The 914,422-nt window shown below is 63.7% G+C and carries 806 protein-coding genes, 5 tRNA genes, 1 other RNA gene and 29 pseudogenes (2 of these 841 only partly in view); 403 read left to right on the top strand and 438 right to left on the bottom strand.

From position 1 onward, the window contains the following. Positions 1-388, top strand: the final stretch of a protein-coding gene (locus tag AAFG50_RS05795; protein WP_028173886.1) for an ATP-binding protein. The gene continues 1,199 nt to the left of window position 1, outside the view; 388 of the gene's 1,587 nt are visible here — the last part of the coding sequence; the start codon falls outside the window, past its left edge; its stop codon occupies positions 386-388. On the opposite strand, the gene AAFG50_RS05790 is transcribed toward AAFG50_RS05795, so the two are convergent. Next, positions 385-525 carry a hypothetical protein gene (locus AAFG50_RS05790; RefSeq protein ID WP_007597071.1) on the bottom strand — a complete coding sequence of 47 codons (141 nt, stop codon included), beginning with the start codon at positions 523-525 and terminating at the stop codon, positions 385-387. The genes AAFG50_RS05795 and AAFG50_RS05790 overlap by 4 nt on opposite strands. A gap of 270 nt (positions 526-795) precedes the next feature. Here AAFG50_RS05790 and AAFG50_RS05785 point away from each other — a divergent pair, with 270 nt between their 5' ends. The 4 genes from AAFG50_RS05785 (at position 796) to AAFG50_RS05770 (ending at position 4,377) form a co-directional block, all read left to right on the top strand. Further along, positions 796-1,200 carry a DUF3606 domain-containing protein gene (locus tag AAFG50_RS05785; RefSeq protein ID WP_028173885.1) on the top strand — a complete coding sequence of 135 codons (405 nt, stop codon included), beginning with the start codon at positions 796-798 and terminating at the stop codon, positions 1,198-1,200. Positions 1,201-1,224: 24 nt separating this feature from the next. Further along, entirely contained in the window at positions 1,225-1,719 is a 495-nt protein-coding gene (locus AAFG50_RS05780) for a hypothetical protein (RefSeq protein WP_028173884.1), read from the top strand. 109 nt (positions 1,720-1,828) lie between these two features. Then, the gene (locus tag AAFG50_RS05775) at positions 1,829-2,758 is read left to right on the top strand and encodes a carboxylesterase family protein (protein WP_028173883.1); all 930 of its coding nucleotides are present in this window, start codon (positions 1,829-1,831) and stop codon (positions 2,756-2,758) included. Positions 2,759-3,153: 395 nt separating this feature from the next. Further along, positions 3,154-4,377, top strand: a complete 1,224-nt coding sequence (locus AAFG50_RS05770) for an ABC transporter substrate-binding protein (protein WP_028173882.1) — start codon at positions 3,154-3,156, stop codon at positions 4,375-4,377. 250 nt (positions 4,378-4,627) lie between these two features. On the opposite strand, the gene AAFG50_RS05765 is transcribed toward AAFG50_RS05770, so the two are convergent. Next, a complete protein-coding gene (locus AAFG50_RS05765) occupies positions 4,628-6,190 on the bottom strand; it encodes an adenylate/guanylate cyclase domain-containing protein (RefSeq protein WP_028173881.1) in 1,563 nt (520 codons plus the stop codon). Between the two features lie 192 nt (positions 6,191-6,382). Between AAFG50_RS05765 and AAFG50_RS05760 the strand changes: the two genes are divergently transcribed. Further along, a complete protein-coding gene (locus tag AAFG50_RS05760) occupies positions 6,383-7,474 on the top strand; it encodes an enolase C-terminal domain-like protein (protein ID WP_028173880.1) in 1,092 nt (363 codons plus the stop codon). 5 nt (positions 7,475-7,479) lie between these two features. On the opposite strand, the gene AAFG50_RS05755 is transcribed toward AAFG50_RS05760, so the two are convergent. From AAFG50_RS05755 to AAFG50_RS05745, 3 genes are all read right to left on the bottom strand, one after another. After that, the gene (locus AAFG50_RS05755) at positions 7,480-8,370 is read right to left on the bottom strand and encodes a U32 family peptidase (protein WP_028173879.1); all 891 of its coding nucleotides are present in this window, start codon (positions 8,368-8,370) and stop codon (positions 7,480-7,482) included. 61 nt (positions 8,371-8,431) lie between these two features. Continuing rightward, positions 8,432-9,409 (bottom strand): peptidase U32 family protein, encoded by a 978-nt coding sequence (locus AAFG50_RS05750; protein WP_028173878.1) that lies wholly within the window; start codon positions 9,407-9,409, stop codon positions 8,432-8,434. Further along, complete coding sequence (locus tag AAFG50_RS05745; RefSeq protein WP_231166624.1) at positions 9,409-9,990, bottom strand: SCP2 sterol-binding domain-containing protein; 582 nt, start codon at positions 9,988-9,990, stop codon at positions 9,409-9,411. The genes AAFG50_RS05750 and AAFG50_RS05745 overlap by 1 nt, the downstream gene beginning before the upstream one ends. On the opposite strand from AAFG50_RS05745, the gene AAFG50_RS05740 reads away from it, so the two are divergent. From AAFG50_RS05740 to AAFG50_RS05730, 3 genes are all read left to right on the top strand, one after another. Next, complete coding sequence (locus tag AAFG50_RS05740; RefSeq protein ID WP_028173876.1) at positions 9,990-11,576, top strand: UbiD family decarboxylase; 1,587 nt, start codon at positions 9,990-9,992, stop codon at positions 11,574-11,576. The genes AAFG50_RS05745 and AAFG50_RS05740 overlap by 1 nt on opposite strands. Then, positions 11,573-12,157, top strand: a complete 585-nt coding sequence (locus tag AAFG50_RS05735) for a UbiX family flavin prenyltransferase (RefSeq protein WP_028173875.1) — start codon at positions 11,573-11,575, stop codon at positions 12,155-12,157. Before AAFG50_RS05740 ends, AAFG50_RS05735 begins: the two co-directional genes overlap by 4 nt. Positions 12,158-12,269: 112 nt before the next feature. Then, entirely contained in the window at positions 12,270-12,734 is a 465-nt protein-coding gene (locus tag AAFG50_RS05730) for an NUDIX hydrolase (RefSeq protein ID WP_028173874.1), read from the top strand. A gap of 15 nt (positions 12,735-12,749) precedes the next feature. Here AAFG50_RS05730 and AAFG50_RS05725 read toward each other — a convergent pair whose 3' ends face one another. Further along, positions 12,750-13,220: an L-2-amino-thiazoline-4-carboxylic acid hydrolase gene (locus AAFG50_RS05725; protein ID WP_028173873.1), complete on the bottom strand. Its 471-nt coding sequence runs from the start codon at positions 13,218-13,220 to the stop codon at positions 12,750-12,752. A 289-nt stretch (positions 13,221-13,509) separates the two neighbouring features. On the opposite strand from AAFG50_RS05725, the gene AAFG50_RS05720 reads away from it, so the two are divergent. Beyond that, on the top strand, positions 13,510-13,962 hold the full coding sequence (locus AAFG50_RS05720; RefSeq protein WP_231166623.1) for a DUF4440 domain-containing protein: 453 nt from the start codon (positions 13,510-13,512) through the stop codon (positions 13,960-13,962). 100 nt (positions 13,963-14,062) lie between these two features. Here the strand turns inward: AAFG50_RS05720 and AAFG50_RS05715 are convergent. Both AAFG50_RS05715 and AAFG50_RS05710 read right to left on the bottom strand, forming a co-directional pair. Beyond that, positions 14,063-14,137, bottom strand: a tRNA-Val gene (locus AAFG50_RS05715). A 72-nt stretch (positions 14,138-14,209) separates the two neighbouring features. Continuing rightward, positions 14,210-14,569: a response regulator gene (locus AAFG50_RS05710; RefSeq protein WP_007597092.1), complete on the bottom strand. Its 360-nt coding sequence runs from the start codon at positions 14,567-14,569 to the stop codon at positions 14,210-14,212. 377 nt (positions 14,570-14,946) lie between these two features. Here AAFG50_RS05710 and AAFG50_RS05705 point away from each other — a divergent pair, with 377 nt between their 5' ends. The 3 genes from AAFG50_RS05705 (at position 14,947) to AAFG50_RS05695 (ending at position 18,154) form a co-directional block, all read left to right on the top strand. Next, the gene (locus tag AAFG50_RS05705; protein WP_011090455.1) at positions 14,947-15,837 is read left to right on the top strand and encodes an N-formylglutamate amidohydrolase; all 891 of its coding nucleotides are present in this window, start codon (positions 14,947-14,949) and stop codon (positions 15,835-15,837) included. Between the two features lie 550 nt (positions 15,838-16,387). Beyond that, a complete protein-coding gene (gene hisN, locus AAFG50_RS05700) occupies positions 16,388-17,170 on the top strand; it encodes a histidinol-phosphatase (RefSeq protein WP_011090456.1) in 783 nt (260 codons plus the stop codon). Between the two features lie 18 nt (positions 17,171-17,188). Beyond that, entirely contained in the window at positions 17,189-18,154 is a 966-nt protein-coding gene (locus tag AAFG50_RS05695) for a tripartite tricarboxylate transporter substrate binding protein (RefSeq protein WP_028173871.1), read from the top strand. A 20-nt stretch (positions 18,155-18,174) separates the two neighbouring features. Here AAFG50_RS05695 and AAFG50_RS05690 read toward each other — a convergent pair whose 3' ends face one another. Further along, positions 18,175-19,065, bottom strand: a complete 891-nt coding sequence (locus AAFG50_RS05690; protein ID WP_028173870.1) for a LysR substrate-binding domain-containing protein — start codon at positions 19,063-19,065, stop codon at positions 18,175-18,177. Positions 19,066-19,159: 94 nt separating this feature from the next. On the opposite strand from AAFG50_RS05690, the gene AAFG50_RS05685 reads away from it, so the two are divergent. Continuing rightward, positions 19,160-19,912, top strand: a complete 753-nt coding sequence (locus AAFG50_RS05685) for a sulfite exporter TauE/SafE family protein (protein WP_028173869.1) — start codon at positions 19,160-19,162, stop codon at positions 19,910-19,912. 8 nt (positions 19,913-19,920) lie between these two features. Here AAFG50_RS05685 and AAFG50_RS05680 read toward each other — a convergent pair whose 3' ends face one another. Next, positions 19,921-20,331 (bottom strand): GFA family protein, encoded by a 411-nt coding sequence (locus tag AAFG50_RS05680; RefSeq protein WP_028173868.1) that lies wholly within the window; start codon positions 20,329-20,331, stop codon positions 19,921-19,923. Between the two features lie 63 nt (positions 20,332-20,394). Then, entirely contained in the window at positions 20,395-21,027 is a 633-nt protein-coding gene (locus AAFG50_RS05675) for a LysE family translocator (protein WP_028173867.1), read from the bottom strand. Positions 21,028-21,249: 222 nt separating this feature from the next. On the opposite strand from AAFG50_RS05675, the gene AAFG50_RS05670 reads away from it, so the two are divergent. Beyond that, on the top strand, positions 21,250-23,046 hold the full coding sequence (locus AAFG50_RS05670) for a tetratricopeptide repeat protein (RefSeq protein ID WP_028173866.1): 1,797 nt from the start codon (positions 21,250-21,252) through the stop codon (positions 23,044-23,046). Positions 23,047-23,232: 186 nt separating this feature from the next. Continuing rightward, complete coding sequence (locus AAFG50_RS05665; protein WP_028173865.1) at positions 23,233-26,031, top strand: di-heme-cytochrome C peroxidase; 2,799 nt, start codon at positions 23,233-23,235, stop codon at positions 26,029-26,031. Between the two features lie 87 nt (positions 26,032-26,118). Here the strand turns inward: AAFG50_RS05665 and AAFG50_RS05660 are convergent, their stop codons facing one another. Continuing rightward, on the bottom strand, positions 26,119-27,066 hold the full coding sequence (locus AAFG50_RS05660) for an alpha/beta hydrolase (protein ID WP_028173864.1): 948 nt from the start codon (positions 27,064-27,066) through the stop codon (positions 26,119-26,121). Between the two features lie 207 nt (positions 27,067-27,273). On the opposite strand from AAFG50_RS05660, the gene AAFG50_RS05655 reads away from it, so the two are divergent. Both AAFG50_RS05655 and AAFG50_RS05650 read left to right on the top strand, forming a co-directional pair. Continuing rightward, positions 27,274-27,744, top strand: coding sequence for an Hsp20 family protein (locus AAFG50_RS05655; protein ID WP_028173863.1), 471 nt, complete (start codon positions 27,274-27,276; stop codon positions 27,742-27,744). A 155-nt stretch (positions 27,745-27,899) separates the two neighbouring features. After that, on the top strand, positions 27,900-28,670 hold the full coding sequence (locus tag AAFG50_RS05650) for an alpha/beta hydrolase (RefSeq protein WP_028173862.1): 771 nt from the start codon (positions 27,900-27,902) through the stop codon (positions 28,668-28,670). A gap of 133 nt (positions 28,671-28,803) precedes the next feature. Here AAFG50_RS05650 and AAFG50_RS05645 read toward each other — a convergent pair whose 3' ends face one another. After that, positions 28,804-29,586 (bottom strand): hypothetical protein, encoded by a 783-nt coding sequence (locus AAFG50_RS05645; protein WP_028173861.1) that lies wholly within the window; start codon positions 29,584-29,586, stop codon positions 28,804-28,806. 490 nt (positions 29,587-30,076) lie between these two features. On the opposite strand from AAFG50_RS05645, the gene gltB reads away from it, so the two are divergent. Both gltB and AAFG50_RS05635 read left to right on the top strand, forming a co-directional pair. Then, positions 30,077-34,810 carry a glutamate synthase large subunit gene (gltB, locus tag AAFG50_RS05640; protein WP_028173860.1) on the top strand — a complete coding sequence of 1,578 codons (4,734 nt, stop codon included), beginning with the start codon at positions 30,077-30,079 and terminating at the stop codon, positions 34,808-34,810. A gap of 141 nt (positions 34,811-34,951) precedes the next feature. Next, positions 34,952-36,403, top strand: coding sequence for a glutamate synthase subunit beta (locus tag AAFG50_RS05635; protein WP_028173859.1), 1,452 nt, complete (start codon positions 34,952-34,954; stop codon positions 36,401-36,403). 177 nt (positions 36,404-36,580) lie between these two features. Here the strand turns inward: AAFG50_RS05635 and AAFG50_RS05630 are convergent, their stop codons facing one another. Then, on the bottom strand, positions 36,581-38,323 hold the full coding sequence (locus AAFG50_RS05630) for an outer membrane beta-barrel protein (RefSeq protein WP_028173858.1): 1,743 nt from the start codon (positions 38,321-38,323) through the stop codon (positions 36,581-36,583). Between the two features lie 191 nt (positions 38,324-38,514). Here AAFG50_RS05630 and AAFG50_RS05625 point away from each other — a divergent pair, with 191 nt between their 5' ends. After that, the gene (locus tag AAFG50_RS05625) at positions 38,515-39,522 is read left to right on the top strand and encodes a KpsF/GutQ family sugar-phosphate isomerase (RefSeq protein WP_028173857.1); all 1,008 of its coding nucleotides are present in this window, start codon (positions 38,515-38,517) and stop codon (positions 39,520-39,522) included. A gap of 97 nt (positions 39,523-39,619) precedes the next feature. Here AAFG50_RS05625 and AAFG50_RS05620 read toward each other — a convergent pair whose 3' ends face one another. Further along, entirely contained in the window at positions 39,620-40,171 is a 552-nt protein-coding gene (locus AAFG50_RS05620; protein ID WP_028173856.1) for a carboxymuconolactone decarboxylase family protein, read from the bottom strand. Positions 40,172-40,243: 72 nt separating this feature from the next. Between AAFG50_RS05620 and AAFG50_RS05615 the strand changes: the two genes are divergently transcribed. After that, positions 40,244-40,570, top strand: coding sequence for a winged helix-turn-helix transcriptional regulator (locus tag AAFG50_RS05615; protein WP_028173855.1), 327 nt, complete (start codon positions 40,244-40,246; stop codon positions 40,568-40,570). Between the two features lie 183 nt (positions 40,571-40,753). Here AAFG50_RS05615 and AAFG50_RS05610 read toward each other — a convergent pair whose 3' ends face one another. From AAFG50_RS05610 to hemH, 4 genes are all read right to left on the bottom strand, one after another. Next, positions 40,754-41,197, bottom strand: coding sequence for an NfeD family protein (locus tag AAFG50_RS05610; RefSeq protein ID WP_011090474.1), 444 nt, complete (start codon positions 41,195-41,197; stop codon positions 40,754-40,756). Positions 41,198-41,257: 60 nt separating this feature from the next. Then, positions 41,258-42,262: an SPFH domain-containing protein gene (locus AAFG50_RS05605; protein ID WP_028173854.1), complete on the bottom strand. Its 1,005-nt coding sequence runs from the start codon at positions 42,260-42,262 to the stop codon at positions 41,258-41,260. Positions 42,263-42,492: 230 nt separating this feature from the next. Next, on the bottom strand, positions 42,493-43,470 hold the full coding sequence (locus tag AAFG50_RS05600) for an ABC transporter substrate-binding protein (protein WP_028173853.1): 978 nt from the start codon (positions 43,468-43,470) through the stop codon (positions 42,493-42,495). Between the two features lie 26 nt (positions 43,471-43,496). Then, a complete protein-coding gene (gene hemH, locus AAFG50_RS05595; protein ID WP_028173852.1) occupies positions 43,497-44,534 on the bottom strand; it encodes a ferrochelatase in 1,038 nt (345 codons plus the stop codon). A gap of 82 nt (positions 44,535-44,616) precedes the next feature. Between hemH and AAFG50_RS05590 the strand changes: the two genes are divergently transcribed. After that, on the top strand, positions 44,617-45,015 hold the full coding sequence (locus tag AAFG50_RS05590; RefSeq protein ID WP_011090478.1) for an MAPEG family protein: 399 nt from the start codon (positions 44,617-44,619) through the stop codon (positions 45,013-45,015). Positions 45,016-45,140: 125 nt separating this feature from the next. On the opposite strand, the gene AAFG50_RS05585 is transcribed toward AAFG50_RS05590, so the two are convergent. From AAFG50_RS05585 to AAFG50_RS05575, 3 genes are read right to left on the bottom strand one after another with little or no spacing between them, the layout of a single operon-like run. Then, positions 45,141-46,259: a nickel/cobalt transporter gene (locus AAFG50_RS05585; RefSeq protein ID WP_028173851.1), complete on the bottom strand. Its 1,119-nt coding sequence runs from the start codon at positions 46,257-46,259 to the stop codon at positions 45,141-45,143. Then, positions 46,250-46,888: a DUF1007 family protein gene (locus AAFG50_RS05580; protein ID WP_011090480.1), complete on the bottom strand. Its 639-nt coding sequence runs from the start codon at positions 46,886-46,888 to the stop codon at positions 46,250-46,252. Before AAFG50_RS05580 ends, AAFG50_RS05585 begins: the two co-directional genes overlap by 10 nt. Next, positions 46,888-48,969 (bottom strand): M3 family metallopeptidase, encoded by a 2,082-nt coding sequence (locus AAFG50_RS05575; protein ID WP_028173850.1) that lies wholly within the window; start codon positions 48,967-48,969, stop codon positions 46,888-46,890. Before AAFG50_RS05575 ends, AAFG50_RS05580 begins: the two co-directional genes overlap by 1 nt. 138 nt (positions 48,970-49,107) lie before the next feature. Here AAFG50_RS05575 and AAFG50_RS05570 point away from each other — a divergent pair, with 138 nt between their 5' ends. The 5 genes from AAFG50_RS05570 (at position 49,108) to AAFG50_RS05550 (ending at position 53,937) form a co-directional block, all read left to right on the top strand. Continuing rightward, on the top strand, positions 49,108-49,359 hold the full coding sequence (locus tag AAFG50_RS05570) for a hypothetical protein (RefSeq protein WP_011090482.1): 252 nt from the start codon (positions 49,108-49,110) through the stop codon (positions 49,357-49,359). Between the two features lie 675 nt (positions 49,360-50,034). Continuing rightward, complete coding sequence (locus AAFG50_RS05565) at positions 50,035-51,177, top strand: type III PLP-dependent enzyme (protein ID WP_011090484.1); 1,143 nt, start codon at positions 50,035-50,037, stop codon at positions 51,175-51,177. A 145-nt stretch (positions 51,178-51,322) separates the two neighbouring features. Then, the gene (locus AAFG50_RS05560; protein WP_011090485.1) at positions 51,323-51,910 is read left to right on the top strand and encodes an N-acetyltransferase; all 588 of its coding nucleotides are present in this window, start codon (positions 51,323-51,325) and stop codon (positions 51,908-51,910) included. Positions 51,911-52,057: 147 nt separating this feature from the next. After that, a complete protein-coding gene (locus AAFG50_RS05555) occupies positions 52,058-52,447 on the top strand; it encodes a RidA family protein (RefSeq protein WP_028173849.1) in 390 nt (129 codons plus the stop codon). 47 nt (positions 52,448-52,494) lie between these two features. Continuing rightward, complete coding sequence (locus AAFG50_RS05550) at positions 52,495-53,937, top strand: homospermidine synthase (protein ID WP_011090487.1); 1,443 nt, start codon at positions 52,495-52,497, stop codon at positions 53,935-53,937. Between the two features lie 133 nt (positions 53,938-54,070). On the opposite strand, the gene AAFG50_RS05545 is transcribed toward AAFG50_RS05550, so the two are convergent. The 13 genes from AAFG50_RS05545 to AAFG50_RS05485 form a co-directional block, all read right to left on the bottom strand. After that, positions 54,071-54,811 (bottom strand): acetoacetate decarboxylase, encoded by a 741-nt coding sequence (locus AAFG50_RS05545; RefSeq protein ID WP_028173848.1) that lies wholly within the window; start codon positions 54,809-54,811, stop codon positions 54,071-54,073. A 115-nt stretch (positions 54,812-54,926) separates the two neighbouring features. Continuing rightward, positions 54,927-55,259 carry a hypothetical protein gene (locus AAFG50_RS05540; protein ID WP_028173847.1) on the bottom strand — a complete coding sequence of 111 codons (333 nt, stop codon included), beginning with the start codon at positions 55,257-55,259 and terminating at the stop codon, positions 54,927-54,929. A gap of 60 nt (positions 55,260-55,319) precedes the next feature. Beyond that, positions 55,320-55,931: a hypothetical protein gene (locus AAFG50_RS05535; protein ID WP_053815142.1), complete on the bottom strand. Its 612-nt coding sequence runs from the start codon at positions 55,929-55,931 to the stop codon at positions 55,320-55,322. A gap of 4 nt (positions 55,932-55,935) precedes the next feature. Continuing rightward, positions 55,936-56,652 carry an MgtC/SapB family protein gene (locus AAFG50_RS05530; protein ID WP_011090491.1) on the bottom strand — a complete coding sequence of 239 codons (717 nt, stop codon included), beginning with the start codon at positions 56,650-56,652 and terminating at the stop codon, positions 55,936-55,938. A 30-nt stretch (positions 56,653-56,682) separates the two neighbouring features. Beyond that, positions 56,683-57,702, bottom strand: coding sequence for a WD40 repeat domain-containing protein (locus AAFG50_RS05525; protein WP_028173845.1), 1,020 nt, complete (start codon positions 57,700-57,702; stop codon positions 56,683-56,685). Then, positions 57,702-58,748: a GTP-binding protein gene (locus tag AAFG50_RS05520; RefSeq protein ID WP_011090493.1), complete on the bottom strand. Its 1,047-nt coding sequence runs from the start codon at positions 58,746-58,748 to the stop codon at positions 57,702-57,704. Before AAFG50_RS05520 ends, AAFG50_RS05525 begins: the two co-directional genes overlap by 1 nt. A 54-nt stretch (positions 58,749-58,802) precedes the next feature. Continuing rightward, a complete protein-coding gene (locus tag AAFG50_RS05515; protein WP_342714152.1) occupies positions 58,803-59,666 on the bottom strand; it encodes a zinc ABC transporter substrate-binding protein in 864 nt (287 codons plus the stop codon). A 5-nt stretch (positions 59,667-59,671) separates the two neighbouring features. Continuing rightward, positions 59,672-60,541, bottom strand: coding sequence for a metal ABC transporter permease (locus tag AAFG50_RS05510; protein ID WP_011090495.1), 870 nt, complete (start codon positions 60,539-60,541; stop codon positions 59,672-59,674). Between the two features lie 6 nt (positions 60,542-60,547). Further along, the gene (locus AAFG50_RS05505; RefSeq protein ID WP_028173843.1) at positions 60,548-61,303 is read right to left on the bottom strand and encodes an ABC transporter ATP-binding protein; all 756 of its coding nucleotides are present in this window, start codon (positions 61,301-61,303) and stop codon (positions 60,548-60,550) included. 2 nt (positions 61,304-61,305) lie between these two features. After that, positions 61,306-61,542 (bottom strand): hypothetical protein, encoded by a 237-nt coding sequence (locus AAFG50_RS05500; RefSeq protein ID WP_028173842.1) that lies wholly within the window; start codon positions 61,540-61,542, stop codon positions 61,306-61,308. Positions 61,543-61,585: 43 nt separating this feature from the next. Next, on the bottom strand, positions 61,586-62,086 hold the full coding sequence (locus AAFG50_RS05495) for a hypothetical protein (RefSeq protein WP_008138982.1): 501 nt from the start codon (positions 62,084-62,086) through the stop codon (positions 61,586-61,588). Then, positions 62,083-62,694, bottom strand: a complete 612-nt coding sequence (locus tag AAFG50_RS05490) for a permease (protein WP_028173841.1) — start codon at positions 62,692-62,694, stop codon at positions 62,083-62,085. The genes AAFG50_RS05495 and AAFG50_RS05490 overlap by 4 nt, the downstream gene beginning before the upstream one ends. Positions 62,695-62,939: 245 nt before the next feature. Next, positions 62,940-63,536: a superoxide dismutase gene (locus tag AAFG50_RS05485; RefSeq protein WP_014491764.1), complete on the bottom strand. Its 597-nt coding sequence runs from the start codon at positions 63,534-63,536 to the stop codon at positions 62,940-62,942. Between the two features lie 245 nt (positions 63,537-63,781). Between AAFG50_RS05485 and AAFG50_RS05480 the strand changes: the two genes are divergently transcribed. The 3 genes from AAFG50_RS05480 (at position 63,782) to AAFG50_RS05470 (ending at position 66,304) form a co-directional block, all read left to right on the top strand. After that, positions 63,782-64,309 carry a GNAT family N-acetyltransferase gene (locus AAFG50_RS05480; protein WP_028173840.1) on the top strand — a complete coding sequence of 176 codons (528 nt, stop codon included), beginning with the start codon at positions 63,782-63,784 and terminating at the stop codon, positions 64,307-64,309. Between the two features lie 82 nt (positions 64,310-64,391). Next, on the top strand, positions 64,392-65,777 hold the full coding sequence (locus AAFG50_RS05475) for an MATE family efflux transporter (protein WP_028173839.1): 1,386 nt from the start codon (positions 64,392-64,394) through the stop codon (positions 65,775-65,777). Between the two features lie 92 nt (positions 65,778-65,869). Continuing rightward, a complete protein-coding gene (locus AAFG50_RS05470) occupies positions 65,870-66,304 on the top strand; it encodes a DUF2147 domain-containing protein (protein ID WP_028173838.1) in 435 nt (144 codons plus the stop codon). A 4-nt stretch (positions 66,305-66,308) separates the two neighbouring features. On the opposite strand, the gene AAFG50_RS05465 is transcribed toward AAFG50_RS05470, so the two are convergent. Continuing rightward, positions 66,309-67,454, bottom strand: coding sequence for a DUF3095 domain-containing protein (locus AAFG50_RS05465; protein ID WP_028173837.1), 1,146 nt, complete (start codon positions 67,452-67,454; stop codon positions 66,309-66,311). A 220-nt stretch (positions 67,455-67,674) separates the two neighbouring features. Between AAFG50_RS05465 and AAFG50_RS05460 the strand changes: the two genes are divergently transcribed. Next, complete coding sequence (locus AAFG50_RS05460; protein ID WP_028173836.1) at positions 67,675-68,061, top strand: hypothetical protein; 387 nt, start codon at positions 67,675-67,677, stop codon at positions 68,059-68,061. Positions 68,062-68,065: 4 nt separating this feature from the next. Here AAFG50_RS05460 and AAFG50_RS05455 read toward each other — a convergent pair whose 3' ends face one another. The 5 genes from AAFG50_RS05455 to AAFG50_RS05435 all read right to left on the bottom strand — a co-directional run bounded on the left by AAFG50_RS05455 (position 68,066) and on the right by AAFG50_RS05435 (position 72,911). Continuing rightward, positions 68,066-68,275 (bottom strand): hypothetical protein, encoded by a 210-nt coding sequence (locus AAFG50_RS05455; protein ID WP_028173835.1) that lies wholly within the window; start codon positions 68,273-68,275, stop codon positions 68,066-68,068. Positions 68,276-68,403: 128 nt separating this feature from the next. Next, positions 68,404-69,126, bottom strand: a complete 723-nt coding sequence (locus tag AAFG50_RS05450; RefSeq protein WP_028173834.1) for an SDR family NAD(P)-dependent oxidoreductase — start codon at positions 69,124-69,126, stop codon at positions 68,404-68,406. Continuing rightward, a complete protein-coding gene (locus AAFG50_RS05445; protein WP_028173833.1) occupies positions 69,119-70,501 on the bottom strand; it encodes a fatty acid--CoA ligase family protein in 1,383 nt (460 codons plus the stop codon). The genes AAFG50_RS05450 and AAFG50_RS05445 overlap by 8 nt, the downstream gene beginning before the upstream one ends. Beyond that, complete coding sequence (locus AAFG50_RS05440) at positions 70,488-70,733, bottom strand: acyl carrier protein (protein WP_007597226.1); 246 nt, start codon at positions 70,731-70,733, stop codon at positions 70,488-70,490. The genes AAFG50_RS05445 and AAFG50_RS05440 overlap by 14 nt, the downstream gene beginning before the upstream one ends. Positions 70,734-71,096: 363 nt before the next feature. Next, positions 71,097-72,911, bottom strand: a complete 1,815-nt coding sequence (locus AAFG50_RS05435; protein ID WP_028173832.1) for a long-chain-acyl-CoA synthetase — start codon at positions 72,909-72,911, stop codon at positions 71,097-71,099. Positions 72,912-73,141: 230 nt separating this feature from the next. Here AAFG50_RS05435 and AAFG50_RS05430 point away from each other — a divergent pair, with 230 nt between their 5' ends. Then, on the top strand, positions 73,142-74,122 hold the full coding sequence (locus tag AAFG50_RS05430) for a tripartite tricarboxylate transporter substrate binding protein (protein ID WP_028173831.1): 981 nt from the start codon (positions 73,142-73,144) through the stop codon (positions 74,120-74,122). 37 nt (positions 74,123-74,159) lie between these two features. On the opposite strand, the gene AAFG50_RS05425 is transcribed toward AAFG50_RS05430, so the two are convergent. The 5 genes from AAFG50_RS05425 to AAFG50_RS05405 form a co-directional block, all read right to left on the bottom strand. After that, positions 74,160-74,651 carry a hypothetical protein gene (locus tag AAFG50_RS05425; RefSeq protein ID WP_028173830.1) on the bottom strand — a complete coding sequence of 164 codons (492 nt, stop codon included), beginning with the start codon at positions 74,649-74,651 and terminating at the stop codon, positions 74,160-74,162. 176 nt (positions 74,652-74,827) lie between these two features. Then, positions 74,828-75,097 carry a DUF3551 domain-containing protein gene (locus AAFG50_RS05420; protein WP_028173829.1) on the bottom strand — a complete coding sequence of 90 codons (270 nt, stop codon included), beginning with the start codon at positions 75,095-75,097 and terminating at the stop codon, positions 74,828-74,830. Positions 75,098-75,130: 33 nt separating this feature from the next. Then, positions 75,131-75,412 carry a DUF3551 domain-containing protein gene (locus AAFG50_RS05415; RefSeq protein ID WP_028173828.1) on the bottom strand — a complete coding sequence of 94 codons (282 nt, stop codon included), beginning with the start codon at positions 75,410-75,412 and terminating at the stop codon, positions 75,131-75,133. 126 nt (positions 75,413-75,538) lie between these two features. Further along, positions 75,539-77,416, bottom strand: coding sequence for a molecular chaperone HtpG (gene htpG / locus AAFG50_RS05410; RefSeq protein WP_028173827.1), 1,878 nt, complete (start codon positions 77,414-77,416; stop codon positions 75,539-75,541). 135 nt (positions 77,417-77,551) lie between these two features. After that, complete coding sequence (locus AAFG50_RS05405; RefSeq protein ID WP_028173826.1) at positions 77,552-77,962, bottom strand: hypothetical protein; 411 nt, start codon at positions 77,960-77,962, stop codon at positions 77,552-77,554. 681 nt (positions 77,963-78,643) lie between these two features. Here AAFG50_RS05405 and AAFG50_RS05400 point away from each other — a divergent pair. After that, a complete protein-coding gene (locus AAFG50_RS05400) occupies positions 78,644-80,425 on the top strand; it encodes an adenylate/guanylate cyclase domain-containing protein (protein ID WP_028173825.1) in 1,782 nt (593 codons plus the stop codon). Between the two features lie 111 nt (positions 80,426-80,536). Here the strand turns inward: AAFG50_RS05400 and AAFG50_RS05395 are convergent, their stop codons facing one another. After that, a complete protein-coding gene (locus AAFG50_RS05395) occupies positions 80,537-84,166 on the bottom strand; it encodes a hypothetical protein (RefSeq protein ID WP_028173824.1) in 3,630 nt (1,209 codons plus the stop codon). Between the two features lie 525 nt (positions 84,167-84,691). Next, on the bottom strand, positions 84,692-85,291 hold the full coding sequence (locus AAFG50_RS05390; protein ID WP_028173823.1) for a nuclear transport factor 2 family protein: 600 nt from the start codon (positions 85,289-85,291) through the stop codon (positions 84,692-84,694). A gap of 183 nt (positions 85,292-85,474) precedes the next feature. Here AAFG50_RS05390 and AAFG50_RS05385 point away from each other — a divergent pair, with 183 nt between their 5' ends. After that, complete coding sequence (locus tag AAFG50_RS05385; RefSeq protein WP_028173822.1) at positions 85,475-86,266, top strand: energy transducer TonB; 792 nt, start codon at positions 85,475-85,477, stop codon at positions 86,264-86,266. A 69-nt stretch (positions 86,267-86,335) separates the two neighbouring features. Here AAFG50_RS05385 and AAFG50_RS05380 read toward each other — a convergent pair whose 3' ends face one another. Further along, a complete protein-coding gene (locus AAFG50_RS05380; RefSeq protein WP_028173821.1) occupies positions 86,336-87,142 on the bottom strand; it encodes a response regulator in 807 nt (268 codons plus the stop codon). A 228-nt stretch (positions 87,143-87,370) separates the two neighbouring features. Here AAFG50_RS05380 and AAFG50_RS05375 point away from each other — a divergent pair, with 228 nt between their 5' ends. Next, positions 87,371-87,604: a NepR family anti-sigma factor gene (locus tag AAFG50_RS05375; RefSeq protein WP_028173820.1), complete on the top strand. Its 234-nt coding sequence runs from the start codon at positions 87,371-87,373 to the stop codon at positions 87,602-87,604. Continuing rightward, positions 87,604-88,152: a sigma-70 family RNA polymerase sigma factor gene (locus AAFG50_RS05370; RefSeq protein WP_011090521.1), complete on the top strand. Its 549-nt coding sequence runs from the start codon at positions 87,604-87,606 to the stop codon at positions 88,150-88,152. Before AAFG50_RS05375 ends, AAFG50_RS05370 begins: the two co-directional genes overlap by 1 nt. A 94-nt stretch (positions 88,153-88,246) precedes the next feature. On the opposite strand, the gene AAFG50_RS05365 is transcribed toward AAFG50_RS05370, so the two are convergent. The 8 genes from AAFG50_RS05365 to AAFG50_RS05330 form a co-directional block, all read right to left on the bottom strand. Then, the gene (locus AAFG50_RS05365) at positions 88,247-88,945 is read right to left on the bottom strand and encodes a nitroreductase (protein WP_011090522.1); all 699 of its coding nucleotides are present in this window, start codon (positions 88,943-88,945) and stop codon (positions 88,247-88,249) included. Positions 88,946-89,069: 124 nt separating this feature from the next. Beyond that, positions 89,070-90,314, bottom strand: coding sequence for an acyl-CoA dehydrogenase (locus AAFG50_RS05360; RefSeq protein ID WP_028173819.1), 1,245 nt, complete (start codon positions 90,312-90,314; stop codon positions 89,070-89,072). A gap of 9 nt (positions 90,315-90,323) precedes the next feature. After that, positions 90,324-91,571: an acyl-CoA dehydrogenase gene (locus AAFG50_RS05355; RefSeq protein WP_028173818.1), complete on the bottom strand. Its 1,248-nt coding sequence runs from the start codon at positions 91,569-91,571 to the stop codon at positions 90,324-90,326. A 119-nt stretch (positions 91,572-91,690) separates the two neighbouring features. Beyond that, complete coding sequence (locus tag AAFG50_RS05350; RefSeq protein WP_028173817.1) at positions 91,691-92,818, bottom strand: acyl-CoA dehydrogenase family protein; 1,128 nt, start codon at positions 92,816-92,818, stop codon at positions 91,691-91,693. A 155-nt stretch (positions 92,819-92,973) separates the two neighbouring features. After that, positions 92,974-94,845, bottom strand: coding sequence for an AMP-binding protein (locus AAFG50_RS05345; RefSeq protein ID WP_028173816.1), 1,872 nt, complete (start codon positions 94,843-94,845; stop codon positions 92,974-92,976). A 43-nt stretch (positions 94,846-94,888) separates the two neighbouring features. Beyond that, positions 94,889-95,695 carry an enoyl-CoA hydratase/isomerase family protein gene (locus tag AAFG50_RS05340; RefSeq protein WP_028173815.1) on the bottom strand — a complete coding sequence of 269 codons (807 nt, stop codon included), beginning with the start codon at positions 95,693-95,695 and terminating at the stop codon, positions 94,889-94,891. Positions 95,696-95,891: 196 nt separating this feature from the next. Beyond that, on the bottom strand, positions 95,892-96,650 hold the full coding sequence (locus AAFG50_RS05335) for an SDR family NAD(P)-dependent oxidoreductase (RefSeq protein WP_011090528.1): 759 nt from the start codon (positions 96,648-96,650) through the stop codon (positions 95,892-95,894). Between the two features lie 67 nt (positions 96,651-96,717). Then, on the bottom strand, positions 96,718-97,377 hold the full coding sequence (locus AAFG50_RS05330) for a TetR family transcriptional regulator (RefSeq protein ID WP_186363037.1): 660 nt from the start codon (positions 97,375-97,377) through the stop codon (positions 96,718-96,720). A gap of 157 nt (positions 97,378-97,534) precedes the next feature. On the opposite strand from AAFG50_RS05330, the gene AAFG50_RS05325 reads away from it, so the two are divergent. Continuing rightward, a complete protein-coding gene (locus tag AAFG50_RS05325; RefSeq protein ID WP_028173813.1) occupies positions 97,535-98,707 on the top strand; it encodes an acetyl-CoA C-acetyltransferase in 1,173 nt (390 codons plus the stop codon). 190 nt (positions 98,708-98,897) lie between these two features. Then, entirely contained in the window at positions 98,898-100,442 is a 1,545-nt protein-coding gene (locus AAFG50_RS05320) for an acyl-CoA synthetase (protein WP_028173812.1), read from the top strand. Positions 100,443-100,485: 43 nt separating this feature from the next. Here the strand turns inward: AAFG50_RS05320 and AAFG50_RS05315 are convergent, their stop codons facing one another. After that, positions 100,486-101,028 (bottom strand): methylated-DNA--[protein]-cysteine S-methyltransferase, encoded by a 543-nt coding sequence (locus tag AAFG50_RS05315; protein ID WP_011090532.1) that lies wholly within the window; start codon positions 101,026-101,028, stop codon positions 100,486-100,488. A 134-nt stretch (positions 101,029-101,162) separates the two neighbouring features. Here AAFG50_RS05315 and AAFG50_RS05310 point away from each other — a divergent pair, with 134 nt between their 5' ends. Continuing rightward, positions 101,163-101,981: an alpha/beta hydrolase gene (locus tag AAFG50_RS05310; RefSeq protein WP_028173811.1), complete on the top strand. Its 819-nt coding sequence runs from the start codon at positions 101,163-101,165 to the stop codon at positions 101,979-101,981. 2 nt (positions 101,982-101,983) lie between these two features. After that, complete coding sequence (locus tag AAFG50_RS05305; RefSeq protein ID WP_028173810.1) at positions 101,984-102,796, top strand: alpha/beta hydrolase; 813 nt, start codon at positions 101,984-101,986, stop codon at positions 102,794-102,796. Positions 102,797-102,863: 67 nt separating this feature from the next. Here AAFG50_RS05305 and AAFG50_RS05300 read toward each other — a convergent pair whose 3' ends face one another. Then, entirely contained in the window at positions 102,864-103,322 is a 459-nt protein-coding gene (locus AAFG50_RS05300; RefSeq protein WP_011090535.1) for a carboxymuconolactone decarboxylase family protein, read from the bottom strand. A gap of 99 nt (positions 103,323-103,421) precedes the next feature. Between AAFG50_RS05300 and AAFG50_RS05295 the strand changes: the two genes are divergently transcribed. The 5 genes from AAFG50_RS05295 (at position 103,422) to AAFG50_RS05275 (ending at position 109,034) form a co-directional block, all read left to right on the top strand. After that, positions 103,422-104,291 (top strand): sigma-70 family RNA polymerase sigma factor, encoded by an 870-nt coding sequence (locus tag AAFG50_RS05295; protein WP_028173809.1) that lies wholly within the window; start codon positions 103,422-103,424, stop codon positions 104,289-104,291. Positions 104,292-104,526: 235 nt separating this feature from the next. Further along, positions 104,527-105,204, top strand: a complete 678-nt coding sequence (locus AAFG50_RS05290) for a GntR family transcriptional regulator (RefSeq protein WP_028173808.1) — start codon at positions 104,527-104,529, stop codon at positions 105,202-105,204. A gap of 139 nt (positions 105,205-105,343) precedes the next feature. Then, the gene (locus AAFG50_RS05285; RefSeq protein WP_028173807.1) at positions 105,344-106,144 is read left to right on the top strand and encodes a phytanoyl-CoA dioxygenase family protein; all 801 of its coding nucleotides are present in this window, start codon (positions 105,344-105,346) and stop codon (positions 106,142-106,144) included. Between the two features lie 187 nt (positions 106,145-106,331). Beyond that, positions 106,332-107,645: a Gfo/Idh/MocA family oxidoreductase gene (locus AAFG50_RS05280; protein ID WP_028173806.1), complete on the top strand. Its 1,314-nt coding sequence runs from the start codon at positions 106,332-106,334 to the stop codon at positions 107,643-107,645. 297 nt (positions 107,646-107,942) lie between these two features. Continuing rightward, positions 107,943-109,034: an ABC transporter substrate-binding protein gene (locus AAFG50_RS05275; RefSeq protein ID WP_028173805.1), complete on the top strand. Its 1,092-nt coding sequence runs from the start codon at positions 107,943-107,945 to the stop codon at positions 109,032-109,034. Between the two features lie 320 nt (positions 109,035-109,354). On the opposite strand, the gene pimD is transcribed toward AAFG50_RS05275, so the two are convergent. The 5 genes from pimD to AAFG50_RS05250 all read right to left on the bottom strand — a co-directional run bounded on the left by pimD (position 109,355) and on the right by AAFG50_RS05250 (position 117,070). Next, positions 109,355-110,497: a pimeloyl-CoA dehydrogenase small subunit gene (gene pimD / locus AAFG50_RS05270; protein WP_028173804.1), complete on the bottom strand. Its 1,143-nt coding sequence runs from the start codon at positions 110,495-110,497 to the stop codon at positions 109,355-109,357. A gap of 131 nt (positions 110,498-110,628) precedes the next feature. Further along, positions 110,629-111,819, bottom strand: a complete 1,191-nt coding sequence (pimC, locus tag AAFG50_RS05265) for a pimeloyl-CoA dehydrogenase large subunit (RefSeq protein ID WP_028173803.1) — start codon at positions 111,817-111,819, stop codon at positions 110,629-110,631. 142 nt (positions 111,820-111,961) lie between these two features. After that, on the bottom strand, positions 111,962-113,149 hold the full coding sequence (locus AAFG50_RS05260) for an acetyl-CoA C-acyltransferase (RefSeq protein ID WP_028173802.1): 1,188 nt from the start codon (positions 113,147-113,149) through the stop codon (positions 111,962-111,964). Then, positions 113,146-114,828, bottom strand: a complete 1,683-nt coding sequence (pimA, locus tag AAFG50_RS05255) for a dicarboxylate--CoA ligase PimA (RefSeq protein WP_028173801.1) — start codon at positions 114,826-114,828, stop codon at positions 113,146-113,148. The genes AAFG50_RS05260 and pimA overlap by 4 nt, the downstream gene beginning before the upstream one ends. 145 nt (positions 114,829-114,973) lie before the next feature. Continuing rightward, the gene (locus AAFG50_RS05250; RefSeq protein ID WP_028173800.1) at positions 114,974-117,070 is read right to left on the bottom strand and encodes a 3-hydroxyacyl-CoA dehydrogenase NAD-binding domain-containing protein; all 2,097 of its coding nucleotides are present in this window, start codon (positions 117,068-117,070) and stop codon (positions 114,974-114,976) included. Positions 117,071-117,200: 130 nt separating this feature from the next. Between AAFG50_RS05250 and AAFG50_RS05245 the strand changes: the two genes are divergently transcribed. The 9 genes from AAFG50_RS05245 to AAFG50_RS05205 all read left to right on the top strand — a co-directional run bounded on the left by AAFG50_RS05245 (position 117,201) and on the right by AAFG50_RS05205 (position 127,108). Then, positions 117,201-118,067, top strand: a complete 867-nt coding sequence (locus AAFG50_RS05245) for an IclR family transcriptional regulator (protein ID WP_028173799.1) — start codon at positions 117,201-117,203, stop codon at positions 118,065-118,067. Positions 118,068-118,133: 66 nt separating this feature from the next. Beyond that, positions 118,134-118,931: an ABC transporter ATP-binding protein gene (locus AAFG50_RS05240; protein ID WP_028173798.1), complete on the top strand. Its 798-nt coding sequence runs from the start codon at positions 118,134-118,136 to the stop codon at positions 118,929-118,931. Continuing rightward, positions 118,928-119,641 (top strand): ABC transporter ATP-binding protein, encoded by a 714-nt coding sequence (locus AAFG50_RS05235; protein WP_011090548.1) that lies wholly within the window; start codon positions 118,928-118,930, stop codon positions 119,639-119,641. The genes AAFG50_RS05240 and AAFG50_RS05235 overlap by 4 nt, the downstream gene beginning before the upstream one ends. Before the next feature lie 12 nt (positions 119,642-119,653). Next, on the top strand, positions 119,654-120,532 hold the full coding sequence (locus AAFG50_RS05230) for a branched-chain amino acid ABC transporter permease (protein WP_011090549.1): 879 nt from the start codon (positions 119,654-119,656) through the stop codon (positions 120,530-120,532). A gap of 2 nt (positions 120,533-120,534) precedes the next feature. Beyond that, complete coding sequence (locus AAFG50_RS05225; RefSeq protein WP_011090550.1) at positions 120,535-121,554, top strand: branched-chain amino acid ABC transporter permease; 1,020 nt, start codon at positions 120,535-120,537, stop codon at positions 121,552-121,554. Between the two features lie 25 nt (positions 121,555-121,579). After that, on the top strand, positions 121,580-122,809 hold the full coding sequence (locus tag AAFG50_RS05220; RefSeq protein ID WP_028173797.1) for an ABC transporter substrate-binding protein: 1,230 nt from the start codon (positions 121,580-121,582) through the stop codon (positions 122,807-122,809). Positions 122,810-122,930: 121 nt separating this feature from the next. Continuing rightward, the gene (locus AAFG50_RS05215; RefSeq protein WP_028173796.1) at positions 122,931-124,157 is read left to right on the top strand and encodes an ABC transporter substrate-binding protein; all 1,227 of its coding nucleotides are present in this window, start codon (positions 122,931-122,933) and stop codon (positions 124,155-124,157) included. A 240-nt stretch (positions 124,158-124,397) separates the two neighbouring features. Further along, the gene (locus AAFG50_RS05210; protein WP_011090553.1) at positions 124,398-125,627 is read left to right on the top strand and encodes an ABC transporter substrate-binding protein; all 1,230 of its coding nucleotides are present in this window, start codon (positions 124,398-124,400) and stop codon (positions 125,625-125,627) included. Between the two features lie 197 nt (positions 125,628-125,824). Continuing rightward, complete coding sequence (locus AAFG50_RS05205; protein ID WP_028173795.1) at positions 125,825-127,108, top strand: glycerate kinase; 1,284 nt, start codon at positions 125,825-125,827, stop codon at positions 127,106-127,108. Between the two features lie 288 nt (positions 127,109-127,396). Here the strand turns inward: AAFG50_RS05205 and AAFG50_RS05200 are convergent, their stop codons facing one another. Continuing rightward, positions 127,397-127,930 (bottom strand): MarR family transcriptional regulator, encoded by a 534-nt coding sequence (locus tag AAFG50_RS05200; protein WP_011090555.1) that lies wholly within the window; start codon positions 127,928-127,930, stop codon positions 127,397-127,399. A gap of 177 nt (positions 127,931-128,107) precedes the next feature. On the opposite strand from AAFG50_RS05200, the gene AAFG50_RS05195 reads away from it, so the two are divergent. The 3 genes from AAFG50_RS05195 to AAFG50_RS05185 are packed head-to-tail and all read left to right on the top strand — an operon-like array spanning position 128,108 to position 131,653. Further along, positions 128,108-129,148, top strand: a complete 1,041-nt coding sequence (locus AAFG50_RS05195) for a branched-chain amino acid ABC transporter permease (protein ID WP_028173794.1) — start codon at positions 128,108-128,110, stop codon at positions 129,146-129,148. Positions 129,149-129,155: 7 nt separating this feature from the next. Further along, the gene (locus tag AAFG50_RS05190; protein ID WP_011090557.1) at positions 129,156-130,925 is read left to right on the top strand and encodes a branched-chain amino acid ABC transporter ATP-binding protein/permease; all 1,770 of its coding nucleotides are present in this window, start codon (positions 129,156-129,158) and stop codon (positions 130,923-130,925) included. Next, positions 130,922-131,653, top strand: coding sequence for an ABC transporter ATP-binding protein (locus tag AAFG50_RS05185; protein ID WP_011090558.1), 732 nt, complete (start codon positions 130,922-130,924; stop codon positions 131,651-131,653). The genes AAFG50_RS05190 and AAFG50_RS05185 overlap by 4 nt, the downstream gene beginning before the upstream one ends. 153 nt (positions 131,654-131,806) lie before the next feature. Here the strand turns inward: AAFG50_RS05185 and AAFG50_RS05180 are convergent, their stop codons facing one another. Then, positions 131,807-132,430 carry a pyridoxamine 5'-phosphate oxidase family protein gene (locus AAFG50_RS05180; RefSeq protein ID WP_011090559.1) on the bottom strand — a complete coding sequence of 208 codons (624 nt, stop codon included), beginning with the start codon at positions 132,428-132,430 and terminating at the stop codon, positions 131,807-131,809. A 121-nt stretch (positions 132,431-132,551) separates the two neighbouring features. Here AAFG50_RS05180 and AAFG50_RS05175 point away from each other — a divergent pair, with 121 nt between their 5' ends. Next, positions 132,552-133,436 (top strand): LysR family transcriptional regulator, encoded by an 885-nt coding sequence (locus AAFG50_RS05175; protein WP_028173793.1) that lies wholly within the window; start codon positions 132,552-132,554, stop codon positions 133,434-133,436. Positions 133,437-133,522: 86 nt separating this feature from the next. On the opposite strand, the gene AAFG50_RS05170 is transcribed toward AAFG50_RS05175, so the two are convergent. Then, positions 133,523-133,942, bottom strand: a complete 420-nt coding sequence (locus tag AAFG50_RS05170) for a PaaI family thioesterase (RefSeq protein ID WP_028173792.1) — start codon at positions 133,940-133,942, stop codon at positions 133,523-133,525. Positions 133,943-134,169: 227 nt separating this feature from the next. Then, positions 134,170-135,339 (bottom strand): 4-hydroxybenzoate 3-monooxygenase, encoded by a 1,170-nt coding sequence (gene pobA / locus AAFG50_RS05165; RefSeq protein ID WP_028173791.1) that lies wholly within the window; start codon positions 135,337-135,339, stop codon positions 134,170-134,172. Between the two features lie 265 nt (positions 135,340-135,604). Here pobA and AAFG50_RS05160 point away from each other — a divergent pair, with 265 nt between their 5' ends. The 10 genes from AAFG50_RS05160 to AAFG50_RS05115 all read left to right on the top strand — a co-directional run bounded on the left by AAFG50_RS05160 (position 135,605) and on the right by AAFG50_RS05115 (position 145,640). Beyond that, complete coding sequence (locus AAFG50_RS05160; protein WP_011090563.1) at positions 135,605-136,621, top strand: TRAP transporter substrate-binding protein; 1,017 nt, start codon at positions 135,605-135,607, stop codon at positions 136,619-136,621. 284 nt (positions 136,622-136,905) lie between these two features. After that, positions 136,906-137,415, top strand: coding sequence for a TRAP transporter small permease (locus AAFG50_RS05155; RefSeq protein WP_011090564.1), 510 nt, complete (start codon positions 136,906-136,908; stop codon positions 137,413-137,415). Between the two features lie 2 nt (positions 137,416-137,417). Further along, entirely contained in the window at positions 137,418-138,737 is a 1,320-nt protein-coding gene (locus AAFG50_RS05150; protein ID WP_028173789.1) for a TRAP transporter permease, read from the top strand. Positions 138,738-138,966: 229 nt separating this feature from the next. Further along, positions 138,967-139,425, top strand: a complete 459-nt coding sequence (locus AAFG50_RS05145; RefSeq protein ID WP_028173788.1) for a DUF3237 domain-containing protein — start codon at positions 138,967-138,969, stop codon at positions 139,423-139,425. Positions 139,426-139,504: 79 nt separating this feature from the next. Further along, the gene (locus tag AAFG50_RS05140) at positions 139,505-140,185 is read left to right on the top strand and encodes a DUF2270 domain-containing protein (RefSeq protein ID WP_011090567.1); all 681 of its coding nucleotides are present in this window, start codon (positions 139,505-139,507) and stop codon (positions 140,183-140,185) included. Between the two features lie 129 nt (positions 140,186-140,314). After that, complete coding sequence (locus AAFG50_RS05135) at positions 140,315-141,124, top strand: crotonase/enoyl-CoA hydratase family protein (RefSeq protein ID WP_011090568.1); 810 nt, start codon at positions 140,315-140,317, stop codon at positions 141,122-141,124. Next, positions 141,121-143,004, top strand: a complete 1,884-nt coding sequence (locus tag AAFG50_RS05130; protein ID WP_028173787.1) for a feruloyl-CoA synthase — start codon at positions 141,121-141,123, stop codon at positions 143,002-143,004. Before AAFG50_RS05135 ends, AAFG50_RS05130 begins: the two co-directional genes overlap by 4 nt. Positions 143,005-143,029: 25 nt before the next feature. Further along, positions 143,030-143,791, top strand: a complete 762-nt coding sequence (locus tag AAFG50_RS05125; RefSeq protein WP_011090570.1) for an SDR family NAD(P)-dependent oxidoreductase — start codon at positions 143,030-143,032, stop codon at positions 143,789-143,791. Positions 143,792-143,974: 183 nt separating this feature from the next. Then, positions 143,975-144,394: an acyl-CoA thioesterase gene (locus AAFG50_RS05120; RefSeq protein ID WP_011090571.1), complete on the top strand. Its 420-nt coding sequence runs from the start codon at positions 143,975-143,977 to the stop codon at positions 144,392-144,394. A gap of 94 nt (positions 144,395-144,488) precedes the next feature. Further along, positions 144,489-145,640 carry an ABC transporter substrate-binding protein gene (locus AAFG50_RS05115; protein WP_011090572.1) on the top strand — a complete coding sequence of 384 codons (1,152 nt, stop codon included), beginning with the start codon at positions 144,489-144,491 and terminating at the stop codon, positions 145,638-145,640. Between the two features lie 76 nt (positions 145,641-145,716). Here the strand turns inward: AAFG50_RS05115 and AAFG50_RS05110 are convergent, their stop codons facing one another. After that, positions 145,717-146,445 (bottom strand): glutathione S-transferase family protein, encoded by a 729-nt coding sequence (locus tag AAFG50_RS05110; RefSeq protein ID WP_011090573.1) that lies wholly within the window; start codon positions 146,443-146,445, stop codon positions 145,717-145,719. A 36-nt stretch (positions 146,446-146,481) separates the two neighbouring features. Continuing rightward, positions 146,482-146,745, bottom strand: a complete 264-nt coding sequence (locus tag AAFG50_RS05105; RefSeq protein ID WP_011090574.1) for a hypothetical protein — start codon at positions 146,743-146,745, stop codon at positions 146,482-146,484. A gap of 124 nt (positions 146,746-146,869) precedes the next feature. Between AAFG50_RS05105 and AAFG50_RS05100 the strand changes: the two genes are divergently transcribed. Beyond that, positions 146,870-147,568, top strand: coding sequence for a YafY family protein (locus AAFG50_RS05100; protein WP_011090575.1), 699 nt, complete (start codon positions 146,870-146,872; stop codon positions 147,566-147,568). Positions 147,569-147,573: 5 nt separating this feature from the next. Continuing rightward, on the top strand, positions 147,574-147,897 hold the full coding sequence (locus AAFG50_RS05095; protein WP_028173786.1) for a YkgJ family cysteine cluster protein: 324 nt from the start codon (positions 147,574-147,576) through the stop codon (positions 147,895-147,897). Here the strand turns inward: AAFG50_RS05095 and AAFG50_RS05090 are convergent. Both AAFG50_RS05090 and AAFG50_RS05085 read right to left on the bottom strand, forming a co-directional pair. Then, entirely contained in the window at positions 147,894-148,292 is a 399-nt protein-coding gene (locus tag AAFG50_RS05090) for a hypothetical protein (RefSeq protein ID WP_028173785.1), read from the bottom strand. The two genes, AAFG50_RS05095 and AAFG50_RS05090, sit on opposite strands and share 4 nt — an antisense overlap. A gap of 221 nt (positions 148,293-148,513) precedes the next feature. Next, a complete protein-coding gene (locus AAFG50_RS05085) occupies positions 148,514-148,861 on the bottom strand; it encodes a DUF3307 domain-containing protein (RefSeq protein ID WP_049832502.1) in 348 nt (115 codons plus the stop codon). 405 nt (positions 148,862-149,266) lie between these two features. On the opposite strand from AAFG50_RS05085, the gene AAFG50_RS05080 reads away from it, so the two are divergent. From AAFG50_RS05080 to AAFG50_RS05065, 4 genes are all read left to right on the top strand, one after another. Beyond that, positions 149,267-150,712, top strand: a complete 1,446-nt coding sequence (locus tag AAFG50_RS05080; RefSeq protein ID WP_028173783.1) for a TAXI family TRAP transporter solute-binding subunit — start codon at positions 149,267-149,269, stop codon at positions 150,710-150,712. 123 nt (positions 150,713-150,835) lie between these two features. Next, a complete protein-coding gene (locus AAFG50_RS05075) occupies positions 150,836-151,054 on the top strand; it encodes a hypothetical protein (protein ID WP_028173782.1) in 219 nt (72 codons plus the stop codon). A 190-nt stretch (positions 151,055-151,244) separates the two neighbouring features. Further along, the gene (locus tag AAFG50_RS05070; protein WP_011090580.1) at positions 151,245-152,354 is read left to right on the top strand and encodes a cyclic nucleotide-gated ion channel; all 1,110 of its coding nucleotides are present in this window, start codon (positions 151,245-151,247) and stop codon (positions 152,352-152,354) included. 12 nt (positions 152,355-152,366) lie between these two features. After that, positions 152,367-153,152 (top strand): enoyl-CoA hydratase/isomerase family protein, encoded by a 786-nt coding sequence (locus AAFG50_RS05065; protein WP_028173781.1) that lies wholly within the window; start codon positions 152,367-152,369, stop codon positions 153,150-153,152. On the opposite strand, the gene AAFG50_RS05060 is transcribed toward AAFG50_RS05065, so the two are convergent. Together AAFG50_RS05060 and AAFG50_RS05055 are read right to left on the bottom strand one after the other, a co-directional pair. Further along, positions 153,153-153,581, bottom strand: coding sequence for a DUF6157 family protein (locus AAFG50_RS05060; RefSeq protein ID WP_028173780.1), 429 nt, complete (start codon positions 153,579-153,581; stop codon positions 153,153-153,155). It abuts the gene before it with no gap. Positions 153,582-153,598: 17 nt separating this feature from the next. Further along, positions 153,599-154,243 carry a glutathione S-transferase family protein gene (locus tag AAFG50_RS05055; protein ID WP_028173779.1) on the bottom strand — a complete coding sequence of 215 codons (645 nt, stop codon included), beginning with the start codon at positions 154,241-154,243 and terminating at the stop codon, positions 153,599-153,601. Between the two features lie 87 nt (positions 154,244-154,330). On the opposite strand from AAFG50_RS05055, the gene AAFG50_RS05050 reads away from it, so the two are divergent. Both AAFG50_RS05050 and AAFG50_RS05045 read left to right on the top strand, forming a co-directional pair. Then, positions 154,331-155,311 (top strand): YafY family protein, encoded by a 981-nt coding sequence (locus AAFG50_RS05050; RefSeq protein ID WP_028173778.1) that lies wholly within the window; start codon positions 154,331-154,333, stop codon positions 155,309-155,311. A gap of 137 nt (positions 155,312-155,448) precedes the next feature. Next, a complete protein-coding gene (locus AAFG50_RS05045) occupies positions 155,449-155,682 on the top strand; it encodes a hypothetical protein (RefSeq protein ID WP_028173777.1) in 234 nt (77 codons plus the stop codon). A 56-nt stretch (positions 155,683-155,738) separates the two neighbouring features. Here the strand turns inward: AAFG50_RS05045 and AAFG50_RS05040 are convergent, their stop codons facing one another. From AAFG50_RS05040 to AAFG50_RS05025, 4 genes are all read right to left on the bottom strand, one after another. Next, positions 155,739-156,686, bottom strand: a complete 948-nt coding sequence (locus AAFG50_RS05040) for a fatty acid desaturase (RefSeq protein WP_028173776.1) — start codon at positions 156,684-156,686, stop codon at positions 155,739-155,741. A 15-nt stretch (positions 156,687-156,701) separates the two neighbouring features. Further along, positions 156,702-157,718 carry an alpha/beta fold hydrolase gene (locus AAFG50_RS05035; RefSeq protein WP_028173775.1) on the bottom strand — a complete coding sequence of 339 codons (1,017 nt, stop codon included), beginning with the start codon at positions 157,716-157,718 and terminating at the stop codon, positions 156,702-156,704. A 157-nt stretch (positions 157,719-157,875) separates the two neighbouring features. Continuing rightward, entirely contained in the window at positions 157,876-158,679 is an 804-nt protein-coding gene (locus AAFG50_RS05030; protein ID WP_028173774.1) for an MBL fold metallo-hydrolase, read from the bottom strand. A gap of 87 nt (positions 158,680-158,766) precedes the next feature. Then, positions 158,767-160,380, bottom strand: a complete 1,614-nt coding sequence (locus AAFG50_RS05025; RefSeq protein ID WP_028173773.1) for an acyl-CoA synthetase — start codon at positions 160,378-160,380, stop codon at positions 158,767-158,769. 153 nt (positions 160,381-160,533) lie between these two features. On the opposite strand from AAFG50_RS05025, the gene AAFG50_RS05020 reads away from it, so the two are divergent. The 10 genes from AAFG50_RS05020 (at position 160,534) to AAFG50_RS04975 (ending at position 174,713) form a co-directional block, all read left to right on the top strand. Continuing rightward, complete coding sequence (locus AAFG50_RS05020) at positions 160,534-161,739, top strand: ABC transporter substrate-binding protein (RefSeq protein ID WP_028173772.1); 1,206 nt, start codon at positions 160,534-160,536, stop codon at positions 161,737-161,739. 216 nt (positions 161,740-161,955) lie between these two features. Further along, positions 161,956-162,708: a TetR/AcrR family transcriptional regulator gene (locus tag AAFG50_RS05015; RefSeq protein ID WP_028173771.1), complete on the top strand. Its 753-nt coding sequence runs from the start codon at positions 161,956-161,958 to the stop codon at positions 162,706-162,708. 20 nt (positions 162,709-162,728) lie between these two features. Beyond that, positions 162,729-163,700: an ABC transporter permease gene (locus tag AAFG50_RS05010; RefSeq protein WP_011090591.1), complete on the top strand. Its 972-nt coding sequence runs from the start codon at positions 162,729-162,731 to the stop codon at positions 163,698-163,700. Positions 163,701-163,743: 43 nt separating this feature from the next. After that, on the top strand, positions 163,744-164,760 hold the full coding sequence (locus AAFG50_RS05005; RefSeq protein ID WP_028173770.1) for a sugar ABC transporter substrate-binding protein: 1,017 nt from the start codon (positions 163,744-163,746) through the stop codon (positions 164,758-164,760). Between the two features lie 80 nt (positions 164,761-164,840). Next, positions 164,841-166,964, top strand: a complete 2,124-nt coding sequence (locus AAFG50_RS05000) for an SMP-30/gluconolactonase/LRE family protein (protein ID WP_028173769.1) — start codon at positions 164,841-164,843, stop codon at positions 166,962-166,964. After that, positions 166,961-168,058 carry a hypothetical protein gene (locus AAFG50_RS04995; RefSeq protein WP_028173768.1) on the top strand — a complete coding sequence of 366 codons (1,098 nt, stop codon included), beginning with the start codon at positions 166,961-166,963 and terminating at the stop codon, positions 168,056-168,058. The genes AAFG50_RS05000 and AAFG50_RS04995 overlap by 4 nt, the downstream gene beginning before the upstream one ends. Next, complete coding sequence (locus tag AAFG50_RS04990; RefSeq protein WP_028173767.1) at positions 168,055-169,551, top strand: sugar ABC transporter ATP-binding protein; 1,497 nt, start codon at positions 168,055-168,057, stop codon at positions 169,549-169,551. The genes AAFG50_RS04995 and AAFG50_RS04990 overlap by 4 nt, the downstream gene beginning before the upstream one ends. 208 nt (positions 169,552-169,759) lie before the next feature. Then, a complete protein-coding gene (locus AAFG50_RS04985; protein ID WP_028173766.1) occupies positions 169,760-170,827 on the top strand; it encodes a biotin/lipoyl-binding protein in 1,068 nt (355 codons plus the stop codon). Beyond that, on the top strand, positions 170,824-173,598 hold the full coding sequence (gene rbbA, locus AAFG50_RS04980; protein ID WP_028173765.1) for a ribosome-associated ATPase/putative transporter RbbA: 2,775 nt from the start codon (positions 170,824-170,826) through the stop codon (positions 173,596-173,598). Before AAFG50_RS04985 ends, rbbA begins: the two co-directional genes overlap by 4 nt. A gap of 2 nt (positions 173,599-173,600) precedes the next feature. Beyond that, positions 173,601-174,713, top strand: a complete 1,113-nt coding sequence (locus AAFG50_RS04975; protein WP_011090598.1) for an ABC transporter permease — start codon at positions 173,601-173,603, stop codon at positions 174,711-174,713. A 33-nt stretch (positions 174,714-174,746) separates the two neighbouring features. On the opposite strand, the gene AAFG50_RS04970 is transcribed toward AAFG50_RS04975, so the two are convergent. From AAFG50_RS04970 to AAFG50_RS04960, 3 genes are all read right to left on the bottom strand, one after another. Then, positions 174,747-175,235 carry a DUF2059 domain-containing protein gene (locus AAFG50_RS04970; RefSeq protein ID WP_028173764.1) on the bottom strand — a complete coding sequence of 163 codons (489 nt, stop codon included), beginning with the start codon at positions 175,233-175,235 and terminating at the stop codon, positions 174,747-174,749. Positions 175,236-175,275: 40 nt separating this feature from the next. After that, positions 175,276-176,481 (bottom strand): OpgC domain-containing protein, encoded by a 1,206-nt coding sequence (locus AAFG50_RS04965; protein WP_028173763.1) that lies wholly within the window; start codon positions 176,479-176,481, stop codon positions 175,276-175,278. A 340-nt stretch (positions 176,482-176,821) separates the two neighbouring features. Then, complete coding sequence (locus tag AAFG50_RS04960; RefSeq protein WP_028173762.1) at positions 176,822-179,878, bottom strand: adenylate/guanylate cyclase domain-containing protein; 3,057 nt, start codon at positions 179,876-179,878, stop codon at positions 176,822-176,824. Positions 179,879-180,162: 284 nt separating this feature from the next. Between AAFG50_RS04960 and AAFG50_RS04955 the strand changes: the two genes are divergently transcribed. Both AAFG50_RS04955 and AAFG50_RS04950 read left to right on the top strand, forming a co-directional pair. Further along, positions 180,163-180,657: a hypothetical protein gene (locus tag AAFG50_RS04955; protein WP_028173761.1), complete on the top strand. Its 495-nt coding sequence runs from the start codon at positions 180,163-180,165 to the stop codon at positions 180,655-180,657. A gap of 235 nt (positions 180,658-180,892) precedes the next feature. Continuing rightward, positions 180,893-181,930: a thermonuclease family protein gene (locus AAFG50_RS04950; protein WP_028173760.1), complete on the top strand. Its 1,038-nt coding sequence runs from the start codon at positions 180,893-180,895 to the stop codon at positions 181,928-181,930. A gap of 115 nt (positions 181,931-182,045) precedes the next feature. Here AAFG50_RS04950 and AAFG50_RS04945 read toward each other — a convergent pair whose 3' ends face one another. Further along, positions 182,046-182,798: a glucose 1-dehydrogenase gene (locus tag AAFG50_RS04945; protein ID WP_028173759.1), complete on the bottom strand. Its 753-nt coding sequence runs from the start codon at positions 182,796-182,798 to the stop codon at positions 182,046-182,048. 95 nt (positions 182,799-182,893) lie between these two features. Here AAFG50_RS04945 and AAFG50_RS04940 point away from each other — a divergent pair, with 95 nt between their 5' ends. Next, positions 182,894-183,205 (top strand): metalloregulator ArsR/SmtB family transcription factor, encoded by a 312-nt coding sequence (locus AAFG50_RS04940; protein WP_028173758.1) that lies wholly within the window; start codon positions 182,894-182,896, stop codon positions 183,203-183,205. A gap of 9 nt (positions 183,206-183,214) precedes the next feature. Here AAFG50_RS04940 and AAFG50_RS04935 read toward each other — a convergent pair whose 3' ends face one another. Next, a complete protein-coding gene (locus AAFG50_RS04935) occupies positions 183,215-186,049 on the bottom strand; it encodes an autotransporter domain-containing protein (RefSeq protein ID WP_261340769.1) in 2,835 nt (944 codons plus the stop codon). 302 nt (positions 186,050-186,351) lie between these two features. On the opposite strand from AAFG50_RS04935, the gene AAFG50_RS04930 reads away from it, so the two are divergent. Continuing rightward, entirely contained in the window at positions 186,352-186,684 is a 333-nt protein-coding gene (locus AAFG50_RS04930; RefSeq protein ID WP_162185895.1) for a hypothetical protein, read from the top strand. A 142-nt stretch (positions 186,685-186,826) separates the two neighbouring features. On the opposite strand, the gene AAFG50_RS04925 is transcribed toward AAFG50_RS04930, so the two are convergent. Continuing rightward, positions 186,827-186,903, bottom strand: a tRNA-Met gene (locus AAFG50_RS04925). 311 nt (positions 186,904-187,214) lie between these two features. Between AAFG50_RS04925 and AAFG50_RS04920 the strand changes: the two genes are divergently transcribed. Together AAFG50_RS04920 and AAFG50_RS04915 are read left to right on the top strand one after the other, a co-directional pair. Continuing rightward, a complete protein-coding gene (locus AAFG50_RS04920; RefSeq protein ID WP_028173755.1) occupies positions 187,215-188,684 on the top strand; it encodes a coniferyl aldehyde dehydrogenase in 1,470 nt (489 codons plus the stop codon). Positions 188,685-188,780: 96 nt separating this feature from the next. After that, the gene (locus AAFG50_RS04915) at positions 188,781-190,379 is read left to right on the top strand and encodes a choline dehydrogenase (RefSeq protein ID WP_028173754.1); all 1,599 of its coding nucleotides are present in this window, start codon (positions 188,781-188,783) and stop codon (positions 190,377-190,379) included. Positions 190,380-190,457: 78 nt separating this feature from the next. On the opposite strand, the gene AAFG50_RS04910 is transcribed toward AAFG50_RS04915, so the two are convergent. After that, the gene (locus AAFG50_RS04910; RefSeq protein WP_028173753.1) at positions 190,458-191,219 is read right to left on the bottom strand and encodes an SDR family oxidoreductase; all 762 of its coding nucleotides are present in this window, start codon (positions 191,217-191,219) and stop codon (positions 190,458-190,460) included. A gap of 121 nt (positions 191,220-191,340) precedes the next feature. On the opposite strand from AAFG50_RS04910, the gene AAFG50_RS04905 reads away from it, so the two are divergent. Together AAFG50_RS04905 and AAFG50_RS04900 are read left to right on the top strand one after the other, a co-directional pair. Then, positions 191,341-191,853 (top strand): CvpA family protein, encoded by a 513-nt coding sequence (locus tag AAFG50_RS04905; protein ID WP_011090611.1) that lies wholly within the window; start codon positions 191,341-191,343, stop codon positions 191,851-191,853. A gap of 128 nt (positions 191,854-191,981) precedes the next feature. Beyond that, positions 191,982-192,764 carry an SDR family oxidoreductase gene (locus AAFG50_RS04900; RefSeq protein ID WP_028173752.1) on the top strand — a complete coding sequence of 261 codons (783 nt, stop codon included), beginning with the start codon at positions 191,982-191,984 and terminating at the stop codon, positions 192,762-192,764. Positions 192,765-192,883: 119 nt separating this feature from the next. On the opposite strand, the gene AAFG50_RS04895 is transcribed toward AAFG50_RS04900, so the two are convergent. Then, the gene (locus AAFG50_RS04895; protein ID WP_028173751.1) at positions 192,884-193,360 is read right to left on the bottom strand and encodes a DUF3775 domain-containing protein; all 477 of its coding nucleotides are present in this window, start codon (positions 193,358-193,360) and stop codon (positions 192,884-192,886) included. Between the two features lie 254 nt (positions 193,361-193,614). Between AAFG50_RS04895 and AAFG50_RS04890 the strand changes: the two genes are divergently transcribed. The 8 genes from AAFG50_RS04890 to AAFG50_RS04855 all read left to right on the top strand — a co-directional run bounded on the left by AAFG50_RS04890 (position 193,615) and on the right by AAFG50_RS04855 (position 201,457). Then, the gene (locus AAFG50_RS04890) at positions 193,615-194,463 is read left to right on the top strand and encodes an MBL fold metallo-hydrolase (RefSeq protein ID WP_028173750.1); all 849 of its coding nucleotides are present in this window, start codon (positions 193,615-193,617) and stop codon (positions 194,461-194,463) included. Positions 194,464-194,664: 201 nt separating this feature from the next. After that, positions 194,665-195,507 carry a fumarylacetoacetate hydrolase family protein gene (locus AAFG50_RS04885; RefSeq protein ID WP_011090615.1) on the top strand — a complete coding sequence of 281 codons (843 nt, stop codon included), beginning with the start codon at positions 194,665-194,667 and terminating at the stop codon, positions 195,505-195,507. 113 nt (positions 195,508-195,620) lie between these two features. Then, positions 195,621-196,232 carry a glutathione S-transferase family protein gene (locus AAFG50_RS04880; RefSeq protein ID WP_028173749.1) on the top strand — a complete coding sequence of 204 codons (612 nt, stop codon included), beginning with the start codon at positions 195,621-195,623 and terminating at the stop codon, positions 196,230-196,232. Positions 196,233-196,248: 16 nt separating this feature from the next. Then, positions 196,249-197,118: an MBL fold metallo-hydrolase gene (locus AAFG50_RS04875; RefSeq protein WP_028173748.1), complete on the top strand. Its 870-nt coding sequence runs from the start codon at positions 196,249-196,251 to the stop codon at positions 197,116-197,118. 114 nt (positions 197,119-197,232) lie between these two features. Beyond that, the gene (locus tag AAFG50_RS04870; RefSeq protein WP_028173747.1) at positions 197,233-198,375 is read left to right on the top strand and encodes an alpha/beta hydrolase; all 1,143 of its coding nucleotides are present in this window, start codon (positions 197,233-197,235) and stop codon (positions 198,373-198,375) included. An 87-nt stretch (positions 198,376-198,462) separates the two neighbouring features. Beyond that, on the top strand, positions 198,463-199,434 hold the full coding sequence (gene mbfA / locus AAFG50_RS04865) for an iron exporter MbfA (RefSeq protein WP_011090619.1): 972 nt from the start codon (positions 198,463-198,465) through the stop codon (positions 199,432-199,434). A 162-nt stretch (positions 199,435-199,596) separates the two neighbouring features. Then, positions 199,597-201,069: an amidase gene (locus tag AAFG50_RS04860; RefSeq protein ID WP_028173746.1), complete on the top strand. Its 1,473-nt coding sequence runs from the start codon at positions 199,597-199,599 to the stop codon at positions 201,067-201,069. Positions 201,070-201,103: 34 nt separating this feature from the next. Beyond that, on the top strand, positions 201,104-201,457 hold the full coding sequence (locus tag AAFG50_RS04855; RefSeq protein ID WP_028173745.1) for a nuclear transport factor 2 family protein: 354 nt from the start codon (positions 201,104-201,106) through the stop codon (positions 201,455-201,457). 146 nt (positions 201,458-201,603) lie between these two features. Here the strand turns inward: AAFG50_RS04855 and AAFG50_RS04850 are convergent, their stop codons facing one another. Together AAFG50_RS04850 and AAFG50_RS04845 are read right to left on the bottom strand one after the other, a co-directional pair. Continuing rightward, on the bottom strand, positions 201,604-202,692 hold the full coding sequence (locus AAFG50_RS04850; protein WP_028173744.1) for a Zn-dependent alcohol dehydrogenase: 1,089 nt from the start codon (positions 202,690-202,692) through the stop codon (positions 201,604-201,606). Between the two features lie 44 nt (positions 202,693-202,736). Further along, positions 202,737-204,521, bottom strand: coding sequence for an acyl-CoA dehydrogenase family protein (locus AAFG50_RS04845; protein WP_342714150.1), 1,785 nt, complete (start codon positions 204,519-204,521; stop codon positions 202,737-202,739). A 233-nt stretch (positions 204,522-204,754) separates the two neighbouring features. Here AAFG50_RS04845 and AAFG50_RS04840 point away from each other — a divergent pair, with 233 nt between their 5' ends. Both AAFG50_RS04840 and AAFG50_RS04835 read left to right on the top strand, forming a co-directional pair. Continuing rightward, on the top strand, positions 204,755-205,456 hold the full coding sequence (locus AAFG50_RS04840) for an SDR family oxidoreductase (RefSeq protein WP_028173742.1): 702 nt from the start codon (positions 204,755-204,757) through the stop codon (positions 205,454-205,456). 130 nt (positions 205,457-205,586) lie between these two features. After that, positions 205,587-206,417, top strand: a complete 831-nt coding sequence (locus AAFG50_RS04835; protein ID WP_028173741.1) for an enoyl-CoA hydratase — start codon at positions 205,587-205,589, stop codon at positions 206,415-206,417. A 231-nt stretch (positions 206,418-206,648) separates the two neighbouring features. Here AAFG50_RS04835 and AAFG50_RS04830 read toward each other — a convergent pair whose 3' ends face one another. Together AAFG50_RS04830 and AAFG50_RS04825 are read right to left on the bottom strand one after the other, a co-directional pair. Beyond that, positions 206,649-207,272 carry a GNAT family N-acetyltransferase gene (locus AAFG50_RS04830; RefSeq protein WP_028173740.1) on the bottom strand — a complete coding sequence of 208 codons (624 nt, stop codon included), beginning with the start codon at positions 207,270-207,272 and terminating at the stop codon, positions 206,649-206,651. Positions 207,273-207,340: 68 nt separating this feature from the next. Further along, a complete protein-coding gene (locus tag AAFG50_RS04825) occupies positions 207,341-207,544 on the bottom strand; it encodes a DUF1127 domain-containing protein (RefSeq protein ID WP_027543408.1) in 204 nt (67 codons plus the stop codon). A 110-nt stretch (positions 207,545-207,654) separates the two neighbouring features. Between AAFG50_RS04825 and AAFG50_RS04820 the strand changes: the two genes are divergently transcribed. Then, entirely contained in the window at positions 207,655-208,554 is a 900-nt protein-coding gene (locus tag AAFG50_RS04820; RefSeq protein ID WP_011090628.1) for a transcriptional regulator GcvA, read from the top strand. Between the two features lie 143 nt (positions 208,555-208,697). Next, entirely contained in the window at positions 208,698-210,023 is a 1,326-nt protein-coding gene (locus tag AAFG50_RS04815) for an MFS transporter (RefSeq protein WP_028173739.1), read from the top strand. Positions 210,024-210,138: 115 nt separating this feature from the next. Here the strand turns inward: AAFG50_RS04815 and AAFG50_RS04810 are convergent, their stop codons facing one another. Genes AAFG50_RS04810 through AAFG50_RS04800 form a run of 3 tightly spaced genes read right to left on the bottom strand, consistent with a single transcriptional unit; the run spans position 210,139 to position 212,743 of the window. After that, positions 210,139-210,552: a Rieske (2Fe-2S) protein gene (locus tag AAFG50_RS04810; RefSeq protein WP_011090630.1), complete on the bottom strand. Its 414-nt coding sequence runs from the start codon at positions 210,550-210,552 to the stop codon at positions 210,139-210,141. Continuing rightward, complete coding sequence (locus AAFG50_RS04805) at positions 210,552-211,661, bottom strand: amidohydrolase family protein (RefSeq protein ID WP_028173738.1); 1,110 nt, start codon at positions 211,659-211,661, stop codon at positions 210,552-210,554. The genes AAFG50_RS04810 and AAFG50_RS04805 overlap by 1 nt, the downstream gene beginning before the upstream one ends. Positions 211,662-211,684: 23 nt before the next feature. Beyond that, entirely contained in the window at positions 211,685-212,743 is a 1,059-nt protein-coding gene (locus AAFG50_RS04800; RefSeq protein WP_028173737.1) for an amidohydrolase family protein, read from the bottom strand. Positions 212,744-212,910: 167 nt separating this feature from the next. On the opposite strand from AAFG50_RS04800, the gene AAFG50_RS04795 reads away from it, so the two are divergent. After that, positions 212,911-213,393, top strand: coding sequence for a CinA family protein (locus AAFG50_RS04795; RefSeq protein ID WP_028173736.1), 483 nt, complete (start codon positions 212,911-212,913; stop codon positions 213,391-213,393). Positions 213,394-213,579: 186 nt separating this feature from the next. On the opposite strand, the gene AAFG50_RS04790 is transcribed toward AAFG50_RS04795, so the two are convergent. The 13 genes from AAFG50_RS04790 to AAFG50_RS04730 form a co-directional block, all read right to left on the bottom strand. Beyond that, complete coding sequence (locus AAFG50_RS04790) at positions 213,580-213,855, bottom strand: DUF1488 family protein (RefSeq protein ID WP_028173735.1); 276 nt, start codon at positions 213,853-213,855, stop codon at positions 213,580-213,582. A gap of 135 nt (positions 213,856-213,990) precedes the next feature. Beyond that, complete coding sequence (locus AAFG50_RS04785; protein WP_028173734.1) at positions 213,991-214,605, bottom strand: tetratricopeptide repeat protein; 615 nt, start codon at positions 214,603-214,605, stop codon at positions 213,991-213,993. 120 nt (positions 214,606-214,725) lie between these two features. Beyond that, on the bottom strand, positions 214,726-216,195 hold the full coding sequence (locus tag AAFG50_RS04780) for an AMP nucleosidase (protein ID WP_028173733.1): 1,470 nt from the start codon (positions 216,193-216,195) through the stop codon (positions 214,726-214,728). Positions 216,196-216,300: 105 nt separating this feature from the next. Next, positions 216,301-217,635 (bottom strand): HlyD family type I secretion periplasmic adaptor subunit, encoded by a 1,335-nt coding sequence (locus AAFG50_RS04775; protein ID WP_028173732.1) that lies wholly within the window; start codon positions 217,633-217,635, stop codon positions 216,301-216,303. A gap of 10 nt (positions 217,636-217,645) precedes the next feature. After that, positions 217,646-219,394 carry a type I secretion system permease/ATPase gene (locus tag AAFG50_RS04770; RefSeq protein ID WP_028173731.1) on the bottom strand — a complete coding sequence of 583 codons (1,749 nt, stop codon included), beginning with the start codon at positions 219,392-219,394 and terminating at the stop codon, positions 217,646-217,648. A 253-nt stretch (positions 219,395-219,647) separates the two neighbouring features. Then, positions 219,648-219,917, bottom strand: a complete 270-nt coding sequence (locus AAFG50_RS04765; RefSeq protein WP_011090639.1) for a GlsB/YeaQ/YmgE family stress response membrane protein — start codon at positions 219,915-219,917, stop codon at positions 219,648-219,650. Between the two features lie 449 nt (positions 219,918-220,366). Further along, on the bottom strand, positions 220,367-221,341 hold the full coding sequence (locus AAFG50_RS04760; RefSeq protein WP_028173730.1) for an ABC transporter ATP-binding protein: 975 nt from the start codon (positions 221,339-221,341) through the stop codon (positions 220,367-220,369). Beyond that, a complete protein-coding gene (locus tag AAFG50_RS04755) occupies positions 221,338-222,753 on the bottom strand; it encodes an Asp-tRNA(Asn)/Glu-tRNA(Gln) amidotransferase GatCAB subunit A (RefSeq protein WP_028173729.1) in 1,416 nt (471 codons plus the stop codon). The genes AAFG50_RS04760 and AAFG50_RS04755 overlap by 4 nt, the downstream gene beginning before the upstream one ends. Next, complete coding sequence (locus tag AAFG50_RS04750) at positions 222,750-222,947, bottom strand: hypothetical protein (RefSeq protein WP_028173728.1); 198 nt, start codon at positions 222,945-222,947, stop codon at positions 222,750-222,752. The genes AAFG50_RS04755 and AAFG50_RS04750 overlap by 4 nt, the downstream gene beginning before the upstream one ends. Further along, complete coding sequence (locus AAFG50_RS04745) at positions 222,944-224,005, bottom strand: oligopeptide/dipeptide ABC transporter ATP-binding protein (RefSeq protein WP_028173727.1); 1,062 nt, start codon at positions 224,003-224,005, stop codon at positions 222,944-222,946. Before AAFG50_RS04745 ends, AAFG50_RS04750 begins: the two co-directional genes overlap by 4 nt. 3 nt (positions 224,006-224,008) lie before the next feature. Further along, entirely contained in the window at positions 224,009-224,911 is a 903-nt protein-coding gene (locus AAFG50_RS04740; protein ID WP_011090643.1) for an ABC transporter permease, read from the bottom strand. A 3-nt stretch (positions 224,912-224,914) separates the two neighbouring features. After that, positions 224,915-225,868 carry an ABC transporter permease gene (locus tag AAFG50_RS04735; RefSeq protein WP_011090644.1) on the bottom strand — a complete coding sequence of 318 codons (954 nt, stop codon included), beginning with the start codon at positions 225,866-225,868 and terminating at the stop codon, positions 224,915-224,917. 196 nt (positions 225,869-226,064) lie between these two features. Beyond that, positions 226,065-227,723, bottom strand: coding sequence for an ABC transporter substrate-binding protein (locus tag AAFG50_RS04730; RefSeq protein ID WP_028173726.1), 1,659 nt, complete (start codon positions 227,721-227,723; stop codon positions 226,065-226,067). Between the two features lie 200 nt (positions 227,724-227,923). On the opposite strand from AAFG50_RS04730, the gene AAFG50_RS04725 reads away from it, so the two are divergent. Continuing rightward, positions 227,924-229,519 (top strand): ABC transporter substrate-binding protein, encoded by a 1,596-nt coding sequence (locus AAFG50_RS04725; RefSeq protein WP_028173725.1) that lies wholly within the window; start codon positions 227,924-227,926, stop codon positions 229,517-229,519. A 198-nt stretch (positions 229,520-229,717) separates the two neighbouring features. On the opposite strand, the gene AAFG50_RS04720 is transcribed toward AAFG50_RS04725, so the two are convergent. Both AAFG50_RS04720 and AAFG50_RS04715 read right to left on the bottom strand, forming a co-directional pair. Beyond that, on the bottom strand, positions 229,718-231,949 hold the full coding sequence (locus tag AAFG50_RS04720; RefSeq protein ID WP_011090647.1) for an adenylate/guanylate cyclase domain-containing protein: 2,232 nt from the start codon (positions 231,947-231,949) through the stop codon (positions 229,718-229,720). Between the two features lie 123 nt (positions 231,950-232,072). Next, positions 232,073-240,400, bottom strand: coding sequence for a FecR domain-containing protein (locus AAFG50_RS04715; protein WP_028173724.1), 8,328 nt, complete (start codon positions 240,398-240,400; stop codon positions 232,073-232,075). Positions 240,401-241,019: 619 nt separating this feature from the next. On the opposite strand from AAFG50_RS04715, the gene AAFG50_RS04710 reads away from it, so the two are divergent. After that, positions 241,020-241,751 (top strand): transglutaminase-like cysteine peptidase, encoded by a 732-nt coding sequence (locus AAFG50_RS04710; RefSeq protein WP_028173723.1) that lies wholly within the window; start codon positions 241,020-241,022, stop codon positions 241,749-241,751. Positions 241,752-241,867: 116 nt separating this feature from the next. Further along, positions 241,868-242,992, top strand: coding sequence for a lysozyme inhibitor LprI family protein (locus AAFG50_RS04705; protein ID WP_028173722.1), 1,125 nt, complete (start codon positions 241,868-241,870; stop codon positions 242,990-242,992). A 186-nt stretch (positions 242,993-243,178) separates the two neighbouring features. Here AAFG50_RS04705 and AAFG50_RS04700 read toward each other — a convergent pair whose 3' ends face one another. The 6 genes from AAFG50_RS04700 to AAFG50_RS04675 all read right to left on the bottom strand — a co-directional run bounded on the left by AAFG50_RS04700 (position 243,179) and on the right by AAFG50_RS04675 (position 249,992). Continuing rightward, positions 243,179-244,378, bottom strand: coding sequence for an ABC transporter substrate-binding protein (locus AAFG50_RS04700; RefSeq protein WP_028173721.1), 1,200 nt, complete (start codon positions 244,376-244,378; stop codon positions 243,179-243,181). Positions 244,379-244,478: 100 nt separating this feature from the next. After that, complete coding sequence (locus tag AAFG50_RS04695) at positions 244,479-246,317, bottom strand: AMP-dependent synthetase/ligase (RefSeq protein WP_028173720.1); 1,839 nt, start codon at positions 246,315-246,317, stop codon at positions 244,479-244,481. Positions 246,318-246,411: 94 nt separating this feature from the next. Continuing rightward, a complete protein-coding gene (locus AAFG50_RS04690) occupies positions 246,412-247,200 on the bottom strand; it encodes an ABC transporter ATP-binding protein (RefSeq protein WP_028173719.1) in 789 nt (262 codons plus the stop codon). A 4-nt stretch (positions 247,201-247,204) separates the two neighbouring features. Further along, positions 247,205-247,963: an ABC transporter ATP-binding protein gene (locus tag AAFG50_RS04685; protein ID WP_011090654.1), complete on the bottom strand. Its 759-nt coding sequence runs from the start codon at positions 247,961-247,963 to the stop codon at positions 247,205-247,207. Then, positions 247,960-249,111, bottom strand: a complete 1,152-nt coding sequence (locus AAFG50_RS04680) for a branched-chain amino acid ABC transporter permease (RefSeq protein ID WP_028173718.1) — start codon at positions 249,109-249,111, stop codon at positions 247,960-247,962. The genes AAFG50_RS04685 and AAFG50_RS04680 overlap by 4 nt, the downstream gene beginning before the upstream one ends. 5 nt (positions 249,112-249,116) lie before the next feature. Continuing rightward, the gene (locus tag AAFG50_RS04675) at positions 249,117-249,992 is read right to left on the bottom strand and encodes a branched-chain amino acid ABC transporter permease (protein WP_028173717.1); all 876 of its coding nucleotides are present in this window, start codon (positions 249,990-249,992) and stop codon (positions 249,117-249,119) included. A gap of 261 nt (positions 249,993-250,253) precedes the next feature. On the opposite strand from AAFG50_RS04675, the gene AAFG50_RS04670 reads away from it, so the two are divergent. The 4 genes from AAFG50_RS04670 (at position 250,254) to AAFG50_RS04655 (ending at position 254,034) form a co-directional block, all read left to right on the top strand. Beyond that, positions 250,254-251,003 carry an ABC transporter ATP-binding protein gene (locus AAFG50_RS04670; protein WP_028173716.1) on the top strand — a complete coding sequence of 250 codons (750 nt, stop codon included), beginning with the start codon at positions 250,254-250,256 and terminating at the stop codon, positions 251,001-251,003. Next, positions 251,000-252,526: a hypothetical protein gene (locus tag AAFG50_RS04665; RefSeq protein ID WP_028173715.1), complete on the top strand. Its 1,527-nt coding sequence runs from the start codon at positions 251,000-251,002 to the stop codon at positions 252,524-252,526. Before AAFG50_RS04670 ends, AAFG50_RS04665 begins: the two co-directional genes overlap by 4 nt. A gap of 105 nt (positions 252,527-252,631) precedes the next feature. Further along, complete coding sequence (locus AAFG50_RS04660) at positions 252,632-253,447, top strand: MBL fold metallo-hydrolase (protein WP_028173714.1); 816 nt, start codon at positions 252,632-252,634, stop codon at positions 253,445-253,447. A gap of 65 nt (positions 253,448-253,512) precedes the next feature. After that, a complete protein-coding gene (locus tag AAFG50_RS04655; protein ID WP_028173713.1) occupies positions 253,513-254,034 on the top strand; it encodes a hypothetical protein in 522 nt (173 codons plus the stop codon). A gap of 86 nt (positions 254,035-254,120) precedes the next feature. Here AAFG50_RS04655 and AAFG50_RS04650 read toward each other — a convergent pair whose 3' ends face one another. After that, positions 254,121-255,185 (bottom strand): IS630-like element ISRj1 family transposase, encoded by a 1,065-nt coding sequence (locus tag AAFG50_RS04650; RefSeq protein ID WP_011084514.1) that lies wholly within the window; start codon positions 255,183-255,185, stop codon positions 254,121-254,123. Between the two features lie 82 nt (positions 255,186-255,267). On the opposite strand from AAFG50_RS04650, the gene AAFG50_RS04645 reads away from it, so the two are divergent. After that, on the top strand, positions 255,268-256,320 hold the full coding sequence (locus tag AAFG50_RS04645) for an amidohydrolase family protein (protein WP_028175532.1): 1,053 nt from the start codon (positions 255,268-255,270) through the stop codon (positions 256,318-256,320). Between the two features lie 88 nt (positions 256,321-256,408). Here the strand turns inward: AAFG50_RS04645 and AAFG50_RS04640 are convergent, their stop codons facing one another. After that, positions 256,409-256,864, bottom strand: coding sequence for a cupin domain-containing protein (locus AAFG50_RS04640; RefSeq protein WP_028175531.1), 456 nt, complete (start codon positions 256,862-256,864; stop codon positions 256,409-256,411). A 131-nt stretch (positions 256,865-256,995) separates the two neighbouring features. Between AAFG50_RS04640 and AAFG50_RS04635 the strand changes: the two genes are divergently transcribed. Then, a complete protein-coding gene (locus AAFG50_RS04635; RefSeq protein WP_074077600.1) occupies positions 256,996-257,658 on the top strand; it encodes a hypothetical protein in 663 nt (220 codons plus the stop codon). A gap of 183 nt (positions 257,659-257,841) precedes the next feature. On the opposite strand, the gene AAFG50_RS04630 is transcribed toward AAFG50_RS04635, so the two are convergent. Together AAFG50_RS04630 and pcaB are read right to left on the bottom strand one after the other, a co-directional pair. Further along, a complete protein-coding gene (locus AAFG50_RS04630; protein WP_028175529.1) occupies positions 257,842-259,098 on the bottom strand; it encodes an aminopeptidase in 1,257 nt (418 codons plus the stop codon). 113 nt (positions 259,099-259,211) lie between these two features. Further along, entirely contained in the window at positions 259,212-260,573 is a 1,362-nt protein-coding gene (pcaB, locus tag AAFG50_RS04625) for a 3-carboxy-cis,cis-muconate cycloisomerase (protein WP_028175528.1), read from the bottom strand. Positions 260,574-261,081: 508 nt separating this feature from the next. On the opposite strand from pcaB, the gene AAFG50_RS04620 reads away from it, so the two are divergent. Next, the gene (locus tag AAFG50_RS04620) at positions 261,082-262,641 is read left to right on the top strand and encodes a winged helix-turn-helix domain-containing protein (protein WP_028175527.1); all 1,560 of its coding nucleotides are present in this window, start codon (positions 261,082-261,084) and stop codon (positions 262,639-262,641) included. A 62-nt stretch (positions 262,642-262,703) separates the two neighbouring features. On the opposite strand, the gene phnE (AAFG50_RS04615) is transcribed toward AAFG50_RS04620, so the two are convergent. From phnE (AAFG50_RS04615) to phnC, 4 genes are all read right to left on the bottom strand, one after another. Next, positions 262,704-263,552, bottom strand: coding sequence for a phosphonate ABC transporter, permease protein PhnE (gene phnE / locus AAFG50_RS04615; protein ID WP_011090667.1), 849 nt, complete (start codon positions 263,550-263,552; stop codon positions 262,704-262,706). After that, a complete protein-coding gene (phnE, locus tag AAFG50_RS04610) occupies positions 263,549-264,433 on the bottom strand; it encodes a phosphonate ABC transporter, permease protein PhnE (protein ID WP_028175526.1) in 885 nt (294 codons plus the stop codon). The genes phnE (AAFG50_RS04615) and phnE (AAFG50_RS04610) overlap by 4 nt, the downstream gene beginning before the upstream one ends. 75 nt (positions 264,434-264,508) lie before the next feature. Then, the gene (gene phnD, locus AAFG50_RS04605) at positions 264,509-265,444 is read right to left on the bottom strand and encodes a phosphonate ABC transporter substrate-binding protein (RefSeq protein ID WP_028175525.1); all 936 of its coding nucleotides are present in this window, start codon (positions 265,442-265,444) and stop codon (positions 264,509-264,511) included. A gap of 64 nt (positions 265,445-265,508) precedes the next feature. After that, positions 265,509-266,318 carry a phosphonate ABC transporter ATP-binding protein gene (gene phnC, locus AAFG50_RS04600; RefSeq protein ID WP_011090670.1) on the bottom strand — a complete coding sequence of 270 codons (810 nt, stop codon included), beginning with the start codon at positions 266,316-266,318 and terminating at the stop codon, positions 265,509-265,511. 173 nt (positions 266,319-266,491) lie between these two features. On the opposite strand from phnC, the gene AAFG50_RS04595 reads away from it, so the two are divergent. The 3 genes from AAFG50_RS04595 to AAFG50_RS04585 are packed head-to-tail and all read left to right on the top strand — an operon-like array spanning position 266,492 to position 269,058. Further along, a complete protein-coding gene (locus AAFG50_RS04595) occupies positions 266,492-267,151 on the top strand; it encodes a chloramphenicol acetyltransferase (protein WP_028175524.1) in 660 nt (219 codons plus the stop codon). After that, the gene (locus AAFG50_RS04590) at positions 267,148-268,341 is read left to right on the top strand and encodes an alpha-D-ribose 1-methylphosphonate 5-triphosphate diphosphatase (RefSeq protein ID WP_028175523.1); all 1,194 of its coding nucleotides are present in this window, start codon (positions 267,148-267,150) and stop codon (positions 268,339-268,341) included. Before AAFG50_RS04595 ends, AAFG50_RS04590 begins: the two co-directional genes overlap by 4 nt. 18 nt (positions 268,342-268,359) lie before the next feature. After that, the gene (locus AAFG50_RS04585; protein WP_028175522.1) at positions 268,360-269,058 is read left to right on the top strand and encodes a DUF1045 domain-containing protein; all 699 of its coding nucleotides are present in this window, start codon (positions 268,360-268,362) and stop codon (positions 269,056-269,058) included. Positions 269,059-269,061: 3 nt separating this feature from the next. Here AAFG50_RS04585 and AAFG50_RS04580 read toward each other — a convergent pair whose 3' ends face one another. From AAFG50_RS04580 to AAFG50_RS04550, 7 genes are all read right to left on the bottom strand, one after another. Beyond that, the gene (locus AAFG50_RS04580) at positions 269,062-269,655 is read right to left on the bottom strand and encodes a hypothetical protein (protein WP_074077602.1); all 594 of its coding nucleotides are present in this window, start codon (positions 269,653-269,655) and stop codon (positions 269,062-269,064) included. An 83-nt stretch (positions 269,656-269,738) separates the two neighbouring features. After that, positions 269,739-271,139, bottom strand: a complete 1,401-nt coding sequence (locus tag AAFG50_RS04575; protein ID WP_028175520.1) for a selenium-binding protein SBP56-related protein — start codon at positions 271,137-271,139, stop codon at positions 269,739-269,741. Between the two features lie 375 nt (positions 271,140-271,514). Beyond that, positions 271,515-272,456 (bottom strand): dihydrodipicolinate synthase family protein, encoded by a 942-nt coding sequence (locus AAFG50_RS04570; protein WP_028175519.1) that lies wholly within the window; start codon positions 272,454-272,456, stop codon positions 271,515-271,517. Positions 272,457-272,580: 124 nt separating this feature from the next. Next, positions 272,581-274,662, bottom strand: a complete 2,082-nt coding sequence (locus tag AAFG50_RS04565; RefSeq protein ID WP_028175518.1) for a methyl-accepting chemotaxis protein — start codon at positions 274,660-274,662, stop codon at positions 272,581-272,583. Between the two features lie 123 nt (positions 274,663-274,785). Then, positions 274,786-275,556, bottom strand: a complete 771-nt coding sequence (locus AAFG50_RS04560; RefSeq protein ID WP_028175517.1) for an enoyl-CoA hydratase — start codon at positions 275,554-275,556, stop codon at positions 274,786-274,788. Between the two features lie 12 nt (positions 275,557-275,568). Beyond that, a complete protein-coding gene (locus AAFG50_RS04555; protein ID WP_028175516.1) occupies positions 275,569-276,030 on the bottom strand; it encodes a MarR family winged helix-turn-helix transcriptional regulator in 462 nt (153 codons plus the stop codon). Positions 276,031-276,082: 52 nt separating this feature from the next. Continuing rightward, positions 276,083-276,736, bottom strand: coding sequence for a TetR/AcrR family transcriptional regulator (locus AAFG50_RS04550; protein ID WP_028175515.1), 654 nt, complete (start codon positions 276,734-276,736; stop codon positions 276,083-276,085). Between the two features lie 91 nt (positions 276,737-276,827). Between AAFG50_RS04550 and AAFG50_RS04545 the strand changes: the two genes are divergently transcribed. After that, a complete protein-coding gene (locus tag AAFG50_RS04545) occupies positions 276,828-278,075 on the top strand; it encodes an HlyD family secretion protein (protein WP_039187204.1) in 1,248 nt (415 codons plus the stop codon). A 61-nt stretch (positions 278,076-278,136) separates the two neighbouring features. After that, on the top strand, positions 278,137-279,636 hold the full coding sequence (locus tag AAFG50_RS04540) for an MDR family MFS transporter (protein WP_231166707.1): 1,500 nt from the start codon (positions 278,137-278,139) through the stop codon (positions 279,634-279,636). Between the two features lie 18 nt (positions 279,637-279,654). On the opposite strand, the gene AAFG50_RS04535 is transcribed toward AAFG50_RS04540, so the two are convergent. Continuing rightward, positions 279,655-280,134 carry a host attachment family protein gene (locus tag AAFG50_RS04535; RefSeq protein ID WP_074077605.1) on the bottom strand — a complete coding sequence of 160 codons (480 nt, stop codon included), beginning with the start codon at positions 280,132-280,134 and terminating at the stop codon, positions 279,655-279,657. Positions 280,135-280,346: 212 nt separating this feature from the next. On the opposite strand from AAFG50_RS04535, the gene AAFG50_RS04530 reads away from it, so the two are divergent. Continuing rightward, a complete protein-coding gene (locus tag AAFG50_RS04530; RefSeq protein WP_028175511.1) occupies positions 280,347-280,874 on the top strand; it encodes an Hsp20/alpha crystallin family protein in 528 nt (175 codons plus the stop codon). A 60-nt stretch (positions 280,875-280,934) separates the two neighbouring features. Here the strand turns inward: AAFG50_RS04530 and AAFG50_RS04525 are convergent, their stop codons facing one another. From AAFG50_RS04525 to AAFG50_RS04490, 8 genes are all read right to left on the bottom strand, one after another. Beyond that, positions 280,935-282,596, bottom strand: a complete 1,662-nt coding sequence (locus AAFG50_RS04525) for a tannase/feruloyl esterase family alpha/beta hydrolase (protein WP_028175510.1) — start codon at positions 282,594-282,596, stop codon at positions 280,935-280,937. 98 nt (positions 282,597-282,694) lie between these two features. Then, on the bottom strand, positions 282,695-284,149 hold the full coding sequence (locus AAFG50_RS04520; RefSeq protein ID WP_028175509.1) for an SLC13 family permease: 1,455 nt from the start codon (positions 284,147-284,149) through the stop codon (positions 282,695-282,697). Positions 284,150-284,152: 3 nt separating this feature from the next. Then, positions 284,153-285,172: a patatin-like phospholipase family protein gene (locus tag AAFG50_RS04515; RefSeq protein ID WP_028175508.1), complete on the bottom strand. Its 1,020-nt coding sequence runs from the start codon at positions 285,170-285,172 to the stop codon at positions 284,153-284,155. A 111-nt stretch (positions 285,173-285,283) separates the two neighbouring features. Then, entirely contained in the window at positions 285,284-286,528 is a 1,245-nt protein-coding gene (gene serA / locus AAFG50_RS04510; protein ID WP_028175507.1) for a phosphoglycerate dehydrogenase, read from the bottom strand. 318 nt (positions 286,529-286,846) lie between these two features. After that, positions 286,847-288,079, bottom strand: coding sequence for a rhodanese-like domain-containing protein (locus tag AAFG50_RS04505; protein ID WP_028175506.1), 1,233 nt, complete (start codon positions 288,077-288,079; stop codon positions 286,847-286,849). Positions 288,080-288,154: 75 nt separating this feature from the next. Continuing rightward, a complete protein-coding gene (locus AAFG50_RS04500) occupies positions 288,155-289,351 on the bottom strand; it encodes a PepSY-associated TM helix domain-containing protein (RefSeq protein ID WP_028175505.1) in 1,197 nt (398 codons plus the stop codon). Between the two features lie 2 nt (positions 289,352-289,353). Beyond that, entirely contained in the window at positions 289,354-291,675 is a 2,322-nt protein-coding gene (locus tag AAFG50_RS04495) for a TonB-dependent siderophore receptor (RefSeq protein ID WP_028175504.1), read from the bottom strand. A gap of 213 nt (positions 291,676-291,888) precedes the next feature. Beyond that, positions 291,889-292,773 carry a dihydrodipicolinate synthase family protein gene (locus AAFG50_RS04490; protein WP_028175503.1) on the bottom strand — a complete coding sequence of 295 codons (885 nt, stop codon included), beginning with the start codon at positions 292,771-292,773 and terminating at the stop codon, positions 291,889-291,891. Positions 292,774-292,951: 178 nt separating this feature from the next. Between AAFG50_RS04490 and AAFG50_RS04485 the strand changes: the two genes are divergently transcribed. Both AAFG50_RS04485 and AAFG50_RS04480 read left to right on the top strand, forming a co-directional pair. Beyond that, positions 292,952-294,364 (top strand): FAD-binding oxidoreductase, encoded by a 1,413-nt coding sequence (locus tag AAFG50_RS04485; protein ID WP_028175502.1) that lies wholly within the window; start codon positions 292,952-292,954, stop codon positions 294,362-294,364. Between the two features lie 26 nt (positions 294,365-294,390). Continuing rightward, positions 294,391-295,071, top strand: coding sequence for a GntR family transcriptional regulator (locus tag AAFG50_RS04480; protein WP_028175501.1), 681 nt, complete (start codon positions 294,391-294,393; stop codon positions 295,069-295,071). Positions 295,072-295,077: 6 nt separating this feature from the next. Here AAFG50_RS04480 and AAFG50_RS04475 read toward each other — a convergent pair whose 3' ends face one another. After that, the gene (locus AAFG50_RS04475) at positions 295,078-295,242 is read right to left on the bottom strand and encodes a hypothetical protein (protein WP_165448180.1); all 165 of its coding nucleotides are present in this window, start codon (positions 295,240-295,242) and stop codon (positions 295,078-295,080) included. A 401-nt stretch (positions 295,243-295,643) separates the two neighbouring features. Here AAFG50_RS04475 and AAFG50_RS04470 point away from each other — a divergent pair, with 401 nt between their 5' ends. From AAFG50_RS04470 to AAFG50_RS04460, 3 genes are all read left to right on the top strand, one after another. Continuing rightward, positions 295,644-297,665 carry a YgiQ family radical SAM protein gene (locus AAFG50_RS04470; RefSeq protein WP_028175500.1) on the top strand — a complete coding sequence of 674 codons (2,022 nt, stop codon included), beginning with the start codon at positions 295,644-295,646 and terminating at the stop codon, positions 297,663-297,665. Positions 297,666-298,075: 410 nt separating this feature from the next. After that, positions 298,076-298,534, top strand: coding sequence for an Rrf2 family transcriptional regulator (locus AAFG50_RS04465; protein WP_011090697.1), 459 nt, complete (start codon positions 298,076-298,078; stop codon positions 298,532-298,534). Then, positions 298,531-299,244, top strand: a complete 714-nt coding sequence (locus AAFG50_RS04460; protein ID WP_039187209.1) for a class I SAM-dependent methyltransferase — start codon at positions 298,531-298,533, stop codon at positions 299,242-299,244. Before AAFG50_RS04465 ends, AAFG50_RS04460 begins: the two co-directional genes overlap by 4 nt. 223 nt (positions 299,245-299,467) lie before the next feature. Here AAFG50_RS04460 and AAFG50_RS04455 read toward each other — a convergent pair whose 3' ends face one another. Then, positions 299,468-300,100, bottom strand: coding sequence for a DUF2865 domain-containing protein (locus AAFG50_RS04455; protein WP_028175498.1), 633 nt, complete (start codon positions 300,098-300,100; stop codon positions 299,468-299,470). 496 nt (positions 300,101-300,596) lie between these two features. On the opposite strand from AAFG50_RS04455, the gene AAFG50_RS04450 reads away from it, so the two are divergent. The 4 genes from AAFG50_RS04450 to AAFG50_RS04435 all read left to right on the top strand — a co-directional run bounded on the left by AAFG50_RS04450 (position 300,597) and on the right by AAFG50_RS04435 (position 303,788). Further along, positions 300,597-301,058, top strand: a complete 462-nt coding sequence (locus AAFG50_RS04450; protein WP_028175497.1) for a hypothetical protein — start codon at positions 300,597-300,599, stop codon at positions 301,056-301,058. Between the two features lie 183 nt (positions 301,059-301,241). Further along, positions 301,242-302,264 carry an LLM class flavin-dependent oxidoreductase gene (locus AAFG50_RS04445; protein WP_028175496.1) on the top strand — a complete coding sequence of 341 codons (1,023 nt, stop codon included), beginning with the start codon at positions 301,242-301,244 and terminating at the stop codon, positions 302,262-302,264. Positions 302,265-302,531: 267 nt separating this feature from the next. Beyond that, positions 302,532-303,560, top strand: a complete 1,029-nt coding sequence (locus AAFG50_RS04440) for an alpha/beta fold hydrolase (protein ID WP_028175495.1) — start codon at positions 302,532-302,534, stop codon at positions 303,558-303,560. 99 nt (positions 303,561-303,659) lie between these two features. After that, positions 303,660-303,788 (top strand): hypothetical protein, encoded by a 129-nt coding sequence (locus tag AAFG50_RS04435; RefSeq protein ID WP_257787567.1) that lies wholly within the window; start codon positions 303,660-303,662, stop codon positions 303,786-303,788. 37 nt (positions 303,789-303,825) lie between these two features. On the opposite strand, the gene AAFG50_RS04430 is transcribed toward AAFG50_RS04435, so the two are convergent. The 3 genes from AAFG50_RS04430 to AAFG50_RS04420 all read right to left on the bottom strand — a co-directional run bounded on the left by AAFG50_RS04430 (position 303,826) and on the right by AAFG50_RS04420 (position 306,482). Then, entirely contained in the window at positions 303,826-304,869 is a 1,044-nt protein-coding gene (locus tag AAFG50_RS04430) for a zinc-binding dehydrogenase (protein ID WP_028175494.1), read from the bottom strand. A gap of 13 nt (positions 304,870-304,882) precedes the next feature. Continuing rightward, on the bottom strand, positions 304,883-305,548 hold the full coding sequence (locus AAFG50_RS04425) for a class I SAM-dependent methyltransferase (protein WP_028175493.1): 666 nt from the start codon (positions 305,546-305,548) through the stop codon (positions 304,883-304,885). Positions 305,549-305,825: 277 nt separating this feature from the next. Continuing rightward, positions 305,826-306,482 (bottom strand): glutathione S-transferase, encoded by a 657-nt coding sequence (locus AAFG50_RS04420; protein ID WP_028175492.1) that lies wholly within the window; start codon positions 306,480-306,482, stop codon positions 305,826-305,828. 114 nt (positions 306,483-306,596) lie between these two features. Between AAFG50_RS04420 and AAFG50_RS04415 the strand changes: the two genes are divergently transcribed. Together AAFG50_RS04415 and AAFG50_RS04410 are read left to right on the top strand one after the other, a co-directional pair. Continuing rightward, positions 306,597-307,160, top strand: a complete 564-nt coding sequence (locus AAFG50_RS04415; RefSeq protein ID WP_028175491.1) for a TetR/AcrR family transcriptional regulator — start codon at positions 306,597-306,599, stop codon at positions 307,158-307,160. Positions 307,161-307,349: 189 nt separating this feature from the next. Beyond that, entirely contained in the window at positions 307,350-309,644 is a 2,295-nt protein-coding gene (locus AAFG50_RS04410; RefSeq protein WP_028175490.1) for an MHYT domain-containing protein, read from the top strand. 176 nt (positions 309,645-309,820) lie between these two features. On the opposite strand, the gene AAFG50_RS04405 is transcribed toward AAFG50_RS04410, so the two are convergent. From AAFG50_RS04405 to AAFG50_RS04395, 3 genes are read right to left on the bottom strand one after another with little or no spacing between them, the layout of a single operon-like run. Beyond that, on the bottom strand, positions 309,821-311,059 hold the full coding sequence (locus AAFG50_RS04405; RefSeq protein ID WP_028175489.1) for an HlyD family efflux transporter periplasmic adaptor subunit: 1,239 nt from the start codon (positions 311,057-311,059) through the stop codon (positions 309,821-309,823). 2 nt (positions 311,060-311,061) lie between these two features. Then, positions 311,062-313,425: an ABC transporter permease gene (locus AAFG50_RS04400; protein WP_028175488.1), complete on the bottom strand. Its 2,364-nt coding sequence runs from the start codon at positions 313,423-313,425 to the stop codon at positions 311,062-311,064. 4 nt (positions 313,426-313,429) lie between these two features. After that, entirely contained in the window at positions 313,430-314,137 is a 708-nt protein-coding gene (locus tag AAFG50_RS04395) for an ABC transporter ATP-binding protein (protein ID WP_028175487.1), read from the bottom strand. A gap of 125 nt (positions 314,138-314,262) precedes the next feature. Between AAFG50_RS04395 and AAFG50_RS04390 the strand changes: the two genes are divergently transcribed. Beyond that, positions 314,263-314,442, top strand: a complete 180-nt coding sequence (locus AAFG50_RS04390; protein WP_156149874.1) for a hypothetical protein — start codon at positions 314,263-314,265, stop codon at positions 314,440-314,442. Positions 314,443-314,490: 48 nt separating this feature from the next. On the opposite strand, the gene AAFG50_RS04385 is transcribed toward AAFG50_RS04390, so the two are convergent. The 3 genes from AAFG50_RS04385 to AAFG50_RS04375 form a co-directional block, all read right to left on the bottom strand. Next, complete coding sequence (locus tag AAFG50_RS04385) at positions 314,491-315,168, bottom strand: isoprenylcysteine carboxylmethyltransferase family protein (protein WP_028175485.1); 678 nt, start codon at positions 315,166-315,168, stop codon at positions 314,491-314,493. After that, entirely contained in the window at positions 315,168-315,422 is a 255-nt protein-coding gene (locus tag AAFG50_RS04380) for a DUF2933 domain-containing protein (protein WP_039187214.1), read from the bottom strand. The genes AAFG50_RS04385 and AAFG50_RS04380 overlap by 1 nt, the downstream gene beginning before the upstream one ends. An 86-nt stretch (positions 315,423-315,508) precedes the next feature. After that, positions 315,509-316,174: a Spy/CpxP family protein refolding chaperone gene (locus tag AAFG50_RS04375; protein WP_028175483.1), complete on the bottom strand. Its 666-nt coding sequence runs from the start codon at positions 316,172-316,174 to the stop codon at positions 315,509-315,511. A gap of 185 nt (positions 316,175-316,359) precedes the next feature. On the opposite strand from AAFG50_RS04375, the gene AAFG50_RS04370 reads away from it, so the two are divergent. The 3 genes from AAFG50_RS04370 (at position 316,360) to AAFG50_RS04360 (ending at position 322,235) form a co-directional block, all read left to right on the top strand. After that, positions 316,360-316,602, top strand: a complete 243-nt coding sequence (locus tag AAFG50_RS04370; protein ID WP_028175482.1) for a hypothetical protein — start codon at positions 316,360-316,362, stop codon at positions 316,600-316,602. 475 nt (positions 316,603-317,077) lie between these two features. After that, on the top strand, positions 317,078-321,901 hold the full coding sequence (locus AAFG50_RS04365) for an NAD-glutamate dehydrogenase (RefSeq protein WP_028175481.1): 4,824 nt from the start codon (positions 317,078-317,080) through the stop codon (positions 321,899-321,901). A gap of 13 nt (positions 321,902-321,914) precedes the next feature. Continuing rightward, positions 321,915-322,235 (top strand): hypothetical protein, encoded by a 321-nt coding sequence (locus tag AAFG50_RS04360; protein ID WP_028175480.1) that lies wholly within the window; start codon positions 321,915-321,917, stop codon positions 322,233-322,235. Between the two features lie 182 nt (positions 322,236-322,417). On the opposite strand, the gene AAFG50_RS04355 is transcribed toward AAFG50_RS04360, so the two are convergent. Beyond that, positions 322,418-323,320 (bottom strand): hypothetical protein, encoded by a 903-nt coding sequence (locus AAFG50_RS04355; protein WP_028175479.1) that lies wholly within the window; start codon positions 323,318-323,320, stop codon positions 322,418-322,420. Positions 323,321-323,496: 176 nt separating this feature from the next. Between AAFG50_RS04355 and AAFG50_RS04350 the strand changes: the two are divergent. The 3 genes and pseudogenes from AAFG50_RS04350 to AAFG50_RS04340 all read left to right on the top strand — a co-directional run. Beyond that, a pseudogene (locus tag AAFG50_RS04350) lies at positions 323,497-323,589 on the top strand (transposase); the annotation flags it as partial. A gap of 225 nt (positions 323,590-323,814) precedes the next feature. After that, the gene (locus tag AAFG50_RS04345; RefSeq protein WP_028175478.1) at positions 323,815-325,557 is read left to right on the top strand and encodes an ethylbenzene dehydrogenase-related protein; all 1,743 of its coding nucleotides are present in this window, start codon (positions 323,815-323,817) and stop codon (positions 325,555-325,557) included. Positions 325,558-325,704: 147 nt separating this feature from the next. After that, positions 325,705-326,715: a 2Fe-2S iron-sulfur cluster-binding protein gene (locus AAFG50_RS04340; protein ID WP_028175477.1), complete on the top strand. Its 1,011-nt coding sequence runs from the start codon at positions 325,705-325,707 to the stop codon at positions 326,713-326,715. A gap of 30 nt (positions 326,716-326,745) precedes the next feature. Here AAFG50_RS04340 and AAFG50_RS04335 read toward each other — a convergent pair whose 3' ends face one another. Further along, positions 326,746-327,549 (bottom strand): substrate-binding domain-containing protein, encoded by an 804-nt coding sequence (locus tag AAFG50_RS04335; protein ID WP_028175476.1) that lies wholly within the window; start codon positions 327,547-327,549, stop codon positions 326,746-326,748. Between the two features lie 238 nt (positions 327,550-327,787). Between AAFG50_RS04335 and AAFG50_RS04330 the strand changes: the two genes are divergently transcribed. Next, entirely contained in the window at positions 327,788-330,409 is a 2,622-nt protein-coding gene (locus tag AAFG50_RS04330) for an EAL domain-containing protein (RefSeq protein ID WP_231166620.1), read from the top strand. 258 nt (positions 330,410-330,667) lie between these two features. Here AAFG50_RS04330 and AAFG50_RS04325 read toward each other — a convergent pair whose 3' ends face one another. After that, a complete protein-coding gene (locus tag AAFG50_RS04325) occupies positions 330,668-332,206 on the bottom strand; it encodes a hypothetical protein (protein ID WP_049832578.1) in 1,539 nt (512 codons plus the stop codon). Between the two features lie 646 nt (positions 332,207-332,852). Here AAFG50_RS04325 and AAFG50_RS04320 point away from each other — a divergent pair. After that, entirely contained in the window at positions 332,853-333,089 is a 237-nt protein-coding gene (locus AAFG50_RS04320) for a hypothetical protein (protein WP_074077612.1), read from the top strand. 44 nt (positions 333,090-333,133) lie between these two features. Next, on the top strand, positions 333,134-334,753 hold the full coding sequence (locus AAFG50_RS04315; RefSeq protein WP_342714211.1) for a recombinase family protein: 1,620 nt from the start codon (positions 333,134-333,136) through the stop codon (positions 334,751-334,753). On the opposite strand, the gene AAFG50_RS04310 is transcribed toward AAFG50_RS04315, so the two are convergent. Both AAFG50_RS04310 and AAFG50_RS04305 read right to left on the bottom strand, forming a co-directional pair. Further along, a tRNA-Arg gene (locus AAFG50_RS04310) sits at positions 334,709-334,785 on the bottom strand. The genes AAFG50_RS04315 and AAFG50_RS04310 overlap by 45 nt on opposite strands. Before the next feature lie 264 nt (positions 334,786-335,049). Then, a complete protein-coding gene (locus AAFG50_RS04305; RefSeq protein ID WP_049832616.1) occupies positions 335,050-336,492 on the bottom strand; it encodes a HAMP domain-containing sensor histidine kinase in 1,443 nt (480 codons plus the stop codon). A gap of 436 nt (positions 336,493-336,928) precedes the next feature. Here AAFG50_RS04305 and rpmH point away from each other — a divergent pair, with 436 nt between their 5' ends. From rpmH to dapE, 11 genes are all read left to right on the top strand, one after another. Next, positions 336,929-337,063, top strand: a complete 135-nt coding sequence (gene rpmH, locus AAFG50_RS04300; RefSeq protein WP_008542748.1) for a 50S ribosomal protein L34 — start codon at positions 336,929-336,931, stop codon at positions 337,061-337,063. Positions 337,064-337,090: 27 nt separating this feature from the next. Continuing rightward, positions 337,091-337,489 carry a ribonuclease P protein component gene (gene rnpA / locus AAFG50_RS04295; RefSeq protein ID WP_011090819.1) on the top strand — a complete coding sequence of 133 codons (399 nt, stop codon included), beginning with the start codon at positions 337,091-337,093 and terminating at the stop codon, positions 337,487-337,489. A gap of 17 nt (positions 337,490-337,506) precedes the next feature. Continuing rightward, positions 337,507-339,354, top strand: coding sequence for a membrane protein insertase YidC (gene yidC, locus AAFG50_RS04290; protein WP_028175986.1), 1,848 nt, complete (start codon positions 337,507-337,509; stop codon positions 339,352-339,354). Positions 339,355-339,466: 112 nt separating this feature from the next. Then, on the top strand, positions 339,467-340,120 hold the full coding sequence (gene yihA, locus AAFG50_RS04285) for a ribosome biogenesis GTP-binding protein YihA/YsxC (RefSeq protein ID WP_028175985.1): 654 nt from the start codon (positions 339,467-339,469) through the stop codon (positions 340,118-340,120). Next, positions 340,120-340,485, top strand: a complete 366-nt coding sequence (locus AAFG50_RS04280) for a DUF423 domain-containing protein (RefSeq protein ID WP_028175984.1) — start codon at positions 340,120-340,122, stop codon at positions 340,483-340,485. Before yihA ends, AAFG50_RS04280 begins: the two co-directional genes overlap by 1 nt. Positions 340,486-340,593: 108 nt before the next feature. Beyond that, positions 340,594-341,481, top strand: coding sequence for an acetylglutamate kinase (argB, locus tag AAFG50_RS04275; RefSeq protein WP_011090823.1), 888 nt, complete (start codon positions 340,594-340,596; stop codon positions 341,479-341,481). 182 nt (positions 341,482-341,663) lie between these two features. Beyond that, on the top strand, positions 341,664-342,650 hold the full coding sequence (locus AAFG50_RS04270) for a DUF1036 domain-containing protein (protein WP_028175983.1): 987 nt from the start codon (positions 341,664-341,666) through the stop codon (positions 342,648-342,650). Positions 342,651-342,845: 195 nt separating this feature from the next. Next, positions 342,846-343,538 carry a pyrimidine 5'-nucleotidase gene (locus tag AAFG50_RS04265; protein ID WP_028175982.1) on the top strand — a complete coding sequence of 231 codons (693 nt, stop codon included), beginning with the start codon at positions 342,846-342,848 and terminating at the stop codon, positions 343,536-343,538. 254 nt (positions 343,539-343,792) lie between these two features. Beyond that, entirely contained in the window at positions 343,793-344,638 is an 846-nt protein-coding gene (dapD, locus tag AAFG50_RS04260) for a 2,3,4,5-tetrahydropyridine-2,6-dicarboxylate N-succinyltransferase (RefSeq protein WP_028175981.1), read from the top strand. Positions 344,639-344,893: 255 nt separating this feature from the next. Further along, positions 344,894-345,547: a DUF805 domain-containing protein gene (locus tag AAFG50_RS04255; RefSeq protein WP_028175980.1), complete on the top strand. Its 654-nt coding sequence runs from the start codon at positions 344,894-344,896 to the stop codon at positions 345,545-345,547. Then, the gene (gene dapE, locus AAFG50_RS04250; protein ID WP_028175979.1) at positions 345,544-346,710 is read left to right on the top strand and encodes a succinyl-diaminopimelate desuccinylase; all 1,167 of its coding nucleotides are present in this window, start codon (positions 345,544-345,546) and stop codon (positions 346,708-346,710) included. The genes AAFG50_RS04255 and dapE overlap by 4 nt, the downstream gene beginning before the upstream one ends. A gap of 170 nt (positions 346,711-346,880) precedes the next feature. On the opposite strand, the gene truA is transcribed toward dapE, so the two are convergent. The 3 genes from truA to def form a co-directional block, all read right to left on the bottom strand. Beyond that, positions 346,881-347,618 carry a tRNA pseudouridine(38-40) synthase TruA gene (gene truA / locus AAFG50_RS04245; RefSeq protein ID WP_028175978.1) on the bottom strand — a complete coding sequence of 246 codons (738 nt, stop codon included), beginning with the start codon at positions 347,616-347,618 and terminating at the stop codon, positions 346,881-346,883. A 120-nt stretch (positions 347,619-347,738) separates the two neighbouring features. After that, positions 347,739-348,674 carry a methionyl-tRNA formyltransferase gene (gene fmt, locus AAFG50_RS04240; protein WP_028175977.1) on the bottom strand — a complete coding sequence of 312 codons (936 nt, stop codon included), beginning with the start codon at positions 348,672-348,674 and terminating at the stop codon, positions 347,739-347,741. 143 nt (positions 348,675-348,817) lie between these two features. Next, positions 348,818-349,342, bottom strand: coding sequence for a peptide deformylase (gene def / locus AAFG50_RS04235; protein WP_011090831.1), 525 nt, complete (start codon positions 349,340-349,342; stop codon positions 348,818-348,820). A gap of 171 nt (positions 349,343-349,513) precedes the next feature. Here def and rmuC point away from each other — a divergent pair, with 171 nt between their 5' ends. The 3 genes from rmuC (at position 349,514) to AAFG50_RS04220 (ending at position 352,723) form a co-directional block, all read left to right on the top strand. Further along, on the top strand, positions 349,514-350,716 hold the full coding sequence (rmuC, locus tag AAFG50_RS04230) for a DNA recombination protein RmuC (RefSeq protein ID WP_028175976.1): 1,203 nt from the start codon (positions 349,514-349,516) through the stop codon (positions 350,714-350,716). Positions 350,717-350,849: 133 nt separating this feature from the next. Continuing rightward, positions 350,850-351,152: a GIY-YIG nuclease family protein gene (locus AAFG50_RS04225; protein ID WP_028175975.1), complete on the top strand. Its 303-nt coding sequence runs from the start codon at positions 350,850-350,852 to the stop codon at positions 351,150-351,152. Between the two features lie 197 nt (positions 351,153-351,349). After that, positions 351,350-352,723 carry an MFS transporter gene (locus AAFG50_RS04220; RefSeq protein WP_028175974.1) on the top strand — a complete coding sequence of 458 codons (1,374 nt, stop codon included), beginning with the start codon at positions 351,350-351,352 and terminating at the stop codon, positions 352,721-352,723. Between the two features lie 146 nt (positions 352,724-352,869). Here AAFG50_RS04220 and AAFG50_RS04215 read toward each other — a convergent pair whose 3' ends face one another. From AAFG50_RS04215 to ffs, 5 genes are all read right to left on the bottom strand, one after another. Continuing rightward, on the bottom strand, positions 352,870-353,307 hold the full coding sequence (locus AAFG50_RS04215; RefSeq protein WP_028175973.1) for a hypothetical protein: 438 nt from the start codon (positions 353,305-353,307) through the stop codon (positions 352,870-352,872). 30 nt (positions 353,308-353,337) lie between these two features. Beyond that, complete coding sequence (gene recR / locus AAFG50_RS04210; RefSeq protein WP_011090836.1) at positions 353,338-353,940, bottom strand: recombination mediator RecR; 603 nt, start codon at positions 353,938-353,940, stop codon at positions 353,338-353,340. Between the two features lies 1 nt (position 353,941). Further along, the gene (locus AAFG50_RS04205; protein WP_011090837.1) at positions 353,942-354,262 is read right to left on the bottom strand and encodes a YbaB/EbfC family nucleoid-associated protein; all 321 of its coding nucleotides are present in this window, start codon (positions 354,260-354,262) and stop codon (positions 353,942-353,944) included. 26 nt (positions 354,263-354,288) lie between these two features. Continuing rightward, positions 354,289-356,130 (bottom strand): DNA polymerase III subunit gamma/tau, encoded by a 1,842-nt coding sequence (locus AAFG50_RS04200; protein ID WP_028175972.1) that lies wholly within the window; start codon positions 356,128-356,130, stop codon positions 354,289-354,291. Between the two features lie 94 nt (positions 356,131-356,224). Next, an RNA gene (gene ffs / locus AAFG50_RS04195) (signal recognition particle sRNA small type) lies at positions 356,225-356,321 on the bottom strand. A gap of 182 nt (positions 356,322-356,503) precedes the next feature. On the opposite strand from ffs, the gene AAFG50_RS04190 reads away from it, so the two are divergent. The 9 genes from AAFG50_RS04190 (at position 356,504) to AAFG50_RS04150 (ending at position 364,009) form a co-directional block, all read left to right on the top strand. Next, the gene (locus AAFG50_RS04190; protein ID WP_028175971.1) at positions 356,504-357,358 is read left to right on the top strand and encodes a transporter substrate-binding domain-containing protein; all 855 of its coding nucleotides are present in this window, start codon (positions 356,504-356,506) and stop codon (positions 357,356-357,358) included. Positions 357,359-357,495: 137 nt separating this feature from the next. Next, positions 357,496-358,158, top strand: coding sequence for an amino acid ABC transporter permease (locus AAFG50_RS04185; RefSeq protein ID WP_027547482.1), 663 nt, complete (start codon positions 357,496-357,498; stop codon positions 358,156-358,158). Next, positions 358,155-358,949: an amino acid ABC transporter ATP-binding protein gene (locus tag AAFG50_RS04180; protein ID WP_011090841.1), complete on the top strand. Its 795-nt coding sequence runs from the start codon at positions 358,155-358,157 to the stop codon at positions 358,947-358,949. Before AAFG50_RS04185 ends, AAFG50_RS04180 begins: the two co-directional genes overlap by 4 nt. Beyond that, on the top strand, positions 358,949-359,704 hold the full coding sequence (locus AAFG50_RS04175; protein ID WP_028175970.1) for an SDR family oxidoreductase: 756 nt from the start codon (positions 358,949-358,951) through the stop codon (positions 359,702-359,704). Before AAFG50_RS04180 ends, AAFG50_RS04175 begins: the two co-directional genes overlap by 1 nt. Next, the gene (locus AAFG50_RS04170) at positions 359,701-360,828 is read left to right on the top strand and encodes a muconate cycloisomerase family protein (protein ID WP_028175969.1); all 1,128 of its coding nucleotides are present in this window, start codon (positions 359,701-359,703) and stop codon (positions 360,826-360,828) included. Before AAFG50_RS04175 ends, AAFG50_RS04170 begins: the two co-directional genes overlap by 4 nt. A 267-nt stretch (positions 360,829-361,095) precedes the next feature. Continuing rightward, entirely contained in the window at positions 361,096-361,515 is a 420-nt protein-coding gene (locus tag AAFG50_RS04165; RefSeq protein ID WP_028175968.1) for an HIT family protein, read from the top strand. A gap of 11 nt (positions 361,516-361,526) precedes the next feature. Then, the gene (nudC, locus tag AAFG50_RS04160; protein ID WP_028175967.1) at positions 361,527-362,471 is read left to right on the top strand and encodes an NAD(+) diphosphatase; all 945 of its coding nucleotides are present in this window, start codon (positions 361,527-361,529) and stop codon (positions 362,469-362,471) included. 13 nt (positions 362,472-362,484) lie between these two features. Continuing rightward, entirely contained in the window at positions 362,485-363,432 is a 948-nt protein-coding gene (locus AAFG50_RS04155) for a sugar kinase (RefSeq protein ID WP_039187231.1), read from the top strand. Positions 363,433-363,499: 67 nt separating this feature from the next. Then, positions 363,500-364,009 (top strand): Lrp/AsnC family transcriptional regulator, encoded by a 510-nt coding sequence (locus tag AAFG50_RS04150; RefSeq protein ID WP_011090847.1) that lies wholly within the window; start codon positions 363,500-363,502, stop codon positions 364,007-364,009. A 148-nt stretch (positions 364,010-364,157) separates the two neighbouring features. Here AAFG50_RS04150 and AAFG50_RS04145 read toward each other — a convergent pair whose 3' ends face one another. The 4 genes from AAFG50_RS04145 to AAFG50_RS04130 form a co-directional block, all read right to left on the bottom strand. Next, entirely contained in the window at positions 364,158-365,657 is a 1,500-nt protein-coding gene (locus AAFG50_RS04145) for a phosphomannomutase/phosphoglucomutase (RefSeq protein WP_028175965.1), read from the bottom strand. Positions 365,658-365,851: 194 nt separating this feature from the next. Further along, positions 365,852-366,364 (bottom strand): TIGR02281 family clan AA aspartic protease, encoded by a 513-nt coding sequence (locus AAFG50_RS04140; RefSeq protein WP_028175964.1) that lies wholly within the window; start codon positions 366,362-366,364, stop codon positions 365,852-365,854. A 129-nt stretch (positions 366,365-366,493) separates the two neighbouring features. Then, the gene (gene hrpB, locus AAFG50_RS04135; protein WP_028175963.1) at positions 366,494-368,968 is read right to left on the bottom strand and encodes an ATP-dependent helicase HrpB; all 2,475 of its coding nucleotides are present in this window, start codon (positions 368,966-368,968) and stop codon (positions 366,494-366,496) included. Positions 368,969-369,090: 122 nt separating this feature from the next. Next, positions 369,091-370,407, bottom strand: a complete 1,317-nt coding sequence (locus AAFG50_RS04130) for a UDP-glucose/GDP-mannose dehydrogenase family protein (RefSeq protein WP_039187234.1) — start codon at positions 370,405-370,407, stop codon at positions 369,091-369,093. 193 nt (positions 370,408-370,600) lie between these two features. Here AAFG50_RS04130 and AAFG50_RS04125 point away from each other — a divergent pair, with 193 nt between their 5' ends. The 3 genes from AAFG50_RS04125 to AAFG50_RS04115 all read left to right on the top strand — a co-directional run bounded on the left by AAFG50_RS04125 (position 370,601) and on the right by AAFG50_RS04115 (position 375,870). Beyond that, complete coding sequence (locus tag AAFG50_RS04125) at positions 370,601-371,668, top strand: acyltransferase family protein (RefSeq protein WP_028176042.1); 1,068 nt, start codon at positions 370,601-370,603, stop codon at positions 371,666-371,668. 216 nt (positions 371,669-371,884) lie between these two features. After that, entirely contained in the window at positions 371,885-374,959 is a 3,075-nt protein-coding gene (gene polA, locus AAFG50_RS04120; protein WP_028176043.1) for a DNA polymerase I, read from the top strand. Positions 374,960-375,234: 275 nt separating this feature from the next. Next, positions 375,235-375,870 carry a LysE family translocator gene (locus AAFG50_RS04115; protein WP_028176044.1) on the top strand — a complete coding sequence of 212 codons (636 nt, stop codon included), beginning with the start codon at positions 375,235-375,237 and terminating at the stop codon, positions 375,868-375,870. Positions 375,871-376,046: 176 nt separating this feature from the next. On the opposite strand, the gene AAFG50_RS04110 is transcribed toward AAFG50_RS04115, so the two are convergent. Beyond that, positions 376,047-376,673 carry a glutathione S-transferase family protein gene (locus tag AAFG50_RS04110; RefSeq protein WP_028176045.1) on the bottom strand — a complete coding sequence of 209 codons (627 nt, stop codon included), beginning with the start codon at positions 376,671-376,673 and terminating at the stop codon, positions 376,047-376,049. A gap of 184 nt (positions 376,674-376,857) precedes the next feature. On the opposite strand from AAFG50_RS04110, the gene pyrE reads away from it, so the two are divergent. After that, positions 376,858-377,421, top strand: a complete 564-nt coding sequence (gene pyrE, locus AAFG50_RS04105; protein ID WP_027547500.1) for an orotate phosphoribosyltransferase — start codon at positions 376,858-376,860, stop codon at positions 377,419-377,421. 304 nt (positions 377,422-377,725) lie between these two features. Next, the gene (locus AAFG50_RS04100) at positions 377,726-378,502 is read left to right on the top strand and encodes a DUF2865 domain-containing protein (protein ID WP_162185897.1); all 777 of its coding nucleotides are present in this window, start codon (positions 377,726-377,728) and stop codon (positions 378,500-378,502) included. Between the two features lie 118 nt (positions 378,503-378,620). Here the strand turns inward: AAFG50_RS04100 and AAFG50_RS04095 are convergent, their stop codons facing one another. Continuing rightward, the gene (locus AAFG50_RS04095) at positions 378,621-379,052 is read right to left on the bottom strand and encodes a hypothetical protein (RefSeq protein ID WP_011090858.1); all 432 of its coding nucleotides are present in this window, start codon (positions 379,050-379,052) and stop codon (positions 378,621-378,623) included. 189 nt (positions 379,053-379,241) lie between these two features. Between AAFG50_RS04095 and AAFG50_RS04090 the strand changes: the two genes are divergently transcribed. Further along, positions 379,242-379,532 (top strand): GIY-YIG nuclease family protein, encoded by a 291-nt coding sequence (locus AAFG50_RS04090; protein WP_028176047.1) that lies wholly within the window; start codon positions 379,242-379,244, stop codon positions 379,530-379,532. Between the two features lie 126 nt (positions 379,533-379,658). On the opposite strand, the gene AAFG50_RS04085 is transcribed toward AAFG50_RS04090, so the two are convergent. Next, entirely contained in the window at positions 379,659-379,889 is a 231-nt protein-coding gene (locus tag AAFG50_RS04085) for a hypothetical protein (protein WP_028176048.1), read from the bottom strand. A 206-nt stretch (positions 379,890-380,095) separates the two neighbouring features. Between AAFG50_RS04085 and AAFG50_RS04080 the strand changes: the two genes are divergently transcribed. Both AAFG50_RS04080 and AAFG50_RS04075 read left to right on the top strand, forming a co-directional pair. Then, on the top strand, positions 380,096-382,612 hold the full coding sequence (locus AAFG50_RS04080) for a glycogen/starch/alpha-glucan phosphorylase (protein ID WP_028176049.1): 2,517 nt from the start codon (positions 380,096-380,098) through the stop codon (positions 382,610-382,612). Between the two features lie 167 nt (positions 382,613-382,779). Further along, the gene (locus tag AAFG50_RS04075) at positions 382,780-383,595 is read left to right on the top strand and encodes a thioesterase family protein (RefSeq protein ID WP_011090862.1); all 816 of its coding nucleotides are present in this window, start codon (positions 382,780-382,782) and stop codon (positions 383,593-383,595) included. Positions 383,596-383,791: 196 nt separating this feature from the next. On the opposite strand, the gene ltrA (AAFG50_RS04070) is transcribed toward AAFG50_RS04075, so the two are convergent. From ltrA (AAFG50_RS04070) to AAFG50_RS04055, 4 genes are all read right to left on the bottom strand, one after another. Continuing rightward, on the bottom strand, positions 383,792-385,168 hold the full coding sequence (gene ltrA, locus AAFG50_RS04070) for a group II intron reverse transcriptase/maturase (protein ID WP_028144467.1): 1,377 nt from the start codon (positions 385,166-385,168) through the stop codon (positions 383,792-383,794). A 472-nt stretch (positions 385,169-385,640) separates the two neighbouring features. Then, positions 385,641-387,257, bottom strand: coding sequence for a phosphoenolpyruvate carboxykinase (locus AAFG50_RS04065; protein ID WP_011090863.1), 1,617 nt, complete (start codon positions 387,255-387,257; stop codon positions 385,641-385,643). Positions 387,258-387,541: 284 nt separating this feature from the next. Then, complete coding sequence (locus tag AAFG50_RS04060) at positions 387,542-390,136, bottom strand: tetratricopeptide repeat protein (protein ID WP_028175916.1); 2,595 nt, start codon at positions 390,134-390,136, stop codon at positions 387,542-387,544. A 64-nt stretch (positions 390,137-390,200) separates the two neighbouring features. Next, positions 390,201-390,950 (bottom strand): DUF2470 domain-containing protein, encoded by a 750-nt coding sequence (locus AAFG50_RS04055; RefSeq protein ID WP_028175917.1) that lies wholly within the window; start codon positions 390,948-390,950, stop codon positions 390,201-390,203. Between the two features lie 241 nt (positions 390,951-391,191). On the opposite strand from AAFG50_RS04055, the gene AAFG50_RS04050 reads away from it, so the two are divergent. The 5 genes from AAFG50_RS04050 to AAFG50_RS04030 all read left to right on the top strand — a co-directional run bounded on the left by AAFG50_RS04050 (position 391,192) and on the right by AAFG50_RS04030 (position 395,186). Then, entirely contained in the window at positions 391,192-391,893 is a 702-nt protein-coding gene (locus AAFG50_RS04050) for a response regulator transcription factor (protein WP_008542552.1), read from the top strand. 117 nt (positions 391,894-392,010) lie between these two features. After that, entirely contained in the window at positions 392,011-393,816 is a 1,806-nt protein-coding gene (locus AAFG50_RS04045; protein WP_028175918.1) for a sensor histidine kinase, read from the top strand. Next, positions 393,813-394,337: an HPr kinase/phosphatase C-terminal domain-containing protein gene (locus tag AAFG50_RS04040; protein WP_011090867.1), complete on the top strand. Its 525-nt coding sequence runs from the start codon at positions 393,813-393,815 to the stop codon at positions 394,335-394,337. The genes AAFG50_RS04045 and AAFG50_RS04040 overlap by 4 nt, the downstream gene beginning before the upstream one ends. Before the next feature lie 133 nt (positions 394,338-394,470). Next, a complete protein-coding gene (locus AAFG50_RS04035) occupies positions 394,471-394,872 on the top strand; it encodes a PTS sugar transporter subunit IIA (protein ID WP_011090868.1) in 402 nt (133 codons plus the stop codon). After that, on the top strand, positions 394,869-395,186 hold the full coding sequence (locus tag AAFG50_RS04030; protein WP_011090869.1) for an HPr family phosphocarrier protein: 318 nt from the start codon (positions 394,869-394,871) through the stop codon (positions 395,184-395,186). The genes AAFG50_RS04035 and AAFG50_RS04030 overlap by 4 nt, the downstream gene beginning before the upstream one ends. A 128-nt stretch (positions 395,187-395,314) precedes the next feature. Here AAFG50_RS04030 and AAFG50_RS04025 read toward each other — a convergent pair whose 3' ends face one another. Beyond that, positions 395,315-396,940 (bottom strand): glycosyltransferase family 39 protein, encoded by a 1,626-nt coding sequence (locus AAFG50_RS04025; protein ID WP_028175919.1) that lies wholly within the window; start codon positions 396,938-396,940, stop codon positions 395,315-395,317. 114 nt (positions 396,941-397,054) lie between these two features. Here AAFG50_RS04025 and lepA point away from each other — a divergent pair, with 114 nt between their 5' ends. Continuing rightward, complete coding sequence (gene lepA / locus AAFG50_RS04020) at positions 397,055-398,866, top strand: translation elongation factor 4 (RefSeq protein ID WP_028175920.1); 1,812 nt, start codon at positions 397,055-397,057, stop codon at positions 398,864-398,866. A gap of 330 nt (positions 398,867-399,196) precedes the next feature. Continuing rightward, on the top strand, positions 399,197-401,059 hold the full coding sequence (locus AAFG50_RS04015; RefSeq protein ID WP_028175921.1) for a caspase family protein: 1,863 nt from the start codon (positions 399,197-399,199) through the stop codon (positions 401,057-401,059). Between the two features lie 337 nt (positions 401,060-401,396). On the opposite strand, the gene AAFG50_RS04010 is transcribed toward AAFG50_RS04015, so the two are convergent. The 3 genes from AAFG50_RS04010 to AAFG50_RS04000 form a co-directional block, all read right to left on the bottom strand. Next, entirely contained in the window at positions 401,397-401,813 is a 417-nt protein-coding gene (locus AAFG50_RS04010; protein ID WP_028175922.1) for an SRPBCC family protein, read from the bottom strand. A 187-nt stretch (positions 401,814-402,000) separates the two neighbouring features. Continuing rightward, positions 402,001-403,254, bottom strand: a complete 1,254-nt coding sequence (locus tag AAFG50_RS04005; protein WP_028175923.1) for a serine hydrolase — start codon at positions 403,252-403,254, stop codon at positions 402,001-402,003. 221 nt (positions 403,255-403,475) lie between these two features. Next, the gene (locus AAFG50_RS04000; protein ID WP_028175924.1) at positions 403,476-404,165 is read right to left on the bottom strand and encodes an aspartate/glutamate racemase family protein; all 690 of its coding nucleotides are present in this window, start codon (positions 404,163-404,165) and stop codon (positions 403,476-403,478) included. A gap of 169 nt (positions 404,166-404,334) precedes the next feature. Between AAFG50_RS04000 and AAFG50_RS03995 the strand changes: the two genes are divergently transcribed. Both AAFG50_RS03995 and AAFG50_RS03990 read left to right on the top strand, forming a co-directional pair. Continuing rightward, complete coding sequence (locus AAFG50_RS03995) at positions 404,335-404,604, top strand: hypothetical protein (RefSeq protein WP_131234246.1); 270 nt, start codon at positions 404,335-404,337, stop codon at positions 404,602-404,604. Between the two features lie 140 nt (positions 404,605-404,744). Next, positions 404,745-405,896 carry an acyl-CoA dehydrogenase family protein gene (locus tag AAFG50_RS03990; RefSeq protein ID WP_028175926.1) on the top strand — a complete coding sequence of 384 codons (1,152 nt, stop codon included), beginning with the start codon at positions 404,745-404,747 and terminating at the stop codon, positions 405,894-405,896. Between the two features lie 250 nt (positions 405,897-406,146). Here AAFG50_RS03990 and AAFG50_RS03985 read toward each other — a convergent pair whose 3' ends face one another. Continuing rightward, the gene (locus AAFG50_RS03985) at positions 406,147-408,318 is read right to left on the bottom strand and encodes an EAL domain-containing protein (protein ID WP_028175927.1); all 2,172 of its coding nucleotides are present in this window, start codon (positions 408,316-408,318) and stop codon (positions 406,147-406,149) included. 389 nt (positions 408,319-408,707) lie between these two features. Further along, entirely contained in the window at positions 408,708-409,151 is a 444-nt protein-coding gene (locus tag AAFG50_RS03980) for a L,D-transpeptidase (RefSeq protein ID WP_074077627.1), read from the bottom strand. Positions 409,152-409,289: 138 nt separating this feature from the next. Here AAFG50_RS03980 and mepA point away from each other — a divergent pair, with 138 nt between their 5' ends. The 5 genes from mepA (at position 409,290) to modC (ending at position 413,623) form a co-directional block, all read left to right on the top strand. Continuing rightward, the gene (gene mepA, locus AAFG50_RS03975) at positions 409,290-410,234 is read left to right on the top strand and encodes a penicillin-insensitive murein endopeptidase (RefSeq protein ID WP_028175929.1); all 945 of its coding nucleotides are present in this window, start codon (positions 409,290-409,292) and stop codon (positions 410,232-410,234) included. A gap of 520 nt (positions 410,235-410,754) precedes the next feature. Continuing rightward, positions 410,755-411,258: a hypothetical protein gene (locus AAFG50_RS03970; RefSeq protein WP_028175930.1), complete on the top strand. Its 504-nt coding sequence runs from the start codon at positions 410,755-410,757 to the stop codon at positions 411,256-411,258. A 208-nt stretch (positions 411,259-411,466) separates the two neighbouring features. Next, positions 411,467-412,249 carry a molybdate ABC transporter substrate-binding protein gene (gene modA / locus AAFG50_RS03965; RefSeq protein ID WP_028175931.1) on the top strand — a complete coding sequence of 261 codons (783 nt, stop codon included), beginning with the start codon at positions 411,467-411,469 and terminating at the stop codon, positions 412,247-412,249. A 13-nt stretch (positions 412,250-412,262) separates the two neighbouring features. Then, positions 412,263-412,958, top strand: coding sequence for a molybdate ABC transporter permease subunit (gene modB / locus AAFG50_RS03960; RefSeq protein ID WP_011090882.1), 696 nt, complete (start codon positions 412,263-412,265; stop codon positions 412,956-412,958). A 2-nt stretch (positions 412,959-412,960) separates the two neighbouring features. Then, on the top strand, positions 412,961-413,623 hold the full coding sequence (modC, locus tag AAFG50_RS03955; RefSeq protein ID WP_028175932.1) for a molybdenum ABC transporter ATP-binding protein: 663 nt from the start codon (positions 412,961-412,963) through the stop codon (positions 413,621-413,623). 37 nt (positions 413,624-413,660) lie between these two features. On the opposite strand, the gene AAFG50_RS03950 is transcribed toward modC, so the two are convergent. The 5 genes from AAFG50_RS03950 to AAFG50_RS03930 form a co-directional block, all read right to left on the bottom strand. Next, positions 413,661-414,698: a glycosyltransferase family 1 protein gene (locus tag AAFG50_RS03950; RefSeq protein WP_028175933.1), complete on the bottom strand. Its 1,038-nt coding sequence runs from the start codon at positions 414,696-414,698 to the stop codon at positions 413,661-413,663. Next, complete coding sequence (locus tag AAFG50_RS03945) at positions 414,698-415,567, bottom strand: UDP-2,3-diacylglucosamine diphosphatase (protein ID WP_028175934.1); 870 nt, start codon at positions 415,565-415,567, stop codon at positions 414,698-414,700. Before AAFG50_RS03945 ends, AAFG50_RS03950 begins: the two co-directional genes overlap by 1 nt. 239 nt (positions 415,568-415,806) lie before the next feature. Beyond that, positions 415,807-416,466: a DedA family protein gene (locus AAFG50_RS03940; protein ID WP_011090886.1), complete on the bottom strand. Its 660-nt coding sequence runs from the start codon at positions 416,464-416,466 to the stop codon at positions 415,807-415,809. A gap of 10 nt (positions 416,467-416,476) precedes the next feature. Next, the gene (locus AAFG50_RS03935; protein ID WP_028175935.1) at positions 416,477-417,055 is read right to left on the bottom strand and encodes a methyltransferase domain-containing protein; all 579 of its coding nucleotides are present in this window, start codon (positions 417,053-417,055) and stop codon (positions 416,477-416,479) included. Positions 417,056-417,571: 516 nt separating this feature from the next. After that, positions 417,572-419,365 (bottom strand): potassium/proton antiporter, encoded by a 1,794-nt coding sequence (locus tag AAFG50_RS03930; RefSeq protein WP_028175936.1) that lies wholly within the window; start codon positions 419,363-419,365, stop codon positions 417,572-417,574. A gap of 208 nt (positions 419,366-419,573) precedes the next feature. On the opposite strand from AAFG50_RS03930, the gene AAFG50_RS03925 reads away from it, so the two are divergent. Further along, entirely contained in the window at positions 419,574-420,890 is a 1,317-nt protein-coding gene (locus AAFG50_RS03925) for a mechanosensitive ion channel domain-containing protein (protein ID WP_028175937.1), read from the top strand. Between the two features lie 116 nt (positions 420,891-421,006). Next, positions 421,007-421,825 carry a type I methionyl aminopeptidase gene (map, locus tag AAFG50_RS03920; RefSeq protein WP_011090891.1) on the top strand — a complete coding sequence of 273 codons (819 nt, stop codon included), beginning with the start codon at positions 421,007-421,009 and terminating at the stop codon, positions 421,823-421,825. A 130-nt stretch (positions 421,826-421,955) separates the two neighbouring features. On the opposite strand, the gene AAFG50_RS03915 is transcribed toward map, so the two are convergent. Beyond that, positions 421,956-422,552 carry an Ada metal-binding domain-containing protein gene (locus AAFG50_RS03915; protein ID WP_028175938.1) on the bottom strand — a complete coding sequence of 199 codons (597 nt, stop codon included), beginning with the start codon at positions 422,550-422,552 and terminating at the stop codon, positions 421,956-421,958. 130 nt (positions 422,553-422,682) lie between these two features. On the opposite strand from AAFG50_RS03915, the gene AAFG50_RS03910 reads away from it, so the two are divergent. The 5 genes from AAFG50_RS03910 (at position 422,683) to AAFG50_RS03890 (ending at position 428,285) form a co-directional block, all read left to right on the top strand. Continuing rightward, complete coding sequence (locus tag AAFG50_RS03910) at positions 422,683-423,639, top strand: EamA family transporter (protein ID WP_028175939.1); 957 nt, start codon at positions 422,683-422,685, stop codon at positions 423,637-423,639. 40 nt (positions 423,640-423,679) lie between these two features. Continuing rightward, entirely contained in the window at positions 423,680-424,291 is a 612-nt protein-coding gene (gene radC / locus AAFG50_RS03905) for a DNA repair protein RadC (protein ID WP_028175940.1), read from the top strand. A gap of 157 nt (positions 424,292-424,448) precedes the next feature. Next, on the top strand, positions 424,449-425,690 hold the full coding sequence (locus AAFG50_RS03900) for a site-specific integrase (RefSeq protein ID WP_011090895.1): 1,242 nt from the start codon (positions 424,449-424,451) through the stop codon (positions 425,688-425,690). Beyond that, on the top strand, positions 425,687-427,030 hold the full coding sequence (locus AAFG50_RS03895) for a PDDEXK nuclease domain-containing protein (protein WP_014498593.1): 1,344 nt from the start codon (positions 425,687-425,689) through the stop codon (positions 427,028-427,030). Before AAFG50_RS03900 ends, AAFG50_RS03895 begins: the two co-directional genes overlap by 4 nt. A 58-nt stretch (positions 427,031-427,088) precedes the next feature. Next, positions 427,089-428,285: a hypothetical protein gene (locus AAFG50_RS03890; RefSeq protein WP_225163673.1), complete on the top strand. Its 1,197-nt coding sequence runs from the start codon at positions 427,089-427,091 to the stop codon at positions 428,283-428,285. Between the two features lie 90 nt (positions 428,286-428,375). Here the strand turns inward: AAFG50_RS03890 and AAFG50_RS03885 are convergent, their stop codons facing one another. The 3 genes from AAFG50_RS03885 to AAFG50_RS03875 all read right to left on the bottom strand — a co-directional run bounded on the left by AAFG50_RS03885 (position 428,376) and on the right by AAFG50_RS03875 (position 431,952). Continuing rightward, positions 428,376-430,865 carry an AAA family ATPase gene (locus tag AAFG50_RS03885; RefSeq protein WP_011090898.1) on the bottom strand — a complete coding sequence of 830 codons (2,490 nt, stop codon included), beginning with the start codon at positions 430,863-430,865 and terminating at the stop codon, positions 428,376-428,378. Beyond that, on the bottom strand, positions 430,862-431,086 hold the full coding sequence (locus AAFG50_RS03880; RefSeq protein WP_014498594.1) for a hypothetical protein: 225 nt from the start codon (positions 431,084-431,086) through the stop codon (positions 430,862-430,864). Before AAFG50_RS03880 ends, AAFG50_RS03885 begins: the two co-directional genes overlap by 4 nt. Positions 431,087-431,175: 89 nt before the next feature. Then, entirely contained in the window at positions 431,176-431,952 is a 777-nt protein-coding gene (locus AAFG50_RS03875) for a helix-turn-helix transcriptional regulator (protein ID WP_014498595.1), read from the bottom strand. Positions 431,953-432,138: 186 nt separating this feature from the next. Between AAFG50_RS03875 and AAFG50_RS03870 the strand changes: the two genes are divergently transcribed. The 3 genes from AAFG50_RS03870 to AAFG50_RS03860 all read left to right on the top strand — a co-directional run bounded on the left by AAFG50_RS03870 (position 432,139) and on the right by AAFG50_RS03860 (position 435,749). Further along, the gene (locus AAFG50_RS03870) at positions 432,139-432,693 is read left to right on the top strand and encodes a hypothetical protein (RefSeq protein ID WP_014498596.1); all 555 of its coding nucleotides are present in this window, start codon (positions 432,139-432,141) and stop codon (positions 432,691-432,693) included. Positions 432,694-432,811: 118 nt separating this feature from the next. Continuing rightward, positions 432,812-434,599 (top strand): ATP-binding protein, encoded by a 1,788-nt coding sequence (locus AAFG50_RS03865; protein ID WP_014498597.1) that lies wholly within the window; start codon positions 432,812-432,814, stop codon positions 434,597-434,599. Between the two features lie 40 nt (positions 434,600-434,639). Beyond that, the gene (locus AAFG50_RS03860; RefSeq protein ID WP_011085265.1) at positions 434,640-435,749 is read left to right on the top strand and encodes an IS630-like element ISBj5 family transposase; all 1,110 of its coding nucleotides are present in this window, start codon (positions 434,640-434,642) and stop codon (positions 435,747-435,749) included. Positions 435,750-435,798: 49 nt separating this feature from the next. Here the strand turns inward: AAFG50_RS03860 and istB (AAFG50_RS03855) are convergent, their stop codons facing one another. The 6 genes from istB (AAFG50_RS03855) to AAFG50_RS03830 form a co-directional block, all read right to left on the bottom strand. After that, positions 435,799-436,662 carry an IS21-like element helper ATPase IstB gene (gene istB, locus AAFG50_RS03855; protein ID WP_011090918.1) on the bottom strand — a complete coding sequence of 288 codons (864 nt, stop codon included), beginning with the start codon at positions 436,660-436,662 and terminating at the stop codon, positions 435,799-435,801. After that, positions 436,662-438,161, bottom strand: a complete 1,500-nt coding sequence (gene istA / locus AAFG50_RS03850) for an IS21 family transposase (protein ID WP_011090919.1) — start codon at positions 438,159-438,161, stop codon at positions 436,662-436,664. Before istA (AAFG50_RS03850) ends, istB (AAFG50_RS03855) begins: the two co-directional genes overlap by 1 nt. A 299-nt stretch (positions 438,162-438,460) precedes the next feature. After that, positions 438,461-439,000, bottom strand: coding sequence for a GNAT family N-acetyltransferase (locus tag AAFG50_RS03845; RefSeq protein ID WP_014498653.1), 540 nt, complete (start codon positions 438,998-439,000; stop codon positions 438,461-438,463). A gap of 600 nt (positions 439,001-439,600) precedes the next feature. Beyond that, positions 439,601-439,840: a hypothetical protein gene (locus AAFG50_RS03840; protein WP_018269532.1), complete on the bottom strand. Its 240-nt coding sequence runs from the start codon at positions 439,838-439,840 to the stop codon at positions 439,601-439,603. A 132-nt stretch (positions 439,841-439,972) separates the two neighbouring features. Further along, positions 439,973-440,239 carry a hypothetical protein gene (locus AAFG50_RS03835; protein ID WP_014498652.1) on the bottom strand — a complete coding sequence of 89 codons (267 nt, stop codon included), beginning with the start codon at positions 440,237-440,239 and terminating at the stop codon, positions 439,973-439,975. Positions 440,240-440,474: 235 nt separating this feature from the next. Then, positions 440,475-440,879, bottom strand: a complete 405-nt coding sequence (locus tag AAFG50_RS03830; RefSeq protein WP_011090921.1) for a hypothetical protein — start codon at positions 440,877-440,879, stop codon at positions 440,475-440,477. Positions 440,880-441,051: 172 nt separating this feature from the next. Between AAFG50_RS03830 and AAFG50_RS03825 the strand changes: the two are divergent. Then, positions 441,052-441,261 (top strand): annotated as a pseudogene (locus tag AAFG50_RS03825) (transposase); the annotation flags it as partial. Next, positions 441,259-441,507 (top strand): annotated as a pseudogene (locus AAFG50_RS03820) (IS701 family transposase); the annotation flags it as partial. The pseudogenes AAFG50_RS03825 and AAFG50_RS03820, both read left to right, overlap by 3 nt. Positions 441,508-441,605: 98 nt before the next feature. Here AAFG50_RS03820 and AAFG50_RS03815 read toward each other — a convergent pair. From AAFG50_RS03815 to AAFG50_RS03790, 6 genes and pseudogenes are all read right to left on the bottom strand, one after another. Next, a complete protein-coding gene (locus tag AAFG50_RS03815; protein WP_342714149.1) occupies positions 441,606-442,292 on the bottom strand; it encodes a reverse transcriptase domain-containing protein in 687 nt (228 codons plus the stop codon). 32 nt (positions 442,293-442,324) lie between these two features. Continuing rightward, entirely contained in the window at positions 442,325-442,483 is a 159-nt protein-coding gene (locus tag AAFG50_RS03810) for a hypothetical protein (protein ID WP_342714148.1), read from the bottom strand. A 937-nt stretch (positions 442,484-443,420) separates the two neighbouring features. After that, positions 443,421-443,576: an NAD(P)-binding domain-containing protein gene (locus tag AAFG50_RS03805; protein ID WP_018269530.1), complete on the bottom strand. Its 156-nt coding sequence runs from the start codon at positions 443,574-443,576 to the stop codon at positions 443,421-443,423. Between the two features lie 15 nt (positions 443,577-443,591). Then, positions 443,592-444,330: pseudogene (locus AAFG50_RS03800) on the bottom strand (IS6 family transposase). A gap of 227 nt (positions 444,331-444,557) precedes the next feature. After that, complete coding sequence (locus AAFG50_RS03795) at positions 444,558-445,691, bottom strand: FAD-dependent oxidoreductase (protein ID WP_011090930.1); 1,134 nt, start codon at positions 445,689-445,691, stop codon at positions 444,558-444,560. Between the two features lie 246 nt (positions 445,692-445,937). After that, positions 445,938-446,150: an aldehyde dehydrogenase family protein gene (locus AAFG50_RS03790; RefSeq protein ID WP_014498644.1), complete on the bottom strand. Its 213-nt coding sequence runs from the start codon at positions 446,148-446,150 to the stop codon at positions 445,938-445,940. Positions 446,151-446,258: 108 nt separating this feature from the next. Between AAFG50_RS03790 and AAFG50_RS03785 the strand changes: the two are divergent. The 6 genes and pseudogenes from AAFG50_RS03785 to AAFG50_RS03760 all read left to right on the top strand — a co-directional run. Then, positions 446,259-447,004 (top strand): annotated as a pseudogene (locus tag AAFG50_RS03785) (helix-turn-helix domain-containing protein); the annotation flags it as partial. Between the two features lie 84 nt (positions 447,005-447,088). Then, a pseudogene (locus tag AAFG50_RS03780) lies at positions 447,089-447,983 on the top strand (IS3 family transposase); the annotation flags it as partial. Positions 447,984-448,145: 162 nt separating this feature from the next. Further along, positions 448,146-449,687: an IS21-like element ISFK1 family transposase gene (istA, locus tag AAFG50_RS03775; protein ID WP_011090936.1), complete on the top strand. Its 1,542-nt coding sequence runs from the start codon at positions 448,146-448,148 to the stop codon at positions 449,685-449,687. Positions 449,688-449,705: 18 nt separating this feature from the next. Further along, positions 449,706-450,467, top strand: a complete 762-nt coding sequence (istB, locus tag AAFG50_RS03770; RefSeq protein ID WP_011090937.1) for an IS21-like element ISFK1 family helper ATPase IstB — start codon at positions 449,706-449,708, stop codon at positions 450,465-450,467. A 109-nt stretch (positions 450,468-450,576) separates the two neighbouring features. Beyond that, positions 450,577-450,816 (top strand): annotated as a pseudogene (locus tag AAFG50_RS03765) (integrase core domain-containing protein); the annotation flags it as partial. A 147-nt stretch (positions 450,817-450,963) separates the two neighbouring features. Next, positions 450,964-451,598 (top strand): annotated as a pseudogene (locus AAFG50_RS03760) (DDE-type integrase/transposase/recombinase); the annotation flags it as partial. Here the strand turns inward: AAFG50_RS03760 and AAFG50_RS03755 are convergent. Further along, complete coding sequence (locus AAFG50_RS03755; RefSeq protein ID WP_162130962.1) at positions 451,507-451,833, bottom strand: hypothetical protein; 327 nt, start codon at positions 451,831-451,833, stop codon at positions 451,507-451,509. The pseudogene AAFG50_RS03760 and the gene AAFG50_RS03755 overlap by 92 nt on opposite strands. A 332-nt stretch (positions 451,834-452,165) precedes the next feature. Between AAFG50_RS03755 and AAFG50_RS03750 the strand changes: the two genes are divergently transcribed. Next, the gene (locus AAFG50_RS03750) at positions 452,166-452,495 is read left to right on the top strand and encodes a hypothetical protein (RefSeq protein ID WP_016848551.1); all 330 of its coding nucleotides are present in this window, start codon (positions 452,166-452,168) and stop codon (positions 452,493-452,495) included. 94 nt (positions 452,496-452,589) lie between these two features. Further along, positions 452,590-453,187, top strand: a pseudogene (locus tag AAFG50_RS03745) (transposase); the annotation flags it as partial. Here AAFG50_RS03745 and AAFG50_RS03740 read toward each other — a convergent pair. The 5 genes and pseudogenes from AAFG50_RS03740 to AAFG50_RS03720 all read right to left on the bottom strand — a co-directional run. Further along, positions 453,175-453,426, bottom strand: a pseudogene (locus AAFG50_RS03740) (IS5/IS1182 family transposase); the annotation flags it as partial. The pseudogenes AAFG50_RS03745 and AAFG50_RS03740 overlap by 13 nt on opposite strands. 552 nt (positions 453,427-453,978) lie before the next feature. Beyond that, positions 453,979-455,025, bottom strand: coding sequence for an ATP-grasp domain-containing protein (locus AAFG50_RS03735; protein WP_011090946.1), 1,047 nt, complete (start codon positions 455,023-455,025; stop codon positions 453,979-453,981). Next, the gene (locus AAFG50_RS03730; protein WP_014498636.1) at positions 455,016-455,879 is read right to left on the bottom strand and encodes a 7TM domain-containing protein; all 864 of its coding nucleotides are present in this window, start codon (positions 455,877-455,879) and stop codon (positions 455,016-455,018) included. Before AAFG50_RS03730 ends, AAFG50_RS03735 begins: the two co-directional genes overlap by 10 nt. Further along, on the bottom strand, positions 455,876-457,498 hold the full coding sequence (locus AAFG50_RS03725; RefSeq protein WP_014498635.1) for a gamma-glutamyltransferase: 1,623 nt from the start codon (positions 457,496-457,498) through the stop codon (positions 455,876-455,878). Before AAFG50_RS03725 ends, AAFG50_RS03730 begins: the two co-directional genes overlap by 4 nt. A gap of 7 nt (positions 457,499-457,505) precedes the next feature. Next, positions 457,506-458,744, bottom strand: a complete 1,239-nt coding sequence (locus tag AAFG50_RS03720; RefSeq protein WP_223153794.1) for a lysine 2,3-aminomutase — start codon at positions 458,742-458,744, stop codon at positions 457,506-457,508. Between the two features lie 234 nt (positions 458,745-458,978). Here AAFG50_RS03720 and AAFG50_RS03715 point away from each other — a divergent pair. Both AAFG50_RS03715 and AAFG50_RS03710 read left to right on the top strand, forming a co-directional pair. Continuing rightward, positions 458,979-460,041: pseudogene (locus AAFG50_RS03715) on the top strand (IS630-like element ISRj1 family transposase). A gap of 6 nt (positions 460,042-460,047) precedes the next feature. After that, a pseudogene (locus AAFG50_RS03710) lies at positions 460,048-460,885 on the top strand (helix-turn-helix domain-containing protein); the annotation flags it as partial. A gap of 156 nt (positions 460,886-461,041) precedes the next feature. On the opposite strand, the pseudogene AAFG50_RS03705 reads toward AAFG50_RS03710, so the two are convergent. Next, a pseudogene (locus AAFG50_RS03705) lies at positions 461,042-461,254 on the bottom strand (transposase); the annotation flags it as partial. 88 nt (positions 461,255-461,342) lie between these two features. Here AAFG50_RS03705 and AAFG50_RS03700 point away from each other — a divergent pair. After that, positions 461,343-462,472, top strand: a protein-coding gene (locus AAFG50_RS03700) for an IS3-like element ISRj2 family transposase (RefSeq protein WP_085967575.1) whose coding sequence is annotated in 2 segments (ribosomal slippage) — positions 461,343-461,595 and positions 461,595-462,472 — 1,131 coding nt in all. Because the reading frame shifts where the segments join, the coding sequence is not laid out codon by codon here. Between the two features lie 403 nt (positions 462,473-462,875). Here the strand turns inward: AAFG50_RS03700 and tnpB (AAFG50_RS03695) are convergent. Together tnpB (AAFG50_RS03695) and AAFG50_RS03690 are read right to left on the bottom strand one after the other, a co-directional pair. After that, a complete protein-coding gene (gene tnpB / locus AAFG50_RS03695; protein ID WP_011090953.1) occupies positions 462,876-463,232 on the bottom strand; it encodes an IS66 family insertion sequence element accessory protein TnpB in 357 nt (118 codons plus the stop codon). Then, complete coding sequence (locus AAFG50_RS03690; RefSeq protein ID WP_011090954.1) at positions 463,229-463,627, bottom strand: transposase; 399 nt, start codon at positions 463,625-463,627, stop codon at positions 463,229-463,231. Before AAFG50_RS03690 ends, tnpB (AAFG50_RS03695) begins: the two co-directional genes overlap by 4 nt. Before the next feature lie 156 nt (positions 463,628-463,783). Between AAFG50_RS03690 and AAFG50_RS03685 the strand changes: the two genes are divergently transcribed. Further along, positions 463,784-464,128: a hypothetical protein gene (locus tag AAFG50_RS03685; protein WP_011084509.1), complete on the top strand. Its 345-nt coding sequence runs from the start codon at positions 463,784-463,786 to the stop codon at positions 464,126-464,128. A 524-nt stretch (positions 464,129-464,652) separates the two neighbouring features. On the opposite strand, the gene AAFG50_RS03680 is transcribed toward AAFG50_RS03685, so the two are convergent. Then, on the bottom strand, positions 464,653-464,874 hold the full coding sequence (locus AAFG50_RS03680; RefSeq protein ID WP_014497999.1) for a hypothetical protein: 222 nt from the start codon (positions 464,872-464,874) through the stop codon (positions 464,653-464,655). 569 nt (positions 464,875-465,443) lie between these two features. On the opposite strand from AAFG50_RS03680, the gene AAFG50_RS03675 reads away from it, so the two are divergent. Beyond that, positions 465,444-465,701 (top strand): WGR domain-containing protein, encoded by a 258-nt coding sequence (locus AAFG50_RS03675; RefSeq protein ID WP_011084508.1) that lies wholly within the window; start codon positions 465,444-465,446, stop codon positions 465,699-465,701. A 50-nt stretch (positions 465,702-465,751) separates the two neighbouring features. On the opposite strand, the pseudogene AAFG50_RS03670 reads toward AAFG50_RS03675, so the two are convergent. Continuing rightward, positions 465,752-466,073 (bottom strand): annotated as a pseudogene (locus tag AAFG50_RS03670) (DDE-type integrase/transposase/recombinase); the annotation flags it as partial. Positions 466,074-466,435: 362 nt separating this feature from the next. Continuing rightward, complete coding sequence (locus tag AAFG50_RS03665) at positions 466,436-470,761, bottom strand: Ulp1 family isopeptidase (protein WP_011090955.1); 4,326 nt, start codon at positions 470,759-470,761, stop codon at positions 466,436-466,438. Between the two features lie 1,025 nt (positions 470,762-471,786). Here AAFG50_RS03665 and AAFG50_RS03660 point away from each other — a divergent pair. From AAFG50_RS03660 to AAFG50_RS03650, 3 genes are all read left to right on the top strand, one after another. Further along, entirely contained in the window at positions 471,787-472,071 is a 285-nt protein-coding gene (locus tag AAFG50_RS03660; RefSeq protein ID WP_011090958.1) for a DUF3892 domain-containing protein, read from the top strand. 871 nt (positions 472,072-472,942) lie between these two features. Further along, a complete protein-coding gene (locus AAFG50_RS03655; RefSeq protein ID WP_154694125.1) occupies positions 472,943-473,167 on the top strand; it encodes a hypothetical protein in 225 nt (74 codons plus the stop codon). Positions 473,168-473,721: 554 nt separating this feature from the next. Then, the gene (locus AAFG50_RS03650; protein ID WP_223153796.1) at positions 473,722-473,949 is read left to right on the top strand and encodes a hypothetical protein; all 228 of its coding nucleotides are present in this window, start codon (positions 473,722-473,724) and stop codon (positions 473,947-473,949) included. 385 nt (positions 473,950-474,334) lie between these two features. Here AAFG50_RS03650 and AAFG50_RS03645 read toward each other — a convergent pair whose 3' ends face one another. Next, on the bottom strand, positions 474,335-474,538 hold the full coding sequence (locus AAFG50_RS03645; RefSeq protein ID WP_011090960.1) for a cold-shock protein: 204 nt from the start codon (positions 474,536-474,538) through the stop codon (positions 474,335-474,337). A gap of 16 nt (positions 474,539-474,554) precedes the next feature. Beyond that, a complete protein-coding gene (locus tag AAFG50_RS03640; RefSeq protein ID WP_011090961.1) occupies positions 474,555-475,961 on the bottom strand; it encodes a hypothetical protein in 1,407 nt (468 codons plus the stop codon). On the opposite strand from AAFG50_RS03640, the gene AAFG50_RS03635 reads away from it, so the two are divergent. Then, positions 475,873-476,118: a DUF3892 domain-containing protein gene (locus tag AAFG50_RS03635; protein ID WP_309248086.1), complete on the top strand. Its 246-nt coding sequence runs from the start codon at positions 475,873-475,875 to the stop codon at positions 476,116-476,118. The two genes, AAFG50_RS03640 and AAFG50_RS03635, sit on opposite strands and share 89 nt — an antisense overlap. Before the next feature lie 3 nt (positions 476,119-476,121). Here AAFG50_RS03635 and AAFG50_RS03630 read toward each other — a convergent pair whose 3' ends face one another. The 10 genes and pseudogenes from AAFG50_RS03630 to AAFG50_RS03585 form a co-directional block, all read right to left on the bottom strand. Further along, a complete protein-coding gene (locus AAFG50_RS03630) occupies positions 476,122-476,487 on the bottom strand; it encodes a hypothetical protein (RefSeq protein WP_014498622.1) in 366 nt (121 codons plus the stop codon). A 101-nt stretch (positions 476,488-476,588) separates the two neighbouring features. Beyond that, a pseudogene (locus AAFG50_RS03625) lies at positions 476,589-477,079 on the bottom strand (HK97 family phage prohead protease). A 196-nt stretch (positions 477,080-477,275) separates the two neighbouring features. Continuing rightward, on the bottom strand, positions 477,276-477,824 hold the full coding sequence (locus tag AAFG50_RS03620; RefSeq protein ID WP_223153797.1) for a hypothetical protein: 549 nt from the start codon (positions 477,822-477,824) through the stop codon (positions 477,276-477,278). Positions 477,825-477,832: 8 nt separating this feature from the next. Further along, positions 477,833-478,366, bottom strand: a complete 534-nt coding sequence (locus AAFG50_RS03615; RefSeq protein ID WP_011090966.1) for a hypothetical protein — start codon at positions 478,364-478,366, stop codon at positions 477,833-477,835. 197 nt (positions 478,367-478,563) lie between these two features. Then, positions 478,564-479,115, bottom strand: coding sequence for a hypothetical protein (locus AAFG50_RS03610; protein WP_014498619.1), 552 nt, complete (start codon positions 479,113-479,115; stop codon positions 478,564-478,566). 401 nt (positions 479,116-479,516) lie between these two features. After that, a complete protein-coding gene (locus AAFG50_RS03605) occupies positions 479,517-480,944 on the bottom strand; it encodes a phage/plasmid primase, P4 family (RefSeq protein ID WP_011090968.1) in 1,428 nt (475 codons plus the stop codon). Between the two features lie 14 nt (positions 480,945-480,958). Next, positions 480,959-481,294, bottom strand: a complete 336-nt coding sequence (locus AAFG50_RS03600; protein ID WP_161536874.1) for a hypothetical protein — start codon at positions 481,292-481,294, stop codon at positions 480,959-480,961. Between the two features lie 13 nt (positions 481,295-481,307). Next, complete coding sequence (locus AAFG50_RS03595) at positions 481,308-481,886, bottom strand: bifunctional DNA primase/polymerase (RefSeq protein ID WP_231088587.1); 579 nt, start codon at positions 481,884-481,886, stop codon at positions 481,308-481,310. 76 nt (positions 481,887-481,962) lie between these two features. After that, complete coding sequence (locus AAFG50_RS03590; protein WP_129964954.1) at positions 481,963-482,181, bottom strand: hypothetical protein; 219 nt, start codon at positions 482,179-482,181, stop codon at positions 481,963-481,965. 234 nt (positions 482,182-482,415) lie between these two features. Further along, positions 482,416-482,574 (bottom strand): hypothetical protein, encoded by a 159-nt coding sequence (locus AAFG50_RS03585; protein WP_016846393.1) that lies wholly within the window; start codon positions 482,572-482,574, stop codon positions 482,416-482,418. Between the two features lie 103 nt (positions 482,575-482,677). On the opposite strand from AAFG50_RS03585, the gene AAFG50_RS03580 reads away from it, so the two are divergent. Continuing rightward, positions 482,678-483,807 (top strand): IS3-like element ISRj2 family transposase gene (locus AAFG50_RS03580; protein ID WP_085967575.1). Its coding sequence is split into 2 segments (ribosomal slippage): positions 482,678-482,930 and positions 482,930-483,807, totalling 1,131 coding nucleotides; the frame shifts between segments, so codons are not numbered across the junction. Positions 483,808-485,612: 1,805 nt separating this feature from the next. After that, the gene (locus AAFG50_RS03575; RefSeq protein WP_028144135.1) at positions 485,613-485,810 is read left to right on the top strand and encodes a hypothetical protein; all 198 of its coding nucleotides are present in this window, start codon (positions 485,613-485,615) and stop codon (positions 485,808-485,810) included. Positions 485,811-487,009: 1,199 nt separating this feature from the next. Here the strand turns inward: AAFG50_RS03575 and AAFG50_RS03570 are convergent. From AAFG50_RS03570 to AAFG50_RS03545, 6 genes and pseudogenes are all read right to left on the bottom strand, one after another. Continuing rightward, complete coding sequence (locus AAFG50_RS03570; RefSeq protein ID WP_011090973.1) at positions 487,010-487,204, bottom strand: hypothetical protein; 195 nt, start codon at positions 487,202-487,204, stop codon at positions 487,010-487,012. Further along, positions 487,201-487,390: pseudogene (locus tag AAFG50_RS03565) on the bottom strand (hypothetical protein). The gene AAFG50_RS03570 and the pseudogene AAFG50_RS03565 overlap by 4 nt, the downstream one beginning before the upstream one ends. Positions 487,391-487,571: 181 nt before the next feature. Continuing rightward, the gene (locus AAFG50_RS03560; RefSeq protein ID WP_011090974.1) at positions 487,572-487,853 is read right to left on the bottom strand and encodes a hypothetical protein; all 282 of its coding nucleotides are present in this window, start codon (positions 487,851-487,853) and stop codon (positions 487,572-487,574) included. Between the two features lie 762 nt (positions 487,854-488,615). Continuing rightward, complete coding sequence (locus AAFG50_RS03555) at positions 488,616-488,846, bottom strand: hypothetical protein (RefSeq protein WP_016847165.1); 231 nt, start codon at positions 488,844-488,846, stop codon at positions 488,616-488,618. Positions 488,847-489,137: 291 nt separating this feature from the next. Next, entirely contained in the window at positions 489,138-489,272 is a 135-nt protein-coding gene (locus AAFG50_RS03550; RefSeq protein WP_016847164.1) for a hypothetical protein, read from the bottom strand. Between the two features lie 21 nt (positions 489,273-489,293). Beyond that, positions 489,294-489,644, bottom strand: coding sequence for a hypothetical protein (locus AAFG50_RS03545; RefSeq protein WP_161170744.1), 351 nt, complete (start codon positions 489,642-489,644; stop codon positions 489,294-489,296). Positions 489,645-490,127: 483 nt separating this feature from the next. On the opposite strand from AAFG50_RS03545, the gene AAFG50_RS03540 reads away from it, so the two are divergent. The 5 genes from AAFG50_RS03540 to AAFG50_RS03520 all read left to right on the top strand — a co-directional run bounded on the left by AAFG50_RS03540 (position 490,128) and on the right by AAFG50_RS03520 (position 495,297). After that, positions 490,128-490,553 carry a hypothetical protein gene (locus AAFG50_RS03540; RefSeq protein WP_223153798.1) on the top strand — a complete coding sequence of 142 codons (426 nt, stop codon included), beginning with the start codon at positions 490,128-490,130 and terminating at the stop codon, positions 490,551-490,553. A gap of 359 nt (positions 490,554-490,912) precedes the next feature. After that, complete coding sequence (locus AAFG50_RS03535; RefSeq protein WP_016848068.1) at positions 490,913-491,482, top strand: helix-turn-helix transcriptional regulator; 570 nt, start codon at positions 490,913-490,915, stop codon at positions 491,480-491,482. A gap of 196 nt (positions 491,483-491,678) precedes the next feature. Then, positions 491,679-493,232 carry a phosphomannomutase/phosphoglucomutase gene (locus AAFG50_RS03530; protein WP_049801880.1) on the top strand — a complete coding sequence of 518 codons (1,554 nt, stop codon included), beginning with the start codon at positions 491,679-491,681 and terminating at the stop codon, positions 493,230-493,232. A gap of 41 nt (positions 493,233-493,273) precedes the next feature. Further along, positions 493,274-493,492 (top strand): hypothetical protein, encoded by a 219-nt coding sequence (locus AAFG50_RS03525; RefSeq protein WP_125459388.1) that lies wholly within the window; start codon positions 493,274-493,276, stop codon positions 493,490-493,492. 683 nt (positions 493,493-494,175) lie between these two features. Then, positions 494,176-495,297: a LysR substrate-binding domain-containing protein gene (locus tag AAFG50_RS03520; RefSeq protein WP_011090981.1), complete on the top strand. Its 1,122-nt coding sequence runs from the start codon at positions 494,176-494,178 to the stop codon at positions 495,295-495,297. Here the strand turns inward: AAFG50_RS03520 and AAFG50_RS03515 are convergent. From AAFG50_RS03515 to AAFG50_RS03485, 7 genes and pseudogenes are all read right to left on the bottom strand, one after another. Continuing rightward, the gene (locus tag AAFG50_RS03515; protein ID WP_301309069.1) at positions 495,261-495,356 is read right to left on the bottom strand and encodes a hypothetical protein; all 96 of its coding nucleotides are present in this window, start codon (positions 495,354-495,356) and stop codon (positions 495,261-495,263) included. The genes AAFG50_RS03520 and AAFG50_RS03515 overlap by 37 nt on opposite strands. A 246-nt stretch (positions 495,357-495,602) precedes the next feature. Next, entirely contained in the window at positions 495,603-496,304 is a 702-nt protein-coding gene (locus tag AAFG50_RS03510) for an MFS transporter (protein ID WP_011090982.1), read from the bottom strand. Between the two features lie 61 nt (positions 496,305-496,365). Beyond that, a pseudogene (locus AAFG50_RS03505) lies at positions 496,366-496,830 on the bottom strand (MFS transporter); the annotation flags it as partial. Positions 496,831-496,930: 100 nt separating this feature from the next. Beyond that, a complete protein-coding gene (locus tag AAFG50_RS03500; RefSeq protein WP_161170741.1) occupies positions 496,931-497,527 on the bottom strand; it encodes a ribbon-helix-helix domain-containing protein in 597 nt (198 codons plus the stop codon). A gap of 8 nt (positions 497,528-497,535) precedes the next feature. Continuing rightward, positions 497,536-498,477, bottom strand: a complete 942-nt coding sequence (locus AAFG50_RS03495) for an alpha/beta hydrolase (protein WP_011090985.1) — start codon at positions 498,475-498,477, stop codon at positions 497,536-497,538. A 122-nt stretch (positions 498,478-498,599) separates the two neighbouring features. Further along, positions 498,600-498,824 carry a DUF2274 domain-containing protein gene (locus tag AAFG50_RS03490; RefSeq protein WP_011090986.1) on the bottom strand — a complete coding sequence of 75 codons (225 nt, stop codon included), beginning with the start codon at positions 498,822-498,824 and terminating at the stop codon, positions 498,600-498,602. Next, a pseudogene (locus AAFG50_RS03485) lies at positions 498,821-499,084 on the bottom strand (TrbI/VirB10 family protein); the annotation flags it as partial. The gene AAFG50_RS03490 and the pseudogene AAFG50_RS03485, both read right to left, overlap by 4 nt. Positions 499,085-499,198: 114 nt before the next feature. Between AAFG50_RS03485 and istA (AAFG50_RS03480) the strand changes: the two are divergent. Together istA (AAFG50_RS03480) and istB (AAFG50_RS03475) are read left to right on the top strand one after the other, a co-directional pair. After that, positions 499,199-500,689, top strand: a pseudogene (gene istA / locus AAFG50_RS03480) (IS21 family transposase); the annotation flags it as partial. 8 nt (positions 500,690-500,697) lie between these two features. Next, positions 500,698-501,561: an IS21-like element helper ATPase IstB gene (gene istB / locus AAFG50_RS03475; RefSeq protein ID WP_039183785.1), complete on the top strand. Its 864-nt coding sequence runs from the start codon at positions 500,698-500,700 to the stop codon at positions 501,559-501,561. Positions 501,562-501,563: 2 nt separating this feature from the next. On the opposite strand, the pseudogene AAFG50_RS03470 reads toward istB (AAFG50_RS03475), so the two are convergent. Together AAFG50_RS03470 and AAFG50_RS03465 are read right to left on the bottom strand one after the other, a co-directional pair. Continuing rightward, a pseudogene (locus AAFG50_RS03470) lies at positions 501,564-502,058 on the bottom strand (reverse transcriptase domain-containing protein); the annotation flags it as partial. Positions 502,059-503,485: 1,427 nt separating this feature from the next. Beyond that, positions 503,486-504,997 (bottom strand): ISNCY-like element ISBj12 family transposase, encoded by a 1,512-nt coding sequence (locus AAFG50_RS03465; RefSeq protein ID WP_011084703.1) that lies wholly within the window; start codon positions 504,995-504,997, stop codon positions 503,486-503,488. Positions 504,998-505,098: 101 nt separating this feature from the next. Between AAFG50_RS03465 and AAFG50_RS03460 the strand changes: the two are divergent. After that, positions 505,099-505,546, top strand: a pseudogene (locus AAFG50_RS03460) (IS21 family transposase); the annotation flags it as partial. Positions 505,547-507,300: 1,754 nt separating this feature from the next. On the opposite strand, the gene AAFG50_RS03455 reads toward AAFG50_RS03460, so the two are convergent. Next, on the bottom strand, positions 507,301-507,597 hold the full coding sequence (locus AAFG50_RS03455) for a DUF3892 domain-containing protein (protein WP_011091022.1): 297 nt from the start codon (positions 507,595-507,597) through the stop codon (positions 507,301-507,303). A 752-nt stretch (positions 507,598-508,349) separates the two neighbouring features. Here AAFG50_RS03455 and AAFG50_RS03450 point away from each other — a divergent pair. The 3 genes and pseudogenes from AAFG50_RS03450 to AAFG50_RS03440 all read left to right on the top strand — a co-directional run. Continuing rightward, positions 508,350-508,646, top strand: a pseudogene (locus AAFG50_RS03450) (integrase core domain-containing protein); the annotation flags it as partial. A 3,239-nt stretch (positions 508,647-511,885) separates the two neighbouring features. Continuing rightward, the gene (locus AAFG50_RS03445) at positions 511,886-512,137 is read left to right on the top strand and encodes a hypothetical protein (protein ID WP_014490241.1); all 252 of its coding nucleotides are present in this window, start codon (positions 511,886-511,888) and stop codon (positions 512,135-512,137) included. A 1,293-nt stretch (positions 512,138-513,430) separates the two neighbouring features. Next, positions 513,431-514,024, top strand: coding sequence for an outer membrane beta-barrel protein (locus tag AAFG50_RS03440; protein WP_011082835.1), 594 nt, complete (start codon positions 513,431-513,433; stop codon positions 514,022-514,024). 744 nt (positions 514,025-514,768) lie between these two features. On the opposite strand, the gene AAFG50_RS03435 is transcribed toward AAFG50_RS03440, so the two are convergent. The 6 genes and pseudogenes from AAFG50_RS03435 to AAFG50_RS03410 all read right to left on the bottom strand — a co-directional run. Beyond that, positions 514,769-515,026 (bottom strand): hypothetical protein, encoded by a 258-nt coding sequence (locus AAFG50_RS03435; RefSeq protein WP_014490244.1) that lies wholly within the window; start codon positions 515,024-515,026, stop codon positions 514,769-514,771. Positions 515,027-515,313: 287 nt separating this feature from the next. After that, the gene (locus AAFG50_RS03430; protein WP_014490245.1) at positions 515,314-516,387 is read right to left on the bottom strand and encodes a ribonucleotide-diphosphate reductase subunit beta; all 1,074 of its coding nucleotides are present in this window, start codon (positions 516,385-516,387) and stop codon (positions 515,314-515,316) included. Then, complete coding sequence (locus AAFG50_RS03425) at positions 516,378-518,102, bottom strand: ribonucleoside-diphosphate reductase subunit alpha (RefSeq protein ID WP_231088717.1); 1,725 nt, start codon at positions 518,100-518,102, stop codon at positions 516,378-516,380. The genes AAFG50_RS03430 and AAFG50_RS03425 overlap by 10 nt, the downstream gene beginning before the upstream one ends. A 619-nt stretch (positions 518,103-518,721) precedes the next feature. Then, positions 518,722-518,868 (bottom strand): annotated as a pseudogene (locus AAFG50_RS03420) (transposase); the annotation flags it as partial. Positions 518,869-519,303: 435 nt separating this feature from the next. Further along, positions 519,304-519,945: a GNAT family N-acetyltransferase gene (locus tag AAFG50_RS03415; protein WP_043900134.1), complete on the bottom strand. Its 642-nt coding sequence runs from the start codon at positions 519,943-519,945 to the stop codon at positions 519,304-519,306. 1,268 nt (positions 519,946-521,213) lie between these two features. Next, positions 521,214-521,417: pseudogene (locus AAFG50_RS03410) on the bottom strand (ATP-binding protein); the annotation flags it as partial. Between the two features lie 159 nt (positions 521,418-521,576). Between AAFG50_RS03410 and AAFG50_RS03405 the strand changes: the two are divergent. The 3 genes and pseudogenes from AAFG50_RS03405 (at position 521,577) to AAFG50_RS03395 (ending at position 523,157) form a co-directional block, all read left to right on the top strand. Continuing rightward, positions 521,577-521,765, top strand: a complete 189-nt coding sequence (locus tag AAFG50_RS03405) for a recombinase family protein (RefSeq protein WP_231088716.1) — start codon at positions 521,577-521,579, stop codon at positions 521,763-521,765. Positions 521,766-521,905: 140 nt separating this feature from the next. Beyond that, a pseudogene (locus tag AAFG50_RS03400) lies at positions 521,906-522,289 on the top strand (recombinase family protein); the annotation flags it as partial. Between the two features lie 334 nt (positions 522,290-522,623). Further along, positions 522,624-523,157: a transposase gene (locus AAFG50_RS03395; protein ID WP_011082845.1), complete on the top strand. Its 534-nt coding sequence runs from the start codon at positions 522,624-522,626 to the stop codon at positions 523,155-523,157. 282 nt (positions 523,158-523,439) lie between these two features. Here the strand turns inward: AAFG50_RS03395 and AAFG50_RS03390 are convergent, their stop codons facing one another. Next, entirely contained in the window at positions 523,440-523,763 is a 324-nt protein-coding gene (locus AAFG50_RS03390) for a hypothetical protein (protein ID WP_014490252.1), read from the bottom strand. A gap of 98 nt (positions 523,764-523,861) precedes the next feature. Between AAFG50_RS03390 and AAFG50_RS03385 the strand changes: the two genes are divergently transcribed. Continuing rightward, complete coding sequence (locus AAFG50_RS03385) at positions 523,862-524,161, top strand: hypothetical protein (RefSeq protein WP_028144341.1); 300 nt, start codon at positions 523,862-523,864, stop codon at positions 524,159-524,161. Between the two features lie 246 nt (positions 524,162-524,407). On the opposite strand, the gene AAFG50_RS03380 is transcribed toward AAFG50_RS03385, so the two are convergent. Beyond that, positions 524,408-524,704, bottom strand: coding sequence for a hypothetical protein (locus AAFG50_RS03380; RefSeq protein ID WP_125459292.1), 297 nt, complete (start codon positions 524,702-524,704; stop codon positions 524,408-524,410). Positions 524,705-525,080: 376 nt separating this feature from the next. Between AAFG50_RS03380 and AAFG50_RS03375 the strand changes: the two genes are divergently transcribed. Next, positions 525,081-526,210 (top strand): IS3-like element ISRj2 family transposase gene (locus AAFG50_RS03375; RefSeq protein WP_109866565.1). Its coding sequence is split into 2 segments (ribosomal slippage): positions 525,081-525,333 and positions 525,333-526,210, totalling 1,131 coding nucleotides; the frame shifts between segments, so codons are not numbered across the junction. A gap of 1,270 nt (positions 526,211-527,480) precedes the next feature. On the opposite strand, the gene AAFG50_RS03370 is transcribed toward AAFG50_RS03375, so the two are convergent. Both AAFG50_RS03370 and AAFG50_RS03365 read right to left on the bottom strand, forming a co-directional pair. Beyond that, positions 527,481-528,713 carry a cytochrome P450 gene (locus tag AAFG50_RS03370; RefSeq protein ID WP_011082852.1) on the bottom strand — a complete coding sequence of 411 codons (1,233 nt, stop codon included), beginning with the start codon at positions 528,711-528,713 and terminating at the stop codon, positions 527,481-527,483. 125 nt (positions 528,714-528,838) lie between these two features. After that, a complete protein-coding gene (locus tag AAFG50_RS03365; RefSeq protein ID WP_011082853.1) occupies positions 528,839-530,839 on the bottom strand; it encodes a cytochrome c in 2,001 nt (666 codons plus the stop codon). A gap of 1,027 nt (positions 530,840-531,866) precedes the next feature. On the opposite strand from AAFG50_RS03365, the gene AAFG50_RS03360 reads away from it, so the two are divergent. Together AAFG50_RS03360 and AAFG50_RS03355 are read left to right on the top strand one after the other, a co-directional pair. After that, on the top strand, positions 531,867-532,157 hold the full coding sequence (locus AAFG50_RS03360; protein ID WP_011082854.1) for a hypothetical protein: 291 nt from the start codon (positions 531,867-531,869) through the stop codon (positions 532,155-532,157). 156 nt (positions 532,158-532,313) lie between these two features. Beyond that, entirely contained in the window at positions 532,314-533,423 is a 1,110-nt protein-coding gene (locus tag AAFG50_RS03355; RefSeq protein ID WP_011082855.1) for an IS630-like element ISBj5 family transposase, read from the top strand. A gap of 675 nt (positions 533,424-534,098) precedes the next feature. Here the strand turns inward: AAFG50_RS03355 and AAFG50_RS03350 are convergent. Next, positions 534,099-534,332 (bottom strand): annotated as a pseudogene (locus AAFG50_RS03350) (ATP-binding protein); the annotation flags it as partial. Positions 534,333-534,641: 309 nt separating this feature from the next. Here AAFG50_RS03350 and AAFG50_RS03345 point away from each other — a divergent pair. Beyond that, entirely contained in the window at positions 534,642-535,067 is a 426-nt protein-coding gene (locus AAFG50_RS03345) for a hypothetical protein (protein ID WP_223153801.1), read from the top strand. Here AAFG50_RS03345 and AAFG50_RS03340 read toward each other — a convergent pair whose 3' ends face one another. Continuing rightward, positions 535,068-536,828 (bottom strand): oleate hydratase, encoded by a 1,761-nt coding sequence (locus AAFG50_RS03340; RefSeq protein ID WP_011082857.1) that lies wholly within the window; start codon positions 536,826-536,828, stop codon positions 535,068-535,070. Between the two features lie 45 nt (positions 536,829-536,873). Next, positions 536,874-537,632: a glucose 1-dehydrogenase gene (locus tag AAFG50_RS03335; protein ID WP_011082858.1), complete on the bottom strand. Its 759-nt coding sequence runs from the start codon at positions 537,630-537,632 to the stop codon at positions 536,874-536,876. 1,182 nt (positions 537,633-538,814) lie between these two features. On the opposite strand from AAFG50_RS03335, the gene AAFG50_RS03330 reads away from it, so the two are divergent. The 4 genes from AAFG50_RS03330 (at position 538,815) to AAFG50_RS03315 (ending at position 542,018) form a co-directional block, all read left to right on the top strand. Continuing rightward, positions 538,815-539,657: an acetoacetate decarboxylase family protein gene (locus AAFG50_RS03330; protein WP_011082860.1), complete on the top strand. Its 843-nt coding sequence runs from the start codon at positions 538,815-538,817 to the stop codon at positions 539,655-539,657. Between the two features lie 96 nt (positions 539,658-539,753). Beyond that, entirely contained in the window at positions 539,754-540,041 is a 288-nt protein-coding gene (locus tag AAFG50_RS03325; protein WP_011082861.1) for a hypothetical protein, read from the top strand. Between the two features lie 92 nt (positions 540,042-540,133). Continuing rightward, positions 540,134-541,714 carry a recombinase family protein gene (locus AAFG50_RS03320; protein ID WP_011082862.1) on the top strand — a complete coding sequence of 527 codons (1,581 nt, stop codon included), beginning with the start codon at positions 540,134-540,136 and terminating at the stop codon, positions 541,712-541,714. 64 nt (positions 541,715-541,778) lie between these two features. Then, positions 541,779-542,018: a recombinase family protein gene (locus tag AAFG50_RS03315; protein WP_014490262.1), complete on the top strand. Its 240-nt coding sequence runs from the start codon at positions 541,779-541,781 to the stop codon at positions 542,016-542,018. An 82-nt stretch (positions 542,019-542,100) separates the two neighbouring features. On the opposite strand, the gene AAFG50_RS03310 is transcribed toward AAFG50_RS03315, so the two are convergent. Next, positions 542,101-542,286: a hypothetical protein gene (locus AAFG50_RS03310; RefSeq protein ID WP_011082864.1), complete on the bottom strand. Its 186-nt coding sequence runs from the start codon at positions 542,284-542,286 to the stop codon at positions 542,101-542,103. 294 nt (positions 542,287-542,580) lie between these two features. Between AAFG50_RS03310 and AAFG50_RS03305 the strand changes: the two genes are divergently transcribed. After that, the gene (locus AAFG50_RS03305) at positions 542,581-542,814 is read left to right on the top strand and encodes a polysaccharide deacetylase family protein (RefSeq protein WP_011082865.1); all 234 of its coding nucleotides are present in this window, start codon (positions 542,581-542,583) and stop codon (positions 542,812-542,814) included. A gap of 179 nt (positions 542,815-542,993) precedes the next feature. On the opposite strand, the pseudogene AAFG50_RS03300 reads toward AAFG50_RS03305, so the two are convergent. Further along, positions 542,994-543,139 (bottom strand): annotated as a pseudogene (locus AAFG50_RS03300) (TrbI/VirB10 family protein); the annotation flags it as partial. Between the two features lie 87 nt (positions 543,140-543,226). Here AAFG50_RS03300 and AAFG50_RS03295 point away from each other — a divergent pair. From AAFG50_RS03295 to AAFG50_RS03275, 5 genes are all read left to right on the top strand, one after another. After that, a complete protein-coding gene (locus AAFG50_RS03295) occupies positions 543,227-543,652 on the top strand; it encodes a transposase (protein WP_011082866.1) in 426 nt (141 codons plus the stop codon). Further along, entirely contained in the window at positions 543,649-544,005 is a 357-nt protein-coding gene (gene tnpB / locus AAFG50_RS03290) for an IS66 family insertion sequence element accessory protein TnpB (RefSeq protein WP_011082867.1), read from the top strand. Before AAFG50_RS03295 ends, tnpB (AAFG50_RS03290) begins: the two co-directional genes overlap by 4 nt. Continuing rightward, the gene (locus tag AAFG50_RS03285; protein WP_014490263.1) at positions 543,992-544,294 is read left to right on the top strand and encodes a transporter substrate-binding domain-containing protein; all 303 of its coding nucleotides are present in this window, start codon (positions 543,992-543,994) and stop codon (positions 544,292-544,294) included. Before tnpB (AAFG50_RS03290) ends, AAFG50_RS03285 begins: the two co-directional genes overlap by 14 nt. 12 nt (positions 544,295-544,306) lie before the next feature. Further along, positions 544,307-544,663 carry an ABC transporter permease subunit gene (locus tag AAFG50_RS03280; RefSeq protein WP_011082869.1) on the top strand — a complete coding sequence of 119 codons (357 nt, stop codon included), beginning with the start codon at positions 544,307-544,309 and terminating at the stop codon, positions 544,661-544,663. Positions 544,664-544,920: 257 nt separating this feature from the next. Continuing rightward, positions 544,921-545,202, top strand: a complete 282-nt coding sequence (locus tag AAFG50_RS03275; RefSeq protein WP_011082870.1) for a helix-turn-helix transcriptional regulator — start codon at positions 544,921-544,923, stop codon at positions 545,200-545,202. A 109-nt stretch (positions 545,203-545,311) separates the two neighbouring features. Here the strand turns inward: AAFG50_RS03275 and AAFG50_RS03270 are convergent, their stop codons facing one another. Continuing rightward, complete coding sequence (locus AAFG50_RS03270) at positions 545,312-545,434, bottom strand: hypothetical protein (RefSeq protein ID WP_256379488.1); 123 nt, start codon at positions 545,432-545,434, stop codon at positions 545,312-545,314. A 166-nt stretch (positions 545,435-545,600) separates the two neighbouring features. Between AAFG50_RS03270 and AAFG50_RS03265 the strand changes: the two genes are divergently transcribed. Next, positions 545,601-545,840 (top strand): AAA family ATPase, encoded by a 240-nt coding sequence (locus AAFG50_RS03265; protein ID WP_011082871.1) that lies wholly within the window; start codon positions 545,601-545,603, stop codon positions 545,838-545,840. A 328-nt stretch (positions 545,841-546,168) separates the two neighbouring features. Here AAFG50_RS03265 and AAFG50_RS03260 read toward each other — a convergent pair whose 3' ends face one another. The 16 genes and pseudogenes from AAFG50_RS03260 to AAFG50_RS03185 all read right to left on the bottom strand — a co-directional run bounded on the left by AAFG50_RS03260 (position 546,169) and on the right by AAFG50_RS03185 (position 557,860). Next, positions 546,169-546,564, bottom strand: a complete 396-nt coding sequence (locus AAFG50_RS03260) for a GFA family protein (RefSeq protein ID WP_014490264.1) — start codon at positions 546,562-546,564, stop codon at positions 546,169-546,171. Between the two features lie 536 nt (positions 546,565-547,100). Then, positions 547,101-547,202: pseudogene (locus AAFG50_RS03255) on the bottom strand (P-type conjugative transfer ATPase TrbB); the annotation flags it as partial. Continuing rightward, on the bottom strand, positions 547,199-547,639 hold the full coding sequence (locus tag AAFG50_RS03250) for a ribbon-helix-helix protein, CopG family (RefSeq protein ID WP_011082874.1): 441 nt from the start codon (positions 547,637-547,639) through the stop codon (positions 547,199-547,201). The gene AAFG50_RS03250 and the pseudogene AAFG50_RS03255, both read right to left, overlap by 4 nt. A gap of 7 nt (positions 547,640-547,646) precedes the next feature. Continuing rightward, positions 547,647-549,629 (bottom strand): conjugal transfer protein TraG, encoded by a 1,983-nt coding sequence (locus tag AAFG50_RS03245; protein WP_018269525.1) that lies wholly within the window; start codon positions 549,627-549,629, stop codon positions 547,647-547,649. 41 nt (positions 549,630-549,670) lie between these two features. Next, complete coding sequence (locus AAFG50_RS03240) at positions 549,671-551,410, bottom strand: VirD2 family relaxase/mobilization nuclease (protein ID WP_028175097.1); 1,740 nt, start codon at positions 551,408-551,410, stop codon at positions 549,671-549,673. Positions 551,411-551,878: 468 nt separating this feature from the next. Then, positions 551,879-552,787: a lytic transglycosylase domain-containing protein gene (locus AAFG50_RS03235; protein WP_011082877.1), complete on the bottom strand. Its 909-nt coding sequence runs from the start codon at positions 552,785-552,787 to the stop codon at positions 551,879-551,881. Positions 552,788-552,791: 4 nt separating this feature from the next. After that, entirely contained in the window at positions 552,792-553,127 is a 336-nt protein-coding gene (locus AAFG50_RS03230) for a DUF736 domain-containing protein (protein ID WP_011082878.1), read from the bottom strand. A gap of 34 nt (positions 553,128-553,161) precedes the next feature. After that, a complete protein-coding gene (locus AAFG50_RS03225) occupies positions 553,162-553,707 on the bottom strand; it encodes a S26 family signal peptidase (RefSeq protein WP_011082879.1) in 546 nt (181 codons plus the stop codon). Then, positions 553,704-554,222, bottom strand: coding sequence for a DUF2840 domain-containing protein (locus AAFG50_RS03220; RefSeq protein ID WP_011082880.1), 519 nt, complete (start codon positions 554,220-554,222; stop codon positions 553,704-553,706). The genes AAFG50_RS03225 and AAFG50_RS03220 overlap by 4 nt, the downstream gene beginning before the upstream one ends. Further along, positions 554,209-554,475 carry a hypothetical protein gene (locus tag AAFG50_RS03215; protein WP_011082881.1) on the bottom strand — a complete coding sequence of 89 codons (267 nt, stop codon included), beginning with the start codon at positions 554,473-554,475 and terminating at the stop codon, positions 554,209-554,211. Before AAFG50_RS03215 ends, AAFG50_RS03220 begins: the two co-directional genes overlap by 14 nt. Further along, positions 554,472-555,110, bottom strand: a complete 639-nt coding sequence (parA, locus tag AAFG50_RS03210; RefSeq protein WP_011082882.1) for a ParA family partition ATPase — start codon at positions 555,108-555,110, stop codon at positions 554,472-554,474. Before parA ends, AAFG50_RS03215 begins: the two co-directional genes overlap by 4 nt. After that, a complete protein-coding gene (locus AAFG50_RS03205; protein WP_014490269.1) occupies positions 555,107-556,222 on the bottom strand; it encodes a replication initiator protein A in 1,116 nt (371 codons plus the stop codon). The genes parA and AAFG50_RS03205 overlap by 4 nt, the downstream gene beginning before the upstream one ends. A 13-nt stretch (positions 556,223-556,235) precedes the next feature. Then, positions 556,236-556,487 carry a helix-turn-helix domain-containing protein gene (locus tag AAFG50_RS03200; RefSeq protein ID WP_014490270.1) on the bottom strand — a complete coding sequence of 84 codons (252 nt, stop codon included), beginning with the start codon at positions 556,485-556,487 and terminating at the stop codon, positions 556,236-556,238. A gap of 203 nt (positions 556,488-556,690) precedes the next feature. After that, on the bottom strand, positions 556,691-557,206 hold the full coding sequence (locus tag AAFG50_RS03195) for a DUF2285 domain-containing protein (RefSeq protein WP_014490271.1): 516 nt from the start codon (positions 557,204-557,206) through the stop codon (positions 556,691-556,693). A 61-nt stretch (positions 557,207-557,267) separates the two neighbouring features. After that, positions 557,268-557,477, bottom strand: a complete 210-nt coding sequence (locus tag AAFG50_RS03190) for a DUF6499 domain-containing protein (protein ID WP_014490272.1) — start codon at positions 557,475-557,477, stop codon at positions 557,268-557,270. A 119-nt stretch (positions 557,478-557,596) separates the two neighbouring features. Continuing rightward, on the bottom strand, positions 557,597-557,860 hold the full coding sequence (locus AAFG50_RS03185) for a hypothetical protein (protein ID WP_011082886.1): 264 nt from the start codon (positions 557,858-557,860) through the stop codon (positions 557,597-557,599). A 231-nt stretch (positions 557,861-558,091) separates the two neighbouring features. On the opposite strand from AAFG50_RS03185, the gene AAFG50_RS03180 reads away from it, so the two are divergent. Both AAFG50_RS03180 and AAFG50_RS03175 read left to right on the top strand, forming a co-directional pair. Beyond that, complete coding sequence (locus AAFG50_RS03180) at positions 558,092-558,325, top strand: helix-turn-helix transcriptional regulator (protein ID WP_016841283.1); 234 nt, start codon at positions 558,092-558,094, stop codon at positions 558,323-558,325. A gap of 163 nt (positions 558,326-558,488) precedes the next feature. Beyond that, a complete protein-coding gene (locus AAFG50_RS03175) occupies positions 558,489-558,899 on the top strand; it encodes a hypothetical protein (RefSeq protein WP_011082888.1) in 411 nt (136 codons plus the stop codon). Positions 558,900-559,015: 116 nt separating this feature from the next. On the opposite strand, the gene AAFG50_RS03170 is transcribed toward AAFG50_RS03175, so the two are convergent. Then, a complete protein-coding gene (locus AAFG50_RS03170; RefSeq protein WP_011084751.1) occupies positions 559,016-559,342 on the bottom strand; it encodes a DUF736 domain-containing protein in 327 nt (108 codons plus the stop codon). 707 nt (positions 559,343-560,049) lie between these two features. On the opposite strand from AAFG50_RS03170, the gene AAFG50_RS03165 reads away from it, so the two are divergent. Next, positions 560,050-560,391: a hypothetical protein gene (locus tag AAFG50_RS03165; protein ID WP_011082890.1), complete on the top strand. Its 342-nt coding sequence runs from the start codon at positions 560,050-560,052 to the stop codon at positions 560,389-560,391. Positions 560,392-560,422: 31 nt separating this feature from the next. On the opposite strand, the gene AAFG50_RS03160 is transcribed toward AAFG50_RS03165, so the two are convergent. Continuing rightward, positions 560,423-560,656, bottom strand: a complete 234-nt coding sequence (locus AAFG50_RS03160; protein WP_011082891.1) for a cold-shock protein — start codon at positions 560,654-560,656, stop codon at positions 560,423-560,425. 407 nt (positions 560,657-561,063) lie between these two features. Here AAFG50_RS03160 and AAFG50_RS03155 point away from each other — a divergent pair, with 407 nt between their 5' ends. Beyond that, positions 561,064-561,837, top strand: a complete 774-nt coding sequence (locus AAFG50_RS03155) for a class I SAM-dependent methyltransferase (protein WP_011082892.1) — start codon at positions 561,064-561,066, stop codon at positions 561,835-561,837. Between the two features lie 48 nt (positions 561,838-561,885). Here AAFG50_RS03155 and AAFG50_RS03150 read toward each other — a convergent pair whose 3' ends face one another. After that, complete coding sequence (locus AAFG50_RS03150; protein WP_014490276.1) at positions 561,886-562,308, bottom strand: hypothetical protein; 423 nt, start codon at positions 562,306-562,308, stop codon at positions 561,886-561,888. Between the two features lie 295 nt (positions 562,309-562,603). On the opposite strand from AAFG50_RS03150, the gene AAFG50_RS03145 reads away from it, so the two are divergent. Continuing rightward, complete coding sequence (locus AAFG50_RS03145; protein WP_011082894.1) at positions 562,604-563,272, top strand: hypothetical protein; 669 nt, start codon at positions 562,604-562,606, stop codon at positions 563,270-563,272. 75 nt (positions 563,273-563,347) lie between these two features. On the opposite strand, the gene AAFG50_RS03140 is transcribed toward AAFG50_RS03145, so the two are convergent. The 4 genes from AAFG50_RS03140 to AAFG50_RS03125 all read right to left on the bottom strand — a co-directional run bounded on the left by AAFG50_RS03140 (position 563,348) and on the right by AAFG50_RS03125 (position 569,181). Then, entirely contained in the window at positions 563,348-564,277 is a 930-nt protein-coding gene (locus tag AAFG50_RS03140; RefSeq protein WP_011082895.1) for a DUF2493 domain-containing protein, read from the bottom strand. 326 nt (positions 564,278-564,603) lie between these two features. Continuing rightward, on the bottom strand, positions 564,604-565,662 hold the full coding sequence (locus AAFG50_RS03135; RefSeq protein ID WP_011082896.1) for a toprim domain-containing protein: 1,059 nt from the start codon (positions 565,660-565,662) through the stop codon (positions 564,604-564,606). 56 nt (positions 565,663-565,718) lie between these two features. Continuing rightward, entirely contained in the window at positions 565,719-567,812 is a 2,094-nt protein-coding gene (locus tag AAFG50_RS03130; protein ID WP_014490278.1) for a ParB/RepB/Spo0J family partition protein, read from the bottom strand. A gap of 172 nt (positions 567,813-567,984) precedes the next feature. Further along, complete coding sequence (locus tag AAFG50_RS03125) at positions 567,985-569,181, bottom strand: hypothetical protein (protein ID WP_026192137.1); 1,197 nt, start codon at positions 569,179-569,181, stop codon at positions 567,985-567,987. Positions 569,182-569,563: 382 nt separating this feature from the next. On the opposite strand from AAFG50_RS03125, the gene AAFG50_RS03120 reads away from it, so the two are divergent. Together AAFG50_RS03120 and AAFG50_RS03115 are read left to right on the top strand one after the other, a co-directional pair. Continuing rightward, on the top strand, positions 569,564-569,722 hold the full coding sequence (locus tag AAFG50_RS03120) for a hypothetical protein (RefSeq protein WP_016839828.1): 159 nt from the start codon (positions 569,564-569,566) through the stop codon (positions 569,720-569,722). A 361-nt stretch (positions 569,723-570,083) separates the two neighbouring features. Further along, positions 570,084-570,299 carry a helix-turn-helix domain-containing protein gene (locus AAFG50_RS03115; RefSeq protein ID WP_011082899.1) on the top strand — a complete coding sequence of 72 codons (216 nt, stop codon included), beginning with the start codon at positions 570,084-570,086 and terminating at the stop codon, positions 570,297-570,299. A gap of 267 nt (positions 570,300-570,566) precedes the next feature. Here the strand turns inward: AAFG50_RS03115 and AAFG50_RS03110 are convergent, their stop codons facing one another. From AAFG50_RS03110 to AAFG50_RS03100, 3 genes are read right to left on the bottom strand one after another with little or no spacing between them, the layout of a single operon-like run. Continuing rightward, positions 570,567-571,973 carry an exodeoxyribonuclease I gene (locus AAFG50_RS03110; protein WP_011082900.1) on the bottom strand — a complete coding sequence of 469 codons (1,407 nt, stop codon included), beginning with the start codon at positions 571,971-571,973 and terminating at the stop codon, positions 570,567-570,569. 7 nt (positions 571,974-571,980) lie between these two features. After that, positions 571,981-572,502, bottom strand: coding sequence for an ImmA/IrrE family metallo-endopeptidase (locus AAFG50_RS03105; RefSeq protein ID WP_011082901.1), 522 nt, complete (start codon positions 572,500-572,502; stop codon positions 571,981-571,983). Then, positions 572,499-572,894 (bottom strand): helix-turn-helix transcriptional regulator, encoded by a 396-nt coding sequence (locus AAFG50_RS03100; protein WP_011082902.1) that lies wholly within the window; start codon positions 572,892-572,894, stop codon positions 572,499-572,501. The genes AAFG50_RS03105 and AAFG50_RS03100 overlap by 4 nt, the downstream gene beginning before the upstream one ends. 134 nt (positions 572,895-573,028) lie before the next feature. On the opposite strand from AAFG50_RS03100, the gene AAFG50_RS03095 reads away from it, so the two are divergent. The 4 genes from AAFG50_RS03095 (at position 573,029) to AAFG50_RS03080 (ending at position 576,152) form a co-directional block, all read left to right on the top strand. After that, complete coding sequence (locus AAFG50_RS03095) at positions 573,029-573,250, top strand: DUF2188 domain-containing protein (protein WP_011082903.1); 222 nt, start codon at positions 573,029-573,031, stop codon at positions 573,248-573,250. A gap of 75 nt (positions 573,251-573,325) precedes the next feature. Continuing rightward, positions 573,326-574,576, top strand: coding sequence for a nucleotidyltransferase (locus tag AAFG50_RS03090; protein WP_011082904.1), 1,251 nt, complete (start codon positions 573,326-573,328; stop codon positions 574,574-574,576). Positions 574,577-574,582: 6 nt separating this feature from the next. Further along, on the top strand, positions 574,583-575,032 hold the full coding sequence (locus AAFG50_RS03085; protein WP_202557271.1) for a hypothetical protein: 450 nt from the start codon (positions 574,583-574,585) through the stop codon (positions 575,030-575,032). Continuing rightward, positions 575,025-576,152: an SAVED domain-containing protein gene (locus AAFG50_RS03080; RefSeq protein ID WP_014490283.1), complete on the top strand. Its 1,128-nt coding sequence runs from the start codon at positions 575,025-575,027 to the stop codon at positions 576,150-576,152. The genes AAFG50_RS03085 and AAFG50_RS03080 overlap by 8 nt, the downstream gene beginning before the upstream one ends. Before the next feature lie 362 nt (positions 576,153-576,514). Here AAFG50_RS03080 and AAFG50_RS03075 read toward each other — a convergent pair whose 3' ends face one another. Together AAFG50_RS03075 and AAFG50_RS03070 are read right to left on the bottom strand one after the other, a co-directional pair. After that, positions 576,515-577,069, bottom strand: coding sequence for a restriction endonuclease (locus AAFG50_RS03075; RefSeq protein WP_011082907.1), 555 nt, complete (start codon positions 577,067-577,069; stop codon positions 576,515-576,517). Between the two features lie 115 nt (positions 577,070-577,184). Continuing rightward, complete coding sequence (locus AAFG50_RS03070; RefSeq protein WP_011082908.1) at positions 577,185-578,996, bottom strand: hypothetical protein; 1,812 nt, start codon at positions 578,994-578,996, stop codon at positions 577,185-577,187. Positions 578,997-579,567: 571 nt separating this feature from the next. Between AAFG50_RS03070 and AAFG50_RS03065 the strand changes: the two genes are divergently transcribed. Together AAFG50_RS03065 and AAFG50_RS03060 are read left to right on the top strand one after the other, a co-directional pair. Then, positions 579,568-580,707, top strand: a complete 1,140-nt coding sequence (locus tag AAFG50_RS03065; protein ID WP_223153803.1) for a 5'-methylthioadenosine/S-adenosylhomocysteine nucleosidase — start codon at positions 579,568-579,570, stop codon at positions 580,705-580,707. A 246-nt stretch (positions 580,708-580,953) separates the two neighbouring features. Further along, a pseudogene (locus AAFG50_RS03060) lies at positions 580,954-581,118 on the top strand (JAB domain-containing protein); the annotation flags it as partial. A gap of 120 nt (positions 581,119-581,238) precedes the next feature. Here AAFG50_RS03060 and AAFG50_RS03055 read toward each other — a convergent pair. Further along, complete coding sequence (locus AAFG50_RS03055; protein ID WP_028175098.1) at positions 581,239-582,267, bottom strand: hypothetical protein; 1,029 nt, start codon at positions 582,265-582,267, stop codon at positions 581,239-581,241. A 559-nt stretch (positions 582,268-582,826) separates the two neighbouring features. Here AAFG50_RS03055 and AAFG50_RS03050 point away from each other — a divergent pair. Next, positions 582,827-585,076 carry an ABC transporter substrate-binding protein gene (locus AAFG50_RS03050; RefSeq protein ID WP_028175099.1) on the top strand — a complete coding sequence of 750 codons (2,250 nt, stop codon included), beginning with the start codon at positions 582,827-582,829 and terminating at the stop codon, positions 585,074-585,076. 213 nt (positions 585,077-585,289) lie between these two features. On the opposite strand, the gene AAFG50_RS03045 is transcribed toward AAFG50_RS03050, so the two are convergent. From AAFG50_RS03045 to AAFG50_RS03035, 3 genes are all read right to left on the bottom strand, one after another. Further along, a complete protein-coding gene (locus tag AAFG50_RS03045) occupies positions 585,290-586,153 on the bottom strand; it encodes a hypothetical protein (protein WP_231166616.1) in 864 nt (287 codons plus the stop codon). 103 nt (positions 586,154-586,256) lie between these two features. Then, the gene (locus AAFG50_RS03040; RefSeq protein WP_011082914.1) at positions 586,257-586,577 is read right to left on the bottom strand and encodes a YMGG-like glycine zipper-containing protein; all 321 of its coding nucleotides are present in this window, start codon (positions 586,575-586,577) and stop codon (positions 586,257-586,259) included. A 165-nt stretch (positions 586,578-586,742) separates the two neighbouring features. Next, a complete protein-coding gene (locus AAFG50_RS03035; RefSeq protein WP_028175101.1) occupies positions 586,743-587,117 on the bottom strand; it encodes a hypothetical protein in 375 nt (124 codons plus the stop codon). A 289-nt stretch (positions 587,118-587,406) separates the two neighbouring features. Between AAFG50_RS03035 and AAFG50_RS03030 the strand changes: the two genes are divergently transcribed. After that, the gene (locus AAFG50_RS03030) at positions 587,407-588,795 is read left to right on the top strand and encodes a peptidoglycan-binding protein (protein WP_028175102.1); all 1,389 of its coding nucleotides are present in this window, start codon (positions 587,407-587,409) and stop codon (positions 588,793-588,795) included. A 57-nt stretch (positions 588,796-588,852) separates the two neighbouring features. Here AAFG50_RS03030 and AAFG50_RS03025 read toward each other — a convergent pair whose 3' ends face one another. The 7 genes from AAFG50_RS03025 to AAFG50_RS02995 form a co-directional block, all read right to left on the bottom strand. Beyond that, complete coding sequence (locus AAFG50_RS03025; RefSeq protein ID WP_028175103.1) at positions 588,853-590,139, bottom strand: RNA polymerase sigma factor; 1,287 nt, start codon at positions 590,137-590,139, stop codon at positions 588,853-588,855. A gap of 133 nt (positions 590,140-590,272) precedes the next feature. Continuing rightward, on the bottom strand, positions 590,273-590,680 hold the full coding sequence (locus AAFG50_RS03020; RefSeq protein WP_011082918.1) for a YciI family protein: 408 nt from the start codon (positions 590,678-590,680) through the stop codon (positions 590,273-590,275). Positions 590,681-590,798: 118 nt separating this feature from the next. Further along, the gene (locus AAFG50_RS03015) at positions 590,799-591,491 is read right to left on the bottom strand and encodes an AprI/Inh family metalloprotease inhibitor (protein WP_028175104.1); all 693 of its coding nucleotides are present in this window, start codon (positions 591,489-591,491) and stop codon (positions 590,799-590,801) included. Beyond that, positions 591,491-592,480 carry a 2-hydroxyacid dehydrogenase gene (locus AAFG50_RS03010; protein WP_011082920.1) on the bottom strand — a complete coding sequence of 330 codons (990 nt, stop codon included), beginning with the start codon at positions 592,478-592,480 and terminating at the stop codon, positions 591,491-591,493. The genes AAFG50_RS03015 and AAFG50_RS03010 overlap by 1 nt, the downstream gene beginning before the upstream one ends. Further along, positions 592,480-593,298 carry an ABC transporter permease gene (locus tag AAFG50_RS03005; RefSeq protein ID WP_011082921.1) on the bottom strand — a complete coding sequence of 273 codons (819 nt, stop codon included), beginning with the start codon at positions 593,296-593,298 and terminating at the stop codon, positions 592,480-592,482. Before AAFG50_RS03005 ends, AAFG50_RS03010 begins: the two co-directional genes overlap by 1 nt. Further along, positions 593,295-594,110: an ABC transporter ATP-binding protein gene (locus tag AAFG50_RS03000; RefSeq protein WP_028175105.1), complete on the bottom strand. Its 816-nt coding sequence runs from the start codon at positions 594,108-594,110 to the stop codon at positions 593,295-593,297. The genes AAFG50_RS03005 and AAFG50_RS03000 overlap by 4 nt, the downstream gene beginning before the upstream one ends. Before the next feature lie 10 nt (positions 594,111-594,120). Further along, positions 594,121-595,143 (bottom strand): ABC transporter substrate-binding protein, encoded by a 1,023-nt coding sequence (locus AAFG50_RS02995; protein ID WP_011082923.1) that lies wholly within the window; start codon positions 595,141-595,143, stop codon positions 594,121-594,123. Positions 595,144-595,296: 153 nt separating this feature from the next. Between AAFG50_RS02995 and AAFG50_RS02990 the strand changes: the two genes are divergently transcribed. From AAFG50_RS02990 to AAFG50_RS02980, 3 genes are all read left to right on the top strand, one after another. Beyond that, positions 595,297-596,103, top strand: coding sequence for a creatininase family protein (locus tag AAFG50_RS02990; RefSeq protein WP_028175106.1), 807 nt, complete (start codon positions 595,297-595,299; stop codon positions 596,101-596,103). Between the two features lie 139 nt (positions 596,104-596,242). Then, positions 596,243-596,506 (top strand): hypothetical protein, encoded by a 264-nt coding sequence (locus AAFG50_RS02985; protein WP_028175107.1) that lies wholly within the window; start codon positions 596,243-596,245, stop codon positions 596,504-596,506. 435 nt (positions 596,507-596,941) lie between these two features. Next, positions 596,942-598,873, top strand: coding sequence for a carbohydrate porin (locus AAFG50_RS02980; RefSeq protein ID WP_231166758.1), 1,932 nt, complete (start codon positions 596,942-596,944; stop codon positions 598,871-598,873). A 201-nt stretch (positions 598,874-599,074) separates the two neighbouring features. Here the strand turns inward: AAFG50_RS02980 and AAFG50_RS02975 are convergent, their stop codons facing one another. Next, positions 599,075-601,150, bottom strand: coding sequence for a HAMP domain-containing methyl-accepting chemotaxis protein (locus AAFG50_RS02975; RefSeq protein WP_011082928.1), 2,076 nt, complete (start codon positions 601,148-601,150; stop codon positions 599,075-599,077). Positions 601,151-601,393: 243 nt separating this feature from the next. Here AAFG50_RS02975 and AAFG50_RS02970 point away from each other — a divergent pair, with 243 nt between their 5' ends. Next, positions 601,394-602,692 carry a hemolysin family protein gene (locus tag AAFG50_RS02970; RefSeq protein ID WP_028175109.1) on the top strand — a complete coding sequence of 433 codons (1,299 nt, stop codon included), beginning with the start codon at positions 601,394-601,396 and terminating at the stop codon, positions 602,690-602,692. 248 nt (positions 602,693-602,940) lie between these two features. Here AAFG50_RS02970 and AAFG50_RS02965 read toward each other — a convergent pair whose 3' ends face one another. The 3 genes from AAFG50_RS02965 to AAFG50_RS02955 form a co-directional block, all read right to left on the bottom strand. Next, positions 602,941-603,180, bottom strand: coding sequence for a PilZ domain-containing protein (locus tag AAFG50_RS02965; RefSeq protein ID WP_011082930.1), 240 nt, complete (start codon positions 603,178-603,180; stop codon positions 602,941-602,943). 102 nt (positions 603,181-603,282) lie between these two features. Next, on the bottom strand, positions 603,283-604,908 hold the full coding sequence (locus AAFG50_RS02960; protein ID WP_011082931.1) for an FMN-binding glutamate synthase family protein: 1,626 nt from the start codon (positions 604,906-604,908) through the stop codon (positions 603,283-603,285). Between the two features lie 401 nt (positions 604,909-605,309). Further along, entirely contained in the window at positions 605,310-606,083 is a 774-nt protein-coding gene (locus AAFG50_RS02955; RefSeq protein ID WP_028175111.1) for a ferredoxin--NADP reductase, read from the bottom strand. Positions 606,084-606,457: 374 nt separating this feature from the next. Here AAFG50_RS02955 and AAFG50_RS02950 point away from each other — a divergent pair, with 374 nt between their 5' ends. Further along, a complete protein-coding gene (locus AAFG50_RS02950; protein WP_028175112.1) occupies positions 606,458-607,384 on the top strand; it encodes a RimK-like protein in 927 nt (308 codons plus the stop codon). 201 nt (positions 607,385-607,585) lie between these two features. Here the strand turns inward: AAFG50_RS02950 and AAFG50_RS02945 are convergent, their stop codons facing one another. Together AAFG50_RS02945 and AAFG50_RS02940 are read right to left on the bottom strand one after the other, a co-directional pair. Beyond that, positions 607,586-608,512, bottom strand: a complete 927-nt coding sequence (locus tag AAFG50_RS02945; protein WP_028175113.1) for an amino acid ABC transporter substrate-binding protein — start codon at positions 608,510-608,512, stop codon at positions 607,586-607,588. Between the two features lie 9 nt (positions 608,513-608,521). After that, the gene (locus tag AAFG50_RS02940) at positions 608,522-609,820 is read right to left on the bottom strand and encodes a dicarboxylate/amino acid:cation symporter (RefSeq protein WP_011082935.1); all 1,299 of its coding nucleotides are present in this window, start codon (positions 609,818-609,820) and stop codon (positions 608,522-608,524) included. 210 nt (positions 609,821-610,030) lie between these two features. Between AAFG50_RS02940 and AAFG50_RS02935 the strand changes: the two genes are divergently transcribed. From AAFG50_RS02935 to AAFG50_RS02915, 5 genes are all read left to right on the top strand, one after another. Continuing rightward, positions 610,031-611,032: an NADP-dependent oxidoreductase gene (locus tag AAFG50_RS02935; protein ID WP_011082936.1), complete on the top strand. Its 1,002-nt coding sequence runs from the start codon at positions 610,031-610,033 to the stop codon at positions 611,030-611,032. A 260-nt stretch (positions 611,033-611,292) separates the two neighbouring features. Further along, positions 611,293-612,144: a cysteine rich repeat-containing protein gene (locus tag AAFG50_RS02930; RefSeq protein ID WP_028175114.1), complete on the top strand. Its 852-nt coding sequence runs from the start codon at positions 611,293-611,295 to the stop codon at positions 612,142-612,144. A 129-nt stretch (positions 612,145-612,273) separates the two neighbouring features. Further along, positions 612,274-612,489 (top strand): hypothetical protein, encoded by a 216-nt coding sequence (locus AAFG50_RS02925; RefSeq protein ID WP_028175115.1) that lies wholly within the window; start codon positions 612,274-612,276, stop codon positions 612,487-612,489. 190 nt (positions 612,490-612,679) lie between these two features. Continuing rightward, entirely contained in the window at positions 612,680-613,834 is a 1,155-nt protein-coding gene (locus AAFG50_RS02920) for an FAD-dependent monooxygenase (protein ID WP_028175116.1), read from the top strand. Continuing rightward, a complete protein-coding gene (locus AAFG50_RS02915; RefSeq protein ID WP_028175117.1) occupies positions 613,831-615,444 on the top strand; it encodes a benzoate-CoA ligase family protein in 1,614 nt (537 codons plus the stop codon). Before AAFG50_RS02920 ends, AAFG50_RS02915 begins: the two co-directional genes overlap by 4 nt. Positions 615,445-615,629: 185 nt before the next feature. Here AAFG50_RS02915 and AAFG50_RS02910 read toward each other — a convergent pair whose 3' ends face one another. Continuing rightward, entirely contained in the window at positions 615,630-616,142 is a 513-nt protein-coding gene (locus tag AAFG50_RS02910) for a MarR family transcriptional regulator (RefSeq protein ID WP_028175118.1), read from the bottom strand. Beyond that, positions 616,132-616,764, bottom strand: a complete 633-nt coding sequence (gene maiA / locus AAFG50_RS02905) for a maleylacetoacetate isomerase (RefSeq protein ID WP_028175119.1) — start codon at positions 616,762-616,764, stop codon at positions 616,132-616,134. Before maiA ends, AAFG50_RS02910 begins: the two co-directional genes overlap by 11 nt. Positions 616,765-616,967: 203 nt before the next feature. Here maiA and gtdA point away from each other — a divergent pair, with 203 nt between their 5' ends. Further along, entirely contained in the window at positions 616,968-618,008 is a 1,041-nt protein-coding gene (gene gtdA, locus AAFG50_RS02900) for a gentisate 1,2-dioxygenase (protein WP_011082942.1), read from the top strand. A 228-nt stretch (positions 618,009-618,236) separates the two neighbouring features. Here the strand turns inward: gtdA and AAFG50_RS02895 are convergent, their stop codons facing one another. From AAFG50_RS02895 to AAFG50_RS02880, 4 genes are all read right to left on the bottom strand, one after another. Beyond that, positions 618,237-619,064, bottom strand: coding sequence for an ABC transporter permease (locus AAFG50_RS02895; RefSeq protein WP_028175120.1), 828 nt, complete (start codon positions 619,062-619,064; stop codon positions 618,237-618,239). Beyond that, positions 619,057-619,830: an ABC transporter ATP-binding protein gene (locus AAFG50_RS02890; RefSeq protein WP_028175121.1), complete on the bottom strand. Its 774-nt coding sequence runs from the start codon at positions 619,828-619,830 to the stop codon at positions 619,057-619,059. The genes AAFG50_RS02895 and AAFG50_RS02890 overlap by 8 nt, the downstream gene beginning before the upstream one ends. Positions 619,831-619,941: 111 nt before the next feature. Beyond that, positions 619,942-620,946, bottom strand: a complete 1,005-nt coding sequence (locus AAFG50_RS02885) for an ABC transporter substrate-binding protein (protein WP_011082945.1) — start codon at positions 620,944-620,946, stop codon at positions 619,942-619,944. Positions 620,947-620,989: 43 nt separating this feature from the next. Next, positions 620,990-622,354, bottom strand: a complete 1,365-nt coding sequence (locus AAFG50_RS02880; RefSeq protein ID WP_028175122.1) for an FAD-dependent oxidoreductase — start codon at positions 622,352-622,354, stop codon at positions 620,990-620,992. A gap of 113 nt (positions 622,355-622,467) precedes the next feature. On the opposite strand from AAFG50_RS02880, the gene AAFG50_RS02875 reads away from it, so the two are divergent. After that, positions 622,468-623,352, top strand: coding sequence for a LysR family transcriptional regulator (locus AAFG50_RS02875; protein WP_028175123.1), 885 nt, complete (start codon positions 622,468-622,470; stop codon positions 623,350-623,352). A 67-nt stretch (positions 623,353-623,419) separates the two neighbouring features. Continuing rightward, a complete protein-coding gene (locus tag AAFG50_RS02870) occupies positions 623,420-623,692 on the top strand; it encodes a hypothetical protein (RefSeq protein WP_049832555.1) in 273 nt (90 codons plus the stop codon). 11 nt (positions 623,693-623,703) lie between these two features. On the opposite strand, the gene AAFG50_RS02865 is transcribed toward AAFG50_RS02870, so the two are convergent. Beyond that, on the bottom strand, positions 623,704-624,507 hold the full coding sequence (locus AAFG50_RS02865) for an enoyl-CoA hydratase-related protein (RefSeq protein WP_028175125.1): 804 nt from the start codon (positions 624,505-624,507) through the stop codon (positions 623,704-623,706). Positions 624,508-624,659: 152 nt separating this feature from the next. Between AAFG50_RS02865 and AAFG50_RS02860 the strand changes: the two genes are divergently transcribed. Then, a complete protein-coding gene (locus tag AAFG50_RS02860) occupies positions 624,660-625,634 on the top strand; it encodes a ketopantoate reductase family protein (RefSeq protein ID WP_011082949.1) in 975 nt (324 codons plus the stop codon). Positions 625,635-625,636: 2 nt separating this feature from the next. Here AAFG50_RS02860 and AAFG50_RS02855 read toward each other — a convergent pair whose 3' ends face one another. Next, positions 625,637-626,314, bottom strand: coding sequence for an alpha/beta family hydrolase (locus AAFG50_RS02855; RefSeq protein ID WP_028175126.1), 678 nt, complete (start codon positions 626,312-626,314; stop codon positions 625,637-625,639). A gap of 126 nt (positions 626,315-626,440) precedes the next feature. Between AAFG50_RS02855 and AAFG50_RS02850 the strand changes: the two genes are divergently transcribed. Then, complete coding sequence (locus AAFG50_RS02850) at positions 626,441-627,586, top strand: acyl-CoA dehydrogenase family protein (RefSeq protein ID WP_028175127.1); 1,146 nt, start codon at positions 626,441-626,443, stop codon at positions 627,584-627,586. Between the two features lie 9 nt (positions 627,587-627,595). On the opposite strand, the gene AAFG50_RS02845 is transcribed toward AAFG50_RS02850, so the two are convergent. Continuing rightward, positions 627,596-628,480 (bottom strand): LysR family transcriptional regulator, encoded by an 885-nt coding sequence (locus AAFG50_RS02845; RefSeq protein ID WP_028175128.1) that lies wholly within the window; start codon positions 628,478-628,480, stop codon positions 627,596-627,598. 103 nt (positions 628,481-628,583) lie between these two features. Between AAFG50_RS02845 and AAFG50_RS02840 the strand changes: the two genes are divergently transcribed. Genes AAFG50_RS02840 through AAFG50_RS02830 form a run of 3 tightly spaced genes read left to right on the top strand, consistent with a single transcriptional unit; the run spans position 628,584 to position 630,089 of the window. Continuing rightward, entirely contained in the window at positions 628,584-629,012 is a 429-nt protein-coding gene (locus AAFG50_RS02840) for a DoxX family protein (protein ID WP_028175129.1), read from the top strand. A 20-nt stretch (positions 629,013-629,032) separates the two neighbouring features. Continuing rightward, positions 629,033-629,491: a DsrE family protein gene (locus AAFG50_RS02835; RefSeq protein ID WP_028175130.1), complete on the top strand. Its 459-nt coding sequence runs from the start codon at positions 629,033-629,035 to the stop codon at positions 629,489-629,491. Further along, the gene (locus AAFG50_RS02830) at positions 629,484-630,089 is read left to right on the top strand and encodes a TlpA disulfide reductase family protein (protein ID WP_011082956.1); all 606 of its coding nucleotides are present in this window, start codon (positions 629,484-629,486) and stop codon (positions 630,087-630,089) included. Before AAFG50_RS02835 ends, AAFG50_RS02830 begins: the two co-directional genes overlap by 8 nt. A gap of 5 nt (positions 630,090-630,094) precedes the next feature. On the opposite strand, the gene AAFG50_RS02825 is transcribed toward AAFG50_RS02830, so the two are convergent. Both AAFG50_RS02825 and AAFG50_RS02820 read right to left on the bottom strand, forming a co-directional pair. Then, entirely contained in the window at positions 630,095-631,234 is a 1,140-nt protein-coding gene (locus AAFG50_RS02825) for an amidohydrolase/deacetylase family metallohydrolase (RefSeq protein WP_011082957.1), read from the bottom strand. Between the two features lie 129 nt (positions 631,235-631,363). Next, positions 631,364-631,440: transfer RNA gene (locus AAFG50_RS02820), tRNA-Arg, on the bottom strand. 160 nt (positions 631,441-631,600) lie between these two features. Here AAFG50_RS02820 and AAFG50_RS02815 point away from each other — a divergent pair. Together AAFG50_RS02815 and AAFG50_RS02810 are read left to right on the top strand one after the other, a co-directional pair. Continuing rightward, positions 631,601-631,954 carry a VOC family protein gene (locus AAFG50_RS02815; protein WP_028175131.1) on the top strand — a complete coding sequence of 118 codons (354 nt, stop codon included), beginning with the start codon at positions 631,601-631,603 and terminating at the stop codon, positions 631,952-631,954. A 124-nt stretch (positions 631,955-632,078) separates the two neighbouring features. Continuing rightward, positions 632,079-632,372 carry a GYD domain-containing protein gene (locus tag AAFG50_RS02810; RefSeq protein WP_011082959.1) on the top strand — a complete coding sequence of 98 codons (294 nt, stop codon included), beginning with the start codon at positions 632,079-632,081 and terminating at the stop codon, positions 632,370-632,372. Positions 632,373-632,429: 57 nt separating this feature from the next. Here AAFG50_RS02810 and AAFG50_RS02805 read toward each other — a convergent pair whose 3' ends face one another. From AAFG50_RS02805 to AAFG50_RS02785, 5 genes are all read right to left on the bottom strand, one after another. After that, on the bottom strand, positions 632,430-633,386 hold the full coding sequence (locus tag AAFG50_RS02805) for a tripartite tricarboxylate transporter substrate-binding protein (RefSeq protein WP_028175132.1): 957 nt from the start codon (positions 633,384-633,386) through the stop codon (positions 632,430-632,432). A 46-nt stretch (positions 633,387-633,432) separates the two neighbouring features. Then, positions 633,433-633,804 carry a cupin domain-containing protein gene (locus AAFG50_RS02800; protein WP_028175133.1) on the bottom strand — a complete coding sequence of 124 codons (372 nt, stop codon included), beginning with the start codon at positions 633,802-633,804 and terminating at the stop codon, positions 633,433-633,435. A 26-nt stretch (positions 633,805-633,830) separates the two neighbouring features. After that, positions 633,831-634,469 (bottom strand): RraA family protein, encoded by a 639-nt coding sequence (locus AAFG50_RS02795; RefSeq protein ID WP_028175134.1) that lies wholly within the window; start codon positions 634,467-634,469, stop codon positions 633,831-633,833. 25 nt (positions 634,470-634,494) lie between these two features. Beyond that, on the bottom strand, positions 634,495-636,012 hold the full coding sequence (locus tag AAFG50_RS02790) for an AMP-binding protein (RefSeq protein ID WP_028175135.1): 1,518 nt from the start codon (positions 636,010-636,012) through the stop codon (positions 634,495-634,497). A 96-nt stretch (positions 636,013-636,108) separates the two neighbouring features. Further along, entirely contained in the window at positions 636,109-637,137 is a 1,029-nt protein-coding gene (locus AAFG50_RS02785; protein WP_028175136.1) for an alpha/beta hydrolase, read from the bottom strand. A gap of 208 nt (positions 637,138-637,345) precedes the next feature. Between AAFG50_RS02785 and AAFG50_RS02780 the strand changes: the two genes are divergently transcribed. Continuing rightward, positions 637,346-637,966, top strand: a complete 621-nt coding sequence (locus AAFG50_RS02780; protein WP_342714146.1) for a hypothetical protein — start codon at positions 637,346-637,348, stop codon at positions 637,964-637,966. Positions 637,967-638,078: 112 nt separating this feature from the next. Here AAFG50_RS02780 and AAFG50_RS02775 read toward each other — a convergent pair whose 3' ends face one another. After that, complete coding sequence (locus AAFG50_RS02775; RefSeq protein ID WP_028175138.1) at positions 638,079-638,291, bottom strand: hypothetical protein; 213 nt, start codon at positions 638,289-638,291, stop codon at positions 638,079-638,081. A gap of 36 nt (positions 638,292-638,327) precedes the next feature. Then, complete coding sequence (locus AAFG50_RS02770; RefSeq protein ID WP_011082966.1) at positions 638,328-639,329, bottom strand: 2-dehydropantoate 2-reductase; 1,002 nt, start codon at positions 639,327-639,329, stop codon at positions 638,328-638,330. A 186-nt stretch (positions 639,330-639,515) separates the two neighbouring features. On the opposite strand from AAFG50_RS02770, the gene AAFG50_RS02765 reads away from it, so the two are divergent. Together AAFG50_RS02765 and AAFG50_RS02760 are read left to right on the top strand one after the other, a co-directional pair. After that, positions 639,516-640,109 (top strand): YidB family protein, encoded by a 594-nt coding sequence (locus AAFG50_RS02765; RefSeq protein WP_028175139.1) that lies wholly within the window; start codon positions 639,516-639,518, stop codon positions 640,107-640,109. 41 nt (positions 640,110-640,150) lie between these two features. Continuing rightward, positions 640,151-640,423 (top strand): GlsB/YeaQ/YmgE family stress response membrane protein, encoded by a 273-nt coding sequence (locus AAFG50_RS02760; RefSeq protein WP_161532573.1) that lies wholly within the window; start codon positions 640,151-640,153, stop codon positions 640,421-640,423. A 95-nt stretch (positions 640,424-640,518) separates the two neighbouring features. On the opposite strand, the gene AAFG50_RS02755 is transcribed toward AAFG50_RS02760, so the two are convergent. Then, on the bottom strand, positions 640,519-641,304 hold the full coding sequence (locus tag AAFG50_RS02755; RefSeq protein WP_028175140.1) for an SDR family oxidoreductase: 786 nt from the start codon (positions 641,302-641,304) through the stop codon (positions 640,519-640,521). Positions 641,305-641,564: 260 nt separating this feature from the next. Between AAFG50_RS02755 and AAFG50_RS02750 the strand changes: the two genes are divergently transcribed. From AAFG50_RS02750 to AAFG50_RS02740, 3 genes are read left to right on the top strand one after another with little or no spacing between them, the layout of a single operon-like run. Beyond that, positions 641,565-642,629 carry an acyl-CoA dehydrogenase family protein gene (locus AAFG50_RS02750; RefSeq protein ID WP_028175141.1) on the top strand — a complete coding sequence of 355 codons (1,065 nt, stop codon included), beginning with the start codon at positions 641,565-641,567 and terminating at the stop codon, positions 642,627-642,629. 16 nt (positions 642,630-642,645) lie between these two features. Then, on the top strand, positions 642,646-643,806 hold the full coding sequence (locus AAFG50_RS02745) for an acyl-CoA dehydrogenase family protein (RefSeq protein ID WP_011082971.1): 1,161 nt from the start codon (positions 642,646-642,648) through the stop codon (positions 643,804-643,806). Between the two features lie 41 nt (positions 643,807-643,847). Beyond that, positions 643,848-644,660: an enoyl-CoA hydratase/isomerase family protein gene (locus tag AAFG50_RS02740; protein WP_028175142.1), complete on the top strand. Its 813-nt coding sequence runs from the start codon at positions 643,848-643,850 to the stop codon at positions 644,658-644,660. 160 nt (positions 644,661-644,820) lie between these two features. Here the strand turns inward: AAFG50_RS02740 and AAFG50_RS02735 are convergent, their stop codons facing one another. The 4 genes from AAFG50_RS02735 to AAFG50_RS02720 all read right to left on the bottom strand — a co-directional run bounded on the left by AAFG50_RS02735 (position 644,821) and on the right by AAFG50_RS02720 (position 650,079). Then, positions 644,821-646,935: an acetate--CoA ligase family protein gene (locus AAFG50_RS02735; protein WP_028175143.1), complete on the bottom strand. Its 2,115-nt coding sequence runs from the start codon at positions 646,933-646,935 to the stop codon at positions 644,821-644,823. 240 nt (positions 646,936-647,175) lie between these two features. Further along, positions 647,176-647,925: a hypothetical protein gene (locus tag AAFG50_RS02730; protein WP_028175144.1), complete on the bottom strand. Its 750-nt coding sequence runs from the start codon at positions 647,923-647,925 to the stop codon at positions 647,176-647,178. 2 nt (positions 647,926-647,927) lie between these two features. Continuing rightward, the gene (locus AAFG50_RS02725) at positions 647,928-648,719 is read right to left on the bottom strand and encodes an enoyl-CoA hydratase (protein ID WP_028175145.1); all 792 of its coding nucleotides are present in this window, start codon (positions 648,717-648,719) and stop codon (positions 647,928-647,930) included. Between the two features lie 154 nt (positions 648,720-648,873). Next, positions 648,874-650,079, bottom strand: a complete 1,206-nt coding sequence (locus AAFG50_RS02720; protein ID WP_011082976.1) for an ABC transporter substrate-binding protein — start codon at positions 650,077-650,079, stop codon at positions 648,874-648,876. A gap of 346 nt (positions 650,080-650,425) precedes the next feature. Between AAFG50_RS02720 and AAFG50_RS02715 the strand changes: the two genes are divergently transcribed. Together AAFG50_RS02715 and AAFG50_RS02710 are read left to right on the top strand one after the other, a co-directional pair. Then, positions 650,426-651,226 carry a thermonuclease family protein gene (locus tag AAFG50_RS02715; protein ID WP_162185883.1) on the top strand — a complete coding sequence of 267 codons (801 nt, stop codon included), beginning with the start codon at positions 650,426-650,428 and terminating at the stop codon, positions 651,224-651,226. A gap of 133 nt (positions 651,227-651,359) precedes the next feature. After that, entirely contained in the window at positions 651,360-652,751 is a 1,392-nt protein-coding gene (locus AAFG50_RS02710; RefSeq protein WP_028175147.1) for a M48 family metalloprotease, read from the top strand. Positions 652,752-652,929: 178 nt separating this feature from the next. On the opposite strand, the gene AAFG50_RS02705 is transcribed toward AAFG50_RS02710, so the two are convergent. After that, positions 652,930-654,258, bottom strand: coding sequence for an MFS transporter (locus AAFG50_RS02705; RefSeq protein ID WP_028175148.1), 1,329 nt, complete (start codon positions 654,256-654,258; stop codon positions 652,930-652,932). 181 nt (positions 654,259-654,439) lie between these two features. Here AAFG50_RS02705 and cyoA point away from each other — a divergent pair, with 181 nt between their 5' ends. From cyoA to AAFG50_RS02670, 7 genes are read left to right on the top strand one after another with little or no spacing between them, the layout of a single operon-like run. Then, entirely contained in the window at positions 654,440-655,600 is a 1,161-nt protein-coding gene (gene cyoA / locus AAFG50_RS02700; RefSeq protein WP_028175149.1) for a ubiquinol oxidase subunit II, read from the top strand. An 11-nt stretch (positions 655,601-655,611) separates the two neighbouring features. Continuing rightward, a complete protein-coding gene (gene cyoB / locus AAFG50_RS02695; RefSeq protein WP_028175150.1) occupies positions 655,612-657,609 on the top strand; it encodes a cytochrome o ubiquinol oxidase subunit I in 1,998 nt (665 codons plus the stop codon). Further along, complete coding sequence (cyoC, locus tag AAFG50_RS02690) at positions 657,610-658,239, top strand: cytochrome o ubiquinol oxidase subunit III (protein ID WP_011082983.1); 630 nt, start codon at positions 657,610-657,612, stop codon at positions 658,237-658,239. It begins immediately after the preceding gene. Continuing rightward, on the top strand, positions 658,236-658,616 hold the full coding sequence (gene cyoD, locus AAFG50_RS02685) for a cytochrome o ubiquinol oxidase subunit IV (protein WP_011082984.1): 381 nt from the start codon (positions 658,236-658,238) through the stop codon (positions 658,614-658,616). The genes cyoC and cyoD overlap by 4 nt, the downstream gene beginning before the upstream one ends. Further along, complete coding sequence (locus AAFG50_RS02680) at positions 658,613-659,473, top strand: SURF1 family protein (protein WP_028175151.1); 861 nt, start codon at positions 658,613-658,615, stop codon at positions 659,471-659,473. The genes cyoD and AAFG50_RS02680 overlap by 4 nt, the downstream gene beginning before the upstream one ends. Beyond that, positions 659,445-660,842, top strand: a complete 1,398-nt coding sequence (locus AAFG50_RS02675; protein ID WP_028175152.1) for an ATP-binding protein — start codon at positions 659,445-659,447, stop codon at positions 660,840-660,842. Before AAFG50_RS02680 ends, AAFG50_RS02675 begins: the two co-directional genes overlap by 29 nt. Further along, complete coding sequence (locus AAFG50_RS02670; protein ID WP_011082987.1) at positions 660,832-661,365, top strand: response regulator transcription factor; 534 nt, start codon at positions 660,832-660,834, stop codon at positions 661,363-661,365. Before AAFG50_RS02675 ends, AAFG50_RS02670 begins: the two co-directional genes overlap by 11 nt. Positions 661,366-661,626: 261 nt before the next feature. Here AAFG50_RS02670 and ltrA (AAFG50_RS02665) read toward each other — a convergent pair whose 3' ends face one another. From ltrA (AAFG50_RS02665) to AAFG50_RS02640, 6 genes are all read right to left on the bottom strand, one after another. Next, entirely contained in the window at positions 661,627-663,003 is a 1,377-nt protein-coding gene (ltrA, locus tag AAFG50_RS02665; RefSeq protein WP_028144467.1) for a group II intron reverse transcriptase/maturase, read from the bottom strand. A gap of 480 nt (positions 663,004-663,483) precedes the next feature. Beyond that, positions 663,484-664,272 carry a CarD family transcriptional regulator gene (locus AAFG50_RS02660; protein WP_161532582.1) on the bottom strand — a complete coding sequence of 263 codons (789 nt, stop codon included), beginning with the start codon at positions 664,270-664,272 and terminating at the stop codon, positions 663,484-663,486. A gap of 344 nt (positions 664,273-664,616) precedes the next feature. Further along, on the bottom strand, positions 664,617-664,955 hold the full coding sequence (gene fdxA, locus AAFG50_RS02655) for a ferredoxin FdxA (protein WP_011082989.1): 339 nt from the start codon (positions 664,953-664,955) through the stop codon (positions 664,617-664,619). A gap of 132 nt (positions 664,956-665,087) precedes the next feature. Beyond that, the gene (locus AAFG50_RS02650) at positions 665,088-665,318 is read right to left on the bottom strand and encodes a S4 domain-containing protein (RefSeq protein ID WP_011082990.1); all 231 of its coding nucleotides are present in this window, start codon (positions 665,316-665,318) and stop codon (positions 665,088-665,090) included. Between the two features lie 48 nt (positions 665,319-665,366). Continuing rightward, on the bottom strand, positions 665,367-668,738 hold the full coding sequence (locus AAFG50_RS02645; protein WP_028175831.1) for a helicase-related protein: 3,372 nt from the start codon (positions 668,736-668,738) through the stop codon (positions 665,367-665,369). A gap of 792 nt (positions 668,739-669,530) precedes the next feature. Further along, positions 669,531-670,340 (bottom strand): DUF3108 domain-containing protein, encoded by an 810-nt coding sequence (locus AAFG50_RS02640; protein WP_039186700.1) that lies wholly within the window; start codon positions 670,338-670,340, stop codon positions 669,531-669,533. Between the two features lie 531 nt (positions 670,341-670,871). Here AAFG50_RS02640 and rpmB point away from each other — a divergent pair. Then, on the top strand, positions 670,872-671,180 hold the full coding sequence (gene rpmB, locus AAFG50_RS02635; RefSeq protein WP_011082994.1) for a 50S ribosomal protein L28: 309 nt from the start codon (positions 670,872-670,874) through the stop codon (positions 671,178-671,180). A 242-nt stretch (positions 671,181-671,422) separates the two neighbouring features. Here the strand turns inward: rpmB and AAFG50_RS02630 are convergent, their stop codons facing one another. Next, positions 671,423-672,145, bottom strand: coding sequence for a DUF3644 domain-containing protein (locus tag AAFG50_RS02630; protein ID WP_080668286.1), 723 nt, complete (start codon positions 672,143-672,145; stop codon positions 671,423-671,425). A gap of 102 nt (positions 672,146-672,247) precedes the next feature. Next, positions 672,248-672,538 (bottom strand): hypothetical protein, encoded by a 291-nt coding sequence (locus tag AAFG50_RS02625; RefSeq protein ID WP_074076388.1) that lies wholly within the window; start codon positions 672,536-672,538, stop codon positions 672,248-672,250. A 131-nt stretch (positions 672,539-672,669) separates the two neighbouring features. Here AAFG50_RS02625 and AAFG50_RS02620 point away from each other — a divergent pair, with 131 nt between their 5' ends. Together AAFG50_RS02620 and ftsZ are read left to right on the top strand one after the other, a co-directional pair. Further along, a complete protein-coding gene (locus tag AAFG50_RS02620; protein WP_028175827.1) occupies positions 672,670-673,287 on the top strand; it encodes a hypothetical protein in 618 nt (205 codons plus the stop codon). An 89-nt stretch (positions 673,288-673,376) separates the two neighbouring features. Next, positions 673,377-674,636 (top strand): cell division protein FtsZ, encoded by a 1,260-nt coding sequence (gene ftsZ, locus AAFG50_RS02615; protein ID WP_011082998.1) that lies wholly within the window; start codon positions 673,377-673,379, stop codon positions 674,634-674,636. 213 nt (positions 674,637-674,849) lie between these two features. Here the strand turns inward: ftsZ and AAFG50_RS02610 are convergent, their stop codons facing one another. The 4 genes from AAFG50_RS02610 to AAFG50_RS02595 all read right to left on the bottom strand — a co-directional run bounded on the left by AAFG50_RS02610 (position 674,850) and on the right by AAFG50_RS02595 (position 676,863). Further along, entirely contained in the window at positions 674,850-675,530 is a 681-nt protein-coding gene (locus AAFG50_RS02610; protein WP_011082999.1) for a hypothetical protein, read from the bottom strand. Positions 675,531-675,713: 183 nt separating this feature from the next. Then, positions 675,714-675,992: a DUF1488 domain-containing protein gene (locus AAFG50_RS02605; protein ID WP_011083000.1), complete on the bottom strand. Its 279-nt coding sequence runs from the start codon at positions 675,990-675,992 to the stop codon at positions 675,714-675,716. A gap of 285 nt (positions 675,993-676,277) precedes the next feature. After that, positions 676,278-676,574, bottom strand: coding sequence for a hypothetical protein (locus AAFG50_RS02600; RefSeq protein ID WP_027545228.1), 297 nt, complete (start codon positions 676,572-676,574; stop codon positions 676,278-676,280). After that, positions 676,567-676,863, bottom strand: coding sequence for a hypothetical protein (locus AAFG50_RS02595; RefSeq protein ID WP_028175826.1), 297 nt, complete (start codon positions 676,861-676,863; stop codon positions 676,567-676,569). The genes AAFG50_RS02600 and AAFG50_RS02595 overlap by 8 nt, the downstream gene beginning before the upstream one ends. A gap of 375 nt (positions 676,864-677,238) precedes the next feature. On the opposite strand from AAFG50_RS02595, the gene AAFG50_RS02590 reads away from it, so the two are divergent. The 3 genes from AAFG50_RS02590 (at position 677,239) to AAFG50_RS02580 (ending at position 679,652) form a co-directional block, all read left to right on the top strand. Continuing rightward, positions 677,239-677,586: a hypothetical protein gene (locus AAFG50_RS02590; RefSeq protein WP_178372631.1), complete on the top strand. Its 348-nt coding sequence runs from the start codon at positions 677,239-677,241 to the stop codon at positions 677,584-677,586. 297 nt (positions 677,587-677,883) lie between these two features. Further along, positions 677,884-679,221: a DUF2235 domain-containing protein gene (locus AAFG50_RS02585; RefSeq protein ID WP_028175825.1), complete on the top strand. Its 1,338-nt coding sequence runs from the start codon at positions 677,884-677,886 to the stop codon at positions 679,219-679,221. Between the two features lie 185 nt (positions 679,222-679,406). Next, positions 679,407-679,652 (top strand): PilZ domain-containing protein, encoded by a 246-nt coding sequence (locus AAFG50_RS02580; protein ID WP_028175824.1) that lies wholly within the window; start codon positions 679,407-679,409, stop codon positions 679,650-679,652. A gap of 198 nt (positions 679,653-679,850) precedes the next feature. On the opposite strand, the gene AAFG50_RS02575 is transcribed toward AAFG50_RS02580, so the two are convergent. The 8 genes from AAFG50_RS02575 to cobS all read right to left on the bottom strand — a co-directional run bounded on the left by AAFG50_RS02575 (position 679,851) and on the right by cobS (position 686,819). Continuing rightward, positions 679,851-680,258 (bottom strand): hypothetical protein, encoded by a 408-nt coding sequence (locus AAFG50_RS02575; RefSeq protein ID WP_028175823.1) that lies wholly within the window; start codon positions 680,256-680,258, stop codon positions 679,851-679,853. Between the two features lie 169 nt (positions 680,259-680,427). Beyond that, positions 680,428-681,540: an NADH:flavin oxidoreductase/NADH oxidase gene (locus tag AAFG50_RS02570; RefSeq protein ID WP_028175822.1), complete on the bottom strand. Its 1,113-nt coding sequence runs from the start codon at positions 681,538-681,540 to the stop codon at positions 680,428-680,430. A 150-nt stretch (positions 681,541-681,690) separates the two neighbouring features. Further along, complete coding sequence (locus AAFG50_RS02565; protein WP_232675215.1) at positions 681,691-682,194, bottom strand: hypothetical protein; 504 nt, start codon at positions 682,192-682,194, stop codon at positions 681,691-681,693. 63 nt (positions 682,195-682,257) lie between these two features. Beyond that, positions 682,258-682,392: a hypothetical protein gene (locus AAFG50_RS02560; protein WP_257787569.1), complete on the bottom strand. Its 135-nt coding sequence runs from the start codon at positions 682,390-682,392 to the stop codon at positions 682,258-682,260. Positions 682,393-682,435: 43 nt separating this feature from the next. Further along, entirely contained in the window at positions 682,436-683,506 is a 1,071-nt protein-coding gene (locus AAFG50_RS02555; protein ID WP_028175821.1) for an esterase-like activity of phytase family protein, read from the bottom strand. Continuing rightward, positions 683,503-685,410 carry a cobaltochelatase subunit CobT gene (gene cobT, locus AAFG50_RS02550; RefSeq protein ID WP_011083010.1) on the bottom strand — a complete coding sequence of 636 codons (1,908 nt, stop codon included), beginning with the start codon at positions 685,408-685,410 and terminating at the stop codon, positions 683,503-683,505. Before cobT ends, AAFG50_RS02555 begins: the two co-directional genes overlap by 4 nt. Further along, on the bottom strand, positions 685,407-685,817 hold the full coding sequence (locus AAFG50_RS02545) for a GNAT family N-acetyltransferase (RefSeq protein WP_011083011.1): 411 nt from the start codon (positions 685,815-685,817) through the stop codon (positions 685,407-685,409). The genes cobT and AAFG50_RS02545 overlap by 4 nt, the downstream gene beginning before the upstream one ends. 3 nt (positions 685,818-685,820) lie before the next feature. Next, a complete protein-coding gene (cobS, locus tag AAFG50_RS02540) occupies positions 685,821-686,819 on the bottom strand; it encodes a cobaltochelatase subunit CobS (RefSeq protein ID WP_028175820.1) in 999 nt (332 codons plus the stop codon). A gap of 296 nt (positions 686,820-687,115) precedes the next feature. Here cobS and AAFG50_RS02535 point away from each other — a divergent pair, with 296 nt between their 5' ends. Beyond that, positions 687,116-687,775, top strand: coding sequence for a DedA family protein (locus AAFG50_RS02535; RefSeq protein WP_028175819.1), 660 nt, complete (start codon positions 687,116-687,118; stop codon positions 687,773-687,775). A 154-nt stretch (positions 687,776-687,929) separates the two neighbouring features. Here AAFG50_RS02535 and AAFG50_RS02530 read toward each other — a convergent pair whose 3' ends face one another. Next, the gene (locus AAFG50_RS02530) at positions 687,930-689,147 is read right to left on the bottom strand and encodes a citrate synthase family protein (protein WP_011083014.1); all 1,218 of its coding nucleotides are present in this window, start codon (positions 689,145-689,147) and stop codon (positions 687,930-687,932) included. Positions 689,148-689,225: 78 nt separating this feature from the next. Between AAFG50_RS02530 and AAFG50_RS02525 the strand changes: the two genes are divergently transcribed. After that, a complete protein-coding gene (locus tag AAFG50_RS02525) occupies positions 689,226-690,320 on the top strand; it encodes a citrate synthase/methylcitrate synthase (protein WP_028175818.1) in 1,095 nt (364 codons plus the stop codon). Positions 690,321-690,566: 246 nt separating this feature from the next. Here AAFG50_RS02525 and AAFG50_RS02520 read toward each other — a convergent pair whose 3' ends face one another. Next, the gene (locus AAFG50_RS02520) at positions 690,567-691,199 is read right to left on the bottom strand and encodes a DnaJ domain-containing protein (RefSeq protein WP_011083016.1); all 633 of its coding nucleotides are present in this window, start codon (positions 691,197-691,199) and stop codon (positions 690,567-690,569) included. A gap of 107 nt (positions 691,200-691,306) precedes the next feature. On the opposite strand from AAFG50_RS02520, the gene AAFG50_RS02515 reads away from it, so the two are divergent. Further along, positions 691,307-691,576: a BolA family protein gene (locus AAFG50_RS02515; RefSeq protein ID WP_028175817.1), complete on the top strand. Its 270-nt coding sequence runs from the start codon at positions 691,307-691,309 to the stop codon at positions 691,574-691,576. Positions 691,577-691,667: 91 nt separating this feature from the next. Here the strand turns inward: AAFG50_RS02515 and AAFG50_RS02510 are convergent, their stop codons facing one another. The 3 genes from AAFG50_RS02510 to AAFG50_RS02500 all read right to left on the bottom strand — a co-directional run bounded on the left by AAFG50_RS02510 (position 691,668) and on the right by AAFG50_RS02500 (position 694,832). After that, complete coding sequence (locus AAFG50_RS02510) at positions 691,668-692,972, bottom strand: HlyC/CorC family transporter (RefSeq protein WP_011083018.1); 1,305 nt, start codon at positions 692,970-692,972, stop codon at positions 691,668-691,670. Between the two features lie 91 nt (positions 692,973-693,063). Continuing rightward, positions 693,064-694,212, bottom strand: a complete 1,149-nt coding sequence (aroB, locus tag AAFG50_RS02505) for a 3-dehydroquinate synthase (protein ID WP_028175816.1) — start codon at positions 694,210-694,212, stop codon at positions 693,064-693,066. Continuing rightward, positions 694,209-694,832, bottom strand: a complete 624-nt coding sequence (locus AAFG50_RS02500; protein ID WP_028175815.1) for a shikimate kinase — start codon at positions 694,830-694,832, stop codon at positions 694,209-694,211. The genes aroB and AAFG50_RS02500 overlap by 4 nt, the downstream gene beginning before the upstream one ends. 171 nt (positions 694,833-695,003) lie before the next feature. On the opposite strand from AAFG50_RS02500, the gene AAFG50_RS02495 reads away from it, so the two are divergent. The 4 genes from AAFG50_RS02495 to AAFG50_RS02480 all read left to right on the top strand — a co-directional run bounded on the left by AAFG50_RS02495 (position 695,004) and on the right by AAFG50_RS02480 (position 699,261). Further along, complete coding sequence (locus AAFG50_RS02495) at positions 695,004-695,150, top strand: hypothetical protein (protein ID WP_011083021.1); 147 nt, start codon at positions 695,004-695,006, stop codon at positions 695,148-695,150. A 17-nt stretch (positions 695,151-695,167) separates the two neighbouring features. Further along, positions 695,168-696,124 (top strand): site-specific tyrosine recombinase XerD, encoded by a 957-nt coding sequence (gene xerD, locus AAFG50_RS02490; RefSeq protein ID WP_028175814.1) that lies wholly within the window; start codon positions 695,168-695,170, stop codon positions 696,122-696,124. A gap of 181 nt (positions 696,125-696,305) precedes the next feature. Continuing rightward, positions 696,306-697,268, top strand: coding sequence for an acetyl-CoA carboxylase carboxyltransferase subunit alpha (locus AAFG50_RS02485; protein WP_028175813.1), 963 nt, complete (start codon positions 696,306-696,308; stop codon positions 697,266-697,268). 421 nt (positions 697,269-697,689) lie between these two features. After that, complete coding sequence (locus AAFG50_RS02480) at positions 697,690-699,261, top strand: murein L,D-transpeptidase family protein (RefSeq protein ID WP_162185884.1); 1,572 nt, start codon at positions 697,690-697,692, stop codon at positions 699,259-699,261. A gap of 202 nt (positions 699,262-699,463) precedes the next feature. On the opposite strand, the gene AAFG50_RS02475 is transcribed toward AAFG50_RS02480, so the two are convergent. The 7 genes from AAFG50_RS02475 to AAFG50_RS02445 form a co-directional block, all read right to left on the bottom strand. Beyond that, positions 699,464-700,159: an ABC transporter ATP-binding protein gene (locus AAFG50_RS02475; RefSeq protein WP_028175811.1), complete on the bottom strand. Its 696-nt coding sequence runs from the start codon at positions 700,157-700,159 to the stop codon at positions 699,464-699,466. Continuing rightward, positions 700,152-700,886: an ABC transporter ATP-binding protein gene (locus AAFG50_RS02470; protein ID WP_028175810.1), complete on the bottom strand. Its 735-nt coding sequence runs from the start codon at positions 700,884-700,886 to the stop codon at positions 700,152-700,154. Before AAFG50_RS02470 ends, AAFG50_RS02475 begins: the two co-directional genes overlap by 8 nt. After that, positions 700,873-701,958 (bottom strand): branched-chain amino acid ABC transporter permease, encoded by a 1,086-nt coding sequence (locus AAFG50_RS02465; protein ID WP_028175809.1) that lies wholly within the window; start codon positions 701,956-701,958, stop codon positions 700,873-700,875. The genes AAFG50_RS02470 and AAFG50_RS02465 overlap by 14 nt, the downstream gene beginning before the upstream one ends. 6 nt (positions 701,959-701,964) lie before the next feature. Further along, positions 701,965-703,182: a substrate-binding protein gene (locus AAFG50_RS02460; protein WP_011083028.1), complete on the bottom strand. Its 1,218-nt coding sequence runs from the start codon at positions 703,180-703,182 to the stop codon at positions 701,965-701,967. Between the two features lie 4 nt (positions 703,183-703,186). After that, on the bottom strand, positions 703,187-704,044 hold the full coding sequence (locus AAFG50_RS02455) for a branched-chain amino acid ABC transporter permease (RefSeq protein WP_011083029.1): 858 nt from the start codon (positions 704,042-704,044) through the stop codon (positions 703,187-703,189). 36 nt (positions 704,045-704,080) lie between these two features. Then, on the bottom strand, positions 704,081-705,595 hold the full coding sequence (locus AAFG50_RS02450) for an amidase (protein WP_028175808.1): 1,515 nt from the start codon (positions 705,593-705,595) through the stop codon (positions 704,081-704,083). Positions 705,596-705,759: 164 nt separating this feature from the next. Continuing rightward, the gene (locus tag AAFG50_RS02445) at positions 705,760-706,944 is read right to left on the bottom strand and encodes a substrate-binding domain-containing protein (protein ID WP_028175807.1); all 1,185 of its coding nucleotides are present in this window, start codon (positions 706,942-706,944) and stop codon (positions 705,760-705,762) included. 179 nt (positions 706,945-707,123) lie between these two features. Between AAFG50_RS02445 and AAFG50_RS02440 the strand changes: the two genes are divergently transcribed. Beyond that, positions 707,124-707,567: a MarR family transcriptional regulator gene (locus AAFG50_RS02440; protein ID WP_018643508.1), complete on the top strand. Its 444-nt coding sequence runs from the start codon at positions 707,124-707,126 to the stop codon at positions 707,565-707,567. Between the two features lie 311 nt (positions 707,568-707,878). Here the strand turns inward: AAFG50_RS02440 and secA are convergent, their stop codons facing one another. Beyond that, positions 707,879-710,719, bottom strand: a complete 2,841-nt coding sequence (secA, locus tag AAFG50_RS02435; RefSeq protein WP_028175806.1) for a preprotein translocase subunit SecA — start codon at positions 710,717-710,719, stop codon at positions 707,879-707,881. A 353-nt stretch (positions 710,720-711,072) separates the two neighbouring features. Here secA and AAFG50_RS02430 point away from each other — a divergent pair, with 353 nt between their 5' ends. The 3 genes from AAFG50_RS02430 to AAFG50_RS02420 all read left to right on the top strand — a co-directional run bounded on the left by AAFG50_RS02430 (position 711,073) and on the right by AAFG50_RS02420 (position 713,756). After that, a complete protein-coding gene (locus AAFG50_RS02430) occupies positions 711,073-711,996 on the top strand; it encodes a peptidylprolyl isomerase (protein ID WP_028175805.1) in 924 nt (307 codons plus the stop codon). Between the two features lie 102 nt (positions 711,997-712,098). After that, positions 712,099-713,340: a bifunctional glutamate N-acetyltransferase/amino-acid acetyltransferase ArgJ gene (argJ, locus tag AAFG50_RS02425; RefSeq protein ID WP_028175804.1), complete on the top strand. Its 1,242-nt coding sequence runs from the start codon at positions 712,099-712,101 to the stop codon at positions 713,338-713,340. 5 nt (positions 713,341-713,345) lie between these two features. Further along, positions 713,346-713,756: a (deoxy)nucleoside triphosphate pyrophosphohydrolase gene (locus tag AAFG50_RS02420; RefSeq protein WP_028175803.1), complete on the top strand. Its 411-nt coding sequence runs from the start codon at positions 713,346-713,348 to the stop codon at positions 713,754-713,756. 115 nt (positions 713,757-713,871) lie between these two features. Here the strand turns inward: AAFG50_RS02420 and AAFG50_RS02415 are convergent, their stop codons facing one another. Further along, entirely contained in the window at positions 713,872-714,720 is an 849-nt protein-coding gene (locus AAFG50_RS02415; protein WP_028175802.1) for a methyltransferase domain-containing protein, read from the bottom strand. A 139-nt stretch (positions 714,721-714,859) separates the two neighbouring features. Between AAFG50_RS02415 and AAFG50_RS02410 the strand changes: the two genes are divergently transcribed. Genes AAFG50_RS02410 through AAFG50_RS02395 form a run of 4 tightly spaced genes read left to right on the top strand, consistent with a single transcriptional unit; the run spans position 714,860 to position 717,334 of the window. Next, positions 714,860-715,657 (top strand): ComF family protein, encoded by a 798-nt coding sequence (locus tag AAFG50_RS02410; RefSeq protein ID WP_028175801.1) that lies wholly within the window; start codon positions 714,860-714,862, stop codon positions 715,655-715,657. A 47-nt stretch (positions 715,658-715,704) separates the two neighbouring features. Further along, positions 715,705-715,980: a glutaredoxin 3 gene (gene grxC, locus AAFG50_RS02405; protein WP_028175800.1), complete on the top strand. Its 276-nt coding sequence runs from the start codon at positions 715,705-715,707 to the stop codon at positions 715,978-715,980. Beyond that, complete coding sequence (locus tag AAFG50_RS02400) at positions 715,977-716,855, top strand: carbon-nitrogen hydrolase family protein (protein WP_028175799.1); 879 nt, start codon at positions 715,977-715,979, stop codon at positions 716,853-716,855. The genes grxC and AAFG50_RS02400 overlap by 4 nt, the downstream gene beginning before the upstream one ends. Continuing rightward, entirely contained in the window at positions 716,852-717,334 is a 483-nt protein-coding gene (locus AAFG50_RS02395) for a DUF1178 family protein (RefSeq protein WP_028175798.1), read from the top strand. Before AAFG50_RS02400 ends, AAFG50_RS02395 begins: the two co-directional genes overlap by 4 nt. Positions 717,335-717,473: 139 nt before the next feature. Here the strand turns inward: AAFG50_RS02395 and AAFG50_RS02390 are convergent, their stop codons facing one another. The 3 genes from AAFG50_RS02390 to AAFG50_RS02380 form a co-directional block, all read right to left on the bottom strand. After that, positions 717,474-718,373 carry an EamA family transporter gene (locus tag AAFG50_RS02390; protein WP_028175797.1) on the bottom strand — a complete coding sequence of 300 codons (900 nt, stop codon included), beginning with the start codon at positions 718,371-718,373 and terminating at the stop codon, positions 717,474-717,476. Positions 718,374-718,651: 278 nt separating this feature from the next. Beyond that, a complete protein-coding gene (ubiG, locus tag AAFG50_RS02385; protein WP_028175796.1) occupies positions 718,652-719,419 on the bottom strand; it encodes a bifunctional 2-polyprenyl-6-hydroxyphenol methylase/3-demethylubiquinol 3-O-methyltransferase UbiG in 768 nt (255 codons plus the stop codon). A gap of 14 nt (positions 719,420-719,433) precedes the next feature. Continuing rightward, entirely contained in the window at positions 719,434-719,901 is a 468-nt protein-coding gene (locus AAFG50_RS02380; RefSeq protein ID WP_011083047.1) for a PH domain-containing protein, read from the bottom strand. A 163-nt stretch (positions 719,902-720,064) separates the two neighbouring features. On the opposite strand from AAFG50_RS02380, the gene AAFG50_RS02375 reads away from it, so the two are divergent. The 5 genes from AAFG50_RS02375 to AAFG50_RS02355 all read left to right on the top strand — a co-directional run bounded on the left by AAFG50_RS02375 (position 720,065) and on the right by AAFG50_RS02355 (position 727,163). Further along, the gene (locus AAFG50_RS02375; protein ID WP_028175795.1) at positions 720,065-721,321 is read left to right on the top strand and encodes an aspartate kinase; all 1,257 of its coding nucleotides are present in this window, start codon (positions 720,065-720,067) and stop codon (positions 721,319-721,321) included. Between the two features lie 288 nt (positions 721,322-721,609). After that, positions 721,610-723,877 carry a phosphoenolpyruvate--protein phosphotransferase gene (gene ptsP / locus AAFG50_RS02370; protein WP_028175794.1) on the top strand — a complete coding sequence of 756 codons (2,268 nt, stop codon included), beginning with the start codon at positions 721,610-721,612 and terminating at the stop codon, positions 723,875-723,877. 58 nt (positions 723,878-723,935) lie between these two features. Beyond that, positions 723,936-725,021, top strand: a complete 1,086-nt coding sequence (gene prfA / locus AAFG50_RS02365; protein ID WP_028175793.1) for a peptide chain release factor 1 — start codon at positions 723,936-723,938, stop codon at positions 725,019-725,021. After that, positions 725,018-725,911, top strand: a complete 894-nt coding sequence (gene prmC, locus AAFG50_RS02360; RefSeq protein ID WP_028175792.1) for a peptide chain release factor N(5)-glutamine methyltransferase — start codon at positions 725,018-725,020, stop codon at positions 725,909-725,911. The genes prfA and prmC overlap by 4 nt, the downstream gene beginning before the upstream one ends. A 463-nt stretch (positions 725,912-726,374) precedes the next feature. After that, complete coding sequence (locus AAFG50_RS02355; RefSeq protein ID WP_011083052.1) at positions 726,375-727,163, top strand: DUF4167 domain-containing protein; 789 nt, start codon at positions 726,375-726,377, stop codon at positions 727,161-727,163. A 55-nt stretch (positions 727,164-727,218) separates the two neighbouring features. On the opposite strand, the gene AAFG50_RS02350 is transcribed toward AAFG50_RS02355, so the two are convergent. Further along, positions 727,219-727,959: a methyltransferase domain-containing protein gene (locus AAFG50_RS02350; protein ID WP_011083053.1), complete on the bottom strand. Its 741-nt coding sequence runs from the start codon at positions 727,957-727,959 to the stop codon at positions 727,219-727,221. 108 nt (positions 727,960-728,067) lie between these two features. Here AAFG50_RS02350 and gloB point away from each other — a divergent pair, with 108 nt between their 5' ends. Both gloB and AAFG50_RS02340 read left to right on the top strand, forming a co-directional pair. Then, positions 728,068-728,835 carry a hydroxyacylglutathione hydrolase gene (gene gloB / locus AAFG50_RS02345; RefSeq protein ID WP_028175791.1) on the top strand — a complete coding sequence of 256 codons (768 nt, stop codon included), beginning with the start codon at positions 728,068-728,070 and terminating at the stop codon, positions 728,833-728,835. A gap of 23 nt (positions 728,836-728,858) precedes the next feature. Beyond that, positions 728,859-729,281 (top strand): cupin domain-containing protein, encoded by a 423-nt coding sequence (locus tag AAFG50_RS02340; RefSeq protein WP_011083055.1) that lies wholly within the window; start codon positions 728,859-728,861, stop codon positions 729,279-729,281. A gap of 115 nt (positions 729,282-729,396) precedes the next feature. Here AAFG50_RS02340 and AAFG50_RS02335 read toward each other — a convergent pair whose 3' ends face one another. The 3 genes from AAFG50_RS02335 to AAFG50_RS02325 form a co-directional block, all read right to left on the bottom strand. Further along, entirely contained in the window at positions 729,397-730,266 is an 870-nt protein-coding gene (locus tag AAFG50_RS02335; RefSeq protein ID WP_028175790.1) for an EamA family transporter, read from the bottom strand. A 168-nt stretch (positions 730,267-730,434) separates the two neighbouring features. Further along, positions 730,435-731,160: an acetoacetyl-CoA reductase gene (phbB, locus tag AAFG50_RS02330; protein ID WP_028175789.1), complete on the bottom strand. Its 726-nt coding sequence runs from the start codon at positions 731,158-731,160 to the stop codon at positions 730,435-730,437. Positions 731,161-731,410: 250 nt separating this feature from the next. Next, complete coding sequence (locus tag AAFG50_RS02325; protein ID WP_028175239.1) at positions 731,411-732,589, bottom strand: acetyl-CoA C-acetyltransferase; 1,179 nt, start codon at positions 732,587-732,589, stop codon at positions 731,411-731,413. A 305-nt stretch (positions 732,590-732,894) separates the two neighbouring features. On the opposite strand from AAFG50_RS02325, the gene phaR reads away from it, so the two are divergent. Further along, positions 732,895-733,488, top strand: coding sequence for a polyhydroxyalkanoate synthesis repressor PhaR (phaR, locus tag AAFG50_RS02320; RefSeq protein ID WP_011083059.1), 594 nt, complete (start codon positions 732,895-732,897; stop codon positions 733,486-733,488). Positions 733,489-733,705: 217 nt separating this feature from the next. Then, a complete protein-coding gene (locus tag AAFG50_RS02315) occupies positions 733,706-734,326 on the top strand; it encodes a class I SAM-dependent methyltransferase (protein ID WP_028175240.1) in 621 nt (206 codons plus the stop codon). Positions 734,327-734,388: 62 nt separating this feature from the next. Here the strand turns inward: AAFG50_RS02315 and AAFG50_RS02310 are convergent, their stop codons facing one another. Next, positions 734,389-735,276, bottom strand: a complete 888-nt coding sequence (locus AAFG50_RS02310; RefSeq protein WP_028175241.1) for a branched-chain amino acid aminotransferase — start codon at positions 735,274-735,276, stop codon at positions 734,389-734,391. Between the two features lie 172 nt (positions 735,277-735,448). Here AAFG50_RS02310 and AAFG50_RS02305 point away from each other — a divergent pair, with 172 nt between their 5' ends. After that, a complete protein-coding gene (locus tag AAFG50_RS02305; protein WP_028175242.1) occupies positions 735,449-736,384 on the top strand; it encodes an alpha/beta hydrolase in 936 nt (311 codons plus the stop codon). Positions 736,385-736,393: 9 nt separating this feature from the next. On the opposite strand, the gene AAFG50_RS02300 is transcribed toward AAFG50_RS02305, so the two are convergent. The 5 genes from AAFG50_RS02300 to AAFG50_RS02280 form a co-directional block, all read right to left on the bottom strand. Beyond that, the gene (locus tag AAFG50_RS02300) at positions 736,394-736,642 is read right to left on the bottom strand and encodes a hypothetical protein (protein WP_011083063.1); all 249 of its coding nucleotides are present in this window, start codon (positions 736,640-736,642) and stop codon (positions 736,394-736,396) included. A 537-nt stretch (positions 736,643-737,179) separates the two neighbouring features. Then, positions 737,180-737,740, bottom strand: coding sequence for a carboxymuconolactone decarboxylase family protein (locus tag AAFG50_RS02295; protein WP_028175243.1), 561 nt, complete (start codon positions 737,738-737,740; stop codon positions 737,180-737,182). 109 nt (positions 737,741-737,849) lie between these two features. Further along, positions 737,850-738,437 (bottom strand): peroxidase-related enzyme, encoded by a 588-nt coding sequence (locus tag AAFG50_RS02290; RefSeq protein ID WP_028175244.1) that lies wholly within the window; start codon positions 738,435-738,437, stop codon positions 737,850-737,852. Beyond that, positions 738,434-738,925, bottom strand: coding sequence for a hypothetical protein (locus AAFG50_RS02285; protein WP_028175245.1), 492 nt, complete (start codon positions 738,923-738,925; stop codon positions 738,434-738,436). Before AAFG50_RS02285 ends, AAFG50_RS02290 begins: the two co-directional genes overlap by 4 nt. Next, the gene (locus tag AAFG50_RS02280; protein WP_039186708.1) at positions 738,922-740,079 is read right to left on the bottom strand and encodes a PLP-dependent cysteine synthase family protein; all 1,158 of its coding nucleotides are present in this window, start codon (positions 740,077-740,079) and stop codon (positions 738,922-738,924) included. Before AAFG50_RS02280 ends, AAFG50_RS02285 begins: the two co-directional genes overlap by 4 nt. Positions 740,080-740,165: 86 nt before the next feature. Between AAFG50_RS02280 and AAFG50_RS02275 the strand changes: the two genes are divergently transcribed. From AAFG50_RS02275 to AAFG50_RS02265, 3 genes are read left to right on the top strand one after another with little or no spacing between them, the layout of a single operon-like run. Continuing rightward, on the top strand, positions 740,166-741,146 hold the full coding sequence (locus AAFG50_RS02275) for a LysR family transcriptional regulator (protein ID WP_028175247.1): 981 nt from the start codon (positions 740,166-740,168) through the stop codon (positions 741,144-741,146). Then, the gene (locus AAFG50_RS02270) at positions 741,143-742,603 is read left to right on the top strand and encodes an NAD(P)/FAD-dependent oxidoreductase (protein WP_028175248.1); all 1,461 of its coding nucleotides are present in this window, start codon (positions 741,143-741,145) and stop codon (positions 742,601-742,603) included. Before AAFG50_RS02275 ends, AAFG50_RS02270 begins: the two co-directional genes overlap by 4 nt. Before the next feature lie 25 nt (positions 742,604-742,628). Beyond that, positions 742,629-743,933, top strand: coding sequence for a citrate-proton symporter (locus tag AAFG50_RS02265; RefSeq protein WP_028175249.1), 1,305 nt, complete (start codon positions 742,629-742,631; stop codon positions 743,931-743,933). 6 nt (positions 743,934-743,939) lie between these two features. Here AAFG50_RS02265 and AAFG50_RS02260 read toward each other — a convergent pair whose 3' ends face one another. Further along, positions 743,940-744,404, bottom strand: coding sequence for an Lrp/AsnC family transcriptional regulator (locus AAFG50_RS02260; protein WP_028175250.1), 465 nt, complete (start codon positions 744,402-744,404; stop codon positions 743,940-743,942). A gap of 163 nt (positions 744,405-744,567) precedes the next feature. Between AAFG50_RS02260 and AAFG50_RS02255 the strand changes: the two genes are divergently transcribed. Further along, positions 744,568-745,581 (top strand): 1-aminocyclopropane-1-carboxylate deaminase, encoded by a 1,014-nt coding sequence (locus tag AAFG50_RS02255; RefSeq protein ID WP_011083073.1) that lies wholly within the window; start codon positions 744,568-744,570, stop codon positions 745,579-745,581. Between the two features lie 203 nt (positions 745,582-745,784). Here AAFG50_RS02255 and recQ read toward each other — a convergent pair whose 3' ends face one another. From recQ to AAFG50_RS02230, 5 genes are all read right to left on the bottom strand, one after another. Continuing rightward, positions 745,785-747,650: a DNA helicase RecQ gene (recQ, locus tag AAFG50_RS02250; RefSeq protein WP_028175251.1), complete on the bottom strand. Its 1,866-nt coding sequence runs from the start codon at positions 747,648-747,650 to the stop codon at positions 745,785-745,787. A 235-nt stretch (positions 747,651-747,885) separates the two neighbouring features. Continuing rightward, complete coding sequence (locus AAFG50_RS02245) at positions 747,886-748,629, bottom strand: polysaccharide deacetylase family protein (RefSeq protein WP_028175252.1); 744 nt, start codon at positions 748,627-748,629, stop codon at positions 747,886-747,888. Positions 748,630-748,729: 100 nt separating this feature from the next. After that, entirely contained in the window at positions 748,730-749,731 is a 1,002-nt protein-coding gene (locus AAFG50_RS02240) for a homoserine O-succinyltransferase (RefSeq protein ID WP_028175253.1), read from the bottom strand. Between the two features lie 12 nt (positions 749,732-749,743). Further along, positions 749,744-751,045 carry an O-acetylhomoserine aminocarboxypropyltransferase/cysteine synthase family protein gene (locus tag AAFG50_RS02235; protein WP_011083077.1) on the bottom strand — a complete coding sequence of 434 codons (1,302 nt, stop codon included), beginning with the start codon at positions 751,043-751,045 and terminating at the stop codon, positions 749,744-749,746. A gap of 326 nt (positions 751,046-751,371) precedes the next feature. Then, the gene (locus AAFG50_RS02230; protein ID WP_028175254.1) at positions 751,372-752,946 is read right to left on the bottom strand and encodes an amidase family protein; all 1,575 of its coding nucleotides are present in this window, start codon (positions 752,944-752,946) and stop codon (positions 751,372-751,374) included. Positions 752,947-753,198: 252 nt separating this feature from the next. Between AAFG50_RS02230 and AAFG50_RS02225 the strand changes: the two genes are divergently transcribed. Beyond that, entirely contained in the window at positions 753,199-754,017 is an 819-nt protein-coding gene (locus AAFG50_RS02225; RefSeq protein WP_028175255.1) for a uracil-DNA glycosylase, read from the top strand. Beyond that, positions 754,014-755,624 (top strand): amidohydrolase family protein, encoded by a 1,611-nt coding sequence (locus tag AAFG50_RS02220; protein WP_028175256.1) that lies wholly within the window; start codon positions 754,014-754,016, stop codon positions 755,622-755,624. The genes AAFG50_RS02225 and AAFG50_RS02220 overlap by 4 nt, the downstream gene beginning before the upstream one ends. A gap of 7 nt (positions 755,625-755,631) precedes the next feature. Here the strand turns inward: AAFG50_RS02220 and AAFG50_RS02215 are convergent, their stop codons facing one another. Next, positions 755,632-756,666, bottom strand: a complete 1,035-nt coding sequence (locus AAFG50_RS02215; protein WP_028175257.1) for an aldo/keto reductase — start codon at positions 756,664-756,666, stop codon at positions 755,632-755,634. 10 nt (positions 756,667-756,676) lie between these two features. After that, the gene (locus AAFG50_RS02210) at positions 756,677-757,858 is read right to left on the bottom strand and encodes an MFS transporter (RefSeq protein ID WP_028175258.1); all 1,182 of its coding nucleotides are present in this window, start codon (positions 757,856-757,858) and stop codon (positions 756,677-756,679) included. 98 nt (positions 757,859-757,956) lie between these two features. On the opposite strand from AAFG50_RS02210, the gene AAFG50_RS02205 reads away from it, so the two are divergent. Together AAFG50_RS02205 and allE are read left to right on the top strand one after the other, a co-directional pair. Further along, positions 757,957-758,934: a LysR family transcriptional regulator gene (locus AAFG50_RS02205; RefSeq protein WP_028175259.1), complete on the top strand. Its 978-nt coding sequence runs from the start codon at positions 757,957-757,959 to the stop codon at positions 758,932-758,934. Positions 758,935-759,192: 258 nt separating this feature from the next. Continuing rightward, positions 759,193-759,990 (top strand): (S)-ureidoglycine aminohydrolase, encoded by a 798-nt coding sequence (gene allE, locus AAFG50_RS02200; RefSeq protein WP_342714145.1) that lies wholly within the window; start codon positions 759,193-759,195, stop codon positions 759,988-759,990. A 55-nt stretch (positions 759,991-760,045) separates the two neighbouring features. Here the strand turns inward: allE and AAFG50_RS02195 are convergent, their stop codons facing one another. The 3 genes from AAFG50_RS02195 to AAFG50_RS02185 all read right to left on the bottom strand — a co-directional run bounded on the left by AAFG50_RS02195 (position 760,046) and on the right by AAFG50_RS02185 (position 761,739). Next, entirely contained in the window at positions 760,046-760,453 is a 408-nt protein-coding gene (locus tag AAFG50_RS02195; RefSeq protein WP_039186318.1) for a RidA family protein, read from the bottom strand. A 180-nt stretch (positions 760,454-760,633) separates the two neighbouring features. Continuing rightward, positions 760,634-760,888, bottom strand: a complete 255-nt coding sequence (locus AAFG50_RS02190; protein WP_011083087.1) for a hypothetical protein — start codon at positions 760,886-760,888, stop codon at positions 760,634-760,636. Beyond that, positions 760,885-761,739: an AraC family transcriptional regulator gene (locus tag AAFG50_RS02185; RefSeq protein WP_028175262.1), complete on the bottom strand. Its 855-nt coding sequence runs from the start codon at positions 761,737-761,739 to the stop codon at positions 760,885-760,887. The genes AAFG50_RS02190 and AAFG50_RS02185 overlap by 4 nt, the downstream gene beginning before the upstream one ends. A gap of 525 nt (positions 761,740-762,264) precedes the next feature. On the opposite strand from AAFG50_RS02185, the gene AAFG50_RS02180 reads away from it, so the two are divergent. From AAFG50_RS02180 to AAFG50_RS02150, 7 genes are all read left to right on the top strand, one after another. Next, entirely contained in the window at positions 762,265-764,088 is a 1,824-nt protein-coding gene (locus AAFG50_RS02180; RefSeq protein ID WP_231166757.1) for a PAS domain-containing sensor histidine kinase, read from the top strand. Then, positions 764,085-764,756, top strand: coding sequence for a response regulator transcription factor (locus AAFG50_RS02175; protein WP_028175264.1), 672 nt, complete (start codon positions 764,085-764,087; stop codon positions 764,754-764,756). Before AAFG50_RS02180 ends, AAFG50_RS02175 begins: the two co-directional genes overlap by 4 nt. A gap of 100 nt (positions 764,757-764,856) precedes the next feature. After that, the gene (locus tag AAFG50_RS02170) at positions 764,857-765,234 is read left to right on the top strand and encodes a response regulator (protein ID WP_028175265.1); all 378 of its coding nucleotides are present in this window, start codon (positions 764,857-764,859) and stop codon (positions 765,232-765,234) included. Positions 765,235-765,387: 153 nt separating this feature from the next. After that, entirely contained in the window at positions 765,388-767,271 is a 1,884-nt protein-coding gene (locus AAFG50_RS02165) for an FUSC family protein (protein ID WP_028175266.1), read from the top strand. Continuing rightward, positions 767,268-767,471 (top strand): DUF1656 domain-containing protein, encoded by a 204-nt coding sequence (locus AAFG50_RS02160; RefSeq protein ID WP_028175267.1) that lies wholly within the window; start codon positions 767,268-767,270, stop codon positions 767,469-767,471. Before AAFG50_RS02165 ends, AAFG50_RS02160 begins: the two co-directional genes overlap by 4 nt. Before the next feature lie 11 nt (positions 767,472-767,482). Continuing rightward, a complete protein-coding gene (locus tag AAFG50_RS02155) occupies positions 767,483-768,778 on the top strand; it encodes an HlyD family secretion protein (protein WP_028175268.1) in 1,296 nt (431 codons plus the stop codon). Between the two features lie 299 nt (positions 768,779-769,077). Further along, positions 769,078-770,082: an AraC family transcriptional regulator gene (locus AAFG50_RS02150; RefSeq protein WP_039186323.1), complete on the top strand. Its 1,005-nt coding sequence runs from the start codon at positions 769,078-769,080 to the stop codon at positions 770,080-770,082. A gap of 218 nt (positions 770,083-770,300) precedes the next feature. On the opposite strand, the gene AAFG50_RS02145 is transcribed toward AAFG50_RS02150, so the two are convergent. The 10 genes from AAFG50_RS02145 to AAFG50_RS02100 form a co-directional block, all read right to left on the bottom strand. Then, positions 770,301-771,239, bottom strand: coding sequence for an acyltransferase domain-containing protein (locus AAFG50_RS02145; protein WP_028175270.1), 939 nt, complete (start codon positions 771,237-771,239; stop codon positions 770,301-770,303). 9 nt (positions 771,240-771,248) lie between these two features. Beyond that, positions 771,249-772,199, bottom strand: a complete 951-nt coding sequence (locus tag AAFG50_RS02140) for an AEC family transporter (RefSeq protein ID WP_028175271.1) — start codon at positions 772,197-772,199, stop codon at positions 771,249-771,251. Next, positions 772,196-773,074 carry a triphosphoribosyl-dephospho-CoA synthase MdcB gene (gene mdcB / locus AAFG50_RS02135; protein WP_342714144.1) on the bottom strand — a complete coding sequence of 293 codons (879 nt, stop codon included), beginning with the start codon at positions 773,072-773,074 and terminating at the stop codon, positions 772,196-772,198. Before mdcB ends, AAFG50_RS02140 begins: the two co-directional genes overlap by 4 nt. Beyond that, positions 773,071-773,751, bottom strand: coding sequence for a malonate decarboxylase holo-[acyl-carrier-protein] synthase (gene mdcG / locus AAFG50_RS02130; protein WP_028175273.1), 681 nt, complete (start codon positions 773,749-773,751; stop codon positions 773,071-773,073). The genes mdcB and mdcG overlap by 4 nt, the downstream gene beginning before the upstream one ends. Further along, the gene (mdcE, locus tag AAFG50_RS02125) at positions 773,726-774,448 is read right to left on the bottom strand and encodes a biotin-independent malonate decarboxylase subunit gamma (protein WP_028175274.1); all 723 of its coding nucleotides are present in this window, start codon (positions 774,446-774,448) and stop codon (positions 773,726-773,728) included. Before mdcE ends, mdcG begins: the two co-directional genes overlap by 26 nt. Then, complete coding sequence (locus AAFG50_RS02120) at positions 774,435-775,373, bottom strand: biotin-independent malonate decarboxylase subunit beta (protein ID WP_028175275.1); 939 nt, start codon at positions 775,371-775,373, stop codon at positions 774,435-774,437. The genes mdcE and AAFG50_RS02120 overlap by 14 nt, the downstream gene beginning before the upstream one ends. Beyond that, the gene (gene mdcC / locus AAFG50_RS02115) at positions 775,370-775,687 is read right to left on the bottom strand and encodes a malonate decarboxylase acyl carrier protein (RefSeq protein ID WP_028175276.1); all 318 of its coding nucleotides are present in this window, start codon (positions 775,685-775,687) and stop codon (positions 775,370-775,372) included. The genes AAFG50_RS02120 and mdcC overlap by 4 nt, the downstream gene beginning before the upstream one ends. 10 nt (positions 775,688-775,697) lie before the next feature. Then, on the bottom strand, positions 775,698-777,344 hold the full coding sequence (gene mdcA / locus AAFG50_RS02110; RefSeq protein WP_028175277.1) for a malonate decarboxylase subunit alpha: 1,647 nt from the start codon (positions 777,342-777,344) through the stop codon (positions 775,698-775,700). Continuing rightward, entirely contained in the window at positions 777,341-778,207 is an 867-nt protein-coding gene (locus tag AAFG50_RS02105) for an MBL fold metallo-hydrolase (RefSeq protein WP_011083103.1), read from the bottom strand. The genes mdcA and AAFG50_RS02105 overlap by 4 nt, the downstream gene beginning before the upstream one ends. Positions 778,208-778,304: 97 nt before the next feature. Beyond that, a complete protein-coding gene (locus AAFG50_RS02100) occupies positions 778,305-779,090 on the bottom strand; it encodes an alpha/beta hydrolase (protein WP_011083104.1) in 786 nt (261 codons plus the stop codon). A gap of 79 nt (positions 779,091-779,169) precedes the next feature. On the opposite strand from AAFG50_RS02100, the gene AAFG50_RS02095 reads away from it, so the two are divergent. From AAFG50_RS02095 to AAFG50_RS02065, 7 genes are all read left to right on the top strand, one after another. Continuing rightward, the gene (locus AAFG50_RS02095; protein WP_011084514.1) at positions 779,170-780,234 is read left to right on the top strand and encodes an IS630-like element ISRj1 family transposase; all 1,065 of its coding nucleotides are present in this window, start codon (positions 779,170-779,172) and stop codon (positions 780,232-780,234) included. Positions 780,235-780,530: 296 nt separating this feature from the next. After that, positions 780,531-780,872, top strand: coding sequence for a hypothetical protein (locus AAFG50_RS02090; protein ID WP_028175278.1), 342 nt, complete (start codon positions 780,531-780,533; stop codon positions 780,870-780,872). Between the two features lie 135 nt (positions 780,873-781,007). Then, the gene (locus AAFG50_RS02085) at positions 781,008-781,547 is read left to right on the top strand and encodes a hypothetical protein (protein ID WP_168772760.1); all 540 of its coding nucleotides are present in this window, start codon (positions 781,008-781,010) and stop codon (positions 781,545-781,547) included. 19 nt (positions 781,548-781,566) lie between these two features. Further along, complete coding sequence (locus AAFG50_RS02080; RefSeq protein ID WP_028175280.1) at positions 781,567-782,739, top strand: efflux RND transporter periplasmic adaptor subunit; 1,173 nt, start codon at positions 781,567-781,569, stop codon at positions 782,737-782,739. Then, a complete protein-coding gene (locus AAFG50_RS02075; protein WP_028175281.1) occupies positions 782,736-785,879 on the top strand; it encodes an efflux RND transporter permease subunit in 3,144 nt (1,047 codons plus the stop codon). Before AAFG50_RS02080 ends, AAFG50_RS02075 begins: the two co-directional genes overlap by 4 nt. Further along, positions 785,866-786,282 carry a thioesterase family protein gene (locus AAFG50_RS02070; RefSeq protein ID WP_028175282.1) on the top strand — a complete coding sequence of 139 codons (417 nt, stop codon included), beginning with the start codon at positions 785,866-785,868 and terminating at the stop codon, positions 786,280-786,282. The genes AAFG50_RS02075 and AAFG50_RS02070 overlap by 14 nt, the downstream gene beginning before the upstream one ends. A gap of 102 nt (positions 786,283-786,384) precedes the next feature. After that, positions 786,385-788,235, top strand: a complete 1,851-nt coding sequence (locus AAFG50_RS02065; RefSeq protein ID WP_028175283.1) for an ATP-binding protein — start codon at positions 786,385-786,387, stop codon at positions 788,233-788,235. 23 nt (positions 788,236-788,258) lie between these two features. Here the strand turns inward: AAFG50_RS02065 and AAFG50_RS02060 are convergent, their stop codons facing one another. Beyond that, positions 788,259-790,550 carry an FdhF/YdeP family oxidoreductase gene (locus AAFG50_RS02060; RefSeq protein WP_342714143.1) on the bottom strand — a complete coding sequence of 764 codons (2,292 nt, stop codon included), beginning with the start codon at positions 790,548-790,550 and terminating at the stop codon, positions 788,259-788,261. A gap of 248 nt (positions 790,551-790,798) precedes the next feature. Here AAFG50_RS02060 and AAFG50_RS02055 point away from each other — a divergent pair, with 248 nt between their 5' ends. Next, positions 790,799-792,046, top strand: coding sequence for an oxalate decarboxylase family bicupin (locus tag AAFG50_RS02055; RefSeq protein WP_011083113.1), 1,248 nt, complete (start codon positions 790,799-790,801; stop codon positions 792,044-792,046). Between the two features lie 81 nt (positions 792,047-792,127). Here the strand turns inward: AAFG50_RS02055 and cydB are convergent, their stop codons facing one another. From cydB to AAFG50_RS01995, 12 genes are all read right to left on the bottom strand, one after another. Further along, on the bottom strand, positions 792,128-793,114 hold the full coding sequence (gene cydB / locus AAFG50_RS02050; protein ID WP_028175285.1) for a cytochrome d ubiquinol oxidase subunit II: 987 nt from the start codon (positions 793,112-793,114) through the stop codon (positions 792,128-792,130). Position 793,115: 1 nt separating this feature from the next. Beyond that, the gene (locus AAFG50_RS02045; RefSeq protein ID WP_028175286.1) at positions 793,116-794,525 is read right to left on the bottom strand and encodes a cytochrome ubiquinol oxidase subunit I; all 1,410 of its coding nucleotides are present in this window, start codon (positions 794,523-794,525) and stop codon (positions 793,116-793,118) included. A 19-nt stretch (positions 794,526-794,544) separates the two neighbouring features. Beyond that, complete coding sequence (mqo, locus tag AAFG50_RS02040) at positions 794,545-796,083, bottom strand: malate dehydrogenase (quinone) (RefSeq protein ID WP_028175287.1); 1,539 nt, start codon at positions 796,081-796,083, stop codon at positions 794,545-794,547. Between the two features lie 42 nt (positions 796,084-796,125). After that, the gene (locus tag AAFG50_RS02035) at positions 796,126-796,530 is read right to left on the bottom strand and encodes a hypothetical protein (RefSeq protein ID WP_028175288.1); all 405 of its coding nucleotides are present in this window, start codon (positions 796,528-796,530) and stop codon (positions 796,126-796,128) included. A 32-nt stretch (positions 796,531-796,562) separates the two neighbouring features. After that, on the bottom strand, positions 796,563-796,952 hold the full coding sequence (locus AAFG50_RS02030) for a hypothetical protein (RefSeq protein WP_028175289.1): 390 nt from the start codon (positions 796,950-796,952) through the stop codon (positions 796,563-796,565). Between the two features lie 14 nt (positions 796,953-796,966). Further along, a complete protein-coding gene (gene fumC / locus AAFG50_RS02025; RefSeq protein WP_028175290.1) occupies positions 796,967-798,403 on the bottom strand; it encodes a class II fumarate hydratase in 1,437 nt (478 codons plus the stop codon). 182 nt (positions 798,404-798,585) lie between these two features. Further along, complete coding sequence (locus AAFG50_RS02020; protein WP_028175291.1) at positions 798,586-799,254, bottom strand: YoaK family protein; 669 nt, start codon at positions 799,252-799,254, stop codon at positions 798,586-798,588. Between the two features lie 18 nt (positions 799,255-799,272). Continuing rightward, entirely contained in the window at positions 799,273-800,109 is an 837-nt protein-coding gene (gene fdhD / locus AAFG50_RS02015; protein WP_028175292.1) for a formate dehydrogenase accessory sulfurtransferase FdhD, read from the bottom strand. Between the two features lie 3 nt (positions 800,110-800,112). Beyond that, positions 800,113-800,712: an HdeD family acid-resistance protein gene (locus AAFG50_RS02010; RefSeq protein WP_028175293.1), complete on the bottom strand. Its 600-nt coding sequence runs from the start codon at positions 800,710-800,712 to the stop codon at positions 800,113-800,115. 343 nt (positions 800,713-801,055) lie between these two features. Further along, the gene (locus tag AAFG50_RS02005; RefSeq protein WP_028175294.1) at positions 801,056-801,556 is read right to left on the bottom strand and encodes a DNA starvation/stationary phase protection protein; all 501 of its coding nucleotides are present in this window, start codon (positions 801,554-801,556) and stop codon (positions 801,056-801,058) included. Between the two features lie 63 nt (positions 801,557-801,619). Beyond that, a complete protein-coding gene (locus AAFG50_RS02000; RefSeq protein WP_028175295.1) occupies positions 801,620-802,183 on the bottom strand; it encodes a cytochrome b in 564 nt (187 codons plus the stop codon). Beyond that, positions 802,180-803,235 carry a catalase family peroxidase gene (locus AAFG50_RS01995; RefSeq protein WP_028175296.1) on the bottom strand — a complete coding sequence of 352 codons (1,056 nt, stop codon included), beginning with the start codon at positions 803,233-803,235 and terminating at the stop codon, positions 802,180-802,182. Before AAFG50_RS01995 ends, AAFG50_RS02000 begins: the two co-directional genes overlap by 4 nt. 360 nt (positions 803,236-803,595) lie before the next feature. On the opposite strand from AAFG50_RS01995, the gene AAFG50_RS01990 reads away from it, so the two are divergent. Together AAFG50_RS01990 and AAFG50_RS01985 are read left to right on the top strand one after the other, a co-directional pair. Further along, positions 803,596-804,477 (top strand): SDR family NAD(P)-dependent oxidoreductase, encoded by an 882-nt coding sequence (locus AAFG50_RS01990; RefSeq protein WP_028175297.1) that lies wholly within the window; start codon positions 803,596-803,598, stop codon positions 804,475-804,477. A 283-nt stretch (positions 804,478-804,760) separates the two neighbouring features. Then, on the top strand, positions 804,761-807,676 hold the full coding sequence (locus tag AAFG50_RS01985; protein ID WP_049832559.1) for a winged helix-turn-helix domain-containing protein: 2,916 nt from the start codon (positions 804,761-804,763) through the stop codon (positions 807,674-807,676). A 263-nt stretch (positions 807,677-807,939) separates the two neighbouring features. Here AAFG50_RS01985 and AAFG50_RS01980 read toward each other — a convergent pair whose 3' ends face one another. Continuing rightward, positions 807,940-810,837 carry a winged helix-turn-helix domain-containing protein gene (locus AAFG50_RS01980; RefSeq protein WP_049832560.1) on the bottom strand — a complete coding sequence of 966 codons (2,898 nt, stop codon included), beginning with the start codon at positions 810,835-810,837 and terminating at the stop codon, positions 807,940-807,942. A 69-nt stretch (positions 810,838-810,906) separates the two neighbouring features. Next, positions 810,907-811,104 (bottom strand): hypothetical protein, encoded by a 198-nt coding sequence (locus AAFG50_RS01975; RefSeq protein ID WP_231166614.1) that lies wholly within the window; start codon positions 811,102-811,104, stop codon positions 810,907-810,909. 336 nt (positions 811,105-811,440) lie between these two features. On the opposite strand from AAFG50_RS01975, the gene AAFG50_RS01970 reads away from it, so the two are divergent. From AAFG50_RS01970 to AAFG50_RS01955, 4 genes are all read left to right on the top strand, one after another. Further along, positions 811,441-811,683 (top strand): hypothetical protein, encoded by a 243-nt coding sequence (locus AAFG50_RS01970; protein ID WP_028175300.1) that lies wholly within the window; start codon positions 811,441-811,443, stop codon positions 811,681-811,683. A gap of 368 nt (positions 811,684-812,051) precedes the next feature. After that, positions 812,052-813,269 (top strand): ABC transporter substrate-binding protein, encoded by a 1,218-nt coding sequence (locus tag AAFG50_RS01965; protein WP_231166756.1) that lies wholly within the window; start codon positions 812,052-812,054, stop codon positions 813,267-813,269. 173 nt (positions 813,270-813,442) lie between these two features. Beyond that, positions 813,443-813,670 carry a hypothetical protein gene (locus tag AAFG50_RS01960; protein ID WP_074076402.1) on the top strand — a complete coding sequence of 76 codons (228 nt, stop codon included), beginning with the start codon at positions 813,443-813,445 and terminating at the stop codon, positions 813,668-813,670. A 613-nt stretch (positions 813,671-814,283) separates the two neighbouring features. Next, entirely contained in the window at positions 814,284-817,052 is a 2,769-nt protein-coding gene (locus tag AAFG50_RS01955) for a winged helix-turn-helix domain-containing protein (RefSeq protein ID WP_231166613.1), read from the top strand. Positions 817,053-817,085: 33 nt separating this feature from the next. Here AAFG50_RS01955 and AAFG50_RS01950 read toward each other — a convergent pair whose 3' ends face one another. The 6 genes from AAFG50_RS01950 to AAFG50_RS01925 form a co-directional block, all read right to left on the bottom strand. After that, positions 817,086-817,760, bottom strand: coding sequence for a hypothetical protein (locus AAFG50_RS01950; RefSeq protein ID WP_028175303.1), 675 nt, complete (start codon positions 817,758-817,760; stop codon positions 817,086-817,088). 37 nt (positions 817,761-817,797) lie between these two features. After that, positions 817,798-819,069: an efflux RND transporter periplasmic adaptor subunit gene (locus AAFG50_RS01945; RefSeq protein ID WP_028175304.1), complete on the bottom strand. Its 1,272-nt coding sequence runs from the start codon at positions 819,067-819,069 to the stop codon at positions 817,798-817,800. Continuing rightward, the gene (locus tag AAFG50_RS01940; RefSeq protein ID WP_028175305.1) at positions 819,066-822,248 is read right to left on the bottom strand and encodes an efflux RND transporter permease subunit; all 3,183 of its coding nucleotides are present in this window, start codon (positions 822,246-822,248) and stop codon (positions 819,066-819,068) included. The genes AAFG50_RS01945 and AAFG50_RS01940 overlap by 4 nt, the downstream gene beginning before the upstream one ends. Before the next feature lie 79 nt (positions 822,249-822,327). Further along, on the bottom strand, positions 822,328-823,251 hold the full coding sequence (gene rpoH / locus AAFG50_RS01935; protein ID WP_011083134.1) for an RNA polymerase sigma factor RpoH: 924 nt from the start codon (positions 823,249-823,251) through the stop codon (positions 822,328-822,330). A 60-nt stretch (positions 823,252-823,311) separates the two neighbouring features. Continuing rightward, on the bottom strand, positions 823,312-824,736 hold the full coding sequence (locus tag AAFG50_RS01930; protein WP_028175306.1) for a HAMP domain-containing histidine kinase: 1,425 nt from the start codon (positions 824,734-824,736) through the stop codon (positions 823,312-823,314). A gap of 9 nt (positions 824,737-824,745) precedes the next feature. After that, the gene (locus tag AAFG50_RS01925; protein WP_028175307.1) at positions 824,746-825,426 is read right to left on the bottom strand and encodes a response regulator transcription factor; all 681 of its coding nucleotides are present in this window, start codon (positions 825,424-825,426) and stop codon (positions 824,746-824,748) included. Between the two features lie 491 nt (positions 825,427-825,917). On the opposite strand from AAFG50_RS01925, the gene AAFG50_RS01920 reads away from it, so the two are divergent. Together AAFG50_RS01920 and AAFG50_RS01915 are read left to right on the top strand one after the other, a co-directional pair. Then, the gene (locus tag AAFG50_RS01920; RefSeq protein ID WP_028175308.1) at positions 825,918-826,163 is read left to right on the top strand and encodes a hypothetical protein; all 246 of its coding nucleotides are present in this window, start codon (positions 825,918-825,920) and stop codon (positions 826,161-826,163) included. Between the two features lie 288 nt (positions 826,164-826,451). Further along, positions 826,452-826,829 (top strand): hypothetical protein, encoded by a 378-nt coding sequence (locus tag AAFG50_RS01915; protein ID WP_028175309.1) that lies wholly within the window; start codon positions 826,452-826,454, stop codon positions 826,827-826,829. Between the two features lie 358 nt (positions 826,830-827,187). On the opposite strand, the gene AAFG50_RS01910 is transcribed toward AAFG50_RS01915, so the two are convergent. Beyond that, on the bottom strand, positions 827,188-828,144 hold the full coding sequence (locus AAFG50_RS01910) for a MurR/RpiR family transcriptional regulator (protein ID WP_028175310.1): 957 nt from the start codon (positions 828,142-828,144) through the stop codon (positions 827,188-827,190). 242 nt (positions 828,145-828,386) lie between these two features. Between AAFG50_RS01910 and AAFG50_RS01905 the strand changes: the two genes are divergently transcribed. The 5 genes from AAFG50_RS01905 to AAFG50_RS01885 all read left to right on the top strand — a co-directional run bounded on the left by AAFG50_RS01905 (position 828,387) and on the right by AAFG50_RS01885 (position 833,694). Next, positions 828,387-829,928, top strand: a complete 1,542-nt coding sequence (locus tag AAFG50_RS01905) for an ABC transporter substrate-binding protein (protein WP_028175311.1) — start codon at positions 828,387-828,389, stop codon at positions 829,926-829,928. An 81-nt stretch (positions 829,929-830,009) separates the two neighbouring features. Beyond that, positions 830,010-830,906 carry an ABC transporter permease gene (locus AAFG50_RS01900; RefSeq protein WP_049832561.1) on the top strand — a complete coding sequence of 299 codons (897 nt, stop codon included), beginning with the start codon at positions 830,010-830,012 and terminating at the stop codon, positions 830,904-830,906. A gap of 23 nt (positions 830,907-830,929) precedes the next feature. Beyond that, positions 830,930-831,763 (top strand): ABC transporter permease, encoded by an 834-nt coding sequence (locus tag AAFG50_RS01895; protein WP_231166612.1) that lies wholly within the window; start codon positions 830,930-830,932, stop codon positions 831,761-831,763. 3 nt (positions 831,764-831,766) lie between these two features. Then, a complete protein-coding gene (locus AAFG50_RS01890) occupies positions 831,767-832,741 on the top strand; it encodes an ABC transporter ATP-binding protein (protein ID WP_028175312.1) in 975 nt (324 codons plus the stop codon). Beyond that, positions 832,738-833,694: an ABC transporter ATP-binding protein gene (locus AAFG50_RS01885; protein WP_028175313.1), complete on the top strand. Its 957-nt coding sequence runs from the start codon at positions 832,738-832,740 to the stop codon at positions 833,692-833,694. The genes AAFG50_RS01890 and AAFG50_RS01885 overlap by 4 nt, the downstream gene beginning before the upstream one ends. A 99-nt stretch (positions 833,695-833,793) precedes the next feature. Here the strand turns inward: AAFG50_RS01885 and AAFG50_RS01880 are convergent, their stop codons facing one another. Then, entirely contained in the window at positions 833,794-834,672 is an 879-nt protein-coding gene (locus AAFG50_RS01880) for a ferritin family protein (RefSeq protein ID WP_028175314.1), read from the bottom strand. A gap of 161 nt (positions 834,673-834,833) precedes the next feature. Here AAFG50_RS01880 and AAFG50_RS01875 point away from each other — a divergent pair, with 161 nt between their 5' ends. From AAFG50_RS01875 to AAFG50_RS01845, 7 genes are read left to right on the top strand one after another with little or no spacing between them, the layout of a single operon-like run. Next, the gene (locus AAFG50_RS01875; RefSeq protein ID WP_074076405.1) at positions 834,834-837,137 is read left to right on the top strand and encodes a NosR/NirI family protein; all 2,304 of its coding nucleotides are present in this window, start codon (positions 834,834-834,836) and stop codon (positions 837,135-837,137) included. Positions 837,138-837,159: 22 nt separating this feature from the next. After that, a complete protein-coding gene (gene nosZ, locus AAFG50_RS01870; protein WP_028175316.1) occupies positions 837,160-839,112 on the top strand; it encodes a TAT-dependent nitrous-oxide reductase in 1,953 nt (650 codons plus the stop codon). Positions 839,113-839,144: 32 nt separating this feature from the next. Beyond that, on the top strand, positions 839,145-840,488 hold the full coding sequence (locus AAFG50_RS01865; protein ID WP_039186341.1) for a nitrous oxide reductase family maturation protein NosD: 1,344 nt from the start codon (positions 839,145-839,147) through the stop codon (positions 840,486-840,488). Further along, entirely contained in the window at positions 840,485-841,393 is a 909-nt protein-coding gene (locus AAFG50_RS01860) for an ABC transporter ATP-binding protein (RefSeq protein WP_028175318.1), read from the top strand. The genes AAFG50_RS01865 and AAFG50_RS01860 overlap by 4 nt, the downstream gene beginning before the upstream one ends. Further along, on the top strand, positions 841,390-842,217 hold the full coding sequence (locus tag AAFG50_RS01855; protein ID WP_011083150.1) for an ABC transporter permease subunit: 828 nt from the start codon (positions 841,390-841,392) through the stop codon (positions 842,215-842,217). Before AAFG50_RS01860 ends, AAFG50_RS01855 begins: the two co-directional genes overlap by 4 nt. Further along, on the top strand, positions 842,214-842,762 hold the full coding sequence (locus tag AAFG50_RS01850) for a nitrous oxide reductase accessory protein NosL (protein ID WP_011083151.1): 549 nt from the start codon (positions 842,214-842,216) through the stop codon (positions 842,760-842,762). The genes AAFG50_RS01855 and AAFG50_RS01850 overlap by 4 nt, the downstream gene beginning before the upstream one ends. Positions 842,763-842,773: 11 nt before the next feature. After that, on the top strand, positions 842,774-843,772 hold the full coding sequence (locus AAFG50_RS01845; RefSeq protein WP_011083152.1) for an FAD:protein FMN transferase: 999 nt from the start codon (positions 842,774-842,776) through the stop codon (positions 843,770-843,772). Positions 843,773-843,979: 207 nt separating this feature from the next. On the opposite strand, the gene AAFG50_RS01840 is transcribed toward AAFG50_RS01845, so the two are convergent. Genes AAFG50_RS01840 through AAFG50_RS01830 form a run of 3 tightly spaced genes read right to left on the bottom strand, consistent with a single transcriptional unit; the run spans position 843,980 to position 847,488 of the window. Further along, on the bottom strand, positions 843,980-844,951 hold the full coding sequence (locus AAFG50_RS01840; RefSeq protein WP_028175319.1) for an alpha/beta fold hydrolase: 972 nt from the start codon (positions 844,949-844,951) through the stop codon (positions 843,980-843,982). A 17-nt stretch (positions 844,952-844,968) separates the two neighbouring features. Then, on the bottom strand, positions 844,969-845,841 hold the full coding sequence (locus AAFG50_RS01835) for an MBL fold metallo-hydrolase (protein ID WP_186363038.1): 873 nt from the start codon (positions 845,839-845,841) through the stop codon (positions 844,969-844,971). A 42-nt stretch (positions 845,842-845,883) separates the two neighbouring features. Further along, positions 845,884-847,488 (bottom strand): MFS transporter, encoded by a 1,605-nt coding sequence (locus tag AAFG50_RS01830; RefSeq protein ID WP_080668240.1) that lies wholly within the window; start codon positions 847,486-847,488, stop codon positions 845,884-845,886. On the opposite strand from AAFG50_RS01830, the gene AAFG50_RS01825 reads away from it, so the two are divergent. From AAFG50_RS01825 to AAFG50_RS01805, 5 genes are all read left to right on the top strand, one after another. Then, positions 847,439-848,575: a LysR family transcriptional regulator gene (locus AAFG50_RS01825; protein WP_231166611.1), complete on the top strand. Its 1,137-nt coding sequence runs from the start codon at positions 847,439-847,441 to the stop codon at positions 848,573-848,575. The two genes, AAFG50_RS01830 and AAFG50_RS01825, sit on opposite strands and share 50 nt — an antisense overlap. A 659-nt stretch (positions 848,576-849,234) precedes the next feature. Continuing rightward, positions 849,235-849,549: a co-chaperone GroES gene (locus tag AAFG50_RS01820; protein ID WP_342714142.1), complete on the top strand. Its 315-nt coding sequence runs from the start codon at positions 849,235-849,237 to the stop codon at positions 849,547-849,549. 71 nt (positions 849,550-849,620) lie between these two features. Next, on the top strand, positions 849,621-851,270 hold the full coding sequence (groL, locus tag AAFG50_RS01815; RefSeq protein WP_342714141.1) for a chaperonin GroEL: 1,650 nt from the start codon (positions 849,621-849,623) through the stop codon (positions 851,268-851,270). A 1,305-nt stretch (positions 851,271-852,575) separates the two neighbouring features. Further along, entirely contained in the window at positions 852,576-852,842 is a 267-nt protein-coding gene (locus AAFG50_RS01810) for a hypothetical protein (RefSeq protein WP_342714140.1), read from the top strand. A gap of 444 nt (positions 852,843-853,286) precedes the next feature. Further along, positions 853,287-853,667, top strand: coding sequence for a hypothetical protein (locus AAFG50_RS01805; protein ID WP_342714139.1), 381 nt, complete (start codon positions 853,287-853,289; stop codon positions 853,665-853,667). Positions 853,668-854,230: 563 nt separating this feature from the next. Here the strand turns inward: AAFG50_RS01805 and AAFG50_RS01800 are convergent. After that, entirely contained in the window at positions 854,231-854,431 is a 201-nt protein-coding gene (locus tag AAFG50_RS01800) for a cold shock domain-containing protein (RefSeq protein ID WP_342714138.1), read from the bottom strand. Between the two features lie 34 nt (positions 854,432-854,465). Beyond that, positions 854,466-854,801, bottom strand: coding sequence for a hypothetical protein (locus AAFG50_RS01795; RefSeq protein WP_342714137.1), 336 nt, complete (start codon positions 854,799-854,801; stop codon positions 854,466-854,468). 207 nt (positions 854,802-855,008) lie between these two features. On the opposite strand from AAFG50_RS01795, the gene AAFG50_RS01790 reads away from it, so the two are divergent. The 5 genes from AAFG50_RS01790 to AAFG50_RS01770 all read left to right on the top strand — a co-directional run bounded on the left by AAFG50_RS01790 (position 855,009) and on the right by AAFG50_RS01770 (position 864,823). Continuing rightward, the gene (locus tag AAFG50_RS01790; protein WP_304548093.1) at positions 855,009-856,073 is read left to right on the top strand and encodes an IS110-like element ISBj4 family transposase; all 1,065 of its coding nucleotides are present in this window, start codon (positions 855,009-855,011) and stop codon (positions 856,071-856,073) included. 1,214 nt (positions 856,074-857,287) lie between these two features. Further along, positions 857,288-858,841, top strand: coding sequence for a recombinase family protein (locus AAFG50_RS01785; protein WP_342714214.1), 1,554 nt, complete (start codon positions 857,288-857,290; stop codon positions 858,839-858,841). Next, positions 858,838-859,767, top strand: coding sequence for a plasmid partitioning protein RepB C-terminal domain-containing protein (locus tag AAFG50_RS01780; RefSeq protein ID WP_342714136.1), 930 nt, complete (start codon positions 858,838-858,840; stop codon positions 859,765-859,767). The genes AAFG50_RS01785 and AAFG50_RS01780 overlap by 4 nt, the downstream gene beginning before the upstream one ends. Beyond that, a complete protein-coding gene (locus AAFG50_RS01775; protein ID WP_342714135.1) occupies positions 859,751-860,665 on the top strand; it encodes a plasmid partitioning protein RepB C-terminal domain-containing protein in 915 nt (304 codons plus the stop codon). Before AAFG50_RS01780 ends, AAFG50_RS01775 begins: the two co-directional genes overlap by 17 nt. Before the next feature lie 777 nt (positions 860,666-861,442). Beyond that, on the top strand, positions 861,443-864,823 hold the full coding sequence (locus tag AAFG50_RS01770; RefSeq protein ID WP_342714134.1) for an AAA family ATPase: 3,381 nt from the start codon (positions 861,443-861,445) through the stop codon (positions 864,821-864,823). Between the two features lie 41 nt (positions 864,824-864,864). Here the strand turns inward: AAFG50_RS01770 and AAFG50_RS01765 are convergent, their stop codons facing one another. The 3 genes from AAFG50_RS01765 to AAFG50_RS01755 form a co-directional block, all read right to left on the bottom strand. Beyond that, positions 864,865-865,056: a hypothetical protein gene (locus AAFG50_RS01765; protein WP_342714133.1), complete on the bottom strand. Its 192-nt coding sequence runs from the start codon at positions 865,054-865,056 to the stop codon at positions 864,865-864,867. A gap of 187 nt (positions 865,057-865,243) precedes the next feature. Next, positions 865,244-866,857: an NAD(P)/FAD-dependent oxidoreductase gene (locus tag AAFG50_RS01760; RefSeq protein WP_342714132.1), complete on the bottom strand. Its 1,614-nt coding sequence runs from the start codon at positions 866,855-866,857 to the stop codon at positions 865,244-865,246. Positions 866,858-867,362: 505 nt separating this feature from the next. Further along, a complete protein-coding gene (locus AAFG50_RS01755) occupies positions 867,363-870,761 on the bottom strand; it encodes a TM0106 family RecB-like putative nuclease (protein ID WP_342714131.1) in 3,399 nt (1,132 codons plus the stop codon). A 354-nt stretch (positions 870,762-871,115) separates the two neighbouring features. Between AAFG50_RS01755 and AAFG50_RS01750 the strand changes: the two genes are divergently transcribed. The 3 genes from AAFG50_RS01750 (at position 871,116) to AAFG50_RS01740 (ending at position 874,078) form a co-directional block, all read left to right on the top strand. After that, positions 871,116-872,762: a TIGR04141 family sporadically distributed protein gene (locus AAFG50_RS01750; RefSeq protein ID WP_342714130.1), complete on the top strand. Its 1,647-nt coding sequence runs from the start codon at positions 871,116-871,118 to the stop codon at positions 872,760-872,762. Positions 872,763-872,835: 73 nt separating this feature from the next. After that, positions 872,836-873,414 carry a hypothetical protein gene (locus tag AAFG50_RS01745; protein WP_342714129.1) on the top strand — a complete coding sequence of 193 codons (579 nt, stop codon included), beginning with the start codon at positions 872,836-872,838 and terminating at the stop codon, positions 873,412-873,414. Next, positions 873,398-874,078 (top strand): hypothetical protein, encoded by a 681-nt coding sequence (locus AAFG50_RS01740; protein ID WP_342714128.1) that lies wholly within the window; start codon positions 873,398-873,400, stop codon positions 874,076-874,078. Before AAFG50_RS01745 ends, AAFG50_RS01740 begins: the two co-directional genes overlap by 17 nt. Before the next feature lie 241 nt (positions 874,079-874,319). Here the strand turns inward: AAFG50_RS01740 and AAFG50_RS01735 are convergent, their stop codons facing one another. Both AAFG50_RS01735 and AAFG50_RS01730 read right to left on the bottom strand, forming a co-directional pair. Then, positions 874,320-876,527, bottom strand: coding sequence for a UvrD-helicase domain-containing protein (locus AAFG50_RS01735; RefSeq protein ID WP_342714127.1), 2,208 nt, complete (start codon positions 876,525-876,527; stop codon positions 874,320-874,322). 3 nt (positions 876,528-876,530) lie between these two features. Beyond that, positions 876,531-877,400: a hypothetical protein gene (locus AAFG50_RS01730; RefSeq protein ID WP_342714126.1), complete on the bottom strand. Its 870-nt coding sequence runs from the start codon at positions 877,398-877,400 to the stop codon at positions 876,531-876,533. A gap of 391 nt (positions 877,401-877,791) precedes the next feature. Between AAFG50_RS01730 and AAFG50_RS01725 the strand changes: the two genes are divergently transcribed. Both AAFG50_RS01725 and AAFG50_RS01720 read left to right on the top strand, forming a co-directional pair. Further along, positions 877,792-878,919, top strand: a complete 1,128-nt coding sequence (locus AAFG50_RS01725) for a DUF3578 domain-containing protein (RefSeq protein ID WP_342714125.1) — start codon at positions 877,792-877,794, stop codon at positions 878,917-878,919. A gap of 196 nt (positions 878,920-879,115) precedes the next feature. After that, the gene (locus tag AAFG50_RS01720) at positions 879,116-880,012 is read left to right on the top strand and encodes a 3'-5' exonuclease (protein WP_342714124.1); all 897 of its coding nucleotides are present in this window, start codon (positions 879,116-879,118) and stop codon (positions 880,010-880,012) included. Between the two features lie 1,024 nt (positions 880,013-881,036). On the opposite strand, the gene AAFG50_RS01715 is transcribed toward AAFG50_RS01720, so the two are convergent. Next, entirely contained in the window at positions 881,037-881,987 is a 951-nt protein-coding gene (locus AAFG50_RS01715; RefSeq protein WP_342714123.1) for a hypothetical protein, read from the bottom strand. 278 nt (positions 881,988-882,265) lie between these two features. Between AAFG50_RS01715 and AAFG50_RS01710 the strand changes: the two genes are divergently transcribed. The 7 genes from AAFG50_RS01710 (at position 882,266) to AAFG50_RS01680 (ending at position 892,406) form a co-directional block, all read left to right on the top strand. Then, positions 882,266-882,709: a DUF2924 domain-containing protein gene (locus AAFG50_RS01710; RefSeq protein ID WP_342714122.1), complete on the top strand. Its 444-nt coding sequence runs from the start codon at positions 882,266-882,268 to the stop codon at positions 882,707-882,709. A gap of 134 nt (positions 882,710-882,843) precedes the next feature. Further along, entirely contained in the window at positions 882,844-884,085 is a 1,242-nt protein-coding gene (locus AAFG50_RS01705) for a recombinase family protein (RefSeq protein ID WP_342714121.1), read from the top strand. Beyond that, positions 884,082-884,543 carry a hypothetical protein gene (locus AAFG50_RS01700; protein WP_342714120.1) on the top strand — a complete coding sequence of 154 codons (462 nt, stop codon included), beginning with the start codon at positions 884,082-884,084 and terminating at the stop codon, positions 884,541-884,543. Before AAFG50_RS01705 ends, AAFG50_RS01700 begins: the two co-directional genes overlap by 4 nt. 600 nt (positions 884,544-885,143) lie before the next feature. Further along, positions 885,144-886,736 (top strand): class I SAM-dependent DNA methyltransferase, encoded by a 1,593-nt coding sequence (locus AAFG50_RS01695; RefSeq protein WP_342714119.1) that lies wholly within the window; start codon positions 885,144-885,146, stop codon positions 886,734-886,736. Further along, positions 886,733-888,007, top strand: coding sequence for a restriction endonuclease subunit S (locus AAFG50_RS01690; RefSeq protein WP_342714118.1), 1,275 nt, complete (start codon positions 886,733-886,735; stop codon positions 888,005-888,007). Before AAFG50_RS01695 ends, AAFG50_RS01690 begins: the two co-directional genes overlap by 4 nt. Then, the gene (locus tag AAFG50_RS01685; protein WP_342714117.1) at positions 888,007-889,272 is read left to right on the top strand and encodes an FRG domain-containing protein; all 1,266 of its coding nucleotides are present in this window, start codon (positions 888,007-888,009) and stop codon (positions 889,270-889,272) included. Before AAFG50_RS01690 ends, AAFG50_RS01685 begins: the two co-directional genes overlap by 1 nt. Then, positions 889,269-892,406 (top strand): type I restriction endonuclease subunit R, encoded by a 3,138-nt coding sequence (locus tag AAFG50_RS01680; protein ID WP_342714116.1) that lies wholly within the window; start codon positions 889,269-889,271, stop codon positions 892,404-892,406. The genes AAFG50_RS01685 and AAFG50_RS01680 overlap by 4 nt, the downstream gene beginning before the upstream one ends. Before the next feature lie 679 nt (positions 892,407-893,085). On the opposite strand, the gene AAFG50_RS01675 is transcribed toward AAFG50_RS01680, so the two are convergent. Beyond that, positions 893,086-893,175, bottom strand: a tRNA-Ser gene (locus AAFG50_RS01675). A 196-nt stretch (positions 893,176-893,371) separates the two neighbouring features. On the opposite strand from AAFG50_RS01675, the gene AAFG50_RS01670 reads away from it, so the two are divergent. Further along, on the top strand, positions 893,372-893,713 hold the full coding sequence (locus AAFG50_RS01670; protein ID WP_028175322.1) for a hypothetical protein: 342 nt from the start codon (positions 893,372-893,374) through the stop codon (positions 893,711-893,713). A 58-nt stretch (positions 893,714-893,771) separates the two neighbouring features. Here the strand turns inward: AAFG50_RS01670 and AAFG50_RS01665 are convergent, their stop codons facing one another. The 3 genes from AAFG50_RS01665 to AAFG50_RS01655 all read right to left on the bottom strand — a co-directional run bounded on the left by AAFG50_RS01665 (position 893,772) and on the right by AAFG50_RS01655 (position 897,777). Further along, entirely contained in the window at positions 893,772-895,235 is a 1,464-nt protein-coding gene (locus tag AAFG50_RS01665; protein WP_028175323.1) for a trehalose-6-phosphate synthase, read from the bottom strand. Between the two features lie 232 nt (positions 895,236-895,467). Next, positions 895,468-896,289: a trehalose-phosphatase gene (gene otsB, locus AAFG50_RS01660; protein WP_028175324.1), complete on the bottom strand. Its 822-nt coding sequence runs from the start codon at positions 896,287-896,289 to the stop codon at positions 895,468-895,470. A gap of 3 nt (positions 896,290-896,292) precedes the next feature. Continuing rightward, a complete protein-coding gene (locus AAFG50_RS01655; protein ID WP_028175325.1) occupies positions 896,293-897,777 on the bottom strand; it encodes an MFS transporter in 1,485 nt (494 codons plus the stop codon). 182 nt (positions 897,778-897,959) lie between these two features. Between AAFG50_RS01655 and AAFG50_RS01650 the strand changes: the two genes are divergently transcribed. Next, positions 897,960-898,319 carry a DUF3175 domain-containing protein gene (locus tag AAFG50_RS01650; RefSeq protein WP_074076407.1) on the top strand — a complete coding sequence of 120 codons (360 nt, stop codon included), beginning with the start codon at positions 897,960-897,962 and terminating at the stop codon, positions 898,317-898,319. A 196-nt stretch (positions 898,320-898,515) separates the two neighbouring features. Here the strand turns inward: AAFG50_RS01650 and AAFG50_RS01645 are convergent, their stop codons facing one another. Further along, positions 898,516-900,549, bottom strand: coding sequence for a HAMP domain-containing methyl-accepting chemotaxis protein (locus AAFG50_RS01645; RefSeq protein ID WP_039186345.1), 2,034 nt, complete (start codon positions 900,547-900,549; stop codon positions 898,516-898,518). 535 nt (positions 900,550-901,084) lie between these two features. After that, a complete protein-coding gene (locus tag AAFG50_RS01640; RefSeq protein ID WP_271556298.1) occupies positions 901,085-903,124 on the bottom strand; it encodes a HAMP domain-containing methyl-accepting chemotaxis protein in 2,040 nt (679 codons plus the stop codon). Between the two features lie 282 nt (positions 903,125-903,406). On the opposite strand from AAFG50_RS01640, the gene AAFG50_RS01635 reads away from it, so the two are divergent. Then, positions 903,407-904,573 carry an FIST N-terminal domain-containing protein gene (locus AAFG50_RS01635; protein ID WP_028175646.1) on the top strand — a complete coding sequence of 389 codons (1,167 nt, stop codon included), beginning with the start codon at positions 903,407-903,409 and terminating at the stop codon, positions 904,571-904,573. Between the two features lie 5 nt (positions 904,574-904,578). After that, positions 904,579-905,928 (top strand): hybrid sensor histidine kinase/response regulator, encoded by a 1,350-nt coding sequence (locus AAFG50_RS01630; protein WP_039186348.1) that lies wholly within the window; start codon positions 904,579-904,581, stop codon positions 905,926-905,928. A gap of 183 nt (positions 905,929-906,111) precedes the next feature. Here AAFG50_RS01630 and AAFG50_RS01625 read toward each other — a convergent pair whose 3' ends face one another. From AAFG50_RS01625 to AAFG50_RS01605, 5 genes are all read right to left on the bottom strand, one after another. Beyond that, a complete protein-coding gene (locus AAFG50_RS01625) occupies positions 906,112-906,807 on the bottom strand; it encodes a response regulator transcription factor (protein WP_049832585.1) in 696 nt (231 codons plus the stop codon). Positions 906,808-906,931: 124 nt separating this feature from the next. Then, positions 906,932-907,615, bottom strand: coding sequence for a response regulator transcription factor (locus tag AAFG50_RS01620; RefSeq protein WP_011083163.1), 684 nt, complete (start codon positions 907,613-907,615; stop codon positions 906,932-906,934). 138 nt (positions 907,616-907,753) lie between these two features. Then, positions 907,754-908,926 carry a transporter substrate-binding domain-containing protein gene (locus AAFG50_RS01615; RefSeq protein WP_028175648.1) on the bottom strand — a complete coding sequence of 391 codons (1,173 nt, stop codon included), beginning with the start codon at positions 908,924-908,926 and terminating at the stop codon, positions 907,754-907,756. A 131-nt stretch (positions 908,927-909,057) separates the two neighbouring features. Continuing rightward, the gene (locus AAFG50_RS01610) at positions 909,058-910,773 is read right to left on the bottom strand and encodes a PQQ-dependent methanol/ethanol family dehydrogenase (protein WP_039186352.1); all 1,716 of its coding nucleotides are present in this window, start codon (positions 910,771-910,773) and stop codon (positions 909,058-909,060) included. A 407-nt stretch (positions 910,774-911,180) separates the two neighbouring features. Continuing rightward, a complete protein-coding gene (locus tag AAFG50_RS01605) occupies positions 911,181-911,630 on the bottom strand; it encodes a carbon monoxide dehydrogenase subunit G (protein WP_028175650.1) in 450 nt (149 codons plus the stop codon). A 593-nt stretch (positions 911,631-912,223) separates the two neighbouring features. Between AAFG50_RS01605 and AAFG50_RS01600 the strand changes: the two genes are divergently transcribed. Together AAFG50_RS01600 and AAFG50_RS01595 are read left to right on the top strand one after the other, a co-directional pair. Beyond that, entirely contained in the window at positions 912,224-912,709 is a 486-nt protein-coding gene (locus AAFG50_RS01600; protein ID WP_028175651.1) for a (2Fe-2S)-binding protein, read from the top strand. 84 nt (positions 912,710-912,793) lie between these two features. Continuing rightward, positions 912,794-914,422, top strand: partial view of a xanthine dehydrogenase family protein molybdopterin-binding subunit gene (locus AAFG50_RS01595; RefSeq protein ID WP_028175652.1) — the 5' portion only. It continues 714 nt past the right edge of the window; only the first 1,629 of its 2,343 coding nucleotides appear in the window; the start codon lies at positions 912,794-912,796; the stop codon falls past the right edge of the window.

Below are 914,422 nucleotides of genomic sequence, written 5' to 3'. Positions count from 1 at the left end.
CGCCGACCTCAGGAGCAGGTTTCCGGAAAGCTCCATCGAGGCCAGCGGCAGCCTCGACCGGGCGATCGGCATGTCCGGCGAGAAGGCATTGATCGTGCTGTCGCATCTCGCCGACAACGCGGTGCGGCACAAGGCTGGGACAATCAGGCTGGAGGCGGTGGACGAGCGCACGACCCTGCTTCTGACCGTGAGCAATGACGGCGAGCCGATCTCGGCGCCGAACCGTGACAGGATCTTTGACGCGTTCTTCACCACCCGCCGCGACCAGGGCGGCACCGGGATGGGGCTGGCAATCGTGCGCGCGGTGATGGCGAGCCATGGCGGCTCGATCAGGCTGAAGCCGACCGACGAGGGCGCGGCTTTCGAGCTGCAGTTTCCGGTCGCCTAGATCGCGAACACCCAGGCGGCGACGATGGTGCCGATGGTGACGAGACCGGCGATGGTCCAGCCGGCGGCATATTCCAGCTCAGGGTGACCGGTCGCCCGCATGATCTCTGCCGGATCGGCGGTATGCTTCTCTGCCATGACAGCCTCGCACGTTTCTCCGCGTGTCTAAGGATAAGTCGCGCCAGCCGCGATAAGGTTCCATCACGGACGTGCGAGGGACACAAAAACGCGAAAACAACCCCATGCACAGTAGAAGGCCCGCTCCGGCGCGCGGCCCGGTCGCGCCGCACAACCTTCTGACACACCGGTGCAAAACGTCCCCGCCGCGCAATTCCCGCGTGCCCCGCGCCTTGCCTTCCAAATCCGGTTGCATGCTAGACTGGACGCCGTCCACGGCAGGAGGGAAGCATGGCCGACAACAAGGCAAAGCGGGGCGGAGCCGATCGCGCCCTGATTGCGCTCACCGAGAAATACGAAGTCGCCTATTGGTCGAAGAAGTTCAAGGTGACGCCGGCCAAGCTGAAATACGCCGTCAAGAAGGTCGGCCACTCCGCCAAGAAGGTCGAGGCCTACATCAAGCTCCAGAAGCACCGCGCCTCCGACAAGAGCCGGATCGCGCTGAGCGAGGCCTATGAGGTCCGCTACTGGTCGAAGAAATTCAAGATCACCCCGGCCAAGCTGAAGGCCGCCGTGGCCGCAGCCGGCCATTCCGCCAAGAAGGTGGAAGCGTATCTCGCGGCCCAGAAGGCGGCAAAAAAGGCCAGGAAGGCAAAGAAAACCAAGAAAACGGTCAAACGGAAGAAGGCCGCCTGAGATTTCGGGCCCATGGAGGCAGGGATGAAATCCGGCCGATCGATCCTATCCTGCGCCCTCATTCTTGCCGCCACGTCCCACGTCGCCGGCGCCTCCGCAGCCACGCCCGCAAAGGTCTCGGGCTCGGCGGCGCTGGCGCTCGCGGGCGTGATCGCGCCGCTGTCGCCGAACCTCACCGGCGCCGAGAAGAAGGCGGTGGCGATGCTGTTCGCCGCCAATGCCGACATTCCCTACAAGAAGGCCATTGTGGTGACCGCCGACCGGATCGTCTGCCGCACCGGCAATGTCGACATCACCGTTCGCAATTGCGAGGTGACCTTCGGCAAGAAGGTGAAAACCGTGAACGGCTCCACCGCCAACGAGATCTTCGCGACGGAAGCGCTGGCCGGCGTTCCGCCCGACGGCGCGGCGGGATCGAATTTCGAGAGCCTCGCCAAGCTGAGCTGCACGATCGACCCCAACGCCATCAGGCGGAAGGACGGCAGCGGCGCGGATTGCACATTCGAGCCAGGGAATTGAGCGTCGAAGGTGCCGTCAAATCGCCTCAAGACCAGCCAACTAATAAGGCGAATTGAAAAGACAGGCCCCAAGAGCGAGCCAATATGAGCGCGCAAGGCCCGGCACCATCATGAAGAATTATCTCGCATTTTTGCTTGTTCTGACCGTCTCGACAGCTTCCGCGCATGGTCCGGTTCCGACGCGGCTGGCTGCGCCATCCGATCTCGTCCGCGTCGGGCTGACCGACAACGACACCACCGCCGGCGGCACCGCGCGGCTCTGCGAGCAGGTCACCTTCGCGCGCGGCCTGCGCTACGGCGAGAGCGAAGCCAATGTGCTCGATGTCGCCACCAGCGCGACCAAGGCGGATACGCCGCGGCCGGTCCTGCTGTTCGTGGCGGGCGACACTTTCACCGGCGACCATGCGGCGCCGGAGCTGTCGCGCCAGATCCAGGACCAGATCATGTGCTTTGCCGCGCGCAACGACATGATCGGGGTGCGCGTCAACTATCGCCTCGCGCCGGCGGCAGGCTGGCCCGCCGGGGCGACGGACGTGGCGGCGGCACTGTCCTGGGTCCACGGCAATATCGACCTGTTCAATGGCGATGCCCGCGAGATCGTCGCGGTCGGCTATGGCGCCGGCGCCTTTCACGTCGCCACCCTGCTGGCGCATCCCGAGCTCCAGACCGACCGCGCCGACGTCGCGGGCGTCGTGCTGGTGTCAGGGATCTATCGCGTGGGCAAGGACGCCAGCGACAACGAGAAGGCCTATCTCGGCACTGACGCCACCCAGTACGACAAGCGCTCGGTCTTCCCCGGCATTCTCAATGTCGACGTGCCGATCGTGCTGGCCTGGGCCGCGGACGATTCCACCAGGCTGGTGGCACAGGGCGAGACCCTGAAGAAGACGCTCTGCGGCGCCGGCCATTGTCCGCGCGGCACCATCCTGCGCAGCCGCGACGGCATCGCCGCCGCCTTCGGCCTCGACGGCTCCGGCGACAGCCTCGCCGAACCGACGCTGCTGCTGGTGCATCAGCTCGAGGCGCGGGGGCTGCCGTAGCGGGGTGTTGCGGGCGGCACGCGTTATTTACTCCGACCTTTTGCTGGGCCACCCCTCTCCCCCGCCCTCCCCCGCAAGGGGGGAGGGAGCGCAGCGGAGTGCGCCGCTACGCTGTGCCTCACCGCACTGTCGCAATTGATAAGAACGAACGCGTGCCACAACGAAGGTGCGCTCCCTCCCCCCTTGCGGGGGAGGGTTAGGGAGGGGGGTGCCACACGGCACACTCCCTCGTTTGTCAGCGCGTCAGCACGCCTGCCGCTTTCGTTCGCGCTAACAGCTGCGCTGCTTTGAAGTGCGCCACCAAGCCACAGCTTTGACAAACGCTTGACGTAGATCAACTCGCCTTGGTGCGGACTGAGCCGACCTCGTTGGGGGCCAACGACAAGGTGTCGAGCATGCGCGTCACCGGCAGGCTGCTATTCATTGTGATCATCGCCTTCGCTTCGCTCGGGGCGATGTCCCAGCAACGGTCCGAACAACCGGCAAGCGACAACGAGATCCGCATCGGCAATGTGATGCCGTATTCGGGGCCGCTCTCGGAGTTCGGCGCGATCGGCACCGCGGAGGCCGCCTATTTCGACATGATCAACGCGCGCGGCGGCATCAACGGCCGCAAGATCCGCTTCATCACCCGCGACGACAATTCCGATCCGGCGGCCGCGCTGGAGCTGACCCGCAATCTGGTCGAGAAGGACGACGTCCATCTGATGTTCGGCTCGTTCGGCACGCCCGGGAATCTCGCCACGCGCTGGTATCTGAACGAGAAGAAGATCCCGCAGCTTTTCCTCGCCACCGGCGACGAGGAGCTGAGCCAGGCCAAGGCATTTCCCTGGACCATGGGCTGGCAGCCGTCGTTCCGGTCGGAGGGACGCATCTACGCCAACTACATCCAGGCCTACTATCCGCGGAAGAAGATCGTGGTGCTCTGGCAGAACGACCAGTTCGGGCGCATGCTCTACAAGGGTATCCAGGAAGGCCTCGGCGATCTGAACCGTCACGTCCTCGTCGACATCGCCTTCGATATCAACGACGAGCATCTCGAAGGGCACGTCTCGATCCTCAAGCGCGCCGGCGCCGACATCTTCGTCTTTCTCGGCGTGCCGTCGACGGCGTCCAAGGTGATCAAGCTGGCGGCGTCGCTCAAATGGCGTCCGGTCTTCATCGTGAACGACGCCTCCGCCTCGATCGCCAATGCGATGGCGCCCGCGGGCCTGGAGAATTCGGCCGGCGTAGTCTCGGCCGCCTTCCTGAAGGATCCGAGCGATCCCGCATGGAAGAACGATCCCGCCATGAAGGACTGGTTCGCCTTCATGGATAAATACCACCAGGTCGAAAGCACCAACAACAGCGCGGCAGTCTATGGCTACGCCGCGGCCGAGGCGCTGACCAAGGTGCTGAAGCAATGCGGCGACGATTTTTCGCGCGAGAACATCATGCGTCAGGCGGCTTCGCTGAAGAGCTACCAGCCCTCCCTCGCGCTCCCCAACATCAGGATGAACACCTCGCCGGACAGCTATCTGCCGATCAGGCAGATGCGGCTGGTGCAGTTCGACGGCCGGTCGTGGCAGCCGTTTGGGGACGTGATCGAGACGGCGTTCACGGAAGGCGCGGCGCGGTAGCCTGCTCACGCGCACCTTTTGCTGGGCTACCCCTCTCCCCCGCCCTCCCCCGCAAGGGGGGAGGGAGCGCGGTGTGCCGTGCGGTGAGAGCTGGGCTCACAAGCTCGACGAGTTCACTGACCCAATGCCGATTGTCATCACCTTGACGCAGCCACACGCACAACTGTGTTCCCTCCCCCCTTGCGGGGGAGGGTTAGGGAGGGGGGTGCCGCACGGGGACTCTCTCGACCGGTGAAGCGGCTGCGCACCCTCACGCCGGCTTCAGCGACGCCAGCGCGCTTTCCAGCAGCGAGCGCACACGCGCGGCATCGCCTGACTTCACCACCGCGGGGTCGAGATAGAGCTCGAGGCCGGGCGCGCGTTCGGTGATGATGCCGCTCTTCGCAGCCTCAGCATCGTTCAGCGCGTCGACCGAATAGGGAATCACCTCGCGGCTGATGCCCTTCATCGTGATCGCCGGCAGCGCGTGGGCGCGGACGATGTCGCTGACCAGCGCAAAGGTCTCGTAGCTCAGCACGATGCCGCCGGGCTCGGCGATCGATTGCAGGCGCGCGGCGAGGTTCGCCTCGGCACCGATGATGGTGTAGTCCATGCGGTCGCTGCTGCCGAAATTTCCGACATTGCAATAGCCGGAATTGATGCCCATCCGCGAGCGGAACGGCTGCTCGATGCCGGAGGCGCGCCACTTCGCATTGAGCTCGGCTAGCCGCTGCTGCATGCGCCAGGCCATCTGGAGGCAGGCCTGCGCATCGGCGCGGTCGCCCCGGGTCTCGGGGTCGCCGAAGAAGATCAGCATGGCATCGCCGATGAACTTGTCGATCGTGCCGCCATGTTCGTGGGCGATCGCCGACATCTCGGTGAAATATTCATTGAGGAGTTGCGTCAGTTGCTCGGGCTGGAGCCGCTCCGCGGTCGCCGTAAAATTCTGGATGTCGGAGAAGAAGATGGTGAGCTTCTTGCGCTCGGTGTGGATGATGACGTCCTTCTGACCGGAGAAGATGCTCTTGTAGACCTGCGGCGGGATGTAGCGCGAGATCTTCATCGAGAGCGAGGCGAGGAAGTCGTTGGCGGATTCGAGCTCCTTGTTCATGCCCTTGATGCGGCTCGCCTGGCGGCGCTGGAGCGAGAGGAAGGACAGGCCGCTGCCTGCGGCGATCAGGAAATAGGCCAGCAGGAACTTGAACGAGAAAATGTTGGCGGCGATCGGCTGGGCGATGATCACCTCCTGGATGCCCCTGATATCGCCGACCTTCCAGTCCTTCTTCGGGCTTTCGGGGTGGCTGTTGTGACAGCTCACGCAGGCCGGGCCCATCGTGACGGGGGCGACGAGGCGGACCTTGTCGTTGAACAGCGAGGTCTCGGTCTCCAAGATCTTCTGTTCGGGATCCCTGCGCAGCGCGTCGAGCGCGTCCTTCTCGAACTTGTCGAGCTGGTGCGGCGCACGGTTCTGGAACGGGAAGTCCGAGACGAAGCGGTAGGTGATGTTCTCCTGCTGCGCGCCGATCACCCGTCCGAGCTCCAGCGACAGCGTCGCCGGGATCGGGATCGCGCCGGGAACGGATTCGTAATTGTGAACCACCCTGGTCGTACCATCAGGATTGGCGATGATGCGCCCGACCACGTTGGTCGCGTAATAGCTGCGCACACTCGTGATTACCGAATTGAGATCGGCGGCCTGCCGGCGCAGCGCCGTCTTGGAGAGCTCGGTCAGGTCCAGCCACACCGCGAGCGGCAGAGCGAGCAGCAGGAACGCGATCGCGGCACCGGTCAGGACGCCGCTCTTGCGCTGTTCTTCGGCGATCTCTTGTTTCACACTGTGGCTCCGTTGTGTGCGTTTTTGTCGCAAACCTCCCGGGATTTGCGGCAAAGCCTGCGGCGGCACAGAGCCAACAAAAGCGGGCGCGCGCAACCCCATTTTATGGTGGTCGCACCAAGCGTCTTTCCGTTTCATCACGAAGGTCTAAGATCGGGATCAACCTGCGTTGATAATCCGGAGCCACTGCCCATGACCGAGACCGTCCGCATCAAGTGCTTCAATGCGCGCGCCGTGATCGTGCCGATGAACCTGCCGCTCCAGACCTCGACCGGGGCGGTTGCCAGGGCGCCGCTGGTGCTGGTCGACTGCGAGACCGACCAGGGCGCCGTGGGGCACGCCTATCTGTTCTCGATCACGCCGTCAGCCCTGAAACCGCTGACGGCGATGGTCGCGGAGATGTCGGAGCTGCTTGCCGGCGACGAGTTGCTACCGTTCGAGATCGAGCGCAAGTTGACCCAGCGCTTCACGCTGCTGGGCCTCGCCGGCCTACAGCGGCTGGCGCAATCCGGCATCGACATGGCGGCCTGGGACGCGCTGGCCCGCAGCAAAGGCCTGCCGTTGGCAAGGCTCCTCGGCGGCGCGCCGAAGCCGGTCAAGGCTTACAATTCGAAGGGGCTCGGCATCATGCCGGCGGGCGCCGCGGTGGAGGAGGCGCACAAGCTGCTGGCCGAGGGTTTTCACGCCGCCAAGATCCGCGTCGGCCGGCCCGATGCGCGGGAGGATCTCGCCGTGGTGCGCGCAGTGAGAAAAGCCGTCGGCGATCAGGTCACGCTGATGTGCGACTACAACCAGGCCCTGACGGTCACCGAAGCCATCCGCCGCGGCGAGATGCTCGACGACGAGGGCTTGAGCTGGATCGAGGAGCCGATCCGCCATGACGATTATGACGGAAACGCCCGCATCGCGGACGCGCTGCACACGCCGGTCCAGATCGGCGAGAATTTTGACAGCGCCTTCTCGATGCAAGCGGCGCTGTCGGCGGAAGCCTGCGACTACGTGATGCCTGATGTGCAGCGCATCGGCGGCGTCACCGGCTGGCTCCGCGCGGCCGCGCTCGCGCATGCCTCCGGCATCGAGATGTCGACGCACCTGTTCTCGGAAGTCAGCGCGCATCTCTTGTGCGTGACGCCGACCGCGCACTGGCTGGAATATGTCGACTGGGCCGACGCGGTGCTTTCGACGCGATTGAAGATCAAGGACGGCTTTGCTCTGCCGAACGAGGAGCCGGGCAACGGCATTGCGTGGGACGAGGGAGCGGTGAGGAAATATCTGGTCAGCTGATCCGGCTACGCTCGCGCGAGGGAAAAGCCGGACTGGCCGCGAAGGAACCCGTTGGCAAAGGCGACGCCCGGGTAAAGCTCGGACAGGCGGCCATTTGCCTCTTCGGCTGACCTGCGCCCGTCGAGCACGTCGCGAAAGGTTTTTGCGACTTCGACCATGTCGCAATCCTGCGGCGACAGGCGCAGCGAGCCGATCCCGACCTCGCGCAGCGCACCGATGTCACTGACGAGATTGGTGCAGGCATGCGACAGGGTCTGCACGCCGTTGATGGTCAGGAAATCCTGCTGGTCCAGCGTCTTCAGCGCGAGCCCGTCGGGGTCCTTCTCGCAGACGAAGCGGCAATTGTCCTTGGAGAGCTTGTGAAGCCGCGCGTGATAGCAGCGGGCCGCGATCGCCAGCGGCACCCTGCCGAAAGCGAATATCTCGATCACGGCCTCCGGCAGCGCCGCGGCGATCGCCGCCGCTGATGCGACCGGCAGTTCGGGCGGCAAGCAGATGCGCGCGGCGCCTTGCCGGACGTGAAAGGCCGCGCTGGTCTCGTTGTAGATGTTGACGAAGGGCCCGATGGCGTGCGGCCGGCCCTTGATCGACCTGAGGCAAGTGAGGTCGTTGACCTCGACCAGCGCGTCCCCGGCGGCGCAGAGCTCTTCGGTCTGGCGCCGTTCGCGCCGCAGCGACACCAGGATCAGCGAGCCCAGCAGGACCTGCTTGCCGGCCTGCTGGAGGCGTTGGATCACCTCAGGCAGATGCTCGGCGAAGAACGGAGACCGTTTCGAGCACACGATCTCGCCGACGGAGACGACGTCGACCGGCGCCTCGTCGGCGATCCGGAAGTAGAAATCGCGCCAGCGCTCCGGCGCCCAATTGTACAGGACCGGGCCGAGACTAAGCTGCATCGGGGCATCTCTCATTCATGCTGGACCGCCAGCCCTCGCTTCACCAGTCATCGCCGAACGATCATCGCCATGTCTTGCGATAGGCGCCGAGCGTGGAGGCCTGGCCTTCGGTGAACGGCTTCAGGCTCACGATATCGGCTTCGCTTCCATCCTCCAGCGTATCGAGCGCGCGGCGGAAGTGACGGACCACGCTCTCGATATAGGCGCGTCCGCGCTGGCGTCCCTCGATCTTCAGCGCGGCCACGCCGGCGCTCCGCAATCCGCCGAGCAGCGTCGTGGCGTCGAGGCTGACCGGATCCTCGAAAATGTAGCCGTCACCAAGCGCCGTCGAGAAGCGCCCCTTGCAAAGGGTCGGATAGCCCGCGGCTTCCTGCGGAGCGAAGCGGTTGATGGTGAAGCCGCCGAGCCGGGATGTCGTTCCTTTCGCGGTCTCCTCATAGGCCACGTGGCTTGCCGGCGAGCAGACGCCCTGCATGTTCGGCGATTTCCCGGTGGCATAGGACGACAGGGAGCAGCGCCCTTCGGCCATCACGCAGAGGCCGCCGAACACGAACACCTCGGTCTCGCATGTCGTCTCGCGGGTGATCTCGGCGATCTCCGAAACGCTGAGCACGCGCGGCAGCACGACGCGGCGCGCTCCGAACGTCTCGACATAGAAGGCGATGGCGTCGGGGTTCGCGGCCGCCGCCTGCACCGAGACATGCAGGCGCTGGTTCGGATGGCGCCTTGCGACATAATCCATCAAGCCGATGTCGGCGACGATCAGCGCGTCCGCACCGGCATCGACGGCATCGTCCACCGCCCGTTGCCAGAGCGCCACGGACGACGCCCGCGGAAAGGTGTTGATAGCGACGAGGATGCGCGCGCCGCGTCCATGGGCAAAGGCGATTCCCTTGCGCAGCTCATCGCGGCTGAAGTTCAGCCCCGGAAAATTGCGCGCATTGGTCTCGTCGTTGAAGCCGCAATAGACGGCATCCGCGCCGGCCTCGATGGCGCTCCGCAGCGCGGCCGGCGTGCCGGCGGGACAGATCAGCTCCATCACCCCTGCTCCCGGGGCGCGCCGGTCAACCTGTCCCGCGCGAGCTCGAACGAACGCCTGGCCGGCTCGCCCAATGGACCGAACAGGGACGCCAGCTCTGCGGCCAGATCGAGCCGCGCATCGTCGATCGCGTTACGCAAGGCCAGCACCGCCTCCATGTCGCCCTCGATTCCGAGCTGGCGCGAGAACATCAGCGCATCGCCGTCGACCCTGCCCTCGACCAGGGCCAGCAGGTTCGCGAGCGAGGCGGAGACGCAGGCGTCCAAGCCGGATGGCAATTCGCGCACCACCGACAATCGCGCCGGCGCGGCCTCGACGATGAACGCGAACGGCAAGTCGGTCGGCTTGATTCCGAACCGTGCACGGCGATGTTCGCCGAGCCTGTCGAGCAGGCCGGGATTGCGCCTCAGGATCCGCTCCAGGAACCCACCGAGAACGAGTTGCAGCGGCAGCAGGGGCAAGGGACGCAGCGCGAGCGCGAGAAGCGGCGGGATTGTCGGCAACGGGCCGGACGCGAGGGACGAATGACTCATGGGACATATCTGAGCCGATTGCGCGCGAATGTATTTGAGCGGGAACAATGAGGAGCGAAATCGCTCCGGCTAGCTTCTGCTCCTTTCAGGAGATTGTCCGCTTGCAACGTGACGTTCCGCGCTTCCGCGAATTATCCGACTTCCTGCGCTTCATCGAAGGCAAGGGACAATTGCGACGCATTCGCGAACCGGTCTCCGTGGTCCATGAGATCACGGAGATTCACCGGCGCGTCATCGGCGAGCACGGACCGGCACTATTGTTCGAGCGGCCGATCAGGGCCGACGGCCTACCATCCGGCATGCCGCTCCTGACCAATCTGTTCGGCACGGTGGAGCGGACCGCGTGGGGCATGGGCATCACGCCTGACCGGCTCGAAGAGCTCGGCGCGATGATGGCCGAGTTGCGCGCACCGCGCCCCCCGCACGGCGTTCGGGATGCCTGGCGCAAGCTGCCGCTGGCCCGCGCCGCGCTTGCGACCCGGCCGCGCTCGCGCGCAGCCGCGCCGGTCCAGGATCGCGCCGCCATGGGCGAGGACATCGATCTGACGAAACTGCCGGCGCAGATCTGCTGGCCGGGCGAGCCTGCCCCATTGATCACCTGGCCACTGGTCATCACCGCGCCGCCGGCATCGCCGACCGCCGACCAGGAGGAGAATGTCGGCGTCTATCGCATTCAGATCCTCGGCCGCGACCGCGCCATCGTCCGCTGGCTCGCCCATCGCGGCGGCGCCCGGCATCATCAGCAATGGAAGGCCGTGGGGCGCGACATGCCGGTCGCAATCGTCATCGGCGCCGACCCCGCGACCATCCTTGCCGCGGTAATGCCGCTGCCCGAGACGATCTCCGAGCTGCGCTTCGCGGGCATCCTGCGCGGTGAGCGGCCCGAGCTGACGCCCTGCCTCACCGTACCGCTCGAGGTCCCTGCCACGGCCGAGATCGTCATCGAGGGCTTTGTCTCGGCGACCGAGACGGCGGCCGAAGGTCCCTATGGCGATCACACCGGTTACTACAATTCGGTCGAGCAGTTTCCGGTGCTGCGCGTCACCGCCATCACGTCGCGGCAACAGCCGATCTATCTGTCGACCTTCACGGGCCGCGCGCCGGACGAACCGTCCCGGATCGGCGAGGCCCTGAACCGGCTGTTCGTGCCGCTGATCCGGCAGCAATTCCCCGAGGTGACCGACTGCTGGCTGCCGCCCGAGACCTGCTCCTACCGGGTCGCGATCGCATCGATCAAAAAGCGCTATCCCGGCCAGGCACGGCGGCTGATGCTGGGCCTGTGGTCGATGCTGCCGCAGTTCAGCTACACCAAACTACTGATCGTGGTCGACGACGACATCGACATTCGCGACTGGCGCGAGGTGATGTGGGCGGTGGCGACGCGGAGCGACAGCTCGCGTGATCTCGTGGCGCTGTCCGACACGCCGATCGACTATCTCGACTTCGCCTCGCCGAAATCCGGCCTCGGCGGCAAGCTCGGGATCGACGCCACCACGAAGATGCCGCCGGAGACGGAGCGGGAATGGGGCGAGCCGCTGGCGATGGATTCCGCCGTGATCGCCAAGGTCGATGCGATGTGGCCGGCGCTCGGCCTCGGCGGGATCGGCGGGCTGCAGCTACGCGAGCCCGCATGAGCGAGCGGCATGGCGTGATCGTCGGCATCAGCGGTGCCTCGGGCGCGGCCATCGGCGTGCGCATCGTCGAGCGGCTGGCGGAGAATCCACACTGCGCGGTGCATCTGGTGATCTCACCGGCAGCGGAGCGTACGCTCGCCGAGGAGGTCGGCCCCGAGGCGCTGCCGCGGCTGCGCGCCCTCGCCTTCCGCGACCATGCGGCTTCGGACATTGGCGCCAGCATTGCCAGCGGCTCGTTTCCGGTCGGCGGCATGATCGTGGCGCCGTGCTCGATCCGGACGCTGTCGGCGGTTGCCTTCGGACAGCTCGACAATCTTCTCGTGCGCGCCGCTGACGTGCAGCTCAAGGAGCGACGACGCCTGGTGCTGCTGGTGCGCGAGAGCCCGCTGCATCTCGGCCATCTCCGCGCGATGGTCCAGGCCACCGAGATCGGCGCGATCATCGCGCCGCCGCTGCCGGCCTTCTATCTGAAGCCGCAGTCGCTGGCCGAGATCGTCGATCAGATCGCCTGCCGCGCGATCAATCTCCTGGACCTGCCGGACATTGCGGCGCCCGCGCAGAAATGGCACGGCGATAGATAAGCGCCAGCGCGCAGCGGCGTTCCGGTCCGTCGTCTCGGGCAGGTCGTTCTGTCGCCGATCGATGAGGGCGTTCATCGTTGCACGCAAGTGCGACAAGCATTATCGATGCTCCATGACCACCTGGCGCCCTCATCCTCACATCCGCGTCGTCGCGATCGGCCTGCACTGGCGGGACGGGCGCCTGCTCGCGGCCGAGGTGCGCGACGATGCGGGCCGGATCAAGGGCGTCCGTCCGCTCGGCGGCGAGATCGAGTTCGGCGAGAGCTGGCGGGCGGCGCTCGTGCGGGAATTTTGCGAGGAGCTCGGCATCGACATTGCCATCACGGGCGAGCCGCTGGTGATGGAGAACATTTTTGCGCATGAGGGAGAGACCGGGCACGAGGTGATGTTCATCGCCGAGGTCGCGCTTCCCGACGGCGCATTCAGCGGACAGGACCGCATCGATTTCCGCGAGGATAACGGCGAGCAGATCGTCGCGCGCTGGTTCGACCTCGCCGATCTCGACGTGGAGGGCGGACCCAGCCTCTATCCGACCGGATTGAAGGATCTGCTGGAGGCAAGAGACGGAACTGCGTGAGAGGCGCCGCTCTCGTCAGGTTCCGCCCGTATCGCGCCGATAGCGGAAGTCGCAATGCGGCGCGCCTTGCATGATCGTCTGCGTGCGCGTGAGCCTGACGTCGGGGCCGAACCCTTCCGCGGTCGCGAAGTCGGCGGTGCAGACCAGGAGAAAACCGAGCTCCGGCTCACCCAGCGCCTTGTAGAACTCGGCATAGGCGCATCGCTTGACGTCGAACGCGAAGGCGTCGTGGCTCTGCTCGATCACGTCATAGGCGAGCGCATCGTCGCGGGCATAGGTCCCGAACGCCGACGAGACGGCCTTGCCGAGATCGCTCTCGTTCCTGGCTTTCCAGAATTCCTCGCCGAAGCCGCGATAGAGATCGCCGAGCGTCTTGCGCACCAGCGCATTGGCGCGCGCCTCGCCGAGCTCGGCCTGGAGCGCCTTGACCAAGGGCACCAGCACCTGCGCCTGGATCTTTGCCTGTTCGATGACGGAAACGCTCATGGGCAACCTTCATCCGGGTTACTTCACGCCACAGCACGATAACTCAACTTGCTGTTGGCGGCGAGAGCTTGCCTGTTTCGTCCTATGACATCCCAAAGCCTACGTTTCCGTGATGTCAGGGTTATCGCCGATCGTGCAATTCTGAAAACGTCGACGCAGCCATCAATGGTATGATGAGTACCATTCAAATGCCGCCGGCAGATGACCAGAGGTGAACATGATCCGACCCGAGATGTCTCCAAGCAACGTCAGGCCACGACGTTCTTCACGACGCCGTCATGTTGCGGCGGTGGCCGCGGCACTGTTTCTCGCCACCACGTACTGGTCAGTCGGAGGCGCGCAGGCTGCCGCGAATGACGCCGAGGCACGAGCCATCTTCGAGAAATTCATCGCGGCACAGAATGCGCATGATGCCGATGCGGTGAAGGCGATGCTCTTGAATTCGCCCGGCACGCTGCTGTTTGCCAGAGGCATCGAGACGCGCGGCCGCGACGAAGTCGCCGCCCGGTTCAAGACGTATTACGAGGGCACCTGGCACCTCGAGCCCGACATGTCGAAATTCCACGTCGCCGTGATTTCGAACGAGGTCATGCAGATCCTCGTGCCGATCGTCTTCACGCGCGCACTTCCGGGCAAGCCGGCGCAGCAGAATACGTTTCTGATCAGCCAGACCTACGTGCAGGATGCGGCCGGCTGGCACGTCGCCTCGATCATGCCGGTGGCGAATACGGAACTGAAGTAGAGGGGGATTGGGCCTGCCTGGCCGAAGCTCGCGGCGGCAGCCCGCCTTCGCCCTTTGGGCTCCGGCGCGGCATCCTTCTCTCGCTATCGCGAGCGAAGGATGGTGGGCACGACAGGGATCGAACCTGTGACCCCTACCATGTCAAGGTAGTGCTCTCCCGCTGAGCTACGTGCCCTAGAGGTCATTTCATCGGTGGGGTCCCTATAACGGCTCAGGGGACCCGGCGCAAGGACGGAAGGAGGCCGATTTAGGCCGCCAGCATCTTGTTCACTTCGCTGACCAATTCGCGCAGATGCACGGGCTTGGACAGCACCTTGGCGTTCTTGGGGGCGTCCGAATCCGAGTTCAGGGCGACCGCGGCGAAGCCGGTGATGAACATGATCTTGATGTCGGGGTCGAGTTCCGAGGCCCGGCGGGCGAGCTCGATCCCGTCCATCTCCGGCATCACGATGTCGGTCAGCAGCATCTCGAACGGCTCTTCGCGGAGCCGCTGGTAGGCGGCCATGCCGTTGTCATGGGACGAGACCTGAAAACCGGCGTTTTCCAGCGCCTTGACCAGGAAACGGCGCATGTCGTTGTCGTCTTCGGCGAGCAGGATCTTTGGCATGGCAGGAAACGTCGAATCCCCAGAGGATATCAGCAGAGGTCACTAAGCCCGACAGAGGGTAAATTTGGGGTGAAAATCTTTACCCTGGACGGATCGCGCTGCCGGCTCCTTGTGAACCGGAATGCGGATCGAATCAATCGAAGCCGACCGGATGATCCCCGCCTCGCTGCCTGCACGGTTAAGACATGTTCCAGCGCAGATCACATCTTTTCGCTTGGCAGAATGGTTGCGATTCCGGACAATGACGACACATAAGAGCCGCTCGACCGGCCGAATCAATCCGTTCAAGCCTTTGCCGGGCCTTACAGGATCCTGCGGGGCCGGATCTTGTGGCGTGAAGGGACGAAGCCTGGGAATAAGGGACGAAGCCTGAGAAGATGACCCGGTTTGACGGCGAGATGTCGCCAGCATTCGAGATCGTCGAGCCCGCCGAATGGCGCGCGCCGGTTATCTTCAACTCGCCCCACTCCGGCTCGACCTATCCGGACGAATTCCTCAGCGCCTCCAGGATCGACCTGCCGACACTGCGGCGGTCGGAAGATTCCTTCATGGACGAGCTGATCGGCCATCTCAGCGCCCGCGGCTTTCCGACCGTGCGGGTTAACTTTCCCCGCTCCTATGTCGACGTCAACCGCGAGCCCTACGAGCTCGACCCCCGCATGTTCACCGGCCGGCTGCCGAGCTTTGCCAATACCCGCTCGATGCGGGTCGCCGGCGGCCTCGGCACCATCCCGCGCGTGGTCGGCGATGGCCAGGAGATCTATCGCGACCGTATCCTGGTCGACGATGCGTTGGCGCGGATCGAGACGCTCTACAAGCCCTATCACCGCGCGCTGCGCCGGCTGATCAACAAGGTGCACCAGATGTTCGGCACGGTGGTGCTGGTCGACTGCCACTCGATGCCCTCGGTCGGCGTCAGCAGGGACGAGCCGCGCCGGCCCGACATCGTGATCGGCGACCGTTACGGTACGAGCTGCACGCCGCTCTTGCCCGACCGGGTCGAGGAGACCATGGGCGGGCTCGGCTATTCGATCGGCCGCAACAAGCCCTATGCCGGCGGCTTCATCACCGAGCATTACGGCAACCCGGCGAGCGGGCTTCACGCGGTGCAGCTCGAGCTCAACCGCGCGATCTACATGGACGAGCGTCGGCGCGAGCGCAGTCCGCGCTTTGCGCAAGTGGCAACCGACTTCGGCGTGCTCGCCGACGTGCTGGCGGCCACGATCCCGTTCGGCGATCTCGGACCGTTCCAGGCCGCGGCGGAATAGGCGGCAAGCCTGCGACGCGCGACCACGTCGCGGATCAGGGACCAGACACAGCTGCGAGCGTATCGGACGCCGGATCTTCACTTCGCATTTTCGCACAGCCGAAGTGAAACAGGCGACCCAAAGAAAAAAGGGCCGCTCGCGAATGACGCAAGCGGCCCAAGTCTAGGGAGGAAACGCCCAAGGAGGGCAGCGGTAACGCAGAGCGCTACCGCACCGCAACAATATGCGGCCGCGCCGCACAAAGTGCAAGGGCTTTTGAGCCATTTCCCATGCAAAACACACATGGCTCTGTTGCTTCCAGAGAAACCCAGATTGGGTTCCTTTGATAAGGAAATTCAATGGGTTGATAGTCATTTGCATACGAACAAGGCATGTTCGGAACTAAGTTTTCAACTCAATGATCGATATTTGGCCAGCAGATGGCTCGGATGAGGCAACCGGCATCGGCATCCAAAATACCAGGGTGCAAATCAAGACAGCGCTGCACGCGAGAGGCGAATTGAGATAGGCAGATGCGAGCTTCACCCGACTTTCGTTTTGAGGATGCGCCGTGACGGTGATCGACTTCTCAGCCTTCATCGGAGGGCTCGCCACCGCCTCCGGCGAAACCATCCTGCCGTTCTTCCGCACCTCGCTGTCGATCGACGACAAGAGCAAGACCAAGGATTTCGATCCGGTGACCGAAGCCGACCGCGCCGCGGAGGCGGTGATGCGGCGGCTGATCAAGGCCAATTTCCCCCAGCACGGCATCGTCGGCGAGGAATTCGGCAATGAGCGCGAGGACGCCGACTATGTCTGGGTGCTCGATCCCATCGACGGCACGAAGTCCTTCATCGGCGGGTTCCCGATCTGGGGCACGCTGATCGCGCTGCTGCACAAGGGCGCGCCGGTGTTCGGCATGATGCACCAGCCCTTCATCGGCGAGCGTTTTTCCGGCGACAACGGCTCGGCCAACTATAAAGGCCCCTCCGGCGAGCGTCGGCTCCAGGTCCGCCGCTGCGCTTCGCTGTCGGAGGCGACGACCTACACCACGAGCCCGCTGCTCATGAACGAGCGCGACCGCGCCATTTTCGGCCGTATCGAGAAGGGCGCGCGGCTGTCGCGCTATGGCGGCGACTGCTACTCCTATTGCATGCTGGCGGCCGGCCACGTCGATCTCGTGGTCGAGACCGAGCTGAAGCCCTACGACATCGCGGCCCTGATCCCGATCGTGACCGGCGCCGGCGGCGTCGTCACCACCTGGGAAGGCAAGCCGGCCCAGGGCGGCGGCCGCATCATCGCGGCGGGCGATGCCAGGGTCCACGAAGAAGCTATGAAACTGCTCAACGGATAGCCGCCCCAAGAGGCTTGTATGAAAAACTGGCGTAAGCTCTTCCTCGCAAGCCTGCTTCTGTTTCCCGCCCTCGCCTCCGCCCAGAATTTTCCGGCCAAGCCGATCAAGCTGATCGTGCCGTTCCCGGCCGGCGGCCCCAACGACATCATCGCGCGCGTGATCGGCCAGCGCATGTCCGAGCTCTCGGGCCAGCCGGTGCTGATCGACAATCGCGGCGGCCAAGGCGGCGTGCTCGGCACCGACGCGGTCTCGAAGGCCGCGCCCGACGGCTACACCATCGCGATCTCCTCAGCCGGCGCGCTCGCGATCAGCCCGAGCATGGAGCGGGTCGCCTACGACACATTGTCCGACCTCACGCCGGTGACGCTGGTTGCGACCGTGCCGGAAATGCTTGTCGTCGCCACCAACGTGCCTGCCAAGGACATCGGCGAACTGATCGCGCTCGCCAAGGCCCAGCCCGGAAAGCTCAACTTCGCCTCCTCCGGCCCCGGCAGCCTGCCGCACCTCGCCGGCGAATTGTTCAAGCTGACCGCGAAGATCGACATCGTGCACGTGCCCTATCGCGGCGCCGCACCCGCGGTGAACGACCTGCTGGGCCAGCAGGTGCAGATGACGTTCCTCGATCTTCCGGTGCTACTGCCGCAGGTCAAGGCCGGCGCCTTACGGCCGATCGCGGTCGGTTCAGTCGAGCGCGCACCGACCGCGCCTGAGGTACCGACCACGGCGGAAGCGGGCTTTCCTGATCTGCGCATCGAGAACTGGTACGGCATGGTCGCGCCCAAGGGCACGCCGAAGGAGATCGTCGCAGCGCTGCATGGCCTGGCGACCAAGGCGATGGCGGATCCGGCCGTAAAGGAAAAGCTCGCCGCGCAAGGCGCGACGCTTGTTGGTGATGAGCCGGAGCATTTCCGCCAATTCATCGCGGACGAGACGAAGAAGTGGACGAAGGTGATCAAGGACGCCGGGGTGGAGACGGCGAAGTAGCGCTCGGTAAGCGAACGGCCTCACACCGCCTCGGCCCGCAAATGCTCCACCAGCATCTTCGCCGGGCGCGGCAGCGTCTTGAAGCTTCGCGCGCAGATCACGAGTTTGCGGTTGGCGAAGGCATCGCGCAGGCGGACCATGGCGAGCGGCATCAGCTTGGCGCAGCGGCGGGCAGCGGCTTCGGGCACTAGGGCGACGCCGACATCGGCGGCGACCATCTGGCAGATCGCATCGAAGTCGCGCAGGCGCGCGCGGTAATGCGGCCGCATGCCGAGCCGGGCGGCGTGCTTCGAAATATGCACCTGGAGCGCGGTGGCGCTGGTGAGCCCGACGAACTCGCACGCGCCCGCCTCCTGAAAATCGATCTGGCGGCGGCCGGCGAACGGGCCGCGCCGTGACGTCACCAACGTCAGGTGATCCTCGCTGAAGACGAAGCGCTCGATATGGTCGGGCAGCGCGTGCTCCGCGGCGAAGCCGAGGTCGGCGGCGCCGGCGGTGATCGCCGCCGCGATGTCGGTGCTCTCGCGCTCCTCGATGTCGATGGCGACGTCGCGATGCTCGCGCAGGAAGCCGGCCAGCGCCTTCGGCAGATGCTCCGACAGGCCGGAGGTGTTGGCGAGAAAATGCACGCTGGCGCGCACGCCGCTGGCAAAGCCGGCGAGATCGCCGCGCATGGCGTCGATCTGGTGGATGACGAGACGAGCATGATCGAGCAGGCTCTCGCCGGCCGCGGTCAGTTCAACGCCGCGGCGGCCGCGCTTGAGCAGCGCGACGCCGAGCGCATCCTCCAGCCCCTTGATGCGCGCGCTGGCCGAGGCCAGCGCCAGATGCGACCGCTCCGCGCCGCGGGTGATGCTGCGCTGGTCGGCGACTGCGATGAACAGCTGGAGATCGACGAGATCGAAACGCATTTGGTCTCCTCCAACCAAGCCTTCGTCCATAGCGAAGGCTGTCTCCGTAACCTCCAGATTGTGCCCGGGCGCGGCTTCGGTCAATGTGCAGGTCATGATCGACCCTTTCCTCATTGTCATCGCCGCCGTCTTCCTGGTCGCCGGATTCGTCAAGGGCGTGGTCGGGCTCGGCCTGCCGACCGTCTCCATGGGCCTGCTCGCGGTGAGCATGGCCCCGAGCCGCGCGATCGCCATCGTCATCGTGCCCGCCATCATCACCAACATTTGGCAGACTTTCGTCGGACCGTACTTGCGCGACATCCTCAGGCGGCTGTGGCCGCTGATGATCGGCACCGTGATCGGCTGCTGGCTCAATGCCGGCGCGCTGACCGGCCCGCATGCGCGCTACGGCACGATCGTGCTCGGCGCCCTGCTCGTGATCTACGCGGTGATAGGCCTGAACAAATTCCAGTTCCGCGTCGCGCCGCAGAACGAGAAATGGGTTGGTGGCGTGGTCGGCGTGGTCACCGGCGTGATCTCCGCCTCGACCGGCGTGCAGGTGATCCCCTCGATGCCGTTCATGCAGGCGATCGGCATGGAGAAGGACGAACTGGTGCAGGCACTCGGCGTGTTCTTCACGACCGCGACGCTGGCGCTCGCCTTCAACCTCACCGCCGGCGGATTGCTGACGCCGGCCAATGCGGTGCCGGGCGCCGTGGGCCTCGCCATGGCCTTTGCCGGCATGCTCATCGGCCAGTCGGTGCGGGCGCGGATGCCGGCGGAGGCGTTTCGCCGCTGGTTCCTGATCGCGATGATCCTGCTCGGCCTTTATCTGGCTGGCAGCGCGCTTCTGAAGGAATTCGCCTGAGAAGAGGCTCACGCCTTCGGCGCGTAGCCCGGCACCCATTTATCGTATTGAGGCAGATCGTCCTGGATCGTCCACCACGGCGCGCGCGACGAGGTGAAGACGTGGAGGCGGGGCCTGACGTCAGGATCGTCATCGAGCAGGCCGGCGGGAATGCTGACGGTCGGCAAATAACTCGCCTTGCCCGGCGTCAGGCAGCCGCAGGTCTTGCAGCGATGGCGAAAACTGCCCGGCGCGGACTCGTAAGCCACCGTCATGTCCTCGCCCGCGACAAAGCGAAACTTGTCGGCTTCAACATGGGCATAGGTGGCGAATGCCGCGCCGGTCAGCTTGCGGCAATTGACGCAATGACAATGCGTCAGCGTGCGAACCTCGTCGATCTCGAAACGCACGGCGCCGCACAGACAGCTTCCACGAATCATCGAAACCTCCCGCGCGCGGCCTCTATCGGGCCGATTGCATGCCCAGTCATTCGTTCGAACGAGTTACCGCGTCTCCAGCATGGCGACGCGGATGCCGAGATAAATGAACAGGCCGCCGAGCGCGCGGTTGACCCAGGCGATCGCGCCCTCGGAGGCCCGCAAGCGGTGCGCGGCCTTTGCCGCGAACGCCGCCAGCACCAGGCACCACAGCGTTCCCGTGCAGATGAAAATCAGCCCGAGTGTCAGGAAGGCGAGCGGCTTGTGCGGTGAATCGGCTGCGACGAATTGCGGCAGGAAGGCCAGGAAGAACAGCGCGACCTTGGGATTGAGCGCGTTGGTGAAGACGCCCTGGAGGAACACCCGCCGCAACGAGCTCCGCGCCGGCTCGTCGATCGCCGATGCCAGCGTCGGGCGCGACCACAGCATCTGAAGTCCCGTGACGACCAGATAGGCCGCGCCAACCAGCTTCAGGATCGAAAAAGCGGTAGATGAGGCCATCAGCAGGGCCGAAAGGCCGATTGCCGCGCCTGCGACGTGGAAAAAACAGCCGCAACTGATGCCCAAGGCGGCGGCAGCCCCGCCCCGCCAGCCCATCTGCATGCTGCGGCCGATGACGTAGACGGAGTCCGGTCCCGGCGTGATGTTGAGCAGCACGCCCGACAGGATGAAGAGCCAGATTTCGTGAATGCCCAGCATGTGAGGTGCCCCGCCGCCCCGTCCGTCTCAAGGGATCGGGCTTAGTCGGTTCGGCGGCCGTCGTCCACCGCCGGGACTGCGTAGGATTTACCTTGAATTTGCAATGCGGATCATACTTTCCCGCGGCCTCATCTGCTCTATAAAGGCAGGGTTCTTGAAATGCGGGATTCGAGGCGACTGCCACGCCGTGGCCAGTCCTCCATCCTTTGGAGCTCCGAGAATATGGAAAGACGTCTGGCTGCCATTGTTTGCGCCGATGTCGCCGGCTATTCGCGCATGATGGGCAGCGACGAGGCTGGCACCCATGCCGCCTTCAAGGCGCATCGCAGCGCGATTCACCCCATCATCCTCAATCACGGCGGCCGCGTCGTGAAGAACACCGGCGACGGCTTCCTGCTGGAGTTCCCCTCGATCGTCGGCGCCACCGAAGCCGCGATCGCGATGCAGACGCTGATGGCGGAGCGCAACCACCATCTGCCGGCCGACCGCGCCATGCAGTTCAGGCTCGGCATCCACATGGGCGACGTCATCGCCGACGAGGACGAGGTGTTCGGTGACGATGTCAACATTGCCGTCCGCCTGGAATCGGTGGCGAGCCCCGGCGGCTTCGCCATCTCGGCCAAGGCCTACAGCGAGGCGAACAAGCATCTCACCGTGCCGCTAGTCGATGGCGGCAACCATCGCTTCAAGAACATCAAGGATGCGGTCGGGGTCTGGACCTGGAAGCCCGAGGGCGCACGGGCGATCGCCCCCGAGCTGAGGGAGGCGTCCGCGCTCTCGCAGCAGTACCGCACCGCGATCGTCGGCGTGCTGCCCTTCGCCAATCTCAGCGACGCCCAGGACGAATACTTCTCCGACGGCCTGACCGAGGATCTGATCCACGCGCTGTCGCTGCAATCGTTCTATCGGGTGCTGAGCCGCAACTCGACCTTCGCCTTCAAGGGCAAGAACACGAGCACCCGGCTGATCGCGCGCGAGATCGACGCCACCTATCTGATCCAGGGCTCGGTGCGGCGCGCCGGAGCCAAGATCCGCGTCACCGCGGAGCTGATCGCGCCGGAGACCGGCGAGCAGCTCTGGACCGGGCGCTACGACCGCGACATCGGCGACTTCTTCGCGATGCAGGACGAGATCACCACCAACCTGTCCGCCGCCATCGCCACCGAGATCGTCCGCGCGGAGGCCTCGGCGCCCGCGCGGCTCTCGACCGACGTGACCGCGTGGGACCGTTTCCTCAAGGGGCTGTCGCATTACTACCGGCAGACCAAGGAGGACCTGGCCGCCGCCGTCGACCTGTTCCGGGAGGCCATCGCGGTCGATCCCAAGCTGTCGATCGCGCACGCCTACCTCGCCACGATCCAGATCCAGAGCATCCAGTTCGGCTGGGTCAAGGGCACGCGGGAGATGTGGGCCGAGGCGATGAACCTCGCCGAAACCAGCGTCCGGCTCGACCCGCGCTCCTCCTTCGCGTTCTCGATCCTGTCCTGGGCCCATGCGATGGAAGGGCATTACGAGGCCGCGATGGACGCCGCCAAGCGCGCGGTCGCACTCAACCCCTACGACAACGGCGCGCGCGGCGTGCTCGGCATCTGCCATTTCGTGATCGGCGAGCACCGCGAGGCGATCGAGCTGTTTTCGATGGCCGCGCAGCGCGACAACAGCGACCCGCGCTACCAATGGGCCGCACTGAACGCGTTCAGCCATTATCTGTTGGGGCAGTATGACGCGACCCTGTCGTGGGCCCGCGAGCAGCTCTACATCAACCCGAACCACATGCAGGCGCTGGCGATCCGAGCCGCAGCGCTGGCGCAATTGGGGCGGACCGGCGAGGCCGTCGAGGCGACCCGCGTGCTCATGGGCAACTACCCGACCCTGAATGTCGACCGCCATTTGCGCAATTTCCACTGGAAGCGGCCCGAGGACCTCGCTCATTACCGCGAGGGGCTTCTGAAGGCGGGCGTGCCGCTCGGCAAGCTGACGCTGGTCCAGAGCGACGTCAAACGCGCCGCCGAGTCCTGACAGGCGGACTGCGGCCGCGCGACGATCTCACGTCCGCTCTTGTTGACAGCACAGTGAATTCAGCCACACTTTGTCACACGCTGAAGTAGTATAGTCGGCGGCGGCCGCGCTGGCTGTTTGTTAGGACTTTCCGCGCTTGATCGGCGCGTCTGATTTTCACGATTCGCTGTTTTCAGGAATTGGGCCATGCATCACCCCGCCTCGAAGCCCCCCTTCGACCCCTCGATCGGGGTCTCGCCGAACAATCCCTGTCCATTCCTGCGCGGCCTCGTCGGCGAAGGCTTCGTCGACGGCGGGACCGTCCCGCTCAACACGCTGTCGCAGACCATCGCGAATGCGAGCGGCGAGACGGGGCTGATGAAGAGCTGGGCCCGGATCCAGGTCCGCGGCGTTGCGCTCATCGCCAACGGATTTAGCCACATCCTGAAAAGCATCCGGTCGGGCCCGCAGCTCGACGAACTGCGCGGTGGCCCTCTGGACAAGCGCGGCGCCGGCTCGCGCGTCCTCGGCGTCGACGGCAAGGTCAACGAGGACGAGATCGCGCGGCTCCAGAGCTTCGGCCGGACCTACACCGATCCGGACACCGGCAGCAGCGAGCCCGGCCTCAACGCTGCGGAAATCAAGACCTTCATGCACGAGAACCTCAAGCGCGCAGGCAGCGCCGTGCGCTGGTACTACCCCGTGCTGATGCAGTTCGAATGGCCCGTCCTGCTGAAGATCATGGGCAAGGGCACGGGTAAGGAGGATCGCTATCTCAGCGTCGCCGACGTGCGCACGCTGCTGAACACGCGCCAATTCCCCGACCGCATCAACCAGCGGATTTTATCGCAGTCGCTGCTGTCATCCTGCGCGCTCAGGTTTCGCTGGGCTCTCGGGATCATAGCGTTCCTGTTCGCGGCCGCTCTTGTCGCTCTCGTGGCGGTCAGCGAATTCCCCGACCAGGTCCGCGCCATGCTGCCGCAGAAGGGAGTCCTCGCACAGCTGCTGCCGCCGCCCTTGCCAAAGCTCCCGGAGACGACGGCGGCCTTCTGGCTCGAGCAGAACTGGTCGCTGGAGGACCGGCACTGGTTCCACCACACCAGCCAGGGCACCGCGACCTTTCCGGTTCCCTACACCTGGTTCATGGCGCTGGAGCAGCCGCGTCTTCGCCTGATCTCACGCCCCGGCATGGTGAAGGACAGCGCCTATCTCGAGCGCTTCGGCTTCATCCAGAGCCCGCAATCCATCAAGACCGACGCAACCACGCTGCGGAGCTTCGGCTACGCCAACGTCTACGACACGACGCAGCCGAAGAGCCTGTCGACCGATTGGTCGCAGGTCGAGAATGTCGACGGCCTGCCGGTCGGCTTCGCGCGGATGACGGGCGTCGTCGATCCCGCGACCGGCCGCCGCGAGGAAGACAAGATCGGGCTGACCTGCGCCGCCTGCCACACCGGGCACGTGCGCTACAAGGGCGTGGACGTGCGCTTCGACGGCGGCCCGGCCATGACCGACCTGAAGAAACTCGAGAGCGTGACCGGGCTCTCGATCGCCTACACGCTCTACGTGCCGTTCCGCTTCAAGCGGTTCGCCGACCGCGTACTCGGCCCCGATGCGAGCGACGCCGACCGCAATGCGCTCAAGCAGAGCCTCAAGGCGACCCTCACATTCCTGCTCGACTGGCAAAAGGGTTACGACAAGACGATCGCCGGCAAGAAGACCTGGGACGGCAAGCAGCAAAAGGACACGGAAGAAGGCTTCGGCCGTCTCGATGCGCTCAATCGCATCGGCAACCAGGTGTTCTCCCAGGATTTCGCGCTGAGCGGGGTCAAGGGATTCGAGAAGAACCTGCATGCCCAGGACGCGCCGGTCAGCTTCCCTCCGATCTGGACCGTGCCGTGGCTCAAATTCGCGCAGTACGATGCCTCGATCGAGCAGCCGCTGATCCGCAATGCCGGCGAGGCGCTCGGCGTGACGGCGCTGCTCAACCTGTCCGACGCCTATCCCAAGGACAGGCTTTACCGGTCCTCGGCCGATGTCACCAACCTGCACTGGATCGAGAGTCTGCTGGCGGGCCCCGATCCCTACGCGCAGAAGAAGCTCGGCGGACTGACCTCGCCGAGATGGCCTTCGCAGATTCTCGGCGACGACTGGAAGATCAATCCGGACCGCGTCAAGAGCGGCCGCAAGCTCTACGCAAAGATCTGCGTGGAGTGCCACCTCGGTCCCGTCAACGATCCCGAGTTCGACAAGGAGTTTCCGCAGGAGAGTGTGTGGTCGTCGTCGCGCTGGGAGCGCATCGGCGACGAGATGGTGCTCAACCCGATCCAGAAGAGCGTCACGGGCATGGGGACGGATTCCGCCCAGGCCAGAGTCCTGGAGAAGCGGACGGTCTCGGTGCCGGGCTTCCTCGATCTGAATCCGACACGCATCCTCGGCGACCAATGGAAATGCACCAACCTGCCGGAGACGACCTCGACCGAAATGCCCTATTCGGTTGGGCTGATGGCGATCGTCGACATCGTCAGCCGAAAGGCGATGAATGACGCTCAAATCCCGCCCGACGCGCAGAAGCGCTGGTGGGGCGCCCGCGCCAATTGTCCCAATCCCGGGCCGCAGCCGCCGGATCCCAAGGAGCCCGGTCCCTGGTATCGCGCGCGCCCGCTGAACGGGGTGTGGGCCACCGCGCCTTATCTCCACAACGGCTCAGTGCCCTCGCTGGACTGGATGCTGCGGCCTGCTGCCGAGCGACCCAAGAAATTCTGCATGGGTCAGCGCGACTACGATCCGAAGCTGGTCGGCTTCGCCGTCGTCGAGGGCGAGCGCTGCAAGACCGGAGAAACGCAGTTCTCGACCACCTGGCCCGACGGCACCGAGATCAACGGCAACAGCAATCTCGGCCATTCGTTCGAGGGCAAGGGGCCGCCGCACAAGGACGGCGTCGTCGGCCGCCTGCTGGAAGAAGAAGAGCGCAAGGACCTGATCGAGTATCTGAAGACGCTGTAGCGCGGTCCTTTCACCTCTCCCCGCATCCGCCTTCGCTGAAGCTTCAGCGGACAAGAGCGGGGCGAGGGAGCGCACCGTCACTGCCGCTCACTTGAACAGCGGCGTGCCCGGCACGAAGGCGTCGAAGGCGGCCCAGAACTGGGAGCGGTAGCGGTCCTGCTCCTGGAGGATCTCGTGCTTCGAGCCGGCGATCACGAGATGGGAGCCGGCGCGCAAATGGTAGGCGAACTCCTCGATCGCGGCGGTCGAAACCACGGTGTCGCTGGAGGCCGCCAGCATCAGGATCGGCTGGCGGATCTCGGAGGGGTAGTTCATGCCCTTGAAGGTGTGCATGGCGCGGAAGGCGCTATCGGCCCAGGCGATCGTCGGTGACGCCAGCCCGAGCGTCGGATCCTCCTCCAGGATCGCGGCGTTGCGCGCATAACGCACGGGATCGCTGGTCAGGGGATTGTTGATGAAGGGATCGAGCCCAGTGATGCGATCGCTGCCGCCGGGAACATAGCGGCCGCCCATCCCCATCAGGCGCATCGTCTTCAGCAGCGCCCGCGACGGAAACGAGGTGGTGCGGCCTGGCAGGTCGATCATCGGCGCCGACAGCACCATGCGGTCGAACCAGCGCTTGCCCGCATGCGCAACGCGCAGCAACACCGTACCGCCCATGGAGTGGGCGAGCGCGAAGAAGGGCGGCGGGCAATCCGGCAGCACCACCTGCTGCACGAAGGTCTCGACGTCGATTTCGAAATCGGCGAAGTCGCGCACATAGCCCTTGCGCGGATCGCGCAGGCGGCGCGAGGAGTGGCCCTGCCCGCGCCAGTCGATCATCGCCACCGCAAAGCCGCGGTCGCGCAGGTCGCGCACGGTCTCGAAATATTTCTCGATCTGCTCGCTGCGTCCGGTGAAGACGCAGACCGTGCCCTTGCGGTTCGCCGGCGGCGCCCAGCGCGCAAAGCGCAGCTCGGCGCCATCGGGTGTCTTGATGGTGCCGCTGACGACGTCTTCGGGAACGGGATTGGACGGAATCGAGATCAGCGTCATTGGGCGAGAAATGCTGAAAATCAAGGGCGGGAGCGCCGAAAAGGCGCAAGTTGCCGCCCTCTTGAACGCCGTTCCCTTGAACCCATATCACCATGGTGCAGGCCGCTACCAGTGTTTCGGAACCGGAACATCAGGCTGCACACAGACTAAAGCCCGGCCCGATTGGCGGGCGGGTTACCAAACAGTCGCTCAATGGAGGACTTGACCATGCGTACCTACGATCTCACCCCCTTCTATCGTTCCACCGTCGGCTTCGACCGTCTCTTCAACCTGCTCGACCAGGCCGGTTCGGATGGCAGCCCCGGTTATCCCCCCTACAACATCGAGCGCACCGGCGAGAACGCCTACCGCATCACCGTTGCGGTCTCGGGCTTTGCCAAGGATGAGCTCTCCATCGTCGCGAAGGAAAACACGCTGACGATCAAGGGCGAGAAAGTCGCAAACGAGAACTCGAAGTCCGAAGTGATTTACCGCGGCATCGCCGCGCGTGCCTTCGAGCGCGCCTTCCAGCTTGCCGATTTCGTGCAGGTGAAGGACGCCTCGCTCGAGAACGGGCTGCTTCACGTCGATCTCGTCCGCGAGATTCCCGAAGCCAAGAAGCCGCGCCAGATCGCGATCAACGCCGGCGCGCCCAAGGCGCAGGTGATCGAGAACTCGGCCGCGCAAGTCGCCGCGTAAAACACGCACGCCACTTCCAGGTTGCGAAAACGCCCCGGTGCCCCGGGGCGTTTTTTTTCGTTTGCACCGCATCACAGACTGGTGAGCCGACGTAACGCTGCTGCCTCTCCCTCCGTCCTTTGGGCATCGAACCCAAAACAAGACGGAGAACGATCATGACACTTTGGCGCAGCCTTTTCGTCGCCGCGAGCCTGCTGGCGGCTCCCCTCAGCCTCGCTCACGCACAAACCCCGCAAACCGCGAAGGCGAAGAACGTCGTGCTGGTGCACGGCGCCTGGGCCGACGGATCGAGCTGGTCTGAAGTGATCCCGATCCTCCAGGCCGCCGGCCTTCACGTGACCGCCGTGCAGAATCCGCTGTCGTCGCTTGCGGACTCGGTCGAGGCGACCAAGCGCGCGCTGGCCGAGCAGGACGGGCCGACCGTGCTGGTCGCGCATTCCTGGGGCGGCACCGTGATCAGCCAGGTCGGCACCGACCCGAAGGTCACCAGCCTCGTCTATGTCGCCGCACGCGCGCCCGATGCCAACGAGGATTTCGTCGCGCTGTCGAAGCAATTCCCGACCGGCCCGGTGCGCGCCGGCATCATCGAGCGCGACGGCTACACCAAGCTCTCGGAAGACGCCTTCCTGAAATATTTCGCCAATGGCGTGAAGCCGGAACGGGCCAAGGAGCTCTATGCCGTGCAATGGCCGACCGCGGCCTCGATCTTCGCCGGCCGCACCACGGAAGCTGCATGGCACGCCAAGCCGAGCTGGTACGCGGTGTCGAAGAACGACGACACCATCAATCCGGACTTCGAGCGCTTCCTTGCCAAGCGCATGAACGCAACGACGATCGAGCTCGATGCCGGCCACCTCTCGCTGGTGTCGCATCCGAAGGACGTGGCGAACCTGATCCTGGAAGCTGCGGGGTATCCGCGGAGCTGAGAGGCGATTCTCACGATGCAAAAAGGCGCCTGAAATCTCAGGCGCCTTTTATCTTTGCTCCAACATCGTCCTGGCGAAAGCCAGGACGACACCGAAAATGTCGTGAGCGCCGTCGCGCCAAACGAACTGCGCGCTAATCCAGTCCCTGCGCGGCCGGCATGTCCTGTGTCGGCAGAATCGTCGCGGCGGGCTTCGCCTGACCCACTGTCGGCGCAGCGGCCTGCGGCGCGGCCTCGGCGGGCTTGGCCTGCACGGCGGCGGTCTGCTGCACGGGCTGTGCCTGCGGTGCTTGAGCTTGCGGCGTCTGGGCCTGCTGTTCCGCAGGCTCGGCCGGCTTCGCTGCCGCGACCGGCGTCTCGCCGCGCTGCGGAGCCGCCTTGGGCAGCGGCACCGTGCGCCTTGCGACATGCGGGATCGAGGCCGGCGGGCGCGGCGGGCCGCTGCGGACCACGGTCGGCGGCGGCAGCGCGCTTTGCGGGCCGTAGGGCGCGACCGTGGGCTGCTCATAGGCCGGTGCCATGCCGTAGGCATCGGCGGCGGGCATGAAGCGGATGATCCGGCCGTCGCGGGCGTCGATCACGAGCCGGCCGTCGTCGCCGCGGCGGTCGATCACCGAGATGGTGTAGACGCTGCCGCGCAGCCGCGGGATGCCGAGCGGCGAGAAGCCGTTGTCGCGCAGCACCGCATAGACCTCGGTGGCCGGCAGCAGCGCCGGGCCGCGTTCCTCGTAGCCATAGCCATAGCCATATCGCGGCGGCGGAGGCGGCGCGGCGTCCGGTGGCGCATAGGGCCGGTCGAAATCCGACACGGCGATCGTGGCCCCTCCCGCAATACCGTTCGCCGGAACTTGCGCCTCTGCCGCGGTCACAGCCAGCGCCAGCGCGGCGGCGGCCACACATCCTGTGAAAAACTTCATGGTCGACACGCTCCTGTCAGCCCCCGGATGGATCGCGCTCTTTCGCTTCTTGCGGCGTGGCGCGCCTTCCGAAGGGTCGATCCGAAGCTTCATTTGCGATTTCGGCGTCCACAGGGCCGGATCAGGGCGCGTTTGCTTCAAAACCGGGGCTGCGCAACTTTCGGAAAGCGATTGATTGACAGATCGGGAATCGGGACTTTCGCGCGCTTGTGTGATAGACAAAAATTTGGCAAGGTGATGGTTAGGACAGGAAAGCTGTCTCAATTTTGCTTGCGGTTCCGGCATAGGGATTGCAACGAAAGTCGGTGCTTCCGAGCACCAAGAAGGCAACAGGCAAAGCCGTTCACGGGGACGTAGAACGCCTTGGCCTGAATTTAAGAAAATGCGGCTCGCAGCGGACGAGCGGTGACCCAGAGGCGGGTGCCGCGGAACGCCCAAGGTGCGCCGAAGATGGCGGTGAGACAGCTTGCCGCATGGAGAGGACGAGGACATGAACGGGTCGCAATTCGAGCGCGCAAACATCGTGGCAGAAGAACTGTCGGCGACGGTCGCCTCGAAAACGACTGATCCGATTCAGGAACACAATTCGCGCCCGCCCGCCGAAGGCCTCTACGATCCGAGTCTGGAAAAGGATTCCTGCGGCGTCGGCTTCATCGCCAACATCAAGGGCAAGAAGTCGCACAAGATCGTCTCGGACGCGCTGAGCATCCTCTGCAACCTCGAGCATCGCGGCGCTGTCGGCGCCGATCCGCGCGCCGGTGACGGCGCCGGCATCCTGGTGCAGATCCCGCACGCCTTCTTCAGCCGCAAGGCCAAGGAGCTCGGCTTCACGCTGCCGCAGCCCGGCGAATACGCCATCGGCGCGCTGTTCATGCCGCGCGACACCGCCTGGCGCAACGTCATCAAGAGCATCATCGCCGACCAGATCAAGGAAGAGGGCCTGACCCTGCTCGGCTGGCGCGACGTGCCGACCGACAACTCCTCGCTCGGCGTCACCGTGAAGCCGACCGAGCCCGCCTGCATGCAGGTGTTCATCGGCCGCAACGGCACCGCCAAGACCGAGGACGATTTCGAGCGCCGGCTCTACATCCTGCGCAAGTCGATCTCGCAGGCGATCTACCAGCGCCGCGACCGCGGCCTTGCGGGCTACTACCCCTGCTCGATGTCCTGCCGCACGGTGATCTACAAGGGCATGTTCCTCGCCGACCAGCTCGGCAAGTACTATCCCGACCTGCACGAGGCGGACTTCGAGAGCGCGCTGGCGCTGGTGCATCAGCGCTTCTCGACCAACACCTTCCCGGCCTGGTCGCTGGCGCATCCCTACCGCATGATCGCGCATAACGGCGAGATCAACACGCTGCGCGGCAACACCAACTGGATGGCGGCGCGCCAGGCCTCGGTGAGCTCCGAGCTCTACGGCAAGGACATCAACCGGCTCTGGCCGATCTCCTATGAAGGCCAGTCCGACACCGCCTGCTTCGACAACGCGCTCGAATTCCTGGTGCAGGGCGGCTACTCGCTGCCGCACGCCGTCATGATGATGATCCCGGAGGCGTGGGCCGGCAATCCGCTGATGGATGAGAAGCGCCGCGCCTTCTACGAATATCACGCCGCGCTGATGGAGCCGTGGGACGGCCCCGCCGCGATCGCCTTCACCGACGGCCGCCAGATCGGCGCCACGCTGGACCGCAACGGGTTGCGGCCGGCGCGCTATCTCGTGACCAAGGACGACCGCATCGTGATGGCGTCCGAGATGGGCGTGCTGACGATCCCCGAGGACCAGATCATCACCAAGTGGCGGCTCCAGCCCGGCAAGATGCTGCTGGTCGACCTCGAGCAGGGCCGCCTGATCCCCGACGACGAGATCAAGGCCGAGCTCGCCAAGAGCCATCCCTACAAGGAGTGGCTGGAGCGGACCCAGATCGTGCTGGAAGAGCTGCCGAAGGTTCCGACCACCGGCGTGCGCTCCAACCTGTCGCTGCTCGATCGCCAGCAGGCGTTCGGCTACAGCCAGGAAGACATCACCATCCTGATGACGCCGATGGCGGCGACGGGCGAGGAAGCCGCGGGCTCGATGGGCAACGACACGCCGATCTCGGCGCTGTCGGACAAGGCCAAGCCGCTGTTCACCTACTTCAAGCAGAACTTCGCGCAGGTCACCAACCCGCCGATCGACCCGATCCGCGAAGAGCTGGTGATGAGCCTCGTCTCGATCATCGGACCGCGGCCGAACCTGTTCGACCTGCAGGGCATGGCCACCACCAAGCGCCTCGAAGTGCGCCAGCCGATCCTGACCGACGCGGATCTCGAGAAGATCCGCTCGATCACCGACGTGGCCGACACCCACTTCAAGTCGCGCACGCTGGACACCACCTTCCACGCCGGGCTCGGCGCAGCCGGCATGGACCAGGTGCTGGACGAGCTCTGCGCGCGCGCCGAAAGCGCGGTGCGCGAGGGCGTCAACATCATCATCCTGTCCGACCGCATGGTCGGCACCGACCGGGTCCCGATCCCGGCACTGCTGGCCTGCGCTGCCGTGCATCATCATCTGATCCGCGTCGGACTGCGCACCTCGGTCGGCCTTGTCGTCGAATCCGGTGAGCCGCGCGAAGTGCATCACTTCGCCTGCCTTGCCGGCTACGGCGCCGAAGCGATCAATCCTTACCTCGCGTTCGAGACCATCATCGCGATGAAGGACCGCCTGCCCGGCTCGCTCGACGACTACGAGATCGTCAAGCGCTACATCAAGTCGATCGGCAAGGGTCTTTTGAAGGTGATGTCCAAGATGGGCATCTCGACCTACCAGTCCTATTGCGGCGCGCAGATCTTCGACGCGGTCGGCCTCAAGGCGGACTTCGTCGGAAAGTTCTTCGCCGGCACGCATACCCGCGTCGAAGGCGTGGGTCTGGCCGAGATCGCGGAAGAAGCCGTGCGCCGCCATGCCGACGCGTTCGGCGAGGCGCTGGTCTACAAGACCTCGCTCGACGTCGGCGGCGAATATGCCTATCGCAGCCGCGGCGAGGACCATGCCTGGACCGCCGAGTCGGTCGGGCTGCTTCAGCACGCTGCGCGCGGCAATTCGCTGGAGCGCTATCGCGCCTTCGCCAAGATCCTGAACGAGCAGTCGGAGCGCCTGCTGACGCTGCGCGGCCTGTTCCGGATCAAGAGCGCCGAGGAAGAGAAGCGCAAGCCGGTGCCGCTCGACCAGGTCGAGCCGGCCAAGGACATCGTCAAGCGTTTCGCCACGGGTGCGATGAGCTTCGGCTCGATCTCGCGCGAGGCGCACACCACGCTCGCGATCGCCATGAACCGGATCGGCGGCAAGTCGAACACCGGTGAAGGCGGCGAGGAAGCCGACCGCTTCAAGCCGCTGCCGAACGGCGATTCCATGCGCTCGGCGATCAAGCAGGTCGCCTCGGGCCGCTTCGGCGTCACCACGGAGTATCTCGTCAACTCCGACATGATGCAGATCAAGATGGCGCAGGGTGCCAAGCCCGGCGAAGGCGGCCAGCTGCCCGGCCACAAGGTCGACGCGACCATCGCCAAGGTCCGGCACTCGACGCCGGGCGTCGGCCTGATCTCGCCGCCGCCGCATCACGACATCTACTCGATCGAGGACCTGGCGCAGCTCATCTACGACCTCAAGAACGTCAACCCGACGGGCGACGTCTCGGTCAAGCTCGTCTCCGAGATCGGCGTCGGCACGGTCGCCGCGGGCGTCGCCAAGGCGCGCGCCGACCATGTCACCATCGCCGGCTTCGAGGGCGGCACCGGCGCTTCGCCCCTGACCTCGATCAAGCACGCCGGCTCGCCGTGGGAGATCGGCCTTGCCGAAACCCACCAGACGCTGGTGCGCGAGCGGCTACGCAGCCGCATCGTGGTCCAGGTCGACGGCGGCTTCCGCACCGGCCGTGACGTCGTGATCGGGGCGCTGCTCGGCGCCGACGAGTTCGGTTTCGCCACCGCGCCGCTGATCGCGGCCGGCTGCATCATGATGCGCAAGTGCCATCTCAATACCTGCCCGGTCGGCGTCGCGACCCAGGACCCGGTCCTGCGCAAGCGCTTCACCGGCCAGCCCGAGCACGTGATCAACTACTTCTTCTTCGTTGCGGAAGAGGTCCGCGAGATCATGGCGTCGCTCGGCTTCCGCACCTTCAACGAGATGATCGGCCAGGTTCAGCTGCTCGACCAGACCAAGCTTGTCGCGCACTGGAAGGCCAAGGGGCTCGACTTCTCCAAGCTGTTCGTCAAGCAGAAGGAAGAGAAGGGCCAGAAGATCTATCACTCCGAGCGCCAGAACCATCATCTGGAAGCCGTGCTCGACCGCACGCTGATCGAGCAGGCGACGCCCGCGCTCGACCGCGGCGCGCCGGTGAAGATCGACGCTACGATCAACAGCACCAACCGTTCCGCCGGCGCCATGCTGTCGGGCGCGGTCGCCAAGATCTACGGCCATGCCGGCCTGCCGCATGACACCATCCATGTCAGCCTCAAGGGCACCGCCGGCCAGGCCTTCGGCGCGTGGCTCGCCCATGGCGTCACCTTCGAGCTCGAGGGTGAAGGCAACGACTATGTCGGCAAGGGCCTCTCGGGCGGCAAGATCATCGTCAAGCCGCCGAAGAACTCCGCGATCGTGCCGGAAGAAAGCATCATCGTCGGCAACACCGTGATGTACGGCGCGATCCAGGGCGAGTGCTACTTCCGCGGCATCGCCGGCGAACGCTTCGCCGTGCGCAACTCGGGCGCGATCGCCGTGGTCGAGGGCGCGGGCGATCATTGCTGCGAATACATGACCGGCGGCATCGTGGTCGTGCTCGGCAAGACCGGGCGCAACTTCGCGGCCGGCATGTCGGGCGGCATCGCCTACGTGCTCGACGAGACCGGCGACTTCGACAAGCTGTGCAACCTCAGCATGGTCGAACTCGAACCGGTCCTGTCGGAGGAGCTGATCAACGCCGGCACCTACAATCACACCGGTGACCTCGAGGCGCATGGCCGGGTCGACGTGTTCAAGGGCCTGCTCGACTCCGACGTCGAGCGGCTGCACGTCCTGATCACGCGCCATGCGAAAGCGACCGGCTCCAAGCGCGCCGCCGACATCCTTGCCAATTGGAAGGACTGGCTGCCAAAATTCCGCAAGGTGATGCCGGTCGAGTACCGGCGTGCGCTGCGCGAAATGGCGGCCAACGCGGACGCCGAGCCGAAGATCGCGATCGGGGCGTAATTCTCAACTCGCGTCATTCCGGGGCGCGCAAAGCGCGAACCCGGAATCTCGCAAACCAACCTCCAGGTTCCGGGTCTGCGCGCGGCGCGCGCATCCCGGAACGACGGCAAACAAACCTAAGCGGCAGGGACTTCGGGTTTAATGGGCAAGATCACGGGTTTTCTGGAAATCGAACGGCACGACCGCAAGTACACCCCGGTCGCCGAGCGCGTGAAGCATTTTCACGAGTTCGTCGTTCCCTTGACCGAGAGGGAAACGCGCGACCAGGCCGCGCGCTGTATGAACTGCGGCATTCCCTATTGCCACGGCACAGGCTCGGTCGCGCCCGGCACGCCGGGCTGCCCGGTCAACAACCAGATCCCCGATTTCAACGACCTCGTCTATCAGGGCAACTGGGAAGAGGCCTCGCGCAACCTGCACTCGACCAACAATTTCCCGGAGTTCACCGGGCGCATCTGCCCCGCGCCGTGCGAAGCGTCCTGCACGCTCAACATCGACGACAACCCGGTCACCATCAAGACGATCGAATGCGCGATCGTCGACCGCGCCTGGGACAATGGCTGGCTGAAGCCGGAAGTCGCCTCCGTCAAGACCGGCAAGAAGGTCGCAGTGATCGGCTCTGGACCCGCCGGCATGGCCTGCGCGCAGCAGCTCGCGCGCGCCGGCCACGACGTGCACCTGTTCGAGAAGTTCGCCAAGGCCGGCGGCTTGCTCCGTTACGGCATCCCCGACTTCAAGATGGAGAAGGGCATCATCGACCGCCGCGTCAAGCAGATGGAAGGCGAAGGCGTCACCTTCCACTACAACAGCCATGTCGGCGCTGACGGCAATGTCGATCCGCGCGAGATGCTCAACGAGTATGACGCCGTGGCGCTGACCGGCGGCGCGGAAGCCCCGCGCGACCTGCCGATCCCCGGCCGCGATCTCCAAGGCATCCACTACGCCATGGACTTCCTGCCGCAGCAGAATCGCCGCGTCTCCGAGGAGCCGCTGAACGGCGTCACCGAGATTTTGGCCAGCGGCAAGCATGTCGTCGTCATCGGCGGCGGCGACACCGGAAGCGACTGCATCGGCACCTCGCTGCGCCAGGGCGCGCTGTCCGTGACCCAGCTCGAGATCATGCCCGCCCCGCCCGAGCGCGAGAACAAGGGCCTGACCTGGCCGAACTGGCCGCTGAAGATGCGCACCTCCTCTAGCCAGGCCGAAGGCGCGATCCGCGAATTCGCCGTGCTGACCCAGAAGTTTTCCGGCGAGAACGGCCAGGTCAAGAAGCTGCACTGCGTCCGCGTCGACGACAAGTTCAAGCCGATTGCCGGCACCGAGTTCGAGCTGGATGCCGAGCTCGTCCTGCTCGCCATGGGCTTCGTCCACCCCGTGCATGAGGGCCTGCTCAAGCTGCTCTCGGTCGAGTTCGACCCGCGCGGCAACGTCAAGGCCAACACGCTCGACTACCAGACCTCGCGCCCGAACGTGTTCACCGCCGGCGACATGCGGCGTGGGCAATCGCTGGTGGTCTGGGCCATCCGCGAGGGCCGGCTGTGCGCCCGGTCGATTGATACGTTCCTGATGGGGAAGACGGATCTGCCGCGGTAGGTTCGCCGCTCGCCGGTCATTCCGGGGCGCGCGAAGCGCGAGCCCGGAATCCATTTATCCACGCCCCCTGACGCCCGATGGATTCCGGGTTCGCGCCAAATGGCGCGCCCCGGAATGACGAGCGGAGAGAGCCGCGCTCTCGCGCCTCATCTCACTCCAGACTCGTGCCGACAGGCGTCAATTCTGCAGCCTCACCCCCAGCATCACCACCGTGCCCTGCGAGCTCGAGGTCGGCTGGTTCGAGTCCAGGATGTCGTGGCGCAGGGTGCCCTTGATCCAGATGTTGCGGTTGAGCTTGTAGATCAGGTTGCCTTCGAGCGAGTAGGTTTTGTCGTTACGACCCTGGTTCTGGTAGTCGTAGGTGCCGTAGGTGAACTTGCCGACGGCCGTGAGCCAGCGGCGGAAGTCGTGATCGACTTCGACCCCGTAGGTGTGCACCAGCACGCCGGAGGAGCCGGGGACCGTGGTCTCCGCGATCTGCGTGTCGGTGGCGAATTTCACCGTGGTCAGGCCGCTCGCGTTCCAGATCAGCGAGCCCGAGGTGAGGAAGCCCGAGAGCTGACTGAGGCGCGGGTCGACATAGTTGCGCGCAGAATAGCCGACCGAGACCTCGCCCGTGAGGATGCGCGAGAACTCAAAGGACGAGCCGACCTTGGCATAACCGCCGTTTGAATCGCGGAAATAGCCGTTGCGGTCGGCGGCCTGGTCGTGGACGCGGGTGTCACCCTGGATCTCGACGAACGGTTTTAGCCCAGGCTTCAGCTCGTAGGAGAAGCGGCCGACCCCGCCGTACTGATTAAAGTCGCGATCGTTGTTGCTGAAGGTCGAGCCGTCGGTGAGTTTTGAATCCGTGTAGGCGGTGCGATCCACGGTGGCGCCGGCGGCGACCTGGAAGCGGTTGAAGGTCTGGTCGAAACCGATGGTCGTGCCATAGGTCGCATAGACAGGATATTTCTGAAGGCCGGCCTGCACGTTCGGGCTGCCGGGATTGTCGGTGGCGAGCCGCAGGCGCAGCTGCGAGGTCAGCTTGAGATCGCGGTCGACGTCGATGCGGCCGTCGACATGACCGGTGAAATCGGGCCGGTCGATCTCGACCGGCGAGGGCGAGGCGAAGCCGTCGATCGTCGCCGGCATGTTGTTGGTGTAGCCCGAGAACGAGCCGCGCAAATCGGCGACCAGCGCGTGGCGCTCCCAGTCGGACGCCACGAGGAGGTCGGGCGCGACGACGTAGACCGGCGAGCCGACCGGCTTGTTCAGACGCGCCGGGTTGGTGTCATAGCCGGCGGAGAGCTCGAGCCCGCCCTTGATCAGGAAGCTGCCGGCATAATCGCCGACCGCGCCGAACGCGTCGTCATCGGCCTTGAGGCGACGGCGCAGCGGCTGGCCGGGCACGTTGCCGGCCATCGCCGGCGGCACCGGCACCTTGTGCGCGGTCTCCGACGGCGGCGGCGCGATGCGCGGCGGGCCGAGCGTCCTGTCCGGCGTTGCCGGCGGCACCGGCGAGCCGGGTCCGACCGGGCGCTTCGGCTTCGGCTGCCCGGGATAGAGCTTGGGCTGCTGCCGCTTGCGGTTGAGCGAGTCGTAACCCGAGCCGCTGGCGCCGTTGGCGGCCGGCAGGCCGTAGGTCGGCACCTGGCCGACGCGCGAGGTCGCCGGCGTCTGCTGGCGCTTGCGCGGGTCGGCATTGGGATCGGGCAGCGCCGGCAGCGCGTCCGAGGGCGCCTGCGGCACGCCTGCCGTGCGGCGCGTCGGCAATGTCTCAGGCGCGGCGAAGCCGCCGCGGTTGGGATTGAACAGGTCGGGCGTGAGGCTCTGGGCGGCGACTGGACCGCTTTGCAGGGCCGTCAGCGCAAGACACGGCAAAGCCGCGCGCAGGAAATGCGCGCGTTTGCTCCGGCCCATGCCTGGAGACGACCCCACGATGGAATTACCCCAACGAAATCAAATACTTTCGCGATGGTTCCCGCCGGCTGGCAGAAACCATCGTTAATGGAGTTAAAACAATTATGGTTAATGACCCGTTGAGGGTCGGGGCGGCCGCGTCGCCTCATACGCCGAGGCGTGCTAAGCAGGCACCAACGGGCCATCGCCCCTCCTCCCTGGACCTGAACATGCCGAGTTCGAAACCGCTGATGACCCAATCATCCGGCCCCATTCCCACAAGCGTCGAATCCGCACTCCGCACCCTGGAGACGGAGAGCGGCGGCATCAACGCGCTCGCCGCCGCCCTGCGCGGCCCGCTGGGTGCGACCTTCGCCAAGGCGGTCGACATGATCCGGCAGGCCAAGGGCCGCGTCATCGTCACCGGGCTCGGCAAGTCAGGCCATATGGGGCGCAAGATCGCAGCGACGCTGGCCTCGACCGGCACGCCCGCCTTCTTCGTTCACACCGCTGAAGCCGCCCATGGCGACCTCGGCATGATCACCGCGGACGACGTCATCATGGCGCTGTCCTGGTCCGGCGAGCAGCCGGAGATGAAGACCCTCGTGAACTATTCGGCGCGCTTTGCGATCCCCATGATCGCGGTGACGTCGAACGCGGCGTCCTCGTTGGGGCAAGCCGCCGACCTCGTGATCGAGCTGCCGAAGGCGCGCGAGGCCTGCCCGCACAATCTGGCGCCGACCACCTCGACCCTGATGCAGGCCGCGATCGGCGATGCGCTCGCGATCGCGCTGCTCGAAGGCCGCGGCTTCACCGCGCTCGAGTTCGCGCATTTCCACCCCGGCGGCAAGCTCGGCGCGATGCTGAAATTCGTCCGCGACTACATGCGCACCGGCGCGGAGATCCCGGTCAAGCCTGAAGGCACCAAGATGTCGGAGGCCGTGGTCGAGATGTCGGCCAAGGGACTGGGCTGCGTCTGCATCGTCAACGACGCGAATGAGGCCGTCGGCATCATCACCGACGGCGATCTGCGCCGTCACATGCGTCCCGACCTGCTGACAGTGTCGGTCGACGACATCATGACCAGGCAGCCCAAGTCCGTGCCGCCCTCGATGCTCGCCACCGAGATGATCGAGGTGCTGAACACCCGCAAGATCACGACGCTGCTGGTGACCGAGGCGGGCAAGGTCGTGGGCATCGTGCATTTGCACGATTTGCTGCGCGCGGGCGTGGCGTAGCTTCAAGCACAGTCATTCCGGGGCGATGCGAAGCATCGAACCCGGAATCTCGAGATTCCGGGTTCACGCTTCGCGTCCCCCGGAATGACAGCGAGGGCTACGCCGGAAACTGCGCCGCCTTCTCCTCCAGCGGCAGCCGCAAGCCGTTCGCCAGATACGACACCGTGCGATAGAAGCCGCACAGCAGCATGATCTCCAGAATCTGCGCCTCGTCGTAATGCGCCGCGAGCGCGGCGAATTCCGCGTCGGTGAACGTCGCGCGGTGATGCAGCGCATCGACGGCGGCAATCAGCGCCTGCTCGTCCAGTGACCAGCAGGCTGATGTCGCATCGCCCTCTACGGTCGCGCGGACCTCCTCCTCCGTGAGGCGCGCCGGCCCGGCAAAGACCGCGACATGCACACCCCATTCGTATTCGCATTTGCTCAGCGCGCAGGTGCGGTCGATCACGATCTCGCGCTGGCGCAGGGACAGCGGCCCGGGATCGAGCAGCCCGCCGGCGCGAAACTTGTCCCAGGCGCGGCCGTGGCCCGCCATCACCCGGAACAGCACCAGCGGCGGCGCGCCGCGCATGATGCGGTCGAACTGCGCCTGGATCTCCGGGGGATAAGGCGGCGCGAGCGGCGCAATGCGCGGTGTGGCCCGGGACATCGGCCGTCTCCGTTGCTACAATTATCGTAGCGATACGCTACACTATCTGTAGCGCGACGCAAGAGGACGACGATGGCGAAACAGGCCGGTTCGACAACACGCAACGTCCGCGGCTCGCGCACCGGACGGCCGATCATGGCGCTGCTCGACCTGCTCGGCCGGCGCTGGACCTTGCGTATCCTGTGGGAGTTGCGCGAGGAGCCCCTCACCTCCCGCGCATTGCGCACGGCGTGCGACGAGGCTTCGCCCACGGTGCTGCAAGCGCGGCTGGACGATTTGCGCGAGGCGGGGTTCGTGGAGCTCGGCGAAGGCGGAGGCTATGGGCTGACGCCGCTCGGGCGGGACTTGTGCGAGACGTTCATGCCGCTGCACAGGTTCGCGGAGAGGTGGAAGAGGTAGGGCTCAAAAGGCCGCCGCGCACTCCGAAATTCCTTCTCCCCTTGTGGGAGAAGGTGGCGCGAAGCGCCGGATGAGGGGTTTTCTCCGCAAACTCAGCGCTGCGTTGGAGGAGGGAGACCCCTCACCCGTCTCGCCGCTACGCGGCGAGCCCCCTCTCCCACAAGGGGAGAGGGGAAGAGAAAACTACGCCACCGCTACCGTCAGATTCACGCCGTCCACCTGCACCACCTTCACGCGCGTCCCGGCTGGCGTATCGGGACCTGCGACGCGCCAGACCGTGTCGCCGATGCGCATGGTGCCGTTGCCGTCGACGATCGGCTTCTCCAGCGTGAACTCACGGCCGAGCAGCGCCTCGGTGCGCTTGTTGAGGAAGGGGCTTGCGCTTGCATCGGGCCTCGGCCGGGCGAGCCGGCGCCACACGGGAACGGCGGCGGCAGCGAAGATCGCGAACATCACGAGCTGAGTCTGCCAGGACAGATGAACGGCGAACGAGATCAGGCCCACCAGCAAAGCGGCGAGCCCGAGCCAGAACAGGAATACGCCCGGTGCGATCGTCTCCAACGCCATCAGGATGAAGGCAAAGATCAGCCAGTTCCAGGTGCCGAGCGATACGAACGTGTCGGTCATGATACGCCTCTGAATATTGACGCATGCCGTTTTCAAAAGAACCGCGTCATACGCCGGTGACTATCCCTGCCGCGGCGGCACCGCCGGCGGCGGACTGCCGGTCGGAGGCACTGAGCCCGGGCGGCGAGCGGCGGCAGCCGCGGACGCCGCGCTCTCGCCGAACGTGGCCTTCGCGATCTCGCCGATGCCGGCGAGCGAGCCGAGCATGCTGGTGGCTTCGATCGGCAGCATGATGATCTTCTGGTTCGGCGAGTCCGCGAACTGGCCGAACGCCTTGATATATTTGTCGGCGATAAAATAGTTCAACGCCGCGACGTCGCCCTTGGCGATGGCTTCACTGACCATCTGCGTCGCCTTGGCCTCGGCCTCCGCGGACCGCTCGCGGGCCTCGGCGTCGCGGAACGCGGCTTCCTTGCGGCCCTCGGCCTGGAGGATCTGGCCCTGCTTGGCGCCTTCCGCGCGCAGGATCTCCGACTGCCGCTGGCCTTCGGCGGCCAGAATGTCGGCGCGCTTGACGCGCTCCGCCTTCATCTGGCGGCCCATCGCCTCAACGAGATCGGCGGGCGGCACGATGTCCTTGATCTCGATGCGGTTGACCTTCAGGCCCCAGGGCGAGACCGCCGCATCGACGACGCGCAACAGGCGCTCGTTGATCTCGTCGCGATGCGACAGCACCTGGTCGAGATCCATCGCGCCCATCACCGAGCGGATGTTGGTCATGGTCAGGACCGTGATGGCCTGGGTCAGGTTGGAGACCTCGTAGCTCGCCTTGGCGGCGTCGAATACCTGGTAGAAGGCGACGCCGTCCACCGTCACGGTGGCGTTGTCCTTGGTGATCACCTCCTGCTCGGGAATGTCGATCACCTGCTCCATCATGTTGATCTTGCGCCCGACGCGGTCGAAATAGGGCACGATCAGGTTGAGCCCGGGGCTCAGCGTCTGGGTGTACTTGCCGAACCGCTCGATGGTCCAGTCATAGCCCTGCGGGACCGTCTTCACGCCGGCAATCAGCGTGACGATGACGAGCAAAACCAGAACAATCGCGAAAATGTCGAAACCGCTCATATTTCCTCCAAGGCGGGAAAAAGCCCTTTCCCGCGCTGTCATTGGTCGGGAACGCGACCTTACTGGTTCAGCGGTTACGATTCACGTCGGCATTCGGACGATTCTGCACAAGACGAACTCGGGGGGAAACGGTCGCGATATGTATTTCCGAAAGGCTCTTGAAAGCGTCCGGGCGCAGACCTAACGGCGAAAGTTAACGAATCCGGACATGTCGTCCGTCACGGACGACTTTATTCGATGACGTCGTTCGCGGTTGCGAGCAAGCCTGGGGGAATGGTGACGCCAAGCGCCTTGGCGGCCTTGAGGTTGACCGCGAGCTCGAACTTGGTGGGGTTCTGCACCGGCAGGTCGGCTGCCTGCGCACCCTTCAGGATGCGATCGATGTAGCCCGCGGCACGGCGGAGCTGCTCGGCGCTGTCGGTGCTGTAGGACATCAGCCCGCCCTCGTCGACGAAGGTGCGGCTCCAGAACACCGCAGGCACGCGCGCCTCGGCGATCGCCGCGAGCAGATGCGCGCGGTTGGCCATGGTGAAGAAATCAGGCAGGATCAGCAGGCCGCCGTCTTTGCGGAAGGCCAGCGCCGCGATCGAGGCTGCGTCATGGACCGGCGCGGGCTCGACCGTCACGTGAAGCGTCCGTGCGGCGTCCTCGATCGTGCGCAGCATGAGGGCAGCGAACGGCGCGGTGGCGGGATTGTAGACGACGAAGACGCGGGACACTTTCGGCGTCACTTGCGTCAGCATCTCCAGCCATTTGCCGGCCAGCGGGCCGTCGTAATCGGTGAAGCCGGTGATGTTGCCGCCGGGATGGGCGAGGTTCTGGACGAAGCCCTGGCTGACGGGATCGGTGACCACGGCGAACACGATCGGGATCATCGCGGTGCGCCGGCGCAGCTCTTCGACCGAGGGCGTGCCGACCGCGAGCAGGATGTCGGGCTTGAGCGCGATCAGCTCGTCGGCGAGCCCGGCGATCCGCGCCCTGTCGCCGGCGCCGCTGCGCCAGTCGATCCTGAGATTGCCGTGCTCCTTCCAGCCGTGGGCGGCGAGCGCCTCGACCAGGATGGCGCTGCGCGTCTGCCCGATCGCATCGTCGGCGGCCGTGACCGAGAGCACGCCGAGCCGCCGCGTCGCATTCGCCTGCTGCGCCTGTGCCGAAGCCGGCAGCACGACGATCGTCCCAAGAAGCGCCAGACACGCGCGGCGGTTCAAGGGGCGAACCATCAGATCCAGGCTCACTATATCCAGCCCTGGAGCTCGCGCAGCACCAGGGTGCGGATCACGTCCATGCCGGGTTCGCTGTCGTTGAGGCAGGGGATCGCGGAAAACTGCTCGCCGCCATTGTGCTTGAAGATCTCGGCATTCTCCTGCGCGATCTCCTCCAGCGTCTCCAGGCAGTCGGCGGCAAAACCCGGCGTCACCACCGCGATGCGGCGCACGCCCTCTTTCGCGAGCCGCTCCATCGTCTTGTCGGTGTAGGGCTGGAGCCACTCGTCATTGCCGAAGCGCGACTGGAAGGTCAGCAGCAATTTTGATGCGTCCACGCCGAGCCGGCGGCGCAGCGCCTCGGTCGTGGCGATGCAATGCTCCTGATAGGGATCGCCCTTGTCGACATAGGATTTCGGCATGCCGTGGAAGGAGGCGACGATCAGCTCCGGCTTGAACGGCAGGGTTGCCAGATGCGTCTCGATCGAGACGGCGAGCGCCTCGATATAGGCCTCGTCCTCGTAGTACGGCGGCGTCACCCGCAGCGTCGGCTGCGCACGCAGGCGGGCGAGCACGCGGAACACCTCGTCGCAGACGGTCGCCGAGGTCGAGGCGGAATATTGCGGATAAAGCGGGACCGCGAGGATGCGGTCGCATCCCTCCGCGATCAGCGCGTCGATGCCCGACTTGATCGAGGGATTGCCGTAGCGCATCGCCCAGTCCACCACGACATGATCGCGATCCGACAGCGCGGCGGCGAGCTTGTCGCTTTGCGACCGCGTGATGGTCTTCAGCGGCGACTCGTTCTTCTCGTTGTTCCAGATCTTCTGGTAGTCGAGCGCCTTGCTGCGGGGACGGCTGCGCAGGATGATCCCGTTCAGCACCACCTTCCAGACCAGGCCCTGGTCCTCGATGACCCGGGCGTCCGAGAGGAATTCCTTGAGATAGACCCGCACCCCGGGCGCATCGGCCGTATCGGGCGTGCCGAGATTGACCAGGAGCACGCCGACCCGCTTCTGGCCGGACCGGACGGTTGGCTGTGTGGTCTCGTTGGGAGCGGCGGTCGACATGATCAGTTGCGTCGCGCGTTGCACCGAACTTGTCAAGATGAGCCCGGTTTCGCTAGGGTCGCACCCAAGCGGGGGAGGGAAGATGACACTCGCGGAATGGTGCGTATTCGGAGCGCTGCTGCTCTACCTTGCGACGATCGCCTCGATCAAATGGATCCGGTTTCGCGGGTTCGACAATTCCCGGCCGCGCGATCCCGCCTTCTATGAGGACGCCATCGCGCAGCGCGCGCTCGGCGCCCACCAGAACGGCATCGAGACCTTTCCGTTCTTCGCCTTCGCGGTGCTGCTCGCCGAATTCAGGGACTCGCCGCAGCGGCTGATCGACGAGCTCGCGGTGCTGTTCCTGATCGTGCGGATCGCCTACGTGCTGACCTATCTCGGCAACCGCCCGACGCTGCGCTCGATCCTCTGGAGCATCGGCTTTGCGATCAATCTCGTGATCTTCTTCATGCCGATGCTGAAGCGGTTCTTGCCGGTGTGAGGGGGCGCGCGCCCTTCAACCCGTCATCCTGAGGTGCGAGCCCCGCGGTGCGAAGCACCGTGGGGTGAGCCTCGAAGGACGACGGTGATAGTTGATCGTAGCCCGGATGGAGCGAAGTGCTCCGGTCAAAAACACGTCGTCCGTTCGGCGGCGATGTAGCCGAACAACAGGCCGACGCCGAACAGCAGCACGAGACCTGCGGCGCCGAATTCGATGCCGCGCATGAATAGTGCGCCGCCGCCGTCGCGCCCTGCGCTCAGGCGGGCGGCGATGTCCTTGGCGGAGACGGCGACGACGGCAATGGCCGCGACCGTGATCGCGGTGCCGAGCCCCATCAGGAAGGTCGCGGCGATGCCGGCCCAGAACAGGCCCTGGGCCAGCGCGAACACCAGCACCAGGATCGCACCCGAGCAAGGGCGGATGCCGACGGTCAGGATCGCGGCGAACCCGCGCCGCCAGCCGCCGGGGCCGGCCAGCTCGCTCGGCGCCGGGCCGTGGGAATGGCCGCAATGCTCGTCGTGGACGTGGTCGTGCCCGTGATCGTGATGGGCGTGACCATGATCATGGTGATCGTGATCATGATGATCATGCGCCTCACGATGGTGGTGATGGCCGTGATCATGGTGCTGCGGCACGCCTGCGATCGCCGGCACCGGCTGGGTCGCCTGAAGCGCGCGGATGAAGGCGCCGCCCTTGACCCAGACCAGCCGCAGGCCGAACAGCGCGATCAGGCCATAGCTCGCGATCTCGATCACGCCTTCGGCCTTGCACATGGTCTTGGCCGTCGCATTCAGGATCCAGGCCGAGATGCCGACGATCAGGATCGCGACCACCGACTGCATCAGGGCCGAAGCAAACGAGAGCGCGATGCCGCGCCGCGCGGTCTCGCGGTTGGCGACGAGATAGGAGGCGATCACCGCCTTGCCGTGGCCGGGGCCGGCGGCATGGAAGATGCCATAGGCAAATGAGATGAAGAGCAGCGTCCACACCGCCGAACCGTCGGACTTGGCGGCGCGGATGGTCGCCGACATCTGGCGATAGAATTCCGACTGTTTTGCCAATAGCCAGCCGATGAGGCCGCTGGCCTCGGGCTCGGCCGCCGGCGCGGGTCTCGGTGCGCCGAACGGATTTTGCGCGAGGAGATCGTGAAGCGCGGCATCAGCCACGCCGAGCACGACGACAACCGCAGCACAGGCGAGCAGCTCGCGGGCAAGCGGCGAATGCAGGCTACCGGTCAAGGGCAATCCACCGTGATCTTGTTGGCGAACATCATGCCGAAATTGCTGTTCTCGCCGTTCAGGAAGGTCTGCTCGTTGAGCTTCTGGGCGGTGGCCGAGCCGTCGTTCGGCCGGTCCAGCTTCATCTGGCAGCCGGCGGGCGCGCCGACCAGCTTGACCGGATTGTCCTTGGCCATCTGGAAGTCGATGAAGAAGGAACGGTCGAACACTTCGAGCACCAGTTGCTTGGGCTTGACCGGGTTCTTCAGCGGCAGCGTGAAGTGCAGGGTCAGCACCGTATCCTTGTAGTCGAGGAAGTAGTCGACCGGCTCCTGGAATCGCTCCTTCTTGCCGTCCGCTCGCGCGAAGGTGAAGTAGGCATATTCCTTCAGCGACTCGACATTGGTCTGCGCCAGCGGCCCGAGCTCCTCGCGCGTATAGGCGCCCTTGGTCTTGCTCTCGAGCCCCTGCACGGCATAGGCCGAGAACATGTCGTCGAAGGTCCAGGCGTGGCGGACGCCGGTGATGCTGCCGTCCGCGGCGTAAAGCAGCTCGCTGGTCGCGGTGATCCAGACATGCGGATGCGCGCGCGCCGCACCCGCCGCGAGCGTGAGGACGGCGGCGAGCAACAGACCGAGCAGGGCGCGCATACCCATCAGGCCGCCCTGGCGTCGTCGAGCAGGCCGCGGCGGCGGAGCAGTGCGTCGGGCTCCGGCGGGCGGCCGCGGAAGGCCTCATAGGCGGCCTCCGGATCGACCGATCCGCCCGAGGAGTAGATGTCGTCATGCAGACGTTTTGCGACGGCCGGATCGAAGATGTCGCCGGCCTCCTCGAACGCGCCGAAGGCGTCGGCGTCCATCACCTCCGACCACATGTAGCTGTAATAGCCGGCGGCATAGTGGTCGCCGGTGAAGATGTGACCGAATTGCGTCGGCCGATGACGCAGCGCGATCTCCTCGGGCATGCCGATCTTCTCCAGCTCCTTCTTCTCGAAGGCCCGTACGTCGCTGGCCGCCGCGGCCGGCTGGGTGTGGAATTCGAGGTCCACCAGCGCCGAGGAGACGAACTCGACCGTGGCAAAGCCCTGGTTGAATTTTCGCGCGGCGAGGAAGCGCTGGAGCAGGTCGTCCGGCAGCGGCTCGCCGGTCTGGTAGTGGCGGGCGAATTGCTGGAGCACCTCGGGCCGTTCCTGCCAGTGCTCGTAGAGCTGCGACGGCAGCTCGACGAAGTCGGTGAACACGGAGGTGCCCGACAGCGATGGATAGGTCACGTTGGACAGCATGCCGTGCAGGCCGTGGCCGAACTCGTGGAACAGGGTGCGGGCGTCGTCAGGCGACAGCAGCGAGGGCTCGCCGCCGGCCCCCTTGGCAAAATTGCAGATATTGAGAACGAGCGGCGCGACGTCGCCGTCGAGCTTCTGCTGGTCGCGCAGCGAGGTCATCCAGGCGCCGGAGCGCTTCGACGGCCGGGCGAAGTAGTCGCCATAGAACAGCGCCTTGTGCTTGCCGTCCCGCCCCTTCACCTCCCAGACCCGGACGTCCGGGTGCCAGACCGGCACGTCCTTGCGCTCCTCGAAGGTGATGCCGAACAGGCGCGTGGCGCAGTCGAAGGCGGCGGCGATCATGTGGTCGAGCGCGAGATACGGCTTGATCGCAGCGTCGTCGAAATTGGCCCGCTGAAGGCGGAGCTTTTCGGCGTAGAAGCGCCAGTCCCACGGTGCGAGCTTGAAATTGCCGCCCTCTTCCGTGATCAGCGTCTGCATCTCGTCGCGATCGGCGAGCGCCCGGGCGCGCGCCGGCTTCCAGACCCGCTCGAGCAGCCCCCGCACCGCTTCCGGCGTCTTGGCCATGGAGTCCTCGAGCCGGTAGGCGGCGTAGGTCGGGTAGCCCAGCAGGTTCGCGCTCTCCTCGCGCAGCTTCAGGATATCGACGATGGTCGTATTGTTGTCGTTGGCGTTGCCGTTGTCGCCGCGCGCAGTGAAGGCCTTGTAGACCTTCTCGCGCAGGTCGCGCCGGGCCGAACTCTTCAGGAACGATTCGACCGAGGAGCGTGACAGCGTGACGATGGCCTTGCCGGCCATGCCGCGCTCTTCCGCCGCAGCCTTGGCACTGGCGACGAAGCTCTCCGGCAGGCCCTGGCGGTCGGCCTCCCCTAGCTCCATGAACCATTCCTGCTCGTCGCCGAGCAGATGATGGCTGAAGCCGGTGCCGAGCTGGGCGAGCCTCTCGTTGATCTCGGCCATCCGCGTCTTGGCCTCCTCGGAGAGGCCGGCGCCGGCGCGGTGGAAGCGGGTATAGGTGCGCTCCAGCAGGCGGAGCTGTTCGGGCGAAAGACCCAGATTGGCGCGGTTCTCGTGCAGCTGGGCGATGCGACCAAACAGCACGGCGTTCATCATGATCGGATTCCAGTGCCGCGCCATCCGCAAGGAAACCTCCTTGTCGATCTCCAGGATGGCCGGGTTGGAATGCGCCGAGACGAGGTCATAGAACACCGCCGCCACCTTGCTCAGCAGCTTGCCCGAGCGCTCCAGCGCCGTGATGGTGTTGGCGAAGTCGGGCGCGGCCGGGTCGTTGGTGATCGCCGCGATCTCGGCGGAATGGTCGGCGAAGGCCTGCTCGAAGGCCGGCAGGAAGTGCTCCGGCGTGATCTCGTCGAAGGGCGGGGTCGCGAACGGCGTCACCCAGGCCTTCAGCAGCGGGTTGGTCTCGGGGTCCGTAGTTTGGCGGGTTTCTGACATCGCAAGTCCCGGTTTTCGAGCTGGTTTGTTGCGGCCAGCTATAGCATGCGATCGGGCTTTTTTGGGCCATTTGGCCTTGCTCCCGCCTGCCTTTTCGGAGAGATTGCGGCCCTCGAAGACTAGGGATCCCTGAGCCCCATGAACGCGCCTTCCTCTTCCCGCCAGATCGTCTGGCCCAGCGTCATCACCGTCATCAGCGCCGCCATCCTGATCGGCGCGGAGGTGTTCGGCGCGGCCTTTGCCGGCGGCTGGGCGCTCGCGATCCTGTTCGGTTTAGGCGATCAGGGCGCGCACATCCTCCAGGCCGTGCTGTTCGCACTCGGCGTGCTGGTGATGACCGCGTTCGTCCGCGCCGCGCAGCGCGTCGAGCCCTTCACGAAGCGCGGCTGACGCTCGCTCGCGCGAGAGAGACACGCGCGCAGGCTTGAAAACTTAACGCGCGTTCATCTTCCGCGTCGCTCGCGCAACACTGCGCAAGCAGATGTTAGGCAAATCTGTTCTCAGCCTAAAAAAATTGTTGCGAAGCAGAGTCAAAACGCTTATGTGCGCTCTTGCCCAATTTCGCACGTGCCTGTGGTCGTGTGTCAGTCGGTAGGTATCCGGACAAGAGGCCGGACAGCCGCCAAGGGGTGAAGAAGCCGAGGGGCTCTTCGGAAGTGCGGAAGTCAAAAGACCGAAAGGTCGGACGACGAAGCAAACCCGGAGCGTCCAGCATCTCTCTCAAGAGATGCCATGTCGAAGGTGACTTCACTCTTTGCAACCGTGACTGGCAGCCGGAGGCGAACCGGCGCACCCCGCTCTCAACGGGGGACGCGACTTAAAGCAACGACGGATCGGGCTTTTTTGGTCTCTACCGGCAGTCCAACGCCGGCGCGGGCTACTGAAAAGGCTTGTCCTTCATTGCCAGGTGTGCGGGCGGGAAATTCCCAACCAATCCACGGCAGCACAGTCTGGTTTGAGTCTTTTGGCTTCGTTGCGCCTCCATCGCGCAATCCGGCCAGAGCGCTCTTATCCGACGTCATTTTTTGAACGGATCCCCGTCGCTGGGCCGTTTGGGAGAGTGCTATGACCGAACGTATTCAGGAATTCCTGCGCAATCGCCGCAGCGAGGGCCGGGACACCGAGCCGTGCCTCGTCGTCGACCTCGAGGTCGTGCGCGACAATTACCAGACCTTTTCCAAGGCGCTGCCCGACAGCCGCGTGTTCTATGCCGTCAAGGCGAACCCGGCGCCGGAAGTGCTGGCCCTGCTCGCCTCCATGGGCTCCTGCTTCGACACCGCGACCGTCGCCGAGATCGAGATGGCGCTGGCCGCCGGCGCTACGCCCGACCGCATCTCCTTCGGCAACACGATCAAGAAGGAGCGCGACATCGCGCGCGCCTTCGCGCTCGGCATTCGGCTGTTCGCGGTCGATTGCGCCGCCGAGGTCGAGAAGATCGCCCGTGCCGCTCCCGGCGCGAAGGTGTTCTGCCGCATCCTCTATGACTGCGCCGGCGCCGAGTGGCCGCTGTCGCGCAAGTTCGGTTGCGACCCGGAGATGGCCGTCGACGTGCTGGACGTCGCCAAGCGCCTGGGCCTGGAGCCGTGCGGCATCTCCTTCCATGTCGGCTCGCAGCAGCGCAAGGTGAAGGCGTGGGACCGTGCGCTGGCGATGGCCTCGCAGGTGTTCCGCGACTGTGCCGAGCGCGGCATCAACCTCTCCATGGTCAACATGGGCGGCGGCTTCCCGACCAAGTACCTGAAGGACGTGCCGCCGGTGGTGACCTACGGCCGCTCGATCTTCCGCGCGCTGCGCAAGCACTTCGGCAACCAGATCCCGGAGACCATCATCGAGCCGGGCCGCGGCATGGTGGGCAACGCCGGCATCATCGAGTCCGAGGTCGTGCTCATCTCGAAGAAGAGCGACGAGGACGAGGTGCGCTGGGTCTATCTCGACATCGGCAAGTTCGGCGGCCTGGCTGAGACCATGGACGAGTCGATCCGCTACGCCATCCGCACCGCCCATGACGGCGCGGACATGACGCCGTGCGTGCTCGCGGGACCCACCTGCGACAGCGCCGACGTGCTGTACGAGAAGAACCCGTATCCGCTCCCGGTGACGCTCGAGATCGGCGACAAGGTGCTGATCGAAGGCACCGGGGCCTATACGTCCACCTACTCGTCGGTGGCGTTCAACGGTATCCCGCCGCTGAAGACCTACCATATCTGATTTGCCACATCTGACCCGCCTCGCTCTCGAGGCCTGACGAACCCGGGAGCCGGCTTGCCGGCTCCTCCCTCACATTTCTGATTTCTGACGACGTCTTGAGCCGGCGTGCTGATCGCATGTCGGTTCAAGCGGGGACTGACGCGCCATGACTGCTTTTCGGAAGCCACAAGTCGCCCTCACTTCGAAAGCCGCTCCGTTCGCGATCCGTGCGGAGCGTGCTGCCGACGTCGCCGCCCGTGAAGCGCTGCTCGATGCCAGCTTTGGCGAGAACCGCCATGGCCGCACCTGCCAGCGCCTGCGCGACGGACGTGCACCTGCCTCAGGCCTTGCCCTGTCGGCTGTGCGCGAGGGGACACTCGTGGGAACCGTGCGGCTGTGGCACGTCAGCGCCGGAGGCAGGCCCGCTCTGGTCCTCGGACCGCTGGCGGTGGACCCTGCCTGCCGCGAGCTCGGGATCGGCGCCGCGCTGATGCAACAAGCGCTGGCCGCCGCCCGGGCGCGCGGGCATGCCGCCGTGATCCTGCTTGGCGATGCCCCCTACTATGCGCGTTTCGGCTTCTCGGCCGAGAGGACCGGCGCACTGATGCTGCCCGGCCCGTTCGAGCGAGACCGCCTGCTGGCGATCGAATTCCAGGCCGGTGCGCTGGATGGCGCCGAGGGGATGATCGTCCCGACCGGCGCGGCCCTGGCCAAACGGAGGGTGGTTCGCCCCCTCCAGGCGCACGCGGCCTAAGGGATTGCCATGATGGCGACGACCGAAGCTGCAGTGAGCAGCAACGCCCGGTCGCGCCCGCGCCAAGCTCATTTCCTTTGGGGTTGCGCAGGCCCCGGAAACACCCTTTAACCCCGCGAAACACCTCTTTCAGTCGAGGCCGAACCCATGTCCCGTCGCCTGATCTCCACCGGCTCCCCGTTCGAGAAGACCGCCGGCTACAGCCGCGCCGTGGTCGACGGCGACTTCGCCTTCGTCGCGGGAACCACCGGCTATGACTACACCACGATGACGATGCCGGCCGATGTCACGAGCCAGTCACGCAACTGCTTCAAGACCATCGAAGCTGCCCTGAAGGAGGGTGGTTTCGAGATGGCCGACATCGTCCGCGTGACCTACTACCTCACCGACATCAAGGATGCAGACGCGCACTTTGCCGTTTGCGGCGAAGTCCTCGGCGACATCCGCCCGGCGGCAACGCTCCTCGTTGTCTCGGCGCTCTACAAGCCTGAGATGAAGGTCGAGATCGAAGTCACCGCCAAGCGCCGCAGCGCCTGATCCACCCTCACCCTTTGTCCGCCAGCACGTTCCGGAGAAACCATCCCATGAGCCCCGCCTCGCAGATCTACGCGAAGATCACTGGTCCCATCGTCATGGTCGGCTTCGGCTCCATCGGCAAAGGCACGCTGCCGCTGATCGAGCGGCATCTCGATTACGACAAGTCGCGCGTCACTGTGATCGATCCCAAGGACGAGGGCCGCAAGGCACATTGCGAGAAGCACAATGTCCGCTTCATCCAGAAGGGCGTGACCAAGGACAATTATCGCGAGTTGCTGACCCCGCTGCTCACCGAAGGCGGCGGCCAGGGCTTTTGCGTCAATCTCTCGGTCGATACCGGCTCGACCGACATCATGGAGCTCTGCAACGAGCTCGGCGCTCTTTATATCGATACCGTCAACGAGCCCTGGCTCGGCTTCTATTTCGATTCGTCGAAGGGCCCGGAAGCGCGCTCCAACTACGCCCTGCGCGAAGTGACGCTGGCCGCCAAGAAGGCGCGCCCGGCGGGCTCGACCACGGCCGTCTCCTGCTGCGGCGCCAATCCCGGCATGGTGTCCTTCTTCGTCAAGCAGGCGCTGCTCAATGTCGCCGCCGACCTGAAGCTCAATGCCCCCAAGCCGAAGACCAAGGCCGAATGGGCGGACCTGATGCGGCAGGCCGGCATCAAGGGCATCCACATCGCCGAACGCGACACCCAGCGCTCCAAGAAGCCGAAAGAGCCTGATGTCTTCGTCAACACCTGGTCGGTGGAAGGTTTCCTGTCGGAAGGCGTGCAGCCGTCCGAGCTCGGCTGGGGCACCCATGAAAAATGGATGCCCGAGAATGCGCGGACCCACGAAGCCGGCTGCGGCGCCGCCATCTATCTGATGCAGCCCGGCGCCAACACGCGCGTGCGCACCTGGTGCCCGACCCGCGGCGCGCAGTACGGCTTCCTCGTCACCCACAACGAGTCGATCTCGATCGCCGATTACTTCACGGTGCGTGACGCCTCGGGCAAGGCGGTCTATCGGCCGACCTGCCACTACGCCTATCATCCGGCTGACGATGCCGTGCTGTCGCTGCATGAGATGTTCGGCCGCGCCGCGAAGATGCAGGAAAAGCACCACATCCTCGATGAGAACGAAATCGTCGACGGCATCGACGAGCTCGGCGTGCTGCTGTTCGGCCATGACAACAATGCCTACTGGTACGGCTCGCAGCTCTCCATCGAGGAGACCCGCAAACTGGCGCCCTATCAGAACGCCACCGGCCTGCAAGTGACCTCCGCCGTGCTCGGCGGCATGGTGTGGGCGCTGGAAAACCCGAACGAGGGCATCGTCGAAGCCGACGAGATGGATTTCGATCGCCTGCTGGAAATCCAGCTGCCCTATCTCGGCCCGGTGAAGGGTTTCTACACCGACTGGACGCCGCTGACGGACCGTCCAGGACTGTTTCCGGAAGATATCGATACCAGCGATCCCTGGCAGTTCCGGAATATTCTGGTGCGTTGACCCCGAAGGGGTCATCCCGGGATGCGCGCCAGGCGCGCAGACCCGGGATCTCGAAGTTCCTAGCAAGAGATTCTCAGGTGCGCGAGTGCGCACCATAGTTCATCGCTGGCGCGATGCCCCGGAATGACGTTCGTTACTTGGCCATGTAATCGAACGCCACGCTGCCGAGCCCAAGCGTCAGGTCCGCTTTGAAATGCAGCGCCGAGATCACCTCGCGCACCGGCAGGCGGGCGACGTCGCAGAGTGCGTGGGGAAACAGGCCGAGTGCGGCAGGGCCAGTCCACGCTTCCTTCAGCACGACGTCATCGAGATGAAAGCGCACCAGCTCGCAGATCCGCGGGCTGCCGTCGACATGCGGGATGATCTTCAGGATGAAGTTCGGCGACGCCATCGACTTCAGCACCGTGTCGTGGTCGACCTTGCGGTGCTTGTAACCCATCGTGGCCGAAGCGCAGAGTACCGAGCCGTAATGCAGCGAGCCGACCAGGACGTCGCTCTCGACCTCGATCTTGGGCCTCGCGAGCTTCTTCGGAAAGCCCCACAACTCGCGGCCGCCGGCGATCGGGGCCTCGTCGTCCAGATACATCGCGTGGGTGTAGCCGCCCTCCTCGCCCTTGAAGCGGACCGGGATCACCTGCCCGGTTTCGGTGTAGTCGCCGAATCCGGTCGAGTCTGGCATGCGAATGAATTCGTATTTCACCAACGGCTCCGCCACCTCAAGCGGCTCGGGCACGATGGTGGCGAGGGCTTCGGGATCGGTCCTGTAGGTGATGATGAAATATTCGCGGTCGAAGAAGCGATATGGCCCCGGCGGAAATGCCGGATTGGTGAGCGGCATCGAATAAGCGGTGCGGCGGACGTCTTCGATCTTCATGGGAGGCCCCATCTGTCGTTGGCGTGACGGATTATGGATCGGGCCGCCTGCCGATGCGAGATCGTATAATTAGCATCGGTCGTCAAATGCGCGTCACAATATGCCGGCCGTCGGGCTACTTCTCCCTGATCGGCGGCGCGATCTTCTCCGCGGGCGCCGCCGGCAGTGCCGGCTTGGTGGCTGCGCCTTGCGTCTGCGGATCGGGGCGCGCGGGCTCGGGCGCCGGTGTGGTCGGCCGGTCTCCGCCGGGCTTTGATTCAGCCGGAGTCTTGCTCTGATCGTCGGACGGCGTGCCCTGGAGCGGCCCTGTCGCCTGCGCCGTCTGCATCCGGCTCTCGGCGCGGATTTGCGCCAGCGACAGGCCTGACACCACGACGCCGGCTGCAAACAGCGAACAGGCGATCATCAGGTCGATTTTCAGTCTGCGCTTGTCATATTGGCCGGGCATGTCGATCACCGCCTTTGTCCGCGGGATCAACGAAATTGGAGCGCACCGGTTCCGCCGCGGCTAGCGAGCCGCCGGGAACTGAAACTGACGGGGAACCCCAAGCGGATCTTCGATTGTGAGCGTGGCGTTAGTCCCGTCGTCAGCGATGGCGATCTTCGGCGCGGGCTCTTTGTACCAGTAAATCCAATTTGACGCGCTCCATCTTACTCCCGGCCAATCCGCGCTGACCATGTCCCGTTCAAGCAAGCGATCGCCCGACTTGGAAAAAACAACGAGTTGGCACGGATTCCAAAGCATGATGTGCGAAAGCCCGACAACGTATTTCAGATTGGGCGAAATCCAGATGTATGTCAGTGCCGGAACGGGGCGGCGAAATAACTCTGTACCGGTCGTGGTGTCGTGCAAGCGCAGATAGGAATAGTCATTGTCCGCGGTGAAGGGGTTTCTTGTCGAAGAGATCATCTTCCAGCGTGATTTTTCGCTACTATAGCCCCAATCGTGATGATGTTCGGCGCGAAGCGTCCCCGCCTCAGCCGAGATATCGACGACGCCCTCATAGCCGATTCTGTCGGCATGCGCCGGAGCGATGAACGGCACAACTGACGAGAGCGCAATCCGCAGGATTGCTAGGCGGCACAATCGCATAAACAGTCCGCGAGCCTGTTCGGCCATGCCCTCAGTCCGTTGTGCTGACTTCCCAGGTGGCGTGGCGCACGCCCGGCAGGTGCTGAAGATCGGTCGCCACCGCGTTCAGCTCGTTCGGATCGACCGCGGTCGCGACCAGCTTTGCGACGATCTCGATCAGATCGTCCCCGGTCTCGACCACGTCGATATCGGCCACCGGATATTTTGCGCCCTCGAGCTTCTCGACCAGCCGGTCGCGCATGTCGGGCAAGGCATCCGCCGCCACCGCGAGCTTGAAATAGTAGGTCGCCTCCGAAGTCTTCTCATTCAGCGGAATGCGGTTGATGGCGTTGACCAGCGGGCGCAGCATGGTGTTGCCGGCGATGACGAACACGGTCAGCGCGGCCGCCTGCGCGACCATGTCGGCGCCGGCGCAGGAGCCGACCGCGGCCGAGGCCCACAGCGTCGCCGCGGTGTTGAGCCCGCGCACGTCCATGCCCTGCTTCATGATAACGCCGGCGCCGAGGAAGCCGATGCCGGAGACGACGTAGGAGATCACGCGCACCGCGCCGTCGGCCCCGGTCAGGTGCATGGCGAGATCGACGAAGGCGGCCGCACCCACCGCGACCAGCACGTTGGTGCGCAGGCCCGCGGTGCGCTGGCGATACTGCCGCTCGGCGCCGATCAGCGTGCCCAGCACGAAGGCCGTGAACAGGCTGACCAGCGTGTCGGCGAAATCAGCAATCTGGAACGTCGTCAGAAACCGCATGGCCCCCTATACGGCCGGAACGATGACAGATCAAAGCTCCAGCAGGCCGCCGTCCCCATTTTCATCCGCAAACGCCAGCAGCGTGCCCTTGACGTTCCAGGCGAGCGCCGCCACCGGCGGTGTGCCATTGCGGCGGACCAGGATCTCGGCGCCGTCCTCCAGCCGCACCATCAGCACGGTGCCGTCGCTGTAACCCGCGGCGAGGATGTCGTTCTTGGGATGGCAGGCGACGACCGAGACGCGCGCCTGAAGCGGCGCGAGCATCGCGGGCTCCTTGCCCATCGGGCCATCCTTGCTGCCGAACGGCCACAGGATGACGGTATCGGCGCCCGAGGTCGCAAGCGCCTTGCCGCCCGCGCTCCAGGACATCGAGCGAACGCGGCCGGGATAGCCGGTCATGCGCATGTGGCGGTTGTCGGCGAGCCGCCAGCCGTGCAGCGCCGGTTCGTGCATCGCGGTGACCAGGAATTTGTTGTCCGGGCTGAAGGTCACCGCGTGATGCGAGCCGGCCCAGGGCAGGAATTCGGCCGATGCCGCCATGTTCGGAAACCACAGCGTCGCGCCGTTGTAATGCGCAATCGCGAGCCGCAGGCCCTTCGGCGCGAACGCAAGGCCGCCGACGGTCGAGGGCACCTCGAGCGACTTTTCCTCGTTCTTGCCGCTCTTGACGGTCGCCGTCTTGCCGGCGGACCAGGCGAAGGCCCCGTCCGCGTGCAGCGCCACCGCGTCGATCCAGCGGCGCTTGGGGTCGGTGGCGAGCAACGTCACCTCGCCCTTGGCATCGAGCGACACGACCTTGCCGTCGTCGCCGCCCATGACGAGGCGCTTGCCGTCGGACGCGGTCGAGAGAATGCCGCCGCCGTGGACGGCGACGGTGGTGATCTCGCCCTGGCTATCGACGAACGCGACGTTCTCCTCGCCGCCGACGAAGGCGGCGCGGTCACCGAGGAAATGCACCGACGTCACGCCCATGCCGAGCGCGACCGGCTTGACGCGGTCGGTGACGGAGACGATCGAAGCGGAATCGGGGGCGGGCGTAAACTCTTTCATCACGAGACGATGCAGCTCTCAAAACCCTTGCGGATGGCCTCTTCCGGCAATTCGCGGCCGATGAAGACGAGGCGGCTCTCGCGCGGCTCGCCGTCCTTCCATTTCCGCTGGTGGTTACCCTCCAGCATCATATGGACGCCCTGGAAGACGTAGCGGTCATCGTCGTCGTGGAAGGCGAGTATGCCCTTGGAGCGCAGGATCTTGCCGCCCTCGACCTGCACCAGGTTCTGGAGCCAGGGCATGAACATGTTCGGATCGAGCGGCTTGTCGGTCTTGAGCGACAGCGATTGCATGTCCTCGTCGTGATAGTGCTTCAGGCCGTGGCCGTGATCGTGGTGATGATGGTCGTGGCCGTGGTGGTGATGATCATGGTCGTGGTCATGATCGTCGGCCTCCAAAAAGTCCGGCTCGATGTCGAGGATGCGGTCGAGGTCGAACGCGCCGCGGTCGAGCACGTCGGCCAGCGCCACCGAGCAGCGCTCGGTGCGGTGGAGTTTCGCATAGGGGTTGATGGCGCGGATGCGGGCCTCGACCTCGGCGAGCTCACCCTTGGTGACGAGGTCGGTCTTGTTCAGCACGATGACGTCGGCAAAGGCGATCTGGTTCTTGGCCTCGGGCGCGTCCTTCAGACGGTCGGACAGCCATTTGGCGTCGGCAACCGTCACCACCGCGTCGAGGCGCGCGTTCTTCTGCACGTCCTCGTCGACAAAGAAGGTCTGGGCCACCGGCGCCGGATCGGCAAGGCCGGTGGTCTCGACGATGATGGCGTCGAACTTGCCCTTGCGCTTCATCAGCCCGTCCATGATGCGCACGAGGTCGCCGCGCACGGTGCAGCAGATGCAGCCATTGTTCATCTCGAACACTTCCTCATCGGCACCGATGATGAGGTCGTTGTCGATGCCTATCTCGCCGAACTCGTTGACGATGACGGCGTATTTCTTGCCGTGGTTTTCCGAAAGGATGCGGTTCAAAAGCGTTGTCTTGCCGGCGCCGAGATAGCCGGTCAGGACGGTCACGGGAATTTTCTGGGAGGTCGCTTCAGACATAACTACTCCGGGGTCGGGCTCTTTCGCGCGACGCGAGGCGGGGTGGCCCCTGCCCTAGTGGTCAAGCGCGCTGGTCAGGGCCTTTATATTGTGCCTGACCATGTCAATGTAAGTGGGTGCGGACCCCTTTTCACCCGTCAAACCGTCCGAAATCAAGGTCCCGCCGACCTTTGCCCCGGTCTCGGCCGCGATCCGCCGGATCAGGCGGTCGTCGCTGATATTCTCCAAGAATACCGCCGGGATCTTCTGGCCTTTGATCTGGCCGATGATGGCGGCGATGTCCCGCGCGCTCGGCTCGGTTTCGGTGGAGACGCCGAGCGGCGCGATGAACTGGATACCGTATTCGGCGGCGAAATAGCCGAAGGCGTCATGGGTGGAGATCACCTTGCGCCGCTCGGGCGGAATTTTCGCAACGGCCTCGCGCACCTCGCGGTCGAGCGTTTCGAGCTTTTCCAGATAGGCCTTGGCCTGGGCGCGGAAGAACTCCGCGTCCTCGGGATCGGCCGCGGCCAGCGCGTCGGCGATATCCGTCACGTAAACCTTGGCGTTGGGGACGGACTGCCAGGCATGCGGATCGGCAGCCGAGCCAAGCTTCAGGGGCGCGATGCCGGCGCTGGCGGTGACGACCGTTGCCTTGCTGCCGGAGGATTGCACGAGGCGCGGCAGCCAGCCCTCGAGGCCGAGCCCATTGACGACAACGAACTTTGCGTCCGCGATCCGCTTCGCATCGCTTGGCGCCGGAGTGTAGACATGGACGTCGCTGTCGGGGCCGACCAGCGTGGTGACGCTGACCCGGTCGCCGCCGACGTTGCGGACGAAGTCGCCGAGGATCGAGAAGCTCGTGACGACGTTGAGCCGTTCCGCGGCATGCAGCGGCGAGGCGGTCAGCAGCAATGCAAGGAGCAGAAGGAAGCGCATCGCCGTCACGCTTCCAGATGCCGGCCGGGAAACAACTGCCGGACGATGCCGCCGACCCGGCCGAACAGCACCGAGACGATGTAGAGCACGGTCGCGACCAGAATGATCGCGGGGCCCGACGGCACGCGGGTCTGGAACGACAGCACGAGGCCGGCATAGCCCGAGACCGCGGCAGCGACGACCGCGATGCAGATCATCGCCGTGAGATCGCGCGACCAGAACCGCGCGATGCCGGCCGGCAGGATCATCAGCCCCACCGCGAGCAGCGTGCCGAGCGCCTGAAAGCCGTTGACGAGGTTGATCACGACGAGCGCGAGGAAAGCGAGATGCGCAGGCCCCCCGGCCCGGCTGACAGTGCGCAGGAACAGCGGATCGACACTCTCGATCACCAGCGGGCGGTAGATCACGGCGAGCACCAGCAGCGTCACCGTGGCGTTGAAGGCGACCACCAGCAGCGTCTGGTCGTCCATCGCGAGGATGTTGCCGAACAGCACGTGCAGCAGGTCGATATTGGTGCCCTTGATCGAGACGATGGTCACCCCCAGCGCCAGCGAGGCCAGGTAGAAGGTCGCGAGCGACGCGTCCTCCTTCAGCCCGGTCGAGCGCGCGACCACACCGGCGAGGATCGCGACCGCAAAGCCCGCGAACAGGCCGCCGGCCGTCATTGCAAACAGATTGAGACCGGAGAGCAGGAAGCCGACCGCCGCGCCCGGCAGGATCGCATGCGCCATGGCATCGCCGACGAGGCTCATCCGCCGCAGCATCAGGAATACGCCGATCGGCGCGCCCGCGAGCGACAGCGCGATCACGGCGGCAAGCGCGCGCCGCATGAACTCGAATTCGGTGAACGGACCGATCAGCGCGTCATGGAGCATTTGCGGTCACGCCGCCCGCGAGCGGGCATCGTCGGCCGCGCAGGCCGCGGCGCTGTCGTCGAACGCCTCGCACATCCGCATCGCGACCATGAGGTTCTCCGGCGTCAGCACCTCCGCCGTCGGGCCCCATGCCACAGGGCCGCGCGCCAGCACCAGGGTCTCGGTGAAATGGCTGCGCACCATCTCCATGTCATGCAGCGCGGCGAGCACCGTGCGGCCCTCGCCGTGCCAGCGCTTCACCAGCGCGAGCAGGTCAGTCGTGGTCTTGCTGTCGATGGCGTTGAAGGGCTCGTCGAGCACGATCAACCGCGCGTCCTGGAGCAACACGCGCGCGAACAGCACGCGCTGCATCTGACCGCCGGAGAGCGTGCCGATCGGGCGGTTCTCGAAGCCATTCAGCCCAACGGCGCCGATCGCGCGGAGGATTTTTTCGCGCGCGGCTTTGCCGATTCCGCCGAACAGGCCGGTGCCGCGCCACAGGCCGGTGCCGACGAAGTCGAACACCGAGATGGGGAAGCTGCGGTCGATCTCCGCGCTCTGCGGCAGATAGGCGATATCGCGGGAGTCGAGCCCGCCGAGATGGATGCTGCCGTCGAGCGGCCTGAGGATGCCGACGATGCCGCGCAGCAGGGTCGACTTGCCGGCGCCGTTCGGGCCGATCACGGCGACCAGCGCACCCGGCGCAACCTCGCCGTTGAGATGGTGCACGGCCGGATGCCGGTCGTAGCCCAGCGTGACGTTGTGGAAATGCAGCGCCGCCATCGTCACCTCATTGCCAGAAAGACGATGCCCCAGAGCACGGCGCAGACGGCAACGGCGGCCGAGAGGCGGCCCGCCATGGTCATGCGCAGGATCGACCAGGGCGCCGCCTGGGCCGGATGCGGCGAGGTCGCGTCATGGACGTGGGCATGGGTGTGGTCGTGCCCGTGCGAATGCGCGTCGCCATGAGAATGGCCGTGGGCATGGTCGTGATGGTGGGCGTGGGACGCGGCGGGAACCATGTCTGGACGTTATATTATAACATTATGCCTGTCCACGCCGGGCTCAGGGCTTGCCGATCACCATCGCGATGGCGGCCGCCACGAACGGGAACGGCACCGAAACGGCGCAGCGGAACCAGACGAAACGGGCCGGCATGAACGGGATTTCCCACAAAATCACCCGCTGGAAGGCAAACAGCGCCCAGGCGACGACATAGGCGACCACTTGCGGCACCCCGCCGCCCGACTTCAGCGCCACGGTCCCGATGGAGAAGCCGATCACGGGGCCGCCGGGCGTGGCGGCGCCGGCGACCACGGCGGTCGCGACCCCAAGCCAGCCGCTGTCGGGGCCAAGCCAGCCGGTGATCACTTCCTGGGGGATGATGGCGGCGATGTAGCCTGAGCCGATCACCCCCAACGCGATCCGCGGCACGATGTTGATGAAGTCCATCGAGCCTTCGCGCAGCGAGGCCTTGAACACCGGCGGGCCGCGACGGAAAGCGATCAGGCCGACGCCGAAGACCGAGCCCCATAGCAGGATGTCGATGAGGAGCGCCGCGCTCAACTCGCCTCCTCATCGCTGTCACGCTTCGGATAGAGCCGGACATAGACGAAGCGGCCGAGGCCGCCTGCGAGCACCGGCAGCGGCAGCGAGATGACGATCCGCCACAGCGTGAAATCGGTGCCCATGATCGGGATTTCCCAGGCGACCGCCCGGCCGTAGCCGATCAGGGTCCAGCTCACGACCATGGCGATGGTGGCGCCGAAATCGGCGCCGACCGCCAGCAGCGCGCTCGCCACGGGATAGGCGGTGAAAGGACCGCCCGGCAGGATCGCGCCAAAGGCGGTGCCGATCAGAAGGCCCTTCAGGCCGGATTGCGGCCCGAGCGAGCGCGAGACTTTTTCGTGCGGCAGGATCTCGGAGATGAAGGCGCCGAGCAGGCAGCCGGCCAGCACGCGCGGCAGGATGCCGCCGAACAGCGAGAGGTCGTGGGTGAGAATGTCGAGAACGCCGTCGGTGCCGTCACGCCGCCACACCAGCGCCGCGCTGACCGCCACCAGGGCCGCGATGATGATCGTCGACCAGCCGATCGGCTTGCGCACACGGCCCGGCCGCGGCTCGGACTCCGCGTCCTCGGCAGGCGCCGGGTCTTTCGGGGAAGGGTCTGACAACGGGTGTGGGGCGGCTCGATGGTGATGCCCGTCCTGATTAAGGGCGCCGTCCATGCGATGCAAACGGTACGATCACAGACCGATGCGCGCATGACGCAGGACTGGTTCAATCAATTCCGCACAGCAAAAAGGCGGCCGCGCATGCGACCGCCTTGTCTGTCATTCCGGGGCGGCGAAGCCGAACCCGGAATCTCGAGATTCCGGGTTCGATGCTACGCATCGCCCCGGAATGACGGAGTAAAGCCTTACGCCTTGTCGAACAGGGACTCGACGTATTCCCAGTTCACGAGGTTCTCGACGAACGCCTTGAGATAGTCCGGACGGCGGTTGCGATAGTCGATGTAGTAGGAGTGCTCCCAGACGTCGCAGCCGAGGATCGGGGTGGCGCCGTGCACCAGCGGATTCTCGCCGTTCGGGGTCTTGGAGATCTCGAGCTTGCCGTTCTTGACCTGGAGCCAGCACCAGCCGGAGCCGAACTGGCCGACGCCGGCCGCCTGGAAGTCGGTCTTGAACTTCTCGAAGCCGCCGAGGTCCTCGTTGATCTTCTTCTCGAGCTTGCCGGGCAGCTTGGTGCCGCCGCCATTGGGCTTCATCCAGCTCCAGAAGTGGATGTGGTTGTAGTGCTGGCCGGCATTGTTGAACACCGCGGGGTTCTTGCCGAACGAGCCCTTGACGATCTCCTCAAGGGACTTGCCTTCCCATTCGGTGCCCTTGAGCGCGTTGTTGCCGTTGGTGACGTAGGCCTGATGATGCTTGTCGTGGTGGAATTCGAGCGTCTCCTTCGACATGAACTGGCCGAGGGCGTCATAGGCGTAAGGGAGAGGGGGCAGCGTAAAGGTCATGGGTTCTTGTCCGCAACTGGGTGGGGAACGTGTTCTAACGGTCATCCCTTATAGAAGGTTCCGCGGCCGTTAAATACCTCAGAATTTGCGAAAACGCGTGATGGGTGCCGCTTGGCTGGATTGCATAAAATCGTCGCAGCACGCGCTGGTCATCAGCCGTGCGGTTCGCCATAAAATATCGTTGCCTTTGAAGCGCTTATGACAGAACGAATGCGCCACGAAGCGGAGCTGCGAAGGACGAAGCCATGACCATCGAGATCGACATCTTGAACGGCGACGCCTCGTGGCCGATCGCCGAGCCGCTGCATCAGGCGGTCTGGGGACCGCATGTGGTCGCGGACAAGCCCTGGGCTCACGTCAAATGGGACAACGCCCATCTTCGCGTGCTGCTCGAGACGCCCGAGGACGGCCTCGTCTGCCACGTCGGCGTCTACTTTCGCACCGTCACCTGGAACGGGCAGAAGGTTCACGCCGGCGGCATCGGCGGCGTCTGCACGCGCGAGGACCGGCGCGGTCGCGGCTACGCCACCATGGCTATCGACGCGGCGGTGCACACCATGCGCGCCAACGAGGCGGTCCGCTTCGCGCTGCTGTTCTGCGAGCCGCACAATTTTGCGTTCTACGAATCCCGCAGCTGGCTGCCCTTCAAGGGCGAGGTCTATTGCGAGCAGCCGGAGGGGCGGATCCGCTTCGACTACATGGCGCCGTACGTCTTCAACATCGTCCGCGCGCCGACGCTGGGCACCATCGACCTATGCGGCTTGCCCTGGTGAGCCCTGCGTGACCGGAGGGCTGGTGCCAGAGAGCCACGCCCTGTAATATGTCGGTCATCATCCAATATTCCGCACCGTGGACATGACGATCGACGCCCCCATAGACGCCGCCCCGCCGCGTGCACCGGTCGCCTCCCCCATCGCCAGCCTGCTGACGGCGCCGATCCTGCCGACGCTGCTGCGGCTCGCGATCCCCAACATGATCGCGATGGTCGGCAGCACGCTGGTCGCGATCGCCGAGACCTCCTATATCGGCCGGCTCGGCACCATCCCGCTCGCGGCGATCGCGCTGGTGTTCCCGTTCGCGATGCTGACGCAGATGATGAGCGCGGGCGCGATGGGCGGCGGCGTCTCATCCGCGATCAGCCGCGCGCTCGGCGCCGGGGATCGCGACCGCGCCGCGACGCTGGCGCTGCATGCCGCCATCATCGGCCTCTGCGGCGGGCTGTTCTTCACGGTAACGATGCTGGTCTTCGGCCGCTCGTTCTTCACGCTGCTCGGCGGCCGCGAGCGCGTGCTCGAGGAAGCCAGCGGTTATTCGCAGGTGCTGTTCTCCGGCGCGGTCGCGATCTGGCTCGTCAACACGCTGGCCTCGGTGATCCGCGGCACCGGCGACATGCGCCTGCCCTCGATGACACTGATCGGGGCAAGCGTGCTCCAGATCGCGCTCGGCGGCACGCTGGGGCTCGGCCTGTTCGGCGTGAAGCAATTCGGCATGCCGGGCGTCGCCGCCGGCCAGTTGATCGCATTCACCTGCGCCGCGGTCTTCTTCCTCTGGTATCTCTTGTCAGGCCGCAGCCGGCTGCCGCTGGATTTCCGCGCGTTTCATTTTGAGCGCGCGATGTCCCTGGACATCCTCAAGGTGGGCGCGGTCGCCTGCCTCTCGCCGCTGCAGACCGTGCTCACCATTCTGATCTTCACCAGGATCCTGGCGACGTTCGGCACCGAGATGCTGGCCGGTTACGGCATCGGCTCGCGGCTGGAATTTCTGCTGATCCCGATCACCTTCGCCTTCGGCATCGCCTCGGTGCCGATGGTCGGCATGGCGATCGGCGCCGGGCATGTGAAGCGCGCACGGCGCGTGGCCTGGACCGCAGCCGCGGCGTCCGCCCTCACCGTCGGCCTGATCGGACTCGTCATTGCGCTCGATCCCGCGTTGTGGGCCTCGCTCTTCACGGCCGACCCCGGCGTCACCGCCGCCGCGCACAGCTATTTCCACTGGGCCGGCCCGGCCTTCGCGTTCTTCGGCATGGGCGTGTCGCTGTACTTCTCCTCGCAGGGCGCCGCGCGCGTCGGCGGACCGGTGCTGGCCTCCACCGCGCGGCTTCTGATCGTCGCGATCGGCGGCGGCGTCCTCATAATGGCGCAAGCGCCGGCCTGGACCTTGTTCGCGCTGGTCGGCGGCGCGATGGTGGTGTTCGGACTGTCTACCGCGGCCTCCGTCGCTTTCGCGCGCTGGGGCAAATGAGCGCAGGCAAATAAGCGCGGGAATGTGATTCCATCCAGCGTTGCACTATCCTGCTGGGCTGCTATGGAGGCGCTCCACTTCGGGGCCCCTCCATGATTTCCAGATTCGCTACTCTCATCGTCCTTCTGGCTGCGCTGCTTGGCGCGACTGCCGCCCAGGCGCAGAGCGCCGACGGGACCTGGCTCACACAGGCCGGTGACGCCCGCGTCAAGATCAGCAAGTGCGGCGGCGGCCTCTGCGGCGTTATCATCTGGCTGCGCGAACCCATGGACACCGCGACCGGCCAGCCCGCCACCGACAGCAAGAATCCCAATCCCGCGCTGGCGAGACGGCCGATGATCGGCCTGCCGTTGTTCAGCGGCATGCAGCCGTCCGGCCCGAACAAATGGTCGGGCCAGATCTACAATGCCGACGACGGCAGCACCTATGCGAGCAGCGTCTCGGTCACGGGTGCAGACTCGCTGCGGGTCGAAGGCTGCGTCGGCGCGCTTTGCGGGGGCGAAACCTGGACGCGCGCGGGACGCTAGCGCTTCAAGCCATCATCGCCTTCAGCGCCGTCGCCGCCGAGGCGTAGCCGCCCCGCGCGCCGTCGATGAAGTGCACGTGGTCGCTGCGCAGCGCCGACGGCGTGAAGCAGGTCATCATCGCGGCGTCCTGCGGGTAGAGGCCGTAGCGCACGACGCCCTCGCGCGCGGCAGCCGCGAGACGATCGCTGAGGGTGCGTTCGAGCTCGGGTGTACAGTCGAGGATCATGCGCAGGCCGTCGTCATATTTCCTGAAGTCCGAGTTCTCGACCACCTGACGTTTGTAGAGGTTGGGCACGAAACCGCCGACCTTGATGTCGAAGCGCATGATCAGATAGGCGAACAGCGTGTAGGCCAGCACGCCGGCGCGGCGCGCGAGCAGCGGGCCGCCGCGCTTGGTGCGGGCTTCGTAGTCCAGCCCCTGCGGCGGCCATTTCAGCGGCGGCCCCTGTGGCGGCACCGGGCGGGCGCCGTCCGGGCTGCGTTCGACGAGGTGGATGATGTCCTCGATCACCTTGCGGAACGCCGGCGGGTCCGCGCCGCGTGCCGGCATCACCAGAACCGACAGGATCAGGCCGCGCGAGGCCGGAATCACCTCGAAGCGGCAGGACAGGCCGGACAGATCCGGCTGCGTGCCGGCCGGCGCCTCAGCGACGGCGAACTCGCCGCGCTTCATCGCGGCGTCGGCCCAGGCGAGCCCGCCGCCGGAGAACATCGCATAGGACAGGTTCGCCGACGGACCGAAGCGCGCGACGCGCACGTCGAGACCTTGCGCCCGGATCGCACTCACCGGCACCAGCGCAACACGCATCGTCAGATCGAGATCCTCCCGTACCCAGGTCGCGGTCGCAGCCAGCGCGTCCCGGGCGCGATCGAGATCGCCGGGCGCGACCGCAAAGCTCGCGCCGTCACCGCCGAACACGAAGGGGAATTCCCGTCCCTCAAGCGCATTGGTCACCGCCGCGATCACGGCAGCGCCGGCCATGTTGACCGCCTTGTAGCGCTGCGCCGCGATCGCCTTGGTGGAATCGACGATGTCGGCGACACCGATGCTCCAGTCATCCGGCAGCGACGCATAGAGCGCGGGGTCCATCAGGCTGGTGAAGCCGCGGAAGACGGGGATGCCGCCATAGAAGGATTCGCCTGATGTCATCGGATGATGCCGAATGGTTGGACGCGTCCAGGAGAAGTACGTGGCAGGACCGATCCGGGTTCGCCGGCTGGCGCCCCCTCGAAGTCCCGATCATTGGCCGAAATGGCGGCGGACAACAAGATCGCACCGCGCCGCAATGCCGCAGCTTGTCATTGATCAGCATCAAACAGCCGGCCGAAAATGACGTTTACGGTTGAGCCATCTGAAATGGTTGCGCGGGATGATCGGGGTGTCTGATTTTGGTAGCAAGGACTCCACCTCGCCGGTACGCCGACGCACGGGGCTGGACGCGATCAGTGCGGTGAAAATGCCGGAGCTGCTGACCGCCACTGTCGATGCCTGGGCGGAGGCCCATCAACTGTCGCGCTCGGATGCGATCTGCAAGCTGGTCGAGTTCGGCCTGAGGATCGCGCCTCCCACACCGGCATCGGGGTCCACGGTCGTCTCGGACGCGACCAGGCTCGAGGAGCTCGCGGTGCATGAGATCGAGGGACTGCTCGATCCCGCATTGCCGGAGGACGAACGCGAGCGTCGCATCCGCCGCCTCACCGAAGGGCCGCCGGAATTCTCACACGAACGGATTGACCTGCCTAAGCCTCGGACGTGAGCGACTAGTGCAGCTTCTCATCCTCACGGTTGCGCAAGGCGTCGTGAGACGCGTCATGGCAGCCGACCAAGCGCACGAATTGCTGCGGGTACATCTCGTGACCGTGATCGCCGGAATTCTGGTGCGTCATCGGCGGACAACGGACGTCGTCCGGCTTCGCGCGCGATTGCTCCGTCCGGCCCTGATTTGAAGCGGTCATGTTTCGCATGGTCATGCACTGCTCCCTGTCGATTGGGGCAGATCGATTGACGTAACCCAATCGATTGCGGGGGCATCTTACGACCAAATCCGGTCGAATGTCATTGCGCCGAATCAATGCAATTGTGGCGGTGAAGTTCCGCCTTACGCCGTGTTCCCGGCGTCGACCGTGAACACGGTGCCCGTGACGTTGCGGCCGCCATCGCCGAGCAGATATTCCACCATCCGTGCGACGTCTTCCGTCTCCGGCAGCCGGCGCAATGCACTTCGGCCCGCGATGCGTTTGCGTCCTTCGTCGGAGAGATTGTGAGTCAGCTCGGTGTCGATGAAACCAGGCGCAATCGCGTTCACGGTGATGCCGAGCTTGCCGACTTCACGTGCGAGCGAGCGGGTAAAGCCGGTGGCGGCCGCCTTGGTCGCGCCATAGACGGACAGGCCGTTATAGCCGGTCGTCGCGATGATCGAGGAGATGTTGATGATGCGGCCGGCACCATCGGCCATCATCTGCCGTGCGACATATTTGGTGAGAATGATCGGCGACAGCACGTTGAGCTGCACCAGCGCCTCGATCTCGGAATTGTGCATGGTCGCGAGCAGGCCTTCGGTGCCGAGGCCGGCATTGTTGACGAGGCCGTAGATCGGGCCGAATTCGTCGCGCACGAGCTTTGCGAAAGCGGGAATCGCGTCGATCACCGCGAGATCGCAGGCTCGGAAATGCAGACGGCCCTCGGACTCGCCAATGGCGGCCCTGAGCTCGTCGCTCTCGCGCCGCGCTGCGGCAATCACGTTGTAGCCGGTGCCAGCCAGACGCTTGCCGATCGCAAGGCCGATACCGCGGCTGCCGCCGGTGACGAGGACATTATGCATCGGTGCGCGCCAGTTTGCCGGCCGGGGTGACGTCGAGCGTCTCGACGAAGCGGATCACCGCCGGCACCTTGTGGGAAGCGAGCTGCGCGCGGCATTGATCCAGGATCTGGTCGCGAATCTCCTTCGCGCGCGCCTGGTCGGTGCCGTCGGCGAGGATCACGTCGGCGACCACGATGCCGCCGGTGATCGGACTCTTCCGCGACTTGGCCCGCGACATCCGGACGTCGGAATGGCGATTGATGACAGCCTCGATCTCCTCGGGGTGGACCTTCAGCCCACCGATATTGATGATGCCGCCGCGGCGGCCGACGAAATAATAGCGGTCGCCGCGCAGCTCGACAATATCGCCGCTGTCGACAAATCCGTCATCATCGGTGAGTGCGGCGGCGTCGCGGCCGATATAGGCATGTGCGGTGCGCATCGAGCGGATGCGCAGCGAGCCGTCCACGACCTTCATCTCGACGCCGTTGCGGTTGCCGAGATAGTCGGCCGGAAAGCCTTCGAGCCCGTCATTCACGGCGAAGCCGACACCGGCCTCGGTCGAGGCGTAGGCATGGCCGACCGAGGAATTCGGGAATGCCGCCTTCAGGCCGTCGAGCACCGCCTGGTCGGCGATCTCGCCGGAGAGACGGACGTAAGCCGGCGCGAATTGCGCGGCCGAGCCGCTCATCAGAAGCTTGCGCCAGTGCGAGGGCGTGCCGGAGATGTGGGAGACCGCGCGCGCGTTCAGCCGCGCGACGTGATCGGCGAGGGCCTCATGCGGATCCGACAGCACCATGGAGCCGCCGGAGAGGATGGCGCGGAGGAAGATCTGGAGGCCGCCATAGCGGCGAATGTCGTAGAACGTCGCCCACACCGGCGCCGGTCCGCGCGCGGGGCCTTCGGCGACGATCGCGCCGGTCAGCGCTTCCAGCGTATGGCCGGCGATCTTCGGCACGCCTGACGTGCCCGAGGTCAGCATCAGCCATTCGGTGACGCGCTCGGTCTGCGCGGGCGCGGTGGCTTGAAGCGGCAATTGTGCGGTGACGACCAGCGGCACGCCGGTCTCAGCCCAGCGATCGGGCTCGTCGGTGACGACGGCATCGATCCCGGCATCCGCGATCAGCGCGTCCAGATACGCCGGATTGAGATCGGGCGGACACAGCAGCATGCGGCGGGCGATGCCGTCGAGCTCGATCATGGCAAGGCCCGACCGGAGCTGGTCGGACAATTTGAGCAGCACCGCGCGGCCGGACAGCTCGCGCAGGCGGCCGCCCAGGACCGTCTGCGACAGGATGTCGGTCAGCGACACGACATCGTGCGCATCCGACAGCGTACGGCCCTTCAGCTCCGCGCCGAGATGATCGCGAAGCGCAAAGATCTCACGCGGGGACATTTTCGTAGGCCCGCACGAAATCGCCGACCGTGGCGGGGAACGCTGCGTCCTCGGAAATGGTGAACGGATCGACACCGGTCTCGTCCTCGAGCCGAGCGACAAGGATCGCGAAGGCGAGCGAGTCGAAACCCGTCTCGTGCAGGGACAGATCATCCGAGAGCGCGGGAAGCGCGACGTGCTGTTCCTTGGCGATCTGCTGGATCGCTTCAATGACCTTGGACCTTACCGACATGGCTGGCTTGCCTCTTGCTTTGTTGATCGATCGTATGTCTTGCGGCGGCTCTTGATGACCGCCTCCCCATGGCCGTCTGCTTACCCGACAGAAGTAAATGGCTTCTTGGACAATTCAGATAAAATTGGACCTATCTGGCGGATTTTGCCGTGAGTTCAAAGTGAGGTGAGCACTACTCTCTCATTCCCTCCCCCCTTGTGGGGGAGGGGCAGGGAGGGGGGCCACACGGGGACTCCCTCCATCGCTTCCAGGCAGCTTGCGAACTCTCAGACACCTTTTGCTGGGCTACCCCCTCCCTAACCCTCCCCCACAAGGGGGGGAGGGAACGCAGGGAGTTCGTGGCGGCGATTCTCGTTTATCCGTTTAGAACCTGATCGCACCGTCGACGATTTGCGCATAAGCCTCGGAAGTCAGTGCGACATAGTCGCCGGATTTCGGCTCCGCCATGAACAGCGGCTCGGAGATCGCGCCGGGGTCGAATCCCTCGCGCGCGAGCTCGCCCTTCTTCTGCTTGAACGTCTCGGTCGCATCGAGCTCGCGCGAGATGCGGATGAAGACCGGGCGGGCGTAGGCCGGCAGGCGCTGTGCGAGATGCGCGGGCAATGCCGCGACGTCAAATCCCTCGTTCACGACGATTGCGCTCATGCCGGCGCGGCCGTCGGTGCCAGGGATGCTGACGCCGTAAGTGGTGGCGTCGATGACGCCGGTAAAATCGCGCACGGCGTCGTTGACCTCCGAGGTCGCGACGTTCTCGCCCTTCCAGCGAAAGGTGTCGCCGATGCGATCGACGAAATGGAAGAAGCCCTTGTCGTCGAGCCGCATCAGATCGCCGGTGCGGAACCAGGCATCGCCCCTGGCGAAGACGTCACGCAGGATCTTCTTCTCGGTCTCCCCGGCGTCCGTGTAGCCCTCGAAGCGGCCGCCGCCCTGGTCCGCCGTGCCGATGCGGCCGATGGCCTCGCCCGCCTCGCCGCGGGCGGAGGCGATGCAAAGACCCTCTTCATTGCGCAACGGCGCGCCGCTGTCAGGGTCGAGCTTGACGAGGCTCGCGGGGAAACGATGCGCGAGCAGCGGCGGGATGCGGCCGATCGCGCCGGGCTGGCCCTCGACGTTGAACAGCGAGAAATTGCCTTCGGTCGCCGCATAGAATTCGAGGATGCGAGGAATGGCGAAGCGGGTCTGAAAGTCCTCCCAGATGTCGCCGCGCAGGCCGTTGCCGCAGACGAGCCGCAGCCGATGGCGGTTCTCGTATTCCGACGGCGGCGCCTTGAGCAGATAGCGGCAGAGCTCGCCGATATACTGGAACAGCGTGCAGTCGTGCCGCACGATGTCGGACCAGAAATTCGACGCCGAGAACTTGTCCGCGATCACCACCGAGCCGCCGGCGGCCAGCATGCTGCACGGCGCGACGATGCCGCCGACCGAGTGGAACAGCGGCAGACAATCGTAGAGCCGGTCCTGTGGGCCGGCGCCGGTGAGGCCGGCGAACCAAAAGCCCCAATTGAGGATGCGGCGATGGCTGATGCTGGCGGCCTTGGGCAGGCCTGTCGTGCCGGACGTGTAGATCAGCAGCGCGCGATCATCGATGGTGACGTCGCCGTGCTCTCCGGGACAAAGCGGGCCGTCGTCGAGCGCGGCAAGCGCGACGTCGATGGCCCGCTCGCTGCGGGCATCGCCATGGGTCCAGACCTCGGCCTCGGTCTTCAGATGTGGCTTCGCACTCTCCAGCGTCTCCACCAGGTCGTGCGCGACGATGATGTGCAGGGGCCTCGCGACATCGAGGCAATGCGCGAGCGATTGCCCGACAAGCTTTGTATTGATCAGTGCGACCACACCGCCGATCCGGCTGATGCCGAGCCAGGCGGCAACGTAGTCGAGGCCGTTCGGCATGATCAGGCCGACAGTTTCGCCCTTGCTCACACCGACCGAGCGCGCCCAGCGCGCATAGCGGTTGATGCGTTTCGACAAACCTTCGTAGTCGAGCGCTGCGTCATCCGTGATCAGCGCGACGCGGTCGGGCTGACGCTGCGCCCAATCGTCGACGACGTCGGCAAACAGCCGGCCCGGCAGCGTCTCGATCCGCGCGGTCAGCTCGATCGCCTTCAGCCAGATCTTTGACGCCGATGGCGCGCGCGCGGCCTTCGGTTGCTCGATGACGCCGGTGGTCATGCCGTTCATACTTTCGGAACGTGTCTGCTGGTTCCCCAAGCTTAGCCCGCGCGCCCTGCCCAGGTGTTAAGAGACAAGGTAAAAGCCGGTTAGTGCGCGATTAACTCTAGTCATCCTTTACCAAGCCGGTGGGATCGGCGTGCGCCGCAGCGCAATTCTTGCGATACCAAGACGAGTCATTTGGGCGCGCTGCGCGTGTCCTCGCCTCGGCTGCGGGGACAGGGGAATTGGAGACGACCATGATCACCAAGCGACATTTCCTCCACACCGCCGCCTGTGCCGTCGCTGCGCTCGTAGCGCCGCGCGCCTTTGCGATCGGCAACCCCTCCTATCCATCGCGCAGCGTGAAATGGGTGGTGCCTTATGCCCCGGGCGGCGCCACCGACGTGCTGTCGCGGCTGCTCTGCCAGCGCCTGTCCGACCGGCTCGGCCAGACCTTCGTCGTCGAGAACAAGCCGGGCGCCGGCAGCAATATCGGGACGCAGGCGGTCATCACGTCCGCCCCTGACGGCTACACGCTGCTGCTGACCTCGACCGCGAACGCGATCAACGCCTCGTTCGATCCTTCGCTGCCGTATGATTTCGCCAAGAGCATCGCGCCGATCGCGGGTGTCGCGCGGATTCCGCTGGTGCTGGTCGTCAACAACGACCTGCCGGTGAAGACCGTCGCCGACTTCATCGCCTACGCCAAGGCCAATCCCGGCCAGATGTCGATCGCTTCCTCCGGCATCGGCACCTCGCTGCATCTGTCCGGCGAGCTGTTCAAGTCGCTGGCCGGCGTGCGGTTCACCCACGTCCCCTATCGCGGCTCGGCGCCGGGCCTGACCGACGTGATGAGCGGCCAGATCCAGGGCATGTTCGACAACGTCACCTCGTCCTTCGAGCTGGTGCGCGCCGGAAAGCTGCGCGCGCTCGGCGTCACCACGCGCGAGCGTTCGGAGATCCTGCCGGACGTGCCGCCGATCGCGGAGACGCTGCCCGGCTACGAGACGAGCTCATTCTACGGCGTCGGCGCCCCGCACGACACGCCGCGCGAGATCGTCGATCTTCTCAATCGCGAGATCGACACCGCGCTCTCCGACGCCGAGATCAAGGTCCGCATCGCCGAACTCGGCGCGATCCCGCTGCACGGCAATGCCGGCGAGTTCGGCGGCATGCTGACGGCGGAGACCGAGCGCTGGCGCAAGGTGGTCGAGCTGTCGGGGATCAAGAAGGAATAGCGTTTCCCGAGGTGCAAGCCACGCCTCCGCAGCGGCGTCAGTCTGCCGCGAATTCGAGGTTGAACCGGATTGGATTGACGGGAGTGGTGACGAACTTAACGCTTTTGCCGCTCAACCCGGCGAACGGACCCGAACCGAATTTGACGATCCCCTTGCCCGAGGACTCGACGCCAATGGGCTTGCCGTCCTTCATGACCGCCTGAGCGGAGCCTTCGATCAGTTGCGTGACGAGACGTCCACCGGGAATCCGGTGCACGCCACCACCGAATACGATGATCGCTTTTGGGCCGTCCCATTCCACCGCATTGGAGGCGGAATAGACCGCGCCTTTCAGCAGGCCATCGACACCGACGCAGACGTAGTCCTGAGTCACCAAATTGTGGTCGGGGCGGTCGCCGATCGGCTCCTGGCTATAGAAACCGGCGGTGCTGCATTCGTAACGCGCGATCATGTCCGCGCGGGCCGGCTGGGAAACGGCGATCAAACCAAAGGCCGCGCCGATGAGCGTGATAACGGTGCGCTTGTTCATGCAGATGTCCTCGCCTCAAGCGCCCGATCTAACAGGCCGGCGTGATGCCGGGCTCCTGATGCCGAGCTTCGAGACAAGGGTGACGAGGATTGCAATTCCGCGCGTTGATCTGGGTCAACCGCAGGAGGCGCTGGCGACTGGTGAAAGCACAGGGATTGGTGGCCGCGTAGTCAGCGCTAGCCGCTTCGCCTGTGACGCTGGCGCGGCGACGGCACGCTGACCGGATAATACGGATTGAGATCGCAGGTCGCGGCGCGGCCCGCCGCCGTGGCGCGACACTGCGGCAGCGAGGTGAAGGAGCAGTCATACCACTCCCCGCCGCCGCCGCTCGAGCCGGAATAGACGTGCATGCAGACGGGATAGCGGGGATCGAAGGTTTGCGCATGCGACGGCGCGGCCGCGACCACCGCACCGATGCTTACGATCAGGCCGAACGAGAAACGCATGAGCAGTGCTCCAGCGTGCCGCATCGCGGATCGCTATTGTTGCACCTTCTTGTGACGCCGGCGCGGCGGCGGCGGAGGCTCGTCAAAAGCGTAATAGGGATTGAGGTCGCAGCTCGCGGAGCGGCCCGACGCCGTGGCGCGGCACTGCGGCAGCGAGGTGAAGGAGCAGTCGTAATAGTCGCCGCCGCCGCCCCAACCGCCGGGCGTGTAGACGTGCATGCACACCGGATAGCGCGGGTCATAGGTCTGGGCGCGCGCATCTGCCGCAGCAAACAGCGTGACAATCGCGGTGAGGGTCAGGATCGGCAAACGCATGGAGACATCCTCGAATCGGTAGCGTCGGCGGATCGGGTGCCGACGGCCTGATATGGCATAACACCACGCCGGAGGCGACTGTTCCGAAGTACAGATGACGGCAAGGTGAGGCGGTGCGCCGCGGCGCTATCCGCCGAGCCCCTGCAACACGAGCCGGTTCAACCTCGCCGCAAACGCCGCCGGGTCCTCCGGCAACTCGCCGTCCAGGATCTGCGCCTGCTCGAGCAGGAGCAGGCTGAGATCGTCGACGGCCTTGGAGCCGGCCTGAGCCTTGGTGATCGCCCCCACCATCGGATGGCGCAGATTGATCTCGAGGACCGGCTTGGCGCGCATGCCGCGGTTCTGCTGCGACAGGATTCGCTCGAGCTCGCGGCTCGGCCCCTGGCTGTCGGCAACGAGGCAGGAGGCCGAGCTGGTGAGGCGCGTGGACGCCTTGACGTCGCTGACGCGCTCGCCGAGGGCGGCCTTGATCACCGCGATGGTGGCGGCCTCGTCCGCCTCCGGCTCGTCCTTCTTCGCCTCGTCCGTCGCGTCGACGCGCGGGATCAGGTCGAGATTGAGATCGCCCTGGCTCAGCGACTTCAGCGGCTTGCCCTCGAACTCCGTCGGCATCGAGGTCCAGAAGGCATCGACCGGATCGGACAGCAGCAGCACCTCGATGCCGCGCGCGGTCGCCGCCTCGAGCCGCGGGTTGGACTTCAGCCGTTCGATGCTGTCACCGACGAGATAATAGATCTCGGTCTGGTTCGGCTTGAAATCGGCGACAACCTGCTTCAGCGACCGCTTCTCGCCCGTCGTGGTGGTGAAGCGCGACAGCGCCAGCAGCTTTTCGCGACGCTCGAAATCCTCGTAGATGCCCTCTTTCAGCACCGCGCCGAAAGCATCCCAGATCTTCGCGAAGTTCTCCGCGTCCTTCTCGGCGAGGCCCTCGAGCTCGGACACGACACGGGTCGCCACGGCCTTGCGGATCTGCACGAGCTGCGGATTGTTCTGGAGCATCTCGCGCGAGATGTTGAGCGGAAGATCCTCGCTGTCGACGACGCCGCGGATGAAGCGCAGATAGCCCGGGAGCAGATCGGCATCATCGGTGATGAAGACGCGGCGGACATAGAGCTTGACGCGCCCCTTGCGCGAGGGCTCGAACAGGTCGAACGGCTTGGTCGACGGCGCAAACAGCAGCACAGCGTAGGAGTAGCGGCCCTCGGCGCGGTAGTGCAGCGTCATCGCAGGGTCGTCGAAGGCGGAGGCGATCTGCTGATAGGCCTTCTTGTAGTCCTCGGCTGAAAGCTCCGATTTCGATCGCTGCCACAGCGCGCTCGCCGAGTTGATCTGGCGCGGCTCGCCCTCTTCCGGCACCAGCTCGATGGGAAACAGGATGTTGTCGGAATAGGCACCGACGATGCGCTCGATCTCGTAGGTCTCGAGATATTTCTTGGCGTCGTCCTTCAGGTGCAGGACGATCTCGGTGCCGCATGTCACGCGCGCCGCGTCTTCCTCGCTGGCCCGCGCGATCTCGAAGCCGGAGCCGCCGGAGGACGTCCAGCTCCAGACGTCGCTCTCGCCGGCGCGGCGGCTGACGACGACGATCTTGTCGGCGACCATGAAGGCGGAATAGAAGCCGACGCCGAACTGGCCGATCAGGCCGAGGCCGTCCTTGGCCTCCTTCAGCTTCGAGACGAACGCCTTGGTGCCGGAGCGGGCGATGGTGCCGAGATGGTCGATCAGCTCCTGCCGCTCCATGCCGATGCCGTTATCGGCGATCGTGAGCGTTCCGGCCGTCTTGTTCGGGATGATGCGGATCTTGAGCGCGTCGCCCTCGCCCAGCAGCGCGGGACTTTCGATCGCCTCGTAGCGGAGCTTGTCACAGGCATCCGAGGCGTTGGAGACGAGCTCGCGCAGGAAGATGTCGGTCTCCGAATAGACGGAGTGCACCATGAGGTGCAGCAGCTCGGAAACCTCGGCCTGGAAGGGCTGCGTATGCACAGCTGTATCTGACGTCGTCATGCGTTTACCCGGTCAATCAAAAGGGGAAAACCGGGATATAACGCGATGGGACGGCGGATCAAGAGGACGTGAGCAGCCGTCCCTGCCCGCGGCAGAGGCAGCCTGTCCCTTGACCTGTCCCTTGGCCTGGGGCGATCAGGTCACGCAGCGGCCCGGCTGGAGCAGCTTGGCGACCTCGGTCAGGGAGCTGACCATCGGCTCGCAGGCGATGGTCGGCTTGTTGCGGCCCTGCTTCTGATTCTGGTTCTGGAGCGTCACCGGCGGCTTTGCATTGCCGGTCTCGATCACCGCGGGGACCCGCAGCAGCACCGAGGTATCGGCAAGGTCGTTCAGCCGCATCGACACGGTGCGGGTGGGAACCGCCGCCGACTTGATCTCGGCGAGCCGGTCGGCCTTGCCGGTCCGATTGACGTCGTGGCCGGGCTTGTCGGCGACCGCCTGCCAGCGGTCGGCCAGATCATGGCCGGAGGCCAGTTGCACCTGCGCCGCGCCGAGCATCGCGGCAATCGCGGCGGCGCCCAAAAATACCTTTTGAATCTGTGACATGGCTGTCGACCCCTCGCCCCATGGCGATCGCGGGAACAACGCAGCCGGAGGAGCGGGGGTTCTCGGCAGTCACGATCACTTAACCGTGTGCGAAAAAGGTCGCGCCGCGAAAAATATTTCGGGAGCCCTGGAACGACTTCCGCGCCTGGGAGTCGTATCAACAGCCGGCTATTCCCCCCTGCCCCATAAGCCGGCGACGTAGGGCGCGACTGTGGTGATGCCAGTCGCGCCTTACTTTTTTTCTTTTCTTATTGGGCGAGAGAATTTTGGCACCCTCTCGGCCGCCTCTGCCCCATGGCAGAAGCTCTTTCCAAGCCGAATTTTCCTCGTCCCTGAAGTCCGCGACGCGCGGTAGAGGTTTCCGGCCCGATCATCGCCTTGAGATTACTGCAGTTCGCGGCGGGCAAGGGGGCCTTCAATAGGCTCGACGTATTTGCCGAATTCGGGATCAACCTTCGCCGCGGCCGGCAGCTCGAGCGGATTGCGAGCGCGAAGGCGCGGAGAAAAGAGCAGGTCGGATTTCGGAAACGCCCGCTAGATCAGCCGTAGCGGCTGAAAAATTGCGACTTGGACCCACTATCATTTTGACCCCCTGCCTCCGCGTGGGCATGATGGAAACGAGAACAGCGCGTTCGGCACTTCTCTGATCCGCCACCAGCGACAGTGGGTTGGAATATTGCCATGGAGCAGGAGCGGCCGGTTCGTCTTGAACGCAGGCTATCAGCGATAATGGCCGCTGACGTGGCGGGCTATTCGCGGCTAATGCACCATGACGAAGAAGCAACCCACTCCAAATTGACAAGTCTCCTTGCCGAAGGGGTCGCGCCTGCCATCTCCGAACACGGAGGCCGGATCGTGAAGAACACCGGCGATGGGTTCTTGGCAGAGTTTCCAAGCGCGGTCGAAGCGGTTCGCGCCGCAGTGCAGTTTCAGACTCGCATCAGGGAGCTTACCGCCGCCGATGCGGAAGAACGACGAATTGCCTTTCGCGTCGGCATCAATGTAGGCGATGTGATTGTCGAACCGCATGATGTTTTTGGTGACGGCGTCAATATCGCGGCACGGCTAGAGAGTATCGCTGACCCCGGCGGAATCTGCATTTCCTCGTCTGCCTACGATCACATCAGGGGCAAGGTCGGCATTGAGTTTGCAAATTGTGGAGAGCAGACTTTCAAGAATATTGATCTTCCGATCCAAACCTATGCCGCCCTCCTAGATGGCCTCTACCCCCAAAGACCCGTTGGCGCGAAGGTGCCCCGCTCACCGCCCCGCCTCTCCATTGTCGTGCTGCCTTTCGCCAATCTTAGCGGCGACCCCTTGCAGGATTATTTCGTCGATGGCGTGACCGAGAGCCTGACCACCGACCTGTCGCGCATCAGTGGATCGCTCGTGATCGGCCGCCACACTGCATATACCTACAAAGGCAAGCCGATCGACCTGAAGCAGATTGGCCGCGACCTTGACGTTCGCTACGTGCTCGAAGGGTCCGTACAGCGCAGCGGAGACCGCTTTCGAGTGAATGTCCAACTGGTCGACACTGAAACAGGAAGCCACCTCTGGGCGGACCGCTTTGACAAACCCCTAGCCGATCTCTTCGAGATGCAGGACGAAATTGTGTCGAGATTGGCCAACGCGCTTAATGCCCAACTTATCGCTGCGGAGGCACGGCGGGCGGAACGCTCATTGCAACCGAGCGCGTTGGACTTTTATTTCCAAGGAATGGCCCTTTGGAACAAGAGTTGGACTTCTCCTCACCTGAGGCAGGCTCGAAGCTTCTTTGAGCGGGCCTTGGGACTTGAGCCGGATAACGTTGAGGCATTGGTAGGGATCGCGCTGGTCGATGCGGCAATGGCTAGCGTTGTTTTCGCTGATGACCCTTGCCGATATTTCGCGGCGTCAGAGGCGGCTTCAATGAAAGCGCTTTCGTTAGACCCGCAACACGCTCTCGCTCACATGGCTTTAGGCGTCGTGCAAGTATGTACGCAGCGCGCGGAGAAAGGAGTTGCCGAATGCGAGCGCGCACTGGCTCTGAACCGAAATTTGGCGGAGGCTCATGCTCTCTTTGGCGTCGCAAAAATGCTTCTCGGTCACCCAGAAGAAATGGAGGGATACGTACGAGATGCATTGCGCCTGTCTCCACGTGACGACGGCGCACATCGGTGGCTGTGCTGCGTTGGCTTAGCCAAATTATGCCTCGGAGCCGAGGGCGAGGCGATTGAGTGGTTACGGCGAAGCATAAAGGCCAACCCAAACTACCCCGTTGCCCATTTTGTATCAGCAGCGGTTCTAGCCCTCATCGGAAAGATGGATGATGCGGTGGCAGCCAAGCGAGACGGACTTGCACTGGATCCCGCTTTCGCCATTCGTCGCCTGAAGAATGTTTGGCTTTCGGACGATCCTACATTCCGCGCAGGAAGCAGGCGCCTCGTAAAGGGCCTGCACATGGCTGGAGTTCCGGAATAGTTGTGATGCCAGTCGCGCCTCTCGAGCAGCCGAGGCCGCCGCGATCAGGGCGGGCCGAAAGGCCATACCAAGCAGATCAAGCTGGCATCAGCGGGTGCGTATCCTGAGCCTCTACACGATCATGAAATTCGATGCGTGCAATTGGCTGATCGCGGTATCAACGAAGTCAATGGACCCTGCGTTAGAACCGCTCCCCAGCGCGAGCAGGGTCCCGCCGTGTCCATCGCTCCTAAGCGCGCTCATGATGTCGGCGACGGAGTGATAATCGCCCACACCGTTCGCAAGAGCGACGATTCCGAGCGTGTCATTGCCAAATCCGGAGATCGTATCGACCTGGCTGCTGGAATTGACGGAGACGGTCAGACCCGTGCCGTGATCGATGATGTCGACATGGGCCGGGCCATTGATGATCGCCTGATTGCCAAACCCGGCAAAGTTAAACTGGTCTGACCCGCCATTGACCGTAATGACGTCCTGGCCAATTTGGTTTGTCACATTTGCCTGGGACCCGTTGAGCACCACGTGATTGGCAGCTCCGCCAAGCATGATTGTATCGTGGCCCGCGCCAGCAACGACGTTGTCCGATCCGCTGCCGGCTATGATCGTGTTCGTTCCCGAGCCGACGGTGATCTGGTTTCCCATCCCGCCGAGATTCACGGTATTGTTGCCGTCACCGAGAGTAACGCTGTTGGCGCCATCTCCACCCGCAACGACATCATTGCCATTCCCCAGCATGACCGTGTTGCCATATCCAGAGAGCGTCACCCGGTCGTTGCCGTTGCCGGCGGTCGTTTGGCTTGCACCGTCACCGGGATGGACAATATCGTTGCCGTTACCCAGCGTGATGACGTTCCCGTATCCGCTGGCGTCGATGGTGTCATTGCCGTTACCGAGCGCAATCGTCGTGGCGCCTGTCGATCCCGTCACCGTAACATTGCCGTTGCCGCCGGTGACGTGGTTGACGATCCCCTGCAGATAGACGGCGCTGTCGCCGCTCGGCACATCAACCGTACCGTATAATCCGGCGTAGATCGTGTCGCTGCCGCCATTGCCGTGGATGGTATTGAACATGCCATAGGCGTGGATGATGTCGTTGCCCGTCGTACCCTGAATGATCGCATAACCGGAGGCCGGGCCGTCGATCGTCGTGGTACCGGCTTGATGCGTGTCCGTGACAGAGGTGTTGGTGTCGCTGACGGTCAAGCCGACGCTGCTTGTGTCGCTCAGAGTGAACGTGGTCGTTACGCTGCCATCTCCGTGCGGCGAGGCTACAAACGTGAGGGCGTGCAACTCGGCGGTCAGGTTGGCAGCGCTGGTTGCCGCCAGCTCGTAGGTTCCGTTTCCAAGCGAGATCAGTCCTGACCCGGACAGGATGCCAGCCGCACCTGCGAGCGTGATGATCAGGCTGTCCGTTGCCGCTGCGTTTGGATCCGTGATCGTTACGGTCGCGAATGGATTGATAGCAGCTTGGTTGCTGGTCGCTTGTCCCGATACGGCTCCAGCGATGGCCGGCAAGGCCGCGGCTGTCAGCAGAATGCCGCCGGAGCTGTCTTTCGCGATGCCGAAGCGCGTGACCGAAGTATCCGCCAGTGTAAAGGTCTCGCTGGCCGCACCGTTGCTGACCGTGAGCTTCGAGCCGGATACAGTCACCGTTGCGCCGCTCGTATAGGACAGCCCGGACAGGTCGATCTGGTCACCGAGCGCGATGCCCTTGATCTGGCTTGCAAAGGCCGATGAGCCCGAAACCAGCTTCTGCTCGATCTTGAGCGTGCCTTGGCCAGAGAAGGTGATCGTGTCATCGGAAATCGCGCCGGCCTTGAGATCAAGCGTGCCGCCGGCGATCGTGGTCGCGCCGGCAATGCCACCGGCTTCGACGAGTTCTGTGGCTCCACGAAGAACCGTCGAAGCGTTCGCGGTGCCCTGATCGAGCACATCAAGCGTGCCGCCGTTCAGGATAGTGGAGGTGACGATGCCGCCGTCCGAGACAGAGACGCTTCCTGAGTTGAGGACTGTCCCGCTCGCCGCGCTGGCGTCGACCGCCGGTGCACTCGGGTCGTTCGTAGGGTCTGCAACGGATCCCGAAACCGTCATCACGCCACCATTGATGGTGGCTTTCTTGGCGATCCCCGCCCCGAACAGGTGCAATTGGCCGCCGCTGCCGACAACGGCAAAATCGACTTCGCTTCTGAAGACGATGCCGTACGGGCCTCCGGGAGGATAATAGATCGTCTCTCCCGAAGCGTTGATGACACCACCCGAGTTGACGACAGTGCCGCTGGCAAAGCCCCCATTGGTGAGATTCTGGACACCCCCGGCATTGACGGTGGTTGACGTCACGATGCCGGTATCGACGTCCTGCTCGGCGCCATTGTTGACAGTGGTGTGATCGGCCCGCCCTGGACCCGGCGCATCGTGCAGGTAAATGCCGGCGACACGTTGGATACCGCCCGTGTTGATCGTGGTGTAGCTCGCGGTGGATGCAAGCCCGACATTCTGCTCGCCGCCATTGATGACCGTGTTGCTGGCGGTGGCCCCTAAGTCGTAGTTGCCCAGGATCTGCTTACCGCCCGCTGATATCGTCGTGTTCGTGGCCGTACCGAACACCTTGAACAAGATGCCGTCCGATACGGTGAAGCCGTTTTCCGTGTAGCCATAGTCGGCAACAAACGTTGCGCCACTCTGGAAGGTCGTGATGGACAGCGTCGCGCCAGCTTCAGCGATGAGCGTTGCGCCCGCGGAAATGACGCTGTTACTGAGCACACCACCGTCCAGGACGGCCAGCGTCACGCTCTTCGGGACAGTGAATCCGTTTTCAATCGTGCCGTTGCCGATCTGCAATGTGCTGCCGGCGTTGAAGACCGTGCCCGAAAAATCGGCGTTACCAAGCACGACAAGCCCGCCGTACTGATTGACGGTCGTGTTGATCGCCGTCGCGCCCGCGGACAGCACCATCGTTCCGTAATTGATCGTCGTGCCCGTTGCCGTGCCACCTGCATCGACATTCAGCGTGCCGAAGTTCTGGAGTATCGTGCCCGACACCAACGCTCCGTCCGACACCGTCAATGTTCCAAAACCTTCAACGATGGTGCCGGTCGCCATGCTGGCGTCGACGGCCGGCTGGCCGGGGACATTGGCGAACGGATCCGGGATCGATCCCGAGACAGTCATGACGCCGCCGTTGACGATGGCGTTCACTGCGGTCCCGCCGCCAGTGACGTCGAGCTCGCCCTGGTAGTTGATGGTTGCAACGGTCGCCACGCTTCGGATCACCGGCTCCGGGTACACGGGCGCCGTTTCCACAGTTTCACCCGAAACCCTGAGAACACCGCCAGAATTGACGATGGTGCCGCTGGCGCTGCCGCCATTCGTCACGTTCTGAACGCCACCGGAATTGACGGTCGTCGTCGTTGCGATGCCCGTGTCGACGTCCTGCTCGCCGCCGCCATTGATCGTGGTGTGATCGACCTCGCCCGGGGTTGGACCTTCATGGATATATTCGCCCGTGACACGCTGGACGCCGCCCGCGTTGATGGTCGTGTAGCTGGCGACGCCGTCAAAGACGACGTCCTGTTCTCCGCCGTTGATGACAGTGTGGGTTGCCGTGCTCGTTGCGAAGGATCCGCCGACCGTCTGCAAGGCGCCGGCCAGGATCGTCGTGCTATCGACGGAGATGCCGCCACTGACATCCATCGTGTCGCCGTCATGGAGCGTCATGCCACTGGCGGGAGGAATAACCGTCATACGAATGCTCCGCGTTCGGTGCTTGGAAAATCAAACGAGCAAAGCAAAATCATGCGACGACCATTCAACCTAAAACTGCGCTAGCTGAGAATGCCTGTCAAGCAGACCCTATTTTTCAATGAAGATTTTGAACGGCGTCTTGCGCGTTCTCTGCTGACAATGCCGTGACGTGCGCGCGCGCGAGTATTGCCGGATGAATTTATCAGCAGCGTAACGAAAATTACGGCGACCACGCGCATTCAAGATTTGCGCGAGGCATCCGCGTGAGAAGCCGATCATAGCGCATCGAAAGTTCCGTTATCGTTCCGCGCTACGCTGGCCACTCTCGGAGCCTCTACGCAGCGGCAACAGGCTATCATCGCGATGCGTGGCGGCATCTGCCGCAATGTTTCCCTCGCACCGGCTCTGCCGCAACGATGATCGGCAACCCAAGCTTCCTGGAGAGCTCATCGGCAACGATGCGCAACAAGATATCGACGGGAGCCGCCCGGCACAAAGCCAGTCGCGCTTACTCTGGTCCGGGGCTTACTTCGCCTTCCCCGCCAGCCACTCCCGCCCCTCGCCGTAGAGCTTCTCGACCTCGGCACCGGTGAGGCCCGGCATGTCGCGCTTCACCTTGTAGCCGATCAGCTCCTGCATGTAGGCGAGATGGCGGTAGCCTTCGGGCAGCGCGGCGAGCGCTTGCTGGTCGAGGCGGAGCGTCGCGGCGGGATCGACCGGGTCGATCCGGTCCTTCTCGTAGATCGGCTGGCGGCGGACGATGCCCCATTTTCCCTGCCGCTTCTCCAGGAAATCGTAGAAGCGCCCGGTGCAGACGACGTCGCAGAGCACGTCGTGCACCAAAGCGCGCTGCGAGATGGTCATCTTGGTCTGCGCAATGGCGTGCTCGCCGGACAGATCGATGCTGGTGCCGCCGAGGAAATGCAGGATGCGCACGCCCTTTGCGAACCCCTCCTGGCTGACGCGGATGAAATCCCGCGCCGGCCCCTGAAACCAGGTGGCGGACATCCAGCCTTCCTCGTGCCAGACGGTCGCAAACCGCTCCCAGTCGCCGGCATCCCGCCAGACCGCCCAGTTTTCGACGAGGTCGCGGATGGCGAGACGATCGAGGAGTTGCGGGTCCATGGTACGTCTCTCCGGGCGGCTTGAGGCTGCGATGGATGTCATCGGCCCGACGTATCAACGGGGCAATTGGGTTGCCGTCAAGCGCCCGATGCTTCACCACCGTTCGAATTGCCCACAGCGAGAGAAACGCGATACGAGCAACGAGCCTTGCAATCAACCTGGCCGCGACTAATATCCGCACCGATGCAGATGAAATTCCCTTTATTGGCCGCGTTTCTCGGATTACTCGCGGTTTCCCCCACACACGCGCAAACAGATTTGCAGACCGAACGCGCGACGGCCTGGAAGGCAAGACTGTCGGCGCACATAGCCGGCTACCGTCAATTTCCGGCTGAAGCACTGGGGCAAACCGGCGAGGCCAGGGTCACATTCGTCATCGACCGGTCCGGCAGGTTGATCTCACAGGCTCTGGCCGTAAGCACCGGCTCTCGGCCACTCGACGTTGCCGCGCTGCAGATCGTCGCTCGTGCCCAACCGTTTCCGGCGCCGCCTTCGGAGCTCAAGGATGAGTCACTCACGTTGACAGTGCCGATTGTCTTCAATGGCCGTCAATTCCAGCTGCAACCTTCCGGGCTAGTGCTGAGCAGGCCCGGTCCTGTGCTCACGGAGGAGGATGCCATGGCCGCCTGGCGGAAGGTGGCCACCGAACATGTCTGGCGTCACAGGGTGTTTCCTTCGGAGGCGATGGGTCAGATAGGCAATGCTGGCGTCACATTCGTGATCGACCGCTCGGGCAAATTGATCTCGCACGCTTTGGTGGAAAGCACAGGCTCCCCGCCCCTGGATGCAGCAGCTCTCAAAATGGTGGAGCGAAGCGAACCATTCCCGAAGCCGCCTCCCGAGGCCAAGGACGACCTCCAGCGGATTACCATCTTCATGACTCTCGACGGCGTGCAACGCTTGGTCGAGCCCGGGCCGTGGGCGGACGAGGCCAAATTGAAGGCCAAGATCAACAGCGTCTGCCGAGGTTGTTGAACAGGGTATCGGCAAACAAAAAACGGCGCGCCTTGCGACGCACCGTCTTCTTGTTCGATACAGGTCTTCTTACGCCGCCGGCGCCTTGGGCGTGCGGTTGCGCGAGTTGCGCTGGAAGAACAGCGCCTGGCTTGCCACCGCCGACACCATCGCCGGCTGGAACGGCTTCGAGATCAGGAACGCGGGCTCCGGGCGCTCGCCGGTGAGGAAGCGCTCCGGGTAGGCGGTGATGAACACCACCGGCACCTCGAAGGTACGCAGCAATTCGTTGACCGCGTCGAGCCCCGACGAGCCGTCAGCGAGCTGGATGTCGGCGAGGATCAGGCCCGGCCGCCTGTTCTTGGCCAGCGCCACGGCATCGGCATGCGTGCGCGCGACGCCGACGACGTTGTGGCCGAGATTCTTCACCAGGCTCTCGAGGTCCATGGCGATGAAGGTCTCGTCCTCGATGATCAGCACGTCGGTGGCGATCTCCGCCGCCATCTCGCGCCCCGCGGCGTCCGCGAGCCGCCGTGTCTCGGCGACATCGGTGCTGAGGATGAAGGCGACCTCCTCTTCCGAAAATCCCTCGAGCGAAAGCAGCAGGAAGGCCTGCCGCGGCAGCGGCGTGATGTTCGACAGCCGCCGCTCCGGCGGCATCGGCAGGGTGGTCACCTCGGCGTCGTCGTTGACGGAGACGGAATTCCAGATCTGGGTGAACAGCCGGAACAGGCCCGCGCGCGGGCCATGGCTTTCGTCGAGCACGGCGGGATCACCGAGCATGGCTTCCAACATGGCTGCGACATAGGCGTCGCCGGAAGCCTGGCTGCCCGTCAGGGCGCGTGCATACCGGCGCAACAACGGCAAGTGTTCAGCGACAAGCTGTGAACGGGACATCCCCACTCCATTCATCTTCGGACCGACCTTAGAGAAGACTTTAGAGACATCACGAGGGGAGGCCCGGGTTCCCCTGCTGGGGCTGACTACGCCTCAGGGTAAGAAAAGTTCCGCAGCCGGCGGAACTTTTTCTCGAACCTGGAATTGTGCCTATCCAGGGAACGGCTCCCGGTTGAGGAAACTTCTCGAATTTACAGTCACTTAACTCGGGGAAACGTGGAACAGGTCATGAAAGATCTCAAGTCTCAAGCCAGCAAAAGCACGACCCCCGGCAAGGGAGGGCTCACTCCGGAGATCCAATCCCGGATCGGGCATCAGCTCCGCGCCATGTACGACGACGTCGTACGGCAGGGGGTTCCAGATCGGTTCGCAGAACTGATCAAGAAGCTTGATGCGCCGGGAGCGACATCCCAAGTGGGAAATGAGGGCGGATCCAACGACAACAACAATGGGAGGGATTAATGCCTCTCACGGACTCCCTGCGTAACGACATCCTCGCGGCCGTGCCAAGTCTGCGCGCGTTCGCGATCTCGCTCAGCGGCAACGCCGACCGCGCCGACGATCTGGTGCAGGAAACGCTGTTGCGCGCGCTTGCCAACATCGACTCGTTCCAGCCCGGCTCCAACCTGCCGGCCTGGCTGTTCACGATCCTGCGCAATCTGTTCCGCTCCGACTATCGCAAGCGGCGGCGCGAGGTCGAGGACGCCGAGGGCAATTATGCGAAGACGCTGAAGACTCAGCCCTCGCAGAACGCGCATCTCGAGTTCGAGGAGTTTCGCACCGCGCTCGAGAAGCTTCCGCAGGACCAGCGCGAAGCGCTGATCCTGGTCGGCGCGTCCGGCTTCTCCTATGAGGACGCGGCCTCGATCTGCGGCTGTGCGGTCGGCACGATCAAGAGCCGGGTCAACCGGGCGCGCTCGAAGCTCGCCGCGCTGCTCTATGTCGACGGCGCCGAGGATTTCGGGCCCGACGAGACCGTGCGCGCCGTGATCGGCGGCAGCGGCGGATAGCGGCACGCGTCAACCGGACTGAGACGACAAGCATGAAGGCGGCCGTTTCCGCGGCCGCCTTGATGCGCGCGTGAGTATCGGGCGTGCCGCTCGATCACTCGTCCACGAATGTCACGGTGTCAGCGACGCTCGCCCGCGAGGTGCGGTAGCTGTTGACCTTGTGGGCGTGGTCCGCATAGCCGAACGAGATGCCGCAGACGACGCGGCGGTCATCGGGCAGATTGAAGTGACGGCGGATCAGGCCGGAGTGGCGCGCCAGCGCCGCCTGCGGAATCGTGCCGAGCCCGAGCGCCTGGGCGGCCAGCATGAAATTGGAGACATAGGCACCGCAATCGATCGCGCCGTAGATGCCGAGCGGCTCGTTGGTGTGGATGACTGCGACATGCGGCGCGCCGAAGAAATTGTAGTTCTCCAGCGCCTGCCTGGCGTAGCCGCTTCTGTCGCCGCGGGGAATCCCGAGCGTGTTGTAGAGCTGAAAGCCGCTCTCACGGCGGCGATCGAGATAGACGCCGACATATTCGCGCGGCGGGGTGAAATCGTAATCGTCGCCGAGTCCGCTGGAGGCTTCCTTGTAGATCAGCCGGCGAAAGCGCTCCTTGGCCTCGCCGCTGGCGATGATGACCTGCCAGGGCTGGCTGTTGCACCAGGACGCGGTGCGCTGCGCGGTGGTCAGCACGTGCTCGATGGTGGCGCGATCGACCTCTTTGGGAAGGAAAGCGCGGACGGAGTAGCGCTCGTTGAGCAGCTCTTCGAGCACGCCGATGCGGTTATTCTGATTCACTTTTGCGTCCATTGATCAGCTCGCATTGTTCTCTTCGTAGGGTGGGCAAAGGCGCCATAGCGCCGCGCCCACCAACAGACCTACCTCGGCGCACCTGCATATGGTGGGCACGCTTCGCTTTGCCCACCCTACGATACTAGCGTCCCTTGGTCGGGATCTTGTTATACGGCACGTCCTTGTCGACGCGGATGTCGCCCGGCAGGCCCAGCACGCGCTCCGCGATGATGTTGCGCAGGATCTCGTCAGTGCCGCCGGCAATGCGCATCGAGGGCGAGGACAGCAGCATCTGCTGGAACTGGCCCTGCACCGTCTCCTCATCGCTGCCCGTGAGAACGGCGGCCGCACCCTGGAGGTCCATGGCGTAGGTCGCGATGTCCTGGAGCATCATGCCCGAGACCAGCTTGCCGATCGAGTTCTCCGGACCCGGCTGCTCGCCTTTCGACAGCGCCGAGATCGCGCGGTAGCTGGTATATTTCAGCCCGCTCGACTTCACCGCCCAGCTCGCAAGCTTCGAGCGCACCGCGGGATCGTCGATGGCAAGCCCGTCCTCCAGCATCAGGTTCGAGCAGAACTCGAACATCTCAGGCACGCCGGTCGCGAGCCGCGAGCCGATCGACATGCGCTCGTTCATCAGCGTGGTCAGCGACACGCTCCAGCCCTCGCCGACGGCGCCGAGCCGCTGGCTGTCTGATATCACCACGTCGGTGAAATAGACCTCGTTGAACTCCTGCATGCCGTTGGCCTGCTTGATCGGCCGCACCTCGACGCCCGGGCTCTTCATGTCCAGGAAGAACATGGTGAGGCCCTTGTGCTTGGGTACGCTCGGATCGGTGCGCGCGATCAGAAGACCGAAGTCGGAATAATGCGCGCCCGAGGTCCAGATCTTCTGGCCGTTGACGACCCAATTGTCGCCCTTCTTCTCCGCACGCGTGCGCAAGCCCGCAACGTCAGAGCCGGCCGAGGGTTCAGAGAACAGCTGGCACCAGATCTCCTCGCCCGAGGCGAGCTTCGGCAGATGGCGACGCTTGGCGTCCTCGCTGCCCCAGGCCATCACGGTCGGCCCGCACATGCCTTCGCCGATCTGGAACGGCTGCGTCAGCTTGCCGTAGACGCCCTCCTCCTGCTGCCAGATCACGCGCTCGATCGGCGTGGCGCCGCGGCCGCCATATTCCTTCGGCCAGTGCAGGCAGGCCCAATTGCCCTCGAACTTCTTCTTCTGCCAGGCCTTGCCGACATCGACGATGTCGTGCTTCGCAAGCCGGATGCGACCAAGCGAGGATTTTGACAGCTCGGCATGCAGCTCCTTCGGCGCGTTGGCCTCGACCCATTGGCGCGCAGTCTCGCGGAATGCGGCTTCCTGCGGGGTATCGTCGAAATTCATGGCGGACCTCTAACCTCTTCCCTTCGTCGGGATCTTGTTGAACGGCACGTCCTTGTCGACCCGGATGTCGCCCGGCAGGCCCAGCACCCGCTCGGCGATGATGTTGCGCATGATCTCGTCGGTGCCGCCTTCGACACGGGTGCCCGGCGCACGCAGCAGCATGGCCTGGAAACGGCCGGCGAGTTCGGCATCCTCGGGGCCGCTGAGGACACCGCTCGCGCCCTGCAAGTCCAGCGCGTAGGCCGCGACGTCCTGGATCATCGAGCCCGCCACCAGCTTGCCGATCGAATTTTCCGGCCCCGGCCGCTCGCCCTTCGACAGCGCCGAGATCGCGCGCATGCTGGTGTAGCGCAGCCCGCTCGCCTTCACCGCCCAGTTCGCCAGCTTCGAGCGCACGGCGCGATCCTCGATCGCCGGACCGTTGTCCAGCATCAGGCTGGAGCAATAGTCGAACAACTCAGGGAAACCGGTCGAGACGCCCGCGCCGATCGACATGCGCTCGTTCATCAGCGTGGTCAGCGAGACGTTCCATCCGTCATTGACCTCGCCGAGGCGCTGATGGTCGGGAATCCGCACGTTGGTGAAATAGACCTCGTTGAAATCGGAGGCGCCGCTCGCCTGCTTGATCGGCCTGACCTCGACGCCCGGGCTCTTCATGTCCAGGAAGAACATGGTGAGACCCTTGTGCTTGGGCACGGTCGGATCGGTGCGGGTGAGCAGGATGCCGTAATCGGAATAATGCGCGCCTGATGTCCAGATCTTCTGGCCGTTGATGACCCATTCATCGCCGTCCTTCTCCGCCCGCGTGCGCAGGCCCGCGACGTCGGAGCCGCCGGCGGGCTCGGAGAACAGCTGGCACCAGACCTTTTCGCCGGAGGCGAGCGGCGGCAGATAGCTGCGCTTGTGCTCCTCGCGTGCGAACGCCATCATGGTCGGCCCGCACATGCCGTGGCCGATGATGAACATATGGGAGAGTTTTCCGAACGGGCCCTCTTCCTGCTGCCAGATCACGCGCTCGATCGGCGAGGCGCCGCGGCCGCCATACTCCTTCGGCCAGTGCAGGCAGGCCCAGCCGGCATCGGCCTTCTTCTTCTGCCAGGCCTTCGCGACCTCGAGAATGTTGGCGTTCTTGAGCTGGGTGCGGCCGAGCGAGGATTTGCGCAGCTCTTCCTCGTACTGCTTCGGCGCATTCGCCGATATCCAGGCACGCGCGGTGGCGCGGAATTCGGCTTCCTGGGGGGTGTCGTCGAAGTTCATGGTGCTGTTCTCTCTGTCATTCCGGGGCGCGCCCAGCGCGAACCCGGAATCTCGATGCTATTCACTCATCTCCGGATTCCGGGTTCGCCGCGTTGCGGCGCCCCGGAATGACGACAACATCAAGCCGCGTTCTTCTTGCGCATGCGGTCGATCAGCTGGTCTTCCCAATAGGACAGGCTGCCGAGGGCCAGCGCCATCGCGTTGGCGCGGCGGTAGTACATGTGGCAGTCGAACTCCCAGGTGAAACCCATGCCGCCGTGCACCTGGATGTTGTTCTTGGCGCAGTGCTGGAACGCCTGCGTGGCGCTGATGCGGGCGGCGGCGGCGGCTTCCGGCAATTCGGATGCATTGGTCGAAAGCGCCCAGGCGCCGTAATAGCTGTTCGAACGCGCCAGCGTCGCCGAGACATACATGTCGGCCAGCATGTGCTTGACCGCCTGGAACGAGCCGATCTGGCGGCCGAAGGCGATGCGGTCGAGCGCGTAGTCGCGGCCCATCTCCAGCGCGCGGTCGGAGCCGCCAACCTGCTCGAAGGCGCACAGCACGGCGGCACGGTCGAGCACCTGGGTGAGGATGCTCCAGCCCTCGCCGGCAGCGCCCAGCGGCTCGGCCTTGCAGTCCTTGAAAGTGATCTCCGCCTGGCCACGAGTCGGATCGAGGTTGGTCAGGCCTTTCACCTCGACGCCGTCGCCCTTGAGATCGACCAGGAATAGCGAGATGTCGCTCTCACGCCCGCTCGAACCCGTGCGAGCTGCAACGACGGCGAAGTCGGCGATCGCGCCATCGGCCACAGGCTTCTTGACGCCGTTAAGCACGCCATTCGCAGCAGCGAGCTTGATGGCCTTCGGCGACGGATTGCCCTTGCCCTCGAACAGCGCCAGCGTCCCGATCGCCTCGCCCGAGGCAATTGCCGGCAGCCATTTTTTCTTCTGCGCGTCGCTGCCGGCGATCAGCAGTGCTTCGGCGGCGAGATAAACGGTCGAGGAGAACGGCACCGGCGCGTTGGCCCGGCCCACCTCTTCCGCGATCACGCAAAGCTCGAGATGGCCGGCGCCGGCGCCGCCGAATTCCTCGGGGATTGCGACGCCGAGAAATCCCATCTCGGCAAGCCCCTTCCACAGCTCCTTGTCGTAGGGCGCCTTGCCGTCGAGCACGACGCGCACCGCCTTGGGCGGGCATTTTTCGGTGAGGAATTTGCGCGCCTGATCGCGAAGCTGCTTCTGGTCGTCGGAGAAGTCGAAGTTCATGGCGGGCTACCTTTGTTTATTCGTTGTCATTTATTGCCGTCATTCCGGGGCGCGCGGAGCGCGAGCCCGGAATCCATATCCACCAGCCGGGGTTATGGATTCCGGGCCTGCGCCTCTCGGCGCATCCCGGAATGACGAATGGAGAGAGGAGTGTTTCATCGCAGCACGACCACATCCTGATCCGGCTTGTCCGCATAGAGCCGCTCCACCAGCGCGGCGCGGCGCTCCAGGCCAGCGCGCTGGTTGATGTAACCCTTGTCGGTCAGCTCATTGCCGTCGATCGAGGGCGGCTCGACCATCAGCATGGCGCGCGCGATGATGCGGCTGCTGGCGCCTTCGCACTCCTTGTTGTGCGTCTCCAGACCGCGCCTGAAGCAGGCGATCACCTCGGGATGCTTCACGGCATCCTCAAAGCTGAGATCGGGATTGCCGACGAGCTGGCGGCAGGCATGCAGGTTCGGCCAGGCGAGCAGGCCGATGAAGGCGCGATCCTGCCCCGCAACCAGCGCGTCATGCACGACAGGCGTCGTGGCTGCGATGGTGTCGGTGCGGAGCGAGCCGACATGGACGAACGTGCCGGTGGTGAGCTTGAAGTCTTCGACGACGCGCCCGGCGAAGATGATGCCCTTCACCGGATCGGCATCGTCGACAAAAATGCCGGCATCGCCGATGCAGTAGAAGCCTTCCTCGTCGAACATCTTCCTGGTCAGCTCCGGCTGGCCGAAATAGCCGGGCGTGACGTTGACGCCGCGCAGACGCAGCTCGTATTTCGAGCCGCACGGCACCATCTTCAATTCGACGCCGGGGAACGGCAGGCCGATCAGGCCGACGCGCTCGGTGTCCCAATAGGTGCCGGTCGAGGTCGGCGCAGTCTCGGTCGAGCCCCAGCCGGTGTAGAACACGATCCGTTCGCCGGTGGTCTTCACCGCGAGGTCCTGCATGCGGTCGTAGAGATCATCAGGCAGCCGCGCGCCGCCATAGGCCATGATCGACAGGTTCTTGAAGAAGGAGCGGCAGAGCGCATCGTCCTTCTCCATGGCAGCGGCAAGCGCGGCGTAGCCGGCCGGCACGTTGGCGTAATAGGTCGGCGAGATCTCGCGCAGATTGCGCAGCGTCTCCTCGAACTGGCCCGGCATCGGCCGGCCGTCGTCGATATAGAGCGTGCCGCCATCGACCAGAATGGGATGGAACGCCGCATTGCCGCCCATCGTGTGGTTCCACGGCATCCAGTCCAGCATGGTCGAGATCGGACCGCCCGGATCGCGCGGCCGCACCTGCATCATCATCGCCGCATTGGCGCACATCATCGCTTGCGTGTTGATGACGGCTTTTGGCATGCCGGTCGAACCTGACGTGAACAGCAGCTTGCCGACGGTGTCGGGCGTGATCCTGGCAATCGACTCCTCGACGGCGGCGGTCACCGGCGTTGCCGCAAGCTCGGCAAAGCTGACGCTCTTGATACCCTCGCAGGGCCGCAAGACGTGAACGACGGTGACGCCGGTGAGGTCGATCGCCCTCAGTGCCTTCTCGAAGGTCGGGCCGTCCTGCACCATCACCACGGCCGGCTTGATCAGGTCGAACAAATATTTCAGCTTGACGTGATCGTGGCTCATCAACGAATAGGCCGGCGACACGGGAGCCGCCGGAACGCGCGTCTGCATCGCGGCCTGCGTCATCAGCGCATGCTCGATCGAGTTGCCGGACAGGATCGTGACCGGGCGGCCATCGAGACCGAGATTGAGCAGGCCTTGCGTCAGTGCATCCACGGTGCGCTTGGCTTCGCCGTAAGAGACCTTCCGCCATTCGCGGTTCGGTCCGCCGCGCTGGGCGAGCCAGATGCGCTCGGGTGCTTGCGTCGCCCATTTCGCCAACGAGGCCGGGATGTGCTTCTCGTAAGGTTGCAGCGGAATGCGCGACTTCAGCACCACCGTGCCGTCGCCGCGGCGCTCGACGTCGATGTCGCGTGCCAGCCACTCGACCTTGCGAAAGGCGGGCTTCGTCATCACCGCCGCCGCGCTGCCACTCATTTTGCGTCTCCCGGAATTACTGTCCTTTGCGGATCTTCGTCGTTCAGCGCCTGATATAGACAGGCTTTCGCTTCTCAAGGAAGGCCCTGATGCCTTCCGAAAATTCCTCGGATCGGCTGCACAGGACCTGATTGCGGTCCTCCATCGCGATCGCGGCTTCCAGCGATCCGGCATCGACGCTCATGTTGAGACATTCTTTCGAGAGGCGAAGCCCCACGGGCGAGGCCGTGATCATCGCATCGATGTAAGGCTCGGCAGCGTCATCGAGCTTGTCTTCGTCTACGACCTCTGAGACGAGACCGACCGCGAGCGCCCGCTCGGCGCCGATGAAGCGTCCCGTGAGGATCAGCTCGGAGGCGACGGAGACACCGACGAGGCGCGGCAGGAAATAGCTGGTGCCGATGTCGCAGCCGCCGAGGCCGAGCTTGATGAAGGCGCAGTTCATCCGCGCCGATTTCGTCGCGACCCGGATGTCGGAGGCGAGCGCCAGCGCAAAGCCGCCGCCCGCCGCCGCGCCCTGCACCAGCGCCAGGATCGGCTGCGGACAGCGCCGCATCAGCATCACGATGTCGGCAATGCGGCGCTGCGAGTCCAGCGACTCGGTGACGCCGGGCGGCTCCTGCTGCCCGGCACGGCGCGCCATCGCGGCCTTGAGATCGAGGCCCGCGCAAAAATTCTTGCCGGCGCCCTTCAGCACCACCACGCGCGTATCGCGGTTGCGCTGCAGCCCCTGGAAGTAGGCGTTGAGCGCATCGATCAGCGCTGGATCGAGCGCGTTGAGGCTGTCAGGACGATTGAGCGTCACCCGGTCGACGCCGTCGTTGTGCTCGATCAGCAGCGGTTGGGACATGCGCGATCTCCTTCATCCGCAACGATGGTGCCGATTGCTGCGCCCTCTCCCCTTGTGGGAGAGGGCATGTACGTCGCTCGACGCGCATTCGCTCGGGTGAGGGGTCTGCCTCCACAGATGAGATCGCGGAGCGAACCCTTCATCCGTCGCGCTACGCGCGCCACCTTCTCCCACAAGGGGAGAAGGGAAGAGAGCTCTACCGCGGCGCCATGCGGATGGCGCCGTCGAGGCGGATGGTCTCGCCGTTGAGCATCGGGTTCTCGACGATGTGCACCGCGAGCATGCCGTATTCATTGGCATCGCCGAGGCGCGCGGGATGCGGCACCTGGGCGCCCAGGCTCTTGCGGGCCTCTTCGTTCAAGCCCATCAACAGCGGCGTCAAGAACAGGCCGGGCGCGATGGTGTTGACGCGGATCTTCTGACTGGCGAGGTCGCGCGCGGCTGGCAGCGTGAGACCGACGACACCGCCCTTGGAGGCCGCATAGGCGATCTGGCCGATCTGACCTTCATAGGCGGCAACAGAAGCGGTGTTGACGATGACGCCGCGCTCTTCGCCGATCGGCTCGGCGGTGACGAGGCGCTCGGCGAACAGCCGCAGGCAGTTGAAGGTGCCGATCAGGTTGACGTTGATGATGCGCGCGAACTTTTCCAAGGGATAGACGCCGTCGCGGCCGACGATGCGCTGCGAGCCGCCGATGCCGGCGCAGTTCATCAGCACGCGGGCGATGCCATGGGCGGCTTCCGCCTTGGCGATCGCCGCCTTGATCTGCTCCTCGCTGGTGACGTCGGCATGCAGCGCGACGCCCTTCACTTCGGCCGCAACCTTCTCGGCGTTTTCCTTGCTCTGGTCGATCACGCCGATCTTGGCGCCCTTGGCGGCCATGGCGCGCGCGGTCGCGGCACCCAGGCCCGAACCACCGCCGGTGATGAGAACGGCTACGTCTTTCAACTGCATCGTGAGCTACCTTTCCTCTACCTTTTCCTTGGGCGTTTCTTCTCTGGACTTGAAGCGTTCGGCCGGATCATCCGGCCGCGGCAGCTTCCCCTACGTTGGTGAGGATGCCGCCGCAGATCAGCGTTTCCATGTGCTTGATGTATTGCCGGCAGACTTCGTCGGTGACCGGGCCGACGCCGGTCGCGCGGGACATCGCGTGCCGGCCGAAGAACAGATGATCGCAGGCGCCGATCAGGCTGGTGTAGAACAGCACCGGATCGGTCTGGCGGAATTCGCCGCTGCTGACGCCTTCGGCGAGCAGGCGGCGATGAAAATCCAGCAGCGGCGCGACGAAGAATTTCGAGACTTCGTCGGCAGAGCCGGCAACGCTCTCGTGCAGGAGATAGTGGATCAGCCGATTCATGTAGGGGAACCGGTGATAGGCGCGGATGATGCCGCCGATATGCAGCTTCAGCTTCGCGGTCGGCGTGATCGGCTGCGCCAGCAGATATTCGAGATTGGACAGCTCCGTCCCCGCATCGCGCTCGAGCAGCGCCAGCAGCAGGCCGTCCTTGTTGCCGAAGTGATATTTGACCAGCGCGGCGTTGGCGCCCGACTTCTGGGCGATGTCGGAGAGCGAAATCTCGATCGAGGAACGTTCGATCATCAGCTCGCTTGCGGCCACGAGCAATTTCTCTGCCGTGGAATTCTTTCCGCTGGGGAGCTTGGTCGGTACGCTGGTAGCCACGGAGTTCCCTGTTCTCGCCGCTTGAGGCGGGGCGCAGATAAGCCCAAGTAGCGCCTCATCACAAGAGTTAATTGATCGATTGACTAAATGATGCCGCACCCTTTTAATCCGCCCCGACAACCCAACCCGATCCAGAAAAATCCAGGGAGAAACCGAAATGGCCGAGGCTTACATCGTCGCCGCTGCGCGTACCGCGGGCGGGCGCAAGGGGGGCCGCCTCGCCGGCTGGCATCCGGCCGATCTCGCCGCAAAAGTGCTGGACGAGTTGGTCGATCGCGCCAAGGTCGACCCGGCCTTGGTCGAGGACGTGATCATGGGCTGCGTGATGCAGGTCGGCGAACAGTCCAACAATGTCGCGCGCAATGCGATCATGGCCTCGAAGCTGCCGGAGAGCGTGCCGGGCACCTCGATCGACCGCCAGTGCGGCTCCTCGCAGCAGGCGTTGCACTTCGCAGCCCAAGCCGTGATGTCCGGCACGATGGACGTCGTGATCGCGGCCGGCGTGGAATCGATGACGCGCGTGCCGATGGGCCTGTCATCGCAGCTCCCGGCCAAGAACGGATTTGGCAATTACAAGAGCCCGGGCATCGAGGCGAGGTATCCGAACATCGTGTTCAGCCAGTTCACCGGCGCCGAGATGATGGCCGAGAAGTACGGCTTGTCGAAGAATGAGCTCGACGAATACTCCTACAACAGCCATCAGCGCGCGATCGCGGCGACGCAAGCCGGTCACTTCAAGAAGGAGATCGTGCCGCTCGAGATCACCCGCGCCGACGGCTCCAAGGATACCCACCACATCGACGAGGGCATCCGCTTCGACGCCACGCTCGAAGGCATCAAGGGCGTCAAGCTGATCGCCGAGAACGGCAAGCTTTCCGCGGCCAGCGCCAGCCAGATCTGCGACGGCGCTTCCGGCGTCATGGTGGTGAACGAGCGCGGCCTGAAGCAGCTCGGCGTCAAGCCGCTCGCGCGCATCCATCACATGACCATGACCGGCGGCGATCCCGTGATCATGCTCGACGCGCCGCTACACGCCACCAAGCGCGCGCTGGAGAAGGCCGGCATGACGATCGGCGACATCGACCTGTTCGAGGTCAACGAGGCCTTCGCCTCGGTGCCGACCGCCTGGCTCAAGACCACCGGCGCCGATCCGGAGCGTCTCAACGTCAATGGCGGGGCCATCGCGCTCGGCCATCCGCTCGGCGGCTCCGGCACCAAGCTGATGACCACGCTGATCCACGCGCTGCACCAGCGCGGCAAGCGCTACGGCCTGCAGACCATGTGCGAAGGCGGCGGCATGGCCAATGTGACGATCGTGGAGCGGCTGTAAGCTGCTTCGACACAGACGGTGTCGTCCCGGACAAGCGCGCCTAAAGCGCGCGCCGATCCGGGATCCATAGCCACAGAAGGCTGTGGTTATGCCGCGCTGGAGCTCCATCTCGTTTCAACAACCGAGGCCTGTGGTTATGGATCCCGGCCTTCGCCGGGATGACACCTTTCTTGTTGAGAGACCTACGCTCATGACCCACCCCTCCATCCACGCCCGCGCCACGCCGAACAAGATCGCTTACCAGATGGCGGGCACCGGCAAGGCGATCACCTATCGCGAACTCGACGAGCTCTCGAACCAGGGCGCACACCTGTTCCGCTCGCTCGGCCTGAAGGCCGGCGATCACATCGCACTGTTGATGGAGAACCGGCTTGCCTTCATGGAGCTCTGCTGGGCCGCGCAGCGCAGCGGGCTCTATTACACCGCGATCAGCCGTTACCTGAAGCAGGACGAGATCGACTACATCATCGCCGATTGCGGCGCCAAGGTCGTGATCACCACGCCGAAATGCGCCGACCAGATCAAGGCCCTGATCAAGGGCACGCCCGGCGAGCCGGTCTTCTACATGATGGACGAACCGCTGCCCGGCTTCCGCTCCTACGACAAGGAAGCCGCCGCGCAGCCGACGACGCCGATCTCCGACGAGGTCGCCGGCTACGACATGCTGTATTCGTCCGGCACCACCGGCCGGCCCAAGGGAATCAAGAAGGCGTTCGAGGGCAACAAGATCGACGTGCCGAACGCCTTCTTGCGCGTGCTCTGCGCCGACATGTGCGGCATGAATGCGGCGAGCACGTACCTCTCGCCGGCGCCGCTCTATCACGCGGCGCCCCTGCGCTTCAACATGATGGCGATCGTGCTCGGCGGCACCTCCATCATCATGGAGCATTTCGACGCCGAAGAATTCTTGAAGCTGGTCGAAAAGTATGAGGTCACGCAGTCGCAGCTTGTGCCGACCATGTTCGTGCGGATGCTCAAGCTGCCGGACGAGGTACGCTACCGGTACAACGTCTCGACGCTCAAGGGCGCAATCCACGCCGCAGCCCCCTGCCCGGTCGACGTCAAAGCCAAAATGATCGAATGGTGGGGACCGATCCTGATCGAGTATTACGCCGGCTCGGAAGGCAACGGCGTCACCGTCTGCAACTCGCAGCAATGGCTGGAGCATCGCGGCAGCGTCGGCCGCGCCGTGGTCGGCAAGATCAAGATTCTCGACGAAAACGACGAGGAGCAACCGACCGGCGAAATCGGCACGGTCTATTTCGCCGACGCGCCTGCTTTCGCCTATCACAACGACCCCGAGAAGACGAAGAAGGCCTACAATGCCAAGGGCTGGTCGACGCTCGGTGACGTCGGCTATCTCGACAAGGACGGCTTCCTGTTTCTCACCGACCGCAAGTCCTACATGATCATTTCCGGCGGGGTGAACATCTACCCGCAGGAGACCGAGGACGTGCTCATCACCCACCCCGATGTCGCCGACGTCGCCGTGTTCGGCGTGCCGAACGAGGAGATGGGCGAGGAGGTGAAGGCGGTGGTGCAGCCGCACGACATGACGCGTGCGGGCAAGGCGCTCGAGGCCGACCTGATCGCGTTCTGCAAGGGTCGCCTCTCCGCGATCAAGTGCCCGCGTTCGATCGATTTCGAGGCGGAGCTGCCGCGCACGCCGACGGGCAAGCTGGTGAAGCGGCATTTGCGCGACAGGTATTGGCCGAAGACAACAGCGAAGATCTAGCGCTCTCTCTTCCCCTCCCCCTCCCGGGAGGGTGGCGGCATCCTCAATCAAACAGGCTCGGCGTGTGGTTCACCAGCGCGCCTTCGATCTCGAGCATCTTCAGTTTGGTGACCACGCCGCCATTGGCCGAGAAGCCGCCGGGCTTGTTGCCGGCCGCCAGCACGCGGTGGCAGGGCACGACGATCGGGCACGGGTTGCGGCCGAGCGCCTGGCCGACGTCGCGCGACAGCTGGACGCCACCGAGCTGCTTGGCAATGTCGCCATAGGTGATGGTCTTGCCGGGCGGGATGGTACGGGCGATCTCGTAGACGCCGCGGTTGAAGTCGGGCACGCCGTCGAGATCGAGCGGGATGTCGGTGAGGTCATCCGGCTCGCCTGCGAGCAGATTTGTGATGCGGTCGATCGCCTGCTGCACCTCGGCGGTCGGCTCGGCTTCGCTGGCATCAGCGTGGCGCTGACTGATGCGGGTGCGGATCTTCTGCTCGCCGCCCATCGGCAGCTGCGTGCCGTTGATGCCGCGCGGGCCCCAGGCGACGGCGCAGAGGCCGATCCTGGTATCGAACAGGGCAAAATGCTGGTCGGTCATGGCTTGGTTCCTGGCTGCGTCCTCAACGCATGCCCCCAATGTGAACTCTGACCAAATCTAGGCTTGGAAATAGTTGCGATCCACCCGGTTTCCGGGAATCTTGCACAGGAGTTCCACTATCTCGCGAGCCCGGAATGCAAAGCCTCCACGTCAATGGTTACGACATGGCCTATATAGACGTGGGTGAAGACCGAGGCCGGCCCCCGCTGGTCTGCGTGCACGGCTCGCTCAATGACTTCCGCGTCTGGGGCTGCGTGCTCGGGCCGCTGACGCAGCGGCATCGGGTGATCGCCGTCAGCTTGCGCCATTTCTTCCCCGACCGCTGGGACGGCGTCGGCGATACCTATTCGATCGCCCAGCATGTCCAGGACGTCATCGCCTTCATCGAGAAGCTCGACGTCGGCCCGGTCGATCTGATGGGCCATTCCCGCGGCGGACACATCTGCTTTCGCGTGGCGCAGGCGCGCCCCGATCTGTTGCGGCGGCTGATCCTGGCCGAGCCCGGCGGAGAGCTCGATGCGAGCCTCGATCCCGATTATGCCGGCGGGCCCTCGCCGCTCTTGGCGCGATTCACGGCCTCGGCGGAGAAGATCGCGGCGGGCGATGTCGACGGCGGCCTCGCCGTGTTCGTCGACACGCTGGAGGGCGCCGGCACCTGGCCGCGGCTGCCGGCGATGGTGAAGCAGAATCTGCGCGACAACGCCATGACGTTGATCGGCCAGGTCCGCGACAACCGCCCGCCCTTCTCGAAGGCGGATGCGGAATCGGTTCTGATGCCGACGCTGTTCATCCTGGGCGCGCGGACCAAGGGCCTGCTGCCGAAGGTGCTGCATGCGCTGGCCGCGCACGTGCCCTACTCCAAGACAGCGATCATCCCGAACGCGACGCATCCGATGTTCGAGCAGGCGCCGCAGAAATACTCCGAAGTCGTTCTGGATTTCCTGGCGAGCTGACCATGCAGAGCTTTCGCGTCAACGGTTACGACATGGCCTATCTCGAAGTCGGGGATGGTCCGCCGCTGGTCTGCGTGCATGGCACGCTCGGCGATTTCCGCACCTGGTATTCGGTGCTCGGCCCGCTGTCGAAGAGCCATCGGGTGATCTCGGTCAGCCTGCGGCATTTCTTTCCCGAGCATTGGGACGCCGGCGGCGACGACTACAGGATGGCGCAGCACGTCGCCGACGTGATCGCCTTCATCGAGCAGGTCAGGCCCGCACCCGTCAACCTGATGGGCCATTCGCGCGGCGGCCACATCGCGTTCCGCGTCGCGCAGGCGCGGCCTGATCTGTTGCGCAAGCTGGTGCTGGCCGAGCCCGGCGGCGATCTGGATGCCAGCCTGCCGGTGCCCGAAGGCACGCCCGCGTACCCGCCGCTCGCGGCGCGCACGGCGCGCTCGGTCGAGATGATCCGCGCCGGCGACATCGAGGGCGCGCTGCAGAATTTCTACGAGGGCATCGAAGGCGACGGCTCCTGGCGCCGCGTGCCGGCGGCGGCCAAGCAGCAATTGCGCGACAATACGCTCACCTTCCTCGGCCAGATCAACGAGCAGCGCCGGCCCTACACGCTCGCGGATGCGCAGGCGATCAGGACGCCGACGCTCCTGATCGGCGGCGGCGCGACGACGGGAAGCCTGTCGGTGATGTGGCGCGTGCTGGCGGAGCACATCGCAGGAGCCAGGACGGCGGTGATCGCGAATGCCGGCCACTGGATGTTCGAGCAGGCGCCGCTGGAGTATGGCGAGGAGGTGAACAGGTTCCTGGCGGAGTAGCTGCTTGTTCGCCTCTCCCCGCAAGCGGGGCGAGGGAGTGCACGGCTGGTGCCTCCCTCACTTGCACTCACGCCACCTTCCACACGCCGACCGGCATCTTGATCGTCGCGTTGAGGCGGTTCCAGACGTTGATGGTCGCGATCGAGAGGATCAGCGTTGCAAGCTCGCGCTCGTCGAAATGCTTGGCGGCCTCATTCCAGATCGTGTCGGACACCGGATCCTCACGGTCGGCGAGACGGGTGACCGCCTCGGTCAGAGCCAGCGCGGCGCGCTCGGCTTCGCTGAAATAAGGCGCGTCGCGCCAGGCCGAGACGGCGAACAGGCGCTCGTCGGTCTCGCCGGCCTTGCGGGCGATCTTCGGGTGCATGTCGACGCAGACGCTGCAACCATTGATCTGGCTGGCGCGCAGGTGCACCAGTTCCAGGAGCTTTTCCGGCAGGCCCTGTTTGGTCAAATTGCCGAGAGATTGCAGAACATTCATGGCCTCGGGCAGGACCATGACGGGGTGATTCATGCGGGCGTGCATCGTTGTCGTCTCCATCTGTCGAATTTCGAAGGTTCCGGTCACATTGGCCGGATTGGCTTCGTCATGGGCATGACGGATCGCGATGAGGGAATGTGACTGATGACCCAAAAAAACTTTGAAGAAGATTTTCTCAGCCAGCAGTTCGAGGCCAACAGGGATCATTTGCGCGCGGTCGCCTACCGGATGCTGGGTTCCCGCGGCGAGATCGACGATGCCGTGCAGGAGGCCTGGCTGCGGCTCAGCCGGAGCGATACGTCCGATGTCGCGAATCTGCGGGGCTGGCTGACCACCGTGGTCGCGCGCATCTGCCTCGACATGCTGCGCGCACGAAAGTCGCGCCGGGAGGACCCGATGGGCCCGCATGTGCCGGAGCCGGTCGACGAGACGCGGGAGCGCGAAGCGGAGATGGCCGATTCCGTCGGCGCGGCACTCCTGATCGTGCTGGAAACATTGCAGCCGGCCGAGCGGCTCGCCTTCGTGCTGCATGACATGTTCGCGGTGCCCTTCGAAGAGATAGCGCCGATCGTCGGGCGCTCCGTCGATGCTTCGCGCCAGCTTGCCAGCCGTGCGCGGCGGCGCGTGCAGGGCGCGCCGGTGCCCGAGACGGACCTGTCGCGTCAACGCAAGATCGTCGATGCCTTCCTCGCGGCTTCGCGCGAAGGCAATTTCGAGGGGCTGCTCGCCGTGCTCGATCCCGACGTCGTCTTTCGCGCCGACCAGGCCGCGGTGCGGCTCGGTACGCTGCCGGAGATCCGCGGCGCGGATGCGGTCGCGAAGCTCTACAAGGGCCGCGCCCAGGCCGCGCGCACGGCACTGGTCGATGGCGAGATCGGTGTTGCGGTCATCCTCGGCGGGCAATTGCGCATCGCGCTGCGCGTGACCTTCAGCGGCGACCGGATCGCGGCGATCGAGGCGGTGGCCGATGCAGAAGCGATCGCGGCGCTCGAGGTGGAGGTGCTCGAACGCTAGGCCGGCCGGATGCTGATCGAGCAGGGCAAGAAGAAGTAGGCGCCCAGCCGGGTAAGGCCGTTATCGCGAAAACAACCCCATGCACAGTAGGTGGCCCTAATGATATCAATCGTTTAGCAGCCCCCCACAACGGCGGCTGACGCCGCGTCGGGACGCGCTTGACGCCTTCCGCCCCCCGACGTACCTTCGAACACGGAATTCCGTATTCCATCTAAGTGCTGTTGGAGCCGCCGGCGTGATCCCTCTCGACCCGCTCCCGAACCTGATCGACCAGGTCTATGCCCGGATCCTGGAGGCGATCTCCGATCGCACGTTGCAGCCCGGCCAGCGCATCCGGCAGAACGAGCTCGCCGACAAGCTCGGCGTGTCGCGCCAGCCGGTGTCGCATGCGCTGCATCTGCTGCATCGGCAGGGCCTCGTCGCCGAAAGCGGCCGGCGCGGCTTTGAGGTCACCCAGCTCGATCCCGCGCGTATCCGCCAGCTCTACGAGGTGCGCGGCGCCATTGATGCGCTGGCCGCGCGGCTCGCCGCGACGCGCGCCGCAAGCGACGCGGCAGGACGCGCGCGGCTCGAGGTGGCGCTCGCCGCCGGGCGCCGCATCGATCGCAAGACGCCGCTTGCCGAGCTCATCACACTCGACGTCGATTTTCATCGCGCGATCTATCAGCTCGCCGGCAATCCCGTGATCGAGGAGACCATCGCGCCGCAATGGCCGCACATGCGCCGCTCGATGGCGACCGTGCTGTCGGAGCTCGACTATCGCGACAGCGCCTGGGCCGAGCATGCCGACATCGCAGCTCACATTCTCGCAGGCGACGCGAAGGCCGCCGAACGCGCCGCGCTGGCGCATGCGCAGACGGCGGGACGGATGACCGAGGAGAGGTTGCGGGCGACGGACGAGGCGGCGGCGTAGCTAAACGCTGTCATTCCGGGGCACGCGAAGCGTGAACCCGGAATCCATTGGGCCACAGAGACTGCGGATCAATGGATTCCGGGTTCGATGCTGCGCATCGCCCCGGAATGACAAGAACAAAACAACGGGAGGACGACCCATGAGACTGTCTCAGGAGCAATTGGAGTTCTTCCACCGCGAGGGCTGGCTGTTCCTGCCCGAATTGTTCAGCCAGGAGGAGGTCGATCTGCTCGCGCGCGAGGCGGTCGGCATTTACGACGCCAACCGGCCGGAGGTCTGGCGCGAGAAGAGCGGCGCGCCGCGCACGGCGTTTGCCGCGCATCTCTACAACGAGGCCTTCCGCATTCTGGGCGCGCATCCGCGCATGATCGACCCGGTCGAGCAATTGTTCGGCGAGCCTGTCTACATGCACCAGTTCAAGATCAACGCGAAATCGGCCTTCACCGGCGACGTCTGGCAATGGCACCAGGATTACGGCACCTGGAAGCGCGACGACGGCATGCCGGAGCCGCGCGCGATGAACATCGCGATCTTCCTCGACGAGGTGATGCCGATCAACGGCCCCCTGATGCTGGTGCCGCGCAGCCAGAATGCCGGCGATCTCGAAGCCTCGCATGACCTTGCCACCACGTCCTACCCGCTGTGGACGCTGGACGAGGACACCGTGACGCGCCTCGTCAAGCAGGGCGGCATCGTGGCGCCCACGGGCAAGCCCGGCGGCATGCTGATGTTCCACGGCAATCTCGTGCACGGCTCGGCCGGCAACATCACGCCCTACCCGCGCAAGATCGTGTACCTGACGCTGAACGCGGTCTCGAATTATATCCGTACCCCCACGCGGCCCGAATACATCGCCCACCGCGATTTCGCGCCGATCAAGACGGTGGACGACGACGCCCTGCTGCGCCTTGCCCGTGCGCCGCGGCAGGCGGCGGAGTAAGCTGTCATTCCGGGGCGCGACGAAGTCGCGAGCCCGGAATCCATTTATCCGCGTCCTTTGCGGCCCGATGGATTCCGGGCTCGACGCTCCCGGGGCGCGCTTCGCGCGGTCCCGTCGCGTCGCCCGGAATGACTGAACCTGATCGTTCGCGTCGTCCCGACCGCGATAGCACTCTTGGATGTCTCCCATGAACCTCTTCCGCCTCCTCCAGGCCCGCGCGTCCGCCGGCAAGCCTGTCCGTGTCGCGCTGATCGGTGCGGGCAAATTCGGCTCGATGTTTCTCGCGCAGGTGCCGCACACGCCGGGGCTGGAGGTGCCCATCATCGTCGACATCGACCGCGACCGCGCGCGCGAGGCCTGCCGCACGGTCGGCTGGGATGCGGCGCGCATCGCCGCGACCGTGTTCACCGATGACGGCGCACGCGCCATCGCCGGCGGCGCAATGGACGTGGTGGTGGAAGCGACCGGCAATCCGGCCGTCGGCATCAGGCACGCGCGCGCGGCGATCGCGGCGGGCAAGCATATCGTGATGGTCAATGTCGAGGCCGACGTGCTGGCGGGCCCGCTGCTCGCCGAGGAGGCGCGCAAGGCGGGCGTGGTCTATTCGCTCGCCTATGGCGACCAGCCGGCATTGACGGCGGAGATGGTCGACTGGGCCCGCGCCACCGGCTTTCGCGTCGTCGCCGCCGGCAAGGGTACGAAATATCTGCCGGCCTATCACGACGTGACGCCGGACGGCGTCTGGCAGCATTACGGCCTGACCGCCGGCGAAGCACAGTCGGCCGGCATGAACCCGCAGATGTTCAACTCCTTCCTCGACGGCACCAAGTCGGCGATCGAGATGGCCGCGATCGCCAATGCCTGCGGCCTCGACGTGCCGGCGGAGGGACTGCTGTTTCCGCCCTGCGGCGTCGACGATCTGCCGCACATCATGCGGCCGCGATCGCGTGGCGGCGTGCTGGAGCGCTCCGGCGTGGTGGAAGTCGTCTCCTCGCTCGAACGCGACGGACGGCCGGTGTTTCGCGACCTGCGCTGGGGCGTCTATGTCGTGCTGGAGGCTCCGAACGACTATGCCGCCGACTGCTTCAAGCAGTACGGCCTCAAGACCGATTCCAGCGGACGCTTTGCTGCGATGTACAAGCCCTATCACCTGATCGGGCTCGAGCTGAACATCTCGGTGCTGTCGGCCGCGTTGCGGGGTGAGCCGACCGGCCAGCCCCACGGCTTCCGCGGCGACGTCGCAGCGGTGGCCAAGCGGGCGTTGCGCGCCGGCGAAATGCTCGACGGCGAAGGCGGCTACACTGTGTGGGGCAAGCTGGTGCCGGCGGCCGCGAGCCTCAAGGCCGGCGCGCTGCCGATCGGGCTCGCCCATCGCGTGAAGCTGAAACATGACGTTGCGCATGGCACGGTGGTGCGCTGGGACGACGTCGAGTTCGACGCCGGCAACGAGACGATCAGGACGCGAAAGGCGATGGAAGCGGCGTTCGCGAAAGAGGGTTAAGGCGTGTTGGATTGAAGGACTTGCGCCGCTAGCTCCCTCATCTCTCCCGCTCGCGGGAGAGGCATAGGCCGCCTGCTTCGCCGGCGTTCGCACTTGCGAGGGCGGCACGAGGCTTGATTCTCGCGAGCCTCCCGGTCATCCTCGCTAGCGGAACCGCAACGCACGGGATCCACAAAGAGCCCTCAAGGGCCAGCGGAAACACCCACATCGTCACAACACCCCGTCGGTTATCGGCGAAGCAAGGACGACAGAAGATCGTTCCCCTTGTCGAGGAATCGGCGCAATGGAGGGCTACGCATGAAACGTCGTGATTTCTTGAAAGTGACAGGCGCTGGGCTAGCGGCAAGCACGGCCGTTGCCGCACCGGCGATCGCTCAGTCGGCGCCGGAGGTGAAATGGCGGCTCGCCGCGAGCTGGCCCAAGGCGCTCGACACGCTCTATGGCGGCTGTGAATATTTCTGCAAGCGCGTCGCCGAAGTCACCGACAACAAATTCCAGATCCAACCGTTCGCAGCCGGCGAGATCGTCCCGGGCCTGCAGGTGCTCGACGCCGTGTCGAACGGCACCGTCGAGATGGGCAACACGGCGTTGTATTACTATTGGGGCAAGAATCCCGCCTTCACCTTCGGCACGTCGCTGCCGTTCGGGCTGAACACGCGCGCGCATATTTCCTGGCTGCTGTTCGGCGGCGGCACCGAGTTGCTCAACGGCCTCCTGAAGGAATACAATACGGTCGGCATTCCAACCGGCTCGACCGGCGCCCAGATGGGCGGATGGTTCCGGAAGGAGATCAAGTCGATGGAGGATTTCAAGGGATTGAAATTCCGCGTCGGCGGCTTCGCCGGCACGATCATCGCCAAGGTCGGCGGCGTGCCGCAACAGATCGCGGGCGGCGACATCTATCCGGCGCTGGAGAAGGGAACGATCGACGCGGCCGAATGGGTCGGGCCCTATGACGACGAGAAGCTCGGCTTCGTCAAGGTCGCGAAATTCTACTACTATCCGGGCTGGTGGGAAGGCACCGGCCAGGGCCACAACATCATGAATCTCGACAAGTGGAACGCGCTGCCCAAGCACTACCAGGCCGCGATCGAGATCGCCTCACGCGATACCTTCACGTGGGTCACCGGGAAATACGACTACGTCAACCCGCCCGCGCTGAAGCGCCTGCTGGTGGCCGGCGCGATCCTGAAGCCGTTCCCGCAGGAGGTGCTGGAGGCCTGCTACAGCGCCGCGAACGAGATCTACGCGGATCTCTCCAAGACCAACCCGCACTTCGCCAAGATGTACACGAGCCTGTCCGCATTCCGGAACGAATCGCTCGCCTGGATGCAGGTCGCCGAGCTCAGCTACGACAGCTTCATGATGCGGATGCGCACGCGGACGTGAGGCGCCGAACGGCGAACGACGTCAGGAACGACGAAAGCCCCGGAGATGTCTCCGGGGCTTTCGCTTTGGTCTTTCCGCTTGCGCGGGGAGGGATGATAGCCGTCGTGCGGCTAGAGCGGAATGGCTTTAGGTTAAATCGATCGCTGCGGCTCGCTTACCTCTCCCGCTTGCGGGAGAGGTCGGCGCGAAGCGCCGGGTGAGGGCTTTCTCCTCTTGGGGATTGTCCCATTGCGGAAACACCCTCTCCCCGCCCCTCTCCCGCAAGCGGGAGAGGGAGTGCACCTCCGTCGTTGCAGCAATCAAGCCTATCTCGTCGCGCGCTAGACCAACCCGCCCGCATCCGCGACGCGGCGCTGGTGATAGTCGGTGTCGCCGAAGGTGTTCTCGATCATCGTCAGGCGCTTGAAGTAGTGGCCGATCTTCGCCTCCATGGTCATGCCGATGCCGCCGTGGAGCTGGATCGACTGCTGGCCGACGAATTTCAGCGACTTGCCGATCTGCACCTTGGCCGCGGCGATCGCGTTGGAGCGCTCTTTGGCGTTCTCGAAGTCGTTCGCCATGGTTGCGAACATCGACATCGAGCGTGCCTGCTCGGCGGCGACGAACATGTCGGACGCGCGGTGCTGGAGCGACTGGAACGAGCCGATCGCGACGCCGAACTGCTTGCGCGTCTTGATGTACTCGACCGTGGTCTTGAGCGACTCGTCCATCAGGCCGACCGCCTCGGCGCAAAGCGCGACGCGAGCTTCGTCAACGACGCGTTCGATCAGCGAGAGCGAATCCTCGGGATTGCCGATCGCGGCATCCGCGCCCACCTCGACACCGGTGAAGGTGATGTCGGCGGCGTGCAGGCCGTCCTGGGTCGGGTACGATTTCTTCGTCACGCCCTTGGCATTCGCCGGGACCAGGAACACGCCGATCCCGGTCTTGTCGCGGCGGTCACCCTTGGTGCGGGCGGTCACGAGAAGCGTGGCGGCGTTCTCGCCGTTGAGCACGACGAACTTTTCGCCGTCGATGATCCAGCCGTCGGCCTTCTTCTTCGCGGTCGTCGAGACGTCGAACAGATCGTAGCGCGAGTTCTTCTCGAGCTGGGCAAACGCAAGCGTCTTGCTGCCGTCGATGATCACGGGCACATGCGCAGCCTTCTGCGCATCCGAGCCGGCGTGACGCAGGAAGCCGCCGCCGATCACGACGGTTGCGAGATAGGGCTCGAGCACCAGCGCCTTGCCGAGCGCTTCCATCACGATCATGGTCTCGACGCCGCCGCCGCCGAAGCCGCCATCGGCCTCCGCGAACGGCAGGCCGAGCAGGCCCTGCTCCGCGAGCTTGCCCCAGACGGCCTGGCTCCAGCCGCCCTTCTCCTTCATGTACTTCTTGCGGCTCTCGAAATCGTAGGAATCGGTCAGCAGGCCGTCGATGCTTTCCTTGAGAAGCCGCTGCTCCTCGGACAGATCAAAATCCATTTCTTTGGTTCCTCGTACCCGGAATTTTTGCTTCGTCATTCCGGGACACGCGCGATAGCGCGGGGACCCGGAATCCAGAGATTGTGGCGCGAGATTCCGGGTTCGCGCTGGCGCGCGCCCCGGAATGACGTTTAGAGCCCCAGCACCGCCTTGGCGATGATGTTGCGCTGGATCTCGTTGGAGCCGCCGTAGATCGAGACCTTGCGGTTGTTGAAGTAGCTCGGCGCGATCTGGGCGGTCCACTCCATGGCTTCGTTGGAGCCGTCGTCGCCGTGCACGTCGTAGGGCGCGGCGAACGGGCCGATCACTTCCATGAGCAGCTCGGTGGTGGTCTGCTGGATCTCGGAGCCCTTGATCTTCAGCACCGAGGAGGCCGGATTGGGCTTGCCCTTGCCGTGCTTGCCCTCGTCGGCGACGACGCGGAGCTGCGTCAGCTCGAGCGCCTTCAGCTCGATCTCGCAGGCCGCCAGCTTCTCGCGGAAGGCGGCGTCCTGGATGATCGGCTTGCCGCCGGATTCGACCTTGGAAGCGAGATCGCGGATGCGGCGCAGCCGCTCCTTGGAGACGCCGACGCGCGCGATGCCGGTGCGCTCATTGCCGAGCAGGAATTTTGCGTAATCCCAGCCCTTGTTCTCCTCGCCGATCAGGTTCTCGTAGGGCACCTCGACGTCGTCGAAGAACACCTCGTTGACCTCGACGCCGCCGTCGATGGTCTGGATCGGGCGCACGGTGACGCCCTTCGACTTCATCGAGAACACGATGAAGGAGATGCCCATCTGCTTCTTGGCGGTCGCGTCGGTGCGGCAGAGACAGAAGATCATGTCGGCGTGCTGGGCCAGCGTCGTCCAGGTCTTCTGGCCGTTGATGATCCACTTGTCGCCCTTGCGCTCGGCCTTCGTCTTCAGCGAGGCGAGATCAGAGCCGGAGCCGGGCTCGGAGAAGCCCTGGCACCACCAATCGTCAACGCTGGCGATGCGCGGCAGGTACTTCTTCTTCTGCTCCTCGTTGCCGAAGGTGTAGATGACGGGGCCGACCATGCTGACGCCGAAGGCGAGCGGCTGCGGCGCCGGATAGGACTGCAGCTCCTCGTTGAAGATGTAGTGCTGCACGGACGTCCACCCCGTGCCGCCATATTGCTTCGGCCAGTGGCTGACGCCCCAGCCCTTCTTGTTGAGGATGCGCCACCACGTCACCATCTCGTCCTTCGAGAGGTGGCGGCCCTCGACCAGCTTGCGCCGCGTATCCGGCGGCACATTGTCGCGGAAGAATGACCGCACTTCCTCGCGAAACGCCTGCTCTTCTTTCGTGAATGCGAGATCCATCGGATCCTCCTGTTTCCCCGTCGTCCTGGCGAAAGCCAGGACCCATTACCACCGACCTTCGTTTTGCGAAGGCAACTGCTGTCTGTCCGCCAAACTCCTGCTGCGGAGTATGGGTCCTGGCTTTCGCCAGGACGACAGAAAATTACTGCAACACCTCGAACAACCCGGCCGCGCCCATGCCGCCGCCGACGCACATGGTGACGACCGCGTACTTGGCCTTGCGGCGGCGGCCTTCGATCAGGGCGTGGCCGGTCAGGCGCGCGCCGGACATGCCGTAGGGATGGCCGACCGCGATCGCACCGCCATTGACGTTGATCTTCTCGGGGTCGATGCCGAGCTTGTCGCGGCAATACAGCACCTGCACCGCGAAGGCTTCGTTGAGCTCCCAGAGGCCGATGTCGTCGACGGTGAGGCCGTGGCGCTTGAGCAGGCGCGGCACGGCGAAGACCGGGCCGATGCCCATCTCGTCCGGCTCGCAGCCGGCGGAGACGAAGCCGCGGAAGATGCCGAGCGGCTTGAGGCCGCGCTTAGCGGCCTCCTTGTCGCTCATGATGACGGTGGCGCTGGCGCCATCCGAGAGCTGGCTGGCGTTGCCGGCGGTGACGGAAAAGCCTTCGCCGCGCACGGGCTTGAGGCCGGCGAGACCTTCAGCCGTGGTCTCGGGGCGCGGGCCTTCGTCCTGCGACAAGGTCACCTCCTTGAACGAGACCGCGCCGGTCGCCTTGTCGGTGACCGCCATCTGCGTGGTGATCGGCGCGAGCTCGTCCTTGAACTTGCCGCCCTGCTGCGCGGCCGCGGTGCGGCGCTGGCTCTCCAGCGAATATTCGTCCTGCTTCTCGCGCGAGATGCCGTAGCGCTTGGCGACGATTTCGGCCGTGTCGATCATGGGCATGTAGACCTCGCCCTTGATCTTGAGCAGCGCCGGGTCCTGGGCGTGGAAGCCGTTCATCTTGTCGTTCTGCACGAGGCTGATCGACTCGCCGCCGCCGCCGACCGCGATCTCGACGCCGTCGAAGATCACCGAGCGCGCGGCGAGCGCGATGGCCTGGAGGCCCGAGGCGCACTGCCGGTCGATGGTGGTGCCGGCGACCGTGACGGGCAGGCCGGCGCGGAGCAGCGCCTTGCGTGCGATGTTGCCACCGGTCGCGCCCTGCTGGAGGGCGGCGCCCATCACCACGTCCTCGACCTCCTTCGGATCGACCTTGGCGCGGGCAACGGCTTCGCCGATGGCGTGGCCGAGCAGCGTGGCGCCCTCGGTGGCGTTGAGCATGCCGCGATAGGCCTTGCCGATCGGCGTGCGGGCGGTGGAAACGATGACGGCGTCGGTCAAGAACGACCTCCTGATGCAAGTTGGGTGGATTGTGACGGTTTCTGCTGCTGGCGCAATTCGTGACGCGACAGTTTTCCGACCGGCGTGCGCGGCAGATCGTCGACGAACTCGACCTCTACAGGCATTTCGTGCTTGCCGACCTTGCCGGCAAGCTGCGCGCGCAGCTCGTCGAGCGAGAACGGTTTTGCGCCGGATTTGAGCTTGATGAAGGCCTTGGCGGCCTCGCCGCGATACTGGTCGGGGATGCCGAGCACGATCACCTCGTGCACGCCGGGAAGGGTGTAGATCGCCTGCTCGATCATCTGCGGATAGACGTTGAAGCCGCCGGAGATGATCATGTCCTTCTTGCGGTCGACCAGGAAGAAATAGCCGTCGGTATCGACATAGCCGATGTCGCCGGTGAGGAAGCGGCCGTCGATGAAAGCCTCCGCGGATCCCTCGGGCTTGTTCCAATAGCCCCTGGTGACGTTCGGGCCCTTGATGCGGATCTCGCCGACCTCGCCCGGCGGCAGCACTTTTGTCGGATCGTCCAGCGACACGACGTCGAGCTCGATGCCGGGCAGCATCAGCCCGATCGAGCCGGGCTTGTCGGGGCCCGTGGGCGGATGGCCGGTGCCGGGCGAGCAGGTCTCGGTCATGCCCCAGCCGCTGCGCAGCTTCTTGCCGACCTTGCGCTCGAAAAAGTTCGCGATCTCCACCGGCAGCGGCGCGCCGCCGGAGCCGATCGTCGCAAGCGAGGAGAAATCGCGCTTGTCCAGATCGGGCAGCGCTGCGATCGCGATCCACATCGTCGGCACGCCCGGGAAATAGGTGGCGCGCTTGACCTCGATGTCGCGCATGACAGCTTCGACGTCGAAGCGCTGGTGGATCGAGATCAGATTGCCGCGGCGGAGCGAGGACAACAGCACGACGGTGAGCGCGTAGATGTGGAACAGCGGCAGCACGCAGATCACGCGCTCGACGACGTCACCGCGGCTCGCGCGCGATGACTTGCCCCAGACGTCGTAGATCGACACCGCCGACGTCAGATTACCGTGCGTGAGCATCGCGCCCTTGGGCAGGCCGGTGGTGCCGCCGGTATATTGCAGCAGGGCAACGTCGCCGGCCGTGACTTTTGGCCACTCTGCCGGCGCGGCGGCGTCTTCGACGAAGGTCTTGAAGGTGACGATGCGGGGATCAGGGGGGATCGCGGCCTGGGGCGTGCCGACCTTGCCCCAATTATCGTCCTCGCAGACGACGAGGCGATCGATCAGGCCCTTCTCCAAAAATTTCAGCGCCGTCGGCAGCAGCGCGGCGAGGTTGGAGGTGACGAGCAGGCGCGAGCCGGAGTCGGACACCTTGTGGGTCAGCGCGATCTCGCCGTCGAGCGGCGACAGATGGGCAACGCGGGCGCCGGCCTTCAGCGCGCCGAAGAAATTGACGGGGTGATCGGGCGTGTTGCCGAGGAACAGCGCGACGGAGGCGTTCTTGCCGCAGCCGGCGCGGAGGAACGCCGCCGCGGCACGCTCGGCCATCGCGGCGAGCTCGGTGTAGGTGATCGGACGTTCGCGAAATTCCAGCGCGGTGCGCGGGCCGTAATCGGCGGCGGCTTTCGACAGCAGGTCGGGGAGCGTGCCCTGGACGATGGTGTCGTCCCAACGCACGCCCTCGGGATAAAACTGTTCGCCGGGATGGGTCATTTACTACATCACACTCAGTGGTCATTCCGGGGCGCGACAAAGTCGCGAACCCGGAATCCATCGAGCAGCATACTCGAAGGCGAAATGGATTCCGGGTCTGGCCCTTCGGGCCATCCCGGAATGACGAGAGGATAGCCAGCGGCCATCACGCCGCCTTCGACGCCGCCGCCAGCGAGGCGAAGGTCTTGCCCTCCGCCGCGAGCTTCTTCAGCAGCGGCGCGGGCTCGAGGCTGGGGTCGTTGGTCTCCTTGGCGTAGAACGACAGGCGATCGGCGATGTGCTTGAGGCCGACGGTGTCGGCCCAGAACATCGGGCCGCCGCGATAGATCGGCCAGCCATAGCCATAGAGCCAGACCACGTCGATGTCGGAGGGGCGCGCCGCGATGCCTTCCTCGAGGATCTTTGCGCCCTCGTTGATCATCGGATACATCATGCGCTCGAGGATCTCCTCGTCGCTGACGGCGCGCTTCTTGCGGCCGAGGCGGGCAAGCGTCTCGTCGATCAGCTTCTCGACCTCAGGGTCGGGCAGCGCCGAGCGGGAGCCGGCTTCGTACTTGTAGTAGCCCTTGCCGGTCTTCTGGCCGAAGCGTCCGGCTTCGCAGAGCGCGTCCGCGATCTCGGACTTGATGCCGCGGTCTTTCCGCGAGCGCCAGCCGATGTCGAGGCCGGCGAGATCGCCCATCGCGAACGGCCCCATCGGCATGCCGAACTTGGTGACGACCGCGTCGACCTGCTGCGGCAAGGCGCCTTCGAACAGCAGCTTCTCGGACTGCTTGCCGCGCTGTGCCAGCATGCGGTTGCCGACGAAGCCGTCGCAGACGCCGACCACGGCCGGCACCTTCGCGATCTTGCGCGCGATGGTGACGGCGGTCACCAGCGCATCCGGCGCGGTCTTGTCGGCGCGGACGATCTCGCACAGCTTCATGACGTTGGCCGGCGAGAAGAAGTGCATGCCGAGCACGTCCTGCGGACGCTTGGTCGACTTCGCGATCTCGTCGATGTTGAGATACGAGGTGTTGGAGGCGAGCACGGCGCCGGGCTTCGCAAACTGGTCGAGCTTGCCGAACACTTCCTTCTTGACCGCCATGGTCTCGAACACGGCCTCGATGACGAGGTCGGCATCGCCGACATTCTCGATGCCGACGACGCCGGTGATCAGCGCCATGCGCTTGGCGGGCGCGTCCGCCGGGATGCCGCCGCGCGCGGCGGTCGCCTCCCAGTTCTTCTGCATGATGCCGAGGCCGCGCTTGAGCTGCTCCTCGCCGGTCTCGATCAGGGTGACGGGAACCCCGGCATTGGCAAACGACATCGCGATGCCGCCGCCCATGGTGCCGGCGCCGAGAATGGCAACACGGTTGACGGGGCGCGACTTGGTACCCTCAGGCACGCCGGCGATCTTGGCGGCCTCACGCTCGGCGAAGAAGGCGTAGCGCTGCGCCTTGGACTGGTCGCTGGCGACCAGCTTGAGGAAGCCCTCGCGCTCCTTCTTCAGGCCCTCGTCGAACGGAAAATCGATGGCGTAGCCGACCGCGTCGGCGGCCGCGAACGGCGCCTCCAGCCCGCGCGACTTCTTGGTCATGGCGGCCACCGCATTGGTGAAGATCGAGCGGTCGACCTTGGCGGCCGCGAGCTTGGAATCGTCGTCGCGCAGGCGGCGCAGCGGACGCTTCTCGGCCAGCAATTTGCGGACGAAGGCTTCGCCGCCGGAGGCTGGACCCTCGACGATCTCCTCGATCAGGCCGTTCTTGAGCGCTTCCGCCGCACCGATCGGATCGCCGCCGACGATCATCTTGACGGCGAGTTCGGGGCCGACCGCGCGCGGCAGGCGCTGGGTGCCGCCGGCGCCCGGCAGCAGGCCGAGCTTCACCTCGGGCAGGCCGAGCTTGGCCTCCTTCACCGCAACGCGGAAATGACAGGCCAGCGCGACCTCGAGGCCGCCGCCGAGCGCGGTGCCGTGAATTGCGGCAACGACCGGCTTCGGCGAGTTCTCGATCTCGGACAGCACGTCGTTGAGGGCGGGCGACTTCGGCGGCTTGCCGAATTCGGTGATATCGGCACCGGCGATGAAGGTGCGGCCGGCGCAGGTCAGCACGATGCCCTTGATCGCCGGATCGGCGACCGCGGCCTTGATGCACTCCAAAATGCCACCGCGGACTGCGGCACTCAGCGCATTGACCGGAGGGCTGTTGACCGTGACGATCCCGACTTCGTCATGACGCTCAAGCTTGACCACTTCGCTCACGGTTTCCCTCCTTGGTGGGGATTTACTTTTGTTCGATTTCGCGGTGCGGAATTTAATTCCGCATCTTGACGGCAGGGTTATTTTGAAGCACGGACGTTGTCAACGACTCCGCGCAAGAAGCAGATCAGGGATGAAGCGTACAGGAAAGAAGACTGCGACCGATCGGAATTTCGTCGTCGCGCTTTCCCGCGGACTTGATGTATTGCGCGCATTCCAACCCAGCGACGGCCTTCTCGGCAACCAGGAGATCGCGGCCCGCACCAATCTGCCCAAGCCGACCGTTTCGCGCCTGACCTACACGTTGACGAAGCTCGGTTATCTGACGCCGGTTCCCCGTTTCGAGAAGTACCAGCTCGCGCCGGCCGCGATGGCGCTCGGCTACGCGGCGTTATCCAATCTCGGCGTTCGGCATTTGTCCGAACCGTTTCGCGAGGAAGTGATGCGCGCGACCGGCGGCGCGGTCGCGATCGGGGGCCGCGACCGTCACAGCATGATCTATTTCGGGCAGAGCCGCGGCAGCGAGACGGTCGGCGTTCAACTTGACGTCGGCTCCCGCGTGCCGATTGCAACCAGCGCCATGGGCCGCGCCTATTTCTGGGCGCTGGCTGACGAAGATCGCGCCGAGCTGTCGCGCGTCCTGCGCGAGCATTACGGCAGCCGCTGGCCGAAGATGCGCGATGGCCTCGAACGTTCCGGCGAGACCGTCGCGAAATACGGCTTTGCGATTTCCGTCGGCGACTGGCACGACGACATCGGCGCCGCCGGCGTCGCGCTCAAGCTCAACGATGGAACCGGACCTTACGCATTCAATTGCGGCGCGCCCGCATTCCGCTTCACGGAAGAGCGTTTGATCAACGACATTGGACCGCGCCTGCTTGCGATGGTAAGGAACATCGAAGCGGCACTCGGGGGTCTGATGCCGCATTCCAAAAAAGAAGTCAGCAAAAAGCTGAAATCAGGAGGAAAAGTTGCGCGTGTGGCCGAGGGGTTCAGATAGCCTTTGTCATGATCGGGAGCGGTTCGCATCGCCCCGTCGCCCACTGAAATTTGTGGGCGAGACGAGATGACGCAGGCACAGCTCGCGCAGGGGACATCGCCCCTGCTCGCGGTTCGCGACGTCAGCGTCGTGTTCGGCGGCATCATCGCGCTCAACGGTGTGTCCTTCGACATGCACAAGGGCCAGATCCTCGGATTGATCGGCCCCAACGGCGCCGGCAAGACGACGCTTTTCAACTGCCTCTCGCGGCTCTACCAGCCGTCGTCCGGCGACATCCTGATGGAGGGCGCGAGCATCCTGTCGCGGCCGCCGCACCGGATCGCCGAGATCGGCATCGGCCGCACCTTCCAGAACGTGGCGCTGTTTCCGAACCTCTCGGTGATGGACAACGTCCGCGTCGGCGCCCATTCGAAGACCTCCAGCGACATCATCAGCGACTCCCTGAGACTGGCCTGGGTCCGGCGCAGCGAGAACGACGTCAACAAGAAGGTTCACGAGATACTCGCCTATCTCGACCTCGAGGAGGTCGCGCACACCGTCGTGTCCGGCCTGCCCTTCGGCACGCAGAAGCGCGTCGAGCTGGCGCGCGCACTGGCGGCCGATCCGAAGATCCTGCTGCTCGACGAGCCGGCCGGCGGCCTCAATCACGAGGAAGTCTACGTGCTTGGCGACCTCATCCGCCGCATCCGCGACGACCGCCACATGACCGTGCTGCTGGTGGAGCACCACATGGGCCTCGTGATGTCGATCGCCGACCACGTCGTCGCGCTCAATTTCGGCAAGAAGCTCGCGGAAGGCACCCCCGCCCAGGTGCAGGCGGACCCCGACGTCATCAAGGCCTATCTCGGGAGCAAGGACCAATGACGACACTGCTCAACGTCAAGGACCTGCGCGCCTATTACGGCCAGGTCCAGGCGCTCCATGGCCTGTCCTTCTCGCTCAACGAGGGCTCGCTGACAACGCTGCTGGGCGCCAACGGCGCCGGCAAGACCACCACGTTGCGCGCGATCTGCAACATGGTGCGCTCGACCGGCGGAATCGAGTTCGACGGCAAGCCGCTCAACAACCGCTCCACCGAGAGCATCGTGCGGTTCGGCATCGCCCATGTGCCGCAGGGCCGCGGCACCTTCACCAACATGACGGTGGAGGAGAACCTCCAGCTGGGAGCGATCACCCGCAAGGACGGCGCCGGCATCGTCTCCGACATCGAGCGCATGTATGCGCATTTCCCGGTGCTCAAGCAGCGCCACACCCAGCAGGCCGGCACCCTCTCGGGCGGCGAGCAGCAGATGCTCGCGGTCGCCCGCGCCCTGATGCTGCGGCCGCGCCTGATGCTGCTGGACGAGCCGTCCTTCGGCCTCGCCCCTCTCGTCGTGCGCGACCTGTTCGGCATCCTCGGCAAGATCAACCGCGAGGACAAGGTGTCGATCCTGGTGGTCGAGCAGAACGCCCAGCTCGCGCTCGAGCTCGCCGACCAGGCCTACGTGATCGAGACCGGCCGCATCGTGATGTCGGGCAACGCCAAGGACATCGCGAACAACGAAGAAATCCGCAAATCCTATCTGGGTTACTGAGGAGCCGGCACGATGGAGCTTTTCACCAATCAAGTGCTGGCCGGCATCGCCACGGGCGCGATCTATGCCTGCATGGCGCTCGCCGTGGTCATGATCTACCAGGCCATCGACCATCTCAACTTCGCGCAGGGCGAGATGGCGATGTTCTCGACCTTCATCTCCTGGCAGCTGATGCAGTGGGGCATCCCCTACTGGGCCGCTTTCGTCATCACGCTGGCGCTCTCCTTCGTCGGCGGCATCGCGATCGAGCGCATCCTGTTCAAGCCGCTGGCGAAGGCGCCCGTGCTGACCAACGTCGCCGGCTTCATCGCGCTGTTCGCGATCATCAACTCCTCGGCCGGCCTGATCTGGGACTTCACCATCAAGCAATATCCGACCCCGTTCGGCTCTTCGCCGTTCCTCGGCAGCCAGCTGATCTCGACCCACCAGGCCGGCATGATCGGCGTCACCGTGCTGCTGCTGCTCGGCCTGTATTTCTTCTTCCAGTACACGCGGATCGGCCTTGCCATGCGCGCGGCCGCCTCGGTGCCTGAATCGGCGCGCCTCGTCGGCATCAACACGAGCTGGATGATCGCGCTCGGCTGGGGCATGGCGTCCGCGATCGGCTCGATCGCCGGCATGCTGATCGCGCCCGTGGTGTTCCTCGAGCCCAACATGATGGGCGGCGTGCTGATCTACGGCTTTGCCGCCGCGGTGCTGGGCGGACTGACCAGCCCGTTCGGCGCCGTGGTCGGCGGCTTCCTGGTCGGCATCTTCGAGAACCTCGCCGGCACCTACATCCCCGGCGTCGGCAACGAGCTGAAACTCCCGATCGCGCTCGCGCTGATCATCTCCGTCCTGGTCGTCAAACCCGCTGGTCTGTTCGGCCGGCACATCGTCAAGCGAGTTTGATCATGAGCGCAGCAGAAGAAGTCGTCGCCGAAGGCCATCAGGCGGTCGAGGCCGTTCCGAAGCGCGCCATGACGCTGGGCACCGGCACCTCGCTGGTGGTGCTGGCTGCGCTGCTGATCGCACCCGTCTTCGTCAAGAACTTCATCATCTTCCAGATGACGATGCTCCTGATCTACGGGCTCGCGGTGCTCGCGCTGAACATCCTGACCGGCGGCTCGGGCCAGTTCTCGCTCGGCCAGAGCGCCTTCTACGCCGTCGGCGCCTATACGACGGCGGTGCTGATGGAGCACTTCAACATCAACTATGCGCTGACGCTGCCGGTCGCCGGCGTGGTCTGCTTCGGCTTCGGCTTCCTGTTCGGACAGCCGGCGCTGCGGCTCTCCGGCGTCTATCTGGCGCTCGCGACCTTCGCGCTCGCCACCGCCATGCCGCAGCTTCTGAAGCTGAACTTCCTCGAGCACTGGACCGGCGGCGTGCAGGGCCTCGTCGTCACCAAGCCCGACGCGCCGTTCGGCCTGCCGATGTCGCAGGACATGTGGCTGTACTACTTCACGCTGGTCGTCGTGATCGCGATCTACATCTTCTCGGTGAACCTGCTGCGCTCCCGTTCGGGCCGCGCCTTCATGGCGATCCGCGACAACGAGATCGCGGCCTCCGCCATGGGCGTGGACGTCGCGCTGTACAAGACCCTGGCCTTCGGCGTCTCCGCGGCCATCACCGGTATCGCCGGCTCGCTCGGCGCCATCGCGGTGCAGTTCGTGGCGCCCGACAGCTACACCATCACGCTCGCGATCTCGCTGTTCCTCGGCATGGTCGTCGGCGGCGTCGGCTGGCTGCCCGGCTCGATCGTCGGCGCCGCCTTCATCATCTTCGTGCCGAACATCGCGGAAGGCATCTCGAAGGGCCTCTCCGGCGCCGTGTTCGGCGTGCTCCTGTTCGCCGTCATCTACCTCGTGCCGCATGGCGCAAGGCAAATCGCAATCCTGGGCCAGCAACTCGCCGGAAGGCTCAGAAAGAACTGAAACCCTCTTAAGGAAGGAGACCAAATTGTTTCTTGGAAGAATATTGCGAACCACCGCGCTCGTAACGGCGGTCGCGACCCTCAGCTCCGGCGCAGCACTTGCTCAGAAGAAATACGACACCGGCGCGTCCGATACCGAGATCAAGATCGGCAACATCATGCCGTACAGCGGTCCGGCGTCGGCCTATGGCATCATCGGCAAGACCGAAGAAGCCTATTTCAAGATGATCAACGACAAGGGCGGCATCAACGGCCGCAAGATCAACTTCGTCACCTATGACGACGGCTATTCGCCGCCGAAGGCCGTGGAGCAGGTCCGCAAGCTGGTCGAGAGCGACGAGGTGCTGGCCGTGTTCAACCCGCTCGGCACGCCCTCGAACAGCGCGATCCAGAAATACCTGAACGCCAAGAAGATCCCGCAGCTGTTCGTCGCCACCGGCGCCACCAAGTGGAACGACCCGAAGAACTTCCCCTGGACCATGGGCTGGCAGCCCTCCTACCAGAGCGAAGCGCAGATCTACGCGAAATGGCTGACGAAGGAAAAGCCCGACGCCAAGGTCGCGATCCTCTACCAGAACGACGATTTCGGCAAAGACTACCTCAAGGGCACCAAGGACGGGCTCGGCGCCAAGGCGGCGTCGACCATCATCATGGAGGAGAGCTACGAGGTATCCGAGCCGTCGATCGACGGTCACATCGTCAAGATCAAGGCCGCCAATCCCGACGTGCTGCTGATCTATGCGACCCCGAAGTTCGCGGCCCAGACCATCAAAAAGACCGCCGAGCTCAACTGGAAGCCGCTCCAGATCCTCACCAACGTGTCGATCTCGGTCGGCAGCGTGATGAAGCCGGCCGGCTTCGAGAACGCGCAGGACGTGCTGTCGGCGGCCTATGCCAAGGACTCGACGGATCCGCAGTGGGCCAACGACCCCGGCATGAAGAAGTGGAACGAGTTCGTCGACAAGTACATGCCGGGTGCCGACAAGTCCGACACCAGCATGGTCTACGGCTATGGCGCCGCGTCGACCCTGGCCAAGGCGCTGGAAATGTGCGGTGACGATCTCACCCGCGCCAACCTCATGAAGCAGGCGGCGAGCATGAAGGATTTTGTACCGGACACGCTGCTGCCCGGCGTCAAGATCAACACCAGCGCCACCGACTTCGCCCCGATCGCGCAGCTCCAGATGCAGCGCTTCAAGGGCGAGAGGTGGGAACTGTTCGGCGAGATCATCAGCGGCGACGTCGCCTCCGAGTGACACGCTGACGCAATAAGCCGACCGTAAAGAAGCCCCCGCGGGCGACCGCGGGGGCTTTTTGTTGACGGCGGGCGTCAATCTTGTTCAATGCGGCGCTGATCCAGCCCGGGGTAGGAGAACAATGACTGCGGTTCGTTTTCAGGTTGCGGCCCTCGCGGCCGCACTCGCGTTGTGCACTGCGATGACTGGCCCGGTGCTGGCGCAAAAGAAATACGACAGCGGCGCTTCCGATACCGAGATCAAGATCGGCAACATCATGCCCTATAGCGGGCCGGCCTCCGCCTATGCCGTGATCGGCAAGACCGAGGAAGCCTATTTCAACAAGATCAATGCCGAGGGCGGCATCAACGGCCGCAAGATCAAGTTCATCTCCTATGACGACGGCTATTCGCCGCCGAAGACGGTGGAGCAGGCGCGCAAGCTGGTCGAGAGCGACGGGGTGCTCCTGATCTTCGGCTCGCTCGGCACCTCGACCAACGGCGCGATCCGCAAATACATGAACGAGAAAAAGGTGCCGCAATTGTTCGTGGCGAGCGGCGCCTCGAAGTGGAACGATCCCAGGCAATATCCCTGGACCATGGGCTGGCAGCCGAGCTACGCGAGCGAGGCGCGCATCTATGCCAAATACGTCATGAAGGAGAAGCCGGACGCGAAGATCGCAGTGCTCTACCAGAACGACGATTTCGGCAAGGACTATCTGAAGGGGCTGAAGGGCGGCCTGGGGGCCAAGGCGTCGATGATCGTGCTGGAGGAGGCTTACGACACCTCGGAGCCGGCCGTCGACGAACACGTCGTGAAGCTGAAGTCCTCGGGTGCCGACGTCTTCATCAGCATCACCACACCGAAATTCGCAGCCCAGGCGATCAAGAAGGCGGCCGAGATCAACTGGCATCCGATGCAGATCATCTCCAACGTCTCGGCCTCGGTCGGCGGCGTGCTGGAGCCGGCGGGAATCGAGATCTCGCAAGGCATTCTCTCGGCCAGCTACACCAAGGACGGTTCGGACCCGCAATGGAACGCCGATGAGGGCATGAAGAAGTTCTATAACTTCCTCGCGCAATTCGATCCCAAGGCGAACAAGCTCGATGCCGGCGTGGTGTTCGGCTATGCCGCCGCCCAGACCATGGTGAAGGTGCTGCACATGTGCGGCGACGACCTCACCCGCGAGAACGTCATGAAGCAGGCCGCTTCCTTGAAGGATTTCGAGCCGGACACGCTGCTGCCCGGCATCAGGATCAACACCGCGCCGGACAATTTCGCCCCGATCGAACAGCTCCAGATGATGCGGTTCAAGGGCAAGAAATGGGAGCTGTTCGGCGACATCATCTCGAGCGATACGGGCCACTGAGCCAGATCAACTCAAAATCGCTTGGTACGCGTTAAGCAACTCAGAGCAGTCGCGCTGTCTCGCACTCGCACACGAAACCGCGCCCGTCCCTGACTACTAAAGAAGCAGCCCCTGCGACGCCGTCGCGGGGGCTTTCTGTTGAAGGCACAGGACAAATCGTATTGAATTGCGGCGGCGCCGCCAAAAACAATCAAGACAAGAAACGGGACGCACACACACCAAGAAAATAGGGAGATAGGAATGCCCGCTGTCACCGGCAAACTTGCGGCCGCGTCACTGGCGCTTGCGCTCGTTGCGGCCTCGGCCTCCACTGCATCGGCCCAGAAGAAATACGATACCGGCGCGACCGACACCGAGATCAAGATCGGCAACATCATGCCCTACAGCGGACCGGCCTCCGCCTACGGCATCATCGGGCGGACCGAAGCCGCCTATTTCAAGAAGATCAACGAAGAGGGCGGGATCAACGGCCGCAAGATCAACTACATCAGCTATGACGACGCCTATTCGCCGCCGAAGACGGTCGAGCAGGCGCGCAAGCTGGTCGAGAGCGACGAGGTGCTGTTCATCTTCAACTCGCTCGGCACGCCGCCCAACTCGGCGATCCAGAAGTACATGAATTCGAAGAAGGTGCCGCAGCTGTTCGTCGCCACCGGCGCCACCAAGTGGAACGATCCGCAGAACTTCCCCTGGACCATGGGCTGGCAGCCCAACTACCAGAGCGAGACGCAGATCTACGCGAAGTGGCTCTTGAAGAACAAGCCGGACGCCAAGATCGCCGTGCTCTACCAGAACGACGATTACGGCAAGGACTACCTCAAGGGCCTGAAGGACGGCCTGGGAGCCAAGGCTGCCTCGATGATCGTGATCGAGGAGAGCTACGAGACCTCCGAGCCGACCATCGACAACCACATCGTCAAGCTGAAATCGACCGGCGCCGACGTGTTCATGAACATCACGACGCCGAAATTCGCGGCGCAGGCGATCAAGAAGAATTCCGAGATCGGCTGGAAGCCGCTGCACTTCCTCAACAACGTCTCCGCCTCCGTCGGCAGCGTGATGAAGCCCGCCGGCTTCGAGAACGGCCAGGACATCATCTCGGCCGACTATCTCAAGGACGTGTCCGATCCGGCATGGAACAATGACGCGGGCATGAAGGAATTTCTCGCCTTCATGACCAAGTACTTCCCGGAAGGCGACAAGCTCGACAAGGGCACTATCGTCGGCTTCGCCGTGGCGCAGACGGTGGTTCAGGTCCTCAAGCAGTGCGGTGATAATCTCACGCGCGAGAACATCATGAAGGAAGCCGCCAACCTGAAGAACTTCCGCACCGAGGCGCTGCTGCCCGGCATCCAGATCAACACCGGGCCGAACGACTTCGCGCCGATCAGCCAGCTCCAGCTCGAAAAGTTCAAGGGCGAACGCTGGGAGCTGTTCGGCGACGTGATCAGCGCCGACGCCGGCGGCTAGCCGTCCAGCAACATCCAGCTGCGCGAAAGGCCCCCCGCGAGACCATCGCGGGGGCCCTCTTTGTCGCGCGGCGATTATGATCACGCGATTGCACAATCGAATGATGGTAAACCCTGCTTACGCTTTCGCGCATGATACGGTAGGCAGGTGAACGGCGAATTCGCCGCCATCGCTTCAGTCTGCTCAAGGCCATCGTCATGACCGACCGACGTCCCCTGCTCCGCGCGCTCTACGACGCCGCCGTTGCCGCCGCGCATCCGAGTACAATTCTGGCGCCGCATCTGCGGCCGGCCCCAAAAGGACGCGTGATCTGCCTCGCCGCCGGCAAGGGCGCCGGCGCGATGGCCGCGGCCGCCGAGCGGCATTATCTCGACACGCTGAAGCTCGCGCCGGAGCGGCTGGTTGGCATCGCCACCACGCGCCACGGCTACGGCGTGCCGACACGCCGCATCCGCGTGGTCGAAGCCGGCCATCCCGTGCCCGATGAAGCCGGCCTCAAGGGCGCGGCCGACACGCTCGCGCTCGCGGGCGAGGCCGGGCCCGACGACCTGCTTCTGGTCCTGCTCACCGGCGGCGGCTCGGCGAACTGGATCGCGCCGGTGGACGGCATCAGTTTCGCGCAGAAGCAGGCGGTCAACAAGGCGCTGCTGCGTTCGGGCGCGCCGATCGGCGAGATGAACGTCGTGCGCAAGCATCTCTCGCGCATCAAGGGCGGGCGGCTGGCGCGCGCCGGCAGGAACGCCGCCGAGATCGTCACGCTCGCGATCTCCGACGTGCCGCATGACGATCCCTCCGCGATCGCCTCCGGCCCCACCGTGCCCGATCCGACCACGCTGGCGGATGCGCGCGCGATCGTGGCCAGGTACAAGCTCGATATCGACGATGCCGTGCGCCGCGCGCTCGACAATCCCGATAACGAAAGCTGCAAGCCGGATGATGCCGCCTTTGCGCGCGCATCATTCGAATTGATCGCGCGGCCCAAGCAGTCGCTCGACGCCGCGGTGAAGCTCGCGAAAGTGGCCGGCTACGAGACGATCGATCTCGGCGCCGATCTCGAAGGCGAGGCGCGCGAGGTCGCGGCCCATCATGCCGGACTCGCGTTGCAGGCGCGTGCGCAGGGCAAGCGCATCGCGATCCTCTCCGGCGGCGAGCTCACGGTCACCGTGCGCGGCCAGGGGCGCGGCGGTCCGAACCAGGAATACGCGCTGGCGCTCGCCGGCCTCTTGAAGGACACGGCCGGCATCTCCGCGCTCGCGGGCGACACCGACGGCGCCGACGGCGGCGCCGGCCACCCTACCGACCCCGCAGGCGCGCTGATCGACGCGGCCACGTTTGCGAAGATGAAGGCGCTGGCACTCCAGCCGCAGGCCTATCTCGACAACAACGACGCGACGACGTTCTTCGAGGCGACCGGTGATCTGCTGATGCCCGGCCCGACGCTGACCAACGTGAACGATATCAGGGTGATTCTGGTGGATTGAGCGAGCGCTTCTCGCTCCGCTGCGTTCCCTCTCCCGCTTGCGGGGGAGGGCTGGGGTGGGGGTGTCTCCGCGTCGGGATTGCCAGGGATTGCGGAGAACGTCCCTGCGTGGCGAGAGCCCTCACCCGCCGCGCTCGGGACGATGCTTCGCATCGCCCGGGGCGCGTCGGCCTCTCCCGCAAGCGGGAGAGGCGGAGCAAACCCCCGGACAATCCTCGTGAAACTCACATGCGGTAGCCCTGCCCCGCAAGGGGGGAGGGAGCGGAGAGAGCGTGCGGTTAAGCCCAGCTCAAAACTCGTTGGCGATCTTCGAGAGCATCTCGATCAGGGCTTCGCGGTTGGCCTGGCCGAGCAGGTCGTTCAGCCGCGCTTCGTGCTTGGTGGCGACGAGCTTTTTCGCCCGCGTCAGCACAGCCTTGCCCTTGTCGGTCAGGACCAGGATATGCGAGCGGCGGTCGTTGGTGGAACGGATCCGCGCACAAAGGTCGCGGCTTTCGAGATTGTCGAGCATGGCCACGAAATTCGGGCGCAGGATGCCGAGGGTGGAGGCGATCTCGGTCTGGTTACGCCCCGGGTTCTTCTCGACCAGCAGCAGCACCGAGAACTGCGCGGGGGTGAGCTGGAGCGAGGCCATGCAGCGCAGGAAGTTCTCGAACACCTTGAGCTGCGCCCGCTTCAGCACATAGCCGAGCTGTTCGGAGAGCTCGCCGAGCTGGAGGGCATCGGTAGAGCCCTGGCCCTGGGCCTCGGCCGCGTCCTTGCGGCCCTTGGCCGAGTCAGCCGGTTTTTCTGAAGACTTTTCAGCGGTTTTGGAAACGGTCATCGCCTCGTGCTCGTAATCCCGCTAAATTCGGGGCGGGTCGCCCACCACCCTTGAAGTTATATTTGATAATTGTTATGCACCATATCAAATATCGTCAGCGTATTTCAATGGCTGTGAGGGACCATCCACCGCGATTGCGGAGACCGGTCCTTAATCTTTGAGGGGGAGCGTCCGGTCTTGAACACCACTATCATGCTGTTCCTGGTGCAGGACGGCATCACCAATGGCGCGATCTATGCGCTGCTCGGCCTCGCGCTGGTGCTGGTGTTCGCCGTTACCCGCGTGATCCTCATTCCCCAGGGCGAGTTCGTTACCTATGGCGCGCTGACCTATGCCTCGCTGGCCGCGGGCCAGATGCCGGGCACGGCAAAGCTCGCGCTCGCCCTCGGCATCGGCGCCTTCGGCTTCGACCTGTTCGTGGCCCGCAAGGCGCTGCATGGCCGGCTGATCCTGCGCAGCGTCCTCACCAATATCGTGCTGCCGGCCATCGTGCTGGCGCTGACAATCTACTTCGCCGCCCAGAAGCCGCCGGTGGCGGTCTGCATCGCGCTGTCGCTGGTGATCGTGGCGATGATCGGCCTGTATCTCTACCGCATCGCGTTCCAGCCGCTGGCGCACACCTCGGTGCTGGTGCTGCTGATCGCCTCCGTGGGCGTCCACCTCGCGCTGCAGGGACTGGGCCTGCTGTTCTTCGGCGCCGAGGGCCAGCGCGGACCTGCCGTGCTGTCCGGCTCTTTCACCGCCGGCGCGCTGCGCTTCACCGGCCAGAGCATCACCGTCTACGCCATCACCATCGCCTTCATCGTCGGGCTCTGGCTGTTCTTCGGCCTGACGCTCTACGGCAAGGCGCTGCGCGCGACCGCCGTGAACCGGCTAGGGGCGCGGCTCGCTGGCATCCGCACCACGCTGTCGGGGCAGATCGCCTTCCTGCTGGCGTCCGTCATCGGCGCGCTGTCGGGCATCATGATCGTGCCGATCACGACGCTCTATTACGACAGCGGCTTCCTGATCGGGCTGAAGGGTTTCGTTGCCGCGATCATCGGCGGCCTCGTCAGCTACCCCCTCACCGCCGTCGCCGCGCTGGTCGTCGGCATCGTCGAGGCGTTCTCGTCCTTCTACGCCTCCAACTACAAGGAAGTGATCGTCTTCATGCTGCTGATCCCCGTGCTGCTGCTGCGCTCGCTCGCCGCGCCCGCGGTCGAGGAAGAGAAGGACTGACGCTAAGATGCAGAGCCGGCTCCCCATCCTCGTCTTCGCGCTTGTCATGGCGGCGATCCCGTTTGTCCCGGGCATGCCGCCGTTCTGGATCGTGCTGCTCGACAATATCGGCCTTGCCGCCCTCGTCGCGATGGGCCTCGTGCTGCTGACGGGCGTCGGCGGCCTGACCTCGTTCGGACAAGCCGCCTTCGTCGGCTTCGGCGCCTACACCACCGCGGTGCTGTCGACGAGCTACGGCCTGTCGCCCTGGCTGACGCTGCCGTTGTCGCTCGTGGTCAGCGGATCGCTGGCGGTGCTGCTTGGCCTCGTCACCGTCCGCCTCTCCGGCCACTATCTGCCGCTCGGCACGCTCGCCTGGGGGCTCGGCCTGTTCTATCTCTTCAGCAAGCTGGAGTTTTTGGGCCGCAACGACGGCATCTCGGCGATCCCGCCGCTGTCGATCGGCGCGTTCAAGATGCTCTCGCCCGGCTCGATCTACTACGCGATCTGGGTCGCCGTGATCCTCTCGGCCCTGCTCACGATGAACCTGCTGGACTCCCGCACCGGCCGCGCCATCCGCGCGCTCAGGCGCGGCCATGTCGCCGCCGAGGCGTTCGGCGTGCACACGCCGCGGGCAAAGCTGCTGGTGTTCATCCACGCCGCGGTGCTAGCCGGTCTCTCCGGCTGGCTCTATGCCCACCTTCAGCGCGCGGTGAACCCGACGCCGTTCGGCGCACAGGCCGGCATCGAATATCTCTTCATCGCGGTGGTCGGCGGCGCCGGCTATGTCTGGGGCGGCGTGCTGGGCGCGGCGATCGTCGTGGTCCTGAAAGAGGTGCTGCAAAGCTATCTGCCGCTGCTCCTGCCGGGTTCCGGCCAGGTCGAGACCATCGTGTTCGGCATCATGCTGGTGGCGCTGTTGCAACTCGCGCCCGGCGGCGTCTGGCCCTGGCTGATGTCGTTCCTGCCCGAGCCTACCCGCGGCAGGAAGCCGGACACCTCGCTGAAGCTGGAGCAGCGCACCCGCGCGCCCGGCGAGGCCAGCGTCCTGCTCCAAGTCGAGAAGGCACGCAAGCAATTCGGCGGCGTGATCGCGGTCAACAACGTTTCCTTCGAGGTCCAGGCCCGCGAGATCGTCGCGCTGATCGGGCCGAACGGCGCCGGCAAGAGCACGACGTTCAACCTGATCACCGGCGTGCTGTCGGCGACCTCAGGCTCGATCTCGGTGCTCGGCAAGAGGCTCGACAACGCGCCGCCGCAGGAGATCGTCAAGCTCGGCATCTCCCGCACCTTCCAGCATGTGAAGCTGGTCCCCGACATGACCGTGCTGGAGAACGTCGCGATCGGCGCGCATCTGCGCGGTCATTCGGGGCCGATCTCCTCCATGCTGCGGCTCGACCGCGCCGACGAGGCAAAGCTGCTCGCGGAGGCCGCCCGCCAGATCGAGCGCGTCGGGCTTGCCGACCAGATGCACCAGCTCGCAGGTTCGCTCTCGCTCGGCCAGCAGCGCATCGTCGAGATCGCGCGCGCGCTGTGCGTCGATCCGATGCTGCTGCTGCTCGACGAGCCAGCCGCCGGCCTGCGCCACATGGAGAAGCAGCAGCTTGCCAGGCTGTTGCGCGAGTTGCGCGACGGCGGCATGAGCGTGCTGCTGGTCGAGCACGACATGGGCTTTGTCATGAACCTCGCCGACCGCATCGTCGTGCTCGATTTCGGCACCAAGATCGCGGAGGGCACGCCCGCCACGATCAAGACCAATCCCGAAGTGATCAAGGCCTATCTCGGAGTGGCGGCATGAGCGCGCTGTTGTCCGTCACCGACGCGCATGTCGCCTACGGCAAGGTCGAGGCCGTGCGTTCGGTCTCGCTCGAGGTCGGGGCGAACCAGATCGTCACCATCGTCGGCGCCAACGGCGCCGGCAAGACCACGCTGCTGTCGGCCATCATGGGCATCCTGCCGCTGAAAGGCCGCGTCGCCTTCGCAGGCCAGGACCTCGCCCGGCTCGACATCGAGGACCGCGTCGCGATGGGCCTCGGCCTCGTCCCGGAGCACCGCGAATTGTTCGTGACCATGAATGTCGAGGACAATCTCGAGCTCGGGGCCTTCCGCATTGAGCGGAGCAAGTCGAAGGCCTCGATGGAGCGGGTCTACACGCTGTTCCCGCGGCTGAAGGAGCGGCGCAAGCAGCTCGCCGGCACGCTCTCCGGCGGCGAGCAGCAGATGCTCGCGATGGGTCGCGCGCTGATGGGCGAGCCGAAGCTCCTGATGCTGGACGAACCGAGCCTCGGTCTCGCCCCGATTATCGTCGCCGACATCTTCCGCATCGTCACCGAGCTCCGCACCGCCGGCGTCTCGGTGCTGCTGGTCGAACAGAACGCGCAGGCCGCGCTCAAGATCGCGGACCAGGCCTATGTGATGGAGCTCGGCGAGTTCGTGCTCAGCGGCAAGGCCAGCGACATCGCCGCGAACGAACGCGTTGCGGCGAGCTATCTCGGCTTCCAGCACGAAGGTGCGAGCGTTCTGTAGTTCTGAGGCGTCGCCACGAACTCAACTGTCATCGTCCGCGAAGGCGGACGATCCAGTACTCCGAGAAGACTGCGGTCGAATCGATAGGTCGCTGCGTACTGGATGCCCCGCCTTCGCGGGGCATGACACCGAAGAATGCGACGAGATTCGCGCCTAGATGCTCGCCGCCTTCTCCTTCAACGCCGCCACCTCCGCTTCCAGCTCGGCGATCCGCTGATCCCTCGCCGCCAGCGCGGCCGCGACATCCGTCGCATCGAACTTCTGCGGAATGTGCTGCGGGCAGTTGGTGTCCCAGGCCGCGATCTTGAACAGGATCACCTGCTCCGGCCGCGCGCGATATCCCTTCGGCATCAGCGACGTCGTCAGCGCATCGTCATCCTCCACCACGCGCGCCTCGCCCCAGATCTTCACCCGGCGGCGATGGGCGTAGTCCATCACGAAGATGTAGGCCTTGGGATTTTCGGACAGGTTTCCCTGCGTGATGTACTGCCGGTTGCCGGCGTAGTCCGTGAAAGCCAACGTCTGCTTATCCAGCACCTTCAAGAACCCCTTCGGCCCGCCACGGTGCTGGATGTAGGGCTGGCCATCGGCAGAGGCGGTGGCGAAATAAAAGCTGTTGGCATCGGCCAGGAACGCCGCGAGGTTCTCATCGACCTCGGTGCGCCAGCCGCGCTGCTCGGCATGGGCATAGCCTTCGCGCGATCCCTTTCGGGTCTGGATCGATTTCACCGCCGGCGTGAACGCCACGTCGCTGGCGTAGGTGAGGGTTGCCGTCATCGGAACATCTCCTGGAATCCCGGCGCATTTCTGCGTCTTTCGGCGACTAAAATGGACCTTTCGGCGTCTAAAACAATCCGCCGGCTTGACACTTCATCATTGCAATATATGAAATAATGCCATGGACCGCCTGGAAGCCATGCACGTGTTCGTCACCGTTGCCGATCTGCGCGGCTTTGCGCCGGCGGCGCGCAAGCTGCACCTGTCGCCCTCGGCGGTGACGCGGCTGATCGCGGCGCTGGAAGAGCATCTCGGCGCCCGGCTGTTGCAGCGGACCACGCGGCAGGTGACGCTGACCGATGTCGGCACACGCTATCTGGAGCGCGCGCGGCGCATTCTCGCCGATGTCGAGGAGGCCGACGGCTCGGCGCGGGAAGAGCGTAACCGGCCGAGCGGACGTCTGGTGGTGTCGGCGCCAGTCGGCTTCGGCCGGCTGCATGTCGGGCCGGTCATGACCGCCTATCTCAAGCGCTATCCCGAGGTTGCCGGCGAATTGCGGCTGTCCGACCATCTCGTCAATCTCGTGGAAGACGCCGTCGATGTGGCGGTGCGGATCGGTCATCTCGCCGATTCGTCCCTCGTCGCGCGCCAGGTCGGCGAGATGCGGCGGATCGTGGTGGCCGCGCCCGGCTATCTGAAGCGCCATGGCGAACCGAAGACGCCGGAAGCGCTCGCCTCGCACCAGACCATCCAGTTCGGACCATCCGCCAGCTGGCGTTTCATGCAGGACGGCCGCGACATCGAGGTGACGACGAACCCGCGCTTCACCAGCAATAGCGCTGACGCCGCCCTGCAATATGCCGAGGCCGGCGGCGGCGTCACGCGGGTGCTGGCCTATCAGGCCGCCGAGGGCTTGAAGCGCGGGCGGCTGAAGGTCGTGCTGGCGAAATACGAGCAGCCGGCGCTGCCCATCCATGTCGTCTACCCGACCTCGCGCCTGCTCTCGGCCAAGGTGCGCGCGTTCGTCGATCTCGTGGTGGAGACGGCGGAGTGGAGGTTTGGGTGAAGGCGGTCATTCCGGGGCTCGCAAAGCGAGAACCCGGAATCTCGAGATTCCGGGTTCGATGCTTTCGCATCGCCCCGGAATGACAGCTAGCCCTTCTTCGGCACCACCCGAAACGTCCCGCTGGCCCGCGCTATCACGACGTCGTCGGCCTTGACCAGGCACTGCGCGAAACAGATCGTGCTGCCGGTCTTGATCGCCTCGCCCTCGACCGCGAGCCATTGGCCGATTTCGGCGGCGCCGACAAAGTCGACCGACAGCGAGATCGTGACGAAGGACGTCGTCCAGCCGGTCGCCTGTGCGCAGCTGTAACCCATGGCGGCATCGGCGAGCGCCGCGATCAGTCCGCCATGGATGAGCCCGCGCGCGTTGGTGTGCGGCTTGGCCAGGCGCAGGCCGATGATCACGGCCTTGTCGGCCTTCTTCGAGTAGAGCGGCTCCCAGGGATCGGTGAGCGGGGCTTTGCGGAAATGCGGCTCGAAGCCGGCGGGAATGTCGGTGGCGGTCATCGCTGTCTCGCGTTGCTGGTTGCCAGCATTGAACGCGATGGGCGTGGCGGACGCATCACCTACAAAGTTTTAAACGGAATTTGCGCGGGTGTTTGAAACGGGCGGCGGCGTTGCGAGGAATGCAACGCCCGTAGGGTGGGCAAAGGCGCAACGCGCCGTGCCCACCATCTCCCCACAAACACAAAGCTGGTGGGCACGCTTCGCTTTGCCTACCCTACGGCACTTCTCTAAAACGGCAGCCCCACATAATTCTCCGACAACGACGACATCGCGGCCTGCGACTGCGTGACGTAGTCGAGTTCGGCGAGCTGGATGCGGGCGCCGATGGTGCCGGTGTCGGGGAATTTGTGCAGCATCGAGGTCATCCACCAGGAGAAGCGCACCGCCTTCCAGACGCGCGCCAGTGCCTTGGCGGAATAGGCGTCGATGCCGGCGCTGGACTTCTCGTCGTAGAATTCGCGCAGCGCGCTCGACAGATAATGCGCGTCGCTGGCCGCAAGGTTCAGTCCCTTGGCGCCGGTCGGCGGCACGATGTGGGCGGCGTCGCCGCACAGGAACATCCTGCCGAAGCGCATCGGCTCGGCGACGAAGCTGCGCAAGGGGGCGATGCTCTTCTCGATCGAGGGACCGGTGACGAGGCTGTCGGCGGCCTCCTGGTCGAGCCGACGCTTCAATTCGTCCCAGAAGCGATCGTCCGGCCACTGGTCGACGTGGTCGTCCAGCGAGCACTGCACATAGTGCCGGCTGCGCCTGGTCGAACGCATGGTGCAGAGCGCAAAGCCGCGGGCGTGGTTGGAGTAGATCAGTTCGTGGCTGACCGGCGGCGTCTCGGAGAGAATGCCGAGCCAGCCGAACGGATAGACCCGCTCGAACTCCTCGATCGCCGAGGCCGGAACGCTGGCGCGGCTGACGCCGTGAAAACCGTCGCAGCCGGCGATGAAATCGCAATCGAGCGTGTGGGTGACGCCGTCCTTGACCCAGGTTACGCGCGGGTGACTGCCGTCGAAATCATGCGGTCGCACGTCCTTGGCCTCGTAGACCGTATCGAGGCCGGCCGCCTTGCGCGCGTTCATCAGGTCGAGCGTGACCTCGGTCTGGCCGTAGATCATGACCGTCTTGCCGGTCGCAGCCTTCATGTCGATGCGATGACGGCGGCCGGAAAAGGCCAGCTCAATGCCCTCATGCACCAGGCCTTCGGCATGCGCCCGCACGCCGGCGCCGACCTGGTCGAGCAGCGCGACGGTTCCCTCCTCGAGGAGACCGGCGCGGATGCGGCCGAGCACGTAGTCCGGGCTCTGCCGCTCCAGGATGAAATTGTCGATGCCGTAATCGTGCAGCAGTTGCCCAAGCAACAATCCAGCCGGCCCGGCCCCGATGATTGCGACTTTTGTCCGCAATACTTGCTCCTCCCGATCCTATAGGCTTTCGTCGCGGCTCGCTTGTCGCGATGATCCGCGCAAGTTAATTATATCATATAACGGTTGGGCAAAAGGGGAGTGCTGGTCGCGCTAGCAGCGACAAATCCATGCAACATGGCTGACGTACAGGACGCGACAACGTGCGCGCCAATTCCGGCTTGAACGCGCCGGCCAATTAGATAACATGTTAAATAACGAGACCGGGCCATCGAAGCCCGCCGTCGAAAACAGGGAGAGACGTGTGATGAGGAAAGCCTGTCTGGCTTTGTTGCTCGCAGCAAGTGTGACGCCGGCGTTGGCGCAGGACAAGACCTTCGACTTGAAGATCTCGCACTGGGTGCCGGCATCGCACCCGCTGCAAAAATCGCTGGAAGACTGGGTGGCCGCGGTGAACAAGGATTCCGGCGGCACCATTACGGGTAAGGTGTTTCCGGCCCAGCAGCTCGGCAAGGCGTTCGATCACTACGACATGGCGCGCGATGGCATCGCCGATGTCACCTATGTCAATCCCGGCTATCAACCCGGCCGCTTCCCGATCGTCGGCGCCGGCGAATTGCCGTTCCTGATCTCGGATGCCAAGGGCGGCTCGATGGGGCTCGACGCCTGGTATCGCAAATATGCCGAGAAGGAGATGAAGGACGTCAAATACTGCCTCGCCTTCGTCCACTCGCCCTCCTCCTTCCACTCCAAGACCAAGAAGATCGTGATGCCGGAGGACGTGAAGGGCCTGAAGATCCGTCCCGCGCACGCCACCATGGCGAACTTCGTCACCTCGCTCGGCGGCACCAATGTGCAGTCCTCCGCGCCCGAAGTGCGCGACATCATCGAGCGCGGCGTCGCCGACGGCGTCACTTTCCCATGGGGTTCCCTCGTGCTGTTCGGCATCGACAAGGTGACCAAGTACGACATGGAGGCGCCGCTCTACACCACGACCTTCGTGTTCGTGATCAACAAGGACAAGTACAATGCGATGTCCGACAAGCAGAAGGCCGCAATCGACAAGAACTGCTCGGTCGAGATGGCCGGCGTGGTCGGCGAGCACTGGGGCAAGTTCGAGGACGCCGGCGTCGACAAGGTGAAGGCGGAAGAGGGGCACGAGGTCTACAAGCTGACACAAGAGCAGACCGCGGCCTGGAAGAAAGCCGCCGAGCCGCTGGTCAAGACCTGGGGCGACGGCGCCAAGAAAGCGGGCGCCGATCCGGACGCCGCGCTGGCCGATTTGAAGGCCTCGCTGAAGAAGTACAACGCGCTGGCGGAGTAGCGCTTCGTTGAAACAGATGCGGCGGCGAAAGACATCTCGCCGCCGTCATTCTGCAAGTGCGCTGTTAGGAGCGCACGACGCTTCCTCCCCCTCTCCCCGCCTGCGGGGAGAGGGTTGGGGTGAGGGGGAGTCTCCGCGGGGACGGTGAAAGTTGGACTCGCGGAGAGCCCCCTCACCCGGAATCCGCGCTTGCGCGCGCATTCCGGCCTCTCCCCGCAAGCGGGGAGAGGCGAACGACCGCCTTCTGAGCCGAGAGCGAGAATGACATCACACAGGACACACCCATGAAGCGCGCCTGGATGGATCGCTTTATCGACACGATCGAATGGATCGCGGCCGGCTTCGTCGGCCTCGTCGCGCTCGACATCTTCGTGTCGGTTCTGCTGCGCAACACGCTGAACTATTCGATCCCCGACAGCTTCGACATCGGCCGCATGCTGCTCGGCATCCTGATCTTCTGGGGCATCGCTGCGACCTCCTATCGCGGCACCCACATCACGGTCGACCTGGTCTGGGGCAATGTCGAGCCGCGCTATCAGCGCTGGATCGACGTGTTCGCCACCCTGGTGCTGCTGTTCGTCGTCACGGTGCAGACCTGGACCCTGTTCGACAAGGTGCGCGGCACCTACAACGACAATGTCCAGACCTTCGACATGCACATGCCTACCTGGCCGTTCTTCGCGATCGCCTGGATCGGCGACGTCTCCGCCGTGCTGCTGATCGCGATCCGCACCTACCGGCTGATCTTCCATCCCGAAGAAATGCACGACCCCAAGCTGAAGGCGACGGAGTAATCATGAGCACCGATGCCGTCGCCGTAATCGGCTTCGTTTCCCTGTTTGCGTTGATGCTGCTGCGCGTGCCCGTCGGCATGGCCATGGGCCTCGTCGGCGTCTCCGGCTTCTCCTATCTGGTCGGCGCCACGCCGGCGCTGAAGCTGGTCGGCCAGACCTCGATGCGCACGGTCACCGACTACACGTTCGGCGTCATCCCGATGTTCCTGCTGATGGGCTCCTTCGTCAGCAATTCCGGCATGAGCCGCGAGCTGTTCCGCGCCGCCAACGGGTTCGTCGGACATTTGCGCGGCGGGCTCGGCATCGCCACCGTCGGCGCCTGTGGCGGCTTTGCCGCGATCTGCGGCTCCTCGGTGGCGACCGCCGCGACCTTCTCCGCCGTCGCCTATCCCGAGATGCGCCGCTTCGGCTATCCGCAGTCGTTCGCGACCGGCGTGATCGCGGCCGGCGGCACGCTCGGCGCGATGCTGCCGCCCTCCACCGTGCTGGCGGTCTACGGCATCATCACCGAGCAGGACATCGGAAAACTCTTCATCGCCGGCATCATTCCGGGCCTGCTGGCGATGACCATGTACATGATCACGATCGCCCTGATCGGATACTTCCGGCCGGACTTCCTGCCCAAGGGCAAGGTGCTGCCGTGGCGCGAGCGCTTTGCCGGCCTGAAGGAGATCTGGGCCCCGGTCCTGCTGTTCGTCTTCGTCATCGGCGGCCTTTACGGCTTGCCCTTCCTGCCGCGCTTCACGCCGACGGAAGCCGGCGGCGTCGGGGCCACCGGCGCCTTCATCATCGGCGTCGTCACCGGCCGGCTCGACCGCGAGAAGATTTTGGCCTCGCTGCTCCAGGCGACGCGCACCGCCGCCGCGGTGTTCACCGTGCTGATCGGCGCGCTGATCTTCGGCTATTTCCTCACGGTGACGCAGACGCCGCAGAAGGTGACGGAATTTTTGACCGGCCTCGGCCTCGGCCCCTACGGCGTGCTGGCGCTGATCATGGTGATGTATCTCGTGCTCGGCTGCCTGATGGACGCCATGGCGATGATCATCCTCACCGTGCCGATCATCTTCCCCGTCATCATGCATCTCGGCTTCGACCCGATCTGGTTCGGCGTCATCATCGTGATGACCGTCGAGCTCGGCCTGATCCACCCGCCGGTCGGCATGAACGTCTTCGTCATAAAAAGCGTGGTGAAGGACGTCTCGTTCTCCACCATCTTCAAGGGCGTGATCCCGTTCGTGGCGACGGATCTGGTGCGGCTGGTGATCCTGATCGCCTTCCCGCTGCTGGCGACGTGGCTGCCGACGCGGATGATGGCGCACTGATGATGGATTGAATGCGGGCTCTCGCCGCAACGGCGGTGATCTCCCTCGCCCCGCTTGCGGGGGGAGGGCTGGGGTGAGGGGGAGTCTCCACGGGGACGGTGACAGTCGGACTCGCGGAGACTCCCCCTCACCCGGAATCCGCGCTACGCGCGCATTCCGGCCTCTCCCCGCAAGCGGGGCGAGGCGAAGACACCGGCGCCTTCTGACCGTGTGACCGTTGGAGTGACCGATGACCCCCACCCTCGACACCAAATACGTCTTCACCATCACCGCCCGCATCGGCGACGTCGTCACCGCCGGCGAGACCGGCATCGGGGTCCGCCGCATCATTCCGATCATCGGCGGCGAGGTGACGGGCGCGGTCACCGGCAAGGTGCTGCCGTTCGGCGCCGACTTCCAGACCATCCGCCCCAACGAGCTGATCGACCTCGAAGCGAAATACGCCTTCGAGACCGCCGACGGCGCCATCGTCTATGTCGAGAACAAGGGCATCCGCTTCGGCCCGGTCGAGCTGCTGCAAAAGCTCAAGCGCGGCGAGCCGGTCGATCCGAAGCTGATCTATTTCCGGACCGTGCCGCGATTCGAGACCGGGCATGAAAAGTATCGCTGGCTGATGGAGCACATTTTTGTAGCTTCAGCCGCACGCCACGCGGACCGCGTCGTGATCGACGTCCATCAGGTGATGTGAGGAATCGGTCTTTGACCCAGGGCGAACCTGGTTCAGAATGTGATCTGCACCAAGTTGTGCAGACCACGGGAGTCCCACCATGTCTCTTATGGCTTCCAGCGAACCAGTCCCCCAACACACCTTCGACTCCGCCGAAATGGGCGCCATCGCTCATCTCTACCGCGGCGAGGTCTATCGATCGACGATCTGGCGAACGCGGCTCGACAACACGACCAATTGGGCGATCGTCACGATGGGCATCGCGCTGTCGACGACATTTTCGAGCCCGGAGGCTTCGCCTCTACCACTCGTGCTCGTCGGACTGCTCCTTGCCGTGTTCCTTGGTATGGAGGCGCGGCGTTATCGCTATTTCAATGTCTGGCGTGCCCGGGCTCGTTGGCTGGAGAGGAATTTCTATGCGCCAATCTTCACCGGTGAAGCGCACGACGATAGCTGGAAGGCCGTTCTCGCGCGCGACTACACTGCGCCCCGCCATCACATTTCATTTGTCCGCGCTACCGGACGGCGGTTGCGTCGCAACTACGTCTGGATATTCGCCATCCAGGCGACAGCCTATTACGGCAAGATTGCAATCCATCCGACGCCTGCAATGACCTTGACGGAACTTATCGATCGGGCCGCCGTCGGACCGATTCCCGGCTGGGTCGTTCTGATCGTAGGCTTTGCCTACAATTTCGGGTGGCTGGCGTTTGCGCTCGGCACGATGTGGCTCGACCGACGCGAGCACGGGACCAAGGGCGACCGGGTGGCGATGGGCTGATGACATCGGCGGCTACCCGTTCCCCGGGGGAGCCGAGACGAGCGTAGCTGCCCCGACGCCAGGGAGGGCCTCCCTTGTTGACTCCTTGTAAATTCGTTATACAACATAACTATTCTGATAAGGACGCAAATGACACAGGGAAACGCCGAGACCGCTGACGCGGGTGCCTCCGGGCTGTTGAGGATCGAGCGGGCGGACAGGGTTCTGACCGTGGGCCTGAACCGGCCGGCCAAGCGCAATGCGCTCAATGACGGCATCATCCTGGAAATCGGCGAGTGCTTTGCGTCCCTGCCCGAGGATATTGGCGCGGTCGTCATCCACGGCATCGGCGACCATTTCTCGTCCGGCCTCGACCTGTCCGAACTGACGGAGCACGACGCGACCGGCGGGCTGCTCCATTCGCAGATGTGGCACCGGGTGTTCGACCGCATCCAGTATAGCCGCGTGCCCGTGATCGCCGCACTCCGGGGTGCCGTGATCGGTGGCGGGCTGGAGCTCGCCTGCGCCGCCCATATTCGCGTCGCCGAGCCCTCGACCTATTTCGCGCTGCCGGAGGGGCAGCGCGGAATCTTCGTCGGCGGCGGCGGCTCGGTGCGGCTGCCGCGGCTGATCGGCGTTGCCAGGATGATGGACATGATGCTGACCGGCCGCGTCTATAGCGCGACCGAAGGCGCTTCCTACGGCTTTGCGCAATATCTGACCGAAGCCGGCAACGGGCTCGGCAAGGCGCTTGAGCTTGCGACCAAGATCGCCTCCAACGCGCCGCTGACGAATTTCGCCGTGCTCCAGGCGCTGCCGATGATCGCGGAAGCCAATCCGCAGACCGGCCTGTTGATGGAATCGCTGATGGCCACCGTCGCCCAGAGCGACAAGGAAGCAAAGCGCAGGATCCGCGAATTCCTCGAGCACAAGACCGCCAAGGTGAAGCCAAAGTCATGAGTGCACAGCCGTCCTCTTCCGGCACGGAGCGCGGCGCAAGCACTTTCCCGCTGCGGCCCATTTCGTTCGGCGATCCCGTCGTCAATATCGAACGACGCGAGGACGGGACGATCTACCTGCGGCCGAAGCAGCCGCTCGGCGACTATCCCGTCCGCATCACCGACCGCCTGCATCATTGGGCGACGACGACGCCGGACCGCGTCTTCATGGCGGAGCGCGAAGGCGGCCGCGGCTGGCGCAAGATCACCTATGCCGAGCTGCTCACCGCGAGCCGGCACATCGCCTCGGCGCTGATCCAGCGCGGCTTGTCGGCGGACCGGCCGGTGGTCATCCTCTCCGGCAATTCGATCGACCATGCGCTTTTGGCTTTCGGCGCGTTCTATGCCGGCGTTCCATTCTGCCCGGTATCGCCGGCCTATTCGCTGGTGTCGAAGGATTACGGCAAGCTCTCCTATCTGATGAAGCTCTTGACGCCCGGCCTCGTCTTCGCCGAGGACGCCGACAAGTTCTCAGATGCGCTCGCTGCCAATGTTTCGCTCGGCACCGAGATCGCCGCCTCCTACGGCCATGTGGCGGGCCGCGACGTCACGCTGCTCGCCGACCTCATGGCGACGCCGATCCGCGGCGATCTCGACGAAGTCCACGGCAAGATCGGCCCCGATACGATCGCGAAATTCCTGCTGACGTCGGGCTCGACCGGCAATCCCAAGGCCGTCATCAACACCCAGCGCATGATCTGCGCCAACCAGGTGATGCTGCGCGAGACCCTCGCCTTCCTCAAGGACGAGCCGCCCGTCATCATCGACTGGCTGCCCTGGAATCACACCTTTGGCGGCAACCACAATATCGGCCTGACGCTCTACAATGGCGGCTCGATGTATCTGGACGCCGGCAAGCCGATGCCCGGCGGCATCGAGGAAACCGTGCGCAATCTCCAGGAGATTTCGCCGACGGTCTATTTCAACGTGCCGAAGGGCTATGAGTCGCTGCTGCCCTATCTGCGCGACGACCAGGGCCTGCGCGCGAAATTCTTCGACCGGCTGCATGCGATGTTCTTCTCGGGGGCGGCGCTGTCGCCATTCGTCTGGGACAGCCTCGACGAGCTCGCGGTGAAGGAAAAAGGCTATCGCGTGCCGATGCTGACCGGCCTTGGCGCGACCGAGACCGCGCCGTTCTTCATGTCGGTCAATCCGCGCACCAGCCGCTCCGGCCATGTCGGCCTCCCCGTCTCCGGCAACGACGCCAAGCTGGTGCCGAACAACGGCAAGCTCGAGGTCCGCGCCAAGGGGCCGAACGTGATGCCCGGCTACTGGCGCCAGGCGGATATCACCGCAAAATCCTTCGACGAAGAAGGATTCTACAAGTTGGGCGACGCGCTCAAGCCTGCAGATCCCGATGATCTCAACGCCGGCTTCGATTTCGACGGCCGCGTCAGCGAGGACTTCAAGCTCGCGAGCGGTACCTGGGTCAGTGTCGGCCCCTTGCGCGCGCGCTTCGTTGCGGCCTGCGCACCGCTGGTGCGCGACGTCGTCATCGCCGGCATCAACCGCGACGAGGTCTCCGCGCTGGTCGTGCTCGACCTCGACGGCTGTAGGCTGGTCAACCCGACGCTGCCAGCCGACGACCTCGTCGTCGCGACGCGCGACCGGCTGGTGCGCGAGGCCTTTCGCGAGCGCCTGACCCGTTTCCTCGGCTCGGCCACCGGCTCCTCGACGCGGATCACGCGGGCGATCCTGATGGATACGCCGCTCTCGATCGACAAGGGCGAGGTCACCGACAAGGGCTCGATCAACCAGCGCGCGGTGCTGGAGCATCGGGGCGCGCTGATCGACGAGCTCTACGCTGCCAATCCATCGGACCGTGTGATATCGGTCGGCTAAGAAACCATCGCTACAGGAGAACGCCATGTTGTTGAAGGATCAGGCAGCCATCGTCACCGGCGGCGCATCGGGGCTGGGCGCTGCCACCGCGCGAAAACTGGCGGCGCAGGGCGCCAAGGTCGCGGTGTGCGACCTCAATGCCAAGCTCGCCGAAACCGTCGCCGCCGAGATCAAGGGCGTGGCGGTGACCTGCGACGTCTCCGACGCCGCTTCCGCTGAAGCTGCGATCGCGCAGGCGACCAAGGCCCACGGCCCCGCGCGCGTGCTGGTCAACTGCGCCGGCATCGGCGTGGCAAAACGCGTCGTCGGCCGCGACGGCCCGATGGCGCTCGCCGATTTCGACAAGGTGATCAAGGTCAACCTGATCGGCACCTTCAACATGCTCCGCCTCGCCGCAACCGAGATGTCCAAGCTCGAGCCGCAGGCGACCGGCGAGCGCGGCGTCATCATCAACACCGCCTCCGTGGCCGCCTATGACGGCCAGATCGGCCAGTCGGCCTATTCGGCCTCGAAGGGCGGCATCGTCGGCATGACGCTGCCGATCGCGCGTGAGCTCGCACAGTTCGGCATCCGCGTGCTGACGATCGCGCCCGGCCTGTTCCTCACCCCGCTGCTCGCGAACCTGCCGCAGGAAGCCCAGGATTCGCTCGCGGCCGCGATCCCCTTCCCGCGCCGGCTCGGCAATGCCGACGAGTTCGCCGCGCTCGCGCTGCACATGGTCGAGAATTCGTACCTCAACGGCGAGGTGGTGCGCCTCGACGGCTCGCTGCGCATGGCGCCGAAGTAAATTCATGAGCGATATTGCAGCAGCGTCCTCGACCTTACCTCTCCCATTGGGAGAGGTCGGCGCGCAGCGCCGGGTGAGGGGCTTTGCACTATCGAGAGACCGAAACCCCTCACCCGAATTGCTGCGCAATTCGACCTCTCCCTACGGGAGAGGTGAGAGCCGGCCCCAACGAGTACCAACCACATGTTCGTGAACCGGCGCGACGTACAGATCCAATGGGGCGATTGCGACCCCGCCAACATCGTCTATTACCCGCGCTATTTCAGCATGTTCGACGATTCGACCTCGGTCCTGTTCGAGAAGGCCGGCTTCTCGAAGCAGGACCTGGTCCACAAATACGGCCTGGTCGGTATCCCCATGGTCGACACGCGGGCCAAGTTCTACATCCCCTCGACCCATGGCGACTGGATCACCATCGAGACGAAGATCGAGAGCATCAAGCGCTCGAGCTTCGAGGTGAAGCACAATGTCTACAAGACCGCCGATCTCGCCATCGAGGCATTCGAGACCCGCGTCCTGGTCGGCCGCGACCCGGCCAATCCGGAGAAGCTGAAATCGGCACCGTTTCCGGCGGAAATGGTGACCAAGTTCACGGGAAGTTAGATCGGGGAGCTAAATCGCCGCATCACCAAAAGAGGGGGCTGAATTACCCCCCGATTTCTGCTTTCAAAGAAACACGTCAAGGGAGGAACAATAGATGAAACGCTTTTACCTGACCGCCGCGATCGCCGCGGCGACGCTTGCCCTGCCGGCCCTGCCCGCGCTGGCGCAGACCAGCGAAATCACCATCGGCATCACCACCACCACGACCGGCCCGGGCGCCGCCCTCGGCATTCCCGAGCGCAATGCGCTGGAATTCGTGCCGAAGGAGATCGGCGGCGTGCCGCTGAAGGTGATCGTGCTCGACGACGGCGGCGATCCCACCACCGCGACCACCAACGCCCGCCGCTTCGTCACCGAATCCAAGGCCGACATCATCATGGGCTCGGCGCTGACGCCGCCGACCATCGCGGTCTCCAACGTCGCCAACGAAGCCGGCATTCCGCATTTCGGCCTCGCGCCGTTCCCGATCACGCCCGAGCGCATGAAGTGGTCGGTGGCGATGCCGCAGCCGATCCCGATCGTGGGCAAGGTGCTGTACGACCACATGAAGTCGAAGGGTGTGAAGACCCTCGGCTATATCGGCTACTCCGATTCCTACGGCGACCTCTGGTTCAACGACCTGAAGGCGCAGGCCGTGCCGATGGGCATGACCATCGTGGACGAGGAGCGCTTCGCCCGTCCCGATACGTCGGTGACCGGACAGGTGCTCAAGCTCGTCGCCGCCAATCCCGACGCGATCCTGGTCGGCGCCTCCGGCACCGCGGCCGCGCTGCCGCAGACCGAGCTGCGCGAGCGTGGCTACCAGGGCCTGATCTACCAGACCCATGGCGCCGCCAGCATGGACTTCATCCGCATCGCCGGCAAAGCGGCCGAAGGCGTGCTGATGGCCTCGGGCCCCGTCATGGACCCCGAGGACCAGCCGGACGAAGCCGCCACCAAGAAGCCGGGCCTCGCGCTCAACTCGGCCTATGAAGGCAAGTACGGCCCGAACAGCCGCAGCCAGTTCGCCGGCCATTCCTATGACGCCTTCGAGATCCTGAAGCGAGTCATCCCGACCGCGCTGAAGACGGCCAAGCCCGGCACGCCGGAATTCCGCGAAGCAATCCGCCAGGCGCTGCTGTCGGAGAAGGAATTGGCGGCGAGCCAGGGCGTCTACAACTTCACCGAAAAGGACCGCTACGGCCTCGACGAGCGCTCGCGCATCCTGCTCACGGTGAAGAACGGCAAGTACACGCTGGTGAAGTAAGCGCTGCGACAGTTTCGAGACGACGAGAGCCGGCCCGATGGGCCGGCTCTCTTCTTTTGGCTTCCTTGAGGCGACGCTAAGCCGCCTGCCGCAGCGGGGTCCAGGCGAACTCCGGATAGTAATTGTCCATCATGCGGTCGACATAGGCGGTGAGGTTCGGGAAGCCCTCGGCCCGCTGCCGCAAACCGGATTCGAAGAACGGCGTCAGGATTCCGGCGAGTGCGCCGAAGGCGGTGGCATCGACACCGCAGGGCTTGTTGCCCATCAGATAAGCCTTGTCGCCGAGCTGCACCGAAAGCGCGAACAGCGAGCGCACCGCGAGATCGACGTCGTCGTCCGGTGCGTGGCGGCCGAGCCCGGAGAGCAGATAGTTCTCGGCGACACGGAATTGCGCATCCTCGCGCAATTTTTCGCGATTGTGTTCCGGCGCGCCGTCGAAGAAATGCGACGGGCCCTTGGCGAAGTTGATCGGATCGACCCAGCGCGCGCCGACCAGCGCCCAATAGACGTGATGCTCGATCATGCGCTCGAATGCCCAGGCCTGTGCGCGCTCCTGCAACGAGAGCCCGGCGTCGAAATCGAAGCCGTAGCGGCGCTCGATATGGGCGCGGATGAAGGTGGAATCGGCCACCGCCTCGCCGCCGTCGTCGATAAACGGCAGCTGCCCCTTGGGGGAGGCGGGCGGCATCGCGCGCTCCTTCCGGTAGGGCAGTCCCGCCATCTTGAGCTGCACCTCCGTCTTGGTGACGAAGGGGCTGATTTCCGGCAGGCCGAAGCCGGTGCCAAAGCCGTAAAGCGTGATCATAAAGCTCTCCTGAACCACCGAAAGAGTTGACGGAACCTAACCGCGGGCTGCTGCCACCATGGTGGCAGCAGCCGTGATATCTTCTGCGAAACGGGCCCCTCGCCAGGCGCGGCCCATGATGTGGCGGACCAGCGCGTCCGCAGCCTGGATCAGCGAGCGTGTCACCATGGTCGCGAGCGCAACGCGGAGGTCGACGACGGTGAGATCGAAAAACATGAGCCGGCTGAAGGCCAAAGCGTGCAGCACGGCCTGCGCCCGCCACAGCGGACCGGCCGGGCTGAAATGGGTTGGGATGATCATGGACAAATCCTCTTCAGTCGATGTGTTGTCCCGGTATAGAACCCCCCTGCTGCCAACATCCTGTCAGCATCCACGCGCCGGATTTTGAGCGGGCTGCGGTCAGGAATTTGGAAAGAGAATTGTCATGAGACGCGCCGACCGGCTGTTTCAGATCATCCAGGTGCTGAGGCGCACGCGTAAGCCGCTGACGGCGGATGCGATTGCGGCCGAGCTCGAGACCTCCAAGCGCACGATCTATCGCGACATCGCGACACTGATCGGCCAGCGCGTGCCGATCCGCGGCGAAGCCGGCATGGGCTACATCCTGGAAAAGGGTTTCGACCTGCCACCCCTGATGCTGACACCCGACGAGATCGAGGCGGCGGTGCTGGGCGCGCAATGGGTCGCGGGCCATGCCGATTCCACACTGGCGCGCGCGGCCGAAGATCTGATGGCGAAGATCGCCGACACCGTGCCTGAGCGCCTGCGCCCCTTCGTGCTGGAGCCCGCGAGCCGCGCGCGGCCGAGCTGGAACAGGGAGCCGGACCGCCTCGACATGGCGCGCACGCGCACCCAGATCCACGAAGGCAAGAAGATCATGCTGCGCTATCGCGACGAGCAGGGCCGCCCCAGCGAGCGCATGATCTGGCCGATCTCGGTCGGCTATCTCGAAGCCGTGCGCCTGCTCGCGGCCTGGTGCGAGCTGCGCAGCGACTTCCGCAGCTTCCGCACCGACCGCGTCGTGGAGGCGACCTATCTCGACGAGAAATATCCGGAGCGGCGCGACGTGCTGCGCGCAAAATGGCGGCAGAGCCTGGTCTGGGGCCCGCCAAAGGACACGTGACGACGATGGAAGAGCCATCCCCCATCGACCTGTCGAGCTGCTGCCAGAGCTGCGGCGCCTGCTGCGGCTATTCGGAGAACTGGCCCCGTTTCTCGATCGAGAGCGACGAGGAGCTTGCGGCGATCCCGGAGGCGCTCGTCAATGCGCGGCAGTCCGGCATGCGCTGCGAAGGCGATCGCTGCTCGGCGTTGCGTGGGGAGATCGGGAAAGAGACCGCCTGCGGCATCTACGCCGTGCGGCCGGAAGTCTGTCGCACCTGCATGCCGGGCGACGCCGAATGCGCAATGGCGCGGCGGAAGTTCGGGCTGCCGATGATCGCGAACCCTTAAGCGGGGACAGCTTCGCTGATCTCGTCGTCGAGCTCGTCATCGAGCGGTGCAAGCACCGAGAGCGGCTTGGTCGACAGCGTGATCGGCTTGCGGCCACCCGACAGCGACGGCGAGGATTTGGCGACGCCTTCGCGCGACAGCGCGTAGAGCGTCGAGCCGACCCGGCCGCCGTTCTCGATCAGGTCGCGCTCGCTGCAGCTGCCCGCGATCGCGACCGCCAGCGAATGCAAATGGCTGCGGCGATAGCAGAACAGCGCCAGCTTCGCGCGTGCGTCAGGGGAAACACTCTCAACCAACCTCGGCAGGCCACTCTCGCTGGCGCGATACATCTCGCCAAGGAGCTCGTCGCGAACCGGGCAGAAATCGCTTTCAAAGGCGTCGCGGCTTGAAAACATTGCAGTTCTCCCTCGTGTGGGGAAGATGCAGCGCAATTCTCTAACGGAAGGTTAACCACCCCTGACGGTAGTCACCCGGGGTTCCTTGTGCCCTCCCCGCGAATCGGAAGGGGCGAGAATTGCCACTTGCCGTCATTCCGGGGCTCGCGAAGCGAGAACCCGGAATCTCGAGATTCCGGGTTCGGTCCTGCGGACCGCCCCGGAATGACCGGTGCAAGCAATCAGTTCGCCGCCATGAAGATGGAGAGGCCGAAGCCGGTCAGGTGATGGAGCGCCTGGTCGACGCCGATCAGGGTCCAGAACCAGGGGTGCGCAAGGTCGACCCCGAAATTGGCGGAGACGAACCCCTTGGCGCGGTCGATCGTGATGTGGATCACGAAATCGATGAAGGCCACGAACCAGAATTTCGGCGCGACGATCAGGATCAGCGGCAGCGCAACCGCAAGGTGAATCAGGCAATGCACCAGGAGCGGCAGGGCCCAGCCGTGCTTCTGGTCCTTGCCATGCGCCATCCAGGCGGTCTGCAGGACGAAATCAGCGATGATGTGCTTGAACGTGAGCAACAACATCCAGCCAATGAGCGCCTCAACCGGAACCGCCGATGACATGGGTGGAAACGACAAAGCTGACGCCCTCATTGAGGTGACAAGAAAAGATTGGAGCGTTCAGCGCAACTTCTTCTTGGACCGGTCAAATCGCCGGGACCTCTGATTTATGACACCTCCCGCACCGGAATGCAGCCGGGGGGAACCGGAAAATCGCCAACTGTGGCTAACTGGTGATAGGATGACCAATCGCCGCGTCGGCGTGGAGTAAGGTTACCTCCGGCTCGAAATTTGCATTCCGGTACCGGCAAGCTATCATTGACGATAGAGAATATCGTTCTTTTTTCAGGCGTTTAAGAATTGCAGGGGCGCACGCAGCGATCGGATCCGCGAGCCGCCCGCGACCCAGAATAAGGCCAGAGTGCTGCCATGAGTACTGAAGGCCCGACCACATCGTCGGTCGAACCGCCGCCCCGGCGCCCCAAGGTGATCAAGACCAATCAGCAGCAGGTCCTGCTGTACGTCGTGCTGACCCTGCTGCTGTCGCTTGCCACCGTCTGGGCCGGCCGCGCGCTGGTGCACAATTCGGAGACGATGACCTTTGCCGTCGGCGCACCCAACAGCGACGAGGCGCTGTTCGCGGCCAAGCTCGCCGCACTCCTGAAGAACAACGCCTCGCGCTTCCGCATCAAGATCGTCAACAACCCTGACAATGCCAAGGCGCTTGCCCAGTTCGACCGCAAGCAGGCCGACCTCGCCGTGCTGCGCACCGACGCCAAGGTCCCGCTGCGGGCGCGCACGCTCGCGATCCTCGAGCACGACCTCGTGCTCCTGCTTGGACCCGGCAACAAGAAGATCAAGTCGCTTGCCGAGCTGAAGAAGAAGAAGGTCGCAGTCCTCGCCGAGAACGAGTCCTCGCTTGCCTTCGTCCGCCGCATCCTCGACATCCCCGACGGTCCGGACGCCGCCAGGATACAGATGGCGCCGCAGGGCGCAACACTCGACAAGCTGCTTGCGCCGGGAAACGGCTTCGGTGCGGTGATCGCCATCGTCCACGCCTCGAAAGCGGTGCGGGACAAGGCCTATGAGCAGGTCGCCAAACGCGGCGGCTTCACGCTCAACGCAATCGACGAGACCAAGGCGCTGGCGCGCAAATTCCCCGGCATTGCAGACGAGACGCTGACGGCGGGGACGCTGTCGGTCTCGCCTGAAATTCCCGACGACGATCTCGAAACGATCGGGCTGGAATGGCTGCTGGTCGCGCAATCCAGGATGTCGGCGGCCACGGCGGGCGAACTCGCGCGCACCGTCTACGAGAACAAGTCGGCCCTCGGGCTCGACAGCGGCTTCGCCAGCAGGATCGAGCCGGCCTCGGTCGAGAAGGACGCCTATGTGATGGCGCATCAGGGCGCGGCCGATTACATCAACGACGACACCAAGTCGTTCATGGATAAATACAGCGACCTGATGTATCTCGGCGCCGCGGCGCTCAGCGTCATCGGCTCGATCTTCGCCGCCATCTACGCCAAGATCACCCGGATCGCACCGGAGAAGGCCAGCGAGCTCTCCACCGCCATCCTCGACATCGGCGAGCGCATCGAGCACGCCCACTCCCTGGATCAGCTCGAATGTCTCCAGGACGAGCTGGAAGGCATCCTGCGCGGCGCGGTCATCGGCCTCCGGGACGGCACGATCAGTACCGACGGGCTCGACACCTTCAAGCTCGGCTACGAATTCGTCCGCGACGAGATCGGCATGCGTCGCGACTACCTGAAGCGCCATGCCGGCGAGATCGACGAGACCGCCCAGGATGCCGGCCCTCCCCAGCACGACGACAGCAACGTTGTGGTGGTCAAGACCGCGCAGAGCGCTTGACCCGCCCACCTGGCACTCTCGGGGCAGGCCGGGCGGACGTCTTCCGGGAGGATCAACCGCCGGAACTCGGGAACCCTCCCCATCCGCAACCATTGGTTTCCGGATACAACCAGAGAACGCGCCATGCGTACACTCCTCATGATCTTCCTCGTGGGAATGCTGGCAGCGGTTGGCTATTTCGCTTATTCCGCGATGGCGGTCGAAGGCGAGCCGATCCCGACGGAAGGCTATGTGGCTCTCGCGCTGGGGGCGGGATTTTCCGTCGTCGTGGGCATCGGCCTGATGGTCCTGCTGTTCTTCAGCAGCCGCCGCGGCTACGACGAGCCGCCGCATTTCAGGTAGCGGCGGGACCGGCTGCCGCCCCCCGCCTTCGTCTTCCCATTTGCCGCGGCCCGCGCCCGTCGTTGACGGCCTCGGCCCGGGCAGGCACTTTGACACCGAGGTCCCAGCCGGGACCGCAAAAGCCAAGACTGCTGAAGCGAAGACCGCTAAAGCCAAGACCGCTAAAGCCAAGACCGAGCCACCTTCCCGCATGTTCAAGCCGCTGATCTCCGCTCTGGCCCAGTTCGTGGCCGCCACGGCCGGCCGCAACATGACCAAGGCGGCCTATGTTGCGGTCGGCGTCGGCCTGCTCAGCATGGTGCTGCTGACGGTTGGCCCGGCCTATGAGACGGCGCCCCGCTGGGTCGATGCCCTGCTCTGGGCCTGCCTCGCCTATTTCGTGTTCGAATGGGTCGTCCGGCTGCGCCACATGAGGCGAACCGAGCGCCTTGCGCTCTACATGTCCTCCTCCGCCGGCATCGTCGATGCGATCGGAGCACTGGCCGTGCCGGTCGCGCTGGTTCTCGGCGTCGAGCTTCGGACGGCCTGGCTGCTCAGCGTGCTCTGGGTGCTGAAGGTGGTGCCGGGCATTCCGGGCCTGCGCCAGCTCCGCCGCGTCCTGGTGCTGGAATCGGGACCGCTGGTCAGCGTGCTCGTGATCTTCCTGATGGTGGTTTTCCTCGCCTCCGTCGCCGAATATTTCCTGGAGCGGGACGTGCAGCCTCAGACCTTCGGCAGCGTGCCGGCGGCGCTGTGGTGGGCGGTGGTCACCTTGACGACGACCGGCTATGGCGACGTCGTGCCGGTGACGCCTCTGGGGCGCATGGTGGCGGCGCTGGTGATGATCTCCGGCCTCGGCGTGTTCGGTCTCTGGACCGGTATCCTGGCAACCGGCTTTGCCGCGGAGACCCGGCGCGACAATTTCCTCAAGACCTGGGAATCCGTCAGCAAGGTGCCGTTCTTTGCGGCGCTTGGACCGGCGGCCATCGCCGACGTCACCCATATGCTGCGGACCATGGAGCTGCCGGCGCGCACCATGATCATCCGCAAGGGCACGCAGGGCGACTGCATGTATTTCATCGCTGCCGGCGCGGTCGAGGTCGACCTGCCCGGCAAGAAGGTTCAGCTCGGCGAAGGCGCCTTCTTCGGCGAGATGGCGCTGCTCGGCAACAACATGCGCGGCGCCAACGTCTCGACCACGAAGGTGTCGCGGCTCCTGGTGCTCGATCTCGTCGATTTCCGCGTGCTGATGGCGCGGCATCCCGACCTCGCCGAGACCATCGACGCCGAGGCGAAACGACGCACGCTCGAAAACAGGTAAAGGGAGACAAGAATGTCGGATATAGCCGACGCAGCCTCTGGCCCCGTGCTCGAACGCGACGGCGCGCGGGCCACCATCCGCCTCAATCGTCCCAAGCATCTCAACCGGCTCCAGGCCGAAGATCTTGGCGAACTCGTCAAACTGTTCGACCGGATCGAAGCTGATCCCGCGATCCGCGTGCTGGTGCTGACCGGGACCGGGCGCGCCTTCTCGGCGGGTTATGATCTGAATTCGGTCGCCGAGCGCGCGGTGAGCGCAAGCGAGCAGCAGAGCGCGGGCTCGGCCTTCGAAGTGGTCGTCAACCGGCTGGAGGATCTCGGCGTGCCGACCATCTGCCGGCTCAATGGCGGCGTCTATGGCGGCTCGACCGACCTCGCGCTCGCCTGCGATTTCCGCATCGGCGTCGACACCGCCGAGATGTTCATGCCGGCGGCGCGGCTCGGGCTGCACTATTACCGGAGCGGCATCAAACGCTACGTGACGCGGCTCGGCGTCGACAATGCGAAAAGGCTGTTTTTGACCGCGCAAAAGATCAGCGCGCCGGAGATGCTGCGGATCGGCTATCTCACCGCCATGGTGGCGGTGGAATTCCTCGACGAGGAGGTCGACAAGCTTGCCGGCGTCCTCGCCGGCAACGCGCCACAGGCGATGCGCGGCATGAAGCGCGCCATCAACGAATTCGCCCGCGGCGAATTGGATGAACAAGCCGCCGACCAGCGCCACCGCGACAGCATGCGCGGCGACGAGATCAAGGAAGGCATCAAGGCGTTCGCGGAAAAGCGGCCGCCAAAATTCTGATCACGCCCGCTTCGACCGCATCGCGCGCACCTGCGTGAGCTTGGGATCGCGGACGAGCGCTTGGTAGCGTTTGCTGTCGACGGCGTAAATCGCGATCCGGCCCTCACTGTCGGCATGAACGCCCCAGCCAAAACGCTTGCCCAGGCTCGATGCCCTCATGCACGCCTGCCCCCGGGAGAAGAACGCTTCACGAGCCGCACGCATCTCTGTCTTCGTCGCCTTCACATCGAGCTCGCGTCCGGGCGCAGACGTCGCGAAGATCACGTCGTCGGACGTGTGTTTGTAGGGTGCCTTGGCGATCATCTCGTATTGCAGGGACGCCACCGTCGGCTTTCCCGCGCGCAGCGGCGGCTCCTCGCCAGTATGCGCCGGACAGTCTTCAGCGACCCGGATGAAGGTGTTGAAGCAGTTGGTCGTGTGAATTGTCATCTGCAACCCTGGATCATTCAACCGCCAGCAGCCGCAGCATGCTGCGCCGCCATCTCGTCATCTGCCGCATTGATCCGCTGGAACGCTGGCCGTGACGTCATCCGCTCGGCATAGCGGACGAAGACGTCCTTTTTCGGCACGATGCCGAACATCATCGTCCAGCTGAACGCGACGCCCCATAGCACGTCTGCTGCTGTCATGCGCTCGCCGAGCAGATACGGCCCCTTCGACAATTGCGCCTCGAGCGCACCCAGCATGGTGTCGTAATCGGCATAGGGCGATTGCGTGATCGGTGCCGGCTCGCGCTGCATGAACTTGTCGATTAAAGCCGGCTCGAACGATGCGCCGTAATAGGCGATCCAGCGCAGATAGGGGCCGCGCAGCGGATCGTCCAGCGCGGGCGTCAATCCCGCCTGCGGAAACAGGTCGCCGAGATAAATGGTGATGGCGACCTGCTCGGTCACCAGCGCATCGCCGTGGCGGATCGCCGGCACCTTGCCGAGCGGGTTGATCGCGAGATAGGCGCCCTGCCGCTGCTCGCCGGCCTTCATGTTGAGGACATGGAGATCGTAGGGCGCCCCCAACTCCTCCAGCAGCACCCGCGTGCCGGTGGCGCGGCTTTGCGGCGAGTAATACAGCGTGATGCGGTTCGGATCGGTCATGGCAGGTCTCCTCGGGCGCCGTCTGGCGATGCGCACCTTGTAGCGGACCATACCTGACATCCTGTGTCAGGTATGGTTTAAGGGGTCATGCGCGCGAGCCGGATGCTGTCGATCCTCACCACCCTCCAGGCCAGGGGGCAAGTCACCGCGCCCGAGCTCGCGCAAGCCTGCGAGGTGTCGGTGCGCACGATCTATCGCGACATCGACGCGCTCGCGGCATCGGGCGTCCCTGTTTATGCCGACCGCGGCGCGGAGGGCGGCTACCGCCTGCTCGACGGCTATCGCGTGCGGCTGAACGGCCTGTCGCAGAACGAGGCGGAAGCGCTGTTCCTGACCGGTTTGCCGGGGCCGGCGGCAGCACTCGGGCTGGATGCGGCAATGATCGCCGCGCAGAACAAGCTGATGGCGGCACTGCCCGCCAACCTGCGCGCGGACGCCGGGCGGATGCAGGAGCGTTTTCACCTGGACGCTCCCGGCTGGTTCGGCGAGGCGGAAGAACCAAAGCACCTGCGCACGATTGCCGGTGCGGCCCTGCGCGGGACGCTGATCAAGATCCGCTACCAGAGCTGGCGCGCCGAAAAGCAGCGCCGCGTGGCGCCGCTCGGGCTCGTGCTGAAGGGCGGCGGCTGGTATCTCGCAGGGCAGGTCGACGGCAGCGTGCGCACCTATCGTGTCGCGCGCGTGCTCGATTGCACGGCGCTCGACGAGCGCTTCGATCGTCCCGCCGATTTCGATCTCGCCGCCTATTGGCAGGCCGCCACGCTGCGCCTCGAGGCCGAGATGCATCCGAATGTCGCGATCGTGCGGCTGTCGCCGTTCGGCGTGAAACTGCTCGACGCGCTGAGCCAGCCTTACGTCCGGGCGCGCACTCAGATCGAGGACGCCGCCGACGCAGACGGCTGGCGCGTTGCCAGGGTGCCGACCGGCAAGACGTCATGGCACGCCGCGGCCGAATTGCTGCGGCTCGGTCCCGAGGCCGAGGTGCTGGAGCCTGCCGATCTCCGCGAGAAGATGGCCGAGCTGACGCAGGCCATGGCCGCGCGCTATCGTGCGGCGCGGAAAGCATGACGGCGGCGCAACTCGCCGCAGCCGACGAAACAATCCTGAAACACGATTCCCGGCCCGCGCCGTGAACGCATTCGCGTTTCGACCCGACGGAGATGCAGGGACACAACAACGGCCTCGCGCCATACTGGAGAATGAAGATGTTTCGTAAGCTTGCACTCGGTCTGATCGCTGCCGGCTCGCTCGGCGTTGCCGCTCTCGCGCCCAGCGCCGCTTCGGCCCACGGCTTTCACCATCACTGGGGTCCCGGCTGGGGCTTTGGCGGAATCTACGTCAACACCGGCGTCAACAACTGCTACCAGGAGCGCGTCGTCCAGACCCGCCACGGCCTGCGTGTCCGCGTCGTGAATGTCTGCGCCTACGGAATCTACTGATATCTCGCGCCGTCGACAAAGCCCCGATCGCTCCGCGATCGGGGTTTTGCATTTGCCTAGCCGGCCTGCCGCTGCCGGCGAAACCAGGCCCAGGTCTCGCGCGTCGTCGCGATATAGCCGCGGCCGCGATAGACGATCTCGCCGTCGACGATCTCGTTCAGCTTCGGCAGCGCGTGGAAGGGTATCGAGGGATAGGCGTGATGCTCGACGTGGTAGGGCATGTTCCACGCGAACCATTTGACGAGCGCGCCGGTGTAGGTGGTGCGCGTGTTCTGGAAGGCGCTGCGGGTGCGGTCGCAGCCGGTGTGCTCGGCATAGAGATAGGGCCGCAGGAAGAACTGCCCGATGACAAGCGGCACGATCCAGACCCAGAGCAGCAGCGCCGAGGAGAACCACAGCGAGAGCGCGAGCAGGAGCGCGTAGAGCGCAGCATAGGCGCGCGCCTCGCGCACGATGATGGCGCGCTTGTTTTCGGGAATCCAGGGCACGGTGACCTTGCCGGTCACGGCGTGGCCGAGCATCAGCCAGAGGCGGCCGGCGACCTGGAGCAGGCCGCTATAAGCGAGCGCCAGCTGCGTATCGGATTTCGGCTTCACGCCGACGATCAGCTCCGGGTCCTTCTCAGGATCCTGGGTGTAGCGGTGATGGTCCCAGTGAAACAGGCAGTAATATTCGTAAGGTTGTCCGATGATGAAGCCCGAAGGATAGCCGACCGCAAGGTTGAGGCCACGGCTCCTGAACGCGGTCTTGTGCGCGGTCTCGTGCAACGCCATGAACAGGAAGGCGACGAAATAGCCCTGCACCGCCATCAGCGGCAGGGCCCATAACACGCCCCAGGCCGAAGAGACCTTCCAGACCAGCGCGCCGACCAGCACGACCAGGCCGTAATGGCTGAGGCTTTTCGCGGTCCCCCTGAGATCGGAGCGCACCGACAATTCACGCAGCATCGCCGGCGTGAGCGGCTTCAGGCGGTGGCCCGGCTCTGAAACGGTTGCGTCAGTCATGATCGGATGCCTGTCTTACTTGCTGAGGAGCTGTGCGATCTCGGCCCTGATGAAGGCCTGGTCGGGTGGATTGTTGACGGGATTTCCGGCGCGATGGCCGTGCAGCGACGGGATCGGATGCAGCACCGCCGATTTTGCGTTGACCAGCCGACCGAGTTCGTCCTCGTTGTCGCGGACGTCGAAATAGCGGTCGGTGGCGCCCGGCATCAGCAGCATGTGCGCCTTGATCGCGGCGAGCGCCCGATCGAGATCGCCGCCGAATGCGGCGCAGCGGCTGATATCGCCGCTCTGCCAGATGCCAATCTGCGCCAGCAGGTCGTTGGCATCGCGCCGCGCGAACGTCGCGTCCCAGCCACGGACGAGATAGTCCTCAAGCGAGCTGAAACCGGCCTCGCGCCAGAGCTCGTCGCGATAGAAGCCGTGCGACATCGCCCAGCCGGCATAGACGCGCCCCATGGCGCGGTAGCCGACGGTGGGCTTCTCGACGAAACGGCCGTTACGGAAGGCGGGATCGCCGGTCAGCGCGGCCTTCACGCTTTCGAGGAAAACATGATTATAGGGCGCGCAGCGCGCACTGCCGCAGACCACCGCGGCGCGCTCGACCATATCGGGATGAGATGCCGCCCAGTGATAGGCCTGCATGCCGCCCATCGACCAGCCATAGACCAGCGCGAGCTTCGAGATGCCGAAGCGCCCGGTGAGAAGGCGATGCTGGACCGCGATGGCGTCGTGGTAGGTCGGCTCGGGGAACGGGCCAGCCGTGTTCGAGGGCGAGGACGACAGGCCGTTGCCGAACAGATTCGGGATGATGATGAAGTAGCGTTCGGGATCGAGCACGCCGCCGGACCCGATCAGCCATTCGGTGTCGTAATGCTGCGCGCTGAACGAGGTCGGGTAGAGGATGACGTTGTCTTTGGCCGGGCTCAGCGTGCCGTACGTCTTGTAGGCGAGCGTCATCGAGGGGAAGATGGCCCCGGACTGGAGCGTGACGTCGCCGGCCTCGAAGGTCTCATAGTCGCGCTGCGCCGTCATGCGTTCAACTCCGCTCACGCGGTCGCAGAACGCGCCGCTGAAATGGCGATGCATCGATCATGCCGGGCCGCTCACGCATCATTGCGTCACGCTTAATAACTGTACGAATAGTACATATATTAGCAGGTGGCAAGATGTATCTGGCCGGTTCGCCGGCTCAAGCGATGGCCGCCAGATAGCGCGCGACCGACGCCGCGAATGCGGCCTTGGCCCCCGCGGCGATGTTGCGCCCCCACCAGGCGCCGTAGATGCGATCGAAGGCGAGCGGCTCGACCGCGGCCGCGATCCGCCGCACCGCAGCGGCATTGAGCGGCATGTAGTTCGGATAGGAATACATGAAGCTGACGAAGCGGCGGTCCATCGTCACCTGCGCGATGTCGCCGGTGAGCAGCGCGCCCCTGCCGTCCGCGCCCTGCCGCCAGTGCAGCATGGTGGCGCCGGCGAAATGGCCGCCGCTGCGCAGCAGCACCACGTCGTCGGAGATGCGATGGCTGTCGCCGGTCCAGTGCACGATCGAGGCATGCGGCCGCGTCACCCATTGGCGGTCATCCGCGTGCAGATAGACCGGGATGCCGCCGAAAGCCTCGCTCCAGTCGGCGAGCGCGCCATAATAATGCGGATGTGAGATCGCGATTGCCTGCAGTCCACCGAGCGAGCGGACCTGCGCGATCGCCTCCGGCGTTGCCAGCGGCACGCAGTCCCACATCACGCAGCCGTCTGCGCGCGGCACGAGCAAGGCGCGCTGGCCGATGGCGAAGCTCGGCTCGAGTGCAAGGCCGGTCAGGCCGAGATCGTCGCGACAGATCAGGCGATGGCTTTCCGCCAACGCCTCGCGGGTGAGGAAGGTCTGCCCTTTCCAGTTCACGAATTGCCGTTCGTCCTCGCAGATCGGACAGGACGCAGGAGGTCTTTCGCTGGCCGGGAATTGCGCGCCGCAGGTTTCGCAGGTCCAGAGGGACATGGCTCGTGATCCAGGATGTCACGCTTCAAATATGGACGGGAGATCGACGACGGCAAGAACCCCGCAAGCGGGAAAGGCGAAGCCCCCTCACGTCCCGAAATTCTTCTGGATCGCCTTGTCGAGGGTCTCGCCGCCGACGAAGCGCTCGCGCAGCTCGCGCTTGAGCAGCTTGCCGCTCGGATTCTTGGGCAGCGCGTCCACGAAGATGACCCGCTTGGGCACCTTGAAATGCGCCATCTGGCCGGCGCAGTGCTTGATGACGGATTCTTCGTCGAGCGTCTCGCCGCTCTTGACCACGACGATCGCGGTGACCGCCTCGATCCAGCGCGGATCGGGCAGCCCGACGACGGCAACCTCCGACACCGCCGGGATACGATACACCATCTCCTCGACCTCGCGGCTCGCGACGTTCTCGCCGCCGGTCTTGATCATGTCCTTGACGCGGTCGACCACGGTGATGTGACCCTCGCCATCGACGGTAGCGAGATCGCCGGAGTGAAACCAGCCGCCGGAGAACGCGGCCGCCGTCTTGGCGGGATCGTTGTAATAGCCGGACAAGAGGTGCGGCGAGCGGTGCACGATCTCGCCGACCTCGCCGACCTTGACGTCCTCCATCGCCGTATTGACCACGCGCGTCTCGACGTTCAGCACCGGCTTGCCGGCCGAGCCGGCCTTGCGCAGCTGGTCCTCGGGCCGCAGCACGGTCGCGAGCGGCGCGATCTCGGTCTGGCCGTAGAAGTTCCAGAATTTAACGGCGGGCAGACGGCGCTGAAGCTCGAGCAAGACTTCCACCGGCATGATCGAGGCGCCGTAATAGCCCTTCTGCAAGGTCGACAGGTCGGTCTTGTCGAAATTGGGCGAGCGCAACATCGCGATCCAGATCGTTGGCGGCGCGAAGAACGACGTGATCCTGTGCGCCTGGATCAGCGCCAGGATGTTGTCGGCAGTCGGCTTTCCCGTAATCACGCCGGAGGCGCCGAGATAGACTTGCGGGCCAAGGAACACGTCGAGCTGGGCGCAATGATAGAGCGGCAGCGCGTGCAAGAATTTATCGTCCACACTCATGCCGCCGTCGATGATGCAGCTGACATACTGCCACATCACGGCTTCATGGGTCAGCATCGCCCCTTTGGGCAGCGACTCCGTACCGCTGGTGTAGACGATCTGCGCGAGGTCGCGGCTGTCGACGGACGCCTCCAGGAACGAGCCGTCGGCATGAAGCAGATCGTCGAAGGTGGTGAGGCCGGCGGGCGCGGTGGCGGGATCCTCGCCCGGGAGCCAGATCATCTTCTCGACCGCACAGTCCTTGGCCGAGGCCGCTCGCGCGGGCTCGACGAAATCAGGCCCGGTCGCAAGCAGCTTTGCGCCGGAGCTCTTCAGGATGAAATTGATCTCATCCGGATTGAGCATGAAGTTGATCGGCACCAGCACCGCGCCGATCCGCGCCACTGCGAAGCGGAGCGCGGCAAAGGCATGGGAGTTGCGCGAGAGCACGGCGAGACGATCGCCCTTTTTGACGCCGAGGCCGAGCAGGCCGCGGCCGAACCGGTTGCAGATCGCGTCCATCTCGGCGAACGTCCAGCTCACGCCGCCGCAGCTTATCGCGAGCTTACCCGGATCGCGGCCCGCCGAACGGCGCAGGAGATCGCCGATGGAATGCTCGCGCGCTTTCGAGATGGTGGCTGCGGTGTCGCTGGACATTTCTATTCCCCAAGATTTGCAATTTGCGCGAAGCGTAGTCGGCGCTGTCGACTGCGTCAAATTGCCTGCGCGCCGGCGTCATGACGCAAGAATTGCCCCTTCGCCGGGGCAATCTAATCTGGCGCGCCAACTACAAAGATCGGGGGAAATGTCATGTATCGGATCGCACGCGCCGCCCTTGCGGCCGGGCTGTTGTCTGCGCTTTTCATCAATCCGTCGCCCGCCCAGCAGACCCCGCTCAAGATCGGCGTGCTCTCCGACTTCTCCTCGGTCTATTCCGACATCGGCGGTATGGGGAACGTCGAGGCCACCAGGATGGCCATCGAGGATTTTGGCGGGCAGATGTTCGGCAAGCCGATCGACATGGTCTCGGCCGACGTGCTCAACAAGCCCGACGTCGCCTCCACCATCGCCCGCAAATGGTGGGAGACCGAGGGCGTCGACATGATCATCGACCTGCCGACCTCGGCCACCGCGCTCGCCGTGATGGAGCTGTCGAAGCAGTACGAGAAGATCATGATCGTGACGGATGCGGCGAGCTCCGACATCACCGGGAAATCCTGCTCGCCCTACACCGCGCACTGGACCTACGACACCTATGCCAACGCCCACACCGTCGGCAGCGCCATCGTCAAGAACGGCGGCGACACCTGGTTCTTCCTCACCGCCGACTACGTGTTCGGCCATTCGGTCGAGCGCGACACCGGCGAGGTGGTGAAGACCGCCGGCGGCAAGGTGCTCGGCAGCGTCAAGCATCCGCTCAACACCGCCGACTTCTCGTCCTTCCTGCTCCAGGCCCAGGCCTCCAAGGCCAAGATCATCGGGCTTGCCAATGGCGGCGGCGACACTATCAACGCGATCAAGCAGGCCGGCGAGTTCGGCATCGTCGCCGGCGGCCAGAACCTGGCGGCGATCGTGATGTTCATCTCCGACGTGCACAGCCTGGGGCTGAAGCTCGCGCAGGGGCTGATCATCACCGAGGCCTATTACTGGGACTTCAACGACAAGACCCGTGCCTTCGGCAAGCGCTTCCTTGAGCGCGTCAAGCGGATGCCGACGATGAACCAGGCCGCGACCTACAGCGCGACGCTGCATTACCTCAAGGCCGTGCAGGCCGCCGGCACCAGGGACACCAAGACCGTGATGGCCAAGATGCGCGAGCTGCCGGTGAGGGATGCCTTCACCGACAACGGCAGCTTGCGCGAGGACGGCCGCATGGTCCACAGCATGTACCTGTTCCAGGTGAAGAAGCCCGAGGAATCCAGGGGTCCGTGGGACTATTACAAGCTGCTCGCCGAAGTCCCGGCCGACCAGGCCTTCCGGCCGCTGAAGGACGGCGGCTGCCCGCTGCTGAAGTAGCGCTTTGCGCGCATCGGGGACCTGCCTTCCGTCGCGGGGCGGGTCCACGACATTGCATTGCACGGAAAAAACGAGCGAGCGCTCTCTCAGAAAATTCTGGTCCGCCCCCTTTCCCGACGGCCACTCTCTGCGCTAGGAATGACGACAAGGGTGTAGAGCCCACGCCTGGATCAACAACAACGCCAAAAAATCCGGGAAGAAATTTGGGGAGGCAGCGTGAATCTCGCGCGCCGACGACCTTGGACGAACGCGTTCTCGACGGAAGCGCTGTGCACGCGCATTCTGGAACGTCACCGCGACTCAATCCGCGTCCAGAAGCCACGTCTTGCCGTCGCAAATCTCGCGCGTATCATCGGCGCAACCCTCACCCTCTCCAACAAGCAGGGCTTTCACGCCACGACGCTGCGCCAGCTCGCGGAGGCCTCCGGCCTCAGCATGGGCGGCCTCTATACGTATATCGACAGCAAGCCCAGGCTCCTGTCGATGATCCTCGGCGAGGTCGCGGCAACGGCGACCGAGGTTCTGACGGCGCCTCCCGACGACGTCAGGAATGACGCCCACAGGCACCTCGACTGGATCATCGCGACCCATATCCGCATGAGCGAGGCGATGCAGCCCTGGTTCGTCTTCGCCTTCATGGAGGCGAAGTCCTTTCCGCCGGCGGAACGTCAGCGCGCGATCGACATGGAAGCCATGACCGAGAAGATCATCGCCGACGTCCTCAGGCAGGGCGTCGCCAGCGGCGCCTTCACGATCGACCATGTCGGGCTCACGGCGTCGTTGATCAAGCCGCTGCTGCAGGACTGGTACGTCAAGCGCGCCAAGTACCGCAAACGCGGCACGTCGATCGACGGATACATCGATGGCGTCGGCAACTTCGTGAGCGCCGCCTTGTCGAGTGGCACCCGCGCCAACGCGCGCACGTCCGCCAGGGCACGCTCGCGGCCAAAGCAGATGGCGCACCCATAGTCCGCAGGAAGGGCCAGGCGATGAAGCGTTTCCGGTTCAATCAGCAAGAGATCGTCTTCGCCGTCTTCGCGCTGCTGTTCCTGGTATTCTCGATCTTCCTGCGCGGCTTTCTCACCCCGGAGAACATGCTGACGCTGCTCCAGAACGTCTCCGTGCTCGGCATCCTCGGCCTTGCCATGGCGATCGTCGTGATCGGGCGCGGCATCGACATCTCGCTGATCGCCGCGCTCGCCGTGCCGCCGGGGCTGGTCTTGCAGATGGTGCAGAACGGCCACTCGCTGCCGGCCTCGCTCCTGACCGCCGTGCTGCTGACGATCGCCTTCGGACTCGTCAATGGCTGGCTGATCGCCTACGCCGAGGTTCCTTCGTTGTTCGCGACGCTCGCGACCGGCCTGCTCCTCGCCGGTCTCGGGCAGGCCGCATTGTTCCAGCTCGACGTCGTGCAGTGGAGCCCCGGCATGGACGGCTTCGAGCGGCTCGGACAGGGCACGATCCTCGGCATCCCGACGTCGATCATCATGTTCGCGATCGCCTGCATCGTGGTGGCTTTCCTGCTGCGCCAGACGCGCTGGGGCGCCTATATCTATGCGATCGGCGACAACCCTTTCGCCGCGCGCGTCACCGGCATTCCCTCCCGCCCGATCATCGTCCTGCAATATGTGATCGCCGCCCTGATCGGCTGCTTCGCCGGCCTCGTGTTGGCGGCATCCGTCAACTCGATGCCGACCCGCATCTTCAACTCCACGCTCATCTACGATGTCATTCTGGTCGTCGTGCTCGGCGGCATCGGGCTATCGGGCGGCCGCGGCGGCGTCCTGAACGTCGTGATCGGCACGCTCCTGATCGGCACGATGCTCAACGGCATGACCATCATGGACATCTCCTACGCCGGGCAGAATCTCATCAAGGGCGTGGTTCTGCTGCTCGCCGTCATCACCGATTCCTTCCTCAATCCGCGCAACGAGGAGACGGCGCAGCAGGGCGACATCTGACCGACCCAACGAGATAACGACAACCACAACCAAGGAGGAAGCAATGAAGCATCTCGGCAGCCCGACAAGGGCCATCGTTGCAGCACTGGGCCTTGCGGCCATGACCGCACCGGCTTTGGCCCAGCAGGGCCTGGACGAGCCGTTCCAGAAGCCGTTCAAGGAAGCGCTGGCCGGCAAGACCGTGGCCTATGTTCCGGTCGCGATGAACTTCGACCTCACCGAGGGCTGGTATGCCGGCCTGAAGAAGGAGCTCGAGCCGCTCGGCGTCAAGTTCGTGATCCGCGACGCCAACTGGAACACCAATGCCGGCGCGCAGGCCGTCACCTCGCTGATCTCGGAGAAGCCGGCGGTGATGGTGGTGCATAATCCGGACGTGCAGACCTATGCCAAACTGCTCCAGCGCGCCGAGAACGAAGGCATCTACGTCATCCAGATCAACATGGGCTCTGCCTATCGGAGCTCCGCCTTCGTCGGTGCCAACTGGGTCGAGATCGGCGAACGCCAGACCGAAGGCGTGGTCAAGGCCTGCGAAGGCAAATCGAACAAGATCGCGATCATCCAGGGCGCGCTGTCGGCGGCCGCCAGCGCCTATACGCTCAAAGGCGTCGAGAACGTGCTCGCCAAGCATCCCGAGATCAAGGTGGTGTCGAGCCAGGCCGCCGATTGGGACGCCGCCAAGGCCAAGGCGATCACGCAAACGGTGCTGAAGCAGAACCCCGATCTCTGCGGCATCGTCGGCTTCTGGGACGGCATGGATATCGGCACCGCGGCGGCCGTGAAGGAAGCCGGGCTCACCGGCAAGGTATTCCTGGCCACCTCGGGCGGCGGCGAACGCAAGGGCGCGTGCGAACTGGTGAAGTCGGGCGCGTTCGATCTCAACATGAGCTACGACGTGCCGACCCAGGCGGCACAGATGGCAGGCACGATCAAATGGCTGCTGTCGTCGGGCGTCAAGCCCGGCTCCGTCAAGGGCTCGGAATACACCACGCTGATTCCGATCACCAAGGAGAACGCCGACAGCCAGACCGCCTGCTGGAATCTCAGCGACCTCAAGAAATAGTTCGACGCTGACGCTCGAGGTCCCCTGGGCCGTTGCGGTCTCGGGGGCCTCGCTCCCAACATCTTCCATGCCCCGCCGGAATGCCGATGCGCGACACCCTGACAAGCCTGCGTTACCGCTACTGGCCCGATCATCTGCTCGGCGAAATCCTGTCCAAGCGATGGACCGAGACGGCCATCCCGGTCATCCTGCTGCTGATCGTCGGCCTCGCGCTCAGCCGGTCCATCGACAATTTCCTGTCGCCGGCGAGCCTTGCCGACACCGCGCGCCAGGCCGGAGAGATCGGCTTCATCGCGCTCGGGCTGGCGCTGGTCGTCATCGTCGGCGGCATCGATCTGTCCGTCGGTTCGATCTTCGCACTGACGGATTTCTGCGCGCTCTATCTGCTCGACGTGCTGGGCTGGCCGGTCCCGGCGGTGGTGGCCGCCACGCTGCTCTGCGGTGCGCTGCTCGGCGCCGTCAACGGCGTCCTGATCGGTTATCTGCGGCTGCGCGCCTTCATCACCACGCTGATCACCCTGATCATCTACCGCTCGGCCTACGACCTCCTGATCCAGCGCTACTCCAACGCCATCGCTTCGGCCTTCCCAGACATCCCGTCCTGGGACTTCATCGGCGGCGGCAGCATCTTCGGCATCCCGACCGTAGCGCTGGTCTATATCGTCATCGCCATCTTCGGCCATATCTTCATGACGCGGCTGCGGCCGGGCTGGCATATCACCGCGATCGGCGGCTCGCGCCGCTCGGCGTACAATTCCGGCATTCCCGTCCGTCGCACGATCGCGCTCTGCTACGTCGCAAGCGGCGTGCTGACCAGCATCGGCGCGCTGTTCTTCGCCTCCCGGCTCGGCACCGTCGGCGGCGACATCGGCGTCGGCCTCGAGGTGATCGTGCTGACCGCGACGGTGCTGGGCGGCATCACGCTCGGCGGCGGCAAGGGCTCGGTCGCCAAATCCGCGGTCGGGGTCCTGATCGTGCTCCTGATCACCAATGGTCTCACGACCATGAACGCGCGCGGCGGCGTCAACCGGATGGCGCTCGCCGGCATCCTGCTCGTCGCCGCGATGGTCGACATCCGCTGGCAGAAGAATCGGACGCGCATCATCAGCAAGGTCTACGTCGCCCCGACCTACCACGCGCTGCCGCCGCCTCCCCCGACCGAGATCGGGCAGGGCGGCCCGTTCGAGCAGAACGACAAGTTGCGCGACGTCGAATTGATCGGCCTTGGCCGCATCGAGGCGCCGGAGGACGTCATCCTCGATCGCCACGACAACCTCTATGCGGGCTCGCGCCACGGCGACATCGTCCGCTTCCTCGCGCCCGACTATCAGAAGATGGAAGTATTCGCCCATATCGGCGGCCAGCCGCTCGGCATGGCCTTCGATCGCGAGGACAATCTCTACATCTGCATCGGCGGCATGGGGCTCTATCGCATCAAGCCCGATGGCACCGTGGAAAAGGCGACCGACGAGACCAACCGCAGCATGCGTTCAGTCAACGACGACAGCCGCCTTCGGCTCGCCGACGACCTCGACATCACCGACGACGGCCTCATCTTCTTCTCCGAGGCGACCGTGCGCTACGAGATGGACGAGTGGCCGATCGATGGCCTCGAGGCGCGGGGCAACGGCCGCATCATCTGTTACGACACCAGGACCGGCGCGACACGGACGGAATTGCGCGGCCTCAAATTTCCCAACGGCATCTGCGTGGCCAGCGACGGCCAGTCGATCCTGTTCGCCGAGACCTTTGGCTGCTCGATCAAGCGCTATTGGTTCGCAGGACCGAAGAAGGGCGCGGTCGAGGTGGTGATGGACAACCTCCCCGGCTACCCCGACAACATCAACCTCGCCTCCGACGGCAATTACTGGCTGGCGCTGGTCGGCATGCGCAGCCCTTCGCTCGACCTCGCCTGGAAGATGCCCGGCTTTCGGCGTCGCATGGCCAAGCGTGTGCCGGTCGACGAGTGGCTGTTCCCCAACATCAACACGGGCTGCGTGGTCAAGTTCAACGAGCAGGGCAAGATCCTCGAATCGTTCTGGGACCTGCGCGGTGAAAACCATCCGATGATCACCTCGATGCGCGAGCATCGCGGCTACCTCTATCTCGGCGGCATCGCCAACAACCGGATCGGCCGCTACAAGCTCGACAACGCCGATCCCGACTTCGTCCAGTATGACAAGCGGTGGGGGAAGCTGTCGTGATCGCAGCCGTCAGGGAATTCGCCAACCGCTTTCTCGGGCGCGGCGAAGCCACCATCACGGTGCCGTCCTTCGACGGTGCCTTGAAGCCCAACCAGAAGCTGGAAGCCGCCGACACCTTGCTGACGTGCCAGGCGCCGGAGGACCTCGCCACCGATGGCCGCAACCTCTTCATTGCGGACGGTCCGCGACTGATGTGCCTGAATGGCGGCTCGCCCTCGGAGATCCGCACCTTCGATCGGCCGATCTCGGCGTTGTGTGTCCTTCCCGAAGGCGGCCTTGCCGTGGCGCTCGGGGGACGCGAGGTGCGTCTCTATGCAAGCCCTTCGGCCGAACAGCCAAGCGTGACGTTCACCGACGCCGCCTTCAATGCCGTCAACGCGCTCGCGCCAGCGGGCGACAACACGCTGATTGCGACGGACGGCTCGGCGACATGCGGCGTCGACGACTGGGCGCGCGACCTGATGGAGCTCAACCGGAGCGGCCGCGTGTTCAGGCTGGATCCCGGCAGCAAATCCGTGACGGCGCTGGCCCAGGGGCTCGGCCATGCCTTCGGCGCCTGCGCGCATGGCAACGGCGTGCTGGTCAGCGAGAGCTGGCGCCACCGCCTCGTTCTGGTGACGCCGGGCGCATCGCCCCGGATCGTGCTCGCCCACCTGCCCGTCTATCCGTCGCGACTGACAAGAGCCGCGGGCGGCGGCTACTGGCTCACCGCCTTCACCGCGCGCACCCAGCTCATCGAGTTCGTGCTGCGTGAGCCGGCCTATCGCCGCCGCATGATGACGGAGATCGATCCGGCGTATTGGGTTGCCCCGCGCCTGCGCTCAGGCCTCTCGTTCAAGGAGCCGATGCAGGGCGCGCACATCAAGACCATGGGCGTCATCAAGCCGTGGGCGCCGCCGCGATCCTACGGACTCGTCATCCGTCTCAACCCCGATGGCCAGCCGCTCTATTCGCTGCACAGCCGGGTTGACGGCGTCAATCACGGAATCGTTGCGGCCATCGAGATGGGCGACGACCTCGTCCTGATCGCCAAGGGACCTGGCCGTGTCCTGCGACTGCCGCTGGCCGGCCTTGCCGAGGAGTTTTGCCAATGAGCGACATCATGCTCTCGCTGCGCAAGGCGACAAAACTCTACGCCGGCGTTCCCGCCATCGACGGGGTCGACTTCGACCTGCGCCGCGGCGAGATCCACGCGCTGGTCGGCGAGAACGGTGCCGGCAAGTCGACGCTCACCAAGGTCATGGCCGGCGTGGTGACGCTGACCTCGGGCGCCATGACGGTCGACGGCGCGGACGTCGCACCGAGGACGCCGCTGGAGGCACGCAATCTCGGCATCGCCATGGTGTTCCAGGAGAACAGCCTGGTGCCGACCATGACGGTGGCGCAGAATTTATTCCTCGGGCAGGAGAAGTTTTATAACCGCTTGCGCGGAATCTACATCGCCGCGCAGCAGTTTCTGCAATCGCTCAATTTCGACGTCACGCCGACCGCCACGGTCAGCGGTCTCGGCGCGGCCAAGAAGCAGATGGTTGAGATCGCGCGCGCGGTTCTGCACCGCGCCAAGGTCATCATCTTCGACGAGCCGACCGCGTCGCTGACGCCGGAGGAGAAGAAATACTTCTTCGACCTCGTCCGCGACCTCAGGAAGCGCGGGGTCTCGATCGTCTTCATCTCACATGCCCTGGAAGAGGCCCTGCTGCTCGCCGACCGCATCACGGTCCTGCGCGACGGCAAGCATGTCGTGACCGACGACGCCGCCAGGTTCGACCGCGCCGCGATCGTACAGGCCATGGTCGGCCGCGACCTGTCGAACACGCTCTACGGCGCACGCAAGCGCGGCGTGCGGCCGGCCGGCGCGCGCGTGCTCACGGTGCAGAATTTGAAGATGGCGCCGATGGTGAAGAACAATTCGCTGTCGGTGTTCGCAGGGCAGATCACCGGCGTATTCGGCCTCGTCGGGGCCGGCCGCACCGAGACGTTCAAGATCGTCTCCGGCGTGCTGAAGCGCGACTTCTTCCACGGCGGCGAGATCCTGCTGCACGACAAGCCGGTGCGCTACCGGGTGCCGGCACCGGCGGTCAAGGCCGGCATCGCCTATGTCACCGAGGATCGCAAGGTCGAGGGCTTCTTCGAGACGTCCTCGATCGCGCGCAACATCTATCTCGGGCTTCTGTCGAAGTTTCCCAAGGGCCGCATGATGCTGTCGCGGCGGGAAACCGCGACCATCGGCAAGACCTGGATCGAGAAGCTCGGGGTTCGCGCCATCGGCGACCACGGCAAGGTGGTCGAGCTGTCCGGCGGCAATCAGCAGAAGGTCGTGATCGCCAAATCGCTGGTGCAGGAGCCCGACCTGATCATCTTCGACGAGCCGACCCGCGGCGTCGACGTCGGCGCCATCGTCGAGATCCACGAGCTGATCAACCAGCTGGCCGACGAGGGCAAGGCCGTCGTGGTCATCTCGTCCTATTTGCCCGAGATCATGGCGCTCTCCGACCGCATCCTGGTCTCACGCCAGGGCAAGGTCGTGGAGGAATTCTCCGCGCTGGACGCGACGGAGGAAAGGATCATGTACGCGGCGATCCACTAGGCGTCGCCAGAGCGCTCGGGGCCAGCCGACTGCCTGAACCTTGGGCAGAGGCAACGGTCGCGCAATCTGATCTGCATCAAGTTGCGCTGCAAAAATCGCGGCAATGTTGGACCAGCTTCGGCTGCGCGGCTTCCACCTCGGAGATATCCGTAGCGGCCGGACCTTTGTGTCTCAACATGTGGGCGCCGCGGCGCGGCGTTATGAACAGATGAACTTCACTCCGGGCCGCGTCATCGCCGCGATCGCCATCCTGCTTGCAGGCGGCGGCTATTACTACTGGCAGCACCGCGATTCCAACACGCTGCCGGCAGGCTTTGCCCGCGGCAACGGCCGCATCGAAGCGGTCGAGATCGACATTGCCACCAAGACGCCGGGCCGGATTCGCGAAATCCTGGTCAACGAAGGTGATTTCGTGAACGCCGGCCAGGTTCTGGCGCGGATGGACACCGAGCAATTGCAGGCGCAGCGCCGTCAGGCCGAAGCGCAGCTCCAGCGCGCATCCATCAATGTCGAGACCGCGAAGAGCCTGGTGAACCAGCGCGAGGCCGAACGCAGGGCTGCGGAGGCCGTGGTCGACCAGCGCATCGCCCAGCTCGACACCGCCAGCCGCAAGCTCGATCGCTCCGAGCAATTGATCAGGACGAATGCGGTGTCGCAGCAGGTGCTGGACGACGACCGCTCGGCCAACGCCACGGCGAAGGCAGCGCTTGCCGCCTCCCAGGCCCAGGTCGCAGCGTCCGAGGCCGCGATCAGCTCCGCCCGCGCCATGGTGATCGATGCCGGCGCCTCGGTCGACGCCGCCAAGGCCGCGATCGAAAGCATCAACGCCGACCTCAACGACAGTGTGCTGAAGGCGCCGCGCGAAGGCCGCGTCCAGTATCGCGTGTCGCAGCCGGGCGAGGTGCTCGCGGCCGGCGGCCGCGTCCTCAACATGGTCGATCTCGGCGACGTCTACATGACATTCTTCCTGCCGACCGCGGATGCCGGCCGCGTCGCGATCGGCTCCGAGGTCCGCCTCGTGCTCGACGCCATCCCGCAATACGTGATCCCGGCCAAGGCCACCTTCGTCGCCGACGTCGCGCAATTCACGCCCAAGACCGTCGAGACCGAGGAGGAACGCCAGAAGCTGATGTTCCGCATCAAGGCGCATATCGCGCCCGAGCTGCTGCGCCAGCACATCGAGCATGTGAAGACCGGCCTGCCCGGCATGGCCTATGTGCAGCTCGATCCGGCCGCGCAATGGCCCGACAATCTCAAGATCAAAGTGACCCGATGAGCGCGACTGCCGCAGCCGACGCACCGGCCGGGCCCGGCAGCGTGGTGCATCTCGAAGGCGTAGGCCTGAGCTACGGCAAGACCCGCGCCCTGGATGGCATTACCCTCGACCTGCCGTCCGGCTGCATGATCGGATTGATCGGCCCCGACGGCGTCGGCAAATCCAGCCTGCTCGCGCTGATCGCCGGCGCGCGCGAGATTCAAGAGGGACGCATCCATGTGCTTGGCGGCGACATGGCGAGCTCGCGCCATCGCCGTGCGGTCTGCCCTGATATCGCCTATATGCCGCAGGGGCTGGGCAAGAATCTGTACCCAACGTTGTCGGTGTTCGAGAACATCGACTTCTTCGGCCGCTTGTTCGGACACGACAAGGCGGAACGAAGCAGACGGATCGCTGGCCTTTTGCGCGACACCGGGCTCACCCCCTTCGCCGACCGCCCGGCCGCAAAGCTCTCCGGCGGCATGAAGCAGAAGGTGGGCCTGTGCTGCGCCCTGATCCACGATCCCGAGTTGCTGATCCTGGACGAGCCGACCACCGGCGTCGATCCCTTGTCGCGGCGCCAGTTCTGGGAGCTGATCGCCTCGATCCGGAGCAGCCGGCCCGGCATGAGCGTGATCGTCTCAACCGCCTATATGGAGGAGGCGGCGCAGTTCGACTTCCTGATCGCGATGAACGCCGGCCGCGTGCTGGCGACGGGAACGCCTGCCGCGCTCAAGCGTCAGACCGGCGCCGACACGCTCGACGACGCCTTCATCCGTCTCTTGCCGGAGGCCGATCGCGGCAATCACACCGGCGTCGTCATCCCGCCGCGCAGCGCGGACCATGACGAGATCGCGATCGAGGCGGACCACCTGACCCGGCGCTTCAATGACTTCGTCGCTGTCGACGATGTCAGCTTCCGCATCAGGAAGGGCGAGATCTTCGGCTTCCTCGGTTCGAACGGATGCGGCAAGACCACGACCATGAAGATGCTCACCGGCCTGTTGCCCGTGAGCGAGGGCAATGCGCGACTGTTCGGCAATGCGATCGATGCCGGCGATATGTCCGTGCGCCGCCGCATCGGCTACATGTCGCAGGGCTTCTCGCTCTATTCGGAGCTGACGGTCGCCCAGAATCTCGATCTGCATGCGCGGCTGTTCGGGCTGCCGGCGGAGACCATCGCCGCGCGCATCCACGAGATGATCACCCGGTTCGATCTTGCGGAGGTGTCCGACGCCCTGCCCGACGCGCTGCCGCTCGGCCTGCGGCAGCGGCTGTCGCTGGCGGTCGCCATGATCCATGCGCCGGACATCCTCATTCTCGACGAGCCGACCTCCGGCGTCGATCCCGTCGCCCGCGACCGCTTCTGGCAGATCCTCGCCGAGCTCTCGCGCAAGGACAACGTCACCATCTTTGTCTCGACCCATTTCATGAACGAGGCCGAGCGCTGCGACCGGATCTCGCTGATGCACGCGGGCAAGGTGCTGACGTCGGACACGCCTGCCGCGATCGTGACTGCGCGCGGCACCGCCACGCTGGAGCAGGCCTTCATCGCCTGCCTCGAGGAGGCGATCGCTGACACGGCGGATGCAGCCGGCCCGCCTGCGGCCCCATCGCCCGCGCCGGCTGCGACCGCTACGCCGCCGCGCAAGCGCAGCAGCGCGACGTTCAATCCGATCCGCATGCTGGCCTATTCCCGGCGCGAGGCGCTCGAGCTGCGCCGCGACCCGATCCGCGCGACGCTCGCGATCCTCGGCAGTGTGCTGCTGCTGTTCGTGCTCGGCTACGGCATCAGCATGGACGTCGAGAACCTGACCTTCGCCGTGCTCGACCGCGACGACAGCGCCATCAGCCGCGACTACAGCCTGCAGATCGCGGGGTCGCGCTACTTCACCGAAAAGCCTCCGATCACGGATTACGCCGATCTCGACCGCCGCATGCGCGCCGGCGAGATTGGCCTCGCCATCGAGCTGCCGCCCGGCTTCGGCCGCGACGTCAGCCGCGGTCGCCATGTCGAGATCGGCGCCTGGGTCGACGGTGCCAACCCCACCCGCGCCGAAACGCTGCGCTCTTACGCCCAGGCGATCCACGCCACCTGGCTCGCGCAGAAGGGCCGCGAGCTCTATGGCGAGGCGGCGATCGCCGGTTCCTACAAGCTCGAGCTCCGCTACCGCTACAATCCCGACGTCAGAAGCGTCGTCGCCATGGCGCCCGGAATCATTCCGCTGCTCCTGATCATGATTCCGGCGGTGCTCGCCGCACTCGCGGTGGTGCGCGAGAAGGAGCTCGGCTCGATCGTCAATTTCTACGTGACGCCGGTGACGCGGCTGGAATTCCTGCTCGGCACGCAACTGCCCTATGTCGTGCTGGCATTCGGCAACTTCCTGCTCCTGGTCGGCTTCGCGCTCGCCGTCTTCGGCGTGCCCTTCACCGGCAGCTTTCCGACCTATGCGCTCGCCGCCCTGCTCTATGTCACCGCCACGACCGGCATGGGGCTGGTGATCTCAGCCTTCATGAACAGCCAGATCGCGGCGCTGTTCGGCACGGTGCTGATCACGCTGATCCCGGCCATCCAGTATTCCGGGCTGATCGATCCGGTCTCATCGCTCCAGGGCCTGGGCGCGCTGGTCGGGCGGCTCTATCCCACCACCTATTTCGTCACGATCTCGCGCGGCACCTTCTCCAAGGGCCTCGGTTTCGAGACTCTCCACAACGATCTCCTGGCGCTCGCCGTCATGATCCCGGTGCTGGTGGCAGCCGGCACAATGCTGCTGAAGAAACAGGCCCGCTGACCATGCGCATCGACAACGTGCTTCAGCTCGGCATCAAGGAATTGCGCGGCCTCGTGCGCGACCCGATGCTGCTCGTGCTCATCGTCTACTCCTTCACGCTGGCGGTCTATGCAGGCGCCAAGGCACTGCCGGAAACGTTGAACCGCGCCGCGATCGCCATCGTCGACGAAGACCATTCGCCGATATCGACCCGCATCGAGATGGCGTTCACGCCACCCTACTTTTCCGAGCCGCGCCTGATCTCGCAATACGAGATGGACCGGCGGATGGACGCGGGTCTCGACACCTTCGCACTCGACATACCGCCGGACTTCCAGCGCGACCTGCTGGCGCGGAGATCGCCCGCGATACAGCTCAACGTCGATGCGACGCGGATCTCGCAGGCCTTCAACGGCGGCGGCTATGTCGAGCAGATCGTCAGCGCGGAGATCGCGGAATTTCTGGCGCACACGCGCAATGCACAGGCCGCACCGATCGAGCTGGCGCTGCGGGCGCGGTTCAACCCGGAACTGAAGAAGTCCTGGTTCGGCGCCATCGACCACGTGATCACCTCGATTACCATGCTCTCGATCATCCTGACCGGCGCAGCGCTGATCCGCGAGCGCGAGCACGGCACGATCGAGCACCTGCTGGTGATGCCGGTCACGCCATTGGAAATCATGGTGAGCAAGATCTGGTCGATGGGAGCGGTGGTGCTGATCGCCTCCGCCTTGTCGATCATCTTCGTGGTCAAGGGGTGGCTGGCGGTTACCATCGATGGCTCGGTGGCGCTGTTCCTCGTCGGCGCGGCGCTTCAGCTCTTCGCCACCACCAGCATGGGCATCTTCCTCGCCACCGTCGCCGGGTCGATGCCGCAGTTCGGGCTGCTGCTGATCATGATCCTGCTGCCGCTGCAGACCCTGTCGGGCAGCATGACGCCGCGGGAGAGCATGCCGCAATTCGTCCAGGACATCATGCTGGCGGCGCCCAACACGCATTTCGTGATGCTCGCGCAGGCGATCCTGTTCCGCGGCGCGGGCCTGGAGGCCGTCTGGCCGCAGCTCGTCGCGCTCACGCTGATCGGCGTCGTCTTCTTCCTGATCGCGCAGCGCCGGTTTCGCGCGTTTCTGGCCTAGGCACGACGCGCGGCCCGAGCGTATTGCCCGGCCTCAAAGCTTGTGCCCCTTCTGCCGCAGCGCCTCGATCAGGCGCTGCTTCAGCTCGTCGGCCGCCTTCTGACCGACGTCCTGGCCGATCTGCATGCTCGCCTGCGCCAGCGCATCCGACTTCTCCAGGAATTTTCGTCCCACGGGCTGGGCGTAGAACGCCTCGATCTGGCGCAGCTCATCGACGGTGAAGCTGGCGGCGTAGAGAGCCGCGATCTGATCGATCATCGAGGCGACGAACGGAGCATAGATCTCGGCGCCGGGCGCCGTCAGCGCATCATAGTCGCGCTCGATCTCCGGCCTGTCCTGGGCGACCACGGGCCTGAGCTTGAGCAGGAGCTGCGGCAGCAGCGCACGATACTGGTCCGCAATCTTCAGCGTGACGACGAGCTTGCGCGCTGCATTCATCGCCTCCGGCGGCGGCGCCTGCGCCGACGCGCCGCAGACCAGGAACAGGAGCGTGCCGGCGATCGTCAACAAACGTCTGGACATGAACCTCTCCGTGAGAAGGCGGGCTGGCGCCACGATGCTTTCAACGGCTCGCGGGCGCCCCGGCCGCGGCCGGAGCGCTTTCGGGCTCGGAATCCTCGACCTCCGTCACCTTCACGAACAGGCTGGGCACGCGTTCGGCACGATCGAGCAGCCAGGCGGCGCCGATCATGATGACGATGCCGACGACGGAGACGGCGAGCTGCTCCCAGACGCCCTTGGTGTATTGCGTCAGGATCCAGTGCGCGGAGAACGACAGGAACACCCCGAGGCAGAAGATCGGCAGCGAATGCTGGCCGCAGAGGATGACCGGGCGCAGCCAGGGTGTGTGCAGCGACCGCCATTTGCGCGAGATGAAATGGGTGACCCAGATCGCCAGCGCCAGGAAATGCGTGAAGCGCAGCATGTCGAGATCGGTCTTGTCGATCGGGTAGATCGCCTTGATCATCCATTTCGGGATCAGGACCTCGAGCGCGGGAACGTGCCAGGTCATCACGATCAGGAGCGCGAAGGCGAGCCAGGCCGCCGCGAGCGTCATCGCCGCCTTCGACCACACCCATTTCGCGATCTTCCCGATCTGGCCGATGCCGCACCAGGCCGCGAACACGAACATCAGCTGCCAGCAGAACGGGTTGAAGTACCATTTCGTGCCGGGCGGATAGGAGGCGACGTTCCAGTCGAACCAGCGCGACAGCACATAGAGCACCACGGAGGCGGCGAGGGTCAGGTTCGGCCGCCGCACCAGGCACCAGACGATGAAGGGCGAGGCGAACACCAGCGCGATGTAGAGCGGCAGCACGTCGAGATTGACCGGCTTGTATTTCAGGACGATCGCCTGCCCGATCAGCTCGTCCGGATGCGACAGGAAGTTGAACACGTTGAACTCGTGCTCGTACATCGGATTGTCGAAGCGGCGCGCGGTGCGCGCGATCTGCGCCGTGAACAGCAGGAACAACATGATGTGGGCGACGTACATCTCGGCCGCGCGACGCCACAGCCGCTTGAGCGCGGCGAGAAACCAGCCGCCCGCGATGATCGGCCCGTAGATCCAGCCGACCAGATAGCCGGAGATGAAGACGAAGAACTCGGCGGCGTCGCTGAAGCCGTAATTGCGCAGCGTCAGCCAGGCCACGACGTCGTGCGGGATGTGGTCGAGGAAGATCATCCACAGGCCGATGCCGCGGAAGAGATCGAGCCGCAGGTCGCGCTCGACCGGCGCCAACAGTGCTGACTGGTCCCGTGTGATCATGGCCCCGCCTCTTCCGGTGGGCGTCGCGCCGTGGCGGCGCCGACAAAATGGAATGCTAAAAAATGCGAATCAAAAGATCACCTGGCCCTGCGGCTAGCTTCCCGCCAACGGTAGCCGACCCAGGTGCCCGCGCAAGGGACTTCGTCATCACGGGCGGCGGGGACCACCGCCGGGCCGCGCCGAACCGGCGGCCATCCCACTAAAACATCGAAAACAACCCCATGCACAGTAGAAGTGGCACGATAAGCCATTGTGATTACTACGAAATAAAAACGATATGTCGGGCAAGAAGGTCGCCCCGGCGGTACGATCGCACGGCAGGCGGATTGAGAGTCAGGGGTCAGGCGATCTCGTCGCCCCGGGCGAGCATCCCGGTCAGCATCGCCTCGGCCTTCTGCTTCAGCGGCAGCGCGCCGCTGTCGGAGGCGATCGCGATCGCCGCGCGCAGGGCGGCAAGGATCGCGGCCTTGTTCTCCTCGCTGGAGGGCGGCGTCACCACGGCTTCGCCGAACAGGGCTTCGGCCTCGAGGCCAGCAAACCCCTGCTGCCGCGCGGTGTTGCGCGCCTCGCGCAGCATGTTCTGCGCGGCCTGGACGTCGCCGAGCCGGCGGGTTGCCAGCGCCAGGTAGATCGAGCTGCGCAGCACCGCCGAGGTATAGCCGACCGCCTTCGCCTCCTCGCGCGCCTCGCCGAGCATGCCGCGCGCCCGATCGAACAGACCCTGCTCGAGATAGGCGATGCCGAGGTGGCAGGCGAGCACCGGCACGAACAGCCGAATGCCATGCTTCTGCGCGAGGACGAAACCCTCTTCGAGGATGGCGGCGGCCGCCGCCGGATCGTTGCGGCCGAGCTTCAGCCACCCGCCGCTATAGGCCGCCGCGACGCGGTCATAGGGACGGCCCGTCTCCTCCGCGATCGCCGCGGCCTGCTGCTGGAGCTGCTCGGCGGCATCGAGCTCGCCCATCACGGTGTGGGTGAAGCTTTTCATCATGCAGCAGAGGAGGAGCGTGTATTTTGGGGGCGTGCCGAAGGGCGCGCTTGCCTCCGGTCCCATGAGATTAGCGCGGCCTCGCGCCAACGTCTGCTCCGCTTCGCGATATCGACCGGCGAGAAAATAGGCCTGTCCCAGATTGTATTGTGCAAGGTTGCGCCAACCCGGGTTGCCTGACTTCTCGGCGAGGCCAACGACCTCCCGGCCGAGCGCAACCGCTTCAGTTGGCGTTCCGTAGAAATTCTGTCCACCCGCCATGACGGTCATGGCGGCGACCTTTCTTCCGATGTCGTCAATTCCACTGGCCCGGCGTTCGGCCTCTTTTCCGAGATCGATCCACTCGGCAACCTGACCGGACCAGATGAACGCCATTCGCGCCTCCATCCGGAGGTCAATTGCATCTGCCTCCCGCGAAGGAGTCATCGGTGTTTTGTCGAGCGAACTCATCGCGATCCCGAAATAGTCGACCGCATCGGCATATGCCGAGCGCACAAGACATTTCCGCGCGGCCCCCCTCCCGTACCCGAACGCTTTCAGCCAATCCTTCGCGCGCATTGCGTGGTAGCAAAGCGTGTCAGGACCGTCGCTCCATGTCTCGTCGCTTTCGAAGGCCGCAAGAATTCGCGCATGTATACTTTCGCGCACCTTTTCGACCATCGACTCGTAGGTCACTTGGCGGACCATCTCGTGCTGGAACTCGATCGAGTCCTCAAGTTCACTATCGATCCTGACGAGGAGCTCGGCTCGGTCGAGCGCTCCAAGGCAATCCTGGAAAACGTCTTCGGGCAGCGCCGCGACGTTCCGCAGCATCATCACGCTTGAGCGCGGCCCCAGCGCCGCCGCTATTTGGAGAACCGAGCGCTCCTGCCTTGAAATGCGATCGAGCCGCGCCGCAATCACGCCCTGAATGCTGGTGGGGATGCCGAGCTCATCAATGGGTCGAACGAGCGCAAGGTCACCCCACTGACCGCGAAGCGTGCCACTATCTTTCAGTCCGCGGCAGACTTCCTCGAGAAACAGGGGAACGTTGGCCGTATGAGAGATGATACGGTTCTTCAAATCGGTGTTCGTCGCCGACGGTCCGAGCATATCGGCCAACATGGCCAATCCCGAATCGTCATCCAGGGGGCGCATTGCAATCACTTCCGCGTGGCAGCGCGCGATCCACTCAGGCATGCCGTTCGGCCTGCTCGTGAGAAAAACCATCAGGTTGGGGCTCTGCAACGACGCGATTGCAGCAACAACCGCATCGCTGGCTCGGTCGATCCAGTGCAGGTCCTCGATGAGAAGAACGGTACGCTGCTGGAAGGCCAAGCCTTGAACGATGGCGCAACTTGCATCGGAAATGGCACGCGCGCGCGCGTAAGGCTCCAACTCGCTCCAGCGAGGATCCTCGACCGGAATATCCAATATGGAATCGATCGCGAGTTGATGGATTGCCTGCAACTCCTGTCGGATGTCGACCAGACCATCCGAATCTCTGGCGGTAACTTCGGAGATCGAAAGTATAATGCGCTTGAGCGCGCTGAACGGCACGCCCTGAAGGTTCGGGCTGCACTCGGCGTCGATCAACCGCCAGCCATCGGCCTTGAGCTCCTGGGCGAACTCATGTGCGAGCCGCGATTTTCCGATGCCTGCATCGCCGATCAGAAGGACCGTCTGCCGGCTTGCACTGGACCTCTCCGCGGCACGTCCCAACAGGGCCCGCTCGGTCGTTCGATCGACAAACCGCGAAACGCTCCGCGCACGTCGCACCCGCCAGCTTGAAAGGTCGCTCGCTCCGACGACACGGTAGACCGGCAGCGGCTCGTTGAAGCCGCGCAGCACCTTGAGGCCCAGGGATTCGAATCGGACATGTCCATCCGCGAGTTTCTGGCAGGCTTCCGACACGTAGATCTGATTGGCCTCGGCCGCTGCCTCCAGCCGCGCGGCAAGATGCTGAGCGGCGCCTCCGATCTCGTAGACCTTGGAAAACTCGCTGGCGACCATATAGGCGACGACGTGCCCCGAATGGAGGCCGACCCGAACCTGAAGTCCGGGATCCCCAAGACGGCCAACGCGCCGGACAAGCTCGATGGCCGCATGGCAGGCCAGCGGCGCATGGTTGTCGTCGGCGATCGGGGCACCAAAGACCGCGGCCAAGCCGTCCCCCAACTCCTTGCTGACGATGCCGCCAAACTGGCGTACCGCGCCCCTCATGGCCGCCAGCGCAGGCTCCAGGCGTGAGACGGCCTCCTCCGGCTCCAGTTCGGCAACAAGCCCTGTGGAGTCGATGACGTCGGCTCGGAGAATTGTCACAAACCGCCGCTCGCTGTCGGGATCAGCACGCCGACGTACCGCCGCCCCACACTTGGAGCACCAGCTATCGTCTGGATCAATCGCCGACTGACACGCGAAGCAATGCATTCCTGCGCCTTCAAGGATCGCGGCGTCGCTGTCGTCCAGCGCCCGCGAGCAACTCGTGGTAAGAATACCTATCAAGAACCGCTTAGCAATCGGACTTGCCCATCGCCGTTTAGCGGGGCACGGTGCGGTTGGCGATCTGGACGAAACACAGTCCTGAGTGGTAGCGTACGCAAATCCCAGCAAAGATGGGGCATATATCGGCGAGGCCGGGTTGGCAAAACGAACCGGCGTCGTGGAGCTGTATGTATTTTCGCAAAGCCAAGGACATATTGAGGGAAAAGACGATGGGGTCGAGAACTTACACCGGGGCTTCATTCAAAGATTTGATGAACGACAATTATTTCCCTCTGGAAAACATGCAGAGGAGCGTGGACATCCTCAAGGCGTCGCCGGACATCCATCTGCCGACCCTGGAGTACGGCCAGTACCACCTGATCCTGACGCCGGCGGACAAATGGCCGGACGGGAGTGCGGCGTACTGGCACAAGGAGAAGGGCCGGGCTCGCGTCGACCTCACCACGCAGCTGAATACGGTCCCGCTGTCCAAGGACGAGCCCGGCGTGATCCCGCTGACGCGATGCGCGCTGCTCGATGCCTGCGTGCGGAAATGCTTCAATTCCGAGCCGCCGATCCCGATGAAGACGAATATCATCACCCACGCGGCGAGCGACGCCTATGCCGACCGGCACGAAATCCGGCTGGAGTGGGAGTACGACAATGGTGAGGACCAGGCGCCGACGTTGCTCCACCTGACGATGGTCTGTCCGTACCGACCCTGATTCCGAGCGGGAGCAGCGCGGAGGCTTCCGCACCAATCGAAGGTGGTCCGTCGTCGCCACAGCATACGTTGCACGACGGACCAATCATGCCCCGCCCGCTCGGCCCGAAGGCCGCGGCGCACTGTCTCGCTGCCGCCCCGTCATGGGCCTGTCGCACGAAAATGATCCGCTCCAGCTGTGCGCGTGTGAGTCGCCTGCTTGAGGCAACCGTCGCGTCCGTTGACAGGAGCGGCCGATGCCGGTGGGACTGCTGGAGGTCGAAGGCACGATCGAGGTCAGCCAGTTCTGGCCGGAGGGGAGGTCTGACGCCGACACCACCAAGGTCGTGGTGAACGTCGCGCCCGATGCGATCCGCTTCCGCAAGAACGACACCTCGCCGTTCCAGCCGACCCATGTCTTCGACAACGCCAAGGTCAAGGGCCGGACCAACACGGCACCGATCAAGAACGGCAAGCTGACCGTGCGCCTTCAGGGCATCGACGCGCCGGAGCTGCATTACCAGCCGTCGCCGCTGTCGCCCGCCGAGAAGAAGGGCCTGACGGATGCCAAGCGGCAGGCCTATCACGAGGTCACGCACCCCTACCGGCAATTCCTCGGCGCGACGTCGAGCAAGGCGCTGCATGACTTCCTCAGCCGTGCCGGCGGGGCGACGCTGGCCTGCCGGGTGTTCACCCGTGTCGATGCGCCGAACGAGGTGTTCGACACCTATGGACGGCTCGTCGGCGACATCGAGGTGACGGTCGCGAAGCAGACGGTCGACATCAACCACTGGCTGGTCGAGCAGGGCTTTGCCTATCCGACGTTCTACTCCTCGATGAACGACGACGAGATCAAGGCCTTCCTCGTGCTCGCCAAGGCCGCGCGGACGAAGAAGCTGCCGGTCTGGAAGCATCTCGCCAAAACCGTTCCGGCCTTCGACTTCGACCTGCGCGAGCCCAAGAAGAACGAGACCGACGTGCTCGCGACCGACAAGGGCCCGGTGATCCTGCCAAAACTCTACCGCCGCCAGACCAACTGGTCGGCGCGCAAGAAGGCGAAGGTGACCAGCCAGACCTTCCAGAAATTCCTGGGTGAAGGATCAGGCGGCAAGCCGGACACCTGCTACGAGATCGACGACTTCCTGACCAACGGCGTTCACTCGGCGACGCCGCGCAATTTTGCGGAGTTCGTCGAGGGCGGGAAGGTGATCAAGTTTCAGCCGGAAGGGCTGGTGTTCGGCGAGGCGCCGTCGAGCCTGGTCGGGGCGGACAACAAGCCCATCCTCCATTTCTGACGCTTGTCTGTCGCCAAACAAAAATGGCCCGCGTCGCGCGGGCCATTTTCTCATCCAAAGCTGCGAAGTCCGAACTTGGCCTTCAGCGACGTCGGACCGCCAGAGCACCTGCTCGTTAGCGAAGGCCGCCGGTGACGTGAAGTGTCTCGCCGGTGACGTAGGACGCGTCGTCCGATGCGAAGAAGGCCACCGCGGCAGCGATCTCCTCGACCTTGCCGATGCGGCCAAGCGGGGTGGTGGATTCGATCCAGTTGCGCATGTCGCCCTCGTGCAGGCCGGCCGACACGACGCCTTCGGTGGCGATCATGCCTGGATTGACGGCGTTGACGCGAATCTTGCGCGGCGCGAGCTCCTTCGACAGCACGGAGGAGATCGCATCCACCGAGGCTTTGGTCGCAGTGTAAACGGCGGTGTTCGCCGGCGCGATGGTCGATACGCCGGAGCTGATGTTGATGATGCTTCCGCCCTTGGCGTTGAAGTGCTTCGCTGCTTCACCCGAGACCAGCAGCAGGCCAAGCACATTGAGGTCGAAATGCCTGTGGAAATGCTCGGGCGTGATGGCTTCGAGCGGGGCGAACTCGTAGATGCCCGCGTTGTTGACGAGGATGTCGATCGCACCGAACGCCTTCACGGTCTCCGCGACGACGCTCTTCACGTCCTTGGCATCGGCCAAGTTGCCATGGACCGCGACGGCTTTGCCCCCCTTGGCGATGATGGCGGCGACCACGCGGTCGGCGGCCTGCTTGCTGGAGCTGTAATTGACGGCAACCGCCGCACCCTCAGCTGCAAGCCGGGCGGAGATTTCGGCACCAATGCCTTTGGATGCGCCGGTCACGAGCGCAACTTTGCCTTCGAGTCTCTTGGTCATCGCATGTCTTCCGTTGTTCGGCGGGATGCCGATATTCAATAGTTCAATACTAGTGAACTATTGAATGAGTTCAAGGGGCATGCTATATTTTGGGCATGGTGCAGTTCGTTCACCCATCGCGGGACGAGATTACGCTGGCCGGAGTGCTCGGAGCCCTCGCGGATCCCATGCGGCTGCGGATCGTCAAAAGCCTGGTCGCGCAGAACGCTTGCATGTCGTGCACCGAGGCGGCGCCTTGCCCTGACATGGCGAAATCGACCCTGTCGAACCATTTTCGCATTCTGCGGGAGGCCGGCCTGATCCGGACGTCAAAGCAAGGTGTCCAGCACCGCAATGTCGTGCGCGAGGAGGACATCAATGCGCGATTTCCAAAACTGTTGAAAATGATCCTGAGCTTTCCTGACTGAGTGTCGCCACTACCAGGCATAGCGGATGATACCCTTGCCGGCGTAGCTGCTTGTGACGTTCGAAAACTCGCCCTCGAAGGAAGCGCCGAACGAGACGCCGCCGCGCCATTTCACCTCGGCCGAGGCCGCGACGAGCGCGGAGTCGCGCGCCTGCGCCGCGCCGTTGACCACGAATGATGCGCCCGGGAGCGCCTGGAAGGTGGCCGCGATAGCGCGATCGGGATCGAAGTCGTGCGCCCAGGCGGCGCGGCCGCGCAAGACCAGGACGGCATCGCTCAGCGCAAACGACCTGTCCGCGCGCAGACCGAGCTCGCTGCGCGTGTCGGTGACGCTCCGCGAACCGTAACTCAGGGCGAAGGCATTGCTGCCCGCGAGCACCTGTTCGGCATTGGCCGGCAGATCAAAGATGGTCGACTGGCCGGCGGCGTAAGGCGTGAGCCCCATCCACGGCGTCACGAAGCGATAGCCGGCCTCGACGCGGCCGGAATAGGCGTTGGCGTTGAAGCGGGCCCGCAACTGATCGCTGCCGGCGATGGTGACGGTGCGGGTGGTGGTGATGTCCTGCCAGCCATACGCCAGCGCGGCGGAGACGTAGGCCGCGCCGACGCCGTGGCGAAGGAAGGCGCCGGCCTGAAACAAATCCGACCGGCCGCTGCCGCCGTTGGCGACGCCAAAGCTCGTGCCGCCGCCGGCCAGCGCGAAGCCGGCGACGGTGTCGGGTGAAAAGCGATAATCGGCGCCGACCGCCGTGCCGGCGATGCGACTGGTCGCCGTGTTCGATCCCGTCGTGGCATTGCCGTCGGTGGTCTGCGAACCGCCATAGCCCGCGGCCCATACGCCCCAGCGTTGCATTACGATGTCGGACGCCGCCGGGGCCTTGCGGGAGAGCGCGGCATAGGCGTCGCGCTCCGCGGCGGAACGTCCGCGACCGGTGGAGGCGTAGGCACGGGAGCCATCCTCGTCGGCGAATTGCGACGCACCGGCCGGCGACGATCCGACATCGCCCCGGCCGGCCAGGAACGGATCGGTGAGGACGCCGATGAACTGCGTCATCGCGTCGAACGTGGTCTGCTGCGACCCGGTGGCGGTTTCGCCGGAGGCCTGCGTCAGGCCCGCTTGCGACAGCGTGCCGTACACGGCGGGAATGCCGCCGGTGAGGTTGAAGAAAGTCGACAACGCATTTCCGACATTCTGCTGATTGACGTTGAGCCCGCCGGGAATGGAAAAGTTCAGCGCCAGATCGAGATAGGCATTGTTGGCATCATAGCTCAGGCTGGTGTGAAAGGTGGCCGGCAGGTTGGTATCGACCAGCGCGCCGAACGTGCCGGTCACCCCGCCGCCGGCATTGACGATCGTGTATTGCTTCGCCACGTAGCTGCCGGCCGCGAACACGGCACTGACGGTGGCCCCGCCCAGGGTCGCGGTGCCGGTCACGTTGACGCGATCGGCATTGGCGGGCGAAACCTCGACCACGTAAGTCGACGGCGCCGTGAAGACGAGATTGCCGTTCACGGTCAGGAGGCCGATCGAATTGCCCGGCGCCAGCACGCCGCCATTGATCGTAGTGTTGCCGACCGTGCCGTTGCCGCCGAGCGTGCCGCCGCTGTTGACGGTGGTCAGCGACGCCGAGGCGAGCGAGCCGTTGACGGAGAGAATGCCGGCATCGACACTGACCGCGCCTGTGAATGAACTCGATCCCGTCAGCGTCCAGTTGCTGCTGCCGGTCTTCACGAAGCTGCCGAAGCCGCGGTACTGGGCGGAGTCGCCGAGCGTCGACAGGTCGAACGAGCTGTTGGCGGCTCCGCCCAGCCGGAGCGTGTCAGCGGAGCTGAAGGCCATGACGTTGCCGGTGACGGTCGACCCGGCCTGAAGCTCCAGACTGTTGACGCCGCCGGTGAATGTGATGGCGTTGGCACGGGCCCCCGTGCCGGCATTTCCGAGCCCGCCGCTGATGATCCCCGCATTCTGCACGACGAGGCCGGCGCCGCTGATTCCCGCGCCGCCGGCGACGGGCGGAAAAAAGGTCGGATACCTGGGATCACCTTGGGGGCCACCGGTGCCTCCCGAAATCATGCCGGTATTGATGACGATGCCCCCGGCCGCGAGAACAAGACCATCGCCGCCGCCGCCGCCGCTCCCAGAACCGATTGCGCTTCCGCCGCCAGAACCGCCGCTTCCTCCCGTGATCGAACCGGCATTGGTCACGGTTGCAGTGGTGCCGACGACGACACCCTTTCCACCTCCACCGGCGCCGCCATTGCCATCGGCGGAAGTTGTGCCTGCATCGCCGCCCGAACCACCCCTGATGAAGACGCCGGCATTGACCTGCAAATCGCCGCCGGACAGGTACAAGCCATCGCCGCCGCCACCGCCCCCGCCGGCCGACCCGTTGTAGGGGCCAGGACCGCCTGCTCCGCCATTTCCGCCGGTCAGGTTGACCACCGCGGTGTAGTTGCCGCTGACGGTGGCGGCCCGGCCACCACCCCCGCCGCCGCCCCCGGCGTTGACGCCCGCCTGGTGTCCACCCCCGCCTCCGCTGCCGCTGCCGCCGCCACCGCCGCCTGAATAACCCGCGCCCCCGGTTCCTCCGCCTGGCGCAACGCTGTTTCCGGCTGCGCCCCCGTACGGACCGCTTCCCGCAGTGTTCGGGCCACCGCCGCTTGCGCCATTCCCCGCTGCATTCCCGTCGCCCGCCAGACCACCGGCGCCGCCGGCTCCGGGGACACTGTCGGAGTAGGCGCCGCCAGTGCCGCCGTTGCCGCCGACCAGTTGCGCATGCGCCGGCATCATTTGCGCCGCAAGGCCGACAAGAACACCGACGCTCGCAAGCAGAGCCCTGCGCAACAGCCATCCAAGGCCGGCGCATCGCGAAGGCGCCGTCGTGCGCGGACCGGAGCGATGCCGGTCGCGCGACGGGTCGATCTCATCGGGAGAAAGCGGCAAAGACCTGTTGTTCATCATCATCTGCGACATCAAGGAGGAGGCCGCCCGCGATCAGTGCAGGCCGGCGGCGCGAAGATCCGTAACAGGTCGCCCGCCGCCGTGATGTGCCGTGTGTCTCACGCGCGGATTCCGACGGACGGTGATGCAGAGACGGCACAGTCGCGCGAACCGTCGATGCTCGCCTCAACGGGAAGCGGAAAGAATTGCCGACAGTCGGCAGAAATGGTCCGGCGGTTGATCGGGCCTGCGGCCTCGCGAGCGACGAAGCGTCGGACTTGTCTCGATCCATCAATCAACAATCGCAGCGCGCAGGATTGGTACGGATCGTGCAATTCCTCGTCGTGCAGACGAACGAGGATCGGACAATGAATATCTCGGGCGCGAATGCCTACGCGTATTTGCAAGACGCTTCATCGGCAAAGCGAGCGAATGCCGGCACGACGTCATCCGCCGGCAGTGCGCCGGTCTCATCGAGCGGCTCCGGTCAGGCCAGCGACGGAAGCGTCCAGACCACCGAACGACGGGCGTCGATCTGACGGTCTGATCATCCGCCGATCCGGATCAGCCGTCGTGGCCTTTCGGACGATTGAAGCGCCCATGGCAAAACAAAAATGGCAAAACAAAAATGGCCCGCGCGATGCGGGCCATTTTCGTATCGGAACCGGTGAAGTCCGAATTTGGTTGCGGGGATAGGATTTGAACCTATGACCTTCAGGTTATGAGCCTGACGAGCTACCGGGCTGCTCCACCCCGCGTTAAACCGTTGCGCGCCTTCGTCAAAATGCCGGGGACGGGGGATGAGGGCCGGCGCTGTTCGCGTGGCTTGCTTCTTCCGTCCCAAAGGCTTCCTTGGAAGGCAACCCCGGGGCAAAGCCCGTCGGGTGCGGGGGGTATGTACCAACCCGGGCTGCCTTTGGAAAGGGCTGCGAGGACGTTTTTTTCGACTTTATGACAGGTGGATGGACCGGATTCCGGCCCGCCAGCCGCGCCCTTGCCAGAAGTTCCGCAAAGGGCCAGCTTGCCGCAACAAAACCAGGGGCGAAACGCCAGTTTAGGGAGCAACGCCATGGACCATATCCGGGACCAGATCTTGGGCCGATCTTTGGACCGATCCCCGGCGAGCGCCCCGCTGCGGGCCCTCGACGACGCCTTCCACGCCATGGTCGCGCGGTCGCGGGCGGAGCCGGCCGCTGACCTGGCCGAGCGGCTCGACCGGCTGGCGCGGCTGCGCGCCGTCGTCGCCGACAATGAAGAGCGCTTCCGCCAGGCGATCTCGGCCGATTTCGGCCACCGCTCGGCGGTCGAGACCACCATTGCCGAGACCATGATGGTCTACAGCGAGATACGCCATGCGACAAAACACCTGAAGAGCTGGATGGCGCCGCAGCGAATCGCCACTGCGCTGCAATTCCTGCCCGCGCGCAACCGGCTGATCCCGCAGCCGCTCGGCGTCGTCGGCATCATCGCCCCCTGGAATTATCCGCTCCAGCTGACGCTGGCGCCCGCGATCGGCGCGATTGCCGCCGGCAACCTGGTCATCATCAAGCCGAGCGAGCTCGTCCCGCATTTCGCAGGCCTGCTGAAAGAGACGGTTGCCGCAAGGTTCGACGCGACCGAGCTGCTCGTCACCGGCGTCGAGGACGAGATCGCCAAGGCCTTTGCGTCGCTCCCCTTCGATCATCTGGTGTTCACCGGCTCGACCCGGGTCGGACGGCTGGTCGCGGAGGCCGCGGGGCGCAATCTGACGCCTGTGACGCTCGAACTCGGCGGCAAGTCGCCTGCTATCATCGACGCCTCCGCCGATCTCGATGAGGCGGCCGAGCGCATCGCCTACGGCAAGCTGCTCAATGCCGGGCAGACCTGCATCGCGCCGGATTACGTGCTGGTGCCGGAGCGCTCGCTGCAGGCCTTCGCCGAGAAGCTGCGCGCGCAGATGCGGCGCATGTTCGGCACCGATCCCGCGAACAAGGACTACACCTCCGTCATCTCCGACCGGCACTACGCGCGGCTCGAAGGTCTCGTCGCGGATGCCGTAGAGCGCGGCGCAAAAATCCTGCAACCGACAAGGGCCGACGATCCCAACTGGAAGGCGCACCGCAAATTCCCGCCGACGCTGATCCTTGGCGCCACCGAAGACATGGCGGTGATGCAGGAGGAGATATTTGGGCCGGTGCTGCCGGTGCTGGGCTATCGCGAGCCGGCCGATGCCATCGCCTTCGTCAACCGCCGCGACCGGCCGCTTGCGCTCTACTGGTTCGGCAAGGACCGCGACGCGCGCGACGCGGTGCTGTCGCGCACCGTCTCCGGCGGCGTCACCGTCAACGACTGCCTGTTCCACTTCGCGCAGGTGAACCAGCCGATGGGCGGCGTCGGCGCATCCGGCACCGGCGCCTATCACGGCGAATGGGGTTTTCGCACGTTCAGCAAGCTGAAGCCGGTGTTCTACCGCTCGAAATTCAACCGCCTCGCCGATCTCTACCCGCCCTATGGCGGCAAGATCGCGCGGCTGGAGAAGATGATGCGGTTCATGTCGTAGGGGCAGTCGTTCCGGGGCGCGAAGCGAACCCGGAACCTCGAGATTCCGGGTTCGCGCTACGCGCGCCCCGGAATGACGATAAGGGGAGAAACAACATTGACTGACACATTCGATTTTGTCGTCGTGGGCGCGGGCTCCGGCGGCTGCACCGTTGCGGGGCGGCTGTCGGAGGATGCGGCGACATCCGTGGCGCTGCTCGATGCGGGCGGGCGGAACGACAGTTGGCGGATCACCACGCCATTCGGGCTCGCTTTGCCATACCGCGCGGCCAACTGGGCGTTCGACACTGTGCCGCAGAAGGGATTGAACGGCCGCATCGGCTATCAACCGCGCGGCAAGGGCCTCGGCGGTTCCTCGGCGATCAACGCGATGGTCTACATCCGCGGCAACAAATGGGACTACGACCACTGGGCCGCGCTCGGCAATGCCGGCTGGTCGTATGCGGATGTGCTGCCCTACTTCAAGCGCTCGGAGAACAACGCCGATTTCGACGGCGAATATCATGGCAAGAGCGGCCCGCTGCATGTCAACAAGCTGCGCTCGGACAATCCGATCCATGACGTCTTCCATCAGGCTGCGCGCGAGGCGCAGTTCCGCATTCGCGAGGACTTCAATGAAGAGGACCATGAAGGGCTCGGCAGCTACCAGGTGACGCAGCACGGTGGCGAGCGCTGGAGCGCGGCGCGCGCCTATGTGGATCCCCACATGGGCAAGCGGGCGAATCTGCGCGTCGAGACGCAAGCGCATGCCACGCGCATCCTGTTCGAAGGTAGGCGCGCAGTGGGCGTCGAGTACCGGCAGGGCAAGGAGCTGAAGCAGCTGCGCGCCCGCCGCGAGGTGATCCTCGCCTCCGGCGCCTTCCAGTCGCCGCAGTTGCTGATGCTGTCGGGCGTCGGCGACGGCGATGCGCTTGCCGCGCACGGCATCGGCGTCGTACATCATTTGCCGGGCGTCGGGCGCAATCTGCAGGACCATCCGGATTTCGTGTTCGTCTACGCCTCCGACTATCCGCACTTCGTTCACGCGTCACTCGGCCGGCTGCCATCCCTGCTGCGCGCGATCCAGCGGTACCGCCGCGAGCGACGCGGCCTGATGACCACCAATTTCGCCGAGTGTGGCGGCTTCCTGAAGACGCAGGCTCACCTCGACGTGCCGGACATTCAACTGCACTTCATCATCGCGATGCTCGACGACCACGGCCGCAAGAAGCACAAGGAAGCGGGCTTCTCGTGCCATGTCTGCCTGCTCAGACCGAAGAGCCGCGGCAGCGTCTGGCTGAAGAGCGCCGATCCGCTCGCAGCCCCCATGATCGATCCGAACTTTTTGGGCGAGGCGGAGGATCTCGAGACGATGGTCGCGGGCTTCAAGACCACGCGACGGCTGATGGAGACGCCGGCGATGCGCGCGTTGCAGAAGAAGGATATGTTCACGTCCGATGTGAAGACGGACGACGACATCCGCGCCATCCTGCGCAATCGCGTCGACACCGTCTATCACCCCGTCGGCACCTGCAAGATGGGCACGGACGCGATGGCAGTTGTCGATCCGCAATTGAAGGTGCACGGCGTCGAGTCCTTGCGCGTCGTCGATGCCTCGATCATGCCGACGCTGATCGGCGGTAACACCAATGCGCCGACGATCATGATCGGCGAGAAGGCGGCGGATATGATCCGGGGGGAGATGCGGGCGAATTAGCGACGCTGTCGCGTCACTCTCCACTGTCGTCCCGGCCTAATGCGCAATTGCGCATGGGGGCCGGGACGACGGAAGCAATCAATTCAACAAGAACCCGCCGTCCACCGTCACCACGCTCCCCGTCATGTAACGCGACGCCTGTGATGCCAGCAGCAGGATCGCGCCGTCGAGATCGGACTCGGCGCCGACGCGGCGCTGGGGGATGCGTTTTGCCAGGCGCTCGCCTGCCGGCGTCGACCAGAAGGCGTGGTTCATCTCGGTGTCGATATAGCCGGGCGCCAGCGCGTTGATGCGGATGTTCTGCCCCGCAAGCTCCAGCGCCATCGCCTTCGTCGCCTGGATGATGCCGGCCTTGGAGATCGCGTAGGGCGACACCGCTTTCAAGACGCCGGTGCCGAGCACCGAGGCGATGTTGACGATGTTGCCTTCCTGCTTGCGCGCGATCATGCGCCGCGCGACTTCCGTCGCGAGGAAATAGGCGCCCTTGAGATTGGCGCCGATCACCGCGTCCCAATCGGCCTCGGTCTGCTCGGTCGCCAGCTTCTCGATGGCGATGCCGGCATTGTTGATCAGCACCGTGACGGGACCGAGCGCGGCTTCCGTGGCATCGACGGCCTTCGCGATCGAGGCGATGTCGGTGACGTCGAGCGCGACGGCGGCGGCGCGGCCGCCGTTGCCGCGGATCTCCTGTTCCAGATTCTTCAACTTGTCCGTTTGCCGTGCCGCGAGCGCGACGGCCGCGCCATGCGCCGCCAGCAGCCGGGCAAACTGCCGCCCCAGCCCCTGGCTCGCGCCGGTGACGAGGATGGTTTCTTTACTGACGTCGAATAGGCCTGACATGACGATTTCCTTGGGCGTAACCCTTGAGCTTCCGGAGCCAAAAATACAGACGATTTTAGCGGTCTGAAACCAGAATGATCGGTTCGGCGTTCATTCGTTCCACCGAGGCAGGGCTCTGCTCATGAACAGTTTCGATCTCGCGGTCTATGCGGCGCTCGCCATCGCCATCGGCTTCGGATTCAGGACCGGCCTGCTGCGCAGCGCCATGACCATCCTCGCCTATCTGCTCGCCGCGCCCATCGCGGTCGCGCTGATGCCGCTGATCGTGCCGCAGGTCGCAAGCAATCCGAACGCGCCGCTGCTCCAGAACTGGATCTGGTTCTTCGGCATCTTTCTCGTCGTCGGCATGTTGTTCGGACATATCGGCCGCCTCGCGGTGAACGACACGGTCCGTGAGGCCGGGATCGGCGACCGCCTTGGCGGCGCCGCGCTCGGCGCCATCAGGGTCGGCCTCGTCGCCACCACGCTGGTGCTGGTGTTCGACCAGATCGTGCCGGCCAACCGCCAGCCGCCCTTCCTGGCCGGCTCGCATCTGCGGCCGCTGTTCTCGGCGGCCGGGCAGATGGGCTTCAAGTCGCTGCCGCCGGAAGCCGCTGCCGCGATCGACCGCCTCAAGCAGGAGCGGCACATCTGATCAGGCGCATTTGCATCGCCGCGCGGAGGCTCATGCATTTTGGTGCGAGCCCGTCCCTTATCAGCGGCACCACGATTGGCTAGAGTGCCGCCCGTCCAAAACCTGCCTGACATTACGGGAGTGAAACAGTGGATCTTGGGATCAAAGGTCGCCGCGCCATCGTCTGCGCATCCAGCAAGGGCCTCGGCCGCGCCTGCGCCATCTCGCTGGCCGAAGCCGGCGTTGACGTCACGCTGACCGCGCGCGGCGCCGAGGCCCTGAAGAAAACCGCCGACGACATCCGCAAACTCTATCCGGCCGTCACGGTCACCGAGATCGTCGGCGACATCACGACGCCGGCGGGCCGCGAGGCCGTGCTGAAGGCCTGCCCCGAGCCGGACATCCTGATCAACAATGCCGGCGGCCCGCCGCCCGGCGATTTCCGCAACTGGACCCGCGATGACTGGATCAAGGCGATCGACGCCAACATGCTGACCCCGATCGAGCTGATCAAGGCGACCGTGGACGGCATGATGGCGCGCAAGTTCGGCCGCATCGTCAACATCACCTCGGCCGCGGTGAAGGCGCCGATCGACATCCTCGGCCTCTCCAACGGCGCGCGCGCCGGCCTCACCGGCTTCATCGCCGGCCTGTCGCGCAAGACCGTGATCAACAACGTCACCATCAACGGCCTCCTGCCGGGCCCGTTCGAGACCGACCGCCTGACCGGCACCGCCAAGGCCGAGGCCGACAAGCGCGGCACAACGCCGGAGCAGATCCTGACCGAGCGCGCCAAGCTCAACCCGGCGGGCCGCTTCGGCCAGCCGGACGAGTTCGGCTATGCCTGCGCTTTTCTCTGCGGCGCCAAGGCCGGCTTCATCACCGGGCAGAACATCCTGCTCGACGGTGGTGCGTTCCCGGGCACGCTGTGAGCCATCGCGCCTGAGACGGCGCAATCCACGAAAGACCATCATGCCCGGGCTTGCCCCGGGCATGATGATGTGGAGGCGTCAGAGCCCAATCATTTCCGGCTCACTGCGAGCCCGGCTACTCATCGCCGTTTCGTCGGCTCATCCTCGTCCCGTTCGCTGGGACCGGAGGAATCGGCAGTGAGGCGCTCATCGGTCCAGTCGATGCCGAGTTCGTCGAGACCGTCGGCCAACAGATCGCCCAGCATCGGCTCGCCCAGCAGATATTGCACAGCTTCACGCCGGGGCGCCTTGTATTCGGCGCGGGCCTCGGCGGCGCGGGCGCGCAGATCGTCCCACTCGTCGACGGAGCCGTCGCCGCGGCCAATCCACATCAGCGTCACGAGGTCGAGCTGCTCGTCCTCGTTCAGCGCCCCGATGAAGCCGGTCAACTCGCTTGCGACCGGATCGGACGCCGTGTCCTCCAGAACGTCGATCCCGTCATCGTCGGAGGGGTTCGAGCCCGAGTCCGGATCGGATGCTGCTTCCTTGACGTCGAATTCGCGGGCCTTCTCGATGATGAAAGCGACCTTCTCGGCGGAAATTGCAAGCTCTGGCATCGTCTTCCCCTCTCGCTCTTCTCTGGTTTTCCTGGGTTCCGGCGATAACGCGGCGCGCCACCAGATGATCCATTGCGCTTCATGGCGGAAACCCGCATGTTTCGGCGCCAAAGCGTTCTCTCTCGTCATTCCGGGGCGCGACGTCGTCGCGAACCCGGAATCTCACGCAACGATCTCGAGATTGCGGGTTCGATGCTTGCGCATCGCCCCGGAATGACAGCGAGGCGCAAAGCAAGAACATGGGGATGCGCCGGATGTCGTGGAAGGTGGGCAAGGTCAAGATCACGAAACTCGTCGAGATGGAGACAGTCGGCTCGACCCGCTTCATCCTGCCGGCCGCGACCAACGATGAAATCCAGAAGCTGCCCTGGCTGATCCCGCATTTCGCCACCGAAGAGGGCCGACTGAAAATGTCGATCCACTCGCTGGTGGTCGAGACGCCGACGCGCCGCATCGTGGTCGACACCGGTCTCGGCAACGACAAGCAGGGCCGCGGCGTCCCCGCCTGGAACAACCGCAGCACGCCGTTTCTGGAGACCATGGCGGCGGCGGGCTTTCCCCCTGACAGCATCGACACCGTGCTGTGCACACATCTTCATGTCGACCATGTCGGCTGGAATACGAAACTGGTCGACGGCAAATGGGTGCCGACCTTCCCGAAGGCGCGCTACCTGTTCGGCGAGACCGAATACGAGTATTGGCGCGATTATACGGCCGAGCCGGACAAGGTCGCGGTGTTCAACGATTCCGTGAAGCCGGTCGTCGATGCCGGCCAGGTCGAGCTGATCCCAGGCGATCACCGGCTCTGCGAGGAGATCAGCGTGATCCCGACCCCCGGCCACAGCCCCGGTCACATGAGTGTCCTGATCGAGTCCGGCGGTGAGCAGGGGCTGCTCACCGGCGACGTTGCCCATCATCCCTGCCAGATGTCGCATCTCGACTGGTGCTCGGTCATCGATACCGATCCCGCCCAATCGGCGGCAACGCGGCACAAGGTGTTCTCGCGCTTTGCCGACACCCCGACGCTGGTGATCGGCGGGCATTACTCGGCCGGACACATCAGGCGGGATGGGGACGCGTTCAGGTTCGTGGCGCTGGGATGAGACGCAATCGTAGGGTGGGCACAGCGCGGCGTGTCCACCCTCCCGGGCAAGGAAAAGATTTGGTGGGCACGGCGCTCCGCACCTTTGCCCACCCTACAAAGGAGGGGCTGCAATGCGCCCCGTTTTGAGCGGTTGAATTTCCCGCCGCCCTGTTCCATGAAGCTATTTAACCGATCGGTCCATCTCCAGGGAGAAACGAGAATGAAGCTTGTTCGTTACGGCGAAAAGGGTGCGGAAAAGCCCGGCCTGATCGACAAATCCGGCCAGTTGCGCGACCTGTCGGCGCATGTGAAGGACCTGACCGGCGAGGCCTATTCGCCGGAAAGCCTGAAGAAGCTCGCCGCGCTCGACCCCGCCTCGCTGCCCGCCGTTTCCGGCAAGCCGCGGTTCGGCGCACCCGTCACCGGCATCTCGAAATTCGTCGCCATCGGCCTCAACTACAGCGACCACGCCAAGGAAACGGGAGCCGCGATCCCGACCGAGCCGATCATCTTCATGAAGGCGAACACCTCGCTGTCCGGCCCGAACGACGCGGTCGAGAAGCCGCGCGGCTCGACCAAGCTCGACTGGGAGGTCGAGATCGCCGCCATCATCGGCACCCGCGCCAAGTACGTCTCCGAAGCCGATGCGCTGAACTACGTCGCCGGCTATTGCGTCTGCAACGACGTCTCCGAGCGCAACTTCCAGACCGAGCGCCTCGGCCAGTGGACCAAGGGCAAGTCGCACGACACGTTCGGCCCGGTCGGCCCGTGGCTCGCCACCAAGGACGAGATCAAGGACGTGCAGAACCTGTCGATGTGGCTCGACGTCAACGGCCAGCGCCGCCAGACCGGCTCGACCAAGACCATGATCTTCTCCATGGCCAAGTGCATCTCCTATGTCTCGCAGTTCATGACGCTGCTGCCGGGCGACATCATCACCACGGGCACCCCGCCCGGCGTCGGCCTCGGCATGAAGCCGCCGACCTTCCTCAATGTCGGCGACGTCGTGACGCTGGGCATCGAGGGTCTCGGCGAGCAGCGGCAGGAGATCGTGGCGGCGTAAGCGGCAATCACCTCCTTCGTCATTCCGGGATGGCGCGAGAGCGCCAGACCCGGAATCTCGAGATTCCGGGTTCGATGCTTCGCATCGCCCCGGAATGACAACAAGGATCCAAAATGAAGCTCACCTTCTCCGCCGCCTCGCCCTTCGCCCGCAAGGTGCGCATCGCCGCGATCGAGCTTGGGCTGATCGACAAGATCGAGTTCACGCCGGCAACCGTCGCCCCGGGGCAGGCCAATGAGGACTATTCGCGCATCACGCCGCTGAAGAAGCTGCCGGTGCTGATCACCAATGACGGCGACGTCATCCTCGATTCCTACGTCATCGTCGAATATCTCAACGAGATGGCCGGCGGCAGCCTGATCCCGGATTACGGTCCGCGGCGATGGAAGGCCAAGACCAATCACTCCCTGATCAACGGCATGCTCGATTCCATGCTGCTGTGCCGCTACGAGAGAATGGTGCGGCCGCAAGGCCTGCAATGGCAGGCGTGGTCGGACGACCACTGGAACCGGGCCTGGACCGGCATGGCGCGCTTCGAGAACATGCCCGATGTCCTGAACGGCCCGTTCGACATTTCGCAGATCGGCCTCGTCTGCGTGCTCGGCTATGCCGACTTCCGCTTCGCCGATTGCGGCTGGCGCAAGGCCTATCCGAAGCTCGACGCGTTCCATCAGAAGATGCTGGAGCGGCCCTCGGTCAAGATCTCGGTGCCGCCGGCGGCGTAACCCGCTAGGAGTGTCCATGAGCCTGAAATACTCGGTCGGCGATCTCACCATCCATCGCGTCATCGAGCAGGAAACCTCGTTCGTCCCGGCGCTGGAGATGCTGCCGGGACTGACACCCGAGGTGCTGGCCGAGAACCGGGCATGGATGCGGCAGGCCAAGGCACTCGACGACAACGATGTGCTGCTCTTGTGCTTCCAGTCCTATGTGGTGAAGACGCCGCACCACACCATTTTGATCGACAGCTGCATCGGCAATGACAAGCCGCGCCCCAATCGGCCGAAATGGAACATGAAGACCGACGACACGTACTTGGGTGCACTTGGCGCCGCCGGATTCTCGCCTGGCGACATCGACTTCGTGATGTGCACGCATCTGCATGTCGACCACGTCGGCTGGAACACACGGCTCGAAAACGGCCGCTGGGTGCCGACCTTCCCCAAGGCGCGCTACGTCTTCGCCAGGCAGGAGTTCGACCATTGGTCGGCTCAGAACGCGAAGACGGAGATCCCGCCTTTCGTGGACAGCGTGCTGCCGGTGGTCGAGGCCCAGCGCCACGAGCTCGTCGGCAACGACCACCAGATCGGCGATCACGTCCGGATCCTGCCGACACCCGGCCACACGCCGGGCCATATCGCAATCACGGTGGGCCGCGGCAAGGACGACGCGGTTTTCTCCGGCGATCTCATGCATTCGCCGCTGCAGACGCTCTATCCGGAGCTGTCGATCAAGTTCGACGTCGACCCGGCGAAGGCGGCTACGACGCGCCGCAGCTTCCTGGAGCGCTATTGCGACACCGAGACGCTGTGCTGCACGGCGCACTTCCCTTCGCCGTCGGTGGGCAAGATCCGGCGCAAGGGCAACGCGTTCGTGTGTGCGGCGGTTTAGCGAGATGCCGTAGGGTGGGCAAAGGCGAGCGCTTCGCGCGCCGTGCCCACCACTCCTTATGGTGGGCACGCTCCGCTTTTCCCACCCTACGATTCCACCCGTGTGGAGAAAGCAATGACAGCACTCCCCGACATCCCCCTGCCCGCCGGAATCCGCTCGCGTTATGTCGACGGCATCAACGGCTTGCGCATGCATGTGCTGGAGGCCGGCTTCGAGTCAAAGGGCCGCTCCTGCATCCTGTTGCTGCACGGCTTTCCCGAGCTGGCCTTCTCCTGGCGCAAGGTGATGCCGGCGCTCGCCGCCGCCGGTTATCACGTGATCGCCCCCGACCAGCGCGGCTGCGGGCGCACCACGGGATGGACTGCCGACTACGATGGCGATCTCGCGCCGTTCTCGCTCCTCAACCTTGTGCGCGATGCGCTCTCCCTGGTGTCGGCCTTCGGCTACAAGCAGGTCGATCTCGCCGGGCATGATTTCGGCAGCCCAGTCGCGGCATGGTGTGCGCTGATCCGGCCCGACGTGTTTCGTTCGGTGACGCTGATGAGCGCGCCATTCGGCGGAGCGCCGCCGCTGCCATTCAACACAGTTGACCGTCCCGCAAAGCCTGCGGTCGAAGACCCCGTTCATCGCGAGCTTGCCGCGCTGCCGCGTCCGCGCAAGCACTATCAATGGTACTACGCGACACGCGAAGCCAACGCGGACATGCAGCACGCGCCGCAGGGCGTGCACGATTTCCTGCGCGCCTATTATCATCACAAGAGCGCGGACTGGACCGACAACAAACCCTATCCGCTCAAGGCGTGGTCGGCAGACGAACTGGCAAAGCTGCCAACCTATTACGTGATGGACGCCGGCGAGACCATGGCCGAGACGGTCGCGAAGGAGATGCCCTCGCCCGCCGCGATCGCCGCGAACCAATGGCTGCCGGACAGCGACCTCGCCTACTACAGCGCCGAATACGGCCGCACCGGATTTCAGGGCGGGCTGCAATGGTATCGCTACGGTACGTCGGGCATGCTCAACGACGAGATGCAGCTGTTCTCCGGCCGCAGCATCGACGTGCCCTCCTGCTTCATCTCCGGCAGGCAGGATTGGGGCACCTATCAGCGCCCAGGCGTGTTCGAGGCGATGCAGAAAAGCGCGTGCACCATGATGCTCGGCTGCCATCTCGTCGACGGCGCCGGCCATTGGGTGCAGCAGGAGCAGCCGGCCGAGGTGAGCCGGTTGCTGCTCGACTTCCTGGCCAAGACTTCCTGACTAAGTCCCGCGCCGGCTGATTTGACCCAGGAACCACGGCGGCCTATATAATTTAGAATCGTTCTAAACTAGTGGGACAGGGCCGTCGTGAAGAATTTTGCCGATCTGACCGAGCGCGAGGTGCTTGCGGTCGCGATCTCCTCCGAGGAGGAGGACAGCCGCATCTACATGACCTTCGCCGAAGATCTGAGAGAGCGTTACCCGGACTCAGCCAAGATCTTCGAACAGATGGCCGAGGAAGAGCGCGGACATCGCCACATGCTGCTGGAGACGTACGAGCAGCGGTTCGGTCCGCACCTGCCTCCCATCCGCCGCGAGGACGTCAAGGGCTTCCTGCGTCGCCGCCCGGTCTGGCTCACCAAGAACCTGTCGCTCGACACCATCCGCAGGGAAGTCGAGACCATGGAACTGCAGGCCGAGCGCTTTTACGTGAAGGCCGCCGAACAGGCGCAGGATGTCGGCGTGCGCCGTTTGCTCGGCGATCTCGCCGAAGCCGAGAAAGGCCACGAAGAGATGGCCGCAAAGCTCTCGGACCAGATCCTGAGCCCGGATGTGCGCGCGGAGGAAGATCGCACCAACCGCCGCATGTTCGTGCTGCAATATGTGCAGCCGGGCCTTGCCGGCCTGATGGACGGATCGGTCTCGACGCTGGCACCGCTGTTTGCCGCCGCGTTCGCCACCCACCAGAACTGGCAGACGTTTCTTGTCGGCCTCGCCGCCTCGATCGGCGCCGGCATCAGCATGGGATTTGCGGAAGCGCTGTCCGACGACGGATCGCTCACGGGGCGCGGCTCGCCATGGCTGCGCGGTCTCACCTGCGGCTTGATGACGACGCTCGGCGGGCTCGGCCACACCGCGCCCTATCTGGTGCCCGACAGCTGGGCCAACGCGTTCTGGATCGCGACGGCGATCGCCGGAGTCGTCGTGTTCTTCGAGCTATGGGCAATCGCCTTCATCCGCTCGCGCTACATGGACACGCCGTTCCTCCAGGCCGTTTTCCAGATCGTGCTCGGCGGCGCCATCGTGCTGGCGGTGGGGATATTGATCGGAGCGGCGTAGTAGCCACAATCTCGGTGTCATCGCCCGCGAAGCGGGCGATGACACCGACTTCTTGGCACTGCCCGACGAGCCTCATCTACATATCAATCGCGATCAAACAGCGGTTGCAGCGTTCGGCTAAACTGCTCATCATCCGCAGACAACCAGAGCGGGAGAAGCGCCGTGGCCAAATCGGAATGGAGTTTCAAGAGCGCAGTCGAGCTGTCGGCCGCATTGAGCGCGAAGAAGGTCTCGGCGGTCGAGCTCACGCAGGACGCGATTGGCCGTATCGAGCGTCACGACGGCAAGATCAACGCGATCTGCGTGCGGGATTTCGATCGGGCGCTCGGCGCCGCGCGCGAGGCGGACGCTGCATTGGTCCGCGGCGAGCGCAAGCCGCTGCTCGGCCTGCCCCTGACGATCAAGGAATCCTTTAACATCGCCGGCCTGCCGACGACCTGGGGCTTCGTCCCGCAGAAGGATTTCAAGCCTGTCGAAGACGCGCTGCCGGTCGCACGCATCAAGCAGGCCGGCGGTGTGATCCTCGGCAAGACCAACGTGCCGGTCGGTCTCAGCGACTGGCAGAGCTACAACGACATCTACGGCACCACGAACAACCCCTATGATCTCGGCCGCACGCCGGGTGGATCATCCGGGGGATCTTCGGCAGCCCTCGCCGCAGGCTATTGCGCGCTCGCCACCGGCTCCGACATCGGCGGCTCCCTGCGTGTGCCGGCATTTCATTGCGGCATCTTCGCTCACAAGCCGACCATCAATCTCTGCGCAGCGCGCGGCGAGACTCCGCCGCCATTTCCGGCCATTCCGCGCGAAGGCGACCTCGCCGTCATCGGTCCGATGGCGCGCACCGCCGCGGATCTCTCCTTGCTGCTCGACGTCATGGCCGGACCGGATCCGCTCGATGCCGGCGTCGCCTACAAACTCGATTTGCCTGTTGCGCGGCATCAGTCGCTGCGCGATTTTCGTGTCCTGGTGATCGAGAGCCATCCGCTGCTGCCGACTGACCGGGACGTGCGCGGCGCGATCGACAAGCTCGCCACCGACCTTGCGAAGGCCGGCGTGACGGTCGCGCGCGAGAGCCCGCTGCTTCCGGACTTCGCGGAGACGTCGCGGCTTTACATGCGCATGCTGCTGGGCTTCCTCGGCGCGTTCTTCCTGCCCGACGAGCTGGCGGATTCGCAGGCTCGGGCGAGCCAGTTGTCGCCGGAGGACCGAAGCCTCGAAGCGGAGCGGCTGCGCGGCACGATTGCAAGCCACCGCGCCTGGGTGCTCGACGCAGGTAGCCGCGCCGGCCTGCGGGCGCAATGGCGCGCGCTGTTCAAGAGCTTCGACGCGGTGATCTGCCCGATCATGCCGACGCCGGCCTTTCCGCACGATCATTCGCCCGAGCAGAGCCTGCGACGCATCAGCATCGACGGCAAGGATTATCCTTATTCCGACCAGCTCGCCTGGCCCGGCATCGCGACGCTTCCGGGCCTGCCGGCGACGGCCGTTCCGCTCGGCCTGTCGAAAGACGGCTTGCCCGTCGGCGTCCAGATCGTCGGCCCCTTCCTGGAGGACCGCACGCCGCTCAAGCTCGCCGAACTGATCGAGCGCGAGTTCGGCGGCTTCACACCGCCGCCATTGTTCGATGATTAGTCCTGTCGTCAACGACCACCGGGGAGAGAACGTCATGAGCCAGGACATGGAAGAGCTCACCGCGCTCAACCGCGACTACGTCGCCTCCGTGCAGAACTGCGACGTCAAGCGGTTCGACCAGATCCTGGCGCCGGAGTTTTACTGCTCCAATCCCGACAAGACGCTGGTCGACCGCGCCGCCTTCCTGGAACAGACGGCGCGGCCGATCGCGATCCGGAATCTCAGGGAGCACGACGTCATCATCCGCATCATGGGCGACTTCGCCATTATCCACGCGGGGACAAGCTACACCACGGGAGACGGCCAGCAGGCGACGGGCCGCTACACCGATTGCTGGGCGAAGAAGAACGGCAGATGGCTCGCGGTGTCGGCGCACGTGTCGCGGTGAGGCGGGCAAACCATCCTCACACTCCGCTGTCATGCCCCGGCTTGACCGGGGCATCCAGTACTCCGCGGCGACAGTTGGCTCACACAACTCCCGCTGCGGAGTACTGGATCGCCCGCCTTCGCGGGCGATGACACCATCAATGTGGATCAACTATCGAATACGATCACGCTCCGCAGCGTCTTGCCGGCCTTCATGTTGGCAAAGCCCTCGTTGATCTCCGACAGCTTCAGCTTGGCCGAGATCCAGTCCTCCAGGTGCAGCCGCCCTCGCAGATAGAAGTCGACCAGGCGCGGCATGTCGACGCGGAAATGGTTGGAGCCCATGGACGAGCCCTGGATCTTGCGTTCGCGCAGGAAGTCGAAACCGTGCAGCTCGATCTTCTGGCCGAACGGGATCATGCCGACGATGGTGGCGGTGCCGCCGGAGGCGAGCATGGCGAAGGCCTGCTCGGCGGTCTCCTTGCGACCGAGCACCTCGAAGGAGTGCTGCACGCCGCCATTGGTGAGATCGCGGACCTGCTTCACCACGTCGCCGTCGGCGGGGTTGATGATGTCGGTGGCGCCCAGCTTGGTCGCGAGCTGGAGTTTTGCGGGATTGGTGTCGATGGCAATGATGCGGCCGGCGCCGGCGATCTGCGCGCCGTTGATCGCGGCCATGCCGACGCCGCCGCAGCCGATCACCGCGACGGTTTCGCCCGCCGTCACCTTCGCCGTGTTCACCACCGCGCCGTAGCCGGTGATGACGCCGCAACCGATCAACGCGGCGAGATCGAGCGGCATCTCCTTCCGGATTTTGACGATCGCGTTCTCGTGCACCAGCATCTGCTCGGCAAAGGACGAGAGGTTGAGGAACTGGTGCAGCTTTTCGGAGCGAGACCATTGCATGCGGTCGGAGACGCCCGGCAGCAGCTTCACCGTGGTGTCGGTGCAGAGCACCGTGCGGCCCGTGGTGCAATTGTCGCAGGTGCCGCAGAACACGGACAGGCAGGTGACGACGTGATCGCCCGGCTTCACATAGGTGACGTCGGAGCCGACCTGCTCGACCACGCCGGCGGATTCATGCCCGAGCACCGCGGGCAGCGGATGCGGATACAGCCCTTCCATGAAGTGCAGGTCGGAGTGGCAGAGGCCGGCGACCGATGTGCGGATCAGGACCTCGCGCGGGCCGGGCTTCGGCAGGCTGACATCCTCGATGACCAGAGGCTTGTTGACTTCATAGAGGACGGCGGCCTTCATCGAGCACTCCCTGTCGTTTTTTTTGCTTTGAACGCGGGCGCAGCCTACGCTGCCAGAACCAGTTCGCCAACCTCGCTCATGCCGGCATCGCGCTCGCCGAGCAGCAGCGCGGCGATCTTCGCTTGCGTGGCATTTTCCGTCAGCCGGAACGGATCGCTTGGCGAGACCCGGTGATCGATCACGAGCCGCGACAGCAGCAACCGGCGCGCATCGCCGCGCATGGCGTGGATGCGATGCGCCTCCCAGGCGAGCGCGACGGCGCTGGCGACATGATAGAGCAGGCTCGTCGCGCGGCGCGCGTCGGCCTCGTTCTCGGCCTTGCCCGCAACCTCGCGCGCGAAGCCGACCGCGCGATCGGTGAGCGTGTGCAAACGGTCGCGCCAGGCCTGCGGCACCGAGGCGCTGTCATCGAGCCGGGCGTGCAGATCCGCGGCCAGCGCGGATTCCGCGCCATGGCGACCGACCGCGCGCCTCAGCGCATCGATCGCGACGATATTGCCGGTGCCTTCCCAGACCGAGCCGAGATGGGCGTCGCGCAGCAGCCGTGCGGTGGCGAATTCCTCGATATAGCCGATGCCGCCGCGCATCTCGAGCGCATCGCCGCAGACTTTTCGTGCATCGCGCGTGGCGCGGAATTTCAATGTCGGGGTGAGGATGCGCAGCAGCGCCGCCGCGTCCTGGCTGCCGGCCTCGGCGCGGTCGAGCGCGTCCGCCGTGAGGAAGCTCATCGACAGCGCCTGCTCGACCGGCAGCATGATCTTCAGCATCTGCCGCCGGCCGAGCGGCAGGTCGATGATGCGGCTGCCGAACACCACGCGGTTCTTCGCGACCGTCATGGCGTCATGGTAGGCGCGGCGCATCAGCGCGGTGGATTTCACGCCGTTGGAGAGCCGCGACGAGTTCACCATCTCGGCCATCTGCACGAAGCCGCGGTCGAGCTTGCCGACCGCGTAGGCGATCGCGCCTTCGAGCTTGATCTCGCCCGAGGCCATCGAGCGCGTGCCGAGCTTGTCCTTCAGACGCACGATCCGGTAGTGGTTCTGCGAGCCGTCGTCGAGGAAGCGCGGCATCAGGAACAGGCCGACGCCGCGGGTGCCGGGGCCGGCGCCTTCGGGGCGCGCCAGCAGCATCACGACTTTCGCATCGGCGTTCGAGCAGAACCATTTTTCGCCGTACAGGCGCCAATGATCGCCCTCCTGCACGGCGCGCGTCGTGAGCGTGCCGACGTCGGAGCCGCCCTCCTTCTCGGTCATGAACTGGCCGCCCTGGGTCAGCTTGGTCATGTCGGTCTGGGTGAGACCATCGAGATATTTTGCCTTCAGCGCCTCGCTGCCGAAATTCGCCAGGAGTTTGGCGCAGCCGTCCGTGACGTTGATCGGGCAGCCCATGCCGAATTCGGTCTGGTTGAACAGGAAGGTGAAGGCGTGCTTGGCCACCACAGGATATTTGTCCGGCCAGCCCATGATGCCCTTGCGGATCGACAGCGCGTGGATGCCGAACTCGCCGAACGCCGCCTTCTCCAGTTCCCGGTAGGCCGGATGGTATTCGATCCACTGCACGTCGCGGCCGAACTTGTCGCGCTGGTGTAGCACCGGCGTGTGGCGGTCGGCCAGCCGCGCACATTCGTCGAGGGTGCCGCCGGCGAGCTCGCCGAGGCGATCGAGATGCGGCTCGATGTGACGGAACAGCGTCTCCGGCAGATGGATGCACAAGAGATCCGTCAGCGCCTGATCGGCGCGGTAGAAATTCATGCCTGACGTATCGGGCGCCAGCAGGCCGGATGGTGCGGCCGCGGCATTTTTCGGCTGCGCTGTGACCGGCTTGTGCATGATCGTCCTCTTCGTTTCCGCCCGACGGCAATTCTTAGCGCTTGCCGCTTTGGATGATGTCGATCATGCTCCAGCCGCGGATGCGGATAAAGCCGCAAATTGTCAGGGAGGCATGATCGCCGTGAAGGAGCAATTCGCTCTGCGGAATTATGACCGACCGGGCCTGCACCCGGGCTGGTTGTCCGGGTGGCGGATGCATAGATCAGCGGCTTCCCGTCCTAAGAGATCACGCCATGGAACATCCGGAATACAAGATCGCGCTCATCGTCGGCGCCGGCGAAGGCTTGAGCGCCTCGCTGGCGCGGCTGCTGTCCACGCAAGGCATTCGCGTGGCGCTTGCCGCGCGGAAGATCGAGAAGCTGGGCGCGCTCTGCACCGAGACCGGTGCCAAAGCCTATGCCTGCAACGCCACCGAGCCGGATGAGGTCGAGCGCCTGTTCGGCCTCGTCGAGCGCGAGATCGGCACGCCCGACCTCGTCGTCTACAATGCCAGCGGCCGCACGCGCGGGCCGTTCGTCGATCTCGTTCCGGCCGATGTCGCGCAGGCCATCGCGGTCAGCGCCTATGGCGGCTTCCTGGTGGCGCAGCAGGCGGCCAAGCGCATGCTGCCGAACAAGCACGGCGCGATCCTGTTCACCGGCGCCTCGGCCAGCGTCAAGGGCTATGCGCAGTCGGCCTCGTTCGCGATGGGCAAGTTCGCGCTGCGCGGGCTCGCCCAGAGCCTGGCACGGGAGCTGTCGCCGCAGGGCATCCATGTCGCGCATTTCGTGATCGATGGCGGCATCAGGAGCGCGGCGCGGACGGAAACAGCCGACAATCCGGATTCCATGCTCGATCCCGACGCGATCGCGGAGAGCTACTGGAACGTGTTGCAGCAGCCGCGCAGCGCCTGGAGCTGGGAGCTGGAGCTGCGGCCGTGGGTGGAGAAGTTTTGAGTTGAGTTTGTCTTTCCGGGGCGGCTCGAAGAGCCGAACTATGGTGCGCATTTGCGCACCTGAGAATCTCGAGATTCCGGGTTCGATGCTTCGCATCGCCCCGGAATGACAACAATGAACGGGAAGCGACATGACCACGGACACCACCGTCGATACCGGCACCAGCGAACTCCTCTGCGTCATCCGCGACCGCGTCGCAGTGATCACGCTGAACCGGCCGGAGGCGCGCAATTCGCTGTCGGACAGCCTGACGCCGGCGCTGCGGACGATGATCCGCACCTGCGGCGAGAGCCCCGATGTCGGCGCGCTGCTGATCACCGGCGCGGGCGAAGCGTTCTGCGCCGGCGGCAACGTCAAGGGCATGGGCGCGCATCGCGATCCGAAGAAGCTGGAGATGTCGCTGGAAGATCGGGTCGCCGATCTCCAGGAGCGGCAGCGGCTGCTCACCGGCGCGCTGGTGTCGGTGCGCAAGCCGACGATCGCCGCGCTCCCCGGTCCCGCGGTCGGCGCGGGGCTTGCGATCGCCATGGCCTGCGACATCCGCATCGCCGCGCAATCGGCCTTCGTCGCCACCGGCTATGCCCGCATCGCGCTGAGCGGCGATTACGGCATCGCCTGGCTGCTCACCCGCCTCGTCGGCACCGCCCGGGCGCGCGAGCTGATGTTCACCGGCGACAGGGTCGATGCCGCGCGTTGTGAGGCCATCGGCCTCGTCAATCGCGTCGTGCCTGACGACAAGCTACAAGCCGAAGCCTTCGTGCTGGCAAAGTCGCTCGCCGAAGGCCCGCGCCTCGCGCTGCGCTACATGAAGGACAATCTCGACGAAGCCATCCAGTTCGATTTCGAGACCGCCCGCGACCACGAGGCCGAACGACTGATCCGCCTCACCACGACCGCCGATCACAAGGAAGCGGTGCAGGCCTTCATCGAGAAGCGCAAGGCGGTGTTCACGGGGAAGTAACAGGCCCTTCACAGTCAGGAATCGAACCTGGATGGTGCAACGAGCCCTCATTCCGGGCGATCCGCAGCATCGAGCCCGGAATCCATTGGGCCGCAAGACACGCAGTGAAATGGATTTCGGGTTCGCGCTACGCGCCCCGGAATGACGGCTTGGGAATATCTACGCGACGACGACTGCTTAAGGCAAAAAAATGCCCGGCTCAGGTTGACCCGGGCCGGGCTTGCAGTGGTGTCAGGCCGAGGCTGAGGGGCTGTCGGCCTGACGGGAAAGGGCGGCGAGACGCCAGCTCGCGCAGGGAATGTCCTTCGGTGCGACCGCGATCTCCTTGTCGAAGCGCACCAGCTTCCAGTCATCAGGGTGATTGACGAAGGCAAATCCGGATTTGCGGGCGAGCGAGATCATGGTCTCGTTGGAGCGCAGCGTATCGCCGAACATGTGCTCGGCGCCGAGCGCGGCGGCGCGGCACTCAAGATTTTTCATGAGCGCAGTGGCGATGCCGTGGCCCTGCCAGCGATCGTCGACCGACAGGCCGAACTCGAGCGTCGCGGTTTCCGGATGCAGCGCGTAGCGCGCCTCGGCGACGATGGTCTCGAAGCCGTCGACCATCTTGGTCGCGACCACGGTGAAGCGCTCGCGCTCGCCGACCTGGAGGAAGTCGTGCAGCAGGCCCTTCGGCAATTCGCTGATCGCGCCGAAGAAACGGTTGTAGCGGGAGCGGGTCGAGAGCGAGCGGAAATAGTGCTGAAGCTCCTCGGTGTCGCGCGGCTCGACGAAGCGAACGTTGATCGCCTCGCCCTGCCGGGTGCGCAGGGCGTCCGAATATTGCTTCAGATCTTCCAGGCGAAGAGTGCTCATGACACATGCCCTGAGAAAGAGGGACCGCCGGCGCCCCTGTAATCAGGCGGCGCCGGCCTGGCGGCCAATCAGGCCCGCCAGAAGGGTTTGTCGGCCTCATAGGCGATGTCGGACCAGGACAGGCCGACGTCGTGGAGGTCGCGGGCCGTCCAATTGGTCAGCTCGCGGCGAGTCCGGTAGCGCTCGTGCCAGACATGAAGCGTCTCGCCGATCTGCTGGATCAGGCCGGGCGCATGATGATTTGTCATCGAATTCTGGGTCAAGGTAGACATTTTCAGCTCCTGGAGCTAAGTTGAGCGCTAATATCTGCGCTCGATCGCACTGCGACAAACGACAATTTGTACCTTTTCGCATGAAATAAAGTCATGTATCCTGCTGCCAGATGACTGCCAGATTGCCCTCCCTGAACGGATTGCGGGCGTTCGAGGCCGCCGCGCGCCATCTCAGCTTCACGCTGGCGGCGAGCGAGCTGAACGTGACGCAGACCGCGATCAGCCATCAGATCCGGCGATTGGAGGAGGAGCTCGGCATCCGCCTGTTCATCCGGCAGAACCGCGCGCTGGCGCTGACGCCGGAAGCGCGCGACTACCTGCCGGGCGTCCGCGCCGCCTTCAACGACCTCCGCCTCGCCACCGACCGCCTGCTGCGCAGGGACGACGACAAGGTGCTGACGCTCTCGACGCTGGCCTCGCTTGCCGCAAAATGGCTGCTGCCGCGGCTGACGGATTTCCAGGAGCAGCATCCCGGCATCGACGTCCGCATCACCACGTCGACCAGCCTCGTCGACTTCCAGCGCGACGACGTCGATGCCGCAATCCGCTACGGCCGCGGCCAGTGGCCGGGCCTGCGTGCCGACTGGCTGATGGCGGACGAACTGTTTCCGGTGTGCAGTCCGTCACTGCTGCGCGGTGACAAGCCGCTGCAGCGTCCGGAGGATCTGCGAAATCATCCGCTGCTGCACACCTCCAACGCCAACAGCGACGACTGGCGGCTGTGGCTGACGGCGGCAGGCCTGCCGGCCGATATCGCCAAGCAGCCCGGCATCACCTTCGACATGATCTTCATGACCATCCAGGCCGCGATCGACGGCATCGGCGTGGCGATGGGGCGGACGTCCTACGTTCAGGACGACATCGCCAAGGGCCGGCTCGTCGTCCCCTTCAAGATCGCGCTGCCGGCCGATGCGGGCTTCTACCTGGTCGCGCCGGAGGGTCGCCGCGAGGCGCCAAAGCTCGCCGCGTTCCGTCAATGGATCGTCGCTGCAACGCAAAATAAAGCCTGAAAAATCATCAGCTTCCTCGGGAAAACCGATTGACTCGCCGCGCCCTGCGCGGGAAGGGGTAGGACAGATTGTCGCAGCAGCACAACCTGTCGCCTGCCGAGAAGTGAGTTCCGGTCCGGCCACACTTGAAGGGGAGTAACGTCATGGCTGGACCAGCAACCAATCCGCCCGAGATCAAGTCGCGCATCGGCGCGATCCTGCGCGCCACATCCGGCAATTTCCTCGAGCAGTTCGACTTCTTCCTGTTCGGCTTCTATGCCGCCGCCATCGGCAAGGCGTTCTTCCCCTCCACCAACGAGACGGCCTCGCTGCTCAACACCTTCGGCGTGTTCTGGCTCGGCGCCCTGATGCGGCCCGTCGGCGCGATCGTGCTCGGGGCCTACATCGACCGCATCGGCCGCCGCCAGGGCCTGATCGTCACGCTCGGCATCATGGCCATCGGCACGGTCGTGATCGCGTTCTGCCCGAGCTACGCGACCATCGGCATCGCAGCGCCCGTCATCGTGCTGATCGGCCGCCTGCTGCAGGGCTTCTCCGCCGGCGTCGAGCTCGGCGGCGTGTCGGTCTATCTCGCCGAGATCTCGACACCCGGCAACCGCGGCTTCTACACCTCGTTCCAGTCGTCGAGCCAGCAGGTCGCGATCTTCGTGGCCTCGATCCTCGGCTATCTTCTCTCCGAGGTGATGCCGGCCGACACGGTGGCCGCCTGGGGTTGGCGCATTCCCTTCTTCGTCGGCTGCCTGATCATTCCCCTGATCTTCTTCCTGCGGCGCACGCTCGAGGAAACGCCGGCCTTCCTCGCCATGAAGAAGCATCCCACGGCGAGCGAGGTGTTCGCCTCCGCGCTCGCCAACTGGCGCATTGTCATCCTCGGCATGATGATCGCGATCCTGACCACGACGACGTTCTACTTCGTCACCGTGTACACGCCGACGTTCGGCAAGACCGTGCTGAAGCTGTCGACGCAGGACGCGCTGCTCGTGACGCTGCTGGTCGCCGTAACCAACTTCTTCTGGAATCCGGTCGGTGGCGCGCTGTCCGACCGCATCGGCCGCAAGCCGGTGCTGATCACCATCGCCTGCCTGTCGCTCGTCACCGCCTACCCCGCGCTGCACTGGCTGGTGGCGGCGCCGACCTTCGGCAAGCTGCTCGCGGTCGAGATGATGTTCTCGTTCTATTTCGGCGTCTACAGCGGCACCATGCTCGGCGCCCTCGTCGAGATCGTGCCGGCGCATGTCCGCACCACCTGCTTCTCGCTCGCCTTCGCGCTCGCAGCCGCGCTGTTCGGCACCTTCACGCCGTTCGCCTCGACCTGGCTGATCGAGCGGACCGGCGACAAGGCCTCGCCCGGCTTCTGGCTGATGTTCGCCGCCCTGCTCGGCATCATCGCGGCCTCGACCGTGTATCGTGGCGGCGGCAAGGCGGTGCCGACCTATGATGCGGTGGCGGAGCCGGTTGCGGGGCGTTGACGGTCATTCCGGGGCGCCTCGAAGAGGCGAGCCCGGAATCCATTTCTCCCAGCATTCCAGACGCACGATGGATTCCGGGTTCAGCCCTGCGGGCTGTCCCGGAATGACAGTGGGGCTACAGCTCCACCACCACGTAGTCGCTCTCGACCTTCACCGGGATCGTCTCGGCGACGTACGGCCCCTTCACGACGCTCGCGCCAGGCGCGACATGGGCCGGATAGGCTTTCACGCGGAAGCGGCGGGGGTCGCAATAGGACTGGCCGGTGCGGATGTCGAACTCCCAGCCGTGCCAGGGACAGCGGATGATCTCGCCAAGCCTGGTGTATTCGATCTCGCCGGGGTCGCTCGATTGCGCGAGCCCGATCAGCGGCCCCTCGCACAGCGCCGCGCCCTGATGCGGGCAGCGGTTCATCAGGCCGAAATATTCGCCCTTGATGTTGAAGACCGCGATCGGCCGTCCCTCGATCTCCAGGAATTTTCGCGTGCCGGGTGGCAACTCATCGACCGGCGCAATCACGTGACGCGCCATCAATTGATTCCGTACAGCTTGCGCGCATTGCCGAGATAAAACGCCTCGCGGTTGGTATCGCTGACGCCCGCCGGCAAGACGCGCGACGGCTCGTCGTAGTCCCAGTGCGGATAGTCGGTCGCGAACAGCAGGCGGTCCCAGCCGATCCACTTGATGACGTCGAACAGATCCTCGCGCCGCTCCGGATCCTCCATCGGCTGCGTGGTCCACCACACCTGCTCGCGGATATATTCCGACGGCGGACGCTTCACATGCGGCACTTCGCTCCTGAGCCGCTGCCAGGCCTTGTCCAATCGCCACGCAAGCGACGGCGCCCAGCCGAAGCCGGCCTCGATCATCACCATCTTCAGCTTCGGGAAGCGTTCGAACACGCCTTCAAGCACGAGGCTGGCCAGCGCCGATTGCTGGCACTGCGAATGTCCCACCATCTCCTCGATGTAATAGGAAGGCCAGCCCGACGGCGTGATCGGGTTGCCGCCGAAGCCGAAGGCGTGGACGCCGACGGGAAGGCCAGCCTCTTCCGCGGCCTGATAGATCGGCCAGTAGCGGCGCTGGCCGAGCGGCTCGACGTTGCGGCTGAGCAGCAACACCTGAACGAAATTCTTGTCGCCGGCGCGCTCGCGGATTTCGGCGGCCGCCGACAGGCCGTCCTCATTGCCGACGACGATGGACGCTTTCAGCCGTTTGTCCTTGCTGGTCCATTTGTCGATCTGCCAGTCGTTGATCGCCGAGCACAAAGCGGCCGAGAGCTCGTGATTGCGGATGCCCTGCCCGGCATTGAGCGGATTGAGCACGCCCAGCTGCACGTTGTTGGGGTCGAGCAGCTGCTTCTGCATGAAGGAGAGCGAGGAGCCCTGCGGCCCGCCTTCCGGCGGATAGGCGTCGCGGCGCGAGGCGTTGGGCTGGGCCTTCGGATAGGGCGGGCCTTCCATCATGCCCTGATAGGCGTGCACGCCGTAGACTTCGAGATGATGCTGCCAGCGTTTGGCGAGATAGGGATAGAGCTCGGTGCGGGTCGCGCGGGCCGGATGGATGTCACAATCCGCGATCGCGGTCTTGGTCGTCAGGGGGGAAGCGGCTTCGGTGCTCTCGCGGAATTGAATATTCATCGCCTTGCCTCCTTTTGCAGCGGCTAAGTCAGGCGGGGATAGGTCGCATGCGGATTGTCGATCATGATCTTGCGCACGAGATCGGGGGTGAGGCCCTGGGGGAGCGCGTCCTGGCCGTCGAATTGCCAGTGTGGATAGTCCGTGGAGAATAGGACCAATTCATCCGACTGCATATGATCAAACAGGCGAATTAATGTCTCGGGTTCCGGCGGCGCATCAAATGGCTGTAACGAGAAGCGGATGTTGCTGCGCACAAGTTCCAGCGGCGCGCGATCGACCCAGGGCGTCTCCATCCGCACCCCTCGCCAGAATTTGTGAAGCCGCCAGAGAAAGGGGGAGATCCAGGACACGCCGGACTCCAGCATCACCATTTTCAGCCGCGGATATTTGGCGAACACGCCCTCGACGATCACGCTGGTGAGCTGGGTCTGGAACGCCTGGGCCTGACCGACATAATCCTCGATGTGATAGGAACCCCAGCCCACGGCGGTCGGCGGATTGTGATAGGCGGAACCGGCATGAATGCCGACCGCGAGGTCCAGCCGCTCCGCGGCCTCGTAGATCGGCCACAGCGCGCGCTTGCCGAGCGGCACGTCGCCCATGACGAGCATCAACACCTGTACGAATCGGCGGTCGTGCGCGCAGCGTTCGATCTCGGCGACGGCCTTCTCGACGCTTTGCGTGGGGATCACGATCGAGCCGCGCAGCCGCTTGTCACGATCGAGCCATTCCTTCACCAGCCAGTCGTTCAGCGCACGGCAGAAGGCGGCCTGCATGTCCTCGGAAAACGCCATCTGCACGGCGTAGAGCGGATTGCAGATGGCATGGCTGACCTGAAAAGGATCGAGCACATGGCGCTGCATGTCTTCCAGGCTCGCGCCCGGCTTGCCGCTCTCGGGACGCCAATCGGGGCGCGCCACGATCGGCGAGTTCTGCGGGTAGGATTGCGAGACGAGGTCCATCATGCCGCGCGTCGTCACCTGATCGCGCCAATAGTCGTTCAGGTACGGCAGCAGGCTGGTCAGATGCGGCACGGCCGGATGCACGTCGCAATCCACCCCACAGGCGATCAGGGACGCCATCACGTCTCCTTCACGTTTCCTCGTCACGTCTTCTCGCGGTCGGCTTGGCCGCTCCGCCTTGTGTGCGCCATTCAAGCAGGCCTGACCGTCGCCCGCAACTCGGCCAAGGCAGCCAGCTTATGCTAGGAAGGCTGAGCTCGGTTGCGAGGGAATGAGAGGTCAAAGGGATGAAAGAGCTCGTCGGCATTGCTGAACAGGTTGCGGCGAAACTGATCGCGCGCAAACAGACCATTGCGGTCGCGGAATCCTCGACCGGCGGCCTGATTTCGGCCGGCCTGCTCGCGGTGCCCGGTGCATCCGCCTATTTCCTCGGTGGCGCGGTGGTCTACACCCGCGATGCCAGGCGCGTGCTGATGGATATTTCGGACGAAGGAATGAAGGGCTTCCGCTCCTCGTCGGAGCCATACGCAAAGCTGTTGGCCGAGCAGATGCGCAGCCGCTTCAATTGCGACTGGGGCCTGTCCGAGACCGGCGCCGCCGGCCCCACCGGCAACCGCTACGGCGACGCCGCCGGCCATAGCTGCATGGCGGTCGCAGGGCCGGCGGCGGAAGTGATCACGCTGGAGACGGGCGGCAATGACCGGCTTGCGAATATGCAGGTGTTTGCTGCGACAGCGCTGAAGCTGCTGCTGCGGAAGCTATCGGAATAGCAGCATCATTGTCTGCGAACGACAGAGCGGCGCCGCCTTACGTTCGGTGTCGTCCTGGCGAAAGCCAGGACCCATAACCCCGAATGGCAATGTTGCGGTCGGCGGGGCCACAGCTTCTTCCAACAACATTCGATGGTGGTAATGGGTCCTGGCTTTCGCCAGGACGACGTTGGGGAGGCACGGTGCCTACCGCCCCAAATGCCGCATGAAGATCCGCACCACATACCCCTTGAACCGCGGCGCTTCGTCGTAAAGGTCCGATGCGATGCGTTCGATGGTCTCGCGCAGGGACAGGAATTGCGCCTGCCGCGCGCTGCTCTCGGTGCCCTGCATGCCTGCAAGTTCGTCCATCGCGGCGTCGGAGATCTGGCAGTGCACGACCTCGCCATCGTTCAGCATGGTGAAGCGAAAGGCCAGACGTTCGAGGTCGTGGCCGATAATCCTGTCGCGCGTCAGCGGCATCCAACTGTCCCGTTCGCGCCCCCGAACCGGACAATGCTGAAAATCTGACGCGTTGTCACCACCCGCGCCGGGGTGCATGGCCGTCATACGACGCTCTTCAACAGCGCGCTCCCGTCAGTCGGCCACGCTCCGGCGTCAGTAGACGAGCGCCGTACCGGACGGCTTGTTCAGTGCCGCGGCCAGCGATCTGTACTCATCGCAATCCGTCCCGCAGATGGATGCGATCCGGCCGAGGTGATAGAGCGCCTGCTCGCGGTTGCCCCGCTCGAGCTGCCACAGTCCGTAATATTGCCACGTCAGCACGTGGTTCGGATCTGCCCGCAAGGCGCGCTCGTACCAGACCTGCGACTGCTCGTAGTCGCCGAGCTTGCGGTAGGAGTAGCCGATGAGGTTGGCGACGTTCGGATGGTCGTCATGGCCGAGCGACTTCAACTGCGCGATCGCGGTCGCATAGTCGTTACGCTCGTAGATGGTGTCATAGGCCACGCGGTAACCGGCAGCGAAAGCGGGATCGCCTATGCTGGACTGGTTGCCTTGCTTCTTGCCCTTCTGGGTCGCCCTGGTGCCCGGCCGCTTCGGATAGGTTGGCTGCGGCTTCTGATCCGAATAGGCGCCGGCGTAGGGATCGGTAGAACTGATGCTGCCGCCGCCTCCACCACCGCCGCCCCCGCCCGCGGCGAGCGCCGGCGAACTCAACAGGGCTGCAGCAAATGTGCCGAGTGTGACGAGCCTGATCATCCCAGTGAACATCTCCGTCTCCTGTCCTGCTTCAAGCGGCCCCGGACGAATTGATAACCCTGCCTCGGCAGCGATATTCCAGGTGCTGTGTTCACGGAGACGTCAGCGTTCGTACGACAGTTCTGTTGTCCTTTACTGGAATGCCACTTCGGCAAAGCTTCTCAGCTTTCGCGAATGCAGGCGCTCCGACTCCTGCTGCTTGAGCCGCTCCAGCGCCTTCAGGCCGATCTCGAGATGCTGGCCGACGCGGTGGCGGTAGAATTCGCTGGCCATGCCCGCGAGCTTGATCTCGCCGTGCAGCGGCTTGTCGGAGACGCAGAGCAGCGTGCCGTAGGGGACGCGGAAGCGATAGCCGTTGGCGGCGATCGCGGCCGATTCCATGTCGAGTGCGACCGCGCGCGATTGCGACAGGCGGCGGATCATCTCAGGGCCTGAGATCTCCCAGTTGCGGTTGTCGACGCTCGCGACCGTGCCGGTGCGCATCAGGCGCTTGAGCTCGAAGCCTTCGAGGCCCGTGACGTCCTCGACCGCCTCCTCGAGCGCGACCTGCATCTCGGCGAGCGCCGGGATCGGCACCCAGAGCGGCAACTCGCGGTCGAGCACATGGTCCTCGCGCACGTAACCATGGGCGAGGACATAGTCGCCGAGCCGCTGCGTGTTGCGCAGGCCCGCGCAATGGCCGAGCATCAGCCAGGCGTGCGGGCGCAGCACCGCGACGTGGTCGGTGACGTTGCGCGCATTGGACGGGCCGGTGCCGATGTTGATCAGGCTGATGCCGCGATAGCCGGGCTCGACCAGATGGAAGGCCGGCATCTGCGGCATGCGTGTCGGCGCGTCCCCGCTCGTCGCGCCCCCGCTCCGCGTGATCACGTTGCCGGGCGCGACGAAGGCGTCGAGGCCGGCCTCGCCGGACTGAAGCCGCTGCTGGCAGAGCTGCGCGAAGGCATCGACATAGAACTGGTAGTTGGTGAAGATCACGAAGTTCTGGAAGTGCTCGGGATCGGTGCCGGTGTAGTGATAGAGCCGGCGCAGCGAGTAATCGACCCGGGCGGCCCGAAACAGGGACAGCGGCTCCGGCGCGCCGGGCTGGAGCTCGAAGGTGCCGTCCGCAATCGAATCGTCCATGGTGGCGAGATCGGGCACATCGAACGCGTCGCGCAGCGATCGCGTCACAAGGGAATTCTCGCCGGTGGTGATGGCGGCTTCGATGTTGATGTCGCGGCGATAGGCGAAGTGGATCGGGATCGGCTCCGCCGACTCGCCGATCTCGACGGGTACGCCGTGGTTCTGGATCAACAGGCCGATCTGCTCGGTGAGATAGCTGCGGAACAGATCCGGTCGCGTTACGCTGGTCTCGTGCACGCCGGGGCCGGCGACGAAGCCGTAGGAGAGACGCGAATCCAGCCGCGCATATGTCGCGGTGGTGAGGCGGACGAAGGGGTAGTAGGCCCGCGCCCGTGTCGTGATCGCTTCGCCGCCGACATAGGCCTCGAACCGGTCGCGCAGGAATTTCGTATTGCGTTCGTATATCTCTTCGAGCCGTGCGACGGCCGCGGACGCGTCGGAGAAGGATTCGGTGGCGATGGAGGGCGGGGATTGCATGGTTCGAACGCCGGGTTCGTGGGGCTTGAGTCGAACTATAGCAAGACGCAGCCAAGCCGTCATTGCGAGCGCAATGACGAGTTGGGGGTGACGCGCCGTCGCGCGTCACTTCTCCCGGAAGGCCCGCATCAACTGGTCGTGCAGCGGCTTCATCAGATAGGACAGCATGGTGCGGTCGCCGGTCTGGACGAAGGCTTCCACGGGCATGCCGGGGATCAGCTTGGAATCGCCGAGCCGGACGACCTCTTCGGCCGGCAGCGAGACGCGGATGGTGTAGTAGCTCTGGCCGGTACGCTGGTCGGTGGTGACGTCGGGCGAGACGCGGCTGACGACGCCGTTGAGCTCGGGCGTGGTGCGCTGGTTGAAGGCGGACAGGCGCAGCAGCGTCTTCTGGCCGATCTGGAGCTTGTCGATATCGACCGGATTGACCTTGGCCTCGACCTGGAGATCGTCGGCCTGCGGCACGATCAGCATCAGCGCATCACCGGCGGTGACGACGCCGCCGACGGTGTGCACGGTCGATTGCAGCACCATGCCGTCCTGCGGCGCGCGGATGTCGACGCGGCGGAGCTGGTCCTCGGCGGCGACCTTGCGCTCGATCAGCTCGCCGATCTTGTCGTTGGTCTCGCGCAAATCCTTGGAGACCTCGCTCACCATGTCCTTGTCGACCTGGATGATCTGAAGCTCGGTCTCGGTGATCTTGCCCTTGGCCTGCGCCCGCGAGGCGATGTACTGCGCCCGCTCGCCGTTGAGGCGAGCGCTGTCGCGCTCGAGCGTTGTCAGGCGCGAGATCTGCACGAGATGCTTCTCGTAGAGATCGCGCACGCCGGTGAGCTCCTGCTGCACCAGCGAGATTTCCTTGTCCTTGGCCCGCTCCTGCGCGGAGAGACCCTCGATCTCCTCGTTGAGCTGCTGGATGCGCTCGCGGAGCTGCGCCTTCTGGCCGGCACGGCCGTTGACGCGGACGTCGAACAGCTTGGTTTCGGCGGAGAGCAGCGTCTTGACGTCGTAATCGTTGCCGCGATCGAGCAGCGATTGCGGGAAGTCGATCCTGTCGATACCGCGCTGCTCGGCCTGGAGCCGTGCCGCGCGCGCCAGCGCGGCGTCGAGATTCTTGGTGACGATGGCGAGGTTCGCCTTGGTGACGGTGTCGTCGAGCCGCACCACCACGTCGCCGGCCTTGACCACGTCGCCGTCGCGGGCGCGCAGCTCGCCGACCACGCCGCCGGTCGGGTGCTGCACCTTCTTGACGTTGGATTCGACCACGACCTGGCCCGGCGCGATCAGCGCCCCCGAGATCTGCACCGTGGCCGCCCAGCCGCCGAGGCCGACGACCAGGACCAGCACGATCCCGAGCCCGAGCATCAAGTGAAACTTGATGGAATCCCGCACGGTCTTCTTGGCGGCGGGCTTGCCGCCACCGATCGCCATCGTACTCATGACTTTGTACTCATGACTTGGCCACTCCGCCCTCACTGACGACCTTGATCGGTGCCGGCGGCGTCACGCGCGGCTGGAGCACCTGGGCGAGCACCTGCTCCTTCGGGCCGAAGGCCTGCATGCGGCCGTCGCGCAGCACCAGGATCTGGTCGACCGCCTCGACGCCGATCGGCCGATGCGCCACCACGACGACGATGGCGCCGCGCTCGCGGGCGGCGCGGATGGCGCGGGTCAACGCCTCGTCGCCTTCGGTGTCGAGATTGGAATTGGGCTCATCGAGCACGATCAGGAACGGATTGCCGTAGAGCGCGCGCGCCAGCGCCACGCGCTGCGCCTGGCCCGCGGACAGCGCGCCACCCTGCTCGCCGACCTGCGTGTTGTAGCCCTCGCGCATCTTGATGATCATCTCGTGCACGCCGGCCTCCTTGGCCGCGGCGATGATGCCGTCGGAGGTGGCCTCGGGGTCGAAGCGGCTGATGTTCTGCGCGATAGTGCCGCCGAACAGTTCCACGTCCTGCGGCAGATAGCCGATGTGCCGGCCGAGCATGTCCGATGACCATTGGTCGAGCGCCGCGCCGTCGAGCCGCACCTTGCCGCGCACCGGCTGCCAGACGCCGACCAGCGCGCGGATCAGCGAGGATTTGCCGGAGCCGCTCGGCCCGATCACGCCGAGACCGTTGCCGGCGGCGAGCGCGAAGGTGATGTCCTGCACGATGAGGCGCTGATCGCCCGGCGGAACCATGGCGACGCCCTCGACCGAGAGCCGGCTGGTGGGCGCCTGCAACTGGGTCGGCATCGTCTGCGCCGGCATCTGCTCCAGCAGGCGGGTCAAGCGCTGCCAGCTCTGGCGGGCCGCGACGAAGGATTTCCAGTGCGCGATGGCGAGATCGACCGGCGCCAGCGCGCGGGCCGACAGGATCGAGCCCGCGATGATGATGCCGGCGGTCGCCTCCTGGTGGATGACGAGATAGGCGCCGACCGCGAGCACGGCGGATTGCAGCATCATGCGCAGCACCTTGGCGACCGCGCCGAGGCCGCCGGCGACGTCGCTCGCACGCTGATTGCCGACGAGATATTTTTCGTTGGCCTCGCTCCAGCGCTGGTTCATCCGGCTGGTCATGCCCATCGACACCATCACTTCGGCATTGCGACGGCTGGAGGCGGCGAGATCGTTGCGCTGGGCCGCAAGCCCCATCGCCTCCTTCGCCGGCTGGCGGGACATGAATTCGGTGACCACCGTCAGGCCGACCAGGATGATGGCGCCGACCAGCGCGGTCACGCCGATCATGACGTGGAAGGCGAAGCAGATGGCGAGATAGAGCGGCAGCCAGGGCAGATCGAAGAACGCGCTCGGTCCCATGCCGCCGAGGAAGGAGCGGACATTGTCGAGGTCGCGCAGCGGCTGGAGGCCCTCGTTGCGGCTGCCGATCAGCAGCGGCAGGCGCACGACGGTGTCGAACACGCGCTTGTTCAGGGCCTCGTCGAGCGCGGTGCCGATCCGCCCCAGGATCCGGTTGCGGATCATGTCGAGCACGCCCTGCGCCGCGTAGAGGAAGCTGGCGATGATGATCAGGCCGACCAGCGTCGGAATGCTGCGGCTCGGCAGCACCCGGTCGTAGACTTCCAGCATGAAGATCGACCCGGTCAGATAGAGCAGGTTGATCATGCAGCTCATCAGGCCAACGCCGACGAATGCCGTGCGACAAGCGCGCAGCGCGTCAGCGAGCTCTGAACGGCGAACGCCAGGCATGGCTGCCATCAGTCTGGTCTCTTTCGGGTAAGGGGCAAAGCCCCTGATTTCAAAGGCAATTTCAGGAGTATTTGATCCGGATTAACATCGCGTTTTCGCCCCTCGTCCAACGCGGCTGAATCAACCCGATCCCCTGTGGGGGCACATCACCCCCTGATGGCCTGGCGCGCAAGTCCGGAATCTCACAGTCTTGCGGCTTTTTCTTGCAGACATCTCACCTCTCCCCGGGCGGGGAGAGGTCGAAAGTTAGGTCAAGGCGCCGCTAGAACCGGCCGCCGCCGCGTACCAGCCGCACCACGAGCAGCAGGATAACCGCGCCGATGGCGGAATAGACGATTTCCGACACGAGCCCGGTGCCGATACGAATGCCGAGCTTCGGGAACAGGAAGCTGGCCACAAACGCGCCGGCGATGCCGATCACGATGTCGCCGATGATGCCGAAACCGGCGCCCCGCACCACCTTGCCGGCCAGCCAGCCGGCGACCAGGCCGACGAACAGGATGACGAGCAGGCCTTCATTGGAAATGTACATAAGTGAGGTCCCTCTCCGTGAACGGGGCCATGGAACCGGAACCGGGATGAATGGGGTCTGAATGCTGGTCGGCTCGCCCTCGGTGGGGCGTCTAAACAAAAAAACTCGAAAACAACCCCATGCACAGTAGAACGGACCTTGGCCGAGCGCGCTCGGTGAATTGTGACAAGCCGGTGTTGCCGCAGAGGAATTCCGAAGTGGCGCGCGTTTGGAAAGTGAGGGACGCAAACTCTCTCATTCCCTCCCCCCTTGCGGGCGAGGGGCAGGGAGAGGGGTAGCCGCGGGCCCGGGCGGCCTTTCACCTCTGCCCGCTTGCGGGGAGAGGTCGGATCGCATCGCAAGATGCGATCCGGGTGAGGGGGTACAGGTCTCTCGACATGGTCATGCGCGGAGAGAGGCCCCTCACCCCAACCCTCTCCCCGCAAGCGCGGGGCGAGGGAGCGCACCGGCTATGTCGCGACCACCGGCTCCGCCAGCACGCACCTTGCCGCCCGGCCCGGTCCCACCTCCACATTCGCAGGCAGTTGCTCCAGGCAGCGCGGCTGGGCGGCGGCGCAGCGGGGGGCGAAGGAGCAATTATGGGGCTTTTCGGCCAGCGACGGCGGGGTGCCGGGGATGGTTTCGAGGCGCTGCCCCCGCTTGGCGCCGTGGATTGTGGAGGCGAGCAGGCCCTTGGCATAGGGGTGCACCGGCGTGCGAACGATGTCGCGCAAGGTTCCCTGCTCCACGATCTGGCCGGCATACATCACCGCGACGCGGTCGCAGATCTCTATGGCGACGCCGATGTCGTGGGTGACGAAGATGACGGACATGCCGAACTCGCGCTGCAGCTCGCGCAGCAGCAGCAGGATCTGGATCTGCACGGTGGCATCGAGCGCGGTGGTCGGCTCGTCCGCGAGCAGGATTTTTGGCCGGCAGGCGAGCGCCAGCGCGATCATCGCGCGCTGACGCATGCCGCCGGACATTTCGTGCGGATAGGCATCGAGCCGCCGTTTTGCAGAAGGAATGCGCACGACCTCGAGCATTTCGAGCGCGCGTGCCCTGCCCTCCGCATAAGACTTGCCTTCGTGGCGCACCACGCTTTCGGCGATCTGCGCGCCAATGGTGTAGACCGGATCGAGCGCGAGCGCCGGCTCCTGAAAGATCATCGAGACGGTCTGGCCGCGGAACGACGAGAGCTCCTCGTCGTTCATCGCGAGCACGTCGCGGCCCATCACGTTGACCTTGCCCGTGATCTGCGTGCGCTTCTTCGGCAGCAGCCGCATCAGCGCACGCAGGGTCACGCTCTTGCCGGAACCGGATTCGCCGAGCAGGCCCAGCACCTCGCCGTCTCCCAGCGAGAGGCTGAGATCGTTCACGGCATAGACCGTGCGCTCCCCGGTGAAGCGGATGTTGAGGCCTGAGATCTCGACGAGCTTTGTCATGACGGCAGTTTGGGTACCCGGTCGTGATAGTCGGTGACGCGCTGGAACGCCGCGCCGATGGTGAGCAGGGTCGCTTCATCGAAGGAGCGGCCGATCAACTGTATGCCAACAGGCAGCCCGCTTTTGGTGAAGCCGGACGGTACGGTCAGCGACGGCAGGCCGAGAAAATTCACCGGGCGGGTGAACAGCGTCAGCCGCTGCACCATGGCCGGCGCATTCGGGCCGCCGCCGACATCGCTCTCCTCGATGGTCGGCGCCGGCACCGGCGAGGCCGGCGCGATGATCGCGTCGACACCAGCGGTCGCGGCGTTGTGGGCGGCAAGCGCGGGACCGCGCCAGCGCATCGCTTCGAGATAGGTGATGGCGGGAACGGCGAGACCGTTCTGCAGCCGCATCAAGACCTGCGGTCCATAATCCTGCGGACGCTCGATCATCCAGCGCTTGTGGAAGGCGGCGGCTTCCGCCGCGAGCACGAGCTGGCTCGCCGAAGACAATTGCCGCTGGTCCGGCAGCTCGACCTTGACGATGTCGGCGCCCTCGCGCTTGAGCACCGCGATGGTCTCGTCCAGCACGCGCGCGACCTCGCTGTCGAGATCGTCGACGTAGAACGACGCGGGCACGCCGATCTTGAGGCCTTTCAGCGAACCCTTGGTCGCGCCGACATAGTCGGACAGCGGCTCATGGCTCGCGGTCGAATCCTCGGGATCGGGACCGGCCATTAGCGCCAGCAGCAGCGCGCAGTCCTCGGCGGTGCGGGCGAGCGGCCCGACCGTGTCGAGCGATTGCGACAGCGGCATCGCGCCGGCGCGGCTGACGCGGCTCCAGGTGGTCTTGAGGCCGGTGACGCCGCAGAAATGTGCGGGCATGCGGATTGAACCGCCGGTATCGGAGCCCAGCGCCGCAAAGGTCAGCCGCGCGGCGACCGCCGAGCCGGAGCCCGACGACGAGCCGCCGGTGATATGCGCGACGTTCCAGGGATTGCGCACCGGACCGTAATGGGCGTTGTGGCCGGTCGGTCCATAGGCGAATTCGGCGAGATGCAGCGTGCCGAGCCGGACCTGGCCCGCATCCTTCAGCCGCTGCAAGGCGGTGGAGGTCGTCGTCGCAACGAAATCGCGGCGGATCAGCGAGCCGCAGGTCGAGACCTTGCCGGCATCGTAATACATGTCCTTGTGCGCGAGCGGCACGCCATGCAGCGGACCGCGCACTTCGCCCTTGGCCAGCTCGGCATCGGCGGCCTCGGCTGCTTTCAGCGCCGCCTCCGCCTCGATCGACATGAAGGCGTTGAGATGCGGCTGCCACTGCGCGATGCGGTGCAGCAGCGCGCGCGTCACCTCACGCGAGGACACCTGCTTCATCGCGATCGCACGCGCGACCTCGGTGAGCGTCATCAATGCCGGTTCGGTGCTCATTTCGACACCTTCGCCGTCTGCGCCAGCACGTAAGAAGCCGGCTCGAGGTCGAATGGCAGCGTGCCGGCGATGGCGGCAAAGCCTTCGAAGGCCGGCCCGATGGAATTGGAGATGCGTGTTGCGATCTCGTCATCCACGGCAACGCCGGCAACTAGCGCGATCGGCTTGATCTCTTTTGGTGTCGGTCTCGTCATGCGATTTCCCCTGCCGGCGCGCGGCTATGGCCTGACCCCGGAATGGCCATGTAGCACGCGGCCTCGTGGCCCATTGTATCGACCGCCGTGAGCTTTGGTGCTGCATTTGCGCAGAGCGGCTCCGCAAATGCGCAGCGCGTGTGGAAGCGGCAGCCCGACGGCGGATCGATCGGATTGGGCGGATCGCCGGTGATCGGCGGCTTTTCGGTACGCCTGTCAGGATCGGAGGACGGCATCGCCGCCAGCAGCGCGCGCGTATAGGGATGCGCCGGCTGGTCCCAGACCTGGTCGACCGGGCCGAGCTCGACGACCTCGCCGAGATACATCACCAGCACACGATCGCTGATGTAGCGCACGACGTTGAGATCGTGGCTGATGAAAAGATAGGTCAGGCCGAACTCGCGCTTGAGGTCGGCGAGCAGGTTGAGCACCTGCGCCTCGACGGATTTGTCGAGCGCGGAGACGGCTTCGTCCAAAATCACCAACCGCGGCGACAGCGCCAGCGCCCGCGCGATATTGACGCGCTGGCGCTGGCCGCCGGAAATCTCGTGCGGATAGCGGTTGGCGAAGTTTTCCGGGCGCAGGCCGACCTTGCCGAGCAGCTCGCGCGCCAGCGCCCGTGCCGTGCCATCGGCCATGCCGTGGACTTTCGGGCCGAAGGCGATGGATTCCTCGATGGTGAGGCGCGGATTGAGCGAGGCATAGGAGTCCTGGAATACCATCTGCATGCCGCGACGCAGCTCACGCAGCGACAGCGCCTGACCGACGGTCATGCCGTCATAGATGATGTCGCCGGTATCGCGCGGCATCAGATGCATCAGGAGGCGCGCGGTGGTCGACTTGCCGCAGCCGGATTCGCCGACGATGCCGACGGTCTCGCCCTTGGCGACGGAGAAGGAGACGTTGTCCACCGCGCGCACGGTGCGTTTCGCGGCGAACAATCCGCCGCGGACGGGGAAATGCTTGGTCAGGCCGTTGACCTGGAGCAGCGGCTGCGCGACGCCGCCAAGATCTTCGATCGGCTCAAGCATGGCGACGGAATCGTTGGTTTCGCTCATGGCCTAATTCCTGATGTCCATGGCGCTGCGCAGGCCGTCCGAGAGAAGGTTGAAGCAGATCGAGACCGCGAAGATCATCGCGCCGGGAAGCGCCGCAACCCAGGGATTGACGTAGATCGCGGTGCGCAGCGTGTTCAGCATCAGCCCCCATTCCGGCTCCGGCGGCTTGGTGCCGAGGCCAAGGAAGGAGAGGCCGGCGGCCAGGATCATCGAGACCGAGATCAGGCTGGTGGCATAGACAAAGATCGCGCCCAGCACGTTGCCGAGGATGTGCACGCGCATGATGGTGAAGGCTCCGGCACCGGAGGCGCGCGCGGCCTCGACGAAATCCATGTTGCGCACGCCGGTGGTGACGCTCTCGGCGACGCGGGTGATCTGCGGCACGAACACGATGGTCAATGCCACGATGGAGTTGAGGATGCCGGCGCCGAGCGCGCCGGAGATCGCGATCGCGAGCAGCACCGACGGGAAAGCGTAGAACACGTCCACGGTGCGCATGATCGCGGTGTTGAGCTTGCCGCCGACATAGCCGGCAATGATGCCAAGCGAGGTGCCGATGCAGAAGGCAAGGATCACGGGCAGGATGCCGATGACCAGCGACAGCCGCCCGCCATAGATCAGCCGCGCCAGCATGTCGCGGCCGAGTTCGTCGGTGCCGAGCGGATAGCCGACCGTGCCGATATGCCGAAGGCGACGGATCATCGAGCCCTTGTAGGGGTCTTCCAGACCGAGCCACGGCGCCAGGATCGCGGACAGGAAGATCAGCAGCAGCACCAGCGCGCAGGCCATGCTGACCTTGTCGCGCACGATGCGGCGGCCGACGGTGGCCCAATAGCCGCGCGCCTTGGTGGCGGGCGCGGCCTGCAGCGCGGCATCGGCAGTGGCGGACAACGGAAGCTCGCTCATCGGCTAGCCCCGCTTGATGCGCGGGTCGATCGCGGCTTGCGCGATATCGACCAGCAGATTGAGGAAGACGAAGAACAGCGCGAGGATCAGGATCGTGCCCTGGAGCAGCGGCAGGTCGCGCTGGAAGATCGCCGAGTTGAGCAGGAAGCCCGAGCCCGGCCAGGAGAACACGGTCTCGATCAGGATCGAGCCGCCGAGCATGTAGCCGAGCTGAAGCCCCATCACCGCAAGCGCGGTGGGCGCGGCGTTCTTGATGACGTGACGGAACACGCCGGTTTCGTGCAGGCCTTTTGCGCGCAGGGCCTCGACGAAGTCCTGGCTGAGGATGTCGCCGGTCAGCGCGCGCACGGTGCGGGTGACGATGCCCATCGGAATCACCGACGTGGTGATCGCCGGCAGCACGAGATATTTCAGGTGCGCCCAGTCCCACGCCCAGGAGTTGGAGCCGTTCGGTCCGGCGCCGACCGCGGGCAGCCAGTTCAGCTGCACCGAGAAGATGATGACCAGCACCATGCCGAGCCAGTAATGCGGCACCGAGACGCCGGCGATGGCAAAGGAGGTCGCGACCTTGTCGATCCAGGTCTCGCGGAAATAGCCCGCGATCAGGCCGAGCAGGATGCCCATGGTGAAGCCGATGATGGCGGCGGCAATCGCGAGCGTGACGGTGTTGCCGACCGCGCGCATGACCTCGGCCAGCACGGGGCGCCCCGTCGCGATGGAATTGCCGAGATCGCCATGAAGGGCACGGAGCAGCCAAAGTCCGAACTGCACCGGCAGCGGCCGGTCGAAGCCGTAGGCGGCGCGCAGCTGCGCCGCGAGCTCCTGCGAAGCGTCGGCCGGCAGCACGGCGACGAGCGGATCGCCCGGCGTGATGTGCACGAGCAGAAAGCACACCAGCGCGACGCTGATGACGATCGGGACGACATAGACGATGCGTCTGGCGGTATAGGCGAGCACGTCGGATTCTTTCTTCCCTTCTCCCCTTGTGGGAGAAGGTGGCGCGAAGCGCCGGATGAGGGGTTCTATCCGCGGTTACAGCATTATCGAGTGAGAGAGAGGGTCACTCGCGGAGAGAGACCCCTCACCCGGCTTCGCTATCGCGAAGCCACCCTCTCCCACAAGGGGAGAGGGTACAGCGTGCGTGTGGCGCGAACTACTGCATCGACACCAGCGAGAAGTCGATGAACCAGCTCTTCGGCTGCACGACGCCTGTGACCTTCGGGCTGATGGCGCGGGGGCCGACGTCGTGGGCGACGTAGAGGAAGGCGGCGTCGTCGACGGAAGCCGCGTGCAGCTCGGCGAGCGCGGCGTCACGCGCGGCGGGATCGAAGGTCTGGCGCGCCTTCTTGACCAGCTCGTCGAACTTGGGATTGTTGATGAAACCCCAATTGTTCGAGACCGGCGGCGCCATGCCCGATTGCAGGAAGCGCACCAGTGCGAAGAACGGGTCCATCGCTGCATAGGTGACGTTGGTCGCGTTGGAGCCGTTGGCCGAGGGATCCTTGGCGCCGCGGCGCCAGTTGGTGAACAGCGTGTTCCACTCGATGACGTCGAGCTTCACGTCGAAATAGCATTCGGCGAGCGCCTGCTGGAGATATTCGTTCATCGGCAGCGGCTGCATCTGGCCCGAGCCGGAGGCCGAGGTCTGGATCTTCACCTCGAGCTTCTTGTTCGGGCCGAAGCCGGCCTCCTGCATCAGCTTCTGCGCGGCCGCCTTGTCGTACTTGATCTCGAAAGCCGGCTTGCCGCGCCAGGGATGGCCGGGCTCGAAGGTGCCGGTCGCAGGCACCATCAGGCCGGCGAGCAGGCCGTCCTTGAGGCCTTCGCGATCGACGCAGAGGTTGGCCGCCTTGCGCACGCGGATATCGTTCCAGGGCGAGCCTTCGATGCGCGAGAACTGCCACGGCCAGACATGCGGCTGCTCGTTCGCATAGAGCTTGAAGCCGCGCTGCTTGAGCTCAGGCAGCGCATCCGGCGCCGGCGCCTCGACCCAATCGACCTGTCCGGAGAGCAGCGCCGCGGTGCGGGCGTTCGCCTCCGGCATCGGCAACAGCACCATCTTGTCGACCTTGGGCACGCGCGCCTTGTCCCAATAGCTCGCGTTCTTGACCAGCTCGAGCCGCTCGCGCGGGGTGAAGCTCGCCATCTTCCAGGGGCCGGTGCCCGCGGCATCCTTCGCAAAGGCAGTCCACGCAGCCTGCGACTTGGCCTTGGCGTCGGCGCCTTCCGCCTTGTCATAGAAATGCTGCCACTTCGCCGGGCTCGCCATGAAGAGGTTGGTGAGATTGATCGGCAGGAAGCTGTCGGGCTCCTTGGTGGTGAGCTCGACCGTCATGTCGTCGATCTTCTTCGCCGAGGCGAGCGTCGGCATGCGCGAGGCGGTGACGCCGACCTGGCTGGCGTCGAACTGCGGCGCATCCTGCTTCAGCACCTTCTCGACGTTCCACACCACGGCGTCCGCATTGAACGGCGAGCCGTCATGGAAGGTGACGCCGGGGCGCAGCTTGAAGGTCCATTTGGTCTTGTCGGCATCGTCGACCTTCCACTCGGTGGCAAGGCCGGGGATCACCACGCTCGGCTTATCGGCGGAGGACAGGTCCCAGCCGGTCAGCGCGTCATACATGGTGAGGCCGGTGAAGCGGTTGCCTTCAAAGCCCTGATCGGGCTGGCCCAGCGTGCGCGGAATATCGGCAGCGGTCATGCCGATGCGCAGCACCGTTTCCGCGCTGGCCACACGCGGCCATGCGGCGGCACTGCCGAGCGCCAGCAACGCGATCAGCGCCGCGCGGGTCTTGTTGTTCTTGATCAGCATCGTCTCAGTCCTCTTCCGGCTTTCAGTGACTAATTTTGATGCAATCGTATGCAATGGCTGTGCCAATGGGGAAACTTTTTCTGCAAATTGCCCCTGCGACGACAAGTCTTTGTGATCGCACGTCTGCGGAGGCACGTCGCTGCCTATTCTGGCATCAAGATTGCAAGTTTGGCCCCGAAATCTCCTGGGAGCTTTGGGCCATGCGTATCCGACTGACGACCTGTTTCGCCGTGCTTGCGCTGGCGATTTCCGCGATCTCGGCGCGCGCCGAAACGGTGGTGCGCTACGGCATCTCGATGGCGGACATTCCGCTGACGACCGGCCAGCCCGATCGCGGCGCCGGCGCCTATCAGTTCACGGCCTACACGATCTACGATCCGCTCGTCGCCTGGGAGATGGACGTCGCCGATCGTCCCGGCAAGCTGGTGCCGGGCCTCGCGACCGAATGGAAGGTGGACGATGCCGACAAGACCAAATGGCGCTTCACGCTTCGCAAGGGTGTGAAGTTTCACGACGGCAGCGAGTTCAACGCCGACGCCGTGATCTGGAATCTCGACAAGGTGCTCAACGACAAGGCGCCGCAATTCGACAAGCGGCAGAGCGCGCAGGTGAAGACCCGCCTGCCGTCCGTCGCGAGCTACGCCAAGATCGACGATTCCACGGTGGAGATCACCACCAAGACGGTTGATTCCTTCTTTCCCTATCAGATGCTGTGGTTCCTGGTCTCGAGCCCGGCGCAGTACGAGAAGCTCGGCAAGGACTGGGACAAGTTCGCCAGCGAGCCCTCCGGCACCGGCCCGTTCAAATTGACCAAGCTGGTGCCGCGCGAGCTTGCGGAGCTGACCAAGAATCCGGACTACTGGAACAAGAAGCGCATCCCCAAGGTCGACAAGCTGGTGCTGGTGCCGATGCCCGAAGCGCTGACGCGCACCAACGCGCTGCTCGCCGGGCAAGTTGACCTGATCGAGACGCCGGCGCCGGACGCCGTGCCGCAGCTGAAGGCGGCCGGCATGAAGCTCGTCGACAACGTCACACCGCATGTCTGGAATTATCATCTCAGCGTGCTGCCGGGCTCGCCCTGGACCGATATCCGGCTGCGCAAGGCGCTGAACCTTGCGATCGATCGTGAGGCGGTCGTGGGCCTGATGAACGGCCTGGCAAAACCCGCCAAGGGCCAGGTCGATCCGTCGAGCCCGTGGTTCGGCAAGCCGACCTTCGAGCTGAAATACGACCTTGCGGCAGCGAAGAAGCTGGTCGAGGAAGCCGGCTACTCCAAGGCCAAGCCGCTGAAGACCACCTTCATCATCGCGCAGGGCGGCACCGGCCAGATGCTGTCGCTGCCGATGAACGAGTTCTTGCAGCAGAGCTTCAAGGAGATCGGCATCGACATCGACTTCAAGGTCGTCGAGCTCGAGACGCTCTACACGCATTGGCGCAAGGGCGCGGCCGACGAGATGAACGCCGGCATCACCGCCAACAACATCGCCTATGTCACCTCCGACCCGCTCTACGCCATCGTCCGCTTCTTCCATTCCGGCCAGATCGCGCCGGTCGGCGTCAACTGGGGCGGCTACAAGAACCCGAAGGTCGACGCGCTGATCGACGAGGCCAAGCAGACCTTCGACAGCGCCAAGCAGGATGAGTTGCTCGCCCAGGCGCACGCGCTGATCGTCGATGACGCCGCGCTGGTCTGGGTCGTCCACGACACCAACCCGCATGCGCTGTCGCCTAAGATCAAGCAGTTCGTGCAGGCGCAGCACTGGTTCCAGGACCTGACGACGATCGGGGTGGAGTGAGGGCAATCTACCGCGTCAAACACCCCTGTCGTCCCGGGCAAGCGTCAGCGCAGACCCGGGCCCCATAGCCACAGGGAGATGTTTGGCGAAGACTCGCGGTTGCCGATCTCGCGCCGCAACTCCTCCCTGGGATTATGGGTCCCGGATCGGCGCGCGCTTGAGGCGCGCTTGTCCGGGACGACAGCGAATGTGTGCCCCCTACTTCGTCAGCAGCGCGTATGCCCCGTTCCAGCCTTCCGCCGGCGGATTGAGCTGGAATTCCTTGATGCGGATTTCATAAAGCTTGAACAGCTTTTCCAGCGTGTCGGCGTCCTCGCTGCGACGGCCGCGCTCGATGGCGTCCAGCGCGCCCTGCCAGTCGCGGTTGCGGTAGCAGCCGAGCATCTCGATGGTGACGTTGCGCAGGCGCTGGAAGGAGCCTGAATGCATCACGTCCTCGCGGCCGGCGACGGCGTAGATCACCTCCGGCTCGGTCTTGCCCTTGACCATGATGAAGTCGAGCTCGAGGATCGCGAACTTGTCCTTGGCGGCGAGCGCGGTCCTGGAGCCGACGATGATCGGGAAACCGTATTCCTTCGACTGTCCCTCCAGGCGCGAGGCCAGGTTCACGCTGTCGCCGAGCACCGAATAGTTCTTCTTCAGGTCGGAGCCCATGTTGCCGACCACGCCGATGCCGGTGTTGAGGCCGATGCCGACATTGAGCGGGATGTAGACGTGGCCGCCGTCGGCGGCTTCCTCCTCGCGCTCCTTGTTGACCGCGTCGATCCGCTCCAGCATCTGGATCGCGGCCTCGCAGGCGTTGACCTCGTGCTCGGCATCGTCGAGCGGCGCGTTCCAGAACGCCATGATGGCGTCGCCCATGTACTTGTCGATATAACCCTTCTGATCGATGATCACGTCAGTCAGCGGCGTCAGGAAGCGGTTCATCAGCGTGATGAGGCCTTGCGGATCGTGCTTGTAGCTCTCCGAGATCGTGGTGAAGCCGCGCACGTCGGAGAACATGATCGTCATCTCGCGCTCCTCGCCGCCGAGCACGAGCTTTTCCGGCGATTGCGCCAGCTGTTCGACCAGAACCGGCGACATGTACTGCGCGAACATGCCCCGGATCTGCACGCGCTGACGCTGCTCGCGCACGAAGCTGGCGAAGATCAGCGTCAGGTAGATCGCGGTGGTCGACAGCAGCGGGTAGGTGAAGTCGATGAGGTAGCGGTACTGCGCGTAGAAGAACCAGGACACGCCGACCAGGATGGCGGCGAACATCGCGCCCGCAAGCACGAGGCGTACCGGGCCGAGATTCGGCGTGAAGATGATGACGAGCAGGCCGATGACGAGCGCGGCGATCAATTCGACGCCGAGCGCGTAGTTCGGCTGGGAGATCACCGCGCCGCTCAGCACGCTCTCCAGCACCTGGGCATGGATCTCGACGCCCGGCATGGTCGAGGACACCGGCGTGGTCTTGATGTCGTTGAGCCCGACCGCGGAGGTGCCGACCAGCACCAGCTTGCCGGCGATCTTGGCGGGCGGCACGGTGTTGTCGAGCACGTCGGCCGCCGAGACGTAGATCGAGGGATCCTGGCGAGCGTAATGCACCCAGAGCTGGCCGTTTCTGTCGGTCGGGATCTCGACGCCCTTGAGGCGCACGCCCCGCACGCCGGTCTTGTCGGTCCGGACCAGCAGCGTCGGCGTTCCCGTGATGACGCGCAGGATCTCGAGGCTGAGCGAGGGCATGACCATGCCCTGCGCGCGCATGATCATCGGCACGCGGCGGATCAATCCGTCGCGCTCGGTCTTGATCGAAAACAGGCCACGGCCCGCCGCAACCTTCTCGATGACGGGCACGTTGCGCAGCAGGCCCGGGAATTCGAACAGAAAGCGTTCGGCACCGTCCTCGCCGACCGTCGCGACGCCGGTGAAGGGGAGCTCCTTGTCGATCTCCGACGAGATCGCCCGCTGCCCGGTCTCGCCCAGCACCACGCGCGAGCGCTTGATAGCATCGGCAAGGATCTGGTCATTGGTCGGCAGCTCGCGCAGCTTGGCGCGGGTGGCATCGTCCAGATAGCGCATCTGGCTCGCGACCAGATCCGGGTTGAGCCGGTCGGCTTCCGAGAACACCACGTCGAAACCGATCGCGACCGCGCCGTTGCTGGTGAGGTTCTGGATCAAATCGGCGATCCGCGTCCGCGGCCACGGCCACTGCCCGAGCCTGGCGAGGCTCTTGTCGTCGATGTCGACGATGGTGACCGGCCGCGCCGTCTTGTGGCGCGGATCGATCAGCTGAAACATGTCGAAGGTGCGCAGCCGCAATTCCTGGATCGGCGGCGGATCCCAGAGCCGGGCGCCGGCGAAGACGACCAGCAGCGCCAGGCACATCAGCCGCGCAAGGCCAAGCTTCCGCGCAAACCACCGCCGGAGGATCTTGAGACGTTTCATATCGCCTGAATTTCCCGCAGCTCTTCTTCGTCCGATGTTCGGGCGACAATACGCAATCAGCTACATCTTTGATACCGGAATCCGCCGCGAACGAGGCGCCGTAGCCGAACCGGGGAATGACCGTCAGGCATGGTTCGCGACGATGAAATCACCGGCATGCAGGCTGCTCGCCACGAGATTCTTCAGGCGGATCGACTGGTGATCGTCGAGCGTGACCAGCGTGTCGGCTCCCTGTTGCGTGATGCCGAGATCGCTGAAGGAGTGGATGTTGGCAAACTTCTGCAGGTCGATCTTGTCCTGGCCCAGCTCGAAATCGACGATCGTGCTCTGAACCGGAAGCGTCGAATTCGTAAAGGAGAACTGGTCCTGCCCGTCGGTTCCGACCAGGGTGGGTCCCGTGGGCGGATCGACGACCAGCGTGCCGCCGTTGCCGTCGTTTGCGAAATGGAAGCTGTCGATGCTGTAGCTCCCGGCAAACCTGATGGTCGCGGTGTCGGTCCCGTCGGACAGCGTCAGCACGCCGCCCAGATGGTCGGCGTTTTCGGTGTAGGTCACCCCGGTCAGGCTCGAGAAGCCGATGTCCTTGAGGTCGAGGAGATCCGAATTGGCGGCCGTGCCGTCACCCGCAAAGCCGTTGATGACGCCGGTGAAATCGGCGGCGTGTTCGATCGCGAAGGTGCCGGTGGTACCGGTCCCGTTGGCAAAGGTCACGCTCTGTGCGGAAGCCTCTCTGAGGTTCAGCACCGCGCCGGTCTCGATCGTCATGGGCGTGTCGGCGGGCGGATCATAAACGGTGGTGCCGCCATGACCGTCGCTCTGAAGGGTCCAATTCAGGTCCCTGCCGAGAAACTGCAGGGTGACGGTGGTCGCGCCGTTGTAGAAGTCGACGGTCGTGACGTTCGTGTCCGAATTGTACTGGGCCTGCGCCGACATCGAGGATGTCCAGGCGAGATCCTTCATGTCGATCAGATTGCCGGACGAGAGCGGAGCTCCGGCCGGAGAGCCCGAGATGAGCCCGTGGAAATCCTTGGCATGGTCCAGGACAAGGGTGCCCAGGCCGTTGTCGTAGTAGACGACGATCCCCGAAACCGAGCCCTCGATCTCCACGACGGCCTTGTTGGAAATCTCGATCGCTCCGGTGCCGCTGACATTGCCCTTGATGTCGATCGTCGAAATGTCATTCCCGGAGAACGGGCCGGCCTCGATCAGGCCATTGTCGACGACGTCGCCCTTCACCGTGAACACGGTGCCGGGCTCGGTCAGCAGCGTCACGCCGGAGGCGACGGTGAGGTCGTGGATCGTGACGTTGGCCGCGCTGTCGACGGTGCAGGGTTCGCCTCCGGCGAGCAGCTTCACGTCGTAGCTGGCCCCCGGCACGCCCAGGCTCCAGTTCGACGCCGTGTTCCAGTCGCCGCCGGCAGGATTGGTCCATTCATCGACCGGGGCGATCTCGACGATGGTGCCGCCGTTTCCGTCGCTGCTCGTGATGAAATGCGTGTCGCTGTAGCTGCCGATGAGCTTGAGCGTGATGCTGTGGTTATGCGTATCGCTCACGACGAGATTGCCGGAGAGGGCGTCATAGGTCGCCGTGGTCCCGCCGTCCCAGGTGATGGTCGACAGGTCGATCTTCTCGTTGGCGGCGAAGCCGGCGATCGAACCGCCGAAGGTCGTCGTGTCGATCTCGAGCTCGCCGCCGGCGCCGGCGAAGGTGACGGTCTGCGACACCAGGTTCTTGATCTCGAGCGTCGCATTGGCGTCGATCGTGACCGAGCCTGCGCCGGTCAGCGAGCCGAACAGCGTCAGCGTTCCGGTGTGGACCTCGATGAGATGGCTGTTGACGATGGTGCCCGTGATCGACGCCGCGCCCCAGCTGTCGATGTCGCCGGAATTGCTGATGCCGGTTCCGTTCACCGAAATCGAGGCGCCATTGAGCAGATCGATTTCGCCGGCGTTGACGATCGAGGACACGTTGCCGAAGACGCTGCTGCCGCCGACGGTCCAGATGCCGCCTGCATTGTTGTTGAAGGTCGCGCTCGCGACCGAGATGTTGCCGTTGATGTGGCCGGTGTTGTTGATGATGACGGCGCCGCCGGTCTCGACGATCGCATAAGTCGCGGAGGTCACGGTGGAGGCGACGGCCGGCCCGATCGTGCCGGAATTGTCGATCGTCGCGAGGCCGTTCGCGTTCTCCTGGATGAAGATCGCCGCATGGCCGGTCGCGCCCACGACCGAGCCGGTGTTGGTGATGTGCATCGAGCCGGTCGCGGCCGGATCGCCCGGAGCGACGGCGTTCTGATTGACACTGATGCCGACGCTGCTGGTGCCGATGATATGGCCGTTATTGACAATGGTGACAGCGCCTGCGCCCGCGGCAAAAGCGGACAGGCCGACCGCGCCGGTGGCGGAGCCGTTGTTGGTGACGCTGACGTCACCGCCCCCATGATCGAAGACACCGATCGCGGTGCCCGCCGCGGTGATCGACGAGCCCGCGCCGGTCGTGACCGTGACCTTGCCGACGCCCCAGGTGAACGCCTCGATGCCGTAGCCGGCATCCGCAATGATGGTCGCATCGCTGGTGACGGTGACGTCGCCGCTGACGGCGTTCGAGAAGACGCCGCTGCCACCCGGCTTGTAGCCCGCGATGATCGCGCCCGGCGTGGTGGTATCGCCGTTCGGCGCCGAGCCGGAATGGATGGCGCCGTGCGCCACGACTGAGATCGTGCTGTGTACGCCGCTCGCGATCGCCGCTGCGTAGTTGACCGCCACGATGCCGGAGCTGCCCGAGATGACGCTATCGCCGCTCGCCAGGGTGACGCTGATGTCGCCCTGGTCGATGCTATAGGCGAGAATGCCGTAGCTGGTCGTGCCCTTCACCGAGGCATTGGCAGCGAGCGTGACGGTCACGTTGCCGCTACCGCCGTTCAGCGCCTGGGCGCGGATACCTATCTCGGCACCGATGACGGTGGTGCCGGCGCCGTCGTTCACCGTGACGTCGCCATTGCCGTAATTGTAGGCGTGGATGCCGTAGCCGCCCGCGGCGGTGACATTGCCGTAGTTGTTGACGACGACGTTGCCATAGACGTTGGCGTTGGCGCCAAAGCCAATCGTCGCGCCGAGGTAGCCGGCCTCGAGGCCGGCCGGCGCGTTGCCGCTCAGATTGAGGCTCGCACCAGAGTTGACGGTGCCGTAGTTGGTGACGGTGATCGAGCTGTGATCCGAGGCCAGGAGCGTGCTCGCGCGATTGACTGCGACGACGCCGGAGCTTCCCGACGTGACGACGCTGCCGGCCTCCGTCCTGACGGTCGTGCTGCCTGAGCCATAGCTGCGCGAACGGACGCCGTAGATCGAGCTCCCCGTGATGGTGCCGCCGGCGTCGATGGTAATGTCGCCGCCACCCTCAGTGTGCGCATCGATGCCGTAAGCGCCGCCCGCGGCGCCGCCAAGCTGGGTAATCGAAATGTCGCCGCCGTTGGCGGTGTTCAGGTTCTCGACCAGCACACCGACCGAATTCGCGCCGGAGCCGGTCGCCTTGCCGGTGAGATTGTTGACCGTGATGGCACCGGAGCCCGTTTGGCTCTCGCGCAACGTGATGCCGTTGCCGGCACTGCCGGTAATGTTGCCGGTCGCCGTCAGCGAGACGTCGCCTGTGCCATTCTGCGTGACGACGACGCCATTGGCCGCACCGGTCAGTGCACCGGAGGGCGTGAGAATGATGTCACCATGGCTACCGGGCGACCCACCCGAGGCGGTGAAGTCGACCGCATCACCACTTAATGCCTCAATGTTGGCATCACCGGTGATGGTGAAGGTGCCTCCCGTTGACGCCTGACCGCTGATGGTACCGCTGAAGGCGTGGCTTGTATCGTCGAGCTTGAGCGTGTTGGAGCCGCCCGCGAAGAGGACCGTCTGCGCGTCCGCACCGCCGAGCTCGAGCATCGCGCCGTTGTCGATGATCACCGCGCCGACGCCGCTGAGGCAGCCGGAGAGGTTCAACGTTCCGGCCTGGACCTCGATGGTGCCGGTGTTGGTAACCGCCGCCGAGATCGTATTGAGACCGGTGACCCCGTAGAGATTGCCAGAATTGCTCAGGCTGCCGCCATTGATCGAAACGTCGGACAGATAGAGTTTTGACGCGGCGTCGATCGAGATCGTTCCGCCGGCGTTGGCCACCGTGGCGGTTATCAGCTTCAGCGTGGCGCCGTTCACCACCTCGATCAGATCGTGATTGGTGATCGCGTGAAGGACGCCGGGATCGATCGTCAGCGTGCCGCCGGTGACGGCGATCGTGCCGGTATTGGTGATATCGGCGTTGTGGATCGCGCTCGTGCCGGTCGATTCCAGCGTCCCCGCGATCGTCAACGTGCCGCCATCGATCACTGCACCGACGAGATCGAGCGTCGAGCCTGATGTGACCGAAACCGCGCCGGTGCCGTTGGTCACCGTCATCGCGATCAGCTTCAGCGTGCCGCCATTGATCGCGGCCAGCGTGCCGGTGTTGGTGACGGCCTCGTGGTCGATGTCGAGCTCGGCGCCATTGGCCTGAAGCGTGCCGGCGTTGGCGATGGCGGCCGAGGTCATCGTGGCAAGCGTCAGCAGGCCGCCAACCGCCTCGATCAGGCCGTTGCTGGTGATGGCAGCATCGGTGATCGTGGTCGCCCCGGACGAATCCAGCGTGCCCGAAACGGAGAGTGCGCCGCCGGTCAGGCTCGCACCCGCCAGGGTCAGCTTCTTGCCGGGATCGACCTTGACGGTGCCGCCATTGCCGATCGTGGCTCCCGCAATGGTGGCATCGTCGAGCGTCAGTGTGACGCCGTTTTCGACCGTGACCGTGCCCTTGTTCAGGGTTGCGTTGCCGTCGATCTTGCTGTTGCCGGTGACGTCGATCGCGCCGCCCTGCGCACCGCTATAATTGTCGATGGTGCCGCCGGTGATCTCGGTACCGGACAGCGTCAGCGTCTGGCCATCGTCGATCTTGATGACATGGCTGGTGTTGGTCAGGATATCGTTGAGCAGCGTCGCGGCGCCGGCGATCTCGAGCGTGCCGGTGTTGGCGACCGCTCCGCCCTGGATCCTGGCGCCGTCCTTGAGCTTGACGGTGTTGTCGAGCTCGATGCTGGAATTGTCGGTGATATCAGTCCCGGACACGGTGACGCCATCCAGCGTCAGCGCGGCACCCGCGGTGACCGCAGTGACGCTGAGTATGGCACCGCCGTCGATCTTGCTGGCACCGGTGACGTCGATGGTGCCGCCGCCCTTGATGGCGCCGCCGCTGAGCGTGGCGTGGTCCAGGGTCAACGCGGCATTGGCATCGACGATAACGTTGCCGCTCGAATTGTCGACGGTCGAGCCCTGGTCGATGGCCAGGGCGCCGTTCGTCAGCACCTCGATCGTGCCGGCATTGTCGACGCCCTCATTGCTCAGCGCATTGCCGCTGCCGCTGACGTTGAGGACAGCATTGTTGTTCAGGATGCCGTCGCTCAGGACGGCGTTGCCGGTCAGGTCGATTTCACCGTTGCCGGTGATCACGCCTGTGCCGCGGATGCCGGCGTTGAGGACGGGGCCATCCTCATCGTCACCGCCGCCGATAACCGGCCCCGCTCCGCTGATCGTCGCGCCGTTGACGGTCAGCTTGCCGCTGGCATCGACGGTAATGTGGCCGGCGTTGGCGACGCTGGTGCCCTGGTCGACGGTCAGCCAGCCATTCGCCAGCACCTTGATCGTCCCGGTGGAGGTGTTGGAGACGCTCTCGTGGGCGAACTCGGCCGTACCCTTGACGTTGACCGTGCCGGAATTGTTCAGCGCGCCGTGCTCGATCAGGCTGGTGCCGTCGAGCTCCAGCGTGCCCAGAATGGTGACGGTGCCGCCGTCGACCGTCGCGGTATCGACGATCAGCATCGTGCCGGCATCGGCCTTCAGCGTGCCGCCGGCATTGTGGATCGTGGCCAGTATGTTCAACGTGCCGCCCGACAGCTCGATCGTGCCCGAATTGCTGATCGTGGTGCCGCTGGCGAAATCACCGCCGCCCTGGAGCGTCAGATAGCCGGCATTGGTAAGCACGCTCGTGTCGAGGATCTTGGCCTTGCCGCCGACCGACATCGTGCCGGTCACGGTGTTGGTGAGGATCGAGTCCGCGCCCATGTTGAGCGCGCCCGATATCGTCAGCGAGCTCTGGTTGATCAGTTTCGGCGGCGGGCCGCCGAAATCGTTCATCGTCACCGACCTGGCATAGGCGGCGACGTCGATCGTCACCGGATAGGACGGCGTCAGGCCGTGCAGCTGATCGGTGATGACGATGACGTCGTCATTGATGGTCGGGACGGTGCCGGTTTCCCAGTTCGCCGCGTCCTTCCAGAAACCGCCGGAAGGCGCGCCCGCGTGGTCGGTCGCGATCCACACCACCGCGGGCGCATCGGTGCCCTTGATCGTGACGGTGATGGTCTGCTGCGAGGTGGCGCCCTGCGAATCCTTGAGCGTCACGGTGTAGGTCAGCGTCAGCACCTCGCCCTTCGGAATGAAGTCGGCGAGGTAGACGGGAAGGTCGGCCAGCGACCAGTTGATGGTGCCGGTGCCGTCCCCGGTGCTGTCGGCACCCGCCGCGATCGCGACCGACATCGCGCTCTGGAACGCGGCGAGCGGACCCGGCGGAACGGTGCTGCCATCAGGCAGGGTCGCGCTGGTCAGCGCCACCGACACCGTATGCTTGTCGGTGAGATCGACGTCGTCGAAGCTCAGCGTACCCGACGTCGGCACATCGCTGGTGAGCGGACCGCCCGGCTTGCTGGTGCCGCCTTCGAAGGTGATGGTCGGAACGCTGGTGGTGATCACCGGCTTGTCGTTGGTGCCGGTGATCGTGATGGTGATGTCGATGAACGACGCTTCGGGGTTGACCGAAAAATTGTTGTCGACGCGGACCCTGTAGGTGAGCGTCAGCGTTTCGCCCGCCGCCAGGAAGTCGAAGACGTGGTCGGGAATCGTATAGGTCCAGACCGCCGAGCCGTTATTGTTGTTGCCGGCGGCGGCGACGACCTGGATATCGATCTGCGTCGCCGCGATGTCCTGCTTCTGGAGCGCAGAGAGCGTGCCGGTGACATCCTGCTGGCCGGCGGTCTTGTAGACGTAGTTCGGCGCGTCGCTGAGGCTAATGCTCACCGTCGGCTGATCGCCCAGGTTCTGGTCGACGAAGGTGATCCGGCCGGAGATCGTATCGGGCGTCGTATCGCCGGTCGCGTTCGCGTGCTCGGTCAGCGCGAACGCTGTCTTCACGTTGCCGTCGAGATCGAGGCTTTGACGCAGGGGCGGCCCGGGGATGCGGGTGCTGGTCGCCGGATTATGGCCCGCCCCCTCCGAACCCGGCTGATTGAGATTCGTGAAGGTCGCGGTCGCGGTGGCACCGGTGTCCGTCTTGATCACGACAATATTGCCGGTCTGCGTGATCGTGTCGGTGAAGTTCGTGGTCAGCTTGGTGTTGGTGTTGTTGTCGGTGAACTTCAGCGTGAACACGTCCGTGATCAGCTTCTGGATGTCCGGCGACATCAGCGCGTTGGTGATCGAGACGTTGCCGCCGCTGATCTGGATCATCTGGCCGGCCTGATTGACCGTCGCGATCGGCAGCAGCGTGACCTTGTCGAACAGGATGTAGGAGCCCGTCGTGCCGTTCGGCTCGACCAGCACCTGGAAGCTCGCCTGCGGCTGCGGATCGCCGCCGCCGGCGGGAACGACGAAGTTGATCTGGGTCAGCACCGCGGTGCCGCGGATGCCCATGGTGGCGACCGGCGTGTCGATCTTCATGTCGCCGTGCTTGGCGGTCTCGCCGGCGACGAAGGTGATCGTGCCGGCGACCAGGCTGAGCAGCGAGGAGTTGTTCGACCCGTTGGGGTCGTAGACCATCTCGTTCAGCACCATCCGCGCATTGGAGGACAGGCCGAACACGGTGCCGTCGATGAAGGTGATACCGAGCGTCGAATCCGCGCCGGTCGAGACCACGTCGCCCTTCTCGACATTGTCGCCGTTGTTCAGGATGACCGAAACGCCGTTGCGGACCGCGGTCGCGCTGCCGGAGAGTTTGGTGACGTGGCCGATGACCTGGGCTGCGGCAGTACCGGGCGCGGCCTGCGCATATTGCACATGGCCCGTGAGCGCGTTGACGACGTCGCCGGTGAGGTGGGCGCCATCGGGCGAGGCGATCGCGGCGCGCTTGTCGCCCCTGAAATAATCGTGAACGACGAACTCGTGTCCGTCATGGGACAGCACGAGGTCGAGACCGGCGCGCTTGAACTCGCCATTGAAGATCAGGTTCGGGTCGGGAACCACGAACGCGCCGTCGGGCACGTGACCGTGCGCCTTCGCGATGAAGGGCTTGGCGGTAAAGGAATCGACATGGAGATCGGCGGGCGAGTGGGAACCCTGGCCGTCCAAGAAGATCGCGGCGTCAAATTTGCCAGCGTAATTCAACCGGGCACCGTAAAAAGGGTTAAAATTTAAGTAAGTATCAACCGCCTAAGCTTGCATAGCATTACTAAATCCTTAGCGAAACCATCTATTGCTTGTGTGATTTCGCGTCACTTGACGATCGGAGCCCTCGAAGAGCAGTGCCCTCATGGTGAGGACAAAGTATTCCTTGCAGTATTCTGAAGTTGAAGTCGGCCTGTTTTCGCACATTCTCAGTCATCCAAAGTAAACTGCCGTATAGATCAAGCGGCAGATACTCATGTCATCTTTTCTTCGTGGAACCCCGGGGCATCCTGCGGGAAATACGGAACTAAATCTGTGACCCAACTAACAGAACCCGTGAAATAGCGGGTCGTTAGCCATAGGCGACAGAATCAGCCTACCTGCAACTTCTGCCTGCAATTGTTTCCATTTCGCGGCGACCGGACACCTCCTAGCCCCCGATTCGTAAAATTTTACGCAATTTGGGCAGAGCCGTTTCAGCCTGTCCCACGGTTTTGGGGCCCCTGCCGGGCGCATTAAGCAGAACAAAACGGCCCGTCTCGCACTATCTCCGCGAAAGCAACAAAGCCCGGCACGTACAGGTCGAGGGGGACCTGGCGAAGCCGGAAGGGGATGTCAGATGGAGACCGCTGCTCGCTCGCGCGCCTGGCGCGCAATCCTTGGCCTGTGCGGATTGGTCCTGCTCGGATCGGCCGCAGAGCTCCGCGCCGGCACGCTGCTGTCGCCGGGCGCCGGCGTCCTCGTGCGCAAATCCGCCGAACCGTTCGGCGTGTTCGCCTTTGCCATCTCGTCCGGCAGCCTCCAGCAGAAATGGTCCGCGCTGAAATCCAGGCTCGACGACGACATGGTGCAGCTCGCGCTGTGCGACGGCGACCGCGACAATTGCGCATCGCCTGCGGCACTCAAGTTGCTCGCCATCGTCGACCAGGCCCGCGCCCGCGACGGCCGCGCCCGGCTGGGCGAGACCAATCGCGCCATCAACCTCGCCATCCGCGCCGCCAATGACGGCGCCGACGACGTCTGGAGCTCGCCGCTTGCGACCTTCGAGCGCGGCGCCGGCGACTGCGAAGACTATGCCATCGCCAAGCTGGCCGCGCTGCGGCTCGCCGGCGTTGCCACCGAGGACCTCCGCGTCGTCGTGGTGCGCGACATCCGCGCCGGCGAGGAGCATGCGGTTGCCGCGGCAAAGCTCGACGGACACTGGCTGATGCTGGACAACCGCCGCATGGCGATGGTCGAGGACGACGACTCGCGGGGCTACCAACCGCTGTTCGTGCTGTACCAGTCGGCCGTGCTGAAATATGTCGACGAGCCGGTGCGGTTGTCGATGGCCACGGCCGAGGCGCACTGAGCTAGCTTGCAACCCGGATGGAGCCAGCGGGTCGGCGCAAAGCGCCGCCCCACAAATTCATTCCACCGCGCGATCCGGGGCGCTAGCATGCCTCCGGCAAGGCGGGGGCGACTGGAATGCGGTTCATCGGGCTGATTGTGCTTGCGCTGCTCGCGCCCGCGGCACCCGTGTTCGCGCAATCCGGCCCATCCGATCGCTCCATCGCCGACAAGCTGCCGCTGTTCGCCAGGAACAACTGCCAGCAGATTCGCGATCCCGGCAATCAATTGATCTGCGGTGACGCCGAGCTTGCCGCCGCCGCCGAGAAGCTGGGCACGGCGATCGAAGCGCGGCTCGCCCGCCTGCCCGACCGCCTGCCGGCCATCGAGGAGAACGCGATCTGGGGCCGCCAGCGCAATCTCGGCTGCGGCATCGTCGGCGAGACCCGGATCCGCACCGACGATTTCGACCGGGTGAAGGCGTGTCTCCTCAAGGTGACCGAGGAGCGCACCACGATCCTGCGTGATCCCGATTTCGACTGTCTCGCCGCCAATACGGCCGCGGGCGCACTGATCTGCGCGGACCCCTCGCTGGCGCTCGCCGAAACGGAGCTCAATGGCCAGGTGCTCGGGCTGATCGGCAAGCTGGACCCGACTGCGGCCCGCTTTGCCTTCGCCGAATACGGCCGGTGGACGCGAGAGCGCGACCGCAGATGCAATCTGGTCGGCAAGGAGAACGTGCCGCTGCAAGAGCTCGAATCGGCGGAGAGCTGCCTCGCCGATTACCTCGCACACAAGACCGACGAGATCCGCGCCGCCAAGAGCGATCCCAAAAAGGTGTTCGGCCGGCAGGTCGCGGCCCGCTCGCCCGACACCGACGCCGTCGACTTCTGCGCCGCGCGGATTCACGCGGCCAATTCCTGCGGAAATTTCCTGCGCATCAACCGCGTCTACGCCGTCGACAGCCAGGTGAGCGACCAGGAGGCGCAGGTCACGGGCGAGATCGAAATGGTCGTGTTGGCGCCCTTCGCCACATGCAGCAAAGTGGCCTCCACCTGCACCGGCACCTGCTGGGACGCCAGGACGGGTCGTCCGCAGCCGGGAGCTGCCGGCAACAAGGAGCGCTCCGCGGATGCCTTCAACGTCACGCGCCGCCTCAGGATCCAGCGCACCTTCGCCTTCGTCAAAGCCGGCGACGGCTGGCGCTGCCGTGAAGACGAGCTGGCACCGGTGAATTCGGGGACCGCGAGCGGGGGATCGTAGGTCTTTCTTCTCCCTCTCCCCGCTCTTCGCGGGGCCGCGACGAGCTCCGCTCGCGCTGAGAGGGTTGGGGTGAGGGCAGCTTCCGCAAGGACGGTGAAAGATGGACTCGCGGAGACTCCCCCTCACCCGGAATTTGCTCCCGCAAATTCCGGCCTCTCCCCGCACGCGGGGAGAGGCGAAGACGCATCAAAACATCAGATTGTCCTTCACCAGCACCCAGCGGCCGCCCTTGACCTGCTGCACCTGGGTGATGGTGTTGGCGAGGTGGTCGGTCTTGGAGAACTTCGTCGGGGGCGAGTTGAAGATGTCGAGGAACTTCTCGCCCGACTCGAGCGAGTCCAGCATCTTCTGTCCCGTGAGGTCCTTGCCCGCCTTCTGCGCATAGAAGGCGAAGGTCATCACCGCGTTGTAGCCGATGATCGCCTGCGTGTTGGCGTCGGTGTTGAACATCTTCTTGTAGTTGACGAGCCAGTCGTGGACCCTGCCCTTGGCGGTGTCCTCATACGGGATCTCGAAGCCCGACGCGGCATAGAGGCCTTCCACTGCTTCCTTGCCGAGCATGGGCACTTCCATCACGTTCACGGGCGTCGCACCGAGGAAGGTGACGTCCCAGCCGAGCTTCCTGGCCTCGGTCATGGCGCCGATGGGCTCGCGCAGCACCGCGCCGAGCACGACGAGGTCGCAGCCGTCGGACTTCATCTTCGCGACCTGGGCGCTGAAGTCGGAGGCGCCGCGCTTGTAGCTCGTGATCGAGGCCGGCTGCACCTTCATCACAGCCAGTTGCTGGTTGAATCCGTCGAGCACGTTCTTTCCGTACTCGTCGTCCTGGTGCATGATGCAGGGCTTCTGGAAGCTCTTCCACTCCATCATGTATTTGAGCGCGGCGCGCGTGCTCTCCACATAGGGCAGGAGGTTGTTGAACTTCAGCCGCTCCTGCGGCTTGGCTGGATCGAACTTGAAGGTGAACTCCGCCGCCGTCAGCGGGAAGAGCTGAAGCACCCCGGCGTCGAGCAGGATGTCCTGCGCCGCGAGCACGGTCGGCGATCCCATTGGTCCCACCATCGCGAAGATCTTGTCGCGCTCGATCAATTTTTGCGACGCCAGCACGGCCTTCTTCGGATCGTAGCCGCTGTCCTCGACCACCAGCCGGATCTTGCGGCCGTTGACGCCGCCGGCGGCGTTGACCTCCTCGACCGCCATCTTCATGCCGTTGGAGACCGGCACGCCCCAGCCCTTGATCGGCCCCGACAGATCCTGGTGGGTGCCAATCACGATCTCGGTCGCCGAGATGCCTTCATTGGTGACCTTGGTCTGTGCTGCGGCCGGCAGATGCGTGAGCACCACCGCGCTCACCGCAAGGCCGAACGCCCTGAACGATTTCGACATTGACGTCTCCTCTCCCTGGCCCGTGTTGCGCGAAGGGTTGGCCATCGCTCCTTCGCTGATTTCAGCGTCTTTCTTGCGCACGGCCTTCCGGCCGCGCGCCTCACGCCACCGCACGTTCGCGATACATGGCGTCGATCTCGGCGGCGTAGCGCTTGTTCACGAAGCTGCGCTTCAGCTTCATGGTCGGCGTCAGCTCCTCGTCCTCCGGGGTGAGCTGGCGTTCGATCAGGAAAAACCTCTTGATGGTCTCGACGCGGGCGAAATTGACGTTGACCTGCTCGATCTCGCGCCAGATCAGGTCCTGGATCTCCGTCGCCCGGCACAGGCTCGCATAATTGGTGAAGGGGATGTCGTGGTCCTGGGCGAACTTCTCGACGTTCTCCTGATCGATCATGACGAGGCAGGTGAGGTACGGCCGCTTGTCGCCGATCACCACCGCATCCGAGATGTAGGGCGAGAATTTGAGCTGATTCTCGATCTCGGACGGCGTGACGTTCTTGCCGCCGGAGGTAATGATGATGTCCTTCATCCGGTCGGTGATGCGAACGAAGCCCTCGTTGTCGATGGTGCCGACGTCGCCGGTGTGCAGCCAGCCGCGCGGATCGATGGCCTCCGCCGTCTTCTCCGGCTGGTTCAGATAGCCCATGAACAGGAAGTCGCCCTTGATCAGGATCTCGCCGTCGGGCGACAGCGCGACCTCGCCCCAGGACACGGCGGTGCCGACCGAGCCGAGCTTGATCCGCGTCGCCGGCATCATGGTGGCGACACCGCAATTCTCGGTCTGGCCGTAGACCTCGTGCATGTCGATGCCGAGCGCGAGATACCAGCGGATCAGCTCCGGCGCGATCGGCGCAGCGCCCGTGAAGGCGATGCGGCAGCGATCGAGCCCGATCATGCGGCGGATGTTGCGGAAGGCGAGCCGGTAGGCGAGCTGGTTGGCGAGGCGCAGCGACAGCGGCGGCGTCCTGCCCTCGATCCGGCAATCGACCATGCGGTAGCCAATCCCGATGGCGCGGCGGTAGACCCATTGCTGGAGCGGCGTCGCATCCTTCAGCGCGATGGTGATGGCGGAATAGAATTTTTCCCAGATGCGCGGCACCGCGAGGAAGATGGTCGGCTGCACCTCGCGCAGATTGTCCGGCACCGTCTCCGTGCTTTCGGCAAAATTCATCACCGAGCCGAGCGCGACCGAGATGTAGTAGCCGCCGATGCGCTCGGCGACATGGCAGAGCGGCAGGAAGATCAGCCGGTCTTCGTTCTCCCGCGCCGGGATGAAGTCATTGGCATGCCGCATCTGGTGCGTGACGCTGCGGTTGGCGTGCATCGCGCCCTTGGGCGGGCCGGTCGTGCCTGAGGTATAGACGAGCACCGCGAGATCTTCAGGGCCGCGGCTGTCGATCATCTCCTGCCACAGTGCTTCGCGCCCGACCATATGGTTGCGCCCGAGCGCGCGAAACTCGTCGAGCGACATCACCATGTCGTCGGAGAAGCCGCTGAGGCCCTCCATGTCGAACACGACGATCCTTTGCAGGGACGGGCAGCGTGTGCGGCAGGTGAGGATCTTGTCGAGCTGCTCCTCGTCCTCGGCGAAGATCACCTTCGTGCCGGAATCGTTGACGAGATACTGGACCTGGGACGAGGCATCGGTCGGATAGATTCCGGACGAGACGCCGCCGGCGCACAGGATGCCCATGTCGGCATGGACCCATTCCGGCACGGCATTGGCGATGATGGAGGCGACGTCGCCGGGCATGAAGCCGATCGCGCGAAGCGCGTAGGCGATCTCCTTCGAGATCTCCAGCCACTCGCGCCAGCTCGTCGGCTGCCAGATGCCGAACTTCTTCTCGCGGATCGCCGGCCTGTCGCCCCGCGTTTCTGCGGCGCGCAAGAAGCTTTTCGCGATCGTATCAGCGACCGTCAGCACCGCCGGTCGGGCCATGCGCGTCTCCTCCTTGTCGCTTCCCCTCCGCTGCCTGCCTTGCCGGCGGTCTATGTCTTGCAGACGGGCACCCCATCTAACGCCAAGTCTTGCCTTAACGCCACGTCTTCTTCTTTTTCCAGCGCCGTTCGCCCCGAGCGCCCGCTTCCTTGGCGCCAAGGTAGAATTCCTGGATGTCCTGGGAATGCATCAAGCGGTCGCAGGCGTCGTTCATCACGATACGGCCGATCTCCAGCACATAGCCGTAATGTGCCGTTTCCAGCGCCACCTTGGCGTTCTGCTCGACCAGCAGGATCGACATGCCCTGCTCCTCGTTGACGCGGCGGATGATGGTGAAGATCTCCTTCACCAGCAGCGGCGACAGGCCGAGCGAGGGCTCGTCGAGCAGCAGCAGGGTCGGCCGGTTCATCAGCGCGCGGCCGATCGCGAGCATCTGCTGCTCGCCGCCGGAGAGCTGGCCGGCCGGCTGGTCGATGCGCTCCTTCAGCCGCGGGAAATAGCCGTAGACGCGCTCCAGATCCTCCGCGACGCCGCTGCGGTCCTTGCGCGGATAGGCGCCCATCATCAGGTTCTCGCGCACGGACAGGAACGGGAACACCTCCCGCCCCTCCGGCACGTGGCTGAGGCCGAGCCGCACGATCCGGTCGGCCTCCATGCGCTGGATCGGCTTGCCCATGAACTCGATCGCGCCCTTCTGCGGATCGAGAATGCCGGAGATCGTCTTCAGCACGGTGGTCTTGCCGGCGCCGTTGGCGCCGAGCAGCGTGACGATGCGGCCGCGCGGCACCTCCAGCGAGATGCCGCGGATCGCCATGATCGGCCCGTAATAGCTCTCGATGTTGGAAAGCTTCAGGATGATGTCCGGTGTCGCCGCGGCATCCATCGCGTCAGGCTCCCAGATACGCGGCGACGACATCAGGGTGCTGCTGCACCTCGGCCGGCGAGCCCATCGCCAGCACCCGGCCATAGTTCAGCGCGATGACGCGGTCGGAGACGCGGTTGACCAGCGACATGTCGTGCTCGACCATCAGCACGGTGACGCCAAGCTCGTTCTTCATGTCACGGATCCAGAACGACATGTCGTCGGTCTCCTCGACATTGAGGCCGGAGGACGGCTCGTCGAGCAGGATCAGCTTCGGCTCAGAGCACAGCGCCCGCGCCAGCTCGATCACCTTGCGCACGCCGTAGGGCAGGCCCGAGATCAGCTTGTCGCGATAGGGCTCGAGATCGAGGAACTCGATCACCTGCTCGACCCGGCGGCGATGCAGCTTCTCGTTGGCGCGCACGCTCGGCAGGAACAGCAGCTCCTGCCAGAGCTGCGTGGTGGAATGGCGGTGGCGCCCGACCAGGAGGTTGGACAGCACCGTCGCGTTCTCGAACAGTTCGATGTTCTGGAAGGTGCGGGCGATGCCTAGTCTTGCGATATCGTAAGGCGGCTGCTCGGTGATGTCCTGGTCCTCGAAGAAGATGCGGCCCGAGGTCGGCCGGTAGATGCGCGAGATCAGGTTGAAGATCGAGCTCTTGCCGGCGCCGTTGGGCCCGATGATCGAGAGGATCTCGCCCTTCTCCACCGCGAACGACACCGCATCGACGGCCTTGAGGCCTCCGAAATGCAGCGACAGGTTCTCGGCGCGAAAATAGCTCATCGGTTGCGCTCCGACTTCACGTAGATCTTCTGCCGCTTGAAGGTGGCGCGCTTGTAGAGCGGGAAGAGCTGGAAGAAGAGCTTGATCTTGAGCCAGCGGCCGTAGAGCCCGAGCGGCTCGAACAGCACGAACAGCACGATGATGATGCCGTAGATCGCGCCCTTCAGACCGTTGAGCGAGGCGAAGGCCGCGACCTTGGACTGGACGTCGGCCGCTCCCTGGGTGCCGGCGCCGAAAGCGGCGGCAATGCCGGCGATGATGCCGGGCATGTCGTCCTTCAAATAGGTCAGGAACGGGTCGATCATCACGATGAAGATCGCGCCCAGCACGGCGCCGTGCAGGCTGAAGCTGCCGCCGATCAGGATCACGATGATGAACTCGATCGAGAGCTGGAGCGTGAACATCTCCGGCGAGATGAACGAGAGCTTGTGCGCGAACAGCACGCCGGCAAAGCCGGTGATCGCCGCCGAGATCGCAAAGGACTTCACCTTGTAGAGCGCGACGTTGACGCCCATGCTGCGCGCCGCGGTCTCGCTGTCGCGGATCGCGACGAAGGCGCGGCCCGTCGGCGAGCGCAGCAGATTGAGCGTGCCGACGATGGTCAGCACCAGCACGGCGAGACACAGGAAATAGAAGGTCGGGCTGTCGCGCGGCACCGCGACGCCGAGCAGCGACAGCGTCTTGACCCGCATGCCCTCGTTGCCGTTGGTGACGCTCTCCCAGCGCGCCAGGATCTCCTCGACGATCAGGGCAAAGGAGATGGTGGCGATGACGAGATAGATGCCCTGGAGCCGCAGCGCGGGAAAGCCGACCATCGCGCCGATGATGCCGGTCAGAACGCCTGCGGCGAGGAAGTAGACCGGGAACGGCACGTTGTATTTCTGCAAATAGGCCGCCGTGTAGGCGCCGATCGCGAGGAACGCGGCATGCCCGAGCGAGGCCTGCCCCGTAAAGCCGGTCAGGATCAGCAGCGCCACGCCGACGGTTGCATAGATGCAGACGAAGACGAGCTGGCTCATCAGATAGCTGGAGAGCACGTAGGGCGCGATCAGCAGCAGCGCGAGCAGGATGCCGTAGGAGACGAAATAGCCCGAATGCGGGAACAGCTTGATGTCGTCTTCGTAGTCGGTCTTGAACAGGAAGCGCATGGCGTTCAGACCTTCTTGCGGACGTGAAGGCCGAACAGACCTTCGGGCTTGAGCAGCAGCACGGCGAGCAGCACGACGTAGGGCGCGACGTCCTTCCAGCCCTCGGCCAGATAGAAGCCGGCCATGCTCTCGATCACGCCGATCAGGACGCCGCCGACCACCGCGCCGGGGATCGAGCCGAAGCCGCCGAGGACCGCGGCGGGGAATGCCTTGAGGCCGAGCACGAGGCCGACATTGGAGTGAATGAAGGTGATCGGCGCCAGCAGCACGCCGGCGCAGGTCGCGACCGCCGCGCTGATCGCCCAGACGATCGACACCACGCGCTTGACCGGGATGCCCATGTAATAGGCCGCCAGCATGTTCTCGGAACTGGCGCGCATCGCGGTGCCGAGCGTGGTCTTGTTGAAGAAGAGCCAGAGCAGCGTGCACAGGATCATCGTCGCCGCGATCACCGAGAGCTTGTCGTAGGCGAGCACCAGCGAGCCGATCCGCAGCACGCCCTGGCTGAACGGCGTCTCGATCTTCAGATCATCGGTGCCCCAGATCATGCCGGCGATCGAGCGCAGGAAGTAGCCGAGCCCGATGGTCGCCATGATGATGGAGAATTGCGGATAGCCGAGGATCGGCCGCACCACCACGCGTTCGGCCAGCATGCCGAACAGCGCCATCGCGGCCACCGCACCGGCAAAGCCGATCCAGTAGTTCAGGCCCATCATGCCGATGAAGGTGAAGGCGAAGAAGCCGCCCAGCATCATCAGGTCGCCCTGGGCGAAGTTGACGACCTCGGTCGCCTTGTAGACCAGCACGAAGCCGAGCGCGATCAGGCCGTAGACGCAGCCGAGCGCAACACCGCTGACCAGCTGCTGAACGAAATCCAGCATCGCCGCGCTTCCTCCTGACGCAACCGGCGGTTCTTCGATCGCCTCGTCGCATCTTGTGTCCAGTCGCTACGCAGTCGTTTCGCTGCGTCAGCGCCATTTGTCCCGGTGCCAATTCAGCCTGAACCGCCAAGCGCTGTCAACAAACGGTGACTTGCCTTTAGTCCAAGACGGATGACGGAATTTGCGGCAGTGCGATTCACCGCGCCGAAACATCTTCGGGTCATGGTCGCGGGCGATGCAAAACCGGATGGTGTGGCCGTCATGAAGCCGGACAGCTCGGCGCTCGAAGTCCGAGGGTTAACGAAGCGTTTTGACCGTCCGGCGGTCGACGGCCTCGACCTCACAGTTCACGCCGGTGAATTCTACGCCCTGGTCGGCCCCAACGGCGCTGGCAAGACCACCACTTTGCGCATGGTTGCGGGCCTCTTGCGGCCCGACGCCGGCGCGGTCTCGATCTTCGGCATCGATGCGCTCCAAAATCCGGTCGCCGCCAAGCAGGTGATGGCGTGGGTCTCCGACGAGCCCATGATCTACGACAAGCTGACGCCGCTGGAGTACCTCGAATTCGTCGCCGGGCTCTGGGGCATCGCGCCATCCGCCTCGGAACCGGTCGCCGAAGGGCTGCTCAGCTCGCTCGGGCTCGAGCCGCACCGGCACGAGCGCTGCGAGGGCTTTTCCAAGGGCATGCGCCAGAAGGTGGCGCTGGCCGGCGCGCTGGTGCACGATCCCCGCCTCATCATCCTCGACGAGCCGCTGACGGGGCTGGACGCCGTGTCCGCCCGCCATGTGAAGGGGCTGTTGAGCGAGCGCGTCCGCACCGGCTGCACCGTGATCATGACCACGCACATCCTCGAGGTTGCCGAGCGCATGGCCGACCGCATCGGCGTGATCGCCTCGGGCCGCCTGGTCGCCGAAGGCACGCTCACCGAGCTGCGCCAGCAGAACGGCCATGCCGACACCAGCCTGGAAGATCTCTTCATCGCGCTGGTGACGCTCCAGGAAGCCGCATGAGCTCGGCGACCGCGCTGACCTGGTTTGCCCGCCACGAGCTCCGGCTCGCCTGGCGCGAATGGCTCGCCATGATGACCGGCGGCCGGCGCAAGCGGACGCGCGTCGCCGTCATCGGCCTGCTTCTGTTCGCAGCGCTCCTCCACGTGCCGGCCTGGGCCGTGATCGGCCGCGTCGCCGACCTGCAACTGCCGCTCGACAAATCCTCGCTGATCGTGATCACGGCGACGATCTTTCTGGCCTGGATCTTGATGCTGTCGCAGGCGATCGAATCGGTGACGCGGGTATTTTATGCCCGCGCCGATCTCGATCTGATCATGTCCTCGCCGGCGACGCTGGCCAATCTGTTCTCGGTGCGCATTGCCGCGATCGCGCTCGCCGTCACGGTGCTGGCGCTGTTGTTCTCGACACCCTTCATCGACGTGCTGGTGATCGGCGGCGGACCGCGCTGGCTTGCGGCGTTCGGCGTCGTGGTCGCGATGGGCCTGTCAGCCGCGGCGATCGCGATTGCCGTCACCATCCTGCTGTTCCGCTTGATCGGTCCGGCGCGGACGCGCTTCGTGGCCCAGATCCTCGCCGCCATCATCGGCGCCGGCTTCGTGATCGCGCTCCAGGTCGCCGCGATCATGTCCTACGGCACGCTGTCGCGCTTCACCATCCTGACCTCCGGCACCTTTGCCGAACACGCCCCCGACGCCGACAGCATCTGGTGGTGGCCGGCGCGGGCGGCCCTGGGCGACAGCGAGGCGCTGTTGCTGCTTCTCGCGCTCGGGCTGGTGATGCTCGGCGGCGTCATGGCGATCTTTTCGGGCCGCTTTGCCGACACCGCGATCGATGCCGCGGCGTACGGCACATCCGGCCGCCGAGGCGCGAAGCAGCGCCCGTTCCGCGGCGGATCGCGGCAGCAGGCGCTGCGCCGCAAGGAATTCTCGCTGCTCTGGCGCGATCCCTGGCTGATCTCGCAGACCCTGATGCAGCTGCTCTATCTGGTGCCGCCGGCGCTGCTGCTCTGGCGCAGCTTCGCCGACAGTTCCGCCGCACTGACGCTGATCACACCCGTGATCGTGATGGCGGCGGGACAGCTTGCCGGCGGGCTGGCCTGGCTGACGATCTCGGGCGAGGACGCTCCCGACCTCGTCGCGACCGCGCCGCTGACGCCGTCCAGCGTCATCCGCGCCAAGATCGAGGTGGTGCTGATCGCGATCGCGGTCATCTTCTGCCCGCTGGTCGCGGCGCTGGCGTTTGCCTCGCCGATCCAGGCCGCGGTCAGTGCCGGTGCGATCATCATCAGTGCGGCCTCCGCGACCGCAATCCAGCTCTGGTTCCGGGTGCAGGCCCGGCGCAGCCAATTCCGCCGTCGCCAGACCTCTTCCCGGCTTGCGACCTTTGCCGAGGCCTTCTCATCGATCGGCTGGGCCGCCACCGCTGCGCTGCTGCTCGCTCTCCCCCTCGCCGGCCTCGTCAGCGGCCTGATCACCGCGAGCCTCGTCGCCATCACCTGGAAATTCAGCCCAAGACGCGAATAAGCGGCGCGGATGACAGCTGCGATACTGACGCGCTGTTGATCGAAGCCCATTGGCCCCGCGCTGCATTGCGCGTTAGACTTTCCCCTGAAGTCATCGGGGACGGATATGTGGCGACTTGTTTCGGCCGCTCTGGCGCTGTTCGGCGCGCTCCTCTCGCCTGCCCTCGCTCAGCAGCAGCCCCAGCGCAGCGAATGCCTGGCGATGGCCAACACCGCGCCCCGCGCCATGCCGGTCGCCTTCCGGCAGGCAACAGCCGCGGCCGAGGTCGAGATCACCTATGCCGGCCACTCCACCTATTTCATCGACACGCCCGGCGGCTTGCGCATCGCCACAGACTATAGCGGCGCCTATCAGGTCGGACGGTTGCCCGACGTCGTCACCATGAACCGGGCGCACAGCACGCATTACTCCTTATTCCCGGACAAGCGCATTCCCCATGTGCTGCACGGCTGGGGCGAGGACGGCAAGCCGGCCGTCATCTCCGAACGCATCGGCGACACCTTCATCCGCAACGTCACGACCGACATCCGCCGCTATTTTGGCGACGATGCCGGCACCGACATGATCCGCGACGGCAACTCGATCTTCATCTTCGAGGTCGCCGGCCTCTGCATCGGCCATCTCGGCCACCTCCACCACAAGCTCGACGACAGCCATTTCGCCCAGATCGGGCGGCTCGACATCGTGATGGTGCCGATCGACGGCACCTACACCATGTCGCTGGACGGCATCTCCGAGATCACCAGGCGGCTGCGTGCCTCCGTGGTGCTGCCGATGCACCGTTTCGCCACCCCGCTCGACGACTTCATGCGCCGGATCGGCCAGCAGTTCGAGATCGACCGGCGCCTCGAGCGCTCCTTCCGCATGTCGCGCGATGCGCTGCCGTCGAAGCCGACGGTGATCATCCTCGACGGCGTCTGAGGCGCAATTTTCTCCAAGCCGGCTGCCGCCCATTGGTGCTGATCTCCCCGCAACAGGAGATCGACATGACGGATTTTGCAAGATTGTTGCACGCGGATGGACCGAACTTGGAGCACGCCGCGGCGCTCCGGCTTTACGGCCGCTTCGTCGGCGACTGGGATGCCGAGATCTCCGCCCGCGGCCCTGATGGAACGAAACACACCGCGCCCGGCGAAATCCATTTCGGCTGGGTGCTGGAGGGACGCGCCGTCCAGGACGTCTGGATCATTCCCCGTCCCAGCGGCAGCCCCGCCTTTCCGATCGCCGGCAACTGGTACGGCACGACGCTGCGGGTCTACGATCCGACCATCGATGCGTGGCGGATCTCCTGGTTCGATCCCGGCCGCAGCGTGTTCCGTCAGCAGATCGGCCGTCCGCGCGGCGATGACATCGTGCAGGAAGGCAAGACCGACGCGGGCGACCTGACCCGCTGGAGCTTTACGGAGATCGCGGACGACTCCTTCCATTGGCTCGGCGAGGTCAAGCCGGCTCCCGCAGCCGATTGGCGACTTGTGGTCGATGTGAGGGCGAGGCGACGCAAGGGGTGACGACGGCGCCCGATGTGCTCGCGGTGAAGGGCGAGGTTGCGCGGCGCGCGCTGCCGGGCGCCAGGACGAGATGCTAGTACCCGGAATCAGAGCTGAGTGATACGGCGGCCTTTGAAACGGCGTTGACGGACCTTTTTCTTGGTCCAGACGAAGGGCTCGGCTCTGTCGTTGTATGCGTTGACGTAGGCATCGATGTGTTCCTGAAGCTGCTTGAGGCTCGTGAAGGAGGTGCCGCTGAGCGACTGCCCCTGCAAGATGGAAAACCATACTTCGACCTGATTGAGCCATGACGCACTTGTCGGCGTGAAATGAAATTGCACGTTGGGGTGGGCCTTGAGCCAGTCCTCGTTCTTTTTATGGGTGTTGAGGTTGTCGAGGATGACGTGAAGCTTGCGGTTCGGAAAAGTCGCGGTGACGCTGTTCATGAAATCGAGAAACTCGACGCGGCGCCGGCGTTTTGAATGGGTCGCGATGATCTTTCCGGTGGCGACTTCGAGCGCCGCAAACAATGTTGTGGTGCCATGCCGCTTGTAATCGTGGCTTTGGCCGGTTAAGGCGCGGCCATTGGGCAACTTCAGATAACCCTGCGCTCGCTCCAAAGCCTGGATCGAGGGCTTCTCGTCCACGCACAGCACAATGGCCTTCGCCGGCGGCGCGACATAGAGGCCGACAACATCGGCGGCTTTGGCCGTAAAGTTCGGGTCGTTGCTCTCGCACCAGGACTTGCGAGCCACCAGGTCAATCTTGTGGCTGCGCAGGAACCGCCAGACATATTGGACATCGACATCGCCCAGCGCCTCGGCCAGCAGGGGGCCGGTCCAGCGCGCAAACCCTTGCGGTGGCGGCTTATCCAGCAGCTTCAGAATCCGCTTGTCGGTCGTCTTCGTATAGATCGGCTGCTTGCCAGGCCGCGGCTTGTCTTGCAGCCCTTCAAGGCCATGGTCGGCATAGCGATGCCGCCAAAGGCTGACAATCCGCGGCTGGACCCCAACTTCCTTGGCGATCGACCGGGTGCTGCGCCCATCCGCCGCCAACAGAACTATCCGCGCCCGCTTCAAATCGCGCTGCAACGTCACCGGTGAGCGACAGCACGCCTCAAGCACCTTGCGATCTTTCCTCGAAAGGTGGACTTCTCTTGCTTCGGGTATCATCCCGACCTTGAATCACGACTCACGTTCCAAGAAAAGTGGGTACTAGGCTCCCGCCACAAAAACATAGAGGGAGCGAACGCCGATGGCTGCAAGCGGTCTACCCGCCAACACGAGCGGGCTATTCGTCGAGCCGCGCGAGGACTGGCTCGCGCTGCATCAGGAGGAGATCATCGATCGCTCGCGGCCGATCGTCGATCCCCATCATCATCTGTGGAATCGCGGGCACCGCTACCTGATCGAGGAGATGGCTGATGACATCGGCTCCGGCCACAACATCGTCGCCACCGTCTATGTCGACTGCCGCTCGATGTATCGCGCGCACGGGCCCGAAGCGTTCCGGCCCGTCGGCGAAGTCGAGTTCGCCAACGGCGTCGCCGCGATGAGCGCAAGCGGTGCTTACGGCACGGCCGCGATCTGCGCCGGCATCGTCAGCCACGTGAATCTGCTGCTGGGCGACGCCGCCAAGCCGGTGCTGGAAGCCGAGATCGCGGCTGGCAACGGCCGTTTCCGCGGCATCCGGCATTCCTCGGCCTGGGACCAAGATCCTGTCGTCGCGGGCATGTACGCCAACCGGCCGAAGGGACTGCTGCAGGATCCGACCTTCCGCAAAGGCTTTGCCTGCCTGGCGCCGCTGAACCTCAGCTTCGATGCCTGGCTGTTCCATCCGCAGATCGGCGAGCTGACCGAACTCGCGCGCGCCTTCCCCGACACCAGGATCGTGCTCGACCATTGCGGCGGTCCGGCCGGCGTCGGCCGCTTTGCCGGGCGGCGCGAGGAGGTGTTTCCGCAATGGCGCGCCTCGATCCGCGAGATCGCCAAATGCGAGAACGTGGTGGTGAAGCTCGGCGGCCTCGCGATGTGCCTGCTGGGCTACGATTTCCATCTGCGCGAGAGCCCACCGTCCTCCGAGGAGCTTGCCGCGGCCTGGCGGCCCTATATCGAGACCTGCATCGAGGCGTTCGGCGCAAGGCGCGCGATGTTCGAGAGCAATTTCCCGCCGGACAAGGGCCAGTGCAGCTATCAGGTGATCTTCAACGCCTTCAAGCGTATCGCGGCGCCTCTGGGCGAGGCCGAGAAGACGGCGCTGTTCTCGCAGACCGCGACCGATATCTACCGGCTCGACTTGCCGTCATGACGAGAGAGGGGCCGGGATGTTGGTCCCGACCCCTCTTCCGTCGTAGCCGCTGGGAAGCGTCCTCGAAAAGTCTTCGTCCGGGCGTGCGCTAGCCGGCGCCCATCAACGAGGCGGAACGGCGCTCGCCGGTGGAGACGAACATCCGCTTGAGCTTGTTGACGACGCGGATCAGGAAACCGATCATCACCGGATTGGTCTTGCGGCAGAAAGCGATCTTCTTGACGTGGCCTTCGACATGCCATTTGGCATGCGCGCCGTCGCGGAAGAAGATGACGTCGCCGGGACCGTAGCGCTTCGGCGGCATGCCGTCGCTTTCGAGCACGATCGATCCTTCCATGATCATGATCGTCTCGTCGATGTCGTAGTACCAGTTGAAGCGCCCTTCGGTGCAGGACCAGATGATGGTCGAGGCGGTACCGTCCGCACTGGTGGACAGGATGTGCGAGCGCGACACCGGATTGCCTTCGATGATCCAGGACGGCTCGATCGGCCGCAGCTCGAGATCCACATTGCAACTACTAATTTCAATCAATGCGCGCGACATCTGTTTCCCCAGGGGATAGAATAGGTTTTTGGCCGGGTCGGGGCCCGGATTGCTTCCAATGATGTACGCAACGCTAGTGATCGGCTTTTAATTCTTTCTTACGCAGGCCTCGACAATCAGCCGCAAGTTGCATGTGCGAAGCAGCTAACGCCGCGATTTCCCTGCAAATTCGCGCACATGAACCCATCTCTTCCGGGGTGCGACAAAATGCGCGAAGTGACCTGAAAGAAGCCGTGCTGATGCCCCTCACGCCCGAGGTTCTGACAGCCAACAACCGGGTCGTCGCCCGGCTCGGGAGCCTTGATATCTCCTTCACGCCGGATGATGAGTCCTGGTTTACCATCGACGGCATCGAAAGCCCCCGGCAGGTCGGCAGCGACGGCTCCGGCGGCGCGTTCGTGCTGCTGCCGTCGCAGAATGTGCTCTACGTCTCATCGGAGGGCCGCGCAGGAATTATCGCTGGTACGTTCGAGGCCTTTATCCAGCTCGTCGTCGTCCGGCCCTACTGGCTCGACATTCTCAAATTCTCCGCGGGCGGCGACCTCGCGGAAATGCGGCGCGCGGCGGATGCACTGGAGGCGACCCTCGACGACGAGGATGAGATCAACGAGGCCCGCGAGCAGATCCGCAAAGGCCTCGACCTGCCCAAGCCGGACGATCCGGTCGGTGCGCTCTACGAGGCGGTGGCTGCTTCCGACGCCATCGTGCGGGCCACCGACGGCAGCCCGTTCACGACGCTGTTCAACCGCTTCAGCATCGACAACAACCCGATGCTGCGCAACGCGGCGGCATGAAAAAGGCTTTGAGGGTACGTGCTTGGCCTCCATGGTTCTCGCGGCGATGCGGAGGATCGTCCGCTAGCGCGCCGCAAGGCGGCGCTCCTCACCATGAGGGTCTCGTGTCTTACCGTGAAGCAAGACCTCATCCTGAGCAGCCCGCCAGCGGCGGGCGTCTCGAAGGATGGACCGTAAAGGCGCTTACTTCACCCATTCGCCCTTGCGGAACACCGGCACCTTGCTGCCGTCGGCGAGGATGCCGTCGATGTCGGTCTCGGCCGAACCGATCATCCAGTCGATATGGATCAGGCTCTGGTTGCCGCCCTGTGCGGCGATCTGCTGCGGCGTAAGCTGGGCGCCGTTGACGAAGCATTTCGAATAGCACTGGCCGAGCGCGATGTGCGAGGCCGCGTTCTCGTCGAACAGCGTGTTGTAGAACAATAGCCCGCTCTGCGAGATCGGCGAGGAATGCGGCACCAGCGCCACCTCGCCGAGACGGCGCGCGCCCTCGTCGGTGTCGAGCACCTTGTTCAGCACCTCGGCGCCGCGCGAGGCCTTCGCGTCGACGATCCTGCCGTCCTCGAAGCGCACCGCGATGTTGTCGATCAGCGTGCCCTGGTAGGACAGCGGCTTCGAGCTCACGACATGACCATAGACGCGGCGGCAATGCGGCGTGGTGAAGACCTCTTCGGTCGGGATGTTGGCGTTGCAGCTGATACCGTTCTTGGACAGGGAGGCGCCGCCTTCCCATTCATGGCCGTCGGCAAGGCCGATGGTGAGATCGGTGCCCGGGCCTGAGTACTGCAACGCGCGGAAACGCTGGCCGTTGAGCCAGTTGGTGCGCTCACGCAGCACCGCATTGTGGCTCGCCCAATTGGCCATCGCGTCCTCGCGATCGACGCGGGAGGCCGCGAAGATCGCATCCGCGAGCTTGCCGATCGCGACGTCCTCGGGATCGTTGGGGAACACCTGCTTGGCCCATGATGGGCTCGGATAGGCGATGATGTTCCAGTTGGTGTCGAAATTGACGATCTTTTCCAGTGCCGGCTGATAGGCCATCGAGTTGGCCTTGCTGGCGCGCGCCACCTTGGAGGGATCTTCGCCCGACAGCAGCATCGGATTGTCGCCGACGATGGCGAGCCGCGCGGTGTTGTCGGAGAATGCCTTGGCCATGCCCTCATAGAGCCAGCCGGCGGCGCGATCGAAACTGTTGTCGTGACCGTGGCGGTAACGCGCCAGCGTCATCTCCTCGTCCGACAGGATCGGCGTCACGATACCGGCGCCGGCCTTGTAGGCATGAACGGCGATCCGGCGCACCAGCGGCAGCGCGATCGCCGGCGCCGTCAGGAGCAGATCCTGTCCCGGCCGCAAGCCCAGGCCCACCTTCACCGCCACCTCGGCCAGCCGGTCGAGTTTCGCAGGATCGATAGGAGTGGAGGTGATGCGTTGATCGGTCATGCCGGGTCCTCTGCCGAAAGTCTCTCGCTCAATCTAAGTCTAGCATCGCGAGACACAAGTATACGAGCGTATTGGGGGCGACGAAAGATACGCAGTTTCACGCATCTTGGTTTTCAACGCGTTGCCGATTTCAGCACCCGGTCGACCATGGCGGGAGCAAGGCCGAGGTAATTTTTCGGTGAAGTGAGCGCATCGATCGTGGCGCGGTCGATCCTGGCAGAGACGCGCGAGTCGGACGAGAGCGCGTCCGCCAGCGTCAAACCTTTCTCGTTGGCGAGCCGGCAGGCGTCATAGACCACGTCATGCGCCTCCTGCCGCCCGATCTGGGGCGCGAGCCCCATCATGACCGCTTCGGCCACAATCAGGCCCCGGCTGATGGCGAGATTGTCGTTCATCTTCGCCTCGTCGACGATGAGGCCCGCGAGCGCGAACCTCGCCTGGTGCAGCGCCCCCGCGGCCAGCACGAAGCTTTCGGGGATTGCCATCCACTCGGCGTGCCAGGGGCCGGTGGCGCGCTCGAAATCCTGCACCATCGCATCCAGCATCAGGCCCGCGTGCTGGCGCACCGCCTTGGACGCCGCCAGCATCAGTTCCGAGGAGATCGGGTTGCGCTTCTGCGGCATGGTCGAGGAGGCGCCGCGGCCCTTGACGAAGGGCTCGTAGACCTCGGCGAACTCGGTCGAGGCCATGATCATGATGTCGAGCGCGATCTTGCCGAGCGAGCCGGTGACGAGCGCGAGGAAGTTCACGGCCTCGGCAAAGCCGTCGCGCGCGACGTGCCAGGTCGAGGCGGGAACGCCGAGCTTCAGCTCGTCGCACAGCGCCTCCTGCACTTCAAAGCCCTTGTCGCCGAGCGAGGCCAGCGTGCCGGCAGCGCCGGCGAACTGGCCCACCAGGACCCGCGGCTTCAATTGCGCCAGACGCTCGGCGTGGCGATCGAACATCGCTAGCCAGATCGCGGTCTTGTAGCCGAAGGTCACCGGCAGCGCCTGCTGGAGATGAGTGCGCCCCGCCATCGGCGTATCGCGATGGCGCCTGGAGAGGTCGGCGAGAATCTTTCGCAGCTCCGCAATGTCGCGCTCGACGATCTCGAGCGCGGCACGCAATTGCAGCACTACGGCGGTATCCATGATGTCCTGCGTGGTCGCGCCCCAATGCACGTAACGGCCGGCATCGCCGCATTGCTTCACCATCTGGTGCACCAAGGGCAGGATCGGATAGCCGACGATGTCGGTCTCCTGCCTGAGCAGGTCGAAATCGAGCGCGGCAACGTCGGTCCGCGCCGCGATCTGGTCGGCGGCATCCTGCGGGATCACGCCGCATTTGGCCTCCGCCTTCGCCAGCGCCACCTCGACCTCGGCATAGCGCGCAACCAGCGCGACATCGGAAAACACCTCGCGCATCTCAGGCGTGCCGAAGGCGTCGCGGAACAGCATGGAGTCGAGCACGGTGGTCGAGGCGTGGAGAGCGGGCATGGGCGTTTCTTTATGGTTGGTGTTTTGTGTGGAAGCAGCTTACGCAGGCCGCGCCGTTCGGCAATGGACAATGCCGGGTCATCACACATTCGGAGTCTTGCATTGGTCTCGCCGCCGCGCGTCAAACCATCGGCTCCGTCATCCCCGCGCAACCGCGAAGCGGTTGTCGCTGGAGGTGCGAACCATGCGACGCGACGCGTCGCGTGGAGAGCCTCGAAGGATGGCAGGCCGGGATGCGGGCCGTCGCCCTTCGAGGGCCGCTGAAGAAGCGGCTACCTCAGGGTGACGGGATGCGCGGTCGGCGATATCAGATTGAGTACGTGGCCTGCGACAGCCGACCCCAGCCGCCACATTCCAGTCGAGGCCGCATTCCTCCCCGCAAATGGCATGGCAGCCATCTTGCGATCGCGATGAACCAAGCGGCCTCCCGGTGGACTCACAGACTTAGGCCGGAATCCGTTTTGCTTTGTCATTGCCCCGATGTCGTCGTGAGGTCTGAGTTTTCGACGTGCAGTTTCTGTTCCGGGATCACCTTCTGGACACCGACCGGCGCGAGCTGAGCCGCGAGCAGGTTCCCGTTTCCGTGGAACCGCAGGTTTTCGACCTCGTCGTCCATCTCATGGAAAATCGCGACCGGGTGGTCAGCAAGGACGAGCTGATCGACAAGATCTGGCACGGGCGCAGCGTCTCCGAATCCACCCTGACCAGCCGGATCAATGCGGCACGCAAGGCGGTCGGCGACAACGGCGCGAGCCAGGCGCTGATCCGAACCATCGCGCGCAAGGGTTTTCGTTTCGTCGGCGACGTCGAGACCAAGCTCGCCGCGGCCGCGCCGGAACCCGGCCGGTGGATACCAGCGCCGCAGGCGGCGCTCGCACTGCCCGACCGGCCCGCCATCGCCGTGCTGCCCTTCACCAATATGAGCGGTGACCGCGAGCAGGACTATTTCTCCGACGGCATCAGCGAGGACATCATCACCGCGCTGTCGAAGCTGCGCTGGTTCTTCGTCGTCGCGCGCAACTCCTCCTTCGTCTACAAGGGCCGCGCCGTGCACATGCACGAGGTCGCGCGCGAGCTCGGCGTGCGCTACGTGGTCGAAGGCAGCGTGCGGCGCAGCGGCGAGCGCGTGCGCATCTCGGCCCAGCTCAACGACGTCTCGACCGGCAGCCATCTCTGGGCCGAACGCTACGACCGCGAGCTTGCCGACATCTTCGCCGTGCAGGACGACATCACCGAGGCGATCGTCGCCGCGATCGAGCCGCAGCTCTATACGGCCGAGAGCTTTCGCGCCGGGCAGAAGCCGCCGGGCAGCCTGGATGCCTGGGACCTCGTCATGCGCGCATTGTCGCATTACTGGCGCATCACCCGCGAGGACAATGCGGCCGCGCAAGGGCTGCTCGAGAAGGCCGTCGCGATCGATCCCGCCTATGGCAAGGCGCTGGGCCTGCTCGCGACCAGCCATATCTTCGGCGCGCATATGGGCTGGGCCGACATGGCCGCGACCGTGCCGGTCGCCGAACGCGCGGCGCTTGCGGCGGTGGAGGCCGATCGCGAGGACGCCTGGGCCCATCACGGCCTCGCCTATACCTACCTGTTCCGCCGCCGCTTCGACGACGCGCTGGCGGAGTTCGAGCTGACCTTGAGGCTCAATCCGAATTTCGCGATGGCGCACGCCTTCTACGGCGTGACGCTGTGCTACGCGGGACGATGGCAGGACGGCGATGCCGCCGCGCGCCGCGCGCTGCGGCTGAGCCCGCGCGATCCGCTCGCGGCGATCTATTGCGGGGTCGCCGCCTATGCCCAGTTCATCGGCCGCAATTACGAGGCAAGCTTGCAGATGGCGCGGGAATCGATGCGGCAGCGCGCCGATTTCGTCGGCGCACATCGCGTGCTGACGGCGGCCGCCGGCATGTTGGGTGATCCGGCCCTTGCCGCGTCCGCGCTGGAAGGCTTGCGCCGCGCCCAGCCCGGCATCTCGCTCGCCTGGATCACAAGCGAGCTGCCGATGCTGCTGGAGCAGGACCGCGAGCATTATCTGGAAGGATTGCGTCGCGCAGGGATGGAGTAGACATCTCGCGCAGCATCGAGAGTGCGCCCTCCCCCCACAAGGGGCGAAGGGAGGCGAACAGCCTAAGCCACCGCGCGCCGGCCGATGATCGCGAAACGGAGCTTGCCCGAGATGAAATCGATCGCGGCGACCGCGACCAAGATCATCAGGATCAGGAACGACACCTTCTGCCATTCCAGCACACGGATCTGCTCGGCGAGCTGGAGGCCGATGCCGCCGGCGCCGACGATGCCGATGATGGTGGCCGAGCGGGTGTTGGACTCGATGAAATAGAGCACCTGGCCGGCGATCACGGGCAGGACCTGCGGCAACAGGCCGAAGCGGATCTCGTGCAGTGCGCTGCCGCCGGAGGCGCGGATGCCCTCGACCTGCTTCTGGTCGGCGCCCTCGATCGCCTCCGAGAACAACTTGCCGAAGGCGCCGAAATCGGACACGGCGATGGCGAGCACGCCGGCGAAGGGGCCCAGGCCGACGACATTGATCCAAACAAGCGCCCAGATCAGCGTATCGACGCCGCGGATCGAGTCGAGGAAACGGCGGATCGGGAAGCGCAGGATGTTTGACGGCACCACGTTGCGGGCGGCGAGCAGGCTGACTGGCAGCGCGAACAATGCGGCGAGCGTCGTGCCGAGTAGGGCGATCGACAGCGTCTCGCCGAGCGCCTTCAGATAGATCGGCAGCGAGGAGCCGGGATCGGGGGGGATCATCATCAGGCTGATCCAGCCGAGCTGGCTGAGGCCTGCGACGAAGCGCGACGGCGAGAAGTCGAGATCGACGAGGCCGTACACCAGGACCGCGAACGCCGCGACGATCATCGCCGGCATTGCGAGCCGCGCCGAGGCAGGCCGGTCGAACACGTCAGGGTAGCGCGCGCGAAGCTCTCGCGTGTCAACCTCTTGCGGTCGCGTCACGTCCGCGCCTCCTTGCCGAACAGGCGGCCGCGCAGCCAGCCGGTGGTGATGTCTATGATGAAGACCGTAATGATGATGGTGAGCAGGATGGCGCTGACGTCCGAATAATAGAATTTGCGGATGGCGACGACGAGCTCCTGGCCGATGCCGCCGGCACCGACAAAGCCCATCACCGAGGCTTCGCGGACGTTGATCTCGAAGCGCAACAGCGCGTAGCTGGCATAGCCCGCGGTTACCTGCGGCACGACGGCAAAGCGCATGCAGGAGAGCCAGCTCGCGCCGGTGGAGCGGATGCCCTCGACCGGCTTCATGTCGGCATTCTCGACGATCTCCGAGAACAATTTTCCGAGCGCGCCGGTGGAATGGATCGCGATCGCGAGCACGCCAGCCATCGGCCCGAGCCCGAAGGCGATGACAAAGATCAGCGCGAAGACGATGCCCGGGACGGTGCGCGCGAATTCGAGCAGGCGCCGCACCGTAAAGCGCAGCCAGGGCGCGGGCGAGGTGTTTTCCGCCGCGAAGAAGTTCAGGACAAAGGCGAGGGTCGCACCGGTCAGCGTGCCGACATAGCTGATCAGCAGCGTCTCACCGAGCATCTTCAACCATTTGCGCCAGCCCCAAAGCCACTCGCCGACATCGGTCCAGACCCGCTGGCCGTTGTCGAGCGTGAGGATGCGATCGAAATAGCTGACGAAGTTGCCGAAATAGGTGAAGAAGGTGCGCAGGTTCACTTCGGCGCCGATCGCGGCGAGAAGCAGCGCGGCGGCGAACACCACAACCCCGAGCAAGAGACGGAGCCGCCTGCGCGCGACCGCCTGATTGTAAGCGGTGTTCAGCGCAGCCAGTTGCTGCTCGGGCAGGATCGAAACCGCGAGGGTCATCTGTTCAGGAAAGGTGGCCGATCAAAGAGAAAGAGCCGGGTCCATCGACCCGGCTCGAGTAGCTCGTCCCGAAACTCAGGACGCCTTCTTCTTACGCAGTGCATCGACGAACTTGATCAGCTCGATCGTGCCATCCCAATCCTTGGTGGTGGCGGGATGAAAACCCTTCTTCTGGCCGTCCTGGAGGCGATCGAAGGCCGCCTTGTCCTTGGCCGGAGCGTCGAAGAACGCCTTCGCGATCGCCGCCTTCGCCTCTTCCGGCAGGTCGGAGTTGTAGGCATAGGGGCCGTTGATGATCGGCGCCGACTTGTGGATGATGCGGAAATCGTCCTTCTTCATCGGCGAGCCGTCGGCATTCTTCAGCATGCTCTTGGTCAGCATCTGCGCCAGCGTCGAATCGTCGTCGCTGGTCCACTGGTTGGCCGCGACATCGACCGTGCCCTGCGCCAGCGCCAGAATCGCATTCTCATGGCTGCCGGTGAAGACGACCTTGCTGAAATAGGTGTCGGCGTCCGCGATGCCCATCTTGTCGAGCTCGAAGCGTGGCACGTTGTTGCCGGACGTCGAGTTCGGGTCGACGAGGCCGAGATTCTTGCCCTTGAGCTGGTCGATGCTCTTGTAGGGGCTGCTCGCCTTGACGAAGAACACCGAATAGTAGCCGGTCGAGCCGTCGGCGTTGATATCGTTGGCAAAGGCGTCGGTCTTGACGCCGGTCAGGCGGGCGCGGGCGAACGAGGCCGAGCCGTAGCTGGCGATATGGATGTTGCCGGCGCGCTGGCCTTCGATGACGGCGGCGTAGTCATTGGCGATGCGCAGCGTGACCTTCACGCCCAATTCCTTGGAGAGATAGCTCATGAACGGCGCCCAGCGCTCGGTCACGCCCGAGGCGTTTTCCGCGGGAATGACCGCGAAGGTCAGCTCGGGATATTTGGCTTTCCAGTCGTCGGCGGAGGCCGAAGTCGTGAATGCGAGCGCGGCGGCGCCGGCAAGAACTAATCTGCGAGTGATCATGATACCCTCTTCATCGGTTGGGGTCGGTTGACGCAAAAACTGGCAACGACAGAAGCGATGCGGCTCAGGCGGCGGCCGCCGTTCCAAGCGCCGGAATGCCCTCGGGCGCCGGCACGGGCGAGCCGCCCATGACGTCGGTGGCTTCGAGATCGTAGAGCTCGCGCGCGACGTGATCGGTCAGCGCAGACGGTGCGCCGTCGAACACCACACGGCCCTGCGCCATGCCGATCAGGCGGTCGCAATAGCTGCGCGCCAAGTCGAGCGAATGCAGGTTGCAGAGCACGGTGATGCCGAAATGCTTGTTGATGCGCAGCAGCGCATCCATCACGATCTTGGTGTTGCGCGGGTCGAGCGAAGCGATCGGCTCGTCGGCGAGAATGATGTCGGGCTGCTGCACCAGCGCGCGGGCGATCGCGACGCGCTGCTGCTGGCCGCCGGAGAGCTGGTCGGCGCGCTGCGCGGCGAGCGCGGCGATATCGAACTGTTCGAGCGCGGACATTGCCAGCGCCTTGTCGTGTTCGGGCCAGGTCTGCGACAGCGAGCGCCAGGCCGGCATCGTCGCGAGGCGCCCCATCAGGACGTTGGTGAGAACATCGAGCCGGCCGACGAGGTTGAACTGCTGGAAGATCATCGCCGAGCGCGCCCGCCACTGCCGCAGCTCCTTGCCGCGCAGCGCTGTGACGTCGGTGCCGTCGAACAGGATGCGGCCCTGCGTCGGCGTCACCAGGCGGTTGATGGTCCGCAGCAGCGTGGACTTGCCGGCGCCGGATCGTCCGATCACGCCGACGAATCCGCCGGGGGAAATTTGAAACGAAGCGTCGTCCACCGCGGCTTTTGCGCCAAAGCGGCACGTCAGACCTTCAACCACCAGCATGCAGGGCTCCAGAGTAGCTGGGACCCACCGCTAACGCCGACGCTTGACACTTGTGTGACATGCACGTTGCGGTGCGGCGATCCAACACACCTCATCCCCTGTCATCGCTGCGTCATGACATTGTCATCGAGCCGCTCGAAGAGGAACGCCCGCCCTCACGCTTCGGATACGACATGGCCGGCAAAGCCCTTTCAGTCCAACCGACCATCGATCCCTCGGCCAAGCTGCACGAGACCCGGCTCGGCGCCTATACCGAGGTCGGCGCGCGCACGATCCTGCATGAAGTGACGATGGGCGATTACTCCTATGTCGTGAACGATTCGCAGATCACCTACACCACGATCGGGAAATTCTGCTCGATCGCGGCGATGACGCGTATCAACCCCGGCAATCATCCGATGCATCGCGCGACGCAGGCGCACTTCACCTATCGTTCCAGCGCCTACTTCCCCGGCGAGAGCGACGACACGGAGTTCTTCGACTGGCGGCGCCAGCATCACGTCCATATCGGCCACGACGCCTGGATCGGCCATGGCGCGATCGTGCTGCCCGGCCGCAACATCGGCACCGGCGCGGTGATCGCGGCCGGCGCCATCGTCACCAAGGACGTGCCCGCCTACACCATCGTCGCCGGCAATCCCGCGCGGATCGTAAGGCGGCGCTTCTCGGAAGAGATCGCCGGACGGCTTGCGCGGCTCGCCTGGTGGGACTGGGATCACGACAAATTGCGTGAAGCCCTGCCCGATTTCCGCAGGCTCGGGATTGAAGATTTTCTCTCCACGTATGAAGCACGGGCACACTCCCCTGCCAGCAAACGAAGCGCGGTCGCGTGACAGACATTTTCCTTGAGGGCGGCCGGGCCCTGATCGGCACCGAGTTGGTCGAGACGTCACTCAGCGTGGCCGGAACGGACATCGCACGGGTCGATGCCGCCCGTGGCCGGGCTCGGCTCGCGATCGATGCGCGCAATCTGCTGGTGTTGCCGGGAATCGTCGATCTGCATGGCGATGCCTTCGAGCGGCAGATGATGCCGCGCGCCGGCGTGGACTTCCCGATCGACGTCGCGCTCGCGGACAGCGACCGCCAGGCGATCAGCAACGGTATCACCACGGTGTTTCACGCCACGACCTGCTCGTGGGAACCGGGCCTGCGCAGCGCCGACAATGCGCGCGGCCTGATGGAGGCGATCGAGCGGCAGCGTCCGCAATTCGCTGCCGACACCCGCTTCCATCTGCGGCACGAGACCTACAATCTCGATGCCGAGGCCGAGATCAGCCAGTGGCTCGCCGAGGGCCGCGTCGACCTGTTCGCCTTCAACGACCACATGGATGGCACCGTCGCCGACATGGCCAAGCCGCGCAAGCGCGACCGCATGGTGGAGCGCACTGGCTTGTCCAGCGAGGATTTTGACGGGCTGGTCGACCGCGTGATCGCGCGCGCCGCCGACGTGCCGGCCTCCGTGTCGCGGCTCGCTGCTTCTGCCCGCGCGGCAGACGTGCGGATGCTCTCGCATGACGATGCGACACCCGCGATGCGCCGGGAATTTCGTGAGCTCGGCGCTGACATCGCCGAGTTTCCGATCAACGAGGAGACGGCGCGGGCGGCGGCGAGCCACGGAGATGCCATCGTGTACGGCGCGCCGAACGTCGTGCGCGGCGGCAGCCACACCGGCTGGACCCGGGCATCCGACATGATCGCAAAGGGGCTCTGCTCGGTGCTGGCGTCGGACTATTACTATCCCGCGCAACTGCTCGCCGCGTTCCGCCTCGCCGCCGATGGCGTGTTGCCGCTGACGGAGGCCTGGAGCCTGGTCTCCGCGGAGCCTGCGCGCGCGACCGGCCTTGCCGACCGCGGCATCCTCGCCGAAGGACGCCGCGCCGACATCCTCCTCGTCGACGACACCGTGCCGCTGCGGCCGCGGCTCGTCGCGGTGATATCGGGCGGAAAGCTCGTGCATCTCACCGATGCGACGCGACTGCTCAGCGCGGCGGCGGCGCCGCGCGAGGCTGTCGTCGCGGCATAAATTGGCTATGCTGAGGCGATGACAGGTTTTCCCCGCTACGCGATCTATTTTGCCGCCGGCGCCGACAGCGCGCTGACCCGCTTCGGCGCCAAGCTGCTCGGCTACGATGCCTACACCGGCGACGAGGTGCCGTTTCCGCCCGAGGCGCTGCACGTTGCACCGGACTGGCGTGACGTCTCTGCCGATCCCCGCAAATACGGCTTCCACGCCACGCTGAAGGCGCCGATGGCGCTGACGCCCGGCAGCACCGAGGCGGAGCTTATGGCAGCCTGCGCGACATTCGCCGAAACGGCGCGGCCGATCCCGGCCATCCGCCCGATCGTCGACACCATCAGCGGCTTCATCGCCGTCATCCCGGCCGAGCCGGTCGATGCGCTCCAGCAGCTCGCCGCCGATTGCGCGCGCGAGTTCGATTCCTTCCGCGCCGCTCTCACCGCGGAAGACCGCGCACGCCGGAAGCCCGACAAACTCACCGAGCGGCAGCGCGATTATCTCGACCGCTGGGGTTACCCCTACGTCATGGAAGAATTTCGCTTCCACATGACCCTGACTGGGCGGCTGGATGCAGAGCGCCGCGGACCGATCCTGGAGATGTTGCGGACGCGGTTCGCGTCGCTTCGTCTCGACACGCTGGCGATCGACCGCCTCGCCCTGTTCAGGCAGGCCGAGACCAAGGCGCGCTTCCGCATCATCGGCGAGTGGGCTTTGGCGCGATAGACCTCAGCGCCAGCTCGCAAGATTGAAGGCGAGCGCCACCGCGCCAACCAGAACGAGGCTGGTCGCCCAGACTGCATCCAGATTGAACCAGCTGCGCGAGACGAACTTCAATCCCAGATAGCGGTAGACCAGCCACGCCAGAGATCCGCCGGCGCTGACCATGGCGGCAACGTGCACCAGGGACACCAACACCGCCATCCCGAGACTTGCCTTCATCAGCGCGCCCGCCGCCTCATGGCCGGCATCGAGCTCGAGGGCCTGGCAGAGCCCGAGATAGATCGGCACGAGCATCAAGGCCGCGCCGTGGGCAATGGCAACGGCGAATGACCAGAGCGCCAATTGCGTTGGCGGAATTCGTGCCAGCGCGCGGGGATGGCGCCGCTCGATCAGCCGATAGACACCGAAGCCGATGACGAGAAGGCTCGCACTGATCTGGATCGAACGCTGCCACTCGGCCAGCACGAGCAGGAACGCGAATGGCAGCAGCACGAAAAGTGTTGCCAGGAGATGTCCGGCCGCCAGGGCCCACAACGCACGGAACAGCGCGCGTGGGTTCTTGTCCATGAGCCCGGCCGAAACAGCGAGCGGCCATCCCATTCCCGGGTTGACCCCGTGGTAGAGACCGCTCGCAACAAGAGCGAGCCAAAGCCAGCCAAGCGCCGGGCTCGCGTGCGCCCCATCTAGACCGACGGGTAGCAAAAGGAATCCGTCGAACAATCGCCGCCCTCGAGCCTGATCTGGTGCGCACGATATCCGTCGGGGAAGCTCACGAAATAGTCCTTGTCGAGCTCGAGGCCGCCGTTGCCGCCGACATTGGCCATGACTTCCACGCCCGGAACCCCGTCGGGATAGAACTGATCGTCCCAGGTGGAATAGAGCGAATTGGTCCAGTACACGCGCCTGCCGTCGCGGCTGATCTCGACCATCTGCGGACCGGCCGCAAATGCCTTGCCGTTCGGATGGGGGGTGCGGCGCGCGATGCCGCCGATGTGGACCGAGCCCGCAAGCTTCGGCTTTCGCGGATCACTCACATCGTACTGGCGCATTTCACCCGTGCCCCAGCACGAGACATAGAGGAACCGGTCATCCATCGACAGGTCGATGTCGGTCACCAGCGGCGGCACGGCGCCAAATCCCTGCAGCAGCGGCGGGAGCTTCTCCTTTGGCGCGGGTTCGGGAGGGATCGTCGCCGTCTTCTCGGCATGGAATTTTCCGCCTTCGCGCCACCAGGTCCAGATCGATGCTTCGAGGTTGGTGGTGTCGACCACAACGCCAACGAAGCCGTATTCGCGAACCGGATCGTGCGCGGGCCGCACCTCCAGCGCCATCTGATGATTGGCGCCGAGGTCGATGGTTTGCACATTGCGCCGGGCGCGAAGGTCCCAGAAGTGGAGACGATGGCCATATTTGTTCGACAGCAGATCTTCCGGAACGATCCCGTTCTCGAACTGCGGCGGCAACGCCCATTCGCTCGTCACCATGTAGTCGCGCGGCAGATTCCACCAGAAATCATAATGCAGCGTTTGCGGGCCGCGGTCGATCTCCCATCGTCCAAGGACCTCGAACGTCTCGCAATCCATGATGAAGACGCCCGGAGGTCCGTTGGTGCCGTCCTTGCCGCCGCCGCCCAGCGTGCTGACATAGATGCCGTCCGGCCCGCAATGGATGGTGTGCGGGCGCGAGTAGCCGGTCTTCTTGAAGACTTCCTCTGGTTCGATGATCTTGTGGATCTTGGCTTTGGTCGGATCGGGCTTGGTATCGATGATGTAGATCCGCGACGAGCGCAGCCCGGGGATGATGAGATAGCGCCGCTCGATGAAGGCGTGTCCGGCGAGCGGCGACAAGGCGGAAGAGCAGGCATTCCAGCCGAAGTGATGAAACTCGTCGCCTTTGTTGGGCATCGTCACGGTGTGGACGATCTGGCCATAGGTCGGCGATCCCGGGTTGACGTCGATGACCGCAAGAGCATCCGGCTTTGAGAAATCCGGACTGAGCAGCAACGTATAGGCAAAGTTCTCCGCAGGTGCTTCCATCGCAAGCTTGGGCGATGCGTGAAAGGTGGGATCCGGCCTCATCGTCATGGCACTGCCTCCCTGTTCTGTCGGTTCGCGCCAACCTGGCTCGGGACAGCGGCATATTGAAGAACTGGTGCGCGATGTCTTGAGCTGCTCCGCGGGCTTCGTTGGCGAGCCTACAATATGTCATCGCCGGGCTGCGGGAAACGGCCCGAGCCGCGCCAATTCGACGCCTTCCGCCAAATGGAAGCCGGCGGGATCAGGCCAGGGCCCCTCACACTCGGTGTCGTCCCGGCGAAGGCCGGGACCCATACCCCCAGGGAGGGGTTTGGCGAAGGCTAGTAGTAAAAGTCTTCCCGCGGTACCAACACCTGCGTTCACCGATAGATCACGCGGTATGGGTCCCGGCCTTCGCCGGGACGACGACTGGGGAATTGGCCGCTACTTCCCCCACCGCAGCGCCAGGGCATCCCGCTCCTTCGCCAGCTCCAGCAGCCCCGCGCGCGTCGCGGGATGCAGCGGCTGGAGCGGATGGCGCACGGCGTCCGATTTGATCACGCCGCCGGCCTGCATCATGGCCTTGCAGGCGATCAGGCCGCATTGGCGGTTCTCGTAGTTGATCAGCGGCAGCCAGCGCTCATAGGCGGCTTTCGCTTCCTCGCGCTTGCCGGCGAAATAGGGATCGATGATCTGGCGGATGCCGTCGGGATAGCCGCCGCCGGTCATGGCGCCGGTGGCGCCGGCGTCAAGATCGGCGAGCAGCGTGATCGCCTCCTCGCCGTCCCACGGGCCTTCGATATCCTTGCCGCCCGCCTCGATCAGGCTGCGGAGCTTTGCGGCGGCGCCCGGCACCTCGATCTTGAAATAGCGGATGTTGGCGAAGTCGCGCGACAGCCGGGCGAGCAGCTCGACCGACAGCGGCGTGCCGGCCACCGGCGCGTCCTGGATCATGATGGGAATATTGATCGCGCCGGAGAGCACCTTGAAGAATTCGACGATGCCCTTCTCCGGCACGCGAAACGTCGCGCCGTGATAGGGCGGCATGACCATCACCATGGCGGCACCGGCCGCTTCGGCCTGCTTGCTGCGCGCCGCACAGACGGCCGAGCTGAAATGGGTCGTGGTGACGATGACGGGAACCCGGCCCGCGACATGCTCCAGCACCGCATGCATCACGGTTTCGCGCTCGGCGTCGGTGAGCACGAACTGCTCGGAGAAATTGGCGAGGATGCAGAGGCCATTCGAGCCTGCATCGATCATGAAATCGATGCAGCGGCGCTGGCCCTCGAGGTCGAGCTCGCCGCGCTCGTCGAAGATGGTGGGCGCGACCGGGAACACGCCGCGATAGGGGCGCTGGGCCTTGTGGTGGGGCGTAACCGGCATCGAACTCTCCATCCCTGATATTCCTGCACATCTAACGCCGCACTCGCGCGGCACGACAGATGTACTCGGGGCGCGGATCGGCGGCAATGCCGATCCGCGTTCCGTTGGAACAGGGATGTGAAAGTTAAGCGGTCTTCACCGCGCCGAGGAAACCTTCGACCGCGACGCGGAGGCGATCGGCGTCTGCCGACATCTTCTTCACGGATTCCGACAGCACCGTGCCGGCGTTGCCGGTTTCCTGATTGAGCTTGGCGACGCTGCCGATGGTGTCGGTCACCTCACGGGTGCCTTGCGCGGCCTGCTGGAAGTTGCGCGAGATCTCGGTCGTGGCCGCCCGCTGCTGTTCGACGGCGGCCGCAATCGCGGTCATCTTCTCGTCGATGCCGCTGATGGCGCCGCCGATGGAACGGATGGCGGTTACCGCCTGACCGGTCGCGCCCTGGATCTCCTCGACCTGGCGGGAGATCTCTTCGGTGGCCGTCGCGGTCTGCGCGGCGAGACTCTTGACCTCGCCGGCGACCACGGCAAAGCCGCGGCCGGCCTCGCCCGCGCGTGCGGCCTCGATGGTGGCGTTCAGCGCAAGCAAATTGGTCTGGCCGGCAATGGCGTTGATCATCTTCACGACCTCGCCGATGCGGCTTGCGGTCTGGTCGAGGATTTCGACCGTGGCGTTGGTCCGCTCGGCCTGCGACACGGCCTCGCGGGCCTCGCGCGCGCTCGACTGCACCTGCGCCGAAATCTCGCCGACGGAGGCCGAGAGCTCCTCGGTCGCGGCGGCGATGGTCTCGAGGTTGTTGGTGGCCTGCTCGGCAGAGGAGGCGACCGCCGCGGTCTGGCTGCTGGATTCCGAGACCAGCGTACGCACATCGGTCGCCGTCGCATCGAGCTCCCGCGCCGACGCGGCAACGCCGTGGATGACGGCCTGCACGGTGTCGTCGAAGCTGCGGCAGGCGGCATCGACGGTGCCGGAGCGGGCAAGCTGGAGCGCCTGCTGCGATTCGCGTTCCTGACCGAGACGCTCCGCGGTCGCGGCGCTCTCGCGCAGGCTCTCGAGCGCAGCCGCCATGGTGCCGAACTCGTCGGGATACCGGGATTGCGGAACCGGTGTCGCATAATCTCGCGCGCCGATGCGGGCGATGGCATCCAGAATGGCGCGCACTGGACGCATGAGGCGCGTACGCACCACATAGACGCCGGCCAAGGTCACCGCGAGCGCCACAAGGAAGGCGAGCGACTGCACGACGAGATTGGTGAGGGCCTTGGCCTGAACGGCCTCGGCGCGCGCGATCGACTGGTCCAGCGCCTTGTTCGCGACTGCGACGATCGACGCGAACGGCGACTGGCACAGCGCATTCCATTCCGAGGCGGGCATCGCGGGCTTGCCGCTGCCGTCAAAATTCCTGGTGAGCTCTCCGATCTGCTTCAGGACGCCATCGGTCTTGGCCTTCGCGTCCGACGCTGCCGTAACCAGCTCCGCCGTCACCTCGGGCGCAGCCAGCAACTCGGCCATCCCCGCCCAGCCAGAGGCGATCGTGCCATCCCATTGCGCCACCGACCGCTTCTGAACGTCGTCGAGCGGCTTGCTGCTGTTGACGTTCGAGCGAAGCGACGAACAATGGACCCCATAACGGTCGCGCACCTGCCAGGCAAAGCGGCGAACCTGAATCATGCGGGCGATGTAGGGATCGTTCATCCAGGCGCGGTTTGACACCGCGGTGGAGGCGAGGTTCGCGGTGTCGATGACCTTGGTGACGGCATCGTACCAGACATTGGTACGCTCCATCTTGCGCTCGGCCCGCGGACGCTTGGCTTCGTCGTAGAACAACTCGAACTGCGGCGCGGCTTCGTTCCAGCGCTGCTTCAGCGTATTCGCGAGCTCGTCGCGCCGGTCGAATTCGATCGTGGAGAGCGCCGAAGCGATGGATTCATAGCCGGCCTGCTCGGCCTTCTCGGCGGCTCCCAACTTGGCGCGCGGCTCGTCCTCGCCGAGCAGTGCGCTCTGGGCGTCGCCGCGATTGTTGCGCAGCGACAGCACGCCGTGGAAGATGGTCTTGTCGGCGGCGGCAAGCCGCGCGGTTTCGAGACTGTCGCTGTAACGGCCGAAGGCCCCGACCATCTGGATCGCCGTGCTGGCCAGCGCGCCGGCCGCAAGCAGGGCCATCAAGGTCAGAAGAAGCGAGCTTACCGATTTCTTAAACATTGCCATGAGGTCAAGGGGCCTACTCTTCAACGAGTGGCCACCTTGCATCGCAACCTGCCAATGTTTCGTTAAGGTTTTAGTCGATTTGAGCCGGCTCCGCCTGCACCCGTTCGGGCGGCCCGCCGCTCCTTACGCGACTTTCGTAAAATCGGGCGCCCGGCGCTCGGCAAACGCCGTGAACGCCTCACGCGCCTCCGCGGTGCGCAGGCGCTGCGCGAACTGCTCGCCCTCCGCCTGCATCTGCGCGACCAGCGCCTCGCCGTTACGCATCAGCTTCTTGGTGGCGGTGAGCGCGCCGGCCGGCTGGCGGGCGAGACGCTGCGCCAGCGCGAGGGTCTCGGCGTCGAGCTTGTCGAGCGGCACAACGCGGTTGGCGAGTCCCCATTCGAGCGCAGCCTTCGCCGGCACCGTCTCACCCAGCGCAAACATCTCGTAGGCGCGGGCATAGCCGATGCGTGCCGGCATCAGCAGGCTGGAGGCGGCTTCCGGCACCAGCGCGAGGCTGACGAAGGGCGTGGACAATTGGGCGTTGTCGGCGAGCACGACGAGATCGCAATGCAGCAGCATCGTGGTGCCGACGCCGACGGCGCGGCCCTGCACGGCCGCAACCAGCGGCCGCGTGCAGCGCGCCAGCGACTGGATGAAGCGTATGACGTTGCGGCTGCCTTCCGACTTTCCGCTCGCAACGGCCGCGAACTCGCCGACGTCGTTGCCGGCGGTGAACATGTCGCCCTCGCCGCGGATCAGGATCACGCGAGCGGACGGATCGAATTCGGCGGACTCGATTGCATCGGCGAGCTTGCCGTACATCGCATCGGTCAGCGCGTTCTTCTTGTCGGGGCGCGCCAGCGTGAGCGTGAGAATTCCACCGTTGTTCTCGATCCGGACGTGCTCGGTCATTGGGCTCTCCTCTTATTCCTCTGGATCTCTTGCAGGGTCTCTTGGAAACTTGTCCTGAATGCTCGACAGCCAGCGCGCGACGATGTCGATCTCGGCGCTGGTAAATCCGTCCGTCAGCGCCGCGTTGATCTCCGCCGCCGAGGTTTTTGCATGCGCCAGCACGGTACGCCCCTTCGGCGTCAGCCACACGCGCCAGGCGCGTCCGTCCTCGCGATCGGGCCGCCGCTCGATCAGCCTTGCGGCTGCGGTGCGGTCGACGAGGCCGGAAATCCCGGCCGGCCCCATATCCAGCGCCGCGCCTGCCTCTCCCATCAGGACGCCGTCCTGCCTGCCGAGGATGAACAACAGCCCCGCCTGCGCCGGCGTCACCTCGCTCTCGGGCTGCGCGGCCATCCAGCGCTGCAACCGGCGTTGTGCGACGTTGAGCAGGTAGATCAGCCGGTGATGCCTCGCTGCGGCGTCTTTATTTCGCATGCGAAATAGATAGCCGAGGCCGACCGGATTGTCAAAGGGGCGGCTGCCGGGACTAGGCAGCGCGACAGCCGTCCAGAAACAGCGCCGCGCAGGTCTGGACGCGCCGCTCGATGTCCTTGCGTGACGGCAGCGCCAACCCGCCATAGATCGCCGCACGCTGCGGCGCCGACGCGACCATGCCGATCAGCATCCCGGCGGCCTCCTCGACGTCATCGAGCGCGATGCGCTTCTTCTTCACCTGGGCACGCAGCCAGCCGGCAAGCGCCGTGACGGTGCGGGAGATGCCGTTCTTGTAGAAATGGGCTGCAAGCTCCGGGAATGCGGCCGATTCCTGCAGCACCATGCGCTGCAACGCCACGACTTCCGGATCGAGCGCAAGATCCGCGCAGGCCAGCAGCGCGGCGCGCAGGCCCTTTTCGATGTCGACCTCGTCGCTCGCCTGGAGATCGACCGCGGAGAGCAGCCGCTCGAGCCTGTCGGCGCACATCGCCTCGAACAAAGCAGCCTTGCCGGGAAACAGACGATAGAGCGTCTTGGTGGAGATGCCGGCGCGGCGCGCCAGCTCCTCGGTGCTGGTCGCCGCATAGCCGTCACCGGCAAAGGCCTGCCGCGCGGCGTCGAGAACGATTCCCTTCGTCTCCGCGTCGCTGCGCAGTTGCGGCCGCCCGCGGGGGCGGCATTCGTTTTCCGATTTTGCCTGAGCCATGTCTTTAAATGATGCCTGTCATTCCATTGACAATTCCAAAGCTAGTCGCATTTTGGAAATTATCAAGTTTCCTAATTCAGGGGAGCCGGCCATGACCGTCCACACCACCCCGACTGCTGCCGCCCAGACCGCCCTTCCAACGACCGCCCTGGAGGGGGTCCTGCCCGCCGCGCCGGTCCAGGCAAGCCGGAAAAAGCTCAATTTTCGCAAGCTGTTGCTGATGGGAGCCGCAGCCGTCGCGCTGGCCGGCGCCAGCTGGTACGGCTACGACTACTGGACCGTCGGCCAGTACCTCGTCTCCACCGATGACGCCTATGTGAAGGCCGACAACACCACGATCGCGCCGAAGGTCAGCGGCTATCTCAACCGGGTCCTGGTCGCCGATAACGAGCATGTGAAGGCCGGTCAGGTGCTGGCCCGGATCGACGACCGCGACTTCCGCGTCGCGCTTGACCAGGCCAGGGCCGATGTGCAGGCGGCGAACGCGACGATCGCCAGCAAGGAAGCGCAGCTCGAGGTTCAGCAGGCGGTGATCAAGGCCGCGCGCGCCACGCTCGACGTCGACCAGGCCGCCCTCACCTTCGCCGCTCAGGACAACAAGCGCTACACCGATCTCGCCGCGACCGGCTCCGGCAGCGTGCAGAATGCGCAGCAGGCGCAATCGCGCATCGCCTCGGCGCAGGCGACGCTCGAACGCGACACCGCCAACCTCGCCTCCGCTCTCAAGCAGGTCGACCTGCTCAAGGCCGAGATCGTGCAGGCCAAGGCGGCGGCCGCGCGCGCGGAAGCCGTGCAGCACCAGGCCGAGCTGAACCTCGGCTACACCACCGTGATCTCGCCGATCGACGGCGTCGTCGGCAACCGCTCCTTGCGCGTCGGCCAGTTCGTGCAGGCGGGAACGCAGCTGATGTCGATCGTGCCGACTGATGGCGCCTATGTCGTCGCCAATTTCAAGGAGACGCAGCTCACCCACGTGCAGGCGGGACAGGCCGTCGACATCGAGGTCGACATGTTCCCGGGCCAGATCGTGCACGGCCGCGTCGATTCCATCGCACCCGCCAGCGGCCAGGAATTCGCGCTGCTGCCGCCCGACAACGCCACCGGCAATTTCACCAAGGTGGTGCAGCGCATCCCGGTCAGGATCGCGCTCGACGCCGCGCATGGACCTGCGATTGCGCTCCGGCCCGGCATGTCCGTGATCCCGACCATTGCAACACGTTCGACCGCGCCGGCCGCGAATGCGGCCGCCGCGCCCAAAGCGAAGCTCGTCTCCGGAGGGTCGTGCCATGTCAAACAGCCTTTCAATTTCGACGCAAGCAGCACCGGCCGCGACGCCTGATCGCGCCGTCGCCGATCCCGCCCGCGCGAGCGCCGCGACCTGGATCGCCGTGCTCGCCGCCATGATCGGCTCGTTCATGGCGATCCTGAACATCCAGATCACCAACGCCTCGCTGCTCAACATCGAGGGTGGCATCGGCACCGGCGCGGACAACGGCTCCTGGATCTCGACGTCGTATCTGATCGGCGAGATCATCGTGATCCCGCTGACCGACTATTTGAGCCGCGTGTTCTCGTTCCGCCGCTACATGCTGGCGAGCGCGTCGCTGTTCGCCGCCTTCTCCGTCGCCTGCGCCTTCACGCACGATCTGCCGTCGATGATCGCGATGCGCGGACTGCAAGGCTTTGCCGGCGGCGTGCTGATCCCGATGGCGTTCACGCTGGTGCTGACCAAGCTGCCGAAGCCGCAGCAGCCGGTGGGGCTCGCGATCTTTGCGCTGTCCGTGACCTTCGCCCCGGCGATCGGCCCGACCATCGGCGGCTATCTCACCGAAACCTACGGCTGGCGCACCATCTTCTTCGTCAACGTGATCCCGACCGCGGTGATGGTGGCGGCGCTCTATCTGACGCTGGAGAAGCAGAAGATGCAGCTCGGCCTCCTGAAGGAGGGCGACTGGGCCGGCATCGTCACCATGGCGATCGGACTGTCGGCGCTGCAAGCGGTGCTGGAGGAAGGCAACAAGGACGACTGGTTCTCCTCGCCCTTCATCGTCAAGCTCGCGGTGATCGCGACCGTCAGCCTGACGCTGTTCGTCACGATCGAGCTCACGATCGAGAAGCCGCTGATCCGGCTGCGCCTCCTCGCTCAGCGCAATTTCGGCTTCGGCACGCTCGCGATGACCATGGTCGGCTTCGCGCTGTTCGGCTCGGTCTACATTCTGCCCGCCTATCTCGGCCAGGCGCAGGGCTATAACGCCGAGCAGATCGGCAACGTGCTGGCCTGGACCGGCCTGCCGCAGCTCGTGCTGATCCCGCTGATCCCGAAACTGATGCAGCGCTTCGACACGCGCTACATCGCGATCACCGGCCTTCTGATCTTCGCCTACAGCTGCTTCATGAACACGGCGATGTCGCCGGACTATGCCGGCGACCAGCTCTGGATCCCGAACATCGTGCGCGCCGTGGGGCAGGCGATGGTACTGACGCCGCTGACCTCGGTGCTGACGGGCGGCATCGCACGGCAGGATGCGGCCGCAGCCTCCGGCATCAGCAACATGTTCCGCAACCTTGGCGGCGCTATCGGCACGGCGACGCTTGCCACCATCATCACCAAGCGCGAGCAATTCCACTCCAACATCATCGGCCAGTCGGTCACGCTCGGCCGCGAGGAGGTCCGCAGCCGCATCGCGCAGATGACGGACTACTTCATCGCGCACGGCGTGCCCGACCCCCATGCCGCGCGCGAGCAGGCCATCATCGCGCTCGGCAAGACCGTGAAGCGCCAGGCGCTGGTGATGGGCTATTCCGACACCTTTGCGGTGATCGGCGTCGTGCTGGTGCTCGCCGCGATCGCGGTCCTGCTGACGCGGCGGGTGAAGGCGGCGGGTGGGCCGGCGCATTGAGCCGTTCCGTTGACGTCCTCAGTGCTCTGCCGTCAGATGCTGCGCGATCTCGTCGATCGGATGCCTGGTGAGATCCTTGTGGACCTCGGCGATGATGCGCGCCTTGACGTCGGCATGAAGGGCTTCGCGCAGATCGGCCAGCGTTCGCGGGGGGGCCACGACAACAAGCGCCTTCACGTCGCGCTCGCGAACGAGCTGTTCCATTGCGCCTGCCACGCGCCGCGCGAAGCGATGCTGCTCGAGATGGTGCCAGTCGGCGGCCTCGACCGCGGTTCTCTGTCCCATTGGGCTATTCAAGCGGCCCGGACGATCGGTGCCCTGCTCACGCGTGGGCGGATTCTCATCCTCGTGCACTTGCTCCATCTTCAGGCTTGGATGCAACGGATTGCCGTCGTTGCGCAGGAACAGGGCCTTGCGGCCGTCGCCAACAAACACGAGCGCGTTGTGAGGGATGTTCAGCAGCCTCATATCGATGCTCCGGCGTTGCCAGCCGAACATTCAAACTCTCGTTTGCCGACGAGGTTAACTCAAATCAATGCGAGTCAGTCGCCGAAAAACGGTCCGCAATACTTACCGATGTCTGCATGCCCGAGCTCGCATCCTGGCCACTGCGGCCGCGCTTCCGAATTTGAGACAAATCAAGGACAGGCTCTAAGCACCGATGGAGGTTTGGCGCATTGAACGAGCTCTATCTCTGAAGGAGAGAGATCATGGCAAACGAAACCAAGCTCCCCGTCACCAAGAAAACCAACGAACCCGCATTTGGCGGCGAAACGTGGCGACCGTTCGAGGCGCTCCGCAAGGAAGTCGATCGGCTGTTCGAGGATTTCGGCACTGACGATTTCTGGCGCCGCCCGTTCCGTTCGCTCGCCGGCTTCGAGCGCAATTTGGCACAGAAGCTCGTGAGCACACCGGCCGTCGATGTCACCGAAAGCGACAAGGCCTATGAGATCACGGCCGAATTGCCCGGAATGGACGAGAAGGACATCGAGGTGAACGTCGCCAATGACGGGCTCATCATCAAGGGCGAGAAGAAATTCGAGAGGGAGGAGAAGCAGAAGGACTATTACGTCTCCGAGCGACGCTATGGTTCCTTTGAACGCCACTTCGGCCTCCCCAAGGATGTCGAAGCCGACAAGATCGAAGCGTCGTTCAGAAACGGCGTGCTTAAAGTGACGCTGCCGAAGACGGCGGAAGCGCAGAAGCCCGCCAAGAAGATCGAGGTCAAGGCGGCCTGACCCCCAGGCATCGGCGCGAGGCCGCCAAGGCGCAGCGGCCTCGCGGGATTTGCGCTGATCTCACTGCGCGCAGAAATAGCTCGACGCCTCCGTCACCGCACCCGCCTTGTAATGCGGCCAGGCCGGCCAGCGGCACAGCGGCAGCGCCCGCGTCACCGCGAACAACGGCCCTTCGACCTTTTGCTCGGTGACCTCCAGGTCGCCGGGCGCCTTGCCGTTCTCGACCCAGTCGACCAGCACGCTCAGCATGTCGACATTGGCCGGCGCGCCGGAACCGACATGGTCGACGCCAGGCGCGGTGTAGAGCCTTGCGAACAACTCCGTCGTCGCCGAGCCCATCAGGCGCTCGACGCTTTCGAAATAGCGGATGCCGGCATAGGGATTCTGCGCATAATCGGCCATGTGCTCGAGCATGATCAGCCGGCCGCCGCGGGCGCGGAAGCGGCTGAGATCGGGGTCGGTCGAGTCCATCAGGCTGGAGACCTCGAGCAACCGCGCCTTGTGCGCCTCCGGCTTGTAGGTCGTGACGTCGAGATTGGGATCTCGCGCGAACACATACCGGATGCCGCCGGCGCCGTAGATCCAGGCGATGCCGTTGTTGGGCGCGGGCGGCTGCGCCGGCGGCGCGGTGCCGAGCCACCACGCGACCCAGCCGCCGGTCGGACCGGCCGCCGGCGTGTCCTCACCCGACACGCCCCAGCCCGGATAGTCGTCGAGACCGTTGGCGAGCGCGAACGGGAACTTGTAGGTCGCATGCAGCGTGTTGACCGCCTTGATCTGCGCCTCGGTGAGACACTGATCGCCGCTCTTGCCGGCCTCACAACGCAGCGTCTCGACCTTGAATGCCGCCTTGCAGGATACGGGATCCTGCACCAGCGCATCGACGGAACCGTCGGCCTTGTCGCACGCCGCGCGCACGGCATCGCCGACGAGCTTGACTTGCGCCGGATTGATCCAGCCCTCGCCCATGGTCACGAGGCCCGAACGCGTGCCGGCATGCTGGAGGCCGACCCAGTTGATGACAGGCACGCGGGCAAAGATCCCGTCGAAATCATCGGGGTAGCGCTGCGCCATGGTGAGGCCTTCGCGACCGCCCTCGGACGAGCCCATGAAGTACATCTTCTCGGGCGTCCTGCCGTAGGCGCGCTGCATCAGCGCGACGGCAACGTCGCGAACCTTTTTGTAGGCACGATGGGCGAAGTTCTCGAAGGCTTCGTCGTTGAGCGCGAACACCTGCGGCGGCTCGCCCGGCCTGGACTCATGGCCGGAATCGGTACCGTAGGTGACGAAGCCGCGCGCGAGCGGCGAGGGCTTGTCGAACGGATAGGCCGGCGGCAGCGAAAGGCCGGTGATCAGCACGCCGTTGAAGCCGCCGCCGCCATATTGCACCGAGCGGCCGTTCCATTCGACCGGCAGGTTGACCTGAAACTTGATCGGCGGCGCCTTGGGATCGACGGGATCGATATGGCCGAGCACCTTGCAGAAGCCGGGATTGGCCGGCGTGATGCGCCCCGATGGTGTCGGGCCGCGCTCCGCAACAGCGAGTTGCGACGGCGCCTGCAACGTCGCAGAATCGATCTTCACGGCATCGACGCCGCCGACGAGCCCCTTGCAGACCGTGTCGGCATCCTCCACCAACGTCACCGCCGACGCGCCGCTCGCGCCCATTGCCGCCGCCGCGCCGACGAGCCATGCGCACAGCTTCGCTCTCTTTCGCGTCATCGTTTCCACCCGGCGTTCGCTGTTTGTCGGATTTGGCCAGTTGGCCGCATTGAATGCAACCTTCAACGTTCCGTCAATCGCTCACGTTCGCATTTTGATCAGAACGATCCGAACGCGCTGCCCAGCGCGATCACGGCGACCAGCGCCAGCAGCGACGTCACGATGCCGACCATGACGATGTCGAAATAGCTGTCACGGTGCGTCAGGCCGCAGATCGCGAGCAGGCTGACCACCGCGCCATTGTGCGGCAGGATGTCCAGCGTCCCCGAGCCGATCACCGCGACTCGATGCATCAGCGAGAGCTCGATCCCGGTGCGTGCGGCGAGTTCGACATAGGTCGGGCCGAGCGCTTCGAGCGCGATGGTCAGCCCGCCCGATGCCGACCCGGTCAGCGCGGCCAGGATGTTGGTCGCGACGGCGAGCGAGACCAGCGGACCACCTTCGATCGCGAGCACCCAGTCGCGCACGATCGTGAACGCCGGCAGCGAGGCGACGACGGCACCGAATCCGACGAGGCTGGCGACACTGAACGCAGGCAGCACCGACGCATTGGCCCCGGCGTCCATGGTCCGGCGAAGCGCCGGCAGGCGGGCACGGTTCAGTGCGATGGTGGTGACGATGGCCGTCGCCAGCGCCACCGCGACCGACCACACGCCCGCGACGGCCGCGAGCGACGTTTCGCCAAAACGCTGCTCGGCGAGATAGCTGACATCGAGCCGCGGCAGCACCACCAGCGACATCACCAGATTCACGGTGACGACGACGACCAGCGGCGCGATGGCGTTCAGCACGGGCGAAGGCCGGTCGCTGCGATGACCGTGTTGTAGTTCAGCCGGATCGAACTCGCGCGCGGTCGTTGCGCGCTCGCGCACGAGTTCGTCGGCGGCGGCCTGCTCGATCAAGCCGTCGGCATCGTCGCCATAGCCTTCTCCGGCGCGGCGGGCTGCTGCCTCGGCGCGATGCAGCCACCACAATCCCGCGCCGAGCATGATGAGGGAGGCGGTGATGCCGAGGCCCGGTGCGGCGAACGGCGTCGTCCCGAAGAACGGCATCGGGATCGCATTCTGGATCGACGGCGTGCCTGGCAGGGCCGACATCGTGAAGGTCGACGTTCCCAGCACGATCGCGGCCGGGATCAGGCGACGCGGAATCGAAGCCGCGCGAAACAGCGAGCGGGCCATGGGAACGATGACGAAGAACGCGACGAACAGGCTGACGCCGCCATAGGTGACCAGCGCGCCGGCGAGAACGACCGCCAGGATCACGCGCCGCTCGCCAAGGCGCTCCGCCATGAAGCCGGCGACCGACGTCACCGCGCCGCTGTCATCCATCAACTTGCCGAAGACGGCACCAAGCAGAAAGATCGGGAAGAACTGCGCCAGAAATCCCGCAGCATTCACCATGAAGACTTGCGTCAGGTTCGCAAGCAACGGTTCGCCGCCGAACAGGGCAGCAACGAGTGCCGCGAACGGCGCGAGCAGAAGCACGCTCCAGCCGCGAAAGGCAAACAGGACAAGCAGGCCGAGCCCGACGAGGAGGCCGAGAAGACCCATGCCTCAGCACTCCGCCAGGAGGACGTCGAGATCGGCGGTCGATTGCCGGCCGATGTCGGCCCCATGCTCGGCGAGAAACGCGTCCGCGGCCATGCGCCCTTCGGCGCGCAGCATCGAGACGAATTCCCATTCCGCGTTGAGTTTCGACGACGCGCCGAACTTCGTCAGCATGTCGCTCTTGATCCGGTGCGTCCGCATCTTCGCCCAGCGCGCGCCTTCGCCGCTGCCGGGGTCGGCCGCCTGGCGCAGCAGCGCGATCATCCGCAGTTCCTTCATCAGCGGCGAGTTGAACGAGATTTCGTTCAGCCTGTTGAGGATTTCAGCCGCTGTCCGCGGTTCCTCCGGCCGCTCGGTCGGATTGATCTGGACGAGGATGGTGTCGTGCGCGTCGCTCTCGCGAACCAGCGGCGTGATTGTCGGATTGCCGGCGAAGCCGCCGTCCCAATAGGGCTCGCCGTCGATCTCGATGGCACGGAACATGGTCGGCAGGCAGGCCGATGCCAGCAGCACATCCGCCGTGATCTCCGCGTTGCGGAAGATGCGGCCGCGTCCGGTGCGCACCCGCGTCGCGGTGATGAACAGCTGGATCGGCGAACGCACGAGGCGTTCGAAATCGATGCTCTCGGCCAGCACCGCGCGCAGCGGATTGTAGCCGGTTGGATTGAGGTCGTAGGGCGACAGCACGCGCGACATCAGATCGGTGAGGATGTAGAAGGGCGACGTATCGAGGGTCCAGCGTCCCATCAGCCGGTCGAGCGGCGAGCGTTGCAGCGGACTGAAGGCAGCGGCCCTGGAGACGCGGCGCCAGTATTGTTCGAGCGCCTCGCGCGCGCCCTCGGCGCCGCCGGCCGTCCAGCCATCCGCCAGCACCGCCGCATTCATCGCGCCTGCGGAGGTTCCGGAGATCGCGGCGATCGTGAGCCATCTCTCTTCCAGCAGGCGGTCGAGCACGCCCCAAGCGAAGGCGCCGTGCGAACCGCCGCCCTGAAGCGCGAGATCAATCAGTACGGCGTCCCGTTCCATGGCGGACACTCACGCAACTGAAGCTCAAATTCGACGCGATTTTTGACCACGTCGAATTCGAGCGCAGTGTGAGAGCAGTTGCCAAAAGATGCAACCGGAACGTGGGGCCGTTTAGTGCTCGAATACCAGCCTTGCGCCGACCGTGCCGTCGAGAGCGCGGATCTGCTGGAGCAATTCGCCCGAATCCTGGCCGCCGAGATCGGCATCGAGCACGACGTAGCCGAGGTCGCCGGCGGTCTCCAGATATTGCGCCGCGATGTTGATGTCGCGCTGGAGGAAGACCTCGTTGAGCCGCCGCAGCATGCCCGGCACGTTGCGATGGACATGGCTGAAGCGCGCGCCGGAGGGACGCAGATGCAACTGCACCTCCGGGAAGTTCACCGCACCCATGGTCGAGCCGGTGATGAAATAGTCGACCAGCTTGCGCGCGACCTCGCCGCCGATGCGCTCCTGCGCCTCCTCGGTCGAGCCGCCGATATGCGGGGTAAGGATGACGTTGCCGAGGCCCTGCACCGGGCTCTTGAAACGATCGGAATTCGACGACGGCTCGACCGGAAACACGTCGATGGCGGCACCGGCGATGTGACCGTCGCGCAAGGCGCGCGCCAGCGCATCGAGATCGACCACGGTGCCGCGGCTGTTGTTGATCAGGAAGGAGCCCGGCTTCATCGCCCGCAGCTCCTTCTCGCCGATCATGCCTGATGTCTCCGGCGTCTCCGGCACGTGCAGGCTGACGACGTCGCTCTGCGCCAGCAGCTCCTCGAGCTTCTCGACCGGCTCGGTGTTGCCGTGGCGGAGCTTGTCGGTGCGGTCATAATAGATCACCCGCATGCCCATGGCCTCGGCCAGGGTCGAGAGCTGCGAGCCGATATTGCCGTAGCCGATGATGCCGAGGGTGCGGCCGCGCACCTCGCGGCTGCCGGTCGCGGACTTGTCCCAGCCGCCGTCATGGGCCGAGACCGAGCGCGGGAAAATCTGCCGCAGCAGCATCACGATCTCGCCGATCACGAGTTCGGCGACGCTGCGCGTGTTGGAGAACGGGGCGTTGAAGACGGGAATACCGCGCTTGCGCGCCGCCAGCAGATCGACCTGGTTGGTGCCGACGCTGAAGCAGCCGACCGCAAGGAGCTGATCGGCGGCCGCCAGCACGTCGTCGGTAATCTGGGTGCGCGAGCGGATGCCGAGCAACGACACGCCCTTGAGCGCCTGACGCAGCGCCTCGCCGTCCAGCGCCTTGGTCAGCCGCTCGACATTGGCAAAGCCCGCGCTCCGGAACAGGTCCACGGCACTGTCATTGACGCCTTCGAGCAGCAGCGCCTTCGCGCTCCGCTCAGGGCTTTGGCCTGGGGCTGGCATAGAATCTCCTAAAATGGCGGCTTTGCCGCAGCTCATAAACCGCGGACGGTGCGCAGCACAATAGGGGTTAGATACGGGGAGAGGATGGCGGGGCGCGGGTGTGCCTGGCATCCCACCAGCTCCGTCATCCCCGCACGCACAATAGCCGCCCCGTCATCCCGAGGTGCGAGGCATGGGACGCTATGCGTCCCATGGGGAGCCTTGAAGGATGAACGGCCCCGATACAGCCGGGCCGTCGCCCTTCGAGGGCCGATGAAGAAGCGGCCACCTCCAGCGACAACGGCTTCGCCGTTGCGCGGGGGTGACGGATAGCGCCAATCAAATCACATAGAACCCGTGCGTCCCGTCAAGCCGCAGCTGCTCGACCAATCCATACTCCCAATTGAGATAGGCCTGCATCGCACCTTCCGCGACATCGGTCCCCTCATAGGGACGGCGATAGCGGTGCGCCGGATCCGGCTTCGGCAGCACGAGCGGCGGACCGACCTCCAGCGCGCCGTCATAGCCGCCTTCGAGCACGTACACCTCCCAGCCCATCTGCGCGAGCCAGGATGCCGTCATGTCAGCGCGGACGCCCTTGTCGTCGGTCAGGAGGATGCGTGCGCCACGCACCGGTGCGGCCATGTCGGTCTCCTGGACAAGCTGGCCGCCGGGATAATGGCGGAAGCCCGGAAGGTGGCCGGCCGCGTATTCCTCCGCATCGCGCACGTCGAAGCGGTAGAGCGTGCGATCGGTCTGCGCCGCGAGCGTCGCCGCCTCGCCTGCGCCGATGTGGCGGACGCCGGCGCGATAGGCGACGTCGCGGGCATTGGCCGGGCCGCCCTCGAACGGCCCGATCGCGCCGCGCCGGTCGGCGCCGTGGTTGAGCGCATGCCGCGCCAGCGTCCAACCGATGGTGCCGTTGCGCAACGCCCGCACCTTGTTGGGCACGCCCGCATTGATCAGCGACTGGGTGCCGATGATCGAACGGGTGCGGCCGGCACAATTGACGATGATGGTGGTGTCGGGATCGGGCGCGGCCTGGCCTGCCCGCAGCACAAGTTCCGCGCCGGGCACGCTGACCGAGCCCGGAATGTTCATGGTCGCATATTCGTCGAAGCGGCGGACGTCGAGGATCGCGATGTTGGCCTTGTCCGCGATCAGTTTTGCCACTTCGTCGGCACTGAACGACGGCGTGTGACGTCGCGCCTCGACCAGCTCGCCGAACGCTTTCGAATAGGAATTGACGTCCTCGAACACCTGATAGCCCGCATCGCGCCAGGCCCTCAGCCCGCCATCGAGCGCACGGACATTGCTGTAGCCGAGCGCCGCAAGGCGCTCTGCGCCCGCCGCGACCAAACCCTCACCGTCATCATAGAGCACAACCGCAACGTCCTTGCGCGGCAGTCTCACCTCGGCCTCAATCGCGATCCGGTCCGCGGCCATGTTGGCCGCGAACAGCGGATGGCCGGTGGCGAAGGCGGCCTCGTATCTGAGATCGAGCAGCGCGATCTCCTCGCGCAGCAGCAGCGCGCGGCGGATGTCGGCGGGGGTGACGGTCGAAAGCTTCATGGCGTGAACCTTGAGAGGACAGGCCATGGGCTTTTGAACGATCGCAGGCGAGTTGGCTAGTCTTTCCGGCGCAGCTCACTCGCCGGGAACGAGGAGCCCGAGCGGCGGCTGCGCAGGACGCCGCAACCTGCGGCGCGACAGGTAGAGCAGGAGACCGGTGATCGCGAATAGCGGCATCAAGGCCGCGGCAATCATGAACGCGAGCTTGCCCGGCCACCCCAGGATCGCACCACGATGGATGTCGTACACGGCCGCGATGATCTTCTCGCCGAAGGTCTTGTCGGCGTAGCGATCCGCGGCGACCAATTGACCGGTAGCGGCATCAACGCGGAATTCGTCGCGCGTGGCCTCGAGCGTCGAATCCTTGCCCCACGACCGGATCCGTATCGCCGTGCCGGGGCCGGCGGGCAGCGTCAGCAGGGCCCTGGAGAAGCGGTCGCCCTCCTCGCGCTTGAACGTAGTCCATGCCTGGTCGAATCCGATCGGCCGGGCCGGCTCGGAAACGGCCGCCACGCGCGGCGCCTTTGCAGGCATCTTGGGCTGCATCTTCGCGGCTGCCACATGCGGGCGCGACAGAAGCCAGGCGACGCCGTCCTTGTACCAATCGAACGAGTACCAGAGCCCGGTGAGCGTCATCACCAGATAGATCGGAAGAACCCAGGTGCCGATCACCGCATGCAGCGTTCGGTGCAGACCGCGTCCGCTGAGTCCGAGATTGGGCTTCAGCCACATCTTCACGCTGCCGGCACGGCGCGGCCAGCGCAGCACGAGACCCGAAACCAGCATGACGATCAGGCCGAGCGCGGCCACGCCGGTGACCTGGCGCCCCCAGCCTTTGGCATCGCCGGGGATGAGCAACCAGCGATGCAGCCTGCGCACGGTCGCGAAAAATTCCTCGCCCCGCGGCGAACCCAGCACGCGCGCGTCGTAGGGGTCGAGATAGAGCGAAGCCGGCCGCCCGCCCTGCTCATCGCGGCCAAAGCGGACATGCACCGCCGCGGCCGGATCGCTCGACAGAGTGACGGCCGAGACCTTGCCGAAAGCCTGCGCCGCCTTCAGCCGCGCGACCAGTTCGTCCGGCATCAGCGCCGGCGTGGACCGCGGCAAGACCTGCATGATGCTGGCGTTCAGATGGTCGACGATCTCGTCCTCAAAGCTCATGATCGCGCCGGTCAGCGCGATCAGGGACAGCAGCAGCGCGAGCGCGAGGCCCGCGATGGAGTGGACCTGACGCAGGACGGCCTTGATGGTGTGCCCCAGCCGCGCTGCCATCGTTAGAACTTCACCGTCGCCGACAGAGAGACACGGCGAGCATCGCCAATGGCGACGTTCAGATTGTTGACGGCAGAAGGATAATAGACGGTGTCGAATAGGTTCTTGACGTTGAACTGATAGACGACCGGGAACTGCACGTACTTGGTCTCGTAAGTCGCGAAAATGTCCGCGACGACATAGGACGGCAGGAAGAAGGTGTTGGTCGAATCGCCGGGACGGTCGCCGACATAGCGCGCGCCGCCACCGAGCCGGAGCTGACCCGGCAAGGCTGTGCCAAAATCATAGACCAGATAGAGCGAGGCCGTGTTCAGCGCGACGTTCTGCAGCTTCTTGCCGTAGAGCGTCGGATCTTCGGACGCCGTCACCCGCGCATCGGTGTAGCCATAGCTGCCGATCAAGGCCCAGCTGTCGGTGAGCCTGCCGGTGACGTCCAACTCGATGCCGCGCGAGTGGGCACGGCCGACGGTGTGGAGCTCCACCACGCCCGCGCTGTTCGTCTTCGTCGTCTGCACGTTCTTCTTGTCGAGATCGTAGAGCGCAAGCGTACCGGAGATGCGCTTGTTCAGATCGAACTTCACGCCAGTCTCGTATGACACGCCTTCTTCTGGCGCGACGTTGGAGTCGATCGTGACGCCGATCGGGGCAATGGTCGAGTTCGGCTTCAATGACTCGGTATAGCCCGCATAAAGCGAGACCTGGTCGGTCAGCTTGAAAATGGCGCCGCCGAGCGGAAGCACCTTGTCCTGGGACACGTTGGTGTTGGTGACGAACGGCTTTCCACGGCCGGCGATCTGGTCGTAGTCCATGTAGCGCACGCCGCCGACCAGCGCGAACCGTTCGGTCAGATGCAGCGTGTCCTGGAAGAATAACGACCATTGGCCGAGCTTGTCAGTCTGGGCGCTGTCGCTGTTCGAGGCCGTCGTCCCCGGCCCGATCAGCCCGTAGACGGGATTGTAGACATTGAAGGCGGGAGTTGCCTGCCGGATCAGAACGTCGCGGTAGATAGTGCGATACTGGCCGTCGCCGCCGAACACCACGTCATTGCGCATGTTGCCGAGCCAGAAGCCACCGGAGATGTAGGACGTTCCGTAGCTGACATTGCTGAGCGAGCTCCCTGTGCCGTCATTGCTGCGCGTCTCGGCACCCGTCGTGAAGTTGATGCCGGTGATGCGGAGCTGGTTGGCGCTGAAGGTTTCGGTGTTGTAGCTATAGCCTGCGTAGAGCTTCCAATCCTGGTTGAAGCGGTGCTCGACCGACGCCTGCATCAGGTCGGAGGTGCCCCATGTGTTGTTGAAGGGCTCGTCGAGCCGGCGGTCGGCTGGAACTGCCAGCGGCGCTTTCGTCACCGGATTGAATGCGGTGCCGCGATCGAACGGATAGATGAACTCGCGATGCTCGTAGTTGAGCTGGACCGTGGTGTCCTGGCCGTACCAGGCCAGCGACGGCGCGACCAGCATCTCGCGGTGACGGCCGAAATTGCGCCAGTAATCCTCGCTGACGCCGTAGCCAATGAAGCGATAGGCAAGGCCCTGGTCGCCGATCGGACCGGTGACGTCGAGCAGGCCGTCGGCGCCGGTCTTGAAGGCACTGAAGGCCGAGCCGAGCAGCGTCACCGAGCCGTGCTGGTAGAGCTCGGGGCGCTTGCTGATGGTGTTGACGATGCCGCCGGGGTCCATGATGCCGTAGAGCAGCGAGGCCGGTCCTTTCAGCACCTCGACGCTTTCGACCGCGGCGTTCAGGCTGCGGCCCTGCACCAGCGGCATGCCATTGCGCATGATCGAGCCGTCGCGGTTGTCTCCGAAGCCGCGGCGGATCACCGCGTCCTGGCTGCCGGCGAGCGTGTTAGTCTGGGTGATGCCGCTGATATTGATCAGCGCGTCGTCGATGTTGCGCGGGAGCTGGTCCTTCAACACCTGCTCGGGAACGATGTTGACAGCCTGCGAGGTATCGAGCGGCGAGGCGCCGCTGCGCAGCGTGGTCGCACTCGGCATCGCACGGTAGCCGAGCTTGGCGGCTTGCTGCGCGGCGGCCTCCGCGGCCGCGCGCTCGGATATTGCCGGCGCTGCCGGCGCGGCATTGCGATTGCGTTGGCGCGCGGCGGTCTGGGTGCGGCGTGAAGTCTCCTCCGATGCACGCGCCGGCTTCGGCCGCTGTGCCGGCGCCTCCACCGTCACCGGCGGCAGGGCCGATTGCGCCTGCGCGCTCGTCGTGTTGGAGGGATATTCGGCGAGCAGCACGGCTGCTCCGATGAGAAGACCTGCACGGCTCCCGCCGGCACGAATTCGATGACCGCTGACGCGGCCACCCAGATGAGCACGCACTTTCGATTCACTTCCAAGTCAGACACAGCATTGAAGCTGGCGCGTCTAACAGCCGTTGCGAATGAAGAGAACCGTAGGCGGGCTTGAATCCCTCTAGTGTTGAATGGTTCTAAGCGCGGATGGACGCGGAACAGCAATCAAGGATTGCTCTCGCGCCGATCGCGACACGCTGCGCGCGAAATCCGCGGCGGCTTGTCGCAACGTTGCGGGATTTCACACGACGGCAGGAGCCATCAGTTCGTCGAGCTTCCGCTTGGACGCAGTGCCGTCCGACAAGGCCAGGAGCGGCGGGCGCACGCGCAGCCACGCTGCATCGCCCGTCTGCGCCGCAAGGATCGCCTTCAGCGTTGCGAGGAAGGATGGCGTCTTCACCACGACGTCGATCGCGGCCTGCATGCGTGCTTCGACATCCTTGCCGTCGATCATCGCCTTGACCAGCTCCGGCGCAACATTCGCCATGCCGCAGATGGTGCCGGCGCCGCCGGCGGCGATGGCGCGGGCGATGTCGGCTTCGTTGCCGACGGTGATGGCGAGCTCGGGCGCGGCGGCGCGGAACGCCTGAAACTGCTTGAAGTCGCCGCTGGAGTCTTTCAAGCCTGCAACCAGCTTGCCGTAACGCTTGCGCAAGCTTGCGGCGACCGTGGTCGGAATCGCAACGCCGGAGATCTGCGGGATGTGATAGAGCGAGGCACGCAGGCGATCGTCGGCAACGCCATCGATGATCGCAGCGAAGGCATCCTCGATACCCTCGGGCGTGACGCTGCGGTCGAAGTAAGGCGGCAACAGCAGCACGTGCCGCAGGCCGAGGCCGAGCACGGCGCGCGTCAGCGCGATGCTGTCGCTGATGGCGGGAAATCCACCGCCGATTCCGATGCGCGCCGGCGCGACGCCGGCCTTGAGCATGGCTTCGATGGTCGCGACGCGTTCGGCGACGTTGAAGGAGGTACCCTCGCCGGTGGTGCCGAACAGCACGACACCGTCGACGCCTTTGCTGAAGAGTTGCTTGGCGTGGGCGGCGAGCCGGGCGTGATCCACGCCACCGTCGGTCGCCAGCGGCGTCGCCGACGCCACCCAGAACCCGCGAATTGCCTCCATCATCACACCACCCTTTGCTGCGGTCTCGGACTAAGCCTCTGATCCATAACGATCTTCCGGGCTCAGCGGAGACTTGTTTTTGCTTTACTTTTCACCTTGTACCTTACATACAAGACAGACGCAAATCCCCGTCGCGCAGCAGGCGCGCGACAGACGCGGCCAGATTTTGAGGAGGTCTTGCATGGACATGGTGACCCCTGTGGAGCGTCCCGACCAATTGCTCGCGGCCTTGCGCGACAAGCTCGGCGCGGCCGCCGTGCTGACCGGCACCGATGTGCCTGCGCGCAATTGCAACGACTGGAGCGCGAGCCTGCCGCAAGCGCCGCGGGCGGTGATCCGTCCGCTCGATGCGCAGGGCGTTGCCGATGCGATTCTGACCTGCCGCAAGGCGCATCTGCCGTTCGTACCGCAGGGCGGATTGACCGGGCTGTGCCGCGGTGCCTCGCCTGAAGCGGGCTGGGTCGCGATTTCGCTGGAGCGCATGACCGGCATCGAGGAGATCGATCGCGCGTCGATGACGATGACGGTGAAGGCGGGCACGCCGCTGGAGACGATCCAGAAGGCCGCGGACGAGGCCGGCTTCTTCTTTCCGCTCGACCTCGGCTCGCGCGGCTCGTGCGCGATCGGCGGCAACCTCTCCACCAATGCCGGCGGCAACCGCGTGATCCGCTACGGCATGACGCGCGAGCTGGTGCTCGGCCTGGAGGTGGTGCTGCCTGATGGCACCATCATCACCAATCTCAACAAGCTGATGAAGAACAATGCGGGCTACGACCTGAAGCATCTGTTCATCGGCTCGGAAGGCACGCTCGGCATCATCACCCGCGCGGTGCTGAAACTGTTCCCGAAGCCGCGCTCGACCATGGCGGCGCTCTGCGCGCTGAAGGATTATGCGGCGGTGATCGCACTGCTGGACGCCGCGCGCAGCGGGCTCGGCCCGCTGCTGTCGGCGTTCGAGGTGATGTGGCCGGATTATTGGGACGTGATCACGACGCGCGCCGGCGTGAAGCCGCCGGTCGCCGCAGGCCACGGACTCTACGTGCTGGTGGAAGCGCAAGGCACCGACGAAAGCCTGGATGCGCCGCGCTTCCAGAGCTGGCTCGAGGAATTGATGAAGCGCGGGCTCTTGGCCGATGCCGCCGTCGCGCAATCGCTGGCGCAGACGCAAGCCTTCTGGCGGGTGCGCGACATCTGCGCCGAGTTCGGCCAGGTGCTGGGCCCGCACATCTCCTACGACATCGGCCTTGCGGTGGCGCAGATGGACGAGTTCGTCACGCGCTGCAAGGCCGCGCTCGCCAATGGCATCAAGGGCTGCGAGAGCGTCTATTACGGCCATATCGGCGACGGCAATCTGCACCTGGTGTCCTGGGTCACCGGGCTTTCCGTCGAGCAGCAGCCGAAAGAGGAGATGGACGCGATCATCTACGGTCTCGTGCGCGAGATGGGCGGCAGCGTCTCCGCCGAGCACGGCATCGGCACGCTGAAGAAGAAATGGCTGGGCCATGCCAGGAGCGAGGCGGAGATCGCGCTGATGCGGACGCTGAAGGCCGCGCTCGATCCCGATCATCTGCTCAATCCCGGCAAGGTGATCTGACCGACTGCACAGTGATGGGAGCGCCGATGAGATCATTGAAGCTCGATACGCCGAAATCGCTGTCGCAGCGGGTGATGCAGCGGCTGCGGCAGGCGATCATCGACGGCGAGTTCGCGCTCGGCGCTGCGATCTCCGAGGAGATGGTGGCGAATTCCTTCGGCGTCAGCCGGACGCCGGTGCGCGAGGCGATGGGCCAGTTGCAGGCGCAGGGACTCGTGGTGATCCGCCCGCAGGTCGGCAGTTTTGTCTTCACCCCGAGCGCGGACGACATCGCCGCGCTCTGCACTTTCAGGATCGCGCTGGAGCCCAAGGCCGCAGAACTCGCCTTCCGCCACGATCGCGACGGTGCGGTCGCGACGATGAGCGAGGCGATCGCGGCGATGGAGCCGGCGGTCTCGGCCCGCGACAACATCGCCTATGGCCGCGCCGATGCCGCGTTCCACGAGGCGCTGTTCACCCATTGCGGCAACCGCTACCTCGTCGAATCCTACCAGCTCGTCTCCGGCCGCGTCGCGGCGCTGCGCACCAATCTGACCTCGCCGATCGACGTGCGCACCCGCACGTCCTTCGACGAGCACCGCAAGTTGCTGGACCTGTTCGCGCGCGGCGCGTTTGCGGCTTTCGAAGCGCTGATGACCACGCACATCACCAATTCGGGCGTGGTCTACGCCAAGGCTCTGAAGGTGGAGGCGCTGAAAGTGGATTGAGCGGTTCTACCGCCCGTCCTTCGGACCAGGCCTGTCCAGGAAATCCAGCGCGGTGTTGATCTGCTCGAGCTGATGCTCGATCCTGTCGCGGTCCTCGATGGTTTGCGCCGTCTCGAGCTCCTCTACGAGCTTCTGCTTCCGCGCCAGCAAGTTCTCTATGACCGTACTCACAAGTCCCCCATCGCCCCGAATCGAGCATCAAGGCAAAAATCCGGTTGCGGGCACTGGCGCCGGGATCGTCGCGGCGCGCGCGAGCAGAGCTCGCGCCGGTGCCTTCATCAGAATGTTCGCGGGGGCGGTTGGTTCCTGCAAATGAACCGCAACGCGGGGCCGACGGAACAGTCGGCGCCAGCTGACCGCCGTCAGAAGCTTCCTTGCCCATCATATGAGCGATCCGTCGTCCGGGTTCTCACCGCGGCCGGCATCGGATCTGCGATTGCTCCATCACAGTCCGCTGACGCTGCCCGCGCGACTGGCGTTGCCGAATTGCGCGCCACGCGGGAACCGGAATCGTCGAAGACAGCCCAGCGATCGGTTGTATTCGCGCCTCCGGAGTCCTATGCGTATGCGCCATGGACACCCAGATCATCGCCGCCGAAAAGCCTCTGATGGCCCAGGCCCGCCCGCGCAAGCCGGCGCCGTTTCTCCCGATGAGCCGCGCCGAGATGGACGCGCTCGGCTGGGATGCCTGCGACATCGTGCTGGTGACGGGCGATGCCTATGTCGACCATCCGAGTTTCGGCATGGCGATCATCGGCCGGCTGCTGGAGGCGCAAGGCTTCCGGGTCGGCATCATCGCGCAGCCGGACTGGCATTCGGCCGAGCCGTTCAAGGCGCTCGGCAAGCCGAAAGTCTTTTTCGGCGTGACCGGCGGCAACATGGACTCCATGGTGAACCGCTACACCGCGGACCGCCGCCTGCGCCATGACGATGCCTACACGGCAGGCGGCGAAGGCGGCAAGCGGCCGGACCGCTGCACCATCGTCTACGCCCAGCGCTGCCGCGAGGCGTTCAAGGACGTCCCGGTCGTGCTCGGCGGCATCGAGGCATCGCTGCGCCGGATCGCGCACTACGACTACTGGTCCGACAAGGTGCGCCGCTCGGTGCTGGCCGACGCCAAGGCAGATCTGCTGCTCTACGGCAATGCCGAGCGCGCCGTCGTCGAAGTGGCGAACCGTCTTGCCGCCGGCGAGGCACCGCGCGAGCTCGACGATATCAGGGGCGTCGCACTGTTCCGCCGCGTGCCCGAAGACTATTCCGAGCTGCACGCCGACGATCTCGACTCCGCCGACGAAGGCGCAACCCGCCAGAAGGGCGCGACCGTCATTCGCCTGCCGGCGCTGGAGCAGGTCGAGCAGGACAAGGAAGCCTATGCGCGTGCGTCACGCGTGCTGCACCGGGAGAGCAATCCCGGCAATGCGCGGCCGCTGGTGCAGCGTCATGGCGACCGCGATCTCTGGCTCAATCCGCCGCCGATCCCGCTGACCAGCGACGAGATGGACGCGGTCTACGATCTTCCTTACGCGCGCGCGCCGCATCCGTCCTACGGCGATGCCAAGATCCCGGCGTGGGACATGATCAAGTTCTCCGTGACGATCATGCGCGGCTGTTTCGGCGGCTGCACCTTCTGTTCGATCACCGAGCATGAGGGCCGCATCATCCAGAATCGCTCCGAGGGTTCTATTCTGCGCGAGATCGAGAAGATCCGCGACAAGACGCCGGGCTTCACCGGCGTGATCTCCGACATCGGCGGCCCCACCGCCAACATGTACCGGATGGCATGCAAGGACCCGAAGGTCGAGGCGGCGTGCCGGCGGCCGTCCTGCGTCTTCCCGGAGATCTGCCCGAACCTCAACACGTCGCATGACGATTTGATCCGGCTCTATCGCAAGGTGCGCGAGACCAAGGGCATCAAGAAGGTGATGGTCGCCTCCGGCGTGCGCTACGACCTCGCGGTGGAGAGCCCGGAATACATCAAGGAGCTCGTCACCCATCACGTCGGCGGCTACCTGAAGATCGCGCCGGAGCATACCGAGCGCGGCCCGCTCGACAAGATGATGAAGCCGGGCATCGGCGCCTACAACCAGTTCAAGCGGATGTTCGATGCCGCGGCCGAGCAGGCCGGCAAGAAATATTACCTGATCCCGTATTTCATCGCGGCGCATCCGGGCACGACCGACGAGGACATGATGAACCTCGCGCTCTGGCTCAAGAAGAACCGCTATCGCGCCGACCAGGTGCAGACCTTCCTGCCCTCACCGATGGCGACCGCGACCGCGATGTATCACACCGGCGTCAATCCGCTGCGCGGCGTGCGTCATGGCGGCAGCGGCAAGGTCGAGGCCATCAAGGGCCTGCGCCAGCGCCGCCTGCACAAGGCGTTCCTGCGCTATCACGACCCCGACAACTGGCCCGTGCTGCGCGAGGCGCTGAAGGCGATGGGCCGCGCCGACCTGATCGGCTCCCGCCCCGACCAGCTCGTGCCAGCACACCAGCCGCCCGGCACCGGCAAGGCCGCCGGCACAAGGCGGCCCGTGCGCCCCGGCGGCAAGACGCAGCGGTTCACGACCAAGGGTCTGCGGGTGATGAAGTAGGCAAGAGCCGGATGAGATCCGGTTCGGCCTGGCGCTTTCGTACTCCCAAAACAAAAATGTAGAAAACAACCCCATGCACAGTAGCCTGCATGAGCGGGATCAATGGCTTACGCGCTTTGCGCCGACGTTGACCCGTCGGGCAAGACAGGAGCAGGATGGCATCGTCGGGCGCCTGGGATGAGCAAGCCTCCGGCGCCACTCCGTATCGATATCGTCAAGCTTCACACAGCGTCCCGCGCGCGAGCTTTTTCGCGCCTGTTCGACGCGCTGTGCGGATCATGCTCCAAACGATAGTCGAACCAGTCCATCGATTGGAATCCAATCTACACGCCGGGCGATGAGCGCTCGCTCCGTACCGCACACACCGAGACCCCTTGACCTCGGCGCCATCATGCAACATATGAAGTTACATGAAACGAGACAGCCGTCTATCCGGCGTGCTCCATGTCCTTCTCCACATGGCGCAGCAGCCTGGCCCCTTCACGTCCGAGACCCTGGCGAAGGCGATGGACACCAACCCGGTGGTGATCCGGCGCATCATGGCGGGCCTCAGGGACCTCGGCTACGTCCGCTCCGAGAAGGGGCATGGCGGCGGCTGGACGCTGGCCTGCGACCTGTCGAAGGTGACGCTGCGCGACGTCTACACCGCGCTCGGCAATCCCCCGCTTCTGGCAATGGGCAACCGGACCGAGGCGCCGGGCTGTCTCGTCGAGCAGGCCGTCAATGCCGCCCTGGATCGGACCTTTCAAGATGCCGAGGCGCTGCTGCTGTCGCGCCTCGGTGCAGTGACGCTGGCGATGCTGGGCGATGATCTGCGCAAGCGGCTCGGGGCCCGCAAGGTCCGCGACATCAGCGCGCATCACGCGTGATCGGCTCCGTTCAGCAAGGCAACCTCATGACCGACATTCAAGCCATGTTCTCCGATCCGCAAGCAGTGGCGAAATACACGGAAGGGCCGCCGCGGTTCGTTCCCGGCTACAATTCCATGCTGTCCATGGCGGCGATCCTGCTGGCCGAGCGCGCGCGTGAAGACGCGCGAATCCTCGCCCTCGGCGCTGGTGGCGGCCTGGAGTTGAGAGCCTTTGCGCAGGCGCAGCCGCGCTGGACCTTCGACGGTGTGGACCCCTCGGCGGCGATGCTCGATCTCGCGCGGCAAACGTTGGGCCCGCTCGCTTCGCGCGCGCATCTCCACCGGGGCTATGTCGACGCTGCCCCGGAGGGGCCGTTCGACGGCGCCACGTGCCTGTTGACCCTGCACTTCGTCGATGCCGCGGAACGGCGTCGCATTGCCGCCGAAATCCGCCGCCGCCTCAAGCCGGGCGCGCCCTTCGTGATCGCTCATTTCAGCATCCCTGATCGCGACGATGAGCGGCCGCTGTGGCTATCGCGATATTCGGCGTTCCTGGCCGCATCCGGCGTCGAGCCGGACAAGGCGGCTGCCGCGCGCGACGCCGTCACCAACCATCTGGAGATCCTCACGCCCGCGCAGGATGAGGCAATTCTGCGGAACGCTGGCTTCTCCGAGCCGACCCTGTTCTACGCCGGATTCACCTTCCGCGGCTGGGTGGCATACGCCTGAGACGTCACGCTTCGTCGACACGGCGCGCATTCATGGAAAGCCGGGACCCGCCGGGACGTGCAGACATGATCCCTTAGCCCGCGAATGAGGCGGTGTCCGTTCTGCCTTCAAAACCAGACATGGCCAGTACGCTCCTGCGAGTCGGCAAAGGGCCAACAACGGAAGAAGCTCTGCAAGAGGTGATCGTCGGACATTGATTGCAACATCAATCCGCATCTACGCGCTAGTCGCGCGCGGGCACCGGCTTCCGCGTGATGGTCGCCGCCGGAAGCGGCGTGAAATCCGGGTTCTGGTCGTTACCGACCCGTATGCCGGAATAAGCGACGAGCCCGTCAGCGGTGGCGACCGCGTCGCCCGAGCGTAACGAGCCGTCCATCGCGAGATCGACTGATGCAAGACCGGCGGGGCTTTGGCCGTTGCAAGTGCAATCGGCGCGCAGCGCCTTCCGATAGGCAAAGGCGTTTTCGCTATCGGCGTAGCGTTCGCCGGTTGCGGCATAGGCTCTGTCAATGCTGGAGCCGAAGAAAACTTTGGTCGGGCTTGCCGGACAGAAGGCCTTACACATCTGCGCCGGCGAGGCCGCGCCGCGCATCAGCGGAAAATATTTGCCGTCGCAACTGCGCACGCAGAAGGCAGGTCCCGCGCTTACGACGACCGGCCGCGGCGGTGGTGATTGCGGATCAAAAGACGAGGTCTGCTGCTGTTGCTTCTGGCCGCCACCGAAAAAGAAATCAAGCAAGCCTTCGGCCGCACTCATTTCGGGCGTCAGCGCCACGGGGCCAACGATGGCGACAGCAACAAGCATGCGGCGCAGCTTGCGCTGAAAGCACGATTCGGTACGCATCGCTTGCTCCACCGGACGCAACGAACTCTCTTCAGCACAAAGAGCGCTTGCGGCAATCGTGGATACGAAACGCGCTCTAAGCTGGGCGCAGAAGGGGAAAGAAATAGGCGAGTGGGCACGGCAAGCGCCACATTTCGGCCGTTATGGGACGCCGTGGGAGCCGTGATCCCCCGGAGTTCGCGCCGCGTTGAAACCGACCGAAGTCCGGTTCGGGTCAAAAGCAGCGGTCGTCCAATCTGTCAGGCGGTGTCCGGCCTCCCTCAAACCGCAGACATGACGATCGCTCATGTGGCGCTCGGCTCGGGGCCACTGACAGACCATCTTCGCGTGACCAAGTACGGACTGCTCGCGGAAGCCGACGTGAGCGGCGGCATTACCGGCACATGCGGGAGCATCACCGACGTTAACCCTGTCGGCAAATGATTTGTCGCGAGTCGGCAGCCGTCGACAAGTTGCCTCATTGGCGCGGAGAATTTTCAGCGGCACGAATCTGGGTCAGAGGCGCATTATGCTGAGAATGGCGTTGTTGGGCCTCCTCATCCTGTTGAGTGTAGGAATGCTGTCGGCAATGGAGCTGAGAGCGCCACCGCGTCGCGCGGCCGCGATCGTGCAGCCGCTTGCCGAGCAGGACGCGGGCACTTCTGCTTCACACGACGCCCTTGCGAAGGCTGACCGCCTCGACGTTGCCGCTGTGAGCAGCGCGACGCCGACACAGACTGCTTCGGTGGAAGACCGCGTTGCTCCGCCAGAAGACGCCCATATTGGCTCGTCCGAGCCGGAGCCGATCGTCCGTCATCGGCACAATCCGAAAAAGATCGCGACCGCTGAACGTCCCAAGCCGAAGGCAACCGCTGTCAAGCGAACTGCCAACTTCCAGCGCTCAAAGGCCGCAAGCAATGCGGAGCCCTGTCGGCTCAAGGCGTTTGGTGGCTTGCGCAAGGCATTGAATTTGACCGGTTGCGACATCTGAGGACGCTTCTCGGGTGGCCGATTGAAGTTGAGCGATCCGAGTTCGTGGCCCGCTATCGGGCAGCAGTCCAGACCGCGCCTAATCAGTTTCCCCAAAGGGGGCTTACGGGTGCACACCCCGTATTGCCATCTTTCCTCCGATCGACGTCTCGCAAACTCTTCCGATCATCCATATGTTGCCCCCATGAAAAAGATCGGATTTCTGTCCTTCGGACACTGGACGCCCTCGCCGCAGTCGCAGACGCGCTCGGCGGCGGACACGCTGCTGCAATCGATCGAGCTTGCGGTTGCGGCCGAGCAGCTCGGCGCGGACGGTGCCTATTTCCGTGTGCATCACTTCGCGCGCCAGCTGGCCTCGCCCTTTCCGCTGCTTGCCGCGGTCGGCGCCAGGACCAGCACAATCGAGATCGGCACCGCCGTGATCGACATGCGCTACGAGAACCCGCTCTACATGGTGGAGGACGCGAGCTCCGCCGATCTCATCGCCGGCGGCCGGCTGCAGCTCGGCATCAGCCGCGGCTCGCCCGAGCAGGTGATCGACGGCTGGCGCTATTTCGGATACCGGCCGGCCGACGGCCAGAGCGATGCCGACATGGGCCGCCGCCATGCCGAGGTCTTTCTCGACCTGCTCCGCGGCGAAGGCTTTGCCGAGCCCAATCCGCAGCCGATGTTTCCGAACCCGCCGGGGCTGCTGCGCCTCGAGCCGCATGCCGCCGGCCTGCGCGAACGGATCTGGTGGGGCGCCGGCTCCAACGCGACCGCCGTGTGGGCGGCGAAGCTCGGCATGAATTTGCAAAGCTCGACGCTGAAGAACGACGAGACCGGCGAGGCCTTCCATGTGCAGCAGGCCGCGCAAATCCGCGCCTATCGTGCCGCGTGGAAGGAAGCCGGCCACGCCCGCGAGCCGCGCGTGTCCGTCAGCCGCAGCATCTTCGCGCTGATGAACGATCGCGACCGCGCCTATTTCGGCGGGGAGCGCGGAGGCGAAGACCAGATCGGCTTCATCGACCCGCAGACGCGGGCGATCTTCGGCCGCTCCTATGCGGCGGAGCCGGATGTGCTGATCGAGCAGCTGCGGCAGGATGAGGCGATCGCGGAGGCTGACACCTTGCTGCTGACGATCCCGAACCAGCTGGGCGTGGCCTACTGCGCGCATGCGATCGAGGCGATCCTGACACACGTTGCGCCTGCGCTCGGCTGGCGCTGAGAGATCTGGCGAAAGCCGTGCATCACATGTCGGCCAATTCGCCACCGTTGATCTGTTGACCCAATGCGTCAAGGGCGTGTCGGCTCATCATTGATGGGCATCCGCCACCCGGGCGTTGGAACTTCGTCGCATCGCTCGCAGACCGGCGAACGGACGCCATGACACGCGACCTGCCAGGACGCTGCTCCGCCGTCTTCTCGCCCCCATTGTCGTTCAGGGAGCTAGGCGGGGCGGCGCTATGGTGGGCATAGTTCCCAAAGGTTCCGCGTGATCGTCCGACATCTTCTACAACGCGACTCTCATCATTCCCTTTCGCGCCGCGCGCTCCTGCGCGGGCTTGTCTCGGCAGGCAGCACTCTCGCGCTGGGCGGATGCGCAGGCTTGGGCGCGACCGGCGCGCGCTACGACGCGTCGTCCCTTTCCGTTGATCCCACACTGCTCGTCGCCACCACACGAAAGCCCGTGAAGGGCGGCCGCACGAAACCCTGGTTCGGGCCGGAGCGGGCGACCGCAATGACGGTCGCTCGGGCAAGGCTGGTGGCGCCGGACGAGAGCCGACTTTCGCTCGCCTCGGTCGGACTGGGCGATTGGCGCCTAGATCAGGTCGAACCGGTGCAAGCCGAAATTGGCGATCTCCTTGCGCAGGGCGGCGCGGGAGGAGACGTGCTGATCTATGTGCACGGCTTCAAGCAGACATTCGAGACGGCCGCGCTCGACGCCGCCCATCTCTCCGATGGGATCAAGTTCCGCGGCCGGACCATGGTGTTCTCCTGGCCCTCCAAGGCAGGATTGTTCGACTATGCCTATGACCGGGACAGTGCGATGTGGTCCCGCGACGATTTCGAACGCGTGCTCTCTTCCCTCGTGTCGACGTCAGGCGGCGGCCGCGTGCACATCGTTGCGCACAGCATGGGGACCATGCTGACGCTCGAGAGCCTGCGTCAGCTCTATGCGCGATACGGCGACACCGTCACGAGCAGGATCGGGACGGTCGTGTTTGCCGCACCCGATATCGACATGGACGTGTTCACGTCGGCGATCCACCGCATCGGTCCGCTTGCCGGCAAGATCACCGTGATCGCCGCGACGAACGATCGCGCTCTGGCTCTGTCGGGACAAATCGCGGGTGGAATGACCAGGGTCGGCGCCGCTGAGAAGGCTGTCATCCAGCGGCTCGGCGTGCGCGTGGTCGATGCTTCCCAGGAAGGCTGGAGCATCATCAATCACGATCTGTTTCTATCGAGCGCGGAAGTGCAGCGGGAGATCCGCCGTTCGATCGACAATACGGCCGCGTAAGAGCGTGCACTTGCGGCGCATCGTGGACTTCCCGATGGACGCGCCGACTTCTTCGCCGGCTTCACGCGCTCGGCGCAGGGAGACTATCTGCAGGCCTTCATGATCGCGGGCGCAACGGGGATCGTCGCGGCCGTGCTGTCGCTGATGATCGGCCGGCGGCCGGTGCAACCCGCGCTCGCCACGGCCTTGTCAACGCCATCCGCGCCTCGCCACCAGATGACCGGATAGGACCAGTCGTTGGTGTGATCGGCATCGGCCGCGGCGTTCAGCTGATGTTTAGCAAGATCCGCCCTGACGTGCCGCTGCGCATCAAATCCAGCGCGTCGTTGATGTCATCGAGCGCGAACTCGTGGGTCACGATCCCGCGGTAACTGACCTTGCCGGCTTCGTCGAGCCGGACGAGACGCGGGATGTCGCGCGCCGGCTGGCACTGCCCGCCTTCCGAACCCTTCAGCACCTTCTCGAAGTGCAGCGGCAGCGTGTAGATCTCGACCTTGTCGCGGGGAACACCGACAAGGATACAGCGGCCCTTCTTCGCGGTGACCTCGTAGGCGAGCTCAATCAAACGGCTGACGCCGGTGGTCTCGACGACCTTGTCGGGCCCGTCAGCCCCCGTGATGGACCGAACCTCGGCGGCGACATCCTTCACCGTCTCGGAGTTGATGGTGTGGGTGGCGCCGAACTGCCTCGCCATCTCCAGCTTGTTGTCGAGGCGGTCGATCGCAACGACCGGATGGGCGCCGACCATCGCGGCGAATTGCACGATGTTCAGCCCGACGCCGCCGACGCCGAACACGACGACGGCTTCGCCGATCGCGACCTGCGCGTCGTTGTTGACGACGCCGAGCGCGGTCGTCACCGCGCAGCCGAGCAGCGGCGCGCTCGTGCGATCGATCGAGGAGGGAACAGGCGTGACGCGATTTTCCGACACCACGGCATATTCGTTGAAGGTGGTGACCCAGCCCGCGTTGAGGCGCTTGCCGCGCCAGGAATAGACCGGCGTATTGGACTGCACGCCTTTGCCCGGGCGCCAATGCATGACGACGGTGTCGCCCTGCTTGCACGAGACGACGCCGGGTCCGGTTTCGACGATGGTCGCCAGCGCTTCGTGCCCCAAAAGATGCGGCAGGAACTTGTCGACGCCCTTGACGGCGTCGATCTCGTTGATCTGTGCGCCGCAGATGCTCGAGGTGTGCACGTGCGCGAGCACCTGGCCGTGTTCGAGCGTATCGGGCAAGGTAAACTCGTCGACGATCAGCGGCTTGCCGGACTCGACGAGAATCGCTGCCTTGGCAGTCTTGATGTCCATGAGCTGAGCCCGGTCACTCGAAATAGATGAATTCGTAGTCGCCGGTGTAACCGAGTTTCCCGTAGAGCCAGATCCATTCGGAGGTGTGCAGGATGGACTCCGCCGTCAGCGCCCAGCATTCGAGGTTGTGCAGCTCGGCAACGGTCCGGTAGCCCTCGACCATGACGTATTTGTTCTTGCCGACCCGCTCGATCTCCTTGAGCGCCGCATCGAGCTCGTAGAGCCTGAGATTGTGCAGAGTGCCGAGCGAGATGACGAGGTCGAAACTGTCGTCGCCATAGGGATAGACGTCCTGGGCGCGATAGTTGAACAAATACGGCCTCACCTGCTCATGCGAATTTGCAAGACCGTGCTTGGAGATATCGAAGCCGACGACCTTCAAGCCCGGCAGGATCTTTTGCATCTCGTACAGCAGGAAGCCCTTGCCGCAGCCGACGTCGAGCACGCTGGACCCATCCTTCAGGCCATAGGTCTCGATCAGCGCCTTGGCGACCGGAGCCCAGCGCCCGTCGATGAAGCGGTAGCCGCCATAGCCGAAACGGCGGTCGCCATCCCAATAATCGGCCTCGTATTCCCGCGCCTTCAGCGAGCAGCCGATCTTGTCGTCGTTCATGCGCCCCATGTAGTCGCGCTTGGTCGCAGTATGCAGTGGCGTCACGATATTCAGTAGTCGTCCCATCAAGTCCTCGGATTCCATCACGCGCTGAGATTGTCTTGACCGGCCTGGGGAGCCTTGCGACGTGACCTGCGAATCACCCTAGCATTTGTGCTGCAGGTGATCGTTGTTTCAGATCAATGATGGTGCGGCAGCCCCATCCGCAACGTGCAGATGCGCACGGCCGGCGTCAGCCGGTCAAGGATCGAGGGATTCCTCCGCTTCACTGAGAGCTTCATCGATGGGACAAATTCGGCCTCGCCTGCTTCTGCAGGCATTCGCGGGTAGCGCGGACCCGATGTCAGGCGGACGCTTCGGCCGGCTCCGACATCGTCACCCGGTTCTTGACGCTGGGGCGCTCCTGCATCCGGGCGTACCAGGCGCGAAGAGCGTCGCACTCCGCAGGCACCGGCAGCTTCAGGAGCTCCGCAAAGATCAAGCCGCCGATGACCGTGATGTCGGCCATCGAGAAGGCCTCGCCGGCGACGAATGGCTGCTGCTTCAGAATGCCGTCGAAGTAATGCATGCCTCTGACGGCCTTGTCGCGCTGACGCAGGCCCCACTCGGCGTTCTGATAGATCTCGACCTCGGGCCCAAGCCCCGGCGTTGCGTGATGAAAGTACACGCTGATCGCGTCGAGCAGCTCCAGCTCGGCGCGCTTGCTCATCATGTGGATCACGCCCTTTTCGCGCGGCGTCCTGCCGGTGAGCACGGGAGCGCCGTCGAGCGCGTCGAGATATTCGGTGATGGCGGTGCATTCGCCGATGAAGGTGCCGTCCTCGAGCTCGAGCACCGGCAGCGTGCCCGAGTAGTTCTTGGCGAGGAACTCGGGTTTCTTGTGCTCGCCCTTCCACAGGTTGACCGACACGAACGTGACGCGCGGCCGCAGATTCTTCTCGGCGATGGCGATGCGGACGCGGGCCGGGTAAGGGCCGGTGGCCCAATCATGAATCTTCATCGATAAACCTCTTTGCTTCTCTACCTGCCACTTGGTAGGCATTTATAGCCTTCAAAACCCGGCGGTCAAAGCCTATCTGTCACTTGGTAGATAACGAAGCGGTGAGGCGGCGACATGAGTTCCAGCGCGCGGGAAGCCATCCTGGCGGCCGCCAGACGCACCGCACAGGCGCACGGCTATGGCGGCCTGAACTTCCGAGATCTCGCCGCTGAGGTCGGCATCAAGGCCGCCAGCATCCACTATCATTTCCCGAGCAAGGCCGATCTCGGCGCAGCGGTCGCCAGGCGCTACTGGGAGGACACCGCGGCGGCGCTCGAAGCCATGCTGGCCGAAACCCCGGATCCCCTGCGCTGCCTGCACCGCTATCCCGACGTCTTTCGCAAGGCGCTCGAGAACGGCAACCGCATGTGCCTGTGCAGCTTCATGGCTGCCGAGCATGACGACCTGCCGGACGCGGTGAAGCGGGAGGTGCAGGTCTTTGCCGATGTGAATGTCGCCTGGCTGAGCAAGGTCCTGGCCGCTGCGGCTCCGAGCAGTTCCGGGGAGAGCGAACGGCGCGCCCGGGCGATCTTCGCCGCGATCGGCGGCGCCCAGCTCCTGGCGCGGAGCCGCTCGGATCTGTCGCTCTACGACACCTTGATCGACAGCTACCGCGCGGCCGGTCTGCTGCCGGCCTGACGGATGGTTCCCGCGGGCCGGGGCGATGACACCATGAGAGTGGCGGCACCGCAGGATTGCGTGCACCATGGCGGCCGATTCGAACGTCGTGGACGCCTGCGGCGCCCATCTTGGTGCCGCTGACGATTTCGGCGTCGGGGAGGACCTCATGCGTAAGCCCGAACGCAACTTCGGCTAGCGTTGGCCGAAATGCATCATCATGCGGCTTCTCACGATCCCGTTCTGGTCGCGCTATCGATTCTGATCGCGGCCCTCGCCTCCTATACGGCGCTGGACCTGGCGACCCGAATGCGAGCTGCTTCGGGAAGGGCCCGCCGATCCTGGCTGGTCGCCGCGGCGATCGCCATGGGCGGCGGGATCTGGTCGATGCACTTCGTCGGCATGCTGGCCTTCAGCCTGCCTGGAATCGAGATCTCCTACGATCCATTCCTGACTCTGCTCTCGCTCATCATTCCGATCGTCGTCGCCGCTGCCGCCTTTGCCGTTGTCGGACGACGCCCGCAGGCGCTGCTCGCATCCGGCTTCGCGATGGGACTTGGCATCTCCGGCATGCACTATACCGGCATGGCCGCGATGCGGATGGCGGCCCTCATCCAATACGATCCCCGATGGGTCGTGCTCTCGATCCTGATCGCGATCAGCGCCTCGATCGTGGCGCTCTGGCTCGCCTTTCGCAACACCAACGCGGTGCAGCGGCTGTTCGCGGGCCTGGTGATGGGCCTTGCGATCTCCGGCATGCACTATGCCGCGATGGAAGGCGCCATGTTCCTGCCGACCAGCGCCATGGCCCGGCCGGCAGGCCATCTCGGCGTCGGTCAGGCGCCGCTCGCGTTCCTGCTCGCCGGCATCACCATCATGATCCTGAGCATCGGCATCGCGGCGGCCGTCTATGACAGGGCATCGGCGGAGCGCGCCCAACGCGAGGCCGCCGCACTGAGGCGCAGCGAAGAACGCTTTCGGCTGCTTGTCGAAGGTATCGCAGACCACGCGATCTTCATGCTCGATCCGGACGGGCGCGTGGGCAACTGGAATCTCGGCGCGCGCCGGCTGATGGGCTATGGCGACGACATCGTCGGGACGAGCTACACCATTTTTCACACCGAGGAAGATTGCGCGGCCGGGGCGCCCGCGCGCGCGCTCGTTGAAGCCGAGCGGGAGGGGAAGTCCGCCATCGAAGGCTGGCGGGTGCGCAAGGACCGCAGCCGCTTCTGGGCGGAGGCAACGATCGTCGCGGTCCGGAACGACAGCGGCGCAATCGCCGGCTTTGCGAAGATCGTGCGCGACGTCAGCGAACGGAGACGGGCGCAGGAAGCGCTGGACCGCGCGCGCGAAGCACTGATGATGTCGCAGAAGATGGAGACCATCGGCCAGCTCACCGGCGGCGTGGCCCACGACTTCAACAACCTGCTCGCGGCCGTTCTCGGCAGCCTCGAACTGCTGAAGAAGCGCCTGCCGACGGACGATCCGAAGATCCTGCGCCTGGTGGAGAACGCGATGCAGGGCGCGGTGCGCGGCGCCTCCCTGACCCAGCGCATGCTCGCTTTCGCGCGCAAGCAGGATCTCAGGCCGGCGGTCGTCGATGTCCGCGAGTTGGTGCGCGGCATGACGTCATTGCTGAAATTCGAGGCCGGGATTGGTGTCGAGACGCGGTTCCCGATGCATCTGCCGAAGGTGAAGGTCGACGCGAACCAGCTCGAACTGGCGATCCTCAACCTGGCGGTCAACGCGCGCGATGCGATGCCGGACGGCGGCCAGATCACCATCGCCGCACGCGAGGAGCAGGGCGAAGGCGGCCTTTCGAGCAGCGGCTATGTCGCGCTCTCGGTGAGCGACACGGGCTGCGGCATGAGCGACGAGATCCTCAAGCACGCCCAGGAGCCGTTCTTCACGACCAAGGGCGTCGGCAAGGGCACCGGGCTCGGCCTGTCGATGGTCCACGGACTTGCCGAGCAGTCCGGCGGCAGGCTCGTCTTGAAGAGCCGTCCCGGAGAGGGCACGACGGCCGACATCTGGCTGCCGATCGCCGAGGAGACCGCGGTGCCGGACCTGCGCATAGCGGCTCCGGCAGCCGTAGCCCGGCCCAGCCGGCAGCTTTCCGTGCTCGTCGTCGACGACGACCTCCTGGTGCTCGAGAACACGGCAGCGATGCTGGAGGATCTCGGGCACGTCGTGGTCGAGGCGCGCTCGGGCGATGAGGCGCTGGCCTTGCTCCGCCGCACGCGCACCATCGACCTGGTCGTGACCGACTATGCCATGCCCGGCATGACCGGCCTGCAGCTTGCCAACGCCATCGCTGCGGAGCGCCCGGAGACGGTCATCCTCCTCAGCACGGGATACGCGGACCTCCCGAGCGACACGCGATCCAGCCTGCCGCGCCTGGCAAAGCCGTTCGACCAGGCCGCACTTGCGAAGGCGATCGAGGCGGCGATGGGCGAGGAAGAGCCGGCCGGATCCGTCGTCGCGTTTCGGCCGAAGAGCGCATGATTGCCTGATGATGAACGGCGCGCCATCCAGAATAAAACTGCGAACTCGTATGTTATTGAAGTGACCATACAACTTATGGCGCACCCAAACACGACCCGCTGCAGATGGCGCCAGCCTTCTGCAGCACGGAGACTGCTCGGCTGCGGCCACACGAGGTATCAAGGCACGAACTCAGACTAGGGCACCTCCCGCTGTCCGATTCTCCCGCCATTCACAATCCGATCGCTCGGATGCACTACGACCCGATCGCCGACAGCCAGTCCCGAGATCACCTCAGCCACGTGTTTATTGTGGTGACCGATCTGGACCGGCTCGAGCCGGGCATGTCCATTCTCCTCGGCAAAAACGGCCCACTGGTCACCTTTTCGGAACAAGGCGCTCACCGGGATGGTCAATGCATCGGTGGCGCTCCAGGTGGTCACATGGACGACCACCCGGTAGTCGTGGCCAAGCTGGGACCACACTTCGGGCGGATCCACGAAATCGATCGTCACCCGTACCCGCTGCTCCTCAATGCCTAGCGCCGACACCTTCAGGAAGCCTGCGGGGTCCACGCGCACGACCTTGCCCTTGATCGAGGGCCCGCCCCAGCCGTCGATCCGGACGGGCGCGCCAACCTTGATCTGCACGGCGTCGGTCGAGAGCAGGTCGGCCACGACCTCCAGATCGAGCGGGTTGCCGATATCGACCAGCGGCGTCCCTGGCAGGACCGTCGCCTCGCTGTCCTGGACGATCTTCAGCACCCGTCCGCTCGCCGGCGCGAGTACCCGGACGCAACAGGTCGGCTCCGCCGACGGGGCAGCGTTGGCTGGATCCATCAACCGGGCAGTCAGGCTGGTGCGTACCGCACGCCGCATGTCGACCTGAGCCTTGGCGCTCGCCAAGGCGGCCTCGTTCGTGGCCACGTCGAACTTCGCCTTATCGAAGGCCTGGGCCGAGGTGGACTGCGTCCGCAACAGCGTCTGCGCCCGCTGGAACTCGGTCCTGGAAAAGTCCAGCGCCGCTCCGATCCGCTGTACCTCGGCTTCCTGTTGCTGGATGGCTGCGTCCGCGGCCGCAACTTCCGCCTGAAGCTGGTCGCGGGAGCGCACATCGATGAAGCCCGGCAGTGTCGGCTGCATCAAGGCGATGACGGTCTGGTTGGCGACGACCTCGTCGCCGACGTGAAGCGACGGCCCCTGCTCGCCGAACGGATGCGAAATCCTCAGGACCTTGCCTGCGATGGGCGCCGAGACGGTGTAGACGTGGCGGACGCGCGTCTTGCCGTCGTCGTCCGCCGTGACTTCGATCGGGCCTTTCGCGACGGTTGCGAGATCGACCAGAACCGGCCGGGGCCATGCGAACCACGCCAGTCCGCCCGCGATCCCGGCCAGGGCCGCAGCACCGATGATACGTTTGGTCCAGTTTGCCGACATGGCTAGTCTCGCGTCTTGAGGACCGCCACGAGGTCCAGTTTATCGATGCGTTCGCGGATGACCACCGCGGAGGCGACAGCGGCCAGCACCACCACGGACGTGGCGAAGACGTAGGTCGAATGCTCGACGACAAGGCGGACGCGCATCAGTTCTCCGGCCAGGTTCGTCTTCATGACCCACGCGAGCCCGTAGCCCATCGCCCACCCGGGCGGCTGGGCGACCAGCGTCAGGATGGCGAGCTCAAGCAGGAGGATGCGCAGAACCTCGCCGCGCGTGAAGCCGAGGACGCGCAGGCTCGCCAATTCCCGCGCCCGCTCCGACAGCGAGATCCGGGCGTTGTTGTAGACGACGCCGAACGCGATCACGGCGGCGAGCCCGGTGTAGATGCTCGCCATCGTGGTGATGAGTAGCGCGACGGTCTTGCGGAAGTTCGCGAGCGAGACGCGCTGCAGCGCCACACCGGCGACCGTCGGCATGGACTTCACGGCCGCGTAGAAGTCCTCCTTCCGGTTCTCGTCGAGGCTGAGGTTGACGCTGGTGACGACCGGGGCCTCGCGCATGACCTGCCGAAGTGCGTCGATATCCATCATGCCCCTGATGCCGAAATAGTCCTCGACGGTGGCCACGACCGGCATCGTGACGGTACGTCGGGCGCCCTCGAGCAGATCGAGCTCGACGGTATCGCCGGCCGCGACCCCAAGGATGTGGCCGAGCATGCCGGAGATCGCGAGGCCGGTCTCCGGAAGCGCGACCGGCCGGAGGTCGACGTCGATGATGCGCCTCAGGTCGGCACCGGCGGGCCGGCCGCTGATCGTGATCCGGCGCTCGACGTTGCCATGGCGGATCCGGACGGGCACCTCGCGGAACGGCTCGGCGGCGAGAACGCCGGGCAGCCGGTTCACCTGCTCCACGACATTCTCGACCCGCTTCTCGACGAAGCCGATGGTCGCGTCCTGCCGGTCGGCGAGGAAGTAGGTCACGTCGATCAGTTGCTCCATCGTGTCCCGGGTAAACAGCGAGACGACCAGGATCGCGGTGGCCAGCGCCATCCCAAGCGCCGTGAACGCGGCCCGGACCGGGTGTCGCGCGATGTTGCGGATCATCATCAGCGTCGGCTGCGACACGACTTCGTCGAGCTGAATGCTCGCCGGGAGCAGCCGCCGGTACACCGGAGGGGCCGGCGGTTGCATCGCGACGGCGGGCGCCAGCCTCACGACTTCGCGCAGCGCCCGCAACGCGCCGATCGCCGCGGCGGCCGCGCTGAGCGCGCCGGCGATCACATACAGATCCGGCGCCTTCGCGAACACCAGGAACGGGAAGTGGAAGAAGTCGCCGAACAGCCCCGTGACGCGCAGTCCCAGTAAGGTCCCGACGATGCTGCCCAGGACGATTCCCGCCGCCACGATCATGGCGACGAACTTGAAATAGTGCAGAACGATGCTGCCGTCCGTGTAGCCCAATGCCTTCAGGAGGCCGATCTGCTCGCGCTCCAGAGCGACCAGCCGGCTGAGGGTGAGATTGACCAGGAACGCGGAGACCAGAAGGAAGATCGGCGGCAGCGTGCGGCTCATGTTGTTGAGCATGTCGAGTTCATGATCGAGCCAGGCGTGCGAGGTCTGGTCCTTCCGCCCGTGGGCCGCCTGGCCGCCGTAGGGATCGAGCAAGGCATCCAGCTGCAAGATTACCTCGCGCTCGGCGGCGCCGGGCTGCAGCTTGACCGAAACTGCCGAAAAGGCGCCGTCGAGATCGTAGACGCCTGCGAGCGCCTTCTCCGACATCCAGACGATGGCGAAGCGGCGGTCGTCCGGCATCAGGTCGCCCGGGCCGACCGTGTAGACGAACTCGGGGGACAGGGCCGTGCCGACGATGATGAGCTCACGCTTCTTGCCGTTCAGAATGGCCGAGAACCGCGCCCCTTCGGAGAACCCATGCGCCCGCGCGAACGGCTCGTTGACGACGACCTCCTCTGTCCGCCCCGGCTCCGGAAGCCGTCCGGAACGGATGTACAGCCGATTGAGGTGCGGCTCGGCGTTGTCGGGTAGGGATACGAACTGCCCGCTGGCTGGTTCGGAAAAGCCGGGGATGTCGAGCAGCGCGAGCTTCGCGATGCGCGTGTCGACGGCGGCGACACCGGGAATGTCCGCGATTGTGTCGGCGAGCGCCCTGGGTGCGCGCTTCGCCTGGGCGAACACGTCGCCGAAGCCGTAGCGTTCGTAGTACGCGATCCGCGTCTCTTCGAGCGACCGATGCGAGCCGACCGCGAGTACCAGTGTGGCGACGCCGCCTCCGACGACCAGCGCGATGGCGAGGACCTGCGCCCACATCCGCCTGACGTCCCGGAACAGCTTGATGTCGAGTGCCTTCATGCGGTCACCAGATGAGTTCGGCCGCTTCGCGACGGGTCTCGTTCCTCTGGATCCTGGAGATGCGGCCGTCGGCGAAGAACAGCACCCTGTCGGCGACTTGCTGGATGCTGGCGTTGTGCGTGATGATAATTGTCGTGGTGCCGAGCTGTCGGTTGACGCCGAGCAGCGCTTCGATCACGCGAATGCCGGTCTTCGAATCCAGCGCCCCGGTCGGCTCGTCGCAGAGCAGCACCGCCGGTCGTTTGGCGATCGCACGGGCGATAGCCACGCGCTGCTGCTCGCCGCCGGATAGCTGCGCCGGAAAGTGATGCATCCGCTCCTCGAGCCCGACCAGAGCGAGGGCGTCGGCCGGCCGCATCGGATCCTTGGCCACCTCGGTGACCAACGCCACGTTTTCGTAGGCGGTGAGGCTCGGCACCAGATTGTAGAACTGGAAGACGAAGCCGACGTGGTCGCGGCGATACTTTGTGAGCTCGCGGTCTTCGAGATCGGTCAGGTCGAGATCGCGGAAGAACAGCCTGCCGCTGGTCGGCCGGTCGAGACCGCCCATGATGTTAAGCAGCGTGGTCTTGCCGCTGCCGGAGGGGCCGAGCAGCACGACCACCTCCTTTTCGGCGATTTCGAGGTCGACGTCGTTGAGGGCATGCACCATCACCTCGCCCGAGACGTAGGTCTTGGTCAGTCCCTCCGCTGTGAACACGGCTTCACGCATGGCTGCCCTTTCGGGACGTGATTGTCGACCGGATCCGCCCTTTCGGTATTGACGTAAGTCAGGGTCTCGCGAGTGGCCCGACCACCGCCCTCGGAGAAGTCGCGGATTCACGGACGAACATTGCGATGCTCGCCGCCCAGACGAGCGCCATGCCGAGCAGGACCCACTTGAAATCGGAATGGATCAAGAAGTTGACGGCGGCCATTAGCCCGATCGAGAGCGCGCCGGCGCCCCCCGGCGCCGAGCCCAGCCACGGCGTGACGGTCGCGGAACGACGTTCCGGCCAGGGTGAGCGGCAGCATTGAGGATAGACGCCAGCGATGCCGTGTGTCGCGCATCGTCAGCGCCCCGTATCAACCGTGACGATAGGTGCTGCCGGTCGAGCCCTGCCCGAGAAGTCGGCTCAGGCGCGGTATGAATCCCGGAACTTCCGCAGCGTACTTCGCATAGGCATCACCGAATTCCGACCTGGCGTCCCGCTCCTCGTCGTGCGCGAGCTTCACGTACATGATCGTCAGCACCGGAAACATCGCCAGCGTGAGGATCGTCGGCCACTGCAGCAGGAAGCCGAACATCACCAGCACGAAACCGACGTACTGCGGGTGCCGGACGTAGCTGTAGGGCCCGGTGGTCGCGAGGCTCCGGGTCTGCTGCGCATCGTACAGCACCCTCCACGCCGCGGAGATCAGGACGAAGCCCGCGCCGATGAAGATGAAGCTCAGGATGTGGAACGGTCCGGCGTGCGGATTGGTCTTCCAGCCGAACATCATCTCGAGCAAGTGCCCGGCGTCATGGGAGAACCAATCGACGTTCGGATAGTGCGACTGTAGCCATCCTGAAAGGAAGTAAATGGTGAGCGGGAAGCCGTACATCTCCACGAACAACGCCACCAGAAATGCGCTGAAGGCGCCGAACGAGCGCCAGTCGCGGGCGGTCTGCGGCTTGAAGAAGCTGTAGGCGAACAGGATGAAGACCGCCGAATTGACGATGACGAGACTCCAGAGACCGTAGGCGGGCGCGGTATCGTGCATCACGCGTTCCTTGGATCGTTGGGGCGGCCGCCGCCATGGTGGTGACCGTGTCCGCCATGCATGAAGAGGTGCATCAGCGGACAGGCGAGAAGCGGAAGCCAGATCAACAATCCGAGCACGTGGGCCCTGTGCTCGGTGAACAGGAGCGCGCCCGCGATGACCAGAAATCCCACCAGGACCAGGCCGGCCTTGGCCTTGGCCGACAAGCCCTCTCGAGGGCGCTCTCGATACCCGGAATGATCCTGCACCGACATCTGCACGCTCCTATGGCTTTTGGTAGCCTAGAGGCGCGGCTGCCATCATTGTTGACGCAGATCAACGGCGCCAGTCCCGCAGGGCCTCACTGCATCGGCTTGCCGGGCTGCATTCCCATGCCCATCATGCCTCCGCCCCGCATCGCCGACATCATCGGCATCATGCCCATCTGCGGCGCGAGCAGCTCGTCGGCGGTCTTCTTCTGCTCGTCGGAAAAGCTGCCGACGAGATTGGTCAACGCGGATTTCATCGCGCGGGTAGCTTCGAGCCGCGCGGACAGCCATTTCTCCTGCCAGGTCAGCCGGTCTACCAAAGGCTCGGAGCCGGCCTGTGACATCATCGAGGTTCGCAGCTCGCCGAGGGCCTTGGCATTCGCGCGTAGCGCGTCTGCAAACGCGTTCCAGGCCGGCGCCTGGGCGTCCGTGATCTTGAGCTCGGTCCGGAGGAAAGCGATCCGCCCCTCCACGCGATCGATCGTCTCCATGCCGTCGCCGGACTGTCGCATCATGCCCATCATCCGCATCATGTCCGACATCGGTATGTTGCCGCCCATCATGTTCATCATGCCGCCGCTGGTCATGCCCTGGGACGGTCCGGTGCCGCGCGGCGGCTCCGGAGCCGCGGGCGCCTTGGCTGCCGGCGCCTCCTTCTGGTCAGGATGATGACCCTGGTGCTCGGCAGGCGATTGCGCGAACGAGGGATTGCCGAGGATCGTGAGCAGCAAAGCTGCCGCAAGCGTGGGGCTTCGCATCGTTAATCCTCCTGAGATCTGGCATTTGGATGGATTGTGACGATCGCCGCCTGATGCGAGTTGATTCACGTCAACCAAAGCCGCGGTCGCGACAGGATTACCAAGTGTTCATTGCTTGCGATCCCTCAAAGGGGAAAGCCCGGCTACGCCTCATGATGGCGGGTCCACAATCCGGGAGAACGGACATGATCACGAAGAAGCTCTTGGCTGCGATCGGCATCGTTTCCCTGTTGGCGGTGCCGGCGATGGCGCAGACCACCGACAAGGAAAAGAACGGCCATCATTACAGCGGTGGTCCGAAGACCGAGGTCCCCCACCACATGGGCAAGAAGGAGACGGTCGGCGTTTCGAAGGACGGCGCGTCCGGTGGCCATCACTACACGGGCGGCCCCGCTTCGTCGCCGCACCACATGGGCGACAAAAAGTAATAGGGATCGCGCCCGTTCTCGCGGCGGCAGCACCGCCGCGGCGGGCTTCTCGGTTTCGGCAGGTCGGCTCCGCCGGCCTGCCGTCAGCCGACCACCCGATCTCCGACGAATCGACGACACCTCGATCGGGATCACGGGCAGTAGAGATGTGCTCGAAAAGGCGGTGTTGGCCAGCCGAAACGAGGCCGGGTTCGCAGATGGGTACTGGGCGACCGCGCCATCCAGAACCAAGCCACGAACTCCTACACAATTGAAACTCCTTGTGATTTTGCAAGCGCTCGCAGCGCAGCGATGCTCGCCGCCGACTTCGGCCTTGAGCACGCCTCATAACTCTGCGCGCCATGGCGGCTTCGGGATGCTAGTATCGCGAAGGCCGCAAGACCGACGCGATTGAAATACGGTCGAGACGATGGCGCGCGAAGAGACGCACTCCAAAAACAACGCCTGACCGCACTTGCGGTTCGTCGGCCGGGATATGGAGGACGCTATGGCATGGCGCGACGACAAGGCCCGGGCAACTCTGATCCACGACGCGGCGCAAAGCGTGCAGCCGGGCAAGGCGCCCCGGACCTTTGCCGAGCTTCTGTTCGGCTACACCAATAGCGAGGATCTCGCCAACTACGATGCCTCCTCGCTTGCCCTCCTGGCGGAGCAAGCCTGGGAGCACGTGCAGCGGCGCACGGCCGGTCGTGCCGATATCCGCATCGTCAATCCGATGATGCCGGATGGGCGCGAGATTTCCGTGCTCGAAATTCTCAACGACAACATGCCCTTCCTGTTCGATTCCACCATGGCGGAAATCGCCGAGCAGGGCATCGAAGTCACCCTCGTCGCTCACCCCGTCATCGCGGTGGAGCGCGATGACCAGGGCAAGCTGCTGCACTTCTACGGTGAAGCCCTCCCGGAGGGAGCAAAGGGCGCGCGCGAGAGCCTGATCCACCTCCACATCACCCGCCTGGACGCCGACGCCGACCGCGACAGGCTGATTGACGGCCTCACCAGGACGTTGAGCGACGTGCGCGCCTGCGTCGTCGACTGGCGCGCCATGCGCGACCGGGTCGAGGACGCGATCAAGACTTTCTCGTCCAATCCGCCGCCGCTGCCGATCGACGAGGTCGCCGAGGCCAACCAGTTCCTGCAATGGCTGTGCGCCGACAATTTCACCTTTCTCGGCGTGCGCGAATATCGCTTCTCGCCCGACAGCGATGGGTCGGACGACATCACGACCGCCGAGGGTCTCGGCATCCTGCGCGATCCCGATGCGAAGGTCCTGCGCCGCGGCAACGAAATGGTGGTGATGACATCGGAAATTCGCGAGTTCATGCGCGAGCCGACCCTGCTGATCGTCATCAAGGCCAATGTGAACAGCCGGGTTCATCGCCGCATCCGGATGGATTATGTCGGCATCAAGCTCTATGCGCCCGACGGCCGGCTCGAGGGCGAATTGCGTGTCGTCGGCCTGTTCACCTCGGGCGCGTATACGCGCTCGGCACGACAGATCCCCTATATCCGCCACAAGGTGACACGGGTGCTCCAGCGCGCCGGCTTCGACCCGAACAGCCATTCGGGCAAGGCCTTGATGCATATGCTCGAGGAATATCCGCGCGACGAGCTCTTCCAGGTCGACGTCGACACCCTCTTCAATTTCGTCATGGAGATTTTGATCCTCTATGAGCGCCCCCGCGTCCGGGCGCTGGCCCGGGTCGACAAGTTCGATCGCTTCGTCTCCATCCTCGTCTTCATTCCGCGCGACAAATACGACACCGACGTGCGCACGCGCGTCGCCAACTTCCTGGCGCAGGCCTACCGGGGGACGCTGTCGGCCTCCTACGTATCCTTCCCCGAAGGAGCATTGGCGCGCGTCCACTACATCATCGGACGTTATGAAGGTAAGACTCCCGCCGTCGAGCGCGCCGCGCTGGAAGCCGGGATCAGCGCCATTGCCGCGACCTGGGCCGACAAGCTGAAGGCCGCGCTAGCTGCGTCGACCGATGGCATGCGGGCGCGCATGCTCGCCAATCGCTATGCCCAGGCCTTTACCGGCGGCTATACCGAGGTGTCCACGGCGGAACAGGCGATCGCCGATATCGCCACCATCGAGAAGCTCACCCCGGCCCGCCCGGTGACGATTTCGGTTCACCGCTTCGAGGAGGACGATCCCAGGCGCTTCGGCCTGAAGGTGTTCTCGGATGCCGCGCCGCTGTCGCTGTCCTATCGCGTGCCGGTGATCGAAAATCACGGCCTGCGCGTGGTCGACGAACGCACCTATCAGATCGTGCCCGGCAACAGGCCCGAGCCGGTATGGCTGCACGACATGACGATCGAGACCAGCGACGGCCAGCCGATCGAGATCAGCCGAGAATTCAGCCATCGCCTGGAAGCCTCAATCATGGCGGTGGTCACCGATCGCGCCGAATCCGACGGATACAACGCCCTGATCCTGCGCACGGCCCTGGGCTGGCGGGAAGTCTCGACCATCCGGGCGCTGTCGCGCTATTTGCACCAGATCCGCGCTCCGTTCACCCAGGACTATATGTGGGAGACCTTGCGCAAGAACGCCGCGATCACAGCCAACCTCGTCGCGCTGTTCCAGGCCCGCCGCGATCCGCGCCTCGTCCTGACCGATCGCGAGCGTTCGGCGCGCGAGACAACTCTGCTTGCCGAAATCGAGGAGCAGCTCAAATCCGTCGCCTCGCTCGATGAAGACCGCATCCTGCGCCGCTTCACCAATCTGGTGCAGTCGACCATCCGCACCAATTTATGGCAGGTCGGCCGGGACGGACATCCGCGTCCGGTGATCTCCTTCAAGTTCGACGCGCGCAAGATCGAGGACCTGCCCCCTCCCCGACCACTCTATGAGATTTTCGTCTATTCAACCCGCGTCGAAGGCATTCACCTGCGCTTCGGCAAGGTTGCGCGCGGTGGCTTGCGCTGGTCCGATCGGCCGCAGGATTTCCGCACCGAGATCCTCGGCCTGGTGAAAGCACAGCAGGTCAAGAACGCCGTGATCGTGCCGGTCGGCGCCAAGGGCGGCTTCGTACCCAAGCGGCTGCCGCCGCCCTCCGATCGCGAGGCGTGGCTCGCGGAGGGCACCGAAGCCTATCGCATCTTCGTTCGCTCGCTGCTCGAACTCACCGACAATCTCGACGGCGACGTCGTCGTGCCGCCCGACTTGACCGTGCGGCATGACGGCGACGACCCCTACCTCGTCGTCGCCGCCGACAAGGGCACCGCCACCTTCTCCGACATCGCCAATGCGATTTCGGCCGAGAAGAACCATTGGCTCGGCGATGCCTTCGCCTCCGGCGGCAGCCAGGGCTACGACCACAAGAAGATGGGGATCACGGCGCGCGGCGCCTGGGAAGCGGTCAAGCGCCACTTCCGCGAGCTCGGCACCGACATTCAGACCATGCCTTTCACCGTGGTCGGCGTCGGCGACATGTCCGGCGACGTTTTCGGCAATGGCATGCTGCTCTCGCCGGCGACAAAGCTCGTGGCGGCATTCGATCACCGCGACATCTTCATCGATCCCTCGCCTGATCCCTCGATCAGCTTCGCCGAACGCAAGCGCCTGTTCGACCTGCCGCGATCGAGCTGGCAGGACTACAACAAGACGCTGATCTCGCAGGGCGGCGGCGTGTTCTCGCGCACGCTCAAGGCGATCCCGCTGGCACCGGAAGTGCGCACCCTGCTCGATCTCGACAGGGAGCAGGCCACACCGTTCGAGGTGATGACGGCGATCCTGAAGGCGCGCGCGGACTTGCTGTGGTTCGGCGGCATCGGCACCTACATCCGGGCGTCGGCGGAGAGCGACGATCAGGCCGGCGACCGCGCCAATGATCCGATCCGCATCACCGGGACCGAGGTTCGCGCCAGGGTGATCGGCGAAGGCGCCAATCTTGGCGTCACCCAGCGCGGCCGCATCGAAGCGGCGCAGACGGGCGTCAAGCTCAACACCGACGCGATCGACAATTCCGCCGGCGTGAATACCTCCGACGTCGAGGTCAACATCAAGATTGCATTGGCGCGCCCCGAGCGCGAGGGACGCCTCAGCCCGGCTGACCGCAACACCCTGCTCGCCGCGATGACCGATGAAGTCGGCACGCTGGTGCTGCGCAACAACTACCTCCAGACGCTGGCGCTCTCGCTTGCCGAACGCAAGGGCGTGGCCGAGACCGGCTTCCTCACCCGCCTGATGCAGTCGCTCGAGCAGCGTCACCTGCTCAGCCGTGCCGTGGAATTCCTGCCCGACGATGCAGCGATCGCCGAGCGCACGAGGCGCGGCCAGGCCCTGACACGGCCGGAGCTCGCCGTATTGCTCGCCTACGCCAAGCTGACGCTCTACGAAGACCTGCTCCTCACCGGCGTGCCGGATGATCCTTATCTCGCCCGCAGACTGTCGCTGTATTTTCCGCGCGAGGTTCTCGACAAATTCCCGACCGCGGTCGAGCACCATCGCCTCCGACGCGAGATCATTGCGACCAGTCTCGTCAATGCCGTGATCAACCGCGGGGGCCCGGCCTGCATCGTGCGCCTGACCGACGAGACCGACGCCGATATCTCGACCATCGTCATGGCGCAGGTGGCGGTGGACGCGATCTACGAGCTCAGGCGACTCAACGACGCGATCGACGCGCTCGACACACGTATTGACGGGCAGTTGCAGCTCAGCCTCTACGCGACGATCCAGGATCTCCTGCTCTCCCGCATGGTCTGGTACGTGCGCAATGTCGATTTCAAGGATGGGCTGAGCGCGATCAACGCCCGGTTTGGCCCTGCCGTCCGCGAGATCGCAGCCTCCCTCGACGACGCCCTGCCGCCGGACCTGCAAGCCGCGCGCGGCAAGCGCCGGCAGGAGCTGACCGATGCCGGCGTCCCGACCGGCCTCGCCGGCGAATTGGCGGACCTCGACGCCCTGGTCTCTGCGCCCGACATCGTGACGGTCGCCGAGCGCACCAGCCGCAGCATCCGCGATGCCACTGCGACGTTCTTTGCCACTGAGGCCAATTTCCGTCTCGACCGCATCATCGCCGCCGCGCGCAGCGTGCCGGTCAGCGATCATTTCGAACGCCTGGCCATCGACCGCGCCGTCGAACTGATCGCGGCAGCCGAAAGACGCCTGACCGCGGATATGCTGGCAACCGGCCAATCCGGCCAGCAGGCCGTGGAGACCTGGCTTGCGGCTCATCCCGAGGCGACGCGCATCCGCCGCGCGGTCGAGGAGATTGCCGCCGGCGGCCTGACGCTCGCCAAGCTCATGGTGGCCGCGAACTTGCTGGGGGACCTTGTCAAAGCCTAGAGGGAGGAATCCAATGATTCACGCCACGTGCCATACCGCCGACAATGTCCGCTGTATCGAGTTCGATGCCACACCGTGGTTCAACGAGGCTGATGCTCCGAGCATCATCGATTTGGCCCAACGAGGATGGACCAGCACGGCGATTGCAGAATCCCTCGAGCACCGACGTGGATACGAAGGCTTGCACGACCTCGTTGAGTATGCGGCGAAGCGACTGCAATCGGAATCCCTGGAGGACCCGACTTGGGAAACCTTCGAGTGCGTCGTCGATGGACCCGAGGCCGTCGCCTGGCTCGAGAAAAACCGGCCCAACGTTGTCGCAAGGATCCCGTAGGCCAAGGCAAGCGCAGCAAAGGCCACAATTGATTGGCGGCATCGCGAACGAAGCGGAAATGGCGCGCCACGGCCGATGAAGATGGGCACTATTGTTTCGCTGTGCCACTGTGCGCAGTTTGACGCTCTATCCAGCCGAGCCACGGGCGCGGGCGCGTGCGCCTGCGCTGTCACGCGGCGCCGTTACAGTTTTCCATAGACTCGCCCGGCGACCGCCTTCAGGTGCTCGACCGAGCCGGACTCAGGATGCGGCTTGACCGGCGCGAACAGGATCGAAGCCTGCCTGCCGTTCTTCCAGACATAGATGTTGACGGCGTTGCCGTTGCCCTTGGCGCAGGAATGCTCGCCGAACGCTTCACTGCCGAGCTCGGGTATCGCCACGTGTTGGCACGGGCCCGTGCGCTTCATCATGCTGATGACGGTGTCGCGCGAGATTGCGATCACCGCGACGGTCATGGTGTTGGCCTCGCGATCGAACATCATGCAGCTGCCCGCGCCGGTCCGCCGGACCGTCAGCGTGCCCTTGTCGAGAAAGCCGTCGGCATCCGCGGCCGTGAGCCACTCGCAATTGCCGAACCGCTCGCTGCTCTTGCTTACATTCCCGATGGCAACGCGCGCGGCTTCGGTGATCGGTCCGAGCAGCGCATCGTCGGCACGCCGGCCGATCGGATAGACGCTGATCTGCAGGATGTAGTCGCCGGACAAGGCGACGACCGAGGCCTCCTGGCGCTGCGCACCGGCGGCGCTCGTTCCGCCCTGGCCTTCGTCGCCGATCCCGGCGACTGCGTTAAGCGGCATGCGCTCGCCAAGCGTCTTGACGAAGGTCGCGTACAATTCCCTGGCGCGGTCCTTGTCGGGATTGCGGAACACGGTCAACATCATCGTGTCGCCGCGCCCGGCCTGGTAGATGCAGCCGCGACCGTCCTGATTTGAAATCAGCGACCATTTGAGCGCCGGCATCGCACGGGCGAGCTCCTGGGCGCTGATGAACGGGCAGGTCTCGGCCGCGCGCACGGGAAGGACCGGGACGGCTGCGATTGCAAGGAACAGGGCGAGGCAGGAGAACAGACGATCGATAGGACGCATGGGACAACTTACCACCGCAAATGGCGCGCCATTCAGAACAAAACCGCGAGCTCGTATATAATTGAAATTGTTATACAAATTCAAGCTTCTGGGAGGATCGACTCACCGAAGGCTACCTACGTCCCCAACGGTTTCCGCCGAGTTTATGATGGACGTAGTTTAGCGATCCGCCGGCGCCCGAGGCCATGCTCGCCGATCTGTCGCGCTACACCCACCGCGTTGCCATCGCCAACAGCCGCCTGATCGCCTTCGACCAGCAGGGTGTCACCGAGGGGGAGCAAAACTGCCCACCAGCAGAAACCTCGTGATGCTCACGCCTTCTCGAATGTCCAAGGGACGGCCGACCGGGGACGAATTGTCGCGAAACGAGCAATCTCGCCAGACTTGATAACTTGCTTATGATATCGCGGAGATAGCTTGTTCGCAGCTGTCCGCTTTTCTGGGAGAAAGCGGGCGCTGTAGCTCTGCCGGTTTACCGTGGGTAGGCTTTATCAATGGACAATGTCACCGCTCGAACGAACGCCGACGCCTTGACCAAGAGAAGCCTCGCTCAAACAAAGACTGGCGAAAGCCCGCCACGCACGGATGTCGGCACGATAACGCTCCATTGGGCGACCGCGCTCGCGTTCGTCGTAAGCCTCGTTACCGGCATACGCATCGCAGCGGACGCGTTGCGCGCCCCCTTCTCGAAATGGCTCGCTCCGGTCCTGCCGCAGGGCGAGATCTTTTCCTGGCACTTCCTCGCGGGACTCGCCGTCTTCTTCTGCGGGTCGGCCTACGTCGCCTACCTCGCGCGCAGCGGCCTCGTCGAGCGCAACAGCCCCAAGAAGACGCGGATCCTCGCGATGCGCGCTCCGGCTCGCCTCAAATGGGGAGCCGTCAACATCATCCTGCACTGGTTCGTCTATGCGCTCGTGATCTTCCTCACGGGGACGGGCGTGATGATGTATCTCGGCTATGGCGGCTGGTGGGCTTATCTCCACTCGACCGCCGCCTTCGTCGCGCTCGTCTATATCTTCGCGCATGTCGTCGCGCATTTTCTCTATGGCGGCTGGCAGCAGATTTTCCGCGTGTTTCGGCCGGCGCCGCTCGCGATCACGAAGGCCGTGCGGCCGAGGCCTCTTCTCGTCGCCGCTGCGATCGGGGTGGCAGTCGCGTGCGGCGTCGCCGGGCTCGACTGGGCGACGCGCGATACGCTCGTCGTCGCGCGGGTGAGCGACGCGCCCAAGCTGGACGGCGCCATGGGCGATCCCGCCTGGTCGCGCGCGCGCCCCGTCTTCATCCGCACGCAGCAGGGTGCCAATCTCGGCGGATCGGGCGAATCGCTCGTGGAGGTGCGCGCCCTGCACGACGGGCAGAAGATCTATTTCGCCTTCCGCTGGGAGGATCCCACGCGCTCCCTGCGCCGCATTCCGATCATCAAGAAAGAGGACGGCTGGTACGTCCTCGACGAGCGTGCGGGCCTGCAAGACGCCGTCGACTTCTACGAGGATAAACTGGCGGTCATTCTCTCGGATAATCCATCGCTCGGCGGCGCAGGCGCGACGGATCTCGGCGCCAACCCGCTGCCCGGCAAGCCGATGCCGATCAACGGCCGGGGCTTCCACTACACGACGGATGCCAGCTACATTGACATGTGGCAGTGGAAGGCGTCGCGCGGGGGCATGCTCGGGCGTGTCGACAGCCAATATATCGGCCCGCCCTACGCCCCGACCTTGGACGAGCAAAATTACGATGCCCGCTACCAGGGCGGCTATTGGAACAAGCCTGGTCGCGCTCTTTATTCGTATAACTTCAAGTTCATCCACAGGAACGACAAGGGACCCGTCACGGTTCTGCGGCTTCCCAAGGACTGGAAGGCGCAGGTCGCAGCCCTCAGCAAATTCGATCTTAATCCCGACAGCAGCGACGACGAGAACGGCCGCTGGTACATGTTCGACGGGGAGAGCGAACCCTACACTCCAGAGGCCGACGCGAGGATTCCCGTTGGCACGATCCTGCCCGGCGTGATTATTGCCGGCGACAACGAAGGAGAGCGGGCCAATGTCACCGGGGTTTCAAAATGGAGCAACGGACATTGGACGCTCGAGCTGACGCGCAACATGAAAAGCGATGGCCGATATGACAAAGCCTTCGTGCCAGCCCACGATCTCTACATGTGGGTCGCTGTCTTCGACCATGCACAGACGCGGCATGCGAGCCATAACCGCCCGGTGCGTGTCGTCACGCAGAACTAGGCGTCTCATGGGGAGCGACGTGCTCGACCGGAGGCCACTACGGCGCGGCTGCGCTGAAGCATCGCTTCGCCCTCAACCGCGCATCGCATTCCGGCGCGGCGAGCAGCGGCCTGCTCGCAGAAATTCGCGGCGCCCAGAGGCCTCGCGATGAAGACGCATTGTCGGCTCGTCCTCAACGGCAAGCTCGTCGAAGCCCGCGCCGGCGAAAGCCTGATCGACGCGGCGCTCGGCGGCTCGATCCTCATTCCACACGACTGCAGATCGGGACAATGTCAGAGCTGCCGGGTGACGGTCGTTTCGGGCTCGGTCGATGACGGCGGCTCGGGCCATGGCCGCACTGTGCTCGCCTGCCAGGCCGCGGTCGCAGGCGATGCGGAGATCGAATTCGAAGAATTGCCGCTACCGATGAAGCGGGCGTGCGCCGTTACCGAGATCAACGAGCTCTCGCCAGAGATCGCCGAAGTCGTGCTGACGACCTCAGCGCCGCTCGAGTTTCGGCCGGGCCAATATGTGCGCGTCAAGTTTTCCGGCTATCCTGCGCGCGAGTTCAGCCCGACCTTCAGACTCGATGGCTCCTTCAAGCAAGTCGAACTCGTCTTCCACATCCGGCGCCTGCCTGACGGCACGGTGTCGGGGCAGATCGGCAAGGCCATCAGGCCCGGCCATGCGGCACATGTGCAAGGCCCCTTCGGACAGGCCTATCTACGACAGGGCCAGGGGCCGCTGGTGCTGGTCGCCGGCGGAGCAGGCTGGGCCCCGATCTGGGCGCTGGCCCGCTCGGCGCGCTCGACCCAGCGCAACCGCGAGATGGCGGTCGTCGCCGGCAGCCGGGATGCCGATAACCTCTATATGCTTCCCTCGTTGCAGTGGCTGATCGACGACGGTGTCCGCGACGTCATTGCGACGACGGAGGTCGGATCTACCCTACCGATCAGGCCTGGGCGCCCATCGCACTACCTGCCCCTGCTCGGGCTGGAGGATACGGTCTACGTCGCCGGCCCCGTTGGTCTCGTCGATATCGTGAAGAACAAGGCACGCTCGGCCAATGCGCAATGCTACGCCGATCCTTTCCTGCCGAGCTCTCAAACCCCATCGCTGATGGACAAGATCACCCGTCTATGGCGAAGCCGGGAGCAGCCTCATCGCCCCGGTCTGTGAGCCGATGCCGAGCTTAGCAGCGCCGGCGGCTCACGGCTTGACGGGCAGACTACCGAGGCTGGTGATGACGTCGGCCGCCTTCTGGGTATCGGCAAAGCGTAGAAAGGCCAAGGCGTCCGGATCCTGCAACGTGCTTAAATAGATCAGCGCCAGCACCGCGCTCGAGGGATAATCCGCGTCGGTCGGGTAGTGGCCGTCCACGCGAAGCACTGTGAGCCCCTGTTCCAACGGCCGCGAGAAGGGGCCGAAGCCGATCGCGCCTTGAACATCGCGAACCGTCTCGATCGCTTCCTGTGTGGTCGTCGCCGTCTTCGATTTCTCGGTGATCTCGAGATCATGCCAGCCGGGCATGCTGGCCCGTAGCACGGTGAGAGTGCTGTCCTGGTCCTCGCGCCGCACGACGCGGATGCGCATATCGGCGCCGCCAAGCTCCTTCCAATTCGCGAGGCGGCCCGAATAGATCGCAACGAGCTGATCGCTTGTGACGGCACTCACTCCACAGCCGGGATGGACGATGAAAGCCGAGGGCAGGCGGGCGATCTCCTTGTAGACGATGCCGGAAGCCGCTTCGGCGTCGGTCAGGCGGCGTGCGACGCGCCCTAAGATCGCCTTGCCGGACCCCACGGCCGCGATGCCTCCGCCAGAACCGATGCTCGGCGGGACCTCGATCTGTGGCGATCCTTCCTGCTGCATGAAGCTCGCGGCGATGACGCGCAGGACATCGATGCCGTCTCCGGTCCCGACGATGTCGAGCCTGCGTGTTTCGGCGCTAGCGGCATTCACCCCCGCAAGGCAGAGGCCCAAAATTGCCGCCGTTATCCTCGAAAATGCCATGGCAAACCCCTTCGAAGCACGAGGTGCGCAATCTGGCAAAGAAACCTAAACCATCTGTTGTCGCAACGCCGTGCCTTTTGGAATCATCCGTGGCGGACAGAAAGTGAAAAGCACAAAATCTGACGGTTTAAAAAAACCATTTGCTAATTAACCGGCCACAAATAGACGATCAAATTGACGATTTTGGGTATTCCACTCGCCTAAGGTTGGTGCCTGGAAGGGGCCTCAATGAGCGACATTGACCGGCCCCCATAAGTTCAGGGTGCTGGCGGTGGTGGCGACTGACCCGGATATGGCAGAGGCATCGAGGGCGCCGCCCCGCTGGCGTCGTTGGGCCGTTCCGTCCGGGATTCCGAGTTTCCCCTCGTCTATCGCCATGCGCCTTGTTGCCGTCGTGCTCGCGACCGGCGTCCTCGGGCTCGGCCTCATCGGCGGCTTGACGGCGCTACGCCTGCAGCAGCAACTGAGGCATCAGGCTGGGGCACTGGGTGAACTCTCAGAAGACCAGCTCGCTCATCGCCTCGACGGCGAGGCGCAGTTGGCGCGAGCGCGAATCGAGGTCCTGGGCGCAGAAACCGCATCTCGCCTGCGTCAGATCGCTCAGCGCGCCGATGTCGCCAAGGCGGTCGCCTCGAACAACGATGTGACTATCCGCGAGCTGCTCAGCATCGTTGCTTCGACCTCCGGCTTCGAAAGGCTGATCGCCTTCGACGAAACCGGTCGCGTGATCGGCGCCAACACGCCCCTCGACCTCCTCGCGCTCAACCGGGCGCTCGAGAGTACCGCTCTCTCTGTCAATCTCAACGCGATCCTCAAGGACAATAGCCGCTCGCACCCGCGGGGTGAGGAAGGCATCAATGAGTTCAAATTGCGTGAATTGTCAGCGCTCGGCCTGCCGCAGCGCCACACCATAGCGCACACCGCGATCGAGCCCGTGTTCGACGACTTCGGCGACCTCATCGGCGCGCTTGCCGCCATCCGACCGCTCGGCCGCACGGAACGGACTCTCGAGAACTTCACTTCGCTAGCCAATGCCGGCGTGGTCATCATCACGGGTGACAACGAGATCGTGTCTTCCGCGGGGCCTGAAGGGGTGAGATTCAGCGGCGCCAGGACGCGTTTGACCGGGCTGCAGCGCTCGGATGACGGCAACTACGTCGCGCGCTGTGTCGATTACGAGGCGACGCTCAAGGTGTGTACGTTCGCGAGCGCATCGCTGGTGACGACGACACGCGATCAGATGTTCCAGATCGGCGCATCCCATACGCGTTCGCTGATGTGGCAGTTCCTGGCATCCGCGGCGCTGGCGCTCGGTGCCTTGGTCGTCGCGCTATTGGCCGCCGTGAGGCACCTCACGAAAGGACTTTCAGCGCTCGCCAAGACCGCCCAGGAAATCGCGGGTGGCAATCTCGACGTTCAATTCCGCGCAACGGGCATCGGCGAGGTCCGCGGCCTCGGCCTCGCATTCGAGCGAATGCTGACGCATTTGCGGGCCAGCACTCAAAGAATTCGCCAGCTCGCTTTCTACGACACGGTGAGCCGCCTTCCCAATCGGGAGAAGATGCGCGTCGATGCGCCAGCGCTCATCGGCGCGGAAGAGGGCGCAGCGCTGTTCTTCCTCGACCTGGATGGCTTCAAATCCATCAACGACACTTTCGGGCACAAGGCTGGCGACGAGCTGCTCAGGATGGTGGCCGAGCGCTTGAGCAATTTGCTGACGTCCAAGGGCGCTGCCGGCAAATGTCTGCTCGCCCGGGTCGGGGGCGACGAGTTCGTCGCCATCATCGCTGGGGTGCAGACGGTCGAGGCCGCGAGCCTCAGTGCCCGCGAGATGATCGAGACGCTGCAGGTTTCCTTCAAGCTCCAGAGCAACCATGCAACGATCGGCGTCAGCATCGGCATCGCGATCTGTCCCACCCATGGCACAACCTATGACGATCTCCTGATCCGCGCCGACCTTGCGATGTACGTCGCGAAGAGCTCGGGACGCAATACCTACGCGTTCTTCACTCCGGATCTCGCAGAGGTCGCGCGTGCCCGCCATGCGCTCGAAACCGATCTCGCCCTGGCGATCCGCAATGAAGAGCTCGTCGTCCACTACCAGCCCAAGGTGTCCTGCGCGAATGGCCGCATCCTAGGGGTGGAGGCGCTGGCGCGCTGGCATCACCCGAAGGAGGGCGACATTCCTCCTCAGCGCTTCATCAAGATCGCGGAAGAGATCGGCCTCATCATGGAGATCGACCGCTTCGTGCTCAGGCGCGCGCTCGCCGAAATCGGGGGCTTGATCCGGGCCGGCTCGAACCTCGTGCTCGCCGTAAATGTCGCGGCGACGGAAATCGAAGACCCGCTGTTCATCAGGGATATCATCACGACCGTTCGCGAGGCCGACTTCCCGCCGCCAAACCTCGAGATCGAGATCACAGAGTCGGTCGCGATGCGCAATCCTGATGTCGTGCGCGAGAGAATAAGCCTGCTCAGGCAATTGGGCATACGCTTCGCAATGGACGATTTCGGAGCCGGCTATTCGAATCTTTCGACGATGGCGAGGCTCCCCTTCGACGCCGTGAAGCTCGATCGCACGCTCGTGGCGGGTGTCGCGGGAGACCGCGAAAAGCAGACGATTCTTCGCCTGGCGCTCGGACTTGCGGACGAATTGGGGTTCGAAACGGTCGTTGAAGGCGTCGAAACGGCCGAAGACCTTCGGTTCGCGGCCGAAAACGGCGCCACCATGGCGCAAGGTTATATTTTTTCTCCGCCGCTACCGCTCGAAGAGTTCGCCGTCCTGCTCCAGCCAACCCTTTTGGCGGTCGAACTGGTGCCCAGGCGAGACGGAGCGGAGCGGAAGACTATGATCCGCTGAGGCGTCGGCGCCAACCTCAGATGCCGATCGGGTATCAAATAGGCACCGATCCATACGAGAGCTCTGCAAGAGTTCGCGGTTCTGTACTGAATGGTGGGAAAATGGCGCGCCACGGTCGATGAAGATGGGCACTACTGCTTCGCCGTGGCGCTATGATGCCGTGGCCCGGACGGCGCTCCAATCGGCAAAACTGCGACGGCTTGCGATCTCGCGCTACGCCTCATGGGCGGCATCTCTCACCTGCGAAGGTCGAGACTATCACGTCCGGCCCGGTGGTAGTTTATCAAGCAGTTCTCGCTGGAGGAAATTAGCGACGCTCTTGCATGATTTCTCGGAGGTAGTCGAGTTCTCGCCGCGATACCAACCGTAAGTCGTCAACATCGGCGGAAAGGTCGGCGGCGGATTTAGGGCCGTATAGCTCGCCGCGACGAGTTGCGTGCCAGCGCTACCGACCGCGTATATTTCAACCGGCGGCGAAGAAATGTCCACGGAGACGCGATCCAGAAAGATAGGCGGTCGGTCCGGGAATCGAACGAGCACGTATTCGGCCGGCGCGCCGTCCGCGACTACACCCTTGTTCACTGGCGAATTGGCTGTTGCCCGCGTGAACCGGAGATAAGGGCCCCAGCTTTGCCTGCGTCGCCCGTGAGTCAGTACATCGCCGACGCCATAGTCGGCGGAGAGGATGCTCCTCCGCGCGCAATTGATAAGCGACCCCTCTTCGCCTTCAATGACTACGACGTCGATTTTTGCGGGCAGGGCAACCTTGGGAATTGCCGCGGTCGCCTCCCTTTCGTGCGCCTTCGCCAAGAGGACCGACGAGAGCGACGCCGCCCAGAAGCCGAATGGAATCAGCGCGACAAATAGTGCGGTGGCCGCGATGGCGTCCCGTCTGGCCGTGAACCGCAGCACCGCTGCGACCAATGCCGTATAGATCACGAATGTTGGCACGTAGATCAGCAACAGATTGGCCGCAAGTGCCATCAGCACCATTGGAACGGGCATGAGGCTGGTCGACAGGAGCGTCCATAGCAGAACCGCGAAGGCGACGATCGGGCCGACAAGCGCCGCGCGCCCGGGCCGCCAAAGGTTCGGCGTCTCCGATACGACAACGGGAGATGGCGACGGCGTCGCGAGAGCAACCGGATCTGTCCGCCAGAGACGATAGGCCGCCAAGGCAAGAAACAGCGGCATTGCGTATGTCGCGTAGGACTCGAACATAACGACAGCAAGCGCGACCAGCGGCAAGGCCGTGAAGACGAAGAGCGGAAGGCCACCCGCGCGCACCACGGCAGCAATTGACAACAATGCTGCCAGCGCCAGTAACGCTCGGTCCAGAAGGCTGCTTCCATGGCCGCGAAGGGCATCACGCGAGGGGACCCCGAGCAGACCGATCAGGGCCGTCCCGAACAGCGCATAGACGGGTAGATTGATCGACAGGACGCCGGCCGAGAAGGGATATGCCCAGCCCGCTCCGGCATACTGCAGGAGAGCCTGATCGCCGACGAACATGAGCGGCGGAAACGCGCCCAGCCATGGCTGCAATCCGGCATGGCGTGCCCTGCGGACGCATGCGCTCAGAGCCATTGCCATGGCGGCAATAAAGAGGATCGGCCGAAGGATTGTGGGCGCAACGAGAGCGACGGCGCCGCACGTATCCGCCGCGCAATGCGACGCCATCACGATCGCCTGTGAAAGATATGGGAAAAGCAGGATCGTTCCGATCAGAAACGCGATCGTGACTCCGGATCTCCAGGCGTAAGCGGCTCGATCGAGAACGCCCCTCCAAGTGAACATAGAGTACACCTTTCCTTCATATGCAGCAGAGCTACCTAAGGCTGCCCCAACTCCGTCTCCCTTGCCTAGGAAGGCCGAAGCACAAGTTCGTCCGAAGGTGATCAAGTCCTTATCGATCTTGATCAGTATCGGGCATGCAACTTAAGCGCGATTTAATGCGGGGGCACCGACGTAGCGACCACGGGACGAGGACGGCGAGATAAAAGCGACGGTGTCGCTCCGTGCCGTCGGGGGTCGTAAGTGTTTGTCTGCACATTGTTTTGGATGGCACTGCAGCGGCACCGGATGAAGTGGCCTGGTGCCGCTCGAACCGAGAAAGCATTCAAAATCAACGTTCCGAGCGCCATCGTTCGCAGCGTAGCGTCTTGTTGCGCGTGCTCGGCGGGATGTCCGGCCATGACCGCATGGGAGGCCGCTGCCGGACCAACGATGCGCCGTCAAGGCTCGCGCTGCGCGCGACCGGCTCCGCCGGCTTGCGGCCTTGACCGCGCACCGCTGGCCCGGCTCTTTGCCGCCATGCGATCATGGCTTGCTGTGCGCGGTTGCGCTCAAGCTGCAGAGAAAGTGCGAGATCGCAGCGCTGCAGCGGGACGTGGCGTAGACATCGGTCGTTCTGCGGATCGGCCAAGCTTGCCACAGTGGTGCCATGGCTTCCCCTCACAAATCGCAGCCACGGCGTCCGCCGAACCGCGCCCCACTTGACGATCTCTACGACTACGCGCGTGCGCCCGCGCGTCCTGACCGACGACGAGCGAAGCGCAATTCGGTGACATTGGCGGTGTCGGACGACTGGCCGATGGACGTGCCGGTGACCGAAACGGAGATCGATGTCTTCGAAGCCTGGTTCGGTGATCTGTTCGACGAGTTGTTTGGAAAGGACTGAGGGGGACATCACCATGGCTGCAACGGGTTCGGGCGGCGCTGTACTTGCGAGTCTCGACGGGACGGCAAGCCGACAGCGATCTCTCCATCCCGGATCAGCGCCGGCAGGCGAAGGGCTATTGCGCATCGCGCGGCTGGGAGATTGTCTCCGATTATGTCGAGCCGGGCGCGTCTGCGACCGACGATCGGCGGCCGGAGTTCCAACGAATGATCGACGCGGCGACGGTCAAGCCGACGGCATTCGACGTGATCGTGGTGCACAGCTTCAGCCGCTTCTTCCGCGACCAGTTCCAGCTTGAGTTTTATGTCCGCCGGCTTGCCAAGAACGGCGTGCGGCTGGTGTCGATCACGCAAGAGCTCGGCGACGATCCGATGAGCAACATGATCCGCCAGATCATGGCGCTGTTCGACGAATACCAGTCCAAGGAGAACGCCAAGCACACGCTGCGGGCGATGAAGGAGAACGCGCGCCAAGGCTTCTGGAATGGCGCGCTGCCGCCGATCGGCTACCGCGTCGTGGAAGCCGCCGAGCAGCGCGGCCACCGCACCAAGAAGACGCTGGAGGTTGATCCCATCCAGGCCGAAACCGTGCGGCTGATTTATCGCTTGGCGCGCGAAGGAAACGGCTCCTCGGGGCCAATGGGTGTCAAATCGATCGCCAAACATCTCAATGAAGCCGGCATCCGAACGCGTGATGGCGGACGCTGGGGCGTCGATGCCGTGCACAAGGTGCTGACGCGAACGACGTATATCGGCCGCCACCGCTTCAATACCAAGTATTGGAAGACCCGCGAGCGCAAACCCGAGGCCGAGGTGGTCGAGATGGCCGTCCCGCCGATCATTGAGGCCGCGGAGTTCGAGGCCGTGCAGATGCTGCTCAAGAGCCGGAGTCCGGCGCTCACCGCGCCGCGCGTTGTCAGCGGACCAACGCTGCTCACCGGCATCTGCTTTTGCGCCGCTTGCGGCGGAGCCATGACACTGAGGACGGGAAAGAGCGGCAGGTACAGGTATTACACCTGCTGCACCAAGGCTCGGCAGGGCGAGACCGGCTGCAAGGGACGAACCGTTCCGATGGAAAAGCTCGACAGCGTGGTCGCCGAGCACATCGAGCACCGCCTTTTGCAACCCAAACGTCTCGAGGAAGTCCTGTCGGCCGTCCTGCATCGCCGAAAAGAGCGCGCCGAGCGCCGAACGACGCATATCGCCGAATTGCGCAAGCGTGCGGCCGAAGCGGAAGCCAAGCTTAAGCGGCTGTACGACGCCATCGAAAACGGAATCGCTGACGTATCGGACCCGATGCTCAAGGAGCGCGTGACCGAACTGAAGTCCATCCGCGACCAGGCCCGCACCGACGCAGAGCGGGCCGACGGTGCGCTGGATCGGGCTGGGCCGAGCATCACACCCCAAGCGCTCAAAACCTTCGCCAGCCAGGCGCGCAGGCGCATGCGAACCGAGTCGGGCGGCTATCGGCGCGACCACCTCCGTGCGCTGGCCCAGCGCGTCGAAGTGGACGCGAAGGAGGTTCGCATCATCGGATCGAAAGCCGTTCTCCTGCGCACCCTCGTCGCGGCGTCCAGCGCAAAAACGGCAGGTTTTGGAGTGCCCAGTTTTGTACCGAAGTGGCGCGCCCGGAACGATTCGAACGTCCGACCCTCAGATTCGTAGTCTGATGCTCTATCCAGCTGAGCTACGGGCGCGTTTTTCGCGGACAGTGCGGGCTGGGCCCGCAGGCAGCCTCCGGACAGCGCCGGAGGGGTGCGAAAGAGCGCTCTGACTAACCGCTCTTGTCCCGATTGGCAAGGTCCGGGATGGGGAGATTTTGTAGAGAAATGACGACTTCGCCCGGGTCATTCCGGGCTCGCGAAGCGAGAAGTGCGGAATCTCGACCCCAAACCTCTGGATTCCGGGTTCGGCGCTTCGCGCCGCCCCGGAATGACACCATTGCTCGGCCGCTGACCGACTTACGCCCGCGCCCGCTCGTTGCGGATGGAGAGCAGTTCCACGGGGCGGTCGGGGATGACGATCCGGAAGGTGGCGCCGATAGTGCCTTCGACCAGGTGGATGTCGCCGCCATGGGCGCGGACGAGCTCGGCGGCGATGGCCAAACCAAGCCCGCTGCCGCCGGGACGGCCCGATGTCTGGAACGCCTCGAACAGATGGTCGCGGGTCTTCTGGGGGACGCCGGGACCGGTGTCGGAGACCTCCAGGATGGCGACGGCGCCCTCGCGCTTGCCCGTGATCCGGATCTGCTGCGCGCCGCCGTCGCCGGAGGAATGACTTTCCAGCGCCTGGGCGGCGTTGCGGACGAGGTTGAGCAGCACGCGGAACAGCTGGTCGGGGTCGGCATCGACCGCGAGCCCGCGCTCGATCGCGGCGACCCAGGCGATCGAGGCATCGCTGGCAAGGCCGGCGGTCTCGCGCACCTCGAGCACGACAGGCTCGATCAGGATCATGCGGCGGTCGGGCGAGGCCTCCTGGGCGCGGCCGTAGGACAGCGTCGACTGGCAGAAGGCGATGGCGCGCTCGAGCGAACGCACGAGCTTGGGCGCAAAGCGCTGCACCCGCGGATCCGGCACGCTGGCAAGCTGGTCCGACAAAAGCTGCGCCGACGCCAGCAGATTGCGCAGATCGTGGTTGATCTTGGAGACGGCGAGGCCGAGGGCGGCAAGCCGGCTCTTCTGATGCAGCATCGACATCAAATCGCGCTGCATGTCCGACAATTCGCGTTCGGCCACCCCGATCTCGTCGCTGCGCTGGCTCGGCACGATGATCCGCGCCGAGCTCTCGGGGTTTTCGTGGAAGCCGACCAGGCTCGCGGTGAGCCGCCGCATCGGCCGCACGAAGAGATAGTGGAGCGCGAGATAGACGAGGCCCGCGGTCAAGACCCCGATGATCAGCGCGACCACGACGACATTGCGGGAGAAGCGGTACATCGACTGCCGCAGCGGCAATTCGTCGGTCACGATCTCGACGAACTGGGCGTTGCCGACGCCGGGGCCGACGATGCGGATGGCCTGGTTGCCGGTCTCCAGCATCATCTGGATCGAGCCGGTGATCGCCTCCCATACGGTCATGTCGCGGAGGTCAACGTCGTGCTCGATCGCGGCGGGCAGATTGTCGCTGGCGAGCAGCCGGCGCTGCTGGCCCATCTTGATGGCGACGGCGCGGGCATTGATGCTTTTCAGGATCTCGCGCGACAGCGAATCGGGAACCATGCCGAGCGGGGCGGCGTCGAGCACCAGCGCCGCCGTGTTGGCGGCGGCCACGCGGTCGTTCAGCCGGTTGACCCAGAAGTTGGCGATGGCGGGCACGTAGAGCAGGATGGCCGCGATCATCACCAGGGGGACCGTGAGCAGCAGCAGCTTGCCTGACAGCCCCAAGCCGGCAGGCCCACGCGGCCGCATCGCCGGCGGGTCCCGCTGATCCGTATCCTGGATCGGCTGGAGGTCTGTCGCTGCCACGAAATTCGTCCTCACTGACTTGGCCCGACTGAGTTGGCCGGTGAACGATCTGGCGGAGGAAGGATGCGGCCCGCCCCCGGTCCGGTCAAATTACGGATCGCTAATCTCCCAAGGTGGGATGTAGGCGCTGATAAGGCGAGTCGCCACCTCAACGATTAAAAACCCCGCACAATCAGCGATATTCAGCGCAATCCTGCGCTCTCGCGGCGTTGACGAAAAGGGAGCGCTCGCATATAAGCCGCCCGAATTGTCCGCGATGACCCGGTGTGACGCCGGGAGCGGCTCTCTTGGGGCCGAAAAAGGGCCCGTTTTGGGCCGCATCGTTGGGACTTTACCATCAATTCTACAGGCAAATTGCCCGGTCAGCGGAGAAAAACCCGTGAAGCGGACTTATCAACCCAGCAAACTGGTGCGCAAGCGCCGTCACGGTTTCCGTGCCCGTCTCGCCACTGCCGGCGGCCGCAAGGTTCTCGCCGCCCGCCGCGCCCGCGGCCGCAAGCGTCTGAGCGCCTGAGCCAGACCCCCTTTTTGGGATTTCATCATGGATCGGCTGAGGCAGCGGGCGGATTTCCTCGCCGTTGCCAATGGCGCGCGGGTGAATAGTCCCGCGTTCGTCCTGCAAAGCCGCCCCCGCGACGACAGCGGCCCGATCAGAATCGGCTTCACCGTCACCAAAAAGAACGGCAACGCCCCCGAGCGCAATCGCATCCGGCGCCGGCTTCGCGAACTGGTGAAGCGGCTCGAGCCGGTGTTAATGCAGCCCCATCATGATTATGTGCTGGTCGGCCGAAGGGACGCGTTGTCGCGCCCCTTCGCCACCATGCTCGACGATCTGCGCATAGCGTTCTCGAAGCCCGCGCGGCATACGGCCAAGGAACAGTCAAAGGGACGCGGCCAGAGGCCCGGCACCGCTCCTGCTGCCAGCCGCAAAACGGATTGATGACGAGACATTAGATGATGACCGACAATCGCAATACCATCCTCGCCGTCATTCTATCGGGCCTCGTGCTGATCGCCTGGCAGTATTTCTACAACGTGCCGGCGATGGAGAAGCAGCGCGCCCAGCAGCAGGCGCAGGCCGAGCTCCAGAAGACCTCGCCGCAGCCGACGGCCTCCGCGACGCCGGGGGCCACGCCGCAATCCGGCGGTGCCGCGCAGCCGTCAACGCCGGCAGCAGGCCAGCAGGCTCAGCCGGTCGTCGCCCGCGACGCCGCGATTGCGGCCAGCCCGCGCGTGAAGATCGACACGCCGCGGATCGCCGGCAGCATCTCGCTGAAGGGCGGCCGCATCGACGATGTCGCGCTGGTGCAGTATCGCGAAACGGTCGATCCGAAGTCGCCGCCGATCGTCCTGTATTCGCCCTCGGGCACCGCTGAGCCCTATTACGCCGAGTTCGGCTGGGTGCCGGCCACGGGCGTGACGGCGAAACTGCCGGACGCGCAGACCCTCTGGCAGCAGGACGGCAGCGGCAGCCTGACGCCGACGACGCCGGCGGTGCTGAAGTGGGACAATGGCGAGGGCCTCACCTTCCGCCGCACCATCTCGGTCGACGACCACTATCTCTTCACCATCAAGGACGAGGTGAGCAATGTCGGCAACGCGCCGGTCACGCTCTATCCGTTCGCGCTGATCTCGCGTCACGGCACGCCGCAGGTTTCCGGCTACTACATCCTGCACGAAGGCCTGATCGGCTATCTCGATGGCTTGCAGGAATACGCCTACAAGAAGATCGACGAAGCCAAGTCGGTGAACTTCAAGGCCACCAATGGCTGGCTCGGCATGACCGACAAGTACTGGGCCTCGGCGCTGCTGCCGGACACCAGTGCCCAGCTCCAGGCGCGCTTCTCGTCGAACCCGGTCGGCAACGTCCACACCTACCAGACCGACTATCTGCTCGATCCCGTCACCGTCGCGATCGGCGGCAGTGCGACGGCGAACGCGCGGCTGTTTGCCGGCGCCAAGGAAGCCGGCGTGGTCGGCATCAACTTCCCGCTCGCCGGCCACGGCGGCTACAACAAGGAACTCAACCTCAACCATTTCGACCTGTTGATCGACTGGGGCTGGTTCTACTTCATCACCAAGCCGATGTTCCTCGGCCTCGACTTCTTCTACCGCTTCTTCGGCAATTTCGGCATCTCGATCCTGCTCGTGACCGTGATCGTGAAGCTCTTGTTCTTCCCGCTGGCGAACAAGTCCTACGCCTCGATGGCGAAGATGAAGTCGATCCAGCCGCAGCTTCAGGCGCTGAAGGAGCGCTACCCCGACGACAAGGTGAAGCAGCAGCAGGAGATGATGGAGATCTACCGCAAGGAGAAGATCAATCCGGTCGCCGGCTGTCTTCCCGTCGTGATCCAGATCCCGGTGTTCTTCTCGCTCTACAAGGTGCTGTTCGTCACCATCGAGATGCGGCAGGCGCCGTTCTACGGCTGGATCAAGGACCTCTCCGCGCCGGATCCGACCAATCTGTTCAACCTGTTCGGGCTGATCCCGCTCGATCCGACCACGATTCCGGTGTTCGGCCACTACCTCGCGCTCGGCATCTGGCCGATCATCATGGGCATCACGATGTGGTTCCAGATGAAGCTGAACCCGACGCCGCCGGATCCGACCCAGCAGATGATCTTCAACTGGATGCCGCTGATCTTCACCTTCATGCTGGCGGGTTTCCCGGCGGGCCTCGTGATCTACTGGGCCTGGAACAACACGCTCTCGGTGCTCCAGCAGAGCTTCATCATGCGCCGCAACGGCGTGAAGGTGGAGCTGTTCGACAATCTCAAGGCGACGTTCGCGAGGAAGGCGACGTAAGTCACCCACTCCGTCATTCCGGGATGGTGCGAAGCACCAGGCCCGGAATCTCGAGATTCCGGATTCGATGCTTCGCATCGCTCCGGAATGACCGCGAAACAAAGAGCTTCGCATGACCGACGACAAAGATGCGAAGCTGATCGAGGCCGGGCGAAAGCTGTTCGCGCGCGACTGGCAGTTCATCTGGGCCTCGCCCTCGATCCAGACGCTGCCGCCGATGGACGGGCTGGAGATCGCCTTTGCCGGCCGCTCCAATGTCGGCAAGTCGAGCCTGATCAACGCGCTCACCGGCCGTAACGCGCTGGCGCGCACCTCGCATACGCCGGGCCGCACCCAGGAGCTGATCTTCTTCGAGGTCCCCGGAAAGAAAGACCTGCGCCTCGTCGACATGCCCGGCTATGGCTACGCCAAGGCACCGAAGAGCCAGGTCGCGTCCTGGACCGAGCTGATTCATAAATTCCTGCTGGGCCGCGCCAGCCTCGCGCGCGTCTATGTGCTGATCGACGCGCGGCACGGCCTGAAGGACGTCGATCTCGATATCCTCGGGACGCTCGACCGCTCCGCCGTCAGCTACCAGATCGTGCTGACCAAGGCCGACCAGGTGAAGCCCTCTGAGCTTGCCTCGCGCATTGCCGAGACCGAGGCCGCGCTGGCCAAGCATCCGGCCGCGTTCCCGAACGTGCTCGCGACCTCGTCGCGGAGCGCGACGGGCATGGCCGAGCTGCGCGCCGCGATGGCGAAGCTGCTGGAAGAGCGGAGCTCGTGATGGCCGCGCATCGCCTGTTGATTGGGCTTGCCGGCTTGATGGGCGCCGCCGGCGTCGCGCTGGCCGCCGCCTCCGCCCATGGCGGCGACGCGAGCCGGCTTGCCTCCGCCAGCGCCATGCTGCTGTTTCATGCAACTGCCATACTTGCGACGGTCGCGTTGCTCGCGCGCGGCCTTCTGCACGGCGGAATTGGCCTCATTGCCGCGTCCGGCTTCGTAGGCGGCGCCGCGCTGTTCGCGGGCGATCTCACCTTGCGGCAATTTGCCGGGCACTCGCTGTTTCCCTACGCGGCGCCGACCGGTGGGACGGTGATGATCTTGAGCTGGCTGGCGGTGACGCTGGCGGCCGTGGTGGCGCAGAAATAGCGCTCGATCTTCCCCTCCCCTGGAGGGTAAGAACCAACACCCACTTTGCGCTGCCCCCGCCAATCGGATAGAACGCGGCCCGACAGTCCCGCCAGCGAGATCCGCCTCATGACCGACATCTCCCCGCTCGACCAGGCCCGCATCCTGTCCGAAGCGCTGCCGCACATGCAGCAGTATGACGAGGAAACCATCGTCATCAAATATGGCGGCCATGCCATGGGCGACGAGGAGACCGCGAAGAACTTTGCCCGCGACATCGTGCTGCTGGAGCAGACCGCGATCAACCCGGTGGTCGTGCATGGCGGCGGGCCGCAGATCGCGACCATGCTCAAGCGCCTCGGCATCCAGTCGGAATTCGCCGCCGGCCTGCGCATCACCGATGCCGCGACCATCGAGATCGTGGAGATGGTGCTGGCCGGCTCCGTCAACAAGCAGATCGTCGGCTATATCAACGAGGCCGGCGGCAAGGCCGTGGGACTATCCGGCAAGGACGCCAACATGGTGAAGGCGTCGAAGACGACGCGCACCATCGTCGATCCGGGCTCGAACATCGAGAAGGCGATCGATCTCGGCTTCGTCGGCGACCCCGAGAAGGTCGACCTCACGCTGCTCAACCAGCTGATCGGCTACGAGCTGATTCCGGTGCTGGCGCCGCTCGCAACCTCCAAGGAAGGCCAGACGCTGAACGTCAACGCCGACACCTTTGCCGGTGCCGTCGCGGGCGCGCTGAAGGCCAAGCGCCTGTTGCTGCTCACCGACGTGCCGGGTGTGCTCGACAAGTCGAAGAAGCTGATCCCGCAATTGTCCGTGAAAGACGCGCGAAAACTGATCGCCGACGGCACCATTTCCGGCGGCATGATCCCCAAGGTCGAGACCTGCATCTACGCGCTCGAACAGGGCGTCGAGGGCGTCGTCATCATCGACGGCAAGATGCAGCACGCGGTGCTGCTGGAGCTGTTCACCAACCAGGGCACGGGAACGCTGATACATAAGTGAGGCGCGAGCAAACAAAGAGCGGCGTCATGGCCGGGCAACAGCGCGAAGCGCGTCTTCGCGAAAATGTCCCGGCCATCCACGATCTTTCGCCCCGCGCCAAGAACGTGGATGCCCGGGACAAGCCCGGGCATGACGAGCCGAGAGAGCGACGGCATCGTCGCTCGGTCGTGACCCGTTTCCTGATGACGCTGCCGGCTGCGGCCGTGTCATTCGTCTTCTCCTCCGCCCCCGCCTTCGCCGACCTCAAGATCTGCAACCGCATGTCCTATGTCGTCGAGGCCGCGATCGGCATCGACGACAAGGCGGCGACCGCGACGCGCGGCTGGTTCAGGATTGATCCCGCCACCTGCCGCGTGGTGGTGCAGGGCACGCTGACCGCCGACCGCATCCTGCTCAATGCCCGCGCGCTCGGCGTCTATGGCGCCTCGCCGATCCCGCAGAACGGCAACGACATGCTGTGCGTCGCCCAGGACAATTTCGTCATTGCGGCCGCGCGGCAATGCCGCAGCGGCCAGACGCAAGTCCCCTTCACGCAGGTGACGCCGACGCAAGGCGACGACGGCAACCTGGTGACGTATCTCGCCGAGGATTCCGAATATGACGACGAGCAGGCGCGCCTCGCCGGCATCCAGCGGCTGCTGGTGATCATCGGTTATGACGTCGGGGCGATCGACGGTGTCGACGGACCGAAGACGCAAGCAGCGCTGGCTGCGTTCCTGAAGAGCCGCGGGCTGCCGTCCGACGCCGTGTCGTCGCCAAATTTCTTCAAGACCATGGTCGACGCGACGCAGACGCCGTCGCCGAGCGGCCTGACCTGGTGCAACGACACCCCGCACAAGGTGATGGCGGCGATCGCCACCGACGACGGCAAGTCGGTGACGAGCCGCGGCTGGTACCGCATCGACCCCGGCAAGTGCCTGCACCCCGACGTGAGCGGCCAGCCGAAGCAGATCTTCAGCTTCGCGGAAGCCGTCGACGCCGACAACCGCGCCGTCAAGCTGAAGGACAAGCCACTGAACTGGGGCGGCGAGAAGCAGCTCTGCACGCGCGAGACCAAGTTCGAGACCGTTGAGCAGACCGATTGCGGCGCGCGCGGGTTTGCGGCGACGGGTTTTGGCGCGGTCGACATGTCGAGCGGCGGCAGGACGCTGCGGTTTGCGATGCCGTGATGTGATGTGATGATGGCGCTACACATTGCGCCGTCGTCCTGGCGAAACCCAGGACCCATTGCCCCAGGATCGGGTTTGGCGAAGAACGACGACCAGATTGCCCCAATGATCGGTCACGGAGTATGGGTCCTGGCTTTCGCCAGGACGACGATTGAAGGCGGGGCCACGGCCTCGGTCAACGGATAGAGAGTTGCAATGAACCCACCCCGCGCCTTCACCCATGTCGACACCTGGGTGTTCGACCTCGACAACACGCTGTATCCGCATCATGTCAATCTGTGGCAGCAGGTCGATGCGCGGATCGGCGAGTTCGTGTGCAACTGGCTGAACGTCAGCCCTGAGGAAGCGCGCCATATCCAGAAGGACTACTACCGACGCTTCGGCACCACCATGCGCGGCATGATGACCCTGCACGGCGTGCGCGCCGACGACTATCTCGCCTACGTGCACAAGATCGACCATTCGCCGCTGGAGCCGAATCCGGCGCTCGGCGCGGCCATCGCAAAGCTGCCGGGACGCAAGCTGATCCTGACCAACGGCTCGGTCGACCATGTCGATGCGGTGCTGGCACGGCTCGGCCTCGCCACCCATTTCGACGGCGTGTTCGACATCATCGCGGCCGAGTTCGAGCCCAAGCCGGCCCCGCAGACCTACCGGAAATTCCTCGGCGACCATGCCGTCGATCCCGCCCGCGCCGCGATGTTCGAGGACCTCGCCCGCAACCTCACCGTCCCGCACGAACTCGGCATGACCACCGTGCTGGTGGTGCCCGACGGCACCAAGGAAGTGGTGCGCGAGGACTGGGAACTGGAGGGCCGCGACGCCGCCCATGTCGACCACGTCACGGACGATCTGGCGGGGTTTTTGGCGGGGTTGTCGCCTCACTGACCGCCGTCGTCCCGGCGAAAGCCAGGACCCATGACCCCAGGGAGAGGCTGCGGCGCGAGACTGACAACCACGAGTCGTCGTTAAACTCCTCGCTGGGGTCATGGGTCCTGGATCGCCGCTCCGCTTCGCTGCGCTGGTCCAGGACGACGGTGGGGGATGGAGGACGACAGCGGAGTATGCCTTGACTCTCCCCTGCCAAATCCCGAAAAAGCGCCCCAATCCGTCAAAATTCCCGTTCCGAAGAGGAAATCCCGATGTCCCTGTCCGCCCTCGAATCCACCATCAACAGCGCCTTCGACGCGCGTGACGGCATCTCGACCTCGACCAAGGGCGAGGTGCGCGAGGCCGTGGACCATGTGCTGGAGACTCTGGACAAGGGCGAGGCACGCGTTGCCGAGCGCGGGGCCGACGGCAAGTGGAAGGTCAATCAGTGGCTGAAGAAGGCCGTGCTGCTGTCCTTCCGCCTCAACGACATGGGCGTCATTCCCGGTGGTCCGGGCCAGGCGACCTGGTGGGACAAGGTGCCCTCGAAGTTCGAAGGCTGGGGCGAGAACCGTTTTCGCGATGCCGGCTTTCGCGCGGTGCCGGGCGCGGTGGTGCGCCGCTCGGCCTTCATCGCCAAGAACGTCGTGCTGATGCCGTCCTTCGTCAATCTCGGCGCCTACGTCGATGAGAGCACGATGGTCGACACCTGGGCCACCGTCGGCTCCTGCGCGCAGATCGGCAAGCGCGTGCACATCTCCGGCGGCGCCGGCATCGGCGGCGTGCTCGAGCCGCTCCAGGCCGAGCCCGTGATCATCGAGGACGATTGCTTCATCGGCGCGCGCTCCGAGGTCGCCGAAGGCGTGATCGTGCGCAAGGGCGCGGTGCTGGCCATGGGCGTGTTCCTGGGCGCCTCGACCAAGATCGTCGACCGCGACACCGGCGAGGTCTTCATCGGCGAAGTGCCTGAATATTCGGTCGTGGTGCCCGGCGCGCTGCCCGGCAAGCCGATGAAGAACGGCCATATCGGCCCGAGCACCGCCTGCGCCGTGATCGTCAAGCGCGTCGACGAGCGCACGCGGTCGAAGACCAGCATCAACGAGCTGCTGCGGGATTAAGACTCTCTCCTCCCCCTCTCCCCGTTCTTACGGGGAGAGGGTTGGGGTGAGGGGCCTCTCTCCACGGATGAGATTGCCGTGAGACCTGTACCCCCTCACCCGGATCGCTCCGGACGATGCTTCGCATCGCCGAGGCGATCCGACCTCTCCCCGCAGGCGGGGAGAGGTGAAGAGCCCCTTGCGGCACCTATCGAACCCTCCCTCCCTCCATCGCGACCAATTCCCGGACGGCCTCCGCCGCCCGGAACCTTCGCCATGGACTGGACCTGGTACCTCTTCCGCTTCGACGGCCGCATCAACCGCGCCCTGCTATGGCAGGCGCTGCTGATCGTTGCGCTGCTGGCGGGCTTGCTGGAGATCGTCGGTCAGGTCATCGGGATCCTCGGAGGGACCAGATCCACCTTGAAGCTCGCCATCGACCTCGATTTCGACTTCGGTCTCGACGACCTGTTCAAGCTGGTCGATCCCCGAGCCTCCCGCTCGCTGGCATCCGCCGATCGCGCGACCTCGATCCTCAAGGCGTCCGGCATGGCGCTGTTCTTCTGGATTTATCTCGCGACTACGATCAAGCGACTGCACGATCGCGACAGGAGCGGCTGGTGGATCGTTCCGTTCTTCGTCGTGCCCGGCCTGTTCAGCCAGTTCGCGGACCTGCTGCCCAACACAAACTGGATGCTTCCGTTCAGCCTGGCGGTTTCGATCCTGTGGCTGTGGGGCCTCGTCGAAATGTTCTGCCGGCCCGGCACCTCGGGCCACAACCGGTTCGGCCCCGATCCGCTCATCGAGATCGAGGACAGTTCGGCATCGGCCGCGTCGCCTGCGCAAGGCTGGGACCAGAGCCGCGAGATCGAAATTGTCCCGCCCAGTGCTAGCCCACCCGGCGGCATGCATGTTAAGCGGGGCGCATGACCGATGCTCTCTCGATTGCCCGCGATCTCATCCGCTGCCCCTCGGTAACCCCGGCCGATGCCGGCGCACTCGGGGTGCTTGAAAACGCCCTCAACGCCGCCGGCTTCACCTGCCAGCGCGTGACGTTCAGCGAGCCCGGCACCGCCGACGTCGACAATCTCTATGCGCGGATCGGCAGCGAAGGGCCGCACATCACCTTCGCCGGCCACACCGACGTGGTGCCGGCTGGCGACGAGAGCGCCTGGAGCGTCGGCGCATTCTCCGGCGAGGTGAAGGACGGTTTTCTGCACGGCCGCGGCGCGGTCGACATGAAGGGCGGCATCGCCTGCTCGGTCGCAGCCGTGCTGGAGCATCTCGCCGCCAACGGCGGCAAGCCGCGCGGCGACGGCACGGGTTCGATCTCGTTCCTGATCACCGGCGACGAGGAAGACGTCTCCATCAACGGCACCATCAAACTTCTGAAGTGGGCCGCCGAGCGCGGCGAAACATTCGATCATTGCGTGCTGGGCGAGCCCTCCAATGTCGAGACGCTCGGCGACACCATCAAGGTCGGCCGACGCGGCTCGCAATCCGGCACGCTGTATGTCGACGGCGTGCAGGGCCATGTCGCCTATCCGCACCGCGCCTCCAATCCGGTGCCGGACATTTCGCGATTGATCGTGGCGATCTCCGACGAGCCGCTCGACCATGGCAGCGCGCAATTCCAGGCCTCCAATCTCGAATTCACCTCGGTCGACGTCGGCAACAAGGCCAACAACGTCATCCCCGGCGAGGCCCGCGCAAAATTCAACATCCGCTACAACGACAACCATACGCAAGCGAGCCTGCGCGAGCTGGTCGAGACGCGGCTGGCAAAGGCTTGCGGCAACCGCATCAAGGCTCGCATCGTCTGGGAGCCGTCGAACTCCAACGTGTTCGTGACCAAGCCGGGTCCGTTCACCGATCTCGCCGTGTCCGCGATCGAGGAGATCACGGGGCGGAAGCCGGAGCTGTCGACGAGCGGCGGCACCTCGGACGCGCGCTTCATCTCGAGCTACTGCCCGGTGATCGAGTTCGGTCTGGTGGGACAGACCATGCACCAGGTCGACGAGCGCGTGCCGGTGAAGGATCTGGAAAAGCTGACGAAGGTGTATCGGGGGATACTGACGCGGTATTTTGGGTGAGGCGATAGCGCCTCCTGGAATTCCGCTGTCATCGCCCGCGAAAGCGGGCGATCCAGTATTCCAGAGACAGCCGTGATTGAACCGAGAGGCCGCGGCGTACTGGATTCCCCGCCTTCGCGGGGAATGACAGTGGCGGGTGTCGCGAGAGTTTCCCGCCTCCCGTCTCTCTTCTAATAATCTACCTTCACCAGATACAACCCGTCCGGCGGCGCGACGATGCCGCAGGCGGCGCGGTTGCGGGCGGCCAGCGCTGCGGAAAGATCGTCCGCGGTCCAGCGGCCTTCGCCGACCCAGACCAGCGACCCCACCATCGAGCGCACCTGGCTGTGCAGGAACGAGCGCGCCGAGGTGATGATGGTGATCTCGCGCCCGTCGCGCAGCACGTCGAGTTGGTCGAGCGTCTTCTCCGGCGATTTGGCCTGGCACTCGGTGTCGCGAAAGGTCGTGAAATCGTGCTTGCCGAGCAGGCGCTGCGCGGCCGCATGCATCGCCTCGGCATCGAGCCGGCGCGGCACGCGCCAGGCGTGGCCGACGTCGAGGGCGAGATTGGCGCGGGTGTTGACGATGCGGTAGCGATAGTGGCGCTTCACGGCCGAGAAGCGCGCTTCAAAAGTATCGGGTACGATCTCGGCCTCGAGCACAGCGATCGGATGCGGCCGCAGATGCGCATTGAGCCCGTCGCGAAAGCGGCCCGGCGGAAACTGCTTCTCGATATCGACATGCGCGACCTGACCGCGCGCATGCACGCCGGCATCGGTGCGACCCGCGCCATGCACCCGCAGATCCGCACCGGTCATCGCCTTCACCGCCGCTTCCAGTGCGCCCTGCACCGACGGCAGCGTGTCCTGCACCTGCCAGCCGAAGAACGGCGCGCCGTCATATTCGATGGTGAGCTTGTAGCGGGGCATCGTTTCCAATTCTGCCGTCATCGCCCGGCTTGACCGGGCGATCCAGTACGCCGCGGCCTATCCGTTCGACCGAGAAGCCTCGGCGTACTGGATACCCCGCCTTCGCGGGGTATGACAGTGTCAGGTGAATTTGGCGCCCGCCTTCAGCGGCACACCACGCAAGAAGTCCGTGGCCTGCATCCGCGCCTTGCCTTCGCGCTGCAGCTCGATGATGCGGATCGCGCCCTCGCCGCAGGCGATGGTGAGCCGGTCGTCGAGCACCTCGCCCGGCGCGCCCGAGCCCTTGGCGAGCTCGCAGCGCAGGATTTTGACGCGCGCGTTCTCGCTGACGCCTGCGAGCTCGGCCCAGGCGCCGGGGAACGGCGACAGGCCGTGGATGTGGCGCAGCACCGCCCGTGCGGGCTTGGTCCAGTCGATCCGCGCCTCAGCCTTGTCGATCTTGGCCGCATAGGTGACGCCGTCCTCGCTCTGCTTCTTGAGCTGGAGCCCCCCGCGGTCGAGCGCGGCCATGGCGCGGACCATCAGGTCGGCGCCGAGGCGCGAGAGACGATCGTGCAGGTCGGCCGCGGTCATGGTGTCCGTGATCGCCAGCCGCTCGGCCATGGCGACATCGCCGGTGTCGAGGCCGACATCCATCTTCATCACCATCACGCCGCTTTCGGCATCATCAGCCATAATCGCGCGGTTGATCGGCGCGGCGCCGCGCCAGCGCGGCAAGAGCGAGGCGTGCAGATTGTAGCAGCCGAGCTTCGGCGCATCGAGGATGGCCTGCGGCAGGATCATGCCGTAGGCGACGACGACGGCGGCATCGGCGTCAAAGGCGCGAAATTCTTCCAGCGCCTCCTCTGTCTTCAGCGTCTTCGGCGTCAGCACGGGAACGCCGAGTCTTCGCGCGGCTTCCTCGACCGGGGTCGGCTGCAACTGCAGGCCGCGCCGCCCGCCCGGCTTCGGCGCGCGGGTATAGACGGCCACGATCTCATGGCCATGCGCGACGAGCTCGAGCAGCGTCGGCACGGAGAAATCGGGCGTGCCCATGAAGATCAGGCGAAGGGGCATCGGAAAAACCTGCGAGGAACGTGATCCAATTACGGTCATTCCGGGGCGGCTCGAAGAGCCGAACCCGGAATCTCGAGATTCTCAGGTGCGCAATTGCGCACCATAGTTCGATGCTGCGCATCGCCCCGGAATGACGGAGAACCTCACTCCGCGCGCTTGGCGGCTTTCTCGAACTTCTTCAGCACGCGGTCGCGCTTCAGCTTCGACAGATAGTCGACGAACAACACGCCGTTGAGGTGGTCGATCTCGTGCTGGATGCAGGTGGCGTAGAGGCCTTCGGCGTCCTCCTCGTGCACCTTGCCGTCGAGATCGGTGAAGCGCACGCGCACCTTCGCAGGCCGCTCGACCTCCTCGTAATATTCGGGGATCGACAGGCAGCCTTCCTCGTAGACCGACAATTCCTCGGACGAGGCGATGACTTCCGGATTGATGAAGACGCGCGGCTCCGGCTTGGTCTCGCCGTTCTCGTCGCGCTTGGCGAGGTCCATGGTGATCAGCCGCAGCGGCTGGGCGATCTGGATCGCCGCCAACCCGATGCCGGGCGCGTCGTACATGGTCTCGAACATGTCGTCGGCAAGCTTGCGGATCTCCGTCGTGACCTTCTCGATCGGCTTGGAGACCAGACGCAGCTGCTTGTCGGGCAGGATGATGATTTCTCTGAGGGCCATGGCGGGCGATTTAAGCCGGGCGCGACAAGCGGTCAATGAGGCCCGGAACGCGTTAACGATCCGCTAACCATAAAACTTCAGCTTTTGTTAACCATAAAAATTAACGGGGCATTTACCATAAATGTTCGCTATTCGTTCGTGCCAGCAGCCGAATCGGCTAGAAGGACAGGCATGAACGAGATCATTTTCGTGGCTGGCGACTGGCCGGTGCGCACGATCGACGCGCTGATCGGCTTCGGCGTCCTGGTCCTCATCCTGCTGGTTGTGATCGCCGTGGTCATTGCACGCTCGGGGCGGCGCGGGGCGGAACTCGCGATGGCCAATGCGATCCGCGCCGACGAGCTCGAGGAGCGCATCAGCCAGATGCTGCACGCCCAGAGCGAGGCTTCGGGCCGGGTCGATGCCATGACCCAGGCGCTGGCCGGCCGCCAGGCCGAGATGGCACGGGCGGTCAACGAGCGGCTGGATTCGGTCACCCATCGCGTCGGCCAGTCCATGGAGCACTCGACCCGCAACACCATGGAGAGCCTGCACGCCCTGCACGAGCGGCTCGGCATCATCGACAACGCGCACAAGAACCTCACCGACCTCACCACGCAGGTGACGACCTTGCGCGACGTGCTCGCCAACAAGCAGTCGCGCGGCGCCTTCGGCCAGGCCCGGATGGAGGCGATCGTCCAGGACGGCTTGCCGAAGGGCGCCTACGAGTTCCAGTTCACGCTCTCGACCGGCAAGCGGCCGGACTGCGTCGTGTTCCTGCCCGACCAGCGCCCGCTCTGCATCGATGCGAAGTTTCCGCTCGAGGCGATGACCGCGCTGCACGACGCCCGCACCGACGAGGAGAAGCGCATCGCCACGCAGCGGCTGCGCGGCGACGTGATGAAGCATGTCAGCGACATCGCGGAAAAATATCTCGTCACCGGCGAGACCCAGGAGATGGCACTGATGTTCGTGCCGTCGGAATCGGTCTACGCCGAGATCCATGACGGCTTCGACGACGTGATCCAGAAGGCCTATCGCGCCCGCGTCGTGCTGGTGTCGCCCTCGCTGCTGATGCTGGCGATCCAGGTGATGCAGCAGATCATGAAGGACGCGCGCATGCGCGATGCCGCCGACCAGATCCGCACCGAGGTCATCAAGCTCGGCGACGATCTCGGCCGCTTGCGCGACCGCGTGCTGAAGCTCCAGAAGCATTTTGCCGACGTGAACGAGGACGTCCGCCAGGTGCTGATCTCCGCCGACAAGATCGAGAAGCGCGCGGGGCGGATCGAGGAGCTGGATTTCAGCAAGGCGGACGCGCCCGCGGAGGGCCCGCACCTGGTGGCGACGGGCGCGGCCGAGTTGTTCCCGAGGAAGCTCCAGGCGGGGGAGTAGATTTTTTAGCACACTGTCATGCCCCGCGAAGGCGGGGCATCCAGTACGCCGTGACAGTCGTTGTTGAGCCGAAACGCCGCGGAGTACTGGATCGTCCGCCTTCGCGGACGATGACACCGGTGAGATGGTCTGTATGGGCGCACACCATTACTATGTGTATATCCTCGCCAGCAAGATCGGCGGCACGCTCTATATCGGCGTGACGAATGATCTCATCCGCCGCGTGGCGGAGCACAAGTCAAAGCTGATCGAGAGTTTCACAGAGAAATATGACGTCGCGAGGCTTGTCTATTTCGAGCAATTCGACGACCCCGAGAATGCGATCAAACGAGAGAAGCGGCTCAAGAAGTGGAACAGGGCCTGGAAGATCCGCTTGATCGAGCAGCACAACCCGAATTGGGATGATCTCTATCCTGAGATAGCCGGACCACCATGACACCGTCATGCCCCGTAACTGTCATGCCCCGCGAAGGCGGGGCATCCAGTATTCCGCGGCGGTCGTGAATGAACCGGGACGCCCGTGAGTACTGGATCGTCCGCCTTCGCGGACGATGACGCCGAGGATGTTGGAGGCTCTCCCGCCTCACGGCTACCGCGAGAGTCTTTTCCCCCAGAATCTGCTAACACCCCCCCATGACCGCACCCGACGCGACCTCCGGAACCGTCCAAACCAGCGCTGATGCCCCCGCCGCCTCCTGGCGCGACAGCCTTGCCGTGTACCTGCAACCGCGGGTGCTGATCGTGCTGTTCCTCGGCTTCTCGTCCGGCCTGCCGCTGGCGCTGTCGGGCTCGACGCTGCTGGTGTGGATGCGCGAGGCCGGGGTCGATCTCGGGACCATCGGGCTGTTTGCGCTGGTCGGCACGCCCTACACGCTGAAATTTTTGTGGGCGCCGCTGGTGGACGCGCTGCATGTGCCGCTGTTCACGCGCGCGTTCGGACGGCGCCGCGGCTGGCTGCTGTTCTCGCAGCTGCTGCTGATCATCGCCATCCTGCTGCTGGCGCTGACCGATCCCGCGCGCTCGCCGTTCTACGTCGCGCTCGGCGCGTTGCTGGTGGCGACGACGTCCTCGACGCAGGACATCGTGGTCGACGCCTTCCGCGTCGAGAGCCTGCCGGAGAGCGAGCAGGCCGCCGGCATGGCATCCTATGTCGCGGCCTATCGCATCGGCATGCTGGTCTCGACCGCGGGCGCGCTGTTCATCGTCTCCGGTTTCGAGAGCACCGGCATTTCGCGCACATCAGCCTGGATGTGGGGCTATGTGGTGATGGCGGCGATGGTGCTGATCGGCACGATCACCGCGCTGGCCGCGACCGAGCCCGAGCAGTCGGTGCGGGCGGAAGCCGCAACGCAGGCCGATACGGCGTTCGCGCGCGTGCTGCACGCGGCGATCGGCGCGTTCTCGGAATTCCTGGCGCGCAAGGACGCGCTCGCCGCGCTTGCCTTCGTCGTGCTGTTCAAGTTCACCGACGCCTTCTCCGGCACCATGACGGCGCCGTTCGTGATCGACCTCGGCTTCTCCCGCAACGATTATGCGGCGATCGTGAAGGGCGTCGGCCTTGCGGCGACGCTGATCGGCGGCTTTGCAGGCGGCTTCCTTGCCCGACGCTACCCGCTGGCGACGTGCTTGTGGATCGGCGGCGTGGTGCAGGCGCTCGCCAACCTTTCCTTCTCCTGGCTGGCCTTCGTCGGCACCAGCCAATGGGCGCTCGCCTTCGCCATCACAGCTGAGAATTTCACCAGCGCCATCGGCACCGTGATCTTCGTCGCCTACCTCTCCGCGCTGTGCCAGAACCCGCTGCACACGGCGACGCAATACGCACTGCTCACCGCGCTCGCCGCGGTAGGACGCACCTATCTGTCGTCGGTGGCCGGCTATGTCGCCAAGGCGACCGGCTGGCCGCTGTTCTTCGTGATCTGCGTGCTGGTGGCGATCCCGAGCCTGGTCCTGCTGACATGGCTGCAGAAGCGCGGGCATTTCGAAGAGCTGGGGCCGGTAAGGGTGTGACCACCACTGCTGTCATGCCCCGCGAAGGCGGGGCATCCAGTATTCCAGAGACAGTTGTGATTGACCGAGAAGCCGCGGGGTACTGGATCGCCCGCCTTCGCGGGCGATGACACCGGAGTTGTGGAGAAGGCGTCGCGAATCACCCCCTACTGCTTCTTGATGATGCTCCACTTCGTGACCACGGCTTCGCTCATCTGGCCGGGGTCGCTGGCGCAGGCGACTTCGTCGACCTTGATCGAGATTTCCTTGCCGACGAAGGTCTTCAGCTGCGTGGCCTGCGCGTCGCCGCTCGGAACGAGCTGGAAGGTCTCTGGGCCGGTTTCGAGATTGCAGAGCCCGTTCGGCGCCGGCAGGCGGCGCGGCTCGGAGGTGATTTGATACATCGCGATCCGCTTGCCGGCGTTCTTGACGTCGCGCACCTTCATTGCGTTCAGCTCGCCCGAGAGCACGTCACCGGTGTTGATCGGCTTGCCGGGCTTGGGCGCCGGCGGCGCCGCGTCGTCCTGCTGCGCGGAGATGGCCGGCGTCACCAGCAGCATCATCGTCGCGGCCAAAGCCAATCGAGTGGCGAAAAGTTTCGTCATGTCGTCCGTTCCGTGGGGTCTGTAGGATAGCTAGAACAGGGTCCGCTGCCGCATCGCGGCCGATAGCGTACCTTCATCGAGATAATCAAGCTCGCCGCCGACCGGCACACCATGGGCGAGCCGGGTTACTTTTACGTTGGCGTCCTGAAGCAGGTCGGTGATGTAGTGCGCCGTGGTCTGGCCGTCGACCGTCGCGTTCAGCGCCAGGATGACTTCGTGGACCTCGGCAGCATGTGCGCGCGCGACCAGCGCGTCGATGGTGAGATCCTGCGGGCCGACGCCGTCGAGCGGCGACAATGTCGCACCCAGCACATGATAGCGCCCTTGAGTGGCATTGGCCCGCTCCAGCGCCCAGAGGTCGGCGACATCGGCGACGACCACGATGATCGCGGGATCGCGCTTCGGATCGGTGCAGACGGTGCAGGGGTTTTGCGTGTCGATGTTGCCGCAGGTCTTGCAGACCTGGACCTTGTCGAGCGCGACCTGGAGGGCCGAGGACAGCGGCATCATCAGCGCCTCGCGCTTCTTGATCAGATGCAGCGCGGCGCGCCGCGCGGAGCGCGGACCGAGGCCCGGCAGCCGTGCGAGAAGCTGCACCAGCCGCTCGATTTCGGGACCTGCAACCGCGCCCATGTTACTGGCCGAACAGCCCCGGCGGCAGGCCGAGCCCGCCGGTGAGCGACTGCATCTTCTCCTGCACGGCGGCCTCCGCCTTGCGGCGGGCATCGCCGAGCGCGGTCACGAGCAGGTCCTCGAGCACCTCGCGCTCTTCCGCCTTCATCAGCGAGGGATCGATCTTCACGCCCTTGACGTCCATCTTCGCGGTCATACGCACCACGACGAGGCCGCCGCCGGAGATGCCTTCGACCTCCACATTGCCGAGCGCGTCCTGCATCTCCTGCATCTTGGATTGCAGCTGCGCCGCCTGCTTCATCATGCCGAGAAAGTCAGCCATAGTCCCGTGTCCTTGGAAAGATAGGCTCAGAGATCGTCGTCGGTATCGGAACCGTCGGGCGGATCGTCACTGCCATAGTCGGCGTTAATATTGGATTCCGGCGTCTCGGGGGCAAGCCTGCGGACCTCGACGACCTTCGATCCGGGGAAGCGCGACAGTACCTCCTGCACGCGCGGATCGGCCTCCGCGGTACGCGCATGCTCCTGCTTGGCGGCCTGGTTCACCGAACGCAGCGTCGGCTGGCCCTGCTCGTTGGAGACGATCACGGTCCAGCGCCGGCCGGTCCAGAGTTCGAACTTGCGCGCGAGCTCGGTGATCATGGTCCTGGAGGCATTGGGCTCGAGCGCGACTTCCAGCCGGCCCTCCTCGAAACGGACGAGGCGCATGTCGGCTTCGAGCGCGGCCTTGGTCATGATGTCGCGCTTCTGGCCGGCAAGCGCGACGAGCTGGGTGAAGCTCGTGATGCGCAGCTGGGGTGCCGCGGCCTGCGGATCCGGCGCGGGCGCCGCCATCTGCGGCCGGGCAGCACCGCCGCCGAACGATGACGGCGATGAGGTCGGCGCGCGCATGGGCGCGGCCGAGGCGACAGGCGCAGCAGACGCAACCGGCGCGGCCGGCGCGCTACGCGCCGCACTGCCGCCGCTCACGACCGGCGAGCCGCCGCCGTTCTGCTCCAGCATCCGGATCGCCTCGTCCGGCGTCGGCAGGTCGGCGACATAGGCGATGCGCACCAGCACCATCTCGGCGGCGGCGGCGGGGCGCGTCGCGGCCTGCACCTCGGTGATGCCCTTGAGCAGCATCTGCCACATCCGCGACAGCACGCGCATCGAGATTTTCGAGGCGAAATCCCGCGCGCGCACCCGCTCGGTCTCGCCATAGGCGACGTTGTCGGCGGTCGCCGGCACGATTTTCACGCGGGTGACGAAATTGACGAACTCGGCGAGGTCCGAGAGCACGACGATCGGATCGGCGCCGACGTCGTACTGGTCGCGGAACTCCTTGAAGGCGGCGGCGATATCGCCACGCGCCAGCGAATCGAACAGGTCGATCACACGCGTACGGTCGGCGAGGCCCAGCATCTGCCTGACCGCATCGGCTTTCACCGTGCCTGCCGCATGCGCGATCGCCTGGTCGAGCAGCGACAGCGAATCGCGCACGGAGCCTTCCGCGGCGCGCGCGATGATGCCCAGCGCCTCGGGCTCGATCTCGACGCTTTCCTTCGCCGCGATGTTGGCAAGGTGTTTCATCAGCACGTCGGCCTCGACCCGGCGCAGGTCGAAACGCTGGCAGCGCGACAGCACGGTGACCGGAACCTTGCGGATCTCCGTGGTCGCGAACACGAACTTGGCGTGCTCCGGCGGTTCCTCCAGCGTCTTCAGGAAGGCGTTGAACGCCGCCGTCGACAGCATGTGGACTTCGTCGATGATGTAGACCTTGTAGCGGGCGCTGGCCGGCGCGTAGCGCACGCTGTCATTGATCTGGCGAACGTCGTCGACGCCGGTATGCGAGGCCGCGTCCATCTCCAGCACGTCCATGTGCCGGCTTTCCATGATCGCCTGGCAATGCACGCCCAAGGTCGGCATGTGGATGGTCGGGCCCTTCACTGAGCCGTCCGGCATCTCGTAGTTGAGCGCACGGGCAAGAATTCGCGCGGTGGTGGTCTTGCCGACGCCGCGGACGCCGGTGAGGATCCAGGCCTGCGGGATACGCCCGGTCTCGAATGCATTGGAGACGGTGCGGACCACGGCCTCCTGGCCGATCAGGTCGTCGAACGAGGAGGGGCGGTATTTGCGCGCCAGCACCCGGTAAGGCGCGTTGCCAGCCTGGCTGGCGCTATCGGGGTTAGGAGGGGCGCCAGCGTCGGTCATCGGTCGATCCGCAATGAAATCTCTCTCGGCCGGCTCTTGCGGAAAGGAGCGCGCTGGCGGCAGGGCCGCCGGCGCAATTCGCTCGGAAAAACATGTAGGAGACTGACGAGCGACCCGATCCGGACCTCGTTAGGGCTGCTTCCTTCCGGACCTGACCCGGTTGGCGAGTGGCTCGTCCACCGCCAATCTCCCGGTCCCTATTTGGGGCCAAAAGGTCGGGAAAGCAAGCGGGTATCAGCTTGAACCGGTTGAGTTTGCCCAGCATCCGGGCAATTCCCGGTCTGCCCAGCCGACAGGCTGTGCTTTCGCTGATGAGACCACCTTGCTAGAACCTTGCCGGAACCCCATCCAACCAGAAAAGCGATTGATCCCAATGGTTACACGTCGTGATGTTGCATCGATTGTCGGACTTGGCGCCGTTGGCGCGATGGCCGCGGGCGCACTGGCGTCCCCGGCCGTGGCCCAGGCCGCCGATCCGAACGAATCGACCTTCGCCCGCATCCGCCGCACCAAGAAGATGCGGATCGGCGCGGTCGGCGGCGGCGCGCCCTATTACATGAAGGACCTCGCCAGCGGCCAGTGGAAGGGCTTTTACATCGACATCGCCAAGGCGCTCGCCGACGACATGGAAGCCGAGCTCGAGATCACCGAGACCACCTGGGGCAATTCGGTGCTGGACCTGCAGTCCAACAAGATCGACATCTTCTTCGGTCTCAATCCGACCCCGAAGCGCGCGCTGGTGGTCGATTTCTCCGTGCCGGTCTTCAACAACGCCTTTGGCATCCTCTGCAAGAAGGACTTCAAGCCGAAGACCTGGGCCGAGCTGAACTCGCCCGACGTCAAGATCGCGGTCGACCAGGGCTCCTCGCACGACCAGGTCGTCAGCCGCCTGATACCGAAGGCGCAGATCTCGCGCCTCAAGACCGCCGATGACGCCACCGCCGCGCTCCAGACCGGCCGCGTCGACGCGCAATGCCTGATCACCATGCTGTCGCTGACCGTGCTGAAAAAGAATCCCTCGCTCGGCCAGTTCGTGCTGCCGACGCCGATCTTCGCCACCACGTCGAACGCCGGCTTCCGCCGCGAGACCGACAAGACCTGGCGCGACTACGTCAACACCTGGATCGACTTCAACAAGGGCCTCGGCTTCATCCGCAACGCGATCATCACCAACATGGAGCTGGTGGGCGTGACCGAGGCGGACATTCCGCCGGGCGTTTCGTTGTAAGCTCCCACTGTCATTCCGGGGCGATGCGAAGCATCGAACCCGGAATCTCGCACTGCAATCTCTGGATTCCGGGTTCGCGACTTCGTCGCGCCCCGGAATGACGGTGCAAACGGCACCCGCGACGAGTAAACGCACGCATGTATCACTGGGACTTCGGCATTCTCTGGAGCTATCGCTGGCTCTTTCTCAACGGGCTCGGCGTCACCGTCGGCTTCACCGTGGTCATCGTGGTGCTCGGACTGGTGTTCGGCCTGTTCGGCGCGTTCGGCAGCCTGTCGCGCTTCAAGGCGGTGCGCCTCGTCGCCCTCACCTTCATCGAGGCGTTCCGCTGCACGCCGATCCTGGTGCAGCTGATCTGGTTCTATTACGCGCTGCCGATCCTCGCCGGCGTCGAGATGACGCCGATCACGGCCTCCGCGCTGGCGCTATCGCTCTATGGCGGCTCGTTCTATTCGGAGATCATCCGCGGCGGCATCGTCTCGATCGACAAGGGCCAGTCCGAAGCGGGTGCCGCGCTCGGCATGACCCCTGGCCAGGCGATGCGGCGCATCGTGCTGCCGCAGGCGATCAAGCGCATGATCCCGGCGCTGATGAACCAGTCGATCATCCAGTTCAAGAACACCTCGCTGGTCTCAGTGCTGGCGGTGCCTGACCTCGTCTATCAGAGCCAGGTCGCGGCCCATGACAGCTACCGGCCGCTGGAAACCTACACGGCGGTCGCGGTCGCCTATGCCGCGATCCTGATTCCGCTCACCATCATCGTCCGGCGCGGCGAGAAGCGACTGGCGGTCGGCGAATGAGCGACACTTCGAAGATCGAGATCCGCGCCTTACGCAAGAGCTTCGGCAGCAACGAGGTCCTGAAGAACATCAGCCTCGACGTCGCCAAGGGCGGCGTCGTGGCGCTGATCGGCCCGTCGGGCTCGGGCAAGTCGACGCTGCTCCGCTGCGTCAATCTTCTGGTGACGCCTGATGGCGGCAGCGTTCGCGTCGGCGATACACGCTTCCAGTTCGGCGAGGGCGCAAAGCTGCCCGACGTGAAGACACTTGCAAGATTCCGCGCCACCACCGGCATGGTGTTCCAGCACTTCAACCTGTTCCCGCACATGACCACGCTCCAGAACGTGATGGAGGGACCGGTCACGGTGCGCCGCATGGCCAGGGCCGACGCTGAGAAGCTCGCGCGTGCGCAGCTCGCAAAGGTCGGCCTTGCCGAGAAGGCGGACCAGTATCCGGCGACGCTCTCGGGCGGACAGAAGCAGCGCGTCGCGATCGCGCGGGCGCTGGCGATGGAGCCGGACGTGATGCTGTTCGACGAGGCCACCTCGGCGCTCGATCCCGAGCTCGTCGGCGAGGTGCTCGCCGTCATGCAGCGGCTGGCCTCGGAGGGCATGACCATGGTGATCGTGACCCATGAGATCGCCTTTGCCCGCGAGGTCGCCGACCGCCTCATCTTCATGCGCGACGGTGTCGTCGTCGAGGAAGGCCCAGCGCGGCAGGTGATCGACAATCCCCAGGAAGCCGCGACGCGTGCCTTCCTCAGCCATTTCCACCGCACCGGCGCGCTGCCGCCGGCCAACGCAACATCCTGATGTCCGATATCAATCGCGTCTATCTCGTCACCGGTGCCGCCAGCGGCATCGGCCGCGCCACCGCAAGACTGCTCGCGGCGCCGGGCACCGCGCTGCTGCTGCACACGCGCTCCAATGCGGCCGGCCTCGATGCCGCTGCGGCGGAAGCCGAAGCGCAAGGCGCTGTGGTCGCAAAATGCCTCGGCGACCTCGCCGGGGAGGCCGCCGCCACCGACGCCGTCGCCGCTGCGCAAACCGCCTTCGGCCGACTCGATGGGTTGATCCTCGTGGGCGGCCATGCCCGCCGCGGCAGCGCGATCGGCACGCCGGCGGATCAATTCCGCGCGGCGATGGACGAATCCGCGCTGGCCTTCACGCGCCTGGTCGACGCCGCGCTGCCGCTGCTGCGCGCCGGCCGCGACGCACGGATCGTCGCGGTGTCGTCCTTCGTGGCCCACGCGATCCGCCCCGAGTTTGCGCCGTTCGCGGCAACGGCTGCGAGCCGCTCCGCGCTTGAAGCGCTGGTGCGGCTCGCTGCGGTCGAGCTCGCAAAAGACGGCATCACCGTCAACGCCGTCTCACCGGGCCTCATCGTCAAGGACAAGCCGAGCGAGAGCCGGCTGTCGCCCGAGCAGATCGCTGCGACCGAAGCGCTGATTCCGATGCGCCGCCGCGGGCGGCCGGAGGAAGTGGCCGAAATCATCGCCTTCCTGGCGTCCCCCAAAGCATCCTACGTCACCGGCCAGGTCTGGCACGTCAATGGAGGCCTGACATGACCGAAGCGACCGTCGAACGCATCAGGCTGTTCCTGATCGAAAGCCCGATCAAGATGGCGCGCCTGCAGGGCGTCGGCAACGTCAAGGGCACGGTGAAGCGCGTGCTGATCGAGCTCACCTCGAGCGACGGCGTGATCGGCTGGGGCGAGGCGGCACCGTGGGAGGTCTTCACGGGCACGCCGGAAGCCGCGTTCTCCGCGCTCGACATCTATCTGCGCCCGATCGTGCTCGGCAAGCCGGTGCGCCGCATCCGGGCGCTAATGGCCGAGCTCGACCGCGCGCTGGTCGGACATGGCGAAGCCAAGGTCGGAATCGAGATGGCGCTGCTCGACATCGTCGGCAAGTCGTCGGGGCTGTCGGTCGCCGACCTGCTCGGAGGCCGCGTGCGCGACACGATCCCGCTGTCGTTCTCGATTGCCGATCCGGACTTTCCCGCCGATCTCGAACGCATGCGAAAAATGGTTCCGGACGGCAATGTCATCTACAAGGTCAAGACCGGCGTGAAGCCGCACCGCGAGGATCTCGATCATCTTGAGGCAATCCGGAAGGAATTCGGCGACAAGGTCGACCTCCGTGTCGACTACAACCAGGCGCTGGCGCCGTTCGGCGCCATCAAGATTTTGCGCGATGTCGAGGAGTTTGCGCCGACCTTCATCGAGCAGCCGGTGCCGCGCAAATATCTCGACGTGATGGCGCAGCTCACCGCGGCGCTGGAAACGCCCGTGCTCGCCGACGAAAGCTGCTTCGACCGCCGCGACATGATGGAGGTGGTGCGACGCGAGGCGGCCGACGCCGTCTCGATCAAGCTGATGAAGGCCGGCGGCCTGTTCGAGGCGCAGGCGATCATGGCGATCGCCGACATCGCCGGCCTGCCCGGCTATGGCGGCACGCTGTGGGAGGGCGGCATCGGCTTAGCCGCCGGAACGCAATTGATCGCAGCGACGCCGGGCATCTCGCTCGGCTGCGAATTCTACATGCCGCATCATGTGCTCACCGACGACGTGCTGGAAGAACGCGTCGCCAACCGCGCGGGTCACGTGGTGGTGCCCGACGGCCCCGGTCTCGGCATCCGCGTCAGCGAAGCCTCGGTCCGCGCCAATGCGCGGGTGCTCGCGGAGGCGTAGTTTCTGTCATTCCGGGGCGCGCAAAGCGCGAGCCCGGAATCCATAACCACAGGAAGAGGTGGTGGCGGGGGCTGGCAACTGCGTGTCCTCGCCAAACTACTCCCTGTGGTTATGGGCCCCGGACCAGCGCTCCGCTTCGCTGCGCTTGTCCGGGGCGACGACCGTGTATGCAGTACCGGCGGAGCCCCGATCCTTCCCCTATCGGAATCGGTATCGTATGGTCGGGCCCAACAAGCCCGACCCCACCGGGTCATCCGGAAAACCTTCATGTCCGAACCCGCCTGGTCGCTGCACTCCCGCCTGAAAGAGGACACCATCGACATCGGCGACCTGCCGTTGTCGAAGGTGCTGGTCATCAAGGACGCCAATTATCCCTGGCTGCTGCTGGTGCCGCGGCGCGTCGATGCGGTCGAGATCATCGATCTCGACGAGGTGCAGCAGGCGCAGCTGATGACCGAGATCTCCCGCGTCTCGCGCGCGCTGAAGGAGATCACCAAATGCGACAAGCTCAATATCGCGGCGCTCGGCAACCTCGTGCCGCAGCTTCACGTCCACATCATCGCCCGCCGCACCGGTGACGCCGCCTGGCCGCGGCCGGTCTGGGGCGTGATGCAGCCCTTGGCGCATGACGCCACAGAGGTGCAGAATTTCATCAGCGCGCTTCGCCGAAAGATCTGGTTGGGTTGAAAGAACAAGAAATGTCAGCATTCGACGCATTTCCGCTGGGACAGCCGGCCTTCGTCACCAACATCCTCGACCGCGCCGCGCATCTGCGCCGCGACGACGAAAAGCTGTTCGCGCTGGAGCAGAAGCCGTCCTCGCGCGCCTATGTCGTCCACCGCGACTCGCTGCTGGTGAAGCGCGAAGGCGAAAAAGTGCGCGCGCTGCTGGGAATCGACGAGGCGCTGAAATGCGGTGCCAATCCCGGCACGATCTTCTTAGGCTTACGCGACGGCGCCGCTGTGTTCGGCATGGGCCTGTCGCAAGCCGCTGCCGAGAAGCTGGTCGGCCGCGAGGACTACAGCCTCACCGAGCTGCGCGGCATGGCCATGCAGGGCGCGATTCCCCCCGACGAGCTTTCGGCGATCGCGATGGCGAAGTCGATGGTGAGCTGGCACCAGCGCCACGGCTATTGCGCCAATTGCGGCACGCGCAGCGCGATGAAGGAAGGCGGCTGGAAGCGCGATTGCCCTGCCTGCAAGGCCGAGCATTTTCCGCGCACCGATCCGGTCGTGATCATGCTGGTCGCCTCCGGAGAAAAATGCCTGCTCGGCCGCCAGAAGCAGTTTCCGCCGGGCATGTTTTCCTGCCTCGCCGGCTTCGTCGAGGCCGCCGAGACCATCGAGGACGCGGTGCGCCGGGAGATCCTCGAAGAATCCGGGATCCGCTGCACCGACGTGCAGTATTACATGACGCAGCCGTGGCCCTACCCGTCGTCGCTGATGATCGGCTGCAGCGCGCGGGCGCTGAACGAGGACATTGTCGTCGATCATTCCGAGCTGGAGGACGCGCGCTGGTTCACGCGCGAGGAGGCGGCACTGATGCTGACGCGGACGCATCCCGACGGGCTCGCCGGCCCGCATCCCTTCGCCATCGCCCATCATCTGCTCGGCCGCTGGGTGCACGACAAGAGCGGCGCTTGAGCTGAGGCCGGTGATGGCCGGGATCGCGCCGCGCATTCTCTGCATCGGCATTCCCGTGCGCGACCTGACCTTTCGCGTGGAGGCCGTGCCCGCGCGCGGCAGCAAGGCGAATGCCACGCATCTTGCCGAGATCTGCGGCGGCAACGCGCTCAATGCCGCGATCGCGATGGCACGGCTTGGCGGCCGCGTCTCGTTCGCGGGTCCCATGGGCGATGCGCGGGAGACGTCGAGCGGCTTCATTCTCGAACGGATGGCGCAGGAAGGCATCGACATCGGCCATATCGTGCGCATGCCAGGCCTGACGACGCCCGTCTCCGCGATCATGATCGAGCCCTCCGGCGAGCGGACACTCACGATCTATCGCGATCCCGGCCTGTGGAGCGTGGAGCTGCCCGATGCCGACGCCCTGCTCGCCGATTGTCGGGCGATCCTCGTCGAAAGCCGCTGCGCTGCGTTCGCGACCTCCCTCTGCGCCGAGGCACGCCGGCGCGGCATTCCCGCCGTCGTCGGCGTCGACCGCGCGATGTCTTTGCAGGACGGCCTGCTCACGGCCGCCTCGCATCTTCTGTTCGCCAGCGAACAGGTGCAGGAGACGGCCGGCATCGCCGACGACGGCGAGGCATTGCGGCGCCTGGCGAAGCTGACTCCGGCCTTCCTCGGCGCCACCCGCGGTCCCCTCGGTACGATCTGGCTGAACGAGACAGGCGAGCTTGAGGGGACACCGGCCTTCCCGATCCAGGCGGTCGATACGCTCGGTGCCGGCGACGTCTTCCATGGCGCCTTCACGCTTCGCCTGGCCGAGGGTGCGGTGGTACGGGAGGCGCTGCGATTCGCCGCGGCTGCCGCAGCGCTGAAATGTACCCGCCATGGTGGCGGCCTGGCTGCCCCGCAACGCGTTGAAGTTGAAAGGCTTTTAGACGGACCGCCAGCGAGGGCGCCGGGCGGGTCGCCAAGATTATAGGCTTGTCGTGGAAAGATTTTCTCTATATCAGGGAAATCGACCCCTATAATGAAACAAAGTTCTTCAAATGACTGACCTCGCCGTCCAGATCCCCGAGACCAGCCGCCGCCTCGACGCCATCGACCGCAAGATCCTGATGGTACTCCAGGAGGATGCCTCCCTGTCCGTCGCCGAGATCGGCGATCGTGTCGGCCTGTCCTCGACCCCCTGCTGGAAACGCATCCAGCGGCTGGAGGCCGACGGGGTGATCCTGAAACGGGTCGCCCTCGTCGACCAGAACAAGATCGGGCTCGGCATCTCCGTGTTCGTCTCGGTCGAGAGCTCCGATCATTCCGACGCCTGGCTCAAGAAGTTCGCCGAGGCCGTCAGCGCCATGCCCGAGGTGATGGAGTTCTACCGGATGGCCGGCGACGTCGACTACATGCTGCGCGTCGTGGTCGCGGACATGCAGGCCTATGACGTGTTCTACAAGAAGCTGATCAGCGCCGTGCCGCTGAAGAACGTCACCTCGCGCTTCGCGATGGAGAAGATCAAGTCGGTCACCGCGCTGCCGATTCCGGCGGTGGTGGCGGCTTAGAGCTCACCACACGAAAAGTGTCATCGCCCGGCTTGACCGGGCGATCCAGTACTCCGAGACGCCTGCGATTGAACCGGGAGGCCGCGGCGTACTGGATGCCCCGCCTGCGCGGGGCATGACGCAGTGCATGTGGTGATACCGGCCCCTCTCAGATCGTCTGATTGTACGCGCCGACTTCGGGATGCGTGCGCAGCACGCTGTTCACCATCTCGAACATGTCGTGCATGCGCTGCTCGGAGACCGGGCTCTCGACCACGACCACGAGCTCCGGCTTGTTGGAGGAGGCGCGCACCAGGCCCCAGCTGCCGTCTTCCACCGTGACGCGCACGCCGTTGACGGTGACGAGATCGCGGATCGCCTGGCCGCCGATCTTGGCACCCTTGGCCTGCAAGCCTTCGAAATGCTTCACCACGGCGTCGATGACGCCGTATTTGACCTCGTCGGCGCAATGCGGCGACATGGTCGGCGACGACCAGGTTTTTGGCAGCGCGTTCTTCAGGTCGGCCATCGACTTGCCGGGGGCGCGGTCGAGCATATCGCAGATCGCGATCGCCGAGACCAGGCCGTCGTCATAGCCGCGTCCATACGGCTTGTTGAAGAAGAAGTGGCCCGACTTCTCGAAGCCGGCGAGCGCACCCGTCTCGTGGGTGCGGCGCTTCATGTAGGAATGGCCGGTCTTCCAATAGGTGGTCTTGGCGCCCTGCTTCTGCAACACCGGATCGGTGATGAAGAGGCCGGTCGATTTCACGTCGACGATGAACTGCGCGTCCTTGTGGATCGCCGACATGTCGCGCGCCAACATCACGCCGACCTTGTCGGCGAAGATTTCCTCGCCGGTGTTGTCGACGACGCCGCAGCGGTCGCCGTCGCCGTCGAAGCCGAGGCCGACATCGGCCTTGTGCTGCAGCACCGCGTCGCGGATCGCGTGCAGCATCTCCATGTCTTCAGGATTCGGATTGTATTTCGGGAAGGTGTGGTCGAGCTCGGTGTCGAGCGGGATCACCTCGCAGCCGATCGCCTCCAGCACCTGCGGCGCGAATGCGCCCGCGGTGCCGTTGCCGCAGGCCGCGACGACCTTGAGCTTGCGCGTCAGCTTTGGACGGCTGGTGAGATCGGCGATGTAGCGCGCCGGATAATTCTCGTGGAATTGATAGGAGCCGCCGGCCTTGTTCTTGAAATCGGCGTTGAGCACGATCTCCTTGAGCCGCGTCATCTCGTCCGGGCCGAAGGTCAGCGGGCGGTTGGCGCCCATCTTCACGCCGGTCCAGCCATTGTCGTTGTGCGAGGCCGTGACCATCGCGCAGCAGGGCACGTCGAGATCGAACTGCGCGAAATAGGCCATCGGCGTCACCGCGAGCCCGATGTCGTGCACCTTGCACCCCGCCGCCATCAGGCCGGAGATCAGCGCATATTTGATCGAGGCCGAATAGCCGCGGAAGTCATGGCCGGTGACGATCTCTTGGCTGACGCCGAGTTCCGCGATCAGTGCGCCCAGCCCCATGCCGAGCGCCTGGATCCCCATCAGGTTGATTTCCTTCTGGAACAGCCAGCGCGCGTCGTATTCGCGAAAACCCGTAGGTTTCACCATCGGCTCGGATTCGAAGGCGTAGGTGTTGGGCAACAAGACGGATTTCGGCTTGGGAAACATTGAGACGGTCTCGTGAAAAGGGGGGGCAGGATTTGATGCAGCCTTAGCGAATGCCAGGCCGCAGCGGAAGGCGGGAATGGCAGCTTGTGGCTTATAATTGCGGCAGTTTAGCAACGGGGGAAATCTGACCGCGAGAGCGGTCGAAACAACGACGCTTTTTGAAATATACGTTCGCAGGAGCCTTTGGGAGGCTCTTACTGCTCCAGCACCATCTGCCCGTTGGCGTACTCGAAACGCTTCAGGCGGGACAGGAAGGAGAGGCCGAGCAGGTTTTCCGACAGCGCCTCGTCCGGCAACACCATGGCGTCGACGTCGCGCACGACGAGGCCGCCGACCTCCAGCATGGCGATGCGGGTGCGCGCGGCCTTGATGGTGCCGTTGGCGGTGGAGACGGTGGCGTTGTACTCGCCGCGCGAGGGACGCAGGCCGAAGCGGGCGGCCGAGGTCTCGTTCAGCGCAACGACGGAGGCGCCGGTGTCGACCATGAAGCCGATGCGCTGGCCCTCGATCCTGCCCTCGGTCTGGAAATGGCCACGGCCGTCGCGGCCAATGGCGAGGCTGCGGCCACCGACCGGCGCCGTGGTTGCGACCGCGACCGTCGGGCGCGGCGCTGACGTGGCGGAAGCGGAGCTCATCCTGTCCGCCATCTGCGCCATGAAGGTGCCGAGGCCGATCATGATGGCCGCGAGGATCATTATGTTACGCATCACACCACTTCCGAGCCGGAAAGCTCGATTTCACCACGCGACACGACCGTCCGCGAGCGACGCCGCGGCCGGGCCAGTGCCATTTTGACGAAAAGGATGAGCGGACGGTTAATACGGGTTCGTGATTTCTCAGGTGCCGCGCGGTTTGACCCGCCGGGTCGGCAATGCATTCGCCGGATCTTCTGGCCAGGGATGGCGCGGGTAGCGGCCGCGCAGGTCGGAGCGTACCGCGGCGTAGCTGCCGCGCCAGAAACCGGGGAGATCGCGCGTCACCTGCACCGGGCGCTGCGCCGGCGACAGCAATTCCAGCACCAGCGGCACCTTGCCGGCCGCGATCGACGGATGGGTGTTGAGGCCAAACAACTCCTGGAGCCGCACTGCGATGGTCGGGCCCTGCTCGGCCTCGTAGTCGATCGCGAGCACGGTCCCGGTCGGCGCCTCGAAATGCGTCGGCGCCTCGCGGTCGAGCCGTGCGCGCATCTCCCACGGCAACAGCGCCATCAGCGCATCGGAGAGATCGCCGGCGGAGATATCCTTGAGCGCGATCTTGTCGTAGAGCGCGGGCACCAGCCAGTCGTCGCGCCGCGCGATCAGCCCGTCGTCGGACAGGTCAGGCCAGCTGTCGCCTTCGGCCTTGCGCAGGAACATCACGCGGTCGCGCCATTGCTTGGCCGCCTTCGACCAGGGCAACCGGTCGAGGCCCGCGGCGATCAGACCATCCGCGAAGATGCGCGCGGTCTCCTCCGACGGCGACACAGCCAGCGTAGCTTCAGAGAGCGTGATCGCATGCAGCGCGCGCTTGCGCCGTGCACGCAGCGCCATCGCGCCGCGATCGAACGAGATCTCGTCAACGGTCTCGATATGCGCGGCGAAATGCCGCTCGATGTCGTCCTCGGTGATTTGCGCGGCGAGCAGGATGCGGCCGCTCGCCGCCGTGCCCGTCATTTCGCCGATCGCGATATAGGGCGCGCGGGCGAGCGACGAGGTCTGCTCGACGGCGGCGCCGCGACCGTTGGCGAGCACGAAACTGCCGTTGCCGCGATTGCGCGCGACGCGGTCCGGGAAGGCATAGGCGAGCATCAGGCCGGTCGAGAGATCTTCCTGCGGCCCCTCCTTCTCTGACGCCGCGACCTGCGAGGCCCAGCGCCGGGCAAGGTCGCGCGCACTCGATGCGCGCGGTGAGCGGTCGCGGCGGAACTGGTCGCGCCGGTGCTCGAGATCGGCGCTGTCGCCGCCGAGCCCGCGCTCGGTGAGGATCGCCGCGATCTCGGCGGCGTCTCCGCCCGCGCCGGCGCGATGCGAATCCACGATCATGCGCGCCAGCCGTGGCGGCAATGCCAGCGCGCGCAGGCTCTTACCTTCCGCGGTGATGCGGCCGTCGCCATCCAGCGCATTGAGCTCGCTGAGAAGGCTCTTGGCTTCCTTCCAGGCCGGCTGCGGCGGCGGGTCGAGGAACGACAGCGCGGCGGGGTCAGTGACGCCCCATTGCGCCAGATCGAGCACCAGCGAGGACAGATCGGCGCTGAGGATTTCGGGCTGGGTGTAGGGCGCGAGCGACGCCGTCTGCGGCTCGTCCCAGAGCCGGTAGCAGACGCCCGGCTCGGTGCGGCCGGCGCGGCCGCGGCGCTGATCCACCGCCGCGCGCGAAGCGCGCACGGTCTCGAGCCGGGTCAGGCCGATATCAGGCTCGTAGCGCGGCACGCGGGCAAGACCGGAATCGACGACAATGCGCACGCCTTCGATGGTGAGCGAGGTCTCCGCGATCGAGGTCGCCAGCACCACCTTGCGCGTGCCCTTCGGCGCGGGCGCAATGGCGCGATCCTGCACGGCGGCATCGAGCGCGCCGAACAGCGGCACGATCTCGATACTGGCGTCCTGGACGCGCTCGCCGAGGAAATTCTGGGTGCGGCGGATTTCAGCGGCGCCGGGCAGGAACGCCAGCACCGAACCGCCATCGGCGCGCAACGCCGAGGCGATCGCATCCGCCATCTGCCGCTCGATCGGCGCGTCCGCCTTGCGGCCGAGATAGCGCGTCTCGACCGGAAAGGCGCGGCCCTCGCTTTCGACGACGGGCGCCTCGCCGAGCAGCTTTGCGACGCGGGCGCCGTCGAGCGTTGCCGACATCACGAGAATGCGCAGATCCTCGCGCAGGCCGGTTTGCGCGTCACGCGCCAGCGCAAGGCCCATGTCGGCGTCGAGCGAGCGTTCGTGGAATTCGTCGAACAGGACGGCGGCAACGCCGGAGAGCTCGGGATCGTCCATGATCTGACGGGTGAAGATGCCTTCGGTCACGACCTCGATGCGCGTCGCGCGCGATATCTTCGAGCCGAAACGGACGCGGTAGCCGACGGTCTCACCTGCCCGCTCGCCGAGCGATTTGGCCATGCGATCGGCGCTGGCGCGCGCCGCGATGCGCCGCGGCTCCAGCACGATGATCTTCTTGCCCTTGGCCCAGGGCGCATCGAGCAGCGCCAGAGGCACGCGCGTGGTCTTGCCGGCGCCGGGCGGGGCCACCAGCACGGCCGCATTGTATGCCTCGAGCGTGCGCGACAAATCGTCGAGCACGGCATCGATCGGGAGGGGCGTATCGAAGCTGCGGGGCAAAGGTCTCGGTCCGTCATCACCCGCGAAGGCGGGTGATCCAGTAAACTCAGCTCCCAATCATCACGAAGATCGGGGTTACTGGATACCCCGCCTTCGCGGGGTATGACAATCGTGTGTCGCTATCAGCCCTGCGCCGACGGACGGCCGACGCTCTCGTAGGTGAAGCCGGCGGCACGCATGTCTTCGGGGCTGTAGATGTTGCGGAGGTCGACGACGACAGGCTGCGCCATGACGCTCTTCAGCCGGTCGAGATCGAGGCCGCGGAACTGCACCCATTCAGTGACGACAACCAGCGCATCGGCGCCCTGCGCGCAGGAATAGGCGTCCTCGCAATAGGTGATGCTGGGCAGCTCACTCTTGGCCTGCTCCATGCCGACGGGATCGAAGGCCTTCACCTTGGCGCCCATGTCGATCAGGCCTGTCACCAGCGGGATCGACGGCGCATCGCGCATGTCGTCGGTGTCGGGCTTGAAGGTGAGGCCGAGCACGGCGATGGTCTTGCCGCGCAGCGAGCCGCCGAGCGCATGGCTGACCTTGCGCGCCATCGCGCGCTTGCGGTTCTCGTTGACGGCCAGCACGGATTCGACGATGCGCAGGGACACGTCGTAGTCCTGCGCGATCTTGATCAGCGCCTTGGTGTCCTTCGGGAAGCACGAGCCGCCGAAGCCGGGACCTGCATGCAGGAACTTGGTGCCGATGCGGTTGTCGAGGCCAATGCCGCGCGCGACCTCCTGCACGTTGGCGCCGACCTTTTCGGAGAGATCGGCGATCTCGTTGATGAAGGTGATCTTGGTCGCGAGGAACGCGTTGGCGGCGTATTTGATCATCTCGGCGGTGCGGCGCGCCGTGAACATCAGCGGCGCCTGGTTCAGCGACAGCGGGCGATAGATGTCGCCCATCACCTTGCGGCCACGCTCGTCGGAGGTGCCGACCACGACGCGGTCCGGGAACTTGAAGTCGCGGATCGCCGCGCCCTCGCGCAGGAATTCCGGGTTCGAAGCGACGACGACGTCGGCTAGCGGATTGGTCTCGCGGATGATGCGCTCGACCTCGTCGCCGGTGCCGACCGGCACGGTCGACTTGGTCACGACGACGGTGAAGCCCGACAGCGACTGCGCGATCTCTTTCGCGGCGGCGTAGACGTAGGAGAGATCGGCGTGGCCGTCACCGCGGCGCGACGGCGTGCCGACCGCGATGAAGACGGCATCGGCGTCCGCGACCGGCTTCGACAGGTCGGTGGTGAAGTCGAGCCGCTTGGCCTTGACGTTGGTCGCGACCAGCTCGTCGAGGCCGGGCTCGTAGATCGGGATCTCGCCGCGATGGAGCGCCGCGATCTTCTTCTCGTCCTTGTCGACGCAGGTGACGTCGTGACCGAAATCCGCAAAGCAGGCCCCGGACACCAGTCCCACATAGCCCGTTCCGATCATCGCGATTCGCATGAGAAACCCTGTCTTGGCTTGGTTAACGAAACCCCAATGCGGGGCGGTTTAGCATTTTCCCGATGGAAGGGAACAGTCTGCGAGCAAAAACCGGCACGCGAATTGAACCGGTAAAGAAGTCGTAAGCCGCAAGGCCCCACACTGCATCACGCCCGCACAGAGCCGGGTGGAACACGCCTCGAAACGGGACACCATGGCACCATCAGGCACAATCCCTGGGAACGGGGGCGTTAACGCCCCTTCTGCCGCACGTGTCGACTGGGTCGACTATGCCAAGGGCATCTGCATCGTCATGGTCGTGATGATGCATTCGGTGCTGGGGGTCGAGCTCGCCGCGGGCGAGACCGGTTTCATGCATGTCGCCGTGGCCTTCGCAAAGCCGTTCCGGATGCCGGATTTCTTCCTGATTTCGGGCCTGTTCCTGTCATTGGTGATCGATCGCGACTGGCGAACCTATCTCGACCGCAAGGTGGTGCATTTCGCCTATTTCTATGTCGTCTGGGTGACAATCCAGTTCGGCTTCAAGGCGCCCGCCTTCGCGGTGGAGACGAGCTGGCGCGAGGTCGGCCTCTTGTATCTCGAATCCTTCATCGAGCCGTTCGGCACGCTCTGGTTCATCTACCTGCTGCCGGTCTTCTTCGTCGTCACAAAACTGACACGGCGCATCCCGCCGCTCGCGATCTGGCTCATCGCCGCGGCGCTGGAGACGGCGCGCATCGCGACCGGCTGGACCGCGATCGACGAGTTCTGCGCGCGCTTCGTCTATTTCTATTCGGGCTATCTGTTCGCGCCTTACGTGTTCGCGCTGTCGGATCGCGCGCGCAATCATCCTGGACCTGCACTCGCAGCACTCGCGACCTGGGCGCTGATCAATGCCGGCCTCGTCGCGCATGGGGCCAGCGAATGGAAGGTCGTCTCACTCGTGCTCGGCTTTGCAGGGGCCTGCGCCATCATCACCATGGGCACGCTGCTCGCGCGCGCGCAGTGGCTGAACTTCTTCCGCTTCTGCGGCGAGCACTCGATCGTGATCTATCTCGCCTTCTTCCTGCCGATGGCGGCAACGCGCACGCTGCTGCTGCGCACCGGCGTCATTCCTGATATCGGCACGGTGTCGCTGATCGTCACCATCGCCGGCGTGCTTGGATCGCTCGCGATCTGGCAGGCCGCCCTGCGGCTCGGTGCCGATTTCCTGTTCGAACGGCCGGATGCGTTCTGGATCGCGCCGAAGAAGGCGGGCGTGCGGTTGCAGGCGGCGGAGTAGCTGCACTCTCGGTGTCGTCGCCCGGCTCGACCGGGCGACCCAGTACGCCGAGACGCCAGTGATTGAGCCGAGAAGCCGCGGCGTACTGGATTCCCAGCCTTCGCGGGGAATGACAGTGGGGATGCGAGGAATGACAGCGGGGGATAGTCGCGCCGTCAGCCCAAAAATCCCCCTCCCAAGGCTGTCAAAGCCCGCAAAAATTCATACATTGCGGCCATGCCCAAGACATCCCCGAAGACCACCGCCAAAGCTGACACCAAGGCTGCCGCGCCCAAGACGGCCGCCGACAGCAAATCCGCTGCTGACAAGCCTGCTGCCAAACCGGTGGCGGCGAAGGCGGCCGGCAAGGGCGACCATGTCTTCCTGGTCGACGGTTCCTCCTACATCTTCCGCGCCTATCACGCGCTGCCGCCGCTGAACCGCAAATCCGACGGTCTTCAGGTCAATGCCGTGCTCGGCTTCTGCAACATGCTGTGGAAGCTTTTGCGCGACATGCCAGCCGACAACCGGCCGACGCATCTGGCCATCGTGTTCGACAAGTCGGAGGTCACCTTCCGCAACAAGATCTACCCCGAGTACAAGGCGCACCGGCCGCCGGCGCCTGACGATCTGATCCCGCAATTCGCGCTGATCCGCGAGGCCGTGCGCGCCTTCGACCTGCCCTGCCTGGAACAAGGCGGCTTCGAGGCCGACGATCTGATCGCGACCTATGCGCGGGAGGCCAGCGACCGCGGCGCCACCACGACCATCGTGTCCTCCGACAAGGATCTGATGCAGCTCGTGAACGACAGGATCACGATGTACGACACCATGAAGGATCGCCGGATCGGCATTCCCGAGGTGATCGAGAAATTTGGCGTTCCGCCGGAGAAGGTGGTCGAGGTGCAGGCGCTCGCCGGCGATTCCACCGACAACGTGCCGGGCGTCCCCGGCATCGGCATCAAGACCGCGGCGCAGCTGATCGTCGAATATGGCGACCTCGAGCAGCTCCTGTTCCGCGCGACCGAAATCAAGCAGCCGAAACGGCGCGAGGCGCTGATCGAGAATGCCGAAAAGGCGCGGATCTCGCGCAAGCTGGTGCTGCTCGACGACAAGGTCGAGCTGGAGGTGCCGCTCGACGACCTCGCCGTCCACGAGCCCGACGCGCGCAAGCTGATCGCCTTCCTGAAGGCGATGGAGTTCTCCACGCTGACGCGCCGCGTCGCCGACTATTCGCAGATCGATCCCGCCAATGTCGATGCCGATGTGGCGAACAGCAGCGAGGCCCGCGGCGGCGACAGCGCGGCCAGGACGACCTCGTCCGCGACGTCCGGCGATCTCTTCGCCGCCCCTGCGGTTACGGCAACGGGCGGCGACAAAGGCGGCAAGTCGGCCAGCATCAAGGGCGCGCCGATCTCGCTCGCCGCCGCGCGCGAAGAGGCGCTGCGCAAGCTTCCGGTCGACCGCGGCAAGTACCAGGCGATCAAGACGCTCGCCGAATTGAACGCCTTCATCGCGCGCATTCACGATGCCGGCCATGTCGCGATCGAGATCAGGGCGAACTCGATCGATCCGATGCAGGCCGATCTCTGTGGCGTCGCGCTGGCGCTCGCGCCGAACGATGCGTGTTACGTGCCGCTGGCGCACAAGCAGTCCGGCGGCGGCGCCGGCCTGTTCGATGCCGGCCTCGCGCCCGATCAGGTCAAGCATGCCGACGCGATCGACGCGTTGCGGCCGGTGCTGGAATCATCGGGCATCCTCAAGATCGGCTTCGACGTCAAATTCACCGCCGTCATGCTGGCGCAGCACGGCATCACCTTGCGCAACACCGACGACGCCCAGCTGATCTCTTATGTGCTCGACGCCGGCCGCGGCTCGCACGGGCTGGAATCGCTCGCCGAGCGCTGGTTCGGCCACGCCATGCTGAAGGCGGGCGAGCTGCTCGGCAGCGGCAAGGGCAAGATCACGTTCGACCAGGTCCCGATCGACAAGGCCGCGCCGCTGTCAGCGGAAGGCGCCGACATGGCCTTGCGGGTCTGGCGCGTGCTGAAGCCGCGCCTCGTCGCCGAGCACATGACGACGGTCTATGAGACATTGGAGCGGCCGCTGGTCGCGGTGCTCGCGCGCATGGAGCGGCGCGGCATCTCGATCGATCGCCAGGTGCTGTCGCGTCTCTCCGGCGACTTCGCCCAGACCGCGGCCCGCGTCGAAGCCGAGATCCAGGAGATCGCGGGCGAGCCGGTCAATGTCGGCAGCCCCAAGCAGATCGGCGACATCCTGTTCGGCAAGATGAGCCTGCCGGGCGGCACCAAGACCAAGACCGGCGCATGGTCGACCACCGCGCAGGTGCTCGACGAGCTCGCCGAGCAGGGCCACGACCTTCCGAAGAAAATTCTGGAGTGGCGCCAGGTCTCGAAACTCAAATCGACCTACACCGACGCGCTGCCTGAATACGTCAATCCGCAGACCCATCGCGTGCACACGACCTACGCGCTGGCCGCGACCACGACGGGCCGGCTGTCGTCGAACGAGCCGAACTTGCAGAACATCCCGGTGCGCACCGAGGACGGCCGCAAGATTCGCCGCGCTTTCATCGCGACGCCCGGGCACAAGCTCGTCTCCGCCGACTATTCGCAGATCGAATTGCGGCTGCTGGCCGAGATCGCCGACATCCCCGTGCTGAAGCAGGCGTTCCGCGACGGGCTCGACATTCACGCCATGACCGCGTCGGAAATGTTCGGCGTGCCGATCAAGGGCATGCCGAGCGAAATCCGCCGCCGTGCGAAAGCAATTAATTTCGGCATCATCTACGGCATCTCGGCGTTCGGCCTCGCCAACCAGCTCGGCATCGCGCGCGAGGAGGCGTCGGCCTACATCAAGAAGTACTTCGAGCGCTTCCCCGGCATCCGCGCCTATATGGACGAGACGCGCGACTTCTGCCGGAGCCACGGCTATGTCACGACGCTGTTCGGCCGCAAGTGCCATTACCCCGACATCAAGGCGTCCAACGCCTCGGTGCGCGCCTTCAACGAGCGCGCCGCGATCAACGCGCGTCTTCAGGGCACCGCAGCCGACATCATCCGCCGTGCCATGACGCGGGTGGAGGACGCACTCGCCGAGAAGAAACTCTCGGCGCAGATGCTGCTCCAGGTGCATGACGAATTGATCTTCGAGGTGCCGGACGCCGAGGTCGAGGCGACGCTGCCGGTCGTGCAGCACGTCATGCAGGACGCGCCGTTCCCGGCCGTGCTGCTGTCAGTGCCGCTGCATGTCGATGCACGCGCGGCGAAGAATTGGGACGAGGCGCATTGACGGCTCTTCACCTCGGCTCACTTGCGCTTCGCTGACGCCACAAACACGGTGTCGTCCCGGCGAAGGCCGGGACCCATAACCACAGGATCGAGTTGGGCGAAGATTGCCCACTACGATCCCGCACCACACTTCTCCCTGGGGGTATGGGTCCCGGCCTTCGCCGGGACGACGCCAGAGAGACACGCACTGTATCGAATTGTCCTCCGAGCAATTGCGCGATGGCCCGGCGGCGCGGCGCATATTAGAACCGTGCCGTCTCCTGCACCGGTTCTCCCATGCCCCACACTTCCGCGCTGCTCGGCTTCGCTCTCGTCTGCCTCGGCCTCGTGCTCACGCCGGGACCGAACATGATCTACCTGATCTCGCGCTCGATCACGCAGGGGCCGGCGGCGGGCATCGTCTCGCTCGGGGGCGTGGCGCTCGGCTTCGTGTTCTACATGCTGTGCGCGGCGTTCGGCATCACGGCGCTGCTGCTCGCCGTTCCCTTTGCCTATGACGCGCTGCGCTTTGCCGGTGCCGGCTATCTGCTGTGGCTGGCCTGGCAGGCGGTGAAGCCGGGCGGGCGCTCGCCGTTCCAGGTGAAGCAGCTTGCGATCGACAGTCCGCGCAAATTGTTCGCGATGGGCTTCGTCACCAATCTGCTCAACCCGAAGATCGCGATGCTGTATCTGGCGCTGCTGCCGCAGTTCATCGATCCCGCAGCCGGCAGCGTGCTGACGCAGTCGGTGGTGCTGGGCGCAATCCAGATCGCGATCAGCGTCAGCGTGAATGCGATGATCGCGCTCGCGGCCGGATCGATCGCGCTGTTCCTGGCGAACCGGCCGAGCTGGATGCTGGTGCAGCGCTGGCTGATGGGCACGGTGCTGGCCGGGCTTGCGGTCAGGATGGCGGTGGAAGCGCGGAAGGTGTGATTGGCTCTTAACCTCTCCCCGCTTGCGGGGAGAGGTCGGATTGCGAAGCAATCCGGGTGAGGGGGTACAGGTCTCACGCCGATCTCGCGTGTGGAGAGAAGCCCCTCACCCCAACCCTCCCAGCGCGAGCGAAGCTCGTCGCGGCCCCGTAAGAACGGGGAGAGGGAGAAGAAAGCTCAATCCAGCTTCGCGTCCATGCCCCGCTTCACCGCAGGCCGCGCCATCAGGGCCTCGTACCAGCGCTTGACGTTGGGGAAGTCGGCCAGCTCAACCTTGTGGCGTGGATGGCGCCAGGCCCAGCCCAGGATGGCAAAATCGGCAACCGAGAGGTTGCCGGCGACGAAGTCGCGGTCCGCCAGCCGGCGGTCGAGCACGGCGTAGAGCCGGCGGGTTTCGGCCATGAAGCGCTTCAGGCCGTAGGCGCGGTCCTGCTCGTTCTCGAGCGCGATGAAATGATGCACCTGGCCGGGCATCGGGCCGAAGCCGCCCATCTGCCACATCAGCCATTCGTAGACCGGGATACGACCCGCGAGCGATTTCGGCAGGAATTTGCCGGTCTTTTCGCCCAGGTAGAGCAGGATCGCACCGGATTCGAAGATGCTGACGGGCTTGCCGTCCGGCCCCTCGGGGTCGACGATCGCAGGGATCTTGTTGTTGGGGGAGAGCTTCAGGAACTCCGGGGCCATCTGCTCGCCCTTGGTGATGTTCACCGGGATCACCTTGTAGGGCAGCCCCATTTCCTCCAGCGCAACCGAGATCTTGCGGCCGTTCGGCGTGTTCCAGGTGTGCAGCTCGATGGTCATGCGTCGTTTCCTTCCCCAAAAGGCATGAGCCCTCACCTACTCCAGAAGGTTGCGACCCCACAACCGGCGGTCCGGGATGGCCGATCGTCGGCCGATCCCTGTTGACTGGACCTGTCCCCTCTGGAATGTCGCGGCCGTCGCGGATAAATTCCGCCACTTCCAAAAACGCTCCCGAGGGACCGCCGTGTCGAAATCAGCCTCCCGCGCCCGCCTGTTCGAAATCATCCGCCGGCGCTCCTTCGGCCGCGGCGAGGTGACGCTCGCGTCGGGCCGCAAGAGCGATTTCTACTTCAACCTCAAGCCGACCATGCTCGACCCGGAGGGCGCGACGCTGCTCGCCGAGCTGACCTATGAGGCGCTGAAGGACGACAATCTCGATTTCATCGGCGGGCTCGAGATGGGCGCGGTGCCGCTCGCCGGCGCGCTGGCGCAGATCTCCTGGATCAAGGGCCACCCGATCGCGGCGTTCTTCGTGCGCAAGAAGCCGAAGGAGCACGGCGCCAAGCTCGCGATCGAAGGCCTGCCCAGGGGCGAGACGCTCCAGGGCAAGCGCGTCGTGATCGTCGAGGACGTCACCACGACAGGTGGCTCGGCGATGAAGGCGGTGGAATCCGTGCGTGAGACCGGCGCCGAGGTGGTGCTGGTGCTGACCATGGTCGACCGCGAGGAAGGCGCCACCGACACGTTCGGTGCGGCCGGCCTGCCGTTCCGCTCGCTCTACAAGGCGTCGGAATTCTTGAAGGCGTGACGACTCTTCCCCCTCGCCCCGTTCTTACGGGGCCGCGACGAGCTTCGCTCGCGCTGACGGTTGGGGTGAGGGGCCACCCTCCACGGGTAAGATGGCCGCGAGACCTGTCCCCCCTCACCCGGATCGCAAGAGCGATCCGACCTCTCCCCGCAAGCGGGGAGAGGTGACCTCAACCGCTCATTTACCATCCCGCCTTATGGTGAATCCTGTGCTGAGACCTCGCGGGTCGCGGCCGGTTCAGTAGCGTCGGGTGGAGTAAGCGTTGCGTACAGTCATGTCCCATGCGCGCCGGCGGCGTCGCGCGATGCTTGTGGCCGCCACCCTGGCAGCCCCGCTGCTTGCAGCTCCCGCCCCGGTTTCGGCCGAAGGCCTGTTCGACTTCTTCTTCGGCGGCATGCAGCAGCAGCGGCCGCAGCGCGAGGTGCCGCAGCAGGCGAGCTCCTACGCCGATCCCTTCACCGGCCAGCAGAATCCCGCAACCCCGCAATATGTGCCGCCGACACGCTCAGCGGCCGCCGGCGGCTCGGGCCCGGCCTTCTGCGTGCGCAGCTGCGACGGCAAATATTTTCCGCTGATGCGCGGCCTCGCCTCGCCGGCGCAGATGTGTCAGGCGTTCTGTCCTGCCAGCGCGACAAAGATTTATTTCGGCTCCTCGATCGACGGCGCCGCGTCGCAGACCGGCGAGCGCTACGCCGACAGCGAGAATGCGTTCGCCTATCGCAAGGCGCTGCGCGCGGACTGCACCTGCAACGGTCGCGAGCCGGTCGGCCTCGCCCCGGTCGATCTCGCGCTGGATTCTTCGCTGAAGGCCGGCGACGTGATCGCCACCTCCGACGGCCTCGTCGCCTATACCGGCATCCGCGTTGGCAACGAGCAGACCGCCGACTTCACCCCGGTCGCCTCCTATCCCGGCCTCACCGCACAGGTCCGCGCGCGCCTCGGCGAGATGAAGGTGGCCCCGGTGCGCGCAGAGACGGTGGCAGCAGATGCGCCGGCAGCGGAGATCGTGCGCGAGACGCTGCCTGATGTGACGGTGCCGAAGACGCAGGCGAAGCCGGCGAAGCGGGCAGGACTGGATTAGGACCCAACTATAACCAAGCCGTCGTTGCGAGGAGCACTTGCGACGAAGCAATCCAGAATCCCTCCGCGGACAGATTCTGGATTGCTTCGCTACGCTCGCAATGACGGAGGATGGTGAGTCACCTCCCGATAATCACCCCGATCACATTCGGCGCCGCCAGATATTTCTCCTCGATCGCCGCCCGCGCGGCGGCGCGGTTCTCCTGGGTCAGCAGGCCGCGCTTTTCGGCCAGGATCATCCAGCAGAAACCCCACCAGTCGGTCAGCATGCCCTGATCGCCAACGAGGTCATAGCCCTGCTCGGCCGCGAAGATGCGCGCATGCGCTTCGTCCAGCGTGTCGAGAAACAGGTGGTCCTCGACCGAGAACAGGTCGTCGCTGATGTCGTCGATGGTGTAGCCCCAGATCGACTGGCACACCGCGTTGAACTCGCGGTCGAGCTGGTCGTCATCGATCCTCTGGCGCCGCGCCGCCTGATGCAGCCGCGACAGCGAGCGCGCGAAATCGGCGATCCGGGTGAGGGCAAACTGGTCGAAGGCAATGGTGGACATGTAGTCCTCGCAAAGTCTGGCAGACGCTAGATATTGTGTGGCAACGCGCCGAATCACAATGATATATCAAAGACTTGCTAAATTGTTCTTAATTTGTTCTGATGCTGAAGGATTGGTTGTTGAGATCGTCGTCCTGGCGAAAGCCAGGACCCATTACCCCGGTCAGCGTTGCCTTTGCGAGCTTGAGCCATGAGCGCAGGCAGCTACTACGTCTACATCCTCGCAAGCCGCCATCACGGGACGATCTATATCGGCGTGACCAACGACATCCGCACGCGGCTTGAACAACATCGCTCCGGCCGCGGCTCCAAGTTCGTGCAGAAGTACAATATCTTCCGTCTCGTTCACGTCGAAGCGTTCGCGACGCCGCAGGAAGCCATCGCGCGCGAGAAGCAGCTCAAGTTCTGGAAACGGGACTGGAAGATCAAGCTGATCGAACAAGAAAATCCTGACTGGAATGACCTGTCGGGCCTTCTCTGACAGTCGGGGTAATGGGTCCTGGCTTTCGCCAGGACGACGTTGTGGTGAAAGCTGGCGCGAAGGCGACACCGAAATCTTCGCCGGGACGACGATGGGGAAGCAGTTTCCGCTTCCCTCCCCTCCCCCTCAATTCACCGCCGACACCAACTTGTCCCCGCACGCATTCGCATAAAACTTGCCGCCGCATTGGCGCTTGATGGCGGCGCAGCGTTGTGCGGGTGTTGCGTTTTGCGGGAGCGAGAAGCCGCAGCTCAGGCCATCAGCGTTACGGCCCTTGCCGGCGGCGAAGGCGGCGCTCGAGGTGGCGATGCAGATGACAAGGAGCGCTGCAGCAGCGATTTCAATCAGCAGTCTCATGGGGCGTCTCCTCCACACTGATGGCTGAATTAGCCGCCACACTAGCACCAAATCCACGTTCTCCGTGCTCGTCCGGGTTCCCAAATCGGCCCGTTCCTTGCATAAATTTGCGCCAGCGCAGTGCACGGCCGCACCGGCGATAGTTCCGGTGCAGAGGCAAGACGCGTAGGGTTAGTGGTGTTTCTGTCGACCAGGAAGTGACGGCCTTGCAAGATCAATCGTTCCAGCCAAACTTTCCCGCCCCCGACCAGCCCATCGACGAGCTCGCGCTGGCTGAGATCAAGGGCGCGATTCTGGCGAAGCTGCGCCTTGCCATCGGCAAGGACGCCGGCATGGCGACCAAGCACGACTGGTACCAGGCCGCGGCGCTCGCGCTGCGCGACCGCATCGTGCATCGCTGGCTCACAGCCGAGAAGCACAGCTACGACGCGGGGCGCAAGCGCGTCTATTATCTCTCGCTCGAATTCCTGATCGGCCGCCTCTTCACCGATGCGCTCAACAATATGGGGCTGCTCAAGATCTTCGAGGTCGCGCTCGGCGACCTCGGCGTATCCCTGCCCGAACTGCGCAAATGCGAGCCGGATGCCGCGCTCGGCAATGGCGGTCTCGGGCGGCTTGCCGCCTGCTTCATGGAGAGCATGGCAACGCTCTCGATCCCGGCGATCGGCTACGGCATCCGCTACGATTACGGCCTGTTCCGCCAGATCATCAACCAGGGCTGGCAGCAGGAATATCCGGACGAGTGGCTCGGCTTCGGCAACCCCTGGGAATTGCAGCGGCCGGAAGTGATCTACAACATTCATTTCGGCGGCGGCGTCGAGCATGTCGACGACAAGGGCCGCGACCGCGCGATCTGGCATCCGGGCGAGACCGTGCAGGCGATCGCCTATGACACGCCGATCGTCGGCTGGCGCGGCCAGCACGTCAATGCGCTGCGGCTGTGGTCGGCACGCTCGCCCGATCCGCTGAAGCTCGACGCCTTCAACAAGGGCGACTATGTCAGCGCCAGCGCCGAGCAGTCGCGCGCCGAAGCGATCTGCAAATTCCTCTATCCGAACGACGAGAGCCCGGCGGGCCGCGAGCTGCGGCTGCGCCAGGAATATTTCTTCGTCTCGGCCTCGCTCCAGGATCTAGTCAAGCGGCATCTGTCGTCCGACGGCCAGCTTCGCAGCCTGTCGTCGAAGGTCGCGGTGCAGCTCAACGACACCCATCCGAGCCTCGCCGTCACCGAGCTGATGCGGATCCTCGTCGACCTGCACAATTTCCGCTGGGACGAGGCGTGGAAGATCACGGTCGCGACGCTGTCCTACACCAACCACACGCTGCTGCCCGAGGCGCTCGAGACCTGGCCGGTCGAGCTGTTCGAGCGCCTGTTGCCGCGGCATCTGGAGATCATCTACCGCATCAACGTCCAGCATCTGGCGCTCGCCGAGGCGCGCGCGCCCGGCGACATCGACTTCCGCGCCTCGGTCTCGCTGATCGACGAGAAGAGCGGCCGCCGCGTGCGCATGGGCCAGCTTGCCTTCGTCGGCTCGCACCGCATCAACGGCGTCTCGGCGATGCATTCGGACCTGATGCGCGAGACCGTGTTCCACGATCTCAACCATCTCTATCCCGGTCGCATCACCAACAAGACCAACGGCATCACCTTCCGCCGCTGGCTGATGCTGGCAAACCCGAAGCTGACCGACCTGTTGCGCGAGACCTGCGGCGACGCCGTGCTCGACGATCCGACGCAGCTCTCACTGATCGAGGCGCGCGCCAGCGACGTCGAATTCCAGAAGAAATTCCGCGCCGTCAAGCATCACAACAAGACGGCCCTGGCGCGGCTGATCGGCGAGCGGCTCGGCATCAAGGTCGACCCGGGCGCGCTGTTCGACGTGCAGATCAAGCGCATCCACGAATACAAGCGCCAGCTGCTCAACGTCATCGAGACGGTCGCGCTGTACCAGGCGATCAAGGACGATCCCAACGGCAACTGGGTGCCGCGGGTGAAGATCTTCGCCGGCAAGGCGGCGGCGAGCTACAAATACGCCAAGCTGATCATCAAGCTGATCAACGACGTCGCCGAGGTCGTCAACAACGACCCCACGATCGGCGGCAAGCTGAAGGTCGTCTTCCTGCCCGACTACAATGTCAGCCTCGCGGAGGTGATCATTCCCGCGGCCGACCTGTCCGAGCAGATCTCGACCGCCGGCATGGAAGCTTCCGGCACCGGCAACATGAAGCTGGCGCTGAACGGCGCCATCACCATCGGCACGCTCGACGGCGCCAATATCGAGATCCGCGACCATGTCGGCAACGAGAACATCGCGATCTTCGGCATGGAGGCCGGCGACGTCATGATCCGGCGCAAGCAGGGGCTGGATGCCTCCGACGTGATCCGCAGTTCGCCAAAGCTCCAGCGCGCCATCAACGCGGTCGGCGCCGGCGAGTTCTCGCCCGGCGACCCCGGCCGCTTCGAATCTATCGCGCATGCGCTGCGCTATCTCGACCATTACATGGTCAGCGCCGATTTCGATTCCTACTACGAGGCGCAGCGCGCGGTCGATGCGCGCTGGCAGGTGGCGCCGGCCTGGACCCGCGCTTCGATCCTCAATGTCGCGCGCATGGCGTGGTTCTCCTCCGACCGCACCATCCGCGAATATGCCGAGGAGATCTGGAACGTGCCGGTCAATCCGACCACGCCGCTGCTGCCGGACCTGCGCGACGCCGCAGGCTGATTTTCCGCAGTGTGAAATCGGCGTTACCTGCGAGGTTATTGCACAGCCAGGCAATGGCTGTGGTATGACGACCGTCATTCCGGGGCGGCTCGCAGAGCCGAACCCGGAATCTCGAGATTCCGGGTTCGATGCTTCGCATCGCCCCGGAATGACAGACGGAAACACCCATGCACGCCAAGCTCCCGCACCCGTTCGACGACGCCACCCGCATCACCGCCGGTGACAGCAGCTGGCAGGGACACACCAGCGACGATTACTGGGCCTTTGTCGGTCCGTTCGGCGGCGCCACCGCCGCGACCATTTTACGCGCATTGATCGAGCATCCCCAGCGCGCCGGCGATCCACTCGCCGTCACCGTCAATTACTGCGCCCCGATCGCCAAGGGCCCGTTTGACCTGGATGTGCGGCTGGTAAAGGCCAACCGCTCCAGCCAGCACTGGAGCGTCGAACTGTCGCAGGGCGGCGGCGAGGTCGCGACGCTCGCAACCGCGGTGTTCGCCGAGCGGCGGCCGTCCTGGGAGCACAGGGTGGCGACGGTCCCGGACGCCGCGGCGTTCGAGGCAACGCTGCCGTTCCCGAAGATCTCGGCGTCCTGGGCCAACCAGTACGAATTCCGCTTCGTCGAGGGCGAGATGCGGATCGGCCCGCCGCAGGCCGAGCTTGCCAGCACCTATTCGAAAATCTGGATCAGCGACCGCACCCCGCGCAGGCTTGACATGCTGTCGCTGATGTCGATGTCGGACGCCTTCTTCGGCCGCATCTTCCACGCGCGGCGCGAGCTGGTGCCGTTCGGCACGGTGTCGCTGACGACCTATTTTCACACCGACAGCGAGGAGCTCGCAGCCGAGGACATCGCGCGCGTGCTGGCGACGGCCGATTCGAAGATCATGCACAAGAGCTACGCCGACCAGAACGCCGAGCTGTGGTCGCCGAACGGAAGGCTGCTCGCGACGACGACGCAGATCGCGTATTTCAAGGCTTGAGCTGCCTCCACGTCATTGCGAGGAGCGTAGCGACGAAGCAATCCAGACTGTCTCCGCGGAGGGATTTCTGGATTGCTTCGCTGCGCTCGCAATGACGGTGGAGATATCTCGCCACAATCGGGATAGGGGGAAGCCTCGCGGCTCCGCCCCTCCCACACCACCGGACATACGGGTCCGTATCCGGCGGTTCAGCGGATTATGCGGGTCGCCGTGCCGCGACGGAAGCCAAGCCGAGTGAGGCAAAGAAGCCGTTTGGCAGAGCAATGGTGAGCGCGGGGCTGTTCGCGAGCCGCCAAGGGCCACGTGGGCTGCCGGCGGTTTGCGCCGCCAGATCCCGGCCGACGCCGCGGCGTCGCAACTCGGCAAAGCGAGCGGGTCCATACTTCCATTGCTTCCAGGCAACGGCGCGCAACCGTCGCCTGATCCACTGGTCAAGCACGCGCAACACCGACGGGGTTTGACAGAAGCCGAAGTAGCCGTGCCACCCAATCAGGTAGGTCGACAGTTCTTTGGCGATCTGCACGAGGCATCGACCACGCGTGCGTCGCGTGAGCTCCCGAACCTTCGCCTTGAAGCGGGCGAGTGCCTGCGGCGCGATGCGCCGCCGCGGTTCTTGCCCGCCGGTGAAGCTGAAGCCCAGGAACTTGCGAACACTCGGTTTGGCAACCGCGCTCTTCGCTTTGTTGATCTTGAGCTTGAGGCGCTTTTCGAGGAACCTCTCGACGCCAGCCAGCACCCGTTCGCCCGCCCGCTGACTGCGCACGTAGATGTTGCAGTCGTCGGCGTAACGCACGAAGCGGTGGCCGCGCTTCTCCAGTTCCTTGTCCAGCACATCCAGCATCAGGTTCGACAACAGCGGCGAGAGCGGACCGCCCTGCGGCGTGCCCTCTTCCGTCGGACTGACCAGCCCTCCTTCCAACACACCCGCATTCAGGAAGGCGCGGATGAGCTTCAGGATGCGCTTGTCAGCAACCCGCTTGGCAACCAGTCCCATCAGGATGTCGTGGTTGACCCGGTCAAAGAACTTCTCCAGGTCGATGTCCACCACGATGCTGTGGCCGGCCGCAATGTACGCCTGCGCCCGTTCCACCGCCCGATGTGCCGAGCGCCCCGGCCGAAAGCCGAAGCTCGTCTCGGCGAACGTCCTATCCCAATCCGCCTGCAGCACCTGCATCACCGCCTGCTGGATCAAGCGGTCGAGCACCGTCGGAATGCCGAGCGGCCGCAGGCCGCCCGACGCCTTCGGTATCTCCACCCGCCGCACCGGCTGTGGCTTGTAGGTGCCGTCAAGCAACTGGGCTCGGATCGCAGGCCAGTGCTCCTTCAGGTGGGCTGACAGCTCGCCGACGGTCATCCCGTCGACGCCCGCCGCGCCCTTGTTGCGCTTTACTTGCGCCAACGCTGCCTTCAGATTCTCACTCTCGACAACGTCTTCCATCGACGGTCCTGCGACCGCCGGGCGTTCGAGACAGACTTCCGCCGCACGCGCTTCAGGCTCTCGGGCGCCGGCGCTTCGGGCTTCACCCTCCGCTCCGGGGCTCAAGTTCAGCTCGACCTGATTCTTCTGCCGCATGGCTCGCACGAGATCGCCGCTCTACTGACCACTTCCACCGTTCAGGCCTTCAGCGGCGCGCTGCCGCCTACTACGCCCTCGGCTGACTTCTGCGCTGCGGTCAGGCCGTCTTGCGACGGTCTCAGTCTCGTTGCCGAGACACAGCGCAGACCTCCCGAGGTAAGACCGACCGCCTTCACCGCACGCCCGCCGAATTTACCACCCCGACCTTTGATGACCTTGGACTTCGCGATCAATTGCTCGCTCGTCCGGCCGGGTAGGCCTCGTTATCCGGTGTTTGTCCATCGGGCCGCGGCTTTGCTCCACGCTTTCTTCAGACCCCACCTCACGATGACGCCCTTGCGCTTCGCTAATCCTTCGCCGCCATCAGGCTGGATAGAGGACTTCCACCTCCAAGCTGTCGCTCATACTCGGCACACAACAAAAAGGGCGGCCTCGCGGCCGCCCTTTTGCATTCTCAAATGATGCGACCTTACTCCGCCGCGAGCTTCACGTCCGGCGCGGCTGCGCGCACTTCGGCGTCGACCTGGGCTTCGAACTTGGCAAAGTTCTTCTGGAACATGCCGACCAGCGCGCGGGCGGTCTTGTCGAACTCGTCCTTGTCCTTCCAGGTGTTGACCGGGTTGAGGATTTCGCTCGGCACGCCCGGCAGCGCGGTCGGAACCGCGAAGCCGAAATATTTGTCGGTGCGGAATTCGACGTTGCGAAGCGAACCGTCGAGCGCCGCGGTGAGCAGCGCGCGCGTCACCTTGATCGGCATGCGCGAGCCCGTACCATACTTGCCGCCGGTCCAGCCGGTGTTGACCAGCCAGCAGTCGACATTGTGCTGGGCGATCAGGTCGCGCAGCATGTTGCCGTAGACGGATGGATCGAGCGGCAGGAAGGGCGAGCCGAAGCAGGTCGAGAACTCCGGCTGCGGCTCGTTGCCGAGACCGCGCTCGGTGCCCGCGACCTTGGCGGTGTAGCCGGAGAGGAAGTGATACATCGCCTGCGCCGGCGACAGCTTTGCGATCGGCGGCAGCACGCCGAAGGCGTCGGCGGCGAGCATCACCACGTTCTTCGGCTGCGGCGCGCGGCCGGTGCGCGAAGCGTTCGGGATGAAGTCGAGCGGATAGGCCGACCGGGTGTTCTCGGTCTTGGAGCCGTCGTCGAAGTCCACCACGCGGGTGTCCTCGTCGAGCACGCAGTTCTCGAGCACCGCGCCGAAGCGCGTGCTTGCGGCATAAATCTGCGGCTCGGCTTCCTGCGAAAGCTTGATGCACTTGGCGTAGCAGCCACCTTCGAAATTGAAGACGCCGTTCGGGCCCCAGCCGTGCTCGTCGTCACCGATCAGGGTGCGGTTCGGGTCGGCCGACAGCGTGGTCTTGCCGGTGCCGGAGAGGCCGAAGAAGATCGCGGCATCGTCCTTGGCGCCGACATTGGCCGAGCAGTGCATCGGCATCACGCCGCGCTCGGGCAGATAGTAGTTCAGCGTGGTGAAGACCGACTTCTTCATCTCGCCGGCATAGTAGGAGCCGCCGATCAGCACGATCTTGCGGGCGAAGTCGATCGCGACGACGTTCTCCGACTTGCAGCCATGGCGCTTCGGATCGGCGCGGAAGCTCGGCATGTCGATGATGGTGAGCTCGGGCGTGAAGGTCGACAGCTCGATCGCCTCGGGGCGGATCAGCAGCGTGCGGATGAACAGCGAATGCCAGGCGAGCTCAGTGAACACGCGGGTCTTGATCCGGTAGGCCGGATCGGCGCCGCCGTAGAGGTCCTGCGCGAACAGGCTCTTGCCTTCGGCGTGCTTGAGGAAGTCCTGATAGAGCGTCTCGAACTGCTCCGCGGTGATCGACTGGTTGCCGGCCCACCACATCTTCTTGTCGGTGGTGGCGTCGCGCACCGTGAACTTGTCCTTGGGGCTGCGGCCCGTGAACTCGCCGGTGTCGGCGCACAGCGCACCGTCGGCAGACAGCACCGCCTCGCCCGCGGAGAGCGAGTATTGATAGAGTTGCGGCGCGCCGAGGTTCCAGTGAACCTGTTTGAGATTCTTTAAGCCGAATTTGTCGGCGCCGAAGGCACCGTTGCGCACGCCCGTCTCTTGCACGAAAAAATCCTCCTAGAACCCGCGACACATAGCGCGACCAAGCTTTGGCGCCATCGCAGTCACCGTGAATAATAGGCCATCCGGCCTAGGTTGGGCGACCTAATACTGATGAACGCTGGCGTTGCCAAGCCGATCCCGCAGGATTTGGTTTATTCAAGGACCGCGCCAAACGTCGCGCATGTCTGCTCTGAGCAGGTGCATCAAAAAATCACGAATGATCGCGCAACCAAATGCGCGTTTCGACGTTATCGGGGGTTATTGCGACGCACAATTCCCTGGGCGGTCTATCGTACGTCTCCCTCGCCGATCAGTGCGAACGGTCCCCACATCGCAGGATAGGCGTTGCGCGGCGACGAGGCGTCGTCGAGATACGTCAACATGGCGCGGCGCAATGCTTGGGCACGACCGATTCCTGGTTCGTTTTTGAGCAGAGCGAATGTCGACGTGGTCAAGCGGGTGGCAGCTTCCGAATCCACTGCCCAATGCGAGACCAGGAGCGCGCGGGCACCGGCATAGAAGAACGAGCGCGCCAATCCCGACAGGGCCTCTGCGCCGGGCTTGTCGCCCGCGATAGTGTTGCAGGCCGACAGCACAACCCAATCCGCGTTGAGCTTGAGCTGGGCGACTTCGCTCGCGGTGAGAAGACCGTCGTCGAGCTCGGAGGGCTGATCGGGAATGGAGAGCGCAAGCGAAGGCTCGCCCAGTCCCTTGACGTCGCCCGCAACGAGTCCGTGGGTGGCAAAGTAGATGATGCTGTATTGAGCAAGCGCTGCACGCTTGAGCGTCGTTTCGCTGGCATCGCGGCCGAGATGGATATCGACATCGCCTGCGCCGACATCCCTGGCCACCGCGTTCAGTTCGTCGGCAGTGTCAGGCAGCTGCGGCAGCGCTTGCGCAAGCCGCGCACGATCGACGCCGGCGCCGCGCCAGAAGTCGGTATAGGCAATCGTCGCGATGCTGCGCGCGGCGACCTTGCCGCTTGCGGCGCGACGATCGGCCGGCCCTTCGGCTGCAGGGTTGAACACGGGATCGCCAAAGCCGGTCATTGGCTTGACGCCCTGATCCTTGCGCGCAAAGGCCCGCAGCGATTTCAGGCTGATCACCGACGGCAGCACCGAGACGGCCTGACGCCGCAACAGCCAGGCGGCGTTGCGATAGCCTTCGAGCTTGTCCGGGATCGCAGCTTGCGGCTTCTCGGTGACGAGCAGATGAAACGGCAGTGCGGTCAGTGCGGCCGAGGGCACCACCAGCAGGCTGCGCTTGTCTTTCGTCAGCGCTTCGACCGGGCCGAGCAGCGCGACATAGAGCTCATTGGCGAGCGCGAGGTCGAACAGGCCGGATTTGCCGGACGCATCGTGTGCCTTGCCGACGTCGAGCCCTTTGCGGAACGCCGACACTTTCTGCGCCAGCGCGTCCGCGCCAAGCGGAATCTCCTTCCAGTCGACGCCCTCGCGCGTGATCGCGATGACATAGCCCTGCTTGTCCACGACGGAATAGATCGTCATCGCCTCGTCGGCCGACAGCAACGGCTGGATGTCCTTCACGCCGAGCGGCAGCGGATTGGACAGCGAGGCATAGTCGGGAAACTCGACGGCAAGCGTCTTCTGCAAGCCGGCGCGCTCGCTCGCGATCGCCGCGATCCGCGCGCGGCTGCGCTGCTCGGCCGCGACGTCGCGTTGCGCGGCTTGCTTGGACACCGCCGTGATGATCGCCTTGTCGAGCGCCTCGGCCTCGGCCGCGAGATCCTGCTCCTTGCGCACGAGCTCGGCGAGCCGGTCGCTGCCGGCCGCAAGCCGCACGGCGAGCTTGTTCACGGCGGAGGCGGCGGACGATTGCGTGCCGCGCTGGATCGCGGCCAGCGCTTCGTCGAGGGCCTTGTCGTCGGAGAGGAGATGCTGCTGCCGCGCGGAAAACAGGATCGGCAGCACCACACGCAGCTGCGCGCGGCCGCTGCGAAGCGTCCTTTCCGCCAGCGGCAAGGCATCGGCAGTGCGCCCGGAGACATAAAGGAAATAAGCGAGATTGCTGGTCGAGGTCACGACGTCAGGATGATCCGGCCCAAGCGCGCGCTCGCGGATCGCAAGGGCGCGCCGGTAGAGCGGCTCGGCATCGGCATAACGCTGCTGGTGCTCGTAGAGCCCGGCGAGATTGTTCAGCGAACGCGCGACGTCGGGATGATCCGGACCCAGCACCTTTTCGCGGATCGCGAGCGAGCGCTTGATCGGCGCCTCGGCATCCGCATCGCGGTTGAGGTCGCGATCGACCTGACCGATGTTGTTCAGAACCGTGGCGACCGCGGGATGCTCGGGTCCGGCGGCCTTCTGGTAGATCGCGAGCGCTCGCTGGAACAGCGGCTCGGCGTCCGCAAAATGCTCCTGCTTCACGTAGAGCGTGGCGAGATTGTTGAGGGCCTGGCCGACATCGGGATGCTCGCGCGACAGCGCCTTTTCGCGAATGGCCAGCGCACGCTTGAACAGCGGCTCGGCTTCAGTGAAGCGGCCCTGCCGCTGATACAGCGCGGCGAGATTGTTCAGCTCGGGCGCGATCAAGGCGGTGTCGAGGCCGAGCGACTTTTCCATCAGCGCGATCGCGCGCTTGTAGATCGGCTCGGCGAGGTCGTCGCGGCCCTGGCCGGCATAGACCTGGCCGAGATTGTTGAGCGCGGCGGAGAGTTCGCGGCCGTCGTTGCCCTTCTCCAGGCTCGCCACCATGGCCTGCGCCAGGGGCAGCGCCTCCGCGTATTTGCCGGCCTGGTTGAGCGCGTTGATCCGCGCGCCCTGTGCGGCGAGATCGGCCTTCTGGGCAAGACCGGGAGTGGCAAGCGACGTGGTGATCGCGAGCGCCAGACCCGCGGCCAACGCCAAACGACGATGCGTCATGAACCCTCTCGCTGCCAATCCCGAACCGCTCACGGTGTTGGGTCGCAGCGATCGGCAACGGCGTTCAATTTTGGCGCGGCTCGTCCGTCTTCGCGCGCGCTTCGCCGGCGAGGCGGACCAGCATCTTGCGCAGCGCCGTGCCGCTGGTCACCCGCTCCGGGAAGTCCAGCCGCAGCGCGGTCTGGCCGTCCTGCATGTCGAGGCCCTCAGGGTCACAGCCGGTGCAGCGCCAGTCGCCGGCGGCGGCGCCGAGCAGTTTGGTCGCGTAAAGGCCCATGGCGTCGCGGTGGTCGGCATTCATGTGCTCCACGGCCCCCTTCTCCGCCGCCATCAGGTCCTCGGCGCCGCTGAGATCGGTCAGGAACTGCTCCGGCTTGAGGTCGACGATCCGGCCGAAGCCGGCCACCAGATGGGTTCCCGTGGGCCGGATCCTGAAGAACGAGAAGTCCTTAAACGAAACAAAGGCTTCCGCCGACGGGTGCGCATTCAGGTACCGCCGTTCGAGAAGATCCTTCTCGGCGCCGGCCGGCTCCGCCAGGCCGGACAACATGATCCGGGCGCCCTCCAGGGGATCGCCGGCGGCGCGCTCATCCAGCATCAAGGAGACCCGGCCATCTGCCAGGATGTTCCTGGTGTGCACGGCCAATGCGGAGATCAGCAGGATCGGCGAGCCATCCGGGTGGCTCGCCAGATTGACCAGGGAACAATAGGGATCGCCGCTGCCCACCATCAACGTTGCGAGAGCGCCCTGCCGCGACCGCCTGAGCAGCGACTTGGCGAGCTTTCCGGGGTCGAAATCGGGGGTCGGTTGCATGGGCTTTCTCGGCTCAGGTGGTTGCAAGGGGGGTCTTTTTTCGGCTAAACGGGGGTCTGGTTATGGGTCGGGATGCGGCGAATCTGCCGTGTTTCGTGGAACTTGGTCACACTTCAGCCCAGCTTGCATTGCTCGGTGACAAAGTTCGAACGCCAAGTTCGGGACCCATGTATGCGGCGCATCACTGGATTGCTCGCCGTTTCAAGCCACGACCCAAACGGAAAGCAGAAAGCAGAGGCTCATGCCCACAATCGCTTTGGTCGACGACGACCGCAACATTCTCACATCCGTCTCGATCGCGCTGGAAGCCGAAGGCTACCGCATCATGACCTACACCGACGGCGCTTCCGCGCTTGACGGTTTCCGCACCACCCAACCCGACCTCGCCATCCTCGACATCAAGATGCCGCGCATGGACGGCATGGAGACGCTGCGCCGCCTGCGGCAGAAGTCCGACCTGCCGGTGATCTTCCTGACCTCCAAGGACGAAGAGATCGACGAGCTGTTCGGCCTCAAGATGGGCGCCGACGATTTCATTCGCAAACCGTTCTCGCAGCGGCTGCTGGTCGAGCGCGTCAAGGCAGTGTTGCGCCGCTCGGCGCCGAAGGACCCGACCGTAGCGCCGAAGGAGAACGACGCCAAGGCGCTCGACCGCGGTCTTTTGCGCATGGATCCGGAACGCCATACCTGCACCTGGAAGAACGAACCGGTGACGTTGACCGTCACCGAATTCCTGATCCTGCAGGCGCTCGCGACCCGGCCCGGCGTGGTGAAGAGCCGCAACGCGCTGATGGACGCCGCCTACGATGACCAGGTCTATGTCGACGACCGCACCATCGACAGCCACATCAAGCGGCTGCGCAAGAAGTTCAAGGTGGTCGACAACGAGTTCGAGATGATCGAGACGCTGTACGGCGTCGGCTATCGTTTCAAGGAAGCCTGAGGCGGCAGGGCACCTTCGCGAATGTCCGGAGCATTGCCGGTTCTGGTTCCATCGGAACCGGGATGACTCTAGAATGCGGGGACCGTCGCACGAGCTGTCCTAACGCGGGCGTAAGCATTGCTGGACCGAACGCAGCCTGACCCGAACCAGAGCGCCGAGGATATCGCATCCGACGGCGTTCCAGTGCACGTCGCCGAGGACAAGCCGGCTGCGCAAGGCTGGCGGCCGCTGAACTGGCTCAAGCGCGCCGGGCAATTCTTCTTCGCGCTGTCCTTCTCGAGCCTGACCCGCCGCATCGTCTCGCTCAACCTCGCCGGCCTCGTCGCGCTGGTGGCGAGCATCCTCTATCTGTCGCAATTCCGCGCCGGCCTGATCGACGCGCGCGCGCAGAGCCTGCTGGTGCAGGCCGAGATCATCGCCGGTGCGATCGCGGCCTCCGCGACGGTGCAGACCAACGCCATCACGATCGACCCCGACCGGCTGCTCGACCTCAAGCCGGGCGAGACCTATGGCGGCTCGGACGACTATTCGCCGCTGGATTTTCCGATCAATCCGGAGCGCGTTGCGCCGGTGCTGCGCACGCTGATCTCGCCGACCAAGACGCGCGCCCGCATCTACGATCCCAACGGCAGCCTGCTGCTCGACAGCCGCAACCTCGAGAACGTGCTGCGCTTCCCCCTGCCGCCGCTGTCCGCCGAGAAGCCCGGCGTGGTCGAGCGCGGCATGGTCGCGGTGCGCACCTGGCTGAACCGCGGCGACCTGCCGCTCTATCGCGAGCTCGGGCCCGAGAACGGCAATGGCTATGCTGAAGTGGGCGACGCACTCCAGGGCCAGAAGCGCTCGATGGTTCGGGTCAATGCGCGCGGCGAGGTGATCGTCTCGGTCGCGGTCCCCGTGCTGCGCTCGCGCGCCATCCACGGCGCGCTGATGTTGTCCACCCAGGGCGACGACATCGACCAGATGGTCACCGCAGAGCGTCTCGCCATCCTGAAAGTCGGCGGCGTCGCCGCCGCGGTCATGATCATGCTGTCGCTGCTGCTGGCCAGCACGATCGCAGGTCCCGTGCGCCGGCTCGCGGACAGCGCCGAGCGCGTCCGCCGCCGCATCAAGACCCGCGTCGAGATTCCCGACTTCACCCGCCGCCGCGACGAGATCGGCCATCTGTCCGGCGCGCTGCGCGACATGACCAACGCGCTCTACAGCCGCATCGAGGCGATCGAGATGTTCGCCGCCGACGTCGCGCACGAATTGAAGAACCCGCTGACCTCGCTGCGCTCCGCGGTCGAGACGCTGCCGCTGGCGCGCAACGAGAACAGCCGCGCCCGCCTGCTCGAGGTGATCGAGCACGACGTCAAGCGGCTCGACCGCCTGATCTCTGATATCTCCGACGCCAGCCGGCTCGATGCCGAATTGCAGCGGCAGGACGCGATTCCGGTCGATCTGCGCCGCCTGCTCGGTACGCTGGTCTCGGTCGCCAACGAAACCAAGCTCGGCCACGACGTCGCGGTCGAGGCGCGCTTCGAGGGGCGCGGGCCGACCGACACGTTCGCCGTGACCGGCCACGATTCACGGCTCGGGCAGGTGGTCTCGAACCTGCTCTCCAACGCGCAATCCTTCTCGGAGGCCGGCAGCAAGGTGCGCCTCACCTGCCGCCGCGTGCGCGGTGAAATCGAGATCGTTGTCGACGACGACGGCCCCGGCATCCGCGATGACGCGCTGGAGCGCATCTTCGAGCGCTTCTACACCGACCGTCCGCATCAGGGCTTTGGCCAGAACTCCGGCCTCGGGCTCTCGATCTCCAAGCAGATCGTCGACGCGCATGGCGGGCGCATCTGGGCGGAGAACCGCCCCGGCCCCGCGGACGAGGACGGCGCGCCGACGGTTGCCGGCGCGCGCTTCGTGGTGAGGCTGCCCGCGCTATGAGCGACGGCGGGCCCAGCGTGCACGCCTCCGCGGTCAAGGTCGGGAATCTGGCAGTGCTGATCCGCGGACCGTCGGGCTCCGGCAAGTCGCGCCTTGCCTTCGATTTGATCATGGCGGGGCGCGCCGGCGTGGTCGAAAGGGCCGTTCTGGTCGGTGATGACCGTGTCCATCTGGCGACAGTCGGCGACGAAATTGAAGTCCGCCCCGCGCCGCCGCTTGCCGGCCTGATCGAGATCCGGGGCCTCGGAATCCGCCGCTGCGACTTCGTGGAGCATGCGACCGTCGGCCTCGTGGTCGATCTGGCCGCCGCGGACGCGGAACGCCTGCCGCCGGCCGAATCCCTGAAAACAAGCATTTTAGGTGTCGAAATACCGCGAATCCCTGTTAGCCGCGATTATTCGCCCCTCCCACTGGTTGTTGCGGCCTTGACCACTACCAAGAGTTCATCTTCCGTTAATCCCTCAGGCGATTGTTTGAAGGGAAATGGTAACCATATGAACCCCACTATCGCGACCGAATAGACCGGCGCAGCTCCCCTCATCCATCCGTCTAAGTTCAGGGAGATACGCAACATCCCCTCTTGCGCAGGGGCTCTGGATGGTCAAAGTGGCGCGTTCGTGCGGTGCACCAAAAGCGCCCGCGAGGAGTTTTCCGATGATTGGTCTAGTACTTGTGACCCACGGGCGCCTTGCCGACGAATTCAAGGCAGCGCTTGAACATGTCATGGGCCCACAAAAGCAAATCGAAGCGATTACGATCGGCGCTGAAGATGATTCCGATCTGTGCCGAAGCGACATCATCGAGGCGGTTAACCGCGTCGATTCCGGCGACGGCGTTGCGATCCTCACCGACATGTTCGGCGGCACGCCATCCAACCTGGCAATATCCTGTATGAGCCGGCCGAAGGTCGAGGTGCTCGCGGGCATCAACCTTCCGATGCTGGTGAAGCTCGCCAAGGTGCGTGAGGAACGCGCGCTGCCCGACGCGATCGCGATGGCCCAGGAAGCGGGTCGCAAATACGTCACCATCGCCAGCCGCGTGCTCGCCGGCAAATGAGCGACGACGCGCCGCAAGCCGGGTCGGGCGTGCCCGCGGGCGCGATCTCCAAGGAGCTCCTCATCATCAACAAGCGCGGCCTGCACGCCCGCGCCTCGGCGAAATTCGTCCAGGCGGTCGAGCGCTTCAACGCGCAAGTGTGGGTGACGCGCGGCGGCGAGACCGTCGGCGGCACCTCGATCATGGGTCTGATGATGCTCGCTGCGGGACCCGGCACGACGATCACGGTCGCTGCGGCCGGTGCGGATGCCGATGCCGCGCTCGCGGCGATCACGGAGCTCGTTGAAAGCAAGTTCAACGAGGAAGGGATTTAGCGCCCTCCCGCCATGCGCTCAGCGCCGTAGGGTGGGCAAAGGCGCGACGCGCCGTGCCCACCATCTCTCGACAATCGCGACAGAAGTGGTGGGCACGCTTCGCTTTGCCCACCCTACGGCACCTTCGGTCACTTCGCGGGCGGCGCGATGTAGATGTTCCAGCTCATCGACGGGCCGGCCTTGCCATGGGTGAAGCGGCGCGTCGTCATCACGATGCGCTCGGCGTTCGGCGCAGTCTCCGACACCCATTTCTCGAACGCCGGCAGACGGCCGTCGGTCGGATCGAACACGCCGATGAAGCCGTAGGTCTTGACGTCATCGCGCGAGGTCAGCCCGGAATCCCAGGCCTCTAACGGCAGCAATGCGGACGGATGGTCCGGGCTGTAGAACACCAGCGGCTGGATCTGTTCCATCGTGCCGGCAACGACGGCCCAGCGCGAACCGAAGCGGGTGTGCCAGGCCTGGGTCAATTCGCGCGCGAGCTCCGAGCGCGCGCCATAGATCGCCGCGTTGCCGGCATTGGCCGCCATCTCGCGCGCGGCGATCCAGGGCGAGGCGGCAAGCGTCGCAACGCTGAGCACGAGCCAGATCGCGACGATGTTGAACAGGGTCGCGCTCTGCACCCGCAGCGCGGGGATCGCGACCAGCGCCAAGGGCACCAGGAAGAACAGCGAGATGCCCCAATCGGTCTTCATGTAGATGCTGAAAACCAGTGCGCCGAGCGGCGGGCCGACCGCGACGATGATCTGGATGATCCAGACATTCCGCGCCTGCGAGACATTGACACCCGGATTGGCGCCGCGCGCCCAGGCGCGGGTGATAATGCGCGAGGGCGTACGCAGCAGCAGCTTGCGCCACGGCGGCACCCACGCCATGGCGAGCGCGGCCAGCACCACCGGCAGCGCCAGCAGCGCGACATTATGCAGGGCATAGCCGGCCACGAGCTGATGCACGAGACGGCTGTCCTCGAGGCTGTAGGTGTCGCCGGCATAGGTCAGCGGCACGAAATGCACCTCCGCCAGCCAGACGATGTGCGGGATCATCGCCACCACCATCGTCGCGATCGCCACCCACGGCGCCGGCGACAGCAGGAATTTCAAGCGGTCGGGGTGGATCAGCGCGGCAAGGCCGATGGCGCCGATCATGGTCAGCACCCAGTACTTGGTCATCAGCGCCAGCGCGCCGGCGAGCCCGAACCAGATCCCGGACTGCCAGCTCCGCTTCTCGAAGGCGTTGAGATAGGCGAGCACCAGCAGCGGCAGCGTGACGAGCTGGAGCAGGTCCGGGTTGTACTTGAAGCCCTTGAAATTGAAGATCGGGTAGAGCGCGACCATCACCACGACCAGGAACGCACGCCGTGCATCCACGACGCGCAAGCTCAGCAACCAGCAGATCACCATGCCGATGCCGACGATCGCCATTGCCAGCGCATAGGTCGCCCAGTCCGCCGCCGGGAACACCTTGAACCAGAGGCCGGCGACCCAGCCCGACAACGGCGGGTGCTTGCCGTAGCCCCACAGGAATTTCTGGCCCCAGCCCCAGGCTTCCGCGACGTCCATGTGAACGTCCTGCGCTGCCTTGAGATTGATCAGGATGAAGGTCCAGAGCACCGCATGCAGGATCGCGAGCTGGATCACCAGCCACAGGCGGGCCTCCGGCCGGACCGCGCTGGCAACCAGCCAGGCCCGGAAGCGGTTGAAACTCACCCGGGTCTTCGCGCGGGCTCGGGCAGATGGGATTGAGGTCGTCGACATCAGCCGTTGCGTAGCGCGTTTTGGCCCGTCGTGGAATCAGCTTGGCGTGAAGAAAGGCCCTGAAAATACAGCAATATGGTTGCCGCACGGGGATGTGAGTGGTATCCCGCGCCCATGACGACCGTCCCCATTTCCAACATCCGCAATTTCTCCATCGTCGCCCATATCGACCATGGCAAATCGACGCTGGCCGACCGCCTGATCCAGATGACCGGCGGCCTCACCGACCGCGAAATGGCGGGCAAGGAGCAGGTGCTCGATTCCATGGATATCGAGCGCGAGCGCGGCATCACCATCAAGGCGCAGACGGTCCGGCTCGCCTACCGCGCCAAGGACGGCAAGGACTACATCTTCAACCTGATGGACACGCCCGGCCATGTCGACTTCGCCTACGAAGTCTCGCGGTCGCTGGCGGCCTGCGAGGGTTCCCTGCTGGTGGTCGACGCCAGCCAGGGCGTCGAAGCGCAGACGCTCGCCAACGTCTACCAGGCGCTCGACAACAATCACGAGATCGTTCCGGTCCTGAACAAGGTCGACCTGCCGGCCGCCGAGCCCGAGAAGGTCAAGCAGCAGATCGAGGACGTCATCGGCATCGACGCCTCGGACGCGGTGATGATCTCGGCCAAGACCGGCCTCGGCGTGCCCGACGTGCTGGAAGCCATCGTCACCCGCCTGCCGCCGCCGAAGGGCGACCGCGATGCGACCTTGAAGGCGCTGCTGGTCGACAGCTGGTACGACGTCTATCTCGGCGTCGTCGTTCTGATCCGCGTCGTCGACGGCGTCATGAAGAAGGGTAGCCGCGTGCGCATGATGGGCACGGGCGCTGCCTACGACGTCGAGCGCGTCGGCTTCTTCACGCCGAAGATGACGCAGGTCGACGAGCTCGGCCCCGGCGAGATCGGCTTCATCACCGCCGCGATCAAGGAAGTCGCCGACACCCGCGTCGGCGACACCATCACCGACGACAGGAAGCCGGTCACGGAAATGCTGCCGGGCTTCAAGCCGGCGATCCCGGTGGTGTTCTGCGGCCTGTTCCCGGTCGACGCCGACGATTTCGAGACGCTGCGCGCCGCGATGGGCAAGCTGCGCCTCAACGACGCCAGCTTCTCCTTCGAGATGGAGACCTCCGCGGCGCTCGGCTTCGGCTTCCGCTGCGGCTTCCTCGGCCTGCTGCACCTCGAGATCATCCAGGAGCGGCTGTCGCGCGAATTCGATCTCAACCTGATCGCGACCGCGCCGAGCGTCATCTACAAGATGAAGCTGACCGACGGCACCGAGCTCGAGATCCACAATCCCGTCGACATGCCCGACGTGGTCAAGATCGAGGAGATCCAGGAGCCCTGGATCGAGGCGACGATCCTCACCCCGGACGAATATCTCGGCAGCGTGCTGAAGCTGTGCCAGGACCGCCGCGGCGCGCAGAAGGAGCTGACCTATGTCGGCGCCCGCGCGATGGTGAAATACGATCTGCCGCTCAACGAAGTGGTGTTCGACTTCTACGATCGCCTCAAATCGGTCTCCAAGGGCTACGCCTCGTTCGACTATCATCTCACCGACTACAAGCCGGCCGACCTCGTCAAGATGCAGATCCTGGTCAATGCCGAGCCGGTCGACGCACTCTCGATGCTGGTCCACCGCACCCGCGCCGAGGGGCGCGGCCGCGCCATGGTCGAGAAGATGAAGGAGTTGATCCCGCCGCACATGTTCCAGATCCCGATCCAGGCGGCGATCGGCGGCAAGGTGATCGCCCGCGAGACCGTCCGCGCGCTGCGCAAGGACGTCACCGCGAAGTGCTACGGCGGCGACATCACGCGCAAGCGCAAGCTTCTGGAGAAGCAGAAGGAAGGCAAGAAGAAGATGCGGCAGTTCGGCAAGGTCGACATCCCGCAGGAAGCCTTCATCGCCGCGCTGAAGGTGGATAGCTGAGGCTGCTGCCCGGACCAGTTCTGACGTAACGAGACTGGTCAGGCCCGGCCATCCGTGGCCGGAAAACAAAAAACGCGAAAACAACCCCATGCACAGTAGCCGGCCCCTTGTCGGCATTGCGCTTTTTCGAATTTTCGATTTTACGAAATCGATTTGACCCGTCGGGCAAAACAGGGGCATGATGGCATCATGGCAGCGGGTGCGACGCGGGCGCCCCTCAGGAGGCACCGGAGGCAACATGCCGAAGGCCTGAGTGACTAACATCACAGATCCAAGACTTGCCTTTCGACAGGCTCTGCATACGCTGCGCACGTGATGTTCGGGGCTGTGATGGGCGCATTTCGCTGGTTTTCATTGCTATTCGTCGTCTGGCTAACCTGCGGTTCGGCGCACGCCGAGCGCCGCGTCGCGCTCGTTATTGGCAATTCGGCCTACAAGAGCGTGCCGAGGCTTGCGAACCCGGTGAATGATGCCGCTCTGGTCGGTGGCATGTTCAAGAAGGCCGGATTCGACAGCGTCGACATCAAGCTCGACCTCACCGTGGTCGATATGCGCAAGGCGCTTCGCGAGTTTGCAGGCAAGGCTCGCGAGGCGGAAGTCGCCGTCATCTATTACGCCGGCCACGGGATCGAGTTGGACGGCAACAACTATCTGATCCCGACCGATGCTGCCCTGGAGACGGACAACGACGTGTTCGACGAGGCGTTTCCGCTCGACCGAGTGTTGTTTGCCATCGAACCGGCCAAACAGCTCCGCCTCGTCATTCTCGACGCCTGCCGCGACAATCCCTTTGCCAAGACAATGAAGCGCACGGTTGCCGCCCGCGCTATCGGACGTGGTCTTGCCAAGGTCGAGCCGACCAGTTCGAACACCATGATCGCCTACGCCGCGAAGGCGGGCTCGACCGCCTCCGATGGCGACTCGAAGAACAGCCCGTTCGCGGCCGCGCTCGTCGAGCGTCTGCCCACACCGGGACTCGACCTGCGCAAGGCCTTCGGCTTCGTGCGCGACGATGTCCTCAAGAACACCGGCTACAAGCAGGAGCCGTATGTCTATGGCTCGCTGGGCGGTGACGACGTCCCCCTGGTCCAGGCCAAGCCGGCAGCCGCATCCGGGCCTCAGGCGAGTCCCGATGACGCCGTCCGTCGGGATTATGAGCTCGCGCTGCAGATCGGCACGAGAGAGGTTTGGACGGCTTTCCTCGCGAAGTATGCCGACGGGTTCTACGCCAGCCTGGCCAAGGGGCAATTGAACCGAATCGCAGCAGAGGAGACGCGCGCCGCCGCCGCCGATAAGGCGCGGCAGGCCGAAGACGAGAAAGCGCGGCTTGCGGCGGAGCGGGCCAGGAAGGCGGAGCAAGATAGGGCGGCGGCAGCCGCCAAGGCCGCCGAAGATGCGCGGATTGCGGCTGAGAAGGCCAAGCAGGTCGAAGAGGCCAAGGCCGCCGCGGCCGAGCAGCGCAGGAAAGAGGCCGAGGCCGCAGCAGCCAAAGCGCTCGCCGACAAAGCCGCTGCCGAGAAGGCTCTTGCGGACAAACAGGCCGCCGACAAAGCCGCTGCCGAGAAAGCCGCCGCAGAGCTGGCGGCGAAAAAGGCTGCCGAGAAGCCGGAAGGCGCGGGTGGCGAACAGAAGGTCGCGGCGCTCGCGCCGCCGTCGGCGCAGCCTGCCATGTCACCCCAGGAGGTCGCGAAATCGGTGCAGTCGGAATTGCGCCGGGTCGGGTGCCTGACTGCGTCGGCTGACGGTGACTGGAATGCGACGTCGCAGCGCTCGCTGACGCTGTTCAACAAGTATGCAGGAACGAAACTCGACGCCAAGCTCGCCAGCTTCGACGCGCTGGACGCCATCAAGGCGAAGCCGGGCCGGGTCTGCCCGCTGGTGTGCGACCATGGCTTCAGGGCCGACGGCGATGCCTGCGTCAAGATCACATGCCGTGCCGGCTCCCGCGTCAATGACGACAACGAATGCGAGAAGATCCCGGAGAGGAAACCCGCGGCCGCGCGGGAGGATGCAAAGGGCCGAGACGAGCAGCGCAAGCAGGTTGAATCGGCACCGACCAAGCCGCAGAGCACCGGCCAGATGGTTTGCAATGCGGCGGGATGCCGCCCAGTACGTCCGGGATGCAAGCTCGGCTATGCAAGGTCCGGGCAGGGCGTGACGGTCGCTGAAGGGACCCGGGAAGTCTGCAATTGAGGCGACGGGGATAGATTTGCGGCGATGAAAGAGATTTCTCCGCTGGATAGCGAGCGCTTCGTTCCGACTCTCGATGATCGGGCGTACGGAAAGCCAGTGTCCGCCTTTCCTAAAGCGGTGACACAGCGCCTCGTCGGCTCTTGGCCATCGCGCCGGCGAGCGCAACGCAGCGGCTTGTCCGGAGCCCGGCGCAAGCCGGAGGTCGCCGGCTGAGGGGTAAACCGACGCGGTTGCCCCCAAGCCGGCTATTCCCCGACTGTTCAGTTCCTGTCAGGTGCTCCGCCCGGAAAGCCGACGACGCCCGTCAGGGACCTCCATCTCGTGCCCCCGCGCGGCTTCACGACGTCTTCTGCTTCGCTTCGACGTATCGCGCGAAGTTGTCGAGGATCGCCTGCCAGCCGCCCTGCTGCTGCTCGACCGAGTGGGTCGGCTCGCTATCGAAGACAACGCGGACGACAATGCCATTCGAGCCCGGCACGAACTCAACCTCGGCCTTGCGATCGCCGAACGCATATTCGATCAGCTTGTGTTCGACGATCTTGGTGTAGGTGCCGGCGAAGTCAAAGCCCATGCTGCCGTCCTTGGCCTCCATGCGAGACGAGAAGATGCCGCCTTCTCGCAGGTCGACCGTCGCCTTGGTCGTATGCCAGTCGTCGGACGCCGCGTTCCACTTCACGATGTCGTCAGGCGTCGTATAGGCACGCCAGACCTGATCGATGGGGGCTGCCACGGTGGTTTCGACGGTGATCCTCATGAACATTGCTCCTGGTTCGATTTTGACGGTCGAGGTGACGGCATCACTGACGTGTGCGAGGTCCATCCAAGGACGATCGAGACTGGTCCGTGCCGACATGGTCGTGTCGTGAATGTCCAGAAAAAGCAAACCCGTCACACTGAAGGGCGAGCAAATGCGCGGTCATGAGGTCCAAGGCGCTGTCAGATCATTGCCCGAGCTGTTGAAGCACGGCGGACCACAACGCAAGCGGCTCCCTGAGGGCTCCCGGTTCGGACGGCTTCTGGCGAACGGCGGTGTGCACCATGACGAGCTTCGAGGCCGGATCGACCAGGATGACCTGACCGCGGATGCCGAGCAGGGCAAATCTGCGCTGCTCGCCGGGCAGGAGCCACACCTGATAGCCGTAGCCGAAATAGGGCGTGGCCACGCGCGGAGCGAGATGACCGTCGCCTGGCCTGACGGTCGTGGCATCCAGGAGCCATTGCCGGGGAATCAACTGACGACCTTCCCAGGCGCCGTCATGCGCGAGCAACCGGGCGAGGCGCGCATAGTCGCGCAAGGTTGCGTTGAAGCAGCAAAAGGCAATCTCCTGCCCGCTGCCGTCGATCGCCCATGAGGCATCCGCTTCGGTGCCGATGGCATCCCAGATCCGGTCGTGGAGATAGTCGGCAACCGGCGTGCCCGTCGCGGAGCGCAGGACCAGGCCCAAGATCTCGGTTTCCACACTGGCATAGTGCCATCGGGTCCCCGGCGGTGCGGTTCTTGTATTGAATTGTGCGACGACGGCGGCGGGATCCTTCGGCTCTTCAACGAACAGGGCTCGCCCAAGCCGGGCTATGTCATCTTGCCCGTCATAGACCTCGGAAAATTCAACGCCCGAGGACATGTTCAGCAGGGCGCGGATGGAGGTGTTTCCATATTCCGTTCCCGCAAGGCCGGAGACGTAGGTCGAGACGGGGTCGTCGATCGACTTGATCCGTCCCTCCGAGACCGCGATCCCGACCAGCATGCCCACCAGCGTCTTGGCCATGGACTGCGAGAGAAAGCGGTCGTGGTCGGTCCGCGCATATTGATAGTGCTCGTACAGGATTGTGTCGTCCCTGGCGATCAGGAGTCCCGTCACCGGGTTGCGTTTGAGGTAATCTGCGATGCTCAGCCGTTCCGTACCGAAACTGTAGGCGATCGATGGCTCCGGCGCGCGCTTGAACTGCCAGGGCGCCGTCGCCCGACCGATCGGGCGCGAAGGATAGATCTCGCCGAAATGGCTGTAGACGCCGACGAGCTTGTCGAGCTGGGTGGTGGTCCCCCGCGTGCCGACCGGATAGCCGGACGCCGCGCCGTAGAGCTCGGCATCGGGGCCGCTCTCCGAAAAGACCGGTCCCGCCTCGCCGGGAGAGCTTCGGACGTCCTGCGCGCAGGCCAGGGGCGCCCAGAGCGCGGAGGCGAGAATGACAGGCAAGAAAAGCCCCCGGCAACCGCGGGGCTTGCTGAGAGCTCCCCAATTCATTGCACCTGCCTCCTCACACGCTCTGGCGGGTGCTCTTATGAGAACAACCCCGCAAGGCGCCAATAAGAGGAATGCTATCATTACGGGTAGACGGTGTCAGCATGTGGCCATCGCCGACATCGACCGAATTCCGCGCTGCAGATGACAGACCTCTCGCGCCACCGAGACATCCATCATCCGATCGCGAAATCAGCCGCTGTCTCGGCGTGGATCGCCGTCGTGTCGAAGGTCTCGACTGTCGTGTCGCCCTGCCCGACCAGCATCGTGATCTCGGTGCAGCCGAGGATGATGCACTCGGCACCACGGGCGACCAGCGCCGCCATCACCTCCCGATAGCGGCAACGCGAGGGGGCGGCAACGTTTCCAAGGCACAGCTCGTCGTAGATGATGCGGTTGACGTCGGCCCGCGCCTCGGCGGGAGGAACGAGGACGTCGAGATCATGCGCGCGCAGCCGGTCGATGTAGAAGTCTTCCTCCATCGTGAACTTCGTGCCGAGCAACCCGACGCGCCGGTATCCTTTGGACCGGATGCGCTGTGCCGTTGAGTCGCCGATATGGATGAAGGGAATGGTCAGCTTCGCCACGATCTCGGGCGCCAGCTTGTGCATCGTGTTGGTGCACAATACGATCGCCCGCGCGCCGGCGCTTTCCAGGCGCAGCGCGACCTCGGCGAGGCTGCTTGCGGCCTCCTGCCAGCGGCCGGCGTACTGCATCTCCTTGATCTCCTGAAAATCGTAGGAATACATCAGCAACGGGGCCGAGTGCAGCTTGCCCATGCGGTCGCGGACACGCTCGTTGATCAGCTTGTAATAGAGCGCGGTGCTCTCCCAGCTCATGCCTCCGATCAGGCCAATGGTTCGCATCCCGGCGTCTCCCAAAACTCGCTCGATGGATCGTAGACGAAGACGCGGAAGCTCGCCATGACGCGATTGAACCAGCCGCAAGTCCGGCTACACCAAACAAGGTCGTGCCACTGCAATAGCCGCCGTTTCTCGCCGATGGATGCGCGATACGGATGAAGCGGATGCCTGCATGCGGTTTTTCCTGTGTGAGATCGTCGCCCGAATCGTCGCGATCTATCTGTGCGTCGATTGCAGCCGCATGCTGCGCGACGGCTATACCGAGAGGCAAATCAGGGCCTTCAGTCCCGATCTCGTGGACTGGCTGCTGGACTGGTCGCGGCAGGTTTTCCAGAGGGACACCGCGCCGGTCCAGTACTGGATGGAAATGGGCCATCAGGCCATCTGCCTTTTGGCGTGCCTCGTCGTCGCGATCTTCGGGTGGTGGCTGCCGAACGGCTGAGCGTCGGGCGATGGCGTTCCGGGACCACAACCGACCTCGCCCTGGGGCGAACGAGCGCGGGCAATCTTGATCCTCCCCATCAAATAGACCACCATCGCGCACCTTACCGCTCACGGCAGAATGGGCGAGGAAACGCTGACATGAACGCAACTCCCGGGGTTGGTCTGGTCGAACGTGCCCGCGCCATCGCACCGCTGATCGCGGGCGAGGCCGACGAGATCGAGCGGACGCGGAGGCTGACGCCGGCCGTCGTTTCAGCGCTGGTCGAGAACGGGCTCTATCGCGCGCTGCTGCCGCAGAGCCTTGGTGGCACGGAAGCTCCGATCGAAGCCTTCATGCAGATGCTGGAGGAAATCGCGAAGGCGGACGCCTCCACGGCCTGGTGTCTCGGCCAGTGCTGCGTCTGCGCGATGATCGCGGCCTCGCTCGACCGCGACACCGCGCACGAGATCTTCAACACACAGCCGGGCATCCTCGCCTGGGGTGCGATCGCCCATGAGGCGCGCGCGGTCGAGGGCGGCTATCGCGTCACCGCGCGCTGGGATTTTGCCTCGGGCTCGCGGCAGGCGAACTGGCTGGGGGCGCATGTCCGCATCGCCAGCGCGGACGGCGTGTCGCGCAAGAATGCCGACGGCTCGCCGGAGGTGCGCACCATCCTGTTTCCGGCAGAGAGCGCCGTGCTGCACGACGTGTGGCAGGCGATCGGGCTCGCCGGCACCGGCACGGATTCCTATGAGGTGAGCGACCTATTCATCCCCGAGCGCTTCACCGCGTTCCGTGACGTGCCGTCGGCGCTGCGCGAGAAGGGACCGCTCTACAGGATCGGCACCGGCTCGACCTTCAGCCTCGGCTTTGCCGCGGTGTCGCTCGGCGTCGCGCGCGCCACGCTGGATGCAGCGATCGCACTGGCGCGCGGCAAGCACCAGTCGCTGGCGGCAAGCGCCATGCGCGACAACCAGTCGGTCCAGGGCCTGATCGGCCGCACTGAGGGCGACCTTCGCGCCGCGCGCGCCTATCTCTATGCGACCGCAAACGCGATGTGGCGCGACCTGTCAGCGACCGGCGAATTCAGCGCGGCGCATCGCAGCGCGGTTCGCCTCGCCGCGACCTGGACCATTCATCAGTCGGCCAAGGTGGTGGACGCCGCCTACCACATGGCCGGCGCCACGGCCGTGTTCCGCAGCAATCCGTTCGAACGGCGGTTCCGCGACATGCACGCCATCGCGCAGCAGATCCAGGCGCGCGACACGCATTACGAGGATGTGGGGAAGGCACTTTTGGCGAGCGAGTGAGGCGGAGTGATAGCCGCAAGGCGGGTGCGCTCCCTCCCCCGCTTGCGGGGTCGCGACGAGCTTCGCTCGCGCTGAGAGGGTTGGGGAGAGGGTGGCTCCAGAATCGAGAACCCCCAAGAGGAGAGAATCCTCACCCGCGCCTTCGGCGCGACCTCTCCCGCAAGCGGGAGAGGTTAACCGAGAGAGTAGCGCGTCCCTTACATTGGGAATTCACGGTGAGCTGCGAAGAATGGCCGGAGGAGCATGACGATCACGCCACCATCGCGGCGTCTTCCTCGTCGGCGGCATCGATGCCGCGCTGGGCGGCGAGCAGGCTGATGATCTCGATATTGGGGCGGGCCTTGCTGAACAGAAAACCCTGGCCTTCGTCGCAGCCTTCGGCCCGGAGGCAGCTCAGCTCGGCCTCGGTCTCGACGCCTTCGGCGGTGATGGTGACGCCAAGACCTTTGCCGAGGCTGACGATGGAGCGGATGATCGCCTGGGCCTCGCGGTTGGCCCCGAGATCGCGCACGAAGGACTGGTCGATCTTGATCTTGTCGAAGGGGAAGCTGCGCAGATAGCTGAGGCTGGAATAGCCGGTGCCGAAATCGTCCATCGAGATGCGTACCCCGAGCGCGCGCAGCGCATGCAGCGTCGCCAGCACCTGGGCGCTCTTCTCCAGCAGCAGCGTCTCGGTGATCTCGAGCTCCAGCCGCCGCGGCGGCAGGCCGGAATGTTTCAGCGCGTCCGTCACCATCGAGAGCAGGTTGCCGCTGCGGAACTGGAGCGGCGACAGATTGACGGCGACGCGGACGTCGTCGGGCCAGGTCGCGGCGTCGAGGCAGGCGCGGCGCAGCATCAAGCCGCCGAGCGGATTGATCAGGCCGGTTTCCTCGGCGACGGGGATGAACTCCGCCGGCGAGACCATGCCGCGCTCGGCATGCGGCCAGCGCACCAGCGCCTCGAAGCCGGTGATGCGGCCGCTCGAGAGGTCGATCAGCGGCTGGTAGTACGGCCGCAACAGGTCGTTCTGGATCGCGTCGCGCAGCTCGACCTCGATCTTGCGCCGGCTCTGCGCTTTCGCATGCAGCGCCGCCTCGAAGAAGGCGAAGGTGCCGCGCGCGTCCAGCTTGGCGCGCGACAGCGCCATGTCGGCGCTCTTGAGCAGCTTTTCGGAATCGTCGCCGTCGGCCGGCGCCATCGCGATGCCGATGGAGGCGCCGATCACCACGGAATGGCCGTCGAGCAGATAGGGATCGGCGATGGCCTCCAGCAGGCGCTTGGCCAGCATCACCGCGTCCTCGGGACGGGTCAGCCCGCTCTGCACGATCGCGAACTCGTCCGAATTGAGCCGCGCCAGCGCGTCCTCTTCGCGCAAGGTGGAGCGCAGCCGCTTGGCGACACCGCGCAAGAGCTTGTCGCCGACGGCGTGTCCGAGCGTCTCGTTGACCGCCTTGAAATTGTCCAGCCCCAGCATCAGCACCGCGACCTTCTCGGAACTGCGGCGCGTGTGCAGCAGCATCTCGTCGACCTGCTGGCGCAGCAGGTTGCGGTTCGGCAGGCCGGTGAGCCCGTCATGCTGGGCCATGAAGGCCAGCCGCGCCTCGGCGCGCTTGCGCTCCGTGATGTCCATCAGCGCGAGCAGCACCGCGGGCCGCTCGGCATAGGTCAATTCGCGCGAATAGATCGCAAGGTCGATCAGCGCGCCGTCGGCCTTGACGTGCTTCCAGGTGCGCGCGGCCTGCTCGTCGCTGGAGCGGTCGGTGGTCCAGGGCGGCTCGCTGTCGAAGGCCTGCAAGGACCGGATCTTCAGCTTCTCGAACTCGGTGCGGCTATAGCCGTAATGGGCGACCGCGGCGTCGTTGACGCCGAGGATGCGCTCGTCGTCGAGCGCGCAGACGATCATGGGGACGGGATTGCCGTCGAACAGCAGGCGGAACGAGGCCTCGCGCTGCTTCAACTCGGTGATGTCGACGCGCAGGCCGACGACGCCGCCGTCGTCGGTGCGGCGCTCCTCGATCAGGATGACACGGCCGTCCGACAGCGTCTGCTCGTGACGTGCGCCCGGCTGATAGAGCTTCTCCAGCCGCCGGGCTATCCACTCTTCCTCGTGGCCTGCGGCTTCCGGATAGTCGCCGCGGGCGACGCCGACGCGCAGCGTGTCTTCGAGGCGCGCGCCCTCCGCGAACAGATCGGCGGTCTTGCTGTAGATCTCGGAGTACTGCTTGTTCCAGAGAACGTAGCGGCCTTCGGGGTCAAGAATCACGATGCCCTGCGGCAGCAGGTCGACGGCCTGGCGCAGCCGTTCGTGCGATTTGCGCGCCTCGATGATGGCCGCTTCGGCTTCCGCGCGGCTCTGCACGAGTTCGTCGTGCCTGGCGGGCCGATGCGAGGCGCGCGCGAAACGCGGCTTGCGCGGCCGCTCGCCGGCCGCAGCACGCACGTTGCGCTTTCGCTTTCCTGGTTTTCGAGACCCCAAACTCAACTTCACATGTCCCAGTCGCGCCCTGCGGCCGCAAGTCTTGAGGCAGTCTTGGGGCAAGTGTCTGAAAAAAAAGTAATCTTCGCCGGCCCCGCGGTTCGCATGCATCCGCAGCCGTGCCTGTTTGCGAGGCGTGAAAGCCTCGGCGGGCGCAGCAAGCCCGTTTCGCCGTCGTAATCGGACGGCGCGTTGGCGCAAAATTGCGCGCGCGCTTGAATCATTTCCGAAATCGCGCGCGATTGCATGCCGACCGCGGTTATTCCGCACGCCGCGCACGAATTTTGGTCAATGCAGGATACGGTTATCGGGCCGTTAAGAATCGGCTGGCCGGCATGCGACTTTGTGATGGTCTAATTGGAAATACGGATCGTGGTGTTGCGTGCGCCCTCGCGCTGGACCAGCGCGAACAGGGCGGCCGCATGCGCGGGATGCAGGCGGACACAGCCATGCGAGGCCGGCCCGCCCAGGCGGTAAATGTCGGTCGTGCCATGAATGGCGAAGCCGTAATGGAAGAAGATCGCGTGCGGCATCGGCGAATTGTAGTACTTGCGCGAAAAATAGCGCCGCATCATCGCCTGCGGATGGAAGGTGCCGCTCGGCGTGCCGTAGCCGCTGCGGCCCGTCGACACCGGCCAGCTGTAGCGCGGCGCGCCGTCGACACGCACCGACATGCGCTGTGACGATTTGTCGATGTCCACCCTGAGGTCGGCCCGCGCCGGCGTTACGCAACATCCCGCCAGCACAAACGCCGCAGTCACGACCCGCATCGCGAGCCGTGCACATTGCCGGTTCATGACCAAAGCCCCGCAGCTTTTTGTCCGGCCAGCATGGTGTCGGGGCCGGACCGCGGCTGTAAAGACACCGTGAGGCGGCGGCCGGTCGAAAGCCTAGTTCTTAACCCTGACGCAGCGTTGGGCTATAAGGTGATCAGCATGAGTCCCCGCCGCCTCGTCCCTCTCCTGCTTTTCGCGACACTCCTGACCGCCGGCGGCGCGCTGGCCCAGGACAAGGGCAGCGTGAACCCAAAGCCGCTGCCGCCGCTCGCCAACCCCAACGATCCCAGCATCGGCGCCAAGGAGCTGTTCGCGCGAAAGCTGCTGCCCTCGAAGGGGCCGGCGCATGTCATCGGCTCCTACACCAAGGGCTGCATCGGCGGCGCCGAACGGATGCCGCTGAACGGCGACAATTGGCAGGTGATGCGGCTGTCGCGCAATCGCAATTTCGGCCACCCCGAGATGATCGCGCTGATCAAGCGGCTCGCGGCAAGGGCGCACAAGGACGCGGGCTGGCCGGGCATCCTGGTCGGCGACATCGCCCAGCCGCGCGGCGGGCCGGCGCTGTCGGGCCATGCCAGCCATCAGATCGGCCTAGATGCCGACATCTGGCTGACGCCGATGCCCGACCATCGGCTCTCGCGCGAGGAGCGCGAGGAAATGTCCGCGGTGATGATGGTGCGGCAGGACCGGCTCGACATCGACCCGAAGGTGTTCACGCCGTCCCACGTGCTGGTGCTGCGCGACGCCGCGCAGGAGCCGGCGGTGCAGCGCATCTTCGTCAATGCCGCGATCAAGAAGGCGCTGTGCCGCGAGGCCAAGGGCGACCGCTCCTGGCTGTCGAAGATCCGGCCATGGTGGGGCCACGACTATCACTTCCACATCCGCATGCGCTGCCCGCCGGGTGCCGGCGAATGCGAGGGCCAGCCGTCGCAGTCGGAGGACGAAGGCTGCAAGGAGGCCGATCTCGCCTACTGGTTCTCTGATGCCGTGCTGCACCCCAAGCCGCCGCCGGAGCCGCCAAAACCGAAACCGCCGATGACGCTGGCGCAGATGCCGGCGGCGTGCAAGGTCGTGCTGCACGCCGGCGATGCGAAGCCGTAACGCTCTCCGCCGTCGTCCTGGCGAAAGCCAGGACCCATTACCCCAGGGAGGAGTTGTTGGGCGAAGTGGCAACTGCGAGTCTTCGCCAAACACAATCCTGGGGGTATGGGTCCTGGATCAGCGCTCGCTCTGCTCGCTTGTCCAGGACGACGAGCTGATATTGACGCTGCCGCCTCCTCACCGCCGTCGTCCCGGGGCGCGAAGCGAGCACGGGACTCATAACCACAGGGAGTGGTTGCGGCGCGAGCTGGCAACTCAGAACCCCCGTGACCACACCCGCCTGTGGCTATGGATCCCGGATCTGCGCTCCGCTTCGCTGCGCTTGTCCGGGACGACAGTGGTGATTGGGGCGCGCGGCCCGGGCTGACGAACGAGTTGATTGGTTCGCACCAGCCAAATACGCTAGTATCGGCCTGCCGCCGCGCCGTAAGCCCGCGGCATCTCGGGACGCGCATCCCGTTCTTCAACAAGCCTGACCGCAAGCCCCGCGTCTTTCGCGTGGCCAACGATGAGATTTGACATGCGCATCCCCATTTTCCTCGCCGCGCTCACGCTCGGTGCGACCTCCGCTCTGGCCGCCGAAGAGCCGAGCGGCTGCGACAAGTTCAAATGGCCGATCGAGCGCGAGCGCGCCGCGCTGACGGCGCCGGACCGTGCGAAGCTCGCTTCGGGGAGCGAACAGGCTGCGCTGCCGTCATCGGCCATTACGCTGGGGCTGGTCGCCCCGAGCGAAGCAAAGCTGCCCACGCCGCCGGAGCGGGCGCCGAAGGACGGCACCTTTGCCGGCTTCACCGGCATCAAGACAACGAAAGCCGGGCTCTACACGATCAGCCTGTCGGCCGGCGCCTGGGTCGACGTGGTGCAGGACGGGCATGTCCTCAAGCCCGTGGCCTTCAGCGGCGCGACCGATTGCGACGGCATCCGCAAGACCATGAAATACGAGCTGTCGGCGCAGCCCTTGGTGCTCCAGGTCAGCGGCGCCAGGGACAATTTTATCTCGATCGCGATCCTGCCGAGCGAGTAGGCAAGGGTCGGACCAAAGGTCGCCTTTGACCTCAAAGGTCGCCTTTGACCTGTTCCGCCAGCCTGTTATGGTCGCGCCCAGCGATATCCCGAGGGACCGTAAGTCCGTCGGGCTCCCCGGAACAGCGCGTCCGCCGATCGCACCCCTGACTCAACCAACGCCGTCTTGCGTGCGCTATTGGCGCGCGCAGGCGCATGGAGCGCTCCCGATGTCCCGCCCTTCCGTACTTTTTTCCGCCTTCATCGTTTTGCTCGCGGCTTTGTCGCCCGCCGCCGCCGAGGACAAGACCATCACCGTGTTCGCCGCCGCCTCGATGAAGAACGCGCTCGACGAGATCGACGCGGCCTACACCGCGAAGACCGGCGTCAAGTTCAGCGTCAGCTATGCCGCAAGCTCGGTGCTCGCCAAGCAGATCGAGCAGGGCGCGCCGGCCGACGTGTTCGTCTCCGCCGACACCGACTGGATGGACTACGCGATCTCCAGGAAGACCATCAACGAGCCTTCCAGAGTCAACCTGCTCGGCAACAGCATCGTGCTGATCGCGCCGAAGGATTCCAAGATCGACAACGTCACCATCGCGCAGGGCTTCGACCTCGCCAAGCTCGCCGGCGACGGCAGGATCGCGACCGGCGACGTCAAGTCGGTGCCAGCAGGCAAATATGCGAAGGCGGCGCTCGAGAAGCTCGGCGCGTGGCAGGCGGCCGAGCCGAAATTCGCCATGGCCGAGAGCGTGCGCGCCGCGCTGACGCTGGTCGCCCGCGGCGAGGCCGATCTCGGCATCGTCTATTCGACCGACGCCAAGGTCGAGCCGGGCGTGAAGATCGTCGGCACCTTCCCGGCGGATTCGCATCCCGCGATCATCTATCCCGTTGCCGCGACCGTGACCGCGAAGGGCGAGACCGGCGACTATCTCGCCTTCCTGCGCTCGACCGCGGCCAAGACGATCCTGGAAAAATACGGCTTCAAGTTCCTGATCAGCCCCACGACGTGATATCTGCGACTTGATGTCCGAGATCTCACCTGCCGAATGGACTGCGATCCTGCTCTCGCTCAGGGTCGCCGTGATCGCAACGCTGGTGGCGACGCCGTTCGGCATTGCGCTGGCATGGCTGCTCGCGCGACGCGATTTCTGGGGCAAGTCGCTGCTCGATGCGCTGGTGCACCTGCCGCTGGTGCTGCCGCCGGTCGTGACCGGCTATCTGCTGCTTCTCACCTTCGGCCGCCGCGGCCTCGTCGGCGGCTTCCTCGCCGACCATCTCGGCATCGTCTTCGCGTTCCGCTGGACCGGCGCGGCGCTCGCCTGCGGCGTGATGTCGTTTCCGCTGCTGGTACGCCCGATGCGGCTGTCGATCGAGGCGATCGACCGCAAGCTGGAGCAGGCCGCGGAGACGCTTGGCGCGGCACCGTGGAAAGTGTTCTTCACCGTGACGCTGCCGCTGGCGCTGCCCGGCGTGCTCGCCGGCATGGTGCTCGGCTTCGCGAAAGCGATCGGCGAGTTCGGCGCGACCATCACCTTCGTCTCCAACATTCCCGGCGAGACCCAGACGATTTCCTCGGCGATCTATTCGTTGATCCAGACGCCCGATGGCGATGCCGCGGCGGGCCGCCTCGTGATCGTCTCGGTCATCCTGGCGCTGGGTGCGCTGATTGCCGCCGAGTGGTTCGCCCGCCGCGCCACCGCGCGATTGCACGGGAATTGACCATGCTGCGGGTCGATGTCGAAAAGCAGCTCGGCGAGTTCTCGCTTCACGCATCGTTCATCGGCGAAGGGCGCGTCATCGGCCTGTTCGGTGCATCAGGCGCCGGCAAGACCTCGCTGGTCAACATGATCGCCGGGCTCTTGCGGCCCGACCGCGGCACCATCGTGATTGACGGCGAGACCGTGGACGACACCGCGGCTGGCATTCATGTGCCGCCCTGGCGCCGCCGCATCGGCTATGTGTTCCAGGACGCGCGGCTGTTCCCGCATCTCAACGTTGCGCAGAATCTCGACTATGGACGACGGATGAACCGCCTTGCACCCGATCCTGCCCAGCACAGGCGCGTCATCGACCTGCTCGACATCGGTGCCTTGCTTGACCGCCGTCCCGGAAAACTCTCCGGCGGCGAGCGCCAGCGCGTCGCGCTCGGCCGCGCGCTGTTGTCCAAACCGCGCCTGCTGCTGCTCGACGAGCCGCTCGGCGCGCTCGACGAAGGCCGCAAGCTCGAGATCCTGCCCTATCTGGTGCGGCTGCGGGATGAGGCCAACGTCCCGATGGTCTATGTCAGCCACGACGTCGCCGAGTTGCGCCAGCTCGCGACGCAAATCGTGATGCTGAAAGAGGGGCGCGTGACGTCGTTCGGCGGGGTGAAGGTGCTGACGTGAGGGGCTTGTGACGTTGCCGCTCTTTTGCTTGTCGTCCTCAGCTCGCGAATAGCGGCCGCGCGGCGTCGGTCAGCATGCCATGCGCCCGCTTGACGTTGTCGAGAAACTGCCGCACGCTTTCCTGCCAAGTGAAGGTCAGGGCATAGGCCCGGCATTTTTCGCGCGGCACCTGCAGGGCGGCGAGCGCCGCGCGGCGCAGGTCGGCATCGAGACAGCCGCATCCGGACTCTCCGATCACATCGAGCGGCCCCATCACCGGGAAGGCCGCAACCGGCAGGCCGCACGCCAACGCTTCGAGGATCACCAACCCGAACGTATCGGTCAGGCTCGGAAAGACGAAGACATCGGCTGACGCGTAGACATCGGCGAGTGCTCGCCCGGTTCGCGTGCCGAGAAAATGGACCTGCGGAAACCGCGCCTGCAGGCTCGCACGCAACGGCCCGTCGCCGACCACGACCTTCGAGCCCGGCAGGTCCAAGGCAAGGAAAGCCTCGAGGTTCTTCTCGACCGCGATGCGGCCGACATACAGGAACACCGGCGCCGGAAAGGCGAGCGGCTGCACGCTGCGCGGACGAAACAGCACGGCATCGACGCCGCGCGACCAAGGCATCAGGTTGCGGAAGCCATGCGCCTTCAGGGCCTGTTCCAGCGTCGGCGAGCCGACCATGATGCCGTCGCCGCCGTTGTGGAAACGGCGCAGTACCGCATAGCTCCACCTCAGCGGCACCGGCAGCCGCTCCGCCAGATATTCAGGAAAGCGGGTGTGATAGCTCGTCGTGAACGGATAGCCGCGGGTCTGGCAGACATGGCGAGTGATCCACCCGATCGGCCCCTCGGTCGCGATGTGCACGGAATCCGGACCCATGCCTTTGATCGCGCGCTCGATTCGCCCCACCGAGGCCAGCGCGAGGCGGATCTCCCGGTAGCCGGGCAGCGGCACGGTGGGGAAATCGCCCGGCGTGAGGAAGCCGATACTGGCGCCGAACGAAGGCGCTTCGCTGGCGAGATATTCGAGCGAGCGCACCACGCCGTTGATCTGTGGGCGCCAGGCGTCGGTCGCCACCAGCACGCGCATCAGGCGACCGCCCGTGCGAACGGCACCACGCTCGACGGCCCCGGCATCTGCTGGGGCCGCGCCTCGACCCAGCGGATGATCTCGAACCGGCCGTCATGGTGCTCGACGACACCGGTGCAGGATTCCACCCAGTCGCCGGTGTTGATGTAGCGAATGCCGAACTCGTCATGCATCGCCGCGTGATGGATGTGGCCGCAGATCACGCCCTGCGCAGCGTGCCGCCTTGCCTCCGACGACAGGATCTCCTCGAAGCGGCCGATGTGATTGACCGCATTCTTGACCCGCAGCTTCGCCCAGGACGAGAACGACCAATAGGCGAGCCCGAACCGACTCCGGATCCAGTTGAGCCAGACGTTGGAGGCAAGCGCCGTGCGGTAGCCGACATCGCCGAGCAGCGCCAGCCAGCGGGCGTGGCGTACGACGAGATCGAAGTGATCGCCATGGACGACGAGATAAGCGCGGCCGTCGACGCCCCGGTGGATCGCGTGCTCAACCACCTCGACGCTGCCAAAGGTCGAGCCGACATAGTCGCGCACGAACTCGTCGTGATTGCCGGCTACATAGACGATCCGCTTGCCGCGCCGCGCGATATCTACGAGCGCCTGCACCACTGCATTGTGCGTGCCTGGCCAGTACCAGCTCGACCGCAGGTACCAGCCATCGACGATGTCGCCGACCAGGAACACAGTGTCGGCGTCATGGTGATGGAGAAAGTCGATCAGCCGCTCGGCCTGGCATCCCCTCGTCCCAAGATGGACATCGGAGATGAACAAGCTCCTGACCTTGACGACGTCGGACGGCAAAGCCGCATCCCTGTCCGGACTCTGCGCCGGCCGGTCGCCGCGATTGTCATCGCGCAGGAATGCCATCGCGGCAGCTTCCGCCAATCCCGCGACCGCCTTCGTCACATCGCGGTTGGCGCGGCGCCGGAAGATCGAGCGATGCCAATAGACGCCGACGGCAAGAACCAGGAGCGCGAACTGGGCGCCGCGATGCCGCCCGTCGGACGCCGCGACACCGAACTGAAGGCCGGCGAGCAGGATCAGCACCGCGGCGGTGAGATGCTCAAGCGTGTGCGAGCCGGACCGAAACCGGGACAACAGGGGTCTCATGCGATCTCCTCCACGGCCTTGGGGGCGGCGATGGCGCGCGACGACGCGAGGCGCGGCCGCGCGATCGCGTGCGTGTAAAGGCGAAGTCCGAGAATGATCGCGACCTCCACAGCGACGAGGATGGCGACCACCCAGAAGCCGATGCTGACGGGATCCTGACCGCTGTCGCGCAGCACATAGCCGAGGCTCAGGAACGGCATGTTCCAGATCACGGTGCCGATTGCGGTGGCGGTGACGAAGGCGCGCGGCTCCAGTTGCAGCACGCCGGCCGGCAACGCCAGATAGATCCGCACGGTCGGCAGCGTCTGGCCGATCAGCGTGACCCAGAAATGGTTGCCGCGATAGGCATCGGTGAGCTGCTGATAGAACGAGGGCCGCAGCAGCACGTATTTGCCGTAAGTCCTCACCAGTCGCTCGATCCGCTGCGAGCCGAGCGCGCGGCCAAGCCCGTACCAGCCGAGCGCGCCGACGACCGATCCAACACTTGTCGCCACGATGGTCATGGCCAGCGATGCGCCGTCGGACACGGTGAGACCGAGCAGCATCAACAGAACGTAGGACGGAAACAGCGGAATGAATTTCTCGGCGATCGCCAGGCAACCAATGCCCAGCAGGCCGAAGTGCAGAAACATTGCGATCGTGCTCGACGTGTCCATGGTGCCTCGATCACGCGCAGGGGGGACGGCGGCTGATCCGGTACACCGAGGCCGGAGGCAGGTTGCGATAGGTCTGCCCGATGCAACTTGCCTGCAGATCGAGATGATCGAGGATCGCATCAGGGACGGGACAGCGCGGGCCGTACGTGATCTGGAAAAACGCGCCGCCCGGACGGAGATAGGCAAACGCGCCATCGAGAATCGCCAGCACTTTTCCTGGCGGCATCGTGAGCAATCCGAGGCCGCTGACGACGGCGCCGACCGGCGCCCCTTCAAACAGTTTTTCTCTCACCAGCCAGGCCGCATCCATCCACAGCACGCGCGCGCCGGGGAAGCGCTGCTGCAGCAACGGGATGAAATCGGAGCCGTATTCGACCAGCGTCAGATTCTGCTGCCGGACGCCGCGATCGAGCAATGCGCGGGTGAACACGCCGGTGCCGGGGCCGAGTTCGATGACGGGGCCAGTCTCGGCCGTAATCTCCTGCGCCATCAGCGACGACGCGGCGGGTCCCGACGGCGCAACCGCTGCGACACGCAAAGGATCGCGAATCCAGGCGCGGAAGAACGGCAGGATGTCAGCAGACGACATGCGAGATCTCCCTCGCGATGCAGTCGGTCTCGCAGGTGCGGTTCAGTACCAAGGTCATTCAAATGTCTTTCCGCTTGCGCGTGTCCGCATCGAACGCGGAGCGTCGCGCAGGTGAGCCATGTCGGGCCTGGCAGGATGATCAAGCCCGACCCAATAGTGGCTTCAGTCTCACGCCTACATTGCGAGAGTCTGTCGCGAATGCGCATCTTGCAAAAAAACATCCGCGACGTTCGCGCTGGATGGAGCCGCAAGGTTGCCGCAATGAATTGGACAAAAAGCCGGCAGCGAGCGCGAAGGAGAGACTCCTCGATGCGGGCACTGTTGGTGGAACCACACCCTCCGCCGTCGTCCCGGCGAAGGCCGGGACCCATTACCCCACGGAGGAGTCGCTGGGACAGATGGTCACCACGTGTCTTCGCAAAACTGCCGCCGGTGGTAATGGGTCCTGGCTTTCGCCAGGACGACGTTGGGGAGGCATTTCGCTTCAACAACTCTCACAGCCACGCGCGAAGCCCCCTAAACCCCCGCCACCGAGGTCCACAGCTCCGCCAGCTTGCGCCGCAGCGCCTGCCAGCGCGTCAATGGCGCGGGCGTTTCCTCGTCTTCCGGCAGACGCAGGCCCACGACGTTGACGCGGCCGCCGGAGATGCTGCGTGCGACCAGCACGATCTCGTCCAGCGCAAGCTCAGCGCCCTCTTTCGGCGCGCGGTCGAGATGGACGTCGAAATAGTCGGCCAAGGTCAGCTTGCCTTCGTCCTCGCTCACCTTCACGCCATAGATCTCGGCGAGCTCGGCGAGCGTGTGCTCGCCGGAGACCATGAAGTCGCCGAGCAGATGCGGGTCCGGCGCGGTGCTCGGCTGCATGTCGACGAAGAAGCGGTCGAGCGACTCGGCCTTTTCCGGCGGCGCCAGCAGATAGATGTAGTCGCCGGGCGCGATCGGATCGGCCTCCGTCGGCGTCAGAATGTTCTCGTTGCGGATCACCAGCGTCGGCTTCGACCAGGACGGGATCAGGCCGCGGCGGAAGTACAGGCTCTTGGATCGCACCGGATAGCCGACGAGCTGCTGCTCGAGCTGGCCGGGCAGATCCAGTTCGACACGCCTCGGGCCGCGCTCGGCGCGCGGCAGCGCGACGTGCAGCTTGCGTGCGGCCGGCGCCAGGGTCCAGCCTTGCAAGAGCAGCGAGATGATGACGACGACGAAGGCGACGTCGAAATAGAGATAGGCCTTGGACAGGCCGACCAGCATCGGGATCGACGCCAGGAAGATAGCGACGGCACCGCGCAGGCCCGTCCAGGCGATGAAGATCCTTTCGCGCCAGTTGAAGCGGAATGGCGCCAGGCAGACGAACACCGCGAGCGGCCGTGCGACCAGCATCAGCACGAGCGCGACGGCGACAGCCGGCAAAACGCTGGCGCCGAGCCGGCTCGGCGAGACCAGGAGACCGAGCAGCACGAACATCACGATCTGCGCCAGCCAGGTCGCGGCATCGAGGAAGGTCACCACCGAATTATGCGCGCGCGTAGGCCGGTTACCGATGATGATGCCGGCGAGATAGACCGCGAGGAAGCCCGAGGCATGCATGATCTGCGAGCCGCCGAAGATCACGAGCGCGCCTGTGGTCACGAACGGCGCATGCAGGCCCTGCGGGAGCGCCACCTGGTTGAGCGCGATGACGACGAGACGTCCGCCGAAGAAGCCGACGACGGCGCCCAGCACCGCCTCCTGCAGGAACTCCATCAGCACGTGCCCCGCCGAGCTCGATCCCAGCGAGATGTATTCGACCAGCATCAGGGTGAGGAAGATCGCGAAGGGGTCGTTGGTGCCGGACTCGGCCTCCAGCGTCGCACCGACGCGCGGACGCAGGCGCAGGCCCTGGGTATGGACCAGCAGGAACACGGCGGCCGCATCGGTCGAGGCCACCACGGCGCCGACCAGCAGCGACTCCGTCCAGTTGAGGTCGAGCGCGTATTTGGCGAACGGCGCCGTGATCAGCGCGGTCAGCAGCACGCCGACGGTCGCGAGCACCACGGATGGCGCAAGCACGGTGCGGATGCTGGCAAAGCGCGTCTTCAGGCCGCCGTCGAACAGGATCAGGGCCAGCGCCACCGAGCCGACCAGATAGGTGGTGCGGACGTCGTCAAACTGGATCTGCCCGGGACCGGAATCGCCGGCGAGCATGCCGATCACAAGGAAGACGAGCAGCAAGGGCGCGCCGAAGCGCAGCGCAAGCAGGCTCGACAGGATACCCGCCATCACCAGGACGGCGCCGAGCAATATGGCGAGGCTGACAGAGTCGAGAGAGGCCATCCACCTTCCGGGTAAAAATAGCTGGATTTGCATCCTTATCGTCGCTGCACCGGCGCGCCAACCCATTTTCTCCCGCTCGCGGCAATCTGCCCGTATTTTGCGGCCTTAACGCGCTTCACATAGCGGTGTATCGATGGCCGGACCGCACCCTTTGTGGGATTCTGCGGCGCCCTCGAATCAATTCCTCCCCCGCTTCCCGACGAGACCGATGGACATGGACCTCAAAGACTTCATGGAGTTCGTGCAGACGACCGCACGCAGCGTCGGGGCGGAGATTTCCTCACCCTGGTTCTACCTGCAATTTGGTCTCATTCTCGCGGCAGCCGGCATCGCCTATGCCGCGGAAGCCGGCGTTCGCAATCGCGTCGACATGACGTCGCTGGCGATGGGCTGGCCGCTGCCGCTCCGGCACTTCTCCCGCGTCATGGTCTCCAGTGCCTCGACGGCGGTGTTCACCCTGCTCGTGATCATCTCCCGCTTCGTGATGTACCATGCGACCTGGCCGAGCCGCAGCTATCTCTTGATGGTCGCCGCCAAGATGGGGTTGGCCTGGCTGGCGATCCGGCTGGTGACCTCGGTGCTACGCAACGCCTTCATCGTCAAGCTGGTGTCGATCACGGCGTGGTTCGTCGCCGCGCTCTCCATCCTCGGCCAGCTCGACGCGACGATCGATCTGCTCGATTCCTTCGCGATCGTGCTCGGCGGCCTGCGGCTGACCCCGCTGCTGGTGATCAAGGCCGGCGCGCTGCTGCTCATCGCGCTGTGGGCCACCAACATCGCCAGCAATTTCGCCGAGAGCCGGATCAACTCGACCACCGATCTGACGCCGTCGGTGCAGGTGCTGCTGGTCAAGATCATCCGCATCGGACTTCTGGCCATCGCAATCGTCATTGCGCTCGGCGCGGTCGGCATCGACCTCTCGGCGCTCGCGGTGTTCTCCGGCGCGGTCGGCGTCGGCATCGGTATCGGCCTGCAGAAGATCGTCGCCAATTTCATCTCGGGGATCATCCTGCTCGCCGACAAGTCGGTGAAGCCCGGCGATCTCGTCACCATCGGCGACAACACCGGGCGCATCAGCGCGATGAAGACGCGTTATATTTCCGTCGCCGCCGGCGACGGCCGCGAGTTCCTGGTGCCGAACGAGGACCTGGTGACGCAGAAGGTCGTCAACTGGACCTATACCGACAAGAACACGCTGGTGAAGATCGCCTTCGGCACCAATTACGACGCCGACCCCAGGCTGGTCTGCAAGCTCGCAATCGAGACGGCCATAGCCCATCCCCGCGCGCAGAAAGCCAAGCCACCGAACTGCATCCTGACCGAGTTCGCGGAGGCCGGGATGAAGTTCTCGCTGACCCTCTGGCTCGCCGACCCCGACGGCATGGACAATGTCAAAAGCGACGTGATGCTGGCGCTATGGGAGGCCTTCAAGCGAGAGGGCATCCGGGTTCCCTATCCGGTCCGCGAAATCCGCGTCCGCGGCGGCGCCCTGCCGGTGGAAACCACCGTAGAAGTCCCGAATTAGGCCCGCTTTCGGGCGCAAGGCCCACGCTCGGCTTGCATGAAGGCCCGCGATCATTAGATTAGGGCCTGAAATCAAGCCCTTTCCACCGCATCGAGCCCCGCAAAGACCATACAAGCATGAGCTACGTCGAAGCCACCGATACCTCCCTGCGCAAGACCGGACAGATCAAGCTGCATGGACCGAGCGCCTTTGCCGGCATGCGCAAGGCGGGCGCGCTGGTAGCCAAGTGCCTCGACGAGCTCACCGACATCGTCGGGCCGGGCGTGCCGACCGAGCGCATCGACCAGTTCGTCCGCGACTTCGCTTTCAGCCATGGCGCCTATCCGGCGACGCTGATGTATCGCGGCTATCGCTACTCGACCTGCACCTCACTCAACCACGTGGTCTGCCACGGCATGCCCGGCGACCGTCCGCTGAAAGAGGGCGACATCGTCAACATCGACGTCACCTTCATCGTCGACGGCTGGTACGGCGATTCCAGCCGGATGTATGCGATCGGCCCGATTGCGCGCAAGGCGGAGCGGCTGATCGAGGTGACGTATGAAGCCATGATGCGCGGCATCGCGGCGGTGAAGCCCGGCGCCACCACCGGCGACATCGGCCACGCCATCCAGAGTTTCGTGGAGCCGCAAGGCATGAGCGTGGTGCGCGATTTCTGCGGCCATGGCCTCGGGCGCATGTTCCACGACGAGCCGAACATCATCCATATCGGCCGTCCCGGCGAAGGCGTCCAGCTCAAGCCCGGCATGTTCTTCACCATCGAGCCGATGATCAATCTCGGCAAGCCGCATGTGAAGATCCTCTCCGACGGCTGGACCGCGGTGACCCGCGACCGTTCGCTGTCCGCGCAGTTCGAGCATTCGGTGGGCGTGACCGCGACCGGCGTCGAGATCTTCACGCTGTCGGAGCGGCACGGCGAGAAGCAGATCGGGTGATCCCCAAAGTGTCATTCCGGGACGCTCGCATCAGCGAGCGAACCCGGAATCTCGAGATTCTCAGGTGCGCAAATGCGCACCATAGTTCGGTGCTTCGCGCCGCCCCGGAATGACAGCGAAGTAGCGCCGTCTATCGCCGGCGGCGGAATGACGACGGCGGCCGCCTGTAGGTCGCGGCAAAAGCATCGTTGAAGCGGCGGACGCTGCCGAAGCCCGCCGCAAACGCAATCTCCGCCAACGTCATCTCAGTCTGGTCGATCAGACGCTTGGCTCCCTGCACCCGGCGGGTCGCCGCGATCTCGCTCGGGCTCGCGCCGGCGTGGCGCATGAACAGGCGCAAGAGATGGCGCGGCCCGACCCCAAGCGCTTCTGCAAGCTCCACCATCGACGCGCGATCCAGAAAACCGTCGTTGATCAGGCGCATGCCGCGCGCAACGGTGGTGGCGGTCCCCATCCAGGCCGGCGACCCCGGCGCCGTTTCCGGCCGGCAACGCAGGCATGGGCGGAAGCCGGCGCGCTCCGCAGCCGCAGCGGTCGGATAGAAGGTCACGTTCTCGGAGCGCGCGGGGCGAACCGGACAGACCGGCCGGCAATAGATCCGCGTCGAGCGGACGCCGGAGAAGAACAGGCCGTCGAACGCGCGCGCACGCGCCAGCCGCGCCCGGTCGCATGTGTCCCAGTCGAGATGCGGTGGCAGCGTTTGCCGATGTGCCGAACCTGTCGCCATCGCGGAAGAATAATGGCCGCGCGGCTCGCCGAGTAGCTGAAATCGGACTCGGTCGGGCGATGAGGTCCGAATTCAGCCAGCCCGCGCCGTCGCTCCGGATCATGGTGCCGACACATCCGGAGCACATCGCATGAGCACGCAGGCGCAACAAACGACGTCAGGACAAACCACGCTCGCATTCGAGGTCGGGCTCCTGCTGCTGCTGGCGCTGATCTGGGGCAGCTCGTTCACGCTGATCAAGGTCGCGATCCCCTCGATTCCGCCCGTCACGATGGTCGCGGCGCGGGTGACCATCGCGGCCATTCTCCTGCTCCTGATCGCTCGCGCGCAGGGACACGCCCTTCCCCGCCGGGGATCGGTGTGGGCTGCGTTCCTCGTGCAGGGCCTGCTGCAAAGCGCGCTGCCGTTCACCCTGATCAGCTGGGGCGAGGCGCATATCGCCAGCGGCCTCGCCGGCGTGCTCAATGCGACTCCGCCGATGTTCGTGCTCGCAATCGCGATGATGAGCGGGCGCGGACGGCAGACCGTCAGCGGCCGGAAGATCCTCGGCGTCGCTCTTGGCCTTGCGGGCGTTGCCGTGACCATGGGCGGCGACGCGCTCTCGGGGATCGGCACGACCGCTCCGCTGGCGCAAGCGGCCGTGCTGTGCGCGAGCCTCTGCTACGCGGTCGCGCCGATATGGGGACAGCGCTTCTCGGGCCTTCCCGCGATCGTCACGGCCGCCGGAGCCATGAGCTGCGCAGCGGTTCTGATGCTCCCCGCGGCCGCCGTTCTCGAACAGCCATGGACGCTGGCGCCGACGGCGCAGGCGATCGCAGCGGTGATCGCGCTCGCGGTGATCTGCACGGCGTTCGCGATGGTGATCTATTTCCGGCTGATCCACACGCTTGGCCCGCTCGGCACGACCAGCGGCAGCTATCTGCGCGCGGGCTTCGCCGTGGCGCTCGGCACCGCGTGGCTCGGCGAGCGTTTTAGCTGGTCCAGTCTTGCCGGAATGGCGCTCATTCTCGCAGGCGTGGTGGCGGTCACGGTGCCCGCTCCTGCACGGACCGGCAAGACAGCGACCGGCGCACCGTCCCGCAATTGACGGTTGCAAAAGCGCAGGTCCCCGGCGATGCTGGCGGCCGATGCCCGCCAAAGCCGACCACGACAAGAGCAAGCCGGAGGACGCGCCGCACTATCACGGCCATCGCGAGCGGTTGCGCGAGCGCTTCTACAGCGCCGGGGCGGATGCGCTCAACGACTACGAGCTGTTGGAGATGGCGCTGTTTCCGGCGCTGCCGCGGCGCGACACCAAGCCGCTCGCCAAGACGCTGATCAAGATTTTCGGCTCGTTCGCCGAGGTCGTGCACGCGCCGGTGGCGCGCTTGCGCGAAGTCGACGGCATCGGCGAATCCGCGATCCACCAGCTCAAGCTGATCGCAGCCGCCGCGCATCGCGTCGCCAAGGGCGAGGTCAACAGCCGCAACGCGCTGTCGTCCTGGAACGAGGTGATCGACTATTGCCGCACCAGCATGGCCTTTGCCGACAAGGAGCAATTCCGCCTGCTCTTCCTCGACAAGCGCAACCAGCTCATCGCCGACGAGGTGCAGCAGACCGGCACCGTCGACCACACCCCGGTCTATCCGCGCGAGGTGATCAAGCGCGCGCTGGAGCTGTCGGCAACCGCCTTGATCCTGGTGCACAACCACCCCACTACCCACCCTATGATCACGTTGGATCACGTTCAATACCGATGAATCATCAACGATATATCCGATTTTTTCTTCATTGCACACAGGGGGCGGCTATGGCAAATTGGGAGCGGTAAGAGGGGTTGAAAGCGGCTTTCCGATCCCAGCAAACGATCCCCGTTTCTCCTCGACCGATCCCAGTTGCGGCACAGGAGGAAACGCCATGCCAAGCCTGACCGACACCGCGATCCGACATGCGTTGAAGCGGGTGGAGCTAAGTCAGAAACAGGAAAATCTCGCCGACGGTGAAGGGCGCGGCACCGGCCGCCTCGTGCTTGTCCTCAAGCCCATGCCGAAGCGCGTCACCGCCGACTGGATGGCGCAGCAATGGCGCGATGGGAAGCGGACCAAGAAGAAGCTCGGGGCTTATCCCTCCATATCGCTCGCCCAGGCACGCGAAATATTCAAACGCGACTTCGCCGACGTCATCCAGAAGGGTCGCAGCATCAAGATCGCTACCGACACGCGCCCCGGCACCGTCGCTGATCTGTTCGAAGGCTATGTCGCCGCGCTCAAGGATGCGAGCAAGCCGTCCTGGAAGGAAACGGAAAAAGGCCTTAACAAGATCGCCGACACGCTCGGACGCAACCGCCTCGCTCGCGAGATCGAGGCCGAGGAAATCATCGAGCTGATCCGCCCGATCTACGAGCGCGGTGCCAAATCAATGGCCGACCATGTGCGCTCCTATCTCCATGCCGCCTTTAGCTGGGGCATGAAGTCTGACAACGACTATCGGCAGCAGTCTTCCAGACGCTTTCGACTCCCTTTCAATCCGGCAACCGGCATTCCTACCGAGCCTAAGATCCAGGGCACGCGCTGGCTTGACGAAGACGAGTTTGTGCAACTCTATCGCTGGCTGGAGAGCCCCGACACGCCGGTCCACCCCTCCTATCCCCGCGCGGTGCAACTCATCATGCTGACAGGGCAGCGCGTCGAGGAGATCGCGCGGTTTCATGTCAATCAATGGGACGCCAGTGAGCGAATCATCGACTGGTCGAAGACCAAGAACCTCCAGCCGCACGCTGTCCCAGTGCCATTGCTTGCCGCCGAGCTGATCGAAAAGATCAAGCCGAACGAGTATGGCTGGTTCTTCCCCTCCGCCAAGGACCCCTCGAAGCCTGTCAGCCACGGCACTCTTTATAGCTTTGTTTGGCGGCAGCGAGATCGCGGCGTGATTCCATATGCGACAAACCGCGATCTCCGGCGCACGTTCAAGACGCTCGCCGGCAAGGCAGGCGTGTCGAAGGAAATCCGCGATCGCCTCCAGAACCACGCGCTACAGGATGTCAGCTCCAAGCACTACGACCGCTGGCACTATATGATCGAGAAACGCGCTGGCATGGCGAAATGGGACAAATTCGTGCGCGCCATGCTGGCGAAGAAGCGACTGAAAGAGGCCGCATGAGCTCGCGGCCGCGAAAGCCCCCTCGCCGCAGCGATGCGCTCGGTTCCGCTGGCGAAGTGGACGCGCAAAGCTACACGGCGTTCGTCGGGGATCTGAAGCAGAAGATCGCGGCGGCACGCCACCGAGCCAGCTTGTCGATCAACCGCGAGCTAGTGACGCTCTACTGGACGATCGGGCGCGACATCCTGGAACGGCAGGAGCGCGAAGGTTGGGGTGCCCGGGTGGTCGACCGTCTGGCTGGCGATCTTCGCCTGGCTTTCCCGGAAATGACCGGTTTATCGCCCCGGAATCTGAAATACATGCGCTCGTTCGCCGAGGCCTGGCCCAACGGCGAATTTGTGCAACAGGTTGTTGCACTATTGCCATGGGGGCATAACGTCCGTTTGCTCGACGCCGTCAAAACGCAGGAAGAGCGCACCTGGTACGCGCGGCAGGCAATTGAACACGGCTGGAGTCGTAACGTTCTTGTCCATCAGATCGAAAGCAAGCTTTTTGCCCGGCAAGGAAGCGCCCTCACCAATTTCTCGCGAACCCTGCCCGCAGAGCAGTCCGAGCTTGCCCAACAAATCCTCAAAGACCCCTACACGTTCGACTTCCTCTCGCTTGGCCCAGACATGCTGGAGCGCGACCTCGAGCGTGGTTTGGTCGAGCATCTGCGTTCACTCATCCTCGAGCTCGGCAAGGGCTTCGCATTCGTCGGCAGCCAATATCACCTCGAAGTCGGCGGGCAGGATTACTACTTGGACCTTCTTTTCTATCATCTGCGTCTTCGCTGCTTCGTGGTGATCGAGCTGAAGATCGAAGACTTCAAACCCGAATTTGCGGGAAAGATGAACTTTTACCTCTCGGCCGTGGACGAGCAATTGCGCCATCCCGACGACAAACCGACCATCGGCATCATCTTGTGCAAAGGGCGCAACGAGGTGATCGTGGAATACGCGTTGCGAGACTCCAGCAAACCGATGGGGGTCGCCCAGTATCAGCTCTCGGCTGCGTTGCCGCCACAACTCGAGGATGCCCTCCCGACGGCCGCGGAGTTCGCGCGAGAATTTCCACTGATGTCCGTGGTCAAGCTACGCATCGAAATCGAGCGCGCGGTACGCGATCTCGCGGACAAGCGAGGCGTCGCTTTCGACCGGCCGACCGGCATCATGAAAATGCTCCGTGATCTGCATCGAAATGGATCGGTGCCAAGTAGCACAGAGCAGATGCTCGACGCCCTCCACACCATGAACGAAGCTACGCATGGCATGGATGTGGACCCGGAGACCGCTGAACGCGCCGTCGAAATCGGCACGATCTTCCTTGGGGAACTCCAGAAACTGAATACAGACGAGTAAGGTGCTTTTCGCGGCAAATCCGACACCGACAAAACCCCAGAAAGCACAGGACAATCTCGTGGAAGACAGCTGGCCGACGTGGCTCAAAATTATGGAGAACGGCGCCGTCGGAGAAGCGCGTACGCGTTCTTTTCTCATCGACCGGTTCTGGGTTCTCGAGCGGAGCGTAGATACCGACGGGGCCGATTTTCTCATACAGCGACGCACCACCACGCAGCGATTTACCGATAGAGTCCCGCCGCGCGTCGGAGTGATACAGGCAAAATATTTTCAGGATCGCCGCACAACGCACTACATTCCCAAAAGCTACGTGGTTGACGACAAAGGAATGCCGCTCGAAGGCTTCTTCGCGCTTCTTCACGTCGGCCGGGAGGACGACGGCGAGATGTACCTGCTGTCGGCCCGGCAAATCGTCAACACGCTATCCATCAGCAGCACCCATTCACCGGAAAGCTACGTCGTCGGCACGACTGCGCTCCAAGGCACTTTTAGAATTAATGCCCGTAAGCTCGCACTCGATCAGATCGAGCATAGCTTGAAGAGCCAGACCTACTACCAGTCGGCCGCCTTCCTGGACAAGCTCAACATTCCCTATCGGCGCTTCAGCGAAGACGACATCGACTTTCCTTGGACACTTCCGCTTCCGAACCCCGTCGGTGAAATCCCGAAGATGTTTGTTGAGCAAAAAGAGGAGCTCAGAAAGATCGTTTTCGACATGGAGGAGGTGTTGGGAGCCATCGACGCGGTCCTTACAGAAAAAGACCCGCGTCGAGCGCTCGAGCTGATGGACGCGCTGCGTTACCATGTCGATGGTTACGGCAAGATCACCTTCGGCGGCCGGGGAGACTTCAACTGGGGCGATTTTCCAGACGCCCTCGACACCCACGACCGCTGGCGCCAAGGCCTCCAGACAGACGGACTGCTAGAGCCTTACATCGCAATGGGCGATAAACTGCAAGTGGCTCTTGTATCCCATACAGCCGCTCATCCGCTAACCGATAAGGGCAGCTTCCTCCAGGCGATCATTGAATATGATCGGGATACGCTCAACGTCATTGAGCTGTCGGTCAAATCGGGCACGGCCGCCGAGAGGGAACCGGAAATCAAGACCCCCGGGCATGTCCGCATGGCAAGCTCGCTCGGCGAGTGGGTCCCACGCAAAATCAAACCGATGGACTACACGATCGAGAACGTCTGGTGGAATGTCATGCGCTACGTCATCGAAGAGCGCTATCCCGACCCACACTTCGACTAGCTTGCGGCAACTCCCTGCACGCGCAACGCCAGGGCCTTCGGCCCTGTTGTTGCTTGATCGCGAGATTGTCGCGTAGCCTCCGTGAGTCGCTTAACGGCGATCTAACCGGCGATAGTATCGCTTCTGTCCGTTACTCGGATCAACGTAGGTAAAGCAGTCCGCGAGACTATCAATGCTCTGCAACACCCCCAGCAAGGCGTAGGCGTTGAAAGGCGTCCCCGCGCCGGTCTCGTAGTGGCTGACGAAATTCCCAACGATCGATGGCACATGATGGTTTTGGAGATCGGCGATCTGCTGAGGCGTCAGCACACACCGATTGGCCGCATGATAAAGCTTCACGGCCTCGCCGATTGCGTCGATGTAGGTCGAAAGCGTCCGCTTGTCACCACGGGTGGCATAGTCCGGTGGAACAGGGATCTCCAACTTGGCGATAATCTGTCCCAGCTTGTATTCGAGATATTGCCGCAGGATCGGCGCACCAATATCGATCTGGCCAGCATTCAGGTGCTGCAACGCCTGCGCCTTGAGACGATCCGCCTCCTGGGCCGATACCATGAGCCGCCCCTTTGGAGGCATGCCTTGGAGCTTCTGGTGATGCCAATCCGCAGTGCCATTGAGCTTGTCGAAGTACTTCTCCAGGCTGGTGTCATGGCTCAGGAAAATGAACTGCAGCCCGTCCGGCACAGCGCCATAGCGTAGCAACGTCCGCACGGCGTCCATCAACGCGAACTGGTGACCAGCGTCAAAGCTCGATGTCACGTCGTCGAGCACCATGAAGCGCGGAACACCGCTGTGCTTGGTCGCGGCCGCGAAGAAAATCGCAGCCGCCACAGCGTTCCGATAGCTTTCCGAGAGTAGAGCCCGGGCACTGAGGTCCTGTAGGCCGAAGAAGTCCGCGAGCTTTAGATCAACGTTTTCGCTGTTCTGCGCGCGGCTCAGGGTCGGCTTCACATCGGGACCGCCTCGCACGAACCGGCCGAACAGATCCTGACAAGCGGTCTGAATCTCGCCAATCCGCTCGTTGGCCAGTTCGGCTTCGGCATCAGCAAAGCTTTGGCCGGCGCGCGTGATGAATGTCTTCCAGCGATTCAGAACCTTGAGCTTGTCCTGTTTCACCTTGAGCACCGGCTCGCCGCTCTCGTATTCCAGCACGGCATCGCGGAACTGCTTTGCGAAGCTGAGGATGCGGGTTACCTGCACCAATGAGGGAGGCAAGCGCGCCTGCAACGCGTCGGCCTCACCTCGCACCCGAGCAAGAGTTTCGCCACGCTGCGTTTCAAGAACCCCGAGGCGCGCCTTGATGATCTCCAGGTCGGAGGTCGCCAAATCCCCCTTCTTGGCGGCCAAATCGAACGCTACGTGCAAGCGATCACCCGTCGCGATCGCCATGGCCGGCGCCTCTTCAAGCTTGCGTAGCTTCGCGATCCCAGGCGCTGTGGCGACATCGTTGATGAGTTCGGCCCCGAGCTGAGCGGCTACATCGTATTTAGCGATCTTGCCTTCCAGCCGCGGCTTTAGAGCATCACTACCTTTCGCCTCGCAAACTGGGCATTGATTCGGGTCGTGCCAATCGGAGCCGGACACCACAGCCAGCGCATCGCGCAAAAGGGCGTGCAATGCTTCCGCGCCGACGCTGCGCACGGCCTCGTCTCTTCTTCCGGCCAACTCGAGCAGCCGATCAACGTCGGCCAATTCCTCTACCGTGACCTCAAGCCCCGCCAGCGACGTGGCGGAGGTCGTTAGCGTGTCCAGCGTCTTTCGCGCTTCGCCGCCTTCCTGTTTCTCGATCGCCAACTCTGCCGCTTCGAAATCGAGATCCATTACCGAGGCCTCGCCGATCAATGGCTTGAGCAAGGCGATGGCGGATAAGGCGGCGGTTACCGCCGCCTTCAGATCGGAGAGTTTATCGACGGCGGCGCTTCCCGCTCCGGCGACCTCGTCATGCGCCGCAATGACACGCCGCTCGATCGCACTCAACGCGCGCGCGCCTGTGGTCACCTCGGCATCAAGCGCGGAGAGGCCCAGATCACTGTTGACGTTCTGCGTTCGCTTGGCGCCGTCCAGAGCCTGACGTAGCCGGGAGTATCGGCTCAGTCCCACGAGCGATGCGAAAGAACGTCCCCGCTCCAAGGCGGAGATATCGATGAGCTTTGCGAACCGATTATAGTCGACGAGGACGAAATCCTCCTGCAGGCTCGCGAGGAACTGCTGCGGGTCGGCATGACCGCTCGGCGAAGTCACTAGGCGCGCACCGTTGGCAGCCCGCACCACCTTGATCGCCACATCTGGCGAGGCGTCATCGCTGGCGAATATCAGATCAACCGTCGCTTGCTGCCCGGGATGGAAGCGATTCACGATATAGCTGTCGCCCTGCTCGGCTTCCTGGAGCGCCTTCAGGCGCGGGACAATGCCGTGGATCGCGAAGCAAACGGCTTCGAATATGGAGCTTTTACCGACGCCGTTCGGCGCATGCACCGAGTTGACGGCGTCAGATTTGAACTTGAGGACGAGCGGGTCACCGTCATTATTGATCCCACGAAAACCCTCGATGGACAGGCTGCCCAGGAAATACCGCGTCATGCCTTGTCCTCGCCCAGAGGGATGGACATGCCATCAAGCGCATCCAGTACCGCCTTATGAAACTCGCCGATTGTTGCCCGGCTTGGCGCGGTGTCACCTCCCGAATCCAGCAGATGCAAATTGTCGAAGAGGATCTTCGCGCATTCGGGATCGATCTGTACAGCCTCGGCCCTAAACAAAGCGAGATTGTCCTCGAAAGTATTTTCCAGCTTAAACTTCATACGCTCCCCCGACTTCCGCCCAATGCACTTCTATTTGATTTCAGTGCGCGCGTGCAATTCTGCGACGATCAAGCGATTGCGTCTCATCATCAGGCTGTCTCTGTTTCGTTGTCGCTCTTGCGAAGCTTCCGCCATGCCGGAAGGATGAACGGCTGCCCATGATCGATCGGCACGCGCATGGTGGTCTCGCCATATTCACCCGGCGGCCCTAGTGCTACGACCTGACGGCTTTGATAGGAGAACGGCTCGTCCGGCGGTGCGACCGTGTAGCGCTCCGGCAATCGCCTCAGAACCGAGGTTCGATAAATCCAGATGTCGTTGCCCTTGAGAAGGACGATGAGCTGTCGCAGGCGCCGGCGAACCGCGATCTCCGTCGCGGGGGGAATGTCGACGAGAATATCTCGCTGCGACCAGGACAAGCCAACGAGGATATCGAAAAGCTCCTGCGCATAGGCTCCAGTTTCCTCATCGAGCGTTGTCTCGATAATGCAGGCCACGTCGTGCGAGCGGGCCGCCTCCGTATAGAGCGCGCCCTCGTCCGCTGTCGCACTGGCGATGTCATAGTCGTTGCGGGGGATGAGCCGGTCCTCATCTTCCATCAGCGCGGAAAGGACTTCCGGCGCACTTACGGTCGGCGTCATTTCCGAAAGCTCGGAGCCAAGGATAATGCGTTCACGATGAACTTGCAGCGCTTTTGCCAACCGTTCAGCCGTTGTCACTGCAATTGGCGCATTCTCATTCTCGATCATACGAAGCATGCGAATGCTGACACCGATTTCACTCGCCATTTCCTTTTGGGTCGACAGCCTTTCAAGCTGCTCCCTCAGGGCTTTCACCGCCTTCCCGTTCGGCACGACCTTCCTCATCTCAACCTCATCCCGTGTATTCGATGACTCAAAATTTACATGAGGGAGCCTGGCAGCGTGAGGCAGCCGACCGGAATCGGAGCGGCACACTGGCGGCAAACCAGCAAACTGGGCAATTCAACGTGCAGTACCCTTGACTAGGCATTTATGACCGGCCATTTATGACCGGTCAAGGAGACCTTTATCATGCTTCGTTACAATCCGGAGAAATTCGCCTCGCTCTCGGAGTCCGACATCGGTCAGCGGATTTGGTCGTTTCTTACGAAGCCCGCCACTATCGCTCGCTTGGAGACGGCCTCGGAGCTCGGAAAGCCTGCCGTCGAGGGCATCGAGGAGCAGCTTCTGGAGGAGTTTCGCGAAGATGTTCTGGTTGACCGCGTCAAGCAGATGGTCGGCCACATGGTCAGGCAGATATTGGAACAGCGCGATTGGGTTCTCGACCAAAGCGACGTGAAGGTTCAGTCGGTGCCCTTCAGCAAGGCGGCACGTTACAGGCGGCCCGATTGGATCACCTTCCATGCCTTCCGCAATACCAAAGACCCGCGCGACGTCGTCATCACCGACCGTCGGCAGAACGCGCCTCTGCCGAAAGACGCTCGCTGGACCTTCTACGCAACCTTTGCCAGCCCCTTGAAGGCGGCGGTTGCGTTCGGCGTCAATGACACCCCCAAACTTCGCCGACAAGTGCAGACCCACGGTTTTCACCGTGTCCACATCCCGCGAATGCTGCGACGCGCCTAATCCAGGAGAAATTGAAGGCATGATGCAGTTCAACGACAGGTGCGACAGAGCGGATACCCATCGCCGAACGCGAGCGGCCATCGCACGCTTTTATTGAGCCATAACGAGACCGCCAGATATGGAAACGTTCAACCTTGATCCCCGTCAACTTGCCCGGATCGAAGCCGTTCATCGCGGGTTCCTCTATCAGCACCTCTATGCCGCCGCGTGTCTGTTTGATGCTGCCCGGGCCGGTGTGACCCATGTCATCGTCGAGAATGATGAAGACGTCGAACTCGTCCAGCCTGACAGACGAATCTACCTACAAGTCAAAACTCGGGCATCTAACCTTATTCTAAGCGACATTGATGGCGCACTCTCAAGGTTCGCGGCTATTAGACAGGAGCACGAGGAAGGTCGACGGAGCGGTTCATGCCAGTTCGTCATAGTATCGAATAGTGCGCCTGGGCCGGAATTTGCCAAGCTTATCACAGGTAAAGAATGGCCGTCCGACACCAGGCTCCATTGGCCGCAATCACCGGCGGTAGACGAAGCCCTTCCCTTGCCGTGGAGGACCATCGCGGATGGTTTCGAGGCGTGCCGAGCGGCTGCCGAAACGCTTCCTTTTTCCGTATTGGCTCCAGAAACCCTCGTCTGGAAAATCGCTGGCCGGATGATGGCAGCAGCGGGTGGGATTGAGCCAAGCTCCAATCACACGTTCACGGTTGAGGAATTACCGGCACTCTTCGAGCAGCTTGTTGTCCAACTCCAAGATTTTCCTGCTCCGCCGCTTCGATATCGTCCGCAGGAACATGAACCAAATCTGGCAAATGGCCAACGCGTGCGGCTCGTCGTCGGCCTCTCCGGTGCAGGAAAGACGTCCTGGGTTTCTCAGACAGCTCTGCATACTTCTGACCGTCTGGCATATTACGATATTGCCGAGATATCCGGCCCTGCGCTGGCCAATGCCGTCGCACGCGAACTTGCAGCTCGCATCTTCGGATCGCGTGGCGGCAAGCTAGGCGAGATCTTGTTACCGGGCGCAAGCGGCACCGAAATCCTGTTTGCGATCGGTCGCCACCTAGCCGAGGACAAACTCACCGCGACTGTGGTGTTGGATAACGCGCATCGCATTGCAGCCGCGGATTTGGTTTCGCTGGTCGGGGCCTCCGATCAGCTGCAGTTTGTGCTTCTCGCCCAGCCCAGCGCAACGATCGCCCGAATCGAGGCAACGCTTGGCGTGAAGGCGGAGTTGCTTCTCGGCTGGTCCAATGAGACGGCCGCGGCCGAGGGAGCGTCGCTCGGATGCCGTGGGGATTTCTCAGACTATGAGCGCTTGTTGAAAATCACTGGTGGGCTGCCGCTCTACGTCCAGAATGCGCTGAAAATTGCGGCTGAAAGCTACGAGGGGGTGGTCACCCGAGTCTGCGCGGCGCTTGAGGACCGCACCCATATTGTCGAGACTGCGCAAGAACTTATTCTGTCAGATGTCTTCGACAGATTTAACGACCCTGAGCGCCGCGCTGTCGCGGCGCTCAGTCTCAGCGACGTCCCACTGACTCAATCCGAAGCCAGTGTCGTATTGAAGCGCGCCTTCGACCTCGAGCCGGAGATCGCGGCCACGGCATTCAGGCGATTGCGAACAAGCGGTACAATCCAGATTTTCGGTGTCGATCGTTTCAAGATTCACGATGCGATGAGACCGCTCGGCCGCACCTACCTGAGTGACGCCGGGGGTGAGCATCTGCAAAATGCACGCGAGGCCATTCGCGACCTCCTTATAAAGGCACTACCCAACGATCACGACCGTCAAAGAGTTTTTCTTCTCCTGAGGATGTTTGTCGCTCTTGGGAACGTGAAGCCTCTCGTTGAGATGGCCACCGACGAGATATTTCACGAACTAGTCATCTGGAACGGAAGTTCGTGACATTAGTTGATCGCTCGGATCTCTAGAGAGGAGAGCGCTCGTGGCGAATGCAGGTGTGAAAGGCCGGCCGATCGCGCCGTTGGTGCTGAGTTCGCAGGAGCGGGCGTACTTGGAGAGGCAAGTTCGTCGTCATCGTGTAGCCCGATCGCTATCTGAGCGATGCCGCGCGATCCTGCGGTGTGCAGATGGTCTGCCAAGCAAGTCTGTGGCTGCCGAACTTGGCATCCATGAACACACCGTCGGCAAGTGGCGCCGCCGATTCTTGAAGGATCGTTGTGATGGCCTGCTTGACGAAGCCCGCCCGGGCCGCCCTCGAACCATCGACGATGATCAGGTTGCCGAGGTAATCGAGCGGACATTGCGTACGACGCCGCCCGACGCAACGCACTGGTCGATCCGCTCGATGGCTGCGGATACTGGCTTTTCTCACACCACGATCCGCCGAATGTGGACGGCGTTCGGCTTGCAGCCGCACCGCAGCCAGACATTTAAACTATCGAGCGATCCGCTATTCGTCGATAAGGTGCGCGATATTGTCGGGCTTTATCTGTCGCCGCCTAACCGAGCCGTTGTCCTCAGTGTCGATGAGAAAAGCCAGATCCAGGCACTCGATCGCGAGCAGCCGGTCTTGCCGATGATGCCTGGGGTGCCGGAACGTCGCACGCATAGCTATGTGCGGCATGGTACGACCACGCTGTTTGCCGCGCTCGATGTCGCTTCCGGCTTCGTCATTGGCAAATGCTACAAGCGCCATCGGGCGCTCGAGTTCTTGAAGTTTCTCAAAGAGATCGACGCTCAAATCCCTGAGGGGCTCGCTGTCCATATCGTCATGGACAACTACGCTACCCACAAGACCCCCAAGATTAAAGCGTGGCTCGCTCGCCGGCCGCACTATCATGTCCACTTCACGCCGACTTCCGCGTCGTGGATCAATCAGATCGAGCGCTGGTTCGCTGAACTCACCAGAAAGCAGATCCGGCGAGGTGTTCACACCTCCGTCAGGCAGCTCGAAGCCGACATCCGTACCTTCATCGAATTGCACAACAACAACCCGAAGCCCTTCAAATGGACCAAGTCCGCAGACCAGATCTTGGCTTCCGTCAAACGCTTTTGCCACAAAGCCCAGCAGACTTTATGTGGCGAACTTTAGATTCATGTGACTAGGGCGCGGACTCATAACGAGCGGCGAGCCATAGCTGTCAATCGGCTTGCAAATTTGACCCTTCATCGGCGTCCAATTTTGACCCCTTTCCGCGGCGGGGTTTGCTGGTAGCGCTCGTCTCGTCGGAGCTGGCCGGGATAGCGGAGGCGAGACGAGCGCGGGTGGCGTGATCGTCGTCTCGGCTTTTGAACCGCCAGCTATCGTTGCCGGTCTCGACGATGTCGCAGTGATGGGTCAATCGGTCGAGCAACGCTGTGGTCATTTTGGCGTCGCCGAACACGCTGGGCCATTCGCCGAATGCGAGATTGGTGGTCACGATGACGGAGGCGCGCTCATAGAGCCGGCTGACGAGGTGGAAGAGAAGCTGGCCACCGGACTGGGCGAAGGGCAAATAGCCGAGTTCGTCCAGCACGATGAAGTCCATCCGGGTCAGATGCTCGGCAAGCCGTCCCTGCCGTCCATTGCGGGTCTCGGTCTCGAGGCGGTTGACGAGGTCGACCACGTTGAAGAAGCGGCCGCGGGCACCAGATCGGATGCAGCTTCTTGCGATGGCAATGGCCAGGTGGGTTTTGCCTGTGCCGGTGCCGCCGACCAGCACGACGTTGCGCTGTTGGGCGACGAAGCCGCCGCCAGCAAGATCATTGACGAGCGTCTGATTGATCGGCGTGCCGTCGAACTGGAAGTCGGCAATGTCCTTGGCAAGCGGCAGCTTGGCAATGGTGAGCTGGTATTTGATAGATCTGGCTTGCTTCTCGTTGATCTCGGCGGAGAGTAGATCGCCAACGATGCGCTGGGGTTCATGCTGACGTTTGACGGCAGTTGCCATGATCTCGTCGAAGGCAGCCTTCATGCCATAGAGCTTGAGCTCGCCCATGAGGTCGAAGATTTGAGTTCGTTCCATCAGTTGGTCCTCCGAAGGTTGTCGTAGCGGGCACAATCGGCGATTGGTGCATGACGGAGCGTCAGGGCGGCTGGCGTCATGATGTTGGCCGGCGGGGCTGGCTCACGTTGACGGGCCAGGATGTTGAGCACCACATCGGCGGAATGAACGCTGTGACTGAGCGCTTCGGCACAGGCCGCTTCCACCGCAGGCAGACCGTCAGTCAGCACCGCGTTGAGGATGTCGACCATCTGCCGATTGCCATCGTCGATGCTGGCAAGCTTGCGCCGGATCCGCTCGATCGCGGCCGGCAGCACCCAGTCCTTGAAGGGAGCGCCGTTGCGTAAGGCGCCGGGGTTGCGGGCGAGCACCGGCACATAATGCCAAGGGTCGTAGACGGTATCGCCGCGGCCAAAGGATCGCTGATGCTCGGCAACGATACGTCCATCCTGGCGGATCACGATGCGATCGGCATAGGCTTGAACCTCGACCGGTCGTCCGACTGCACTGGCTGCGACCGAGTACTTGTTGTTGTCGAAGCGCACCAGGCAGGTCTTCGAGACCGACGCCGTCACCGCATGGAAGCCGTCAAATCGCCCTGCATAGGGAACGAGCCTAGGGCGTTCGACTTCGAACACGTCCCAGATCGTCTGATCGACCAGTTCCGGATGGCGATGAGCCTTGGCGTAGGTGATGCATTTGTCGAGCAGCCAGGCGTTTAACTCGTCGAGGTTTTTGAACCGCAGACGCGGCGTGAAGAAGCGTTCCCTGACCAGCCCGACCTGGTTCTCAACCTGCCCCTTCTCCCAGCCAGACGCCGGCGTGCAGGCGACTGGATCGACCAGATAGTGGCTGCACATCTGCAAAAACCGGCGATTGTAAAGACGCCCTTTACCGACGAAGATCGTCTCCACGGCGGTCTTCATGTTGTCGTAGATGCCGCGGGTGCAGGTGCCCTTGAACAGCGCGAACGCTCGGTCGTGGGCGTCGAACACCATCTCCTGCGTCTCTCGCGGATACGCCCGGGCAAATAGCATACGGCTGTGGCAGAGCCGGACGTGAGCAACCTTCACGACCACGGTGGTTCCGCTCAACAGCACCACCTCATGGCTCCAGTCGAACTGGTAGGCTTCGCCTGGCGCAAAACTCAGCGGGACATAGGCCGCCGCGGTCGATTGCCCGCGTTCCTTGCTCCACCGCCTGGCGTAACGTCGCACCGCATCGTAGCCGCCGTCATAGCCGCGACCGCGCAGCTCTTCGAAGATCCGGATCAATGTCAGCTGCTCACGAGCCGATTTAGCCGCGTTCGCCGCAAGCAGCCCGTCAAGTTCGACTGCCCATCGTCCGAGCTTTGGCCGCGGCTGCACTTGCCGCTCATACTCGAAGGAGGTCTCTCCCGACCTCAGCACCTTCCGAACCGTGTTCCGTGACACCTTCAGGTCACGGGCGATCTCCTTGATCGTCTTGCCCTTGATGAAGTGCTCGCGCCGAATCCGCGCAATCGTCTCCACGACCAGCATCCTCCACCACCTGCTTTGTTACGAAGCAGGCAGCGCAACAGACCAACCTGTAGGGGGGCAATTTTGGACGCCGATCCCCCGGCTTAGGGGGTCAATATTGCAAGCCGAATGACACCATCGAAGGCAGCTGTGACTTTCTTGGCGTGAACGGCTGGAAACGAGGATGGCAGAATCGTATCATCGGTCATGGCGGGCGTGGTTTAAGGTGATGGGGTGGCTTCGCAACCGAATCCTACGCCGCATCAGCGCTTTACACCACGCTCGCCAGCCCTCAGGCGCACTCTTACGAATAAGACGGGCTAGCGCTCCATCTCGCCCATAAGAATTTCATCTGAGACGTATCGTGGATTGGAAATGACAGTCCGCATTTCCGCATTCTTGCCCTCGTCCGCAAACCGGAATCCCTTCTTGTAGAAAAATGCTGAAGCTCCTTCATCTTGAGAGAGAAGGGATAGCTTGGAAAGGCCCGCGGACTGCCTAGTATGATCGGCGACTTCAATCATAGCCGTCCCGACCCCTTTGTACCTCGACCGGCCGAGATTTTCTATGCTGAGAATTCGCAAACTGTTGCGCCCCGGCGCCACGGTCATCGCTCCCACCTTATTGCGTTCATTGGCATCAGTAAACAAAGAAACACTTTGGGCGTTGCCAATATTGCTACTTACTCTGTGTAGGCGGACTGACACACCTGTCCTCTTGTCAAAAGCGGAAGACGCTGGTCCAGCAGCTAAAGCGGCCGTAAAAGCAGCACCATCTGCGCCAGAAGTGCCGGCCAGCGCATCGCGCTGCTGGTCCACACTTTGCCCGTCGGAGGGCCAGTTGTTGTAATTGGTTCTCATCACAACGAGCTACTATTTGGACGAGCTGACAGAAAGCTGACAAAGCCGACGCATGAGCCGGTCCTTTACGAATAAGACGGGCTAGACTGCCGCTGGGGGTCACTCCGATGGGTGAAGCCAAGCGCAGACTTGAGGAAATGAAGGTGGCACCTTGTCGTTGTCGATCGGGGCGACAATCGGCTTCCTGCTGTTTTGATGGTGTTCGATGGCACAAGCCGGCTTCAGGGCTTGACCTTCGATCCGGCTCGCCCAGTACGACACTTGAACGCTGTTACATGCAGGAGCTGGGAAATTGCGAAGCGCCAATCTCCGGCGAGCATCTGATCAGCGAGGCTGTGATCGAAATACTTCGCGGGGACGGTAATTTCACGGCCTCTGGACTGCCTTGGCTCGAAGCAGGCGAAACAAAGGCGCTGGCTCCAAAGAATCTCACCGCGAACTGCCTTTGTAGACGACACAACAGCGCGCTGTCGCCGTTGGATGCCGCTGCCAAGATATTCTTTGCCGGCCTCAGGGACTGCTTGGAATCGAGCGAAGCCGTCTTGCCGTACTTGCTGTCCGGTCATGATGTCGAACGCTGGCTGCTGAAGACGCTCAAAGCTAACGAAACGGCCGCAGCCCATATCGGCGGCAAAGCGCCAGAAAAAGGTGCCGAGACCACTGGTCGGGAAGTGAGAATTGCTGTTCGATTGGTGGATCGTGGCGAGCGAGTTCCTCGACCCGGGCCCGCACCCGCTGCAGCGCGGCTTCCGCCGCATGGCGCTCACCAGCAGTTCCGGCCCCCACGAACAACGCCTCGATCTTCCGAAGCTTCTCGCGCAGCTGCGACTCGCTGTTCATTCTGATCCCGTTGCCCGCTCCGAACCGGGATCACCCCATCACCGCGCCCCGGCGGCGTCAATCATCCCGACCGCGCTATCCAGAGCATTCCGCGCAAGTCAAGCCCGGGAACCGGTGATCCTGTCGTGACGCTCACGTACAAGCTGCGTTTGATGTAGGGCAGAAGCGACTGCCTTGGTCGTGAACGCGTCCGACCGGAATTTTCGCAACGATTTCGACAAGAGCTGGTCGATCGACGTTGCAAACAGCGAGCTTGAGTGAGCGCGCGGCCTTTTTGGCCGCCGCCGCCTGGCGCTCCGGAAACCGGCCGGCCTTCGGCTTGCCGGTCGCGTCGATCCCGTAAACGATGATTGCCGAGGCGGAGAGTGTCTTTTGGTTCGTGAGATTGGGCTTGGCCATTTTGCCCTCCTGAAAAGCCGAAGGGGCCCGATTTGGGCCCCTTTCTGAAACGGCGTTGTCGCTGGTCCTGCGGGATGCTCCCGGCAATGGCGGTCTTGTCATTGGACGACTCCTTTGCTGAAGACGAGAAGAGCGTTCAAACAATCTCGTCGTAAGTATAATAAAGCATATCATCCAAAAGCGCAATGATTGCAATAATTTAGCTGCAGAAAAATTGCGCTTAAATAGAAGATAATTACTGTAATTTCCGCGCTTTTTTGGCACAATTACTGTAAACAATACACGACGAAAGATCGCATGACTTGCGATCATCAATATTGTTGCCGTTGCAGACGTTCAAACCGTCAGCAGCGCAGTAACGCCAAAGAGCGTGCTGAACAAAGCGCGGAAAATCCGCCGGAAAATTACGATCAAACTGGCGCGCGTCGATCTGTGCCGAGACGCGCCGCAAGACCTCGGCGCAGCCGCCGTCTGCATAGCAACGGGGACCGTACGGATGAACCATGCCAAGTTGCTCCAAAATCCCGGTTCGGACCAGAAAGTTGTGAACCAGCCGATCCACGACGATCATGGCAATGCCAACTGCATACCAATCAGGACGGGCCTCGCGATCCGCCATCAAAACGGATGAAAGCGTCATCGTCAGAACCTTGTCCGAAACCCCAAAAACATGACGGGTCGGACCGACTAACCTGTCTTATTCGTAAGAGGCGCCCGAGAGGCTGGCGAGCGTGGTGTAAAGCGCTCATACGGCGTAGGATTCGGTTGTGAAGCCAACCCCATCACCTCCAACCGCGAACGCCACGCCCGCCATGACCGACGATACGATTCCGCCCTTCTCGTTTCCAGCCATTCACGCCAAGAAAGTCACAGCTGCCTTCGATGGTGGGCGCCTAACCTCGAACGGGGGCGTGATGCTTCTGGCGATGGCCGAGCGGCGTCTCGGCTTGGCCGACAATCTGGCCCGGGTGTTCCCGGATCGGCGCGATCCGACGCGGGTCGTGCACAGCCTTGTCGATATGAAGGAGGAGCTTGGACTTGATCACTTCGAAGGGCGATCATGGCAAGGTCTTCATCGCCACGCCCTTATGACAATGATTGCCTACGCCTTCCTGCAACATCGTCGCCTCGCATACGCGGGGCGGAAAAAAAAGAATCAACGGGCCTCCGCCTCAACCAACCATGCCCGCCGCACGCCATGCCATCGTCGATCTCATCCTTCGGCCGCCGCCTCAGCAATGCCCATATTGCCGAAAGCAAATCCTTGAAAAGCAGTGGCGCAAACGCATTCTGTTCGCGGTAGGGACACCCATCACTGGGCGCCCCCCGCGCAGATCCCGGCGAGCCCAATTAAGGCACCGGGCTCCTACCTCGGGTGTTTGACGGCGAAGCGCAGCTTCGGCCATGGATGAAGGATGCGAGCCTTGGGGAGCCAGTCATCGGTGATCTGCGTTATGCGATCCCAGGTCAGACAGGTCCGCTGACTGCGCCGCCGAAGCGTCCACCTCCAGAGATCGGTCAGATAGAACCGAAACGCATTGAGCGCTCGGCCATTCGTCGGGACAGCAAAGTACGCAAAGTGGCCGGTCAAGACCTGCCTCAGCCATTTCCCTTGTGCAGGGATCGGCCAGTGCATTCGGCGCCTTAGCTCCTCCTTGATTTCGCGGAGTTTGGTTCGCAAGCGGTCGCTACGGGTCTTCCGTTGAAGCTGGAAGCGCCCTTGGCGTGATTTGCCGCAGATAAACGTGAACCCCATGAACGCAAAGGTTTCCGGCTTTCCGAGTCCGCGCTGCTTGCGTTGAGCCGCCGCATGGCGACCAAACTCAATCAGGCGGGTCTTGGCCGGATGGAGCGTCAGCTCGAACTCCTCCAGTCTCGCGCGCATCGCGTCAAGGAAACGACGTGCGTCATCCTCGCGCTCAAAGCCGACTACTACATCGTCCGCGTAACGCACGATGATCATGCCGCCGGAGACCTCGCGCTGTCGCCGGCGTTTGGCCCACAGGTCGAGAGCGTAGTGCAGGTAGATGTTGCCGAGAAGCGGTGAAATCACCGAACCTTGACCCGTTCCCCTGTCATCAGCGGCTACGACGCTGTCTTCGAGAACACCCCCGCCTTCAGCCATTTCTGAATGAGGCGGATGATGCGCTTGTCGCCGATCCTATGTTCCAAGAAGCGAACCAGCCAAGGTTGACTGACTGCGCCAAAGAAGTTTTGGATGTCGGCGTCAATGATCCAGTTCACGTTCCGCGTCTCGATCGCTGTGCAGAGCGCGTCCAACGCATCATGTGGTCCTCTGCCGGGCCGAAACCCGTAGGAAAAGCCACAGAAGTCTCCTTCGTAGATGGCGTTGAGCACGATGACGGTTGGCGCCCTGGACGATTTTGTCTTCGAGAGCCGCGATCGCTAACGGGCGCTGCTTGCCGTCTGCCTTTGGTATGTACGTCCGGCGAGACGGTTGCGGGCGATACGCTCCTCGTTGGACCCGTTTGTGCAGATCGGCGAGCCGGGGCTCGAGATCTTCCTCGTAGTCCTCCCACGTCATGCCATCCACTCCGGGAGCAGCCTTACGCCTGAGCGCAAAGAACGCCGCCCGCAGTGTATCGACATTGATGTGGTGAAAGAGCGCGGTGAACCGGTCCTTCTTCCTCAGCCTTGCGGCTGTCCGTACGCGGTCCAGCGACTGGGTCATGCGAGCCCGGCCCTGTGTCCGGTGCATGCGCTGCTGTTCCGCGTTTCCCTTGGTCCCCGGCCTTGGCTCCGCCCACTCCGCCGCCAGTAATCCGGCTTTGTTCGTTGGCTTCTCAGCTACTATGCCAGAGTCAGACTTCTCCGTGTCGTGCATCAGCGGCTACAGCTCCTCGCCTTCCCGCTGCGGACCATCTCCTCCGAGAAGGAAGATGGCCGACCCGGAGATATCCCGGTTCCCGTACAAGGAGCTTCCATACATGCCAGGGTCTACGACCACGCCGGGTTGGACGGGTGCTCGCGTTTGCGCACTCGCCCATATTGCCTTCCGCTCTTTGGACAGCGTCGGCTCCCGAGATAACACTGTTTCGCGGCTCAATGGCTGGCCTGCATGCTCCCCTACCGACGCTTCGCCGACACCCTCGCGGACGCCTGCGCACGGCTCGGGGCCGATGTGGTTCGCTACACCTTCATCGCAATGGACTTCCACCATCTATTCCTTGCCGGTCTCCCGGCGCACCCAAAGTAGTGATAGGGCTTCAATATCGCTGCGCGTGCGATTGTAGACGATGAGATGATGGCTAGCCTTTAGCAGGTTCCGCGCCATTGGCGCACCCATGTGGCCAAGCCCGATGAAGCCGAGGTCCATCGCAGGCATCGTCAACTAATCGATCGCCGAGCTGAAGGAGGCGAGTCTCAGAGGTCGAGAGTCGGCGATAGCGCTTGTCCTGGAGATCTCGCGCCAAGTCGCAAAGGCTCGTTCGCGCGAAGCTCGACGGAAGTCGGCCGTGACGGCTCCGGGATAGGGGATGTGGAAAAGGTTCGCGACCTGATCGTGAACTGACAGAAACCGTTGAGCCTGATGGGGACGATTTTAAACGCTTCATGATCCGCTCGCGTCGCCGCGTCGGCTGATGAGAATTCTCGGCCCGATTGTTGAGAGCTTTGTGCTGGCGATGTTCGACGTGAAAGCCCATCTTCGCCCTCGCAGCGCCGTACGAACGCAGCTTATCCGTGATCATCACGCGCGGCGGCGTGCCGGCGGATTTCAAGAGCTTCTTCATGAGCCGCTGGGCAGCGCGCGAGTCTCTCTTCGGCGCTGGATCAAGACGTCGAGAACGAAGCCATTCTGGTCGACAGCGCGCCAGAGCCAATGTTGTTCGCCCGCGATCGAGATAACGACCTCGTCCAGATGCCATTTGTCACCGCGGGTGGGAGCGCGCTCGACGGATCCGATCGGAGAACAGCTTGCCGAATTTCCGTCCCCCCTGGCGCACGGTTTCATAGGTCATGCCAATGCCACGCGCCGCCAGCATTTCCTTGACCAAGCGCAAGCTTAAGGGAAACCGGAAATACAACCACCGTTCATGATGAAGGATTTCGCACAAAACCCGAATGCGCAAGTGGCAGGACTGGCGATAGCAGGACCACTCCGAACACCGTCATCCATGGGCGGAGGTCAAAATCCATCCCTGCAACGAACCTGCTTGTCTTGTCATGCATTTCCCCTGTCGTGACATGCTTGTTGTCGGCCAAAATGCTACAGAGTTTACCTTCAGTCCACGGATGTGGCCGATCCACCGCGGTAGCGACGTCCGTCAAATTCCCATGTGACTTCGCCTGCTTCTAATCAGACGGGCGCAGCCAGAAACGCGTAGCCTTCACGAAGAAGGCCCATCGAATAGTCGCGGCCATGCTCCGGTTTGCGCTCTTCCCGGCAAATGGCGTATGCAATGTCGTATACGCGCCCGACTCTTTCTTCGCGGCGTCGGCAATAGGTCTTGAGCGCAGTCTCCAGATCGTCGTTGCGATTCAGTTCCTGGGCCAGAACCAGCGCATCCTCGATCGCCATTCCGCCGCCGGATGTCATTTGCGGCATCAACGAATGGGCAGCATCGCCGAGCAGCACGACACGGCCACGGTGCCAGGGGGCTGGCATCATCAAGACATCAAATGGGCGGTAGCTTATGTGCTTGTCTTCGCCGATCACCTTGGCAGCCGCGACCAGTTCGGGCGCCGTAAAGGGGGCGAGCAGGTTACGGAGATAGTCGCACACCCGATCTTGCGGAATACGAAGCTTTTCGTCCGTGCTTTCCAGGAAGAATAGATAGCACAATTCCTTCGATAGCGGCAGCGCGCCAACTACGCGGCCCGTCGGAAGGCGGTACAGGACGAAGCCATTCATCGCCTCGGTGCGAGAAACCGTATAACGCCATACCCCTTGGCCGGCGTAGTGCGGCTTGAACTCGTCGCCGAAGATGCTCTGGCGGATCTTGGAATAGACTCCATCCGCAGCGATCAGCAGATCGGCGCGATCTGTCTCGCCGTTCGATAGCTGAACCGTCACCCCTCGATCGTCCTGATCAATACGGGTGATCGTTGTGTTGAAATCGATTTTCGCGCCGCTCTTCGTCGCAAAGTCTTCCAGAATCTGTCCCAGACGTGGCCGCATGAGTCCCAGTGCGGCTGGACGATCAGCGTCCCAAATTCTTGGTGAGGACTGTTCGCTCAGAATCGTTCCCGCGCCATCGCGTACCGACACGGTATCCCAACCAAGGCCGCCTTCGAGGCAGGCATCCACCAATCCCAATTCGGCAAGTGCCCGCAAGGCATTCCCCAGCAGCGTGATACCGGTGCCGATCCGGTCACGCTTATCTCCCATCTCAATGACTCTGGTAGATACGCCTATCCGCTGAAGCGCATGGGCGACCGTCAAGCCGCCAATCCCGCCACCTACGATGAAAACCTTCTTCACCGCGCCCATTTCTCCTCCTCCACTTGTTGGTATCTTTTTTATTTCTTGGCGATCACCCCCCGGGGGCCGCCGCGTTCTATGAAAAGCATTGTATTCTGTAACCTACCAATCCTGCTCTCGCCGAGCACCACCAAGCGCAACACCGATCCCGCTTACATCCATTTCAATGACGTCGTCGGGCTCGATCCGCTCGTCCAAAGATCGGCACACGACTACCCATCGCGCGCTAGAGCGAGACCGCAATGTACTTTGGTTTCAAGGTATTCCTTGATGCCTTCGGTTCGAGCCTTCACGACCGAGGCCGCTTGCCTTGCTGCCACCGAAGGGCGCCGCCCGATCGGACGCAAGTCCTCTGTTCAGCGCGACCATGCCGCTCTGCATTTGCCCGGAAAGGCGCAAACCACGCTTCAGGTCCTCGGTGTAGACGTAGGAAATCGGCCCAAATTCGGTGTCGTTGGCCAACTTCACGGCGCGCGCCTCATCGTCGAAGGGTGTTCGCCGTCAGGACCTGTGAGACAAATTGAAGGATTTTGCGGAGGGAGGATTTCTGGTTCATCGTAGCCACCAGGAGCGAAGATGAAGCAGAAATCCGTACCGGGCAAAGTGCCGCAGAACAAGTTCTAAAAGACATTCTGCGACAAACCCGCCGGCATTATTCGTCGGAGGAGAAGATCCGCATTGTGCTGGAAGGATTGCGCGGCGAGGAAAATATCTCCGAGCTCTGTCGCCGCGAGGGCATTGCCGCCTCGATGTATTACGGCTGGTCCAAGGAGTTCCTCGAGGCCGGCAAGCGCCGCCTGGCGGGCGACACGGCACGAGCTGCGACCTCCGGCGAGGTGAAGGATCTCCGCCGGGAGACTGTTGCCCTGAAGGAGGCCGTAGCCGATCTGACCCTGGAGAACCGTCTGCTCAAAAATAGCATGAACGGGCTCTATAGGTGAATGCTCCGCATTCACCTGTCGGGTGAGAGAGGGGGAGGACGAGGCATGAGGTATCCCGCCTCTGAGAAGGCCGAGATCATCCAGCAGGTCGAGCAATCGCATCTTCCCGCCAAGCGCACGCTGGACAAGCTCGGTATCCCGCGCGCCACATTCTATCGCTGGTATGATCGCTACCGCGAGGGAGGCGTTGAAGCGCTGGCCGATCACCGGTCTCGACCAGACCGGGTCTGGAATCGCATCCCCGACGATGTGCGGGGTCAGATCATCGACCTGGCGTTGGAGTTGCCTGAGCTGTCGCCACGCGAGCTGGCCGTGCGGTTCACCGACGAACGAAAGTACTTTGTATCCGAGGCCTCGGTCTACCGGCTGCTGAAGGCAGAGCTGGCCCCGCAAATTCGGACAGTAGCTTGAGTGGATTTTCTGCCTGACAGCGGCGAGGATTCTTGCTGCGAATCAGGAGCGAAGATGACGAAGAAGAGCCGCCGGACGCATTCTCCGGCATTCAAGGCGAAGGTTGCTTTGGCTGCGGTCAAAGGCGACAAGACACTGGCGGAGCTGGCGCAACTGTTTGATGTTCATCCGAACCAGATCACGATCTGGAAAAACCAGCTCCTGGAAGGCGCCGCCGGCGTGTTTGGGCATGACAAGACATCGGCCGAGACGCCGGTCGATTTGAAGGCGTTACATGCCAAGATCGGCGAGCTGGCGTTGGAAAACGATTTTTTGTCCGGCGCGCTCACCAAGGCGGGCCTGCTGAGCGCAAAGCGATGATCGACCGCGGTCATGATCTTTCTATCGTGCGCCAGGCGAAGGTCCTGAAGCTGGCTCGCAGCACGGTCTACTATGAACCTCGGCCAGTTTCGGCCGAGGACCTTGCCTTGATGCGTCGGCTCGATGAGCTGCATCTCGATTATCCCTTCGCGGGAGCGCGTATGCTGCGATCGTTGCTGCGGCGGGAGGGCGTATACGCCGGTCGCCGCCACATCGCGACGCTGATGAAGCGCATGCGGATCGAGGCGGTCTATCGTCGCCCGAACACGAGCAAGCCGGCTCCGGGTCACAAGATCTACCCGTACCTGTTGCGCGGATTGAAGATCGAGCGGCCCGACCATGCGTGGGCAATGGACATCACCTACATTCCGATGCGGGTGGCTTCGTCTATCTCGCGGCGGTCGTCGATGTGTTCAGCCGACGGGTCCTGGCCCATCGCGTCTCGATCACAATGGAGGCGGCCTTCTGCGTCGAAGCGGTCCAGGAGGCGCTGGCGAAGCACGGCAGGCCCGAGATTTTCAACACGGATCAGGGCAGCCAGTTCACCAGCCTCGAGTTCACCGATGTGCTGCTGGACGTGCGCGTTTCGCGGGATCGTGAGCGCGGATTTCAGGGGATCGTGAGCAGAGATTTCAGACGATCGTGAGCAACGATTTCGCGGGATCGTGAGCAAGGCTTTCGGAGCCTTGCAGCGCTTCGGCCGACAACTCAACCGGCTTAGGGATGACCTCGTGGTTAACGAGGAAGCCCAATGCCTACCCAGAGATTGTCGATGCGCCGGATCAAGGAAGTCCTTCGGTTAGAACATTTTCAAGGCCTGCCAGAGCGGGCCATCGCGCGGAGCGTGGGCGTCAGCAACGGCGTTGTGCACAGCTACCTGAGCCGCGCCCGCTCTGCTGGGTTGAGCTGGCCGCTTCCGGAGGGAATGACCGATGAAGACCTGGAGCTTTTGCTTTTCCCAGCCCCACGACCAGCGTCTCAGAGCCCGCAGCGGCCGGTGCCCGACTGGAGCTACATCGATAAGGAGCTCCGCCGGCGCAACGTAACCCGTCGCCTGCTCTGGGAGGAGTATCGCGCCGTTAATCCCGACGGTTTCGGGTACACGTGGTTCTGCACTACCTACGAGGCCTGGAAGGGGCGGGTCCGACCTTCGATGCGGCAGATTCATCTGGGCGGCGAGAAGGTGTTCGTGGATTTCGCCGGCGACACCATCGACATCGTCGATCCCCTGACCGGGGAAGTGCAGCCGATGAAGCTGTTCGTCGCGGCGATGGGCGCTTCGAACTACACCTACGCCGAGGCCTGCCCCAGCGAGAGCTTGGCCGACTGGATCCGGGCCCACGTCAACTTGTTCACGTTTTTGAGCGGTGCGCCGACGTTCGTGGTCTGCGACAACCTCAAAGCCGCCGTCAGCAACCCCGACCGCTACGATCCCGGCCTCAATCGCACTTATGCCGAGATGGCGAGCCATTACGGCACGGCCATTCTCGCCGCACGGCCGCGGCGCCCAAAAGACAAGGCGAAGGTCGAGGTCGCGGTGCAAATCGCCCAGCGCTGGATTCTGGCCCGGCTGCGCAATCAGCGCTTCTTTTCCCGGGCCGAGCTCAACGCCGCCATCAAGACACTCGTCGACGAACTCAATGCTCGTCAAATGCGTGGCTTCGGCTCAAGCCGCGCCGAACTGTTTGCCGAACTCGACAAACCCAAGCTAACCCCGCTGCCAGATCAGCCTTATGCCTTCGCACGCTGGAAGCGCTGCCGCCTCGCTCCCGATTATCATGTCGAGGTCGACGGCCATTGGTACTCCGCGCCGTATCGTCTGATTGGCGAGCTGGTCGATGCCCGTATCGACGATCGGACGGTCGAGATCTTCCACAAGGGCCAGCGGATCGCCAGCCATGCCCGCGCGCCCAACCGACGCGGACACACCACCATCGCCGACCACATGCCCAGCGCCCATCGCCGCTACGGCGAATGGACCCCCGCCGCGGTGATCGCCGCCGGCGAGCGGATCGGTCCTTCGACAGCAGCGTTTTTCCAGGCCGTGATCGACGCCCGGCCCCATCCAGAACAAGGCTTTCGAACCTGCCTTGGCATTCTGGCGCTCGTCAAAAGCTACGGCGCCGAACGCCTCGACGCAGCCTGCCGGAGGGGCATCCTCATCAAGGCGCGCTCCGTCGCCTCGATTAGATCGATCCTCCAGAACGGCCTCGATCGCACGTTCTTCGACGAATCTTTCGAGCACCAGCCCCTGCGCCACGGCAACATCCGCGGACGCGACTACTTCCACTGAAGCAAGGAGAGACCCGGCATGCTTAACCACCCAACCCACGAACGGCTGATCGAGCTTGGCCTGACCGGAATGGCCAAGGCCTTCGAGGAGCAGCGCCGATCGCCCGATCTCGAAGCCCTGCCGTTCGAAGATCGCATCGGCCTGTTGGTCGACCGCGAAGCCGCCGAACGCGACACCAGGCGGCTCACCACGCGCCTCAAGATCGCCGCACTGCGCCAGACTGCTTGCGTCGAGGACGTCGATCTGCGCACCCCGCGGGGCATCGACCGCGCCGTTTTCGCCAAACTCGTCGAAGGTCGCTGGATCGATCGCCACGAGAATTTGCTCGTCACCGGGGCAACCGGCCTGGGCAAAAGTTGGTTAGCCTGCGCGCTCGGCCACAAGGCCTGCCGCGACAACCGATCAGTCCTCTATCATCGCGTTCCAAGGCTGTTCGAGGCGCTCGCGCTCGCGCGCGGAGACGGACGTTACGCCCGGCTCCTCAAAAGCCTCGGCCGCGCTCAGCTTCTGATTTTGGATGATTGGGGACTATCGGTGCTCACCGCCGCGGAACGCCGCGATCTGCTCGAAATCCTCGAGGACCGACATGGCCGCGCATCCACCATCGTCACAAGTCAGCTCCCCGTGGACACCTGGCATGGAGCCATTGGGGACCCCACGGTCGCCGACGCCATTCTCGATCGCCTCGTCCACAACGCCCACCGCCTCCAGCTCACCGGAGAAAGCATGCGAAAACGCAGCGCCAAAACCATCACCCTTGACGGCCAACCAGAACACTGACTCTATCTCCCATCGGCCGTAGCGGGCTGCTCACGATCGTCTGAATTCAGTGCTCACGATCGCGCGAAATCGATGCTCACGATCCGTGAAATCCGCAGCTGACGCGAAGATCGCCATCAGCATGGACGGCAAGGGCGCCTGGCGCGACAACGTGTTTGTCGAGCGGCTCTGGCGCACGGTCAAATACGAAGAAGTTTATCTCCGCGCCTACGACAGCGTGTCCGAGGCGCTAGCGTCAATTGCCAAGTATCTGGCCTTCTACAATCAGGGACGCCCTCACTCGAGCCTTGACGGGCGCACGCCCGACGAGGCTTACTTCGGCACGCAAGCTATGGTGATGGCCGCATGACCGTCGCCGACGGTTTTGTCGTCGCTCTGGTCGGGCTACGCCCTCCCGACGCAACGACAAAACCGTAAAGCCTCGCGTTCAGCATAACCCGGCAGGAATCCACTTAAATCCAGCGGGGCGCTGTCCAAACAACCGGGGCCAGCTCTGGCGCATGACCTCATCACCAGCCCGGCCTATGTGGTGATCAAGGCCGCGAACGAGTTCAAGGACAAGACGACGGCCGTCAGTCAGCTCTGGCAGACCGACTTCACCTACCTCAAGATCACCGGATGGGGGTGGTACTATCTCTCGACCGTGCTTGACGACTTCTCGCGCTACATCGTGGCCTGGAGGCTTGGTCCCACCATGTGCGCTTCCGACGTCACAGCCACCCTCGACCAGGCACTCGCTGTATCCGGCCTTGACCACATCGCCGTCGCGCACCGGCCAAGGCTTCTCAGCGACAATGGTTCGAGTTACGTGGCGGACGATCTGGCCAAGTGGCTCGACCAGAAGGGCATGCAGCATGTGCGCGGCGCTCCGTACCATGACCCAGGGAAAGATCGAGCGGAAAGATCGAGCGCTGGCATCAGACGCTGAAGAACCGCATCCTGCTCGACAACTACTACCTGCCCGGTGATCTCGAACGTCAGGTACGGGCCTTCGTCGAACACTACAATCACGTCCGTTATCATGAGAGCATCGACAACCTCACAGCAGCCGATGCCTACTTCGGCAGGGCCGAGGCGATCCTCGCAGAACGAAAACGCATCCGAGGGAAACGATCCATTTTTCCATCATGACCGTGATCCCAAGCTCTTTTTCCGTCTCTATCCTTGCTGCGTTGAGTGCTGCGACCGCTTGCGTTTGGTCGACAAACGAACCCTCCAAGGTGGTGTTCGGAAGAGTAAATAGAGTGTCGTCATGGTCCAGAATCCAGGGAAACCAGCCGTACTCGATCGCATTTGTAAGAAAGTGTTCGTGCGGGTCTGGCCTAGCCTCTTTTAGATCGTACGAGGCAATAAATGTGGGCATCATGGTTGCTCCACTCTGCGGCGCACACGCGGACTTGGAGGCACGCGGACATGACTCGACGCCGTGGAGAGTGAAAACCCGCCGCTGTTCCTGCCGCGCCCACGCTGCCAGTGAAGTTGGCGGCGGTGACTCGGCGCTCACGGCTCCGGAAGCGCTGTCCCCACCACGCGCTGCAAACTTCGGTGGCCAGCCTTCGCCCTTGGATTAGCGAGACCGACCACCTCCCCGAGAGGCTCAATTCCAAGGGCGCTACCAGACAGTATCGCTGAGAACGACTGGAAGCACCTACCAAGATTGGTTGGTGCCGATCTGATGTGGCCTGGGGCAAATGCGCCATGGCGACTGAATTAGATACGATTTTTGATGTGATTGAGCGTCACCGCGAGCTTTCCGCGCAGCACGCCGCCGCGGCATCGGTATCCTCGAAACTTGTCGCAGGTCCCGAGTTTGATGCCGCCGACGCGATCAGCGAGGAAAGAGGGTTGGCTCTCGAGGAGTATGCAGACGTGCTCATCCACTCCAAGCCTACTACGCTTGCGGGCGTAATCGCCCTGAGCCGCTACGTAGCCAGCCTACCGGCTTGGCTGCTGTCTGATGAAAATGATTGGCACCAATCGTTTCTGAGGACGCTGGCGGACGCGGTGGATGAGATCGGTGTGAGGTAGCGCCACCTCTGGAATTGAACCGGCCGGTGCGCGGGAAGCGCAAGAGAGCTATCGCTGAAAGTTGGTGACGGCGGAATCGCAAAGGCGGCACCCCGTGGGGGGGCTTGACGCCTCCACTTCTCCACCGAAGGAGCGATATGCCGTGTCCAACGATAACGTCATCCAGCCGATTCAGCCAGGAATCGTTGACGATCAACTCACAGAAGTCTTGCGCAACGGGGCACGTGCCTTCTCGCCAAGGCGGTCGAGGCCAAAGTCGCAGACTTTCTCGGCCAGCATGCCGATTTGAAGACCGCGGACGGCCACCAGCGCATCGCGCGCCACGGTCACCTGCCGGAGCGCGAGGTGATGGCCGGCATCGGTCCGGTCGCCGTCCGCCGGCCGCGTGTACGCGCTCGCGAGGCGGCCGCTACCTGGGCGCCGGTTCTCTCCGTCGATGCTGCGGCCAACATGCGCCACTCCAAGTCGATCGAGACACTGCTGCCGATCCTTTACCTGAAAGGGATCTCGACCGGCGACTTCTCCGAGGCGCTGCCGGCGCTGCTCGGCAACGATGCTGGCGGGTTGTCGGCATCCGCGATCGGCCGGCTGCAGGACGTCGGATTGACGAGCACGCCGCGTGGCAGAAGCGCGATCTGTCGGCGAAGCGCTACATCTACATCTGGGCCGACGGCATCCATTCCAAGCACCGCCCGCACAGCGCTTCGTCAGACAGATTGTGCATATGTTTGAGGATGAACAGCCCGGCCACGAGCCTCGTTGGCAGCGGCGGCTGGCCCGGCCCGGTGCGACACACCGAGCTGAAGCGCTTCGCCAGAAAATCCCAATCAATCTCCGCCGCAAGCCGCACCAGCGGATGACGAAGGTTGATGATCGCATCCAGAGAAGCCCGAAATAGGTCGTCCTGGCGATCGTCGCGCGGCTGACTCACGGCCCGTTCTCCAACAGCGAATCTTGCCGTCAAAGGAATCACGATCCACCAAAATCCGGTATCCCAAAACGCAAGAAACCGACCCTCCCCCCGGCTTTCTTGCAAAATCGAATACTTGCTCAGGTTAAATCATCGCGACGTATCAATCGCTTCCGAATTCTTCACGGGCGGCTAGCGAAGAATTTGAGGAGCTGATCTCGTCGCAGCGTCTTGCGAAAGATGACGACTCCTGAAACATCCGAGCCATGCACCTTGCCAGTCTCCCGGCGCACCAACTGTAAAGCTAAGATAACGAGGCAGTCGGTACCGGTCGTTATCGCGGTCTGCATATGTCGCCGCATTTCCCGCCAGGTCCTTTCGCGCACGCAAGCCGTTTCCGCCCATCCCTCCGGAAGTGCCGGCACCAACAACCCGAGCGCACAGCTTCAGCGATCGTCTGCATCATCAGTTTCGAGTCCGGCAGGAAAACCGCCCTCCATTTGCCTGTGCAAACATCGCTATTGTTGCTCCGCCGAACCATACGATCGACAAAAAGTGACAGCTCTCAACACACTACCCAGCGGCATAATAAATCCGCTCGCGATTTGACGGTTGTTCGGCCTGGGAAATGCCAGTTCCGAAATACCGCGCGTGGGCGACGTCGAGGATACCGTTGACCAAACTCGAGAAGGTGTACCCGGCGGCTTTCGCGGCCAGGACATAAGACGCGCCGATACCGAGTGCGGCCATCGAGTTGATCTCCAGGACAAAGGGGTGCCCGGAGCGGTCGATCCGGATGTCGACGCGGGCGTAATCCCGGCAGCGGCAGGCGCGGAAGGTCGCAACCGAAATATCCCGCAGTATTGTCGCGAGATTGCTCCCGACCTGCGCCGGGCAAATCTTCTGGGGCTCCACGACCGCCATGTGCATCTTGTCTTCCCAAGTGATAAGACGCGTCTCGCGCTCGCCGAAGTCCTGCTCCACCAGAGGCAACGCCTCAAGCTCTCCGTTTCCCAGCAGGGCAACGCAGATCTCCCGCCCTTCGATGTATTCTTCTACGAGTGCATCCTGCGCATATTGCGTGACGATCACTTCTACGGCCTGTCTCAACTGGGCGGGCTCATATACGAGCTGCAATCCGAAGCTCGTGGATTCATGACGCGGCTTTACTACCAACGGGAAGCACAGATCGCCGGTACTCTCGGTGCCCCTACGCATCACACGAAAGTTCGGCGTCGGCACGCCGCAATCGCGGATGAGCTGTTTGGTAATGGCCTTGTCGAGCGCCAGTGCGTGCCCGAGCGGGCTGGAGCCGGTGTACGGAACGCCAGCCATCTCGAGCATGGCCGGAACGTGCGTGTAGCGGCACTCGCCCTGAATTCCGTACGCCATGTTGAAAACGATCCCTGAAGGGCGGGCTTGCGAATCGGGTGGCATGAACCGCTCAAGCGTCGCGAGCAGTCCTTTATCACCTTCGCACAGCAGCGTGTCGTGGTTACCCTCTTGCAGTGCCGCCACCACGCTTTCGACCGTCTTGCGGCCGTATTTCTCCGGGCAAGGTTGACCGAAGTGGTTGATCACGCCCCTATGATCATCGTTCCACACGACGGCTACCCGCATGAGCTGCTCCCTGTATGTTGCCGGCTTTCACGTTCATTCGCCTGGATTTGGCAGATCGAGAGGGACGGCTCGCCTGGAGTGCCCGCGCCCCAAGGCCAGGCGACGAGCGGGTTCACTCCTTCCAACAAGCGGAAATCGAGATACTTGTTGATTAGCAAAATGCACCCGGCCTGCACCAACAGCAGTTCCGGGAATCGCAGGAAGAGTTCCAACGTGCCTGGCAAACTCGATAGAGCCACGATGATGAGGGCGGCCAACACCGTCGTGAAGGCGCGCCAGATCGCTTCACGGACTCCATTTTGGTCGAGCACTTTTGCGAAGCTTTCGCAGGTCAAACACAAGGCGATAACCGGAAAGAACGCAATCTCACGAAGCCAGGCGATATGCCACCATTCCCCCGCGGTCAAAGGCGCAAACAGCAGCGCTGCCGCCAAGCTCAACAGCACAGCCACTCGCGCGTAACTGTGGTCTGTCTTGAGCAGCGGCCGCAAGGCGACAACGACGAGGAGTACGAACAGCAGGAAGGCAAGGCTGATCGGGATGCTGACGGTATCGAAAGCCATCGCCAACAAGATCGGCCGAAGAAGCCCCAGCACCCTGACGCCAAGAGTGAGGCGAAAGAGTACGACGAAGACAGCTCCCAAGGAGACGAACACCACGCTCTCGGCTGACTTGTGGAACTGGGCCGGTAACTCTGTGAGCGAAACAAAACTCGCACTGATGGACGAAGTCGATAGCATCGGCAGTTTGGCGAGCGCTACGCCGAGCGGCAGGACAAAGAGGCCCACGAGCAACCAATCGGTCTTTGGCGCGGCGTCCGCCGAGGCATTCTTATTTCTGCACGTTTCACTCAAGAGAGCACCTCCACCAGGCCATCACGCCGGGGATCGGCAGCGCCTTTCGCGCTTCCGTCAGTCATGAGTTGGAGCGCGTTGACCGAACCCATCGCAAAATTGAGTCGTGATTTGACGATTGGGATGCGGTTACGGGCGCGCAATCTTGCCAACAGGGCATTGCTGGCTGCCGGCCGCTCGATCCAGACTTTGCGACCGACCAGTCCATGTACGCGAGGCGCCGCCACAGCGTCCGTGATATCCAAGCCCAAGTCGATGACTCCACTTAGGACATGGAGAATTGCCGAAATGATCCGTCGACTGCCGGCGGCGCCCAGTGCCAGGAGCGGGCGGCCGGTGGCGCCCTGTAACACCAGCGTTGGGGCCATGTTCGAGCGCGGTCGACAACCTGGTCCGAGCTCATAGGGGTGAGAAAGGCGGGGACACGTGCACAGATAATTGTTGTAGAGGAAACCCAGATCCCGGTGTGCCACCTTGGCGCCGAACACCGATTGGATAGACTGTGTCAGCACTACAATGATGCCATCTCGATCGCAGACCGAAAGATGGGTCGTATCGCCCGGTTCTTCGGCACTGTCGGTCGCGAGCTCTTTGGTACTTTGCGGCGCCAGGATGCTATCTGCGACTTGCCGCGCGTAATCTTCGCTCAACCGCCCTTGACGCGATTGCGGAATGAGATCATCGGGCAGCAACGGGCGGAGCTCCCGCTCGCGAAAGACGGCGGATGACGCGAGCGCGATCGCTTCGTGCCAGCTATCGTCGGATGACTCCGAGTTTGTCGCTGATATCTGCGCGATGATGTTAAGTGCAAACAAGAGTTGCAGTCCGCCGCTAGGCGGCGGGATGCTGAGAATCCGATGGCCGCGATAGGACGTCGAAACCGGCTCCACCTGTGCGGGCGGACCGCAGCTTGCTAGATCTTCTTCGGTGATGAGACCGCCGGCCGCTCGCATATCGGCTGCGATCTGCCGGGCAATTCCGCCGTGATAGAAGTCCTCGGTGCCGAAATCGGCCAACCGGCGAAGCGTGCCCGCGAGCTCCGGTTGTCGAAACATGTGGCCGATTTCCGGTGGCAGACCGTCTTGGAGAAACAGCTCACCGGCCGGCGATGCTCGCAGATCATCGGCCACCCATCGGGCTTGTCGGTGCTGCAATGGCGTGATCGGATAGCCTTCTTCCGCAATGCGGATCGCTGGCGCCATCACAGTTTCGCGGCTGAGCACGCCGTATTTCCTGTGCGCCCAGTCCAGCGTCGCGGGAGTCGATGGAATCGTGCAGGAGCGATACCCGCGCCGCTGCTGGCCCGCTTTGATCGTGTCGAGCGAAGCGGCTGCGGGCGCACGGGAATGTCCGTCGATGATCCGAATTCGATCATCCGCAAAACGGACGAGCAACACGGTCTGCCCGCCCAGACCCGATGCACTGGGTTCGCACACGCAAAGCGCCCAGGCGGCGGCCACAGCGGCGTCGATCGCGTTTCCGCCGGCGCGCAGGATTTCCACCCCGGCTTCGGTAGCGTTCGGGAAAGCCGTCACCACAGCCTCGTGGCGCTGCCCTACGGAAGCGGCAGGGCCGTCGAGCTCCACGCGCTCCAAGTTGGGCATCAGCATCGCGCGCATTTCGATCTCAGCCTTCGGGCAAATCGTCCAACCAGCAGGCGCCCTCGACGTGCCGCCGGGAAAAGACCTTTCCGAGTTCTTCGGGAATCTTGTTTTGATGATATCGCATATACACGCGGCCATCGGCACCAAGGTCGAGAACCTCGATCTTCCCCGTGTAATGGGACATGATGTATTTGAACGTCTTCTGGATACCGCTGAGACGTCGGTTGATGCCGCGCGCGATCTCTATACCGCGCCGCAGCGAGACCTGAAAGTGCGATGCGCCTTTCACCGGCCTGCCTTGAAAAAGATAATAAGGGCGGACGCCCATTTGGTGACACTTTGCAAAGGTCGCCGCCAAGATTTCGGGATCGTCGTTGACTTTCGCCAGAAGCACGGACTGATTCAGAAACTGCACGCCCTGTGCGCGTAGCGCGCGAATGTTGCGCTCCGCATCGACCGAGATCTCGCCGATGTGGTCGAAATGCGCGACGATCACTGCGGTCTTTCCCGCTTCACTGATCCGCCGGAACAACGCCGGGAGTGCGGGATCCTCAAACCGCCTGGGTGCGAAGGCGACTATTTTTGTGCCGAATCGAATTGACTCCAAGTGCGGGATCGGTAGCAGATGATCAAGAATCTTGCCGAGCTTAGCGGTGCTGAGCACGAACGGGTCGCCTCCAGATAGCAGCACGTTCGTCATCTCAGGATGGCCGGCGATATACTGCGCGACCCGGGCGAAATCGGGCGCGATCTCATCGGAGTCCTTGCCGACGATGCGTTTGCGAAAGCAGTAACGGCAATAGGACGCGCAACGGTCCGTTACCAGCAGCAGACCGGTCTGCGCGTATTTGTGCTGAAGCCCGGGCACGACGGTATTGTCATGCTCGCCGCTGGTGTCAAGACTTCCGGGACTCTTGAACTCAGCAATTGTGGGCTCTACAATGTATTTAAGCTGGTCGTAGTAGCCACTGTTGGTGATCTGATCGCGATAAAAATTTGTGGCGTGATACTGCGTGATGTTGTTGGCTTGCAGCTCACTCTCGGTAATGGCGCGCGCGCCCTCGATGAAATTCATGACCGCGGTGTGCGGCCGCAGGCCGTGCGCGATAGGCCGTGATGAGGTGCGCAAACCCGCGCCTCCGGGGTTGTCAGCATGAACAACTCCTTGTTGATCTTGTGATGAGGACGGTATCTCGACCACCGGACGTCTTCCGGTGGCGACGCGAGCTTGCGCAGATCGGCCTAGCATCTTGTTCGTCATAGCTGATTCTCCCCAGCGCGTGGACCGGAACTGATCCCCGGGCAAAGTCTGGACTAGCAATTGATGTGCCACCAGAGACTCTGTGTAGTTAAGCTTCAATGACAATAGGATGATGCGTCTCTTCTGCGCAGCACGAGACGCAGAGTCGGGTTGCCGACATTGTGTCACCAGCCGGACGCGAGTGAATACTAGTACCCACTTTTCTTGGAACGTGAGTCGTGATTCAAGGTCGGGATGATACCCGAAGCAAGAGAAGTCCACCTTTCGAGGAAAGATCGCAAGGTGCTTGAGGCGTGCTGTCGCTCACCGGTGACGTTGCAGCGCGATTTGAAGCGGGCGCGGATAGTTCTGTTGGCGGCGGATGGGCGCAGCACCCGGTCGATCGCCAAGGAAGTTGGGGTCCAGCCGCGGATTGTCAGCCTTTGGCGGCATCGCTATGCCGACCATGGCCTTGAAGGGCTGCAAGACAAGCCGCGGCCTGGCAAGCAGCCGATCTATACGAAGACGACCGACAAGCGGATTCTGAAGCTGCTGGATAAGCCGCCACCGCAAGGGTTTGCGCGCTGGACCGGCCCCCTGCTGGCCGAGGCGCTGGGCGATGTCGATGTCCAATATGTCTGGCGGTTCCTGCGCAGCCACAAGATTGACCTGGTGGCTCGCAAGTCCTGGTGCGAGAGCAACGACCCGAACTTTACGGCCAAAGCCGCCGATGTTGTCGGCCTCTATGTCGCGCCGCCGGCGAAGGCCATTGTGCTGTGCGTGGACGAGAAGCCCTCGATCCAGGCTTTGGAGCGAGCGCAGGGTTATCTGAAGTTGCCCAATGGCCGCGCCTTGACCGGCCAAAGCCACGATTACAAGCGGCATGGCACCACAACATTGTTTGCGGCGCTCGAAGTCGCCACCGGAAAGATCATCGCGACCCATTCAAAACGCCGGCGCCGCGTCGAGTTTCTCGATTTCATGAACAGCGTCACCGCGGCTTTTCCGAACCGCAAGCTTCACGTCATCCTCGACAACCTCAACACCCATAAAAAGAACGAGGACTGGCTCAAGGCCCACCCCAACGTGCAATTTCATTTCACGCCGACAAGTGCGTCATGGCTCAATCAGGTCGAAGTATGGTTTTCCCTTGCAGGGGCAGTCGCTCAGCGGCACCTCCTTCACGAGCCTCAAGCAGCTTCAGGAACACATCGATGCCTACGTCAACGCATACAACGACAGAGCCGAGCCCTTCGTCTGGACCAAGAAAAAGGTCCGTCAACGCCGTTTCAAAGGCCGCCGTATCACTCAGCTCTGATTCCGGGTACTAGAAGGATTGCGCGGCGAGGAGAACATCTCCGAGCTTTGTCGCCGAGAAGGCATTGCCGCCTCGATCTATTACGGCTGGTCCAAGGAGTTTCTCGAGGCCGGCAAGCGCCGCCTGGCCGGCGACACGGCACGAGCTGCGACCTCCGGCGAGGTGAAGGACCTCCGCCGGGAGGCCGGCGCCTTGAAGGAGGCCGTCGCCGATCTGACGCTGGAGAACCGTCTGCTCAAAAAAAGTATGAACGGAGATGGGGAGGACGAGGCATGAGGTATCCCGCCTCAGAGAAGGCCGAGATTCATCCATTTGGTCGAGCAATCGCACCTCCGGCCAAGCGCACGCTGGACAAGCTCGGGATCCCGCGCGCCACATTCTATCGCTAGCATGATCGTTACCGCGAGGGCGGCATCGCCGCTCTGGCCGATCATCGGTCTCGACCAGACCGGGTCTGGAACCGCATCCCGGACGATGTGCGGGGCTAGATCATCGACCTGGCGCTGGAGTTACCTGAGCTGTCGCCACGCGAGCTGGCCGTGCGGTTCACCGACGAACGAAAGTACTTTGTATCCGAGGCGTCGGTCTATCGGCTGCTGAAGGCGCATGACCTCATCACCAGCCCGGTCTATGTGGTGATCAAGGCCGCGAACGAGATCAAGGACAAGACGACGGCGCCGTCGCGCACCGGCCAAGGCTTCTCAGCGACAATGGTTCGAGTTACGTGGCGGATGATCTGGCCGAGTGGCTCGACCAGAAGGGCATGCAGCACGTGCGCGGCGCTCCGTACCATCCTCAGACCCAGGGAAAGATCGAGCGCTGGCATCAGACGCTGAAGAACCGTAAGCGACGTTCGCGTCCCATTCGCAAAGGTTTGGCGTGGGGATTGCAGTCTGTTGATCAACGTGTTTGCAAATCGTTGGCGGGGGGTATGGAGGCGGCAACGACGGAGAATTACGAGGTGCGGCCGAACGACCAGCTCGTCGATCCGGGACTGCGGGTGACCGGTTGCGATCGCTTTGAGCGTCGCTTTCATCCAGACGTAGGGCTCCACGCTGTTGATTTTGCAGGTGGCGATGAGCGAAGCTATGCGCGCCCATGAACGACCACCTTCGTCGTGACCAGCAAATAAACTATTTTTACGCGTCAGAGTCAGCGGCCTGATTTGATTTTCGACGGGATTGGTGTCCAACTCAACGCAACCATCGTCGAGAGAGCTGGCCCCGCAAATTCGGACAGTAGCTTGAGTGGATTTTCTGCCTGACAGCGGCGAGGATTCTTGCTGCGAATCAGGAGCGAAGATGACGAAGAAGAGCCGCCGGACGCATTCTCCGGCATTCAAGGCGAAGGTTGCTTTGGCTGCGGTCAAAGGAGACAAGACACTGGCGGAGCTGGCGCAACTGTTTGATGTTCATCCGAACCAGATCACGATCTGGAAAAACCAGCTCCTGGAAGGCGCCGCCGGCGTGTTTGGGCATGACAAGACATCGGCCGAGACGCCGGTCGATTTGAAGGCGTTACATGCCAAGATCGGCGAGCTGGCGTTGGAAAACGATTTTTTGTCCGGCGCGCTCACCAAGGCGGGCCTGCTGAGCGCAAAGCGATGATCGACCGCGGTCATGATCTTTCTATCGTGCGCCAGGCGAAGGTCCTGAAGCTGGCTCGCAGCACGGTCTACTATGAACCTCGGCCAGTTTCGGCCGAGGACCTTGCCTTGATGCGTCGGCTCGATGAGCTGCATCTCGATTATCCCTTCGCGGGAGCGCGTATGCTGCGATCGTTGCTGCGGCGGGAGGGGGTATACGCCGGTCGCCGCCACATCGCGACGCTGATGAAGCGCATGGGGATCGAGGCGGTCTATCGTCGCCCGAACACGAGCAAGCCGGCTCCGGGTCACAAGATCTACCCGTACCTGTTGCGCGGATTGAAGATCGAGCGGCCCGACCATGCGTGGGCAATGGACATCACCTACATTCCGATGCGGCGTGGCTTCGTCTATCTCGCGGCGGTCGTCGATGTGTTCAGCCGACGGGTCCTGGCCCATCGCGTCTCGATCACAATGGAGGCGGCCTTCTGCGTCCAAGCGGTCCAGGAGGCGTTGGCGAAGCACGGCAGGCCCGAGATTTTCAACACGGATCAGGGCAGCCAGTTCACCAGCCTCGAGTTCACCGATGTGCTGCTGGACGCGAAGATCGCCATCAGCATGGACGGCAAGGGCGCCTGGCGCGACAACGTGTTTGTCGAGCGGCTCTGGCGCACGGTCAAATACGAAGAAGTTTATCTCCGCGCCTACGACAGCGTGTCCGAGGCGCGAGCGTCAATTGCCAAGTATCTGGCCTTCTACAATCAGGGACGCCCTCACTCGAGCCTTGACGGGCGCACGCCCGACGAGGCTTACTTCGGCACGCAAGCTATGGTGATGGCCGCATGACCGTCGCCGACGATTTTGTCGTCGCTCTGGTCGGGCTACGCCCTCCCGACGCAACGACAAAATCGTAAAGCCCCGCGTTCAGCATAACCCGGCAGGAATCCACTTAAATCCAGCGGGGCGCTGTCCAAACAACCGGGGCCAGCTCTCTCGTACTCCTTCACGAGCAGTTCGAGGCGTTCGACGCTCTCTTTGGACGCAGCCAGTTCACTCTCGACATGAAGGCGCGCCGAGCATTCATCGTCTGCGCGACGACGCTCGGCTTCAATCATCGCTTCCTGCGCGCGGAAGAGCGCGCGCAAATCGGCGGGCAGCGCTGCAAGACGGGCGGGATCAATGGGGGACGGCGGCACATCCGCAAGCTATCATCCCAAAGCCCCGCGCGAAACAGGTTGTCGGGTCTGAGTCAGTTCGCCGCAGCTGGCGTCGCGACAATCCGTTCGCCCACTCGCTTCCAGTTCAGCCCTTCAAACAGCGCTTCGAACTGCACGCGCGTCAGATGCATGACGCCGTCGCTGATCTGCGGCCACTCGAAACGACCATCGCGGCCAAGGCGCTTGTAGACCAAAACGAGGCCCGTGCCGTCCCATAGCAAAATCTTCAGCCGGTCGGCGCGCTTCGAACGAAAAACCACGATCAGGCCCGAATGCGGATCGAGCCCAAGCGTGTTTTGCACAAGACCGGCCAGCGCGTCGTGCCCGCACCGGAAGTCAACAGGACGCACAGCAAGCACAATCCGCAGTCCCTGCGCCGGAATGATCATGCGCCGCGCTCGATCGCAGTCACGATCTCCGCGATCCGCACCGCCGACACGTCCGCATCCAGGCGGACCGAAACCTTGCCAATCGTAATCTCGACGGGCCCCTCGCTCTTGCCTGACGCCACTGGATCGCTCAGCTCGATCGACACGAAATCCGCCGCGTCGTCCGTGACCAATGCGAGCCGGCCAGCACGCGCCAATCTGCGCCACGTCGTCAACTGCTGGGCCTTCACACCATAACGCCGTGCGACATCACATACCCGGGCGTCGGGCTTCATGCTCTCGAAAACAGCGCGCCCCTTGATCTCCGCAGACCATAACCGGCATCCAGAACGCGTCCGGCGCGTAAGCTTCCCCACAAAGCCATCAGCTTCGGCTTCCTCCCCCGATTGTTCCATCGCCTTCAGTCTCCTCTCGGCTCTCTGACAAGCCAAGGATCGCAGAGCGAAAGCCGAAGCGAAACCAGTCAATCAAATGGGAGAAAAGCTCCGCTTACAATTTTTGCTCGTTCAGACCGACACAAATTGCTCAAAGATTCGTGGAGAGAAAAGCAGATGAGCGATGAGCCCGACCTCGAGAGCAGAGTCGTTGCAGCGATACGACACTATCGTGCGGCGCTCGACGTGGCGGAAAACCTGGAACGAGAGGACGCGTGCGCGCATCGAGCGCTGACGAGCACCCTGCTCGATTTGGAGCGTGCCCTGCGAGGCGAAGCGGCCCCGCATCTCAACAACAACCTGTTTGAGACCGGCTCCACGGCGGTTGCACGGTCGGATAAAACATGGGCCGACCTGGTCGAGGCGACTGCGAGATTGGATTCGGCCCGTCGAACCTTAGCTGCTCTGGAACGGCAGTTGGGATATCTTCCAAAAGTCTCGAGGGGAGCGGATCACAAGTGAGGTTAGATAAGAGTCTCGCACGATCGGAAGGTTTCCCGACCATTTCAGAGCGGCGGCGGCAACGCTCTGACGGGCTCGTGTCCCAGCCAAAATCCCGCGCCCAAAACAGACCTCTCTGCGTCCTCGTGTTTGGGACCGCCGAGGTACAGCGCGCGAATCGGGACCTTGCTGGATCCCAACCTTCCAACTTTCCCGCCGCCTCGCCGCGTCCTCCTATGCAGGAATAGACCTCGACGCACTGGCTCGATCGTCCTGTCGAGCGTGCACAGTTTCTGATGACGCTGACCAGCGCGAGTCCTGGTTGAGTTTCTTCTGCTTGTGACTCGGCGTGGAAACGGCATTGCAGCCTCTTCGATCTTCGGCGCGGCTGCGATCATGTGATCAAGCTCTAAAAAGTGGTTCGACGACAGGCAGGCGCTTGAGGCCAGCGTCAACGTTGTCGGAAAAGTGGAAGCCGTGCCGGCTCACACCGTAATCAAAACAGACGTCAAGCGCCAATCCAAGGGCCAGAGCTGCGCTTACGATCAACGTCGAACCGATGCGTTCGAACCACCAATCTCATTGGTGGCGCCTGCTCCGGTGCGATCGATGACCCAGGCCACCATGTAGCCCTTGGCCTGCTCGGTCTGCACCTGCCGGAGGGCCTCAGAGTAGGTTAGTAAGGGCTCTTGCGCCGGGTAGACGGCGCGGTCGGTCGGGGTGACAAAGTGATGGCAGCACACGCGATAGTCTTTAGCCTCGAACATCGGAATCCTCCTCTCGCCTCAGGTTGCGCGGCCATACGCGCTTTCAGATACTGCCCTACCACAGAGAATGCGGCCTTTAAGAGGCCGCGCGCTTCTTCAACACCCCATAAGGTTGGTCGGGCTGCCAGACGCAGGTCGGCGATGTCCGACCACATCGCGCGCTTGATTCTCTGCAGCAGCACCGGCAAAGAAGTGCCCGGGTGTCATTCCATAATTCACCCGTGTCCGGACTTCGATTTCCCGTTCGTCCGCAATTGCTCCGTCGATCGCTCAACGGCTGCACCGATGTCACCTAGTCAGCTTTCAAACCTTGCTGAGGCTGCTGGATCGACAATGCTTGGACCGAGCTCCGGCGCGATTCAGTGAGCTTCTCGATCAGTTCAGACTGCGGTCTCGGTTTTGCCGCGAGACGGTGGGGTTCAAATCGGGCCGTGGAGCCTCCACATCATCGCCACAGTCCGAAGACACCCGCCTGGTGCAATTGATGTAGCGAGAGAATGAATCGTTTGGCCCTGATCGATTCATAGAAAGCATTGGACCTCGCTTCCACAGGAAGCGAGAATCCATGCATGCCGAACCTTAAGCTAGGGCCGCTTCACCTTCGCCGCATCGACACCACCCGCAACATGCGGCGGTTTTACTTGCTTTCGATCCAACCGACCTTGTTCGGCGGGGTCTCGCTGATCCGCGACTGGGGCCGGATCGGCACGACCGGCCAGACGATGGTGCAGACTTTCGATGCCAGCGCTGAAGCGGGCGAAGCATTCGGACGGCTGGAGCGCGCCAAGCGCAGGCGCGGATACACCTCTGCTGAGGAGAGAGTCTGAGGTTTCGTCAATTTCCCGGGGATTACGGATCCACTTACGATGCCTGGAACGTGAAGTGACAGAAACCGTTGAGCCTGACGGGACGATTTGAAACGCTTCATGATCCGCCGCGTTGCCGCGTCGGCTGATGAGAATTCTCAGCCCGATTGTTGAGAGCTCTGTGCTGGCGATGTTCGACGAAAAAGCCCATCTTCGCCCTCGCAGCGCCGTGCGAACGCTTGTCCGTGATCATCACGCGCGGCGGCGTGCCGGCGGATTTCAAGAGCTTCTTCATGAGCCGCTGGGAAACCGGAAATACAACCAAACGGCATAGCTGATCACTTCCGATGGGAAGCGATGGCGGCGATAAAGAGGGTCCCGGGCGGTCGGCATGCCGGTCGTCTACCCCTCGGCCGCTCCAATTCGTTAACTTGACGGTACCCGCTGCTCGTCGACAGCGATGGCACGATCATCGCGGGCGAAGGCCGATACCTGGCCGCGCGAAAGCTCGGTCTCCTCGAGGCGCCGGTCAGCTGACCGGTCTTTCCGAAGCGCAGCGTCGCGCGCTCGCCCTTGCCGACAACCGCATCGCGCTGTCGGTGGTCCGGCGGCTCGTCGGATACGGGCGCTTCGACGGGGGCGAGACGGCCCGCGTGATGGCACGTCTCTACGCCGCGGCGCGCCTGCTGGTGAACTTCTTCCAGCCGTCATTCAAGCTCAAAGAGAAGCGCCGCGAGGGTCCGCCCACGGCGACATCAACCCCTGAGTCGCGCTTGCAGTGCCTGCCGATTGGCAACGACGTTGCTGAGGTTCAGCTGGTCTGGCTCCCGTCCTTGCGCCAATTGCCTAACCAGCTCCCGCGTGCCGTCCACGACAAAGACGCCGCAATCACAAGTGTTCTGCTGCTGGGCCATGCCGGCGGGCTGCAGGGCGAGGTTCAGCCTTTCTGCGAGTTGTCTTGCATGCGTCTCGTTGTATCTCCCGTAGGAATCGTAGTGATAGGCGACAGGCCGTTGCCGGTTGCTGCGATCAACGAACAGCAGCGACCAATGCCTGCCGCGGTCCGTAGCACTGGCATCGTTCACTGGCAGCAACAGGAAGTCGGCTGTATCGTTATCACGCCGATCATGGACGATGCGATGGAATACGCGTAGCACGTCGCTCTCCGCGCCCAGGCGCAGCCGCAGCGCTTCGAGGGGATCTACGAACCGCGTCCGGGCGGCGAGATCCGAATCGCTCCTCTGCAAATCCAGCTCCTGAAGCTGGTAATCCCTGAGGATATGCTCGTCGCCCAGCCATTCCGTGTCCTCGAGCACCAGCCCGCGGTTATGGGACAAGGCTATCGGATTCAACGCCCCGATCTGAGCATCGGAGGAGGTGATCGGAAACCGCCGCACGATATCGTCGCGCAATGGGGACGGTGCGGGCGCGGTCAGATCAACCAATGGAAGACCGTCGTAGGTGTCTGAACGAGCCCTGGCAGAAGGCGCTGGCGCAAAGTGAGCACTGTCATCCAACTCGGCCGCATCCGGATCAAGCAGTGCCCCAAACCCACGATAGAGATCCTGAGCCCTGGCAGTTGATGGTGATGCCGGTTCTTGCATCTGCCGCGCAAGCTCCTCGCTCAACCACGCCAAAGCGTCATCGTCCGAGTGGGCGGACACCGGAGAAAGCCCCTGCGGCGAGCCGAGCTGTCGAGCGCCCTGGTGATGCCCCGGTACCGGCCCGGCAAACGGCGGCGGAAAGCCAGGCGCCCGGCTCCAAGCATTGTCGCGCAACTCAAATGATGTGGGCGAATTCGGATTAAACGATACCTCAAGACCGCCGTAGGTGTCTGAGCAAGCCCTGGCAGAAGGCGCTGGCGCAAAGTGAGCACTGTCATCCAACTCGGCCACATCCGGATCAAGGAGTGCCTCAAATCCACGATAGAGATCCTGAGCCCTGGCAGTTGATGGTGATGCCGGTTCTTGCATCTGCCGCGCAAGCTCCTCGCTCAACCACGCCAAAGCGTCATCGTCCGAGTGGGCGGACACCGGAGAAAGCCCCTGCGGCGAGCCGAGCTGTTGAGCGCCCTGGTGATGCCCCGGTACCGGCCCGGCAAACGGCGGCGGAAAGCCAGGCGCCGGGCTCCAAGCATTGTCACGCAACTCAAATGATGCGGGCGAATTCGGATTAAACGACACCTCAATACCGCCGTAGGTATTTGAGCGAGCCCTGGCAGAGTGCGTTGGCGCTGCTTCCACGGTCGGCCGGGCAGGTTCCTGCCCAGCTTGGACTATGTCCTGCGCCTGCTCAGGAGGAACCTCGGGCCACGATGGGCCGTCTTCCACCATTAAGCGCAGATCCTGATCGTAACCTTCCGGGAGGACCAATGGCCGACTGACAGCTCGCTGCCGCGCGCTGTGCTGCGCAGCGGCGCCCCCGACGTACATCGCGACCGCATGCGGCGCCGTGACATCTTCGTAGCCGCTCCGCAGCAGCATCGGCTGCGTCTCCCATGACGACGTACCCTGTTGATGGGTAGGCGCCGGTGTCGGCTGGCCGCCTGAATTGGCGATCTCGCTCAGCTGCCGCTCGCCGGCAACGCCTTGCGGATTGTTTAGGGTCCTCTGCCTCTTCGCTGGCCTCAACTCAGCTGTGTCATGCTCATCGTTGATGAGGACCTCCTCGCTTGGCAGGCGGTTGCTCCTGGCAAGCGCAGCCATCGGCTCGTCCGGGGACTGCTGGCGGTCGGGCTCTCCGGGATCCGGTGCCTGGTCATGGCGCGCGGCTGGCTCGAGAGATGACGACGAGCGGGGTTCGTCCATCAGCCCCAAAAGCAAATCCTGATCGCGGCCTTCCGCGGGAAGCTCCTCTGGCCGACGGCCAGTTTCCTGCGACGCGCTGTGCTGCGCAGCGGCGGCGTCGACGCGCCTCGGCTCCATCAGTACCGTGTCTTCGGGATTGATAAAGGCCACGTTCTGGGGGTGAGGATTCAGCTTAGCGCGTCGTGAGATCGGCACTTCGCCCGTCGACCGCAAGGTCCGGAGATAGTCGATTGCCTGAACGAGTCTCTTTGGATTACCCTCTCCGGTGAACTCGAGCACCTCACCGCCATCGGTCAGCGACTTATTGTCGAGCCGATCACGAATGCTCGGTTTTTCTTTTGCGAAAAGCCAACGGCTAAAGCTACGAAGGGAACCTCCGTGCTGCTCGGCAGCGGATTTGCTGAACCCGCCCTTGATGAGGGCCCTCTCAAGCCCCGAAATAAGGGGAGCATCCACGGAATAAAGAGGCTGCTTCCTCTTCCCTATCACAATCCAAGTTGACTGAGCCGACTGCGGCGCCGAGGACGACGGGCCGGGTTCATCCATCAGCCCCAAAAGCAAATCCTGATCATGGCCTTCCGCAGGAAGCAATTCCTCTGGCCAACTGCCACCCTTCTGCGACGCAATGTGCTGCGCAGCGGCGTCGCCGACCCGCCTCGACTCCCTCAGGGCCGCCTCTTCGGGATCAATATGGCGCTCGTGCTCCATCGCCTCAGCGCCGGCCTGCGATTTTCGGAGACGAGCCAGTGCGGCACCAATCCTGGAATCAGCACCGGCGACCTTCCTATAGCTCTCGACATCTCCATCAAACGACGTGCCGAGCCCAGCAGCAATGCCCGGCCTGTTGTTGTCACGCAGGTAGTCGCTGAAATTGCGAAGAGCAGTTGCATCCCTCTTGCCGGCATCTGTCGCTACTTCGTTTTTGTACTCTTTGATGAGTGCCGCGTCCTGGGGATAAGGATGCAACTCAGTGCGGCCTGCGATCGGCACGATTCCGCCCGTCGACCGCGAGGTCCTGAGATGGTCTATTGCCCTATGGAGTGTCGCGGGACGCTTTTCGAACAACTCGCGCGCATCAGCGGTCAGTGACTTTTCGTCGTCGAGCCGAGCAGCAATGGGATCTTTGTTATTTGCGTAGAGCCTCTGGCCAAAGCTGAGAAGAGTACGTACATGGTCCTTGGCGGTGCCTTCGGCGGCCCCGCCCTTGATGAGGGCCTTCTCAAGCCCCGAAATAAGGGCAGCATCCTCGGGATAAAGAGGCCGTCTCCTCCTCCCTCTCAAAATCCCAGTTGACTGAGTCGGCTGCGGCGCCGAGGACGACGCGCCGGGTTCGTCCATCGGCCCCAAAAGCAAATTCTGATCATGGCCTTCCGCAGGAAGCAATTCCTCTGGCCAACTGCCAGCTTTCTGCGACGAACTGTGCTGCGCAGCGGCGTCGCCGACCTGCCTCGACTCCTTCAGGGCCGCGTCTTCGGGATCAATATTGCGCTCGAGATCCATCGCCTTAGCGCCGGCCGACGATTTTCGGAGACGATCCAGCGCGACACCGATTTTCGAACGAAAAGCGGAGACTTTCTTATAGCTCTTAACATCTTCATTTAACAACTCGCCGCGAAGCCGACCAACAATACCCTTCTTGTTGTTGTCACGCAGGTAGTCGCTGAAATTGCGAAGAGCGGTTGCATCCCTCTTGCCCATCTCTGACGCTACTTCGTTTTGGTACTCTTTGATGAGTTCCGCGTCCTGCTGATAAGGATTTACCTCAACGTGGCGTGTGATCGGCACGACTTCGCCGGTCGACTGCGAATTTCGGAGATGACCTATTGCTGTAAGAAGTTTCCAGGGCTCACCCTCTCCGCTGAACTCGCGCGCATCTTGAGACAGCGATTTTTTGTCGTCGAGCCGAGCAGAGATGCCCTTTTTGTTATTTGCGGAGAGCCAATGGCCAAAGCCGCGAAGAACACGTAAATAGTTATTGGTGGTGCCTTTGGCGGCCCCGCCCTTCGTAAGGGCCTTCTCAAGCCCCGAGATAAGGCGAGCATCCTCGGAGTAAAGGATCTGATTGCACTGCCTCCCTATCAAAACCTCCGTTGATTGAGCCGGCTGCAGCGCAGCGGCGGCCGGCATTGCTCCACCACCCACACCTGAACTGCTGATCTCTCTCAATTGCCGCTCAAAGGTCGCCGCGGCTGCAGACGGAGCCGCGGGTGAGCTCTCTTGCGGACCCGTGCTGCCCGATTGTTCATGCACCGACTTGGTCAAGGGGAAATCCATCCGTCCTCTTCAAATATGAACCTGGGCTATCGATCTGACATGCCGGGCAATCAGCAACAAACCGCCCTTTACAGCGCCGGCAGGCACGCACCGTGAGCATCGGCAGCGGATGTTCTTCCAAGGGGATCAGCCCTGTATGTTTGTTAAACTTAAATGGGGAAGCTGTCGAGAACCTGATGACGACAATTGCCGCGCCAAGACAGCATGGCGCATGTGCCTGCGCGCTTCGCCGTCAACAGCCGATAGACCGAAGATTCAGAGACAAAATACTGCTCCTCATCGGTGAGGCGTACGGCCAGCTTTCGCGGCGAGGACTATCTCCAGCCAACATCTTTGTGAATCGACGCTGAACATTGACCCATCAAGCACTTGGGACGCCGATCGGCGTCCGGACCCCATATGGACCCCGCCCGATTGCAACGACCGACTTGATCAGGATCGACGGCCACAACTACTGACGTATATCCGGCTTCTTGATGCGGCTGGACAACGTCTTCGCCGCGAGCCTCGATGGTTTTCGCATGCTTCTGTGAATCGGCGCGGGGGTCCGACGCCGATCGGCGCCGGGGTCACTTTTCCGGCACTTGAAAAATCAAGACGTTAGCCCACGAGATAGACTGATTGAGGGGTCAAACTTCGATCCGCATTCACACTCATCGGCCTTTTGAGCCCAACAGTCCTGGGGGGGGCGCGGGGGCGACTCGGCGTCGCGAAACATGCGAAACGACGCTGTCCCTGCCACACCCGCGCCGCGGTGAAGTTAGCGGCCACGTGACTCGGCGCCTCCATACCGAAGAAGCGCTGTCCCTATCGCGCGCGCCACTAACTTCCGTGGTCAGCCTTACCGCCTTGAGCTGCAAAACTGACCGCCCCGCCCCCGAGGGGGGGCATCAACCCGCGGGGGGCCCTCGCGTTGTATCGGCGAAAAGCCTCCCGGGCCCCTACCAGGATTGGTTGGGCTGCCTGGGCCGCCACTGAACGCTAAACTGGTCACCCAGCCTTTGCAGCACGAAGGAGAGAGCCCTGTGGTTAAACTCGCACGCGTTCGCTGCATCAATAAGACCGACAGGATGAATCCCCACGAGAGGATTGAAAGTGTCGGAGGTGAATATTCAAACGGAAGTCAATGGAAGCAGTCTGTCGTTCAGACGATCAGAGACATTGAAAGCGGCGAATGGGAGTTCTATGTCGAAGAAGACGGACTCATGGCTGGCGTGGTCGTGGCCGAACACAACGGGCACAAATACATCAAGACAACGGCGGACGGCGTTCAGCCAGACAATCTTCTTTCACTGGCTGAGTGCCCGTGATCCCCACTAGCGACGGCCTCCACGGCTAAGACCCCCCTTCCGCGAGCTAACGCTTTTTCCTTCCGGCCGCCCTGCGCATCCCGACACGGAGCTTCAGGGCCGCCAGCGCGGCGGCGCTCGTCAAACGATTTGCGCTCGTTCCAATCGGCTACGGCGCGGAGACTCGCCGCACCGGCACCAGTGGAGATGGCCTGCTGCAGATGCGAATTGTTTATTCCCTCGGCCCGTTTCGGCTTCGATAAAGTGCGAGAAATTCTCGCACTTTCTCCAACGGCCATTTCTGCCTGCACCTGCTCCCAAATCTCCTTACGTCGCTTGATGTAAAACCTCTCGCACCTAGCCAACCACCGGACATTTGCGGAGAGCGAAGCCGTCTCTTTCCGGTGGACAGCCTTTGGTTGCGATAGCAACTTGGTCGTTTTTCAGGACGTGAGATTTGCTTATGCGCGATTAGCAACTGCCGTTTTCTCGCGTTTGCTCGGATTGCACCTCAAAGCGCGAACGAAGATCCTACCGCCGATTACTGTCATGCAGTGCGATTTTGACCGGTGCGTGATGCTGCTCTACATTTACACGGTCATAATGATCGAGTCGTGGCTCGATTTCTGGCTCGCGTCAGCCCAACGTCTCGCCCCAGCATGCTGCCCGTGCTGGGGTCTCTCTTTCGGAGACTGACTTGGAGTCCTGGCAGCCTGTCGGTCGTGATTGAAGCAAGACAGTCCGTCACCCTTTCGTCAGCTATCGCGAGCGCACCCAGTGCCTTTTATGACTAACCCGCACACCGCAAGCAGCGCGGGCGCGCTGGCGAAAGTCTCACAGGCATGCCACCCGAACCGGTTGGCACACACGCGGCTCTCCTAGAAGAGCGCGTATGCGTGCAGCGATCTTCCGCGCCTCCTTCGGCCCGAGGTTGGGTTTCAAGCTGTCGAGCCTCCTCGGCATTAGACGTCGCGATTTGGCGATCTGCTTGGCTCAAAGACTGATCGGCCGCGCTGGCCTGATTGGCTGCAAACACCGCAAGCGCTTGGGACCGCAGGGACGTGATTTGCTGCTCGAATATGTGCATCCATTGGCCTGTAGCTACCCTGTGTGGTGACGTCGCAAGCGATGGTGGCCAGCCTTCGCCCCTTGGATTGGCAGGGCTGGCCACCTTTGCTCCCGAGGGGCCCAAAATTCCCCCCTGGTGCCACCAAGGAGTATCGCTGAGAAGGACTGGAAGCACCTACCAGTACCAGTGGGTTGTCGCGCCCCCGCGTGCATGCCATATCAAAGTGCTCGGCCTGCAAATGTTCGAGCTGGCTCCGCTCATAGGAGTAACCGCCGTGCCTAGGACCGAAGTGGTAGCGGCAATCCAAGCATTCACGGACTACGTCCGTAGGCCAAGCCATACACCGGCAGAAGACACGTACGCGCCACAGCGAACTGAAGAACAGCTGGCCGATTGGCGATCCCGGGTTGAAGTTATCTGCTCAAAAATGGACGCGGTGGCGGATTGCCCTCTTTCGACCTTATCCGAATTCGAGGCGCTCAGACGCGAGATGGGGACAGATTTTCCCGCAACACCACCCGCTTTACTAAACCGTGTAGCGGACGCATTTTTACGCTGCGGGTCGGCGGATGCCGGCCCCTTAATCAGGACGGAGCCGGATGATGCCTAGCACATTCTCGCTGCACAAGATCGACGAAGCTATACGCGACCTCGAAGAAAAAGTTGCTCACGGTGCAGAAATCAGCCGCGAGGAGCTCGCGAGCGGCATTCTGCGGATTACGAAGCGTCTTCGAGATGAACTCGAAGCCGCGCTCAAGGTAATCGATAGCCTCAAGGATCACACCGGGCTCACGGTGGCAGCCGCGCGACCTAAACAGCGGGAACGTTAGCGGCCACGTGACTCGGTGCTTTGGGGTGGACCGATAAAGCGCTGTCCCTATCGCGCGCGCCACTAACTTCGCCCGGTCAGCCTCAAGGGAGGGAGAAGCTGACCGGGCAACGTATCCTCCGGACGAATGCCCTAGAGCAACTACCAGGATTGTGGGCGGTGACTTGGCAATCAGTCTCGGATCGCAGGCAGCGCCGTGGCGAGTCGCCATCGGCAACTTACTACCAAGGAAGGTACAGCGCGACGAACAGTACCAAGAGGATTAGAGCGCACGCCCACGCGAACAATAGCGCCTTATCCATCGGCCGATTCCGATCGATCTCCTCGGCCGCCCGCAGCGGCGTACCACTGCGGCCTTTCTGTTGAGCAACACAATGGGTGGTGCATCACTCGATTCGTAGATTTTCCGCCGACTCCTTTCCGCGATTTTTCACGATGTCGAAGCTGACTTTTGCGCCCTCTGCGAGCGAAGTAAAACCAGCCTTCTCAACCGCGGAGATGTGGACAAAGACGTCATTGCCGCCGGAATCCGGTTGAATGAACCCATACCCCTTTGTTGGGTTGAACCACTTCACTGTCCCAATTGCCACCTTACTTCTCCATTTTTCAAAAATGAAAAGTAGTGCGCGACTCCGACAAAAGAATGGCTTGTCGCGACGCGCGTCCGCAGGCCATACGGGTGGCACCGATCTTACATCCTCGCCAGGACGCTAAGCGCGTTCTGACCTGCCACGTTGATGTTGTTGGCGTTGGTGCCATCGCCCTGTTCGTTGGCTGAGAACACGTGCAAACCCAATAGTGGCGGAGCCGCGTACGCGGCTGCTCCACCGACCTGAGTAGTATTCGTCCGCCTGCAAGAACCCCCTGACCAATGAAAACGTTGGTCGCATCCACGCCAATACCGGAAACCGCGGCTGCTGAGTTCGTGACCAGACCAATGCGTGATGCATACGAAATCTGCGTCGCATCTTCGGCCAGCCCGAATACAGCCGACACCTGATTGCCTGCGGACGCTCTCGCCTGCCTCACGGTCGCGCTGGAATAGGTGTATGCGAGGCCGCTATCGATCGCCGCTGCGGATGCCGTCACGCGGTTATAGGCATTCCACACGCCGAGGTACCCAGCCACACCGCCAGACCCCGAACCGCCAAGAATCCAATCAAGTTGCGACGATGCATTGCTGCGCGTGGTGCCTCCGCGCCACGCTGCCGGCCCATTGGTGATGGCTTGATTGTTGAGCCAGATACCATTGACCTGGCCCAACGCCGTTCCAGCCGAGCGCACCGTGTCGCTTGTCCAGTCGGGACCGTGAGGCAGCCGCAGCGTACCGCTGTCGTTCCAGACAAACCAGTCATTGACCTTGCTGGCGCCGATCGCCGCGGGGTTCTTGGTGATGTCGGTCGTCGCGATCGACAACTCGGCAAATGTCGTCATCGTGAGTTTGGTGCCGTCATAGATTGGCACCTGATTGCCGTTGTAGAGCGCATAGTACAGCGTCGTTTTGGCGCTCTGCGTCGTCGTCATCACGGGCGTTGCGCTCACCAGGGTCAGGCGACCTTGCGGCGGAGACAGAACCCCGAGATTGCCACGTGACGTTTGAGCACTCGCCACGTCCGACAGATTGTTGGCGCTCGACAGATCACCAGCCCCAGGCTGGCCCACCACGTTGAAGTTCCAGTCCGCGAGCGTGCCGCTGCCGCCGGTCTTGTCGGACGTCATGGTCAGCGTCGTGCCGCTGTAGGTGACGAGGCCTTCCATCCAATTCGCCGTGTTCGCCGCCGAGCTAGCCCGCACGCGAGCGCCATTCTGATAGGCGAGGCCGGCCTGCGTGGTGAACGCTTTGGATCCGGTGCCGATAGCGAGCGACGTGGTCGAAGTGCCGCCATACGTGGGGGCGTTGGCCCCCGCAGCACCGGTTGAGCCCGTGGCGCCAGCATCCCCCTTCGACGCCAGCAATTGCCAGTATGTCGCATTCGGAGGCGTGTGGTTGGTGTGGCCGAGATCGGAGGTCATTCGATCGATCGAGAACGGGACCAATACATTCTTTACGTTGGTCGGCGGTAAGCGCGCGGACGTTGGCGTCGTTAGCGGCCCGAACGGAAAATATGTTCGAACTCACGCTGACGGCTACTACAACGATAACCTACTAGCTCTGCCGGAGTGTCCGTGAGTTTTAGTCAAGTAAATCGTCCGCCTCCTCTGCCGGCGCCCAACTGATCTTGCTCGCATCGGCCGGTGTCGCGCCCATACTGCTTAGGCACAGCCTCAGTAGGCTGAGCGATTTTGTACCCATCTCCGCGCCGCTTTGCAGGCGAGCGCGCAAGACTGATGCGATGGAGACAAGACAACGGTGAGATGCATTGAGCCATGGCAACTCGCTGGCGAATTCACGCCATGCATTGGCCTGTTGCTCGTTTAGCCAAGTGGGTGGAGCGCCGATTTCGGCACCGGTTGGATCGTTGCGTTTATAGCGGCCAGCATTGATGATGTGCCGGCCTTCAACCAGCGCCTTGGCGGCCGGCTTTCTTGGTCGTGGCATTTTGCCCCTGGGGGTCCGAATTGCAGATGCGCGTGAAATGGGGGGCCGCCGGTAGCTAGTGGCGGCAGTGGGAGGGATCTGACCCACCCCTCCCCCTGCGCTTAAAGGATGCCGCGGGCCCGCATCTTCGCTTCAACGCGCCGTCGTGCTGCCTGGTTGTTGCTGGATGCTCGACTGATCTGAGCTGAGGTGTCCTTGCCGTAGGCTCCCCACAGGACCAAGCTGATCTCGAAAAGTTTGGCCTCGGTGATGAGGCGCTTCGGAATGTCGCCACCGTCGTCCCACTCCTCGACAACTGGAGTAAACGACACGCTCACCTCGTTGACAGTGCCAAGGCCTCCTGCCCTAAAGGCGCATCAGGATGCGGCTCTAACGAGTAGTAGAGTCCGACGTTATCCGAACGTAGTTTGAGGGTGCCGTTGCTGATGCGCCCCAGAGGCCTGCTGACATCATGACTGCAAAGCGCGGCGACGTCTGGATTTTGCGCGATGTGCTTGTCGAATGCGCCGCGCGCGAAGCGTTCCTCGAAGAGCCCCGCGATGATGGCCGGCCGATTCCAGGAAATCGCGAATCCTGAGATGGTTTCAGCCATTGCGTTGCGTCACCCGCAATCGTTTCTCGCGTTTCGCTTGCATCAACTTGCGCGCAATCACGGCTGGTGAGTCCGAGCACTCGGAGTGTCGGCTTTCGCCAGGCATCTTTACACGGCGCCGAACTGGCTTTCGGTCGGCCACATCGGAAGTGCGTTCGGATCCCTTAGACATTGTGGCCCGCCTCCTTCACTTCCTTCAAAAAGTAAAAAGCGCGGCCTTCGCGCCGATCGCCCAAGAAGTGCGCGCGCACTGGCCGCAGATAACCGAGGCGCACATCCTCGCGCTCCAGATCGTCCAGCAGCGCGTCGTGCTTTTCTCGGGCTTGGCTGCTTCCAACGCGCGAGCGGCCTCACATACCGCACCCAAACGGCGCTGGTACTCTGGCATCACGGTGAAGCACACGAGCTTGGAGGCTACGTTCCGCGCTTCGTCTGTGCGCCTATGCAGGACCTCCCGCGCTGACTCGATGTTTGCTATCTCCGTGGTGACTTCGCGGAGCTGCCGCGACAGATCGGCAATGCTGTCAGTAGGATCGTCACCAAGCAGCGCGGCCACGCCGGGCGAGATATGTTTCCCAAAAGCCGCCCTGCCCGCCTCGATCTTACCGCGCAGTTTCGAGCGCTCGCTGTTGAGCTTAGAGTCTCTCTGCTCCAATTCCACGCGTTTCGCGATCAGGTCGGCGTACGAGCTGTCGGCCTCCGCGAGGCTGGGGACGCGGAATTCGTCGGTGGTCTTCGTCTTCAACGGAGCCATTAGGCAACAACCTTTCCAAACAATGCATCAATGATACCGGCCACAGCGGCGACGTTGATGGTGACTGACTTGTGATGGCCATTGGATTGCCAGTGAGCGCAATGAGCGCCCGGCTGACTGAAGCGACTGACCGACCCATCAGGTTTGTGAATCGCGACGGCTCTACAATTGCAGGATACGGCAACCTGAGATTTTCGCGCCTCCGCGACGCCAGTGCGTGCGTCCTCGACCAAAATCGCAACAGCGATCGGCGCGTTGGGAATCGACTGCGGGGCCCCATCCAGGTTGACACTACCGGGTGTCATCGCGTGGTAGGCGCGGACCGCGTCAACAGCGGTGTGCAACTCGGTGTCAGAGGCGAGCGCAACAACGAGGTCGAGAACATTGTCCTCGTCTAGCTCAGGCGCAACGCCCGGTGCGCCGGAAGGCAAGATTCCGGCTTCCTGCAAACGCCTGGCGATTCCGGTGCTTCGCGAGCGCGGGAAATCAAGATGACGCTCGATCGCGTCGAGCACGTGATTCCAAGTGGCCATTGGGGCCGCTCTCCTTTCAGGATTGGAAATTGCGATTGGAGGGTTAAATAAAACGCCGCATGCAGCGGCTTCGCGGCTCAGGGCCGGGAAAAAGTGGCGACGCCGGGTGGTGGCCAGCGCGCCGAGTGCACGTCACGTCAGACCACAAATCGTGGTCTTCAAGGTGATACGTTCCCAACTATGGCGAAAACTGGATTTTAAGCCGCCAGCGCGATTTTCCTCCGGCGCGGCCTGTTCCTGCGAATGTCGGGCTCATTATCATTGGCCACCTGCGTCAGGAATCGCTTGGCGTCGATTGCCCGGATCATGGCGTCCTCAACGGCACCGAATTGCATGAGCCGAATGCCGCTTGTCGCCGGGGCGGTGCGGCCCGCAAGAAATTCAGCGCCCTCCGCAACTGCATGCGACCACCTGGAGTACGGTGCGCCCACGTCCTGCTGCCAATCCAGTAGCTCTGGCCTGGCGGGCTTGCCGGGCTTGTTGGGGGTGGCCGCCTGTTTGGTGCGGCGCTTGCCTTTGCTCTGGCGATATTGCTCGGCAGTTGAATGCCATCGCCCGTCCAAACCAAACCACTTGGACATATCCGCATTAAACGTCGCCCTCGCCGCCGCATCCAATTGCCAGCCATGGGCCGGCCCCATACCGGGGAAGCGGCGGTGTAGAATGCGGTTCAGCTCGCCAGGGCGCGGGCGGACCTCGGTAACATGGTCGGCTGCTATGGGTTGGTCGTTGTCGTTTGCGTGTTGCATTGGTTGTCTCTCGTGACGAGCGTACCTGACCGCTTCTGCGGTCTTGTGCGTCGGCATCTGCGTGCCGATCGAATAATCAAACAATCAAAAAAAGTTATACGTAACTCGGCCACTGGTTCGGGCGGCTCGCGGGATCCAAGGGATTTGCTATATCCCCGCCCCATGTTTTGGTTTTCATTTTGCACTCGGAGATGTTTTCCTGGGGGCGCGGGTCCCTATGTGAACGGCGGGAGAGATCAGCTAGACCCCGCCGCCGTGCGCGGTGTGCGCGATGTGCGTGATTTTCACGTATGACTCTCTACACGCGCGCGCGAAGCGCCTATAATGGAAAAATCGCGCACATGTCGCACACGTAGCACCGACCATTGAAATCATTTCGTTTTCCCGTGCGCGATCCGTGCTCAATCGCGCACGCTAGGTTCTTTCTCGGCCTGCCTAAGCAGTTGCAGTCCGATATAGAGTTGTCCGCCGCGTACCCTTTGCCCCTTCTTGAAGCCACTCTTGGTCAGCGACTGGACAAATCCCTTCTGGCTTCCGGGGCGCTCGCCAGATGCTTCAGCATAATCGGTCCACGATTTGAACAGATCCGCGACGAAGTCTGAGATGCTACGATTGTCCGGCTCAACTCGGCAAGCATCCTTCAGCCACTGGCCGAACGTGTCTTGCTCGGCAAAATACGTTTCGGTCGCCTCAACAATAGATGCAGGTCGCACCAAACCATTGCGCTGCCAGTCCCGGCACCCATCAACCATCCACCGCAGAATGGCGGGCGCCTCACCGCGAAGCTTTGCTTCAAGTTCACGATCCGGCTTCGTCGGCTTTCGCGTGAACGGCACGATGTTGAATCGCCGCCGGGCTGCGGCGTCGACGCTATGCAGTGCTGGCTGGTGGTTTCCAACCACAAACAGTTTGAATTGCGGCTGGAACGTAAAGAAGTCCTGCCTCATAAAGCGCGCTGAAATCGCATCGCCGCCCGTCATCTGTTTTATTCGCGACTCGGCCCAAGCCCTGCCCTCCTCTGTCTCGCTGGCGCTGACTAGACGCGCACCGCGCAACATCGCCAAGTCTGTCGGGTGTCTGTCACTGCGGCTGGCAACGAACGTGTCCATTGACGCCGTAGTCGCATAATCGTGCAGAATATAGCTAGTGGTGTTGAGAAAAACCGATTTCCCATTACCGCCGTCGCCATGCACAAAGACAAGTGCATGTTCGCGCGTGTCGCCCGTAAGGCAGTAGCCGCACCACTGCTGCAGAAAGCGGATCATTTCACCGTCGCCGCCAGTCGCGTCTTGAAGAAATCGCAACCAAAGTGGACAGTCTGCCTGGGCAGACGGCGCGGTGGACGTTAGTTTGGTAATGCCATCTGCAGGGTCGGCAGCGCGCATTTTCCCTGTACGCAGATCAACGGTGCCGTCTGGCGTTCCGAGCAGAAACGGGTCGCGGTCCCAAGCCTCGATCGTGACGGCGAAGGTTGGGTCATTGCGAGCGAACCCCTCGACTCCTGAAGCGAATGAACGCTTTCGTATAGTCGCGAGCGCCTTCGGAGACAGGCCCTGTGACATATCGCGGGCCATCACCCTAACATGGTGAGCCGCAAGGCCGACTTCGTTCCTGCGCCAGTACGAACCATCCCATTCAAACCACGCGCCAGTGGAGTGGCAGAAGCGCAGCGTGTCTCGATAGGTGCTCGCGAATATATACGCAACACTATCCTCGGTTACCGAAGTGCCGGGATTAGATGCGGGTTTGTTGTCGTTGGCTGCGACAGGCTCCTCATCGCGGGCTTCAACGGTTGAATTGGACGCGTCGGTTTTAATTGCATTTTGCATTCAGCAATCGCCCTTCAGGACAAAGTTGATGTTGATCGACGCGCTGCGGCACGCCTGGCGGGTTGAGTAAGAAGACGAGCAACGCTGACTGGCTTGGTGTCATCGCCGCCGCCAACTCGTTTACGCAGCCACTCGGCGGCCTCTGACGCGGACATGCTGAGGCTGACTGAAACCATGTTGATCGGCGAGTAGCCGGCGTTTCCAGCCGAATAATCGACAATACCACTGGGCTGGATATTCAGCGCGCGGCCTCGCTTCTTCACCTTCGAGTTGATCGAGGGGCGGAAGGATGCAACAGCGTGGAAGCCGCCCTGGTACTTGCGCAGATCTTCGAGTCCAAGCTCCGGCACCCATGCATCGAGGCTAGCCAACGCGCGGCGTTGATGTGTCAGCCCACGGGTGGTCACTATCGACTACCACCGGGCCGCGGTCACTGGCTTTGCTGGCTGGCTTAATCAGCGTCCCGCGCTCGGCGAAGTACGCCTCCGCCCGAGCCAACAATTCGTCGATCGCCTCTGGTGTGATTTCCGGAAGCTCGGCCAACGGTGTTTCGGCCGGCGAACCGTTGAACCATTCGTAAGGTCGGCCCGTATCGGGATGCGTTCCGAACGCCACGAATTGCGTGCGTTCACCAAACGCCTCGACCTGACACTTGGCGCCGTTGATCAGGTAGGCGCCTGTTGCGCGCTTCTCGCGAGGCTCGGTGGCGCGGAATGCGAACAGGGTCTTCGGTGCCTTGCCCATCCGATACGGCGCTCTGTCCGACCCCGGCAACTCCATCACCATCGCGCGGATAGCGTCGGCAGTCTCAGCGTCCGGCGTGTCGACATCAAGCCCCACAAGTTCGCCGCAGAGCAGACCCGTATTTGTGGCGTCCGGATAGTTGCGAGCGATGCCTTCCATTTGCGCAGCGGACCACCGCGAGCGCTGCCAGTTACCCATGACAGCGGCTTTGCCACTACACGCGACGGGACGGTATCCGTAAGCAATAAGGCTGCGACGAAGGTGGATAATGCGCTTAAGCGTGGCCCGCATGTTGGCAATCGCCCTCTAAAACGAGAGATGAAATTGATTCGACCATCGCGGGCGAAAGCGCAGCCCCGCGCGCGTAAGCTCGATGCGATCCATCGGCCGCACGCACAATGCGCACGCCGAACAACTTCACCCCTTCGCAGACTTCGACGTCCGCAAGGGCAACGTCAGCACCGAGCGGCGAATGAGTGGCGAGGATTTTCATATTCCGGGTCTCCCTCGATCAGAAGCTTAGTCAGTTGCCGGTCGACCTGAACCGGATCGTAATACAGGTTGAACGAGCCGGGGATCTTGACCGGCTCTCTGAAGTTGTGGTGGAAATTGAGTTGTGGCTGCACACAATTCCTCCGTTCGTAGTGTGTGATGAGTAGTGAGATTTTTCGGGCGTGACACTAAAGGTCGCGCTGCAGATATTTGGCGGGCGACGCGGGGCTGTTGTTCACGCAGCTACCTTGGACTTGCCGTTATCGTTTGCGCCGCGGGCAGCAAGCCGCCGCCGCGCGCGTGTCATCACGTCATCCTTCGACTGCATAGCGGCAAGCTCCCGCTCCAGGCGTTCGACGTAGGGCGCGAAGCCCGGCCGGTCGTGCAGCACCATCACCTCGGCGATGAGAGAGCTGGCCTCGCAAATTCGGACAGTAGCTTGAGTGGATTTTCTGCCTGACAGCGGCGAGGATTCTTGCTGCGAATCAGGAGCGAAGATGACGAAGAAGAGCCGCCGGACGCATTCTCCGGCATTCAAGGCGAAGGTTGCTTTGGCTGCGGTCAAAGGAGACAAGACACTGGCGGAGCTGGCGCAACTGTTTGATGTTCATCCGAACCAGATCACGATCTGGAAAAACCAGCTCCTGGAAGGCGCCGCCGGCGTGTTTGGGCATGACAAGACATCGGCCGAGACGCCGGTCGATTTGAAGGCGTTACATGCCAAGATCGGCGAGCTGGCGTTGGAAAACGATTTTTTGTCCGGCGCGCTCACCAAGGCGGGCCTGCTGAGCGCAAAGCGATGATCGACCGCGGTCATGATCTTTCTATCGTGCGCCAGGCGAAGGTCCTGAAGCTGGCTCGCAGCACGGTCTACTATGAACCTCGGCCAGTTTCGGCCGAGGACCTTGCCTTGATGCGTCGGCTCGATGAGCTGCATCTCGATTATCCCTTCGCGGGAGCGCGTATGCTGCGATCGTTGCTGCGGCGGGAGGGCGTATACGCCGGTCGCCGCCACATCGCGACGCTGATGAAGCGCATGGGGATCGAGGCGGTCTATCGTCGCCCGAACACGAGCAAGCCGGCTCCGGGTCACAAGATCTACCCGTACCTGTTGCGCGGATTGAAGATCGAGCGGCCCGACCATGCGTGGGCAATGGACATCACCTACATTCCGATGCGGCGTGGCTTCGTCTATCTCGCGGCGGTCGTCGATGTGTTCAGCCGACGGGTCCTGGCCCATCGCGTCTCGATCACAATGGAGGCGGCCTTCTGCGTCCAAGCGGTCCAGGAGGCGTTGGCGAAGCACGGCAGACCCGAGATTTTCAACACGGATCAGGGCAGCCAGTTCACCAGCCTCGAGTTCACCGATGTGCTGCTGGACGCGAAGATCGCCATCAGCATGGACGGCAAGGGCGCCTGGCGCGACAACGTGTTTGTCGAGCGGCTCTGGCGCACGGTCAAATACGAAGAAGTTTATCTCCGCGCCTACGACAGCGTGTCCGAGGCGCGAGCGTCAATTGCCAAGTATCTGGCCTTCTACAATCAGGGACGCCCTCACTCGAGCCTTGACGGGCGCACGCCCGACGAGGCTTACTTCGGCACGCAAGCTATGGTGATGGCCGCATGACCGTCGCCGACGATTTTGTCGTCGCTCTGGTCGGGCTACGCCCTCCCGACGCAACGACAAAATCGTAAAGCCCCGCGTTCAGCATAACCCGGCAGGAATCCACTTAAATCCAGCGCGGCGCTGTCCAAACAACCGGGGCCAGCTCTGAGGTCGAGGGCCGCGTCAAGGCGATCAGCGGTAACCGCAGACGCATTTAAAGTGGTCATGGGTGTGGGAATTTTCGGTTAGCGTTGCCGCTGAGCGGCTGCATTACCTCGGCTATGAGCCGATGACGGACAAGGTGTCCGTCAGGCAGTCACGGGCGCGCCCTCGAATCGCGCAACGTCGCCATGAGTGGTACATAGCAGAACGGGACCTCAACCGCAATACGAAAAGTCAAATCAAGTTTTGTTACAAGTTGTATAGTTATGGGTTTGCGCTCTACCGCCCCTCATCGACTCGTTAGTTTCGGTAGCCGAGTCGGCTACCGACCCAAAAAGTAGATACACCGCGTAGATACACGTCGAAACGGCAAGATTTTAACATATTGAAATATAATAGGAAATCTCATCATTACCTGTGGTTACATTCCGCTAGGGAGCGCCATTTAAAGAAAATAATACAATAAAATCAGCTAGATAGCCCCAGAGGGCCATTCATATTACACACCTGTTTGCACATCATTGGCATGATGACCGCAATGCTCTTTCTGTCGTCAGCGCCGCGAAGCGGCGGAATGCCGCCATTAAAAGCAGCCGATCTCCGAGTTGGGGCAGTCGCTCTCGAAATGGAGGATGGGGAGAAGCGGTAGTGGCACGTCAAGCTGCATTGCCGCCAACTCTGCCGCCGCGCCTAATCGATCGTGAGGCCTCCGCAGCATATGCCTCGGTTAGCCCGAACACGTTTGACCTTCTCGTGACGGCGGGAAGCATGCCCAAGCCGCGGGTCATTCCGGGTACGAGACGACTGGCTTGGGACGTTCGCGAACTCGAGCGCGATCGACGCTCTGCCTCACCACGGGGAAGAGCACGCGACCGGCGTTGACGCCGATGTTGGTTGGGAGAGGTAGGCCATGCCTCGCAAACTGCCACCAAACGTCGAGCGCAACGTCGTCAAGGGGCATGCGTATCTGTCGTTTCGGATCGGAAAGGCTTGGCATCTGCCACAGTACGGGGACGCCTCAACACCTGCCGGCGCGACGCGGTTCAACCGCAAGGTTCGGCAGCAACAGAGATATGCCAAACAGCGCGCCGAGCGCCTGGCCGCGATGACGCCCCGACAGCGAGCGACGCACGACGCCTGGCACCGAGCCCGTCGCCCGGGCCTATGGGAGGCTATTTGGTTTTTTCTGAGATGAAGTGTCGACTATGCCTGTTCGGCCGAATGGTGGGATTGTCCCAACGACAGCCGCCGAATTAGAAGCGATGTTGGTTGGGGATCCTATCCGATGACGCGAAGACGCTCTTCGACGTCATTGTGTTCGACGGGTCAAATCCTGCGGCCTCGGTTACGCGAAAGTCTCGTAAGAAGGCTCGCAAATGAACCGTGGCTCGCTTCGCAATCGTCAGGCCGTCGCGTGGGCAATACTTCTTGCCGGCCTCGGGCTGTTCGTCGCGCTCTATCCTCCTTGGTAAGGGCCTTTGGGGAGGCCCTGCAAACGCCCGTTGATGTGGCCGAGGAAGCTGTCACATTACTTTGACGTACAGGTGCCAATTTTGTAGGCGCTGGGATTTCGGAGCCCAGACCGGAATACGCGGCGAACGCTGCCAAGCGAATATATTCCGCTTGTGCAGCGTTCAGGATCCTCTCAATTTCGGGAGTTCGGCGTGTTTGATGCTGAAATGACTGCGCTGCTCAGGGCGGTGCTCGACGAAGTTTGCGAAAATATTCCTGTAAGCGAAACGGGCGCCAGAGCGTACGTTGCTTCGAAGCTGCTCGATGCTGCGGCACATGGACAGCTCTCAACCGACGCGTTGAAAGCGGCGGGTCGCAAGGCCTTGAACCCACCAACGATGTGGCGCTGATTATCCGCTCCACATCACTCGATCACATCGTATTCGAAGGCGACGCCCTCCGGGTCGTTCTCCTCGAACCATCGTTCCGCGGCGTCCACCGTCGCGAAGACTTGATGTGATCGACGTCGCCGACCTGCTTGGCGGTGTTCACATAGACGCCCACCGTTGTGTTCCTTTTCAAAACTCGAGCCGGCGCTGTCCGTATCTAACCCAGTGTCCGAACCTGATTTAAGGGCCTAACATGGTAGAAGGCAAGCCAGCGGGGAAAGGCGATCCCACGTCCCGCGCGGGCAACAGGAAGGCTGAGCCATTGATCAACATTGCTGAGTGCCGCGAGCAGGCTAACCACTACAAGAGACTTTCTGGCGTGAGCGGCATTTCCAAGGATCGCGCCGCCGCCCTGAAAAACATCGCCCGAAGTTTCGTGGGTTTGGCTGGCCAGCTGGATAGACTGGCTTCCCGTGCGAGGAACGAGCAGAGGTAAGCAGCCTCAGCTGATGGCCTTAGTTACCAAGGTCGGCGGTTCTTTTTTTTGACCTTGGGAAATTTACGGTGGGCGCCGGTTCACGCTGGTGGGCCTAGCACTCCCGGCGCTCAAATCCGCAATTGGATCGGCAACCGGGAGCATTGGGGCTGGAATTGCCATGCCCAGCCATGTCGGCCCTCCAAGTGACAATACGTAGAAAACCGAAGTCCGGTAGTTGTCCGGACTCCATTTTCGGAACGGGGTGTTCTACTGAAGGAACACCGGCGCGATTTGAGCACTAATTTTTTTGTTATTCCGGGAATGCCGCAGTGGGGCTGGAACCACGCTGCGGCTTTTCCCATTCGGGGCGTACTGGTCCCAGCTGCGTTCCGTCGGGCAAACACTAACCTTTGACCCCTGCGGTAGCCTGCATCATAACTGTCACATGAAGAAAGGCGACGTGACGTGCCCTGATTGTTCGGCGGGATCTCGCCGGATCGAACTTGAATCCCGCAAGGGCAACGCCGGGCACTACAAGTGCCTGATCTGTGAGCGCGTCCTAGAGGTCTTCGACGGCTCCCGGGAGATTGCTTATCGGCTCGCCGTACAGCCGTCCGACTTGCATCCTGTGAGAGAGTAAGGCCGCCTCAGTTGGCGGCGCCTTATTGGTCCCTCTTCAGCTTGCGCCGGCCCCAGTGAGGCTCTTTGCCCTTCGGGTTAAACTCCGGGACGTGGTGGCGGTTCAATGCCCGCATGACCCCGATGCTGGCAAACATACTCGGGCCTCCACCTTCATCGCGGCTTGCCATTCCGATGCGGCGTGCTCTTTCTTCGGCGACGCGGCGATGTACTCGCCGGCGTCGAGCTGCGTCACCAGTATGCGATCGCCGATCGTGATCGGATCCTCGAAACGCCGACCCCAGCCTCGTTCCGTCATTCCTTCCGCTTCAGCTCAGGTCTCGCGGCAGCAATGGCGCGTTCAACCTCGTCGGCCAGAACTGTCAGATGCTCGGCCAGCCTTGTGAACATCTCGCTTCTTGGGTTCAGTAGCAAGATCGCGGATCAAGGCGCACTCGGCAGCATCCGTGCGGAGCTTTTCTAACTGAGCCTGCATGTCCTTCATTGCGACCGGTTCCGTTCCCGATGAGGAACTATACCGCTTTGGGCACAAGTGGACAGAACTGATTGCCGGTTTTTCCTATGCTCGTCACCACCTGGCGACCCCATTACCGCCAAGGTCACCTCCAACGGCCCCGGCCTCCACACTTCAAAAGCCCCCATGGCCGGGGCCGTTTTTAAGGTGGCTACCGATAGCCCATGTCGCCGATCGGCCCTTTTGCGTTCCAGTTGAAATCCGGTCGTACGTCTGCGCCGCGCCCGGCGCAGGCGGTGCAGACGAAGCGCGGCTCGACATCTGACAGCCGAACATCGTCGGGCCAGCGATCGGTGCCGAGCGCAACGTGACGGCCGCAGGGGCAATACATGAGGACGCCGCGCAAGCCCATCTCGCGCATCTCGCCAAAGGTGATCTTGATTGGCCGACCCTCGGCGTGCGTGGGCGTGTGGCGGCGGGCAGGGTGAGGCATGCCGAGATCCAACCGCTGCGCGGGCGACAGTCAAATTATCGATTACTGGTGGCTCGGACCGCGCGCGAGCTACTGCGCGTCGTGGGTGTGGAAAAGCGCTCACTGCGATCGACAGCGGTTTTGCGCCCGCCGGCCGAGGCGGTGAACGACGAGAGCGCGGGGCTTCGGTCCCGCGCCCAGATCAGCGGAAAATGGTTGTTCCTATATTGAAGGGCTGACGGATCCGCAGGGCTCATGGGTTAGGAGCACGTGCCCGTGCCAACATTCACGGTGCGTTTGGGCGAAGCCAATCAAGGCCAGGATAATCAAAGCCACTGCGACGCATCCGGCTACAACGTTCTGCATCATGGCTGCCACTCCAGGTAAACTGTGACTGGCTTACTCGGCCAGGCTCCGCCTCGCTGCCGCGCACCGCGCTGGGCGCCCGGTCACCGAGTGATCACCGCGGACGGTGACCGGGCGGACAAGCTATCTGGCGGGCCTTCTCAAAGCGGCGTGAGAATCTGCCAGATGACCACCAGCACCACGACCACCATCATGACGTAGATAATCCTACGGCCGGTCTGGTTTATTTGGCTCATCGGATCACCCTGCACGGTTTGCCCTTCTTGCGCAGTGGCCCGCCATCTGGTGTCGGCCCTCCGAGGTGCAAGGCCCACATGATGCCACCCCCCAGCTTGCGCCCGTCTACCTCGATCGGATCATCCTCGAACGGGCGCCCCAGCCTTGATCGGTCATTGCCACGGGCTGACACCGCCTGCGCTATCTGGCGAAACCGGAGTCTAGAAGCTTCAGAGTCGAAATCGGCCACTTGCCGTCGTGGCCACCGATCGAGATCCGGAGCCCGTGCACCTCGTCAAGGAAGACGTGATCAACCGTCCCCGCCTTACCGTCGGTCAGGATAGCCCCCCTGCCGATTAGCTCCGTCTCGGCAGCATGAAGTTCTCGAAGGATGTTCGTCGCTCGTTTGGTCCAGTCATCGGACATGGTCATGCCCTACGCGGCTGGCGGATTAGTGAAGATCAGTCAGAGCGGCAGATGCATTGAGGCCATCGGCGCTTCGCGCGAATCAGTGCCGCCAACCGTCCTTGTCGAGCTCGACCCTGAAACCTTCCGGCAGCCGCGGCGTCTCGCCTTCGGTCACGACTTGCAGCGCGGCTTACTTCGGTGGGCGCAAATCGCCTTGAAGCCACCGGCCATTGGAATGCATGGAATCTTCATGCGCTGCGAATGTCGTAAGTGCGTGATTGCAGACAGCGCAGCGAAACCTGTGCAAGTCCACGCTTAGGCTTGCTGACTGCGAATGTCGAGTTCGGCCGCGTCGATCAACGCTTTGGCGGCGGCAAATTGCCCAATTAGCGTGTCGAGAACGGCGGCTTGGGCTTGGATGGTGGCGATGTTGGCAGCGATTGTTGCCATGATGGAGCATTTCGTTTTTTGCTAGGTGGGATCGTAGTCGGTCGCAGCGAAGCCGCCGAACGACGGCCACGGTGCTGCGGGTTCAGGCGCGGGCATGATCGGCTTGTAAGCCGGCTTCGGCAGCGGCGGTGGTGGTGACGGCGGCGCAGGTGGTGCGGCTGGCGCTGGCTGCTCTACACGCGAAGGGAGAGGAGCAGACGCGACCTTCACGATCGGCGGAGCCGGAAGCGCTGGAAGAGATGCTGCGCGAGCCTTGGCGCGATCGATGCGCTCTCCCAGTCCTTCCAACAGGCTAAACTCAACCCGCTCCTGGAACGCATTGACGCGAACATGCTTGCCGATCAGCTCCAGGCGGCGCAGTCGATCACTCAACCTGATCTTCTTGACGTGACCGACTTGCCTACGCTCCTCGCCCGCCCCTTCGTATAGCGCGTCGATCTCGACACCGGCAACGAGGCCTTGCCGCCAAATTTCCGGCCAAGCGTCTATGGGCTTGAGGTCGCCGCGCTCGTCGTACAGGTCAGCAAGGTCGGCTTCAGCTTCATCGGCTAGCGGCGACGATGACGAGCAGGGCCCGTGAGTGCCTCGGGCAAACGAACAGCTCTCAGCTAGCGATCGGGCTTTGCGCGCCCCTCAGAATGTCTTGCTTTCGGCAGAACAGGGCGCAACATCTGGCTTGCCATATTCACTGTCCGGACGGCGCCCGCTGGATTCATTGTACGTTACGTACAGAAGCGGCGCGTTACGAACCCAATTGACCCTTCAGGGCTGTCCCTAGAGAAAGGACATCAAATCACAGCGCTCCGCGGAGTCAGCTATGCTCCACCGCAGGCACGCGGTTAAGGAGGAGAGGATTTGATTTCGAATGAGATTCTGCCGATGATCAGCGAAACGCTCGCCGCCATGCGAACCCACCGTAACCGCATCCACCGCTATCGCCGTTTGCTTGAAACAGAGGTCGCGGGGCTTGACCGCCAGTATGTCGAAAGACGTCTGTCCGAGGAGCGATGTGCTCTCGACGCGCTAGTCTCGGCTATTTTTCCCTTGGTTTTCAAGTTCCCAAAGGCATCTACGCCTCCTAGGGAGATCGAAAGCAGTGGCGTACCAGAGCCCGGAGCCACTCAGGGTGAAGCCCGCTCTGCGTTAGAGGGTTCGCGGCGCGAGGCAAAATCAGGAGGCGCGTTCAAGAGAGCCTGCCGTGATCAAATTCAGCACAAAAATGGGAAAGTTCGCCGGATTTGTGCAGGCAGGACTGCGAAGATCAGCGGCTTCTTCCTATGACTAGTTAGATTTTCACTTTTGCATCGATCGCGCAGCTCGAATGCCGGCGAAGAAGCGCTGAATTCGAACGGGCAAACGCAGCGAGCGCTTATTCATCGCGCGCCCGAAAGGTCCGTAGCCTACGGACTCAGTCTGAAACTCTAGAAATTAGTGCGAAACATATCTCAAATGGGACTGTCCACTTTGACGCACGCAGCTATAAGTTGAGACATGGGACGATGGCGTTTTCAGCATTAGTTATGCGAACCATTTTTTGAACTGTTGCTATGCTTGAGGGTGACGAGAGAACGGGGGCAGGTCCGAAAGGAGCTTTGTTTTGCCCGAGTGAATTGCGCATCGCTCGTGGGGAACGGCCCAGTATGATTGGTACGCTTGATCTATTGGGCCGGCCTGCGATTTTGATCGATCAGAATGGCTTCGTGGCGGCTGTCAACGACAACGCGTCGAAGCTTTTCGATGACGATCTATCGGTGAAGGGACGGCGTCTGTTTGCAGCGGATGCTCAGTCACGACTGAGGCTGGACCGACTGATCACTCAGGTCCGCTTTTTGTCTGGCAAACCGGGCCGTAGCACCTTGCAAACAGTTGTCACCCGGAGTCAGCGCCGGCCGATTGTCATTGATGCCATCGTTCAGGACTGGGAAAGTGCAGGCGATCCCCTCCTCCCGGACATGGGCGCCCTTCTGATCCTGACTGATCTGAATGAAATACCTCGCGTCTCGCAGAGCTCTGTCATGGAGATCTTTGGATTGACTCCCGCGCAGGCTCGTCTCGCATCGCTGCTGGTGGAGGGAAAGTCGCTGGAAGAAATTGCATTTTATATGAACATTTCGTCGGGGACAGCGCGAAACCATCTGAAAGCTGTCTTTTTGCGAACCGGGACCAGGCGGCAAGCTGAGCTAGTCTCGCTATTGTCCCGGCTTCTATAACCCCGCCCATCCAAACTGGCCGGCCGGCTGCATTCTTCTCGCTGTGCAGGTCAACGTTTCCTGGTTTTCGATGACGGAAAGCTGACCAAGACTTAGCCAACAAGCCTACCTTGTCCATTGTGTGATGCCCGCGATACCTCGGCCTGGGCATTCGCTATGGCGGCGGTCAATTCCTCGCATTTCTGAGATTGTCTCAATGTTCCCCAAGCCGAAATCCGTCTTGTTGCCCAACACCTATGCCTTCGAATCCGAGCCGATGGTGAAGGCCACGGGTTTTCGCGAATACGACGCGCGCTGGTTGTTCCAGAAGGAAATCAACCTGATGGGGATCCAGGCGCTCGGCATGGGGCTGGGCGCGCTGATTGCGGAGCTCGGCGTCAAGCAGGAGATCGTCACCGGCCATGATTTCCGCGGCTATTCGGCCTCGATCAAATATGCGCTGATTTCCGGCCTGATGGCTGCGGGCTGCAAGGTGCACGACATCGGGCTCGCGGTGACGCCGATGGCCTATTTCGCGCAGTTCGACCTCGACGTGCCCTGCTGCGCCATGGTCACGGCCTCGCACAACGACAATGGCTGGACCGGCGTGAAGATGGGCGCCAACCGCCCGCTGACCTTCGTCCCCGACGAGATGACGCGGCTGAAGGAAATCGTGCTCAACGCCGAATTCAAGAACAAGGCCGGCGGCTCCTACCAGTTCCACGAGAACTATCCGGCGCGCTACATCGCCGACCTCACCAGCCGTCCGAAGCTGACCCGCAAGCTCAAGGTCGTCGCGGCCCGCGGCAATGGCACGGCCGGCGCGTTCGCGCCGCAGGTGCTGGAGGCGATCGGCTGCGAGGTGATCCCGCTCGACACCGAGCTCGACCACACCTTCCCGAAATACAATCCGAATCCGGAAGACATGGAGATGCTGCACGCGATCCGCGATGCGGTGCTGCATCACAAGGCCGATGTCGGTCTCGGCTTCGACGGTGACGGCGATCGCTGCGGCGTCGTCGACAACACCGGCGAGGAAATCTTCGCCGACAAGGTCGGCGTGATGCTCGCCCGCGACATGTCGGCGATCCACAAGGACGCGCAGTTCATCGTCGACGTGAAGTCGACCGGCCTGTTCGTCACCGATCCCGTGCTGCAGAAGCAGGGCGCCAAGGTCGCTTATTGGAAGACCGGCCATTCCTACATGAAGCGCCGCACCCACGAGACGGGTGCGCTCGCGGGCTTCGAGAAGTCCGGCCACTTCTTCTTCAACAAGCCGTATGGGCGCGGCTATGACGACGGCCTGGTGTCGGCGCTCGCGATCTGCGACATGCTCGACCGCGCGCCGGGCAAGTCGATGGCCGATTTGAAGAACGCGCTGCCGAAAACCTGGTCGTCGCCGACCATGTCGCCGCATTGCGCCGACGAGACCAAGTACGGCGTCATCGACCAGGTGGTGAAGCATTTTGAAGGCTTGCAGGCCAAGGGCGCCAGGATCGGCGGCCAGGCGATCCGCGATCTCGTCACCGTCAACGGCGGACGCGTCACGGTCGAGGACGGCAGCTGGGGCCTGGTGCGCGCGTCCTCGAACAAGCCCGAGCTCGTCGTCGTGGTCGAGAGCCCGGTCTCCGAGCAGCGCATGCACGACATGTTCGAGATGGTGAACAGCGTGCTGCGCACGCATGCCGCGGTTGGGGAATACAATCAGAGGATCCAAGGTGGCCTTGCTGGGCCGATCCGGCAGGCGAGGACCGATACCGAATTTGACTAATTAAGCTCGTCCAAGTTTCCGTAATCTATTTGGAGCAAGCCGTGACAACCAATCTTGTTTCTTCAGGCACGACCACGCTCAGTTCAAACTCCTCCAACAACTATCTCGTCTATGGTTCTGGCGCGCTTGTAATTGCTGCCAGCGTCATGCTTCCGGGACAATCCCTAGCGGGGATGACACCGCCCCAGTCGCTGTATCCAACCGTTCGCGCCAGAAGGGTGGAGCAGATGAGAGCGTTTCGGGCAAGATTCATCGAATAGCCGCGAAAAACGGCGTGCGTCCTTGGCATTAATCCCTCCTGGGCTCTTCGACCCGTAATCCGCGCGCCCCTCCTCTTCCAGGGGCCGTAGTACTGAAAGGCTAATCGCCATTTTTTGGTCTCAAGCGCCCTTTCACGCTGAAGTTGGGTAAGATTGAGTTACCCCGAAAATCGGTAGCAGAAAAGGAATTGCGGATTAGAAGAAAGGCAAGGCGGGCAGCTAGGCCTTAACTTGGATAGGTGGGAGGCTTTCATCCCGATGATTCAGTTATACTTCTAGTTCGCTCAGGCCGCCTGAACTGTCGTCAAAAACCTGTCGACTTCGATCCTCAGTTGCGCGCCGTTGGCGGACAGCATTTAGGCGGACAACCAAGCTGACCTGAAGCTCAGTCGGTTTCTGTTGCCCTGTCGCAAAATTACCTCGTGTAGGATCACACGCTCGGTCACAAAAACGGATTTTCCCCGTTCTACCCATTTCAATCGAAAAGACTGCTTCTCGGGTCGTTCGGGAGGCTTTTTCATGATCGGGTTGGGTTGGCGATTGGTTCACTGTCATTTGGAATCATAGCAGTTTACCCGAAACATGAAGTTAGAAGAGCTTGCGCTTCTCGTGCCTCCAGCGAGCCTAGGTACCGAGCAAATGGCGGCAGGGTCTTAACCGGCCCGGAGGGCGGATGTCTTTTGATGGCCCTTTCGAGGCCGAATTGGCGGGTTGAAGCAGCGCAAGCAAATGAAAGGCAAACTTGCCAAACTTTTTTGGCTCCAGCCTCGCCCATTTTTGCGCTTGCCAAATTGGAAGATCCAGAAGCAGCGCAAGCAAATGGCGTGCGCCATTCAAGACAAAAATTGGTCAATTGGTCACCGGCAACTTACCCTAGGGTTTCGACCGTGCCTGTGGAATTTCGAGACCTGCGCTGGGCGATCGTCGCGTCCAAGCACCGAAGCCTCCGCCAAGCGGCAGAGGCGCTCAGAATCAAGCAACCCACTCTTAGTCGCGGCCTGCGCAATCTCGAATACAGGTTGGGCGTCACTCTGTTTAAGCGTACCAATGGCGGCACACGACCTACCGTTGAAGGGCAGGAATTCCTCGAAGCTGCCCGGCGTTTCGTTGATGAGACGGAAGCAATCACGGTTCGTGGCAAGAACCGCTCGCGTGGTGAGAGCGGCCGATTGACCATCGGCATCCACACTTCCCTGTCAGCCGGCAATCTCCGGGCCACTCTCATCGAGCACCGGCACCGCTTCCCCGATGTCGACAGACAACTGGTTGACGGAGCGAGCGACCATCTGATTTCGGATCTCGCCAGCTCCGCGATTGACGTCGCCTTTGTGGCCGGCCTCAGTCCAAGGTGGAGCGACAGGTCATTGTTGCTCTGGAGCGAGCGTGTCGTTGCCGCCCTCCCCGCGAACCATCCGCTGACAGGTCGTGACGTAATTCACTGGGGCGAACTGAGGCACGAATCGCTTTTGATGTCGCAGCGAGGCCCGGGACCGGAATTCCTGAAGCTCCTTGACAGCAAATTGGGGTCTTCCGATCCTTGCCCGCTGGTTCGCCATGATGTGGTGCTCGACCGTCTTCTCTCCTTGGTCGGCGTGGACTGGGGCATTCTACTGGTATTGGAAAGTGCGACGGGCGCAGTCTATCCGGGTGTCACCTTCCGCGAGGTGCATGATGCCGAGGGGCCGACGCGGCTGAGCTTGCGCGCTTATTGGCGGCAGGACAACGCTAATCCATCGCTGCGTCCGTTGCTCGACCTGCTTCGGGAGCGCTATCCTGATATTTCCGCTGCCCCAGATGCGAGCTGAACAGCATTTCGTCGGGCCTTCGCAAAGGCGCGGTCGGTTGCGATAAAGCGCCCAACCATTGGCGATCAACTTGGCAGCCTTGGTCGGCGTCGTCGCGCCGCCGCTACGCGTCAGAATCGGCATAGCTTTGAGATCCCTGAAGACTGCAGCATCTGTTCGAGCATCGGCATCGGGGTGTCACGATCACCCCTGGGGGGCGGCATTTCCTGGACGAGGTGCGTCGCGGTGTCGAACATTCGCCGGTGCTTGCTGTGATCGCTCACAGTCCCGGCAGGCTGAACCTTGGCTGCCGCCGACTCGCGCCCCTAATCGCTGAACCTAGCGCTCGTCGACGGCCGAAGCACCCACGGGAAAGCGAACCAGACCCATGCGATGATCTGAAGGACAAGATTGAGGAAAAAGGCTATCTGGTACGCGATCTCCGGATAATGCCCCGCCTGAGGCGTCCAATGTTCAAGGACGACGCCAGTGGCATATTGCAGGACAAACGCTCCACCGATATGGAACACGTTCAGCGCAGCATTGGCCCGTCCGGCAAGCTCTTTCGGGAAATAACTAGCCAGGATCGCATAGCTAAGCACCGTAGCTGCGCCGACGGCGGCCACAGCGGCCCACAGGACGTATGATGACAACGGCCATCGCAGGATAATCGCGAATTGCACGGCAATGAACATAAGGCCGACGACCGCGAGGAGCGCCTCTGTTCCAATGCCATAGCGACGCAGCCGATCAGCCAGAACGCCTAGCAGGAGCGCACCCAGGCTGAGCGCGACGGTCATGACAAGCAAATGTTGCACCAAAGCAGCGCGATCAAGTCCCTCGACGTCAGTGAACCACTGCGCTGCCCAAAGTCCCTGCAGCGCCCAGGCGGTGCCGACGGAAGTCGCTGATAGCGGCGCCAGACGCCAGAAATGCGGATCGGTATAAATCTTCTTCAAGCTGGCCACGGCTGTTCCACGCAGGACCGGCGTTGCCGATGCACTCTCCGGCACCAAGAGATAGATCATCGAGATAGATCATCGCCGAACAGCCGGCCGTGAAGACAGCTAACAATGCGAAGAGCGTCCTCCACCCAACCCAAGCCAGCAACCACTGCGCCGGCGAGGTCGTGGTGACTGCTCCCAATGCACCGAGCATGACCATCAGGCCGTTGAGAAACGGAAGACGGTCCTTCGGAAACCAGAGAACGAGGGCTTTCAATCCGGCGGTCAGGCTCGCGGCGACGCCGAGACCGAGTAGCGCCCGGCCTAGAAGCAGCATGAGCAAATTGTCTGACGTAGCAAACAATGCGGCGCCGACCGCAGCAGCAACCAGCAGCACGCTCTGGATCAGCCGCGGACCATATCGATCCAGAAGGATGCCGACGGGTATCTGCGCTACCGCGAAGGTGAGAAAATAGACCGAAGTCAGCAAGCCAAGATCACCAGCGTCGAGCCCCAATTCCGATGTCAGGGGAGCGGCGATCAAAGCGTTGATTGTCCTGAAGAGGTACGAGAGGTAATAACCGACAGCAAAAGGTAGAAACACCCGCATGACAAGTGCGGAGACACCCATCACGTCTGCAACTGATCGTCGCGGCACGTAGGTGCGGCTTGGGCTAGGCGGCCGCGAATAAGGCGTGGTTTCAGCGCCGTTAGATCTCTCGCTGTAGCGGGATGTTGGTCCGGTCTGGAAAGGTTCGAATGCTGCCGCCCTCCCGCACGGCAGCATTCGGCTCTGACCCGCCATCAACCGTGTCGGACAGACGACGGTCTGGTTCTGAAGACCTGCAATTCGTGCGGCGATCCGCGCTTGCCGCAAGGTGGCTCGCCCAGCGGTTCTTATTCGTCACGAGGCGCCGGTTCATCGTCTCCCGGAGGAGGGATGTCCCCCGCTCAACACGACGTCCTACTTGCGCAGCGAACTCATCGAAGCGTTCTGAGCCCACCACAGTCGCCATATGCTGCTCTGCCGCCGATAACGAGGGCGTAACAGCCAAGTGAAAGCGCGCGTGAAGGGCGACGGCCTCATTCACCATCTTGAGATCGGCACCGAGACGCCCGATCTGATCGTTCAACTCAGTGAGGCGGCCTGCCACGATCGCGAAATGTTCAGCAGCGTTATCGGATTCGAGAAAGCTATCGAGCGCGGCTTCAATAAGTTCTGACTTTGTGACTCCCGTGCGTGTAGCCGCGGCGGTCAACCGCGTTGACATGGATTCGCTGAGATGAACGCCGGTCCGGGATTTCATGAGAGGACTCACTGTGAAGCGCCTGGAGTGTTGCAGTAACGGGCCACTGCCTTCGTGCGTGTATCGCACGTCATCTCAAGTTTCAGATCGGATTCAGCCTCAATTTCCGGATGCCCGCGGCGCCAGCTCCCACGCTCGACGGCGGCTAGAAAGCTGTCGAGCTGAGCATTGAATGCTGTCGGCTCTTCCAGATTGATGGTGTGGCCGGTGTTGGGACAGATCCAAAGACCGGCGTTGGGAAGCACTGCTTTCAGCATCAGGTTAGTCTCAAGGCAGGGCGCGTCTTCATCGCCCAGGGCCAGCAATACCGGTGTTCGCATCGTTGAGAACTGATCGGCCAGATCATGCAATGGCGGTCGCACCCCCTGACAGCGCGCCATCGTATTCGACATACCTAGCGGTGAGTGGTGACGCAGGCGTTCCTGGAACTCTTCCCAGCTCCGTGTGTCCTTGTATTTGAGTTGAATACGAGTCTGACCATGCGCCATTCTCCGGGCCATCGCGTCCATCCCGCGCTCGATGAAAGCCCGCGCGAGAATGGAGGTTTCTCTCGACCAGGCGTCCTGCTGGGAAGGAGCCGATCCGGATCCCACACCGGCCGCGACAATCGCGCTGGCTCTCTTCGGATAGCGTAATCCGAACTGCAAGGCGGCATATCCGCACATGCTCAATCCGACCAGGTGTGCGTGTTCGACAGCGAGGCCACGCATGACGGCGGCGATGTCGTTCACAGCGAGCTCCCAGCCATATAGCGTCGGATCGTCAGGAACGTCGCTGGGGGCATATCCGCGAGCGTTGAAAGTGATGCAGCGATAGGCACGAGAAAAGTAGCGAACCTGGGTTTTCCATCCGCGGCTATCTGAGCCGAACTCGTGCAGGAAAATGATCGGATGACCTTCCCCGGCTTCCTCAAAATAAAGCTTCACACCCGTGGCATCGATATATGGCATCTGACTTCCTGTTCACCTGAACGCGTCTACGTGAGCAAAATGCTGGTCTATGACCGGATTTGACTTGATGGGCTTTCGTCCCGGCCGTTTCTGCAAGGCAACGCTGAACGATCGTCCCCTTATCAATTTGTTGCCGCGCGTTTCACCTTTGAAAACCCCTTGTCTGTTGCCATGAATCTTTGGATCATCGGAGCGATGAGCTTGGCGGGATCGGGTGCCGGCTGTCCGCTCTCGCGCGCGATCGCCTCGGCATAGGCGAGGAGATTGCGATGGACGGCAGCCGGCAACTCGACGGCGATCTTCACCGGCTTATCGTCGAGGATGGTTCCGAGCTTCAGCTTGCTCATCGGCTTGCCTCCTGGCGGTAGGGAGCCAACACCAAATCCCGCGTAACGATGACCCGCACCGGGAAACCTGGCCGGATGGTCAGCGTCGGCTGGATGTTGAGCTGGCGCTGCACGATCTGCTGGCCGGTCTGGCTGATGCTGTTGGACGCGCCGCTACGGATCGCTTGAACGAGGTTGTTCTCATTCTGGCTCGTGCCCGCCTCGCCTCCGACGCTGAGCATGGTCGAGAGGACGGCAGCCTTGAACAGCATGCCCCAGTGTGTCATTCGGCCTGCAATATTGACCCCCTAAGCCGGGGGATCGGCGTCCAAAATTGACCCCCTATAGGTTGGTCTGTTGCGCTGCCTGCTTTGGAATGAAGCAGGTGGTCGAGGATGCTGATCGTGGAGACGATTGCGCGGATTCGGCGCGAGCACTTCATCAAGGGCAAGACGATCAAGGAGATTGCCCGTGACCTGAAGGTGTCGCGGAACACGGTCCGGAAGGTGCTGAGGTCAGGAGAGACCTCCTTCGAGTACGAGCGGCAAGTGCAGCCGCGGCCAAAGCTGGGACGATGGGCAGTAGAGCTCGACGGACTGCTGGCGGCGAACGCGGCCAAACCGGCTCGTGAACAGCTGACGTTAATCCGGATCTTCGAAGAGCTGCGCAGCCGTGGCTATGACGGCGGCTACGATGCGGTGCGGCGTTACGCCAGGCGGTGGAGCAAGGAACGCGGGCAATCGACCGCGGCTGCTTATGTCCCGCTAAGCTTTGCCCCAGGCGAAGCCTACCAGTTCGACTGGAGCCACGAGGTGGTCTTGCTGAGCGGCACCACGGTGATGGTGAAGGCCGCCCATGTCCGGCTCTGTCACAGCCGCATGCTGTTCGTGCGGGCCTATCCGCGGGAGACGCAGGAGATGGTGTTCGACGCCCACGACCGGGCGTTCGCCCTGTTCAAAGGCACCTGCACCCGCGGCATCTACGACAACATGAAGACCGCCGTAGAGACGATCTTCGTCGGTAAAGGGCGTCTCTACAATCGCCGCTTCCTGCAGATGTGCAGCCACTATCTGGTCGATCCGGTCGCCTGCACGCCAGCGTCGGGCTGGGAGAAGGGGCAGGTCGAGAACCAGGTCGGGCTGGTCAGGGAACGCTTCTTCACGCCGCGGCTGCGGTTCAAAAACCTCGACGAGTTAAACGCCTGGCTGCTCGACAAATGCATCGCCTACGCCAAGGTTCATCGCCATCCGGAGCTGGTCGATCAGACGATCTGGGAAGTGTTCGAAGCCGAACGCCCCAAACTCGTTCCCTATGCCGGCCGCTTCGACGGCTTCCATGCGGTGACGGCATCGGTCTCGAAGACCTGCCTGGTGCGCTTCGACAACAACAAGTACTCGGTCGCAGCCAGCGCAGTCGGGCGACCGGTCGAGGTTCAAGCCTATGCCGATCGCATCGTGATCCGTCAGGATGGACGCATCGTTGCCGAGCACCCGCGATCCTTTGGCCGCGGCGATACCGTCTACGACCCCTGGCATTATGTGCCGGTGCTCGCCCGCAAACCCGGCGCCTTGCGCAACGGTGCTCCCTTCAAAGACTGGGTGCTGCCAGCCGCGATCGAGCGGATCCGGCGCAAGCTTGCCAGCACCGACGACGGCAATCGACAGATGGTCGACATCCTCAACGCGGTGCTGACTGACGGTCTGCCCGCGGTGGAAGCGGCCTGTGCCGAAGCGCTCAGTCACAGCGTCCATTCGGCCGATGTCGTTCTCAATATCCTGGCCCGTCAACGTGAACCCGCCCCACCGGCCAACATCATGACGCCGGCCGCACTGACGCTCCGTCATGCACCGATCGCCGATTGTGCCCGCTACGACAACCTCCGGAGGACCATCTGATGGAACGAACCCAAATCTTCGACCTCATGGGCGAACTCAAGCTCTACGGCATGAAGGCTGCCTTCGACGAGATCATGGCAACTGCCGTCAAGCGCCAGCACGAACCTCAGCGCATTGTCGGCGACCTGCTCAACGCCGAGATCAACGAGAAGCAAGCCAGGTCGATCAAATACCAGCTCACCATTGCCAAGCTTCCGCTTGCCAAGGACATCGCCGACTTCCAGTTCGACGGCACGCCGATCAATCAGACACTCGTCAATGATCTTGCTGGCGGCGGCTTCATCGCCCAACAACGCAACGTCGTGCTGGTTGGCGGCACCGGCACAGGCAAAACCCACCTGGCCATTGCCATCGCCAGAAGCTGCATCCGATCCGGTGCCCGCGGCCGCTTCTTCAACGTAGTCGACCTCGTCAATCGCCTCGAGACCGAGACCCGCAACGGACGGCAAGGACGGCTCGCCGAGCATCTGACCCGGATGGACTTCATTGTGCTGGATGAACTCGGCTATTTGCCCTTCGCCCAGTCCGGTGGCCAGCTTCTCTTCCACCTCGTCAGCCGGCTCTATGAGCGCGCCTCCGTCATCGTGACCACCAATCTCGCCTTCGGCGAATGGCCGAGCGTGTTCGGCGACGCCAAAATGACCACCGCGCTGCTCGATCGGTTGACCCATCACTGTGACATCGTCGAGACCGGCAATGACAGCTGGCGCTTCAAAAGCCGCGACGACGATCACGCCACCCGCGCTCGTCTCGTCTCCGCTATCCCGGCCAGCTCCAACGAGCCGAGCGCTACCGTCAAACCGCGGCGCACGAAGGGGTCAAAATTGGACGCCGATGAGGGGTCAAATTTACAGGCCGATTGACAGATGAGCTTCAGGATGCGCTTGTCAGCAACCCGCTTGGCAACCAGTCCCATCAGGATGTCGTGGTTGACCCGGTCAAAGAACTTCTCCAGGTCGATGTCCACCACGATGCTGTGGCCGGCCGCAATGTACGCCTGCGCCCGTTCCACCGCCCGATGTGCCGAGCGCCCCGGCCGAAAGCCGAAGCTCGTCTCGGCGAACGTCCTATCCCAATCCGCCTGCAGCACCTGCATCACCGCCTGCTGGATCAAGCGGTCGAGCACCGTCGGAATGCCGAGCGGCCGCAGGCCGCCCGACGCCTTCGGTATCTCCACCCGCCGCACCGGCTGTGGCTTGTAGGTGCCGTCAAGCAACTGGGCTCGGATCGCAGGCCAGTGCTCCTTCAGGTGGGCTGACAGCTCGCCGACGGTCATCCCGTCGACGCCCGCCGCGCCCTTGTTGCGCTTTACTTGCGCCAACGCTGCCTTCAGATTCTCACTCTCGACAACGTCTTCCATCGACGGTCCTGCGACCGCCGGGCGTTCGAGACAGACTTCCGCCGCACGCGCTTCAGGCTCTCGGGCGCCGGCGCTTCGGGCTTCACCCTCCGCTCCGGGGCTCAAGTTCAGCTCGACCTGATTCTTCTGCCGCATGGCTCGCACGAGATCGCCGCTCTACTGACCACTTCCACCGTTCAGGCCTTCAGCGGCGCGCTGCCGCCTACTACGCCCTCGGCTGACTTCTGCGCTGCGGTCAGGCCGTCTTGCGACGGTCTCAGTCTCGTTGCCGAGACACAGCGCAGACCTCCCGAGGTAAGACCGACCGCCTTCACCGCACGCCCGCCGAATTTACCACCCCGACCTTTGATGACCTTGGACTTCGCGATCAATTGCTCGCTCGTCCGGCCGGGTAGGCCTCGTTATCCGGTGTTTGTCCATCGGGCCGCGGCTTTGCTCCACGCTTTCTTCAGACCCCACCTCACGATGACGCCCTTGCGCTTCGCTAATCCTTCGCCGCCATCAGGCTGGATAGAGGACTTCCACCTCCAAGCTGTCGCTCATACTCGGCACACAACGAAAAACCCCGGCATGAAAGCCGGGGCCCCGTGATGCCACGGCGTACATCCGGCCGTGACGATCAGGCGACAGATTGCATTTGGTTCTTAAAGAAAATGTGACCTTTTGCGGCCGTCGCTCTTGAATGTCGCGCCAATCAATCGCGATCACACACTGTTCCATCCGCGCGTTCACCCTGTCCGGTATAAGATATCCGTGTCACGAAGGGTATTCGTGAGGTTACGTCGAGCCCGCCACCGACGCCGGCACGGCGTCACGTATGGAATCGTCCAGATGGCGATGCCTTCACCGACTTCGTACACAATATCTGCGGCCGTCTGCACGATTGCCGTCAGCACCACGGCGTTCATCCACTTCACGGGCTGACCGCGCCCTAGCCAACAGGGCAGATCTTGCCGCGGAGCTGCTAGCGTCACACCGAAGGGGCTGGACTGGATCAGGCACCCCGAGTGCTCGCGGTCCTCGTCTTTGAAGCTGGACTGAGAGCGACCTAAGCGTCGAGGCTCGACCGATCATCGCAGACAGGCAGGTTCGTGGCGGTCATTGTGAGGGGCATCGACCAAGCGGCGGCGGATCACAGACACGGCCAACGACTCTCGTGAGCGCGGCGTGTTGCCGAGGCTTGATCGCGGAAGCGGAGATTCGCAATCGCCGGGTCAGAGAGCCAATCACCATTGAGTTCGTTGGGCCGGGCTCTCGGTATAGCGCGACGATCTGGGTGGGAAGACGTATTGCCTCACATATCGATGCTCCCGGGCGCGATCAGTTGCCTCATTTATTTTGCTCCTGGCCTGAGTTGAGGAGGAGGCCGGGTGCGGAGATGGCCGGGGTTTCGGAGCGCCCGGCCTCCTCCGCTGGCACCTCGCACGTCATTGGGGTGTTGTGACCTCATGCCCTGGCGGCATTTTTTCTGAAGCAAACAGCAGCGCATTCGCTTGCTCGCTGCGCCAGGATTTCAACCGACGTTGAAGGGTTCGAAGAAGCTTGTTCGGATAGTCTCCAGGATATTCCACCTGCAGGCGCGAGAGCAGTTCGCTGCCGGTCCGCCAAGGCTCGGCTTCAAACCATTTTCTCAAATCTGACGTTGCCCGGATAAGCGGATCGGGACGACGCCGGCCCCTTTTAGCCTTCACGATTGGCCGATCCGTCGGGCGCGTGGCGCCGTCCTTCCAGGCCGTTCGCAGGCTTGCCAGGAAGCGATCAATCGATTGTGATGCCGCAGCAGGATGGGCGGATGGTTGGATATCCGCGAGCGCCGCGAGGCGCTCCTGCACGTCGCGGATGTCGCGCAACAACGTGACCGGATCGAGAGCGGTATAGATTTCCTGGAGATGGTGGCGGACCGCATCAGGCGTGCGGGCGTCCGCTGACAGGCGCTGGTGGGGTGTTGCCGGCGCGCTGTATGTCTTACGTACACGAGCACCGTCGCGCTGCTTGGCTAACAGTTTGAACGAAGGTTGGAAGAAGTTTACGAACAGCCGCGCTGACCGATAGAGTTCCGCCAGTAGCTTGGCCGCCTCCAGGCCTTCGAACCTACGATAGCCGACCATCCTGCGCACGACGGCGCCGTTCTTTTGCTCGACGAACGCCTGGTCATTCTTCCGGTAGGGACGGCAACGCGTGAAGACAATGTTGGCCGCCTCGCAGTAGGCCTTCAACGTCTCATTCATGAACACGGTGTCATTGTCCGTGTCGAAGCCGAGCAGCGCAAAAGGCAATTGCTTGCGCAATTCCGTCAGCACCGTGCTCACCAGCGTCTGTTCGCGCACGATCAGAGGTGCGCACTCTGTCCAGCCGGTAGCAATGTCGGTGAGCACGAGGGTCTGGATGAAGCTGCCGCGCGCAGATGGACCGCTATGCGCTACAAGGTCGGCCTCGACGAATCCCGGCGCCGGATCATTCCAATCTGCCGAAGTCCGTATTGGAATACTGCGACGCAGGGAATGCCCCGCGTGCCGCCGGCGCTTGCGACCCAATTTTTCTCGAACCCGCACCAAGGCGCGGTCGATCGTCGCAGCGCTCATCGCCAAAAGTTTGGTGCGAATCTCAGGGGCAAGGTCGAGGTGCCCGTACCGTTCCATCGCCTCAATCAGCGCGGGCATTAATGCTTTCAGTCGCTTCCCGCAGATGCGGTCTGACGCCTCCCAAAGCAGCACGAGTGCGGTGTGTTCTGCTTCATTATATATCCGACGTCGCGCCCGTCGGCCCGGATGTACGCCTTCCTGGTTTCGAAGTAGACGCATCGCATGCTTCCGATGGAATCCGGTGATGTCGACGAACTCGTCCAATATCCGCGCCTTCTTCGCGCGATCCGACCGCCGATAGCGCACGCCTGCCGCCGCCGTCAGTTCCTTCCGCGTTGCCATGCTTAGCCACCCCATCTCCGCCCCTCGCTCGTTCCCGGTCCAGGGGAGCAATTTACGTGAGGCAACGGCTTAGGATCCGGTAACAATTAAGGCGAGGCAATGCGGAATCGAGGGCGATTGTCGCCCGCCATCGGTGAAGTCGGACAGACCCAGGCGCGCAGAAGAAGACGCCGAGGGGCCGGCGCCGGTCCGATCCGCTCGCGCAGTATTGGGAGGCCGAGATCGTTCCGATCCTGAAGGCTGCGCCCGGCATCCGCGTGATCGGCGTGCTGGACGAGTTGCGCCGACGGCATCATGACCTGAACCCGAACATCCGCCGCACGCTGGAGCGGCGCATCAACGCCTGGCGGGCGCTCAACGGCGGGCTTGCAGAACGCGCTGTGGGCGCTTGGCGGCGTGCCGCGGGAGCATCGCAGCGACAGCCTGTCGGCAGCGTTCCGCAATCTGGCCGCCGACGCACGGGAGGATCTGACGCAGCGCTACGCCGGGCTGATGGGCCACTATGGCATGGCGCCAACGCGCAACAATGCGGGCATCGCACATGAGAACGGCTCGATCGAGAGCGGGGAACGCGTCTTCACGCACCAGAGCATAGCTCAACGGCTTTGGGACCAATATAGATGGGCCTCCCGCACGCGCCGTCGCCCCTACACTCTCAAACAACACTAAGAACCTTCTAGGCCGAACGAATCCGTTGGTCGGGCGGGCGGGCGGGCGAGTCTATTTGGTCGAAGAGACGTGGGAGCCGGGAGTGTCTGAAATCGTGACGCCAATCGGCCGTAAGCGGGCAATAGATTGGCTGAGCGCCAATCCGACCCGCCGTCGTGATGCGGCTGCCACTGATCGTAAGCGGGCCGAACGCCTTTTTAATGCGGCCTGATCGATCTGCAAAAGACCGAGGCTGAAATACTGGCAGGCTGAGCGGCGTTAAGTCGCTCAGTCTGGCCTATCAATTTAGGTAGGCCACGCACGGCGGCTTTCTCGCTAAACCGCACTTCAGCTCCCAGCGGATTAAGGTTCATGGGAAAGCAGGGTGTGGGTTAGCCTTTATGATCCGAGGGGCTAACTTCACGGGGCAGTGCGGATGCCGCAGGGATAGCGCCTCTATCTAAGCCCCCCAGCCGATAAAGGCGCCGAGTCGCATCCGCGCGGCTCTTGAGCCGACGAGGAAATCATGGCACCAAAGGCTAAGCCTTTAAGGCATTTGCGCGCGCGGGACATTGCTGAAGCGGTCCATTTCGCGACGCGAGTATCCTATAAAAGGTGGCCGACGGGCGTGTGGTTTGAGCTAAGAGATCGGATGGTCAGAACAGCCGACGGGCAATTCTATCTTATCGAAGATCACCCCATTAAGCTTGACGGCCATGAAGTCGCACGGCCTTACAGTCTAGCGAGCGTCTTTGCGTGGCTGCATGATTGCCCACAACAGATTGAGCTTTGAACGGCCCAAGCGGGCCGCTTTTCGTTTGTAAATTTTCCGCGCGGATCTTTGTCAGCTTTTGGAAAGCTAGCCCGAATACTCAGCCATTGAGCTTAGCGGCGCGTGGCAGGGACAGTGCGTGCCCCGGTGTACGCGAGGGGGCTAGAGCGCCGAGTCACGTCACCGCTAATCTCAATTGCAGCGCGGGCGCGGTAGGGACAACGCCCGATTCTTATCCTGACCTGGCGCCGAGCCGTGCCCGCGTTGCTTCCGGTCGCTGAGACTGATCGCCCAAGCGTCTGGCGGCAACCAGTCCTGGTAGTTGCGCCACGGGCTTTCCCGGACGATACTTTCCGCCGTCAGCTTCAGTCGCTTGACGCTGGCCATGTTGAAGTTGGCGGGGCGTGGTAGGGACAGCGCCTCTAATTCCAGCTCGGGCGCGGAGTCACGTTGCCGCTAACTTCTACCATAGGTCCAAATGGACGGTGATCATCAGCGTGACAGACCTTCGCCCGCAGAGCTGAGACGTTCGGAGCGGATACTACGCGCCGATCAGATCGCACCTCGGGGCCTCACTAAGGCCAACGCAGCCGCCTATTGCGGGTGCTCCAAGGACGCGTTCAACACGTGGATTAAGAAGGGCTTGGTACCGGAGGCTATCCCCGGCACTCAGCGTTGGGATCGCAAGGCGATTGATTGGTATCTGGACCGGGCGTCCGGTCTGCCTACCGGGGAGACCGCATCGAGCGATCCGCTCCCAGCCTGGCTGACCTCAGAACGGAAGGCTGGCAGATAGGAGCGTACACGTCCAACCTTTTCAAGTAACTCTCGGGAGGCGCTCTATCAAAATTATACTACTGATCAGCCGGATCGCCAATGAACTTTATCCTTGCGACAATTAGGGGCACTCAGGGAGTGAAAGCAAATTGTCCGGTTGAATGCCGTCGGCCTTCGTCTTGATGTACTTGTGCCCGTTGTGGACGGCCACAATCACATCGGCCGTGCGCTTTTCCTCGACATAGAACTCCCATACACCGTTTTCGATTTCTTTGATCGTGTGATCGACGGATTGCTTCCACCTAGACCCGTCCGGGTTTACTCCGCCAACGTTTTTGATTCGCTCGTGAGGGTTCTGCCTGTCAGTCTTGTTGATGCATTGAATTCGTATGCGGCTGGTCACTCGGGTCTCTCCCATCTGCAAGAAAAAAGAGCCTCAGTGTGGACCTCGGCCGTGGGTTAGTGTGCCGACCAATCCCAGTAGGTTGCCTTGCATCCTTCTCGGCGCCGAGTCGCGCCCCCATTGCCAGGCGACCGTGACTGTGATGCGGCAACCAGTTCTGGTAGTTGTGCCACGGCTTTTTGCGGTGGATGTATCCTACCGACAGCCTTCTTCCCTCCCGAAGCTGGCGGTGGAGTTAGCGGCGCGCGTGGTAGGGACAGCGCTTCTTCTTCTCTCAGATTGAGCGCCGAGCCACGTGGCCGCTAACTCCCAACCATGGGGCCAAAGGATGCATATATTCGAGCGGCACATCACGGCCCTACGGTCGCAAGCGCTTGAGGTGCTTACAGCCAATCAGGCCCGGGCGGCCGATCAGTCTTTGAGCCTGGCAGATCGCCAAGTCGCGACATTTGATGCCGAGGAGGCTCGGGCAGTGTTAGGCATCCTCGACAGCGTGAAGCCCAATCTTAGGCCGAACGACGCGCGGCGGATCGCTGCACGCATACGCGCGCTTCTAGAGTGGGAGGGTTGAGTGCCGCACGACTCTCTCGGGGACAAAGGCGGTCAGCCCCGGTCTTCGGCGACGGTCTGGTCAACAAGGCCTACTTAAACTCGTGAACATCAGCGGCGAAGGAGTTCGACTAGGCAGCTCTCCGGCAATTCATGTCCTGTAGGGTAGCCAAAGTCATTTCGATGAAACGTCAGCTTTCTTGACCAGCACTTTAACGTACGTATCCATCAAGTACACCGAGCGCCTGGCTGAGGCTGGCGTCGAGCCGTCTGTCAGCAGCGTCGGAGATTCCTATGACAACGCTCTTGCCGAAACCATCAACGGTCTCTACAAGGCCGAGGTGATCCATCGGCGCGGGCCATGGCGCAGCTTCGAGGCCGTCGAGTTCGCCACTCTCGAATGGGTCGACTGGTTCAACAACCGGCGGCTCCTGGAGCCCATCGGAAACATCCCGCCGGCCGAAGCCGAGCAACGCTACTACGCCATGCTGGAACAACCAGCCAAGGCGGCATAACTTAAACCAAATGGCCTCCGGCAAACCCGGGGCCGTTGACTATGATTGCCGGAAAGAGCTTCAGCGAGCCTGCGAACAAACCCCTTCGCCTTTTCCTTGGGTATCGTCGTGACGACGGACATGCGCCCGTGCGACTCTTGCTTGCGGGTGCTCAACTTGGGCGCCGCTCGAGCAGGATAGCGCCGATGAGACGCAACCTTCGCTTGCAGCATCGAGTGCAGGCCGCTTAAACTCTAGCCCCTGAGGAGCCCGACGCTCCTTTCGCCAGCCGCCTAATCAGCCTCAAATCATTTGACAACGGACAACGGTTGCCCCGCTTGTGCGGTGCCATCAACCGGTCGGCCCTCTGCTGAGATGTTTCGTTGTCGTGCAGAACTTCGAGACTACAGACGCGAGCGATCGCCACGACGCGGCGCGAGATTCGCTGATGGTTCATGGATTTTGCTTTTAGCTCTGATGCCGGTAGCGGACTGGCTGCCGGGGTTCAGAAACCGTAATCGTGACCGGCCAATGTGCTTTTGGGGTGCCCTTGGACACGGGCGCACCGTCCCCGCCGAACGGGGCTGTTAGCACGCTGGCCCATTGATGGCCACTGATGCTGTCTTCGGTTTCTGAGACCCAAGCCTATGGTCGCACACAACCTAGACGGTTGCAATGTTAATATTCTACTCTAGGCGCGACGAAACCGCGCGCTTCCGTTGCAAGGCTCGACGCTGAAAGAACTTGGCCTTCCATTTGTAGATGCTGGCGTCGCTGACGCCGCCGATCTTGTTGACCTGCGACGAACGCCTTGTTCCCCACGCAGACCAAGGGCACGCCCGCTGCAGAACCTGGCACGGCAGCGCTCGACAGGGCCGGCCTCAGAAGCGCGGTCGGAAAGTGGATAAGTGTTCGGTGTGAGATTCCGCCCTGCTGATGCCACGCGCTTTGGTGTTGCGGGGCGGGCGTGGCGGGAAAGGTCGGCGCCGATCTCATGTGGTCAGCGATTAGCTGGCTGGTGGGGGTATGGGTCGTGGCCATATGTCCACTCGATTCTAAATTGGTGGTTTCCCTTTGAACGAGAACCTGAGCGACGTGCCCTGCCGCGGCGTCGACGGCGACGCGGTCGCCTCTTCCTCAGTGGCGTAGGGGCCGGAGTACTCAAAATTGAGCGCAACCTTCCACCGGCCTTTATGGCGCGACACGAAGTATTGAACGCCAGCCATAAAGCTTGCTCCGGCCTCGCCCCTGTGATCGACAGATGGCCTTACTCTGCAAATCTGCCGCGGTCGCCTCAACTACCGAATTTGGTGGGCTCGGAAGGAGCAGCGCCTTGTAGTGATAGGGCTGGACTGTTGCTGTGACCGGGGAGACCAACTGCCGGGCCTTGGTCGCTTCCCTTATTCACGAGCGATCGCGGCTGCAATCGGCGAGATCGAGTGTCGAGAGCGAGATGTCGCCTAGCTGCTAGCCAGTCTTTTCTCTCTCGTTAGAGTCAAAGGCTGGATTGATGACGGATTGGGAGACGATCCACTTTTCCATTATGACCGTGATCCCAAGCTCTTGTTCCGTCTCAGCCCTCGGGAAAACATGCGTTCGATCGTCAAACTCGTCAGGGTCCCTCACGGTAGCAGCACGATTTGAGCCGAACCGCGTTGCCGCGCCCTTTCTATTGCCCCCCTGCACGCCCTGGGGAACGTCATTGGGATCTCCGTTCTTAATTAATAGTCTTTGACTGCAATACTGGGCGATATGATCCGGAAGCGCCGATAGCGGCGCCCGCTTGGCTTCTTCCCGTACTCGCGCTCCCACGTCGAAGTGTCAATCCGCACATCCGTCATGTTCGCTGATCGCCTCAAAGATTACAACCTTGCCCTAGCGACCGTGCTTCAGAGCGTCAATTCCTTCGAGCTGGTCGGGGTTGGGCTCGTCCTTGATGTTCCAACGGATATCGCAAGCCGCCGAATCTTCTCCAATCGAACAAGCGCCTCTTGGAGTAACGAGGCTCGGAATTTGCAAGTCGTCGGCGCGGGGTGGCGCTGCTCAGCCGTCCTTCGGAAATCCCTCCGTTCAATGCAGAAACACCATAGCGGCGGCACGCCTGACAGCTCTTTATTTCCGTCAGCTACAAATTCTTGTAGTTGACCCGCGCGGTGTCCTCCGGGCTGAATCGCGATCAACCCCACAGGAGAGCAAAGCTATGTCTCCACTAGAAGCAATCACCCGTTGGCTGGACTCACAAGATTTGGGCATGCAACTTGAGATCGCCGGTTTCGCGACATTCTTGGTTTTCGGGGATGATGACACTTTCACGCTCGGCGACTCGGAGCAGCTCGAGTCTCTTTACCGATGGTTGAACGAGCCAAGCTTGGCATCGGGCATCGCCGCCGAACGTGCCCTGACCTTTCGAGTGTACTTCGCTTCCTTGGCCGAGGATAGATCGACGGGCGCCGGATGGAAGCGAACCGAAGTGTTGGTGCGGAGAATTCTGAAAGACGCTACGCGAGACGGGAGGTTTGCCGCTGCCCGCAAGGCGCAAAGGATGCTTGAGCTCTTGCCCGCCCGAAAAGAGAGCTGGAATCAGGTCGTGAGATCCTGGAATGAATTGGCCGCGACGTATCTAACACACGAGGCTCTCAGTAGTTGGAGCGCCGCCGAGAAGCTCCGAGGCCTGAGGGCGATTTCAAGCACCAGCGTTCCTGTTGCTGGGCTTGGGTCGCCTCATCGAGGCGCTGCTTAATTCTGGTAAAGCCGCAATTCCCCTGTGCTGCGGGGCGAGCGTCTGCATGCACCTGTCGGATCCATGGCGGCCACGCTAGCCGCTTAAAAGCATGACAGCGCATTGAAACTGACCGTCAGGGCCACCGGAGGATATCTCCACCCGACCGGCGGCCCACTTGCGATGCTGTAGCACAAGAGCCGAAACCGGCATCTCAATGGCAGGCACGGCTTCGCGCTTTTCTTCGAACATATGCCAATGCCAGCGGGCCTAACACATCGAGATGAACGAAAGTCTCCGGATAGGCTATATCGTTTCGGTAGCTTCATTGCTCGAGAGCCGCTCAGGCCGATGTTCAGGGCCGTAAAAGGTGGTACGTCCGCCTGCCTTCGGCGCAGACGTGGCTGCTGCTCGACATGATGTCGCGGCGGCGTCAGTGCCGCTGCGAACGAAAACCGACAAATATCGGACAAAATCCGCAATTGGTGACGAAAAGTCCGGATTGGCTATATAATATGAGATCGTTGGATGGGGGAGCCCGATGTCGATCTATAACCCTTTGAGAGACAAGCTGGTCGCAAACAGCTCTGCCTCGCTCAAGATGACCTTTGCCGACATCGAGATGCTTATCGGTCGCTCCCTCCCGAAATCAGCGTATGAATATGATGCGTGGTGGGCCAACGAAGACCCCGTCAAAACAAATCACAGTCACAGCCTTGCGTGGACAGTTCCGGGGTATCAAGCCGAACCAAATCGATTGCAGCGGACAGTAACATTTCGGCGCAGGGGGTAGCATTTTCCGCAAAAGCGAATGCCTTGAACCTGGTTCGCTAATTCGACAATCGAGGATGCGTCGTGAATGAAAATGATCACGCGACACGACTAAGCCCGTATCGACAAGACATGATATTTCTTATCGCAGTAGCCTCTCCCTCCGTTGGCAGCAAGCAAGGGGCGGCCGGGCGCCGATACGCGTGCCGAGCTCGATCTTGGCGTCCCTCATCTCCGCCAGCAGAGCCACGGGATCGAGCGTGCGATAGCTCTCGAAGGCGCCGTTCGTTTGACGCCTTTGCTCAGCTTCGGATGCGCGAGAGCGCACTCAGGGATCATCGCCGCTTCGAGTTTGGGACGGAGCGGATCGGCGACCTTGCCGAACTGCGCCGTTGCAGCTTCTGCATCGAACTCGGTGACGATGAAGGCGAAGACGACACGGCGCCCGGTCTTCCAGCAACCGGCTCACGTGGCTGTTGGAGATGGGTGCCGTAGTCGGCCGCTCCGAGCGCAGTCGTTCAATACCGAACTCGGCTGGGAGTTCTGTGAGAGCTCCTGGAATAGCCAGTTCTCGGGATGTCGCTCGGCCTGTTTCGCGGCTCAAATTTCATGTATCGAAGAGGGTACTGGCCGTGATCGAGAAGGCCAGCCGCAGCAAGAAATTCTGGACTCTTAACTCGATGCGGCGCCGAGCCTTATCGCCGGCCCCTACACACGCCTCCGTCTTACTGCGGATGCATCGTCCGCCCGGAACGAAATGGATTGAATGCGGCTCGTCCGTCGAAGCTTCGCCGTAAGCGGGAACACTTGCATCCAATGGCCGACGAACGGTCGATACGGGCGGAACGAGGACACGCGGAGCAGCTGCAATCAGGAAACTGACTCGCTGTCGATGCGCTGACTCTTGTCATGCTGATGTGCTCGAAGCCGCGCAGGACGGGTAACCGCGATTAGACATTTTCGGGTCAAGCCACTTAATCAACAGTCGGCGGACAGCATCCGCGACCGACCCGACATGCACTTTGCCCATCGACCGGCCGCTCAGGCGGCGCTTGCGACCCCGTCAACTACCAACCCTTGCAGTTGATGGAGGTGGCGGAAACGTGGCAATCGTCGTCAATATCCCGTCGGGGGCGTCGAATTCGAAACTGGGATTCAGAAGAATAAAAAAATTGCTAGCGGGCACGGTAGCCCTCAACACGCTGGCTGCTCCTGCCTCTGCCGTTGATCCGGCCGCGCGGCCTTACTTCAAAGCGCCTCCGGCGGTCATTCCGATCTATGATTGGAGCGGCTTCTACGTCGGCAGTGCTGGGACGTGGTCAACGCCGGCGGCGTGGTCGTCGCTCCGCCCGTTGGCATGGGGCGCCATCATGCGACGGGAGGCACGGTGGGCGGTCACATCGGCTACCGCTGGCAAATAGCGAACTCGGTGTTCGGTCTGGAGACGCAGGGCAATTGGGCCGATTTCAAGGGCTCCAACGCGAACCTTGCTTTCGCAGGCGTCCGGGATGACTCCACGCTTGATGCATTCGGCCTGTTCACGGGCCAAGTCGGCTATGCTTGGAATAACGTGCTGCTCTATGTAAGAGGTGGGGCTGCAGTCGTCCGTGACAAATACCGGGTCTCCGATTTTGCGACCGGGCTCACTATCGACAACGGCAGCGAAACTCGTTGGGGCGGCACGGTAGGGGCGGGCCTTGAATTTGGCTTTGCTCCGAACTGGTCCATCGGCGTTGAATACGACCACCTGTTCATGGGTCGTCGGGATGTGGATTTCTTTTTTTCACCCGGACTCGTGGGTGTTCCGGTGGGCACTTTTGCAGGGACTGCCCGTATCGGTCAGGACGTCGATATCGGCTTGGTCCGTGTGAACTACCGGTGGGGTGGCGTGATCGCCACGACCTATTGATCGATCTTCGCCAAAATGGCGCGGGTTCGCACCAATATCCTGAGCCGCATCGCGGCATAGAAACCTTGGCAACAGGGACTCGCATCAATAGCGCTATCGGCTTCTTGTCGGTACATCGGCTCGAGCTGGTTAGGCGTGGTTCAAAGGAATCTGGCTGATCTGGTTATGACGCAGCGCCACGGCGAGATCGCGGCGAACTCAAGCGTGCTGCCGTGGTCGAACGCCAGCCGCTTAGTGGCTGGCTGCGCCGATTTCCCGGCCCCGTGCCTCCACCTGCATCACCGTCGGCTTTCCGGCCGTCGGAGAATGATGAGGCAAAAAATAGTTTTGTCGACCGTCGTAGTTAACCCGGCCCTCGCTTAGGGAGACACAGGTCATCGATTACAATCGTTCCGGTCGGCCGCAGCACGCTCATCGCACAGGCAGCGCACTGAAATGCGAGCCGAGGTGCGAGCCGGGCGCACCTTCGTGCTACGACTTGGTCGACCAGGTCGAGGCCGCACTGGCCACCTCGGACGAAAGGCCGACGAGCGGTCGAAGCGGCGCTCGTGCGAGGGTGGGACATAACGTCGACGACGTGATGGCTTGCGTCATCGTCGCTGCCGATCTCTGCGCCCGATCAGCCTGCCGAACCCCCGCTGGCGCGGATCAATTGGGAGCGCCTCGGAGAGCGGATGCAAAATCTCGAGAGGTGGATCGGCAGCGCTGAAGCGGAACTCTTGTGTTAGGACAGAAACGCGGCTGTCATCCGAGCCGCATTGCCAGCGTCTGCTCGTAGTAGATCACCTCCGCGAAGCCACGGCCGAGGAAGACCGCCAGTGGGTCGGCGACGAAATCAAACGCGAAGGGGGATGAAGAACAAATCGGTTTGCCTGATCCGACCGGGCTGCAATGAAGATGACCCCCTTTGACAGGGTTGCCCCTCTTTACAACTTCCGATTGCGTGATAGTAATCCCCTCTAGCCCTAAGAGGGGGGCGGCCGTGGCGATCATCGAGAACATTCGTCTGCTCAAGGGCGTAGCCGTGTTGCGCTGATTGACTTCATGAAGGTGGTTGACGAGACCCACCTCACCGACCTGCGGAAATACTGTAAACCCTAGCCGCCATCAGCAATGGAGCGCATGTACCGGCTTAACCCAACAAACCATCTGTGTGTCCGGCTTTGTCGCGCTGCAATCAAGACGCCACGATGAGGAGGTCCGGTTCTATGCCTTTGTCATGCTGGCGGGTGACGGCGACGACTATCGGCGCCTGCCGCTGTCAATGCCGCTAGCATGAATAAAATGGGCTAGATACGGCCGAAAGTCGCCCACACCCCGTCTTCGCCGTCCCAGCTGCCGCGGCTCGCCGCCTTGGAGTACTCCGTGGCGCGCTGCTCGAAGAAATTGGCGTGCTCGACGCCATTGAGAATCTCGACGAGCCACGGCAGCGGATGCGCCTTGAGCTGGGTGAACCCGCCCTCCTTCGCCTCGAAGAAGCCGAAGACCGGGGCAATCCGGAGTTGGGCCAGTCGCCAGTCGGCGACGTAGCGGACGTAGGCGTGGATATGCTCAGGCAGCATCCCCTCGATCTTGCCAAGGCCGAAGGCGAGCTCGACGAAGTTCTCCTCCAGCTTCACCATGGTCTTGGCTACGTCGACAATGTCGTCGCGGACGGGGCGCGTCACCGCGCCGGTTTCGCGGTGCCATTCGTGAAATAGCTTGATGATGCCCTCGCAGTGGAGACTCTCGTCGCGCACTGACCAGCTTACGATCTGTCCCATGCCGTTCATTTTGTTGTGGCGTGGGAAGTTGAGCAGCATGGCGAAGCTGGCGAACAAGGCCATGCCTTCGGTGAAGGCGCCGAACATCGCCAGGGTACGGGCGACATCCGCCACGCTGTCGACGCCGAACTCGTGCATGTAGTCCGCCTTGGCGCGCATCTGCGCATAGCCGCGGAATGCCTCGAACTCGGTCTTAGGCATACCGAGCGTCTTGAGTAGCAGGGCATAGGCGTCGATATGAACCGTCTCCATGTTAGTGAAAGCGGCCATCATCATCTGGACGGTGAGTGGCTGGAAGATCGGAATGTACCGCTTGAAATAGTTGTCGCCGACCTCGATGTCCGACTGAGTGAAGAAACGGAAGATCTGGGTGAGCAGCGCGCGCTCGCTGTCGGTGACGCGGCCCGAAGCCCAGTCGTTGAGGTCGGCGCCGAGCGGCACCTCCTCGCCCATCCAGTGGGTCTGCTGCTGGCGCTTCCAGAACTCGTAAGCCCAGGCATAGCGATCGACGTCGTAGCTGCCGGTCGAGTCAAGGAGGCCGACGCGTCCCTTGCCGATCAACGTGCGCGGATCGGCGCGCGATAGATCGATCACTGACATGCGAGGCACTCCTCATAGTCGGTGCGCTGCCGCGCCGGCTGCTGCGTCGGCGTTGCATCCCCGGCAATCTTGCCGGCGAACGCCGCGCGCGAGATCGACTTTGATCGACAGTAGTAGAGGCTCTTCACCCCACGCTTCCACGCCGTCCAGTGCAGCATGTGGAGGTCCCACTTATCGACGTCGGCCGGCAGATAGAGGTTGATCGACTGGCTCTGGCAAATCAACGCGGCGCGGTCGGCGGCAAGCTCGACGATCCAGCGCTGGTCGATCTCGAAGGCGGTGCGAAAGATCGCTTTCTCGTGCTCCGACAGGACGTCGAGATGGGCGACCGATCCGTCGTGCGCGATGATCGACTCCCAGGTCGCCGAGGTGTCGGCGCCTTTCGCGGCCAGCACCTTAGCGAGGTGCGGATTGCGCACCGAGATGGCGCCGGATAGCGTCTTGTGGGTGTAGATGTTGGCCGGGATCGGCTCAGTGCAGGCGCTGGTGCCCCCGCAGATGATGCTGATCGAGGCGGTCGGCGCGATTGCGATCTTGTGGCTGAAGCGCGCCATCACGCCGCGTTCCAGGGCATCCGGGCACGGGCCACGCTCGCGAGCGAGCGCCACGGATGCGGCGTCGGCTTCGCGACGGAGTTTTCGGAACATGTTCAGATTGAATGACTTGGCCAAGGTACCCTCCATTGGAATGCCCTTGGCCTGGAGAAACGAGTGGAAGCCCATGACGCCGAGGCCAACGGAGCGCTCGCGCAGGGCGGCGTAGCGGGCACGCTTCATTCCGTCCGGCGCCACCGTGATGAAGTGCGTGAGCACGTTGTCTAGGAAGCGCATGACGTCCTCTATGAAGCCGGGCTCCTCATTCCACTGGTCCCAGGTCTCGAGGTTGAGCGACGACAGGCAGCAAACCGCGGTGCGCTCCTCGCCGCGATGATCGATGCCGGTCGACAGGGTAATCTCGCTGCACAGGTTGGAGGTCGAGACCTCGAGGCCGAGCTCGCGCTGGTGCTTGGGGAGCGCACGGTTCACGGTGTCGATGAACAAGAGATAAGGCTCGCCGGTCTGCAGCCGGTTCTCAAGGATGCGTTGCCACAGCTGGCGGGCGTCGATCTCGCGGACGACCTCGTTAGTCTTCGGGCTGCGCAGAGCGAATGCGGTGCCGGCGCCCACGGCACACATGAACTCGTCGGTGACGTTGATGCCGTGATGTAGGTTGAGGCTCTTGCGGTTGAAGTCACCAGACGCCTTGCGGATCTCGAGGAACTCCTCGATCTCGGGATGGTGGATATCGAGATAGACCGCCGCCGAGCCGCGCCGCAACGAGCCCTGGCTGATCGCCAGCGTGAGGCCGTCCGTGACGTGGATGAACGGGATGATGCCCGAGGTGACGCCGCCCCTCGCCTTCTCGCCGATTGAGCGAACATTACCCCAGTAGGTGCCGATGCCGCCGCCATTGGAAGCAAGCCAGACGTTCTCGTTCCAGGTGCCGACGATGCCTTCGAGCGAGTCCGACACTGAGTTAAGGAAGCACGAGATCGGAAGGCCGCGCGTCGTGCCGCCGTTGGAGAGCACCGGTGTGGCCGGCATGAACCACAGCCGAGACATCGCATCATATAGACGTTGGGCATGCGCAACATTGTCCGCGAAGGCGCAAGACACTCGGGCGAACATGTCCTGGAGGCCTTCGCCGGCGAGCAGATAGCGGTCGGTCAGCGTCAGCCTACCAAACGAGGTCAGCAGGTCGTCGCGCGACCGATCGAGCGAAAGGTCAGACGGAGTTGGCGATCGCGCGGGGGGCCTCGGCAGGGGAGCCGGCAATGCTGGGGGCTGCACAAGACACAGTTCAGGTGTGGTAGGCTTTGCCTGCGCTGAGGGCTGCCGCACACTCGGCAGCTCAATGAGATGACCATACTGATCGAAATCGTAAGACGCCGACATCGGCAACCCCGTGATATTTGGGGGCTGGGACCGTGCGGACGACTTGCGAGGGGACCGGGCAAATGTCCCCGGCTGCAAGCGACCCACCGGGCACCCCGCCCGAGGACATGGGTTCTGTCGCGGTAGGTTTCCTGGCTCGCGGGTCGCTGCGGCTGTCGGCCTTCCCAGCGCTGTCGCGCTAATGCCTCGGAATAGCCGCTGCCGACACAATGGGTTCCCCCCTAACACCGTGCCACCATATATGCGAATTTAAAACCACTACGACACCACATATAGAAGCCTTTGCCCAGACTCGTCAAGACGGCACAGTCAAGTTAACCAGTTGGAGCAGCCCCGAGGTCGAGGTTCGAAATTCGCCGAGCGCCTGTCCTGAGAGCCTCACTCAAAAAACATAGATGTCTCAAGGCCTGGCCAATCGGCGAGTTAGGAGCCTCAGATGGGCGACGAGCGGCCAGGCGAGCTCGGTAGCGGCGGAACCTTCGAAGTCTTTGCAGAGATGCCCACATCTGCCGAGCCACGCAAAGGTGCGCTCGACGACCCAGCGCCTGCGATCGGCCAAGATGTGCTCAAACCTTTGGAAGTGGCGTCGCAAATTCTCCAACAGGGGAACAGCAACCCTGGACATCCTGAATGTTGGCATCGATCGGTTCGCGGTCCGCGAATTGAGTTGGGCCGGATCGGGTTTCGGTAGCCATACGCGTCTCGCCATTCATCGCTTTCTGTGGCCTTAGATCAAAAATTGTCTGGAGCCCGACCGCAAATCGATGCAGCCGCCCGTGGCAATATCCCAGCTTAGTGGATTTGACCCCGCCAGCTCTCACATCAGACGTGCCAACTTTGCCGAAGAGACGATTGGTATGCTTTTCGCAGGCCCGGCGAGCCGCCTCACGTGCTCAGTTGTCTGGCCGCGAACATAAGCCGTCCTGACCGAACGCGGTCATGTCAGGTTATTGGCAATCAATCCTAACGGGATGAGGCGGAGCTATGCTTGAGTCTGGGTGACGAGCCGATCCGGCGGCGCGGCCTTGCTGGGTCGGAATGAAGCCGTTCGCAACATTGGCGTGAGCGGCGGCGAAGAACCGTGTTGTATCTCACCAACGACCTTGAAGCCGTGACGTTGGTAAAAGGGAATGTTTTCAGGGTTCGAACTTTCGAGGTAGGCAACAATGCCGTCCTCATCGCATCGTTGAAGGGCGTAGTTCATCAGCAACGTGCCAAGCCCTTTTCCGACCCAGTTCGGATCGACGGCAATGAGTGGCAGATACCAATGTGGCTCGTGGGGACGATGTTCGGCCATTCTCCGCCGCAAGTGTGCCATATCCTCGGTAATCTCCGGGCGCAGGGATAGCGCCATGATTGCATCCAATGCCTCCTCATCTTGCTGCACGTTGGGAGGCAGCCACAGGGCCGCGCCACGAATCTCTCCCGCGACGTAGGCTGTGCCATGTGCAAATGCTCGGCCCCCACAGGCGTCAATGAACTGAGGCATGCTTCTAAGGTATTGCCTTGGGTCAGGCCAGCTCCAACGCATCAACGGATCCGCGGCAAAGCCGAGCACAATTGTCCAGACAGTGCTTGCACGAATGTTTGCGTTCGCAGATCTGATATCTGATTCTTCTGTCATGAAGTCGTTTCGGGGCTCTGTTTTGGCATTGGCCTTCCAAGGAGGAGCATGGCATCGACACATCTGACGGTGAGCGGAATGGATGCACCGACGGGGACTCGCCGGGTGCATTTGGTTTCCCTTCCGAGATCTCCGCCTGTCTCAGACGGCTGACTTTGACGGCCACTTCGGACGAAGGCTCCTTGGTAGGCAATGCTTGGATCTACATATTCCTGGCGGGCTTCTGCGCTTCCACGCCCTATCTGGAACCCGCCCCGCCCTTCCCAAGGAAGCTCCGACGTTCTCAAGGTCGACACGGTTCGGCAGCCTGCAACCGTCCGCGAAGGGAATGACATGAGGACGCCTTTGATATTGCAAGTGCGAAGAAGTCAGGGCATGGCGAACATCGGGCGATGGCTGCCTGAACCGGGCTCCGGCACGAGCAAACAGCCAGCCAAGTGTCGCGCGTCGAGGTCCAGACTAGGCAAGGAATCATCACCTCGTCTCGTATTGAGCGGTTCTCGTAAGTTTCTTGGTCAAAACACATGCTAAGTGCGAAACCTCCATTGCCAACGTCGTGTCCGCGGTCACCGGCAGAGAGAGCTTTCGTCTGCGAGACTCATATGCGTAGTACAGCGGCTTTCCAATTATCGCATGTTGTCCGCGCTCCTTGATGTTCTTGTCTCGGCGCATCATCGCCGCGATTCGCGATTGTCGGATCAAGGCAACGGGACTGGATACCACGACGCTGCCGCCGTCGACCTACTGAACAACGCAACTTGGGATCGCGCGAGAGCTTTCGTGCATTGATTGATCGTCAGGCGTGTCGATCGCTCGCACAACGGCGTTAGCTCTATCGAGCGAAAACGTTGCTGTCGTGCCCTCGTCGTACTTGACGCCCAGGTCAGTTGTATCCGCCGCGATCCTTGCCATAGTGGGAAAGACAGCAGGCTGACGTAGTTGCGTGAGTAACTCTCGTAAAAGAGGTTTTTGGCCACAAGCGTTGATGGCTTCGTAGGACTTGTTCCAACTCACTCCCTGATCGGAACGGTTTGGAAGATTTCTTGGCGCTGGTATGCTTGCCACACCAGGTCCGAGATCCACGTGGTGAGTCATGTTGTTTCGTTCTGTCTTGGAAAACTGTAGTCGTCGGGGCAGCATATCAGAAGGCAATGTAGCGAAGACCTCCCCAGAATAGGTAGGGATCTATCCGCCCTTGATGCTGAGTTGGCCCGGGTTCAACCTTGAGCATAGTCTGTCGAACGCCATCCGGAACTGCCCCCTTTTCGTCATGAAGAACTGCCCCCACCATCGGACGTTTGATGGTCGCTTCCGCCGGTGACGGGACGGAGGGAGGCGGAGCCGACCGGACGGCCGTCACCGGCGGTCGGCGGTTTGATGAAGCCACTCTTGGCGCGGAGTCGGTAGCTGTCGCCGCGGATCGTCAGCACGTGGCGGTGGTGCAGGAGCCGGTCGAGGATCGCGGCAAGAAGACGCGCCTCCAGTAGACGATCCACCGGAAGCGGCGGATCTGCTTTGAGGCCGTCGTCTACGTTCGCCAGTCGACGGCAGACCAGGTCATCAACAACCGCGAGAGCGAGCGCCGCTAGTACGGCTTGGCCGACCTTGCCCGGCAGCTGGGCTGGAGCGAGGTGGCCGCAATCGACGACGAACTCGGTCGCTCTGGTGGCGGCACCGCGCGTCCCGGTTTCGAGAAGCTGCTCGCCGCCATTTGCGAAGGGCAAGTTGGCGCTGTGGTCTCGAGTGAGGCCTCTCGGCTGGCGCGCAACGGCAGGATTGGCATACGCTCCTGGAGTTCTACGGGCTCGTTGGAACACTGATCGTCGATGAGGATGGCGTCGACGATCCTCGCCATCCCAACGATCGCCTTCTGCTGGCATGAAAGGCACGATGAGCGAGATGGAGCTGTCTATCGTTCGGCAACGCTCGCTTGAAGCCTTGGAGCAGAAGGCACGCAGGGGTGAGCTCTTCCTCAACGTCGCCATCGGCTATCTCAAGGTCTCCAACGATCGGATCGACAAGGACCCTGATCGGCGCATTCAGGAGGCGCTCGCACTCGTGTTCACCAAGTTTGCCGAGATGCAGACACCGCGCCAGGTCCACCTCTGCTTACGGCAGGAGCGAATCACTTTGCCCGGGGGGCGGCCATGGCCCCGAGGGCCGCCACGTCGAATGGAAGTTACCAGTGTACAATACGATCTACCACATCCTGACCAATCCCGCCTATGCTGGCGCCTATGTCTTCGGGCGCTCGGGCAGTCGGGTGACGATCGAGGCCGGCCGCAAGAGGATCGTGCGGGGCTTCCGGCGCGAGCGCAACGACTGGGAGGTTTTGATCAAGGACCACCATGAGGGCTACATTACGTGGGCGGAGTTCGAGAAGAATCAGGGCCTGATCACCGACAACGCCAACGGAAAACGCTTCATGAGTCGAGGCTCGGTTCGCAGCGGCGAAGGCCGGCTCGCGGGTTCTTCGTTGCGGCCACTGCGGCCGCAAACTTCACGTTACCTACAGCGGTACGCACAGTACTGTCGGGCGGTATCATTGCCGCGGTAGCCAGATCAACCATGGTGGAGACCCGTGCATCTCATTAGGCGGTCTGCGCGCGGATCGCGCGATCAGCGCGGAGGTCATCGCGCGGCTGCAGCCGCTGGGTATACAGGCAGCGCTGGCGGCCATGGAAGCGCGCGGCTGTGAACACGCCGACAAGCTGCGTCAGCTCGAGTTGACTCTGGAGCAGGCACGCTACGAGGCAACTCGCGCTCCTCGGCGATACGAGGCTGTCGATTCGGACAATCGCCTTGTTGCCGGCGAGCTGGAGCGGCGCTGGAACGAACGCCTGGTCGCTGTCCGCGAGCTTGAGGGCAAGCGCGACACGTTGTTGGCTACGCCGGAGATGACGTTGAGCGACATCGATCGCGATCGGTTACTTGCGCTTGATTCCGAACTCAAGAGAGCTTGGGAAAGTCCGGGTGCAACAGCTGCGACGCGCAACAGGATCATCCGAAGCTTCATCAATGAGATCGTTGTGCGCATGCGCGACGAGGTGCTGGACTTGATTGTCCACTGGCATGGCGGCGATCACACGGCATTGCAGGTGAGGAGGAACCGCACCGGCGAGCACCGCGGCGGATGTGGTCGATCTCGTTCGTGTCCTCGCGCGTCAGATGCCCGACAGCATCATCGCCGCGGTTCTCAACCGCGCCAGTAGGTCGACAGGGCGTGGCAACAGTTGGGCCCGCGTCCGCGTCCGCGTTCGCAGTCTGCGCAACCAACACGCCATCGCGGCCTACCGAGAGGACGAGCGCGCCCAGCTGCGTTGAAAGTCAGTCCTTCGACGGCTCGCCGTCTGATCGAAGAACAGAGCTTGCCTGCGCAGCAGCTGTGCAAAGGCGCACCGTGGATGGTCAAAGCGGTTGATCTGGAACATCCCCAAGTCAAGGGCGCGGCGGTTCCGGCGGCCATCGTCTGGCGATCCGGGTCAAAAAGAAACTCAACTCCAAGGGGGTAGCGAGGTGGGCAGCATGAACCTGACTCGAGCGCGCGAGCAGCAGCACGTTCTCGCCGTTGGCGATCCAACGTGACGGCGGCCAGGTCGCGGATCTGCTTCGGTCGATCGACGGCTGCGTCTATGATCCTTGCGCACGACCTCGCGCTCGCACAGTAGGATCAGCGTCTCACGCGCCGACAGGTTCACGCGCGCCGTCTCGTCGGGCAGGTTGTCGAGCTGGTCGCGGATGCCGGAGAGCTGCGAGCGCGCCAGCATGGCCCCCAGCCAATCGATTGGTGCTTCGGTGACCTTCTTTGTACGCACCATCAGAAGCTCCCTCCGATCGTAGCTTCGTATTCGGCAAGAGGACGTAACAACGAGGGCAGTGGTGAAGGCGCCGGCACTGTCGGTGTCGCGGTTGCTGGTTGGCAGACCGCGCCATCGCGACAGGCAACCCCGTCGAGGTGGGCGAACTCGACGATCCGCAGCCGGCGATCCTCCGATTGCCTGTGACCGCAACCTCGCGCATGCCATGGTGGATGCGCACCTCGCCAGCCGCGACCGTCACCGCCACGCGCTCGCTGATCAGCCGCCAGGGTACCGTAGTTGTTCGTATCGATCTCGACAGCACAATCGTTGCCGACGACGCGGGCCAGTTCGCGCGGCGATCCGAGCGACGCCGAGCGGCTTCGACCGGTGTACCTCGTCACACGCAAAGCGAGTGATCGGCGCCACGCCCGTCGTGCCGTGGATACGTACGTTCGCCACCCCGCCCTCCCACTCGGCGAGATGCGTCTCGAATGCCTCCCAGCTCGCGAAGGAATGCCCCGCGATCACGCTCTTCTTCACGTAGCGGACGCCATTCTCCGTCTTGCCCTTTGTGCGCGCCCGATACGGTGCGCAGGCGCGAGGACGGAAGCCCCAATGCTTCGCGAACGTGATGAGCTTGTCGTCAAACTGAACCGACCGGCTCACCTGTCGTGGCGCACCACGAGCGCGCGTGGATTGTCCTTCAGCACTTCCTCCGGCAAGGTCGTGAATGCGCTCTCGAGCCCAGCGAACCAGTGCTCTTGCTTTTCGGCGCGGGTCGCCACGAACACAAATGCTTTGACCTTCGCCCCGCCGATATCGACCAGACGCTCGCCGAAGTCGATCTGTAGCTGCCGCCCCGGGGGCGTCTCGAACCGGGTCGTCGCCAGAGCTTCGGCCTTCAGTGCCTGGCGGTAGGGCTGCACGGCGCGTCGCAGCGTTCGCCGGCTGACCGCCAAGCCGTTTTCGGCCAACAGGTCGTGACGGACCGCATCCGCATTGCCGCGATGTCGAATGAACCTCTCGCGCAGCCAGCCTTCAAGGCCATGACCCGCTTCGCCCGCTCAGGCGACTTGAAGGCTTCACCCACCCGCGCCACGTAGTCCTTCACCGTCTGCAGCCCAGCTGGCGCGCAATCCGCTTCAGACCTCACCCACACACCCTCAGGTGCAACATCTCCGTCACGTCATCCGGCGTATTCATCACCTGCCCCTGTGAATTACTCCACGACAAGCCTTTGATTCGTTAGAGCTGGCCCCGCAAATTCGGACAGTAGCTTGAGTGGATTTTCTGCCTGACAGCGGCGAGGATTCTTGCTGCGAATCAGGAGCGAAGATGACGAAGAAGAGCCGCCGGACGCATTCTCCGGCATTCAAGGCGAAGGTTGCTTTGGCTGCGGTCAAAGGAGACAAGACACTGGCGGAGCTGGCGCAACTGTTTGATGTTCATCCGAACCAGATCACGATCTGGAAAAACCAGCTCCTGGAAGGCGCCGCCGGCGTGTTTGGGCATGACAAGACATCGGCCGAGACGCCGGTCGATTTGAAGGCGTTGCATGCCAAGATCGGCGAGCTGGCGTTGGAAAACGATTTTTTGTCCGGCGCGCTCACCAAGGCGGGCCTGCTGAGCGCAAAGCGATGATCGACCGCGGTCATGATCTTTCTATCGTGCGCCAGGCGAAGGTCCTGAAGCTGGCTCGCAGCACGGTCTACTATGAACCTCGGCCAGTTTCGGCCGAGGACCTTGCCTTGATGCGTCGGCTCGATGAGCTGCATCTCGATTATCCCTTCGCGGGAGCGCGTATGCTGCGATCGTTGCTGCGGCGGGAGGGGGTATACGCCGGTCGCCGCCACATCGCGACGCTGATGAAGCGCATGGGGATCGAGGCGGTCTATCGTCGCCCGAACACGAGCAAGCCGGCTCCGGGTCACAAGATCTACCCGTACCTGTTGCGCGGATTGAAGATCGAGCGGCCCGACCATGCGTGGGCAATGGACATCACCTACATTCCGATGCGGCGTGGCTTCGTCTATCTCGCGGCGGTCGTCGATGTGTTCAGCCGACGGGTCCTGGCCCATCGCGTCTCGATCACAATGGAGGCGGCCTTCTGCGTCGAAGCGGTCCAGGAGGCGTTGGCGAAGCACGGCAGGCCCGCGATTTTCAACACGGACCAGGGCAGCCAGTTCACCAGCCTCGAGTTCACCGATGTGCTGCTGGACGCGAAGATCGCCATCAGCATGGATGGCAAGGGCGCCTGGCGCGACAACGTGTTTGTCGAGCGGCTCTGGCGCACGGTCAAATACGAAGAAGTTTATCTCCGCGCCTACGACAGCGTGTCCGAGGCGCGAGCGTCAATTGCCAAGTATCTGGCCTTCTACAATCAGGGACGCCCTCACTCGAGCCTTGACGGGCGCACGCCCGACGAGGCTTACTTCGGCACGCAAGCTATGGTGATGGCCGCATGACCGTCGCCGACGATTTTGTCGTCGCTCTGGTCGGGCTACGCCCTCCCGACGCAACGACAAAATCGTAAAGCCCCGCGTTCAGCATAACCCGGCAGGAATCCACTTAAATCCAGCGGGGCGCTGTCCAAACAACCGGGGCCAGCTCTGTTCCTCGTTCATTCGCTCTCTCCTCGGCTATCCAAGGAGGGGGCAATTCCTCGTGACGTCGAGGGGGCAGTTTTCGATGGCGCGCGCGACAGCGAGCCGACTTTGTTGTATCAGTCTGGCTCTGCCCTTTGGCAGAGCCAGAAAGCCAAACAAGCTCGGCCGAAGCTGTCTCGATGGGAGAACTCCAGCCATCTTGGGACGTCAAACAGCACGCGCCATGTTCGATGCGGAGCGCGTTTTCGTACGATCGCTGTCGCTACTGTCGATCAGGTTGGCAGCAGCCATGTGCACTCCACGACAACATACTCCGGAATGCTGTCCAGCGAGGACTTGCCGACGGCCCGAATTTGACGCGTCTGAATGCCAACGGGCGATCGAAGCGATTACCCCTTCTGGGAGTAAAGAGTCGGAATTCGGTGGAGGAGCTCGCCCGGACCTCAACGACGAAAAATCAATGGGGCCGCGAGACGATGCAGTCCCGCGGCCTCGCCACCGGAATTTAGTGAAAAGACAGTTTAAGTATAAAATCCCTCAGCCGGTGTTCTTTCAAGTAGAACACCGTGTTCCAACACTTGCCAATCCGGACAGCTACGGGGAAACGCGTGCAACCGCAGACCAATGCGGCCGCGAGATCGATGAAGAAGCCGGTAAAATTACGGTTCGCCTGTCCTATTCGCCTGTCATAACGGGTGCCAAGCGTCGAAAGAGTGTATCAGCGAGCAGAAGCAGCGCTCGATGCTATGCGCTGTTTGTAGTCGTCGGCGTCGTGCGTAATGGTGATCCTGCAGGTGCCGTTTGAGCGTATCATTGCTGTTGCGCTGATTGCGCGATGTTCGTGCATAACTGCCGGTTGCCGAGGCCCGCTTCAGCGTACGGCTTCCGTTCGCTTAAACCATTTCCTCGGTAAGCCAATGTAGTAGCCGCGCATGCGAAGCTCTGCCTCTCATCTATTGATGTGTTTCGCAAGCGGAACACACCACCGACACGATTGATTATTGCCTCACGCATCTCACGCGCATCGCGTGACGGAGACTTCGCGACGACCGACCTAGTGCTGACGCCAGAGGCCGCCACGCCAGCGGCCGGATCGGTACTCGCGGCTCGTTGCTGGGAAGTCCGGCCTTCAGACCGGCGTGTCGTAGGTGATGGGATAACGCTCTGGAAACGGCCCTCCTGCGTAGTCAATCTCCGCGGCGGGACGGACGCCCCGGATTTGCAGGATGCGGCGAACGATTTCCGGAACTTGGATGCGGCTGATCTGGTCGCCGAGGCAGGTGTGCATCCCGTAGCCCAGATGCATGTAGACCGACTCCGGCCGGTCGATCGCGAAGCTGGACGGCGCCGGCAGTTGCAAGCCATCGCGCATCGCCGACCGGGTCGAGATCAGCACCGTGCTGCCGGCCTTGATTGTCGTCGCGCGCAGCGAGCCCTTGGCTATCCGGTAATCGGTCCGGCAGTGGCGCACCACGAACGGATTGATCGGGTTGAAGCGCAGCGCTTCCCAGCAATAGCGATACATCAGATGGTCGTTGTTGCTGCTGGCGACGTCGATGGCCTCCTTCAGGATCCTCGGGCGCTTGAACAACTCGTCGAGCAGCTGCACGATGGCCGCCGATGTGGTCTCAATCCCGCCGACCAGTGTGCCCATCATATTGGTAATAATGCGTTCGTCGGCGAAGCCGATCGAATCGTCAAAATGGCTATTCAGCAGGCGGCTGAACACGTCCTCGAGCGGCGCCCCATTTTTCAGCTGCTCGCGCCGCTGCGGGAGCAGTTGTGTCAGATAGGCGCGCATCTCCTGCCCAGCGTCAATGTTGTCCTGGTGCACCTTCGGATCTTTGTCCAGGTTGTGAAACATGTCATATTGCGTCGCGCGCGACCAGCGGAACATCGAGGCCAGATCGGGGCCGGGAAAGCCGAAGTATTCTCGGGTCAGCTGAATGGGCACCAGGCGCGACAACGTGCTGACCACCTCGATCTGGTTCTGGGTATAGATCTGCTTTTCGACAGACGCATTGGCGAGGCTGCGCACCTTCTGGCGAATTGCCGGCAGATCCTCCATGCGCATGAAGGCGCGCATGATACCCTTGTCGCGCTGGTTTATTTCGGTGCAGTCGCGGCCGAGCATGAAGGGGCCGACCGAAGGGTCCATCATTGGCGCATAGGTGACGTTGAAGATGTCGGGGCGGCTCAGCGCTTCCTGCACGTCGGGGAAGCGGGTGATGAACACCGGCCCCGCGGCGCCCAACGCCAGGTTGGGCCTGACGCGCCGGATGAATGCGAACAATGCATCCGGATGTTTGGCGATCATCCATTTCAGGAACTTCGCCGCCGGCCCCTGTTTCTGTTCCGCCATTGCTGCCGCACCCTAACTCCGAAAAGCTTCGCCTGGTCGGTCGATCCGGGCTTCCGTCCACCTTTCCCCCTGCGGGAGCGAGATGGTCTTCGCTATTGCTCCAGTTGGAGCTGACCCAATCAATTTCAGATCGACTTGAGGAACTCGATGATTGCGTTGCGCTCCTCCGGAGACAGCGCAGGGCCAATGACGCCCTCATGCTTCTCGTTCGAGAATTCGTGGCCGGTATTGCGATTGGCGGGCCTCGACGTATCGATGATGAAGTAGCCCTTGCTGTCGTAGGTCCTGCCTTCAGGAGCGACCGTCCGTGTCACGATACCGACGCGGACAGGATCGAAGCTGGGCTCACCGAGCAGGAAGACTTGTGGGCGCTCCGCAACCGGGCTGAGCAGATCGTAGATCGTCGGCACCGAGCCGTTGTGCAGGAACGGCGCAGTCGCCCATACGCCGTTCAGCGGACGCGCCTTATAGCCGAAACCTGCCGCTAGACAGTTCGGCCGATCGCCTTCGATCTCCGCTTGGACCGTCCCGGTCGACCGAAGCCATTCGTCGATGCCGGATTGGACCACGGCGCCGAGCGCAAGCGCGTAGAGTTGCATCGCATGGTCCGAGAGGTGGATCGTATCCAGCGTGTTGTCAGCCTTCCGTTGGCAGACATCGATGTCGAGGCCGAGCCCTGGGCTGCTCTGGCCCGCCCTGGCCAGTTCGCTGCCGGCGGTGTCCACGGTGCGATTGCGCAGCACGTCGCCCTGGGCCGGATCGGTGCCGATATGGCTTTGCTTGATGATCTTGACGTTGAGTACGGATTCCCTCGTCTGCTTCTCCTGCCCATCGCGACCGCGCCAGCGGATAGGGCCGAAGTTCTTCCAGAACTCCGCGTCCGGGGCCTTGCCGTGCACGATGTCCGGCGTCAGCGCTGGAAGATGGCAGCCGCTGCAATGTTTGTCGTAGAGTTGGGCTCCCACGGCGGCCTTGGCTTTGTCGATCGCAGGAAAGCTGTCGGGCCAGGCTGGCGCATTCAGTCCGGTGAAGGCTTTCGCCACCAGCGGCAGGTCCTTTCCAGCGAGCTGTTGTTCGATCCAGTGCAGATTATCGAAGGGGATGCTGCTGGCAAAACGTCCCCCCTTGGGCGGGGCGGTGAGGTTGAGCTCCGCCGAAACCCCCATCGCCTCGCCGGCATTGCGCACCAATGGCTGCATAATCGAGCCGTCGTACTGCACCCAATCGAACCATGACGATGTCCAGATGTGCGGGTAGCTGACAGGGGCGTTGAGGTTGACGTAGTTGCCGTAGCGCTTGGGGTCGAGTGCGAACACCTGGTTGCCGATGCGATTGAGCGCATCGAGGCGGGTAAACCCTTCCGTGACGTCGATCCCAGCGGGCTGATCGATCAGAGCACCAAGTATTCCATCGAGCTCCTTGGACAGTTGGACGCGTGTAAGATCGCTGTACTCGGTTCCTAAAACGCGCTTCGCGAACCGCCCGAAGCGACCGTCGAAGAAGGGTAGCTTTGCCGACAAAGCGGTCTGTGCGAGCGCAGCGCGGAGCGCATTTGTCAATTGACCGAGATCGGTCACGGCGGGGCCGCCTTCAATGACATAGCGCTTCTCTTTGAAGATCAGTTGGCCGGTATGGCACGCGGCACAGGTCAATCCAACGGCAGTCTCCTTACGCGAAAGTCCGCGGATCGACTGAAACGGCGAATATGCAAAGCCGATCGGCAAACCGTACTCATTGTTCTCGCTTTCGGCAGACTCTATGAATCCAAACCGCAGTAAATAGCGGTTGTCAGAAAACCGTTCTCGTTTGAAAAAGGGGATAGCGAAAGGCGAGTTCAGCGGCGCTTCCAGGGCGAGAAACCATGACAGCGGGATCGGTAAGGTCTGCGTGCCCTGGGCTTTATGATGGAATCGATCGGCGTCTTCGGCGTTCCAGCCCTGATCGAGCGAAACCTGCTCGCTCGCGGAAACCGGTTCAGGGAGACCAGGCGGCGTCAGAGCTTCGATTGTCGCGCCAAGCTGGGAGCTGGTCATGACTGCGATCAAAGCAATGACCACGATGATCGCCAGAAGAACAAGAAAGCGTCGCCACCAAAGGCGCCGAATTGCGCTGGTAACTGTCGACATGGCTCCCCCGTGTCAGCGAACGGCCTCCAGCAGAGAGCCGTGCAAACAGTAATACTACAACTACATGATCTTGTAGGCTTACCCCTGCTGTTGACGTCCTTGAGACGCGATCACTATTCTTTCTGACGTCACAATCGGTGGTCTGTGGAATGGGCGAACTTGACCGCATAACAAGAACATCTAGAGCGTTCGGACGAGCTCTTGTTCGAGCCGCCATCCCATCCTCGCGATCGAATTTGCAGTGACGTTGGGTCCGCTGTGGGAGATCGGGGGGCTGTAATCCGCGGGAACGCGAGCGAACGGAATTGGCCGGGCGCCTGAGGGCAATAGGCTCGCACTCGGAGATCAGGACTCCGTAGGGCGCAATGACCATGAGCATACATCCGGCCACGCCGATCACGATGATGCAGACGGCGAATTCGAGCCAAGCAACGCGGCTACCATTTAACGGCTTCGTTTGGCAAGCACGATGACGGCGCGGCTGACCTGAATTAGCAGCATCGGCGTCAGGCTGTAGCCCGCGACAATGCTCCACATCGTGAGCGTCGGTGGCAGACGTGGAAGACCTCTGTCATCGGCGGCCAGTAGAGAGGGACTGCGAGCAGAGGGCCGTACAGGCCGAGCGCAGCCAGACCCATGGATTGCGCGTGAACTCGTTGAAAACGGTACCGGAGCGGCTGCTGCGCATGGCGACGACGCGCCAGAGTTGTGCGAATGCGACGGCGAGGAATGTGGTGGTGACTATGGCCTCGCCCGTCCAGCCGGGCCGAAACCGCCAGTGTCCCCGCGGTTCTCGCGCTTACGAAGGAAGGCCTCATATCCCTCCGGGTCAACCTCCTTCAGGCGGTTCAGCGCGCGCTTAGCTTCCAGATCGGCGGACTTGCTATGACGCTGTTTGATCTTTTTACTTTTGCTTCCATCTCTGCGAGCTGTCCCGTTGCTGTTGGTACACTCTCGGGTATTGTCTCGAGCTTCGCGCTTGGTCGCGTCTCTTCGAGGCCTTCGACGCACCGATTGGGATGACGAGATGCTGCGGCTCGAATTGAACGACCTTCTCGAAGGTGGGTTTGAGCCGCTCGACGATCTGCACGAGGCCGTCCAGGCGCTGCTCGACCATCCGCGGCGGCGGCGGCGGCGGCTCCGGCGGCCTGCTGCCCGCAGGGCTGATCCAAGCGACCAAGTTTGCATCGTCGCTGTTGAAATGGTTGAAGTCGAGTCGACGTCAGCATCGTCACCTCCGGAGACGTCGGCGTCGCGGCACCGGAAGCTCTGGCAGTATTCCGAGAACGGCACGATCCCCGGCACCGACGACACCTAGCAAGGGATCGACTGCATGGCCCATCCTTCCGCGCAAACGCTCGGGTACCCACGCTAGTAGCCGTGTGCGAGCAGTAACGCCGTCGTGGTCTAGTCATCTGGAACGGAAGTTCGTGACATTAGTTGATCGCTCGGATCTCTAGAGAGGAGAGCGCTCGTGGCGAATGCAGGTGTGAAAGGCCGGCCGATCGCGCCGTTGGTGCTGAGTTCGCAGGAGCGGGCGTACTTGGAGAGGCAAGTTCGTCGTCATCGTGTAGCCCGATCGCTATCTGAGCGATGCCGCGCGATCCTGCGGTGTGCAGTTGGTCTGCCAAGCAAGTCTGTGGCTGCCGAACTTGGCATCCATGAACACACCGTCGGCAAGTGGCGCCGCCGATTCTTGAAGGATCGTTGTGATGGCCTGCTTGACGAAGCCCGCCCGGGCCGCCCTCGAACCATCGACGATGATCAGGTTGCCGAGGTAATCGAGCGGACATTGCGTACGACGCCGCCCGACGCAACGCACTGGTCGATCCGCTCGATGGCTGCGGATACTGGCTTTTCTCACACCACGATCCGCCGAATGTGGACGGCGTTCGGCTTGCAGCCGCACCGCAGCCAGACATTTAAACTATCGAGCGATCCGCTATTCGTCGATAAGGTGCGCGATATTGTCGGGCTTTATCTGTCGCCGCCTAACCGAGCCGTTGTCCTCAGTGTCGATGAGAAAAGCCAGATCCAGGCACTCGATCGCGAGCAGCCGGTCTTGCCGATGATGCCTGGGGTGCCGGAACGTCGCACGCATAGCTATGTGCGGCATGGTACGACCACGCTGTTTGCCGCGCTCGATGTCGCTTCCGGCTTCGTCATTGGCAAATGCTACAAGCGCCATCGGGCGCTCGAGTTCTTGAAGTTTCTCAAAGAGATCGACGCTCAAATCCCTGAGGGGCTCGCTGTCCATATCGTCATGGACAACTACGCTACCCACAAGACCCCCAAGATTAAAGCGTGGCTCGCTCGCCGGCCGCACTATCATGTCCACTTCACGCCGACTTCCGCGTCGTGGATCAATCAGATCGAGCGCTGGTTCGCTGAACTCACCAGAAAGCAGATCCGGCGAGGTGTTCACACCTCCGTCAGGCAGCTCGAAGCCGACATCCGTACCTTCATCGAATTGCACAACAACAACCCGAAGCCCTTCAAATGGACCAAGTCCGCAGACCAGATCTTGGCTTCCGTCAAACGCTTTTGCCACAAAGCCCAGCAGACTCTATGTGGCGAACTTTAGATTCATGTGACTAGCTGCTGTTGTTAGTTGGTAAACTCACCGCCGTTTGTCGTGCTGGTGATTGCAACGCCGTTAACGCATGTTGTCAACAGCCGTTAACGTAAGCGGATCAACTTTCCGGACACGATGCAACCGCAGGCATAAATACACGTTCGTCTGCCTATTTTATAAGGCAGGCCGATCGTCGCAGCCAAAAACCTTTCCGAACATCGAATAGCGGCGAACAAGCGTAAACATCGACACGCACTGCTTTTGGCGACAATCAAAACGACCATCGACTCGTGCTCGTGACGATGACGAACGATGGTCAATCAAGCCACATCGGCATGGGATTCTGAGGAGGTGTCGCTTCTGCAATGCATGTGGAGCGCGGGCCACTCGGTGTCTGCGAGGGGTGGCGATGCGTATCTCGCAACGCCATCATCGGCAAGGTCAAGCGCATGAGAGCTCGCCGAGGCCAAGCAACGCAACAGGGACAAACGACGGCAAAGTCAGCAGCAGTCGCTATCGACTTTGATCCGGCGCTCGTGCAGGAGATGCTCGCCAAGATCGATGGCTATCACGCCGATCTCGCATCCGAACGCGGTTCGTCGATGGCGCGGTGTCGCAACATCCGCGATGTCGATCAGCAACGTCTACAAGGAAGTCAAAGCGCGGAGCTCATCGGCAACCCAACCATCGGCCGTCGCCCCGCGCGAGGGCAAGCGCCTCGAACAGCCGCGGCAGCCGCTGACAGAGCACGGAGCGGTTGTCGCGGCAGGCCTTGTGGCCCAAGGCGCAAGCAATCCAGCTCTTGCAGACGCCGGTCGGGCCGATGATGAGCAGGTTCTGATGCCGGTCGATCCACTCGCCGGCGACGAGCTTTTGGAACAGCGGCTTGTCGAGCCCGCGCGGCGCCTTCATGTCGATAGTCGATCCAGTCCCAATTGATCTTGCCGGCGTGCTGAACCAGTTCGTGCTCCATGTTGATGACCTGCTTGAGCCTGGCCCGGAACAGATCACCTTCGTCCGTCGCCTTCGGCTTCTTCGGTCGCATCGGCTCCTCCCGATACGAGCGCCGAATCATGCCGTGCGATTCGAGGGAATCTCAAACTGCAAATTGCAGGTTCCGAGCTACCGCACTGTCAAAGCCTGCAATCACAAAATCGCCGCAGCCGAAAAACAACGACTCCAGATCAGCCCCTTACCTGTTCTTCACGGACGACTAAGGAGGCACGGATGAATCGATCCATGAGTCAAAAACCAGGCGCACGCTTTACCGAGAAGCAGGGCCATTATCTGGCGTTCATCTATACCTATTCGCACATGTCCGGACGGCCACCCGCCGAATCCTGCATCCCCAGAAGCATCGAAGTCCTTGTGCCGCCAGAAAACTTGCCTATCCTAAGCTGGCCGGTATCAAACCATCAAGATCACTGTGACGAGCCACTAGCTAGTTTCGCCCTCACCTCGTGGCAAGAGGTTAATCGGATGCGTGTGGCGAGAATAACATCAAGCCGAAAGAACACCGAATTCCAGAGTACGCCTAAAGGTTGCCTGGAAGATCGGCGCGAACGTTTGATCCGCGCCTTGGCGAGTCCGAGCCGTCACGGCGCAGGACAGCGCTTCTCTATCCGAGCGAAGCCGCAGCGTCCGCTGCCTTAATCACCTCAGGTGATATTTATTGAGTAGTTCGCCAAGCTCAGTCGCTTCAATCTTTTTTAGAATGAGCTCGCGCAGGAACGCAGGTCCCGGGATCTCAATTTCATTGCCGTCGCGCAGTCTACCCATTGCTGCAAGCAGCTTGCGAATATCATAGGTCGAGTTGAATACCTCGGGCACGCCACGTTCAATCTTGAGGAGGATATACACGGCTTCCATCGCGGTCCGAACGGAGTATTCCGTCGTGAAGATACAATCCCGTTCACCCGACTCCGCGAACTGGCCGATGAAGGCGAAATTGACCGCATCTTTCGGCACAACATCTGGCCGGTCGCCCGCCTGCCGCGGCATGAAGAAGGAAGTGACGTAGGGCATCATCACCGGGACCGTCTTGGCGGCCCCAGCGGCGAGTTCCGGTATACTCGCAACCGGCACACCGAGGTGATAAAGCCATTCTTGCGTGATTTCCTCGCCCGTACAATCTTGCATCGGTTTCCTCACGTAGTCGCCGGCTTTATCGACGAATAGCGAATAGACCCAGACGACGACTTGATCGCTGGGCTGGCGCTTGAAATGCGGCTGGCGATTTGTGGTCCAACTGAGCAACCAGCTCGAATCTTTCACCGTAACGATGCCTCCTGTGACAACCTTGCCGCTGAACGGATCGCGTTTGGCGATCTTGCGGATGTATGCTGGAATGCGTTTGTCCAGGGTCGTGATCGTCGCCGATTCCCATTTGCTTGCAGGAATATTGCCGCAAAAGACATTTGGGCGTCCAAAGGCCGCATCTTTGGCCGCAATACGCCGCCACAGATCCCAGGCGGGCGCCGGTCCTTCGTTGAGCCTGGCGGCCGTGTGATGGTCCCCCATGTCCGAGTTTTCGGTCAGCGACCCGATCGTCATGAAAACAAGATCGTCGGCGCCAATAATGAGACTGCCCTCAATGCCATTCTCCAGCCAGCGGATGGCTGTGGCTTGCTTGCGGCCACGCTTTATGTCGAAATCGATATCGGTGACTCCGACCCCGTAGCGAAAGTTGACGCCTTGCGCCAACAGCCATTTGGATAACGGCAGAACGAGCGATTCATATTGATTGTATTTGGTAAACTTCAGCGTACTGAAATCCGGCAGGCCGCCGATATGGTGGATGAATCGATGCAGATAAAGTTTCATCTCGAGGGCTGAATGCCATTCTTCAAAGGCGAACATGGTCCGCCAATAGAGCCAGAAATTGCTGTTGAAGAAATCTCTTCCGAACACTTCGTCGATGCGCTTGGTCTCCATCTGCTTACGAGTGGCAAGAAAAAGGGCAATCAGCTCTTTCTGGGCCTGTTCGCTCAGTGTGAAGAGGCCATCGGTATGGGCATCCTGCCCCTGCTTCACCGTCGCCCGCCGTAGTGTGTAGTTCGGATCATCCTTGTTCAGCCAGTAAAACTCATCGAGCACGCTGGCGCCTTCAAGTTCGAGCGATGGGATCGAACGAAACAGATCCCAGAGACACTCGAAATGATCCTCCATCTCTCTACCACCTCGAATCACGAATCCCCTTTCCGGATCCTGACAACCGTCCAACGCGCCCCCCGGAACCGTCTGTCGTTCGAGGATGGTGATACGGTCGCCACGCAACTGCCCGTCGCGGATCAAGAAGGCCGCGCCGGAGAGCGCAGCCAACCCCGAACCAACGAACCATGCTGTCTTGCTATCCACGCCGGCGGGTTTGCGGGGCCGAGCAAAAGCTTCGTAATTTCCACTGGTGTAATACATCGCGACATTCGATCTCGTTTGATGTGACAATCCGTCCGCTGATAGTCAGAAGATGTTTTCGACCGCCTGACCCTTCTGCGGGACGCCGATCGTCAGACCGCCATCGACGACGATTTCGGAGCCGGTAAGATAAGAGGACTCGTCGCTAAGCAGGAACAAGACTGCCTGTGACACTTCCTGCGGCTCGGCTGGCCGCGCGAGCGGAATTGGAAAACTGGAAAGATCGATGTTCTCTGTCATCCGAGTGTTGATGAAGCCCGGATGGATAGAGTTTATGCGAACGCCGGACGCGGCGGCCTCCAAGGCAGCGGACTTCGTTATGCCCCGCACGCCGAACTTGGAAGCAACATAGGCGTGAAGCCCAGGACTACCCCTCATCCCCTCGACCGACGAGATGTTGACGATCGAGCCTCCGCCCGCGCGGCGCATCGCAGGTAGGGCAGTCTGCATTCCCAAGAATACACCGGTGAGATTGACAGCCAGGGTCTTCTCCCACTGCTCGAGCGGGAACCGCTCGATGGGAGCCATACTCGCTATGCCTGCATTGTTGACGAGGCCGTGCACCGCGCCGAACTTGCCCTCCGCAGCCGCAATCGCCTGGCACCATTCCCCTGGCTGAGCGACGTCTTGACGCACATAGATCGCGGATGGGCCAAGTTCGGCCGCGAAAGTCGCTCCTTCATTGTCAAGAATATCGGTGATCACGACTTTCGCGCCCTCGGCTACCAGCAGGCGCGCATGAGCGGCCCCCATCCCTTGAGCCCCGCCGGTTACCAAAATGACTTTTTCGCTCACACGTCCCATAACTCTTGGTTCCCTCGATCAGTGGCGGTGCAGGGGTTTTCAGCATCAAAAAGGATGACGGGCGTGTTGATCAAAATGGTTGAGAACGAGCATTGAAAGTCGGGCAAGCCAAGAGTTGCGGTCTGCACCACGCCCCGGACTCTTGGCGATCTGCCCTCTGCTACGTATCATCTTTGATTCCCAAAGCCTGTGCGCAGTACCCGTGTAAATTGGCGCTAAAGCACTTCGATAACGATTTCACGTCGCGAACATGCTTCCGCCGCTCAGGCGTTAGCCATCCTTTGGATTATTGCATTGGCTTTGCCGAACTACCCCGCCTTCTAGACGCCGACAATTTGCGACCGAATTTCCTCCGGTTTCGGAGATAGGATCGGTACCCGCGAGCGGAGCGATACCGGTGCCGAACGGTGCTGAGCTCCTTGTGGATCGAAAAGTGGGGCGCAGAACGCATGAGGTTCTCCTTAGTCTTGCGAATTGGAGTATCCATTCCGTGCAATCGGCGCGCCGAGACTCTGATGGGAAGTCAGCCTCACGTGACTCTTGCACAGGCGCCGGAGGTCTTCCGACTCTCCACCGAGACGGCGATGTCAGGGCCTGCGTTTTCGACCATGCGCAGCGACAATGTTACGCTGATCTGGTTTAATCGAGGCTGTTGCGAAAACTCGTGAGAGAGCCTCATCGACTTTCTGTCCGGATACTTGATCATGTCGGGCTTTCGACATCGCGTCGTCAATCGGACAAGCGAGGAAGGCAACAGAACAAGGGTCGAAAGTTGTCGGGTCACTCGTACCCAATTTGACGTCAGCCAGTGAGCCGTATAAACCGCACGAGGTGCCTGGCATCGACGTTGCATAACGACTGATAGACAAATAGGAATCACCCACTCGCCTTGACGTCATCATCGGTGAGCAGGCTCCGCCGGAATGGATGCACAATCAGGCGCATCCGGCAGCACAGGACAGCTGCCGGCTTCTAGAATGGAAAAGGTCAAGCGTGTCGGATGTTTTCGGATCGTTTAATCCGGCGGATTGAGGTGCAAGGCGCAGAAACGGCACTGCGGCCTCGCGTAGCGAAGATCGCTATCACCGGATCGATGTGCCGCACGGACTACCGAACCCACATCGCTGCCAGCGCAGTACAGTCGCTTCAGGGGCGCTTCAACAACCGGAGAGGCGCGGTGAGATGAATAGCTCAATCTCCAACCGCGCGAATTGTTCTGAGATCAAGGAGGATGCGATGCCCGACGTCAAAGGCATTCCGCTTGATGCGCCTCTTTACCATGGGGGCAAAAATCGTGGCGGTGCGTTTCTCGGCTGCCAAGCCATAAACCTTATGTTCAGCGTGGGGCACGAGGCGAATTGTTTATTGCCGAAGGAACTAGCACCTGCAGCAAACCCTGCAATCGCCATTGTGGGGGTCGCGAGCTATCGCTCAAGCACTGTCGGGCCATACTTGGAGTGCTATTCAGGAATTCAAGTTCGTGATCCCGACGGCGAGACTGGCTACTACATCCCTTACATTTACGTGACGGTAAATGATGCAGCTCTCGCCTCGGGACGAGAGGTTCTTGGTGCTCCAAAAAAGCTGGCGCACATTAGACTGATCAGAGAAGGCGGTCTAATTCAGGGTACGCTCGAGCGTCCGAAAGGCAAGCGCCTGCTGACCCTTACCGCTCAACCAGACGAGCGCATGAGCTCGGATTCGCGGCAGATGTATTCTGCGCGGACGAATTTCTACTCGGTTCGGCAGCTGCCGCCCATCATTGAGTCCGGGAAGGGAGAGGTCACGCAACTCGTCAAATGGTGTACGGACCGAACGTTGCGACGCGACGAGCGTGGCGAAGAAGTTCTATTTACTGGACCAACCTCCCTAACTTACGACTCCCCCTCGATTATCGATCCCGTGCACAACTTGACAGTTGGCCAAGCCCTGCTCGGCACATACGAGGAGTATGACGCAAGGCTCGAGGCCATTGATATCCTTTCGGAGGAATCAAACCCGGTAAACGATGATCGACGAGCTTGAAGAATTCATCCAATCCTAAATTGCTGCCAGCGCTGTCGGTTTGCCAGCTGACGGGCGGTATGTGGGGTTCACCTCCCCGGCGACTCATTCTGGAAGATGGTCGACAAGGCCGGCTTCAAGACCCACGTCTACAACAAGAATAGCGGCAATAAGGAGAAGAAGGCCGACGTGGCGATCGCCACAGCCATGATGGATGGGCGTTCAACATCATCGACAAGGACAACGACGATATCCTGCTGGTTGCCTCGTCAGAAGCAGACGAAAGAGCTGCGCCGGACATGTCGGCTACGGGCCCAAAAGCGCAAACCCGCATTTCTCTGCAGCTCGCTTCGCCCGCCGCAACGTGCTTTCAAGAAAAACGACATAGCAGTTGACTCTTTCTGAATACACTTTCCGATGGCGCGGACTTGATGATGCGCCTAAATGGTTTGCGATGCGCAATACAGCGCGGCGCGATATAGCCGCGGGGAGGCAACATGGGGAACACCCTTGTTGTACACGCGAAACGTCTGCCTCAGTCGCAGAAAGCGCGACGGGCGGCGCAGTATGTCCGCATGTCGACGGATTACCAGCAATACTCGATTGAGAATCAGGCAGTGGTCATCGCGACCTACGCCGAACTTCACAAGCTAACCATCGTCCACACCTATCGTGACGAGGGAGAAAGCGGCCTCAGAATCGAAAACCGGGGGGGCCTTACCGAACTGGTTGAAGACGTGCAATCGGGACGCGCTGACTTCGCTCATCTGCTTGTCTTCGACGTGAGCCGATGGGGACGCTTTCAGGACGTTGACGAGAGCGCGCACTACGAGTTCATCTGCCGCAGGGCGGGCGTCGAGGTTGCTTATTGCGCGGAGCAATTCGACAATGACGGAAGCCTTCTCGCCAGCATCATGAAGAATATTAAGAGAGTGATGGCGGCTGAGTTCAGTCGGGAACTCTCCGCCAAAGTTTTCGCAGGGTCAGTCCGGCTGACGCATCGCGGCTTCAAAATGGGCGGCCCTACGGCTTACGCGTTCCAACGACGTCTCGTCGACGATCAATGCAGACCGAAGGGCATTTTAACGATCGGCCAGCGCAAATCTTTGCTTACCGACCATGTCAAGCTCATCCCCGGTGCGCCCGATCAAGTCGAGATCGTGAATTGGATTCTCCACGAATATCTCCGTCACAAATCGCAGGCCACCATTGCCCGAGAGCTCAACCAGCGAGGGATCTTGAATAGCCAGGGAAGACCGTGGCTTGGAAAGGCTGTCGGTGACCTCCTCCGGAACGAAGCTTATATCGGCGTTCTGACCTACAATCGCAAAAGCAGAAAACTTGGCGCCAAGGTGACGCGCAACCCAAGGGAGCTCTGGATCAGAAAAGAGAATGCCATCGAACCTATCGTCCATCGCGACGCATTCCGGCGCGCGCAAAAGATTATGGGTGAGGGGCGCGTCAGCATTCCCGAAGAGGAAATGTTGCTTCGGCTCCGTAAGGTCCTGATGAAGAAAGGCAAGCTTAGTAAGACGATTATCAATTCAAGTCCGGGACTGCCGTCCATGTCATCGTATGTTTTGCACTTCGGCGCGCTGCGGAACATCTACCGTCTTATTGGGTACAACGGCAATCAAGAATGGTTTGACAAATACGCGTCGCACCAACGGTGGGCCGCCCTTCAGCTTAGCAATGCTGCTCGCCTTCGAGACGCCTTCGAGAGACTTGGTCGCAGTGCCACCCTCAATGCTTCGACTGAATGTCTTCGAATCGACAATGTCGTGAATGTCGTCTTTCGGGTCGCGAGATGCCGCAACTATGAAAACCGGCCCTTGCGCTGGACGCTGCAATACCGCGTGAGGTGGCCGAAGGGATGGGTTGTCGCGGTTCGGCTGGACGAGAAGAACGAAGCGATCTTCGACTATGTCTTGATGCCCTCGGCGTGGCTCACCTTCAGTCGTCGCATGTTCTGGTTCTCAAAGGAAGTCTATAAGGGCCGCACCATAAACCGATTTGACACGTTCGAAGCGCTGTCACGCTTCCTCATCGAATGCGTCGGCAAGGAAAAGCCTTCGTGAGTCTAACACCGCAGATGAAGAAGCCGTTGAAGGCGGCAACTCGCCACGCGACATCGCAACTGCCTTGAACAAGAAAGGCGTACCCGGGCCACGTGGCGGCGCCTGGAACGCCTCGACCATTGACGGTAGCCGCAAGCGCTTGAACGGCATCCTTCAGTACGCCGGGCGGATCATCTGGAACCGCCAAAGGTTCATAAAGGTCCCGGAGACCGGCAAGCGCATCAGCCGCGAAAACCCGCGCGAGCAGTGGATGACTGCTGAGGCAAACGATCTGCACGCGCATGAAGGAAACTGGTTTCTGTGATAACCGGCGCACGGTGCCGCTCGAAGCGATTGAAGCCACGGTTCTAGAGGGGCATCGAGCAGATACTCGCGGTCTGCTGAGATCATGCGTCGGTTTCTTCCAGCTCGGCGATACGCTTGCGCAGCGCGGCGACTTGGCGGCCCAGCTTCCATATCTCGTCGCCGGCCCAGTAGGCGCCGCGCTGGGCGATTTCCTTGCGAACGTCGTCTGCTTCCGCGATCTCGCAGCGGATGACGCTGTCAAAGGCTTCGATGATCAGGTCTCGCACGGGTTATTACCACCTTTTCGGAGCGTGCCGGGGCCATCAGATGCCGGCTTTTGCCGGCCGCGTTGCTCAAATACGTAGAGCGCTCCCTACGGAGCGCTCTACGATCGTCAGTTACGCCTTCGGCAAACTGCCGGCGCGCAAGATGGCTTACGCCTGCCGTACGAGGTTTTCTGGATGCGACGATAGGAAATACCATTCGGCCATGTCAACGTTTAAGTTGTATTCTTTTGTATAACACGTATTGAGTCATTAATTATATCGACACACAAAGGTGCACCGTGTTTGAATCGCGCGATGAAGCGTAGAATCAAACCGAACTCGCAGATGGCGGACTATGAAGTCGTCCTCACCTTCGATGACGGACCGCGGCCGCCGAACACGGATAAGGTGTTGGCTGCGCTCGCACAGGAATGCGCGCGAGCCACGTTCTTTCTGGTGGGCCGATCCTCGGCGGAATTTCCCGAGCTCGTGCGGCGTATGGCCGCCCAGGGCCACACCGTAGCGCACCACAGCTGCCGATCGACGTGATAAGCAGATTGCCCATCCCGGGCCACGAAAACACCGTCTCAACAAGGATTGAGCCCGTGACCACTCCCCCAACAAGCAACCCGAGCACCGTCAATATGGCACGGCCGCGTTCGGCAACGCATGATGGATCAAGATACGCCAGACCGGGATGTCGCGTAGCGGACCGAGTTTGAGCTTCGTCATGGCGTTCCTCCCTTGCCGTAGGGTGCCAATACCAAATCGCGGGTAACGATGACCCGCACGGGGAAACCTGGCCGGATGGTCAGCGTCGGCTGGATGTTGAGCTGGCGCTGCAGATCTGCTGGCCAGTCTGGCTGATGCTGCTAGGTCGTCCAGCGACTCGGCATAGACGACGTATCGCTCCGGGGAGGACCGCCTTGTGCGGTTTGATGGAGGATGAAGACATAGGCGTATGACTGACCATATGCCTATGCCGAAGGTTTCCCGACTTGAAGTCGTCTCGACAGGCGCTCGACGTCGTTGGACATTGGAAGAAAAGCAGCGAATCGTCACCGAGAGCTATGGCGGGCCACGTCTGGTGTCGGTCACGGCACGACGTAACGGGCTGTCGACAAGCCAATTGTTCACGTGGCGCCGGTTGGCGCGGGAAGGCAAGTTGAGCGGGGATGCCGCGCCGGTGCTTGTTCCGGTTGAGATGACGCCTGCGGCGGCTCCGATCTCGAGTGGCGCGCCACAACCGGTGTCTTCACCGCCTGCGCAACGTGCACGGGCCGGCATTATCGAGATCGAGCTTGGGGGCGGCTGTCGCGTGCGCGTTGACCGGGACGTGGACGCGGAGGCGCTGCAGCGGGTTCTTGAGCTTCTGAGACGGCGATGATCCCGATCCCGAGCGGCGTCAGGGTCTGGATCGCCACCGGCCACACCGACATGCGCCGCGGGATGCAAAGCCTGGCGCTTGCGGTCCAGGAGAGCCTGAAGCGCGATCCTCATGCTGGCGATCTCTACATCTTCCGGGGTCGCCGCGGCGATCTGGTCAAGATCCTCTGGCATGACGGGCTGGGCATGTCGCTCTACGCCAAGCGCCTGGATCGCGGCAAGTTCATATGGCCTTCGGCGTCGGACGGCGCAGTATCGATCTCGGCGGCGCAGATGGGTCCAGAAACTAAAGGTCCCAAACGTGAAAATCCTAAACATCTCGAATTTTTCAGAAGGACTCTTGGCTGTCGATAGCGATCGCGCCGACGCGTTTTGTTCGGACGACGCGATCCTCTACACTTTGCGACAAAAGCCGGCTCGCGACCGTCTGGAGGTCGTCGGCCGCCCGCTCTCCTTCGAGCCGTACGGGTTAATGATGCGCCGTGACGACTCTGCGTTTCGCTTGGCTGTCAACAAGACGCTGGCCGAGCTCTTTCGCTCGGGAGAGATAACATCTCTCTACCACAAGTGGTTTGACCAATTTGGAATTCCACTGAGCGAGAAGCTCGAGACCGTTTTGCAAGCGCAAGCAGTCCCTCAATAGCGGCTGGGTCGAATGCTCTCCTACAATTGGAACTGGAGTATTCTCTTCCAGCAGCCGCAGCTTGGATGGCTGCTGGAAGGTCTGCGTCTCACAATAGTCATGGCGGTGGTGAGCTTCCTCCTAGCGCTTGCGATCGGAACCTTAGTCGGTACAGCCCGCACTGCTCGATCGAGAGCGGTGCGTGGAATAGGCTTCGTCTACACAGCTCTCTTTCGGAACGTGCCATTGCTGATCCAGATGTTCCTGTGGTTCTACGTCTTTCCGGAGCTCCTGCCCTCAAATCTTGGACGCTGGGTGAAGCGGGATTGGGCGTGCTTGTCGTCCCTTATGGCGATCGATACGTACGGTTGGTCATCTACGCTGGAATAGGACGGGATCAGATCGATGCGGTCTTGAGCGCTTTTTCGGAGATAGGCCAAAGCTTAGAGGCGAAATACCCCGATACACTGTCGACATCCTAAGCCGCGGGCATCGTGCGAAGCGCGTGGGACGCCGACTGCCCACGTGCATCGATCACGGTCCCGGCCGCGTTTGAGGCTAGATCACGTCGAGGAACACCGACCAAGAAATAATAGCGGGATTATAGCCAGTGTTTTGAGGCCTAGCACCATGGCATGAGTTGACGTATGAAAACTCGTGCGATTGTAGCCTGGAATGTGCGTCGGATTCGCGTGAATCGGGGTATCTCGCAGGAGCAATTGGCTTGGAAGGCCGGGATCGACCGCTCCTACATGAGTAGTCTTGAGCGGCAATCGAAGAACCCGACGATTGATCTTCTCGACCGCATCGCCGAAACGCTGGACGTGCAGTTGTCCGAGTTCTTTGTTCTGCCGCCCAAAGGTGCTAGGTCTCCGAAGACCTTGCCTAAAAGCCGCAAGCCAGCGGGTCCACGTCGCAAGAAAAAATAGCGAATTTCAACGGCTTCTACGTAGCCAATTGAGGGACTTAGAACACCAATTTCGCCCGACAAGCCTTCTTTGCCGGCCGAACAGGGCTGTGATTAAATTGGAGTGCGTTTCACAGCACGGGAGTGAGTGACGACTGGTTGCCGGATGCAGGTTCGCGAAATGCATTGGCGGGCGCGGTCGCATCGGAAGAGGAGACTTCGATAATCGCAATTGCCTCGACTTTTTCAACCATTTGTACGCAGCCGATTGACCACGGCAACCGGGTTCATCCCCACTGGGGCGATCTTTCGTAGTCCACGTGTGATGTGTCCGGAGGCGCAAAGGCGCGGAGATTACGCCTCATCAGGCAAGTCTATTGGAGCGCCAATTGAGCTTGAAGAATATCTGATCGATTCGCCGTGATCTCGGGATGCCCCGGCTGTGGGAAGTCCACGCTGCTGACCGAACTCGGCCGACGCGGCTACGCGACGATAGATGAGCCTGGACGCCCGGTCGTAAGGAAGGAATTGGAGTCGGGCGTTCCCGCGTTGCCCGGGACAGGTATTGAAGCGCGCCTGCACAGTGCGTTTGATCTTTCCCTTGAAAACCTGACGCGAGCGAGTGCGTTCGACGGCTGGGTTTATTCGATCGCGGCCTGATCGACGCCGCAGCGGGTCTCGAACGCGTGACAGGCGAGCCGGCGACAAGGAACTCGGACAGGCACGCCACTATCATCGACGCGTGTTCATCGCTTCCGCCTTGGCCGGCCATCCACGCGACCGATCAAGAGACGCGTCATGATTTCGAGGATGCCTGTCGAAAACGAGCATCTTCTGAAGGTTTTCCCGATGCTCGGCTATGAAGTGGCACTACTCCCAAACTCAGCGTGGTGGAAAGGGCCGATTTCGTTCTTTGAGTGCCGACGTCCAACGAACATCACCAATTATAAACACGTGCAGTCGAACGGAAAGTCCATGGCAAGGGCCGCTATGGCGAATCAATTGTCAGCCTGCTGCCGTGAATCTGCCGAACGGGCACTGAAAACGGATCGAAGTCCTTCAGGCAACGCACGTTCACTGCCCATCCGTCGAACGGCCGAATGCCGGCTTCGCGTTCTGCTGCGGTGGGCTGGCTTGGTTTGCGGAACGGCAAAATACCGCAAACCGGGCAAAAATAGTCAGCCGCAGTGAATAAACCCCAGCGATAGACCGACAACTCCTGGAGGGGCGTCAGGAGCCGGAAGTCGCCCTCGGCGACGCGATAAATCAGCGCGCCACGCTTCGAGCAGATAGAGCAGTCGCAAACCCGCACATGGTCGATATCGGCGTCGATCTCGAAACGGACGGTGCCGCAGTGACACGAGCCGGTGTACGTCTTCATCATCGGCGGTTTGTCTCTAGAAGCCCGACCGAAGATAGATCAACGGATGGGGCCTGACAAAATCTCGTTGATCCTGTTCGCAAACACATAATAGCCGCAACTCCGCCAGCAAGTCACGGGCGCGGCGCGCTGATTGGCTCCTGGCTTACTCGCTCGATTGGAGTCGAGAAGAACTCGGGTGGAAGAAATGCCAGTCGTCGCCTTGAGACACACACCGTCTAAAGATACGCCCGCTTCAATGGCGAGGTCATTGGTTAACCAGTCTGGGAAATCGAGCGTGAATGTGCGAACACTATCCGTGTCTTCGACTGAGGCAATCTTGGCAACGCTTGTACAATTGTCGCAAACACAGGATCCCCCCTCATCCCGTTGACATCACTCGCTAGGTCGCAGTCGATCCTGGCAGGCCGTCGAGGGATATAGCTCGCATCAGACGGTCGCATACGGGGCCAGGGGGTCGCCTCTGATCGAGTTGATCCAGGGGAGGGCATGCATTTCGCAGTTGAGCACGCGGGTCGCCTAACACTTTTTGGATGGTCCACGATCCGCTCGCCGTCGGCGGCGGACATCGTTCGTCCGCTATCCTCCAACCCGCCAGACAGCCAATCGATCCAGAGCCGACCGTCGGGGTTGAGCATCACTCGCCTGGGGACGAGTCAGTCTGCTGGGCATCCTCCGGGATTTCTTGCCGCAGTTTCGGCCCTTGATTGAGCCGGCGGCCCAATGCGGCAAGGAAATTATCATAACGCGCTCCGGCCTGTGCTCTCGCGGCCTTGGCGGCGGGTTCGGGGAGTGATGGTGTTGTCGTGAGCCAGAAGCGGATGAAGAGAGCGATAGTCTCGACCGAAATCCCGACATCCCGCTCAAGGCGCGCGATCCGGCGGTCGATCTGGTCAAGACGCTTGGCAGTAGCAGCCTCTCGCCGTTCATCGGCGTCCGGCGACAGAAAGGAAGCGATCGCGGCTTCCGCGATAAGCGACAGCGACTGCTCGCGCCGGGCGGCGTAGGCCGATAGCGCCTTCATGACATCAGGATCGAGATAGACCGACAGCTGAGCCTTCTTTTTTGTCCCGATCATGGCTACCTCACAATCCGAGATCGTCGCCGGGATCGAGGGAGGCTTGGCGCGCCACGCCCTGCATCATGTCGTTCATGCGCCTGATCCGCGGGACATCTTCATCGAGCTCATCCACGAGGTCCGAAGCGAACTCGTTCTCGAGTGGTTCCTTATTCTCCACCGTGTCTCGATCGAGTTCCGGCTGCTGCCTGCGGTCGGCGGCCTTTGGATCTTCGTCATCCGTCTGGTCGTCGTTCAACGTCTCCAATGCCCTTGGGCGCGGCGGCAATGGCCTTGAGCTCCAATCGTCCAACCGGCCGCCATTGGATTTCGTCAGCATCGGCGGCGCCATGATGCGCTCCTGGAAACGTCTATCTTCGTAATAGCGCGCCTTCTTCGCCCGAATCGGATGGAGGCCCGACATCATGACGATCTCGTCGGAGGGCGGGAGCTGCATCATCTCGCCGGGCGTGAGCAGCGGGCGGGCGGTCTCGGACCGCGACACCATGAGGTGGCCCAGCCAAGGCGCCAGCCGGCTGCCGGCATAGTTCTTCATCGCCTTCATCTCGGTCGCCGTGCCGAGCGCGTCGCTCACGCGCTTTGCGGTGCGCTCGTCGTTGGTCGCAAAGCTGACCCGGACGTGGCAGTTGTCAAGGATCGAGTTGTTGGGCCCGTAGGCCTTCTCGATCTGGTTCAGCGACTGAGCAATCAGGAAACTCTTGATGCCGTATCCGGCCATGAAGGCCAGCGCAGACTCGAAGAAGTCGAGCCGGCCGAGCGCCGGGAATTCGTCGAGCATCAGGAGGAGCCGGCGCCGGCCGGCCTTGGCTTGCAGATCCTCGGTCAAGCGGCGGCCTATCTGGTTGAGGATCAGACGGATCAGCGGCTTGGTGCGATTGATGTCGGAGGGCGGCACGACAAGGTACAGCGTGGTCGCTCGCTCTCCGCCAACGATATCGGTAATCCGCCAGTCGCAGCACCGCGTCACCTCCGCCACCACGGGATCTCGGTAAAGGCCCAGGAACGACATGGCGGTGCTCAAGACACCGGAGCGTTCGTTGCCGGACTTGTTCAGCAACTCGCGGGCAGCGGACGCGACGACGGGATGAACACCGGCCTCGCCGAGATGCGCGGTTCGCATCATTGCGGCAAGCGTCGTCTCAATGGGCCGCTTGGGATCGGACAAGAAGGCTGCGACACCGGCGAGCGTCTTGTCTTCCTCGGCATAGAGGACGTGGAGGATCGCGCCGACCAGCAGGGCGTGACTGGTTTTCTCCCAATGGTTCCGCTTCTCGAGGCTGCCCTCCGGGTCGACCAGAATGTCGGCAATGTTCTGGACGTCGCGCACCTCCCACTCGCCGCGGCGCACCTCGAGCAACGGGTTATAGGCCGACGACTTCGCGTTGGTCGGATCGAACAGAAGGACACGGCCGTGTCGGGCGCGAAAGCCGGCAGTGAGCTGCCAGTTCTCCCCCTTGAGGTCGTGGACGATAGCCGAGCCCGGCCACGTCAAGAGCGAAGGGATGACGAGGCCGACGCCCTTGCCCGATCGCGTGGGTGCGAAGCACAGGACATGCTCCGGTCCATCATGGCGAAGATAGGTGCGCTCGAACCGGCCGAGCACCACGCCGTCGGGTCCAAGCAATCCAGCCTGCTCGATCTCCTTTGCCTTCGCCCACCGCGCGGACCCATAAGTCTCGGCATTCTTCGCTTCGCGGGCGCGCCAGACCGACATACCGATCGCGACCGCCGCAGCGATGATGCCGCCGGATGCCGCGATGAAGGCGCCCTCGGTGAAGATTGAGGGCGCGTAAGCATCGTAGGCATACCACCACCAGAAGAAGGCAGGCGGAAGGTAGAACGGAAAATGGAGCAGCTCGAACCAGGGCTGCCCGAGCTGCGGCTGAAAGCCGAGGCGCCAAGCCGTCCATTCCGTCGCGGCCCAGATCGTGAGCAGGACGATGCCGAAGACCATGATGACCTGCCCCCAAAGAATCTTGGTCGCCGACATGGCGGCCGCCCTCTCCTGACGTCGGTGATTGGAAGGATCACTCACAAGCCGAGCCCCCGGTTGCGCCCAAAACCCCAATCGATGCCGCCATCCGCGCGCGCGACGCCAGAGACATGCCGGCCGAGCTGTTTATCGAGTGAGGGCGTCCAAGGCACGAGCTGGAAGCCGAGACCGTCGTCGATCATGGCGAAGCGGCCGGAGGCGAGCGCGAAGCGCTGCCGATAGGTGCCTGCCACATACTCGCCGCTAGCCGACGGGTTGAACGGCTGACCGGTCTCGGCGGCGAGCTGCTTGCCGAGATCCTCTAACTCCCGACGGCGCAGCGTGCCGATAAGGTTTTTCGCGAACACCAGTCCACGCGCCTGGCGTTCGGCGAGCCCCTGCCCGATGAGCTGCTCGGGCCGCCGTTCCATAGCGTCGCGGACCTCGGCGCCGAAGCCGCCCTGGCCAAGCGCCACAGGGTCGCGCGCGACGGCCTGCCGATCGAGCCATGTCGCGCCGCTCGCGGTCACCTGCGCTTCGATCGAGAGATCGGAGCGGACGGCAAGCGCCACGCGACGCTGCCCTCTTGCGTCATCGAATTTGCGAAGCTCGACGATTGAGCCTGGCGCGCTGTCGCCGGCAGCGTCGAGGTCGGGCAGCCGGATGTGGTGGGTGCGGCCGTCGACCCCGTCGACCACGGCATAGGCGGTCGCCTTGAGCTCGTCGTCGAGACCGCGATCAACGAGACGCCCGATGACGGGGACGTCAAGATTTTCGCCTGATAACACGTAACTCGCGCTCCCGCGCTCGATGCCGCGTTCGGTCAAGCTGCGGTGGATACGCTTGATGATGTCGCCGCGTTCGCCGAGCTCGCGCAAGGTCGTTTCGGCGGCCTCGTCCATGGACCATTGGCCGGGCCCGAGTTGATGAGCGAGGCCAAGACTTTCCAAGTGTCGCAGCCGGCCAACCTTCAACGCATGGAATTGATCGGGCTGCTGCTCGGGACGCGGCGCAAGGTCGATAACACCGTGCTGGTTTGCATCGCGAACAAGCTGGCGATCGAGCTGCGTCCAGCGCTCGGCTCCGATCTGGCTCTCGAGCGAGCGACGAATGTCGAGATCGGAGCGCAGTCCAAGTTCCTGGGTGACCAGGTCCTGGGCGCGGGCGCGCATCCCTTCCTTGATGTAGTCGCGGGAGATGACGAGGTCTTGGCCGTCCTCTGCGACGCCGCGCACGATGATGTGGACGTGGGGGTGCTGGGTGTTCCAGTGATCGACCCCCACCCAGTCGAGCTTGGTACCCAGATCCACTTCCATCTGGCCGACCAATTCGCGGGCGAAACCCTTGAGGTCGGCCATGTCAGGCGCGTCCTCGGGGGAGACGATGAAGCGGAAATGGTGGCGGTCATTCTGACAGCGCTCGGCGAAGGCCTTGGGATCGGCATCCTCGGTGCCCGGGCCGAACAGGTGGGCCTTCTCCCCGTCCCGGGTCACGCCTTCGCGCCGGAGATAGCCGAGATGCGTCGCGAGCGGCGCCGACCTCGCCCTGTGCCGGACGACCCGGGTCTTGATGGTCACCAGACCCGAGCGGCCGGTGAGCAGACGGTTTGCCCGCACGCTGGCGGCTCGGCCGCGGCCGAAGCGCGAATGACGGTGGCTGACGAGCTGGCCGGCTCGCGAAATGCCGCCGCCAGCGCGTTGAGCGGCGGCAAGCGCCTGGGCGATGAAGGGCTTGGCCCGCTGGCTCCTCGAGGAGCGGATGCGGCCGGGCCGTGGTTGAAAATCGCTGTCTTCAGCCATGGCCAGCCTCGACAATGTGCGGAATGCAGAATCCCTGCAACGGGTTGATAGTCGAGCGCACATTGCGCGCCGAAGCCGCACATTGCGGACCCGAGGAAAAATAGCAGCACAAACAACCAACCGACCGAGCCGCACATTGCGGCCTTTTATCTCGCCATCGTTCGGTCGGTACTCGCGGAAGCCCCCACTGTTTGCGAGTGTTTGCGATAGCGATCGTTACGCGAAGGGCCGAGACACCCGTAGGGTGGCTCGGTGAGGAGCGAAGCGACGAGTAGAGCGCGGGCCGAAGGCATCGCCCGTATGACTGTGTTGCAGCGTTTCGAATGCAAACCGAATGTTCGTCAAGGGGCGCCAGCGAACCTGGAAACTGACAGCTGATATCGCGAGCTGCCCGATGTGCAGCCGCCGCAACAAGGGTGCCTGCAGACGTACCGCGATCCGCGCATTGACGTTGAAGATGCCGTGCAGTCATTGCGATCGCCCCATGGCCGAGAGCGCGACGAACAGGCCCTCCGACTGCGGCGCAATCGCCGAAATATCGTGCACCGTAGTGCCGACTGAGCCGCCGTGCGCGGGTTGATCGAGCGCCGCTCGCGCGCCAGGGGACGGCCCGTCAGCGTGGTCGAAGAACAGCGGCGCCCGCGTCCAGGATGAACGAGAAGAAGCCGCGAGGAGAAGAGGTCCTGGCGCTCCCTCCGCGTCGACAAAAGGGACGATGGCCGCGACATAGGCTGTCGTCTCCGCGGGCAGTGGACGGTGTCTATCCCGAAACTCCTCGTAGCGGCCGGGACCTGCATTATAGGCCGCGAGAAAGCCCGGCGAGCCGTAACGGTCGTGCAGTTCGCGAAGAAAGGCGGCGCCGGCGAGGATGTTGTCACGGGGATCGAAGGGATCGCGCCCGAGACCATAGCGCGCGCGCATGTCCGCCCAAGTCTTGGGCATGAGTTGCATCAGGCCGAGTGCGCCTTTGGGTGAGACGGCACGCCGATCGCCATTGCTCTCGACCCGCATGACGGCTCGTATCCATGCAGCCGGAATGCCAAAGCGCTGCGCGGCCTCTGCCACATGAGATGCGTAGTGATCGCTCGCCGGTTGACTTCGTGCCGGTGCTCTCTGCCCGGACACTGCTGCCGTTGGCCCGCCAATCACCAGCAGGCCGGTAAGGAGGAGAACGGCAAGGCTCGCCCTGTCTCCGCCATCATGGCGAGGCGTCTTGCTGCCTACCGGCGGTGCGCACGGACCACCGGTTTGACCGCCGCTGTGCGTGGCGGCCGCCCGACGGTTGCGTGGACCCGAGTTATGAGAGGGCTTTTCCCCGAACAAGGGGGTGGACCGTTGATGCGCCTGGTTGGCGGCACGCGCGACAGGATCCTGCATGCAATCAGTCCCGCTCGGCGCGTTGGGGCTGACGATTCCAGTTCAGCGTCCAGGCCGCTTTGTCGTTGCCCGACTGGAAGAGATTTGCGCGGATCGGCCGCGGCAGCGCCGGGTCGTCGATGACGAGCGAAACGTAATCGCCGGCCTTCTCGCCGGTCCGCTTCCAACCTGCGCCGATCTCCGGGCCATCGGCATCGCCGAGGCGGATACGGTAGTCCGGCGCGTTCTCGGCATCCGAGGATTCGGCCGGGACGAGGGTGAGAATCCGCTCGAAGAACAGCGTTTCAACGCGACCGGTGAAGCCGGACTTATCGCGCGTGAACTGGCCGATTTGTGCCATGGGAAAGCTCCTGGGTTGCTGGGTTGGAAACGGGTCAATGAGTGGCGGCGCGCCAGACGAAACGGCCGTCGGCGGCTTCGTCCGTCCAAAGCGGGACTGCGCGCGCGACGATCGAGCTGACGGGGAGCGCGCCGAAATAGCGGCCGTCCAGGCTGTCTGGGACGGTCGGGTTCATGAGAAAGACCTCGCCCGGTTCGAGGGTATGGCAACCGCTCCAACGCGGCAGCGGACGGCCGCGATGATCGTGCTCGTGTGCGGCGCCGACATCGACAGCATCGACCGTGATGGCATCGCCCGACCGGCACACGGTTTGCCCGGGCAGCGCCATCACACGCTTCAGCAGCGGCAGACCTTTTGGAAGAAAGCCGCCATCGGCAAGGAAGCTGGCGATCGGTTCCGGCAGCCGTACCGCGACCAGTTCCAAGTCGCGCAGCTCTCCGAGCGGATGCAGCGCGTAGAGCCCTATTGGCGTGCTCGCGGTAGCGTTCCAAATCAGCCGCGGCGCAGGATGAACGAGGGCCAGGGCGCCGGCGACCAGCGCCGCAAGGTAGGTCAACATGAGATAGCCGAAGCGGGTCATGGCGTGACGCTCCGGCGCTTGAGCCAGGCGATATGCTGCTCGCGCGTGTAGGCGCGCGGCACATGGTCGGCGGCGAGACGGTTGTGGAGATGCCGCCAGTATTCGGGTGCGGCGTCAGCCGGATCGATGGAGAGCGCCTCGATGGCGTCGATGGCCTGCAACACGCGCTCGACCTTCGGCCAGCTATCAACGCGCAGCAGGATTTCGCCACCGGGGCGGACGAAGGGCAGCGTCTGATAGCGCTGCCCGGCTTCCACGGCACGCACGATGTCCATGCGCGACACCACGGTGCCATAGTCGTTCGATGCCCAGCGGACGAAGCCGAAGATGCTGCCCGGCTCAAAGCTCGAGATGCTGCGGCGACGGTCGAGAATCTTCTCCTCCGCGCGGCGGCCGAAGCGCAGCCAGTGCTCGATCCGCTTCTCGATCCAGGTCAGCTCGACATGGGTGAGCGCGACATCCCGTCGATGCGAGGGCGGCACTGCACGCGGCGGCAAGGCTTCATTGTCGTTCATGACGGTTCTCCGGGGCGTCAGCGGGGAACTCTCGCGCCAGCAATTCGCGCAGCATGTCGGCGACGGTCACGCCGCGCTGGAACGCGGCGACCTTGATGCGGCCGCGCAGCGTGGGCGTGACGTCAATCGTCAGGCGCGCGGTGAATGCGGCAGCATCATTCACGCTGCGTGGCGGCGTATCACTGGCTTTGATCCAGCTCTCGGCATCGCCCGGACGCGAGGCGAAGCCGCGTTTGATAGAGCGGTCGCTCATGGCGCGAACCTCGCAACTTCTGCCGCGAGCGCGGCGATCTCGCGGGCGGCGGCGCTCTGCTCGACGAACTCGAAGACGAGCCGTCCGGACTGAGCGGCGTCGGCGAAGACAACGCGTTGGCCGATGGTGCTGGCGAGCACCGGCGGATCGTGGTCGGCGAGAGTTTCGGCAGTCTCGCGGGCGATGATCGTGCGCGCGCCGCAGCGGTTGAGCACAAAGCGAGCAGGAAGCTGCGGACGATAGATGCGAGCCTCTCGCAGCAGAGCGAGCATCTCGGCCGAGGCCCAGCCGTCGAATGGCGACGGCTGCACGGGGATCAACACGAGATCCGCCGCCAGCAGCGCCGAACGCATCAGTCCCGCGACGCGCGGCGGTCCGTCAATGACGACATGATCGGCGGTGCGTGCGATTTCCGGCGCCTCGCGGTGGAGCGTATCGCGCGCGAGGCCAACGACGCCGAATAGCCGTGCGACATTCTCCCGCGCACGCTGCTGCGACCAGTCCAATGCGGAGCCCTGGGGGTCAGCGTCGATCAGCGTCACGCGCTTTCCGCGCAGCGCCCATACGCCGGCGAGGTGCAGGGCGAGCGTGGTCTTGCCGACACCGCCTTTCTGGTTGAGCACGGCGACGATCATCGCATGCCTCCCGTCTTGCGACCTGAAAGCGGCAGAGATGGTTGGCTTGGGTGCTCGGTTGGCGGCTGAGCGCGGATGTCGGTGTTATCCGCAAGACGCGCGGCCCCACTACAACAGTTAGATTCTAAGTTAGACTCTAAGTTAGGGCAGGCGATCGTGTTTCCTGGCCAAAGCGTTAGCTGTGGTTTGCACTCCCGGAATCCCGATACCGGCACGCCCGGAGTCCCGATAGTGTGAACGCCCGAAGTCCCGAGCTGATTCACAGCGCCGTCCACAGGAGCTGTGAATGACTTCGATGGCAGGATGCGCAATAGCTCTCGGCGTTCCCTGCGTTCGATGCTCAGGCAGTAGCCTGGCAGCGGTTGACGTGCCGCGATCCGGCGGAGATCAAAGGCGAAGTCTGCAGGCTTGGCGAGGCTGCCGGATTTCTCATGGAGGTGTGCGACCTCGAACAGCCAACCTCTCGGCTGGCGGCCAGCATGCTTGCGCGCGACGCGGTAGAGCCAGCGCTCGATCCCACCAGTCAGGCTGAAATAGGCCGGATCGATCGTGAGAACGAGTGAGCGATCGATGACGCCGCGATAGAGCCAGTCGGGAAGGACGAATTCCATTCCCTGCACCCGACCGTCGCGCGTCGCGCATTCCTCCCATTCGTTGATCCATGAGAACTGGTGGCGCCGCCAATGCTCCCCCTGCCGGATGCTGGTGCGGATGACGGTCGCCTGCAGGCGGGCCAATGCCCCCTTCAAGAGCTTGTAGTCGCGGGCGCCGGTCTGCCGGCCGACTGCGGTCAGAAGCTGGTAGGGTGTGAAGCGCAGGAAGCGCGAGGTCTTCAGACCGAGGTTCTCGGCCTCGACAATCTGGCTCGCCGCCCAAATCAGCACGTCGGCATCCCAAATGGTCGCCATACCGTGCTCAGGAACTGCATAGACTTCGACACACACGTCGCCGGTCTGGTAGAGGATCGGTCTTGTTCGCTTGGCCTTGGCGAGCGAAAAGAACGGGCGCTCCATCAGGTCGCGTTGATCACGCGGGCTGGCATCACCGGTGGCGACAACGAACGGGTCGAGCTTGCTTCGCTCGCTGGGTGTGATGAGGCGACGCGACGACATGACGAGCGTTGCCTTAGCGATGCGCGTTGCCGGCGGCGCGCGCTTCGAGGTAGCGCGGATCCGACGTTGAGCTGCAGGCGGCCTGATCGGCCCAGGCTTCGAGATCGCCGATGGCGTAGACAACGCGGCCGCCGAGCTTGCGAAAAGTCGGGCCATTGCCATGGCAGCGATATTTTTCAAGCGTGCGCGGCGAGATGCCGAGGAGGCGCGCGGCCTCGGGGGTGCGCACGTAACGGGTGGCGAGTTGCGCAGGCCTGTCGAGCATGGGAGATCTCCGTCTTGCCTCGAAGTGCCGCGGCCAAGTCGCGGCATGTCCGGGCCAGAGTGGCGGAGAGTTCAGGCGTTGGGGGTGGACGAAAATTGACGTACGTTTGTGTCCCCCCATCGTCGCAACCAGGCGAAGCCAGGCGTACTACCGGGGCGCAACTAACTCATCAGGTCGATGGCTTGAAGGAATCGGGGAGCCGATCAGAGGCCGCGTAGAAGTTTCAGATAGCCGCGCTCGACCAAAGCGATTGAATCGTGAATGAGCCGGTTCGCCTTGCGGCGGGCATGAGAATCCTTCCACTCGACCGAGCGGCGCTGAGCGTGGTCGGAGGCGAGCACCTTCGCTGCCACGTCTCGCGGGCCGCCACCCAGGTCGTGGACGTCGAAGGCGTGCAGGAGCTGAATCAGTCGCCGTTTCTGAAACGACGTCAGCCGCAGCGCCGCCGGGAGAAGACCGGTGCGCTGGCCGCTGAGGCGACGCACGAAGTGTAGCGCCACGTCGGCCCGCAGTTCGCCCATGCCGTCGAGCGGCACAAGCACGGCGGGACGGCGCGCGGCCTGCTCGTCGCGCAAACTGACATGGAGCTCACCCGAGCCGTCGGCGACAACCAGCTCGCGACCGTCAGCATCTGTCCGCCCGACGATCGACAGTCCGAAAGCGTTGCGATCAATCGAATGAACGGTCTCGAAGTCCGGCGGCGCGGGCGTCAGGATCAATGTTCCCGGTGATGCCTCGGGCAGCCAAATGGCTGGTTCGGGCCAAACCGGAGAGGCGGGGTCATGGGCGACACCGCAACCTCCATCGACGTGCGAAACTGGTTCGGATGGTGTTGGGATCGGATTCGCCGCGCGCGATCTGTCGCTCAGTGCGGGCGAAGTCGCGGCGGTAGTCGGCATTGCGACGAAGGAATTCGAGGGCAAAACCCGGGCGCTCAAGACGATTCAGGCGTTCGATGGTCTCCGGCGAGCGCCAGTACTGGGTCGGCATGGTCTGTCTTCTCGTCTTTTTGTTCTGTGCCCCGCACCACGATCCCTAAAGACGCTACAAGAGACCAGACCCGGAGGTTGCATCACGCGAGATCGCAATTTGCGTGATTGGGGCGCAAATCACTGCATCCGCGGTTCCAAAAGGCCCTGATATCCGGCTTCCACCATCCATCGCGCGCGGGCGAGATGGCTATCATGGACATTTTTGGCACGATCTGGTTCGCGCGTGGGGTCGAGGCCGAAGATCACGCTGACCACCTCGCGCCAGTCGGCGCCCTCCTCTTCGGCCATCAACAACCGAACGTAGATAGCAAGATGTTTCTCGTCATAGGCGTTGACGCGATCCGTTATTGGCGGCCGGTCCTGGAATGGCGCGCCGTTCATTGCAATTGCCCCTCAGCATTGATGCAGCGATTAGAATTCATCTAAGCTCCAGAACTTTGCAAGCTGGGAAATCGTCACACTCGAATTGTGCCGTGATGCGCAGATCGCATCGCGGCGCTCCCCGGAAGCGGCACACCAGGGCCTAGCCAGACGATATGAATAGCACAGTGACGCACGAATCGGAACGATCGTTCCTGGAACGATCATTCCGATGTGAGTTCCCTTGTTGCCATGGATCTCAAGGAGGTCATGGCGGTCAATCTGCGTCGGATACGTCATGTGAAGAAAATGACGCAGGAAGAGTTGGCCGATGGCGCTGGACTAAGCGTCCGTTACGTCGGCGCAATTGAACGCGCAGATGTGTCGGCCAGCGTGACCGTGCTTGGCCGAATCGCGGAGGCGCTCGGCGTCGAAGCAACCGATCTCGTCAAGCGAACGACGGTTCATTCCCATCGGGCTCGATGACGCGACAATTTTGTGCCCCACCGCAACACCGGCACGTCGTGAATCAACTCCGCATTGCCTCACGCATAAGTTGATAGTCGGCTTTACGTAAATCTGATCTGTCTCCAAAGCGCATGCCTAGTTCAGAAACGGACGAGCATGCTGGGGAGATGGAGTAGGCCTCATGACTCTGTACGAGCACTTGCCAGCCGACATTCGCGAGACAGTGGATGCTCTGGTCACGGAACTCAGGCCGCAACCTTGGCCAACGCGGTTCTTTGCGCTGATTGGCCTGCTCGGAGAGAAGTTGGAGGCGCGGCGCGAGGCGGAGCCGTGGCATCTGATCCAACAGTGGACCGGCATAGTGACGGCAACGATGGAGCACTTGCTCCCCGACAGTTCGGTTGTCGAATGCCTGGGACTGATGAGCATTAGTTTCAACGACCAGTGGCGCGCTCAGGCGCTTGGCCAGATCGAACGGGATCCCACAGTGCTGGATCGTCTCGTCGCCATTTGTCCGGACTGGGAAGACATCGTCGAGAGCGTGATCGAGGCCAACCAAAGACGTCCAATCAAATCGGCACGCGGCCGCTGATCGGCATCGGTTACGCCCTTGCCGCTTGCGCCGTCACGGCAAACGAGGTGCCTTCGCGCTTCCTCAGCGTGGCGGTGCCCCGCCCGGGCCAGCCGGGCGGGGCATTGCGGATCGGCTCAGTCGCCGTTGCGACGGTTGGGGCGAGACCAGATCAGGCTGAAGCCCTCGCCCTCTTCATCGGCGAAGAGGTTGGCGAAGATCGGGGCGGTGAAGCTCGGATCGTCGAGCTTGAGGCCGAGATAATCGCGGCCTTCGTTGGAGCGCTTGGACCAGGCGGCCCCGATCTCGACCCGGCCGACATAGATCCGGTGGCTGGGGGCGTTGTCGCCCGAGCGGCTGGTTTCGGGGACGATGCGGACGTTCCTCGCCTGGAGCGAGAGAGTGACGATCTCGCCGTTGAACTCGTTGTTGCCGGTCTTCTTGAAGGTGCCGATGGTCGCCATGGTAGTTCTCCTTGATCTCTGTTTTCGAGCCCGCACCTTGCGGCCTCGATGGTGATCGACAGGCCGGAGGCGATCGACGGCGCACCCCGAAGGGGCTGGACAGCAAAGGAGGAACTTTCTTGTCTCGCGCGAGGAATGGCGGCGCAGCCGGCAGGGGAAGAAAGTTGTGACGCCGCTGTTGCGCCAAAGGCGGTCGAGGCTTCAGCCGTCCTTCGGCCAGATCCATCCATCGAAGAGGCCGTTGGTGCGCTCGATCCAAACAGAGCTGACATCAAGGAGAACGTGGCGATTTGGGAGCCCACCGAGAGAGCTGGCCCAACGAATCCAATGCTGCTTAGCCCTCTGTAATCGAGACGGACGGATCTCCGCTTCCGCGATCGCGCGTCGGCAGCACGCCCCATTCACGAGAGCGGCTGGCCGTAGTTGTGATCCGTCACCGTTTGGTCGATGCCGCACAACGACTGCCACGAAACTGCCACTCTGCGATGATCGGTCGTGTCTCGATGCTTGGCCGCTCTGTGTGAAGCTCACAGACTAGAATGCGAGCACGCTGGATGTCTGATCGAGTCAGCCCCTTCCAATGGACGCTGCCGGCTTGCGCCAGGCCTTCCCGCCCCTACAGGGGTTACGACAATTCGCCGCGCGGACCCAGAGGAGGATCTCGCGCAAATGATGACCGCTAAGAGCTCGAGTGAGAAGAGAACCGGATGAGCGACAAAAGCGATCTTGAAAACAGAGCCATCGAAGCGATATGGAACTATCGTGAGGCCTTCGCCGTGGTCGGCCGCCTGGAGCGAAAAGAACGTTCCGCGCATCGAGCGGTGACCAGGATACTGCCTGAATTGGGGCGCGCCTTACGCAGCCAAGACACGCGGTGTCTTAAGAATAGCATTAAGATCGGCTCGGCAGCTGTCTCGCGGCAGAACGAAGCGTGGGCCAACCTAACTGAGGCGACCGCACGTTTGGATTCAGCCCACTCGACTTTGGCCGCCCTCGAGCGCCAACTAGGATATCTTCCAAAGGTCTCAAAACCACGAGATTCAGGCTAGCTCAAAGTATGCCAGGACGTCGAGCTGCGCCTTATCCTAGGCGGAGATTTTCTGCGGCTTGTTTGCCGCTGCGGTTCATCACCAGCTCGTAGCTGACCTTCGCGCCTTCAACAAGCGAGGTATAGCCGGCCTTCTCTACCGCCGAGATGTGCACGAAAACATCGTTGCCACCGTCGTCCGGCGCAATGAACCCATAGCCTTTGGTCGGGTTGAACCACTTAACAGTCCCTAACGCCACGTCATTTGCTCCAAAAAGAAAAAACACCTTCCCATCTAAATCATTGAACGAGCCGATCGCAAGTCTCCGCGCGAAAGCGGCTCGATGGGATCCGTTGTCCCGCCCGTTCGTAGGTCTTGGACAGAAGAAATAGAGTGCCCCACTCGATGAAATGAACGAGCACGCTGAAATCGGCCGGCATTCAAGAACGACGAGGCGAAGGTCACATTTTCTTCGAAAACTCCGTGCTAACTGTCGCCTGCTTGTCGCGGCCGGATGTACGTCGTGGCATCACGGGAGCCCCGGCTTTCATGCCGGGGTTTTTCGTTTCCGGCGCGAGAAGCAGCTTGACCGGATAGGCTCGTCAAATGGCGCAGCCCACTGCGACAATTCGACTTGGATGCGTAAGAATCATCCGGAGCGGCACAGAGCGAAAAGCCGAATAGCAGGCAGATATGGCGCAGAATATCTACGACAATCCCGATTTCTTCGCTGGCTACAGCCAATTGCCCCGGCAGGTGCATGGGCTGGACGGCGCTCCTGAATGGCCGGCGATCCGGGCCATGCTGCCCGATTTGGTCGGGAAACGTGTCGTTGATCTCGGATGTGGCTTCGGCTGGGCCTCGCGCTGGATGCGCGAGCAGGGCGCGGCCTCGGTTCTGGGTCTCGATCTGTCGCAGAACATGATCGAGCGTGCCAGGGCGGACACAGCGGATACGGCCATTGAGTATCGCATCGCCGATCTCGACACACTGGACCTCCCTGAGGCGGCTTTCGACCTCGCCTACAGCGCACTGACCTTTCACTATGTTCAGGACTTTGGCCGTCTCGTACATGTGATCCGCAAAACGCTCGTTCCTGACGGGCATTTCGTCTTTACGATTGAGCATCCGATCTTCATGGCCGCGGCACATCCGCACTGGATTTCCGATGAGGAGGGCCGCAAAACCTGGCCGGTCAATCGATATTCCGTCGAGGGCGAACGTCGGACGGACTGGTTTGCCAAGGGCGTTCTGAAATACCACAGGACACTTGGCACTACCTTGAATACGCTGATCGGCGCAGGCCTTCAAATTCGGCGGATCGAGGAGTTTGCCCCAACACGCGAGCAGATCCAGCAGATGCCGCAATTGGCCGAAGAACTCGAACGCCCCATGATGCTGATTGTATCTGCGTCCACATCGATCGGCGGTAAGCTTCGAAGCCTTCGTGATATCCGGCCGGATTAGGTTCCTGCCGGGCCCGCCCCGGTATTGATATCAGCCCGGCGTCAAGCGCTATCTTGCCGGCCCGTCTGCGGCCATGCCGGTGAAGCGAGCCAAGGCCGTGATGCTGACCGCAACGGCCCCGGCGATCGCGAAGACCGTTTGCCAGGTGGGCGAAGACATCGCCATCTGGGCGATTCCATGCGTCGCGCTGTAACCGGCGACGGTCGCGGGCGCGACATAGAGGATGATGATTAAGAGCCGCAGCCAAGCCCATGTCACGAGGGCGAGCGCGAGTTGGCCGATGCCGAAGGTTACGGCGCCAGCCGCGAACGCAACCGCGATTCCGCCCAGAGCGCCAGCCCCTGTGTGGAAGGCCCGAAGACCAATCGTCACGCCGGCGAAGACGGGCACCGCGAAGACCGCAAGCGTGAAGAGTAGCCAGGCGAAGAAGCCTATGGCGAGGAAAATAAGCAGTGGTCCCAAGGCAATCATGGTGGTGGGCTCCGTGAGATAGGGGTCTGACGGTCGCGCCTTCCACCACCACCACGGCGCAAACGCAGTATAGCAGCAAATGCCAGCGACCGGAATCGTCACAAATCCGGTTGCGGGCGAATGACAAAATGACCATATTGAGCGTCAGGAGCCGATCGCCCGGGCTGCAAGCGACCCAAAAGGCGGCATCTCGATTTCCCAATCGAACACCCGAACGGCAACCATTCTGCCGGCGCGCGGTGGTCATGAAGCGCTTGTGACTGCCACTAAGACGCCGGTGTGAAATGGATTTGCCATGTCTACCATCCAAAAGAAGTGCGCAGACTTTCTGCGTATGACCTTCAACGATCTGGCCGGCGGCAAGCTCGGATCAGGTCACGCCCACGAGATCGTGGCTGCGTATTTCGGCTATGGTACCGCGGCGGCTCTAAGGGCCGAGCCGAAGTATCAGCTTGCGGCTTTGGATAAAGCCGCGATCCTGATGCCTGATCTGCGCTTGATGGATCAGCGCGTGCAGCACCTCAATGGTCTCCCTGCAGGTCTACCCAATGTTGACGAGCTGGCTTCGCTGCTCTCGAGCTTTCTTAACGCAAACGGCTACTTTTCAGGTGAGGTTTGGTACACCCGAGATCTCGAGGAGTATATCGATGTATCCTTCATTCAAGAAGATCCCATGATGATCGAGGACGCTCTCTCGGGTGAGATGGCTATGACGAATGCTTTTTTTGACGAGCTTTACATAGACAAAGTAAGCCTAGACGTCGGAGACGATGTGCTCGTGGCAAATGTCTCAGGTTCTCTCAATGGAGAGAACGATCCGGATAAGCCGTTCCACGGGGATTCGATCGCTTTCACGACGATGATAACATTTGAGCGTGTGGCCGGTCGAACCGGCTATATGCGGCCGGAGCTGGAGACGTCGGGCGCCATTGATGACTCACATTACTATGATCAGGACGCCTGAGGGCAGCTAGGCATTTCATGGCACGATTGGGCTCTCATTTCGTCTGTCGTTCTGCACGACAAGGTACGGCGGCGCTCACGAGCCGCCGTACCTCCAGACCGGGATGCCTAGCTTCTTCGCTTTGTCAGCGAGATTGTCTTGGATGCCGGTGCCAGGAAAGTGCATCACGCCGATGGGTAGCGTCTCCAGCATCGCATCGTTGCGTTTGAACGGCGCGGCCTTGGCGTGCTTTGTCCAGTCGGGCTTGAAGGCGATCTGCGGGACCTTGCGATTGTCGGCCCACTTGGCGGCAATCAGCTCGGCGCCCTTGGGCGATCCGCCGTGCAGCAGCACCATGTCCGGGTGCTTGGCGTGCACCTGGTCGAGCTTAGCCCAAATTAGCCGGTAGTCGTTGAAGTCGAGTCCACCGGTGAGCGCGACTTTCGGTCCGCGTGGCATGAGCACCTGATTTTCGGCGCGCTTCTTCGCGGCCAGGAAATCGCGGCTGTCGATCATCGCTGACGTCAGATTGCGGTGGTTGACCTTCGATCCGTTGCGCGGCCGCCATGCGGAATGGGCGTGGCGTTCGAACTCGTCGGCGGCCTGGTCGCGCATCAGCTCGAAGGCGTTGCGTCGCTCGATCAGCGTTTGCCCTTCTGCCGTCAGACGCTCCAGCTCGACGGATTTGATTTCGCTGCCGTCCTGCTCCCGCTGCGAGCGCTGCTGGGCCAGCTCGTTATCGTCGAGCTCGCGCTCGATCCTGTCGATCGCACGATGGAAGACGTTTACCATCGACCAGAGCAGGTCGTCGAGGTCGGGCTCAAGACGGGTATCGGACAGCGCCACCACCAGGGCATCGAAGATGTCGGCGACGCTGCCGGCGAGGATTCGCGCTTCAGGAAGCCCCCGGGGATCGGGATCATCGTGGAAGGGACGGTAGCCATGGAGCTGGAGTTCCTGGAGGACCTGGTCGGTCGGGGATGAGCTGTGGTGCGGCTCGAAATCGTTGTCGTGGTCGGCGGTCATTGCGGTTTTCCCTCGTCGGATCGACCGCGCCCATCGCGGCCTTCATGGCGACGAAAGCGGCAGGCGGAACGGACTTGCACCCGCAGCGCAGCGGAGGGCCGGAGCCTTGGCGGAGGACCGAAGGGGGCCGACTATTTTGTCTCGCGATGTAAAGGCGGCTCTGCCGCCGACGGAAAATAGTCGGCCCACGAGGTTGCCGGTCCGGGCCGCCTGCCGCCCGATCGCCCTCTCAGAAGGCCGTGGGGCAGTCCTCTGGCGCCGAGGGGAAACACGTTCACCGACCGTGCGGTAACGAAGCGGCCGCGTCGCCCCTCATCCCGTTTCGGCTATGCCGCCAGCTCCATAAAGCGCGCGACGTCCTGCGCCGCGATCTGTACGCGGCTTGCGGCCCGAAGGGCGTCAAATCCGAGCAGGCGAAGATCCTCGTTGAAGTCGCCAAGCTGTGGCGAGATCACGATTGCCTCGATGCCGGCCTCCTGCGCCCGATCCATCAAGGTCGCCATGGCGCCGTCACCGGCAGGATCGTCGTCCCGGGCGATGTAGAGCCGGCGGAGCGTATCCGGAAGAAGGACGGCGGAGAGATGCGCTGCCGAGAGAGCTGCGACCATCGGCATGGTCGGCAGGGCGCAGCGGAGCGACAGCATCGTCTCGATGCCCTCACCGGCCGCCATGACTTCACCAGCGACGCCAAATCGAACAGCGTGACCAAGCAGGTCGCCCATCGCCCGCTTTGGCGTGTCGATTGGCGCCTTGCCCAGCGTCGCCTCGCTGAAACCATGCGGGTCGAGCCAGGTGCGGTGTACGCCAGCCAGCTCGCCGGACAGATCGGTGACGGCGGCGATCATCGCCGGCCAGGTCTCGGTCGGGCTGTGGTCGTCGGGCCGGTAGTAGCAACGTGGGTGAAAGCGCAGGCTTCCGGTTTCGTGCAAAGACGTAATGCCGCGATTGCGGAGATACGCTTCTATGAGTGTGCGTTCGATCGGCTGCGACATGGCAAAGAGCCGACGAGCGGCCTCCGGCGATCCTCGTGCCGCGCTGGAATTGCGGAGCCGCGGCTGATTGGGCTCGGGCTCTGGATGCGGCAAGCTGAGAAACAAGCGCGCCTCGTCGAGGACGTTCTTGAAGTCGACCAGGCGGCAACTCTCGCGAATGACATCGAGCAAATCGCCATGTTCCCCGGTGGCGGCATCGGTCCATTTGCCGGCGGCTCCCTTCGCCGACTGCTTGAGCCGCACGAACATTGAGCGGCCAGGCGTATTGCGGACGTCGCCGACGAGCCAATAGCTACCTTCCCGTCGTCCGGCAGAGAGGTAGTGACGGCACACGGACTCAGCCTGCCGGCCGAGACGCCGTGCGAGATCGTGTGCGTTATCGGCCATCGTCATCCCCAAAAAGAAAAGGTCCGCCGTCGCCAGCGGACCTTGTTGTTGCTCTCGACGGCTTATTCGGCTGCCATAATCTGCTCACCGGCTCGCTGATTGTGGGCGGTCCGCTCTTCTTCGTCTTCCAGTTTGTTTTCGCTAGGCTGCTCTGGAGTTTCCTCGACTATAGATTCGACCGCCGGTTCGTCGCCAATGGCTCGGCCCAGCGTGCGAAGCGGTTCGGGCAGCCAGGCCGTGTCGGTGAGCAAGGTCTGCGCCTCGGCAGCCATGTCACCCTTCTTCAGATGCTCGATCCGATCGGCGGCGCGCTGCCCTTTTGCCTCCACCACGGCCTGGAGGATTCGCGTCTTCGTCACCCGACCGAAGAAGTTGTCTACGGTCGGTTTCCACCCCGCCGCAGCCATGTCGAGATCGACAGCCCGGGCGAGACGGTCGGCGTGAGCGAGCGCACGCGGCCGCCGATTCCAGGGTTCATGCACGGCGTTGACCGACAGGCTGACGACATGGGCAAAGAGCATCGCCTGGCTGTCGCCGTCCCACGCCTGAAGTGCGTCCCAGAGGTCGGCCGATTCCTTCGGCAAAGCCTTCGCCCAGCGCTCGTGCCGAGCGCGGATCGCCTCGGCTAAGGCGCTGTCGTTCAGGCCGAGCGCCTGGGCGCCGAAACTCACGCTCTTCAGATCCAGCTCCAGGCAGCTATCCGAGCCGTAGTGGTAGAAGGTCTTCAATGTCAGAGCATGCAGGGCCGCATGAAAGGCGACCTGCGGCTGCTCACCGAGGGCATGACGCAGGCCGAGTGTCCGATGGGTGGTGAGCTCGGTCATCAGCCGGTCGGAGATGGGCGAAAGGCCCTCGTCCTCCTCCTGCTCGGCGCCGGGCTCGACCGACACGTTGCGCTCGCCGCCTTCGTAGCTCGCGGCCTTGGCCCGTTCGGCCTCACCATCTTCTTCAGCAAGACCGGGCTCCGGCTCCGCCGACGGTTCGTCTTCGGGCCGGACGTAGCCGCGCTCAACACGAAGCTCGCCTTCAGCGCCAATGCTGACGAAGACGCCTGCGCGCACGATCTCGGCCGGGTCGAAAACAACCGGCCGGCTCTCGAGCCCCTCCAAAGCTGTTTCCAGCTCGGACAACCGTTCGTCGACCTCGTCGGGCAGTTCATCGGCGTCCGCGTGTTTCTCAGACAGCTGATCGAACTCTGCTTGCAAGGCGTTGCGGGCCGCTTCCTCCTCGGCAGTGAGGGTGACGATCTCGCCGCGAAGTTGTCGCAGACCGAAAGCGTGGCCGTAAGCGAAATCGGGGGCGACCTCGGTCCACTTCCAACCCTCGGCGGCAATCGTCTCGGATTCCGCCTTCAGCTTGTCGGCCACCATCTGGTCGACGAGCGCGACATCCTGCATCCAGCCGCCATCGTCGCCCTGAAACAGATCTCGCAGCACCGTGCCACCGGCGGCAGTATAGGCGTCAACCCCGATGAACAGCGCCCGCTTGTCGGAAGCGCGGACCGCGCCTTCTGTCAGCATGCGGCGGATGACGTAGGGCTGCTTGTCGTGGGACGCCTTCAGCCGCTCGAACACAACTTCCTGACGCTCGTGGTCGCCAGATACAGCGAAGGCCATGAGCTGGTCGAGCGTCATGCCGTCCTCCGCATAGACGTCGAGCAGCGTCGGCGAAACCGACGCGAGCTTGAGGCGTTGCTTGACGACGTTGACGGAGACGAAGAAGGCGGCAGCGATCTCCTCCTCCGACTGGCCCTTTTCGCGCAGCGCCAGGAATGCCCGGAACTGGTCGAGCGGATGAAGCGGAGCGCGCTGGACGTTCTCGGCGAGCGAGTCTTCCTCAGCGATGCCGCTATCGCGGACGACGCAGGGCACCGGGGCGGTCTTGGCGAGGCGCTTCTGCTTGACGAGCAGCTCCAGCGCGCGGTAGCGCCGGCCGCCAGCCGGGATCTCGAACACGCCGGTCTCGGCGCCGACCTGGTCGACGACGGGCCGGACACTGAGGCCCTGCAGAAGGCCCCGGCGGGCGATGTCCTCTGCTAGCTCCTCGATCGAGACGCCGGCCTTCACGCGCCGGACGTTCGACTGACTCAGCACGAGCCTGTTGAAGGGGATATCGCGCGAGGGCGAAAGGGTGATCTTGCGAACGGTAGTCGCCATGGGATGATACTCCGCGACGGGCGCCGAGAGCCTCTCTCTCGACATCAACTCGTCACGAAGCGCAGCGCCGCCCTCTCACTTTGGAGGGCGGCGTCGCAAAGCCAACGAACAGGAAAGACGGAAAGCCTCGGAACCGGAAAAGCACCGTTCCGTATCTCCGGTTGTCCGGGAATCAGGCCGCGCGGTCGAGCAGCTTCTTCGCCCGTGCCTCCATGTCGAGTCGTGCGTCCTGATGAGTCTTGTCGCGCGCGACGGCTGTGATGCCCTGGACGAAATCAAACACGCTCTCGGGCTTCCGGCCTTCCTCGGACAGAACTGTGTCGATGATCTTCGCCGTCTCGGTCTTGGAGAAGCCGCCCTTGCGCAGAAACTCGCTGCGGTCCTCGTCGGTCCGGGCGACGATCCGCTCCCGCGCCGATTTGATGCCGTTGACGAAGGGCATCGGCGAAGAGTTCGCGAAGCGTGTCAGCGCCGGCGCCGCCTCATGGGCGAAGCGCGTCGCGGCGTATTTCGAATGGCGGATGGTGATCTCCTCGAAATCCTGAACACCCCACAAATTCCGATTCTGACAGACGGCGCGAAGATAGAAGCTCGCTATGCCGAGCGTCTTCGCGCCCACCTCGGAATTCCAGCAGTAGAAGCCGCGGAAGTAGAGGTCCGGCAAGCCGTCGGGCAGCCGGCCGGCCTCGATCGGATTGAGGTCGTCGACCAGAAACAGGAAGACATCGCGATCGGAGGCGTAGAGCGTCGTCGTATCCTGGGTGATGTCGACGCGCGGGTTGTAAACGCCAGTCGACCAATCAAGCACGCCTGGGACCTTCCAGCGCGTGTCACCCGTGCCATTGCCGGCGATGCGCTGAACAGCTGCCACGAGTTCGTGGTCAAATATACGCCCATATTCCGGACCCGTCGCGGCGCGAAGCTCGAGGCGACTGCCCTGCACCTCAAGCGTTTTTATCTGCTCGGCTCGATGAAAGCTGAGGCCGAACTGCAGGTTGATGCCAGCGAGCGGTGCCGGAAGCTGACGGAGGTAAGCCGCCGGCGCTCCGACCAAGCTGGCAAGTTGACCGAAGCTCCAATGAGTCGGCGCGATCGGCGCGTCGCAACCGGGTAGCATCAGCGTCAGGCGCTCGGCATCGTCGCGGTTGGCCTCCACTCGGATCGCGGTGCTCTCGACCGTTCGGGTCCGGCTGCGCTCGCTCCGGCTGCGCACGGCGGAGTAGAGATCCGACAAGGACAGATAGCGTTCGTCCGCCGGCCGCGAGAACCATTCGGATGAAACGCGGCCGATGCGCTCGCCGCGACTCACATCCACCTTGTAGCCGCCGGCGCAGTCGTGGGCAGCGATCAAAACTTCTGCTTGGGTCATGGGACAATCTCCATGACGGGCGCCGGAGGCCTCTCCTCCGATCATCAACCCGTCACGGCGAAGCCGATCCGTCCTCTCACTCTAATGGGGGCGTTGCGGGGTCTCCCCGCAGAAGGGGGTGCGTCGGCGACCGCGGCGCCGACCAGGGGGAAGGCTTTCCCCTCAAAGGCGCACCGCCGGAATTCGCCATATCATCGGAGCAACAGGCTGCGTAACCCGATGGACCAGCTCGGAAAGTTAGTGCGCGCGCAAACAAGGGGAACTGAACATCGGAGCCAACTGGCGGGTGCTTTCGCCATTTTCATACGACAGCTTGACTTGACGTCCCACACACCGGCAGAACGATCCTCCACAGACCACAACGTCAGCGATTGAAACGAAAATGACGTTCGATATCAGGGGCAGCATCAAGAATACGAAGATCAGCTCGAACCTGTATGTCGTTTTTGAGGAACCGATCTCAAATGCGACCGACTCATTCCTTATCCGCAAGCACGAAGACGCCTCTGAAACGGACATGCTGGTTGAAATCGACGTCTAATTTATTCGAGCTGACATGCTCGACGACCGAGAGTCCATGATCGTTTCCTGCAAAGACAACGGATACGGGTTGGGAGACGATCAGCTCAAGGCATTTCTAACCAAAGACACTTCCTACAAGGACGACCTTCCGATCTTCGCGATTGGTCAGTGTACCTGCGGCCGAGAGCCGCAAGTATTTTTGCTACGCTCCGTTACGCTATCTTGCGGCTATCAACGCAGGCTGACGCGTTAACTCGCTCGCGTTTGACGCGAGCTATGCGGGGTCATCGAGAATATCGTTTTCTTCCGTCATTCTGGGTGCCAACATCTCAGTCATCTCGACCGTGACGTTTCGTGCGGCGGAGTGATGGAGAAGACGAATGACGGAGTCCAAATTCCTGACACCGGAGGAAGTGTCTGCACGATACCGTGGCGAGGTCTCCGTGGGTACGCTGCGGAATTGGCGCGCAATGCGAACTGGGCCTGCATACATCAAGATCGGCAAAGCCGTCTTATACCCGGTGGACGAGCTTGACGCATGGGATCGGGGAAATCTGGTGATTTGTAGTGCGTCGAAAGAACTGAACGTGAGCTAGCTTGAGAAAAACAAAATCGCGCTCTAATATGATGACTCAATCCGCTGGCACGCTCGAGACAACGACTCGGTTGCTGTGCTCGGAATGATAGGGAGCTAAAATCGCGAACCGCGCTGCGTTTCCCCTGTTCAGCGGTGCACCGTCAGACCACCGCTTTCATCATAAGTCGGCTCAACACTGACGCCATGTCCTCGCGGCACTCCGTCCGTGACCAAATACTCAGCGCAGAGAAGGCGACGTTGAGTTGAGCGCTCCGAACCGGTCGGTTCAGGCAATCAGCCGTGTCCGATAGGCCTCAAGCCGCGCCAGTCGATCCTGCAGATACGTGCGATATTGGATCAGAAGATCATCTGGACTGGCGAACTCGCCAAGCACCCTTTCCGTCTCTGCCATCGCCTGATCGATGGTGAGGCAGCCCGAACCGTCGCCTGTCATCTGATCGGTCAAGTAGCGCTCGACCTCCAATCGAGTAGGTTCGGGGAGAACCGAGCGCGCTTCGAAATAGATCAACCGGAGCCCGAACCAGCGCAGTCGCTCGTCCTCCATGCCCTGGACGATCGCGAGGCGGTCCTCCCATCGCGCATCGTGGAACGCGGCAATGCGTGCCTCATCAGCAGGACCGGGAAAGCCGCTATAGATGCGCTCTTCGAGGTGCGGAGATAATGCGTAGGGCTCGCGCGCAGCCATGTAAGCAGCCACAAGCCGCGCGCACAGACCAGTGTCCGCCTTCATGAGACAGGCCCGGTCTCCGGTGGCGCCCATCGAACCGCCATCCAGCATATGCTCGGGAGCGTCGTAGAACGCCGTCAGCGTGGGCGCGGCATTGATCCTGAAGCGACGAATCGGACTTGGCTTCTGCGTCAGATGAACTTGCAGTTCGAGATCGCTCATCGCGGCAAGCCGGCCCATGTCTTCGTTGAGACTCAAGCAAAGCCGGCCATTGGCCTGATCGGGATCCCTGCCGATGCAGACGACCGACGTATGATAAGCTTGGCCGCCGAAAAACTCGGTCAACACGAAGCCGTCTTCGACCTCAATGAAATCCGCGACGGTCGCTTTGTTCGAGAAGCGCACGAAGCGCTGCCACAACTCCGGAGACCTTCGATAGACCAATCGGCTCAGTTCGAGCGTCGCAAGCACATCGGACATCGCGTCGTGTGCCCGAGCATGTGCGACGCCATTTGCCGCCGCCAACTGTTGCAAGCGAAATGTCCGCCGCCCTTCTTCGCTGACCGGCACAACTAGTTGCGCAGGCGACACGGCATCGGCGGCCATCACCAGACTGAGCGCATCGGCGCGGCAGTTTCGATGATTACTTGTCAGATATGCCGGATATAGGCACTGGAAGAGGGCGTGGCGCAGCATCTCCTCGTCGAAGCGGATGGAGTTGAAGCCGACGAAAACCGCAGGGCTCCAGGAAATCAAGGTCCGGCGAATATCTCCTACCATGGTGTAGTGCGACGGCAGGCTGGAATCAGTCAACGACTCGATCGGCAATCCGTTCGTCCGAAGCGCCGAAGGATGGGGAAGCACATGTGGCTGAAGGCGCGAGCGCGTCTCGAACCGAGCCACCTCGTTCAGGTTTTCATCGGTGCGAACAGCGGCGAAGTGGAGAATCTGATCGAAGCCACGCTTAAGCCCCGTCGTCTCGGTGTCGAAAAAGACGAAGCTCATGGGTGTGCTACCAACGAGTCAACCGGAAACGCATCGCCGCCGGGCTTACCCTAAACCGGCGCGCGAGACCCTCAATCGCTGCCTCGTCCTCGAGATCCACACCACCGCCTTCCAAGACGGCGGCTAAGAGGTCGCCGGGGATCAACAGCTCTGAGGCGAAGGCGTTGGCTTCGATCTCTATCGGTTCGGTTCCGAGCGCTGAGATATCATCTCGGAAGAGAACGCGTATCCCCTTGTCGACGTGAACGGCTTGTCTGATGTCTTCGTCGTGCAGCACATGATGGGCGAGTTCATGGGCGGCGGAAAAACGCTGGCGGTTGGGATGATGTAGCGCATTGACGCCGATGATGCCGATGCCGTCCTTGATATAGGCCATGCCCGAAAGATCCTCCTCCAGCGGTGCGTACTGAAGGACGATCTTGCGCGATTTAATGATGCGTTCGACAGGGACGGGCGGCGCTGAAACGCCGAACTCCCGAAGGATCGAGCGCGCAGCTTCGCGCGCTCGACCTGGATCAGCGTCCCTCACGATCCGACCTTAGAGCCGCGGCGTGGCGCGAGCGCGCTGCTGATCAAATCAGCGACCTGGGCGCCCGCGTTCTCGGACAGCGACTCCTTCGAAAGCTTCTCATTGACCAGCGTCATCTTCAATTCCTCCCCGATGGACTTATGCGGCATTGGCGGCAGCAGGTCGGCGACCTTCGCGAAATCAAGCGCGGTGGCGAGGGCATAGACATGGTGCAGCAATATGTTCTGCCGGCCGCTCTCGATGTTGGCGATCGACGCGCGAGACATCTTAACTTTGCTCGCCAACTGGGCCTGGGTCAGCGAAAGAGCCTTGCGCCGCGTCGAGACCGCGTTGCCGAACGCTATATAGACCGGATTGCCCGCCATCGCCGATGTTTGCGCTGCTTCGGGCATAATGTCAATCCCGCAAACATTATGTGCTTATTACAAACTTACTAGTGTGATCATTACTTGACATATTGGCCAATCTCAGGAATCCATATCCCGCCGGAGAGCGCGACGCTCACCGACGAGGCGAAGGAACCGAGATGTCGAAGCGCATTCATGTCGTGCCGCACGAATCAGGTTGGGCAACCCGACGTGAGGGGGCGTTGCGGGTGGGGTCCACCCATCACACCCAAGCCGAGGCGACGGAGGCGGCGCGTAGCACTGCGCTTCGCGAGCACGGCGAAGTCGTCATCCACCGTCCCGATGGCCGCATTCGCGACGCCAACTCCTACGGAAACGATCCCTTCCCGCCGAAAGGATAACCCAACGGATCGCTCACCAGGGCGATCCGGTCGGATCGGCGCGCGGAGGTCATTCAAAGAAGAGGACCAATATCGATGTCGAATTTTCCGTCCCTGCGCCGCGATGATCGGCCTGATGATCCCTTTGCCGACCCGCTGGACGCGGTACTCGCCGAGCTTGCCATCAATATTCAGCTTCCGCCCGGCCTGCATGCCAAGGCGGTCGAGCGATATGAGGCGGTCCGACGCTACATCGAACGACCCGGTAGTCCGCTCGAAGGCAGGGTCGCCTGCTTCTATCCCCAGGGCTCCATGGCAATCGACGCAACCACGTCGACCCGCGGCACGGACGACGAGTACGATCTCGATATCGTCGCCGAGATCGAAGGCCCCGACCTCGGTCCCGAGGCGCTGCTGGATGACCTGGAAGCCGCACTCGAGAGCTACCCGGTAAGCAAGGTCGTGCGCCAAACTCGGTGCATCACGCTCTACTACGCCGACGGCATGCATCTTGACATTACGCCGTCGCGGCGGCGGGCGCCGAAGGAGAAGGAAGGCGAGATCCCGCATGCGAAGAAGGGGACTCGCAGCGACCCGGCGCGCTATGTGCCGATGAACTCATATGCCTTCGGGAAGTGGTATTGCGCCCGAACGCCTACCGAGGAGCGGTTCGCGCTGGCGCTGAATCGTCAGCTGTACGAACAGGCCGGAATCGCCTTCGCCGCAGCGGACGTCGAGGACGTTCCGCCGCAAACGCCGCTCATCATCAAGAGCGTGACGACGGTCGCGCTGCAGCTAATCAAGCGGCACCGCAACATCGCCTACGCGACCGAGACGGGCCGGATCCCGCCATCGGTGATGTTGTCGTGCCATGCCGGCCATGCCGCCCGTCCGGGCATGAGGCTTGCGGAAATGCTGATCCGGCAGGCGCGCTGGACGGCCCGCGCGATCGACGACGCCGCGAAGCGCGGCCAGCTCCTGGTCGTGCCCAACCCCGAATTTCCGGTCGAGCGTTTCACCGACCGTTGGCCAGAATCTCAGCTGCAACAGACAACCTATTCTCGCCACCTGCACACCCTCGCTAACGGGCTCGAAGCCGCCCGCACCGGCGACGTGCAGCTGGAGGACTTGCAGGAGTGGTTGCGCGGGCAGTTCGGGGACCGGGTCGTCACGCGTTCTGTCAAAGCTTTCAACCAGCGGCTCGGGCGCCAAGTTCAATCACGGCAGCATGGTTATACGCGCTCCGGCGGCCTGTTCGTTCCCGCCGCGCCGGCGATCATCGGCGCGGCGACCAGCCTGGCGCCAGTCGCGGCTCGCGCACACACCAACATGGGAGAGCGCCGATAAGTGGTGATGACGGTCGACGCCCAGATCACTGACATGGCTTCCTTGTGGCCGAACTTGAAACTCATCGGCCGCCACGGCGCAATCGCGGCGTGGCAGGGCCCTCTCCGGCCTTTGCTTCAGACGTTTCAGGTCGAGATCACTTATCGAGCGCCGCTGGTGATCGAACGGCTCGACGTGCGCATTCTCCAGCCACGCGTCAAAGTCTTGTCACCGCCGTTACGGCACCGTCCGGGCGACCCGGAGGGTAGGCTCCCTCACGTGTACTACGGTTCGGATGGCGAAGTGACGCTATGCATGCTCGATCCCGATTCCGACGATTGGTCGCCGTTCGACAGCCTCTCGCAGACAACTGTGCCCTGGGTGATCGAGTGGCTTGCCGCTTACGAGGGCTGGCGCGCAACGGGTCAATGGACAGCGAGCGGCCGCCACGTCGTAGCAGGTGGCGTCGGTGTCTAAGAGCAGCATTCCGCAAAAGGTCCAATCGGCGCTGTGGGCGCGGGCTGCTGGCCGCTGCCAATATCGTGGATGCAATACTGATTTGGTCGGCGACCTGGTGGCCGGGCGGCAAGACGGGATCTTCGGCTTCATCGCACACATCGTGGCTGACGTCGAAGGCGGCCCGCGCGGCGATCCGATCCGGTCGACTCAGCTCGCGCGTAGTCTGGAAAATCTAATGTTGATGTGCGCCCGACATCACAAGCTGATCGATCTTGACGCCGTCGCCGATCATCCGGAATCTGTTCTGCTAACTATGAAAGCCGAGCACGAGGGCCGGATCGCGATCGTTGCCGGCATCGACGAAGACCGGGCATCTCACGTCATCAGGTTTGGGGCGAGCATTTGTGACAACGAGGCGCTTGTATCGACGCAGGCGATCTTTTCGGCGATGCCGCCCGACCGCCACCCAGCCAGCGGCCAGAGGTTGGATCTTGAAATGGTAGGCTGTGCGTTTCGAGACAACGAGCCTGCCTATTGGACGGTCCAGCGCGAGAACCTGAGACGCCAGTTCGAAGCGAAGGTGCGAGGCCGCGTAGAGCGACAGGAGATTAGGCATCTAAGCGTATTCGCACTCGCACCGCAGCCGCTGCTGATCGAGCTTGGCCGGCTGCTCTGCGATATCGTTCCGGCCGTCGTTCATCAAAGGCATCGCGAACCCGCGAGTTGGCGATGGGCGTCCGATGGCCCCCCGATCACATTCCAGGTCACCGAACCGGATATCGGGCTGTCAGGCTCGGTCGCGCTAAAGCTCGGTGTCAGCGCTACCGTGACCGACGCGCGACTCCAGGCGGTTCTCGGCGACGAAGCCGCGATCTGGTCGCTCTGCGCGGATCAACCTCACAACGACGTCTTGCGGCGAGCTGACGATCAGGCCGCATTTCGGCGCGAACTCCGACGGCTCTACGACCGCATCAAGGCTCGGCATGGCGAGGGAACGCTGCTGCATGTTTTTCCCGCGCTTCCCGCCTCCCTGGCGGTCGAGGTCGGCCGCGTCTGGATGCCCAAATCGGATCTTTCCCTCCGGCTCTACGACAACAATCGATCGCACGGGTTCATACGGACCTTCGATATTCCCTAAACCCGATGCGACAAGCGCGCGGACATCTTCCTGTCCGCAATCCTCCTCGCCGCTGCGATTACCTGGTGGATCAATTAAGTCCGGACCCAAGCCCTCTCTCGTAGAGGCATGTATCCGAACGGGAGAAGCCTATTTTTTCAGGAGGCCACCAAGCCACTTTTGAAGGCTGTCACCGTTCATCAATTCGAGACGCGTCGGCAGAAAGGGAGTTATGAACGGATCAGATATTAGCCTTGGCGGAAAGTCCGACGTTGTAGTCAGGATTCCCTTAGAGGCATTCTGCTCCCCGCTGAGTACGCCCAGCAATGCACGAATGTCATCATATGAAACCTCGTTCCTCGGCTTATACGCCTTCACCGATCCTATGATCTTGATGCAACCAACCCCCTTCGAACAGCTATGACATCCCGTCCGTGATCCCCTGAGCGTGGCGTTAATGTCACCTCGTCGAACCCCGCTTTATCGAAGGCACCAGCGACGATCTCTTCCCAACGCGTCGCAGAAAGTGAATACGCTTGGCTCCAATCCGATTGCAGGCTTGCTACAATTTCATACCAAACCGCTGAGTTTGCCTTTATTAGAAATCCCTCTGCCGTTTTACGATCTGCCAGGACGATCTTGTGATCTGGTGTAATGATTCCCGCTACTCGCAACTCCGCTTGCTTATTCCCCTCGGAAAACCGCCGAGCGATAAACGACTCGAACACTGACGGAAGCCTGTCTTCGTAGATCAAGTCAGTAATTTTGATCTTCTCTGGTGGAATTTCCAGATTCCTAAAATCCACTAGTCGTGTGAACTCTAAAAGAATCGGAAACGCTAATTTCTGCGCAATAGGAAACAGCTTAACGGGCATGTAGAATATCAGTTGCTGCGCTAGGCGAACCCTTACCTCTTCCATCTGCTGCAAAGTAAGCATGGCACGCGCTCTTTACTACAACTGCGCATAGGTTAGCAGTCAGCCGGCTGTCGGGCCTTAACAGCCGGAATAGCCAAATCGCAGTTTCGAATACCGACTCCGTGATCAGCGCCTGCTAAGTTTGACAGATCACGTATCCATGTGCGTTCATTTCGGTACACGCCGAGAAGAATGACATCAACAGCCAATAGAGCTGAACGAAGTATGGGTCTGGCGCTTGGCCGGCTGCGACTTCCTTTAGCGCCTCTTCAACAGCACCGCGGCTCAGCGAAGAGGTCACGATGAAGACCCGACGAATTGCATCCGGCGCAAGCCGCACTTGAGCGAATTCGTTCATTAGCTCGTCGGCATCGCCTCGGACAATCCTCTTGATCCGGGTTTTGACTCCGCTACCGCTTACATACTTGTTGTTCCAACCACGAATTTTCGCTTCCATCGATTCCGGCGGAAGGCTCATACGCTGCAAGTTCTTAATTGCTTGGCTCACGGAGATATGGAACGGCCCAGCACCGAGCGATAGTGGACCATGCTTTGCGTGATAAAAGGTAATTCTAGGCGGGCTGCTGGAGTTGTTTAGCCCAATATAGTCCGCCCATTCGTCGCCAAGATCGTCGCACACAAGCACATCGTCCCCGTCCGCAACACTCGCTTCGATCACACCGAAAGTGGAGTCAGCATCAAAGGTGGCCTTTCGCGTCGAAAAGTTACCCTTTTCATCAGTCACTCCGTCTAGGAGCGGATCAGAGCGCAAATGGCGCAACAGGGCTGCGCCACCATCTACAAAGCCTTCGTCGCGGAACAAGGTCCCGTCGATGTAAGCTAAAGAGAGGGCGTCGAACAGCAATATGAACTTATCCTCGCGATCGATGTAGCGTCGGAGCGAGATCCGATTTGGATCGTGACCGAGAGCATACTCTGTACTTTCGACCTCGATGCCGGCAGTGATCGGCAATTGCAAGTCACGCAATGCTACGCGAGCTTGGTTGATTGCAATTGCTCCAACCGAATCAGCACCGTCGAAGATATCCATCCTCTTTCCGTCGCCGCTGACCCTAAACGCACGATCGAGCTCATTTAACGCTGCATCGATTTCATGCTTGGAGAGTTGAGTGAGTCTACCGCTATCTTCATGTACAAGTCTGATTTCGCGATCGACATGGATCGCATCAACAAATCCCGCAACGTCGACGGCAAAACTTGTTGGACGCGCGGTGCCGCCAATACTCGCCAAATCGATAGCGCGGGCTAAGGTACGGAGAAAGCTGGCAGGTGCAGCTCTTCCACCTACCAGCTCGTCAATTACAGATTTCGCGTACTCCACAAGTGCGAGGTGATCGACCCGATCAGACCGCTGCCCTATCCTGCCGGTGCTAGGAGTTGTAGAATAGTGGTCAGTTCCCGACCGGACCGCGTACGCCTGGGGCACATACCGGTTTGCGCCAGCAGGCCCGACAACATTTTGTAGGTCATCGGCTTCGAACGTTTTACTCCTCATCACGTGCTTGGAGACCGACATGTTTCGAAGCCGAATCTTTTCGAACACCGCTCCCTGCCGTGCGACCGCACGATCCACGCGTTCGGCTGATACTCGACCGAGATAGCGGGTGAAAAATCCTGCCGGAAGATCGAGCTTGGATTTAAGAATCGCGAGATGATCGCGATATTCGATCAAAAGAATAAATCCGCAGATTCGTTCTCGGATTCCTGCGTCTTCGGTTAAGAATGAAGGCGAGCGGTCATAGAGGAAGGAGATCGCAGACCAACGCGCGCGCCCAGCTTGGACGCGCCGATGGTAGAATATGTTTTGGGAGGCCGAGGGCTGGCTTGCCCGAACTTGGCGAAAAAGGTCATCCAATGCGGCATTGCTCATCTGCCGCTTAAGAATGTGAAAATTTGCTGTTTTTGCAACGCGAAGAGAGTCGATCATCCATCCCCCGTCGCGTTTCCGCGCGGAAGTACGCCATGTCAATTAAGACGGACCTTCAATATGATCAACTTAAGCGCGAATGCCTCCACGATGCAAATGGAAAGAACATGCCCCCCGCAAAGAAGAGTTAGAAGGCTACTCGATGTCGCGCAGCTCTAGACGGCCTGCTCAATAGCAACGTTAGCCACAAAGTGTCGGCTTATCGACACGTATCCGGTTGATGGGCGTTGAAGGCTATGATCTCTTGACTACGGGGCGACGGCATGCGGAGCGTGCTTGAGGTGCTATGCGACGACAACCCAGTGATCGTTCGATAAAGATTCTGTTCGCTTCTTCGGGGGGCCTATGCGCTTTCCCGGGATGTACAACGCAGCTCGTTCAGCCTCAATCTCGCGCATTACTGGGCGAACTCTGCCACATTCGTGCGGCCTCTCCCGGGGGGCCGAGATTCGATCCCGCGCAATCCGAAGAGTCGCGCAACGACGCAGACAACTTGATCATCCTATGTCCAACGCATCATCGTTTGGTCGATCAGGATCCGACCACTTACACAGCGGATTCGTTGCTTCTCATGAAACGGCGCCATGAGAGCCGCGTCGCAGCATTTCTCAGCTCGGTTGCTGTCGAGCTTACTGACAAGCAGGCTACCGACCTCTCGCGACAGGTGGAGGACGAATCAGTCGACTTCGCAGTTGTCGTCGCGTTGCGGAAGGAATTGGCTGCGCTTAAGCATTATTTTCCTGAGCTGGTACCGATTTCGTCGACATCGGATTCGACCCGCACGTACCTTCGCGGAACGATTCCAACAAGACGCGGCGGCTCGTATCGAGTTGTTGCCACTCTCCTTCATTCGATGGGAAATCTCGATGCCGCACATGCGACATCGGACCTCATCCACAAATGGAAGCCGCGATTTGTACTTGTGAATGGAATTGCTGGTGGAATCTCTAGAAAGGATCAGGGCTTCGGCGATATCGTGGCCTCGAACTCCATTTTCTATTATGAGCTCTCGAAGGTTCGACCCAATCATCAGGAGCATCGAGCTCGGCAATTTCAGGCGGACCCCATCCTCGTGGATGGAATACTGAACTTGACCGACTCAACGTGGCGCGCACATTTGCCTTCAAGGCCCGATGGGAAAAGCGCGAGCGCCATCGAGCCGAGAATTCATGTCGGACCAATTGCCTCTGGAGAGAAGGTGATTGCTTCAAGCGAGGCTGCCCAAGAGCTTCGGTCGTTGCAACGCGATCTCATCGCAATTGAGATGGAGAGTGCAGGAGTCGCTTCTGCGGCATTCAGCGCTGTCAAGAAGGTGGGATTCTTGACGATCCGAGCCATCTGCGACTTCGCCGACGGCAAAAAGAATGACATGTGGCAAGAGTACGCAGCGTATTCCGCGGCTTCGTGCTTGCGAAGCTTCATTGAGTCGCGCCCAGTTTCCCTCTCGGAGGGGGCGTGGCCGAAGTCCGTTGCTTCGGTAGCGGCAACGAAGTCGCGTATTTCGATAGCTCAACGTAAGAAATTGTTCGATGAGCTGTGTACGGCGTTCGATATGGAAGAGTTTAAGAACCTTTGCTTTCTCCTGGGCGTGGACATTGACGAAATTCCCGGCGACCGCAAATCGGCCCGGGTCAGAGAGCTAATTTTACTGTTCGAGCGGCGCGATACGTTGCACGTATTGGAGGAAGCCGTCGATGAAAGGACACGTTAACGGAAAACCTGAGCATTCAGGCTGATGCTTTCGGCGGTGTCCGTAAGCCGTCGATACGCACTGAAATGCATGTCACGGACAGATCGGGCATTGAAACAAGGACTCCAATCGAAGCGGCCAGGACCGAGCGTGAACTCTCGTGACTATCACGAACAATCACCCACTACATGCCCCAGTCTCCGCCTCCTACAGCTCGATCAGAATCTAAAATAACAGCAAACTCAAATAGATAATAGACGCCGCAGGCTCATGCACAACCACCCTAGCGGCGATCCCTCGCCCTCGCAGGCCGACATCCAGATGACGAAAGCGATCATCGACATCGCCAGGCCGCTCGGCATCGCCGTGCACGACCACATCATCGTCGGCAAGAACGGGCATTCCAGCTTGAAGGGGATGAAGCTGATCTAACGACGTCGGCTCTTGGGGCTAAAGCGGACCTTACCGCGAACTTCGCAAAACGACGCGACTGACCCAAAGGCGACATTCAACGTCTGGAGTGATTTCCAGCTTCTGTCTGATCTTCGGATGCTAGCCGGGGAAGTCGCGGAACTCCTTGACGAGATTAAACGGAATTTTCCACCCGGCGCCTCCCCCGCGCATCAGCATCTTGATGTCTTCCGCCCTGTTTTCTTTTCCGGTTTTCGGATCGGTCTCCAGCGTGTGGCCTTGGCTGTCCCAAGGTTTGCTCGCGCTCTTCGAGTAGTAGCCGAGAAAATGGCCGGATTCATGGGCAGACGTGTTAGGCCCGCGTTGCGAGCTGATGAAGGCAAGGTCCAGCGATCGAGCAAATGAGCCATTGGCGGGGCCGCCGTTGGACCAAACCTTATCGACGCAAAAAATGGTTAGATGGGCGCCCTGAACTTTGTGTTTGACGAAGAAGCCCTTCAGTTTTTCGACGTCGATCACATCGGGAAAGGTCGCTAGGCTCGCATCCTTCATGCCAGTCGCACTGGCGAGGTCCTGTTTGACGGCAGCCTGCGAGTCGTCGATGACCAGCCAGTCGCTTGGCACCCGCTCGAAGCGGATGTTGGCCTGCGGCCTCCATATATTGTTCATCGTCAGCAATTCATCTTGCTCGTTGCAAGGCTTCTTGGCGTGAAACGCCGGAGCGCCGCCACTCCCCGGAACCATGACGTTACGGAACGCCACCTTGATCTTGATTTCCGGCAGCACGACGACATGGAGCTTGGCTTCGATCTTCCGGCCGGCCGACCGGGCCACCACCTCCAGGCCGGGAAAGCCAATCGGCTTAATCCGGCCATTGATTTCGAAAAACCGTGCATCGCCATTGAAGGTGGTGGGAAGTGACGCCGCCCTGAGCTGCGGATCGATATCGGGTTCGGAGAAGGTGTCTCTGGCTTGCATTACGCGTCTGAGGGTATCGGCGCCATCGATCTCCTTGATCCCGAGGGCATGGGCGTTAGGATCGACTTTGAGCTTTCTTCCGGGATCGATCAGCGCCACGATGTTGGAGCCGCCGAGCGGCACCACCATGCCCGGCGGGCTGCGGCGCTCATCGATGCCGGAGCGGCGGAAAACCTCTTGAAAAGCGGCCATGTCTGGTTCTCCTGTCTTAGTTCGGTCCGTCAACGCGAAATTTTGCGCGCGGAATGAGAGCCTCCTTCGGCGGCGGGAACACCAACTGGCCGGCCCCCGCGGCGAGATGCAGAAAATTTCGGCGGCGAAGTTTCATGGCAGTCCCTCCGCAACAATTGGGCACGGACGGCAGTAGGCGTAGCCTACTCCGCTTTGCGGAGAACGCGGAAGGCCAATCAATGTCCGCTTCTGGCCCATCAGAGAAGTGGCGGAACGCTTCATTGAGGTCCGTTCAATCAAACGCCTCATCGGCCGCGCTCCACGGCCAGAACGAAAGCCGTTCCGAGCCATCCGGCGAATGCGCGCGGTGTCAGGCCGGGTATGTGAATGACCGAGGCCACGGCCGACGGCCCGGACTTCCGGCACCACGCACTTTCCTTCATCCGCCTTGAATGGTCGTAGATCTTGCCGGTGGCGATGGGGCGGGCTTGAAAAACGCTCTCAGCGGCGGCAATCTCGGCCTGATTGAGGCCTCGATCTGGAGAATCTCGGCTTATGCCGATCGATGCGAGGATCGACGATGAAGCAGCGGCTTATAATGTGGCTTGCCGTTGTTGCGGGCGTCGCCCTGGTGCTCGCCGTCGCCTGGGCCGCCATCCTGTGGACTCGCCCGGAGCCTATTCGCATCGCGTTCGCCAATTCGCTCTCTGGACCGTCGGCCCCGGCCGGGACGGAAAGCCTGGTCGCGACGCAGCTTGCAATCGACGAGGTGAACGCCAAGGGTGGCGTCAACGGACGGCTAATTGAACTCGTTCTGTTCGACGACGCAAGCGATCCAGCCGTGGCGCGCGCGAACGCGCAGGCGATCGCCGAAAGCCCATGCGTCGCTGTGCTCGGCCATTATCTCAGCTCCGCTTCGCTCGCGGCAGCGCCGGTATATAAGGATGCGCGGATTCCGGCGCTCACGGGAAGCGCGGCTGCCGACGATCTGACATCCACCAATGATTACTATTTTCGTGCGTTGGCGCCGGTCTCCGCGCAGGCGCGCTCGATCGCGGAACATCTGCGCGCCGTGATGAAGGAGCCAAAAGTCCGTCTTGTTCACACGCGCGATTCCTACGGCAAGAATTTTGAGCATGGATTTGCCGCGGCCTATCCGGCGGAGCAGTTGCACGTGTTCGGACTGGACGTCGCAGCCGGTCAGATCGGATCGATGGATGGGACGCTAGCCGCTGCCGCGCAGGAGCCCGGACCCGGCGTTATCGTCGTCGGCGCGGCACCCGATTTTAGCCCAGACATCGTCAAGGCGCTGCGCCGCCACGGCATCAAGGGAACGATCATCGCATCCCAAGGCGCGGCCCGCGAAAGCTATTTGCAGAATTTCGCCAACGAGCCCGAGGAAAAATCGCATCCGGGTTTCTTCAGCGAGAATCTGTATGCCGCTTCATCGCTGATGTTCGACAGCGCAGGCGTGGCGGCGCAGGCCTTTGCCGTCGACTACAAGGCGAAAGCCGCTACCTCGCCAAGCTGGGTTGCCGGCGGCGCGTATGACGCCGCGCGCCTGATGATCGATGCGCTGAAACGAGCTGCCGTACATCACCGGTTTATGGGGCAGGGGATTCAGAAACGATCCGACAGCAAGGTTGCGGATCGCGACCGGGTGCGCGCCGCACTGGCCGCGATCGACAGTCCGAAATCGGCGGTCGTCGGGCTGACGGGGCGGCTCTATTTCAACGCGAACCGCGACATTCCGCGCCCGATCCGAATGGGTTTCTTCCATTACGGTCGGTTCGTCACGGCGCCGCAGCAACTCGTGCGCATCGATCAGCCTGATGGAATCGATCTCGCCGCGGAACAGGAGAAGGGCCATGTCATCGCGTTCGAGGATCGGCGCTACTGGATTCAGCGCGTCGTCTATACCGGCATCGACATCATTCGCGTCAGCCGGATCGACGTGAAGCAAAATTCGTTCAACGTCGACTTCTATCTCTGGATGCGATTCGCTGGCGACGATGAGGCGCAGACGCACGTCGAATTCCCGGCATTGCTGGATCGCGGGGCGTTCGATCCAGCTCGGCCGATTCAGGCTGGACACGAAGACGGCCTGAGTTACCGGCTCTATCGCATCACCGGCGATTTCAAGGCCCATTTCGATCTCCATGATTATCCATTCGACACGCAGCAATTGCATCTACTTTTTCAGAACACGGAACAGCGGCGGGAGCTCATCACCTATGTCATCGATCGGTTCGGCTTGCGCCTCGCCGACGACGGAAGCTCGCGGGCCGAGGACGGGGCCTATTCCGGGCTTCCGCTCTGGCGATTTCTCGGGCTGAACTATTTCGTCGAATCCCTGTCCAGCGGATCGACGCTCGGAAAGGCGCCTTTGTTTGGTGCCGAGGCAAGGACGGAATTCGCAGGCTTCGATGCGGCCATCATGCTGCGCCGCAGCTCCGCCATCTACATGCTGAAGAACCTACTGCCGCTGTTTCTGCTCGTGCTCGTCGTATTCGCCACGCTGTTCTTTCCCGAAACCATGTTTCGTGAACGCGTGACGATCCCAGTGACCTCGATCCTGGCGAGCGCGGTGCTGCTCGTAGCGGTGAACAGTCAGATCGGCGATGTCGGATACACGGTGGTGGTCGAAGAGATGTTCTACATCTTCTTCGTACTATGCCTGATGGCGATGTTGGCGGGCTACAGACATGAAAAACTTCGGGACGCGGGCCGAAAGCGCGTCGCTGTTGTTTCGGATCACGTAGCACAGATCATTTATGCCGGGACGGTGCTCGCTATCATCGTCGTGCTCTACCGGCGTTATGCCGTGTGAGGCAGGCGTGGATACCTCGCCGGCCCGCCACACATCACCAGGTCGCTCGGCATCGCCGTGCACGACCACATCACCATCGGCAGAAGTGGCCACGCCAGCTTGCGCGGGATGCGGTTGATCCAGGGCTCCAAATCGTGGCGGCGGATTGAGAGGAAGTCCCGCCTATCTTATCAGTGCCTGCCGCTGAATCGGCCGCATGGCTCTCAGGCCATCTCACCGAACCAGTTGCCACCCTTTCGGCGTCCAGCGCAGCAGCGCGGCGGAAAGCGGCTTCGGCGCGCGCGCCATGACGTTCCTGGCGAGCGTCCGCAGCGCGTCGAGCGCGGCGCCGCTGTCTTCGCTTGCATAGAGCACGAGATCGGCCGACGGCGCCGCCACGATCAGGACGCCACCCTGGGCCTGCGCGAGCGGCGCCCAGCTGTCGATCAGCGCAAGCCGGCTGGTCTGATAGTAGTCTCCCTTCAGCGTACCGAATTGTCCTGATGGGACCGCCTTTGCGGCGGTCGCGAGCGGCTTCATGCTGCTGCGCAGATTGGCGATGGCGATGTCGAAGACCTGGTCCGGCGTCAGGCCGAGCGCAGCACGATCCTTGTCATTGAACACCCGTATCGTCCGCGGCGAATCCAGCACCGGGACGATCACCAGCCCCTCTGCCAGAGGCCGCGTCAGGGCCGGACCGCGCGCATCGACCTCCCGAAGCGCCTGCCGCATGTAATCGGCCGAGCGCACGACCACGCGCAGCGCTGCTCTGGTGGGAGGATCATTCCGATTGCTTGTCGTTGCCACGACGCCGCTGACATAGGTGCCGATCTCCTTGCTGCAGGCGCCCGTGTTGGTCTTGCAGAAGGCGTAGATGCGATCGAGGTTGGCTTGCAGAGGGCCGATCGAAAGCGTCAGCGGCCCCTTGATCACGACAGGGGTGTCACGAATCTCGGCGCGGATGCGCTCGGCCACGAAAGCCGTAAACGCGGGTTCGTCGGCTGGAATCTGTTGCGCGCGGGCGGACCCGGCTCCGACGAGATCGCCCGCTGCGATGACGGCGATCAGAAGCCGGCACATGCGAGATCGGATAGTCATGCGATCCACCACCCCGGGATGGCGGCCCGCGGCCGATGCTCACCCCTCCCCGCCAAGTCAACCGCCGGCCGCCGTCAACCCCGCGACGCCGGCGGCTGAACGATCAATAGCAATATCGGGGATCGACCGGGACGTAGCGGCCGTCGGGGCGCTGCATGTAGCAGCCGCGCTGATAGGCGTAGTAACCGGAGCGGCGGCGCTCGCCCTCGGAAGCGATCGCGGCGCCCGTTCCGGCACCGACGACGGCCCCGATTGCGGCACCGCGGCCTCCACCGATCGCGCCGCCGAGGATCGCCCCGCCGACACCGCCGATGATCGCGCCGCCGACGGCGTCCTGGGCCGCCGCCTCATGCACCGGCATTGCCATCGCAACCGTCAGACACGCAGCGATCCCAAAACTTCCAATGCGAAGACCTCGAAGCATGCTCGACCTCCCCTGTGGTGAGCTGTGTCATAGCGCCGGAAGCGGATTCGGGCCAGAAAAATAGCCAGCGCCGCCACCTGGACGCGCCGTGATGGCGCCGGGGGGCTCTGCGAGGCGGCAGCTCAGACCGTGCCGGGTGCGGTGCACATGCCGGCCATCTCCGTGTCAGGGCTCGATCCAGCGCTGCACGGCCTCGGCGGTGTCGGCGGGCGTGGTGTTGAAGCAGATCGCCGCATTGGGCGCCAGGCGGTGGACGAGGTTGAGCACCTTCTCGAACAGCAGCAGGCGCTGCTTCGGCTCGCGCAGGCCCGCGCCGATCACGATGCAGTCGAAGCTCTCGTCGCGCAACGCCGCCGTCACCGCCGCTTCCGCAGCCGCGTCGAGATCGATCAGGCAGCTCGTGACCTCGTAACCGAGACCGCGCAGGCGCAGCAGCTGGGTCTCGATATAGTTGCGCACGAGCTCCGGCGTGAGCTGCGGGAATGTGCTGTAGTCCGCAACCCCGGGTTCGATGCCGATCGCGAGGACGCGCTTGGCCATGCAAGCCTCCTGAGCAAGCCTCCTGACCGTGTGCGCTGCTAACGGGCGGACGCCCCAGCAGGTTCCAGGATCGCGGTGACCCGCGTTCGCAAGCCACATTCGGCTTGCGACCTCCGACCGCAGTGCTGCCGCCGATTTCCCGCTCAGGCTGTAACCCATTTCACACACGCCGGGCCGGCGACCTGTCACATTCTCGCAGATTACGCCGGCGTCGCGCCCTGATTACGGCGCCTGGCTCACTTTGACATGCACGGAGAGTAGATCGTTCATCCATTTGCGGGAGCGGGAAATGTTGTCATTCGAGAGTTTGAAAGACGAATACGAGCGCAATTGGGCCAGTCTCGAGGTCAGGCCCTCACGCCTCGCCGAAGCCAATGCGGTCGCACGCAAGGCCCTCAACGGCAAGGCGACCTATCAGCAGATCGAGCGGTTGACCGGCGTGCCCTGGCATTTTGCCGCGCTCTGCCACTATCGCGAATCCAACTTCGATTTCGACACTTATCTCGGCAACGGCGAAACGATCCATCGCGCGACGACCATCGTTCCGAAAGGGCGCGGCCCGTTTGCCACCTTCGTGGACGGCGCCGTGGACGCGTTCAGAATCGAGAATTTCGTTGGCGCTCACGACTGGGGTATCGCGCGGATTCTGTACCGGCTCGAGGCGTTCAACGGCTTCGGCTATCACGCCAAGGGCTGCAATTCGCCCTATCTCTATGGCGGCTCGACACTGTACGGCCCGCCCGAGGCAAGGGCCGGCAAATTCGTCCGCGATCACGTGTTCGACTCGAACCACGTCGATTCCCAGCTCGGCACCGCGGTGATCCTGCATGCGATGATGTCGCTCGATTCCTCGATCGCCATCGACGGCAGCACGCAATTCGTGGGCCGCACCGAGCCCGAGGACGACATCGCCTCGACGGTTGTTCTGATGCAGCAGGCGCTCAACAAGCTCGGCGCCAACCCGCCGCTTGCAGAGGACGGCATCAGCGGACCGAAGACCAAGGCTGCGGTCTCGCAGTTTCAGCAGCAGAACGGCCTGAGGGATACCGGCCTTCTCGACGGGGCCACGGTCGCTGCCATCACGCGCGCGACGCAGTCGGGCACCGCCGGGCAGACCGGCGATCTGTCCCAGGCCCTGAAGCGGCTGGAGGACCTCGCGCAGTTGCTGCGACCGTCAGCCGGCGGCGTAACGCCGGGGACGACGACACCGGGCAACACGCTGCCCGCCACCAACGACCCGATCAGCCTGTTCGAACGGCTCTTTTCCCTCATCAACAAGACGACGCCCATGCCAGGACCGGTCACCCCGACCAATCCCGCCCCCGTCGATCAGCTGAAGCAGGTCGTCGACCTGCTCAGCACCTTGCTCAACAAGGACGGCAAGCCCGTGCTCGGCCAGGTCAACGGCGCGCTCGGCGAGACCATCGGCAAGCTGCTCGACGGCAAGAAGACCGCGCTCGGCATCGGCGGCTCGGTGCTCACCGCGCTGCTGTCGTCGGTGACGGCAAGCCCCAATGCGGGCGGCATTGCCGGATTGCTCGGAACGATCGTGTCGGCCGTGCCGGGCCTCGGCCAGTTCGCGATGCCGATCTCGCTGGCGCTCACGGCCTGGGGCGTGCTCGGCAAGCTGGAGAAGTGGGCGCAGGGCACCGCGCCGCCGCCCAAGGCTACGACGTAAAGCCGACGACGTAGAGCCGACGACCTAACCACAACCGCGCAGCCGTTTCAGCGCGCCTCAAGCCATGCCGCCGGCATCGGCAATGTCTGCCGCACGTCGTTCCATCAACCCGCGCTCGCGCGCATTGGTTGCAAGACGGGCGGCGGTCTCGAACGATAGCCGTGCCTCGGCGAAGCGGCCGAGCCTGTGCAGAAGGTCGCCGCGCACGGCCTGAAGATGGTGATAAGTCCTGAGCGCCGGCTCGTCGGCGATCAGCTCGACGAGATCGAGCCCGGCCTGCGGCCCTTCGGCCATGCCGAGCGCGACCGCGCGGTTGAGTTCGATCACGGGCGAGCGCACCAGCGTCGCAAGCTGGCCATAGAGCTCCGCGATGCGTCGCCAGTCGGTGCTTGCGGCCGTCTCCGCGGTGGCGTGACACGCGACGATTGCGGCCTGCAGCGTGTAGAACCGGCCGGCTCCGCCGAGCTCGCGCGCGCGGTCCAGCGCCCGAAGGCCGCGCGTGATTTGGAGCCGATCCCACAGCCCGCGATCCTGGTCCATGAGCAGGATGGGCTCGCCATCGCGGTCGGTGCGGGCATGCATCCGCGCGGCATTCAGGTCCATCAGCGCCATGAGACCGTGCACCTCGGGCTCGAGCGGCGCGAGCCCGACCAGCACCCGTCCCATGCGCAGGGCCTCGTCACAGAGCTGCGGCCGCAGCCACTCCTCGCCGCGAGAGGCCGAATAGCCCTCGTTGAAGATGAGATAGACGACCTCGAGCACCGAGGCCAGACGCTCGGAAAGTTCCTCGCCGCCAGGCGTTTCGTAGGTGAGGCCCGACCGCGAAAGCGTGCGCTTGGCGCGGACGATGCGTTGGGCGACGGTTGCCTCCGTGACCAGGAAGGCGCGCGCGATCTCGTCGGTGGTCAGGCCGCAGATCATGCGCAACGCCAGCGCCGCGCGGGCCTGCCGCGGCAGCAGCGGGTGGCAGGCCGTGAAGATCAGCCGCAGCCATTCGTCACCGATGTCGTCGTCGAGGGCGGTGTCGAAATCGGGCATCGCGTCCTGTTCCTGCATCAGCTCGTGCGTCAGCAGGTCCTGCTTGCGGGTGAGCATTTTCGCCCGGCGCAGATGATCGAGCGCACGGCGCTTCGCCGTCGCAACCAGCCACGCACCGGGATTGTCCGGCACCCCGCTCAGCGGCCAGGCCTCCAGCGCGGCGACGAGAGCGTCCTGGGTCAATTCTTCCGCGAGCGTCACGTCCCGCAGCATGCGCGACAGCGTCGCGATCAGCCGCGGCTGCACGACGCGCCAAGCTGCGTGAATCGCGGCGCGGATCGCGTGATCGATGTCGGCGGCCGTCATCGCCACCGACCAGAGCCCTTTCCGTTCCGATAGAATCGGAACGGGGCTCTGGATTCTTGCTTTGACGCGTTTTCTTTACGCGAACCGGTATCCACTTCGCTTGAAAACGCACTAAGACGAGCGGTGGTGTTCATCAGGCGTGGGCGGCGACCCTGGAATGCGCGTCGATCTCGCACGCCACGTCGACGCCCGGCGTCGCGAATGCCCGCAATTCGCAGGTACCGTCCCATCCCGGCATGTGATCGAGATGCAACTGCATGAATTCCTTCGCCATGGCCAGGGCTTCCGCCTTGTCGCGCAGCTCGAAAATGGCGTAGCCGCCGATCACTTCCTTGGCCTCGACGAAGGGGCCGTCGATGACGCTGAGCTCGCCGTCGACGATCTTCACCCGTGCGCCGGTCGCAAGCGGCATCAGGCCGCCGGTGTCGAGCATTCGACCGGCCTTGATCTCCCGCTCTGATATTTTCTGCATCGCCTCCATCAGTGCCGGGGTCGGGCCCGCCATCGGCTGGCTGGAGGTGACGATGTACATGAAGCGCATGAAAAACTCCCTTGGCGCGAGCAGCGACCGTTCCGGCCGCAAACCGGCTCGCTATGGATGTGACGATTGAGCCTCGGCTAAATCGACATCCCCGAGAGAAATTATTGGCCGGGAGAAATTATTGCCGCAGCATGATCAGGGGATCAGCGGTATCGGGAACGCGCCGCCACTGCGCGTTGTCGTCGGCCTCGAACTGCCAGACATCGCCTGATTTCGACATCAGGATGATCTGGCCGCGTTCGAGCCGCCATTGCGTCGGATTGAACTGCGCGATGCCCGCATCGCATTTCGGCTTCAGGAAGACCTGGAAATTGTCCGGCCCCGCCTCGGTATTGGTCAGCGTCAGCCCGCAGACCGGCTGGCCGTTGGAGCGCACCATCGACCAGTCGCCGATCATCTGGTCCATCGACTTGGCCATCGAACGGGCGGCGGCGAGGTCCTGCAGGATGTAGACACCTTCGCCCTGCCGCAGCCCCTCGAAGATGCCGGCCTCGACCTCGGTGAAGTCGATCACCGCTTCACCGGTCGCATCCTGCAGGCGAACGATGTCGAGACCCCTGACGCTCCAGGCGACGATGTCCTTGGTGAAGGGCAGCGCGGTCTTGCAGGCCGGCTCCAGCTCCAGCTTGAAGCCCTGGCCCGCGGCGTCGCTCTTCATGGTGACCACGCAGGTCTTGCTGCGCTCGGTGGTCGAGAGCTCCCATTGCCCGGGCATCGTCTTCTTCAGGCTCGTCGCATCCTGCGCCAAGGCAGGGCCGACCGCGGCGACACATGCCGCGATGGCCAATGCAGCGACCCGAAGAATGGTCATCAGCGCCCCTTGAACGGCGTTTCCGCAACCGGGGTCAACGGCGCCTTGCCGGCGAACCAGGCCTTGAGGTTGTCGACGACGAGCTGGTCCATCGCGTTGCGCGTCACCACCGAAGCCGAGCCGATATGCGGCAGCAGCACGACGTTCTGCATGCTCTTGAGCTCGTCCGGCACGCTCGGCTCCGCTGCGAACACGTCGAGGCCAGCGGCGAGGATGGTGCCCGACTTCAGCGCCTGCACCAGCGCCGGCTCGTCGACCACCGAGCCGCGCGCGACATTGATCAGCACGCCGCGCGGGCCGAGCGCCTTGAGCACCTCGGCATTGATCATCTTGTTGGTGCTGGCGCCGCCGGGCACGATCACCATCAAGGTATCCACCGCCTTCGCCATCTCGATCAAGTCAGGGTAGTGCTTGTAGGAGACGTCCTTGGACGGGTTGCGGGAGTGGTAGACCACCGGCACCAGCGAGGCATCGAGCCGGCGCGCGATGGCCTGGCCGATCCGGCCCATGCCGACGATGCCGACCTTGCGGTCGCGCAGGGAGCCGACGCTGAGCGGATAGTTCTGCGTCTGCCAGAGGCCGGAACGGACGTAGCGGTCGGCCTTGATGAATTCGCGCACGGTGGAGATCAGCAGGCCCATCGCGACGTCGGCGACCTCCTCGGTCAGCACGTCGGGCGTGTTGGTGACGATGATGTTGTGCTCGGCCGCGTATTTGGCGTCGACGTGGTCGTAGCCGACGCCGAAGCTCGCCACCATCTCGATCTTGGGCAATTGCGACAGCGAGTCCCTGTCGGCACGCACCGTGTGATAGGTCACGGCCACGCCGCGGATCTTTTCGCGGATCGCGGGTGTCAGCCGCTCGAGGTCGCCTCGTGTCTCGGCCTTGTGCACGACGAAATGATCGGAAAACCCGTTCTCGAGGATCGGCCGCACCGGCCCATAGATCAGAAGGTCGATCTTTTCGGACGAAATCGAACCGGCGGTCATCAGTTTTCCTTTCCAAGGGCGCTTTCGTGCCAGCGCCGTAAAACGAGGTGGGAAACTAGCGCCAGCACCCCATAGATGACAATCCCGGCCAGCGACAACAGCAGCAGCGCGGCGAACATGCGGGGTATGTTCAATCGGTAGCCTGACTCGGCGATCCTGTAGGCGAGCCCGGAGCCGGCGCCGGCCGTTCCGGCCGCGATCTCGGCCACGACAGCGCCGATCAGCGACAGCCCTCCGGCGATGCGCAGGCCGCCGAGGATATAGGGCAGCGCCGCCGGCAGCTTCAGGAAGCGCAGGGTTTGTGGTGGCGAGGCGCCATAGAGCTGGAACAGGCCGGCCAGATTGCGGTCGACCGAATTGAGCCCGAGCGTGGTGTTGGAGAGCACCGGGAAGAAGGCGACGATGAAGGCGCAGACGACGACCGCGGTCTGCTGCTCCAGATAGATCAGGAGCAGCGGTGCAATCGCGATAACAGGCGTCACCTGGAGGACGACGGCGTAGGGGAATAGCGAATATTCCACCCATTTCGACTGGTTGAACAGCAGCGCCAGCGCGATACCGCCGACGCTCGCTGCCACAAATCCTTCAAGCGTGGTCAGAAGCGTGGTGGCGAGCGATTGTGACAGCACGGCCCAGTCCTTGATCAGCGTCAGGAAGATCACGGAGGGCGCGGGCAGCACGTAAGGCGGGATCTCCCTGATGCGGACCACGAGTTCCCAGGCGAGAAGCCCGGCCGCAAGCACGATGACGGGAAGCACGAAGCGCACCGCGCGGTGCGCGCCGGACGGACTGGCGGTGACGGAGGGCTGCGCGCTCATAGCACCGGTTGCCCCGAATAGGACGGCGCCAGCGCGGCCGACACCTTCCGGCAATAATCCGAATAGGCGGCCGAGGTGCGAAACTCCTCTCCGCGCGGCTCGACCGTCTCGATGCGGATGTCGGCCTGGATCCGGCCGGGCCGCGCCGTCATGACCACCACGCGCTGCGACAGATAGACGGATTCGAACACCGAATGGGTGACGAAGATGACGGTCTTGCGAAGGCTGCGCCACAGCGCGAGCAGGTCGTTGTTGAGGCGGAAGCGCGTGATCTCGTCGAGCGCCGCGAACGGCTCATCCATCAGGAGAATGTCCGGATCGGTGACGAGCGCGCGCGCCAGCGAGACCCGCATCTTCATGCCGCCGGACAGCTCGCGCGGATAGGCGTCGGCGAAATCGGCAAGCCCGACGCTCGCCAGCGCTTCGTCGGCGCGCCCGCGCGCCTCCGCCTTCGCCACGCCCGCGAGCTTCAACGGCAGCCGCACGTTCTCGCGCACGCTGGTCCAGGGCATCAGGGTCGGCTCCTGGAATACAAAGCCGATGCCATGGCCCGGCTGTGCAGGTCCCTCGTGACGCGCCATCCGCACGATGCCGGACGACGGCGCGCTGAGCTGCGCGATCAGCCGCAGCGCGGTCGACTTGCCGCAACCCGACGGTCCCAGCAGCGAGATGAACTCGCCCTTGCGCACGGCGAGATCGAGCGGCCCGAGCGCCATGACGCCGTTGTCATAGACCTTCGTCACGCCGCGCAGGCTGACGGCGAGCGCCGTCAGGCTGGCCTCGACCCCGGACGAGGTTTTGACTGGTGACATGGACCTTGCGTTACGGCTTGCTCGGACGCAGCTCGACGCCGACGCCCTTGTTGACGAAGCGCAGCGTGTAGGACTTGCGGAAGTCGAGATCCGGCTTCACCACGCCCGCCTTCACCATCTTGTTGAAGAAGGAGGTGTAGCGCTCGTCGCTCATGGCGCCGATGCCGTTCTTCAACGACTCGCCGGAATCGACGATGCCGTATTCCTTCATCCTGGCGACGGAATAGGCAAGCAGATCGTCGGTCATCTCAGGGTTGAGCTTCTTGATCATGGCATTGCCGGCGGAATTGTCGCCGTAGATATAGTTGTACCAGCCGATCATGGAGGCATCGACGAAGCGCTGCACCAGATCGGGCTTCTTCTCGGCGATGTCGCGGCGGGTCTCGATCAGGGTCGAATAGGTATTGAAGCCGTAATCGGCGAGCAGCAGCACGTTCGGCTTGAAGCCGGCGGCCTTCTCGACCGCGAAGGGCTCGGAGGTGACGTAGCCCTGCATCGCGCTCTTGGGATTGGCGATGAAGGGCTGCGGATTGAAATTGTAGGGCCGGACGTTCTTCTCGTTGAAGCCGTATTCGGACTTCAGCCACTGGAAGTAGCTGCTCATGCCCTCCTTGGAGACGAACAGGGTCAGCGGCTTGAGGTCCTCGATCTTGGCGACCTTGGCGTCCGGCTGCGTCAGCATCACCTGCGGATCCTTCTGGAACACCGCGGCGATGGTCACGACGGGAACGTTGTTGGCGACCGCATCGAACGACATCAGCGTGTTCGCGGCCATGAAGAAATCGATCTTGCCGGCGATCAGCAGCATCCGGTTGTTCTCGTTGGGACCGCCGGGGACGATGGTGACGTCGAGCCCGTACTTCTTATAGGTACCGTCGGCGACCGCCTGGAAGAAGCCGCCATGCTCGGCCTCGGCGACCCAGTTGGTGCCGAAGGTGACTTTGTCCAGGGTCTCCGCGCGCGCCGGGACGACCGAGACAAGAGCGGCCATCAAGCCCGCCGTTAACGCTCGCCGCAGATGAGAGAGGGTCATAATGGCACTCCGTCGATCGCTTCTGGCCCAATCGCTTCTGGCCCATGTGAAAGCAACGCGATAAAACCGCATGAAGTTCGGGGACGCGAGCCGGCCAGGCCCGCGTCCCCTCATACGCCAAATTACGTGACAAATTCGGGCAAAGAAACCTTGATGATGCCGTCCCGCGACTGGACCGAGATCCGCTGGGCCGACGCCGTCCCTGCGGAGACATCGCGCTGGATCGCGGTGCTGCCGCTGGCGGCGACCGAGCAGCACGGCCCGCACCTGCCGCTTGCAACCGACGTGCTGATCGCGGACGCCTATCTGGCGCGCGTGCGCGAGCTTTTGCCCGCAACCATTCCGGCCAGTTTCCTTCCCGTTGAACCGGTCGGAATTTCCACCGAGCATATCGACTATCCGGGCACGCAGACGCTGCCGACCGACGTGGCGCTGAAAAGGTGGACCGCGATCGGCGAGGAGGTCGCGCGGCGCGGGGTGAAGAAGCTCGTCATCATCACCAGCCATGGTGGCAACAGCGCGGCCATGATGCTGGTCGCGCAGGATCTGCGCGCGCATCACAAGCTGTTCGTGGTGACGACGTCGTGGTCGCGCCTGTCGGGCGCCGACAAGCTGTTCCCGGCCGAGGAGGTTCGCCACGGCATTCATGGCGGCGCGGTCGAGACCTCGATCATGCTGGCGCGCTATCCCGACCAGGTGCGCGCGGATGCGATCGCGGATTTTCCCGCGAGCAGCGTCGCGATGGAGACGCAGTATCGCTGGCTGTCGACGCAGCGGCCCGCGCCATTCGCCTGGCAGGCGCAGGATCTGAACGCCAGCGGCGCCATCGGCAATGCGACGCTGGCCGTTCCCGAGAAGGGCGCGCAATTGTTGGATCAGGGTGCGCGCGCCTTCTGCGAGCTGCTCACCGAGGTCGATAACTTCGACGTGAACAGGCTCGCCAAGGGCCCTCTCGGCTAGCCAACATCCTCCTGGAATCATTGAGGAAAGGACCTCACCCGGGGGTCGCATCCGCCGTCTTCGAACCGGACGCGCAGAGCCTCCGTCCAACTGGGCACGCGGGCCACAACGGACCGCCTCAACCCGGATGGAGTTTCACATGTCGATCAAGACCAAGATTGCCGCCGCAGCTCTCGCTGCCCTCGCCGTCACCGGCAGCATCGTGTCCACCACCTCCTCGGCCGAAGCCAAGCAGCCCGGCTGGGTCTGGGGTGTGGGTGCCGGCATCGCCACCGCCGCTGTGGTCGGCTCCGCGATCGCCGCCAGCAACGACCCCTATTACTACGGCTATCACCGCTGCGGCTGGGTCGCCCAGTACAACGCCTTCGGCCAGTACGTTGGCCGCGTTCGCAGCTGCTACTGATTTGAGTACCTGAGGCCGATCTCACGTGGATCCTGCGTCCGACACGGGCGCCTCATCCACCCCGTGTCGTGCCCCGACCCCGCCCGGCTGTCCCCCCGGGCGGGGTCAACTGTTTTGGGCCTGAGAATTTGTTGCAGTCACGTCACACAGCGGTGCGAACCATCACCTGCGGCAATCCGCTTCAGTTGCTATTGCGAATTAATCGCAATAAGGTTTGCAGCAGACACGGGGACTTGGGAAGAAATCGCGTCGGATCGAGATCATCTCGGCCGATCGTGCGAACAACCAGAACCTGGTGACAGGATCGCCGCGAATCGGCAGGGATGTCGGCTGCGGCGGATGGGACACATTCGCGTTTTGGGGGCGTGCGTTTTGACGTTGAGAGGTCACCGTTACAGGTATTTGCGGACGGCCGCGGCAATCGCCTCGGGCGTGATGGTTTTGCCCGCCGCGAGCCGCGCGGCCGATCTGCCGCTGAAGGCACCGGCGCTGAAGACCGTCTATGACTGGACCGGCCTCTACATCGGCGCGCATGTCGGCGTCACCCGCGGCACGTCGTCGGCGACACTGATCGATCCGACGCTCGCGACCGACGACCATGTGTTTACCGGCGCGACCGGCGGCGTGCAGGCGGGCTATAACTGGCGCCTCAATTCGGGGCTCCTGCTCGGCGTCGAAGGCGACATCTCGTTTCCGAACTATCTGCCGTCCAACCACGTCGTGTCGTCGGCAGCGACCGTGCTGTCGAGCGCGGAGGAGCGCTGGGACTATGTCGCGAGCCTGCGCGCACGGCTCGGCTACACCAGCGGCAACTGGCTGTTCTACGCGACCGGCGGCGCTGCCTTCACCGGCGAGCGTTTCCTGTCGACGCCGACCGGCGGCACTGAGGAGAAGGTGTTGCACACGCGGTTCGGCTGGACCGCCGGCGGCGGCGTCGAATATGCCTTCGCGCCGCACTGGAGCGCGCGGCTCGAATATCTCTACAGCAAGTTCGACAACGCCAACGTCACCTTCCCGTCCGGCGCGCAATATTCGTCGTCGATGGATTTCCAGAGCCTGCGCATCGGCCTCAATCGCAAGATCGACTGGCCGGGCGTGCCGACCTACAACCCGAAGTCCGACGTCACCGACACCGAGTCCAGCCGCTGGGAGATTCACGGCCAGTCGACCGTGCTGGGGCAGGGCTACCCCGCGTTCCACGCGCCCTATACCGGAACGAACAGCCTGCTCCCGTCGCCGGATTTCCAGCAGACCTGGAGCAATTCGCTCTATCTGAATGCGCGGCTGTGGGACGGCGGCGAGGTCTATTTCAATCCCGAGCTGCTGCAGGGCTTCGGCTTCAACAACACGACGGGCGCTGCGGGCTTTCCCAACGGCGAAGCGCAGAAGTCCGGCTTCCCCTATCCGCACTTCAACGCCTCTCGCCTGTTCGTGCGCCAGACCTTCGGCTTCGGCGGCGAGCAGGAGGAGCTTGCCAGCGGGCAGCTTCAGCTCGCGAGCAAGGTTGACGTCTCGCGCCTCACCTTGCAGGTCGGCAAGTTTTCCGTGGTCGACGTTTTCGACGGCAATTCCTATGCGCATGACCCGCGCAAGGACTTCATGAACTGGTCGATCTGGGCGTCCGGCGCTTTCGACTACGCCGCCGACAAGCTCGGCCTCGGCTACGGCGCGACCGCCGAATTGAACCAGAAGCAATGGGCGCTGCGCGCCGGCTACTTCCTGATCGATGCCGTCTCCAACTCGAACAATTTCGACATGAACGTCGGCCGTCGCGGCGAATATGTCATGGAGCTCGAGACGCGCTACTCGCTGTTCGGCCTGCCCGGCAAGCTGCGCACGCTCGGATTCGTCAACAGCGCCTTCTCCGGCAGCTATCGCGAGACGCTGGACAATCCCGCGTTCGGCGTCGACATCAGCCAGACCCGCCGCGGCCGCCTCAAATACGGCTACGCGTTCAACGTCGAACAGGCCATCACCGACGACATCGGCGTGTTCGGCCGCTGGAGCTGGAACGACGGCCGCAACGAGATCATGGCCTTCACCGACATCGACCGCAGCCTGTCCGGCGGCGTCTCGGTGAAGGGAACGAAATGGGGCCGGCCCGACGACGTCGTCGCCATCGCCGGCGCCGTCAACGGCCTCTCGCAGGATCATCGCGACTTCATCGCCGCCGGCGGTCTCGGTCCGCTGATCGGCGACGGCCAACTCAACTACCGCCACGAACGCGTGCTGGAGACCTATTACGCCTACGCGCTGAACAAGGCGCTGACCTTCACCGCCGACTATCAGCTCATCGTCAATCCCGCCTACAACGCGGATCGTGGCCCGGTGTCGGTGTTCTCCGGCCGGCTCCACGGCGAGTTCTGAGCGCGCGCGCTTCATCCTTCGAGACGCCCGCTTCGCGGGCTCCTCAGGATGAGGCTAAGCATTGGTGCCCGTCGAAACTGCGGCCGCGCACTCCGTCCTCATCCTGAGGAGCCCGCGAAGCGGGCGTCTCGAAGGATGGGCCGAAGGGACGTCGCTCTGCAAATACGATTGCGACCCCAGCGGGGAGAGGAGTTCGATTTTCTACGCGGCCCGGATCGCGTCCAGGAACTTTCCGACCTCGACCTTGAGGCGGCTGCTCTCGCCCGACAGCGATCTGGCTGCCGCGAGCACATTCGAGGAGGCCGATCCGGTCTGGCTCGCGCCGCGCTGCACGTCGACGATGCTGGCGGAGACCTGCTGGGTGCCGCGGGCCGCCTGTTGCACGTTGCGGGAAATCTCCCGCGTCGCCGCGCCCTGCTCCTCGACCGCCGAGGCGATCGCGGACGCGATCTCGGACATGCGGGTGATGGTGTCGCCGATCGACTTGATGGCGCCGACAGAATCCTCCGTCGCCGTCTGGATTCCCGCAATCTGCTGGCTGATCTCGCCGGTGGCCTTGGCGGTCTGCTCGGCCAGCGCCTTGACCTCGGAGGCGACGACGGCAAAGCCGCGGCCGGCCTCGCCGGCGCGGGCCGCCTCGATGGTGGCGTTCAGCGCCAGGAGATTGGTCTGGCCCGCGATCTGGCTGATGAGCTCGACGACGTCCCCGATCCGGCCGGCGGCCTTGGCCAGCTCGCCGACGTGATCGTTGGTCCGCCCGGCCTGCTGCACCGCTTCGCCGGCGACGCGCGCGGAGTCCTGGACCTGCCGGCTGATCTCGTCGACCGACGAGGCCATTTCCTCCGCCGCCGCGGCAACGGTCTGCACGTTGGTGGAAGCCTGCTCGGACGCGGCCGCGACGGTCGCAGTGACCTTTTCCGATTGATCGGCCGTGCTCGTCAGCGTTCCCGCCGAGGCCTCCAGCTCCGAGGATGCCGACGCCACGGTGTTGATGACGTCGCCGATCATCGCTTCGAAGTCGCGCGCGATCTGGTCCATCCGCTGGCTGCGACGGAGCTTCGCCTCGGCTTCGACCGCGGCCGCCTCGTCGGCGGCCTTCTTGGCCGCGAGCGAATCCTTGAAGTGCCGCAGCGAGCCCGCCACCTGGCCGATCTCGTCGTTGCGGCCCGTCGCGGGGATCTCGACCTCATGCTGTCCGGCGGCGAGCGTGCCGATCACGTCCGCGAGCCGGCTAAGCGGCGTTACCACGCGGCTGCGCAGCATCATGGTCACGCCACCGAGCGTCCCGAGCAGCGCCAGCACCGCCACGCCCGCAAGCGCGAGCATCGCCAGCGCACCATCGCGCGCGGCCGCGGCGCGCTCGGCCGCTTCGGCCAGCGCGGCGTCGCGCACGCCGTAGAACATCTGGATGGCCGGCACGATGACACCGGCCAACTCTTCGGCGTTGACGCCGTATTTGCCGTCGCTACGCGCCGCCGGCATTTCCTTATCCACGACGAGCGCGGCTTTGCCGAAATAGGAGTCCGTCGCCGCCTTCAGCGCGGTGGCGATGCGGGGCGGGCTTCCGAGCTGGTCAATGCCGGCCTCGATGCGCTCTCGGTCGGCCTCGACACGCCCCTGCATGCGATCCATCAGCGAGAACTCGGCCGCGGTGAGCGGCCGGCGTACGCTCAGCGCCGGCGACAGCGTGGCGGCGCGGCTGCCGGCCGAGACGCGCAGATCCTGCGCCGTCCGTGCCAGGCTCAGCAGCGCCGCAAGCGAGGAATCGGCATTGACGACCTTCGCCTCGAGCCGGTTCATGACCGGCTCGATATTGCCGAGCACCTCGGCAACACCGGGCAGGAAACCCTTGATCGCGGCGCTGTCGCGCGCCGCCAGCGGAACACTCATCGCGCGATCTGCCGCAGCGTTGATCTCCTTCAGCCGCCGCGCGGCACGGTCGAGATGCTCGGCAATCGCTCCGCCGTCATCCAGCACCATGATGGCCCGCCTTGCGCTCTCGAAGGCGGTCTCGGCGGCTTTCGCGGCCTTCGCGGCAGCGTCGATCTGGGCCTGCGTCGCAGCGGCCTCCTGGAAGATCGGTCCAATGTAGGGGGCACGGAGACCGGCGACCTGCTGGCTGACCATCAGGGTCGCACCAAAAGCGTCAACCGTCTTGATCGCATCGGAGCGGTTCGTGAAGATGCGCGCCTGGGGTATCAGCACCTCGGCGCCGAGGATGACTGCAAAAACCGTCACCGTCAGCATCGACAGCGCGAAGAGCTTCCCGATCCGCATCCTTGGGTCCCCGAATACATTGCTACAAATGTCGAAAACCTAGCTGGCGGCCACTAAGGGCCCGTTAAGCAACGGCCCGTAGTTCAGCGGAGTGCCTTGGGCCGCGCGGGTCGCCGGAACGCTGTCATCGCCGGGTTCCCCGTGGTGCCAGATGCGACAGAATTGCCGGCATTCTCCTCGCAAAACACCTATATCAATGCTTGCGCCGCCATCCGGCCGCACTCGCATACCTCCGGAACATCAATGCTCTCGGTCGAACTCGTCATCGTCGTCGTCCTGATCGTCATCAACGGCCTGCTCTCCATGTCCGAGCTGGCCGTGGTCTCGTCCCGTCCGGCCCGCCTCTCGCTGCTCGCCGCCAAGGGCGTGCGCGGCGCCGACCGCGCGCTGACGCTGGCGGCCGATCCCGGCAAATTCCTCTCGACGGTGCAGATCGGCATCACGCTGGTCGGCGTGCTCTCGGGTGCGTTCTCCGGCGCGACGCTCGGGCAACGGCTGGCGCAATGGCTGGTCGAGCTCGGCCTGTCCGCCGGCATCGCCGACATCGTCGGCGTCGGCATCGTCGTCACGCTCATCACCTACGCCACACTGATCGTCGGCGAGCTGGTGCCGAAGCAGGTGGCGCTGCGCGACCCCGAGAGCATCGCGGTCAAGGTCGCGCCCGCGATGCATGTTCTGGCGCGGATCTCGCTGCCGCTCGTCTTCCTGCTCGATCTCTCCGGCAAGCTGATCCTCACGCTGCTCGGCCGCGGCGGCAAGGCCGAGGAGAAGGTCTCGGAAGACGAGATCCATCATCTCGTCAGCGAAGCCGAAAATGCCGGCGTGCTCGAGCCCGGCGAGAAGGAGATGATCGCCGGCGTGATGCGGCTCGGCGACCGGCCGGTCGGCGCCGTCATGACGCCGCGCACGGAGGTCGACGAGATCGACCTGAACGACGCACCGGAAGCCATTCAGCAGATCATCGCCAAGAGCCCGCATTCGCGCTTTCCGGCCTCGGACGGCGAACGCGACAAGCCGATCGGCGTGCTCCAGGCCAAGGACCTGCTGGTCGCGTTCATGAGCGAACGCACGCCCGATCTGCGGGCGCTTGTTCGCGAAGCGCCAAGCATTCCCGCCTCGGCGGATGCCCGCGACGTGCTCGCGATCCTGAGGGCCGCTCCGGTCCATGTCGGTTTCGTCTATGACGAGTACGGCGCCTTCGAAGGCGTGGTCACCGCGGCCGACATTCTGGAATCGATCGTCGGCGCGTTCCATTCCGAGGAAGGCCCGCCGGAGCCGGCCTATGTCAAGCGCGCAGACGATTCGCTGCTGGTCGCCGGCTGGATGCCGGTCGACGAATTCTGCGAGCTGCTCGGCATCGAGCTGCCGCCGCACCACCGCTTCTACACCGTGGCGGGCCTCGTGCTGCAACACTTCAACGTGCTGCCCAATGTCGGCGACGCCTTCGACCTCGGCGGCTGGCACATCGAGGTGGTCGATCTCGACGGAAGAAGGATCGACAAGATTCTGGCGAGCCGTCGGGGTGAGCAGGCGGCGGCGTGAGTGCGCGCTTGCGTGAAGTGACGCATGCTGTCGCGCCAATCTCCACTCGTCGTCCCGGACAAGCGCGCCTCAAGCGCGCGCCGATCCGGGACCCATACTCCCAGGAAGCCGTTTGGCGAAGACTGGGTGTTCGGTACTACCACCAACCGCAATCGATCGATCACGCGGTATGGGTCCCGGATCTGCGCTGACGCTTGTCCGGGACGACAGCTGAGATTGTGGTTCGCGCTCATGCCAGATGCAGGCGCCTACCCGAACCTCACACCGATCCGCTTTTCCTTGCGCCAGACCACGGTGCACGCCAGATGCTTTCCGTCGGCCTGGATGAGCAGGGTGAAGTGTTCGGGAATGCCGACCGGGCTGGTAACGTCGAGGGCTGCGCCGGTGTCCGAGAAATTGCGGACGGTGCAGTCGATCGCGCCGCCACCGAACTCGATCGTTCCGGCCTTCAGCACGCGATGCCTGGCTTTGTTGCGTCGCTCGTCCATGGGATGAACTATACCCAAAGTTGAATCAGACGTTAAGCCCCCGCTCTACTCGCGACAATTTCATGGCCTCGCGCGGGCCGCATCATGCCGTGGCTCGGCGCCTCACAGCGCCGGCTGGAACGTCTCCGCCCGCGCCATCCGCCAGGCGTCGCGGAAGCGCGGGTCCTCCGTGCCTTCGAGCAATTCTCCCGGACGCAGCGCCGGATAGAGCTGCGCGAAAGATTGCACCTGGGTCGTCGACCTCCGTTGGCTGAAGTGGATCGGGCGCAGCTGCTGGGGATGTTCGAGGCCGGCCGCGGCGATCAGCTCGGTCAGCGAATGCAGCGTGGCATGGTGGTAATTGTGCACGCGGTCGATCTTGAGCGGCACGTAGAGCGCGCGCGCCCGCGTCGGGTCCTGCGTCGCGACACCGGTCGGGCAGCGGTCGGTGTGGCAGCTCAGCGACTGGATGCAGCCGAGCGAGAACATGAAGCCGCGCGCCGAATTGCACCAGTCGGCGCCGATCGCCATCGCCCGCGCCATGTCGAACGCGGTGGCGATCTTACCGGAGGCGCCGAGCTTGATGCGGTCGCGCGCATTGATGCCGATCAGCGCGTTGTGCACGAAATTGACGCCCTCGCGCATCGGCATGCCGAGATGGTCCATGAACTCGAGCGGCGCCGCACCGGTGCCGCCTTCGTTGCCGTCGACGACGATGAAATCGGGATAGATGCCGGTCTCCAGCATCGCCTTGCAGATCGCCAGGAATTCCCAGGGATGACCGATGCACAGCTTGAAGCCGGCCGGCTTGCCACCGGAGAGGCGGCGCATCTCAGCGATGAACTGCATCATGCCAACGGGCGTCGAGAAGGCGCGGTGCGAGGCCGGCGAGATGCAGTCCTCGCCCATGGACACGCCGCGGATCTTGGAAATCTCCTCCGAGACCTTCGCCGCCGGCAGCACGCCGCCATGGCCGGGCTTGGCACCCTGGCTGATCTTGAGCTCGACCATCTTGATCTGGTCCTGGCCGGCGACGCGCGCGAACGCTTCGGGATCGAACGAGCCGTCGAGATGGCGGCAGCCGAAATAGCCGGAGCCAATCTCCCAGATGATGTCGCCGCCCATCTCTGCGTGATAGGGGCTGAAGCCGCCCTCGCCGGTGTCATGGGCAAAGCCGCCCTTCTTCGCGCCGGCATTGAGCGCACGCACCGCGTTCGGGCTGAGCGCGCCAAAGCTCATCGCCGAGATGTTGAACACCGAGGCCGAGTAGGGCTTCTTGCAGTCCGGTCCGCCGACGACGACGCGAAACTTCTCCTCGGCATGCGCCTTCGGCGACACCGAGTGATGCATCCACTCATAGCCCTCGCGGTAGACGTCCTCCTGGGTGCCGAACGGACGCTTGTCGAGCTGCATCTTGGCGCGCTGATAGACCACCGCGCGGGTGTCGCGCGAGAACGGCATGCCGTCCTTCTCGCTCTCGAAGAAATACTGCCGCATCTCGGGGCGTATCTCTTCGAGCAGGAAGCGGATATGCGCCGAGATCGGGTAGTTGCGCAGCACCGCATGGCTCTTCTGGAGCAGGTCGCGGACGCCGAGCAGCGTCAGGGCGCCGAAGATCAGGATCGGGATCAGCAGGATGTCGAAGATCTTGCGGTCGGCGATGCCGAAGCCGATCAGGAGCGCGGTGACGACCGCGCAGATCGTCAGCACTATGAAGCGCGGCGAGAATGGCATCAGCAGGGTTTCCATGGCCCCCTCTTCCAACGGCCCACGCTTCGATTTTGGCGCTTTGCTATTTTCGTCGGCCACGATTCCCATCCTCTCGCCAGCTTGAGGCGGTACGATACGCCCGCGCCTGTCATACGGATATGACGCGGCCCTTGTTTCAGGCTAGCGAATTCCGCCGCCGCAGATCAATCCGCCGAGAGGTTATGCTTTTGCAGTGCAGCAGAGGGAGTGGGGATGGGAATAGTGGGGCGGCCGGGCAAGGTGCTTTACCCACCGCCGTCGTCCTGGCGAAAGCCAGGACCCATTACCCCTAAACGGGGTTGCGCGAAGACTGACAACGACCAGCCTTCGCCAAACTTGACTCGGTGGGTATGGGTCCTGGCTTTCGCCAGGACGACACCGAGAGGATAAACGAGCGGTGCTTACCGCTCGACGAACGCCTTCTCGATCACGAAATGGCCGGGCTTGTTGCCGCTTCCCTCGATGAAGTCGCGGCCTTCGAACATCACCTTCAGCTCTTCCAGCATCGCCGGGCTGCCGCACATCATGATGCGGTCGGTTGCGATGTCGAGCGGGCCCTGTCCGATGTCGTTGAAGATCTGCTCGGAGCTGATGAGGTCGGTGATGCGGCCCCGATTGCGGAACGGCTCGCGGGTCACGGTCGGATAATAGACCAGCTTGTCCGCGAGCAGCTCCCCGAACAGCTCGTCCTCGCGCAGATTGGCGACGAGCTTCTCGCCGTAAGCGAGCTCGGAGACCTGGCGGCAGCCATGCACCAGCACGATGGTCTCGAACTGCTCGTAGACGTCGGGGTCCTTGATCAGGCTCGCGAACGGCGCGAGGCCCGTGCCGGTCGAGAGCAGCATCAGCCGCTTGCCCGGGATGAGGTTGTCGGTGATCAGCGTGCCGGTCGCCTTGCGGCCGACCAGGATGGTATCGCCCTCCTTGATCTTCTGGAGGCGCGAGGTGAGCGGGCCGTCCTGAACCTTGATCGAGAAGAACTCGAGCTCTTCCTCGTGGTTGGCGCTGGCCATGCTGTAGGCGCGCAGCAGCGGACGGCCGTCGACCTCGAGGCCGATCATCGCGAACTGGCCGTTCTGGAAGCGGAAGCCGGTATCGCGCGTGGCGCGGAAGCTGAACAGCGTGTCGGTCCAGTGCTGGACGGAAAGAACTTTCTCTCGGTAAAACGCGCTCATGATTTTCGATATTCCGAATAATTGCGGTTTTAGGGCAAAAGCACTGCCCGGCCCTGAAAGCGGGGCGGACACCATTGCCATGGCGGAGGATTTCGCGTGTGTGATCTACGCCATTGAGACCAATAATCAACCTCGTTTCGGATGCAATTGATGCCGATCAAACCGGCACTTGCGGTGGAATTGGCCGCATCATTAATGAATCTGCTGCGTGGCGCGCACAGAGGGCAATTTCTTTTCCCTTTCGGGCTCGATGGCAGCACTTAATTTCCGTCGCGCTCGCGAGAATTTCATTAAGAATAGCTCTGATCTTCACCCCGGCTTGGCGCCGATGCCCGCATTTTTGCGGCTTTTGGCGACAGGAATGACTGAGACCCATGGCCAGCAGCGAACGCATCTTCGTCCAGGCGATCCGGCGCTATTGCGCCCGACATGGCATTGCCGTCGACATCCGCGCTGGTGGCTGGCTGATCGCGATGCGCCGGGGCGAGGCGCGCCACTTCGCCTTCGGCTACGACATCGGCCTCAACAGCGCCATCGCGCATCGCCTCGCCAACGACAAATCGGCGACCGCCGAGGCGCTGTCGCTTGAAGCCGTGCCCTGCATTCCTCATCATCTCTTCCTCAACCCGAGCATGGGCGCGCATGTCGCCGGCCCTGGTTGGCGTGAAGCGATGCTGGCGCTGCTTGCGCAGCACCCGCAAGGCGTGGTGGTGAAGCCGAACGAGGGCACGTCCGGACGCGCGGTGTTCAAGGTGACGAGCGCTGCCGAGCTCGATCGCGCCGTCTGCGAGGTTTTTTCGTCGGGCCTCGGCCTCGTGATCGCGCCTTATGTCGAGATCGAGGAGGAGGTCCGCGTGATCCTGCTCGATCGCAAGCCGATGATCGTCTACCGCAAGGACCGGCCGTCGGTCGTCGGCGACGGGGAGCATACGTTGCGCGAGCTCGCGATCGCGGCGGGACACGACGGGCAGCTCCGCGAGCTCGAAGCGCGCGAGGTGAATGCGGTCGTCCCGAACGGCAAGCGGCGCATCCTGAACTGGCGGCACAATCTCGACGCCGGCGCGCGGCCGGTGCTGATGGAGATTGGCGAGGTGCGCGCGGCATGCGTGAAGCTCGCCGTCGACGCCGCCAACGCCATCGGCATCGCCTTCGCCTCGATCGACGTGGTGCGCGTGGATGGCGCCTGGCGCGTGCTCGAGATCAATTCCGGCGTGATGATGGAGGCGCTGGCGAAGCTCCATCCGGAGCTGGTGCAGGCGACGTATGACGCGGCGCTGGACCGGGTGTTTGGGAAGAGATAGCAGCCGCGAGCTCGCTGCGCCCTCTCCCCTTGTGGGAGAGGGTGGCTCACCGCGTAGCGGTGAGACGGGTGAGGGCTCTCTCTCCGCGCGTGAAACTCTTGCGTCTGAATTTGCGGAGACAACCCCTCATCCGGCGCTTCGCGCCACCTTCTCCCACAAGGGGAGAAGGGAAGGCAGCGAGCCTGCGGCACGGCGCGATCACTAATTATTCGCGCTCGCCGAATCGTCCATCGCCTTGAAGGCTTCCTCGAGTTGCAGCGAGATCGGCACGTTGAGCCGTTCGCCGGTCGGAAGCCTGGCAGTGAACCATTTGTTGTAGAGCGGGACGAGGTCGCGGTTGGAGCCGAGCTTGCGGAAGGTGCGCTCGACCACGGCCGACAATTGCGGCTCGCCTTTCCTGAACATGATGCCGTAGGGGTCGTAGGACAGATAGTCGCCGGTGACGCGGTACTTGTCCTGCGCCTTGTGGCGCGCGATCAGGCCGGAGAGCAGGATGTCGTCGGTCGCGAACGCATCCGCCTTGCCGTCCGCGAGCATCTGGAACGATTGCTCGTGATCGGCGCCGACGGCGATGGTCAGCCCCAGCGAGGATTTCTTGTCGGCCGCCTGGATCGCCTGCTCATTGGTGGTGCCCTTCGTCACCACGATGGTCTTGCCCTTCAGGTCGGCCAGCGACTGGACGCTGGACGTCTTCGGCACCATCAGCTTGGTACCGGCGACGAACATCAAGGGCGAGAACGCGACGCGCTTGGCGCGCTCGGCATTGGCCGTGGTCGAGCCGCACTCCAGGTCGATCTTGTTCTGGAGCACCGCGTCGATGCGGTCGTCCGAGGTGACCTTCACGTAGTCGATCTTGAGATTGGGATCGTCGACCTCGACGCCGATCTCCTCGACGATGGCCTCGCAGAGTTCGAGGCTGTAGCCGATCGGGCGGCCCGACTGGTCGAGGAAGGAGAACGGCGGCGAGCTCTCGCGATACCCGAGCCGCACGACATGCGCCTTCTTGATAGCCGACAGCGTCGGGCTGAGCCCTTCGCTCCCGGTCTGGGCGAGTGCTGTGGTCGCGAGCAACGATGCCGCGAGCCAGAGGCAGCCGCCGATCACTGACCTTGTCAGTGTCTGGCCCATGGTGTGCTCCTAACCATGGCCGGCCATGGCGGGCACTTCGCCCGGCACCATGTCATCAGGAACGGCGTCGCCCGGTCCCATCGCATGCTCGGGCCCAAGCTCGCCTTCCCACTTCGCGACGACCGAGGTCGCGAGCGTGTTGCCGATCACGTTGGTCGCGCTGCGGCCCATGTCGAGGAAGGTGTCGATGCCCATGATCATGAGCAGGCCGGCCTCGGGGATGTTGAACTGCGCCAGCGTCGAGGCGATCACGACGAGGGAGGCGCGCGGCACGCCGGCGACGCCCTTCGAGGTGATCATCAGCGTCGCCAGCATCGCGAGCTGCGTGCCGAGCGGCATGTCGATGTGGTAGCTCTGCGCGATGAAGATGCTCGCGAAGGTGCAGTACATCATCGTGCCGTCGAGGTTGAAGGAATAACCGAGCGGCAGCACGAAGCTCGAGATCCGCGACGAGGCGCCGAAGCGGTTGAGGCCCTCCAGCGTCTTCGGATAGGCCGCTTCCGAGCTCGCGGTCGAGAACGCGATCATCAGCGGCTCGCGGATCAGCTTCAGCAGGTGGCTGTAGCGCGGCCCGATCACGATGAAGCCCACGATCACCAGGATCGTCCACAGGAGCGCCAGCGAGAGATAGAAGCCGCCCATGAACACGACGAGCTTCCAGAGCACCAGCAGGCCGTTCTTGGCCACCGTCGCCGTGATGGCGGCCCACACCGCGAGCGGCGCGAACAGCATCACATAGCTCGTCACCTTGAGCATGATGTGGCCGATATCGTCGATCAGCGCCAGGATCGGCTTGGAGCGCTCCGGCATCGCGCCCATCGCCACCGAGAAGAACACGGCGAAGATCACGATCTGGAGGATCTCGTTCTGCGCCATCGCGTCCGCGATCGAGGTCGGGATCAGATGGGTCAGGAATTTCTCGATCGAGAAGGCCGAGACCGGCAGGCCGGTCGATTGGCCTGCCGCAGGCAGCGTGCCGGGGAAGTTGGCGCCGGGCTGAAGCAGATTGACCATGATCAGGCCGAGCATCAGCGAGACGAAGGAGGCGCTGATGAACCACCCCATGGTCTTGGCGAAGATGCGGCCGAGCTTGGCGCCCGAGCCCATATGGGCGATGCCGCCGACCAGGGTCGCAAACACCAGCGGCGCGATGATCATCTTGATCAGGCGCAGGAACATCATGGCGATCAGGTTGATGGACGAGGCCCAGTCGGCGCGCGTATCGGGCAGGAAGTTGTAGATCGCCGAGCCCATGATGATGCCCAGCACCATCGCGCCCAAGATGTATTGCGTAAACCTGTTCGACATTGCTTACCCCCACGTACACCGGCGCTTCATGATGTCGCAGATATGACGGCTGCGCAACTCGCTTGGCGGGTGGCCGCGTTGGCCGGATGTTCCCGTTGTGAAACGGCCCCCCGCGATCTAGCCTTCATGCAGCGCACAACGAATGCGCCTGCACGTTTTCTTTGCGGCAGCTGCATCAATAATCGTCAAACAAACGGAGAGGGAAACGCCATGAGCGGCAGCATCAATCGCCAGATTCTTCTGGTCGAAAAACCCAGCGGCAAGCTCGGCCCTGAACATTTCAAGATGGTCGACGGCGCGATGCCGGAGCCGAAGGACGGCGAGGCTTTGCTGCGCGTGCGTTACATCTCGCTCGACGCCGCCAACCGCGCCTGGATGCATGGCGCGACCTATCGTTCAGCCGTCGAAGCGAACAGCGTGATGGCCGGCGGCGGCATCGCCGAGGTCGTCAGCTCGAAGGCGCCGGGGTTGGCTGCCGGCGACATCGTGTTCGGCGACACCGGCTGGCAGGAGTTTGCCGCGGTGCCGGCAAAGCATCTCACCAAGATGCCGAAGCTGGAACCGATGACGCATCTGCTCAGCGTGTTCGGCATCGCCGGCCTCACCGCCTATTTCGGCCTGCTGGAGGTCGGCAAGCCCAAAGAGGGCGAGACCGTCGTGGTCTCCGCGGCGGCCGGCTCGGTCGGCTCGATCGTCGGGCAGATCGCCAAGATCAAGGGATGTCGCGTCATCGGCATCGCCGGCGGCGCCGACAAGTGCAACTGGCTGACCTCCGAGCTCGGATTCGATGCCGCCGTCGACTACAAGGACGGCGCGGTGTTCAAGGCCCTGCGCGCGGCCGCGCCAACGGGCATCGACGTCTATTTCGACAATGTCGGCGGCGACATTCTGGAAGCCTGCCTGCCGCAGATGAACAATTACGGCCGCATCGCCTGCTGCGGCGCGATCTCGCAATATGACGGTGCGCCTGCCGCGCACGGTCCGCGCGGCGTACCCGGCCTGATCGTGGTGAAGCGGCTCGTCATGCAGGGCTTCATCGTGATGGACTACATGAAGGACAGCCAGCGCGCGCTCGCCGAGCTCCAGGGCTGGGTCAAATCCGGCAAGCTGAAGGTGCAGGAGGACATCATCGACGGATTGGAGAACACGCCGAAAGCGCTGATCGGATTGCTCGCGGGCGAGAACCGCGGCAAGCGCATGGTCAAGCTCTGACGACGTATTGCTTGAGCATGATCTCCGCGCAAACGCGTTCCGCGTCTGTCGCGAGGGATAACCGCTGCACACTTTGCGCTGACGCGGCCCTTCGGGTCCGGATCATGCTCTAGTTACGTCGCAATTGCGCCGGCATTATCCACTTGCGGTAGAGGCCAAAGCATCCAAAGATACCGCGCGCGAGGCATCACTCGCGACGATTGCGCTTGAATCACATTTGAAAATCGTCGGCGCTACCGACAGGGCGGGAATTCACTCAGATGTTCAACACGTTGAAACATGCATCAACGCGCACGGCGTTGCTCGCGGCCGCGCTCTTCGCAACTGCAACAGGCGCGGTCGCGCAAGCGCCGACCGACGCGCAGAAGAGCGCGATCCGGTCCGCATGCCGCTCGGACTTCATGGCGCACTGCTCGAGCGTCACGCCCGGCGGCGTGGAAGCGTATCAATGTCTGGCGAAGAACATGTCGAGCCTGTCACCTGGGTGCCAGACCGCGGTTCGCGCGGTCGAGCCGGCTGCGGCTCCGAAGACCGAAGCCGCGCCGGCCGCACCAAAGACCGAAGCTGCGCCCAAGACCGAGTCCAAGACGGAAACGGCGCCTGCGGCGCCGAAGGCTGAATCGGCGCCCGCCGAAAAGCCCGCCGCCGCACCAGCGCCGAAGGCAGCTGCCGCCAAGCAACCGAGCAGCGCGCAGGTTGCTGCGGTCAAGAGCGCGTGCCGCGCCGACTATCCCAAGGTCTGCGCTAGCGTGCCGCCGGGCGGTGCGCCCGCGCTCGAATGCCTTGAGAAAAACAAGGCAAAGGTTTCGCCCGCCTGCGAGAAGGCCCTGAGCGCCGCGGCCGGCGGCGGCGCGGCAGCAACGGCAGCGCCTGCGGGCGCAGCCCCTGCGGCGGCGGCAGCACCGGCGGCCGCGCCAGCCGTGATCGTTCTGCGCCCGCTGCGGCCGCGCGAAGAGCTGTTCATCGTCCGATCGGCCTGCGGCGCCGACATCCGCACGCTGTGCGCCGGCGTCGCGCCCGGCGGCGGCCGCATCGTGCAATGCATCGCCAGCAATGCCGCGTCGCTGTCGCCCGCGTGCAAGGACGTGCTGGCGCCGTTCGCGGCGCGATAAGGCAGCGCACAGCGACGCGCCGGAGTGCACGACACCGATCGGCGGCATGCGCGAATGAATTCTCGCACGCCTGCCGCGATCAACCTTTGCGGATATCGATTTCGATCACGACAAGACCGGGAGGACAACATGCGTTCATTGCTGCTGGTTGCTTCTGCACTCCTCGCCTTCGGGGCGACCATGACGTTCGAGGCCACCGACGCCAACGCGGTGGTGTGCGCCCGCGGCGTCTATCGCGCCGGCTGCGCCGGGCCGAACGCGGCCGTCGTGGTCCGCAAGCCGGTTCCGGTGGTCCGCTGTACCAGGGTGCTGGTGAACGGGGTCTACGTGAAGCGCTGCGTCTGATCCCCGGGTGGCCAAGCCGGCGCGCTTTGGCTATGGTTCGCGCCTGACGGTTTCGGACACGCGCAAGACGCAGGTCCGAAAGCGAGCTTTGGCGCGCCGCGCTTGGCCGATAATTCTGCTGGCGCGGGAGGCCGGAGCACATTAGTCTACCCCTAGATAGTAAGTATACTGTCAATTAGGGAGGCAGACGTTGCGGATCGCCGTGATTGGCGGGGGGCCCGGCGGGCTCTACTTCGCCTATCTCTGGAAGAAGCGTCATCCCGAGGATCAAGTCGACCTGTTCGAACAGAACCCGGCCGACGCGACCTGGGGTTTTGGCGTGGTGTTCTCCGACCAGGCCCTGGAGTTCCTGCGCGCCGACGACCCCGAGACGGTCGATGCGATCGCGCCGCATATGGAGAGCTGGGAGAACATCACGCTCAACCTGCAGGGCGGCAGCGTCGCCATCGACGGGGTCGGCTTCTCCTCGATCGGGCGGCTCGAGCTCTTGCAGTTCCTTCAGCAGCGCGCGCTCGATGTCGGGGTCACGCCGCGCTTCGACACGCAAATTCACGGGATCGACCAGCTCAACGGCCACGATCTGATCGTCGCCGCCGACGGCTTGAACTCGCTGGTGCGCCGCGCTTACGAGGGCGATTTCGGCACCTCGCTGTCCTACTCCTCCAACAAGTTCGTCTGGTACGGCACCTCGAAGCGCTTCGACACGCTGTCACAGACTTTTGTGAAGACCGACCGCGGCGCCTTCAACGCCCATCACTACCGCTATTCGCCGACCATGAGCACCTTCCTGGTCGAGTGCGACCACGCCACCTGGCAGGCCTATGGCTTCGCCTACAAGGACGTCGAACAGTCCAAGGGCGTCTGCGAGGAGGTGTTCGCCGACACGCTCGGCGGCCACTGCCTCGTCTCCAACAAATCGGTGTGGCGCAATTTTCCCTGGGTCTGGAACGAGCACTGGTCGTTCAAGAATATGGTGCTGATCGGCGACGCGCTGCACTCGGCGCATTTCTCGATCGGCTCCGGCACGCGGCTCGCGATCGAGGACGCGATCGCGCTGGTCAAGGCGCTGGAATCCGATGCGCATCTGAACACCGCATTGCTTCGCTACCAGGCCGCGCGCAAACCGGTCGTGCAGAAGCTCGTCGACGCCGCACGAACCAGCGCCTCCTGGTACGAGAACTTTGCCCAGCACATGCAGCTCGACCTGATGGATTTTGCTTACAGCTACATCACCCGCTCCGGCCGCATCGACGATTCCCGGCTGCGGGCGATGTCGCCGGCCTTCATGGCGCGTTACGAGGCCGCCAAGAACGGTGGGGATGCGGCCAGTGAGGCTACCGCATGAGCAACGAGATTTGCGACCAGGTGCCCGCGGACAGCGCGGGCGCACGCGAGATCGGCTTTGCCGTTCCGGAAATCTACAACGCCAGCCGCGTGCTGTTCGACAATCTCGGCAAGGGATATGGCGACAAGCTCGCGCTGATTGGTCCGGCGGGCACGCGCACATATGCCGAGCTCTGCGCGGAGGCTTGCCGCTGGGGCAACGGCTTCATCTCGCTCGGCCTCAAGCGTGGCGATCGCGTGCTGCTGTTCCTCGACGATACGCCGGCTTATCCCGCCGCCTTCTTCGGCGCCGTGCGTGCCGGCTTCGTGCCGCTCCTGATCAACACGCTGACGCCGCCGGACCTGTTGCAATTCTATCTCGCCGATTCCGGCGCGACCGTCGCGGTGGCCGAGTCCGAATTCTGCGCGCGCTTCAATGCAGAGGCGTGCAAGGACACGAGCCTGCGTACGCTGATCGTCGTCAATGGCGGAATGGGCGAGCGTGCTGCGCCTGCGGCGGTCGCGGCGGCAAGCTGGCTTGCGCAATTCCCGGCCGAGCTTGCGGAAGCGAATACCCATCGCAACGAGATGGCGTTCTGGATGTACTCGTCCGGCTCGACCGGCCGGCCCAAGGGCATCGTGCACCTCCAGCACGACATGACCTATAGCGAGGTGGCCTTCGCGCAGAATGTGTTGAAGCTGACGCCTGACGACATCTGCTTCTCGGTGCCGAAGATCTTCTTTGCCTACGGGTTCGGCAACTCCGTCACCTTCCCGTTCTCGGTCGGCGCGGCGACGCTGCTGCTGCCGGGACAGCCGAAGCCGGCGACGATCTTCGCGGCGATCGAGCAATACAGGCCGACCGTCTTCTTCGGCCTGCCGACGCTTTACACCTCGCTGACCAAGGCCGAGGGCGCGCAACAGACGAACTTCTCGTCGCTGCGCATGGCGCTCTCCGCAGCCGAAGTGCTCTCGGCCGAAGTCTTCAACGGCTGGAAGACGCTCACGGGGCTCGAAATCGTCGAAGGCCTCGGCTCGACCGAGGTGCTGCACATCTATCTCTCCAACCGTCCCGAACGGAAGAAGCTCGGCGCCGCGGGCCTGCGCGTGCCCGGCTACGAGGTCGCGCTGCGCGACAAGGACGGAAGCGAGGTCGGCGACGGCGAGGAAGGCATCTTGTGGGTGCGCGGCGATTCCAACACGCCGCTGTACTGGAATCGGCCGGACAAGTCCACCGAGACCATCCGCGAGGGCGGGTGGATCTACACCGGCGACCGCTTCGTCCGCGATGCCGACGGCTTCCACTTCTTCCGCGGCCGCGCCGACGATCTTATCAAGATCTCCGGCCAGTGGGTCTATCCGCTCGAGGTCGAGCTCTGCCTCGCCGATCACCCCGACATCCGCGAATGCGCGGTGTTCGCCGCCGAGCTGCCCGATCGTCGCATGACGCTGAAGGCGGTGGTGGTGATGAACAGCCGTGCCGTAGACCAAAACGAGGCGACGCGGCGGCTACAGGATTACGTGAAGGGCAAGCTCTTGCCCTACAAATATCCGCGCGAGGTGATCTTCATCGACGAACTGCCGAAGACGGGGACAGGGAAGATCGACCGGCAGGCGTTGCTGCGGATGTGAGGGGACTGCGTTGCAACAACCTCAATGTCGTCCCGGCGAAGGCCGGGACCCATACGCCGCAGCAGTAGTTGTTGCGTGAAGTGGTCGTTATCAATCTTCGCAAAACAAAGATTTGTGGCTATGGGTCCCGGCCTGCGCCGGGACGACGGCGGAGTTTTTAGCCGCCACCGCGGCAAATCACCCCCTCACCCGCCCTTCCCCAGATGCTCCAGCGCGTCCTCGGCCCGCAGCGGCACGCGCGAGACTTCGTTGTTGAGATCGACGAGCTGCACCAGAAGCCCCATCAGCGCCTTGCGGTCGGCGGGTTTCAGCGGCTCCAGCATGCGCGCCTGGGCGCGTTCGACGGCGGGGATGATCTCGCGCAGGATCGCGGCGCCTGATTTCGTCAGGTAGAGCAGCTTGATCCGCTTGTCCTCGGGCGCGGGCTTGCGCTCGATATAGTCCTTGGCCTGAAGCCGTTCGATCACGCTGCCGAGGGTGGAGCGGTCGAACGCGATCACCGCCGACAGCCGCGTCGCATCGATGCCGGGATGGGTGTGGATCGCGATCAGCGCCCCATACTGCACCGGCGTGAGATCGAACGCCTTGCACTCCTCCATGAAGATCGAGACTGCGATCTGCTGCATGCGCCGGAACAGATAGCCCGGCGCGGCATAGACCGCGTCCATCGTGATCGGGGGAGGAGGCTTACTCGGCATCGGGCTGCTTCTCCGGTGCGGCATTGGCGAACGCCGGCAGCGCCTTGGCGGCGGCCTCAGCCTTCAGCAGGCGCGGATAGGCCGAGACGTCGACGCCGAAACGGCGCGCGTTGGCAAGCTGCGGCACGAGGCAGAGATCGGCGAGCGTCGGCGCATCGCCGAAGCAGAACGGGCCCGGCTCGTCCCTGATCAGCGTTTCGCACGCCGACAGTCCCTCGCGGTTGACCCAGGCGGCCCAGTCCTGGACCTTCTCCTCCGCAAGCCCCAGCTCGCGCAGCCGCGCCAGCACCTTCAGGTTCTGCACCGGATGGGTGTCGCAGGCGATCGCCAGCGCAAACGCCCTCACCTTGGCGCGTCGCAGCGGATCCTTCGGCAGCAGCGGTGGATTGGGGTGCGTCTCGTCGAGCCATTCGATGATCGCGACCGATTGGGTCAGCACCGCACCGCCATCGTTCTCCAGCGCCGGCACCAGCCCTTGCGGATTGATGGCGAGATAGGCGGGCGCGCATTGCTCGCCCTTGCGAAGATGATGCGGCAGATGCTCGGCGCCGAGGCCCTTCAGATTCAGCGCGATCCGCACCCGGTAGGCGGCGCTGGAGCGGAAATAGCCGTGCAGCTTCATCGGAACCCTCCCTTTTGTTTTCTGTCATTCCGGGGCTCGCGAAGCGAGAGCCCGGAATCCATACTCCCGATCGTGGTTATGGATTCCGGGCTCGACGCTGCGCGTCGCCCCGGAATGACGACAACCTTGTATGCCGTCCGTCACATTGACGCTACCTAGATCGTCAGTATACTGTCAATCAACAAAACGACGGGAGCCGCACCATGGAAGCCGTGACCAAGACGCCGGAACGCGAGGCGTTCTACAAGAAGATCGACGGCGAAAATCTCACCGCGCTGTGGACGGTGATGGGCGATCTGATCACGCCGGAGCCGAAGAGCGCCTGCCGGCCGCACCTCTGGAAATTCGACGTCATCCGCGACTACATGCGTGAAGCCGGCAAGCTGATCACGGCCAAGGAGGCCGAGCGCCGCGTGCTGGTGCTGGAGAACCCGGGCCTGCGCGGGCAATCAAAAATCACGACCTCGCTCTATGCCGGCGTACAGATGGTGGTGCCCGGCGACGTCGCTCCCGCGCATCGACACAGCCAGTCGGCGCTGCGCTTCGTGCTCGAAGGCAAGGGCGCCCACACCGCCGTCGACGGTGAGCGCACCGCGATGGAGCCCGGCGATTTCATCATCACGCCGTCGATGACCTGGCACGATCATTCCAACGAGACCGACGAGCCGATGTTCTGGCTCGACGGCCTCGATATCCCGCTGGTGCAGTTCTTCGACTGCTCCTTTGCGGAAGGCTCGAAGGAGGACCAGCAGAGGATCACGAAGCCCGCCGGCGACAGCTTTGCGCGCTATGGCCACAATCTGCTGCCGGTCGACGTGAAGCGAAGCTCGAAGACCTCGCCGATCTTCAGCTATCCCTATGCCTACACCCGTGAAGCGCTGGAGAAGGCTCGCGCGAGCCAGGAATGGGACGCCTGCCATGGGCTGAAGCTGAAGTTCAGCAATCCCGAGACCGGCGACTTTGCGATGCCGACCATCGGCACCTTCATCCAGTTGCTGCCGAAGGGGTTCAAGACTGCGCGATATCGCTCCACCGATGCGACGGTGTTCTGCCCGATCGAAGGCCGCGGCCGCAGCCGCATCGGCGATGCCGTTTTCGAATGGGGCCCGCGCGATCTGTTCGTGGTGCCGAGCTGGCACTGGGTGACGCACGAGGCCGACGACGACGCCGTGCTGTTCAGCTTCTCGGATCGGCCCGTGCAGCAGAAGCTCGACCTGTTTCGCGAGGATCGCGGGAATGCGTAAGGCGGGGTGCTATAGCCTCACATTCGGTGTCGTCCCGGCGAAGGCCGGGACCCATACCGCATGATCTATCGACGGCAGGTGGTGTGAGTACCAGCGAAGAGTAACTACCCGTCTTCGCCAAACTTCTCCCTGGGGTTATGGGTCCCGGCCTTCGCCGGGACGACAATGGAGGTTTTGGCGCGCGTCTCCATCCACATCGTCGCTGCGCTCGCAATGACGGAGTATGTCTCACCGCCAGTGCAGCAACCGCGTCTCCAGCAGATTGATCACCTTGCCCACCGCGAGGCCAAACACCGATAGGATCACCACGCCCGCGAGCAGTTGATCCGTCTGCATCAGATTGCCGGCCTGGAGCACGAAGGCGCCGATGCCGTATTGCGCGCCGATCATCTCGGCGCTGACGACGAGCAGCAGGGCCACCGAGGCGGTGATGCGGAAGCCGGCGAGGATCGCCGGCAGCGCGCCCGGCCAGATCACCTTGCGCACAATGGTGGCGAAGGGCACGTTGAAGCTCTGCGCCATGCGGATCAGGTTGCGCGGCACCGCATCGACGCCGCTATAGACCGAGATCGCGGTCGAGAAGAACACACCCAAGGCAATGGTCGCGATCTTCGGCTCTTCGCCGATGCCGAGCCAGAGGATCAACAGCGGCAGCAGCGCGATCTTCGGGATCGGGAACAGCGCCGAGATGAAAGTGATGCCGACGCTGCGCGCGAGCCGCGACAGGCCAATGGCAAAGCCGACGGCGACGCCGGCCGCCGTTCCCAGCAGCCAGCCGACACCGATGCGCAGCAGCGAGGCCGAAAGGTGCTGCCAGAGCGCGCCTGACATCGCCAGCTCGTAGATAGCGCGCACGATCGCCAACGGCGCCGGCAGGAACAGCGGATTGACGAGACCGGCGCTCCCGGCCGCCTGCCAGATCGCGATGACGAGGGCGAGCGCGATCCAGCCGCCGAAGCGGCTGCTAGCCGGCACGAAGCCCGCGCCGCGAAAGCGGACGCGCCGGGTCGCCTCGCTCTTGACAGGTGTCTCCGCCACCGGCGCGCGATCAAGCATGCTGGACCTCGCGCTCGGCATCGATCGCCTCGTGGCGGATCAGCGACCAGATCTGGTTCTGAAGCGCCAGCAGCTTTTCACGCGCCGCGGTTTCGCCGCGCTCGGCGCGCGTCATCGGCACGGTGACGACCTCGCGGATCCGCCCGGGCCGGCGCGACAGCACCACGATGCGGTCGGCGAGCCGCGCCGCCTCTTCGAGATTGTGCGTGACATAGACCGCGCCCATGCCGCCGTCGGCGAGCAGGCGGACGAAGTCCTCCATCAACAGCTCGCGGGTCTGCGAATCCAGCGCCGAGAGCGGCTCGTCCATCAGCAGGATGGCAGGCCTGACCGCCAGCGCCCGCGAAATCCCGACGCGCTGGCGCATGCCGCCGGAGAGCTGCTTTGGATAGGTCTTGCGAAAATCGGTCAGGCCGGTGCGGCGCAGCGCATCCTCGACCAGCGCGCGGCGCTGCGCCGCCGAGAGCTGGGCGTGCAGCAGCGGAAATTCAACGTTCTCCTCGACCGTCGCCCAGGGCAGCAGCGCAAAATCCTGGAACACGAAGGTGAGCGGATTGAGACTGTCCGCCGGCGGCGCCCCGCGCAGCTCCGGCGCGCCGGAGGTCGGCTGCAACAGCCCGCCGAGGATCGACAGCAGCGTGCTCTTGCCGCAGCCGGAAGGACCGACGATCGCGACCACCTCGCCGGCACCGACGGTGAAGGAGACGTCGTCGAGCACGGCGAGGTCGCCGAAGCGGTGGGTGATGTGGTTGGCGATCAGGTCCATGCTGTCTCGTCTATCCGGTTCTCCGTCGTTCCGGGATGATCCGAAGGATCAGACCCGAAACCTCGAGATTCCGGGTTCGATGCTTCGCATCGCCCCGGAATGACGGAAGCATCAATCCGCCTTCACATAGTCCTTCGCGATGATCGTATTGGCGTCAAAGCCCTTGTCGGCAAAGCCCTGCTCCTGGAGCCATTTGATCTGGTTGTCGACGTTCTTGACGTCGAGCTTGCCGTCGGGATCGATGTAAGCGCAATTGCCGACCACCTGCTCGACCGGCAGATTGGTGTACTTCGCGATGATCTCCAGCAGCGGCTTGGTCTGCTCGTTGACGGGCGCCACGCCGTCCTTCATCGCGGCGAGGATCACGTCGTGGTATTCGCGGTCAGCCTTTGCCAAAGCGCCGAGCAGCTTGGTCACCAGCGCCTTGTTGGTCAGCGTCTTCGGCGAGGCGAACACCGCGCCGAGCTGCCAGGGCGTCTCGTCACCGACCCAGCCCAGGAACTTCGCGCCGCCCTCATCCATCAGTTTTCGCGCGGTGGAGATCGGCAGTAGCGCGGCATCGACAGTCTCGCCTTTCAGCGCGGCCGCCGCATTGGACAGCGACTGCAGCGGGATGATCTTCACGTCGGCGAGCTTGAAGCCGTATTTGTCGGCGAGCAGCCCAAGCGAATAATGGAAGGATGATCCGACCTGCGTGACCGCGACGCGCTTGCCCGCGAGGTCCTTCGGCGTTTTCAGCCCGGCCGCGTAAGCGTTGTTGCTGGCGAAATAGCCGATCAGGGGATAGCCGGCTTTTTCGCGGCTCATGCCGCCGATCACCTTGAGCACGCCCTTGCCGGCGAGATTGTAGAGACCGGCGGTGAACGCGGTGACGCCGAAATCGACGTCGCCCGAGGTGGTGGCGACCGCGATCGGCTGCGCCGCGTCGAAGAACTTCAGCTCGACGTCAAGCCCGGCCTCGCGGAAATAGCCCTTGTCCTGCGCGATGAAGACCGGCGCGGAGGAGGACAGGCGGAGCACGCCGATCCTGGCCTTCAGCGCGTCCTCAGCCTGCGCCGCGCCCATCGCCATGATCGCCACCAGGCCCGCAAGCGCGAGCCGCGCAATCCCGATCATCCGGTTTCCTCCGTCGTTGTCTTGGTCGTTCTCTTGCAGCCCGTCAAAGCCCTTCGGGCACGGGCTGGTCCCGTCCGATGAAGGCGCCCTGTTGTTTCAACGTTTCCTGCAATTTTTCAATGGGGATGTCACGCGGGATCCGATTTCCAGAGAGCGCCAGCGCGGCGGCGGAACCTGCGGCCTCCCCCATCACGAAACAGGCACCCGAGACGCGGGCGGCCGACTGGCCCTCATGGGTCATCGAGGCGCAGCGGCCGGCGACCAGCAGATTGTCGACGCCCTCGGGCACCAGCATCCGGTACGGCAGTTCGTTATAGCCGCGCGATTCCGGGATTGGCGGAAAAGTGAAAATCACATCGCCGGGAACATGAGCCTCGATCGGCCAGCCGTTGACGCCGATGGAATCCTCGAACGAGGCACAGCCGAGCACGTCCTCGCCGCTGAGCTGGTAGCCGCCTTTGATGCGGCGGGTCTCGCGGATGCCGAGCTGCGGCGGCAGGTCCACGATGTAGGACTTCTCAAAACCCGGCACCGTGCGCAGGAATTCGAACGCGGCGAGCGCCTGCCTGCGGCCCTCGATCTCGCCGCGGGTGAGATCGTCGGGCTCGATGCCGTTGATGGCGTGGCCATCCTCGCGCGCGACCTGCGTGAAATTCACCCGCCATTCGATGCCGGATTTCTGCGGCCGCACGATGGCACTTTTCCGCGGGAATTTGTGGGTGCCGGCGGCGAGCGCCTTTTCCATCAATTGCGGGATGGTGCGCCAGGCCTCGCCCGCCTTTTCCGGATCGATATTGTTGAGACGGAGCATCATCGACGGGTAGAGCGGATGGCCGTGTTCGTCGCCGACTTCGAACGGCGCCCCGGCCCAGACCGCGAGATCGCCGTCACCGGAGCAGTCGATGAAGATCTCCGAGCGCACCGCCTGCCGGCCGCCCTTGGTCTCGACCATCAGCGCGTCGATACGGCTGTTATCGCCCATCACCACGCCGGCGCCGAGCGCATGGAAGAGGATATTGACCTTGTGACTTGCAAGGAGGTCGTCGGCCGCGATCTTGTAGGCCGCGGTGTCGTAGGCCTGGGCAAAGACCTTGCCGAGGATCAGATGCGGGGTGTTCAGGCCGTTGAGCAGGTCGATCCGCGCCAGGAGCTCGGACGCCATGCCCTGCACCAGCCGGTGGGCCTGGCCGTAGACGTTGCCGTGCAGGCCGCAGAAATTGGTGACGCCGGCCGCGGTGCCCATGCCGCCGAGGAAGCCGTAGCGCTCGATCAGCAGCGTCTTCCGCCCCGCCCGCGCCGCCGACGCCGCCGCGATAATGCCGGCCGGACCGCCGCCGAGCACGACCACCTCATATTCGCCGTAGAGCGGCACCCGGCGCGCTGGTTCTTCGATCGTCGTGGCCCGCATGGCGCGTCCTATCCCTGAAAATCCTTGCTTGGGACCGACTATGAATTAACGCGAGGCGGGCTACAATCCACCAAATTACGCGATCAGCTTTCTCGAATCGCGAAAGGTCAGAGATGGACATCCTGGTGAACCTTCAGGCGTTCCTCGCCACCGCGGATGCGGCCGGCTTCTCTGCCGCCGCGCGAAAGCTCAATGTCTCGACCTCCGTGGTGGCCAAGCGCGTCACGCAGCTGGAGGCGCGGATCGGCACGCCGCTGTTTCACCGCTCGACCCGGCAATTGCGGCTGACCGACGCCGGCCAGCGCTATGTGCATCGCGCGCGCGGCGTCGTCACAGACGCCACCGACCTGCTGTCGCGCATGGGCGAGAAGGGCCACGATCTCGTCGATCACCTTCGCATCAAGGCGCCGACCTCGCTGACGGTGGCGCGCCTCGCCGACGCCTTCAGCGCCTTCCAGACCCAGAACCCGCGACTGAAGCTCGAGATCGTGCTGATCGACCGCCCGGTCGATCCCGTGACTGAGGGCTTCGACATTGCGATCGGCGCCTTCCCGCACTCCTTCGGCGGCGTGGTCGACGAGCCGCTCTGCGCGCTGAAGCGGCTGCTCTGCGCTTCCCCCGCCTACTTGAAGAAGCACGGCACGCCAAAGCATCCGCGCGACCTCGTCGAGCATCGCTGCCTCAGCTTTCTGCCGACGGGACCGGAATGGATTTTTGACGGGCCGCGCGGCCGCATCAGCATCCAGGTCAGCCCGCTGCTCTCCTCCAACGAGGGACACGTGCTGGCGCGCAGCGCCATCGCCGGCAACGGCATCGCGCTGATCTCGCATTATCTCGTCGCCGATGCCTTGCGCGACGGCACGCTCAAGCCGGTGCTGCGCGACTTTCCGATTCCGGAATTGTGGGTGAAGGCCGCGATCCCCGAACGCCGGCGCAACGCGGCGGCGGTGCAGGCGCTGCTCACCCTGCTGAAAACGTCACTCGCGTCGTCGCTGTAAGCCGCGTCGCGCAGCTATCGCAAGATCGCAGTTGCTCTTGATTGTCGGACCTGAGAGAAGGGCCGCCATGGATTCGATAGTCGTGAAATTCGCCCTGCCAGCCCTGATCGCTCTTGCGATCTCCACCACTCCCGCCGCAGCCGTGGAGCAGAACTGCCGCTTCGTCCAGGCCAAGCCCGACCGCGAGGCCTGCTACATGCGGCAGGAGGAAGAACTGGCCGCAAAGCGCAAGCCTGCTGCGCCCGTGAATGAGGGCAAGACGCTCGAAACGCTGCGCCAGATGCGACAGGACGACGACGCCGTCTATCGCAGCATCAACAACATTTGCCGCGGCTGCTGAGCCGAGAACGCTCAGCCTTTCCCGCCACCCCAATTCCCCGCCCGCTTCTCGGCGAACGAGGCCAGCCCCTCCGCCGCCTCCGAGCTCTGGCGCTTGACCGAATGCAGGTGCACGAGCCGCGTGTACGCCGCATCGTCCACCGCCATCCCGCCGAACGAGCTCTCCAGCGCGAGCCGCTTGGTCTCGGCCATCGCCTCGGGTCCGTTGGCGAGCAGTTGCTCGACCACCTTGGCACCGGCGGCCTCCAACTCGGCGAGCGGCACGACCTCGTGGACGAGACCGATGCGGCGGGCGTCTTCGGCGCCGAAACGTTCGCCTGTCAGCGCGTAGCGGCGGACTTGCCGTACACTGATGGCATCGCAAAGCTGCGGGATGATGATCGCCGCCGTCAGGCCCCAGCGCACCTCCGTGATCGAGAACAGGGCATTGTCCGCCGCGATCACGACGTCGCAGGCCGCGATCACGCCGGTACCGCCGCCGAAGCAGCCGCCCTGCACCAATGCGACGGTCGGAATCGGCAGCGTGTTGAGCCGCTGCACGGCCTCGAAGGTCGCCCGCGATGCCGCTTCGTTGGCCTCGGCCGATTGCGGCCGCACGCCGTTGATCCATTTGAGGTCGGCGCCGGCCTGGAAATGCTTGCCGTTGCCCCGGAGGACCACGACGCGCAAATTGGGCCTCTTGCCGAGATCGTCCATGGCCGCGAGCACGCCCGCGATCAACGCGCCGTCATAGGCGTTGTTGACTTCCGGCCGGTTCAACGTGACGGTCGCAACCCCACGCTCATCCAAAGTCCACAAAACGGGGTTGGCAGTCATCGGCGATCCTCCGGTCGTTTGTTTGCCCTGCACTATGGCCGAGGCCACGCGCCCTGATCCATATCTTTCCGGCGTGGGGCGGCCGCGTCCATCGCATGGCGGCTTGTGTCATGCTGGCGCGGGGTGGCAGCAAGGGATCAGGACGGGACATCATGCGCATTTGCATTTTCGGCGCGGGCGCCGTCGGCAGCCACATTGCGGTCCGGCTGGCGCGCGCCGGCCATGAGGTCTCGTGCGTGATGCGGGGGGCGCATCTGGAGGCGGCGCGTGCGGGCGGCCTGAAGCTGCGTGTCGGCGATTCCGAGGTCACCGCCAAGGTGAACGCCTCCGGGGATCCCGCCCAGCTCGGCCCGCAGGACGTCGTGATCAGCACCTTGAAGGCCACCGCGCTGACCGGACTGGTCTCCAGCATCAAACCGCTGCTGCAAGACGACACGGCGATCGTGTTCGCGCAGAACGGCATTCCCTGGTGGTACGGGATCGGCCTGCCGCCGCGGCACCCGACGCCGCCGGACATTTCCTTCCTCGACCCGGGCGGGCGCCTGCGCGCCTGCATCCCGAAGGAGCGGATCATCGGCGGCGTGATCTTCTCCTCCAACGAGGTGGTCTCGCCCGGCGTGGTGCAGAACCTCACCCCGGACCGCAACCGCCTGCTGATCGGCGAATGCGACGACCGCAATTGCGAGCGCATCACGAAACTCCGCGGCGTCCTCAACGATGCGCGGCTGGAATCGCCGCCGGTGGCCGAGATCCGCGAAGCGATCTGGTCAAAGCTGCTGACCAACATGTCGCTGTCGGTGCTGTGCCTGCTGACCGGCCAGACCGCACGCGGCGTGCGCGACGACCCCGCCTTTGCCGAGGTCATTCCGCGCATGTTGAACGAGGCCAACGACATCGCGCAGCACTTCATTCCCGAGGTCAAGCGCGTCACGCGCAGCGGCCCCGCCCCCAACCACAAGCCGTCGCTGCTGCAGGATTACGAGATCGGCCGCGCCATGGAGATCGACGTGCTGGTGAAGGCGCCCGCCGCCTTCGCGCGCACCTCGGGCCTGCCGACGCCGACCCTCGACCTGATCGCCGCGCTGGCGATCCAGAAGGCGCGCGACAAGGGGCTTTATTCGGCCTGAGTTCAGGCGAGCCCGCCGATCCAGGTCGTGAGCGCGTCGAGCACCTCGGTGAGCGCCTCTTCGTTGCTACGGCCGGACTTCTTCAGCACCGCGAAAGAGTGATCGCCGCCCTCGACCTCATGCAGCGTCGCCTTCGGGCCAAGCCCTTCGACGACGGGCTTGAGGATGCCGAGGTCGGCAAGCTTGTCGCGCGTGCCTTGCAGGAACAGCATCGGGATAGCGATGCCCGCGAGGTGCTCGGCGCGCTCCGCCGACGGCTTGCCGTCGGCATGTAGGGGAAAGCCGAGGAAGGCGAGCCCTTTGACACCAGGCAATGGAGCCTTGGACTGCGCCTGCGAGGTCATCCGCCCGCCGAACGACTTGCCGCCGGCGACGAGCGTCACGCCGGGGCACAGCCGCGCCGCCTCCGCGACCGCCGCGCGGATGGCGGCGTGCGCGACCGCCGGCTGGTCGGGACGTCCTTGCTTCTTTTCCATATAGGGGAAATTGAAGCGGAGCGTCGCAATGCCGCGCTCCGCGAGGCCTTCCGCAACCTTGTCCATGAACGCATGCCGCATGTCGGCACCTGCGCCGTGCGCCAGCACGTAACAGGCGCGCGCATTTTCGGGCTGCGTCAGGATCGCGGAGACCGTGCCGATGCGCTCGATGTCGAGCTTGAGCTCTTGAGTTTTGGTCGCCACAATCAGCCATCCCGACAGACGCTGCTCCGGCCGCCTTGGTAGCGTCACCGGCGCAGCCTGAAAACACAATAATTGTCGCCGCCGACCAGCCTACCAAGCCGGAACGACGCATCAACCGAGGTGACCATGTCCTACCGCTCCTCCTGGATGACCGAAGAGCTCGACGTCTTTCGCAACCAGTTCCGGAAATATCTTGCCAAGGACCTGGCGCCGCATGCCGAGAAATGGCGCGAGCAGAAGATGGTGGACCGCTTCGCCTGGCGCGGGCTCGGCGAGATGGGCGCGCTCTTGGCGAGCGTGCCGGAGGAATATGGCGGCCTGGGCGCAACCTTCGCCTATGACGCCGCCGTGCTGGATGATCTCGAGAGCACGGTGCCGGAGCTGACGACCGGCGTCTCCGTGCACAGCGCCATCGTCGCGCACTACATCCTCAATTACGGCTCGGAGGAGCAGAAGAAGCGCTGGCTGCCGAAGATGGCGAGCGGCAAGATGGTCGGCGCCATCGCCATGACCGAGCCCGGCACCGGCTCTGACCTCCAGGCCGTGAAGACCACGGCGAAGAAGCAGGGCAATTCCTACGTCATCAACGGCCAGAAGACTTTCATCACCAATGGCCAGGCCGCCGATCTCGTCGTCGTGGTCGCGCGCACGGGCGAAGCCGGTGCGAAAGGCATTTCGCTGATCGTGGTCGAGACCGCAGGCGCGGACGGCTACAAGCGCGGGCGTAACCTCGACAAGATCGGCCTGCACGCTTCCGACACGTCGGAGCTGTTCTTCGACAACGTCACGGTGCCGCCGGAAAACCTGCTCGGCAAGGAGGAAGGCCAGGGTTTTGTCCAGCTGATGCAGCAATTGCCGCAGGAGCGCCTCGCGCTCGCGGTCGGCGCCGTCGCCTCGATGGAGCGCGCGGTCAAGCTCACCACCGAGTACACCAAGGAACGCAAGGCCTTCGGCAAGCCGCTGATGGATTTCCAGAACACCGCCTTCACGCTCGCCGAGCGCAAGACCGAAGCGATGATCGCGCGCGTCTTCGTCGACTGGTGCATCGAGCGCCTGGTCGCCGGGGATCTCGACACCGTCACGGCGTCGATGGCGAAATACTGGTGCTCGGACAAGCAGGTCCAGACCGCCGACGAATGCCTGCAGCTGTTCGGCGGCTACGGCTACATGCAGGAATACCCGATCTCGCGCATCTTCATCGATTCCCGCATCCAGAAGATCTATGGCGGCACCAACGAGATCATGAAGCTGTTGATCGCAAGGTCGCTGTGATCCGGCTGGTTACCTCATCCGCTTGTCGGCCGCGATGAAGTCGATGAAGGTCCTCACCTTCGCGGAGAGGTATTTGCGGCTCGGATAGACCGCGAACAGGCGCCCTTCGAAGATGATGTCGTCGGGCAGGATGTGCACGAGCCGGCCGGCGGCGATGTCGTCCGCGACCAGCCATTTCGGCAGGAAGGCGAAGCCCATGCCTTCCAGCGCGGCCATGTGGAGCAGCGTCTCGTTGCCGCTGCGCAGGACCGGGTTGAGCTTGATGGTCTCGACCGTGCCGTTCCTGTTCACGGAGAAGCTCTCTCCCGGATAGAGCGCGTAGTGCAACAGCGCCTGGCCGGCGAGATCGGCGAACTTCGTCGGGCGTCCGGCGCGTTTGAGGAACGCAGGGGCTGCAACCAACAAGAAGGGGACCTTGGTGATGGGACGCGCGATCAGCGCCTCGTCCGGCGTGCCGGTCGCGCGCAAGGCGAGATCGAATCCCTCCTCGACCAGATTGACCAGCCGCCCGCTGAGATCGACGTCGAGGCACACCTCCGGATAGCGAGCCTGGTAATCCGCCAGCACGCCCGCGAAGATCGCATTCGCCATCCACACCGGCGCGGTCAGCCGCAGCGTACCGCGCGGAACGACGGTCGCCTTGCTGACGGCGGCCTCGACCTCGTCGAGCGAATCCAGCATCTGCCGCGCCTGCTCGAAATAGAGCGCGCCGCTCTCGCTCAGGCTGACGCGCCGGCTGGTGCGGTTGAGCAGCCGCGTGCCCAGCCGCTTCTCGAGCTGCATCACGTGCTTGCTCGCCATGGCGGGCGAAATGCGCAGGCGCTGCGCCGCGGTCGCAAAGCTCTTCAGCTCCGCGACCAGGCAAAACACCCTCATGCTGACCAGCGAGTTCATGAAATCATCAACATCCAGGAAAGGAATCAATCATGGAATGCATAATGATCAAATGAGGCGAAACCATCAAATGGTGGCGACCCACAGACCCTGGAGATCCACCATGACCGCCACCACCTTCGAAACCGCCACCCCGGGCCGCGCCCTTCGCATCGGCCTCTGGGCCGCACAGGGCCTGATCTTCTTCGTCTTCGCCTCGGCCGGGCTGGTCAAGCTGCTCACGCCTATCCCTCAGCTGGCCGCGATGATGCCCTGGGCCGGGCAGTATTCCGAAACTTTCGTCCGAATCATCGGACTGATCGACCTTGCCGGCGGGATCGGCATCCTGCTTCCGGCCCTGACGCGGATCCTGCCGCGGCTGACGGTGCTGGCCGCGCTCGGCTGCACCGTGTTGCAGGTGTTCGCGCTCGTCTTCCACCTCTCGCGTGGCGAGACTGATGTCACGCCGCTCAATGTCGTCCTGCTCGCGCTCAGCCTGTTCGTGCTGTGGGGACGCGGCCGCAAGGCGCCGATTACGCCGCGTCAGCTCTGACCGGCAGGAACGCCGCCGCCATGATCTCAGCCAATGGATGGTCCCGGAGGGGTCTGCTCGCAGGCACCGCGATCCTCACCGCGGGCGGCGCCGCCGCCAGGGAGGATCGTCTCGCCGACGGCGTCGTGATCCTGATCGACAGCAACGAGCCCTATGTCATGGGACATGCGATCAGCTACTCGGCTAACCTCGCAAAGCACTTTGCCGACAAGGGCGCGCGATTGCTGATCGAGGTCGTCGCCAACGGCAAGGGCATCGACGTCTTCCGGGCGGACAAGACTCCGCTGGTCGAGCCGCTCGCGACGCTGCGGCAGTCGCTGCCCAATCTCACCTACAGCATGTGCGCGTCGTCGAAGGCGATCGCCGAAGCCAAGGAGCAGGTCTCGATTCCGTTGATATCGGGCGCGAGCCTTGTGCCGTTCGGGATCGGCCGCGTCGTCGATCTGCAATTGAAGGGCTGGGCCTATATCCATGCGTGAGAAGCCTCGTGCGCCCGGCACGACACTGTCCAGGCGAGCGCTGCTGATGGCCGCGCCGGCGGCCCTTGTCCCTCCGCGCGCAAGCCGCGCGCAGGGCGGTGATCCCGCCTGGCCGCCGGTGTTGGAGGCCGGCCGCAGCCAGTTTACCGTCGTGCGGCCTCGCGCAACGATGCCGCAGCTCAGGCTTCAGGACCTGCACGGAAAAGACGTTGTGCTGACGGCGCGGCCGGGCCGGATCACGCTCGTCAACTTCTGGGCGACGTGGTGCGCGGCCTGCCGGCTCGACCTGCCTGTGCTCGCAAGCCTCGTGGGATCGCGGCCGGATCGGCTCGACGTTGTCGCGATCTGCACCGATACGAAGGACCTGCGCAAGATCCGCGCGTTCCTCGGCGGTCTCGCCGTGCAGAACCTCGCCTGCTACGTCGATGCGTATGACACGACGGCGGAAGCCTCAGCCTCGGCCTTCACGCTCGTCGGCATGCCCGTGACCTATCTGGTCGGCGCGAGCAACCACGTCGAGGGTTACATCACCGGCGCACCCGACTGGCTCTCGCCGGCGGGCGCGCGGTTGCTGCAATTCTATCGCGAGCAAGCCTGATCCGCTCAATTCGGATGCCACCAGCGGCCACCGATGACCACGCCCTCCGAAACGATCTTGCGATCGCCGATCAGGTGCTCGCCGACGACGTCCTCATAGTCGAACTGGCCCTGCCTGACCGAAATCAGCGTGGCGTCGCCGACGCAGCCCGGCTTGAGGCTGCCGAGCTCGGGGCGGCGCAGCGCCATCGCCGCGTTCACCGTCGAAGCGGCGACCACATCGGACAGCTCCATGCCCATGCACAGGAACTTCGACATGGTCGTGACCTGGTCGAAGGCCGGGCCATCGATGCAGAGCTGATGGATGTCGGAGGAGATCGTGTCCGGATAGAAGCCGTTGGCGAGCATCGCGCGCGCGGTCTTGAAGGCAAACGAGCCCTTGCCGTGGCCGATGTCGAACAGCACGCCGCGCTCGCGCGCATCCAGCACCGCCTTCTTCACCGTGCCCTGCGCCGTCGCCGGCGTGTTGGGGAAAGGGCGGAACGCATGGGTCAGCACGTCGCCGGGCCGCAGGCGCGCCAGCACGTCCTCATAGCTCGGCGGCGGATGATCGATATGCGCCATCAGGGGCATGCCGACCTCGTTCGCGACCTCGAGCGCGATGTCGAGCGGCACGGCCCCCGACGTGCCCGAGGAGTGCAAGCCCACGCGCACCTTGATGCCGACGATGAGATCGCGGTTGGCATCCGCCACCTTGGCCGCCTCGATCGGATTCATCAGCCGCAACTCCTCGCTCTCACCCACCATGATCCGGTGCGAGAAGCCGAAGATGCCGGCATGCGAGACGTGCAGGTAAGCGAGAATGCGGACCTGGCTCGGCTCGATCACATGCTTGCGGAAGCCCGCGAAATTGCCGGGCCCCGCGCTGCCGGTGTCCACCGCCGTGGTGACGCCGGAGAGGCGGCAGAATTCCTCGGCATCGATGCCGAGCGAGGTGCCGCCCCAATAGACATGGGTGTGGAGATCGATCAGCCCCGGCGTCACGATGTAGCGTGACACGTCGCGCACCTCCGTGCCCGGATCCGCCTTGAGCCCGCTGCCCACCGCAGCGACCTTGCCGCCGGCAAAGCCGACATCGGTCACGGCGTCGAGCTTCTGGGACGGGTCGACCACACGGCCGCCGCGCAGGATCAAGTCGAAAGGCATTGTCGTCTCCGGATGGGCAGTGAGGCGTGGCTAGCAGGTCAGCCGGGCCAGCAAGGAAGGAAGCCGTTCGCTTCTAGCAATTTTTGCGCCGATGGACCCGCCAAATAGCGGCCAATGCCCATGACAAAATGGCGATCCCGGGATGACTCGAACATCCGACCTACGGTTTAGGAAACCGCCGCTCTATCCGGCTGAGCTACGGGACCGCGGAACCCGCGGGAGGCGGGTTTCGACCCCTCTTAGCAGAGCAGGATTGGGATCGCCAGTCGCCAGACGGGGTCAGCGATGCGCCGCGCCGATGGTCGTCAAACTGCGTTAGGGGTGTACCATGGTCCCAGCCCAAAACCGGGTCCAGGAGCCGGCACCATGATCGAGGGCATCAGTGCCATCACACTCGGCACCCATGACATGGCGCGCGCCGTGCACTTCTACCGTTCGCTCGGGTTCGAACTCCTGTATGGCGGCGAAGCCGCTGCATTCACCAGCTTTCGCGCCGGGACCGGCTATCTCAACCTGACCGCACAACCGGACGACAAGCACTGGTCCTGGTGGGGGCGCGTCATCTTCTACGTCGCCGATGTCGACGGGACCTACGAGCGCGCCCGCGCAGCCGATTGGCAGCCATCGAGCACGCCTCGCGATGCGGAATGGGGTGAGCGCTACTTCCATCTCACCGACCCCGACGGCCACGAGCTCAGTTTCGCGCGTCCGTTGTCCTGACCGAATAAGTCACACCCGCTGACGTTCCCAACGCGCAAGTAGCGCTCTCTCAGCCGCCGTGGCAAGCTCGGCGCGGTTGCCTCAAGCGAGAATTGTATCTGGGTTCTAACGAGGGAGGACGACCATGGTAACCTATGTCGTGCTGGGAAACTTCACTGATCAGGGAGTCCGCAACGTCAAGGACTCGCCGAAGCGGGCCGACGCCTTCAAGGAGATGGCCAAGACGTTCGGAGTGACCGTGAAAGAGATCGTCTGGACGCAGGGACGATATGACGTTGTAACCGTTCTCGAGGCTCCAGATGAGGCTGCCGCGATGTCGCTTAGCCTTAGTCTCAGCGCACTCGGCAATGTCCGCACCGAAACGCTGCGCGCGTTTTCGGCGGCAGATATGACAAAGATCGTCGGCAAGATGCTCTGACGCTCAAGCCCGCGCGAGCGCACTGGACCCGGGATGGCAATCCCGGGAATAGGCCTTTCATGCCCTGATATTGTTCTCGCGCACCACCTTGCCCCAATAGGCGACCTGCTTGTCGAAGAAGGTCTTGAAGGCGGCGCCGTCCTCGAGCAGCAGCGTCATGTGCTGGGTCTCCTTGAGCTGGGCTGCGGTCGCGGGTTCGCTCAGGATCTCCCTGGACGCCGCCGCCATGGCGGCGACGATCTCAGGCGGCGTGCCCGCGGGCGCGAAGATGCCCCACCAGGCCAGCGTCTCGAAGTCCGGAAAGCCCGCCTCGATCGCGGTCTGCGTATCGGGCAGCGCCGGCAGCCGCTCGCGGCCGAGCTGCAGGATCGGACGCAGCATGTTGGAGCCGAGCTGGGCTGCGACCAGCGCCGCCGATCCCGCGATCAGATCGACATGGCCGCCGAGCACGTCGTTCATCGCGGGGCCGCCGCCGCGATAGGGCACGTGCATGATCTCGACCCCGGCCTTGTTGCCGAGCACGGTCATGGCGAGATGGCCGAGCGTGCCGATGCCGACGGAGGCGTATTTCACCGCGCCGGGCGTCGCCTTGCAGGCCGCGACCACGTCGGCAAAACTCTTGTAGGGACGGCCGGCGCCGGCGGCGATCACGTATGGCGCGGTGCCGACGAGCAGCACCGGCATCAGCTCGCGCTCGACATCGACCGGCGGCTTGTCGAGGATCGACGGGATCACCGCGTGGGAATCGAAGGTGACCAGGAACGTCGTGCCGTCCGCCGGGCTCTTGGCGACCTGCGCGGCGCCGAGCGCGCCGGCGGCGCCCGATTTGTTCTCGACCACGACGATGCGGCCAAGCTTGGTTTGCAGATTGCTCTGGAGTAGCCGCGCCATCGCGTCGGTCGAGCCGCCCGGCGGAAACGGCACGACCAGGGTGATCTTGCCGGCCTGCGCCGCCGCGGGCGCCATCGCCAGGATTGCGGGCGCTGCCAGCAGCGCCCGTCGTGTGATCGTCATGGTCCCCTCCCTTGTGTTTCCGCGCCCGGCTTTTGCTCTTTGGCGCTTAGGTCGTCCCGAAACCCGACCCGGGTTTTCTGTATTCTGGCCGCGGTGGACTGAAGATGTCCAGCACGCGGGCGCCCTCGGGGCCGGCGCGCATGGTGTGCGGCACATTGCCCGGCGTGCGCCAGAAGTCGCCCTTCTTCACGGGGATCTCCTCATCGCCCTGGACGCGGATGGCGGAGCCGTCGAGCAGCACGCCCCATTGCTCCTCGGGATGGTGGTGCAGCGTACCCTGCGCGTGCGGCGCCAGCGTCACCACCGACAGCATCGCCTGCTCGCCGGAGAAGATGCGCGTGGTCACCCCCGCCGCGAGCTCGCGGAACAGCCCGTCGCTGGCGTCGTCGAGATTGTGGAACTCTTCCTTCTGGCTCACGCCATCCTCCCCTTCGTTCGCGCCGATCAGGACTTGCCGTAGGAGCCCTGATAGCGGCCCTCGCGGATCGCCTTCAGCGTCTCCTCCTCGCGCGCGACCTGGGCGCGCACGGCTTCCAGCAACGCGGCCGCACCAGCCGCGGGAAACGACACCACGCCGTCCTCGTCGCCGACCACGATGTCGCCGGGCGAGATCACGCTGCCGCCGACCGTAACAGGCACATTGATCTCGCCGGGGCCGTTCTTGTAGGGGCCGCGATGGATCACCGCGCGGGCATAGCAGGGGAAGTCATCAGCCGCGAACGCCGCGACATCGCGGATCGCGCCGTCGATGACGTAGCCTTCGGCTTTGCGCCACTGCGCGATGTTCTTCATGATCTCGCCGACCAGCGCGCGGGTCTCGTCGCCGCCGCCATCGACCACGATGACGTCGCCGGGACCGACCAGATCGAGCGCGCGGTGGATGGCGAGATTGTCGCCGGGCCGGGTGCGCACCGTGAAGGCCGTGCCCACCAGCTTGCCGCCGCGATGATAGGGTTTCAGCCCCACCGCGCCCGGCAAGCGGGCGAGGTTGTCTGAAATGACGGAGGTCGGCGCACCTCGAAAGCCCTCGATGATGTCGGCCGGCGGCTTCGGCACGCTGTTGGCTACGATCGTGATGGTCATGTCCCAAAATCCTTCCGTAGTTTTCTCACTCGGCGTGCGCCCTCGCCTTCGCCGGCCAGATCCGGAAGGCGCGCCCCTCCTTCATCCACGCCGCGCGCTCGTCGCGCAACAGCGTGCGGCGCACTTTTCCGGAATCATCGCGCGGCGGGGCGCTGACGATCTCGAAACTCTCGGGGTGCTTGTAGCGGCTGAGCCTGTCCTTCAAGAACTCCGCCATGCCGTCGGCGATAACCTGGCCGTCCGCATCCAGCTCCGGCTCGATGATGGCATGCACGCGCTGGCCCAATTCCGGATCAGGCAATCCCACCACCACGCAGGAGCGCACGCCGGGGCAGGCGGAGACGGCGGCCTCGACTTCGGCCGGATAGATGTTGGCGCCGCCGCGCAGCACCATGTCGGCGAGGCGGTCGCCGAGATAGAGATAGCCTTCCGCATCCAGCCTGCCGATATCGCCGAGCGATTCCCAGCCGTCGGCGCGCCGCTTCGGCTCGGCGCCGAGATAGTGATAGGTGGCGTCCTTGCCGTCATTGTTGAGGAAATAGATCTCGCCGGTCTCGCCCGGCGCGACGTCGTTGCCGTCCTCGCCGATGATGCGCAGGCGCGCCATCTCGCCGATCTTGCCGACCGAGCCCTTGTGGGTCAGCCATTCCGTGCCTGATATGATGCAGGAGCCTTGCCGCTCGGTGCCGCCATAGAGCTCCCAGACCCGCTCGGGCCCGAGCCAGGCGATCCAGTTCTCCTTCAGCCAGGGCGGCATCGGAGCCGCCATGTGAAACACGGTCTGAAGGCTCGACACATCGTAGGCGTTGCGCACGTCCTCAGGCAGCGCCCAGATCCGGTGCATCATGGTCGGCACGAAATTGACCCACTGCACGCGCTCGCGTTCGATCAGCCGCAGCGTCTCCTCGGCGTCGAACTTGACGAGGCCGGTGAGCTGGCCGCCGGCGAACAGCGCGGTGTGCGACACGATGAACGGCGCATTGTGGTAGAGCGGGCCGGGATTGAGCAGCGAGACCCCGAAGGGGATGTTGAGCGCCGGCGCGGCGACGGTGTCGGTCACCGCCGGGTGATGATCGAGGATCACTTTCGGGCGGCCGGTCGAGCCGCCTGAGGTCATGGCCTTCCAGTAGCGCGCCACCGGCGGCGTCAGCGGCTCGTCCGAAAATCCTTCCGGCACGAAATCCGCAGGCAGACGGTTCGGCGCGTTCCAGTCGGCCTCGCCGCCGACCACCAGCGCAGGCTTGAGGATGTCGAGCACCGCGGCGGCTTCGCCGCGCGGCAACCGCCATGACAGCGAGGTCGGTGTCGCCCCGCACTTCCAAATCGCAAACGAGGTCTCGAAGAATGCATTACCGTTGGGAAGACCGATCGCGACGAAATCGCCGGGCTTGACGCCCTTGGCCGCAAATGCCCGCGCGCGCCGGTTGGCGCCGCGCTCGAGCTCGTCCCATGTCAGCGTATCCTGCCCGTGGCGGACGGCGATCGTGCCTTGGGGTTTGCGCTCAGCGTACCAGCGCGGCACGTCGGACAGGGGCAGCAGCATCAGGCGTTTCCACTTCGTCTTCTTGGCGGCGCCTCGGGGTGAGATGCTCGCGGTGCGAAGTGTAACAGCCGGAGCCGGAGCTTCAAGGCAGCGGCGTCAGCGCTCGGCGCCGCAGCCCGGAATATCGAACAGGGCCGCGAGCCCGCATTTCGAGGTCAGCATCTTGTCGCCGTCATGACCGACGCCGGGAACGTCCCAGACCCGGTGGTTTGGCGTACCGTGATCGCGCTTGGCCATCGCGTCCACGTAAGCGTGGCCGCGGGCGTAACGATAAGGCCCCTGCGCCTCCGCCATGCAGCTCTTGTCCAGCGCGGAATGCTTCGGGTTGGTGTCCAGCGTGCCAAGCAGATAGATCACCTCGCGCTCGACATAGCGCTGCTCGAGCGCCGCCGGCGTCGCGTCGGCGAGATAGGGCGGCCGGTCGCCCATGCCGTATTTCCAGTTGTTGTAGCCCGGACAGGACGCGGCAATTGCGGGCACCGGCCGGTCGGCGCTGAAATAGGCATAGGACGAGGGGTTGGCGACGACATAGCGGACGTCGATGTGCTGGCGCGACAGCGCCGTCTCGCCCTTGCCGGCGATGGCATAGCGTTGCACGACCTGTCCGCCGCCGGAATGGCCGGCAACCACGACCTGCTTCAGGTTCGGGAAGACGCGCCGGTCGGCGAGTCTTGCGAGGATCGCATCGAGCGCCTCGAACGAGGAGACCGGATTGGGCGCAAGCGCGGCATCGCCGCCCTCCCATCCCTCCAGCGACCAGCGCAGCGTGTCCTCCGTCAGCTTGTGCGCTTCGATATCGATCTCGGCGAGAAACTGCGGCACGATCATCAGTGCGGCCTTGCCGTCGTCGCCCGCCGCGGCCTGCGCGTTGTTGGCCGATATGTAATATTCGTCGGCGTTGCGCAGGCGTCCGTGCAGCACGATGACGGCGCGCGAGATCGCGGGCTGCGGCATCGACCAGTCGCGGGAGAGGTAGAGCCGCAGCGTTCCCCGGCCGCCGACCGAGAGCCGTGCATCCCCGATCGCCTTCACCGGCTTGCGGTTGGGCGCATCTTCGTCCGCTGCAAAGGCATGGCCGCAGATCAGCACCAGGACGAGTGCGGCAAGACAGGCCAGCGCTCTCATGACGAACATTCCCCTTCGCCTCCGAATGGATAGAACTCTAAGCGCATGACGTGCCGTACGGCTGTGACTCCCGCGCCACGTCAAGCAAAAAATGTCAGCATTGCAGTCATGAAATTCCCGAGTTCCATGGGTGACAAGCCGACGATAAAGAGGCAAAAATTGGCCCGACTCAGTTCGGGTTGAGTTTTGCAAGGAATGCTCTCGTAGAATGTGGTCCGTGTTTGCATCGCGTCGTGCGGCGTTTCTCGTTGCTGCAGCAGGATTTTTTCTGCTGACGCACGCGCATGCCCAGGCGCAATGGTGGAAGCGCGCGCCTGTCGACTTCGAGGAATGCGCTGATGCCGCCGAGAAGGCCACGACCAAGGCCGAGAAAACGTCGGCGCTTGCGGATTGCAACGCCAAGTTCGCCGGACGCCGCAAGCCGGGCGGCGGCTACTCCTATTACGACTTCCTCCAGGACCGCACCTTCGATATCGCAGGTCCCAACCCGACGCCGGAAGAGCAGAAGAAGATCGACGAAGCCTACACCGCCTATCTCGCCAGTCAGCGCCGCAGCAATGAAGCGGCCCAGGCCACCGCGCGTCAGCAGCGCGAGCAGCAGGAACAACAGGTGCAGCAGCTCCAGCAGGTCGCGCTGCGGACCGACGTCGAGCGCGTGCCTGTTCCGGTCGAGCGGCCGAAGGTGCAGCAGGCCGTGGGCCCGAGACCAAAGGGCGCGCCCTGCACCAAGGGCTCGTTCTCCTGCGAATGGCCGCGGCTGTCAGAAAGCCTGAACGATCTGAAGAAGCTGTTCAGCCCGACGCCGAGCAAGCCGGCGAAGAAGGGGTGAGCTTCTCGCACTGACCGTAGGGTCGGCCAAGGCGCGCGCTTCGCGCCCCGTGCCCACCATTCCGGCAAGAAGGAAGATGGTGGGCACGCTTCGCTTTGCCCACCCTACATCCTCAGTTCGGCTGCTTCTTCTTGCTGCGCTTCGGTTTGACCACCGGCGCATCCGCCGGCGCTGTCGCCGGTGAACTGCCCAACTGCGACCTGCTCTCCTGCAATCGCCTGTCATAACCGGGAGAGTTCATGACCGTCGGCGGCCGGGCTTCCGCAAACGTGGACGCGCCGCAGAGCACGGCCAGTGCGAATCCGATCATCAAGAAACGCCTCATCGTTACTCCTCCGGTCGCGCGGCATGCACTCAGGCGCTACCCGCGAATCTGCTGCGGCGTCAGCCCGGGAGGGCCGTTGCCGGCGACTTCAGCTTCCTTGATCAGCGCAACAATGCGGCGCATCAGCGGCACATTGACATTGCTCTGCTCGGCAAGCGCGATGACCGCGCCCTGGAGATAGTCGATCTCGGTCTTGCGGCCCTGCTTCAGGTCCTGCCACATCGAAGAGCGCGCCTCGGGATCGATCTTCATGGTCCGCCCCAGGATCGCGTTGAAGATCATGTCGGGCAATCTCAGCAATGTCGGCGTCCAGTTCAGCGGGATCGGCGTCGCGGAGACCGGATTGATGCCGGCGGCCTTCATCGCAGCCAACCCCTCTGCCATCTGTTCGGCGAACAGTTTTCGCCAGTTGCGGCTTGCCAGTTGCGCGGCGAGCGGCATGTCCGACAATGCGCTGAGCGCGTTGTTCAGGTTGATGATCAGCTTGCCCCATTGCACGCCGGTGATGTCGCGGCTCGCGCGCATCGACAGACCGGGCACCGAGAGCGCCGCGGCCGTGTTCTCGGCGTCCTCTCCGACATGGATGTCGCCGGAAGTCGAGCGGTGGAAGCGCCCCTCGCCCATCGCGATCACGTTGAACGGCACCATGCCGGCGAGCACGCGCCGGCCGCCGAGGCGCTCGCGCAGCACCGCGACATTGCCGACGCCGTTCTGAAGCGAGACGATGACAGCGTCCTGCGGCGCGTGCTGCGCGATCTGGTCCGCGACATCGGCGGTGTCGGCGCTCTTCACGGTCACCAGCACGATGCCGGCACTATGGAAGATCGCGGGATCCTCCGACAGCGCGAGCTGGCCGGCCCCGAGCTTCTTCTCGGAGCCGTCGAAATCGGTCAGCCGCAGGCCGAACCGCTCGATCTCGGTCTTCACCCGCGGCCGCACCAGCAGCGCGACGCGACGGCCGGCAGCCGCCAGCATGCCGCCGACGAAACAGCCGATGGCGCCCGCGCCGGCCACCACGATCGGTCGATCCGCAACCACCTGACCTCAACTCCCTGAATGACCGGCCTTCGATAGCAGAGCCGGGGGTCTCGCGGCTACGGCGCATCCGCCTTGTAACGGTCATGAGAGCCCCATATGTTTTCGCCCCGGGGGGCTTGTCAGCGGCGAGCGCTCGCCGAACGGGAACGGCAAACTCGCCGAACGAGAACGACAAAGGAGAGCACCATGGGTCTACTCGACGTCCTCAACGGCATGCAGAACGGCCCGCACGGATCGCGCACGGGCGAGCAACCATCCTCCGGCGGCATGTCGCCGATGACCATGGCGCTGCTCGGCCTGCTCGCCTGGAAAGCATTCAAGCATCTGACAGCAGGCCAGCCGGGCGACGCGCCTGCCCCGCAGCAGCGCTCACCGCTGCCGCCTCCGACGCCTGTCAATACGGGCGACGCCACGCTTCCCGGAGGGAGCGGCGGCGGTCTCGGCGATCTGCTCAAAGGCGGCCTCGGCGGTCTGCTCGCGGGCGGCGCGGCCGGCACCGTGCTGAGCGGCGGGCTCGGCGATCTCCTCAATCAGCTCCAGCAGGGCGGCCACGGTGAGACCGCGAATTCCTGGGTTGGCAAGGGCCAGAACAAGCCGATCGCGCCCGGCGATCTCGCCAGCGCACTCGGCGCGGACCAGATCGAGAGCCTGTCCGCCCAGAGCGGCCTGTCGCGCGAGGAGCTGCTCTCCGGCCTCAGCCAATATCTGCCGCAGGTGATCGACCACCTGACGCCGGATGGACGGCTGCCGACCGAGAACGAACTCTCGGGCAGAATTTAGTCAAGATTGATCTGCGCGTTCTCGGGAAGGGGAGCATTGTCATGAGCATGGGCGGCCTGTTGTGGATCATCGTCGTCGGCTTCATCGCCGGTCTCATCGCGCGCTGGCTCGCGCCGGGGCCGAACAATCCGAGCGGCTTCATCCTCACCACCATCCTCGGCATCGCCGGTGCGTTTCTGGCGACGTTCGTCGGCCAGGCGATCGGGCATTACGGCGCGGACCAGGGCGCCGGCTTCATCATGGCCACGATCGGCGCGGTGGTGGTGCTGTTCATCTGGCACCGGCTGGTGGCGAGCGGCGTGATTAAGGGGTAGCCACCGTCATTCCGGGGCGCGCAACGCGCGAACCCGGAATCACGAGATTCCGGGGTCGATGCTAACGCATCGCCCCGGAATGACGTCGTGTAGAGTCACGCAATCAAATGCATGCCAGCGTCCATGCGCACGACCTCGCCGGTCATGTTGCTGGAGGCCGGCATCGCCAGGAAGCAAACGAGCTGCGCGATGTCGTCGGCGGTTGACGCGACCTTCAGCGGCACCTTCGCCACCACGCTGTCGCGCACCTGCTTTGCGCCGGCCTCGCCGCGGCCCTTGGTGAACCAGGGCGTGTCGATATAGCCGGGGCATACCGTGTTGACGCGGATCAGCGGCGCCAGCGCCCGCGACAGCGACAGCGTCATCGTGTTCAGCGCGCCCTTGCTCGCGGCATAGGCGATCGACGAGCCGACGCCGCTGATGCCGGCGACCGACGACACGTTGACCACCGCCGACGGCCGCCCCGACGCCTTCGCGCCGGCTTCCAGCAGGCTGCGCGCCGCGCGCACCATCTGGAACGGGCCGATGGTGTTGACGCCGTAAAGGCGCTGGAAATCTTCCGCCGACAATCCGTCGAGATCGGCATGGGCGACATGCTTGGTGGTGCCGGCATTGTTGACGAGCACGTCGAGCCGGCCCCAGCCGCTGGCTGCCGCAACGATCTTGCGGCAATCCTCATCCTTGGAAACGTCGCCCTGGGCGACCAGGACTTCCGCAGCGCCCGCGTTGCGGCAGAGCTCTGCCGTGGCCTCGGCTTCCTTCTGGCTCGACGAATAGTTGATGACGAGCCGCACCCCGCTCCGTGCGAGAATTTCCGCGGTCGCTGCGCCAAGTCCGGATGCGGACCCCGTCACGATTGCGCATAAGCTGTCTTTGGCCATCCGGATTTCCTTCCCCTGTATCTGATGCAAGCCTTGGGTCGCTGGCCCTGTTTAGCGAGTTTGCCGCACCCTGCAAATCGAGCAAACTCCGCTAAGCGGAATTAGTCCAGATCGGTTCTCGCGCCCATGCCGGTGCCGCAGATGGGCTTGCGATCAACGCTTGTCAGGGCCATGGCTTTTTCAGATCATCGGGCGCAAGAAGAGACCGCGCGCCGGCTTGACTTGGCGGGACGCGCCAATGGCAAAGCACGGGGAACGCTGTGGCGGAGAGTGACAATATCGTCGTCGAGACCGCGGAGAAGATCTTCGCCGATCTCGCCGACCCGCAGACCATCAACAACGACAAGAAGGATTCCTGGCAGGCGCCGCTATGGCAGGCGCTGAGCGAGGCCGGACTGCCGCTGTCCTGGGTGCCGGACGATCTCGGCGGCTCCGGCGCAAGCCTTGCCGACGGTTTTGCGCTGCTCAACGCGGCCGGCCGCTTCGCGGTCGCGGTTCCCCTCGCCGAGACCATGTTGGCGGGCTGGCTGCTCGCGCAGGCCAGGATCGCCTCGCCCGAAGGCGAGATGACGGTCGTCCCGGCGAGCCCGAAGGATCGCGTCACGCTCGATGCCGACGGCGCGCTCTCCGGCCGGGCCCGCGGCGTGCCCTTTGCCAAGGCCGCGAAACATTTTGCCGTGCTGGCGCATGGCAAGGACGGAGCCGTGATCGCACTGGTCGATGCCAGCAAGGGCCGGATCGAATCCGGCCTTAATGTCGGCTACGACCACAGCGACACCGTCACGCTCGACAAGGCCCAGCCAATCACCATCAAGCCGGCGCCGAAGGGCTTTGACCAGACCGCCCTGATGCTGATGGGCGGCGTCGCGCGCAGCCTCCAGATCGCGGGCGCGCTGGAAGCGATGCTCGACATCTCCGTGCGCTACTCCAACGAGCGCGTCGCCTTCGAGAAGAAGATCTCGAAATTCCAGGCCGTGCAGCACAATCTCGCGCGGCTTGCCGGCGAATCCGCCGCAGCGCTCGCGGCCGCAACCTCCGCGGCCGATGCCATTGCAAACGCAACGTCGTTCAACGACGAGGTCTACCTGGAGGCCGCCTCGGCAAAGATTCGTTGCGCGGAAGCCGCCGAAAAAGGCGGCGCCATCGCGCACCAGGTCCATGGCGCGATCGGCTTCACCATGGAGCACATCCTGCACCGCTATTCGCTGCGGGCGCTGGCCTGGCGCGACGATTTCGGTTCGGAAAGCCACTGGGCCGTCGAGCTCGGCAAGCTGGTCGCAAGGCGCGGCGCCGACGAACTGTGGCCGCTCGTAGCTTCGCGTTGATCGGGAGACGAAACACATGACCGCTGCCCTCCGTTTCGATCCGATCCGCCTGCCCGAGAAGTGCGAGCAATTGCGCAAGGAAGTGCGCGCGTTCCTCGCCGAGGAGATCGCCGCCGGCACTTTCGATCCGCACAAGCCCAACCGCGAAGACACCGACGCGCCGGAATTTTCCCGCCGGGTCGGCGCCAAGGGCTGGCTGGGCATGACCTGGCCGAAGAAATATGGCGGCCAGGAGCGCTCGTTCCTCGAACGCTACGTGGTGACCGAGGAGATGCGCGTGGCGAATGCGCCGACGCGACGCTTCTTCGTCGCCGACCGCCAGAGCGGGCCGGTGCTGCTGAAATACGCCCCTGAACACATCAAGATGGAGATCCTGCCGCGCATCTGCCGCGGCGAGATCTGCTTTGCGATCGGCATGAGCGAGCCGAATTCCGGCTCGGACCTGTTCGCGGCGAAGACGCGCGCGACCAAGACCGACGGCGGCTATCTCATCAACGGCACCAAGATCTGGACCTCGTCGGCGCATATCGCCGACTACATGATCGCGATCTTCCGGACCTCGCCGCCGACCAAGGAGAACCGCCGTCACGGTCTGACGCAGTTTTTGGTCAAGATGAAGCAGCCGGGCATCGAGGTGAACCCGATCGGCCAGATCACCGGCCAGTACGAGTTCAACGAGGTCGTCTTCACCGACTTCTTCGTCCCTGACGATCACGTGCTCGGCGAGGTCGACGGCGCCTGGAAGCAGGCGACGAGCGAGCTTGCCTACGAACGTTCGGGCCCCGAGCGCTTCCTGGAAACGTACTATGTGCTCACCGAGCTGGTCCGCGCGGTCGGTCCCAATCCGGACACGCGCAGCGCCGAAGGCATCGGCCGGCTGGTGGCACAGCTTCACACCATGCGGCGCATGTCGGTCTCCGTCGCCGGCATGCTGCAAGCCGGCAAGGAGCCGGTGGTGGAAGCCTCCATCGTCAAGGACATCGGCACGGTCTGGGAGCAGCAGCTTCCGCATCGCGTGCGCGATCTCGCCGCCTTCGTCGAGGAGACCGCGACCAACCGCGAGACGCTGGAGCGGCAGCTCGACTTCGCCATCAAGACCGCACCGAAACTCACCATCCAGGGCGGCACCACCGAGGTGCTCCGCGGCATCATCGCGCGCGGACTTGGCTTGCGCTAGTCGCGCGGACTTGGCTTGCGCTAATTAAATCGAGGACCATCATGAGCACCTATACAGATATCGGCGTCGAGAAGGTCGGGCACGTCGGCACCATCGAGATCCGCCGTCCGCCGCTCAACTTCTTCGACATCTCGCTGATCAACCAGATCGCGGACGCGCTCGACGAGTTCGACCGCGACATCGAGATCCGCGCCTCGGTGCTCTCGGCGCAGGGCAAGGCGTTCTGCGCCGGCGCCAATTTTGGCGACCCTGCGCGACAAGCCCAGGAAGCGCGCGCGGCCGAGAAGAAGGGCGACCCGGCCGACAACCTTGGCCCGATCAGCCATCTCTACATCCAGGCCGTGCGCATCTTCCGCGCCAGGAAGCCGATCGTCGCCGCCGTGCAGGGCGCGGCGATCGGCGGCGGCCTGGGCCTCGCGGTGTCCGCGGACTTCCGCGTCACCTGCCCCGAAGCACGCTTCTCCGCGAACTTTACAAAACTCGGCTTCCACCCCGGCTTCGGCCTGACCGTGACGCTGCCGGAGCTGATCGGCAAGAACAACGCCGAGCTGATGTTCTACACTAGCCGCCGCGTCACCGGCGAAGAAGCGGTCAAATGGGGCCTCGCCAACGAGCTGGTGCCGCAGGACCAGGTGAAGTCGGCCGCGCTGAAGCTCGCCGGCGAAATCGCCGAGTGCTCTCCGCTCGGCTTGCTGTCGACGCGCGCGACGATGCGCGCCAGCCTCGCCGACCGCGTCATGGCCGCCACCAACCACGAACTCGCCGAGCAGACCCGCCTGCGCGCGACGGAAGATTTCAAGGAAGGCGTCAAGGCCACGGAAGAACGGCGCGCGGCGAATTTCAGGGGGCGGTGACCTCTTCTTCCTTCTCCCCTTGTGGGAGAAGGTGGCGCGAAGCGCCGGATGAGGGGTATCTCTCCGCAAATGCCTCTCTCGCAGATGTGCGCGCGGAGAGAACCCCTCACCCGTCTCGCCGCTCCGCGGCGAGCCACCCTCTCCCACAAGGGGAGAGGGTTTAGCCGCGCCCCACCACCAGCGCATCCACGATCGTCACGCCCTGCCCTTCGGCGTGCACCAGCACCGGGTTGAGCTCGATCTCCGCGATCTCCCTCGCGTGCCGCGCGGCGAGCACGGAGATGTCGGCGATCAATTGCGACAGCGCCACGACGTCCGCCTTCGCCGCTCCGCGAAAACCGTTCAGCAATGGCGCCGCCTTCAAACCCTTGAGCATCGCCCCCGCCTCCTCCGCACTCACAGGCGCCGGGCGATAGACGACGTCACGGAACAGCTCGGTAGTGATCCCACCGAGACCCACCATCACCATCGGGCCAAAGGTCTCGTCCGTCATCGTGCCGACGATGATCTCGACACCCTGCTTCGCCATCGGACCGACCAGCACGCCCTGGATCACAGCCTCCGGCCGGTGCTTGCGCGCATTGCCCAGCAGCGCCTCGAACGCCAGAAACACCTCGCCCTTGGCGGCGATGTTGACGCGCACGCCGCCGATCTCGCTCTTGTGCGCGATGTCGGGCGACTGGATCTTCATCACCAGCGGGAAGCCGACGCGGGCGACCGCTTCATCGAGCCCGGCCTTGTCCTTCACCAGCACTTCGTCCGGCAGCGCGATGCCGGCGGCGCGCAGCAACGCCTTGCTGTCGGCCTCTGACAGAACCGGCGAGGTCAGATGCGCGGAGAGATCGCGCGACGGCAACCGCGCCTCGTCCGCGGGCTTCGGTAGCTCGAAACGGGCGTAATCCACGAGTTGCCGCATCGCGACGCCGGCATGGGACAGGCCGGAGAGCACGACGACGCCGGATTTGGCAAGCTCGCGCCGTGCGAAGTCGGACGGCACCGTGTAGGAATAGAACAGCACCGGCTTGTGCTGCGCCGCCAACACCGGCGTCAGCTCCTCCTCCCTGAAGGGCTTGCGCATCTCGCTCGACAGCGACAGCACGACCAGGATCGCATCGACCTCGTCCGAGGCCGTGAGCAGATCGACGCTCTTCTGGAGACCGCCCGACGTGACGCCCTGCGCGGTGACGTCGATCGGATTGCGCGCGGTGCCGTAGGACGGCATCAGCGTCTTGATCTCCGCCTGGACCGGTTCGGACAATTCCGGCACCTGCAAGCCCCGCAGCGCCACCGCATCCGCGCCCCAGATGCCGGCGCCGCCGGAGACCGTGACCACCGCAACGCGATCGCCCTTCGGCAACGGGTTGCTCGCCAGCACGGCGGCAATCGTCAGCGCCTCGTCGAGATCGTTGGAGACGATGAAGCCGTATTTCGCGAACACCGCGTCATACGCCGCCGACCAGCCGGCCATGCTCGCGGTATGCGAGGCCGCGGCGCGCTGGCCTGCGCCGGAGCGGCCGACTTTCGTGACGATGACGGGCTTCTTCACCTCCGCGGCGCGGCGCGCCGCCGCGAGAAACTTGTCAACGTCGCGGATGCCTTCGATGAACAGCAGGATCACGTCGGTCGAGGAATCCTGCACCAGGTAATCGAGGAATTCGCCGGCGCCGAGATCGGATTCGTTGCCGGCGCTGACGACGTAGCTCACGGCGACACCGAGCGCCCGGGCGCGGTGATAATAGGCAAAGCCGATGCCGCCGCTCTGCGCGACGATGCCGATCCGTCTTTGCGTGGCGATGAGCGGCACCACACCCGGCTTGACGTCCACGGCCGGGCTGAACGTCGCCGCCACGCGCTGCATCTGGCTGAAGAAGCCCTCCGCGTTGGGGCCGGAGATCCGCATGCCCGTGCGCTTGGCCAGCGCCGCGATCGCATCCTGCATCGCCGCACTGTCGCCGCCCTCCTCCGCAAAGCCGGAGGAGATGATGACGGCGTTCTTGACGCCGGCGACGGCGCATTGCTCGAGCGCAGGCAGCACGGCACGGGCGGGAATGATGACGACGGCGAGATCGATCGGCGCACCGATCTCCGCGATCGACTTGTAGCAGGCGAGCCCGTCGATCTCGGCGTAGTTCGGGTTCACCGGATAGATCTTTCCGGGATACTCGTTCTTGCGCAGCATCGCGAGCAGCCGCCCGGGAATCTTCTCATGATCGCGCGAGGCGCCGATCAGCGCGATGCTGGCAGGCGAAAAGAAGCTGTCGAGCGGATGGGACATTGGGAGGCGAGTCCTTTTTCGTGGAGCCGTGCACTCTCTCAAACCGTCATCCCCGCGCAACGGCGAAGCCGTTGTCGCTGGAGGCGCGAGATCAGCGGCGCAAACTGCGCCGCTGGGCGAGCCTCGAAGGATGAGCGGCCCGGCCGGTGGCCGTTCATCCTTCGAGGCTCCCTGCACGGCGCTGAGCACCGTACAGCTCGCACCTCAGGATGACGGTTTGAGAGCTACGAAGGCGAGAGCTCACGCATTGAGCCGGAACGTCACTCCGCCCAGCAAGAACTCGTTGCCAGCCACCGCGTGGCCTTTCGCCCTCGCCGCGTGCAGCACGCCCGCGACATCAGCCACCCGGAACTCCAGCGCGCTCATGATCTCGCTAGGCCCCTTCACGAAACGAAAAGTTGCGTTGGGCAGCCTCAGCTCCGCATCGCTTGGCGCAACCCCGATGATCCCGCCCCAGTGCTCCGCCAGCCCCGCTGGATCCGGGCTCTGCATCTCCACCGCTGTCAGCGCCTGCGTCACATCCTTGCGGATGAATTTCTGCCAGTCCGGTCCCGCCGGCGGATACGGCCCCAGAATGTCGTCGCTGCCTTTGGTGTGGTTGAACTCGATGAAGGCCGCGCGGCAGTCGCGCGGATGGAGCTGCACGCCGTGATACGGCGCGTGGTCGATCACGTTCGCCGTGCGCACGCCGAGCGCGTTGGCGTTGCGGCCGCGCTCGTCCGGATCGTTGCAGCAGAAGATCGCCATGTAGCCGCCGCGGCCGCCGGTCTTCTCGATGAAGCGGCCGGCGGTGGTGCCATCCTTGAAGGGTGCGACCACCTCCAGCAGGATCGTGTCGACCGGGAGCAGCGCGTTCTCCAGGCCGTATTTTGCGACGTTGCCGTCGCGGTAGCAGACGGCGAGGCCCATGATCTCCGCGATGTCGGAGATCACGGGCGCGAGCTGCGGCGCGACCAGGCAGATCTGTCGCAAGCGCACATAGGGCGCCATGATCATGCGCCCTTGAAGGTCGGCTTGCGCTTCTCGACGAAGGCCTTTGCGGCCTCCTTGTGGTCCTCGGTGTCGCCGCAGCGGGTGTGGTGGATCGCCTCGCCGTCGAAGCAGTCCTCCAGCGCCAGATGCTCGGCATTGTTGATGTTGCGCTTGATGAAACCAAGCGCGATCGAGGGGCCCTGCGCCAGCGACAGCGCGAGCTCGTGGGCGGCAGTGTCGATCTCGGCGTCGGGCACGACCTTCGTCACCATGCCGATGGCCTGCGCCTCCTTCGCGCTGAGCACCGGCGACATCAGATAGAGCTCGCGCGCCCGCGCGCTGCCGAGCAGCTGGGTCAGGAAATAGGTGCCGCCGTAATCGCCGGAGAAGCCGACCTTGGCGAAGGCGGTGGTGATCTTGCAGGATTCAGAGGCGATGCGCAGATCGCAGGACAGCGCCATCGAGAGGCCGGCACCGGCCGCGGCGCCGTCGAGCTGCGCCACCACGGGTTTCGGCATCTGGTGCAGGATGCGCGAGACCTCCATGCCGCGGCGCAGATTCGCAAGCTTCTGCTCGAACGGCAGCGGCGCGCGGCCCTCCGCCATCGACTTGACGTCACCGCCGACACAGAACGAGCCGCCGGCGCCCTTGAACAGCACCGCGCGCACCTCCGGATCGTCAGCCGCGCGCCGCGCCGCCTCGACCAGCCCGCGCACCATGTCCGGGTTGAGCGCGTTCTTCCGTTCGGGGCGATTCATCGTGATGGTGAGCAGCCCGCCTTCGAGCTTTTGCAGGACCATGTCGTTGCTCATGGGACGTCTCCCTCTTGTTGTTTGTTGTTTCGTCATTCCGGGGCGCGCCGACCGTTAGATTGTCGTTCCGGGGCTCGCGAAGCGAGAACCCGGAACCTCGAGATCCCGGGTTCGCTTCGCGCCCCGGGATGACGTCATGACTTACGTCACGCCGTCACTTCTTCACCAGCGGGCAGCGCGACTGCTCCAGCGACTGGAACGCTTCGCTGCCGGGCACGGTGGCGAGCAGCTTGTAGTCGTCCCAGCGGCCCTTGGATTCCGACGGCTTCTTCACCTCGAACAGGTACATGTCGTGGATCATGCGGCCGTCCTCGCGGATCTTGCCACCCTTGGCGAAGAAATCGTTGATCGGCGTCTCCTTCATCACCTTGATCACCGCAGCCGCATCCGTCGTGCCCGCCGCCTTCACGGCTTTCAGGTAATGCGTCACGGAGGAGTAGACGCCGGCCTGCGCCGAGGTCGGCGGCCGCTTCATGCGCTCGGTGAAGCGCTTCGAGAATGCGCGCGTGTCGTCGTTGAGGTCCCAGTAGAAGGCTTCCGCCAGCAGCAGGCCTTGCGCGGTCTCCAGTCCGATCGAATCGATATCGGTCACGAAGGCCAATAGCGGCGAGACCTTCTGGCCGCCCTTGGTGATGCCGAACTCGGCCGCCTGCTTGATGGCATTGACGGTGTCGCCACCGGCGTTGGCGAGGCCGATCACCTTGGCCTTGGAGGCCTGGGCCTGGAGCAGGAAGGATGAGAAGTCCGACGTGTTGAGCGGATGGCGCACGCCGCCGAGCACCTTGCCGCCGGTCTTGGTGACGACGGCGCTGGTGTCCTTCTCCAGATCCTGGCCGAAGGCGTAGTCGGCGGTGAGGAAGAACCAGGTGTCGAGGCCCGACTTCACGGCCGCAAGGCCGGTCACGTTGGCCTGGCCGTAGGTGTCGAACACGTAGTGCACGGTGTAGGGACCGCAGGCCTCGTTGGTGAGACGGATCGAGCCCGGGCCGTTGAACATGATGATCTTGTTGCGCGCCTTGGCGATCTCGCCCGCCGCAAGCGCGGTCGCGGAGGCCGCGACGTCGTAGATCATCTCGACGCCCTGGTTGTCGAGCATGTCGCGGGCGATGTTGGCGGAGAGATCCGCCTTGTTGAGATGGTCGGCCGCCAGCACCTGGATCTTGCGTCCCAGCACCTCGCCGCCAAAATCCTCAGCGGCCATCTTGGCCGCGGTCTCGCTGCCGGGACCGGTGATGTCGGCATAGAGGCTCGACATATCGAGGATGCCGCCGATCTTCAGGGGCGGCTTGTCCTCGGCCTGCACGGCACTCGCACTCAGGGCCAACGCGGCGGCAAAAATGCCCGGCAAAATTCTCGTCATCGAAAAAGACCTCCCTTATCGCGCCGTACTCTGATGGCGGCTTGGTTATTGCTCTTGGTTATCGCTATTGCCGCAATCATGCCGCATGCGCGAGAGGGCAGCAAGCGCGAGAGGCGTGCAGGTCGCGCCATCGTCACGCGTTTTCCGCAAAGCGGAATGGTGGAATGACGCACGACCTTTCCGCACCATCATTGCGAGCGCAGCGAAGCAATCAGACCGTCACCGCGGGGATAGTCCTGGATTGCTTCGCTGCGCTCGCAAAGACGCATATGAGGCAGTGGCTGAGCGTCACACGGCCACTGGATCGGATCGAAGCACTTCGTCGTTGGCCTCGTTTGAGTTAAGAGTGGAGCGTAACGCAACCTTCCCGGGCAACGTGACGCGACTGCTTCACCTCATCGTCGCACTTCTTCTCGTCGCGGGTCGCACTGCGTTCGCGGCGCCGTGCCGGTTCGAGTCGCAGGGCGATGGCCGCGTCGCCGCGATCGTCGATGCGCGCAGCGTGCGCCTGGACGACGGCCGCGAGATCCGCCTCACCGGAATCGAACAGACCGCGACGACGAAGCAGGCGTTGGCTTCGCTGCTCGTCGGCCGCGACGTGACGCTGCGGAGCGCCGACGACACGCCGGACCGCTATGGGCGCCAGGGCGGGTTGATCTTCATCGGCGAAAGCGACACCCCGGTGCAGGCGATGCTGCTGGCCCAGGGCGACGCCATCGTCTCCGCCGAGATTGCCGACAGGGACTGCGCGGCCGCCCTGATGTCGTCCGAGGCCGAGGCGCGGCGCCAAAAAAAGGGCAACTGGGCTGACCCGTCGGCCATAAAAAACGCGGAAAGTCCGGACGATATTTTGGCCGGGATCGGGCGTTTTGTGGTGGTCGAGGGCAAAGTCCTGTCGGTCCGGCAAGCTGGGGCAATGACCTACCTCAACTTCGGACGGAACTGGACACGCGGCTTTGCCGTGACTATTTCAAGGCGCGCGTTACCGGCGTTCGAAACCGCCGGGATAGCCCTTAAGTCCCTGGAAAATCGACGTATTCGAGTCCGGGGCTGGGTTGAGGGGAATACGGGGCCGCGTATCGATGTGCGCCTCGTTGGACAGGTCGAGTTGCTGGGTGCAAACGAGCCGGCAGGGGTAAGGCCTTAAACGGGCCGGGCACGGGTTAAGCGACGTGAATGGGGTGCTAGAACAGCACTGGACGGGTGAAGGCCGCCGCCTTCGGGCTGCGCCGGCCGTGCTATGCCTTTTGCTGGGCACGGCGCTCGCCGGTTGCGGCGACATGAACCGGTTCCAGACCGCGGCGGCCCCGCCGACGGTCGCGATGCCCAAGCCGAAGCCGGCCGTCGCGCAGACCCCCGCCACCGAAAAGGAGCACGAGCGCATCCTGGCGAGCTATGGCGGCACCTATGACGACCCGAGGCTCGAATCGCTGGTCACCAAGACCGTCGACCGGCTCGTCGCCGCCTCCGACCGCCCCGACCAGGGCTACCGGGTCACCATTCTGAATTCCGGCGCGGTCAACGCCTTCGCGCTGCCGAACGGCCAGCTCTATGTCACGCGCGGTCTTCTTGCGCTCGCGAGCGATACGTCGGAGTTGTCCTCCGTGCTCAGCCACGAGATGGCGCATGTGCTGTCCAAGCACGCCGCGATGCGCGAGGACCAGGCGCGCCAGGCCGCGATCGTCACCCGTGTTGTCACCGACATGAGCAACGATCCCGATCTCACCGCGCTCGCGCTGGCCAAGACCAAGCTCACCATGGCGAGCTTTTCGCGCAACCAGGAGTTCGAGGCGGACGGCATCGGCGTCGGCATCTCCGCCAAGGCACATTTCGACCCGTATGGTGCCGCGCGCTTCCTTTCCGCGATGGAGCGCAATGCCGAGCTCAAGGCCGGCAAGACCTCGCTGGATCCGCGCGCGCAGGACTTCACCTCGTCGCATCCGGCAACCCCGGAGCGTGTGCAGAACGCGCAGACCATCGCGCGGCAATACGTCGCTCCGGAAGGAGGCGAGCGCGACCGCGAGAGCTATCTCGCCGCGATCGACAACCTCGTCTATGGCGAAGACCCGAGCGAGGGTTTTGTCCGCGGCCGGCGTTTCCTGCATCCGAAGCTCGGCTTCACCTTCCAGGCGCCGGACAATTTCACGCTCGACAACACCGCGCAGGCGGTGATCGGCGTGCGCGACGGCGGCTCGCAGGCGATGCGCTTCGACGTGGTGCGGGTGCCGGCCGAGCAGTCGCTCGGCGATTACCTCAATTCGGGCTGGATGGAAGGCGTCGAGAAGGCGTCCACGGAAGACATCACCATCAACGGCTTCCCGGCCGCGTCCGCCACCGCCAAGGGCGACCAGTGGCAGTTCAAGGTCTATGCGCTGCGTTTCGGCAGCGACGTCTACCGCTTCATCTTCGCGGCACGGCAGAAGTCGACCGAGAGCGAGCGCAATGCGCGCGAGACCGTCAACTCGTTCCGTCGCCTGACCCTCGACGAGATCCAGGCCGCCCGCCCGCTGCGCATCAAGGTCATCACCGTGCAGCCCGGCGACACCGTGGAATCGCTCTCCCACCGCATGGCCGGCGTCGATCACCCCGCCGAGCGCTTCCGCGTGCTCAACGGCCTCGATCGCAACGCGCAGGTGAAGGTGAGGGATCGCGTGAAGGTCGTGGCGGATTGACGCTGCGCTAAGCGCGCGTCATCCCGGGGCGCTTGGCGCGAACCCGGGATCTGGAGCCACGAAGACACTGCCGTAGGGTGGGCAAAGCGTAGCGTGCCCACCATTTCCGATCGAAATCGTTGAGAGAGGTGGGCACGGCGCCATGCGCCTTTGCCCACCCTACAAGCTCCGCGCTTGACTAAGCGCCCGCGTCCATGTCGCCCGCCTCGCGCTGGCCGCTGAGCCAGAGCGCGAGCAGCGTCCAGAACGCGCCCGAGAGCAGATACGCACCCGAGGCGATGACGCCGAGATTTGTGGCGAGCAACAGCGCGACCAGCGGCGCGAAGCCGGCGCCGAACAGCCAAGCCATGTCGGAGGTCAGCGCCGAGGCCGTGTAGCGATACGCCTGCTTGAAGTTCGAAGCGATCGCGCCCGAGGACTGGCCGAACGACAGGCCGAGCAGGATGAAGCCGATCACCATGTAGATGGTCTCGCCGAACGCGCCGGCGTCGAGCAGCTGCGGAGCGAAGCCGCTGTAGACCGCGATCGCGATCGCCGATCCCATCAGCAGCGACTTGCGGCCGACGCGGTCGGCGATGATGCCGGAGGCCACGATCGCGGCGACGCCGAACACGGCGGCGACGATCTCGATGATCAGGAAGCGCACCGGGCTTTCGCGGGTGAACAGGAACACCCAGGACAGCGGAAACACCGTGACCATGTGGAACAGCGCAAAGCTCGCCAGCGGCGCGAATGCGCCGAGCATGATGTTCTGGCCTTCGCGCGCGACCGTCTCGGAGATGCGCGCGGGCTGCAATTCACGGGTCTCGAACAGCGTCGCGTATTCTTCCGTCGTCACCATGCGCAGGCGCGCGAACAGCGCCACGACGTTGATGGCGAAGGCGACGAAGAACGGATAGCGCCAGCCCCAGTCGAAGAAATCGTCGGCCGAGAGGTTGCCGGCGAAATAGGCGAACAGCGCGCTCGCCACGATCAGCCCGAGCGGGGCCCCGAGCTGCGGCACCATCGCGTACCAGCCGCGCTTGGAGGGCGGGGCGTTCAGCGCCAGCAGCGAGGCCATGCCGTCCCAGGCGCCGCCCCAGGCCAGACCCTGCGCGATACGCGCCAGCGCCAGCAGCCAGATCGCCGCAACGCCAATCTCGGAATAGCCGGGCAGGAACGCGAGCGCCACGGTGGCGGTGCCGAGCAGGAACAGCGCCGAGACCAGCTTGGCCGTCTTGCCGTACTCACGGTCGACCGTCATGAAAATGACGGTTCCGATCGGCCGGGCCATGAAGGCCAGCGCGAAAATCATGAAGGAATAGAGCGTGCCGGTCAGTTCGCTGGTGAACGGAAACACCAGGCGCGGGAACACGATCACCGAGGCGATCGCGTAGACGAAGAAGTCGAAGAATTCCGAGGTGCGGCCGATGATGACGCCGATGGCGATCTCGCCGGGACTGGCCTGGTCGTGGCCGTGCTCGCCCGAGTGGAGGTCTGCCATTGCAGGGGTCTGTGCCGTCGCCATTCGTGCGCCCTTAACGTCCTGAAAACCAAAGCCGACCGCCCGGCGGGGCGCCAGGCAATCCGGGCCTGTCTGGCCCAACATTCCGCACTGCAACATTGGACAAATTGTCCAATGTCCGGATTGTTGCGCCGCAGCTACCCGTTGGCCCCGCAAAGGAAACTCATTCTCAAAGGCTCGGCCCGTGTCCCGTCTCAAGATCCTGGCGCTGCTACCCCTGGCAGCCGCGCTCAGTGGCTGCAACTACGTCGTGCTGGCGCCAGCCGGCGACATCGCTGCCCAGCAGCGCGACCTCGTCATCATCTCCACCGTCCTGATGCTCCTGATCGTCGTCCCCGTGATGGCACTGACGGTGCTGTTCGCCTGGCGCTACCGCCAGTCCAACACCTCGGCCCGCTACGAGCCGGATTGGGATCACTCGACCAAGCTCGAGCTGGTGATCTGGTCGGCGCCACTGCTGATCATCATTTGCCTGGGCGCGCTGACCTGGATGGGCACGCATCTGCTCGACCCCTATCGCACGCTCGGCCGCATCCATGCCGACCGCGCCGTGGACCAGTCCAAGGCCCCGCTCGAGGTCGACGTCGTCGCGCTCGACTGGAAGTGGCTCTTCATCTATCCGGACTACGGCATCGCCACCGTCAATGACCTGGCCGCGCCGGTCGATCGCCCGATCAACTTCCGCATCACCGCCTCCTCGGTGATGAACTCGTTCTACATCCCCGCGCTCGCCGGCCAGATCTACGCGATGCCGGGCATGGAGACCAAGCTCCACGCCGTCGTGAACCACACCGGCACCTACAAGGGCTTCTCGGCGAACTACAGCGGCGCCGGCTTCTCCGGCATGCACTTCGACTTCCAGGGCCTCGACGACAAGGGCTTTGACGCCTGGATCGCCAGCGCCAAGTCCGCCGGCGGCTCGCTCGGCCGCGCCGAATATCTCCAGCTCGAAAAGCCGAGCCAGAACGAGCCGGTGCGGCGCTACGGCACCATCGATTCCGATCTCTACCGCCTGATCCTCAACATGTGCGTCGAGACCGGCAAGATGTGCCAGAGCGAGATGATGGCGATCGACGCCAAGGGTGGCCGCGGCCATGAGGGCCTGAACAACACCCTGCCGCTCGCCTACGACAAGTACGCCCGTCGCGGCACCGCGCTCGGGCCCGAGCCGACCTTCGTCGCCGGCACCTGCACGCCGGATGCGCCGCAGGGCCAGACCACCGCGTCGATCAAGGCGCCGGCCGACACCGCGCCGCTGCTCGGCGCGGGCCTGAAGCGGCCGACCTTCACGCCGCTCAAGTCCTCGTCCTTCTTCCTCGGACAGCGTCCGAAGTCAGACTCCTAAAGAGAGCTCGCATGTCTCCTGATCTTCTCAAGCTCATCTTCGGCCGGCTCGGCCTCGAGTCACTGCCACTGCACGAGCCGATCGTCGTCGGCACCTTCGTGGTGGTCGCGCTCGGCGGCGCCACGCTGCTCGGCGGCCTCACCTATTTCCGTCTCTGGGGCTACCTCTGGCGCGAATGGTTCACCACGGTGGACCACAAGCGCATCGGCATCATGTACATGATCCTCGGCATCGTGATGCTGCTGCGCGGCTTCGCCGACGCGCTGATGATGCGCGGCCAGCAGATGCTCGCGTTCGGTGGCTCCGAAGGCTATCTCAACGCCCATCACTACGACCAGGTCTTCACCGCCCACGGCGTGATCATGATCTTCTTCGTGGCGATGCCGCTGGTCACGGGCCTGATGAACTACGTCGTTCCGCTCCAGATCGGCGCGCGCGACGTGTCGTTCCCGTTCCTGAACAATTTCAGCTTCTGGATGACGGTTGGCGGCGCGGTGCTGGTGATGGCCTCGCTGTTCATCGGTGAGTTCGCCCGCACCGGCTGGCTCGCCTATCCGCCGCTGTCGAACATCGGCTACAGCCCTGATGTCGGCGTCGACTATTACATCTGGGCGCTGCAGGTCGCCGGCGTCGGAACGACGTTATCCGGCATCAACCTGATCTGCACCATCGTCAAGCTGCGGTGCCCCGGCATGACCATGATGAAGATGCCGGTATTCACCTGGACCTCGCTCTGCACCAACATCCTGATCGTCGCCTCCTTCCCGGTTCTGACGGTCGTGCTCGCGCTGCTCTCGCTCGATCGCTACGTCGGCACCAACTTCTTCACGAACGATTTCGGCGGCAGCCCGATGATGTACGTGAACCTGATCTGGATCTGGGGCCATCCCGAGGTCTACATCCTGGTTCTCCCCGCCTTCGGCATCTTCTCGGAAGTGACCTCGACCTTCTCCGGCAAGCGCCTGTTCGGCTACACGTCGATGGTCTACGCCACGGTCGTCATCACCATCCTGTCGTACCTGGTCTGGCTGCACCACTTCTTCACGATGGGCTCGGGCGCCAGCGTGAACTCGTTCTTCGGCATCACCACGATGATCATCTCGATCCCGACGGGCGCGAAGATGTTCAACTGGCTGTTCACGATGTATCGCGGCCGCATCCGCTACGAGCTGCCGATGATGTGGACGATCGCCTTCATGCTGACCTTCGTGCTCGGCGGCATGACCGGCGTTCTGCTGGCGGTGCCGCCGGCCGACTTCGTGCTGCACAACAGCCTGTTCCTGATCGCGCACTTCCACAACGTGATCATCGGCGGCGTGGTGTTCGGCGCCTTTGCCGGCATCAACTACTGGTTCCCGAAGGCGTTCGGCTTCAAGCTCGATGTGTTCTGGGGCAAGCTGTCGTTCTGGTTCTGGGTCGTCGGCTTCTACCTCGCCTTCATGCCGCTCTATGTGCTCGGCCTGATGGGCGTGACCCGCCGCCTGCGCGTGTTCGACGATCCGTCCTTGCAGATCTGGTTCGTCATCGCCGCGATCGGCGCCGGCCTCGTCTTCCTCGGCATTCTCAGCATGCTGATGCAGTTCGCGGTCAGCTTCCTCAAGCGCGAGCAGCTCAAGGACGTCACCGGCGATCCCTGGGACGCGCGCACGCTGGAATGGGCGACCTCCTCGCCCCCGCCGGACTACAACTTCGCCTTCACCCCCGTCGTTCACGACAATGACGCGTGGTGGGACATGAAGAAGCGCGGCTACCAGCGTCCGCTCATCGGGTTCAAGCCGATCCACATGCCGAGCAGCACCGGCACCGGAATCATCCTCGCCGGCTTGGCAACCGCGATGGGATTCGGCCTGATCTGGTACATCTGGTGGCTGGCCGCCGCGAGCTTCATCGCGATGCTCGCCGTCGGGATCGGTCACACCTTCAACTATCACCGCGACTTCGACATTCCGGCTGACGACGTCATCCGGACCGAGGACGCGCGCACCAAACTGCTCGCCGGAGCCAAGTAAATGACTGTCGCTGTCAATCCCTCGCAAACCGGCGAGCCGGTCTTCTATCTCGCCGACGAACACCCGCATCCGGAAGGCTACAGCACCTCGCTCGGCTTCTGGATCTACCTGATGAGCGACTGCCTCATCTTCGCGATGCTGTTCGCCGCCTTCGGCGTGCTCGGCGCCAACTACGCCGCCGGCCCCGCGCCGAAGGACCTGTTCGACCTCGACCTGGTCGCGGTGAACACCTCGATGCTGCTGCTGTCGTCGATCACCTACGGCTTCGCGATGTTGACGATGCAGCAGAACAAGATCGCGCAGACGCAGATGTGGCTGGCGATCACCGGCCTGTTCGGCGCCGCCTTCATCGGCATCGAGCTGACCGAGTTCGCCCACATGATCCATGAAGGCGCAACGCCCCAGCGCAGCGCCTTCCTGTCCGCCTTCTTCACCCTGGTCGGCACCCACGGCCTGCACGTCAGCTGCGGCCTGATCTGGCTGGTCACGTTGATGGTGCAGGTCTGGAAGTTCGGCCTGATCGAAGCCAACCGCCGCCGCCTGATGTGCCTGTCGATGTTCTGGCACTTCCTCGACGTGGTCTGGATCGGCGTCTTCACCTTCGTCTATCTCCTGGGAGTTCTGCGATGAACACCGATACCCACGCCGCTCACGCGGGCGACCATCACCACGACGACGGCCACGCCCACAGCACGTTCTCGGGCTACATGCTCGGCTTCGTGCTCTCGGTCGTGCTCACCGCGATCCCGTTCTGGCTGGTGATGAGCGGCACACTGCCGAGCAAGCAGATCACCGCGCTGGTCATCATGGCCTTCGCGGTCGTGCAGATTGTCGTGCACATGATCTACTTCCTGCACATGAACACGAAATCCGAGAACGGCTGGAGCATGATGGCGCTGATCTTCACCATCGTCATGGTGGTGATCGCGCTGTCCGGCTCGCTGTGGGTGATGAACCACCTCAACAGCAACATGATGCCGATCCACCAGATGAGCGGAATGAAGTGAGCGAATTGGGGACCGTGACGAGCAAGGCAGGACGGGCGCGCCGTAAGGCTGCGCGCCCGTCCTTCTGGCTCACGGTCCTCTCGCTCACGGCCTTTGCCGCTCTGATCGCGCTCGGCGTCTGGCAGATCGAGCGCCGCGCCTGGAAGCTGGCGTTGATCGACCGCGTCGAGCAGCGCGTCCATGCCCCGGCCCAGCCGATCCCCTCGCCCGCTTCGTGGCCTGCGGTCTCCGCCGCAAGCGACGAATACAGGCATGTCACCGTCGCCGGCCGCTTCCTGCATGACCGCGAGACGCTGGTTCAGGCCGTCACCGAGGAAGGCCCCGGCTATTGGGTGCTGACGCCTCTCAAGCGCGACGATGGCACCCAGGTCCTGATCAATCGCGGCTTCGTGCCGCCCGAGCGGCGCGAGGCATCGACGCGCCGGAACGGCAATCCGGACAGCGAGGTCGAGATCACCGGCCTGCTGCGCATGACGGAGCCAAAAGGCGGCTTCCTCCGCAACAACGTGCCCCAGCACAACCGCTGGTACTCGCGGGATGTCGCCGCGATTGCGGCGGCGCGCGGCCTCCACGATGTCGCACCCTTTTTCGTCGATGCCGATGCCGGATCACAAACCGCCCAAGGCCCCATCGAGGGCCCCATCGGCGGATTGACCGTGATCCGCTTTCCCAATAACCACCTGATCTACGCGCTGACGTGGTTTGCCCTGGCGTTCATGCTGGCCGGTAAACTTTTCGTCACATTCGGCGGCGGGCTGTTCCGCCGCGGGCGCTTCGTCCACGAACCGGCCGGCGGCTCCGATGCTGCCGCCCGCAGGACGGGATCAGATGCTGGAACGATCGTCGAACAGACCTGACGACGGAAGAACGCCTCCCCAGGCGTTTGGCGAGCTCGCCGTCACGCTGCAATCGCAGGCGGACGCGCGCAGCGAGCTGATCGGCGCCGCGCCGACCGACGACGAGACCAACCGCAAGAACATGGCGTTGCTGATCCAGCTGCGCTGGACCGCGGTGGTCGGCCAGATCGTGACCATCGGCGGCGTGCATTTCTGGCTCGGCATCCCCCTGCCGCTGGAGCGGATGGGCGCCGTGATCGGCGCGCTGGTGCTGCTCAACGTCTCGAGCCTGGTCTGGGTGCGCCATCGCGCCGCGATCTCCAGCAACGAGCTGCTGGTCGCCTTGATGCTCGACGTCGCCGCGCTGACCGCGCAGCTCTATCTCAGTGGCGGCGCCACCAATCCGTTCACCTCGTTATTCCTGCTCCAGGTGACGCTGGGCGCGGTGCTGCTCGATGCGCGCTCGACCTGGTCGCTGGTGGCGCTGACCTGCGCCAGCTTTGTCTGGCTGACATTGGCGTACCGGCCGCTCGACCTGCCGCCGAACCCGATCAGCGAGGCCTACAGCCTCACCGTGGCCGGCATGCTGTTGGGCTTCGTGCTCAACGCCGTGCTGCTGGTCGTGTTCGTCACCCGCATCAACAGAAACCTGCGCGAGCGCGACGCGCATCTGGCGGCGCTGCGCCAGCATGCGGCCGAGCAGGACCACATCGTCCGCATGGGCCTGCTAGCATCGGGTGCAGCGCACGAGCTCGGCACCCCGCTGGCCTCGCTCTCGGTGATCCTCAGCGATTGGCGCCGCATGCCGGATCTCGCCGCCGATCAGGAACTCGCCGAGGATCTCGCGGAGATGGAGACCTCGCTGCAACGCTGCAAGTCGATCGTGACGGGCATCCTGGTGTCGGCGGGCGAAGCGCGCGGTGAAGGTTCCTCGCCGACGACGGTGACGGCCTTCGTCACCGCACTGGTCGATGAGTGGCGCAACGCCCGTTCGGCGCGCACGCTTTATTTCGTCAACACGTTCGGCGAGGACGTCGCGATCGCCTCGGACGTCGCGCTGAAGCAGGTGATCTTCAACGTGCTCGACAACGCCTATGAGGTCTCGCGCGACTGGGTCGAGCTTCTGGCCGAGCGCGAGGGCGACAATCTCGTGCTGTCGATCAGCGACCGCGGCCCGGGCTTTGCGCCGGAGATGCTGGCGCAGCTCGGCAAGCCCTATCACTCCAGCAAGGGCCGCGCCGGCGGCGGGCTCGGCCTGTTCCTGGTGGTCAACGTTGTGCGCAAGCTCGGGGGCAGCGTAACCGCCGAGAACCACAGGAAGCGCGGCGCCACCGTCCGCCTGACCCTGCCCCTCGCAACGCTCGCGATCGGAGGCAGCTTTGACGCCTGACCGTTCGCTCATCGTCGTCGAGGACGATGAAGGCTTTGCGCGCACGCTGAAACGCTCGTTCGAGCGCCGCGGCTACGATGTCGTGCTCGCCGGTTCGATCGAGGAGGTGCGGAAAGTGCTGGAGGAGCGATCCTTCGGCCACGCCGTGGTCGATCTCAAGCTCGGCGGCGCTTCGGGCTTGGCTTGCGTCGAGCTGCTGCACACGCACGACGAGGAGATGCTGATCGTGGTGCTAACCGGCTTTGCCAGCATCTCGACTGCCGTCGAGGCGATCAAGCTCGGCGCCTGCCACTATCTGGCCAAGCCGTCGAACACCGACGACATCGAGGCCGCCTTCAACAAGGCCGAAGGCAATGCCGAAGTCGCGCTCGATGCGCGGCCGACATCGATCAAGACGCTGGAATGGGAACGCATCCACCAGACCCTGATCGAGACGGATTTCAATATTTCGGAGGCGGCGAGGCGGCTCGGCATGCACCGGCGGACGCTGGCGAGGAAGCTGGAAAAGCGGCCGGTGAAATGAGGCAAGGCCTACTTCTCCTCGTCGTCCTGGACCAGCGAGCAAAGCGAGCGCCGATCCAGGACCCATCACCACAGGCTGCGGTTTGACGAAGGCTGTAACTCCGAGCCGTCGCAGCAACTCAAACCTGGGGTAATGGGTCCTAGCCTTCGCCAGGACGACGCTTGGTATGACCCTGCCCCCAATCGGGATAGGGGGAAGCCTCGCGGCTCCGCCCCTCCCACACCACCGGACATACGGGTCCGTATCCGGCGGTTCAGCGGATTATGCGGGTCGCCGTGCCGCGACGGAAGCCAAGCCGAGTGAGGCAAAGAAGCCGTTTGGCAGAGCAATGGTGAGCGCGGGGCTGTTCGCGAGCCGCCAAGGGCCACGTGGGCTGCCGGCGGTTTGCGCCGCCAGATCCCGGCCGACGCCGCGGCGTCGCAACTCGGCAAAGCGAGCGGGTCCATACTTCCATTGCTTCCAGGCAACGGCGCGCAACCGTCGCCTGATCCACTGGTCAAGCACGCGCAACACCGACGGGGTTTGACAGAAGCCGAAGTAGCCGTGCCACCCAATCAGGTAGGTCGACAGTTCTTTGGCGATCTGCACGAGGCATCGACCACGCGTGCGTCGCGTGAGCTCCCGAACCTTCGCCTTGAAGCGGGCGAGTGCCTGCGGCGCGATGCGCCGCCGCGGTTCTTGCCCGCCGGTGAAGCTGAAGCCCAGGAACTTGCGAACACTCGGTTTGGCAACCGCGCTCTTCGCTTTGTTGATCTTGAGCTTGAGGCGCTTTTCGAGGAACCTCTCGACGCCAGCCAGCACCCGTTCGCCCGCCCGCTGACTGCGCACGTAGATGTTGCAGTCGTCGGCGTAACGCACGAAGCGGTGGCCGCGCTTCTCCAGTTCCTTGTCCAGCACATCCAGCATCAGGTTCGACAACAGCGGCGAGAGCGGACCGCCCTGCGGCGTGCCCTCTTCCGTCGGACTGACCAGCCCTCCTTCCAACACACCCGCATTCAGGAAGGCGCGGATGAGCTTCAGGATGCGCTTGTCAGCAACCCGCTTGGCAACCAGTCCCATCAGGATGTCGTGGTTGACCCGGTCAAAGAACTTCTCCAGGTCGATGTCCACCACGATGCTGTGGCCGGCCGCAATGTACGCCTGCGCCCGTTCCACCGCCCGATGTGCCGAGCGCCCCGGCCGAAAGCCGAAGCTCGTCTCGGCGAACGTCCTATCCCAATCCGCCTGCAGCACCTGCATCACCGCCTGCTGGATCAAGCGGTCGAGCACCGTCGGAATGCCGAGCGGCCGCAGGCCGCCCGACGCCTTCGGTATCTCCACCCGCCGCACCGGCTGTGGCTTGTAGGTGCCGTCAAGCAACTGGGCTCGGATCGCAGGCCAGTGCTCCTTCAGGTGGGCTGACAGCTCGCCGACGGTCATCCCGTCGACGCCCGCCGCGCCCTTGTTGCGCTTTACTTGCGCCAACGCTGCCTTCAGATTCTCACTCTCGACAACGTCTTCCATCGACGGTCCTGCGACCGCCGGGCGTTCGAGACAGACTTCCGCCGCACGCGCTTCAGGCTCTCGGGCGCCGGCGCTTCGGGCTTCACCCTCCGCTCCGGGGCTCAAGTTCAGCTCGACCTGATTCTTCTGCCGCATGGCTCGCACGAGATCGCCGCTCTACTGACCACTTCCACCGTTCAGGCCTTCAGCGGCGCGCTGCCGCCTACTACGCCCTCGGCTGACTTCTGCGCTGCGGTCAGGCCGTCTTGCGACGGTCTCAGTCTCGTTGCCGAGACACAGCGCAGACCTCCCGAGGTAAGACCGACCGCCTTCACCGCACGCCCGCCGAATTTACCACCCCGACCTTTGATGACCTTGGACTTCGCGATCAATTGCTCGCTCGTCCGGCCGGGTAGGCCTCGTTATCCGGTGTTTGTCCATCGGGCCGCGGCTTTGCTCCACGCTTTCTTCAGACCCCACCTCACGATGACGCCCTTGCGCTTCGCTAATCCTTCGCCGCCATCAGGCTGGATAGAGGACTTCCACCTCCAAGCTGTCGCTCATACTCGGCACACAACAAAAAGCCCGGCCGCAAGGCCGGGCTTTTGATCTGTTGCGATCGACGCGACGTGGCGCTTACGCCGCCTCGTCGGCGACGGTGGTGTCGTCGCCATCGGTATCGTCGGCATCGCCCTCGGCATCCGCCTCGCCCTCGGTGGCTTCCGCCTTGGCGTTGCGGCGCGGGCTCTTGGCGAGCTGGGCCTCGATCTCCTTGACCGCTTCGGTCTCGGTCGAGTGCTGCACCACCGCGATCTCGCGGGACAGACGATCGAGCGCCGCTTCATAGAGCTGGCGTTCGCTGTAGGACTGCTCGGGCTGCGACTCGGAGCGATAGAGGTCGCGCACGACTTCCGCGATCGCGACGATATCGCCCGAATTGATCTTCGCTTCGTATTCCTGGGCGCGGCGCGACCACATAGTGCGCTTGACGCGGGCGCGGCCCTTGAGCGTTTCCAGCGCCTTCTTCACCAGCGCGGGCTCGGACAGCTTGCGCATGCCGACGTTCGCGACCTTGGCGGTCGGAACGCGCAGCGTCATCTTGTCCTTGATGAAGTTGATGACGAACAGCTCGAGCTTCGCACCGGCGATCTCCTGCTCCTCGATGGCCAGGATCTGGCCGACGCCGTGAGCGGGATAGACGACGAATTCGTTGGCCTTGAAGCCCTGGCGCTGGGTCACGACCTTCTTTTCCTCGACCTTCGGCGCAGCAGCCGCCGGCTTCACGGCCGGCTTGGCAGCGACAGGAGCCTTGGCAGGAGCAGCAACAGAGGCCTTCGGCGCAGCGGGCTTGGCAGCGGGAACCTTAGCAGCAGCAGGCTTGGCAACGGTCGCTTTCGCGGCCGGTTTGGCAGTCTTGTTAGGCATTGCGCTTCTTTTGTTCTTCGAGGACTTTGCAGCCGGCGCCTTAGTCGCGGTCCGACCCTTGGATGCGCTACGGCTGGCCGCGGCGACTTTTTTGGCCTCCTTATGGGAAGCCCTCGCTGAAGTACTCTTTTTACGCGTTTTCTGTGACACAGCCTGCGCGCGGAAACTGCCACGCCCCTGTTCGACATTTGGTTTCACGGGAACCCAGAGGGGCCAACGGGGCTGACGGGGTTCGGCTTAATGTGCCCAATATAGCACATTTCCCGCAAAAATCAATGATTTAGGGGTCTTTAGGCCTGGTTTTCGGCGCGAACGAAGGTATTAGGGTTAAGTTTGGGTCCGAATTAGTCTCCGGAGCCGGGGTTCGGAGAAAAATATTTCTCGAACTTGCCCTCCATACCGTCGAATTCCTTGGCGTCGGCGGGTGATTCTTTCTTCTGGGTGATGTTCGGCCAGCTCTTGGCGTAATCGGCGTTGACCGAAAGCCACTTTTCCAAGCCCGGTTCCGTGTCCGGCTTGATGGCGTCGGCGGGGCATTCCGGCTCGCACACACCGCAGTCGATGCATTCGTCAGGATGGATGACGAGCATGTTGTCACCCTCGTAGAAGCAGTCGACCGGGCAGACCTCGACGCAGTCGGTGTACTTGCACTTGATGCAGTTTTCAGTGACGACGTAAGTCATCCAACGCTCCGAAAAGCTCTTTTAAAAGTCGCGGCTTGCGTAGCGCGGATGGCCCGGCGCCGCAAGGTCGGGGACGGCCGATCATGACGGCTTTGCGCGATTGATCGACCAAGAAATGAATTCAAAGCGCAATTAATTGCGCTTTCCTTCGCCGAGCTCCTCGTAGAGCACGCGCGCCGAGGCGGCATCGCCGCGGCGCTCGTTGAAGGCTATCACTTTCAACACGCGCACGGTGCGGTCGAGCGCGATGGTGAGCACGTCGCCGACCTTGATCGCATGACCGGGCGAGGTCTCGCGCGTGCCGTTGACGCGGACATGGCCGGACTCGACGAGTTCAGCCGCGGAGGTGCGCGCCTTCACCACCCGCGCGTGCCACAGCCATTTGTCGATGCGCTGCCGCTCGGTCGTAGGCTACTCCTTGCGCCCCGCGAGCTGCTCCTTCAGCGCAGCGAGCTTTGCGAAGGGCGAATTGGGATCGACCGGCCGATCGCGCTCGCGCGGGTTCGCGCTCGAGGCGTAGGGACGCAGCGACGGCCCGCCTTGGCGATCACGGCCCTTGTCGCGGTCGCGGCCACGATTGTCGCGACCCTTGTCGCGATCGCCGCCGAACTTGCCCTTGTTGCGATCGCGATCCTTGTCGCGATCCTTGCCCTGGAAGCTGCGGTTCTTGTCGTCGCGCCCCTCGGGACGCGGCGCGCCGTCGGCACCGCCTTCGCGGCCTTTGCGGAAATCTTTCCGATGCCCGCCATGGCGATGACGCTCGCCGCGCTTCTCGCCGTCGGCGGCTTGCGCGGCCTCGCCTTCGGCGGGCGCAGCACCCGCCTCGGCGCCCGCCTGCGGACGCGGCTGATGATGACGCTGATGGCGATGGCGCTCGTGGCGCGGCTTGCGATCCTCGTGACGGCCGCCGGGACGCCAGACCTCGACGAGCTCCGGCTCGGCGGGCGCGGCAGCGGCCTCGACAGGTGCTGCGGCATCGGGCGATGCAGCAGCTTCGACAGCGGCAGCTTCAGCGGGCGCGGCTTCAAGGCCGGCAGCCTCGGTGGGCACAGCCGCCTCTTCGGCCGGCGGCGCGATGCCGGGAGCATCTTCGGGCGTGACGGGCGCCTCTAGCGATGCTGCGAGCGCCGGTTCTTCGTGCGCGGGCTCGTCGTGCTGCTCCATGCCGGGCGCGTCTTCGACGGTGACGGCCTCGGCAGCGACTTCGATCGGTGTGTCTGTGGCGCCAGCGCCCTCGATCGGTGTTTCGGTCGCGGGCGTCTCGGCGGGAGCCTCTGCGCTGGACGCTTCAGCAACGACCGCCGCAGGCTTCGGCGGCAGCGGCGGGCGCTTCTCCATGCGATAACCGAGCGCGCGCAGCACCGAGGCGAAATCTTCGCCCGCCGAGCCCGTGAGCGAGGTCATCGCCTGGGTCACGATAAAGCTGCGGCCGTCGAACGCGCCGGCGGGCTTTTCGCCGGGCGAGTTCTCGCGCCAGGCCAGCGCCGGGCGGATCAGGTCGGCAAGGCGCTCCAGGATGTCGACGCGCACGGCGCGCTCGCCGGCCTGCTTGTAGCCGAGCACGCGATAGGCATCGCGCGGCAGAGCCTTGTCGACCGGGAACGAAGTGCGGCCCGAAGATGCCAGATGCTGCGCGCCCGAGAGCGAGGACAGATCGACATTGTCCTGCTTCAGCGCCCACAGCAGCGCGGCCAGCGCACGCGCGGCGGGCTTCAAGAGGCCGGGGAAATAGAGGTGATAGGCGCCGAAGCGGACGCCGTATTTGCGTAAAGTGGCGCGCGAGGGCTGATCGAGATCCTTCAGCTCGTTGGCGATCCTGGGACGTTCGAGCACGCCGAGCGCCTCGACGAGCTGATAGGCGATGCCGCGGGCAATGCCGGTGACGTCCTCGGCCTTGGAGAGCTCGAACATCGGCCCGAGCAGCTTTTCGATATGCGTCTTGAGCCAGAGGTCGAGCCGCGCCTGCACCTTCTCGCGCGGGCTGCCGGTCAGGCGCTCGTCCGAGATGATGCGGATGCGCGGATGCAGCGCGTCCTCCGCGGCGGACAGTCGCGCCACGGCGTCGCCGGTCCAGCGGATGGTGCCTTCCGAGGTCAGCACGAACTGCTCGTCCGGCGCGTTGCCCAGCTTTTCGGCGCGCGCGTTGATCTCGCCGGCGAGCACCGCTTGGGCCGCAGCCTGCAAGGCTTTCGCATCGGAGCCGGCTTCCGCCGCATCCGGTGCAAAGGTGAAGCCATCGAGACGGCCGATGACATGGCCTTCGACGATGACTTCGCCGGTCTTGCCGATTTCAGTATTCAAGCTCGTGTTCTCCCGCAGGCGGCGCATCAATACACTGGTCCGGCGATCAACGAAACGCTCAGTCAAGCGTTCATGGAGCGCATCCGATAATTTATTTTCGACCTCCCGCGTAATCCCCTGCCAGTGTTCGGGGTCGGCGAGCCAGTCCGGCCGGTTGGCGACGAAGGTCCAGGTGCGAATCTGCGCGATCCGGCCCGACAGCGTGTCGATATCGCCGTCGATGCGGTCGGCCTGGTCGACCTGGGCCGCGAACCAGGCATCTGGAATGCGGCCCTTCTGCATCAGGAAGCCGTACAGCGTGGTCACGAGCTCGCCATGGGCCGCCGGCGACAGTTTTCGGTAATCGGGGACCTGGCAGGCCTCCCACAGCCGCTCCACGGCCAGCTTGCCATGTGCGGAATCGCGCACATCGGCGTCGCGGGCGACGTGGTCGAGCACGCGCATGTCCTCGGCGATCGGCGCGCGCGTCAGCGCCTCATGGCCGGGGGAGAGGTTCAGCGACACCTGGAGCGCGCCGAGCGAGGAGAAATCCAGCTTCGAATTGCGCCATTGCAGCATCTTCACGCTGTCGAAGGTGTGGTTCTGCAGCGCGTTGACGAGCTCGGGCTCGAACGGCGCGCAGCGGCCGGTGGTGCCGAACGTTCCATTTCGCGTGGCGCGGCCGGCACGGCCGGCAATCTGCGCGAACTCAGACGGCGTCAGGCGGCGGAACTGGTAGCCGTCGAACTTGCGGTCGGAGGCGAAGGCGACGTGGTCGACGTCGAGATTGAGGCCCATGCCGACCGCGTCGGTGGCGACGAGATAGTCGACGTCGCCGTTCTGGAACATCGACACTTGCGCATTTCTGGTGCGCGGGCTGAGCGAGCCGAGAACGACGGCGGCGCCGCCGTGCTGGCGGCGGATCAGCTCGGCGATGGCGTAGACCTCGTCGGCCGAGAACGCGACGATGGCGGTGCGCCGCGGCTGGCGGGTTATCTTGCGGTCGCCGGCGAATTCCAGCTGCGATAGGCGCGGCCGCGTGATCATGGACACGCCGGGCAGGAGCCGCTCGATGATCGGGCGCATGGTTGCAGCGCCCAGCAGCAGCGTCTCGTCGCGGCCGCGACGGTTGAGGATGCGGTCGGTGAAGACGTGGCCGCGTTCGAGATCGGAGGCGATCTGGACCTCGTCCACGGCGAGGAAGGAGACGTCGAGATCCCTAGGCATCGCCTCGACGGTGGAAACCCAGTAGCGCGGGTTCTTCGGCTTGATCTTCTCCTCGCCGGTGATCAGCGCGACGCTCTCCACGCCCTTGCGATCGGCGATCTTGTTATAGACCTCGCGCGCGAGCAGGCGCAGCGGCAGGCCGATCATGCCGGAGGGATGCGCGAGCATCCGCTCGATGGCGAGATGGGTCTTGCCGGTGTTGGTCGGCCCGAGCACCGCAGTGACGCCCGCGCCGGGTGCGCGCTCGGAGGCGAAGGGGGAAGGGGGAAAAGCCATTCTGTACGATTAGGTAGTGCCGATTTCGGCGAATGTCAGTGCTGTTTGGGGCGGGTCAGGGGCTGCCGCCTGTTCCGTCATCCTGAGGTGCGAGCCGCGCGGCGCTGCGCGGCCGCCGCCCCCACTGCTGTCATCGCCCGGCTTGACCGGGCGATCCAGTACGCCGAGGCGATTGTGGATGAGCCGAGAAGCCGCAGTGTACTGGATGCCCCGGTCAAGCCGGGGCATGACAGCGGAGCGCCCTCCCCGAACCTCGCGCAACTGTCTCACTTTGCGACGCTTTTCCCTGTGTCCTTAAGCTTCGGAACGACTCTAGAACGAATCGCGGCCGAATCGCTGACTCCCTGTTGAGTCCTGTTACGTTCACGCAACATGTCGCGGCACCCTGTGTTTGATTGCACTAGATGGAGTTTTGGGCTGCCGCACAAGCGACGTTTCGATGGCGGGTTCCTTAAAATTGGGGACGGCGCGGAGTCGAATCAGAATCGGGGAGGAGTCAAATGGATTCACAAGGCCCCTCCGCCTGCTCCGCCGTCATGCCCCCCCAAACTCATTTCCGCGAAAACAACCCCATGCACAGTAGAAGCGGCGCGCGCGGGATTGGCGGGGTGACGGCGGGTAAGGCGTTGGAGCTGCGCACCGAATCGCTCCGCTCGTCATTCCGGGGCGCGACGCTGGTCGCGAGCCCGGAATCCATCAGGCCGCAGGGTTTGTCTCACCATGGATTCCGGGTTCGCGCCAAGTGGCGCGCCCAGGAATGACGGAGGAATGGTAGCCCGTATGGCGCGGCCTTTACTGCGTCTTCGCGACCCGCGGCGGCTGGGCGGATGTGATGAAGCTGGTGGCTTCGAGCATCGCGGGGCCGAGCGGCGTCGGCACTTTCAGCCAGAACGGAACCAGGATGCGCGTGCCGGCGACCGGGGCGAAGGCGATCTCGATGTTGCGCTGGGCGGCGAGGTATTTGATCACGGGGCGGTCGGGGATGTAGCCCGCGACAGGCACGAAATAGAGCGCGCAGACCACGACCGGGCCGCGATAGCCCTTCTCCGCCTTCACGGTCTCCATGCGCTTGAAATCGAGTTTTAAGTCGTAGCGCATGCGGCCGTCGAACACCGGCGCTGCGTTGTGGCAGGCGTCCGGCGTAACAGGATCGCCGGTGCCGGGCACGCGCAACAGCGAGGCCGTCATCGGGTCCCAGACGCCGCGGCGATGCGCGTCGGTGACGACGATACGATCAGGATCGACCGGCGGCTCCGGCACGATGCCGAACTCCTTCACATTGCCCTTGTCGAGCGTGATGCGGATCTCTTCGGTCTTCTTCGAGGTGGTGGTGGAGGCCTGGTAGCCGGTCGCAACCAGCGCGCCGTTGACGACCCGCCCTTGGCTGGCGCCGGTGCCGGACCCGCCCGCGAACGACTTCAAAAGCCCGGTGGTGCCGCCGGAGGCGGCGGCGGCAAACACATCGTCCTGGATGTCGATGTTCCAGGCGCCCCTGCCGACCGGAATGCCTGCCAGCGTCGCCTCATACTGCGCCTCGAGCTTGCCTTGCGCGGCGGCCGGCTTCGCCTCCCAGGCAAAGACCAGCCCGCACAGGGCCGCCATGGCCAGCCGGGCGGCAGACCGCGGGCTGGCGTTGCGCGGCTTGGGCGCAAATCGGGAGGAAATGGGCACGAAACGATCCAATCGGGGCGCGACGGTTGTTACTTAAGCCAAAAACCGCGGCAAACAATGTGTTCGGGCGCAACAAGCGCGGAACTCCACCTGATACTTCGGGGGCGAATACGCCCTTTATGTGATGGTAAGGCACTTCAAACATTGCCGTTTTGGTGATCGGGGGTGGTAAGCTCTTGCCGCTTATTCCCCAGTCATGCCCCGGCTTGACCGGGGCATCCAGTACGCCGCGGCCCCTCGACTCCGGCCGCGCCGTCACGGAATACTGGATCGCCCGGCCAAGCCGGGCGATGACACCGATTGTGGGCATGGCGCCGGGCATGAATCCCGCCCCAAAAACTTGACGTCCCGCCGCTTCCCCCCTATACGTCCGCCGCTCCCTGCAAGGACAGAGAATTTGCCCCCGTGGCGCCCCGAATGGCGGCCGCAAATCGTTGGGGGCTTAGATTGAGGATTTGTGACATGTCTCGCCGCTGCGAACTGACGGCCAAGGGCCCCCTCGTCGGCCACAAGGTCAGCCACTCCAACATCAAGACCAAGCGCCGCTTCCTGCCGAACCTCGTCAACGTGACGTTCATCAGCGAAGCCCTGGAGCGCAACGTGCGCCTGCGCGTCTCGACCAACGCGGTGAAGAGCGTGGACCACAATGGCGGCCTCGACGCCTTCCTGCTCAAGGCCAGCGCCGACGCCCTGTCGCCGCGCGCCCTCGAGCTGAAGCGCGCCATCCAGAAGAAGGTCGGCGTCACCGCGCCGGTCAAGAAGGCCAGCTAAGCGAATTTTTGCGAATTGGGCGGGGGCTAAGTAGCGTCGCGTGGCGTAGGCTTAGCCAGTAGAGTTTTGTGTAGCGGCCGGATCGGAAGATCCGGCCGTTTTTGTTTTTGGGATTCGAATGGCGAAGTGCTGGCGACGAGCGGAGCGTTGCTGGCAGATCGCTGCCGAGGTCGGCATCTTACCTCGCGTTCGAGGGCTATCTCTCGCTCGAACAACGTACTGTTTGATCGCGCCGCACCCCCTCAAACATAGTGCTTCACGATCTCGTCGAGGATGGCCGGGCTGTAAAATCGCTGCTTTGAGCTTTTCTTGTTCCGTGGATCGAGCAGACGGACGCGACAAAACCGCGGATCGTCCTCGAGGGGTCTGCGCAGCTTGTGAAATCGCTCGTTCTCTTTGAAGTTGGGTGTCTTCCGTAGCGCCTTGCAGAGCGTCCGGTAGTCCCACGGGTAGCGCTTCAGCGTGTCCTCCTCGCTCAACGTCACCCGAATGGCATTGGGGTCGTTGGAGGAGACGATGACCGGCATCGCCTGCGCGTTGGAGTTCCGGACGAACCTCAGCTCGACCTCCACGCCGACGTTGAAGGGCTTGGCAGCCTCGAAGGGAAATTTCCGCTCCTGATCGGCCAACAGCTTTGCGAGCTTGCCAGCGGCGCCTTTGGTGTCGTCACCGAAGACCGTCTGTATGACTCCGGCCGGTGTCTCGAAGGCGACGGGCATCAGCGCGAACTGGTACTGTGACAGGTCGCAATCAAACCATTTCCTTGCAGCGAAAGCGAAGTTGCGCAGCGCGGCAGCGCCGACCTCCTGCACCCTCTTATGCAGGTCTCGGCCCACGTTGTGGAAGTGGATCGCGTTGTCCCTGATCTCCATCAGGAGCGAGATGTTCTCGATAGCGTGGTCATCAATCGAGTCCTGCGCGTACTGCCTCACGATGTTCGCCCCGGGCAGCACGCCGATGGTCATCGTGTTGCCCGGACCCAATTGATGCGATTGGTCCCGGATTATAGGTCGGAATTTTTTGAGAAGATGCTCGGGAAAGGAGACCTGCTGGCGAACTACTCTCGTTCAGTCTTCAAAAAAACCGGCCGTAAAGAGGTAACGCACGCTGTTTGGCAGGAAAACGTCGGACATTTTCAGATCAATCATTGGTTCAACCTCCGCCCGCACCCTTCGTTCGGTAGTCCATTCGATGGCTCGACCACCATTTACGAAATCGTGGCGAACGATTTCGATCTCGCCAGCCAAAAACGAGTTATGGAGAGTTGGATCTGGGGAGAACCTGGCAACGGAGACCATCCATAGCTGGGCTTCATCGTCACCCGCGGTAGTGGTGCCCTGCGATCCCAAGGCCGGCACGGCGACGCCACCCGTAAACCGGCACCGCGCGCGCGTTAACCATGCATTAACCAATGCACCCTAGCCTGCTGTGATCGTCCAGCCATCATTAGCTCGAAATGCCTTCCCGGTTCGCTCCAGGAGAAGCGCCGATGTGCGTTGCGTTGTTGACGTATGCCGATCTCAGTGCCCGCCTCAAGATCTCGCGCGAGGCCGCGCGGTCGCTGGCGAGACGTCGCCGCCTGCCGCGCTCGCGCTCGGAGGACGGCAAGGCCCTGGTGAGCGTTGATCTCTCCGCGCTCCGGTACACGCCCCGCCCACGAAAGGGCCGCCGGGCAGACCCCGTCGATGCCGCCATGGCAAAGATCGAGGCGGTAGAGCCATTTCCGTTCCGACGAAGTCGGAACGGGGCTCTAGATTCCTGTTCTGACGCGTTTTCTTCACGCGAACCGGCACCCACTTCGCTCGAAAACGCTCTGGAGATCAACGCACTCAAGGCGGAGGTCGCGCGGCTCGAAGAAGTCGCAGCCGCCTACAGGGCCGTGTTCGAGCGCGAGCGTGAGCGTGCCGATCGCCTCGCCGTCGAGCTGACGCAGGCGGCCGCCGAGACGACGGCCGCCAATGCGTGGGCGGCGCGACTGGAAGACGAAGTGACGGCGCTGCGGAACGATCGCCGCCCTGGCGAGGCGATCGCGGGATACGCCGCGCGTCGATTGGGACATCTGGCCGCCTCCATCGTGCAAGCAGACCGCGCGGCTAGAACGCGATGAGATCAGGATGAATCGTCGCTTCAAGTTGTTGTTTGCGCACTCGAGACTTTCTTTAATCCCCGGCTTGCCGGACCAATCGCGAGGGAAAAATGGCAAGCAATACCGATATCCATGAAATGAAGGCCCGCATCGTCGTATTCGGCGTCGGCGGCGCCGGCGGCAACGCCGTCAACAACATGATCACGGCCGGGCTGCAAGGGGTCGAGTTCGTCGTCGCCAATACCGACGCGCAGGCGCTTGCAATGTCGAAGGCGACGCGCCTCATCCAGCTCGGCACAACGGTCACCGCAGGCCTCGGCGCCGGCTCGCAGCCGGAATTGGGACGCGCCGCAGCCGAGGAGGTCATCGACACGATCCGCGAGCACCTGACCGGCGCGCACATGGTGTTCGTGACGGCCGGCATGGGCGGCGGCACCGGCACCGGGGCTGCACCGATCATCGCCAGGACCGCGCGCGAGCTCGGCATCCTCACCATCGGCGTGGTCACCAAGCCGTTCTACTTCGAGGGCCAGCGCCGCATGCGCTTTGCCGAAGCCGGCGTCGAGGAGCTGCTGAAGACGGTCGACACCCTCTTGATCATCCCGAACCAGAACCTGTTCCGGGTGGCCAGCGAGAAGACCACGTTCGCCGATGCCTTCGCCCTTGCCGACCAGGTGCTCTATTCGGGCGTGGCCTGCATCAGCGACCTCATCGTCAAGGAAGGTCTGATCAATCTCGATTTTGCCGACGTCCTCTCCGTCATGAAGGAGAAGGGCAAGGCGATGATGGGACGGGGCGAGGCTTCCGGCGAGAAGCGCGTGCTCGCCGCCGCCGTGGCCGCGATCTCCAATCCGCTGATCGAGAATCCCTCGATCAAGCGTGCCAGTGGCCTCATCATCTCCATCACCGGCGGCAGGGATCTCATGCTGTACGAGGTCGACGAAGCCGCGACCCGCATTCGCGACGAGGCCGACCCGGACGCCAACATCATCGTCGGTGCGTCGTTTGACGAAAGCCTCGAAGGCATCGTCCGCGTCTCCGTGGTGGCGACCGGAATCGATAATCTCGATCCGGCGCAGCAGGCGCTACCGGTGGAAACCGCCCTCACCCAGCTCGCCGGCAGGCTGCGCAACGACGGCCGTCGCATCGCCGATCGCATCGAGCGCAGTGCCCCCCTTCCGCAAGCGGCAAGCCCGCCGCTCCGCCCGCAGCCGCACCACCCCGTGGGGCCACCGGCAAGGCCGGGTCTGGACTATGCGCCGCAGGCGGCGCTTCAGCCGCTCGATCCTTACGGCCGCGCCCCTGCGCGCAATCTGCCCGACGAGGCCGCTCTCGATATCCCGGCCTTCCTGCGCCGCGCCGCCAACTGAGCGGTGGCGAGCGGGGGAGTTACCTGCTCGGCAACCAGCGAGCCCAACAACAGCTCGTCATCCCGGGGCGCGACGAAGTCGCGAGCTAGGATGCGCAATTGCGCACCTGAGGATCCATTTGGCCGCAGTGCGTGTTGAGGGATGGATTCCGGGTTCGCGCCAAGAGGCGCGCCCCGGAATGACGGCGTAGAGCGTGCGCTGCGCGCCGATGTTTCAAGCCGCCGTGCTGCGCGGGCTCTCGGCGGTGTCCTTCTTGTCCGTCTCCCTGTCGCGGGACAGCCACGCCGGAAAACGAAGCAGGCGCTCGTTGGTGTCCTTTGGCAGCTCGATGGGCGGCGCTTCAATGGCCGAACTCGGCAGGTCCAGCGCTGCCTGTCCGGTTCGCACCGCATCCGCGCGCTGATCCAGTTCGCGGAGCAGGGGATCGAGCACGCTGTCGATCTCGGTCGCCACCGACACCAGGAAACTATTGAGCTCGCGCGCCTCGGGCACAACCGCCGCAGCCTGCTCGATCGCCCGTGAGAGACCATCGACGACAGGCGCAAACGCGCCGGCGGCTTGCTTGATTCGCGTCTTGATCGCTTCGACCTCGCTCAAGACGCGCTCACGCTCACGCCTTTTCTTTTCCTCCGAAAGACGGGCTTCAATTTCGGCGATCTGGGCCGTCAGGGTCGTGGCTTCGGATGCAAGCGCATCTCGTCTTCCGCGCGCGCGATCGAGATCGCGGCTGAGATTGTCCACTAAGTCGTCCTTTCCGAACATGGCTTTGCTCCGTGGGACAGGCGCTTTGCCCTGTAGGACGGCCTTGGCGCGAACCGCCAGCCTCGCCACCGACCGGATGGCCGGATCGGCCGAAACAGGCATCAACCTCGGTCGCGTCACATGGGCCGACATGGTGATCCCCCATCGTCAACATTAGGCAACCGCATGGTTAACAGACGGTTAATGTCAACAGACGATGCGGCCATGGGGCGTGACGGCATCGGCAACGAGATCCCGCAGAACATCTCCAACGTCCCGAGCTCCATCGCTGCCTGCGCAAGACGGACAAGTCGCAGCCGCGGTAGCCCGCCTCCCCTACCCCCGAAAATCAATGCTCCGCAGCACGATCCCCGGCGGCGTGCCCTCGAACTCCGTCGCGCGGTACTTGCTCGCGGCGCGGGCTTCGATGCGGTCGCGCAGGCGGGTGAACTGGGCTTCGCGCTGCTCGGGCCTCGCCTGCGGGCCGCGCTCGAGATAGTCCATCGCGGAGGTCGAGATCGCGCAGGCGATCTCCTTCGATCCGTCCTGCATCAGGAACTGGACGATGCCGCGGTCCTGTTCGTAGCCGACGAAGCGGCTGCTCGTGAGTGTCATGGCTTACTCCCTTACGCGATTGCACCTTGGCGGTCGCCGCGGGGCTTCGATGCCGCCGCGGCCCGCGAATTCTCCGACGTCGTCCCGGCCTGGTGCGCAATTGCGCACGGGAGCCAGGACCCATTATCCCGGTCAGCGTTGTGGAGGCACGCTGTGGCCGCGTTCGTTCACAATAACTCGGTTCGGTGGTTATGGGTCCTGGCTTTCGCCAGGACGACGGCTGTGTTCCACGGGCGCACTGCCGCTGCCGCGCTCCGGCCGGCCTTCAATTGCCGCCACTGAGCCTCAGCTGTCGCCACTGAGTCTGGCGAAATCGTCGAACAGCGCCGTCACCAGCGCGCGGTGGCGGGTGTCCTCGGTGGAGAGGCTGGCGGCATAGAGGTTGAGCAGATAGCGCGCCTTCACCGCGGCCTCGGGCCACGAGGTGGCGGGCACGGTCATCAGGCGGTTCTCGAGATCGGCCTCGCGCTCGCGCAGCTCCCGGACATTGTTCTCGACCTCGGCCAGCGCGCGGCGCAGGTCGGTCGCCTTCTGGGCGGCCATGCCGCGATGCCTGTCGAGATCCACCGGGACGTCAGTCATGGGCGACCCTCTGGGCGACGCTCGCCGGCGCGGCCTGCGCATCCGCGGCTTGCGCGTCCGCGAGGTCAACCGAGCCGATCGACAACATTTCCGTCATGCCGGCGCCCCCGCCTTCGGCCGGCACCGTGATCATGGTGGCGACACGCCGCCAGCACGGGAACGACAGGCCCTCGATCATCTCTTCGTCGGTGACGACGTCATAGCTGCCCGCGGGCAGCAACCGGTCGATGCCGTTGATGCGGAACGGATGCCTGAAGGTGACGGTTTCTCGCCGCGAACGGATGGTCATGGACGCCTGCCTTCCTGCGAGCGAAGCCCCAACCGACGCCGGCTATGACAAGCATGCGCTCCCTGGGCGGATATAGCCAGCACTATCGTCGCCGCGCCGCGCGCGGCCGGGGCCGCGGGCTGCGGGCTGCGTTTTAGTCCTCGCTATTGGCATGGGGCAGGCGTAGGCTCGCTCCTATCACCGCACTTCCTGCAACGGCATCGACCGGTGACTGAGGGTCACGTGCGCTCCCGCCGTAGGACCAGTTATCAGAGCTGATCTTCATGCTCTGGCAGGAGCGTGCGATGTCGCGGTTTCGCGTCCCGGAATGGATCGTTCCACAGGTCGACGTCGCGCTGTTCCTTCTGCTCCTGGTCTGCGCGGCGGCCATCCTCAATGGCTAGGACAATGCGCGTGCCCTATCTCGTCAGCGGCACCAACGAATATGGCTGTTCCAATCTCGGCCGCGGCAGCGCCACCGTCGCGCTGCGGCTGGCGCGGAAGCTGCTGCGCGAGGGCTACATGGACGTGCGCGTCTGCACGCCGCGCGGACGCGTGCTGCAATCCGACGAACTGGACGAACTCAAACCCCCACAGGAGACCGACGCCATGGCCAAGGGACAGCAACGCGGCAACCGCGAAACCAAGAAGCCGAAGAAGGACAAGACCAAGGTGATCGCCGCGGCCCCGAGCCGCAAGGACGCGGCTTGGCAGCCGGATTTCGGACCGGCGAAGAAGAAGTAGGGCTTCTTTCGCCTCTCCCCGCTTGCGGGGAGAGGCCGGGATTTGCGCAGCAAATACCGGGTGAGGGGGACTCTCCGCGAGTCCAGCTCTCACCTCCCTTGCGGAGACTCCCCCTCATCCCAACGCTCTCAGCGCGAGCGAAGCTCGTCGCGCCCCCGCATCCGCCTTCGCCAAGGCTTCGGCGGACATGAGCGGGGCGAGGGAGCGCACCTTCGCTGCGGCAACCACCCCCGTCTCCTCGCCGTCGCGCTTTTTTGCTATACTCGCCCCGGTAGCATTGCCGGGAGGGGCCGACCTGTGGAGCACGAGCGCAGAACCGAACCGAAGACCGAGCCGAAGCACCTCGTCATCTGCTGCGACGGCACCGGCAACGAGATCAGCGAGAACATCTCCAACGTCCTCAAGCTCTATCGCTGCCTGCGCAAGACCGACAAGACGCAGCCGCGGCAGATGGTGTTCTACGATCCCGGCGTCGGCACGGTGACGGAGCCGACGACGTGGCACCGCCTCAAGGCCAACGTCAATCTGGTGCTGGGGCTCGCCACCGGCTACGGGCTCGATGACAACGTGCTGTCGGCCTATTGCTTCCTGGTCGAGCATTACGCGCCGGGCGACAAGATCTACCTGTTCGGCTTCTCGCGCGGCGCCTATACCGTGCGCGTGCTGGCGGGGCTGATCCACAAGGTCGGGCTGATCTCGCCGGAGCAGGCGAACCTCGCAGGCTCGGGCCTCGTCGCCTACAAGCAATATTCCGGCTCGGGGCGCGGCAACGACATCGCGGACCTCAAGGACGTCGGCTCCGACGACGACGGGCCGCTGCCGCAGGACAAGTTCGACCTCGCCGCGCAGTTCGCGCGCATCACCTCCTCGCGCTGGCCGACCATCCATTTCATCGGAGTGTGGGACACCGTGGCGAGCGTGATCGTGCCGCGTCCCGACCGGCTGTACTGGCCGAGCTTCGAGGAGCTGGCCTTCACGCTGCGCAATCCGAGCGTGAAGATCTTCCGGCAGGCGATCGCGATCGACGAGCGGCGCTGCATGTTCCGCCTCAAGCAATGGCGGGAGCCGCAGGAATACTGGAGCAACCGCTTCGTGCCCGACGACAAGAAGGAGCCGCAGGACATCATGCAGGTGTGGTTCGCCGGCGTGCACAGCGACGTCGGCGGCGGCTATCCGGAGGCCCAGAGCGGCGAGTCGAAATATCCGCTGATCTGGATGATCGACGAGGCGGGAAAGGCCGGGCTGAACTTCAACCCGCGCACCGTGAACCAGCTCGCCTGGGGCGTCCATCGCAAGAACTCCCCGTTCCAGTACGTGCCGCCCGCCTACACCGGCAAGACCGGCGAATTGCACAATTCGATGACGGCGGCCTGGCGGCTGCTGGAATATTTGCCGAAGAGCGCGAAGTACAAGGAGTGGCCGGAGCGAAAGGTGTTTCTCGGCTTCTACATCCCCGATTGCGAGCCGCGCCTGATCCCCGAAGGCGCGCATGTGCACGAGAGCGTGGTGAAGCGGATGGCGGTGGAGCCGGACTACCGGCCGGTGAATCTGCCGAAGACGTACGAGACGGTGCCGATGCCGGTGCCGCCGCATGTGGGGGCCGCGGCGGAGACGGATGAGATGGTGACGGGGTGAGATGGAGCTGGCGCCGACGGCGGAGCGTGGGGCAACGCCGTCGCACCCCGCTACCGCCGCTTTCGCCATTCGCCGCTACTTTTCATTAAAATTCTCGCGCCCACCTTAGTCGGATCGCATCAACTCCCGCCGATCATTGGGAAGAGACCACCCGCGCTATCCGCGGAATTGGAGGAGATGTGCCAATGCATCCGCGAAAGTTCGCCCGTGTAAAACCCGCAGGGCTGGTGTCCCGCCAGGCCAAGATCATCACCGACCCGCGCGCGCCGGTGATCCCCTGCACGCTGATCGACTATTCGCCCGGCGGGGCCTGCGTCGATCTCGGCGGCCAGGTGAGCATCCCCGACAGGTTCGAGCTGCTGCACGTCAACACCAAGAAGCGCTGCCGCATCGCCTGGAAGCGCGGCTCGCGAGTCGGCGTGGTGTTTTGAGGCGCGAGCTGCCTCCTTGGCTCTGCCGTAGCCTCTCGCTCCATGGTCGTCCTGGCGAAAGCCAGGACCCATACCGCGGAATCTATCGGTTGTGGATGGTAGGCGTACCGGACGACGAGTCTCCGCCAAACTTCTCCCTGGGGTAATGGGTCCTGGCTTTCGCCAGGACGACACCGGAATTTGCGGCGACGGCTTTGCCTACTTCCGCATCCTGGCCTTCGCGCCGGCGACGATCTGCATGGCGACGCCGCCGATCCAGCCGAACAGGGAGAGCCAGGTCCAGGCCATGTGCGGCTCGAGCCGCAGCACGATGACGGCGACGGAGGCGAGCGCGGTGAGCGTGGCGCAGAGCGTGCCGGCGGAGCTCAGGAATTCCGCGGCGTCGATGGCGCTGTGTGCCTCGTCGAAGGGCAGCTGCGGCGTGTCGATGCCGAGATAGAAGCCGACCGCACCGAGCGCCATCATCAGCAGCAGGAAACCCTGCGTGGTGAGCACGGGGATTGCCGACCCGACATAGGCGCCGACGAACAGTCCGCACGCCGCGCCTGCCATCGCAAGGCCCACGCGCTCGAAGATGTGAGCAGCTTTGCGGACAGGATAACGCATGGCGGGCCTCCGTGAGGCGTTGAACGTGCGAAGGTTAGGCCAGTTTTGCGGGAGGTGGAAGCCGAGGGATGTTACGGATGCGTGAGGAGGCGGCTGCGATCGCGCAACTTTAACCTATCGAGTTACTCCCTGTGGTTATGCCGCTGTCCTCGCGCCTCGCATGCGCCCCCTACCTCGCCCCGAACGTCGTCTTGCCGAACAGCGCCTTCTGCGTCGACGGCTGCGAGCGCCAGTATTGCGGCGGGGCTTCGACCTCGCCGCCGACTTCGGCGGCGGCGTGCCAGCCCCAGCGCGGGTCGTAGAGCATGCCGCGGGCGAGCGCGACCATGTCGGCCTTGCCGGAGGCGACGATCTCCTCGGCGTGCTTCGCATCGGAGATCAGGCCGACCGCGATGGTGGGCAGTCCCGTCTCGCGGCGGATGGCGTCTGCGAAGTGCACCTGATAGCCGGGGCCGAGCGGAATCTTCTGCAGCGGCGAGACGCCGCCGGAGGAGGCGTCGATCCAGTCGATGCCGCGCGCCTTCAGCGCGCTGGCGAATTCGATGGTCTGCGCCAGATCCCAGCCGCCCTCGACCCAGTCGGTCGACGACACCCGCATGCCGATCGGCTTGTCGTGCGGGAACACGGCGCGCACCGCGTCGTAGACTTCGAGCGGGAAGCGCATGCGGTTTTGCAGGCTGCCGCCATATTCGTCGGTGCGCCGGTTCGAGATCGGCGACAGGAACTGATGCAGGAGATAGCCGTGCGCGCCGTGCAGCTCGATGGCGTCGATGCCGATGCGCTCCGCGCGTTTCGCAGCCTCGACGAAGGCCTCGCGGATGCGCTTCAGGCCCGCGGCATCCAGCGCGAGCGGCGCGGCCTCGCCCTCCTTGTGCGGCAGCGCGCTTGGGGCCACCGTCTGCCAGCCGCCGTCACTGATCGGGATCAGCTGGCCGCCGTCCCAGGGCCGCGCGCTGGAGGCCTTGCGGCCGGCATGGGCGAGCTGCATCGCGACCGCGGTCGTGGAATGCTTGCGCACGGAGGCGAGGATCTGCTTCAGCGCGGCTTCGGCGGCGTCGCTGTAGAGCCCGAGGCAGCCCGGCGTGATGCGGCCGATCGCTTCCACATGGGTCGCCTCGATGCAGAACATCGACGCGCCCGAGAGCGAAAGATTGTTGATGTGGGTGAAGTGCCAGTCGGTCGGAACGCCGTCGTCGGCCGAATACTGGCACATCGGCGACACCACGACGCGGTTCTTCAAGGTCAGGCCGCGCAGCTTGATCGGGGAAAACAGGGCGCTCATGCAGGGAGTTCCGGGGGATGGAGGGCAATCATGGAAGTGTAGTGAGCGGATGCCGGATTGCTAGCCGCGCGGCGGACATGCCCGCCCGTGGCGGCATGCATTGCGCGCGTCATATGATCACGGGATCGCGACATCAACTCAGCCGCCGTCCTACTCCAGCTCCTCGAACTGGCCCGCCCTGGGCTTGCCCATGCGGATGCGGCCGTCGGGCAGCAGCTCGCCGTCGGCCTCGGCGGAAAACTGGATCGTGGTGCGGCCATCCTTCATCGCCGTCGCCTTGCCGAGCGGGCCGAGCTTGTCCGCGAGCGCGGTGTCGTCGAGGACGAACACGCGGTAGTCGGTGAGATGGAAACGGCGCGGTGCCTGCCATGTCAGCGCGGGTACCGATGTGCGCATATCGCCGTCGGTCTTGCGATCGATGCTGCGGCCGGTCGCGTCGCGGAACAGGTCCGGCGCATCGACGAGGCGCGCGCCGCGGCCGTCGACGGCGTAGAGGTTCAGCGTGACGATGTGGCGCTCGCTGCGGAAGGTGACGGCGACGTAGCGCGAGTCGGCCGACCAGGCGGCGTGGAACGCATCCGGCGCGGTGTCGAGGATGTTGTCGTCGTTGACGTTGTCGAGCGTCATAAGCCGGCGATGGCCCGGCTCCGCCATCAGATAGGCGTGAAATTTATCATGCGCGCCGTCGCCCTCACCATGGACGGCGATGGCGAGCCGCTAGTTCGGCGCCCACCCGCCCGAGATGATGCCGTACTCGCCCTTCGCATAGGTGTGCTCGGCCGTGGCACGCGCCTGCGGCAGCCCGGCAAGCACGACGAAGAGCAGGGCTGCGATGGCGCGGCGGAGTTGCATGATGTTTTGTCGCGGCCAAAAGCCACCGCGTTCAACGATGACTTCACTCAACCAGCGTGAACTGGAGCAGCAGCGTGCGCTGGAGCATTGAAAAATTGTCGTCCGAGACCAGCGTCAGCACGGTGTCGCCCGCGGGCGTGACGTGGGCGTCGATGCCTTCCATGTTGTCGATCTCCTGGCCGAGATCGGCCTTGAACAGCGCAGGGCCGTCGACCACCGCGCCCGGCGCGATCGATTTCAGGGGAATCGAGCGGATGCGGATGTCGACGCCGGTGAACCAGGAGAATTTGCGTTCGAGGATGAGCAGCTCGCCCGACGGCAAGAGCACCGCGTCGCTGATGTCGAACTTCTCGGTGCGGCGGACGCTGAACTGGCCGGGCGTGGGGCCGCCGATCAGGAACGTGACCAGATTGCCGTCGGCGTCCAGCCCGCGCTCGGAGAAGGCGATCAGGGTGCCGGCGAGCGGCTGGCCCTTCGGGACGAAGACCAGCCCCTCGAGCCCCTTGTTGTGCGGCAGCTTGCGCAACGCGGGCGGCACCTGGATCACCTCGCCGCGGGCGCGCGTGCCGCCTTTCGAAAAATCGTAGCGCAGGATCTGGTTGACGCGCTCGAGCCCGACATAGACGACGTTGCCGTCGCGCGTCAGCGACTCCGAATCCCACCAGAGGCGCTTTTCCGTGATCGGCCGTCCCTCCGCATTGAGCAGCGGCGCGGCCTCGACGTCGTCGAGCCCGGTCATCCTGCTGCCGGAATAGCGGATGGCCCCGGTGAACCAGCCGCCCTGGTCGGAGACCGCAAGGAAACGTTCGCCTTTCGCATCCAGCCGGATGCCGGACAGGCCGCCGAAGCCGCGATAGGGCGAGGTCAGCACCAGGCCGCTGCGATATTCCAGCGAACCGAAGCGCGTGCGCGAGCGGTCGCGCGGCTCGAAATTCGGGATCGGCCGCGCGTTGACCTCGATGCTGACGGGCTCGGCGACGGCGCGCTCGACCTGGAGCGGCCGCGGCGGCGGCTCGGTCGTGACTTGCGCCTGCGCCGGGCGGGACAGTGCGAAAGTGGAAAATCCCGCCGCCGCGTGGCCAAGGAAGCTGCGGCGGGATCGAAGCGTGCTCACGAATGCAGTTTGCGGCGCGGACGGCTTGCCGAGGGCTGCGGTGCGGTCGCCGTCTCGCTGAACAGCTCGGCAAGCTTCTCGGTGATGGCGCCGCCGAGCTCCTCGGCGTCCACGATCGTCACTGCGCGGCGATAGTAGCGCGTGACGTCATGGCCGATGCCGATCGCGATCAGCTCGACCGGCGAGCGGGTCTCGATCTCCTCGATGATGTGGCGCAGGTGCCGCTCGAGATAGTTGCCGGCGTTGACCGACAGCGTGGAATCGTCGACCGGCGCGCCGTCCGAGATCATCATCAGGATCTTGCGCTGCTCGGGCCGGCCGAGCAGGCGCTTGTGTGCCCAATCCAGCGCCTCGCCGTCGATATTCTCCTTGAGGAGTCCCTCGCGCATCATCAGGCCGAGGTTCTTCCGCGCACGGCGCCAGGGCGCGTCGGCGGACTTGTAGATGATGTGGCGGAGATCGTTGAGACGGCCGGGATTGGCCGGCTTGCCGGCCGCAAGCCACGCTTCACGCGACTGCCCGCCCTTCCAGGCGCGCGTGGTGAAGCCGAGAATCTCGACCTTGACGCCGCAACGCTCCAGCGTGCGGGCGAGGATGTCGGCGCAGGTCGCCGCCACCGTGATCGGGCGGCCGCGCATCGAGCCGGAGTTGTCGAGCAGCAGCGTCACCACGGTGTCGCGGAACGTCGCCTCCTTCTCGTGCATGAAGGACAGCGGGTGATAGGGATCGGTCACCACGCGCGACAGCCGCGCGGGGTCGAGGATGCCCTCTTCGAGATCGAACTCCCAGGCGCGATTCTGCTGCGCCATCAGCTTGCGCTGCAGCCGGTTGGCGAGGCGGGCGACGATGCCTTGCAGATGCGCCAGCTGCTTGTCGAGATAGGCGCGCAGGCGCTCCAGCTCGTCATGGTCGCAGAGGTCTTCGGCGGCGATGACTTCGTCGAATTTCGGCGCGAAGGCGTGATATTCCGGCCCGCGCGGCTCGTTCTTCCCGTGCGCGTTCGGACGCGTCGCCTCGCCCGGCGTCTCGTCGTCGCCGAGCTCGCCGTCGTCGAACGTGTCTGACGTCGAGGCCTGCGCGCTTTCCATCGCGCTCTCGCTCATCTCCTCGCTCGACGCCTGCGCCTGGTCGGCGCTCATCTCCTGGGCGGCATCGGAATCGGGCGAGCCCTCGGCGCCGGACTGGTCGTTGTCGCCGTCGCGGTTTTCGTCGTCGTCGTCATTCTCTTCGCTGTCGGCGTTGCGCTCGTCGCCGAGCTCGAGCGCCGACAAGAGGTCATGCACGGCGTCGCCGAACCTGGTCTGGTCCTCGACCACGCCGTCGAGCCGGTCGAGGCGCTTGCCGATCTTGTCTTCGAGAATCGGCCGCCAGAGATCGACCATCTTCTTCGCAGCCGTCGGCGGCGCCATGCCGGTCAGGCGCTCGCGCACCAGCATCGCCAGCGCATCGGCCAGCGGCGCGTCGGCGCGATCGGTGATCTCGTCGAACTTGCCGCGATGGAAATGGTCGTCGAGCATCGCGGTGAGGTTTTTCGCAACGCCCGCCATGCGGCGCGCGCCGATCGCCTCCACCCTCGCCTGCTCGACCGCTTCGAACACACCGCGTGCCTGCGGATTGCCCGGCATCAGCTTGCGATGCAGCTTCGGATCGTGACAGGCGAGCTTCAGCGCGATGGAATCCGCGTGGCCGCGCACGATGGCGGCATCGCGCTTGGTCATCTTGCGCGCCGGCTCGGGCAGCCGCGCCTTGCCGGGCGCAAGGCCCGGCCGCTCGGCGGCAAAGGAGACCTCGAGCTCGGGCGATTTCGCGATCGCCTTCAGGCAGGAGGCGACCGAGCGCTTGAACGGCTCGGTCGGCGCTTCCTTGCTGTTACGGAATTTGGAATTGGATGATGATGTGCTCATAGCGACTTCGTAAACGAATGGCGCGTCACGCCGCCGGGATAGCCCTTGAGAGTGCCGAATTCCTCGTACCCGCAGGAACGATAGAAGCCCGGCGCCTGGAAACTCATCGTGTCGACATAGGCCTGGATCGCGCCATGCCGTCTCGCCTCATCCTCGATCGCCGCGATCAGCTTCGTCCCAAAACCCTTGCCGCGCTGCTTCTGGTCGATCCAGAAGTACTGGATGAACAGAACCGTGGCCCAGAGATGCCCGACGATGCCGCCGACGATCTTGCGGCGGTCCTTCAGTGAGACCGCGATGCTCCTGACCTTCTGCTTCCCAAAGTGCTCGTCGTTATAGGCGCCGAGCCCGGCGAGCACAGCCTTCTTGGTCGTCCCAATGGTGCGCTCGACGGTGATGGTGGCCATGGGTCAGCTGAGCGCCACGTTGACTGCCGATTCCGGCAGCTCCGCATTGAAGCAGCGCTGGTAGAACTCGGCGACCAGGGGACGCTCGAGCTCGTCGCACTTGTTGAGGAAGGTGACGCGGAAGGCGAAACCGATATCGCCGAAGATGTCGGCGTTTTCCGCCCAGGTGATCACCGTGCGCGGGCTCATCACCGTCGACAGATCGCCATTGGCGAACGCGTTGCGGGTGAGATCGGCGAGGCGCACCATCTTGTTGACGATGTCGCGACCTTCCTGGGTGCGATAGTGCTTGGCCTTCGCCAGCACGATCTCCACTTCCTCGTCGTGGCTGAGATAGTTCAGCGTGGTGACGATCGACCAGCGGTCCATCTGGCCCTGGTTGATCTGCTGGGTGCCGTGATAGAGGCCCGAGGTGTCGCCAAGGCCGACCGTGTTGGCGGTCGCAAACAGCCGGAAGGACGGATGCGGCTTGATCACCTTGTTCTGATCCAGGAGCGTCAGGCGGCCGGAGACTTCCAGCACGCGCTGGATCACGAACATCACGTCCGGACGGCCGGCGTCGTATTCGTCGAACACCAGCGCGACGTTGTGCTGGAGCGCCCAGGGCAGGATGCCGTCGCGGAATTCGGTGACCTGCTTGCCGTCGCGGACCACGATCGAGTCCTTGCCGACGAGGTCGATACGGCTGATGTGGCTGTCGAGGTTGACGCGCACGCAGGGCCAGTTCAGGCGGGCGGCGACCTGCTCGATGTGGGTGGATTTGCCGGTACCGTGATAGCCGGTCACCATCACGCGGCGATTGCGGGCGAAGCCGGCGAGAATGGCGAGCGTGGTGGCGCGGTCGAAGCGGTAGTCGGAATCAACTTCAGGCACATGAGGATCGACTTCGGAATAGGCCGGCACTTCGAGATCGCTGTCGATCCCGAACACCTGGCGCACCGACACCTTCATGTCGGGCAAACCGGAAACTTCCTCAACTTTGGACATGGCGGCGGTCGTCATCAATCCTCCGAGGCCCCGGGCGATCCCGAGACCAGTTATTGCACGGTGGCTGCGGCTGGGTGCGTTTGCGAACCTATCAGAGACAACGTGCGGGCAGAAGCCCGCCCTCCAATCAAAGTTCCGTTGTCTTTTCATTTAGATAGGCAAGGAACGCGATTTTTGGAAGGCTGCCCTGCGAATCACGCTCGAATTTCGGGCGGGCCAGCTGGCCTGCCCACGCGAGTGGCACTTTTACCGCTTCTCCTTACTTATGTAGGGTCTGGACCGGCGTAACCCCTCCCACCACGAAAGACGACGTGACGTCATTCCTCGATCCCTTCATCGCTTTCGTCTCGGCCCACGCGTGGCTGGCTTATCTGACCCTGTTCCTGGCAGCGCTTCTGGAAGCCGTTCCAGTGGTGGGATCGGTGGTCCCGGGCTCGACCATCATCCTGGCGCTCAGCGCCCTGATCCCGGGCGGCGAGCTGAAACTCGGCTGGGTGCTGCTGGCGGCCGCGCTCGGGGCCGTGCTGGGTGACGGCTCGGCCTACTGGATCGGGCACCGGCAGCAGCGCGAGATCCTCAACACCTGGCCGCTGACCAATTATCCGCGCGTGGTCGAGGAGAGCGAAAGCTTCTTCCACCGCTTCGGCACCTGGGCCGTGTTCTTTGCCCGCTTCGTGCCGCCGATCCGCGCATTTGTCCCGGTCACGGCCGGCGCGCTCGGGATGCCCCCTGCCCGCTTCTACGCGATCAACATCCCGGCGATCCTGGTCTGGGCCCCCGCGCATGTGCTGCCGGGCGTGCTGGCGGTGTCGGCCCTGCACGAATATGCCGGGCTGCCGCACCATGAGCATGTCGGCAAGCATATCTGGATGCTCGCCGTGATCGGCGGTGCGATCGTGCTGAGCGTGACGGTTTGGATCTATCGTCGGCGGAGCGGTGGTGGTGTCGCGGCGGCCAAGCCGCGGGTCTGATTAGCTTTGGCTGCCACGGCGGACGGAGGTGCGCTCCCTCCCCCGCTTGCGGGGGAGGGTTGTGGGGGGAGGGTGCATCCACAATCGAGAACCCCCAAGAGGAGGGAGCCCTCACCCGCGCCTCCGGCGCGACCTCTCCCGCAAGCGGGAGAGGTTAGGACCCGCCCGTCCGCCGCCCCGGCGCGGGTCCAACGTACCGCGCGCGCGGGCGGATCAGCTTGCCGAACTGCAATTGCTCGCTGGCGTGCGCAATCCAGCCGACGCTGCGGGCCATCGCAAACAGCGCGAGCTCGCTGCCTGCAGGCAGGCGCAGGGCATGCACGAGGACGGCGAGCGCATAGTCGATATTGACGAATTCGCCGGTCGCCTCGGCGATCCGCTCCGGCACTTCGCGCGTGAATTTGCGCGGCGCGCCGGCGCGCGACAACGCATTCAGCAGCGATTGCGCGCGGGGATCGCCGCGCTTGTAGACGCCGTGACCGAAGCCGGCGAAGCGCTCGCCGAGCGCGACGCGTTCGCGCACCACGGGAGCGACATCGCGGTCGACCAGCGTTTTCACCAGCTGCGAAGCCAGCACGCCGGCGCCGCCGTGCTTGGGTCCCTTCAGCGCCGCGAGGCCGGCGATGACGGCATCGTAGAGATTGAGGCCGGTCGAGGCCGCGCAGCGCGCGGTGAAGGTCGAGGCGTTCAGTTCATGATCGGCGAGCAGAACGAGCGCGCGGCGGATCAGATCGGGTGCATGCTTGTTGTCCGCCGCCCAGACGCGCGCGACCTGCTGGTGCAGCGGCTCGGCCGAGGCTTCCGCATTGAGCATGGTCGCAACCAGCAGGCGGACGATGCGCGCGCCGACCATGGCGCGGCCATCGGGAGCGCGGGTGAAGGCGCGGGGATCGGCGCTCGCGGCGAGCGCCAGCACGGCGATGGCGCGGTCGATCGGCGCCGCGCGGCGCGCGGCGCCTGCGATCGTGCGCATCTCCTCGGAGATCTCGGGCTGATTGTCAGGCGCAAACGGATCGACGCCGGAGACGTCCCAGAGCAGCGTTGCCGTGTGCTCCAGCGTGTCGTTCTCGGCGAGGTCGACGCAATTGACGCCCCGATAGATCGCGCCCTCCTCGGTGATGGTCGAGATCTCCGTGTCCATGACCGGCAAGTCGGCATCGAAGCTGCGCAGCCCGCGCGGCTCCGGCGACGGCACCCGGCGCTCCTTCAGGGCGCGGACGTCCTCGGCGCGGTAGCGGTTCTTGCGCGAATCCGGCGTCGGCTCGGAGCGGATCAGGCCGCGGCTGACATAGGCGTAGAGCGTGGCCGGCGAGATCGCGAGTTCGGCGGCCGCCTCCCGGGCGGAGAGGTAGAGCTCATCAGAATTTTTCATATTGATTTATGTAATCAAGATTGATCAATCTGTCGAGAGGCCCGACTTTTGACCTGCGTAGAACAGGAGATTTGGGCCATGAACATCCACCTCACCAAAAGTCAGATCGGGCTGGACGGCGTTCCCGCGGCCGAGACCGTGCTGAGCCATGTCGACGGCGAGCGCGGCGAGCTGATCATCGCCGGCGAGCATGTCGGCCGGCTGGCCGCCAAATCGAGCTTTGAGGGCGTCACCGCCCGGCTCTGGAACGGCGCCAGCAAGACCTCGCTGAGCGAGGCCAATGTGCGGGCGAGCCTGGGCGCCGCACGCGAGCGCGCCTTCGCGCGGCTCGCCGAGCTACTGCCGGCGACGCACGGCATGGGAATCGTCGACGGGTTTCGCGCGGCCGTCGCGGGCCTTCGCGCCGAGCACGGGCTGGAGCATGAGGCGACCATCGTCGGCGCCTTTCCGGTGATATCAGGCGCGCTGGTCCGGCGCGCCAAGGGGCTCGATCCGGTCGCGCCCGATCCAAGCGCGAGCCACGCCGCCGACACGCTGCGCATGCTGCATGGGCGCGCGCCGGCAACGCGCGAGGTTACGGCGCTGGATGCCTATCTCGTCACCGTCTGCGACCACGGCATGAACGCCTCGACCTTCACCACGCGCGTGGTGGCCTCGACCCAGGCCGATCTGTTCGCAGCCGTCACCGCCGGCTATTGCGCACTGACCGGTCCCTTGCATGGCGGCGCGCCGGAGCCGGTGCTGGAAATGCTCGATGCGATCGGCTCGCGCGAGCGGATCCAGCCCTGGGTGGATGCCGCGCTCGCACGCGGCGAGCGGATGATGGGTTTTGGGCATCGCGTCTATCGCGTGCGCGATCCGCGCGCCGACGTGCTGAAGACCGCGATCGAGGCCCTCGCCTCCAACGGCGCCGACCTGCCGTTTGCCGGCGAGGTCGAGGCCTATATCCGCAGCGCGCTGCGCAAGAAGAACCCGGACCGGCCGCTGGAGACGAATGTGGAGTTCTTCACCGCGATCCTGCTCGATGCGCTCGCGATTCCAAGGCAGGCGTTCACGCCGATCTTCGCGGTGGCGCGCGCCGCCGGCTGGACCGCGCATGCGCGCGAGCAGCAGCGCACCGGGCGGCTGATCAGGCCGAGCTCGTCTTATGTGGGGGCGGTGCCGAAGGCCTAGGGCCAGTAGCTTTGAACGGAATGATGACGACGGAGTGGTTCACTCCGTCGTCGTCCCGGCGAAGGCCGGGACCCATACCGCGTGATTTATCGATAGTGGGAGGTGGGAGTACCGCGGGAAGACGTCTTCACTGCGAGTCTTCGCCAAACCACTCCCTGGGGTTATGGGTCCCGGCCTTCGCCGGGACGACATCGAGAGTTTGGCTGCGACCGTCAGACTCTCGGAGGACGACGACCGCAAGAGGCCCTACGCCTCCCGCACCACCGTCTTCAGATAATTATACGCCTTGATGATCTCGATCAGGCGGTCTTCGGTCGAGCGGTCGCCGCCGTTGGCGTCGGGGTGGTGCTGCTTCACCAGCGCCTTGTACTTGCTCTTGACGTCGGCGAGCGTGGCACTGGGGCCGAGGCCCATGACCTGGAGCGCCTTGCGCTCGGCGTTCATCACCTTGCGCGTCTCGGCCTTGGGCTGGGCGTCCGGACCCTTCCGCCAGTTGGCGCGGCCATTGATCTCGCTGAACATGCTGAACGGATCGGACGCCATGTCGATATCGGCTTCCGCACCCTTCTTGCCGCCATTGGCGCCCATCTTCCAGGTCGGGCGGTGGCCGGTCAGCGCATCCTTCTGGTAGCGCGCGACGGCGTCGGCATTCATGCCGGAGAAGAAATTGTAGTTCTGGTTGTACTCGCGCACGTGATTGAGGCAGAAGTGCCAGTACTCGCGCTGGTTCTCACGCCCCTTCGGCGCGCGGTGTGCGCCCTTGTTCTGGCATCCGGCCCATTCGCACGCGACCGCGGTGTCGCGCGGCTTCACCTCGGGCTGCTTGCCCCGCGGCTTGACGCGGATGGAGTCGAAGAACTTTGATGAATCGATCGGCATGGCTGACTTTGACTACGCAATGCAAAAACCTTCAAGTCTTGACATTGCAATTAGCTGCGAACCCGGCAAATAACGGAGTGCGACCTCTGCACCTGAATGGCACACACATGGCTATGAGCGACATTATCAGCAACAAGTTGCAGGAAGCTTTCACGCCGGAAAGCCTGCAGGTTGTCGACGAGTCACACCTGCATGAGGGCCATGCCGGCCATCGGCCCAGCGGCGAGACGCACTTTCGCGTTTATATTGTGTCTCAAGCCTTCAAAGGGAAGAGCCGGGTCGATCGCCACCGCATGATAAATGCGGCGCTGGCCGCGGAACTCTCCGGCACCGTGCACGCGCTCGCCATCCACGCGCAGGCGCCGGGGGAAAATTAGCTCGGTCATTCCGGGGCGGCTCAAAGAGCCGAACCCGGAATCTCGAGATTCCGGGTTCGATGCTTCGCATCGCCCCGGAATGACTGAGGGCTTAGAACGACGTCCCCGCCCTTCTCGGCTTGGCTTCCTCCATCTCGGCCTCGCGCGGCACCGGTGAAATACGGAGCGCGGTGATGCGGTTGCGTTCGCGGCGCAGGACGCGGAAGCGGAAGCCGTGGAACGTGAAGCTCTGGCCGCGATCGGGGATCGAGCGCGCCTCGTGAATGACGAGGCCGGCGACCGTGGTTGCCTCTCCATCGGGCAGATGCCAGTCCATGGCGCGGTTGAGATCGCGGATCGGCACCGAGCCGTCGACCACGACCGAGCCGTCCGGCTGGGCGCGCACGCCGGCGACCACGACGTCGTGCTCGTCGGAGATGTCGCCGACGATCTCTTCCAGAATGTCCTCCAGCGTCACGAGACCTTCGACTTCGCCGTACTCGTCGACGACGAGCGCGAAATGGGTCTTGCGGCGGCGGAACGCCTTGAGCTGCTCGGACACGGGACGCATCTCCGGCACGAACCAGGGCGGCAGCGCGATGGTGGAGACGTCGATGCGCGAAGTGTCGCCTTCGGAGGCGCGGATCGCGCGCAAGAGATCCTTGGCGTGGAGCACGCCGATGATGTTTTCCGGCTTCTCGCGCCAGAGCGGAATGCGGGTGTATTCGGTCGCCAGCACCTCGCGCAACAGCTCCTCGGGCGGCAGGTCGGCGTTGATCATCATCATCTCGGTGCGATGGATCATGACGTCGGAAACCTGGAGCTCGCGCAGGTCGAGCAGGCCGCCGAGCATGTCGCGGTCCTGCTTCTCGAACTTGCCCTCGTGATGCAACAGGTCGACCGCGCCGCGCAGGCGCTCGGTCGGCGACAGGATGGCCTGGTGCTCGCCGGCAAGGCCGAACAGGCGCATCAAGAGGCGCACGATGACTTCGACGATCTTGAGCAGCGGCCCCAGCACATACATGGTCAGCCGCATCGGGCGCGCGACCGCAAGCGCCATGCGGTCGGGCGCGTTGATGGCGATGGTTTTGGGCAGCACCTCGGCGAAGATCACCACCAGCGCGGTCATCACGCCGGTGGCGTAGAGCACGCCGACATCGCCGAACCAGGACGTGAAGATGGCGGTGGCGAGCGCGGAGGCGCCGATATTGGCGATGTTGTTGCCGAGCAGCAGCGCGCCGATCAGGCGCTCGCGCATGTCGAGCAATTGCGAGACGACGTCGGCGTCGTGATTACCCTGCTTGGAGAGTCGCAGCATGCTGGCGCGCGAGGCGCCGGTCAGCGCGGTCTCGCTCGCCGCGAAGAACGCCGAGACCAGCAGGCAGAGGACGACGATGGTGAATCCGAGCCAGTCCATGCACCACTCGAGTTTCTTGTCTTGACGCGTTTTCCTTGCGCGAACCGGTCCCCACTTCGCTCGAAAACGCTTTCACGAATTCAGCCGCGCATCAGGCCTTCTGCGCGAGCTTCTCTTTCAGGAAGTCGCGCACCGGGGCCGGCTCGACGTCCTTTGCGATCACGGCGCGCCCGACCGCCTCCAGCAGGATGAAGGTGAGCTTGCCGCGCTTGACCTTCTTGTCCTGCGCCATCAGGGCCATCAGCGCGTCGGCATCGGCAAGCCCTTCCTGCGAAAAGCCCGCGATGTCCTGCAAGCGGGTCGGCAGGCCGGCCTCGATGAGATGCCGCTCGACGCGCGCCGCGTCGGCCTCGCCGATCATGCCGAGCTTGGCCGAGAACTGCGCCGCTAGCGTCATGCCGATCGCGACGCCCTCGCCGTGGAACAGACGGTCGGAGAAGCCGGTCGCAGCTTCCAGCGCGTGACCAAAGGTGTGGCCGAGATTGAGCAGCGCGCGTTCGCCGGTCTCGCGCTCGTCGCGCGAGACGATTCCGGCCTTGGCACGGCAGGAGGTGGCGATCGCGTGCTCGCGCGCTGATCCGCCCTTGAAGATGTCGGAATGGTTCTTTTCCAGCCAGGTGAAGAAGGCCTCATCGCCGAGCACGCCGTATTTGGCGACCTCGGCATAGCCGGCGTGGAACTGGCGCGGCGACAGCGTGTCGAGCACGGCGGTGTCGGCGATGACCAGCACCGGCTGGTGGAAGGCGCCGAGCAGATTCTTGCCCTGCGGCGAGTTGATGCCGGTCTTGCCGCCGACGCTGGAATCGACCTGCGCCAGCAGCGAGGTCGGCACCTGCACGAAATCGACGCCGCGGCGCAGGATCGCGGCGGCAAAGCCGGCGAGATCGCCGACCACACCGCCGCCGAGCGCGATGACGAGATCGTTGCGCTCGATCTTCGCGGCGATCAGGGCTTCGCTGACCTTTTCCAGGCCGGCATAGGTCTTGGAGATCTCGCCTTCCTCGACGACGATGCGCGACGTCGGGATGCCGGCGGCCGCGAGCGATGCTTCGGCCGGCTCGAGCCAGTGCTTTGCAACGGTACGGTCGGTGACAACAGCCGTGCGCACGCCTGGGCGCAGCGCTGCGACCCGTTCGCCGAGCGAGGCCAGCACGCCGCGGCCGATGACGATGTCATAGGCGCGGTCGCCGAGCGCGACGTCGACGTTGACGGGATCGGAATGTTTCAACGGCGCAGTCATCGTACGGCACTCGCAACGTCGGCAGGTGGTTGGGCGGCCTGTTCGCCGCAGAGATGGGCGCGCAGCGTCTCGATACACTCCTCGACGATCTTGTCGTGCGGCACGTCGCGCGAGGCGATGGTGAGGTCGGCATGGCTGTAGACCGGCTCGCGCTCGGTGAGCAGGCGCGTCACGGTTCCCTCGGGGTCGGCGGTCTGGAGCAACGGGCGGTCGGCGCGGCGGCGGACGCGGCGCATGATGACGTCGTGGTCGGCCTTCAGCCAGATCGAGACCGCCTTGGCCGCGATGCGTGCGCGCGTCTCCTCGCGCATGAAGGCGCCGCCGCCGGTCGCCAGCACCACCGGGCCGCCGTCGAGCAGGCGCGCGATCACGCGGGCCTCGCCGTCGCGGAAATGGCCCTCGCCATGGCGCTCGAAAATCTCCGGTATGGTCATGCCGGCCGCCGCCTCGATCTCGGTGTCCGCATCGACGAAGGGCAGCTTGAGCCGGGCCGCCATGCGGCGGCCGATGGTGGATTTGCCCACCCCCATCATGCCGACGAGCACGATCGAGCGCGCCCCGAGCGCCGACAGGATGTCGGCCTCAGGCGATGCTTGTATCGGCAACGCGGCGTCGGACATGGGTCTCGCTCTGGATCTCGCTCGATCTGCCGCCAAAAACGGCCTGCTTTGGCCACCTATACGACCCCAAAGGGGGCCTCGCCAGAGGACTCTTGCCACGAAACGGCGAACATGTTGGATGATTTCATTGGTTAATTTGCCTGCCAAGTCCCCTACAGAGACCCCAGACCGATGCCCAGCCTGTTCCGCTTCCTGACGGTCGTCGCCGTGATCGCCGGCATCGTCTATGGCGTGATTTTCGCGCTGGCGAACTTCGTCAATCCCAAGCCGCGGGAAATGTCGGTGACGATCCCGCCGGATAAGTTTCTCAAGAAATAGGGGTTAGCCTCCAGGGCATGCGTGCAAAGCCCTCAGACGCCAAGCTCACCGGCCTGTTCCTCGACATGCTCGCGGCGGAACAGGGCGCCGGCCCCAATACGCTCGATGCCTACCGCCGCGACCTCACGGACTTCTCCGAGTTTCTGGGCCGCGTCGGCCACAGTTTTGCGGACGCCGAAACCCAAACGCTGCGCGACTATCTCGCCGATCTCGACACGCGTGGCTTCAAATCCACCAGCGTCGCGCGCCGCCTGTCGGCGATGCGGCATCTCTACCGCTTCCTGCTGAACGAGCGGATTCGCGGCGACGATCCCGCCGCGATCCTGTCCGGCCCGAAACGCGGCCGCGGCCTGCCAAAGGTGCTGTCGATCGCGGATGTCGACCGCATGCTCCGCCGCGCCAGGGAATTGAGCGAGGCGGAGGATGCCTCGCCCTCGAAGCGGCTGCGCGCCTTGCGGCTCTATTGCCTGCTCGAGGTGCTGTACGCCACGGGCCTGCGCGTCTCCGAGCTGGTGGCGCTGCCGCGCACGGCGGCCAAGCGCGACGCCCGCATGATCGTGGTGCGCGGCAAGGGCAACAAGGAGCGGCTGGTGCCGCTGAACGAGGCCTCGCGGCAGGCGATGGCGGATTATCTCGCCGCGACCGAAGCCGCGAAATCCGACAAGAAGACCAGCGTTGCCGCCTCGAAATGGCTGTTCCCCTCCTTCGGCGAGAGCGGGCATCTGACCCGGCAGCATTTCGCCCGCGACCTCAAGGAGCTCGCGGTCGCCTCCGGGCTTCAGGCCCGGCTGGTCTCCCCGCACGTGCTGCGCCACGCCTTTGCCAGCCACCTCCTGCACAACGGCGCTGACTTACGCATCGTGCAGACCCTGCTCGGCCACACCGACATCTCGACCACCCAGATCTACACCCATGTGGTCGAGGAGCGGCTGAAGAGCCTGGTGCGCGACCTGCACCCGCTGGCGGAGAAGTAGGCCTGCCGCAGCTGAAACCGCCTTGACTTCGGCCACATCTCCGCAGAAAGAGCCGTGGCCTCACGATTGAATTGGCGGGCTGCCCAGAAGCCCACAAGCCAACTCATTGAAGAGGCTACACTTCTTTCCGCAGGTCCGAAATCGCTTCGCCGCCTCGCCCCGTCCTCCCTATATTGAGTTGATGCAAGACCAGATGCGCAGCTATCTCGACTTCGAAAAGCCCGTCGCCGAGCTCGACTCCAAGGTCGACGAGCTGCGGACGCTCGCGGCCTCCGGGACCGACATCACCGACGAGATCGGGCGGATCGAGGACAAGGCGGCGCAGGCGCTGGCCGACCTCTATACGAACCTGTCGCCGTGGCAGAAGACGCTGGTCGCGCGCCATCCGCAGCGGCCGCATTTCAACGATTTCATCAAAGGCCTGATCACCGAATTCACGCCGCTCGCCGGCGACCGCAAGTTCGGCGAGGACGAGGCCCTGGTCGCCGGCTTCGGCCGCTTCCGCGGCGAGCCGATCTGCGTGATGGGCCAGGAAAAGGGCGATTCCACCGAAAGCCGCATCCGGCACAATTTCGGCATGGCGCGGCCCGAGGGCTATCGCAAATGCGTGCGGCTGATGGAGATGGCCGAGCGATTCGGCCTGCCGGTGCTGTCGCTCGCCGATTCCGCCGGAGCCTATCCCGGCATCGGCGCCGAGGAGCGCGGCCAGGCCGAGGCGATCGCGCGCTCGACCGATGCGTGCCTGTCGCTGGGCGTGCCGAACGTCGCCATCATCACCGGTGAAGGCATGTCGGGCGGCGCCATCGCGATCACCACCGCCAACCGGGTGCTGATGCTGGAGCACGCGATCTACAGCGTGATCTCGCCAGAGGCGGCCTCCTCCATCCTCTGGCGCGACGGCACCAAGGCGCAGGAAGCCGCCAACAACATGAAGATCACCGCCCAGGACATGCTCCGCTTCGGGGTGATCGACAGCATTTTGAAGGAGCCGGTCGGCGGCGCCCACCGCGACCCCGCCGCCATGATCGCCACCACGGGCGAGGCCATCGCCAGGGCGTTTGACGAGCTCCGCGGCCTCGACGGCGACGCCATCCGCAAGCAGCGTCGGCAGAAATTCCTCGATATCGGCCGGAAACTGGGCTGATTCGGGGGCCCCGACGTCGTCATTCCGGGGCGATGCGAAGCATCGAACCCGGAATCTCGAGATTCCGGGTCCGCCCTTCGGGCGCCCCGGAATGACGGTTGGAGCCCGGTAACCCCGCATTAACCCTTTTTTTGCCCAAATCGGCGATCTGAGTCCCAATTGGGCAGGAAGGCCCAAGTAAGGCCCAAAGTCGCGTCCATTTAGTCTCTGTTGACCATGCTACTGGGCCAACGGGCTCGTGATCCCCGCTCGGGTTGCGACCACATGACCCAGAGGTTAGAATTTTAATCAATGGCTTCAGGGCATAAGCGCTGGAGTGTGGTTTGAAAAAGCCCGTCACGACGGGTCCGGATCTCCGGTCGGATCATGCTCCAAAGAATTGGGGTTCGCGCTCTCTGCCCGGCACGGTGTGGGGTCCATCTTGATTTCTCGTTCGCTTGCTCGCGCGCTCTTGGCTTCGGTTGCGCTGCTGACGGCCAGTGTCCTGCTGGCCGGCTGCGACACCGACCAGGTTTCGCTCGCGACCAACGCCAAGGCCAACCAGCCGGTGCCGCCAAAGCTTCTCGCCGCGATGGTCGAGAAGGACATGGATCTGCAGTCCCCGATCCTGGTCCGCCTGTTCAAGCAGGAAGCCGAGCTCGAAGTCTGGAAGCAGACCCGCAACGGCCAGTTCGCGCTGCTCAAGACCTATCCGATCTGCCGCTGGTCGGGCGATCTGGGTCCGAAGGTGCGCGAAGGTGACCGCCAGGCGCCGGAAGGATTCTACTCGATCAATCCGGGCCAGATGAATCCGCAGTCGGCCTATTACCTCTCGTTCAACACGGGCTATCCGAACGCGTTCGACAAGGCTTTGGGCCGTACCGGCTCGCAGCTGATGGTGCATGGCGATTGTTCTTCGCGCGGCTGTTACGCCATGACGGACGAGCAGATCGCGGAGATCTATTCGCTCGGCCGCGAGTCCTTCTTCGGCGGGCAGAAGGCGTTCCAGCTGCAGGCCTATCCGTTCAAGATGACGCCGGTGAACATGGCCAAGCACCGGAACAATCCGAACATGCCGTTCTGGAAGATGATCAAGGAAGGCTATGATCATTTCGAGGTGACGCGGCAGGAGCCGAAGGTCGATTTCTGCGAGAAGAAGTACGTCTTCGACGCGGCGAAGACGCCCGATGCCAAGCGCGATCCGGTGTTCGACGCCTCGGCAAAGTGCCCGGCCTATGTGATCCCCGAGGACATCGCGAGCGCCGTGCGCGAGAAGGACGCGCGCGACCAGGCCGAGTACGCCAAGCTCGTCGCCAAGGGCACGCCGGTGGCGCGCATGAACACCGGCATCGACGGCGGCATGAACAAGATCTTCGCCGCCAAGATTCCGGAAGGCTCGACCGGCCTGTCGGAGGGCGCCGAAGGCACCACGCTGCAGATGCTGGCAATGGCGAAGGCGCCGGGCACGATCCCCGGCCACGTCAATCCGCCGAAGCCGAATTTCGACGCGGCCGCTCCCTCGCCGCAGGAAGAGCCGGTCGTCGCCGTCAGCGCGCCCGCGACCAGCACGCGCGTCGCGGCCGCCGCGCCCGCCGAGAAATCCCAAGAGAAATCGCAGGGCGGCGGCTTCTTCTCCAACCTCGGCCGCAAGATGGGCCTTGGCACCGCCGACACGACGGCGACCACGCCTCCGCCGTCACAAGCCACGGCGTCCGTGGCCCCGGCCACAACGTCCACGACGCCGCCGACGGCAGCGTCCAGGCTGAAGGCCGCAGTCACCCGGTTCGTGCCGGGCCATGACAAGTCCAAGGATGCAGCGAAGGACGCGCCGAAGCCGGCTGTGGCCGCCGCCAAGCCGGCAGAGCCGGTGAAGCCCGACACGCGCCTCGCCGCAACGCGTCCTGCGCTGAAGCCGTCGGTGTCGGATGGTGCGGGTGACAGCGGCCAGATGGCAGGCGCGGCACCGGTGGTGTCGTCGAACTCGTTCGACAGCCGGTTTGGGGCGGTGAAGTAAGCGCGCGGCCTCTCCGCGCGTTCTCTCCGGTCTATTCCAGCCTGACGCCGTCATTCCCCGCGAAGGCGGGGAATCCAGCATTCCAGAGGCACCAATTAGCGATCGAGAAGCCGCGGCGTACTGGATGCCCCGCCTTCGCGGGGAATGACGGGTGAGGTGGGACGAGAGTACCGCGCCTCACTCGCAGGTGAGCAGCGCTACCTTACGGCGCCAGATACCGCAGCAGTTCCGGATTGCCCCTCACCTCGCCCGCCTCGCCCTGCAGCGCGACCCTTCCGCGGTCAAGCACGTAGGCGTAGTCGGCGACGCGCAGCGCGAGGTCGAGGTGCTGCTCGACGATGATGACGGCGATCTCTTTCGCGAGCTCGATCAGGCGCTCGGTGATCTCCTCGATGACGCCGATCCAGACGCCTTCGGTGGGCTCGTCGAGCAGCAGCAGTTTTGGATCCCCTAACATGGCACGGCCGATGGCGAGCATCTTGCGCTCGCCGCCGGAGAGCGTGCCGGCGGGCTGGTCGAGGCGCTGGCCGAGCTTCGGGAAGATGGTCAGCACGTGATCGACTGCGTCGGCCTTGCTGCTCGCGAGCGAGCCGACCGCGAGATTGTCGCGCACCGACAGGCGCGCGAACACCGAATGCTCCTGCGGGACGTAGCCGATGCCGGCGCGCACGCGCTCCTGGGTCGCGCGGCGGCTGATGTCGCGGCCGTCGAAGGCGACCTCGCCCTTCCACGCCGGCAGCTCGCCGACGATGGTCTTCATCAGCGTGGTCTTGCCGGCGCCGTTGCGCCCGAGCACGGCGACGCCGCCGCGCCAGGGAATGCCGAGGTTGACGTCGAACAGGACCTGGCTGCGGCCATAGCCGGCGTCGAGATGCTTGATGTCCAAAAATTCAGGCACGGCGCAGATAGATCTCCTGGACGGATTTGTTGGCCTGGATCTCGGACACGGTGCCTGACGCCAGCACCTTGCCCTGGTCGAGCACGGTCAGGCGATCGCAGATGTCGCGGATGAAATCGAGATCGTGCTCGACGATGACGAGCGAGCAATGTTTCTTGATCGGCTGGAGCAATTCGCCGGTGACGCGGCGCTCCTCGAGGCTCATGCCGCCGGTCGGCTCGTCCAGCAGCAGGAGCTTTGGTTTTCCGGCAAGCGCCATCGCGATCTCCAGCCATTGCTGCTGGCCGTGCGACAGCGCCGCCGCCGCGTCGAAGGCGCGGTCGGCGAGACGAAACTGCGTCAGCATGGTCATGACCTGGTCGTGCAGCGCGCCGCGCGTGCGCGAGAACACGAGGTCGAGCAGCGAGGATTGCGCCTGGAGCGCGAGCAGGATGTTGTCGTACAGCGTCAGCGTCGGCAGCACGCTCGTGATCTGGAATTTCAGGCTCATGCCGGCGCGGGCGCGCTCGGTCGGCGTGAACGCGGTGATGTCGGTGTTGATAAAACTCACCTTGCCCTGCGTCGGCACCTCGGCGCCGGCAATGCACTTCATCAGCGTGCTCTTGCCGGAGCCGTTCGGACCGATCAGGCCGTGAAACTCGTTCTCGCCGACGGTGAGGGCTGCGCCGTCGAGCGCGGTGAGCTTGCCGAAGATCTTTTGGATGCCGGCGGCCTCAAGGAGCGGCATTGCGCTTCTCCTTTGGCGTGGCACCGAAGCTGCCGACACGCTCGCGCTCACCGAGCGCGAAGCTGATCAGGCCGAGCGGCCGGAACAGGATCACGAGCAGCAGCAGCAAGCCCAGGATGATAGGCCAGATGTCACGATAATTGTCGGACAGCCAGAAGCTGACGCCTTCGACGATGATCGCGCCGATGACCGCGCCGATCAGCGTGCCGGAGCCGCCGAACAGCACATAGAGCACCACCTGTGTCGAGACGACGACGCCGACCATGTTGGGCCAGACGAAACCTTCGTGGAAGGCATAGAGGCTGCCGGCAAGGCCGGCGACGCCGCCGCCGATGGTGAAGATGATCGCTTTCAGATGCTGCGCCTTGTAGCCGAAGAAGGCGATACGCTGCTCGTTCTCGCGCAGGCCCGCCAGCGCGAGGCCAAACTGCGAGCGCACCAGGAAGCGGCAGAGCAGGTAGACTACGACGAGGATGCCGAGCACGAGATAGTAGAAGGCGGGCCCTTCCGAGAATTCGTAACCACCGAGCGTCATCGGCGCGATCGAGGGAATACCGTTCTGGCCGCCGAGATAGTACCAGCCGCGCGCGAGGCGGTCGGCGGCGTAGGAGCCGGTGAGCGTGCCCAGCGACACGAAGATCACGCTGGAGGGATGCCGTCCCAGCAGCAGGAAGCCGCCGAGCAGCAGCGCGAAGGTGAGGCCGATGATGGTGCCCGCGGGGAGCACCAGGAAGATGTTGGTGATGTCGAGGTCGCGCGCGAGCAGCGCCACGCCATACCCGGCCGAGCCGAAGAACAGGGCCTGGCCAAAGCTCATGATGCCGGCATAGCCCCAGACCAGATCGAACGACAGGGCGAACAGCGCGAGGATGATCACGCGCGTCGCGAACACCGTGAGATAGTCCTGCAGCACCAGCGGCGCGAGCAGCGCGGCGACGAGCACCACGCCCTCCACGATCGGCAGGACTCTTCGTCCCGCCGCGACCTGTCCCGCCGCTTCGCGTTCAGCCATCGCATCGTCCGCTTCGTCGCCGGCGATGGCTTCCCTTACCACACTCATCGACTTCGGCATTCCGCCTCAGCATTCCTTGGGATCGACGAGCCCGTCGCTGCGTCCGACGATCTCGTAGTTTCCGCCCTTGGCGACCGCGGTGTACATCTTCATCTTGCAGTGCCGCTTGCCCGGCACCATTTCGGCAGGTCCGCCGGGACCTTCGGCGATCTTGGCGTGGTCGAGCGCGGCGGCGACCGACTCGCGGTCGAGCTTGCCCGCTTCTTTCACCGCCGCTTCCCACAGCTTGAGGCCGCGATAGGTGCCGGTGGCGGCGCTGCCGGCGGCGAACAGGAAGTTGCCCGGAAAATCCTTCTCGTAGGCCGCCTGGATTTTTGCGTCGAACGGGTTCTCCTTGGTCAGCACCTTGAAATAGTCGAGGCAGCTCGCGAGGCCCTCGATCTCGCTCGCCTGATTGATGTTGAGCGTGTTCTCGTCATAGTAGACGCAGGCGAGACGGCCGCCGTTCTTGAGGAAGCCCGCTTCGTAGAGCTGCTTGAAGAACGGGCCGACGCCGGGCGGAATGACGGTGTTGAAGACGACATCGACCTTGTTGGAGATGATGCGGTTGACGGTCGAGGAGAAGTCGACCTGGTCGAGTGGATAGTACTCCTCGAACACGACCTCACCGCCGTTGGATTCGATCACCTTGCGGGCATAGACGTTGAGCGTATGCGGCCAGACATAGTTGGCGCTCGGCAGCGCGAATTTCTTGCCGCCGTTCTTGATCAGCCAGGGTATGAACTCGTCGCATTGCTGCGCCGGCGTCGGGCCGGTGCAGAACAGATAGGGCGTGCACTCCTTGCCTTCGTAGAGCTGCGGATAGATGTAGAGCGTCTTGCCGCGCGCCACGATCGGGTCCTTGATCGCGTTGCGCATCGAGGAGGTGATGCCGCCCAGCACCATGTCGACCTTGTCGCGCTGGATCAGCTTGCGCACGTTGCCGACCGCGACGGATTCGTTCGACGCGGTGTCCTCGATATAGAGCTCGAGCGGACGGCCGAGCATGCCGCCGGCGGCGTTGATCTCCTTGATCACCATTTTTGCGACGTTGGCGTCGGCATTGCCGGCGTACGCAATTGGGCCCGTTAGATCTGTGGCGATGCCGACCTTGATCGGGGCTTCGGCCGCATTGGCCCAGGGGGCCGGGATTACCCAGCTGCCGACGCCGGTCGCGACCGCGCCCGACGCAAAGGCGAAATTGGAGAGGAAGCGGCGGCGTGAGAGCTGCGTACGATCGAACATATGACTAAACCCCTTTGCCAGCGATGAGGCCCTGCGGCCGGAATTTGATGAAGATAATGGCGAGCACAAAGACGAGGACGTCGGCGACGACGGGCGCCATCACCCAGGGCAGCGCGGCACTCAGCGTGCCGATGACGCCGGCACCCGCCACCGGCCCGATGAAGGAGCCGACGCCGCCGACCATGACCGCGACAAAGCCCTGGATCAGGAAGCGCAGGCCGAGATCGGCGAACAGGCTGAAGACAGGCACGATCAGCGCGCCGGCAAGGCCGGCGAGCGCCGCGCCGAAGGCAAAGGTGGCGCCATAGATCAGCGGCGTGGAGATGCCGGAGGCGCGCGCCAGCGAGGGATTTTCCAGCGTGGCGCGGACGCGCAGGCCGAAGCTCGTGCGAGAGAGCAGGAGATAGCAGCCACCCATCACCAGCAGCGTGATGACGATGATGGTGAAGCGCCATGCCGAGATGTGCATCGCGCCGATGTCGATCGAGCCGCCGATCGGCTCGGGCACGGTGAGATAGAAGCCGCCGATCAGGCCGCGCACGGATTCGCGGATGATCAGGCCGAGCGCATAGGTGCCGAGCATCGCCACGATCGGCGCGGCGTAGAAGCGGCGGATGATCAGCGCCTCCAGCACAAAGCCGAGCGCGCCGACCACGAAGGGCGCCGCGACCATGCCGGCCCAGATCGGCAGGCCCCCGGCGTAGGCGAGATAGGTGATGTAGGCCCCGAGCAGGACGAACTCTCCTTGCGCGAAGTTGAAGATGCCCATCATGCTGGCGATGATCCCGAGCCCCAGCACGATCAGGACGATGATCGCGCCAAAGCTCAGGATCTCGAACGCCGCGACGAACGCGTTAGCCATTTGGTGCTGTTCCGTCCGTCTGCATCGACGCCTCGCTCACATCTTCTTCCAGTCGCCGATCTGCTCGAAGGCGTGCGCGGCGCGATAGATGGTCGATTCCTCGAACATGCGGCCGACCAGCATCAGGCCGACGGGCAGGCCGTCGACCATGGCGCAGGGCAGCGACATCGCGGGATGATGGGTGATGTCGAACGGCGCGGTGTTGCCGATCATCTCCAGCGCACGGGCGACGTAGTCCTCGCGGCTGGCATTGGGCTCCGGCAGCTTGGTTGCCTTCATCGGCGTCGTCGGCAGCAAAAGCAGATCGTAATCCCCAAACGCCTTGTCGTAGGCGGCGGTCAGCCTGCGGGAGATATTGAGCGCCTTGCCGTAGAAGCGTGGACCGAAATTGTTGTTGATGTAGGTGCCGAGCATCATGAACAGCTTCGTGGTCTCGGACAGCGAGTCGGCCTGCCGGCGCCAGCCGCGATGAAAATCCATCAGCGAGGTCGAATAGAGATCGCCGCGGCTGAGGCCGTAGCCGTCGCCGAACATCATGGTCTGGGTCAGGCCTTCGGTGCCGATCGGGGTCCAGATCGCGCCGCCCAGGAGATGCATCGGGATTGAGACCGTCTCTACGGTGGCGCCAAGATCCTTGAAGCGCTTTGCCGCCTCGCGCACGCTTTCATTCACCGCGGCTTCTGCGACCGGCTGCTCAAAGCCTTCCTTGAGAATGCCGATCTTCATGCCCTTGACGCCCTGGCCGAGCGCCTTGGTGTATTCCTCGACCTTCGGAGCCTTGATGCGCGGATCGTAGCCGTCATCGCCGGCGAGCACTTCAAGCAGCAGCGCGTTGTCAGCGACGGTCGCGGTCATCGGACCGGTATGGTCGACATAGATCTCGATCGGCATGATCCCGGTGTAAGGCACGAGGCCCCAGGTCGGCTTCATGCCGTAAATGCCGCAGAACGAGGACGGCATGCGGATCGAGCCGCCCTGATCGCCGCCGATCGCCATGTCGACCTCGCCGAGCGCGACCACGACGCCCGAGCCTGACGACGAGCCGCCGGCCGAGTACCCCATCTTGTGCGGATTATGCACGGGCCCGTAAGAGCCGGTATGGCTGCCGCCGGACAGGCAGAAGTGCTCGCAATGCACCTTGCCCTTGATCTCGGCACCGGCATCCAGCATGCGCGTGACGATGGTGGCGTCGAAATCGGGCACATAGCCCTCCAGCGTCGACGAGCCGTTGGTCATGGGCACGCCGGCCAGCATGATGTTGTCTTTCAGCGCGACGGTCTTGCCCTTGAGCTTGCCGCCGGCGGCGCCCTTCACCGTCGACTTGCGATACCAGGCGTTGCGCGGGTTCTCCTCGGGCGAGGGCCGATAGCCCGGCGTGCGTGGATATTTCACCTCCGGTACCTCGTCCGGCATCGCGGCAACGAGATTGTAGGCGTCGATCGAGCCCTGCATCAGGCCGCGGAACGAGGCGACGTCGTCGTCGGTGAGCGAAAGGCCGCACTGCTCGGCGACGCTGCGAAGTTGGGCGGGCGTGGGAAGGACAACTGTCACGGCGCTCTCCTTGAGGTTTCTTGATCCCTGGCTTTGGATGGAGGCCGCTCGCTCGCGCCTGCACGGCGCGAGCCAGCCGGCTTCGCCTCGATATTACAGACGGAAATATTTTCCTTTTCAAGTATTATTTCGAAGCTCGGCCGTGACGGACGAGCGGCCGGATCTCAGAGCGTCTTGATGAGCTTGAAGTCAAGACCGTCCGCTTCGGCAAGATACATCGGCATCTCGGCGCGGCCATCGCGGATGGTGACGGGTCCGCGGCCCGCCGAATAGACGGTGTTGCGCGCGGCCTTGAGCAGCGGGCGAAAGGCCAGCGAGCCGGCGCGGTTGGCCACGGATTCCAGGAACCGCAACCCCTCATAATTCGACTGGCCGACCGAGCCGACCGGCGGCGCGTGCGGGCCGAACATGGCCTGATAGCCACTTAGGAACTCGTCGTTGGCGCGCGAGGCCATGCAGTTGAAATAACCGGAGGCGCAGAACAAATTCTCGGTGTTGTCGGCGCCGATGCCGAGCAGCACGGTCTCGTCCATCGCGCCCGCGAGCCGCAGCGTCGAGGTGGCAAGCCCTGCCTCGGCGAAGGCACGGTTGAAGGTGATGCTGTCGGTGCCGATCAGCGAGATCAGCACCACGTCCGGCTTGGCAGCGTGGATGCGCGCCAGATGCGCCTCGTGATTGTCCTCGCCGACGGGAACGAACTCCTCGCCGACGACTTGGCCGCCGGCCTCCTTGATGTAGCGCTTCACCGCGCGATGCGACTGCCAGGGCCAGACATAGTCGCTGCCGATCAGATACCAGCGAGCCGCCTTCTTGACGTCGGCCAGCCAGTGGATGGCGGGGCGGCTCTGCCAGCGCGGCGTCTCGCCGATCGCCATCACGCCCGGCGTGCGCTCGCCTCCCTCATAGACCGGCGTGTAGATGTAGGGGATGCGATTGCCGGTGACCTTGCGCAGCGCGACGCGGACCGCGCTGATATGCGAGCCCATGATGAGGTCGACCTCGTCGAAGGCGATCGCCTGCTCCGCGCGCTGCACCACCTCGTCGATCGGGCCGCCGGAATCGTAGATCGACAGCTCCAGCTCGCGGCCCAGAATGCCGCCGCGCTTGTTGATCTCGGCGACCGCCAGCATCGCGCTGTTGGTGGAGGTCGGGCCCCAGATCCCGGGCGAGCCGGTGAAGGTGAGGAAATTGCCGATGCGCAGCTTGTTGCGCGCACCACGGCGCTTCATGAAATGCGCGTCAACCGGAGACAGGTCGAAGTCGGCCGCCGACGACGACAGATTCCTGAACAGCAAGGACGGCGGCAACGCCGGGCCGCCGTGAGCCGGGAAGTTTACCGTCGCGCGCACGCCAACTCCTGTCTGGCACCAGACCTGAAAGCACATTGAGCAGGCGGCCGCGGCTTCCGCCCTTTTGTTGGGCAATGATCCTATTTTGAAAATATTGAATATTCAAGAATTGAAGTGCATATAGATGCAGCATTGATTGCAAGACATTCACTCATTTGGGTCAAGACGAAGTCTTAGCCGTGGCAAAACCGTCGAAAGAAAACACTCCGATCACCGAACATCTCGCCTACCTGCTCGCGCAAGCCAACCGGGAGATCAACCGGCAGCTGGAACTGCGCTTGAGCAAGGAAGGTGTTCCCGTCGAGCAATGGCGCATCCTGAAAGTGCTGTCGGATGGCAACGGCCATTCGATGGGCGAGCTTGCGGACGCCGTGCTGCTCAACCATCCGACGCTGACCAAGATGATCGACCGCATGGTCTCCGACACGCTGGTCTATCGCGTGCAGGACCCGAACGACCGCCGCAAGGTGCTGATGTTCATCTCCGACCGCGGCAAGGTGCTGTGCAAGAAGCTCAACTCGCTCGCGGTGGACCAGGAGGAGCACATCCTGGAAAGCTACGGCGACAAGTCGACGAGCGAATTGAAGCGGCTGTTGGAGAGCTTGATCGACAGCTCGAATTGAGCTCGTCGTTTCGGACGCGATTTCTCAACCCACGTCGTCCTGGACAAGTGCAGCTCGAGACAACGCGCAGCTTTGTCTCGAGCGGAGCGCTGATCCAGGACCCATTACCCCAGGATTGGGTTTGACGCAGACTGCTAGTTGCGCTTCTTCGCGCGGTACAACGACTGCATGCTCTCGATAGATTCCGCGGTATGGATCCCGGCCTTCGCCGGGATGACGACGGAATGTGCTGCAGCGGTGTCGCGCTTAACTAGCGCCGCGGCGTACTGGATGCCCCGCTTTCGCGAGGGCATGACAGTGGGGCCTAGCGGTTACGCATACCGCCCGTGGCAGTGCTTGTACTTCTTGCCTGAGCCGCACGGGCAATCCTCGTTGCGGCCGATCTTGCCCCAGGATGCCGGGTTCTTCGGATCGCGCTGGGCGGCGTCGGAGGCCGGCGCGCCGAGCGTGACGCTGGCGAGCGCCATCTCGTCCTCGCCGGTGTTCGGGTCGAACTTGTGCGCTTCCATCGGCGGCAGCACGGGCGCTTCCTGCTCCGGCGGGACGATCTCGACCCGCATCAGCTGCGCGGTGACGGCCTCGCGCAGGTGCGCGCTCATCTCCTGGAAGAGATTGAAGGCCTCGGTCTTGTACTCCTGCAGCGGATCGCGCTGGCCGTAGCCGCGCAGGCCGATGACCTGGCGCAGATGGTCGAGCATGATCAGGTGCTCGCGCCAGAGATGGTCGAGCGTCTGGAGCAGAATGGTCTTCTCGACGTAACGCATCACGTCGGGGCCCCACTGCGCGACCTTGGCGGCCATGTGCTCGTCGGCGCGGTTCTCGATGCGGTTGAGCAACTCCTCGTCGGCGATGCCCTCTTCCTTGGCCCAGTCGTCGACCGGCAGGTCGAGATCGAGCACGCGCTTCAGCTCCTCCTTCAGGCCGGCAACGTCCCACTGCTCGGCATAGGCATGCTCGGGCACGTGCTTGGCGACGAGGTCGTCGATGAAGGCATGGCGCATGTCGGTAACGGTCTCGGCGACGCTGTCGTCCTTCATCAGCTCGACGCGCTGGTCGAAGATCACCTTGCGCTGGTCGTTCTGGACGTTGTCGAACTTGAGCAGGTTCTTGCGGATGTCGAAGTTGCGGGCCTCGACCTTCTGCTGCGCCTTCTCCAGGGCCTTGTTGATCCAGGGATGGATGATGGCCTCGCCCTCTTGCAGGCCGAGACGCTGGAGCATGCTGTCGAGGCGGTCCGAGCCGAAGATGCGCATCAGATCGTCTTCCAGCGACAGGAAGAACTTCGAGCGGCCGGGGTCGCCCTGGCGGCCGGATCGGCCGCGCAGCTGGTTGTCGATGCGGCGGGATTCGTGACGCTCGGAGCCGATGATGTAGAGACCGCCCGGCTTCGTCACGGTCTTGGCGGGCTTGGAACCCTTCGCCGGCTCGATCTCGACGATCTCCTCGGCCTTCAGCACGATCTCGCGGAAGCGCTCGACGTCGGCCTTGATCTGCTCGATCTTCCTGGCCTTCTCGGCCTCGTCCTCGATGCCCGCGGTTTCCTTCGGGACGCGCATCTCGAGCGAGCCGCCGAGCTTGATGTCGGTGCCGCGGCCGGCCATGTTGGTCGCGATCGTGATCGCGCCGGGCACGCCGGCTTCCGCGACGATATAGGCTTCCTGCTCGTGGAAGCGCGCGTTCAGGACCGCGAACAGCTTCGACGGCTTGCCGGCACGGGCCGCCGCATAGAGCTTGTCGAGCGCGTTCTCCTTGCCGAAATCGATCTGCTTGTAGCCGTTCGACTTGAGGAACTCGGCGAGCACCTCCGACTTCTCGATCGACGCCGTGCCGACCAGCACGGGCTGGAGCCGCGCGTTCGCCCGCTCGATCTCGGCGAGAATGGCGGCGTATTTTTCCTTCTGCGTGCGGTAGACCTCGTCGTCCTCGTCGAGACGCGCGACCGACAGGTTGGTCGGGATCTCCACGACCTCGAGCTTGTAGATGTCGAACAGTTCGTCCGCTTCGGTCGCGGCGGTGCCGGTCATGCCCGCAAGCTTCTCGTACATGCGGAAGTAGTTCTGGAAGGTGATCGAGGCCAGCGTCTGGTTCTCGGGCTGGACCTGGACGTGCTCCTTGGCCTCGAGCGCCTGGTGCAGGCCTTCCGAATAGCGCCGGCCCGGCATCATGCGGCCGGTGAACTCGTCGATGATGACGACCTCGTCGTCGCGGACGATGTAGTCCTTGTCACGGGTGAACAGCGTGTGGGCGCGCAGGGCCTGGTTGATGTGGTGCACGACCGAGACGTTCTCGACGTCGTAGAGCGACTCGCCCTTGAGCTGGCCGGCGTCGCGCAGCAGGGTTTCGATCTTCTCCATGCCGGCTTCGGTGAGCGTCACCGTGCGCTGCTTCTCGTCGACGTCGTAGTCGGTCTTGTCGAGCTTGGGCAGGAAGCCGTCGATGGTGTTGTAGAAGTCGGAGCGGTCGTCGAGCGGGCCGGAGATGATCAGCGGCGTGCGCGCTTCGTCGATCAGGATGGAGTCGACTTCGTCGACGATGGCGAAGAAGTGCGGCCGCTGGACCATGTCCTCGAGCCGGTACTTCATGTTGTCGCGCAGATAGTCGAAGCCGTATTCGTTGTTGGTGCCGTAGGTGATGTCGCAGGCATAGGCCGTCTTGCGCTCGGCATCGTCGAGACCGTGGACGATCACGCCCGTGGTCATGCCGAGGAAGCCGTAGATCTGGCCCATCCAGCCGGAGTCGCGGCGGGCGAGGTAGTCGTTGACGGTGACGACATGGACGCCCTTGCCGGCGAGCGCGTTGAGATAGACCGCAAGCGTCGCCACCAGCGTCTTGCCTTCGCCGGTCTTCATCTCGGCGATGTCGCCCTCGTGCAGCACCATGCCGCCGATCAGCTGGACGTCGAAATGGCGCTGGCCGAGCGTGCGCTTGGCGGCCTCGCGCACGGTCGCGAAGGCCGGCACCAGCAGGTCATCGAGCGTCTTGCCCTCGGCGAGCTGCTTCTTGAAGTCGGCCGTGCGGGCCTTGAGCTCCTCGTCGGAGAGCTTGATGAGCTCGGGCTCCAGCGCGTTGATCGCGTTGACGCGGGACTGATATCCCTTCACCCGCCGGTCGTTGGCGGAGCCGAAAAACTTGCGGGCGAGCGCGCCGATCATGCCTAGTTCCTGTGTTCGCGATTTAACCGCGTTGCAGCCAAGAAGTTGTCCCCCGCCTGCCTATCAACTCACCGTGACGCTGATGGCGCCAGAGCCCGGACTGCGGGGGGTCATCCGCCATATGGGTGGGAATTGGGCAAGTCTGGGTTCAACGGCCAAAAACGCAGCAAAATAAACGCCATCGCCATGGTCGCGACCGGGCAGAGATATGGCCCGGTCAGGGCCTTGTCAACGGCGGGCGCATTGCGGCTAATTCATCATTTTGACAGACTTTTCGCGTTGCCAAGCCCCCCTGAATTGGGCGAGTGTCCGCCCCGCTCGAGCAGCCCCCTGCTTCAACAAAAGGATTTTCCATGACCACCTCGTTCCCGGTAACCAAAACCGGCCTGCGCTTCGGCCTCGCCACCGCCCTCGTGGGCTGCCTTGCGCTGGCGCTGATCGCGGGTCCCGGCCGGGCTGCCGACGATCCGGTCCTGGCAAAGGTCAATGGCGCTGAAATCAAGAAGAGCGACGTCGCCATGGCCGAGGAGGAACTCGGGCCGAGCCTCGCCCAGATGGACCCGGCGACCAAGGACGAGAACGTCCTGTCCTTCCTGATCGACATGAAGATCGTGTCCAAGGCCGCCGAGGACAAGAAGGTCGCCGACAGCGAGGAATTCAAGAAGCGCCTGGCGTTCGCCCGCAACCGCCTCCTGATGGACAGCCTGCTCGCCAACGAGGGCAAGGCCGCCACCACCCCCGACGCCATGAAGAAGGTCTACGAGGAGGCCTCCAAGCAGATCACCGGCGAGCAGGAGGTGCGCGCCCGCCACATTCTGGTCGAGACCGAGGACGAGGCCAAGGCGGTGAAGGCCGAGCTCGACAAGGGCGCCGATTTCGCCGAACTCGCCAAGAAGAAGTCCAAGGATCCGGGCTCCGCCGACGGCGGCGACCTCGGCTTCTTCACCAAGGAGCAGATGGTGCCGGAATTCTCGGCGGTGGCCTTCGCGCTGGAGCCGGGCAAGATCTCCGACCCCGTGAAGTCGCAGTTCGGCTGGCACATCATCAAGGTCGAGGAAAAGCGCAACCGCAAGGCGCCGGACTTCGAGCAGGTCAAGGCCCAGATCGAGCAATACGTCACCCGCAAGGCCCAGGCCGACTACGTCGCCAAGCTGCGCACGGAAGCCAAGGTCGAGCGGCTGGACCAGCCCGCCGCGGACGCCAAGCCGGCCGACGCGGCCAAGCCTTCCGATGCGAAGCCCTCCGACAGCAAGATGGCGCCCCCTGCGAAGAAGTAAGAATTCGCTGTCACTTCGCGGACGCCAATAGTATCTAACGTCGCAATGGCCGGGCAAATGCCCGGCCATCTGCATATCCAGACCCCACCAAGGCGCCCCGCGATGTCCTCCTCCGTCTCTCCCCTCGCTCCCAAGACTGTTCCCGACATGCCCGTGATCGCGGGCGTCCGCCTTGCGACGGCCGAGGCCGGCATCCGCTACAAGAACCGCACCGACGTGCTTCTGGCGGTGATGGACAAGGGCACTGCGGTCGCCGGCGTCTTCACCAAGTCGAAATGCCCGTCCGCGCCGGTGGAATGGTGCCGCGCCAAGCTGAAGGGCGGCAAGGCGCGCGCCCTCGTCGTCAATTCCGGCAATGCCAACGCCTTCACCGGCAAGACCGGCCGCAGTTCCACCGCGCTGACCGCCAAGATCGCGGCCAAGGCCGTCGGGTGCAGCGAGAGCGAGATTTTCCTGGCCTCGACCGGCGTGATCGGCGAGCCGCTGGACGCGACCAAGTTCGACGGCGTTTTGGGGCGACTGGCCGAGACCGCCGAGCCCGGCGACTATCTCGCCGCGGCCAAGGCGATCATGACCACCGACACCTTCCCCAAGGTCGCGACCGCGACCGTCAGGCTCGGCAAGGCCAAGGTCACCATCAACGGCATGGCCAAGGGCGCCGGTATGATCGCGCCCGATATGGCGACGATGCTGTCGTTCGTCTTCACCGACGCGCCGATCGCGCCGGCCGCCCTGCAAGCGTTGCTCAAGAGCGGCGTCGAGGACACCTTCAACGCGGTGACGATCGACGGCGACACCTCGACCTCGGACACGCTGCTGGCCTTCGCGACGGGCGCGGCCGCCGAGCACGGTGCGCCCAAGATCAGCCGCGCCAGCGATCCCAGGCTGAAGGCCTTCGTCAAGGCCTTCAACCAGGTGCTCGCCAACCTCGCCGAGCAGGTCGCCCGCGACGGCGAAGGCGCGCGCAAGCTGGTCGAGATCACCGTCGAAGGCGCCAAGACCAAGGCGTCGGCGCGCAGGATCGCGATGTCGATTGCGAATTCGCCGCTGGTGAAGACCGCGATCGCCGGCGAGGACGCCAATTGGGGCCGCGTGGTGATGGCCGTCGGCAAGGCCGGCGAGCCGGCCGACCGCGACAAGCTCTCGATCTCCTTCAACGGCATCCGCGTCGCCAAGAGCGGCGCGCGCGATCCTGACTACGACGAAGCGCAGGTGTCGGAGGCGATGAAGGCGCCGGAGATCGCGATCAAGGTCTCGCTCGGCCTCGGCAAGGGCCGCGACCGCGTCATGACCTGCGACCTCACCAAGGAATATGTCGCGATCAACGGGGATTACAGGTCGTAGTCTGCATGACCCCTCTCAAGCTCACACTGGTTGTGGCCTGCGCGCTTGTCGATGCCGACAAGCGCGTCCTGATCGCGCAGCGCCCCGAAGGCAAGGCGCTGGCCGGCCTCTGGGAATTTCCCGGCGGCAAACTCGAGCCGGGCGAGCGGCCGGAGCAGAGCCTGATCCGTGAGCTGCATGAAGAGCTCGGCATTACCGTCGCCGAGCCGTGCCTGGCGCCGCTAACCTTTGCGAGCTACGGCTACGAGACCTTCCACCTGTTGATGCCGCTCTACATCTGCCGGCGCTGGGAGGGGATGGTCACCGCACGCGAAGGCCAGACCCTCGCCTGGGTCCGTGCCAACAAGCTGCGCGACTACCCGATGCCGCCCGCGGACATTCCGCTGATCCCGCATTTGATTGATTTGCTGATGTGAAGCCGGACCTCATCCTGAGGAGACCGCGAAGCGGTCGTCTCGAAGGATGGCCACACGGCAAGAGCGGGGCCTGCATGGTTCGAGACGGCGCTTACGCGCCTCCTCACCATGAGGATCACTCTTCCCCCGCCTTCTTCACTGCCTCCGCGAGGCTCGCCTTGGCCGACCCCGGCTTGAGCGGCTGCTGCTGGCTCGCATGCGGGGCCCAGCCTGAGAGCCAGATGATGTCGAATGTCGCGCGGATGCGGCCGTCGGAATCGGCAAAGCGTTCGGCATAGATCTCGGCCATGCGCAGCAGCGTCGCGCGCCGGCTCGGCGTGCGGCGGCGTTCGATCAATACATTGGCCGCGCCCATGCGCCTGATATCCTGCATCAGCGCGAAGGCATTGGCGTAGCGCACCACGACACGGTCGACGTCTGTGACCGGCAGCGCAAAGCCCGCGCGCTGCAACAGCGCGCCGATGTCGCGCAGATCGGCGAACGGCGCGACGCGCGGCGACACGCCGCCTTCGCATTCGGCTTCGGCGGCAGCAAAGGCCTGGCGCAGCTCGGTGAGGCTGTCGCCGCCGATCATCGCGGCCAGCAGCAAGCCATCCGGCTTCAACGCGCGCCGGACCTGCGCCAGCACGCCCGGCAGGTCGTTGACGAATTGCAGCGCCAGTGCCGAGACGACGAGATCGAGGCTCTCGGGCGTGAAGGGCAGCTTCTCCTCGCCGGTTTCGCCAAGTGCAATCCGCTGAAGTGACGGCAGCCGCGCGCGCAGGACCGCGAGGCCTTCACCGGGCGTCCAGAGATCGGCCGGAGCGTGAAACTCCCGCATCACCGCGGCGAGCCGGTCGGACATGTCCTCGGTCACCCGATCGAGCAGGAAGCTCACGGCGCCTTGCGCGTGCGCACGGCGCTGCCGCGCGTGCAGCAAGGCCCGATCGAACAGGGCGGGCGGGGTTTGCACGTTCTGAGCCATGCCGCTGGTTACGCCGATCCAAGTCGTTCTGGCAACCGTGTCCCGGACGCAGTGCGGCACCAAGTGACGCGCCGCGCTGCGTCCGGGGCACGAGACCGAGCCGCTTGAGCGGATTGTCGCAGAGCGCTAGCCTTCCCCCATGGAAGCCGACGCCGCCCCTTCCCGGTCCATCGCTACCCCTCTGCGTGCCGCGTGGACGGCCGGCCGTCACGCGCTGGCGCGCGCGGCACGGCTCGCGCTCGACATTGCGCTGCCGACCTTGTGCGTGTCCTGCCGCGAGCCGGTGGATGGCGAGGGCGTGTGCGCGGCCTGCTGGGCGCGGCTGTCATTCATCGAACGGCCCTACTGCCCTCGCCTCGGCATCCCCTTCGTCTACGATCCCGGTCCTGACATGCTGTCGATGGAGGCGATCGCGAGCCCGCCGGCCTACCAGCGGGCGCGCGCAGCCGTGCGTTATGACGACGTCGCGCGCGCGCTGGTGCACGCGCTGAAATACCAGGACCGCACCGATCTGGCGCCGGCGATGGGCCGCTGGATGGCGCGCGCGGGCGGCGAGCTGCTCGCCGGCGCCGACATGCTGATCCCCGTTCCCCTGCACTGGCGACGGGCCTGGCGCCGCCGCTACAACCAGTCTGGGGCGCTGGCGCGAAGCGTCGAGCGGCAGAGCGGGGTGAAAGTGCGAGGCGAGGTGCTGCGCCGGGTGCGCGCCACCGAGCAGCAGATCGGCCTGTCGCGGGCCCAGCGCGCCACCAATGTGCAGGGCGCATTCCAGGTATCTCCCGACCGTCAGGCCGAGGTGCAGGGCCGCCGCATCGTCCTGATCGACGACGTCCTGACGTCAGGGGCGACGCTGGATGCCTGCGCCCGTGCCTTGCTGCGCGCCAAAGCGGCCCAGGTGGACGTGCTGGTCTTTGCCCGGGTTGTGGAGGTCAGGTGAAGTCCCATATAATTCAATGAATTCATGACATGAGAGCGCCAGACAAGATGACCGCCGCTGTCGAGATCTACACCAGACCAGGCTGCGGCTATTGCTCCGCGGCCAAATCGCTGCTGACCCGCAAGAAGGCGACCTTCACGGAATTCGACGTCGCCAGGAACCCGTCCTGGCGCGACGAGATGTACGACCGCGCCGGCGAGGGCTCGACCTTCCCGCAGATCTGGATCGGCGGCAGCCATGTCGGCGGCTGCGACGACCTCTACGCCCTCGACCGCGAGGGCAAGCTCGACGGCATGCTCGAAAGCGTGAAGGCCGAATCATGAGCGAGGTCAGGACCTTCACCGCCGCGATGGTGCAGATGCGCACCGGCCTGATGCCCGAACCCAGCCTCGCGCAGGCCACCAGGCTGATCCGGCAGGCTGCGGCCAACGGCGCCGACTACGTGCAGACGCCCGAAGTCAGCAACATGATGCAGCTCAACCGCAAGGCGCTGTTCGAGCACCTCCAGAGCGAAGAGAACGACGCCTCGCTGAAGGCTTACCGCGCGCTCGCGGCGGAGCTGAAGATCCACATCCATGTCGGCTCGCTGGCGTTGCGTTTCTCGGACGAAAAAGCCGTCAACCGCTCGTTCCTGATCGGGCCCGAGGGCAATGTGCTCGCGAGCTACGACAAGATCCACATGTTCGACATCGAGCTGCCGGACGGCGAGAGCTATCGCGAATCCGCCAATTACCAGCCGGGCGAGACCGCCGTGATCTCCGACCTGCCCTGGGGTCGGGTCGGGCTGACGATCTGCTACGACGTGCGCTTCCCCGCGCTCTACCGCGCGCTGGCCGAAAGCGGCGCATATTTCATCACGGTGCCGTCGGCCTTCACGCGCAAGACCGGCGAAGCGCACTGGCACGTGCTGCTGCGTTCGCGCGCGATCGAGACCGGTTGTTTCGTGTTCGCTGCCGCGCAAGCCGGCCTGCACGAGAACAAGCGCGAGACCTATGGCCACTCGTTGATCATCGACCCCTGGGGCGAGATCCTCGCCGAGGGCGATGTCGAGCCCGGCATCATCATGGCCACGATCGATCCCGCCAAGGTCGAGACTGCGCGCCGGGCGATCCCTTCGCTCCAGCACGGCCGCCGCTTCGGCGTCGCCGACCCCAAGGCCGGGCCGGATCATCTGCATCTGGTGCGGGGATCGGCATGATTCGCTACGCGCTTCACTGCGACCGCAACCACGCATTCGAAAGCTGGTTCCAGAGCTCGTCGGCCTACGATTCGCAGGTGAAGCGCAAGCTCGTGACCTGCCCGATCTGCGGCTCGGCCAAGGTCGAGAAGGCGATCATGGCCCCGCGCATCGTCGGCAAGAAGGGCCGCGGGCCGGCCACGCCTCCGCCGGAGCCCGCTGCAACACCCGTGCCCGAGACTGCGCCGTCAGGACCGACCTCGCTGCTGATGGCGCAGGAGCGCGAGCTGCGCGCCAAGATCAAGGAGCTGCGCGACCACATCGTGAAGAACGCCGACAATGTCGGCGAGCGCTTTGCGAACGAAGCCCGCGCGATGCACTACGGCGACAAGGAGCATCGGCCGATCTACGGCGAGGCCTCGCCCGACGAGGCCAAGTCGCTGATCGACGAAGGCATCGAAGTCTCGCCGCTGCCGACGCTGCCGGAAGACAGGAATTGACGCGCGAAGCGCGTCATCCCGGGATGGTCCGAAGGACCAGACCTCAGATGCGCAATTGCGCATCGGGGGATCTCGAGATTCTCAGGAGCGCAATTGCGCTCCATAGTTCGCCCTTCGGGCGCCCCGGAATGACAGTCAACTACGCCCCCACCAACACCGCCACGCCGACCACGATCAGCGCGATGCCAAAGATCTCGCGTGGCGCGATCGGCTGCTTGAACGAGTAGTACGCCACGCCTTGTGCGAACAGCACCTCGATGAGGGCGAGCGTGCGGACATTCGCGGCCGCGGTCAGCGCGAACGCCAGGAACCAGAACTGCGAGGAGAAGGCGCCCATGAAGCCGGCGAACAGCGACGGCTTCCACAGGCCAAGGATCGCCTGCAGGATCTTGGGCGCGCGCCAAAGCAGGTAGATCGTCAGAATCAGAGTCTGCACGAACAGGCCCAGCACCAGCGTGAAGGACGCCGCCGTTACGAAAGACACGTTCGGCACCGTGATGATGGCGCCGCGGAAGCCGACCGCGGACAGCGCGAACGCCGCGGCCGCCACAAGCCCCAGAATGGTCGGCTTCAGCTCGGCAAAGCTTTTCTCGCCGCCGGGCCGCAGCGCCGTGATGACGACGCCGATTGTCGCAACCACGATCGCCAGTACCTTCAGCAAGGTGAGATGATCGCCGAGGAAGACGAAGCCGAAGATCGCGGTCTGGATCGCCTCGGTCTTGAGGTATGCCGTCGTCACCACGAAGGAGCGATCGTTCATCGCCAGCAGCATCAACCCGGTGCCGACGATCTGGCTGAGCGCACCGAGCAGCAGCCACGGCCAGAACACCGACGGCGGCATGCCGAGATGATCGCCTGTCGCGACCAGCACGACGCCAAGAAACAGCAGCGAGAACGGAAAGCCGAACAGGAAGCGGATATTGGTCGCGCCCCACGTCCCCAGCGGCTTCGTCAGCGACCGCTGCATCGCATTGCGCGCGACCTGCCCGAGCGCGGCAATGACGGTGAAGGGAATCCAGAGGCTGGTGATGGTGAGCATGGGGGTGGGTGGGGATGGTGTGGCGGGAGAGGATTTGCGGCCAACCTGCCGCTAGCAGCAAAGCAGGTCAATCACAGGGATGTCATGGGTGCGATGCTCTCGCTACAAACGCCGATGTCGTCCCGGCGAAGGCCGGGACCCATAGCCACTCGATTTGGTTTGGCGAAGATTCGTGGTGACGAGCTTCGCGCTGCAACTTCTCCTGGGGGTATGGGTCCCGGCCTTCGCCGGGACGACACCGTGGGTGTGGATGCAGCTGGGCCGCCACGAACAGCCCCTCACACCATCCCTTCCGCCACCACCATGTAGTTCACGTCCATGTCGGAGGAGAGGGTCCACTTGTCGGCGAAGGGTGAGTAGACGACGCCGGTCTGCTCGGTGATGACGAGGCGGTTGTCGAGCAGGTATTTCGTCAGCTCGTCGGGGGTGACGAACTTGTTCCATTCGTGGGTGCCGCGCGGCAGCCAGCGCAGCACGTATTCGGCGCCGACGATGGCGAGCGCAAAGCTCTTCCAGTTCCGGTTCAGCGTCGAGACCACCATCAGCCCGTTGGGCTTGAGCATCGCGGCGCAGCGCTTCAGGAAAACGCCGACGTCGACGACGTGCTCGACCACCTCCATCGCCAGCACGATGTCGAAGCGCTCGCGCGGGTCGATCTCCTCCACCGTGGTGCAGCGGTAGTCGATCGCAAGATGGCTCTTGTCGGCGTGCAGTTTTGCGGCCGCAATATTGCTCTGCGAGGGATCGACGCCGATGACCTGGGCCCCTAGCCGTGACAGCGGCTCGCAAAGCAGGCCGGCGCCGCAACCGATGTCGAGCACGCGCAGGCCGCCGAGGCAGTTGAGGCTGCGCACGTTGCGCTCGAACTTGCGGCAGGCGGCGTCGCGGATGTAGCCGAGCCGCAACGGGTTGATCCGGTGCAGCGGCGCCATCTTGCCCTTAGGGTCCCACCACTCCGCGGAGAGTTTCGAGAATTTCGCGATCTCGGCGGCGTCGACGGTCGAGCCCAGCTGGGCAGTTGCGGAAGTATTTTGCTGCATGCTCATGGTTACGCGCGGTCCTACCGCGTGGTGATCGAACTACGGAAGGCGAGCGGCGAAGCGATGGTCCTGATCGTCTCGATCCCCTCGCCGACACCGCGAATGGTCACGTCGCCGTAGTTGAGAATACGTCCAAGAATCGTCTGATCGACGTCGACGCTCTCGACCTTGTCCAGCGCCATCTCGAAGGTGCGGCGCTTGATGAACCCGGTCTTGTGCACAACCCTGAGGTTGGTGACGTCGGTCTCGGTGGTGAAGCGATGGAACCAGCCCTTCACGGTCCAGTACAGGGCGGCCAGCGCCACCAGGCCCGAGCCGAACAGGGACAGGATCATCACGCTGTAGATGTCGCTCTGCCGGGACAGGGCGAACAGGGCCAGGGCCACGATCCAGGCCACAATCGCCGGGAAATAGAAGATCCAGTGCGCATTGGTCGAATACAGCACCCGCTCGCCCGGTTGCAGGATCTCGTCGATGTAACGCGCCATGTTCTCGGTTAACCCATTACCCCCAAACCGGACCTCGAGCCTGCCCCCGCAGGAACCCGCTTGCCCCCGGCCCCGCCGCTATGTATACGCGCGGTCGGTGTCCGCGAGGCCCGTCCAGTGCGGGTCACCATACTGATCCTTATGAGGGAATGCACGCGTCGTCATGAGCCGCCTCGTGATGAAATTCGGCGGCACATCCGTCGCCAACATCGAACGCATCCGCAACGTCGCACGCCATGTGAAGCGTGAGGTCGACGCCGGCCACGAAGTGGCCGTGGTCGTCTCGGCGATGTCGGGCAAAACCAACGAGCTGGTGGCCTGGTGCACCGAGGCCTCGCCGATGCACGATGCGCGCGAATACGACGCCGTCGTCGCCTCCGGCGAACAGGTGACCTCCGGCCTCCTCGCCATCGTGCTCCAGAGCATGGGCATCCAGGCCCGCTCCTGGCAGGGCTGGCAGATCCCGATCAAGACCAGCGACGCCCATGCCTCGGCCCGGATCGAGGACATCGACGGCAGCGAGATCATCAAGCGCTTTAGGGATCGCAAGGAAGTCGCCGTCATCGCCGGCTTCCAGGGCATCAACCCCGAGACCAACCGCATCACCACGCTCGGCCGCGGCGGCTCCGACACCTCGGCCGTGGCGGTCGCCGCCGCCGTCAAGGCAGACCGCTGCGACATCTACACCGACGTCGACGGCGTCTACACCACCGACCCGCGAATCGTGCCGAAGGCCAAGAGGCTCGACAAGATCGCGTTCGAAGACATGCTGGAACTGGCCTCGCAGGGCGCGAAAGTGCTCCAGGTCCGCTCGGTGGAACTCGGCATGGTCCACAACATGCCGATCTTCGTCCGCTCGAGCTTCGACAAGCCCGAGGATATCGACCCGCATGCCAACCAGCCGCCCGGCACGCTGATCTGCAGCGAGGAGGAGATCATGGAAAGCCACGTCGTCACCGGCATCGCCTTTTCGAAGGACGAGGCCCAGATTTCGGTGCGCCAGATCGAGGACAAGCCGGGCGTCGCCGCGTCGATCTTCGGTCCGCTGGCGGATGCCAACATCAACGTCGACATGATCGTGCAGGGCGTCTCCGAGGACGGCAAGACCACCGACCTCACCTTCACGGTGCCGGCCGCGGACTTCACCCGCGCCAGGGATACGATTACCGCCGCCAAGGGCAAGATCGGCTATGCCCGGCTCGATACCGCCACCGACGTCGCCAAGATATCGGTAATCGGCAGCGGGATGCGCAGCCACGCCGGCGTCGCCGCCCAGGCGTTCTCGGCCCTCGCCGGACGGAATATCAACATCCGGGCCATTACAACCTCCGAGATCAAATTCTCGGTATTGATCGACACCGCCTATACCGAGCTTGCGGTGCGGACCCTGCATACGCTCTACGGCCTCGATCAGGCTTAGGCTAATTTTCTCTTAGCGGTCGCAGCAAACGCGAAGGTGTACACACCTTCGCGTCTGGCAGGCGTTTTGCTTGGCAAAACAAGCCCCAATTCGCTATACGGCGAACAGGGTGGGCTGCCACATACTGTGCCCCAGTTGAGGCGGTGCTGATTCGGCTCAGGCGCCAAATCTGAAGAAGATTTGGACCCGGGCCGGCGCCGGATGAGCAAATTCGTTGTTTTTCTGGATTTTCGGGCGAGCCGCCGGGACCCCCTTTCGGGCCCGGCTGACGGAGGAGACTGAGGGTACATGCGGAGCGCGTCGGGAGGTCCCCGCGTCTTGTTGAGACGGCTCCGCGAAACCATGGCGGAGCAGGTCTCGGCCCAGGAGCGGCTGGACAAGATCGTGGTGCTGATCGCCGCCAACATGGTGGCCGAGGTGTGCTCGGTCTATGTGCTGCGCATCGACAACACGCTCGAGCTCTACGCCACCGAAGGTCTGAACCGCGAGGCGGTGCACCATACCGTGCTCAGCGCCCATGAGGGCTTGGTCGGCCTCGTCGCCAGCGAGGCGACGCCGCTCAATCTGAACGACGCGCAGAGCCATCCGGCCTTCTCGTTCCGCCCGGAGACCGGCGAAGAGATCTACCACTCCTTCCTCGGCGTGCCGATCCTGCGCGCCGGCAACACGCTCGGCGTGCTGGTGGTGCAGAACCGTGCCAAGCGCACCTATGTCGAGGAAGAACTCGAGGCGCTGCAGACCACCGCGATGGTGCTGGCGGAGCTGATCGCCTCCGGCGAATTGTCGGCGCTGGCCCAGCCCGGCCTCGAGCCGGCCGCGCGCCACTCCATGCAGAGGGTCGGCGCGATCCTGTCGGAAGGCATCGCGCTCGGCCATGTCGTGCTGCACGAGCCGCGCGTCGTCATCAAGGACTACATCGCCGAGGACCTGCCGAAGGAAATCAAACGGCTCGACACCGCGCTCGCCAAGCTGCGCGCCGATCTCGACCGCATGCTGGAGCGCGGCGACGTCGCAGAGGGCGGCGAGCACCGCGATGTGCTGGAAGCCTACCGCATGTTTGCCAACGACCAGGGCTGGTCGCACAAGCTGCACGAGGCGGTCGCCACCGGCCTCACCGCGGAAGCCGCCGTCGAGCGCGTGCAGTCCGACACCCGCGCGCGCATGCTGCGCTCGACCGATCCATACCTGCGCGACCGGCTGCATGACCTCGAGGATCTCGGCTACCGCCTGATGCGGCAGCTCGTCGGCCAGGACCACGCGCCGTCACGCGAACAATTGCCCGACAATGCCATCGTCATCGCCCGCGCGATGGGCCCGGCGGCGCTGCTCGACTACGACCGCAAGCGCCTGCGCGGCATCGTGCTGGAGGAAGGCACCGCCAACTCCCACGTCTCGATCGTGGCGCGCGCGCTCGGAATCCCTGCGGTCGGCGAAGTGCCGAACGCGCCTGGAATCGCCGATCCCGGCGACGCCATCATCGTCGACGGCACGTCGGGCTCGATCTATGTGCGCCCCTCGCAGGAGATCGAGGCGGCCTTCGCCGAGCGCGTGCGCTTCCGTGCCCGCCGCCAGGCGCAGTACCTCGCGCTGCGCGACCGGCCCTGCGTCACCAAGGACGGCCAGAAGGTCGAGCTGATGATCAACGCAGGTCTCGCCATCGACCTGCCGCATATCGAGGACACCGGCAGCGCCGGCATCGGCCTGTTCCGCACCGAGCTGCAATTCATGGTCGGCCAGAGCCTGCCGCGCACCAGCGACCAGCTCGCGCTTTATCGCACCGTGCTGGATGCGGCGGGCACCAAGCCCGTCACCTTCCGCACCCTCGACATCGGCGGCGACAAGGCGCTGCCCTACATGGAAGCGGTGATCGAGGAGAATCCGGCGCTCGGCTGGCGCGCGATCCGGCTCGGGCTCGATCGTCCCGGCCTTTTGCGCGGCCAGATCCGCGCGCTGCTGCGCGCCGGCGGCGGCCGCGCGCTGCGCATCATGTTCCCGATGATCTCGGAGGTCGCCGAATTCGATTCGGCGAAGGCGCTGGTCGAGCGCGAGCTGACATATCTGCGCCAGCACGGCCACACGCTGCCGGAGCGGATCGACATCGGCACCATGGTCGAGGTGCCGGCGCTGCTGTATCAGCTCGACGAGCTCCTGAAGAAGGTCGATTTCATCTCGGTCGGCTCCAACGATCTGTTCCAGTTCCTGTTCGCGGTCGACCGCGGCAATGCCAAGGTCTCCGAGCGCTTCGACACCATGTCGGCGCCGATCCTGCGCGCGCTCCGCGACATTGCCCGCAAGTCCAATGCGGCGCAGAAGTCGCTGTCGCTCTGCGGCGAGATGGCCTCCAAGCCGATCGGCGCGCTGGCGCTGATCGCGATGGGCTATCGCTCGCTGTCGCTGTCGGCAACCGCGCTCGGCCCGGTCAAGGCGATGGTGATCGATCTCGATGCCAAGAAGGCCGAGGCGATGCTCGGCCCGTTGCTGGATGCGCCAAGCGGCAGCGTCTCGATCCGGCAGAAGCTGACGGAATTTGCCGAGGCCGAAGGCCTGGCCTTGTAGCGGGCCTGTCGCCCGCGTCCCGCCGCCTCGCCGCCTTCCGCCATTTGAGACTTACCCGATGTCGTCACTCCCCGAAGCCAAACTGGACGTCCTGCTCGCGCATCACGCTTCGCTCGAGGCCGAATCGCTGGGACAGCTCGCCTCCGAGCGCTACGTGCAGATCACGCGCGAGCTCGCCGAGATCACGCCGCTGATCGAGGCGGTCAAGACTTACCGGTCCGCGGTTAAAGAACTCGCCGACACCGAGGCGCTGATCGCCGATCCCGCGACGGATGCGGAGATGCGCGGCATGGCGGAAGCCGAGCGCGACGAGCTGGCGCCAAGGATCGAGGATCTCGTCAAGAAAATCCGCGTCGCGCTGCTGCCCAAGGACGCCATGGACGACCGCAACGTGGTGCTGGAAATCCGCGCCGGCACCGGCGGCGACGAGGCTTCGCTGTTCGCCGGCGACCTGTTCCGGATGTACGAGCGCTTCGCCAGCCTGCAGGGCTGGAAGGTCGAGGTCATCTCGGCGAGCGAAGGCACCGTCGGCGGCTACAAGGAAATCATCGCGGAGGTGCAGGGCCGCGGCGCGTTCTCGAAGCTGAAGTTCGAATCCGGCGTGCACCGCGTGCAGCGCGTGCCCGACACCGAGACGCAGGGGCGCATCCACACCTCGGCCGCGACGGTGGCGGTGCTGCCGGAGGTCGAGGATGTCGACGTCGACATCAAGAACGATGATCTGCGCATCGAGACCATGCGCGCGCAGGGCGCCGGCGGCCAGCACGTCAACAAGACCGAATCGGCGATCCGCATCACCCACATCCCGACCGGCATCGTGGTGATGATGCAGGACAGCCGCTCGCAGCACAAGAACCGCGCCTCGGCGATGAACATCCTGCGCTCGCGCATCTACGACGCCGAGCGGCAACGCGTCGATGCGGCGCGCTCGGCCGAGCGCAAGGAAAAGGTCGGCTCCGGCGACCGCTCTGAGCGCATCCGCACCTATAATTTCCCGCAAGGGCGCGTCACCGACCACCGCATCAATCTAACGCTCTACAAGCTGCCGCAGGTGATCGCGGGCGAAGCGCTTGGCGAATTGATCGACGCGCTGACCACCGAGCACCAGGCCGCACAGCTCGCCGCGCAAGGCGCGGCGGCGTGACGCCCCGCGTGAGCGATCCCTTCACCGGACAATCGATCGAGAGCGCACGACGTGCACTGGCGGCGCGGCTGCGATCGGCGCAGATCGACGAAGCCGAGCTCGACGCCCGCATCCTGCTTGGTGCTGCGCTCGGCCTCGATCTCACCAGCCTGATTGCGCAGGCCGCCCGGCTTCTCACGGAGGCGGAGGCCTCGCGGATCGCGCAGCATGCGCAACGCCGGATCGCGGGCGAGCCGGTGGCGCGCATTCTCGGCACGAGCGAATTCTGGGGCCTGCCGTTCCGCCTGTCGGACGCAACCCTGGTCCCACGCCCCGACACAGAGACGGTCGTCGAGCGCGCGCTCGAGCTTTTCCGCGAGCAGAAGGCAATCCACCAGCCACGCATCGCCGACATCGGCACCGGATCCGGCGCGATCCTGCTGGCGCTGCTGCACGATATTCCCGGCGCCTTCGGCGTCGGCACCGATCTCAGCCTGAACGCGCTCGAGACCGCCAGGGGCAATGCCGCGACCCTTGGCCTTGCCGACCGCTCCGCCTTCGTCGCCTGTTCCTATTTAGCGGCGCTCCGCGGCCCATTCGACCTCATCGTGTCGAATCCGCCCTATATCCCTTCCGCCGAAATTCCGAAATTGAGCATCGAGGTGCGCGAGCACGATCCGCATCTGGCGCTCGACGGCGGCAATGACGGATATGACGCCTACCGCGCCCTGATCCCGCAGGCGGCCGAGCGTCTCGCGCCCGGCGGAGCGCTGATCGTCGAGGCCGGACAGGGCCAGGCCCGAAATATTGAAACCCTTTTGACGGCTGCGGCGTTGGTGGTGGACAGGCCGCCCAAGGCCGATTTGGCGGGTATCCCACGGGCCGTTTCGGCCCGAAAAATGCCCCCATAAAAGCCGGATTGGCCTGTAAAAACCACTTGGAATATCCCTTGGGAACGACTACCTTCTACTCAACACATCGGTGTCGGCCCCGTACACCTACGGGCGAAAGCCGGGCTCTCGGGCGAGAGCTTCACTGATTTTAGGTTCCAAGCCGCAGGTCCTGTTAAGCGCGATAGCCCATTGAGGTGCGCAGCTTTCCGACCGCAAAGTGAACGAAAGCCTGATATTGCGCGCGAAGACTAACGCAAGAAACCAGGGCTTGTTTTGGCAGGCAAAATGAATGGGTTCGCTGGCAATGAATGCTGGCGGGTGGGGAACGCGTCTTTGTTGAACGCGACGGTCGACGAACATTGGCAGGGTTCAAGCCGCCTCTTGCGCGCGGTGCGCGTGAGCGATGTGAACCGCTGTCATCAGGTCACTCCTAGCAATCAGTAATGCGTGCAACCTTTAGGGCTGGAATTAAAGGCAGGACATGAGAAACGGTCAGAACAAGCAGCGGATGCGCAACCGCAACAACAACAATAACAACAACCGGCGCGGCCAGAACCCGATGACCCGGGTCTACGAGTCCAACGGACCCGATATCAAGATCCGCGGCACGGCTTCGCATATCGCCGAAAAATATCTGCAGCTCGCGCGCGACGCGCGCTCTTCCGGCGACCCCGTTGCGGCCGAGAACTACTACCAGCACGCCGAGCACTATTTCCGCCTGATCGCGGCCGCCCAGGAGCAGTTCCGCCAGAACCAGCAGCCGCGCGGCGACGAGCCCATCAGCAGCAATAGCGACGACGGCGAAGACGACGGCGAGAATTTCTCGAATTTCGGCCAGGAGCCGGGCTTCGTCCCGCAGCCGCAACAGCAGCAGCCCTTCATGCGCGACCGCGACGGCCAGCGCGATCATCATCAGCGTGATCACCAGCAGCGTGACAACCAGCCGTCGTACCAGCGCGACAACCAGCAGCCGCGCGAGCACCGCGAACGCGACCATCGTCCGCAGCCGCAGCAATATCAGCCGCAGCCAATGCCGCCGAACCAGCCGCAGCCCGTCATCGCCGATGCCGGCAGCGTCGATCGCCTGCCCTCCTTCATCACCGGTGCACAGCCGCAAGTGAATGTCGGCGCGAACGGCGGCCAGGCTGGCTTCGAGGGCGGTGGTGGCGGCGAGCGCTTTCCGCGCCGGCGGCGCCGGCCGCATGGCCCGCGCCCCGAGCGCGAAGCCGCTCCGGCCGCGTCCAGCGACGATCTGGCGCCCGGCGAGTAACCTCCTTCTGATTTTCTGATCTGCATCGTCCCGGCCTCGCCGGGACGATTTGTTTTCAGCTGCGCGTCACCGTCGAGGACGGCACCAGCACCGGCTTCAACGAGGGAATCAACCGCGCCCGCTCGCGCTTGGCGGGGATCGCGCGATAGACCTGCTTGGTGGCCTCGACGATGTGCACGCCGGCAAAGGGCAGCGACAGCGCCGCGCCGGCACGCTCCCACATCTGCGCCGATTTCAGCACCCAGCCGCCGGCATAGGGCGGCATGAACAGCGCCTCGCCCCAGGCGGTCGGCGTGAACCAGGTCTGGCGCAACAGATCGGTGATCTGCGAGCGCGAATAGGGCCGGCCGTGGCCGAACGGCGTATTGTCGCTGCGCGTCCACACGCCGCGCCGGTTCGGGATCACCGCGATCACGCGGCCGGACGGAGACAGCACGCGCCACACCTCGCGCAGCAGCGCAGCCGGATCGTCCGACATCTCCAGCGCGTGGACCAGCAGGATGCGGTCGACCGCGGAATCGGGAAGCGGCAGCGAGAATTCATCCACCAGCGAGGCCAGCGCCGGCCGCCCCGTAGGCCATTTCAGGACGCCCTGGGCCGCCGGCATGAAGGCGAGGCAGCGCTCGGCGTCCTCCCGGAACAGTCCGAGATAGGGCGTGGGATAGCCGATGCCGAGCACGCGCTGGCCCTCGGCGCGCGGCCAGCGCTCCCTGATGCCCCGATTGATCATTTGCCGCGCCACAATCCCGAGGCGACGGGAATAGAACTCGCGGAGGTCGACGACGTCGATGCTCATGACGGCAATGTAACATGCGCAAGGCCGCCGCTGCGCGCTGAATATTGCATTGCCTGCGCAACGTTAACGCCATATTTGTCTGGCGGGGCTGAGCGCGAAGGAGACGTCATGGCTGCCGAAATTCGTACTTTCAGCTGTTTAAACGACAATTTCGGTTACCTGATCCACGATGTGGAAACCAAGGCGACAGCGTCGATCGACGCGCCGGAGGCCGGCCCCATCCTGAAGGCGCTGGAGCGCGAGGGCTGGCAGCTCACCGACATCCTGATCACCCATCACCATGGCGATCATGTCGGCGGGGTCGCCGAACTCAAGCACAAATACAACTGCCGCGTCGTCGCGCCGCACGACAAGACCACTGCGATCGCCAACGTCGACCTGCGCGTCGCCAATGCCGACGTGGTCAAGGTCGGCAACCTGCTGGCGCGCGTCGTGGAGACGCCCGGCCACACGCTCGACCACATCTCCTACGTGTTCGACACCGAGAAGACCGTGTTCGCCGCCGACACGCTGTTTTCGATCGGCTGCGGCCGCGTGTTCGAGGGCACCTACCCGATGATGTGGGATTCGCTGCTGAAGCTGCGGGCGCTGCCCGACGATTTCAAGCTCTATTGCGGCCACGAATACACCGCTTCCAACGTCAAGTTCGCGCTCACCGTCGATCCCGACAATGCGGCGCTTCAGGCGCGCGCGGCGGAGGTGACCAAGCTTCGCGCCGAGAACAAGCCCACGATCCCCTCACTGCTTGGTGACGAGAAGCGAGCAAACGTGTTCCTGCGTGCCGATGACCCCTCGGTCGCAGCCAGGCTACACATGAAGGGTGCGGATGCCGCCGCGGTGTTCGGCGAGCTGCGCGAGCGCAAGAACAAATCCTAAAGAACAAATCCTGACGGGGATCGATGCCGACCGCAGCCGAGATCATCGCGCGCCTTGAACTCCGACCGCATCCCGAAGGCGGGCACTATCGCGAGACGTTTCGCGACCAGACCACGGACGCCAACGGCCGTTCGCGCTCGACCCTCATTTACTTCCTGCTCGCGCGCGGCGAGCGTTCGCACTGGCACCGCATCGATGCGGTCGAGATCTGGCATTACTACGCCGGCAGCCCGCTGATGCTGCGCATCGCGCATGAAGGCTGCTCCCAGCACGAGGTCCGCCTCGGCACGGATCTCGTGAGCGGCGAACGACCGCAGGCCATCGTACCGGCCGATGCATGGCAGATGGCCGAGACAACAGGTGAGTGGACACTGGTCGGCTGCACCGTGGCACCCGCATTCGAGTTCGCGAAGTTCGAGCTCGCGCCGAAGGGCTGGGAGCCGTAGCTCCACACCGTCATTCCGGGGCGCCCCGCAAGCGGCAAACCCGGAATCTATTTCGCCACTATTGACGCCGATAAATGGATTCCGGGTTCGCACGTCGTGCGCCCCCGAATGACAATCATCGCTTCCGCAACACCATATCTTTCGCCGCGATCAGGCCGCCGCCGGCGATCAGGACCGCGGCGATGGCGATATTGGCACTGGCTTTTGCGAAGCCGGCGGCGATGAGGAAGCCGGTCGACAATAGTGGCGTCGCGTAGGACGCAGCGCCGAGCACGCGGATGTCACCGCGCTTCATGCCGATGTCCCAGGCGTAGAACGCAGCACCGACGGGACCGATGCCGAGCGCAATCACGGAGATCCATTGCAGCGCCGTCTCCGGCCACACGGTGGTTTCGAGCACGCCATGCATCAGCGCGGCCAGCACTGCCGTGGCGAGACAGAAGCCCGCGACCGCGTCGGTCGGCACCGCCTTCAATCGGCGCGACAGCACCGAATAGGTCGCCCACACGAAGGCCGCGATGAAGGCCGCGATCAATCCCGGCACCGCCCCCGGCGCGAAGCCGGAGGTATTGCCGGCGAACAGCAGCACGGTGCCGACGAGGCCGAGCACGGCACCGACGATGTGATGCACGGCCAGCCGCTCGCCCGGCAGGAAGGACGAGAACAGCACGATCAGCAGCGGCCAGAGATAGTTGAGCAGACCGGCTTCAGCCGGCGGCGCGAAGCGCAGCGCCAAAAAATACAGCGCGTGATAGCCGAACAGTCCGCCGACGCCGACGGTCCACACAGCCAGTGGCTGGCGCAGGCTTTTCGCCGCCTCGCCGCGGCCGATCCAGGTGAGCAGGCCGACGAGGCCGCCGATCGCAAATGTCATCGCGGCGAGCTGGAATGCCGGGATCTTTCCGGTCGCCACCGTCATCACTGACAGCAGCGACCACATCAGGATCGCGGTCAATCCGATCAGCGTCGCGGTGCGGGGAGTCATTTAAATCGCCTCGTCATTCCGGAGCGGCTCAAAGAGCAGAACCCGGAATCTCGAGATTCCGGGTTCGCCGCTATCGCGGGCCCCCGGAATGACAGTGCATGGACAAATGCCCGGGACAAGCCCGGGCATGACGACGTCGTCGATATCAGCCTGCGTGATGCCTACGCATCACACCATGTACTGGCCGCCGTTGACGGTCAGCGTCGAGCCGGTGATGGCGCCGGCTTCGTCGGCGGCGAGGAACACGACCGCGCGTGCGATTTCCTCGGGCTCCCCTAAGCGGCCGATCGGGATCAGCGGCAGGATCGCCTTCTCCAGCACGTCCTTCGGCACCGCCTGCACCATCTCGGTGTTGATGTAGCCGGGGCAGATCGCGTTCACGGTGACGCCGCCCTTGGCGTTCTCCAGCGCTAAAGCCTTGGTGAAGCCGATCTCGCCGGCCTTCGCCGCAGAATAGTTCACCTGGCCGAATTGGCCCTTCTGGCCGTTGATCGAGGAGATGTTGATGATGCGGCCGAACTTGCGCCCGCGCATGCCTTCGATCACCTGGCGCGACATGTTGAACAGCGAGCCGAGATTGGTGCCGATCACGGCGTTCCATTGCTCGAGGCTCATCTTGTGGAAGGCGCCGTCCTTGGTGATGCCGGCATTGTTGACGAGCACGTCGATCGGGCCGACCTCGGCCTCGACCTTCTTCACGCCTTCGGCGCAGGCGTCGAAATTGCTGACGTCCCATTTGTAGACAGCGATGCCGGTCTCCGCCTTGAACTTCTCCGCCGCGGCATCGTTGCCGGCGTAGCTCGCCGCGACCTTGTAGCCGGCCGCCTTCAGCGCCTTGCCGATCGCAGCTCCGATGCCCCGCGTACCACCCGTCACCAATGCAACACGTGCCATATCGTATTCCTTCCCTTGGACTCTTCGGACGTTTCTGAGTGATCGTTTTTAGCTACGGATTATGCGGGACGTTTGACGGACATCAAGAACAAAACGCCCGGCGTGAGCCGGGCGTTTCTCTTTAGTCGAGGCTGACGCGGTTGCGAAGAATATTTGATTTGCAACCGCTGCCTTTTTAGTCGCGTGCAACGCACTCACTTATGTGTGCAGCGCACGCGCATGGTCCACGTAAGCTGCGCGAGAGCTAGATTCAGTCGCGCGCCAGACACATCGCGATACCCATGCCGCCGCCGATGCACAGTGTGGCAAGGCCCTTCTTGGAATCGCGCTTCTGCATCTCGTGCAGCAGCGTCACCAGCACGCGCGCGCCGGAGGCGCCGACCGGGTGGCCGATCGCGATCGCACCGCCATTGACGTTGACCTTGGAGGTGTCCCAGCCGAGGTCCTTGTTGACGGCGCAAGCCTGCGCCGCGAAGGCCTCGTTGGCCTCGATCAGGTCGAGGTCGCCGACGTTCCAGCCGGCCTTCTTCAGCGCGGCGCGCGAGGCCGGGATCGGGCCCGAGCCCATGATCTTCGGATCGACGCCGGCCTGCGCCCACGACACGATGCGCGCGAGCGGCTTCTTGCCTTCCTTGGCAGCCTGCTTGGCGGTCATCAGCACCACGGCGGCAGCGCCGTCATTGATGCCGGAAGCAGAGCCTGCGGTGACCGTGCCGTCCTTCTCGAAGGCGGGACGGAGCTTGGCCATCGCATCGAGCGTTGCGCCATGGCGCGGGTATTCGTCGGCGCTGACGACCACGTCGCCCTTGCGGGTCTTGATGGTGACGGGGACGATCTCGTCGTTGAACTTGCCGGCCTTCTGCGCGGCCTCGGCCTTCTGCTGCGAGGCGACCGCGAACTCGTCCTGCTGGGCGCGGGTGATCTGCCACTGGCGCGCAACGTTCTCGGCGGTGTTGCCCATGTGGTAGCCGTTGAAGGCATCCCACAGGCCGTCCTTGATCATGGTGTCGATGAATTCGAGCGCGCCCATCTTGACGCCGCCACGCAGATACTGGGCGTGCGGAGCCATGCTCATCGACTCCTGGCCGCCGGCGACCACGATCTCGGAATCGCCGTTGAGCAGCGCCTGGTAACCGAGTGCGACCGTGCGCAGACCCGAGCCACAGAGCTGGTTGACGCCCCAGGCCGGGCTCTCCACCGGAATGCCGGCGGCGATCGAGGCCTGGCGGGCCGGGTTCTGGCCCTGAGCGGCGGTCAGAATCTGGCCCATGATGACTTCGGAGACCCGGCCGGGCTCGATGCCACCACGCTCCAGCGCGGCCTTGATGGCGACGGCGCCGAGATCGTGGGCGGGAAGGGTCGCGAACGCTCCGTTGAAGCTTCCGACCGGGGTGCGGGCGGCGCTGACGATGACGACATCGTCTGACATGGGCATCTCCTGGGGTTGAATGGGGGCAGACGGGGCTGGGGAAACGGCTCGCCAGTCTCGGACGGCATCCTGTTAACGTCATTGCGGCATGTCAATCGGCCGGTGGCCGAATTCATGCCGCAACGCATTCCAAATAGCGTTCTTGGCGCTTTCGCAAGCACGTTTTTGCTGCCCGATTAACCGTGGCGCACAAAACGGTAGCGTGACCCCTTTGAAAATGCTTATTTTGTTGCGTTGCGTACTCTTCCCGCCCTGCGGCATCGGCCGCCGGGTTCCCGTTCTCAGCGTCTTGCAAGTGAGAGCCCATGGCGAAATCAGACCAACCCACCACCATCAAGAAATACGCGAACCGCCGGCTCTATAACACCGGAACGAGCACCTATGTGACGCTGGAAGACCTCGCCGCCATGGTCAAGGATGGCGAAGATTTCCTGGTCTACGACGCCAAGACCGGCGACGACATCACCCGCTCGGTGCTGGCCCAGATCATCTTCGAGCAGGAGAACAAGGCCGGCCAGAACCTGCTACCGACCACCTTCCTGCGCCAGCTCATCCGCTTCTACGGCGACAGCATGCAGATGGTGGTGCCGAAATATCTGGAACAGTCGATCGCGACGCTGACCCAGGAACAGGAGAAGTTCCGCAAGCAGATCGCCAATACGCTGTCCGGCACGCCCTTTGCGCCCCTGGAGGAGCAGGTCCGCCGCAACATGGAGCTGTTCCAGCAGACCTTCTCGATGTTCAAGCCGTTCGCCCCGCCGGCGCGCTCCTCCACCACCCCGGAGCCGGAGCCCGATGCGACCGCCGAGGCGCCGAAGGACAGCAACATCGACGATCTGCGCCAGCAGATGAAGGAAATGCAGGAACGCCTCGAGCGGATGTCGAAGAAGGAAGAGTAGGTCCTCTCGTTCGCCTCAGCGCGGCCGCCTGCCGCGGGCGTTTGCTTGGCGATTGTGCGCCCGTCATTCCACAATGTCGTTCTGGCGAAAGCCAGGACCCATACCGCGTGATCTGTCGGTAGAGATCGATAGCAGTACCGAACGACGAATCATCGCCAAACTGCTTCCTGGGGTAATGGGTCCTGGCTTTCGCCAGGACGACGCTGGAGAAGCCGCCATGTCCGACCCAAGCGCGCATTGGAACAACGTCTACGCCACAAAGGGCGAGACCGAGGTCAGCTGGTTTCAGGAGAGCCCGGCGATCTCGCTCGACATGATCCGCTCCGCCAACGTGGATCGCGGCGCAGGCATCATCGATATCGGCGGCGGCGCTTCGCGGCTGGTGGACGCTCTCTTGCAGGACGGATACCGCAATCTCGCCGTGCTGGACCTGTCCGCCAATGCGCTCGACGCTGCAAAGCGGCGGATCGGCCCGGCGGCCGCGTCCGTCGACTGGATCGTCGCCGACGCCACGACGTGGCGGCCGGCGCGCAGCTACGAGGTCTGGCACGATCGTGCGGCGTTTCACTTCCTGACCGATCCGCGCGACAGGGCCGCTTACGTCGAGCGCCTGCGGTCGGCGGTTGCGTCCGGCGGCCACGTCATCATCGCCACCTTTGCGCTCGATGGTCCGGAGAAATGCAGCGGCCTGCCGGTGCAGCGCCACGACAGCACGAGTCTTTCGACGGAGTTGGGGCCGGATTTCGAGCTGATCGAAACGCGCAGCGAGACTCATCACACGCCGTGGAAATCGACGCAGGCGTTTCAGTTCAGCCGGTTCCGGAGGCGCGGCTCTTGAGGCGTGGCGCATGCCACACCCTCGGTGTCGTCCTGGCGAAAGCCAGGACGACGTCAGGAAGCCTACGCCGCCAGCTTCACCGCATGCGCAAAGTCCCAATAGAGCTTGCGCGCTTTGGAGTAGAGCGGGCCCGGCGTCAGCTCGCGCTCGTCGATGCGAATCACGGGCGCGACCTTGGCGAAATTGCCGGTTGAAAAAATCTCGTCGGCGGCGAGGAAGTCGGCATAGCGCAACGTCTTCTCGACCACGGTGACGCCGTCGGCGCGAAGCAGGCCGATGACGCGCTGGCGCGTGATGCCGTTGAGGAAGGTGCCGTTCGGCACCGGCGTGAACACCACGCCGTCCCTGGCCATGAACACGTTGGAATTGCCGAACTCGGCGACATTGCCGAGCATGTCGAGCATCAGCGCGTTCTGGAAGCCGCGGGAGGCGGCCTCCGACAGCGCGCGCGAATTGTTGGGATAGAGGCAGGCCGCCTTGGCCTCGACCGGCGCGCATTCGGCCGTCGGCCTGCGGAACGGCGACAGCGTGATGGCGTTGCCTACAGGTTTGGGCATCGGCGCCTCGTAGATGCACAGGCACCAGTTGGTGGTCTCGGGGTCGAACAGCACGCCGCCGCCCGACCCGTTCTCCGCCCAGTACATCGGACGGATATAAAGCTCGGCATTCGCCGCAAAGCGCGCGATGCCTTCGTTTGCGAGCGTGAGCCAGGTGCCGGCATCGACCACCGGCTTCAGGCCAAAATTGATCGCGGATTGATTGGCACGGGCGATGTGACGGTCGAGATCAGGTGCGACGCCCTCGAACGCGCGCGCGCCGTCGAACACGACCGAGCCGAGCCAGGCCGCATGCGTGCGCGGGCCCATGATCGGCACATTGCCGTCGTGCCATTTGCCCTCGAAGAAGGTCCAACTCGGCGAATATTCGATGGCTTTCTTGACCTCGGCCATGGCCGGCCTCCCCTTGGCGTGATGCCGCAATATGGCACGACTATTGGGGGCAATTTCTAAATGATTCCCTGCGGGGAATGCCCCCTCCCCCGGAGGGGGCCCTGGACGGGGAGGGCAAGCATCGCGGTGGGGAGCAAACCGGATATAATGCCAGCCACATACGGAGTCCTCCATGCCGCTCGATCCGCTCGCAAAGCGTTTGTTGACCATGATGGCTGCGGCCGGGCCGCAGGTGCGAAACCGGCCGAGCGTCGAGGCGCGGCGGCAGTCGCTGGCGAAACTGATGCAGTTCGCGCGCACTGACGCGCCTGACGTGACCGTCTCCGACGGCACGCTGCCCGGCCCCGGCGGAGGGCTTCCCTATCGGCTGTATTCGCCCGCAACCGCCGCTGAGCGCGCGCCGGGCTTCGTGTTCTTTCATGGCGGCGGGCTCGTCGCCGGCAGCGTCGCCACGCACGACCGCATCGCGGCGGCACTTGCGCATGCCACCGGCTGCCGCCTGGTCTCGGTCGATTACCGCCTCGCGCCGGAGCACAAATTTCCCGCCGCGGTGGAGGATGCGATCGCCGCCACCGAATGGGTCGCGCGCGAAGCGTCGTCCCTCGGCATCGACGCCGGACGCCTCGTGGTTGGCGGCGATTCCGCCGGCGCGACGCTCGCCGCGATCGTGTGCCAGGAAGCGCTGCAGAACGCCGGCCTCTCCATCGTCGCGCAATGCCTGATCTGCCCGGTGCTTGATTTCGAGGAGACCTCGCCTTCGCGCGAGGCGTTCGCCGAGGGCCACCTGATCGATCGCATCACGATCGAAGCCGATCTCGCCGATTATCTGCCCGGCGACATCGATGCCGCCGATCCCCGCATCTCACCCCTGCGCGCCACACGCCTTGCGGGCCTGCCGACCGCGATCATCCATACCGCCGAGTTCGACCCGATGCGCGACGAAGGCAATGCCTATGCGCGCAAGCTTCTCGCCGCCGGCGTCACCGTCGAGCACGTCTGCCATGACGGCATGGTCCACAATTTCCACGCCATGGGCGCGATCCTGCCGCAGGCGCAGCTCGTGCTGTCGCAGATCGGCGAACAGGTGCGGCGGGCGGTCGAGAAGTAAAAGCGCGAATCACACGCGCGCGTCCAGCACGGCCCTGGCTGCCGCAACATATTCGGGCCAATGCGCATCCGCATAGCGTTCGGCCTGCCGCGTGCAGGTGACATCGGGGGCATGCGCGGCCGCGATCGTGCGCGCGAAGCGCTCTTCGGCGACCGTCACGTCGCCAGGTTCGGCCGGCGGAACGGCGGCGGCCACGGCGGTCGGGGCGACAGCGAGGCCTGCCAGACCAGTGAGCAGGATGCGGCGTGACGTGTTCATGACTGTCGTCCCTCCATTGTCCGGCCTGCACTCTGGCCGGCGAGTATGTCAACGCGATCACCGCAGGGTACCCGCGCACATCCGCGCAGTCCATCGCTTGCGGACAGCGCTTGACCACAGGTGTGATCACGTTCCATCTAACAACAGTTCCGTCATCAAGTCGCCACGCGTCGGATCGTCACGTGCCCCGTCACAGCCCATCGCGAAGCCGACCGTGCCGAACATCTATCTCGACCTGCGCACGACTTGCGCGACGATTCCCGCGGGCACGCTCGGGCTCGGCTTCGGCAACACCTCCCTGTCGGCCGCGTTCGAAGCCCTGGGGTACGACAGGGCGCGACGCTGCCGAGCGGACTGCCTGCTGCGAAAAACGACAACCGCCTGTTCGGCATCACCGCGCAGATCGCATGGATGCCGAAACCGTCCTACCAGCTGACGCTGCGGACGCCGCTCTACACCGTGCGCAATTAGAGCATGATCCGGAAAAGTGTGCAGCGGTTTTCCGAAAAGATCATGCTCGAACAGAACAAGGCGCTTCTACTCCGGCACCGGCACGTCGAAGGTGTTGAGCGTGACCGAGACCATGCAATAGACGCCGACGAGATAGGACAGCTCGGCCGCGCCATGCTCGCCGAACTCCTTGACCGCGGCGCGCCAGGTCAGTTCCGGCAGCACGCCGCCGCTCACCAGCGCCGATGCGACGTCGTAGGCGACCGCCTCCTGCTTGGTCAGATCCACCGGCCGTTGCCCGGCCACGATGGTCGCGAGCTTCTCGTCGGAGAGGCCGCGCTGCTCGGCCACCAGCACATGAGCATAGAGCTCGTAGCCGGAGCGGAAATGCGAGCCGGTAACGAGGATCGCGACCTCGCGCACCGAGGCCGGCAGCAGCGGGTTCGACGCGATCGCCTTGACCAGCTCCCACACCGGCTTGCCGAAGCGCGGCTCGCGGACCCAGGGATTCCAGGGTCCGAGCAGCGCGCCATCGTCGCGCATGTTCACAAAGCCCTTGAAGTGGTCCTTGATGCCGGCCCGCATGTCGTCATAGAGCGGCTTCTGTTCGTCGGTCAGATCTTTCGGATCGAGAATGGGAAGGCGCACGGCAGGATCTCCTCGTTGAGAAGCGGAGACCGTCGCCCGCATGTGCGCGCATCGCAAGTGAAGTTGCCGTGACGATCGTGCAATTTTGCAAATAACAGGGAGACGCCGGTTACGGCGCCTCGGGGCACGCCAGCGGCTCGCCCAGCGTATGCATCAGCCGGTTGGCCCAGCCGAAGATCGCGGCCGACAGTACCAGGTCGAGCTGCTCGAGCTCGCTCAGCCCGGCCTCGCCGAGTGCACGCGCGTCATCTGCAGTAGCTTCGATCGGCGTCGTCGAGAGCTTTGTAGCGAAATTGAACAGTGCCTGCTGGCGCGCCTCCAGCGTGGCATCGCGCTCGTCGGCAAAGATTTCCTCGACGACGTCGTTGCGCCCGGAGTAGCTGATGAAGCGTGAGGCGTGCACGGCGGCGCAATAGATGCAGCGGTTGACGACCGAGGCACTCAGCGCGCCGAGCTCACGCTCGGCCGGGGACAAGCCGTCCTTGCCGTACATGATGAGGTTGAACAGCGGCGAGCGCACCGCGAGCGATTCCGGGTCATGCGCCAGCGTCAGCACGTAAGGCGAGACGCCCTTGTTGGAGGGCGTGACCTTCATCGCCGCGAGCTGCTCTGACGTCGCCGAGGCGAGCTTGACAGGCGTGACATAGGGCGACCAGGTCGGGATCGTCGCGGTGAATTTGTGGACGACCTCGCTCATCGGGCTTCGACCTCTTTCAGGAGCCTGAGGCCGGCCAGGACCCGCAGCTGGTAGTTCACGAAGGCGGCAAGCTCGGACAGCCGCACGATATCGGCCTCGCTGACGCCGGCCGTCTTCAGCGCCGCAATGTCCTGTCGCGTCGCCTCGCGCGGCGACAGCGTCAGCAGGTCGGCATGGCGGGCCATGGCGTCGTGCAGGGAATCGCCACACAGGCCGCCGGGCCGTGCCAGAGCGGCCAGGTCGAGATCGCTCGCATGCGCCAGATAGGAGTCGTAATGCGCGGTCAGCGCCTCGTCGCCGACGTGCCGGCACATCCGCGCCGCGAGCGCCGCCCGCAAGCCGTGGCTCAGGCCGCCGGGCTCGCGCGGCAGCAGCACCGCGTCATGGGCGGCTTCGCTGAGGTGCAAAATCTCGGCGCGGGCGTTCAGAGCCTGGCCGAGCCGTGACGCCGCGCGCACGCCGGCAATGGTTTCGATCAGCGTGGTCAAGCAACACTCCGCGGGCTCTGTGGATTGACAACATCCTCGACGGCGAGCGCCAGCGGCTGCGCCGTATCCAGGAACGACGACAGGGCAGTCTCGAACGGCGCTGGATCGAGGCCGCGTGCTTTCAGCCATGCGGGGTCATAGTAGGTCTGCCGATAGCGTTCTCCGGAATCGCAGATCAGCGTGACCAGCGATCCGGCTTGGCCGGCGCTACGCATCTCCGAGGCAATGCGGCACAGCGCCAGGAAGTTGGTGCCGGTGGAACCGCCGACGGATCGGCGCAGCCGGCGCGACAGTACATTCATCGCCGCAATCGTTGCGACGTCCGGGATTTTCATCATGCGGTCGACAACGCCAGGCACGAAGGACGGTTCGCAGCGCGGCCGGCCGACGCCCTCGATCAGCGAGGGCCGTTCGCAAACGTGGGAGCGGTCCTGCGTGCGGAAGCAATCGAAGAAGGCGGAATGCTCGACATCGGCGACGCACAGCCGCGTCGGATATTGGCGGTAGCGCAAGTAGCGTCCGATGGTGGCCGAGGTGCCGCCGGTGCCGGCGCCCATCACGATCCAGTCCGGCAGCGGGCGCGGTTCGCCCTGCAATTGCGTGAAGATCGATTCGGCGATGTTGTTGTTGCCGCGCCAGTCGGTGGCGCGCTCGGCGAAGGTGAACTGGTCCATGTAGTGGCCGTTCAGGCGGGTGGCGAGCGCGGCGGCCTCGGCATACAGCGCGCGGCCGTCGTCGATCAGATGGCAATTGCCGCCATAATGCTCGATCGCAGCGATCTTCTCCGCCGACGTCGTGCGCGGCATCACGGCGTAGAAGGGCACGCCGATCATCTGCGCGAAATAGGCTTCCGACACCGCGGTCGATCCCGACGAGGCCTCGACCACGGGCGTGCCTTCGCGGATGTGGCCATTGCAGAGCGCGTAGAGGAACAGCGAGCGCGCCAGCCGATGCTTCAGGCTGCCGGTCGGGTGCGTGGACTCGTCCTTCAGATAGATATCGATGCCTGATAGCGCCGGCACGATCAGCCGGATCAGATGCGTGTCGGCCGTGCGGCATTGGTCGGCCTCGATCGCAGCTACAGCCTCGTCGACCCAGCCGCGCCGGTAGACCGGCCCGGCCGGATTGTGGTGGCGAAAGGGGGTTGGCTCCATCGGCATAACCTCATGCTCTCATAATACCTCTTGCACATCAAGAAATATTGTTCATTCTATATTCACATAATGCGGGCGACATGGCGATGAACCAGGACGTTATCGATATCCGCCTTCTCGAGGCCTTCGCCGCCGTGATGTCGGCCGGCAGCATCACCGGCGCGGCGCGGCTGCTCGGCCGATCGCAGCCGGTCGTGACGCGTCAGATCCAGGATCTCGAAGCTGACGTCGGCTATCTCCTGTTCACCCGGAACGGCCCGCGCATCAGCCCGACGCCAAAGGGCGTGCTGTTTCATGCCGAGGTCGAGCGGCTGCTGATGGGCTTGAAGCACATCCGCCAGCGCGCCAACGCGATCGGTGCGGGGGCGCTTCCCGTGCTCAGCCTGGCGGCAATCCCGGCGCTGGCGGCCGGCTTCGTCCCTGCCGCGCTCGCAGCGCTCGAACGCGAGTTGCTGCCAAGTCAGGTCCACGTGCAGGCGCTCTCGGCCGAGAACGTCGTGCAATCGGTGCTGTCGCAGTCGGTCGATTTCGGCCTTGCGAGCCTGCCGATCCAGCATCCCGGGCTCGACATGCAGTGGGTCTGCGAGGTGCCGTGCGTCGCGTGCCTCGCGATGGATCATCCGCTGGCAAAGAAGAAGGTCATTCGCCTGAGGGATCTCGCCGGCGTCCGGCTGCTGACGATGGCCAACCCCTACCGGCTTCGCCGCCGCGTGGAGGAGGCGCTGGAGCGTGAGGGTGTCGTGCCCGCTGAGGTCATCGACACCAACGCTTCGCTGACGGCGATCGCCATGGCCAAGCAGTCGCTCGGCATCGCCGTGGTCGAGCCGGTGCTGACCTCCAGCCTGCCGGTGGAGGGCGTCGTCACCCGGCCCCTGGACGTGTCCATTCCCTTCCTGTTCGCCGCGATTGCGCCGACCGGGCGCGAGCTGACACCGACGGTTGCCGCGCTCAACGACGCACTGCGCGCCGCGGTCGCGCTGATGCCCGGCGCAAAACTGCATAGCGGCGCCGCCGCGCTGGCCGAGGCCGGCGACGAAACCAGTGAATTCGAGAAAGCTCCCTCATGACGACGATGACACCTGACGCGGCGGGCCTCGCGGCGCTTGAAGCGCGCCTGAAGCAGGATCTGGCCTGGCTCGAACTGCCGGCCAAATCGTGGGTGCCGCGCCGCGTCGTCGATGGCGAGAGCGTCGTCGACGTCGTCATCGTCGGCGCCGGCATGGCCGGCCTCGTCGCCTCCGCCATGCTCAGGCGTCTCGGCGTCGACAACCAGCTCGTGCTCGACCGTGCCCGCGCCGGCGAGGAAGGCCCCTGGGTCACGTTCGCCCGGATGCGGACGCTACGCTCGCCCAAGGAATTGACCGGACCTGCGATGGGCATGCCGGCGCTGACCTTCCGCGCCTTCTACGAGGCGCAATACGGCAGGCAGGCGTGGCAGGCGCTCGACCGCGCGCCGCGCACGATGTGGATGGATTACCTGATCTGGTACCGCAAGGTGCTGGACCTGCCGGTCCGCAACGGGGTTTCGGTCGAGCGAATCCACGCGCGCACCGATGAATTGTTCGCGCTCGACATCAGCGAGGGCGGCACGTCGCGACAGATTCTCGCGCGCCATGTCGTGCTGGCGACGGGGCGCGACGGCCTCGGCGGTGCTTACGTGCCGTCGCTCTGCGACGGCATCGACCGACGTTTCTGGGCGCATTCGTCCGCCCCTATCGACTTCGAGAGACTTCGCGGCAGGCGTGTTGCCGTCGTCGGCGCGGGCGCATCCGCCATGGACAACGCAGCGATGGCGCTGGAGGCGGGCGCAGCGCGGCTCGACCTCTTTATTCGGCGCGCGGACATCCCGCGCGTCAACAAGTTCACCGGCATCGGCAGCCAGGGCGTCGTCCACGGCTTTGCCGGCCTGTCGGATGACTGGAAATGGCGTTTCCTCGATCACACGCTGAAGGCGCAGACGCCGCCGCCGCGTCAAAGCGTACTGCGGGTCTCCGCCTATCCGCAGGCGCATTTCCATCTCGCAAGCCCGATCGATGATCTCGCCGTCGCGGGAGACCATCTCACGGTAACGACGCCGAAGGGCCGCTACGCGACCGATTTCATCATCTTCGGCACGGGCTTCAAGGTCGACCTCGCGTTGCGCGACGAGCTCGCCGAGTTCGCGCCGCATATCCGGTTCTGGTGCGACCGCTTCCCGGCACCTGACGGCATGGACAATGCCGAGCTGGAGAACTCGCCAGACCTCGGCGACAGCTTCCAGTTCCTGGAGAAAGAGCCCGGCGCCTGCCCCATGTTGGCGCGGCTGCATTGCTTCAACTATCCGGCGACGCTGAGCCACGGAAAGCTCTCCGGCGATATCCCCGCGATCAGCGAAGGCGCCGACCGGCTCGCGCGCGGCATCGTCCGTCGCCTGTTCGTCGAGGATCGCGAGATTCATTTCGCCAACCTCAAGGCCTTCGCCACGCCGGAACTCGCCGGCGACGAATGGCAGGATGCCGACGTCACCCATCAACCCGCCGAATAGGCGCAACCGGACAGGCAAGCGAGAGATGCGGACGAACAGGAAAGCCATCGCAGCCGCGATCGCCGGCAATGCCCTGGAGTGGTACGACTTCACGGTGTTCGCCCTGATGACACCGGTCATCAAGAACCTGTTCTTCCCGGTCGACCCGAAAATTCCGGGCAGTGAGATCAACGCACTGCTGCTGACCACCGCGCTGTTCGGCACCGGCTTCTTCATGCGGCCGATCGGCGGCCTCGTGCTCGGCTATTTCGGCGATCGCAAGGGGCGGAAGGCGGCGATGACGCTCGGCATGGGCATCATGGCTGTGTCGGTCGCGCTGTTGGCGTTGACGCCGACCTACGCCACGGCCGGCATCGCGGCGCCGCTGATTGTGTTGCTGGCGCGGCTGCTGCAGGGCTTTTCGGTCGGCGGCGAGTTCGGCACCTCGACCGCCTATCTGATCGAAGCGGCGCCTCCCGGCCGCACCGGCTTCTATGGCTCGTGGCAGATCGCCGGCCAGCTCATGGCCAACGTGCTCGGCGCAGTGCTGGGTGCCGCCCTGACGCTGGCGTTCACGCAGGAGCAGCTTGCCGCCGGCGCCTGGCGCATTCCCTTCTTCGTCGGCCTCGTGATCGTTCCGATCCTGCTCTATATGCGCGCCAGCGTCATCGAGCCCGAAGCTTCCCGGCGCAGCATGGCGACGCTGCACAAGGACAATTTCATCGCCGCGCTGAAGAATCCCGGCCGCAATTTCCTGATCGGCATGGGCATGGTGGTGGCGAGCGCCGTGTCGTTCTACGTCACCTTCGGCTACACCGTGACCTACGCCAAGGAGGTGCTGAAGCTGCCGCTGATGCAGAGCTTCCTGGTGCAGATGATCGCGGCAATCGTGATGGTGATCGTCGTGCCGATCGCGGGCGCTGTCTCCGACCGCTATCCGCGCAGGCCGCTGTTGCTGGTCTCGCTGATCGGCTATTTCGTCTCGCTCTACCCGCTCTATGCCTGGGTGATCTCCGAGCCGTCGATCGCAAGGCTCCTGGTCGCCCAAATCGTCATCGGCTTCTTCAGCGCCTTCTTCCTCGGCGTCTACTGCACCACGCTGGTCGAGCTGTTCCCGATCCGCGTCCGCTCAACCGCGCTTGCGATCGTCAACAATGTCGCGGTGCTGGTGTTCGGCGGCTTTGCCCAGTTCTTCGTAACCTGGCTGATCGCGCTCACCGGCTCCCCGCTGGCGCCGATCTTCTATGTCATGATCGGCGTCGGCCTCGGGCTGATCGCGGTGATCGCGATGCGGCCGGAGGACGCCGAGCGGGAGCAGGTCCCGGACGGCGTCGTCGAACAGGCATCGTGAAGCCGCTCAAAACTCCAGCGGCGCGTTGTCGACGACCTCTTTCATCACGAAGAAGGTGCGGGTCTGGCGCACCCCCGGCAGCGCGATGAGCTGCTCGCCATGGATGCGGTTGAAATCCTCCATGTCGCCGACGCGGATCTTGAGGAAATAGTCGAAGTCGCCGGCGACGAGGTGGCAATCGAGCACGAATTTCAGTTTTGCGATCGCCTGCTCGAAGATGGCAAAGCTTTCCGGCGTCGAGCGGTCCAGCACGACGCCGACCATGACCAGCGTCCCCTTCGCCACCTTCTTCGGCGCGATCATGGCGCGGACGGCAGCGATGAAGCCGTCCTCGAACAGGCGCTGGGTGCGGCGATGGCAGGTGGCGGGGCTGATCGCAACGGTTTCGGCCAGCTCGGCATTGCTGAGCCGGCCGTTATTTTGAAGCAATCTCAATATCTTAAGGTCGGTTCGATCGAGCCGAGGCGGCATGGAAGAAGCTTCCGATGCTGGATGATTTTCTGAAAGAAATATTAGTCAAAATGCCAATCTTCGCAAGATATCATGCAATATCGGTGCAGCATTCGAGAGCACATTCCTTACCACATATGCTAGTCGCTGCGGCCAGCTCAACACCAATCGAGATGACCTGACCATGCTGGAAAAATTCGCGCGCTATCCGCTGACCTTCGGCCCGACGCCCATCGAGAAGCTGGAGCGGCTGTCGAAACATCTCGGCGGCAATGTCGAGATCTATGCCAAGCGCGAGGACTGCAATTCCGGCCTCGCCTATGGCGGCAACAAGCTGCGCAAGCTCGAATACATCATCCCGGACGCGATCGCCTCGAACGCCGACACGCTGGTCTCGATCGGCGGCGTGCAGTCCAACCACACCCGCATGATCGCCGCCGTCGCCGCCAAGATCGGCATGAAGTGCCGCCTGGTGCAGGAAGCCTGGGTGCCGCACGAGGACGCCGTCTATGACCGCGTCGGCAACATCATGCTCTCGCGCATCATGGGCGCCGACGTGCGCCTGGTCGACGACGGCTTCGACATCGGCATCCGCAAGAGCTGGGAGCAGGCGATCGAGGAAGTGAAGGCCGCGGGCGGCAAGCCTTACGCGATTCCCGCCGGCGCCTCCGTGCACAAATATGGCGGGCTCGGCTATGTCGGCTTCGCCGAGGAAGTGCGTAAGCAGGAAGCCGAGCTCGGCTTCAAGTTCGACTACATCGTGGTCTGCACCGTCACCGGCTCGACCCATGCCGGCATGCTGGTCGGCTTCGCCGCCGACGGCCGCGCGCGAAAGGTGATCGGCATCGACGGGTCGTTCACCCCGGCGCAGACCAAGGCGCAGGTGCTCTCGATCGCCCAGAACACGGCCAAGCTCGTCGAGCTCGGCAAGGACATCGTCGCAGACGACGTCGTGCTGATCGAGGACTACGCCTATCCCGCCTATGGCGTGCCGTCGGAAGAGACCAAGGAGGCGATCCGCCTCACCGCGCGTCTCGAAGCCATGATCACCGACCCCGTCTACGAGGGCAAGTCGATGCAGGGCCTGATCGACCTCACGCAGAAAGGCTATTTCGAGAAGGGCGCGAAGGTCCTCTACGCGCATCTCGGCGGTGCCCCGGCGCTCAACGGCTACGGCTACGCGTTCCGGAACGGCTAGTGCGTCGGTGCCGTAAGACGGCGCGCGCCTCCTCACTGGTCTCGTCCTGGCGAAAGCCAGGACCCATTACCCCGACTGCTAATTGTTGAAACACACTGAGGCTGTCGGCGTGCCGTTTCCCACGGCCTGTGGTTATGGATCCCGGATCTGCGCGCGCTTTGGGCGCGCTTGTCCGGGATGACGGTGGAGATATTAGCTCACCCCTACCGCGTCCGCACGATCTGCAGCAGCTCGTCGCCATAATGCTCGAGCTTCTTGTCGCCGATGCCGGGCACGTTGCGGAGCTCGTCCAGCGTGGTCGGCCAGGCCCGCACGATGCCGTCAATGGTGGCGTCGTGCAGCACGACATAGGCCGGCACGCCACGTTCGCGCGCGACATCCGAGCGCCAGGACCGCAGCCGGGCACGCAATTCAGGATCGACATCGCCTTGCGGGGCGCTGGCCGCAGGCGCGAGATCGCCGCGGCGGGATTTCGCGCGGCTGGAACGGACGCGGGTGCCGGGCGCCTCCTCGCGCAGCCATACCTCGGTCTCGCCGCGTAGCACGCCGCGCGCGGCCTCCGTCAGCTTCAGTGCGCCATAAGCTTCGCTGTCGCTCTGCAAATGGCCCATCGCCACGAGCTGCCGCAGCACCGTGCGCCACTGCTTTTCGTTGAGCTCGCGCCCGATGCCGAATACCGACAGCTTGTCGTGGCCGAACTGCGTGACCTTCTCGGTCAGGCGACCGATCAGCACGTCGATCAGGTGCATCGCGCCGAAACGCTGGCCGGTACGATAGACGCAGGACAAGAGTTTTTGCGCCAGCACCTTGCCGTCGCGCATCTTCGGCGGCGTCAGGCAGTTGTCGCAATTGCCGCAGGTTTCGCCGTGCACGATCTCGCCGAAATAGGCTAGCAGCCGCCTGCGCCGGCACTGCGCGGTCTCGGCGAGCCCGACCAGCGCGTCGAGCTTGCCGATCGACACGCGCTTGAAATCGTCGGAACCGCTGGACTCGTCGATCATGCGGCGTTGCTGCACGATGTCGGAGAGGCCGTAGGCCATCCATGCCGCGGACGGCTTGCCATCGCGGCCGGCGCGCCCCGTCTCCTGGTAATAGGCCTCGATGCTCTTGGGCAGATCGAGATGCGCCACGAAGCGCACGTCGGGCTTGTCGATGCCCATGCCGAAGGCGATGGTCGCCACGATGACGATGCCGTCCTCGTTGAGGAAGCGGTCCTGGTTGCGCGAGCGCACGCTGCTGTCGAGCCCGGCGTGATAGGGCAGCGCGGCGATGCCGGCGTCATCGAGCGCGGCGGCGACCTCCTCGACCCGGTTGCGCGACAGGCAGTAGACCACGCCGGCGTCACCCGCATGGCGCTCCCGGATGAACTCCTTGAGCTGCGACACCGCATTGCGCTTGTCGACGATCTCGTAACGGATATTGGGGCGGTCGAAGCTCGAGACGAATTGCGGACTGCCCCCAAGCTTGAGCCGTTCGACGATCTCCTTCCGCGTCAGCTCATCGGCGGTCGCGGTCAGTGCGATGCGCGGCACCTCGGGAAAGCGCTCGGCGATGATGGAGAGGCCGACATATTCGGGGCGGAAGTCGTGGCCCCATTGCGAGACGCAGTGCGCCTCGTCGATCGCGAACAGCGCCACCTTGGCCTGCGCCAGCATCGACAGGCAGCGCGGCGTCACCAGTCGTTCCGGCGCGACATAGAGCAGGTCGAGATCGCCCGCGATCAGGCGCCGCTCGATGTCGGAAGCCTCCTGCGGCGTCAGCGACGAGTTCAGCGCGGCGGCGTTGACCCCGGCCTCGAGCAGGCCGGCAACCTGGTCGCGCATCAGCGCAATCAAGGGCGAGACCACGATGCCGCAGCCTTCGCGCAGCAACGACGGCAACTGGTAGCACAGCGACTTGCCGCCGCCGGTCGGCATCAACACGAGGCAATTGCCGCCATCGGTGACATGCCGGATGATCTCGCCCTGCGCGCCGCGGAACCCCGGCAGGCCGAACACCGAATGCAGCACCGACAGCGCGTCGCGGCCGTTGGCCGGCGCGGGCAGCGGAGCAGTGGAAGGGACGTTCATGGGTGTGTCGGAGGCCGTGGGATTCGTCCCAAGGCCAGTCGCATGGCTGCGCGGGCGTGGCAAGACGATTTGACGCTTGCGCCGCTGCTTCTTCTCCCTCTCCCCGTTCTTACGGGGAGAGAGTTGGGGTGAGGGGCCTCTTTCCACGGATGAGACTGTTGCGGGACCTGTACCCCCTCACCCGGATCGCAAGAGCGATCCGACCTCTCCCCGCAAGCGGGGCGAGGTAAGAGAGCTACGCCCCGATTCGTCGCAGCGCCTCCGCGACGGTTACGATCGGCATGTCGCGCTTGCCGGCCGCCTCCAGCGCATGGCGCATCAGGTGCGGCGTGCAGCCATAGGGGCTCGGCGCGTTCACGACGTCATGGCCGTAGAAGATGAGCCATCCGCCGCTTGCGACCGCCTCGTCGAAATAGCGATCGACGCCCGCCCTATCGATCTCGCAATCGACCAACGGCGAGGCGCGCAGGAACTGGAGGTCGATGACATCGCGATTGACGCCGGGCAGAATGCCGCGCGCCGAGCGGAAGGTTCTCGCGAGCTGCGGCTTGCGCCAGACCGAGGCGAGGCCGTACGGATAGGCGAAATTCTCCAGCGCGATCGAGGAATCGATGCCGCGGAGATGGCTGCGGTTTCGTTCGATCTCGCGGGTCATGGCGGCCTCGCCGAGATTGACCGCGCTCTCGTGCGAAAAGGTGTGGCAGGCGATCTCGTGGCCGGCATGGTGAAGCCGCACGATCGCGTCGTTCGACAGCCCATGCCAGTGATCCGACGGCCGGCCAATCAGGCTGCCGGCGATGTAGTAGGTGCCGCGGCCACCATGCGCTTCGAGAAGCGAAGCACCCTCGCCGGCGGCACTATCGGGGGCATCGTCGAAGGTGAAGCTCACCATCGGCGCGTGCGCGGGCAGCCGGTGCGGCGCGGCACGGAAATGCCGGGCCAGCCGATTGCTCACGCGTCCCTGGAGTGCCGACCACACGACCGCATTTCCTGTTTGCCCCGCCCCCTTCAGTGAAGCATTCGTACGCTGCCGGAAGCAAGCTTCACACTTCGTTAGTCCTAACGTGAAGCGTCCTGACCTAGCGCGCCAGGACCGACGCATCGGCGTCCGCGCCGAGATACTGCAGCCAGTTACGGAATAGCGCCGCCGCCGCGCTGCCGGCGGCGATATCGGCGCGCAAATTCAGCGCGGGAAGCTCGTTGCTGAGCGCTGGATGGCGCTGGTGCCTCGCCTGCTTCTCGAAGCGCACAAGCTTCTCTTCCGTCGCTGAGTCAAAATAGCTCACCGGCAGGTGCGGATAATTGTCACGCTCGCGCACGAGGTAGCGGCCGACGTCGCGCAGATATTCGCGCTGGAGCGACAATGCGTCATATTCGGGGTGGCCCTGGAAGAACACGAAGCGGCTGGCATATTGGCGGACGAAGACGTCGACACCAGCCAGTGCCGAGCGGGTCAAGACCTGATAACCGGCCTGCTCGAGATCACTCTCGACGATCTCGTTCAGGCGCGAATGCGAAACCTTGAGCGGCGCAGGCAGGGCATGCGTCAGCGGATCACCCGTAACGGCCTCGCAGTCGAAGATGCCGTGACACTTGGCCGGTAGCCGTCGCCGCGCGATGCCGTCGAGGTGCAGCACCGCGGCGTGCGCGGCGAGGCATGACCAGATCGTCGAGCGCGTGTTGGTCCTCGCCCAGTCGACCAGATCGGTGAGGTCGCGCCAGTACGGCTCCTGGTCGAGCTCGGGCGCGACCGGCTCGGCGCCGGTCACGATCAGCCCGTCGAATCGCTGACGCTTGAGATCCGCGAGATCGGAATATTCGCTCTCGACGTGCCATTTCGCTTCGGGCGAGCGCTTGACCGAGGGCAGCGAGAAGCAGTGGAAGCGGATGCGGCGCGGGCCGGCGGCGGCCTGGAGCAGCTTCATGAACTGCCGCTCAGTCGCCTTCAGCGCCGGATCAGGCATGTTGTTGATCAGCCCGATGGTGAGCTCGGCGCCGGCATGATCGCGCGCCAGATCGCCCTCGGCCGGCACCAGCGCCGGGCTCGACATACCGTGATCCCTGTCGATCAGGATCGTCATCGGGGCCGTCGCCTACTCCGCGGCCTGGAGGCGCGACGACGGACAGGCTTTTTCCAACGCCTGGTCGATGTCCTCGATGATATCGGCAGCATGCTCGATGCCGATGGACAGGCGGATCGTCTCCGGCAGAACGCCGGCGAGGCGCTGCTGCTCTGCCGACATCTGCCGGTGCGTGGTCGATGCCGGATGGCAGGCCAGCGACTTCGCGTCGCCGATATTGACAAGGCGCGTGATCAGCTTCAGCGCATCGTAGAAGGTCTTGCCGGCTTCCATGCCGCCCTTGATGCCGAAGGTGAACAGCGAGGAGGCATTGCCGTCGAGATATTTCTGGACCAGCGGATAGTAGGGGCTGTCCGGGAAACCCGTGTAGTTGACCCAGGCGACGCGCGGGTCAGTGCGCAGGAATTCGGCGACCTTGCGCGCGTTCTCGACGTGGCGCTCCATGCGCAGCGCCACGGTCTCGATGCCCTGGAGCAGCAGGAAGGCGTTGAACGGCGAGAGCACCGAACCCATGGTGCGCTGATAGACGCTGCGCGCGCGCTCGATATAGGCGGTCTTGCCGAAGCGCTCGGCATAGACGAGGCCGTGATAGGACGCGTCCGGCTTGTTGTAGGCGGGGAAGCGGTCGGCGTATTTCGCCCACGGAAAATTTCCGGAATCGACGATGGCGCCGCCGAGCGTGGTGCCGTGGCCACCCAGGAACTTGGTCAACGAATGCACGGCGATGTCGGCGCCGTAGTCGAACGGCTTGAGCAGGATCGGGGTTGCGACCGTGTTGTCGACGATCAGCGGCACGCCATGGGCATGCGCGATCTTCGCCAATGCCTCGATGTCGCAGACATTGCCGGCAGGATTGCCGATGGTCTCGGCGAACACCGCACGGGTGTTCTCGTCGATCAGCTTCTCGATCGCATCCGGCTTGTCGCTCTCGGCGAAGCGGCCCGTGATGCCCTGGCGCGGCAGAATGTGCGAGAGCAGCGTGTGCGTGGTGCCGTAGAGCTGCGGCACGGACACGATGTTGCCGCCGTGATCGGCGACGTTGACGAAGGCGAAATGCAGCGCCGCCTGGCCGGTCGCGACCGCAAGCGCGCCGACGCCGCCTTCGAGCTGGCTGATACGCTTCTCCAGCACCGCGCTGGTCGGATTGGCGATGCGGCTGTAACGGAAACCCTCGGCCTCGAGATTGAAGAGCGCCGCGCCGTGATCGGCGCTGTCGAAGGCGTAGGCCGCGGTCTGGTAGATCGGCACGGCAACCGCATGCGTGGTGGCTTCGGGCTCATAGCCGGCGTGAATAGCGATCGTCTCGTTGCGCATCGTGCCACCTCCGCGTGGAGCGGGCCGCACTTATTGGCCTGTATGAGGCACGTGCGTTGTCCGCCGTCCTCGTGTTAGAGGCGGGTGGTAAAGCGAGCAATAATTCGCCTAGAGATCGAGGAAGTAACCCTAACGGTTATTGGTGAATTGGCTAAAATTCGAATCAAATTGGATTAACGAATTCGTACGCCTAGGCGCGACTCGCTTCCCATCGCGGATGCAAAGCATCGGCGTTCTCAAGGGACGGCGGCCGAAGGCCGCCAGTGCCACCCTCTCCCACAGGGAGCGAGGGCGGCACTGTCAACGCGGCGGCAACTCGCGAGCGCTCAGTCCATCGTCTCCCATAGGCGATGGGCGAGCACGCCGGCACGCTTCTCGATCGCCGCCGCGGCATCGAGCGCGAGATCCTCGCGGTAGCGCCCGGTGATGAGCTGCACGCCGATCGGCTTGCCCTCGTGCAAGGCCACCGGCACCACCGCGCCGGGCAGGCCCAGCACGTTGATCGCGGAGATGAAGCGTATCCCGCCCCAGAACACCTCCTGCACGCGCTCGGCGCTGATGGTGTCGTCGCGCGGGCCCGGCGTCGGACTGACCGTGGTCGGCGCCAGCACGACCGGGTAGTCCTCGAAGAACAGCTGCCAGGCGCGGATGTGGCCGTTGCGCGCGGCCGTCGCCTGCATCCAGGCCTTGAGATCGAGCACATTGGCCTTGGCCTTCATGCCGTTCCACGCATTGTGGAAATCCTCGGACGTGACCTTCAGCATCGCGGCCTCCTGCATCACCATCGTCTCGTTGGTGATGATGTCGCACCAGGTCTGCCAGACGCCGTTGATGTCGGGCACCTCGACCTCGCTGACGCGATAGCCGGAACGCTCGAGGTGATCGGCGGCCCGGCGCAGCGCCGCGGCGACCGCCGGATCGACGTCCATGTCGTCGGGGATCTTCGCCAGCGCGACCTTGATCGGTCCCTTCGGCTTCGGCCCCACAAGCGGCGCCGGCACCCACCAGGGATCGCGCGGATCGCGCTGGCTCATCACCTCCAGCGCAAGGCGAACGTCGGCGACGTGGCGGGCGAGCGGCCCCTGCGCCGACATCAGATGCGCCAGCATCGGCCGCTCGGCCGTTGCGCTTCCGTTGAAGGCGGGGATGCGGCCCTGCGTCGGCTTGATGGTGGCAACGCCGTTGCAATGTGCCGGCCAGCGCAGCGAGCCGCCGATGTCGTTGCCATGGGCGATCGTGCCGATACCGGCGGCAACCGCCGACCCCGCGCCACCCGAGGAGCCGCCGCAGGTGATATCAGGGTCCCAGGGGTTCAGCGTCAGCCCATGCAGGGGATTGTCGGTGAAGCCGCGGAAGGAGAATTCCGGCGTGTTGGTGAGACCGATGACGATCGCGCCGGCCTTCTTCAGGTTACGGACAACAGGCGCATCCGACGGCGCGATGTAATCCTTGTTGGCGGGCACGCCGTTGAAGTTCGGCCGGCCTTCGTAATCGACGTTTTCCTTGATGGTGATGGGCACGCCGTGCAGGAGGCCGAGCTCGCCGCCCTTGGCGCGCTGCTTGTCGGCCGCATGCGCAGCCTTCAGCGCTTCCTTGCTGAGATCGACAACGACCGCATTCAGCCTGGGATTGACCGCGCGCATCCGATCCAGATGCGCCTCGACGGTCTCGACAGCGGAGATTGCGCCGCTGCGGATCGCGGCCGCGGTATCGACCGCAGACCATTGCCAGACCGGTCCCCTGGGACGGCGCGCCGTGGCCGATTTGCGCGGGGCGGCCTTCTTGACTGATTTCTTCGCAGCTTTCGCGACGGCACCCTTGCGGGCGGTGGCTTTCTTGCTCGAGGTCTTCGTTACTTTCCTTGAAACACTTTTCTTCTTGCTCGCCGTCTTCTTCGCCACGCCGCATCTCCTGAAATTGCGCCGCGGAGGTTATGGAGATCACGCGACCGTGTACAGGCGCGTTTCTGCATGGCGCGTTGTCGCGACGCTCTGTCACGGCCCCGGAGCCAGGGACGCCCGTGAACCTTTGCGCCCGCTGTCTTGACCCATATATTGGTTGAATTGTGCAACAGACTACCGCTGAGATTGCGGCATAACGACCAGGTTTTTTGACGCAGCTATTCTTGACATCGGCAGATTGGAGCATTTTCCATGCTCACAGAATTCGACGCCGGATACGGCGAGCAACCCTTTCGCGATCTGTGCGCCAACTACCCCGGCGCTGAAGCCTACGATCCCCACGACTTCCGCATCGAATGGGGGCCCATCTTTCACCGCGGCCGGCTCGACGGATCGGCGCGTGTGCTCATCGTCGGCCAGGATCCCGCCCAGCACGAGACCATCGTACGCCGAATCCTGGTCGGCACCGCGGGCCGCCGGACCCAGGGCTTTCTGGCCAAGCTCGGCATCGTGCAGAGCTATGTGATGGTGAACACCTTCCTGTACAGCGTTTACGGCCAGAGCGGCGGCTCCAAGCACAAGAACGAGCCGGGCATCGTCGACTATCGCAACAAATGGTTCAAGGCCGTGCTGGGCCCCGGCAACATCGAGGCTGTCATCTCGCTCGGCGGCCTCGCGGACGAGGCCTGGAAAGCCTGGCTCAAGAGCTCCGACGGCGCGGCCTACAAGACCCTCGCGTATCAGCACATCACGCACCCGACCTGGCCGGAAAGCTCCGCGCATGATTCCGCGACGCAGGCGGCGAATACCAAGATCATGCTGGCCAAATGGAATGCCGCCCTCGCGGCGCTGGCGCCTGAGGTCAAGCATCCCGACGTGCCGACGACACTCGTGCCGTACGGCGACGCCTTCAAGCCGTCCGAGCTTGTCGACATCATTGCAAAGGACCTTCCGGCGGGACTGCCGGCCTGGATGCGTGGAGATACGCCGTGGGCCGTGCGCCAGGGCGTTGACGCGGCGGCCAAGCGGCGCACCATCATGATCACCATTCCCGATGGGGTGATTCCATGAGCCCGGCCGCAAACCCGAAGCGATGGGCGCTGACCGGCCGGATCGTGACGATGGCCACTGAGGGCGACGTCATCAAGAACGGGACGATCTTCATCGAGGACAATCGGATCGCCGCGATCCTGCCCAAAGGACGGCCGGCCCCGGCGGGCTTCGAGGCCGTCGCCGCGGTGACCACCGGCGGCACCATCTATCCCGGCCTGATCGAGCTGCATAATCACCTCAGCTACAACGTCCTGCCGCTCTGGCGCGTGCCGCAACTCTTTGGCAATCGCGACCAGTGGCAGAATGCCAAATCGTACAAGACGTCCGTGACCGGCCCGATGAGCGCGATCGCCCTTGCCGACGACGGCTCGCTGCTGCCGGCCCTGGTTCGCTATGTCGAAGCCAAATGCCTGGTCGCGGGAACGACGACGAGCCAGGGGATCACGCTGTCGAACTGGAGCGGCACGATCCACAAATATTACAAGGGCGCGCTGCGCGCCGCCGAGATCGGGAGCCCGCCCGATCTTCCGCGGGCACACTCCAAGATTCCCGACATCGATGCCGAGGATTGGGCGAAGTTCGACAACGAGCTGAAATCGTCGGCGTGTTTCCTGCTCCACTTAAGCGAGGGCATCGATACCAAGGCGCATAGCCACTTCCTGGCGCTGCGCAATTCCGCGGGAGATTGGGCGATCGAGCCGTCGCTGGCCGGCATTCATTGCACGGCGCTCGATGCGACCGACTTCGGAACGATGGCCCAGCACCAGGCCAAGGTCGTCTGGTCGCCCCTGAGCAACCTGCTGCTCTATGGCAGGACGACCGATGTCGCCGCAGCGCGCGCCGCAGGCCTCACCATCGCGCTGGGCTCGGATTGGTCGCCGTCCGGCAGCAAGAACCTGCTGGGCGAGCTGAAGGCGGCGAAGGTCGTATCCGCGCATTTCAATCTCGGCTTCAGCGATTACGATATCGTCGCGATGGCAACGCGCAATCCGGCCGCGATCCTGAAGTGGGACTCAAAGCTGGGAACCATCGCCAAGGGCAAGTTCGCCGATCTCCTCGTCGTGAAGGGTGTCACCGGCGATCCTTACGCCCACCTGATCAAATCGCGCGAGCAGGATATCGTCCTGGTCACGATCGGCGGGCGAGCGCGCTATGGGACCAAGAAGGCCATGCAGCAGGCAGGCGGAAGCGGCGAGGCCCTCAAAGTCGGCAGGAGTGCGCGGGTGATCGATTTCACCTCGCCCGACCAGGATCCGGGGATCGAGAAGATCACGCTGTCGGAAGCAACGACACGATTGAGTGCCGCGCTCGGCAATCTCGGCACGTTGCAGCCGCACAGCATCGCGATGTCGGCCGCGATCGCGAGCGGAACGGTGTCACGAACCGGATGGCGTCTCGCGCTGGACGAGCAGTTCGGCAACAACGTCCAATTGCGCCCGCGGCTGGCATATAACGGCATCCGGACCGGTCCGGATTTGGCAGCTGTCGCAGCAGCCGCCGAGCCGCTGCATCCGATCAAGCTGGATGGCCTCACGGTGGCCGACGATCCCGTCTTCATCGACACGCTGAAGAGCGAACCCAACCTTCCGCAGGGGCTAGGCGCAGCGATCGCCGCCTTCTATTAGCTATCCGTCACACCAGCGGTGGATTGAGCCGCGCAAAACCCTCCTGGATGCGATAGGGGTAATAGGGATAGGGCGGCATCACGGCGCTCGCCTCGTCGAGACGCTTGATCTGATCCGCGCCCAGCGACCAGCCGACCGCACCGAGATTGTCGCGCAGCTGCGCCTCATCACGGGAACCGATGATCACGGAAGAGACGGTGGGGCGCGACAGCAACCAGGCGATCGCGACCTGCGGCACGGTGCGGCCGGTCTCGGCGGCAATCGCATCCAGCACGTCGACGATCGCGTAAAGCCGCTGCTCGTCCACGGGCGGGCCGAATTGCGCGGTGGCGTGCAGGCGGCTCTGTTGCGGCAGCGGTTGGCCGCGCCGGATCTTTCCGGTCAGCCGCCCCCAACCGAGCGGGCTCCAGACCAGCGCGCCGACGCCCTGATCGCGCGCGAGCGGCATCAGCTCCCACTCATAGTCGCGGCCGAGCAGCGAGTAATAGACCTGGTGCGCGACATAGCGCGGCCAGCCGTGCCGGTCCGCGATGGCGAGCGACTTCATCAGCTGCCAGCCCGCGAAATTGGAAACGCCGACATAGCGCAGCTTGCCGGCACGCACGAGCGTATCGAGGGTCGACAGCACCTCCTCGATCGGTGTGAACGCGTCGAACGCGTGAAGCTGAAGGAGGTCGATGGTGTCGGTGCCGAGCCGTTGCAGCGCTGCGTCGACCGCAGTCAGCAACCGCTGCCGCGATGAGCCGGCATCGAGCGGGCCATCGCCCATCGGCAGGCTCATCTTGGTCGAGATCAGCACCTTGTCGCGGCGGCCCTTGATCGCAGCGCCGAGAATCTCCTCGGAGGCGCCGTTCGAATAGACGTCCGCGCTGTCGAACAGATTGACGCCGGCATCGAGGCAGATGTCGACCAGCCTGCGCGCCTCCTCAATGCCGCTGCGGCCCCAGGCGGAGAATAACGGGCCTTGGCCGCCGAAAGTGCCGGTGCCGAAGCTGAGGACGGGGACCTTGAGTCCGGAAGCGCCGAGATTGCGGTATTCCATGATCGCGCTCCTATTCCGCCGGGCACGCTGCGACGGCGACCGCAGTACGGTCGAGCCGGAGGCTCCACAACGCCAGCACGAGGCCGATCGCGGTGATTCCGGCCGCCACCAGCGGCAACGCGGAGAGGTCGAGCCCGCGATCGATGGTGACACCGCCGGCCCAGGCCCCCAGCGCGTTGCCGAGATTGAACGCGGCGATGTTGAGGCTCGAGGCGAGCGTGCGGCCGCTCGGGCCGGCGGCTTCCAGCACGCGAAGCTGGAGCGGCGCGACGGTTGCGAAGGCGGCGATGCCGAGCAGCAGGATCAGCGCGACAGCGGGGATCTTGACCGACAGCACCGCGGCAAGGCCAAGCAGCACGATGGCGAGCGCGGCGAGAGTGCCGATCAGGGCCCGCGCCAGGCCGCGGTCGGCGAGCTTGCCGCCCGCGACGTTGCCGATCGCAAGACCCGCGCCGAACACCAGCAGGATCGGCGACACCGCTTCCTCCGAAAAACCGGTGAAGCGCGTCAGGATCGGCTGGATATAGGTGAAGACGACGAACAGGCCGGCAAAGCCGAACACGGTCATGGCGAGGCCGAGCAGCACCTGCGGACGGCCGAGCACCGCGAGCTCTTCCGCCAGCGAGATCGGCTTGTCGCCGTTGCCGACATGGCCGGGCACGAACGCGGCGACCACGGCGAAGGCAATCACGCCGATCACCGTCACCGCCCAGAACGCCGCGCGCCAGCCGAGCATCAGGCCGAACCAGGCGCCGAAGGGCACGCCCAGCAGCGTTGCGACCGTGAGGCCGATGAACATGGTAGCGATCGCCGAGGCGCGCTTGTCCTCGGCGACGAGGCCGGTGGCCACGACCGAGCCCACGCCGAAGAACGTGCCGTGGGCCAGCGAGGTCAGCACCCGCGCCGCCATCAGCAATTCGTAGTTCGGCGCCAGCGCGCAGGCGGCATTGCCGAGCGTGAAGATCGCCATCAGCGCCAGCAATACGGTTTTGCGCGGCATCCGCCGCGTCGCCAGCGTCAGAACCGGCGCGCCGACGAACACACCCAGCGCATAGCCGGAGATGAGGAGGCCCGCGATCGGCACGGAGACATGCATGTCGGCGGCGACCTGGAGCAAGAGGCCCATGATGATGAATTCGGTGGTGCCGATGCCGAAGGCACCGGCGGTGAGCGCAAGGACGGCGGGAGGCATGCGGGACTCCAGTGGATGGCACGAGCCACGCAGATAGCCGCGCTGCAGCAAAAGCATTAGGATGTCCGCAATCCAATCATTTGTGACGTGAATTCAACATGGCCCGTTTCGACACCAACCGCTCCGCCGAGATGGAGGTTTTCGTCCGCGTCGTCGACCTGGGCGGGTTCACCCAGGCCGCGCGAAAACTGCGCCTGACGCCGTCGGGCGTCAGCAAGCTGATCTCGCGGCTGGAGGCACGGCTCGGCTCGCGGCTGATCAACCGCACCACGCGCAAGCTCACGCTGACGGAGGAAGGCCAGGCCTTCTACCAGCGCGCCGTGCGCATTCTCGCCGAGATGGAGGAGGCCGAGCGCGAGGCAGCTTCAGGCGCGGCACCGCGCGGCCGCCTCACCGTCAACAGCAACATCCCCTTCGGCATGCTGCATGTGATGCCGCTGATCCCGCGCTTCCTGGAACAGCATCCCGACGTCACGCTCGATCTGGTGCTGACCGACACACTGATCGACCTGATGCAGGAGCGCGCTGACGTCGCGATTCGCGTCGGACCGTTGCGGGCCTCACGCCTCGTCGCGCGAAAACTCGGCACCAGCCACATGGTTGTGGTCGGCGCGCCGAATTATCTCGCGCGCTTCGGTACGCCGAAGATTCCGGCGGATCTTGCCGATCACCGCGGCATCGGCTGGACCTTTCCGCGCTCGATCCGCGGCTGGCCATTCAAGCGCGGCGAGCACACCGAGGAAGCCATGCCGCCGCCGGCCGCCCGTGCCAGCGACGGCGAAGCCGCCCGCCGCCTCGCGCTCGGCGGCGTGGGCCTCGCCCGCCTCGCCCTCTTCCACATCGGCCCCGACATCGAATCAGGCCGCCTCGTCCCGGTCTTGCAGAACTACAATCCCGGCGACCGCGAAGACATCCACGCTGTCTATGTCGGCCACACCGCGCCGCTCCCGGCGCGCGTCCGCGCGTTCATCGATTTTCTGGCGGAGCACGTGCGGGTGAGCGACCCCGCGCTGAAGCGCGCGGGGGACGGGAAATGGAGGGTGATGGAAATCCAGCGGACGCGTCCTATTCCTTGAGCTAAGCCTCACGTCAGCGTCGCATCGGAGCTCGACCTGGTCCGGCTCATTGCTCCACTGTCCTTTCCGCATTGATGCGAGGGACTGGCTGGTATGTTCTGCATTCGCGCTCTCGTCGCAAGGATCCCGTGATGATAACTGTCCGGAACCGGCTGCAACGTGAAGCGGGCTCCAGTGTCCGCGGCATGTTTCCGAAACCCGCCGACGCGGCCTTTCGCTAGAACCTTTCGATTGAACCAGACTCCCCGAGGACCTCAGATGCATCCCACCGACTTGCCCGGCCAACCCGGCATCGTTCCTCCCGGAGCGATCGGCCACAATCGCGGCGTTGTCAGTCGCAACTTCGCGTTCATGCCGCCGGAAGGCGTGTTGAAGAGCCGGCTTCCGGCGTGGAAATCCACAACCGTGCGCTTTCTGGCGGCGCCTTCGCTCGGCGCCGGTTTTGCCCAATATATGCTGGAAATCGAGCCCGCGGGCGGTACGGCCCAGCCGATCTGTGTGGACCTGCAGCACTTCTTCTATGTTGTGGCAGGAGGCGTGGACGTGACCATCGGCTCCGACCCGCCAGTGGAGCTTGCTGTCGGCGCCTTTGTCTATGTACCGCCCGGCGTATCCTTCACGATGTCCTGTCATCCCACCACGCCTGCCCGCATCATCGCCGTCAAGAAGCGCTATGAGAAGGCCGAGGGCATCGCCACCCCGACGGCGATCATCGGTCAACAACAATCCATGCCGATGACGAACCATACCGGGCTGCAGGGCCGCGGGTTCAAGCACCTGCTGCCAATGGGCGACCTGCGGTTCGACTTTGAGATGAACCTGATGTTTTTCCAGCCCGGCGTCTGCTTCCCGGCTGTCGAAACGCACATCATGGAGCACGGATTGTTCATGCTGGAGGGGCAAGGCCTGTATTATCTCGGCAATAGCTGGCACGAAATCTGGGTTGATGATTTCATCTGGATGGGATCGTTCTGTCCGCAGCAATTCTATCCCACCGGCCTGAACCACTCGGTTTATCTGCTGTACAAGAACGTCAACCGGGACGTCGTCCTCTGACGATGGCCGATGAGCGCCGGCAAGACGGGGCAAAGCGAACAAGCTTCGGGGATCTTCAGCCTGACGCCTGAGACGTGTCGCGCGCGCCCGCCGGCAGAGCGGCAGTGATGATGATCTCGATCATATCGCCATCGGGCATGACCGACTGCACGAACGAGCGCACCGGCCCATAACCCGCCGGCATCCAGCTCGCCCAGGCCTCGTCGAAGGCTGGCTTGTTGTCGTGGTCGGTCACCACGATCTCAGCCTTGACGATGCGCGTACGGTCCAGACCCGCATCCTTCAGATAAGTATCGATGACGCCCAAGGCGCTCAGCGTCTGTATGCGAATGTCCTGGGTGCGATCAGGTGAAACCGCCACCACCCACAGCAACCCGCCGCCGCCCGGCATATGATATGTTGTTACCGCTGACTTGCTGGGCAGATTCCTGTTCGCGATGCGCGTGATGTCGTTTGCATTCATTCTGGGCTCTTGGGCTTGGAGGAGATTCTCGCGATGACGCCTGAGGCCTAACAGCTATCGCGCTCGAAATAGTTCGGAATCGTTGCTTGCCGCACAAAATCGTGGGATGGCGGAGGGTGTCAGTCAATCCCCGTTGAAAGGTACAGCATTCTCGACATTCCGAGACTGGCTCCGTCTCCTTCAGCTTTGCGTGGCCGTTTCTTCGATCGACGGCTCCATCAAGGCATAGTGCGCGATGCCGGCGGCAATGAGCCTGCAGAAGTTTATGGTAACGCGACCGTAGAAGGCGCCCGCCCCGGGTTCCGAGGATGCGAACCGATAGGAGGCGCCGAGACCGCGAGCGATCTCCAACAATCCCATGATCTCATGGTGCACCAGCGCCGAATGAATGCCGACCAGCTGCAGCAGCAGGGCCTGAATGCCAGGGTTGCTCATGACGGTCTTGCTCCGACGGGCGGCAGCGGCAGGAATTGCGCGAGATAGGCGCTCCTCCATTGATACGGCGTGTCGCCCGCGAAGCGCTTGAACACCGTCGTGAAATGAGCCTGCGTCTGGAACCCGACGGTCAAGGCGATGTCGACGAGCGAGACGTCAGCTTGTTGCAGCAATTCCTGGGCCCGCTCGATCCGCCGCTTCAGCAAATACTCGTGCGGCCTGATGCCGACGGCCGCCCGGAACTGCGCCGCGAAGTGCATCCGGCTAAGGCCGGCAACGGCGGCCAGATGCTCCAAGGTCACCTTCGCGGCCAGATTGTCGTCGACATACTGCATGACGCGCTTGAGGCGCCATTTCTGCAACGACCGCACCGCCCGGCAAACCCGGCCTTCATGATCACCCTCGGCCGACTCGGGCTGGCCTTGTCCGGCCACCGTCCGCCGGCTTGCCTTGCGGGTCAGAATGGCCAGACGCAGCGCATCGACAAGGATGGCAGAATGGGGATGGTGCATGGCTTTGGTGGCCGCGAGCGCATCCGCGAGGCGCTGCATCACCGGATCCGTGAATCCTTCCGCGCCCGTCTCCCGATCGACCTCCGAGGAGGCGCACGCAAGCCGTTTCGCGGACACCCTGAAGCTCGGCTCGCTGTCGGCAGATCCCCGCACGTCCGGCGCAGGCGGCTCGATGGCCAGCGCAACATCCAGATGAACGAGGGAGAGCGTCATGGCCTCCTCGCCGGAGCGCCGTGAACGTCTCGATGACCGCAGCCGCCCACGTTCGATTGACGAGACGTCGATTGCGGCGGCGACATGGTCCTTGGCATTTTGCGGGTGTGACATCTGCAGCGACATCGTCGAACTCCTTGTTCCATTTCGCATCGGCAATGTCTGACGACTTGTCCGAATGCGATGGGAGCAGAGTAGTTCGGCGATCCGCGCGCTCCATTCTACGCGCGGGTGCATGGATAAGGTCTCGGGTTAACTGCGTCATACCTAGGTATGATCGCGGTACAGCCACCGGGCGAGAGTGCGAGCGGAACACCCCGTCCGCAGCTACGGACGCACGAGGCCGGCGGCTCGGCGCGCCTGCGGTAAGTTGACGCGGCCGTGATCGGCGATATCACCGAGAAGCCTCGTTCCGCCGGAGAATCTCCCGGTCGCGCCCGCGCCGGATTCAACTGTCCAGGAAGTCTTCCACGAGAGCACGAAAATCGGCCGGCTGGATATTGTGGACGCGATCAAATCGCGGCATCAACGTGGCTGCTATGAGAAGAAGCACAGCCTGCGACGATGACGAACCTTGATCGGCCCACGGGTTCATCCATGAGCCGCGCCGGCTTGCGGTTCTGGTCCGCGGCCCTCGCCTTCGCGGTCTTCATGGTTGACGTGCTGACGCCGCTCGAGGGCGCGGTCGCAGTCCTCTATGTCATCGCGATCCTCCTTGCGGCGAGGACGAATCGGCGCAACGACATCATCGTCGCCGCGACCGGCTGTGTCGTCCTGACCATAACCGCCTATCTGCTGTCGCACGATCTGCATGAAATCGCCTCGCCCGCCCTTCGCGCGCTGGTGAGCCTCGCGGCGATCGGGATCACCACCCTGCTGGTGCTGCAGAATCACGCGGCGACGACGCGCCTCGCGGCGCAAGCGCGGCTGCTCAATCTCTCGCATGACATGATCTTCGTCAGGGATCGCGGCGGCGTGATCACGTTCTGGAACAAAACCGCGGAACAGACTTACGGCTGGTCGGCCGACGAGGCGCTCGGGCAGCTCGCCGACAAGCTTCTGCGGACCAGCTATTCCGACCGGCGGGAAGCCATCGAGGCCAGCCTGCTCGATACCGGGCGATGGGAAGGCAGGGTTGAGCAACGGACGAAGGCCGGCACCGCGCTCACCGTCGACGCCCGATGGGCCCTTCAGCACGACCATCTCGGCAAACCCGTCGGGGTGCTCGAAACGCACACCGACGTTACGGACCGCGTGGCGGCGCACAGCGCGCTGGTGCAGAGCGAGCAACGATACCGCCGGATGTTCGACGCAAGCCGGATCGGCGTCGTCGAGGAGGACTGGAGCGGACTGCGGACCGCGCTGGATTTGCTGCAGACCGGAGGGGCGGACCTGCGCGACTATCTGGCACGCAACCCCGATTTCGTCAGGCATGCCCGCCGCCTCGCCAGAATCACCGACGTCAATCCGGCCCTGCAGAAGATGGCGGGGGCAAGCGGCTCTGCGGCCTTCATCGAGAACGCGGACAAGCTGCTGGGCGAGAATGATCGCAGTTTCCTCGACGCCCTGGTCGCATTCGCGAATGGAGAGCGGTTTCACGAAGGGGAGACCCAGCTCGTGAGCTTCGACGGGCGTAAGGTCCCCGTGCTGTTCACGATCACCTTTCCGCCCGAACCCGACGGAGATCAAAACGTGCTCGTCTTCGTCGTCGACATCACCGAGCGCAAGCAGGCTCAGGATGCACTGCTCGCGGCGCAAGCCGAGCTCGCCCATGCTGCGCGCGTTGCCACCCTCGGCGAGCTCAGCGCGTCCATAGCGCACGAGGTGAACCAGCCGCTGGCGGCAATCGTCACCAGCGGCGAAGCCGGCTTGCGATGGCTGCGGCGCGACGTACCCGATCTCAAGGAGGTCGCCACCACGATCGGCCATGTTGTTGCTCAGGGCCGCCGCGCCAGCGAGATCGTGACCAGGATCCGGACCTTCCTGAAGAAGGCTGCACCCCAGCAGGATCTGCTGCAAATCGGCGAGGTCATCGAGGAGGCGACTGCGCTGGTCGCGCGCGAGCTCGCCAAGGACGACGTCGCCCTCATCGTCGAGCCGCAGCACGGCCTGCCGCCGGTTCGCGGCGACCGGATTCAGCTGCAGCAGGTCCTGGTCAATCTTCTGATCAATGCCAGCCAGGCGATGTCAGGCCGGCCCGGTTCCCGCGTCATCACGCTGCGTGCAGGCACCGTGGACAGCGAGACCCTCGCCATCACGGTGCAGGACAGCGGCCCGGGCATCCCGCCTGATGACATGGCACGCCTGTTCGATCCGTTCTTCACGACGAAGGACGGCGGGATGGGCATGGGGCTTGCGATCTGCCGAACGACGGTGGAAGCTCACGGCGGCCGATTGTCGGTGGTGAGCACCCCGGGCTCGGGAGCGACATTCCACCTGACATTGCCATATAGCCAAGAACACGCCTCGCCATGACACGACCAAACCAGGCTCAGCCGCCGACGCAACCCTCAAGCGCGACTGTCATCATCGTCGATGACGATGCGGGCATCCGCGCCTCGCTCGACAGCCTGTTCCGATCCGTCGGCCTCGAGACGCGCCTGTTCGGCTCGCCGGCGGAACTGCTCGGCGGCTCGCTGCCCGGCGGCCCCGGCTGCATCGTGCTGGACGTCCGCCTTCCCGGCGTGAGCGGGCTCGATCTGCAGAGCCAGCTCGTCCGGCAGGGCATCAGCTATCCGATCATCTTCATGACGGGCCATGGGGACATTCCGATGTCGGTGCGTGCCATGAAGGCCGGTGCCGTCGATTTCCTCTCCAAGCCGTTTCGCGACCAGGACATGCTCGATGCGGTGACGGCGGCGCTCGAACGTGATGCGCAGCACCGTGCCGAAGCCGCGACCAAGGAGGACATCCGCGCCCAGTACGAGACCCTGACGGCGCGCGAGCGCGAGGTGATGGGCCATGTCACCGCCGGCCTGATGAACAAGCAGGTCGCGGCCCTGATCGGCCTCAGCGAGATCACGGTCAAGATCCACCGCGGGAACGTCATGCGCAAGATGGGGGTTCGGTCGCTGGCCGACCTCGTCCGCAAGGCCGAGGCGCTGGGGGTATCCCAAACCCGCGGGACTACGGATCACACCTGAGTATAATTCCTGCGGGACTGCCCCGGGTGCATAAGGCGCCATCGGCCGCGCAAAGGGAGATGCCCTCCTTGCGGAACACCGCGGTCAGGATTGTGTGCCAATGGCCAAAACCCCGGTGATTGCGATCGTGGACGACGACGAAGGCGTTCGCACGTCGCTGGCGAGCCTGGTGCGCTCGATCGGCTACGAGGCCCAGGCCTACGAATCCGGCATGGATTTCCTGCGGCAGGCACCGGGAGACGACCCGGCATGCATGATCGCCGACGTCCAGATGCCTGTCATCACCGGCGATGAGCTGCAGGCACAGTTGATCGCGTCCGGCCGACGCTTCCCGATCATCTTCATGACGGCATTTCCAAGCGAATCCGTGCGCCGGCGCGTGATGGCGGCTGGCGCGCATTGCTATCTCGGCAAGCCCTCCAGCGGTGACGAGATCATCCGTTACCTCGAAGAGGCGCTGGCAGGCCACGCGCCGTAGTCCGCAAGACGGCCCCTGCCCCCAACCGGACGTGCATTCCGGCAAGCGGGTTGGTGGACCGGAAATACCGGCAAGCCCCGCAAACCTCATATTCGGCGCTGATTTTGCGAGATCGGCAGGCCCGCACGCTCTGCCGGAAACGGATGGGGCACGATGCCAGTGAATACCACCAGTGCCGCCGCGCCGCGCCCGCTGGTCTTTGCCGGCTTTCCGGCAAGTTCCTGGGCGTTCGCGCTGCGGGTCTGGCTGGCGATGCTGCTCGCGTTGTATTTGGGCTTCTGGCTCGAGCTCGAATCCCCGTCGTCGGCCGCCCTCACCGTGGCCGTCCTGGCGCTGCCGACACGCGGTCAGGGTATGGAAAAAGCCGGCTACCGGCTGCTCGCAACCGTCATCGGCGTCATCGCCTCGATCGCGATCGCCGGCCTATTTTCCCAGACCGGCGGCCTCCTGCTGGTGGTGTTGGGCATCTGGGTCGGGCTTTGCACCTATGTGGCCGGCCTGCTGGATGGCAATCGCGCCTATGCGGCGGCACTCTGCTGCATCACCGTCGCCCTGATCGCCGTCGAGCAGATCGACACGCCGCTACAGGTGTTCCCGACCGGCGTCGCGCGTGGCGCAGCCATCGGCATCGGCGTCCTTGCGGTGGCGCTTGTGAACGAGGTTCTGGCCGCGCCGAGCTATCATCCGGTTCTGGCAAGCCGCATCGAAGTGCTGCACCGCCGGGTCACGGATCTCGCGCGAGATGCCGAGCGCGGCGAGACTCCATCCGCGGCCGTTGGGGCTGGACTGCTGCATGACATCGCCGCGGTGCGTCCGGAGATCGCCAGCCTGACGACGGAATCGAGCATCGGCACGGCAAGGACCGCGGCCGCGCGTTCCGCGCTGGTCGATCTCGTCGGCGCGTTCTCGCTCGGTCGCATGCTCGCAGCGCTCCCTGCCGCGTCCGCGCTGGCGCCAGATGCAGCCGGGCTGGTCGCGATATCCCGATCCTGGCTCCGGGCCGAAATCGGCCGAAACAACGCGCTAGTCCGCGGCAGCCTCGATGCGCTGCGCGAAGGGACGAGCCCGTATCGTGCATGGCGCGCACCGCTCTATCGCTCGCGCCGCATCGCGGCCGAGACTGGCGCACGGGCTGCGATCTCGTTCACGCTGATTGCAATTGTCTTCGTCCTGACGGGCTGGCCGACCACCGAGCTCTGCCTCTCGCTCGTTGCGGTGATCATCGGCCTCGGCTCGACGTCACCCTCGCCGCGCAACTTCACGATGGTGGCGGTGATGGCGACGCCGATCGCCTGCGTGCTGGCTGGCATCCTGAAATATCTCGTCTTCAACGGTGTGTCCGAATTTCAGCTGCTCGCTATCGGTCTTGCGCCTGTCGTCATCGGCCTCGCACTGCTGATCACGCTGCCGAGCCCCATGCTGTCTTCGATCGGCCGCCTCGTGCTGGTGTTCACCCTCGTCGTGCTCGCACCAACCAATCCGCAGAGCTACGACCCCGAGGTGTTTCTCGTGACGAGCCTGTTTGTCTGCCTGTCGTCCGTGCTCGTCTTCGCGGCGCAGCTGCTGCTGCCTCCCTTGTCGGGCGACCGGCGAGTTCGCCTGCTACTGGGAGAGGCCCGGCGCGAACTGAGCCGCGCCGACGGTGGACGAGCCCGCCACCTCGCGCCGGAGGAAGCCGCCTTTCGCGACGCGGCGCGGATCGAGCAGATTTTGACCGCAAACGGCCCCTCCGCGATCGACGATCAGATGGCCGGCACGGCGATGCGCTGTTTCGACCAGGCCGCAGCCCTGCGGCGTTGCCGCGCCGAACTGGACCGGGTCGGACAGGGGCCGCTGGCCGTAGCGGCGCAGGCCGCGCGAGAGGCCCTCACCCGTCGGAACAGCGGCGTGATCCTCGCTGCCGCCGAGGCGCTGCACCAGTCGGCAGCACGAAGCGACCTGTCGGCCAGCGCGGCCATTGCCGCGCTGATTGCGGCAAGCGTGGCCTTCGCGCCGTCACAATCTCCGGCCGACTCCAGCCAAGGGAAACGACCATGATGAACACCTATCGGGAACTCGTCATCGGCGGCGTGCTCATTGCCCCCATCGTTTCCTATGCGGCAACCGCGCTGCTCGCGTTCCTGTTACTGCGCCCGCTGCTGCGCTTCATCGGATTCGCGAAAGTCTTCAGCAACCCGTCGCTGGCCGAACTTTGCCTCTACGTGGCGATGTTCGGCATGCTCGCACTGTTCTTCTAGGGAGAAGAGTCATGGAAGCTACCCTGCCCCGCGACGCCGCCCCGCTTCGCAGCGAACCATCAGCCGAAGCACCGGGCGATGCCTCAAGTACCGCGGAGGGCTCCGCCGCACCGGAGACCGTGGCACGCGACACCAGCGATCGCACGGCGGACACCGTCAGACCTCCGACACAGGCAACGCCCTCCGCGAGGCCGCTGCACAAGGCTGTCGGCCGATTCATGCTCGGCGCCGGCAAGCATCTCGCGACCCTCGGCATCGCATTGGTCGCCGTCTTGATATCGGTTGCGACCTGGCAGCACTACGTCACTGCTCCCTGGACGCGGAACGGCAGCGTGCGTGTCCAGGTCGCCAATGTCGCGCCGCAGGTTGCAGGCAAGATCGTGGCGCTGCGGGTTGGCGACAACCAGTTCGTCCACAAGGGCGACGTCCTTTACGTCATCGACCCCTTCGACTTCGAAGTGGCCGTCCGAATCGGCAAGGCGCTGGTCGACCAGCGGGCCGCGGATCTGGAGGTGAAGCAGGCCGAGTTCGACCGGCGTCGGCATCTGTCCAACCTCGCGACGACGCCCGAAGAGCAGCAGATCTATGCAGGCAACGCAGCGCAGGCGAAGGCCGCCTACGAGGCGGCGGCACACCAGCTCGCACAGGCGGAGCTGAATTTGAAACGGACCAGCGTGACCAGTCCCGTCGATGGTTACGTCACGAATCTCCTGCTACGCGCAGGCGACTATGCCGTCACCGGCGTCAGCAACATCTCGGTGATCGATTCCAACAGTTTCTGGATCGACGGTTATTTCGAGGAAACCAAGATGGCTCGCGTCTGCGTCGGGGATCGCGCGGAAGCGCAATTGATTGGTTACGCCAAGCCGATCCTGGGGCATGTGAAGACCGTGACGCGAGGCGTCAGCGTGTCGAACGCCGCTGCGGGCACGCAGGGCTTGCCCAATGTCGACCCGATCTACACCTGGGTGCGGCTTGCCCAGCGCGTACCGGTTCGCGTCGCCATCGACACGGTGCCGCCGGATGTGCCGCTGGTCTCGGGCATGACGGCGACGGTGACAATCCGACAGCCCTCCGCGGGCGATCACCAGACCCGGTTCGACCGGTTCCGCGCGAGCTTCGTGGATCCCGTCACTGATCTGTTCGGCGCAGGACAACCGCCGCGTGCGAACTGCCTGCAGGCCACATCCCAGCAACGCCCCGAGGTGGAAGCGATCCCGTATTCGCGCGAACCCGCGGTTCCCCCGGCACAGTCGATCGCGCCCGGCCTTACACCCGGCATCGACGCCTCGCCACGTCTGCCCTGAACACGCCTGCTCTGAATTAGACGAACACGCCCGACCGGACGAGACGGCACCGCGTCAAACCTCTGGTCCGGCCGGTGCTGCGCTCTAACATCAGACCTCACTGCACATGTGCTTGATCCCTTTGGTTCAATTGAACTCTTTGCGACATGCGGTCGCACCTCTCGCATTTGCAAAATCTAATACCGCTTAAGCATCCTTAACGAGCCTTTCGACGAGGCCGCACCTATCGTTCGAGCATGGACCAGTTGCATTCGGCAGCCGTCACGACGGCGGCAGAATCCAGGACACGGGGACGAACGATGCTCACCGATATCCAAGCGGCCGGCGCCCGGTCGACGTATCAACCCAGCCGCCACGAACCGGCCTCCCCGCAGGAGACTCGCGCATTTCCCCTCGAACGGAGGTGGCGCCAGCCCGCGGCCACGCCTGACGACATCACGATCTCGCGCTGGACCTGCACGCAAACGGGCATAAGGCACGAAGAGGCGACGACGCCTGCCGACCGATACTTCTTCGCCATCGCCTTGAAGACGTCCCGCGCCAAACTGACCAGAGGCCGTCACACCATCTTCGACGGCATCATGCCGGCAGGCACGCTGTATATCGGCGCACCGTTGCAGCAGCTCAGTGCGCAGTTCTCGGCGCCGTGCGACTTCCTGCACTTCCACGTCTCGGCCAGCACTTATTTTCCGTTCCTAAGGCCTGGAGCAGGAACAGCCTCGGCCGAAGGCCTCAACGACCTCGTGCTGCTCCGCGACCCCTTTGCCGAACAGCTGGCGAAGGCGCTGACCGAACGCGGCCATTCGGCTGACCGGGAATTCGCGCGCTGCATCGGTCAGACGCTGGCAATGCACCTCGCCCGGCGCGAGCTGCCACACTCGAAAGTCAATGCCTTGCCGAAATGGCGACTGCGGCGCGTGGAGGAATACGTCGGGACGCACTTCGACCACTGCATCAGCTTGTCCGAGCTTGCCAAGGTGGCGGGACTGTCCCGGATGCACTTCGCGGCCCAGTTTCGCGCCGCGACGGGATACCGGCCGCGCGAGTACCTGCTGCATCAGCGCATCGAGCGTGCGAAATCGCTGCTGTCGAATTCCGAGACGGCCCTGGCCGAGGTGGCGCTGACCGTCGGCTTCTGCACCCAAGCGCATTTCTCGACCGTCTTCAAACGGATCACGGGTGACACGCCCGCGCGCTGGCGTTGCGCCAGCCGGAACGCATCGGCTTCGTCCAGGCTCTCCGGCGGCGATCCGGCTTCGACATACAAGGCCGTGTCTCACGTGCTGCCCGCGGACTTCTCTTGAATCATGCGAAATGAGAAACACAAGGGGTTCGTGAAATACTTTGGCCGCGGGATCGGCGATGCTGTGCGTGTTAGGTGACTGAGACCCCAAGTCACAGCTCGAGCCTCCCTCCTCCCTGGGCATACGAGCATTTTAGGGCCGTCCTCCCCCAAAGGACGGCCCCCTTTTTCGACCGCGCGGCGCGATCGACGGCATCGTCTCTTCGGAACTCGGCGAGGCTAGTCGCTCAGGTGACGCGCAGCCCAGGCGCCGACGCCCTGAAGACTCCTGAAATCATCCAGCGAGCGAGCCGGAAGTCCGGCCCCGATTTCCGCGACCATGCTGCTGAGCGCATGTCCCGGCCCCAGCTCGAGAAACCCCGTAGCGCCCGCTTCGACACAGGCCTGCAGGCAATCCGTCCATTGCACGGTTTGCGAAATCTGCGCGGCAAGTTTGTCGAGACCCGTCTCGAGCGAGACGACCGAAGCGGCATCGATTCCGCTCAGAATGCGCGCACCGGTCATCGGGGGAAATGCCGCCGGTGCCAGGCGCAAGGTCTCACGAAATGCGGCAGACGCCGCGGCGAGCCGCTTGGTGTGGGAGGCAACCTCGACCGGCAACGCGACGATCCTTGCGCCGTGCATCGCCCGCGCGTCGTCGGCAATCCTGCCCAGCGCCTCACGGCCACCGCCGACGACAAAGGCATCGCCCGGATTGACGATGGCGATCGCTGCGCCGTGACGTTCGCAAAGTCGACCGACTTCCTGGCGCGAAAGACCGCGGACGAAGATCAGCCCGTCACCGGCGCGCGTGGCCGCATCCATGGCCTCTGCGCGGCGTGCCATGAGATCGAGCGTGGCGGTTGCATCGAGCAAGCCGCCGACACCCCAGGCAGCGACCTCGCCGACACTGTAGCCGGCAATGATGACGCCGCGTGGAATGACATCTGCGAGCGCGCGCGCCGCGGCGAGCGGCTGCAAGGTGCAGAGAATCTGGCCCGTACGGTTGCGGTGCAGGGCCTCATCGGGTTCGCCGCGGACGAAATCGCGCGGATCGCTGCCACCGAGCAATGTCGCCGCGTGCGCAAACAGGTCCGCGGCCTCACGCGCGCCGCCCGTGAGGGCGAACATGTCCCGATGCTGTCCGCCTTGTCCCGAGCAGAGGATCGCAAGCGTCACGGTCGCGACCTAACCGGGAAAGAGCATGGCGATGGCAATCGCCAGGGTCACGACGCTGAATCCGGTGCTGGCGATGACTATGGATCCCGCCGTCGCGGAATCCAGCCGGTAGTTGACGGCAAACAGGATGCCGAAAAAGCCCGAAGGCACCGCGGCAAGCAGAATGGCAGTCTTCGCGGGATCAGGCGCAATCGGAATGAAGTGAATGACCGCAATGGCCAGCAGCGGCCGAACGACATCCGAGGCCGCCGTTGCGGCCACGATCCGCCAATCCAGCCGGAACGATTGTGCCGACAGAATCGCCCCCGTGAGAAACAGGGCGACACCCGCGGCGGCGCTCCCGATCAACGCCAGGCATGCATGGGCAAGTGCATCGAGGCTCACGTCCGACAGCGAAAGCAGGATGCCTGCCGCAGGCGCCAGTACGACCGGCTTGGTGATCGCGCGCCTGACTGCCGTCAGAATCTGCCGCGTCGACAATTCGGCGCCCTGCGCCCTGCTCGCACCCATTTCCACCATGATCAGGGTCAGCGGGCTGATCAGAATCGAACCCGTTGCCAACGCGACCGCGACCGGGACGGTGCCGGCGGGGCCCAACACGGACGACAGGATCGGAAGTCCGACGCCGGCAAGGTTCGGAAAGCCGATCGTCAAGGCCTGCAGCGACGCATCGGACCGGGACGCCTTCGAGAACCGGCGCGCGGCGCAATACCAGGCGACATAGAGCAGCAGCATCGTCACGCCGAGCACCATGGAGAGCGGAACCTGTTCGATCATCTCGCGGCGCGAGGCCGAAGCGGTCGCGGCGAACAAGGACGCCGGCAGCGCAAAATCCATCACCAGCGCGTTGAGGGCGTCGACGTGAAGATTGTCGACGATATGAAATTTTCCGGCGGCGTATCCCAGCAACAGGACGAAGAAGACCGGCACCAGCGCCATCAGGATCGCGTTGGACATCATGGAATCGGCCTTTCATGGGCATCGACGAAGAGCGTCATAGCGAGCAGGTCGGCCGATCCACCCGGGCTGAGACGGCGGGCGACGAAACTTTCGTGGATCGATTCTGCCCGCGCACGCCAGCCGGACGCGCAGACGCCGCCGGCATCGACGAAGCGACGCGCCGCGTCATGTGCAAGACGAAGGCCGTCGAGGCCGCCGCGATGCAGGAGGTTGGTGTCCTCGACGGAAGCGATCAGGGCAAAGCACGCCTCGACCCGGGCGGCTTCCGTATCCTCCACAACGACAGTTGCTCTCCGCAAGGCCGGCAAGCCGATTCCGTAGATGCTGGGAAATCCCCTCGCGGCCTCGATACGCGCACCGCCCGCGCGAAAGCGGCGGCGGGCTCCGCTGCCATGGCTGTGCAGCAGCACCGGACCATCGAGGATGCTGTCGCCCCACAGGCGTGCTACGACATCGCCAAGCGGAAGCTCGGGAGCGACCAACCCGCCGGCTTTCGCACCGGCGGCCGCGCACAGCAGGCCGAGCCCGAAGATCGCGCCACGGTGCGTGTTGACCCCCGAAGTCGCCGCGAACATGGCGCGCTCCGCCTCGAGGCCAATGACCCGCAGCCGCCCCATGCCGCAGCCAAGCGCACCTGCATCGGCCAGGCGTTGCAGATAGGGCCTGATGGCCGCGGCGCTGCGACGAAACGTGCCCGCATCCATGTCATCGTGACTGCCATTGTCGACATGGCTCACCAGCCCCGGTTTCGGCCAGGTTTCGAGCTCCTTGACGAGGCAATCGGCGGCGACAGCACCGATGGCAGAGACATCGGGCATTATCCGCGCGCGGCGCAGAAGCGGCCGTTCCATGCCTCTTGCGGCCATGGTGATCATGATCCCGTCGCTCCCGAAATGAATTGATGCCTGTCGAGCAGGACCACGCGCTCAATGCTCTTGACCAGAAGCTCGCTCGCGCCGCCGTGGACTTCACGCCAGTTCACCGCAGCGCCGTCGGCGCTCATCAGCTCGCCATCAAGCCGCATCGGCGCGCTGGTCTCGATCGCGGCGACATCGGCGACGAAGCGATCGATGTCGGTTTCGCTTCGAAACTCGAACAGGACATCGAGATCGGAACGGCCGGTCACGTAGTCGAGCCCGGTCAACGACTGCCAGGCCAGGCTGCCGTAGACGCGCGCGTCCACCGAATGGCGACGCGCCAGCCCGTCGAGCCGGTCGAGCGTCGGCCACCAGTTGCGCGGCGCGTAAGCCCGCGCCTGTTGCAGCGACGGCGGCCGCGCGACCGAGGCGACGTGGTCGATTTCGACCAGGAGGGCAACCCGTTTCTTGCCGGCAGAAGGCGGCAGGGGCAGGCCCAGCGCGACGCCGGTTGCCTCGTGTGGCAAGGCGCGCCGCCTGATCGTCGGCCACCGCATTTTGGGCCAGCGCGCGAGAAGGGAATCGGCAGCGAGATCGTCGCGCGCGTCCAACATCGCGCGCCACCCCGCGGGGCTGACGAAGACGAGGTCGTGACGACCGGGCGGTCGATCACCGTGCTTGCAGGGCGAGGTCACGAACGCGCTCCGCGATCTCGGCGGCCTTCAGCCGGCCGCCACGCTGCTTGCCGAGCGCATCCCGCCGGTCCTGCGCGGCCGGCATGTCGGCGAGCAACGCCTCTAGCTGGTCGGCGAGCGATGCGGCATTGCTCCATGTCATGTGAACGGCACCCATTTGCGCGAGATTGGACAGGCCCGGCGCGAACACCGGCGTCGACTTCGCCTTTTCCTGTAGCGCCTCCATCGACAGCTTGGTCACCTTCGCCATCGAAGGCAGATCCATCACTGCGGGATCGGCTCCGGGCAGTCCGACCAGCACACGCGTTGCAAGGCCTGTCGCAAGCAGCGCACCCGCAGCCGAGTGGCCGTACAGGACGCCGACGGTCGGGCGGCCATTCATGTCCGCGTGGATCAGCACCTTCGCCAGATGTGCGAGGAACTCGTTCAGCCCGAGCAGTTCGTCACGCTTGCTCATGCGCTGGCTGTCGCTATCGACGAGCACCAGGATCGGCCCGGAGTCACGATCGATCGACTTCAGGACATGTGCGGAAAGCCTGATGGCCTCGTCGACGCCCAGCGCGGTTCGATTCGCAACGCCGATCACCAGCATCGTGCCACCGGATCGCAGCGTCGCCGAGCCGTGAAGGACGCCGTTGTCGTTGCTTACCTCATGGCCGTCAGGAAAGAGCGAGGCGATGATGTCATCGAGCGTCACGGCTGGTCCTCCCGATCCTGTTGGCGAGCGCAATGAACTGATCTGCCGGCAGCTCCGGAACCGTCTCAGCGTGCTCGATGCCTTCCGCGGTCCAGATGTCGACGGCATCCGCGCAGGCGCCGAAGCGGCGCAACCGGCCGGCGAGCCGTTCCTGCTCGGCCTTCAGCCTGTCGAGACCGAAAGGTCCGACCAGGTCGATCAGCTCCAGCGCGACCTCCCGAAAATCCTGCACATTGTCGTCGGCAAAGACATCGGCGGCGCCGAGCAGGCGGCGATGCTTGCCGCCCATGGTCCGCCAGACCAGGGCACGATCGCGCGAGTCGAACTCCTCGACGCCGCGATTGGTCTCGATGACTTCCGGACCTGACACCGCGATGCGCCCCGGCTCCGAGACGGCGAGCGCGGAGCAACAGCCCGCGATCAAGCCGCCGCCGCCGTAGCATCCGGACCTGCCGCCAATCAGGCCGATGACCTTCACGCCGGCGGCGCGCGCTTCCATCACGGCGCGCATGATCTCGGCGATGGCAAGTTCGCCGGCATTGGCTTCCTGCAACCGGACGCCGCCGGTATCGAACAGGATCAAGACGGGGATCGAGCCGATCTCGCGCGCGGCGCGGAGCAGCCCGGTCAGCTTGGCGCCGTGCACTTCGCCGAAGGCGCCGCCCATGAAGCGGCCCTCCTGGGCGGCGACGAACACCGGCGAGCCGTCGAGGCGACCGTGACCGACGACGATGCCGTCGTCGAACTGCTCGGGAAGATCGAATATCTTCAGATGCGGGCTGACCTCGCGCTGCTCCGGCCCGATGAACTCGACGAAGCTGCCGGCATCGAGCAGCAGTTCCAGCCGCACGCGGGCCGACGCCTCGTAGAAGCTGGTGCTGTGCGCCCGTTCGGCGGGGGTGATGTGCTTGATCGGCGCGGTCATTGGCCGTTCTCCGCGATCGATCGCACTGCCTGCGCCAGCCGGAGCGAGACCGTATCGGGACGCGCGCCGCCGTCATTGATCGAGAACTTCAGCCCGCCGGGTGAATAGCGCTCGACGAAATCGCCTATCACGGCCCTCCAGACCTCGCCGAAGCCGACGGCGGCGGTCTTGATGTCGATGGCACATTCCGCATCCGGCAGCACGCGCTCCACCAGCACTTCCAGATTGCCCGAGGCAACTACGCCGACAATCGCGCTCCGCCTGGCGCCGTCGGCGCGGGCGCGAGCCGGGTGTCGAAAGCTGAGATCTTCCATGGCGCGTTCCTCACCAGTTCCTGAATTTTGAAGGGGGTGCGTACAAGCCGCCCGACCAGCGCACGAGATCCTTGATCGAGCGCGCCGCCAGCAGGCTGCGATCCGCATCGAGCGGATTGATGCCGAGATCTTCCGGCCGGCGGATCACGCCACGCTCGCGCAGGCGCGCGACCATGCCGTGGTCCCGCCGACGGCCGACATCGGTGTAGCCGGCAACGCCACGGATGGCGTGCTCGCGCTCCTGCGCGGTGCGGCACAGCAAGAGATTCGCCACGCCCTCCTCGGTGACGATGTGTGTGACGTCGTCGCCATAGATCATGACCGGCGCCAGTTCGAGCTTCAGCTTCTCCGCGAGCTCGATGGCATCGAGCTTCTCGACGAACAGCGGCACGTTCTTGTCCCCGAACGTCTCGCCGATCTGCACGACCAGCTTGCGGCCGCGGCGCATCAGTGCCGAGCCGTCCGGATCGGCCTCCGCTCCGGCCTTCAGCCAGGGCTCGCTCGGATGCCGCCGCCCGCGGGCATCCGCCCCCATGTTCGGAGCGCCGCCAAAGCCTGCGATGCGCGAGGTGGTGACGGTCGACGAATTTCCCTGCAGATCGATCTGCAGCGTGGAGCCAATGAACATGTCGCAGGCATAGAGCCCGGCGGCCTGACAGAAGGCGCGGTTGGAGCGCAACGAGCCGTCGGGACCAGTGAAGTAGACGTCGGATCTGGCGCGGATGTAGTCATCCATGCCGACCTCCGATCCGAACGAGTGGATCTGCCGCACCCAGCCGGATTCGATCGCGGGAATGAGTGCGGGATGCGGATTCAGCGCGAAGTGGGTCGCGATCCTGCCCTTCAGCCCCAGCCTCTCGCCGAATGTCGGGAGCAGGAGTTCGATCGCGGCCGTGCTGAAGCCGATGCCGTGATTGAGCCGCTGCACGCCATACGGTGCATAGACCCCCTTGATCGCCAGCATCGCGGTCAGGATCTGGCCTTCGGTGATCGCGGCCGGATCGCGCGTGAACAATGGTTCGACGAAGAACGGCTTGTCAGCCTTGACGATGAAATGGACACGGTCCGCCGGGATATCGACCCGCGGAACCGTCTCCACGATCTCGTTGACCTGGGCGATCACGACGCCGTCCTTGAACGCCGTCGCCTCGACCACGGTCGGTGTGTCCTCGGTGTTCGGGCCGGTGTAGAGATTTCCCTCACGATCGGCGCTGACGGCGGCGATCAGCGCGACGTGCGGCGTGAGGTCGATGAAGTAGCGGGCGAACAGTTCGAGATAGGTATGAACCGCACCCAGCTCGATCTTGCCGCCGAACAGCATGCGCGCAATCCGCGCCGATTGCGGCCCGGAATAGGCATAGTCGAGCCGCTTCGCGACGCCGCGGTCGAACAGGTCCAGATGTTCGGGCAGAACGACGCCCGACTGCACCATGTGCAGATCGTTGACCCTGGAGGGATCGACCGCCAGCAGCGCGCGGCTCAAGAGATCCGCCTGCTTCTGGTTGTCGCCCTCCAGGCAAACCCGGTCGCCCGGCCGGATCACGGCCTCCAGCAGGCGCGTGACGTCGTGTGCTTCGACGACCTTGCCGCGGGCAAGGACTGCGCCCGCCGCAATGCGGGCATCACGCGCGACACGGTTGTCCTGCCAGCTCGTCATGACTTCTGCCCCTTTGCGGCGTTGGCCCCGCTCCAGAGCGATCCCGGATTGGCACGGTCGGGATGGAGCTCGAGCATCGCCTCGTAGAGCTCGCGCGGCGATGTCGTCGCCTTGTCGAGGCGGTTGAAATCGAGCAGGTATTGCCGGGTCGCCGCGATGTTGCGCGGATCGTCGTCGTTATCCGGCTTTTTGTGTCCGGCGACGACGAAGCGCGGCTTCAGCGCCGCAAGCCGGTCGAGCGCGGCGATCCATTCCAGCCGGCTCTGCGTGTCGGTTTCGGCCAGATAGGGATGAATGCCGTTGTACACGGTGTCGCCGGCGACGATCAGATCGAGAGACGGGACATGAAGGGCGGTTGAGCGCGCCGTATCGGTTCGTCCCATGTCGATGACGACGAGCTTGTGTCCCTCGAGCGTGAGCTCGCCTTCGAGGGGTGCAGCCGCCACCAGGCGCTCTGCGATCTCGCCCGGAAAGCGCTTGCGCCAGAAACCGTCGAGCGAGGCCGGCGAGAGCTGCGCCTTCATCTCGTCGACGACCTCGGGAACGGCAACGGCTTTTGCCTGCGGAAAGCGGTCGAGCAGCGGTGCCAGCCCGAAGAAATGATCCCCGTGCCCGTGTGTGACATAGATCGTCGTCAGATTTCGCTCGCAAGACGCGACCCAGTCCAGCAGCGTTTTCGACTGCCCGGCGGTGAGGAACGTGTCGACGAGGACCGCGTCCCGCTCGCCGTAGATCAACGTCGACGAATTCGCGACCCACATCAGGTCCGGATTGCCGGACGGCAAGTCGCGGCTCAGTCCGGCCCGCTTCACCGTCGTCACCTTCCAGTTCAGGGCGGCGCCGGTCGTCTCGATCACATTCATGGGAATTCTCCTGATGGCACAGTCGGGCCGGCGGGAGTGCTGCCGCTCCCGCCGTCCTTCCTTCTGCCGGTCGTGCGTCAGGACCGGCGAAGCGTGATCACCGCGTAACCGGCTGCTGGATGCTGCGCGCGGCGCGGGTGATGACCGCAGCCACTTCCTTCGGATGCGACTCGTAGACCGAGTGGCTGGCGCCCGGGATCACGGTGGTCTGGCTCTTGGCGCGCTCGTAGTACCAGCGCTCCAGATCCGGATTGATGATCTGGTCGTTGCCGGCGACGATGCCCCAGCTCGGCTTGGTCTTCCACGCCGCCGCCGTCAGCGGCGTGCTGAACACCTGGGCCGCGGCCGGGACCTGGGAGCGCGCGACGAACTCGGCGCGCTCGCGCGGCAGATCGGGTGCGAACAGTTTCGGGAATTGCACGGGATCGAGATAGGTGAACTTGTCCGGCGTCACCTTGATGACGCCCTCGGTCTTCCCGAGCACGCTCGGCGTCTTCTTGCCCAACGCCGATTCGTCCTCTCCGACGTCGGGCGCGTGTGCGGCGACGTAGACGAGACCGACGACGCTCGGATGAACGCCGGCCTCGGTGATGATCGAGCCGCCGTAGCTATGGCCGACGAGAAGCGTCGGGCCATCCTGCAGATCGAGAATGCGCTTCGCCGCCGTGACGTCGTCGGCGAACGAGGTCTCGGGCTCCTGCACCATGGTGACGCGGAAACCTTCCTTGGTCAGGATCTCGTAGACCGGTTTCCAGCCGGACCCATCCACCCAGGCGCCGTGCACCAGGACGATGTTCTTCAGGGGCTCCGCGTTCGCAGGGGCGACGGTCGAGAGCAAGGAGAGAGCGGCGGCAAAGGCGAGACCAGCGTTGAGGTGTTTCATGTCGGGATCACTCCGGGTTGGAATGACGCGACACTAGTACCCACTTTTCTTGGAACGTGAGTCGTGATTCAAGGTCGGGATGATACCCGAAGCAAGAGAAGTCCACCTTTCGAGGAAAGATCGCAAGGTGCTTGAGGCGTGCTGTCGCTCACCGGTGACGTTGCAGCGCGATTTGAAGCGGGCGCGGATAGTTCTGTTGGCGGCGGATGGGCGCAGCACCCGGTCGATCGCCAAGGAAGTTGGGGTCCAGCCGCGGATTGTCAGCCTTTGGCGGCATCGCTATGCCGACCATGGCCTTGAAGGGCTGCAAGACAAGCCGCGGCCTGGCAAGCAGCCGATCTATACGAAGACGACCGACAAGCGGATTCTGAAGCTGCTGGATAAGCCGCCACCGCAAGGGTTTGCGCGCTGGACCGGCCCCCTGCTGGCCGAGGCGCTGGGCGATGTCGATGTCCAATATGTCTGGCGGTTCCTGCGCAGCCACAAGATTGACCTGGTGGCTCGCAAGTCCTGGTGCGAGAGCAACGACCCGAACTTTACGGCCAAAGCCGCCGATGTTGTCGGCCTCTATGTCGCGCCGCCGGCGAAGGCCATTGTGCTGTGCGTGGACGAGAAGCCCTCGATCCAGGCTTTGGAGCGAGCGCAGGGTTATCTGAAGTTGCCCAATGGCCGCGCCTTAACCGGCCAAAGCCACGATTACAAGCGGCATGGCACCACAACATTGTTTGCGGCGCTCGAAGTCGCCACCGGAAAGATCATCGCGACCCATTCAAAACGCCGGCGCCGCGTCGAGTTTCTCGATTTCATGAACAGCGTCACCGCGACTTTTCCGAACCGCAAGCTTCACGTCATCCTCGACAACCTCAACACCCATAAAAAGAACGAGGACTGGCTCAAGGCCCACCCCAACGTGCAATTTCATTTCACGCCGACAAGTGCGTCATGGCTCAATCAGGTCGAAGTATGGTTTTCCATCTTGCAGGGGCAGTCGCTCAGCGGCACCTCCTTCACGAGCCTCAAGCAGCTTCAGGAACACATCGATGCCTACGTCAACGCATACAACGACAGAGCCGAGCCCTTCGTCTGGACCAAGAAAAAGGTCCGTCAACGCCGTTTCAAAGGCCGCCGTATCACTCAGCTCTGATTCCGGGTACTAGTTTCGATGCTTGCCCGCGTATTTCGGCAAGCAACGGCCCTTGCCACTTCGCACGCCGGGACACGCGAGCTGCGACGGTCGCTGCTCGAACATCCTCCGGACGCGGCCCGGTTGAGAGACGCACTTCTAACGGAGGGCCCACGTCATGCACACTGACATTCATGACAATGATCTCTCGCAAGCGTGAACGGCCGGCGTTCATACGCGAAAGACGATCGATACGCGCTCTGTCATTCACGACAACGTTCCCGACGTCACTCGAAATCCAAGCATAGGATTGAACAATGACATCCATCGCAAAGTGCAGCGCCGCTCTCTTCGCCCTGCTGTGCGCGACCATGCCGGCTCATGCCGGAAGCTGCGCGGATGACATCGCGCAAACCCAGGCCCAGCTCGATCTGGCCATTGAAAAGGATGCGGGCTCCCACGGCTGGAAGCCGGAGAGCCTCAGCGCGCTGCGCAGCCATCAACCGACGCCCCGCTCGCTCGCGGAAGCAGAAGGTGGCAACGGCGTCGATTTCACCGACGCGCTCGACTCGCTCGATCGCGCGCGCACCGCCAATCGCGCCGGCGACATCGCCGCGTGCAGCCGGGAGATCGCACACGCGCGGGCCATCCTGAGATAGCGAAGGCGCCTCAGGGCCGATGGCGAGGCGACGCCTCCTCGTCGTCGTGCAGCCGGGGAGCAGGACGTGCGTTCTGGAAATACCCGCGCGAGCGCAACTTTCTAATGTCCATGCATAGAGCCGGAGCCTTCTTCCATGCGAGATCAGCATTCACCGAACGACGCCGGCGCACGGAGTTCCGAATCGCGCCGGTTCGCCTTGATGCACCCTGCCGCGATGCTTGCGACCAGCGTCCTGTGGCTGGTCTCGACTGCGGCCATCGCCCAAACAACAATGCCGGGAACGCAGCCGCCTGCCGGCATGCTTGCGACCTCGCCGCTCAACCCGCAATCCACGCGACCCGTGGGCATTCCGTTGGGATCGACCGAGATCGCAACGCCCGGCATCTCCCCGATCAACCCCGCGCAAAACACGACCGCCTGCGCCGGATCCGGCAATGCTTCATCCTCCGGAGCATTGTTCGACGGCGGCGGGCTGTCCGGCACCTCATCGACCAATTGCCCCGGCAGCACCGCAGCAGTCTCGTCCCTGCCCTCGACATCGACGGTCGGCCGCGTCGGGATTCCGCTGGGCTCCACCGAAATCGGCGGCGCCGGAATCAGTCCGTCCGTGCCGGTGCCCGGCCCCACGTCCACGGGCGGCACGACTTCGATCGACGGCTCCGGCAATCCCTGAGATCAGAAGGACCATCACCGTGAAACGCAACCTCACCATTGCATTCGTTGCTCTCGCCGCGATCCTGATCGGCGCGGGTCTCTGGTTCTTCGGCACCGACCGGAAGCCGGCCGTGGCAGCCGCACCCGTGCCCACCGCCGTGCCGGTGGTCGCCGCCAGCGTCACCGGCAAGGACGTTCCGATCTATCTGCGCGGCATCGGCACGGTGATCGCCTACAACACCGACGTCGTGCGCAGCCAGATTCAGGGACAGATCGTCAAGATCGCCTTCACCGAGGGACAGACCGTCAAGGCCGGCGACCTGCTCGCGCAGATCGACCCGCGTCCCTACGAGGCGCAGATCGAACAGCTGACGGCCAATCGCGACAGGGACCAGGCGCAGCTCGCGAATGCCGAGGCCAACCTCTCCCGCTACAACCAGCTCGGCGACAAGGGCTATGCGACCCCGCAACTGATCGAGACGCAGACGGCGCAGGTGGCGCAGCTCAAGGCCGCCGTGAAGGCCGACCAGGCCCAGATCGACGAGGCCAACGTCCAGCTCAGCTATACGCGCCTGTCGTCGGCCGTCCCCGGCATCACCGGCGTTCGCCAGATCGATGTCGGCAACGTCATTCATCCGACCGATCCCAACGGCCTCGTCATCGTCACCCAGATCGAGCCGATCTCGCTGCTGTTCACCCTGCCGCAGGCCGATCTGCCGGTGATCCAGGAGCATGCCGCGAAGGGCGAACTGAAGGTCATCGCCTACAGCCAGGACAACAAGACGAAGCTCGACGAGGGCACGCTGCTGCTGGTCAACAACGAGATCGCGGGAACGACCGGCACGGTCCAACTCAAGGCCGTGTTGCCAAACCATGAGCACAAGCTGTGGCCGGGCCAGCTGGTGAACGCGCGCCTGCTGCTCGAGATCCAGAAGGGTGCGCTCACTGTCGCCGGCTCGGCCGTGCAGCAGGGACCGAACGGCAGCTATGTCTATGTCGTGACCGACGGCCAGACGGCCACCTTGCGTCCCGTTCACGTCGTGCAGATCAGCGATGGCCAGGCCCTGATCGACCAGGGACTGAAATCAGGCGACGTCGTCGTGATCGACGGCCAGTACCGACTCACGGAAGGCAGCCGCGTTCGCGAGCTGCACGGCAAGGCCGCGCGTGAAGCCGACCTGCAGAGCGCCGTGCAGGATGCGATCCCATGAACCTTTCCGCGCCCTTCATCCTGCGGCCAATTGCAACCGCCCTGCTGATGGCTGGCCTGCTGCTGTGCGGCCTCGCGGCCTATCCGCTGCTGCCGGTCGGTGCGCTGCCGAACGTCAATTACCCGACCATCCAGATCTCGGCGCAACTGCCCGGCGCCGATCCGGGCACCATCGCCTCGTCGCTGGCGACGCCGCTCGAGCAGCAGCTCAGCCAGATCCCCGGCGTCACGCAGCTCACCTCGTCCAGTGCGCTCGGCGTGGCCCAGCTCACAGTGCAGTTCGAGCTGTCGCGCACCGTGGACAGCGCGGCGGTGGACGTGCTGGCCGCGATCAATGCCGCAAGCCCTTTCCTGCCGCCGAACATCCCCTACCCGCCGACGATCAGGAAGGTGAATCCGGCGGAGACGCCGATCATGCTGATCGCGCTGACGTCGGACTCGCTGCCGCTGACCACGGTCGACGCCTATGCGGAAAACATCCTGCTGCCGAAGATCTCGCAGGTGCCGGGCGTGGGTCTCGTCGGCATCGGCGGCCAGCAGAAGCCCGCGATCCGTGTTCGCGTCAATCCGCAGGCGCTTGCCGCCCGCGGCATCGGCCTCGAAGACGTCCGCAACGTGATCGCCGGCGCCAACGTCGACCTGCCCAAGGGCACGCTCAACAGCCCGCGCGTCACCTATACGCTGAACACCAACGATCAATTGCTCAAGCCCTCCGCCTATGAAGACCTCATCATCGCCTATCGCAACGGCTCGCCGGTGCGGATACGCGACATCGGCACGGCGATCGAGGGGCCCGAGAACGACCTCCTGGCCGGCTGGTACGGCAAGGAGCCCGCCATCATCCTGGCAGTCCAGCGCGTTCCCGGCGCCAACGTGATCGAGACGGTCGACCGCATCAAGAAGCTGCTGCCGCAATTGCAGGCCTCCGTTCCACCGGCGATCAAGGTGACGATCGCCGCCGACCGGACCGCCACCATTCGCGCCGCGGTCTCCGACGTTCAATTCACGCTGATGCTGACGGTCGCACTGGTGGTAATGGTCATATTCCTGTTCCTGCGGAATTTCTGGGCCACCATCATCCCGGCGATCACGGTTCCCCTGTCGCTGATCGGCACGTTCGCGGTCCTCTACGTGCTCGGCTACAGCCTGGACAACCTCTCGCTGATGGCGCTGTCCATCGCGGTGGGCTTCGTGGTCGACGATGCCGTCGTCGTCATCGAGAACATCGTGCGCCATCTCGAGCAGGGCATGACGCCGATGGAGGCCGCGCTCAAGGGTTCCAGCGAAATCGGCTTCACGATCGTCTCCATCACCCTATCGCTGATTGCTGTGTTCATCCCGCTTTTCCTGATGGGAGGCTACGTCGGCAAGCTGTTCCAGGAGTTCGCCGTCACGATCACGGCTTCGCTGCTGCTGTCGCTGGTCATCTCGCTCACGCTGACGCCGATGATGTGCGCGCGGCTGCTGAAGGACGACTCGCGGAAGAAGCACGGCCGAATCTATCTCGCCTTCGAACGCGGTTTCGACGCCCTGCTTGCGCTTTATGCGAGCGGCCTGCGAATCGTGCTGCGCCATCGCTTCGTGACACTGCTCGTGATGCTCTCGACGATCGCGCTGACCGGCTATCTCTACGTGATCATTCCGAAGGGTTTCTTCCCGCAACAGGATACCGGGCAGATCGTCGGCATCACTGAAGCCGCACAGGACATTTCCTTCCCCGCCATGTCCGAGCGCCAGCAGGCGATCGTCGACATCCTGTCGAAAGATCCGGCAATTCAGTCGGTGGCGAGCTATATCGGTCCGGGAGGTCCCACGGCGACGCTCAACCAGGGACGGATATTCATCGTCCTGAAGCCGAAGCCCGGGCGCAAGGCCAGCGCCGACCAGATCATCGAACGGCTGGGGCCCCAGCTCGCCCATATCCAGGGCATCAGGCTCTACATGCAGGCCGCGCAGGACATCACCATCGGCGCACGCCTGTCCAAGACGCAATACCAGTACACGCTGACGGACGCCGATTCCAACGAGCTCACCAACTGGTCGGCGATCTTCCTCAAGAAGCTCCGCGAGCTCGACCTCATCACCGACGTCGCGAGCGACCAGGCCAATGCCGGCCCGCGGCTGGAGGTCACCGTCAATCGCGAGGTCGCATCGAGCTTCGGCATCCTGCCCACGACGATCGACAATGCCCTCGACGACGCATTCGGCCAGCGCATCGTCTCCACGATGTTCACCTCGCTGAACCAGTACCATGTCGTGATGGAGGTCGATCCGCGTTTCCAGTACGGGCCGGAAGCGCTCAAGGACATCTACCTGAACTCGGCCACCGGCCAGCAGGTCCCCCTGAGCACGCTGGTTCACAGCGTCATCAAGCCCGCGCCCATCCTGATCAACCACCAGAGCCTGTTTCCGTCGGTCACGATCTCGTTCAACCTGCGGCCCGGCGTCGCGCTCGGCGATGCGGTGACGGCGATCCAGAACATCGAGAAGAGCACGGGCAAGCCCGCCTCGCTGTCGACCTCGTTCCAGGGCAACGCCCAGGCCTTCCAGTCATCCCTGCGAGGCACACCGCTGCTGATCGGGGCGGCGCTGATCGTGATCTACATCATCCTCGGCGTGCTCTATGAGAGCCTGATCCATCCGATCACGATCCTGTCGACGCTGCCGTCGGCCGGCATCGGCGCGCTGTTGCTGCTGCTGGCGGTCCACATGGATCTCAGCGTCATCGCCATCATCGGCATCATCCTGCTGATCGGCATCGTCAAGAAGAACGGCATCATGCTGGTCGATTTCGCTCTCGAGGTGGAGCGCCAACACGGGCTCAGCCCGGAAGAGGCGATCTACCAGGCCTGCACGCTGCGCTTCCGTCCGATCCTGATGACGACGATGGCGGCGCTGCTCGGCGGCGTGCCGCTGATGATCGGTTCCGGTACCGGCGCGGAGCTGCGCCAGCCGCTCGGCTACACGATCGTCGGCGGCCTGATGCTCTCGCAGATCCTGACGCTCTACACCACGCCCGTCGTCTATCTCTATCTCGACCAGCTCAGCAACTGGCTGACCGGGCGCAAGCCGCGGGCGGCCGCGACACCCACTTCATCCACGACCAAGGCAGATGCGGAATTGAGCCATGAATCCGCTTGAGAGGCTGACCGCCGGCATGACGGCAGAGAAGCTGGTGACCGTCACGTCCGAGATGACGGTTGGCCATGTGGTGCCGGGAATGCCAGCCGTCTACGGCACGCCGATGATGATCCTGCACATGGAGATGGCCGCGGGATCGGCCGTTCAACCATTCCTGCCGACGGGCCATGTCAGCGTCGGGATGATGGTCAATATCCGCCATCTGGCGGCAACCCCGGTCGGCCGCAAGGTGCGCGCGATCGCGCGGGTCGTCGCGGTCGAAGCCGGGAGTGTGCTGTTCGAAGTCGAGGCCTGGGACGGCGGCCGCAAGATCGGCGACGGCAGCCACCGGCGCGGTGTTGTCGATGTCGCCGAATTCGAGAAGCGGTTCGGCGTGACGAAGCCCGCCGCTGAGATGGCCTAGGATCGCGGGCGGCAAGCAGCCCGATCGCGGCTTCGTGCGTTTTGACAAAGCGCCTGCGAAAACGCAAAAGACCGCTCTTCGGCGGCGCGGTAGACCTCCCGCATGACGCTCGAACGCCTGGATGGCCCTAATTTCGTACAGCTCCAGCGATGGTGGCGCCGTCTACTCCAGGACTGCGCCAAACAGGATCGCACTCCGTTGTGGGCCTGGAGCGGCGTTGCCCTTTGCCTGCTGTCCTTCGGCTGGTCACTGCTCGGCTTCAATTCCACCACGATCGCTTTCGCCGCCTTTCTCGCGACTTCGCTCGCGGCGATCAGTCTGACCAAATGGTCAGGCGAGCATGGCCACCTGGCCGCTTATCTCGCCGAGGCACAGAAGCTCAGCCAGACCGGCAGCTTCGGCTGGAACGTCGTGACCGGAGAGCTTTTCTGGTCGGATGAAACGTTCAGGATCTTCGATCTCGCACAGACATCGCGCCCGTCGCTCGCCGTCGTCCTGAAGCGCACACATCCCGATGACGTCAATGCCGTACGCGAGGCCATCGACCGGGCGGTGAACGAGAGGGGCGACTTTTCCCACGAAAACCGGCTGGTGCTGGACGACGGTTCGATCCGGACCATACGCGTGGTCGCCCGCGGAATGACGAACGGCCGGGGCCAGTTCGAGTTTGTCGGCGCGGTCATGGACATCACCGCTCAGAAGAAGGCCCATACCGAGCTGGAGCGGAGCGAACAGCGTTACCGCCATCTGTTCAGCCGCATGCCGATCGCATTCCGGCAGCTCGACGCCAGCAGGCTGGTCGTGCTGTTCCGAAAATTGCGTGCCGAGGGCGTCAAGGACCTTGGCGCCTATTTCGACAGCCATCCCGAGTTTCTGCGGACCTGCATGGACGCGCTCTCGTTTCAGGAGGCCAATGAACGAGCCATCCAGATGTTCGGAGGAGGCGTCGAGGGCTATGTCGGACGCTCCATGGCCGAGAGCTGGAAGGAGCGGCCCGACACGTTCCGGCGGGCGATGGAATCCCGCTATCGCGGCGAGACGAATTTCGAGGAAGAGACCAAGATGGTCACGTGGGACGGCCGCGTCGTCGACGTTCTCTTCACCACGGCGCGGGTCGGCCCCATCAATGATCTCGAAGTCAGCCTGGTCGGCACCATCGACATTTCACAGCGTGTTCGCGCTCAGCAGAAGCTCCAGCAGGTTCAGGCTGAGTTCGCGCATGCCGCGCGCGTCTCGATGCTCGGAGAACTCACCGCATCGATCGCCCACGAGGTCAACCAGCCCCTCGCGGCCATCGCCACCAACGGCGCCGCCGGGCTGCGGTGGCTGAACAGGCCCACTCCCGATATCGTCGAGATCCGCAAGACCATCGAGAACATCGTCGTAGATACCCAGCGCGCCGCGAACATCGTGGCGCGCGTTCACGGGATGGCTTCCCGGAAAGTCCCCGAACAGGCATCCTTGTCATTTGACGAGATCGTCCGCGAAGCGCTTCTCTTTCTGCGACACGAGCTCGAATCCCGCGGCGTAACGATCCTGCACCAGCCCGATCCGACCACACCAAAGGTGCTCGGTGACCGCACCCAGCTCCAGCAGGTGATCGTCAATCTGGCCATCAACGCTGTGCAGGCGATGACGCAGGCGGGATATGACGATCGCAGGATCGTCATCAGCACGGTCACGCAGGACGCGGCCACGTTGTGCTGCGCCGTGGAGGACAACGGCCCCGGCATCGCAGTTGAACATGTCGACCGGCTCTTCGAGAGCTTTTTCACGACCAAGGACAGCGGGATGGGCATGGGACTGCCGATCTGCCGGTCGATCGTGGAAGCGCATGGAGGCCGGATCGGCGCCGGGGGTAACGGTGCGAGTGGCGGCGCCCGCTTCTGGTTCACGCTGCCGGTCTCCGTGCCGGCGGATTCGCTGCGCTGCGACCTCAACGCCGATACGTGACCGCGACGTTTCCGGCGTGGCCGCTATTCCCCGGTAGCGGCCGAACGCACCATGCGGATCGGGACGCCCTTGTATGACGGCGTGAAGCTGAGCGGATCGCGGGCGTAGAGCGGCACCAGCGGATTGGTCTCCGGATAGTACGCAGCACAGCAGCCCGTCGGAAAGGAATAGGCTACCACGCGGAAGTTGCGCACGATCCGCTCGGCGCCATCGGTCGAGGCGGTTATCAGGTCGACGCGATCGCCGTCCACAAGTCCCCGCCTCTTCAGCTCGTATTCATTGAGGAACACCACGTCGCGCTGACCGAACACGCCGCGATAGCGGTCCGACATCGAGTAGAGGGTCGTGTTGTACTGATCGTGGCTGCGTATGGTGGTGAGCCACAGGAAATCGGGATCGCCCTGCGGCGGGTCCTCGCCGCAGCCCGCGAAGACCAGGAAGTTCGCCTTGCCCGACGGCGTCGCCCAGATGCGTTCACGCGCCGTCGAGGTGAGATGGAAGCCGCCGGGGACGCGGATGCGGGCATTGTAGCCTTGGAAGATGGGGAACACCGCCTCGATCGCATCCCGGATGCGATCGTAATCGGCAACGAAGTCATCCCAGTCGACCACCGTGCGCTCTTCCAGCGTCGCCCTGGCAACGCCGGCGATGATCGCGACCTCGCTGAGGAGATGCTCCGATGCCGGCTTGTTGCGGCCGCCGGACGCATGCACCATCGACATCGAGTCTTCCACCGTGATCGACTGCGGCCCCGACGCCTGGACGTCGATCTCGGTACGGCCGAGACACGGCAGGATCAAGGCTGCGCGGCCATGAACGAGATGGCTGCGGTTGAGCTTGGTGGCGACGTAGGCGGTCAGATCGAGATTGCGCAACGCAGCCTGCGTCGCCTGCCAGTCCGGTATGGCCGCGGCAAAATTGCCGCCCATTGCGAAGAAGGCCTTCACCTCGCCGCGGATCATGGCTTCCAGCGCGGTTACCACGTTGTGTCCCGGCGCGGTCGGAGGCTTGAAGCCGAAGCGCTGCTCCAGCCGCTCGAGGAAGTCCGCCTTGGGGACTTCCGTGATCCCCACGGTCCGATCGCCCTGCACGTTGGAATGACCGCGAACCGGGCAGACGCCGGCGCCTTCGCGCCCCACATTGCCGCGCAACAGCGCGAGATTGGCGATCTGCTGCACGTTATTCGCGCCGCGCCAGTGCTGGGTGATGCCCATGCCGTACACGAGGATGGCACGCTCGGCCTTCATATAAGCGCCGGCGGCATATTCCATGTCCTCGCGCGTCAGGCCGGACTGACGTTCGATGTCCGGCCATTGCGTGCGCTTGAGATCGTCGATCAACGCCTCGACGCCGACGGTGTGACCGCGGATGAAATCCCAGTCCAGGATCTCCGGCCGCTCGGCGGCGCGGGCCGCATCGTCGGCCTCCACCAGGATCTTCATGATTCCCTTGAGGACGGCGACGTCGCCGCCGACCCTCACCTGGAAGAGCTTTGAGCTGATCGCCGTCGACGACAGTGTGATCATCTCGATCGGGCTCTGCGGCGCCTGGAAACGCTCCAACGCTCGCTCGCGGAACGGATTGAAAGAGATGATGGAGGCGCCGCGGCGTGCCGCATTGCGCAGGCTGGTCATCATCCGCGGGCTGTTGGTGCCGGGATTCTGACCGAAGATGAAGATGCAATCGGCCTTGTCGAAATCCTCCAGCAGCACGGTACCCTTGCCGACGCCGAGCGAGTAAGGCAGGCCGACGCTGGTCGCCTCGTGGCACATGTTCGAACAGTCGGGAAAATTGTTGGTGCCGTACTCGCGCACGAAGAGCTGATAGAGGAAGGCGGCCTCGTTCGAGGTCCGCCCGGACGTGTAGAACTCCGCCATGTTCGGATCCGGCAAGGCCCGAAGCTCGCGACCGATCATGTCGAATGCATCGCTCCACTCGACCGGGAGATAGCGGTCGGATGCGGCATCATAGGCCATCGGATGGGTGAGCCGCCCGACCATTTCGAGATCGTAATCGTTCCAGCTCGTAAGCTCGGTGACCGTGTGCTCGGCGAAGAATTCGGGCGTGCAGCGCTTCGACGTTGCCTCCCAAGCGACCGCCTTGCCGCCGTTCTCGCAGAATTCGAAGGACGAGGTGTGCTTCGGATCGGGCCACGCACAGCCGGGACAATCAAACCCCTCAGGCTGGTTCATCCGGCTCAGCGTCGCCGCGCCCTTCAGCGGCACCCGCTGCACCAGGAGTGCTTCGCTAAGCGCCTTGAGTGCGCCCCAGCCGCCGGCGGGTTCACGATAAGGACGAACCGATTTCGTGGTCATCTCGATATCTCTCGGTATGGCAATTCTCCGAACCAGTTAAGGATCGCGCGGGCAGAGCCGTCTTTTCAAAACGACGCCGAATTTCTCAATTGCACACGTTCGAACCCGGCCGGGCGGCTGAAGCAGCCAGTGCATTCCGGAAAAAGGAAAGCCGTTCGCGGAAGCTGTGCCGGCAGCAAGGAACTAGGCTGGGCATCTTGAGCCCCCGCGCGACAGAGGGCTTTCGATGATTTTCAGGAGAGGCCCCCATGTTTTCACGACGTGATTTGCTGGCCATGTCCGCGGCAGGCGCCGCCATGGTCGGTTCCAGTGCGCAGGCGGCAACCTTCGGCAATCCGGACGAGCCGCCGCAAGGCGCCGTCAACGCCAAGAGCCCCGGGAGCCTGAGCGATCCCGGTCCGCAAAATCCCGAACTGGCCAAGCAATTCCCTTCCGCACAAACGCCGCCAGCGACGGACGTCGGCGGCCTGCCGATGGATTGGGCCTCGTTCAACAATGCGCCGCGACGCATCCAAAACGGTGGCTGGGCTCGTCAGGTCACCGTCGAGGACTTCGCCATCTCGAAGGAAATCTCCGGCGTCAACATGCGGCTGTCCGCCGGCGGCATCCGCGAGCTGCATTGGCATCAAGCGGCCGAATGGGCGATCATGACCTACGGCTCCTGCCGCATCACCGTACTCGACACGCAGGGGCGCCCCTATGTCGGCGATCTCAAGGCCGGCGACCTCTGGTATTTCCCGCCGGGCGCGCCGCATTCGCTGCAGGGCTTGGGCCCCGACGGCTGTGAGTTCGTGATCTGCTTCGACGACGGCCACGCCAACGAATTCAACACGCTGCTGGTGACGGACTGGCTGGCCCATACGCCGCCCGAGGTGCTGGCGAAGAATTTCGGCGTGCCGGCTGACGCCTTCGCGAAGATCCCGCTGCACAATCGCTGGATCTTCCAGGGTACGGTGCCCGGCGATCTCGCCGACGATCGCGCGGCGGTCTCCAGGCACGCCGAAGCGCCGCCCTATCCCTTCATCCATTCGCTCGGCAGCTCGCCTCCCGTCAAGGAGAGCGCCGCCGGCAGCATCCGCGTCGCCGACAGCAGCAACTTCAAGGTCGCCACCACCGTCGCCGCGGCGCTGGTGACGATGCCGCCGGGCGCGGTCCGGGAGATGCACTGGCATCCGAATGCCGACGAGTGGCAGTACTACATCAAGGGCAAGGCGCGGATGACGGTGTTCGACACCGGCCCCAACGCGCTGACGACGGATTTCTCGGCCGGCGACATCGGCTATGTCCGGCGCAATCTCGGCCATTATGTCGAGAATGTCGGCGACACCGAGCTGCAATTCGTCGGCGTGTTCCGCGCGCCGCGCTACGAGGAGGTGTCGCTCTCCAACTGGCTGACGCACACGCCGCCCAAGCTGGTGGCCCAGCATTTCAACATCGACGAGAAGCTGATCGCCCAATGGCCGGACAACGGCCCGGGTGTCATGCCCAAGTCCTGAAGCAAGGCCTTAGACGGTCCTGAACGAGAAAGGCGCCGAAACCGGCGCCTTTCTTTTATTCGCGGTTCGGGCCTGTAGCCGTCAGTAGTGGTCCGCCGTCGCAGCCGTCTTGCCGCGAAAGACGCGATAACCCACCGCGACATAGAGCAGCATCAGCGGGAACACGAACAGGCCGGCGCCCCAGAACATGAAGGCGAGGCTCGCATGAGGCGCCGCCGCCTCCTCGATCGTGATGACGAACGGGATCATATAGGGCCAGAAAGACAGGGCAAGCGTGCCGAAGGCCGATGCGAAGATCAGCGCCACCATGTGGAACGGCCAATAATCGTCGTGACGCAGGATACTCGTCGCAAGCACTGCGGCGGCGCCCGCGCCGATGAGGGGAAACACGAACAGATAGGGCCGCTCGATCCATCGGCGCAGGATTGGCAGATGTTCGACAAGCGCGTGCGTGAAGACGACGACGAGAAAGGCCAGCACGGCGACCGCGAGCAAGGGAATCTGACGCCGCGTGGCGTCGCGGATCGGGCCCTCGCACTTCCCCACCAGCCAGCAGGCACCGAGCAGCGCGTAGCCGAAGCACAGGCCGATCCCGCACAAGACCGAAAAGCCGGTCAGCCAGCCGAAGGTTCCGCCGACATATTCGCCGTTCGAAAACTGCAGTCCCTCGACGAGCGCCCCGACCATCGCGCCCTGCATGAAGCTTGCGGCAAACGATCCCACGGTGAAGCTGACGTCCCAGACCCGGCGCGAGCGCGAGGCCTTGCCGCGAAATTCGAACGCAACGCCGCGCAGGATCAATCCCAGCAGCATGACCACGACCGGGATGTAGAAGGCGGGCATCAGCATGGCATAGACCACGGGGAACGCCCCCCACATGATCACGCCGGTGACGACCAGCCAGGTCTCGTTGCCATCCCAGACCGGAGCGATCGTGCGCAGCATCTCGTCACGCCTCGCCTCGCCATCGGCGAGGCCAAACAGCATGCCGACGCCGAGATCGAACCCGTCCAGCAGAAGATAGATCAGGATGCTGATGGCGAGCAGCGCAACCCAGAACATCACCATTCTATTCTCCCGCTTCGAGGTAGCTGTGCGAGGCCGGCACCTGGTCGGCGAGCGACATCGGCCGATTGGGGACGGGAACGTGCAGGGGCTTGCCGCCCAGTCCCGCCGGGCCGGCGCGCAGCAGCCGGTAGATGTAGTAAGTCCCGAACGAGAAGATGAAGGCATAGACAGCAACGAACAGGATCAGCGAAGCCGTCGCGGCGGCCGCTGTCAGAGACGGCGTCACGGCATCGGCGGTCCGCAATACGCCGTAGACCGTCCACGGCTGGCGGCCGACCTCCGCGGTGTACCAGCCGGTGAGAATCGCGATCCACGGCAGCGGGAAGCTGAGGAAAATGCCCCACAGCAGCAGGCGGCTCCGATCGAGCCGATGCTTGAGGCCGAGCCAGGTCCCGAACCACGCGAGCCCCAGCATCACGAAGCCGCAGCCGACCATGACGCGGAAGGCAAAGAACGGGATCGCCACCGGCGGCCGGTCCTGCGGCGCGAAGCTGGAGAGGCCGACCTCTTTCGAGGTCAGGCTCATGCTGCCGATGATGCTCCCGAGCACCGGAATCGATATCGCATATTTGTTGGATTCGGTGCTCGAATCCGGGATCGCGATCAGCACCTCCGAGGCGGGCTGCTCGTCATGCCAACGCGCCTCGATCGCGGCGAACTTGGCCGGCTGGTAGTCGTGAACATAGTCGCCGACGAGATGCCCAATGAAGAGCTGGACCGGGAGCAGCACCGCCGCAAGCGCAAGGCCCATCCGCAGCATGACATGGGCCTCGGCGCGATAGGTCCGTCGCAGCAGATACCACGCGCCGGTTGCGGCCACGCAGAACGCGCCGGTCAGATAGGACGCGAGCAGCATGTGCGGAAACCGGACCCAGACCACGCGATTGAAGATGATCTGCGCCCAATCGTTCGGTACGAACTGGCCGTTCTGCAGGACGTAGCCGGTCGGCACCTGCATCCAGCTGTTGTTGACCATGATCCAGAACGCCGAAAGCGTGGTTCCGAGCGCGACCATCGTCGTCGAGAACAGGTAGAACCACGGCGGCACCCGGGGCCGGCCGAAGATGAGGATGCCGAAGAAGCCTGCCTCCAGCATGAAGGCGGTGAATGTCTCGTAGGAGAGCAGCGGGCCCTGGATCGGACCCGACATCTTCGAGAGCACGCTCCAGTTCGTTCCGAACTGAAACGCCATCACCACGCCCGACACGACGCCCATGCCGAAGGCCACGCCGAAGATCTTCAGCCAGAACTCGAACAGGGTCCGGTAGACGGGCTTGCCACTATACTGGTGCATCGCCTCGAGCACGGTGAGCCAGGCGGCAAGCCCAATCGTGAACGCCGGAAAGATGATGTGGAACGAGATGGTGAAGGCGAACTGCAGCCGCGACAGGAGGAGTGCCGTCGGATCCATCGGACATTCTCCCGTTCGTTCACGCCCGCTTCGCGGCCGCCGGCGCGCGTGCGGCCGGCTGCGGAATGTTGTCGACCTTGAGAACCTCCGCCGTCGTCGCTCGAATCTGACGACAGAAATCCGCGTCGTCGATCAACGACACACCATAGGACGGGACGATCTGCTTCAGCTTCGGCAGCCAGGCGCTCGCCGTCAGCTCTCCGGCAAAGCACTTTTCGAGCACGCTGATGGCGATGAATGCCGCCGTGGAGGCGCCCGGCGAGGCGCCGAGAAGCGCGACCAGCGAATGATCGTCCGCGCCGACGAGCTCGGTCCCGAATTCGAGCAGACCGCCGCGCTTGACATCGGGCTTGATGATCTGGACGCGCTGGCCGGCGACCTGCAGCCTCCAGTCCTTCGGGTCGGCCTTCGGGAAATATTCGTCGAGCGCCGCAAGCCGGTGGCTCTCGGATTGCAGCACCTGCCCGACCAGATATTCGGTGAGATCGAAATTGTCGCGCGCCACCGAGAGCAGCGGCTTGACGCTGGCAGGACGAATGGACTCGAAGAGGTCCAGCAGCGAGCCGTGCTTGAGGAATTTGCTCGAGAAGCCCGCATAGGGGCCGAACAGCAATGAGCGCTGGCCGCCGATCACGCGCGTGTCGAGGTGCGGCACGGACATCGGCGGAGAACCGACCGCCGCCTTGCCGTAGACCTTGGCATGATGACGCCCGTTGATCTCCGGATCGTCGCAGCGCAGCCAGATCCCGCTGACCGGAAAGCCGCCATAACCGCGTGCTTCCGGAAGGCCGGATTTCTCCAGCAGCGGCAGCGCGCCGCCGCCGGCACCGATGAAGACGAACTTTGCGCGAACCGAGCGCGTCTCGCCACTCTCGGTGTCGCGCACCTCGACGCGCCACCGCCCGCCCTGCTCCCGGTCCAGGCCGGTGACGCAGCTGTTGTAGTGGACCGCGCAACCCGGCTGGCTGACGAGATGACCAACCAGCAGATGCGTCAACGCGCCGTAATCGACGTCGGTGCCGGTGATGATCCGCGTTGCGGCGACCGGCTCATCGCCGCTCCGTCCGTCCATCACCAGCGGCGCCCATTCGGCAATCTTCTTGGGATCCTCGGTATGCTCCATGCCCTCATAGCAATGATGGGCCGACATCGCCTTGAACCGCTTGCGGAGAAATTCAACATTCTCCGTGCCGTGCACGAAGCTCATATGCGGCACCGGATGGATGAAGGACCGGGGGTCGGCGATCGCGCCCCGCCCGACGAGATAAGACCAGAATTGCCGGGACAGATCGAACTCGACGTTGACCTGGAGCGCCTTGGAGATGTCGATGCTGCCGTCGGGCCGCTGCGGCGTGTAGTTCATCTCGCAGTTCGCCGCGTGGCCGGTCCCGGCGTTGTTCCAGGAGTCCGAGCTCTCCTGCGCGCAATCATCGAGAGTCTCGAGCATCTGAATCGTCAGGGAGGGCTCGAGCTCCTTGAGGAACGCGCCGAGGGTGGCGCTCATGATGCCTGCGCCAATGAGAACGACGTCGGTTTCGCGGTCGGAAGCTGCTGGCATGGTTTTTTCCTTCGTTGGGTGTTGCTGTTCCGGATAGCTCGATCAGGCCTGCACCGATTGCCGCGTCTTGGCGCGGAACGGCACATCTGCTCCCGGCCGCAGGATCACGTAGGCACGGCGCCAGGACGAATCGTCAGTCAATTTCCAGCTGTGCCCCGAGCCCGCGGTGTCTTCGGCAAGCAGGACATTGCCGGGGTGAATCAGGAAGTGGTGGCCGTCACGCGTCTGAAAATCGAGCGTTCCGCTCAGCGTGATCACGAGCTGCCGGATCGGCGCGGTGTGCCAGGCGAACGCCCCGCCTGATTCCGTCTCCTGGAAGGAGACGCTGACGGCATCGATCTTGCCGGTCAGGAAGTCGCCACGCTGGCCCGGCTCCAGCTCGATGAAGCCTTCCTCGAAATGCGAGTTGTTATCCTCTCCGGTCCATAGACGCACACAGCGGATCATCGTGTCTCTCCTTGCATTTTTGCTGCTTTGCCTCAGCGGCGTTGTACGGACCGGAACGGCACCTCGGCGTCCGGTTCAAGAACCGTGTAGAGGCGCCGCCACGGCGCTTCATCCGTCATGGTCCAATTGTGGCCCGCCCCGCCCGTATCTTCCGTGAACAGGACATCGCCCGGGTGCAGCATGAAACTTCCGTCTGCCGTTTCGAACCGCAGCGTCCCGCTCAAGGACATCACGAGCTGACGCGCGGGGTCGGGATGCCAGCCGAGTTTCGGATCTGCATCCGTTTCGTGGAACGAGGCGGAATCGATCGTCAGCTTTACGCTGAGCGCATCGCCTCTCGCTCCATGCTCGAGCTCGACGACACCTTCCTGGAAGTGCGACTTGCCGTCCGCTCCCGTCCACAGCTTGACACACCGCATCATGGCCCTTGCTCCCTTCAACCGGTTTTCGCACCGATTGCGAGCGGCACCTTGATCTCGGCAACGTAGGGCTTGATCATCTTGGCGGGATCCACGATGCGGTCGAACTCCGGCTCGGTCACGAAGCCGAGCTTCAGCGCCGCCGACTTCAGCGTGAGATCGTTGTCCATCGCGTAATGCGCGATCCGCGATGCCTTGTCGTAGCCAATCACCGGCGCCAGGGCGGTCACGAGCATCAGCGACCGCTCGACATACTCCTTGATTTTCTTGCGGTTCGGCTCGGTACCCTCGACCAGGAAGGTGCGGAAATTCGTGCAGCCGTCGGTGAGGATGGTGACGGATTGCGCGATGTTGTGGATGATCAGCGGCTTGTAGACGTTCATCTCCAGGTAGCCGCCGGCGCCACCGAACCCGACGGCGACGTCGTTCGCCATCACCTGCACGGCGATCATCGTCAGCGCCTCAGCCTGCGTCGGATTGACCTTGCCCGGCATGATCGACGAGCCCGGCTCGTTCTCGGGAATCCGCAACTCGGCAAAGCCCGCGCGCGGACCGCAGGACAAAAGGCGGATGTCGTTTGCGATCTTGTAGAGCGAGCCGGCGAGCGTGCGCAGTGTGCCGGAGAGCTGCACCAGCGCGTCGTGTGCGCCCTGCACGGCGAACTTGTTCGGCGCACTGACGAAGGGCAGGCCCGTCAACCGCGCGATCTCGGCTGCGACGGCTTCTGCAAAGCCCGGCGCCGCGTTAATCCCGGTGCCCACGGCGGTGCCGCCCAGCGCGAGGCGGAAGACGCCCTTGAGCGCGTCGTCGATGCGCGCCAGACCGTCGGCGAGCATCGCGGCATAACCGGACCACTCCTGCCCGAGCGTCAGGGGTGTGGCATCCTGCATGTGGGTTCGGCCGATCTTGACGATGTCGTCCCACTGGTTCGATTTCGCCGCGATCGCATCGTGCAGAGCTTCGACCGCAGGAACCAGCCGTTGCGTCACGTTCATCGCGGCCGCGATGTACATGGCCGACGGGAAGCTGTCGTTCGACGACTGCGACATGTTGACGTGATCGTTCGGATGAACCGGCAGCTTGCTGCCGAGCGCCGTGCCAGCAAGCTGGCAGCATCGGTTCGAGATCACCTCGTTCACGTTCATGTTGAACTGCGTTCCGCTACCCGTCATCCAGACGTGAAGGGGAAACATGTCGTGATGCTGGCCGGCGAGAATCTCGTCGCAGGTGTGGACGATCAGTTTGTGAATCTTGCCGTCGAGACGGCCGCTGGCGTAATTCGCATTCGCGGCCGCTTTCTTCAGGATCGCGTAGGACTGGATCATTTCGCGCGGCATCAGGTCCCGGCCGATGCTGAAATGCTCGAGCGAGCGCTGCGTCTGCGCGCCCCAGAGCTTGTCCGCGGGAACGTTCACTTCACCCAGGCTGTCTGTCTCTTTGCGGAGGTCGTTCATCCTTTGCCTCTCGTGGCAGTTGATGTCGGGAGCACTCTTGCGGCGCCGACCTAAAGTGTACGGACGGCACGGCGCACACGCTTCCGCGAACGAACGTCCTTTTTCCGAATGGCATGGTGGGCGCCTCGACCTGCAACGAGCGAGCGCGCGTTGCGCGTGAACACTCAGGCAATCGCACGGCTTCAATGCTGATGGCTTCGATGCCGGCAGAGCCAGAGAACGTACCCCGACGATGCGATCGGCAGAGCGAGGCTCCAGGTTCCCAGCCACTTCGTCACGCAGCCACCGACAGCGGCTCCCAGCAGGAACATCAGGCAGATCGCAACCATCGCTCCACCGCCGCGCGCCGCATCGCGATCGGACGCGGCAACGAACTGATCGATGGCGCGGAGCATGTTTCCACTGGCAGTGACTGAGAGGTACTTCCAGCGTCCAACCTGCCTGAAACTCGCCGACTGCAACGCGACGCCGAAGGAGATGACAAGAATCACGATCTGATCGGGAACGCGATGAAGCAGCAGCATCGCCGTGGCAAGGCAGACGATTTCTCCGACGAGACAGCGCAGCGCCGCCCGGGTGCGGGCCGCCACCACCGCCCCCAGGACGAAGGCCACGATCGGAAGGAGATGGTGAAGCGCGCGCAGCCATTGCCCGGACTGGGCGTCGATCCCGAGGAAGACGACGTTGCCGGTCTGCGAACTCGCGAAGACGCCCAGCGACAGCCACGTGAAGGCGTCGAGGAAGCCCCCCGACATGCTCAGGAGAGAGGCAACCAGCAGCGATCGTTCCGGAGCGTAGGCCTCGACGCGTGTCTCGGCCAAGGCCTCCGTTGATGCGGCTTGCATCGCCATGTTCGCGGGTCCGCGAGGTCAGCAGCCGGCGGGCGGCGCGGCCTCTTCAGGCAGCAGGACGCGGCGCGGATGCGTGAATACGCCGTATCCGTCATCGCGGGCGACGGCGAGCAACGTGATCCCCGCCTCGTTCGCTGTCTGGATGGCGAGCGCGGTCGGCGCGGAAACGGCAACGACGACCGGCGCGCCGATCATCGCGGCCTTCTGCACCATCTCTACCGAAACGCGGCTCGTCAGCAGCACAGCGCCGTCACGAGCCGAGTTGCCGTCGCGAACGATTGCACCGGCGAGCTTGTCGAGCGCATTGTGCCGGCCGACATCCTCCCTGACCACGGCAATGCCGGCGCGAGGCTGCCAGAAGGCCGCCGCGTGAACGGATCTCGTCTGTTGGTTCAATGTCTGGAGAGGAGACAGCGCCTGCATGGCGCTCAGCAGGTCCCGTGCGTGAAAGGCAATGCCGGGGCTCTCGACCCGCGATGGCGCGCGACGTGCCTGTTCGAGGCTTTCGATGCCGCATAGCCCGCACCCGACCGGACCGCTGATGGCGCGGCGGCGCACGGCCAGGGACGCAGCGCGGTCGCCATCGAGCCACATCCGCACTTCCACGCCAAGCTCGTTCGAGATCAGCTCGATGCTCCTGATCTCGCTTGCGCGGCCGATGATTCCTTCGGTGAGGCTGAAGCCGACACCGAAATCCTCCAGATCGGCCGGCGTCCCCATCATCACCGCATGGGTCGACCCGTTGTAGGTCAGCGCGATGGCGCTCTCCTCGGCGACCAATCGCGACGTCGACCTCGTGCGGCCGCCGCGCCAGGCGATCTCCCGGTGCCGCGTGAATGTCGAACCTGGCATCATGGCTTACACCGTCGCCGGCTCGGCCGAATGTCGCGAGGCCCGGTTTCTGAGCGCGAGCCCGAACGCAATGAAGCCCCATCCCTGGAAGATCAGATCGACGACCAGCATCGCACCGAGTAGCCACAGGCCAATGGTCGGCCAGGCTGCAACCAGCATCACGCCGACGCAGAACGTCACGACGCCGGCGGCCACTATCCAGCGCCAGCCTGCGGCCGGCCGCATATGGAAGCCTGCCCAGATCCGCGTCACCCCGGCGACGATCAGGAAAGCGCACATTGCGAGCGACAGTGTGAACGAAGCCAGTAGCGGGTCGTAGAGGATAACGGCTCCGGCGGCGCCATAGATGATCCCGGCGAACAGCCAGAACAGGAAACCCCGCAGGCCGTGCACGGAGAAGGCATGCACGATCTGGAAGATCCCGGCGACTGCCATGGTCGCTCCAATGACGAGCACGGAGGCCAAGCTCGCCGCCATCAGATTGGCCGACGCAATGCCGCCGAGGATCAGTTCGCCAACCCCCAGTGCAACGAACCAGCCCCATTTTCCGGCAATCGCGTGAATGGCCCTTCCGAGCGACGCCTTCGAGTTCGACATGTCCGTCATGACTTGACCCTTGTACGTGCGACCGGCCTAGCGGTCATGGATGGGAGCAAGCGTACAGAGTTTCGCTCGGGGTCATCTTTCGAGGATGCCGCGATATTGTTTCATCCGCACGATGCGGGTCTTTTCGGTGGGCTCACGATCAAACGGCGAGCGTTCAAGGCAGGTCTGCAGCCATCTTTGGCAGATGCAACGGCAGTGAGATGGTAGAGTCGCGCATGGACTTCCAACCACCCCTGCGCGGAAGCGAAGGTCGCCCTCGCTTCCGCGGCGTCGCAGCGATCGGCCGCCTTCGACACCAGGTCGATCACCAAGGCAAGCTCGTCATCGACCCGGCATCCTGTGCCTACGAATTCGGGCCGCTTCGTCCGGTCTCGTACAGGAACCAGATCCGCCGCTCCGTCTCATCGATCCAGTTTTCCAGCAGGCTTGCGGTGGCGACGTCGCCATACTCGTCGCAAAGCTCGTGGACCCGACGCATTTCCCGCGTCAGCTGCTGGTTGTCGCTGCGCAGCTCGGCGAGCATGTCCTGGGGTTCGACATAATCCGCGTCGTTGTCGAGAATGCGCTGCTCGCGCGCGATCTGGCCGATCGAGCGCAGCGTCGTGCCGCCGATCTTGCGCGCCCGCTCGGCAATGTCGTCGGTCATGGCAAAGATCTGCTCGGCCTGCTCGTCGAGCAGCAGGTGATAGTCGCGGAAGTGCCTGCCGGATACGTGCCAGTGGAAGTTCTTGGTCTTCAGGTACAGCGCGAAGACATCGGCCAGCAGCGCTCTCAGCGCGGCTGGAATGTCCCGGTTCGCATTGGCCCCGAGATCCGTCGGGCTCTGGAGATCCGCTTTGCTCATTGTCGTCATCCTTGTTGGAGGTTGAAAAACTTTAGCCGCACGCTTCGCCGGCGCGCGAAGCGTTCATTCCACCGGCGTCGTCCTGTTCCGCAACGGCAGGAGCGCGATCGTCCCGAATACGCCGTCGCGGCGGATCAACGCGTGGAACAGCCCTGCCACCAGATGCAGCAGCACGAGGGCAAAGAACGCAAAGCCCAGATAGACATGGGCATTCCACAACAGCGTGTGCAGGCGGTCGCTCTGCGGCAGCAACGCCGGAATTCGAATGCTGCCATACAGAACGACTGGATAGGCCGCAGCCCAAAGCATGCCGAGCCCCAGCAACGGCATCACGATCATGAAGCCATACAGGAGCTGGTGCGACAAACGTGCTGCCAGCTTCATCGCCGGCGGAAGATCAGCCGGCAACGGTGGCGCGCTGTAGTGGCGCCGCAGAGCCAACCTGATCACGACGAGAGCCAGGAGAGTGACGCCGAGCGTCTTGTGGATCAGGATCAGCGGCAGATATGTCGGCGCCACGGTGGACACCATGCCGACGCCGATGAAGAGCATGGCGATAATACAGACTGCCATCAACCAGTGCAGGAGCCGCTGAAGCAGGGCGAAACGATGAGGAGCATTGCTCATGGCCTGGCGGTCTCGGTTCGAGGATAATCCCGGGCTTCGGCCGCACGCAAATCGTAGGACTTGCGGTAGACCGACGAGCGCGCGGCCGGGAAAGGATCGTCCGACACCCGGATTCCCTGCGGCAGCACCGTCGGATCGAAGTTGATGTCGCGGCAGGGCCCATCCCGCTCCGGTTCGATCCGCTGCACGATGAGCGTTCCGACTTGCACCGTACGACGGCCCTCAGGCCAGGACTTGCTCGGGTCCGCGGTCGGATCACCGGGATCGGCGACGGTCGTGACCATGGTCCAGCGTTGCGGGCCGGCGATCCGGACCCGTTCCGCTATCTCCTGCTCGAGAAAATCGGGACCGCGCTTTTCCAGCTCGGCTTGTGACAGTGGAACGACCTTCGCCGTCGGCAGCAGCGACCATCGCACCGCATGCTCTGCGCCCTTCGCATCCGTGAAGATGAAACTGTTGAGCCCGTGGTAAGGCTCCTCCGCATAGCTGGCGGTCCAGGGCGCCGTTTTGGCCCAGGCCGCGAAGGCGGCGAATTCCGGATTTGCCTGGATGAATGCCCTCATCGCCTCCGGATCCTTCTTGCCGGATGCAATCAACAGGTCGTGAAACGCCTGCGGCGTGGAGACTGCAAAGAACGGCGGATTGATCATCGCCATCCGCCACTCTTCGCCATCCGCCGTTGCGATCTGCAATCCCAAACCGCGCACGCGCGCGGTTGCGTCCACGGCGTTCGGATCGGCAGTGCCAAGATTGAAGCGGCCCAGAGCCGGATACGTGCCTCGCTCGAAGACCCTGGCTTTCGAGAGTTCCACGCCGTTCCCGTTCGCCTCGAAGACGCCGGTGAAGCAGATTCCCTTGGCATGATTTCGCCGGTGCCCGAGTGGCGGGCCACTCGGGGGCGTGAGCGCCGCGATCATCAGATCCGGCGTCAGGCGCCCGGGCGAGAGCCACCCAGCAGTGTAGGCAAACGCGGCAGCACCGCCCCCGAGGACGGCCACAATCAGCACCAGCGAGCCGAGCCTCGAGCGCGGCAGGTTGCCTGACTGATTCATCGCTTCTCCTTGCAATACGCAAGCCGCCCCGCAGACCGGCCCCACGGCCCGTTCTGTCGAGCGGCTCGGGTTCCGTTGTAGCTGGCGACCACGGCCGCGATCTTCTGAAACCGGATCGCCAATTTCGCGAAGGCACGTTCGTGCTTGCCCAGTATGCGGGGCTCGTCCTCACCGGATTTCGGGCTTTCTCGAAATATTTCGTGCGATCTGAAAATCACTCACCGGGCTCGAAAGACCAGCTTTGCGCCGGGGCCTAGTTCAAAGGCTCTTCGCACAAGGCCAGCGGTCGATCGACGAACGATGAACGTGTCGCGACGACGCTGGCGTCTTTGCGGAAGCTGGAGTGCGATTGGGGTTCGAATGAGCAAAGTGATCATCGTCACAGGAGCTGCAAACAGCATCGGACGAAGCACCTGCAAGACATTGGCGCAAGCCGGCCACACGGTCTACGTTTCGATGCAGGAAACGAAGGGCCACGATGATCACGGCGTCGAGGACGCCGGCAAGCACGGCGCGGAACTCCGAACCATCGCGTTCGACGTCGCCTCGGAAGCCTCCGTGAATTCGGCCATCGATGCCATCGTCGCCGAGAACAACCGCCTCGACGTGATCGTGCACAATGCCCGACAGGTCATCTACGGACCGGCGGAGGCCTTTACGCCGGACCAGCTTGCCGAGCTCTACGACACCAACGTGCTGAATGCGCAACGGGTCAATCGGGCCGCATTGCCCCAGTTGCGCAAGCAGGGCCAGGGCCTGCTGATTTGGGTCTCATCGAGCAGCGCACGTGGCGCCTCGGTTCCTTTCCTGGGAGCCTATGCTTCGTCAAAGGCCGCCCTCGATGCACTGGCGCTCGGCTATGCGGGCGAGCTCGCGCGCTGGGGCGTCGAGACGACGATCGTGGTCCCCAGTGCGCTCGGACCCGGCCACTACATTCGCTCCGGCCGACCGCTCGACACGGCGCGGGCCGAGGAATACGCGGATGGTCCGACGGCCGACGTGAGCGAGATCGCGCAATCGGCACTTGCGCAGCTTCCGGCGAAGGATCGAACTCCGCAAGACGTCGCGACCGCCATAGCCGATGTCGTCGGCATGCCATTCGGACAACGGCCGCTGAGAGTTCATTTCGGTCCTGACGACGACGGAGCCGCAGCCGTCAACGCCATCGCCGACAGCGTCCGCATGGAACTTCTCCGCCGGATCGGGTTGGACGACATTCTCAAGCCCGCGTCCATCGGATAGGGCTGGGTGTCGTGGCGTCGCACATTCGTGATCAGGCGAGACCGAAGACCAGCCGCGGCGCTCGTTTCGACGCATCGATATAAGCTCCCGGTCGTTTCTGTAATCAGGGGTCGATTCCTGAAAATCCGGGAGCCTCTTCGGAGCCCCAGACGAAAGTGATACGTCCCAATCCTTTACCCTGTTACTGCCGAATGTTAGGTTTGAAAGGCCGCTACGTTCACGCGTCTTGGTGTGCTTCCAAGTCATAGAACGTGACGAGTCGTGCGCCGGGTTGAAATTCCCAATGGCCCCCCGCTGGCAAAGCAACAACACGCAAAGCAGCAACACGATGGCCGCTGCCGGCCGCTCCGCCCAAGACGAAGCCGCCCGGGAGATCTTGGTCTTCGGGCCGTTTCGGCTCGACCCCGCGCAGCGGCGGGTTGAGAGAGACGGGAGCCCCCTGCAGCTGTCGGGTCGAGCATTCGACATTCTGCTCGCACTGGTCCGGCAGGCCGGCAACGTCGTCAGCAAGACAGAGCTTATGGCCACGACGTGGCCGGGCGCCGCCGTCGAGGAAAACAGCCTGCGTGTCCATATCGCCGCACTCCGCAAGGCACTCGGAGACGGCAACGACGGCGTCAGATACCTGAGCACGGTCTCCGGGCAAGGCTACTGCTTCGTCGCGGCGGTATCGCGCCCGGAACAGAGGCAACCTGCACCGACCAATCCGACTTACGTCCATAACCTGCCGGCGCATCCCCGGCAGATGGTCGGGCGTGAGCAAGCCATACAGGACATCTCGGAAAGACTGAGAGCCCAACGTTTCGTCACGGTCGTCGGCCCGGGCGGCATCGGCAAGACCACAGTCGCCATTTCCGCGGGCCACGCCCTGCTCGCGGAATTCGCCGGCCATGTCCACTTTGTCGGTCTCGGCGAGACAGGCAGCGCCGCTCCAGTGCCGGCGATCGTCGCATCTTCACTTGGGCTGCGAGCTCGATCGAATGATCCCACGAATAGCCTCGCGACATTCCTGCGCGACATGCGGATGCTGCTCATTCTGGACTGCTGCGAGCATGTCATCGAAGCCGCGGCGGCGCTGGCCGAACGGCTCTACCAGGCAGCACCGGAGCTGCACATCCTGGCGACCAGCCGGGAGCTGCTGCGCGTCGAAGGCGAGTTCACATACCGGCTCCCACCGCTGCCGAGCCCGCCGGAGAAGATCGTTTTGACGGCCGCGAACGCTCTCGCCTACCCTTCGGTGAAACTCTTCGTCGAGCGTGCGACCGCGGGAGGCGGCGAGTTCGCGCTGACGGATGCGAACGCCTCTGATGTCGGCAACCTCTGCCGTCGGCTCGACGGTATCCCGCTTGCCATCGAGCTCACCGCCGGCCATGTGGGCGCATATGGCGCAAGAGCGATGGTCCAACTCCTCGACCAGCACCTCAATTTGCTGTGGGAGGGACGACGCACCGCGCTGCCTCGGCACCGGACACTGCGCGCAACCATCGAATGGAGCTACAATCTTCTATCCGACGCGGAACGCGCGATTCTCGGCCGGCTGTCAGTGTTCGTCGGTAGCATGACCCTGGACGCCGTGCGGTCGATTGCCGCGGGCTCGGAGGATGACGACACGATCCTGGCGATCATCGACAGCCTCGTCGCCAAGTCGATGCTTGCACTGAACACCGGCTCGCAACCGACCCGCTACCGCCTTGCCGACTCGACCCGGGCATACGCGCAAGAGAAACTTGCCGCCAGCGGGGACTCCGAGGCGGTCGCGCGACGTCACGCCTGCTACTTTCTCGACCTCCTTGAGATGATCGGCGACGAAGCGAACCGAGACCTTTCGACGGTTGCGGAGGAATTCGGCAACGTCCGCGCCGCACTGACGTGGTGCTTCTCGGATCAGGGAGACCGCAGAGCCGGCGTGGCGCTCGCTGCAGCATCGATACCGCTCTTCTTCAAGCTGTCGCTCCTGGCGGAATGCGAGCTCTGGGTCACCCGCGCCATCGAAGCACTCGATGAAACCAATGGAGGCATCAGGCAGGGCCTCGTCCTTCACACGGCGCTGGGGGCTGCGCGCATGCTCACCGGACAGCTGGATGAATTGGGCGCAAATCACCTCCGCCGGGCGCTCGAGCTGACGGAAAGGATCGGCGATATACCGGGGCAGATCCGTTTGATCGACCAGTTGCATTTGCTGCAATTGTTCGTCGGCAAGTATGATGACGCATTTGGCATCGCCAAACGCGGCGAAGCCATTGCCCTTGCCAACAACGATTCCAATGCGGTCGCGCGCATGCGCGTATTGCTCAGCATCTCCTGCCAGTATCTCGGCAAGTTCGTTGCCTCTCGCTCATACGTCGAAGCGGCATTGCGACATACGGGCCTGGACAAGGACGTCCTTAGCGGCCTCACCCTCGAATATCCCAAACGCGCTCAAATCACCCTTGCGCGCGTCCTCTGGCTTCAGGGATATCCCGATCAGGCGACAGGAATGGTGCGCCGCGCCATCTCGGACGTCATCGCGGCGAACCATCCGGTCATGTTCTGCAGAGCGCTGCCATGGGCATTCGGCGTCTTCTTCTGGAATGGCGATCTGGAGGATTGCGAAGAACACATCGACAGGTTCGTCGTGGAGGCTCGCAGGCACAACCTCGCCATCCTCCAGTTGGTCGGCGAGGCCATGAAGGGGATTACACTGCTGGCCAGGAACGAGACCGGTGTCGGGCTCGCCATGCTGAAAGGCTCGATCGAGAAGCTGCAGAGCCTGTGCTTCGGTGCGGTGGCTGGGTTTCGCATGCCTCTCGCCGAAGCCCTGGCGGCGACAGGTCACGGCGACGAAGCCCTGGACACCATTGATCAGGCGATTGCCCAGGCCCAACACTGCAACTTCATGATGGACATGCCCGACATGTTGTGCACAAGAGCGAAGGCGCTGATGAGGAAGAGCAATCCGGATCTTTCGCAAGCGGAGCTGAGCCTCATCCGAGCACTCGACCTCGCCCGCCATCAGGGGGCGCTGGGTTATGAGCTTCGCGCGGCGATCGCGCTTGCGAGACTATGGCAGCGAGGCGATCGCCGCCGGGAGGCGCACGATATGCTCGCCCCCGTCTATCAGCGGTTTACCGAGGGATTCCAGACGCGCAGCCTCGTGGCGGCAAGAGGCTTGCTTGCCGAGCTGAACCCGCCACGCTCGCGCTCGTTTGCGGCCAAATGATCCTCTCCGGATCGCGTAAGCGCGCATCGCCTCGATCGCCGTGCAATCGCGATAGAGGGGTGCAGTCTCGAACGACGCGTGCGGGCCGCCGGTCCATGCTGCGTTGGCAATGAGACGTCGGCGCCGGCCATCGCCATCGGCGGCACAGGCGGCGCCACCGGCGGATTGCGGAACGTTCCAGAGCACGGGGAAGCGGCGCTCGCCGAGGCCGCACAGGCATCCGATCGATCGGATCTGATGCCGCTCCCCGGGGCCTCCATCGCTTACGATCCCAGCTTCACCATCATTGCGCGCGCGTCGCTGAGGTCCGCAGTCTCGAAGCCTTCGGTGAATTTGCCATACACGGAAGCGAGAACATCGCGTGCATCGGCCAGATGCCCCTCACTCATCCTCATTCGTGCCACGCTGATCGCCGTCCTCAGCTCCCAGAACAATGCACCCTGGCTCCGCGCCACCTCGAACGCCTTGTCGAAGACCTGCTCGGCACCACCCGTCGAGCGGCGCGCGCCGGGGCGCAGCAACAATTCGCCCTTGATGCGCAAGAGCTCGGCGACATACCACCCTTCGTCCCTTGCCTCGCATCGTGCGAGCGCCTCGTCGGCGGTCGCGAGCCCCTGCGACACCTCGCCGGCCTCTCCGAGACACACGGCGAGCTCGCCGAAGGGAAGCAGGAAACGCGGCAGGAAGCGCGCCTCGCCCGCGAGCTCGAGCGCCTTGCGCAGCAGCGGCAATCCGGTCGCTACGTCGCCCCGGCGCGAGATCAGCACGCCCCTGAAGGCGCGTGCCCATACGTTCCACAAGCGGATCGGGTGGCGTTCGGTGTGCTCGATCAGCATCGTACAATACCGCTCCGCCGCGTCGAGATCGCCGGCCAGGAAGGCAATCGGGCAAGCACCCTGCCCGAGGACGCTGCAGAATGTGAGTGCGTGGCCGCTCGTCCGGCCTTCCTCGACGTTGCGCCCGACGACGCTCAAGGCCTGATCCGCGAGGCCAAGCAGCCACAGGATCCGCGCCTGGAAGTAGTGAGTTGAGGCCCGCAGGTCGAACCGGAAACGGATGACCTGCGGCTTGGCCGCCAGATCCGAGAGGCGAGACAGGGTTCGCCCGATGTGATGATACGCCTGCCGCTGGTCGCCGAGATAGTGCAGCGTGGTTGCAAGAAGTCGGTCGGCCATCATCCGGTCGACAGGATTGCCGGAATCGTCCACGGCGTCTGCGAAACGATGCGCAAATTCGAGGGCCCTGCGGAATTCGCCGTTGTTGAACTGATCGATGCAGAGTCCCCAAAGCGCGCGCAACAGGTAGTCCCTGTCACCGAGCTGCTCGGCCAGCTGAAGGGTCGCGGCCCAGGCGGGACCGGCCTCCCGGGCTCTTCCGACACCGTACATCAGCGACCAGCCGCGCGCGGCCGACAGCTGCATGCGAAGCCGCGGCGCGTTCGCGGCCGTCGGGTCGAGGCGCGCCAGAGCGAGTTCGGTCCGCTCGCGGCATTCGCTGAGGAGCGACAATTGCACCCAGAGCGGGACTGCGGCCGCCGTCAAGGCCGCTCCGACTTGCGCGTCTCCGCCGGACGAGAAGGCCCAATCAAGGCTCGTTCGCACGTTGTCGATGTGCCGGCCATAGATGGTGAGCCACTCCGCCTGCGGCTTCACTTCGCTGTCGGCCTCGGCGTTGGCAAAGAATCCGCAATAGTATTTCGCCTCGCGGCGGGCGGCGTCGGGATATTCTCCGCCCGCGTGCAGCTTCTCCAATGCATAGGCACGCGTCGTATCCAGCAAGCGATAATGAGGACTGTCGCGGCGAATATCGGCGACAACGAGCGACTTTGCCACCAGCCTGGCAAGCTGGCCGGTCACGTCGCCGATGTGCTCGCCGGCGAGCGCGATCACTGCATCGAGCTGGAATTCGCCGGCGAATATGCCGAGCTGCCGGAGCAGCCACGCCTCGTCGTCCGGCAGCAGGTCATAGCTCCAGTCGAGCGTTGCACGCAGCGTTTGCTGCCTCGGCAACGCGGTACGGCGGCCCGTCGTCAGAAATTTGAACCTGTCATCGAGAAGTGCCGCGATCCTCGGCGGGCTGACCATGACTGCGCGCGCCGCTGCAAACTCGATCGCAAGCGGAATGCCGTCGAGCCGCCGGCAGATGGCTGCGATGGCGCCGATGTTCTCCTCGTCCGACGCGAAGCTTGAACCCAACGCCTTCGCTCTGCTCGTGAACAGCTCGACTGCGCTGTACGCGTAGGCGCCGGCGGGCTCGAGCCTGGCTTCAGGCGGCACGCCCAGAGGGAGCACGCGGTAGACGTGCTCCCCCTCGATGCGCAGCGCTTCTCGACTTGTCGCAACAATGAACGTCCCGGGGCAGCGGCTGACAACGAGCTCGGCCACCTGGGCCACGGCATCAATGACGTGTTCGCAATTGTCGAGGATGAGCAACAATGGCCGAGGGCCGATCGCGCGTGCGATGGATTCAGGCGAAATCTCCTCGCCCTCGAGCTTGGTGCCGAGCACGCCGGCGATGACCGAGCAGACGAGCTTGGGATCGGACAGCGAGGCCAGTTCGACCAGCAACCGGTCAGCCGCCAAGCCGGTCGGCGGCGTTCTGGCTGCCTCCAGCGCCAACGCCGTCTTTCCGATCCCGCCGGGCCCGACCAGGCTCACCACGCGATAGGCCGACAGAAGCCGCCACAGATGTGCGATCGCGGCGGTGCGGCCGATGAGATCGAACGACGCGCTGGGAATGTTGGTCGACGGCAGCAACCCGGTTGCGGCAGATTGTAGCGGGGCGTCCATATGCCGGATCCGCCACGCTCCCAGCAAACGATAACCGCGACCAACAGTGGTTGACAGCATGTCGCGGTCAGGACCAAGGGCTTTTCGGATCGCCGCGATATGTACGCGAAGTGCGCTCTCCTCGACAAAGACGCCCCGCCAGACGCGCTCCGTCAGGTCGTTCTTGGTGACGAGTTGGCCCTCCGCCTGAACCAATTCCGCAAGAATCTCAAAGGCACGCCCCCCCAAAGGAACGAGCTCTCCTGCCGAACGCAACTCGCGTCTGACAAGATCGATCTCCCATTGCGCATAAATGTAGACGGGACGCTGGCCTGGCTCAGCCATCATTGGGACAGCCCAAGCGGTTTCATCATTTTCAGTCCAGCTTACCATCAACCCTTTCGAAAGACACAGGTTGCCGGACGGCGCCGCCGCCGGCCCCCGTCTCCGAATGCGCGCTCTTCAGCAGCCGCGGCAGATCGATCCTTCCAGCATCTTCTCGAGCCGGGCGTCGTCCTTGTCGATGGTCGGGTCCGTGCCGAGCAACGGCCCCTTCGTCGCGCGACCACCACTGTCGGACGACGGAAGCGCGGTGCCCAGCGAGTTCGTTCCAGGCGCGGCGGCGCTCGTCCCGAGCGCACCGCCGCTTGCCATCGACATATGCGATCCCATGTCACCGCGGGCAGACGCAATGCCCGAGAGCGCTACGCAGGCGACGACACAAACAACAGGGATTAATCTCATTGCTCACACTCCAAATGTTCAAACGACCCGCCTCCCAGAAACGGGCATCAGACGCGTTTGACCACGCACAATCGCGCGAGGATTCTGACAACGCTGACAGAATCTTCCCGCAGGAGTGATGCACGTCCTCCGGGACTTCTCGACCGGACGACCTACATAGGATTCATCAAAAGAATTTTCGGAAACGCCACCAGCCGAGCAGCGATCATCGCCAAGCGACTCTCCGCACAGAGCAAGCAATGGAGAACCGCTATGAGTGTATTCAAAATCCTAATCGCTGCGGCGCTACTCTCAACGGCAACGATATCGTCCGCATCCGCAGCCTGGTCCTTCGCCGATCAGGAGCCGGCAGCCTTTGCATCGATGTACCCCGATCGCGACGTGCTGAATGGCGGCGCGCTGACGCCGGCCGGACGAATGGGCCTCGAGCGGCCGGGTGGTGCCGCGCCCGTATTCGCCGCGGGCCACTACCACGTCCGCAACTGGCATCGATGATGAGGCACCACAATCGAGCGTCATGCAGATGATGGCGTCCAAAATCCGGGAGTGCGGCCGCGCCATGCGGCGCACCCTGCCGGCTTCGAAACAAGGCCAATCACGTCGATCCGGATAGCCGGCCCGGCAGTTGCGAAACTTAACAGTTCTTCAGCATCTTAAGCCGGGCTCGCGGCAGCACCCGCGCTATATTCGGGACCCGACTTCTGCACGTGCACGCCCAGCGACCGCAATACGCGTCTCTCCCGGGCCGGCGCGGCCGAACGACACGTCGTCGGGTTTGGTATGTTCGAAACCCGGCAGCGCCATGGAGGCACCGCTTGATCACAGGCAGAACTGGCTACTCGATTTCGGGCAACGCGTGGCGCCTGGGAAAGCTCGTCATCTCCTGCGCCGTGCTCGCAGTCGGCAGCGCTTCCGCGGAGCCGCAGTACGACCCCGGCGCAAGCGATACCGAGATCCGGATCGGCAACATCATGCCCTACAGCGGTCCGGCGTCGGCTTACGGCATCATCGGCAAGACGATGAGTGCATACTTTCGCATGATCAACGACAACGGCGGAATCAACGGCCGGAAGATCAATTTCATCTCATATGACGACGCCTACAGTTCATCCAAGGCGGTCGAACAAGCACGACGGCTCGTCGAGGACGACGAGGTGCTCGCGATCTTCGCGCCGTTCGGCACGGCCAGCAATGCCGCCATTCAGAAGTACATGAACCACCGGCATGTGCCGCAATTGTTCGTCATCACCGGAGCGTCGCACTGGGCCGATCCCGAGCACTTTCCGTGGACCATCGGCTGGCTACCGAGCTACCGAACCGAGGCCCGCATCTATGCGGACTACATTCTGAGGCATCATCCAGGTGCCAGGATCGGCATTCTCCACCAGAACGACGACTTCGGGCGCGACTATCTGCGCGGGCTGAAGGACGTGCTCCAGGACAAGTACGCGCAAATGGTGGTTGCCAGCCTGCCATACGAGGTCAGCGAACCGACGATCGATTCACAGGTCGTCGCGATCAAGTCCGCCGCGCCCGACATATTCATCGACATAGCCACGCCCAAATTCGCCGCTCAGGCGATCAGGAAGCTCGCTGAGCTGGACTGGCATCCCATCCACATCGTGACGAACGTCTCGGTCTCGGTCGGCGCGGTGCTGAAGCCGGCCGGACTGGACAACGCAAAGGGAGTTCTCAGCGCGGGGTATCAGATGGACGTGACGGATCCGCAGTGGGACAGCCATCCGGGCATGCAGCACTTTCGCGCGTTCATGGCGAAATACTTTCCGGAAGCCGATCGATCGGAGAGCGGGCCTCTGGTGGCCTTCAACATGTCGAGCGCGCTCGTGGAGGTGATCAGGCGCTGCGGCGATGATCTGACGCACGAGAGAATCATGCAAGTGGCCGCGGATCTCGATTTCGAACTCGAGGCCTACATCCCCGGCATTCGAATAAAGACATCGCCAACGGACTTTCATCCGATCGAGCAGCTCCAGATGATGCGCTTCACCGGCGAGAGCTGGGAATGGTTTGGTCCGCTGCTCGATGGACGCGCTGACCAGGCGACGTCCTTGCCCGACTAGGACGCGGACCTCCCTGTGGGATGAGCCGTCGATGTCCGAAGTCAACGCACCGCGACGACTTCGTGCAAAGACGAAAATGTTCGTTCGATCAACACTGCGGATCCGACGCGCGCATGAACATGTCTCGCGTGCGGGCCGAGGCGTTCGGCGTCGCTTTCTCAAGGAGATGTTCGATGACTACACTGAAGCTCTTGTCGGCCGGATTCGTGGTCGCAGCCATGATTGCCTCCCCCGCGATGGCTCGCGAAGGCAACGCGAAGCGTACCAATGCCGAGGCTTATGCGTCGGCTCAGCGCGTTCCGGCCTCCTCCAAGCGCGGCTGCGCCCGTGCTCCCGACGTCGGTGCGTACGCAACCGCCCCCTGGCGGCGGCCGCCATGCGAGCCCACCTCGGGCTATTGAGTTCGCGAACCGGATCAAGTCCGGTTGACGCCGACTGGAAGTTGATCGTCTCAACGTTCCGGATTTTGACCTCTCGGCGGAAGGAAGGACGGCGGCTCACGATCAGGCCGCCGTTCTTGCGACCGGTGCACGTCTCTCGGACGCATTTTTGCTCCGGAGGTCTTGCGCTGACGATCCTCGGCGAAGTGAGTAAATGATGCTTCCGTTGCAGACGTCAGGCTTCTTCCGACCGCCTCTCCCATTGTGACACACGCCCGGCTGCCGTCACGAATTCGTGTATCGAACACGAGTGCGTCGGGTGCCAGCATCGACGATGAACGAAGCGTCGGACTGAGCGGGTCTTCTTGACATGCCGACGATCTCCCCTCTAGGAGACCTAGGCGCATTGACGCTTTCAAATTCTTGCCACGGGTCGGTGATCTCAAGGGCGGGCTCGTGATCTCCCCCTCGGATCACGGCAGCGAAGTTGATGCACGGACCCCTTATGTCATCTCCGGTTGATCGCACGTACTCTTTCGGACATTGGCTGATCGATTGCCAACGGAGGGAGCTGAGATACAACAACGTCGCGGTGCCGATCGGAAGCCGTGCATTCGAGATTCTCGAGAAGTTGGTGGGCTCCGCCGGCCTCCTGGTCACCAAGGACGATTTGATCGGAAGCGTCTGGTCGGGCCTGACCGTCGAAGACAACACGCTCCAGGTTCATATTTCGGCCGTCCGGAAGGCGCTGGGCGAGGATCGCAATCTGCTCAAGACGGTTTCAGGTCGCGGATACACGCTCGCTGGAACTTGGCGAAGCGGGCATTTGGATCATCCGGCGGCCGCACCGGTAACGATTCCGGCCGATGCGCTCTTTTCCAGCAACCTGCCGAGTATCCGCGCGCCTCTCATCGGTCGCGAGGATAGTCTGAGCGAATTGAGCGACGTGTTGTCCGCATATCGGGCCGTGACTCTTGTCGGCCCCGGCGGCATCGGAAAGACGAAGCTGGCGATCGAGCTCGCGCGCAGTGTCGCGCCTTCGTTCAACGATTCCGTAGCGCTGGTCGAGCTCGCGGCCCTGCAGGGTGCGGCTCTTGCTGCATCTGCGACCGCCCGTGCGCTCAGGCTCGCCTCGAATGACAAGGAAGTAACGCCCGCAAGCATCGCGCAGGCCATCGGGACCCGCCGCCTGCTTCTTGTCCTGGACAATTGTGAGCATGTGATCGAAGCGGCCGCGCAGATCGCAAGTGCCGTGCTCCACTATTGTCCGAACGTCACGGTTCTCGCGACCAGCCGCGAAGGCCTCCGCATCGACGGCGAATACGTTGCGGCCGTTCCGGCGCTGTCGGTCCCTGGTCCCGATATGCACGCTCCCGATCTGCTGCTCCGGGCAAGCGCAGTGCAGCTGTTCGTCGCCCGAACGCGGGCGCTGCGTGCGAGCTTCGTTGCCGGCGCCGAGGAGCTTCAGAAGATCGCCGCCATCTGTCGCCGCCTCGACGGCATTCCGCTCGCACTGGAGTTTGCCGCAGCCCGGGCCGCCAATCTCGGAGTAGACGCCGTACTGCTCCGCCTGGACAAGCGCTTCGAGCTCCTGAATGGCGGCCGCCGCGACCAGCTGCCGCGACACCAGACCCTGCGGGCGACCCTGGACTGGAGCTACGATCTCTTGCCGCCGGCAGAGCAGAACCTGCTTTGCCAACTCGCGGTGTTTCCGGCCGGTTTCACGCTCGATGCGGCCAGTGCGATGATGGACGACACCCTGTCGCGGTCGGACGTCATCGAAACCCTGTTCAATCTGGTCGCGAAATCGCTGGTGTCGCTGGATCCCTCCTTCGAGGGACGATGGCGCCTCCTGGAAAGCACCCGCGCTTATGCGCTGGAGAAGCTCGCAGACGCAGGCCTCGTCGAGCAGGCTGCCAGACGGCAGGCCTGCTTTCTCAGGCAGATCATCGCGCCGCTCGGCGATGCCTCTCCCGCTCCCGACGACATCTCCCGTTTCGCCCAGGAGATCGGAAACGTGCATGCGGCGCTCGATTGGGCCTTCTCGCCCGGTGGAGATGCGGCGCTTGGAATCGAGCTGACGTCCGGCTTCGTTCCGGTATGGATGCAGTTGCTGTCCTTCGTGGAATGCTCAACGCGGATCGAGCACGCTCTCGCGCATTTCAGCCCCGGGTTCACCTGCGTTCCGAAGCTCAAGGCGCAGCTCTATGTCGCGCTGGGATTCGCACTCCTCAACACGACGGGGTCGGCGGATCGCATGAAGGCGGCGCTGAGCATCGGTCTCGCACTCGCCGAGGAATTGTCCGATCTCGAGCTTCAGCTCAAGGCGGTCTGGACCTTGTGGAGCTATAACCTCAACTCGGGCCAATATGCCGCGGCCAAGGACGTCGGCGAACGCTACCTCGAGATCGCGCTGCGCACCGGAAATCCCGCCAACGAGGCGGTAGGTCGTCGCCTGATTGGCGCTGCCGCGCATTTCTTCGGCGCGCAGGAGGATGCGCGGCGCGAGCTGACCTTGTCCCTGGACGATTCGGCCCACGGATTGAGCGGCGGCACGAATCTGATGTGGTTCCTGCTGAATCAGAGCGTTCTTGCCAAGGCGATGTTGGCTCGCGTGCTGCTGTTGCGGGGAAAGATCGCCCAGAGCAGATCGCTGGCCGCCGAGTGCCTCCAGGACGCCGAGCGTGAGAAGGACAAGCTTGCGATCGCCTACGCGCTCCGGAACGCCGTCTGCCCGATCGCGCTGATGACGCATGATCTCGCCGCCGCCGATCAGGCAATATCCTCCCTTCTCGAGCTCGTCACACGCGAAGGAATAGCTTTCTGGACGAGCTGGACGTCTTGCCTGAAGGGGCAGCTGCTGGTTTTGCAAGGTAACCATGACGACGGAATAGCGCTGCTGCGTAGTGGCCTGAAAGCGCGGACCGAGAACGGATGGCTGATGCGCAATCCCGAGTTTCTCGGATCGCTCGCCGAAGGCCTGCTCGCGAGCGGCGAGGCTGCGCAGGCCCTGGCCGCGGTGGAAGAGGCCTTGTCCATCTCGCGGCAAGGCCGGCAATTGTGGTGCCTTGCGGACCTGCTGAGGATCAAGGCTGAAATTCTTCTGGCCAATGGCCCATCCGATCTCTCGCGATCCGAATTGCTGTTCGCCGAGGGACTATCCGTGGCCCGAGAGCAGCAATGCCGCTTCTACGAGCTGAAGGTTGCGGCAGCGTGGGCAAGGATCATGGCGAGGTCGAACCGTCAGCAGACGGCACTTGATCTCGTTGGTCCGGTCAGCGCTCTGTTCGATCAGGAGATCGATCTTCCCGCACTCGCCTTTGCCCGCGCTCTGGCTGAAATACCGGGCATCTCGCTTTCGACATACGACGGCGACCGGCCCCCGTCTTGCACCTGCCACTAGGTTGCGATGACGCTTGAGGCCTGCAATTTCGCCTCAGCATCCCGGTGGCAGGATCGGCGACACGCCCGGCGTTGGCGCTGCACCCGAGGCGTTGGCCGGCAACACTGTCGCAGGCTGCGCCAGATTCATCGAAACCCCTTCCGCGCAAGCCGAGCTGTTCGGGCTGGGCACAACGGCGGCGTTCGGGTCGATGCCCGTGCCGCCGGCGCCGCTGGTATCCGCCAGGATCGTGCCGGGCGCGGGGCTTGCAGGCACCTGCGGAATCGAAAGCGGCAGAGATGCCGCGCTCGTCACCTGCCCTCCGGGCGTTGAGCTGCATGCCACTGTCGCACCTGTTCCCGCCGGCGCGGCCGTGGAGATTGTCCCGATGGAGCTGCCATTCAGTCCCGAGACCGGCAGGATCGGGGCCGCGATGCCCGATGTCGAAAGGCCAGTGCTCGATACGGTCGGTGTCGCCGGCAACGGCGTTGGCGAGGTCGCCGGCGGAGCGCAGACGACCACCGTCCCGGGCGTCGTCGGATCCGAGGCGAGCGGAACAGGCGCCAGCGTCGTATCCGGAGCGCCCGGCACGGTCGTTGCCGAAAACGGCCCCGGACTGTTGAGCGGCGAGATCACGATCGCGCCCGGCACTGTCGGCAGATCCATTGCCGTGCTGCCGGTCGTTGCGATCTGTGCCTGGCCCGGAGAGATGCCGAGTAGCAGAGCCATTACCGCTGCGAACGCGAACCGCATCATCTTTTGTGCCCTAACTCACTTCGCTCTTGCGAACCGTGACCTTGCTGCCCTCCACCAGATTGACCGCAGGATTGAGCACGACCTGATCGCCGGGCTGCACGCCGTCGCGCACTTCCACCGTGGTGCCGAAATCCCTGGAGATCGAGACCTGCTGAAAATGAACCGTACCATTCCGCACGACCGCGACATGGAGGCCGTTCTGATCGAAGACAAGCGCATCGGACGGGATCGTCGTCGAGGGCGTCCTGCGCGGGATCGATAATTCGACCGTGCAATAGATGCCGGGACTGAGCAGGCCATCGGGGTTGGGCACGTCGATCTCGGTCAACAACGTCCGGCTCCCCGGCTGCAGCGCGGTCGCGATCCGCGTGACCTTGCCCGCAAACGTCCGCCCCGGAATCTCGGGAACGCGGATATCCGCGTCGACGCCCGGAGCAACGCCGAAAGCCTCGTCCTGCGGCACGAAGACCTGGGTTCGGATAACGTTGGAGTGCATCATCGTGAACATGAAGGTGGAGCCGGCCTGCACCAGGCTGCCATTGTCCACGTTGCGCTGCGTGACCACGCCGTCGAACGGCGCCACCACGCGCTGGTAGGACTTCTCCTGCTGGAGCACGCGAATCTGCGCCTCCTGCGCCGCGATGTTCGACTGCGCGACGCCCACCGCGCCCTGCTGTGCGCGCAGGGTGAGACGATCGTTATCGCCCTGTTGCGCTGTCAACCAGCCCTGCTTGACGAGATTGCTGTCGCGCGAATTGGTGACGTCGGCCAGTTCTCGGCTCGCTTGCGCTTGCTGAAGTGCGGCCTGGTCCTGCGCGAGCGTCGCCTGCGCCTGCGCGATCTGCTGGTCCAGCTCGGGAGCGGTGATTTCCACGAGGAGATCGCCCTTCTTCACTCGATCGCCGATGTCGACGTAGCGCTTCTCGATATAGCCGCTGGTCCGCGCGAAGATGTTGGCAGCCTCGAACGCGGTCGTCGTCGCCGGCAAGGTGACCTTCATGAGGTCGCCGCTAGCCTGGACCGTCGCCACGCGAACTTCCGGAACGTTGGTCCGAACCTGCTCTGCCACTGCGGCGACCTCACGCGCGGCCTCATAGTGCCGCCAGCCGCCGATGCCCAGACCGCCCGCAAGTAGCAGGAGCACGCCTCCCCCGAGCAGCGGACCACCGTAACGGCGCTTGGATCGCGCGCCCTTGCCCGGCAGCTCCACGATCCTGAGGCCCTCCGCTCCGGGGTGGTCTGCTGCCTCGTCGTCATCGGTCCGTGCGCGAACATCACTCATTCGGGTTGCTCCTCGAATACGCCGTGGCGGGGCTTGCCGTCGTTGCCCTTGCGCAGCATGGCGAAGAGATAAGGCACGATCAGCAAGGTGGTCGGAGTTGCGAACAGCAGGCCGCCGATGACCGCCCGCGCGAGCGCTGCATTTTGCTCCTCACCCGGCCCGCCGATCGCCATCGGGATCATGCCCACGATCATCGCCGCCGCGGTCATCAGCACCGGCCGGATCCTCGTCCGGCCCGCGCTCAGCGCCGCCTGGAAGGCGGAATGTCCCTTCAACTGCTCGTCCCGCGCGAACGTCACGAGCAGGATGGAATTTGCGGAGGCAACGCCGACCGCCATGATGGCTCCCATCAGCGAGGGCACGTTCAGCGTGGTCCCGGTGACGAACAGCATCGTCACGATGCCGCAGAATGTCGCCGGCAGCGCCATGATGACGACGAAGGGATCTCCGAAATTCTGGTAGTTCACGACCATCAGCAGGTAGACGAGAATCGCCGCGAACAGCAGTCCAATCCCGAGATCGCGGAACGACTGATGCATGCTCTGGATCTGTCCCAGAACCTGGATCGAATTGCCGGGCTGCAGTTGCTTCTGAAGGGTGGACGTCACCTTGTCGATATCGGACGCGACGCTGCCGAGATCGCGGCCCTGGACGCTCGCATAGACGTCGAAAACCGGCTGGACATTGGCCTGGTTCAAATTGGTCGGAACGGTGCCCCGCTTGAAGGTGGCGACATTGCTGAGGAGGCCAGGCACCGTCTGCCCGCTTGCGGCGAGCGATGCCGACACCGGCGTGTTGCCCAGGGCGTTCAGCGAGTTGGCCCTGTATTCGGGTGTCTGCACGGCCAGGTAATAGGGGATGCCTGACGTCGGATCAGTCCAGAAATTCGGCGAGACCTGCGCGGACGAACTGAGGCTGACATTGATATTGGTCGCCACCGTGCTCGCATTGAGACCCAATTGCGCGGCGCGAGTGCGGTCGATATCGGCGTAGAACGCGGGAGCATCGACCTCCTGCTGCAGATGCGCGTCGACGACACCGGGGATCGCCGCAAGACTCTTCTGCAGCTCCTTGGCCACGGCCAGGTTGTTGCTGCCGTAACCGACGGTGCGGACATCGATCTGCGCCGGGAGACCGAAGTTCAGGATTTGCGTGACGATATCGGCCGCCTGGAAATAGAACGTGTCCTCCGGAAATGCCGACGGCAGCACCTGCCGCAGCTTCCTGATGTAGTCCGCAGTCGGCTTGTGCCCGTCCTTCAGCGATACGAGAATGGTGCCGTCGTTCACCCCGATCGTGGAGCCGTCGGTGAATGCGAGATTGTAGGGCCGCGCCGGCAGGCCGATATTGTCGACGATCAGCGCTCGGTCGCGCTCCGGAATGACTTCGCGAATCTTGTCCTCGACCGCCTGGAAAATCGCTTCCGTCCGCTCGATGCGCGTGCCCGCGGGCGCGCGAACATGGAGCTGGATCTGGCCGCCGTCGATCAGGGGATAGAAGTCCCGGCCGACATAGGCGAACATGGTGGCTCCGAGCGCCAGCACCAGCACGGCGACGACGGGCACGATGACGCGACGACGCAACAATGTCAGCAGGAGATCGGAATAGCCGTCGCGCAGGTGCTCGAACCCGCGCTCGAACGCGGCGGAGGCGCGCGCGAATATGTTCGACGATCGCTCGCCCTCGCCATGACGCCGCTCGCCCTTCAGCAGCAGGCCGATAGTGATCGGCGTGAGCGTCCGCGACAGCCCGTACGACGCCAGCATCGCGAACACCACGGCGAGGCCAAGCGGCGTGAACAAATATTTGGCCGGGCCTTCCAGAAATACGACCGAGGTGAACACGCAACTGATCGCGAGCGTGGAGACCAACGTCGGAATAGCGATCTCGGCGGCTCCGTGCAGGGTCGCTTCCGACAACGGCATGCCCTCTTCGGTCCAGAGCCGGTGCGTGTTCTCGATCGTCACCGTCGAATCGTCGACAAGGATACCGACCGCGAGGGCAAGCCCGCCGAGCGTCATCGTGTTGAGGGTCTCGCCGAGAAAATACAGGACGACCAGCGAGGACAGCATCGCCAGCGGGATCGAGATCAGGACGACCAGCGTCGATCGCCAAGACCCCAGAAACACCAGGATCATCAGCGCTGTCAGGCCGGCCGCGATCGCTCCTTCGCGCAGCACGCCATTGACCGAATGGGTGACGAATATCGACTGATCGAACAACTCGTTGATCTTCAGCCCCGCCGGGGCCGATGCGCGGATCGACGTCAAGGCCGCCTTCACGCCGTTGACGACGGCGAGGGTAGAGGCGTTCCCGTTCTTGATGACGCTGAGCAAAACGGCCCGGTGGCCGTCCTCGCGGACGATATTCTGCTGGACCTGGGCACCGTCGCGGACCTGGGCGACGTCCTTCAGGAAGATCGTGGCCCCGTTGGCGAACTTGACCGGGATCATGTTGAGATCCTGGATTGTGGCCGGCGTTGCATTGGTTCGAACGGTGTACTGGGTGTCCCCGATCTTCGTCGTGCCGGTCGGCAGCGTCAGATTCTGGGTGTTGACCGCATTGACGATGTCGAGCGGCGTCAATCCGCGCGACAGGAGCTTGTTCGGATCGATATCGACCATGATCTGCCGGTATTTGCCGCCGGCAGGCGTGGGAAGGGTCACCCCCGGAACGGGAGCCAGTTGCTGGCGGACCCGGTAGATGCCGAAATCGTAGAGTTGCTGCTCGTTCAGGCTGTTTGACTCGAGGCTGAGCTGGAGCACCGGGACGCTCGAGGCATTGAACTGCACGATGATCGGCGGCTGGATGCCCGGCGGCATCAGGGCGCGGATGGCATTGGTCGCCGAGACGATCTGTGAGATCGCGAGATCGAGATTGACGTCCGGCTGAAAGTAGATCTTCTGAACCGAAAGGCCGTTGAGGGTCTGTGCTTCGATATTCTTGATTCCGGTGACGTTGGCGCTGATCGAATATTGGCTGTAGGTGCTGACGCGCTGCTCCATCTCCGGCGTCGAGAGGCCAGTGTAGCTCCAGATGACCGTGACAACGGGGATCCGAATCTCCGGGAAAATATCCGTCGGCATCGACCGGATCGCGATCCCGCCGAGAAACAGGATCAGCGCGGCAAGCACATAAAATGTGTGCGGAAGCCGTAGTGCGAAGCGAACAATTCCCATGGTGGTCTGCCTGGAGCGAGGGACGCGGGATCTTCGGACAGGTGAGGACGGTCGGAGCTCCGTTCAAATGAAAACGAATTCAGACGTTGCATACGGCGGCGCGTGGCGCATCCTGCGCGGCGAGCATCACGGCCCGCTTGACCTTGGCAAAGGCACGAATCTCGATCTGTCGAACCCGCTCGCTGGAGATGGACAATTCGCGGGCCAACTGATCGAGCGTTACGGGGCATTCCGTCAGCCGCCGCGCCTCGAAGACATGACGCTCCCGCGCCGCAAGCCCGCCCAGCGCAACCCGCAAGGCTTTGGCACGCCGCTCCGTCTGCTCGTGATCGGCGAGCATCGTCTCGGCGTCGACCGCCCCATCGACCAGCAAGGCTTCCAGCTCGGTTCCGCTTTCCTCGCCACCGACGCGCGCGTTCAGCGACATGTCGCCATTGAGCCGCGCATCCATCTCGATCACCTCACGCGCGGTCACATCGAGCTTCCCGGCGATCAATTCGGCGACGTCAGGCGTGAGCCCTGACATCACGCTGCCGGTGGCTTTCCTGATCTCGCTGCGGAGCTTGAAGAACAGCTTCTTCTGCGCAGCCGTCGTCCCGATCTTGACCAGGGACCAGGAGCGCAGGATGTACTCGTGAATGGCGGCCTTGATCCACCAGATCGCATAGGTGGAGAAACGCGCGCCGCGGCCGGGCTCGAAGCGTGACGCTGCGATGACGAGGCCGAGATTCGCTTCCGCGATCAGGTCGACCATCGGAAGTCCGTATCCCTTGTAGCCGCGCGCCAGCTTGGCGGCGAGCCGGAGATGGCTGGTGACGAGCGCGTCGGCTGCGCCGCGGTCTCGTGTCTCGTGCCAGCGACGTGCCAGCTGCTGCTCCTGACCTGGCTCGAGCAGTTCGTAGCGTCTGATGGCCGCGGAATACGCGCTGAGGAACGGTGCCGATACCGCTGCGCCCGCAGCGGCGACGGAAGCACTCCTCGCAACTTCGTGGCTAGTCTGCATCTGTCACTCCCACACTCCAGGCCGGCTGATCGATCTCGAAGGCATTGCGCATCATTTGGCTCATCCCATCAGGTCGGCGTCTGCGTGCCGCAATGTCCGGGACCGGCAGGTGGCGGCCTTGTCCGCCCGTCCGGTCCAGGCGAGGATCTCGATCCGCCCTCCGGGCGCGGGACCGACGATCAGCCGGAAGCCGTGCAGCTTGACGATGGCGGCCACCAGGCTTAGCCCCAGCCCGACGCCCGGCGTGTTGCGCATCTTGTCGGAGCGATAGAACCGCCGCAGCACCGCCTCGCGCTCCTGCTCGCTGATGCCGGGGCCTGTGTCGCTGACACGCACGAGCGCCGTGCCGTCCTCCGCTTCCAGCGCGAGCTCCACCCGTCCTCCCGATGGCGTGAACTTGACGGCATTGTCCACGAGATTGGCGACCGCCTCGAACAGCAGGTCCCGGTCGCCCCACACCTGCACATTGCGCTCGATGACGACACCGAGGGCGATGCGCTTGTCCTCGGCGATGGGTTCGTAGACGTCGCACACTTCCCGCAGGATCTCGTCGAGCGCGACCTCGCCAAAGCCGGCCATGCGGCGATTGTTCTCGATCTCGGTCAGACGCAGCAGGGCCGTGACGATCGCGAGCGACTGGTCGATGCCGGCGATCGCCTTGTCGGTAATCTCCTGGAGCTCCTCCAGCGTTGCCGCATGCGTGCGCCCGCGCTCCAGCGCCAGGCGGACGCGCGTGAGCGGCGTCCTGAGATCATGGGCGATGTCGTTGCCGACGCCGGCGAGCGCGTTGATCATCGTCTCCATCTCGTCGAGCATGCCGTTGACGATCGCGGCCAGCCGCGCGAATGGATCGTCCGTTCCGCCCTCCGGGAGCCGCTCGCGCAGCTCGCCGGCCACGATGCGCTGGACCCGTTGGTTCACCTCCTCCACGCGTCTCTGGGCGCGGATGCTCAGCCAGGCGCCAGCCAGCAGACAGAGGCTGAAGGCCGGCAGCAAGCCCAGGGCCAGCGCCTGCCCCACCACGCTCGATATCTCGCGCGTCTCATCGACGTTCCGTCCCATCACCAAGACATCGCCGCCATCGAGACGTCTGCCGACCGCCCTGACGACCGGAACGTGGGCTGCCGGCTTTTCGAACAGATCGAGCCGCACGCCCTGCACCGCGCCATCAAGCCCCAGCTCGCGCGGCAAATGGTCGATGTTGCCGGCCAGCCTCGTGCCAGCGGCATCGAACAGTCCCGCGTATTGCACGCCCCTGGAATCCTGCTCGAGATGATCCGCGATCGCGCTGATGCGGCGGGCCGGCGGCAGGTCTGCGATGAAGTGAATCCGTGTGGTGATCATGCGATCGGATCGCGCGACCAGATAGTCGTCGAGCTTCCAGTAGATGAACGCGAACAGGCCGACCACGAACAGCGCGAAGGCGGCCGCCACGGCCAGGGCCCAGAGGAACGTGCTGGAGCGGATCAGCTGGCTCTGGTGCATCTTGCGCCCCTATAGCCGCGAACGCAGAACGAAGCCGGAGCCTCGGACGTTGTGGATCAGCTGCACCTCTCCGGGACCGTCCACCTTGTGACGGAGCCGGCCCATATGCACATCGATCAGGTTCGTAGTCGCCGGGACGAACTTGTAATTCCAGACCTCCTCGAGCAGCATCGCGCGCGTCAGCAACTGATCGTTCCGGCGCATCATGTATTCGAGCAGGCGGAATTCGCGCGGCAACAGCTCGAGCTCGCGCTCGCCGCGTCGCGCGGTCCGCTCGATCAGGTCGATCTCGAGCGGCCCGACATGCAGGATGGTTTCGCGGCTGTCGGTCGGACGGCGCAGCAGCGCCTCGATCCGCGCGACCAGCTCGATGATCGCGAACGGCTTTGTGAGATAATCATCTCCGCCCATGCGCAATCCGCGCACTCGGTCGTCAACCGCGCCGAGCGCGCTCAGGACCAGCACGGGCGTCCTGACCTGGTCCTTGCGTAACGCCTCGATGACGGCCAGCCCGTCCATTCCCGGCAGCATGCGATCGACGATCATGGCATCGGGGCTCGATGTGCGCGCGCGGTCGAGACCGTCGACGCCGTCGCCGGCCCATTGCACCTCGAACCCGCGATCGGCGAGCTCGGCGACAATTGCCTCGGCGGTCTCGGCGTCGTCCTCGATCAGGAGAATCCGGTTCATGATCCTCGTTCCGCGTTCCGCACGCCGTTTCGGCGCGCGGTGAGGAAGCGAGGGTTCAGCGGCACGCGGTGTCATGCTCAATGCCCGCCCGCGTCGAACGCGCGGCCCTGATGCCGCCTGACGCCGGCCACTCGCTGCGGTACAGGATAGGCTCGCGTCGCATGGGGCACCATTGAATTGCAATTCATGGTGCGGACCGCGCGCCTCGCGAGCAGCGCCAGTGCAAGGGCGATGCGTGTTGCCAATGTCGTGATCATCTTCCGGGCTCCGCTGCCAACTGCGCTGGATCGAACATATGCCGTCAACGCACGCGCTGTAGTTTCAGGGGCCACGGATGTTATGCATTCGCACGATCGTGGTTGCGACGCCGCATCGGGTCACGGGCGGTTGAACTGCGGTGAGCAAATCGTGCGTTTGAATCGCGACCGATCGTTCACACGTCGATGACGAGCCGGCTTGGTTCGGCCTGATGTCATCAATGGAGAGAGCGAATGACCACGTCCAAACTGTTGTCGATGGGATTGATCGCAGCCGCCATGCTGGGCGGCCCCGTCATGGCGCGCGAGCACCATCGCGTCGTGCAGCAGCCCGCGGTGGAAGCCGATACGGTCGCGACGAGCGCGCCATTCTATCCGGGCGAACGCGCCTGCATTCCGGCACCGCGCGTCGGCGCCTTTGCCACCGCGCCGTGGACCGGCAACAACGTGCCTTGCGAGCCGGGCACGGGCAGCTTCTGATTGCGCCAACGCGGCCGGCCGGATGGCTCCGCCGGGCGCTTCACATCGAATGACAGGGAGCGGGCTGTTCGATTCAGCCCGCTCTCTTGCGTGCGCCGCCACCACGCGCGGCGCGTTCACCTTCGCGCGCGGCGCCCGATGTCTGACGCCGAATTCAGTTGGATTGCCGCGCGGCGCACCTACCTCTCCTGCATCACACGCCCGGTCATCAGCAGCCTCGCGCGCACAGCACGATCCGGCAGCGGGCCTCAGGGATGACCGGGCAGCTCAACACGAGAGGAGTTTTCCATGAAACGAGCCATCATGATTCTGGCAACAGCAGCGCTCGCCTCGACGCTCGCCATCGGCGCGGCCGACGCGCACGGTGGAGGAGGTGGAGGTGGCGGCCACGGCGGCTTTGGCGGTGGCGGCTTCGGCGGTGGACATGCGGGCTTTGGCGGCGGCGCGCATTTTGGCGGCATGGGGCATGAGGGCGGCTTCGGCGGCGGCGCCCGGTTCGGCGGCGAGCACCTCGGCTTCGGCGGTCATGCCGACGGTCTCCGCCAGCACGCGTTTCACCACTTCGGCCGCTACCGGCCCGGATATGGATTCTACGGCGCCTATCCGGATTGCTATGATTGGTACGAGTTGCATCCCAACCAGCCGTTGCCGCTGAGCTGCAGCTAGCCCCAACCGCTCAACAGCCATCGGCCCGGACAGACCAAGGCGTATTGCCGTCGTCGTCAAAGATAAAGGCGACGAAACGCGTCGTACCCTTGCGAAGCCAAGATGCTCTCTCGAGAGAGCATCTTGGCTACCGAACGACTAACAGACTCAATGTTTTCCATGCCGTTCCAACACGAGCCCACTGTTACAGGCTTGAGTTCTACCGGCTCGCTCCAAAATGACGACCGCTCTGATCGCGCAGATTGTCCGATTTGCTCGTCCCGACATCCAAATCTACGACGCGCACGTTTGAGCAAGGGCCCGAGCCTGCGCTGAGAGCGTCAGCAGCGCAACAGTTGGCATGTGCCGGCATCGCGCTTCAGTCGCCGAGCGGCCCATTTGAATTTCCGTCCGTCCCCTTCAGCAACTCGTATTTGATCCGGCGCATCCGTGTCTGGGCTTCGAGCGGCTTGCAATAGGCCGTCGACGCGGCGAGCAGATCGATGGCCGCGAGAAGAGCATAGCGCGACGCGGTCGGCTTGAGCGCATCGGGCGCTTCGGGCACGTGCAAGCCGAGCGCAATATCGGCGATTGAGGCCAGCCTGCTTTGCGGCCTGGTAATCGCGACGATCAGGGCGCCGTATCGCTTGGCGATAGCGGCTGCCTCAATCACCTCGCTCGCTGCACCAGTGGTCGAGATGGCGACGACGACATCGCCCTCGCCAAGGGTCGCGGCGATCATGCGCATCAAGCTCGGGTCGGAGGTGTGAGAGACGGCGATCCCGAGACGAAAGAAACGATTCTGAACCTCCATCGCCGCAAGGGTCGAGCCGCCGCCCACGCCGAAGGCTGCAAGTTTCGAACAGCGCGAGATGGCTTCGGCAGCCCTCTCGATGTCCTCCTTCCGCAGTCCCTCTTCGGCAGCAGCGATTGCGCGACGAATTTCCTGGAACACCGACCGCCAGAGAGCGGGGCGCGCCAGATCCGTGCCGACATGCGGGGGCAGCTCAACGTAAATCCGCCCAACCGCCATGGCTTGAGCCAGCCTCACCTTGAGGTCACGGACGCCGCGACAGCCGACGGAGCGGCTGAACCTGGTCACTGTCGGTTCACTGACACGCGCGCTGCGAGCCAGCTCCGCATTGCTCGCGTGAATGGCAAACTCGACGTCGGCCAGCAGCGCCATGGCAACACGCTGCTCCGAAGGGCTGAGACTCGGAGCACTCTGTCTGATGACAGAGATGATGTCGCCGGCCACGAACGCGTCGCGGCGCGACGGGGTCGAGACTGCTGTCCCCGCGGCTTTCGCCGGGTAAATTCGCTTCGCACGCGGCATGCGCGCCCTTCCTTAGGTCGGATTAACCTGCGCCCTTGACCAGGAGATCGTCGTAAGAAACCTTCAGCCTCGATCAATCCACGTATCGACAGATCGGCAGTCTATCGCAATTTTCCACTTGAAACTTAGCATATTCTGTATGTAACTTTCAAACAAACGATAACGCGCCGCCGGGTCAACGCCTGAGGGCGCATCCCCTGCAGGTGAAGGCAGGCGGCTGAAACAAGGTGGGAGGGGCGATCATGAGATGCGACCTCAGTGTCTTGATGCGCGGCGCCGTTGGGATCGCCACCGCATTGTTTCTCAATGCACAGGCCAGCGCGGCCACCCTGCTTCGCGAAGCCACCATCGGCGAACCGCCGCCACTTGACGTCATGCTGACGACTGCCGACGTCGCATCGGTCATCGGCCGCCACATCTTCGAAACACTGTATGCGCTGGACTCGACCTATACGCCGCGCCCGATGCTGGCCGAGAGCGATCGCGAGGAAGACGGCGGCAAGACCATCGTCATCAAGCTCCGCGAAGGCGTTCCCTTCCACAACGGCAAGGAGATGACCGCCAAGGACGTGGCCGCCTCGCTGACGCGGTGGGGCAATTTCGGTGCGCGCGGCAAGCTCCTGATGGCCGCAGCCACGTCGGTCGAAGCGACCGGAAAGTACGAAGTCACGCTGAAATTGTCCGCGCCGAACGGCGCCTGGAAGAATCTCATTGCGGACGTCAATGGTGGCCTTGCGATCTATCCGGAAGAAATCGCCGCCAATGCCGGCAACCGGCCGATCGAGCAGAAGGACTATATCGGCACCGGGCCTTACAAGTTCGTGGAGTGGCGGCCGAACCGCTATGTCGAGGTGGAGAAATTCGACGGCTACAAGCCGGTGAAGGAAAAGGGCGACGGCTTCGCCGGTGCCCGCGTCGCCATCATCGACAAGATCCGGTTCATTCCGGTCCCGGACGTCGGCACCCGCGTGAGCGGCGTGCAGGCCGGCGACTACGACTATGCGGAAATGATCTCTGGCGATCTGTACGAGTCCCTGAGCAAGGACCAATCGGTGCAGGTGCAGCGGACGAACGCGCCGATCTTCGGCCTGTTCTTCATGAACTCGAAGCAGGGGATCTTGAAGGACAACTACAAGCTTCGCCGCGCCATCCAGACGGCGCTGGACAAGTCGCAGGCCCTGCGCGTCGCCTTCGGCTCCAAGGACCTGTGGAACGCCGAGGGATCGATCTTTCCCAAGGGCACGCCCTGGTACTCGGCAGAAGGCGTTTCCAGCTACAGCCCGCACGATCCAAAGAAGGCCAAGGAGCTCGCCAAGGAGGCGGACTACACGGGGACTCCGATCCGCCTTCTGGTCTCGACGAACTATCAGGCGCACTATGACGAAGCCTCGGTCTTCACACGCCAACTGGCCGACGCCGGGATCAATGTTCAGATGATGGTCGTCGATTGGGCGACGCTTCTGAAGATGCGAGGCCAGCCGGAACAGTGGGACATCTTTGTCACCCACCATTCGTTCTCGCCCGATCCGCTGCTCCTCACGTTCCTGAATGCGAGTTATCCCGGGTGGTGGGACAGTCCCGAGATCAACTCGCTTCGGGCCGAGCTGATCAAATCGACCGATCCGACCGCACGCAAGTCGACATGGGACAAGATCCAATCGCTGATCTACGACCAGGTGCCGGTCATGAAAGTGGGCGATGCCTACACCTATGACATCGCTTCTCCCAAGTTGAAGGGACTGAACCCGAACGGTCCCGTGTTCTGGAATGTGTCCACGAAGTAAGGACGGGCAATGAGACCGCTGGGAATGTCGAGCGCCGTCACCGGCGCGCATCATCGCCGCTGATCAGCCGCACAATCACATGTGGTCTTACGCACTCAAGCGCGCGCCTTCATCCATATCGTTCCGGGCGATCCCATCTACGTCCTGCTCGGTGACACCGCGACCCCCGATCAGATCGACGCTCTGCGACACCAGCTCGGTCTCGATCAACCGATCATCCTGCAATATCTGACCTGGATCGGCCATGTGCTCGAGGGCAACCTCGGACGGTCGATCTTCTTCCAGGCGCCGGTGCTGTCGGTGATTGCCGACGGTGCCGAGACCAGCGCCTTGCTCGCCACCATGACGATGATCTGGGTTACACTCATCGGCGTGCCGATCGGCATGATCGCGGCGGTTCGGCACGGCACCTGGCTCGACCAGGGGCTGTCCGGCGCGGCGATGCTGATGGCCTCGATTCCCACGTTCTGGGTCGGGCTCTATTTGATCCTGATCTTTGCCGCGTGGCTTGGCTGGTTTCCGAGCTCCGGTTATCCATCGATCTTCGAAGGCGGGCTCGTCAATCTCCGCTATCTCGTCCTCCCGAGCCTGGCGCTTGCAGCGCCGAATGCCGCGCTGATTCTGCGGCTGACGCGCGCCAGCATGCTCGACGTCGCCCGCGAGGATTACGTGCGCACGGCGCGTGCAAAGGGCATCCGGCCCTGGCAGGTCGTGGTTCGGCACATCCTGCGCAACGCGCTCCTGGCGGTGGTCTCGGCATTCGGCTTCACCTTCGCGGCGCTGCTGTCCGAAGCGGTGGTGACCGAAACGGTGTTTGCCCTGCCGGGTATCGGCCGCCTCGTCGTACAGTCGATCCTCCGCCGGGACTATCCGGTGATCCAGGGCGTCATTCTGGTCATCGTCGTCGTGTATCTCCTGATCAACCTGATCGTCGATCTGAGTTATCGCCTGCTCGATCCGCGGGTCGAACTCCAATGAGCCGCGACGGTGCGACCCTTTGGTTGAAGCCATTCATCGCGCGCCCGATCGCACTGGTGGGGCTCGGCCTCCTCCTGGGGACCGTGCTTGCCGCGACTTTCGCGCCCTGGCTCGCACCTTACGATCCCTACGCCATCGACCCGTCGATCCGACTGACACCTCCGAACGCGCTTCATTGGTTCGGTACTGACCAATTTGGCCGGGACACCTTGTCACGCGTCATCCACTCGGCGCGCATGGCGCTCCTGATCGGTTCGGGCGTGGTCGTGTTCGCGCTTGCGACAGGCGTGCCGGTCGGCGTGCTGTCCGCCCTGTTTCCCCGGCTCGGTCACCTGTTGATGCGCATGATCGATGTGCTCATGGCATTCCCGAGCCTGCTGCTCGCACTCGGTCTGATCGTCGTCCTCGGCCCGAGCGTGGCCAATGCCATTCTGGCGATCGGGCTCGGCTACATGACGACGACGACGCGCATCGTTTACGGTCTGACGCTGCGCTTGCGCGTGGAGACCTATGTCGAGGCATCCCGCAGCATGGGCGCCGGAACGGCATGGCTCATCGGCAAGCACATCCTGCCGAACCTGATCTCACCGCTTCTTGTGCAGGCCAGCTTCGTCTTCGCGTTCGCGCAGCTTGGCGCGGCATCGCTCGATTTCCTGGGCCTGGGCGCTCCGCCGGAGATTCCGAGCTGGGGCAACATGCTGGCGGAATCGCGCACCTTCATCACCCGAGCCCCGTGGCTGCTGTTCTTTCCGGGCATGATGATCGTGGCGACTGCATTTTCGCTCAACCTGGTCGGCGATGCACTGCGCGATCGTCTCGATCCCCGGTTCCGTCAGGTCTTTAGCGAGAAGGGCTAGATCGTGCTGTCCGTTCGCGACCTTACGGTGTCATTGGGCTCGGAGACCACACCGGTCGACATCGTCGCCGGCGTGTCCTTCGAACTTGGCAAGGGCGAAATCCTCGGCCTCGTCGGCGAATCCGGCTGCGGCAAGAGCATGACCTCGCTTGCGGTGATGGGATTGCTGCCGCAGCCCGGCCCGCGGATCCGGGCCGGCCGGGTCCTGTTGGAGGGCTGCGACGTGACGCAGCTGCAGCCCTGGCAGCGCGTCGAAGCGGGCCACGGCCGGATGGCAATGATCTTTCAGGAGCCGATGACCTCGCTTAACCCGGTTCGTCGGATCGGCGATCAGATCGCCGAAGCCGTGCGCGTGCATGATCGATCTTCCGGCCCCCCCGCGATCGCCCGGGCGCGCGAGCTGCTCGAGCTGGTGCGCATGCCAGATCCCGCAATGCAGCTGTCGGCGTATCCGCATCAATTGTCCGGCGGCCAGCGCCAGCGGGTCATGATCGCGATCGCGCTGGCCTGCAGGCCTCAGGTTCTAATCGCCGATGAACCGACCACGGCACTGGATGTCACCATCCAGGTGCAGGTTCTCGGGCTGCTGCGCGAGCTCTGCAACCGCCTCGACATGGCGATGTTGTTCATCACCCACGACATGGGGGTGATCGCGCAGCTCGCCGATCGCGTGTCGGTCATGTATGCGGGCCGGATCGTGGAGACCGCGGGCGTCGAAGCGTTGTTCGGCAGACCGCGCCACCACTACACGCGCGGACTGATGGACTGCATGCCGTCGCGGAATTCCGGCGCGCGCCGCCTGCCAACCATAGCGGGGCAGCCGCCGGCGCCCGGCACGGTCGGCGCTGGCTGCGTCTTTGCCTCGCGGTGCGCAGCGGTGCGTGCGTCGTGCCGCACGGCGGCCCCACCGCGCGCGGAAGTTTCTCGCGGACACGAGGTGCTCTGCGCCTTTCCCCTGGACGGCGGGGGACCGCGATGAACGGAAACACCGTCCTCGACATTCGGGATCTTGAGGTCTCCTTCAGCGTCAGGCGCGCCGGCCGAAAATATCAGGTGCGGGCGGTGGATGGTGTGTCGCTGTCGCTGGCAGAGGGTGAGGTGCTCGGGATCGTCGGCGAGTCAGGCTGTGGCAAGACCACGCTGGGCCGGTCCATCGTGGGGCTGGCCCGGCCCGACAGCGGCACCATCAGCTTCAAGGGAACGGACATGACGGGCGCCAGCCTTCGCAACATGCGCCTGAACATCCGGATGGTCTTCCAGGATCCCTATGCATCGCTCAACCCGCGGCGGTCGATCGGAGACTCGGTCGCGGAGGCTGGCGATATCAATGGTTTCTTCACCAGTCGCGCCGAGCGCAGCGCGGCGATCGCCGCCACGCTGACGGCGGTCGGCCTGGATCCGTCTTTCGCCGCGCGCTATCCGTACGAACTGAGCGGCGGGCAGCGGCAACGGGCCGGCATCGCACGAACAATTCTTCCCTCACCGTCCATCGTGATCGCCGACGAGCCGGTCTCGGCCCTCGACGTGTCCGTGCAGGCCCAGGTGCTCAATCTGATGATGGATCTGCGTGAGCAGCTGAGACTGTCGATGCTGTTCATCTCCCACGACCTCGGCGTCATCGGACAAATCAGCAATCGCGTTGCGGTGATGTATATGGGGCGGATCGTGGAGCAGGCCGCAACGCGGACGGTTTTGGACGATCCGCGCCATCCCTATACACGTTCGCTGGTGGCGGCAATTCCGAAGCCGGACCCATCCAAGCGGATTCTCGGCGCGATCGAAACGGGTGAACCGCCAAGCCTCTTCAAGCGGCCAAGCGGCTGCGCCTACGCCCCACGTTGCCCGATAGCCAGCCATCGCTGCCTGGTCGACGTTCCCGAGCTTCGGTCTGCCGGCGCGGACGGTAGAGCAATTGCCTGCCATAACGCGTAGCCGGATTCGTGGGCCTGTCGGATCGACTTCGCGCGACCAGGAAACCGATGGCGTACGGCCAGGACCGGGCACGGAGACGAACGACGTCGCATTCAACCTTCACGCCACCGTCAACGAGCGCAACCACGCTAAGCGAGCGATGGCCCCTTCCGCCAATTCTTGTAGCAGCACGACCTGGGTTTGATCGCTGGCGCTTTCGGCGCTCTCCAGGTAGCCGTCGGCCAGCGCTTCCGAGATCGTCTCCGCGTCGCGCTGTTCGAGTGACACCGGGAATTTCCCGATGCCCTCGGCTTTCTCGGACATCTGCATCGTCTCTTCAACAAGCTCCCGTGTGCGGACCGCTGCAGCCCCGGCGAGACCGCGTTCCAAGTCGGCAAGCTGCGCTGCGAGACGGAGCTCCAGTGCGCGCGCATCGATCTGCATCACGGCCGAATCGTCGCGCCCCCTCCGTTCGGTTTGCTCATGCTCCTTATGGTAGGCGCGACGCCGCTCCTTCCTCAGTGTCGAGATATGTCCGAGTTCCTCACGCGCCATGGCTTCGGCGGCCTGCTTGATCTCCAAATCCCGGGAATAGGCGGCGACGTAGGACCAGAATGCGAAGGCGCGTTCCTCGTTGCGAACCGCCATGGCCAAAGCGCGGTAGGGGGTCGTCAGCCGGGAGGTTTCGATCTCCCTTGCCGTCTCGGCGTCGAAGGTTTCGGGCGCCTCCCATCGAACCAGCGCCGGATCCGGCGCCTTGCCGCGGCGCGATTGTGACCATCTTGCGACGCTGTCGACATGTTCGCGCTCAGCGGCGGCGAGGTTAGCGAAGACCTCGGCCAGGGCATCCTTGTTCTGCCGTCGCATCTCCTCCGCCAACGCGGAGTATCTTTTCGCAGCCTCCTCTTCCATGGCGTTGGCGAGAGCGAACAACTCGTCGAGCGACTCGAGCGTTCCGGCCGGCTCGCTCATCAGCAGCGAAGTTCGTAGCAACGGCATGACGAGATCCTCACGGAACAATTGGCGAGCTTGATCCAGCGCAAACACTCTTTCGGTTGACAGCGTAGCATCTATCCGATCAAGTTCCTGCGTCAACGGCGACTTCGGAAGAAATAGGAGCGCGCGGCCCGGTCGGTCGCGGCGTTCACGTTCGAGGTCCCATGCTCCAAAGAACGCATGTTGTTCCGGATTTTCTAACCCAAGCGGCGCGCGCACTCTTCGCGTTGGCGTTGCTTTGCGTGTCGTCCTTCGGCACCGCGTCCGCTGCCGACCTGAACGGTTACCTGTCGAAGATTGCCCCTGCCGACTTCTTCCCGGGCGCCGACCGTTTCGGTCCCCCGCAGGGCGAGCCGCCTATCATACCGGCCTATCGCGGCGATCAATTGCAGGGCTTCGTGTACCTGAATTCCGATTTCGCCAATGCGGTCGGCTATTCCGGAAAACCGATCCAGATGCTCGTTGGCATCGATCCGAAAGGTGTGCTGACCGGCCTCAAGCTGGTCGAGCACAAGGAGCCCATCGTGCTGGTGGGCATCCCCGAAAAGCGCATTCTGGAGGCCGTCAACAAGCTGATCGGCGCCGACCTGGGGAGCGTCGCCCGCGGGGCTGCGCCGGCGCCCCAAGTCGACATCGTCAGCGGCGCAACCGTAACCGTTCTGGTGATCGGCGACAGCATCGTTCGATCCGCCACCAAGCTGATCCGGAGCGGCCGCCTCGGCGCTCAGGGCAGCCCGGTTGCGGCGGCCGGGCCGCGAGCTACGAAGGCCATCGACGCGGCCAAGAGCGAAGTCCGCGATTGGCAGACCCTGGTCGGCGACGGCTCGGTCCGGCGGCTAACCCTCTCCGTCGCCGATATCAACCAGGCCTTCGAGAAATCGGGCAATGCGGTCGCCGCAGCGCGCCCGGAGGAAGGCGCTCCGGACGACAGCTTCATCGATCTCTATGTCGCGGACGTCGCGGTGCCGACCATCGGCCGCAGCCTGCTGGGCGACGAGAGCTACGGCCGGCTGGCCGGCAGGTTGAAGCCAGGCCAGCAGGCGCTCGTCGTCGCCGGTGCCGGCCGTTATTCCTTCAAAGGGGCCGCCTACGTTCGGGGTGGAATCTTCGACCGGATCGAGCTGATCCAGGAAACCAACAGCATCCGTTTCCGCGATCGGGACCATACCCGACTGGGTAGCCTGGCGGCCGACGGCGCGCCGGATTTTCCCGAAATTGCGCTGTTCATCGTGCCGGCCGACTTCGCGTTCGATCCGACCGAGCCGTGGGCGCTGCAGCTCCTGGTGCAGCGCGTCGTCGGCGCACGGGACAAGGCCTGGGTCACCTTCGATCTTGGATACACACTTCCCGAAACCTATCTCAAGCGCGAAGCGCCAGTTCGGCCGGCTGCAGCGGCAGCGGCGCCGACCGCAAAGTCGTCGCCGGCCGCCGCCCCCGAAGCCCGCGTGCCGACGACCGACGAGGACCCGTTGTGGATGCGGATATGGCGCGCGGACACCCTCAAGATCGGCACAGCGATGCTGGCGCTCGGCGCGCTGACGCTGATCTTCTTCTTCCAGAATTTTCTGGTCCGTCGTCCGGCGGTGTACACGTGGGTCCGCCGCTTCTATCTGCTGTTCATTCTCGTCTGGCTGGGATGGTATGCGAACGCTCAGCTTTCAGTGGTCAACGTCCTGACCTTCACGAACTCCCTGCTGACCGGGTTCAGTTGGGAGTATTTCCTTTCCGCGCCGCTGATTTTCCTTCTCTGGGCCTCCATCGCGGCGGGACTTCTCTTCTGGGGGCGCGGACCGTTCTGTGGTTGGCTCTGCCCGTTCGGCGCCCTGCAGGAATTACTCAACAATGCCGCCAAGGCGCTCAAGGTCCCGCAGTATCGCGTCCCCTGGGGCCTTCACGAACGGCTGTGGCCGATCAAGTACATCATCTTTCTCGGCCTGTTCGGCATGTCGCTCTACTCGACCGCCTTCGCCGAGCAGCTCGCCGAGGTCGAACCGTTCAAGACTTCGATCGTCCTGAAGTTCGCGCGGGAATGGCCGTTCGTCGTCTACGCCCTGACCCTCCTCGCGGCGGGGTTGTTCGTCGAGCGCTTCTTCTGCCGCTACATGTGCCCGCTCGGCGCGGCGCTGGCGATTCCCGGCCGCGTCCGGATGTTCGAATGGCTGCGACGCTGGCCGGAATGCGGCTCGCCCTGCCAGCGCTGCGCGAATGAATGCCCCGTGCAAGCGATCCATCCGGAAGGTCACATCAACGTCAACGAGTGCATCTACTGCATGCACTGTCAGGAACTCTATTTCGATGACCACCGCTGCCCGCACATGATCCAGGTGCGGCTGAAGCGCGAGAAGCGGATGGCCATGTCGTCGCCTTCGATGCGATCAGGCGGCAAAGGTCCGAACACAATCATCACAGCCGGGGGAAAACCCGTCGGCGCGTCGCCAGTCGACGCCATCACGCCATCTGCAACCTGAACCGAAAGCCGAGGAGGCAATCATGAGCGACAGCGACAACATCAAGGGCGTCAGCCGGCGAACGCTGCTGGGGACCACGGCGGCCGCTGCGGGCGTGGGACTTGCCGGCGGGGCGGTGATAACTAAGGACGGCGCGGGCTTCGTCTCGACCGCCGACGCGCAGACCAAATCTGCCGCACCCAAGGCACCGCCGGCACGTCCGGCCGTGCAGAAGACCGAAGTCGCGCCGGGCGAGCTCGACGAATATTACGTCTTCTTTTCGAGTGGCCAATCCGGCGAGATGCGGATCATCGGGCTCCCCTCGATGCGCGAACTGATGCGCGTTCCGGTCTTCAACCGCTGCAGCGCGACCGGCTGGGGCCAGACCAACGAAAGCCTGAAGGTTTTGACAGAAGGGATGCAGCCGGCGACCCGCGAATTCCTCAAGAACCGTGGCGGCACGTTCATGAACGGCGACCTCCACCATCCGCACGTCTCCTTCACGGATGGCACCTACGACGGCCGCTACGCCTTCATGAACGACAAGGCCAACAGCCGCGTGGCGCGGGTGCGGCTCGACGTCATGAAGTGCGACAAGATTATCGAACTGCCGAATCAGCACACCGTCCACGGCCTTCGGCTACAGAAGTATCCACGAACCGGATATGTGTTCTGCAACGGGGAAGACGGCGTTCCGCTGCCGAACGACGGCAAGGTTCTCGACAACCCGAAGGAATATCACTCCATCTTCACGGCGCTCGACGGCGATACCATGAAAGTGGCCTGGCAGGTGATGGTTAGCGGCAATCTCGACAACGTCGATTCCGACTACCAAGGCAAATACTGCTTCTCGACCTGTTACAACGCCGAAGAAGGCGTCACTCTGGCCGAGATGACCGCCAACGAGCAGGACTGGGTCGTCATCTTCAACCTCAAGCGGATCGAGGAGGCAGTGAAGAAGGGTGATTTCAAGGAAATGAACGGCGTGCCCGTGATCGACGGTCGCAAGGGCTCGCCCTACACGCGCTACGTTCCGGTATCGAACAATCCGCATGGCATGAATACCGCGCCCGACGGCATCCACATCGTCGCGGCAGGCAAGCTGTCGCCGACGGTGACGGTGATGGACGTTCGGCTGTTCGACCAACTGTTCGACGACAAGATCAAACCGCGCGACGTCGTGGTCGCCGAGCCCGAACTCGGCCTCGGGCCGCTGCATACGGCCTACGACGGCAAGGGCAACGCCTACACGACGTTGTTCCTCGACAGTCAGGTCGTCAAATGGAACATCGATCTCGCCAAACGAGCCTTTAAGGGCGAGAAGGTCGATCCCATCATCCAGAAGCTCGACGTCCACTATCAGCCTGGCCACAATCACTCCTCGATGGGTCAGACCAAGGAGGCCGACGGAAAATGGCTGATCTCGCTGAACAAGTTTTCGAAGGACCGCTTCCTCAACGTCGGCCCGTTGAAGCCGGAGAACGATCAGTTGATCGACATCTCGGGCGACCAGATGAAACTGGTCCATGACGGTCCTAGCTTCGCCGAGCCGCATGACGCCACCATCGTGCACCGTTCCAAGATCAACCCGATCTCGATCTGGGACCGCGCCGATCCGATGTTTGCCGATGCGGTCAAGCAAGCCAAGGCCGACGGGATCAACCTGGAGGCGGATTCCAAGATCATCCGCGACGGCAACAAGGTGCGGGTCTATATGACCTCGACCGCTCCGGCGTTCGGGCTCGAGCAGTTCCAGGTCAAGCAGGGCGATCAGGTCACCGTCTACATCACCAACATCGATGCGGTCGAAGACCTGACGCACGGCTTCTGCATCGTGAACTACGGTATCCAGATGGAGGTCGCGCCGATGGCGACCGCGTCGGTGTCGTTCAGCGCCGACAAGGCGGGCGTCTACTGGTACTACTGCTCCTGGTTCTGCCACGCCATGCACATGGAGATGAAGGGCCGCATGTTCGTCGAGCCGAAATCGGTCTGATCGGGAGCGACACCGTGCGTCTTCCGTCACGCATGCTTCCGGCGGCGCTCGTCGCCGCCGGATTGTCCGGCTTCGCCAGCGCGGAGACGCTGACTGCTGTGCCGGGGCAACCGCTGCAGGCGTTGCTGGATCGTGCCCGCGACGGTGACGTCGTCGAACTCGCTCCAGGGGACTACAACGGCTCGATCCGCATCGATCGCCCTCTTGCCCTGACCGGACGTCCCGGCGCCGTGCTGGACGGCGGGGGCTCCGGCAACGTCGTCACGGTGACCGCGCCCGATGTAACGGTCCGCGGCGTGACCATCCGGGGGTCGGGGCGCGACCTGCAGGCGATGAATTCCGGGGTCTTTCTTCAGAAGACCGCCGAACGCGCGACCATCGAGAACAACCGCCTGGTGGGAAACCTGTTCGGCGTCTACGTGCACGGAGCGACCGGATCGCGGGTGGCCAACAACTTGATCGAAGGGCTTCGCGGCCATCGCCTCAGCGAGGCCGGCAACGGCGTCTCGCTCTGGAACGCTCCCGAAGTCACCATTGCGGACAACACCTTCCGCTATGGCCGCGACGGTATCTTTACCATTTCCAGCCGCAAGGACCGCTTCGTCGGCAACCGCTTCGAACAGGTTCGCTTCGCGGTCCACTACATGTACACCAACGACAGCGAAGTCAGCGGCAACGTCTCGATCGGAAATCATGTCGGCTACGCCATCATGTACTCGAACCGGCTGATCATCCGCGACAACATCTCCGATCGCGATCGCGATCACGGCCTCCTGTTCAACTACGCCAACTACGCCGAGATCGACGGAAACAGGGTGACGGGCGGACTATTGGATACGGTGTCCGTCGGGAGCGAAGAGGGGCCGGACGACGAGCGAGGCATGATCCCGGACACGAAGCGCGAGCAGAGCTTGCGAAGCGGCCCGGAGAAGTGCGTGTTCATCTACAACACGAACCACAACCGGTTCCGGAACAACTGGTTCGAACGCTGCGCCATCGGCGTTCATTTCACGGCCGGATCCGAAGGCAACGAGATCACCGGAAACGCCTTCGTCGGCAATCGGAACCAGGTCAAATATGTCGGTACGCGCAACCTCGACTGGTCCAAGGGCGGCCGCGGCAATTATTGGAGCGACAATCCCGCCTTCGATCTCGACGGTGACGGCATCGCCGACACCGCCTACCGACCCAACGATCTCGTCGATCGGGTGCTGTGGACGGCGCCCTCCGCCAAGGTGCTGATCAACAGCCCTGCGGTGCAAGTGCTGCGGTGGGCCCAGGCTCAGTTTCCGGCGCTCTACCCGGGCGGCGTCATCGACAGCCACCCCTTGATCGCTCCACCGCCGCGGCCGTCGGGCAAGGAGGGCGGAAGATGAGCGCTACCGTTTCCGTGACTGGTGTCGTGAAGAACTACCGCACGGTGCGCGCACTGCGCGACGTCTCGTTCGATCTCGCCCCGGGACGGCTCAGCGCGCTGGTCGGCCACAACGGCGCCGGCAAGACCACACTGATCAAGCTGATGCTGGGATTGATCCGTCCGGATCAGGGATCCATCCGCGTCCTCGACGAGGATCCGGCCGCCGGTGAATTTTCGGCACGACGGCAGCTTGGATATCTTCCGGAAAACGTTGCCTTCAACGCAGCACTCACCGGGCGAGAAACGCTGACATTTTACGCGCGGCTGAAGCACGTCAAACCGTCGAAAGCGTGGGCCTTTCTCGATCGCGTCGGACTGACCGATGCGGCCGACCGCCGGGTCGGGACCTATTCGAAGGGCATGCGCCAGCGCCTCGGATTGGCGCAGGCGCTGCTCGGCCGGCCCCGGGTGCTCCTGCTCGACGAGCCGACGACGGGACTGGATCCCGCGCTACGGCAGACCTTCTATGAGATCCTGAACGAACTCCGCGACGACGGCGCCACTGTGCTGATCTCGTCCCACGCGCTGAACGAACTCGAGGATCGCGCCGAGCATGTCCTCATCATGAACCGCGGGCTCCTCGCCGCGCAGGGCACCCTGTCGGAACTGCGCTCGATCTCGCAACTCCCGATCCGGGTTTCGGTCGACTTTGCGCCGGGCGCCGGCGTTCCCGCAGCGTGGATGAACGGCGCAAGTGTCGCGACCCCGCGCGGACGCATGCTGCTGGTGCCCGACGAGGCGCGCAAAATGGACGTGCTGCGCGCTGCGGCCAGAGATCCCGGCGTCATCAACATCGAGATCGCGGCGCCGACCCTCGATGAGCTCTATGCGCATTTCCTAAATTCGCAGGAGAGTGCTGCGTGAGAACGATCGTCATCATAGCCGCCAAGGAGATCCAGGAAGGGTTACGGAACCGCTGGGTCCTGGCAACCACGCTCCTTTTGGCCGCGCTGGCCTTGTCGCTGACGTTCCTGGGAAGCGCACCCACCGGCAATGTCGGCGCGGGGGCGCTCGACGTCGTCGTCGTCAGCCTGTCGAGCCTGACGATCTTCCTGCTTCCGCTGATCGCCCTCTTGATCTCGCACGACGCCGTGGTCGGCGAGATGGAACGCGGCACCATGACGCTGCTCCTGAGTTATCCGGTGGGCCGAGGCCAGGTGATCCTCGGCAAATTCTGCGGCCACGTCCTGATCCTCGCCTTCGCGACAGTGATCGGCTACGGCGCCGCGGCCGCTGCCCTCGCGACGACCGGCGCCTCGGTGCTCGCCGCGAGCTGGTATGCCTTCGCCTCGATGCTCGGAACCTCGGTCATGCTCGGGGCGGTCTTTGTCGCGGTCGGTTATCTGATCAGCAGCCTGGTCCGGGACCGCGGCACCGCCGCCGGCATCTCGGTGGGAGTCTGGCTGCTGATGGTGCTGGTATTCGACATGGCACTGCTCGGCGTGCTGGTCGTCGATCAGGGGAACATCGTCTCCGCACCCGTTCTCGAAGCGCTGCTGTTCCTCAATCCGACGGACCTGTACCGGATGACGAACCTGACCGGCTTTAACGTCAGCCAGTTTTCCGGGATGGCAGGGCTCGCCGGCACCGCGACGACCAGCGTCGGCGCGCTGTTGACGGGACTGACCGCCTGGGTCGTCGCGCCGCTCGGGCTTGCGGCCGCCTTCTTCGCTCGGAGGGAGCTATGATCCTGCGGATTCTGTGCATGATCGTCGCGCTGGTCCTCGCCGGCTGCAATCGGGACGGAAGCGATGCCGTCATGCCGCCGCCCGCGGCGCTCAACAGCGATGCAATGGGGGTCTTCTGCGGCATGAACGTGCTCGAACACCCTGGCCCCAAAGGGCAGATCATCACGGCGAGCCGCATCGACCCGTACTGGTTCACCTCGGTGCGCGACACCGTGGCCTTCACTCTGATGCCGGATCAGCCCCGTGACATCCGCGCGATCTACGTGTCCGACATGGCGCGCGCGCCCAGTTGGGAGGAGCCGGGAGCGACCAACTGGATCGACGCCAAAAAGGCGTTCTTCGTCATCGAGAGCCGCAAGCAGGGCGGAATGGGGGCCGCCGAGGCTGTGCCTTTCGGCAATCGTGCCGCGGCGGACGCCTTCACCGCCGCCAATGGCGGCAAGGTCGTCACGTTTGCGGACGTTCCGAGCGGCTACGTGCTCGGCAGCGACAGCGCCGCCGTCGATCAAACCGGGCATGAACGCCCCAGCGCCCGGACCAACTGACGAGGCTTCCGATGGCACCAGCAAATCTCACGCGCCGGCGCATGATCACCATCGCAGCCGCGACCGCAGGCTCGGCGTTTCTTTCCGGCGGAGGACACGCGTCCTCGACCGGGGCAGTGCGTTGGCGCGGATCGGCGCTCGGCGCGCAGGTGTCGATCGATATCTTCCATCCCGATCGGGAGGAGGCGGAAAGGATCATTCAGGATTGCCTGACTGAGGTAAGACGACTCGAAGGGCAGTTCAGCCTGTACCGGGCGGATTCCGCCATTTGTGCCCTCAACCGGAGTGGCATCCTTGTCGCACCGGAGCCCGACATGGTCGCGCTGCTCAAGGCCTCGCTGCAATTCTCCGACCTTACCGGCGGCACCTTCGATCCCACCGTCCAGCCGCTCTGGCAGCTCTATGCCGCACACTTTTCGTCGGAGAATCCGGATCCCGGCGGTCCGCCGGCCGGGAAGCTGGCGGAGGCGCTCGCGAAGGTGGGCAGCAGCGGCCTGCGCGTAAGCGAAAAGCTTGTGGCGCTCCTCAGACATGGCGCTGCGATCACCCTGAACGGCATCGCCCAAGGATACGCCACCGACCGTGTCGTGGATGTCTTGCGCGCCCGCGGGTTGTCGACGACCCTCGTCAACATGGGAGAGATACGCGCGCTCGGAGCGCGCGCGGACGGGACGCCGTGGCGCGTCGGCCTTTCCGATCCGGACCGAGCCGGCGCGCTCACGGAAACCATCGACCTCATTGATCGGGCGGTCGCGACCACCGCGGGCGCGGGCTTCCGCTTCGATCCGGCGGGCCGGTTCACGCATCTATTCGATCCCCGGACGGGACGGAGCCCTGCGCTCTATCGGACCGTCAGCGTCATCGCGCCGACCGCCACCGAGGCGGATGCGCTCTCGACCGCCTTCAGCCTGATGCCTGCGTCGCAGATTGGCGACATCGCGGCCACGCGGCCAGACGTGCAGGTCCGGCTGATCACCAATGATGGAAATTTGCGCCTTTACGGCGCCTGAGAGGACGAGTCGCCATAAGATCTGGCGGAGAGAGTGTCAGTCAATCCCCTTTGAGAGATAAAGCAGTGTCCGGAGCTTCATCCCATGTGGCATGACCAGCAGCCGTGACGCCAGTGCCTCGGGGAGAACAAGAGATCGAGGTTCGCGTCAGGGGCCACGCCGTTAAGCTTGCCATTTCGGGAGCTGGGCAATCGCGGCATGCCCTCTTTAGGCTGCAGGCCGTTCCCCAAGGAAACCGTCGACAGCAGCGAAGACCTGCCAGCGATTCTTCTCCATGAATACCGAGTGCGTGCCCTCGCCGATCTCGATCCAGCGGCGATATGGCGCCGCCGAGAGCTTGCTGAACACCGTTTGCGCCATATCCATTGGGCAGTCGCGATCCAGGTCGGCATGGACGATCAGGACCGGCACCGTGAGCGAGGAAGGATCATAAAGCGGCTTGCCAGATGCCCAATATTCTCGGCTGTCCTGAACCGTTCCGTTCGGCGCCCGCAGCTTGTCCGGCCCGAGTCCTGTTTTAGCAAAAGTTGTCTCCGCCCACGCATCGAACCAGGCTGGCGGCAATATCGCGTCCTTCTTGTCATCGGGAACGCCGTTGAGCCAACGGCTCTTGGCCGCCGAGCGCTCGACGATGCGATAGGCGCCGAGGGCGCCGCCGGAATCAGCCGCGCTCGGGGTCGTCCGGAGCCACTGCGGCGCGATCAGAACAAGCTTGTTGACGTGCGCCAGGTTCTCCGAGGCGTAGCGTGACATCAGCGTCGTCCCCCACGACCACCCGATCAGGTTGATCTTGTCGACCCCTCGCCGCGACCGGATAAGCGTAGCAGCACTGCCGACGTCACGCACAGCGACGGGTGTGCGCACGATTGGCTGATTGTTGGACGCCGGTTCTTCCATTTCAGGCGGACGGGTCGACCCACCATAGCCGCGGACATCGACGAGATAGACGTCATAGCCCTCCTGGGCCAGATGATCCATCCAGGACAAGCCGTCCAGGCGAAGGTCGAACGAAGTCGACGCCGGATAGGTCGATCCCGCGACGAACAAGACCGTCTTGTCGGCAGAGAACCGGACCAAGTCGGACCGTCGCTTGTTGCGAACGAAGAGTTCGATCCCTGCGGTGTCGCTCGGGATCATCATCTCTTCGCTGATGATGGCGTCGGTAATCGATTTATGCATCTCGGTGTCCCCTCAGGTTACACGAACCGCCAGTCGAACCTGTCGCCGCTACGTGTGACGTGTCCGGCTGACGTGTTGGCGAAATGAGCCGTGAAAACGGTCGAGCGATCTTCCGCAGCCCGTTCGAGAAGCCAGCGGCGCGATGCGCGTGCGCGCTCCGCGTCCTCACAAAACGCGCTGTTCCAGTCCGGACGATAGATCTGAAGCGGCTGATGCATGATGTCGCCGCTGAAGAGCGCCTTCTGTCCCTGGTCAGAAAGCTGGATAGCGACGTGACCAGGGCTGTGCCCCGGGGTCGGATGGAACGTAAGACCGTCCCCGATCGCAGCCTCGCCATCGACGATCTCGGCCTGTCCGCTCTGGATAACAGGAAGAACGCTGTCCTCGAATACGCCGGCGCTGAAGCCTTCCTTGCCAGCCGGGCCGGACCAATGATCGTACTCGGCCTTGGAGAAGACGTACTTGGCATTCGGGAATGTCGGCACCCAGCGGCCGTTGAGGAGCCGCGTGTTCCAGCCGCAATGATCCGCGTGCAGGTGGGTACAGCAGACATAGTCGACCTGTTCAGGTGAGACGCCGGCTTCCGCCAGCCGGGCGAGGAAAGGCAGATTCAACTGATGAAAGCGCGGCAGCATCGGACGGTTCTTGTCGTTGCCTGCGCAGCTGTCGATCAGGATCGTATGGTGCTGCGTCTTCAGAACCCAGGTGTGGATGCTCGCGATGAAGCGCCCCCCCGCCTCGTCGAAGCAATCCGGGATCATCAGCGCTCGGTGCTTCGCCAGAACCGACTGATCCCAATCCGGGAAGAGGAAGTCCGGGGTGAAACCCGGACCTCGGATCTCGACAACCTGACGAATGGCAACGTTGCCGATCGCGTGCATTGCGGTCATGTGAACCAGACTTTCTTGCTTGTGCAGATTGAAGCGTGACCGCTAGGCCGTGGCAGTCGCGACTGACTCGACCTTGGCCGCTGCCGGCGCCGATTGCAGCCAGAACAAGCCGAGAAAGAACGAGATCGCCGAAATGACCATCACGTAGTACAGACCGGCGTATATATCGCCGCTGGAGATCTGGAGTGCCGCGGCGATCGCCGGCAAGAGGCCGCCGAAATAGCCGTTGCCCACGTGATAGCTGAACGAGACCGACGTGTAACGCACCTGGGGCGGAAACAGATCGGTCATCGCCGATGCCAGCGGACCGAAGATCATGCCGGCAACCGTGCTCAGCGCCGCCAACACGAGTATGATCATTCCGAAATTCATCGCACTTGGATCGGCACGGCTCGGATATCCGGCCTCCTCAAGCGCATGCTTCAACTTGGCGGTGAACGCCGCGACATCCGGAGCCTGCCCTGCGGCGCCAACCGGGATTGGCTTGCTGCCAACGAAAACCGTCGCGACCGCCCCTTTTGCTTCGGACCTAGTCAAATAGGGAGCGCCGAACCGGATCAAGGCGTTCTTGGCCATATCGCACCCTGTGGTGAACTTCGCCGTTCCGATCGGGTTGAATTGGAAGGAGCACTCCGATGAATCCACCGCGACGGTTACGGGTACGGCCGCCTGCGCGGCATGGAGCGCAGGGTTGGCATAGAAGATGAGTGCCTTGTAGAGCGGGAGGTAGGTGAACGTGCCAATGACGCAGGCAGCCAGGATGAATATCTTGGTGCCGTAGCGGTCGCTCAACCAGCCGAAGAAGATCATCACCGGCAGCGTCAACATCAGTGCCGCACCGACCAGGAGACTAGCGATCTGCGGATCGACCTTGGCCGTGCCCGTGAGAAACACCAGAGAATAGATCTGAGCACCGACCAGCAGCACGCTCTGGGGGACGACCATCGCAAACATCGCAATCAGCACGCGCTTCAGGTTCGGCAACGCCCGGAGCGTGTCGTAGATCGGAGACTTCGAGAGCGTCCCCTCATTCTTCATTTTGAGGAAGAGCGGCGATTCCTGCAGCTTCAACCGAATCCAGACCGAGATCGCGAGCGGCAACACCGAACTGATGAACAGGATGCGCCAGCCCCAGTCATTGAATGCCTCGGGCGTCATGCTGGCGCGCATGAGATACACGGATAGCATCGAGAGAGCGAAGCCGATCGGTGCGGAGGTTTGCAGCCAGGACGTTAACCAGCCGCGGCGGCCTTGCGGTGCATGCTCTGCGATGTAGGTCGCAGCACCGCCATACTCGCCGCCAAGAGCCAATCCCTGGATCATTCGCAGCAAGATCAAGATCGAAGGCGCCCACAGGCCGATCGACGCATAGCTCGGCACCAGACCGACGGCGACCGTTGAAGATCCCATCATCAGGATCGTGGTGAGAAAGGTTTGCTTGCGTCCGATCATGTCGCCGATGCGACCGAACACTAGCGCCCCAAACGGCCGAACGAGATAGCCCGTGCCGAAGGTGAGAAGCGCGAAGACATTGGCCCAAACGGGATTGTCGGGCGAGAAGAAATTAACCGAGATGGCCGAAGCCACCGAGATATACATGAAGAAATCGTACCACTCGATGACCGTACCGACGGTCGCTGCGATCATGACCCTTCGCTGCAACTCGATGGTGGGCTCCGCCGCAGCAGGACCGGCGTTTGGCAGCTTCCTCATCTGTCCCCCAACTATCTTGTCCGCTTTCGCGGCCCATATGATCCGGCTTGCGTTGATGTCCTCCGTCATGGGATATTTGAAATCGATAGATGAGATATGTGGTATAAACCGGATGAATATCAGGGCTCATGACATGCCTCTGCTCGCATCGCTCAAGGTGATGCTCGATGAGAGGAACATCACCCGTGCGGCAGCGCGGCTTGGCATTAGCCAACCGGCACTTTCCGCCCAACTGGCCAGGCTTCGCGATATCTTCAAGGATCAGTTGCTGACACCTGCCGCCTCGGGAAAAGGCATGGTCCTCACCCCTCGGGGAAACGAGCTCAAGGAACCTCTGCGACTGGCACTGCAGAATCTGCAGGATGTTATCGGTGCACCAGCTGGCTTCGACCCGAAGAAATCGGATCGAACTTTCACAATCGGCGCGAACGACAACGCGACCGCTATTGTTGGATCGCGGCTGGTCGCGTTCTCGCGACGGGATGGCTTATCGGGAATCCGGTTCGCCTTCCGCTCGATCGATTTGATGAAATTGGCTGGCCAGCTCGAGGCGGGAGATCTCGACGTTGCGCTGGTTTCGAAAGATGCGGTCCCAAGCGGAATGCCGTCCCAGCCGCTGCTCGATGAACGGTTCATGATGGCCCAGCGTAAGGATCATCCGCGCGGATTGCGGCGGCCCACGATGAGAGAGTATTCGCGCCTGGAGCATATTATCGTTTCGGGAGAAGGCGGCGGCTTTCGCGGCTTCATCGACGATGTCCTGGCGAGGGACGGGCTGACGCGTTGCGTCGCCGTGTCAGTTCAGCACTACAGTGTCGTGCCGCTCTTGCTACAGTCGACCGACCTCGTTTGCACTCTTCCGCAGCGTTTCCTCAACCGCTACCGTGATGTCCTGCAATCCCTGCCGCTGCCGTTCGATACGAGGCCCTTTACGCTGCACGCCACTTGGCACGCCCGATTCGATAACGATCGCGGTCATCAATGGCTTCGGCAGCAACTCAAGGACTGCGCCACCGGCTAGCAACGCGAGCTGAAGTGAAAACCACTTGCTCATTATTTCATCGACATTTCAGCCAACTCCGGGCCGCCTATGCGTCGCGGTCTGGCCGTAACCGACGAGTTGGAAGAGAGGCCCTCATCCTTGTCGATGGCGACGATGATATTGAACTCCGTCAGGCCAGCCATTTCGTACAGTCGGCCAAGCTAACGAATTCAAACGAGCCAAATCGTGGTTTGGCGTAGAAAATGGCGGAGGGAGAGAATCTAGAAAGAAATTTGCTCTACCGCTGCATCTCAGGTGCTCTCGGTAGGCGAGACGGATAGGATTTCCCAGCTTCTCCGCGTACCGTCCGCGGGTCGAGACTGCCGTTGGACGCGGCATCATTGTACCTTAATCAGGCCCAGCTAGCCATTGGATGGCAAGGCCAACCAACAAACCTGGGCAGGCGGTACAAGCTGGCCCCGAATTCCCTAGCCGCTTCCTCCAACCAGCCAAGATTTTATTCCAGGGGCTCCTTTAGGTGGCTCTGAATGCCCCCGGTGAGGGACGGATTTTCGAAATCCTTCGCGGCTTTGTCTTGTATGCCGGCCAGGCCAGCATATTTCCGGAGCGGTTAGCACTCGCTAGTTTCTGACTCTATTTCATCCAAAATAAAAGCAACTAGAAGATAGGAGGAGAGCATGAAATTCCGTCCGCTTCACGACCGGGTCGTGGTCAAGCGCATCGACGCGGAAGAGAAGACCGCCGGTGGCATCATCATTCCCGACACTGCCAAGGAAAAGCCTTCCCAGGGCGAAGTCATCGCCGTCGGCCCCGGTGGCCGCGACGAAGCCGGCAAGCTGATCCCGATCGATGTCCAGGTCGGTGACCGCGTGTTGTTCGGCAAGTGGTCGGGCACCGAGGTCAAGATCGACACCCAGGAGCTGTTGATCATGAAGGAGAGCGACATCATGGGCGTTCTCACCGACGTGTCTTCCAAGAAGAAGGCCGCCTAGTCCACCGCTCAAGCGCCTGTCGAGCGCCTCATCAAGGGTGAAACCAAGTCAAAAACTCAGGGAAACCCACTATGTCAGCCAAAGAAGTCAAATTCGGAGTCGATGCCCGCGATCGCATGCTTCGCGGCGTCGACATCCTCCACAATGCGGTAAAAGTGACGCTCGGTCCGAAGGGCCGTAACGTCGTCCTCGACAAGTCGTTCGGCGCTCCCCGTATTACCAAGGATGGCGTCACCGTCGCCAAAGAGATCGAGCTCGAGGACAAGTTCGAGAACATGGGTGCCCAGATGGTGCGCGAAGTCGCCTCCAAGTCCGCAGACGCGGCTGGCGACGGCACCACCACCGCGACCGTGCTCGCCGCTGCGATCGTCCGTGAAGGCGCCAAGTCGGTTGCCGCCGGCATGAACCCGATGGATCTGAAGCGCGGTATCGACATGGCTGTGGAAGCCGTGGTCGCCGACCTCGTCAAAAACTCCAAGAAGGTCACCTCGAACGAGGAAATCGCCCAGGTCGGCACGATTTCGGCCAACGGCGATGCAGAGATCGGCAAGTTCATCTCCGATGCCATGAAGAAGGTCGGCAACGAGGGTGTCATCACCGTCGAGGAAGCCAAGTCGCTCGAGACCGAACTCGAAGTTGTCGAGGGCATGCAGTTCGACCGTGGCTATATCTCGCCCTACTTCGTCACCAACGCCGACAAGATGCGCGTTGAAATGGATGATGCCTACGTCCTGATTAATGAGAAAAAGCTATCTCAGTTGAATGAACTACTTCCCCTGTTGGAAGCCGTGGTGCAGAGCGGCAAGCCGCTCGTGATTATCGCCGAAGACGTCGAAGGCGAAGCTCTCGCCACCCTCGTCGTCAACCGTCTCCGCGGCGGCCTGAAGGTCGCGGCCGTCAAGGCTCCGGGCTTCGGCGATCGCCGCAAGGCCATGCTCCAGGACATCGCGATCCTGACCGGCGGCCAGGCCATCTCGGAAGACCTCGGCATCAAGCTCGAGAACGTCACGCTCAACATGCTCGGTCGCGCCAAGAAGGTGATGATCGACAAGGAGAACACCACGATCGTCAGCGGCGCCGGCAAGAAGGCCGACATAGAAGCGCGCGTGGCGCAAATCAAAGCGCAGATCGAGGAGACCACCTCGGACTACGACCGTGAGAAGCTGCAGGAGCGTCTCGCCAAGCTCGCGGGCGGCGTCGCGGTGATCCGCGTCGGCGGCGCGACTGAGATCGAAGTGAAGGAGCGCAAGGATCGCGTTGATGACGCGATGCATGCGACCCGCGCGGCGGTTGAAGAAGGCATCCTGCCTGGTGGCGGCGTTGCGCTGCTGCGTGCCTCCGAGCACCTCAAGGGCATTCGCACCAAAAATGACGACCAGAAGACCGGGGTCGAGATCGTGCGCAAGGCGTTGTCCTATCCGGCCCGCCAGATCGCAATCAACGCGGGCGAGGACGGCTCGGTCATCGTCGGCAAGATCCTCGAAAAGGATCAGTACTCGTACGGTTTCGACTCGCAGACCGGCGAATACGGCAACCTGGTCTCCAAGGGCATCATCGATCCGACCAAAGTGGTTCGAGCGGCGATCCAGAACGCGGCGTCCGTCGCAGCGCTCCTGATCACCACCGAAGCTATGGTGGCCGAAGTGCCGAAGAAGAACACCGGTGCGGGCGGCATGCCTCCAGGCGGCGGCATGGGCGGCATGGGAGGTATGGACTTCTAAGTCCGACATCCAGAGCTCAAATCGGGATAGGGGGAGCCTCGCGGCTTCGGGCAGCGCCGTCCGAGTTCACCCTTTCCCGCCTCTCCCAAGGCCAGTGACCTGGATTTCTGCCGCATGGCCGGCTCGAGGTTTCCACATCCAAACGTCTTTCCAGACGTTCGGGCCTTCAGCGAAACTCGATCCGCCTACTATGCCGTCTGCTGACTTCTGTGCTGCAGTCAGGCCACCTTAAACCAATAAGAAGGCTCGGCAGCGATGCCGAGCCTTTGCTGATTTCCTTGCGGCCAGCCGGAGTCCAACACTGGCGCACCGTATTGCGCGAGCGCATCGAAGCCTGCGCCGCCGACAAATGTCGGGTGAACGATATAGTTGGCGGCCCTCTATCTTATTCGAAGCCAAAGAAACAATCCGTATGCCGCTACCGCAGCAACGATGATCCCAATCACGACTAGCGCAACTGTCTGCTCCACGCGAGCCGGGTCAAAATCTCCTCGCGCGTCTCCATGAAAAAAACTTGCAGCCGGGATAATGAATGGCGGCTGACTGAGCGCGGCTGTATTGCCGAGTTTTCTCGGTGCTTCCCAAGGGACTCGCTAGCCCAGCTCGCTCTGACCCCGACCGAGCTGGGTTTGCCATGAGTCCGCTAGGCATTTAAGGGGCGCAGCCCGTCATACGTGGCGATGCAGTCCCCAAAAGGCGATCAGCACAAGAGCCGCGGCCCCAATTCCAAGCAAAAGGAGAATGGCTTCCAGCATGACGAATCAAGCTCCGCCGTTGCTGAAAGATACACCTTTGCAAGCGTCTCTGGCACTGCCCTTGCCGATGCTTAGCTGCTGGGGATTTCACAGGCCCAGATTGAAACAGGGCGCCGCCGAGACGGCATATTTCGAGCTTAGCGGGGTATCTTTTAGGGACTAGCGGCACAACCGCCGATGAGCATAGTGCGGAATTTTTTGATGATGGTCCGCTTACCCATAATCGTGGTCATCTCGCCCGCCGGGGAAAGGTCATACTGGGTTGCAGCGGTCGAGCCTGAGAAGGCGGCCGAAGCGGTCGCGCGGGTCGTCGGCGACGGGCACAACACGAGGCTCTTGCAGCACCGCCTGCGCGTGAAATCCGATGCGCTTCGACCAGGCGAAGTCCGCCGGCTCGGGCTCTGACCAGAATCCTACCCATTAAGGGTATTCATCTCCCTCAAAAGAGCCGCCGTCCGGGTTCCACCGCCGGCCTATTGATCTGGTCATCCACATTGACGGAGTGAGATCGGGCGCTCTCGCTGCCGTCCATTGCAGGGGAGTCGTGCGGATGACCCGCTTCTTCTTCCACGCTCACGGCGGCATTTCCGTCTTCGATGACGTCGGGCTAGACCTTCCAGATATCGACGCCGCGCAAAAAGCGGCGATCGAATTGAGCCGCCAAATTCTCAACGAGGAACCAGAGGGACCGTTTTGGCAGGACCTTAACTGGCGCGTTGAGGTTACTGATAGCCCCGGAATCGGCGGCCAGACTTTCCTGATCGTTCAGTTTTCGACCACGCGCACAGCGATCAACCCTACCGCGGTAGCCGGCTGAAGTTCTGGATCAAGGGGTCGTTGGCGGCCCCTTTCGTTTGTTGGACGACACTCTGAAGGGGTGCCTCTTTCGGGCAATCATCATTCTCATTCGTCGAGCGTAGGATGGAGCGGCCTCCGGGCTCCAAGCTCCCCAGCCCTGCCAGTCCGGAGCAGGGCGGCCTCGCCATTTGTAACCGCGTTGGCGGGGCCGCCGCCCACAAACGGATATCAAGACCGCACGAGAGCATTCCGGGAAAATGAGAACAAGGGCCGCAGGCGCCGCCTATGACAGCTCCTGCGGCCGGTGCCGCGACGTTCCGCACGATCGGCGCGGCACGCCAAGATGCTAACACATAGGCCCGCCAGCGCGAACCGGCGGGTCGCCAATTGCGTTGAACCGAATAGAGGCGTCGGCCCACCAATCGATTGGTGTCCAGCGGATCGCCTTATAATTAGGTGCCCGATGTCAAAGGCAACAGAACTTGCCGACCGCGCCCGCGCGTTTGAAAGGCGCGCTGAGACGGCGATCGATCGTTCCTCACGACAACACTATCGTGAGATGGCGGCTCACTACCGCGTACTTTCCATCGAGTATCTCGAAGCTGAACAGCTGCAAAAGCGCTCCCCGGCTGAATTTGCGCGGCAGGCGATGAGGAGCAGCCCCCCCTCGTTTTACAATGCCGATAGGCCGACCTACATGCGCGCTATGGCGGCGGGCATAGTGCTCTGCGTCGCTTTTGTCGCGATCAGCTTTTCACTGCGACCGCAGCCGGCTGATGATCGCGTGCTGGTAAAGGCGGACCGCCTGGTGCGGACCGCCGGCGATCTGCCTAAGGCGAAATAGTCTCGGATTTGGCGGACGATTTTGCGAGGCCGCCGTTCAAGAACAATTGGTGAAACCAGAACGTGTATTCAATTTTGACACACGAGATCAAACCGAGCACGGCCCGAATGGGCAACGAGCCTCTTCTTTGTGCGCGTTGCCCAACAAATCTGCTAGCTGCGAAACGTCAAGCGGCGTTGGCTATAGTGGGTCCTTGGCGTGACACCTAGACGCCCCCGGCGCTAGCCTCAGGCCATCCACCTGCGGCAGCCCCTGTCGTAAATCGGCAGGGGGTTGCTCTATTGGTGGCAGGCCCAGCGTGAACCCGCGGCCCGCAAAACTCCCCGCCTGTCTGGTGGTCTAGGCCGGGAATAGACGGGGAGTTGTTGCGCCGGTCCCCCGCCGCGACCAAGCTAAAAACGTGCCATGACCGTTATTAAATTGCGGCGCGCGCCCTTAGGACTTCGATGTTGTCCAGAGGAAGGTGCAGGTCGGTTACTCGTTCAGCGGTCACGCTGCGGACACGGACACCGCGCAGAAGCTCGGCTTCAAAGTCGCGAACGATTCCTTGATTGCGTCGCTCATCAAACCAGCCGGACGTTCGTGGCCATCGGCTTTCCGGCGCGCTCGTTAATTCCAATCTCAAAGCCGACATGCTGACCGGCTTCAAGCGATCGTGTGCCAAGCGGGAGCGCGGAGGCGTGGCAAAAAATGTCGTGTCGATCGACGCGCAGAAATCCAAGCCCGCGCTGATCGTTCCAACTCTTGACTTCGCCGATTTTCATGTCGTGTTTCCGTGGAAAGTGGCTAGAAAGTCGGTCACGCGAAGTCTCCGCCTACGAAAGATTCGGCACTCGCTCCATCCGCGTTTTTCGCGACGATCAACGAGCCGCGCTGATACTGTGCCGACGTTGCGGTGCCGCCCGCGCGCTTTGTCGCGCCCGATCCCGCTGAGAGCGTGATCGTGCCAGATGCATACTGGACGAAACCGACGGTGAAGCCTTCACCGAGATTGTTCGGAACGGTCACGGTAACGTTGCTGGAATCTTCGCCGCGGAATACGCGCCCGTTGTCGTCAGGAGAAAGGGTGCGATTGCCGGTGAACGGTTCGATCTTTCCGACCTGCGTCGCGATCGGATAGGTAGGTTCATCCATCGTTTGCTGACACCGATCCGCTCAGCGCTTCGACTGCGATGCGCGTTTCGAATGGCCAGGGGCCAGCCACGACCTTTCCGTTTGCGACGGTCGCGGGAGGTGACCGGCGCCGAAGCGGCGGCCATGGTCTGCTAATGGGATGGTCCGGCCGTGCTCCTGCCCCGCCAGCGATAAGCTGGCCAGGGGCGCCAAGACAAGGAGCACGCCATGTCCCAGACACCCAGTACCGCGATCGCCGTGATCGGCATCGATATCGGCAAAAACTCGTTCCACGTCGTGGGCCACGATACGCGCGGCACCGTCGTGCTGCGGCAAAAGTGGTCGCGTGGCCAGGTCGAGGCGCGGCTCGCCAATATGCCGCCTTGCCTGATCGGCATGGAAGCCTGCGTCGGCGCACATCATTTGAGCCGCAAACTCGCATCGTTAGGTCACGATGCCAGGTTGATGCCGGCCAAATATGTCCGCCCTTATAGCAAAGGACCGAAGAACGACTTCAATGACGCCGAAGCGATTGCCGAAGCCGTGCAGCGCCCGACGATGAAGTTCGTGGCGACCAAGACCGCGGAGCAACTGGATCTGCAGGCGCTGCATCGGGTGCGCGAGCGGCTGGTGTCGCAACGCACCGGCATCATCAACCAGATTCGCGCCTTCATGCTGGAACGCGGGATCGCGGTGCGCCAGGGTATCGGCTTCCTGCGCACAGAACTGCCCACCATCCTTGCGACGCGCACCGATGCCCTGTCGCCACGCATGTTGTGTGTCATCGACGAGTTGGCAGGCGACTGGCGTCGGCTGGATCAGCGCATCGATAGGCTCTCCGGCGAGATCGAAGCACTGGCCCGTCAAGATCAGGCATGTTCGCGCCTGATGACGGTGCCTGGCATCGGGCCGATCATTTCGAGCGCCATGGTGGCCGCGATCGGCACTGGAGACGTCTTCTCCAAAGGCCGTGACTTCGGCGCCTGGCTCGGGCTGGTGCCCAAGCAGATCTCGACGGGAGACCGCACGATCCTCGGCAAAATCTCAAGGCGCGGCAATCGCTACCTCCGCGTTCTGTTCGTCCAGGCGGCATGGGTGGTGCTGGTCAGGATCAAGAACTGGGAACGTTACGGACTCAGATCCTGGATCGAAGCCGCCAAGAAGCGATTGCACCACAACGTGCTGGCGATCGCACTCGCCAACAAGCTTGCCCGCATCGCCTGGGCGGTGCTGGCTAAAGGACGCGCCTTCGAGCTGACAAGGACCAACGATGCAGGCGTCCGACCCGCTTGATCGTCGCGCCGTGCTCGGCGCGGTCAAGGCGCGGCCTGGCAACGCCGGAGCCAGCCGCAAGCAAAGCGCAACGGCCGGCCTTGACCGCCCGTGCGCGCGACGCGACGCACGTCCTGCGGGCCGGGACGAAGGAACGGCCCCTGGCTCGAACACAGGAACTGCGAGGTAGGAGGAGCAAGCGATGACGTAACCCCATCAACAGGTTCCAGCCGAGGTCTGCGAGAGGATGAGACGAGATGGAGGTTCGGTCTTCCCGGCGCATGCGAACACTGGTGACCCAAATGGCCCAATCGAGGCCTGTCCGCTAATGAGAACGCACGCGCGCTGATATCCATGATGGCCCGGAGAAAATGCTCCAATCAAAGGCCGGATACATTGATGCAAGACCACACCACCTGATCGACGAACCTCTTGCTACGCACGGCCGGACCATACATCTGGGTCAAAATGCGAAAAACTCAACGCGAGCAAATTCAGTCCGCTAAGCCCCACTGAACGGACCTCAAGGGAGACTTCAATTCTAAATTATGAGGAAGTGTTGCTCCGCAGAAAGTCCAGCGCTGATTTCTCGGATCCAGGCGGCCATTACGGACACACCGACACGGTCGACGCTGCCGGAGCTATTGTCCAAACCGCCTCAGCGTGTGACCAGATTGCTTTGGCGGCGCGGTGAAATGCCGCGCCGTTTTGCGAGTCACAGCTCCTACCGGCTCTGTTTGCCGGAGCGCACTAGCATTTCACCCCGGAAGGTCCCTATCCCGTCGCCGGAGCATTTCCAACAATTGGGCTACCCGGCGCTCAATGTCCTCAATTTTCGCGCCAATGAGTAGCTGATCACGACCCGCCATTGAAAGCACGGCCATCAATACAGTGTCACAATGCTTGATGAGCGTGACGAGGTGATCTCCGCTGGGACCGTAGTGTCCCGCGAACCAATTCTTTACAGTACGCTCATTGGCCCCTGTCCAAGCCGCTACGATCTTCACATGCGCGGTCGTCTTTCCAAGTTCATCGTTTAGGGCCGAAGCGACTCTCGCGGCAAAGATTTTCGAGTGCGCTCCGTAGTCGGCAACAAGATCGTCACTTGGAGCTCGAGGAAACAAATTGCCCTTTTTTGGAAACGACATTCCCTCACCCTGCTTTTTATGATTACCGCGCCCCGGCGGCCGCGAGGTGACGGCAAGAAAACAGCTATTCCATGAGGGCGCGGCTTGATGCGTCGACGTTCTACCGCAGACGAAGGACAGGGTGACAGCCAGCGCGCGGCCGCTTACGTCCGCATGTCAACCGACCATCAAAAGTATTCGACCGAGAACCAACTAACGACCATTGAACATTACGCGGAAGAACGGGGTTTTCGTATCACCGAGATATTCGAGGACTCGGGTCGAAGCGGGCTGAGAGTTGACGGCCGGGACGGTCTCCAACGTCTCGTGCGAGAGGTCCAGACTGGAAACGCCAACTTCTCAGCGATTCTTGTTTACGATGTTAGCCGCTGGGGACGTTTCCAAGATGCAGACGAGGGAGCCTACTACGAGTATGTCTGCTCTCGAGCCGGAATTCGGGTTCATTATTGCGGTGAGCAATTTGATAACGATGGCAGCATTGGATCGGTTCTGCTTAAGAACGTTAAGCGCGTTATGGCTGGCGAATACAGCCGGGAACTATCGGTCAAGGTCTTCGCGGGCCAATGCCGACTGGTCGAGCTCGGTTTCAGGCAGGGAGGCCCCGCGGGCTACGGTCTTCGGCGTCAGTTGATCGACGAGAACCGCATTTCCAAAGGAATTCTCAACAGAGGAGATCGAAAAAGCCTTCAGACCGACCGAGTAGTGCTCACACTCGGGCCCTCCGAAGAGGTCGAGCAGATTCGCGAGATTTATCAGCTGTTCGTTCATCAAGGCAGGTCCGAAAACGAAATCGCATCGTATCTCAACGCAAACGGCAGTCTCACGGACTTCAGGCGACCTTGGACCCGTGCCTCGGTTCATCAAATTCTCACGAATGAAAAATATATCGGGAACAACGTCTTTAATCGGGTTTCGTTCAAGCTAAAGCAAAAGAGGGTTGCAAATAGTCCCGAGACCTGGGTTCGTTCTGACTCCGCGTTTCCCGCGGTTGTCAATCGCGCTCTCTTTGAGCGTGCCCGAGCAATTATCGATGCACGAAGCGCGGGGTACTCTGATGAAGAACTTCTAAGGTTGCTTCAGACGATACTCGACGAAGAAGGCTATCTTTCCGGAGTGGTAATCGATGAACGCGACGACATGCCATCAGCGAGTGTATACAGGCGCCGTTTCGGAAGTTTGACTAGGGCCTATAGCTTGATTGGGTACGTCCCTGATCGTGATTATTCCTACATTGAGATCAACCGTCTAATAAGAGACGCTCACCCTACGGTCGTTAGCAGAATAATTAGTGGCTTTGAGCTCGCGGGCGGCAACGTGTCCCGCGACGGGACTCAACTTCTCACGGTCAACGGTCAATTCTCCACGGCCATCGTGATCGCGCGAGCAGCTAGCTACGGGTCAGGTTACCGATGGCACATTAGACTGGATACGGGTCTTTTTCCGGACCTAACGATTGCTGTTCGGCTGTGCACCTCAAATACGGACATATTGGATTATTACGTATTTCCTAGCCTCGACCTCACGATCCCGCATTTGAAACTTGCTCAAGACAACGCACTCTGTTTGGACGCGTATCGGTTCGAAACGCTGGATTTTCTATATTCGTTGGCTCGGCGATGCTCATTTGGAGAAGCGGCATGAATAACCATGTGGCACCAAGTTCTCCACGACGCGAGATTAAGAACATTCCAATCGATCAGATTCGGATCCTCAATCCACGAGCACGGAACCAACGAAATTTTCGCGAAATAGTGAATAGCATTGCAAGTGTGGGATTGAAGCGACCCATAACAGTGAGCCCTCGAACTTCCGTAGCAGATGCGTGTCAGTATGATCTTGTGTGCGGGCAGGGGCGCATCGAAGCATTCGCACAGCTTGGACAGCGCGAAATACCGGCAATTGTAATCGACGCTGACGAGAGTGACTGCCTAGTCATGAGTTTGGTTGAAAATTGCGCGCGCCGCCAACACCGCGCTATCGACCTTCTTGAGGACATTACTACCCTGCGTGGCCGCGGTTACGACGATCGGGAGATCGCGGAGAAGATTGGTGTAACTGCTGACTATGTCCGAATGATTAGCAACCTACTAGAAAATGGTGAGGAACGCCTGGTAAGTGCCGTCGAAACTGGCATTCTTCCCCTCAATATGGCGATCGAGATCGCAAAGTGTGACGACAATGACGTCCAACGCGCGCTGACACAGGCGTATTCAGAGAAGAAGTTGAGGGGGAAGAAACTCGTCGCCGTCCGGCGCCTAATTGAGCAACGTCAGAGACGAGGCAAGCATCTGCACGGTCAAACCTTCGGTCGTCGAGAGACGTCGAAGCGGCCACTGACTAGTGAGTCCATGATTCGAGTTTATCGTCAGGAGGCTGATCGACAACGGCTTCTGATAAAAAAGGCCGAAGTGACGCAGAACAGGCTGCTGTTTATCGTTGAAGCTTTTCGGGCGCTACGTGAGGATGGGGAGTTTGTCCGAATACTTCAGTCAGAGGAGCTAGCTCTAATGCCGTCCATCCTACAGGAACGACTGGCAGCGAGACCAAGCTATGAACCGATACGTTAGCCCGGGTGTTCTGAAAGAAGTGCTTCAAGCCTTCAGCTCTGACACTGAGGTTGTGGATATCCATACTATCCTTCCGGTGCGAGCTATCGGAAAGACGGTTAAGGCCAGTCACAAGTATCAACAAATTGCGTGCTCGATCAGAGAAATCGGTATCGTTGAGCCTCCAGTCGTTTGCCGAGACAAACAGAGGCAAGGGACCTACCTTTTGCTGGACGGTCACCTTCGTATCGAAGTGCTCAAGGAGCTTGGAGAAACTCAAGTTGAATGCCTCCTCGCTCTCGACGACGAGTCCTTTACCTACAATAAGCGGATAAGCCGATTGTCGGCGATTCAAGAGCAGCGAATGATCGCTAAAGCGATCGAGCGAAACGTTCCGAAGGAAAAGATCGCAAAGGCGCTGAACATTAACACGCGGAGCCTTCTGCGGAAGGCGGCGCTCGTCGACGGCATCTGCGACGAAGTGGTAGCGCTCCTCAAAGACAAGATTTGTCCGATGGCAACCTTTGATGTCCTACGTAAAATGCTCCCGATTCGACAGATCGAGGCTGCAGAACTCCTAATCAACGCCAACAACTACTCGGTAGGCTACGCCTCGGCGATACTTGCGGGCACGCCACAAGCGCAGCTCGTTGATACGGCAAGACCTAAGAGAATGAAGGGAATGACAGCCGAGGCTTTGTCTCGGATGGAAAGTGAACTTGCAAAGCTTCAGCAAGCAATAAACTCCATCCAAGACACATATGGCCAAGATCATCTGTACCTAACTATCGCAAGAGGCTATCTGGCGAAGCTTGTTGGCAATCCAAAGATCGTAAAATATCTAGAGAAACATCATCCCGAGTTTCTGAGCGAATTCAAGAAAATCGTCGAGATGACGTCGACGACTGGCACAGACTAAGTCTCGATTAGTAAGGGGACCCGGACCCTAATAAGCGCGGGGACCACGGGAGAAGCCGCACTTTGGGGCGGAGCAATCGTGGCGGTGGGGATGGCGGCGAACCCGCACGGAGCCCATCAGGCTGGCGAGCTTTCGCTAGCCCACAGACGTCTCCCAGGTCGGAGTGCCAGTCGCAGGCTCGCTGGTTGGCATTCCGGCTCTGACTAGGGCGGGGCAATCATGTAGTAGCAAGCAAGTGCGAGCCTAGAGGCTTAACTGACTGGCTACGCTTAGCTGCGGCCGGCAGCTGCGAGCGGCTAAGCAACTTGCGCTCTGATCGCGTCGACAGCTCCAGGCCCGTCGTCTCGTTCGCGTATGCGTTCTTATGGAAGAAGTCCGTAATGCACCAAGAACTGCCCTCCCCGGCCGGTCGAGTTGACCCAATACCGTCTTGCGCCAAGCGTCGCATTAGCTAAGCAGCATTTCTGTCATCTACGTCCCCAAGCTCCACCTTTGCCTTGGCGGCCGCCATACGCCGATGCAATGCCGACGTCAGTCCGTCTTGGCTCTTGAGACGGTTTACCCGTGCCGTCGGAAGGAAGGCACTTAGCGCATTTGCGCAGGTATTCCGATACGACAAATTGCGAGGCTGTTCACATATCCAAGTCCGACAGCATGCTATTGTCGATGCGGCAAGGTCGAACTGGCCGTTAAATGGGTCTTCAAATATGATCAGAAGCCCGCACCAAGGTTTGGCTTTGAGATGCCGAAGCTTTTCGCAAACACCAGGGTCCTGCCATGGAAATCGGGACTTGGCTGAGAACGCTGGGACTGGGACGACATGAGTCCCTGTTCATCGCGAACGCCATAGATTGCGATGTGTTGCCGCAATTGACAGAAGTCGACTTCGAAAAGGTTGGCATCCCACTCGGCGATCGGAAGCGCCTCATGAACGCGATCAGTGCGCTTCCCTCCAGCCTTCCCTCCGCTGTCGTGAATGCTGCAATTACGCAATACGCAGAACGGCGCCACCTCACCGTAATGATCTGTGACTTGGTCGATTCGACCGCCCTGGCGGCACGCCTTGACCCGGAAGATATGGGCGCCGTCATCGATGCCTACCACGCTGCTTGTGCTCGTATCACGCGTTCCTATGACGGCTTTCTCGCCGACTTTCGCGGAGACGGCATTCTTGCTTATTTCGGCTATCCTATTGCGCACGAGGACGATCCCGAACGAACCGTCAGAGCTGCGCTGGATATCATTGCTGCTATCGCACGGCTTGAAACCCGCGCAGGAGAACCACTCGCGGTGCGTATCGGCATCGCTACCGGCATGGTTGTAGTCGGCGACCTGGGCGGCGAGGGCAAACTTCGAGAGCACTCCGTGGTTGGGGGCGCTCCTAACATCGCGGCTCGCGTGCAAGCCTTGGTCGAGCCGAATACGGTGGTCGTCGCCGACTCCACCCGTCGTCTCCTTGGCGATATCTTTAGTCTTCGCGACCTTGGCGCCCACCACCTCAAAGGCATTAGCGAGCCCGTGAGCGCGTGGGCCGTCCAGGGCGTCTCGGCTTCCGGGAGCCGCTTTGAGGCAGTGCGTCCGACAGAACTCGCCCATCTCATCGGCCGCGTTTCCGAGTTGGAGTTTTTGTTGGAACGTCAACGTTTGGCTCGCACGGGCGAAGGCCAGATTGTTCTCATCTCCGGCGAGCCGGGTATCGGGAAATCGCGCTTAGCAGCAGCTCTGGCTGAACGCGCAGCTGAGCAACCACCACACGTGCAATTCCGTTATCAGTGCTCGCCTTACCACGCCAACAGCGCACTTCATCCCGTGGTCGAGCAGTTGGAAAGGAGCGCCGGGTTTAAGGCGGACGATCCCGTCGAGACGCGGCTTGACAAGCTGGAGGCGCTCCTCTCGTTGAGAGCGCCGCAAGTTCAGACGGTAGTGCCACTTTTTGCCGAGCTGCTATCGATCCCATTCGCGGGCCGTTATCCAAAGCCGCAGCTAAGCCCCGCCCAGCAGCGTCGCCGTACACTTGCCGCGCTACTCGATCAATTCGAAAGCCGTTCCCGCAAACAGCCCATCCTGTTGCTTATCGAAGATGTTCAGTGGGCCGACGACACCACCCTCGAATTGCTCGACCTCATCGTAGAGCGAGCCCGACAGTTGCCTATCCTTGCGCTGGTTACCTTTCGACCAGAGTTTGAGCCTCCATGGACCGGTCTTGCAAATGTCGGAAGCCTAGTCCTCGGACGGCTCAACCCAGATGATGTCAAAGGTGTTGCCACGCAGGTGGCCAATGGCCGAGCGCTTCCGATCGACGTGATGAAGCAGATCGTAACAAAGACTGACGGAAATCCGCTCTTCGTGGAGGAACTCACAAAGGCTGTTCTCGAAGCAGGCATTCTGATTGAATATCAGGATCGTTATCAGCTCGAGGGACCGTTACAGCCCTTTGCCATCCCGGAAACCCTTCACGACTCCCTGATGGCGCGGCTCGACCGCCTGCACTCGGTGAAGGAGATCGCCCAGATTGGCGCCACCATCGGTCGCGAATTTTCTTATTCCTTGATGCGGGCTGTGGTCCCTCGAGAGGAAACACGGTTGCAGCATTCCCTCACCGAACTCGAGGAGGCCGGGCTTATTTTCCGCCAAGGTGACCTGCCGGATGCCATTTATAGCTTCAAGCACGCATTGGTGAGGGATGCGGCTTATCAGAGCCTGCTGAAGACACGGCGGCGGCAACTCCATGCGCAAATAGCGCGCGTCCTAGAGGAAGGATTTCAGGATGCCGTCGTGAACGACCCTGAAATCCTTGCGCACCATTTCACCGAAGCCGGCCTGCTTGAGCAGGCTACGGACTATTGGCTCAAGGCCGGAAAGCGCGCGCTCGGGCGCTCCTCCAATGCCGAGGCTGTAAAACATCTCACGCGAGGAATGGAGCTGACCCAGCAACTGCTCAGCTCGCCGCAACGCGATCGCAAAGAACTGGATTTCTATCTGGCCCTTGGTCCTGCAGTCGCCGCAACTGAGGGCGATGCCGCGGCTGAAACGTCGCGGGTCTTCTCACGGGCTCGCGCGCTGCTAGGCGAAAGTGTCAGTCTAGAAGAACGGATGACAATCCTGTGGGGCAACTACCTAGCCCACAGCATGCGCGCGGAGTATAGCTCAGCGCTGGAGGATGCCCGGCACGGCCTCGCGTTGGCCGCAGAGCATGATCATCCCGGCGTGGCCGTCCTAGCCACACGCTTCATTGGACAGACATTGCATCTCACGGGGGCTTTCGCCGACGCACGCGAACACCTCGATCGCGCTCTCGCACTATGCTCAACCAATCCAGCCACGATCTCGACCTATCGCCGCTTCGGAGTCGATGACGCGGTGAACAGCCTGGCGTGGCTCTCGACGACGCTATTGGTCCTTGGCTATCCTAAACAGTCTACAACAATCGTCGAGCGCACTGAAACTCTCGCTCGAACGAGAGAACAAAGCTTTACGACGGCTCTGGCCCTGGCGAACATAGTCGTTTTGGGCACAATCGGCGGCGACGCAAAGCGCGCTTTGGCTCACGCCGACGAAGCGATATCGCTCAGCATCGAGCATGAATTTGCGGCAATTGAACGAAGAGCACGTTTTTTCCGTGGAGCACTATTAGCCCAAGGAGGGGATCTTCAAGTCGGTATCGAACTGATGCGCAGCGCCTTGACGGCAACCTACCGAAACTCTGAACGGTGCCGCCGCACTCTCTACTTGGGCCATCTCGCCTTCGCTCATGCCCAACTCGGAGAGCTTGAAGTTGGACTGCGCCTGCTGGACGAAGGCGTTCAGCTGGCCGAAACAACAGGGGAGAGGTTCTTTGAGGCCGAGTTGTATCGTCTTCGGGGCGGCATCAACCTAAAACTCGGCAGGCATGACCAGGCAGAGGCCGAACTGCAGCGAGCCGTGGCGATTGCGCGGCGACAACAAGCTCGCTGGTGGGAGTTGCGTGCCTCGATCTGTCTCGCGCGGCATTGGAGTAACGAAGGCAGATATTTCGAAGCCAGGTCCCTCGTAAAGCCAATATACACTTGGTTCACAGAAGGTCGGGATACGCCCGATCTGGAAGACGCCAGAAATCTCGTGGACGAACTAAGCGCAGTTTCAGGAATGAAAGAAGAACCAGATCACGGCAACTGCTAGCCGCTCAACATCATGCCTGGCGTAAATTGACCAGCGTCCGATCACCGCCTGCCCTTCGCCCGCTTTCGGGTCTTGCTGCCTGTTCGTTCAAGCTTGGCAAGGGCGCTCTCGACATCCTTGATCGCCTTTTTGAGCTGCTTCTCGCGCTCGCCAAGAATGCTCTTGAGTTTTTTTCGCTGCTCGGCTGTCAATGTGGTAAAATCGATCACCTTCGTAAACGCGATGAAGGCCATTGCTTACCTCCCGATGGTGGTGGTCGTCAGGCCGCGATCACTATGTGCAAGGCAGTGAGTGCAATATTCTCCATCATCGACGTATAGTCAAACGGCATTTCTTCCAGAAATACTCCATAGGCCTTCCTGCGCGCAGGGCCTCCGTGAGCGCGAGAATAAACGGTGGCGACTCACATCTCACTACTATTCACTTCCGCTTTTTCTTTTTGACCCACTTCGGTCGTGAGGTGCGCTTCGTGCGGGCGGGCCGGGCAGGCTTTACTGTCGGACATTCACCCTGGGGCCTTGATCGCTGCAACAAGCCACGGAGCATGGCAAACTGGTGTTGATCCAGTCGATTAGCGAAGCTGTCGAAATTAGTAGCGTCACTGCCAAGCTGGCTCAACCAAACAAATGCATTATCCAAGGTGCGCAGCTCAGGCGTCTGGTATGATAGCAGATCTTGGTAATAAGCGGCCGCCTCCTCGCAAAACAGATCACGCGCGATCCCGTTTACGAGCCGCCGCACTCCATACTTTATTCCCGTGATGGCCGCTCCGGAAATACCATGGCTCAGCATCGCTCCGAACGTGAAATTGTGTAGTCCTCGCAGGAACGGAGCGGCGCCGCGGTGCCGCTCCGTGAATTCGAAGGCTTGACCCAAATAGGGATAGCGCGCAAGTGACTCGCTTTCCTCGCCGGATGGAGGCGTAAAGCGGTCGCGCCAAAGGGCTATTTGCTCAGAAAATAGAGCAAGCTCCGGACGCGCCGAGAGGTCCGTCTCGACTCCGCTCGCAAAGATCATGAAGTCGAATTCGAAGCTGCGACTGCTGCTTCGGACCCTCGCAACGCCGCATGCTTCGTCGATGAAGCTCCACCCGCAGTTGGGATGCCAGCTAAAATTCTCAAACTTGCGGCATCGCCAATAGGCGTCCTGTGTGGGCGGGACCGGAAGCTCCTCAAGAATGTGGCGCATGAATCGCCAGCGGTCCAGGTCCGTCAGCTCCCCGAAGTGGCCCAGCATACCGGCAAAATTCATCCAGGTGAGTGGGTTGACTCGCGGCATCTCCGAACGGCGGAAGCAAAGGTCTACTCGCGCGGCGCCCGCCTCAAGTGCGAGAGCTGCGTTGTCAAACGCTGACGCACCCGCACCAAGGATGCCAATGCGTTTTCCCGCAAGCTTGCGAAAATCGACATCATCGGCCGAATGCGCATAAAGAGCTGCCGACAAATGAGCGACCAGAGACTTAGGAGCCCGCCAGCTGCCGCTTCCCTCAAAGCCGGTTGCAAGAACAATCTTTCTTGCATGCACCCGCTCGATCCCTTCGGAATGACGGAGATGGACTAGGAAAATGTCATCCGCCGGCTCAATCAAAATTAGTTCGACCTCGTTTTCAACCGCGAGATCCAAGACATCCCGGTACCAATCCAGATACGATCGCCATACTTCCGGAGGGAGGGTGTCTATGCGATCCCATGCTCGCCGCCCGAACTTTTCCTCGTACCACGCCCGCACCGTTAGACTCGGGACGCCGAAATCGATGCCGGTCACCTCTTTCGGCGTGCGCAAATGATTCATCCGCGCGAAACTGCGCCAAGGTCCTTCAAAACCGCGCCGACGACGATCAATGATCCTAACGTTTGTTATACGCTCACGCCTCAGACCGAAGGCGATTCCCAGCCCGCTCTGTCCAGCGCCGGCAATTAGCACGTCCAGAACCGGCACGCCGTCTACAAATCGCGGGACGGTCCACTCCCGAGCCGGATAGTCCAAATACGTCAGCTCGCGCCGAACGCGCTTCGTGAGTTCGGAAACACTCATGGGACGTTCCTGCCGCTGCGATCTTGTTAAATATGATCTTCTTTCGACTTGGTGTCGTGTCCCATTACCACAGGTCTGAGTGGAGAAAAATCGATCACCCCACCGCCGGCTTTGCCATGTCCGCTCCGTCAGATGCGGCGAGCGACGCTGATAGGCGAGTGTCTTCGGACCGGCTTTGAAGGACAGGGCATTGCTGCGTTCGATGACTTAGCATTGCGTCAGACCGACAGCCACGCGCCTAATCGAAGGTGGCAATCATTTTCTCGGCTGGCTCCGCTGGCTCGCATCCAACCTCCGGGACTGCTGCCAGCATCGTGCGGACGCGGTTCAGCCAACAACGAAGATGAGACACGTAAGGCGCGAGCAGATCGCGTTCCTCCAAACGCAGCGCTCTGTCAGCGAGAGTGTCGGCAGCCCACGTTCGCGTATCCATTGTTATGGAAGAAGTCGGCCGTTGGCCGATCCGTCCCGCGGACTTAAACTGCTCCCAGGGGAAAGCTTGCAACTAAAGCGCGCGAGCCAACTCGAGATATCGGCAGAAAGCGTTTGCCAATTGCATCTGGCGGGGCGTTCGGCACTCGACCTCGAACAGCCGCGGACAGGCAACCAAAATACAGATGCACTTCGCACGCGAAGTGGCCACGTTTAGCCGATTCGCGCTGTAGAGAAACTCCATTCCCCGTGGGGCGTCGGCATGAGACGAGGTGGTCATCGAATAGATCACGATCGGCGCCTCCTGTCCTTGAAACTTGTCGACGGTACCGATGCGCGCACCCGGCAATCGTTCCTGAAGTTCGAAGACCTGGGCGTTATAGGGAGCGATGATCAGTATGTCCTCCAGCCGGATTGTCGCTTCCTTGCCTGAACCGTCGACCCAGCTTGTGTTGCCGGCGAGAATTTCATCGACGAGTTTCTTGATCTCGTCCGCCTCCTCGTGAGACGAATTCTGGTTGCCGACATGCTGGATAGCAAGATAGCGCAGGCCCACCCCGTTCACACGGCTCGATGACCTAATCTCCTGCTGCTCTAGTCCCACGCGCGAACGAAGTCGGCCTTCATAGAAGAGCTCCGACGTGAAGGCGCAGATATCGGGGTGTAAGCGCCATGTCTCCTCAAGGAAAAGTCCGTGGCTAGCCCCGATCGTTGCATGTTCACCCAAGACATGATCAAGCGCGGACGCTGCAACGCCATCGGGATGGCTTCCCTGTATCGGCTGCTCAAGCTGCCTTGGGTCGCCCAGAAGCACGATGCTCTCAGCCGCCTGCGAAACGGCCAACACGTTTGCCAATGACATTTGCGCTGCTTCGTCAACGAACAGAACATCTACACTGCCTGCCGCATCCGGCCGTGCCCAAAACCAGCTGGTGGCACCGCCAACCTGGCAACCATTGCCGAGCCCGTCGATGAAGTCCGGGTTCTTCGTCGTTTGCTGCAGTCCCGGACGAGACGTCGGCTCATCCTTGACCTTTTGGATGCATTGAATGGGCAGACGTTGCTCGGCGGCCGCTTCCAGGGATTTATCAAGCAAGTGACGAATGACCTTATGGCTATTGGCCGTAACACCAACCGTCCGCTGGTCACGCGCAAGCGCGCAGATCATACGCGCACCGGCATGAGTTTTGCCGGCCCCCGGCGGCCCTTGCACAGGCAAAACGCTCTGATCAAGCGAGAGCGAAGCACGTATTGCGGTCGCTAGCGGCGCCTCGCCGGATTCCTCGAACACCTGCCCGGAAAGACGTGGAGCGACTTTGAGCAGCAAGTCGCGAGCGGCACGATAGGCACCAGGCCCAATAATCCCGTGGTCCGCGACATACTCACCAATCCGGAACACCGATTCGGCGAGAACCTGATTGTCGATGAACTTATGCGCGAACACGGCCTCGGGATGGAAACTGGCCGTGTCCTGGCGCTTCTTGATGTCGATCGTTCTGGCATCATCGGAGATCGCTACGACGCTACCAAGCTTGTCGCCACCTGCGCTTCTTAGATCATCATCAGCGCGAACATCCGTCTCCTGAACCACGAATCTATAGCGGTGAATCGGCGTCTTCGCCGTTCCACCAACGTGACTGAGAAAGGTTAGTCCTGCCAACCCTGCGCGCTCATACAAGAGGTCCTCGACCGACAGATCGCTGAGACGAAAATACTCCCACCAGACCGCCTTGTTCTCGCGGCCAAAGAAGTCAATCAGGTGAGCCAGCAACCAGCGCGCCTGCTGCTCTGGGCTTCGTTCGGCGACGTCGTCCGGAACATCGCCTGTCAACCGCGCGACAAGTCCGGCGACCCGGCGCTTCCAGTCGCTGAGATCTTCGCCAATTTCAGCAGGCTTGAGCTGCGGGCGATCAATCGTCTTTCCCTGGGCGATTAGCCCGCTCCGTACCCCCTCAAGCCAGTCCCTTAAAGCGCGGGTCGAGGCGCAGTCATCCCGATTGTAACCGATGATGGCTACCCGATCGCCCGCATCAATCGCACCGGCATCGGCCAATTCGAGGCAGGCCTGCACCCGTGCCATGGCGCCGCCGACATCGATCAGCGGGACCGTGCGATCAAACCGGTACAGCGGTTCGAGCTTCTTGATCGAATAACTTTCGACGCTGGCACGGATGCTCTGCCGGACAACGGCGTACAAGTCCACGAACACGCCCGCCCGAAGCAAGTTGTCGACCTCGTCCTCTCGCGTGGCGTACCGCCCCATCAGTCGCTTCAACGCGGCCGGCTCATAGGGCGCGAAGTGATAGATGTGCAAGCCGGGGTGCTTGGTCAGCCGCTCCGTGACGAAGTCGATGAAGCGTTCGAACGCCGCCCGCTCGTGCTGTCGTGTCGTCGCCCAGTCGCCGACATAGGCGTCTGTGCCGTCGTCGTTGGCATAGAGATAGCCGAACAGGAACTCGAGCCCCCCGCCGTCCACGAACGGATCGCCCTCGAAATCGAAAAAGATGTCGCCGGCCGAAGGCTCTGGCAGCCGGAACAAGCCAAATTCGGGCACCAGCGGCAGCACCTCGTGAAGCAGCTGGCCTGCTTCGCGACCCTCGACCTGGAGTCTCGCCTGCTCGCGCACCCTCTCGTAGCTTGGCGCAGCGCCCCGATCAGGCCGCCATTGCAGCGGAATGGGCAGCGTGGCGAGGGTGGCCATGGTACCCACACCTCGCCGGACCAGCTCCTCAATCTGGGTCTTGGCTATCCCTGCGACAAGCGATAGGTGATCGTCCGCGCGCCGCCTCGAAGCACAGGGCTCGCGCCATCGGCAGACGTCGCAGTGCTCGATCGGGTCGGGATAGAGGCCGTCATGCGCGGGCTCAGCCGCAAAGGTCTCCAGACTTCGCCTGATACGCCGATAGAACGCCGCAAAGTCGGCCACACGGTAGGCCTCTGGTAGATACTCCGACCCAGGCGTCACGACATGGGCCTTCTCCGGCATCTTCTGCTGCATGGTCGCCAAGAGGTCCGAGTAAAGGCTGAGCTGCAGGACCGTGTTGCCCTTGGTCTCGCGGGCCAACTTGGTGTCGGTGACCTCGTATGACCAGGGACCCAAACCGCTCGATGTCTCGACCCGCCGCAGCACGTCGGCGCGACCACTCCAATGCCCATCCCGTAACGCCGCTTGAACAATGATCGCGTCGCCGCGCGCCATCGCCTGCTGCGTTTGGGCAACCGAGGCGTGATCGATGCCAACGCCGGCAATGGCGGTGACGGTCCCGCCCTGTTTAGCGAGATGGTCGACAAAACCCTGCTCATGGATCTTGCCGCGCTCCACCAGGGCATCGAGGGCCGGGTCATCGCGGAGCTTTGGCTTGGCCAGTTCGCCCTCGGCGACCTTGAGGTCGAGGTGTGTGAGGTAACGACAATTCAGATGCCCAACCAGGTCGCTAGCGCTGAAGACGATCGCCGCACCGCTCTTTTGCATCCATCCCCCGAGGCTGCTGCCGGGGCCCCAGGGACACGGCTTCCGCAACAACGATACCGGCCTTCAGACAAGCGCGAAAGGGTTACATGGGACACGCAAGGCGCGAATCGGCCGCGTCCAGGCGCCACTCCGTCGAAGACAGCGGCCGAGCCATACGATGTTATGGAATTCTGCCTCGCATATCAGCCAGGCTAAAGGCGTTGACTAAATTGTCGCTGGGGCACGACGGTACAATGCTGCCGAGACCAACGACGAACGATTGAGCGTCGATTTCCTCCACTCTATTTACGATTGTTCGTCGTGAGGCTAATCTACTCACACGGGCAATCCTTTTGGGGGGGGAGGAATGTCGGAGTGGCCTCTGCGACGCTAACAATTCATTTGGCGAAAGAAGCAGCGAACGAGTTCGATGACCTGCTATCGCAAGAAGCTCGTCGTCGGCTTGAGCACCGCAGCACTTTGGTTGTCGACAATCGAGATTTTGGTGATGGTGCTCGCCTTTACGTCTTTGTCGGTTCCTTTAATTCACCAAAATGGATAACAGAGCTCCGAAGGCATTTCCAGGTTGACGGTCGCGTTGTTACAGCCTCGGCAGCTGCCGTTCTGGTCTTTCGCGCAGCCGATCGAATTTTTGCATCCACATTTGCCCACGGCTGGATGTACCTAGACGAACATCGCTTTGAAGGCGACTTCGGCCTACGCGTTGCGATTAACGCGCTGGATGATACAAAGCTCAGGCGTCTCGAGCGAGCCAATCTTGGCGACGCTCTTCGGGGTGTCTCTTTGTCTCCCTTCCAACGCGAACTGACATCATTTGGCTTGGACGACGCGCTCGACCTCATCAGAAAGATAAGTGGCCGTACTCGCGAAGATGCGGCTGCGGATGCGATGACCGGCTCGCGATCCCTTCGGTTAAGTGGCCAATTCGGACTGGCGGATCTGCCGGAATTAGCCGCTAACACGCTGACCTTCTACTCGTCCGACACATATCGAGACACTGCATTTCGTATCATCGATTCAGTCATGCCGATCGCAGATCGTCAACTAGCTGAAGTCCTCGATAATCTTGCCGCCGCAAGCGTCGCTGCGGCGGCCGACGATTTTGAGCTAGGACTCCCAATAGGCTTCGATGACCAAGCCGTCTCGTTCAAATTCATCGGCCCGAGGCTGCGCGGCTCTTATCCCGACCTTCTGATGCGCAACTATATTGAAGCAATGGGGCCCCGAATTGCTGAGGTCACACCAGAGATCCTGCGGAACCACAAGATTGAGGCGTCTCTTGAGGAAGATGGTCGTCCGTCTCTCAAGTGGAGTCTCAAGTCGGCGCTTGTGGGATCGATAACTCACGAGGGCGAGCGATATGCGACGAACGAAGGCGAATGGTATCGCGTTGAAGAGGCCTTTAGAGACTCCATTGAGGCTACCTTCCAAGAGACCCGACTAGGATGGGACGTTCCACCGGCTCCGCTACGGAAATTGTACGACGACAGAGGTAATGGACGCTACCAGCGGGAAGCCGAATATAACGCCGAGTTTGCCGCAGCACATGGGTTCATTTTGCTTGATACTCAGCAGATCCAGATTCCTGGCATCGAACGATCTGGATTTGAACCCTGCGACATTCTGGATATCCGAGGAAAGCGGTTCATCCACGTCAAGAAAAGCTCCCGTCGATCGAGCGTGTTGAGCCATTTCTTCAAGCAGGGAGCTAATTCCGCCAGACAGTTTAGCATCTTCGACTCCGCATGGGCTGAGCTTCGCGCTTTGCTTGTTCGGGTCGCCGGCGAAGAGGCCGCCGTAGCTCTAGAGGAAGCGCGCCAAGATCCGGATCGGCCCTGGAAGGTCGAGTTTCTCATTGCTGACACACCCCGTCAAAACGGCGAATTCAACATTCCATTCTTCAGCAAGGTATCCCTTCGTGACGAGTTGAGAACACTGCGCGCTATGAAGTACGAGGCTGCTATTCGCTTTATCGAGCTGCAGGCAGAGCATCTCGCATGAGATTCTGCTTTGACACGCTCGGTCGGCGCATACGTAGGTTGAACGTAAGCGTTGGCCATGAGCGGATTTTGAGTTGGTACAGCACTCAACCAGCGGCACGACTATTGGTAGAGCAACACAATATTTGAATGTCGGTCCTGGTAACTTTGCCCAGCTTGGATTCATAAACGTGACTGACGAGGACGCTAATTCAGCATTTGAAGAGCTAATGCGCGCCCTCCGCGAGAGAGGTCTCGATTGGATTGCGGATCAAGTATCGCGTGACATTGCAGAAGGACAGTCAGTCGTAACCATATTGACTCCGGAGCAAGCACCTAAGCTTGGGCCGTTTAGTGTCGGTCGCCCGCGAAAGACCCGAGCACGCGCGGCAGAGTTTACACGCGTGTTGCCATACGACGCCAAATCGAAGCTACTCAAACTGATCACGGCTATCGAGACAACCGTGGCCTCATCCGCCGCCATTGCAGAGCATCTCGCCGGGTTCGTTTCGGCAGGACAGCCGTTTGGTATCATCTTTCGCGGCGACGAGCCGGAAGAATCCAGTTATCGAATTTCCGAGGATGATTTGGTCGTCACCGTACCTGCGGGAGAGAGACTGCAACATCTTCTTTCCGAGTTAAGGAATGAGGTCAGCGGTGACAGTTCGACCTAATCTTCTCGCCGAGATAAGAGCTGCGCTTGGAGGAGCCATAGCGCCGAATCTTACTGCCAAGTCTCAGGGCGCTGACCTTTACGAAGCTTACATCTGGTCTCTTGTGGTACAAGCTGCAGAATCGGAAGGAGCATCTATCTCGTTTTGGAACGTTTTTGGCAGCCGGGTCACTACTGACTTCATTTTTCGCACGTCGCCAGGAAACATTTTCTCAACTTCGCAGCCGTACTCGTACGCGCTCATTAGTTTCCCGAACTGCCCTGATTTGGAAGCACATGTAGGGATATTTGTTGCTGGCAAGTCTGGAGTGGCACACGAATGCGACGTCGCGGTCTTGTTTAGCGATGAAGCCTATACTTGTCGTCAAAAGAATGCCCATCCACGCAGTTCTCAGGTAGTTTTAGCCGTCGAGTGCAAATTTTATGTTCAGTCGTCTATGGGCATTGGACTCGCACGATCATTCTTGGGTCTGACGACCGAGATCATGCACGATTCACGTTTCTTTGTTGGTGTGAGTGAGTCTGAGAGGGTCGAGGCGCTTTTCGCGCATCACAAGAAGAAATGGGAAACTGGTGTGTCTCCGATCGACCCTAAGAGAAGGGATTTGCGTTTGAAAGGTGATTTCGAACGAGTCTTTCGTGACTTTATCCGAAAGGAATCTTAGACGAATTGTGCACGCTACCTGCCTTGTTGGCGAGGTTGCCAAGAAAATTGATCGGCCCGTCGTCCGAAATGAGTTGGCGAAGCTGGCCCAGCGTCGCTCCGGTCAGCCTCCCTACGCTCAACTTAGAGTCGGCTTCGACTATTCGCAGTTCAGTTGTTATGGAAGAAGTCGGTCAGCGGCTGAGAATCACCATTTCTGACTAAGCAACTTCCAAATTGCATATCTCCGAGACTGGAGACAATCAGACTATTTGCTTGAGGCTCCCCGCCGTTAGCGGTCCCGCGAGAATGTCGGCCGGTCCGCCCCGCTCTGCGTTAGAAACAATCTGCAAAGCCTTTTTGGCCCTACTTGCACCGAGATAACACCGCGAGACGAACCGCCTTCGCTTACCAATGCCGTCATCATCCTGCAGATCTGCCCTGTCCACGTTGATTAGAAATACGGTGTGAAACTGCAAACCTGCAACATAATCTGGAGTACTGAACACGCACCTCTTTCCTGCATATTTCAGCTGCGCAACCTCATCCCTCGACGTCAGCGGCACAAATTTATCTGCAATTCGGCCAAGCTTAAGATACTTCCCAAATAAATCGTCGTTCAGACACAGCACTGCGACTTGACGTCCACCATGTCGGTTCGCTGCCGATTGCGCCTGCCTAAATACGTCATCAACGAGTCCTGTGATAGTCGAAGCGGTTACCAGAGTGGGGACATCACCATGCGGCTCCACCGAATTTGAAGAATAAGCTCCCCACTCGCCTGCCAGATCCAATGCCGGGAACGAGCCGTCAAGATCCCTAAGAAAATTCGCAATTTCTGGCGTGGACCGAAATACCTGGGTTAGCTCCACCAATTCCGTCTCGCCAGCGCCTATGCTCTTGAACATATTGCCGGCGTCCTCACGGAGACGACCCATGAATGCATCTGTCGGGGCCTGTTTCAAATCGTAGGCCATGAACAGGGGCAAACGCCCCTCGGTTATCGCGCTGCGGCGGAACAAGTTGTGTAAGGTCATCCGCTCTGCGCGGTTGAAATAGTGAAACTCGTCGACGAAGATCAGATCAAAACCGTTCTTTTCGCGCAGCTGTCGCCATTCGTGGGTCAATAAATACCTATTAAAATCGGCGATCATCTGATCCATACTCAAGACGTTGGAGCGTTCGAGTTCTAAGCAGTACTGTTCATGAATATCCAAAACGACCTGGCGATCTTGCTCGGTACGCAACGGCATTTGCCACGGCTCGCGCCTGTCGTTCACGTACGAATCTGCGGCGGCCGTTCCTTTTCGAATATTCTCAGCATCGATTACGCATGCAAATTCGTTTATCAACTCTTGTACTAGCCCTCGTCTCCGCGCCGGATCCTTTATCCAAGCAGCCAGATCAGCAGAGCAAGCGGCTAGGTCGCGCACAGCGAACTTTGTCTTCTTTAGGCAAGTGTTGATCGCATCTTCAATAAGGATCGCCTGGAACTCCCGTCCTTCTTGTCCGTCAGTTGATAATGGCTTCAACGACTTGCGTTCATACTGCAAGAGATCGCGAGCCAATTCGTAGATGGAGCCAAGAAATAGAGATGCTCTTGTGAGTTCAAGCCAGCGGCCGGAGGGATCCAGTGCGGAAAACATACCTGGAATAACATCTTGCGCGAGCGCAACGCTATGCGTAATGAACGCTACGCGCGCATCCCGCCCATCATCTTCGAATTTATAAAGATCGATCAAACATTTTACTGCGAGCGATACCGTTTTACCGGTACCCGCAGCGCCCTTCAGTCGCACAGGCGTCTTATGGTCATGGTCGACGAAGCTGCGCTGTTCGGCGGTCAGCCTCGTACCATACCACTCCTTAAGGCTGTGTCCGCCGACCAAAGTCGTTCCCAGTGGCTCAGTCAAAATAATGCCGAAAGCACCACCGTCGTGAGGCGCAACGGGCGGTGCAGCAACAACTGCATCCAAGTATTTGTCGAGGGCATGACGAAACAGTGAAATATCGAGAGAAACGTTAGCGAACTCCTCGACACTGTCGGTCACAGCATAGGCGTAGAGATGACTTGTATCGTCCGGAGCCCGCTCAAAATAAGCGCGCTGCTTCACAGCTATCGCCTCTGGCTGGGCGTAAACAGATAGCAATGTCCCTTCGTGAAAAGATCGCCACTTTACGGGAATACTAATCCCGTTCTCAAACTGAGAGAGGGATACATGCACTATGCGATCAAAAAGATGTCGTGGGCTTCGCGCTGACGCGAATACACCTTGTGGGCCGGCACGCATCACCAACAAGCGTGATTTTTCGTCGGCGCGACTGGAAAGAATGTAACATAGATCATCCAGCTCGATCCGCTTGAGTCCAGTGATATCTGGCAGTGGAAAGGTATCGAACCACTCGTTCTCTATCGCAGCAGAACTTAGGGCGAGAAGGGCATGCTCATCGATGACAAGGCCATTAAACATATCTTACCGCTCATCAGTACTTGAATGAATGGATTCCAAAATGAGATTTGCAGCCACTTCGCTCTCCGACTCGAAGTGCTCGGTCATACCGATCCGCGAAAAGAGAGTCGCCATTCGTTGAGCTATCGCATAACGGATGAAGTCGCTGAATCTACCGATACGATACATCGTCGCGTCATCACCATCTCCGATCCTTCGATCGAGCCGGCTCATAAAGAGCTCGGTCGATCGGATTGCCCTCACGTCTCGCAGCATAACTACGAAACCGACTTCCCTTTCGGCAGGCAGCGCCGGCAGAAGCATGTAATCGGATCGCATTTGGCGAGGATTTAGAGCATTCCGAATAGCACCGCTCTGCTCGGGGGCTTTCTTCCCTTCTCGAGACCAGCAGGCCTTTAACAATTGCAATGACGTAACGTTCTCGCTCGTCTGCTGGTTCGCGATTAGAGCGATTTCGATCGCAGCCTCCAACCTGGAGCGGACGCGGTTGTTGGAAACCCCAATGGCATTCAATATCGCGGTAGCACCGTCGGCTGCGGCCCAATCGGTTAGGTCGGCGGCTGTCAGTGGGATTGCATTAGCGTCACGGATCTGATCCGCCTCGTGTATCCCTTCTATTGCCACACGCCTGTGACGTTCGGCGAGCTTCAGAAGCTCCTCGCCCGCCCATACCTGCTCGACATAGTCGCGAGCGCTCCGAACGACCAAGTAGGTGTAGAACTCCCCCATCTTCTCCTGAGCTATATCGCAATCGGCGGTAATGATGACTCCCCAAGACGGTTGAGACGATCCAATCGGATCGCGCCTAATGACATCTCCCTGGCGAAACGGAGTTTGATCCGAAATTGGCTTGAAGAATCTCTCGTCGAGCATCTACAATTGTTTCCCTGCCCCATTCCCGAAAAGGAAGTAACCGCATTTTTTCGCCGTACACGCGCGCGGATTGCTGTCTTTTCGCAGCGTGGCCAACTATCGACCTTGTTGAAATCGTTAATCAATAACAGATGAGACGCCATCCGCAACCAGAAATTGATGGCCGCAACTGCAATTACTCGTTTGGTGTCAAAATATTCGAACCACGATTTTGCACCGCACATACGTCCCTCGACCGCAATTCAAGCTTTGCGGCGCTCAACCCCAAGCGTACGCGAAAGAAATGCTATGGAAGAAGTCGGCCAATAACCTAACAGTTGCCAACCGCCCAATACTTATGTCGCGTTCAACAGCTCACCTCCCGTGGTAGCATCATCCTAGGGGGACGCGCATGCTTGAGCTCGACCAAGTTTTTAAGGACTATCTTCCGAACTCGGAGCAAATTGTTGGTGGGGTAAAATTCAGGCGAAAACTGACGTCTGGGAATGAGCTTCCCGTCGATACGATTGTCACGAAGGACCTGCCTAAGCTTATTGAACAGTTCGTTTCCGACTCCGGAAGAGACGTAAAGAAGTATCGGATCTACGGATCAGTCGGTCAAATAAACTGGACTCTCGCTTATATCCCTTGGGTCGCCATTCTGCGACGCGACATTACGACGTCGACCGAGCGCGGCTACTACGTTGTTTTGCTGTTTAGTCAGGACATGCGGAATTGTTTCCTGTCCCTAAATCAAGGTTTCACTCAGTACCGGAAGGCATTTGGCGATACGATTGGCAATAAGAAGATTGCCCAGGTAGCTAGTTTGGCTGTCCAGAACCTACAGTCTCCCGCAGATTTGATTGCCGGCCGGCTCCACCTATCCGCGACCAACACGCTAGGGAAAGGCTACGAAAGTGGCGCGATCGTTAGTCGTCGCTATGGCGTCGGTGACGAAGTTTCTAGCGACAAATTCCGAACGGACCTTCTTCAGATCCTGGATTTGTACGACGAGTTAATTGCGAAGCTGGGGCCTAACCTACTAGACCATCTAGAATCGATCTCGTCGGACGACTATCAAGAGGCCGCCAACGAAATCGCGACTTCTGAACCAGGCAGGTCATTGCCCGAGGGTGGATTGCCTCCTCCTCCGAAAGTCAACGGAAAGCAAGCGGGTAAGTACAAGCGCAACCCCGAAATGGCAGCGATCGCAATTCAGTCGGCGAGTCATAAATGCGAGATTGAACCGGGACATGCGACTTTCACGTCGCGCAAGACCAAGAAGCCGTTCGTTGAGGCGCACCACTTGATCCCGATGCAGTGCCAGGCGGAATTTGAGGTCAGCTTGGATGTTCCGGAAAATATTGTGGCCCTATGTCCAGGATGCCATCGGAAGTTTCATCATGCACACTTCGGCGAGCTAAAGCCCTCCCTTATCAAACTATTCGCTGCACGGAACGAGGCCTTGAAGGCAAGAAGCATCAGCATTGAGCTCAAAAAGCTGAACAAAGTCTACAAGAGCGACGTCGAGGAGGATTGAGATCCTGCGCCGCGGGAAACGTGTCGACATTAGTGAGATTGTATCGGACAGTCTGTTGGTGATTTTAACGTCACCCACACTTCTGGATGTGCTCCATGGATCGAAGCTGCTTGCTGCTTGTAATTGACCCGAGTTCACCCCATTCAGACACCCCGTGCCAGGAGCGGCGCCTTTCCGCAATTGACGGTCGTGAACCATGTCCTTGGAAAGTATCGATCTGGCAAGAATGGCCGAGCTGCTAGCTCGATCTCCTGACTACCGCGTTCTCCGCAGGCTTCTCCCGCGAAGCGAATTTCTCGCTCACAACGGGCAAATTACTAGGACAGGCATTCTCATCGATGTCGAGACAACCGGCCTTAATACGTCGCGGGACGAAATCATCGAACTTGCTATGGTCAAATTCACCTATCTGCCGAACGACAGAATAGCAGCCATAACCGACGTCTTTTCCTCCTTCAACGAACCGTCGATCCCGATCCCGGAGGAGATCACCGAACTCACCGGGATCACCGATGAAATGGTGTCCGGGCATCGTATAGATCCAGACGCCGTTGCGTCGTTCGTCTCGGATGCAGTGCTTATCGTTGCCCATAATGCAAACTTCGACCGAAAGTTCGCGGAACGGTACTGGCCCACTTTTGAACGAAAGCCCTGGGCATGCTCAGCGACGGAAGTCGAATGGCGAAAACACGGCTTTGATGGGTCTCGCCTCGGATACCTCTTGGCCGGCGTCGGTCTATTCCATCAAGCACATCGCGCCATCGACGATTGCAGGGCGTTGATAGAGATCTTGGCGTCGGACATCCCAAAGCTCAACCGATCCGCCTTCGCCATCCTGCTCGAACGGGCTCGCCGCAAGACTGTTCGGATCTGGGCGGAGCACTGTCCATTTGAATTGAAGGATATGTTGAAGAAACGGGGCTATCGCTGGAGCGATGGCGCCGATGGAAGGCCGCGGTCCTGGTACATCGATGTGGACGAAGCGAACCAGGCGGCAGAGGTCGCGTTTCTTCAGACCGCTATATATCTCCAAGACGTTGAGCCGCGCATGCAGATCATGAGCGCGATGAACCGTTTTTCGAGCAGACTGTAAGCACTGCGAGGATACCGCTATTTTCCTGGCCTGACCGGGACTGACCTCCCCCTACCTAATTTCGCGACCGTTTTTGCACGCGAGGTGGCGAGTTCAGATCGGCTGGAAATAAATAGTCAAATCTGGCCGCAGCGACGACATCCGTGGCAAGACATCCAATTGTCGGCCTTGCTAAGTACCGGAACGAGCGGGCTTTTTGCCTTTGCCGTTACATTGGCTTGCACAACCACCGAACGGCACTCTCCAAAAATCCACGCCACCAGGAAAAAAATCCCTGAATGAGAGTGGGGCCGGTCCGCCAAGTGAGGGCCGTTGAGGAATTGACCACCCCCACCCCCTCTCGCTCCACAACCTCGTTGCCGGTGGCTTTTTGTATTTAATTCCAGAAATTTGCATACGAACCAGGGAGACCGGTCTCCACAGCATCCCCGGCAGACTTTTGGCCACCCCCACCCTGTCAACCCGACTGTCAACCGTGTCAACCTTGTCAACCTAACTTTTCAAACCTTCGGCTAGCGCGGTAGCGCGGTGCGAATTACCCGCGCGCTGTTCTAATGCCAGAAGGACCCATGCCTTCGCTTCGCGAGCTATTTCCTGACGTTCGCTAGCAACGGTTCATCCATAGTTCTCTCGTTCTCCCATGTCGACTGGTGAGCGCTCGTTGGAAGGTCATAGGAACGACACGCCCCCGGCAAAACCGAGTGCGGCGTTCCTAGACCGAAACAGTCGTGCCGACCGGAGCCGCGCCCGCCGTTTAGGCCCGCATGCTACGCTGGTCGCGCATGCGTCAGCACCTACTTTCGACGATATCCAGTTCGCCGCTCGTCGCCCTCGTGCCTTTCGGACCGGGCTTTGCGCTTGACGAGGCCCCATAGCTCGCAATTCATCCGCCGTCGCTACCGTCGTGCTCGACCGACCGGCGGCGGATGCAAGCGAGCTGAAACGAACCACAAGAGCCTCGAAAGCTCTTGGGACAAGAGCCCGCTGCGAGATCGTTGTACGGGGTCTCGTCTTAGCTTGCAGGTCAACTACCCTCTTCAGACCGACGAGGCTTCTTACCCAGCTTAAGGTCCAAGACATGCTGCTGTTGGAACGCGATTTGGTAAACTACGACGCCGATCTCCTTGTCTAAAGATCGCCTGGCATCAGGATCGAGTGCCAGCGCTTTCCAATCAGAATATAGTTGCGCTCTGCGGGCGACTAGCTCGTCCAATCTGCGCAACGGACGCGCGAGCGTCTTGACCCAGTTCGCCACTCCGGAATAGCTCTCCGCGTCACGGCCAGTGGCATACGCATAAACATCTCTTAGGAAGTTAGAGAAATCGCTTCCTTCCCCACCCTTTGCTTCGTTGGGCCTAAACCGTTGAAAGAGATTCCAACCCTGAACAACCAGGTTGTATTCCGCGGAAGTGCGGTATTCTTTGAACAGGTTTGTATTACCACCCTTATCGACCTCCCCCTTCGAGAGACCCCTAGACTCCTCAAACCGACTCGAAGCAGCGCGCGCCTTTCTCTCCAATGACGTGAGATCCTGGATCCAATCGTCGCTGCCGCACGAAAGGTCTGGCTCTTCTTTCCCGCGGCCCCAGCGATCTGAGGCTTCCGGCCAACGAGAAGGAGCAAAGCCGCCAACATCGCTGAAGGCCAACCTGGTGAAGTCGTTCACTGACGAGAGTGCATTCCGCAACGATTCGGCGGCCCTTCGGATCTCCTCAATCTCGCGCAGGACATCCGCTGCCCGCGGAGCGTCTTTGCTGAGAATAACATCCTTGTTGTAAACGACTGCCAGCTGTTGGACGCCTTCTTTGGCGCATTCCACACACCTGCACTGCCGCTCTTCGGCCTCCTCCCTTTCGTGACCACCAGGTTTCGGGCTCAGTCCATTCACGGCTCGTTCGAAGAACTCGGGCAATCCTCGCGGCGCCGCATCCGCAGCGTTACGGAGCTCCAATGACCAGGACTTTGACGAATTCATTCAGACCCTCGCTGGGCGATATACCGAATCGAATCTAGATGAGGTTGTTCACCTGACAAACGGAGGGGATGGCGCCCACTCTTAGGGATGGCCAATTTACCATGTGATTCGACCTCCATCGAAAGGCTTGTTGAGCTTTCAGACATCCTGTCGGCCGGCCTTCAGCGTCTTCTGGCCCGGAAGTCCAGGCATTTATCGCCCCGCAACGAAGAAAATCCGCTCGACTGTACGGGGCCTGTCGAGGGTCATGTCCGACAAATCACGAGAGAATAGGCGCGGTGAAAGATACCGTTTTGACCCAGCTGGCGGCCCTTAGGGGTGCCCCCGCCCCCGTTCTAAAAGCCCGTTGGAGGGAGCTTTTCGACACTGAACCACCGGCCTACAACCGGCGTTTTCTGGAGAGCCGACTAGCCTACCGAATCCAAGAACTGGCCTATGGCGGCCTGAGCCGGGAAACCACCGAGCGGCTCAAAGCCATGGCCAAGCAGTATGCCGATCAGAAGCCGGCGGATCGCAAGGCTCGGCCGCTTTTGCGGCCTGTCGCCGGGACGAAGCTGATCCGCGAATGGGAGGGCGTGGAGCACTGCGTCACCGTTCGCCACGACGATTTCGAGTATCTGGGCCGCCCCTACAAATCCCTTTCCTCGGTCGCCCGCCAGATCACAGGCACCAAATGGAATGGCTGGGTCTTCTTCGGCTTAAAGAACTCGGTGGGTAAATGACTTCCCGCAAGCCGGCAAAGGGCCGAGCTAGCCCATTCGGGAACCCCTTCGAGCGAGCAGACTCAAGCCCCACCTCCGTCCGGAAGGTTCGCTGTGCGGTATATACCCGCAAGTCGAGCGAGGAAGGGCTCGACATGGACTTCAATTCGCTCGACGCCCAGAGAGAGTCCTGTGAAGCTTATATCTTGAGCCAACGAGCAGAAGGCTGGACCGCAGTTTCAGATCGCTACGATGATGGCGGCTTCTCGGGCGGCAGTCTCGAGCGACCGGCCTTGAAACGACTCCTTGCTGCTGTCCAGTCCCGCAAGATAGATGTCATCGTGGTCTACAAGATTGACCGACTTTCACGGTCGATGCTCGACTTCCTCAACCTGGTCGAACTGTTCGAACGCCACGGGGTGACGTTCGTCTCCGTCACCCAATCCTTCAACACCAAGGATGCCATGGGCCGCATGGCATTGAACATTCTGGTGACATTCGCCCAGTTCGAGCGCGAGCTGATTGGCGAGCGGATCCGGGACAAAGTCGCCGCCTCTCGCAAGCGCGGCAAGTGGATGGGTGGTTGGACACCACTCGGTTATGAAGTCCGCGATCGCAAACTGCTAGTTCACGAAGTCGACGCCGAACGGGTCAGAGCAATATTTCGGCGGTTCGTACAACTCAAATCCGCAACCCGGCTGGCTCGCGAGCTTGTCGCAGCCAACGAACGCACCCGGTACGGCCATCTCTTAGACAAGGGCGTGCTGTACAAGATCCTTAACAACCGGGTCTACCTTGGCGAGGCGGTTCACAAAGGCACTTCATATCCCGGCGAGCACCAGCCGATTATCGACCGCAAGCTCTGGGATCAGGTTCACACCATTCTCAAGGAAAGCCCGCGCAAGCGCGCCGGCAATGCTCGCGCCCAGACTCCTGCCCTCTTGAAAGGACTTCTGTTCGGTCCCGACGGCGCTGCGATGTCCCCGACACACACGCGAAAATCCGGCCGCCTCTATCGATATTACATCAGCCAAACGGCAATGAAGCAGGGCAGATCGGACTGCCCCGTCAAGCTGGTGCCGGCGGCCGAGTTAGAGCGAATCATCATCGATCAGGTCCGCGTGCTCCTGCAAACCCCTGAGGTCATTGTCCAGACCTGGCGCGCTCTGCGTAAACAATCCGCTGAGGTCAGCGAGGCTGAAGTGCGGAGCGCGCTCCTCGGCTTTGACGAGCTTTGGGACGAACTGTTCCCGGCAGAGCAAGCCCGCATCGTCGAGCTCCTCGTCGAGCGCATCGACATGCATGCCGAGCAGATGGATATCACTCTGAAGATCCAGGGCCTGACCTCGCTCTCCTCGGAATTACAGCGGCAACCCTTCCAGCAGGCCGCCGAATGAACCGACCGACCACCCTCACCCTCGGCCCCATCGGTCGACCGAAGCTCAATCGGGACGGACGAACAATGGTGGTGAGTATCCCGATCTCGTTCCACCGGCAGGGTGGTCGCAAACGCGTTGTGACCCCCGCAAATGCGGAAGCCTGGTCACCGCCGAAGCCGCAGGTCGACAACACGCTGATCAAGGCCGTGGTGCGAGCCCATCGCTGGCGCAATATGCTTGAATCTAACCTGTTTAGCTCAGTGCGAGACCTCGCCAAGGCCGAGAAGATCAACGAGTCCTATCTCTGCCGGGTGCTTCGGCTCACCCTGCTCTCGCCGTCCATCACGGAAGCAATCCTGAACGGGCTGCAGCCGGACGGGCTTGAACTGTCGCAGCTCTTGAAATCCATCCCAGCTGAGTGGGACCACCAGCAGGCTCTCTTCAGCTCATCCGCTCGGAAAGCCGAAAGCCGTTAATGCCCTACCAAGCTCGAAGCGGCCTTGGGCGGGCCCATTCGCAAATCGAACGTTATGGAACTTTTTATTGACCTAAGAGAGAAGCGACAGAGTTTGAATCCCGCCCTCTCCGCCATATCTAGTTGAAATTGTTATTATATTCTATTTTTGATGCATCGCCCCGGATTGGATCCCGTCGCGTCCAGTGCCCATCCCCTTCGCGAGCGCCCGCCACAGGCAATTGACTGGGTGATCTCGGAATTACGTGACAGGCGGCTCGCGGGTTCGGCGTTGGGCTAAGAGGTCCAAGATGATGTCTGCACTCGCGGCGATTCTTGGCTGGGCTCTCTCGATCAGGGTGGGTCGAAGGTCGGATGCCGGCTGCTTCCCACACATAGCAGGGCCATGGTGGGCCACGACCGATAGTGATCATCACTACGTTTGCGCCATAGCCCTACGATAAGGGATAGCACAACCTTTGGTCGGCGCTGGCTAAGCTAGCTGATCTGCCTTCGGCTCGCCGCCTCACGGCTACGCAACTTTCGACCAGAGAGGTACTGGCCAGTTGCGCACGGGCCGCTCCCTCAGCTATGCGTTGTCAAGCAGGGGGAATACGACTCAATGGCATCGCAAAGTAATAGTGGCAGTGATCTTGGGTTCGAAGCGGAGTTGTTTAAGGCAGCGGACAAGCTTCGCGGAAACCTTGAACCTTCGGAATACAAACACGTCGCGCTTGGCCTAATATTCCTTAAATATATCTCCGAGGCATTCGAGCATCATCGCGCCAAGCTGTTGCAGGAGGAATTCGCCGATCCAGAAGACCCTGAAGAATATCTCGCGTCAAACGTCTTCTGGGTGCCACAGGAAGCGCGGTGGGAGAATTTGCAGGCCAACGCAAAGCGCCCGCAGATCACCTTTATCGATGTTAGCACCGGCAAGGAGCGCGTGGGCGACATCGGCAACCTTATCGACAATGCGATGGATTCCATTGAGCGCGCCAATGCCTCTGTGCTCAAGGACGTGCTGCCCAAGGAGTATGGCCGCCCGCAGCTCGACAAGACCATGTTGGGCGAGCTGATCGACCTGTTTTCCAAGGTCGGGATGCATAGTGCCGACGGCAAGTCGAAGGACTTGCTGGGCCGGGCCTATGAGTATTTCATCAGCCAATTTGCGGGTGCGGAAGGGCGGCGCGGCGGCGAGTTCTTCACGCCCCGTTCGGTCGTCCAGGCCATCGTCGAGATGCTGGAGCCGCACAATGGCCGCGTTTACGATCCGGCTTGCGGATCGGGCGGGATGTTCGTGCAGTCCGAACGGTTCGTCGAGAACCATCAAGGCCGCCGCAGCGACATCGCCATCTATGGGCAGGAGCGCAACCACACCACGTGGAAGCTCTGCAAGATGAACCTGGCCGTTCGCGGCATCGATGCGGACATCAAGTGGAACAACGAAGGCTCGTTCCTCAACGACGCCTTCCCCACGCTGAAGTTTGATTATGCGATGGCGAATCCCCCGTTCAACATTTCGGACTGGTGGCAGCCCCAGCTTGAAGGCGATGTCCGCTGGAAATACGGCACACCGCCCGCAGGCAACGCCAACTTCGCCTGGCTTCAGCATATCATCCACCATCTTGCCCCGCGCGGCACTGCGGGCGTCGTCCTGGCCAACGGATCGATGTCATCCCAGCATTCGGGCGAAGGCGAAATCCGAAAGGCCATGATCGAGGGCGACGTTGTGGATTGCATGGTCGCGCTGCCGGGCCAGCTATTCTATTCCACGCAGATTCCCGCCTGCCTGTGGTTCCTCGCGCGCGACAAGAGCGCGAATGGCCACCGCGACCGGCGCGGTGAAATCTTGTTCATCGATGCTCGCAGCCTCGGTCATATGGTGGACCGGACCCGGCGAGAGTTCTCAGAAAGCGACATCGCCACGATCACCAGTGCTTATCATCTCTGGCGGGCAAAGCCGGAGGCAGGGCTTGGCGAGTATCAGGACATACCCGGCTTTTGTCGCTCTGCGACTTTGGAAGAAATCCGCAAGCATGGGCACGTCCTGACGCCGGGTCGCTATGTCGGCGCGGAAGATACAGAGGACGACGGCGTGCCCTTCACCGAACGCTTTGCCGCTTTGAAAGCGCAACTCTCGCAACTCGTGAACCAAGCTCGGGACAAACAAACCCAGATCGACAATATCTTGGGACTGATTGATCAGGCATGACTACCAGCGTCCCCTTTATGAGCCTGTTGTCCAATATCGTGGACAATCGTGGACGAACGTGCCCAACCGCTGACAGCGGACTGCCTCTGATCGCGACGAACTGCGTAAAGAATTCCACACTCTACCCGGTTTTCGAGAAAATCCGCTATGTGGATCAGCAGACTTACTCGACGTGGTTTCGGGGACACCCACTGCCCGGCGACCTGATCTTTGTCTGCAAAGGCTCGCCCGGCCAAGTTTGCATGGCTCCCGATCCGGTAAATTTTTGCATCGCTCAGGACATGGTGGCAGTCCGTGCGGACCCTAGAAAGGTATATCCCCCTTATCTGTTTGCCGCATTGCGCTCCGATGAGGTGCAGAGCGCCATCGTAAATATGCACGTTGGCACGTTGATTCCTCATTTCAAGAAAGGGGATTTCGACAAGCTGAAAATTCCGTTGCCTGATAAGCCCACGCAACGATTTATCGGAGATATGTATCTGTCGTTGACGGAAAAGATCGAACTCAACCGGCGGATTAATGAGACGCTGGAGGGGATGGCGCAGACTATCTTTCGGGATTGGTTTGTCGATTTTGGCCCTGTCCATAAGAAAGCGGCTGGCGAATCCGATCCCGTAGCTATAATGGGCGACGTTACCGCAAATCCCGACCGCGCCGCCCAACTCGCTGGCCTCTTCCCGGATGCCTTAGGGGATGATGGCTTGCCGGTTGGATGGAGGTTGTCACGGGTCGGCGATTGGATGGACATCTTGGACAGCAAGAGGATTCCATTGTCGAGTCGCCAGAGGGAAGAACGGAAAGGTAGCATTCCCTATCACGGAGCGACGAGCGTGATGGGACATGTTGATACCCACCTATTCGACGAAGTCCTTTTGTTGATTGGGGAAGACGGATCTGTCGTGAGACCGGATGGCAAGCCTTTTACTCAATACGTCTGGGGCAAAATCTGGGTGAATAATCACGCCCATGTTTTGAGAGGTAAGGGTATTACGACCGAACACTTGAAGTGCTTTTTTGAGACTGTCGATATTGCGCCGTTCGTAACAGGAGCGGTTCAACCCAAGTTGAATCAAGCCAACATGAAAGCTGTACCGTTTGTCGCGGCGGTTGACGCCGTAAACAAGGAATTTGGAACGCTTATCGAGCCAATTTTTGCCCGCATCCGGGTTACCGTCGAGGAAACCAATATCCTAGCGGAAACCCGCGACTTTCTACTCCCCCGCCTGATGTCCGGCGCGGTCCGCCTTGCCCAGCATGTTGAGGCGACCTGATGACCGATCCTTATTTTCGCTCGCTGCCCCTTTTCCCCACCTATGCCATCGGCGACGTGAGTATCGACGGGCTGGTCCCGGCCTGCCGTGTGGAAAGCTGGGAGACCTTTATCGAGGCGATGCGCTCGCCCGATCACAACAAGGCTAAAGGAGAGATCGTCTATCGCGGACAAGCCGGGAGCAACTGGCATCTGTCCTCCACGCTAGCCCGTTTGTTCGATGGTGGGGCAGTGCCTGCCGAACATCAGGCTAGTCTGCTAAGTCAGTTCCGCCTCGCCATGCGCGGGCGCGGGCTGGATGTAAGCAATCTGGACGAACAGGAGATCTGGGCCTTCGGCCAGCATCACGGCTTGCGAACCCCACTGATCGACTGGACGAAATCGCCCTACGTCGCGCTGTTCTTCGCCTTCGATGAGCCGGATGTTGAGGGGGTGGTCAACCCCTCCCGCGCGGTTTTCTGCCTGAACATGACCGCTATTCGAGCGGACGAGAGCCTATCCGAAATCATCTTTGAACCCACGCATCACGAAAACGCGCGGCTGGTCAATCAAGCTGGACTGTTTACGATCACGCCCAGCGGTAGGGATAATCTAGTGTCCGCTATCCTGAATGAATTGACCGAAAACCAAGTGATTGACCCCAGCGACCCGATGGACGTTGCTCGGTTCATCGCGAAAATCCACATTCCGAACGACCATCGCATTGAGTGCCTGAACACGCTGCGAAAAATGAACATTCACCATGCCAATCTGTTCCCCGATCCCGGCGGTGCATCGAAATACTGCAACGATTGGCTAACGCGTGTGATCGAGGAAGAGCGACGCGGCGAGCTGGAAGCACAGATACTGGAACTGCGGCGACCGCAGATGCAGGCCGAAGAACAGAAACAACCTGAAGCCATCTCGGCACCACCTGTCCCGCGTGTGGTAGCTAATGGCGAAATTTCAGCAGATGTCATCACCGGACTTTTGCAAGGCACTTTGGGTCATGGGGGAGAATTCTCGGCCGAATTGCTGGCTGGGTGGGCGCCAAAGATCATCAACTTGTATGAGCGCGCAGCCGGAACCGATTGGCCCGAACGGGACGCTGCGCGGGCGAACCTCAAGCTCGAATTCCGAAAGTTCTTGTTGAGTAACAGCGTCAACAAGTCAGTTGCAGAGACATGCGCTCTGCACTTACTGGAATTGTTCGAGGCAAACTGGCGAAAAATTCACAATCGGCCCTACTCATTGCAGGACGCAGAGCCTTCGGGAGAGGCCACTTGAGCATTACCGAAGACATCGTCGAACTGGCTGCGTTGGAAACGTTGCAAGAGCTTGGATGGTCCTACCTCCACGGTTCAGTGATTGCGCCTGATGGAGTTGCGCCAGAGCGCCGATCCTTTGGGGATGTTATCCTGACAAGCAGACTGGAAGCGGCGATCGCTCGGGTCAACCCCGATGCACCGAAAGCTGCGCGCGGGGAAGCCTTGCGTCGCGTGCTGACCGGCGAGCTACCCTCTTTGGTCGAAGAAAACCGACGCATCCACAAGCTGCTGACCGAGGGCGTCGATGTCGAATATCGCGCCGACAGTGGCAAGACTGCCGCCACGAAGATTTGGCTGATTGACCTTGACCGCCCCGACGCGAACGACTGGCTGGCGATAAACCAGTTCGTCGTCGTGCAGAACCGCACCAGTCGCCGTCCGGACATCGTGTTGTTCGTCAACGGCATGCCGCTGGCCGTGCTGGAATTGAAGAACGCCGCCGCGCAGAATGCGACGATTGCCGACGCCTACAATCAGTTGCAGACGTACCTGCATCAGATCCCTGCCTTGTTCAGCACCAACGCCATTCTGGTGACATCGGACAGCATGGAAGCGCGCATCGGCTCCATCACCGCCAGTGCTGAACGCTTCATGCCCTGGCGGACGGTGGACGGCGAAGATTTCGCCCACCGGGGCACACCCGAGTTGGAAACCCTGCTGCGCGGCTTGTTCACCCGTGAGAACCTGCTGGCCCTAATCCGCGATTTCATCGTATTTGGTGACAAGGGCGAAGGGCCGTTCAAGATCATCGCCGGCTATCATCAGTTCCACGGCGCGCAGAAGGCAGTGCGACAGGCCGTGGAAGCGTCGCGGCCCAACGGCGACCGCAAGATCGGCGTGATCTGGCATACGCAGGGTTCAGGCAAGAGCCTGTTAATGGCGTTCTTCGCCGGGCTGGCGGTGAAATCGCAAGCGCTGGAAAACCCGACGCTCATCGTGCTGACCGACCGAAATGATCTGGACGATCAGCTCTTCGGCACTTTCGGGCTGTGCCGCGACCTGATCCGCCAGAAGCCGGAGCAGGCGGACAGCCGCGCCGACCTCAAGCGGCTGCTCGACAAGGCAGCGGGCGGCGTGCTGTTCACCACTGTCCAGAAGTTTTCGCCGGAGAAGGGCGAAGAAAGCTTCCCGCTGCTGTCCGACCGGCGCAACATCATCGTGATCGCGGATGAAGCGCACCGTAGCCAATATGGTTTCGAGGCACGGCTCGACCAGAGAACGGGCCTGAGGCACTATGGCTATGCCCACTATATCCGACAGGCTATGCCGAACGCATCGTTCATCGGCTTTACCGGCACCCCGATTGAAGCAGCAGACATCAACACGCCCGCGATCTTCGGCGAGTATATCGACATCTACGATATAAGCCGCGCGGTGGAAGACGGCGCGACCGTGCCGATTTTCTATGAAAGCCGCCTGGCCCGGATCGAACTGAGCGACGATGAAAAGCCGCTGATCGACAGCGAGATCGAGGCGCTGGTCGACGATGAATCGCTGACCGAGGCGGAGAAGCTCAAGGCGAAATGGTCAGCCGTCGAAGCCTTGGTGGGTTCCGAAAAGCGGTTGTTGCAGGTGGCAAAGGATATGGTCGCGCACCTTGAGGCGCGCATCGAGGCGATGAACGGCAAGGCAATGGCCGTCTGCATGAGCCGCCGAATCTGTGTCACCCTCTATGACCGCATCATCGCCTTGCGACCGGACTGGCACTCGACCGACGATGCCAATGGCGCAGTCAAGATCGTGATGACCGGCTCGGCGTCAGACCCGCTCGAATGGCAGCAACATATTGGATCAAAGAAGCGCCGCGACGACCTGGCAAAGCGTGCGCGCAATCCCGATGATCCGCTTCGCTTGGTCATCGTCTGCGATATGTGGCTGACCGGTTTTGACGCGCCATGCATGAACACGATGTACATCGACAAGCCGATGCGCGGACACGGACTTATGCAAGCAATTGCCCGTGTGAACCGTGTTTTCAAGGACAAGCCCGGCGGGCTGGTGGTCGATTACATCGGCGTCGCGCAGAACCTTCGCCACGCGCTTAGCCAATACACCGATTCCGACCGCGACAAGACCGGCATTGACGAATCCGCCGCCGTTGCCGCGATGATGGAACGGTACGAGGTCATCCGCGACCTGTTCCATGGCTTTAATTATCGCCCCGGCATCAGCGGCCAACCACGCGAACGCCTGATCTGCCTTGGCGGAGCTATCGATTGGGTTCTGAAATGGCAGGAGGCTCAAGCCGCGCTTCAGAAGACCGACGAGGAAAAGAAGCGGGCGCACCGCCGCTTTATGGACATGGTGCTGGAACTTTCAAAAGCCTACGCTCTTGCTTCTGCGAGCGACGAGGCTCGTGTCATTCGCGATGAGGTCGGCTTCTTCCAGGCAATCCGGGGAGCGCTGGCCAAGACCACGGCGACCGGAAAGATCAGTGAAAAGGGCCGGGCTTTCGCCGTTCAGCAGCTCGTTGATCGTGCCGTTGCATCGTCCGAGATCATCGATATCCTGAAAGTGGCAGGCATCCAGTCCCCAGACATTTCCATCTTATCCGACGAATTCCTCATGGAAGTCGGCAGGATGGAGAAGAAGAACCTAGCGCTGGAAGCGTTGAAGAAGCTGCTCAATGGCGAAATCGTTAGCCGCTCAAAGACCAATCTGGTTGAAAGCAAGGCGTTTTCCAACAGGCTGGAGGAAGCGGTCGCCCGCTACCATGCGGGGGCCATTTCCGCCGCCGAGATGATTCAGGATCTGATCGAACTCGCCAAGGACATGAAAGCCTCTCGCGCGCGTGGCGAGGAGATGGGCCTCAGCCAGGAAGAAGTAGCCTTCTACATGGCGCTCGCGGAAAACGAGAGCGCGGTGGAAGCCATGGGCAACGAGAAACTGCGTGTCATCGCGCATGAGTTGCTGGAGCAGTTGCGCAGCAACGTCACCGTCGATTGGCATCAGCGCGAAGGCGCTCGCGCCCGTATGCGTGTCTTGGTGAAACGCATACTCAAAAAATATGGTTATCCGCCAGACCTTTCGGACGAGGCAGTACAGACCGTTCTCGCTCAAGCGGAGATTCTACTGAGAGACATCTCGAACTGAGTATCCCTCACTCGCGTTCCGCAACGAACGCTTCTTTCCCCCTTCCTGCCACAGTTGCCGCGCCCGTTCGCCGTCCTCGCTGTCAAGCTTGACGGCCATCCGTAAGCCCTCCGCCAGCACCCATGAAGGCGATGAGGACTAACTCGCTCAGCGTCGGAGTTATCTCGTAGGTGACGCAGCGGGACTTTTTGGCCGTCGCGGATTGGCTATCAGGAGGATATTGCGCGCCGGACCGCAGCTAGTTGAACATCTGGATTAGCCGAGACAACGGCGATAACGCCCGCGGGTTGTACGGGGGTCGTGACAACAGCCGAACGAAAAGCTGAGCGATTTCAAGAACGACCGGCGGCCGGAGTCAGATTTTCCGCCGAAAAGGGTGCTTGTGAAGCAAGGGAGGCCGCAGAAATCGCTGGCCGGTGCTTATGAATAGAATTTCCCAAGCATCAGTTGGTTGAGCGAGAGAGATCCAAACCGCGGCGCGATCAATTCACTGATTTTCTGAGAAAATGCCGTACTAGACCAATTTCGCGGGTTCAAAGTTTCGGAGAAAATTCGGTTCTCCAGGGGTTCATCAAGGCCCTCCGACAAAGATTGCGAGTTCTCCGCCCGCAGAAAAGCGGGAAAACGGCAGGGTTTTTGGGGTCTCTCCAGCTTTCGGTACGAGACGCTTTTGTTGGGGTGGCGGAGAGAGTGGGATTCGAACCCACGGTACGGTTTCCCGCACACACGCTTTCCAAGCGTGCGCCTTAAGCCACTCGGCCATCTCTCCGGAGCGCCCTCTCTTGAAGGGGCGCCGGCGATTTTGCAAGAGACCGCGAGAAAATCGGGTGAATTTTCCGTAAGATGTTGTATTTAAACGACAATATCTGGCGCCGGCGGCTGTTTTGGAACCGCCTGATGGCTGAACCCAGGACGGGTTTGGCGCGACGATTCATTTGAGAATGCCAAACACGACCGGGGGCGCCATGACCATCCGCAAGACCATCGCCGCACTGGGCCTGATTTCGGCCCTTGGCTCCGCCTTTGCCGGGCCGGCCCTGGCTCAGGTCTGCGCCCGCCAAGGGGTTGACGTCAGCTGCGACGACGGGCGGCGCGGGGTGCTTTCGGGCGATGCCATTATCTGGCCGGACGGGACGCGCTCGAGTTCGTCGCCGCATCCGAGCGTGATCATCGGCAACAAGAGCTCGGTGCATGTCGGGCCCGGCGTGTTCGTCGGCCAGGGCAAGGGCATGGTGCCGCTGGACGATCCCAACGCGCCGAACAAGCGGCAATGCGCGATTCTGGATGGCGTGTCGTATTGCTATTGACGATCTCTTCCTTCCCCCCTCGTGGGAGGGGGGAAGATCAGAGCGAGCTTCACGGAAGCTAAATCAACCGCACGCCCGAGATCGCCGACTTCAACCAGCGCAGCGCTTGCGGGGGCTGGGCTGCGAGCGGGGCGACGGCGGCCTTCTCGATCCGGCACTTTTCGAGCTCGGCGACGAAATCGGCGGACCATTGCTGGATGGTATGGCCGCGCAGCTTCTTCATCATCGCGTCCCAGCGCATCTTGCGCTCGGTGAGCGGCATCGCGGCGGCGATCGCGATCGCGCGTGCCATGGCGTCGATGTCGTGCGGATTGACCAGCAGCGCCGTGTCGAGCTCATTCGCCGCGCCGGCGAATTTCGACAGCACCAGCACGCCGGGGTCGGCCGGGTTCTGCGCGGCGACATACTCCTTTGCGACGAGGTTCATGCCGTCATGCAGCGGCGTCACCACACCGATCTGCGCGGTGCGATAGAGCCCCGCGAGCACGGCCTGGCTGAAGCCCTTGTTGAGATAGCGGATCGGCGTCCAGTCCACCTCGCCGTGGCGGCCGTTGACGTCGGTGACGAGACGCGCGACCTCGTTCTGAAGATTGCCATAGGCCTCGATGGCACCGCGCGAAGGATTGGCGATCTGGAGCAGCGAGATGCTGCGCAAGAATTGCGGCTGCTCGGTCCAGAGCCGGTCGAACGCGCTGATGCGGTTGACGAGGCCCTTGGAATAGTCGAGCCGGTCGACACCGATCGCCAGACGCTCGCCGTTGAGGCTGCGGCGCAGCCGCGACACATCCGGATGCGAGGCGGACTTGGCGGCATACTGCGCGAACTTCTCCGCATCGATGCCGATGGGGAAGACTTCACAGCGGGTGCGGCCGTGCTGCGACAGCACAACACCATCATCGATGACGAGACCGAGCTCGCCGGCGACATAACCAAGGAAATTCTGGCGATCCTCCTCGGTCTGGAAGCCAATGAGATCGTAGGCGAGCATCGCCGTGATCAGTTCGCGATGATTGGGCACGCCCTGCGTCACCGCGGCCACCGGCCACGGCGTGTGCAGGAAGAAGCCGATCGGATCGTCGACGCCGAGATCGCGCAGCTCCGCACCGAGTGCGAGGAAATGATAGTCCTGCACCCAGAATGCGGTCCGGGGCTTGCGGAAGCGCATCAAGGCGCGCGCCATGAAGGCGTTGACCTCGCGATAGCTGACATAGTCTTCGCGCGAAACGCGGATCAGATCGCTGCGCGAATGCAGCGCCGGCCACAACGCCGAATTGGCAAAACCTTCGTAATAGCCGCCGTAATGCGCCGCCGGCAGATCCAGCGTCGCAATCGCGCCCGAACCCAGCGCCTCGATCTCGGCAAACGGCTCCTTCTGATGGCCGTCACGCACGCGGCCGGAAGACCCCACCCAGATGGCACCCGAATGTTCCACAACGGGAAGCAATGCCGCAGCCAAGCCGCCCGTCATGGGCTCGTTGGGTTTGCCGCGCGCAACACGATTCGAAACGACGACTAAGTTCACAGGTCGTCCCCTCCTGTTCATTCCACCCCGTTTAACTGGCGTTCATCAATATGGTTCCTGTCATCATTTCCACGAAATGAAACCAAAGTCAGGCGCGCACGTTGGAACTGGTTTCGCTTGCGGAACCTACTGCAAAGACAGTCATTTTGGTACTATTGCACGGCATGCATCGCTGTACGCTAGGGCGCTGCGCCGACGGCCTTTATGTCTGCAGCGTGGCGCTGCCTTTGTTTCACCTCGGATCGAGCAGGCGCGCGAGGAACGCGCGCACATCGCTCGGCGCATCGAAGTGACCATTCACACCCATGGCACGGCGGCCCACCGAAAAAGCGAGCCCGTTCATGTCAGGCATGATCGCGAACACAGTCTCGTCGGTGACGTCGTCGCCGATGAACAGTGGACGCCGTCCCCTGAACGGTTCGTGCTTCATCAACTCGTGCACGCCGGTCGCCTTGGTGAAGCCGGAATGCTTGATCTCGCAGACGAACTTTCCGGGCAGCACCTCGATCGGCGCATTGGGCAGATCGGCGCGGATCAGCGAGACAGCCTCGAAGATCGCCTTCTCCGCATGCGGTGCGAGGCGATAGTGCAGCGCGAGCGAATAGCCCTTGTCCTCGAGCAGAATGCCCGGACTGAGCTTTGCGATCGCAGCGAGCCGCCGCTTCAACTCCTTGTCCAGCGGCGGCGCGTGCACATCATCCGCTTCATTGTCCACCGACAGCCGCATCTCCGCACCGTGGCCGGCGACGGCGCGATAGACGTCGGGCGCGAAGATCAGGTCGATGTCGTTGAGCGAGCGGCCGCTGACCAGCGCCAGCGCCCCGGAGGTGCGTTCCACCAACCGCTTGAGCGTCTCCGACAGGCCCGGCGGCACCCACACTTCGCGCGGCGTCGGCATCAGGTCGAGCAGCGTGCCGTCGATGTCGAGCAGGATCGCGGTCTCGTCGAGATGCGGCACGAGCGCATGCGGCACCGGCACCGTTTCCGGCACATCGTCGTCAACGGGCATGCTGCGCTTCTGGTCCACTGCCATTTCCGCAAGTTCCGATTTCATAGTCTACTCCATAAAGGCCAGCGGCCGCGCTATTTGTTCGAGCGATTTGCGTTCCGCGGAGACGGCGTAGCGCCACGCCACGATCGCGGCCGCGATCATGAGGAATGCCCCCAGCAAATAGCCGGCGAACACGCTTGTGCGTGATCCCGTGTCGATCAGCGCGCCGAACAGCGCCGGGCCGATGACGCCGCCAATACCGGTGCCGACCGCGTAAAACACCGCGATCGCCAGCGCGCGGACTTCCAAAGGAAACGTCTCGCTGACCGTGAGATAGGCCGCGCTCGCGGCGGGCGAGGCAAAGAAGAAGATCACCATCCAGGCGATGGTCTGTCCTTGCGCACTGAGCGCCCCGATCGAGAACAGATAGCCCGACAGCGCCAGCAGCAGGCCCGACGCGCCATAGGTGAACATGATCATCGCGCGCCGTCCGAGCGTGTCGAACAGGCGGCCGAGCAGCAGCGGGCCGAGGAAATTGCCGGCGGCGAAGGGAAGCAGATACCATCCGACATGATCGGCGCTGATGCCGTAGAAATCGGTCAGCACCAGCGCGAAGGTGAAGAAGATGGCGTTGTAGAAGAAAGCCTGCGCGCCCATCAGGACGAGGCCGACCAGCGCGCGCTGGCGATAGACCGTGAACAGCGTGTGCATGACCTCGCGAATCGGCGTGTGATCGCGCATCTTCAGCCGGATCCTGGTGAAGCGTCGGTCGCTCGCATCCTGGTCGTGTCCGATCACCGAACGCTCGATCTCGTCGACGATGGCGTGGGCCTGATCGGGCCGCCCGTGGATCATCAGCCAGCGCGGACTTTCCGGGATCCACATCCGCATCAACAGCACGACGAGGCCGATGCTCGCGCCGATGAGATAAGCGAGGCGCCAGCCGAGATCGGGGCCGATCAAGGCGGGATCCAGCAGAACGATGGCCGCCACCGCGCCCATGGCCGCGCCGATCCAGAAGCTGCCGTTGATGACGAGATCGGTCCAGCCGCGATAGCGCGCCGGCACCAGCTCCTGGATGGTCGAATTGATCGCGGTATATTCGCCGCCGATGCCGGCGCCGGTGAGAAAACGAAACAGCGCGTAGCTCGCGATATCCCACGACAGTGCGGTCGCAGCGGTCGCGGAGAGATAAAGCGCGAGCGTGATGAAGAACAGTTTCTTGCGGCCGATGCGGTCGGTCAGCCAACCGAAACCGAGCGCGCCGAGCACCGCGCCGGCGAGATAGGCTGAATTGGCAATGCCGAGATCGAGATTGGAGAATTGCAACGAGGGACTTTGCTTCAGCGCGCCGGAAAGCGCACCGGCGAGTGTCACCTCGAGCCCGTCGAGGATCCAGGTGATGCCGAGCGCCAGCACGACCCGGGTGTGAAAGCCGCTCCACGGCAGCGCGTCGAGACGTGAGGGAATACTGGTCTCGATGATGCGATCGGTCGCGACCGCCGAGACAGCAGGTCCATAATTCAGCGCTTGGCTTTGCTGCAATTCCATCGCGTTGCTGGGTCTGACCAATGGAAGCGACCCCGGTTCACATGATGTGGCCAGGGGCGAACCGATCATCGGGGTGCGGCATTCCGCCTGCCACCTGCGACAACGTCTGCGGCAAGCGCCGGTTCCAGCAGGAACGGCCTCCAACGCCGTCCGTTTCCGAAGGAGCCGCAGGGAGTTGACGCATGGCTCACGTCAGAAAGACGACACATTCTCGCAAAACAGCTGCGCGCAGCAGGAAGACCAGCGTGCGCAAGAGCGCGAAACGCGCGACGCCGAAGCGCTGGTCGCAACGTGTGACCAAGGAGAGCGACGCGCTCGATCTCAAGCGCGGCGTATTCACGCTCACGAGTCCGAAGAAGATCGCAGCCTCGCTGAAGCGCTCGGCCGAGCACAGTTCGCGCCGCAAGACCGGCGCCTATCGTTCGGCGCTGTCGATGCTGACGTTCTATATCAACCGTGCCGGCAAGACGCTGCCGAAAACACAGCGGGCGCGGCTGGAGCAGGCGAAGGTGGAATTGAAGCGGGCGTTTGGAAGGGCGTGAGGCTTAGACGGCACAGCGAAAAATCAGCCGTCGTCCTGGACAAGCGAGCGGAGCGAGCGCTGATCCAGGACCCATTATCACAGGACGTGGTTTGGCGAAGACTTGCGGCTGGCTGCTCGCGCAACGACTGCTCCCTGGGATAATGGGTCCTGGCTTTCGCCAGGACGACAGCGGAGAGAGTGGAGAAGTCCGAGCCTTACGCCGCCCGGATATTCCCCATGAAGCGGTCGAGCTCGGCGCGGAGGCGGGTGCTTTCGGATGACAGGGTCTTGGCCGAATTCAGCACCTCTTCCGAAGCCGAGCCGGTCTCGGCGGCGCCGCGATTGACCTCGCCGATGTCGGTGGCTGCGGTCTGGGTGCCCTGGGCGACCGTCTGGACACTGCGCGCGATCTCCTGCGTCGCGGCGCCCTGCTGCTCGACCGCGCTCGCGATCGACGTCGAGATCGACGAGATCTGGCCGATGGTGGCGCCGATCTCCTTGATCGCGGCAACCGACTCGGCTGTGGCGCCCTGCATGCCCGTGATGTGGGAGGAAATCTCGTCGGTTGCTTTCGCCGTCTGGCTGGCCAGCGACTTCACTTCGCTCGCGACCACCGCAAAGCCGCGGCCGGCTTCACCGGCGCGCGCCGCCTCGATGGTCGCATTGAGCGCCAGCAGGTTGGTCTGCTCGGCGATCGCGGTGATGAGCTTGACCACTTCGCCGATCTGCTGGGCGGCATGCGAGAGCTTGCCGATGCGGCCGTCGGTCTCCTTGGCCTGCACCACCGCAGCTTCCGCAATGCGGCTGGAATCGCGCACCTGGCGGCCGATCTCCTCGACCGAGGCCGAGAGCTCTTCCGTCGCGGTGGCGACCGACTGCATGTTGCTGGAGGCCTGCTCCGAGACGCCGGCGACCTGGCTCGACAGGCTCTGCGTGGTCTCGGCGGTACGGGTCAGCGTGGACGCGGCCGATTCGAGCTGCACGGCCGAGGCCGAGACGTTGGAGACGATGGCGCCGACGGCGTTCTCGAAATCGTCGGCAAAGCGGATCAGTTCGGAGCGGCGGCTTGCGGCCTGCTCCCGGCTCTGGGCTTCGCTGGCGGCGGCATCGCGCTCGGCCTTGGCGACGGCCTGAACCTTGAACTCCTCGACCGCGCCGGCCATCTCGCCGATCTCGTCCTTGCGGCCGAGGCCCGGCAGCACGACGTCGAAATTGCCCGAGGCGAGTTCGCGCATCGCCTTGCACATCGCGATCATCGGACGCGAGATGCCGTTGCCGAGCATCAGGGCGAGCACGGCGCCGATGGCCAGGCCGCCCAGCGCCAGCATCAGCATCAGCCGTTCGGTCTCTCCGATCGTTGCATTGGCGCTGGCCTCGATGCGCTGCTGATCGGCGGTCAGGTCCGATCGCAGCTCACTCGAAAGCTTGAGGATGGACGCGGCCGTCTTGGTCATCTCGCCGTTCGACTTGACGATGACCTTCACGTTCTCGGTCAGCTTGGCAAAGGAGGTGCGGTACTGCTTCAGCAGGTTGCTGATCTCGGTGACGCGGTCGGTGATCTTCTGGTCGTTGGCATAGATCGAGACCAGCAGGGTCTCCAGGAACTTGATGCGGGCGATCACGCCGTCGGCGGTCTTCGGTTCGGGCTTGGCGACGAAGGCGCCGACAGAGGTGGAGACCGCAAGATATTGCGAGGTGACGTCCTTGGCCGTGGTCTGGACCGAGGCGAGCCCGGCGAGCGCCGCGGTATCGGCAAGGTCGTCGAACTTGAAGCGAATCTTGTTGCCGACGCTGTTGAGCTCATCGGCCGCGATCTTGTTGTTCTCGCGCGTCAGGGTGATGATCTCACCGAATACCTTCGTAAAGCGCTGGAACTCCGCCTCGAGCTTGCCGACCTGCTCGCGGCGCGCGGCGCCGGTCGTGGCGGACGTCGATTTGGCGATCGCCGCCTTCAGATTCTCTTCGGCCGCCTTGGCCGCGGTCTCGTCGTCTGTCGCGCCGGTCAGCGTATAGGCCCGCGCCAGCCCCTGGTAGGCGATCAGCTCGCGGTCGACGGTTCGCGCGAGATCCGCTTCCGCCACGCTGGTCCGGTAGGAGGCCACGGCGGCCTGGATCCGCTCGAAGCCGAAATAGGCGAAAGCCATGCTGACCGCGAGGATGGCCAGCACCGCCACGAAGCCGAGGATGATTTTTGCGCGAAAACGCAAGGTTGGCAGTTTCGATGTGTTCGGCTTGGATTTGACGGACATTCCCCCACCCCATTCCATTCGCGGAAAACCAGGCGCAGCCCGGAAGCAGCCCGCTTCCCGACTCGTGTGCACGGTAATTGGCAAAGGATAAGCGGCGGTAAATTTGCGGCGTCGCAACTTGCGGTTCGGTGACGCGGGCAAATGTTAAGGCGCGCTTTCTCGCGCCGCTACAAATTGAAGGCCGGCGCCAATCTCCGCTGTCGTCCCGGACGAGCGCAGCGAAGATCCGGGACCCAGCCACAGGGAGTGGTTTGGCGAAGACTCGGAGTTACCAGCTCGCGCCGCAACTTCTCCCTGGGAGTATGGGTCCCGGCTCGGCGCGCGCTTGGGGCGCGCTGGTCCGGGACGACAGCGGAGAGGGAGGCGGCAGCGAAAACCTCAGTCGTCGTCCTGGACAAGCGAGCGGAGCGAGCGCTGATCCAGACCCATTACCACAGGGCGTGGTTTGGCGAAGACTTGTGGTTGCCGGTCTTCGCCCAACTGGCTCCCGGGATAATGGGTCCTGGCTTTCGCCAGGACGACAGCGGAGAGAGCGCTATGCCGCCCGGATGTTCCCCATGAACCGGTCGAGCTCGGCGCGAAGACGCGTGCTTTCGGATGACAGCGTCTTGGCCGAATTCAACACCTCCTCCGAAGCCGAGCCGGTTTCGGCGGCGCCGCGATTGACCTCGCCGATGTCGGTGGCGGCGGCGTGGGTGCCCTGGGCGACCGTCTGGACGCTGCGCGCGATCTCCTGCGTCGCGGCGCCCTGCTGCTCCACCGCGCTCGCGATCGACGTCGAGATCGACGATATCTGGCCGATGGTGGCGCCGATCTCCTTGATCGCGGCGACCGACTCGGCGGTGGCGCCCTGCATGCCCGTGATGTGGGAGGAAATCTCGTCGGTGGCCTTCGCCGTCTGGCTGGCCAGCGACTTCACTTCGCTGGCAACCACCGCAAAGCCGCGGCCGGCTTCACCGGCGCGCGCCGCCTCGATGGTGGCATTGAGCGCCAGCAGGTTGGTCTGCTCGGCGATTGCCGTGATGAGCTTGACCACTTCGCCGATCTGCTGGGCGGCGTGCGAGAGCTTGCCGATGCGACCATCGGTCTCCTTGGCCTGCACCACGGCGGCCTCGGCAATGCGGCTGGAATCGCGCACCTGGCGACCGATCTCCTCGACCGAGGCCGAGAGCTCTTCCGTCGCGGTGGCGACCGACTGCATGTTGCTGGAGGCCTGCTCGGAGACGCCGGCGACCTGGCTCGACAGGCTCTGCGTGGTCTCGGCGGTACGGGTCAGCGTGGACGCGGCCGATTCGAGCTGCACGGCCGAGGCCGAGACGTTGGAGACGATGGCGCCGACGGCGCTCTCGAAATCGTCGGCAAAGCGGATCAGCTCGGAGCGGCGGCTTGCGGCCTGCTCCCGGCTCTGGGCTTCGCTGGCGGCGGCATCGCGCTCGGCCTTGGCGACGGCCTGAACCTTGAACTCCTCGACCGCGCCGGCCATCTCGCCGATCTCGTCCTTGCGGCCGAGGCCCGGCAGCACGACGTCGAAATTGCCCGAGGCGAGTTCGCGCATCGCCTTGCACATCGCGATCATCGGACGCGAGATGCCGGTGCCGAGCAGGAAGGCGAGGACCGCGCCGAGCAGCGTGCCGCCAACGGCGAGCATGAGGACCAGTTGCTCGGTCTGCCCGATGGTCGCTTCCGATTCCGTATCCAGCCGCTGCTGCTCGGCGACGAGGTCCGCCTTCATGGCGGTCGCGCCTTGCAGGATCGCACCGGCCGAGCCGCTCATCTCGGTCACGAGCTCATCGACCATCTTGGCGTTGGCGATCAGCTTCTCCAGCGCGTCGCGATAGGCCGCGAGCAGCACCTTCGCATCCTTCAAGCCGGCGACGATCTTGTCGTCCATGGAATAGACCGCGCCCAGCGAGTTCTCGACGAACTTCAGTCGCGCCAGCGCGCTTGTCGCCACCGCCTGATCGGAGTTGAGGATGAAATTGCTCGCGGCCGAACTCGCAGTCTGGAACTGGGCATTGACCTGCTTGGTGCCGAACTCGATCGCCTGCGCTTCTGCGTCGGAGGCGTTGTTGCCGATATCGTCGAGCTTGTACTTCAGGAGGTTGGCATTGCGCTGGAGCTGGTTCTGGACCAGCAGCGCGCTGTCGCGCTTGGCCTGCAGGATCTTTGCAAACGTCGCGGAGAAGTTGGAGAACTCCTTGGCGAGCTTGTTGAGACTCTCCTGCCGCGCCGGCCGCTTGGCGCCCTTGATCGCCTGGTCGATGGCGTTCTTCAGGCTGGCCTCGGCTTCCAGCGCCGCCTTGGCGTCATCTTCCTTGCCGGTGACGACGAAGTAGCGGGCGGACGAACGATAGGCGAGCAGCTCGCGGTCGATGTTGCGGGCGAGGTCGGCCTCCGAAACGCTGGTGCGGTAGGACCCGACCCCGGAGGAGACCCGCTCGAAGCCGAAATAGGCGAAAGCCATGCTGCCGGCGGAGATCACCAGCACTGCGGCAAAGCCCAGGATGATTTTGGCGCGGAACCTGAGGGTCGGAAATATGGTGCGCTTAGACGGCGACGCGATACGCCCGGACATTCCCACCCCCAACCTATGTTCTTGCAACAATCACGCGGCCCGGAAGCAGCCCTTTCCGAACGCGTGCGGAAAATTAAGGCAGAAACGTCAAGGGGTGGTAAATCCGTCCGGCCTGCACCCCGGGTGGAGAGCGTTTCCGCTCCCTCGGGCGCGTCCAGCCTTGCCGGGCCGAGCGGCGCCGTGTTGCGGCTAACCGGAAAACGCCTTATTCTTTGAACACTTGTCGGGCACTTATCAGGCACTTGGCGTCAGACCAGGCTGGTCCTCGAGGGGAGAAACGGAGTGGGGCAAACCGATTTTCGGTTTGGCGGTGCGTCTGGCGTTGCCGTTGCCAAATCGAAGGCTGCGAGCGTCGAGGAAGCCGTGGCCGAGCTCGCCGCCCAGCTCCCATCCGACGAGCTGGCGCTGATCCTGGTCTTCCTCTCGCCCAGCTACGACCCTCATCACTTCATCGCCGAGATCACCCGGCAATTCGACGAGACTCAGGTCTGCGGTTGCACGACCGCGGGCGAGCTCGCCCCTGACGGCTGGGACGAGAACAGCGTCGTGGCGCTGGCGTTCAGCCGTGCCGACTTCTCGGCCGCGGTGCGGCCCATTCTCAACCTCGACAGCTTCCGCGTCGAGGACGGCCGCAGGATCGGCGGCGAGCTCCGGCACGAGCTGTTGCGGATCACCCCGCAAGTCGATCGCGGCAATCCCTTCGGCCTGGTGTTGATCGACGGCCTGTGCCGCCGCGAGGAGGCGGTGATGTCCGCGATCTATGCCTCGCTCGACGACATCCCGGTCGTCGGCGGGTCCGCAGGCGACGGGATGCGCTTCGAGAAGACCTGGGTGTTCTGCGACGGCAAGGCACACACCAACGCCGCCCTCCTGATCCTGTTGAACACCTCGCTGCCGTTCCGGGCTTTCAAGTGCGACAATTTCGAGCCGAGCCCGCAGAAGATGGTGGTCACCGAAGCCGACATCGAAAATCGAACGGTCAGGGAGCTGAACGCGGAGCCCGCGGCCGAGGAATATTCGCGCATGGTCGGGATCCTGGACGCCAAGCTCGATCCATTTTCCTTCGCGTCCCACCCCGTGCTGGTGCGCGTCGGCGGCGCCTATTACGCGCGGTCGATCCAGCGCGTCGAGCCGGACGGATCCTTACATTTCTTCTGCGCCATCGACGAGGGCATGGTGCTGACGGCGGCGACGTCGCGCAGCCTGGTCGGCTCGACCCGCGACACCTTCGCCGAGATCCGGGACCAGATCGGAGACGTCTCGCTCTATATCGGCTTCGAGTGCCTGCTTCGCCGGCTCGACGCCGAGCAGCATCAGCTCGCCCGCGACATGTCCGACCTGTACCGGCAGAACCGTGTCGTCGGCTTTCATACCTATGGCGAGCAGTTCGGCTCCATGCATGTGAACCAGACCTTCACCGGCGTTGCGATCGGAAGGCGCCCGTCGTGACGGACATGTTGCAGGGCCCCGATGCGGTCGACCAGCTGCGGCGCGAGGCGGCGAAGCTGAAGAAGATCAATGCCGCGCTGATGTCGCGCGTCGAACGCTCGATGGACCAGCAGCTCAACGCCTTTTCATTGTTCGAAACCGCCATTGCGCTCGACCACAAGGTTCGCGACCGGACTCACCAGCTGCGCGAGGCGCTGCATTCGGTCGAGCGCGCCAATGAAGGGCTCTACCGCGCCAAGCAGCAGGCCGAAGCCGCAAGCTCGCTGAAATCATCGGTGCTGATCTCGGTCACCCACGACCTGTTGCAGCCGCTGAACGCGGCGCGCCTGACGCTGTCGGCGCTGACCGAGATGATGGAATCGCAGGAGGCGGGCCTGCTGATCGACCAGGCCGACCGCTCGCTGCTGATGCTGGAGGATTTGCTGCGGTCGCTGCTGGAGATCGCAAAGCTCGACGCCGGCGCGCTCAAGCCCGACGTGCGCGCGATTGCGCTGGCGCCCCTGTTCGAACAGCTCCGCAACGAATTCGAGCCGGTCGCGGCGCGGCAGGGTCTTTCCCTGCGCATCCGCACCTCGCCGCGCGCGGTCAGGTCGGATGCGATGATGCTGCGGCGGATCCTGCAGAACCTGCTTGCCAATGCCATCCGCTATACCCGCAGCGGCGGCGTCGTCATGGGATGCCGGCTGAGAGGCGACCACATCTGCATCCAGGTCTCCGACACCGGGCCTGGAATTGCACAGGCGCAGCAGCAGGCAATCTTCCGCGAATTCCAGCGCGGCGAGGCGACCGCGACCGACCAGGCCGGCTTCGGGCTCGGCCTCTCCATCGTCCGCCGTTTCGCAACCGTGCTCGGGCACGAGGTGCGGCTGTCGTCGCAGGTCGGCCGGGGATCGACCTTCACCCTGGAGCTGGAGCCCGCCGACCTCGCCGAGGTCAGCGACGAGGTGCACGAGGTCAAGCTCGCCGAGCGGCGCTATAGCGGGCTCGAAGGCGCCAAGATCCTGCTGATCGAGAACGACCCGAACGGCTCGGAGGCGATGGCCGCGCTGCTGGAAGGATGGGGCTGCGACGTCGCGACCACGCGCTCGGCCGCGGATGCGCTGCTGCGCCTCAGCGAGCTCGGCGGCGCACCCGATGCCGTGATCGCCGACCTCCATCTCGATCACGGCGAGAGCGGCTTGTCGGCCATCGCCGACGTCCGCCAGCATCTGAAGCTCGACACGCCGGCCATGATCATCACGGCCGACTACTCCGAAAAGGCCGCGAAGGACGCGAGCCGCCACGGCCTCGAAGTGCTGAAGAAGCCGATCAAGCCCGCCGAGATGCGGGCGCTGCTGTCGTTCCTGCTGAGCTAGCCCGCGCGGATGGCCTTCGCCCCCCGCCTGCGGGGCAAGCGCGCATGGCTCCCAACAAAAATGGCGAAAACAACCCCATGCACAGTAGCGGTAATATCTTACATCCATTCAAGGCAATGATTTACAATCGAAATCAGAAACAGAGCGCTCTCAATCTGGAGGGCAAACCAGGCGCGGATCGCCTCACTGCTGGTCCGGCCGTGGTCGCTCGCGCTCGGCCGCGGTGCCCCCGCCTGCCAGCGTCGCGAAATCGATCCTGGACATTTCGACGATGGCCTTGGTGCGGCTGATCACGTTGAGCTTGCGCAGGATGTCGGAGACGTGGACCTTCACCGTGGTCTCCGAGATCTTCAGCTCAAAGGCGATCTGCTTGTTTTGCAGCCCGCGCTTGAGCATTTCGAGCACGCGCAATTGCTGCGGCGTCAGCTCGTGCAGGCGCTTCAGGAGATCCTGCGCGGGGCCGGCCGCGCGCTGCGGGCGGACCTGCCCGCGATACGCGGCGGGAACACAGACCGCGCCGCGCAGCACCTCGCCGATCGATTGCGCCAGATCCTGCTTGGACGACGATTTGAGGATGTAGCCGGACACGCCGAGCGACAATGCGCCGGAGATGATCTGCCGATCCTGATATCCGGATACGATGACGACGGGAATTTTGGGGAACGCCTTGCGGATGCGGATGATGCCCGAAAGACCCGTGGTGCCCGGCATCGACAGATCGAGCAGGATCAGGTCGAGCTCGGTGGTCGCCGCGACCTGCTCCAGCGCGCCGTCGATCGAGGTCGCCTGAAGAATATCGGCCGCGGGCGCCACCATCCGGAGCGCGCCCTCGAGCGCCTCGCGAAACAGCGGATGGTCCTCGACGATCAGAAATCGCATCACGTATGAGCCATTCTGAAGACCTTGCCCAAGATGCCGCCGGGGCCGACGTTGAATTGCACATGCTGAGAATGGCTCAGCAGGGCCGCGCCGGCTTGATCCAGGTCAAGGACGACAGCGCGCGTCATTGCGGCCTGCCGCGATCGACCCGTGCATGAGGCCGGCTGCGCGGATCGGGCAGCTCCATCTTGCCGATCTCGATGATCGCCTTGTTGCGGCTGAACAGGCCGAGCTTGCGCAGGATCTCGGTGATATGCGCCTTCACCGTGGATTCGGCGAGCTGAAGCTCCTGGGCGATCTGCCGGTTCGGATAGCCGCGACGCAGGAGGTCGAGCACGCGAAGCTGCTGCGGCGTGAGCTCGCGCAGCTTGACCTCGAGCGCCTTGCTGGCATCGGCCCGCCGCCGCGGCGTCGCCACGAAATCCTTCGGCACCGACACCGATCCGCTCAGCACACCCTCGATCGATTGCGCCAGCTCACGCTTCGACGTCGACTTGGGCAGATAGCCGGCGGCGCCCAGCGCCAACGCCTCGCGGACGACGTGCTGATCCTCCTCGCTCGACACGATAGCGACGGGCAGGCGCGGATAGGCCTCGCGCAAGCGCAGGAAGCCGGAGAAGCCGGTCGCATCCGGCAGCGAGAGGTCGAGCAGCGCGAGGTCGATGCCCTCCCCGGCCGACAGGATATGCAGGGCATCCCCGATCGACATCGCTTCGAAGATCCGCGCCTCCGGCAAGGCCAGCCGCACCGCATTGCCGAGCGCCTCGCGAAACAGCGGATGATCGTCGATGATCAGGAAGCTGGTCATGGGGCCTTCCCAACACTGCACCGCACCCGCATCGACCGCAGCAGCGGAAGCGGCACATCCATGCGATAGCCGTCCGGCGCCGGGATGATGCCGGACGGACGCTACCACATCCTCCCGATCGCGTTCGGTCAAGATCGTTCAGTCGTTCGATTCGGACTGGACCGTCAGCAGGAAGGAAAAGATGTGGTCGAACTGCTCGTCGGTGAAGACCTCTTTCCAGGCCGGCATGCCCTTGGTCGGCCGTCCCTCATGCACGGTCGTCCAGAACTTCTCGCGCATCTCGTCGCCGTAGCGGTGACGCAGCAGCCGCAGGTCGATCTTCCGCTCGCTCTGGATCGCGTCGGGGCCGTGGCAGTGCGCACAGGTTCCGTTGAAGATCTCCTTGCCCGAGCCGACGGCCTCGGCGGCCGGCGCGGCCGCGTCCCCCTTGGTCTCGGTCGCCACCACATTGGCGGTCTGCGTCACGCCGGGTCCGGTCCCGGTCGTCGTTCCCGCCGGCATCGCCCGGGTCGCACCGAAGCGCGCCGGCTGGCCGGTCGGCAGGCCATATTTCACCGCGAGCGCGCCGATCGTGCCCTGAAGCTGCGGCAGGACGGCATCGACGCGATCACGCAGCTCGGTGGACGTCTTCGCAAAGCCGATCGCCGCATCCCATGACAGGCCTTCGCCCTCGGTGAGCTGGATCTGATAGCGATCGCCGTAACTGGTCTTGTTCAGCCAGCCGGCGACCGGGCCCCAGATGAAGGCGACGTCGGCCTTGCCCTGATCGAGCGCCTGCATGCCTTGCTCGGGCGACAGCACCGTCACCTTCTGGATATCGTCGCGGCTCGCGAGCAGGTTCTGCGGCGTGCTGGCGAACTGCACGGCAACGCGCTTGCCCTTGAGGCCGTCGATGCCATCGAGCGCCTGCCCCTTGGCGGCCACGAGGGCATAGCCCTGCTTCGCGAACGCGTTGGAGAAGATCACGGCCGGTCCCATGAAATCCTCGGACCGCGGCAGCCCGATCATGGCGTCGCATTGCTTGCCGAGCAGGGTGACGCGCACGGTGCGCTTGCCGAAATAGGATTTGTACCAGTCATAGGCGATCGGCCGGCCGAGCGCCTGCGCCAGGGCCTGCCCGATCTCGACATAGAAGCCCGGTTGCGACGGACTATCGCTCGAGAATGGAAGATTGGTCGGATCGGCGCAGAGGCGGAGCGGCTGCGCCTCGTCTGCGCGCAGCGAGACCGGAACGATCAGCGCGGCACATGTGAGCAGGCCTGCGATGGCGCGATTTCGGCTCGCACCGATGCCAGAATGATTCGGACGCATCCTCGTCTCCCATAGCTTTGTTGAGCCGGAGCTCGTTGAGCCAAGCGCAGCGGCACCAGGCATCGGCCGATGCCGCAACCAAAGTCTGGAAAAAGCGCGCGCGTATCCCGCGGGGATACGCGCGCGAGTGGTCACTGGACGGAGAACACGAAGAGCGAACCGCCCTCGGGAGCTGCGGCCGTCATCTTCTTTCCTACCTCGCCCAGGAACGCAGGCAGCGCAGCCGTGCGGCCGACGACGATGGCGACATATTGCTTGCCGTCGACCTGGTAGGTTACCGGACCTGCGCCGATGCCGGAGCCGAGATTCCTGCTCCACAACACCTTGCCGGACTTCGCATCGATGGCGCGGAAATCGCCATGGATGTTGCCGGCAAACACGAGGCCACCGCCGGTGGTCAGCGTGCCGCCGTTGAACGGCAGGTCTTCCTTGATCGACCAGACCTTCTTCTGCGCGACCGGATCCCAGGCCACGAGTTCGCCGAGGAAACCGCCGGGACCTTCCTTGGTCGGGAATTCGGCGCCGAGATAGAACACACCGCGCTTGTAGGCGACGTCGGAGACCGACCAGTCCATGCAGACATTGTTGGACGGGATGTAGACGAGGCCGGTCTGCGGGTTGAACGACATCGGCTGCCAGTTCTTGCCGCCGATCAGGTTCGGGCAGATGTCCTTGGCGGGATGGTTCGGCCCGGGACGCTTGTCGGGATCCTCGACCGCGCGCATCGTGGCGACGTCCCACTTCTTGGCCCAGTTGGAGAACACGTATTTCTCCGCCGAAAGCACCTTGCCGGTCTCGCGATTGGCGACGAAGAAGTAGCCGTTGCGATCCGCCTTCATCAGCGCCGGCACGGTGCTGCCGCCGATCTTCAGATCCGCGAGCACGGCTTCGTTGACGCCGTCATAGTCCCAGGCATCGGCCGGCGTGGTCTGGATGTGCCACTTGATCTTGCCGGTGTTGGGATCGAACGCCACCGTCGAGGCGGTGTAGAGGTTGGTCAGCTTGCCGAAATTGCCGTCGCCGGTCGAGCGTACCGCCGTGTTCCAGGGGCCGGGATTGCTGGTACCCCAATAGACTGTGTCGGTCTTCGGATCGTAGGAGCCGACCAGCCAGGCCGCACCGCCGCCATGCTGGGCGGAGTCGCCCTTCCAGGTATCGCCGCCGGGCTCATCCGGCGACGGAACGGTGTAGGTCTGCCAGAGCTGCTTGCCGGTGTTGATGTCGAAGGCCTGGAGCGAGCCGCGCACGCCGTACTCGCCGCCGCCGAAACCGGTGATGACCTTGTCGCGCACGACGAGCGGCGGCGAGGTGATGACCGAACCCTGCTTGTAATCGACCACCTTCGCCGTCCAGAGCGCCTTGCCGGTCGCGGCATCGAGCGCCGTCAGCTTGCCGTCGAGGCGGCCGACGAAGATCTTGCCGTCGGCATAGGAGACGCCGCGATTGTTCACGTCGCAGCAGGCGTATTGCAGCACGTCCTCGGGAATATCGGGTTCGTAGGTCCATTTGCGCACGCCGGTGGCGGCATCGAGCGCGTAGACGTATTTCGGGCCCCAGGAGCTCGAAACGTAGAGCGTGTTGCCGACGACGATCGGCGAGGATTCGTTCGAACGGAGCGAGGCGAGCGAGAACGAATAGGCGAGCGTCAGCTTGCCGGCGTTCTCGGTATTGATCTGCTTCAGCGGGCTGAAGCGCGTGTTGCCGTAGTCGTGGCCGGCAACGGCCCACTGGTTCGAATCGGATTGCGCCTTGAGCAGGGAGTCGTTGGCGCGAACGCCCGACGTAGCGGTGGCCAGCATCGCAACCATCGAGATGCCAGCCAAGAAGCCCTTCGTTCCAAAGGTCATGTATTCCCTCCACGATGTTGTTGTGCACGCCATGTTAGGCGCCTGAGCGCGCCGCGCCCGTGATGCGCAGTTCGTCTGCGAGCCATCGTTCGAAATTACAGCATCGCCTTGTCGCGCTTAGTATAGGCGGAAGGTAGTAGTGCAAATCATTGGCGGCTTTTGCCGCTCATCTCGTTGTCCGGGCTTGCGTCTTGCCCTTATTTTACAGCTCGAAAAGCGCCATCGGATTTGGGCAGCATCGCGCCGTAATCCGCTTCGTCCGCCCAATCAGCGCAGTAAGTTGGGCAAAGCGAAGCGTGCCCACCTCTTCTCTCGCAATCGTGGATTGGTTAAGTGGTGGGCACGGCGCAAGAGCGCCTTTGCCCACCCTACAAGTTCGCGTCGGGGCGCCGAGGACGACGCGCTGATCACGATGATGGCGCTACCACAGCCGCGAAGCTTTCGAAGAAATTCGCGGCAAGCTTTCGCGACGTCGAATCGATCAGCCGCGAGCCGAGCTGTGCGAGCTTGCCGCCGATCTGCGCGTCGGCCTCGTAGTGCAGGACGGTGACGCCAGGCGATTCTTCTTCCAGCCTGACCTTCGCGCCGCCCTTGGCAAAGCCGGCGACGCCGCCGGCGCCTTCGCCGACGATGCGGTAGCCGTTGGGCGCATCGATATCGGTCAGCGTCACCTTGCCGCTGAACGTCGCCTTCACCGGGCCGACCTTCAGCACCACGGTCGCAATCATCTCCGTCGGCGATGCCATCTCCAGCGATTGGCAGCCGGGAATGCAGCGCCTGAGAATATCGGGATCGTTGAGCGCGGCCCACACATTGGCTTTCGACGCTGGGATACGCTGACTGTCGTTCATCTGCATCGCTTCCACCCCTTTTGACCGTTGCTTGTATGGCACGACTAGGGCGGCGCCCGGCTGCGATCAATCGCCAGGAAGTACTAGGGGTGCTTTTTCTGGCGTCTCATTCACTCAATGCCACTCTGCGGCCCGATGGATTCCGGGCTCCCTCGCTCCGCTCGGGCCCCGGAGTGACGGAATGGACTGTCCGGCGAGGAACGCCAAGGTCAACATCAATGGAATCAATGACTTAACCTGCCGCCGTCTACTACCAAGATCGCGATTACAACGGCGTGGGCGCGTGCTCCTATTCGCAACAACGAACACGACATAAAAGGGAGAAACGACGCGCCAAGGGCGCCGACATCCAGGGCCAGCGCCTCGCGCCGGCGGCTGAACCCAGCCGCCATCGACGAAGCGGAGATCGTTTTCGAAAGCTCCCTGCAAGGTCGCGCCACGCACTGGCGGCGGCACGGAACATCGTGGCCGAATCGCGCACCTGCGACAACCGCCACGATGACCTTTCCATGACGCGCAGTCCCCAAAATCCCAGTTGCAAAGTTCCGTTCGCGCTGTCTCTAATTGGAATAACTACAAACATTCGGGAGGACTTCACCGTGTCTACAGTCAAACTGACAGTGAACGGCAAGGCCGTTGCTGTCGACGTCGAGGATCGCACGCTGCTGGTCCATCTCCTGCGCGATCACCTCAACCTCACTGGCACCCATGTCGGCTGCGACACCAGCCAGTGCGGTGCCTGCGTCGTGCACATGGACGGCCGCGCCGTGAAATCCTGCACCATGCTGGCGGGACAGGCCGACGGCGCCAGCGTCACCACCATCGAAGGCATCGCCAAGGGCGACGAGCTGCATCCGATGCAGGCCGCCTTCCGCGACAATCACGGCCTGCAGTGCGGCTATTGCACGCCGGGCATGATCATGTCGGCGATCGACATCGTGCACCGCCATGGTGGCGAGCTCGACGAGGCCACCGTCCGCCAGGAGCTCGAAGGCAATATCTGCCGCTGCACCGGCTACCACAACATCGTCAAGGCCGTGCTGGATGCAGCCGGACGCATGAAGGTTGCGCAGGCGGCCGAGTAAGGCCGCCCGCCTCGAACAAAGACCACCACTTGCTGCTTTCGATGGAAAGCGCAGTCAAAATAATTCCGGTCGGGAGGACCAGACATGGGTGTTGAAGGCATCGGCGCGCGAGTCGTGCGCAAGGAAGACAAGCGTTTCATTACCGGCAAGGGCCGCTACGTCGACGACATCAAATTGGTGGGCATGACCCATGCCCATTTCATCAGAAGCCCGCACGCGCACGCCAAGGTCAAGAAGATCGACTCTTCCGCCGCGCTGAAGATGCCGGGCGTGGTCGCGGTGCTCACGGGGCAGCAGATCATCGACGACAAGGTCGGCAACCTGATTTGCGGCTGGGCCATCACCTCCAAGGACGGCAGCCCGATGAAGATGGGCGCATGGCCGGCGATGGCGCCGGAGACGGTGCGCTTCGTCGGTCAGGCCGTCGCGGTCGTGATCGCCGACAGCAAGAATCTGGCGCGCGACGCGGCGGAAGCGGTCGTCGTCGATTACGAGGAACTTCCCGCGGTCGCCGACGTCCACGCCGCGATCAAGGCCGGCGCACCGCAGCTTCATCCCGAGGCTCCCGGCAACCAGGTTTATGACTGGGTGATCGGCGACGAGGGCGCCACGGATGCGGCCTTCGCCAAGGCCGCCAATGTCGTGAAGCTCGACGTCACCAACAACCGCCTCGCGCCGAACGCGATGGAGCCGCGCGCGGCGATCGCCGATTACGACGCCGCGGAGGAGCATTTCACGCTCTACACGACGTCGCAGAACCCGCACGTCGCCCGCCTCGTGCTGTCGGCGTTCTACAACATCGCGCCCGAACACAAGCTGCGGGTGATCGCGCCCGACGTCGGCGGCGGCTTCGGCTCCAAGATCTTCATCTATCCGGAGGAGATGGTGGCGCTGTGGGCCTCGAAGAAGGTCGGCCGTCCCGTGAAATGGACCGGCGACCGCACCGAGGCCTTCCTCACCGACGCGCATGGCCGCGACCATGTGACCCATGCCGAGATGGCGTTCGACGCCAGCAACAAGATCACCGGCCTCAAGGTGAAGACCTACGCCAATTTCGGCGCCTACATGTCGCTGTTCTCCTCGTCGGTACCGACCTATCTCTACGCGACGCTGCTGTCGGGCCAGTACAACATCCCGGCGATCCATGCCGAGGTGATCGGGGTCTACACCAACACCACGCCGGTCGACGCCTATCGTGGCGCGGGCCGGCCCGAGGCGAGCTATTTGATCGAACGGCTGATGGAGACGGCGGCGCGGCAGTTGAAGGTCGATCCGGCCGCGCTGCGCCGGACCAACTTCATCACCCAGTTCCCGCACCAGACGCCCGTGATCATGGCCTATGACACCGGCGACTTTAACGCTTCGCTCGACGCCGCGATGAAGGCGATCGACTATGCCGGCTTCGCCGCGCGCAAGGCCAAGGCCAAGGCGGACGGCAAGCTGCGCGGCATCGGCGTGTCCTGCTACATCGAGGCCTGCGGCATCGCACCGTCGAAGGCCGTCGGCAGCCTGGGGGCGGGCGTCGGCCTTTGGGAATCCGCCGAGGTGCGCGTCAACCCGGTCGGCACCATCGAGATCCTCACGGGCTCGCACAGCCACGGCCAGGGTCACGAGACGACGTTCTGCCAACTCGTGGCGGAGCGCCTGGGGGTTCCCATCAGCCAGGTCTCGATCGTTCATGGCGACACCGACAAGGTGCAGTTCGGCATGGGC

This window comes from Bradyrhizobium sp. B039, assembly GCF_038965675.1.
Classification (GTDB): Bacteria; Pseudomonadota; Alphaproteobacteria; order Rhizobiales; family Xanthobacteraceae; genus Bradyrhizobium; species Bradyrhizobium diazoefficiens.
This window is presented reverse-complemented; position numbering and strand designations above follow the sequence as displayed.

What these genes read in the sequence shown, in the direction of transcription:
- AAFG50_RS05790 (WP_007597071.1), bottom strand. Translation starts at nt 525, where the DNA reads ATGGCAGAGAAGCATACCGCCGATCCGGCAGAGATCATGCGGGCGACC.
- AAFG50_RS05785 (WP_028173885.1), top strand. Translation starts at nt 796, where the DNA reads ATGGCCGACAACAAGGCAAAGCGGGGCGGAGCCGATCGCGCCCTGATT.
- AAFG50_RS05780 (WP_028173884.1), top strand. Translation starts at nt 1,225, where the DNA reads ATGAAATCCGGCCGATCGATCCTATCCTGCGCCCTCATTCTTGCCGCC.
- AAFG50_RS05775 (WP_028173883.1), top strand. Translation starts at nt 1,829, where the DNA reads ATGAAGAATTATCTCGCATTTTTGCTTGTTCTGACCGTCTCGACAGCT.
- AAFG50_RS05770 (WP_028173882.1), top strand. Translation starts at nt 3,154, where the DNA reads ATGCGCGTCACCGGCAGGCTGCTATTCATTGTGATCATCGCCTTCGCT.
- AAFG50_RS05760 (WP_028173880.1), top strand. Translation starts at nt 6,383, where the DNA reads ATGACCGAGACCGTCCGCATCAAGTGCTTCAATGCGCGCGCCGTGATC.
- AAFG50_RS05755 (WP_028173879.1), bottom strand. Translation starts at nt 8,370, where the DNA reads ATGCAGCTTAGTCTCGGCCCGGTCCTGTACAATTGGGCGCCGGAGCGC.
- AAFG50_RS05750 (WP_028173878.1), bottom strand. Translation starts at nt 9,409, where the DNA reads ATGGAGCTGATCTGTCCCGCCGGCACGCCGGCCGCGCTGCGGAGCGCC.
- AAFG50_RS05740 (WP_028173876.1), top strand. Translation starts at nt 9,990, where the DNA reads ATGAGGAGCGAAATCGCTCCGGCTAGCTTCTGCTCCTTTCAGGAGATT.
- AAFG50_RS05735 (WP_028173875.1), top strand. Translation starts at nt 11,573, where the DNA reads ATGAGCGAGCGGCATGGCGTGATCGTCGGCATCAGCGGTGCCTCGGGC.
- AAFG50_RS05730 (WP_028173874.1), top strand. Translation starts at nt 12,270, where the DNA reads ATGACCACCTGGCGCCCTCATCCTCACATCCGCGTCGTCGCGATCGGC.
- AAFG50_RS05725 (WP_028173873.1), bottom strand. Translation starts at nt 13,220, where the DNA reads ATGAGCGTTTCCGTCATCGAACAGGCAAAGATCCAGGCGCAGGTGCTG.
- AAFG50_RS05710 (WP_007597092.1), bottom strand. Translation starts at nt 14,569, where the DNA reads ATGCCAAAGATCCTGCTCGCCGAAGACGACAACGACATGCGCCGTTTC.
- AAFG50_RS05705 (WP_011090455.1), top strand. Translation starts at nt 14,947, where the DNA reads ATGACCCGGTTTGACGGCGAGATGTCGCCAGCATTCGAGATCGTCGAG.
- AAFG50_RS05695 (WP_028173871.1), top strand. Translation starts at nt 17,189, where the DNA reads ATGAAAAACTGGCGTAAGCTCTTCCTCGCAAGCCTGCTTCTGTTTCCC.
- AAFG50_RS05690 (WP_028173870.1), bottom strand. Translation starts at nt 19,065, where the DNA reads ATGCGTTTCGATCTCGTCGATCTCCAGCTGTTCATCGCAGTCGCCGAC.
- AAFG50_RS05685 (WP_028173869.1), top strand. Translation starts at nt 19,160, where the DNA reads ATGATCGACCCTTTCCTCATTGTCATCGCCGCCGTCTTCCTGGTCGCC.
- AAFG50_RS05680 (WP_028173868.1), bottom strand. Translation starts at nt 20,331, where the DNA reads ATGATTCGTGGAAGCTGTCTGTGCGGCGCCGTGCGTTTCGAGATCGAC.
- AAFG50_RS05675 (WP_028173867.1), bottom strand. Translation starts at nt 21,027, where the DNA reads ATGCTGGGCATTCACGAAATCTGGCTCTTCATCCTGTCGGGCGTGCTG.
- AAFG50_RS05670 (WP_028173866.1), top strand. Translation starts at nt 21,250, where the DNA reads ATGGAAAGACGTCTGGCTGCCATTGTTTGCGCCGATGTCGCCGGCTAT.
- AAFG50_RS05665 (WP_028173865.1), top strand. Translation starts at nt 23,233, where the DNA reads ATGCATCACCCCGCCTCGAAGCCCCCCTTCGACCCCTCGATCGGGGTC.
- AAFG50_RS05660 (WP_028173864.1), bottom strand. Translation starts at nt 27,066, where the DNA reads ATGACGCTGATCTCGATTCCGTCCAATCCCGTTCCCGAAGACGTCGTC.
- AAFG50_RS05655 (WP_028173863.1), top strand. Translation starts at nt 27,274, where the DNA reads ATGCGTACCTACGATCTCACCCCCTTCTATCGTTCCACCGTCGGCTTC.
- AAFG50_RS05650 (WP_028173862.1), top strand. Translation starts at nt 27,900, where the DNA reads ATGACACTTTGGCGCAGCCTTTTCGTCGCCGCGAGCCTGCTGGCGGCT.
- AAFG50_RS05645 (WP_028173861.1), bottom strand. Translation starts at nt 29,586, where the DNA reads ATGAAGTTTTTCACAGGATGTGTGGCCGCCGCCGCGCTGGCGCTGGCT.
- gltB (WP_028173860.1), top strand. Translation starts at nt 30,077, where the DNA reads ATGAACGGGTCGCAATTCGAGCGCGCAAACATCGTGGCAGAAGAACTG.
- AAFG50_RS05635 (WP_028173859.1), top strand. Translation starts at nt 34,952, where the DNA reads ATGGGCAAGATCACGGGTTTTCTGGAAATCGAACGGCACGACCGCAAG.
- AAFG50_RS05625 (WP_028173857.1), top strand. Translation starts at nt 38,515, where the DNA reads ATGCCGAGTTCGAAACCGCTGATGACCCAATCATCCGGCCCCATTCCC.
- AAFG50_RS05620 (WP_028173856.1), bottom strand. Translation starts at nt 40,171, where the DNA reads ATGTCCCGGGCCACACCGCGCATTGCGCCGCTCGCGCCGCCTTATCCC.
- AAFG50_RS05615 (WP_028173855.1), top strand. Translation starts at nt 40,244, where the DNA reads ATGGCGAAACAGGCCGGTTCGACAACACGCAACGTCCGCGGCTCGCGC.
- AAFG50_RS05610 (WP_011090474.1), bottom strand. Translation starts at nt 41,197, where the DNA reads ATGACCGACACGTTCGTATCGCTCGGCACCTGGAACTGGCTGATCTTT.
- AAFG50_RS05605 (WP_028173854.1), bottom strand. Translation starts at nt 42,262, where the DNA reads ATGAGCGGTTTCGACATTTTCGCGATTGTTCTGGTTTTGCTCGTCATC.
- hemH (WP_028173852.1), bottom strand. Translation starts at nt 44,534, where the DNA reads ATGTCGACCGCCGCTCCCAACGAGACCACACAGCCAACCGTCCGGTCC.
- AAFG50_RS05590 (WP_011090478.1), top strand. Translation starts at nt 44,617, where the DNA reads ATGACACTCGCGGAATGGTGCGTATTCGGAGCGCTGCTGCTCTACCTT.
- AAFG50_RS05580 (WP_011090480.1), bottom strand. Translation starts at nt 46,888, where the DNA reads ATGGGTATGCGCGCCCTGCTCGGTCTGTTGCTCGCCGCCGTCCTCACG.
- AAFG50_RS05575 (WP_028173850.1), bottom strand. Translation starts at nt 48,969, where the DNA reads ATGTCAGAAACCCGCCAAACTACGGACCCCGAGACCAACCCGCTGCTG.
- AAFG50_RS05570 (WP_011090482.1), top strand. Translation starts at nt 49,108, where the DNA reads ATGAACGCGCCTTCCTCTTCCCGCCAGATCGTCTGGCCCAGCGTCATC.
- AAFG50_RS05565 (WP_011090484.1), top strand. Translation starts at nt 50,035, where the DNA reads ATGACCGAACGTATTCAGGAATTCCTGCGCAATCGCCGCAGCGAGGGC.
- AAFG50_RS05560 (WP_011090485.1), top strand. Translation starts at nt 51,323, where the DNA reads ATGACTGCTTTTCGGAAGCCACAAGTCGCCCTCACTTCGAAAGCCGCT.
- AAFG50_RS05555 (WP_028173849.1), top strand. Translation starts at nt 52,058, where the DNA reads ATGTCCCGTCGCCTGATCTCCACCGGCTCCCCGTTCGAGAAGACCGCC.
- AAFG50_RS05550 (WP_011090487.1), top strand. Translation starts at nt 52,495, where the DNA reads ATGAGCCCCGCCTCGCAGATCTACGCGAAGATCACTGGTCCCATCGTC.
- AAFG50_RS05545 (WP_028173848.1), bottom strand. Translation starts at nt 54,811, where the DNA reads ATGAAGATCGAAGACGTCCGCCGCACCGCTTATTCGATGCCGCTCACC.
- AAFG50_RS05540 (WP_028173847.1), bottom strand. Translation starts at nt 55,259, where the DNA reads ATGCCCGGCCAATATGACAAGCGCAGACTGAAAATCGACCTGATGATC.
- AAFG50_RS05535 (WP_053815142.1), bottom strand. Translation starts at nt 55,931, where the DNA reads ATGGCCGAACAGGCTCGCGGACTGTTTATGCGATTGTGCCGCCTAGCA.
- AAFG50_RS05530 (WP_011090491.1), bottom strand. Translation starts at nt 56,652, where the DNA reads ATGCGGTTTCTGACGACGTTCCAGATTGCTGATTTCGCCGACACGCTG.
- AAFG50_RS05525 (WP_028173845.1), bottom strand. Translation starts at nt 57,702, where the DNA reads ATGAAAGAGTTTACGCCCGCCCCCGATTCCGCTTCGATCGTCTCCGTC.
- AAFG50_RS05520 (WP_011090493.1), bottom strand. Translation starts at nt 58,748, where the DNA reads ATGTCTGAAGCGACCTCCCAGAAAATTCCCGTGACCGTCCTGACCGGC.
- AAFG50_RS05515 (WP_342714152.1), bottom strand. Translation starts at nt 59,666, where the DNA reads ATGCGCTTCCTTCTGCTCCTTGCATTGCTGCTGACCGCCTCGCCGCTG.
- AAFG50_RS05510 (WP_011090495.1), bottom strand. Translation starts at nt 60,541, where the DNA reads ATGCTCCATGACGCGCTGATCGGTCCGTTCACCGAATTCGAGTTCATG.
- AAFG50_RS05505 (WP_028173843.1), bottom strand. Translation starts at nt 61,303, where the DNA reads ATGGCGGCGCTGCATTTCCACAACGTCACGCTGGGCTACGACCGGCAT.
- AAFG50_RS05500 (WP_028173842.1), bottom strand. Translation starts at nt 61,542, where the DNA reads ATGGTTCCCGCCGCGTCCCACGCCCACCATCACGACCATGCCCACGGC.
- AAFG50_RS05485 (WP_014491764.1), bottom strand. Translation starts at nt 63,536, where the DNA reads ATGACCTTTACGCTGCCCCCTCTCCCTTACGCCTATGACGCCCTCGGC.
- AAFG50_RS05480 (WP_028173840.1), top strand. Translation starts at nt 63,782, where the DNA reads ATGACCATCGAGATCGACATCTTGAACGGCGACGCCTCGTGGCCGATC.
- AAFG50_RS05475 (WP_028173839.1), top strand. Translation starts at nt 64,392, where the DNA reads ATGACGATCGACGCCCCCATAGACGCCGCCCCGCCGCGTGCACCGGTC.
- AAFG50_RS05470 (WP_028173838.1), top strand. Translation starts at nt 65,870, where the DNA reads ATGATTTCCAGATTCGCTACTCTCATCGTCCTTCTGGCTGCGCTGCTT.
- AAFG50_RS05465 (WP_028173837.1), bottom strand. Translation starts at nt 67,454, where the DNA reads ATGACATCAGGCGAATCCTTCTATGGCGGCATCCCCGTCTTCCGCGGC.
- AAFG50_RS05460 (WP_028173836.1), top strand. Translation starts at nt 67,675, where the DNA reads ATGATCGGGGTGTCTGATTTTGGTAGCAAGGACTCCACCTCGCCGGTA.
- AAFG50_RS05455 (WP_028173835.1), bottom strand. Translation starts at nt 68,275, where the DNA reads ATGACCATGCGAAACATGACCGCTTCAAATCAGGGCCGGACGGAGCAA.
- AAFG50_RS05450 (WP_028173834.1), bottom strand. Translation starts at nt 69,126, where the DNA reads ATGCATAATGTCCTCGTCACCGGCGGCAGCCGCGGTATCGGCCTTGCG.
- AAFG50_RS05445 (WP_028173833.1), bottom strand. Translation starts at nt 70,501, where the DNA reads ATGTCCCCGCGTGAGATCTTTGCGCTTCGCGATCATCTCGGCGCGGAG.
- AAFG50_RS05440 (WP_007597226.1), bottom strand. Translation starts at nt 70,733, where the DNA reads ATGTCGGTAAGGTCCAAGGTCATTGAAGCGATCCAGCAGATCGCCAAG.
- AAFG50_RS05435 (WP_028173832.1), bottom strand. Translation starts at nt 72,911, where the DNA reads ATGAACGGCATGACCACCGGCGTCATCGAGCAACCGAAGGCCGCGCGC.
- AAFG50_RS05430 (WP_028173831.1), top strand. Translation starts at nt 73,142, where the DNA reads ATGATCACCAAGCGACATTTCCTCCACACCGCCGCCTGTGCCGTCGCT.
- AAFG50_RS05425 (WP_028173830.1), bottom strand. Translation starts at nt 74,651, where the DNA reads ATGAACAAGCGCACCGTTATCACGCTCATCGGCGCGGCCTTTGGTTTG.
- AAFG50_RS05420 (WP_028173829.1), bottom strand. Translation starts at nt 75,097, where the DNA reads ATGCGTTTCTCGTTCGGCCTGATCGTAAGCATCGGTGCGGTGGTCGCG.
- AAFG50_RS05415 (WP_028173828.1), bottom strand. Translation starts at nt 75,412, where the DNA reads ATGCGTTTGCCGATCCTGACCCTCACCGCGATTGTCACGCTGTTTGCT.
- htpG (WP_028173827.1), bottom strand. Translation starts at nt 77,416, where the DNA reads ATGACGACGTCAGATACAGCTGTGCATACGCAGCCCTTCCAGGCCGAG.
- AAFG50_RS05405 (WP_028173826.1), bottom strand. Translation starts at nt 77,962, where the DNA reads ATGTCACAGATTCAAAAGGTATTTTTGGGCGCCGCCGCGATTGCCGCG.
- AAFG50_RS05400 (WP_028173825.1), top strand. Translation starts at nt 78,644, where the DNA reads ATGGAGCAGGAGCGGCCGGTTCGTCTTGAACGCAGGCTATCAGCGATA.
- AAFG50_RS05395 (WP_028173824.1), bottom strand. Translation starts at nt 84,166, where the DNA reads ATGACGGTTATTCCTCCCGCCAGTGGCATGACGCTCCATGACGGCGAC.
- AAFG50_RS05390 (WP_028173823.1), bottom strand. Translation starts at nt 85,291, where the DNA reads ATGGACCCGCAACTCCTCGATCGTCTCGCCATCCGCGACCTCGTCGAA.
- AAFG50_RS05385 (WP_028173822.1), top strand. Translation starts at nt 85,475, where the DNA reads ATGCAGATGAAATTCCCTTTATTGGCCGCGTTTCTCGGATTACTCGCG.
- AAFG50_RS05380 (WP_028173821.1), bottom strand. Translation starts at nt 87,142, where the DNA reads ATGTCCCGTTCACAGCTTGTCGCTGAACACTTGCCGTTGTTGCGCCGG.
- AAFG50_RS05375 (WP_028173820.1), top strand. Translation starts at nt 87,371, where the DNA reads ATGAAAGATCTCAAGTCTCAAGCCAGCAAAAGCACGACCCCCGGCAAG.
- AAFG50_RS05370 (WP_011090521.1), top strand. Translation starts at nt 87,604, where the DNA reads ATGCCTCTCACGGACTCCCTGCGTAACGACATCCTCGCGGCCGTGCCA.
- AAFG50_RS05365 (WP_011090522.1), bottom strand. Translation starts at nt 88,945, where the DNA reads ATGGACGCAAAAGTGAATCAGAATAACCGCATCGGCGTGCTCGAAGAG.
- AAFG50_RS05360 (WP_028173819.1), bottom strand. Translation starts at nt 90,314, where the DNA reads ATGAATTTCGACGATACCCCGCAGGAAGCCGCATTCCGCGAGACTGCG.
- AAFG50_RS05355 (WP_028173818.1), bottom strand. Translation starts at nt 91,571, where the DNA reads ATGAACTTCGACGACACCCCCCAGGAAGCCGAATTCCGCGCCACCGCG.
- AAFG50_RS05350 (WP_028173817.1), bottom strand. Translation starts at nt 92,818, where the DNA reads ATGAACTTCGACTTCTCCGACGACCAGAAGCAGCTTCGCGATCAGGCG.
- AAFG50_RS05345 (WP_028173816.1), bottom strand. Translation starts at nt 94,845, where the DNA reads ATGAGTGGCAGCGCGGCGGCGGTGATGACGAAGCCCGCCTTTCGCAAG.
- AAFG50_RS05340 (WP_028173815.1), bottom strand. Translation starts at nt 95,695, where the DNA reads ATGTCCCAACCGCTGCTGATCGAGCACAACGACGGCGTCGACCGGGTG.
- AAFG50_RS05335 (WP_011090528.1), bottom strand. Translation starts at nt 96,650, where the DNA reads ATGCAGTTGAAAGACGTAGCCGTTCTCATCACCGGCGGTGGTTCGGGC.
- AAFG50_RS05325 (WP_028173813.1), top strand. Translation starts at nt 97,535, where the DNA reads ATGGCCGAGGCTTACATCGTCGCCGCTGCGCGTACCGCGGGCGGGCGC.
- AAFG50_RS05320 (WP_028173812.1), top strand. Translation starts at nt 98,898, where the DNA reads ATGACCCACCCCTCCATCCACGCCCGCGCCACGCCGAACAAGATCGCT.
- AAFG50_RS05315 (WP_011090532.1), bottom strand. Translation starts at nt 101,028, where the DNA reads ATGACCGACCAGCATTTTGCCCTGTTCGATACCAGGATCGGCCTCTGC.
- AAFG50_RS05310 (WP_028173811.1), top strand. Translation starts at nt 101,163, where the DNA reads ATGCAAAGCCTCCACGTCAATGGTTACGACATGGCCTATATAGACGTG.
- AAFG50_RS05305 (WP_028173810.1), top strand. Translation starts at nt 101,984, where the DNA reads ATGCAGAGCTTTCGCGTCAACGGTTACGACATGGCCTATCTCGAAGTC.
- AAFG50_RS05300 (WP_011090535.1), bottom strand. Translation starts at nt 103,322, where the DNA reads ATGCACGCCCGCATGAATCACCCCGTCATGGTCCTGCCCGAGGCCATG.
- AAFG50_RS05295 (WP_028173809.1), top strand. Translation starts at nt 103,422, where the DNA reads ATGACCCAAAAAAACTTTGAAGAAGATTTTCTCAGCCAGCAGTTCGAG.
- AAFG50_RS05285 (WP_028173807.1), top strand. Translation starts at nt 105,344, where the DNA reads ATGAGACTGTCTCAGGAGCAATTGGAGTTCTTCCACCGCGAGGGCTGG.
- AAFG50_RS05280 (WP_028173806.1), top strand. Translation starts at nt 106,332, where the DNA reads ATGAACCTCTTCCGCCTCCTCCAGGCCCGCGCGTCCGCCGGCAAGCCT.
- AAFG50_RS05275 (WP_028173805.1), top strand. Translation starts at nt 107,943, where the DNA reads ATGAAACGTCGTGATTTCTTGAAAGTGACAGGCGCTGGGCTAGCGGCA.
- pimD (WP_028173804.1), bottom strand. Translation starts at nt 110,497, where the DNA reads ATGGATTTTGATCTGTCCGAGGAGCAGCGGCTTCTCAAGGAAAGCATC.
- pimC (WP_028173803.1), bottom strand. Translation starts at nt 111,819, where the DNA reads ATGGATCTCGCATTCACGAAAGAAGAGCAGGCGTTTCGCGAGGAAGTG.
- pimA (WP_028173801.1), bottom strand. Translation starts at nt 114,828, where the DNA reads ATGACCCATCCCGGCGAACAGTTTTATCCCGAGGGCGTGCGTTGGGAC.
- AAFG50_RS05245 (WP_028173799.1), top strand. Translation starts at nt 117,201, where the DNA reads ATGAAGCGTACAGGAAAGAAGACTGCGACCGATCGGAATTTCGTCGTC.
- AAFG50_RS05240 (WP_028173798.1), top strand. Translation starts at nt 118,134, where the DNA reads ATGACGCAGGCACAGCTCGCGCAGGGGACATCGCCCCTGCTCGCGGTT.
- AAFG50_RS05235 (WP_011090548.1), top strand. Translation starts at nt 118,928, where the DNA reads ATGACGACACTGCTCAACGTCAAGGACCTGCGCGCCTATTACGGCCAG.
- AAFG50_RS05230 (WP_011090549.1), top strand. Translation starts at nt 119,654, where the DNA reads ATGGAGCTTTTCACCAATCAAGTGCTGGCCGGCATCGCCACGGGCGCG.
- AAFG50_RS05225 (WP_011090550.1), top strand. Translation starts at nt 120,535, where the DNA reads ATGAGCGCAGCAGAAGAAGTCGTCGCCGAAGGCCATCAGGCGGTCGAG.
- AAFG50_RS05215 (WP_028173796.1), top strand. Translation starts at nt 122,931, where the DNA reads ATGACTGCGGTTCGTTTTCAGGTTGCGGCCCTCGCGGCCGCACTCGCG.
- AAFG50_RS05210 (WP_011090553.1), top strand. Translation starts at nt 124,398, where the DNA reads ATGCCCGCTGTCACCGGCAAACTTGCGGCCGCGTCACTGGCGCTTGCG.
- AAFG50_RS05205 (WP_028173795.1), top strand. Translation starts at nt 125,825, where the DNA reads ATGACCGACCGACGTCCCCTGCTCCGCGCGCTCTACGACGCCGCCGTT.
- AAFG50_RS05200 (WP_011090555.1), bottom strand. Translation starts at nt 127,930, where the DNA reads ATGACCGTTTCCAAAACCGCTGAAAAGTCTTCAGAAAAACCGGCTGAC.
- AAFG50_RS05190 (WP_011090557.1), top strand. Translation starts at nt 129,156, where the DNA reads ATGCAGAGCCGGCTCCCCATCCTCGTCTTCGCGCTTGTCATGGCGGCG.
- AAFG50_RS05185 (WP_011090558.1), top strand. Translation starts at nt 130,922, where the DNA reads ATGAGCGCGCTGTTGTCCGTCACCGACGCGCATGTCGCCTACGGCAAG.
- AAFG50_RS05180 (WP_011090559.1), bottom strand. Translation starts at nt 132,430, where the DNA reads ATGACGGCAACCCTCACCTACGCCAGCGACGTGGCGTTCACGCCGGCG.
- AAFG50_RS05175 (WP_028173793.1), top strand. Translation starts at nt 132,552, where the DNA reads ATGGACCGCCTGGAAGCCATGCACGTGTTCGTCACCGTTGCCGATCTG.
- AAFG50_RS05170 (WP_028173792.1), bottom strand. Translation starts at nt 133,942, where the DNA reads ATGACCGCCACCGACATTCCCGCCGGCTTCGAGCCGCATTTCCGCAAA.
- AAFG50_RS05160 (WP_011090563.1), top strand. Translation starts at nt 135,605, where the DNA reads ATGAGGAAAGCCTGTCTGGCTTTGTTGCTCGCAGCAAGTGTGACGCCG.
- AAFG50_RS05155 (WP_011090564.1), top strand. Translation starts at nt 136,906, where the DNA reads ATGAAGCGCGCCTGGATGGATCGCTTTATCGACACGATCGAATGGATC.
- AAFG50_RS05150 (WP_028173789.1), top strand. Translation starts at nt 137,418, where the DNA reads ATGAGCACCGATGCCGTCGCCGTAATCGGCTTCGTTTCCCTGTTTGCG.
- AAFG50_RS05145 (WP_028173788.1), top strand. Translation starts at nt 138,967, where the DNA reads ATGACCCCCACCCTCGACACCAAATACGTCTTCACCATCACCGCCCGC.
- AAFG50_RS05140 (WP_011090567.1), top strand. Translation starts at nt 139,505, where the DNA reads ATGTCTCTTATGGCTTCCAGCGAACCAGTCCCCCAACACACCTTCGAC.
- AAFG50_RS05135 (WP_011090568.1), top strand. Translation starts at nt 140,315, where the DNA reads ATGACACAGGGAAACGCCGAGACCGCTGACGCGGGTGCCTCCGGGCTG.
- AAFG50_RS05130 (WP_028173787.1), top strand. Translation starts at nt 141,121, where the DNA reads ATGAGTGCACAGCCGTCCTCTTCCGGCACGGAGCGCGGCGCAAGCACT.
- AAFG50_RS05125 (WP_011090570.1), top strand. Translation starts at nt 143,030, where the DNA reads ATGTTGTTGAAGGATCAGGCAGCCATCGTCACCGGCGGCGCATCGGGG.
- AAFG50_RS05120 (WP_011090571.1), top strand. Translation starts at nt 143,975, where the DNA reads ATGTTCGTGAACCGGCGCGACGTACAGATCCAATGGGGCGATTGCGAC.
- AAFG50_RS05115 (WP_011090572.1), top strand. Translation starts at nt 144,489, where the DNA reads ATGAAACGCTTTTACCTGACCGCCGCGATCGCCGCGGCGACGCTTGCC.
- AAFG50_RS05110 (WP_011090573.1), bottom strand. Translation starts at nt 146,445, where the DNA reads ATGATCACGCTTTACGGCTTTGGCACCGGCTTCGGCCTGCCGGAAATC.
- AAFG50_RS05105 (WP_011090574.1), bottom strand. Translation starts at nt 146,745, where the DNA reads ATGATCATCCCAACCCATTTCAGCCCGGCCGGTCCGCTGTGGCGGGCG.
- AAFG50_RS05100 (WP_011090575.1), top strand. Translation starts at nt 146,870, where the DNA reads ATGAGACGCGCCGACCGGCTGTTTCAGATCATCCAGGTGCTGAGGCGC.
- AAFG50_RS05095 (WP_028173786.1), top strand. Translation starts at nt 147,574, where the DNA reads ATGGAAGAGCCATCCCCCATCGACCTGTCGAGCTGCTGCCAGAGCTGC.
- AAFG50_RS05090 (WP_028173785.1), bottom strand. Translation starts at nt 148,292, where the DNA reads ATGTTTTCAAGCCGCGACGCCTTTGAAAGCGATTTCTGCCCGGTTCGC.
- AAFG50_RS05085 (WP_049832502.1), bottom strand. Translation starts at nt 148,861, where the DNA reads ATGTTGTTGCTCACGTTCAAGCACATCATCGCTGATTTCGTCCTGCAG.
- AAFG50_RS05080 (WP_028173783.1), top strand. Translation starts at nt 149,267, where the DNA reads ATGAGTACTGAAGGCCCGACCACATCGTCGGTCGAACCGCCGCCCCGG.
- AAFG50_RS05075 (WP_028173782.1), top strand. Translation starts at nt 150,836, where the DNA reads ATGCGTACACTCCTCATGATCTTCCTCGTGGGAATGCTGGCAGCGGTT.
- AAFG50_RS05070 (WP_011090580.1), top strand. Translation starts at nt 151,245, where the DNA reads ATGTTCAAGCCGCTGATCTCCGCTCTGGCCCAGTTCGTGGCCGCCACG.
- AAFG50_RS05065 (WP_028173781.1), top strand. Translation starts at nt 152,367, where the DNA reads ATGTCGGATATAGCCGACGCAGCCTCTGGCCCCGTGCTCGAACGCGAC.
- AAFG50_RS05060 (WP_028173780.1), bottom strand. Translation starts at nt 153,581, where the DNA reads ATGACAATTCACACGACCAACTGCTTCAACACCTTCATCCGGGTCGCT.
- AAFG50_RS05055 (WP_028173779.1), bottom strand. Translation starts at nt 154,243, where the DNA reads ATGACCGATCCGAACCGCATCACGCTGTATTACTCGCCGCAAAGCCGC.
- AAFG50_RS05050 (WP_028173778.1), top strand. Translation starts at nt 154,331, where the DNA reads ATGCGCGCGAGCCGGATGCTGTCGATCCTCACCACCCTCCAGGCCAGG.
- AAFG50_RS05045 (WP_028173777.1), top strand. Translation starts at nt 155,449, where the DNA reads ATGTTTCGTAAGCTTGCACTCGGTCTGATCGCTGCCGGCTCGCTCGGC.
- AAFG50_RS05040 (WP_028173776.1), bottom strand. Translation starts at nt 156,686, where the DNA reads ATGACTGACGCAACCGTTTCAGAGCCGGGCCACCGCCTGAAGCCGCTC.
- AAFG50_RS05035 (WP_028173775.1), bottom strand. Translation starts at nt 157,718, where the DNA reads ATGACGGCGCAGCGCGACTATGAGACCTTCGAGGCCGGCGACGTCACG.
- AAFG50_RS05030 (WP_028173774.1), bottom strand. Translation starts at nt 158,679, where the DNA reads ATGTCCCTCTGGACCTGCGAAACCTGCGGCGCGCAATTCCCGGCCAGC.
- AAFG50_RS05025 (WP_028173773.1), bottom strand. Translation starts at nt 160,380, where the DNA reads ATGTCCAGCGACACCGCAGCCACCATCTCGAAAGCGCGCGAGCATTCC.
- AAFG50_RS05020 (WP_028173772.1), top strand. Translation starts at nt 160,534, where the DNA reads ATGTATCGGATCGCACGCGCCGCCCTTGCGGCCGGGCTGTTGTCTGCG.
- AAFG50_RS05010 (WP_011090591.1), top strand. Translation starts at nt 162,729, where the DNA reads ATGAAGCGTTTCCGGTTCAATCAGCAAGAGATCGTCTTCGCCGTCTTC.
- AAFG50_RS05005 (WP_028173770.1), top strand. Translation starts at nt 163,744, where the DNA reads ATGAAGCATCTCGGCAGCCCGACAAGGGCCATCGTTGCAGCACTGGGC.
- AAFG50_RS05000 (WP_028173769.1), top strand. Translation starts at nt 164,841, where the DNA reads ATGCCGATGCGCGACACCCTGACAAGCCTGCGTTACCGCTACTGGCCC.
- AAFG50_RS04990 (WP_028173767.1), top strand. Translation starts at nt 168,055, where the DNA reads ATGAGCGACATCATGCTCTCGCTGCGCAAGGCGACAAAACTCTACGCC.
- AAFG50_RS04985 (WP_028173766.1), top strand. Translation starts at nt 169,760, where the DNA reads ATGAACTTCACTCCGGGCCGCGTCATCGCCGCGATCGCCATCCTGCTT.
- rbbA (WP_028173765.1), top strand. Translation starts at nt 170,824, where the DNA reads ATGAGCGCGACTGCCGCAGCCGACGCACCGGCCGGGCCCGGCAGCGTG.
- AAFG50_RS04975 (WP_011090598.1), top strand. Translation starts at nt 173,601, where the DNA reads ATGCGCATCGACAACGTGCTTCAGCTCGGCATCAAGGAATTGCGCGGC.
- AAFG50_RS04970 (WP_028173764.1), bottom strand. Translation starts at nt 175,235, where the DNA reads ATGTCCAGACGTTTGTTGACGATCGCCGGCACGCTCCTGTTCCTGGTC.
- AAFG50_RS04965 (WP_028173763.1), bottom strand. Translation starts at nt 176,481, where the DNA reads ATGATCACACGGGACCAGTCAGCACTGTTGGCGCCGGTCGAGCGCGAC.
- AAFG50_RS04960 (WP_028173762.1), bottom strand. Translation starts at nt 179,878, where the DNA reads ATGCATTGCTTCGCGTGTCAGTCGGCGATTGATCCAGACGATAGCTGG.
- AAFG50_RS04955 (WP_028173761.1), top strand. Translation starts at nt 180,163, where the DNA reads ATGGGGTCGAGAACTTACACCGGGGCTTCATTCAAAGATTTGATGAAC.
- AAFG50_RS04950 (WP_028173760.1), top strand. Translation starts at nt 180,893, where the DNA reads ATGCCGGTGGGACTGCTGGAGGTCGAAGGCACGATCGAGGTCAGCCAG.
- AAFG50_RS04945 (WP_028173759.1), bottom strand. Translation starts at nt 182,798, where the DNA reads ATGACCAAGAGACTCGAAGGCAAAGTTGCGCTCGTGACCGGCGCATCC.
- AAFG50_RS04940 (WP_028173758.1), top strand. Translation starts at nt 182,894, where the DNA reads ATGGTGCAGTTCGTTCACCCATCGCGGGACGAGATTACGCTGGCCGGA.
- AAFG50_RS04920 (WP_028173755.1), top strand. Translation starts at nt 187,215, where the DNA reads ATGGACCATATCCGGGACCAGATCTTGGGCCGATCTTTGGACCGATCC.
- AAFG50_RS04910 (WP_028173753.1), bottom strand. Translation starts at nt 191,219, where the DNA reads ATGTCAGGCCTATTCGACGTCAGTAAAGAAACCATCCTCGTCACCGGC.
- AAFG50_RS04905 (WP_011090611.1), top strand. Translation starts at nt 191,341, where the DNA reads ATGAACAGTTTCGATCTCGCGGTCTATGCGGCGCTCGCCATCGCCATC.
- AAFG50_RS04895 (WP_028173751.1), bottom strand. Translation starts at nt 193,360, where the DNA reads ATGCCAGAGCTTGCAATTTCCGCCGAGAAGGTCGCTTTCATCATCGAG.
- AAFG50_RS04890 (WP_028173750.1), top strand. Translation starts at nt 193,615, where the DNA reads ATGTCGTGGAAGGTGGGCAAGGTCAAGATCACGAAACTCGTCGAGATG.
- AAFG50_RS04885 (WP_011090615.1), top strand. Translation starts at nt 194,665, where the DNA reads ATGAAGCTTGTTCGTTACGGCGAAAAGGGTGCGGAAAAGCCCGGCCTG.
- AAFG50_RS04880 (WP_028173749.1), top strand. Translation starts at nt 195,621, where the DNA reads ATGAAGCTCACCTTCTCCGCCGCCTCGCCCTTCGCCCGCAAGGTGCGC.
- AAFG50_RS04875 (WP_028173748.1), top strand. Translation starts at nt 196,249, where the DNA reads ATGAGCCTGAAATACTCGGTCGGCGATCTCACCATCCATCGCGTCATC.
- AAFG50_RS04870 (WP_028173747.1), top strand. Translation starts at nt 197,233, where the DNA reads ATGACAGCACTCCCCGACATCCCCCTGCCCGCCGGAATCCGCTCGCGT.
- AAFG50_RS04855 (WP_028173745.1), top strand. Translation starts at nt 201,104, where the DNA reads ATGAGCCAGGACATGGAAGAGCTCACCGCGCTCAACCGCGACTACGTC.
- AAFG50_RS04850 (WP_028173744.1), bottom strand. Translation starts at nt 202,692, where the DNA reads ATGAAGGCCGCCGTCCTCTATGAAGTCAACAAGCCTCTGGTCATCGAG.
- AAFG50_RS04845 (WP_342714150.1), bottom strand. Translation starts at nt 204,521, where the DNA reads ATGCACAAGCCGGTCACAGCGCAGCCGAAAAATGCCGCGGCCGCACCA.
- AAFG50_RS04840 (WP_028173742.1), top strand. Translation starts at nt 204,755, where the DNA reads ATGGAACATCCGGAATACAAGATCGCGCTCATCGTCGGCGCCGGCGAA.
- AAFG50_RS04835 (WP_028173741.1), top strand. Translation starts at nt 205,587, where the DNA reads ATGACCACGGACACCACCGTCGATACCGGCACCAGCGAACTCCTCTGC.
- AAFG50_RS04830 (WP_028173740.1), bottom strand. Translation starts at nt 207,272, where the DNA reads ATGAGCACTCTTCGCCTGGAAGATCTGAAGCAATATTCGGACGCCCTG.
- AAFG50_RS04825 (WP_027543408.1), bottom strand. Translation starts at nt 207,544, where the DNA reads ATGTCTACCTTGACCCAGAATTCGATGACAAATCATCATGCGCCCGGC.
- AAFG50_RS04820 (WP_011090628.1), top strand. Translation starts at nt 207,655, where the DNA reads ATGACTGCCAGATTGCCCTCCCTGAACGGATTGCGGGCGTTCGAGGCC.
- AAFG50_RS04815 (WP_028173739.1), top strand. Translation starts at nt 208,698, where the DNA reads ATGGCTGGACCAGCAACCAATCCGCCCGAGATCAAGTCGCGCATCGGC.
- AAFG50_RS04810 (WP_011090630.1), bottom strand. Translation starts at nt 210,552, where the DNA reads ATGGCGCGTCACGTGATTGCGCCGGTCGATGAGTTGCCACCCGGCACG.
- AAFG50_RS04805 (WP_028173738.1), bottom strand. Translation starts at nt 211,661, where the DNA reads ATGAATATTCAATTCCGCGAGAGCACCGAAGCCGCTTCCCCCCTGACG.
- AAFG50_RS04800 (WP_028173737.1), bottom strand. Translation starts at nt 212,743, where the DNA reads ATGGCGTCCCTGATCGCCTGTGGGGTGGATTGCGACGTGCATCCGGCC.
- AAFG50_RS04795 (WP_028173736.1), top strand. Translation starts at nt 212,911, where the DNA reads ATGAAAGAGCTCGTCGGCATTGCTGAACAGGTTGCGGCGAAACTGATC.
- AAFG50_RS04790 (WP_028173735.1), bottom strand. Translation starts at nt 213,855, where the DNA reads ATGCCGCTGACGCGCGACAGGATTATCGGCCACGACCTCGAACGTCTG.
- AAFG50_RS04785 (WP_028173734.1), bottom strand. Translation starts at nt 214,605, where the DNA reads ATGTTCACTGGGATGATCAGGCTCGTCACACTCGGCACATTTGCTGCA.
- AAFG50_RS04780 (WP_028173733.1), bottom strand. Translation starts at nt 216,195, where the DNA reads ATGCAATCCCCGCCCTCCATCGCCACCGAATCCTTCTCCGACGCGTCC.
- AAFG50_RS04775 (WP_028173732.1), bottom strand. Translation starts at nt 217,635, where the DNA reads ATGAGTACGATGGCGATCGGTGGCGGCAAGCCCGCCGCCAAGAAGACC.
- AAFG50_RS04770 (WP_028173731.1), bottom strand. Translation starts at nt 219,394, where the DNA reads ATGGCAGCCATGCCTGGCGTTCGCCGTTCAGAGCTCGCTGACGCGCTG.
- AAFG50_RS04765 (WP_011090639.1), bottom strand. Translation starts at nt 219,917, where the DNA reads ATGTACATTTCCAATGAAGGCCTGCTCGTCATCCTGTTCGTCGGCCTG.
- AAFG50_RS04760 (WP_028173730.1), bottom strand. Translation starts at nt 221,341, where the DNA reads ATGACAAAGCTCGTCGAGATCTCAGGCCTCAACATCCGCTTCACCGGG.
- AAFG50_RS04755 (WP_028173729.1), bottom strand. Translation starts at nt 222,753, where the DNA reads ATGAGCACCGAACCGGCATTGATGACGCTCACCGAGGTCGCGCGTGCG.
- AAFG50_RS04750 (WP_028173728.1), bottom strand. Translation starts at nt 222,947, where the DNA reads ATGACGAGACCGACACCAAAAGAGATCAAGCCGATCGCGCTAGTTGCC.
- AAFG50_RS04745 (WP_028173727.1), bottom strand. Translation starts at nt 224,005, where the DNA reads ATGAGCGAAACCAACGATTCCGTCGCCATGCTTGAGCCGATCGAAGAT.
- AAFG50_RS04740 (WP_011090643.1), bottom strand. Translation starts at nt 224,911, where the DNA reads ATGAGCGAGCTTCCGTTGTCCGCCACTGCCGATGCCGCGCTGCAGGCC.
- AAFG50_RS04730 (WP_028173726.1), bottom strand. Translation starts at nt 227,723, where the DNA reads ATGCTGATCAAGAACAACAAGACCCGCGCGGCGCTGATCGCGTTGCTG.
- AAFG50_RS04725 (WP_028173725.1), top strand. Translation starts at nt 227,924, where the DNA reads ATGCGTATCCGACTGACGACCTGTTTCGCCGTGCTTGCGCTGGCGATT.
- AAFG50_RS04720 (WP_011090647.1), bottom strand. Translation starts at nt 231,949, where the DNA reads ATGAAACGTCTCAAGATCCTCCGGCGGTGGTTTGCGCGGAAGCTTGGC.
- AAFG50_RS04710 (WP_028173723.1), top strand. Translation starts at nt 241,020, where the DNA reads ATGGAGACCGCTGCTCGCTCGCGCGCCTGGCGCGCAATCCTTGGCCTG.
- AAFG50_RS04705 (WP_028173722.1), top strand. Translation starts at nt 241,868, where the DNA reads ATGCGGTTCATCGGGCTGATTGTGCTTGCGCTGCTCGCGCCCGCGGCA.
- AAFG50_RS04700 (WP_028173721.1), bottom strand. Translation starts at nt 244,378, where the DNA reads ATGTCGAAATCGTTCAGGGCGTTCGGCCTTGCGGTGAGCGCGGTGGTG.
- AAFG50_RS04695 (WP_028173720.1), bottom strand. Translation starts at nt 246,317, where the DNA reads ATGGCCCGACCGGCGGTGCTGACGGTCGCTGATACGATCGCGAAAAGC.
- AAFG50_RS04690 (WP_028173719.1), bottom strand. Translation starts at nt 247,200, where the DNA reads ATGGATGCCGCGGCGACACCGGACATCATCCTGAAGCTTTCCAACATC.
- AAFG50_RS04685 (WP_011090654.1), bottom strand. Translation starts at nt 247,963, where the DNA reads ATGAGCTATTTTCGCGCCGAGAACCTGTCGCTGCATTTCGGAGGCCTC.
- AAFG50_RS04680 (WP_028173718.1), bottom strand. Translation starts at nt 249,111, where the DNA reads ATGCGCTTCCTGTTCAAGACCGACTACGAAGACGACATCAAGCTGTTC.
- AAFG50_RS04675 (WP_028173717.1), bottom strand. Translation starts at nt 249,992, where the DNA reads ATGCTGGATTTCGTTCAGCAGCTGGTCAGCGGTGTTGCGCTCGGCTGC.
- AAFG50_RS04670 (WP_028173716.1), top strand. Translation starts at nt 250,254, where the DNA reads ATGAAGCCGGACAGCTCGGCGCTCGAAGTCCGAGGGTTAACGAAGCGT.
- AAFG50_RS04665 (WP_028173715.1), top strand. Translation starts at nt 251,000, where the DNA reads ATGAGCTCGGCGACCGCGCTGACCTGGTTTGCCCGCCACGAGCTCCGG.
- AAFG50_RS04660 (WP_028173714.1), top strand. Translation starts at nt 252,632, where the DNA reads ATGTGGCGACTTGTTTCGGCCGCTCTGGCGCTGTTCGGCGCGCTCCTC.
- AAFG50_RS04655 (WP_028173713.1), top strand. Translation starts at nt 253,513, where the DNA reads ATGACGGATTTTGCAAGATTGTTGCACGCGGATGGACCGAACTTGGAG.
- AAFG50_RS04650 (WP_011084514.1), bottom strand. Translation starts at nt 255,185, where the DNA reads ATGATACCCGAAGCAAGAGAAGTCCACCTTTCGAGGAAAGATCGCAAG.
- AAFG50_RS04645 (WP_028175532.1), top strand. Translation starts at nt 255,268, where the DNA reads ATGGCTGCAAGCGGTCTACCCGCCAACACGAGCGGGCTATTCGTCGAG.
- AAFG50_RS04640 (WP_028175531.1), bottom strand. Translation starts at nt 256,864, where the DNA reads ATGTCGCGCGCATTGATTGAAATTAGTAGTTGCAATGTGGATCTCGAG.
- AAFG50_RS04635 (WP_074077600.1), top strand. Translation starts at nt 256,996, where the DNA reads ATGTGCGAAGCAGCTAACGCCGCGATTTCCCTGCAAATTCGCGCACAT.
- AAFG50_RS04630 (WP_028175529.1), bottom strand. Translation starts at nt 259,098, where the DNA reads ATGACCGATCAACGCATCACCTCCACTCCTATCGATCCTGCGAAACTC.
- pcaB (WP_028175528.1), bottom strand. Translation starts at nt 260,573, where the DNA reads ATGCCCGCTCTCCACGCCTCGACCACCGTGCTCGACTCCATGCTGTTC.
- phnE (WP_028175526.1), bottom strand. Translation starts at nt 264,433, where the DNA reads ATGACCCTCGCGGTTTCGATCCTGCCCGAGCAGCAACTGGCTGCGCTG.
- phnD (WP_028175525.1), bottom strand. Translation starts at nt 265,444, where the DNA reads ATGATCACTCGCAGATTAGTTCTTGCCGGCGCCGCCGCGCTCGCATTC.
- phnC (WP_011090670.1), bottom strand. Translation starts at nt 266,318, where the DNA reads ATGCTGGTGGTTGAAGGTCTGACGTGCCGCTTTGGCGCAAAAGCCGCG.
- AAFG50_RS04595 (WP_028175524.1), top strand. Translation starts at nt 266,492, where the DNA reads ATGGCCGGCAAAGCCCTTTCAGTCCAACCGACCATCGATCCCTCGGCC.
- AAFG50_RS04585 (WP_028175522.1), top strand. Translation starts at nt 268,360, where the DNA reads ATGACAGGTTTTCCCCGCTACGCGATCTATTTTGCCGCCGGCGCCGAC.
- AAFG50_RS04580 (WP_074077602.1), bottom strand. Translation starts at nt 269,655, where the DNA reads ATGGGATGGCCGCTCGCTGTTTCGGCCGGGCTCATGGACAAGAACCCA.
- AAFG50_RS04575 (WP_028175520.1), bottom strand. Translation starts at nt 271,139, where the DNA reads ATGACGATGAGGCCGGATCCCACCTTTCACGCATCGCCCAAGCTTGCG.
- AAFG50_RS04570 (WP_028175519.1), bottom strand. Translation starts at nt 272,456, where the DNA reads ATGCCGGTTACGCCCCACCACAAGGCCCAGCGCCCCTATCGCGGCGTG.
- AAFG50_RS04565 (WP_028175518.1), bottom strand. Translation starts at nt 274,662, where the DNA reads ATGGCAATGTTTAAGAAATCGGTAAGCTCGCTTCTTCTGACCTTGATG.
- AAFG50_RS04560 (WP_028175517.1), bottom strand. Translation starts at nt 275,556, where the DNA reads ATGACCGAGCACGTCCGGATCGAGAACAACGGTGGAATTCTCACGCTC.
- AAFG50_RS04555 (WP_028175516.1), bottom strand. Translation starts at nt 276,030, where the DNA reads ATGCGAAATAAAGACGCCGCAGCGAGGCATCACCGGCTGATCTACCTG.
- AAFG50_RS04550 (WP_028175515.1), bottom strand. Translation starts at nt 276,736, where the DNA reads ATGGCTCAGGCAAAATCGGAAAACGAATGCCGCCCCCGCGGGCGGCCG.
- AAFG50_RS04545 (WP_039187204.1), top strand. Translation starts at nt 276,828, where the DNA reads ATGACCGTCCACACCACCCCGACTGCTGCCGCCCAGACCGCCCTTCCA.
- AAFG50_RS04540 (WP_231166707.1), top strand. Translation starts at nt 278,137, where the DNA reads ATGATCGGCTCGTTCATGGCGATCCTGAACATCCAGATCACCAACGCC.
- AAFG50_RS04535 (WP_074077605.1), bottom strand. Translation starts at nt 280,134, where the DNA reads ATGTTCGGCTGGCAACGCCGGAGCATCGATATGAGGCTGCTGAACATC.
- AAFG50_RS04530 (WP_028175511.1), top strand. Translation starts at nt 280,347, where the DNA reads ATGGCAAACGAAACCAAGCTCCCCGTCACCAAGAAAACCAACGAACCC.
- AAFG50_RS04525 (WP_028175510.1), bottom strand. Translation starts at nt 282,596, where the DNA reads ATGACGCGAAAGAGAGCGAAGCTGTGCGCATGGCTCGTCGGCGCGGCG.
- AAFG50_RS04520 (WP_028175509.1), bottom strand. Translation starts at nt 284,149, where the DNA reads ATGGGTCTTCTCGGCCTCCTCGTCGGGCTCGGCCTGCTTGTCCTGTTT.
- AAFG50_RS04515 (WP_028175508.1), bottom strand. Translation starts at nt 285,172, where the DNA reads ATGGAACGGGACGCCGTACTGATTGATCTCGCGCTTCAGGGCGGCGGT.
- serA (WP_028175507.1), bottom strand. Translation starts at nt 286,528, where the DNA reads ATGCCAGCCCCAGGCCAAAGCCCTGAGCGGAGCGCGAAGGCGCTGCTG.
- AAFG50_RS04505 (WP_028175506.1), bottom strand. Translation starts at nt 288,079, where the DNA reads ATGAAGCTTTCGACCGTCACCCCCGCCGACATCCGCCGCGCGCTGCTG.
- AAFG50_RS04500 (WP_028175505.1), bottom strand. Translation starts at nt 289,351, where the DNA reads ATGGCAGCGCGGCTGGGGCACACCATCAAGGCCGTCCTGCGTCAGGTC.
- AAFG50_RS04490 (WP_028175503.1), bottom strand. Translation starts at nt 292,773, where the DNA reads ATGATGGAGGCAATTCGCGGGTTCTGGGTGGCGTCGGCGACGCCGCTG.
- AAFG50_RS04485 (WP_028175502.1), top strand. Translation starts at nt 292,952, where the DNA reads ATGGACATGGTGACCCCTGTGGAGCGTCCCGACCAATTGCTCGCGGCC.
- AAFG50_RS04480 (WP_028175501.1), top strand. Translation starts at nt 294,391, where the DNA reads ATGAGATCATTGAAGCTCGATACGCCGAAATCGCTGTCGCAGCGGGTG.
- AAFG50_RS04470 (WP_028175500.1), top strand. Translation starts at nt 295,644, where the DNA reads ATGGACACCCAGATCATCGCCGCCGAAAAGCCTCTGATGGCCCAGGCC.
- AAFG50_RS04465 (WP_011090697.1), top strand. Translation starts at nt 298,076, where the DNA reads ATGAAACGAGACAGCCGTCTATCCGGCGTGCTCCATGTCCTTCTCCAC.
- AAFG50_RS04450 (WP_028175497.1), top strand. Translation starts at nt 300,597, where the DNA reads ATGCTGAGAATGGCGTTGTTGGGCCTCCTCATCCTGTTGAGTGTAGGA.
- AAFG50_RS04445 (WP_028175496.1), top strand. Translation starts at nt 301,242, where the DNA reads ATGAAAAAGATCGGATTTCTGTCCTTCGGACACTGGACGCCCTCGCCG.
- AAFG50_RS04435 (WP_257787567.1), top strand. Translation starts at nt 303,660, where the DNA reads ATGATCGCGGGCGCAACGGGGATCGTCGCGGCCGTGCTGTCGCTGATG.
- AAFG50_RS04430 (WP_028175494.1), bottom strand. Translation starts at nt 304,869, where the DNA reads ATGGACATCAAGACTGCCAAGGCAGCGATTCTCGTCGAGTCCGGCAAG.
- AAFG50_RS04425 (WP_028175493.1), bottom strand. Translation starts at nt 305,548, where the DNA reads ATGGGACGACTACTGAATATCGTGACGCCACTGCATACTGCGACCAAG.
- AAFG50_RS04420 (WP_028175492.1), bottom strand. Translation starts at nt 306,482, where the DNA reads ATGAAGATTCATGATTGGGCCACCGGCCCTTACCCGGCCCGCGTCCGC.
- AAFG50_RS04415 (WP_028175491.1), top strand. Translation starts at nt 306,597, where the DNA reads ATGAGTTCCAGCGCGCGGGAAGCCATCCTGGCGGCCGCCAGACGCACC.
- AAFG50_RS04410 (WP_028175490.1), top strand. Translation starts at nt 307,350, where the DNA reads ATGCATCATCATGCGGCTTCTCACGATCCCGTTCTGGTCGCGCTATCG.
- AAFG50_RS04405 (WP_028175489.1), bottom strand. Translation starts at nt 311,059, where the DNA reads ATGTCGGCAAACTGGACCAAACGTATCATCGGTGCTGCGGCCCTGGCC.
- AAFG50_RS04400 (WP_028175488.1), bottom strand. Translation starts at nt 313,425, where the DNA reads ATGAAGGCACTCGACATCAAGCTGTTCCGGGACGTCAGGCGGATGTGG.
- AAFG50_RS04395 (WP_028175487.1), bottom strand. Translation starts at nt 314,137, where the DNA reads ATGCGTGAAGCCGTGTTCACAGCGGAGGGACTGACCAAGACCTACGTC.
- AAFG50_RS04390 (WP_156149874.1), top strand. Translation starts at nt 314,263, where the DNA reads ATGCTCGCCGCCCAGACGAGCGCCATGCCGAGCAGGACCCACTTGAAA.
- AAFG50_RS04385 (WP_028175485.1), bottom strand. Translation starts at nt 315,168, where the DNA reads ATGCACGATACCGCGCCCGCCTACGGTCTCTGGAGTCTCGTCATCGTC.
- AAFG50_RS04380 (WP_039187214.1), bottom strand. Translation starts at nt 315,422, where the DNA reads ATGTCGGTGCAGGATCATTCCGGGTATCGAGAGCGCCCTCGAGAGGGC.
- AAFG50_RS04375 (WP_028175483.1), bottom strand. Translation starts at nt 316,174, where the DNA reads ATGCGAAGCCCCACGCTTGCGGCAGCTTTGCTGCTCACGATCCTCGGC.
- AAFG50_RS04370 (WP_028175482.1), top strand. Translation starts at nt 316,360, where the DNA reads ATGATCACGAAGAAGCTCTTGGCTGCGATCGGCATCGTTTCCCTGTTG.
- AAFG50_RS04365 (WP_028175481.1), top strand. Translation starts at nt 317,078, where the DNA reads ATGGAGGACGCTATGGCATGGCGCGACGACAAGGCCCGGGCAACTCTG.
- AAFG50_RS04360 (WP_028175480.1), top strand. Translation starts at nt 321,915, where the DNA reads ATGATTCACGCCACGTGCCATACCGCCGACAATGTCCGCTGTATCGAG.
- AAFG50_RS04355 (WP_028175479.1), bottom strand. Translation starts at nt 323,320, where the DNA reads ATGCGTCCTATCGATCGTCTGTTCTCCTGCCTCGCCCTGTTCCTTGCA.
- AAFG50_RS04345 (WP_028175478.1), top strand. Translation starts at nt 323,815, where the DNA reads ATGGACAATGTCACCGCTCGAACGAACGCCGACGCCTTGACCAAGAGA.
- AAFG50_RS04340 (WP_028175477.1), top strand. Translation starts at nt 325,705, where the DNA reads ATGAAGACGCATTGTCGGCTCGTCCTCAACGGCAAGCTCGTCGAAGCC.
- AAFG50_RS04335 (WP_028175476.1), bottom strand. Translation starts at nt 327,549, where the DNA reads ATGGCATTTTCGAGGATAACGGCGGCAATTTTGGGCCTCTGCCTTGCG.
- AAFG50_RS04325 (WP_049832578.1), bottom strand. Translation starts at nt 332,206, where the DNA reads ATGTTCACTTGGAGGGGCGTTCTCGATCGAGCCGCTTACGCCTGGAGA.
- AAFG50_RS04320 (WP_074077612.1), top strand. Translation starts at nt 332,853, where the DNA reads ATGGCTTCCCCTCACAAATCGCAGCCACGGCGTCCGCCGAACCGCGCC.
- AAFG50_RS04305 (WP_049832616.1), bottom strand. Translation starts at nt 336,492, where the DNA reads ATGCGGCCGCGTGGGCCTGCCGGCTTGGGGCTGTCAGGCAAGCTGCTG.
- rnpA (WP_011090819.1), top strand. Translation starts at nt 337,091, where the DNA reads ATGGATCGGCTGAGGCAGCGGGCGGATTTCCTCGCCGTTGCCAATGGC.
- yidC (WP_028175986.1), top strand. Translation starts at nt 337,507, where the DNA reads ATGACCGACAATCGCAATACCATCCTCGCCGTCATTCTATCGGGCCTC.
- yihA (WP_028175985.1), top strand. Translation starts at nt 339,467, where the DNA reads ATGACCGACGACAAAGATGCGAAGCTGATCGAGGCCGGGCGAAAGCTG.
- AAFG50_RS04280 (WP_028175984.1), top strand. Translation starts at nt 340,120, where the DNA reads ATGGCCGCGCATCGCCTGTTGATTGGGCTTGCCGGCTTGATGGGCGCC.
- argB (WP_011090823.1), top strand. Translation starts at nt 340,594, where the DNA reads ATGACCGACATCTCCCCGCTCGACCAGGCCCGCATCCTGTCCGAAGCG.
- AAFG50_RS04270 (WP_028175983.1), top strand. Translation starts at nt 341,664, where the DNA reads ATGACGCTGCCGGCTGCGGCCGTGTCATTCGTCTTCTCCTCCGCCCCC.
- AAFG50_RS04265 (WP_028175982.1), top strand. Translation starts at nt 342,846, where the DNA reads ATGAACCCACCCCGCGCCTTCACCCATGTCGACACCTGGGTGTTCGAC.
- dapD (WP_028175981.1), top strand. Translation starts at nt 343,793, where the DNA reads ATGTCCCTGTCCGCCCTCGAATCCACCATCAACAGCGCCTTCGACGCG.
- AAFG50_RS04255 (WP_028175980.1), top strand. Translation starts at nt 344,894, where the DNA reads ATGGACTGGACCTGGTACCTCTTCCGCTTCGACGGCCGCATCAACCGC.
- dapE (WP_028175979.1), top strand. Translation starts at nt 345,544, where the DNA reads ATGACCGATGCTCTCTCGATTGCCCGCGATCTCATCCGCTGCCCCTCG.
- truA (WP_028175978.1), bottom strand. Translation starts at nt 347,618, where the DNA reads ATGCCCCGCTACAAGCTCACCATCGAATATGACGGCGCGCCGTTCTTC.
- fmt (WP_028175977.1), bottom strand. Translation starts at nt 348,674, where the DNA reads ATGCCCCTTCGCCTGATCTTCATGGGCACGCCCGATTTCTCCGTGCCG.
- def (WP_011090831.1), bottom strand. Translation starts at nt 349,342, where the DNA reads ATGGCCCTCAGAGAAATCATCATCCTGCCCGACAAGCAGCTGCGTCTG.
- rmuC (WP_028175976.1), top strand. Translation starts at nt 349,514, where the DNA reads ATGAACGAGATCATTTTCGTGGCTGGCGACTGGCCGGTGCGCACGATC.
- AAFG50_RS04225 (WP_028175975.1), top strand. Translation starts at nt 350,850, where the DNA reads ATGGGCGCACACCATTACTATGTGTATATCCTCGCCAGCAAGATCGGC.
- AAFG50_RS04220 (WP_028175974.1), top strand. Translation starts at nt 351,350, where the DNA reads ATGACCGCACCCGACGCGACCTCCGGAACCGTCCAAACCAGCGCTGAT.
- AAFG50_RS04215 (WP_028175973.1), bottom strand. Translation starts at nt 353,307, where the DNA reads ATGACGAAACTTTTCGCCACTCGATTGGCTTTGGCCGCGACGATGATG.
- recR (WP_011090836.1), bottom strand. Translation starts at nt 353,940, where the DNA reads ATGGGCGCGGTTGCAGGTCCCGAAATCGAGCGGCTGGTGCAGCTTCTC.
- AAFG50_RS04205 (WP_011090837.1), bottom strand. Translation starts at nt 354,262, where the DNA reads ATGGCTGACTTTCTCGGCATGATGAAGCAGGCGGCGCAGCTGCAATCC.
- AAFG50_RS04200 (WP_028175972.1), bottom strand. Translation starts at nt 356,130, where the DNA reads ATGACCGACGCTGGCGCCCCTCCTAACCCCGATAGCGCCAGCCAGGCT.
- AAFG50_RS04190 (WP_028175971.1), top strand. Translation starts at nt 356,504, where the DNA reads ATGGTTACACGTCGTGATGTTGCATCGATTGTCGGACTTGGCGCCGTT.
- AAFG50_RS04185 (WP_027547482.1), top strand. Translation starts at nt 357,496, where the DNA reads ATGTATCACTGGGACTTCGGCATTCTCTGGAGCTATCGCTGGCTCTTT.
- AAFG50_RS04180 (WP_011090841.1), top strand. Translation starts at nt 358,155, where the DNA reads ATGAGCGACACTTCGAAGATCGAGATCCGCGCCTTACGCAAGAGCTTC.
- AAFG50_RS04175 (WP_028175970.1), top strand. Translation starts at nt 358,949, where the DNA reads ATGTCCGATATCAATCGCGTCTATCTCGTCACCGGTGCCGCCAGCGGC.
- AAFG50_RS04170 (WP_028175969.1), top strand. Translation starts at nt 359,701, where the DNA reads ATGACCGAAGCGACCGTCGAACGCATCAGGCTGTTCCTGATCGAAAGC.
- AAFG50_RS04165 (WP_028175968.1), top strand. Translation starts at nt 361,096, where the DNA reads ATGTCCGAACCCGCCTGGTCGCTGCACTCCCGCCTGAAAGAGGACACC.
- nudC (WP_028175967.1), top strand. Translation starts at nt 361,527, where the DNA reads ATGTCAGCATTCGACGCATTTCCGCTGGGACAGCCGGCCTTCGTCACC.
- AAFG50_RS04155 (WP_039187231.1), top strand. Translation starts at nt 362,485, where the DNA reads ATGGCCGGGATCGCGCCGCGCATTCTCTGCATCGGCATTCCCGTGCGC.
- AAFG50_RS04150 (WP_011090847.1), top strand. Translation starts at nt 363,500, where the DNA reads ATGACTGACCTCGCCGTCCAGATCCCCGAGACCAGCCGCCGCCTCGAC.
- AAFG50_RS04145 (WP_028175965.1), bottom strand. Translation starts at nt 365,657, where the DNA reads ATGTTTCCCAAGCCGAAATCCGTCTTGTTGCCCAACACCTACGCCTTC.
- AAFG50_RS04140 (WP_028175964.1), bottom strand. Translation starts at nt 366,364, where the DNA reads ATGCGTAACATAATGATCCTCGCGGCCATCATGATCGGCCTCGGCACC.
- AAFG50_RS04130 (WP_039187234.1), bottom strand. Translation starts at nt 370,407, where the DNA reads ATGCGAATCGCGATGATCGGAACGGGCTATGTGGGACTGGTGTCCGGG.
- AAFG50_RS04125 (WP_028176042.1), top strand. Translation starts at nt 370,601, where the DNA reads ATGGCACCATCAGGCACAATCCCTGGGAACGGGGGCGTTAACGCCCCT.
- polA (WP_028176043.1), top strand. Translation starts at nt 371,885, where the DNA reads ATGCCCAAGACATCCCCGAAGACCACCGCCAAAGCTGACACCAAGGCT.
- AAFG50_RS04115 (WP_028176044.1), top strand. Translation starts at nt 375,235, where the DNA reads ATGCCCCACACTTCCGCGCTGCTCGGCTTCGCTCTCGTCTGCCTCGGC.
- AAFG50_RS04110 (WP_028176045.1), bottom strand. Translation starts at nt 376,673, where the DNA reads ATGACCATCGAGCTGCACACCTGGAACACGCCGAACGGCCGCAAGATC.
- AAFG50_RS04100 (WP_162185897.1), top strand. Translation starts at nt 377,726, where the DNA reads ATGCTTGTGGCCGCCACCCTGGCAGCCCCGCTGCTTGCAGCTCCCGCC.
- AAFG50_RS04095 (WP_011090858.1), bottom strand. Translation starts at nt 379,052, where the DNA reads ATGTCCACCATTGCCTTCGACCAGTTTGCCCTCACCCGGATCGCCGAT.
- AAFG50_RS04090 (WP_028176047.1), top strand. Translation starts at nt 379,242, where the DNA reads ATGAGCGCAGGCAGCTACTACGTCTACATCCTCGCAAGCCGCCATCAC.
- AAFG50_RS04085 (WP_028176048.1), bottom strand. Translation starts at nt 379,889, where the DNA reads ATGAGACTGCTGATTGAAATCGCTGCTGCAGCGCTCCTTGTCATCTGC.
- AAFG50_RS04075 (WP_011090862.1), top strand. Translation starts at nt 382,780, where the DNA reads ATGCACGCCAAGCTCCCGCACCCGTTCGACGACGCCACCCGCATCACC.
- ltrA (WP_028144467.1), bottom strand. Translation starts at nt 385,168, where the DNA reads ATGCGGCAGAAGAATCAGGTCGAGCTGAACTTGAGCCCCGGAGCGGAG.
- AAFG50_RS04060 (WP_028175916.1), bottom strand. Translation starts at nt 390,136, where the DNA reads ATGACGCATCGTCGTTTGGCGTTGGCCGCGGGTCTGGCGCTCGCGATC.
- AAFG50_RS04055 (WP_028175917.1), bottom strand. Translation starts at nt 390,950, where the DNA reads ATGCAACCGACCCCCGATTTCGACCCCGGAAAGCTCGCCAAGTCGCTG.
- AAFG50_RS04050 (WP_008542552.1), top strand. Translation starts at nt 391,192, where the DNA reads ATGCCCACAATCGCTTTGGTCGACGACGACCGCAACATTCTCACATCC.
- AAFG50_RS04040 (WP_011090867.1), top strand. Translation starts at nt 393,813, where the DNA reads ATGAGCGACGGCGGGCCCAGCGTGCACGCCTCCGCGGTCAAGGTCGGG.
- AAFG50_RS04035 (WP_011090868.1), top strand. Translation starts at nt 394,471, where the DNA reads ATGATTGGTCTAGTACTTGTGACCCACGGGCGCCTTGCCGACGAATTC.
- AAFG50_RS04030 (WP_011090869.1), top strand. Translation starts at nt 394,869, where the DNA reads ATGAGCGACGACGCGCCGCAAGCCGGGTCGGGCGTGCCCGCGGGCGCG.
- AAFG50_RS04025 (WP_028175919.1), bottom strand. Translation starts at nt 396,940, where the DNA reads ATGTCGACGACCTCAATCCCATCTGCCCGAGCCCGCGCGAAGACCCGG.
- lepA (WP_028175920.1), top strand. Translation starts at nt 397,055, where the DNA reads ATGACGACCGTCCCCATTTCCAACATCCGCAATTTCTCCATCGTCGCC.
- AAFG50_RS04015 (WP_028175921.1), top strand. Translation starts at nt 399,197, where the DNA reads ATGGGCGCATTTCGCTGGTTTTCATTGCTATTCGTCGTCTGGCTAACC.
- AAFG50_RS04010 (WP_028175922.1), bottom strand. Translation starts at nt 401,813, where the DNA reads ATGAGGATCACCGTCGAAACCACCGTGGCAGCCCCCATCGATCAGGTC.
- AAFG50_RS04000 (WP_028175924.1), bottom strand. Translation starts at nt 404,165, where the DNA reads ATGCGAACCATTGGCCTGATCGGAGGCATGAGCTGGGAGAGCACCGCG.
- AAFG50_RS03995 (WP_131234246.1), top strand. Translation starts at nt 404,335, where the DNA reads ATGCGGTTTTTCCTGTGTGAGATCGTCGCCCGAATCGTCGCGATCTAT.
- AAFG50_RS03990 (WP_028175926.1), top strand. Translation starts at nt 404,745, where the DNA reads ATGAACGCAACTCCCGGGGTTGGTCTGGTCGAACGTGCCCGCGCCATC.
- AAFG50_RS03980 (WP_074077627.1), bottom strand. Translation starts at nt 409,151, where the DNA reads ATGAACCGGCAATGTGCACGGCTCGCGATGCGGGTCGTGACTGCGGCG.
- mepA (WP_028175929.1), top strand. Translation starts at nt 409,290, where the DNA reads ATGAGTCCCCGCCGCCTCGTCCCTCTCCTGCTTTTCGCGACACTCCTG.
- AAFG50_RS03970 (WP_028175930.1), top strand. Translation starts at nt 410,755, where the DNA reads ATGCGCATCCCCATTTTCCTCGCCGCGCTCACGCTCGGTGCGACCTCC.
- modA (WP_028175931.1), top strand. Translation starts at nt 411,467, where the DNA reads ATGTCCCGCCCTTCCGTACTTTTTTCCGCCTTCATCGTTTTGCTCGCG.
- modB (WP_011090882.1), top strand. Translation starts at nt 412,263, where the DNA reads ATGTCCGAGATCTCACCTGCCGAATGGACTGCGATCCTGCTCTCGCTC.
- modC (WP_028175932.1), top strand. Translation starts at nt 412,961, where the DNA reads ATGCTGCGGGTCGATGTCGAAAAGCAGCTCGGCGAGTTCTCGCTTCAC.
- AAFG50_RS03950 (WP_028175933.1), bottom strand. Translation starts at nt 414,698, where the DNA reads ATGCGCGTGCTGGTGGCGACCGACGCCTGGCGCCCACAGATCAACGGC.
- AAFG50_RS03945 (WP_028175934.1), bottom strand. Translation starts at nt 415,567, where the DNA reads ATGGCATTCCTGCGCGATGACAATCGCGGCGACCGGCCGGCGCAGAGT.
- AAFG50_RS03940 (WP_011090886.1), bottom strand. Translation starts at nt 416,466, where the DNA reads ATGGACACGTCGAGCACGATCGCAATGTTTCTGCACTTCGGCCTGCTG.
- AAFG50_RS03935 (WP_028175935.1), bottom strand. Translation starts at nt 417,055, where the DNA reads ATGTCGTCTGCTGACATCCTGCCGTTCTTCCGCGCCTGGATTCGCGAT.
- AAFG50_RS03930 (WP_028175936.1), bottom strand. Translation starts at nt 419,365, where the DNA reads ATGGCCTCTCTCGACTCTGTCAGCCTCGCCATATTGCTCGGCGCCGTC.
- AAFG50_RS03925 (WP_028175937.1), top strand. Translation starts at nt 419,574, where the DNA reads ATGGACATGGACCTCAAAGACTTCATGGAGTTCGTGCAGACGACCGCA.
- map (WP_011090891.1), top strand. Translation starts at nt 421,007, where the DNA reads ATGAGCTACGTCGAAGCCACCGATACCTCCCTGCGCAAGACCGGACAG.
- AAFG50_RS03915 (WP_028175938.1), bottom strand. Translation starts at nt 422,552, where the DNA reads ATGGCGACAGGTTCGGCACATCGGCAAACGCTGCCACCGCATCTCGAC.
- AAFG50_RS03910 (WP_028175939.1), top strand. Translation starts at nt 422,683, where the DNA reads ATGAGCACGCAGGCGCAACAAACGACGTCAGGACAAACCACGCTCGCA.
- radC (WP_028175940.1), top strand. Translation starts at nt 423,680, where the DNA reads ATGCCCGCCAAAGCCGACCACGACAAGAGCAAGCCGGAGGACGCGCCG.
- AAFG50_RS03900 (WP_011090895.1), top strand. Translation starts at nt 424,449, where the DNA reads ATGCCAAGCCTGACCGACACCGCGATCCGACATGCGTTGAAGCGGGTG.
- AAFG50_RS03895 (WP_014498593.1), top strand. Translation starts at nt 425,687, where the DNA reads ATGAGCTCGCGGCCGCGAAAGCCCCCTCGCCGCAGCGATGCGCTCGGT.
- AAFG50_RS03885 (WP_011090898.1), bottom strand. Translation starts at nt 430,865, where the DNA reads ATGACGCGGTATTTCCTGGGCAGCCTGTCCATCGAGGGTTTTCGTGGG.
- AAFG50_RS03880 (WP_014498594.1), bottom strand. Translation starts at nt 431,086, where the DNA reads ATGAAGTTTAAGCTGGAAAATACTTTCGAGGACAATCTCGCTTTGTTT.
- AAFG50_RS03875 (WP_014498595.1), bottom strand. Translation starts at nt 431,952, where the DNA reads ATGAGGAAGGTCGTGCCGAACGGGAAGGCGGTGAAAGCCCTGAGGGAG.
- AAFG50_RS03870 (WP_014498596.1), top strand. Translation starts at nt 432,139, where the DNA reads ATGCTTCGTTACAATCCGGAGAAATTCGCCTCGCTCTCGGAGTCCGAC.
- AAFG50_RS03865 (WP_014498597.1), top strand. Translation starts at nt 432,812, where the DNA reads ATGGAAACGTTCAACCTTGATCCCCGTCAACTTGCCCGGATCGAAGCC.
- istB (WP_011090918.1), bottom strand. Translation starts at nt 436,662, where the DNA reads ATGGAACGAACTCAAATCTTCGACCTCATGGGCGAGCTCAAGCTCTAT.
- istA (WP_011090919.1), bottom strand. Translation starts at nt 438,161, where the DNA reads ATGCTGGTCGTGGAGACGATTGCGCGGATTCGGCGCGAGCACTTCATC.
- AAFG50_RS03845 (WP_014498653.1), bottom strand. Translation starts at nt 439,000, where the DNA reads ATGAGAACCAATTACAACAACTGGCCCTCCGACGGGCAAAGTGTGGAC.
- AAFG50_RS03840 (WP_018269532.1), bottom strand. Translation starts at nt 439,840, where the DNA reads ATGAACAGCGAGTCGCAGCTGCGCGAGAAGCTTCGGAAGATCGAGGCG.
- AAFG50_RS03835 (WP_014498652.1), bottom strand. Translation starts at nt 440,239, where the DNA reads ATGGCCAAGCCCAATCTCACGAACCAAAAGACACTCTCCGCCTCGGCA.
- AAFG50_RS03830 (WP_011090921.1), bottom strand. Translation starts at nt 440,879, where the DNA reads ATGACGCTTTCATCCGTTTTGATGGCGGATCGCGAGGCCCGTCCTGAT.
- AAFG50_RS03805 (WP_018269530.1), bottom strand. Translation starts at nt 443,576, where the DNA reads ATGGACCTCGGCTTCATCGGGCTTGGCCACATGGGTGCGCCAATGGCG.
- AAFG50_RS03795 (WP_011090930.1), bottom strand. Translation starts at nt 445,691, where the DNA reads ATGGGCGCGGTGAAGAAGGTTTTCATCGTAGGTGGCGGGATTGGCGGC.
- istA (WP_011090936.1), top strand. Translation starts at nt 448,146, where the DNA reads ATGCCTACCCAGAGATTGTCGATGCGCCGGATCAAGGAAGTCCTTCGG.
- istB (WP_011090937.1), top strand. Translation starts at nt 449,706, where the DNA reads ATGCTTAACCACCCAACCCACGAACGGCTGATCGAGCTTGGCCTGACC.
- AAFG50_RS03755 (WP_162130962.1), bottom strand. Translation starts at nt 451,833, where the DNA reads ATGATGCCCACATTTATTGCCTCGTACGATCTAAAAGAGGCTAGGCCA.
- AAFG50_RS03750 (WP_016848551.1), top strand. Translation starts at nt 452,166, where the DNA reads ATGGCGACTGAATTAGATACGATTTTTGATGTGATTGAGCGTCACCGC.
- AAFG50_RS03735 (WP_011090946.1), bottom strand. Translation starts at nt 455,025, where the DNA reads ATGCGGGTAGCCGTCGTGTGGAACGATGATCATAGGGGCGTGATCAAC.
- AAFG50_RS03725 (WP_014498635.1), bottom strand. Translation starts at nt 457,498, where the DNA reads ATGCGCGCGATGCTGATGCCCAACTTGGAGCGCGTGGAGCTCGACGGC.
- AAFG50_RS03720 (WP_223153794.1), bottom strand. Translation starts at nt 458,744, where the DNA reads ATGACGAACAAGATGCTAGGCCGATCTGCGCAAGCTCGCGTCGCCACC.
- tnpB (WP_011090953.1), bottom strand. Translation starts at nt 463,232, where the DNA reads ATGATCATTCCGGCGCAGGGACTGCGGATTGTGCTTGCTGTGCGTCCT.
- AAFG50_RS03690 (WP_011090954.1), bottom strand. Translation starts at nt 463,627, where the DNA reads ATGGAACAATCGGGGGAGGAAGCCGAAGCTGATGGCTTTGTGGGGAAG.
- AAFG50_RS03685 (WP_011084509.1), top strand. Translation starts at nt 463,784, where the DNA reads ATGAGCGATGAGCCCGACCTCGAGAGCAGAGTCGTTGCAGCGATACGA.
- AAFG50_RS03680 (WP_014497999.1), bottom strand. Translation starts at nt 464,874, where the DNA reads ATGTTCGAGGCTAAAGACTATCGCGTGTGCTGCCATCACTTTGTCACC.
- AAFG50_RS03675 (WP_011084508.1), top strand. Translation starts at nt 465,444, where the DNA reads ATGCCGAACCTTAAGCTAGGGCCGCTTCACCTTCGCCGCATCGACACC.
- AAFG50_RS03665 (WP_011090955.1), bottom strand. Translation starts at nt 470,761, where the DNA reads ATGGATTTCCCCTTGACCAAGTCGGTGCATGAACAATCGGGCAGCACG.
- AAFG50_RS03655 (WP_154694125.1), top strand. Translation starts at nt 472,943, where the DNA reads ATGCGTGCAGCGATCTTCCGCGCCTCCTTCGGCCCGAGGTTGGGTTTC.
- AAFG50_RS03650 (WP_223153796.1), top strand. Translation starts at nt 473,722, where the DNA reads ATGCCTAGCACATTCTCGCTGCACAAGATCGACGAAGCTATACGCGAC.
- AAFG50_RS03640 (WP_011090961.1), bottom strand. Translation starts at nt 475,961, where the DNA reads ATGACCTCCGATCTCGGCCACACCAACCACACGCCTCCGAATGCGACA.
- AAFG50_RS03630 (WP_014498622.1), bottom strand. Translation starts at nt 476,487, where the DNA reads ATGCCACGACCAAGAAAGCCGGCCGCCAAGGCGCTGGTTGAAGGCCGG.
- AAFG50_RS03615 (WP_011090966.1), bottom strand. Translation starts at nt 478,366, where the DNA reads ATGGCCACTTGGAATCACGTGCTCGACGCGATCGAGCGTCATCTTGAT.
- AAFG50_RS03610 (WP_014498619.1), bottom strand. Translation starts at nt 479,115, where the DNA reads ATGCAACACGCAAACGACAACGACCAACCCATAGCAGCCGACCATGTT.
- AAFG50_RS03605 (WP_011090968.1), bottom strand. Translation starts at nt 480,944, where the DNA reads ATGCAAAATGCAATTAAAACCGACGCGTCCAATTCAACCGTTGAAGCC.
- AAFG50_RS03595 (WP_231088587.1), bottom strand. Translation starts at nt 481,886, where the DNA reads ATGGGTAACTGGCAGCGCTCGCGGTGGTCCGCTGCGCAAATGGAAGGC.
- AAFG50_RS03590 (WP_129964954.1), bottom strand. Translation starts at nt 482,181, where the DNA reads ATGAAAATCCTCGCCACTCATTCGCCGCTCGGTGCTGACGTTGCCCTT.
- AAFG50_RS03585 (WP_016846393.1), bottom strand. Translation starts at nt 482,574, where the DNA reads ATGGTGCTGCACGACCGGCCGGGCTTCGCGCCCTACGTCGAACGCCTG.
- AAFG50_RS03570 (WP_011090973.1), bottom strand. Translation starts at nt 487,204, where the DNA reads ATGACGGAACGAGGCTGGGGTCGGCGTTTCGAGGATCCGATCACGATC.
- AAFG50_RS03560 (WP_011090974.1), bottom strand. Translation starts at nt 487,853, where the DNA reads ATGCCTCACCCTGCCCGCCGCCACACGCCCACGCACGCCGAGGGTCGG.
- AAFG50_RS03555 (WP_016847165.1), bottom strand. Translation starts at nt 488,846, where the DNA reads ATGACCATGTCCGATGACTGGACCAAACGAGCGACGAACATCCTTCGA.
- AAFG50_RS03550 (WP_016847164.1), bottom strand. Translation starts at nt 489,272, where the DNA reads ATGGCAACAATCGCTGCCAACATCGCCACCATCCAAGCCCAAGCCGCC.
- AAFG50_RS03535 (WP_016848068.1), top strand. Translation starts at nt 490,913, where the DNA reads ATGATTGGTACGCTTGATCTATTGGGCCGGCCTGCGATTTTGATCGAT.
- AAFG50_RS03530 (WP_049801880.1), top strand. Translation starts at nt 491,679, where the DNA reads ATGTTCCCCAAGCCGAAATCCGTCTTGTTGCCCAACACCTATGCCTTC.
- AAFG50_RS03520 (WP_011090981.1), top strand. Translation starts at nt 494,176, where the DNA reads ATGGCCCTTTCGAGGCCGAATTGGCGGGTTGAAGCAGCGCAAGCAAAT.
- AAFG50_RS03515 (WP_301309069.1), bottom strand. Translation starts at nt 495,356, where the DNA reads ATGGTTGGGCGCTTTATCGCAACCGACCGCGCCTTTGCGAAGGCCCGA.
- AAFG50_RS03510 (WP_011090982.1), bottom strand. Translation starts at nt 496,304, where the DNA reads ATGATCTATCTCTTGGTGCCGGAGAGTGCATCGGCAACGCCGGTCCTG.
- AAFG50_RS03500 (WP_161170741.1), bottom strand. Translation starts at nt 497,527, where the DNA reads ATGAAATCCCGGACCGGCGTTCATCTCAGCGAATCCATGTCAACGCGG.
- AAFG50_RS03495 (WP_011090985.1), bottom strand. Translation starts at nt 498,477, where the DNA reads ATGCCATATATCGATGCCACGGGTGTGAAGCTTTATTTTGAGGAAGCC.
- AAFG50_RS03490 (WP_011090986.1), bottom strand. Translation starts at nt 498,824, where the DNA reads ATGAGCAAGCTGAAGCTCGGAACCATCCTCGACGATAAGCCGGTGAAG.
- istB (WP_039183785.1), top strand. Translation starts at nt 500,698, where the DNA reads ATGGAACGAACCCAAATCTTCGACCTCATGGGCGAACTCAAGCTCTAC.
- AAFG50_RS03465 (WP_011084703.1), bottom strand. Translation starts at nt 504,997, where the DNA reads ATGGGGTGGCTAAGCATGGCAACGCGGAAGGAACTGACGGCGGCGGCA.
- AAFG50_RS03455 (WP_011091022.1), bottom strand. Translation starts at nt 507,597, where the DNA reads ATGGGAGAGACCCGAGTGACCAGCCGCATACGAATTCAATGCATCAAC.
- AAFG50_RS03445 (WP_014490241.1), top strand. Translation starts at nt 511,886, where the DNA reads ATGTCGATCTATAACCCTTTGAGAGACAAGCTGGTCGCAAACAGCTCT.
- AAFG50_RS03435 (WP_014490244.1), bottom strand. Translation starts at nt 515,026, where the DNA reads ATGTTCTCGATGATCGCCACGGCCGCCCCCCTCTTAGGGCTAGAGGGG.
- AAFG50_RS03430 (WP_014490245.1), bottom strand. Translation starts at nt 516,387, where the DNA reads ATGTCAGTGATCGATCTATCGCGCGCCGATCCGCGCACGTTGATCGGC.
- AAFG50_RS03415 (WP_043900134.1), bottom strand. Translation starts at nt 519,945, where the DNA reads ATGACAGAAGAATCAGATATCAGATCTGCGAACGCAAACATTCGTGCA.
- AAFG50_RS03395 (WP_011082845.1), top strand. Translation starts at nt 522,624, where the DNA reads ATGGAAGCGCGCGGCTGTGAACACGCCGACAAGCTGCGTCAGCTCGAG.
- AAFG50_RS03390 (WP_014490252.1), bottom strand. Translation starts at nt 523,763, where the DNA reads ATGGTGCGTACAAAGAAGGTCACCGAAGCACCAATCGATTGGCTGGGG.
- AAFG50_RS03370 (WP_011082852.1), bottom strand. Translation starts at nt 528,713, where the DNA reads ATGGCGGAACAGAAACAGGGGCCGGCGGCGAAGTTCCTGAAATGGATG.
- AAFG50_RS03365 (WP_011082853.1), bottom strand. Translation starts at nt 530,839, where the DNA reads ATGTCGACAGTTACCAGCGCAATTCGGCGCCTTTGGTGGCGACGCTTT.
- AAFG50_RS03360 (WP_011082854.1), top strand. Translation starts at nt 531,867, where the DNA reads ATGCTGCGGCTCGAATTGAACGACCTTCTCGAAGGTGGGTTTGAGCCG.
- AAFG50_RS03345 (WP_223153801.1), top strand. Translation starts at nt 534,642, where the DNA reads ATGAATCGATCCATGAGTCAAAAACCAGGCGCACGCTTTACCGAGAAG.
- AAFG50_RS03340 (WP_011082857.1), bottom strand. Translation starts at nt 536,828, where the DNA reads ATGTATTACACCAGTGGAAATTACGAAGCTTTTGCTCGGCCCCGCAAA.
- AAFG50_RS03335 (WP_011082858.1), bottom strand. Translation starts at nt 537,632, where the DNA reads ATGGGACGTGTGAGCGAAAAAGTCATTTTGGTAACCGGCGGGGCTCAA.
- AAFG50_RS03330 (WP_011082860.1), top strand. Translation starts at nt 538,815, where the DNA reads ATGAATAGCTCAATCTCCAACCGCGCGAATTGTTCTGAGATCAAGGAG.
- AAFG50_RS03325 (WP_011082861.1), top strand. Translation starts at nt 539,754, where the DNA reads ATGGTCGACAAGGCCGGCTTCAAGACCCACGTCTACAACAAGAATAGC.
- AAFG50_RS03320 (WP_011082862.1), top strand. Translation starts at nt 540,134, where the DNA reads ATGGGGAACACCCTTGTTGTACACGCGAAACGTCTGCCTCAGTCGCAG.
- AAFG50_RS03305 (WP_011082865.1), top strand. Translation starts at nt 542,581, where the DNA reads ATGAAGCGTAGAATCAAACCGAACTCGCAGATGGCGGACTATGAAGTC.
- AAFG50_RS03295 (WP_011082866.1), top strand. Translation starts at nt 543,227, where the DNA reads ATGACTGACCATATGCCTATGCCGAAGGTTTCCCGACTTGAAGTCGTC.
- tnpB (WP_011082867.1), top strand. Translation starts at nt 543,649, where the DNA reads ATGATCCCGATCCCGAGCGGCGTCAGGGTCTGGATCGCCACCGGCCAC.
- AAFG50_RS03280 (WP_011082869.1), top strand. Translation starts at nt 544,307, where the DNA reads ATGCTCTCCTACAATTGGAACTGGAGTATTCTCTTCCAGCAGCCGCAG.
- AAFG50_RS03275 (WP_011082870.1), top strand. Translation starts at nt 544,921, where the DNA reads ATGAAAACTCGTGCGATTGTAGCCTGGAATGTGCGTCGGATTCGCGTG.
- AAFG50_RS03270 (WP_256379488.1), bottom strand. Translation starts at nt 545,434, where the DNA reads ATGGTTGAAAAAGTCGAGGCAATTGCGATTATCGAAGTCTCCTCTTCC.
- AAFG50_RS03260 (WP_014490264.1), bottom strand. Translation starts at nt 546,564, where the DNA reads ATGATGAAGACGTACACCGGCTCGTGTCACTGCGGCACCGTCCGTTTC.
- AAFG50_RS03250 (WP_011082874.1), bottom strand. Translation starts at nt 547,639, where the DNA reads ATGATCGGGACAAAAAAGAAGGCTCAGCTGTCGGTCTATCTCGATCCT.
- AAFG50_RS03245 (WP_018269525.1), bottom strand. Translation starts at nt 549,629, where the DNA reads ATGTCGGCGACCAAGATTCTTTGGGGGCAGGTCATCATGGTCTTCGGC.
- AAFG50_RS03240 (WP_028175097.1), bottom strand. Translation starts at nt 551,410, where the DNA reads ATGGCTGAAGACAGCGATTTTCAACCACGGCCCGGCCGCATCCGCTCC.
- AAFG50_RS03235 (WP_011082877.1), bottom strand. Translation starts at nt 552,787, where the DNA reads ATGCAGGATCCTGTCGCGCGTGCCGCCAACCAGGCGCATCAACGGTCC.
- AAFG50_RS03230 (WP_011082878.1), bottom strand. Translation starts at nt 553,127, where the DNA reads ATGGCACAAATCGGCCAGTTCACGCGCGATAAGTCCGGCTTCACCGGT.
- AAFG50_RS03225 (WP_011082879.1), bottom strand. Translation starts at nt 553,707, where the DNA reads ATGACCCGCTTCGGCTATCTCATGTTGACCTACCTTGCGGCGCTGGTC.
- AAFG50_RS03220 (WP_011082880.1), bottom strand. Translation starts at nt 554,222, where the DNA reads ATGAACGACAATGAAGCCTTGCCGCCGCGTGCAGTGCCGCCCTCGCAT.
- AAFG50_RS03215 (WP_011082881.1), bottom strand. Translation starts at nt 554,475, where the DNA reads ATGAGCGACCGCTCTATCAAACGCGGCTTCGCCTCGCGTCCGGGCGAT.
- parA (WP_011082882.1), bottom strand. Translation starts at nt 555,110, where the DNA reads ATGATCGTCGCCGTGCTCAACCAGAAAGGCGGTGTCGGCAAGACCACG.
- AAFG50_RS03205 (WP_014490269.1), bottom strand. Translation starts at nt 556,222, where the DNA reads ATGTCGTCGCGTCGCCTCATCACACCCAGCGAGCGAAGCAAGCTCGAC.
- AAFG50_RS03200 (WP_014490270.1), bottom strand. Translation starts at nt 556,487, where the DNA reads ATGCTCGACAGGCCTGCGCAACTCGCCACCCGTTACGTGCGCACCCCC.
- AAFG50_RS03190 (WP_014490272.1), bottom strand. Translation starts at nt 557,477, where the DNA reads ATGCCGACCCAGTACTGGCGCTCGCCGGAGACCATCGAACGCCTGAAT.
- AAFG50_RS03185 (WP_011082886.1), bottom strand. Translation starts at nt 557,860, where the DNA reads ATGAACGGCGCGCCATTCCAGGACCGGCCGCCAATAACGGATCGCGTC.
- AAFG50_RS03180 (WP_016841283.1), top strand. Translation starts at nt 558,092, where the DNA reads ATGGATCTCAAGGAGGTCATGGCGGTCAATCTGCGTCGGATACGTCAT.
- AAFG50_RS03175 (WP_011082888.1), top strand. Translation starts at nt 558,489, where the DNA reads ATGACTCTGTACGAGCACTTGCCAGCCGACATTCGCGAGACAGTGGAT.
- AAFG50_RS03170 (WP_011084751.1), bottom strand. Translation starts at nt 559,342, where the DNA reads ATGGCGACCATCGGCACCTTCAAGAAGACCGGCAACAACGAGTTCAAC.
- AAFG50_RS03165 (WP_011082890.1), top strand. Translation starts at nt 560,050, where the DNA reads ATGAGCGACAAAAGCGATCTTGAAAACAGAGCCATCGAAGCGATATGG.
- AAFG50_RS03155 (WP_011082892.1), top strand. Translation starts at nt 561,064, where the DNA reads ATGGCGCAGAATATCTACGACAATCCCGATTTCTTCGCTGGCTACAGC.
- AAFG50_RS03150 (WP_014490276.1), bottom strand. Translation starts at nt 562,308, where the DNA reads ATGATTGCCTTGGGACCACTGCTTATTTTCCTCGCCATAGGCTTCTTC.
- AAFG50_RS03145 (WP_011082894.1), top strand. Translation starts at nt 562,604, where the DNA reads ATGTCTACCATCCAAAAGAAGTGCGCAGACTTTCTGCGTATGACCTTC.
- AAFG50_RS03140 (WP_011082895.1), bottom strand. Translation starts at nt 564,277, where the DNA reads ATGACCGCCGACCACGACAACGATTTCGAGCCGCACCACAGCTCATCC.
- AAFG50_RS03135 (WP_011082896.1), bottom strand. Translation starts at nt 565,662, where the DNA reads ATGACGATGGCCGATAACGCACACGATCTCGCACGGCGTCTCGGCCGG.
- AAFG50_RS03130 (WP_014490278.1), bottom strand. Translation starts at nt 567,812, where the DNA reads ATGGCGACTACCGTTCGCAAGATCACCCTTTCGCCCTCGCGCGATATC.
- AAFG50_RS03125 (WP_026192137.1), bottom strand. Translation starts at nt 569,181, where the DNA reads ATGACCCAAGCAGAAGTTTTGATCGCTGCCCACGACTGCGCCGGCGGC.
- AAFG50_RS03120 (WP_016839828.1), top strand. Translation starts at nt 569,564, where the DNA reads ATGACGTTCGATATCAGGGGCAGCATCAAGAATACGAAGATCAGCTCG.
- AAFG50_RS03115 (WP_011082899.1), top strand. Translation starts at nt 570,084, where the DNA reads ATGACGGAGTCCAAATTCCTGACACCGGAGGAAGTGTCTGCACGATAC.
- AAFG50_RS03110 (WP_011082900.1), bottom strand. Translation starts at nt 571,973, where the DNA reads ATGAGCTTCGTCTTTTTCGACACCGAGACGACGGGGCTTAAGCGTGGC.
- AAFG50_RS03100 (WP_011082902.1), bottom strand. Translation starts at nt 572,894, where the DNA reads ATGCCCGAAGCAGCGCAAACATCGGCGATGGCGGGCAATCCGGTCTAT.
- AAFG50_RS03095 (WP_011082903.1), top strand. Translation starts at nt 573,029, where the DNA reads ATGTCGAAGCGCATTCATGTCGTGCCGCACGAATCAGGTTGGGCAACC.
- AAFG50_RS03090 (WP_011082904.1), top strand. Translation starts at nt 573,326, where the DNA reads ATGTCGAATTTTCCGTCCCTGCGCCGCGATGATCGGCCTGATGATCCC.
- AAFG50_RS03085 (WP_202557271.1), top strand. Translation starts at nt 574,583, where the DNA reads ATGACGGTCGACGCCCAGATCACTGACATGGCTTCCTTGTGGCCGAAC.
- AAFG50_RS03075 (WP_011082907.1), bottom strand. Translation starts at nt 577,069, where the DNA reads ATGCTTACTTTGCAGCAGATGGAAGAGGTAAGGGTTCGCCTAGCGCAG.
- AAFG50_RS03070 (WP_011082908.1), bottom strand. Translation starts at nt 578,996, where the DNA reads ATGATCGACTCTCTTCGCGTTGCAAAAACAGCAAATTTTCACATTCTT.
- AAFG50_RS03065 (WP_223153803.1), top strand. Translation starts at nt 579,568, where the DNA reads ATGAAACGGCGCCATGAGAGCCGCGTCGCAGCATTTCTCAGCTCGGTT.
- AAFG50_RS03055 (WP_028175098.1), bottom strand. Translation starts at nt 582,267, where the DNA reads ATGGCCGCTTTTCAAGAGGTTTTCCGCCGCTCCGGCATCGATGAGCGC.
- AAFG50_RS03050 (WP_028175099.1), top strand. Translation starts at nt 582,827, where the DNA reads ATGAAGCAGCGGCTTATAATGTGGCTTGCCGTTGTTGCGGGCGTCGCC.
- AAFG50_RS03045 (WP_231166616.1), bottom strand. Translation starts at nt 586,153, where the DNA reads ATGACTATCCGATCTCGCATGTGCCGGCTTCTGATCGCCGTCATCGCA.
- AAFG50_RS03040 (WP_011082914.1), bottom strand. Translation starts at nt 586,577, where the DNA reads ATGCTTCGAGGTCTTCGCATTGGAAGTTTTGGGATCGCTGCGTGTCTG.
- AAFG50_RS03035 (WP_028175101.1), bottom strand. Translation starts at nt 587,117, where the DNA reads ATGGCCAAGCGCGTCCTCGCGATCGGCATCGAACCCGGGGTTGCGGAC.
- AAFG50_RS03030 (WP_028175102.1), top strand. Translation starts at nt 587,407, where the DNA reads ATGTTGTCATTCGAGAGTTTGAAAGACGAATACGAGCGCAATTGGGCC.
- AAFG50_RS03025 (WP_028175103.1), bottom strand. Translation starts at nt 590,139, where the DNA reads ATGACGGCCGCCGACATCGATCACGCGATCCGCGCCGCGATTCACGCA.
- AAFG50_RS03020 (WP_011082918.1), bottom strand. Translation starts at nt 590,680, where the DNA reads ATGCGCTTCATGTACATCGTCACCTCCAGCCAGCCGATGGCGGGCCCG.
- AAFG50_RS03015 (WP_028175104.1), bottom strand. Translation starts at nt 591,491, where the DNA reads ATGACCATTCTTCGGGTCGCTGCATTGGCCATCGCGGCATGTGTCGCC.
- AAFG50_RS03010 (WP_011082920.1), bottom strand. Translation starts at nt 592,480, where the DNA reads ATGACCGCCGGTTCGATTTCGTCCGAAAAGATCGACCTTCTGATCTAT.
- AAFG50_RS03005 (WP_011082921.1), bottom strand. Translation starts at nt 593,298, where the DNA reads ATGAGCGCGCAGCCCTCCGTCACCGCCAGTCCGTCCGGCGCGCACCGC.
- AAFG50_RS03000 (WP_028175105.1), bottom strand. Translation starts at nt 594,110, where the DNA reads ATGTCACCAGTCAAAACCTCGTCCGGGGTCGAGGCCAGCCTGACGGCG.
- AAFG50_RS02995 (WP_011082923.1), bottom strand. Translation starts at nt 595,143, where the DNA reads ATGACCCTCTCTCATCTGCGGCGAGCGTTAACGGCGGGCTTGATGGCC.
- AAFG50_RS02990 (WP_028175106.1), top strand. Translation starts at nt 595,297, where the DNA reads ATGATGCCGTCCCGCGACTGGACCGAGATCCGCTGGGCCGACGCCGTC.
- AAFG50_RS02985 (WP_028175107.1), top strand. Translation starts at nt 596,243, where the DNA reads ATGTCGATCAAGACCAAGATTGCCGCCGCAGCTCTCGCTGCCCTCGCC.
- AAFG50_RS02980 (WP_231166758.1), top strand. Translation starts at nt 596,942, where the DNA reads ATGGTTTTGCCCGCCGCGAGCCGCGCGGCCGATCTGCCGCTGAAGGCA.
- AAFG50_RS02975 (WP_011082928.1), bottom strand. Translation starts at nt 601,150, where the DNA reads ATGCGGATCGGGAAGCTCTTCGCGCTGTCGATGCTGACGGTGACGGTT.
- AAFG50_RS02970 (WP_028175109.1), top strand. Translation starts at nt 601,394, where the DNA reads ATGCTCTCGGTCGAACTCGTCATCGTCGTCGTCCTGATCGTCATCAAC.
- AAFG50_RS02965 (WP_011082930.1), bottom strand. Translation starts at nt 603,180, where the DNA reads ATGGACGAGCGACGCAACAAAGCCAGGCATCGCGTGCTGAAGGCCGGA.
- AAFG50_RS02960 (WP_011082931.1), bottom strand. Translation starts at nt 604,908, where the DNA reads ATGGAAACCCTGCTGATGCCATTCTCGCCGCGCTTCATAGTGCTGACG.
- AAFG50_RS02955 (WP_028175111.1), bottom strand. Translation starts at nt 606,083, where the DNA reads ATGAGCGCGTTTTACCGAGAGAAAGTTCTTTCCGTCCAGCACTGGACC.
- AAFG50_RS02950 (WP_028175112.1), top strand. Translation starts at nt 606,458, where the DNA reads ATGGCCAGCAGCGAACGCATCTTCGTCCAGGCGATCCGGCGCTATTGC.
- AAFG50_RS02945 (WP_028175113.1), bottom strand. Translation starts at nt 608,512, where the DNA reads ATGGGCCAGACACTGACAAGGTCAGTGATCGGCGGCTGCCTCTGGCTC.
- AAFG50_RS02940 (WP_011082935.1), bottom strand. Translation starts at nt 609,820, where the DNA reads ATGTCGAACAGGTTTACGCAATACATCTTGGGCGCGATGGTGCTGGGC.
- AAFG50_RS02935 (WP_011082936.1), top strand. Translation starts at nt 610,031, where the DNA reads ATGAGCGGCAGCATCAATCGCCAGATTCTTCTGGTCGAAAAACCCAGC.
- AAFG50_RS02930 (WP_028175114.1), top strand. Translation starts at nt 611,293, where the DNA reads ATGTTCAACACGTTGAAACATGCATCAACGCGCACGGCGTTGCTCGCG.
- AAFG50_RS02925 (WP_028175115.1), top strand. Translation starts at nt 612,274, where the DNA reads ATGCGTTCATTGCTGCTGGTTGCTTCTGCACTCCTCGCCTTCGGGGCG.
- AAFG50_RS02915 (WP_028175117.1), top strand. Translation starts at nt 613,831, where the DNA reads ATGAGCAACGAGATTTGCGACCAGGTGCCCGCGGACAGCGCGGGCGCA.
- AAFG50_RS02910 (WP_028175118.1), bottom strand. Translation starts at nt 616,142, where the DNA reads ATGCCGAGTAAGCCTCCTCCCCCGATCACGATGGACGCGGTCTATGCC.
- maiA (WP_028175119.1), bottom strand. Translation starts at nt 616,764, where the DNA reads ATGAAGCTGCACGGCTATTTCCGCTCCAGCGCCGCCTACCGGGTGCGG.
- gtdA (WP_011082942.1), top strand. Translation starts at nt 616,968, where the DNA reads ATGGAAGCCGTGACCAAGACGCCGGAACGCGAGGCGTTCTACAAGAAG.
- AAFG50_RS02895 (WP_028175120.1), bottom strand. Translation starts at nt 619,064, where the DNA reads ATGCTTGATCGCGCGCCGGTGGCGGAGACACCTGTCAAGAGCGAGGCG.
- AAFG50_RS02890 (WP_028175121.1), bottom strand. Translation starts at nt 619,830, where the DNA reads ATGGACCTGATCGCCAACCACATCACCCACCGCTTCGGCGACCTCGCC.
- AAFG50_RS02885 (WP_011082945.1), bottom strand. Translation starts at nt 620,946, where the DNA reads ATGATCGGGATTGCGCGGCTCGCGCTTGCGGGCCTGGTGGCGATCATG.
- AAFG50_RS02880 (WP_028175122.1), bottom strand. Translation starts at nt 622,354, where the DNA reads ATGCGGGCCACGACGATCGAAGAACCAGCGCGCCGGGTGCCGCTCTAC.
- AAFG50_RS02875 (WP_028175123.1), top strand. Translation starts at nt 622,468, where the DNA reads ATGGACATCCTGGTGAACCTTCAGGCGTTCCTCGCCACCGCGGATGCG.
- AAFG50_RS02870 (WP_049832555.1), top strand. Translation starts at nt 623,420, where the DNA reads ATGGATTCGATAGTCGTGAAATTCGCCCTGCCAGCCCTGATCGCTCTT.
- AAFG50_RS02865 (WP_028175125.1), bottom strand. Translation starts at nt 624,507, where the DNA reads ATGACTGCCAACCCCGTTTTGTGGACTTTGGATGAGCGTGGGGTTGCG.
- AAFG50_RS02860 (WP_011082949.1), top strand. Translation starts at nt 624,660, where the DNA reads ATGCGCATTTGCATTTTCGGCGCGGGCGCCGTCGGCAGCCACATTGCG.
- AAFG50_RS02850 (WP_028175127.1), top strand. Translation starts at nt 626,441, where the DNA reads ATGTCCTACCGCTCCTCCTGGATGACCGAAGAGCTCGACGTCTTTCGC.
- AAFG50_RS02845 (WP_028175128.1), bottom strand. Translation starts at nt 628,480, where the DNA reads ATGAACTCGCTGGTCAGCATGAGGGTGTTTTGCCTGGTCGCGGAGCTG.
- AAFG50_RS02840 (WP_028175129.1), top strand. Translation starts at nt 628,584, where the DNA reads ATGACCGCCACCACCTTCGAAACCGCCACCCCGGGCCGCGCCCTTCGC.
- AAFG50_RS02835 (WP_028175130.1), top strand. Translation starts at nt 629,033, where the DNA reads ATGATCTCAGCCAATGGATGGTCCCGGAGGGGTCTGCTCGCAGGCACC.
- AAFG50_RS02830 (WP_011082956.1), top strand. Translation starts at nt 629,484, where the DNA reads ATGCGTGAGAAGCCTCGTGCGCCCGGCACGACACTGTCCAGGCGAGCG.
- AAFG50_RS02825 (WP_011082957.1), bottom strand. Translation starts at nt 631,234, where the DNA reads ATGCCTTTCGACTTGATCCTGCGCGGCGGCCGTGTGGTCGACCCGTCC.
- AAFG50_RS02815 (WP_028175131.1), top strand. Translation starts at nt 631,601, where the DNA reads ATGATCGAGGGCATCAGTGCCATCACACTCGGCACCCATGACATGGCG.
- AAFG50_RS02810 (WP_011082959.1), top strand. Translation starts at nt 632,079, where the DNA reads ATGGTAACCTATGTCGTGCTGGGAAACTTCACTGATCAGGGAGTCCGC.
- AAFG50_RS02805 (WP_028175132.1), bottom strand. Translation starts at nt 633,386, where the DNA reads ATGACGATCACACGACGGGCGCTGCTGGCAGCGCCCGCAATCCTGGCG.
- AAFG50_RS02795 (WP_028175134.1), bottom strand. Translation starts at nt 634,469, where the DNA reads ATGACCATCACGATCGTAGCCAACAGCGTGCCGAAGCCGCCGGCCGAC.
- AAFG50_RS02790 (WP_028175135.1), bottom strand. Translation starts at nt 636,012, where the DNA reads ATGCTGCTGCCCCTGTCCGACGTGCCGCGCTGGTACGCTGAGCGCAAA.
- AAFG50_RS02785 (WP_028175136.1), bottom strand. Translation starts at nt 637,137, where the DNA reads ATGAGAGCGCTGGCCTGTCTTGCCGCACTCGTCCTGGTGCTGATCTGC.
- AAFG50_RS02780 (WP_342714146.1), top strand. Translation starts at nt 637,346, where the DNA reads ATGTGGTCCGTGTTTGCATCGCGTCGTGCGGCGTTTCTCGTTGCTGCA.
- AAFG50_RS02775 (WP_028175138.1), bottom strand. Translation starts at nt 638,291, where the DNA reads ATGAGGCGTTTCTTGATGATCGGATTCGCACTGGCCGTGCTCTGCGGC.
- AAFG50_RS02765 (WP_028175139.1), top strand. Translation starts at nt 639,516, where the DNA reads ATGGGTCTACTCGACGTCCTCAACGGCATGCAGAACGGCCCGCACGGA.
- AAFG50_RS02760 (WP_161532573.1), top strand. Translation starts at nt 640,151, where the DNA reads ATGAGCATGGGCGGCCTGTTGTGGATCATCGTCGTCGGCTTCATCGCC.
- AAFG50_RS02755 (WP_028175140.1), bottom strand. Translation starts at nt 641,304, where the DNA reads ATGGCCAAAGACAGCTTATGCGCAATCGTGACGGGGTCCGCATCCGGA.
- AAFG50_RS02745 (WP_011082971.1), top strand. Translation starts at nt 642,646, where the DNA reads ATGACCGCTGCCCTCCGTTTCGATCCGATCCGCCTGCCCGAGAAGTGC.
- AAFG50_RS02740 (WP_028175142.1), top strand. Translation starts at nt 643,848, where the DNA reads ATGAGCACCTATACAGATATCGGCGTCGAGAAGGTCGGGCACGTCGGC.
- AAFG50_RS02735 (WP_028175143.1), bottom strand. Translation starts at nt 646,935, where the DNA reads ATGTCCCATCCGCTCGACAGCTTCTTTTCGCCTGCCAGCATCGCGCTG.
- AAFG50_RS02730 (WP_028175144.1), bottom strand. Translation starts at nt 647,925, where the DNA reads ATGGCGCCCTATGTGCGCTTGCGACAGATCTGCCTGGTCGCGCCGCAG.
- AAFG50_RS02725 (WP_028175145.1), bottom strand. Translation starts at nt 648,719, where the DNA reads ATGAGCAACGACATGGTCCTGCAAAAGCTCGAAGGCGGGCTGCTCACC.
- AAFG50_RS02720 (WP_011082976.1), bottom strand. Translation starts at nt 650,079, where the DNA reads ATGACGAGAATTTTGCCGGGCATTTTTGCCGCCGCGTTGGCCCTGAGT.
- AAFG50_RS02710 (WP_028175147.1), top strand. Translation starts at nt 651,360, where the DNA reads ATGAACCGGTTCCAGACCGCGGCGGCCCCGCCGACGGTCGCGATGCCC.
- AAFG50_RS02705 (WP_028175148.1), bottom strand. Translation starts at nt 654,258, where the DNA reads ATGGCGACGGCACAGACCCCTGCAATGGCAGACCTCCACTCGGGCGAG.
- cyoB (WP_028175150.1), top strand. Translation starts at nt 655,612, where the DNA reads ATGTCTCCTGATCTTCTCAAGCTCATCTTCGGCCGGCTCGGCCTCGAG.
- cyoC (WP_011082983.1), top strand. Translation starts at nt 657,610, where the DNA reads ATGACTGTCGCTGTCAATCCCTCGCAAACCGGCGAGCCGGTCTTCTAT.
- cyoD (WP_011082984.1), top strand. Translation starts at nt 658,236, where the DNA reads ATGAACACCGATACCCACGCCGCTCACGCGGGCGACCATCACCACGAC.
- AAFG50_RS02675 (WP_028175152.1), top strand. Translation starts at nt 659,445, where the DNA reads ATGCTGGAACGATCGTCGAACAGACCTGACGACGGAAGAACGCCTCCC.
- ltrA (WP_028144467.1), bottom strand. Translation starts at nt 663,003, where the DNA reads ATGCGGCAGAAGAATCAGGTCGAGCTGAACTTGAGCCCCGGAGCGGAG.
- AAFG50_RS02660 (WP_161532582.1), bottom strand. Translation starts at nt 664,272, where the DNA reads ATGCCTAACAAGACTGCCAAACCGGCCGCGAAAGCGACCGTTGCCAAG.
- fdxA (WP_011082989.1), bottom strand. Translation starts at nt 664,955, where the DNA reads ATGACTTACGTCGTCACTGAAAACTGCATCAAGTGCAAGTACACCGAC.
- AAFG50_RS02645 (WP_028175831.1), bottom strand. Translation starts at nt 668,738, where the DNA reads ATGGCTTTTCCCCCTTCCCCCTTCGCCTCCGAGCGCGCACCCGGCGCG.
- AAFG50_RS02640 (WP_039186700.1), bottom strand. Translation starts at nt 670,340, where the DNA reads ATGGCGGCCCTGTGCGGGCTGGTCTTTGCCTGGGAGGCGAAGCCGGCC.
- rpmB (WP_011082994.1), top strand. Translation starts at nt 670,872, where the DNA reads ATGTCTCGCCGCTGCGAACTGACGGCCAAGGGCCCCCTCGTCGGCCAC.
- AAFG50_RS02630 (WP_080668286.1), bottom strand. Translation starts at nt 672,145, where the DNA reads ATGACCATCGGCGTGCTGCCCGGGGCGAACATCGTGAGGCAGTACGCG.
- AAFG50_RS02620 (WP_028175827.1), top strand. Translation starts at nt 672,670, where the DNA reads ATGTGCGTTGCGTTGTTGACGTATGCCGATCTCAGTGCCCGCCTCAAG.
- ftsZ (WP_011082998.1), top strand. Translation starts at nt 673,377, where the DNA reads ATGGCAAGCAATACCGATATCCATGAAATGAAGGCCCGCATCGTCGTA.
- AAFG50_RS02610 (WP_011082999.1), bottom strand. Translation starts at nt 675,530, where the DNA reads ATGTCGGCCCATGTGACGCGACCGAGGTTGATGCCTGTTTCGGCCGAT.
- AAFG50_RS02605 (WP_011083000.1), bottom strand. Translation starts at nt 675,992, where the DNA reads ATGACACTCACGAGCAGCCGCTTCGTCGGCTACGAACAGGACCGCGGC.
- AAFG50_RS02600 (WP_027545228.1), bottom strand. Translation starts at nt 676,574, where the DNA reads ATGACTGACGTCCCGGTGGATCTCGACAGGCATCGCGGCATGGCCGCC.
- AAFG50_RS02595 (WP_028175826.1), bottom strand. Translation starts at nt 676,863, where the DNA reads ATGACCATCCGTTCGCGGCGAGAAACCGTCACCTTCAGGCATCCGTTC.
- AAFG50_RS02590 (WP_178372631.1), top strand. Translation starts at nt 677,239, where the DNA reads ATGGCTAGGACAATGCGCGTGCCCTATCTCGTCAGCGGCACCAACGAA.
- AAFG50_RS02580 (WP_028175824.1), top strand. Translation starts at nt 679,407, where the DNA reads ATGCATCCGCGAAAGTTCGCCCGTGTAAAACCCGCAGGGCTGGTGTCC.
- AAFG50_RS02575 (WP_028175823.1), bottom strand. Translation starts at nt 680,258, where the DNA reads ATGCGTTATCCTGTCCGCAAAGCTGCTCACATCTTCGAGCGCGTGGGC.
- AAFG50_RS02570 (WP_028175822.1), bottom strand. Translation starts at nt 681,540, where the DNA reads ATGAGCGCCCTGTTTTCCCCGATCAAGCTGCGCGGCCTGACCTTGAAG.
- AAFG50_RS02565 (WP_232675215.1), bottom strand. Translation starts at nt 682,194, where the DNA reads ATGGCGGAGCCGGGCCATCGCCGGCTTATGACGCTCGACAACGTCAAC.
- AAFG50_RS02560 (WP_257787569.1), bottom strand. Translation starts at nt 682,392, where the DNA reads ATGCAACTCCGCCGCGCCATCGCAGCCCTGCTCTTCGTCGTGCTTGCC.
- cobT (WP_011083010.1), bottom strand. Translation starts at nt 685,410, where the DNA reads ATGAGCACATCATCATCCAATTCCAAATTCCGTAACAGCAAGGAAGCG.
- AAFG50_RS02545 (WP_011083011.1), bottom strand. Translation starts at nt 685,817, where the DNA reads ATGGCCACCATCACCGTCGAGCGCACCATTGGGACGACCAAGAAGGCT.
- cobS (WP_028175820.1), bottom strand. Translation starts at nt 686,819, where the DNA reads ATGACGACCGCCGCCATGTCCAAAGTTGAGGAAGTTTCCGGTTTGCCC.
- AAFG50_RS02530 (WP_011083014.1), bottom strand. Translation starts at nt 689,147, where the DNA reads ATGAAAAATTCTGATGAGCTCTACCTCTCCGCCCGGGAGGCGGCCGCC.
- AAFG50_RS02525 (WP_028175818.1), top strand. Translation starts at nt 689,226, where the DNA reads ATGAACATCCACCTCACCAAAAGTCAGATCGGGCTGGACGGCGTTCCC.
- AAFG50_RS02520 (WP_011083016.1), bottom strand. Translation starts at nt 691,199, where the DNA reads ATGCCGATCGATTCATCAAAGTTCTTCGACTCCATCCGCGTCAAGCCG.
- AAFG50_RS02515 (WP_028175817.1), top strand. Translation starts at nt 691,307, where the DNA reads ATGGCTATGAGCGACATTATCAGCAACAAGTTGCAGGAAGCTTTCACG.
- AAFG50_RS02510 (WP_011083018.1), bottom strand. Translation starts at nt 692,972, where the DNA reads ATGGACTGGCTCGGATTCACCATCGTCGTCCTCTGCCTGCTGGTCTCG.
- aroB (WP_028175816.1), bottom strand. Translation starts at nt 694,212, where the DNA reads ATGACTGCGCCGTTGAAACATTCCGATCCCGTCAACGTCGACGTCGCG.
- AAFG50_RS02500 (WP_028175815.1), bottom strand. Translation starts at nt 694,832, where the DNA reads ATGTCCGACGCCGCGTTGCCGATACAAGCATCGCCTGAGGCCGACATC.
- AAFG50_RS02495 (WP_011083021.1), top strand. Translation starts at nt 695,004, where the DNA reads ATGCCCAGCCTGTTCCGCTTCCTGACGGTCGTCGCCGTGATCGCCGGC.
- xerD (WP_028175814.1), top strand. Translation starts at nt 695,168, where the DNA reads ATGCGTGCAAAGCCCTCAGACGCCAAGCTCACCGGCCTGTTCCTCGAC.
- AAFG50_RS02485 (WP_028175813.1), top strand. Translation starts at nt 696,306, where the DNA reads ATGCAAGACCAGATGCGCAGCTATCTCGACTTCGAAAAGCCCGTCGCC.
- AAFG50_RS02470 (WP_028175810.1), bottom strand. Translation starts at nt 700,886, where the DNA reads ATGCCGCTCCTTGAGGCCGCCGGCATCCAAAAGATCTTCGGCAAGCTC.
- AAFG50_RS02465 (WP_028175809.1), bottom strand. Translation starts at nt 701,958, where the DNA reads ATGCCGAAGTCGATGAGTGTGGTAAGGGAAGCCATCGCCGGCGACGAA.
- AAFG50_RS02460 (WP_011083028.1), bottom strand. Translation starts at nt 703,182, where the DNA reads ATGTTCGATCGTACGCAGCTCTCACGCCGCCGCTTCCTCTCCAATTTC.
- AAFG50_RS02455 (WP_011083029.1), bottom strand. Translation starts at nt 704,044, where the DNA reads ATGGCTAACGCGTTCGTCGCGGCGTTCGAGATCCTGAGCTTTGGCGCG.
- secA (WP_028175806.1), bottom strand. Translation starts at nt 710,719, where the DNA reads ATGATCGGCGCGCTCGCCCGCAAGTTTTTCGGCTCCGCCAACGACCGG.
- AAFG50_RS02430 (WP_028175805.1), top strand. Translation starts at nt 711,073, where the DNA reads ATGACCACCTCGTTCCCGGTAACCAAAACCGGCCTGCGCTTCGGCCTC.
- argJ (WP_028175804.1), top strand. Translation starts at nt 712,099, where the DNA reads ATGTCCTCCTCCGTCTCTCCCCTCGCTCCCAAGACTGTTCCCGACATG.
- AAFG50_RS02420 (WP_028175803.1), top strand. Translation starts at nt 713,346, where the DNA reads ATGACCCCTCTCAAGCTCACACTGGTTGTGGCCTGCGCGCTTGTCGAT.
- AAFG50_RS02415 (WP_028175802.1), bottom strand. Translation starts at nt 714,720, where the DNA reads ATGGCTCAGAACGTGCAAACCCCGCCCGCCCTGTTCGATCGGGCCTTG.
- AAFG50_RS02410 (WP_028175801.1), top strand. Translation starts at nt 714,860, where the DNA reads ATGGAAGCCGACGCCGCCCCTTCCCGGTCCATCGCTACCCCTCTGCGT.
- grxC (WP_028175800.1), top strand. Translation starts at nt 715,705, where the DNA reads ATGACCGCCGCTGTCGAGATCTACACCAGACCAGGCTGCGGCTATTGC.
- AAFG50_RS02400 (WP_028175799.1), top strand. Translation starts at nt 715,977, where the DNA reads ATGAGCGAGGTCAGGACCTTCACCGCCGCGATGGTGCAGATGCGCACC.
- AAFG50_RS02395 (WP_028175798.1), top strand. Translation starts at nt 716,852, where the DNA reads ATGATTCGCTACGCGCTTCACTGCGACCGCAACCACGCATTCGAAAGC.
- AAFG50_RS02390 (WP_028175797.1), bottom strand. Translation starts at nt 718,373, where the DNA reads ATGCTCACCATCACCAGCCTCTGGATTCCCTTCACCGTCATTGCCGCG.
- ubiG (WP_028175796.1), bottom strand. Translation starts at nt 719,419, where the DNA reads ATGAGCATGCAGCAAAATACTTCCGCAACTGCCCAGCTGGGCTCGACC.
- AAFG50_RS02380 (WP_011083047.1), bottom strand. Translation starts at nt 719,901, where the DNA reads ATGGCGCGTTACATCGACGAGATCCTGCAACCGGGCGAGCGGGTGCTG.
- AAFG50_RS02375 (WP_028175795.1), top strand. Translation starts at nt 720,065, where the DNA reads ATGAGCCGCCTCGTGATGAAATTCGGCGGCACATCCGTCGCCAACATC.
- ptsP (WP_028175794.1), top strand. Translation starts at nt 721,610, where the DNA reads ATGCGGAGCGCGTCGGGAGGTCCCCGCGTCTTGTTGAGACGGCTCCGC.
- prfA (WP_028175793.1), top strand. Translation starts at nt 723,936, where the DNA reads ATGTCGTCACTCCCCGAAGCCAAACTGGACGTCCTGCTCGCGCATCAC.
- AAFG50_RS02355 (WP_011083052.1), top strand. Translation starts at nt 726,375, where the DNA reads ATGAGAAACGGTCAGAACAAGCAGCGGATGCGCAACCGCAACAACAAC.
- AAFG50_RS02350 (WP_011083053.1), bottom strand. Translation starts at nt 727,959, where the DNA reads ATGAGCATCGACGTCGTCGACCTCCGCGAGTTCTATTCCCGTCGCCTC.
- gloB (WP_028175791.1), top strand. Translation starts at nt 728,068, where the DNA reads ATGGCTGCCGAAATTCGTACTTTCAGCTGTTTAAACGACAATTTCGGT.
- AAFG50_RS02340 (WP_011083055.1), top strand. Translation starts at nt 728,859, where the DNA reads ATGCCGACCGCAGCCGAGATCATCGCGCGCCTTGAACTCCGACCGCAT.
- AAFG50_RS02335 (WP_028175790.1), bottom strand. Translation starts at nt 730,266, where the DNA reads ATGACTCCCCGCACCGCGACGCTGATCGGATTGACCGCGATCCTGATG.
- phbB (WP_028175789.1), bottom strand. Translation starts at nt 731,160, where the DNA reads ATGGCACGTGTTGCATTGGTGACGGGTGGTACGCGGGGCATCGGAGCT.
- AAFG50_RS02325 (WP_028175239.1), bottom strand. Translation starts at nt 732,589, where the DNA reads ATGTCAGACGATGTCGTCATCGTCAGCGCCGCCCGCACCCCGGTCGGA.
- phaR (WP_011083059.1), top strand. Translation starts at nt 732,895, where the DNA reads ATGGCGAAATCAGACCAACCCACCACCATCAAGAAATACGCGAACCGC.
- AAFG50_RS02315 (WP_028175240.1), top strand. Translation starts at nt 733,706, where the DNA reads ATGTCCGACCCAAGCGCGCATTGGAACAACGTCTACGCCACAAAGGGC.
- AAFG50_RS02310 (WP_028175241.1), bottom strand. Translation starts at nt 735,276, where the DNA reads ATGGCCGAGGTCAAGAAAGCCATCGAATATTCGCCGAGTTGGACCTTC.
- AAFG50_RS02305 (WP_028175242.1), top strand. Translation starts at nt 735,449, where the DNA reads ATGCCGCTCGATCCGCTCGCAAAGCGTTTGTTGACCATGATGGCTGCG.
- AAFG50_RS02300 (WP_011083063.1), bottom strand. Translation starts at nt 736,642, where the DNA reads ATGAACACGTCACGCCGCATCCTGCTCACTGGTCTGGCAGGCCTCGCT.
- AAFG50_RS02290 (WP_028175244.1), bottom strand. Translation starts at nt 738,437, where the DNA reads ATGAGCGAGGTCGTCCACAAATTCACCGCGACGATCCCGACCTGGTCG.
- AAFG50_RS02280 (WP_039186708.1), bottom strand. Translation starts at nt 740,079, where the DNA reads ATGGAGCCAACCCCCTTTCGCCACCACAATCCGGCCGGGCCGGTCTAC.
- AAFG50_RS02275 (WP_028175247.1), top strand. Translation starts at nt 740,166, where the DNA reads ATGAACCAGGACGTTATCGATATCCGCCTTCTCGAGGCCTTCGCCGCC.
- AAFG50_RS02270 (WP_028175248.1), top strand. Translation starts at nt 741,143, where the DNA reads ATGACGACGATGACACCTGACGCGGCGGGCCTCGCGGCGCTTGAAGCG.
- AAFG50_RS02265 (WP_028175249.1), top strand. Translation starts at nt 742,629, where the DNA reads ATGCGGACGAACAGGAAAGCCATCGCAGCCGCGATCGCCGGCAATGCC.
- AAFG50_RS02260 (WP_028175250.1), bottom strand. Translation starts at nt 744,404, where the DNA reads ATGCCGCCTCGGCTCGATCGAACCGACCTTAAGATATTGAGATTGCTT.
- AAFG50_RS02255 (WP_011083073.1), top strand. Translation starts at nt 744,568, where the DNA reads ATGCTGGAAAAATTCGCGCGCTATCCGCTGACCTTCGGCCCGACGCCC.
- recQ (WP_028175251.1), bottom strand. Translation starts at nt 747,650, where the DNA reads ATGAACGTCCCTTCCACTGCTCCGCTGCCCGCGCCGGCCAACGGCCGC.
- AAFG50_RS02240 (WP_028175253.1), bottom strand. Translation starts at nt 749,731, where the DNA reads ATGACGATCCTGATCGACAGGGATCACGGTATGTCGAGCCCGGCGCTG.
- AAFG50_RS02235 (WP_011083077.1), bottom strand. Translation starts at nt 751,045, where the DNA reads ATGCGCAACGAGACGATCGCTATTCACGCCGGCTATGAGCCCGAAGCC.
- AAFG50_RS02225 (WP_028175255.1), top strand. Translation starts at nt 753,199, where the DNA reads ATGCTCACAGAATTCGACGCCGGATACGGCGAGCAACCCTTTCGCGAT.
- AAFG50_RS02220 (WP_028175256.1), top strand. Translation starts at nt 754,014, where the DNA reads ATGAGCCCGGCCGCAAACCCGAAGCGATGGGCGCTGACCGGCCGGATC.
- AAFG50_RS02215 (WP_028175257.1), bottom strand. Translation starts at nt 756,666, where the DNA reads ATGGAATACCGCAATCTCGGCGCTTCCGGACTCAAGGTCCCCGTCCTC.
- AAFG50_RS02210 (WP_028175258.1), bottom strand. Translation starts at nt 757,858, where the DNA reads ATGCCTCCCGCCGTCCTTGCGCTCACCGCCGGTGCCTTCGGCATCGGC.
- AAFG50_RS02205 (WP_028175259.1), top strand. Translation starts at nt 757,957, where the DNA reads ATGGCCCGTTTCGACACCAACCGCTCCGCCGAGATGGAGGTTTTCGTC.
- allE (WP_342714145.1), top strand. Translation starts at nt 759,193, where the DNA reads ATGCATCCCACCGACTTGCCCGGCCAACCCGGCATCGTTCCTCCCGGA.
- AAFG50_RS02195 (WP_039186318.1), bottom strand. Translation starts at nt 760,453, where the DNA reads ATGAATGCAAACGACATCACGCGCATCGCGAACAGGAATCTGCCCAGC.
- AAFG50_RS02190 (WP_011083087.1), bottom strand. Translation starts at nt 760,888, where the DNA reads ATGAGCAACCCTGGCATTCAGGCCCTGCTGCTGCAGCTGGTCGGCATT.
- AAFG50_RS02185 (WP_028175262.1), bottom strand. Translation starts at nt 761,739, where the DNA reads ATGTCGCTGCAGATGTCACACCCGCAAAATGCCAAGGACCATGTCGCC.
- AAFG50_RS02180 (WP_231166757.1), top strand. Translation starts at nt 762,265, where the DNA reads ATGGTTGACGTGCTGACGCCGCTCGAGGGCGCGGTCGCAGTCCTCTAT.
- AAFG50_RS02175 (WP_028175264.1), top strand. Translation starts at nt 764,085, where the DNA reads ATGACACGACCAAACCAGGCTCAGCCGCCGACGCAACCCTCAAGCGCG.
- AAFG50_RS02170 (WP_028175265.1), top strand. Translation starts at nt 764,857, where the DNA reads ATGGCCAAAACCCCGGTGATTGCGATCGTGGACGACGACGAAGGCGTT.
- AAFG50_RS02165 (WP_028175266.1), top strand. Translation starts at nt 765,388, where the DNA reads ATGCCAGTGAATACCACCAGTGCCGCCGCGCCGCGCCCGCTGGTCTTT.
- AAFG50_RS02160 (WP_028175267.1), top strand. Translation starts at nt 767,268, where the DNA reads ATGATGAACACCTATCGGGAACTCGTCATCGGCGGCGTGCTCATTGCC.
- AAFG50_RS02155 (WP_028175268.1), top strand. Translation starts at nt 767,483, where the DNA reads ATGGAAGCTACCCTGCCCCGCGACGCCGCCCCGCTTCGCAGCGAACCA.
- AAFG50_RS02150 (WP_039186323.1), top strand. Translation starts at nt 769,078, where the DNA reads ATGCTCACCGATATCCAAGCGGCCGGCGCCCGGTCGACGTATCAACCC.
- AAFG50_RS02140 (WP_028175271.1), bottom strand. Translation starts at nt 772,199, where the DNA reads ATGATGTCCAACGCGATCCTGATGGCGCTGGTGCCGGTCTTCTTCGTC.
- mdcB (WP_342714144.1), bottom strand. Translation starts at nt 773,074, where the DNA reads ATGATCACCATGGCCGCAAGAGGCATGGAACGGCCGCTTCTGCGCCGC.
- AAFG50_RS02120 (WP_028175275.1), bottom strand. Translation starts at nt 775,373, where the DNA reads ATGACCGCGCCGATCAAGCACATCACCCCCGCCGAACGGGCGCACAGC.
- mdcC (WP_028175276.1), bottom strand. Translation starts at nt 775,687, where the DNA reads ATGGAAGATCTCAGCTTTCGACACCCGGCTCGCGCCCGCGCCGACGGC.
- mdcA (WP_028175277.1), bottom strand. Translation starts at nt 777,344, where the DNA reads ATGACGAGCTGGCAGGACAACCGTGTCGCGCGTGATGCCCGCATTGCG.
- AAFG50_RS02105 (WP_011083103.1), bottom strand. Translation starts at nt 778,207, where the DNA reads ATGAATGTGATCGAGACGACCGGCGCCGCCCTGAACTGGAAGGTGACG.
- AAFG50_RS02100 (WP_011083104.1), bottom strand. Translation starts at nt 779,090, where the DNA reads ATGAAACACCTCAACGCTGGTCTCGCCTTTGCCGCCGCTCTCTCCTTG.
- AAFG50_RS02095 (WP_011084514.1), top strand. Translation starts at nt 779,170, where the DNA reads ATGATACCCGAAGCAAGAGAAGTCCACCTTTCGAGGAAAGATCGCAAG.
- AAFG50_RS02090 (WP_028175278.1), top strand. Translation starts at nt 780,531, where the DNA reads ATGACATCCATCGCAAAGTGCAGCGCCGCTCTCTTCGCCCTGCTGTGC.
- AAFG50_RS02085 (WP_168772760.1), top strand. Translation starts at nt 781,008, where the DNA reads ATGCGAGATCAGCATTCACCGAACGACGCCGGCGCACGGAGTTCCGAA.
- AAFG50_RS02075 (WP_028175281.1), top strand. Translation starts at nt 782,736, where the DNA reads ATGAACCTTTCCGCGCCCTTCATCCTGCGGCCAATTGCAACCGCCCTG.
- AAFG50_RS02070 (WP_028175282.1), top strand. Translation starts at nt 785,866, where the DNA reads ATGAATCCGCTTGAGAGGCTGACCGCCGGCATGACGGCAGAGAAGCTG.
- AAFG50_RS02065 (WP_028175283.1), top strand. Translation starts at nt 786,385, where the DNA reads ATGACGCTCGAACGCCTGGATGGCCCTAATTTCGTACAGCTCCAGCGA.
- AAFG50_RS02060 (WP_342714143.1), bottom strand. Translation starts at nt 790,550, where the DNA reads ATGACCACGAAATCGGTTCGTCCTTATCGTGAACCCGCCGGCGGCTGG.
- AAFG50_RS02055 (WP_011083113.1), top strand. Translation starts at nt 790,799, where the DNA reads ATGTTTTCACGACGTGATTTGCTGGCCATGTCCGCGGCAGGCGCCGCC.
- cydB (WP_028175285.1), bottom strand. Translation starts at nt 793,114, where the DNA reads ATGGTGATGTTCTGGGTTGCGCTGCTCGCCATCAGCATCCTGATCTAT.
- AAFG50_RS02045 (WP_028175286.1), bottom strand. Translation starts at nt 794,525, where the DNA reads ATGGATCCGACGGCACTCCTCCTGTCGCGGCTGCAGTTCGCCTTCACC.
- mqo (WP_028175287.1), bottom strand. Translation starts at nt 796,083, where the DNA reads ATGCCAGCAGCTTCCGACCGCGAAACCGACGTCGTTCTCATTGGCGCA.
- AAFG50_RS02035 (WP_028175288.1), bottom strand. Translation starts at nt 796,530, where the DNA reads ATGATCCGCTGTGTGCGTCTATGGACCGGAGAGGATAACAACTCGCAT.
- AAFG50_RS02030 (WP_028175289.1), bottom strand. Translation starts at nt 796,952, where the DNA reads ATGATGCGGTGTGTCAAGCTGTGGACGGGAGCGGACGGCAAGTCGCAC.
- fumC (WP_028175290.1), bottom strand. Translation starts at nt 798,403, where the DNA reads ATGAACGACCTCCGCAAAGAGACAGACAGCCTGGGTGAAGTGAACGTT.
- AAFG50_RS02020 (WP_028175291.1), bottom strand. Translation starts at nt 799,254, where the DNA reads ATGGCGATGCAAGCCGCATCAACGGAGGCCTTGGCCGAGACACGCGTC.
- fdhD (WP_028175292.1), bottom strand. Translation starts at nt 800,109, where the DNA reads ATGATGCCAGGTTCGACATTCACGCGGCACCGGGAGATCGCCTGGCGC.
- AAFG50_RS02010 (WP_028175293.1), bottom strand. Translation starts at nt 800,712, where the DNA reads ATGACGGACATGTCGAACTCGAAGGCGTCGCTCGGAAGGGCCATTCAC.
- AAFG50_RS02005 (WP_028175294.1), bottom strand. Translation starts at nt 801,556, where the DNA reads ATGAGCAAAGCGGATCTCCAGAGCCCGACGGATCTCGGGGCCAATGCG.
- AAFG50_RS02000 (WP_028175295.1), bottom strand. Translation starts at nt 802,183, where the DNA reads ATGAGCAATGCTCCTCATCGTTTCGCCCTGCTTCAGCGGCTCCTGCAC.
- AAFG50_RS01995 (WP_028175296.1), bottom strand. Translation starts at nt 803,235, where the DNA reads ATGAATCAGTCAGGCAACCTGCCGCGCTCGAGGCTCGGCTCGCTGGTG.
- AAFG50_RS01990 (WP_028175297.1), top strand. Translation starts at nt 803,596, where the DNA reads ATGAGCAAAGTGATCATCGTCACAGGAGCTGCAAACAGCATCGGACGA.
- AAFG50_RS01985 (WP_049832559.1), top strand. Translation starts at nt 804,761, where the DNA reads ATGGCCCCCCGCTGGCAAAGCAACAACACGCAAAGCAGCAACACGATG.
- AAFG50_RS01980 (WP_049832560.1), bottom strand. Translation starts at nt 810,837, where the DNA reads ATGGTAAGCTGGACTGAAAATGATGAAACCGCTTGGGCTGTCCCAATG.
- AAFG50_RS01975 (WP_231166614.1), bottom strand. Translation starts at nt 811,104, where the DNA reads ATGTCGATGGCAAGCGGCGGTGCGCTCGGGACGAGCGCCGCCGCGCCT.
- AAFG50_RS01970 (WP_028175300.1), top strand. Translation starts at nt 811,441, where the DNA reads ATGAGTGTATTCAAAATCCTAATCGCTGCGGCGCTACTCTCAACGGCA.
- AAFG50_RS01960 (WP_074076402.1), top strand. Translation starts at nt 813,443, where the DNA reads ATGACTACACTGAAGCTCTTGTCGGCCGGATTCGTGGTCGCAGCCATG.
- AAFG50_RS01950 (WP_028175303.1), bottom strand. Translation starts at nt 817,760, where the DNA reads ATGGCTCTGCTACTCGGCATCTCTCCGGGCCAGGCACAGATCGCAACG.
- AAFG50_RS01945 (WP_028175304.1), bottom strand. Translation starts at nt 819,069, where the DNA reads ATGAGTGATGTTCGCGCACGGACCGATGACGACGAGGCAGCAGACCAC.
- AAFG50_RS01940 (WP_028175305.1), bottom strand. Translation starts at nt 822,248, where the DNA reads ATGGGAATTGTTCGCTTCGCACTACGGCTTCCGCACACATTTTATGTG.
- rpoH (WP_011083134.1), bottom strand. Translation starts at nt 823,251, where the DNA reads ATGCAGACTAGCCACGAAGTTGCGAGGAGTGCTTCCGTCGCCGCTGCG.
- AAFG50_RS01930 (WP_028175306.1), bottom strand. Translation starts at nt 824,736, where the DNA reads ATGCACCAGAGCCAGCTGATCCGCTCCAGCACGTTCCTCTGGGCCCTG.
- AAFG50_RS01925 (WP_028175307.1), bottom strand. Translation starts at nt 825,426, where the DNA reads ATGAACCGGATTCTCCTGATCGAGGACGACGCCGAGACCGCCGAGGCA.
- AAFG50_RS01920 (WP_028175308.1), top strand. Translation starts at nt 825,918, where the DNA reads ATGACCACGTCCAAACTGTTGTCGATGGGATTGATCGCAGCCGCCATG.
- AAFG50_RS01915 (WP_028175309.1), top strand. Translation starts at nt 826,452, where the DNA reads ATGAAACGAGCCATCATGATTCTGGCAACAGCAGCGCTCGCCTCGACG.
- AAFG50_RS01910 (WP_028175310.1), bottom strand. Translation starts at nt 828,144, where the DNA reads ATGCCGCGTGCGAAGCGAATTTACCCGGCGAAAGCCGCGGGGACAGCA.
- AAFG50_RS01905 (WP_028175311.1), top strand. Translation starts at nt 828,387, where the DNA reads ATGAGATGCGACCTCAGTGTCTTGATGCGCGGCGCCGTTGGGATCGCC.
- AAFG50_RS01885 (WP_028175313.1), top strand. Translation starts at nt 832,738, where the DNA reads ATGAACGGAAACACCGTCCTCGACATTCGGGATCTTGAGGTCTCCTTC.
- AAFG50_RS01880 (WP_028175314.1), bottom strand. Translation starts at nt 834,672, where the DNA reads ATGCCGTTGCTACGAACTTCGCTGCTGATGAGCGAGCCGGCCGGAACG.
- AAFG50_RS01875 (WP_074076405.1), top strand. Translation starts at nt 834,834, where the DNA reads ATGCTCCAAAGAACGCATGTTGTTCCGGATTTTCTAACCCAAGCGGCG.
- nosZ (WP_028175316.1), top strand. Translation starts at nt 837,160, where the DNA reads ATGAGCGACAGCGACAACATCAAGGGCGTCAGCCGGCGAACGCTGCTG.
- AAFG50_RS01865 (WP_039186341.1), top strand. Translation starts at nt 839,145, where the DNA reads ATGCTTCCGGCGGCGCTCGTCGCCGCCGGATTGTCCGGCTTCGCCAGC.
- AAFG50_RS01860 (WP_028175318.1), top strand. Translation starts at nt 840,485, where the DNA reads ATGAGCGCTACCGTTTCCGTGACTGGTGTCGTGAAGAACTACCGCACG.
- AAFG50_RS01850 (WP_011083151.1), top strand. Translation starts at nt 842,214, where the DNA reads ATGATCCTGCGGATTCTGTGCATGATCGTCGCGCTGGTCCTCGCCGGC.
- AAFG50_RS01845 (WP_011083152.1), top strand. Translation starts at nt 842,774, where the DNA reads ATGGCACCAGCAAATCTCACGCGCCGGCGCATGATCACCATCGCAGCC.
- AAFG50_RS01840 (WP_028175319.1), bottom strand. Translation starts at nt 844,951, where the DNA reads ATGCATAAATCGATTACCGACGCCATCATCAGCGAAGAGATGATGATC.
- AAFG50_RS01835 (WP_186363038.1), bottom strand. Translation starts at nt 845,841, where the DNA reads ATGACCGCAATGCACGCGATCGGCAACGTTGCCATTCGTCAGGTTGTC.
- AAFG50_RS01825 (WP_231166611.1), top strand. Translation starts at nt 847,439, where the DNA reads ATGAAGAAATCGTACCACTCGATGACCGTACCGACGGTCGCTGCGATC.
- AAFG50_RS01830 (WP_080668240.1), bottom strand. Translation starts at nt 847,488, where the DNA reads ATGATCGCAGCGACCGTCGGTACGGTCATCGAGTGGTACGATTTCTTC.
- AAFG50_RS01820 (WP_342714142.1), top strand. Translation starts at nt 849,235, where the DNA reads ATGAAATTCCGTCCGCTTCACGACCGGGTCGTGGTCAAGCGCATCGAC.
- groL (WP_342714141.1), top strand. Translation starts at nt 849,621, where the DNA reads ATGTCAGCCAAAGAAGTCAAATTCGGAGTCGATGCCCGCGATCGCATG.
- AAFG50_RS01810 (WP_342714140.1), top strand. Translation starts at nt 852,576, where the DNA reads ATGACCCGCTTCTTCTTCCACGCTCACGGCGGCATTTCCGTCTTCGAT.
- AAFG50_RS01805 (WP_342714139.1), top strand. Translation starts at nt 853,287, where the DNA reads ATGTCAAAGGCAACAGAACTTGCCGACCGCGCCCGCGCGTTTGAAAGG.
- AAFG50_RS01800 (WP_342714138.1), bottom strand. Translation starts at nt 854,431, where the DNA reads ATGAAAATCGGCGAAGTCAAGAGTTGGAACGATCAGCGCGGGCTTGGA.
- AAFG50_RS01795 (WP_342714137.1), bottom strand. Translation starts at nt 854,801, where the DNA reads ATGGATGAACCTACCTATCCGATCGCGACGCAGGTCGGAAAGATCGAA.
- AAFG50_RS01790 (WP_304548093.1), top strand. Translation starts at nt 855,009, where the DNA reads ATGTCCCAGACACCCAGTACCGCGATCGCCGTGATCGGCATCGATATC.
- AAFG50_RS01785 (WP_342714214.1), top strand. Translation starts at nt 857,288, where the DNA reads ATGCGTCGACGTTCTACCGCAGACGAAGGACAGGGTGACAGCCAGCGC.
- AAFG50_RS01780 (WP_342714136.1), top strand. Translation starts at nt 858,838, where the DNA reads ATGAATAACCATGTGGCACCAAGTTCTCCACGACGCGAGATTAAGAAC.
- AAFG50_RS01775 (WP_342714135.1), top strand. Translation starts at nt 859,751, where the DNA reads ATGAACCGATACGTTAGCCCGGGTGTTCTGAAAGAAGTGCTTCAAGCC.
- AAFG50_RS01770 (WP_342714134.1), top strand. Translation starts at nt 861,443, where the DNA reads ATGGAAATCGGGACTTGGCTGAGAACGCTGGGACTGGGACGACATGAG.
- AAFG50_RS01765 (WP_342714133.1), bottom strand. Translation starts at nt 865,056, where the DNA reads ATGGCCTTCATCGCGTTTACGAAGGTGATCGATTTTACCACATTGACA.
- AAFG50_RS01760 (WP_342714132.1), bottom strand. Translation starts at nt 866,857, where the DNA reads ATGAGTGTTTCCGAACTCACGAAGCGCGTTCGGCGCGAGCTGACGTAT.
- AAFG50_RS01755 (WP_342714131.1), bottom strand. Translation starts at nt 870,761, where the DNA reads ATGCAAAAGAGCGGTGCGGCGATCGTCTTCAGCGCTAGCGACCTGGTT.
- AAFG50_RS01735 (WP_342714127.1), bottom strand. Translation starts at nt 876,527, where the DNA reads ATGTTTAATGGCCTTGTCATCGATGAGCATGCCCTTCTCGCCCTAAGT.
- AAFG50_RS01730 (WP_342714126.1), bottom strand. Translation starts at nt 877,400, where the DNA reads ATGCTCGACGAGAGATTCTTCAAGCCAATTTCGGATCAAACTCCGTTT.
- AAFG50_RS01725 (WP_342714125.1), top strand. Translation starts at nt 877,792, where the DNA reads ATGCTTGAGCTCGACCAAGTTTTTAAGGACTATCTTCCGAACTCGGAG.
- AAFG50_RS01720 (WP_342714124.1), top strand. Translation starts at nt 879,116, where the DNA reads ATGTCCTTGGAAAGTATCGATCTGGCAAGAATGGCCGAGCTGCTAGCT.
- AAFG50_RS01715 (WP_342714123.1), bottom strand. Translation starts at nt 881,987, where the DNA reads ATGAATTCGTCAAAGTCCTGGTCATTGGAGCTCCGTAACGCTGCGGAT.
- AAFG50_RS01705 (WP_342714121.1), top strand. Translation starts at nt 882,844, where the DNA reads ATGGACTTCAATTCGCTCGACGCCCAGAGAGAGTCCTGTGAAGCTTAT.
- AAFG50_RS01700 (WP_342714120.1), top strand. Translation starts at nt 884,082, where the DNA reads ATGAACCGACCGACCACCCTCACCCTCGGCCCCATCGGTCGACCGAAG.
- AAFG50_RS01695 (WP_342714119.1), top strand. Translation starts at nt 885,144, where the DNA reads ATGGCATCGCAAAGTAATAGTGGCAGTGATCTTGGGTTCGAAGCGGAG.
- AAFG50_RS01690 (WP_342714118.1), top strand. Translation starts at nt 886,733, where the DNA reads ATGACTACCAGCGTCCCCTTTATGAGCCTGTTGTCCAATATCGTGGAC.
- AAFG50_RS01685 (WP_342714117.1), top strand. Translation starts at nt 888,007, where the DNA reads ATGACCGATCCTTATTTTCGCTCGCTGCCCCTTTTCCCCACCTATGCC.
- AAFG50_RS01670 (WP_028175322.1), top strand. Translation starts at nt 893,372, where the DNA reads ATGACCATCCGCAAGACCATCGCCGCACTGGGCCTGATTTCGGCCCTT.
- otsB (WP_028175324.1), bottom strand. Translation starts at nt 896,289, where the DNA reads ATGAAATCGGAACTTGCGGAAATGGCAGTGGACCAGAAGCGCAGCATG.
- AAFG50_RS01655 (WP_028175325.1), bottom strand. Translation starts at nt 897,777, where the DNA reads ATGGAATTGCAGCAAAGCCAAGCGCTGAATTATGGACCTGCTGTCTCG.
- AAFG50_RS01650 (WP_074076407.1), top strand. Translation starts at nt 897,960, where the DNA reads ATGGCTCACGTCAGAAAGACGACACATTCTCGCAAAACAGCTGCGCGC.
- AAFG50_RS01645 (WP_039186345.1), bottom strand. Translation starts at nt 900,549, where the DNA reads ATGTCCGTCAAATCCAAGCCGAACACATCGAAACTGCCAACCTTGCGT.
- AAFG50_RS01640 (WP_271556298.1), bottom strand. Translation starts at nt 903,124, where the DNA reads ATGTCCGGGCGTATCGCGTCGCCGTCTAAGCGCACCATATTTCCGACC.
- AAFG50_RS01630 (WP_039186348.1), top strand. Translation starts at nt 904,579, where the DNA reads ATGTTGCAGGGCCCCGATGCGGTCGACCAGCTGCGGCGCGAGGCGGCG.
- AAFG50_RS01625 (WP_049832585.1), bottom strand. Translation starts at nt 906,807, where the DNA reads ATGCGATTTCTGATCGTCGAGGACCATCCGCTGTTTCGCGAGGCGCTC.
- AAFG50_RS01620 (WP_011083163.1), bottom strand. Translation starts at nt 907,615, where the DNA reads ATGACCAGCTTCCTGATCATCGACGATCATCCGCTGTTTCGCGAGGCG.
- AAFG50_RS01615 (WP_028175648.1), bottom strand. Translation starts at nt 908,926, where the DNA reads ATGCGTCCGAATCATTCTGGCATCGGTGCGAGCCGAAATCGCGCCATC.
- AAFG50_RS01610 (WP_039186352.1), bottom strand. Translation starts at nt 910,773, where the DNA reads ATGACCTTTGGAACGAAGGGCTTCTTGGCTGGCATCTCGATGGTTGCG.
- AAFG50_RS01605 (WP_028175650.1), bottom strand. Translation starts at nt 911,630, where the DNA reads ATGCAGATGAACGACAGTCAGCGTATCCCAGCGTCGAAAGCCAATGTG.